A 922,746-nucleotide genomic window follows, 5' to 3' on the forward strand; every position below is an offset into this window, starting at 1 on the left:
TCAGCACTATTCAACAACTTGACTCGAGCTGGCTCAGCCAAGCGTGATGCGAGCGTAGCGCTTCTTGCCAGCCTGGATCACGTAGCTCTTGCCCGTTTCGAGCATCGTATCCTTGGCAGCCACTTCCCCATCGACCTTGACCCGGCCGTTGCCGAGCATGTCCTTGGCCTGGGCACTGTTGTTGGCCAGATTGGCACGATTGAGCACGGCGGCAATTGGCGCCTGGGTCGCGCCGTCGAAGTCGACCGTCACTTCCGGCAGATCCTCGGGCAGCTCGCCCTCCGCCAGCTGATTACCCGCGGAGCGGTGCGCGTTCGCCGCCGCCTCTTCACCGTGGTAACGCGTGATCAACTCTCTCGCCAACGCCATCTTGATATCTCGAGGATTGGCGCCTCCGGTGATCTCCTGGCGAATTGCTTCGATCTCTTCATTGGACTTCAGCGACAGCAGTTCGAAATAGCGCCACATCAAACTGTCCGGCATCGACACGATCTTGTTGAACATCACTCCCGGCGCATCGTCCACACCGATATAGTTGTTCAACGATTTGGACATCTTCTGGACACCATCCAGCCCTTCGAGCAACGGCATGGTGATGACCACCTGCGGCTCCTGGCCGAAATGCTTCTGAACCTCGCGCCCCATCAGCAGATTGAACTTCTGGTCGGTGCCCCCAAGCTCGACGTCCGCCTTCAGTGCCACCGAGTCGTAGCCCTGCACTAGCGGATAGAGAAACTCGTGAATGGAGATCGACTGCCCGGCGCGGTAACGCTTTTCGAAGTCGTCACGCTCCAGCATGCGAGCCACGGTGGACTGCGCCGAGAGCTCGATCATGTCGGCCGCCGACATCTCTCCGAACCATTCGGCGTTAAAACGCACTTCGGTCTTGTCGGGATCGAGGATCTTGAAGACCTGCTGCCGATAGGTCTGGGCATTGGCCTTGACCTCTTCCTCGGTAAGCGGCTTGCGCGTCACGTTCTTGCCGGTCGGATCACCGATTCGGCCGGTGAAATCGCCGATCAGGAAAATCACCTCGTGGCCAAGATCCTGAAACTGGCGCATTTTGGTCAGCAATACGCTATGTCCCAGGTGCAGATCGGGAGCCGTGGGGTCGAAGCCTGCCTTGATGCGGAGCTTGCGACCGGATTCGAGCTTTTTCACCAGCTCATCTTCGATCAGAATCTCCTGCGTACCGCGCTTGATCAACGCCAGCGCCTCATCGACCTCGGCCATCGTATCCGTCTCCCTTACCAACGCTATCGAGCTTGAAAGGCGGCAATCTTAGCACGAGTCTTTGACCATCGTTGAGCCACGCCCCGGCCCAGCCGCCGTGCTACGTTACGAATTCACGTCGCCGATTCACGCTATCGATTCATGCGATCGATTTACAACAACGAGGGAGAGGTTCATGTCACTGTTCGTGGGCTTGATGTCCGGCACCAGCCTGGACGGCATCGATGCGGCCCTGGTAGAGATCGACGATGACATCGATCAACGCCCGCGGCTGGTCGATGCGCTTTGCCTGCCGCTGGGCGCCGAGCTGGGGAGAGCCCTGCTCGAACTGACGCAAGCGTCGCAGGTGAGCTTTGCTGCACTGGGCGCCACCGAAAGCGCATTCTGCGATCGCCAAGCTGAAGCGGTGCACCAGTTGCTGGCACGCCACGATCTGACTCCTGCGTCGCTTACCGCCATCGGCAGCCATGGACAGACCATCGAGCATGCCCCCTATGCAGACGCACCTTTTACCTATCAACTCGACAACCCCAGCCGACTGGCCGAATTGACCGGTTGTCAGGTCGTCGCCGACTTTCGCCGTCGCGACATGGCGGCCGGCGGTCAGGCTGCGCCACTGGCGCCGATTTTCCATCAGGCATTGTTTACCGACGCCGTCCGCACCCGGCTCATTCTCAACCTGGGCGGGATTGCCAATTTGACGCGCCTAAGGCCTTCGGGATCATCGCTGCCGGTCATCGGCTTCGATACCGGACCGGCTAACCTGCTGATCGATGCCTGGCACGCCCGGCACCAGCATGGCCCGATCGATGAAGATGGTTGCTGGGCCGCCAGTGGCATCATCGATGATCTCTTGCTCGAACGCCTACTGGACGAACCCTACTTTGCCTCCGCGCCGCCCAAGAGCACAGGACGGGAGCAGTTTCATCTCGGGTGGGTGGAAAAGCGCCTGCGCGGCGATGAAGCACCGGCCGACGTTCAGGCCACCTTGGCGGAGCTGACCGCGATCAGCGTGGCGCAGGCTGCGGGGGAGTTCATCGAAGCGAATAACACCGACCTGATCGTTTGCGGCGGCGGGGCTCATAACCGCCATCTCATGCAGCGTTTGGCAACACATCTGCCCGGCGTCGCATTATTGCACTGCGAGGATTTTGGCTGGTCGGCCGACTGGCTGGAAGCTGGCGCTTTCGCCTGGCTAGCCTGGCGGCGGATTCACCAACTGCCAGGCAATCTGCCAGAAGTGACCGGCGCCAGCGGACCTCGAGTACTGGGCGGTATCTATTCGCCCTGACAGACCTCCGGCGGAGGCTGACACCAGGTTTGCTCCTGCTTCTAGAGACACTGAATCACTGCCGATCTGCGTCGTCGATCAATGAAAACCGGGTGCCATCATCTCCTCGCTCTCCGGGACGACGCCGCTCGCCATATCGGATCAGCATACGCAGATCGTTGGCTGAATCGGCGTGGGCCAGCGCCAGCTCCTCACCGATATCGCCACGCCGGAACAGCTCATAGAGCGACTGATCGAAGGTTTGCATGCCTTGCTCGCGGGAGCGACGCATCAGATCCTTCAGTTCTGCCACCTCGCCGCGCCGGATCAACTCGCTGATCAACGGCGACTTGAGCAGGATCTCCGTCGCCACACAGCGCCCGGCACCATCCTGGCGAGGCAGCAATCGCTGAGCGACCACGGCACGCAGGTTGAGCGAAAGATCCATCCAGATTTGCTCCTGCCGGGACGGCGGAAACAGGCTGAGGATGCGTTCGATCGCCTGGTCGGCGCTATTGGCGTGAAGCGTCGCCAGACACAGATGCCCGGTTTCGGCGAAGCTAAGCGCCAGCTCCATGGTGTCGCGGCTTCGAATTTCGCCAATCATGATGACATCCGGCGCTTGGCGCAGCGCGTTTCTCAGCGCAACCTCATAGGACTCGGTGTCGATGCCCACTTCGCGCTGATTGATGATGCCACGCTGGTGGGGATGCATATACTCGATCGGATCTTCGATGCAGATGATGTGACCGCCAACCGTACGATTGCGATGCTGGATCATCGAGGCCAGCGTCGTCGACTTGCCGCTGCCGGTCCCACCGACCACGAGCACCAGCCCGCGCCGAATGGAGGCCAGGGTTCCTGTCACCACTGGCAGCCCCAACGATTCGAGATCGGGAATATCGAACGCGATGCGCCGCACCACCATGGCCGGCTGGCTGCGCTGGTAGAAGGCGCTGACCCGAAACCGCCCCTTGCCGCTCAGACTCAGGGCGAAATTGGCTTCGTGCTCGGCTTCGAACGCTTCCCGGCGCCCCTGAGGCAAGGCGACAGCCACCAGTTCGCGTACCTGTTCCGGATGCAACGGCGTTTCGCCTAGCGCCACCAGTTTTCCATCGAGCTTCAGACAGGGCGGAGCCCCGATGGAAATCAGCAGGTCCGAAGCCTGCTTGGCCAACATGATGTCGAGTAATTGCTCAAACCATTGAGAGGGTGTCATGACATGTCCTGAAAACCGGAATCAGGGGCCCGATTCATTGATCGAGCCCGGCGCGCGACTTGGCGTGGGCTTCCTGGCGTGTCACCAAGCCTTCGGCCACCAAATGGGATAGCGCCGCATCCAGCGTCTGCATCCCCAGGTTGCCGCCGGTCTGAATCGCTGAATACATCTGCGCGACCTTGCCCTCTCGAATCAGGTTGCGGATCGCCGACGTGGCCACCAGGATTTCGTGAGCGGCGACTCGCCCACCACCATCGCGCTTGAGGAGTGTCTGAGAAATCACCGCCTGCAGGGACTCGGACAGCATCGAACGCACCATGCCTTTCTCGTCCCCCGGGAACACATCGATGATCCGGTCGATGGTCTTGGCCGCCGAGGTGGTATGCAGGGTACCAAACACCAGATGACCGGTCTCCGCCGCCGTCAGTGCCAGTCGAATGGTTTCCAGGTCTCGTAGCTCGCCCACCAGAATCACGTCCGGATCCTCGCGCAGCGCCGAGCGCAGGGCGGGCGCGAAGCCCTTGGTATCACGATGGACCTCACGTTGATTGACCAGGCAGCGCTTGCTTTCGTGAACGAATTCGACCGGATCCTCGATGGTCAGGATATGTTCCTGACGATTGCTATTGATGTAGTCGATCATCGCCGCCAGCGTCGTCGACTTACCGCTTCCGGTCGGCCCCGTGACCAGCACCAGGCCCCGCGGTAGCATCGCCAGACGCCGGAAGACATCGCCCAGCCCAAGATCATCGAGCGTCAGCACATTACTGGGAATGGTACGAAATACGGCGCCCGCCCCTCGCCCCTGAGTGAAAGCGTTGACGCGAAAACGCGAAACTCCGGTAACCTCGAACGAAAAGTCGGTTTCGAGTACGGCCTCGAAGTCGCGGCGCTGACGATCGTTCATGACGTCGTAGATCAGGCGGCGCACCTGGCTGTCGTCGAGCGCCGGCACGTTGAGTCGGCGCATGTCACCGTCAACCCGTATCATGGGCGGCAATCCTGCCGAAAGGTGCAGATCGGAGGCGTCGTGTTTTGCCGAGAACGCCAACAGTTCGGTAATATCCATGGGCTTTTATTCGCTCCCCTGCGTAAGGTCGCTAATCAGTATGTCAGAAGCATCGGTGTCCGAGTCCCTATCCCGTGCCCGCGAGCGCCTCGGAGCGGCGTTGGCTGCTGCCGGTCGTCCGGGTGATGACGCGCACCTGCTTGCTGTCAGCAAAACCAAGTCAGCGGACATGCTGCGCCAGGCCTATATCGCCGGTCAACGCGCTTTCGGCGAGAACTATCTGCAGGAAGCTCTGGACAAACAACAGGCACTGGCCAATCTCGACGATATCGAGTGGCATTTCATCGGCTCACTACAATCGAACAAGACTCGCGAGGTGGCCGAGCATTTCAGCTGGGTGCATGGCGTCGATCGGGAAAAGATCGCACGTCGTCTTTCCGAACAGCGCCCCGCCGAGTTAGGCCCCCTCGATATCTGTCTGCAGCTCGATGTCAGCGGCGAAGCGAGCAAGGCGGGCGTCGAACTTCAGGCATTGCCGGCGCTCGCCGAGTCGATTCTCGCGCTTCCCAATCTGCGTCTGCGCGGGCTGATGGCACTGCCCGCGCCCAGCGACGACCCCGAGCAGCAGCGCCAGGCCTTCCGCCATGTCGCCGATGCCTTGGCAACGCTACGACAGCGCTTTCCCGAAGCACCACTGGATACGCTATCGATGGGCATGAGCGGCGACCTGGAAGCGGCCGTCGCCGAAGGCGCCACCATCGTCCGTCTGGGCACCGCCGTCTTCGGTAGCCGACCGCCAGCCGGGAGTTGACGGCTCCAATGGCTTGCTCTTCTCGACGCCAGACCATAGGGCTTTTTCACAGGGCTTCTCCAAGAGCTTTGCCAAAGGGCTTTCCCACAGGACTCATCCATAGGACCTAGTCATGACCGACTCGCCCCAGGCCAGCCGTATCGTCTTCATCGGTGCCGGCAACATGGCCAGCGCCATCTTCGGTGGCATGCTCGATAGCGGCTATCCCGCCGAGGCCATCGTCGCCACGTCGCGTAGCCAAGAGAAGCGCGATGACATCAGCCAACGCTACGGCATCCGCACGATGCAGGATAATCTAGCTGCCGTTGAGCAGGCCGACGTGCTGGTGCTGGCGGTCAAGCCGCAGATGATGCGCGACCTGTGCCTGTCGCTGAGAGAAACCGTCCAGGTACGCCGTCCCCTGGTCGTCTCGGTGGCGGCCGGGCTCGACGCCGCGACGCTGGATGGTTGGTTGGGGGGTGGCTTGGCGCTGATTCGCTGCATGCCCAACACGCCGTCGCTGGTAGGCGCTGGCGCCAGCGGCCTCTACGCCAACGCCCGCGTCAGCGATGGGGAGCGCCAGCTCGCCACCGAGCTTCTGACGTCGGTCGGGCTGGTCGAATGGGTCGATCAGGAAGCGCAGATCGAAGCCGTCACAGCCGTCTCCGGCAGCGGCCCGGCCTACTTCTTTCTCTTCATGGAGTCGTTGGAGGCTGCCGGTATCGAACTGGGTTTGCCTGCGAAAAGCGCGCGCCGACTGGCATTGCAGACCGCCTTCGGGGCCGCCAAGATGGCGCGGGAGAGCGAATTCGACCCCGCTGAACTACGCCGCCGCGTCACGTCTCCCAATGGCACTACCGAGCGGGCCATCAACGCTTTCGAGGAGGCGGGCCTGAAGGACATCGTAGGCCGCGCGACCCAGGCCTGCGCCGAACGTGCCCGAGAGCTATCTCGCGAATTGTCGCGCGAATGAAACAAAGATCGAACCCAGTCGGAATGGAACCCGCCGAATCATTAGGAGAACGTAATGGGCAGTAATCTCGGAAGCGCCGGCTTGATGCTGGTCAACACGCTAGTCAACATCTATTTGTTTGTGTTGATGCTGCGCTTTTTGCTGCAATTTTCGCAGGCGGACTTCTATAACCCTCTGAGTCAGGGAATCGTCAAGGCGACGCAGCCAGTCGTCGCCCCGGTACAGAAAATTCTGCGCCCTGTCGGCCGTATCGATATCGCCACGCTGTTCGTGGGTTTTCTGCTGAAAGTGATCGTGATCATCGCGATTTTCCAGATTGCCGGCTTCGGCATGCCGCCGCTTCAAGGGCTGCTGTTGGCCGGCATCGCCGGTGTCCTCAACGCGATTCTCAAGATCTACTTCTTCGCCCTGATCATCATGATCATCCTGAGCTGGGTGGCACCTCGAGCCAGTCATCCCGGGGCGCTGCTGGTCATGCAGATCGTCGAACCGATCATGGCCCCGGTGCGCCGTGTGATCCCGCCGCTGGGCATGATCGATCTGTCGCCGATCGTGGTGTTCATCATCATCAACCTGCTCGACAGCGTCGTGGTGGGCTCGCTCGCCCGCGCCGCCGGCTTGCCGGGTGCTCTGATCGGTTTCTGAACCGTCGTGATCACGGCCCTGTCACTGTTGCAGCATGACTGTCGCAGCGTTATCAGGGCCGCGGTTCCATCACTATCGCGGCGTCGTGACTTCCGCGGCGGCGCTAGGGCACCCCCGATACGTCATCGGTGACATGCCCCTGCTGAACCTGGAGATTATCCCGCTTCATGTCCGCTTCCTTCCCGTCCGATTCGGTCGGCGTGGTCACACCGCAAATCGCGACGTTCGAGTCGCCGCTGGCGCTGGCCTGCGGCAAGACCCTAGAGCGCTTCGAACTGGTCTACGAGACCTACGGTGCGCTGAATGCCGAGCGCAGCAATGCGGTGCTGATCTGTCACGCCCTTTCGGGACATCACCATGCCGCGGGTTATCACACGGCCGATGAGCGCAAACCCGGCTGGTGGGACGCTTACATCGGTCCCGGCAAGGTGATCGATACCGATCGCTTCTTCGTCATCTCGCTCAACAACCTGGGCGGCTGCCACGGCAGCACCGGGCCTGCCAGCCTCAATCCGCAGACAGGTCACCAGTGGGGGCCGACATTCCCGGTCATGACCGTGGCGGACTGGGTCCATAGCCAGGCTCGCCTGGCCGATCAGCTGGGCATCGAACGTTTTGCCGCAGTGGTCGGCGGCAGTCTGGGCGGCATGCAGGCAATGCAGTGGTCAATCGCCTACCCGGAACGCGTCGCCAACGTGGCCGTGATCGCCGCCACCCCTCGCCTGTCGGCGCAGAATATTGCCTTCAACGAGGTGGCGCGCCAGGCGATCCGCTCGGATTCCGATTTCCACGATGGCTGGTACGCCGATCACGATGCGATTCCCAAGCTCGGGTTGAAACTGGCCAGAATGATCGGCCACATCACCTATCTGTCGGAACACTCGATGGGGTCGCGCTTCGGCCGCGACCTGCGCAGCGATCAGTTGAACTTCGGCTACGACGTCGAATTCCAGGTTGAATCCTATCTGCGCCATCAGGGCGATACGTTCTCGACCCGCTTCGACGCCAACACCTATCTATTGATGACCAAGGCGCTGGACTACTTCGATCCCGCCGGCCAGCACGGCGGCGATCTGGCGGCGGCACTGGCCCCGGTGACCTGCCCTTATCTGGTGGTCAGCTTCACCACCGACTGGCGCTTCGCGCCGGCACGCTCTCGGGAACTGGTCAGTGCGCTACTGCGAGCCGGCAAGGCGGTCAGCTATATCAATGTCGACTCGCCCCACGGCCATGACGCGTTTCTGCTGCCCAACGATCAGTACGAAGCCGTATTCGGCAGCTACATGCGGCGCATCCACGCCGATATCACCGGGGAGGCAGTCTGATGCGCGCGGATCTTGAGCTGATCTACGACTGGATTCCCGACGACGCCCGTATTCTCGACCTGGGCTGCGGTGATGGCACACTGCTGGCAGCGCTGGCACGCCACAAGAACGTTACCGGGTACGGCCTCGAGATCGATCCCGAGGGGATTGCCGCCTGCCTCGGCCGGGGCGTCAATGTGCTCGAACAGAACCTCGACGATGGCCTCGGCAACTTCGTCGACGACGCCTGCGACCTGGTAATCATGACTCAGGCGCTGCAGGTATTGCGTCGCCCCGACGCCATGCTCGACGAGATGCTGCGCGTGGCCCCGGAGTGCATCATCGCCTTCCCCAACTTCGCCTACTGGAAGCACCGCCTGCATCTGACATTCCGCGGTCGCATGCCGGTGTCACGCTCGCTACCGCACGCCTGGTACGACACGCCCAACATTCACCTGTCGACGTTTCAGGACTTCGCCCAGCTGTGCCGCGACAAGGGCGTCACCATCGTCGATGAAGCGGTGGGCAGTGCCGAGCATGAAGGACATTGGACCTCGCGGCTCTGGCCCAATCTTTTCGGCGAGACGGCAATTTTTCGGGTGCGCCGCGGGCGCTAGTCAGACCATACGCATGACCGCTGACGAGAATCAAAGCGGCTTCGCGGACCAGCGGCGATCGAGATCGATACTCAGACGGCGATTCAGCATCATCGCCTCGGGCCGACCCGATCGCCGCATGACGCGACAGCCGTAGGCCAATATCTCCACCCCGCGCTCGCTCACCGCCTGCAATGTCCGCGCGTAGGCCGGATCGAGGTGCGCTGCGGGTGCCACGTCATCGATGCCGGTATGTGCCACGCAGAACAGCAATACGCTACGGTGCCCTTGGTCGGCCAGATCGGCGAGCACATCCAGATGACGTCGGCCCCGCTCGCTGACGGAGTCGGGAAAATAGCCATGACCGTCGCTCTCTTGCAGCGTGACCTGCTTTACCTCGACGAAGGTATCGCGACCCGGCGGTGCGCTCAGTCGAAAATCGAGTCTGGCCCCTTCGACACCGACCTCCCGCTTGAGCTCAGAGAAGCCTGCCAGCTCCGGAATGGCGCCAGCGAGCAGCGCCTCTTCCACTAGCGCGTTGGCTCGCCCGGTATGCACCGAGACCCAGTCGATATCTCCATTCCTGTCGGGCAGCTCGATCAGCTCCCAGGTCCAGGCAAGCTTTCGAGCCGGATTGGTGCTCGGCGACAGCCAGACCCGGCAACCGGGCGCATTGACGGCCCGCATCGAACCGGTATTGGGACAGTGCGCCACGACTTCGCGGCCATCCTCGAGCTCGATATCGGCCAAGAAGCGTTTATAGCGTCGCAGCAGAATGCCGGAAACGAGAGCGGGATAATTCATGCGGTGCCGATCCCTTGAGCGTGAGGTCAGGAAGATAAACGTTGTCGCCGCTGCCGGACCGGCCGATAACGGCTCGATTCCCCGGTTTCACAAACGCGGCATGAGAAAAATAAAGCGCCTATTGGGTTGCAAAGCGGCAACTTTTTCGCTAAATAAGCATGGCTTCGGGCAGTGGCAATCGCTGCCCACGGTCGATACTCGGCCAGATCACACGCGTCACGACACTTGCGTAACGAGGCAGCCCACATGCCAGTAGCGGAAAAGAAAGCGGAAGCGCCCAGTCAATTCACCCCGTACCAGCCGGCGCCGGGTGAAGAGTATATGAATGACAAACAACTTGCGCATTTCCGTGAGATCCTTCTGGGCTGGAAACAGGATCTGATGGAAGAGGTCGATCGCACGGTTCGCCATCTGCAGGAAGAAGCCAACAACTTCGCCGATCCTGCCGATCGCGCCACGCAGGAAGAGGGGTTCAGCCTGGAACTGCGCACCCGGGATCGCGAGCGCAAGCTGCTCAAGAAGATCAACGAAACGATCGAGAAGATCGATGAGGATGACTACGGCTTCTGCGAAGCCTGCGGCGTCGAAATCGGCATTCGTCGTCTCGAAGCTCGCCCCACGGCCACGCTGTGCGTCGACTGCAAGACGCTGGCCGAGCTCAAGGAAAAACAGCTCGGCGGCTGAGCGTCATGATTGCGTTCGCCACGCGACGGGCACCTTCATCGGTGCCCGTTTTGCGTTCTGCGGCTCCACGCCCGTTCCTCCGTGATCGGAACCACCATGCACCCTGCGTCGAATCCGGAGCCATGCCATGACTGCGCCTCTCTCGGCAACGCCTGATTATGTCGGCCGCTTCGCTCCCACACCCTCGGGGCCCTTGCATCTGGGTTCGCTGGTGGCAGCGGTGGGAAGCTGGCTGGACGCTCGAGCCGCTGGCGGCCAATGGTTGCTGCGATTCGAGGATATCGACCCGCCCCGCTGCCCACCCGGTACCGACGACACCATCCGTCGCCAACTGGAAGCCTTCGGCCTGGCATGGGATGGAGAGATTCGCTATCAGAGCGAGCGCGGGGAAGCCTATCAGACAGCGCTGGATCGGCTGCTCGCCGTTGGCATGGCTTATCCCTGTGGCTGTTCGCGTCGAGAATGGCAGCAATATGGCTATTATCCGGGCTGGTGTCGCCATGGGTCGCGATACCCTGAACGGCCGCAAGCCTGGCGCTTGCGAACTGACAAAGGCGTTCAACCCGTAACGTGGCAGGACCGCCTGTTCGGCCACCAGAGCCTCGACCCGACCCGGCAGGGCGACGTCGTCATCAAACGCAAGGAGGGGCTCTGGGCTTATCAGTTGGCCGTGGTGGTCGATGATGCGGACCAGAACGTCACCGACATCGTGCGTGGTTTCGATCTGCTCGATAACACGCCATGGCAGCGCCAGCTCCAGACCGCCCTCGGCTATTCCGAACCCCGCTATCTACATCTGCCACTGATTCTGGGCGACGACGGTCAGAAGCTCTCCAAACAGAATCTCGCGACCGCCATTCCCGATGATGCCGACCTGGCTCGACCACTGCTTCATCAAGCGCTGCAGCTGCTCGATCAGCATCCCCCTATGACGCTACGCGAGGCGCCGGTGGCCGATCAGCTCGCTCACGCCTGCCAAAACTGGTCGCCGCAGGCGTTGAGTGCAACGCCGGGGCGAACTCGAAGCTGAAGCCAGACGAGGATACCTGTTCCCTCCTGTTCGGCTACCCGTTCCATCCCTCGTGCGACGCTTTGGCCAGGCAACAGTATCTTCTCGTCGTCCCCCAAAAAATCGAAGCTGAAGTAGCCCGCGCCCCCTTCCTTTGGCCGGTTGTAACCCTCTCCTACATTCGGTTGAAGACTATTGTCTAAGCGCAACCTGCGCCATTTTGCGTCACCCTGTCGCCATCGCATGAGGGTGCACCACAATCAAGCATAAGCGGTCTAAGGTGCCCCGTCATGAATCAGCGAGATCGACCGTGTCCGGAGCCAGTTGAAACTTGGCATGGAAAGAATTCAGCAAGATATTGTTTTATAAGAAAAGAATATGGAGTGGCACGGCAAGTGCAATCAGTAAGATAAGAAAAACAACAGCGGGTGCCGATCAATCCCAACGACAATAATCGTTGATCGGATGTCCCCAAGTGCCGACGACAATGACAACATGGCACTCAACCTAAAAGGCAGATCGTCAACGGCCCAACAATAACAAACTTGGCCGAAGGCACGAATGAGAGCATGAACAACAACAATCGTTCTCGGGCCTAAGCAAAATCAGGACGCGACGCTCTTCATCAGCGGGGCAACAAGAACAAGCCTCCCCGTGGTCCGAAGACTTCTCGGAACAACGACAAGAACCGAGAAAGGGCATTGCCTGTCGTGGTTGGATTATTGTTTTGAATACGAGGTGGTCGCTACGCAGCAAGGCTGACAATGACAAGCCGAAGGCTGCAGTAGCGTTTAGCGACTGTGTTACGTATTCAAGGCGATGCGCCATCACGAACAAGAAAAAGCGGCATGGACGTTGCGAAGTATCTTTAGAGGGGAGGCCCACCGGGTCTCCCCTTTTACTATGACTCCTCCCGGAGCAAATCCGGTTTCCGACCCGTTGATCGACAGCCCCTTCCGGTGCCCCAAACGCGCATCCCCCATCCCCTTTCCTTTCTCCCGTCGCGACCGTTGCCTTTGCAAGGCTTCGGGGCTCCGCTACACTGGAGTTTTGCTACCTCGCGAGTCGATTTCGTCGCATGTTCAAAGGATTTTCCCGTTTTCTCCAGCGTCCCGGTGAGCGTTTGAAGACATTCTTCAATCCGGAATCTGCACAGGCTGGCGAAGACGCTACGCCCACTCGACAAGTCCTGCCTCGCGACGAACACAACGTCTCGCGCCAGAATCTCAGCGAAAGCGCACTCAAGGTCCTGTACCGGTTGAACAGTGCCGGCTATGACGCCTATCTGGTCGGCGGTTGCATTCGCGACTCGCTGCTGGGGAATCGGCCCAAGGACTTCGATGTCGCTACCAACGCCACGCCCGATGAAGTCCGCCAGCTGTTCCGCAACTCTCGCATCATCGGCCGTCGCTTTCGCATCGTTCACGTCCGCTTCGGGCGCGAGGTGATCGAGGTCACGACTTTTCGTGGACGTCATGGTGAAGAACACACCGGCAATTTGAGCCAGCAGTCGGACGACGGTTTGCTGCTTCGCGACAACGTCTGGGGCAGCGTCGAGGAAGACGCGATTCGTCGCGACTTCACCGTCAACGCGCTCTACTACAGCGTTACCGACTTCGCCATTCACGATTGGACCGGCGGGCTCCAGGATCTCGATGACCGTGTACTGCGGATGATCGGCGATCCGGAAACCCGTTATCGCGAAGACCCGGTTCGCATGCTGCGCGCCGCACGTTTCGCCGCCAAGCTCGACTTCCGGATCGCCGAAGACACCGAAGCGCCGATCCGCGAGCTGGCGCCGCTCCTTTTGCAGATTCCGCCGGCCAGGCTGTTCGAGGAAGTCCTCAAGCTGTTCCTCTCCGGTCACGCCCTGCAAAGCTTTCGCGTGCTTCGCGAACGCGGACTGTTTGCCATGCTGTTTCCCGAGAGCGACGAAGCCCTCAACGAGCAACCGTGGGCGGTCAAGCTCGTCGAGCAGGCGCTGGCCAATACCGACGCGCGAATCGCTCAGGATCGTCCGGTGACGCCCGCTTTCCTGTTTGGCGCCCTGTTATGGCCTTGCGTACAGCAGCGCACCCCTCAGATCGCGCACGAACAGGACCTGCCCGAAATTCCGGCGCAACAGGCGGCGGCACAGCAGGTCATTAGTCGCCAGTTGCAGCACACCTCGATTCCCAAGCGCTTCAGCATGCCGATGCGTGATATCTGGGACCTGCAGCAGCAGTTACCCCGTCGTCGCGGTCGCCGGGTTTTCCAGACGCTCGAGCACCCGCGCTTCCGCGCGGCGTACGATTTCCTGCTGCTGCGAGAGGAATCCGGTGAATTGACGCCGGGCCTCGGCGCGTGGTGGACCGAATTTCAGAAAGCCGACGAGGACGGCCAGCGTCAGCTGATGGCGGATGCCGATAGCGGCCCTCCTGCCGACGGCGCGAGCGGCAAGCCACGTCGTCGACGCCCGCGCAAACGTCGGCGTCCGACCAACAAGCCGACGCCGCCGACGCTGAATGACTGAACGCCAGCGTTCGGCCCTGGCCTACGTCGGCCTGGGCAGCAATCTCGAAGCGCCGCGTGATCAACTCGAGCGGGCGCTCTCGGCATTGGCACTCTTGCCCTTGAGCGAGTGCGTCGCACGCTCCTCACTCTACGCCAGTGCACCGGTCGGTCCCCGGGATCAGCCGGACTTCATCAACGCCGTCGCTGCCATTCGTACTCGGCTGTCGCCGCTGGCGCTGCTCGACCAACTGCAGGCGCTCGAGCAACACCACCGCCGCGTACGTAACCGCCACTGGGGTCCGCGTACGCTGGACCTGGACCTGCTGTGGTATGACGGACTCGCACGACGTTCTCCACGCCTGACGCTTCCCCATCCTGAAATGTCCCGCCGCCGGTTCGTGCTCGAGCCCCTCGCCGAAATCGCCCCCACCCTGACTTTGGGAGGCGAGCTGCCTCTGACACTAGCAGGTAGCCTCAAGGATCAGGCGCTGACTCGACTGGTAGAGTAAATCCGGCGCGATGGGCAGTTAGGTAATGGGTATGTCAGAAGACCTTTCATGCCGCCAACGTCGAGTTGCGTCCTGTCGACAACCCATTACACTCTGCTCCGCATCGTCTCTTCGGGGGCGACAAGCCGGCGCCCCCTGCCACGTGGGGAATGTCGTCGGCGTCCGCGAGCGAGCCTCGCTGTTCATGGGAGAGAGAGCATGAAGCGCGTCACCCTCAATACGCTGCGCGACTGCAAGGCACGCGGAGAGGCCTTCAGCTGTCTGACCGCCTATGACGCCACGTTGGCGCGCTGCGCCGACGCTGCCGGTATCGATGTGCTGCTGGTCGGCGATTCGCTGGGCATGGTCCTGCAGGGCCACGGGAGTACGTTGCCGGTCACCCTCGAAGACATTCGTTATCACACGACCTGCGTGGCGCGCGGCAAGCAGCGAAGTCTGCTGATGGTCGACCTTCCGTTCATGAGCAATGCCGACATCGGCCAGCTACTCCGCGATGCCGGCGAGCTGATGCGCGCCGGGGCCGAGCTGATCAAGATCGAAGGTGAGGCATGGATGGCCGACGGCATTCGCGAACTGTCGCGTCGCGGCGTGCCGGTCTGTGCTCACCTCGGCTTGACCCCGCAAAGCGTCCATCAACTGGGTGGCTTCAAGGTACAGGGCAAGGCGGAAGACGATGCCCAGCGTATCGTCGATGATGCCCGACGGCTGGTCGACGCCGGCGCCGCGGTCATTCTGCTCGAATGTGTCCCTCGCGCCGTAGGTCGTGCGGTACGCGACGCAGTCGACGCGCCCGTCATCGGTATCGGCGCCGGGCCGGATGTGGACGGACAGATCCTGGTCATGCACGACACCTTGGGCTTGAACAGCGGCTACGTGCCACGCTTCGTACACAATTTCCTGAAGGGTCAGGAGAGTATCGAGGCAGCGTTTCGCGCTTATGACGAGGCGGTCAAATCGCGCCGTTTTCCGGCCGAGGAGCACTGCTTCTGATGCAGACGCTCCACGAGATCGCACCGCTGCGTGAACGGCTTCGAACACACCGCCTGGCCGGGCAGCGTATCGCGCTGGTCCCTACCATGGGAAATCTGCACGAAGGTCATCTGGCCCTGGTCGACCGCGCGAGAGAGTCCGCCGACGTGGTCGTGGCGACACTGTTCGTCAATCCTCTGCAGTTCGGCGCCGGGGAGGACTTCGGCCAGTATCCGCGCACGCTCGACAGCGATCGCGAACGGCTGACGGCGCATGGCTGCGATCTACTGTTCGCCCCTAGCGTCGAGACGCTCTATCCCGGCGGGCTGGGGACCCAGACCCAGGTTCACGTGCCGAACGTCTCCGAAGGGTTGTGCGGTGGAACGCGTATCGGTCACTTCGACGGTGTCGCCACGGTAGTCTCACTACTGTTTCATCTGATCCAGCCGGATATCGCCTGTTTCGGCGAGAAGGACTTCCAGCAGCTGGCCGTGATTCGCAAGCTGGTCGACGACCTCCACTTTCCCATCGAGATTATCGGTGTCCCAATCGTGCGCGCCGCGGACGGCTTGGCGCTATCCTCGCGCAATGGTTATCTCACGTCCGACCAACGAGCGCTCGCCCCGGCTCTGCAGCAAACGCTGGCGCAATGTCGCAGCGCGCTGGCGAGCGGCGAGCCGCCTGGCACCATTCTGGCCGCTGCCTCGCAAACCTTGGAGGAAGCCGGCTTCCGGCTCGACTATCTCGAACTGCGGGCCCGCGATCTTTCCCCTTTCGAACCCGGTCGCGATGCCGAGGCGCACCTTCTGGCTGCGGTTTATCTCGGCTCGACGCGACTGATCGATAACGTTGCCGTTGAACTTCCCCAGCCATCCGGAGCCGATCTTCGACATGGCTGACGTTCGCTGGCGCCCGGCCCTATCCTCCGATATCACGGTCATTGTCCATTGGATCGAGACGCCCAAAGCACTCGAGCGCTGGGCCGGACCGGGTCTCACCTGGCCCACCGACGGCCCGACGCTGTGGCAGGAGATCGCCGCCAGCGATAACGCCTCTTTCAGTCTGGTCGTGAACGACACCCCCATCGCGTTCGGTCAACTCGTGGACAAGGGCGAGCGGCGCGCGCACCTGGCTCGAATCATCGTGTCGCCCGTCCACCGGCGCCAGGGTCTTGGCGAGCGCCTATGCCGGCATCTCCTCGCCGAAGCCCGCCACCGTAAGGCTGACACGGTGACGCTCAACGTCTTCGTCAACAATCATGCCGCGCTCGATCTTTATCGGCGGCTGGGTTTCGTCAACCATGGTGTGATCGACACCCGTGGCATTCAGCCCATGCAGCTGCGACAATTTACCCAGAATGTCGACAATACAGACCCATAGCGCCTGGCAGCGCCTTGACCCCGCCGCCAGCTCGTCAGCGAAAGAGACCCGATGAATCAATTGAGACCGGACCCCTTCTCTCCGTATCAGTTCTACACGGCCGAGCAGTGGGCCGAATTTCGAGCCGACACGCCGCAGACACTATCTGCCGAAGAGCTGCGACGGCTACGCTCACTCAACGATCCAATCGATCTGGGCGAAGTGCGGCGGATCTATCTATCGCTATCCCGGCTACTCTCTTCCTACGTCGAAGCCAGTCAGCGTCTCTACGCCCAACGCAAACGCTTCCTGGACATCGATGATACCCAGAAGACGCCGTTCATCATTGGTATCGCCGGTTCGGTCGCAGTGGGAAAATCCACCACCTCGCGCATTCTCAAGGAGCTGCTGGCGCGCTGGCCGTCGAGCCCCAAGGTCGATCTGGTCACGACCGACGGTTTTCTCTATCCCAACGCTGTGCTGCGCGACAAGGATCTGATGGCTCGCAAGGGATTTCCCGACAGTTACGACATCGGCGCCCTGCTGCGTTTTCTTTCCTGGATCAAGGCCGGTGCCCGCCATGTTCAGGCCCCGCTCTATTCGCACCTGACCTACGACGTGCGCGAGCATGAGTATCAGACCGTCGACTGCCCCGACATCCTCATCGTCGAAGGCATCAACGTGCTTCAGGTCCGTGACCTGCCGGAAGACGGCAAGATGGTGCCATTCGTGTCGGATTTCTTCGACTTCTCGATCTATATCGATGCCGAGGAGGACCATATCCACGACTGGTATCTGGAGCGCTTCAAGCTGCTGCGACAGACCGCTTTCCAGAACGCCGATTCGTTCTTTCATCGCTACGCCCAGATCGGGGAAGCCGAAGCGGTCGAGATCGCGGAGGGACTGTGGCGAGACATCAACCGACGTAATCTACGCGAGAATATTCTGCCCACCCGTCCCCGCGCCGACCTGATCCTGCGCAAGGGCTGCGATCACCTGGTGGAGCAGGTCGCGCTGCGCAAGGTTTGAACACGACTCTCCCGCAGGATCGAAAGACTAGTGAAGTCATCACGAACAGCGTTTTGTAATTTCGTGTCAAACCGTAGAACTTTTTCCGCCGCTGGCCTTCTGAGTGAACTCACCGTTCGTTCAAGCTAGGGAAAGCAGCAATGTTGGTATCCGTGCAGGCACTGAGAGCCCTGGCGGCGTGGATCGTCGTTTTTCACCATTTTATGCAGGTGTTTTTTGGTTTCGATGCCAACAACTGGGTCGAATACCTGTTCTCCACCCGCGGGCAGGTGGGCGTGGATATCTTCTTCGTCATCAGCGGCTTCGTCATTTATGTTTCGAGCCGTGGCAAACGGCTAACGATGCCGCAGTTCCTGTTGCATCGTCTGGCCCGGATCGTTCCCGCCTACTGGCTCTATACCGCCATCACCGCGCTGGTCATCTATTTCGCCAGCGATGTCATGCCAGAGTACGGCCTGGGCCTCAAGCAACTGATTCTGTCGCTGTTCTTCATCCCGACGGAGAACCCGGCCGGCTATGGTTACTTTCCCATCCTGCCGGTGGGCTGGACGCTCAACTTCGAAATGCTGTTCTACGTGGTCTTCGCCGCCTCGCTGGTGCTCAAGCGCGAATGGCGGTTGTGGGCGGTGGTTCTGACCATCGTCGTCATCAATACCCTGTTTGCCCGGCAACCCTTCATCAGCAATTTCTACACGGATCCGATCATTTTCCAATTCCTGTTAGGAATGGGTATCGGTGTCGTCTATCACCGTTACGGAATTCCCGGCGGTCGCTGGTGGCCAATGGCTCTGGCGCTTGCCAGCACCGCGACGATTCTCTGCTTCAACGACCCCAGCGGCGCCGTCCGTTTCTTCGTCTGGGGCTTGCCCAGCGCCCTGCTGGTCATCGCATTCATCGGCCTGGAGTCACGGATCGGCGATAACCGCGTCGTCAAGGCGATGGGGGACTGGTCCTATTCCACCTACTTACTGCACGTGATCGTCCTGTGGTCAGGAAACTACGTCCTGACCGAGCAGTTCGGCCTCAGCCCTTACCTGGCGCTGGCGGTCTGTCTGCCGATCATCGCACTCTGCTCCTGGCTAAGCTTCGAATTCGTAGAGAAGAAATTCTCGCGTCGGCTCAAGCGGCATCTGCCGACGCCGAGCCCTCGAACCGCCGCGGCATGAGCTAATTCATAAAAACGCCCATAAAAAAACGCCCGGCCTGCGTGACCCAGGCCGGGCGTTATTTATGGAGCATTGGCGGTTACCGCCGGGGAATCACTCTTCGCTTTCGAGCGTCGCCTCGAAGGCGGCCTTCTCTTCCGGCGTGATCTCCTTGATCGACAGCTTCACGCGGTTGCGGTTGTCGATATCCAGCACCTTGACCGTGACTTCCTGGCCTTCGCTCAGGTAATCCTTCACGTCGTTGACGCGCTCCGGCACGATCTGGGAGATGTGCACGAGGCCGTCGGTACCCGGCATGAAGTTGACGAAGGCGCCGAAGTCGGCGAGACGCACGACCTTGCCGCGATAGAGCTTGCCGATCTCGGCTTCGGCGGTGATGCCTAGCACGGTGTCGATGGCGCGCTTGGCCGCGGAACGGTCTTCAGCGTAGATGCGCACGGTGCCGTCGTCATCGATATCGATGGAGGCGCCGGTCTCTTCACAGATGCCGCGAATGGTCGCACCGCCCTTGCCGATAACATCGCGGATCTTGTCCGGCGAGATCTTGATCGTCTGCATCGCCGGCGCGTAGTCGGAGACTTCGTTACGGCTCTCGGCAATCACGACGTTCATCTGATCGAGGATATCGATACGCGCCTGATGCGCCTGCTGCAGCGCGGTCTCCATGATCTCTTCGTTGATGCCTTCAATCTTGATGTCCATCTGCAGCGCGGTCACGCCGTTGACGGAACCGGCCACCTTGAAGTCCATGTCGCCGAGGTGATCTTCGTCACCCAGGATATCGGTCAGCACGGCGAAACCATCGTCGTCCTTGACCAGACCCATGGCGATACCCGCTACCGGCGCCTTGATCGGCACGCCCGCATCCATCAACGCGAGTGACGCGCCGCATACGGAAGCCATCGAGCTGGAACCGTTGGACTCGGTGATCTCGGAGACGACGCGAATGGTGTAGGGAAAGTCGTCATCGTTGGGCAGCATTGCCTGGATGCCGCGACGCGCCAGACGGCCATGGCCGATCTCGCGACGCTTGGGTCCGCCCATGAAACCGGCTTCGCCCACGCTGTACGGAGGGAAGTTGTAGTGCATCAGGAAGCGATCCTTGCGCTCACCTTCCAGCGATTCGATCAGCTGGGCGTCGCGCAGCGTACCCAGCGTAGCGATGACCATCGCCTGCGTCTCGCCGCGGGTGAACAGCGCCGAACCGTGGGTGCGCGGCAGCACGCCGACCTTGATGTCGAGCGGGCGCACGGTCTTGTGATCGCGGCCGTCGATGCGCGGCTCGCCAGCGACGACCCGACTGCGCACGGTTTTCTTCTCGAGACCCGCCAGCGCACCGGAGACTTCGTCGACACTGAATTGCGCCGCGTCACCGCTGGCCAACTGCTCGATGGCCTTGGTGCGGATCTCGGCCAGCGCGTCCTGACGCGCCATCTTGTCGGTGATGCGGTAGGCTTCGCCCACGGCACTTTCGAAAGACGCCGCAATCGCCTGCTTGAGCTCGACGTTGTCGGCGGCCGGCTGCCAGTCCCACTTCGGCTTGCCCGCTTCGCTGACCAGCGATTTGATCGCATCGACCGCGACCTGCATCTCCTGATGCGCGAACAGCACGCCACCCAGCATTTCGTCTTCGGTCAGCTCCTTGGCTTCGGACTCGACCATCAGCACGGCCTTGTCGGTACCGGCCACGACCATGTTGAGCTCTGACGTGGCGAGTTCTTCGACGGTCGGGTTGAGGAAGTAGCCGCGCGATTCGGTAAAGCCGACACGTGCCGCACCGATGGGACCGCTGAATGGCAGACCAGAGATCGCCAATGCCGCAGACGTGCCGATCATCGCGGCGATGTCGGGGTCCTGATTGCGATCGGCGGACAGCACGTTACAGATGACCTGGACTTCGTTCATGAAGCCTTTGGGAAACAGCGGACGAATCGGTCGATCGATCAGACGCGAGGTCAGCGTTTCTTTTTCGGTCGGGCGCCCTTCGCGCTTGAAGAAGCCACCGGGGATCTTGCCCACGGCATAGGTCTTCTCCTGGTAATGCACGGAGAGCGGGAAAAAATCCTGGCCGGGCTTGAGCGTCTTGCGGCCAACGACAGTACATAGAACGACTGTGTCGTCCATGGTGACCAGCACGGCACCGGTTGCCTGACGGGCGATACGGCCAGTTTCTAGCGTGACGGTACTCGAACCGTACTGGAATGTGGTCTGAACCGGGTTCACGGGCTTTCCTTTACTTGTCGAATTCATTGGGTCGTTTTGACTCGGCGCTTATTCTAGGCGTTCGTCGAGGACAGGGCTACCGATCAGCGACCTTGGTCCCATGCTGTCCATCAAGGAAAACACGAGCCCAGAACGCAACGACCCCCGCCACGGGGGCGAGGGTCGTTGGGCGATGACGTCGCCGTTGGCGACATCGCAGTCGCTTGGCCTTCTTAGGCTTCGCGCTTGCCATCCACTAGGCGCTTCAGTTTCAGCGGATTGTCATGCTTGATCGCTTCCGGCAGCAGCGCATCCGGCAGATCCTGGTAGCAGACCGGACGCAGGAAGCGGAAGATCGCCGCCGTGCCCACAGAGGTCGTGCGCGAGTCGGAAGTCGCCGGGAACGGACCGCCGTGAACCATGGCATCACACACTTCCACCCCGGTCGGCCAACCGTTGACCATGACGCGGCCTGCCTTGCGCTCGAGAATAGGCAGCAGCGCCTTGGCGGCATCCAGGTCGGCGTCGTCCATCTGCAGCGTGGCGGTCAACTGACCTTCCAGATGCTCGGCAACCTGCTTGAGCTCGCCAGCATCGGCGCACTCGACCACCAGCGAAGTCGAACCGAAGACCTCGTCCTGCAGCGCCTCGCTACCCAGGAAATCCTGTGCCGACGCCACGAACAGACCCGTCTGGCACTGGTTGGGACCTTCGCCTTTCTGGCCGCGTGCCACTTCTTTCGCCTTGCCGCTACCGCTCAATGCGCTGACGCCGTTCTCGTAGGCATCGAAGATACCCGGCGTGAGCATGGTCTGGGCTGCGCTACCCTTGACCGCTTCACCCGCGGCGGCGACAAAGGCATCCAGCTCCGGTCCCTTGATCGCGACGACCAGCCCCGGATTGGTACAGAACTGACCGGCACCCATGTTGAGCGAACCCACGAACGCCTTGCCCATCTCTTCGCCGCGCGCTTTCAGTGCTGCCGGCAACGGGAAGACAGGGTTGATGGAACTCATCTCGGCATAGAACGGGATCGGCTCGGGACGCGACTGGGCGGCCTTCCACAGTGCCAGACCGCCACTGCGCGAACCGGTGAAGCCGGCCGCCTTGACGCGTGAATCGGTGACCAGTGCGGTGCCGACTTCGCGACCGGAGCCGAACATCAGCGAGAACACGCCTTCCGGCAGGCCGCACTTCTTGACCGCAGCCTGAATCGCACGGCCCACCAGTTCGCTGGTGCCGGGGTGCGCGCCGTGCGCCTTGACGATGACCGGGCAGCCCGCCGCCAGTGCGGAAGCCGTGTCGCCGCCGGCCACGGAGAACGCCAGCGGGAAGTTGCTGGCACCGAATACCACGACCGGGCCCAGCGCGATGTGACGCTGGCGCAGGTCGACCCGCGGCATCGGTTGACGATCCGGCAGCGCCGGATCGATGCGAACGTCGAGCCATTCACCGGCACGCACGGTCTTGGCGAACAGGCGCAGCTGACCACACGTCCGGCCGCGCTCGCCCTGAATTCGACCCTGGGCCAGACCAGACTCCGCCACGGCACGCTCGATCAAGTCATCGCCAATCGCTTCGATCTCGTCGGCAATGGTTTCCAGAAACTTGGCGCGATCCTCGAGCGAGGTCTCGCGATAGCTGTCGAAAGCGCTCCAGGCCAGTTCGCAGGCACGCTCGACTTCCGCTTGGGTGCCGCCAGGATAGGCCGGCTCGAGACGCTCGTTGGTGGCCGGATTGATTGCCTGAATCGGGTCACGGCTGCCTTTCGCGGTCTGCTGACCGATTAGCATTTCACCTGTCAGATTCATCTTGCCTCCTGCAGTGATGGTGGATACGGATTCTTCTCCAGCCTTGGCCGGATACGACTTGCGTTCTGCCCGCCATGGCACAATTTTTTTTCACGGCGTCGGTGCTTGCACAACACCGGTTACTGCTCGATATCGTTGTTTCCCGACATCGTTTCTTGCACAAGAACGTTCTTTATACAAGGTAGTGTGCTGAGGCCATTCTCGCGTCAGATCCTTCATGTCGGGCCGTCATTGATAGGTGGGGCCAACGCATCACCGTTTCAACGAACCAGGGCCGGACGCTTGGGATCGAACTGCCAGCCATCGATCATGTACTGCATTGCCATGGCGTCGTTGCGCCCCCCGGCTGGCAAACTGCGGTAAAGCGCATTGGCCTGTTCGATCTGCGCCATATCGATCTCGATACCCAGTCCGGGGGCGTCCGTCACTGCGACCTTGCCGTCGACGATCTCCGGCGGGTTACGGGTTAGCCGGGCATCGCCCTCCTGCCAGATCCAGTGCGTGTCCAACGCAGTGGTGCGACCGACGGCGGCTGCACCGACCTGGGCAAACATCGCCAGCGAGATATCGAAATGATTGTTGGAGTGAGAACCCCAGGTCATGCCGTGATCCTGGCACAGCTGAGAGACCCTCACCGCGCCGGAGAGCGTCCAGAAATGCGGGTCGGCCAGCGGAATGTCGACCGAACGCAGCATCAACGCGTGGGCCATTTCGCGCCAGTTGGTCGCGACCATATTGGTGGCGACCGGCAACCCGGTGGCATGGCGGAATTCGGCCAGAATCTCGCGACCTGAAAAGCCCTGTTCAGCGCCGCACGGATCTTCTGCGTAAGCAATCACGTCATGCAGGTTTTTGCATAGCCGGATCGCCTCGTTCAGCGACCAGGCCCCGTTGGGGTCGATGGTGGTGCGCGCTTCGGGAAAGGCATTGTGGAGCGCGGTAACGGCCTCGATCTCCTGCTCGCCCGGTAGCGCCCCCCCCTTGAGCTTGAAGTCCTTGAAGCCGTAACGATCATGCGCCGCCTCGGCGAGTTCGACGATCCGCTGGGGCGTCATCGCCGTTTCATCACGCTGGCGATACCAGTCGTGGCTGGCACCGTCGGTACCGTGGCGATAGCCGAGCGGCGTGGCATGACCATCGCCGATGAAGAACAGATAACCCAGCACCTCGACGCTATCGCGCTGCTTGCCGTCACCCAGCAGCTCGGCCACCGGCACATCGAGAAACTTGCCGAACAGGTCGAGTAATGCTGCCTCGAGTGCCGCTACCGCGTTGACGCGCAGCTCGAAGGTCCAGGACCCCTTGCCGAAATCCTCGAAATCGGCACCGCGACCGGCGGAATGCAACGACGACACCATCGAACGCAGCTTGCCGATAGGCTGGCCCACGACCAGCGGCCGGGCCTGCTCCAGCGAGCGCTGGATCGTCTCACCACCTGGCGCTTCGCCAACGCCCACGTTGCCGGCACTATCCTCGAGAATGATCAGGTTTCGAGTGAAATAGGGAGAGTGCGCGCCACCGATATTGAGCAGCATACTGTCCCGGCCGGCGACCGGAATCACTTTCATGTCCGTAACCGTGGGTGTGGCATGACTCGGCATAGCGAGGGTCTCCATTCATCGAAGGCACGGCGTACGCTGACCCAAAGCGAAGGGCCACCGAGCCATTGATTCTCATTGAAATTCGCTCACGCCGAAGGGCGTTCATCGACAATCGAAGGGCGGCACCGGTCCGCCCCGGTGATTCTGAATTCAGAATCAGAGCGCGTTGGCTTTTTCGATCAGCTGTTTGAGAGTCGCTCGCTCTTTCTCGCTGGGCATGGTCAGCGGCGCGCGCACCTCGCCACCGGGATAGCCGACCAGATCGGCACCGGCCTTGATCAGACTCACGGCATAGCCTTTCTGGGTATCGCGTAGGGTGACGAACGGCACGAAGAAGTCGCGCGTTGCCTGGCGAACGAACTCGCTATTGCCCTTGCGCAGTTCCTGGTAGAACTTCACCGCCATTTCGGGCACGAAGTTGAACACGGCAGAAGAGTAGGTGCTGACACCGATGGCCAGATAGGCTTCGGCAATGATCTCGGCCGTCGGTACGCCGCCGACGTAGGCGAGACGATTGCCCAGCGTCTTGATGATGATGTTGAGCGCCTGCATATCGCCCTTGCCGTCTTTCAGACCGACCAGATTCGGGCAGCGATCAGCTAGCGCCTGAACGGCGTCGACGTTGAGATAGCCATTGGCACGATTGTAGTAGATTACGCTGAGATCGGTGGAATCGCACACACTGGCGGCATATTCGACGATACCGGCCTGGGGACATTCAGTGAGGTACGGCGGCATCAGCAAAATGCCATCGGCACCGGCTTCCTGGGCGGCCTTGGCATGCGCCTTGGCGAGTCCCGCGCTCTGACCGGCGCTGGCGATGATCGGCACATGCCCGCCGAGGGTTTCCACCGCGACCGTCACGATCTCACGATACTCTTCGATCGTCATGTTGAAGAATTCGCCGGTGCCGCCGGCCACGAAGAGAGCGGAAACCTCGTAGTCCTTCAGCCACAGCAGCCGGCGGCGGTAGCTCTCGACGTCGAACTTGCCGTTGGCATCGAAATCGGTGACCGGGAACGACAGCAGACCGTCGGTAATGGAGGCAACAACCGCTTCTTTGGAAAAATTCACCTGGATTCCCCTCATCGTGGGTTAACGTCAATCTGCCATTCAGTCGCTCGACCGCAAGACCTGACCGGGCCAACCAAAGCGCAGCTGTATTTGATGGGCGCATGTTGTCATACATCATACTAAAATGCCGTTAGACCTTAGATGAATTTCAGTTTGCAGGCGACCCATCAGCGTCCGAACGGTAGCTGAGTCGTCGACAGCACCTCGCGCAATCCCATGAAGGAACGGATCTGGCGTACGCCGGGCAAATAGATCAACTGCTCGGCATGCAACCGATTGAAGCTCTGGTTGTCGCGGGTGCGAATCAGCAGGAAATAATCGAATTCGCCGGTGACCACATGGCACTCCATGCAGCCTGAAATATGCTGTGCGGCGGCTTCGAAATCGGCGAACGACTGTGGGGTCGAACGATCCAGCACGACTCCGATCAATACCACCATACCGGCGTTGAGGCGCTCGGCATCCAGCAGCGCCACCGTGCGCTTGATGATACCGGCCTGCTTGAGCCGTTCGACACGGCGAAGACAAGCAGGAGGGCTTAAGTTGACGCGCTCCGCCAGAGCGACATTGGAGATCGATGCATCACGCTGCAGCAGCTCGAGAACCTGGCGGTCGATGCGATCCAGCGATGCACTAGCGTGGTTGTCGGATTCCGGCACAGCTGCTTATCCACTCTCGATTAATTTAATTTCGCTTAAATACCCAATGACAGAATATAAATCACTTATGGCCGAAATTAGCAAATCTTAATGTCATAAAAAGCCTTTAATTTGCAACTCAACCTTTCCAATTTCACTTTAGGATAGATCGGGTTCCTTTCGAGACAACTCCACGACGACGCCACAACAACAACCGGATCCGCCATGAAACTTGATAAATTTTCCCGTTATCCGCTGACTTTCGGCCCCTCACCGATCACCCCGCTCAAGCGCCTGAGCGAGCATCTCGGTGGCGACGTCGAACTCTATGCCAAGCGCGAGGACTGCAATAGCGGCCTCGCTTTCGGCGGCAACAAGACGCGCAAGCTCGAGTATTTGATCCCCGAAGTGCTCGAAGGCGGCTACGACACTTTGGTGTCGATCGGTGGCATTCAATCCAACCAGACCCGTCAGGTTGCCGCCGTCGCCGCGCATCTGGGGCTCGAGTGCGTGCTGGTGCAGGAAAACTGGGTGAACTATCACGACGCCAGCTATGACAAAGTCGGCAATATCGAACTGTCGCGCATCATGGGTGCCGACGTGCGTCTCGATCCCGCCGGCTTCGATATCGGCATCCGCGAGAGCTGGGAACGCGCCATGGAAAGCGTACGTGCGAAGGGTGGGAAGCCGTATCCGATTCCCGCCGGCTGTTCCGAACATCCCTACGGCGGGCTGGGTTTCGTGGGTTTCGCCGAGGAAGTCCGCCAGCAAGAGCGCGAGCTGGGCTTCACCTTCGATTATATCGTCGTCTGCTCGGTCACCGGCAGCACTCAGGCCGGCATGGTAGTGGGCTTTGCTGCCGATGGGCGCGCCCGCCAGGTGATCGGTATCGATGCTTCGGCCAAGCCGGAACAGACCCACGCCCAGATTCTGCGGATCGCCCAGAACACCGCCGAACTGGTCGAGCTCGGGCAGCCGATCAGCGCCGACGACGTAGTGCTCGATACCCGCTTCGGCTATCCGGAATATGGCCTGCCCAATGACGGCACGCTGGAAGCGATTCGCCTTTGCGGCCGACTCGAAGGTGTACTCACGGATCCGGTCTACGAAGGCAAGTCGATGCACGGCATGATCGAAAAGATCCGCCTGGGCGAATTTCCGGCGGGTTCGAAAGTGCTTTACGCTCATCTGGGCGGCGCACCGGCATTGAGCGCCTATGCCGAGCTGTTTCATCAGGGCTGAGCCGAAAGACGACAACTCCGAAAACCGCAGAGGCGTGCCGGCCACGCCTCTGCGGTATGCTGATTGCCATCCTCTTTTGCCGGAACCTCTGCCGATGTCCAACGCTTCCGCTCACACCTCCGCTCAAACATCCGCTCGACCGCCGCTGGCCGAGATCGTGACCTGGAACGCCACCACACTATCGCGACGCATCCATGATCGATCGGTTTCCTGTCGCGAGGTCATGATCGCCTACCTCGACCATATCGACGCCATGAACCCTCTCGTCAACGCCATCGTCTCCCGCCGCGAACGCGCGCCGCTACTCGAAGAGGCCGAGATCGCCGACCGCGAACTTGCTGTCGGGCGGTCACGCGGTTGGATGCATGGTTTTCCTCAGGCGATCAAGGATCTCTCTGACGCCGAGGGCCTGCCGACCATTCAAGGTTCGCCGCTTCTCGTCGGGCAAATTGCCGCCGAGGACAGCCTGATGACGGAGCGCATGCGAGCCGCCGGCGCCATCATCATCGGCAAGACCAATACACCGGAATTCGGCCTGGGCTCGCAATCCTACAACCCGGTATTCGGCGCCACTCGTAACGCCTTCGATCCTTCGCTTACCGCCGGCGGGTCAAGCGGTGGCGCGGCGGCGGCACTTGCCATGCGGATGCTGCCGGTCGCCGACGGCAGCGACATGATGGGCTCGTTGCGAAACCCTGCCGCCTTCAATCACGTGATCGGCTTTCGCCCTTCGTTCGGTCGGGTGCCCGGCCTCGCCGCCGACCCGTTCGGCCAGCAGCTTGCCACCAACGGCCCGATGGGGCGAACCGTCGAAGACGTGGCGCGGCTCCTCGACACGCAATCCGGTTTCGATTCGCGCGTTCCGCTGTCGCTGGGAGAGCCGCTGGTCTCCGACGGCGTCGGTATTTCTCCGGCGCTAGAACGTGACGTTCGCGGCGTAAAAATCGGCTGGATGGGTGACTGGCAAGGACATCTGGCCATGGAATCCGGCTTGCTCGCCCTGTGCGAAGCGGCGCTGACACGCTTTATCCGGGTTGGCTGCGATGTTGAGGAAGTCGATCTGCCCCTCGATCCCGAGGCGCTCTGGGAGAGCTGGACGACGCTGCGCCATTGGGCCGTCGCCGGCAATCTGGGCGCGCACTACGCCAACACCGACAACCGCGCCCAGCTCAAACCTGAAGCCCGGTGGGAAGTCGAGCATGGCCTGCGGCTCTCGGCGCAGGACATTCACGTTGCCAACGTGCAACGTGGCGATGCCTACCGCGCCTGGAACGCCCTGTTCGAGCGCTGCGACTACTTGATCATGCCCAGCGCGCAGGTCTTTCCGTTCGACGTGGAGACACACTGGCCTCGCGAAATCGCCGGGCGAACGATGGACACCTACCACCGCTGGATGGAAGTGGTGATTCCTGCCTCGATGCTCGGCGCCCCGGTGATCAATCTGCCAACGGCGTTGAGCGATAACGGTCTGCCGATGGGCTTTCAGCTGATCGGAAAGCCCCGCGACGACTGGGGCGTGCTACAGCTGGCGCGCGCCTTCGAAAAGGCCAGTGGCGATCTGGCGAGGATGCCGCCCACGCTTGGCATGTGACCGCGACCGGACCTGGGTCAGGAGGCCAGAAGCTCTTCGGGGAGCGCCTGCAGCGCGTCGTAAGCCGCCAACACCGTAGCCCGCTGTGCCGCCACGCCAGCCTGAAAATCGGTGCCGTAGATCGTTTCGTCGGGATATTCGGTAATCAGCGTCATCGGTACCCGGTGACGATCATCCTCGGCGACCAGACACGGAAAGCCGTTGATCATGTCGAAGCCGGTGTCGCCGGCATGGATTTCGAACAACGCGATCTGACGGTCGTTGAACGCGCGCAGCCCCGGCACCTCGTTCAGCGCCAACGTGACCGCCTCGATCAGCGCACGTGAAGTGTCGGCCCAGCCGAGCTTATGTCGCAACACCAGGAAGAACCCCTTGGGCAGCGTCCACATCTCGAACCCCCGCGGGATGTACCCCGACAGCGGGCGCGTCCATTCATGCGCCGGATACCCGTGAAGATTGAGGTGTAATGGCGCATCGGCCAGCCGCTCGGCTTCGACGCGGATTGCCTTCTCGTGAAGGGTCGCGCCTTCACGGTACTCCAGATCATCGCCCAGCGCCGTGTAGCGGGCGGCGTGATGCATGTGCCGAGGATTATCGCCGATCAGACGTTGATGCAGTGCATAGCCGTCCGGGTTCTCCAGCGGGCAGAGCGTGAAATGCACCCCTTCTCGTGCAGCGAGAACAGCCGCTGCCTGCAACGTGCCCGAGGGGGAGCTGGTTTCGTTGGCGTGCTGGCCCGCCGAGATGATCATCGCGCGATCGCTGCCGGCAAGGTAACGCCCTGTGATTCGGCGCCCCGCTACCGAGGTCGCGTGAAACTCGACCCCGCCAAGGGTCGCCAGCTCGTCGGCGATCTGTATTTGCGATAACGGGCGGGTAACCGCCTCGAGCGGCTCGCGGTGAGTGGAAATCGACTCACGATCGTAGGCTCGGGTTTCCACCCGAATCTCGCACTCCTTGCCGTAACGGATCTCCGGCACGATCTGCCCCGGCTGCAGGTGGCGATCCCCCAATGGCCTTCCCGAGCGGCGCTGAAACACTTCCAGCAGCGAGAAATAGAACTCCTCGTGCAGTGCCTCGCGTAGCGACAGCGCTTCATCGGCGTAGCCGAGTGTCTCGTCCGAGATCGGCACCGTCGCCGTGATGCTAAGCTCTTCGAAATAGGGTTCGCACTGCCAGTCGGCGTCGCGAATCGCCGTCATCGTCTCGACGAACAGCTGCTCGTAGGCCGTCGTCAACACGCTCGCGGAGCCATCGACGATCTGCCAGCCGCAGGGAGAAAGGGTCGTCTCATCCGCAAAGTCGACATGACGACGGTTGGGCGCTAACACTTCCAGACTCTCGTCTCGCCCACCGGCGTAGGTCAACCGCAGACGATAGACAGGCAGTTCATCACGCACGTCGCCCGCCGTGAACTGAAAACCAACGCCGGGATAGAGCGCCGATAGCGGATAGCTTTCCAGCAGGAAGCGCGCCGGCTTGGCGGATGGATGCCGAGGATAGACGACCTCGACGCTTTCCAGACCCTCGATCACGATCTCCTCGCGGAAGGCGCAGACCAGCGGTTTGTAGGCCGAGCGACAGCGTGCGGTGATGCCTCGGCTCGCCAGTCCTTCCTCCGCAGCCAGCCGCGTCGCCCGGTCGTCGAACGTCCAGGTCTCCAGCGTCATCGCCTTAGACTCGGCGACAAAACGGTCGAGTGTGGCGGAATAGCGTTTTTCGAACAGGATCAACGGTTTGTCCTTCCGGTGGGGTCGAGCAGATCGCGCAACCAATCACCCAGCAGGTTGAGGCCGAGCACGGTGCACAGGATGGCCAGTCCCGGGAATACAGAGATCCACCAGGCGGTCTGCAAGTAGGTACGGCCTTCGGCCAGCATCCCGCCCCAGGAGGGAATCGTTGGATCGATCCCCAGTCCCAGAAACGTCAGCGAGCTTTCGAGAAGAATGTTGTTGGCCACGTTCAAGGTCATCAGCACGACCACCGGCCCCATCAAATTGGGCAGGATATGACGCAGGATGATGGCACCGTTCTTCACCCCGATGGCTCTCGCCGACAGGATGAATTCGCGCTCCCGAAGCGTAAGCACCGAACCACGGACAAGCCTTGCGTACTGTACCCACTGGCTGACGATCAGCAGAGTGATCGTATTGGTCAATGAGCCACCCAGGATGGCCACGAAGGTGATAGCGAGCAGAATGAACGGCAATGCGAGCTGGATATCGGCACAGCGCATCACGATCATATCCCAGATCCCGCGGTAGTAACCCGAGACGAGGCCCATCACCACACCGAACACCACCGAACCCATCACCGAGAGAAAACCGACCTTCAGGGATATCCAGCCGCCGACCGCCACACGGGCCAGCACGTCACGCCCGAGAGCATCCGTGCCGAAAAGATGCGCAGCGTCCTGGAACGGCATCAGCAGCCGCGTGGAAAGACTTATCTGACCCGGAGGTGCGAACAGCCAGGCCGAGAAGACCACGCAGAAGACGACCCCGCCCAGCAACAGGAAGCCGAGCACGAACTCCAGCGACGCAAAGCGGCGCAAGCGAGGTGGCGCAGCAAAAGCCATGGTTTATTTCGTCCGAATTCGAGGGTCGACAATGCCGTAGGCGATGTCGACGAGCAGATTGATGCCGACAATCAGCAACGACAGGATCATGATCACCGACTGCAGTACCGGGTAGTCGCGGGCCGCGACAGCGTCGAAGGCCAGCGTTCCCATGCCAGGCCAGTTGAAAACTCTTTCGATCACCACGATTCCTCCCAGCAGAGCACCGAACTGCAGACCGAAATAGGTGATCAAGGGAATCGCGCAATTGCGCAACGCATGCTTGTAAAGCACCTTGCGCTCTGACAACCCCTTGGCGCGCGCCACCATGATGTATTGCGAGTTCAGCGTTTCGAGCATAGTGGTTCGCACCAGCCTCACGTTGGTCGCGGTCAGAATCACGCCCATCGTCGCCGCTGGCATGATGAAGCTTGCAAAGCCGGACATGCCGGAGGGCGGCAGCCACCTCAAAGTGATCGAGAACAGCAGCACCAGCATGGTCGCCAGCCAGAAATTAGGGAAGCTCAGGCCCAGCAACGAAAAGATGCGAATCAGTTGGTCGCTGCCGCGCCCCCGCGCCACGGCGGCACGGATACCCAACGGAATCGAGACGACGATCGACACGAACATCGAGGCGAATGCCAGCGAGAGCGTTGCGGGTAGCGCCTTGTCGACCAACAGGTTGACGGGGGTACCACCGACGAAGCTGTTACCGAGATCCCAGGTCACGAGACCGCGCAACGAATCGAGGTACTGAACGAGAAACGGCTGATTGAGCCCTAGTCCTTCTCGGATCCGGTCGAGATCCGCCTGGGTGATGTTGGTCGCACCCTGGGCGATCATCAGCGCAGGATCGCCGGTCATCCGGATCGCCACCGCCACGATCAGGCTCACCGCAATCACGACGAAGACCGCCTGCGCAAAGCGCTTCACGATAAATCCAATCACATCCCGGGCTCCGTCGAATGAAGAAAGCCCCGCCCGCGGAGGGGGCGAGGCAAGAAAAGCGGCTTATTCGACTTCGACATCATTGAGTCGCATCCGGTTATCCGGCGCCGGCACGAAGTGTTTCACGCGTTTATTGACACCGTAGATCGCGTTGAGACTGTAAAGGGGCATCTCCAGCGCGCGGTCCGCTGCGTAGTGGGCGATCTGCTGCAGAATCCGCTCGCGTTCCGCGGGATCGGTCAACGAGCGCTGGCTCTCCAGCAGTTCGTCCATCTTCGGGTCGCTATCGTAGGGGTTCCACTTCTGACCGCTGTGATACATCGCATAGGCGGTATTGTCGAAATCGAACGTCCAGCCGCCCCATGACTGCTGGAACATGGCGCCGGTCTTGCCTTGGGGAATGATGTCGTTGAGCAGCGTATTGGTCTCGACCGGATGGATCGAGGCCGTGATCCCGACCATCGATAGATAGGCGGAAATCGCCTGGGTAACTTCGGTAAAGGTCGCGTCGTTACCGCGAATATCGATCTGGACCTGTGCTCCCGGCGACACGCCGGCTTCCTCGAGCAACTGCTTGGCCTTGTCGGGATCGTAGGGCAGCGGCTGCATGTCCGGATCGAAGCCGAAGGAGCGCTCACCCTGGAACGAGGCGATGACCTGGGCCTGGCCGCCGAGGATCCCGTCGACGATGGATCTACGGTCGACCGCTATGATCAGAGCCTTGCGCACCCGCTCGTCTGCGGTAATGCCTTCGGCGGTATTAAAACGCAGGGCATAGACCGTCGGGCCCGAGGTGGTGACCAAATCGAGATTGTCGTCCTCCTCGATCGTCGGGATCATCGCGATCGGAATGGTCGGCGGGATGACCACATCGACGCCACCGGACTGCAGTTCGGCCACGGCGGTCGACGGCTCCGAGATGAAACGATAATCCAGCTCCGATAGCTTGGGGCCGTCACCCCAGAAGCCCTGGTAGGCCTTTAGCTTGATGCCCACTTTCGGCTCGTAGGAGACGAACTGAAACGGACCGGTGCCGACAGGATGAGTATTGAAATACGTCTCGCCGTGTTCCTTGATGTACTGTGGCGGCACGATCATCGCACCGTAACCGGCGAGCTTGGTGAGCAGTACGGGATCCGGGGCCCTGAGATGGAAATCGACGGTATTGTCGTCGATCACCTCGACGCGTTCGATGGCCGTGTAGTTCGACTGCTGCGGCCCCTTGGCCCCTTCCTCGCCCAGCAGACGATCGAAAGTGAACTTGACCGCCTCGGCATCGAATGGCTCGCCGTCATGGAACGTCACCCCTTGGCGCAGCTTGAAGCGAATGCGCGTGCCATCGTCCAGAACGTCCCAGCTGGTAGCCAGTGCAGGCACCAGTTTCATATCCGGCCCCCGGTAGGTCAGGCCATCGAACAGATTGGTGCCTACGGAAGCCCAGTTGATCAAGAAAGTATCCACAGGATCCCAGGAGCCAGGGTCCTGCGGGGATGACACCGTCAATCTGCCATCCGCGCAGACCGGCGAGGCGAGAGCGCCGCTGACGAGCAGAAGGCCCAAAGCGGAAACAGTGATTTTCTTGAAGGACATCATTGACGACATCGAGATATCTCCCTTGCTTGATTGGTGTTGTTCTTTCCTATGCCGGACACGTTTCTGTCTTTCAAACACGTTCCTGCGCGACGAAATGGCCACTGGCGATTTCGCGTAGCGGGTTTAGCGCCGGGGGCGCATTCACCGGATGAATAGACGAGGGGATTTCACCGGTCAGCGCCACCCGCTGACGACGAGCCGACGGGTCCGCCAACGGAACGGCAGAAAGCAGACGCTGGGTATAAGGATGCGCCGTACGTTCGAACACGTCGGTCCGCTTGCCGATTTCCATGATCTGGCCCAGATAGAGTACCGCGACCCGATGACTCATTTTCTCGACGACCGCCATGTCGTGGCTGATGAAGAGATATGACAGCCCCTCTTCTCGTTGCAGATCCATGAATAGATTGATCACTTGGGCCTGAACCGAGACATCGAGCGCCGACAATGCCTCGTCGGCGATGATCAGGCGGGGCTTGGAAGCCAAGGCACGAGCAATACAGACCCGTTGACGCTGGCCTCCCGAGAATTCGTGGGGATAGCGGCTAGCCATATCCGCTGACAAGCCGACCCGCTCCAGTAGCTCACCGACACGGCGGCGGGTAGGAGCGCCGCGATCGAGCAGGCCATGGGTGAGAATCGGCTCGGCGATGGAGTCGCCGACCGTACGTCTCGGGTCGAGTGAGGCGAACGGATCCTGGAAGATGTATTGCACCTCGCGACGCAGACGCTGTCGCTCGGCAAGCTTCATCTTCGACATCGGCTTGCCATCGAACCAGACTTCGCCGTTGGCCGACTCCTGCAACTGCTGGATCGTACGCCCGATCGTAGACTTGCCCGAACCACTTTCACCGACCAACGCCAGCGTCTCACCAGGGTAGATCTCGAACCCGACCCGAGAGACCGCGAAATTACGATGGGTGGTACGTCCCCAAAAACTCTTCTTCACGTCGAAGTGAATCGACAGGTCCTCCACGCGCAGCAGCGGCGGTACCGTGTAGTCGGCCGTGTCCTGCTGCCGATCGTCACCCTCTTTTACCAGTTCACCATTTCGCAGCACGGTCAGCGGTGTCCGTCGAGGATGCGTGAAGCCCTGCATGGCGCCCAATTTGGGCACGGCGGCAAGCAGCATTCGCGTGTAGGGGTGCCGGGGGCAGGAGAAAATCTCTTCGACCGCCCCCGCTTCGACTTTCTCGCCCTGCCACATCACGACGACGTCGTCGGCCATTTCGGCGACGACGCCCATGTCATGCGTAATGAAGATCATTGCCATGCCGAGCTCGGCCTGCAGATCCTTCATGATATTGAGGATCTCCGCCTGAACGGTGACATCGAGGGCGGTGGTGGGCTCGTCGGCAATCAGCAGCTTCGGCCGACAGGCCAGCGCCATCGCAATCATGACGCGTTGGCGCATGCCACCCGAGAGCTGGTGTGGATAGCGCGCAAGCAGAGCCTTTGCGTCCGGCAGGCGAACCAACACCAGCAGGCGCTCGGCCTCGACCATGGCTTCAGCGCGCGAGCGCTTTTCATGGAGGATCAACACTTCGCAGAGCTGATCGCCGATGGTAAATACCGGGTTGAGCGAAGTCATCGGTTCCTGGAAGATCATCGCGATCTCCTTGCCACGAATCCGACGCATCGCTTCCTGGTCGCACTTCAGTAGATCGACGCCTTCGCCTGCCCCCGACGAGAACAGAATGCGTCCGCTGGGGAAACGGGCGCCCGCCATATCGGCAAGCCGCATGATCGACATCGACATCACCGATTTTCCCGAGCCGCTCTCCCCCACCACTGCGGTGGTACGCCCTGGGAACACGTCGAAAGACAAATCTTTGATCACTGGCGAATTGCCGAAGCTGACACTCAACTCGTCAATGTGAAGAATCGGGGTCAACCCCTGCTTATTCATGGCATCCCTGGATGTCTTGGCCGCTTCGCCAGCCCGATTTGCGGGCACCCGATCGATATTCCGGCAGCCAGGCCCGTTTGGAAAGCGCGAAGAGCCGTCCTGGAAACAAGGCGAAATGGAGGCAAATGGGGACTGAATCGGACACACGTAGGTCCGAGGAGGAGACTTTCTCGAATTCTGACATCAACGCTGCCTGGTTATTTTTATCGAGCGGGGTGCCGCCTAGCTCGCCAATATCTATAAATCATTGGCGAATTGTCAACATTTTACCCATCCCGTCACACGCCTGGTCTCAAAAGAATATGCGCCCCCGCGCTATGGAGAGTGAGCGCAAGGAGTTTTCCCTATACGCTCACTCACCCGCCACGTTCAGAATACGAACGTCAGCAACAGATTGAACACCAGCGCGGCAATGAAGCCGAGAGGCGCGGCGCGGAAAAGGAGCTTGGGCAGCAGGCCCGAACGCGCTTCGTCCGTCGGGCAGGAGCCGAGAATCAAGCTGCCGCCGGAGGAAAATGGCGAGATCGAGGTGGCCTGCGCGCCGACGACGATGGCGATGAAGATGATCATCGGATCGATCGAGAGCGTGCCGGCCAGTGTTGGCACCAACGGGAACAAAGCCGGCGTGACCACGCCCAGCGTACTCGCAAACAGCGACATGAACGCGGCGACGATGCCGAACGCGACGGGAATCAGCACCGGCGGAATGTTGGTCCCGATCCAGGAGCCGAGCAGATCGATAGTCCCGGCCTTGATTGCCACCGAGATCAGCATGCCGACGCCGCAGATCATGATGATCGTGCCCCACGGTAGCGAGGCAATCGCCTTGCGCTCGTCGCCCAGTTTCATCAGCAGCGCGATGACCGAGAACACGCTGGCGATCAGGCCGATATCCACCTTGGAATTGACGAAGGTCACGGCGCCGTTATCGGGCAGTAACAGGCTGGCGATCGGCGGCAGCAGCACGGTGGCCATCATCAACAGAGTCAAGATCAGTGTCGAACGCTGATCCCGATCGAGCGGGCTGGGGTGCTCGATATGCTCCAACGACGCCATGGCCGTGCCCCGCTTGCGGCCGAACAGAATCAGGCCGGACAGCACGACGATCGGCACGATCATGGTACTGGCGAAGATGCCGAAGCTGTTGATGAAAGCCTGATTGTCGGAGATCCCCGAGTTGGTCATCAGCGTGCGGAAGATGATGCCGCTCTGGCTGGAAACGAAGTTGGCGCCCGCCAGCGCACCGTAGTTGACCGCCATGGCACCGACGATCAGATTGAGCTTGGTGCGCTCGCACAGCAGTAGCGTGATCGGTGCCATGAATGCCAATACCGTGTAATAACCGGCCCCCAGAGCGGAAATCACTACCGCTGCCAGGAAAATCGCGAAGGGCAGCAGATGTGGAAAATGCCGGCAGCGGTACATCAAATGTTCGGCGAGCTTTTCCAGCGTGCCGTTGACGATCGCGAAGCTGTAGAACAGGCACACCGAGAAGATGATGAAGAATATCTTCAGCGGCCACATGGCGATCACTTCCTTGGGGCTCAAACCCAGCCCGAAGCAACCGATCAGGTAGGCGAAGGCAATCGCGAACAGCCCGATATTGATCCTGGTGCGATACCCGAGAATGATAGAAACGATGATCGCTCCCACCACCAATAGACTCATCATGTTCCCGCTCCCCTTGGTGCTTGTCTTGATGGACTTGTTCTAATGCATTCGGCCTGACGGGCTCGTCGTGACAGACCCGCGCTACCCCTTGGCGCACCGACCTTCAGCCGCTTCGATCGATGTGGAACAGTCTCGCCGGGTTATCGACCAGAATGCTTCGACGTTCAGCGGCATCCGGTAGCAAGGTCTGCATCAGCGCGAACTGCGTGTCGTAATCGGTCTGGGCTTCGAACCGCGTATGTGGCCAGTCGCTGCCCCATAGCAGTCGTTCGCTATGGCCATAGGCGTCGCGTAGGCGATCGATCGAACGCAACGCTTGGACCGAATGCGCGCGGCTGCGATACGTGGCCGACAGTTTGACCCAGATCTCTTCGCTCGAAAGCAGAGACAACAGTGCCCGATGGTGCGAGTTGACCGGATCGATCTCACCCGAGGGCAAGCCGAAATGGTCGATCACCACCGCCACACCGGCGTTCAGGATCTGGGGCAAGATCTGGTCCAGATCGTCCATGCCACGTTGTATCTCTACCGACCAGCCGCGCTTCGATACTTTGGCGAATAGCGCGCGCCACGGCGCGCTACGATAATCATCCAGTGGTTGACCGATCAGATTGAGTCGGATGCCTACGACGCCCGCCTCGGCCAGCTCGTCAAGCTCCTCGTCGCTCACGTCACGCTTCACCACCGCGGTGCCGCGCAGGCGTTGCGGGAATCGACGTAGCGCCGTCAGCATGTAGTGGTTGTCGGTCCCCAGGAAGCTAGGCTGTACCAGTACGCCATGGGAGAGGCCGCAGTGCTCGAGATGCTCGAGATACTGCTCGAGGGTCGCATCGTAATCCGGGCTGTAGCGACGATCTCCGGCCAGCTTCAGCCCGCGATGAAAGATGTGTGCGTGAGTGTCGACTCCGGTCAGCCCGGCAGAGGAAAGTAGCGTCATGGATGGCCTTTGTTGATTGGCATGAACACCTTACGGCGAGCGACACGTTATACCTTGGCAAAAGAACTATTCATATAGTTGTATAGCTACAGCAATCATACATCGCATTAGTCGTACTCTTATTCTTGTTCGACTAAAGATGAGAATATTGGTGATACAGTTGTTTGAAATAACATGGGGAACATCTATGAGGGGAATAAGCTCCATGACAGACGAACGTCTGCCGCTGTACCAGCGACTGCGTGATGACATGCTGGCGAAGATCGCGGCCGGAGAATGGACGCCCGGCGGCGCCATTCCGACCGAAGCCGAGCTGACCAAACATTACGGGGTTGCCGTAGGAACCCTGAGAAAGGCCGTGGACACGCTGGTCCAGGACGGGCTGATGAAGCGCAGCCAAGGGCGTGGCACCTTCATTCTGCGGCCCAACTTCGAAGGTTCGCTGTTCCGCTTCTTCCGTCAGGTTGACGCCAAGGGTGATCGCCGGATACCTGAGAGCCGAATTCTCGAGCGCCAGTTGGAATCTCCCGCTCAGGACGTCGCAAACGCCCTTGAGCTGGAACTTTCGGAGAAGGTCATTCGGCTGGAGAGGATCCGTCAGTTCGACGGAGCTACCCTTTATCACGAAGATATCTGGCTGCCGGCAAGACGTTTCGAGGCCTTGATGCAGATCGAGATCGACGACTTCGGCAATCTGCTCTATCCGTTCTACGAGTCACGATGCGGCCAGCTGATCGGCTCGGCCCGGGAAACGCTTAGCGTCGAGTCAGCCAGTCCCGATGTTGCCAATATTCTCGATCTCGATGCCGGTCAGCCGGTAGTCCTGATAGAGCGACTGGCGCTGGGTTATGACCGCACGCCGCTGGAATATCGGCGCTCCCGGGGCGCCGCGAGCACCTTCCGTTATCAGGTCGATATCACCTGACATCGAGTCTGTCCGGTTGGCGCCATCGCAATAGGTGGCGCCCGAGCCCCCGCTCGAGAAAGTTCTGAGCCCCCAGCCAGATCCTCGCAACTGCCATTTCCCTGACGTCTCGCTCCGAGCGATGGCCGAGAAAAAGACCTCAGTCGGGTTCGTGCAACGTGATCACCGGGCAAGAGGCGACGTGCGACACCTTGTGAGACACGCTGCCGACCAACAAGCCCTTCAGATCGCTGAGGCCACGGCTGCCCATGATGATGGTGTCGACGCCAAGCCTGTCGGCCTGCTCGACGATGACACGGGCCGGTGGCCCCTCCACCACGAGATAGGCAACATCACCCACCTCATCGCCCACGGACAGCCGGGCCTCCCTGAGCAGCTGTTCACCGTGCTCTCGCCCTTTCGTCGACGTATAGTCGAGCGCACTCGCGCCAAGGCGGGCACCGAGAGAATCAGTGGCTGGCGGCGGCTCGGGTACATGAAGAAGATGAAGCTTGGCCCCGCTGGCACGCTGAATCAGACAAGCGAGCTCTAGCGCCTTGCGCGCGTTTTCGGAGCCATCGATAGGAACCAGAATCTGCTGTGTCATGATCGCCATCCCCCAGAGTAGGAACTGACGCGGTTTGACCACTGACGTTAACAGGCGGATGCCCTGGGTTCAGCATAGTCAATCCCGCGCCATGGGAGATGGCGTAAAAGTCTAATTAGCCCGCTTCAGCGCGATACCTTCAACTCGCTTCGGCGTATTTAGCCGCGGCCTGATCGACATGGATACAGGCAACCTCGACCTGGTCGTTGACGTGCTCCAACGGCGGATCGACCTGGGTACACTCATCAGTCGCCAAGTGGCAGCGCGGCGCGAATGGGCAACCCGGCGGCGGCGCCAGTGGCGACGGCGGCTCCCCTTTGAGATGCACGCGCTCGCGCCTGCGGTTCGGATCCGCCACCGGCGTGGCCGAAAACAGCGCCTGGGTGTAAGGATGCCGCGGCTTCGTAAACACCTCCTCCGCCGGCCCGGTTTCCACCGGCTGACCGAAGTACATCACGATCACGTCGTCGGCGATGCGTCGTACCACCGAGAGATCGTGCGAGATGAACACGTAGGCCAGCCCGAACTCCTCCTGCAGATCCGCCAGCAGATTCAACACCTGCGCCTGAATCGACAGATCCAGCGCCGAGACCGGCTCGTCCAGCACTAGAATCTTGGGATTGAGCATCAAGGCCCGTGCAATGGCGATACGCTGGCGCTGGCCACCGGAGAACATGTGCGGGTAGCGATCGGCATGTTCCGGGCGCAGCCCGACCTTGGCGATCATCTCCAGCGCCGCTTCACGTCGCTCGGCCGCGCTCATCTCCTTGCGGTTGAGCTTGAGCGGTTCTTCCAGCATGGTCGCTACGGTCTTGCGCGGATTGAGCGAGCCGTAAGGGTTCTGGAAGATGATCTGCACCTCGCGGCGCAGTGCGGCCGGGGGGCGCTGCCCTTCCTTCAACGATACCTCGTGCCCGCTGATCGTCAGCTTGCCGCTGGTGGGCGGCTCGATCATCGTCAGCACGCGAGCCAGTGTCGACTTGCCACAACCGGACTCGCCGACCACGGCCAGCGTCTGCCCGGGATAGAGTTCGAAACTCGCTTCGTTGAGTGCCTTGACCGTCGCCGGTTTGGAGAACGGCCCACCCTTGATCTGATAATGGCGCGTAAGATTGACGGCACTCAGTACGGCGTCGCGGCTCATGGACGCACCTCCGGTCGCGGCGGATTCGGGGAAGGTGGATTCGACGACAGCGGATCCTGCGGCGGTGAATCTTGCGATGAAGCGGCCGAAGGCGGAGTGCCGGCCGCCGGATGATCCAGCGGATAGTGACACAGCGTGCTGGCGGGATCGTCCGGCGCCGCCACCGGCTCCACCTCTCGGCAGTGCTCGGTGGCATATTGGCAACGCGGATTGAACAGGCAACCGCTGGGGCGATCGTGCTGGCCGGGGACGACGCCAGGGATGGTCGGCAGGCGATCCTGATCGCCGGCGCGCTCCGGCAGCGCCGACAGCAGCGCCTCCGTGTACGGATGGCGCGGATGCGCAAACAGCGACTTCACGTCCTGCTTCTCGACCTGACGGCCGGCGTACTGAACCACTACGTGCTTGGCGGTTTCCGCGACCACACCCATGTCGTGAGTGATCAGGATCAGCGCCATGCCAGTATCTTCCTGCAGTCGCAGCAGCAGCTCGAGAATCTGCGCCTGGATAGTGACGTCGAGTGCCGTGGTCGGCTCGTCGGCGATCAGCAGGCGCGGATTACAGGAGATCGCCATGGCGATCATCACGCGCTGACTCATCCCGCCGGAAAGCTGATGGGGATAGGCCTTGATCCGTCGCGCCGGGTCAGGAATGCCGACCTGCGCCAGCAGATCCAACGCCCGCTCGTGGCGCTCGCGGCGCGAGCCGCCTAGGTGCTGCTTGATCATCTCGTCGATCTGGGTGCCGACGGTGAAGCAGGGGTTCAAGCTGCTCATCGGCTCCTGAAAGATCATCGACATCTCGCCACCGACAATACGCCGGCGCTGTCGTGAACTCAGCTGCTGTAGATCCTGGCCGTCGAAGGCCATCTTGTCGGCGGTGACCTGCGCCGTCCACGGCAACAGGCCCATGGTGGCGAGCATCGACACCGACTTACCCGAGCCGGACTCCCCCACGATCGACCACACTTCGCCGCGGTCGACGTTGATGTCGACGTCCTCCACGGCGGCAAACAGGCCGCTACTGGTCTTGAAGCGAACGCTGAGCCCTTCGATATCTAGTAATGCCATGATGGGTCCTCGCGCGTTAAGAGCGTTTCATCTTGGGATCGAGCGCATCGCGCAAACCGTCACCCATCAGGTTGATCATCAGTACCGTGAGCAGAATGATCAGCCCAGGGAACGTGACTGCCCAGTAGGCGCTACCCATGAACTCACGGGCATTGGCCAGCATCGCGCCCCACTCCGGCGTCGGCGGCTGCACGCCCATGCCGAGAAAGCCCAGCGCCGCGATATCGAGAATCGCAGTGGAGAAAGAGAGCGTCGCCTGCACGATCAGCGGTGCCATGCAGTTGGGCAGCAGCGTGTTGAACATCAACCTCAGATGCCCGGCGCCGGAGAGCCGGCTGGCGATGACGTACTCGCGATCCTTCTCGCCGATCACTGCCGCCCGAGTCAAACGCACGAAATAAGGCAGCTGTACCATTGCAATGGCGATCATCGCGCTGGTCAGGCCGGGGCTGAGAATGGCCACCAGGCCCAGCGCCAGCAGCAGGCTGGGAAATGCCAGCACCACATCCATCACGCGGGTAATGACGGTCTCGACCCAGCCGCGGAAATACCCGGCCAGTAGACCGAGAAAAATGCCTACGCCCATGGAGATCACTACTACCATGGCGCTGATCGAGAGCGAATAGCGCGCCCCGTAGATCAATCGCGAAAGCACATCGCGGCCGACGGCATCCGTCCCCAGTAGATAACTCCAGCTACCTTCGGCATGCCATACCGGCGGTATCAGTAACGCCGAACGATCCTGCATCGCCGGGTCATGCGGGGCGACCCAGGGGGCGAACAGCGCGACCAGCAGGATGAAAATAATGAAAATCAGGCCGACCAGCGCGCCGCGGCTGGCGCTGAAGTCGCTCCAGAAAGACGCCAACTGGTAGCGAAGGGTACCGGGCGCAGCGGGGGTAGAAATCGCAGTCATGATGGAAGCCCCCTCAATGACGAATGCGCGGATTGATGACGCCATAGGCGAGATCAACCAGCAGATTGACGATCATCACGATGAACGCGATCAGCACCAGACCACCCTGTACCGAGGGATAGTCGCGTCGCGAGATCGCATCGATCATCCATTTACCGATCCCCGGCCACGAGAAGATCGTTTCGGTCAGAATCGCCCCCGCCAACAGCAGGCCGACCTGAAGGCCAATCACCGTTACCACCGAGATCAGCGCATTGCGCAGGGTATGCACCATGATCACACGGAAGTTCGACAGCCCCTTGGCCCGCGCGGAGCGCACGTAGTCCTCGCCAAGTACCTCGAGCATCGAGGAGCGGGTCTGCCGCGCAATGACCGCCAGCGGAATCGTGCCCAGCACGATTCCCGGCAGAATCAGGTGATGAAGCGACGAGAGGAACGCGCCCCAATCGCCAGCGAGCAGGCTGTCGATAGTCATGAAACCGGTGACGGGCTCGATGAAGTACAGAAACGAAATGCGTCCCGAAACCGGCGTCCATCCCAGCGTGCTGGAGAACAGCATGATCAGCAGCAGGCCCCACCAGAAGATCGGCATCGAGTAGCCGGTCAGACTGATACCCATGATGGAGTGATCGAGCGTCTTGCCGCGCTTGACCGCCGCCAGCACGCCGGCGGGCAGGCCGATGATGACGGCAAACGTCAATGCGAATAGCGAAAGTTCGAGCGTGGCCGGAAAGCGGCTAAGGAACTCATTCATCACCGGCGCATGAGTTACCAGCGAATTGCCGAGATCGCCATGCAGCAATCCCTTGAGAAAATCGAAATATTGGACGACCAGAGAGCGGTCGAAGCCCATTTGAGACTTGAGCTGAGCGTAGCGCTCGGCGGAAATGCCGCGCTCCCCCGCCATCAGCAGAATCGGATCGCCTGGCAACAGACGAATGAAAGAGAACGCAACGATGGTGACGCCAATGAACGTCGGGACCAGCTGCGACAGCTTGACCAGAAAAAATTTGAACATGTTTGGAGTACTGCTAGTCACGCGTTAAGACGCGGGGCGGCTGTTGAAGCCGCCCCGCGTCCTCGCTAGGAGAGAATCACTCGATGTCGACGCCTTCGAAGCTATGGCCGCCGAGCGGATCGATCTTGTAGCCGGTCACTTCCTTACGGATCGGCATGAAGACCGTAGAGTGGGCCAAGGTGTCCCAAGGTGCCTGCTCCTTGAAGATTTGCTGCGCCTGCTTATAGAGCTTGGCACGCTCGTCCTGATCATCCAGCGTACGTGCTTTCTTGATCAACTCGTCGAATGGCTTGTAACACCACTGCGAGCGGTTGGCACCACCAACACCATCACAGCCGAGCAGCACGCCCATGAAGTTGTCCGGGTCGCCATTGTCGCCCGTCCACCCCAGGATCACGGCACCATCGCGTTTGGTATCCGAAGAGCGCTTGAGGTATTCGCCCCACTCATAGGTGACGATCTGTGCATCGACACCGACCTTGGACAAATCCGATTGCATCAATTCGGCGGTACGCCGCGCATTGGGCATGTACGGACGCTGAACCGGCATCGCCCAGATATTCATCTTCAGGTTCTCGACGCCCGCATCCTTCAGCATCTGCTTGGCTTTGTCGGGATCGTACTGGTCGTCCTTGACCTCGTCGGCATAGCCCCACATGGACGGCGGGATCGGGTTCTTGGCCACTTCGCCAGCGCCCTGGAACACCGCATCGATGATCGCCTGCTTGTTGATTGCCATGTTCAGCGCCTTGCGCACTTCCGGCTTGTCGAACGGCGCCATCTGGGTGTTGTAGGCCAGGTAGGCCACGTTCAGCCCGGCTTCCTGCAGTACGTTGACGTCGTCGTTCTGCTTCATGTCATCGACATCGGCCGGGTTCGGGAACGGCATCACCTGGCACTCGCCCGCCATCAGCTTCTGATAGCGCACCTGAGCGTCGGAGGTGATCGCAAAGACCAGGTCGTCGATCGGCTGCTTGCCACGGAAGTAGTCCGGATTCGCCTTGTAGCGAATGGCCGCATCTTCACGATAATTGACGAACTGAAACGGACCGGTGCCGATCGGCTGCTGGTTGGCCAGCTCCGGCTTGCCCTCGTCGAGCAGTTGCTGCTCGTATTCCTTGGAGTGAATCGACGCGAAGTCCATCGCCAGATTGGCGACGAACGGCGCATTGGGCGTGGTGAGCTCGAACTTGACGGTGTGATCGTCGACCTTGTCGATAGACTTGATCAATTCGCCCATCGACATCGAGTTGAAATACTCGAAACTGCCGTTGGCGAGCTTGTAATACGGGTTTTCCTTGTCCATCTGACGCTCGAACGTCCAGATGACGTCGTCGGCGTTGAGCATACGGCTCGGTGTGAAGAAGTCGGTGGTCTGGAACTTGACGTCGTCGCGCAGGTGGAAAGTCACTTTCAGGCCGTCATCCGAGACTTCCCAGCTCTTGGCGATGGCGGGCTCGACTTCTGTCGTACCCGGCTTGAACTGCACCAGACGGTTGTAGATCGTCTTGCTCGACGCGTCGAAGGTGGTGCCAGCGGTGTAGAGGGAAGGATCGAAGCCTTCCGGCGAACCTTCGGAGCAGTAGACCAGCGTCTTGGCCATGACCGGAGTCGCGCCCAGCATCATGGCGGCGATGCCAGCCGCAAGCAGCGTCTTCTTCATCATCAATCTCCTGCACAGCACTCGCTGTTATTGTGGTGTCGGCTTGTGGCCGATTGTCATTGTATTGCCGGCCGGTCAGGCAGCCAGCAGTCGGCACAGACTAGAGCGTGAAGTAGCGTTTAATCAATTGGCCGATAGCGTGAGATAGACCGGTTGCACTGAATGGCCGTTCAGTCTAGATAGCTGCAAGAGGCCCGCTCAGCCACGCCGGACAAGATCGGGCCGGCGCTGTCGCTACTGTTGAATCTGCTCGCCGGCGGCCAGCCATTCTTCGACCTGGCCCTGGTTTTCGTCGAGCCAGGTTCGCGCACCCGCGACCGGATCATCCTGAGACTCGATCTCAGACATCAGCTCGCCGAGGCTTTCGTCGCTCATGTGCCAGGCATCGAGCACAGCGGTCAGCCACGGATCATCCTCGGAAAATCCCTCGCGAGAGAACCAGTAGATGGTGTCGCCGTTGCCATAGACCTTATCGGGATCTTCCAGATACTTCAGATCATAGTCGGCAAACGCCCAGTGCGGATTCCACAACGTGACTACGATCGGCTTTTCGTTCCGATAGGCATTATCGAGCGCGGACATCATCGCCGGCTCGGAACTGTTTACCTGGTCCAACGGCAACTCATAGGTCTCGATGGCATCGTCGGTCATTCCGGCAATGGCGGAACCCGGATCGATACCCAGGATCGTCGGGCTGCCCTGATATTCGAACTCTTCAGCGTGTTTCGCCAGCTCCGGAATGGTGTCGATGTCGACATAGCTTGGCACCACCAGCCCCAGACCGGTCCTGTCATACCAGGCATCATGAACCTCGAGCGTATTCTTGTAGGGTGCCAGAAATGCCTTGTCGGTATACGGCAGCCACAGTTCCAGCGAGAGATCGAAGTCACTGTTGGCCAACCCGGCAAAGAGAGCGCTCTTGCCGACATCCGACAGCTCGACATCGTAGCCTTGGTCGTCGAGGACCAGCTTCCACAGGTTGGCCACAGCGACGTTTTCCGCCCAATTATTGGTGCCGATGACCAACGACTTTTCCTGAGCTTGTGCCTGAGCGGTAGCTGCCAGGGTGAATAGCGCGACAGCGGCGAAAGGGTAAAAGGCTTTTTCCATAATCTTGTATCCCTGCTCATCGTCAAAAATCAAAACACAGCGTTATGAGTATCCGGATATTAAAGGAGATTGCTACCGCTGACGCCCATCAGCCATTACTGTCCCAAGGGATATCGGCCAACCTGCTTTTCCTTTACCCAGGACCATTTTCACGCAAGCAGGTTGGCTACACTCAGGATTACCGCCCTCGAGAAATGTCCAAGAACCAGGGTGTGCAAGGAGTATCTACAAACGTTCGATGATCGGCGGGAGAAAAACGATGACCGAAACAGAAGCGCTGCATCTCGCCGCGAGCGTTCAGAAAGCCTGCATCGAGGCCGCTCTGGCGGGCTACGAAAATGCCGCCCTTTCCGGCCTGTGCCAGGAAGGTGCCATCGAAGCCGCGATCAGCGCCATCCAGATGCTGGATTTAGATGCGCTGGCGACGATATCGGGCAATCCGCAGGATCCAATGTAGATCGACACATGCCGACATACGTCGGGTTATTCTGCTCAATGTCCTATAACTTTCGTCTAACAGGCGTCGACGGGGTAGGCGTTTATGCTGGCCCACTCTTTGTATGACAAAGGGGTTAGCGCACCGCTGGATGTCTTTGCGTGCCTTTCCTTTGTCATCGCCTTACGCACCCGCCGAAGAGCCAGATCATGGAACAAGACGTCACTCTCTCGCTTCGAGATGCCGAAGCGCTAAGTTTGCGCATTCTCGGCAATGCCGGATTCAACGAGGCCCACGCCAGTGCGATCACGCGCAGCGTCGTCGCGGCACAACGCGACGAGTGCCATTCCCACGGCCTTTATCGCCTCGTTAGCTGCGTGGAAACGGCCCGGAAGGGAGGCGTCGATACCCAAGCCGAGCCGGAGACCATCGATCAGGCACCCGGCATCGTGAGGGTCGATGCCAATCGCGGCAACTCGCTGCTCTCTTTCGAACGAGGCAAGGCGTTCCTCAAGGAAAAAGCCGAGCGTAACGGCATTGCCGTGCTCGCCATCAACAACTGCTTCCACTTCTCCGCGCTATGGCCCGAGGTAGAAGCGCTCGCAGAGATGGGCCTGGTGGGCCTGGCGATGAACCCGACTCACGCCTTCGTCGCTCCTACAGGTGGCAACCGCCCGCTGCTCGGCACCAATCCCATCGCGTTTGCCTGGCCGCGACCGGGCAAGCAGCCTTACACCTTTGATTTTGCCACCAGCGTCGTCGCTCGAGGAGAGATCGAGCTGCACAAGCGCGCCGGAGACTCGATCCCCGAAGGCTGGGCACTGGATGACCAGGGCAACGCGACCACAGACCCGCAAGCCGCGCTCGACGGCGCCATGCTCGCCTTCGGTGGCCACAAAGGTTCGGCGCTTTCGACCATGATCGAACTCCTCGCCGGCCCTTTGATCGGCGACGTGCTGAGCCACGAAACTCAGCCCGCCAACGACGACGGCACCGGCAAGCCTTACCATGGCGAAATCATCCTCGCCCTCTCCCCCGCCACGTTTTTAGGCGACCGCGCCGACGAGCATCTGGCCCATGCGGAAGTGCTGTTCGAAAGCATCATCGATCAAGGCGCCCGGCTGCCCTCGCAGCGCCGTTTCGAGGCACGGGAGCGCAGTCGCGTTAATGGCGTCACTATCCCGGCTCGACTGTATAAAGAGCTGCAGAAGCTGACGTAAGAGCCTGCTGTATCAACGCCGGAGAGGGTCTGCTCCCGCGCGCTCCGTCGTGGCGCTTCCAATTCCTGTCTGCCATTCCATCATCGCCGTGGTGCTGGTCTATCCAGTTGCGCTTTCGGCAAGTGCCTTCATCGAATTTCACAGCGTTTTCATAGAATCCCTCAATACCTTCCTGTTTTGATAAGTTGCCACTCCCGCCGCTGACTCAAGGCTCTTCTTCATCACCGCTCATGCAAGCTTCCCAAGGCACGCGCTCGCTGAAAAACCACATCGCTGCCTGTACTTGCGATCTCATGCCACGATGGGAATGAAAGGAAAAGCCATATCGGCTGCCAAAAACATGCGACCAATGGAGAATATTGAAAACCAATAAAGCATTTGAGAAAGAAAACGAAAGATAGTTTAATCAATTCGAAAGGATATGAAGAATGACTGGACAGGAAAGACGTGAGGCGATCGTTCATCACCTAGCCAAACACGAACGTATCCGCGTGGATGAGTTGGCCAGCCATCTCGAGGTTTCGGCAGTCACCATACGCAGCGATCTGCGACTGCTCGAAGAAGCCGGCTACGTGCTGCGCATGCATGGCGTCGTGGTGTTGAGCCAGAACACCTCCGCAGAAATCGCGTTTGCGGAACGCCGCAAGAAACACTCGGGCGTGAAGGGCAGGATCGGCGCGGAAGCGGCAAGGCTTGTGAAGGACGGCGACTCGATCATTCTGGACGCTGGTACCACCACCCTGGAGGTCGCCCGCCACTTGAAACAGCACGAGGGGCTACTGGTGATGACCAACGGCCTGGACATCGCGATGGAGCTGTCCCACGCCCCGGGTATCGAAGTCATCGTGCTAGGCGGAAGACTGCGCAAGACGGCGCTCTCGTGCTCGGGAGCCGAAGCGGAAGGCAGCCTGGCGCATCATCGCTTCGACCGTCTTTTCCTGGGCGTGGACGCCATGGAGCTGAACCGGGGCCTGACGACCGATCACGAGAACGAAGCGAGCCTGAATCGCGCCATGATCGAGATTGCCGATGAAGTGGTCGCCGTCACCGACTCCAGCAAGGCCGGGCGCAAGAGCGTGCATCTCGTCAGCACTTTTGACGGCATCGACCGGCTGGTCACGGACGATCAGTTGCCTGACGCGTATACCGACACACTGCGCCAGAAGCACAACGTCGACGTCATTCTTTCATAGCCGCATCGAACACAGGATCAATTCGGGAGGTGATGACATGAATCCGCTGAGTGAGCTGATCGCTCGCCACAAGCAGGGCGAGCCCGTCGGGATCTATTCCGTCTGCTCCGCGCATCCGCTGGTGCTGGAGGCTGCGCTGCGCCAGGCCCACGCCTCGAACGGCCTGGCGCTGATCGAGGCGACCTCCAATCAGGTCGATCAGACCGGCGGTTATACCGGCATGACGCCCGCCGACTTCCGTGATTTCGTCATCTCGATCGCGGAAAAAGTCGGGCTGCCCGCCCAGCGCATCATCCTGGGCGGCGATCACCTCGGCCCCAATCGCTGGCAGAACGAAAGCGCCGAGGTGGCCATGGTCAACGCCGAAGAGCTGATTCGCCATTACGTCGCGGCAGGCTTCGAGAAGATTCATCTGGATTGCAGTATGTCCTGCGCCGATGACCCCACGCCGCTGGGCGACAAACGCGCCGCCGAACGTGCCGCCCGCCTCGCCGCTATTGCCGAGCAGACTGCCGAGGAACAATTCGGCGAAAGCCGGCTTCTGTACATCGTCGGCACTGAAGTCCCCGTTCCCGGCGGCGCCCGTGAGTCGCTCGATTCAGGAATCACGCCGACGTCGCCGCAGGCCGCGCGCGACACGATCGCCGCCCACCGCCAGGCGTTTTCCCGGGTAGGACTGGATGCCATCTGGCCCCGCGTCATCGGGCTGGTCGTTCAGCCAGGCGTGGAGTTCGATCATCTGCACGTCATCGATTACCAGCGCGATGATGCGCAAGCGCTCACTCGGGTGGTCGACGAATACGACCATCTGGTGTTCGAGGCGCACTCTACCGATTACCAGACGCGCTCGGCTCTCGAGGCGCTGGTGCAGGATCATTTCGCCATTCTCAAGGTCGGGCCGGGGTTGACCTTCGCGCTTCGTGAAGCGCTGTTTGCCCTCGAGGACATGGAGACCCTGCTGATCCCCGCCGCCCAGCGCTCTTGCCTGAGCGAGACCGTCGAGCGCCGCATGTGTGAAGCGCCCGGCTACTGGCAGGGTCATTACCACGGCGACGAAGCCCAGCAGCGCTTTGCGCGCCGGTTCAGCCTCAGCGATCGAATTCGTTACTACTGGCCCGACCCCGAGATTCAGGCAGCACAGCAGACGCTGGTGAACAACCTGGCCGAACAGGAGATTCCCCTGCCGCTGCTGAGCCGCTATATGCCCCTGCAGTACCGCCGGGTACGCGAGGGCCATCTGGAAAACCATCCTCATGTCCTGCTGATGGACCATGTCAGCACCGTGCTGCGCGATTACGCCGCAGCCTGCGACCCTTCCTATCATTGCGGAGATCAACCATGAAGTCCGATGACATGCTGAGCGTTTCCGACGCCTCTGCGCGTGGAGCCGGCCATACGGTTCGCGAGATTGCTCAGCAACCACAGGTCTGGCGGACCGCCTTCGATGAACTCCGATCGCAACGCGAGTCGATCGATGCGTTCCTCGAGCCGCTGCTCGAGCGATCCGATCTGCGCGTCGTGCTGACCGGCGCCGGTACCTCTGCCTTCGGCGGGCAGATGCTGGTATCCACCTTGACCGCGCATTTGCGCCGCCCGGTGGAAGCCATCGCCACGACCGATATCGTCTCGCGCCCCCAGCAATGCTTTTTCGACGACAGACCCGTGCTGCTGATCTCCTTCGCTCGCTCCGGCAACAGCCCCGAAAGTATCGCGGCAACCGAGCTCGCGGAGCAGTGCAGCGCGCAGTGTCATCACCTGGTGGTGACCTGCAACCCGCAAGGCAAGCTATATGGCGCCCATGCCGATGCCGAGCGCTCGCTGGTATTGATGATGCCCGAGGCAGCGGACGATCAGGGCTTCGCCATGACCTCCAGCGTGACCTCCATGATGCTGGCGGTGCTCTATGCGTTGGCGCCGACACTCGTCGGGAGCGGCACCATGGATCGCCTGACGGCGGCCACCGAGCAACTCATGAGCGCTCGCTCGTCGGACATCGCGGCGCTGGCAGAGCGCGGCTTCGAACGCATCGTCTATCTGGGCAGCGGTCCGTTCAAGGATCTCGCCCAGGAGTCCGCGCTTAAGATTCTGGAGCTCACCGCGGGCCGGGTCATGGCCTATCACGACACCCCGCTCGGTTTTCGCCACGGCCCCAAATCCCTGCTCGACGAGCGAACGCTGGTGGTCGTGTTCGTCTCCAACGATGACTACGCCCGTCGCTACGATCTCGACATTCTCGACGAGCTCTGCGGACAGATCGGCAGCGACGCCGTCATCGCCATTGCCGCCGAGACCCTGGATCCGGCGCCCCAGTGTGCGCTCTGGTCAGTGGCGGGGATGGCCCGTGAACCGGACTGGGCCCTGCTGTTTCCCTTCCTGGTGCACGCACAGCTGCTCGCGCTCCACGCATCGCTCGCCTTGGGCCGAACGCCCGACAATCCCTTCCCCTCGGGCGAGGTCAATCGCGTCGTCCAGGGCGTCACCATCCATACTTTCGAGCCGACCGCTCACTGAAGCCAACCGAAAACCGGAGGTTGCGCATGTTTCTTGGCGTCGATGGCGGTGGGACGAGGACGTCCTTCTGCCTCCTGAACGAGTCCGGCCGGGTCGTAGCGACGTTCCAGGCTGGCACCTGCTACTACCTGTCGATCGGGCTCGAAGCCTCTCGTCAGGTGCTGGCCGACGGGGTCGAACAGATCTGCAAGAAAGCCGGCATCGCCCCGGCCGAGATCGCTTACGCCTTCTTCGGGCTGCCCGCCTACGGAGAAGGTTCATCGGTGATCGACACCCTGAATGCGATGCCCCGCGACATTCTCGGTCATGACCGTTACCAGTGCGGTAACGACATGATCTGCGGTTGGGCCGGGTCGCTGGGCGGCACTGACGGCATCAATGTCATCGCCGGCACCGGCTCGATGACCTATGGCGAACGCAATGGTGTGGGCGCGCGCTGTGGCGGTTGGGGAGAAATCTTCGGTGACGAGGGCTCGGCCTACTGGATCGGCTGTCGAGGATTGAGCGCCTTCACCCGCATGAGCGACGGGCGCCTGCCACAAGGGCCGCTTTACGAACTACTGAAGCAGCACTTTGCCCTGACCAGCGACCTCGACGTGATCGATATCGTGCTGAACGAGTGGCATGCCGACCGCACCCGCATCGCCGAACTGGCGCTCACCGTGATCGAAGCGGCGCATCGCCGGGATCCTCAGGCCTTGACGATCCTCGAGGATGCGGTCGGCGAGCTGGCACTCATCGTGGAGACCACCGCCCGACTGCTCGGCTTCGAGGCGTCCGAGTGCATTCCCGTCTCCTACTCGGGCGGCCTGTTCCGGGAGAAGACGTTCCTCGACGCCTTCACGCAAGCGCTCTCTGACCTCGGCATCCGTCACGAACTTCGCAAGCCGCTTCACACCCCGGACATCGGCGCAGCCCTTTATGCCGCGAGGCTGGCCGACGTCTCTCTCGATGTCATCACCACGGACTGAATCAATCCAATAATCATCCACGACTGGAGATACCGATGAACAACAAGAGCTGGATCTTCTACACGTTTCTGCTGGTACTGTTCTGGGGGGTGTGGGGCGCATTTTCCGGGCTCCCGACCGAGAAATACGGCTATCCCGATCAGATGGTCTATATCATCTGGGCTGTCACCATGTTGATCCCCTGCTATTTTTCGCTGAAGCGGGACACCTTCGATAAACGAGGCATCGCTGCGCTATACGGACTCGCCATCGGCCTGGCCGGCGCCGGCGGGCAACTGCTGCTGTTCAAGGCGCTGGCCATCGGCCCGGCCTATCTGATCTTTCCGGTCATCTCGATCTCGCCAGCCATCACGGTACTCATGGCCTACTTCATTCTGCGCGAGAAGATCACGCCGCTCGGCGGTGCCGGGGTCATCGCAGCACTGGTCGCCATCGTGATGTTCTCGCTCCCCAGCGGTGGCGCCGATCAGGTCGACTATGGCCCTTGGCTATTCCTCGCCATCATCATCTGCCTCTGCTGGGGGGTTCAGGCCTTCCTGATGAAGCGGGCGTCTCTCGCCGGCGTCAATGACGGCACTACCTTCACCTGGATGACCATTAGTGGACTTCTACTCGTCCCGGTCGCGTTCTGGATGATGCCCGGCAGTGGCCTCGACTATCCCTGGCAAGCGCCTGCCTTGACCATGGTGACTCAGGTCCTCAATGCCGTTGGCGCACTGTTCCTCGTCATGGCTCTAAGCCGCGGCCGAGCCGTCATCGTGGCACCGTGCACCAACGCACTGGCCCCGGTACTGACCATCGTACTGTCGCTCACTTTCTACGGTGTATTGCCTTCGCTATTCAGTGCCATCGGTATCGTATTGGCGTTGGCGGGTTCGACACTCATGGTTTACAGCGAAGAAAAAGAGCCCGAGTTACAGCAGGCTAACTAGCATCCGGTGAGCGCTGGATACGCTGCCAATCTGGCTGCTCCAAGCAAAGTGGAACAAAAAAATGGGTAGCGACGTTTGTCGCTGCCCATTTTTTCTCGGTAACGTCCAAAAGGCCCGGTTTGCGTCAAGCCACCCGGGGGCGAATCCCGCCGTAGTGACCGTGGCGTCTAGCCTCTTCCAGATCATAGGCATTCTGCAGCCGCAGCCAATAACCCTGACTAGTGCCGAAGTAGATCGACAGACGCAGATCCGTATCCGCCGTGATTGATCGCGTACCGCGTGTGATTTCGCCAATACGCGTTGCTGGTACCCCGATGGCCGTCGCCAAGGCATTCCTGGTCAGGCCCATGGGCTCGATAAATTCTTCCAGCAGAATCTCGCCGGGATGGATATTGGGGAGTCGTTCTTCCGTCATGATTCATCTCCCTAGTTTGAGTCGACATTAGTGACAATCGACAATTTCGACGTTATAGGCGTCACCACTCTCGAACCGAAAGCAAATGCGCCACTGATCATTGATGGGAATACTGTGCTGCCCTTCTCGGTCGCCGTGAGGCCTCTTAGTGCAACCGAACTCGGTTCCGAGCTTATTCGAATGTTCGATAGCGAAAGCCTCTATGTCGTTCTTCTGTCATCTCGTCCCTACAACCACATGCCCGTCATTCAATTCCTAATGAAGACCGCGTGCCAGCTCTTGCCAACTGCCAGTCAAGACGCAGCTGGCTTCAACCCTATGATCTTCATTGCGAACATTCGTGGAATTGATGCATTTTCACTGACGAAACCTGCTAGCCGGGCTGGCGGAGTCTTCCTTTAGATGGCCCTCCAACCGGATATCCGGGCCCGAACGATCGGTCTCGATCCGAAGCCGGATTGACGTCTTATACTTTTGGACTACTTCAAAATGTTCGATTTCGCGCCACAATGTGCTCATTCGAACATTAACGAGCAGATCCGAACATGCGCAATGAAACCTACGATCTGATTGTCATTGGCGGCGGCATCAACGGTGCGGGTATTGCTCGTGATGCCGCAGGCCGCGGGCTTTCGGTACTGCTCGTCGAAGCGGATGATCTTGCCAGCCATACCTCATCGGCTTCGACCAAGCTGATTCACGGTGGCCTACGTTACCTGGAGCAGTACGAATTCAAGCTCGTGGCCAAGGCGCTTTCCGAGCGCGAAATACTGCTCAAGGCTGCACCGCACATCATCTGGCCGATGCGTTTCATCCTGCCTCATCAGAAGCATCTGCGGCCGGCCTGGATGATCCGAATCGGGCTTTTCCTGTATGACCACCTGGGTGGACGGCAGACGCTCGCGGGTTCGCATGGCGTCAAGTTTGCCGATCATCCAGCCGGGATCCCACTGAAGTCAGAGTTCACGAAGGGCTTTGCCTACTCGGACGCCTGGGTTCAGGATGCCCGACTGGTGGTGCTCAACTGCATGGACGCAGCCAATCGCGGCGCCCGCGTCATGACGCGCACTCGTGCCGAGTCTGCGGTGCGCCGTGCCGACGATTGGCAGGTAACGCTCAAGACGACCGAGGGCGAGACCATCCAGGTTGCCGCCCGCGGGCTGGCTAATGCAGCCGGACCTTGGGCAGCCCGTTTTCTCGACGAGGTCGCCTCGCAGCATCACCGGTATTCGCTGCGTCTGATCAAGGGCAGCCACATCGTGGTGAAAAAGCTGTTCGACCACGATCACGCCTATATCTTCCAGCAGCCCGATGGCCGCATCGTGTTCGCCATCCCCTACGAGCGCGATTTCACGCTGATCGGGACAACCGACGTCGAACATGAGGGCGCACCGGGCAAGGTTGCCATCGAAGAAGACGAGATCCGATATCTCTGCGAATCCGCCAATCGTTATTTCGAGCGGTCTATCGACTCCGGGGATGTCGTCTGGAGCTACTCCGGGGTGCGCCCCCTTCTCGATGATCGCGAGGATAACGCCAGCGAAATCACCCGCGATTACCGCATTCAGCTCGACACATCCGGCGGCGCCCCGCTGCTCAATGTCTTCGGTGGCAAGCTGACGACCTATCGACGTCTGGCCGAAGACGCCGTCGACAAGCTGGCGCCCGAACTGGGTCATCACGCAAAGGCCTGGACCGGCAAAGGCGATCCCCTACCCGGCGGCGAAGAAGCGAAACCCCAGCACCTGCTCGAGTCGCTACAGGTCAGCCATCCCTTCATTCCCTTGGGCATGGCCAATCGCATGGTCTTCAACTATGGCACCCGCGTGCGCGACATCGTGGGTGATGCCAACAGCCTGGACGATCTGGGTGAGCACTTCGGCGCGGATCTTTATGCCGCCGAAGTCGATTACCTGCGCGAACACGAATGGGCGCGCATGGCGGACGACATCCTCTGGCGACGATCGAAGCTCGGTCTCCGTCTCAACGACAGCGAGAAGCGGCGACTAGCCGATCATCTGGCGCCATCGTTCGCAACGCCAATCGGGGAGTCAGCGCTCCAAAGGTGATTTCGGCAACCCTCGTGAAAGGTGGCAATACAGAGCAGAAGCAAGCCCAGGACTCGACAGTCAACCGCATCGCCATTGAGGCGCATGCACACCAGGCCTCATCCGGCCATCACGTCAACTAAGGCAAGGGTTTTAATGGGTGTTATAGAAACAATTCTGGTTCATGAAATCGCCGGTACGGCCTGTATGACGCTGCTCGGCTGCGGCGTGGTTGCCAACGTGCTGCTCAAGAAGACCGGCGGTCATCATGGCGGGCCGTTGCTGATCTTCTTCGGCTGGGGACTCGCGGTCTATTGTGGCGTATGGATCGCGTTCGATACCGGGGCTCACCTCAATCCGACCATTACGCTCGCGCTATGGCTGGGCCCGGCGACAGAGTATGCAAAGGGTATTCCTATCACCCTGGACAATACGCTGGCCTACTTCGCTGGCGAATTCATCGGTGCGTGGCTGGGTGCCGTGCTCTGCTACCTTGCCTACAAGAAGCAATACGACGACACCGAAGACGCCACCACCATCTTGGCGACATTCTCTACCATACCCACGATCCGCTCGCGTTTCTGGAACTGCATGACCGAGGCCATCGGGACATTCGTGCTGGTGTTCGTCATCATCATGTTCGGTAACACGCCTAACGGACTGGGGCCGTTGGCGGTGGCGTTGCTGGTGGTTGCGATCGGCGCATCGCTGGGCGGACCGACAGGCTACGCAATCAACCCCGCGCGCGACATGGGACCACGGATTGCCCATGCCATGTTGCCGATCAAGAACAAGGGCGCCAACGATTGGGGCTACGCATGGGTTCCCTTCGTGGGCCCGATCATTGGCAGCAGCCTCGCCGCACTCGTTGCAACGATCTATTAAACCGCAACGGGCTGTTCAGAGACATGTCGACTCCTTATTCAGGACTCCCCATTCAGAAGGATAGTTTTCCAATGAGTGACAAAAAAAAGTACGTTCTGGCCATCGATCAAGGCACCACCAGTTCACGCTCCATGCTGTTCGATCATGACGGCAAGATCGTCGGCGTCGCCCAGCGAGAGTTCGAGCAGATTTTCCCGCGTCCGGGCTGGGTCGAGCACAATCCCCGCGACATCATGACCAGCGTGCTGACCACGCTGACCGAAGTGATCAACAACACCCAGATAAGCGTTGAAGAGATCGCTGGGATCGGCATCACCAATCAGCGTGAAACCACGGTGATCTGGGACAAGAACACCGGCCAGCCGGTTTATAACGCCATCGTATGGCAATCGCGTCACTCGGCAGAGATTTGTGACGAGCTGCGTGAAGCCGGCCATGCCGATATGGTTCGCAACAAGACCGGCCTGGTGATCGATGCCTATTTTTCGGGCACCAAGATCAAGTGGATCTTCGATAACGTCGATGGCGTCAAGGAAAAGGCCGAAAAAGGCGAGCTGCTGTTCGGCACGATGGACTCCTGGCTGATCTGGAACCTGACCGGCGGCGCTGAACACGTTACCGACGTCACCAACGCGTCTCGAACGATGATGTTCAACATTCGTGAGCGTCAGTGGGATCCGGAACTGCTCGAGATGTTCGGCGTGCCGGAATCGATGCTGCCCGAGGTCAAATCCTCCAGCGAAGTCTATGGCCACGTGCTGCCGAAGTTTCTGTTCGGGACCAGATTACCGATCGCCGGTATCGCCGGCGACCAGCAGGCGGCCCTGTTCGGCCAGGCCTGCTTCAAGCCTGGCATGGCCAAGAACACCTACGGCACCGGCTGCTTCACGCTCATGAACACCGGTACCGAAGCCACGATTTCAGACAACGGGCTGCTGACGACCATCGCCTGGGAGATCGACGGCGAGGTCGAGTATGCCTTGGAAGGGTCAATATTCGTGGCCGGCTCGGTGGTCCAATGGTTGCGCGACGGGTTGCGCATGCTCGGCAAGTCCTCGGATTCCGAAGCCTACGCAGAGCGCGCCGGCAGCAACGACGGCGTCTATCTCGTCCCGGCCTTCACCGGCCTCGGGGCACCCTACTGGAACTCGAATGTGCGAGGGGCGATGTTCGGCCTGTCGCGCGGCACCAGCAAGGAGCAGTTCATCCGCGCGGCCGTCGAGTCCATGGCCTATCAGACGGCGGACGTCCTCAAGGCCATGCAGGCCGACGCCGGCCTCGATCTGACCGAGCTGCGCGCCGACGGCGGCGCCATCGCCAATAACTTCCTGGCCCAGTTCCAGGCGGACATTCTCAATGTCGACGTGCTGCGTAGCGAAATCAGCGAAACGACGGCGCTGGGCGCTGCCTACCTTGCCGGGCTGGCGCTAGGGTTCTGGGAGTCACGCGAGCAGATTTCCGAGCAATGGGCGATCGAACGACGCTTCGAACCCAGCATGGGCAACGACAGGCGCAATGAGTTGTACGATGGCTGGAAGCGCGCCGTGCAAGCGACCATGGCCTTTCACGTCGCTTCGTAAGTCGGCTTCGCCGCTGGCGGAAACCTTGCCGCACATGAGCGGTCCTCCGATCGCCAGACGGCCTCGCTAGCGAGGCTATCTAGCAAGGCCGGCCAGCAAGAGACAAGGCCCGGGTCCTTTTCTGTAAGGGGCTCGGGCCTTGTCGTTGTTTATCGGAACAGAACCTTCCGCGAAGCGATACACCTCGTCAACAAACGGGCCCAAGACGAAGCGCTTCCAAATCCGGATAATGGACGCTATCCGCCGCGGCCCAGACGTCGAGGCAAGCCACTTACCAACGCGGTCCTTCTCCATGGAAATCAAGGTCAACTATCTCGACAACTTGCGTCAGGAAGCGCTGTTCGATGACTTCACCGTCATCACCGACCAACCGATCCGCTACAAGGGCGATGGCTCCGCACCGGGGCCGTTCGACTACTTCCTGGCCTCCTCGGCGCTTTGCGCGGCCTACTTCGTGCGTGTCTATTGCAACGCGCGCGAGATCCCGACCGAGAATATCCGGTTGTCGCAGAACAACATCGTCGACCCGGAAAACCGCTACAACCAGATATTCAAGATCCAGGTAGAGCTGCCAGACGATATCTCCGAGAAGGATCGCATCGGCATTCTGCGCTCCGTCGAGCGCTGCTCGGTCAAACGGGTCATCCAGAACAATCCGGATTTCCAGATCGAGACGGTCAAGAGCATCGACGAGGACGCCCAGGCGCTGTTGATGTCAGGGACCGTCGAGGGGGAGTCGACCTGGATCGAAGGCAAGGACCTGCCGCTGGAACAGACCATCGCCAACATGACCAAGATCCTCTCGGATCTCGGCATGAAGATCGAGATCGCCTCCTGGCGCAACATCGTGCCGAACGTCTGGTCGCTTCACATTCGTGATGCCGCCTCGCCGATGTGCTTCACCAACGGCAAGGGCGCGACCAAGGAAGCGGCACTCTGCTCTGCGCTGGGCGAGTTCATCGAACGCTTGAGCTGCAACTTCTTCTACAACGATCAGTTCTTTGGCCCGGAGCTCGCCGCTAGCGATTTCGTCCACTATCCCAACGAAAAGTGGTTCCAGCCGGGGCCGCATGACGAATTACCGGCCGAGGTTCTCGACGACCATTGCCGGGCGATCTTCGATCCCGAAGGCGAACTGCGCGGATCGCATCTGTTCGACACCAACTCCGGACGCACGGATCGTGGCATCGTCTCTCTACCTTTCGTGCGCCGGTCGGATGGCGAGACGGTCTGGTTTCCCTCGAACCTGATCGAGAACCTGTACCTGAGCAACGGCATGAGCGCGGGCAACACCATCGCCGAAGCGCAGGTGCAGTGCCTGTCGGAGATCTTCGAGCGAGCGGTGAAAAGGCAGATCATCGAGCAGGAGATCGCGCTGCCGGACGTGCCCGAGACCGTGCTGGCGAAATATCCCGGTATCCAGGAAGGCATCGCCGCGCTGGAGGCACAGGGCTTTCCGGTACTGGTGAAGGACGCTTCCCTCGGCGGCCAGTTCCCGGTCGCCTGCGTAACGCTGATGAACCCGCGCACCGGCGGCGTCTTCGCATCGTTCGGCGCACACCCGAGCCTGCAGGTCGCGATCGAGCGCAGCCTCACCGAGCTGCTGCAGGGGCGTAGTTTCGAAGGCATGAACGACCTGCCGCCGCCTACCTTCAACTCTCAGGCAGTGTCCGAGCCCAACAACTTCGTCGAGCACTTCATCGACTCCTCCGGCGTGATCTCGTGGCGTTTCTTCAACGCCAGCGCGGATGTGGAATTCGTCGAGTGGGACTTCTCGGGTTCGAATGATGAGGAGGCCGCCAGCCTGTTCGGCATTCTCGAAACCGAGGGCCTGGAAGCCTACGTGGCGATCCATGAAGACCTGGGCGCGCCGGTCTGCCGCATTCTGGTGCCGGGCTACTCCGAGGTGTACCCGGTGGAGGATCTGGTGTGGGACAACACCAACATGGCACTCGCCTTCCGCGAGGACATCCTCAACCTGCACGCGCTGGATGATGAACGACTGGCCGACCTGCTGGAGCGCCTGGACGAGAGCGAACTCGACGAGCAGATGAAGATCATTACGCTGATCGGCATCGAGTTCGACGAGAACACCGTGTGGGGGCAGCTCACCATTCTCGAACTGAAACTGCTGGTCAATCTGGCGCTCGGCCAGCCCGAGGACGCTCTGGATCAGGTCGAGATGTTCCTGCAATTCAACGACAACACCGTCGAACGTGGTCTGTTCTATCAGGCACTGCTCGCGGTGCTGCAGATCACGCTCGACGACGAGCTCGAGCTCGAGCTCGACGACTACCGTCATAATCTGATGCGCATGTTCAGTGAAGAGACCCTGAACGCCGTAGTCGGCTCGGTGGATGGTTCGGTGCGTTTTTACGGTCTGACTCCAACCAACTTGCAACTGGACGGGCTGGATCGCCACCACCGCCTGCTAGAAAGCTACGGCAAGCTGCATGCGGCGCGGGCGGCCCGGCAAGCCTGAACTCCAGCGTCACCCGGCCGTCAGCGATCGGCCGGGTGATTCACGCCATCGGTGGCATCGACTTCACCCAGGTCGTACGGATTGACACCTTCCAGACAGCCGATGTTGTAGCCGTACTGGTCGGGATTCGAACGTCGCTGGTGGTGGGTGTAGATCCCGCAGTTGCCGCAGAAATAGTGTTTCGCCGTCATCGTATTGAACTGATAGCAGCGCAGCTCGGCTTCACCGGCGATGACGTGCAACGCGTCCAGCGGCACGCCCGAAGTGATTGCCCCTTTGCGTTTGCATAGCGAGCAATTGCAGCGATGCGGGTCGACCACGCCATCGGGTAATTCAAGCTCCAGTACCACCGCACCGCAGTGGCAACTCAAACGATGGCGCGGCTGGATGTCGGTATTGCCGATGCGCTTGATCATGGGCTTGTCTTCCTGCAGAGGAGATTATCTTCAGCGTGACCTGACGATGCCAGGCCTAGGCTGCCGAGGCGCTCGTTCGAGCGCCACTTGCGCCTGACTCGCTGCATTCAAGGCTTGGACCCGCTGACGATAGAATAGCGCTTCGACGCATCGTCATCTTGATAACTCACGCGATTCAGTAACCCACGGCGGTGGCGAACAGTGCAAAACCGACTCCCAGCAAAATCCATAGCCCGATCAACGGCATGGCGAATCGGAACCACTTTTGATAGGGAATGCCGGAGACCGCCAGACTGCCCATGAGCGCCGATGAGGTCGGTAAAATCATGTTAGTGAAGCCATCACCCATCTGAAATACCAGGACCGCCGACTGACGGCTGATATCGAGCAGGTCCGCCAGTGGCGTCATGATCGGCATCGTCACTGCCGCCTGGCCGGTGCCCGATGTCACGAAGACATTCATGATGACCTGGAACAAGAACATACCGACAATTTGCAGTACGTGGGGTAATTCGCCGACCACGTTGGCCAAGTAGTAGACCACCGAATCGATGATATTGCCCTCCTGAAACACCACCAGCACGGCATGCGCGATGCCGATGATCAACGCCCCAAACAGCACGGTCTTGGCGCCGGCCACGAACTCCTCGGCGATGCGGCTGGCGCGGTAGGCGGCGAAGGCGCCAACCGCAATGCCCATGGTCAGAAACAGCGCTGCCAGTTCCTTGATGTACCAGCCATGAGCCATCACGCCCCAAATCAGACCGCTGAAACCGACCACCATGACCAGCAGAGTCGAGTAATGCCGCCTCTGGAGCCGGGGGAGTGAATCGAGCAACTCGAGCCGATCACCACACTGTTCACGCTCCAGCTCGGCAACCACGCTACGCGAAGGATCTCGGCGGACCCGCGCACCGTAACGCATGATGTAGGCGCTCGAGACGACGAGCATCGCGATCAGCAGCAGCGTACGCATCCACATTCCCGAGAACAGTGGTACATGAGCGATGGCCTGAGCGACACCGACGTTGAAAGGGTTGAGCAGGCCGGCGGTAAAACCGCACGCCGCACCCAGCGAAATGATCGCCGTGCCAGTGATGGCATCGAACCCTAACGAGCGCGCCACGGCGATACCGATCGGCACGAATACCATCACCTCGCTCGACATACCCATGGTGAAACCACCGATCGAGAAGAAGCCGAGGAACACCGGCACCACCAGCAGGCCACGATTGCCCAGCGCCTTGGCGATGCGTCCGGTCAACGCATCGATCGTCCCAGTCGATCGGATCACCTGGAACGCACCGCCGATGATGAGAATGAAGAAGATGACATCGGCCGCGTCGATCAGCCCTTCGACGATGGCCATGGGAATCTGGGTGATCCCCACCGGAGTCGACGCAATGGCGTGGAAGGAGCCCGGCACGATCAACTGTTTGCCGGAAGCTTCGTCCGCAACGCGGTCGAAAGCGCCGGCGGGAATCAGCCAGGTCATCACCGCCGCCACCAGTACCATGATGATTAGAATCACGTAGGTGTGCGGCATGCGGAAAAGTTGCCGAAACAAGCCTGGCGTCGCTAGGGCTTGAGCAGATGCCCGAGAGTCATTCTCGTAAGCCATGTCGATGTCTCCGAATTACTGTTGTTATGAAGAGTCTGTTGCTGCTCGCTTTTGTTGGACCGACTCCTAACCAACGCCGTTGTCATTGGACGGCGTCTTGTCGCGATCCACGCTCTATCGGATCTAGCGGTTGGCTCGCCAGCGCTCGAATTCACCTCGGACGGCAGCCATGGTCTCTGAAGAGATACAGAGCTCAAAAGCGGTCAGCGCCAACGCGCGAGTCGCCTGGCTGAGCGCCTGCATGCCAGCCTCCGAACCGGCCGCCTCGGCGAATTCCGGCGTATGCGGCACACAGTCACCAATGCGGATATAGGGATGAATCGTTGCTGTGATCTGACCGACATTGCCGATATCGGAGGAGCCGATTCCCCCTTTCGCGGTGGGCTCTTCTACTTCCAACCCCTGATCCTCGAGATGACGTCGAAAAATACCCGCAAGCGCATGGTTGTTATTGCGCTCGGCGTAGGTGAGACCTTCCTCGATCTCGAGCCTCGCACCGCTCGCCTCGGCGGCGCCGCGGGCGGCTGCGAACACCTTGTCGCGAACCATGCCCAACCCCTTGACGTCGGCGGCGCGCATCAGGAATTTCGCCTCGGCGTATGCCGGCACGATGTTGGTCGCCTCGCCGCCGTGAGTAATGATGCCGTGGACCCGCACATCGTCGGTCAGCAGCTGGCGCAGGGCATTGACCCCATTGAAGGTCTGAATCACTGCGTCGAGGGCACTGATACCCTCTTGCGGCGCCGAAGCCGCGTGGGCCGCGCGACCGTGAAACCGAAAGACGGCGTCGACACAGGCCAGTCCTCCCCGCAGCACCATATTCTTGCTGCGCGGATGGCAGAGCATGGCCGCATCAACTTCGTCGAAAATGCCATGCTGACACTGAATGATCTTGCCGCCGCCCTCTTCTTCGGCCGGTGTGCCGATGACCAGAATCGTTCCCGGCAGATCGGGAAACGCTTTCTTGAGTGCCAGCGCCGCGCCGACGGAGGCCGTGCCGATAAGGTTGTGGCCACAGGCGTGCCCCATCTCCGGTAGAGCGTCGTACTCCGCCAGCAATGCAACCGTGGGCCCACCTTCGGCCCCCTGCCAGCGCGCGCGAAATGACGTCTCCAGCCCGGCGACCCCCTCCTCGACCTCGAACCCGGCCTCACGCAGCGGGGCCGTCAGCCACGCCATGGCCTGATGTTCCTGGAAGCTGAGTTCTGGATTGGCGTGAAGCGTTAACGCCAATTCCCTTAGTTGCGCGTCGAGCCCGTCGACGACATCCGCCAAAATTCGTTTATCGCTGTGTTGAACCTGTGGCAAAGGAGTATTCCTCGCGTATCGTTTATGGCACTGGATAGCCAATGAAAAGGGCTGTTCCGGTTATAAGGCCAGACGATGATGAGACACAAAGACGGATTTTTTGGCCGCTGACCGACAGCCCCATAAAATATTTTTATGTGATAACAAGGGCGGCTCGAATGAACGAACGCGACTGGCAAATTTTGCACACCGTCTTCGAGACGCGAAGCGTGACCGGAGCTGCCGAGAAGCTCTTCACTTCTCAACCGGCACTCAGCTATCGGCTCAAGCGCCTCGAGGAGCACTTCGGTGTGTGCCTTTTCGAGCGTGACGGTCGTAAATTGAATTTCACTCAGGAGGGTGAACATCTCGTCGATCATGCACGGCGTATGCTGCGGGAAGATCTGCGCATGCGAGAGGAACTGACCCGTATGCAGCAGCATCCACACGGTGAGATTCGGCTGGGCGTGTCGAGCAATTACGCTGCCTACCGGCTCCCCCGACTGCTCGCGGCATTCCAGGCACGCCATGGCGGCGCCAGCTTCTCGCTCGTGAGCGGTCTCAGCCATGACCTGTTCGTGCAGTTGCAGCGCGAAGAGATTCATCTCGCCCTGGTGCGTGATTCGTTCAATTGGAAGGAGCGCAAGTTCATCGTCGATGAGGACCCGTTTTACGTCTTCAGTCGCGAGGCGATCGACTTCGACGACCTGCCGCGCTTGCCTCAGATAGCGTTGGATACGAGCACGTTTCAGAACCGACTGGTGGCCGACTGGTGGAATGCGCGCTTTTCGGAGCCGCCTCGTATCGCCATGAGAGTGGATAAGATCGAGGCTTGCATGGCCATGGTGAGGCACGGCCTCGGCTACACCATCGTATCGAGCATCGCCTTGCAGGAAGCAGATCGTCTTTTCCGCTTCCCTATCGTTCAGGCGGATGGGCAACAGCTCACCAACAAGACCTGGCTGCTCTATCGCACGCAGAGCGAGCGACTCCCCCTAGTGGAAAAGCTGATCGATATGCTCAAACGACGAATGGCGTGAGATCGCCGCCAGATCCAGATCGATTACTGCCAGCGTGCGACTTTCCGCCGGTGCGACTTTCCTGACATAGCTTCACATCTTCGTCATTAGCACCCCCTAATCTGTTGTCACGAGCACTATCGACAGCGGCCGCACGGGGACCACACGATGACGACGGATCGAAAGCATTTTTCCAGGCGTGACTTTCTGACCACCGGTGGTCGTCTCGGCATCGGCCTTGGCTTGGCCAGCACCGGGCTTCTAGCCGCGCCGGCAATCATCATGGCAGAGGGGCGCCGCCCAACCGTCGAAGGCGGCGTAATGAGCGGCGATGCGCTGACCGACCGCGCCATGCTGTGGGGACGAGCGAGCATGCCGTCTCGGATGCTGGTCGAGGTCGCCGACAACCCGGATTTCCGCGGCGCGCGTCAGCTGCCCTGGGTCGATGTGCTGCCCAGCACCGACCTGATCGGCAAGATCGATGCGACCGGCCTTCAGGGTCTCGATGCCGTTCACTACCGCGTGCGATTCGCGGCCCTGGGTGATCCACGGGCGATCAGCGAACCCGTCGTCGGACGGCTGCGGCTGCCGCCCTCTCAACCGAGAGACATTCGCTTCGTCTGGTCCGGTGACGTGGTCGGTCAGGGCTGGGGCATCGATGAGTCCAGAGGCGGCATGCGTACCTGGGAAACGATGCGCCAGGTCCGGCCTGATTTCTTCATCCACTCCGGCGACACGGTCTATGCGGACGGCCCTTTGGAAGCGGAAGCGGCTCTCCCCGACGGCGGCGTCTGGCGCAATATCGTCACGCCCGCCAAGCAGAAAGTCGCCGAGACGCTGGACGAATATCGTGGCCAACATACCTACAACCACCTCGACGCCAACTTCCGCCGCTTTGCAGCCGAAGTGCCGATGCTGGCCCAGTGGGACGATCACGAGACGACCAACAACTGGTATCCGCAGGAGCTCCTCGACAACGATCTCTATACGGAAAAGAACGTCGCGCTGCTGTCCGCCCGCGGTCGTCAGGCCTTTCTCGAATACATGCCGATTCGTCTGCCCTCCTCCGCGCCGCAGCGGATCTACCGCCGTTTTTCCTACGGGCCGGGGATGGAAGTGTTCATGCTGGATATGCGCAGCTATCGCGGCCCCAACAGTGCCAATCTGCAAGAGGAAGAATCAGCGGCCACCGCCTTCCTTGGCGAAAACCAGTTCCGCTGGCTGCGGCATGCGCTGAACGATTCCACCGCAACCTGGAAGATCATCGCAGCCGACATGCCGATCGGAATGGTGGTGCCGGATGGCGAACTGTTTGAGGCGATCGCCAACAATGATCCCGGTCAGCCGCTCGGGCGAGAACGGGAGATCGCCCGGCTGTTGCAGGCCATTCGCGATGACGATATCAGTAACGTCGTCTGGTTCACCGCCGACGTGCACTACACAGCCGCGCATCACTACGCCCCGGAGCGCGCCAGTTTCAAGGCGTTCAAACCGTTCTGGGAGTTCGTCAGCGGGCCGCTCCACGCCGGCACCTTCGGCCCCAGCGAGATGGACGCGACCTTCGGCCCTGAAGTGACATTCTTCAAGGCGCCGCCGGAGGGCCAGTCGAACCTGCCGCCGTCGGCGGGTTATCAGTTCTTCGGCCAGGCCGACCTGGACGCCGAGAGCAAGACGCTGACGATCCGCCTCAAGGACAGCGACGGCAAGACGCTGCATACGCAAGTGCTGGAGCCCGAGGCCCGTTCCGCCAACGCCTGACGGACACGGGCGGTGAGCAGCCATTCACACCACTTTGCCCGGATTCATGATGCCCAGCGGGTCGAGAGCGGCCTTGATCCAGGCTACTGGATAGCAAGTCGCACGGACCCCACGAGGTCCTTGAGTGGATTGACCAGGGTCCAGACATCGATATTGATCTGCTTTCGTCTTTCCTACTTCGCAAGGGCCTGGCTCCAGACTCCGGCACCTTCCAGCATCTCCATTCCCATGCTCAGTCCCATCAGCGTCTCGCAGCGTCGTGGCGGCAAACTAAGCTCAGCGCCTTCGCGAAATTTTCTGAACAAGGCGTCATCGCTTAGCGGATTGAGCGGGTTACCCAGCGCCATATCGACGCGCAGAGTGCGGTGTCGGCCGTCTTGTGTAATCAGCGTCACCTCCGGCTCACCATCGCGAGGGCATTGGTCATCGACGATCAACTCCACCCGCAGCATGCAATCCCGTAACGCCGTCGCTTGCCGATTTTCGAGCGTGTAGGCGGAAAGGCCCGCGGAACCCAGTGTCGCCATCGCCGCCAGCGCATAGGGCAGGCTCATCTGAGCGCTGGCCAGTGAGTCGATGTCACGCGTGCTGCACATGTCGTTCAGAAAGGGGCTGAGTCGAACCTGGATTCGCTGGATGTTTGCTTCGGCGGCTTTCGCGTCGAGTTCGGCCTCGCGCATCAGGGCCGACAGCGCATCGATCGCCGCATGCGCACCGCGACAGGAGGCGTAGGGCTTGATCGAACAGCGCGACAGCTTCCAGGTTTGCCCCAGTTCCGCCGTCAGCGCGGCGGGCTCGGCATGCCCTGCCGCGAGCGTCGACAGATATCCGCCCCAGACGTCATCAAACAATTGGCTCGGCCCGACCACACCGGCGCGCGCCATCAGCGCGGCGTTGACACCGCCCTGCGCCGCCTGGCCGGCGTGCAGCTTCTTGCTCTCGGCGCCATCGTGAATGAACGCCCACAGTCCGGAGCTAAAACTGCCGGACAGCGTAATGGCCGAGCGCAACGCCTCGAACTCCAGATTCATCAATTTAGCGCAGGCCGCGGCTGCTCCGAACACGCCGCAGGTGCCGGTAGAATGCCAACCATCGCCGTTGTGTTGGGCATAACCGCCACAGGCTTCCAGCACGCGACGCCCGACCTCGTAACCTACGATCATCGCGGTGAGTAGCTCCGGACCGCTGATGCGACGTTCGATCAGCGGCAATATCGCAAGCAACGCGGGTATCACGACAGCACCAGAATGATCACAGCCACCGGTATCATCCAGCTCCAATGCATGCACCGATACGCCGTTGACGAAGGCCGCCATTCGCGGAGATAAGCGCTGATCGGTTCCCCAGACGATGGCTTCGCCGCTCGGCTCATGCAGCCCGTTCATTATCTTGCGGCCAATATCGCTGGTTGCCCCGGCCAGACCGGCCCCCAGCGTATCCAGCCAGTGGCGCTTGGCCTGCGCCACCACGGCGGCGGGAATCTCCTCGAAACGCAGCGCGTGCAAAAAATGCACCAATGGACCGAGCGTGTGACGCGTCACTGGGATTCACTTCTGTAGCGCTGGAACGCGCTGGCGGGATGATCAGGAGGAATGTCCGGACCATTGGCGGCCCACCAACGGGCGACGCCTTCCCCGGTAGCCACCCAGCGCGCAGGCTGATCACGTAAACCCGCCAGCAATTCACGGAGCAAATCGGCCCGCCCCGGCGTGCCGATAAGTTCAGGGTGCAGGCGCATCACGGCGCACAGGCCAAAACGGTGGAATCCATCGAGATCGGCCTGCCAGTTGGCCAGGGTTTCACGATAGCCGGCGATTCGCGATTGCCCGGGCGGTACCGGCGGCGACAGGTTGAACGCCAGATAGGCATCGTCATCGAGCTCGTAGTGCAGCGGTAGCTCGATAAGGCTCGGCGCTTCAGGGTGTCGATACGGCAGATCATCGCCGCGCCAGGATGACGACCAGTGAAAACCGGCCTGCGTCAGTTCACGTTCGAATCCCGGCGCCCAGGCGCCCAATGGCAAACGAAAGCCGGTGGGCAGCTTACCGGTCCGCGCCGCCAGCGCATCGCGCCCACGCCACAAAACCTGAACCTGATCCTGCGGCGTCAGTGTCGAAAAATCCTCGTACTCGTAACCGGCACAGGCGATTTCATGACCTGCAGCGGCAATCTCATCGACCAGCGCACCCTGGGTCTCCGCAAGCCGGCCGGGCAAAAACCAACTGACGCGAAGCCCCGCATCATCCAGCCGAGCCAGCAGTCGTTCCACGCCACGCTGGCTGCCGTAGCGCCAGACCGACAGGCTTTTGTCGCGCCCGGCCATGGCGGGCACCTGCGCCAAAATACCCAACACATCGCTGTAGTCGACCGTTAGCACTACCGCGCTGCGCTTGCCCTCAGGCCAGATCGGATCGGTATTATCCTGCATGACGGGGCTCCTGATCTGGAGACTGCCCCGGAGACTGAGCCGGCAGTTGCTGCCAGAATTCCGCCACATCACGACAGCGTGCGAACCACACATCTTCATGCGCCGTCATATGGGCCAGGAAAGCCTCCAGCAAGGCCATGCGCCCGGGTCTCGCTGAGACCTTGGGATGCAACAGCGTGGTCATCGACAACCCTTCTTCATGGCTGCCGTCGAATTCCGCGCACCAGTTGGCCAACACCTGCGCATAGGGTGCGGTGCGATCGAGCCCGCGGGGAAAGTCGGGCGCTCGTTGATAAGCGAGACTCGCGTAATCATCGAGTTCCCAGCGCGCCGGAATCTCGATCAGCCCCTGAGGATGGCCGTCGACCGCGACATGATAAGGGCGGTCATCACCGCGCATGCTGCTGGAATAACGCACACCGAATTCGTTCAAAATATCGGGCGTTTGTGCGCCCCAGTCACCGGAGGGCGTGCGAAAGCCCACCGGGCGAACACCCAGCAAATCGTGAAAAATCGCCTGACTTCGAGTCATGATCTCGCGCTGCTGCGCGTCATCGAGCGTCCAGAAAAGTTCGTGACGGTGTCCGTGATAGGCGACTTCATGTCCCGCCTCGATAATCGCCCGGCACTGAGTGGGCCAGTGCTCAATCACCCAGGTGGGAACGAAGAACGTGGCCGGTAGGCGAAAGGTTTCCAGCATCGTCAAAATTCTGGGCAGAGCGCGATACGGGCCATAGGCGCCCAGCGTGAAATAGGCAGGATTGCCCTTCAGCGATCCATCGAGCATGGCATCACCGGTAGGGCCATCGAGATCGAAAGCCAGCGCGACACACGAACGTGCGCCGCCCGGCCAGGCAATGGAAGGTCTCAAGAGTTTGACCTCATCAATCAGGTAGGCGGCGCGGACGCTGATGCCAGTAGCTCAGGTCCCGGCGTTGATACTCACTTTCTCTACCGCGGACTCCTGCAGCCCCCACTTTTCGATGATCTGCTCGTAGCTGCCGTCCTCGATCATCGAATCCAGCGCGGACGAGAGCGCATCGCGCAGTGCCTCGTTGTCATTGGAGACCGCCATGCCGGTGTACTGATGGCTCAGCGGCTTGCCGAGAATGCGATAGGTGTCCGGTTCGTTGGATGCGAAATAGGGCAAGGTCTCGCTACCCTGCACGGCCGCGTCCAGTCGGCCCTGGCGCAGTTGAGCGCGGGCATCTGCCGAGCCTTCGGTACCCACGAAAGTAATCGCCGGCTTGTCTGCAGCCTCACAGTTGGCAGCACTCCAGGCCTTGACCTCATCGGGGTAGGTCGTGCGCCGGCTACCACCGACGTTCTTGCCGCACAGATCCAGCGGGGCCTTGATCCCCTCGTTGCGCAGCATGGTGTAGAACTGCGGCCCGGTGCGCAGGTAATCGATGAAGTCCACTACCTCCTGGCGCTTCGGCGTGTCGGTCATGCCCGATAGCACCAAATCACTGCGACCCGTCTTGAGCCCGCTGATCATTTGCTCAAAGGCGGTCTCTTCCCAGCGAATCTCGATACCCAGTTTTTCACCCAGCGCGACACCGAGGTCGTAATCGAAGCCGGTGATCTCGTTGGTCGCCGGGTCCTTGAACTCCATCGGTGGATAGTTGGGAACGATAGCCGCGCTGAGATAGCCACGGTCGACGATATCCTTTGGCAATTCGCTGGCCTGAACGACCTGGCACAGCGAGGTTGCGGTCAATGCCATCAGCAGTAGGGATTTCTTCATGGGATCATCTCTTGTGGTTGTCGTTGATGGATCTTGCGTTCATGGCATGAATGATTTTTTCAATTGCCAATGATGCGTTGAATAATAGCGGCGGCGGTTCGCTAGTTGAGTACCGCGGAAATGAACCCGCGAGTGCGTTCGTTGCGCGGATACATGAGTATTTCTTCCGGTGCGCCGGTTTCGACGATCTGTCCGGCATCCATGAACACCACGCGGTTGGCGACTTCACGCGCAAATCCCAGTTCATGGGTCACCACGATCATCGACATTCCGCTGCGGGCAAGGTCTCGCATCACCTGTAGCACTTCGCCGACCAGTTCTGGATCCAACGCTGAAGTCGGCTCGTCGAACAGCATCAAGCGTGGCCGCATGGCCAGCGCCCGGGCAATCGCCACGCGCTGCTGTTGTCCGCCGGAAAGCTCGACCGGGTAGGCATTGGCCTTGTCCGACAGGCCCACACGCTCGAGCAGCTCAAGTGCCTGCTCGCGACACTCTCGCGGTGAGCGCTTGAGCACCTGAATCGGCCCTTCGATGATGTTCTCCAGCGCGGTCATGTGTGGGAACAGATTGAAACGCTGAAACACCATGCCGGTGGCTAATCGCTGGCGCGCGATCTGCCTGTCATCCAGCTCATGCAGGGCGCTGCCCTCGATGCGATAGCCAATCAGCTCGCCGTCGACCCACAGCCCACCGCCGTCGATCTTTTCCAGCTGATTGATGCAGCGCAGTAGCGTGCTCTTGCCCGAGCCCGAAGGCCCGACGATACAGACGACTTCGCCGTTTTCGATATCAATGTCGACATGATCGAGGGCGACGAAATCACCGAATTTCTTGACGACGGACTGCCCCTGGACGATGAAACTCATGGCTTGTCTCGCTCCCTAGTGATCGACGCGGCCGGAACCGCGGGCGAAACGACGTTCGAGCTGTCTCTGGCCAAACGACATGATGGTCACCACGACCAGATACCAGATACCCGCCACGATCAGCAGCTCCATGACGCGGGCATTGGCGTAGTAGATGTTCTGGGCGTTGTGGAGAATTTCCGAGTACTGAATGACGCTGGCCAGACTGGTCATCTTGATCATGCTGATGGTTTCGTTACCGATCGGCGGCAGGATGACGCGCATCGCCTGTGGCAGTACGATTCGGCGCAGGCTCTTGAGCCGGGTCATGCCGATCGACATGGCCGCCTCGTACTGCCCGTTATCCACCGATAGCAAACCACCGCGAACGACCTCTGCCGTGTAAGCCCCCTGATTGATACCCAGACCGAGTAGCGCCGCGACAAACGGCACCATGACATCCACGGTTCGTGCTTCGAAAACGCCCGGGACACCCAACGTGGGGAAGACCAGCGCGAGGTTGAACCACAGCAGTAGTTGAAGAATGATCGGCGTGCCGCGAAAGAACCAGATGTATCCCTTGGCGACATAACGCAGCACGGGATTGCTCGACATCCTCATGATCGCGAAGATAACGCCGAGGACCACACCGAGAATCATGGCCAGAATCGACATCAATACGGTGTTGCCCAAACCCCACAGAATCGCCTTGGCTGTTAGAAAGCGTCCGACGATGCTCCACTCGATATCGCCATTGGCAAACGCGTGTATCAGCGCGCCCAAAAGCCCCAGGATGATGATCGAGGAGACAAGGCGTCCGTAATGTCGGCGCGGCACGATTTTATAATCGGAAAGTTTCGTCGACGAAGCTGACGGTGTCTGGTTCGACGTATGAGTCGTTGTCTGCATTGGAAAGTCCTGCACGATCAAGCGGTGGTCGGGAAACGCAAGCACGGCGCTCAGGCGACGCGTGGCCCCCGATAATCACTTAGCGAGCCCTGCTGCTGCTGGATCGCCACTCGCAGCCGCTCAAGCTGGCTACCGACCTGAGCCGGCGCGGTGCCGCCATATCCATCACGCGCTTCGAGAGCGGCCTCCAGCGTCAGCGCATCAAGCACACCGGCATCCAGACGCGGATCGATCGATTGCAACTGCGCCGCCGAGATCTCGCTGAGCTCGATGCCTTCCTGCTCGCACAAGCGCACCACCTGTCCGGTGATCTCGTGGGCTTCGCGGAAACTGACATCGCGCATCGACAGCCAATCGGCAATCTCGGTGGCCAGCGTGAAGCCCAGCGGTGCCTGACGGCGCAGCTCATCAACGTTGACCGTCATCGTCGCGATCATGCCCGCCATTGCCGGCAGCACGAGATCCAGCGTTTCAAGCGCATCCAGCACCTGATACTTGTCCTCGCCCAGATCCCGGTTGTAGGAGAGCGGCTGGGCCTTGAGCGTCGACATCAGCCCGGTCAGATTGCCAATCAAACGGCCGGACTTGCCTCGGGTCAGCTCGGCAATATCGGGGTTTTTCTTCTGAGGCATGATCGAGCTGCCGGTGGCATAACCGTCATCCAGCACGACCCACTGGAACTGTCGCGAGGTCCACAGACAAACCTCCTCACCCAAACGCGATAGATTGACGCCGACCATGCTGGCGATAAACAGAAACTCGGCCACATGATCTCGGCTTGCCACCGCATCGATCGAATTCTCGCAGGCGCCCTCAAAGCCCATGGACTGGGCCGCACGCTCAGCGCCTCGGGTCACGGCCGAACCGGCCAACGCAGCCGCGCCCAGCGGCGAGAGCGAAAAGCGTCGATCCCAATCGATGATCCGCTGCACATCACGCAGCAGCGACTGGGCGTGCGCCAGCAGCTGGTGGCCAAAAACGATCGGCTGAGCCTGCTGCAGATGGGTAAAACCGGGAGCCACGGAATGAAGGTGTACCTCCGCCTGTTCGGCCAGAGCGTTCATCAATTCATGAATCTGTGCCGCCAGCTGACGAATCCGATCCCTCAGCAGCAGCCGCATGTCGTTGGCTGCCTGGTCATTGCGAGACCGCCCCGCCCGTAGCTTTCCACCCAGCGCACTCAAACGCTCGGTAAGAAGTCGTTCGAGAAACGTATGGACGTCTTCATCGGCTTCGATAGGCTCGACCTTGCCCGCGCGGAAATCCTGATCAATTTCATTCAGTGTGGCCTGGATTTTGGTCGCCTCGTCAGCGGTCAGGATGCCGGCATGTTGCAGCTCGACGCAGTGGGCCCGAGAGCCGGCAATGTCATAGGGGAGAAGATCGAAGTATCGGACGGGAGAGCGTGACAAACGCGCCATGGCATCACTGGGGCCGGTCGAAAACCGGGCACCCCAGAGTCGATCACTGGTGTGGCTCATTGAATATTCCTGCTGTTTGTAGTTGTCTTTTGTCGGTCGCCGCCGATTGAATTCGATAACAATGTTTTGGCAGCGACCTCATCTCAGGGCTGACACAAGCGGCTAATAACAGCTATCTCACGAGAGAAACGCGATGGGAAATATCAAAGATGGAAAGTGAGCTTTCAAAAACGGAAAGTGCCCGCGCGCGCAACGGCCCCAGAGCGGGATTCCGCGTTGGCGCGATGGAATTGAAATTGTTGAGAGTTTTCAAGACGGTGGTGGAATCCGGCGGTTTTTCGTCGGCACAGCATCCTTTGGGAATCAGCCTCGCCTCGATCAGCAAGCAGATTTCCGATCTGGAGGTCAGACTGGGGATGCGCCTGTGTACACGAGGTCGGGATGGTTTCGAACTCAGTGAAGAAGGCGAAATTGTCTATCGCAATACGCTGTCACTTTTCCGCACCCTTGAGGATTTCAGCGATCGTATTACCGCCTCGGACGAGATCGTGGGAGAGCTGAGTCTCGCGGTGATCGATAACACCATTAGCGACCCGGAATCTCCGGTCATTAATGCGCTGAACCAACTCAATATTTGCGCCCCAAGAGTGCGCGTTTCATTAAGCATTTCCTCTCTCGAGGAGGTCGAAAGAGGGCTACAGTCGGGTCGGTTTCATGGGGCAATTATGCCAAATTACGAAACCGATATCTCTGCCAACAGACCAGATCAGTTCGAGAAAATAGCGCTCTATGAGGAACACAGTGGACTTTACTGCGGCCTCAATCATCCGGTCTTCGGCAGTGCCGATCAGCAGACAATAAACACGTTGAAACCGTATAAATTCGTCACCCACAGTTACGTCAACAGTGAACAAAGAAGACAGCTAATAAGTCAGTTCGATAATCTTTCATCTGCCACGCAGGTAGAAGCCGTGGCCATGCTAATTCTATCGGGTGTCTACGTCGGAGTTTTACCACATCATTACGCTAAACAGTACGTTGAACAGCGTCGTATGGCACCACTGCTGACAGCCAATCCCCCGTTTTCCACATCAATGGAGTTAGTGTGGAATGCAAGAGTCGGATTCTCTCAGGCTCTCAATTGCTTTATCGATATCATACAACGCCACTAACGAGCACTCAGGCTCGGCCTGCTCTTGTGTGAGAGGGATATTTCCCCCCAAAGTCTTTACATCAACCTGTCTAAACCAGCTTGCCCGGATTCATGATACCGAGCGGGTCGAGCGCAGTCTTGATCGCGCGCATCACCGCCCAGCCTTCACCGTGCTCGGCTTCCATATAGGCGCGCTTGCCGGTGCCGATGCCGTGCTCGCCGGTGCAGGTACCGCCGACGGCCAGGGCGCGCTCGATCAAGCGCTGGTTGAATGCCGCCAACGTATCGAGCTCCTGCTCGCTATGGCGATCGACAGCGACGACCAGATGAAAATTGCCGTCACCGACATGGCCCAGCAGCGGCGCGATCAGGCCGCTCTCCGTTACGTCATGCTGGGTTGCTTCGATGCATTCCGCCAGCTTCGAAATCGGCACGCAGATGTCGGTGGCCAGGAACTCCATCCCCGGGCGCAGCGCCTTGGCCGCGTAGGCGGCATCGTGACGCGCTTGCCATAGCGTCTGGCGATCCTCTTCCTTGGTCGCCCAGGCGAAGTCGCTGCCGCCGAACTCCTGGCACAGTTCGGCCATCGATTCAGCCTGCTCCTTCACCCCGGCATGAGTGCCGTGGAACTCCAGGAACAGCGTCGGCTTCTCGGCATAGTCGAGCCGGGAGAACGCATTCACCGCGCGCATGGCGAGGGTATCCATCAGCTCGATCCGCGCCATCGGGATGCCGTACTGGATCGAGGCGATCACCGCATCGATGGCGCCGGCGACGTCGTCGAACGCGACCGTCGCCGAGGAGATCGCTTCCGGCAGCCCATGCAGCTTCACGTTCAACTCGGTGATGATACCGAGCGTACCTTCGGCGCCGATCATCAGATGGGTCAGGTCGTAGCCGGCCGCAGACTTGCGTGCCCGGGTACCGGTCTCGACGATGCGGCCATCCGGCATTACCACGGTCATCGACAGCACGTTCTCGCGAATGGTGCCGTAACGCACGGTGTTGGTGCCGCTGGCGCGGGTCGAGGCCATGCCGCCCATGCTGGCGTCCGCACCGGGATCGACGGAGAAGAACAGCCCGGTCGCGCGTAGATGGGTATTGAGCTGGGTGCGCGTCACGCCCGGCTGGACGGTGACGTCCATATCTTCCGGGCGAACCTCGATGACCGTATTCATCTGCGAAAGATCGACGCACAGCCCGCCCCGATCGGCGATCACCTGGCCTTCGATCGAGGTGCCAACGCCGTAGGGAATCACCGGCACCCGATGCGTCGCACAGGCCCGCACCACGGCAGAGACTTCCTCGGTGGAATGCGGAAAGCAGACCGCATCCGGCGCCGCCGGATGATGCCAGGACTCGTCATGCCCATGCTGCTCGCGAATCCCCGCCGCCGTGGTAATCCGATCACCGAGAACCGGGTCGAGGCCGGCGACCAACGCCTGAATCGTGGCAGCGGAGGGGCGAGGGGAAAGATCGGTAGGCAGCGCGGCGAAAGACATGAAAGACAACCTCGAATAGACCAGGAATGACAGACAGTGAGCAAGCTATCTATCATCCCAGCATACCGGATATTGAACCTGTCAGTCCGTCACTCTTTCGCGAGCATCCCGGCTGGAGACAGTTTCCGCCTTACCGAAAACCCGCTCCAGATGCTCGCGGTACTCTGCCGTGTGCCGTTCGACGTCAGGCATCTTCATGACATCGTTGGCGATGAAGATGGGTAATCCTTCCAGCCCGACGAAGGTCTGCGATTTGTGGAACGCGAAGTAGACGCCGTCGACGCCACGTCCTTCGAAAAAATTGTCCGACTCGTCGAACGCCTCTCGCGGGGCGTTCCAGGTCAACGAGAGCATGTAGCGTCGGCCCTGCAGCAACCCGCCGCTGCCGTACTGCTTGCTCGGGTCGTGACGCGAACGCCCATCGTTGGCGTAGAGCGAACCGTGGCCGGCGGTGAAGACTTCGTCGATATAGCGCTTCACGCTCCACGGCGTGCCCATCCACCAGCCGGGCATCTGATAGACGATGGTGTCGGCCCATAGATAGTTCTGCACTTCGGCGTCGACGTCGTAGCCCTGCTCGATGATCGTTTCGTGAACCTGATGACCCAGTTCCCGCAGCTCCTCCACGGCAACTTCGTGGAACGTATTGTTGAGTTCACCGCCGGAATGGGCAAACGGCTTACCGCCATTGATCAAAAGTATCTTCATTATGTCGTCTCTCGATAAAAATAACGAAGCGGCCTTGCAGCGCAAGGCCACTGGTCGATGCAACGATTGTGACGCCTTCCCGCAAAAGAAAAACCCGACTGGCGACAAGTCACTTTTGATTTAAAATCAACAAACCTATCGAAAGGCGATCGGCACTCCATGAAAAGCACCCTGGAAGAGCAGCAGGCCTTCATCGCCGTGGTCGACAGCGGCTCGATCACCGCCGCCGCCGAGCGGCTGGAAATGACCGTTTCCGGCGTCAGCCGTTCCCTCAACCGGCTGGAGCAAAAACTGGCGACGACATTGCTGCGGCGAACGACGCGCCGGCTGGAGTTGACCGAAGAGGGCGAAACCTTCCTCGCTCATTGTCGGCGCATACTGGCTGCCGTGGAAATTGCGGAAGAGGCGATCATCGGTCACCATGATCAGCCCCAAGGTCGGCTGCGCATCAACGCCGCGCCGAGCTTCATGCAGCTCGTTATCGTGCCGGTGATCGGCGAATTTCGGGCCCGCTACCCCGGCATCACGCTGGAACTCGACACCCACGACCGCTTCATCGATCTGCTCGAGCAGCGCGTCGACCTCGCCATCCGCATCGGCGAGCTGAACGACTCCTCGCTGCATGCCCGTCCGCTCGGCCACAGCCCGCTACGGCTTCTCGCCAGCCCCCGCTATCTCGAGCGCCATGGCGTGCCGCGACGCATCGAGGATCTCTCTCACCACAGCCTGCTCGGTTTCAGCCAGCTGGACCACCTCAACGACTGGCCGCTGCTCGACGCCCAAGGCCAGCCGTTTCACGTGAAACCTTCGCTCTCTGCCTCCAGCGGTCCGACCCTGCTGGAGCTGGTGACGGCCGGCGAGGGGATCGCCTGTCTGGCCGATTACATGACCCTTCGGCCCCGCCAACTCGGTACGCTCATCGACATACTACCCGATCAGACCCAGTTCCAGACCCAGCGCATCAACGTCGTCTACTATCGTCAGACCGCGCTCTCCCGTCGCGCCCGGCTACTGATGGATTTTCTTGCACAGCGGCTGCCGGGAGACTATCTGAGTATCTGAGACCCATCGACGAGCACATTGCGACGCCCTGGGGCCTCTCGGCAATTTATATCGGTTCCTCCTTAACCTGGATCGAATCCTCGGGCCTCTCTTAAACAGTATCTTGTCGAGCATGAGCATGTGATGCGCCAAGGCGGGCGCAACGTTTTACGAAGGAGCGTACGATGCCCCACCCCGATTGGCGGCGCACGCTGCGTCGGCTCCGTGCCGAGTGGGCAACACCGGCGGAAGAGCCTCAGACACTCGCGCGGCGTCTCAAAGAGTTGATTGCGCTGGAGCTCGATCGACTGCCACGGCCGGCCGTGGGCGAGACTTTGACCCGCTGGGCGACGCTGGCAGACATTGCCGGCCTGGATCTCGCGCTGGTCAAACTGTTCGAAGGCCACACCGACGCGCTGGCGATCATCGCCGAGCTGAGCGACGCCGATCGCTTCCCGCCAGCGGCGACATGGGCCGTGTGGGCGGCGGAACCGCCGTTTGCCAGGGTTGAAATCATACCCGTTGGCGCTGATACCGGGCCGCTGTCGGACCACCAGCGCGTACGCCTGAACGGTCGCAAGGCGTGGTGCTCCGGTGCCGCGACGGTCTCTCATGCGCTGGTCACCGCCTGGCATGAGCATATCCCTTATCTTGCCGCCGTCGACATGCGCGCGGCTGGCGTTCAGGTGACGAAAACCGGCTGGCACGCCGTCGGCATGGCAGCCACGCAGAGCGTGGATGTGGATTTCGACGGTGCCGAGGCGTTTCTCGTCGGACCCGCCAAAGGCTATCTACAACGCCCCGGTTTCTGGCAGGGCGGCATCGGCATCGCCGCCTGCTGGTGGGGCGCTGCCGCCAGACTGGGCGACATACTGCGAGCGAGCGTCGCCAAGCGTGACGACCCTCACGCCCTGGCGCATCTGGGCGCGGTCGACATCGCGCTACGCCATGGTGAAGCGCGCCTGCGAGATGCCGCCCGCTGGGTCGATGAGCACCCCCTCGGCGACGCCCGCTATCTGGCGTTGTCGGTACGCGGCGCCGTCGACGCCGTTGTCGAGGAAGTCATTCATCATGTCGGGCGCGGCGTCGGTGCCGGCCCTTACTGTCGCGATCCGGCCTTTGCCCGGCTGATCGCCGACCTGCCGGTATTCGTCCGCCAGTGCCACGCCGAGCGCGACCTGCAGGCGATCGGAGACTATCGCCGACAGGATCACGAGGAAATATCGGAATGGAATCTATGGCCATGATCGAAGACGAGCGGCGAATCGAAGGCGATGGCACGCCGCTGGACACCTGGCTTGGCTGGCCGGCGCTGGCGACATTGCCCACGTTCGATCTGGAAGCGCGAATCGCCAACGGTCGACGCGTAGTAGTGGTGGCGCCGCACCCCGACGATGAGATCCTCGGTTGCGGCGCCCTGCTGCAGCAGTGTCATGCCCTGGGTCGCGAGCTTTTGATGCTCTCGGTGACCGACGGCACCGGCAGCCACCCGGACTCGACACGCTGGCCACCCGAGCGGCTGGCCGCCACGCGACCCGAGGAGAGCCAGCGCGCACTGGCCTGCCTGGGGCTCGACGACATCGCGACGATTCGTCTGAGACTGCCCGACACGCAGGTCGCCACGGAAAAGGCGGAACTCGCCTTCCGGCTGCACCAAGTGCTGCGTGACGACGACGTCATCGTCACGACATGGCGCGGGGACGGTCATGCCGATCATGAAGCAGTCGGCGAGGTCTGTGCCAAGCTGCTGAAGGAGAGCCAGCGTACCCTGCTCGAGATGCCGATCTGGATGTGGCACTGGGCGACGCCGGACGACCCGCGCGTGCCGTGGCATCGCGCTTGCCGGCTGCCCGCCGCCCCCGCCGAAATCGAACGCAAGCAACGCGCCATGCTCGAACACGTCAGCCAGTGCGAGCCAGACCCCTCGACCGGTCGGCCACCGATTCTCTCTGCCCAGGCGCTTGCTCGACTGATGCAGAATCACGAGGTGGTGCTGACATGAGCGACCGCGGCATGAAAGATTCCGGTACCAGCGCTGATTTTTTGACCTCCGTCGCCGAAGACCGCACTGGAGACGCCGCCGAAGCCGAAACCAGGCTCGAACTTCACGCACATTTCGAGCGCCTGCACGCCCATTCCAGCGATCCGTGGCACTACGATGCTTCCTGGTACGAACAGCGCAAACGGGCTCTGACGTTGGCCATGCTGACTCGCGCGCGTTATCGCCGCGCTCTCGAACCCGGCTGCTCGGTGGGCGCGCTCAGCGCCGAACTGGCGCCGCGTTGCGATGAACTGCTCTGTTGGGATGTCAGCGCCAGCGCCGTTGCTCATGCCCGCCGACGACTCACGCCCTGGCCCCACGTGCGGATCGAACAACACGAGCTGTCGAACACGCCTTCCGAGGCACTCCCCACAGAGACATTCGATCTCATCGTCTTCAGTGAACTGGGGTATTACCTGGAACCCGCAGCATTGCAGGCAACGATCAGAGGGCTCAAGCAAGCCCTGCACGAATCCGGCGAGCTGGTAGCATGCCACTGGCGACATCCGCTGGCCGATGGCCGGATGAGCGGCGATGCCGTACACGAACGGCTGCACGACATCCTCGAACTGCCCCGAGTCAGCACTCTGATAGAGCGCGATTTTCGTCTGGATCTATGGTCTGCCGAGGCCACGGCATGATCGGTGTCGTCGTGCCGGCCCACAACGAGGAGACCTTGCTCGGCGCCTGCCTGGAGTCGCTGCAGGCGGCGGCGGGACACCCGGCGGTCATCGACGAAGGGGTACGTATCGTCGTCGTGCTGGACGCATGCAGCGACGGATCCTACGCGGTCGCTCGCCAGCGGGGAGTGACGACGCTCGACGTTGCCTTCACCAACGTCGGCATGTCGCGCCATGTCGGCGCGCAATGGCTGATCGAAAACGGCGCGCGCTGGCTGGCCTTCACTGACGCCGACACGATCGTTCAGCCCGACTGGCTCGCCCAGCAACTCGGCAGTCGCGCCGATGCCGTGTGCGGCGGTATCCGATTGGAAGGCTGGGATCAGTTGCCACGGGATCTGCGCCGCCGCTTCGTCGCCTATCGCCGCGCCCTGCCCGATGGCCGCCACATCCACGGCGCCAACCTGGGCGTCTCCGTCGGCGCCTATCAAGCGGTCGGCGGTTTCGCCCCGCTCGCCTCCCAGGAGGACGTGCATCTGGTAGACGCCCTGCAGCGGCACGGCTATACCATCGACTGGCGCGAAACCCTGAAAGTTCTCACCAGTACTCGTCAGGATGCCCGCGCTCCGGGCGGCCTCGGTGAACGACTACGCACCCTTCAGCTCTAAACACCCTGGCTTGTCGAACGGCTGCAGCGGGGCCCGGTCGGGGGCAACCTGGCGATGACCACCGGAGAGTCGGCAGCGCCCAGTCGTCGATTCGCCTAATGGCCGAAGGCAACCCATACTCGAAATGAATGGCGTACCTTGATGGCTTCTACGGGTCGACATGCCCTCACGATTCCAATGATGGGCACCGCTCACGACAGTGCGTCATGAGGTCACTTCACGACAGCATTTCATAACGAGCGCGCCTTTACTGAGCTTTTCCATCTCGCCGTGCCGTTTGCTGCTGCGTCATACTGCCTGCAGTCTCAGTGTTTACGGCTAACTGTTTACGTCTCACCGCTGACGCCTTACCCGTTCGAGCTGGCCACTGCCAGCGCCTTTTCGCTCTCGACAGGTTCGCCCGGAGATACCACTGTGAGAATTCAACTAGGCTGCGAGATGATCTATCAGTTCGCCGCGCCCACGCCGATGATCGCGATGCTCAACGTGCACCATTCGCGCTTTGCGAGCCTGGAGCAGCCCGATCATCTGACGACCTCCCCCATCGTCCCGCTATCGAGCTACCGCGATAGCTTCGGCAACTGGTGCAACCGGCTGGTGGCGCCGGCGGGCACGTTTTCCCTGGGCACCAACACCGTGTTGCACGACGATGGCGGCTACGATCCCGTCGATCTCACGGCGCAGCAGCATCCGGTGGAAACGCTCCCGTCGGACACCCTGCAATACCTGCTCGGCAGCCGCTACTGTGAAACCGATCTGCTGAGCGAAATCGCCTGGCAGCAATTCCAGGGTACGCCGCCGGGATGGCAGCGAGTACAGGCGATCTGCGACTTCGTCCACGACCATATAACCTTCGGCTACGAGCACTCGCGCGCGACCCGCACCGCGGCGGAAGCCTACCGAGAGCGGGTCGGCGTTTGTCGCGACTTCACCCATCTCGCCATCACGCTGTGCCGCTGCATGAACATTCCGGCGCGCTATTGCACCGGTTATGTCAGCGACATCGGTAACCCGCCACCCTACGCAGACATGGACTTCGCCGCGTGGATGGAAGTCTATCTCGGCGGGCGCTGGTGGACTTTCGACCCGCGCAACAATGCGCCCTGTATCGGCCGCGTGTTGATCGCCCAGGGCCGCGATGCCATGGACGTTCCGCTGACCCACACCTTCGGTCCCAATACACTGGGCGGCTTCAGCGTGTGGATCTACCAACTGGCGGAATGAGACCCGGGTCCTCAATGCATTGATTGAATAAACAAGAGCGGTTATTGACAACTCTATCTATACTGTGATCCTCAACTGACGAAATGCCCATCAGGGAATCGCTGTGAGGATTGGAGCTAATCGCCAGCTTGGTCATTTTCCTCCATTTTCCGCCCGGGGCCGCCTTCCCCACGCCCCGAGCGTACTTAACGGTGGTTATCATGAGCCAGCTTTCTCAACCCGTAATAGAGGAGTTCAAGGCCGATTTTCCGGGATCCGTAATTCTTCCGGATGATATGCAATATGAGGAAACGCGTCAGATTTGGAATGCCATGATCGATCGCAGGCCCTCCATGATTGCTCGCTGCACTTCATCTTCAGAGGTTGCCCAGTCCCTGAACTTCGTACGGCGACACGACCTGCCCTTCTCCGTACGCGGAGGTGGTCACAACATTGCAGGCAATGCCGTCTGCAATGATGGGGTGATGATCGACCTCTCGCTAATGAAGAAAGTACTCATCGATCAGAAACGTCATCTAGGGTTTGTTGAGCCAGGCTGCACACTCGCTGATTTCGATGCCTCTGCCCAAGCGCACGGTCTCGCTACCCCTCTAGGCATCAACTCCACCACAGGTGTGGCAGGCCTGACCTTGGGCGGGGGATTCGGCTGGCTCAGTCGACGGTATGGCATGACCGTCGACAACTTGCTCGGCATGGACGTCATTATCGCCGATGGCCGTCAGTTACACGCCAGTGAATCAGAGAACCCCGACCTGTTCTGGGGGCTTCGTGGTGGAGGCGGGAACTTCGGTATCGTGACGAGTTTTGAGTATCAGCTGCATTCCGTAGGCCCGAACGTTCTGTGCGGCCTCATCGCCTTTCCCTTCGATCAGGCGAAATCGATCATTACGCAATTTGCCCGTTTCACTGAAACGATGCCGGACGACCTGAATGTTTGGATGATTGCTCGCAAGGCGCCACCTTTGCCTTTCCTGCCCGAAACGGTCCACGGAAAAGAAATCATCGCACTTGCCATTTGCTATGCGGGCGACCCCACCGAAGGCGAGAAACATATCGAACCGCTAAGAGAATTCGGTACTGCATACGGCGAGCATATCGGTGTTCAGCCATACACCGACTGGCAACGGGCTTTCGACCCACTGTTGAGCTCTGGGGCACGCAACTATTGGAAATCACATAATTTTTCCAGGATCGACGACGGGCCAATCGATGCCATCATCGACTCTGCTGGTGTACTACCGTCTTCCCAGTGCGAGATATTCATCGCAACGGTAGGCGGTCAAACGGGCCGAGTGAAACCAGAAGCGATGGCTTACTCGAACCGCGATGCCAACTACGTGATAAACGTACATGCCCGTTGGGAGACGGCTGCCGATGACGAGCGTTGCATCGTCTGGGCGCGCGAATTCTTCACTCGGTCACAGCCCTACGCCAGTAATGGTGCCTACATCAATTTCCTGACCGAAGATGAAACCAACCGAATTGCCTTCGCCTACGGTGCGAGTTATGAGCGGTTGGTGGAGCTCAAGAAGAAGTTCGATCCGGACAACCTCTTCCGCATCAACCAGAACATTCTTTCGAACTGAGTGTCCTGTGCGTGATAAAGCTCTGTTTTGGCCCATATTAGCCAGAAAGAGTTGATTAATATGGCAATGCCGTCATCGAGCGGGCCTCTCCTCGATCATTCCCTCCAGCACCTTTCCGTCCAACGAATCGGTGGAAAGCCCGAGCAGCTTGGCAAAGGTGGCGCCAGCGCTGTCCATCCGCTGGATGCCGCGCACAGTGTCGAACGGCAGCTCGACGCCTGATCGAATCCCGGCACCGCGGAAAAACGCCACGCCGTGGTTGGAGGCAAAAGCGGTGCTGGCGGTGGGCACCTGCGGGCCGTGGTTGGCACCGGGCGTGGTGAGTTCGGCAACGGTATCGCCGCGCTGGTTGGTTCCCCAGACAAAACCGGGAGCGTAGGCGAACAGCACGTCTCCCATGCGTTCGCCCCAGTAACCCAGCACGCTGGCATCCTGTTTCTTGACTGCCAGCGCGACCACGTTGCGCTCGCCGCTGGCTGTTTCGACGTACCAGGTGGTGAGCGCCTTGAAAATACGCGTCTGTACTCGCTCGATATCGTCGGGGGCAACCAGGTCGCGATTGACGAAGATTTCCAGTCCGCCGCGTTCGTCCTTGAGGAAGGCCTGGCTCGCGGAGACGTCGGGCTGGCCCTCGGCGTCGATCGTGCACAGGTCGAATTCGGCCAACCGCCTGTGGATATCACAAAGATGGGAATTGGGTACGTCACCGTGATCGGAGGCGAGCACCAGCGTGGTGTCGTCGTCGCAGCCCGCCAGCGCCCGACCCACCGCATCGTCGAGAATCCGATAGGAACGGCGGATCACCTCGAGATAACGCGCGTGATCGCCAGCCTGGTAGAACTTTGACTCCGGATCGCACTGGGCGAGACAGGTGTGATGCGTTTCGTCATTGAGCCGAAAAACGGTGGCAAATAGCGAGAAGCCCTCGTCGTTGAGCAGCGTCAGAGCGCTATCGACCAGCCACTCGAGCTGGTAGCGACCCTCTTCGAAACTGGTCTCGAAGTAGCGGGCATCCGGGTCGGCGGAGACCGCCCATTTGGAGAGGAACGGGCCATGGCGCTCGATCAGGCGGCGCGCCAAGCCCGGTCTGCCGCTGCTACCCGCCGGCGCGGTAATCTGCGACTGCAGCAGGTCGATCCTGCCGCTGGCGGCGTCGAATTCGAGCAGCTTGAAGCGTACCGCCGCCGGCTTGCCCTCGAGTGCATGTTCATCTGCCAGTGCCAGCCAGTCGCTCCAGTCACCGATACTCAGACTAGCCTCGGCTTGTGCCACCTGGAGTCGAAGACTTCCGCCCTCTAGACACAGCGTTATCGGCACCGGTTCGCCGCGATGGGCGGGAATCAGCGCGACGAAGCCATCATCCGTGCGCTCGATGGCAAAGCGATTGTGCTTCTGGTGATGCGCCAGCGTGCCGGTCGGCGGCCAGCCCAGCGCTTCGGTCGATGGCGTCGATGTCCACTGGTCGAGATGCGTGCTGTGAAGGCATGCCGGCGCCAGCTCCATCGGCGCGGGACCGTTACCGCTCCAGAACGGGGCGAAACAGAGATCGTTCTCGCCCTCGGGGACGAGACTTTCCGGAAAATGGACCAGCGCCGCACGCTGGCCCGCCGTCGCCATCAATTCCAGCAGGTGCATTGTGCCGCGGGGCGACATGCGCTGACCGATCCAGCTGGTGCCCGGCGCCTGCCCGGTCAGGAAGGTCACGAAGTTGGTATCCCCCCAGGTCGAAATATACGGCAGCAGCCGCGTCGAACCGCCCTCGTCACGTAGGCGCCGGATGTTCGGCAGCACACCCTCGGCGCAGAAGCGCTCGACGAGTTCGGGGATCAACCCATCCACGCCCAGCAGCAGGATTTTCTTGGCTTGATTCATCTAGGACTCCGATGGCGATCAATGGGCGTTCAAGCGATGCGGTAATGATCAATAACCGACCGATCAATCTCGATTCCCAGCCCCGGCTTATCGAGTACATCGACGCAGCCGTTGGCGTTGAGCTGGAACTCGCCGCCGATCAGCTCCTGACGGAACGGGTGCGCCGATTGATCGTATTCGAGCATCGGTTCGTCCGGCGTCAGCGAGAGCGGCTGCGGCGGTAAGGTGGCGATCAGTTGGACCGCAGCGGCCAACCCGACACCGGAACCCCACACATGCGGAATCATCGGCACGTGCCAGGCCTGGGCCAGCGCGGCGATCTTGCGGCATTCGGTGAGCCCGCCAGCAGCACCGATGTCCGGCTGAATCACGTCCAGTGCGCCTTCGCTGATCCAGTCGCGATAGCCGAATTTGGAATACTCGTTCTCGCCGGCAGCGATCCAGGTACGCGAGACGCCCTTGAGCTCGCGGTAGCCGTGGCGGTTTTCGGGGCTCAGCGGTTCCTCGAACAGATGTACCCGCGTCTCCTCGAGCTCCATCAGGATGCGCCGCGCCGCCGGTACGCTGTAGGCGCAGTTGGCGTCCATCATCAGCGCGATGTCCTCGCCAACCGCCTCCCGTACCGCACGCATGTCGCGAATGTCCGCTTCGATACCGAAGCCGGTCTTGATCTTCATTGCCCGATAGCCGTTGGCCTGATGGCGCAATGCCTCCTCGACCACTTCCTCCGGATAGTTCCCTCCCTCGCGACGATAGAAGCCGGTGGCGTAGGGGCGGATCTCGTGGCGGAATGCCCCACCCATCAAGCGATGGATCGGCTGGCCCAGCGCCTTGCCGGCCAGATCCCATAACGCGATGTCGATCGCCGCGATGCCGAACAGCGCCGCGCCCTTTTGACCGTAGGGGCGGGTGTGGTTGTACATCGTCTCCCACAACACTTCACGCTCGAAGATCGAGCGCCCGATCACCAGCGGCTTTAGCGCATGCTCGACCATCGCCTGGGCGACCTGCGGTGGCTGCAGCCCGTGGTTGACGCATTCGCCCCAGCCCACCAACCCCTCGTCGGTGTGGATTTCGACCAGCATGGCGGTGCGCTGATGCACCCAGCCCTGAGAAAAGGAGAACGACTGTTCCAGCGGCGCGGCGAGGACGTGAGTCTTTACATCGGTGATCTTCATGCATGATCCCTTATTCGGAAACGGGTTGAGCGGAGGAAGCCTCGCGGCGAGCCGCGACTTTCGCCCGCCACTCGAGCACGCCCGCCGCCACCGTCCAGATCAGAAACAGCGCGATCAACACGAACAGCGTGGTGGCGATACCGCTATGGGTGAAGAACGAGAAGAAGTCACCGCGCGAGATCAGCAGACCTCGGCGCAGCGAACTCTCCAGCGCCGGCCCCAGCACCATGCCGATGACCAGCGGCGCCAGCGGATAGCCACCGCGGCGTAGCACGTAGGCAAGAATCCCGGTCAACGCGGCGACCACCAGATCCAGCGGATTGCCACGCACCGAGACCGCGCCGATGAAGCTGAACATGACGATGCCGGCCATCACGAAGCCCAGCGGCAGCTTGAACAGGTAGCGGAACAGCCCGATGGAAGGTTTGCTGAGGATCAGCATGGCGACGTTGACGATGATCAGCACCACGAACAGCGCGTAGACCGTCTGCGCCTGGTCCGCCATCAGGCGTACGCCCGGCGTGATGCCATGGATCACCATGGCGCCCATCATCATCGCCGTGACCACGTCGCCCGGGATGCCCAACGCCAGCGTGGGAATGAAGGCGCTGCCGGTCACCGCGTTGTTGGAAGACTCCGAGGCGATGATGCCATCCGGCTCGCCCTTACCCAGATTGGCCCGCCGCGGCGACAGTTTCTGCGCCGCGGCATAGCTGATGAAGGCCGCGGCGGCCGCGCCGGTGCCCGGCAGTGCGCCGACGAAGCTGCCGATGAACGAACCCCGCACCAGTTCGATCAGACGACGGCCGATCTCGCGCCAGCTGGGAAAACGCAGCCGCGCCTCGGGAATGGTCGTCGCCTCTTCGTCTCGCGCCGAAAAGCGCACGAAGACTTCCGACAGGGCGAAGGCCCCCACCACCACCGGAATCAGATCCAGTCCCGAGCTGAGAGCGTAGGTGCCAAAGGTGAATCGGTCGGCGCCAGTGATCGGATCGCTACCCACCATCGAGAAGAAGAAGCCCATCATCCCGCACACCAGCCCCTTGAGCAGACTGCCGCGAGAGATCCCGACGATACACAGCATCGCCAGACAGACCAGCGCGAAGACCTCGATCGAGCCGAAGTTGACGGCGAACTTGGCCAGCTGCGGCGCGCAGAAAATCAGCAGTACGCAGGAGAGCACGCCGCCGAAGAACGAGGCAAAGGTCGCCCAGCCCAAGGCTTCGTCGACCCTACCCTGCTGAGTCATCGGATAACCGTCGAAGACCGTAGCGGCCGACTGCGGCGTGCCCGGCGTGTTGATCAGGATCGCGGTGATCGAACCACCGTAGACCGAGCCACAGTAGACACCGATCAGCAGCGCCATGCTGGTGATGACGTCCATGCCGAAGGTAAACGGCAGGAAGATCGTCAATCCGACCACCGAGCCAAGGCCAGGCAGCCCGCCGATGATGATGCCGGCCCAGGTGCCGATCACGATGGCGAGCAGCGCCTGCCAGGTGAAGGCATCGCCGATTGCCGCCAGAATCACGTCCATGTCAGATCACTCCATTCGTGAGCAATGCCGGCAGCCGAATCAGCAGCACATGGTGGAACAGGAACCACAGCCCGCCACCGATCACGATCGTGCCCACGAGCAGCGGCAACGGCCGACGGATACGGAACAGCCACAGCGTCAGCGCCACCAGTGGCAGCGCCGGGATCAGGAAGCCGAGGCTGGCCGTGGCGATGGCAGCGATCAGCACCGCCGCCATCAGCAGCGGCAGTGGTGACAGCTTCACGTTTTTCACCGGCACGCGGCGAACCAGCTCGCCGATCAATATCGCCAGCGCTATCGCGCACCAGATCGTCAGCACGATGCGTGGCACCAGCATGGCGCTTCCCGGCCCCTGCCATGCCGAGACCGAAAGACCGCCACCGGCCAGCAGCAGCGCCAGCGCGGTCAATATGCGGGGGTGGATCAAGGATGCGAACATGAATCGCGACTCCTGGGAGATCGAGTGAGCCATAGCCCGAGCGAACAACAGAGCGGGAGACCGAGTTATTGCGTCAGGCCCGCGTCCTTCAGCACCTGCTTGTTGGCCTCGAAGCGCTTTTCCACAAACGCCTTGAAATCATCCGGCCCGAGATAGGCGATACCTGCCTTGGCCTTGTCGGCAAAGGTCTTGAACTTGTCCGATTCGACCGTCGCCTTGCAGGCATCGGCGTACTGCTGGGCACGTTCATCCGAGATCCCCTTGGGCGCGACGACACCCTGCCAGACCGCGAAATCCAGTTCCGGCAAGCCGAGTTCCTCGATCGTCGGTACGTCGTCGTAACCCTCGAGGCGATGGCCGGCGAATACCGCCAGCGGGCGTAGGTCGTAGTTTTCGAGGATGGTCTCGGTATCGGCCATGATCTGAATCTCGTTGCCCGCCAGCGCATTCATCGCCGGCCCCGAACCACTGTAGGGAATGTGTTCGGCTTTCAGGTCGCTATTGACCACGGTCGCCGCCATGGCGAGATGCGGTAGCGTCCCCGGACCGGAGGAACCATAGAGAAACGGCTGATCCTGGGACTCCTTGACCAGCTGTTTGAACGAGGTGATGTCGGAGGATTTCGAGACCATCAGAAACATCGGATTGGAAACGGTGCGGCAGATGTAAGTGAAACTATCCGGACCGTAGGGCAGCTTTTTCAGCGACGGCTGAATCGTCAACGCACCGGCCGGTTCGTAACCGATGATGTTGGGATTGCCCTCGCTATTGGCGACTTCAGCCGTGCCGACCGTGGCGCTGGCCCCGGCGACGTTGCGCACCACCGAGGTGACACCTAGCTGCTGCGAGAAAGTCGGCTCGAAGCTGCGCGCGACGATGTCCGTGGCGCCACCCGCCGCGAAAGGCACGATGATGTCCAGATTATCGGCAGCCACGGCCGACTGGGTCGCGCCGATCAGCGCGAGGGCGGCCAGCGAATAACGCAATGATGTCATGGTTAGCTCCAATTTTCGTAGCGCTGCGAATACGGCGGAAAAAAGTGCTTTGCCGTCGTCGGCAGACTCGTATGCGATCTTCCCGCTATCAATCCTATTTCTGCCCTTATCTAAGCCTTTGGGCGAATAACAGGACCCGACGATTTGAATTAAAATCGTAGCGCTACGATTTTAACGAAACAATCTTCGCCTATCGTCCATTAGTCGCAGTACTAGACAAAAGGACTAGGGCTTGATCGCCATCACCGAGCAACGACCTTCGCCACCCTGCCGGGCCAGCGGGGAAGACGAAACGTTACCACTGACCCGGTACACTATCGGATTGAGTCAAAGTCAGAAGGAAACGTGATGTGGTTATCAGTGACAAATTCAGGAAATGATGACGCACGCGCATAAGGGACCGGAGTAGTGACCAGAAACAGACGCAGCTCACAGCGCGTGACCATGGGAGAAGTCGCCCAGTTGGCCAACGTGTCACCCAGCACGGTATCGCTCTACCTGCGTCGACCCGACGAAGTCTCGTCCCGGCGTGCAGAGAAGATCCAATCGGCCATCGACCGGCTGGGTTATCTACCCAACACCATGGCCGGCGGGCTGGCTTCGTCACGCTCCCATGTCATCGGCGTGCTGGTACCCACCATTACCAACTCGTTCTTTTCAGAGACACTCGAGACCCTCGAACGTCATCTGCGTAGCGCCGGTTACCAGCTATTGATCGGCAACACCGAATTCGATGATTCGCGGGAAGAGGAGCTGATCCGCTCGATCCTGAGCTGGAACCCCGCCGGGCTGGTACTGACCGGCTTCCTGCATAACCGCAAGTCGCTGTCGCTGCTCGCCAACAACGACACGCCCATCGTCGAAATGTGGGACTACGGCCAGCCGGGCCTGGACATGGTGGTAGGGTTCTCGCATCACGCCTGTGGTCGCCTGGTCGCCGAGCATATGCTCCGTCAGGGCCGGCGCCGGATGGCCTTCGTCAGCACCAACTTCCAGCGTGACGTTCGCGCCGGGGATCGTTATCGCGGCTTTCGCGACACCGTCGAAGCCGCCGGCGGTACGGTCGAGCTCCGTGAACTGAGCGGGCGAAGCCATGCCGAAGAGACCGGCCGGCTCACGCAGGCGTTGATGCAGGACCACCCCGAAACCGAGGCTATCGCCTGTTCCAATGACATGGTCGCACTCGGCGTGATGATGGAATGCCAACGCCACAATTGGCCGATTCCCGGCCGTATCGCCCTGGCCGGCTTCGGCAATCTGGACTTCACCACCAGTACCGTGCCACCGCTGACTACCATCGAACCGCCGCGCCGAGAGATCGGCCAACACACCGCCCGGCTGCTGCTAGCCTGTCTCGCCAGCGAACTCCCAGAGGCGGAGAAACGCCTGGACCTGGGGGTGAGGCTGGTGGAGAGGGACAGTGCCTGAGCGATCTCGGGTCGAAGGTCGCACCCCGTAGCGCCGCCGCAGCGCGAGGCGCTCAGCCGGTTGCGAACGGTAGAAGCGATTCGAGCTCCCGGGTGGAGAGATGTCTCATCATCGGCCATGCTGATAGCCTCGAATTCGGCAAGGAGGCCTGCATGAAACCCCACACGCTCTGGACAATAATCGGCACTTCCTCGGCAATCATCTCGGGCATGGCGACCCGCGAGGCGCTCAAGCACACCACCCGTCGTCACGCTTTCGAGCCGCCAATCAACCCGGACGATCCCGACGTACGCTGGCGCGAAGCGCTGGCGTGGGGCGCCGCCTCCGGCATCGCGGTGGGTGTGGGCAGGATCCTGGGCTGGAAGATGGCCTCCAGCGGCATGCGCCGCGCCCGTCGTACTCGCCGAGGCCAACGTCTGCTTTCGCGCATCGAAGACTGAAGGTCTGGCGGCAGCCCATATACCCACAGGGCGCTTGATGACGAGACGAAACGACCTCCATTCGCCGGTAGCGGAAGGAGGTCGTGGATAGCGGCCAACGATTGCCCGCAGGGATCAGGATGGCGCCCGGTGGCTCAGAACGAATACGTCAGCGTCGAGGTCACATTCATCGGCTCACCGTAAACGCCATAGGTATCGAAATAGCTGTAGTACTTCTTGTCGAACAGGTTGTGCACGTTGACCTGTAGCGCCAGATCCGGCGTAAACCGATAACGCCCGAAAACATCTGCAATCGTATAACTGCTCTGCTCGAAGTCGCGAGTCCCGCTATCGGGTCCGACCTGATCGTCGACGAACGTATGGCTCTGCCATCTCAAACCACCGCCTACCGTCAGTTGGCGCCACTGCGGCACGCGATAGCTGGCAAAGAGATTGGCCTGGGTACGAGGGCGATCGGTGTTGAATGAACCGTCGGAAGACGTCGCCGTATAGTGCGTGAAGCCTGCGATCATATCGAGATCTTCGGTCACGGCGCCGGTAATTTCGGCCTCGAAGCCTTCGCTGACAACACCGCTGACCGGCGTGGCGGTAGTGATCAGTGAGCCGGGCGTGCTGACGATATCGGCCACATTGTCCTGCTCGAGTCGGAACACGGAGAACGAGGCATTGACCAGCCCGTCGAACCAGGCAGCTTTGACGCCGGTTTCGTAGTTCTTGCCCACAAGCGGATCGAGATAGCCGTTGCCTCCCTCCAGTCGATAGCTCTGCGGTTGGAAGATTTCGGTATAGCTGACATAAGCGGACCAGACATCGTTGATGTCGTAGACCAGCCCTCCATAGGGCGTGATGTCGTCTTCGCCTTGCGAGTTGTTGCCCAGGCCAGTCGACCACGTCCTGCTACTCCAATCGGTGTAGCGCGCACCGACGATCAGCGTCAGCGGGTCGGTCAACGAGAATCGCGCCACACCGTAGACGGCCTGCTGACGAGTGCTCGCACGCTCCGAGGGCGCGAAATCCGGCCAGGCTTGAGTGGGCGTCGAGCCGTTCCAGTTATCGAAATCGTCGACATTGAACCCGTCGGTGTAGCGGTTTTCGTAATCGTTGGATTGGTCGTTGTAGCTGCCTCCAATGACCAGTTCGTGTTGGCGGCCGAAGAGTGTAAACGGTCCTTTGACATAGCCATCCACGCCGTCCATTTTCCGTTCACCGGTATTCCACCCCGTGTAGTAGAAAACGCCCTGTCCCGTGCTTTTATCGGGAAAGCCGTACGGATAGGCGAGCCTGGAGTCCAGATCCGACTCTTCGTGTGTCGCCGTGCCATGTAATTCCCAACCGTTATCGAAGCGATGCTCGAGCTGGGCGAAAACCTTCTTGGATTCCCAATCGTTGTAGGACCAATCCGGCGCCACGCTGAATGATCGGGTGTAATCCGTTTTGCTGCCATCGCTGTACCACAGCGGGAAACCGCCCCAGGTTGGGGAAGACGTGCGGCCGTGCTGATAGTCGTAGCCCAGCGAAAGGGTTGTGTCTTCGGTCACATCGGCATCGATCACCACGTAGCCATATTTTTTCCGCTCGCCGAAACGGTCGAGATAGGAATCACCATCCTCGTAGCCGCCGATGAAACGAGCACGTACGTCACCGGACTGCGTCAGTGGAGTCGTGACATCGACGACCCCACGAGCGTTGTCCCAGCTGCCGTAGGAACCCGTGACGGAGCCGGCCACCTCGCGACTATCGGCATGCTTGCGTACGAAGTTGATCGAGGCGCCGGGGTTACCTGCCCCCGTCATCAGCCCGTTGGCGCCACGCACCACCTCGACCCGATCGTAGATCGCCGTATTCAGCGCACCTTCGCCGAAGTACCAGCGGCTGTCCGTGTTGAGCGTAGGAATACCATCGTACTGATAGCTGTTGATACGGAAACCGCGCGAATAGAATCCCACCCGGCTGCTGTCGATCTTGCGTGCGGAGATGCCCGTCGTGTTCGAGAGAACGTCCTCGACATCCTCCAGATCCTGATCCTTGATTCGCTGCTCGGTGATGATGCTCACCGCCTGCGGGATCTCCCTGGGGCTCAGATCGAAACGCGTGCCGGCGGCGGTGGACTGCCGTGTGTAGCCGACGTTGTCATAGAGTCCCTGAGCGGTGATGGTCACCGTATCCAGCTGGGTAGAGTCACCGCTGGATTGGGCCAGCGCCGACGATGCCAGCAACAGGGAACCTGAGGAGAGCAACGCCAGCGACAGCGTTCGGTTGGATACGCAGCGAGATTCGGGCAAGACTTGGGCGCGGGCCTTGCTCGATGAGCATGACGACTTTTTCATTATGTTCCCTTGATGACGCGTCTAAGGCGTCGAATTTATTAGTCATTAACGATGACGAATTGTGAAAACCTCCGATGAAAGTGTCAACGATTATGATAAATATTCGCATTCGCATGAATGGCATATGACCATTCGCCAGTTCTTCGCTAGAGAAGACGCGGGATCGACACGAGGGATCGTCTTGAGGGGGATGGCTCTTGCAGGAGATAACGATTAACTGATGGACTACCTTATCAAAGCGATGGCGCCCGGGTTTCGGTCGCTTCCCGTCTTAATGGTACGGCGGGTTCGCTTCGGCCATACTCGGGGGCACGCTGGCGCTGCTCCGTACGAGTGGTCATCTTCTGATCGGCAGATGGTTCGCCAACGGCTCGCTGGTCGCCATCCTCACGCTGAGAGCGAGCCTGCAGCTGGATCGCGAACTGGCGACCGGCCGGGAAGTTCATGAGCCGGTCGCCAAACGCTCCCTGTCGAGCTGAAAACCGCTCCCTTACAACGCGCCGTCGGCGATCGCCCGCGCCATGGTCGGTGACAGCGGCAACCGGGGTAGCAGCGTTGCCTGGTAGGCATGGTAAAGATCCGACTTGCCACTCCAGACTTCGCTGGAAGGATAGTTGTGGCGGTCGAGTTCCTGCCACCAGCTACCGCGTTCGCGATCGATCAGGTAGCGATCGATGTAATCCCAGAAGCGGCGATACCAACTTTCGTAGATCGCATCGCCGGTACGCTTGAGCAGTGCCGCCGAGGTCGCTGCAGCTTCCGCCAGCGTCCAGTGCATGCGCTCGTGCACGACCGGCTGGTTATCCCAGTCGTGGGTATAGACCAGGCCCGGTTCGCCATCGACGTGCCAGGCCAATTTGATCGCGCTATGGAAAAGCCCTTGGGCATCCTCGAGCAACCAGCCCGGTGTCTCTTCGCCATGGCGCAACAGCCCGCCTTCGAGATGCAGCATCAGCCGCGACCACTCGAAGGCATGGCCCGGCGTGGCGCCGTAGGGGCGAAATTTATCCTTGGGGGTATCCTGATTGTAGTCGCGCCACTCGTTCCACTCGCTGTCGAAATGCTCGACGACGCGATAGTCGTTGGGCCTGGCGTGGGCGTGAATGATCCTGTCGACGATGGAGAGCGCCCGCGCCCGCCACTTGGGCTCGTCGAGCACGTCGGCCAGTTGCAGAAAGGCTTCGGTGGCGTGCATGTTGCTGTTGCCGCCACGATACGCTTCGTCTTCGCGCCAGTCGCGCGAGAACCCCTCACGCATGCGCCCTTCGTCTTCTGCCCAGAACCGCGTTTCGATCACACCGACGATGTCGTCGAGCAGTGGCTTGGCCTCCTCGTTACCGGCTTGCCAAGCACTGGCGGCCGCGAGTGCCACGAAAGCGTGGATATAGGCCTGCTTGGTTTGCGCTTCACCCGACTTGGGCCGTTCGCCATACCAACCGCCATGCTCGTCATCTCTTAACGCGCCCTTCAGCGCCGCGACGCCGTGCGCCACCAACGGTGCCATGCCTGGCTCGCCACGCATGGCGGCCAAGGCGAAGCAGTGCGTCATGCGAGCGGTAATCATGGTGTCGGGGTTGGCATCACCGGGCAGTCGGCCATCCTCATCGAGCGCGGCGAAACCGCACTCGGGATGGCGCGAGGCGCGATAGAATGCCAGCAGACGCTGGCCTTCACTTTCCAGCCAATGAAGATGCGCCGGTCGGTCCAGCCAGCTGTCCTGGCGTGGCGGCAGATTGGGAGTCGTACCTGGCATGCTTTCTAGAGCCTCCTCAGCTCTGTCGTCTTTGTCGACGATATCTCATCGAGGAATCGTGCGCCTATTCACCCTGCCCAAGGCGTAAATGTCCATTCCACCTTCGCAGCTGCTGTCCGGAGGAGCTCATCCGTTGACGACCATACCGCCATTGGGATGCAGCGTCTGACCGCTGATGAAGGACGAATCCAGCGAGGTCAGGAAGACGTAGCACGGCCCCAGTTCTGACGGCTGCGCGGCGCGCCCCATCGGGGTATCGGAGCCGAAATCCTCGAGCATCTGCGGGTCGTGAGCGCCTAGCGTGGCGGGCTGAAGCGGCGTCCATACCGGCCCCGGCGCGATCGCATTGACGCGAATGCCACGTCCGACGACCTGGTTCGATAGCGAACGGGTAAAGCTGACGATCGCCCCCTTGGTCGCCGTGTAATCCACCAGAAAATCAGGACCGATGTAAGCGTTGACCGAGGTGGTATTGATGATCGTGTCGTCTTCGCCCAGATGAGGCAGCGCCGCTTTGGTAAGGTAGAACATGCCATGCATGTTGGTAGCGAACGTCTCGCGCCACTGTTCGTCGTCGAGCTCGGTGAGATCGGTACACACCTGCTGAGTGCCTGCGTTATTGACCAGAATATTGAGCCCGCCGAAGGTCTCGATGACACGATCGAGCGCAGATCGGCAAAACGCGGCATCGCGGATGTCGCCGGCGATCAGCAGACATCGGCGCCCTTCCGCCTCCACCAGACGCTGCGTCTCTTTGGCATCGTCGTCTTCGCTAAGATACATGATGGCGACATCGGCGCCTTCGCGGGCGAAGTGAATGGACGCAGAGCGGCCGATACCACTGTCTGCACCGCTAACCAGGGCGATCTTGTCTTCCAGTTTGCCACTGCCCCGATACCCTGGGCGAATGAACTCCGCCAGCGGCTGCATCAGGCTTTCCTTGCCTGGTAGCGACTGCTGCTGCGCGTGAATTTCGGTTTTCTTAACCACGTCGCGTTCTCCCTGTAACCGAATGAGATGAATCGAGTCACCTCCACTATCGTAACGAAGAGGAGTACGCCGGAAAGAGGCATAGCTCGATGTCTGTAAACTGACTACGGCGTAGAATTAGTCCTAGTTCAGCTGCATCGATGGTGCAAGCCCGAACAGGCAAGTCGAAACAAGGCAACGGAAACCAGGGGGGGGCAGCGCCGGAGAGCACGTCTCAGCGCTGCGCGGCCATGCTGAATGACTTCGCTGGCCGAACGTTTCGGGCTGGCAGACGATCATGACTTCGCAGGCATGCCACGCTTCGGGATCAGCGGAAGGGGCCGAGATGCGAGCGGAGTCGCGTTAGGGGAAACTTCGAAGTACGGGCAAGGGGAAGCGATCCGGCAAGTCGGTCCTCGACTCTATCGCTTCCTGCGATGCTACTCATCCTGAGCGTTACCGGACGGCCAAACGGTCCTTCGTTCTTTGGGTTCCCACCACCGCCTGACCTCAACCCGAGACGAGCTGAGTCATAGGTGGTCCGCCGAGGAGCGAGCATCCTGCTCGTTTCCGAGGGATCCTTCCCTCGCCGCGCCTTCCTGGCGCTTCCTCGCGGTAACGTCAAGATAGGCCGTTGATGACCGGAACAATAGATTCAAATGCCTTGACCCATCTAGTGCATTTGCCCGGACCCAGCCTTTAAATAACAAATAGTTACATCAATTTTCCATGCGGCTATGAAACCCGCGCTGCCGCGCCCATACGATTGCCTCGCCGCGACTGTGCACCCCCAACTTCTGATAGAGCGATGCTACGTAGTTACGCACGGTGCTGTGAGCCAACTTCAATCGCCCGGCGATGCGTTTGTCCGAGAGCCCCTCGCAGATCAGACTCAACACGTCTCGCTCTCGAGCGCTGAGGCCCGCCAAAACAGTCTGCTCCGACAAGGAGGCATCGGTGTTGGTGTCGCGAACGTTGGCCAACTTCTCGACCAGGGTGCGCGTAAACCACGAGGCATCCTTCATCACCGCGTCAATGGCGTCAGAAAGCTGACTCTCGTAACGTTTGCGCTCGCTGATATCGACCAGCGTCAGTAGCAGACAATCGCGCATGTTGATCTTGACCGCTTCGGCCGCCAGCAGATAACTCGCTGCATTGTTCTCGTCACCGGTGCCGTGCACCTCCATGTCTTCGACACGGTCAGCCGACTCCAGAGCACTCAGCAATTGTCGGCGGGTGTGCGGCGTGAACGGAGAGTAGTCCTCCAGGCTCGGCGGATCCGAGGCGTCGACTCGTCGCACCAGACCTTTCTCGAAGGCCGCGTTGGCTTCGATCAGCGTCAAACTATCGGCGGATACCAGCGCCGTTGGCACTGGCGACATCTGGAACGCCGTCGCGAACAGCGCTTCACTCTGACGCAAGGCATGCTGAGCCTGGCGGGCGGGTTCCAGATCGGTAAAGGTAAGCAACATGCAGGCCGTCCTGTCGACCTCGATCGGCTGCCCGGCAACGATCACACATTTGCTCTCGTCGCTGCGATTGCCGAGATGCAACAGCGCTTCCGTCTGCGGAATCGGCTGACCGGCGCACAGCCTACGGATCGCCGAATCGCGCTGAGGCGAATGCGCAAAGACGTCGAACTCGTAGATCGAGCGCTGCACGACCTCCTCGGCCGTCAGACCCATCATGTCCAGAAAGCCCTGATTGACCCGAATGAAGCGCTGGTTGTCGAGCCGACAGATCAGCGCCGGTGCCGGGTTGGCATTGAAGGAGCGCTCGAAACGCTCCTCGGCGCTCATCAGTTCCGTTATATCCTCGATGATCAACGCCAATGCATCGGGCCGCCCCTCCCGAATCAGCGTCTTTCCACGAACCCGATGATAGCGATTGGCCGCGTCGGCATCGGCAGGCCGCACCTCGAGAATCACGTCGTCGAACGACTCGCCATCGAGCAGCCGTTCCATCGGAGATCGACCCTCGCCGACCTCGTGATGATTGCGATAATAAAGATCAAACCGTTCGCGATAGGCATCGACATCCGGCCCCAGTTCCTCGAGCGTCTCGACGCCGTGCATCTCGAGCGCGGCCGGGTTGGCCCAGCACAATGCCCCGTCGGGGTTCAGCAGCACAATGCCATCGGAGAGATCAGCGATCAGCTGATACAGCGGCGAATGACTCGCGTAACGGTCGCTTCCCAGCTCTGACATGTCACTCACCACTCTTGAGGATGCCTTGTGTCATGAATGACATTAACTCTTTCCCAATCGCGCGCATTCACATCGGCACCATCGATCCATTCAATCACGCAGCAGGCTATTCAATCACCCAGCAGGCTATTCAATCACCCAGCGGCCAAGCCGAAGGACCATCCCACCAACGCGGTAGTCCCCATTGCCAGAGCCCCCCAAAACGTGACTCGCAAGATGGCCACGCGCATGATCGAGCCGCCGACTCGAGCCGAGAGCGCACCGAGCAACGCCAGCGCCAATAGCGATCCCACCGCCACCACCGCGGAGGTCGTCATCGTGAAGGGCGCGAACAGGACGCAGATCAAGGGCAACGCCGCGCCGGACAAGAAAGTCAGCGCCGAGGCGATGGCCGCCTGAAGCGGCTTCGCCTGGTTGGTGCTACTGAAACCGAGTTCATCACGGGCATGGGCGGCCAATGCATCATGATGCATCAACTTCTCGGCAACTTCGTGAGCCAGTATCGGGGGCAGGCCGCGTTCTTCATAGATAACCGCCAGCTCGCGCACCTCGATGGCATAATTGGCGTCCAGCTCGCGCCGCTCGCGCGCCAGGTCGGCACGCTCGGTATCTTTCTGCGAACTGACCGAAACGTACTCGCCCGCCGCCATCGACATCGCCCCGGCAACCGCCCCTGCCGCACCGGCAGTCAGTACGCCTACCAACGTCGCACCCGCCGTTGCCATGCCGATGATCAGGCTGGCGGTGGAGACGATGCCGTCGTTGGCGCCCAGTACCGCCGCCCGCAGCCAGCCCACACGGTCAGAATAGTGGCGCTCCTTGGGTATGGACATGCCTGACTCCTGCCCCAGCTCCGATTTCATGAGACTCCCATCACTCGGTGGCTTGGCGTTGGCCCTGCTCACCGCTCCATCCTGAGGCTTCGCCCTCATTTCTCCATTCTTATATCTCAATTTTACGCCAGGCCGGTAGATCAGGGGAATTCGTCCCGCTCCTCCATGCATCTCGGTCGCAGAAAACGACCCACCTTTCACCTTCCACTTTGCAACAGCAATGTCGATTACGATCATTAAAGACAAAACCAATATGACTAAATCAGGACCTTTTTTATTAAAACACTGGTTCTGATCAGCCTCTGTTATTTCATTGTTGCCCCCAAAATCCCCCGCCATCGCCCAACCGTCTCGATACACATCCAGGCAACACAGGCGGCCGTCGCTATCACAACAGGTGGTTAGTAATATTTACTACTTTGGTATGTAGGACAAGGCTTACGCAGCCAACTAAAAACTCATAAATCATTGTAATATATTGTTTTTATGGGCCTACTAAAAGAGTTAGTTCAGACCTTTGTCTATCTAGACCATGGTTACAATGAAAGTTTACGAATTAATCGAAATAATAGCCCCCCAACGTCGATGGTCCATAGCACCATGTATGCCGTCCGGAAACTCCTGGATACGAATCCAGAGTTCGTGATGAAAAGTCGATACGGCACCAATGCGAAGCTTGATTGATGACATCCAGGATTTTAATAACTCTGGCGGCTATTTCAGAGACGAATAAACAATGGGCGCACATTTCGCCAATCTCTTTTCGACCGCAGGCCAGCCGCTGATGGTTAACCCAAAAGCGACTTGCCCGGCACCAGACAACAAGGGAACGCAACACAGTCACATCGATAATTTCCAAAAAACGGATTTGCGCATATCCCCTTTGGTATCAATCACGATGTGAGTACGCCGAGCACGACGCTTTGGCAGAGCCACCTGCGTGTCCTTCGACACGCAGGTGGCAGGTTTCTTCCAGAGCGCCTTGCGTAGCCGAATGATTCACACGGCTGCCAAAAACAGCAATCAACAACAGCAATCAACAACAGCAATCAACAACAGCAATCAACAACAGCAATCAACGACAAGACCACGAGGGACACCAATAATGATTGCCTCACACTACGTGCTACGCCGGCCGCTCCTCGCCGCCGTCATCGGCGCTTCCTGCGTCATGCCGGCCCTGGCCCATGCCGACATCAATCCCGAGTTCTTCGGCTACGCCCGTTCCGGCATCGGCTCGACCTCCGGCGGCGGCAGCCAGACCTGCTTCAAATCGGCGGGAGCTCCCGCCAAGTATCGCCTGGGTAACGAATGCGAGACCTACGCCGAATTGGGCCTGGGCGCGCAGCTTTACCAGCAGCAGGACACGACGTTCGACTTCGCCAGCCGCGTTGCCTATGTCACCGCGCAGGACAACGACGACGAATCGCTCAAGGACGACGACAACAACATCTCGCTGCGAGAAATGTACGTCTCCGGTACCAACGTCGTCAGCGGGCTTCCCGGCGCATCACTCTGGGCCGGTAAGCGCTTCTACAAGCGCCACGACATTCACATGAACGACTTTTACTACTGGGACGTTTCCGGCCCCGGGGTCGGGATCTCGGATATCGATGTCGGCACCGGCAAGCTCAGCTTCGCCTGGACCCGCAGCGAAGGTAACGACGACGGCGACGGCCTGTTCCCCGACTCCGGCCAGCAGATCTCGGATGACACGATCGATGCGCGCTGGAGCGACATCCCTGTCAATCCCGGCGGCTCGCTGGAGCTCGGCGTCGACTACGGCCGTTCGTCGCTGTCCGAATGGCAGAAGGATTACTACGACGACCAGGGCGTCGACTACGATGAGGGCGACAAAGGCTGGATGGGCACCATCGAGCACACCCAGAGCGGCTGGTTCGGCGGCAGCAACACCTTCGCCGTGCAGTACGCCACCGATGGCATCATCACCCGCGACGGTAACGCCGTCGGTCGTGGTACCGGCGCACTGCGCCAGGAAGGCAGCATGTGGCGCGCGCTCGATCACGGCCATATCTGGCTGGCGCCGGACAAGCTCGACATGCTCTACGCCCTCGTTTACGAGGATAAGGACATGGACGATAACACTGGCCGCAAGTGGTTCTCCGCCGGTGTTCGCCCCGTCTATTACTGGAGCGACATCATGAGCACGGCGGTCGAGCTGGGCTACGACCGTATCGAACCGCAGAGCGGTGACGTTGGTTACGACGGTGGAGACCACCATCTGACCAAACTGACCCTCGCACAGCAATGGTCGGCCGGTCGCGGCGCCATGATTCGCCCGACCATCCGCCTGTTCGCCACTTACGCGCAGTGGAACGGCGACGCCTATACCGATGCCCGTCAAGCCAACTCGCTCGACACCGGCGCCGGCCCCAACAACGTCGACATCGACGATAACAATGGCCTGACGTTCGGTGCGCAGATGGAGGTGTGGTGGGGTAGCTGATCCCCCATCGCGAGAGCCATGCTCGCGCTGTTTCGATCCTTTGGGCTCCGGCGGCTTACAGCCCCGGAGCCATTTTCGGTTCCAGCAGGAGTTCCCGAATGTTGAGTTCGTATCGTCTAGCCGTGCCGTTGAGCACGCTTCTTTTCGCCCTGGCGGGATGCAGTACACCGCTGATGGCACCCCAGGCCCCTACCATTCCGGCGCAGGAAGGGCAGCAGGCGCTGATGCGCACGACGGACTGTTGCAGTTCTCTCGCCAGTTTGTTGTACCGCCCCATCACGGCGCAGGAGACGCTGACGCTGAATTTCACGCCGCAGTCCCCGGCCCATGATTTCAACGATGGCAAAAGTTTCTTCCAGGCGTTCGAGCTACCCCGGAACAACGGGCCGATCGCCTTGAGCGTCTCCAGCCCGATCCGCGACGGCCAGGTCTTCGCACCGACGATTCTGGTGCTCGATGCAAACTTTCGGCCGGTCAGAAAGGTCTCGAGCGGGTCCCTCGCGGTCCATCGCCCCACCGGATTTTCTGCCGCGCGTCTGGCGGGGGAATTCAGTGTCACGCCCGGCCCGGACGCCCAGTACGTCGTCATCTATACCAGCGATGAAGATCGCCGGGCATCGACGACTTATGAATCGGAAGATAAAGCCTATGCCCGGGTGCGGGGACTCGCCGAACCCGCTGGGCCGGATCCTCGCGCCACGCACGCCGCGACTGGCGAAGTCGCGCTCGAGATCGCCTCGTTGACCCGCGATACCGGCATGGCGCCACTGCTTGGCAGCAATCCCGCGCCGATGCGTCAGACGACCGACTCCAGCCCGCAGCCCGGCGCGGCAACTCCCGCTCCGGCCACAGCGACTGCTCCTGCCACAGCGACCAATGCGCCGGACTTCGATTACCGCCGCATGATCGACGCCGCGCTCAAGGCGGGTGACGTCGAACTCGCGCTGGACCTTGCCGAACGGGCCGAGCGCAGCGGTCATCCCGGCACTCGTGCCTGGCTGGCAGAGCGCCTGCAAACCAAGACCCCCTGAGACCTCACGCCGTGGTGCTGCAGGACGCACCACGGCGGATTGGTTTGAAGGCAATGCGCGATCCCGGCTTAAGTCAGCCCTATTAAGTCAGCCCTATTAAGTCAGCCCTAAGCCGGCGCCGACTAGGATGGATGTTGGCTCGTCCATCAGAGGATCGCATGTCGTGAACACCACGCCCATCAACCGATATTCGGCAAAAGCCCGTCACTTTCACTGGACGGTTGCCGCACTGGTCGTGCTGGCCTACGCGCTCATCCTGTCGACGGATCTCTTCCCGCGCGATACCGGCATACCGGATTTTCTGCTCCAGAGCCATTTCTGGGCGGGTATCGGCGTGCTCCTGTTGGCGTTCCCCCGCTTGATCGAACGCCTCCGGAAGTCTCCGCCACCCGTTTCGCCACCACTGCATCCGAAGCTCGAGCTGCTGTCGCGCCTCACGCACTGGGCGCTCTACGCGTTTCTGTTCGCGCAGCCGCTGCTTGGCATCTCGACAGTGTGGCTAAGCAATGGCGCAATCCCGATTCCCGGTACGTCGCTGGCGGTGCCTTCGCCCTTCGGCGTGTTGCCGCATGTGGGCCACTCGCTGGAATCGATCCACAAAACGCTGGGAACGGTGTTCTACTACGTGATCGGCTTGCATATCGCGGCCGTGGTCTGGCATCAGTTCGTGCGCAAGGACAACCTGCTCAAGCGGATGTGGTGAAGTGATGGACGGCGCGAAAGCCCTCGCGCCGCCTCGGCGAATCACTCGAGGACATGGAAGCCATCGAGGTAGCGCTCGTTGAGGGAAAGGCCTAACCCCGGCACATCGTCGGCAAGGTCGAGATGACCCTCGACCGGCTCCGGATCGCCTTCGAACAGGTAGTAGAAAAGTTCGTTGCCGATCTCGACATCATGCACCGGAAAGAACTCCGACATTGGCGACGCCAGCGACGACATCGTCAGGTGATAGTTGTGCATCTGCCCGGCATGGGGAATCACCGGCACCTCGAAGGCCTCCGCCATGGCATTGATCTTGCGCGCCACGGTAATGCCGCCAACCCGGTTGGTGTCGTACTGGATCACCGATACCGCACGCTTCTCCAGCAGCTGACGGAATCCGTGCACAGTGAATTCATGCTCGCCGCCTGAGATCGGCATCGGCGCGATGCGATTGAGCTCCGCGTAGCCATCGATGTCATCGGCAATCACCGGCTCCTCCAGCCAGCGCAGCTCGAAAGGCGCCAGCTTGGGCAACATGCGCCGGGCATAGTCGAGATTCCAGCCCATGTAGCAGTCGGCCATCAGGTCGATGTCCTCGCCGATCACCTCGCGAACCGCCGCGACGCTCTTTAGATTCTCGCGCATGCCTTTCGGCCCGTCCTTGGGCCCATAGCCGAAACGCATCTTCATCGCCTGGAACCCCTGGTCGAGATAGCCCTGCGCCTCGGCCTGCATCACGTCGAGATCGTCGTGGTAGAGCTTGGAGGCGTAGCACGGGATCTTCTCCTTGGTACGACCGCCGAGCAGCTTGAACACCGGCTTGTCGAGCGCCTTGCCCATCAAGTCCCAGAGCGCGATATCGATGCCAGAGATCGCCGCCATGCCAATGCCACGCCGCCCCCAGGCCAGCGTGGCGCGATACAGGCGCTGCCACAGGTATTCGTAGTCGAACGGATCCTGCCCCACGATCAGTGGGGCCAGATGCTGATCGACGATGGTCTTGGCGACCCGTGGCGCCAGCGCCACGTTGCCGAGACCGACGAGACCGATGTCGGTTTCGATTTCGATCACCGCCCATCCATGAAAGCGAAAGCTCTGCATCGCATCGCCGCGATCCCACAGCGCATCCATGGCGTTGGTGCAGAAGTGCGCCTTGGGGGCTACCGTCTCGCCCTTCCATTCGAATACGCGGGCGCGGACTCGAGTGATTTTCATGGCGGGACTCCTGTTCGTTGATGGATGTCGTTTGGCGGATGTCGTTGATAGTTGTCGTTGACGAATGAGTCTCAACCCACGAACGCATTGGCGATCAGCAACGCCACCAGCCCGGTGGCCCAGCCCAGCGTGGTCGGCACCGACAGCACCAGCAATTGATGCTTGGCTGTCTTGACCCCGAGCAGACGGTTGACCACCCAGAAGTAGCTGTCGTTGAAGTAGCTGAAGAAGAGTCCGCCGAGACAGGCCGCCTGCGCCGCCAGCACCATGTTGACGTCTGGCATCGACGCCAGGATCGGCGCCGAGATCGACGCGCCGGTGATCATCGACACCGTGCCGCTGCCCTGCACGAAGCGCACCAGCGTGGCGATGATGAACGGGATCAACACCGCCGGCAGCGACAGCGAAGCAATGTGCTGGCCGATGTAATCTCCGGCGCCGCTGGCACGCAGCACGGCCCCCAACGCCCCCCCGGCGCCGGTCACCAGCAGGATGATACCGGCGCTTTCGACGCCTTTTTCCAGATGCGCCAGTACCTGATCCTTCGGCATTTTCGGCACCAGGCCGTAGACTGCCACCAGCACACCGATACCCACCGCGATCACCGGATGACCGACGAACTGGACCACCTGCACGAACAGGCCCGGTGCATCGCTATCGCCCACCACGGCGGTGACCAGCGTATTGAAAAAGATCAACAGAATCGGCAGCCCGATCGGCAACACTGACTTGAATAGCGTCGGCAGCTCGCTTTCGGACAGATTGGCCGCCATCGGATCGTCTTCGGTATCGCGTTTCAGCGATCCCGGCACGTCACGCTCGATCATCGCCTCGATGCGCGGCCCCATGAAACGCGCGTAGAGCACCATCACGATCAGCGCCGGCGCGGTGAAGACCAGGCCCCAGGCGATCATCAGGCCGATATCGACACCGAAGATCCCCGCGACGCCCAGCGGCCCCGGCGTGGGCGGTACCGCACTGTGGGTGACCGCCAGCCCCGAGGCCAGCGCGATGCCCAGCGTCAGCACCGAGCGCCCGCTGTTGCGTGCCAATGCCCGCACCAGCGGGTTGAGAATCACGTAGGCCGAGTCGCAGAAGATCGGGATCGAGACGATATAACCGGTAATCGCCATGGCCCAGTCCTCGCGCTCCTTGCCGAGCAGCTTGAGGATCGAATAGGCCATGCGCTGGCCGGCGCCGGAGACCTCGAGAATCCTCCCCATCATCACACCGAAGCCGATTACCAGACCGATGGTGGAGAGCGTCTTGCCGAATCCAGTGGTGATCGAATCGATTACCGCATTGGGCGACATGCCGCCGATCAGGCCGGCGATCGAGGCGGCGATGACCAGGGCTAGCAGTGCATGAACACGGGTCTTGAGCACCAGCGCGATCATCACGAAGATAGCGATACCCAGGCCGATGATGACCTGAGGGCCTGCGACAGTGGCGTCTGACATGGTCTGAACTCCTTGTGGGCTTTATTGAGTGTTGTTGCCTGTCTGGTTCAAGGAACGGATCTGTCGGGTCCGGAGCGTCTCTTCGGGGGAACGGTTCAGTTGTCGAGTTCGTCCCCGCGCTCGTCGTCGAGATAGGCGTGAATAATGGCGTCGAAATCGCTGTCGGCCTGGAAGCCGAGACTCAGCGGCCGTTCCACCGCCAGCCCGCCCGGCCAGCTGGCGACGATGGCGTCGATGGCGGCATCGGGCTCGAACCGCACGAGATCACGCGCGGACGTGCCGGCCTGGCGCTCGAGCGCATCGAGCATCTCTTCGACCGTCACCGTCAGGCCGGGCAGGTTGAGCGTGCGCCAGTCGCCGAGTGTCTCTCCGTCGAGAGACAGCGCATGGACCAGATTGGCCACCACGGCCCGGGGCGAGGAGAGCCACAGCGGCAGGCCGGCATCCACCGGGCAAACCGCTTCGACGCCCGCGAGCGGCTCGCGGATGATCGAGCTGGCGAACGACGATGCCGCCTGGTTGGGCTTGCCGGGACGCACCACGATGGTGGGCAGGCGACAGACTCGGCCATCGACGAAGCCGCGCCGGCTGTAATCGTTGACCAGCAACTCACCCATCGCCTTCTGCGCGCCGTAGGACGAACGTGGCTGCGGCCCGACGGCTTCCGGCACCGGCTGAGAGAGCCCCGGACCGAACACCGCCAGCGAGCTGGCGAACAGGAACCGCGGCCGTGCGGAATGGTGTCGGCAGGCTTCCAGCAGCGTGCGCGTGGCATCCAGATTGACCCGCATGCCTAGCTCGAAATCCGCTTCCGCCTGGGAACTCACCACCGCCGCCAGATGACAGACGGCGCCGGTGTCGTCGGCCAGCGCCTGCTGGATCAGCCCAGACTCTATGAAATCGGGATCGGCGATATCGCCGGTCAGCGATTCGACCCGATCATCGGTCACCGGACACGGTGCCAGATCGATCGAGGTCACCCGCGTCACGGCCTGTCCGCCGACCTTTCCCGAGAGCAACTGCTGGATCAGCCTCGCGCCGAGAAAACCGGCGCCTCCCGTTACGATCACATGCATGGTGTGGCTCCTTTTAGGCGCCGCTTTCGCTCGCTGAATGGCGCCGAAGTGACGAAAGGCGAATTGCGCTGGCGTTTGAGATTTAACATCTTGTCTGACAAATTAGCCTAACAGGCAACACCGCCATTGGTCGGAGAGCATCGCCAATCGCCATCATGACGGCGTCCGCCGAGACGGATCTTCGACGAACGCATAAGGGGTTTTCAGCGTGAGTGACGACACGTGAGCCAAGAACTGGAGTCGAGAACTGTGAGTCAGCCCCATGAGTGAAAACACATGAATGAAAACGGGGAACAGCCATCACGCGGACCGCAGCTTTCCGAGCAGGTCGCCCAGCGCTTGAGCGAGGCCATCCAGGCCGGCGAATGGGGTCGCGGCGCGCGCCTGCCGACCGAAGCGGCACTGGGCGAGCGCTTCGGCATCAGCCGCTCGGTGGTGCGTGAAGCGATCTCGATGCTGCGCAACGGCGGGTTGGTCACCTCGCGCCGGGGCAGCGGCAGTTTCGTCGCCGAATCCCCGACGGTATCGCTGCGCCTGGCGATTCCCGATCCCGACATTCAGTCGGTGGTCGAGGTGCTGGAACTGCGCCGTCCGCTGGAAGTGGAGGCCGCCCGGCTCGCCGCCGAACGGCGAACGCCCTCTCAGCTGCGGCGGATTCGCAACGCCATGGTCGATATCGACGAAGCCGTCGAGGCGGGACTTTCCGGTGTCGATCAGGATCTCGCCTTTCATCGCACTATCGCCGAAGCAGCCAACAACACGCATTTCACCGCCGTGCTCGATTTCTACAACCGCTTTCTGCATCACGCGATCCGCGTGACGCGCACCAACGAGTCGCTGCGCGAGACCTTCATGCTGCAGGTGGTCGGCGAGCATGAGGCCATTCTCGATGCCATCGCCGCTGGCGATGCCGAATCTGCCGCCCGCGCCGCGGCCATTCATCTGGAACACGCCGAAACGCGCCTGCGTCAGGCGCCTACAGACCTTCTCAAGAGCGTGCTCGAGCGCGTGGAAGCGCAGCGCGGCTCGGTGGCCGCCACGCCTTCGGAATCGGGATCGGGATCGGGATCGGGATCGGGATCGGGATCGGGATCGGGATCGGGATCGACAGAACATACGGGAGACAACTCACGATGAGTACGACACAACGACCGCGCGTCGGGGTCATCGGGCTGGGCTCGATGGGAATGGGCATGGCCACCTCGCTGGTGCGTGCCGGCTTCGAGACCTGGGGCTGCGATCTGCGCGAGGAACCGCGGACGAGCTTTGCCGAGGCCGGCGGCCATGCGGTGGCGACACCCGCCGAAATGGCTGCCGAGGTCGAGATCGTGCTGACCGTGGTGGTCAACGCCGAACAGACCCGAGCGGTGCTGTTCGGCGACGGCGGTCTGCTACCGGGGCTCGCGCCGGATAGCGTGGTCATCTCGTGTGCGACCTGCGCCCCGGACGACGTGCAAGCGTTGGGCGCCGATCTGGCGGCCCACGATATCCACCTGCTCGATGCGCCGATCTCGGGCGGGTCGGTCAAGGCCGCTGCGGGTCAGTTGACGATCATGGCTTCCGGTCCGGCGACGCTGTTCGAGCGCGCCGAAAACGTGCTCGATGCCCTCGCCGCCAAGGTGTTCCGCCTGGGAGGAGGGCTGGGTCAGGGTTCGCAGGTCAAGCTGGTCAACCAGCTGCTGGCCGGGGTGCACATCGCCGCCGCCGCCGAAGCGATGGCCTACGGCATTCGCGGCGGCTGCGACCCGCAGACGCTGTATGAGGTGATCACCCAGAGTGCCGGCAACTCGTGGATGTTCGAGAATCGGGTGCCCCATATCCTCGCCGGCGACTACACCCCGCACTCGGCGGTGGACATCTTCGTCAAGGATCTGGGGATCGTTCACGATACCGCCCACCGCGAAAAATTTCCGCTGCCACTCACCGCCCAGGCGCTGAGCCAGTTCACGCTGGCCTCTGCACAAGATCTCGGTCGCGAAGACGACATCGCCGTGATCAAGGTCTATCCGGGTATCACGCTTCCCGGCACGGCCGCCAACGATGCCGGATTCGGCGACGGCGGCCCCAACGCCGATCCCAATGACCACGGAGGGGCTTGAGCGATGGCGAATTTCGTTCCGAATGCGGGCGAACGACGGACCCGATCCCGACCGATTCTCGGCTGTATCGCCGACGACTTCACCGGCGCTACCGATCTGGCGAGCCAGCTGGTCAGCGCCGGCATGCGTACGCTGCAGACCATCGGCATCCCCGAGACACCGCTGGAAGCGGGCGTGGACGCCGTGGTGGTGGCGCTGAAATCGCGCACGATTCCTGCCAAGAACGCCATCGAACAGTCGATTCAGGCGCTCGACTGGCTGCGGGAACAGGGCTGCGAGCAGTTCTACTTCAAGTACTGCTCCACCTTCGATTCGACGCCGGCCGGCAATATCGGCCCGGTCACCGAGGCGTTGATGGACGCACTAGGCACCGACTTCACCGTCGCCTGCCCGGCACTGCCGGCCAACCGCCGTAGCGTATTCAACGGCTACCTGTTCGCCAACGGCGTGCCGCTCAACGAAAGTGGCATGCAAGACCACCCGTTGACGCCGATGACCGATGCCAATCTGGTGCGGGTGCTCGGCGCGCAGACGACGCGCAAGGTGGGTCTGATCGACTACGCCACGCTGCGCCAGGGCGACGCTGCCGTTGCCGCACGCATCGACGCACTCAAGGCCGAAGGCATCGGTATTGCGATCTGCGACGCCATCGATAACGACGATCTGTTCATACTGGCCCGCGCCTGCCGCGATCTGCCGCTGGTGACGGCGGGTTCCGGCCTGGCGCTGGGGTTGCCTGCCAACGTCACCGAACGGCTCGACCATCAACAGGATGCCGCGCGGCTCGACTCGATCGGCGGACGCGAAGCCGTACTCAGCGGCAGTTGCTCGCGGGCCACGCTGGCCCAGATCGAACATGCCCGGCAGCACATGCCGAGCGTTCACCTCGATGCCCAGGCGCTGGACGATGACTATCAAGGCGTCGTCGATGCGGCGCTGGAACACGCCGAAGCCCATTTCGACTCCCAGAACGCCGCCGGCCCCATACTGATTTTCGCCAGCGCCTCGCCGGAGGAAGTGCGCCGTGCGCAACATCGGCTCGGCGTGCAGCAGGCCGGCGAGCTGGTCGAGCGCGCCATGGCCGAGATCGCCAGCGAGCTGGTCGGCCGCCTCGGCGTGCGTCGGCTGCTGGTTGCCGGGGGCGAAACCTCCGGTGCCGTGGTTAGCGCGCTCGACGTTCAGGGGCTGCGGATCGGCGACAGCATCGATCCCGGCGTGCCCTGGACGGCCACGCTGGGTACCCAAGAACCGCTGGCGCTGGCGCTCAAGTCGGGCAACTTCGGCGCCCCCGATTTCATGACCAAAGCCTGGAAACTGATGCCATGACCGCGATCCACACCTCGACATCCGCCACCGAAAATCGCCTGCGCGAAGAGATCGCCGAGATCGGTCGATCGTTTCGCAACCTGGGCATGGCGCCGGGCACCTCCGGAAACATCAGCGCCAAGCTCGAAGACGGCTGGCTGATGACGCCGACCAACGCCAGCCTCGGCGCGCTGGATCCGGCGGAAATTTCCAAGCTCGACTGGGACGGCAATCTGCTGGCCGGCAAGCCGCCGACCAAGGAGTCGTTTCTGCATCGCGCCTTCTATGAACAGCGCCCGGATACCGGCGGGATCATTCACCTGCACGCAACGCACTCGGCGGCAGTCTCGTGTCTCAACGGGCTCGACGAACACTCCTGCCTGCCGCCGATCACGCCCTACTTCGTGATGCGTGTCGGCCGCCTGCCCTTGGTGCCCTACTACCGCCCCGGTGACGCCGCGCTGGGTGACGCCGTGCGCGATTATGCCGCCGATCATGCGGCGGTATTGCTGGCCAACCACGGCCCGGTGGTCGCCGGCAAGACGCTGGAAGCGGCGCGCAACGCCATCGAAGAGCTGGAGGAGACCGCCAAGCTCTATCTGCTGCTGCGCCACCACGATGTACGCACGCTGAATGAGAACGAGATCGACGAGTTGCGCGATGCGTTTGGCGCCCAGTGGTAGCCGGAACCGCGCATCCGAGAACCGCGGCGCTACTGCGCCTTTCTGCGCACTATTGATGGGATAACCGAGGAATTCAGGCCATGCCGCGCTTCGCCGCCAATCTCAGCATGATGTTCAACGAAGTCCCGTTCATGGAGCGCTTCGCCAAGGCCGCCGCCAACGGCTTCGAGGGGGTCGAGTTCCTGTTTCCGTACGACTTCGAGCCCGACGCCATCGCCGCCGAGCTCAAGCGCCACGGGCTCGAGCAGGTGCTGTTCAATCTGCCGCCGGGTGACTGGGCTGCCGGTGAGCGCGGGTTGGCAGCCCTGCCCGGCCGTGAAGCGGAGTTCCGGGAGAGCGTCGATACCGCCATTCGCTATGCCAAGGCGTTGAACTGCCCGCGCCTGCACGCCATGGCCGGGCTCATTGCCGAACCGGTACGGGAGTGGGAGTCAGCGCCAAAGCCGGCTTCGGAAAATGTTTCCCGTGAAACATTTTCCGATAACCATCGGATTTATCTGGAGAATTTGCGCTTCGCCGCACGGAAGCTTGCCGAGCACGACCTGACGCTACTGATCGAGCCGATCAATACTCGCGACATGCCAGGCTACTTTCTCAACCACCAGGCCGAAGGCCACGCGATCATTGCCGAGCTGAACGAACCCAACGTCAAGGTGCAGATGGATTTCTACCATACCCAGATCATGGATGGGGATATCTGGAAGACGTACGAGCGCTATCGCGATGGCGTGGGCCACATCCAGATTGCCGGCGTGCCCGAGCGGCATGAACCGGACACCGGAGAGGTCAACTATCCATGGCTATTCGCCGAACTCGACCGATCCGGTTATGACGGCTGGCTTGGCTGCGAGTACAAGCCGCGCGGTGATACGGAGGCAGGATTGGGGTGGTATCGCGCCTGGCAGCAGCGCTGACAGGCGGGGATCAATCGCCCTCGATCAGCCGGATCCCTGCGTCTTCGATGACGATCCGGCGCTGCTTGTAGAGCCGGCCGATGGCCTGCTTGAAAGCGTTCTTGCTGACGCCGAGCCGGGCCTTGATGGCATCGGCCGAACTCTTGTCGCCGAGGGCCAGGAACCCGTCGTTGGCGCTCAGCGCTGCCAGCACCTTGTCGCCGACCACGTCCAGGCGTGCCTGCCCCGGCGGCAATAGCGAGAGATCCAGGCGAGCGTCGTCGCGCACACGGCGGACATAACCGTCCATGCGGTCGCCGCGACGCAGCGGGCGCGACATATCGTCGTGATACAGCAATCCCCAGAACCGGCTATTGACCACCGCCTTGGCGCCTAGATCAGTGAGGTCGGCGATGGTCAGCGACACCCGATCGCCCGCCTTCAGGCCTTCCGACTCATCCTGCAGGAACTTGTCGATCTTCATGCTCGCCACCGGACGCATGCGATCATCGACGTAGATCATCACCAGCACCCGCTTGCCCGCGTCCGGGCGGAAGCGCTGCTCGCCGAACGGCAGCAGCAGATCCTTGGGCCGACCCCAGTTCAAGAACGCACCGATATCGGTGACCTTCGTCACCCGTAGATACGCGACATCCCCCACGTTGACCTGGGGCTCGGCAGCGCGTGGCGATTCGACGGGGGCGTTATCCCGAGGCGGGCGGGTCATAGGGCGTTCTCTGCTGGCAAGCGATGAATGAGGTGGCGCCATTATGGGGGGCATGACGGTAACGAGCAAAGCACCCCCGCAAGCCCGTTCGAACCGGGCGGCGCGAATGAAGAACCGGGGCGAAATTCCTCCTCAGTGGAAAGAAGGTTTACACTCCCGCGATCTCGCATGACTTAGACCTTCGTATCAATCCCATCGATAGTCGAATTCACTATGCGTGATTAGCAGCCTAAAGAGTTGGCTCCCATAATGTCGTCACAGGTTGAGGCCGAGAGGCCATAAAAAAGACATTATTGGAGGCAACACCATGAAAACTCGTATTCTCGCAGCCATCGCAATCGCCGTCGCACTGCCTACCGTCGCTCAGGCCAACAGCGTCGTCGAACAGCGTCACTTCGATCAGCAGAGCGAAGCGCTCAGCATCGAGCAGACCGCGCAGTATCACGCGCTGCCGACTCGCTACAGCGTCGACACCGTCGATGGCGGCCACAGCAATGCCGCCGACCAGTCTCTGAAGAACGTGGCCGAGTCCACTCAGCTGGGCACCGACGTGCAGCCGTCTCGCAACGCCCTGATCGGTGAAGGCCAGAGCGCCGCTGCCGGCCAGGCGCTGCAGAACGCTACGCAAACTGTCAGCAATGACAAAGGCAACGTCGAAGTGAACTTCGCCAGCCTGTAAGTCTTCGCCTCCGGGCACCGTCACAGCGCTAGACCAAAAAGGGAGCCACTGGCTCCCTTTTTGGTTCTATGCGCTATAAAATCGAATAGACGCAGAGACTCCACCCATCATCATTCCTATCGATAGTTTATTTCGCGCCATTCGATTTCTATTAGACGGCTAACAGAACGACAATGACGTCACCGGTTGAGGCCAAGAGCCCAACACCAAAACAGATGATCATTGGAGGCAACACCATGAAAACTCGCATTCTCGCCGCTATCGCCATTGCCGTTGCTCTACCCACCGTCGCCCAGGCCAACAGCCTCGTGACCGAGCGTCACTTCGACCAGCAAAGCGAAGCGCTCAATATCGAGCAGACCGCGCAGTATCACGCACTGCCGACTCGCTTCAACGTCGACACGGTTACCGGTGGCCACAGCGCCGCGGCGGACCAGGCTCTACAGCAGGTCGCCAACGCTTCCCAGCTGGCAACCGAAGTCGAAGCGTCCCATAGCAGCTTGATCGGCCAAGGCCAGAGCGACGCCGCCGCCCAGGCACTGCAGAACGCTACGCAAACTGTCAGCAATGACAAAGGCAACGTCGAAGTGAACTTCGCCAGCCTGTAAGTCTTCGCCTCCGGGCACCGCCACAGCGCTAGACCATCAAGGGAGCCCTCGGCTCCCTTGATGGTTTTATATCCTGCAAAAACGAAAGGTTTCAGACGCTGCAACCACCATCATTCCTGTCGATAGTTTATTTCGCGCCATTCGATTTTTGTTAGACAGCTAACAGACTGATAATGACATCACCGGTTGAGGCCAAGAGCCCAACACCAAAACAGATGATCATTGGAGGCAACACCATGAAAACTCGCATTCTCGCCGCTATCGCCATTGCCGTCGCTCTACCCACCGCCGCCCAGGCCAACAGCCTCGTGACCGAGCGTCACTTCGACCAGCAGAGCGAAGCGCTCAATATCGAGCAGACCGCGCAGTATCACGCGCTGCCGACTCGCTACAGCGTCGACACCGTCACCGGTGGCCACAGCGCTTCTGCAACTCAAGCGTTGGAGAACGTGGCCGATGCCACTCAGCTGGCTACCAATATCCCGGCGAGCCACAACGCCCTGATCGGCCAAGGCCAGAGTGAAGCTGCCGCCCAGGCGCTGCAGAATGCCACACAGAGTGGCGGCAACGACCGCGGCAATGTCGAGATGGACTTTGCCAGCAACAGCTAAGCTGCTGATTGACGTAAAAAGAGGGCCTGCGGGCCCTTTTTTTGTGGGCGGTTGTAAGGGGCATGGACGGGTGAGGAATTATTGAGTCGGCGAGCCCAGTAGGATTCAATAATGATATCTAGACATCTGTTTTGGTTGGAAATTATCCAAGTTCGATAATCTAGATATACCATCCGATATACCTCTCAGCTTCAAAAGCTGGCTGTATGGTTGCGCATCGCACGACCAAGTAGCCACGGCTCCACGTCGCCAAGCCAGCTCATTGTGGGCACGGTGCGCCTACAATGACCGCCCATGGGGCTGTCAATCACTGCTAAGGGTATCAATCCATGCCAATTCAAGTGAGAGAAGCGAGAGAGACAGACATTGGGGAGATCTTCGCCATTCGCACCAGCGTGGCGGAGAACCACCTTTCGCTCGAGCAGCTCGCCGAAATTGGCATCACGCCGGAGGCCGTTGCCACTATGATCGCCGAGGGCCCTTGTGTCTGGGTTGCGGAGATTGACCGAGTACCCGTGGGCTTTTCGATAGTTCGCAATGAGACCGGGTGCGTATTTGGACTGTTCGTCCGCGCCGACCATGAAGGGCGAGGTGCAGGCCGCTTACTCCTCGAGAGAGCCGAGCGCCATCTATTCGCCAAATTCGATGAAATTTGGCTGGAAACCGAGATTGGCAGTCGAGCCTATACATTCTACGAGCGTGCTGGCTGGCTTCCCGTTGAGAAGCGGGATCGTGGCTTGATGAAATTTGTCAAAGCGCGATCCGTAGCGAGTGACTCGTGAGTGGCAGCGTCCGGCCAGAGAGGGGTATTTTATCTATGCTCATTTAACGCGGACTTTGCGACAACCTGAAGCCCCGAAGCAGTTTAAAATGGTGTAGCAATAGCATCCCATCAACCCTTAAAATTTTAGATAAACATTAAGTATTAACATCTCAATATGTGCAGCAACCATACTCTCGCCAATTGCCAAGGAGTTAGGATGACCACAAGAATTTCGTCTCGCCAAGCAATCTTGAAGCTCTTTTTTACAATTCTTTCCTATGATGGAAATAACCTCTAACACTTCCAAAAAACTGAATTCTTTCATCTTACATAAGTCGTCTTGATTTTTTGCAAGCTTCCACTTGGCATCACGACGCAAAGCTTCAGCATTGAATTCTTGCAGCTTATTGGCTACTACATAATCATAAAGCGTTGATGCAGCACCCACCCAGCTTAAGACAATAGCGGAACGTACTAGGCCGTGTTCTAACGCGGCGATCGCCTCGCTCACAAAGGCATGAGTATTTTTCTCGCTAATGTTGAAAAGACTGCCTCGCAAACTTGAGTTCGCCATGACTAAAGGACTTTGTGCCAAAAGCCCTGTGGCCGAAAGCTCATGAATCCCTTGAGGAGTAACCTCCCACCCCTCATCCAAGCGAACTGCTTTATCACCTAGGTCTTTCAGAACTTGCGAAATGTTCCATTTTTCTATTCGTCGGAGCCCATGAGATTTTGCTAAACTTTTTATTTCTAGCACTCTTTTGATTGAACATTCGTTGAATGCCAATATAAGAAGAATTGCGTTCCGTCTACTCAGATCAGGAGAAGCGAGCAATTTTTTTAAATCATGAGAACTAAGCAAGCTGAGACTCCAAAGTCTTCAACATGTCAGCTTTCAGTGCGTAAGTATCTTTAGCACGTTCAATGAATCGATGATCTCCCACTAGAGTACGAATTGTTTTTGATAGGTTAGACCCATAGGACGACTTGTAGTATTGAGTAGCATTCTGCATTTCTTGGAGAAGCTGTTTTCTATTAAATTGCTCAAGACCAGTACCGAGAACAAGCCTTGCGGCAGCTGCTATTGCTAGCTCTGATCCGGTTTTCGCACTCAACTTTGCAGCAATTGAATTGGTCGTCCCAAGGTTGCTTCCATCAAATGCCGCCGCCGTTTTTGAACTCGCAGCGGAGTCTGATTCAGGTACGTTGGTTGGCAGAGAGCCCCCAGCCTCTTTGTGCAGAGCTGTTACCGCTTTCAGAAGATCGGGAAGTTCTTCCTTAAGAAACTCTTCCGATCCTTCGTATTCAATCTCAATTTGACCGATACGAATTTTTATTTTACTTGTCAAAATACTAACTCCCTATAGCGATTTAATTTAACAACCGTAGATAGCGCACCAATTTCCTCTCTTGACGCGTAGGCAGCCTCTGCCATTACGTCTGCTTTGGGTCGGAACCTGTCAGCTCTCTTGAGCACTGCCAAGAATACTGTTTGCATCAATTTTACACGTTTCGTTTCATAACTCTATCTAACGCTTCCCCGTCTTTCGTCGGATAAGAGTCAAAACGCATCATTTTCCGGGTCTATAAAATCGCCCGTAACTCCAGTAATCGCGCGGCTTGGCGTTCGCTTCAAAACCGGCCCATTTAGCGCGCAGGCAGGGCGGGGAATCGACAGCGCGCCGAGGGGTAGCAGAGCGATGTCGAGCCGAGTGGTGGCCACAAGGGCAACGGGGCTAGTGTTGCATTGTGTTAGCCCCCTCTGAAGCGCTCACAGTCGGGGCGGTATGCTTCCGTGGTGGACGTTGACACTTGAGGAGCTGATCGTGACGGATACTGCTGGAGATTGGTGCGTCATTGCACCCTCGTCTCGTATCGAGCGACTAGAGGCGAGCTTTCAAGGTCACGCCTATAGCATGCACCGCCACGACACTTTCGCTATAGGTATCACCCTGAGCGGCGTACAAAGCTTCCATTACCGTAGGGATCACCGGCACAGTCTCCCCGGTACGGTCATGGTGCTTCACCCGGACGAAGCACACGATGGCCATGCCGGTGATGAGCGTGGCTTTCACTACCGTATGCTCTATGTGCCGCCGTCGCTCATTCAAACTGCGCTGGGCGGCAAGGCACTTCCCTATGTCGCTGGTGGTCTATCGATTGAGCCTCGCCTAACTCAAGCGGTGCGGTCCCTGTTGTTCTCGCTTGACTCACCACTCGACTTACTTGAAGAAGAAGACGGCATCGCGGATCTTGCCGCCGCGATAGAGGCCAACGGCGATAATCGCTTCTCCCACCGACGGCTAACAGTCGACTACCGCGCCGCGAGCCGAGTGCGAGATTACCTCGACGCGCACCGCTGCGAAATTGTCGCTATGGAGGATCTCGAGATGATATCAGGGCAAGAGCGCTGGACGCTTTCTCGAGACTTTCGTGCGCTATTCGGCACCAGCCCTTATCGCTATCTCACACTGCGCCGGCTGGACCAGGCTCGGCAGCATATTTCGACCGGCGTCAGCCTAAGCGACGCGGCATTCTCGGCGGGTTTTGCCGATCAAAGCCATATGACTCGCGCTTTCGGACGCGCCTTCGGTGTTACCCCGTCGCGCTGGCGTTCGCTACTGCGTCAGGGTTGATGCGTCTGCAGGATCGTTCAAGACGAGTGAGAGGCAGGAATCTACAGTCGGCAGCTCTATCGAGACGGAGTTCCAGCATGAACTCACAGCGCCCCTCCCAGGCCATCCATCCACTAAGTAAAAGCGCCTTGATTGACGATCTATGGTCGCCACACGTCATCGCCGAGATGAACGACTACCAGTTCAAGGTGCGGATCGAAGGTGATTTCGTCTGGCACCGTCACGCCGACACCGATGAGGCGTTCTATGTCATGGATGGCGAGTTGCGTATTGATTTCCGTGATGGCGCAGTCACATTGCAGGCCGGCGATCTGTACGTCGTGCCAAAGGGTATCAAGCACAAGCCGTACGCTGCACAGGAGGTTCGCTTGATGCTGATAGAACCCAAAGGCGTAAAAAACACCGGTGATGAAGGTGGAGAGCTGACTGCCGAGAACAATCGCTGGATCTAACTCATTCGAGTAAGACGAGCTCGAGGGAGTTGCGGATTCGCTTTGTCCGACTCATACCCGAGATGGCGGCCTTTACTTCGCCCCGCAGCATCAGCGACGGCAGGAGTTGAAGTCCTCTGCAACGCTGCATCAAAACCGACCCATTTAGCGCGCAGGCGGGGCGGGGAGTCGACAGCGCGCCGGCAGGTTGCAGCGAGATAAGGGCAGGATGGTGGCCACAGGGACGTGGCCACCCATTCGTCGCTGTTACCGCGACAGCGACTCGATGATTTTGCAGTCGGCTACCGTATCCGCCTGGCAGCATTGCTCGAGCCGGTCGAGTTCCCGTTCTAGCTGCTGTAGATCCTTGAGCCTCGACCTGACCCGCTCCAGCTGCTCATGGATGATCGAGTCGACCTGTCGGCACGGTGCGTTCTCGTCATCGGCGAGCCCAAGTAGCGATTTCACATCCTCCAGGCTCAGCCCCAAGTGGCGCGCGCGCTTGATGAAGATCAGGCGATCTCTCTCCCGATCCGTATAGAGCCGATAACCGCCCTGTGTTCTGGTCACCGGCGAGAGTAGCCCCGCGCTTTCGTAATAGCGGATGGTTACCGCCTTGGTGTCGGTGGCCTTGGCAAGCTGACCGATCGTGATCCGCGCATCCATGATGCTTGACCCTATAGCGGCTAGAACCTTCATGCTATCAGCCAATCATTTGATGAGGCACTGGCATGGATTCCTGCTGCGAGAACAAGGCTGGCGAGCTGGCGCAATTGCGAGGCGCGCAGGCCAAGGTGCTGTACTGGGTACTCGGTATCAACGGCTCGATGTTCGTGATCGAGTTCGTGGCGGGTTGGCTGATCGGGTCGACGGCGCTACTGGCGGACTCGCTCGATATGTTCGGCGACGCCACCGTCTACATACTGACGCTATACGCGCTGAACCGAAGTGATCGAACGAGGGCTGGGGCGGCGTTGGTCAAAAGCCTGTTCATGTTCGTCTTTGGTTTGGCGGTCATTGCCGAGGCCGTCCATAAGAGCGTGGTAGGCAGCGTGCCCGAGGCCGGCGCGATGGGCATCATGGGAATGCTGGCGCTGGCCGCCAACACGGTCTGCTTCATCATGCTGCTGCGCTACCGCTCGGCGGATCTCAATATGCGTTCGACATGGCTTTGCTCGCGTAACGATCTCATCGCGAATACCAGCGTGGTGCTGGCTGCCATAGCCGTCGGTGTGACCGGCACGGTTTGGCCGGATGTGGTGGTCGGTCTGGCCATCGCTGCGCTCTTTCTGCATTCGGCCTGGCAAGTTTCGACCGAGGCGATTGTCGAATGGCGAGGGACAGGGCAGCTCAAGGCGGATGTTTCCTCGCCGCCTTCCAACACAGAAAGCACTGGGTCTTGCTATGGATCGAAATCGTCATGCTGTGACTAATGGGGATTCAAACGCGTCACGGAGGGCATCCGATCTGTTGCGAATACCGGATCGAGACGATGACGGACAAAAACGACCGCTGAATATAAACCTACTCGATCAGTTTGAGCTCGAGGACGTGGCGAATGCGCTCGCCATCCCATTCGTAGCCCAAATGGCGCCCCTGCCGCGTGGCGGACATGACGGGGGGTCGCAACACCGCCGCGCATTCACCATCAGGATCCCTCACGCTGGGATAGACGATGCCATCCGCGTGGGCTTCCCAGGCTTGCCGGCCAAAGGCCTGGCCCGCATGCCAATTTTCGGGATCGAGCAATGGTATGGCTGCAGGATCGTCCCGCAGATCGTGCAGACTGCCTTCCAGATCGGACAGATAAACCCGTTGCTGTAGCTGCATGGGCGGCTCGCTGGAGTCGCGCAGGAAGCGTTCGGCATGGTATCGCGTCTCGGCAATGGCCGTGGCCTCATCCAGGGCGCAGTAGTAGACCCCGAAAGCCCCATCGCTGAAACGTGAGCCCTGACCCGTGAAGTGGCAAAAAGCCGCCATGACGGGCGTCCAGCCTGGGCCGTAGCGGCGGTCTTCCTCCCGGACCATGTGGATCGCGCCGGCTTCCTCCCGTAACCGGGTGGAGGTCTGCCCTTCCAGCCGATTGAGAAGATCCCAATCGTCGGGCGTCGCCACACGCTCGAAGAGATCGATCGGCGGAAACCGGGAAGGCACGACGCGATAGCTTGGCCGCCAATGTACCTTCGAGCGCGGAAACGTCATGCGTGGCTGCCACCGCGTGCGGCGTCGAGATACTGCCGCACCACGTAGAGATCGGACACCAGCCCGCTACGCAACCGCTCGAGAGGCGCTTGCCCCGAGAACAAGGGATTACGGTTCGGCCGGCGCAGCCAGCTATCCGCCGCATCACTGCGAGGCAGCAGGATCTGCAACGCCTTGTAGATCCCCAGGATTAGGGACATGCGCTCGAGCTGATTCACATCCAGAGCCGCTTTCTCGGGATGTTTTTGCCAGCGACGGTAGGTCGAGCCGGGCACGCCGAGCAAAAGCGCAGCCTCCTGCTCCTTCAACTGCCAGTCTCGGACGATGTTGGGATAGGAGCGCATGGCAGCGGCACTCATATCCTGGCGCTGATCATGTGACATCATGGCGATGGCCATATCGCTCTCCAAATGGCGATTTAAATTGATTATCCGCCATATGGTTTATGTTGTCACGCTCGTAGAACACTCTTTGTTGTCGAGTGGCGAAAAGGATCAGTCGGGTCGCCCGGCTATCAAGGCCTTTCCATAAGCCGTGCCATCGAGGAGCACAGCAAAGAAACCTCAAACGCCAGACAAAGAAAAAGCCGCCGTTCGAAGCGTCTCGAACGGCGGCTTTCGTAGAATTCTTGGCGCGCCCAGTAGGATTCGAACCTACGACCCCTGCCTTCGGAGGGCAGTACTCTATCCAGCTGAGCTATGGGCGCGTAATGACATGACGTCGTGCCGGCAGCGGCGATGACCAGGGTGGCCGGGGGAGCTGCCGCAAACAGCGCGGCCATCCTAACCGCTCGGCCATGGGCTGTCCAGACATGGCGTCGTTGCCACCAGGGCGGCTTTCGCAATGACAGGGTGTGATTATACTGAGGACGTGGCGGCACTCGGATCCGACGCCAAACCGACGATGAGATTGACGCAGTCATCAATGACATACTCGATAAAAGCGCTAATGCCATGACAGAAGTGCAGCCTCTGACGAGCGAGTGGCAACAACGCCTGTTGGCGACCCGCGAACGCCTGCGCAAGCGGGCGCCGCTGGTGCATTGCCTCACCAATCAGGTCACCGTCAATTTCGTCGCCAATGCGTTATTGGCAGCGGGCGCCTCCCCGGCGATGACCGATCATCCCGAGGAAGCAGCGGGTCTGGCCAGTGCGGCAGACGCCGTGCTGATCAATCTCGGCACACCCAGCGTGGCGAGCCTGGACGCGATGCGACGAGCGAGCCAGGCCGCCAGTGCGGCAGACAAACCCTGGGTACTCGATCCGGTCGGGGCGGCGGCGCTGCCCATGCGGCGAACGGTGAGCCTCGAGTTGATGGCGCACCGGCCGGCGGTGATTCGTGGCAACGCGTCGGAGGTCATGGCCTTGGCGGAAGCCGGTACTCGCGGGCGCGGGGTCGATACGCAGCACGAAACGCAGGATGCGCTCACGGCTGCCGCTGGCTTGCTGACTGATGCGGAAGGCGTCGCGATTTCCGGCCAGATTGACCGCCTGCTGGGGCGTTCCAGCGCTGCCACTGTTCCCGAGACGATCGATCTTGACGGCGGGAGCGCTTGGCAGCCCCGCGTGACCGGAACCGGCTGTGCGCTGGGGGCGCTGATCGCGGCCTATCTCGCGGTCGCCGAGACACCGCTGGACGCCATGGTCATCGCCCATGCACACGCCGCCGCAGCCGCCGAACAGGCCGAACGAGCCGCTCGCGGCCCGGGGAGTTTCGCAATGGCGTGGCTGGATGCGCTGGATAGCGTCGATCTGGCGGCCTTTCTCTCGGATCGCCTGACGCCGAGTTAACGAAATGACGTTAGCCCAACAGGGAACGTAGCCCAGCGATGGCGCTCTGCCCGCGCTCCTGCTTCCTCTCGGGGTTTTCCTTATCGGCGCGCCCTTCCCATTCCAGATCGTCCGCCGGCAGTTCGTCGAGGAATCGGCTCGGGGTGCAGTCGAGCAGCTCGCCGTAGGCCTTGCGTTGGCGGGCGAGCGTCAGCGTCAGCGTGCGCCGGGCACGGGTGATACCGACATACGCGAGACGCCGTTCCTCTTCCACGGTGCCGGATTCGATCGAGTTGCGGTGCGGCAGCAGCTCTTCCTCCAGCCCCATCAGGTAGACATGGGGGAATTCGAGGCCCTTGGAGGCATGCATGGTCAGCAGCTGAACGCGGTCGGAGTCGTCCTCTTCGGCCTGCTGCTCGAGAATGTCGCGCAGTACCAGCCGCGAAATGGCCGACTGCACGTCGTCGGTCTCCTCGGAGGCTTCGCCGTCCTCATCGTCGCGATGCATCGATTTTTCGAGCTGGTCGATCAGCGTCCAGACGTTGGCCATGCGGCGCTCGGCGATGGTCGGCGCGCTGGCGTTCTGATAGAGCCAGGCTTCGTAATCCATGTCGCGGATCATCTCGCGAATGGCAGCGATGGCGTCGCCCTGGTCCATGCGTTTGCGCACGCCGTCGATGAAGTGGCCGAAGCGCCCTAGCCGCTCGACGGCGCGAGTGGGTAGCACTTGTTCCAGCCCCATCTCATGGCAGGCGGAGAACATCGAGCCGCCGCGTTCGCTGGCGTAGTTGGCAAGCTTTTCCAGCGTGCCGGGGCCGATCTCGCGGCGCGGCACGTTGACGATGCGCAGGAAGGCGTTGTCGTCGTCGGGGTTGATCAACAGCCGCAGGTAGGCCATCGAATCCTTGATCTCGTTGCGGGAGAAAAACGAGGTGCCGCCGGAAAGCTTGTAGGGAATCTGGTGGTGCTGCAGCTTGAGCTCCAGCAACCGAGCCTGGAAATTGCCGCGATAGAGCACCGCGAAATCGCGCCATTCGGCGCTTTCTTTGATTCGGCGTGTCAGTATCTCGCCAGCCACGCGTTCGGCCTCGGCCTCTTCATGGCGATTGACGATCACCCGAATCGGATCGCCCGGCCCCATGTCCGACCACAGGGTCTTCTCGTAGACGTGCGGGTTATTGGCGATCAGGGTGTTGGCGGCACGCAGGATCGTGGCGGTGGAACGGTAGTTCTGCTCCAGCTTGATCACGTTGAGCCGCGGGAAATCCTCGCCCAGCGTAACCAGATTTTCCGGCCGGGCACCGCGCCAGGCGTAGATCGACTGGTCGTCGTCGCCCACTACGGTGAACGTCGCGCGCTCGTCCATCAGCATCTTGACCAGTTGGTACTGGCTGACGTTGGTGTCCTGATACTCATCGACCAGCATGTACTGGATCCGCTTGCGCCAGCGCGCCAGCGCCTCGGGATCGGTCTTCAGCAGCACCACCGGCAGCATGATCAGATCATCGAAATCGACCGCGTTGTAGGCCTTGAGATGGCGGTTGTAGGCTTCGTAGATACGCGCGGCGTACTGCTGGTCTTCATCTTCGGCGTGGGAAATCGCCGGCCCCGGCAGCACCAGGTCGTTCTTCCACTGGGAGATCTGGCTCTGCACCCCGTTGATCTGCTCGGCATCGGTATCCGCCTCTTTCTGCATCAGATCGCGCAGCAGCGCCTTGGCATCTTCCGGGTCGAATAGCGAGAATCCCGGCCGAAAGCCCAGCGCCTTGAGTTCGCGGCGGATGATGTTTAGCCCCAGGTTGTGAAACGTCGATACCGTCAGCCCGTAGCCCTCACGCCCCTTGAGCAACTGCCCGACGCGCTCCTTCATCTCCCGCGCCGCCTTGTTGGTGAAGGTGACGGCGGCGATCTTGCGCGCGCTCATCCCGCACTCCTGAACCAGGTAGGCGATCTTGGTGGTGATCACGCTGGTCTTGCCGGAACCGGCGCCCGCCAGCACCAGGCACGGGCCGTCGATGAAGCGCACCGCCTCCTGCTGACGCGGATTGAGTTTGGCGAGACGTTGGCGAATATCGGACATGAGGGCAGAATCGCAGAGGTGAAGACAGCTTCGAGAAAGAGAACGATAGAATCAGAACGACGACATCAGAACAACAGAGCGGGAATGATACACCTCATGCAGATCAAAAGAGACGATCTACGCGGTCCCGAAATTGCCGCCATGCTGGAAGCCCATCTCAAGGACTTCGAGCCGCACTCACCACCCGAAAGCCGCCATGCGCTGGATCTTGAAGGTCTCCGCCAGCCGAGCATTCACTTCTACAGCGCCTGGGATGATGGCCAATTGCTGGGCTGCGGCGCGTTCAAGCGCCTCGACGACACCCACGCCGAGATCAAATCGATGCGCACCGACCCCGTCCACCTGCGCAAGGGCGTGGCGCGGGCGATTCTCGCGCACCTGATCGAGGAAGCGCGTGCCACCGGCCTGCAACGGCTGAGCCTGGAAACGGGCCCGATGGCGCACTTCGCCCCGGCTCGAAAGCTGTATCAGGCGTTTGGATTCGAGACCTGCGAGCCGTTCGGCAGTTACCGGGAAGATCCGTATAGCGTGTTCATGACGCGTCGGCTGTGAAAAACAAAAATCAAACGCGTCAACCCAAGAGGCCTATAGACGTTCTAAACGGAGAAAGCCAAAACAACCATCAAAGCTAATACCGAGCATCCCATCGCCCAAAGCATGACTTGCAAGCCTTTGGCACTATGCCGAACAGGTAGATAGCCCAAACAAACAATTGCATAAGTGAAAAGATAATAGACGGGCAACATGAGGAGGACACCGACACCTGAGGCGCCCTCGAAACTACTACCACTGGTCGGGGGAAACCACGTTAGCCATAAACACATCAGCACTGCCGCAACTGGCAGCGCAAGTAAAAAATACCCTATTCGAACGGCAGTAATCGACTGAGACGACTCGCGACTGCCACGATTATCATTTTCCGAAATCATCCGTTTGCTCCCACGAAATCGAGCTGCCGCCACGCTTCGTAGACGATGATGGCGCAGGCGTTGGAAAGATTGAGGCTGCGGCTATCCGCCAGCATGGGGATGCGCAGACGCTGCGCCGGTGGCAGCGCTTCGAGCATCGATTGCGGCAGGCCACGCGTTTCCGGTCCGAAGACCAGCGCGTCGCCTTCGCGGAAATGGATATGGTTGTAACCGTGACGGCCGCGGGTGGAGACGGCAAACACGCGCTCCGGGCCGATCGTTTCGAGAAAAGCGGCCCAACTGGCGTGGACCTGGACCCGCGCCCATTCGTGATAGTCGAGCCCGGCGCGCCGCAGGCGTTTATCGTCGAGTTCGAAAGCCATCGGTTCGATGATGTGAAGGCGAAAGCCCGTGTTGGCACATAACCGGATGATGTTACCGGTATTGGGCGGAATCTCGGGTTCATAGAGCACGATATCAAGCATGGCGGCCAGCTCGGATACGGGTACCTCTCGCATCATACGCAATCGGCGCAGCTTTCTATAGCGCCCCAGAACCGGCGCCGCCTCCACTGTAACAACTGGGAGGCGGCGCCGATTTCCACCGCACCCGAACCCGGCGCGGTCGTAGCTCAGTACAGTCTAGAAACCAACGCTGACGCCTAGCACCGGCCCGCTATCCAGCGTGTGACCGTTGTCGTTGTCGAAATCGGTACGCATGTAGCGATAACCACCGTAGACGTAGGTCTGCGAGATGATGTTGACCCGCGCCTGGGCGCCGTACTCGTAGCTCTTTTCCACATCACCGCTGGTCAGGCCTTCCGGGGTATAGAAGCCGTAACCACCGACCGAGGTCAGCGGGATCGGCGTATCGATGAAGGCGGAACCGCCGAGTCCCAGTCCCCCACCATTACCGTAATAGGTGTCCTGGTACTGATAACGACCGCCGACCGCCAGGTCGATGCCGGGCAGGTAGGGCGTGAACATCAGTGAACCGGAATAGGCTTTGGCATTGTGACCACTGTCGTCGGTATTCAGATAACCGACACCGGCCCGCAGCGTGGGGAAGATGGTCTGGCTGGCTTCGACACCGAAGGATTCGTCGCCGCCGTTGGCGGATACGCTCAGCGCCATGGCCTGCTGACTGGCCAGAACGAAGGTCGCTGTCGCAAGGGCAAAGCCCCAGGGTTTCATTCTGCTGTGCTTGATCATGATAGGTCTCCCGGCATTCCCGCTAAATCGCGTTGGACTAACGGCGTAAGCGTGGCATAATTTCCGCGTTTATCAAACGGTGTTTTTAAACCATTTGTAACGCTCCCTGCCAACGATCTTGCTGCGGCGGATTGAAGCAGGCGCGAGCATCGACCGTGAGTATCGGGTCAACGAATGGCTGAGGGTGGACGAAAACTCAGTGGGCGAGAGTCACGCCGTAACGGTCGCGATAGGTGCGAATCGCTTCCGCGTGATGGGCGATGGAGGAGTCATCTTCGCCGCCACGGGGCTCGCGGGCTTCCAGGTAGGCAAGCAGTTGATCGAGGTTGACGATGCTCACAACCGGCATATTATACGTCGCCTCGACGTCCTGAATCGCGCTGTGCGGTCTAAGGCCATCGGCGTCCTGGCCTCGCTCCTGCCGGTCAAGCGCGATAACTACCCCAGCGGCATGGGCACCGGCCCCCTGGATGATCTGCATGACTTCGCGGATCGCCGTCCCGGCAGTGATGACATCATCGATGATCAGGATGTCACCGCGTAATTCGGCGCCGACGATATTGCCGCCCTCACCGTGAGTCTTGGCTTCCTTGCGGTTGAAGGCGAAGGGTATGTCGCGCTGATGATGGTCGGCCAGTGCAACGGCTGTGCTCGCCGCCAGCGGTATACCCTTGTAAGCTGGACCAAATAGTACATCTGCCTCGATACCGCTGTCGGCAATGGCGCTGGCATAGAAACGTCCCAGACGGGCCAGGGCACGGCCGGAACGGAACAAACCGGCATTGAAAAAGTAGGGACTGACACGACCAGACTTGAGCGTGAATTCACCGAAGCGCAATACCCCTTCGGCGATCGCAAATTCGATGAACTCCTGCTGATACGGCTGAATCTCGACGCTCACCCCTGGTCTCCCTATTGCCTCATGTTTCTTGACGGCCGCCGTCGTTTTGGTCAAACGCAGCAGTCATTTACCTAAACCTTTCAAGCTCGGGTATCATACACGCGCGACAAAGAAGGAACACTGTATGAAAATCGCCAGCATCAATGTGAACGGGATCCGAGAGGCCGTCGAGCGGGGCTTTCTCGACTGGCTGGCCGAACAGGATGCTGACGTCGTCTGCGTGCAGAACCTGAAGGCCAAGAGCTTCGAGCTCGATGACAGCATTCTCTATCCGGAAGGCTACGAAGGCTACTTCCTGGACGCCGAACAGGATGGTTTCTCCGGGGTCGGTCTTTACTGCCGCAAGATTCCCAAGGCCATCATGTATGGTCTGGGTTTCGAGCAGTGCGACAACGAAGGTCGCTTCCTGCAGGCGGACTATGATCGTTTCAGCATCGCGACGTTCCTGATGCCCGACGGTGACGATCCGGCCACCAAGCAGGCGTTCATGACCCAGTATCTGGAGTACTTGAGCAAGATGGCTCGCAAACGTCGCGAGTACATCATCTGTGGCACCTGGCACATCGCGCACAAGACGCTGGATCTGGCCAACTGGGCCGACAACCAGACGACGCCCGGCTTCAAACCCGAAGAACGTGCGTGGATGGATCAGGTCTTCGGCCCGACGGGGTTCATCGACACCTTCCGTGAAGTCAATCGGGACGCCGACCAGTACACCTGGTGGCCCAAGCTCGATCAGGAAATGCCACGCTCCCGTCAGGAAGGCTGGCGCCTCGACTATCAGATCGTCGGACCCAACTTCCGTCGAAACGTGAAAGACGCCTGGATCGATACCGATGCGACCTTCAGCGAGTTCGCCCCGCTGATCGTCGAGTACGACCTCGAGCTGTAATCGCCCGACCCAGCCGCACGCCAGCAGCCGTCAGCGATTCTCACGAAACACCCCGCCNNGGCGGGGTGTTTCGTTTGGCAGACCCGGGCCTCGGCATCGCCGATCAGGCAAGACTCGCGTCCAGTCGCAGAAAACTGTCTGCAATCACCTGGGCGCCGGCGGCCACGTGTCCGGGCTCGGCGTTTTCCGCTTCGTTGTGACTGATCCCCTTCTCGCAGGGAATGAAGACCATACCGGTGGGGCAGCGCGGCGGGAAATAACGGCAATCGTGGCCGGCCCCCGAGTAGATCGTTCGCCATGGCTGGCCGCTGGCACTGACCGAGGCCTTTATCGCCTCGAATGCCGCACCGTCGAAATGCACCGGCGCCTCGCTGACGGTCTGCGTCACGCTGATCTGACAATGCTTGGCTGCCGCCAGCGCGAGAGGCTCGATCCGATCGCCCAACGATTTGAGCACCTCGGCATCCGAATAGCGGAAGTCGACTCCGAAGGTCACCTTTCCGGGTACCACCGACCAGGCATTGGGCGAAAGCGCGAAGTGACCAATGGTGAACCGGATCTCGTCCTTTTCGTCCCAGAACAGCGCATGAAGCTCATTGATGATCGCCACGGCATCGACCAGCGCGTCCTGGCGCAGGCTACGCGGTGTAGTGCCGGAGTGATCTTCCTTGCCAACCACCTCGATTCGGAACCGACGCATGCCTTGCATGCCAGTGACCGCACCGAGTACCTCGCCGCCGGACTCGAGTAATGGCCCCTGCTCGATATGAGCTTCCAGCAGTGCAGAGAACGGACTTCCCAATTCACGCCGTTCGGCATCGGGGAATTGCGCGTGCAACCTGTCGATGGCCTCACCCATGCTGATGCCATCGGCATCGAGCGCTGCGCGCGCCGTTTCCAGCGTCTTGATGCCAGCGTAGACGCCAGAGCCCATGCAGCCAGGCGTAAAGCGCGACCCCTCTTCGTTATTCCAGATCACGCACTCCATGGAATGCCGAGTGGTAACACCCGCGTCGTCGATCGCTTCCAGTGCCTCGAAAGCCGCCAGCACGCCGAAAATACCATCGAACCGCCCGCCCGTTGGCTGAGAGTCCGAATGAGAGCCGCTGACGAGAGGGGGTAATGAGGCGTCGGCGCCTTCTCGGCGAAGAAACAGGTTCCCGGCATCGTCCAGAAACAGACGAAAGCCCCGTTGCTTGGCCAGATCCGCCAGCAGGCGATGCGCGGCGATATCGTTGTCGTCCAGTGCCAGCCGGCAAACGCCGCCTTTGGGCGTACCTCCCAACTTGGCCATGGCTTCGACACGTTCCCACAAGCGCTGACCATTGATAGTCACAGGCATATTTCCCTCCAATCCTCTCGTATCGAATCCAATACGGCGATTCTGATTCAAGTTAGAGGCTCAACGCGCACCGCGATACCCGATTTTCGACCAACGACTTTTGGCCAACAGCTTTGGGCCTATAGAGTTGGCAGCGTCGGCTCTGGCGTCTTGATCCATGGGAGAGTGTCGGCGAAGTCGGGTTGAAGATGGTTACTCGGCCGCCATCAGGACATAAGCGCGAGGCTCTTACAGATCGCCGAAGTGATGCTGCAGCAGCGTCAGCGCGACCACGGGTGCGGTTTCGGTACGTAGAATGCGCGGGCCGAGGGTGAGCGCCTGGAAGCCGGCACGCCGGGCGGCGTCGACTTCGGCGTCGCTGAGACCACCTTCGGGGCCGATCAACAACGCGGCGGCGTCGACCGTCTCCGCCTGCTGCCAGCTATCGTCGGTGGCGGGATGCAGCACCAGACGCAGGCTCTCTTCACGCTCACTGAGCCATTCGGATAGCGACCGCGGCGGGTGAATCGGCGGCACGCTGGCACGCCCGCACTGTTCGCAGGCGCTGACCGCGACGCCCTGCCAATGCGCCAGCTTCTTGGCCTCGCGATCGCCTTTCAGACGCACATCACCATGCTCGACGTAGAGAGGGGTGATCGCGGCCACGCCGAGTTCGACGGATTTCTGGATCGCGTAGTCCATGCGATCACCCTTGGAGATCGCCTGCCCAAGATGCACGCTCAACGGGGACTCGCCACTGCCCTCGATCACCTGCTCGATCTGCGCGACGACCCGTTTGCGGCCAACCTCGACGAGCCTGGCCTGCGCCTCTTGGCCGCTACCGTCGAACAGCGTCAACGCTGCGCCCTCACGGAGTCGCAACACCAGCGCAACGTGGCGAGCCGGGCCTTCGGGTAGAACGATGTCGCCGCCAACGACGAAGCTGGCGGCGACATGGATGCGCGGTTTGGCCATGGCTCGAATTACTGCGTGGTTTCGCTGGCCTGGGCAGTGCGCTGCTTCTTCTGAGCGTACATCGCCTCGAAATTGACCGGCGCCAGCATCAACGGAGGGAAACTGCCGCGGCTGACCAGGCTATCGATGCACTCACGCGCATAGGGAAACAGCACGTTGGGGCAGAACGCGCCCAGTGTGTGATCGAGCTGATCGCCGGCAAGGCCGGAGATACGGAACAGTCCTGCCTGTTCGACCTCGACCAGAAACGCCGTGGCACCGTCTTCGTTGTTCGATACTTGCGCCGTCACCTTGACCACGACCTCGTAGAGGTCTTCGCCCACCGACTGGCTGGTGGTATCGAGGTCCAGGCCGACCTTGGGCTTGAACGGCTGCTGGAACACGCTCGGCGCATTGGGCGACTCGAACGAGATGTCCTTCACATAGATGCGCTGCAGGGAGAACTGCAGCTGCGGCTTATCTTGAGAACCGCCCTGAGAACCCTGCTGATTGTTGTCTTCCGCCATGATGCGTTTCCTGTACGTTCCTGAATGACTAAGAGCGTTTCCGAGTGACTAAAAGCGTTTTGGAGTAACTAAGAGCGTTCCTGCCTGACCAGCCTGACTGACCATGAGGTCTCGATGGCCGGCGCCTAGCGCCGAACCACCGGAAGGCCATCGGCCTGCCACTGAGCCATGCCGCCCTTGAGCTTGTAGACCCGGGAAAAGCCGGCCTGGCTGAGCTCGGTGACCGCAGCAGTCGATGTCTGACCCTGCTTGCAGACCACGATGACCGGTGTGTCCTTGTGCTTTTCGATCTGCGGCAGGCGATCCTTGAGGCGTGACTGCGGAATGTTCTTGGCGCCAGCGATATGGCCCGCCTTGAACTCGTTGCTCTCGCGGATATCGATCACCACACCGTCTTCGCGGTTGATCAGTGAAGTGGTTTCGGTGGTGGAGACGCCTGAAGCGCCGCCGCGCTTGGCCTCGAATGCCAGCCACGCCAGCAGCACGACCAGAAAGGCGCTGACCAGCAGCGGGTGGTTTTCGACGAATTCGAACAACTGATCGATCATGGGTCTGCCGACACTCTAAATCTGGGGCCAATGGGATCGCAAAACGCCTTCATGGCGTGCGACTCCGCCCTTGGCGCGTCTGCATCAAATCACGTCCGCAAGCTGGCATGAAAGCCTTCGTTGCTCGGGACGCGAGCGGCTGATAATCCTGGCCCGCTAGCGGGCGCCGGCCATTATACACGAGGCCGCCGTTGAAACGAGGAAGGCGCGGGTGCTCCGGCATTCCGAGGTCGGCGGCTGACCCCACTCACTCGGTGCGCTATCCTTCAGGACTCTGATTACTAAACGACGAATATCAAAACGGCAGATTCCAGGACGACTGATCCCGACGCCGCTGGTTTCGACACGACTCACCCCGTTCATCCGAATTTTCGAGGCTTGTCATGGCAGATACTTCTCGCATTCCGCGCCCCGTCGCGTTGTTGATTCTCGATGGCTATGGTCAAAACGATGATAGCGCCAACAATGCCGTTGCCGCCGCCGATACACCGGTGATGGATCGTCTCAAGCGCGATTTCCCCAACACCCTGATTCACACCGATGGCCCTTACGTCGGCCTGCCGGACGGGCAGATGGGCAACTCCGAAGTCGGCCACATGAACATCGGCGCCGGGCGAATCGTCTACCAGGACTTCACCCGCGTCACCAAGGCGATCGCCGACGACGCGTTGAAGACGAACGAGGCGCTCACCGCGCCAATCGATGACGCGGTCGCCAACGACGGCGCCGTGCATCTGATGGGTCTGCTCTCTCCCGGTGGCGTGCATAGCCACGAGGACCACCTGCTGGCGATGGCGGAACTCGCTGCCAGCCGTGGCGCCAAGCGGATCTACCTCCACGCCTTCACCGACGGCCGCGATACCGCGCCCAAGAGTGCCGGCGCCTCGATCGAGCGAGCCAACGCCAAGCTGGCCGAGCTGGTCGGTGCCGACCATGGCTTCGTCGCGTCGGTGGTGGGTCGTTACTTTGCCATGGACCGCGACAACCGCTGGGATCGTGTCGAGAAAGCCTATCGCGTGGTGCGCTTCGGCGAGGGCGAGTACGTCGCCGACAGTGCCGAAGCCGGGCTGGCAGCGGCGTACGAACGCGGCGAGACCGATGAGTTCGTCGGCGCGACTGCCGTGCGGCCCCCACAAGGCGAGAGAGTCGGCGACAAGATCGTCATGGCCGACGGCGACGCCGCCCTGTTCCTGAATTTCCGCGCCGATCGTGCCCGCGAGCTGACCCGCGCCTTCGTCAATCCGGATTTCAACGACTTCGATCGTGGCGAGCGGATCAAACTGGCCGGCGAGGGTCTGGTGACACTGACCCACTACGCCGACGACATCGACACGCCCGCCGCCTTCCCGCCCAACGATCTGGTCAACACTCTGGGCGAGGTCGCGGAGAGCCATGGCCTGACCCAGCTGCGCATTGCCGAGACGGAAAAATACGCCCACGTCACGTTCTTCTTCTCCGGCGGTCGCGAGGCCGAGTTCAAGGGTGAAGATCGCGCCATGATCCCGTCGCCGAAAGACGTCAAGACCTACGACGAGAAGCCGGAGATGAGCGCTTACGAGCTGACCGATACGCTGGTCAAGGCGATCGAGGCCGGCAAGTACGATCTGATCGTCTGCAACTATGCCAATGGCGACATGGTCGGCCACTCCGGCGACTTGAAAGCGGCCACCAAGGCGATCGAGACGGTAGACGTGTGTCTCGGCCGCGTGGTCGAGGCGATCCAGAAGGCCGGCGGCGAATGTCTGGTCACCGCCGATCATGGCAATGCGGAGATGATGGTTAATCCCGAAACCGGCAATCCCCACACCTCTCACACCACGTTCATGGTGCCGCTGGTCTATGTCTGTCAAAACCAGGCCGATCAGAATAGGGCGGCCAGGCTCAAGCCGGATGGGCGACTGTGCGATCTGGCACCGACACTGCTGCACATGCTGCAGCAGCCCGCGCCCGAAGAGATGACCGGCAATGTGCTGATCGAAGATGCGTGACGCGGGTTCGCCATTCATCGTCATCCACGAGGGAGTCCGCCCGACGTGAATCGTAGGCAAGTCAGGCGTCTCTCTCGGTCCAGATCAGGTAGCGGTACGATTGCATTCTTGCTGGCCAGCAGCCTGCTGCTGGCCGGTCCCGCTCTGGGTCAGGCCAATCCGCAGGAAGCCCGAGCCAGACTGGATAGTCTGGCGACCGATATCCAGGCACTACAGGGGAAGCTTGAAAATACCCAGGCTGCTCGCGGTGATGCCCAGGACGAGCTGGAACAGGTCGAGACGGCGATCGGCCAGACCCACAAGCGCCTGGATGCCCTCCAGACCGAGCGCCATCAGCTCGATGGCGAAGTCGACAAGCTTCAGCACAAGCGCAAGACGCTGGCGGCCGATCGCGACCAGCAGCGCGAGGCGCTGGCACGCCAGTTCGACGCGCTCTATCGTCTTGGCACCACGCCCCAACTGAAGTTGTTACTCAATCAGGATGATCCTGCCGAGGTCGACCGGCTCCAGCACTATCTCAATGCGCTCTCCTCGGCGCGGCGCGACAAGCTCGAGCAGCTGCGCGCGCTCAACCAGCAACTGGACGACAATCTGGCGGCGATCGACCAGCGCCGCTCGCGCCTGGATGAGGTGCAGACCGACCTCGAACAGCAGCGCCAGCAACTGGCTTCGGGCTTGAAGGAACGTCAGGCACTGGTGGCCAAGCTCAGTGGCCGCTATGACAGCGAGCAGTCTCGGCTCGAGGATCTCAATCAGGACAGGGCCCACGTCGAACGTCTGCTGAACCGTATGCAGAAAGAGCTCGCCAATCTGAAGAAGCCGCCGCCCTCGACCGCTATTCGGCAGACGCGCGGCGGCCTGCCATGGCCGGTACAAGGGTCGATGCTGTCGAGTTACGGCAGTGGCGACGGGGTCAATCGCAACGGCATTCTGATCGGCGCGCCGGAAGGCACCGCGATCAAGGCAGTGCATGCCGGCCGGGTGGTCTTCGCCAACTGGATGCGCGGTTTCGGCAATCTGCTGATTCTCGATCACGGCGACGGCATTCTGACGCTGTATGCCCACCTTCAGCAGATCGACGTCGATCCCGGACAGCAGGTGGACAATGGCCAGACGGTTGGCGCCGTCGGCAATACCGGCGGCCAGTCGCGCTCGGCGCTCTATTTCGAAGTGCGCCAGAACGGCAATCCGATCGATCCGAGCCGCTGGATCGGACGACGCTGATCGACCTGGCTCTCTGTAACCACCGGTTGCGCTGGATCATCCCCCCGCCGAAACGCTATGCTGGTTATCAAACGCCGTTCCCTCACCGGGACGGCTGGGTGGCGTCAGAGGCTTTTTTCACACGCCGTTTGTTCACAGGCCTCTGTACATAGGGCTTCGTACACAGGGCTTTTATTCACAAGCCCAGGTTCGAGGTCGGCGGATCGGGATCCGCGGCGCCAACGAACCTATTCAGCTCGAGTCGCGGAGACCGCATGCATTCAAGCCGCCTGATTCCACGTGCCAAAAGGCTACGTACTGCCGGACGCCAGACTCGAGGTGCTGCCTTCGCCCGCCCGCTAATGGGTTCGTTGCTGTTCGCGCTGATCCCCGTCATGGGATTGGCTCCGGCCGCTCAGGCGCAGACCGACAGCGCTGGCGACGTTCCCGCTCAGACTCAAGGCGGCGGTCTCAGCCAGGCCGAACAGGATGCCGCCAACGGCTTGCCGGTGGAGGACGTCCGGACCTTCGCCGAGGTCTTCGAACGCATCAAGCGCACCTATGTGGAAAAGGTCGACGACAAGACGCTGCTGCGCAATGCCATGCGCGGCATGCTCAGCCAGCTCGATCCGCACTCCGAATATCTCGATGCCGATGCCTTCCAGAATCTCCGTGAAACGACCGAAGGCGAGTTCAGCGGCGTCGGGATCGAGGTTGGCTTGCGCGACGATCAACTGACCGTCATCGCGCCGATCGACGACACTCCGGCCGCCCGCGCCGGCGTTCAACCGGGCGATCGCATCGTCGCCATCGACGGCACCCCGACCAATAATTTGAGCCTGCAGGAAGCCGTGGATCTGATGCGCGGGGATGCCGGCACCGATATCGAGTTGACGCTGTTGCGAGACGGCGAGCAGGAGCCGCGCGATCTCACGCTGACACGCGAGTCGATCCAGTCCGAGAGCGTTTCCAGTCGTCTCGTCGAGCCCGGCTACGGCTATCTGCGGATCAGCCAGTTCCAGAGCCGCACCGGTGAGCAGACCCGCGACGCGCTGGAGTCGTTGACGAAATCGGGGCCGCTGCAAGGGTTGGTGCTCGACCTGCGCAACAACCCGGGCGGCGTGCTTTCCAGCGCCGTCGACGTTGCCGACCAGTTCCTCTCCAGCGGGCTGGTGGTTTACACCAAGGGACGCCTGCCGGACGACGACATGCGCTTTACCGCAAACACCGCGACCGTGGCCCCGGACGTGCCGCTGGTGGTGCTGATCAATGGCGGCAGCGCTTCCGCCGCCGAGATCGTCGCTGGCGCGTTGCAGGATCAGGGGCGAGGGGTACTAATGGGCACGCGCAGCTTCGGCAAGGGCTCAGTACAGCAGGTGATGCCGCTCGGCAACGGCGATGGTCTCAAGCTCACCACCGCACGTTACTACACCCCCAGCGGACGCTCGATTCAGGCCGAAGGTATCGCCCCGGACGTTCGCGTGGTCAGGGGCCGACTGGAAGTGGAAGAGAGCAGCGGCCTGCAGCTGCGTGAATCCAGCCTGCGCGGTCATCTGCTGAATGGTGACCCCACCACTCCTGGTGACAATCCCGAGACGCCGGTCGCCGCCGACGATTACCAACTGAGTGAAGCGCTGAACCTGCTCAAGGCGCTCAACGTGGTGCAGCGGAACCGTTCGGGTGCGGCGGCCGCCACCACCGACAAGGCGCCATCCCCCTGAGTGGCTTCCTGAACGTGGAAACGAACGCCAAACCAAAACGGCTGCCTTTCAGGCAGCCGTTTTTGATGGGTCTGTCATCACGAAGCGTCAACTACCGACACCGCTCGGGTAGATCGCCGTATTCCCCCAGCGCCTGACGAATCAACAGCCGCTTGATCGGCATCAAGCGGTCGACACCGCTGAGGCCCCAGTTACGCACGAACCGCAGCGCCGGCAGATCACTGCCGAATAACCGCTGAAACCCTTGCATGGCGGCGAGCATGGCGGCGTTCTCGCTGCGTCGACGACGTTCGTAGCGAGCCAGAATGCGCGGATCGCCGGGGTCGGCCCCCCGCTGGCGGGCACGAATCCACTCTTCGGCAAGTACGGCCGCATCCATCAGCCCCAGGTTGACGCCCTGACCGGCCAACGGATGCAGGCTATGCGCGGCGTCACCGACCAGTGCCAATCCTTCGTCGACGTATCGCTGTGCGTGGCGCTGGGTAATCGGGAAATGCGGAGCGGCATCGATGACTTCGACGTCGCCCAGTCGGCCGCCCAGCCCCCGTGCCAGCTCGATACCCAGCTGCGACCGCCCCTCGTCGGTTTCGCCCAGCGCCGTCAGTCGCCGGGCCTCGCCGGGCGTGGTCGACCACACGATCGAGCAGTGATCGTCCCGACCGTCGATGGTCAGCGGCAGAAATGCCAACGGCCCGGTGGAAAGGAAAGCCTGCCGTGCAATTCCGCCGTGACCGATGGCGGTACGCACGCTGGTGACCATGGCGGCCTGTCCGGTGTCGCGCTCGTGAACCGGAATCCCGGCCATGCCGCGCAGCGGGGAATTCGCGCCGTCGGCCCCGACGATCAGCGGCGCCCGGCGCTGTTCGCCGTTATCCAGCGTGACCAAGGCGCGGCCGGCATCGCGAACGTCTTCGCGGTCAATCTCGTTCCCGCGCGCCGTTTTCTCACGCACGTAGCCCGTCAGGCGCACTTCCTGCAGCCATTCCACGTTGGGCAATGCCTGCAACCGCTGTGCCAGCGCCGCCAGCAGCAGATCGTTCTCGACGATATGGCCCAGCGAATCGACACCCACGTCTTCGGCATCGAACCGGATCTCGCCGCTCCCTTCGGCGTCCCAGACCTGCATGCCGCGATAGGCCGCGACGCGACGCGATGCGAGCCAGGGCCACACGTCCAGTGTCGTCAGCAACCTCCGGGATGCTGCCGTCAAGGCGCTGACGCGCAGTGCCGGTTTTCCCTGACCCAGGGTTTCGATCTCCTCGGGTGCTGGCGCCGCATCGACGATTGTCACTCGCCAGTTGGCTTCGCCCAGCAACAGGGCCAGTGTCGAACCGACGATCCCGCCGCCGACGATGAGTACGTCGCTGTCATCCATTACGCGTCTTCCCTCCTGGGATTTGCCTAGCGTTCGATTCCCATGGCGCGGCGTGCCAAAGTGCGACGCAACGGCCCGAGCGCATTGAGTCCGATCAGCCCGGCGGCGCGGGCGTGGCCGAGTACCGCATGATCGATACCGAAGAGCCGAATCAGGCCGTCGCTGAAGCGTACGATCTGATGCGTGTCGGCCGTGCGGCTGGCTTCGAATTCCGCCAGCGTAAGAGCATCACCGGCCGTGCGACCGTTCGCTCGCGCCTTCTCGATGGCGGTAGCGAGATCCATGACGCCGCGCAGCGCCAGATTGAAGCCCTGCCCCGCCACCGGATGCAGCGAATGTGCGGCGTTGCCCAGAATGGCTAGATGCGGGCGGATCGTCTCTCGCGCCGTGACCAATGACAGCGGATAGGCGTGCCGCTGGCCCACCCGTCGGAAGCGACCGGCACGATCACCGAAGGTCCGCTGCAGACGGTCGAGGAACAGAGTGTCGGGGAGTGCCAGGGCTTCCTCGACGTCGCCCTGTTCATGAGTCCAGACCAGTTCCATGCGGCGCCCGGTCAGCGGCAACAGCGCCATGGGGCCCTCCTGCGTGAAGCGTTCGAATGCCCAGCCGTCATGCGCCCGATTCATTTCGACGTTGGCGATCAGCGCGGTCTGCCGATAGGCATGGTGGTTGCTCTCGATACCCAGACGCTCCTTGAAACCGGAGCGTCCTCCGTCGGCCAGCACCGTCAGGCCCGCCTGGATGATCTCGCCGGTATCGAGCGTGAGACGATAGCCGCCGTGCTCGGCCTCGAGCGTCTCGACCCGCGCCGGGCAATGCCAGTCGATCGGCAGCTGATCGAGCCGCGCGTGCAGCGCTCGCCCCATCCAGGCGTTGGGAATGACGTAACCCAGCGCCTCGACGCCGAGTTCATCGGCGTGCAGCCGGGTCGCCCCCAGGTGGCCGCGCTCACTGATATGAATATGCCGGATCGATGATGCCTGCTCCCGCATCGCCGGCCACACTTTCAACTGCTCGAAATGCCGACGCGATCCATAGGCGATGGCACTGGCGCGAGCATCGAAGCTGGGCTGATAGGCGTTGGTCTCGTCGGCTCTGGGCAACGGCTGCGGTTCTATGATCGCGACACGCAGCGGCGCTCGCCGCTCGCCCTCATTCGCCCTCGCCCTCTCATCTCGCTCGGCTTCTATCAGGTCGCCCAGCGCGCAGGCCAGGCTGGCGCCCACCAGGCCTCCACCAATGATCGCCACGTCGACCGTGGTTACTTGCTGCGTCTGGGGCATCAGGGCCGACCACTCCATTACGATTGGAAATTCACAAGCCGCTCATCATGTGGCCTACAGTCGCCTTACATGAGTTACGTAATTTTTGCGGCGCGATTGGCGCTGATCAAAAAACGATCAGATCTGACCCGCCATCAGCGCTTCGATCGCGTCCGCAGCCTTGGGGACTCCTGCGGTCAGCACTTCACCGCCAGACTCGGTCACCACCACGTCGTCTTCGATACGAATGCCGATGCCGCGATAAGGAAGCGGAATATCCTCGGCGTCGGGGATATACAGGCCGGGCTCGACCGTCAGCACCATTCCCGGTTCCAGCGGTCGTGGCTCACCGTCGACCCGATAGCTGCCGACGTCGTGAACGTCCAGACCGAGCCAGTGCGAGGTCGAGTGCAGATAGAACCGGCGGAAACTCTGGGATTCGATGCACGCTTCCAACTCACCTTCCAGCAAGCCGAGTTCGATCAGCCCGGCGGTAAGATCACGCACAACGCCCTGATGAATGGCTTCCAGCGTGGCGCCGGGCTTCACCGAGGCCACGCCGCGTTCTTCTGCCGCCAGCACGATATCGTAGAGTGCGCGCTGAGCTTCACTGAAACGGCCGTTGACCGGGAACGTTCGGGTAATATCACCGGCATAGAGATCGAACTCGCCACCGGCGTCGATCAGCACCAGATCACCGTCTGCCAGTGGCGCGGCATTTTCGATGTAATGCAGCACGCAGGCGTTGGCACCGCCGCCGACGATGGTGCCGTAGGCCGGCGCCCGCGCCCCGTGCCAGACGAATTCGTGCTCGATCTCCGCCTGCAATTGATATTCGAAGCGCCCAGCGCGGCTGGCGTGCATGGCCCGGCAATGCGCCAACGCGCTGATCCGGGCGGCGTGACGCATCAGCGCCAGTTCGGCCTCGCTCTTGGTCAGTCGTAATTCGTGAACCAGGGCGCTCACATCGGCAAAGCGGGTGGGCGCGACCGCGCCACACCGAGCACGGGCGCTCAACTGGGCACGCACGCCTTCGGCAATGCCCATGGCTCCAGCATCGGCCAGCGGCAGATACACGGTTTGCCGACCATCCAGCAGTTCAGCCAGGCTCGATCGCTGGGTATTATCGAAAGCCTCGTCCATGCCGTACGCGTTGACGGCACCCTCGGGACCGATACGAATACCGGTCCAGGCCTCTTTCTCGGGGTCCTTCTCCTGACAGTAGAGAATGGCCTCTCCGGCTTCACGGCCGGGTAACAGCAGCAACAGCGCGTCGGGCTCGGGAAATCCGCACAGATAGTGGAAGTCGCTGTTCTGACGGAACGTATATTCGCTGTCGTGATTGCGCGTCTTGAGCGCAGCACCTGGCAGCAGCACGGCACTGTCTTCGGGCAATTCGGCCATCAGGCGTTCGCGGCGAGCGGCGAATTCTTCCATCGAGATGGCCGCAGGATGCGATAACGGCTCGGGTAACATGCCTCTCTCCTTGCGCGGTGCGTCTCGAGTCTTGAAGAGACGCCTGAAAGTTTGACGATCGTGCCTCTGGTTTTCCGAAGCCCTGGTTTTCCGAGGCCCTGGTCCTCCGAGACCCTGGCCTCGAAGCGCGAACGGATTCAGTGCAGCGACGGCGGCGTTTCGCCGTCATTGGCGGCCAGGTCAGCGTCTTCGGCTTCGACCTGTTCCACCTGAGGCTCGCCGGGATGTTGCTCGGTATAGAGCAGCATTGCCGCCATTCGGGCGTGTTCGGTCAGCGCGAACAGATCGTTCTCGTTTTCGGGATCGTCGGCAATATCGACATCGATCGCCGATAGTGTACCGAGATCCTCCAGCGCTTCACGCAGGGGCGGCGACCAATTCTCGTAGGTTTCGCCATCCACTTCGTTGACGATCTCGAGAAAGCCCTGGGTCCATTCCTTGAGACCTTGAGCCCGCTCGGAAAGCGAGAACAGCTCATCCGGCAGCATCGGCTCGAAGTTCAGCTCGGCCGCTGACAGCGCATCCAGCGTCTGGCGCCGCCAGCCCAGCAGTACGTCGGCATCGTCGCGACTTTCCGGCTGCTCGACATTGAGTGCGCGGCAGACCTCCTCGAGCCAGCCTTCGGCACTGATGTCCTGCAGGCCGAGTTCGGCGCACAGACGACCGTCGAGAAACGCCGGTGACTGCAGGCTGCCATGCACCAGAAAGACGTTGGCGACGGTGGAAAAATCGAGCTGGTCGTTGATGATCGACATGTCGGCATCCAAGATTGGTGAATCGCGAGCGTTGATGAGCGTGCAGCGCGGCAGGCGTCGCGTTGACCGCCCATAATCGGCTCTCTATAGTGACGGATCAATCGCGGCGGCGATCGGTCTGGGCCTTCGATCCTTCCCCAGCGTAGCCGATCATCGACCGCTGGCAGGGTAGCGAATGCAGACAGTGGCCGGTCGACACACCGCGCGAATGCCTGCCATCTTACCGCATCGATCTTCACCGCCCACCCCGGAGCGACACCATGAGCGACACGTCTCGCCCGACGACCGAAGTCACCTTGCTGGGCAAATCCTTCGTGATCGCCTGTCCGCCGGAAGAGCAGGAACAGCTGAAGCGCTCCGCCCGCTATCTGGATCGCGCCATGCACGGCATCCATTCTCGCGGAAAAGTGCTCGGCGCCGAGAAGATCGCGATCATGGCCGCCCTCAACATCACCCACGAGCTGCTGACGGCGCTGGATTCACACCGCGCCGGTGAACAGAGCTTGAGTGATCTGAGCGAGAGACTGGAACGCGCGCTGGCCAAGGCGGGCGAACCCGGCCAGAAGACGCCTGCCTCCTGAAAGCTTTAGCAACTCTCTCAATCCTTCATTGGGCTACGAGGGCCGCTCTGCTACGATAGTGGTGTTTCCTGGAGTGTGCGCCAGTCATAACAGTCCCTCGAGCCTATGCGCAGTACCCAGGGGGCCAAATGCTAGGCAGGCCCGTGTGCATGTCCGCGCGACGGAAAGCCTGAAGGCTTGCCTGCGGCCACCCACCTTGAACCAGTAGGTTCAGGGCCAGAATGACAGCGGCACTCTGGGGAACTCTCTTGTCTCTCAACAAGACCACCGCAACGATCACCACCGAGTTTGCCCAACCAGCCACGACACCGCCGAACGGCGAGTCGGCCGCTGACGGCAGCCTCGATAGACGTGAACTTCGTCGCCAATTGCGCCGACGTCGACGCGCACTGACCCCGCACCAGCGACGCATCGCTTCCCGCGAACTCTGCCGTCACCTCAAACGCCTGCCCGAGCTGCAACGCGCTCGTCGCGTGGCGCTTTATCTGCCCAATGATGGCGAGATCGATCCGCAACCGCTGATCGACTGGCTGACCACACGTCGTGCCCACGTCTATCTGCCGGTGCTGCGGCCGCTGTCCGATAATCGATTGTGGTTCGTTCGTTATCACGCCGGCACACGGATGACACGAAATCGCTTCGGCATTGCCGAACCGGATACGCGATTCGGCGCTCATCGCGTCAATCGCCTGCCGGCCTGGGCGCTGGATACGGTACTGCTGCCGTTGGTGGGATTCGACGATGAAGGGCAACGGATCGGCATGGGCGGCGGTTTCTACGATCGCACTTTTGCATTTGCCCGCCGCCAACGCCCACGGCCACGTCTGATCGGGCTCGCTCACGACTGCCAGCGGGTGGACGCCTTACCGGTGGCCGGCTGGGATGTGCCGCTGGATGCGATCGTCAGCGATCGACGGATCATTCAGCCACGGCGCTAGCGGAGACGGGACGGGAGCCCAAACGACGACGGCCGGCAGCGTTTCCGCTACCGGCCGTCCTCAGCCACACCCCATTGGCTTCACGCTCTTCGCCACCCCGTGATATACCGACCGCATGAGCCAGATGATCCAGAGGGTTTACGGGTCTCAAGCGCCCAGCAACGTCTGCGCATAGCCCGTTGCCACGACGCCGACGCCGAAGATCAGTACCAATGCCATTACCAAGTCGGGCTTGCGTTTCATGTCGACTCCGCTGCGTTGGGTTCGGCCGCTGCCCCCAGCAGCGACGCGCACGACTATAGGGTCAGGCCAAAATCTTGACAAGAGCGTTTCCGGCCCGGATGACACCTTTTTCGTTACCCAACAGTATCGGCCTTTACACAAAAAGGTTTAAGTCGGATTCAGACCCTTTCGAGGCCTATTTCACGCTTTTGTAGTGACTCTACACGAGGTTAGGCCATGAATAGCCGATACGCCGTATTGTCGGTCTCTTTCCAGTAGCGGTAACCGATGCGATCGAAGTGCTCCTCGGCATGGGCGCGATCGCCATTGGGCATCTGCAGCCCCACCAGTACCCGGCCGTAAGCGGCACCATGGTTGCGATAGTGGAACAGCGAGATGTTCCAGTCCGCCGGCAGATGGGTGAGGAAGTTCATCAGCGCCCCGGGTCGTTCGGGAAATTCGAAACGGTAGACCTCTTCCTCGAAGCGCTCCCTGGGTCGACCACCACCCAGATGGCGAATGTGCAGCTTGGCCAGTTCGTTGTCGGTGAGATCCTCGACCGGATAGTCCGCTTCACGCAACCGGCGGATGACCTCTTCACGATCCTCCCCGCCGGGTTTGACCTGCACGCCTACGAAGATGTGCGCACCGTCGGGATCGGCGTAGCGATAGTTGAACTCGGTCACCATGCGCCGCCCGATCACCCGGCAGAACTGCTTGAAGCTGCCCGGCCGTTCGGGGATCTGCACCGCCAGTATCGCCTCGCGCTGTTCGCCCAGTTCGGTGCGCTCGGCAACATGCTGCAGACGATCGAAATTGATGTTGGCGCCGGAATTGATGCACATCAACGTCTGATCTTGCGCCCCGGTCTGCTGGATATACTTTTTAAGCCCCGCCAGCGACAGCGCACCGGAGGTCTCCGCCACCGCCCGCGTGTCATCGAAGGTATCCTTCACCGCGGCACACATCTCGTCGGTATTGACGGTGATCACGCCGTCGACGTGATCGCGCAGGATCTCGAACGGTGCCTCGCCGATCTGAGCCACCGCGACCCCTTCGGCAAACACCCCGACCTGATCCAGCGTCACCCGTTCGCCCGCTTCCAGCGCCGCCTTGAGACAGGCGGAATCTTCGGCCTCGACACCGAAAAGCTTGATCTCCGGACGCAGATATTTGATGTAAGCGGCAATACCCGCCAACAGACCGCCGCCGCCGACCGGCACGAAGATGGCATCGAGCGGGCCGGAGTGCTGGCGTAGAATTTCCATCGCCACGGTGCCCTGACCCGCGATCACATCGAAATCATCGTAGGGCGGAATGTAGGTATAACCGTGCTCGGCGATCAATTCCCGAGCGTGGCTCAACGCCTCGCCGAAAGCATCGCCTCGGAGTACCACCTTGGCGCCCCAGCCGCGTACCGCGGATACCTTGATATCCGGCGTGACGCGCGGCATCACGATCACCGCCTTGACCCCCATCTGCTTCGCCGCCATCGCCAGCCCCTGAGCGTGGTTGCCGGCGGAGGCAGCGATCACTCCCTTGGCTTTCTGCTCCTCGCTCAACTGCGCCATCTTGTTGTAGGCGCCGCGAATCTTGAACGAGAACACCGGCTGCAAGTCTTCGCGCTTGATCAGAATCCGGTTGGAGAAGCGGCGGGAGAGCGCGGGCAGCGGGGAAATCGGCGTCTCCCGAGCCGCCTCGTAGACGCGGGCCTGGAGGATCTTCTTGACGATGTCTTCGAGTTGCATTCGGGTATGTCCTGGCGAACAGCTGGGGCGCAGCGCTTCCGCCTCGAAACCGGCGGGTACGAGAACGGTGGATAATAGTGGACCCGTATTGTTAGCAGACCCCGGCACCGAGCGTCCAGCGCCATCGGCAGCGCATGCCGCTTGCTTTATAATGGCTACCCTCGGTTTCTGTCCGATCACGCGCCCATGCCCGGCTTTCCGACAGAACCTCGATCTTCTCCATCAGCCTGCCGGAACCGACATGACTCAGGACGATCTCAAGCGCGCCGTCGCCGCTGCAGCCCTCGACGACATCGATAATCTTTTGACGCCCGATGCGGTGATCGGCGTGGGAACGGGGTCCACGGCCAATCATTTCATCGATCTGCTGGCGGGACGCAAACATGATTTCCGTGGCGCGGTGGCGAGCTCGGAAGCCACCGCCGAACGCCTGAAATCGCACGGTATCGACGTGCTCGAACTCAACTACGTCGGCACGGTGCCTGTCTACGTCGACGGCGCCGACGAGATCGATTCGAAACTGCGCATGATCAAGGGCGGTGGCGCGGCACTGACCCGCGAGAAGATCCTGGCGGCCTGCGCGGAGCGTTTCATCTGCATCGCCGATGCCAGCAAGCGTGTCGAGGTGCTGGGCGGCTTTCCGCTCCCGATCGAAGTGATTCCGATGGCGCGCTCGTATGTCGCCCGCGAGATGGTCAAGCTCGGCATTACGCCTGTTTACCGGGATGGCGTGCTCACCGATAACGGCAACCGCATCCTCGACGGCTACGACAAGCTGTTCGACGAGCCGGAAGCGATGGAAGCGGCGCTGGACGCCATCGTCGGCGTGGTCACCAACGGCCTGTTCGCGCGGCGTCCGGCCGACGTGCTGCTGCTCGGCGGCGACAATGGCGTCGAGCGCTTCACGCGTTGAGGCAAAGCGCTACAACCGATTGGGGCACTCCAGATCGTTGGCAAACGCCACTAGATTCGCGCAGGTCACCTGCGCGATCTCCTGCAGCGCCTCGACCGTGAAGAAACCTTGATGGCCTGTGATCAGCACGTTGGGGAAGCTCGTCAGGCGGGCGAAGATATCGTCATCGATGATCTCGGCCGAGTGATCGCGGAAGAACAACTCGCTCTCTTGCTCATAGACATCGATTGCCAATGCCCCCAATTGTCGCGACTTGAGCGCAGCGATCACGGCAGGCGTGTCGATCAGTGCACCGCGCGACGTATTGACCAGCATCGCGCCGGGTTTCATGGCCGCCAGCGTTTCGGCATCGATCATGTGATGCGTCTGCTCGGTCAGCGGGCAGTGCAGCGAGACGATATCGGACCGAGCCAGTAACGCCTCCAGCGGCACCACTTCCCCGTACGCAAGGAACGTGTCACTGGGATAGGGATCGTAGCCCAACACCTCGCAGCCGAGCCCCTTCAGAATGCGCGCCATGCAAAGACCGATCCGCCCGGTACCGATCACCCCGGCCGTCTTGCCATGAAGCGTTACTCCCAATAGCCCATCGAGGGCGAAATTGCCCTCGCGTACGCGATTGAATGCGCGATGCGTCTTGCGATTCAGGGTCATGATCATCGCCAGCGCGTGCTCCGCCACGGCTTCCGGCGAGTAGGCCGGCACACGTGCCACGAACAGACCAAGCCGATGGGCGGTCTCGAGATCGATATTGTTGAAGCCGGCACAACGCAGCACGATTGCGCGGATATCCATTGCCGCCAGTGCCTCGAGCACTTCAGCGTCGAGGCAGTCGTTGACGAACACGCAGATGGCATCGCTGCCTTCGGCCAGCGTCACGGTACCGGTATCGAGGCTGGCTGTCTGATAGATCCACTCGAGACCGGCATCGGCCCGGGATTCGACGAGCTCGTCGAAAAAGCGGCGATCGTAGGGTTGGGCGCTGTAGACGGTGATTCTCATGGTTGGCGTCGGGCGCATGACGTCACACTCGCAGCAAGAGGGCTCTTTCCCTAGGGTAGAGAATCTCCGAGCAGCCGCCAGAGACCGTTCGCCGCACCCAGGGCGGGCTCACCAAAGCCTGTTCGGACAAAATGCTCCGGGCGAAGCGCTTCGAGCGAGGCCCTACGAGCAGAATACTTCGGACAAAGTGTTCGAAGAAACGCTAAGAAACAGGATTCAGACTAATCCAGGAAGATGCCGTGTCCCTGCCGATCATCCACCATCCTGGTTACAGCTGCGAGTGGCCCGAAGGACACCCGTTCCCGATGGCGAAATTCCGTGTCCTGCGGGAGCGATTGTCAGCGCTGGGCTTCGATGCCCGCGACGATGTTCGATGGATAACACCGAGCCCGGCAACCAGCGGGGCGTTACTCCGCACTCACACCGCGGACTATTTGCAGCGCTTCTATCTAGGTGAAGTCTTGACCACGCGACGTACGCCGAGCGGCTTCCCCTGGTCGCCGGCGCTGGTCGAGCGCACATTGCTGGAAGTCGGCGGTACGTTGGCCACCGTGGAAGCGGCACTGGAGAGCGGTCTAGCACTCAATAGCGCCGGTGGCACTCATCATGCCTACGCCGATCGCGCCAGCGGCTACTGTCTGCTCAACGATCTGGCGGTCGCGGCACGTTATCTGCTGGCTCAGCATGGTCTCGAGCGCATTCTGGTCGTCGACTGCGACGTTCATCAGGGCGACGGCACCGCCTGGATTTTCCGCGATGAGCCGAGAGTCTTCACGCTCTCGCTCCATGGCGAGGCCAATTTCCCCTTCGAGAAGCGCCGAAGTGACCGCGACGTCGCGCTCCCGCGCGGCACGGGTGACAACGCCTATCTGGCGTGTCTCGCACGCGAGCTCGACCCAATCTTGACCGATTTTCGGCCGCAGTTCGTGTTCTTCGACGCCGGCGTCGATGTGCATGCCGATGATCGGCTAGGGCATTTTTCGCTGAGCACCGACGGGCTCTATCGTCGTGACGCCTTCGTGCTGGAGCGCTGTCGGCGGTTGGACGTTCCCGTCGCCGGCGTCATCGGTGGCGGCTACGATCGGGATCTCGAGGCGTTGGCGGATCGTCATGCTCAGTTGTTTCTCGCCGCGCTGGCGTTGCATTCCAGGTTCGGCCGCAAAGGTCCTGGTTAAGCGGCTAGCTGGCAGGAAGCATCGAAATACCCATTCATCACCGGCAACGAGATCACTTCTGCTCTCCGGAAGCCGTCGTGAAGGGTTTTCCCGCAGTTCCCTTGCTGCCGAACAGATCGATGTGTGCGTCGCCCCAGGCTTTCAGCGCCATCAGGATAGGTGTCAGCTCTCGACCGCGCGCCGTAAGGCTGTATTCCACCTTCGGCGGAACCTGCGCATGGACTTCGCGGTGGATCAGTCCATCGGCTTCCAGCTCTCGCAACTGGTGGGTCAACATGCGCGGGGTGATAGTGTTGATTCGTCGTCTTAGCTCGTTGAAACGCAGCGTTCCTTCCTCGAGCAGATACCACAGCACGACGCATTTCCACTTGCCGCTGATGAGGCTGACCGCGGCTTCGACCGAACAGCCCGGCTGGCAGTCGAAACGCGAATAGTGAGTCTTGGCCATCACGGTATCCTTTTTGATACTACTGGCGTTTTTTGTGCGTATGAGCCATTGAAGCCCTTACTTTATGATCGGATAACGAGAGGCACAATCGTCAATCAAGAGGGAGAGTCGAAATGAAAGCTGTCGCTTACGAGACGCCGGGCGAAATCCAGCGCGCGGATTCGCTGGTCGATATCGAACGCGAGATGCCCGCGCCCCAAGGCCGCGACCTGCTGGTCGAAATCAAGGCGATATCGGTCAATCCGGTCGACACCAAGATCCGCGCGCGCGCATCGCCAGAGCCGGGAGATTGGAAAGTGCTGGGCTGGGACGCGGCGGGCATCGTCAAGGCCGTTGGGGATGACGTCGACGGCTTCGAACCCGGCGACGAGGTTTGGTATGCCGGCGAACTCACCCGCCCCGGCACCAATAGCGAATATCATCTGGTGGACGAGCGGCTGGTCGGCCACAAGCCAAAGACGCTCGGGTTCGCCGAAGCCGCCGCTCTGCCGCTGACCACGATAACCGCCTGGGAGATGCTGTTCGATCGGCTGGAGGTGAATCGTCCGGTCGTCGGCGCCGCCAACGCCATCCTCATCATCGGTGGCGCCGGTGGCGTCGGTTCGATCGCCATTCAACTGTTGCGTGCCCTGACCGACATGACCGTCATCGCCACCGCGTCACGCCCGGAGACCCGAGCCTGGGTCGAAAGCCTCGGCGCCCATGCGGTCATCGATCATAGCCAACCGCTCGCCGCTCAGATCGAACAGCTGGATCTGGGCGCGCCGGGGTTCGTGTTCTCCACCACCCAGAGCCAGCGCCACCAGGACGAAGTGGTCGAGTTGATGGCGCCGCAGGGTCGATACGGCCTGATCGATGATCCCGAAAACTTCGTCATCAACGATTTCAAGCGCAAGTGCCTCTCGGTTCACTGGGAGCTGATGTATACCCGCTCGCTGTTCCAGACCCCGGACATGGATGAACAGGGCGCATTGCTGAATCGCGTCGCCGGACTGATCGACGACGGCCGAATCCGAACCACCCTGACCGAAACGATGGGACCGATCAACGCCGCCAATCTCAAGAAAGCGCACACTTTGATCGAGAGTGGTCGGGCCAGAGGCAAGGTCGTGCTGGAAGGGTTCTAGGTTTTGTACGAAAAGTAGGTTCCGATCAAAAGCGACTCCCTGCCGCCGACCTGCCCGGTCGGCGGCAAGGGCTTTCTGCAAGGGCCATCTGCAAGGGTCGTCTGTCAGTCCCGGGAGTCGCTCTCGGTGGTTGCCGCCAGCTGCGCGCTGATCGCTCGGCGAGTCCGGACGAGTGCGCCACGATTGGCGGCAACCACCGCCCGCCCCGCTTCACCCAACCGATGACGGCGCTCGTCGTCGCTCAGCAATGCCACGAGAGCCTCGCCCAGCGCCTGGCCGTCTTCGACCTCGACCCGTGTGTCGCTCTGCGCCAGGGTATCGGCGATCTCGCGCAAGTTATCCAGATACGGGCCGCTGACCACCGCGACACCCAGCGCCGCCGGTTCGAGCAGATTGTGCCCGCCGATCGGTACCAGCGAGCCGCCGACGAAAGCGACATCGGCACAGCCGTAGAGCGTCATCAGATCGCCCATGGTATCGCCCAGCAGCAGTGTCGTGGTGGCGGTGAGCGTCGGCCCGGCACTCAGGCGCCGAACCTGCTCGCCGACCTCGAGGCAGTAAGCGTTCACTTCGTCGAAGCGCTGCGGATGACGCGGCACCAGAATCAGCAGCGCCTCGGGAAAACGACGCTTGAGGAAGGCATGCGCGGCCAGGACCTGCTCATCCTCGCCGGGATGAGTAGAGCCCGCAATCCAGACCGGCCGCTCCCCCCAGCTCTCCCGTAGCCGCCGACTGGCCTCACGCGTGGCTTCGTCGACGTCGAGATCGAACTTCAGCGCTCCGGTCACGGCCACTCGCGACGGCAAAGCCCCGAGCGCCAGGAAGCGTTCACTATCGACAGTGGATTTGGCACCGATCCAGGCGATCGTCTCGAGCATGCCCCGACTCAACGCCCCGAAGCGTTGATAGAGGCGGAACGCGCCAGCACTCAGGCGCCCATTGGCGACCACCACCGGCACGTTTCGTTGGCGACAGACTTCAAGCAAGTTGGGCCAGAGTTCGGTCTCGGCGATGATCGCCAGACGCGGATCCAGCCGCTTGATGAATCGACGCGCGCTACCGGGGAAATCCAGCGGCAGGAAATGGTGGGAAACACGCTCGCCGAAGGTCTGGCGCACGCGCTCGGCGCCGGTGGCAGTCATGGTGGTGATGACGAGATCGTGATCGGGGTGGTCGTCGAGCAATGCCCGAATCAATGGCGTTGCCGTGACGACTTCTCCTACCGAGGCCGCGTGTAGCCAGAGTCGTGGACGATCGCCAATGATCGAGATGAAGCCGAGTCGCTCGCGACGCGGGTGAGTAGGTGCCCACTCACGCCACACCTGCCACCAGATAAGGGGAGACAACAGATAGATCGTCAGTGAATAGAGCCAGCGCGCGAGTCGCGGCGACACTTGGAGCCGAGAGCGCATCGGCAATCAGCGCTCACGATCGAGAATGGTGTCGATCATGGTGGTGGTCGACACGCCATCCTCGAAGCCCAGCACCAGAACCTCGCCACCGTTGCCGATGACCGCCTCGCCACCGGCGATATCCTCGGGCCGGTAGTCGCCGCCCTTGACCAGCCGATCAGGCAGCACCGCCTCGATCAGCCGTGCCGGCGTATCCTCGCGGAAAGGGACGACCCAATCCACCGCGGCCAACCCCGCCAGCACCTGTGCCCGACGCGCCAGGGTGTTGATGGGCCGTTTGGGCCCCTTGAGCCGCGCCACCGAGGCGTCGTCGTTGACCGCAACGATCAGCCGGTCGCCGAGCCGCTTCGCCTGTTCGAGATAAGCCACATGTCCGGCGTGCAGGATGTCAAAGCAGCCGTTGGTCATGACCACACGCTCGCCCCGTGCCTGGGCTGCGCGCACGGCACCGATGAGCGACACTTCCTCGATGACGCCGTACTCGGCCAGACTGTCGCCATGAAGCGCGGTATAGAGCTCCGCCACGGAGAGTACGGCGGTGCCGGGCTTGGCCACTACCAGTCCGGCGGCCAGATTGGCGAGCATCACTGCCTCGCCGAAACCATGGCCGGCCGCCAGCGCCAGACCCAGCACCCCGATCACGGTATCGCCGGCGCCAGTCACGTCGAAGACTTCGCGGGCATGCGTCGGTAGATGCAGCGGCGCATGACCTTCACGAATCAACGTCATGCCACGCTCGCTGCGCGTGATCAGCAAGGCTTCGAGCTCGAGACTCGCCCGTAACTGCTCGCCCTTGTCGGCCAGCTGCGCGTCGTCGGCGCAGGGCCCGACGATCGCCTCGAATTCGGTCAGATTGGGGGTGATCACGCTGGCACCACGGTAGCGGCTGAAATCGCTTCCCTTGGGGTCGACCAGCACCCGCTTGCCGGCGGCGCGGGCAGTCGCGATCAACGTCTCGACCCGATTGAGACTTCCCTTGCCATAGTCGGACAGAATCACCACATCCGCATCACTCAGCGCCGCTGCCACCTTCTCGATCAGCGGCGCGGTGTCGACGTTCCACAGCGATGATTCGAAATCGAGACGGATCAGCTGCTGGTTGCGACTCATGACACGCAATTTAGTGATCGTGGGCACATCGCCGCTGCGCTGGAAGTAAGCACTCACGCTGGCGGCTTCCAGCGCACGTTCCAGATGGCCGGCGTTATCGTCATCGCCGACGACGCCGGCTAGGCTTGCTCGCCCACCCAGCGAGGCAATATTGAGTGCCACGTTGGCCGCCCCGCCGGGGCGATCATCGGCGTCTTCCACCTTGACCACCGGCACCGGGGCCTCCGGTGAAATGCGCGATGTGCCGCCATGCCAGTAACGATCCAGCATGACATCGCCAACCACCAGCAGACGGGCATGCTCCAGTTGCGAAAGGTCGACTTTCATCCTCGTGACTCCAGCGCGTCGCCGTCGACGGATGCAGCGGTATCGGCCAGTAGCCGATCCAGGTGCTCGACCACGTCGTCCAGCGTGATCAGGGCCATGGCATCGGCGTGGCGGACCCGTGTGCCCCAGTTGACGGCCTCGACGGATTTATTCAGGTAGCGGCGTACGGCGTCAGGGTAGCGATTGACGACATGATCGCGCCAGCAGTATGGCGCCGCGCGATCCGGGTTGGTGGTCGCATAGAGCCCCAGCGTCGGCGTTCCCAGCGCATTGGCCATGTGGACCGGGCCGGAATCCGGCGCGATCACCACACGGGCGCGCCCCAGCAGGGCCAGCAAGCCCTTGAGCGACGTCCGGCCAATGGCGTCGATGATCTCGACGTTCGGACACAGCCGCCGAATCTGTTCACCCATGTCACGTTCCTGAGGGCTACCCCCGCCGCTCATCACGGTTCTCAGCCCATGACGCTGCCAGGCATGTTCGATGACAGCCGCATAGCCCTCAGCCGACCAGTTGCGAAAATTGCGCAGGCGCGGATTGGCGCACGGGCTGATGACCAGATAGGGCTGGTCGCCGGTCAAATGGCGAGCCTCTTCATAAGCCGCATCGGGCACCGGCAACGACCAGTCGAGACGCGTATCCTCGACGCCCAGCAAACGCGCGAAGTCCATGAAGGATTCGAGCACGTGCGCCCGCGGATGTGGCGCCAGCTGGCGATGCGTGAACCAGTGCTGCCAGTCCTTGGCCCGCGCCTTGTCGTAGCCCACGCGCACGCCGCATTTGAGCCCCAACGACAGCACGCTGGCGCGCAGCGCCTGTTGCATGTGCAGCAGGACGTCGAAGCGGGTGTCCTTGAATTGGCGCCAGATCTCGCGCATGCCGGCAAAACCGGTGGCCTTGTCGTAGATCACCAAATCGACGCCATCGAGCCCGCTCAGCAGGCTGTATTCGGCCTTGCCGACGATCCAGGTGATACGTGCTTCGGGCCACTGGCGCTGCAGCGCGCGCACCGTAGGCACCAGATTGCAGACGTCGCCCAGCGCGGAAAGGCGCAGGATGCCGATGTGTCGCGGGCGCTCTGGCAGAGATTGCTTCATGGGCTTGGATGAATTCCCACAGGATAAAACGGGCATTCTAGCGGAAGCGAGGGTGGAATGCGTCCCGCGCCTCGGTCATCAGCTTATCGACATGAGAGAGTCGGACCATTCAAGACTAAAGGCAGTCGATATCCCTCCATTGACCCAAACTACCTTGCCTGCTTTTTGGGATATACCGGGATCGTTTCGAAATTCAGCCGCGCTGTCGCTTGGCGCTCGAACTTCCATGCATGGCCATACCACTGTCGACCACCGCCGCCTTCAGTAAAACCAATCAACGAGACGGTAAAGTCCAGTTCAAGCGCCGCTTTTAGATCCATTAGTAGCGCTATCATATAAAAACCCGTGGAAGCACCGCCTCGATCCGGCAGATCATCGAAAGGATAGTCCTCCAGTAGAGAAAGATTTCTAGTCATAGGAATAAAATGTATGTTCCCTTTCTCGATGGATCCAACATCCCCATCCAGAAGAAATGTTTCAGTATCTCTAGCCAGCTTTTTAAAGACTCGAATCCGTAATTTATGGGGAAATCCAAAAAAACTCTGTTTCCGAATGCCGTATCTATGCACAAAACAATGATTCGCTTTCAGGGGAAGCTTGTACAGCTGGCGGCATTTATTAAAGCTAAAAATCAAACAGTCTGAAGTAATTGCCGCTTGGCGAATATGCTTTTGTGTTATGTTGGGATTGCTAGCTACCAGCACTACTCTTGTTGTCTCTTTGAGCTTATGTAACAAGCTCCCGGGGGCTATGGAGAGTGCTGTCGGGTCTTCCATCATTTTCATAGATTATTCAGCTTTTTTCTGGGTTCACAGAACAACCGCAGCATCTTCCCATGCGATAGTGGTATGCAGCGGAAAGATGCAGTGTCAGCTCAAGACCGAGAATGGGTGCGTCAATTGCCCAACCTCTCAAAGGAAACGCGCAGCTTTTCTGTCTGGCGCCGGTAGGAGTAGTCACTTACCAACTCGGAAAGTCTCAGGCCCAGCGTCTCGAGATCCGACTCGATCAGCAGTCGCTCGAGACGATCGACCCACCCATCGGTGTCACGACTTTCCAGCATCAGATCGGCATGGTCTGCCTCGAGCAATTCGGCGGCGCCGGTAGTGGAGGAAAGTAAAACCGGCGTGCCACAGGCCATGGCCTCGAGCGAGACGCGGCCAAACTCTTCGATGTGGGCCGGCAGCACGAACACGTCCAGCGCCCCGTAGAGTGTCTCGACGTCACTGACGGTAGTACGCCAGATAAAGCGCTCGGCGATGCCAGCCTGTTCAGCCTGGCGCTGGTAGGGAGCAAAGTCGTCCTTGCCGACGACCAGAAAGCGGCACTGCCCTGGCAGGCGCTGTTCCAGACCGGCGGCCATCTCGACGAATCCGGCGACGTTGCGTTTGGTAAAATTGCCGGAGGTGATCAAGCCGATCAAGCGGGTGTCATCCTCGATGCCTAACTCGCGTCGGCGGGCCTCACGTCCTGTCGCGGCCCGTTCGAGGTTGAAGATGTCGGGATCGTAGCCTGGGTAACTGATCTCGATACGCGATTCGTCGATGCCATAGCGATCGTGGAAATCCTCCGCCATCATGCGGGAATTGACCGCCACCCGACGAAACTTGCCGCCCTCGAGCACATGATCGTGAATGGCGGCCACTTCGTGGCCCGCGGGCAGGTCGCGGCCATGAATGCGCTGGCTGGCCAGGTGCACGCAGTTGTGCATGTAAACCACATCGGGCGTCTCGACATCACCGTGACTGACCAGCATCGCGGGGGGGTGACGCCGGCACCAGGCCTGCACACGACGGTTGAACCAGAAGCGTCGGAAGGGCCCCTTGAACGGCCAGCGCTTCAACCGGACGAGCTCGGCGCCGGCCGTTTCAGCCAGTTCCCGCCGACCGCGTTCAGCAAGGATTACCACCCGATAGCCCAGCGCTTTCAACGCCGCGGCCTGTTCGAAGGCGTTGCGACTGGCGCCGGTACTCTTTTCCACCTGACGAATGGCAATCACGGCCAACGGCGCTTGCGGATCTTCAGTCACGAAAGCTTCCTCGATGTTCGATGGATGCCCGCACGGTCGTCGAATGCCGAACGGTACGAATCGCCAACATGCGGTGGCAGGTTTGCCCGGTTACAATGCGCCCCGGCGGCTCATTGTCGCCTATCTTGTCTCTCCGCTGGCCGGCGACACCGCAACCTCGCTTCGGCCCAACGTCAAGGATCGGTCATGCCGCTATCGACCTACCATCATCGGGACGCGCATATCTTATACGATCCTGCGCGCCTCGCTCATCCCGACCTGCCGATTCTTCCCGAGTTCGGGGAAGCCTGGCTGGATCCAGATGCTTGGGCCGAACGCGGCCTGGTGATCGGTTCGGCTCCGGGGCGCGGTGCCAGTCAGTTTCTCGAGATCGAGGCGTCCGAGTGGGTGCTACGACCCTACCGCCGCGGTGGCATGGTAGCCAAGGTCAGCCAGGTCGACTATCTATGGACCGGGCTAGAGCGCACTCGGGGTTTCCGCGAAATGCGACTGACGCGCGCCCTGTTCGAGCAGGGGCTGCCGGTACCGGCGCCGGTGGCATCCATCGTGATACGTCACGGCCTGAGCTATCGCGCTGCGCTGATCACCGAGCGCCTGGCGAACAGCGAGGCGCTGGCCGAGCGGCTGGCCGATGCCTCGCCTGCGCTGCTTGCCGACGTTGGCGCCACCATTCGACGATTTCACGATGCCGGCCTCGATCACGTCGACCTCAACGCACGCAATCTGCTGGTTTCAGCCGATGATAAGGTTTGGCTGATAGATTTCGACCGCTGTCGAATTCGCCCGAAAGGCAGATGGCGACAGCGCAACCTGTTACGGCTCAAGCGCTCTCTTCTTCGTTTCTCGCCCTTGGGTGCCCAAGCGTCCTACGATCTCGTCGTCGAAGGGTATGGCGGCGCGCTAGGCACTCATTCACGCTAAGGCTCTTCCTGTTCATGCATGACACGCTGAAGCGCCGTTGGCGCAGCACTCTGCTTTTTGCCCTTTTTCAACTGCCGCTCGTCTGGCTGATCGCTCTGCGTTATTCGCCTTATCTGGCCACTCCGCATGACCCTATGGGGATCGCCTATCTAATCCTGACCTGGGTTGGCCACTTCGGCATGCTGGTCCTGCTCGGCTGGCTACCGCTCGCCGTAATGGCATTGGTGCTCAAGGCGCGCTGGCTATGGATGCCGGCGACACTTTTCGGGGCGCTGGGGCTGAGCGCGCTGCTGCTGGACACGATCGTCTACGCTCAGTATCGCTTTCACGTGAACGCCTTCATGGTGTCGCTGTTCCTGAACGACAAGGACGGCGAAATCTTCAGCTTTACCACGACTACCTGGCTGGCTGTCGTGGGCAGCGTGATCGCGGCACTGGCGCTGGAAGGTTGGCTCGCCCGCCGCCTGATCGTGGATAATCGCGGCGGTCGCCTGCCGGTGGGGCTCGCCTGCGGCGTGATTCTGGTGACCCTGATCGGCAGCCATGGGCTGCACGTCGTCGCCGACGCCCGCTATCAGCGTAGCGTGACCCAGCAGGTCGGCATCTATCCGTTGCTGTTTCCGGCTACCGCCAAGGGCTTCATGGAGAAACACGGCTGGCTCGACCCCCGCGCCGCCCGCGCCGAACGGGCCGATATCGATGCCAAGCAGGCGCAGAATCTCGACTGGCCCAAGACGCCTCTCAGTTGCCAGAACGAGGCAGCCCCCAATGTCATGGTGGTGCTGATCGACTCCTGGCGCGCCGATGAGTACGGACCCCAGAACACGCCGAACCTCTACGCCGCGCTGAACGACAGTGGACGCCGCTATCTCGATCATTACAGCGGTGGCAACGCCACCCGAAACGGTGCCATGAGCCTGTTTTACGGGCTCAGCGGCAACTATTACGCTTATCTGGATGATACCCAGACGCCACCCCTGTTGATCACCCAGCTACAGAAACAGGGCTATGCGCTGGGCATCTTTTCCTCGGCCAGCCTCGATGGCGTCGGGTTCGATCGCACGATCTTTTCGTCGGTCGATTCGCTGCGCCTGAGCACGCAAGGCGATTCTCCCGCAGGTCGAGATCAACGGATGACCGACGACTGGCTGGGCTGGCTCGCTCAGCAGGAGCAGAACGACGAATCCCCCTGGTTCGGCATGCTGTTCTACGACGCGCCCCATGGCTACGATGTGCCGGATGGCGCCGACCAGCCGTACCAGCCTTCGGTGAAGGGAATGGATTATCTCGATCTGGGCCCCGATACCGACCCAGAGCCCTACTTCAATCGCCATCGCAACGCGGTGCACTACGACGACGAGTTGCTCGGTCGGGTGATCGACGATCTCAAGGCCAAGGGCGAGTGGGACGACACGATGCTGGTGGTTACCGCCGACCACGGTCAGTCGCTCAATGATTTCGGCAAGAACTACTGGGGCCACAACAGCAACTTCGCCTCACCGCAGACTCACGTGCCGATGATCGTCAACGGCCCCGGGGTCGAACCCGGCCGGGTCGAGGGCATAACCAGTCACCTCGATGTGATGCCGATGCTGATGCGACATGCCCTGGGCTGCAGCAATCCGCTTGCTGACTACGCCCAGGGCGAGGACCTGCTCGATCCGGGCCTCGACCATCCCTGGGTCCAGGCCAGCAGCTATATCGATTACGGCATCATCGAACCGAAGCGCATCACTGTGGTCGACGGTACCGGTCAGTGGAACATCGTCGATCGGCAGCTCGATCCCATCGATGATGCCGAGTTCTCGCCGGCGGTATTCGACGCCATGCAGTGGTTCCGTCAGTTCTACCGGTAGCCTTGTCGATGTCACAATGACTAGCGCTACAATGCGCCAGACGCTGTCGAACATCCTGGGCGGGGCGTCGCGATTATCGCGACGCCCGCTATCGTTTGGCACCGAGTCCGTAAATCCATCGACGATCCAGGAGGGCTCATGGCCGCCATTACCGGCGTGGTGATCACGCTCGACGAAGCTGACAACATCGAAGCCTGCCTGGCCTCGCTGCAGCGGGTCTGTGATGAACTGATCGTGGTCGATTCCGGCTCCCTAGACGAGACGGTGGCCCGGGCCGAGGCGTTCGGCGCCCGCGTGATCCATCAGCCCTATCTGGGCGATGGCCCGCAGAAGCGTGTCGGACCGCAGACGGCCAGCCATCGCTGGGTGCTGTCACTGGACGCTGATGAGCGGCTAACCGACGACGCCGTGGCAGTCATCCAGGCCCTCGATCTGGATGCCGGTGAAAATGGAGAAGGCGGCCACGACGCCTATGCGCTGCGCCGGCGAAACTTCATCGGCAGCCGCTGGATCCGCCACTGCGGATGGTATCCGGATTACTGCATCCGGCTGTTCGATCGCGAGCGCTGCGGGTTCTCCGAGAGCCGCCAGCATGCATCCGTCCAAGCCACGAATCCGCAGCGTCTGGACGCCGACCTGGAACATTACTCGTTCGCCAACCTCGCCGAGCTTTTCGGCAAGGCCAGCGGTCGCTTTTCCAATCGCGCGGCCAAGATCATGTACCTCAAGGGCAAGCGCGCCAATGCGCTGTCACCGGCACTTCATGGTGCCAATGCCTTCATGCGCAAGTACGTATTCCAGCGCGGCTTTCTCGGTGGGCTCGACGGCATTTCGGTGGCGCTGTCTGCGGCGGTCAACGCCTATCTGAAATACGCCAAGCTGCTCGAGTTGCAGCGCGACGCCAAGGTGCGCGAGGCCGAAAATTTCGATCGGATATGGTGACGATATGACGACTCGTCCGTTGCACGTCCGTCACGTCAATCTGGCTCGGGGTTTCCGTGGCGGTGAGCGCCAGACGCTGCTGCTGATCGAAGCGCTGGCACGCCTGGGGAAACAACAGGGCGGTATCGATCAGAGCCTGGTCTGCCGTCGCGACTCCCCCATGCGAGAAGCGCTGGCTGATTTGGATATCGATGCCGATATCACACTGATCGACGCCGATCATGCCCTTGCCGGTCACTGTCATCATGATCGCCACCGCCCGAAGGCGACCCTGACGCATGCCCACGAAGCCAAGGCGGTGCACTGGGCGTGGGCCGAACGTCGCCTGCGCGGCACGCCCTATCTTCTGACGCGCCGTGTACCCCAGCCGGTCAAGGACAAGCGCTTCAATCGTTTGACCTATCGCGGCGCCGCGACCGCCGTGGCGATTTCGTCGGTGATTGAGAGCCATCTTCGCGATAGGAACTGGTGTCCCGTCACTCGCATTCCCAGCGTGCTGTCGGGTCAGCCGAGCGATGCAAGCCGGGTCAAGGCGCTACGCGAGCGCTTTGCCGAACGTCGAGTGATCGGCCATATCGGTGCGCTGGTGGATCGCCACAAGGGCCAGCGCGTGCTGATAGAGACGGCGCGACGGCTTCGCGAGACGCATCCCGACGTCTGCTTCCTGCTGCTCGGCGAAGGCGACGATGGCGAGGCGCTGAAGGCCGAAAGCGCGGAGCTCGACAACGTGATCTGGGAAGGCTTCCAGCGCAATGTCGGCGACTATCTCGAGATCATGACGCTGTTCGCCTTCCCCTCACGCAATGAAGGCCTGGGCTCGACGCTGCTCGATGCCATGGATCACGGCGTGCCGATCGTGGCCAGTAACGTCGATGGCATACCGGATCTGATCGAGGATGACGTCAGCGGAGTGCTGGTACCCGTCGGCGATTCCGATGCGTTGGCAGCGGCTCTCACCGCGCTGCTGGAAGACCCGGCACGTCGGCAGCGGTTGGCCACCGGCGCCAGTCGACGCCTGTCGGCGTTCACTCCGAATGCCATGGCTACAGCCTATCTTGCGCTGTACCGGCAACTCGTCGATGCGCGTCAACAAGGCAATACCTAGGCGGCGGAATACTCGATCGATAGTAACGTGGCATCATGACGGCCGAGTGGCATAAAGAGTGACAGCGCCCGGGCGGCGTCGAGATCGTTAGCGAAGTGGAGCAGAACTATGAGCAAGATTCGGGTTGGCATCATCTGCGGCGGGAAATCGGCGGAGCATGAAGTCTCGCTGCAGTCGGCCAGAAACATCGTCGATGCGCTGGATCGAGAGCGTTTCGAGGTTACGGTCATCGGCATCGACAAGCAGGGCCAATGGCATATCAACGATGCCGGCAATTTTCTGCTCAATGCCGATGATCCCCGACGCATTGCCCTCAACCCCTCTGCCGGCGATATCGCCCTGGTGCCTGGCCGCGAACATCGGCAGTTGATCGCCACCGACGCTTCTCAGGGTGCACTGAGCCAACTGGACGTGGTCTTCCCTATCGTTCACGGCACGCTCGGCGAGGATGGTTCGCTGCAGGGGCTGCTGCGGATGGCCAATCTGCCCTTCGTCGGCTCCGGCGTTCTCGGCTCGGCCGCCGGAATGGACAAGGACGTTGCCAAACGTCTGCTGCGCGACGCCGGTATCCCGGTCTCGCCTTTCGTCACCCTCACTCGTCGCACGGCAGCCAGCGTCGATTTCGACGCACTGCGTGCGGAGCTCGGGTCGCCGTTGTTCGTCAAACCGGCCAATCAGGGCTCTTCGGTCGGGGTCAGCCGGGTGGAGAACGCCGCCGAGTTCGATCAGGCACTGGCGCTGGCACTGGCGTTCGATCACAAGGTGCTGGTCGAGTCCGCTGTCATCGGACGCGAGATCGAGTGCGCGGTACTGGGTAACGACACGCCGGAGGCGAGCGTTTGCGGCGAGATCGTGGTCGAGAACGGTTTCTACTCCTACGACACCAAGTACATCGACGATGACGCGGCTACCGTCGCCGTTCCCGCCGATATCGACGCCGGCGCCAGTGAATCGATCCGCCAAATTGCGGTACGCACATTCCAGGTGCTGGAGTGTGCCGGCCTGGCTCGTGTCGATGTCTTTCTCACGCCCGAGGGGAAAGTCGTCGTCAACGAAATCAACACTCTCCCGGGCTTCACCCGCATCAGCATGTACCCCAAGCTGTGGCAGGCAAGCGGCCTTACCTACTCGGCACTGGTGACGCGGCTGATCGAACTGGCCATGGCGCGCCATGCCGAAGATCTGGCGCTTCGAGATTCCCGCTGACCGTCATGAGATGTCCGCCGAGCGCTGTGAGATTTCCGCCGAGCGCTACGGACCTTCCCCTGCGCGGCGCGAATGCCGCCGAACGGGCAGGAACTCTTCGGTAACCTGCTTGTCTTGAAGTCGTCATGATAGAGTCATGACGACTTCTCATGCGATGCCAGGAATTGGCATCGACAGCACACGACGTTCACGGATCGAAGCCGGTCATGACCATCTCTCGCGATACACGACGTTGGTGTGCACTCACCTACATCGGCCTCTGCATCGGTTACGCCGTCATGGTGATCGGGGTACTCCCATGGTGGACACCCATTGTCATCGCTCTCGCCTGGCTCGCCATCGGCTACCACTTCCATTGGGGCCATGCCTCGCAACGCGCAACCCAGCGCAAGGCGTGGCCATGGTCGTTGCTGCCCTTGATCCTGTGGTGGGTCTACATCTATCTCGACGACAGCTTCGGCCAGCTCGATTTGGGCGCGGTGATCTTTCATCTGCAGGCCGGTATCGAAGAGAATGGCAGTACTGATCGCCAGATCGCCGGGGTACTCTATTCCATAGCCGCGATCATCATGCTGGTCGCGGTAACCTGGCTGGTGCGAGCGGATCACCGCTGGCGCCTGTGGGAACGGGTGCTGAGTCTGTTCCTGCTTGCCTTCAATCCGCTGCTGTTCGGGCTGTCTCTGCGCGGTGCCGCCGTGATCGACGACGACGAGTCCTGGCTCAACGCTCGCTATCGGCCCCCTGAGATCGTCGCGGCGCCGCAGCAGCAGCCTAATCTGATCTATCTCTACATGGAGAGTACCGAGCGCACTTACAGCGATACTCGGCGCTTCGGTGATGCTTACGAAGATCTGGCCCAACTGGGCAAGGAAGGCATCGTCTTCGATGGCGTCAAGCAGCTCGACAATACCGGCTGGACGATGGCTGGCATGGTCGCCAGCCAGTGCGGCGTACCACTGATGCCGGCGGGACTGATGCACGATAACCAGTTCGAGCCGCTATCGGACGTGCTCCCGGGCGTCGATTGCCTCGGCGACCTGCTCCATGCACGTGGTTATGACCTCACTTACATGGGCGGCGCCAGTACGAAGTTCGCCGGCAAGGCAAAGTTTTATCGAGGGCACGGCTTCGATACCGCCCTGGGTCGCGACGAACTGGAGGACAAAGCGCTGGCCGGCTATCTCAATGATTGGGGACTTTACGACGATACGCTGTTCGATCTCGCCGAAAAGCGTATCCGGAGTCTCCATGACAGCCAGAAACCCTACGCCTTCTTCGGCCTGACCCTGGCAGCGCATCCGCCGTTCGGCAATCCGTCGCAGTCGTGTATCGACAATCAGGGCCCGTTCGACGGCACCGATATTCTCTATTCGGTCAAATGTACCGGCTGGCTCGTCAAGAATTTCATCGAACGACTCCGATCCGAGGGGCTGCTGGACAATACCTTGATCGTGGTGGCCAGTGATCATCTCTCGATGAAGAACTCCGTATGGGAAGATCTCATCGCCGAGGATCGCGAGAATACGCTGATAATGCTGGGCAACGGCCTGCGCCCAAACGTGATCGAGCGGCCAGCGAGCATGGTCGACGTGCTGCCGACGCTGCTGGAAGCAATGGGCTATACCGTTCCTGATCATCGCGCAGGTCTGGGCGTGTCGCTATTCTCGTCATCCCCCACCCTGATCGAACGTTACTCGCTGGAGGAGATGAATCAGCGCATGCGTAGCGAGAACATTCTTCAGGAAAGACTCTGGAACGGGGTCAACTGAGCGTCATCGCGAGGAGCAAGCGGCAAGCACCTGCCGGAGTATGATCTAGCGTGACGCCGGCCACTCGATAGGGCCCAGGTCCTCGCCGGGATCCAGCTCGCCCGGCCGGGTTTCGGGGGTGGCAAGCGGTAACGCCTCGGCCACGCGTACCAACGCCCCCTCGCCGCTGGCATCCTCGACCACTCGCTGCCACCATTGGCGATGCACCGCGCGCACGACGACGGGGATCGACTCCAGGCCCAGACGCTGCGCCATCGCCAGACGATGTAGCCCTCGGTTTATCTTGAGCAGCCGGCCCTCGCGGGTAACGGCAACGCCCAGTGCATCCTTCCCCAGTTCGGCATCGAATCCCCGGTTTGCCATGTCGTCGAGAAAGCCGAGATAGGTTTGCAGGTAGGCGAGTATCTTGTCCTCCGTGTCGAGCAGGATACCCTGGTGGTACGAGGACCACGGATGTCCCGACTCCAGTCGTGAGCGGTATTGGCGAAAGCGCTCGGTCTGGGTGAGATCGGCGCGATGGATATCGATGTCGCTGATGAAGCGATAGCGCGAACCACGCCGCAGGTCACCACGACTGCGATCCCAATCACCGTCCCAGATGAATGCCGAGGAAGACGGGCGTCTGCCATCGACACCCTTGACGTTGAGATCCCGGATCAATTCACGCGGGTCGACATGCACGACCAGCGCCTCACCCAGCCGCGTCTCGATCGAGCGCCGCGGTAGCCCCCGGCGCTCGGCCCAACGACCGCCCACTCTTCCGTCGGCCCAACGCCGTAACAGTGACTCTTCCAACGGCACGCCGATACGACGCTGAAACGAGTCCCGCAGGTTGGCCTGCCAGCGCGCCCGACGAACGCCCCACTTCATACGAGGGTCGAGAAGATCGCTGAACGCAGTGTCCTCGGCAGGCAATCGCGGAGAGGAGGACGATGGAGGCTGGGAGACGCGCGCCATGGAGAAGCCTACACGTTCGGGTATGGAAGTGTGTCATTATCAAACACTGTTCGGGGAGCATATCATAGCACATTGATAAGCATGCTACAGAGTTAGTCGCCGCCAGCGGTTGTCACTTTTCTCCACACTAGCCTTCCCCTCATGGCTAAGTCGTCGGCAGCTCCAGGAACTGCTGCATAATCCGGGTGTCTCGAAAACGCTCGATCAGTTCCGGATCGTCTTCCAGAGAAGGGGGGCGTTCCAGACCCTCGCGAATCTTGATTGCCAGGCCGGAGATCGAATTGTCGGCGATCAGCCTCGCCTGGTCGTGAATCAACACGTTGCGCACGCCCCCGGGGCAGTCGACCGCCGCACAGGGCGTGCCGCAGATCATGCTCTCGGCGAGCACGATCCCGAAGGCCTCGCTGCGCGAGCTCAGCACGAACAGCCGGCCGTGCTTCATCCACGGGTAGGGATTGGGTTGGCTGCCGACGAAGTGGATACGCGCTCGGGCACCGAGCTCATCGACGAGCTTCTCAAGACTCTCGCGCTTCGGCCCATCACCGACGATGACCAGATCCTCCTCGATCGTGGCCTCCAGATAGGCACGAATCAGCCACGCCTGGCGTTTGACATCGGAAAGCCGGGAGACGTGAACGATAAAGGGTCTGTCAGGCAACTCGACGGGCTCATCGGCCTGGCGGCGAATGGCCTCGATATCGCACGGATTCATGATGGTCGCCCAGCGACCGGGCCGAATGTCGTGATGAGCGAGCTGCTTTTCCAACTGAGCACGTACGTTGGGTGTATTGCAGGCGACCTGCTTGTCCTCGTACAGCTTGCGCAGATAGAAGCCCTTGAGCCAGCTACCATAATCCCCGGGCCAGGAAACGGTCACCTGCCACAGGCGGGAGTCTCGCCAGGACCAGACAGTCTCGAAGGCACCTTGCCCGCGCATGATGATGCGATCGATCGGGCCATGTTCACGCTCGAGTTCGGCCACGAAGCGCTGCAGATAGTGACCACCATACCAACCTCTCCACAGGAAACCGGAACCCGGCATCAGCGGCTTCAGCAGCGCCCGCGTGAGCAGGTCATAGACCAGCCCCACTCCCGTCTTGCGAAAGGCCTTGTCGAAATCCACCCGATGGACCGTCACGCCGGCGTCCGGCGCCAACTCATTTCCACCCTTGAGTACCAGCACATGGACGTCGTGGCCTTGACGCGCCAGCACGTTGGCAAGATTAACGGTCACTCGCTCGATACCGCCGATACTTAGCTTGCGTACGACCAGCAATACTCTCTGGCTCACGGCATCGCCTCTCGTGTTGGAGTCGTTTCGAAAATCATCGCCCTTAACTCCGGGTAACGCGCCAGGCAGCTAGCGAACTGACGATCATTGCCACCCTGTTTGATGTTGTCTTCATGCAGTGCCGACTCCCCCGCTGCCGGGCTAGGCAGGAAGTCGACGTTACGTGGATTGATTCTGACGCAGCACGTACCGGCCTTGAGCGAGGCCATCTTGAACCAGATATCGTCCGCATTGGGCGCCAAGGTCTGAAAGGCTTCGACGTCGAAAACCATGGTATCCAGCAAGCCGGGCGGGTACAGCACGCCCCCGCTTCCGGTCGGCATCAGGGCGAAATTAGGATGAGTGGCTCCGGGATCCTGACGGCTCTTGACCATCTGATAGGAGATGACACCCGAGCCCGGCGCGCTTTCACAAAGCATATGACCCCGGTGGCAGACGATACAGCCTGGAAATCGATCCGCGCCATCTAGCAGACGTCGCGCCCAGTCGGATGGATACAGCATGTCATCGTCGGCGGTGATGATGGTGGCTTCCGGATACCGCTTGAGAGCATGTAGTAACTTGTCATAGGAGCGGTAGTCCGCTTCGGTCACCACGATTTTCACGCCGCGCCGCGTCAATCGCCGGAGTGACTTTGGTAGCTCTCCGATCGTTTCCTTGTCACGTTGCGATAGATAAAGATGGACGTCGAAAGCATCGATATCCTGCTCGCAGAGAGACTCCAGCGTGGCAAAGATCTGATGGATACGTGGCGGATGCGTAGTCAGCGAGATGATGAGCCGATCACCGCTGGAAGGCACATGAAGAGAAGACCATGGATTCTTCATTCGATAATACAGAAAGCGAAACGCAGATCGTAATTTACGTTTTCGTTTGGCAGTCAGTAGCGGCATGGTCGCTCTCGATCAGTATTACAGTGGCCAGTCGGACAGCCGTCTTTTACGTTAGCCCTGAATCGCCTGCTCGATCCTGCCTGGCAGCATCTGTTTCAAACAGTTCCGATGCCCCAGCGGGCAGGTGCGTTCGAAACAGGGTGAGCAGGATAGCGCCAGATAGTGAATATCGGCATTGTCGGTCAACGGCGGCGTGTAAGCCGGCGAAGAAGAGCCGTAGAGAGCCTGGATTCGCGTGCCGACCGCGGCGGCCACGTGCATTAGTCCTGAGTCGTTGGTGACCACTTGCTCACAGGCGGCGAGCAGGTCGACGGCGTCCGCCAGTCGGGTCTTGCCGCACAGGTTATGGGCGGATTCCAGGCCGTCGGCGATCACGTCGCCGGCCTCGGTATCTTTGGGCCCACCCAGAACCCACACTGCGTAGCCCTTGCCGATCAGTGTTTCAGCCAGTTCGCGAAAATATTCCAACGGCCACTGCTTGGCCGGGCCGTATTCCGCGCCGGGCATCATGCCGATGGCCGGGCGCTCGCCTAGAGACAGCTCGGCGCGCAGCTCAGTCTGACGCCCGCGATCGACGCGCAGTCGAGGATGCGGGATCTCAAAACTCCTACCCGTGGCCTGTTCGACATCGAGCCCCAACGCCACGAAACGCTTGACGGTTTGATCCAGCACACCTTTGTCGAGCCGTCGGCGATCGTTGAGCAGCACATAGCGCTGTTCGCCGGTGAAACCGGTGCGGCGGGGAATACCGGCCAGGAACGGTAGCAGCGCCGACTTCAGCGAACGCGGCAATACGATGGCGCGATCGAAGCGGCCTTTCAACGAGCGTGCGACCTCGCGCCGGGTCTTCCAGCCAAATTCGCCGTGTTTCACGTCCAGCGCAATGGCCTCGTCGACTTCTGGCATGCGCTCGAGAATCGGCAGCGACCAGCCCGGCGCCAGCACGCCGATCTTCGCGCCCGGATGGCGTCGCTTGAGAGTGATGAACAGGCTCTGCGCCATCACCATGTCGCCGACCCAGGAAGGGCCAACGACCAGGATTCGTGGTGCCTCGGCACCGACAGCAGCTTCATCCATTCAGCCATTCCAGATAGGCGGAAACGCCTTCGCGCACCGTCTTGAACTCGGCGGTATAGCCCGCCTCGCGCAGGCGGCAGATGTCGGCGCGGGTGTAGCTCTGGTAACGACCCTTGAGTTCATCGGGAAAGTCGATGTACTCGATCTCGACTTTTGCCCCGTCCTTGTCGGAATAGAAATCGATGGCCGTCTCGGCGATCGCCTTGAACGGCTCCGCGCGGCCGGTGCCCAGGTTGAAGATGCCGGAGACCTCGGGGTTGTCCAGAAACCACAGATTGACGTCGACCACGTCGCCGACGTAGATGAAATCGCGGCTCTGCATGCCGGCTTCATAGCCGTCCCAGGCGCCGAACAGCTTGGGATTCTCGCCACGCTGGACCTGGCTGTGATGATGGTAGGCGACGCTGGCCATCTTGCCCTTGTGCTGTTCGCGCGGGCCATAGACGTTGAAGTAGCGAAAGCCGACGACCTGGCTGTCGAACTCGTCCCAGCGCGCACGCACGTATTGATCGAACAGCAGCTTGGAGTAGCCGTAGACGTTGAGCGGCTTCTCGTGAGCGGGGTCCTCGACGAACACCTCGCTACCGCCGTAGGTAGCGGCGGACGAGGCATAGAGAAACGGGATTCGCTTGGCCTGACAGTATTCGAGCAGCACCTTGGAGTACTCGAAGTTGTTCTCCAGCATGAAGCGCCCGTCCCACTCGGTAGTATCCGAGCAGGCGCCCTCGTGGAAGATCGCCTCGATCGGTGGCAGTCCGCCGGCTTCGCCGCGCATCTCACCGCCTAGTTCCGCCTTCACCCGGGCCAGGAAATCGTCCTTGTCCAGATAGTCACCCAGCGTGCAGTCCGCCAGGTTGACGAATTTGGTGCCGTCGCTGAGATCGTCGACCACCATGACGTCCAGATGGCCGCGTGCGTTGAGTGCCTTGACCAGATTGGCCCCGATGAAGCCGGCCCCGCCCGTGACAACGATCATGTCGTAACTCCTCTTCGATCGACTCGGTTACCGTGAATGGAGACTCCGACCGCGTGCGTCGCCGGACGTTCGATGACAATGCGTCGACGACACGGCCTGATCGTCGACAGTGCCTATAACCGATTGAGCGCTAATTGTATACTTGGCGGCTCACGAATTCATGGGCAACGGTGCGCAGTCAATGACAGACTCGACGGCAGATGCAAAAACCTTTCAGGGGTTGATACTCGCCCTTCAGCAATACTGGGCGGAAAAGGGCTGTGTCGTGCTGCAGCCACTCGACATGGAAGTGGGCGCCGGCACCTTTCATCCGGCCACCTTCCTGCGCTCGATCGGCCCGGAGAGCTGGAACGCAGCCTATGTCCAGCCGTCGCGCCGGCCCACCGATGGCCGTTACGGGGAGAACCCCAACCGCCTGCAGCACTACTACCAGTTCCAGGTGGTGATGAAGCCCTCGCCCAAGGATCTGCAGGATCTCTATCTCGGATCGCTCGAACGGCTGGGAATCAACCCGCGGGTTCACGATATTCGTTTCGTCGAGGACAACTGGGAATCGCCGACGCTCGGCGCCTGGGGCCTGGGTTGGGAAGTCTGGCTCAACGGCATGGAAGTGACCCAGTTCACCTACTTCCAGCAGGCCGGCGGGATCGAATGCTTCCCGGTGACCGGCGAGCTGACCTACGGTCTCGAGCGCATCGCCATGTACCTGCAGGACGTCGACAGCGTCTACGACCTGGTGTGGACGATTGCTCCCGATGGCACCCGCATCACCTATGGCGATGTCTACCTGCAGAACGAGCGGGAACAGTCGACCTACAACTTCGAACACGCCGACGTGCCCTATCTGTTCGAAGCCTTCGACCATTGCGAATCCGAGTGCAACAAGCTGCTCGCGGCCAATCTGCCGTTGCCCGCCTACGAACAGGTACTCAAGGCCTCGCATACGTTCAATCTGCTGGATGCACGACATGCGATCTCGGTCACCGAGCGCCAGCGCTACATCCTGAGAGTGCGTACGCTGGCGCGTGAGGTCGCGCACGCCTATTACGCCTCACGTGAAGCAGCCGGGTTCCCGCTGGCGCCTGAGGCGCTGCGTCGCGAGCTCTTGCAGCAAACCTCAGAAACCACTCAGGGAGACGCATGAGCATGGCAGTCAACACCCTACTGATCGAACTGGGCGTCGAAGAGCTGCCGCCAGGCGCTCTCGCCAACCTGGCGTCCGCCCTGCGTGACGGCGTCATCAAGGGTCTCGACGACGCCGAGGTTCCCCATGGCGAGGCATACGCCCTCGCCTCCCCGCGGCGCCTTGCCGTGCGCATTGCGGCGCTCGCCGACAAGCAGCCGGACCGTGAAGTCGAAAAACGCGGGCCCGCCCTGGCCGCCGCGTTCAAGGATGGCCAGCCCACCAAGGCGGCCCAAGGTTTCGCCCGCTCCTGCGGCGTGGCGGTGGACGAACTGATTCACCTGGAGACCGACAAGGGCACCTGGCTCGGCTACCGTGAACAGCAGCAGGGAGACAACGTCGAGACGCTGCTGCCGGCGATCGTCAGCGCCGCTGTCGATGCCCTGCCGGTGCCCAAGAACATGCGCTGGGGCGCCTCGCGTATCGAGTTTTCGCGTCCGGTCCACTGGCTGGTGCTGCTTTACGGCGATCAGATCGTGCCGGCCAGCGTGCTCGGCCTGAAGTCCGGCCGCACGACACTGGGACACCGCTTTCACGCGCCGGCGCCGATCGAACTTGCCCACGCCGACGACTATGAAGCCGCACTCGAAAACGCCTACGTGCTGGTGGATCTGGAGCGCCGCCGTGAGCGCATTCGGGAGCAGGTACTGGCCGAGGCCGAAGTTCAAGATGCCCAGGCGGTTATCGACGAGGATCTGTTGGAAGAGGTCAACGGTCTCGTGGAATGGCCGGTGGCGCTGACGGGTACATTCGATGAGCGCTTCCTCGAGGTGCCCGCCGAGTGCCTGATCTCCTCGATGAAGGCCAACCAGAAGTATTTCCACCTGCTCGATGCCGACGGCAAGCTCAGGCCACAGTTCATCACCGTGGCCAACATCGACAGCGAAGATCCGCAACAGGTCATCTACGGCAACGAAAAGGTCATTCGCCCCCGCCTGGCCGACGCGGCGTTTTTCTTCGAGATCGATCGCAAGCAGACGCTGGAAGCTCGGCGCGAGTCGCTGGCCAATGTCGTCTTCCAGCGCGAACTGGGATCGCTCGCCGACAAGGCCGCCCGCAGTGAAGTCGTCGCTCGGTTCATCGCCCGCAAGATCGACGGCGACTCCCAGGCGGCCGCGCGCGCGGCCCAATTGGCGAAATGCGATCTGGTCACGGAGATGGTGCTCGAGTTCCCCGAACTGCAGGGCATCATGGGAACCTATTACGCGCGCCACGATGGCGAGCCGGAAGACGTGGCGGAAGCCATTCACGAGCAGTATCTGCCGCGCTTCGCCGGCGATGTCATTCCCCAGACACCGACCGGCCAGGCACTCGCGCTGGCCGACCGTCTGGATACGTTGACGGGAATCTTCGGTATCGGCCATCGCCCTACCGGTGCCAAGGATCCGTTTGCCCTGCGCCGCGCGACCATTGGCGTGCTGAACATCCTGATCAAGGGCGAGCGGGATCTCGATCTGCGCGAATTGCTGGAACTGGCCGCATCCCAGCACCGCGACCTGCCCAAGGCCGAAGGTCTGATCGACGACGTGCTGACCTACATGCTCGACCGCTTTCGTGCCTGGTCGCAGGACGAAGGCTTGCCGGTCGACGTCTATCTGGCGGTACGTGCTCGCCCGGTGACACGGCCGCTGGATTTCGCCCGCCGTCTGCGCGCCGTGCATCGTTTCAGCCAGCGAGAGGAAGCCGCAGCCCTGGCAGCGGCCAATAAGCGCGTTTCCAATATACTGGCCAAGCAGCAACACGACGGCAGTACCCAAGTGAAAGAGGACCTGCTCGTTGAAGACGCGGAAATCGCCTTGGCTAACACCGTGACCGATTGCCGCGATCAGGTCGAGCCGCTGTTTCAGGAAGCAGACTATGCGCAAGCCCTGGATATTCTCGCCACGCTGCGTGCGCCGGTCGATCGCTTCTTCGACGAGGTGATGGTTGCCACTGACGACTCCGCCATCCGCGCCAACCGTCTCGCGCTTCTCGCCAGTCTTCAGGCGCTGTTTCTCGAAGTGGCCGATATCGCTGAACTACAATCGTGATTCTCGCTTGTTTCACGTGAAACATACGCCCGGCTTTAAGCCGGGCGTTTTATTCCAATCTGCATTTCATAGCTGCTGGACCATGCCTAAAGCCACAACTTCTAGCCCCTAGCAGTCGCATAGTGTTCCACGTGAAACATCGTAGCCACCTCTGAGCGAGTCCAGTCAGCTATCCTGCAGGGACACGCCTCACGCGTCGCTAGACCTCGATGCGAACCTCGAGAACGAACTCGCTTTCTCCTGATCTAAGGCCAATAGAAGCTATCGAAGCTTACGATACCGATCCAGTCGTGAAGCGTAACGATCAAGGAGACTCAATTGAATTCGGTCCGCCGACAGCACACTTATCCGCGTGCCCGCGATTTTACTTCGGCATACCGCTACGCTCTCGGCAGGCCTGCTTCGATTGGTCACTGGTTTGCCGCAATCTCGAGCGAACACTGCTTTCAATGTACCGAGGCAGGAAAGGCGTTATAGGTAAGTATGTTCGACGCTCTCTGATCGAGGATCCTGACGGGATCTCCAAGCTCATAGCGGATTACCCTCAGCTCTCCGAATTTCTTTGAGTCAGCGAATAATGTTGTCCCGCTATCAAGTCACATACTCGACCGGCGTCGCCGCAAGGGGCGCAATGGAATGAAGCACGATCGATGAGATTTCTTTTTAGTTCTCCTTTCCAGTATCTTGATGACAATTTGTTTCACGTGGAACACCCCTCTTCGCACGTGAGGTTTGAGTCGGAGTGATATTGTTCGTCGCCCTACACTGTTCTTCACCCTCTCTTTCAGGACCTCTCCGATGACCGGACTCGTGATTCTCGATCGTGATGGCGTCATCAATGAAGACTCCGACGCCTACATAAAATCTCTCGAAGAGTGGCGGCCATTGCCCAACGCCATCGAGGCCATGGCTCGTCTTTACAAAGCCGGATGGCAAGTAGCGATCGCCACCAACCAGTCTGGCATCGGCCGCGGCTATTATGATCTGGACACGCTGCACGCCATCCACCGCCGCCTCACCGACCTGGTGGAAAGTGCTGGCGGTAGCATCGCCATAATCGCCTACTGCCCTCATCGACCCGATGAGGGCTGCGATTGCCGGAAGCCCAAACCGGGAATGTTGTTACAGATTCAACGATCTCTAGGTTTCGAGTCATTGGAAAACAGCTGGATGGTTGGCGATAGTCTGCGAGACATTCAGGCCGGCCTAGCTGCAGGCTGCCATACCGCGTTGGTTGGAACAGGGAACGGTGCCGATACCCCGGCCAATCTACCTCGATCCATCAGCCCTGACTGGCTCTGTGAAGATCTTGCCGAGTTTGTCGACCGTCTGATCTGATCCAACAGCGTCGCTGGTTCTTTCCTGAATCCACAATGGCTCGAAATCCGGGTCGAACCCCACGAATTGTTTCACGTGAAACACAACTGGCTCTCGTGCGCCTTTCTGCTACGTCAGCGAGCCATCGGGCCAGTGAGCGAGCAGGGCGACGTTCCTCTCCCCCTCGACTATCCTTGAATTCTTCACCACGAAACTTGGGATAGCGTGATGACTCAAGGAAAGAGGATTGGCGTTTGGGTCCTAGCCATCGTAATACTACTCATGGCCGCACTGGTCATCATCGTAGCCACCTTTGACTGGAATCGGCTGAAGCCGACGATCAATCAACATGCAAGTGAAGCGCTGAACAGACAGGTCTCCATCGATGGCGACCTGGACGTCAACTGGCTGTGGCCCTCGGGTGACGGCGGTTGGCGGCACTGGTTTCCCTGGCCAAGAATTCATGCCGAAGACATCCGTATCGGTAGTCCCAGCGAGGTTACCGATGCAGATCTCGTCAGTTTGAAGGCCATTGATATCACCCTCTCTCCACTGCCGTTGTTCGCAAAGACTCTCTCTGTGCCTGCTATCGCTCTGAACGGTGGGGAAGCAACACTCATGCGCTTGGAGGACGGTCGCAATAATTGGACATTCGACCTCGGTAGCAACGACCAGAAAGATCAAGCGAAGGATGAAGGTTCGAAAGAAAATGGCTGGACAGTCGATGTCGGGGCCATCGATTTCGATCCCATCGATGTGCATTATCGAGATGCGATATTGGCGGCCAATATCGATGCCACGGTCCAGCTGCTAGGCAAACCCATCGCATTCAAAGAGCTGACTGGCGATGATAGCGCCGTCAGCCAGACCGAAGGCCAGCAGATCAGCGATTACCGTTTTGGTTGGAAAGCTGAGGGGACCTATCGCGAACAACCATTCTCTGGCTCGGGGAAGCTGGGTGGTCCAGAGGCGTTCAAGCGTCGGGGTGTTCCGTATCCCGCTCAGGCCGAGATAGATGCCGGGGATACCCAAGTCGCGGTCAACGGTACGATAACCGACCCGCTATCGCCGCAAGAAATCGATATGGACCTCAGTTTCTCGGGCCAGAACCTGGGCGCTCTCTACGACATCATCGGCGTGACCTTGCCCGATACGCCACCTTATTCCACTCGAGGTCATCTCACTGCCAATCTAGGTACGCAGGATGCACTCTCATTCCGCTATCGTGATTTTGATGGCCAGATCGGTGATAGCGATATCCATGGCGATCTTACCTACCGAATGGGCGAACCGCGCCCTTTGCTCAAGGGCGAAGTCATCTCGCAACAGCTGCGGTTCGCCGATCTCGCGCCGCTGATTGGTGCTGACTCTAACGCTAAAAAGGCCGACCGAGGTGAAACCAACAGACAGCCAGATGATAAGTTGCTTCCGGTCGAAGCATTCGATGCGGCCCAGTGGAAGACCATGGATGCGGACGTGAAGTTCACCGCCAAACGTGTCGAGCACGGTGACTCTCTCCCTCTCGAAGACATTTATACCCACGTCAGATTGGATGATGGAGAGATTCTGCTGGACCCACTGCGGTTCGGCATCGCGGGAGGCAACCTCAATACCACCTTACGTCTCGACGGTAGCCAGACACCGATGCAAAGCCGGGTGGACATGCACATTCGGCATCTCATGCTGAGCCGCCTGTTCCCCGACGTCGAGCTGATGGATAACAGCCGAGGAGAACTCAACGGAGACGCCACTCTCAGTGGTACCGGAAACTCGGTCGCGGACATTCTAGGCAGCAGCAACGGCGACCTTCAGATGTTGGTCAATGAAGGCCTGATCAGCCAGAACCTGATGGAGCTGGCCGGGCTCAATGTGGGTAACTACGTGGTCGGCAAGTTGTTTGGTGATGAACAGGTGAAGATCAACTGTGCGGCAGCCAATTTCAATGTCACTGATGGGCTGGCCAAGACGCGCTTCTTCCTGATCGATACAGAAAACGCCTTGGTCAAGATCGATGGTACCGCCAACTTTGGTAACGAAGCGCTGGATTTGACTATCGAACCGGAGAGCAAGGGAGCTCGCGTCTTCACGCTACGTTCACCGCTTTACGTCAAAGGAACCTTCAAGAATCCTTCACCCGGCGTGGACACGGGGTCTTTACTGGCGCGAGGCGCTATCGGTGCATTTCTGGGCACCGTGGCGACCCCGGCTGCAGCACTGCTGGCGCTAGTATCACCAAGCGCGGATGGAAAAACCCCGTGCAATGATTTCTTGAGCCAGATCCAGACAGACTGACCTGGGAAGATGCGGATTGTTTCACGTGGAACACTGCGGCACGTTCCATGTGGAACATCACAATCTCGTTTGGGAGAGAAGACGACTTGCTGTAACCAACCAGCGGCGCTTGAAGCCCCCGCTGCCTCCAAGCTGTAGCTCACTTTGGTCGACCAGCAGGCTAAGAGTATTGGCTGGCGACCCGGCCGGTCCCACAGAGAATGGCCGGGCTTGACTGCATGATGACGGCCAGCGGTGTCGGCCAAAATGGCTAGAAGAGACGAACCGCTGTGACAAAAACCAACACGCAGCGGGTTTCGGAAAGAAAGGACTATCGCGAATTTTGCTCGTACTGCTTGCCTAGCGATTCCAGAGCACCAATGATCTTCTCGATCTCGGCGTCGAAGCGGTGTTGTTGCTGAGCGTAGAAATGACGCGTATACGATGCGCCTTTGTGCTTATCCACCAGATGAGAAAACTGCGATTCCAGCTGCTCGGTGTGATAGCGCAACCGTTCGGTAAGAAACTCTGCCTGACCTTGGTGGCAAGCCACGTCCATCAATGCCCTCACCTGGACCGTCAACAGATAGAGCTGCAGGACATTGCGTTCCTGAACTTCTTTCTGCGTGGAAACACTATCATCCAGCAGATTGATCGAACTCATCTGACAGCAGCCGGTATCGTCAGTCAGCGGACGATCCTGAACCGCTTTCTCCTGAGTCTGCAGCATGGTCAGACCCTCCTTTTAAGTCGCTGAACCCTCCGGTTCATACTACCACTGCGATTTATTGTCACCGTTCGCCATTGGTCGAAGCACCAAGCCCACGACAGAGGAGGTCGCCTAAAGCGTAATGGCAGGCATTCGTTCAGGAGCGCAAATTGGTAGAGAAATCCAGCGATCGGCTACCGATCCATCAGGAGAGCTCATCATGCGTTACGCCAACCCCAATACTTCGGACGCCATCACCCGGTTCGAGAAACGCTACGACAACTACATCGGCGGTGAGTGGGTACCGCCGGCCGAGGGGCGATATTTCGACAACATCACCCCAGTCACCGGCGAAGTGTTCTGCGAAGTTGCTCGGTCAAGTCAGAAAGATATCGATACGGCACTGGACGCGGCCCACAAGGCCGCGCCCGGCTGGGGCAAGACATCCGTTCAGGAACGTTCGTCCCTGCTTCTCAGGATCGCGGATCGCATGGAACAGAACCTGGAAATGCTGGCCGTGGCCGAAACCTGGGACAACGGCAAGGCCGTGCGCGAAACGCTGGCCGCCGACATCCCGCTGGCGATCGACCACTTCCGCTACTTCGCCGGCTGTATCCGCGCCCAGGAAGGTACCGCTGCCGAGATCGACGAGAACACGGCCTCCTATCATTTCCATGAACCACTCGGCGTGGTCGGCCAGATCATACCCTGGAATTTTCCGATCCTGATGGCGACCTGGAAACTGGCGCCGGCGTTGGCCGCGGGTAACTGTGTGGTGCTAAAGCCCGCCGAGCAGACACCGGTTTCGATCTTCAAGGTCATCGAGGTCATCCACGACCTGCTGCCCAAGGGGGTCATCAATATCGTCAACGGGTATGGCGAGGAAGCGGGCCAGGCGCTGGCCTCCAGCAAGCGCATCGCCAAGATCGCTTTCACCGGCTCCACTCCCATCGGCTCGCACATCATGAAGTGTGCGGCCGAGAACATCATTCCTTCCACCGTGGAGCTCGGCGGAAAGTCGCCGAATATCTACTTCGAAGACATCATGTCAACGGAGCCCGAGTTCATCGATAAATGCGCCGAAGGCTTGGTGCTGGGCTTTCTCAACCAAGGCGAAGTTTGTACCTGCCCGTCTCGCGCCCTGATTCAGGAGAGTATCTACGACGACTTCATGGCCAAGGTCATCGAGCGGGTCAAGAAGATCAAGCGCGGCCATCCGCTGGATACCGAAACCCAGGTCGGTGCTCAGGCCTCGCAGGAACAGTTCGACAAGATCATGTCCTACATGGACGTGGCACGCGAGGAAGGGGCGGAGTTTCTGTCCGGTGGCGAGCGGGAATCCCTCGGCGACGATCTATCGCGGGGTTACTACATTCAGCCGACGCTGTTGAAGGGTAACAACAAGATGCGCGTGTTCCAGGAGGAGATTTTCGGGCCGGTGGTCTCGGTGACGACATTCAAGGACGAAGCGGAAGCGCTGGCCATCGCCAACGATACCGAATTTGGTCTGGGCGCCGGTGTCTGGACCCGCGACATCAATCGCGCCTACCGCATGGGTCGCGGCATTCAGGCCGGCCGCGTATGGACCAATTGCTACCATCAGTATCCGGCCCACGCTGCCTTCGGCGGCTACAAGAAGTCTGGTGTGGGGCGAGAGACTCACAAGATGGCGCTGGAGCATTATCAACAGACCAAGAATCTGCTGATTAGCTACGATATCAATCCGATGGGCTTCTTCTAAGCCAACGGGCAAATCTCCGAGGTCCGAAAGGATCTCGGAGCTAAAGATCGGAATGCGGAAAGCCCGACGGTTTTGCGGCGCATTATTTCCTGCCCTGGTCGCGACACCTCGGCCGCCCTGATCCAGGCCCGCTCGACGATGACGACCACCAATTCCATACGTCCGCTTCTCGGATCTCGGTTTGATCCACGTTGTATCGGGCTAACCTCCACTCGATTACTGTTACAGTGAGAAACACGGACACGCCAGACAAGAGAGGAAACGCCATGACGAACATGACGACCTTCTTGAGCAGCCTCGACCGACCGACGCCGCCAGCAGATCTGGGACACGAACTTCGAGCTCTGTGGTGGGCTGGGAGATCCGAATGGTCCAAGGCGCATGCTCAAGTGGACTCGAGTTCGGGTCGGCGAGCGGCTTGGGTTCACGCCTATCTCCATCGCTGGGAAGGCGACATCGATAACGCCCACTACTGGTATCGCCAAGCCGGGCGTCAATTGCCGGACCAGAGCCTGGACAATGAGTGGCATGAAATCACCCGGTCACTGTTGCGAGAGCTTTCGCCTCAGCTCTGACCCGAACCCAATATCCGGATCAGCTGTGAGCGCCTTGGACCAGCTCTGCAAATCGCTTCAGGTCAACGTTACCACCGGAAAGAATGACCCCCACGCGCTGCCCTTCGATCGGCACCTGTCCACTGAATGCGGCAGCCGCTGCCAGGCACCCGGTCGGTTCGACGAACTGCTTCATCCGCCCGGCCATGAAGACCATGGCATCAACGAGTTCCGCGTCGGAGACAGTGACGATCTCGTCGACATGCGCCTGGAGTACCGGGAAAGTCAGCGTACCCAGCGCCTGGGTCTGGGCGCCATCGGCGATGGTGCGCGGCGTGTCGATGGAAACGATTTTGCCGCTGGCCAGGCTCCGCTGAGCGTCGTTACCGGCTTCCGGCTCGACGCCGATGATTCGACAGTTCGGATAACGTGCCCTGGCAACCGTGGCACAGCCGGACAGTAGCCCGCCGCCACCCAGCGGCACGATCAATGTATCCAGCTCACCGACATCATCGAACAGCTCCTCGGCAACGGTACCCTGCCCCGCCATCACGTGCGGATGGTTGAACGGCGGGATCAAGGTCAGCCCTTCGGCATCGGCCAGTTCCCGGCCCAGCGCCTCGCGATCCTGGGTATAACGGTCATAGAGCACGACTTCGGCGCCATAGCCACGAGTGGCCGCGATCTTGATCGCTGGCGCATCCTCGGGCATCACGATCACGGCGCGAATGCCATGCAGTCTGGCCGAGAGTGCGATTGCCTGAGCATGGTTGCCCGAGGAAAAGGCGATGACCCCGGCTGCTTTCTGCTTGGCATTGAACTGAGTGATGGCGTTGTAGCCACCGCGGAACTTGAACGCGCCGATGCGCTGAAGATGCTCGGCCTTGAAGTGAAGCGTTGCGCCAGTGCGCGCGTCCGCCGTCGCCGACCGCAGCGCCGGCGTCCAGTGGGCGATTCCTTCGAGCCGTCGATGTGCCGCTACCACGTCATCGTAGTCGATTGCCAGGGTGCTCATGCCGTCATCGTTCTCCCGTTGTCATGGCGTCGTTGTCGCGGTTATCGCGTCCAGCGCTACATTGAAAGCCCTTCAAAATGCTTAAATGAAACACTTGGATAGGGCTTCGATCATGATGGCTGAATGGCCGCGAGGAAAGAGACAGATGGCATCATACGACTGGATATGGCAGACGGGCCCCGAACTCGATCCTGCCGAACTTTATGCGCTGCTCTCGCTGCGTGAGGCCGTGTTCGTGGTAGAACAGCAGTGCCCCTATCAGGAACTGGATGGTCACGATCTGCACGACTCGACGCACCATCTGAGCGTACTGACAGCTGACCATCTCGCGGCGACCCTGCGTCTCAAAGTCCCGGATGAGATCGACCGGCCCGTCTCCATCGGCCGCGTGGTCATCCATCCCGATTACCGTGGCGGCGGACTCGGTCACGAGCTGTTGCGCGCCGCGCTGACGCGAATCGAATCGCGATGGCCCGGCCGCGACGCCAGGCTGTCCGCCCAGGCGCATCTACAGGGTTATTACGGCCGCCACGGCTTCGAGCCGGCCGGCGAAATCTATGTGGAAGACGGCATCCCCCATATCGACATGCAGCGAGCGGGCGACGCGTAGAGTCAGTAAGCACTCACTTTAAAGAAAACGAAAAAGCCGACGCTGCAACAGCAGCGTCGGCTTCTTTTCAGCGTATCCGCCCCGCCACTCGGGGCAGAGATCATTCAGCTCAGGCGCCGAATTCGCTCAGCATCTTCTCGATCAGATCGAGTCCCTCTTCAAGCACCTCGTCACTGATGGTGACCGGCATCAGGAAGCGGATCGTGTTGGCGTAAAGGCCACAGGAGAGCAGGATCAAACCGCGTTCGCGCGCCTCGCGACAGAGCTTGCCTGCCAGCTCGGCATTGGGCACGCCGCTCTTCTTGTCGGTGACCAGATCGAAGGCCGCCATCGCGCCCAGGTTGCGCGCGTTGGCGACACCGGCGTAGTCCTGCTGCCACTTGTCGAAGCGCACTCGAAGCTTCTCGCCCAACGCCTGGCTCTTCTCCAGAATGCGCTCCTCCTCGAACACTTCCAGCACGGCCAGCACCGCGGCACAGGAGACCGGGCTGCCGGTATAGGTGCCGCCCAGCGAGTTGCCGCCGGAAGCGTCCATCACCTTGTCGGTACCCACCACGGCGGAGATCGGCATGCCGTCGGCCATGCTCTTGGCCATGGTGATGATGTCCGGTTCGACGCCGCTGTGCTCGATGGCGAACAGCTTGCCGGTCCGCCCGAAGCCGGACTGCACCTCGTCGGCGATAAGCAGGATGCCGTGTTCGTCGCAGATCTCTCGCAGCGCTTTCAGGAAGCTCGCCGGCGCGGCGTGGAAACCGCCCTCACCCAGCACCGGCTCGATCACGATCGCCGCAGTGTCGTTGACGTTGGCATCAGTCTTCAGCGTCATTTTCAGATGGCGCAGTGCCTCTTCTTCGCTGACACCGATGGAAGGTACCGGATAGGGCGCGCGATAAACCTGACCGGGCATCGGGCCGAAGTCGTTACGATACGGCGCCACCTTGCCGTTCATCGCCATGGTCATGAACGTCCGGCCGTGATAGCCGCCGGTAAAGCAGATCACGCCGGAGCGTCCGGTGGCGGCACGCGCCACCTTGACCGCGTTTTCCAGCGCCTCGGCGCCGGAGTTCGCCAGCATCACCTTGGCGTGGCCGCGCACCGGCGTCACTTCGCTGAGCTTCTGCGCCACCCGCACGTATCCCTCATACGGCATGACGGTCTGGCAGGTATGCATCACCTTGTCGAGCTGGGCCTTGACCGCCTCGACCACCTTGGGATGACGATGGCCAATGTTGAGCACACCGATACCCCCGGCGAAGTCGATGAAGCGCTTGCCGTCCTCGTCCCACAGCTCGGCATTCTCGGCGCGAGCGGCGAACTGACCGGCCGGGCTGGCCGCGCCGTTGGCAACGTAGCGCTGCTTGAGTTCGTTGAGTTCTGCATTGGTCATGGATGAACACTCCTCTGACGCGGCATCGGGTGCCGCTAACGTGGGTCGCGCGTCGTCGGGTTCGCAGGCGGCGCGCCATACAATCAAAATCAGGATTTATCGTAGGCAGCCCGAATGAGGCGATCGCCCATCTCTCGACCGTAGTGCTGTCGCGCCCATCCGTACAGTGCCAATCCGGCGACCATCCAGCCACCGAAGATGGACCACTCGATGGGCGTCAGCGCCGACGGGCTGCCTGGCAGGTAGAGACACGTCATGCCCAGCGACAGCAGCACCGCCAGCACGCCGACCAGTTTGCCGGCACCGACATGGTATGGGCGCGGCATGTCCGGCTCGCGATAGCGCAGGATAACGAACGACAGCGCCACGAACAGGTAGGCAAGCACGATGCCCAGGCCGCCGGCATCGACGAGCCATACCAGCGCCGGACGTCCGAAGAATGGCGCCGCGGTGGAAAGCACGCCGATCAGGATGATGGCGTGGGTCGGGGTCTTGTAGCGCGGGTGCAGCTTGCCAAGGAAAGCCGGCAACATCCCGGCGTGGGCCAGCGCATAAATGGCCCGCGACCCGCCAATGTAGAACGCATTCCAGCTGGTGATGATCCCGGCGATGCCCGCCAGCACCATCAGATTGCCGGCCCAGGATGCATCGAAGACCGCCGTCATCGCGTCCGGCACACTGAGAGAGCTGCCCTGCAGCGCCTCGTTGTCGAGCATCAGGCTGGTGCCGAGAATGATCAGGGTATACCAGCACACCGCCATGATCACCGAGAGCACCAGCACCTTGCCGATATCACGGAACGGCAGATCGATCTCTTCCGCCGCCTGGGGAATCACGTCGAAACCGACGAACAGGAACGGGACCAGCACCAGTACCGCCACGATGCCCCCGAAGGCGCCGTGCTCGCCGCTGGCGAACAGCGGCTGCATGTTGCCGCCGTCGCCGGTGAACAGCGCTCCGGTCACGAACATCACCCCCGCCACCAGGATCAGCCCGGTGACGACTTTCTGCAGTAGCGCAGCGGTGGAGATCCCCACGTAATTGACGGCCATCATCACCAGCGAGCCGAGCACGCCTACCGCGACCCAGGTCGCCTTGACGTCCCAGCCGGCGACGGTCCATAGATCACCGACGGCGTAACCGGGAAACAGATGCTCGACCACCGTCGGCAGCGCCACGGCTTCGAACGACGCAACGCTGACATAGCCCAGCACGATGCTCCAGGTGCAGACGAAAGAGGCAAAGTGGCCGAGCGCTCGATAGCTGTAGACGTGTTCGCCACCCACTTGAGGCATCGCCGACGCCAACTCGGCATAGGTCAAACCCACCAGCAGCACGGCAATGCCGCCAATGACGAAGGCGAGTATCGCGCCCACGCTACCCCCATCGAGAATGGCGCTACCGGTGAGGACAATCCAGCCCCAGCCGATCATGGCGCCGAAAGCCAACGCGAGAACATCGGTACGGGCGAGAACCCGCACGAATTCCGGAGGATGAGGAGCATTCGACATGAGGATTTCTCTTTAGGTTGTTATTGAGAAGGCGAGAGCGTCGTCGATAGACCGGGAACAGCGATCCACCTGTCACGCTACCACTCCGAGCCCTACCCGGGACTAGACCACTTTCCGCTTCGGGTAGACCACCTGCAATGGCCAGCGCATAATCGACGGATTCCTACCGCGTTCCTCACGAGGAGTCGCATGGACGACCGCCACCAGGCGCTGTATCACATCAAGCTGGGTTACCACGCGCAGCCGGTGCACCTGACCAAGCACTGCCGACTCGAGCAGACCCTGCTGACATTGATTGCACAGCGGTGGCAGGGCGGCCAACGACTGCCCGGTCATCGAGCGCTATGCGTCACGCTCGGCGTGGCCCGCAACACGCTGGCCGGCGTTATCGAGAGCCTGACCCGACAAGGGCATCTGATCACCGACCATGGCCGGGGCACCTGGGTGTGCAAGCGCTTACCTCGGCGAGAACGGGAGGCTGTCCCCAGCGGGCCGATTTCTCGCCGCGCACATAAGCTGCTTGGGGATGTCGGTGCCAGTCCGCTGCAGAGCGGCGCCTTCGTGCCGGGGGTGCCCGATATCGTCCATTTTCCGATCGCCCGCTGGCGCCAGCTCTATTCGCGCATCACCGTGCCCCACAATACGCTGCTGCTCTCCTACGCCGCGGGCGGCTACGGGCCGTTGAAGCGCGCCATCGCGGGCTATCTGTCACGGTGGCGGGGCATCGACTGCGAACTCGATCAGATCGTGATTACCGAAGGCGCCCACCACGGCCTTCAGCTGTGCGCCCTGACGCTGGCTGACCACGGCGATCGTGTGGTCATGGATTCCCCGTTCTACTGGGGCGCTCGGAACGTCTTTCACGCTGGCGGACTCGAGATCGAGCACGCCATCTGGGAACCGCGGGAAGGTTACGTGGGCACGTTGCCAAGCGCTCGCCCCAGACTGCTCTACTTCACCGGATCTCACCATTATCCGTTAGGCATGAAGTCAGTGAGTGCTCACAAACATTCACTGGTTCGACATCTTGAACCCGACTGGATCCTGGAAGACGACTACGAATTCGGCGACGGCTGTCATCGGGAACTGGCGTTCGATACCGTCGCCGACAACCAGATTCTGATCGGCTCGTTCTCCAAGCTGATGTTCCCGGGTCTGCGGCTGGGTTATCTGGTGGTTCCGAGAGGGCTGAGTGCCGCGATCAACCGGGTGCGTACCGGCGTCTTTCGCGAAGGAAGGCTACTCGATCAGGCGGTGCTCGCCACCTTCATCGATGATGGCGATCTGGATAGCTGGTGTCAGCGCATGGCCCGCGAGTATCTGCAGCGCCAACAGCAGCTGCAGGGGCTGCTCGCCGGGACACCCGGCATCATCGGCATTTCGCCGCCGGCCGGCAATATCAGTCTGAGTCTGGCGCTCGCCGCGAATCTGGACGACGAGCGTTTATCACAGCATCTGCTGAACCGATACCAGCTGGTCGCCCGGCCGTTGAGCCGAGTGTGCGGCGCGGGCGACCACCGGCGCGGCCTGATCCTGGGCGTCGGCATGGTCGAGGGCGAGGCGCTTGACCGTCAGGGCCTGCGCCTCGCTGCCGGCATTCGCGAGTTCGTCGAGTCGCAACGCTGAGATGGCAACGTGCCAGCCTCAGGCGGTCTCCAGAACGTCACCGACGTCGGCAGTACGCTCGTCGCGAATCCGGCCTTCGGTCTCGGGATCGAACACCACCATGCGCGAGACGTCGAAGGCGAATCTCGCCCGCTCGCCCGGACGTAGCGGCGTACCCGGGCGCATGCGGGCGTTGATATGGGCGCCCCCGAGCGACGTCACCACGTAGAGATCGGCGCCGGTCGGCTCGACCAGCTCGACCGGCAGTTCGGCCTCGTGAATGTTGCCCTCACGGTGATTGGCGCTAGCCGGATCGGTGATCGCCTCGGGCCGCAAGCCTATGATGACATCGCGATCGCACCAGTCACGCAGAGCCTGGCGATCACGCACGATAGGCAGCGTCAGGGTGGTGTCGCCCGCTATCGCCTGCGCTACCGGCACGCCATCGCGCTCGACGATCCGCGCCTCGATCAGATTCATCGATGGCGAGCCCATGAAACCGGCGACGAACAGATTGTTGGGATCGTCGTAGACCGCCTGCGGCGTGCCCAGCTGCTGGAGCTCGCCACCGCGCATGACGGCGATTCTCGACGCCAGCGTCATCGCCTCGATCTGGTCGTGGGTAACGTAGACGATCGTGGTCCCCAGACGCTGATGGAGCTGCTTGATTTCAGTGCGCATGTCGACGCGCAGCTTGGCATCCAGGTTCGACAACGGTTCGTCGAACAGGAAGAGTTGCGGATCGCGTACCAGCGCCCGCCCCATCGCCACGCGCTGGCGCTGCCCGCCGGAAAGCTGCCCCGGCTTGCGATCAAGCAGGTTCTCGATCTGCAGCAGCTTGGCGACTCGGTCGACCGCTTCACGACGCTCCTTGCGCGGGACCTTGCGCATCTCCAGCCCGAAGCCGATGTTGCCCGCCACCGTCATGCTCGGGTAGAGCGCGTAGGACTGGAACACCATGGCAATGTCGCGCCGTGACGGATGCACGTCATTGATACACCGGCCGTCGAGCAGCAGCTCGCCCTCGCTGATCGAATCGAGTCCGGCGATCATGTTCAGGAGCGTCGACTTGCCACAGCCCGACGGCCCCACCAGGACCAGAAAGTCACCCTGCTCGATCGAGATATCGATGCCCTTGAGGACATGGGTCTCGCCGAAGCGCTTGTGAACGTTATTGATATGCAGAAAGCTCATGTGATCCTCAGCCCTTGACCGATCCCGACATCAACCCGCGCAGGAAATACTTGCCCGCGAGGATATAGACGATGAGCGTCGGCACCGCCGCCACCATCGCCGCCGCCATGTTGACGTTATAGGCCTTCACTCCCGTGGAGCTATTGACCAGATTATTGAGTGCCACCGTGATCGGTGCACTGTCGCCGGAGGCGAACGAGACGCCGAACAGGAAGTCGTTCCAGACGTTGGTGAACTGCCAGATGATCGTGACCACGATGATCGGTATCGACGCTGGCAGCAGAATCCGGAAGAAGATGACGAAAAATCCGGCACCATCGAGCTGCGCCGCCCTTACCAGTTCATCCGGAAAGCTGGCGTAGAAGTTGCGAAAGAACAGCGTGGTGAATCCGATACCGTAAACGATGTGGACGAGCACCAGGCCCCATGTACTGTTGGCCAGATGCAGAATTCCCAGCATACGAGCCATCGGCAGCAGAATGATCTGGAACGGAATGAAGCAGCTGAACAGTATCAGTCCGAACACGATCTTGTGGCCGCGAAACTTCCACTTGGTCAATACGTAACCGTTGAACGCGCCCAGCAGGCCTGAGATCAATACCGCAGGTATCACGATCTTGATGCTGTTGAAGAAGTAGCCGTGCACCCCTTCGCATTCGAGACCGATGCAGGCGCTTCCCCACGCTTCCCGCCAAGGAGCGAATGTCCATTCGCCGGGCAGCGCCAGCATGTTGCCCTGATGGATCTCATCCAGCGTCTTGAACGACGTGGTCAGCATCACGTAGAGCGGCAGCAGATAGATGACCGCAAACACCAGCAGAATGGCGTAGAGAATGGCCCGCGTAGCAGCGCCCTGACGTACGGTGGGAGATGCGGCACTCATGATCGAGGCTCCCGAAGCTCGGAGTAGAGATAGGGGATGATCAGCGCTGCGATCACCGCCAGCATGAACACCGCGCTGGCCGCGGCGATGCCCATCTCGTTGCGCGAAAAGGCGTAGGAGTACATGAAGGTCGCCGGTACCGCCGTGGCATTGCCCGGCCCGCCGCCGGTCATCGCTACGATCAGGTCGAAACTCTTGATTGCCAGATGCGCCAGTACCACGACCGCGCTCATGAAGACCGGTCGCAGCTGGGGAATGATGATGCGCGCATAGATCTTCCAGGCCGGCGCGCCGTCGATCTGGGCAGCCTTGATCATCTCGCCGTCGATGCCGCGCAGGCCCGCCAGGAACATCGCCATGACGAAACCCGTCGCCTGCCATACCGCAGCGATCACCACCGTATAGATCGCCATGTTGGAATCGATCAACCAGTTGAAGCTGAAACTCTGCCAGCCCAGGTCATGCATGGTCTTTTCCAACCCCAGTCCGGGATTGAGAAACCACTGCCAGGCGGTACCGGTGACGATGAAAGAGAGCGCCATCGGGTAGAGATAGATGGTGCGCAGTACGCCTTCGGCCCGGATGCGCTGATCGAGCAAAATCGCCAGCACTAGGCCCAGCACGATACAGCTGACGATGTAGAGAAGTCCGAAGACCCAGATATTGTGCAGCGCGATGCCCCAGGTCCAGGAGGTCCACAACCGCGACCACTGATGGAGTCCGACCCAGGTGTAATCCGGCATCATGCCGGAGTCGCTGAACGAGATGTAGCTGGTCCAGGCTATGAAGCCGTAGACGAAGAACAGAACCAGGACACAGGAAGGCGACAACACCAGCTTGGGCAGCCAGCGCTGAAGCCGTTCCCGCGCTCCACCGTCCCGATCCGGGGAAGCATTGGACATCGGATCACTCTCGATTCGTGAATGAGAAGCCCCGCCAGTGGGCGGGGCCGATCATCAGGACGTTGCGCTCTTGACCGCCATCGCCAGCTGTTCGGCGGCGACATCGCTTGGCATGTCACTGTTGACGAATGACGAGATGATGTCGAAGACGGCGTTCTTCACCGACGCCGGCGCGGCGTAACCATGCGCCAGGCTACCCATCAGCGTGTGGTTCTTCGCGGCCGACTTGACCTGCTCGTAACCGCGTTGAGCGCAGGCATCGAGTTTGTCGGCAGAGAGGTCCATACGCGCCGGCACCGAGCCCTTGATCTGGCTGAAAGCGATCTGGAACTCGGGTGAGCCGATGATCTTGGCCATGGTCTGCTGCATCTTCTGCTGATCGCCGTCATCGGTATCGAACATGATCATCAGATCGCTGTTGAAGGTCACGGCATCCTGCGTGCCCGGGGTGCGGAAGCACATGAAATCCTTGCCCGGCTCGAGATTGGCGTTGAGGAACTCACCCTTCGCCCAGTCACCCATGATCTGATAGAGCGCCTTGCCGTTGATCACCATCGCCGTGGCCAGGTTCCAGTCGCGGCCGGGGGAGTTGTCATCCTTGTACTTCAGCAGTTCGCGGAGATGGTCGAACGACTGCGTCATGGTGTCGGAATCGAGCGCCTTGGGATCGAGATTGATCAGCGCCTGGCGATAGAAATCAGCACCGCCGGTCGCCAGCACCACGTTCTCGAACACCGTAGTGTCCTGCCACGGCTGACCGCCATAGGCCAGGCCGGTGTAGCCCGCATCCTTGGCCTTCTTCAATGACGCAATGAAATCATCCCAGGTCTTGGGCTGTTCGATGCCCAACTCATCCATCAATGGTTTGTTGGCCCAGACCCAGTTGGTGGAATGGATCTCGAACGGCGCCCCAATCCAGTGACCTTCGTACTTGGCGAATTCCTGCAGCGGCTGCGGAAAGACCTCGTCCCATTTTCCTGCCTTGGCAACATCGTCGAGCGAACTCAGTGCATCCCGTTTGGCCCAGTCCTGTGCATCGTAACCAAGAACTTGCGCCGCCGTCGGTGGATTGCCCGAGGTGATGCGCGAACGGAGAACGGCCATCGCATTGGTACCGGCGCCTCCCGCAACCGGCATGTTCTTCCAACCGATATCCTGATCCGCCAGACCCTCTTTCAGCGCACCCAGCGCTTTGGCCTCACTTCCCGACGTCCACCAGTTGAGAACTTCGACCTGATTATCCGTTGAAGTATCAGCCGCCATCGTATTGGTGGATAGCGCTAAAGCGAATGGAAGTAGCGCAAATCCCAGACGATTGACGAGGGTCCTGTTGTGATTGCTGTGCATCCCTTAATTCCTCTTCTTGTTGGGGCAACATCTAGTTCTTTTACGAAACGACCCACCTCATCTGGCGCACCAAGTGGGATAATTGAGACTATTACCTAACTGCATTTACCTAACAATACAACCATGGACGCACATGCAGTCGCTCAGCGCTCGGTTAGCAGACCCCGTTACGCAGAATGGCGCGGGTTGGCGGTGAGTAGCACCTGGGTTTACCCCCTAAGTCGCATCGACTAATAGGCGATGTCATGGGGACTCATCGACTTGCCAACCCCTGCGCCGATATCTGAAAAACTGGTGATTGAGCATTAATAACACACCATGAAACAACGCATAAAAAAGCGGCTCATCCGAAAAGGATGAGCCGCTCTGTTTACCGAACTTATTCTGCCTGGTCAGTTAAATACCAGCCTCAGCTTAGTATAGCCGGGCCTCAATCTTATCGTCCCGACCTCGCCTTACACGTCCAGATTGGCCACCAGGGCGAAACGTTCGATAAAGTCTCGCCGCGGTTCGACTTCGTCACCCATCAGAGTGTTGAACATCTGATCGGCAGCGACAGCGTCCTCAATGGTGACGCGCAACATGCGACGAGAACCAGGGTCCATGGTGGTCTCCCACAGCTGGTCCGGGTTCATTTCGCCCAGCCCCTTGTAGCGCTGAATGCTGAGACCCCGTTGGGCTTCCAGCATCAGCCACTCGAGCGCATCGTAGAAGTTGTCGACCGGCTTCTGTCGTTCGCCGCGGGCGATATAGGCACCCTCTTCGATCAGGCCGTCCAGGGTCTCTCCCAGGTCGGCCAGTGCCCGGTAGTCGACGCTACGGAAGAAATCGATGCCCCAGCTGTAGTCAGTGGTCACGCCGTGGGCGGTCAACGCGACACTCGGCAGCCATAGGCCGCGCTCGGTATCTTCTTCCAGTTGGAAGGTATAGCGCGGTCCTCCCTCATGGGCGATCAACGAATCCATCGCTACCTGGAGCTCATCGATCCAGGTCTGCATGGTGTTGCGGTCGTCGAGATTGCTCTCGTCGAGCTTGACGGCATGGACCATCTTGCGCAGTACGGTATTGGGATAGACTCGCGACAGGCGATCGATCCGCTTCATCACATCACGGTACTGGTTGACCAGCGACTCCAGATGCTCACCACCAATCCCCGGGGCATCGGCGTTGACGTAAAGTCGCCCCCCATCCAGTGCGGTGGCGGTCAGGTAATCGGTCATCGCCTGCTCGTCCTTCAGATACATCTCCTGCTTGCCGCGCTTGATCTTGTAGAGCGGTGGCTGAGCGATGAACACATGGCCACGCTCGATCAGTTCCGGCATCTGGCGGAAGAAGAAGGTCAGCAGCAGCGTGCGGATGTGCGATCCGTCGACGTCGGCATCGGTCATGATGATGATCGAGTGGTAGCGCAGCTTGTCCGGGTTGAACTCTTCACGACCGATCCCGCAGCCCAGCGCGGTAATCAGCGTGCCGACCTCGGCCGACGACAGCATCTTGTCGAAGCGCGCCTTCTCGACGTTCAAGATCTTGCCTTTCAGCGGCAGGATCGCCTGGGTACGCCGATCGCGACCCTGCTTGGCGCTGCCGCCGGCCGAATCACCCTCGACCAGGTAGAGTTCGGAAAGACTCGGATCCTTCTCCTGACAGTCGGCCAGCTTGCCCGGCAGCCCGGCGATATCCAGTGCACCCTTGCGCCGCGTCATGTCGCGGGCCTTGCGCGCGGCTTCGCGCGCACGCGCCGCATCGATCATCTTGCTGACGATCGCCTTGGCTTCGTTGGGATGCTCGATCAGATAATCGGAGAACTGTCGGCTCAGCTCCTGATCGACGGCCGTCTTGACCTCGGAGGAGACCAGCTTGTCCTTGGTCTGCGAGGAGAACTTGGGATCCGGGACCTTGACCGAGATGATCGCGGTCAGCCCTTCACGCGCGTCATCGCCCGCCGTGGCGACCTTGGCCTTCTTCTGGATGTCTTCCGCTTCGATGTAGCTGTTGAGCGTACGCGTCAGTGCCGCGCGGAATCCCGCCATGTGGGTGCCGCCATCGCGCTGCGGGATGTTGTTGGTATAGCAGAAGACATTTTCGGTGAAGGTGTCGTTCCACTGCATCGCCACTTCCACGGCGATACCGTCTTCGCGCTGCATCTCGAAGTGGAAGACCGGGTTGATGGCGGTGCGGTTGGTATTGAGGTGATCGACGAACGCCTTGAGACCGCCTTCGTAGTGGAACAGCTCTTCCCGACCGTCGCGCTCGTCGACCAGCCGGATGGCCACGCCGGAGTTCAGAAATGACAGCTCGCGCAGACGCTTGGCAAGAATATCGTAATGAAATTCGATATTGGCGAAGGTGTCGCTCGACGGCTTGAAGCTGATCTGGGTACCGGATTTTTCGGTATCGCCGACGATCGCCAGTGGTGCCTGCGGTACACCATGCTGATAGATCTGCTCGTGAACCTGATTGTTACGCCAGATGACCAGCTTGAGCTGCTCGGAGAGCGCGTTGACCACCGAGATTCCGACACCGTGCAGACCGCCTGAAACCTTGTAGGAGTTATCGTCGAACTTACCCCCGGCGTGCAGCACGGTCATGATCACTTCGGCCGCAGAAACACCCTCGTCGTGAATATCCGTGGGGATCCCGCGGCCGTCGTCGGAAACGGTAATCGACTCGTCCGGATGGATGACGATCCGGATCTCGCTGCAATGACCGGCCAGCGCTTCGTCGATGGAGTTGTCGACGACCTCGAACACCATGTGGTGCAGCCCGGTACCGTCATCGGTATCGCCGATGTACATGCCGGGGCGCTTGCGCACCGCGTCCAGTCCCTTGAGGACCTTGATGCTCGATGAATCGTAGGCCTGTTCGCTCATTGCTCACTCCGTGGTGAAATCATTCCGAATACAGCCGTCCGCCGGCGAGTTGCGATGCCACCACGTCCGTGTCTGGCTGCCAGACGTCGGCCAGCGCCTCGCGATCGACGCTGGTGATGAAGACCTGGCAGTTGAGCTGCTCGAGCCATTGGCAGAAGATCCGCCGATGGTCGCCGTCGAGTTCCGCCGGCAGGTCATCGATCAAGTAAAGACAGGTGCGGCCACTCGACTGTTCTAGCAGCTGTCCCTGGGCAAGCTTCAATGCGCTGACGACCAGCTTCTGCTGGCCGCGCGAAAGCACTTCAACCGCCGCATGTCGCCCGACGCGAATACGCAGGTCGGCACGCTGTGGCCCCTGCTGGGTAAAACCCATCTGGCGATCGGTATCGCGTCCGGTCTCGAAAACCTCCAGCAAGGCGCGCTGGCGATCCCAGCCCCGCGAGTAGCGCAAGGTCAGATCCGGTAACGGCAACAGCGCCGCCAGGGTCTTCTCGAAAACCGGCGCGAAGCGCGCCATATAGCCCTCGCGCAGGCTATCCAGACGCTCGCTCCAGTGCGCCAGTTCACGCTCCCAGATACGTATCGACTGAACATCGATTCTATCATGCCTGAGCAGCGCATTCCGATGTTTCAAGGCCCTTCTGACGCGTTTCCAGCCGTCCAGAAAGTCCTGTTCAGCGTGGAACACGCCCCAGTCGAGAAACTCGCGCCGTGACGCCGGTGAGCCCTCGAGAAGACGAAAGGCATCGGGGTTGATCAGCTGTAACGGCAGCGCTTCGGCGAGCTGAGTAATTCTGGCGGCGCGCTCTCCGTTGACTCGAATGTCGAGCTCGGCGCTATCACGCCGCCGACGCACCCCGATCGGCAGCGGCGGATCACCCGCTAGCCGGCCGAACAGCGTGGTCTCTTCAGCGTCGTGATCGATCAGCGACTTGAGTTTCTGAGTCCGAAAGGAGCGCGCCATGCCGAGAACGTGAATGCCCTCCAGCAGCGACGTCTTGCCGCTGCCGTTGGCACCGCTGATCAGATTGATATGCGGCCCCGGCGACATTTCCAGCGCACCAAGATTACGCAGGCCTTGGAAGTTCAATCGATCAAGCGGCATGGAAATCCAATTTTTCGGAAGGCGTGCCGCCGGGGGTCGTTATCCACGTCGCGGGTAATCGGTGAGCGCGATGAGACACGCGGCACCCGGCACCCGGCACCCGGCACCCGGCAAGCGAGACATAACAACGGGGTTAGGCGAGCTTGCCGGGGGGCGTGCAACAAAGTGGTTCGCGCGCGCAGGCATTACCGTTCATCAGAGGCGCATCGGCATGACGACATAGCGGGCATCCCCACCGCCCGGCTCTTCCATCAGCGCGCTGCTGTTGGAATCCGAGAGCGTCATCTGCATGCGATCGGCATCCAGCACGTTGAGCACGTCGATCAGATAACCGACGTTGAAGCCGATCTCCAGCGCGTCGCCCGAATACTCGATGCTGACGTTCTCTTCGGCCTCTTCCTGCTCAGGGTTATTGGCCATCACCTTGAGGTTGTTCTCCTCGAGGTGGAGACGCACGCCGCGGTATTTCTCGTTGGAGAGAATCGCGGTACGCGCCAGATTCTGGCGCAGCTCGCCGCGTTCGGCGATAAACACCTTGTCGCCGCCCTTGGGGATGACGCGGTCGTAATCGGGGAACTTGCCGTCGACCAGCTTGGACGTGAAGGTAAACTCACCGGTGTTGGCGCGGATGTGGTTGGAGCCCAGCATCAGTTCGACCGGCTCGTCACTGCCATCGAGCAGGCGCGTCAGTTCCAGCACGCCCTTGCGCGGCACGATCAGCTTGCGCGACGCTTCCATTTCGATGTCGGCGCTGCGTTCGCAAACCGCCAGACGGTGGCCGTCGGTGGCCACCGTACGCACCAGATGATCGGCCAGTTCCAGCAACATGCCATTGAGGTAATAGCGTACGTCCTGCTGGGCCATGGCGAACGACGTCGCATCGATCAGATACTTCAACGTGCCCCGCGGCAGCGACAATGTCGTGTCGTTCTGGCCGTCCTCGATGTTGGGGAACTCGGCCACCGGCAGCGTAGAAAGCGTGAAACGAGAGCGCCCGGCGCGTAGCACGACCCGCCCGTCTTCCAGCGAAAAACTGATATCCGACTGATCCGGCAGCGACTTGCAGATGTCCATCAGCTTGCGTGCCGGAACGGTCACGGAACCGGGCTCATCGACCAGCGCCGGCGTGGCACGGCCGATCAATTCCACCTCGAGATCGGTGCCGGTCAGCGCCAGCTGATTGTCCTGGACTTCGATCAGCACATTGGAGAGCACCGGCAGCGTCTGACGGCGCTCTACCACCCCGGCCACCAGTGTCAGCGGGCGCAGCAGGGCTTCGCGAGAGATGGAAAATTTCATTGGGGCTCCGTAGTTGGAATAAATCTGAGCTGAAATCAATACGCCTCAACAGGATCGACGAATCTGGATCGGGTCCATCCTGAAATGGGCTGGGCGGTGAAGGCTGTCGGGCCGTGCCGTCCCATTCTTGCCTCGCCGGACGCCGCCCGCAATCCCTGTCGAGGTCGAATTCGCAGCGCGGCGACTCAACTCGTCAACAATCGCATCAGATTCTTGTAGTCCTCGCGAATGTCCGCGCTCTCTTCCTTCAGCGCCACGACCTTGCGACAGGCGTGCAACACGGTGGTGTGATCACGTCCGCCGAAAGCATCGCCGATTTCCGGCAGGCTGTGATTGGTCAGCTCCTTGGCCAGCGCCATCGCCACCTGACGTGGTCGCGCCACAGAACGCGAGCGGCGCTTGGAGAGCAGATCGGCCAGCTTGATCTTGTAGTACTCCGCTACCGTGCGCTGGATGTTTTCGATGCCGACCTGCTTGTCCTGCAGCGCCAGCAGGTCCTTAAGCGATTCGCGAATGAAATCCTGGGTGATCGTCTTGCCCATGAAGTGGGAATCGGCGATCACCTTCTTGAGCGCTCCTTCCAGCTCGCGCACGTTGGACCGAATCTTCTGCGCAATGAAGAACGCTGCATCGTGAGGAAGGTCGACCTTGGCCTGATCGGCCTTTTTCATCAGGATAGCGACGCGCGTTTCGAGCTCCGGCGGTTCGATCGCCACCGTCAATCCCCAACCGAAACGGGATTTCAAGCGCTCTTCGACGCCGCTGATCTCCTTGGGATAGCGATCCGAGGTCAGGATCATTTGCTGCCCGCCTTCCAGCAGGGCGTTGAACGTGTGGAAAAACTCCTCCTGGGACCGCTCCTTGCCAGCGAAGAACTGAATGTCGTCGATCAGTAACGCGTCAACGCTGCGGTAAAAACGCTTGAAATCGTTGATCGCATTGAGCTGCAACGCCTTGACCATGTCAGCGACGAAACGCTCGGAGTGAAGGTAGACGACCTTGGCGTTGTCCCGTAACCCTGCCAGATGATTGCCTACTGCGTGCATCAGGTGAGTCTTGCCCAGCCCCACGCCACCGTAGAGAAATAGCGGATTGTAGGCACCGCCGGGATTTTCCGAGACCTGGCGCGAGGCGGCACGCGCCAACTGGTTCGACTTACCCTCGACGAAAGTTTCGAAGGTGAAGTTAGAATTGAGGCCATTGCCGTGCTTGAGTCCACCTTCGACCTGGACTTGGCGCTCTCTGCCTCGCCGCCCGCTCTCTTCACGAGATCGGTCGAGTTGGCGCTCTTCCGCCGCTTCACTCGAACGCGGGGCAGTCTGCACGCTGGGAGCCGCCGCCGGCCGCTGGGGCGGGCGGCTGGGTGCAGAAACCGGTGCGCCCAGATCGCGCGGCGACACTGCCGCTGCCCTGCGACTGCCGACCGTCAGCTGCACCTTGGGGGGTTTGCTGCTGGACGCAGATTCGCGCAGCAGCTCATTGATGCGTTTCAAATACTTGTCGCTGACCCAATCACGGACGAAGCGATTGGGGGCAAGAAGACAGAGTTCGTCCATTTCGCCATCCTCTGCCTGCAGAGGACGAATCCAAGTATTGAATTGCTGAGAGCTCAATTCATCCTGCAGCGAGTTCAGACATTGTTGCCAGAGAGCGACAGACACACGACCTCACCGAACGTTGAGAGAATGGAATCGAAAAAACGGCCGCACATTGTAGCGTCGGCCCGCCAGGTTATCCANNTGGATAACCTGGCGGACAACAGGATGACAACCCTGTGGATTTTACGGTACCGCGGAGGGACACATCGATAAAACCCTGTGTTGGAAAAGTTCCTGTCGTCCATCCATCCCCGCCCTGTACACCGCCTACAAGCACTTTCCCCACAAGCCAATTAAAACAATAAGCCACTATTTTATAAGAAAAAAATAGGGTTGTTCACAACTGTTATCCCCATTGTTAACCACATGGTGTGATTGACAGCCTCTCGAAACCCCGATCTCGCCGGTCGATCGATCAATCGAAGAAAACCCGGTCCCTGGTAACAGCGAGCCTCGACAGCACCCCAAAATCCGGTTCGGCAGACCGCCATTCAGGAACAACCTGGGTGTGGATAATTCACGGAAAAATTGCACCCGAACTACGGATTCACTAGAATTCCCGCTCTTGAGTCGAGTGAGCCCGCTCTCGTTGCGCGTGCCGGGCACCCCGCTTCAACCCGTTTTCTTTAGAAATCAACTAATTGGGAATCAGCAGCTATGAAACGCACCTTTCAGCCCAGCGTTCTGAAGCGCAAGCGCGTCCACGGTTTTCGCGCCCGCATGGCCACCAAGAATGGCCGTCAAGTTCTTGCTCGCCGTCGCGCCAAAGGCCGTAAGCGTCTGAGCGCCTGATCGGACGCCGGGTGTCCGATCAGCGTTTTCCTCGGCAACTGCGCTTGCTGAATGCCGGGGACTACAAGCACGTTTTCGACCACGCTCCCTATAAGGTCCACGGTAAAGGAATACTGGCGTTGGCCCGTCCCAACGCGCTGGGCCATCCGCGGATCGGGTTGATCTTCAGCAAGAAGAACGTGCGCCGTGCCGTCGACCGCAATCGCCTCAAGCGCCTTGTGCGCGAATCCATCCGCCATCAACAGCATCGTTTACCGGCGGTGGATATCGTCATACTCGCTCGACGAGGGTTGCACGAGCAGGATAATGCCAGCGTCTCCCGCCAGCTCAATGGCATGTGGCGACGCCTGGAAAAGTCCGCTCGTCAGGCGCATCAGGACGTTTCGTCTTCTTGATCGGCCACCCCCGCGTCGAAAGCCGGGGAGCACCGGCGAATGTTGCCGGTCAATCGCCGATGCCCGGCGCCCACTGACCCATTCCCTTACCGGGCAGACCCCAATATGGATTTGAAACGCCTCCTTTTCGTGATTCCCCTGGCCGTGTTGGCCTATCTGCTGATCATGCAGTGGAATCAGGACTATGGTCAGAACGTGGTGAACAACCCGGCGCCGGAGATGGCGGCTTCATCGGGTGGCAGCCATAACGGTGACGACGGTGATAACGTCGGTTCTCTTTCTGTACCGACGGACAGCGACGGCAAGGCAAAGCCGATCCAAGACGACATGCCGGCCAACGCCGACGCCGCCCAAGGCAGCAATTTGATCCAGGTCCAGAGCGATGTGCTCGATCTGCGCATCAATCCCAACGGCGGCGACATCGTCTATGCGGCGCTATTCGGCCATGATCAAGCCCTCGACTCCAATACCCCTTTCGTACTGCTCAGCGACAACAAGGTGCGCAGTTACGTCGCCAAGTCCGGCCTGCAGATTGAGGGGCATTCAGGTCGCATTCCCTTTACCGCCGATCAGAACAGCTACCAGCTCAGCGAAGGTGAGAACTCGATCAACGTCGACCTGCACGGCAGCGTCAACGGTGTCGATATCGTCAAGCGCTTCGTCATCAATCGCGATGACTACGCGGTCAAGGTCGAATACCTGATCGATAACGAGAGCCAGCAGCCGGTCACCGCACGCTTCATTGGCCAGTTGGCGCGTGATCAGAGCGCCGATCCGGCCAGCGGTTCGGGTGTCGGCATGCACTCGTTCCTGGGCGCCGCGTTCTCCTCGCCGGACGAGCACTACAGCAAGGTCAAGTTTGACGATATCCGCGACGGTGATTTCCAGAATCGAGATGTGAAAGGAGGCTGGGTCGCGGTGATTCAGCACTACTTCACCTCTGCCTGGGTGCCGAATCCGGATCAGCAGAATCTTTATTACGGCAACGTCGACAATCGCGACCGCACCGTAGCCGCCTTCGCTGGTCCCAACCAGACTATCGAGCCGGGTGGGCAGACGACGCTCGCGGCCACGCTGTTCGTGGGACCGAAGGTGCAGGATCGTCTCGAGGCCGTGGCGCCGAATCTGGAATTGACCGTCGACTTCGGCTGGCTGTGGTTCCTGGCCAATCCGCTGTTCTGGCTGCTGACCAAGATCCATGGCCTGATCGGCAACTGGGGTTGGTCCATCGTCCTGCTGACCGTCTGCGTCAAGATCGTGCTGTTCCCGCTCGCGGCCAAGGCCTACAAGTCGATGGCACGGATGCGCAAGATGGGCCCCGAGATGAAACGGCTCAAGGAACAGTATGGCGATGATCGCCAGCGCATGTCGCAGGAGATGATGAAGTTCTACCAGAAGGAGAAGATCAATCCTCTGGGCGGCTGCCTGCCGATGGTCATTCAGATGCCGGTGTTCATCGCGCTCTACTGGATGCTGATGGAATCCGTAGAACTGCGCCACGCGCCGTTCATGCTGTGGATCCAGGATCTGTCGGCCAAGGATCCGTACTTCATCCTGCCGATCATCATGGGCGGCACCATGTTGCTCCAGCAGTTCCTGAACCCGACGCCCCCGGACCCAATGCAGGCGAAGATCATGAAGATGCTGCCGATCGTCTTCACCTTCTTCTTCCTGTGGTTCCCGGCCGGTCTGGTGATCTACTGGGTCGTGAACAACAGCATCTCGATCCTGCAGCAGTGGTTCATTACCAACAAGGTGATGAAGGACGATGCGGGTGGCGGTAAGGTAGTAAAAGCCAAAGGCTGACGCTTGATCCAAGCTTGCCGCAACGTCCAGACCCTCGCTTCGGCGGGGGTCTGGCGTTTCAATACCCACCCTCGGACAATATCCGCTTCCGCACACTATCCGATCCTGTCCGCCGGATAATGCTGACTTATCCATCCGTTATCGAACGAACCCACTGGAGACCGTCATGAACGCGCCGTCCCCGTCTACCAACGCTCCGCTTTACCGCCAGGACACCATCGCTGCTCTGGCCACGCCTCCGGGGCGCGGCGGCGTCGGCATCGTGCGCGTCTCCGGGCCGTCGGCGAATGCCTTGGCGGAAACCATTCTCGGCCACCGACCGACGCCTCGCCACGCGCACTATGGGGTATTTCAGGGCGATGCCAGCGTCATCGACGAGGGTATCGCGCTCTATTTCCCCGGCCCCCACTCCTTCACCGGTGAAGACGTGCTAGAACTTCAGGGACACGGCGGCCCGGTTCTGATGGACATGCTGCTGGAACGCTGCGTGCAATTGGGCGCGCGACTGGCCCGTCCAGGGGAATTCTCTGAACGCGCGTTTCTCAATGACAAGCTCGATCTGGCCCAGGCCGAGGCCATCGCCGATCTGATCGACGCCAGCTCCCGGGCCGCCGCAGAGAACGCTTTACGCTCGTTGCAGGGCGAGTTCTCGCAACGCGTTTCACAGCTGGTCGGCGAACTGATTGCGCTCCGCCTCTACGTCGAGGCAGCCATCGATTTTCCCGAAGAGGAGATCGACTTTCTGGCCGACGGCGTGGTTGCCGCCAGGCTGGCGACATTGCGCCAGACCCTGGAGAGCGTGCGCGCCGCCGCCAATCAAGGCTCGCTGATGCGCGAAGGCATGAACGTGGTGATCGCCGGGCGGCCCAACGCCGGCAAGTCGAGCCTGCTCAACCGCTTGACCGAGCGCGATAGCGCTATCGTCACCGAGATCGAAGGCACTACCCGCGACGTGCTGCGTGAGCACATTCATCTCGACGGCATGCCGCTGCACGTGATCGATACCGCCGGCTTGCGCGACACGCCGGATGCGGTGGAAAAAATCGGCGTTCAGCGCGCCTGGGCGGAGATCGAGAAGGCCGATCGCGTACTGCTGCTGGTCGACGGACGCGAGACGTCATCACTCGACCCCAAGGAGATCTGGCCGGAATTCGTCGAACGACTACCCGATCCTGGCCGATTGACGCTGGTACGCAACAAGATCGATCAGAGCGGCGAAGGCAGCGACTTCGATCTATCCACAACGCCTCCGGTGATTCGGATGTCGGCCGAAACCGGAGTGGGTGTGGATAACCTGAAGACCCATCTCAAGGCGGTAATGGGGTTCGACGCCACCACCGAGGGCCGCTTTTCCGCTCGCCGCCGTCATCTCGATGCGCTGGAGCGCGCCGCGCAGGCGCTGGCCAACGGCACGGCACAGCTCGAAGGCGCCGCTGCCGGCGAACTGCTCGCCGAGGACCTTCGCGAAGCCCAGCAGTCGCTCAACGAGATTACCGGCGAGTTCACCGCCGACGACCTGCTTGGCGAGATTTTCGGCAGCTTCTGCATCGGTAAATGAGTCGGCGATGAGCTGAATAGAACCTCTATTCGGCTCATAATTTGAGCCGAATATGCTATGCTTTCGGCTCATTGAACAAGCGAGCAGCGCCATGATCACTCCCTCAGACCAGTGGATCTGGCAAAAAGCGCAGTGGCCGACATTCCACTGGCAGTCAGAAATCGTATTGCCAGTGCTGCGTAAAACTACGCTGCGCCAAGGCGAGCTGCTGGGTTTGAATCCCCCCGGTGATCCAGCGCACCCGGCGCAAGCGCTAGATACACTGTTGACCAACATCGTGAATTCTTCCGCCATCGAAGGCGAAAGATTGAATGTACAGTCGCTGCGATCTTCCCTGGCTAGGCGAATGGGGCTGAGCGAGGCATCGGCCTATCCCGTCTCGCAGCGTTCCGAAGGGCTGGCAGAGCTAATGCTCGAGGCTGTCACTACCCTGCAAACACCACTGACACCCGACACATTACTGCGCTGGCACACGCTGCTGTTCCCGGACCCAGGACTATTGCACCCTATCGCCGCCGGACAAATGCGCCAGGACGACGATGGACCAATGCAGGTGGTTTCGGGGCGCATCGACCAACCCAGAGTCCACTTCGAAGCGCCCCCGGCCACTAGCCTGGAAGCAGAACTGACACGCTTCGTCGATTGGTTCAACGCAAGTCTTGACGATAACGCGCTGGACCCCCTGATTCGCGCCGGATTATGTCACCTTTACCTGATCACGCTGCACCCGTTCGAGGACGGCAATGGACGCCTGACCCGAGCGCTGACCGACCGTGCTCTGGCTCAGGCCGAAGCGCAAAGCATCAGACTTTACGCCATGTCAGAAGCGATCATGGCGAGACGCAGCGGCTACTACACCGTGCTGGAGTCTACTCAACGCGATGGTCTGGATATCACCCAGTGGTTGGTTTGGTTCCTGGAAACCCTGGAAGCCGCGATGAGCGAGGCCATCGCCAAGATCGAGCGCACGCTCAAACGTCAGCGGTTTTGGCAGCGTCATGCTCGAACATCTTTGTCGGACGCGCAGATCAAAGTCCTGGAGCGCCTCCTCGGAGGTGGCGAGCGTGGCTTCGAGGACGGTATCAGTGCTTCTCAGTACCAGAAGGTGACCAAGGTCAGTAAAGCCACTGCAACACGCCACCTGCAGGACTTGGTGGCGAAGGACTGTCTGGCACCACTGCCTGGTGGTGGGCGGAGTACGCGGTATCGAGTCTATGGCGAGGAAACAAGATGAGCGGTTACCTAACCAGTCCGGAAAAGCACACTGGGCCGGCCCCCCGTTCAATGAGGGTCATTGCGTGAGGCCACTCAATGCCGCCGCTGAAGCCGCGCATGAAGCTGGGTGATGATTCGACTGGCCGTGGATTCGAACAGGAACGGCAGCACGGCGTGGATCAATGCGGCCAGACCGGCCAGCCATAATTGGCCGGCGAAGACACCGGCAAAACACAAATGCTCGAAGTAGCTTTCCTCGACGGAGGCGGGGTGATCGGTAAACAGGCGAGTGAGTCGAACGGACATATCGTGGCTCCAGGCTGGTGACAATCGAATGTCACCTATCTTATTCCACTAAAGAGCCATATTTATCCCAATCTTCCTTTCCGACAACGAAATTTTGGGATATATATCCCATCATGAAACCTGAACTGGATAACTTCGATCACCGCATTCTCGATGCGCTGCAACAGGATGGCACGCTCTCGGTCGAGGCGCTGTCGGAACACGTGAATCTCTCCCGCAATGCCTGCTGGCGTCGCGTCAAGGCGCTCGAGTCACGCGGCGTGATTCGCGGGCGAGTCGCGCTGCTGGATCCCGAGCGGGTCGGCTGCGGCCTTACGGTATTGATCCAGATCCGTACCAATCGTCACGATCCGGCATGGCTGGATGCCTTCAGAGATGCGGTCGAAACCCTGCCGGAGATCGTCGATGTATGGCGAACCAGCGGCGAGCTCGACTATGTGCTGCGCGCGCGTATCCCCGACGTCAAAGCCTATGATCGGCTCTACCAGCGTCTGATCGCGCGGGTCTCGCTGGCCGACGTCTCGGCCTCTTTCGTGATGGAAGAGATCAAGAGCACGACACGGCTGCCCCTGCCCCTCTGATCGGCTCGCTAGGCCGGCTGCATCGGGCCAGGTGCGAGAGTCTCCCTGTATTCGCCCAGTGTTTCGCCCACCAGCTCCCCGATCCTTCGCAGCGCCGTCTTCATGGGTTCGTCGAGGAGGGTGTAGTTGATCCGCAGACAGTGGCGGTACTTGCCGGTCGCGGAAAACATGACGCCGGGCGCGATACGAATGCCTTCCGTCATCAACCGCGTGTTGAGCGTGACGGTATCGATTCGTGGATCGCACTCCAGCCACAGCATGAAGCCGCCCTCGGGATAGCTAACCCGGGTGGTTGCGGGAAACGCATCGACGATCAGATCCAGCGCGGCGTTGCGATTGCGCTGGTACTGCGCCCGCATCTTTCTCAGATGCGGCTCGAAATGGCCTTCCCGGATGAACTCGGCGACCGCCATCTGCCCCTGCGTCGCCGTGGATCCGGTGCCCACGTATTTCATGTGCAGGGCACGTTCGAGATAACGCCCCGGCGCCATCCAGCCAAGACGAAGGCCCGGTGCCAACGTTTTGGAAAATGAGCTGCACAGCAGCACGCGGCCATCGTCGTCGAAGGATTTGATCGTCGGTGGCCGTGGAAACGCATAGGTGAGATCACCGTAGACATCGTCTTCGATGATCGCCACGTCGAAGCGTTGCGCCAACGCATAGAGCGCCCGTTTACGCTCGATCGATAGGGTATAGCCCAGTGGGTTATTACAGGTCGGCGTGATCTGGATAGCACGGATCGGCCATTGCTCCAATGCCAGTTCCAGCGCTTCCAGACTGATACCGTGTTCGGGATCGGTGGGTATTTCCATCGCCTTCATGCCGTAAGCCCGAATCGCCTGCAGTGCGCCGTAGAAACTGGGTGAATCCACGGCAATGATGCCGCCGGGTTCGCACACGGCACGCATGGCGATCGAGATCGCTTCGTGGCAGCCGGTGGTCACGACCAGTTCCTCCGGATGCAGTCGACAGCCGTGGCCAATCGCGAGTCTGGCGATCTGCTCGCGCAACTCCAGACGACCATGCAGGGTGTCATAGTTCAAACCGACCAGGTCCTGACGGCGACTGACACGTGAGAGCGCCCGCAGCAACGGCTTCAGCGTCGGCGCATCGATATCGGGCATGCCTCGACCCAGATGGAGGACCTCGGTATCCGGCAAGATACAGGTCCCTTCACGAACCTGCTCCCACTGCGACACCTCGACCGGTCGCTGCGCCGTGCGTCCCACTGGCGGAGGCGTCGGGCGCTCTCGCCGCGGAGAGACGAAGTAACCGGACTTGGGTCGCGCCTCGATCATCTGCGCATCCTCGAGCTGGTGATACGCCTGCTGAACGGTGGAGAGGCTGACGCCGTGCGCTGCTGCCAGCGCTCGAACCGACGGCAGCCGATCGTCGGGCCGATAGTAGCCCGCCTGAATACGCTCACGTAGATGTTCGGCCAGTCGTTCGTAGCGGTGCATGAAACATCTCCGTCAGGGCTCGGCCCATTGTGTATGGTCGACGGTGTGATGACACGATACAGATTTCATCAATATGCAACATACAGAAGACCATCAACGCCATCTGTATTGCCAAAGTTTCGATTTTCTGGATCTGTATGACGAAGACGTCACTCCGTACCCTGAACCCATCGTTCAGCAACCGGGAGTTCCGTCATGCATCTTCCCCTGTTTTCCCCGAGTTCTCTGGCCTTCATCCGCCGTCAATGGCTGAGGTCCAAATCGAGCACCATTCCCGATTCAGACCGTTTCCCCCTTCCTCGTCCTTATCGCCCGAGCCCATGGCAACGCTGGCGCACACGCCAGCAACTGGCAAAACTGGATGAGCGGCAGTTGAAGGACATCGGCCTGACACCAGCCCAGGCCCGACAGGAGATTCAGCAGGCTTTCTGGCGGTAGGTTCTTTACGAAAGGGCGGTATCGGGTCAAGGGCTTTCAAGCTCTGATTGTCATGTATCACCGTAAGTGGACGCTATACTGGCTCCTCGAACAGCGCTGCTCGAGGAGCCGGAATGACGGAGTCGAATGCGGGTCGTGAAACCGTACATCACGGCGAGTACAAGGTGCCGGGTGGAAAATTGCTGGTCGCGGATGTCACCGTCCGAGAGGGCCGGTTGGCCTCGGTGCAGCTGTCCGGGGATTTCTTTCTCGAGCCCGACGAGGCGCTGGAGACGATCGACCGTGCCCTCGAGGGGGCGGCGATCGACGCCGATGCCAGTACGCTGATCGCCAGGATTCGATCCGCGCTGCCGCCGCAGACAGAGATGGTCGGGCTTTCGGTGCCCGCCATTGCTACCGTGGTTCGGCGCGCGCTCTCACAGACCTCGGATTGGCGAGATCATCGCTTCGGCCTGATTCATCGGGCGCCGGAATCGCCGCTACTGCACATGGCACTCGATGAAGTCCTGACCCGTGAAGTGGCAGCCGGACACCGCGGCCCGACGCTGCGCGTCTGGGAGTGGGATCGCGCGGCGATCATCATCGGCGTGTTCCAGTCGCTGACCAATGAGGTCGACGCCGCTGCGGCCCGCGAGGCGGATATCGAGGTCGTGCGTCGCATCAGCGGCGGCGGTGCGATGTTCGTCGAGCCGGGCAACACCATCACCTGGTCGCTGATCGTGCCGGAAACCTTGGTGCAGGGGCTCACCTTCGTCGAGAGCTACGCTTTTCTCGATGACTGGGTGATTCAGGCGCTGGGCGATATGGGCATCACGGCCTGGTATGTGCCGATCAACGACATCACCTCTCCCGGCGGCAAGATCGCCGGCGCCGCTCAGAAACGAATCAACGGGGCCGTACTGCACCACGTCACCATGGCATACGACATCGACGCCGAAAAACTGACCCGCGTGCTGCGGATCGGCCGCGAAAAGCTCTCCGACAAAGGCACCACCAGCGCCGGAAAACGTGTCGATCCGCTCAAGCGTCAGACCGGGCTGAATCGCGAGACGATCATCCAGCGCATGATCGACTCATTCGCCGCACGTTTCACACTGGAACCGGATTCATTGACCCAGGACGAGCTGAACGCGGCCCATGCCTTGGTCAACGATAAATTCGCCAGCGCGGCATGGCTGCGCCGCGTGCCTTGAAATCGCCGCCCCCGTCTGGACCACTACTGCTAAGCTGAATCGGGTCAGCTTCCTTGACGATTGGGTGAGCACCAGTGTGGTGCGCTTCGGCTGATAACATCTGATAAGGTTAAAATTCCGCGACGATAATATCATATTATAATAGCGGCGATTTTTCTGATTCACCGCCCTCTCGGCACGTTTACTGCATGGATGCATTCAAGCAATCGCAAGGAGAGAGCTATGTGGTCGTTGTTGCGACCCATTCGTGCACTGTTGGGTAGCGTAGCGCTGCTACTGCTCGGCAACGGCCTGATCAACACACTGCTGACACTGCGTGGTGCCGACGAAGGTTTTTCGACCAGCCTGATCGGCCTCATCATGTCCGGATACTTCATCGGGTTCATCGGCGGTACCTGGATCAGCGGTCGTCTGATTCGGCGCATGGGCCACATCCGCACGTTCGCCTTCTGTGCCGGTATCTGCGCGTCGTCCGCTCTGCTCCACCTGATATTCATCAACCCCTGGATCTGGTTGGGCCTCAGGGTGATCTACGGTCTTTCGTTCATCACATTGATGACGGTAATCGAAAGCTGGCTCAATAGTCAGGCCGCCAGCCACCAGCGAGGCCGGGTCTTTGCGATCTACATGGTGGTCAATCTGGGAGCGCTGGCCATTGCCCAGCAGATCCTGCGACTGGACTCCCCGGACGGCTTCCTGCTGTTCGCGCTCACCTCGATTCTGATCAGTTGGGCTCTGTTGCCGATCACGATCACCAAACGCAGTCAGCCCGTCATCCCCGCGCGGCCCAAGAGCAGTCTCAAAGCGCTGCTGGGGTTCGCGCCGCTGGCCGTGGCGGCTTCGGCAATGTCCGGGCTCGCGATGGGCGCGTTCTGGACCCTGACACCGGTCTACGCGCGAAGCGTCGGGTTCGACGTCGCCGGCATCGGCGTGGTGATGAGTTGCGCAATTCTCGGCGGCGCTTTGCTGCAGATACCGATCGGGCGCTTTTCCGACAAGCACGATCGGCCCCGCGTGATGACTTGCGTGGTGATACTCGCCGCGATCGTCGCCGCCGCCATGCCGTTCGCGCCCAACCAGATGACGCTTCTGGCGTTATATTTCGTGTGGGGCGGCCTGTCGTTCTCGATCTACCCGATTGCCGTGGCCCAACTGGTCGACCAGCTGCATCCTGACGAAATCGTCGCCGGCTCAGCTGATATGCTGGTCGTTCAGGGTGCCGGAAGTGCCATCGCCCCCATTCTCGCCGGGGTCATCATGCATAGCGTTGGCGATCAGGGCCTGCCAATCTACATTGCCACGGTCATGGCACTGCTGGCGGGCTATGCCATTTATCGTCGTCGCCGCGTGTCGGTCCTGGTCAGCGGCGAGACGGCCCATTTCGAACCCATGACACCGACCAGCAGCCAGGCCCTGGAGATGATGTACGACGACGTTCAGAAGGATCTGTTCGGCGACCCCAGTTTCTATGAAGAGCACGAACGCCAGCGAATCGTCGAAATGGCCGGCAAGGCCTGACCCAGAATCTGGGCCCCAAGTCATTCGACGAACGCATGAACGGCTCGCGCAGGGAAAATCGATCCGGTCCTTCGAGACCGGGCAGGAGGAAAACATGTTACTTGCAACCGATCTCGACGGGACTTTTCTTGGCGGCGACCCCGAAGCCCGCCTCAGCCTCTATCAAACCATCGCCGCACACCCGGATATCAAGCTCGCTTATATCAGTGGCCGCAGCCTCGAGGCGATCCTTCCACTGCTGTCGGATCCCACACTGCCTCAGCCGGACTATATTGTCGCCGATGTCGGTGCCAGCCTTTATTACGGCGACAGCCTGCAATCCATTCAGCCATTGCAGAACGAGATCGATGCGCGCTGGCCCGGTGAATCACGTATCGCCAGCGCCATGCAGCGCTTTCCCGAGATCGTGCGTCAGGATGAACCGCAGCTACGTCGCTGCTCCTACTACTGCCCGCCGGAGCATGCCAAGGACGAAGCTCTGACGAGACTGGCGCAAGAGCTGGATTGTGAAATGCTCTACTCGGCCGGCCGCTATCTGGACTTCCTCCCCAAGGGCGTCAACAAGGGTAGTAGTCTGAAGAAATTGGTCGAATGGATAGAGATCGACGACGAGGACGTGCTGGTCGCCGGCGACACCATGAACGATCTCGCCATGCTGACTGCCGGATTCAAGTCGGTCTGTGTCGGTGGTTCGGAGCCCGCGCTACTCGAGCAGACGCAGAACCAGACCCGCGTAATGCATGCCGTGGAAACCGGTTGTGCCGGCATCATCGAGGCGTTCGCCCATTTCGGCTTTCTCGGCGCCCATGGTATCGCGGCGGAAAACCGGCGCGACGAGACGCAGACCGGCAAGGCCGAACTGGTCATGGTCTACCATCGCCTGCCCTATGAAGAGTACCGGGTCGACGGCAAGATTCAGCGTCGCCGCCCAACCTCACCCAACGGCATCATCCCGACATTGCTGAGCTTCTTCGCCGACCAGCGTGGCTCGTGGATCGCATGGTCGATCTACGAGGAGGACGACGAAGAGGATTTCGTTACCCATACCAGTGTCGATGCCAAGCAGTATCCGCTGTTGACGGCGGCACGCGTGCCACTGACCAAGGTCCAGGTCGATACCTTCTACAAGCGCTTCTCCAAGGAGGCCTTCTGGCCAACGCTGCACACCTTCTGGGAACGCGCGCATTTCCGTGAAGACGACTGGGAAGTCTACTGCGAGGTCAACCGCGCCTTCGCCGAACGCACGGCCGAAGAAGCCGCCGAGGGCGCACTGATCTGGATTCACGACTACAACCTGTGGATGGTACCGGCGTACCTGCGCGAGATGCGCCCGGATCTACGGATCGCATTCTTCCACCACACCTATTTCCCGTCGGCGGACGTTTTCAACGTGCTGCCGTGGCGCCGCGAGATCATCGGCAGTCTGTTGCAGTGCGATTACGTGGCCTTTCATATTCCGCGTCAGGTCGAGAACTTCGTCGATGTTGCCCGCGGCGTCGTACCACTGACCACGCTATCGCGGCAGAGCTGCGCACCGCGCTTTCTGACCTACGGCTGTGCCGTCGGCCTGGAGACGATGACCACGGCGGTCGACACCGGCTCTCGTGTCGTGCGGTTGGGCGCACACCCGGTCGGACTGGACATCGGCCGAATCCGCAATGCGTTGGAGCAGGACGGGGCCAGTTCGCGCATGGCGGAACTGAGAGAAGAATTCAGCGGCGTCAAGCTGATCCTGTCAGTGGAACGCCTTGACTACACCAAGGGCGTTCTCGAAAAACTGCAGGCCTACGAGCTGCTGCTCGACGAGAACCCGGAGCTGCGCGGCAAGGTGACACTGGTCAGCATCTGCGTGCCCGCCGCACGGGAAATGACGATCTACAACGAGCTACAGACACAGATCGAGCAGACCATCGGCCACATCAATGGCCGCTTCGCCGACGTGGGCTGGACGCCGGTGCAGTTCTACTTCCGCGGTTTCCCGTTCGAAGAAGTCGTGGCCTGGTACGCCATGGCCGACGTGATGTGGATTACACCCCTGCGCGACGGTCTCAATCTGGTCGCCAAGGAGTTCGCCGCCACCCAGGGCATGACTCAAGGTTGCGGGGTTCTGGTGCTGTCGGAATTCGCAGGTGCCGCCGCCGAATTGAAAGGGGCGATTCTGACCAATCCGCACGATCGGCGCGATCTTGCTAGAACCTGCTATCTGGCCCTCAATCTGCCACGAGCGGATGCCGAGGCTCGTCTGCGTCAGCTCAACGATATCGTCAGCTACAACGATATTCGACGCTGGGGCGACGAGTTCATCGCCGCGATCAAAGGAGAGGAGCCCGAAGGCACCGAAAGTCCCGTCAATCCCTCGACGGACCTGGTCTAGACTCGGCGGCAAGCGCCATCTTCGGGGCGCCGTAGAGAGAACGCCAGCTTCGGCGTGCTATAGGAAGAACGCCGGCTTCGGGACGTTGTAGGATGAGCCCCGCCTTCGGGGCGCTGTAGATGTATTTGATGGCGGCGTTCGACGCCGCCATCACACCTCGCCGGTCCACCACTCGCTATGATGGCTGGCGCCGTTCGCCAGCATCGGGGCCAGTTCGGAGAAGGCCCCGTCGAGAGTCTGATCGAGCTGCCAGGGCGGATTGAGCATCAACAACCCGCTACCGTACATTCCCCGCTCGGCGGTAGGCTCGCGTATCTGCAGTTCACTACGCCAAAGTTTCGGAATTCCCGCGTCGCGTAGCATGGCCAGCATTGTCTGATGGCGTCCGGCCGGCAACAGCGGATACCACACCAGTACCACCGCATGACGGACCTTGCGCACGACTTGAATCAGCGTCTCGGCAACCTCTTCGTATTCTTCTTTTCTCTCGTAACTGGGATCGATCAGCACGCACAGCCGTGGGGTGGCGACCGGTACCAGCTTGGATAACCCTTTTAGGCCATCGGCATGCCGGCGTTGCACCGCGGCATCCGCCGGCAAGGCTTGATCCGTCAGGTGCCGATGCTCGCCAGGATGAAGTTCGAACAGCGTGAGACGATCCTGCGCCCGTAACTTGGCCCCCAGCCACCATGGCGACCCGGGGTAGCGGCTCAACTCGGCGCCGGTCTGCAGCGTCTCGAGCGCCGCCAACCACTCTCCGATCGGCGAATCCACCGCCAAACCGCGACGGCGTTGCCACAACCGCTCGACGCCCTGACGGTATTCACCGAGCTTCTGAGTCTCCGGTGCCGTCAACGGATAAAGCCCCCGCCCGGCATGGGTATCGACGAAACTGATCGCCGATGACTTGTGTGTCAGCGCTCGAACGAGTTGCCTCAAACCCAGATGTTTATGCACATCGGCGAAATTTCCGGCGTGGTAGGCGTGCTGATAGGCAAGCATGAGAATCCATCCAATCAAACGGGCGCAACCCGAAGATTGCGCCCGAACTCGAGATCGAGGTATCGATCGACATGCCTATGACAAGCGTACCGATCGCGACATCGATTACCTCAGGACTGCTGTGTCGGCGTCAGCGTGATCTCGACGCGGCGATTCTGCGACCGACCGGCGTTGGTATCGTTACTGGCAACCGGATTCGTCTCGCCGTAGCCCACCGAGTTGATACGTCCGGACTCTACGCCACCCTGCTCGAGGTAAGTGGCTACCGACTGCGCACGACGCTCGGAGAGCTTCTGGTTATAGCTATCTGACCCGGTGCTGTCGGTGTAACCCCCGACATTGATGCGGGTCTCCGGATAGGCGCGCAGCACCGCGTTGACGTCGTTGAGCGCCTGGCGTGCCGGTGTCTGCAGATCACTGGCATCGACGTCGAAGGTCACGCTGCTCGGCATATTGAGGATCAGATTATTGCCATCACGCTCGACACCGATATCCGTGCCGTCGAGGCGGTTACGCAATTCTTTCTCCTGCGAATCCATGTAGGCACCGACTCCGCCACCCATCGCGGCGCCCGCGGCCGCACCGATCAGAGCGCGATCCCGCGTACTGCTGCCACCATCCCCGGTCAATGCGCCAGCGACGGCGCCAGCCACGGCACCAATGCCAGCGCCGCTCCAGGTTTTGGTGTGGCTACCACCTTGCTGCTGATTGTCCGGGCCGTTGGAAGCACAGCCGGTCATTCCGACGGCCATGGCAACCGGAATGGACAACCAGAACGTCTTCTTCATCATCTTCATGCTCGAGGAGCTCCTTGCTTGCGACTCGCCACGTCGTATCGAGAAGAACGTGACGACGGATCCATCATTACCCGGCTGTTGCCCGAGGATCAACGCGCTTCGTCGAACTCTCTTCATCGAACAGCGCGAGCAAGTCATTCAAGAATAACAGGCCTTGCGGGCTCGCTTGCAGCCGTGACGGCGTGTCCCGCAATAGCCCCTTAAGTCGTGCCGTCTCCAACCGCGGCGTGAGTTCAGACAACGCCCGGCCGGTATGGTTTTCCCAATCCTCGGCATTCACTCCCTCGACCAGACGCAGCGCGTTCATCAGGAATTCCAGCGGTAGTACATTGCCGTCCACTTGCTGTCCGCCGGCCACGAAGCCGCGTGGGTCATTCAAACGACGCAGGTAGGACTCCGGCTGCCGAGTTTTCCAGCGGCGTTCAATGCGCCATTCGCCTTGCGGGCCAATGGACGACAGCTTGCCGTGCGCGCCGGCACCGATGCCAAGATAGTCGCCGAAGCGCCAGTAGTTGAGGTTGTGCCGCGCCTGCCGCCCAGGCCGGGCGTAGGCGGATATCTCGTAGCGCGACAAGCCGTTGGACTCGATCAAGGCATGACCGGCGTCCTGGATATCCCACAGTCGCTCTTCATCGGGTAGCGACGGCGGATGGGAGAAAAATTCGGTATTCGGTTCCAACGTCAGTTGGTACCACGACAGGTGCGTGGGTTCGAGCGCCAGCGCCTGTTCGATATCCTCAAGCGCCGTCTCCAGCGTCTGCCCGGGCAAACCGTGCATCAGATCCAGATTGACGTTGTCGAAGCCGGCATCCTGTGCGCTGCGCATCGCACGAACCGCCTCTTCCCCGCTGTGGATGCGCCCCAGCGCTTCGAGCTGGCCCGCTGCAAAGCTCTGTATTCCAATGGATAGCCGATTGATACCGGCTTGGCGATAGCCTTCGAAGCGGGCCTGCTCCACCGTCCCCGGATTGGCTTCCAGCGTGATCTCGATATCGGCGGCGAACGTCAGCCGCTGACGCAACCCGTCGAACAGACGTTGATACGCCGCGGCGGAAAACAGGCTCGGCGTTCCTCCGCCAATGAAGATGGAGACGATCTCGCGACCCTGCACCGCCGGCAGATCATGCTCAAGATCGGCCAGCAACGCCTCGACATAGCGAATCTCGGGAAGTTCGGCGCCGCGACCCACGCCGTGCGAATTGAAGTCGCAGTACGGGCATTTGCGGACGCACCAGGGCACGTGGATATAGAGAGCCAGTGGCGGTAAGACCATCATTTCCTGAACTACCCTAGTCCCTGGAGCTGCTCTGAATTTTTGAGCAGTTCGGAGTCCTTGAGCTGCTCCATCAGCGCCTGCAGCGCCCGCCCGCGGTGGCTCAATCGGTTTTTCTCGTCGCCGCTGAGTTCGGCGACACTCATGCCGCTTTCCGGAATCCAGAACAGCGGGTCGTAGCCAAAACCACCATTGCCGCGTGGGTAGGCCAGGATGTCCCCTTTCCAGTCGCTCTGGACGATCAGCGGCACCGGATCATCGGCATGACGCAGATAGACCAATACACACCAGTAACGCGCCGTGCGCATCCCTTCGGCAACGTCCTTGAGTGCCGCCAGCAGCTTGTCGTTATTGGCCTTGTCCTGAGATTCGCCGCTCTTCGTCGTATCGGCATAGCGCGCCGAGTAGATGCCTGGCGCACCCGACAAGGCATCGACTGCCAACCCCGAGTCGTCTGCCAGTGCTGGCAGGCCGCTGACCTTGGCAGCGGCCCGGGCCTTGAGTATCGCGTTTTCGACAAAGGTCAGTCCCGTCTCCTCGACACCGTTCAACCCAAAATCGGATTGTGGCTGCACGCTTAGACCCAGCGGTCCTAAAAGCTGCTGAAATTCAGACAGTTTCCCAGGGTTGCCGCTGGCGATGACCAGATTTCCGCTATCCACACTCATGACGATTTCCTGCCAAAACGTTCATTCTACGGGGCTCGGCGAGTCGGGCATAGCAACCGCGAGCCTAGCCCATGAATTTCCCATTCCCGACAGGGATGAGAAAACTCACCTCTTTGGTTAGCCACTATTCTTACCAACCCGCGAAGAAAGCGTGCTTTTTCTCGGAATGGAAACGTCTCTCTGTAACTTTAAATTGCAACTTTGTCTTCAAATGTTTGATAGATAATGATTTTTTTGAAACCTTACCGCCATCTTAATTGTGTCCAGGCTGTCACTTTGCTGAAAGTTAGATGCAGTATATTTACAACGGATGGGTTTTATTAACATTATTGAGCTCCCAAAAACATGGAATGCGGTAGGTTACTCAGCTAGGGGTTGCAACGAAAAAAGTAAAACACTAATTAAAATCCTTCGAAGGGATCAGACCATGAACATCGAAAATACCGATATCGTTCTTGTTACGGATTGCAACTCACAATCCGTCCTATTTCTGGACTACATCCATCAGAAAACCGGATGCCGCGTGTCGGCACTCAGCCCCCAGGAGCGCTTTCCCGTAGCAGAGGGGCGCCGGGTTCTGGTACTTCTGGATGGAGACCACGTTCAGGAAAAAGACTTGCTGGCCTGGAATACTCGCGCGGAAGAAAGCAGCGCAATCATTCTATCCGCCTTCAACGTCCGCGATAACAAGCAGGTCATGGAGCTGCTGATTGGCATCCATCTCCGCGGCGTCTTCTACCGTCAGGACAACCTCGAGTTGATCTGCAAAGGTATCGTCCAGTTACTGGGGGGCGAGCTGTGGATCTCTCGCCCCCTTTCCGCCATGTTGATCGACTTCTATCGTCGTCAACAGGTCAATACATACCGGCCGGTGTGCGGTCTGACACGGCGTGAGCTCGAAATCGTGACGCTGCTGGTTTCCGGCGCCAGCAATACGGAAATCGCGGAAAAGTTGTTCGTGAGCGAGCACACGGTGAAATCGCATCTCTACAACCTGTTCCGCAAGATCAACGTTCACAACCGCATTCAGGCCACCAACTGGGCGCGCCAGAACCTGGGCACGATCCCGGTGATGGCCTCGCGCTACGCGAGTGGGCGTCGCTGAGCGCACCTAGCCAGCCGTACGCCGTAACGAGCCTTATCTGATTCCCCGGAAAGCCATCTCCCAGTGGCTTTCCCGGGAATTTTTTAGTTCAGCCGCATCCGTTCCTGAATCAACGAGGCCAGCGTCAAATTGGCATCGGGGGCCGTCGTGTCGAGATGGACCAGATGGGTTGTCTCGTTACTGGCGAACGACTCGAAGCGTTGCAGTTGCTGCTCCAGAATCGCAAGGCTTCTCTCCGATGACTCCCCGCTGCGCCTGGCACGTTTGACGATACGCGCTCTGAGCGTGGCCTGATCGGCTTCAAAACTGACGATCAGTACGGGCAGCCCACGCTTCTCCGCCTCGAAGCGAAGCCGTTTACGCTGTTCCAGCAACAGACACGTCGCATCGATACACACTGGTAAACCCGCCTCGAGTACCGTGCCCGTCAGATCGGCAAGACGCCGGTAGGTCTGGTCGGTGGACGCATCGCTGTAGACCGCATCGGCATCGGCGGGCATCGCGGCGAAATCGAATAGCCGTTTGCGTTCGACGTCGGATCGAATCCGCACCCCCCCCAGACGTCGCACGATCTCCTCGGTAAACCGGCTCTTGCCACTGCCGGAGACACCGACTGCCAGAATCAGATAGGGAAAGTGAAACTCGCTGTACGCCTGGGCCATCATCAAATAGCGGCGGAACACTTCGATGGGTTCGCCTCCGGGCAGATCGTCCATCACGCCGGCATTCTGATCGCGCACCAGTTCGATCCGCGCTCGCAACAGTGCCCGATAGCGCTTGTAGAAATTGAGCAGGCGGACGGTCTGATAATCCCCGGACAGCTCGAGATAGCGATTGAGCGCATAGTGGGCAAACTCGTGCTCACCACGGGCTTCCAGATCCATGATCAGAAAGGCGAGTTCGCAGGCAACGTCGCACCAGCGCAGACGATCATTGAACTCGATGCCGTTGAACAGGATTGCCTTGCCCTCGAACTGCACCGCGTTGCCGAGGTGAATATCCCCGTGGCTCTCTCGAATGAAACCGTTCTTCCAGCGCGACTCGAGGATCGGTTCCAGTCGTGCAAAACTCTCGAGCGTCAATGTCTTCACGCTGGCCAGCTGTTCGAGATCCTGCGGCGATTCCAACAGCGGCTCGATCGTCTCGAACTCATTGACCAGCATGTCGTGAATGCTCGAAGGCGATCCCAGCGGATCATCGCCGGAGACGCTAGGCGCCGACTCATGCAGCGCGACGAGTTGATCGATCAGATCGTCGATCAGCTCCGCCGACAGTTCTCCGCTGGCCTGCAGAGAGCTCAGCAGATGGCGACTGCTGAACTGACGCATCTTGACCGCATATTCGATCGGGGCGCTGTCATCGTTGACCCGCGGTGCCGTTTCAGAGCCCGATATTGCCACACAGCCGATATAGAGCGCCGGCGCCACGCGGCGATTCAGCGCGACTTCCTGTTCGCAAAGGCGATGGCGCTTTTCCAGTGTCGAAAAATCGAGAAAACTGCCGTAATCCAGAGATTTCTTGATCTTGTAGGCGTATTCGCCCGTCGATACCACCCAGGAGATGGGGGTTTCGAACACTTCGACAGCGCCAATCGGGTGATCGAAACAATCACTCTCCTTGAGCGCCTGTATCAGCGTTCGGCTCATGCGTCGTCTCCCTGTCAGTGGCGTTAATCAGTGGTATTCGTGGCTCATTGTTGACGCATGGTGGCGAAAGCGCGTTCGCTGGCCATCAAGGTCGTCTGAATATCGTCATGGGTGTGCGCGCTCGACATGAAACCAGCCTCGAACGCGGACGGCGCCAGATAGACACCAGCTTCCAGCATGAGGGTGAAGAAATCGCGAAACGCCTGGGCATCACAGGCCATGGTCTGGCCAAAGTTATCGACCCGCTGCTGCGCGGTGAAGAAGAGTCCGAACATGCCACCGGCTCGCTGCGTGATCAATTCGATACCGGCATCGTGGGCTCTCGCCTCGAGCCCATTACACAGCGTTTCGACGCGCGTGGTGAGCGCCTCGTGAAAGCCCGGCTGGCGCACTTTCTCGAGCAGCGTGATACCGGCGGCCATGGCCAGCGGATTGCCCGACAACGTACCGGCCTGATAGACCGGCCCCAGCGGTGAAATCTGCTCCATGATGTCGCGCTTGCCACCAAAGGCACCGACCGGCATGCCGCCACCGACGATCTTGCCCAGACAGGTGAGATCCGGGGTAATGTCGTAATGCGCCTGGGCGCCACCCAGTGCTACACGAAAGCCGGTCATGACCTCGTCGAAGATCAGCACACTGCCATGGCTGTTGCAGACCTCACGTAGCGCCTCCAGGAAGCCGGGCTGCGGCGGGATGCAGTTCATGTTGCCGGCTACCGGCTCGACGATGATACAGGCGATCTGCTCGCCCAGCGCTTCGAAACACTCATGCACGGCCTCGATATCATTGTAGGCGAGCGTAATCGTGTGTTCGGCGAGCGATGCCGGTACCCCAGGGGAGCTGGGCTCGCCATGGGTCAGCGCACCGGATCCCGCCTTGACCAGCAGCGAATCCGAATGACCGTGATAATTGCCCTCGAATTTGACGATCTTGTCGCGTCCGGTATAACCCCGCGCCAGACGGATCGCCGACATCGTCGCCTCGGTGCCGGAATTGACCATTCGCACCATGTCGATGGAGGGAATGATCTCGCAGATCAGATCGGCCATGGTGGTCTCGATCGCCGTCGGGGTGCCGAAGGAGAGCCCGCTATCCAGCCTTTCACGGACCGCGTTCAGCACGTCCGGATCGGCATGCCCGGTGATCATCGGCCCCCATGAGCCCACGTAATCGATATAACGCTTGCCTTCGACGTCGAAGAGATAGGCGCCTTGGGCCCGCTCGACGAAGACCGGCGGCTGCGACATGCCCTTGAAGGCACGCACCGGAGAATTGACGCCGCCGGGAATGTGCCGGCAGGCGCGTTCGAACAGTTCGGCGGATGTCGTCATGGTGTTCTCTCTAGCAAAGTTCTACTGACATCGATCGATGACAGGTTTTCCATCGATGGCGGAATTCGATAACGCCACGTCGGCGAGACGGGCATTGAGTTCACGCACCGCTCGGGCGACATCCGGCATACCGAAGATCGCATGCACCACCGCCAGCATCTCGGCACCCGCCGCTCGAGCCTGGCCTGCGGTGCCGACATCAATCCCTCCGATCGCCACCCGGGGCAGTCCCAGGGATTCGACCTCGGCAAGTACCGACAACGGCGCCGGCGCGGCCTCCGGCTTGGTCCGCGAAGCGAAAAACCGCCCAAACGCCAGATAGCTGGCGCCAGCACCGGCGGCCACGCTCGCCAATGCCACGGAGTCGTGGCAGGTGGCGCCGATGATCGCGTCACGTCCCAGATGTTCTCGGGCGGACGCAACCGACACGTCGTCCTGACCCACGTGCAGCCCGATGACCTTGCCCCAGCGCTGCTGCAGATGTAGCGCCAGTTCGAGATCGTCGTTGACGATTAGGGGCACGTCATGGCGTGCGCATAGTGCCGCCAAGGCATCGCCCTGGCGGCGACGGCGTTCGGCATCCGCGGACTTGTCGCGATACTGCAACAGTACGAGTCCCGCTTCCAGTGCCGATTCGCAGGCAGCCAACAGGGTTCGATCATCCGGCAGCAACTGGCTATCGGTGATGGCGTAGAGCCCCTTGTTCATAAACCGGTGCATAACTTTTGCATAAACTCTGGATTAATCCTCATCAATACGCGCGTCAGGGGCGGTTGAACCTAGCGCACCGACGTCATTCCAGCGTGGCATCGAAGTCCGGCGCGCGCCAGACCCGGTCTGGCAGATATTGACCCTGACCTAGCGCCAGGCCGTTATCCAGCGTATCCCAGGTGAATCGCTGGGCTTGAGCACAGGCCGTGGCCAACCCTTCGCCGGCAGCCAGCCGGGTCGCCAGCGCCGAGGCCAGCGTACAGCCCGAGCCGTGGTAATGGGCGGGAAGCCGTGGCCACTGCCACTGCCGGTTGAGTTCCGGCGTGTGCAGAGTATGCACGACATTACCCGTGGTCGACTCGTCGTCCAGCGGATCCGTGCCGGTCACCAGTACGGCGGCACAGCCCAGCGACATGACTTCCACCACCCGAGACACGTCATCGACCTCGGTGAGGGAGGTAAGCCGTGCCAACTCATGCCGATTGGGTGTCAATATATCCACAAGGGGAAACAGACGATGACGAATCGGTTCGAGCAAACCGGGTGTGGATAACTCGGCTCCCCCACCGCTACGAATCACCGGGTCGACGATCAGCGGCGTGCCGGGGCTCATCCTCGCGACATCGATCACCGCTTCCAGCACGTCGAGATTGGGGATCAACCCCACCTTGATGGCCGCGATACGAAAGTCATCGAACAGGACGCGCGCCGCACGGCGGATGAAATCGCCGCTGCAGGGTTCGACGCTGGCGACTTCGCGGGTCGACTGCACGGTCATGGCCGTGGGTACGGTCACCGGCCAGCCGCCACAACCTCTCACGGCCTCGGCATCCGCGACCAGTCCAGCGCCGCCACTAGGATCGTGGCCCGCCAGAATCATCACCACGGGCTTGTCGGCATGACGAATCATGGCGTCCACCCAGGGACATTCGTCACCGCTCGGGATCGGGTGTCGAGGTATCCGGTCATTTTTCGCATGGATGCTCTCCTCGTCGATCGCTTCGGTATGTTCTTTCTCTTGTCCGGCGTTAACGACTACGCCGCGACCCGACGACTGTCGGACAGGACCGGGGCTTATTCACAGATGTCCGTAGCGACACCGCTAAGCGTGTCAGCGCTTACGTCGATAATAGTTCTCGATCGCCTCGCGAGTAATGATACCGGAAATCTTTCGAATCATCGGCGCCGTGGTGTGCTCGACATATAGGGCGTCGAGACCGGATTCGTTGAGCGTGTCATAGGCCTCGGACAGCGTCGCCTCCAGATGCACCGGCGCCAGATCGAGACGCTGCCCGGGTACTTCCTCGAGATCGATCTGCGCGTGTTCCGCGAGCCACGTCTCGTCATGCAGCACCCGCGCCAGGTGAGCGGCCTTCATCGCCAACGGCGGCTTGTCCTTGCCGTCCTGGATGATGACCAGCCAGGTCGGTTTGGAATCGAGCAGCGCCTTGGCCCGGTCATGGTCGATGACCCGTGGCGTGCGCGCCAGATTGCGCTCCATCACCGCCGGTACCGCGACTCGTGACAGCGCCTGCATCAGTGGTTGCTGCAACGGGTGAAGCCCCTGCTGGGTCAAGCTGGAGAGAAAGAATCCCTGGCAGCGGCAGAGCTGGCGTGCCGTCAGCACCGCGACTACCACCGCCAGCATGCCTGGCAGCATGATTGCCGAGTTGCGAGTCAGTTCCAGCAATGCCAGCAGCGCCGCGAGCGGAGCCTGCAGCGCCGCCCCCATCATCGCGGCCATGCCCAGTACCGCATAGAGATCCGGCGTCGTGACCACGCTCGGCAGCAAGGTCCCGCCAATCATCCCCATCACCGCGCCCACGGCGGCTCCGGACACCAGCATCGGCCCAATCACGCCCACCGGCACGCCGCCAGCCATGCAGATTGCGGTCAAGGCGAGCTTCACTACCGCCAGCACCAGCAGCACGTCCAGCGCCATTGGCCCGTTGAGCATCTGTTCCAGACTGTCATAGCCGATCCCCTGGACCTGGGGATACCACCACGCGACGGCGCCGGTCAGCAGTCCGATAATCGCCAGCCGCAGGGCAAAAGGCATTCGACTGATCGAAGGGTGCCCCTGAGCCAACCGCACGAAACCGCCGGCGAGAATGCCCACGACCAGCGCGGTCAGCACGATCCAGGGTAAATCCAGCAGCGAGTTCAACTGCAGCGGCGGTACGCTGAACGCCGGCTCGGCCCCGTAGACCGCCCAGGAGACCAGCGCCCCCATGGTGGCGGCAAGAATCACCGGCATGAAACCGGCGATGGTGTACTCCATCATCACCACTTCCATGGCAAAGATGACACCGGCGATCGGCGTATTGAACGAGGCGGAAATTCCCGCCGCGGTGCCACAAGCCACCAGTACGCGAAGGCTGTTGTGCGGTAGGCGAAGACGCGACCCGATCCAGCTCGATGCCGCCGAGCCGAGATGGATCGCCGGTCCTTCACGGCCCGCCGACAACCCGCCAATGACCGAGATCACACCGACCCACCATTGATTGATCCAGTTACGCATTGGCATCTTGCCCTGATGGTAGGCAAGACGCTCGATGACGTGGCCGATCCCCATTTTCAGCGCGCGACTGGGCTGCGGCCAGAGCCACAGGCCGATCAGGGTGACGGCGACCAGTGGCAAACCGGCACGAAACAACGGCGATAGGGTCTCGAACGCTTCCGGATCGTCACCGGGGATGAAAAAAAGCGCGCCGAATTCCAGCAACAACCGGAAAACGACCATCACGGTCCCGGTCAGGATGCCGGCGAGAATGCCCAGCAGGCAGAGCTGTGGCATGGCGTCGACGCTCGCCAGTTGACGCCGAAAACGTTCGAGACTGGGGCGTCGGGGGACAAACCGCGGTACGCGTGACAAACCCTTCTCCTTGCCCGATCCAAAGCGCTCGTCTTTCTGGCGCGAAGCCATGCTGGCCGACGCCCGTGCGGGCCCGCAGCCACAACGTGCGAGCGGTTAACGAAACCGCCATCATACACCGATCCTTAAAGCCCGCTGGCAGACACGCACTGCGCTTGCCAAGCCTAAAGTTGACCCTTTTACTCGGTATTACCGATAATGGACGTCAACAAGGCGGTTTCCCGCCCACGTCATTTTCGATAGACCGGCCAATACGATTGACGGCCGGCACGCACGGGAGCGTGACAATGAGTACAGTGGAGTCTTTCGCTCCGACCCCGATGTTCTTCACTGATGCCGCCGCTAGGCGGGTCAAGGCATTGATTGCCGAGGAGAACAACACAAGTCTGAAGCTGCGGGTCTACGTTACCGGCGGCGGCTGTTCGGGATTTCAATACGGCTTCGATCTCGGCGACCAAGCTGCCGAGGACGACACCGTCATCGATAACGACGGCGTCAGCCTGGTGGTGGATTCCCTTTCCTACCAGTATCTGGTCGGCTCGACGGTGGATTTCGAGGAAGGCTTGGCCGGTGCCCGTTTCATCATCAGGAACCCCAACGCCCAATCCACCTGTGGCTGCGGCGCCTCATTCTCGGTCTAGGAGGATGGCGGTGAACTGGGTTTTGAATCGAAAATTAGCCGAGCGACGAGCAGACAAGGCAAAAAAATTGAGAAAATAGCGGAGTTTACGCGGTGAGTATTTTGACCTGGCTGGCGCTCCAGCCAATTTTTAACGCAGTCTGGTCGAGCACAGGCATTTCCGAACAAAACCTAGGTCGACTTGACGTTCAGTAACATCTTTCCTCAAGGTGGTTGTCGATTGTCCCATCGATAAAACTCGAGGAAACCATGAAAAACAACACAACCCTGAGCTACTGGCTCGCCATCCCCACGCTCGCGCTGTCGCTGGGCGTTTCCAGTCTGGCCAATGCACAAGACACTACGCTCAAGGCCGTCACCGATCCCAGTTTCGTACCGTTCGAGATGATGGATCAGGACAGCGGCGAGATGGTCGGCTTCGACATGGACATCCTGCACGCTATCGCCGATCGCGCCGGCTTCAAGGTCGATCTCAACACCATGGACTTCAACGGCATCATCCCCGCCGTGCAAACCGGTAACGTCGACCTGGCGATCGCCGGCATCACCATCACTGACGAGCGCCAGCAGATCGTCGACTTCAGCGACCCTTACTACGATTCAGGCCTACGCATTCTGGTCTCGGATGACAGCGACGTGGGTTCACTCGACGATCTGGAAGGCAAGCGTATCGCGACCAAGATCGGCTCCACCAGCTATGACTATCTGCAGGAGAAGTTGGGTGACGACGCCGAAATCACGCCTTATCCGGGCAGCTCCGATATGTACATGGCACTGATGGGCGGTAGCGCAGACGCGGTCTTCTACGACGCACCCAATGTCGGCTATTTCGCCCAGACCAAAGGCAAGGACAAGGTCAAGACCGTTGGGCCGCTGTATGAAGGGCAGCAGTACGGCATCGCCTTTGCCAAGGACAGTCAGTGGGTCGAGCCTGCCAACAAGGCGCTGAAAGCCATGCACGACGACGGCACCTACGACGAGATCCACAAGAAGTGGTTCGGCGAAGCGGCTGACGCCAAATGACCGACCACCTCTGATCGAGGCCGGCGCGCTCGCGTCGGCCTCGATATTTACGGATACCGTGACTGCCAAAGCAGTTCTGAAAGACGGCAGTCTTGGAAGACCTCATCGCATGCCGGTGAGGTCTTTTGCTCGCGTTGCCAACGGAGATACACCCCGTGGAGTTCAACTTCCAGTTCGACTGGCAGGCGGCGATCGACTCGCTGCCTTTTCTACTCAAGGGTCTGCCCTACACCCTGCTCATCTCTTTCGTCGGCCTGGCTATCGGCTTCGTCGTCGGCATCGTTTTTGGCCTGATGCGAATCAGCCCGACGCGCTGGCTGCGATTTCCCGCCGTGGTCTACATCGAGGTTTTCCGCGGCACTCCAGTGCTGGTCCAGGTGCTGTTCATCTTCTACGGCTTGCCTACGTTGCTGGGCGGTCCCATCAACGCGCTGACGGCCGGTATTGCCGCCATTGCGCTCAACGCTGGCGCCTACATTTCAGAGATCGTCCGCGGTGGCGTGCAGTCGATCGAGCGCGGTCAGCGAGAAGCCGGGCTATCGCTGGGACTGTCGTCGACTCAAGCCTTCCGCTACGTGATCTGGCCCCAGGCCCTGCGTCGCATGATTCCGGCGCTAGGCAATCAGGGCATCGTCAGCATCAAGGATACGTCGCTGTTCTCGGTGATCGGGGTCGGCGAGCTGGTCCGTCAGGGCCAGGTCTATATCGCCAATACCTTCACTGCGCTGGAGGTCTATTTCATGATTGCCCTGCTCTATCTGGCGATTACCCTGAGTCTGTCGTTGGCTCTGAGTCTGCTTGAACGCAAGGGGTTGGTGGGATGAACGATAGCGTAAACCGAAAAGACACCGCGCAGCCGGCAGAAGCGTCGCCAATCGTGCGCCTCGACAAGGTCAACAAGCACTTCGGAAACCTGCACGTGATGCAGGAGATCGACCTTAGCGTGGCCCACGGCGAAGTCGTGGTCATCATCGGCGCCAGTGGCTCGGGAAAGTCGACGCTGATTCGCTGCGTCAACGGTCTCGAACCGTTTCAATCCGGACGCATCGAAGTCGATGGCAAGACGTTGCTGCCCAACGGCGCCAGTGGCAAATCACTGCAGGCCGTGCGCACCGAAGTCGGGATGGTGTTCCAGCAGTTCAATCTGTTCCCGCACCTGTCGATCCGCGACAACGTCACGCTGGCGCCGCGCAAGGTACGTGGCTGGACGCGTCAGCAGGCCAACACCACCGCCGACAAGTTGCTGGAGCGGGTCGGCATCTCCGATCAGGCCGACAAGTATCCGACCCAGCTTTCGGGCGGTCAGCAGCAACGCGTGGCGCTTGCTCGTGCGCTGGCAATGGAACCTCGACTGATGCTGTTCGACGAGCCGACCTCGGCGCTGGATCCGGAGATGATCGGCGAGGTACTCGACGCCATGCGCGAGCTGGTCAACGACGGCATGACCATGATGATCGTCACCCACGAGATGGGCTTTGCCCGTGAAGTCGCCGATCGTGTGGTGTTCGTGCACGAAGGTCGAATCGTCGAACAGGGCCCGCCCGATCAGCTCTTCGACCAGCCGCAGCATGAGCGTACTCAGGCGTTTCTGGCGCGGGTGCTCAAGCACTAGTCGATAACCGGGTTGTGCGCGGCTTGAGGGCTCCCTTCAAGTCGCTTGCACGCGATCTGCTGCCCGGTGGATCGGCTCTCCTGTCGAGTGCCGCGGAGACCTATTTCCAGACCGAGTCACGCTCGCTGTCTGCGCCGCTGTGCTCCTTGCCTCACTTCTCGCTCCCTTTCCCCGCCGCTTTTCTTCGGCACTGTTTTCTATGGTTTTTGCCCATCGATTTCCCCCCATTGATTTCCCCCAGCGCTTTTTCCCATGTTGATCGCCCTTCCGTTTCATTGGCGGCTGTTTCGGACTCGAACCATTGACGTTCGAATCGCCGTCTTTTCTGCGGTTGTCTGGCTCGTCGTTCTCCATCGATTTTGCCGATTCTGAACCGTCCGGCCGAACCCGCACGTTCATTCCCGCTTGTCGGAAGCAGAAAATCCGCCCAGGAAGGTCGAAATTTGTCGTTTCAGGTTATCCAGACCGCCTTTTTTCGCCTGTGGATAGTTTTTTTGCCGATCTTGCTGCAGCCCCGACTCACGCGACGCTAGCGAATGATCGAGGGGGTGTTGACCACCGCGGTAACAGATAACGTATGCAGCGGTGGATAACAGGTGTGCAGTGCGGGCTGTGCACAAATAAGGCTTCTGTCCACAGGAATCGACGCCTCTGTCAGCAGCATGCCCCATGCTTTTCAAGCAATCGAATAACAATGCAAGTTCTCGTAATTTATAGAGTATTTCCACTTATCCACTGAAAATGTCCACACCATTAGTTACTACCACAACAGAACTTCTTTATATATTTCTCATTAATTAATAATGACTCTGTGAGTTAGCGACTCACTGTCGAATCGGGTGTGGAAAACCCCTGACGGTTACCCACAGGAGGTTTATACTGGGCGGCTTTCGTGGCCACCCGTTCTCGGCCACCATGAAAAGCGTCGCTGCGACGGCGCTGAACCTCGTCTTGGCGAGGTCTCGAGATCCATTTGCTGTCGGTGCCGATTCGATGCGTTCGTATCAGCACCTCGTGAGGTAAATCGTGGAGTATCCCGACCGTTTTCAGGTCATCGTGATCGGCGGTGGCCACGCCGGCACCGAAGCCGCACTCGCTGCGGCTCGCAGTGGTGTCCGTACCCTGCTGCTGACGCACAACATCGAGACGCTGGGCCAGATGTCCTGCAACCCCGCCATCGGCGGGATCGGCAAGAGTCATCTGGTCAAGGAAATCGACGCCTTGGGCGGTGCCATGGCACAGGCGACTGACCTGGCTGGCATTCAGTTTCGCGTGCTCAACTCACGCAAGGGGCCGGCGGTGCGAGCGACACGGGCTCAGGCCGATCGAGTCCGTTACAAGGCCGCCATCCGTGGAATGTTGGAAAACCAGCCCAATCTGACCCTGTTCCAGCAGGGCGTCGACGATCTGATCGTCGACAACGACAGCGTCGTCGGTGTCACGACCCAGACCGGCATTCGCTTCATGGCGGATACCGTGGTGCTGTGTACCGGAACCTTCCTGGGTGGCGTGATCCACATCGGTCTGGATCATCATGCCGGCGGCAGGGCCGGAGATCCGCCGGCCAATGCGCTGGCTCAGCGGTTGCGCGCCCTGCCGTTCCGGGTCGATCGGCTGAAGACCGGTACCCCGCCGCGGATCGATGCCAAAAGCGTCGATTTTTCCAAACTCGAGCGTCAGCCGGGCGACACGCCGTTGCCGGTGATGTCGTATCTGGGCAGCCGCGAGCAACATCCGCGGCAGGTCGATTGCCATATCGGCCACACCAACGAACGCACTCATGAGATCATCTTCGCCAATCTCGACCGCTCGCCGATGTATTCCGGGGTGATCGAGGGCGTCGGGCCGCGTTACTGCCCGTCGATCGAGGACAAGGTTCATCGTTTCGCCGACAAGAACAGCCATCAGGTCTTCGTCGAACCCGAAGGGCTGGATACCCACGAGCTCTATCCCAACGGCATTTCCACGTCGCTGCCATTCGATGTCCAGCTGCAGGTCGTGCGCTCGATCGTCGGAATGGAAAATGCCCATATCACACGGCCCGGCTACGCCATCGAATACGACTTTTTCGATCCGCGCGATCTCAAGCACTCGCTGGAAACCAAGTTTATCCACAACCTGTTCTTCGCCGGTCAGATCAACGGCACCACGGGTTACGAGGAAGCCGGCGCTCAGGGACTGCTGGCCGGCATCAATGCTGCCAGACGTGTCCGGGGCGAATCGGCCTGGTGGCCGCGCCGGGACGAAGCCTACCTGGGTGTGCTGGTCGACGATCTGATCACCATGGGCACGCAGGAGCCTTACCGGATGTTCACCTCGCGCGCCGAGTATCGTCTACTGCTGCGCGAGGACAATGCCGATCTGCGTCTCACCGCCATCGGCCGCGATCTGGGGCTGGTCGACGATCATCGCTGGTCGGCCTTCGAGACCAAGCGCGAGAAGATCGAAAGTGAGAGCGCACGACTGCGCGGGACCTGGATCCAGCCGAAAACGCCGGCGGCCGATCGCGTGGCCGAAAAGCTCGGCCAGCCCCTGGCGCGTGAATACAGCCTGATGGATCTGCTCAAGCGCCCTGAACTGGTCTACGCCGACGTGGCTTCGCTCAAGGGCGAAGCCGTCAGTGAAGAGCCGGTCGCCGAACAGGTTCAGATCGAGGCCAAGTACGAAGGTTACATCGCGCGCCAGCAGGAAGAGATCGACCGCCTGCGTCGACATGAAGCGACGCCGTTGCCGGAATCTCTGGATTACGCCAGAGTCGAGGGTCTCTCCAACGAGATTCGTCAGAAGTTCGAGCAGGTGCGACCGCAGACGCTGGGCCAGGCGGGACGAATTTCCGGCGTCACGCCGGCCGCCGTGTCGATTTTGCTGATTCACCTCAAGAAGCGTCGCCTGATCGACGACAGTCGGGCGTTGAGCGCATGACGCCAGTCTGTGAACGCCTGCTGGACGATGGACTGGTGGCGCTGAACGTCGACATAGAGCGACCACAGCGCCAACGCTTGCTGTCGCTACTCGGCCTGTTGCACAAGTGGAATCGCGCCTATAACCTCACCGCAGTGCGCTCGCCCGAGGCGATGGTCAGCCGCCATCTGCTGGATAGCGTCAGCGTAGCGTTCGCCGTGCACGGCCCCACCTTGCTGGACGTGGGGGCTGGGCCGGGTTTTCCAGGTCTGGTATTGGCGATCCTGAATCCTGAACTTCAGGTCACGCTGCTGGACAGCAACGGCAAGAAAGTCCGTTTCCAGCGCCAGGCGGTGATGGAACTGGGGCTCGACAATGTGCGCTGCGAGCAGGTTAGGGTCGAATCGTTCGATGCCACGTTCGACCAGATCATCTCGCGCGCTTTTGCGGCGTTGGGCGATTTCATCACGCTGACCGAGCCGCTGTTGGCCGAGGGTGGTGAATGGCTGGCGATGAAAGGGGGCCTCGACTCCCGTGAACTCGAATCGCTACCGGCCCACGTCGCCGTTCACGAACGGCTCGCTCTGACGGTGCCCGGTGTCGATGATGCCGAACGCCAGCTGCTTCGCCTTGGGCGCGTGGCTGACGCCATGCCGGATACGCGTTAGCGGATCGCTCGCGATCCACAGGATCAGTCTCGACGAAGGGAGTCGCCAGTGACTAGAATCATTGCATTGACCAATCAGAAGGGCGGCGTGGGCAAGACCACCACCGCGGTCAATCTGGCGGCCTGCCTGGCGGCACTCGATCGCCGCGTATTGCTGATCGATCTCGATCCTCAAGGCCATGCCACCATGGGCAGCGGCGTCGATAAACATGATCTCGATGGCAGCGTGCTCGACGTGCTGCTCGGCGACAAGAGCGCTGCCGAGGTGATCGTCGACTGCGCCGTGGCCGGCTACGCACTGCTGCCGGGCAATGGCGATCTGACCGCCGCCGAGGTCGATCTGCTCGATCGTGATGGCCGCGAGCGGGTACTCCAGGCCGCCATCGAGAGCGTCGCGGCAGATTACGACGTGGTAATGATCGACTGCCCACCCTCGCTCAACATGCTGACGGTCAACGCGCTCACCGCGGCCCACGGCGTGCTGATCCCGGTTCAGTGCGAGTTCTATGCGCTGGAAGGCCTTTCGGCGCTGCTCGACACCGTCGAACAGATCCAGGAAAGCGTGAATCCCACCCTCGAGATTTTCGGCATCGTGCGAACCATGTATGACCCGCGCAACAGCTTGACCCGAGACGTCAGCAAGCAGCTCGGCCAGTATTTCGGCGACTCCCTGCTCAAAACTACCATCCCGCGTAACGTTCGCGTCGCCGAAGCGCCCAGTCACGGCGTGCCGGTCACCAAGTACGCGCGCCTCTCGCGTGGCAGCCAGGCACATCGCGTCCTGGCCAAGGAACTGATTCGGCGGTTGGCGCTGTAATGACGATGACTGCTGCGAGGAACACCCCATGACGACGCGCAAACGCCCTCTGGGACGCGGCCTCGATGCCTTGATCGGCTCCAGTGCCCGTCGCCGCGATAGTCTGTCGCAGGAAGCGGGAACCGACACGCCGGCCCCGGCGCAGGTCTCGCCCGAATCTCAAGGGATCGGCGAGCGACTGGAACGCTTGCCGTTGCGTCAGCTGACGCGAGGCAAGTATCAGCCGCGACGCGATATTCAGCCGGAGGCGCTCGAGGAACTGGCCGATTCGATTCGTGCCCAAGGCGTGATGCAGCCGATCGTGGTGCGACAAATTGGCGCAGAGCGTTACGAAATCATCGCTGGTGAACGGCGCTGGCGAGCCTCTCAACTGGCCGAGCTCGAGACCATTCCCGCGGTCATTCGTGAGGTCAGTGACGAAGTCGCCCTGGCCCTGGCGCTGATCGAGAATATCCAGCGCGAGAATCTCAATCCGGTCGAGGAGTCGATGGCGCTCAAGCGCCTGCTCGACGAGTTCGAATTGACCCAGCAGCAGGTCGCCGACGCAGTGGGGCGTTCGCGTGCCCAGGTTGCCAACTTATTGCGTCTGCTGGCGCTCGATCCGCATGTCCTGACGTTGCTGGAACGTGGCGACCTGGACATGGGCCATGCTCGCGCCCTGCTTAGCCTGCCGGCCGCCAAGCAGCGCCATGCGGCGCATGAGGTCGTGTCGCGCGAGCTTACCGTGCGCCAGACCGAGGCACTGGTCAAACAGATCGCCAGCGGCGAGAAAAAAGCCGAGGGCAAACGACCGCCAGCCGATGTCGGACGGCTCGAAAATCGCCTGGGTGACCTGCTAGGTGCTCCGGTCAAGATTCATCACAACGCCTCGGGCAAAGGGCGTGTCACGATCCGTTACACCAGCCTCGACGAACTGGATGGCATACTGGGACACATCCGCTGATCGGCTAGCGTGACGACCGTCGAATTGGGGTCGCATCGAACGGAAAATATTTAGCGCGTTAACGGGATTTGCGCACTTTTCGTGATCGTTTGGCCGAGAAGACGCATCAGATCGGTGCAGGTTCGGTTGAAGCAACATGATCGCTTCTCTATAATCCGCCGGGATTTGTCAGGCTGACGCCGCATGGTGACATCGCACGTCGCGACAGCGAATTCATTCCAGGAATCAACGGCGAGACCGAAGCCATGCAACCAGCGGCACCGGCCAAGCTTGCAAGACCGCGAATCGCGGGGTTGATCCTGTTACAGTGCGGCGTGGTGATGGGGTTGGTTCTCATCGGCTGGGGTGTCTGGGGCCGCGGGACGGCGTTTTCCGCTTTGACCGGTGGCCTCGTTGCTGCCCTTCCCAATGCCTTCTTTGCTTGGTGTGCCTTTCGCTATCAGGGGGCGGCACAGGCAAGACACATCGTCAAAAGCTTCTATCATGCCGAGGCCGGCAAGTTCGGTTTGACGGCGGTACTGTTCACGCTGGTATTCGTGGCCGTGCCCCCCTCAAACCCCGCTTTCTTCTTTGGCGCTTATGTCGTGACGCTGCTGGTGCATTGGATGGGGCCCTGGCTCCTGCGCCGACCGTCACGCATTCAATCTCGAGGCTGAACCATGGCTGGCAACAACATGACGAGTACGGAGTATATCCAGCACCACTTGCAGAACCTGACTTACGGTCTGCATCCGGAAAATGGCTGGTCGATGGCTCACTCCGCCGCCGATGCCAAAGCCATGGGCTTCTGGGCCATACACGTCGATACCATGCTGTGGTCGATCGGCCTCGGGATGCTGTTTCTGTGGCTGTTCCGCTCGGTGGCCAAGCGCGTCTCTACCGGTGTCCCCACCGGTCTGCAGAATTTCGTCGAGATGATGATCGAATTCGTCGATGGTTCCGTCCGTGAGACGTTTCATGGCAAGAGCCGACTGATCGCGCCGCTGTCGCTGACGATCTTCTGCTGGATCTTCCTGATGAACATCATGGACCTGGTGCCGGTGGACTTTCTCCCGCTGTTGGCCCAGAAAATCGGTGGCTGGTTCGGCGCCGATCCGGCGCACGTTTATTTCAAGGTCGTACCCACGACCGACATCAATGCCACGCTCGGCATGTCGCTATCCGTCTTTGCACTCATCCTGTTTTATTCCATCCGCTCCAAGGGCCTGTCGGGTTTTATCGCCGAACTGACGTTGCACCCGTTCAACACGCCCAATATATTTGCCCAGATCCTGTTGATTCCGGTCAACTTCTTGCTTGAAGTCGTTACCTTGTTGGCCAAACCGGTTTCGCTGGCGTTACGACTGTTCGGTAACCTCTACGCCGGTGAACTGATCTTTATCCTGATAGCGATGGTCGGACTGTGGCAGCTGCCGCTGCACTTCCCGTGGGCGGTGTTCCACATCCTGATCATCACGCTGCAGGCCTTCATCTTCATGATGCTCACCATCGTCTATCTGAGTATGGCGACTGAAGAGCAGCATTGAGTAGCGTTCCGTTAACCCCTGACCCTTAGTAAAACTCGACTAAGCAAGACTCGACTGAAACTGGAGAGAACCATGGAAGCACAAGTTCTGGGCATGACTGCGATTGCCGTTTCTCTGTTGATCGGCCTGGGTGCCCTCGGCACTGCGATCGGCTTCGGCATCCTCGGCGGCAAGTTTCTGGAAGGCGCCGCGCGTCAACCGGAAATGATCCCGCAACTGCAGGTCAAGATGTTCATCGTTGCGGGCCTGCTCGACGCCGTGACCATGATCGGTGTAGGTATCGCTCTGTTCTTCACCTTCGCCAATCCGTTTGTCGGTTAACGTCGCCGTTCGTGGCCCACGAGGCCTCCGGTGACCCTAACCCCAAACCTGTGACGCGAGAGGTGCTGGCGTGAATCTGAACCTTACACTGATTGGTCAGGCCATAGCCTTTGCAGTCTTCGTCTGGTTCTGCATGAAGTATGTATGGCCGCCGGTCATGCAGGCCTTGCAGGAACGACAGAAGAAGATTGCCGATGGTCTGGATGCAGCCAGCCGTGCGACCCGTGATCTCGAACTGGCTCAGGAAAAAGCCGAAGAGACACTGCGGGAGAGCAAGGAGCAGGCGCAACAGATCCTCGAACAGGCCAACAAGCGATCCAATCAGATCGTCGAAGAAGCTCGCGAGACTGCGCGGGCCGAAGGCGAGCGCATCATTGCAGGCGCTCGCAGCGAAATCGATCAGGAGATCAATCGCGCGAAGGAAGAGCTGCGTGCCCAGGTATCGCTGCTGGCCGTGGCCGGCGCCGAGCGCATCCTGGAGTCCTCCATCGACGAAGCCAAGCATCGTGAGCTCGTCGACAAGCTCGCTGCCGAGCTCTAAGGAGGCGCACCATGGCTGAATCGTCTACCGTCGCTCGACCCTACGCCAAGGCGGCGTTCGAGTTCGCGCGCGATCAAAAGGCGCTCCAAGCGTGGTCCCAGAGTCTGTCACTGGTCGCCCAGGTGGCCGCTGACAAAGATGTCCGTGAACGTATTCTAGGCAACCCGCGGCTGACTGCCGAAGACAAGACGCGTCTGCTGCTGGAAGTCTGCGGTGACGAACCCTTCGACGAGGGTGTGGGAAACTTCCTGCGCCTCGTCGGCGAGAAGGGGCGTCTGGCTGCGTTGCCCGACATCCATGACGAGTTCGAGGCGCTGCGCGCTCAGGAAGAAAAACGGGTCGATGTCACTATCGTCTCTGCTTTCGAACTGGACGACGTGCAGCAGAACGTGCTCGCCGAGGCTCTGAAGAAGCGCCTGAATCGTGAAATCTCCATTACCACTCAAGTGGACCGCGAGTTGCTAGGTGGCGTGATCCTGCGCACGGGAGACACCGTCATCGACGGTTCCGTGCGCGGTCGATTGCAACGTCTGCGCGAAGCGCTCACCGCTTGAGTTCGAGGGACATGGCATGCAGCAACTGAATCCTTCCGAGATCAGCGACATCATCAAACAGCGTATCGATAAGCTGGATGTCGCCTCCGAGGCCCGTAATCAGGGCACCGTCGTCAGCGTCGCTGACGGCATCGTTCGTATCCACGGCCTGGCCGATGCGATGCTGGGCGAAATGATCGAATTTCCCGGTGGCGTCTTCGGCATGGCGCTCAACCTCGAGCGCGACAGCGTCGGTGCCGTGGTACTGGGCGACTACCTGGAACTCGAAGAGGGCATGACCGCGCAGTGCACCGGTCGCATCCTCGAGGTTCCGGTGGGTCCCGAGCTGATCGGCCGTGTGGTCGATGCGCTGGGCAACCCGATCGATGGCAAGGGTGATATCGACACGAAGATGACCGATGCGATCGAGAAGGTCGCTCCGGGCGTCATCACGCGTCAGTCCGTCGACGAGCCGATCCAGACCGGCCTCAAGTCGATCGACGCCATGGTGCCGATCGGCCGTGGTCAGCGTGAGCTGATCATCGGTGACCGTCAGATCGGTAAATCGGCGGTAGCGCTCGACGCGATCATCAACCAGAAGGGCAAGGGCGTCACCTGTATCTACGTCGCCATTGGCCAGAAACAGTCGACCATCGCCAACGTGGTGCGCAAGCTCGAAGAGCATGGTGCCATGGAGCACACCATCGTGGTTGCCGCCGGCGCCGCTGATCCGGCTTCCATGCAGTATCTGGCACCGTATGCCGGCTGCACCATGGGCGAATATTTCCGCGATCGTGGCGAAGACGCGATGATCGTCTACGACGATCTTTCCAAGCAGGCCGTCGCTTACCGTCAGATTTCGCTGCTGCTGCGTCGTCCGCCGGGCCGCGAAGCCTATCCGGGTGACGTCTTCTATCTCCACTCTCGTCTGCTCGAGCGTGCCGCACGCGTCAATCCGGACTATGTCGAAAAGTTCACCAATGGTGAAGTGAAAGGCAAGACCGGTTCGCTGACCGCATTGCCGATCATCGAGACCCAGGGCGGCGACGTCTCCGCGTTCGTTCCGACCAACGTGATCTCGATCACCGACGGCCAGATCTTTCTCGAGACGAGCCTGTTCAACTCCGGTATCCGTCCGGCGATCAACGCCGGTCTCTCGGTATCACGTGTGGGTGGCTCGGCACAGACCAAGATCATCAAGAAGCTGGGTGGCGGTGTACGTCTGGCGCTCGCGCAGTATCGCGAGCTGGCAGCGTTCTCGCAGTTCGCGTCCGATCTCGACGAGGCGACCCGCAAGCAGCTCGAGCATGGCCAGCGTGTCACCGAACTGATGAAGCAGAAGCAGTATTCGCCGTTGTCCGTAGCCGAGATGGGGGTGACGCTGTACGCCGCCAACGAAGGTTTCCTGGATGACGTCGCGGTCGACAAGGTGCTGGACTTCGAACGTGCGCTGCACGACTACATGAAGTCCGAGCATGCCGATCTGCTCGACAAGATCAACCAGAGCGGCGGCTACGACGACGAGATCCAGAAGGGTCTCAAGTCGGGTCTCGAGTCGTTCAAGTCCACTCAGACCTGGTAAGCGACGCGGCTCGCTCCATCGCGTGATGTGAGCGGGCCGGCTTGCCCGACTGAGCGGCATGAATCAGGGTGATCCGAGATGGCAGCTGGAAAAGAGATCAAGTCCCAGATTGGGAGCATCAAGAACACGCAGAAAATCACCAGCGCCATGGAAATGGTCGCTGCGTCGAAAATGCGTCGGGCTCAGGAGCGTATGGCGGCCAGTCAGCCCTATGCCAAACTGATCCGCCGGGTGGTCGGCCACGTTGCCAAGGCCAACCCGGAATACCGTCACGACTATATGATCGAACGCGACGTCAAGCGCGTCGGCTATATCGTCGTTTCCAGTGACCGCGGGCTCGCCGGCGGCTTGAACGTCAACATGTTCAAGGCGGTGGTCAAGCATGCGCGCGACTGGGACCAGAAAGGCGTCGGTGCCGATTTCGCGGCCATCGGCAGCAAGGCCGGCGGCTTTTTTCGCAAACGCGGCGGTAATCTGCTGGCGGCGAAGAAAGGCCTCGGCGATGCGCCGGAAGCCCAGGATCTGGTCGGTAGCGTCAAGGTGATGCTCGATGCCTTCGATGAAGGCAATCTGGATCGGCTCTATGTGGTGTACAACGAATTCGTCAACACCATGAGCCAGAAACCCGTCGTGCGTCAGCTACTGCCACTCGAGGCAGTGGGTAACGAAGTCGAAGGGGAAGAACAACCCGGTCCTGGCGATACGAAGAAGAGCTGGGACTACCTGTATGAGCCGGATGCCAAGACCCTGCTCGATCACCTGCTGGTTCGCTATGTCGAATCTCAGGTGTATCAGGCCGTGGTGGAGAACGCGGCTTGTGAGCAGGCCGCGCGCATGATCGCGATGAAGAACGCGACCGACAATGCCGGCGATCTGATTGACGATCTTCAACTGGTGTACAACAAGGCGCGTCAGGCGGCCATTACCCAGGAAATTTCGGAAATCGTCGGTGGTGCCGCGGCGGTATGACGACATCGCCGCCCGAGTGGCGGCGGTCTCGAGTACGGCTTGGCTAGGCGTCGCGCGAATGAAGTCACTTCGTGCGGCGCCCTACAGGTTTCATTTGCAGGTTTACGAGGAACCACTATGAGCGGACGTATCGTACAAATCATAGGCGCGGTGGTTGACGTAGAATTTCCGCGGGACGACGTACCCAAGGTCTACGACGCGCTGACGGTCTCGGGCAGAGAGGCCGTTCTCGAAGTACAGCAACAGCTCGGCGACGGCGTGGTTCGCGCCATCGTCATGGGCTCCAGTGAAGGTCTTCAGCGTGGCATCGAGGTCGTGAATACCGGTGCTGCGATCTCCGTGCCGGTAGGTACGCAGACGCTGGGCCGGATCATGAACGTGTTGGGCGAGCCGATCGACGAAGCCGGCGCCATTGGCGACGATGCCGTGCGCATGCCGATTCACCGTCAGGCGCCTGGTTATGCGGATCAGGCCGCTTCCAGCGATCTGCTGGAAACCGGCATCAAGGTCATCGATCTGGTCTGCCCGTTCGCCAAGGGCGGCAAGGTCGGTCTGTTCGGCGGTGCCGGTGTCGGCAAGACCGTCAACATGATGGAACTGATCCGTAACATCGCCACCGAGCACAGTGGTTATTCCGTATTCGCCGGTGTCGGCGAGCGTACTCGTGAAGGTAACGACTTCTATCACGAGATGAAGGAATCCAACGTTCTCGACAAGGTCGCGCTGGTCTACGGCCAGATGAACGAGCCCCCGGGCAACCGTCTGCGCGTCGCGCTGACCGGTCTGACCATCGCCGAGAACTTCCGTGACGAAGGTCGCGACGTACTGCTGTTCGTCGATAACATCTACCGCTATACGCTGGCCGGTACCGAAGTGTCGGCACTGCTGGGTCGTATGCCGTCGGCGGTAGGTTATCAGCCGACGCTGGCCGAAGAGATGGGCGCGCTGCAGGAGCGTATCACTTCGACCAAGACTGGCTCGATCACCTCCGTCCAGGCCGTCTATGTGCCTGCGGATGACTTGACCGACCCGTCTCCGGCAACGACGTTTGCGCACCTGGACTCCACCGTGACGCTGTCGCGTTCGATCGCCGAGCTGGGTATCTATCCGGCCGTCGATCCGCTCGACTCCACCTCGCGGCAGCTGGATCCGCTGGTCGTCGGCGAAGAGCACTACAACATCGCTCGCGGTGTGCAGAACGTGCTCCAGCGCTACAAGGAACTCAAGGACATCATCGCCATCCTGGGGATGGACGAGCTGTCCGACGAGGACAAGCTGGCCGTGGCCCGAGCGCGTAAGATTCAGCGCTTCCTGTCGCAGCCGTTCTTCGTCGCCGAGATCTTCACCGGCGCGCCCGGCAAGTACGTATCGCTGCAGGAAACCATTCGTGGCTTCCAGGGCATTCTCAACGGCGATTACGACGATATGCCGGAGCAGGCCTTCTACATGGTTGGCACCATCGACGAAGCCGTCGAGAAAGCCAAGAGCATGAAGTAAGCCTGCAGACTCCCGGGAGATATCGCTATGGCCACATTTCAGTGTGACATCGTCAGTGCCGAGAAGGAGATCTTCTCGGGCAGCGTCGAGCAGCTCATTGCTGCCGGCGTGGCCGGCGATCTGGGTATCCTGCGTGGTCACGCGCCGCTGCTGACCGAGCTAAAGCCCGGTCCGGTGCGCGTGATTCAGGAAAACGGCGAAGAAGAGCTCTACTACGTCACCGGCGGCTTCCTCGAAGTACAGCCGGACGTGGTCTCGGTGCTGGCGGATACCGCCACTCGAGCCAGCGATCTCGATGAAGCGGAAGCCGAGCAGGCGCGTCAGCATGCTCTGGCCTCGCTCAACGAGAAGCAGACCGAGCTCGACTACGCGCGAGCCTCCGCCGAGCTGGCCGAAGCCACCGCTCAACTGCGTACGCTGCAACAATTGCGTCGCAAGGGCGGTCGCGGCTAACGGCATCGCCGCGCAAGACCCGAAAGGCGACTCTCCTGAGTCGCCTTTTTTATGGTCGCCAGGGCAGGGGCGTTCGAGGATCTGTCAGTGGTGTCCTCAAGCGCTAGAATGACGTCCAGTTTCCATTGATCAAAAGGATAAACGCCATGACCCTCGACGTCGTGATACTGGCCGCCGGCCAAGGCACCCGCATGCGCTCGAAGACGCCGAAGGTGCTGCACAAGCTGGCGGGCCGCCCGCTGGTTCAACACGTCGTCGACACGGCGGCGGGGTTGGACAATGCCCGGTTGCACGTGGTGGTCGGCCACGGCGGCGAGACGGTGCGCGAGGCTTTGTCGGCCTCGACGTCGGACGATCGTGAACTCGCCTTCTGCGAGCAGACCGAACAGAAAGGCACCGGACACGCGGTGGCCCAGGCGCTCGACGGACTCGGTGACGGCAAGGTGCTGGTCCTCTACGGCGATGTGCCGCTGATCCAGGCCAGGACTCTCGACACGCTGCTCGAGGGCGTCGACGAGCAGCACATGGCGCTGTTGACGGTGACGCTCGACGACCCCACCGGCTACGGCAGGATCGTGCGCAACGGAAGCGATGCGGTCGTCGCCATCGTCGAACACAAGGATGCCGATGCCAAGCAGCGCACCATCCGCGAATGCAATACCGGGATCATGGCGATGACCAGCGCACAGCTGCAGCGCTGGTTGCCCCAGCTTTCCGCCGAGAACGCCCAGGGCGAGTATTACCTGACCGATGTGATCGCCATGGCCGCTGCCGACGGCGTCGAGGTCAAGGCCGCGCAGCCGAGCTCGCCGGTCGAGGTCGAGGGGATCAACGATCGGCGCCAGCTGGCGTCACTGGAACGTGCCTTCCAGCATCGTCAGGCGGATCGATTGATGGCGGCCGGCGTCAGTTTCGCGGATCCGGAACGCTTCGATCTGCGTGGCGACGTCACCGTCGGCCGGGATATCCAGATCGACGTCAACGTGATCCTGGAAGGGCAGGTCACGCTGGAAGACGATGTCGTCATCGGTCCCAACTGCGTAATCAAGGACTCGATTCTGCGTCGAGGTGCCCTGGTGAAGGCCAACAGCCATCTTGAAGGTGTCGAGATGGGCGAGGGCAGCGACTGCGGACCGTTCGCACGCCTGCGTCCCGGTACTCGGCTCGGCGGCAGAGCGCATGTGGGTAACTTCGTCGAAACCAAGAACGCCACCCTGGGTGACGGCGTCAAGGCGGGCCACCTGAGCTATCTGGGTGATACCGAGATCGGCCGCGATACCAACATCGGCGCTGGCACCGTCACCTGCAACTACGATGGCATCAACAAGCATCGTACTCTGATTGGCGAGTGCGTCTTCGTCGGTTCCAACAGCTCGCTGGTCGCCCCGGTCACCATTGGTAATGGCGCCACGATTGCCGCGGGTTCCACGATCACCCGTGCGGTGGCCGACGACGAGTTGGCGATCGGGCGCAGTCGTCAGGTCGTCAAGCAGGGCTGGCAGCGGCCGGTGAAGATGCCGAAGTCTTGATTCATTGTCTTTGGCGCTCATTCGAGTGAAAAGAGCTAACTACTGACGAGGTCCTTACGACCCTTGTCGTCGTTATCGCGAGGGGAAAGCTCCTCGCGCTCCCCTTTTTCGCGCCACAGGCTCAATTAGCCCCGAGTCGATCTTCGTCGACGCTTCGGGTCGGCGCGCAAGGACGTCCCTGTCCCGGCGCGCCTCTAGCGACCTGCTTCGCTAAAACATCCTGTCCCGCTTGCAGGCCGGAGCTGGCCATCCATGGCCAGCTCGTTCGGCGAACCAAACATCACTCAGATGTCTGGTTCGCCTTACCCATGTCGCTAGACCCGGCTTGCCGGTGGTCGCTCGGGTTGAGCCTGAGAGGCGCTATCGGGTGCTTCTTTCCGACAGATGTGGAAATCCTGCCGGTTTCCACTTCGTATCCTGGCACTTAACGTGCCATGCACTGCTGCCAGCGGTCGTCGACCCGCTTTGCAAACCACGCCGTGGTCAGGTTGCGGGTGATCTTGGGGCTCTCCAACTTGATGCCGGGTAACCGTGCGTAGGAGATGGGCTCGTTCTCCTGCTGCCGCGCCAGCGCATAGACTTTCTCGTAGAGGTCGGTCTGCTCGAAGTCGAGAGAATCCTCTTTTTCCAGTGCGTCGCGAATATCACCGTCGTCCATGCCCAACCTGGCTTTCAGTGTGCGTACCGCCAATTCGGTCTGGCCTGCCTTGAGCGAGCCGGGAATAATCAGGTCACCATCCAGCGCCAGCGGAATACCGGAGAGTTGAGTGACGGCCGCCTGAAATGCGGCGTTACGGCTGGCGTACCAGCCGGCGTTGAAGTCGGCGAAGCGGTAAATGGGTTTGTCGTAATTGGCGGGATAGCCGAACAGGTGGGCAATGCCGAAATAGAGCCCGCCGCGCCGGGTGAATACCTCGTGACGGATCGAGCCATCGATCGGATAGGGATAGTTCTCGGCGTGTTCTTGCGCGAAATCGACGCTGACCTGCATCGGGCCGCCGGTGTGCACCGGGTTAAGGCTGCCGAAGAGCTGGCGACCCAGCGGTGCCATGTCGATGAAATCCTCGAAGATCTCGCTCATCTCGCGCTCGGTGGTCACCGAATTCAAGCGCTGGTTGTAGGTCTTGCCGTTGGGTGATTCGAGATTCAGGCCGGCGTCGACCAGAAAACCGGGAACGTGTAGCGCGCTGGCGCGTCGGTCGATCTCCTGCCGGGCGATGGTCGAGAGATTGGGCACGCTGGGGTCGGCTCTGTAAGTCGACTCCTGCTCGATCACTGCCAGCACCGAGCAGAGATTGTCTCGAGTCGCGGGTAGATTCTGGGCCGAGAATGCAGCGGTGATGTCCGTTGCCCAGCCATCACGGTCATCGGCGCTCGCCGGAATGAGTGTCACCAGCTCGCTTTTCACGCTCGCCGGACGCTGCTCGAAGCCGGGTTGCGGAGCCTGCGTGCTGCAGCCGGCCAGCAGGGTGACGACAAGCGCCGAGAGCCAGCGGTAGTTCGAATAAATCGTGGCTTTTTTCATGCGCTCAGATGCTCCACCAGGCGCTGCATCATCGCATCGCAGCGTTCGAGCTGATCGAGGGCGATGAACTCGTCCGGCTTGTGACCCTGATCCATGCAGCCGGGGCCGCAAACCACGGTGGGAATGCCGGCTTCATGAAACAGTCCGCCCTCGGTGCCGTAGGCAACGGTGCCGAAGTCATCGCGATCCGACAGGGTGGCGATCAATCGCGCCACGTCGCTCGTCGCCTCGGTCGTCAGCCCTGGATAAGCCTGTAGCGGCTCGAAGACGATATCGGTATCGGGTTCGACGGCGCGCATTTTGGGGATGAGTTCCTGGTCGGCGTAGTCGCGCATCTCGCGTTCGACATCATTGGCATCGAAGCCGGGCAGCGAGCGCACTTCCCAGTCGAAGCGACACTCAGACGGCACGATGTTGAGCGCTCGACCGCCCTCGATCACGCCGGTCTGGACGGTCGAAAAGGGCGGATAGAAGCGCTCGTCATGGCGGGCGGGATCGGCCAGACGCTCGCCGATCTCGTTGAGGCGAACGATCATCTTGGCGGCAGTTTCGATAGCGTTGACGCCCTCCGGTGCATAGGCGGAGTGGCAGGGCACACCATGCACGCGGCAGCGCACGCCGAGCTTGCCCTTGTGACCCAGCACCGGCTTGAGCTCGGTCGGCTCGCCGATGATGCAGGCGAGCGGCTTGTGCGGTCTGCCTTCCAGCATCGAGATGATCGAGCGCACGCCGAGACAGCCCACTTCCTCGTCATAGGAGAACGCCAGATGCACCGGCGTTTCGAGCTTCGCCGCCTTGTAGCTCGGCACCGCCGCCAGCACGCAGGCAATGTAGCCCTTCATGTCGGTGGTACCGCGGCCGTAAAGCTTGCCGTCGCGCTCGGTCATCTCGAACGTCGGTACGGTCCAAGGCTGGCCGTCGACCGGAACCACATCGGTGTGGCCGGAAAGCACCACGCCACCCCGATCAGTCGGGCCGATGGTTGCCCATAGATTGGCCTTGCTGCCCTCGTCGTTGTGAATCAGCTCGCTGTCGACGCCGTGCTGGGCGAGGTAATCGCGCACGAATTCGATCAGCGCGAGATTGGACTCGCGGCTGACTGTGGCGAAGCTGATCAGCTTGCCGAGGATCTCTTGGCTGGTCATGCGATGTCTCTTCGATTGTGGTTGTTGACTAGGCGAACCATGATGCCCAGCTCGTGTGGCAGTGACCACCGCGTCGTATCATTCCTTGGGTAAGCTTGACGAATTTTAGTGTTTGGATTTTGATTCGCACCTGCTATCTTTCAAATCGAAAGCTAAAACGCGAAATTCGAAACTTACTCTAATTTAATCGAAACCCATGCCGAAACGCGACACCGCTCAGCGCCGTCACGCCATTCTTGCCTACGTCAACGAACATGGGGAAACCCCGGTCGAGACGCTGGCGAGTCGTTTCGCGATTTCCGAAGTGACGATCCGCAAGGATTTGAACACTCTGGAGCGCAGCGGCCTGTTGCTGCGTCGTTACGGCGGGGCGGCACCGTTGCCCCAGGAAATGCTCGCCGAGCCGGCACAGGCACTTTCCCCCTACAAGCAGGCCATCGCCCGGGCGGCGCGAGCGCGTATTCGCGAGCACAACCGAATTATCGTGGATAGCGGCACCACCACGGCGGCGCTGATCGGCGAGCTGGGTGGCCTGCGCGGTCTGGTGGTGATGACCAATTCGCTCGCCGTGGCCGCGGCGCTGCGTGAACTGGAGTCGGAACCCGCGCTACTGATGACCGGCGGCACCTGGGACCCGCATTCGGAATCCTTCCAGGGCCAGGTCGCCGAGCAGGTATTGCGGGCCTACGATTTCGATCAGCTCTTCGTCGGTGCCGACGGCATCGACCTCGACCGCGGTACCACCACCTACAACGAGCTGTTCGGCCTGACCCGGGTGATGGCCGAGGTCGCCCGCGAGGTGGTGGTGATGGTGGAAGCCGACAAGATCGGCCGCCGTATCCCCAATCTGGAACTTCCCTGGGCACGCATCGATACGCTCGTCACCGACTGGCGAATCGACGCCACGGCGGCAGAGGCCATCGAGCTCCAGGGCACGACGCTGGTGGTCGCGCCCGAGCCGGCCGGCCGAACCGACGGATAACTTTCAAGGACATCGATCATGTGTGGAATCGTCGCTGCGCTGGCCGCGCGTAACGTGCAAGGTATTTTGCTGGAAGGGTTGAAGCGTCTCGAATATCGCGGCTATGACAGCGCGGGCATGGCCGTACTGAACGCCGTCGGCGAGCTCATGCGGCAACGCGCCAAGGGCAAGGTCGCCGCCCTCGAGGAGAAACTCGCCGAGCGTTCCTTGACCGGCAAGATCGGCATCGCGCATACCCGCTGGGCGACCCACGGCAAACCGTCCGAAGTGAACGCTCACCCACATCTGGCGCGCGAACGGTTGGCAATCGTCCACAACGGCATCATCGAGAATTACGAGCCGCTCAAGCGTGAATTGGAAGTTGACGGCGTAGTGTTCGAATCGGAGACCGATACGGAAGTCGTGGCCCACCTGATCGACCGCGCCTTTGCCGAAAACAACGACTTGCTCGCCGCCGTGCAGACCACCCTCGACAAGATCGACGGTGCCTATGCGCTGGCGGTGATGCACGCCGATGCGCCGCGAGAAATCATCGGCGCCCGCAAGGGCAGCCCGCTGGTGGTTGGAGTCGGCATCGACGAGAACTTCCTGGCCTCCGATGCGCTGGCGCTTTTGCAGGTCACCGACCGCTTCATTTACCTGCAGGAAGGCGACGTGGTGCGCCTGTCTGATGCCCACGGCATCGAAATCTTCGATACCAACGGCAAGCCGGCCGAACACCCGGTACATACCTATGAGCACGGCGATGCCGCTGCCAGCCGTGGCGAGTATCGTCACTTCATGCTCAAGGAAATTCACGAGCAGCCCGCCGTGATCGCCGCCACGCTGGAGGGCCGGTTGAGCGGTTCCCACGTGCTCGAAAGCAGCTTCGGTGTCGGCGCCAGGGCGCTGTTCGAGCGGGTCAAGCAGGTGCATATCGTCGCCTGCGGTACCAGCTATCACGCCGGCATGGTGGCGCGCTACTGGCTCGAGAAGTTGGCCGGCCTGCCGACCACGGTCGAAGTCGCCTCCGAGTATCGCTACCGTGAAGTCGTCGTGCCGGAAAACACCCTATTCGTCACGCTATCCCAGTCCGGCGAGACCGCCGATACCCTGGCGGCGCTTCGCTATGCCAAGAGCCGTGCCAAGAGCCGTGACAAAACATCGGGTTACCTGGGGACTCTGGCGATCTGCAACGTCCCCGGCAGCTCGCTGACACGGGAGTCCGATCTGGCGCTGATGACCCAGGCCGGCCCAGAGATCGGCGTCGCCTCCACCAAGGCCTTCACCACTCAGCTCGTCGCCCTAATGCTGCTGACGCTCTCGCTGCGTAAACAGCGCGGTGACGAGCGCGAAGCATCACTGGTCCAGGCCCTACGCGGCCTGCCGACGGTGCTCGACAGCGCGCTGTCCATGGACGGGCCGATCGCCGAACTGTCGGAAGCCTTCGCCGAGAAGCATCATGCGCTGTTCCTGGGCCGCGGCACCCAGTTCCCGATCGCCCTGGAAGGCGCGCTCAAGCTCAAGGAGATTTCCTACATCCACGCCGAGGCGTACCCGGCCGGCGAACTCAAGCACGGCCCGTTGGCGCTGGTCGATGCCGATATGCCGGTGGTCGCCGTCGCCCCCAACGACGAACTGCTGGAGAAGCTCAAGTCCAACCTGCAGGAAGTCCGCGCCCGGGGCGGCGAGCTGTTCGTGTTCGCCGACGAAGGCGTCGCGCTGACCGCCGCCGACAATCTGCGCGTGCTCCATGTACCGCCTGTGGATGAATTGCTCGCCCCCATCGTCTACACCATTCCGCTGCAGCTGCTCTCCTACCACGTTGCCGTGCTCAAGGGCACCGACGTCGACCAGCCGCGCAACCTGGCCAAGAGCGTGACGGTGGAGTGAGGGGAAAGCTTCAAATTGCCGCCACGGGAAACTGAAAATCAGGGCGGCTCCTGAATAACCCAGGAGCCGTCTTTTCAAGGCCTACGAATCATTCTCGGAATCGATCGATAGGAGGAGCTTCAGTGTCGATCGTCGGCATCCATCGGCACCAGTTCGTAAGCGATCTCTCCTCGCCGGACGCGGCCGGTACCATACGTATGCGAACCCGCCACCATCGTATCTTCCTCGACCAGCTGCTCGAGAAGTTCCAAGCGTGTGGCTACCGCACGCTCAGGATCCATGTCAGGGACCACACTCCAATGGGGGTAGTGGAACTGGAGCACCGACGAATGCATGAGATCCGCCCACATCAACATCTGCTGACCACGGTCTTCGATCATTACGCCGGTATGGCCGGGGGAATGACCATATAAAGGCACGAATTTCAGTCCCGGCACGATGACGGCATTATCCGGCACGACCTTGATCCGTCCTTCGTACAGCTCGAGTACCGCCTTCGTGACTTTATGGTCGCCCATATTGCCTTCGGGAACGTGTGATCCAGTCCAGAATGCCATTTCACTTTCGCCAACGTAAAGCTGCGCATTTCGATAGCGGGAGCGACCTTCCGGCGTCAGGAGTCCTCCGGTGTGATCCTTATGAAGATGCGTGATGATGATTCCCTCGACATCTTCAGGTGCGTAACCGATTGATCGTAATTGTTCGGGGACCTTTCCCCGCTCCGGCCCAGCTTCCTGACCGCACCCTGTATCGATGAGCCACAGATGATCTTGCCACTCGATGGCGAAGGCATGAAAGGGCTCTATCGAGGGCCCTTCTGGCGGAAGCCCAGCTTTCTGGTAGAGATGCCGGCCTTCTTCGGAGCGTGCTCCCGGTATGAAATCGGGTGTACATGGGTAAGTACCGTCGAGCAACCATGTCATCTTAAATTTTCCGACCTGAAAAAATTTTGTCACTTTGACTCCTGTGAATGATCGATATCAATATCGATTTGAGCTGCGCTACAACACTAAATTCGACGTATGAAAGTGAGTAACAAGTATCAGAGCAGCAAACACCAAGCATATCAGCATGTAGTGTAGTTCAGTTGTCGATCGATCCAAATCCAGCCCAGCTCGCCGTCATCGCCAGTGAGCTATCGCTGTCATCACGATCTCCAGAGATTCTCGAGGAATATCCCGGGTGATGAAGACTAGCCGCGCCCGAAGATTCCGAATAAGCGTTCAGCCAAGGCTGGTAATTATCAGCGTGGCGTTATATTTGTCCCGAACCGATCTCAATGCGACGAGACGTAATCCGTCTTGGCGAACGCAGGGGGTATCGCGAAGTTCTCCCTCATCCGCTTCGCCTCGGCGGCTGGTGTCAATCCGAAAAGCCGTTTGAATTCCCGATTGAACTGCGAAGGGCTCGCATAACCCACGGCGTGGCAGGCGGTTTCCGCCGTCATGCCCTGACGCACCATCAGCAGGCGCGCCTGATGCAGTCGTGTGGATTTCACGTACTGCATCGGCGAGGTGTGGGTAATGGTTTTGAAGTGGTTGTGGAACGTGGGAACGCTCATGCCGGCTTCACCGGCCAGTTGCGACAAATCGAGCGGCTGGGCATAGGTCGCGTGAATGCAGCGCAGCGCTTTGCCGATCTTTCCGAACTGCCCCCGCATCGCCAGCGCCGCTCTCATCGCATCGCCTTGTGCCCCGGTGAGCACGCGAAAATAGAGCTCCCGAACCAGCGCCGGGCCGAGAATCGTCGCCTCGAGCGGCTGGTTCATCGCTTCGAGAAAGCGCACCAGAGACGCCCGTAACGCCGGGTCCATGGGGCTGGACATCAAACTCTGCGGCGCACTCGGCCGTGCTGTTCCAGCATCGCGCTCGATCTGGATCATCAGCTCGGCGGCGAGCTGAAAATCCAGATGCATGTAAATGGCCAGCAGCGGATGTTCCCGCGTCGCCTCGGTTTCCATCGTGAAGGGCACCGGTACCGCGACCGCCAGGTAGTGCTGCTCGTCGTACAGATAAACCTGGTCACCGAAAAAGCCCCGCTTTCGCCCCTGGCATACGATCACGATGCCAGGATCGTACAGAACCGGAGTACGCGATAAGGGGTGATCCGAGCGCAGGATACGCACGTCGGGTAACGCGGTCAGGTTGTAGCCCTCGTCCGGCGCCAGCGCCCGAAGCAACGCCACCATGTGCTGCTGTTCAGCCGGTGGAGCGGGAATGGTCTTGTTCATGTCGTATCGCGTGAAATGATAAGAATAGGCAATAAAACAAGAACAATAAGCCTGAAAGCGTGAAATTCAAAGGCGTAATGTGCAGCTCTCACTGATTCATTGGAGCTATTGCCATGTCGTCCAGCAAACTCATTCTCATCACCGGTGTCAGCAGCGGCTTCGGCCGGGCGCTGGCTCAGGAAGCGCTCGCTAACGGTCACCGCGTCGTCGGCACGGTGCGCAACGAACAGGCCAGGCAAGCGTTCGAGAAGCTCGACCCGGCGAACGCGTTGGGCCGGGTGCTCGACGTGACCGACTTCGATGCCATCGACGGTGTCGTGGCCGACATCGAGGCGAGCGTCGGGCCGATCGACGTTCTCGTCAACAACGCCGGCTACGGCCACGAAGGGATCATGGAGGAGTCCACGCTGGCCGAGATGCGTCGCCAGTTCGACGTGAACGTATTCGGCGCGGTTGCCGTAACGAAGGCCGTATTGCCCTACATGCGTGCACGCCGTTGCGGGCATATCCTCAACATCACCTCGATGGGCGGCTTCATCACCATGCCGGGCATTGCCTATTACTGCGGCAGCAAGTTTGCGCTGGAAGGGATCTCCGAGGTGCTCGGCAAGGAAGTGAAGCCGTTCGATATCCACGTCACCGCCGTGGCTCCCGGCTCGTTTCGCACCGACTGGGCTGGCCGTTCGATGTCCCGCACACCGCGCTCGATTCCCGACTACGACGCGCTGTTCGATCCGATCCGGCGTGCCCGCGAGGAGAAAAGCGGCCAACAGCTCGGCGATCCGGCAAAGGCTGCCCGCGCCATGCTGGCCGTCATCGCCAGCGAAACACCGCCGGCACATCTGCTGCTGGGCAGCGACGCGCTCGGACTGGTTCGCGATAAACTGTCAGCGATGAGCGACGAGATCCAGGCATGGGAAACGCTCACGCGTTCGACCGACGGCTGATGTTCGAAGCCGACTTACCTTGCGGTGTCGTTTCTTCTGGGAGCGACACCGATGCCTAACGCCGGTGCGATGCAGGTCCGTTTTGTCGCTTATCACCGGGCTGCAGAGGCTGACCGGCTCGCGGCTTTCATTCTAGCGTTAGCGCTACTTTCAGGAGGGTGTCATGAAAATCAATCGTGTAGGAACACAGGCCTCGACGACGGGCCCGGAAGAGTACTTCACCGGCACCGTTCGCGTAGACCCGCTATTCAGCGCCGAATCGCCCAGTCGTACCAGCGGCGCTGCGGTCACCTTCGAACCCGGCGCACGCACGGCGTGGCATACCCATCCCGCGGGGCAGACATTGATCGTCACCGCTGGCTTCGGACGCGTTCAGCGAGACGGCGGTCCGATCGAGGAGATTCGCCCTGGCGACGTGGTCTGGTTCCCCGCTGGCGAGAAACACTGGCACGGTGCGGCGCCAGATATCGCGATGACCCACATCGCCATCCAGGAATCTATCGATGGCAGTCCGGTCACCTGGATGGAAAAGGTTCAGGACGCGCAGTACGAAGGTAAGTCGTAGGCGGTCGTCCGCCAAGTGTCGGCTGACCCGGGTATCGGTAGCCGTGACAAGACGATGCTGCGGCATTCCAGTCGGCGGAGTCCGTGGGCGAGCGCAGGCTTTTTCAGAAAGCTCAACTGCCGGCGTAGGAACGCATTGTCTGCTGGTTCCAAGTCTCGAAGTGGTCGAACATGGCTTGACGCGCCAGATCCGGATCTTTTGCCTTGATCGCGGCGACGATGGCGATATGGGTTTCGTTGGTCTTCTTCAGTGATTGGGTGGACTGGCGGGCAAGCACCCGGCGATGGTGAAGCACTTTCTTCAGAACCGACGACAGGCCTTGAAATATGATCAAAATGGCAGGATTGCCGGCCATGATCGCCAATTGTTCGTGAAACTCGTAGTCGGCTTGGAGGCCGTCGTTTATATCCGCTGTGTTGACGATGCGTTCGCAGAGCCGCTCCAGTTTCTCCAGTTCCTGGGGTGTGTGATGGGTCGCGGCCGCTTGAATGATTTCACGCTCGAACATTTCCCGCGCCGATTCCATGTGATCGACGGAGATGTAGTTCAGCTTCAAGGCCAGTTCAAAGTAGAGCTGGATAAAGACGGGCTCGGGCATTTTAAGAAACGTCCCCGAACCTTGTCGGCGTTCGATGAACCCCAGGCTCTGAAGCACCGACAACGCGTTCCTGACCGATGAGCGATGCATCGAGAATCGTTCGCACAGCGTCCTTTCCGGTGGCAGTTTCAGGCGTCCATCGCGGGACAGTTCCGACACCGATACGAAGTCGTGCAATTTGGCCAGAAGGCCGGAGTCAATCTCGCTCATAGGCGTTCCAGTCGCTGCCGTCGGTGGAAAGAGTTCGGCGGCAGCTTAGCATGTCAGTGAATGTGCATACCGCCGTTGACGTCGATCGTGGCACCGGTGATGTAGCTCGACAGCTCGCTGGCCAGGAACAGAAAGGCATTGGCGACGTCGTCGGGCAGTCCGAGCCGCTTGAGCGGGATCCCCTCTAGAATCGGGGCCTTCATCTCTTCGGTCAGCTTGCCGGCGGTGATATCGGTATCGATCAGTCCGGGCGTCACCGAATTGACCCGAATGCCGAACGGCCCCAGCTCGCGGGCCATTGCCTTGCCCAGCCCCAGCATGCCAGCCTTGGCGGCGCTGTAGTGGGGCCCTCCGAAAATGCCGCCGCCGCGTTGGGCGGAAACCGAGGAGGTGCTGGCGATCGAGCCGCCGCCCGCCGCTTTCATGTGCGGCACCACGGCCTGGGACATGTACAGCATACCGCGCAGGTTGACGTCGAGAATGCGGTCGTAACTCTCGGAGTCGATCTCCTCGAACTTCACTGGCTGGGTAATGCCGGCATTGTTGATGAGCACATCGATCTTGCCGAATTGCTCGAGCGCGCGTTCGACCACATCGAGACATTCGTCGCGGCGGGTGACGTTGGCGACTACGACGAGACAGCGGGCTGGATCGAACTCCTGCCTCACCGCTTCACAGGCCGATTCGTCGATATCGGAAATGACGATGTTCGCCCCGTGTTCGTGAAACAGCCGGGCAGTCTTCAAGCCGATCCCGCGGGCGCCGGCCGCGCCGGTGATGAGGCAGACCTTGTTGTCGAGAAGCATGCGTGTATCTCCAGGCATCATTGAAGGTTATCGAGCCATTCGAGGGAACGGCCGAGTTTTTCCTCGATCAGATCGAGAGGCAGTGGACTCCTGTCCCGCCAGGGTTGTGCCTGGCGGTCCCGATGGAGCCGGAAGGGAAGTTCCAGCGAGAACGGCCGTTCGGCGGCCACGAGGGTGCGAATCACCCGGGCCTCGTCGATATCGCTGTCGCCGAGTTCGCTGAAGTCATAGCCGGATGCCACGCGCCGGCAGGGCTTGATGTGAAAATGGTCCGCCAGAGGCAGGGCTTGTTCTACGTCCGTCTCGGGATGGCGATCCGGCTGGTGGGAGAGCAGGTTGCCGCAGTCGTAGTTGATGCCGAAGGTATCGTCATCGAGCATTGCCATCAGCTTGAGGATATCCCCGGCGTGGTCGAGCATGTTCGGTTCGGCGTTGCCCGGGTTCTCGAGCAGGATTCGAACGCCATGGTCCCGCGCGATGCGGCTCATCCGTTCGGCGTGGGCGAGAAAGCGCGCGCGGTTGCCGAGCGTTGCGGCGTTGGTGATGACGAACTTGGCGCCGAGTGCTGCGGCGAATCGGCAGCGCGCTTCGAGACGCTCCGGGGCATTGTCGAGGCCGAGATCGATATGGCCGGAGAAATAACGGCAATGCTGATCGAGACCGCGCATCTCACTACATAGATCGTTGGCGAGCGCGAGAGTCAGGTCGGCGTCGGTGAAAGTCTCCACGTAACCGTCAATAAAGGCGAATTCGACTTGCCGCACGCCGCGACGGGCCAGGGACGGCAGAATACGGTCGAAGTCGTAACCGTCGTAGGCCGCCGTGCTGACGGAAAACGAAAGGGAGTTCATGCTTGGCCGCCCCCCTCGGGATCGCAGCCATTGAGTCGGCGGTAGGTGCGAATCAACTGGCTGTCGTCCAGGCGGCCTTCGCCACCCTCGGCCGTGGCGACGAAGAGCTGATGCGCGCTGTGGGCGAGGGGGGTGTAGGCCCGAGACGAACTGGCGGCGTCGCAGACGATGCCCAGATCCTTGCAGAAGATGTCGATGGCACTGGTGACGTCTCCCGGCGGCTCGATCATTCGCGGGCCGCGGTCGCGGAGCATCCAGCTCGAGGCCGCCGAACCCTGGACTAGCCGCAACGCGATCTGCCGGTCGATGCCGCTTTTCTCGGCCAGTGCCAGCGCTTCCGCCGCCGCCGCGATATGCACCCCGCAAAGCAGCTGGTTGACCGCTTTCATCGCGGCGCCCTGCCCGGGGCGATCGCCGACCTCGAAGATCGCCTGGCCGAGGATGTCGAACAGCGGACGGCAGCGCTCGAGTGACGGCGCATCGCCAGCGGCCATGATGCTGAGCGTGCCGGCTTGCGCTCCCACGACGCCACCCGAAACCGGGGCATCCACGTAGTGAAGATCCGGCCGCACTGCCGCGACGTCGGCGGCCAGTGCTTCGGCATCGGCCGGCGCGACGGTGGACATCTGTACGATGCAAGCGTCCGTCGGCAATCGTGATGCCAGGCCGCCGACGACGAGTGCATCCGAGAACAGCAGCGAGCGAATCTGCTCGGCGTTGACGACCATGATCACCAGCGCCTCGATGTTTTCGATACCGTCGTTTCGGGTAGACACTTGGCGGTGAAAGGCTTCAGCGCGCTCGGTCAGTGCATCGAGACCGAGCACCTCGAGCCCGGTTCGGGCGAGATTCTCGGCCATGGGCCAGCCCATGGCGCCCAATCCTGCAACAGCGACTCTCTTCATCTTGGTTCCTCAGTAAAGGATCAGTGCGGGCACGTACGAGACGAGAAGCAGCACGGCGATGGCGACGAGATAGAACGGAACGAGTTCACGCACGACGGCGCCAATGCGCTCCCGAGCGATGGCCGATGCGACGAATAGCGTGGTACCGATGGGCGGCGTGAAGAGTCCGATGCTCAGATTCACGCACATGATGATCCCGAGCTGGACCAGGTCCAGGCCGATGGCGTTGGCGATCGAGACGAGCGTCGGCCCCAGCAGCAGGATTGCGGCCGGCAGATCGAGGAACATGCCGATGAACAGCAGCAACAGGTTGATCGCCAGAATTACCAGGATCGGATTGCCGAGAGTTTCTACGGCCCACTGCGCGATGGCCTGAGGGACACCACCACTGGTAAGGATATAGGCGATGATATTGGCGGCGGCGATGATCAGCATGACCATGCCCGTGGTCACGACCGTTCCCGATAACGCAGACACGACGCGGGAGAGCGTCAGATCGCGGTAAATCAGCGCGCTGACGAGCAGCGCGTAGGCCACGGAGATGATGCTGACTTCGGTGGGGGTGGCGATGCCTGCGCGCAATAGCACGAGAATGATTACCGGCATCATTAGCGCGGGCAGCGCCGTAGTCAACGTGCTTTTCACCTCCCGTGCCGTGTACTTCAGCGTGAGTCTAGGGAAGCCGCGTCGCTTTCCGGTCACATAGCAGGCGGTCATCATTCCGATCGCCAGCATCAGCGCCGGCAGCACCCCGGCGAGGAATAGCGACGCGATGGAAACATTGGACACCGTGGCAAACAGGATCAGCGGGATCGATGGTGGCATCAAGCCGGCAATGACCGATGAGGAAGCGGTTACCGCGGCGCCGAAGGCACCGGGGTAGCCCTCTCTCTTCTGCCAGGGAATCAGCATCGAACCCAGCGCCGATGCCTCGGCGACGGCTGAACCCGAAACGCCGCCAAAGATGGTGGAGCCCACCACGGTCACCTGACCTAGCCCGCCGTGATACTTGCCGACCAGCATCGATGCCAGCGCTACCAGTCTCTGCCCGAGCTTGCCGGACATCATCAGACTGCCGGAAAGCACGAAGAAAGGGATGGCCAGCAGTGGGAAGCTCTGAGTCGGCTGGAAGATTTTCATCACCACCATGCTTGAGGGCATGGAGCCGAAGACCGAGAGCGCCGTCCAGCCGCTGAGGACGAGTGAGTAGCCCACCGGCATTGCCATCAGCATGAGGAGGATGAAGGAGAACAGCATATTGATTGTCATAGGGCTTCCTCCCCGTGGGTCGCAAGCGATTCGTCTACCGATACCCGGCGATCGAGTGCGATGAGAACATTGAGCAGGGAAACGAGCGCCAGACCAGCGAAGCCGACAACGACCGACCAGTAGGCCCATGACATGGCAATACCGGTAATGGGCAGGAGCTGATTGCCCGCGATACTGATAACTTCCAGCCCGTGCCAGGCGATGAGGGCGAAAGCGATGGCCGCCAGCAGGTTCGTGGCGAGACTGACGACCCTACGCAGTGGACGCGGCAGTCTCTCGACCACGGCTTCGATCCCGATATGTTCGTTCTTCGCAGCGGTCGCGACGATGGCGCACATGGTGAGCCAGGGAAACAGGAGGTTGGGAACTTCCGACGTCCAGTTGAGATTCATCTCCCACACATAGCGCACGAATACGGCCGTCAATAGCGTGCCGAACATGGTGAGGAGGGAGACGATGCCGAACCACTTGAACAGGTGATGAATCGCGGTTTTCAGGCGCAGCGGGGGCGAACCGGGATGCCCCGGTTCGCCATGCCGACCTGCATTGACTTTAGACATGGCGAACGCTCCCGTTTACTGTGATGCTTTCGCCTTCTTCGCGGCGTTTACGACCATATCCACCATCTTTGGATACTTTCCGCGCCAGGTGTCGTAGACGCTGCGAGTCGCTTCGATGAACGGTGCCTGATCCACTTCGTTGAACTTCACCCCCGCTTTTTCCATCTTCACGCGCAGGTCGTTGTCCGCTTCCAGCGACGCCTGGCGCTCGAACTTGCCCGCTTCGATGGCGGCATCCTGAATGACTTTCTGGTCCTCGGGCGTAAGACTGTCCCAAACGACCTTGCTCATCAGCAGTGGCATCGACTCGTACATGTGGCCAGTAAGCGAAATATATTTCTGCACTTCATAGAGCTTCGATGAATAGATGTTCATTAGCGGGTTCTCCTGACCATCCACCACGCCCTGCTGGAGCGCGATATAGAGTTCGGAGAAGTTCATCGGTGTCGGCGTTGCACCGAGCGCATCGAAGATATCGACGGCTATTTCGGATGGCGGCGTACGGATCTTGAGACCCTGGAGGTCGGCGGGTTTTTCGATCGGTCGGACGTTGTTGCTGACGTGACGGATGCCGTTATCCCACAGTGCTAGCAGCACCAATCCCTGTTCTTGCGCTAGTCGTTTGAGCTCGTTGCCAACCTCGCCATCCATGACTTCCCAGGCGGTGGGCAATGAATCGAAGAGAAATGGCAGGCCAAGCAGAGAGAACTGCGGAACGATGCTAGACACTGGCCCCTGACTGTTGGCGCTGAACCCGAGGCTTCCCATGCGCATCAGGGTCAGTGCTTCCATATCATCGCCATATTGGGCATTGCCGCCCACGTCGACGTGGATTTCTCCGTTCGTTCCCTCTTCGACGAGTTTGGCGAAGCGTTCGGAGGCTATCCATTTTGGGTTGCCCTCGGCGGCATTGTGAGCCAGTTGCAGAGTTTGAGCTGCCATTGCTGGTGTAGCGGCCGCAAGGGCAGCAGCCAAGGCCGTGGTTTTCAGAATCGCTTTAATCATTGTCGTTGCGCTCATGGTTGCTGACGGGGTTTGGTGACGTCCTTGCTATGGCGCTTCCGGCTCAGCTGGCGTGCGTGAGCGAGATTCGGGACGCCAGGGTCTTCACCATTGCCTGGGTGGAGATGCCATAGCGGTCATGCAGGGTGGGCAGTGCGCCGGCGTCGAGAAACTCATCGGGCAGCCCGATCTGGTGGAATTCCGGGTGCACGCCAGAATTCATTAATAGTGAAGCTACGCTTTCGCCCAGCCCGCCGATGACGGAGTGGTTCTCCGCCACGTAGACGGGGCGCTGCGGATCACGTTTGATCTCATCGAGAATCGTTCGGGCATCCAGCGGCTTGATCGTGGGGGAATGGAGGACACCTACACGGATGCCGCGTTCAGCAAGGGCATCGGCGGCTTCGATGGCGCGCATGGTCATCAGGCCGGACGAAATGATCAGCGCATCCTCGCCATCCATCAGCCTACGGGCTCGACCGATCTCGAAACGGTAGTCCGGGAAACGATCGAGCACGCGGGGGACCATGCCGCGTAGCAGACGCAGGTAAACCGGCCCGTCGTGAGCGGCCATGGCGTGGGTGGCCTGTTCGATATCTACCGCATCACAGGGATCGACGATGGTCAGGTTCGGCATGCCGCGAAAGATGGCCATGTCCTCGGTCGCCTGATGACTCGGCCCATAACCGGTGGTGAGGCCCGGCAGCGCACAGACGATCTTGACGTTGAGCTTCTCTTCGGCGATCGCCAAGCAGATGAAGTCGTACGCCCGCCGTGAGGCGAAGACACCGTAGGTCGTCACAAAGGGAATGAAGCCTTCGCGTGCCATGCCGGCGCCGGCACTCATCAGCAATTGCTCGGCCATTCCCATCTGGTAGTAACGCTCAGGGTAGGCCTGGGCGAAGACTTGCAGATCGGTGTATTTGCCGAGATCCGCGGTCATGCCCACGATACGGTTGTTGGCCGCAGCCGCCTCGACCAGGGCGTGACCGAACGGCGCCGAGGTGGTTGCCTGACCCTCCGCCGCCAGCGAGGCGATCATCGCCGATGTCTTGAGTCGCGTTTTGGTACTCATGGATGATCGCTCCCTTCGGCGCTTGGTTGATTGGCGTAGGTATCGTCGAGTTGCTCTAGCGCGACGCGCCACTCGTCTTCGTCGACACGAATGAAGTGGGTCTTGTCGCGGTTTTCGAGCAGCGGGACGCCGCAGCCCATCAAGGTGTCGCAGATGATGACGCGGGGCTTGCCATCGGCAGGGCCTTGCGCGGTATCGAAGGCATCGACAAGCGCGGAGAGGTCGTTGCCGTCCACCCGCAGCGCCGTCCAGCCGAATGCGGTCCACTTGTCGGCGATGGGTTCGTAGCCGAGCACGCTCGAAGACTTGTCGTCGGCCTGCTGATCGTTGACGTCGACGATGGCGATGATGTTGTCGAGCTTCCAGTGTGCAGCCGAGGCAGCGGCTTCCCAGGTCGAGCCCTCGTTGAGCTCACCATCCGAGAGAAGGTTGAAGATGCGCGAACGGCTCCGTTTGCGCTTCAGACCTAGTGCCATTCCGACGCCGATCCCTAGCCCGTGCCCCAGCGACCCGCCAGTGATCTCCATGCCGGGCGTGTAGGCCGCCATGCCGGACATCGGCAGCATGCTGTCGTCGCTGCCGTAGTTTTCGACTTCGCTCTCGCTGATGACACCTGCCTCGATCAACGCCGCGTAGAGGGCGATGGCGTAATGCCCGATCGACAACAGGAAGCGATCGCGTTCTTCCCATTCGGGGTCGTCGGCGCGGAGATTCATGGCACGGAAGTAGGAGACCGCGAGCACGTCGGCGATACCCAGCGCCTGACCGACATAACCCTGGCCCTGCACTTCACCCATGCGTAGCGCATGGCGACGAATTCGATAGGCGCGTTGCCGAAGAGCGGAGATATCGGCGGGGGCGATCGCAGTAGTAGCGGCCAGATGCATAGATGCTGTTCCGTAAATTGGTTGACCAATTAACAGTAGTGAGAGCTTTAAGAGAAAAGAAGACAGACTTTGGTCGCGGGATGAAAATCGCGTTGCGTCGATCCTCACACTTGATTGGCGGAAGATCGAGACACGGACAGAAGAAGACAACTGAAGAGCTTAAGTTAATCAATAGATTATGCGGGACGACTGGATTTCGACGCATAAGGGAGGGGCTTGTCAGAAAAACGCCACGAATTGTTGAGCGCCTTCGGACCGAGACTAATGGTTAACCATTCTGGTAAGCTTCTCGATGCTGTGGCATGCAAGGGGCTGGAACTTTCGCCGACGGCAAACATAACCCGGGGTCGTTTAATAGACGGATTTTTCTCAACTCACCGCGACCATCAAACTCTCCAGCGACTCCCGCGGGATATCGCGAGTGATGAAGACCAGCCGCGAACGACGGTCTTCATCCGGCCAGGCGTCGAGTTCCAACGGCGGATGAAAAATGTGCTGCACGCCGTGGATGACGGTCGGTTTCTCCCGGCCTTCGATGTTGAGGATGCCCTTGATGCGCAGCATGTTTTCGCCCATCAGCGCGAGCATCAGCTCCAGCCAGGCTTCGAAGCGGGCGAGAACGATCGGTTCGTCGAGCGTGAAACAGTGAGCGCGAATGCGATCGTCGTGGCGGTTGGGGTCGGTCGCGTCGGCCAGCCCTGGCGCCAGCAGCGAACCACGGTCGGCCGGGCCGGCGCTGAAGGCGAGCCCACCCATCGGCAGTGGTTTCGAATACGCCTGCAGCCAGCGTTCGAGATTGGGCCGGGTACCGTCGGACTCCATCAATCCCAACCCGATCAGCGATTGTGCGCCGATCCCGCCTTGAATGACCGCTTGCTGACGCGCGCCGGGATTGATTGCTTTCAGCCTCGATCGTAGCGAATCGAGTGTCGCCGTTTCCACCAGATCCGGCTTGGTGATTAACAACAGGTCGGCGACGGCGGCTTGTTTTACCGCTTCCGGATGATGATCGAGCGTTGCCTGGCCATGGATGGCATCGACCGTCGTGACGATGCCATCCAGCCGGTATTGACGGACGATCCTGGGGTCGGTCATCAGGGTATGCAGGATTGGCGCGGGATCGGCCAGGCCGGTGGTCTCGATCACCAGGCGATCGAACTGCCGCTTCCCTTCCCGCGAGTAACGCCACGGTGCATCGCGCAGCGTGCGCGCCAGATCGCCACGGATCGTGCAGCAGAGACAGCCGCTATCCAGTGTCACCACCTCGGTTTCGTCGGTGGCACTGAACAACTGATGGTCGAGCCCGATCTCGCCGAACTCGTTGATCACCACCAGCGTGCGAGCCATGTCCGGCTGATTGACCAGTTGGTTGAGCAGCGTCGTCTTGCCGCTACCCAGAAATCCGGTCAGCAGCGTGATGGGGATGGTGGTTTTGGCAGCCATAGGCACGATGTCTACAGGTCACTATATCGAATCAGATTTGTTATATTATAACAATTCAGCTCAATTGAGGAGTTTGGCTCGACCAGACTGCCCCGGTCAGCTCACAGGACACCTCCCATAGCCGATCTTCCACCGAAGGGTCTTTGGCTGCCTTGCTGCGATGCGCGCGTTTGGGCTCGCCCTTGGTTTCGCTGAAGCCGCCGGGGCCGAAGTAGTCACCGGGGCGCGCATCGTCGGCGAGCGCGGCGTGAAGCGTGGGTTTGGCGCCTTCGGCGGCGGATTGGCTGATCAGTGGCATCACCAGTTTGAAGGCGCTGCCGATCAGCGCGCGGCTTTTCACGCCGGCATCGAACAGCGCGGTGCGGGAAAGCCCCGGATGTGCGGCGACGCTGAGGAGGCCCCAGCCGTGCTGATCGCTCTGTTTCTGGAGTGCCTGGGCGAACAGCAGCATGGCGAGCTTGGATTGACGGTACGCGCGCCAGGGGTCGTACTGCTTGCCGCTATCGAGATCGCCGAAATCGATCTTGCCGCTGCGATGCGCGAGGCTCGATAGCTGGACGACTCGGGGGCTGGATTCTGGTTTCGACGACGCGGCGGCAACGAGCAGTGGCAGCAACAGGCTCGTCAGCAGAAAGTGGCCGAGATAGTTGACCCCGAACTGGCGCTCGAAGCCGTCCTGGGTAAGCTCGAGTCTGGGTAGCGCCATGATCCCCGCGTTGTTGATCAGCCGTTGCAGCGAAGTCTCACGCTCCTGCAGGCGGGCGGCAAACTGGCGCACCGATTCGAGGCTATCGAGGTCGAGCAGCTCAAAGTGAACGTCGGCGCCGGGCTGATGGGCGCGAATCGCGTGGCAGGCAAGCTTGGCTTTTTCGGCATTGCGGGCCGCGACGATGACGCGATATCCCTTCGTCGCGAGGCCCTTGGCGGTTTCCAGCCCGAGCCCGGCGGTGGCGCCGGTGACGATGGCCAAAGGGGCGGATGGTGAGGTCATATCGCGCATCAAGCGTTCTCCTGCCGAAAAGGGGCGCTGACAAAGGGTGAGTCGAGCAAAATGGAGTCGAGAAAAGTGGGCGTGGAGCATAGCGACCCGGTCAAATTCGGGCACTTTGCTATTCTAGGGGGGCAATCAGACAGGAGTCGAACGATGGCGAGCGGAGCACAAGGATTCGTAGGTCGCAGTTGGGGGATATTGATGGCATTTGGCGTCGTTGCCATCATTTTCGGGCTGTTTGCCATTTTCCGGCCGCTTGCGGCGATCGCCGCGATGACCTGGATCATGGGCATCATGGCGCTGGCGGAGGGCGTTACCAGTCTGGTCACGCTGGCTACCGTGCCGGCAGGTGCCCGCAAGCGCTGGCTGGTATTCTACGGTGTCATCTCGGTGCTGTTCGGGCTGTTTGCCATTTTCAATCCGCTTTCCATGGCCAGTGCGCTGTTGGTGCTCGTCGGGCTATGGCTGGTCGTTGCCGGCGTCAATCGTCTGATCCTCGGCTTGCGGGTGCGTCGTGGCGTGCCGGGTGAAGGGTGGACGGTACTGAGCGGGGTCATTGCCTTGCTACTGGGGATTGCCCTGATGGTCAGTCCGTTGAGTGGCTTGATCGCCACCGCGCTGTGGATCGGTATTCTCGCCTTGCTCTTCGGCATCGCGCAGACAGTGGCAGCATGGCGGTTGCGAAAAGCCCTTTAACGCTTGAGCGAAGCCGTCTGTGCAGGAGCTAGAGCGAGTCCGTCTGAGCGAGATCAGGAACGGTCGATTCAACGGACGCCGCCGGAAACCATGAGATTTCCGGCGGTATCGTTTTGCCTCTGAATCCACAAACGGGTTCAGGAATCCAGAAAGGATTCTGCCTCACGTCTCCGTCAGACGTTCCGCGCCCCAGCTACGCCGCAAATAGCCCATCACGTCGGCCAATTCCTCGCCGTGCACGTCGGCAGGCGCGCCTTGCTCCTGCGGATCGAGATGGAAGATGTAGAGCCGAGAGGCGAATTGCGCAAAGGGGAGAGATGCCTCGCCAAAGCGTTCACCATTGCCTGCGGTGCTGACCACGACACCATCGCCCCAATCCTGGCCGCTGTCATTGTTGGGATTGAAGAAGTAGATCCGCATGGTGTCATCGGGGCCGAGTGCGGCGCGCAGAATCGTGATCGCGTGCCAACCGATGAAGCGGGATGCGCTATCGGTCACGGCGATACCGGCTGGCTGAGGATGTACCAGCGGCTGGTTGCCGTTGTAGAACGGATGGTAGGTGGCATAGAAATGGCGATAAAAGGTCTCTGGCGCTTCAATCTTGCCGGTAGTGACATCCACAATGATATGGAAGCCACGTCCTGCCCACCAACCGTGAAATTCCGGATTGACCCAGCGATGCGGATCGCCCTCTCGATCGATGCACAATCGCCCCATTTCGGCGTAGATGCGGTCAAGATGCGGTACGACCAGTAACGACACGGGATCGAGATCCAGCGATAGTCCCGTCGAAAGCCCGGCGCCGCTGGTCATCGAAGAGATTGGCTGACCTTCGAATTGCATCACGATTTCATCGTCGCGCGCCGCCCAGGCCACCATCTGCAGCAGATAGTCCGGGTCGTTGTAAGCCCACATCGACAGCGCCCGTGCCGACTGACAGGTCGGGTTGTTGCCTTGCCCCACGCCCAGAGGCAGACCCAGCATGCACAGCACGCCCTCGAGCAGTCTCGCTTCGGGAGACGCGCTTTGCCCGTAGGCCAACGTCAGACGCTGGCGCGACCAATTGCTTAGCGGCAGTGCCAACTGGCGCCAGAGAGCGGGAGCCAATGGCGGTTGGTAGAGAATGCCGCGCTCGAGCAGCATCGCCAGACCGTAGATGGCCTGTGCCGTCGCCGGGTAGGCAATACCATCGACCAGGGCTTTTATCAGTTGGTGGTAACACAGCAGACAGTCGCGCCCGGTCGTCGACAGTCCCAAGGCTTCGCTGATCAGGTGATCGTTGTGGTCGAGCAGATAGCGCAGGAGTACCGGGTGGTAGGGCGATACGAGCCCGATATCGCGCATGGCGCGTGCCATGCCAGAGGCTTCCTGCTGCAACCCAGGAATGTCCATTGCCGACAGTCTTTCCGCATAGACGTCGACACCGGGGTCTTCACGACATCCCTGGGTCGGGCCGAACAGGCTACTGACCAGACGGGCAGCGCCCTGCCCACTGGTACCAAGATCGATCTCCGGGTTGGCCTGGCAGAGCGCGATTTGGGTAATCATCTGGCGGATCGAATCCGTCAGAAGGGGACGCTGTTCCAGCAACCGCCAGATTTCATCGATCATCACATCGATGATGAACTCGAAGCCGATGCGCTCGGCCAGATAGCGAAAAAGCGCACGCGGAACGTCGGCCAGACGACCTTGAGTTTCGCGTTCCGCTTCGCTGGTCATGTCGAATAGCCGAGGCAGATTGAGCGCCAGCACCTGAGTGAGATAGTGGTGGGCGTGCTCGGCGGAGATCAGGGCATGCGGATAATCGCCTTTTGCCACCGCCAACAAGCGCAGCTCGCTCAGCGACTCGATCATCACCGTATCGGCGTCGGGGCTACCTAGGGATAGCGGCGTCAACGCTGGCAACAGGTGCTGCGGCGTTGACCAGTCGGAGTCGGCGAAGAGCCCGGAGCGATCGATTACCGCGGCGCGATGCTCCAGCGCCTGACAGCCACCAGGTTCCAACAGGACACGACGGGCGATGTCGAAAACACGCTTGGCACGCATGGCTCGAGAGAAGCTTGGCGCCTGCGCCAGCACGGCCAGCGCTTCGTCAAACTGCTCCAGCCGTTGCGGTAGACGCGCCTCAACGGCCGGGGAATCGGTATCCAACGGCATGACGATATTGCTCCTCACCCAACGGTGGCAGTGATCGACGAATTTTTTGCCACTGTCGCGGATCAGACGTAAAAATCAAGTTCTTCCTGATGCTTGAGCAGGTCACGCATGCGCTGAGGGTCGTCGCCGAAGAAGAATATCAGCCCCCAATGTGTGCCGAACGCCGTGCGTTTGGTCACCGTCGCTTCGAGGGGAGCGGTCAGCTCGTGATAGTCGAAGTAAGGGTGCTGTTCGGTTTCCTCCGGCAGTTCGAGCCGGCTAACCACACGCTTGCGCGGATACACTCCGAAGCAGCCTGCACACCCTTTGGCGTCTTCCAGAGGCGTGGGGAAGAATGCCGCGACTTCCTCCTCGGTTGCCTTGGGATCGAACACCAGCATCGATGCCTGATAGGCATTGAAGCCATAAGCGCGCTCGATGAGCTCGAACGCCTTGAATCCCGGTGGACGATAGGCGACCTCGCCGAAGTACATGGTGCCGTCGTTGGTCACGAAATATTCAGGATGAATTTGCCCGAAACGAATATCGAACGCTTCTATCAGCAGTTCTATCTGGCGAGTGATTTGCTCGCGATAGCGTTCGAGTTCCGGTGTCGCCGGCACGAAAACGGAATATCCCAGCGTGACGTATTCGGAAATATTGAGAAACTGAATCTTGCCATTCCAGACCCAGGCTTCAACGGCAAATTCCCATCCGTCCAGATGGCTTTCCATCAATAACGGATACTCGCTTTCCGAAATATATTCTATTTCATCCGGTGAGCGAATAATCCGATGCCCAAGGCAACCGGCTTTATCGAAGGCTTTTAGATGGATGGGATCGTCGGGGTCGCCATCCAATTTCAGCAGCGTCTGGTTGACACGTTTGAAGAAGCGAATGACGTCACTTTTTTCATGAGCTTCTTCGAAAATACCGACGCGAATACCACCCAGTTGAGCGCGTCGTTTCATTAGCGCCTTGTCGCGGAACAGCACGGCTTGGCCATGCAGGCGCGGATTCTTCATCAACACCGAATTGATGGCACCCGCCCATTCTACGGTTTCTTCGAATAGTGGAACGGCAGCATCCACGCCCATATCTCTTAGCGTTTCCGCAATTTCGAGTGAGCGATCATTCAGACGTTCGAAATTCCACGAGACATAGGGAATATTGTGCTGAGTGCAGTATTCCTCTGCCCAATCCGGTGCCACGACCACATAGCGTCGATCAAAATTTTCTGCAGCTTCCACCGCGCCCAAGCTCCAGCCCAGCAGTGCGATATAACCTTTTTCGGTATTCTTCTCCATAAATTAACCTCCCTCCATATTAGGACTGTTATTGATGTTCAATCCATTATAGATGAAAGGGCAGGAACTGTCAGTTGGGCCGGTCAGGCTCACCAGCGCTGAAAGCATAGGTGCTTGTTATGCAACACTCATTTCGATGATGTAAATCTTGGGTAGACGAATGAAAATCAGACAAATGGGTCAGTGGTTTTTTAGAAAAACAGTTCAATAGCGTGCTTTCAATTCTGTTTTTTCGAGTTAAAAATGAACGGGGATATCGGGCATCAGTATCCACATTTTTCTTTCTATTTCATTCGGCTGGTGGCTTTTCCGGAGGCATCGCCATGACCTCAGGAGAAGTCCGCTCGGTAGCACATCAGGCGCTGTAGTGACTCGTTGGAGATCGGGCCCGTATGCACGTGACATCCACTGAGGCGGCGATGGTCGCTAAGCATGGCGTGTCGGATCATCGATGGGTGGCAGAGGTGTGATTGGCGTCGATTCTCGAGACGCCAACGAAAACCGGGAGCTTTCGGCTCCCGATTTCTCATGCGGATCGTCTGCGTCGGACGCCACGAACGTCTCGACCTATTCGGTTCTCGGCATCAGTACCCACATTTCGCCGCGCTGCTTCATGCGGCTGGCGGCCTCTCCGGCGGCATCGCCGTGGCCCCAGTAGAAGTCCGCCCGTACCGCGCCCTTCACCGCGCTGCCGGTATCCTGCGCCACCATCAGGCGCTGCAGCGGTTGGTTGGAAAGCGGCTGGGTGGTAGAGAGAAATACCGGCGCGCCAAGCGGGATCTCGCTGGGGTCGACCGCGATGCTGCGCTCGGAGGTCAGTGGTACACCCAGGGCGCCAACCGGGCCGCTGGTATCAGCCAGGGCCTCGCTGCCCTTGAGCTCGCGGAAGAACACCATGCGCGGATTGACGTTGAGCATGTCTTCGACCTCGCCCGGATGACGGCGCGCCCAGTCACGCACGCCGGGCAGCGTGGCTTCGGCGGGCGTGATCTCGCCACGGTCGATCAAGCGCCGGGCGAAGGACTGGAACGGCTGATTGTTGGTGCCAGAATAGGCAACGCGCATGGTGGTGCCATCGGTCATCTCGACACGGCCCGAGCCCTGAATCTGCAGGTAAGCCGCTTCCACCGGATCATCGACCCACACCAGTTCGGTGCCGTTGAGATCGCCACTTCGCATCAGCTCGGCTCGGGTTGGGCCGACGTGGGTATGGCGCTTCCAGTATTTCGGATATTGGTAGAGCGGCGTCTGGTAAGGCCCGCCGCGCACGCGAGAACCGCGCAGAATCGGCTCGTAGTAGCCGGTAATCAGGCCGGTAGCACTGCCGTCGCTGTTGGTCACGCGGAACGGTGTAAAACGGCTCTCGAAGAAATTCTGGATCGCCTGGGCGTTGAGCGGATCCACCGACTGGGCATCGTGGCAGACGCTTTTCCACGCCGCCTTGCGCTGGAGCCGCGTGCAGCTCTCCCGAAATGCGCTCCACGCCGCCATCGGCTGATCCCGGTTCCAGCCCGGCAGATTGTGCCAGGTGGTCTTGCGTGCCGGCTGTTCGACCCGCGCTTCCGGACTTCCACTCGGGGACGTGGTCATGACCGGGCCGCTGGAACAGCCCGCGACGAGCAGCGCGAACAGCACGGAGGCCAGCAGCGAGGGAAAACGGAGTAATGAGGCGCGCTGGCGCGGGACGCTTGAAAGCATGCAGAGTCGATCCTTGAACACGATGCAGCAAATAGGGTGAATAAAGCGGTCGAATAAAAGCTGAAAGCGAGCATATCGCCGCCGCTCGACGGCGTCGAGCGAGGTATCGACCCAAGACAGGCGCTGCAAGTTCCTTCCCCGTCGCATTACACTATGTCCTGTAACGATGTCTTTTAACTAAGTCTTTTCACGACTTACGCCCTTGGCTTTCCCGGCAGGACCGTCTCATGACCCATGTCATCTCCATTCAGAGCCATGTCGCCTATGGCTACGTCGGCAATCGTGCCGCGGTTTTTCCGCTGCAGCGGCTGGGACTGGAAGTCACCGCCATCAACACCGTTCAGTTCTCCAACCACACCGGCTACGGCGCCTTCACCGGCGACGTGTTCAGCCCCGACCACCTCAGAAACGTGCTCGACGGCGTCGAATCCCTGGTCGGGCTCGATGATGTCGACGCCCTGATTTCCGGCTACATGGGCGACGAAGGCATCGGCCGCGCCGTGCTGGATAGCGTCGACCGCGTCAAGCAGGCCAATCCCGCCGCGCTTTACTGCTGTGACCCGGTGATGGGCGATATTGGTCGCGGCTTTTTCGTGCGCGAGGGCATTCCCGAATGGATGCGCGATCACGCCATTGCCCGCGCCGATATCGTCACCCCCAACCAGTTCGAGCTCGCCTTTCTCGCCGGGCGCGTCGTGAACACCCTGGAAGACGCCCTCGACGCCGCCGCCGCGCTGCGTGCCAAGGGCCCCAAAGTGGTGTTGATCACCTCGCTGGAAGTCGCGGGTGACGATCAGCGACATATCGGCATGCTGGTCGATGCCCCCAATGGCAGCTGGCGGATCGCCACGCCCAGGGTGGATTTCACCATTCCCCCCAACGGCGCCGGCGATTTCACCGCCGCGATGTTCCTGGCCCACAGCCTGCGCGCCGGACTCACCGACGAAGGCCCCGCCCGCGCCCTGGAACAGACCGCCGCCGCGGTGCAGATGCTGTTCGAACACACCCGCCGTGCCGGCACCCGCGAACTGGCGATGATCGCCGCGCAGCAGGATATCGTTTCGCCGACGGTGACCCTGCACGCCGAGAAACTGCGTTGAATCAGGCCATGAACCTGAACGCTCATCACACACCGCCGCTCTATCTGGGCATGGCGATGTGGGCCAACGCTGACTGGCAGGGCATCCTGTTGCCCGCTCACGGCGACGTCGATCTGCGCGACTACGCCAGCGTGTTCAACGCCGTGGAAGGCAATACCACTTTCTACAGCGGCATCCCCAAGGCGGAAACGGTCGCAGCCTGGGCCGAACAGGCGCCGGAAACGTTCCGCTTCTGCTTCAAGCTGCCCAGCCAGTTGACCCACGGCAAACGCCTGCGCGATGTCGACGACGAGTTCGAGCGCTTCCTCGAACGGCTTTCTCCGTTGAAAGATCGTCTAGGCCCGATCATGGTTCAGCTGCCGCGAGATTTCGGTCAGGCCGAGTTACCGGCGCTGGAGCGATTGCTCACTCACTGGCCACGGGAGATACCCCGTGCGGTCGAGGTCCGGCACAGTGATTTTTTCCACAAAGGGCCTGCGGAACAGGCATTCAACCGCTTGTTGATAAGTCAAGACGCCAATAGGGTAATGCTCGACGTGCGAGCGCTCTTTGCGACACCCGCAGGGCTTGACAACCGGCTCGCCAAAGCGCAAGGCGAAAAGCCGAAAGTCCCATTACACGTGCTCTGCACGGCGGTCAATCCCATTATTCGTTTTATCGGACACTTCGACGAAGCCATCAATCTGGCCCGTTTCGAGCCGTGGATAGAACGCCTCATCCTGTGGATAAAACAGGGGAAAACCCCTTTTCTCTTTGTGCATACACCGGATAACCGCCAGGCGCCGGAACTGGCACGAAAGTTCTACAACAAGATCGTTGAACGGATCGAATTGCCGCCACTCGCGGCCTTCCCGGGTGAGCGGCAGGAGTCGCTGTTTTAGCCAAATCTGAAACAGGCTGTTGATAACTCAAGTGCCATTCTTCGCCGCGATTTCACCCGTTCATTCATTGCCGAGCGCCTGCCCCGGGCACCGATGAGTGTAGAAAACAACGCTTAAAGTTGATCTTCACGTAAAGGTTAAACAGCGCTAGGGTGGGGGAAATCAGATAAGAGAATAACGACGTGTCCGGCCAGACCTACGCCATTGGCGAACTCGCGCAGCACTTCGACGTGACCACCCGCACCATCCGCTTCTACGAGCAGGAAGGCCTGCTCTCCCCGGAGCGGCGCGGCAAGACCCGCGTCTACCGTGAGAAGGACCGCGTTCGCCTCAAGCTCGCCCTGCGCGGCAAGCGCCTGGGTTTCTCGCTGATCGAGATTCGCGAAGTGCTGGATCTCTACGACACCCGCCACGACGGTAGCGTCCGCCAACTCGAACGCCTGCTCGAGATCCTCGCCGACAAACGCGCCAACCTCGAACGCCAGCTCGAAGACATCCGCATCATGCAGCGCGAACTCGACCAGGTCGAAGAACGGTGCAAAGGTGCATTGGGGGAGTTGAAGGCGGCGGAAGAGGGTCACTGAGCGCTATCGGTACACACGGTTCTGCTCTGCGGCTCCTTCGATGGTAGTCAGTCTGCACGGAGCAACGGTATGCAACATGACCTGGAAGCCAACAAGCGCAATGCTATCGCTTTCTATCGCACGGCCTATCTCGGCGACCCTACCCTTGCCGTCGAAACGTACGTCGGCGCTGACTACATTCAGCACAACCCGGTGGTCGGTAATGGAAAGCAGGCGTTCATCGATTACTTCACGGCAATGGCTGAGCAGTATCCCGGGAAGGAAATCGAGTTCGTGCGCGCGGTCGCCGAAGCCGATCTGGTCTCTCTCCACACGCACCAGACCTGGCCCGGCGGCGATGAGTACGTCACGATGGATTTTTTCCGTTTCGACGATAGCGGCAAGATCGTAGAGCATTGGGATTCCATTCAGAGAATTCCGGATGAGACCAAGAACGGAAATCCGATGTACTGAGTATCGGCGGGCTAGCGCTTCAGGTAACGACTTTTTAGCCTCAGGTCAGATGGCTCCAAATTGAGAAGCGTTGCGCGCTGTGCGCTGGGCTTGGCTTGGCTCCAGTCCCCATAGTCCCTGGCGTCATGGCCTTCCCAGAACGCGCGCTCTTGCTCTCCACGCTTGGGCTCAGGCGTCGTCGTCACGGAGTCGAGAATCGCAATTCCGTCGTCCACGGCATGGAGAAAAAACAGGATGCGCAAGGCGCAGGGGTTGCTAGCAGAGAACGAACCGGGTCCTGTCATCGTCACGCGACCCGAGGGAGCATCGCCATTTTTCCTGACCTGCGATCATGCCGGCCAGCGCATCCCAAGCGTTCTTGGTGATCTCGGCGTCTCGGAAGCGGAGCGGCAACGCCATATCGCCTGGGACATCGGCTCGGCAGCCGTCGCCCACCACCTTTCGGCATTGCTGGACGCCTGTCTCGTCGAGCAAGTCTATTCACGGCTCGTCATCGACTGCAATCGGGATCCGTCGGTACCGAGTTCAATACCGGTGGTGAGCGAATGCACCACGATCCCCGGCAATATCGGGCTTTCGGAGGCCGAGCGGGCGAGGCGTGTCCGAGAGATCTTCGAGCCCTATCAGGCGCGAACGCGAGCGGAACTCGACCATCGCCAATCGGCGGGGCGCGAGACTGTCCTCGTCGCGATTCACAGCTTCACACCCATTTTCAAGGGCGACCACCGGCCATGGCATGTGGGCGTGCTTTATCATCGGGATGACCGTCTGGCGCATGCCCTGATGGATCTTTTTGGGCGGGAAGGCGATCTCATCGTCGGTGACAACGAACCCTATCAAGTCAGCGACGAGATGGATTACGGCATCCCCGTTCACGGTGAAAAGCGAGGCCTCGTTCATGTCGAACTCGAACTACGTCAGGACCTGATCGCCAATGACGAAGGGCAGAAGGCTTGGGCCGAGCGTCTGGCACGGCTCCTTCCACAAGCGCGCGAGCGTCTTTGATGGCCCTTCCTCGTCTGTCGTATCTCCGGGCCATGCTGTTGGCCAGCGTCTCGATCGGCCGCAGAATCTACGACTCCCGTTGACCTTGATCTGGAGACGATCCCGCAGCAATGTAGGCCGCCTCAGAGAGATCGCCCTTACCGGTGACTTCAGTTTGGCAGCGACGCATGCTCGGTTTGCCACCCGTCGCACGCCTCTGCTTCTACGAGCACTCGCTTCAAGCTCGCTCTATGCAGCAAACGCCCGGGTTTCTTGCTGATCGAGATCCGCGAAGTGTTGGTCTTTACGACATCCGCGTTGATGGCAGCGTCCGCCAACTCGAGCGCCTGCTCAAGATCCTCGCCGACAACCGTGCCAACCTCGAACGCCAGCTCGAAGATATCCGCGTCATGCAGCGCGAACTCGACCAGGTCGAAGAGCGGTGTGAAGGCACATTGGAGGAGTTGAAGGCGGCGGAAAAGCGTTCTTGAGCACAAGTTGCTCGACACGGCTAGCATGAGGCGGTGCACATCCTTCCTTACGGATATTTCTTTCTAAGAGACAAGGAACCGGCGCATCCGAGATGGGGACGCAGTTAATGCGTTCGTAGCGTTGTTTCTAATGTAACACTTGGTTACTGTGAACAGAGACACTCAAGAAATGGTTTACATAGTCAAAAGCTCAAAGGGAAAGCCGCGCTGGGATGATGGGGATCATCGTTCTGCATGGCGGGCGGTAGCGTGGCGGATTTCTCCAGAAGGCAACCGAATGACCTCCATCACATAACTGTATCTATGCACAGTCATATCAGACCGCGCAAAACGCGCGAGCACGCGAATTTTGCATAGTTTGCCGAGTTATTTTAATGCTCTTGAGAACCAATGCATTGTGCGCTAAAGAGATACCGAGGACTTTATGTTTAAAGGCGAACTATACTTTGATGATGGAGAGCTGATAAATGTTCCTTCATTTATCGTGAGGTCGGAAAATGAAATAGCTTTTTCTCTTATAGCCAATTGGGCTGGCCAGGGGCGGTGGGCAAAAACCGGTTCTGCCTTTCGGGACGGCATCGGTTATAAATCCGATTCCGAACCGGCGGTTCAAGTTGAAACTGGAGAAAAGGGGCCTCCTTGCGATATATCTTTTGTGAGTGTGGAGGTGGATGGCGATTTCTTGTCAGTTAAGGGTATATGGCGAGAAGAGGATCAGGAACATGGATTTTCCGGAGATTTGGAACTTCCACGCGAATAATGCCAGTCACCGTGACGCCTACTGCATTGCGGCTTCGCCTCCACTCCGTAGGCGCGCGTGCTGCGGGCGTTAGCCTTCTTAAAAGAGCACGGAGAAATTGAATGAGTTCAGTTTTTAAGTATACTGAATATAGGCCGGAGTTTTTTGATAATTTCTTTTTGAAAGTATCTCGATTCGGTGAGTTCAATGATCCTTTTGAAATGGTTATGGGTAATTACTTAAACTCTGTAGATGAACAAGAGGCTGAGCTCATAATATCTCTTGCAAACACGCTCTCTGATGGCGCTGCTTGCTATAATTATGCTTGGGATGCTCAATGTGGAGTGAGAGCTTCTGTTGGTGTTTTGTGTTTTACCTCTAAGGAAGACAACCTTCTTATGTGGGCTCACTATGCCAAAAATCATGAAGGTATATGCATCGAATTTGATGGCAGTTCAGAGTTCTTCCATGGGAAATATAAAGATGTGGGCAAGTGTTTTGATCAGCCTGTAAAAGATCATTATCGTAATATCGGTGAGCTTCGCAAGGTTGATTACAAACTAGAGCGTCCTATGTATCTTGAACCAAGTGAACTTGAGTCTGACACTGAAGCTTGGTTTGTAAAATCACCAGAATGGCAATATGAAGAAGAGCTACGTATTTTGTTACCTTTAGATATAGCACAAGAAGTTTCTGGTTTGAATATGCCTTTTTATGCTGTTGACCCTCATGTGATCAAGTCGATAGTACTTGGGTGTCAGATGTCGCCTACTTCTAAACGAGAAGTTGCGGAACATTGTAAGTTACATGGTATTAAAGTGCGCGAAGCGTTTATTCACTCACACCAATTTAGATTGGATATTGTTGATTATAATGAGGCTAATCAATATCAATTCCAGGATATGTATAATTTAAGCCGGATTACACGTTGGTGATAACAAAGGGTGGTAACTCGTTTAAAAGGACAAAAACAGTTGATTTTTGCTCCTTCGGCGCTAATTTAGCTAGCAATTTTTGCCTCTTAACGAAACGTCAGGCGGATCAAAAAACGGGGAAATAATGGCTTCACTTGTAGAGAAAGACCTACTAGATACGATCAGTGCAATAGCTATGCTAATCACGCCGTTCTTGCTGCTTGGTCTGGGCGGGCTTGGTTGGTTAATCAAAAGTAAGATCCAGGTATCGCAAACGAAAGTAGAGTCAAGAGACGCAAGGATTCGTGAGCTGGAGGATAAACTACGTGAAGACCGGATCAAGACATACAATGCCATTCTTGAGCCGTTCTTTTTGCTTTTTACAAGCGAAGAAGCATTTGCAAAAGATCCTAAATTTAAAAATAAGAATAAAAATGATCTTGCTATGGAAAGAATGTTATCTGTTGAATACCGCGAAGTTGGTTTCAAGCTGTCTCTGGTAGCGAGTGACTCAGTAGTTCGCGCCTATAATAAGTTGATGCAGTACTTCTATCACACTGAAAAAGACCAAAGACCGATTGACGAGAAAGTATGCGATTGGATCGCCTTAATGGGAGATCTTTTGCTTGAAATCCGCAAAAGTATGGGCAATGAATCAAGTGCCTTGGATCGCTGGGAGATGGTCGAATGGTTCATGACGGACGCTCCGAAACTAAAGGAGCAGCAAAGTTCTAGGGCCATTAAAGCCTAAAGAATAGTTCCAGCTCGTTCCGGGCCTGACGGCCCTCCACCGGACGCCCTTTTCTCTGCTTCGCTGCAAAAGTTCGCTGCTGAACAAAAGCGTTATATTTTTGTGAGTATAAATGATAAATTCAATATATAAGATTGAGGGGCTTTGTGATGATCAGTTTGCTATCATGCCTCACCCGCAAGGAGGTGATTTTCTCGAACAGAGTGTAGAGCAAATCAAGCTGACAGGTTATGAAATCGTAATTTCCATGCTGACGATTGGAGAACAAGCGGAGCTTGAACTTCTTGCTGAGGGGGAGGTTTGTCAGAACAAGGGAATTTTATATCTCAATTTTCCGATTAGAGATGAAGTGGCCGACAGTGATAGGGAAGTGATGCAGTTCATCGATTCCTTGGCGCTTTTACAGAAAAAGAAGAGAAAAATGGTATTTCACTGTCGAGGAGGCATTGGGCGTTCGTCGATGATGCTTAGCCTTTTGGCCGCAAGGCTGGGCGTGAAGCCTCAGGAGTCCTTCGAATTAATCACGCAATTCAGAGGTGAGAAAGCGCCTGAAACGGAGTTCCAAAGGCAGTGGGTAACCAAGCTGGCAGAATGCTAATCGGGCGTCAGCGCCTTACTTCATTAGCGACCATAGCATTCAAATCCACTAACCAAGCCACTAACTTAGCCCCTTGCGTTTTTTGCGGCTAGATGAGCTTGCTGGCGCCTGCAAGTGTTTAAGGCAATAGGCTCAAAAAGGACAACATATGGATCGTCCCAAACTTCTCAGCGAAAAAAAAGGCGCTCGATATTCGATTGTCCCAAGTTAACGATGCCCATATGGTTACATTAACTAATTTCGTCCATCGTCTTCGTGAACGCATGGGAACCCAAGTCGTAATTCCCTATATTAACCCTTGGGATGGGGGCATCGAGGCAAAGGTCATGTTTTTGCTTGAGGCACCTGGGGCTAAGGCAAGAAATTCAGGCTTCGTTTCAATGAACAATCCAGACGAAACGGCCAAGAACTTTTTTGAGATCAGTCGCGAATCTGGCATAGATAGAAAGCAGATAGTTACTTGGAATACTGTCCCTTGGTATATCGGCTCCGATAGTAAAATTCGCCCGGCTAATTCATCTGACATATCGGCTGGCGTTGGGTCCCTTGCAGAGTTGCTCGAGCTCCTACCAAAATTGAAAGCTATCGTGTTAGTGGGTGGGAAAGCTCAAAAGGCTGAGGATCATATTCGCCAGACGGCGCCCTATCTTCAGATATTTAAAAGCCCTCATCCAAGCCCCTTGTTCGTGAATCGAAAACCTGAAAATCGGCTGATTCTGCTCAAACATTGGCAAGCCGTGCAGCTTTTCCTCGAAGATAGTGCCCTAGGCTAGAATTTCTAGAGCTGTGGCGTGGTCATATGATCACTTCGCCGCCAGCGCCACGCCCACCTTCGATCGATTCGGCTTGCCGATGGTTTGGGTTATCCACACCCCTGTCTCTGCCAACGTATCCAGATCCACGCCGCTTTCGATACCCAGGCCATTGAGCAGGTAGATCAAGTCTTCCGTGGCGACGTTGCCGGTGGCGCCCTTGGCGCGGGTTGCGCCGTAGACCGGCCCAGATTGAGAAAGCCGTTGCCGGTGGCACATTCAGTTCATGGATGCTTCACGTCTTGTCTTGTGGTGTTTCCCTCCTGTCTGTTGCAACGTCATATCTATCCCAGCAGTGGCTTCAGGATCTCACGCACTAGATTGCGGTGGTTCTGGCAGAGCCTCCGCGCTTCCTCACGGTTCCCAGAGGTGATCGCGGCGATGATCAGCCGGTGCTCACGCACCGAATTCTCTCGATCGACATGGATCGGGCTGATGAAAGACAGGACCAACTTCATTCGAATGCGAACGGAGTAATAGCTGCTCGCAATTAGCGTGTTATCGCACATGTCGAAGATAGTCTGGTGAAAGCGCGTATCGAGTTCCGCCCATTTTCTGACCTGGTCGCGCTCGAGCTTCTGCTCCATTTCGTCAACGAGGGGCGTGAGTTTGGCTTCGAGCGTAATCCCGTCGATCTCGTTCGCGGCGACCCGTTCGGCCACCAGGTAACCTGCCATGCCATCCAACGCTTCCACGAGTTCGTAGCCGCGGATGAGGTCCTGGATGGTGAAGTCCCGCACGAAGGTGCCTGAGCGGGGAATGACTTCGACCAACCCGTCCGTCTCGAGTTTCTTGATAGCGTTACGCACCGGCGAGACGCTCATCTCGAGTTCTGCGGCGATGCGCTGGATGTCGAGCGGCGCCGATGGGCGTAATTCCCCCCTAACGATGCGATCCCTGAGCGTGTCATACGCTTTTTCCGAAAAACTCTGCGCCACGTCCTCGCTTCTCAATGTTCCACAGCCTCTTCACATGAGTTGGTTGTATACCTGAACGATATCGGCTTTCGAAAGAGGCGTGTAGTTGTTCACTAGAAGCCGTTGCTGGGTTTCGATGACCTTGTCGGCATAGCGATCGGCATCGCTAGCATCCATGCCATATCCGCTCAGCCGCTGCGTCGGAACGACCTTGGCGAGAAGCGCATCCAGCACATCGAAGGGCGTTCGCCCTGGACGGCAGGGTCCCAGAACTTCCTCGATTAGCTGCGCGATATTCGCGATCTTTCCAGTGGGCACTTTTTCATAATAGGTTTTAAAGACAGACGGCAGGAATAGTCGTGTTGCCTCTCCATGCGGCACATGATGTTCGCTACCGAAATGCATTGCGATCGCGTGCACGCCGCCGGCCAGCACGTTCGCTAGCGCGATCCCGGCCATATTGCTCGCGGCGAGGTAGGCTTTGGCATCTTCTTGAATCACGCTAGGCCCGAACTCGACGATCCGCATATATCCCTGAAGAAGCGACCGCGTGGCTGCGAGGCAGAACACGTCTGTGTAGGCGTTCGCTTTCGGAGCGAGATAGATCTCGAGTGCATGGACAAGCGCATCGGCCGACGATGTTGCGAAGATCTGGTAAGGGATCTTCGAGAGAAGTTCGTCGATCAGTACCGCGTGATCGGCAAAGCCCGCATCGAATCCCTTGCCGATCTTACTGCCGATCTCGGGGAAGTCGAAAACCGAGACGCAGGTTACCTCAGAGCCTGTCCCGCAGGTCGTCGGGGATAGGATCAGTTCAACCTTGCGTTCAGGCTGCACTCCTGACGCGAACAGGGATGCGACGGTGTCGTTCGAATCTAGTGCCAGTACCTTGGCGCAGTCGAGAATCGAGCCGCCACCGATCGCGATCAGCCGGTCGAAATCGCGCGAGCGCACCTCGATCAACATGGCGTCGACGGCGGTATCCGTCGGTTCGCCGCCGCAGAAGTCGTCATAGAACAGCGTCTGCGCCTGGGTTTGTGCGAAGAACGTCTCGTGAAGGATTCGCTGTGTGAATATCAGATCTCGCGGGCCAACTGCGTTCGCCTGCTCGAAGGCAGCAAAGGTGTCGTAGCCATGAATCTTGGGACGAATGGCGAACTGCATGGTCGTTATACCCCCGGTGTGAGGTGTAGATCAGCGATCTTGTCGAGCAGATGCCCATAGATCGCCGCTTCGTCCGGAACTGTGCGCTCAAGCGGTTCCGCAACCCTCGTCGTGTTGTAGTAGTGCTTTTGGGTCACGTTCTCGGAAACCGAATTCCCGCCCCAGCTCCCACAGCCGAGCGAGAAGGTCTTGGCAAGACCGTTCGACCAGCTGCCGGAATTGGCCACGCCATGGGGCTGACGAACGACGACTCTGGAGGTACGTGTCTCCAGTCCGAGTTTGAGGATGCGGGCACTGTCGTGGGAATGGATCCCACAGGAATGGCCGGCGCCCGAGTAATCGGTGATCTTGTTCACCAGCGCCACCGCTTCCTCGAAGCTTTCGTACTTGTAGCAGGTCAGCACAAGGCACAGCTTCTCGCCCGAGAAGGGGAAGTCAGGACCGGCGCCGGTCTCCTCGACGACGATGAAGCTACTGTCCGCCGGCGGCTCGATTCCGGCCAGCGCTGCAATTTCCGTGACAGGTCGTGCGACGACCTTGCGGGACACGTGTCCATCCTCCCACATCACTGCCTGCAGCTTTTTCTTGTCTTCCATGGTCGCGATATAAGCGCCCTGGGCTTCCAGAGCACGGAGAAAGTCATCGTAGATCGAGGCGTGAACGATGATCGAGTTCTCCGCCGAGCAACCCGAGGCGTTGTCGCCAGTCTTGCCGGTGCTGATCTTGGCCGTGGTTTCCTCTAGATCGACGGTTTCGTCGATGATCACCGCGGTATTGCCGACTCCCACACCATAGGCTGGTCGGCCCGAGGAATAGGCTGCCTTGACCATGTCGCCAGAGCCCGTGGCCATCGTCAGATCGCATTGCGCCATCAGCTCGCCCGCCAGCGCCTTCGACGGTGCATCGATGCATTGGACAAGGTCTTCCGGCGCATCGAGGGTCCGCAGGATTTCGCGGATGACGTTGACAACGAACTGGGTTGTGTTCTTGCTCGCCGGATGCGGGGCGCAGATCACCGCGTTACGGGCACGGATACTGAGGACTGCCTTGAAGATCGGGGTCGCCTCGCAATTTGTACTCGGCACAAGGGCGGCAATGACCCCGAAAGGCTTTGCGATGGTCGTGATGCCGTTTTCTTCATCGCGGTCGATAACGCCGACGGTCTTTTCTCTACGGATGTCATGGAAAATGGCAGGCATCTTCTGGGTGAGCTTGGCGCGCTTGCTCTCGATCAGGCCCATCCCCGTCTCTTCGTAGGCCATCTCGGCGATTCGGGTTGCAAGGCCTGGACGCGATAAATGGTAGACGATAGCCGCAGCAATCAGGTCAACCTGATCCTGGCTATATCCATTCAGGATCGCTTGAGCTTTTCGTGCTTTCGAAACGAGTTCACTGATGACATCTGGAGCGTTGATCATATCTTCCTCCTCTCAGGCCAAGTGATTTTTTGTTATTCCTATTGCCATGCTAATTGAAATCATAACTGAAATTTCAGAAAATATACGGGCTTTGTGATGCGACTTTCGTCGGGCGGATAACCAAGCCTATGCAAAACAAATACTATAAAGAAGGGTACAAAAATATTTTTAAAGCAAAGGATTGCACTCTTGCTCATCAATGATCGAATACCGAGCTCGTGCATGATCAGAGGTGTCGGTAGAATCGCGGTCCTTTTGTAACCCGGTTGCCGGACGTCTGGCATGAAGCTCCTGAAGGAACTCGGCAAGACGGTCTGCGGGGATCTCTTTTGCTGGCTTCGGGCAGGCGCTTGGGGGGTAACCGTCTAGTTCGGGGCTTTTGCGTTTTGTGAGAGTCTTTATTGGCCTGACGATCACTTCGCGGCCAGCGCCACACCCACTTTCGACCGATTCGGCTTGCCGATGGTTTGGGTTATCCACACCCCCGTTTCCGCCAACTTATCCAGATCCACGCCGCTCTCGATTCCCAGGCCGTTGAGCAGGTAGATCACGTCTTCGGTGGCGACATTGCCGGTGGCGCCCTTGGCGTAGGGGCAGCCGCCGAGACCGGCGACGGCGCTGTCGATCGCGCCGATGCCTTCTTCGAGCACGGCGTATAGGTTGGCGAGTGCCTGGCCGTAGGTGTCGTGGAAGTGGGCGGCGAGCTTGTTCATAGGAACGTCGTGCGCCACGGCTTCGATCAGGCGTTTGGCGTGGAGCGGAGTGCCGACGCCGATGGTATCGCCGAGCGAGACTTCATAGCAGCCCATCTCGTACAGTGCCTTCGAGACCTCGGCGACTCTGGCGGGGGCGATTTCGCCTTCATACGGGCAGCCGAGCACGCAGGAGACATAGCCGCGCACGCGCACGTTTGACTCACGGGCGCGTTCGATCACCGGGGCGAAGCGATCCAGCGATTCGGCGATGGAACAATTGATGTTCTTTTGCGAGAAACTCTCGCTGGCCGCTGCAAAGACGGCGACTTCCTCGACGCCGCACTCCAGCGCAAATTCCAGCCCTTTGATGTTGGGCGTGAGCGCGGAATAGATCACGCCCGGCCGGCGGCGAATGCCGGTCATCACCTCGCGGTGATCCGCCATCTGCGGCACCCATTTGGGCGAGACGAAACTCGCCGCTTCGATTCGTTTGAGCCCCGCCGCGCCGAGCCGCTCGATCAGTTCCAGCTTGGCGGCCGTGGCGATGGGCTCGGCTTCGTTCTGCAGCCCGTCGCGCGGGCCGACTTCGACGATACTGACGTGCTTAGGCATCCCCATGTCAGTTTTCCCCGCTAGTGTCGGCAATAGCCTCGGCACTGGCGAACGCCAGTAGCTCATCCCCCTGCGCCACGGCGTCGCCCACCTTGAAGTGAAACGCTTCCACCGCGCCGGCGGCGGGAGCGCTCAGGGTGTGCTCCATCTTCATCGCTTCTACCACCACCAGCGGCGTGCCTTTCTCGACCGGTTGGCCGGGTTCCACCAGCAGCGCCACCACGGTGCCGTGCATGGGCGCGCTCAGTTTGGCTTCGACCTCATGCGATAGATGATCGACCCGGTCCGAGCGCCGCCAGATCAGGCGGGATTCGAAGCCGGCGGCGGTGAGGATGATCGTTTCGCCCTCGGGGGCAGAATCGGTGCGTGTCAGCAGGCGGCGGCGATGACCATCCAGGGTGATCGCCACGGCGTCACCGTCGAGCCGCTGCAACTTCCCCTCGTAGTCATTTGACTCTTTTCCATCCCGATTCACGCTCAGTTGCCAAGTTGACTGCGATCCAGAGCGTGTCGCGGTCACGGGGATCGGCGGCGCGCCCTCGGCCTCGGCAAATGCCAGTCGAACGTGCTGCGGGGCGTTGAGCCGCCAGCCGTCGCGGCGGTTCCATGGTGAATGTTCGTCGCCTGCCTGTTCGAGTTGGTCGAGCGCCACCAGCGCGGCGCAGGCGATGTCCGCATCGGTGACCGGTTCACTCGCGAACAGGTCGTCGTGGTGGTGTTCGATAAAGCGGGTGTCGAGCCGGGCGGCGATGAAATCCGGATGCGTCACCAGCCGCTGCAGAAAACGGCGGTTGGTGGTCACGCCGGAGACATCCAGTGCCGCCAGCGCACGATCCATCTCCGCCAGGGCCTGGCCGCGATCCTCGCCGTGGACGATCAGCTTGGCCAGCATCGGGTCGTAGTGCATCGAGACGTCATCGCCGGCTTCGACGCCGCTATCCAGGCGCACGCGATCCGGCGCCAGGCCGCCGGCGTTCAGATCGAGCCCGAACCGTTCCAGCGTGCCGGTGGCGGGCAGGAAGTCGTTGTCCGGGTCCTCGGCGTAGAGCCGCGCTTCGATGGCGTGGCCGGTCAGCGTCAGTTCATCCTGCGCCTTGGGCAGCGGCAGCCCGGCGGCCACGCTCAGCTGCCACTCGACCAGATCCTCGCCGGTGATCATCTCGGTGATCGGGTGCTCGACCTGCAGGCGGGTGTTCATCTCCATAAAGTAGAAATGCGCCGCTTCGCTCGTCTCGGTGTTTGAGACAGATTCAGCGGCGGCATCCAGCAGGAACTCCACCGTGCCGGCGCCGACATAGCCGATCTCCTGGGCGGCGCGGACGGCAGCTTCGCCCATCTCCTTGCGCAGCGCGGGGGGCAGGTTGGGCGCGGGGGCTTCTTCCAGCACCTTCTGGTGGCGGCGCTGCACGCTGCAGTCGCGCTCGAACAGGTAGACGCCGTCGCCTTGGCTATCGCAGAACACCTGCACTTCGACGTGGCGTGGCTGGGTCAGGTATTTCTCGATCAGCATGCGTTCGTCACCGAACGCGGCGCGGGATTCGCGGCGGCAGCCGTCGAGGGCGGCCTGGAACTCGCGGTCGGACGCGACCACCCGCATGCCCTTGCCGCCGCCGCCGGCGCTGGCTTTCAGCAGCACCGGGTAGCCGATCTTGCCGGCTTCTTCCCTGAGCAGGGCATCGTCCTGCGCCTCGCCGTGATAGCCGGGCACCAGCGGCACGCCGGCGTTGGCCATGCGCGCCTTGGCCGACGCCTTGTCGCCCATGGCAGCGATGGCGCTGGCCGGCGGGCCGACGAAGATGATACCGGCGGCCTCGCAGGCGGCGACGAACTCGGCGTTCTCGGAGAGAAACCCGTAACCCGGATGGATGGCGTCGGCGCCGCTGCGCTTGGCGGCGGCAACGACCTTGTCGATATCGAGATAGCTCTCCCGCGCGGGCGCCGGGCCGAGGCGCACGGCCTCGTCGGCTTCGCGCACGTGGCGCGCGTTGGCGTCGGCATCGGAATAGACGGCGATGGTGCGAAGCCCCAGGCGACGGGCGGTGCGCAACACGCGGCAGGCGATCTCGCCGCGATTGGCGATCAGCACCGAACGTAGTGGGCAAGGCGCGTGGGTCAGGCTCATGAGCGCGGCTCCTTGTTATCCGTATTGCCGTCCTGATCCCCGTTGGCATCCCCCGTGCGTTGCCAGGCGGGTGGGCGCTTGTCGAAAAACGCCGCGAGCCCCTCCTGACCTTCGCGGCTGACCCGCAGTTCGCTGATCGTGCGGCAGGTGGCGTCCACTGTGGCGTCGCTGTCGGGATCGCGGTCGACACGGGCCAGCAGCGCCTTGGTCGCGCGCTGGGCCTGGGGCGAGGCGGCGAGCAGCCGATCGATCATCCGGTCGATGTGGACGTCCAGTGTTTCCCCATCGGCCACCTCATGCACAAGGCCGAGCGCCTGCGCGGTAACTGCGTCGATCACCTCGGCGGTGAGCGCGTAGCGGCGCATCTGGCGCGGGCCGATGGCGCGCTGTACATAGGGGCTGATCACCGCCGGCGACAGGCCGATACGCACTTCCGACAGGCAGAATTTCGCCTTGTCGGAAGCGATCACCACATCGCAGCAGGCGGCGAGCCCCACCGCACCGCCGTAAGCTGCGCCCTGCACGCGGCACAGGGTCGGGCAGGGCAGCGCGTCCAGCTGCTGCATCAGGCGCGCCAGCGCGCGGGCGTCTTTGAGGTTATCGTCGAAGCTGAAGTCGACCATACGCTTCATGCCGTTGAGATCCGCCCCGGCGGAAAAGTGCCTGCCGTCGGAGCCCAGCACCACCACCCGCACTTCGCTACGTTTTGCCAGCGCGTGCAGGCGCTCAAGATGGGCGTTGAGCTCGACGATCAACTCATCGTCGAAGGCGTTGTGCACCTCGGGGCGGTCCAACGTCAGCCGCGCGACGCCGCGGGGATCGATGGACAGATGGGTGAAGCTATCGGATATGGCTGCCATGGCGGCCTCTCGTGATCATGTTTGCTTCGAGCTTCGAGCTTCGAGCTTCGAGCTTCGAGCTTCGAACTGCTCGTGGCTCGCTGTCCGTCGCTCGTGGCTGAGCGCGCAGCGCCTACATCCTAAACACGCCGAAGCGCGTCTCCTCTATCTCCGCATTCATTGCAGCGGATAGCGCCAGTCCGATCACGTCGCGGGTCTGCAGCGGGTCGATCACGCCGTCGTCCCACAGCCGGGCGCTGGCGTAATAGGGGTGGCCCTGGCGTTCGTACTGTTCGCGAATCGGCGTCTTGAACGCCGCTTCCTCGTCTTCCGGCCAGTCGCTGCCATCGCGTTCGAACTGCTCGCGTTTCACCTGGGCCAGCACGTTGGCGGCCTGCTCGCCGCCCATCACCGAGATGCGCGCGTTGGGCCACATGAACAATAGGTTCGGGTCGTAGGCGCGACCGCACATGCCGTAATTGCCGGCACCGAAGCTGCCGCCGATCAGCACGGTGAATTTGGGCACCTTGGCGCAGGCCACGGCGGTGACCAGTTTGGCGCCGTGCTTGGCGATGCCTTCCTTCTCGTACTGGGAACCGACCATGAAGCCGGTGATGTTCTGCAGAAAGATCAGCGGAATCTGGCGCTGAGCGCATAGCTCGATGAAGTGCGCGCCTTTCTGGGCGGATTCCGAGAACAGCACGCCGTTGTTGGCGACGATCCCCACCGGATGGCCGCACCAGTGGGCGAAGCCGGTGACCAGGGTGTCGCCGTAGTAACGTTTGAATTCGTCGAAGTCGGAATCGTCCACCAACCGCCCGATCACTTCGCGCACGTCATACGGCTTGCGCAGGTCGGTGCCGACGATGCCGTAGAGCTCCGCCAGGTCGAGACGTGGCGGTGCGGGTTTTTTCATCGTCAGCTGACCGCGCTTTTGCCAATTGAGACGAGAAACGGCGCGGCGGGCGAGCTGCAGCGCGTGGGCGTCGTTTTCGGCATAGTGGTCGACCACACCGCTGATCTTGGCGTGCACGTCGGCACCGCCCAGATCCTCGGCGCTGATGGTTTCGCCGGTGGCGGCCTTCACTAGCGGCGGGCCGCCGAGAAAGATGGTGCCCTGGCCGCGCACGATGATCGATTCGTCGGCCATCGCCGGCACGTAGGCACCACCGGCGGTGCACGAGCCCATCACCACCGCGATCTGCGGAATGCCGGCGGCGGAAAGCGTGGCCTGGTTGTAGAAGATGCGGCCGAAGTCATCGACGTCGGGGAAGACCTCGTCCTGCTCGGGCAAGTAGGCACCGCCGGAGTCGACCAGGTAGACACACGGCAGGCGATGCTTGCGGGCGATCTCCTGGGCGCGAAGATGCTTCTTCACCGTCAGCGGGAAGTAGGTGCCGCCCTTGACCGTGGCGTCGTTGGCGACGATCACGCACTCCACGCCGCTGATCCGGCCGATCCCCGCCACCACGCCGGCGGCGGGCACGGGGGAGTCGTAGACCTCGTGCGCCGCCAGAGCGCCGATTTCCAGAAACGCCGCGCCTTCGTCGAGCAGGTGGTCGATCCGGTCGCGGACGAACAGCTTGCCGCGGGATTCATGCCGCGTGCGGGCCTTGTCGCCGCCGCCCCGGGCGATGCTGGCGGTCAGTTCGCGCAGCTTGTCGACTTCGCCCCGCAGCGCCGCCTCGTTGGCCTGGAAGGCTTCCGTACGCGGATTGATCTGGGTGGTCAGAATAGACATCGCCGTGTCCCTTACGCGGATTCAGAGAACAGTTCGCGCCCGATCAACATCCGCCGGATCTCGCTGGTCCCCGCGCCGATCTCGTAGAGCTTGGCGTCGCGCAGCAGGCGCCCGGTGGGGTATTCGTTGATATAGCCATTGCCGCCGAGCAGCTGGATCGCGTCCAGCGCCATCTGGGTCGCTTTCTCGGCGCAGTAGAGAATCACCCCGGCAGCGTCCTTGCGGGTGGCGCGGCCGCGATCACAGGCGCCGGCCACCGCGTAGAGATAGGCGCGGCAGGCGTTGAGCGTGGTGTGCATGTCGGCGAGCTTGCCCTGCACCAGCTGGAACTCGCCGATGGGCTGACCGAACTGCTTGCGCTCGTGAACGTAGGGCACCACCACGTCCAGGCACGCCTGCATGATGCCGACAGGGCCGGCGGCGAGTACGGTGCGCTCGTAGTCGAGCCCGCTCATCAGCACTTTCACGCCGCGGTTCTCTTCTCCCAGCACGTTTTCCGCCGGCACCTGGCAATCCTCGAACACCAGCTCGCAGGTGTTGGAGCCACGCATGCCCAGTTTGTCGAGCTTCTGCGCGGTGGAAAAACCGGCGACTCCCTTCTCGACGATGAAGGCGCTGATGCCCTTGGCGCCGGCCTCCGGGTCGGTCTTGGCGTAGACCACCAGCACGTCGGCATCGGGGCCGTTGGTGATCCACATCTTGTTGCCGTTGAGCACGTGGTGATCGCCGTGCCTGTCGGCACGCAGGCTCATCGAGACCACGTCCGACCCCGCGCCGGGTTCGGACATCGCCAGTGCGCCGACGTGCTCGCCGCTGATCAGCTTGGGCAGGTATTTGGCCTTCTGTTCCGCGCTGCCGTTGAGCTTGATCTGATTGACGCAGAGATTGGCGTGGGCACCGTAGGAGAGCCCCACCGACGCGCTGGCCCGAGAAATCTCTTCCATGGCGATGCAGTGAGCGAGATAGCCCATGCCGCTGCCGCCGTCTTCTTCGCTGACAGTGATGCCGAGCAGGCCCATGTCGCCGAACTTCTGCCATAGATCGGCCGGGAAGAGGTTGTCGTGATCGATCTGGGCCGCACGGGGAGCGATCTCGTCTCGGGCGAAGGCGTTGACCTGCTCGCGCAGCATGTTGAGCGTGTCGTCGAGGCCGAAATCGAGCTCGGTATAGGGGGCGTGCATGGTGGAATCCTCGCTGTCGGATACAGCTTCTACGGCTTGATACGTTGACGTTAACGTCAATATGCGAAGGCGGCTAGAGTCCCCCGACCATGGTCTAGGATGAAATGAGCAAACCCGATTCGCTCATTTCGAAGGTCCGGAATCCGAGTGGACTGACGTTAGCGTCAATGTGATAAGACATGAGCTCGTCGGAGAAGACGCGTTCTCTCACAATTTCTCTCTCTAACTCACGACGCCGAGGCCTTTCATGTCGATCTGGAAACGCGAGTCATCCCTTAACGACCTCACCGCCGAGTGTCGGAATACGCTGGTCAGCCATGTCGGCATCGAATTCACCGAGCTGGGCGATGACTGTTTGCGCGGGCGAATGCCCGTGGACGCGCGAACTCGCCAGCCTTACGGATTGCTTCACGGCGGCGGCTCGGTGGTGCTAGCGGAGACGCTCGGCAGCATTGCCGCCAATCTCTGCCTGGCCGATCCGAACAAGATGGCGGTCGGGCTCGATATCAATGCCAACCACGTACGCGCGATGCGTGAGGGATGGGTCGAAGGCTGTGCCCGGCCGCTGCATCTCGGAGCCACCACCCAGCTGTGGGAAATTCGCATCGAAGACGAGCGCGGCCGGCTGGTGTGCATGTCGCGGCTGACCATGGCGGTAGTCAACCGCGGTTGAATCAGGCCTCCGCAGAGGCAGCGTAGGTCAGGCCGTTTGCTAGGCGTCGCGTTTGTCGATCGTGGCGGCGATCATCTCGGTATGCTGATCTCCCCAACTGCACAATGGCCTGAGTGCTTCACACAGACTGTGGCCCAGCGGCGTCAAGGCGTAATCCACCCGGGGCGGGATCTCCCCATAATCTGTTCGCGACACGATGCCATCGCGTTCCAGCGTCTTGAGTTGCTGAATCAGCATTTTATGACTGATGCCACGCACGCTGCGTTTCAGCTCGCCGTAGCGCTGAGAGCCATGCTTCAGAAAGTAGAGAATGAGCGGCTTCCACTTGCCTCCCATGACATGGAGCGTGGCGTCGAGACCACAAATGAAAGGTGAGGATACTGATGTCTCGTTCATCTGGTACTTACCAAAAGGTGCATACTTGTATGAAAGAATGTTAGTTCTTAACCTGCTTGGACTCAACATCGGGAGTGCAGGCAGATGGGTAAACTACAGGGAAAAACCGCCGTCATCACAGGCGGCGCATCGGGGATTGGCCTGGCCACGGCGCAGCGTTTCACCGCCGAGGGCGCGTTCGTCTATCTCTTCGGGCGCAGGCAGCAAGCTCTCGACGAAGCCCTGGCCGAACTCGGATCCAATGCGCGTGCCATTCAGGGCGATGTTTTGAAATCGGAAGATCTCGATCGACTGTTCTCTGCGGTGAAATCTGAAAAGGGCAGTCTCGATATTCTGTTCGCGAATGCCGGGGTCGGTGAACTGGTGGCTCTCGGTGTCATCACGCCAGAGCATTTCGACCACACTTTCGATATCAACGTCAGAGGAACGCTATTCACGGTGCAAAAGGCGCTGCCTTTGATGCCATCCGGCAGCTCGATCATTTTGACGGGGTCTACGGTAGGCGTGACGGGTACGCCAGCGATGAGCGTTTATAGCGCTTCCAAAGCGGCTGTTCGCAACTTCGCCAGGAGCTGGGCCCAGGATCTCCGAGGAACTGGCATCCGGGTCAACGTTCTGTCTCCCGGCCTGACGGAGACGGACACGGTGAAAGCGCTACTGGACGATGACATCCTTGCCGGGCAGAGGGAGGCCACGCCGCTCGGACGGATGGGGGATCCCGCCGAAACGGCTGCGGTCGCCGCGTTTCTCGCTTCCCATGACAGTAGCTTCATGACGGGTAGCGAAGTGTTCGTCGATGGCGGTTACGCTCAGGTCTAACGTTAAAGGTGCCGGTCATCGATGCCGGTCATCATTGAGCGATGAGTTGCTGGGGCCGACTCCCACGCAAAGGTAGTTGGCGCTGGCTTTTCATTCGATTCGCTTTGAACGTGAGCGTCTCTTCATCAAGCCTCGTTACGGATCCAACCCCAGCTCCTGGCTCGTTGTCTGGCGCATGCGGAATTTCTGGACCTTGCCGCTGACGGTCATCGGGAACTCGTCGACGAAGCGCACATGGCGCGGAATCTTGTGGTGATCGATGCGGTCACGGCAGTAATCGCGGATGGCGTCTTCGTCGAGCTCGGCGCCCTCCACCAAGCGTACCCAGACCGTGACCGCCTCGCCGTACTTCGGGTCCGGCACGCCGAAGACCTGGGCGTCAGATATCGCCGGGTGGGTGTAGAGAAACTCTTCGATTTCGCGGGGGTAGAGGTTCTCGCCGCCGCGAATGATCATGTCCTTGATGCGTCCGGTGATCGCCACGAAGCCGTCGTCGTCCATCATCGCCAGATCCCCGGTGTGCATCCAGCCCTGCGGATCGATCGACTGGCGGGTCGCGGCGTCGTCGTTCCAGTAGCCGAGCATCACGCTGTAGCCACGGGTGCAGAGCTCGCCGCTGACGTCGCGCGGCACGATCCGGCCGCTGGCGGGGTCGACGATCTTCACTTCCAGATGCGGGTGAATGGTGCCGACGGTGGCAACGCGTTTGGCTAGCGGAGCGTCCGGCCGGGTCTGCAGGCTGACCGGGCTGGTTTCGGTCATGCCATAGGCGATGGTGACGTCTTCCATGTGCATGCGCTCGATGACGCGCTTCATCACCTCGATGGGGCAGTTGGAGCCGGCCATGATCCCGGTGCGCAGGCTGGAGAGATCGAAATCATCGAAGCGCGGATGCTCGAGTTCGGCGATGAACATCGTCGGCACGCCGTAGAGCGCCTGGGCGCGTTCGGTTTCCACCGCGCGCAGCGTCGCTTCGGGGTCGAAACCGTCGTTGGGATAGATCGCCGTGGCGCGATGGGAAAGACACGCCAGATTGCCCATCACCATCCCGAAGCAGTGATACAGCGGTACCGGAATCACCACCCGCTCGCCGGGCTGCAGGTTCATCCCGCCGCCGACGAAGAAGCCATTGTTGAGAATGTTGTGATGGGTCAGCGTGACGCCCTTGGGTGCGCCGGTGGTACCGGAGGTGTACTGAATGTTGATCGGGTCGTCGAACTGCAGCTCGGCCTGCTGCGCCGCCAGCCGGTCGGCGGGCACGTTTTCGGCCAGGGTGTGCAGATCGGACCAGTGCCACATCCTCGGCGTCGCCAGCGCGTCGTCGAGACAGATGACGTGCTTGAGCTGGGGAAGCGTGTCACAGGTCAGGGTGCGTTCGCCGGCCAGCGGCCTGTCGTCGCTCATCGGCGGATCGCGTAGTGCCGGTGCCAGCTCGCAGAGGATGTCGACGTAATGTGACTTGACCGTGCCGCCGATTCGATAGGCGCCCTGCAGCACCAGGGTGGAAAGGCCGGACTGAGTCAGCGCATGTTCGAGCTCGTGGGCGCGATAGCTGGGATTGAGGTTGACCAGAATCGCGCCGATCTTGGCGGTGGCGAGTTGGGTCAGCGCCCACTCGGCCCCGTTGAGCGACCAGATGCCGACCCGGTCGCCGCGCCCGACGCCCAGCGCCATCAGCCCTCGGCCGATACGATCCGCTTCCGCGCGCAGTTCGGCGTAGGTGTAGCGCAGATTCTGGTGGCAGCTGACCAGCGCCTCGCGGTCAGGGCATTCGCTGGCGGCCGCATCGAGGCAGTCGCCGATGGTCATGCCGATCAGCGGCAGATCGCTGGTACCGCTGACGTAGCTCATCTCGTTCGTGCTCATGCTGGCGTCCCCTCGAAGTCTCGATCCCGCTATCTCAATCGCTCGATACCCACTGCGGTCGCTTCACCGCCGCCGATGCAGATGGCCGCCACGCCCCGCGTCACTCCGCGCTGGGTCAGCGCATTCAACAGCGTGACCAGTATCCGCGCGCCGGAGGCGCCGATGGGATGACCCAGGGCGCAGGCGCCGCCGTGCACGTTGACTCGTTGATGATCGAGCCCGAGTTCGTGCATGGCTGCCATCGCCACCACCGCAAAGGCCTCGTTGATCTCATAGAGATCGACGCTCTCCCGCGACCAGCCGAGCCGTTCATAAAGCTTGGTGATGGCGTGGATCGGTGCCACCGGGAAATCACCGGGACGCATGGCGTGGCTGACATGGCCATGCACCCGCGCCAGCGGCGTCAGGCCCAGCCGCTCGGCCTCGCTTTGGCACATCAGTACCAGCGCCGCGGCGCCGTCGGCGATCGAGCTCGAATTGGCGGCGGTGACCGTGCCGCCGTCGCGGAAGGCCGGTTTCAACTGCGCAACGCGGTCGATATTGGCCTTGTACGGCGGTTCATCGTGTTCGACGCGATCCGTACCGCGCCCGGCCGGCGCTTCCAGCGCCACGATCTCGCTGGCGAACACCCCGGAATCGATCGCTCGTCTGGCCCGGGTCAACGAATCGATGGCGTAGGCATCCTGGCGTTCGCGGGTGAAGCCGAAGGCCTGGGCGCAATCCTCGGCGTAGGTGCCCATCAGTCGGCCCGGTTCGTAGGCGTCCTCCAGGCCGTCGAGAAACATGTGATCGAGCATCTGGGCATGCCCCATGCGCAGCCCGGCACGGGCCTTGGGCAGCAGGTAAGGCGCGTTGCTCATGCTCTCCATGCCGCCGGCGATGGCATGCCCGGCGCTGCCAAGCGACAGCGCGTCGAACGCCTGCATCACCGCTTTCATGCCGGAACCACACATCTTGTTGATGGTGGTGCATGGCGTCGATTCGGCGAGCCCGGCCCCGAGGGCCGCTTGGCGTGCGGGAGCCTGGCCGAGGCCCGCCGGCAGCACGCAGCCCATGAGCACTTCATCGATGGCCGCTTCGTCAACGGCGTCCGGCGCCAGCCCGGCGTGTACGAGTGCGCCGCGAATCGCCGCCGCGCCCAACTGCGGGCAGCTCAAGCCGCCGAGCGCGCCCTGGAAAGCGCCCATCGGCGTGCGTTTGGCACCGACGATCACGATCGGGTCTTCGGATTTCATCGCGTTTCTCTCTGTGAGTTCGTGGCATCAATTGGCATTCATTCGAATGCCGCCGTCGAGCCGGATCACTTCCCCATTGAGATAACGGTTCTCGAGGATCTGGCGCACCAGCGAGGCGTATTCCTCGGCGTGGCCCATCCGCATGGGAAACGGCACCTTGGCGTTGAGGCCGTCGCGTACCTCGGCGGGCATGCCTTGCATCATCGCGGTGTCGAAGATGCCGGGGGCGATGGCCATGACACGAATACCGGAGGCCGCCAGTTCGCGGGCGGCGGGCAGTGTCAGCCCGACCACGCCAGCCTTGGAGGCGGCGTAGGCAGCCTGGCCGATCTGGCCTTCGAACGCGGCTATCGACGCCGTATTGATCACCACGCCGCGCTCGCCGTCGTTGTCGATAGAGACGCCGTCATTCGAAGCCCTGTCCTGCATCGCGGCTACCGCCAGACGCAGCATGTTGAAGGTGCCGACAAGATTGATATCGATGGCGCGGCGGAAACTGTCGAGACCGTGCATGCCGCGCTTGCCGTGGATCTTCTCTGCTGGCGCGATGCCGGCGCAGTTGATCAGCCCGTGCAGAGCGCCGAACCGCTCGAGCGTGTCGGCGATCGCCCGCTCGCCATCGGCTTCGCGGGTCACGTCCGCCTGCAGGGCCAGCGCCGTCTTGCCGAGCGCGTCCGCCTGGCTGCGGGCCGCTTCGATATCCTGATCGACCAGCGCCACGTTGGCGCCGGCCTCGATCAACATCCGTGCCGTGGCGGCGCCCAACCCGGAGCCGCCGCCGGTGACGAGGAAAGTGCGTTCAGCCAGTTGCATGAGTCGGCTCCTTATCGGCAGGCCGATCGACGAGATCGCGCAGTGGATGGCCATCGCAATCCCACGGGGAAACGAAGCAGGCCTGGATATCGGCGTCGGGTACTTCGCCGTGCATGTGCTGCCATCGGGGGTTCCGGTCCTTGTCGATCAATAGCGCCCTGACGCCTTCGGCGAGATCGCCCCGGGCGGCGCAGGCGAGCGAGAGATTCAGCTCCTGGCGCAGCACCTCGGCCAGTGACAGCCGTCGGCAGCGAGACAACTGACGCAGGATCAGTCGGGCCGAGAGCGGGGACCCGGCGGCCAGATTTTTCGCCGCCCAAGCGATCCACGGGTCGTCATCGCTGCCGGCGTCGATGACCCGGCGAATCAGCGTCGCGTCGTTATCGGCATCGGTCAGCGAGTCGAGAGTATCGAGCCGTGGCTGGACCTCGGGCGGTGGCGCTTGCTCGCGATTGGCGGCGGCGTGTTGCCGCAGCACGCGGCCCACGGCGAGAGCGGGCTCGCGCCAGTCTGCCTGGCGCAGATCATCGATCACGGCCTCTCGACGTGTGTCGTCGATCAAGCGGTCGGCAAGACCGACGAACAGCGCGTCGCTGGCGTTGAGTCGGGCGCCGGTCAACCCCAGGAACAAGCCGCTGCGGCCGGGCATGCGATTCAGAAACCAGCTGGCGCCGACGTCCGGATAGAGCCCGATGGTGATCTCCGGCATCGCCAGCATCGAACGCGGCGTGACCACACGATGCGAGGCACCGGCCATGAGGCCGATACCACCGCCCATGACGATGCCATCGCCCCAGGCGATGACAGGCTTGGGGTAGCCGTGGAGGATGTGATCGAGGCGATACTCGTGACTGAAATAGCGCGCCACGAAACTCTCGTCGTTTCGATGCTCGGCGGCGTCCGGGACGTGGCCGGCCTGGCCGTCGACAATGGCACGATGCAGCGTGACCACATCGCCGCCGGCGCAGAAGGCCTTGTCGCCGGCGCCTTCCAGCCAGACGGCCACGATGGAGGGTTCCGCGGCCCAGGCATCGAGCCGTGACTGCAGGCCGTCGATCATCTCGAGCGTCAGCGCATTGAGGCTCCTGGGCGCGTCGAGCGTCACTCTGCCGATGCGGTGGCCGTCGGCGGTGGCCAAGGTCTCTAAATGAAGAGAGTCGAATCGGACCGGGTCGCTCATGACTCATTTCCGCCCGATTTTGATGTTTCGTGCTCGGTCGCCCCGGAATCGAGCCTCCAGCGGGGCTCGCGCTTGTCGAGGAAGGCGCCGATGCCCTCGGTGGGCGCGTCGGTGTCGAACAGCTCCAGGAACAGCTCGCGCTCCATCCGGTAGCCGCTGGGCAGATCTTGGTGACGGGCGTTCATGATCAGGCGCTTGCAGCGCGCCAGCGCCTCCGGGCTCTGCTGCGTGCTGTTGGCGGCCAAGGCGAGCGCGGCTTCCAGCGCGGTGCCGGTGTCGACGACTTCTTCCACCAGGCCGATGGCGAGCGCGCGTTCGGCATCGATGCGCTCGCCGCACAGAATCATGCGCTTGGCCCAGCCTTCGCCCACCAGCCACGGCAGATGCTGGGTACCGCCGGCGCAGGGCAAAAGACCCACCTTGGCCTCGGGCAGCGCCAGCTGCGCCTGGCGTTCGGCGATACGAATATCGCACGCCAGCGCGCATTCGAGTCCGCCACCCATGGCGTAACCGTTGATCGCGGCGATACTGACGCCCCGATAGGCGCCGAGTGCCTCGAACGCCCGGCCGAAGCGGGTCGCCATTTCCAGCGCCGCGGGCTTGCCGCCTTCGCTGAAGCGCTTGAGATCGGCCCCGGCGGAAAAGAACCGGTCTCCTGCACCGACGACCACCAGCGCCTGGATCTCGGGGTCGGCGTTGAGCGCCTCGATGTGATGCTCCAGCGCGGTCAGCGAGGCCTCGTGCCAGGTATTGGCGGGCGGGTTGTCGATGGTGATCAGCGCCACCGCGCCGCGTCGTTCGAGGTGCAGACCGGTGTTAGTGGCGTCGTCGTGGGATGAAGAGTCGTGATCGGTCGTCATGACAGATTCTCCAGGTCGTCCTTGGCCAGCAGTCGGCGAGCTACCACCAGGCGCATGATTTCGTTGGTGCCCTCGAGAATCTGATGGACCCGGCAGTCGCGAACGTGGCGCTCCAGCGGGTAGTCGCGCAGATAGCCGTAGCCGCCATGAAGCTGCAGCGCGTCGTTGCAGATCGAGAAGCCTTCGTCGGTGGCGAAGCGTTTGGCCATGGCGCAGTAGAGTGCGGCGTCGGGATCGTTGCGGTCCAGCTTGCTGGCGGCCAGCCGCACCATCTGGCGCGCCGCGACGAGCTGCGTGGCCATGTCGGCGAGCTTGAACTGCAGTGCCTGGAAACTGGCCAGCGGCTTGCCGAACTGTTCCCGCGTCTCGATATAGCGATGTGCGGTTTCCAGCGCGGCCTGGGCCGTGCCCACTGAGCAGGTGGCGATATTGATGCGCCCGCCGTCCAGCGCCTGCATGGCGATCCGGAAGCCTTCGCCTTCTTCCCCCAGGCGATGGTCAGCCGGCACGCGCACGCCGTCGAAGCTGACGGCTCGGGTCGGTTGGCTGCGCCAGCCCATCTTCTCCTCGTGCTTGCCGTACTCGATGCCGGGGGTGTCCGCCGGTACCGCGAAGGCGGAAATCCCATCGGCGCCGCTGTCCGGCTCGCCGGTGCGTGCCATGACCACCAGCAGATGCGTACTGCCGGCGCCGGAGATGAACATCTTGCTGCCATCGATGACATAGCCGTCTTGATCGCCGTCGCCATCACGACGTGCCCGCGTTCGCAGCGCCGCGGCGTCGGAGCCGGCGCCGGGTTCGGTCAGGCAGTAGGAGCCCAGCTTCTCGCCGGTGATCATGGCCGGCAGCCAGGCCTCGCGCACGGCGTCCGTGGCGTAGCGGGAGAGAATCCCGTTGACCATATTGTGGATGGTCAGAAAAGCGGTGGTGGTGGTGCAGCCCTTGGCCAGCTCCTCGATGATCAGGGTGGCATCGAGCCGACTCAGCCCCAGGCCACCGTGAGCCTCGGGGATATAGAGCCCGCAGAAGCCCATCTCGCCAGCGCGGCGCAACGTTTCCACGGGAAAGACGCTGTTGGCGTCCCATTCGGCGGCATTGGGCGCCAGTTCGCGCCGGGAAAACTGGCGTGCCGCTTCCCGGTAGGCCAACTGATCGTCGTCGAGTTCGAAATTCATGACGAAGGGATTTCCATCGCTGAGGGGGTTCGGGTTCGATAAACGTCTTTTGACGTGCCACGCCTTGTAGGCCTGGGGCACATACCATCTTCCAGTTCTAGCGATGCCTTCCGCGCTGCCACAATTGGACCTAATGCTCAAAGACCAAGGTCGGATGGCGACAAGTTGACATTAACGTCAAGGTCACATGTTGAAGCGACTGCCGAAATCGGTCGGTTTCCGACCTGTCGACTGGCGAGGCAGGGCGGTTCCCAGGCAAGAGAAAAGTGAAAGAAAGAGTGGAAGAAAGAGTGAAAGAGCGGCTCACGAGGCGGCTCCTACCCCGGTCATCGATCTCAGGAAGCATCCGATGAAGACGACCCGATCCACGGTGAAGCCGGTGCACAAGCCGATCTTTGCCAACGGCGACGACATCCAGATCCCCGTTTTTACCCAGCTCAAACCCGATGGCACCGTTTACGCCGATGCCGGGCCGAGCTCCCTCGACCAGGCCACGGCGCGGCGCATCTATCGCGCGATGCTCTACACCCGCGTGCTCGATGAACGCATGCTGGCGGCCCAGCGCCAGGGGCGGCTCAGCTTCTACATGCAGTGCACCGGCGAGGAGGCAGCGGTGATCGGCAGCACCGCGGCGCTGGACGATGCCGACATGATCATGGCGCAGTACCGTGAGCAGGGGGCGCTGGCCTACCGTGGCTTCACCACCGATGAGTTCATGGATCAGCTGTTCGGCAACGAGCGCGACACGGCCCACGGCCGTCAGATGCCGATTCACTACGGCTCGCGAGATCTCTACTACCTGACGATTTCTTCCCCACTGGCGACCCAGATTCCCCAGGCCACCGGCTACGCCTATGGCCAGAAGCTGGCCGGCAAGGGCAACTGCACGCTGACGATCTTCGGCGAAGGCGCGGCCTCGGAAGGGGATTTTCATGCCGCGCTCAACATGGCATCGGTGCACAAGGTCCCGGTGATCTTCCTGTGTCGCAACAACGGCTATGCCATCTCCACGCCGGTCGCCGAGCAGTTCGCCGGCGATGGTATCGCTGCTCGCGCTTTCGGCTATCGCATGCAGTCGATCCGCGTCGACGGCAACGACATCCTGGCGATGTACGAGGCGACTCGCGAAGCGCGCCGGCTGGCGGTGGAGCACAACGAACCGGTATTGATCGAGGCGATGACCTATCGTCTGGCGGCCCACTCTTCCTCCGATGACCCTTCCGGCTATCGCAGCAAGAAGGAAGAGGAGGCGTGGCACAAGAAAGATCCGCTGCGCCGCATGCAGCGCTGGCTGATCGACCGTGGCTGGTGGAACGAGGACGAGGAACGCGAACTGACCGAGTCGCTGCGTCGGGAGGTGCTGGAAACCATGAAACAGGCGGAGAAACGCCGCCCGCCGGCACTCGGGACGTTGGTCAGCGACGTCTATGCCGAGACACCACCGCTATTGCGCGAGCAGTTCGAGGCGCTCGAGGCGCATATCCGACGTCATCCCGAGACCTATCCCAGAAGCGCGCCGTGGCTGGACGACGACAGCGCGACGGAGGGCTGGGCATGAGCCGAATGAATCTGCTCCAGGCGGTCAACAACGCGCTGGATACTGCCATGGCGGCCGATGAACGCGTGCTCTGCTTCGGCGAGGACGTGGGTATTTTCGGCGGTGTGTTCCGCGCCACCAGCCATCTGCAAGAAAAATACGGCCGCGCCCGCTGCTTCAATACGCCGCTGGTGGAGCAGGGCATCATCGGCTTCGCCAACGGCCTGGCCGCGCAGGGTTCGGTACCGGTCGCCGAAATCCAGTTCGCCGATTACATCTATCCGGCGTTCGATCAGTTGGTGAACGAGACCGCCAAGTTTCGCTATCGCTCCGGCAATCTGTTCGATGTCGGCGGCCTCACCGTTCGGGCGCCCTACGGCGGTGGCATCGCCGGTGGCCACTATCACTCACAGTCGCCGGAGGCCTATTTCGCGCATACACCGGGGCTGACGGTGGTGGTGCCGCGCAATCCCCATCAGGCCAAGGGGCTGTTGCTGGCCTCGATCCGCTCGCCGGATCCGGTGATTTTTTTCGAGCCCAAGCGCCTCTATCGCGCTTCGGTGGGTGAGGTACCCGACGAGGACTACGAATTGCCGCTGCGTCAGGCGGAGGTGATCAAGGAAGGTAACGACATCACGCTGCTGGCCTGGGGCGCGCAGATGGAAGTGATCGAACAGGCCGCCGAGATGGCCGAGAAGGAGGGCGTCTCCTGCGAGCTGATCGATCTGCGCACGATCGTGCCATGGGATATCGAAATCGTGGTGCAGTCCGTGCTCAAGACCGGGCGCCTGATCGTCAGCCACGAGGCGCCGCTGACCGGGGGATTCGCCAGCGAAATCGCGGCGACGATCCAGAGCCGCTGCTTCCTCTACCTGGAGTCGCCGATCGAACGGGTTACCGGGCTCGATACGCCGTTCCCGCTGACGCTCGAGAAGGAGTACATGCCGGGGCCGTTGAAGGTACTCGATGCCATCCACCGCACGATGGGCTTTTAGGAGGGTGAGATGAGCGACTTTCTACTGCCCGATATCGGTGAAGGCATCGTCGAATGTGAAGTGGTCAAGTGGCTGGTCAGCGAGGGCGATATCATCGCCGAGGATCAGCCCGTCGCCGAGGTCACCACCGACAAGGCGCCGGTGGAAATTCCCGCGCCCCAGGCCGGTCGCGTGACACGGCTCTATTATCGCGAAGGTGAAACGGCGCGGGTTCACGCGCCGCTGTTTGCTATCGAGAGCGTCGGGGATAGCCCCCGATCCGGCTCCGGCGATCGATCCGATCCAGATACCCGTTCTCATCACGACGCCCGGCCACCCGAACCGATCGCCGCCACGCCTGAAGACGAGGCGCTGCAGCCGCCCGCACCGGACACCGATAGAGAAGCGACGACGAAGGATTTCATCCTGCCTGATCTGGGCGAGGGCATTGTCGAGTGCGAGGTGGTGGCATGGCGCGTCGCGGAGGGCGACGAGATCGCCGAAGATCAGCCGGTGGTCGAAGTCAGCACCGACAAGGCGGTGATGGAGATCACCGCGCCGGAAGCGGGGCGAATGGTGCGCCATTACTGTCAGCTCGACGAGATCGCCAGGGTGCATTCGCCGCTGTTCGCCTACGTACCGCAGGTCAGCGACGACAGTCGCGATTCAGCCGATGCTGACTTAGCGTCAGCTCCAGCCGGTATTGTTCCACGTGAAACCACAGCGACCCGGGGGGATGACGAGACTTCGGGGGTATCGCAGCCAGTCATTGGCTTATCCTCATCGAATGCTGGCCGCCAACGGATTCCGGCCAGCCCGGCCGTACGCCGTCGAGTGCGCGAGCTCGGCGTGCGCCTCGAGGAGATCCCCGGCAGCGGCAAGGATGGCCGGGTGCTCAAGGAAGACGTATTGGCGTTTCGGCAGGAACAGGAGAAGCGCCAAGAACAGCGCCACGCGGAATCGCAGAATTCACAGCCGAAAGTTGCAACGTTGGTGAGTGGAACGCTGGCGTCAGACGCCGCTTCCGAAGAACGGATCGAACCGCTGCGCGGCGTCCGCGCGGTGATGGCCCGGCGGATGAGCGAGGCGGCGTCGACGATCCCCCACTTCGCCTACGGCGAAGAGTTCGACGTTACCGAGCTGCTGGCATTGCGGGAACGGCTCAAGGGTGATTTCGAGGCCCGCGGCGAGCGGCTGACGTTGATGCCGTTGTTGATGAAGTCGCTGGCGCTGGCCGTGGCGGAGTTCCCGCTACTCAACTGCCGGCTCAATCCGGCAGCCGACGCCATTCACTACCAGACCTCGTGCAATATCGGGATGGCGGTGGATAGCGCCAGCGGCCTGCTGGTACCCAACGTCAAGCACGTCGAGGGATTGAGTCTGCGCGAGGTGGCCGCCGAGGTGGAGCGGCTGACCCGAGCGGCTCGTGACGGGCGAGTCGAACCGGCCGATCTCAAGGGCGGCACGATCAGTATCTCCAACATCGGCGTGCTGGGCGGCACCTACGCCATGCCGATCATCAACGCGCCGGAGGTGGCGATCGTCGCCCTCGGCCGAGTCCAGCGTCTGCCGCGTTTCGCGGAAGATGGGTCGGTGGTCTCTCGGGCGATCATGACCGTGACCTGGTCCGGCGATCACCGGGTGCTGGATGGCGGGACCATGGCGCGTTTCTGCAACCGCTGGAAGGGGTATCTGGAAGGGCCGGAGACGATGCTGGTAGATTTGCACTGAGTCGGAGCGGATAGCCATGACCGAGCCGACGGAGCTGCAGCAGTTCTACATTCCCGAGGAGCAGTCGGTCTATCTGCTCAGCCAGAGCCAGGCCCGGCAGCTGCGCGAATGGATCGAACGCTGCCGTCATCAGCTCGCCCAGGTCGGCTACCGGGAGGTCGAACTTGTCGGCAAGGGCGCCTATGGTTTCGTCTTTGCGGGTATCGATAGCGCCGGCGACAGCCACGTCTTCAAGTTCACTCGTCAGAATCTACCGACTTCGTTTCACGAGCGCCTCGAGGAAGAGGCGTTCATGCTCGAACAGGTGGATCATCCCCGCGTGCCTCGGTTGATCGCCTATCGCACTCTGCGTCACCAGGCGATGCTGGTGATGGCGCGTGCCCCGGGCATCAACCTGGAGGAGTTTTCGCTGCGCCAGGGTCGGCTGACGACGCGGCTGGTGATCGGGATCGCCACGCAGCTGGCCGACATCCTGCGCGCGCTGCGCCACGAATCCGCCGAAGGCCGGCTCGTGGTACACGGGGACATCAAACCTTCCAATCTGATGTTCGATCCCCTCACCGAGCAGATCGCACTGATCGACTGGGGCTCCTCGGTCTTCGCTCAGCTCGATGCCGAGGGGCAGTTCCTGTCGCGTAACGTGATGGAGCTGATGTCCGCCGATATTCAGCACACCAACGCCCGCATGGGCGATGTCTATTACATCGGCGAGGAGCAGTTGAACGGTGCGCTATCGTCGCCGCGCTTCGACGAACAGGGCGCCGCCGCGACGCTCTATGCCCTTGCTACCGCACAGTCCAGCCGCTTCGGACATGAGACGATCCCGGCAACCTCGCTGGATTTGCCGATCGAGTTCGCCCGGATACTGGATGCCATGCTTAGCGACGACGCCGCGCTGCGTCGCCGGGCCGGAGATTATTTTCTCCAGCACATGCCGCGCATCGCCCGCACCCTCATCCGCGAACCGGTGGCTGCGCCGGAAATTCCGCTGGTGCCGGTCTGGGTGCGTTCGCTGGAGCAGGAAATCGAGACGGTGATCTACAGTTCGCGCAAGGCGTTTCTGCGTGACGATCATCGCCAGGATGACGCGCGCGATGACACCCTGAGCGCGATCAATGATGTTCAGCTCGATCGCTACTACAAGCATTTCATGCAGGGCATGGGCGATCTCGAGAAGGCTTTCCTGGTGGCAGTGGGGCGACTGGGCAAGTATCCGGTGGTGGGTGGCCTGGCGGTGCGCTGGAGCGACGCCGGCGTCGAGTTCGACACCACGCTGAGTCTCAACGAGCCCTCGCTCCGGACGGCCTTCGTCGCGGCGGTGAACAACATGATCACCCTGGCCCGGTCGATTCGCCGCCGCGATGGGGTGTTCAAGGCGTGCCTGTTCAACGCCCGGCGCACCCTGCACGTCGATCGCGACGATGCCTCGCAGCCCTTCGTGCCCGATGCCGATTGCGTGATTCCCTACGAGGTCAGCCCCACGCCGGAACTGGAAGACGCCAGCCGCGAACACTCCTACTTCGAGGACGGCCCGGACCCCGAGGAGTTCCTGCGGCTGCCGACGGTGATGATCGAGGCGCTGTCGCGGCTCAATGCCATCCATCACACCGGCATGATCATCTTCGAGGCCTTGCCGACCCACTTGAAGATCCACAGCTACTATCGCCTGCTCGATCCGGCACGGGAGAACGAGTTCCGCGCCTGTCTGGAGACGCTGCTGGCGGCGGTGCCGCAGATCGATGGCCTCGGCGTCTCCGGATACATGAAGATGCCGTACAAGAACACCCGGCATTTCGCGCATCGAACAAGGCTGGCCGAGCCCCGAGCGTGACCCGCCCGCCCCGGGGGCAGCGAGGTCGGGGTGGGGAGTTCGATGAGATCCGGCGATTTGTGCGCGATCGTTGCGTTTTCGAGACTTTTTTCACCCCATTTGGCCGTTTTTATGGCGGAACCAGGGATGAAACGGATTCGAGCCGTTATAATTCGCGCCGACAAGAGAAGCCCTCAGGCGTGACTGACGCCCGTCATGCAGCGCTACGGGCTTCCGACAACAGCAATACTCGATGGTGAATTCATGGCCAAGCAATCCCATACCCATGCGCAGTGGTCCTCCCGTACGGCGTTCGTTCTGGCGGCGACCGGTTCGGCCGTGGGCCTCGGCAATATCTGGAAGTTCCCCTACATGGTGGGCGACAGCGGCGGTGCGGTCTTCGTGCTCGTCTATCTGGTCTGTATCGCGCTGATCGGCCTGCCGATACTGGTCTCCGAATGGCTGCTGGGACGGCGCGGGCAGGCCAACCCGATCAACACCATGCAGAAGCTCGGCCGTGATTCGAAGCTGTCTCCCGACTGGGTGCTGGTGGGGATCGCCGGCGTGCTGGGCTCGTTCCTGATCCTGTCGTTCTACAGCGTCGTCGGCGGCTGGTCGCTCAACTACACCTGGAGCACGCTGACCGGCGACCTGGGTAAATCCAGCGGGGTCGACGTCGGCGATTACTTCACCACGCTGCTGGGTCAGCCGGGCACGCTGCTGTTCTGGCATACGCTGTTCATGTTGATCACGTTCGGGATCGTCGCCGGCGGCGTCAAAGGCGGCCTGGAGCGGGCGGCCAAATGGCTGATGCCGCTGTTGATCGTCGCGCTGGTCGGTCTGGTCGGTTTCGGCGCAACCACTAGCGGCTTCGGCGAAGCGGCCAGGTTCATGTTCTCGCCCGACTGGAGCAAGCTCAACGGTGGCGTCGTTCTCGCCGCGTTGGGTCACGCCTTCTTCACGCTGTCGCTGGGGATGGGGATCATGATGGCGTACGGCTCCTACCTGGGTCAGGACGTCGACCTGATCAAGACGGCGCGCACCGTGGTGATTCTGGATACCGTCATTGCGCTGGGCGCCGGCATGGCGATCTTTCCGGTGGTGTTCGCCAATAACCTGGATCCGAGCGCGGGGCCGGGCCTGCTGTTCGTCACCCTGCCGTTGGCCTTCATCGACATGCCCTGGGGGCTGGTGTTCGGTACGGTGTTCTTTGCGCTGCTGACCGTGGCCGCGATCACCTCGGCGATCTCGCTGCTGGAGCCGGTGACGGAGTTTCTGGAAGAGCGTACGTCGCTGTCTCGGCTGGGTTCGGCGTTCGTCGCCGCGCTGGCGACCTGGTCACTGGGGATCGCGGCGCTGCTGGCGTTCAACGTCTGGTCAGGCTTCCAGCCGTTCGGCTTCAACGTCTTCGATCTGCTCGACGCGCTCACCAGCAAGCTGATGCTGCCGCTGACGGGGCTGGCCGCGATCGTCTTTACCGCCTGGTTCCTGGATAGCGAGGGTGTGAAGCAGGAGCTGGGTTTGGGGCCGAGGGGTCGGGTGCTGTGGCACTACGTATCGCGTTACGTGGCGCCGATCGGGGTGGTCGTGGTGTTCTTCAATAGCCTGTAGATCGTCGATCGCCTTGGCACGCTTCGACGCGTGACAGGGCTCTGCCGTCGGAGAGGGCTCCGACGGTTCAGGCAGCGGCCGCGGTTTTTTTCGAGCACGCGGCCGCTGATCGTTGAGGCCGGCGAAGCGAATGAGTGGTGAAAGAGTGGCGAAACGGTGGCGAAAGAGCGGACGGCTGCTTGTCAGCGATGCTTCTCCGGCTTTGCCACGGGTTTGCGCTACTCAGGCATCTCGGCGATCTCTTCCGCCAACTGGCGCTTTTCCTGACGCTGCTCGATACCGCGCCGGGCCTTGAGGTAGCGAACGGCGGCCCTGCGCTTGCGCTGTTCGTGCTCGCTGACCTCCAGCGTCATGAAAATGTCGATGATTTCGCTTTTCAGGGTGTGAAGATGTTCGACGGTCGTCATGCTCGAATCTCCTGGCATCTTCGGATCTGTCGGTTAGCACCCGACATGCATACTATGCCTAACATTACAAGAACGTGACGGTTAGCTTTTGTCATGCTTTCAACGTCGTTTGTCCCATGTGTCACCGACGCCATGAGTCGGGCATACTGAGCAACGAATTCCCTATCGAAACATAACGACACGAGACCGCCTGATGTCGCCATCCGAGGGCCAGCCATGAGCCGTTCCCTGTTCGATGAATTGCGCGTGCACATGGATCGCCTGCGCCGCTCCGAGCAGAAGGTGGCGCGCTTCGTGCTGCGCAACCCCGAAGAGGTGATCCTGATGCGGATCACCGATCTGGCCAGCGAGGCGCAGGTCAGCGAGCCGACGGTGGTGCGTTTCTGTCGCGCCATGGGCATGGCCGGGTTCCAGGAGTTCAAGCTCAAGCTGGCGCAGATGATGGCCAAGGGCAGCCAGTACGCCCAGTTCACCATGAACGACGGCGACAGCGTGGCCGAGTTCTCCCACGGTATCTTCGACAGCACCATCGAGACGCTCGAACAGGTCCGCGATCACCTGGACAACGAGGCGCTGGGCCGCGCGATTGCGGCGCTGGCGGTGGCCAATCGGGTCGAGTTCTACGGTTACGGCGCCTCGGGCATCGTCGCCGCCGATGCCCAGCACAAGTTCTTCCGGCTGCAGATCCAGACCTCGGCCTACTCCGATCCGCATTTGCAGGCGATGTCCGCCGCGACCCTGAAAGCGGGCGACGTGGTGGTGGCGATCTCCCAGACTGGCCGCACCCGGGCGCTGATCGCCAGCGCCAGGACGGCGGTCAAGGCCGGGGCGACCGTGATCGGCCTGTGCCCCAGCGATTCGCCGCTGGCCCGCGAGGTGACGTTGACATTGCCGGTCGACGTGCAGGAAGACACCGAAGTCTACATTCCCATGACCTCACGTATTGCCCATTTGCTGACCATCGACGTGCTCGCCGTCGGCGTGGCCAAGAATCGTGGCCCGCAGATCAGCGATCAGCTCAAGGCGATCAAACGCAGCCTGGGGTCGCTGAGGGTCTCCAACAACGTGTCATGACGGCTTCGTGACCGGAAAACGTCGCCTACGGGCGACGTTTTTTGTGTCTCGATTACTGTATATATAGACAGTAATCGTGTTCTGAGTGACACTGTCGGCAACGTTTCAACCGTCTCGGCCACCCTCATGTCGTCACTCGCTTCCCGCCGTTTCCGATGGATATTGCTGCCGCTGCCCGTTACGGGGGCCGGCCGATGAGCAGCCTGGAATCCCTGCTCGACAGCCGTCAGGTCTGGCGTGCCCAGGCGGGCGGCGTCAGCGACGGTGGCGAAGCGATTGCCAGCGGGCACGCCGAGCTAGACGAGCTATTGCCGGGTGGCGGCTGGCCGTCGGCCGCCATCAGCGAGCTGCTGTCGTCGGGGGCCGGCAACGGTGAGCTCGCCCTGCTGTGGCCGCTGCTTTCGCGGATGACCCGCGAGGGCCGGCCGGTGGTGCTGGTATCGCCACCGGGTGTGCCGTATCCGGCGGCGTGGCGGCAGGCGGGCGTGGCGCTCGAACAGTGTCACTGGCTGGATGTGCAGGGGCGCGAGGCGCTGTGGGCGACGGAGCAGTGTCTTCGTGCCGGCTGTTGCGCAGTCGTCGTCGCCTGGCTGCCGCAGGCCGATAGCCGTCTCATGCGCCGGCTGCAGGTGGCGGCGGCGAGCGGGAATACGCTGGCGTTCGTTCACCGGCCGCTGGCGAAAGTGTCCGAAGCCTCGCCAGCGCCACTGCGAATACGACTGCACCGGCATGCCGAGCTGGAGATCCTCAAGTGTCGCGGTGGCTTTGCCCCTGCGCGGCGAATCGCCTTCGGCGCCGGAGCGTGACGCCATGCGCTGGGTCTGCCTGCTGTTTCCGCGCCTGGCCCTGGAGGGTGCGCTGCGCCGCCGTCCCGATCCCGAGGCGCCGTTCGCGCTGATCGACGGGCCGGTACAGCGTCAATGCATTCGCGCTGCCAATCGCGCCGCGCGTAAGCAGGGCGTCAAGCCCGGGCAGGCGCTGGGTTTCGCCGAAGCGCTCTTCAATGCACCCGAACATGTGCAGGTTAATGCGCCGCTTTCCAAGGCGCCCGGACACGCGCACTTCAACGCGCCCGATGCCGCGCCAGATAGGGGTTCTCGATCCGGTTCGAGTCAGCGGCTCGAGACGGCACTCTTCGATGTCGAATCGGTGGAGCGCTGGCGCCGACGGTTAGCGACCTGGGCCTACGGCTTCAGCGCCCAGGTCAGCCTTCACTACCCGCATGCGCTGGTGTTCGAGGTCGCCAGCAGTCTCGACCTGCTGGGGCCGTGGCCGCGGCTGGAGACGAGGCTTCGCGCGGAACTCACCGCACTTGGTTTTTCGCATCGGCTGGTGATAGCCCCTAACCCGGCGGCGGCGCGAGTCCTGGTCAATGTCCACGACGGGCTGGCGGTGGACGACACCGGGCTGGAGTCGGCACTGGCAACGCTGCGTCTCGACCGCGCCGGGCTGGCGAGCATCGATGCCGATCGTGACATCCTGCAGACCCTGAATCGCAGCGGTTTCCAGCGGCTGGGCGAGCTGTTCGCCCTGCCGCGCAACGCCTTGGCCCGACGTTTCGGTGGCGGTCTGATGCGCCACCTGGCCGAACTGCGCGGGGAGTGGCCACTGGCGCTCGATTATCACCGCCCGACGCCGCGGTTTTCCCGCACCTTCGAATTCGACCAGCCGGTACATGCCATCGCCGGTCTGGCCTTTCCGCTCAAGCGGCTGTTGCAGGAGCTGGGCGTGTTTCTGATGGGGCAGGATGCGGGCGTCGAGCGCTTCTGTCTGACGTTCGAGCTGGAAGATGGCCCGCCGCAGCGCGTCGAGATCGGTCTGATATCGGTACAGCGCGATCCCGACACGCTGCTCGAACTCACCCGTGCTCATCTGGAGCGCATGCGTCTCGCTGGCCCGGTGATGACACTGACGCTCTCCGCCCCGCGATTGGCCGGCTATGCGCCGACTCGGCGGGAGTTGCTGGAAGGGCCGGCGCGTCAGGCCCAGGCCTGGGCCGCGCTTCACCAGCGTCTGGTCGCGCGGCTGGGGCAACCGGCACTCAAGCCGCTGGTGGAGCATCGCGAGCACCGGCCGGAAGCCGCGGTGCTCAACGGTGCCGGGCCGCGGGCGCGCGAAGCCTCGATCGGACCGCCGCGACCCGGCTGGCTGGCTAGCGTGCCGCAGCGCTGCGATGGTGACGTGGTGCAACTTTTAGCGGGGCCGGAGCGAATCGAAAGCGGCTGGTGGGACGGTGGGGACATTCGGCGCGACTACTACCTGGCCCAGTGGGCCGACGGTCGCCATGCCTGGGTCTGGTGCGAGCCGGAGCGGCAGGGCTGGTATCTGCACGGGTGGTTCGGATGAACGATGGCTTTTCATCGCAGCCCGACGCTGCCGCCTTATCGCGGCCCGACACTGCCGCTTCGGACGCCCGAAAAAGCCTGGGCGCGACACCGGGTGCGGCACTGGGTGCGGCACTGGGCACCGATAAAAAGCGCACCGATAAAAAGGGCGCCTGCAGGATCGACGCGAATTCGGGCGCCCGTGAGTCGACAGGCGCGGGTTCGGGCGCCCGTGAGTCGACAGGTGCATCTTCGGGCGCCTTTAGGATAGGCGTGGATTCGGACGCCTCCTATAGAAAACCCTACGCCGAGCTGCACTGCCTCTCCGCGTTCAGTTTCCAGCGCGGGGCTTCCACCGCGCATGAACTGTTCGAGCGCGCGGCTAGGCTCGGCTATCGCGCCCTGGCGATCACCGACGAGGCCACGCTGGCGGGCATCGTGCGCGGCTGGCAGGCGTCGCGGGAGCACGGTATCGATCTGGTCGTCGGCGCCGAGTTTCGCACCGAGTGCGGTATCAAGATCGTGTTGCTGGTAGAAAACCGGCGCGGCTACGAGGCGCTGTGCGGGTTGATTACCCGTGTCCGCGGTCGCGCGCCCAAGGGCGAGTATCGACTGATCGAAGCGGATCTCCGAGAGCTCGACGGCGGCGAGGGCCTGTTCGCGCTGTGGATCCCTGGAGCCGTACCGGATCAGGAGGTGGGCGAGAGGCTGGCCCGCGCCTTTCCCCGGCGGCTGTGGCTGGCGGTGGAACTCCACTACGGTTTCGACAATGGCTGCGACAACGCCGCGCGTTTGGCTCAACTGCAGGCCCTGGCTGAGACGCTGGGTATTCCGGCTCTGGCGGCGGGGGACGTTCACATGCATGCCCGGGGGCGGCGTGCGCTGCAGGATTGCCTCACCGCGATCCGCCACCATCAGAGCGTCTTCGAGGCCGGCGACGCTCTATTTCCCAACGGCGAGCGCCATCTCCGCAGCCGTGATGCGTTGTCCGCGATCTATCCCGCTGAGCTGATGGCAGAGAGCGCGGCGCTGGCAGTGCGCTGCGACTTCGATCTCGGCGAACTGAACTACACCTATCCGCATGAAGTGGTACCGGCCGGAAAGACACCGGCGGAGTGGCTGCGCGAGTTGACCGCCGAAGGTGGCGCCCGACGCTGGCCGGATGGCGTGCCGGAGAAGGTTGCCGGGCAGATCGACCATGAGCTCACGCTGATCGAAGAGCTCGGCTACGAGCACTACTTTCTCACCGTGCACGACATCGTCGACTTCGCGCGTCGCCAGCACATTCTGTGCCAGGGGCGCGGCTCGGCGGCCAACTCGTCGGTCTGTTACGCGCTGGGTATCACGTCCATCGATCCCTCGCAGTCATCACTGTTGTTCGAGCGCTTCATCTCCCGTGAGCGTGACGAGCCGCCGGATATCGATGTCGATTTCGAGCACGAACGCCGCGAAGAAGTGATTCAGTACGTCTTTCGCCGCTACGGCCGTCACCGCGCGGCGTTGACCGCCGTGGTCAGCCATTACCACGCTGCCGGGGCGATCCGCGATATCGGCCGGGCGCTGGGCTTCGCGCCGGAGCGCATCGATCAGTTGGCCCGCTGCGCCGGACGCTGGACGGACGTCATTCCTGACGAATCGCGACTCAGAGAGCAGGGCTTCGAGCCGCAAGAGCCGATGCTCAAACGCCTGCTGGTGCTGGCCGGCACGCTGGTCGGCTTTCCGCGCCATCTCTCTCAGCACCCGGGCGGGTTCGTGATTTCGGAGGCGTCGCTGCAGACGCTGGTGCCGGTGGAGAACGCCGCCATGCCCGATCGCACCGTGATTCAGTGGGACAAGGACGATCTCGATCTGGTCGGCCTGCTCAAGGTCGACGTACTGTCGCTGGGTATGCTGACGGTGCTGCGGCGCAGTTTCGATTTGCTCAAGCGACATAGAGGACTCGATTACGGGCTAGCGGATCTGCCACCTGACGACCCCGAGACCTACGCCATGATCCAGCGCGCCGACACGATAGGCGTGTTCCAGATCGAATCCCGCGCACAGATGGCGATGCTGCCGCGGCTCAAGCCGGCCAAGTTCTACGATCTGGTGATCGAAGTGGCGATCGTGCGCCCCGGGCCGATCCAGGGCGACATGGTTCATCCCTATCTCAAGCGGCGTAACGGCGAGGAACCGGTGACCTATCCTTCCGAGGCGGTCAAGGCGGTGTTCGAGCGCACGCTGGGCGTCCCGCTGTTTCAGGAGCAGGTGATGGCGCTGGCGATCGAAGCGGCCGGCTACAGCCCCGGCGAGGCCGACCAGTTGCGCCGTTCGATGGCCGCCTGGAAGCGTCACGGTGGGCTCGAACCTCATCGCCAGCGCATCGTCGAAGGCATGCTGGAGCGTGGCTACGAGCTGAGCTTCGCCGAGCGCATCTTCGAGCAGATCAAGGGTTTCGGCAGCTACGGTTTTCCCGAATCCCACGCCGCCAGTTTCGCGCTGTTGACCTACGCCAGCTGTTGGCTCAAGCGTCACGAACAGGCGATCTTCGCCTGCGCCTTGATCAACAGCTGGCCGATGGGCTTCTATTCGCCGGACCAGGTGCTGCAGGATGCCCGCCGTCACGGCGTCGAGGTGCGTCCGGTCGACATTCGCACCAGCCAGTGGGAAAGCACGCTGGAGCCCGGCCTGGGTAGCACCGAAGAACTGGCGATCCGGTTGGGCCTGCACATGATCAAGGGTCTTGCCGAGAGCGACGGCGAACGGCTGTTGGCGGCACGCGACACGCCCGGCTGCGACAGCGTCGAGCGTCTGGCGGCACGGTCTGGAATCAAACGGACGGTGCTCTCGCGGCTCGCCGATGCCGGAGCGCTGGAAGGGCTCGCGGGGGATCGTCATCGGGCGCGCTGGGCCACGGCCGGTATCGAGGATTCGCTGCCGCTGTTTGCCCAGGCTGACGTTGAGATCGTCACTGACGCTGAAGAGGAGGCACTGGTGTTGCCGGCCATCGAAGTGGGTGAAGCGATCAAGGCGGATTACGCCACGCTCGGCACCACGCTGGGACCGCATCCGATGTCGCTGCTGCGCCAGCGCTGCCACACGAACGGTATTCGGGGGCTGGGGGGTGTGGTGGATTCGAAACGCCTGGCCGATCTGCCGAGCGATATCGGCGTGGCGATTGCCGGACTGGTGGTCGGGCGACAGCGTCCCGGCTCTGCCAAGGGGGTGACTTTCCTCACCCTCGAGGACGAATTCGGCATGGTCAATGTCGTGGTCTGGCCGCATCTGGCCGTGCGCTACCGTCGTATCCTGCTGGAATCACGCTTGCTGCGGGTGAACGGCAAGCTGGAGAGTCAGGAAGGCGTGCGTCATATCATCGCCAAGCGTCTGACCGACCTTACCGGCCTGCTGGAAGGATTGAGCACGCGTAGTCGGGACTTTCATTGAAACAGGCTTCTCCGTCATGGCTCTGTTGTGGTGGCGGCGAGTGAGCACGGCGGCGTGGACTGGCAAAACGGCCGGATCCTGTGGTTAGGTAAGGAACCATTGTGCTACGCAACCGGTCTTCACTGTCATGCTTACGGCGGCGTAGCCACACAGCGACGAGTTTTTCTTTCAGGCACACGACTTTTTCTTTCAAACACAAAAGAGGCGACGGATTTATGGAGAGCATTGGCGTAGGACCCTGGATTGCCATTGCGGTGGCCGTCGGTGCCATTGGCGTGCTGGTCGGCTACTGGCTGGGCACCAGGATGGGCGGGCACAACACCGAACCGATGCGCGAGCTCAACCGCGAACATAAAGTCTACAAGGAAGACGTGCGCGAACATTTCGAGCAGGTTTCCGCGACCATGACCCGAATGGTCGAGGACTACCGCGAGATGTACCAGCACGTCGCCAAAGGGGCCGAGAAGCTGGCCGACATGCATCACGAAACGGTGATCGAGCCGCCGCCCAAGCCCGAGGCGATCACTCAGGACCTGCACGAACCGGAGGCGTCTTCCGGGGTGTCTGACAAGGCATCCGACAAGCCGTCCGAAAAGATATCCAGCGCCGAGAAGCCGGCTGCCGGATCCGAGCACCGCGCGTCGCCGGGTGTCTCCGCCTCTCCCAGTGCTGCGACATCGCCAGGCGTTTCGGCCTCTCCAAACGCTTCGGCATCGTCAAGCGCTTCGGCATCATCGCCAGGCGTCTCGGCGTCGCCAAGCACCACTAGTGCTGACGTGAACGCTGGACACGCCAGCGACTCGAAAACGGCCGCGTCGGCTGCGTCCAGCACCTCCAGGCCTTCCTCGGAACGCCCGCAGGATGCGGCGATCCGTGCAGCCGCCGAGGATGCCGCCACCCAGCGTGGGCACTCTTCAGACAAGCGCTAAGCGCCCCGGCGGGGCTTGCCGGCTATGTTAAGCTGGCATGCTCTGTCCCATTCCCAGCAGCAGGCCCCGCACGGTACCCAATGGATGATGTCTCGGCACTAATCGACTCCCTCAACGCCAATCAGCGCGAGGCCGTCGCCGCGCCGCCCGGCAATATGCTGGTGCTGGCCGGCGCCGGTTCCGGCAAGACCCGGGTGCTGGTGCACCGCATCGCCTGGCTGATGCAGGCCGAAGGCGTCTCCCCCTACGCCATTCTGGCGGTGACCTTCACCAACAAGGCGGCCCGCGAGATGCGCACGCGTCTCGAGGCACTGCAGGGCGCTTCGCTGCGTAACATGTGGGTCGGCACCTTCCACTCCATCGCCCATCGCCTGCTGCGCACGCACTGGCACGACGCGCGGCTGCCCCAGCATTTCCAGATCATCGACAGCGACGATCAGCTGCGGCTGGTCAAGCGGCTGTTGCGGGATCACAACGTCGACGACGAGCGCTATCCGCCCAAGCAGGTGCAGTATTTCATCGGCGGCTGCAAGGAGGAGGGGCTGCGTCCACAGCAGGTGTCGACTCACGGCGACCCCTACATGGCCAAGATGGTCGAGCTCTACGAGCTCTATCAGTTGACCTGCGAGCGTGGCGGGCTGGTCGACTTCGGCGAACTGCTGCTGCGCAGCCTGGAGCTGCTGCGCGATACGCCGGCGCTGCTCAAGCATTATCGCGAACGTTTCGGGCACATTCTGGTCGACGAGTTCCAGGATACCAACACCCTGCAGTACGCCTGGTTGAAATTGCTGGCCGGCGCTGATGGCAATGGGGGGAGCGATGACGATCGCGCGGCCATGATAGTGGTCGGTGACGACGATCAGTCGATCTACGGCTGGCGCGGGGCCAAGGTCGAGAACATTCGCCGTTTCGAGAGCGAGTTCGCCAATACCCAGACCGTGCGCCTGGAGCAGAACTACCGCTCCACCAGCGTGATTCTGGATGCCGCCAATGCGCTGATCAGCCAGAACAGCGGGCGCATGGGCAAGGAGCTGTGGACCGATGGTGAGACCGGAGAGAAGATCTCGGTCTATGCCGGTTTCAACGACCTCGATGAGGCGCGCTTCATCGTCGATACCATCGGTGAGCAGTCGCGCAACGGTTTCTCTCGGCGCGAGATGGCGATTCTCTATCGTTCCAACGCCCAGTCACGTGTGATCGAGGAGGCGCTGATCCGCAGCGGCGTGCCGTATCGCATCTACGGTGGCCAGCGCTTCTACGAACGCCTCGAGATCAAGAACGCGCTGGCCTATCTGCGGCTGTTGCTCAATCGCGAGGACGACGCGTCGCTGGAACGGGTGATCAACGTGCCGCCACGCGGTATCGGCACGCGCACGGTGGAGATTCTGCGCCATCGCGCCAGAGACACCAATGTCTCGCTGTGGCAGGCGCTGCACGACAGCCTGAGCGATGGCACGCTCAAGGGGCGCGCGGGCAATGCGCTCAACGCTTTCGCCGAGCTGATCGAACGTCTCGACAACGACACCGCCGGGATGGCGCTGTACGAGATCATCGATCACGCCATTCAGATTTCGGGGCTGATCGAGCACCACCGCAGCGAGAAAGGCGAGAAGGGCCAGGCGCGAGTGGAGAACCTCGAGGAACTGATCAACGCGGCGCGTAACTTCTCGCAGAATGCTCAGGCCAACCCGATCGACCTGCAGGAGGTCGGCGAAGGCGCCGCGGCGCTGGAGCCGTTTCTGGCGGAGGCGGCGCTCAATGCGGGCGATCATGAAGCCGACGAGTTCGAGGACTGCGTTCAGATGATGACGCTGCACTCGGCCAAGGGGCTGGAATTCCCGGTGGTGTTCGTGGCCGGCATCGAGGAAGGCCTGTTTCCGCACAAGATGTCGCTGGAAGAGCCGGGGCGTCTCGAGGAAGAACGTCGACTCTGCTATGTCGGCATGACCCGCGCCATGCGCAAGCTCTATTTGACCTACGCCGAAATTCGCCGTCTGCACGGCCGCGAGACGATGGCGCGGCCGTCGCGCTTCCTGCGTGAAGTGCCCGAGGAGCTGCTCGAGGAAGTGCGTCTGCGCGGTCAGATATCGCGACCGGTGACGTCGCGACCGAATATGGGTCCGGCGCGTCAGCAGGGCGTCGAAGGCGGTGACGATCTGCCGTCTTTATCGCTCGGCCAGCGCGTCAGCCATCCGTTGTTCGGTGAAGGCGTGATTCTCGATGCTGAAGGCGAAGGGGCTCGTGCCCGGGTTCACGTCAGCTTCGAGGGTGAGGGTGACAAATGGCTGGTGTTGGGATTCGCCAAATTGACGCCGTTGTGAAACGGTCGTCGTGATCACCATTGGCGTCATGAGACTGCAACAATCCTGTGCCATCATCGCCAGTGCGTCTTAGCGCGCCTTTCATGATCGTGTTTTGCAACCCAGCTTCATGACTGCTTTACGACCCTGTTTCACGCCTCAGCGCCGGAGTCTTGCATGGATATCACCAGCGATACCCACAGTCAGCATATCTCGCAGCAGTTCAACCAGGACCTGGAAGCCATCAAGACGCAGCTGATGGCGATGGGTGGTCTGGTCGAGAAACAGCTCCAGGAGGCTCTGGCGGCATTGCTGGATGGCGATAGCCAGTTGGCGATACGAGTGCGCGATAACGATACCAGCGTCAACGACATGCAGCTCAAGATCGATGAGGAGTGCGTGCGGATTCTGGCGCGTCGTCAGCCCGCCGCTTCCGATCTGCGGTTGGTCATTGCGGTCATCCGGGCCACCAACGATCTCGAGCGCATGGGCGACGAAGCCAACAAGATCGCGCGTAATGCGCTCGATCTCATCGAGGCCGGGCGTATTCCTCAGGGTAGCGTCGAGATTCGTCACATCAGCGAGCATGTTGGCCACATGTTGCGTGATGCGCTGACCGCCTTTGCCCGTTTCGATACCGAACTGGCGTTGAAGGTGGTTCAGGAGGATGCCTCGGTGGATAGCGAATACACTACCGCCATGCGCTCGTTGGCGACCTTCATGATGGAAGACTCGCGCTCCATCGGCGGCGTCCTGAGCGTGATGACGGTGCTGCGGGCACTGGAGCGGATCGGCGATCACGCCGACAATCTCGCCGAACATGTCATCTATCTGGTCAAGGGACACGACATTCGCCATATCTCGAAGAAAGAGCTGGATCAGGAAGCTCTCCGCGGCACCAAACGCTGATCGCCAGCGTCGCGTTAACGCCACGCCGACAGGACTGTGTTAGCGTGGCGTTAACGCAACGTATTGTATGATCGGCGGATTTGGCATGATCTATTCCCTGCAAGCAATTCTCGACGGTACGCGCCTGGTTTTCGAACCCGGTCTGCGCCGCTTCGTCATCGGGCCCATCGTGGTCAACCTGCTGCTTTACGGCGGCACGCTTTTCTATCTCTTCGAGAACTTCGGCGGCTGGCTCGATTACGGCATGGGTCAGATACCCAGCTGGCTGACCTGGCTTGAGTGGCTGATCTGGCCGCTGCTGGTGATCGCGCTGGCATTGATCGTCTTCTTTACCTTTACGCTGGTTTCCAACCTGATCGCGGCGCCGTTCTACGGCTTTCTGGCCGAGAAAGTCGAAAGCCGGGTCACCGGGCGGCCGCCGAGCGACGAACGCGGCCTGATGAAAGCCGGTGTGGATGCGCTGGGTCGTGAGCTGGTCAAGCTGGGCTATATCCTGCCGCGGATGGCGGTGCTGTTTCTGCTGGGCTTCGTCCCCGGCCTGAATCTTTTCACGCCGTTTTTGTGGGCGGCGTTTTCGGCCTGGATGATGGCGGTTCAGTACCTCGATTACCCGATGGACAACAACCAGGTTGGCTTTACCGACATGCGTCGCCGTCTCCGCGCGCGCTGGTGGCCGACGCTCACCTACGGTGCCTGTATGTCGCTGGCGACCTGGGTGCCGGTGCTCAATCTGATTTTGTTGCCCGGCGGCGTCGCCGGCGGAGTGATGCTGTGGGATCGCTACTATCGTTCCCTGGTGCCAGCTACCCGCTGAAGACCGGGTGGTACGAGCGCGGCTGATGTCGAGCGGGGCAAGAAAAATGCCATCCGGGGTTGAAAGCGGCCGCCGGACACGCCATCTAAGAGAGGACGACACGGAGATTTTCCGAAGCCTCGAGGCCAACTCAGCCAAGGCCTCGGAAAATCTTTGAAAATCAAGGTGATTTATTATTGGAGCAGCATCGGACAGCGCTAGAGCTTGCTTGACACTGTGACCTGTTGCTCACTATTTTGATTCACCCGAGAGGCGCCCGCATTGGGCAACGCCTCCTCACGAAAGGGAGTTTTGATCATGGCTCATAGCTTACCGTCGCTACCCTATGCGTATGACGCGCTGGAACCCAAGATCGACGCAATGACGATGGAAATCCATCACACTCGTCACCATCAGACTTACGTCAACAACCTCAACGCTGCGCTGGAAGGCACGGGGCTCGAGGAGGTTCCGGTCGACAAGCTGATGGCGGACATCGAGAAGGTGCCGCAGGACAAGCGTCAGGCTGTCATCAACAATGGTGGCGGGCATGCCAACCATTCCCTGTTCTGGACCGTGATGTCCAAGGACGGTGGTGGCGAGCCGACCGGCAAAGTGGGCGAAGCCATCAGCAGCGAGCTTGGCGGCTACGACACTTTCAAGGAAGAGTTCAAGAAAGCTGCCACTGGCCGTTTCGGCAGCGGTTGGGCGTGGCTGGTCGTCACCCCCGAGAAAAAGCTCAAGGTCATCAACACCTTGAATCAGGATAGCCCGCTGATGGAAGGCCTGACGCCGATTCTCGGTCTGGACGTCTGGGAACACGCTTACTATCTGAAGTATCAGAACAAGCGTCCGGACTACATCGCTGCGTTCTATGACGTCATCGACTGGAATGAAGTCAACCGCCGCTATGCCGAAGCGACTGCCTGATAGTCAGCGCTGATCGTACCCGGTCAGCGCGGTAGTCTTCGAGATGCCCCTGGTTCGGATCAACCGAATCAGGGGCATCTCGCGTTGGTGCCCGACTTGGCATGGTTTCCCTCCTCAGCAGCTTTTCTGATAGGCTGACCGTGCTGGCGTCCTGCCGGCTCAGCTCCTCGATCCACCCTCGCGACGATCCGATACCATGACTGCACAACGCTGCGAAGCCACTCTGACGCTCACTGATGTAAATAATTTTCAATTGCGCCTGAGATCGTTTCTGGATGAGTACGACGTGGCCTATCGCAGCGACGAGCGCCAGGTAGCGATCGAATTGCCGGGGGGGGAGGCGCGCTTCTCGGTCAGTCGGGTCGGGCTGCATGTCGAAGCCGAGGCGGCGACGCGGGATGGGCTGGAAACGCTGCGCAGCATCATCGAACACTACGTGTCGCTATTTGCCGGCGAGAACGCGCTGCCACTGCACTGGCACGGCGATGTCGTGGCCGCCCCCACCTTTGCCAACTTTCGCGAGATGCGCGTGACGCGGATCGAGGACCTGAGCCCCAGCATTCGCCGGCTGACGTTGAGCGGCGAGAACCTGGCTCGTTTCGATCACCCGGAAGAGTGGCACGTCCGTCTACACTTCCCGCCGGTCGGCATCGAACGGCCGCAGTGGCCGCGCCCCACCGCGGAAGGCGGCACCCAGTGGCCGCCGGAAGATCAGCGCGCCGAGATCCGCTACTACACCATTCGTCGTCTGGACGTGGTCAGCGGTGAGGTCGAGATCGACTTTCTGCTGCATGACGCACCTGGGCCGGGCGGCGATTTCGCCCGCCGTGCCCGGTCGGGCGACATCTGTGGCATGGCCGGACCCTACGGTAGAGGTGTCGCGCCAGCGTCGCACTATCTGCTGGCGGGTGACGAGACCGCCATTCCCGCCATCACGCGATTGATGGAAATGCTGCCGGCCAGCGCCCATGTCGAAGCCTGGCTCGAGGTCGAATCGCCGGTCGATGCCCTCGAGCTATCGGTTCCCGATCACTGCGACGTCCGTTGGCGCTATCGCTGCCACGGCTACGCGCCCAGCGAGCAACTCGCTTCGGCGGTGGTCGAGTCGATGCCCGTGGCTCGCGACGATCTGTTCGTCTGGTTCGCCGGCGAGGCGGATGTCAGCCAGCGCCTGCGCAAGCGTCTCAAACAGGAATTCGGCCTGCAGAAAGGGCAGCATCTGGTGACGGGGTATTGGAAACGGGAAAGCGCCTGACGGAGACGCTCCCGCTTCGTTCAAGGCGTGCGTTCGAGTACGAGTAGCGGATCGATTCGGGTATCGAACCAGTTCATGCCCCAGTGCAGATGCGGTCCGGTAGCCCGGCCGGTCGCGCCTACCGCACCGATGACCTGGCCCTGTTCGACGCTGTCGCCGACTTTCACATCGATCCGCGAGAGGTGCAGAAAGTTGGAGCTGATACCGTAACCATGGTCGAGCAGTATCGTGCCGCCGGTCAGATAGAGATCGTCGGCAAAGGTGATCACGCCGCTGGCCGGCGCTTTGACCGGCGTGCCTTTGGCGGCAGCAATGTCCATCCCCGAGTGCGCCGACCCCGGCGTGCCGTTATAGACGCGCTGGTTGCCGAAGCGCCCGCTGATGCGGCCCTCGACCGGCCAGATGAACGTCTGGGCGAAACCCACCCGATCGTCGTTACGCGCGCGTTCGGCGCTGACGGCGGCCTGCTCGTGCTGGATACGCTGGGCGATCTCCGGTAGCGGCGAGACGGTCTTGGGCGGTACACCGTCGATGCGCTCGATCGGCCAATCCCGAGGCGTGACCGCGACCGACATCTGACGACTCCGCCCGTCGGGGGTGGTGATATCGACGGTCTCGGTGCCGCTGGCATCCCGGCCCACACCGAACACCACGGTGCCATAGCCGGTGACGCGCAGATCATGTCCCGCCGTCGCCACCTGACTGCCTGGCGGAACGCGGCCGATCACCATCGAGCCTTGCTGAACGCTGTCGGGGAAGGTGATCGGGATGGTATCGATACGAACGGTGTCGGCACGAACGATGTCGGCACGAACGATGTCGGCACAAACACTGCCCATGGCGCATGACAGCAGCAGGGTAGAGACAATGACACCGACAAGTCGGTGCCATGAGGGGAGAAAAGGGATTGTCGGCAGGATTGTCGGCACCGGGTGGAACTCCGTATCGCTGGATGCCGCCACCATAACCCGATGCCCCGGTGGGGGAAACGGCAGCGGCAACGAGCGGAGGCTCCCTAGAAAGATTCCCAGTCGTCGTTATCGTTCGGCGTTGTCCGACTTGCCGAGGTCGAGGCCGGTGTCTGGGGCGAGGCCAGTTTCTGCGGCGAGGCCATTGTCGGCGCTGATGCTGACGACCCTGGCGTCCGATAGCGGGCGACCAGATCGTCGTACTCGACGTTGGCGACCTTGAACCCGGCCAACGCCTGTTCCAGCGTCACCACCTGCGTATTGAGCGTGGCGGCGGCGGCAGAAGCCTGTTGCACCAGCGAGGCGTTCTGTTGCGTCACCTGATCCATCTGCACCACCGCCTCGTTGACCTGGTCGATCCCGTTGGACTGCTCGCCGGAAGCCACCGAGATCTCTTCGATCAGATCTGTCATGCGTGCCACGGACTGGACGACGCGACGAATGGTGTCACCTGCCGTCGCCACGATCTCGGAACCGGCATCGATCTTGCGGTTGGAGGCATCGATCAGCCCCCGAATCTCGCGGGAGGCGTCGGCGCTGCGGCTGGCCAGCGTACGCACTTCATTGGCGACCACGGCGAAGCCCCGTCCCTGCTCGCCGGCCCGCGCGGCTTCCACCGAGGCATTGAGCGCCAGGATATTGGTCTGGAAGGCGATCGAGTCGATGACGCCGACGATCTCGGTGACCTGTCGCGAGCTGTCGGTAATGCCCTGCATGGTCGAGACGACCTGATCCATCATCTCGCCGCCTTCCGCGGCAGTGGTGCGCGCCTCACCGGCCAGACCGCTGGCCTGGCGGGCGTTATCGGCGTTCTGGCGTACGGTCTGGGTCAGCTCTTCCATGCTGGAGGCGGTTTCGCCGATGGACGCGGCCTGCTGCTCGGTACGTGCTGCCAGATCCTGGTTGCCGTTATGAATCTGGCCTACCCCGACGGTAATGGTGGACGAAGCGTAACGAATATTACCCATCGATTCGGCCAGATGCCGGCGCATGCCCTCGATCGCGGAGAGCAGGCTGCGGTCGTCGCCTGACTTCACGTTCAGCGAGGTGGTGAGATCGCCTTCGGCCATGATCTTGACCGCATCACGAGCCTGACGCGGATCGCCACCGAGATCACCCAGCACATTGCGGATGATCCAACCCATGATCAGCGTGATGATCGCGCCGATGATACCGGCAATGAGGCTCATCTTGAGCACGCCGGTCCAGAATGCCTGCTGGATATCGCTGATGTAGACGTTGGCCGCGAGATACCAGTCCCACTCGGGGACGTAGCGCACGTAGTTGATTCGGGACACGTCTTCGCCGTCGGCATTGGTGGAAACGTACTCCAGCGTGTCGTCGGCGGGGGAATCCGCCACGGCCTTGAGTTCGCGATAGAAATAGACCCCCTTGTCATCGCGGAACCCGCTCATGTCGGTGCCGATCTCGCGCTTGGGGTGATAGACCAGGTGAATGTCGCTGTCGAAGGCATAGACATAGCTGCCGTCGAGGTCCAGCGCCGAGAGGTTCTTACGTGCGAAGCCTTTTGCAGCTTCTTCGGAAAATTCGCCGCTGTCGGCGCGTTCGACATAGCGCTCGACCAGGGTCTGGGCGCTGGTCACGAAGCTCTTGAGGCTGTTGATACGCTCGGTCATCAGCGTGTCGCGTTTTTCCAGGGCCATCCAGCCCACCAGAATCAGCATGCCCAGCCACATCAGGCCGACCGTAATCCAGAGTTTTTGCCGCATCGTCATCGGGGGGAATGTCCTTTTTCTCGCAACGGGCGAATCATATAGAGGATTGGATTAATGCAATCGCATTCTCTATCGGCCGACGACGATGAAGATTGAGAAAAGGCACTGAGAAAAGGGACCAAGAAAAAATTGTCGAGAAGGTCAGGAAATGTGGGTTCAGGTCCGGATGTCGGACATGCCGGGCACCGGCTGCGATGGCGTGGCCGGTGGCGTCAGACGCGCCGCTGGAAACACGCAGCGAAAGCGCGCGCCGAGGCCGGGGCGGCTGACGATCTCCAGCGTGGCATCGTGACGGAGCAGCACGTGCTTGACGATGGCCAGACCCAGGCCGGTACCGCCGGTAGCGGCGCTACGCCCCTTGTCGACGCGATAGAAGCGCTCGGTCAGCCGCGGGATATGAACGGGGTCGAAGCCGTCACCATTGTCTTCGACTTCGATGGCAGCGCCGTCGTGCCACGGTTTCCAGCGCAGGGTGATGGTACTGCCCTCGGGCGTGTAGCGCACGGCGTTGAACACCAGGTTGGAGACGGCACTCCGGATCTCCTTGGTATTGGCCACGAGCTGCCGCGGCTCCTCGATCTCGAGTAATAACGAGTGGCGACCGGTGCTCAGTTCTCGGGCATCGGCGACGATGCCGTCGAGCAACGTCGACACGTTCAGCGTATCGCGATCGTTGTCGGGACTATCGATCTCCAGTCGCGAAAGCAGCAGTAGATCCTCGACCAGATTCTGCATCCGCATGGTCTGTGACTGCATCTGGCCGAATCCCCGCTGCCAGCGTTCGGGAAGCTGGTCGGCATGATCCGAATAGGTCTCGAGATAGCCGGCCAGGACCGTCAGCGGCGTACGCAGTTCATGAGAGACGTTGGCGACGAAGTCTCGGCGCATCATCTCGAGCTGGTGCAGCCGGGTCACGTCACGCGCCATCAGCAGACGTTCGTTGTCGCCGAACAGGGTGAGATGAAACTGCAGGGTGCGGTTGGCTTGAAGCGGAGACGGAATCAGCAGTGGCTCGCCGTAATCACCTGCTTCGAAATAGCTGATGAAGCGTGGATCACGCAGAAAGTTGGCGATGGGCTGGCCGCGATCGTGATCGGGCTGCAGGCCCAGCATATCGCTGGCAGCGCTATTCCACCAGTCGAGGTCGCCGCGGGAATCGAGCATCACCACGCTATCGCGCATCGCCTCGCAGGAGTCCTGAATTCGCCGCAGGATATCGCGCAGACGCCCCTGTAGTTGGGTCTGGGCTTTCTGGTAGCTGTACAGCCGGTCGAATAGATCGCCCCACACGCCAGTGCCCGGCGGCGGTGCTTCGCGGGGGTTCTTCAATAGCCAGACGTAGAGCATGCGCACGTGGCGCAGATGCAGAAACACGTAGAGCCCGAGACCGGCGGCCAGCCCCCAGCCGAGCCCGGCGACCAGGTTGTCGCCCAGCTCGCCGAGCAGTAACCCCATCGCGCCGAGCCCGAACAGCATGTAGCCGAGGCGCCACAGTTCGTTGATCCAGTAGCGCACGTTCTACTTCACTCCCGGGTCGAGAAACGGTAACCGGTGCCGCGCACGGTCTGGACCAGATGCTGATGCGCTTCACCCAGGGCTTTGCGTAGACGACGGATGTGCACGTCGACAGTACGCTCTTCCACGTAGACGTTGCCGCCCCAGACCTGGTCCAGCAGCTGACTGCGAGTGTAGGCGCGCTCCTGATGGGTCATGAAGAACTGCAGCAGGCGATATTCGGTGGGGCCGATTTCCAGTGCGCCGCCGTGGGAGGTGACGCGATGACTGGAAGGATCGAGACGCAGCCCGTCGACCTCGACCGCCTCCTCGATGCCCGGCGGCGTGGCCCTGCGCAGTACGGCCTTGAGTCGGGCGACGAGCTCGCGGGGTGAAAACGGCTTGGTGATGTAGTCGTCGGCGCCGGCTTCCAGCCCCTGCACCTTGTTGTCCTCCTCACCCTTGGCGGTGAGCAGGATGATAGGCATCTCGGCGGTGGCTTCCTCGCGCTTCAGCCGACGGGCCAGTTCGATGCCGCTGGTACCGGGCATCATCCAGTCGAGCAGGATGAGGTCGGGCTTCTGGTCCAGCGCCATGGCGTGGCCGGTCTGGGCGTTTTCCGCCTCCAGCACGCGGTAGTCGGCCATTTCCAGGGCGATGGCGATCATTTCTCGGATCGGTGCTTCGTCGTCAACGATGAGTACGGTCTTGGAGCTCATGCGCATGCCTCGAGTGAGCCGCCGGATAACCATGCCGCGTGAGGCGAATGGCACGCTAGGTGATGGCTTCCGGCCGTGACAGAACGGTGACGATTACATCGTGAAAATATGACAGCGATATGACAGGGGCGCCAGTCGTCTCGATCTTGGCGAGTCAGGCGGGGGGCCACAGAGTGAGCGCCAGTCCTGCAAACAGCACCAGCCCGGACCAAAAATTATTGAGAAAGGCGCGGAAACAGGCGTCGCGCGCGCGTTCGCGGATCAGCCATTGCTGATAGACGAAAGTCGCTGCCATCGCTGCTAACCCCAGCCAGAAAAATCCGCCCAGTAGGGTCTGCTGTACGCCGACCCAGGCCAGCAGGATCAGCGTCAACAGCTGCAGCAGGCCGATGATCCGCTTGTCCCACTGTCCGAACAGGCGCGCCGTGGATTTGATCCCGATCTTGATGTCGTCATCGCGATCGACCATTGCATACTGGGTGTCGTAGGCCACGGTCCAGGCAACGTTGGCGACCAGCAGCAGCCAGGCTTCCAGCGGCACCTCGCGACTGACCGCCATGAACGCCATGGGAATGCTCCACGAGAACGCCATGCCCAGCACCACCTGGGGCAAATGGGTATAGCGCTTCATGAACGGATAGATCGCCGCCAACGCGACGCCGACGAAGGAGAGCAGTACGGTGGCGAGATTGGTCAGGCAGACCAGCAAGAAAGCCAGCACCACGAGGCCCGCGAACAGGATCTTGGCTTCCTTCTCGCTGATTCGCCCGGTCGCCAGCGGGCGTTCCTTGGTGCGTTTGACGTGGCCGTCGAGGTGTCGGTCGGCATAGTCGTTGACCACGCAGCCGGCGGCACGCATCAGATAGACCCCAAGCACGAAGATGATCAGCGTGGCACGATCCGGCAGACCGTCGGCGGCCAGCCACAGCGCCCACAGCGTCGGCCACATCAGCAGCCAGGTGCCGATCGGCTTGTCCAGGCGCGTCAGTCGCAGGAAGTCAGGCAGACGCGCCAGTCCGCGGGGGTGCGCGGACGACTCGTCTTCGCCGCGGGGACGGGCAGGAGGGGAACCGGCGCTGAGCATACGAATCTCCGAAACGGCAAAGCCTGAAAAATCGCCAATGACTTTACTGCAACTGCGGCTTCGCTTCGAGGAGTGGATGCCTCGTTCAGCTCAGGGGGAGTCCCAGATCCTCGGCCATTTCACGCCGAAAACACTCCTGAACCAGCAGCTGAATGCCGCCGTGGCGAAAGCGTGAGCGCCGCAGCCACGGCCCCTCTCCTCCGGGCGATACCCGCGCCACCTCGATCGGTTCGCGCGCGAGGTCCGGCTGGGCGAACAGCCAGCTGCCCAGCGAACGCTCCCCCAACGTGCGCAGACGGCGGCAGCCGATGCGATCCAGCGGTGCAATCGAGCGTGCCGCAACCCAGGGCCGGTTGCCGCTCATCAGCATCACCTCGCGGACCCAGGCGACTCGGGTGGCGTCCAGGCCCAACGTCTGACATTCGTCGCGCCGCGGTCGCTCGACGCCCTGATGTACCAGCTTGACCCGAAAAGGACGGGCGGAGGCCGCGATCAGCCGCGCCGTCAACGAGTCGGTCGAGGCCACCCACTGCCACCAGGCGGCGCTCATCTCGGGGCGCTGAGCGGCGGCCGGTGTCCAGTGAACCCAGCGCCAGGATTGCTCGGCGGGTGAGAGGGCATGGCAGTGACAGGCTGGGGGCACGCGAAACGACTCCATGTAAAGCACCATGAAAAGACACCCTGGGAAGTGCCAGCAGCCGCGTGGCGACGCGGTCGGGAGGCCGCGTAGTGTACCATGGCGCTTCGAGACGACCGACCGAACGAGCTCCCGTAATGCGTCAATTCGATCTTGCTTCAGCGCCACTCACGATCATCGGTACCGGGATGGCGGGTTTGAACCTGGCCCGGGCGGTTCGGAGCCGCGATCCCCGGCGGGCGATCACCCTGATCAGCGCCGATAGCGGCGACGAGTACGCCAAGCCGCTGCTTTCCAGTGCCTTCACCAAGCGCCAGACCGCCTCGGCGCTGGTTGTTCGCGATGCCGTAGGCATTGCCGAGTCGCTGAACGTGCAGCTTCGCACCCATACTCTCGTGGATGCGATCGACACGGGCCGTCGTTGCCTGCATATCGGCGCTGAAACGCTGCCCTACGGCCAACTGGTGCTGGCGACCGGCGCCGCGCCCTGGCAGCCGTTCGACGTTGATCCGGCACTGCGGAATCGGGTCTTCCAGGTCAACGATCTCGACGACTATCGACGCTTGCGGGATGTGCTGGATCGCCATCCCGAGCGTCAGGCTCGTATCGCCATCATCGGCGCCGGGCTTGTGGGCTGCGAATTTGCCAATGATCTGCACGCCGGCGGCCATCGGGTAGCCCTGGTCGCGCCCGAAACGGCGCCTTTGCCTCGTCTGTTACCCCCGCCGCTGGGGCGGGCGTTGGGTGACGCTTTCAAGGAAGCAGGCATTCGCGGCGTTTTCGAGCGTCAGACGACGGCGCTTAATGACAACGGCGAAGGCGTGACGCTGACGCTCAACGATGGCGAGACGCTGGAGGCGGATCTTGTCCTGATCGCGACGGGCCTGCGCGCTCGCACGGGGTTGGCCGAGGCCGCGGGTTTGGCGGTCTCGTCGGCCGGAATCCTTACCGATCGCATCCTGGCCACCAGCGACCCGAGTATCCATGCATTGGGCGACGTGGCCTGCGTCGATGGGCTTGGTACTCGCCCCGACGGCGGCTTGAATGCCATGTACGTGCAGCCGCTGCAGGCCAGCGCCAAGGCGCTGGCGGCCACCTTGACCGGTACGCCGACGCCGGTGAGCTACGGTGCCTGGCCGGTAATGGTCAAGACGCCGCTGCTGCCGATTGCTGCTCTGCCACCGCGAGAGCCGCCACACCACTGGCGGATCGAGGGAGAAGCCAGCGATTTCAGCGCTTTGGCCGAGGACGAGAACGGCCGTCTGCTGGGGTTTGCGCTCACTGGACGCTGTGTTCGTCGTAAAGTCGAACTGGCGCGAGCGGCCCCCCCGTTGCTAGGCTAGCCTCGGTGGCTGCGGGTATGTCAGCCATGAATCGTTACCTGATGCTGGACAAACCGCGCCCCGAGCTGCTTATTATGCGTTCGGAGGGCGTCCCGTCCTCATCGAGAACAACAACTCGTTTCCAATGCGAGGCGTGTGTCAGGTGACGCCATTGCCAAATTAGGAGGGCTCTATGCGTAAGCCAGAACTCGCTGCGGCGATTGCCGAGCGTGCGGATCTTTCGAAAGACAAGGCCAGTCAGGTATTGAACGTCATCCTCGACGAGATTACCGGTACGGTTTCCAAAGGTAGCGATGTCACGTTGATCGGTTTCGGTTCATTCACGGTTCGCGAGCGTGCCGCACGAACGGGCAAAAACCCGCAGACGGGCAAGCCGTTGGACATTCCGGCCAGCAAGACCGTGGCTTTCAAGCCGGGTAAAGCTCTCAAGGACGCCGTCAGCAAGTAATTCGGGTTCCGGATTCTTGAGCGCTCATCGACCGATGAGCGAAACGATAGCCGGTCCGTCGCAAGCTGGCGGGTCGGCATTTTTCCGCGATATTCCCCAATCATGTTCGATTCGTGCGAGGTAGCATGAAGCTCAAGTTGATGCTCTGGTGGCTTGGCGTGATGCTCAAGCGTGCGCGTTCGCGCAAGGCTGCTTTTCGCGACACGTTGGAAAAACTTCAGCGATTCGACTGGGGCGTCGCGACAGAAGACCTCTCGATTGCCCGTCACTATCGGATGAGCCCGAACGCCATTCACACCGACACCGGTCTGCCGGTGGATCTGGCGCTGGAACTGCGTTTCCGCGATGCCGAGAGTGCCACGCGCTTTTTGCGCAAACCCTCCCAGCGTGCTTTCCGCGAAGGCCTGTTCAACGGTCGGTTGCGATTGGTGGGGGACTCCCGCGATCTCGAGCGACTCCAGAGTTTACTCAAGCATCTTTGATTTCGAGCCACGACCACCAAGCCGGCAACGTCCCTGTCGCCGGTCGATGATGTCCTGGTCGGTATCACTGCAGCCGTACGCTGGGTAGATCGAACACCAGTACCTCGGCATCCTTTCCGTTTTCCAGCGTCACGCCGGGCTCATCCACGAGCATCAGGGCGTCGCCTCCCTCGAGGTCCTGACCGTTGACCGCAACGCTACCCTTGACGACATGCACGTAGCTCTGGCGACCGTCTGCCAGCGGTAGCTCCGCGCGCTCGTCGCCATCCAGCAGCGAGGCGTAGATAAAGGCATCCTGCTGCAGTTGCAGCGAGCCATCGTGGCCGTCCGGGGAGAGAATCAGACACAGCTTGCCGCGCTTGTCGGCGTCCGTGAAATCCTTCTCGGCATAGTTCGGCGTCAGGCCACGCTCGCTGGGGAACAGCCAGATCTGCAGGAAATGCACCGGTTCGCTAGCGGAATGATTGAATTCGCTATGCTCGACGCCGCTGCCGGTGGTCATGATCTGCACCCGCCCCGGGCCGATCGAGGAGCCGTTGCCCAGCGTGTCCTTGTGGCCCAGCTCGCCGCTCAGTACGTAGGAGAAAATCTCCATGTCCTGATGACCGTGCTGGCCGAAGCCTTGCCCGGGGGCAACGCGATCCTCGTTGATCACTCGCAGCACGCTGAAGTGCACGTGCTTGGGGTCGTGATAGCCGGCGAAAGAGAACGAGTGATAGCTCTTGAGCCAGCCGTGATCGGCATGACCGCGTTCGTTGCTACGTCGAATCGTCAACATGGCCTGTCTCCCTTCTTGAGGCGCTCCTGGATTCAGCTCGAGCGCGATGGAGTCAGTTTATCGCCTAAATAATCGAACAAAAGTGCGTTTTTGCGCATGCTTAAGTGCATAAAATCGAAATATCCCCAACATGAGATTCGATTTCGACGTGCCACTCAAGGGGCCCTCTGCATCGCTTCGGCCAGTTCTCCTACCAGTGCCAATGCCGCTTCTATCCCCTGATCCGTGAGCCGCTCGACCAGCGCGCTACCCACCACGACGGCATCGGCGATGGCGGCGATGGCCGCTGCCGTATCGCCATCACGCACGCCAAAGCCGACGGCGATGGGCAGGGGCGTTTGTCGCTTGAGATCGCAGAGCGAGTCGCCTAACGAGGCCGCGATATCGAGACGCTGACTGCCGGTGACGCCGTTGAACGCGATGCGATAGACGAAACCGTCGCCCTGGGCGAGCAATGCCGGCAGCCGTTCGAGCGGCGTGGTCGGCGCCACCAGCGGGATGCGCGCCAGGCCTAGATCGCGCGCCCTGGCGGTCAGCGCGGCCCCGTGCTCCAACGGTAGGTCGACCAGAATCAGGCCGTCGACGCCCGCCTCGGCGGCCGCTTGCAGAAAACGCTCCTCGCCGAAGCGCTGGATCGGATTGAGATAGCCCATCAGCACGATCGGCGTGTCGGCGTCGCCTTCACGGAAGTCGCGCACCATATCCAGCGTGCGGACCAGCGTCTGACCGTTCGCCAGGGCACGCTGGCCGGCGCGCTGAATCGCCACGCCGTCGGCCATCGGATCGCTGAACGGCATGCCCAGCTCGATGATGTCCGCCCCCGCCTTAGGTAGGCGCTCGAGCAGCTGGCGGGACTGTTCGAGATCGGGATCGCCGGCCATGACGTAAGTGACCAATGCCGCTCGCTGTTCTTCACGCAGCGCCGCAAAACGTCGCGTCAGACGGGAATCGGTATTCAACGTCTCGGTATTCAAAGGCATCGCACTCATGTTTCGGCCTCCTCGGGCATCAGGTGACGGGTGATGGTGTCCATGTCCTTGTCGCCGCGGCCGCTCAGGCAGACCACGATGACCCGATCGACGCTTTGTTCTGCCGCCAGCCGGCCCGCTTCATGTAGAGCGTGAGCGGACTCTAGCGCCGGCAGAATCCCCTCCAGCCGGCAGCAGAGGCCGACGGCTGCCAGCGCCTCATTGTCGGTAACCGCGACGTAGCTTGCCCGACCGCTGTCGTGCAGATAGGCGTGCTCCGGCCCGATGCCCGGATAGTCGAGGCCAGCGGAGATCGAGTGGGCGTCGAGGATCTGGCCGTGATCGTCCTGCAGCAGATAGGTGCGATTGCCGTGCAGAATGCCGGGAGAGCCGCCGTTGAGACTGGCGGCATGGCGCCCGCTCTCCAGCCCTTCGCCGGCCGCTTCCACACCGATCATCGCGACGTCGTCATCGAGGAAGGCGTGAAACAGCCCCATGGCGTTGGAGCCGCCGCCGACGCAGGCGACCAGCGTGTCCGGCAGACGACCCTGCGTCGCCAGCAGTTGCTCGCGCGTCTCGACGCCGATCACCGACTGGAAGTCCCGTACCATGCGCGGGTAGGGCGCCGGGCCTGCCACGGTGCCGATGATGTAGAAGGTATCGTCGACGTTGGCGACCCAGTCACGCAGCGCCTCGTTCATGGCATCCTTGAGCGTCGCCGTACCGCTGTGAACGGGAACGATCTCGGCACCCAACAGGTGCATGCGCTGGACATTGGGCTGCTGGCGCTCGATGTCTGTCGCGCCCATGTAGATCACGCAGGGCAGGCCGAGTCGAGCCGCCACCGTTGCGACGGCGACGCCGTGCATGCCGGCGCCGGTCTCGGCGATCAGCCGCTGGCGGCCCATGCGTTGTGCCAGTAGCGCCTGGCCCAGCGCATTGTTGATCTTGTGCGCGCCGGTGTGGTTCAGATCCTCGCGCTTGAGATAGATTTTCGCACCGCCGAAGTGCTCGGTTAGACGCTCGGCGAAGTAAAGCGGCGTGGCGCGGCCGACGTAATCGCGCTGCAGTTCCTCCAGACGCGCTTGAAAGGCCGTATCGACCCGCGCTGCGTCATAGGCGGCTTCGATCTCGCCGATCAGCGGCATCAGCGTTTCCGCGACGTAGCGTCCGCCGTAGCCTTGCTGGGGCTGATTGTCGTCGCCGTCATTCGGGCTGGCGCCGAAAAAGCCATTCTCGTCGGGAAGGTCCGTCATTATCGAGCTCATCAGTCATTTCCTGTCAGTCGATTCGATGACGTCAGATTAGGCTGGCAGCGCAATACGGAAAATCGATAAACTCTCCTCATCATGTGAGTAAAACTCACCTATGGATGGAGCTGGAATGGTCACACTGCCTTCCCTCAACGCGCTGCGCGCGTTCGAAGCCACGGCCCGCCTGGGTAGCGTCAGCGCCGCCGCGCGCGAGTTGAACGTCACTCATGGTGCGGTGAGTAGGCAGCTGCGAACGCTGGAGCACCATTTCGGCGTCGATCTGTTCGAGAAGGCCGGACGCGGCCTCGCATTGACGGATCACGGCCGGGCGCTGTATCCCTCAGTGGGTGAAGCTTTCTCACAGTTGATCGAAGGCTGCACGACGCTGGCGCGTCGTCTCGACGAGGCGCCTTTCACGCTGGCCTGCCCGGGAAGCCTGCTGGCGCGCTGGCTGATTCCGCGACTTGATCGGCTCAATGCCGATCTGCCGGATTTGCGCCTGCGAACGGTTTCCAGCGAACACGAGCTCGATCCGCGCCGCGAGGATGTCGACGCCACATTGCGCTTCGCCGCCCCGCCGTGGCCCGACGATATGACGGTGATTCCGCTGACGCCGGAGCGGATCGTTGCCGTGGCTTCGCCCAAGGTCTGGACGACGGCGTCGAGAGAGTCGCCCCAGGCCATGCTCGAACGCCTCACGCTGCTGGATACGGCGTCACGCCCGCAGGCGTGGCCAGAGTGGGCAGCGGCCATGGGGGTCGATGACGCGACGTTGACCGCCGCGCGCGCCGAGGGCCGCAGTTTCGAACATCTCTACTATCTGCTGGAGGCCGCGCTGGCGGGGTTGGGGGTCGCCATTGCGCCGCATGTTCTGGTGGCAGCCGAGCTGGATCAGGAGCGGCTGATCGCGCCGTGGCCCGCGATCGACACCGCCGCCTCGCTGGGGCTGTGGCTGGCACCTCGCGTCGATATCCGACGCGGCGAGCGCCTCGCCGAGTGGCTGCGACGCGAGCTGGGCCGCGGTGTCAGAGTCGGTGAAGAGCCACTGCAGGACGATCAGCGGTCGGCAGTATCCTCGCGGGACGCGGCGCGCTGACGATAGAGTTCGCTGGCGCGGGTAAGGTGGTCGCGCATCGCCTGCTCTGCGGCATCGGGATCGTTGTCGGCCAGGCAATCGACGATCTGATGATGCTCGCGAAGGGAGACGTCCTCGGCGCCGCGAAAACTGACGATGCCGAGATGATAGTCCTTCAGCCAGTGCAGCATGGCGCGAGCCGTCGCCGAAAAGATCGGATTGCCGGTCATGTCGGCGATGGCGCTGTGAAAGGCCATGTCGCATTCGATGAAGACGTCGCCATGCCGACTCTGCTGCATCTCGTCGATCAGCTGGCGTAGTTTGTCGATATCGTCGGCCGTGGCTCGCGTTGCGGCCATCCGGACCATGCCGGCCTCGAAGAATACTCGGGCCTGCTTGAGGTGGTCGATGTTCTCGGCGTCGTCGTCGAGCAGAAAGCGGGCCGTAGTATCGAACTGGGAGATCATCGAGTGCACGGTGACTTCGCTGATCCGCGCTCGTTCGCCGTGATGGATGGTGATCCTGCCCATCGAGGCCAGCTGCTGCATGGCTTCGCGAATCGCCGGTCTGCCCACACCGTAGAGCCCCATCAGCTCACGCTCGGGCGGCAACTGATCGCCGGGTTGCAGCTTCTGTGACTGGATCAGCGTCAGCAAGCGTTCCAGTACTTCTTCCGATAACTTGCGCCGCCGAATCGGCGCCGTCGCAGTGTCGTTCATGGAATATCCTGTCTTCGCCGTCAAATGGCCGCCGGGTCTCGCATCTCGAAGCCTAGAATAGTCGCTTCGGTGATCCGCGGGATAGCCGTTCTCCCAAACGCGACGGCTAGCGGCCCCAGCGTTCGGGGATGACGGTGTGATGCGACGCTGCCGCGCGATAGGCGGCTTCGACCAGTGCCAGCGTATTGAAATTGTCTTCGCCGCAGGTTTCGACCGGGCGATGTTGGCGCCGCGCCTGCAGCCAGTCGGCCTGGAAGGCGAGCACGCTGGCCTGGATCGGCACCCACGGCGCTTCGCTCCACGCCGGCGGTTCGGGGCTGACATCGCGAACCTCACGCTGGCCGTCGACGTCATGGATCTCCAGTACGAAATCCTGACGCAGGCGCAGTGAACCCTGCTCGCCGTCGATCTCGATCAGGCTCTGCGGAAAGGGATCATCGGCGAGGTGTGTGGCGTAGCTGCAATCCACCACCGCCGTGACGCCGTTGGCGTGGCGCAGCATCAGGGTGGCGACGTCTTCGCCGTTGATGGCAGGGTTGACCCGCGCGGTCTCGCAGCTGAGCCGGTCCACTTCGCCGAACAGGGCACGAGCGATATCGAGCACGTGGATGCCCAGATCCTCGATGATGAAGCGCTCGACACGAGCCAGATAGGGTTGTGCCTTGTAGACGTCGAAGCCGCTTCGATAGCTGATGCGGCCGAAGAACGGGCGGCCGATCTCGCCATCGCGCAGAGCCTCGATCGTCCGGCGTACGGCCTGCTGCCAGCGGAAGTTCTCGTGAATGCTGAGACTGACGCCCCGCTGGGTGCAGTATTCGATCAGCCGGCGCGCTGTCTCCAGCGAACCGGCGAACGGCTTCTGACACAGGATATCGACGCCGCGATCGGCGGCCAGCGGCACCAGCGCGGCATGAGCCGAGGTGGTGGTGGCGATATCGACGAAATCCAGCCCTGGGTCTGCGGAATCGGCGAGTGCCTCGAACATCGCTTCAGCATCGGTGTATGTCGCTTCGATGCCGAAGCGATCCTGAAAATGCGCCAGCCGTTGAGGATCGCGATCGCACAGCGCCACGATCTTAACGCCCGGTAGCTCCTGCCACGCCCGCATCTGGTTCTCGGCAAAGAAGCCGCAGCCGATCAACGCGCCCCGTAAGTCCCGTGCGGCCTGTCGCTCGCTCATTTCACTTCCTCTCCGCCAAGTCTGCCGGTTGATGCATTAAATCGGCTTGTCGAGATCATGTCATCATACCAAAGGTCGAATGGTCTCCTGCCTGAAAACCGCCATCATCGAATTGGCCGCCTTGCTGGACGGCGAGAAACCATTCGATCGAGGAGGCGTGGGTGAGCGTGGATGAAGCCTTGGCAGTCAGGCGATATGGAACGCCAGTCGCCGAACCCGAGTTGCGACGGTTCGAGGTCGGGGCGTGGTCGTTCGCCTGGCAGGCGGGCGCCGTGCGGTGGCTGCACGTTGGCGATATCGAGATCGTTCGCGGCGTCGCTGCCGTACTGCGCGATCCGCAGTGGGGGACTTACGCACCCATCGTCGACGACGAGCGGATCGACCTGTCGCGCCGACACGCCAACCTCCGGCAGGTCTTCCATCTGGCGGGTGAGCGCGGCGAGGGGCCACTGCTGTGCGGCGAGATTGATGTCGAGGCCGCCGAGCGCCAGCTCCGCGTGGCGCTGACTCTAACGGCAGTCGCTGACTTCGAGACCGCGCGTAGCGGTTTGAGCGTGCTGTTGCCACTGGCGGGTGTAGCCGGATCGCAGGTCCGGGTCCTCCATACGAATAACCGTCAGGAAACGATACTGCTGCCAAGCTCGATCAGTCCGTCGCAGCCGCTGTTCGACATCCGCCAACTGCGCTTCTCTCCGGCGCCCGGAGTGGATACCCGGCTCGATTTCGAGGGCGACGTGTTCGAGATGGAAGATCAGCGCAACTGGTCCGACGCCTCCTTCAAGGTCTACAACCGACCGCTGGCCTGGCCGGCACCTTACGTGCTCGAGGCGGGCGAGACGTTGATGCAGCGCGTCACGGTCTCTCTAGCCGAACAAGAAAAAACGGATCGAGATGGAGCCGAATCATGACCGCCGACACTGTGACGATCAGCTGGGGCGAGTTCACCTCGAGAACCTTGCCGGCCATCGGCTGCGGTGTATGGCTGGACAGGATGTCGGATCTGGAACGCATCGCTCGCCAGCTCGATGACGTCGCGCCACGACACCTGGACGTGCTGCTCGATCTGCGCGATACACGGGCCGTGCCGAGGCTGGTCGAGCTAATAACCCTCGCCGACGATCGCAATGTGGCGGTCTGGCTCTATGCGATCTGCGAGGATGAGAAGCCGGCCCGTTCGCTATCGTCGTTAGCGCGGGCGTTCGCGCGGATGGCGAATCCGCCGGCGGGCGTGCTGCTGACGCCGGCGGCCTATCTCAAGAGCTACCAACCGAACGGTGTCTGGCCGTCGAGCGCATCGCCGAGCGTGGCCCTGGCGGCGGCGCGTGAACGCTGGCCGGACATGGCGCTGGGCGGCGGTGTGCCGACCTACTTCACCGAACTCAATCGCTGCCGCCCCGATCCGGCCGCGATCGATTTCATCACCCATGCCGTCTCGCCCATCGTTCACGCGGCGGATGATCGCTCGGTGATGGAGACACTGGAGAGCATCCCGGCCATCGTGGCTTCCTCCCGGGCCTTGGCCCCCGGTGTGCCCTACCGAATCACCACTACCGCCATTGGTGCCTGGACCAATCCGTATGGCGAGTGTCTCACGCCCAATGACGGCACTCAGCGCGTGACGCTCAGCGAGAACGATCCCCGTCAGCGGGGTCAGTTCGCGGCCGCGTGGGCCGTCGGGTTCGTGATTCGAGCGGCTATCGCCGGTGCCGATTCGCTGACGCTTTCGTCACTCGGCCCGCCGTTCGATGTCGGCGACGCGCCCGGCTACCCCGTGCGTCACGTGATTGCCGGCCTGGCCCGCTCGACAGGGCGACCGCTGCGGCAACTGAAGCTCGACGGTGCCGAGCTGGCGGCACTGGCCTGGCAGACCGAATCACCAGCAGTCAGCGAAGTCTGGATCGCCAATCTGACAGCCGAGGGCGTGGTGTTGCGCCTGAAGGATGTCAGTATCGTCGAGCTGGCGCTGCTCGATGCCCACGATGATGGTTTTCGCCCGCGACCGGATGCACTTGTCCGGCTCAGGGCGGGAGACACAGAAAGCCTGGCAGGGTTCGCGATTCTCAAACTTCACGTGCAGAACCTGGCGTAACGGGTCGCGCACGACCTCCGCCGACGAGGATCTTCCGATTCTGAGGTGGCTCTAAGACGTTTGCCGTATTGTCTCAGTGGTATGATGACCTGATGATCCTATCACTGATGCGACGGGTTGGCATCAGCAGCAATGAGCCCGTCGCTCTGACAACCCCTTGCACGAGCAGGAGTGGGAGCAACCATGCGGATTGGATTGAGTACCTACGCGTTCTTCTGGCGGGGGGCGGAGCGAGCCGATACCCCGATGACGCTGGAGACGATGCTCGAGGAGACGGCGGCGCTCGGCGGCGATGTCTTCCAGATCTGTGACTATCCGGCGATCGAAACCTTCGACGATGGGCGGCTGGCGCAACTGCGCGCCCAGGCCGAGCGTCTCGGCATCCGGCTTGAGCTCGGCACCAAGGGTGTGGCGCCGGATCACCTCGATCACTATCTCGATATCGGCGAGCGGCTCGGCGTTTCTCTGCTGCGCAGCATGCTGTATCGCGATGCCGATCGGCCTTCGAAAGAGGAGGCGATTCGGCGACTGACGTCTGTCCTGCCAAGACTGCGACGACAGCACGTCACCCTGGCGCTGGAAACCTACGAGCAGGTCGCCGTCGAGGATCTGATGACCGTCGTCGAATCTCTCGATGACTCGCACATCGGCGTGTGTCTCGATCCGGCCAATTGTGTCGCCGCGCTGGAGTTGCCCGAAGCGGTGATCGCGCGCACGGCGGATCGCGTGGTCAATCTGCACGTCAAGGATTTCCATTTCACCCGCGCCCCCGGCTGGGTCGGCTTCCAGCTCATCGGCTGCCCGCTGGGACAAGGGCAACTGCCGTTCGACGCCATGATGCGTCGCGTCGATCCGACATCACGCGGACTTTCTCAGGTCATCGAGCACTGGCTGCCTTGGCAGACGGATGCGGCGACGACCTGCCGTCTGGAGTCCGAATGGACCCGACACAACCTGAACTTTCTGAGGAGTCACACAGCATGACGCAACCTTATCGATCGATCGTACTGGTGGGTGCTGGCGGCAAGATGGGCATGCGCATTTCGGCCAATCTGGCCCGCAGCGACTTCAACGTGCACTACTGCGAGAACGCCACGGAGGGCCAGCAACGCGTCCGCGATGCCGGCCGCGAGTTGTCGTCCATCGATGACGTCATCGCCGGCTGCGATCTGCTGATTCTGGCGGTGCCGGATATCGTGCTGGGCAAGGTCTCCGAGGCGCTGATGCCACAGATGAAAGCTGGCGCGACCCTGCTGACGCTGGATCCGGCTGCGGCCTACGCCAACTTGCTGTATTCGCGCGAAGACATTCACTACGCCGTGGCGCATCCGTGCCATCCGTCGGTTTTCCTCGAACGCTATACGGAGGAAGAACACGCCGATGCCTTCGGCGGCGTGGCGGCGACTCAGTCCGTCGCCGCGGCGTTCGAAAGCGGCAGCGACGCGCAACGGGCGGCGCTGGAGGCGGTGATCCGTGTGATGTACGCCCCGGTAGACGACGTACACTGGATCACCGTGACTCAGCTGGCCTATCTCGAACCGACGCTGGTCGAGACCGTCACCTGCATGCTGGGTACCTTCATGAAAGAGGCGCTGGACGAGACCGTCGCACGCACCGGCGTGCCACAGAAAGCGGCCGAGGCGATGCTCTACGGCCATATCCAGATCGCGTTGGCGGTGGCGTTTCGCAGCACCAACCCGTTCTCGGACGCCTGCATGATCGCGATCGACTATGGGCGCGAAAGCATTCTGCGTGAAGACTGGAAGAAGATTTTCGAGCAGTCGGAGCTCGATAAAGTCATCGCACGGATGCTGAAGATCGATCACGTCCACCGCGACGAACCCACGCTTGCCCCCACGAGGTGAGTGGATCCATTAGCGGCGCTGCTGCTTCGCCTGCATCCGCTCCATGGCGCGACGATAGGAGCCGTTGCGCACCGCCCAGCGCACCACCGGGGCGATGGTGCGGATGCCGGCGCGTACGGTATGACGCTCGAGACTCGACATCTCGAGACCGAGCAGTGTCGCTGCCCAGGATGGCAATAGATCGATGCCCGCGCGCATGAACAGCGCCCCGGCGGGGCGGATGATCGGGCTGGGTGGCAGCGCGTGCAGCAGTACATCGATGACGTCGCGCGTCCGCGAATCGCAGACCAGATAGCGGCGCTGGTTTTCCAGATAGACATCGATGGCCGCTCGGCTCTTGGGAACGTTCCGTGCGCCTAGCGCCTCGGCGACGCGGGCGGTTTCGGCGAAGTAGCGATCCTGGTCGGCAAGACTTAGGCCGGGATTGCGATAGCGCCGATGTGCGGCGAGAAAGCGGCTCATCTCGGCGACGTGAACCCATACCAGCAGGTCGGGGTCATTGGCAGCATACGGCGTGCCGTCGGCGGTGTGCCCGCTGACGCCATCGTGGACCCGGCGCACCCGTTCGAGGATGCGCTCGGCATCGTCGCGGGAGCCGAAGGTGGTGACGGCGATGAACTGGCTGGTGCGGCGCAACCGGCCGATCATGTCCTGACGGAAGTTGGAGTGATCCCAGATGCCCGCCAGCGCCAGCGGATGCAGCATCTGCAGCAGCAACGCGCTGACACCGCCGCACATCATCGGCGTGAATTCGCCATGAACTTTCCACGCCACGGTCTCCGGCCCGAACAGACCCGGGTCGCCCTTGGGCTGGGTATAGTCCACGCCACCCAGCGTGCGCCCGGTCAGATGGCTGATGCGATTTTCGATGGCGTCGCGTAGGGAGATCATTGTCATCAGGGTCAATTCATGTCAGCTCAGAGCCAGGGTACGTCACGGCGATGGTGCATGAAGGATCTCGCCATCGGCAGTGGGCAAGCCGTCGCGGATGGCGCGGGAAAAGGCCTCGCTCCCCGCAGTGTACGGAATCTGCCGGGCGCGCGGATCGATATAGCCTCGCTCGCGCAGGAATTCGAGCGGGTGGCTCGTGTCCAGTCCGCCGATAGCATAGACGTATTCCGGCAGGTAGCCGGAGAGAATCAGGCGGATATCCCTGGGCAGCCCGTCGACGATCCTGTCGACCATGTCGAACACGATGGTGGTGCAGTTGCTGGTCAGGGTGTTGTAGAACTCAGGGCTTTGGCGTAGCCGCTCGGCTTCGTCAAGGTAGGCCAGAAACAGCTCGCGACGCGCTTGAGGCGACAGGCCGACGCGATAGAGATAGACGTCCTCGCCGCGTACGTTGCTGCGCAGGCGCAGGATATCGTTCTCGTCGGCGGCGATCAGGTTGAGTTCGAACTGCTTGAAGAAGCCACCGCTGATGGAAAATGCCTCGTTCTTCTCGCGCCGGATCTCCACCGAGAAGGTCAGGTGCCGGCCGTCATCGAATCCGAAAGAGACCAGCGTGTGGGCGATCGCCGGCCCCATCCAGTAGGAAACCACCATGTCCACCGCGTCGAGCTGCGAGAGATCGTACTCGCGGGTTTCCCAGCGCGGCATGGCGGTGTCTGGCGTCTGCCACTCGAAGTCACGTACGTTGTGAAGCGTGACCCGGTCACCGTCGCGCTCGACCGAGAGCTGACGCGCCACGTCCGGCGCCCAGTCGCGGTCGTTGCTGGGTTCGAGACTCTGCCACCACGCCACGATGACGATCAGTGTCAGCGTGAACAGGACTCGCGGCACCGACGAAGCTCGACGATGATGGCGCTTTCCTAACGGCGCCAGCAGCGCGGCCAGCCCGACCAGCAGCCAGATAATGATCACTGCAATGACTACCGCCGGCGGGCCGGGGAGCTCGAAGTGCAATGCCGCCGCGCCCCAGGCCAGAACCAGGCACAGCATGACGGCGCGCAGTCCGTGACCCAGGCCGAACAGCACTCGTCGCCAGACGTGCCAGCTTGCAGATCGGGGCATGAACTGTCCTTTCGGGCTGAGGCGATGAGGTAAGTATCAAAAAGGTGATGGTGCCCCAGTGACACCAGGGAATAAAGCGCTGAAAATTGCCGCCGATAAGAGCAGTGAAGTTATACTAAAGTCTAATCAGCTGAGGCGTTGAGCGGTGGCTTGCGACTCAAGCGGCTGTCGCCGAACCTGACGACAGGCTATCGTGCGATGAGATTCCGACTCAGGAGAGACCGAGATTTCCGATTCGTTTTCCCACTCCCTGCGCCAGCTGTGGACCCTCGACAAGTTCGCTTACAGCTTCCGGGTTTTTCTGGCGTTCAGCGGTGCCATCGTCCTGAGCTGGACCCAGGATCAGATCGCGCTCGCGATTCCGCTGTTTCTCGGCATCATCGCCAGCGCGCTGTCCGAGACCGACGACAACTGGGAAGGTCGGGTTCGGGCTCTGCTGGTGACGCTGATTTGCTTTCTGGTCGCCTCCAGCTCGGTGGAGCTGCTGTTTCCCTGGCCCTGGCTGTTCGCTCCCGGCCTGGCACTGTCGGCATTCATCTTCATCATGCTCGGCGCGGTCGAGCAACGTTACGCCACCATCGCCTCGGCAACGCTGATCCTGTCGGTCTATTCGATGATCAATATCGAGCAGCACGGCGGCACCACCGATGGCAACTTCTGGCATCAGCCGCTGCTGCTGGTCGGGGGCGCTGCCTGGTACGGGCTGATTTCGGTGATCTGGTGCGCACTGTTCTCTCGCCAACCGGTCAAGCAGAGCATGGCCCAGCTCTATCGGGAACTGGGTGAATATCTGATCATCAAGGCGACGCTGTTCGAGCCGCTGCGCGGTGTCGATGTCGAAAGTCGACGGGTGGCGCTGGCGCGCCAGAACGGCCGCGTGGTGACCGCGCTCAACCAGGCCAAGGAGATGATCTTTCGGCGCCTGGAAGGCCAGCGCGGCAGCCGCAAGCTCAATCGCTATCTGCGTCTCTACTTCATCGCGCAGGATATCCACGAGCGGGTCAGCGCCTCGCATTACCCTTATTCGGCGCTGGCGGAGACCTTCTTTCATCATGACGTGCTGTTCCGTTGCCAGCGCCTGCTCGATCAGCAGGGCCGTGCCTGCAAGCGTCTGGCCAAGGCGCTGCTGCTGCGTCAGCCGTTCGAGCACGGCCAGAGCGAACAGGCGCTGGAGGATCTGCGCGCCTCGATCGTCTATCTACGCGCCCAGCGCAAGCCGGAATGGACACCGCTGCTGCGCTCGCTGCAGGCGTTGGGCCGTAACCTGGCGACGCTGGAAGACCAGCTGTCCAGCGCCCACAACCCGGACGCGGTCGCCGATCAGAAGGACGCCAGCCTGTTCGATCGCTCGCCACGCAGTTTCAAGGATGTCTGGGAGCGCATCCGGCTCAATCTGACCGCGGGCTCGCCGACCTTCCGCCATGCGCTGCGACTGTCGACGGCCCTGCTGGTGGGCTATGGCGTGCTGCACCTGGTTCATCCGACGCAAGGGTACTGGATCCTGCTGACGACATTGTTCGTGTGTCGTCCCAACTTTGGGGCGACGCGGCGATTCCTGCGCCAGCGCATTGTCGGCACGGTGCTCGGGCTGCTTGTCGGCTGGGCACTGATCAGCCTGTTCCCGGATCCGCTGATCCAGTCGCTGATCGCGGTCGTTGCCGGCGTCACGTTCTTCGCCAATCGCGAGAAGCACTATGTGATAGCGACCGCCGCCATTACCACGCTGGTATTGAGCAGTTTCAATCAGGTCGGCGACGGTTTCGACCTGATCCTGCCACGACTGATCGATACCCTGATCGGCGCGTTGATCTCGGGCCTGGCGGTGTTCTTTATCCTCCCGGACTGGCAGGGGCGGCGTCTGCACAAGGTTGCCGCGACGGCGCTGACCAACAGCACACTCTATCTGCGCGAGATCATTCACCAGTACGAGGCCGGCAAACAGGACGATCTGGCCTACCGGCTGGCCCGGCGCAATGCCCATAACGCCGACGCCGCACTCTCCACGGTGCTTGCCAACATGCTGCAGGAGCCGGGCCACTATCGAAAGAAGGACGCCGACGAGGGTTTCCGTTTTCTGGTGGTTTCCCACACGCTGCTGGGTTATCTCTCCGCGCTGGGCGCACACCGGGGGGCGTTGGCGGCCAAGGAGTCGAACACCGAGAACGGTGTCGATATCTATGCGGCGGCACGGCGCGTCGCCGATCGCTTCGATACCATTGCCGACAGCCTGCGTTTGCGACAAACCATCGACGATCCCAAGGCCGAACAGAGCGCCTTGATGGCGATCTTCGAGCAGGAGCCCGCCGCCGCCCAGGATGACGCCGACGACGAGCGCCGCGTGATTCAGACCCAACTGTTGCACATCAGCCGCCAGCTGGTACCGATGAGTGAAGCGGCCGCTCGACTGATAGCGCGGCCGCTCGAGACGCCGAACGAGGAAGGCTCTCCCGAGAAGGCCGAGAAGGTCGTCAAGAACGTCACCGAGAACGTCACTGAAAGACCCTGAAACATCGCCCCCTGCGATCAGGTCTCACACCTGCCCGTATCGTCCCGCTTCGTCGCCCAGCCAGCGGCGGATCAGCGGGGTCGCAGCGTCGGGAGCTTCTTCGAGTAGCGCCTGGGCCAGCGCCGTGACGGTGTCGAGCAGGTCGCGGTCGCGCTCCAGGTCGGCGATCTTCATCTGCGCCAGGCCGGTCTGGCGGGTGCCGAGCACTTCGCCGGGGCCCCGCAGTTCGAGATCCTTTTCCGCTACCTTGAAGCCGTCGGTGGTGTCACGCAGGATGCCGAGGCGCTGGCGCGAGTGGTTCGACAGCGGCGGGTGATAGAGCAGCACGCAGTAGCTGTCGACGCGGCCTCGGCCGACCCGGCCGCGTAGTTGATGCAACTGGGAAAGCCCCAGCCGCTCCGGATTCTCGATGATCATCAGGCTGGCGTTGGGCACGTCGACGCCGACCTCGATCACCGTGGTCGCCACCAGTAGATCCAGCTCGCCGCGCTTGAAGGCATCCATCACCTCGACCTTTTCCTGCGCCTTCATGCGCCCGTGTACCAGGCCCACGTTGAGCTCCGCCAACGCTTCCACCAGCGTGTCGCGGGTGACTTCGGCGGCCTGACAGGTCAGCGTCTCCGACTCCTCGATCAGGGTGCAGACCCAGTAGGCCTGGCGGCCCTCGGCGCAGGCGTTGCGGATGCGTTGAATCACCTCCGGGCGGCGTTCGTCGGGCACCGCCACGGTGTGCACCGGGGTGCGGCCCGGCGGCAGCTCGTCGATCACCGAGAGATCGAGATCGGCGTAGGCGCTCATCGCCAGCGTGCGTGGAATTGGGGTGGCGGTCATGATCAGCTGATGCGGCGTCAGGCCACCGGACTCGCCCTTCTGACGCAGCGCGAGGCGCTGATGGACGCCGAAGCGGTGCTGCTCGTCGATCACCGCCAGTCCCAGGCGCTGAAAGGTCACGTCATCCTGAAACAGCGCGTGGGTGCCGACGGCGACCTGGACGCGGCCATCGGCGATGGCGGCTTTGGTATCCAGCCGCGCCTTGCCCTTGAGCTTGCCGGCCAGCCAGCCGACCTCGATCCCCAGTGGTTCGAGCCAAGCCCGGAATTGTCGGAAGTGCTGCTCGGCCAGAATCTCCGTAGGCGCCATCACGGCGGCCTGGCAGCCGCCGGCGATAGCATTGAGCACCGCCATCGCCGCGACGACCGTTTTGCCCGAGCCGACGTCGCCCTGCACCAGGCGCAGCATCGGGACTTCGCGTTCCAGATCGCGGCCGATCTCCTCCAGTACGCGGCGCTGGGCCTGGGTCAGCGAGAACGGTAGCTGGGTCAAAAAGCGTGCCTGCAGATTGCTGGCGGCGGCGAGCCTGGGCGCGCCGTCGGCCTGAATCCGTAGACGGATCTGGCGCAGGCTCAGTTGATGCGCCAGCAGTTCTTCCAGCGCGAGGCGCCGCTGTGCGGGGTGACGGCCATCGGCCAGGCGCTCCTGCGGCGCATCCGGCGGCGGTTCGTGCAGATAGCGCAGCGATTCGATCAGGCCCGGCAGTCGAAAACGCCCCCGCAACGCTTCGGGAATCCACTCCGGCAGGCTCTCCGGCGACTGCGCCAGCCGCTTCAACGCTTGTTGAATCAGGGCGCGCAGGCGTGGTTGAGCCAACCCTTCTGTCGCGGGATAGATCGGCGTCAGGTGTTCGTCCACCGGCGCCTCCTCGGTCTGAATCAGGCGATATTCCGGGTGATAGATCTCGAGTCCGGTACTGCCGGCGCGGGCTTCACCGAAACAGCGCACCTGGACGCCCTTGACGAACTGCTGCTGCTGGGCCGGCGAGAAGTGGAAAAAGCGCAGGCTGAGAATGCCGGAGCCGTCCTTGAGCCGGACCAGCAGACTGCGGCGGCGCCCACGAACGACCTCGGCCGCGCTGACTTCGCCCTCGACCACCGCTTCGGTGCCGGCGCGCAGAGTGCCGATCGGCGTGATCCGGGTGCGGTCCTGGTAGCGCAGCGGCAGATGGAACAGCAGATCGGCGACGCGTTCGATGCCAAGCCTTGCCAGCTTTCCGGCCAGAGCCTCGCCGACGCCCGAGAGATCGGTGACCGCTTCGTCGAGGCTCATGCGGCCTCGACGTCGCTGCCCTGGATTTTATCGATCGCCTGAATCAGGGCATCGATCGCCTTGGGCCGCGGGAAGCTGGCGCGCCATGCCAGCGCAACGCTGCGCGTCGGAACATTGTCCTTGAACGGGCGACTCTCCAGCAGACCGTTTTCGTAATGGCTGGTGCCAATCGCCAGCTTCGGCAGCACCGTGATGCCCAGCCCCGAGGCGACCATGTGACGAATGGTCTCCAGCGATCCGCCCTCGGCGATCAGGGTATTGGCGGGGTTGTTGAGTTGCGCGCTGATGGCCGGGCAGGCTTCCAGAATCTGGTCGCGGAAGCAGTGGCCCTCGCCGAGCAGCAGCAGACGCTCGGTTAGCAGGTCTTCCTTGTCGATCGCAGCTCTCTCCGTCCACGGATGACCGGCCGGCAGCAGTACCTCGAACGGCTCCTCGTAGAGCGTCTTGGTGACCACGTCGGGCTCGTTGAACGGCAGCGCCACGAAGATGGCATCGAGCTCGCCACTGCGCAGCTTGCGTCGCAGCACGCCGGTGAAACTCTCCTCGATGTACAGCGGCATCTGGGGGGCGATGCGCGACAGCGCCGGGATCAGGTGAGGAAACAGATAAGGGCCGATGGTATAGATGGCGCCGATACGCAGGGGGCTGATCAACTGATCCTTGCCTTCGGTTGCCATCTCCCGAATCAGCGTGGCCTGCTCCAGCACACGATGCGCCTGCTCGACGATTCGCTCTCCCAGTGGCGTGACCTGGACGGTGGATTTGGAGCGCTCGAACAGAGCGATACCTAGCTCGTCCTCGAGTTTCTTGACGGCCACCGACAGCGTCGGCTGAGAAACGAAGCAACGTTCGGCGGCGCGACCGAAGTGACGCTCCTGGGCCAAGGTTACGATGTAGCGGAGTTCTGTTAGAGTCATTAGCTGGGACCGAAAGGCTCCCTGTCAGCGCAATGCAGCGAGTGAATGCAGCGAGAGTGAATAGGTACGCAGTTCTCGTGGTTGTGCGCGTCCTCAAGGACGAATCATCAAGGACGTTTTACCAAGAGGCTAGGGAAAGGTGAAGAAAACTACGCTAATTCTCGGCTGCGGCGATATCGGCACCCAGCTCGGGAAGCAATTGATCGACGCCGGCCATCGGGTGATCGGCGCACGGCGCAACGTCAGTGCCCTCGATGGAACCGGCATCGAAGCGGTGGCGCTGGATGTCACCGACGATACCGCATTGGCGGCGCTGCCGGATGCGGACATCATCGTTTACGCCGTCACCGCCGACCGCTTCGAGGAAGCCGCCTACGAGGCTGCCTATCCTGTCGGGCTCAAGGCGGTACTGCAGGCCTTCGGCCCGCGAGATAAAAAACCGAAACAGGTTATTTTCGTCTCCTCGACCAGCGTTTACGCCCAGCAGGGCGGTGAAGAAGTCGATGAGACCTCGGAAACCGACCCGCACGGCTTCTCCGGCACGTTGATGCGCGAGGCCGAGCAGGCACTCATGGAACACGAATTGCCAGGCACCGCCGTGCGCTTCTCGGGCATCTACGGCCCGGGACGCGATCGCCTGATCCGTCAGGTGCGCGAAGGGCGCATCGCCGCCTCCAACCCGCCGATGTACTCCAACCGCATTCATCGCGATGACTGCGCGGGCGTGATTGCTCACCTGATCCAGCTGGCGCTGGATGGCAAACCGCTGGAGCCGGTCTACCTCGCCAGCGACGGCGATTCGGCCCCGCTGCACGAAGTGATGGCCTGGATCGCCAAGCGACTCAAGGTGGAGACGCCGGACGTGATCCAATCGCCGTTACGTCGCCGTTCGAGCAAGCGCTGCAACAATCAGCGTCTTCTCGATTCCGGTTACACGTTTCGCTATCCCACTTTCCGCGAGGGTTACGAGGATGTTCTCCAGCAGGGCGGCTTTCTTCCTGCGGCAGAGAACGCCAAGGGAGTGAAAAAGGGCGGCAACTCAAAATCCGGTGCCAAGGCAAAAGCCTGACGTTCGTGCCGACCGCTTGTGACCCTGCCATGGCGAATTCGTGTCAATTCGATGACCTGAATTTGTAACTTGCTGAGAATAAAGACAAAGCGCCTCCGGGCGCTTTTTTCGTTTCCCGTCCCGCCCCCTGCCTTGTCATCGTTTCTTAATTGTCTAGATAAGTAACCGTCATACGACGTCGCCAGACTGTGTTCAACATTTCGGGGCTGGAATTCACGGCCCGACACACTCCGGGACGAATCGTATGACTGCCATCATTAGCGTCGAACGGCTCGACAAATCCTTCGGTACCCATGCCGCGCTGCGCGAGATCGGTTTCGAGATCGCCGATGGCGAAATGGTCACCCTGATCGGGCCATCGGGCTCGGGCAAGTCGACGCTGCTGCGCCATCTCGTCGGGCTGACCCGCGCCGACCGCCAGTCGCACAGTCAGGTTCGGGTACTGGATCGCGACGTGCAGCGCGGTGGTCGTCTGGTCAGCGCCAGCCGTGAGCAGCGTCGGCGCGCCGGCTACATCTTTCAGCAGTTCAACCTCGCTGGCCGCCTGAGCGTGCTGACCAACGTGCTGGTCGGTCATCTCGGCGCGATGCCGCGTTGGCGGTCCTTGATCGGCCGTTTCACCCAGCAGGAACGGGACCTGGCACTGCAGGCGCTCGAACGCGTGGGAATCGTCGGTTTGGCCCATCAGCGCGCCAACACCCTTTCCGGCGGCCAGATGCAGCGCGTCGCCATCGCTCGGGCGCTGGTCCAGGAGGCCGAGGTGATCTTCGCCGACGAGCCGATCGCTTCCCTCGACCCGCGTAGTGCCCGCGAGGTGATGGAGATCCTCCAGCGCATCAATCGCGAGGATGGCCGCACCATCGTCGTCACTCTTCATCAGGTCGAGGTCGCTCGGCGTTACTGCCGACGCGCCATCGCCCTCAAGCAGGGGCGCCTCTACTACGACGGCCCGATCGAAGGCCTCACCGATAGTCGCCTGCAGGCGCTCTACGAAAACGCCGGCCTCGACGAACTCGAATCTCGTCAGCCCGATCATCGGATCGCGGCGCCGCTGCATGCGGTGGGTTGAGCCAGCAGGTCAATCGTCACGCCCAATTACGCACCACAACAATCGATTTCCACCACCGAAAACCTGAATTTTTCAAGGAAACCCACATGATTGCATCACGTTTACGCCGCGCGGCACTGCCGCTGATCGCCGGGCTCGGCCTGATTGGCAGCACGCTCGCCATGAGTTCGGCTCAGGCCGCTGACGAGCCGCTGCGCTTCGGCATTATCTCCACCGAGTCGAGCACCAACCAGTCGACACAGTGGCAGCCGTTCCTGGACGACATGTCCCAGAAGCTGGGCGTCGATATCAAGCCATTCTTTGCCACCGACTATGCCGCCGTGATTCAGGCGATGCGCTTCGACAAGGTCGATCTCGCCTGGTACGGCAACAAGTCGGCGATGGAAGCGGTCGATCGCGCCGGTGGCGAAATCTTCGCCCAGACCGTCGCCGCCAACGGCGCGCCGGGGTACTGGAGTTTGATGATCGTCAACAAAAACAGCCCCTACGATAGCGTCGAGGACGTGCTCGCGCACGCCAGCGAGCTGACCTTCGGCAACGGCGATCCCAACTCCACTTCGGGCTATCTGGTGCCGGGCTACTACGTCTTCGCCAAAAATCATGTCGATCCCAAAACCGCGTTCAAACGCACCCTCAACGCCAATCACGAAACCAACGCGCTGACGGTGGCCAACGGTCAGGTCGACGTCGCCACGTTCAACACCGAGAGCATGGAGCGGCTGGAAGTCACTCATCCGGACAAGGCCGACCAGCTCAAGGTGATCTGGAAGTCGCCACTGATCCCGTCCGATCCGCTGGTCTGGCGCACCGATCTTCCCCAGCAGACCAAGGATGAGCTGCGTCAGTTCTTCCTGAGCTACGGCGAGACGCCAGAGCAGAAGCAGATTCTCGAGCCGCTGCAGTGGTCCGGTTTCGCCGCTTCCGATAACGACCAGTTGCTGCCGATCCGCCAGCTCGAATTGTTCAAGCAGCGCGCTCAGGTCGCCGCCAATGACTCCCTCGATGGCGATGACAAAAAGCAGCAGCTGGCCGAGATGGACGCCCAGCTCGAGTCACTGAGCAAGCGCATGGAAGCCCGTGAGGCAGCGCAGGCCAAGCAGGCCGACAACACGACGGCGATGGCCAACTAAGGTCGCGCTCATGACGGGCGGCAGGTCGAAAAAGATGGCCTGCCGCCGCCCCGACCCTCACCGATCTCTTCGTCAGGACAACGCTCATGCAAAGCGCTTCTTCCTTCGACATGCGAGCCCGATCCGACAAGCGCAGCTGGACCACCCTGGTGGGATGGGCGGTTGCCGTCGGGGTGCTCGGTTGGGCTTGGCAGGGCGCCGAAATGGCTCCGAGCCTGTTGATCAGCAATGCCGGCAACATGGCGACGCTCGCCGCCGATTTCGTACCGCCGACCTTCGGCAGTCTGGATTACTACATCGATCAGATGCTGGTGACGATTCAGATCGCGATCTGGGGCACGCTGCTGGCGGTGCTGTTTGCCATTCCGTTCGGCCTGCTGTGCTCGGACAACCTCGCGCCGTGGTGGGTCAACCAGCCGGTACGACGCCTGATGGATGCCTGTCGCGCGATCAACGAACTGGTTTTCGCGATGCTGTTCGTGGTCGCCGTCGGGCTGGGCCCCTTTGCCGGCACCATGGCGCTGTTCGTCCATACCACCGGGGTACTCGCCAAGCTCTTTTCCGAAGCGGTGGAAGCCACCGATGCGGGACCGATGGAAGGTGTACGCGTCACCGGTGCCGGACGGCTGGAAGAGATCATCTTCGGCCTGATCCCTCAGGTGTTGCCACTGTGGATATCGGTCAGCCTCTATCGCTTCGAATCCAATATCCGCTCGGCCACGGTACTCGGCATGGTCGGCGGCGGTGGCATCGGTGTCTCGCTGTGGGAAACCATGCGCGGATTCCAGTACACCGAAACCGCCACGATCATGCTGGTGATCATCGTTGCGGTGACGCTGCTGGACATGATTTCCCAGCGTGTTCGCAAGCGCTTCATCTGAAGCGCTTCGCGATGAATCCGTTACTTATTTCTGGCCCGCAAAATGTCTAGACAAATCCTTTCGATACCACGCTATCGCGAGCTGGCCGAAACGCTGGTGCGCGAGGTTCGCGCCGATTACAGCCCCGGCGATCTGCTGCCGACCGAGGCGCAGCTGGCCAAACGTTTCGGCGTCAACCGGCATACCGTACGCCGCTCGCTGGACGAACTGGTTGCCGCCGGCATGGTGACGCGTCATCAGGGGCGGGGCACTCAGGTCGTCGATCGTCGCCTCGACTACGCCGTCAGCGCTGGCAGCAAGGTGACCCAGAATCTGGCTGGGCTGGGTTTGCCCTCGAACAGTTGCTGTCTCGAGCAGGGGCTCGAACGGCCACCCGAATTGATCGCCCAGCGCTTTGGACTGCGCGAGGAGTCGGCATGCCTGCTGCGCGTCGACACCGTCCGTTACGTCGACGACGCCCCCTTGATGCGCCTGCGCCACTGGTTCGACCCCGGGCGCGTGCCGGGCTGGCTGGATCGTTACCGCGGCGGCTCCACCCGGGCGCTGCTCGATCAGCACTATGGCTTGCGCCTGCATCGCCGGCGGGTGCGCATCGATGCCGGTGCGGCTGACCGCGAAGATTCGCGCTGGCTGCAGTGTCCGCTGCATGCGCCGTTGCTGTTGATGACCAGTGACAACACCGATACCGAAGGCGCACTGGTCGAGATATCGATCGGCCGGGCCCGCGCCGATCGGCTCTCCTATCACATCGATTTCGACGACCGCATCGACTTCGATGATCCCGCGGGGATCGATTTCGACACCGACCCCCATGATTCCGACACCGACGAGGCCAAGTCATGAATCAAACGTCACGGAGAGCGCGCCAGCGGCTGTTGGCCCTCTCCACCCGCGAGCAGATCGAATCCTGCTGGACCACGCTCGGCGAGCTGCCGGAACACCACTATGTCCGCGGTCCGGAAACCGGCATGGCGATGCTCAAGGGCCGCGCCGGCGGTACCGGCAACGCTTTTCATCTCGGTGAGATGACGCTGACCCGCGCCAGTATCGCGCTCGGCGACGGCACCATCGGCCACGGCTGGGTGCGCGGTCGCGATCGCCGACACGCCGAGCTGATCGCGCTCTGTGATGCACTGGCACAGCACGCCGATTGGCAGCCTCGCCTGGAACGCGACGTGCTGACGCCGCTGGCCGACGTGCTGGCTGCGAGCCAGCAACGTGATGCCGCCACTGCTGCCGCCACCCGCGTCGATTTCTTCACGCTGGTGCGAGGCGAATGATCATGGAGAACCGGATGACGACAGAAAAAGACACGAGCCTGGATCTCGCCGCCTGGCCGGCGCTGGCCGATCCCATTCACGACAGCCAGCGCTGTTTCCGTCAGGTTCTTGGAGCGCTTTCGGAGCCTGGCAAGCGTCAAACGTTGACGCCATTCCAGGGCTCGCCGCCTCACCTCGGCGTGGCACTTTGGGGCACGTTGCTGGCGCTCTGCGATCTTGAGACACGCGTCTGGATAGGCGCTGACCTCGACTCGGCGTCGCTGCGACAAGCGCTGACCTTTCATACCGGGGCACGTCTCGTCGACGATCCCGCGTTGGCCGATTTCGCTTTGCTGACGCCGGAGTCGTTCGATCCCGCAACGCCGTTTGCGATGGGCAGCGATATCTACCCCGATCGCAGCACGACGCTGCTGGTCGTGGTCGAGACGCTCGTCAATCAGTTGGGTTGGCGGTTGAGCGGCCCGGGCATCGCCGAATCGCGAGATCTGAACATCGGCGATAGCGCCGGCTGCCAGGCGCTGATGAAACGGCTTGGTGCCAATCGCGCCAGCTTCCCGTGCGGTATCGACGCGATTTTCGGCGCCGGCGACCAACTGGCGGCGATTCCCCGCAGCACGCGGATCGCGGGCGGCCCGTCTCGACCGACAGCTGCCACGGAGGTGAACTGATGTACGTTGCCGTCAAAGGGGGGGAGCAGGCGATCGCCAACGCCCACCGCTGGTTGGCAGATCGCCGCCGAGGCGATCGCCAGCGCCCGGAACTCGAGGTCGCTCAGATCGGCGATCAGCTGCGACTCGCCGTCGACCGCGTGATGAGCGAAGCCTCGCTCTACGACCCGGAACTCGCCGCGCTGGCGTTCAAGCAGGCCAGCGGCGATCTCACCGAAGCCGTGTTTCTGCTGCGCGCCTATCGCACCACGCTGCCACGCCTTGCCATCAGCGAGCCGTTGAATACTGGCGACATGCGCCTGGAGCGGCGGATCAGCGCGACCTACAAGGATATTCCTGGTGGCCAGATTCTCGGGCCGACCTATGACTACACCCACCGCCTGCTCGATTTTCTTCAGCTCGCCGGCGCCGATGTGCCGCCCGCTGAGGTACGCGAAGACGTCAGCGAAGCCGAACCAGCGCCGGGGATTCTTGACCTGCTCGATGACGAAGGCCTGGTCGAACGCGAGATCGACGATGGCGCCGAACCCGCGGATATCACCCGCGATCCGCCGGATTACCCGATGGATCGTGCGGCTCGCCTGCAGATGCTGGCACGCGGCGACGAGGGTTATCTGCTGGCGCTGGGTTACTCGACCCAGCGCGGCTATGGCCGCAACCATCCGTTTGCCGGCGAAATCCGCCTGGGCCAGGTGGAAGTCGAGATTCATGTCGACGAATGGGACGAGACCATCTGCGTGGGCGAGATCGCGCTCAGCGAATGCCAGATGATCAACCAGTTTGGCGGCACTCGCGAAGCGGCGCCGAAATTCACCCGCGGCTACGGTCTCGCCTTCGGCCACAACGAACGCAAGACCATGGCGATGGCACTGGTCGACCGTGCGCTACGGGCTGAGGAACTTGGCGAGCCGGTCATCGGCCCGGCGCAGCAGGCGGAATTCGTACTCGCCCACGCCGATAGTGTCGACGCCTCCGGCTTCGTCTCGCATCTGAAGCTGCCGCACTACGTCGACTTTCAATCCGAGCTCGATCTGCTCAGACGTCTGCGCCGTGAGCATGCTCGGAATTCCTCACCTGATCTGGGTGAATCGCTGGATCGGCCTTCCACGGAGGAAGAAACGTCAGCGAGGAAGTCGGGACAAGGCAAACACGACCGAGAAAGCGGAGTTCATGGGCTATGAATGAGCATTTTGAGGGCGTGTTTAACGCCGTATTCGACGACGCCGCTAGTTTCGGGAGCCCAATATGAACGGTTACAACTTTGCCTATCTCGACGAACAGACCAAGCGCATGATTCGCCGTGGGCTGCTCAAGGCCGTGGCGATTCCCGGCTATCAGGTGCCGTTCGGCGGTCGCGAAATGCCGATGCCCTACGGCTGGGGGACCGGTGGCGTCCAACTGACGGCCAGCATTCTGGGTGCCGACGATATTCTCAAGGTGATCGATCAGGGTGCCGACGACACCACCAATGCGGTGAGTATCCGTCATTTCTTCCAGCGTGTGGCTGGGGTCGAGACCACCACCGCGACCATCGCCGCCGATGTCATCCAGACGCGTCACCGGATCCCCGAAACGCCGCTGCGAAGCGGCCAGATTCTGGTGTTCCAGGTGCCGATCCCCGAGCCGCTGCGTTTCATCGAGCCCAGCGAGCAGGAAACCCGGCTGATGCACGCGTTGGAGGAGTACGGCGTGATGCACGTCAAACTCTACGAGGACATCGCCCGTTACGGCCATATCGCGACGACCTATGCCTATCCGGTCAAGGTCGACGATCGCTATGTGATGGACCCGTCGCCGATCCCCAAGTTCGACAATCCCAAGCTCAACGACAGTCCGGCGCTGATGCTGTTCGGTGCCGGCCGCGAGAAGCGGCTCTACGCGATTCCGCCCTACACCCGAGTCGAGAGTCTCGATTTCGAGGATCACCCGTTCGAAATCCAGTCGTGGGAGGAAAATTGCGCGCTCTGCGGCAGCGATCACAGCTATCTCGACGAAGTGATCACCGACGACAAGGGCGGCCGGATGTTCGTTTGCTCCGATACCGACTACTGCCAGACGCGGCGGGGAGAAGTCGCATGAAAAAGCCTCGACTGACGCGTCCGGTCCTGCTGGACGTGCGCGACATCACCCGACTCTACGGCCCGGCCAAGGGCTGCGAGGCGATCGACTTTCAACTTCACGCCGGTGAGGTGCTGGGCATCGTCGGTGAATCCGGCTCCGGCAAGTCGACGCTGCTGCGGGTGCTCGCCGGGCTCGAAGCGCCGGATAGCGGCAACGTGATTTATCGCCGGCATGCGGGCCAGACGGTGCTGGATGAGGATCTATCCGAAAACGCAGACGCGGCGCTCGATCTTTACGCCATCGGCGAGGCGCGTCGTCGGGCGCTGCTGCGTCTCGAGTGGGGGCTGGTGCATCAGAACCCCCGCGATGGCCTGCGCATGGGGGTGTCCGCCGGCGCCAACATCGGCGAGCAATTGATGGCCCAGGGCCAGCGCCACTACGGCCAGCTGCGTGCTACCGGACAGGAGTGGATGCGCCAGGTCGAACTCGACCCGAGCCGAATCGATGATGCACCGCGCACTTTCTCTGGCGGTATGCAGCAGCGCCTGCAGATTGCCCGCACGCTGGTCACTCAGCCGCGGCTGGTGTTCATGGACGAGCCCACCGGTGGGCTGGACGTGTCGGTGCAGGCGCGCCTGCTCGACATGCTGCGCACGCTGGTGCGCCAACTGGGCCTGTCGGTCGTGCTGGTGACTCACGATCTCGCTGTGGCGCGCCTGCTCGCCCACCGGCTGATGGTGATGCGGCGTGGACAAGTGGTCGAAACCGGCCTGACCGATCAGATTCTCGACGATCCGCAGCATGAATATACGCAGCTGCTGGTTTCGTCCGTGCTCACACCTTGAGGATATCCCCGATGCTTTCCGAGACTAGCGTTTCCCATACGCGCTCCCTTCCTCGACTCACGGTGGACGGGCTTCACAAGCAGTTTCTGATCCATGGTCAGGGCGGGCTCGAGATCGACGTGATGCGCGATCTCTCGCTCACGCTTCACGCCGGCGAGTGTCTGGTACTGGCTGGGCGCAGCGGTATCGGTAAAAGCACGCTGTTGAAGATGCTGTTCGGCGATTACCGCATCGACCAGGGCCGTATTCGGCTGCATTTCGACGATGGCGATCTCGATCTCGACACGTTGCCGGCCTACGCCTGGCACGGGCTGCGTCGCGACGTGATCGGCTATGTCAGCCAGTTTCTGCGCGTGGTGCCGCGAGTCGCCGCCGTGGACGTGGTGATGGAGCCGCTGCTGGCGCGTGGCACCGACGAAGCCGAATCGCGCCGGCGTGCCGAAACGCTGCTGGCCCGGCTCAACCTGCCCGAGCGGCTGTGGCAGCTGCCGCCTGGGACCTTCTCCGGCGGCGAGCAGCAGCGCGTCAATATCGCTCGCGGCTTCATCGGCGAGCATCCGCTTCTGCTGCTGGACGAGCCCACCGCGTCGCTGGACGCCGCCAATCGTGACGTGGTGATCGCGCTGATCAATGAGGCCAAGGCCCGCGGCACGGCCATGCTCGGCATTTTTCATGACGAGGACGTGCGCGAGCGCGTCGCCGATCGCCTGCTGCCGCTGGACGGCAGTCTTGGCGCCATGCCCCCTCAGCCAAAAGATTCTCGGGAGACGCTGTCATGAGCACGCAGGAACAGATTCTGACACACGCCAAACTGGTGCTCGACGACGAGGTGATCGCCGGCACGCTGGTGATCCGCGACGGCCGCATCGCCTCCATCGATAGCGGGATGAGCCAGACGCCGGGCGCCGTCGATTGCGGCGGCGACACTCTGCTGCCGGGCCTGGTCGAACTGCACACCGACAATATGGAGAAGTACTTCCAGCCGCGACCCAAGGTCGAGTGGCCGAGCCTGCAGGCCGCGCTTGCGCATGACGCCCAGATGGCGGCCAGCGGCATTACCACGGTGTTCGATGCGGTCTCGGTGGGGGATGTCGACGAGCAGAGCATGCGCCACGGCTCCCTGGACGACATGTGCCGGGCGCTGTCGCAGATCGTTCACGACGGTCTGGCGCGGGTCGATCATCGTCTGCACCTGCGCTGCGAGGTGAGCCATCCGAACACGCTGGCACGCTTCGACGAGCTGGCATCAATGCCGCTGCTAGGGCTGGTATCGCTGATGGACCACGCCCCCGGCCAGCGTCAGTTCGCCAGTCTCGAGGCCTATCGGGTCTACTATCAAGGCAAGTACAAGCTCGACGATGAGGCGATGAATGCCTTCATGGCGGCCCAGATCGACAACAGTCGGCGCTACAGCGCCGGGCATCGTCGCGCCATTGCCTCGATCTGTCGCGAGCGCGGTCTGGCGATCGCCAGCCACGACGACGCCACCGTCGAGCACGTTGCCGAAAGCTTTGAGTACGGCACCCGGGTCGCGGAATTCCCCACTACCCGCGAGGCGGCCGAGGCCTCTCACCGCGCCGGTATGGCGGTAATGATGGGTGCGCCCAACGTGGTTCGTGGGGGCTCCCATTCCGGCAACATCGCCGCGCGCGATCTGGTCGAGCTGGGCGTGCTGGATATTCTGTCGTCGGATTACTACCCGGCGGCGCTGCTCGACGCGGTGTTCAAGGTGGCGGCGATGGAAAACGGTTATGCGTTGCCCTATGCCGTCGCCACTGCGACACGCATACCAGCCCAGGCTGCCGGTCTGGACGATCGCGGTCGCCTGGCGCCGGGGCTGCGTGCTGACCTGCTGCGGGTGCGATTGATCGACGAGCATCCGGTGGTGCAGCGGGTTTGGTCCGCGGGTCAGCAGGTCCATTGATGGCGTATTTTCCGAGAGGTCCGAGATGTCGCGTCTGATCTACGTCATGGGCGCCAGCGGCGTCGGCAAGGACAGCCTGCTGCGCGAACTGGCACGTCGGCGCCCGGACGCCATGGTGGCGCATCGCTATATCACCCGGGCCAGCGGCGGGGCGGAGAACTGTATCGAACTCTCCCGCGAGGCATTTCACTGGCGGCGGGAGCAGGGGCTGTTCTGCCTCTCGTGGCGCGCGCATGGGCTCGACTACGGCGTCGGCATCGAGATCGATGCGTGGCTGGCGGCGGGCCATACGGTGGTGCTCAACGGCAGCCGGCGGGCGCTGGAAACGGCGCGCGAGCGATTCGGCGAGTTGCTGGTGCCGTTGCTGGTGGTGGCGGATGCCGAGGTGCTGCGTCGGCGTTTAATTGCTCGCGGGCGCGAGACGCCGGCCGAGATCGAGGCGCGGCTGGCGCGAAGCTGCGAGAAGGAGACGCTGTCGGATATCGCGCAGATCGATAACGGCGGTGAACTGGCCCGTGGCGTGGATTCTCTCGAATCCTGGCTCGATGCGCCGGATGCCCCGGAAAACACGCGATGAGGTTGCGCTTCGCCGGCACCGGTGACAGCGCCCAGGTTCCCTGTTTCGGCTGCGATTGCCCGGCGTGCCAGCGTGCGCGGCTGCTGAGCTGCCACCGCCGCGAGCCCTGCGCCGGCGAGATCGAACTCGATGGGGAGCTGATCCTGATCGACGCCGGCCGCATGGATCTGGCCGCGCGCTGCGAGCGTCAGCGTCCGGCGGCGATCCTGCTGACGCACTACCACGCCGATCACGTCCAGGGGCTTTTGCACCTGCGCTGGGGACGCGGTAGCTCGATCCCGGTCTATGGCCCGAAAGATCCTCAAGGCTGTGCCGATCTGCACAAGAACCCCGGTATTCTCGACTTCCAGCCCGGCCTCAAGCCGTTCCGGCCTCTTTCGCTGGGCGGCCTTGCGGTCACGCCGCTGCCGCTCAACCATAGCAAGCCGACACTGGGTTACGCCCTGGACGACGGCGTCAATCGGGTGGCCTGGCTCTGCGATACCATGGGCCTGCCCGGTGCCACCGAGCGCTTTCTGACCGATTGGCGACCCCACGGCGTGGTGATCGACGCTACCCATCCGGATTCTTATAACTCCCCGCACCCGGAGTCTCACACCACGCCTCGCAACCACAACAACGTCGCCATGGCATTGGAGGTCATCGAGCGTCTAGGCCCTTCCCGTGCCTGGCTGACGCATATCAGCCATGAGCTGGACGCCGACTTCATGGCAACGCCCCGAATCCTGCCGGGAGGCGTGGAATTGGCCGCCGATGGCAGCGACATTCTTTTCTGAGAGGAATTCATGTCTTCACAACCTGTTTCCCGCCGCCTGAGCGATGCCCCAACCTGCGCGCCAACGGCGAAGATCCACGAGAGCCATCTGGGCGTCTGGACCGAGATAGGCGACCGCTGCGTCTTCAATCACGTTACGCTCGGCGATTACAGCTACGTCGAGCGTGACTGTGATCTGATGTTCACCGAGGTCGGCAAGTTCACCTCCATCGCCTCGAGCGTGCGTATCAATCCCAGCAATCACCCCTGGTGGCGGCCGACGTTGCACCATTTCAGCTATCGCCCCGGCAAGTTCGGCTTCGTCGACAGTGATCAGGGCGTCGACGACCGGATATTCGCCTGGCGGTCCGAGGATCGCGTCGTCGTCGGTCACGATGTCTGGATCGGCCACGGAGCCCTCGTGCTCCCCGGCGTTACCATCGGCAACGGCGCCATCGTTGGCGCCGGTAGCGTCGTCACCAAGGACGTCGCGCCGTATACCATCGTCGTCGGCAATCCCGCCCGGCCGCTGCGACCGCGCTTCGAGGACCCCGATACCGTGGCTCGTCTGGAGGCGCTGGCTTGGTGGGATTGGCCCCATGCGCGTCTGGCCCGGATGCTGCCGCTGTTCCAGGGCGATACCGGGGTTTTCCTCGAGACCGCCGAGCGCGAGTCGCATCGGTCATCGTGATCTCAGTCCGGCCTGCGCGCCAACGTCCGATAGCGCGAGCCGCCATCGTCGAGCTGCGATTCCACCAGCGCGAGATGGTCGAAGCGCCAGAGAAGCGGGGCAGATAACCGTGACTGCGGTGGCGCTCGATCGGCCTGGCGTACCAGGCTGACGTGCGGGGTGAATTCACGCTGTGGCGAGGTGAAACCGTGACGGGATAGCGCCTGCCAGAGTTCGGCATCGAGCGTCATGAGTGCGGCATTCGGTGTCTGGCTTCCGGCCCAGACGATGCGAGGTTGGGAAAAATGGCCCAGCCGATCCAGCGTCCACTCGCCCTGCAGCGCTGGCCACGCCCGAGCCAGCTCGACGAGTGGCTTCAGCCGGGAGGCGTCGACACTGCCCAGGAACGCCAGCGTGATATGCATGTTCTCCGCCGGTAGCGGATAACCGCCGCAGCGCGGTGCCAGGCGTTCGGCCTCGGCGGCGAGGGCCCGACGACTGGCGTCGTCGGGCCACAGAGCGAAGAAGAGTCGGCGAGAAACGGTCACGATATCGGCTCCCGGTGGCGTCGCTAGCAGAGTGGCGCATCGTTCTCCTCCCTGCCAACCGTTTCCCGGTGTGACCGCGCCTCTCGATCATGCAGGGCCGCTGTTCGGCCGATGATCTTCGCCTTCCATCGTCGAGCCGTGATCCTGGCTGAGCGGGCCGGCCAGCTTGCGCAGCGCGACGTAGAAGACTGGCGTCAGCAGCAGTCCGAACAGTGTTACGCCGAGCATTCCGGCGAACACCGCGATACCCAGTGCCTGGCGAACTTCGGCCCCGGCACCGTGGCCCAGTGCCAACGGTATCACCGCTGCGGTGAAGGTGATCGAGGTCATGATGATCGGACGCAGTCGCAGCCGGCAGGCTTCCAGTGCCGCTTCCACCACGCTTCGACCCTGGAACTCCAGTTCACGGGCGAATTCGACGATCAGGATGGCGTTCTTGCAGGCCAGCCCGATCAGCACCACCAGGCCCACCTGGACGAAGACGTTGGTATCCCCGCCGGAGATTTTGACGCCGACGAGTGCTGACAGCAGGCACATCGGCACGATCAGGATGACCGCTAGCGGCAGGGTCCAGCTCTCGTAGAGCGCTGCCAGCACCAGGAATACCAGCAGTACCGCCAGCGGGAACACCACTAGCGCAGCGTTGCCCTGGGTCGACTGCTGATAGCTCAGGTCGGTCCACTCGAAGTCGATGCCGTCCGGCAGCACCCGCGCGCCGATATCATTCAGAGCGCTCATTGCCTGGGGCGAGGAGAGCACACGAGGGTCGGCTTCGCCTGCCAGGTCCGCCGCCGGGTAACCATTGAAGCGCAACACCGGGTCGGGACCGAAACTCTGATGGATATCGATCATCGAGCCGATCGGCACCATGTCGCCCTGGGCATTACGGGTGCGCAGTCGCGCGATGTCCTCCACGCTGTCGCGGTAGGGCGCGTCGGCCTGGGCGATCACCTGCCAGGTACGTCCGAAATTATTGAAATCGTTGACATAGGTGGAGCCGAGATAGGTCTGCAGGGTATCGAACAGGTCGCTCACCGCGACGCCCTGGGTCTTGGCCTTGAGCCGATCCACCTCGGCATCGAGCTGGGGCACGTTGGCCTGGTAGCTGGTGATCGGATAGCTCATCCCCGGCGTCTGCACCACCGCGCCCTGGAACGCGGTCACCGCCTCCTGCAGCGGGCCGTAGCCGAGTCCGCCGCGATCCTCGATGAACAGCTGATAGCCGGAGCCGTTGCCCAGGCCAAGGATCGGCGGCGGCATGAACGAGAACGCGATGCCGTCCTTGAGGCCACTGATCTTGCCGGCGATCTCGGCGTTGATCTCCGCCGCGGTGCGGGTGCGCTGATCGAACGGCTTCAGGGTCAGAAACGCCAGCCCGGTGTTAGCGGTGTTGGTGAACTGCAGCGCATTGAGGCCGGGGAACGAGATCGCGTGCTCGACGCCGTCGGTCTCCATGGCGATGTCCACCACCTGGCGCAGCAGGTCATCGGTGCGCGCCAGCGAGGCGCCCTCCGGTAACTTCACGCCCGCGATCAGATACATCTTGTCCTGGACCGGAATGAATCCCGGCGGCACCAGCTTGAACAGATAGCCGGTGGTGCCCAGCAGGATCAGGTAGACCACGAATACCGCGCCGCGGCGGCGCAGGCTGCCCGAGACCACGCCCTGATAGCGATGGGAGCCTGCGTTGAAGAAGCGGTTGAACGGTCGGAATAGCCAGCCGAACAGGAAGTCGATCACCCGGGTCAGGCGATCCTTGGGCGCCCCGTGGGGCCTGAGCAGCATCGCCGCCAGCGCCGGCGACAGGGTCAGCGAGTTGACGGTGGAGATCACCGTCGAGATGGCGATGGTCACCGCGAACTGGCGGTAGAACTGGCCGGTGACGCCGGAGAGGAACGCCATCGGTACGAACACCGCGCACAGCACCAGGCCGATGGCGACGATCGGGCCGGACACCTCGCGCATCGCCTGATGAGCGGCGGCGCGCGGTGCCAGCCCCTGACCGATGTTGCGCTCCACGTTCTCCACCACCACGATGGCGTCGTCGACGACGATGCCGATGGCGAGTACCAGCCCGAACAGGGTCAGGGTGTTGATCGAATACCCCAGCAGCAACAGCACCGAGAACGTGCCTACCACCGAGACTGGCACCGCCAGCAGCGGAATCAGTGAGGCACGCCAGGTCTGCAGGAACAGCGTCACCACCAGCACCACCAGCAGTATCGCCTCCAGCAGCGTCTGGATCACCGAGCGGATCGAGTCGGTGACGAACAGCGTGGTGTCGTAAACGGTGCGATATTCGACCCCCGGTGGGAACTGGGTGGCCAGCTCGTCCATGGTCCGGATCACCTGGTCGCGGATCTGCAGGGCATTGGCGCCGGGGGACTGGAAGATACCGATCGCCACCGCATCCTTGCCGTCGAGGCTGGCGCGCAGGGTGTAGTCGCCCGCGCCCATCTCGAGACGAGCGACATCGCGAAGCCGCAGGACTTCGCCGTCCGCGCCGACCTTGAGCACGATGTTGCCGAACTCCTGCTCGGTGGACAGGCGGCCCTTGGCATTGATCAGGGTGAGGAAATCGCTGTGCGGCATCGGTTCGGCGCCGATCTGCCCGGCGGAGACCTGGACGTTCTGTTCACGCATGGCGCCGACCACGTCGCCGGCGGTCAGACCGTGGGAAGCGATGCGATCGGGATCCAGCCAGGCGCGCATGGCGTAATCGCCGCCGCCGAACATCTGTGCCTCGCCGACGCCGGAAATCTTCGCCAGCTGGTCGCGAACGTGCAGACGCGCGTAGTTGCGCAAGTAGAGGGTGTCGTAGCTGTCATCCGGCGACACCAGGTGCACCACCATCAGGAAGGTGGGGGACTGCTTCTGGGTGGTCACGCCCTGTCGTCGCACCGCTTCCGGCAGTCGAGCCAGCGCCTGGCTGACCCGGTTCTGGACCCGCACGGTGGCCTGCTCGGGATCGGTGCCGGGTTGGAAGGTGATGGTCATCTGCAGCACACCATCGGAACCGGCCACCGACTTGTAGTACATCATGTTCTCGACGCCGGTGATCGCCTCTTCCAGCGGCGTGGCCACGGTCTCGGCGATCTCCTTGGGGTTGGCGCCCGGGTAGACGGTGCGGACCAGCACCGAGGGCGGGACCACCTCCGGGTACTCGCCGATCGGCAGATTGGGAATGGAGATCACCCCCACCGCGAAGATGACGATGGAGAGCACCGCGGCGAAGATCGGCCGGTCCACGAAAAAGCGGGAGAAGTTCATGACAGCAAGCTCCTGGGCGGCGGATGCGATGTCCGCTGCGTCTTGTCATTCCGGGGAGAGGAACGTTGGGGAGAGACGTGTTCGAGATTGAAACGCCGGGAAACGCTAGGGCTGGTTGACGGCGACGTCGTTGCCGACGCGCGGCTCACGCATGGCAATCGGGTTCGGCGTGACCGGCATGCCGGGCGAGAACACTTTCTGGGTACCGTTGACGATCACTCGCTCACCGGCCTTCAGCCCATTGCGGATCACCACCAGGTCCCCCACTTCGCGACCGAGCTGTACCTGACGGGGCATCACGGTGTTGTCGTCGCCGACCACGTAGACCAGACGTCGGTCCTGATTGGCGAGTACGGCCTTGCGATTCACCAGCGTTGCCTTGGCGAGATTGGCGACGGGCATCTCCACCCGCGCGAACTGGCCGGGCCTGAAGACGCCATCCGGGTTGCGCAGCACGGCGCGATAGCGCAGCGTGCCGGTATCGGCGTTGATCTGGTTGTCGACGAAGTCCAGTTGCGCCGGGTGTGGGAACCCCGTCTCGCCGGTCAGGCCGATATGCAGCGTGGCGGTCTTGCCTTGATTCAGCAGTGCCTGAGCGCTGGGGGCTTCGGCTTCGTTGCTGTCGAAATAGACGTACAAGGGGTCCACCGACACCAGTGTGGTCAGCACCGACTGGTCGGCACTGGCGAGATTGCCCTTGGTGACCATCGCTCGTCCGGTGCGGCCCGTCACCGGCGCGATCACCTGGGTGTACTGCAGGTCCAGTTCGGCGCTGGTCAGCGCGGCCTCGGCCTCGGCTTCCTGGGCCTGGGCATTGAGCGCCGCCGCCTGGCGCTGATCGTGCTGCTCCTGGGAAATCATGTGTTTCTGGATCAACTGGCGGGATCGGCCGGCCTCGACTTCGGTGAGCCGGCGCTGGCTGCGCGCCTGTGCCAACGATGCCTTCGCGGCTTGGACGCGAGCCTCGTAGGGGCGGGGGTCGATACGGAACAGCAGGTCGCCGGCCTCGACCAGCTCTCCCTCCTCGAAGGCCACCTCGTCGATATAGCCGCTCACTCGTGGCCGGACCTGCACGGTCTGCGGCGATGCCACGCGGCCGGTAAAGGTCTCACGCAGGGTGATCGGTTCCACCAGCACCGTTGCCACGTCGACTTGCGGAGGGGGCGGTGCGCTGACGGCGTCCGCCTCGCCATGGGCGTCGCAGCCTGCCAGCAGCGCGATGGTGAGCATCATGCCCAGGCTGCGAGTCAGGCCCGCCTTCGATATACGCTTATCGACGAGCTTATTCATGTTTTTTACTCCGCGTTTGCTGTTCCCGGCCGGGGTCGTGATCTTTTAATGCCCGGTCGTTAATCCCTGGCTGAGCCAAGAGGGGCCGTCGTGCAGCCTATGACATCGAGCCATGCTGGCGCCCAGGAAAGGCGTCATCCACCTCAGAAGGGTGGCGAGCATCGACATCGGATATGGGCGATCACTGTAGGTCCCGGGAGAAGCCAAGCGTTATCGGGTTTCTCGTCGTTAATTGCCTAATCCTGTCGAGATTGCGCGCCGGTGAAAAATTTAGGCCTTTTGTATCGAGTCGAATCGAGATGCGATTGCCTGTTCCTTCGAATGGCTTGCCTAATCCTGCATGAATCGATGATTTGTCATAAAAACGCCAGCATAGAAGCCTATACTCGCGATTTATCACTGAAAGATAATCGAACCGACAACGAGGGAGCGGAGCCGTGAGTGTCGTTCAACCTGTTTTCGAAGAACTCGACGAGGAACTCGGTCGATTGGCGGATACTCTGGCATCCCAGATTCAGAAGTGGGCGCGCCAGGAGGGGCTGACCACCACGTCCGTGCCGGGCCTGGAGCTGATTCGGGCCGATTCCTCTCTCAACAACTGCATCGGCTCGACGGTCTACGACCCCTCTCTCTGTCTGATCGCGCAGGGCAGCAAGACGGTGTGGTTGGGAGACCGAAAAATCGATTACGGGCCGCTGAGCTGCATGGTCTCAGCGGTGCATCTGCCGGTGCTGGGCAAGGTCACCGACGCGTCACCGGAAAAGCCCTATCTGGGTTTGAAAATTGCCGTCGAGCCGCAGGAAATCACCGACCTGGTATTGGCGCTAGGTGAGGGGGTGGCCGGATCGGAACCGCAGGAGTGCCCCGAAAACGCGTGTGGCTTGAGTCGAGTGCAAGCGGAAAAAGATCTGGTGGTGGCGGTACTGCGGTTGGTGAATCTCCTCGATTCGCCGCCACAGGACATTCGCATTCTGGCGCCGCTGGTCAGGCGCGAGATCTTCTACCGCGCCTTGATCGGCGAGATCGGCCTGCACATGCGCAAGTTCGCCGTGGCGGACACTCAGACCCATCGTATTTCCAAGGTGATCGCGGTGCTCAAGGATCGCTTCACCGAGCCGCTGCGCGTTCGCGATCTGGCGGACATGGTCAACATGAGCGAGTCGTCGCTGTTCCATAGCTTCAAGCAGGTCACGCGGATGTCGCCGGTACAGTTCCAGAAGAAGCTGCGACTGCATGAAGCGCGAAGACTGATGTTATCCGAGGGGATGGAGGCGGCGACTGCCAGCTTCCATGTGGGTTACGGAAGCCCCTCCCATTTCAGCCGCGAATACAGCCGTCTGTTCGGGGTGCCGCCGCGAGCGGATGTGAGCAAGCTGCGCGGGGAGTTGCCGGAAGCCGCGCGGGCCTGAACGCCCGCGCCGCACAAGCCCGGTGTTGAACGCCCGGGTATCGAACGATCAAGTCGTTGAACGACCGGGACGATGAACGAGCCGGTCTCAGTCGCCGATGACCATGACGGCTTCGGCTTCGACCTGACTGCCCTTGGGAAGCTGCTTGACGCCGACGGCGGCGCGGGCCGGAAAGGGCGGCTGGAAGAACTCTTCCATCACCTTGTTGACCACGGCAAAGTTGTCGAGATCGGTCAGGTAGAGGTTGAGCTTGACGATATCCTGCAGCGACCCCGCGGCTTCCTGGCAAACGGCGGCCATATTGGTGAACACTTGACGCGCCTGGGCCTCGAACTCCTGGGAAACCAGTTCCATGGTCTTCGGGTCGAGCGGAATCTGACCCGAGAGGTAGACGGTATTGCCCGACTTGATGGCCTGGGAATAAGGGCCGATGGCGGCCGGGGCGTTGTCGGTGTTGATAACGGCTTTGTTGCTCATGGCGTACCCTCCAGTTTCTTTATTTAGTGCCTTTTCATAAATGCTTTGCTGATGGCATGGCGTTCTTGAAAAAAACGCTGCCCCGCCGCGCATGACGCGGCGGGGCAGCTTTTACCGATTAGTTTCGGGCGCGAACGATGCGGCCGATATGATTCAGGTTGCGCAGGCGCTTGATGATCCGCGCCAGATGGATACGACCCTTGACCAGAATGGTCAGGTTGACGATCGAGAGTCTGGCGTCGCGCTCCTCGATGCCGATGCGCTCGATATTCGCCTCGGCATCGGTGATCAGGCTGGCGAGCTCGGCGATCAGACCGCGCCGGGTCTCGACTTCGATCCGCAGCGGGACCGGGAAGTCCTGATCGATCTGCTTCGACCAGGTCAGCGTCACCAGCTTGTCGGGATCATCGCGCAGCTCATCGAGGTTACCACACTCATGGCGGTGGACGACGATCCCCTTGCCGATCGAAAGATGGCCGATAACCGGATCCCCGGGGAGCGGATGGCAGCAGCGTGCGAAGCTGATCGCCATGCTTTCGGAGCCATTGATGACGATCGGGCCATTGTGCGGTGCATCTTCCAGCAGCCGTTCCAGGCTGCGTTCGCCGGCGCTGGTGTCGGTGGCCGAATCATCCGCGACCAGACGCCGTGCCGTGGCGTGAGCCAGTCGAGTGCCGAGACCGATGGTCTCGAGGAGGTCCTCCTCGGTCTTGAGGTCCAGTTCTTCCAGCAGGGCGGAAAGACGCCCTGGCGGCAGCTTCTCGAGACTGGTTTCGAAGCTTACGAGCGCACGATTGAGCAGGCGGCGGCCGAGCTGGACCGCCTCGCTGCGCTGCTGGCTCTTCAGCGCATGGCGAATCGCCGAGCGCGCTTTGGCGGTAATCACGAAATTGAGCCAGGCCAGATTGGGGCGCGCGCCGGGGGCGGTGATGATCTCCAAGGTCTGTCCGCTCTCCAGCGGGGTCGACAGGGGCGCCAGATGGCGATCGATCCGACAGGCGATACAGCTGTTGCCGATGTCGGTATGCACGGTGTAGGCGAAGTCGACCGCCGTTGCCCCCTGAGGCAGCTCCATGATGTCGCCCTTGGGGGTGAAGATGTAGACATCGTCAGGGAAAAGATCGTTCTTGACGTGCTCGATGAACTCCAGCGAGTCACCGGCGTGGCGTTGCATCTCGAGCAGGCCGCGGACCCATTCGCGAGCACGGGCGTGGCTGCCGGCAGCGATCGGTCGCTCGGTCTGGCCGGCCTTGTAGAGCCAGTGTGCGGCGATACCGTTATTGGCCATCGCCTCCATTTCGCGGGTGCGAATCTGCACCTCGATCGGCATCCCGCTGGGACCGAACAGCGTGGTATGCAGGCTCTGGTAGCCGTTGGCCTTGGGAATCGCGATGTAGTCCTTGAAGCGCCCCGGCACCGGCTTGTAGAGATTGTGCACCGCGCCCAGCACCCGGTAACAGTTGTCGACGCTGTCGGTGATGATACGGAACCCGAACACGTCCATTATCTCGGCGAACGGTTTGCGCTGATCGTGCATCTTGCGATAGATCGACAGCAGGTGCTTCTGCCGCCCGACCACGCTGCCGGTGAGGTCATCCTCGTCGAGCCGGCGCTGCAGGCTGGTCTGGATCTGGCGCATGGTCGAGCGGCGATTGCCGCGGGCGCTGGCTACCGCGCGCTTGATACGCTCGGCGCGCATCGGGTGAATCGCCTGAAACGACAGATCCTCGAGCTCGACCCGAATGGTGTTGATGCCCAGGCGCCCGGCGATGCGGGCGTAGATTTCCAGCGTCTCGCGGGCGATGCGGCGCTTCTTGTCGGGGCGCAGAGCCCCGAGCGTGCGCATGTTGTGCAGGCGATCGGCGAGCTTGACGATGATCACCCGGATATCCCGGGACATCGCCATCACCATCTTCTGGAAGTTCTCGGCCTGGGCGACCGCCTTGTCCTCGAAGGTGATCTGGGTCAGCTTCGAAACGCCATCGACCAGCTCCGCTACCGCCTCGCCGAACTGTGCTTCGAGGGCTTCCCGGGAGACGCTGGTATCTTCGATGACATCGTGCAGCATGGCGGCCATCAGGCTCTGATGATCCATGTGCATGTTGGCGAGAATATTGGCGACGGCGAGCGGATGGGTGACGTAAGGCTCGCCGGAACGGCGTTGCTGGCCATCGTGGGCCTGCTCGGCGTAGTAGAAGGCGCGCTTGACCTGCTGAATCTCGTCGTCGGGGAGATAGCCGCCGAGACGATCGGCCAGGTCATCGATGGTGAACATGCGGCGCGCCTATTTTAACTGCTCGTTTAACTACCCGTTATCGATAACGATTTATCAACATCCCGTTCCGCAACCGGCCCCGTGGGCGTCATGGCGACGCCACAGGCGACCGGAGATCATGCCGGAAGCCAAGACTCAGATGTCGTATTCCTGGGTCGGCTCGGGACGCGGGCGCGGCGGCGCGGCTTCGACCGGCTCGTCGAGAATGCTGTCGCCGATCTGGCCGGTAGCGATCTCACGCAGTGCCATCACGGTCGGCTTGTCGTTTTCCCACGGCAGCAGCGCATCGCGGGAGCCGCGAGCGAGCTGACGGGCGCGCTGGGACGAGATCATTACCAGCTTGAAACGGTTCTCGATGTGGTCCAGACAATCTTCGACGGTCACTCGTGCCATGAGGGTAGCCCTGTTACCAGAAAATGAGGGAACGCGCCCCATGCTGCGGGGTCTGCGGGACCGAGCAGTCTACTGGAGTTGCGCAACGCCTGACAAGAGAGCCCGGCCGGGCCCGACAAACGCGTCGGTCGATTGCTCCTCGGCGCCCGCGAGGATGCGCTATGAGGATGCTTTAAAGAGGGCGACGCGGTCCATCCACGCTCAGTCGGTGTCGTTCAACAGGTCGGCGAGCAGGGTGGCGTGGCGTGCCTGCATCTTGTCGCGGCGTGAACGGCGCGCATGGACAATGCATTCGAGTTCGGTCAGCGCGTGTTCGAAAGTGTCGTTGATGATGACGTGCTCATACTCGGTGTAATGCGACATTTCGCTGACCGCATCGCGCATGCGCCGTTCGATGACCGCGTCATCGTCGGTGCCGCGTCCGGAAAGCCGCTCACGGAGTGCATCCCGCGACGGCGGCAGGATGAAGATCGATTCGGCATCCGGCGACTGCTCGAGGACCTGCTGGGCGCCCTGCCAGTCGATCTCCAGAATCACGTCCTCGCCCACGGCAAGACGCTTTTCGACCTCGACTCTAGAGGTACCGTAATGGCGATCGAAGACCCAGGCATGCTCGAAGAATTCGCCTCGCTCGACCATCGCCTCGAACTCTGGCTGGGTGACGAAGTGGTAGTTGACGCCATCCTGCTCGCCCGGACGCATGGCGCGCGTGGTATGAGACACCGACACGCCGATCCCCGCATTGCGTTCGAGCAGGGCGCGAACCAGGCTGGTCTTGCCGGCACCGGAGGGCGCGGAGACGATATACAGCGTGCCCAGTGCGCTGGCAGCGGCATGAGGATGAGGCGTCGAAGAAGCGTGCGACATGACAGAACGGCCGTCCGGAAGTGCGTGGAAGCCCCATAGTATGCCACGTAAACGCCGTCTCATGGACAGGCGAGGCTTGCGGCAGTGAGCCTCCGGCCGGCAGAGCAGCGAGGCTTCGACGCTGTCTCTATCGGCTACAATGACTTTTCTCATTCGTCACGTTCGGCTCTTTTCGCCAAGGGCCTTCCCGCAAGGGCCATCCCGATTAGCAAAGGTATTCATGACTTCATCGACCGCAACCGAGACCCGCCGTGCCGGCCCATTTCTAGGCATCGCCCTGGCGTTCGCGGCAACGATGATCGGCACCACGCTGCCGACGCCGCTCTATCCGATCTACCAGCAGCAGCTGGGATTCTCGCAACTGATGATCACGGTCATTTTCGCGGTCTACGCGGCCGGGGTGATCGCGGCGCTGCTGATTACCGGACGCTGGTCCGATCAGCTCGGGCGACGGCCATTGCTGTTCGCCGGCCTGTTGGCATCGATCGTCAGCGATCTGGTGTTCTGGCACGCGGATGGCCTCGGCATGATTCTCACCGGGCGGGTGTTGTCGGGTATTTCTGCCGGCATCTTCACCGGCACGGCGACCGTGGCGGTGATGGAACTGGTGCCTGCCGAGTGGAAGCGCGCCGGTACGCTGGTGGCCACCGCCGCCAACATGGGTGGTCTGGGCCTGGGGCCGATGCTCGCCGGAGTACTGGCGGTGCTCTTCCCCATGCCGTTGGCGCTGCCCTATATCGTGCATCTGGTGCTCGCGCTGATCGCGGCGATCTGCATCTGGCGTGCGCCGGAGACCGTGATCCGGCCCGAGCGGATTCGCCTGCGCGTGCAGAAACTCAAGGTGCCCGCCGAGGTGCGTGGTGTCTTCGTGCCAGCGGCGATTGCCGCCTTTGCCGGTTTCATGGTGTGCGGCTTCTTCACCGCCGTGACCCCGGCGTTTCTGGGCAAGGTGCTGGGTCATACCAATCACGCGTTGATCGGGTTCGTGGCGGGGCTGCTGTTCATTGCCTCCACGGTCGGCCAGATGCTTCAGGGGCGTCTACCCGAGTCGCGGCGCTTGCCGGTGGGCTGCGGGATACTGCTCGTCGGCGTCCTCATCGTCGCCTGGGGTATCGGTGCGGCGCAGCTGGCCGGCTTCATCATCGGCGCAATCGTCGCCGGCATCGGCCAGGGTGTCGCTTTCCGTGCCGGGCTGGGGGCGGTGGCGGCCGCGAGTGCCAGCGAAAACAAGGCGGCAGTGGTTTCCACCTTCTTCGTGGTCGCCTATGTCGCGATCTCGTTGCCGGTCATCGGGATTGGTCTTGTCGCCTCGGTGATCAGCCTGCAACTGACGGGGCTGTTGTTCGCGCTGCTGGCCGCATTGCTTTGCTGTGTTGCGCTGGCCTTGCTGCTGCGGCCGTCCCAGCGAGGGCGTTAGGCATCCCCGCTTGTCGCTCGGCGCTCTGGTATTATGAGCGCCGATTCGTTCTACCGACTGCCAGGAGTTCCCGATGACCGCTTCGCCCGACACGCTTCGCATCCGCCGCCCCGACGACTGGCACCTGCATCTGCGTGACGGCGAGGTGCTGAAGACGGTGCTTCCCTACACCAGCCGGACGTTTGCCCGCGCCATCGTGATGCCCAATCTGGTGCCGCCGGTGACCACCTGTGAAGCGGCCAGCGCCTACCGCGAGCGCATCCTGGCGGCGATCCCTGCCGGTCACGACTTCACCCCGCTGATGACCTGCTACCTCAACGAGAGCGTCGACCGGGAGACATTGGAGCGCGGCCACGTCGATGGGCTGTTCACCGCGGCCAAGCTCTATCCGGCCAATGCGACGACCAACTCCCAGCACGGCGTCAAACGGATTCAGGACGTCTATCCGCTGCTGGAAGTGATGCAGCGGATCGGCATGCCGCTGCTGATTCACGGCGAGGTGACGCGCGGCGAGATCGATATCTTCGATCGCGAGAAATATTTCATCGACGAGGTGATGATCGATATTCGTCGTCAGTTCCCGGCACTCAAGGTGGTGTTCGAGCACATTACCACCAAGGAAGCGGCCCAGTTCGTGCTCGACGGTGACGAGACCCTTGGCGCCACGCTGACGCCCCAGCACCTGGCCCAGAACCGCAACGACATGCTGGTCGGCGGCATTCGCCCGCATCTCTATTGCCTGCCGATACTCAAGCGTCAGGAGCATCAGCAGGCGCTGCGCCAGGCCGTCGCCAGCGGCCATCCGCGTTTCTTCCTGGGTACCGACTCCGCACCGCACGTCACCGCCGCCAAGGAAACCGCCTGTGGCTGTGCCGGCGTGTTCAATGCCGAAGCCGCGCTTTCGGTCTACGCCGACGTCTTCGAGCAGGAAGGCGCGCTCCAGCACTTCGAAGCGTTCTGTTCCGAGAACGGTCCGCGCTTCTACGGCCTGCCGCTCAATGAAAGCTTCGTGACGCTCAGGCGCCAGCCGACTCCGGTCGCTGACTCGGTGGGCGAAGGCGACAACACCTTCGTGCCCTACCGGGCCGGCGAATCCCTGACCTGGTCGGTAGCGCTGGATTGAACGGGCTTTTAGAACCCGTGCTCGTCGTGATTGCGAGGCTACATAGACGAGGCTGCCGAGATGCATCTTCGCAATTAAAGCGGAGCACGATATAAGTTCCGATATAACTTTTGTGTCTATATCAAATTCGATATAATGTGACGGAACCAGGTAAGGTTCATCATGACAAAAGAAGAAAAACCGGTTGAATTCCGTGGGGACTCGCTGGACCAATTGCGAGCTTTCCCTCAGGCAGCGAAGCAGGATATGGGTTACCAGATCGCTCGGGTCCAAGCAGGCCTGGAGCCTGAAGATTCCAAGCCCATGAAGACCGTGGGTAACGGCGTTTATGAAATCAGAGTAAAGGACGAAACCGGGGCTTATCGGACGTTCTACATCGCGAAGCGACAGGATGCTATCTACGTCCTTCACTGCTTCCAGAAGAAAACCGAGAAGACGGCCCCCAAGGATTTGGCGCTAGGCAAGCAGCGATTCAAAGAGCTGCCGCCTGAGCCCCCAAAAAGCCGAGAGTAGAGACTACGGCTGTCGACATGCCTTTCTTCAATCGACGAACAGCAGTATGAGAGTGAGGATAGCGATATGGCCAACGAGCGTTTCGCAAGCATCTGGGATGCTATCGAGGATACCCCTGAGCAAGCGGCAAACATGCGTTTGCGGTCCAAGCTGATGATGATTCTTGGCGAGCGGGTGAAAAGCTGGAACGTAAGCCAGGCCGAAGCTGGCCGCCGTCTAGGGCTGACTCAGCCTCGCGTCAATGATTTGCTGAAGGGCCGAATCAGCAAGTTCAGCCTTGACGCGCTGGTCAACCTCTCCACGCACGCGCATTACCGGATCGATATCAGCGTTGTTGAAGAAGAAGCCACGCCAGTATGAAGGTGAATAACAGACTGGACACGATAGCTCCTTCTAACGAAAGGCTTTGCCCCCAGTAGCGCGATGAACCTTAAAACGCCACGCTGGCCTGCAGCGTGACCTCCAGCGGTTCGCCGACCACCACCCGGGTCTCGCCGCCGCTGGAGAGGTAGTAGGTGGTGTCGAACAGGTTCTTCACGTTCAGCTGCAGATGGGTATTGTCGCCCAGCCAGCGGTTGTCCCAGGCGATGAACGCATCCGCTACGGTGTAGTCGTCGAGGCTGAAGCTGTTGTCGCTGTCCCCCTCGCGGCTGCCGACGTAGCGAACGCCGCCGCCAACCCGCCAGCGACCGTAATCGGGGTTTACCGCGAGCGCCTGCGATAGCAGCAGCGACGCGGTGTGACGCGCCACGTTGGGCAGCGCGTTGCCTTCGGTGCCGCCATCCGCATCGTCGAGCACTTCGGCATCGGTGTAGGCATAGTTGGCGAGGACCGATAGCCGCTCGGTCAATTCGCCCTGGGCGGAGAGCTCGATCCCTTTCGCGTCGCTCTTGCCCACCGCCCGCGACACGCCGTTGTCGCTGACGACGACGTTCTCCTTGGTGATCTCGAAATAGGCCAGTGAAGCCTGCAGCCGATCGCCGAGGAAACGTTGCTTGATCCCGGCTTCCCAGCCATGACCCTCTTCCGGATCGAAGCGCTGTCCGGTGTCGGCATCGGGTTGGTTGGGAACGAACGATTCGCTGTAACTGGCGTAGAGCGAGGTCTGCGGCGTCAGCTTGTAGAGCAGGCTGGCGTGGGGCAGGAAGACGTCATCCTGGGTATCGGTTTCGACCACGAACGGCCGGCCCTGGCCGCCATACTGTTCGCTATGCTGATAACGCCCGCCCAGACCGAGAATCCAGCGTTCGCCCAAATGCAGGTTGTCGTCGACGTAGGCGCCGGTGGTGTTGATCTCGTCGAGCCGATGGCTGGTGCTGTCGAGATAGGTGGCGCCATCCAGGTTTAGATCGCCGTCGTCGGGGTCGTAGATCGAGATCGTATCGGTAGCGCCGCGATAGCGGTCGGCCAGATAGTCGCGGCGGCGCTCATGATCGATGCCGACGGTCATCTCGTGGCGAACTCCGGCCAGTTTGACGTTACCCAGCAGCTCGGCGGCGGTATAGATCACGCGCCGGTCGAAGCCGTGATTGGCATCGGCGCGCCGGGTGGCGGTGCCATCCTCGGCAACGCTTAATACCCGCGGCTGGCCATCGTCGTACTGGCGCCGGTTCCAGCCGTAGGTCAGGCGACTGGTCCAGTCCGGGTTCAGATCCTGCTCCCAGCGCGCCGTGAACGACTGATCGTGGCCCGTTACGCGGGACCAGTCTTCGTCGAATCGCCGCTTGCGTGGCACGTCGACTGCCTTGCCATCGACGAAGGCGGTGCCCCGGTCCAGGGTCAGGTCGTAGTCGCGGTACTCGTAGGCGAACCACAGGCGGGTGTCGTCGTCCTCCCAGCTCAGCGACGGCGCCACCACGGTCTGACGATTGCTGCCGAAGTCGCGCCAGTAGTCCTCGTCCTGCTGCCCGACGATGAAGCGAAACGCCGCGCCGCTGTCGCCCAGCGGCCCGGTGACGTCGACGCTGGCATTGCCGCCGCCGAAGGAAGTGCCCTCGCCACTGATGGTGCGCTGCCAGTCGTACTGCGGCTTCTTGCTGACGAGATTGATCACCCCGCCAGGCTCCTGAATACCGTAGCGAAACGAACTCGGGCCCTTGAGCACTTCGACCCGCTCGGTGGTGAAGGTGGCAAACGTATTGCGCGGCTGGCGGATGCCGTCACGAAGAATCGAGCCGTCGCTGTTGCTGCCGAAGCCGCGCTTGATGAAGCCGGCTTCGGTGCCGCCCATGGTGTTGCCCTGTGTCACGCCGTTGACGTAGGCCATGGCATCGGTCAACGAATCGGCGTCGATATCCTCGAGCATCTGCGAGCTGATCTGGTCGACCGTTCGCGCCTGGCTCAGGAAGTCGGTTGGGCGGCCATTGACCAGGTTCGAGCGCGTCGCTTGATAGCCTTCCGCTTGCGATGGGACGGCGGCGGCAGTCACCACCAGCGGCGTGAGAGCGTCATTCGCGAAACTAGCGCGGGCGGCTATCAGCAGTACCGCCAAGGTGGCAGCGCGTGAGAGGCGGCGTGGGGGCATGGCGTGGGTTCCCTGGTTCGAATTATCGTTTTCTGACTGACGTTTTTGGTGTGGCCTGCGACGAAGGCGAGCGTTCAATGTGGCGATGAGTGTGGTGATGAAGGGCCAGCGCGATAGGTAGCCTCGAACGTGCCATCGACGGTGATCGGCATGAAGTCTCGATAGAGCTCGCGTCGTGTCGCCGCTGGATCGAGGGCGCCGCACTGCTGCGGATGCAGCCAGCCGGCGATGGCCTGCAGCGCGACCACCGAGAACGGCCCCTGGTGGTAGCCATGCCAGATCGCGTGGAAGCCGCCGTCGTTGACCGCCGATAGCGCCGACCAACCCGGTCGGCGGGCCACGACATCGGCCATGTCGCCCTGGGTATCGCTTTCCGCGACACCGAAGCCGGCGCGAATCGAGCCGCTTTTGGCCCACTGGGCGGCGGTGGCGATGATCACGTCGGGGTCGCGCGCGAGGATGGTCTCGGGGTTGAGCACGTTTTCGGTGCCCGGGCTCATGCCGGCGGCGATGTTGTCGCCCCGGGCATGGTCCACCAGGTCGGCGAGACCCGAATCGAAGTTGCTGCGACAGCAGTCGACCTTGAGCCCCGGGGCGATATCGATCAGCACGCTGGGCCGCCGGGTGACGGCATCGAGACAGTCGTCGACAGCGGCGGTCGCCGATTGCAGTCGCGTGATCAGGGCGGAGGCGCGCGATTCTGAATCCAGCGCCTGGCCCAGCAGCTCGAGCGAGGGCTGCGTGTCGTCGAGAGGATGCTCGCGGAAATCGATGAACAGGATCGGAATCTGCAGCGCCGCCAGTTGATCCAGCAGCGGTGTCTGGCGCAGCCCGGCATGGCGCGAGATATCGGCGACGATCAGATCCGGATCGAGGGCGATCAGCGCTTCGGCGCTGGGCATGGCATTGCCGTTGGTGCCCAGCGTCGGCAAATCGGACAGGGCGGGAAAGGCCGCAGCGAAACGCGCCTGCGCCACGGGGTCGAAGCTCTCCAGCGAACCGCGCCAGCCGCTCATGCGTGATACGGGATCGGGCAACAGTGCCGCGAGGGCGAAGAGGTGTCGCGGATTATCGAGAAAGAGGCGCTCGGGGGCGGCGGCAAGGGTCACCTCGCGCCCGGCGAGATCGGTCACTGTCACCGGATACTCTGTCGCCTGCGCCGTGCTCGTCAGCCAGCCGGTACCGAGCCAGATTCCGAGCCAGAGCCGGAGCCAAACCCTGAGCCAGAGCCCGAGTGTGCCCCACGCGTTTCGGCGGCCCAGTAATAACCCCATGATCGCTTTTCTTCTAGTTGATTAAAGCGAATCATTATCATTTGTATCGGGGCGGGGGTCAATGCTAATGGTCAGTCAGCGCCAAGCCGATAACCGGTCGGTCGGCTCGAAGGGGCGGATGACCCAGTTTTCTGTGCCTTCCGGTGCAATCCACAGCGGGATCGCATTGGCCGAGCGAGGTCCGGCCGGGCTGCCGTGGGTCAGGCCACGCACGGCGCGAACCAGCCCCGAATGGCCGACGATCAGCGGCGTCTCGGCTTCGTCGAGCAGCGCATTGAGCGTGGTGGCGATGCGCTCGACGAATGTCTGCCAGGATTCGCCACCTGGCGGCGTGCTCGTATACGGGATCGTCTCGGGAATCGGCTGGCCTTCGAGGTCTCCCCAGTGGCGTTCCATCAGCCCATCGACGATCCGGTCCGGCGCGCGGCCCAGCGCCAGTTCGGCGGTGCGGTAGGCGCGTTGCAGCGGGCTCGACACCGCCAGCGACCAGTCGATGTCCCCCAGCAGCTCGCCTGCGCGCTTCGCTTCGTCTTCGCCCTGCGGCGTCAATGCCACGTCATGCTGACCGCCGATGCGACGTTCGAGATTGCGGGTGCTCTGGCCGTGGCGAAGGAAGACAAAGGGGCGGCGGATCAGGGCAGGCATGGCGGGTCCTTGGCAAGAAGTCGGGTGTGAGCGCAGTGGTGCAATTCTAATCGATTCGGCGAGTGACGATTTGCCGGCTACGGGATTTTGCGGTAACCCTTGGTGATGACCCGGCGATCCGCCCGATTGTCATACAATGCCCGAACAGATGTGAACCGCATAAGGAATGCCCATGTCCACCGCTCTCGATATCCATATCTACACCGACCCTAATTTTCGGCAATCGAAGGACTTCGCCGACGAGCGCGTCCTCGGCATTCTGGCGGAGTTCGAGGGTCTGGGATCGCGTATCACGCTGAGTTTCAGTCATGACGAGACTGAGCTGAATGCGGCGCTGGCCGATGCCGAGGTGCTGATTCTGGTGGGCAAGCTGGATATCGCCGACGTGGCGGCACGGGCACCGAAACTGCGCTGGATCCATATCACCAGTGCCGGGGTCGATCGAATTCCTCTGGACCGCCTGCCCGCCGAGGTACTGGTGACCAATGCCAAGGGCAATCATGAGGTGCGGGCCCGGGAGTTCTCGATGACCGCGCTGTTGATGCTCAACAACCGACTGCCGGATTTCGTGACCCAGCAGCGCGAGAAACACTGGGCGCAGAGCGCGCTCGAACCCATCGACGGCAAGACGGTAGTGATCCTGGGCATGGGGGCGCTGGGAAGCGCGGCGGCCGAGGCGGCCAAACGGTTGAACCTGAAAGTGATCGGCGTCAGCCGTTCGGGCCGGGATCACGCCCTCGCCGATGTCAGTCTGCCGCAAAGCCGGCTGAAGGAAGCGCTGGCGGACGCCGATTTTCTGCTGATCACGCTGCCGTTGACGCCGGAGACGCGCCATGCGGTCGGCGAGGCGGAACTGGCGGCCATGCCGGCGCGCGCGGGGGTGATCAATATCGGTCGCGGCCCGGTGCTGGATGTGGCCGCGTTGGCGAAACGGCTGGAAGCGGATCAACTGCGCGGTGCGGTGCTCGACGTGTTCCCGGAGGAGCCGCTGCCGGCGGATTCGCCCTACTGGACCACGCGCAACCTGATCGTCACGCCGCACAGCGGACTCTACGACGCTGATTACGTGCCGCGCTGCCTGCGCTTCTTCTTCGCCAACGTCGAGCGTTATCTTGACGATCAGCCGCTAGAAAATCGAGTCGATACGAGCTTGGGCTATTGATCTACACGGTCTGCCATAGCATCGGATCCGGGTCGCCCAGCGTGGTGGCGATGACCTGCAGCGCGCGCTCCAGCGCTTCGCGACTGTCGGCGGCACTGATACAGACACGAATCGCCTGGGGGGCGCTGACACTACCCAGGCAGAAGCTTTCAGCCGTGCTGACGTTGACCTGCTGCGCCTGGAGTTGAGCCACCACATGGCTGGTGCGTAGCTCTCCCGGCAGCGCCAGCCACAGATAGAACCCGCCGCGGCGGCCGCGGGGGGAAAACTCTCCCAGTATCTGCATGGCGCGATCGAAGCGCCAGTCGAGCTCTTCGCGCTGCCAGTGCAACAGCGTCGCGGCGTCACCGCTCTCGATCCAGCGACAGACGAGCGAGGCCATCAGCGGCGGTGGCATCCAGCTCTGGGCCCGCAGCGCGGCGATCAGCCGCCCGTGCAAGGCTTGCGGCGCGCGCATGGCGCCAACCCGCAGCCCCCCGCCCAGCACCTTGGCGACCGAAAAGAGCGTGACCGTGCACTCCGGCGCCAGCCGATAGAGCGGCGTCAGCGGTGCCTCATCGAGCTGTGGATGGATGTCGTCCTCGATCAGCCAGAACCGTCTTTCCCTTGCCAGCCTCACCAACGCTCGCCGCCGATCCTCGCTGAGGCGCGCGGTGGTGGGGTTGTGGCAGTCGGGCATGACGTAGAGCGCGCGGAACGGCTGCTGTTCGAAGGCGCGGGCCAACGCGTCGATATCGATGCCTTCCTCGTCGTGGGCGACCGCCACGCTCTTGAGCGAGAGTTGCTGCAGGCCGCTGATCAGGCCCGGATAGGTCAGGCGCTCGGCTGCCAGCCGTTCGCCGGGCGACAACAGGGCGCTCAGACTCAGATAGATACCGTGCATGCCGCCCTGATTGATCAACAGCTCATCCGCCGGGACGGCGCGTCCCAGCGTTGCGAGCCAGCCGGCGATCACCTCTCGCTGCCAGTGCTGGCCCGCTTCGGGTTGATAATCGATGGCTGCCCTCAGCAGCTCGGGGTCGTGCTGAATCGAGCGCATCGCATTGGCCAGCGATGCCTCGCGTTGTGGGTGGGGAGGCGGCAGCGACAGGCTGAGATCGACGATGCCGCTGTCCGGCGCGGCGCGACGGACGTGGTCGAACGCCTGGTGGGGCGCACCGGCGTCGCGCACGTAGGTACCGCTGCCGACGCGTGCACTGACCACGCCGCGCTGTTCGGCGAGCGCGTAGGCGCGAGTGACCGTACCGACGGTGACACCAAGCGCATCCGCCAGCCGCCGCTGAGGAGGCAGCTTGGCACCTGTCGCCAGCTCGCCACTGGCAGCGGCGGCGGCAATGGCGTCGGCCAGCTCGCGATAGCGGGGGCCATGTCCGGGGAGTAAAGGGATCCAGATTGTCATGGTGACAATAATCGAGTTGACCGAAGAAATAAGGCGGTTATGCTCGAATTGTTCGGCGATTTGGTCGTTTTGTCAATAAATTGTACCCATACGATTACCGAAAAACGATTCTCGGGTACAGGATGATTTTCTGAAGAGGTGTCCGATGTCTACCGTCCTGACGTTCCGCGAACTGCCCTACGCTAAGGAAAGCCTGGCGACCGTGTTGTCAACGACAGGGTCCACGACAGGGTCAACGACAGGGACAATTGGGGATAACGGTGTCGTGGTAACCGACGCCACGCTGTTCTATCCCCATGGCGGCGGCCAGCCGGGCGATCAGGGCGTCTTCATCACCGCCGACGGCCGCACGCTGAAGGTTCTCGATACGCGCAAGGGCGACGACGGCGAGGTGCATCACCTGCTCGACCCGAACCATGGGCTGGAGCCGGGTCAGAGCGTCACCCAGCAGATCGACTGGCAACGACGCCACGCCCACATGCGCATGCACACCGCGTTGCACCTGCTTTCCGTGATCGTGCCCCATGGCGTCACCGGTGGCAGTATCGGCGCTGATCGCGGCCGGCTGGATTTTGATCTGGGCGAGGCCAGCTTCGACAAGGACGAGCTCAGCGAACGCCTCAACCGGCTGATTGCCGACGACTATCCGGTGACCAGCGAGTGGATCAGCGAGGCGGAGCTCGACGCGCATCCCGAGCTGGTGAAGACGATGTCGGTGGCACCGCCGCGCGGCGCCGGCGAGATTCGCATGGTGCGTATCGGCGACATCGACTATCAGCCCTGCGGCGGCACCCATGTCGCCTCGACCGCGGAGATCGGCGCCGTGCAGGTCGCCAGCATCAAGAATCGGGGCGCGCGCAATCGTCGCTTCACGCTCACCTGGGCGGCGTCGGATATGCCCAATCCGGGCGGAAATGCCGGGGGTGGCCAATGATGTCGCTTGGCTGGTGGTTCTCGGTAGCGCTGTTTTCGATCTCGATGACCGGCACGCCCGGACCCAACAACATGATGCTGACCGCCTCCGGCGCCCTCTACGGCTATCGCCGCACGCTGCCGCATATCTTCGGCATCATGGCGGGCTGTTTCGTGCTGTTTATGGCCGTGGCGCTGGGGCTGGGCGTGCTGTTCGAGCGTTTCCCGGTGCTGCAGCAGACGCTCAGGATCGTCGGCGCCGTCTATCTGCTCTATCTGGCGTGGAAGATCGCCACCGCGCCGCCGCCGGATCTGACCGCTAAAGAAGGGGCGCGCCCGCTGACCGCCTGGCAGGCGGCGGTGTTCCAGTTCGTCAATCCCAAGGCGTGGGTGATGGGCATTGCGCTGATCGCCGGCTTCATGCCGCACGAAGGATCGCTGTTGCTGAACGCGACCGTGCTGTCGCTGTTCATGGAATTCGTCGGGTTTTTCTGCATTTCCTGCTGGGCCGGCTTCGGCATGGCGATCGGCAGGCTGTTGAAGACACCGCGGGCCTGGCGGATCTTCAACGGCGTGATGGGCCTGGCGACCGCTGCCTGCGTAGGCTTCATCGTGACTTAATGCCAGGTATAGGTTTAACGCGTGGCCCAGCCCTGCTTGTGCAGATATTCGAGAATGAACGGCCGCGTTTCCTTGATGATCAGACGCTGGATCATCGCGCTCCAGGTTTCGGCCCGCTGCTGGCTGTCGCGCTGCTGATAGTAGCGCGTAATCTGACCATCGTAATCGGCCAGCACGGCGGGATCGACCGGCTGGTAGCGGTTTTCGTGGACCAGCATCGCCTGCGGCATGCGCGGTTTGAGATCGGGCTCGGCATCCGGCCAGCCGACGCAGAAGCCGAACAGCGGCAGCACGAACTTCGGCAGTTCCAGAAGCTCGGTCACGCTGGCGATATGGTTACGCAGCCCGCCGATGAACACCCCGCCCATGCCCAGTGACTCCGCCGCGACCATGGCGTTCTGAGCCATCAACGCCGTATCCACGCAGCCCAGTAGTAGTTGCTCGGCGCGACCCAGCTGGGCGTCGGGACAGATCTGCTGGTGTCGGTTGAAGTCGGCGCAGAACACCCAGAACTCGGCCGCCTGCGCGACCCATTGCTGACCACCGGTCAGTTCGACGAGCTTGTCGCGCAGGCCGGTATCGGTAACGCGCACGATCGAAGAGCACTGCAGGAAGCTGGAGGTCGAGGCGGATTGCGCGGCGGCAATGATCGCCTCGCGCTGGTCATCGCTGATCGGCCGATCGGTGAAGGCCCGAATCGAACGATGGCTGCGCAACAGGTCGATGGTCGGCGTCATGGATTGGCTCCTGATGAATGTCAGGGCCGCATGATCGCGCGTTTGAAGACCGAAAAGAAAGTTCGCCTGCTCAAGGCCCCTTAAAAGGCCGATCCTGGCTGGCTCAGAAACTCGGTCTCGTCTGGTGTCGACGCTCGCCCCAGAATCGCGTTGCGATGCGGATAGCGCCCGAAGCGCTCGATGATCTCGCGGTGGCGTCGCTCGAAACGGACCTGCTCTTCCATGCCGGGCTGGTCGAACAGCATCGCCGCCCGGTCGTGAATGACGAGCGATTCGCTATGCATGAACGGCATGTAAACGAAGATCCGCTGCTGCGTGGGCAGCCGGGCGTCATCGCCAGCGGCGATCGCTTCCTGCGCCAGAGCGAGCGCCAGCGGGTCCTGGGCGAAAGCTTGCGGGGTATCGCGATGAACGTTGCGCGAGAACTGGTCGAGCACCAGGATCTCTGCCAGTCGGCCGGACGGCGTCTCGCGCCACGGCCAGCATTCGCAACGCGCGGCGGCGGCCAGGGTGTCGCCGAAGCGCTCGGCGATGGTGCGGTCGAGGTCGGTGTCCTTGCGGAACCAGTCCTTGGGGATCAATTCCTCGAACCAGAAGTCGAGAACCTGTTGAGGGTGAACAAGAGTCGCGGTCACGGGAGTCACCTGATCGTCGGGTCGGCAGGGGCAGCATAGTCGGTCAGCGCGCGGTCGCGACGACGGATCTGCCAGGCGAAGCCGAAGCCGACCGGCAGCACCCCGACGGCAGCGAGCGCCAGCGTCGGTGCGGTGCCGGACAGCGCAATGATCCCGCCGCCGATGGCAGTGCCCAGCGACTGCCCGGTGAAGAAGGCGGTGGCGAACAGTGACACCGCCGCGCCACGCCGCTCCGGCGCCATCTGGGTGGCGGTGGTCTGCAGCGTGTTGTGCAGCATGTAGAACCCCAGCCCGAACAGATAGCAGCCGACGATAGCGACGCCGGGGGTTGGCCTCAGGCAGATGGCGGCCAGCGCGATCGCGATCAGCACGCAGCCCGATTGGCACAGCCCGCTCTCGCCCAGCTTTGGCACCAGCCGTCGGGCCAGCAGCGCGAAGCTCAACCCTCCCAGCGCGAACACCGCCAGGATCAGCCCGGCTTCGGTCAACGGCAGCCCGCCGGCGACGTGCAGATGGCTGGCCACGAACGCGAACCCGCAGAACACCGCCGCACCCTCGAAGAACACGGTGATCAAAACCACCCGCGGCCAGGGTTTCTGCAGCACGTGGCGCAGGCTCACGCCGAGCGATTCCCGCTCCCGCTTCTGAGGCCGTTCGTGACGGCCGACGCGGTACCACAGTAGCCCGCTGGCGGCAGCGAACAGAACGGTATAGGCCAGAAACGGCCACTGCCACCAATCCTGCTCCGCGGCCAGCCCGCCGAAGGTCTGACCGCAGGCCAGGCCACCGATCTGGCCGATCAGGAAGCGCGCCAGCACCGCCTGACGTTGCTCGTAGGGGACGTTATCGCCGATCCAGGCCATCGCCAGCGGGATCACCGCGGCACAACCCACGCCGGTCAGCATGCGCGCCGCGATCAAGGTCGCCAGGCTGCCCGATAGCGCGCACAGCAGGCTGGCCACGGCGGCGAGCAGGGAAAACAGCGAGATCACGCGCAGCTTGCCGTAACGGTCCCCGCTCGGCCCCAGCACCAATTGCAGACACCCGTAGACGATGGCGAACGCGGTGATGGTCCATGAGGCGGCGCTCAAGGTGGTGGTATAGACCTCGGCCAGGCGCGGCAGCATGGGGTCGAGAATTCGCTGGGTGGCGGCGGCGCAGAACGCGGTCATCGCCAGCAGCACGATGGTGGGCCAGGGCGTGGGTGCTGCGGCTCGAGGGGCGGTCACTGACACGTCGGCAAGTCCGGGCGAAGGAAGAGGTGCTTGCGATCTTAGCACGCTAAGTGGGAACCGCTGCGGTTTGCGTGTTGGCCTGCCGGGCAGGGAATGCGCAATCCAGATTACGGCCGGTAGAATGCACAATTCATGAACGCTGTTTTCTTATTGCCGGATCAAGCTGGGTGCCTTCCCTGACTCACTCGCTGTTCGTTTCGTGAAGACGGCGACGTAAGGAGGTTCCCATGAAACATAGTGCACTGACGATCGGCGTCATGATTGCCGCACTGAGTACCGCCGGCCTCGCCCAGGCCAATCCGGGCCACGGTAATGGTCATGGCCATGGCCATGACAAAGGCCACCGGCACCATGATCGAGATGACCATCGTCATGATCACGACCGGTACGACCACAACCGGTACGACCACAACCGGTACGACCATGACCGCTATCGCGATCATCACCACGACTGGCGTGAAGGCGGTCATATTGCCAGCCGCTATTATCGCGACGATCGCTACTGGGTGCGTGACTGGCATTCGCGTCACCTGCCGCAACCGCCCCACGGTCACCGCTGGATGCACATCGACGGCGACTATGTGTTGGCAGCCGTTGCCACCGGGGTGATCACGGCCATCGTGCTGGGGCACTGATCTCCACGCTGCCGCCTTGCGGGTCAGCGTGCTTTTGGCGCCTTACACCAAAGCGGCAGTGTCTCTTTTCCGGCTTCTGGTAGGCTCGTCGCTTCGCTCCACTGCCGACGTGACCCGCATGAATCTCAAGGCTCTCAGACTCTTCCGCCTGACCGTATTGCACGGCTCGCTATCGGCGGCCGCGCAGGCGGCCAATCTGAGCCAGCCCGCCGCCAGCCGGCTGATCGCGACGCTGGAAGCGGAACTCAAGCTGACGCTGTTCGAGCGCACCCACCAGAAACTGCTGCTGACCCTGGAAGGTGAACGCTTCTACCGCGAGGCCGAGCACATTCTCAACGGCGTCGAGGAGATTCCCACCATCGCCGGCGAGATCCGCCAGCAGACGGTCGAAAGCCTGCGCATCATCACCTCCGCGCCGATCGGCGCCACGCTGCTGCCGGCGGCGATCGCCCGGCTGCGCGAGAGCTGCCGCGAGCTCAACTGCAAGATCGATATCGGCAGTCGTTTCGACGTCGAGCGCCAGGTAGGGTCGCGGCGCTACAACATCGGCCTGCTCTCGCTACCGGTGGAGAACGCGATCGTCGAGCTGGCAGTGGAGCCTTTGCTGCAGGCGACGACTCAGGTGCTGATGCCGGCGAATCATCCGTTGGCGGCGCTCGACCGGGTACCGGTCGAGGCGCTCGCTGACTCGCCTTTCGTCACCCTCAAGCCGCAGCAAATCTGGCGCCAGCGGCTGGAACGGCTATTCGACGGGATCGGGCGCAAGCCCCGCATCGCGCTGGAGGTCGGCTCGACGCAACTGGTGCCGCGCTTCGTCGAGGCCGGCTTCGGGCTGGGAGTGCTCGATCTGGCCTGCTGCGGTGCCACGACGGGATCAGGCGCAGACGGCAGCGGCACGGTGATGCGGCCGATCACGCCCGCAACCGATCTGACCTACGCCTGCATCCTGCCACCGGCGGGGCAGCGTCCCATTGCGCGGCGATTCATCGAGGCGTTGCGCGAGGCGCTCGACACGCGCGGCCAGGGAGACCGCGCGTTCCGTGACGGTGTCACCCTGCTGCCGTGAGTCGGATCGAGGCGTTTCTCGGCTACAGTTTCAAGGTGTAGCCGAGCAGCACGCGATTCTCGTTGACGTCGCGGGTGAAGTTGGCGCGCCGGGCAGCATTGCGCCAGCGCAGCGATAACCCTTCTAGCATCCCGCCCTGGACGATGTATTCGATATCGACGTCCCGCTCCCACTCCCGCGCCTCGCCGTCGAAGCCGTTGACGCTGGCCTGATCGCCCATGGCATAGCGCGCCATGAAGGTCAGCCCCGGAAAACCGAACCGTGAAAATTCGTAGTCGTAACGGACGTGCCAGACCCGCTCGTCGGTCTCGGTGAAATTGCTGATTTGGTACTGGGAGAACAGGTAGACGTTGGTGCCGCTGAGATAAGTGAAGGGTGTGGTACCGAACTGGGATTGATAGCCGCCGCTCCAGCTATGCCCGCCCAGTCGATAGCGCAGGCGCGTGCTGACGGCGCGGTTGTCCACCTCTCCGGCCTCGGCGGCGCCCTGTTCGCTGGCGTCGAAGTAGCGCAGGTCGGCACCGAGCCGACCCGCACCGAGATTGATGCCGTCGCTCAGCCCCACGTAGTGCTGGCGGTAGATGTCTTCCAGTTGCGCGTAGTGGTAGCCGAGTCGAGCGCGCTTGCCGAGATGGTACTCCCCGCCCACGAACTGGAACCGGGTACTGGTGGCCTTGCCATAGGCGCTGCTCTTGCGGGTCAGCGCCATCGGTTCGTAGTCGGTCTCGTCGCGCTGGCGGGTGCGGTTGAGCTGGCCCGCGGTCAGCTCCAGCCCGTCGATATCGGTCGAGGTGATCTGCGTTCCCCGAAACGACTGCGTGAACAGCCGGCTGGCATTGGGCCGCAGCGATGGCAGTCGCGGTTCGAGATAGCCGTAGCGCAGCACGCTGTCGCCGGCACGGATCTTGGCGGTGGCGCCGAACTTGGTGTAGTTGTCCTCGGCGCGGCCGTCGTCGTCGATCTCAAGCAGGCCGGTGCCGGAACGGGCCGGGCTCGAATCGAGTTTCACGCCCAGCATGCTGATAGTGTCGACGCCGAAGCCGACCGGGCCTTCGGTAAAGCCGGAGTCCGCTCGGAACAGAAAGCCCTGCGCCCACTCTTCGCGCTTGTTGTCTTCCGTGTCTCCCTCGAGGTAGTCACGGGTGATGAAGTAGTTCTTGAGCTCCAGCGACGCGGTGCTGTCCGCCAGGAAATCGGCCTGCGCTGGTGCGGAGAGCGCCAGCATCAATGTGCAGGTGCCCGCGAGAGGCGTTGCTATCGAGAGAAGCGTTGTTGTCGATAGAAACGTTGTTGTCGAAAGGGTCGGGAGCGCGCGTGCGAGTCGGGATCGCCGGGGCGTGGTGCGGTGGCGTGGCGTGTTCATGATGAACTCCTGTTCGTTTTTCATGTTGTGGGGAGCTTCTGGAAATTGTCGGGAACTGCTGGCGTGGAGCGCCCGCCCGCGGCTCGACTTGGCCATCGAGCGGGCGCAGGTTCCCTGCCTCGCCCGCTGAGCGAACGAGGTGCGGTGATCGAAAAGGCGAAAGGGCGAAAGCCTAGGTGCTGTCTGAAAAGTCGACGAGCGACGGCAAGACAAGGCGAAAATCGGCGAAAGAGCGGAGTTTACGCGGTGTAAATGAGCATCTTGAGCCGATTTTCAACGCCGTATTGCCGAGCGCAGTACTTTTCGGACAGTGCCTAGTGAGGCTGACTGTCCGGCGCTGCCTCCGGGGTCACGACGTCGAAGGCGCCATCGCGCTCGAAGGCGGCGAACTGCTTGGCAGCGAAGGGGGCGATGCCGGCGTTGTCGTGGCCGACGTCGGGCACGGTTTGGAACGCCCAGTGGAAGTCGAAGCCGTAGCGGTTGGCCTTCTGTTCGGCGGTCTTGTAGTAGATCCAGGCGCGCTCGACCCGGTTGTTGCCCTGGGCCATCGCCTGGTAGCTGCGGCGCAGATACTTGTGCCAGGGGTCGGTATCTTCGGCGCCGACCGTCACCAGCAGATTCAGGCCGGCGAGCTGGCGCTGGGCATCGCGGTCGACCTCGACTGGCGCGTCCTTGAGCCCGTAGGGCCACTCGTTGTCGGTATCGGGCAGTGTCCACCAGCCCGCCGCCGAGCAGATCGCCGCCTGGACCCGCGACTGCGGCACGAAGGTCAGCATGCGGTGGACGAACTGGCAGCCCGCGCTGTGACCGAACAGGTAGTAGCGTTGGCGTTCGGTCTGACCGGCCTGCTCGAAATCGGTGAAGAGGCCGTCGATGACGCTGTACGACCATGCCTCGGGCGGGTTGGATTGGCCGTCGGCACTGACCAGGTTGCCCAGGTTGTAGCCCGCGACGCCGGGATAGTCCTGCTTGGAAAAGCGTGGCACGACGATGGTAAAGCCGTACTCGTCGGCGGCGTCAATCCAGGCGTCGCGATAATCCTCGGCGTTGCGCTTGAGGCCGGTCAGCACGAACACGATCGGTGTCCGGGCATCGGCGCCCTCGGGCACGTAGCTTGCGACTTCGATCTGGCGCTGGCTGTCCGGCAGCGTGAAGGTCGATTCATGACTGCCCGTGGCCAGGGTCTGAGAAGTATTTGATACCTGAGACGTCTGCGAGTGCGCCAGCGGCGACAGAGCGAGGCCGCCCAGCGCCAGCATGAGGCGAAGAGAGCGTCTTGATGTTATTGGCATGATCCTTCCTCTTCTTTTTCTTCTTCGAAAGCGCGTGCAAGACGCGTGGCGAGATGCCGGGCGGAGGCCGCCATCGCCAGGGCGATCTGGTGGCTCTGTCCGGTGTAGTGCTCGGGGGCGAGGGCCTGGTCGAGCGCGGCCCGGTCGCCGAAGTGGCGGCGCACGGTATCGTTTTCGAACAGCGCCTCGGCAAAGGAGAGATCGCCGTCACGACTGGCGACGATGGCCTCATGGACGAGATCGTGGGCGCGCTGGCGGCCGATCTCGTCGCTCAGTTCAAGCATGATGTGTTCGGACATCAGCGGCGCGGCGTTGGCCATCAGGATCTCGCGCATCCGCTCGGGGCGCGGAGCCAGCCGGGTCAGCAGCGTGTGTTGGGTGGCAGCGACCCGATAGGCGAGCGCGCCAGCCTGATCCAGCAGCTTGTAGAGGCGGAAATTGCACGACGCATCGCCCTCGTGGGAGGGGCGCGCGGTTTCCAGCGCCGGCGCCACCAGGCTGCGCAGCTCGCCGGCCTCGGCCAGCAGGTTGACGGCATACTTGGGATTGAACTTGTGCGGCATGGTGCTGCTGCCGACCACCTCTTCCCCCTGGTTTTCGCTGACCTCCTCGAACTCGTTGGCCATCAGCGTGTAGAGCTCCTGGCCCAGGCGCTCGCAGCCGGCGGCATAGAGCCCCAGCGTGGTGATGTACTCGACCAGACCATCCACGGCGGCGCGGGAGTGAACCCGGGAGACGCCGAGACCGAGCCGGACGGCTAGCGCTTCCGCCAGCGGCTGGCCTTCGTCGGCGTAGCTGTGCATGGCACCGCTGGCGCCGCCGAAAGTGAGCACGAAGGTGCGCGCTTCGACCGCTTCCAGCCGCTCGACGTTACGCTCCAGCTCCTCGATCCAGCCGGCGACCTTGTAGCCGAAGGTGATCGGCAGGGCGTGGCGACGGTTGGTGCGCGAGACGCACGGCCATTCGGCACCGCGCTCGGCGAGATCCGCCAGACACTGGAGCTGCGCGGCGAGCTGCGCCTTGAGCCAGCGATGCGAACGCTTCAGCTGCAGCATCTTGCCGGTGAGGATGATGTTCTGCGTCGTGGCGCCGAGGTGGACGTAGCCGCCGGCGTCGCCGTCGCAGCGTTCGGCCAGCGCCCGCACCAGCGACATTACCGGCGACATGGTGCGTTCGATGTCCGTGGCCAGCGCCTCGCGATCGAGCTGATCGAGGGTCGCGCAGCGCTCGATTTCCGCCGCGGCGGCAGCGGGAATCATGCCGCGTTCGGCCTGGGTCAGCGCCAGCGCCCGTTCGACCTCCAGCCAAGCCTGCCAGGTGGCATCGCGAGAAAAGAGGTGGTCGGTCGAATCGGGAAGCTGATCAACATTCATGGTCGGTTCTCGCCAAGGGTGTGCAGAGTCGTTCGACGTTGCAGGTTCAGACCATCGGTTCGCGGAAGATCGCGGCTCATTTCACGCCCACGAACAGCGCGGTATAGACGAACAGCACGATCAAGCCGCCGATCAGCGGGACTGCGGTGCGCTTGACGATATCGATGGGCGAGCAGCCGGCGGCTTCACTGACCGCGATGATCACCCCGGAAACCGGCGACAGCGAGCGCGCGATCCCGGCGGTGAACTGCAGCGGCAGCAGCAGGGCCACCGGGCCGGCGGCGGTAGCGGCAGCGACGTTGGGTGCCAGCCCGGCGAAGGAGAAGAACGCCGCGTTGCCGGAACCGGTCAGGATGGCGGTCACCGCGACCAGCAGACAGGTGACCAGGGTCATCCCGAACAGGCCGAAGCCCGCGCCCTGGGCCGCGCCGATCATGAAGTCGATGGCCCCGATCGCAGTGAGGCCGGCGGCGAAGAACTCGGCGCAGATGATTAGCGAGATGATCGAGGAGAACATCTGGCCCATGCCCTGGAAGAAGGTCATGAAGCCCTTGAACACCGCCTGTAGCTCACGGCGCTTGCGCACCATCTCGCAGAACAGGCCCAGCACGGCGCCGATGATCATCGCCGTCACCACGCCGATTTCGATCTGATGGATCAGCAGCTTGCTGAAGATCAGGATCAGCGTCAGCGGCAGGATCGGCAGCAGCGCGTACAAACCGGGGACACGCGGAGCCTCCGTCTCGCCATCGGCGATGGCGTGGGCGGTCGGGTCGGGATCGACCACGTGTCCGCTGCGGCGATCGAAATACTTGGCGCTGAAGTAGGTCAGCACGCAGATGATCGGCACGATGAACAGCGACGCCGGAATCTGGTACTGGGCGAAGTAGATCGCCACGTCCATGTTCGCGGTATGCGCGGCCAGGTTGGCGGTGCCGGAGGCCGGCCCCAGATCGAGCACCGAGGTCATGCCGATCATCGCCGCGGCAGACGCCTTGCTGACGCCCAGGCGTACCAGCGTCGGGTAGAGCGTGACCAGCAGCAGCATGGCGAGCCCCGCTGCGCTGGGGATGAAGATGTTCAACACCTGTCCCACGGCATAGCCGAGCGCCAGAACCAGATAGGGCGCGCGCATCCGCGCCAGCGGGCGGGTGCCTATGTTGACCATCGCCTGGGTGGCGCCGATATGGTCCATGTACTTGGCGAAGCCGCCGGCGGCCATGATGATCAGCCCCAGCCCGGCCAGGCGGTAGGACATGATCTGGTGGATGAACTCGAAGATATCGAAGCCGGCCCAGCCGCTGGTTTCGGTCTCCTTGAACAGCACCGATTGCGCGGGGAAGAACAGCGCGGTGGCGACGAACAGCGCAAGCCCGGCGAGCAGCAGCACGGTCTGCGGTTGGTATTTCTTGATGACCAGCGTGCCGGCGAACGCTGTCACCGCCATGGCTATGAGAAACGCGACCATGATCGAATCCCTTGATTGTTGGAGTCGACACGGTAGTCAGCGCCGGCGGCGCGAGGCTATTGCGTTATCGCTATGCCCGCATCGCGTTTTTGCATGTCACAATAACTTTTTGAAATTAAATCGATAAATATCCGGTGAAAGTCTTATTTCGACCCGTGTTGCGACCAAAGATGTAACGGCCCGAGCCATCTTTCGATGACCCGGGCCGTCAATTTTCAGCCAAAGATGGGCGATGCCTACACTTCGACGTTCAGGGTCACATCGATGTTGCCGCGAGTGGCGTTGGAGTAGGGGCAGACCTGATGGGCCTTCTCGACCAGGGCTTCGGCCTGTTCCCGATCCATGCCCGGCAGCTTCACCGTCAGCGTCGCTTCGATGCCGAAACCCTCGCCCTTGGGGCCGATGCCGACTTCGCCCTGGATCCGGGTGTCGTCAGGCAGCTTGGCCTTCTCTTTCGAGGCGACCAGTTTCAGTGCGCCGATGAAACAGGCGGAATAGCCGGCCGCGAACAGCTGCTCCGGGTTGGTGCCGTCACCACCGGCGCCGCCCAGTTCCTTGGGCGTCGACAGTTTGAGATCGATGGCACCGTCGGCGGCGGTGGCCCGGCCGTCGCGGCCGCCAGTGACAGTCGCTTCGGCACGGTAGAGGACTTTATCGAGTGACATGGTGAATCTCCTTGCGGGTTAAAGGATCGCGGTCTATTTAATCGCGCGCGATCTATTGGGGTAAAAAAGCTGGTTGAAAATAGTCTTCTATTAAACGCGCCAACGCTTCACTGAGTGTCGAGTCGCTGACGCAGCCCATGCAACGCGTCGCGCAGCTCGGCGGCTTCCTCGGGCGTGCACTGGCCCGCACAGCCGGCGGCATGGGGGATCGCCTTGGCCTGCTCGCGCAGCGAATGCCCCTTCTCGGTCAAGGCGATCTCGACCTGGCGTTCATCCTGGCGCGAGCGCTGCCGGGTGATGAGCGCCGCCGCTTCCAGCCGTTTCAACAGCGGCGTCAGCGTGGCCGAATCCAGATAGAGCTGCTCGCCGATCTCCGATACCGTCTGCCGGTCCCGCTGCCACAGCACCAGCATGGTCAGGTACTGGGGATAGGTCAGATCGAGCTCGCGCAGCAGGCCGCGGTAGAGCTTGTTCATCGCCAGCTGGGTCGAATAGAGCGCGAAACAGAGCTGCGATTCGAGCGCCAGGGCGTCGTCGGTGTCGTTGCGTGTCGTCATGCGGCTAATCTATATCGCACACGATTCAATCGCTAATTAGGTTTTGCTATGGCCGTCTGAGGTGCCGCCTATTCGTTCACGCCACCGGTCCCAGGACGGACTTGGCTCCAGCGATTCCCGTAGATAGTCGAGAAACGCGCGCACCTTGCGCGTTCGTAGGCGACGTTCGGTGGTCAATACGTGAATGTCGCGGCGGCCGGGCATGACCTCGCCGCGCCACGCTTCGAGCAGCGGGACCAAATCGCCCCGCGAAAGCGCATCGCCGATCAGCCAAGTTGGAAACAGCACCAGACCCTGGCCCAGCAGCGCGGCGCGTAGCAGGCTCTCGGCATCGTTGCTGTAGAGGTTGCCGGCGACTTCGAACGGGGTCGAACCGCGCTGATCCCGCGCCTGGAAATACCAGCGCTGGCGGCCCATCTCACCCTGATAGAGCAGGCAGTTGTGATCAGCCAGCGCCTCGGGCGTCTCCGGCTCGCCGTTCGCGGCCAGATAGCTCGGTGCCGCGGCCACTACGTAATTCATCGGTGCCAGCCGCCGCGCCACCAGTGAGGAGTCGGCCAGATCGCCAACGCGAAAGGTGATGTCGTGACCCTCGCGCACCGGGTCGACGACATGATCGCTCAGCTGCAGTTCGGCGGTGATACCGGCATGCTGACGCTGGAACCGATGCAGCAGCGGCACGATCTGGCGTTGGCCGAAGGCGACCGGCGCATTGATCCGTAGCACGCCGCTCGGCTCGGGGTCGGGGTAGGTCAGCGCTTCGGTGGCAAGATCGAGTCGCTCCAGAATCTCGCGCACTTCCTCGTAGTAGCGCTCTCCCGCCTCGGTCAGGGTGACCGCACGGGTATGTCGATACAGCAGCGGCTGCCCGACCGCCTCTTCCAGCCCGCGAATCTGGCGGGATACCGAGGAGACCGCACGGTGGAAGTGATGCGCGGCTGCGGTGAAACTGCCGGTCGCCGCGACCCGTTCGAATACGCGCAGCGCATTGAGATCCAGCGAATTGAGATTCACGACGTTGAAATCCAGTGCTTTGAAATGTCTAAGGTTGCGTCTGGCGCAATAAAGATTTGCGACACTTTCGATTGTAGCAACGATCGGAGCCTACCAGACTGCGTTCATCGATCCGGCGAGATACCGGATCTTCCTGAACTCGGAAGGAGGTCATCGATCATGCGTAAAGGGACTGCACTCGTCGTCGGCGCGACCGGCATTACCGGCGGCAATCTGGCGTCTTACCTGGTGGCCAGCGGCTGGACCGTCTACGGCCTTTCTCGTCGCGCCACCGAGCAGAGCGGCGTGATTCCCGTCGCCGCCGATCTGCTGGACAAGCCCGCGACCGAGCTGGCGCTCGCCGGCCTGCCGATCACCCACGTCTTCTACTGCACCTGGATTCGTCGCGACAACGAGAAGGCCAACGTCGAGGCCAACAGCCAGATGATGCGCAACCTGTTCGACGCGCTCGACAGCGACAAGCTGGATCACGCTTCACTGGTCACCGGCACCAAGCAGTACCTGGGCTCGTTCGAAGCCTATGGCAGCGGGCGCATCGAGACGCCGTTCCGCGAATCCGAGCCGCGCGTGCCGGGCGACAACTTCTACTACGCGCTGGAAGACGTGCTGTTCGATGCCGCCGAGCGTCACGGCTTTGCCTGGAACGTGCATCGCCCGCACACCGTGATCGGCTACGCCCGCGGCAATGCCATGAACATGGGCACGACGATCGCCGTCTACGCCTCGATCTGCCAGGCGACCGGCCAGCCGTTCGTGTTTCCCGGTTCGCAGACCCAGTGGAATGCGCTCACCGACATGACCGATGCGCTGGTGCTGGCGCGACAGATGGGGTGGGCCGCGACCACGCCGGGCGCGGCGAATCAGGCCTTCAACACGGTCAATGGCGATGTCTTCCGCTGGCGCCGGATGTGGCGCGAGATCGGCGTGTACTTTGGTTTAGAGGCTCAGGGTCTCGAAGTTCAGGGGCCCGAAGCCTCGGACGACCCGGAGACGATGCAGCCGCTGGAAGCGCAGATGGCCGATGCCGAATCGACTTGGCGCGAGATCGCCGCGAAGCACGATCTGGTCGAGCCGGAAGTCAGCAAGCTGGCTTCCTGGTGGCACACCGATGCGGACCTCGGCCGCGACCAGGAGTGCGTCAACGACACCACCAAGTCGCGGGACTTCGGCTTCGACCACTTCCGCGAGACGCGAGCGGCGTTCTTCGACCTGTTCGATCGCCTGCGCGCCGAGAAAATCATCCCCTGATCCAGTCTCGGTGATCATTTTTTGATCGGCCGCAGGTCTGTATCGACTGCAGGTCTGTATCGATGAAAGTAAGAAAACCGGCGCCTTCTCGGCGCCGGTTTTCGTCGTCATGGACTCGCTAAAACTTGGATCGCGTTCAGACCAAAAAGCTGAACTTCTCGCGCAACTGCTCCCAATGAGCTCTTGAGCTGGCGGCCAGCACCGTGCCCTGGTGAATCGTCGGCTGATAGGGCGTGCCGTCGAGCAGCGCCGAATAGCCGCCGGCTTCGGCGTGGATCATCAGCCCCGCGGCATGATCCCACGGCATCAGCTTGCCGGTGAGCATGAAGTCGACGAAGCCGAACGCCATGGTGCGATATTCATGGCAGGCGCAGCCGAAGGCCATCATGCGCTGGAAGTCGGGGAAGGTCGCCGCCAGCTGATACTGCTGCGGCTTGGCAAATAGTCGGATTGAGGTGGAACCGACCATCTCGTCGAACCTGTCGGTGGCCGACACCTGCAGCTGGCGCTGGGTGCCGTCGGGGCGGCCGAACCAGGCTCCTTCGCCGTGGCGGGCGACGATCCAGTCATCCGCCAGCGGATCGTAGAGCAGGCCGAAGATGGTCTCGCCGAAGCTGGTCGCCGCCAGAATTACCCCGAACTGATTGAGCCCGCGGGCGAAGTTCCAGGTGCCGTCGACCGGGTCGATGATCAGCGCCAGCTCGGCGCCGGCGATGTCGTCGAGATTGGCGCTGGCATCGGCGACCGCTTCCTCGCCGATCACCGTCGCGTCTGGCATTAACTCGCGGATCGCCGCCGTCATCATCCGCTCTGCGCCTTGGTCGGCGTCGGTGACCAGATCGTCCGGCGCGCTCTTCGAACGGATCGCGTCTTCGGAGAGATTGCGAAAGCGCGGCAGGATTTCGGTCTTGGCGGCATCGCGCACGATCTCGATCAGACGTCGCTGTTGCTCGAGGCTGATGGCTCTGGCTGGCATGCGAGTCTCCTGGGTCGTTGGGTCTGCTTCCTGGGCTTTGTATGAAAACTGGCTGCGCTCGGCCATACAGTGTTAAAAATTAGCTCAAAGTACTCATTTACACCCCGTAAACTCCGTCTCATCGCTGATTTTTGCCTCGTCTGGCCATCGCTCGCCGACTTTTCGTACAAACCCTAGGGTAACCGATTCCGGCGGCCCGGTTCGTCGGCTTGAGTATTAGTCTGCGCCGTCAGTCCACGCCATCAATCTGCGCCGTCAGTCCACACCAGAGGTCGATGCCACCTGACGATCCCGCCCCGCACCCAGCGCCATGATCAGCGCGGCCAGGGCGATCACGCTTACCAGAATGCCCACCACGTTCCAGCCGCCGCTCCAGTCGTGCAGCACGCCGACCAGCAGCGGCCCCATCGCCGCCAGGGTATAACCGATGCCCTGGGCCATCGCCGAGAGGCTGGCCGCAGTCGTCGCATCCGGCGCGCGCAGGGCCAGTAGCGTCAATGCCATGCTGAAGGTGCCGCCCTGGCCCAGCCCCAGGATCACGATCCACAGCCATATGCTGCCAATCGGCGCGTAGAGGCAGCCCAGCAGCCCGATCAGGGTGAGCGTCATCACCCCGATCAACACCGCTCGCTGATCGCGCATGCGGCTGCCGATCCACGGTGCCAGGATCGCCGTGATCACCTGCAGCAGGATCGATACCGACAGCGCCAGCCCCGCTGTAACCGCCGCCAGCCCGCGATCCTGCAGGATCGTCGGCAGCCAGCCGAACACGATGTACGCCAGCGACGACTGCAACCCCATGAACAGCGACACTTGCCACGCCAGCGGATCGTGACGCAGGCGCGCGCCGCGACGGACGGGCACGCGAACGGGTTTGGTGCCCCTGAGCTGCGGCAGCCAGAACAGGGAGGCGATCACCGCCGGCAGCAGCCAGAACGCCAGCGCACCCTGCCAAGGGCCGGTTGAAGCCCCTTGGGAAGCGTTCTGCCACAGCCCGCCCAACGCCTGACGCAACGGCTCCGTGGTGCCTGCGGCGGTGGAAGCGCCGAGATTGAGCGCCACGGTATAGAGCCCGGTCATGATGCTGACGCGACGGGGGAAGTCCCGCTTGACGATGCCCGGCAGCAACACCCCGATTACCCCGATACACCCCCCGGCGACCGCCGTACCCAGGAACAGCCCCGCCGTGCCGACCGTTGTAACAACATAGGGCCGCGCCAGCAGCGCCAATGCCAGCACCACAAGCGCGGCAAACACGCTGCGTTCCGGCCCGATGCGACGCACCAGCCGCGGCGCCAGCGGTGCCGCCAAGCCCAGGAACAGCACCGGCAGCGTGGTCAGAATGCCTTGCCAGCTGGGGGAAAGCGCCAGCGCCTCGGCGATGCTGCCGAGCACCGGCGACACGCTGGTCAGCGCCGGGCGGAGATTGAGCGCTACCAGCAGCAGCGCGACGAGAGTCAGAACGCCCCGGCGGGGCATTGCGGAAGTCGACAAGAGAGCCATCCTTGGAAATCGGAAGATATTGCTTCACGGCGGCAAAGCCAGGGACGCAAGGGTAGCCGATCACGGCGACAACGGGGATGGTTCTACGCCGATAGTCGAGGGTGGGTAGTGGTTTCGACTTCAGGAACGGGCTTTGGGCGTCGTGATGTGCCGTTGGTCTCGTGACGATAGGGACAGGCGGTGACTGATTTAATCGAGCGAAGTTAAAATAGTGCGCCTCGCTATTTTAACCTCGCCTTGAAAATGAAATAGCGATAAGACGCTTTTGTGTCGTCTCGTAACATGATTCACTACCTGACACGATCCGCGACCGCGAACAGGTGCTAGTCAACAAAGCCCAGCGCACGCCAGACGGCGTTTTCCTACTCCGCATGGGCGATGAATTACGACTAAAGCGCGTGCAGCGCGTAGCCGGCGGCGCGTGGATACTGATGAGTGACAATCCCGCCCACGTGCGAGTTGATCAAGCCGGAGGATCTCGGCGGCGTTGAGATCATCGGGCAGGCATGGCGGAAGGCTGGAAGGGTTTTCTGAGCCAAGAACTACATTTTCATAAAAACAGATTTATGGATCTGCAGCGAAACGATAAACCATAAACTGATAACGGGCACAGACCCGAGTACGCGAGGGAAGATGGAAATTATAGAGGCAATCGTTCACGAAATTAAAAAGGATCCTCAGACCACCGAGGCCGAGCTGCACGATAAAAAAGATGGTCCGTCACCTATTGACGCCAAGATGCAGCAATTTGGAGAGGATGTTCTAAGAGCTTATACCAGAAAGAGTGATAGCCAAGGCACGTTCGACTCTGACACTGGGACCTATTCTTTTTCTGAGAGACTTCGCGAATATAGGGACGAAGAAAAAGGATTGGTCGACTTTTCATTGGCAGCTTCAAACCTTCTGGTTAAGGAAATTAAAGATTCATTCCTGGCCACTGGTGGTTTTGTTTTTTTATTAGATATACGAAAAATAATAGTGACTGGCTTTTGATGATCATGCTGAAGCTTCGGCCTGGCACAGGTATCGATTCCCAAACGCTGGAGCTATTGCCTTCGCTTTCCTTTGACATTTCTCAGCTTCACGAGGCCGCAAGGATAAATTTAACTAAGTGGGCGGAAGGTGAGCAGCCATATTTGTCTTTCATAAAAAAAGCACAATCAAAAGACAATATTACTATCTATTTCAGAACCGCGCTCGGCTGCACTGAATATACCGACTCAAGAGCCAACACAAAGGCTGTAATAGGTGCTTTAAGGAGCTACTGTTCTAGCAAAGGGCTTGAGCCAGCTCAACGGCAAGCTGCAGAGAAGTCCTTGTTTGATTATTTTGATGAAAAAAATAATAGTGAAGATAAAGTGGTCTACTTAGAGGCCTTATCTTCTAGAATAAATGACCAAGAACCTCTGGAGTTTTTAGAGTATCTGCGCGAAAATGACGTTCAAGCCAGCAATGCTTTTACACCGAGTAAGACGGAGTATGGAAAATTACAGCGCATTACTCGTAAGTTTGGTAGCGTTTCGGTAGGATTTTCCGTGGAGGATATAGCCAACAATATTGTGGATTATGATGCCGAAAGAGGGCAGTTGTTTATACGGGATATACCTGAAGCTTTAATTCAAGATATTAGGAAAGCCAAGGGCTATGACTAGCACCGAGTATTTAAAGCGCGTCGTCGGCTTGGTCCTTTTGAACGACTTAGTGCTGACGGCTGATGGTGCCTCGCTGATAGTTCCTGTCGAATTTCTCGATGAAGCACACTACAAACTTTTCGACGATAATGGGAAAATCCTTGATGAAGCATATGCTGATGGTTTAGTAAAAATAGAAAAGCCCCCTTTGTATTTAATAGATTTTGAGGAGTACCTTTCAAAGCCCGAGCGTAGGGTGGATGCTCCAGAATGCTATTTTATCCAGTCAGTTCGGTGGGCCAGCTTTCTTGGAGAAGAGGCTCCACCTGCCATTAAAGCGCTGAAAGCGGCAATCCGGCTTTTTTCATTGTTTGAAATTTTTTCAGATCATACTATCCCTTTTAATAATGACAAGGAGCTCGTTTTTTTAGTGGGGAAAAGACTTGTTGTTAATAGTCTTTATGGCTCGACCGATCTCGACCTGATAATAGATCTCGACTGGTTTGAAAAGGAAGTTTTTTATACTGATGTCCATAAAGCCAACAAGATAGAGATGTTTAGGTCGATCCTTGGGGAAATGTATAAAGACGAAAAAACTGTTTCCTTTTCGGATGTCTTGCGCGATTTTAATATCCTTGTGATAAAGCTTCAGCGAAGCTATGATCTATTCGTCTCTGAATTCTCCTACGATAAAATTAAGTCCCAAATAGAGAAGGATAAGCTAGACTTTACTTCACGGTTGAATAGGGTTTTGTCAGATATACAAAATCAATTGCTTGCCGTGCCGGTTGCAATGTTTTTGGTTGGTAGTCAGTTGGTTCAGCCTGAACGCCCAGTTTTAACCTTAAATAATTCGGCGATCTGGCTCGGTTCCGTCATTTTTGTGTTGTTTTTAGAATTTCTATTGCGCAATCAGCGAAGCACATTGCAGGCAATCGGAAACGAAATTCGCCTCCAGGAAAAAATGTTCGAAAAGCACCAAAAGGAAATCTTTCCGCTTTTTTGAAGATGCTTACATTGAGCTTGATGATCGCTTCTCTCGTCAGCGAAGGTTGATTTTTGTTATCAGAGTTCTTGTGTGTTTTTCTTTATCATTTTCTTCATACATGTTTTTGCACTTCTCCGTCGATTTTCCTGAAGGGTGGATAAGAACATTAGCTGTCTTAATCGGTGCAGTTCCGATCATAGTATACTGGTTCTATCCTTATTCTAGTGTCAGAAAAATGTCGTAACCCATGTGCTCCCGCTTCTCTATTCATAGCACCCATCCGCGCTTCGCTCACCGGATCGGTGAGCTTCGCGTCGGCGATCCACCAACGCCGCGCTACAACGTGGCGCCGGGGACGTGGATTTCGTCGATTCGTCGGGCAGGGAGATGATCCGCAACTGACGTTCTATAGTGTGTGGTGGGACTATAAGCCTAAGTGGGCGGACGAAAGAACCAAAGCCGATTAAATCTAATTGATAGTTAACGTAAAAATACGAACACCGGATTGAGAAGGTTTTTCCGTTCAATTCGCAAGAGTTAGTATTTAGATTCCATGTTGCAGTAGGAGAGTTAAACTATGCCTAATCAAGATTGTCGACGACTTTTAGTCATGCTGGACGAGACTTCAAGTTATAAGCCATACAATCATCGCCAGCCTTTTGAGACCCGGGTTATGAGTTTTTCAAATTGGTGCCTTGGAATTGGAATAGTGCAGTTCGCAATAGCGGCTGTATTAGGATTCGGTCATCGATTTAACATGCTCAAATTAGACTGGGGGCTTAATTTGATTCTGGTTTTGAGTTTGGCGAGCATGCTGTTTTCGTTACTCTCTATCTGCGCTCCGATCGTGCTATTTGCTTGGTATGCTAAAAATTGGAAGAAGCTCACATTTAAAGACCTTGAAAACTCATTTGAACATGATTGGGAAATTATCCAGGGTGTCAAAATGTTCCCCTCTAAGATTCTTTCCTTCGTAAAGCTGTGGCTTGAAACCAAAGTAACTAGATTTGAACGTCGTTTAGGTTTGGTTTTCGGATCTAAGACGGCGGCTTTCTCCTTGCTTATTCTTTCTCTGGGGTTTGTCGATAGACTCGGTGGTTTTGGTGTTTTTGTTGATGTTATAGGGAGCAGAGTCACTAGATCTAATTATATTCAGTGGGGAGCGGTGGTTTTCCTTGCAGTTATTTTGGGTCTTTCGCTTGGAGCGCTCATTATGAAAAGGCTCGCCTCTAGATATAGCTATCAGGCCGAGTTGATAGGGCTTGCATTAGAAGCGAAAGATATTAATAAAGCCAACTTTGTGTAATAAGTTGTCCAAGAGCTATAAGCAATGAACTACTTCGACGGCGCCTAAAATTTAGCACTCACATTTGGCCCGCTAGCGCACCCCAGCCCGATAGCTATTAGGCTCGAGCCATAAATGGTCATACAGATCGCCTTGCAGACAGAACATGCGCGGCCGCTGCCGGAAGTCGAACAGGCGAAATAGGTGGTAGCGGTCGGCGTGAGAGCGAGAGCAAGCCAGTTCATTGGGTGAGATGAAGAAGGCGCTTTCGATAGCGAATGCCGTCGTTTTGACTTCGATCCATCGCTGCCGACCATCCGCCTCGAAAGAGAGCACATCAAAACCCGCGCCGTCGCCCTGCGTTTCGGCGATGTGTTCGACCTTATCGGCCAGCTTGGCATGGCCAGCCAGCGTCAAACGGTATTGTTCGTAGCTGACCACGAAACGCTCGCCGGCTAGACCGAGTTCGCGGTTTCGTGCCTCTCGAGCAAGATAGTCTCGTTTGAAGGGACGCCGCTCGTAGGGGGCAGGCTTCTCGTTGATCTCATGGCGTGGCCGCGACGGTTCGGGAGGCGTGACGATAATGGCATCATCGGCTGGCTCGGCTGAATCGACGGCCGGGCGCTCGGCGGCGGAGCGAGCAGCGCGATCGAAGAGTTCGCTACCCAACAATACTCGCTCCACGGCTTCGACGAGCATCCCTTGGTAGTTGCTCAAGGGCTTGTAGCCGTTTACGTAGGGGCAGTCCGCATCACGCAAAACGGCGCTGATATTGCGATGTTTGTACTCGATGGAAGACCTTGAACGATCTTGGAGGCGTTCCATCAAAGCTTGATTGAGTTGGCTCTTGTTATAGCGCTGCCCACTGAGCTGGGCGACGAGCATTTGCCGGTACGTTGCGACGATGGCTTCGACTTCGATAACGCTCCAAAGCGATTGGGGCATGATAATGACTCAGCGACGATTCGTTTGGTGTGTAGTGAGCGATTCCACATTCGATGAAGCAACAAGCGCGCTAACCCAATCAGTCATTTCTGGACCTGCCGAATCGGCCCCGGATAACACGCGACTAATTCATCCGCCGTCAGCAGCAGAAAGCCTTCGGACTCGGCCTGGGCGACCAGGATTCGATCGAACGGATCCTTGTGGATATGCGGTAAGTGGCTGACCGCCAGGGTGTGCTGAGAGGTAATGGGTAGCTCAAGATAGCTGTTCTCGATCAGGCCGCGGCGTAGAAGATGTGGATCCACCTGGAAGTCGGGGCGATCCAGGCTGGCTTTGATGACGATCTCCCAAAGACTCGCGGCGCTGAAATAGACCTTGTTGCCCTGATCATTGATGAGCCCGGTTGCCTCATCGGAGAGCCGGTCGGGCTCCGCCGCTGCCCACAGCAGCACATGGGTATCGAGAAGCAAGTTCATTTCAGGCCCCGAACATGTCAGCGATCTCTTCCTCGCCCATGCGATCGAAGTCTTCGGGAACCTTGAACTGACCTTTCATGAAGCCAAGTCGTTTTTGCTGCCCGGCATCCGGGCTATCGATGGCAGTGACCCTGGCGATTGGCTTGCCGGCCTTGGCGATGACGAACCCTTCTCCTTCCGCGGCTTTGGCGAGAAGCTGAGAGAGTCGGGTCTTCGCTTCGTGAATGTTGACGGTTTCCATTGGGCAGGCCGATAACTTAGTTCGTTGGACTTAGTCTATTCGAAGTTGCTGATTCTGTCGCTACCGAGTTTGGCGTCTTCACTCCAAATTCTGAATCTTAATGTAGATCTTTGTAAATGATTCAAGTAAATCAGTAGCTTATATTCCTATCTCCATATTTTTTTGAAAACACTACCCACTATGCTACCCAGATTGCTGGTGTAAGATTTGGCACTGACCGATCGCGATACCATCCGCTGCTTCGTGCGGCACATACCAACCGACACGATCACGCACTGGGCTGTCTCGACTCGTATGAACAAGCCGGGCGAGGGCGATGACGAGGGGCTGTTGAATCCAGCGTAATTCAATGTACCGAGGTAGGTTGAATTTACTTCGGTCTGCTATTCCCGCGAAGGATTGGCTCCAGATGCCGAATAACAAGGGCGCCTGCCGCTCCGCTAAACAGCATCCTGTCGATATCCTGTATTTGAGTGGTGTCTAGCCACTGGCAATAGCTGGGCAATATGACGTGAAGCATGCGTGCGACAAAAACGACAATGAGCGTAATGCCAACCACGCGTAGGCCCCAGATAAAGAGCTTGTGAAAATTCTCGCGCGTAGTTTCCTCGCGCCGATCATTCTCTTTTATTAGATCTTCTTGAGTGTTGTGGTCGTACTGGTTCTCAAATTCCTGGGTCTCTTGTCGCGCCAAGGAGTCCGAGCCTTTCGAGCCGCTACTATGGGAGTGGGGCGGGAGATCCGCCCCGACTCGAGACAGTGGGGAATTATCTTTGGAGGGATTCTGATCGGTCACTTGGCTACCACCTTCAGCCCTGAGCCAAATGTTGGTAGTGCTCGCGGATTTTTGAAGGTGGAATGATCAGGCCATGGATGCCTCTGTCATCCCAAGTTTGATCCCATGGGGTTCCTGGCTTATGCGTGATCGAAGACAGAGTCAGGCCATCATGCTGACCATAGGTATCCCAGATACGGTCTAGCAAACGCTGGTCCTCAGGACTGACAACATCTCGTGTCCGCTGGGGCAGCTCCGCGTCGATCGGATGGTTTCGGTATCGCTTCACCTTGTGGTAAAGCGCCGGCACGACGGGACCAAATTTCCAGGCTTCGACTTCGTCAGCGTAAAGCGGCTGGTTATTGAGACCTAGGCTCCAGCCGTTTGCGATGTAGACAAGCTTGAGCAATTTCATTGGCGTCAGATCGTTGCGCCCAGTAGCTCGTGCCTTACGAATGAAGTCGTTAGCGATGGTTTCTAGTGCATAGCTCATGACAAACACTCCTTTATGTGCCGCGTTTGCCTTTCGCGGCATGCCTTCGCTTCAAGGCTTTCATTGTTGTTCGCGTTTGACGTGGTGGCGCTTAAAGCGGCCATGAAAGGTACAGTAGATCGATATCTGTGACAAATATAGGCGACTAAGGTTGCGTTTAGGTTATGTTTCGCTGAATTTTCGATCACTCCGACTACGGCCTTATCCAATATGGGGGTAGGGCACGTATTTTTCATCGCGTGCACGCTCCTGCTCTTGGAATTTCTTCCCATCGCGTGGTGCTGCGTGGCGATCGATGCGCGCAGCGTAGGTGCCAGGCGGCACCGGCGCTCGGCGTGCCGATTCTGACGGTGCCGCGCCCCATCTTCTGGTTCAGCTCGTCCATCACGCTCATCAGCTTTTCGCTGCGTTCCCGTTCTGTGTCGCTTTGCGGCGCGTTGAGCAATGAAAGCTGCTCGGTGGCGCGGTCGCAGATCTCCATGAGCATTACACCGCCCTTCATGTAGCGCTTGTTGGGCGCGTGCAGGCGGTCGAGTACCTGGATGGCGGCGCCGACGAGGGTGCGGCTATCGTCGGTGGGGATGTCCAGTTCGATGATCATGCTGGGGTTGTGCTGGGCAAGATCCTGCCGGTGCGGGTTGGTGCGCAGGAAGACGAGCACGGCCCGGCAGAGCGAGCCTTGCTTGCGCAGCTTCTCTGCCGAGCGTTGGGCGTGCTGCCGGATCGCTTCGCGGATTTCTCCCTTGTCATTGGTGAGCTGGCCGAAGCTGCGGCTGGTCATGATCCGCTCGCGCGCGAAGTCCATGCCGATCATCTCGATGGCGGGGGTTTCCTGCAGCTCGAGTACGGTGCGTTCGAGTGTGACGGAGAAGCGGCGGCGGATCTCCTTGGCGTTCTGGCTGCGCAGGTCCCAGGCGTTGCGGATACCCATGCCGCTGAGCTTTTCGGCGAGACGGCGGCCTACGCCCCAGACGTCGCCCAGCTCGAAGCGCTGCAGTAGCCCTTTGGTCTGGGGGCTATCGGGGTAGAGCACGCAGACGCCGCCGAAGCCTTCGATCTTCTTCGAGGCGCGGTTGGCCACCTTGGCCAGCGTGCGCGTGGGGGCAACGCCGATCGATACGGGAATGCCGGTGTACCGCTTCACCTGGCGGCGGAGTTCGCGGGCGTGATCTTCGAGCTGGCCGGGGGCGAAACCGTCGAAGTTCACCCAGCACTCGTCGATGGAGTAGGGGTCGATGCCGGCGCTGAATTCTTCGAGCACCGCTTGCACCCGGCTGCTGATATCGCCGTAGAGTTCGTAGTTGCTTGAGAACAGGGTGATCTCGCCGCGGGTGACCTGCTCTTTCAGGTAATGGGCCGGGGTGCCCATCTTCACGCCGAGCGCTTTCAGCTCGTTACTGAGCGCGATGACGCAGCCGTCGTTGTTGCTCATGACGCCGACAGGTTTGCCGTTCAGGTGCGGTTTGAAGAGCCGTTCGCAGCTGACGTAGAACGAGTTGCAGTCGACAATGGCGATCATACAAGGAACTCGATGTGGTTCGAGCGCACGACGCCCCAGATCTGCGACTCGACGCCGTTCAGCGGAATCGGCGGGTAGCGGTTGCCGCCGGAGCAGAGCAGTTGCCATTGGCCGCGCTCGATCCACTTCTTGACCGTGAATTCGCCTTCCACCAGGGCCAGTACGATATGGCCCGCGCGGGCCGTCACCGAGCGGTCGACGATCAGGTAATCACCTTCCTGGATGCGGTATTCCTCCATCGAGTCGCCCATGGCCTGGAACAGGAAGGTCGCGGCCTTGTGCTTGATGAACTTTTCGTTCAGATCCAATGCGCGGCCGGCGTAGTCCTCTGCCGGGCTGGCGAACCCGGCGATGCCGCAGCGAGCAAGGACGTCGGGATAGGGGATCTCAACTCGGGGTGAATCCGGCCGCATGATGCCGATCAGTTTGACGTTGGACATGGTGCATCCGCCTTACTTTGAAATACTGTATGGGTATACAGTATTTAACGCAAAGTGATCCTCGGGCAAACGATTCTTTGATGACCCCCGGTGGACGAAAACGGAACGGGGCTGATAACGACGCGGCTCCCGACGATTATGAAAAAAATGCATGCGTGGGGAAGACGATGCAGGTGCAGTACTTGGGACCGCTAATGATGGGGCTGGGGCATCCAGCGTTGATGGGCTATGACCTGGGGGAGCTTCTCGGCGAGCTGCTTTGCGGTCGAGCTGAAGGAGGGCGCCGGCTTTGACGGCCACTGATCGAGGGTGACGTGCTGATCGCGGACGAGGACCGGATGATCGGCAATGAGGGATCTGACGATCGCCAAGGTGGAAGGCGAACACCTACTGGCGAGATCGTAGCGAATCGGCGGCCACGTGCGGCTGATACCGCTGCACGGCCGAGAATCACTGTTCGCGCAGGAAGAGATGCTGCTGGGCGTCGTGGTCAGCCAGGCGCGGCGGTATTTGGTATGAGCTAGTCTTCGAGATTTTCTTGAGAGGGAGGTGACTGGGATTCTTTCACTTCCTTGTAGGTCACGCCTGAAGCTGTGACCCAGGAAATGGGCCCGGGGGCCTGACGGCCCAGCACTACAGAGGACGCTGCGCTTGGTGATGAAAAGCTCGCGTTCTCTGTGAAGATGAAATGGCCCGCCTCGGCGACCAATACGCCCTCATCGATGAGTTTCGCTCGTAGCTTGAGCCATCCGGGAGCAATCGAGTCCGTCGTGGTAAGCCTCGCTTCGGACCCTTTCAGCACGATGAAAGCGTCCTCAGCCTCCTTCATCGTCGCTTTTATATCGCTGGCTTTGACCGAGTAGATCTCTCCAGGGCTGGTATCCAGTTCCTGAGACTTCGAGTGCGGCGCAGCGGGTACAAGTGTATTGATACCGACGGTTGGGAGGATCAGTTTGATCTGGTCGAGGAAAAATTCCATGTCCGAGATATCAGCCTCGGAGATACGGGACTGAGGCGGGGTGATGCCATTCTGAACGGCCGAGCGGTTCGCTTCCTTGGCCAGTGACACCAGTCGCGATTCCAGATACTTCACATGGGCTTTCGTGAGCATGTCGTCTTTGCTCAAGAAACAGATGGCCGACTCGAAGTCTCGCGAGTAGCTGTGATGGTTCAGTCGTTCGTTGAGCTTCTCGGCCTCGCCAATGTAAATTGAGCCATCGAAATCACTATCGCTACTTTCGCTGCGGAGAAGGTAGACGCCCGGGGCCTGCAACTCGGAGCGTGATAATACGGATTTCAAACTTCCCCTCGGCGTATAGATCGCTTTGCCTGACCAGTTCCCTATCTCGATAGTTTTTGGGCCTGTAGGCGTGCCGTCGATCATGTAGGTCACGATCTTCCGGCCATAAACTCTTTCCATCAGTTACTTCCCGAATGTGTTGTATTTAATGGCAGATAGCTTCGCACGGCGTGCCGTTGTTGTCGCCATCGAGTCTACCGTTCCCGTACTGAGTGAGGTGGTAGCGTGCTTCAGCGCAGGAGCGCATCTGCCCGTAGATCTTTCGAGTCGAGCAATTGAACCCACTGTCGTTCTGTGGTTTGAACGGATCCCTTCGTGGCGCGTTGGCGATCTCGGTGATAGGGCTTGATCCGCCGTCGACATAGCGGTTACCACTGTCCTGGATCGCTCTTCGCCACGCTTGGAAAAGCTGTTGCTGCTGTCGACTGATCTGGATACCGTACGTGTCGCGCATGTACCAGTAGATCCGGGCGATGTCTCCGCGGACATTCGCCGGCGGCTGAAAAGTACGTTCAGGGAAATCGACTTTCGCCTGGCACTGGCCGTACTGGTAAGCGTCCGCCCTCACAGCCATTCCGTAGCGCATATTCGAGCGATCACCGTTCACTTCGCCGACCGACGGTACTAGGTTTTGGAGATTCGCCTCGCCCTGCCGGAACACCGGGTCGTTCGCGCGACAGCTTCGACGCCCTCCATCCTGCCAGCACTGACGCTGCCGTCCGAAATCGTAGGCCGGCATGACATGTTCCCACTCGATACGAGCGGCACGTTTCGGCTGTTTGCGAATCTAGTAACCGCAGCTCGCGAGATCCGGCCGCGCCTCGAAATCGAACGAGCAGCCGCAGTAGAATGTCTGGTCCTGATCGTAGTAGACCTGGGCTACGGCTATTCGCTTGGCGGCGGAGAAGGACGTGGGTGGCGCAGCGACGGCGGGCAGGGCGATAAGTGCCAGAAGGACAGAGCAAATACGCATATTGGCTCCCCAGTTTCAGCATGCGCGAGTTGTAGGGGCTCAGGCGTGCGCCTTCGCCTCGCCCTGAAGCCCCGTAACCCAACAACGTCGAGCGTGTCCTTGCCTCAGTGCTGTGCATGTCTAGCACCAGATGAACTGTTGTAAAAGGCTCCTAGCCGCCAACAGACCAACGGGTGCATCGTATCTACAGCTAACTATGCAGTCTTATTAATATCGTGAACGACTGCTTCTCAACTTCTCTGTTAACTATTAGAGAACAAATCGTCTGTCGCAGCCGTGGCTTCGCGGACATTTTTCAAGCCAAGCTCGAAATAGTTTCTATCCAGTTCGAACATTATCGCGCCCATGCCTCTTTGCGCGGCGGCGCAGGCAGTTGTCATACTGCCAGCATACGGATCAACGGCGATAGCACCTTTTGGTAGGGTCTCGAGCAAAAGTTGCGGGATCTCCGGAGGGAAGGGTGCGGTATGCCCATGAGTGTTCTTGCCACGCACCATTTTAAAGACGGGGCGCTGCTTCAAAATCTGTACTGATGGCAGCTTGGCCTCCCTTCCTGGCTTGCGAAATACAAGGCAGTGTTCCCAGCAGTTAAACGGAAGCTGGTAATATGGTGACGTGTTGCCTCCATTGAAATTACGCTTGCCTTCGATGTCGCCCTTGAACCAAATCACGTTGCCCGCGATTTTGAAACCTGCCTTCTCGAACAAATGGATTATATAAGCGCCCAATATCATGCGTTTTTTGCCCATAGCTGAAAAGGCGACGATATTTTCGTTGTCGAAGTAATCGAAGATGTTATAGATAAATAGGCTACCTGGTTTCAGTGCGTTGAAGACCGCCCGTGCAGCGTTGTACATATCGTAAAGGTAACAATAGATGTTCGGCCACTGCGAATATTCGCGTGCGTTAAAATATGGCGGTGATGTGACAGCCCCATCTATGCTCTCTGGGGCTAGAGTATTCAGACCACTTTCACAGTGGCCGTTCACAAGGCGTATGCCCGACTCTAAGCGTTGCTCTGTCGGTACAGGGAAGATTACGGGTTGGGGGCGCTCCAGTGCAAAGCGCTTGAAAAAAGCGCTGTCAAAGAAACGACCGCGAATACCCTTATCCGCCTCCCACACCCCGAAGGGTTCATATGCAACCTCGCGGCCAAGATAGCTGTTTGGTTCACCTTTCTCATGGCCCATGACCACTATGCGATCTTTGTGCAAGCTAAACTGGCGGACGAGCATATCCATGACTTCGTCATTACTAACATCAAAGAGCACGTCATTGCGCCAACGCCTTCGAATTTCTTGCGGGATCTGATCTTCTGCTGACGCAATAGCTTCCTGTTTTATGATCGATGCCAAAGAGTAGCGGTTACCACGACCATAGGCGCTGCGCTCAGGACAAATTAGATTCTGACACTCCCAACTTCTAACGCCTACGGTGGGGTATGAATTTCCGCCAACCTTGTGCGAACGACATGCTGGGCAAGGTATCACCCGCTCATCGCGTTCATTTTTTTCGAATAAGAGCAGGATGTCGTAAGGTTGATCGGTCGTGCCCTGTTCGGCAGCGTGTGAAAGAATAAAACAGTCTTTAAAAAAAAACCCCTCATTCACAAGATCAAAGCGTGCTGCTTCAGAGGAGAGCGCTGAGCCAATATAATTTTTGGTGGTCTCGCGGATGATGTTGGGTCGAAAATATCCCTTTGATAACGCAATTTCACGGTGCTTTTCAGCATAGAGTACAATGTCAGAAAATAAGCGCCATTGAATGTCTTCGCCGCCAGGCGCTGCCCGCAAACGCAGCGCAAAATAGCAGTGATTAGCTAGGCGGTCATAGCTGTCACGAATGCCTGTCAGGATTAGATCTGATAGCTCCTGTTCGGCCAGCTCTGCGTAGGCGTCGATATCGACATCCTGGTAGATCAGAGCACACTCGCGGTGTAGCTGCTGGTAATGATGAGTGCGAAGGTGGTCAAAGAAATTGGCATGGTATTCTTGGCGCGCGTCCTCATTAAAGATTTTATGCATTACGCCATCTTCAAAAGCGCGGAACACGAAGCCGCCAAATAACGTACGCTGAATGAGACTTTTCTTTTCTTCTAGAGCACATTCCCGCGCGTCACTACGGTTTACATAGCCTGAGTTAAGGAGGTCGTGCAATCCCTCTACTGTCTCATCATTTGTAATTGGCTTGAAGGCCTCTCGCAAGGAGTTATCGATGCCTTTCGCCTCGCACCAAGCCGCGAAAGCCTCATGGCGCGTATGGTCGAAGAGCGCTGAAAGCGTGCTCTTATCGCGGTAGTTGAGGAAGTGCCGTTGCTTAGCCGCAAGGTCAATGAACGCCTTGACACGTTGTTTGTTCAGTCCAAGCCGACTGTTGATCAGGGCATAGAGTTCCCGGTTGCGCTCCGGCGCGGCACGCAATGACCTTTCGCCAGCTTCCCGCGTCGCGCTTTCGACCGAAATCATGAGATCGTGTGGGCACTCGAATCGAAGCCCTAGCAAGTCGTTGAACTCGTTCAGCAATTTGGTAGATAGCGTTTTTTCCATCCCAGCTCTCTTTCGCGCGTAAATATGCGATTTTGGCATATTCTGACGTGTCTTTTACGGTTCTGCAAGCTTAAAGAGGCGAGCAGATGAAAACAATCCATTATGAAAGCTATAAGGCAGCTCAACTACTGTTGATTCAATTAAGAAAGAATAGTGGATTAACACAAGCAGAATTGGCTGAGATTATTGGCGTTGACCAATCATTCATCAGTAAAATAGAACGCGGCGAACGGCGTCTTGACATAGTTGAGTTCTTGTTTTACTGCAAGCCCCTACAAGTTTCGCCCTCAGAAACGATTGAGATTTTGCGACAGAAAGTGGGAGTTGATAGCTTTGTATAGCAACTCTCCAGAAGATCCACATTTTGTGGATGAAGCGACGCCGCTAGATGCCACTGTCGATATCGCGCCCGAAACAGGATTCGGACTTCACGACGGCTCATGGTCGGAAGATCAATGGCGGGAATTGATCGTATCGTTCGTTGAAAACGATTTGGCGAGCTGGCGAGAACTGGCCGCGCTAATCCTCGGGCATCTTAACCCGTCGCAGACTGGAACGAGCCTCGCCTCTTCTGAAGGTTTCAAGCGGCGCTACGGGAAGGGTAATACCATGCGCATTGTCATGGATTGGGCGTATGCCCAGACAGGACGATGCGAGGATTGCGACAGTCGTCTTGAGTTGCAAGCCGATCATGTAGAAGGCCGTGAGCTTTTCGATGACCCGCTGGAAGCCGACTACATCGAGAATATGACACTACGTTGTAGGCGCTGCAATGTAGTACGAAGACCATCGCACGAGCTTGGAGGTCAAACCTTTTTGACGGCGGAATCCGCGCTCATGTGGATTTTGCTGGTTATTAAGCCGCGTACTTTCCTTGATTTCGTGCGTCTATGTCGTATCTATGGAATGACAATGGCTGATGTTCGGATGCAGGAAGCCTGGGCGATGGCGCACTGGCTTTCACGCAATGATCCGCCTTTGTATGGCATCGAGGATGATGAAAACACGTCCTACGATTTGCTCCAGTGGCCGACAGGCACGATCACTCGAACAGATTCGGGAGCAGCTATCCCTGATCACGCGGAGAGGCTTTATCAAAACGTGCGCGGCGATCACAGCTTTGCATTCCTCGTCATTGGAGAAGATAAACGAAAAAAGTTGTTCAACTATCCGGTAAGCTGGATTGCTTTTTCCACGTACGATCTCGGGGAAATGCCGCCCTATGCGCTGGCCGTGCGCTACACCCCGCCTGACAGAAAGAATGGCCGGGCGCAAAGGGTTACGCCTATGCCGCCTGCGAGCCTTGAAATGGTTTCGCATGCGATGGTTGCGCCTAACGAAAAAATCATGCTGGAGCGTACGGACAGTCTTCTTGTCGGCGACAGAACGGCAGTGCCGGTGGTAAATCATAATGGCAAGCTGCTTCCCGCAAAACTCCAAACATACGATCTGCGGGTCGTAGTAGAGCGTATATGAAGGAGCACAATGATGGGTGTCTAGGATATCTAGGTTGATTAAGCGTTCTTTGGACGAGCCAATAGTTGGGGCGCCGCCTGCATGTGTATCGCGGCGCCGCGGGTGGGTTGGGCGTCCATCGTGGCTGGCTGTGATTCGCTAAAAGAGCATTGAGATGGAGTAGGTTTGCTGCGCTTATCAAGGGCCTTCGACGACGCCCTCCACCAGAGAGGCGTGCGTCAGCGACTATTTTGTGCGGCACCGCAGCTATCGAGGGACCTACAGCGGGTGCTGCTCAGTTGCTGAACTTGGAGAGGACCTCCGTCTTGAAGTCGATTTCGACGCCTGCGTCGTCCCACAGCGCCGATTCCCCGGAGACATGGTCTTCGAGGAACTCTCTAGCTTCACGGATAGCGGCCGCTTGGCTGGTAGCATCTAGGACTTCTTCGCGCTGGACCGGCTTGTCAGAGTCGGACAAATCCTCGTAACCGAGGGTGTACTGGGTCATGGTGTGGCTCCAAGTCGTGTCACCAGCCGCTTAAGCAGTGGTGACGAGTAGTAGGAGTGGTATATCAGTAGAACAGTCTGCCGCACTGTTGATTTCAGCACAGTTAAACTTTCTATTCCCATAGTCGAGATGCCGGTGCAGCCAGCAGGCGAAGAACACTGCGAGCTTCGGGTTCGCCCATGTTTCGAGAGTCCCACTATCCCGGATCGGCTGAATTGGGGTAGTCTCACTGATCGTGGGTTTAGCGCATCCACGTACTCCAGAGTCTCCGGTGACTTTATGAAGGAGTCCAGTCGCTTGTCAAAGGCTGCGGCCGCCTTTGTCTGTCATATTGAAGTAGCCGTCCACACGGAAGGAGAGGGTCTTGCCTTCCCACTCGCGGGTGATGAGCGCAGTGCTGGTCCTAAGCGATCTGCTACCTATTCAGCCTCGTGAAACGCCCCGGGCATCGCAGAGGCCCGTTGGTTTGAGTCACGCTGCCATAGCGGCCTGACTGTTGAGTTGTCGGTGGTAGTTTGCCTCAGCTTCTGCCGGCGGGATATACCCTAGTGGCTCCATCAGCCGTGGTAATTGAACCAAGACACCCATTCCAGCGTAGCTAGCGCAACAGATTTCATGGATTTCCAGGGGCCGCGCCGGTGAATCAATTCTGCTTTGTATAGACCGTTGATGGTCTCAGCGAGGGCGTTGTCGTAACTGTCAGCCCTGGCTGCCTACCGATAAATCGATGCCGGCCTCGGCCATGCGTTCCGTGTAGCGGATCGGCACATACTGCGAGCCGATGGGCTGGGCCGACAGGCGTAGAGTGCTTGCTCCAGTGCACCGAGCACGAAGTCTGTGTTCATCGTGTGGCTGACGCGCCAACCCACGATACAGCGCGCGAAAACATCGACATCGAAGGCCACATACAACCAGTCCTGCCAGGTGAAAACGTAGGTAAAGTCCGATACCCAGAGCTGGTCCGGACGGCCAGCGACAAACTGCCGATTGACCCGATTCAGCGGGCATGGCACCGATTGATCCGGTACGGTGGTACGCATCGTCTTGCCGCGACGGGCACCTTGGAGGCCCAGAAATCTCATGAACCATTCCACGGTACAGCGGGCCACAGGGATGGCTTCCCGGTTCATCTGCTTCCAGACTTAATCGGCGCCATAGACTTTGAGGTTGTCATCCCAGACACGCTCAATGTGCGGAATCAAAACCTCGTCGTGCTTGGCCTGGTCACTGCGTAGTTCCGGATTGCACTGCCGGGCCGCATGACGCCGGTAGGCCGACGGGCAACCTGCAATACGCTGCAGATCGGCTCGACCCCGTAGGTATCCCGGTGCTGATCAATGTAGGTATTTATGACTTCAGCTTGCGATCGAGCTCCGCTTGGGCGAAAAAAGCACTGGCCGTGCGTAAGATGTCATTGGCGCGCCGCAATTCCTTGTTCTCGCGCTCCGGATCCTTCATGCGTTGTGCTTCGGCGATGGTTGTACCGGGGACGTTCACCAACATTGCCTTCGACACGCTTGACCCATTCCAGCTACGTCTGTGGCACGCAACCAATCTTGGGGCGATAGACTCCACAGCTGCCCACAGCGACGGGTATTCGCCACGGTACTCCTGCACCAGCCGCACCGCACGCTCTTTAACCTCAGGGGAAAACTTGGTTGACTTGTTCATGGCCCATTCTCTCAGATGCTGGAGCCTCCTCAAAACCCGGGGCGGTTCATACCTGGTTGCGGTTTGGTTGCTGATTGAACGCTACTCAGGTTCATAATGCGATGTATGGAAAATTTTAAGTAGCCGAATTTGCTTGGAAATCGCATGGCAGGCGCGGTCCGATTTTACCTATTCGCTGCACTCATAAATCCTCTGTAGGCGATCGCTGACCCGACGTATCGGATTATCCGCACTCAAGCGCCGCGGTTCACGGCCGATACGAACTATGTCACACGCGAAACGTCCTTGTGTGACACCTCGATAGAGATGTTCACTCGGCCCACTTGGTTGGTTTTTTTCAGAGGTCCTATGACTGATCAGCAGCAGTATGAATTAGCTTTGGTGGCGCTGAAGTCTGGTTATGTCCTGGTATTCGACATAAAAGATGGAATGGAGGCTGAGCAAGACGACGAGTTCTTTTACAGCGATGCTGCTTTTGTTGCGTGCCGTGACATTCTCTTTGAGGCATATTGCGATACGGAAAACGACGAGGACCCTGAGGGGCGTACCTATCGCCAGCTAGAGAGCCCCGAGGACCTGTCGGAAAACTTTCGAGAGGATGCCAACAATTATTGGTGCTTCCTTGTTCCGAATATCAATCCCGAAACTACAGATATGCCCGCGCTATTGGAATTCTGTCGCCAATATTGCTTTTTCCCACCAGAGACGATCATTGAGAACGGCAAGGTGATCGATACTCGGGAGCGAATCGATGCTCCGTTTCTGAATCTTTGATTCTCTACGTCGGCTTTCATGTAGCGATACCCGTCACGCCACAAGCGTTTCAGTGCGGCTTGGGCGGCGCCGACGATCACGCGAGTGTCATTGCTGGAGTGGGGCAGTTGAACGACCAGGGCGGGGTGGTACTGCGCCAGGCCCTCCCGGTGCTTGTTCGTTTTCAGGTGCACCTGGATCGCTCGCGCTACCGATCCCTGTTTGCGGAACTTCTCGGCGCCGCGGGCAGCGTGCGCACGAATTGCCTGGCGAACCTCATGCGGATCTGACGTCAGTCGGGCCGAAAGACCGGCTGGTCATGATGTTCTTCTTCGGCTGACCGTCGTCGTCGGTGTCGATACAGCTCTCGCGACGTGGCTCGTAAACCAGGCGCTCTTGGACGACTGAGAACCGCGCCCGTATCCGCTTTGGGTCAGCCTCACGTAGCTGCCACGCTGTCACGATAGGCGTTGGCCCAGCCGGCCGGAGACGCCCCAGAGGTCCGTCACCGGTGAGCCATCTAGGACTGCAAGGGTGTCGTCGCTATCCGGCTCCATAAGGCACACGCCGCCAAAGCTGGATCCTTCTTTGCCCGCCGGTTCGCCAACGTGTGGGAAGTGGATAGCCCAATGCTGACTGGTATTCCCGTGTCCCGCCGAACGACTCGGCGCATCTAGCTGCAATGCTTAATGAGCGACTCCCGTCGGAAACCCTCAAACCAAAGGAACGATTCATCGAGTGAGCAGATCTCGACGTCTGGCGTGCACTCGCGCAGCGTGGCTGTCACGCGCCGGCTCATGTCGCCGAAGAGCGTGTAATTCGACAGCACGGCAACCGGCCGGCCTTCCCAGTCGGGGCGGAACACGCGCTCGCAGCTAGCATAAAAGTTGTTGCAGTCTACCAGGCGTATCATCACCGCCCCGACGCAACGAATGGACATTATTCGTGACAACGCCCCAGCAGTGGCAATCACAACCGTTGAGCGAGATCGAGTGAACTGCTCGTTGCCGGAGAGAGGTAGTGGCGCTTGCCGATCAGGCGTAACTGCTTGCACGTCAGCTCAACATCAACGGCCATAACGACCACGTCGCCGATCTGGGGCTCGAGTGAGCGATCGACGATCAACAAATTGCCGTCGTAGATTCCATGTCGCTCCATGCTTTGGCCCTTAGCCCTGCCCATAAACGTGGAGCTCGGGTGCGGGATCAGCAGCTCGGTCAGGTTGAGATCGCCCTGGGTATAGTCGTCAGCTGGGGAAGGGAGGCCCGCGCGGACATCGGCACCTGCCAGTGGGATCGGAACCGATGCCGCGACCATGTTGGCTTGACCCAATACATCGATGATCATGTTCATGACGCCGCCTCTGCTTCTGCCGCGTTCCAGGAGATCAGCGCCTCGGCAACGCCGACGCGTGAGACCGAGACGTAATCCAGCTCCTCGAATTCGCCGAGAATCCGGCCCCACGCCATGGGGTTATCCCCGTCGAATCAATAAATCGTCAAAGCGAATTACTCGCGATCGCGGGCGACCTGCTGCTGAATACGGCGTGCCAACTGCTAGTACGAGGAAGTGGTTCTGAGTTGTAAGGACATGACAGCGTGCTCCCTAAGAAAGCTGTATTTAAGTACAGTGTCGAGTAAGCCGCTCAATAGGCAACACAGAAAGTACAGAGATAGCAGCCAAAATTTAGATAACCTTCTAGGGCAAGGGTTTAAGCGAAGCATGAAAAATTTACATGAAAGAGAGACGCTGGAATGAATCGCAGGTAGATTGCGGACGCCCATCACACCGACAGTGGAAGTCCGAATGTCTAGCAAGACCGTGATCGCCTGTGCGCTCCTCACCACGATGGCAGCTCCATCCATCGCCAATGCCGACATCACGATCGGCAGCTGGAACCTCAAACACCTCGGCTGGAACAACGGAAAGCGGCTCGACGGAGTTGCCGAGATCGCAAAGGGTGGTGATCTGTGGGCGCTCGAGGAGGTTATGGGTGAAGAGGCTGTCACGCAGCTCGAGCATGAGCTCGAAAAACAAACCGGTGAGAAATGGAGCTCGATGGCATCGCACGAGGTGGGGCGTAGCTCATACCGTGAGAGCTATGCATTCATGTGGCGGGACAGCGCCGTCGAGTATACGAAGGGCGCCGTGGTCTATCTGGATCCAGGTGATCTGTTCGCACGGGAGCCGTACCTGGCGGAGTTTCGGGATAGAGAGAGCGGCGATACGGTGGCCATGGCTGCAGTGCATATCGTCTATGGCGACGGTCGATCTGATCGAACGCCTGAGATTCGCGAATTGGTATCAATCTGGGATTGGATGCGTGAGGTCTACCCGGGCAGTGCGCGATTGATTGCCGGCGACTTCAACATGCCGCCGATCGATAATGCTTGGCAGTCGCTCCGCGAAGCTGGTGCCAGCCCAGCGATCACCAGAGGCGCGACAACGCTAAGCGAAACCGATGGCAAGTACGCCAGTCTCTATGACAACTTTTGGTACAAACCTGGCGAGCTCGATGTCAGCGGTAACGGGATCGTTCACTATCCGAAAATGCTCGGCATTGATCATGCCACCGCGCGTAGTATCGTTTCAGATCATGCTCCGATCTATCTGACCATTGGCCAGGACCAGGCTGGCTTCGAAGATTCCGAGCACGTGGCAGTCGGGGATGTCAATTCTGGCGGCAGCGACTCCAGCTGCATAGATCTCGACACGGCGTCGGCCCGCGCGTTGGATCAGCTCCCCAATGTCGGCCCCGCCCGAGCGAAGGACATCATTGCCGGCCGGCCCTGGAACAGTGTCAATGATCTCACCCGCATTAACGGTATCGGCTCGGCTCGAGTGCAAGAGATCGAAGCGAGCGGATTGGTCTGTGGTGTTTGAATTCTGCTCCGATCAGCCCCGGAAAATTTTTTCCCGATGGTACTGCATATAGGCGTGCTGTTTCTCGGTCAGTGCGACCGGGGCTGGGATAGGGTTGAGCTGCCATGCCACCCGGACTTCGTCAGGTAAGTGTGTGCTAATCTCGATTAGACCTAAGTAGTTGAAGGTGATGTAGCCCTTATCGAAAAGATGATCGATGTGGGGCGTGAGCAGCAGCCCATTATGACCGTCTAACTTTTCTTCGTTGGTGCTCTTTGACCAAGGTTTGATATGACTGGCAATTAGAAATTGCGAATTGCTTGTACCTGTCACCCGACAGCAGGGCTCAATCTCAGCAACGCGAGACCGAAATAGGCCTTGGCCAATGCGTGCCTGGATCAGCTGAGTACGCTGGGTCACGGTTATTTCTTTATCGTCGAGAACATGGTTTATTTCGAGGTTGTCGCCAGCCTCAGCCGAACTGCTGGCCTTATCAAGAATTGCTTCAATCTGGCCGCCTAACAGCGAGATCAACAGGCCGGCGAGAGGCTGAGGCACTGGAGCAAGGTAGACGCCCTGATTGCCATTGCCGTTAGACTGGAGCGGGGAATACTTGGCGGGAAGCACGGGGGCAAGCCGGCCAATGTGCTCCTTAGGCCGAATCGGGCGTGGCAGCTCGTTAAAGCTTACGGGTACGTACCAGCCATCATCTGACCAGGCCGCACCAGCAGAACCGAATTCTTCTGGTTTGGGGGAGGATTGGTGAGGACCACTGACGATGCCGATTGCCTTGATTTGAGTATCGCAAAAAGAGAACACGATATCGCCTGTGACTACCTCTGTCATGGCATCATAAAAACGGTTGCGGGCACCGTTGGCGTTGGTCTTTGGAGACCACAGGTAGCCCCCATGGATTTCGTGCTTGTATGTCTGATTCTGATTCACCCACCAATAGTTCATTCTGCATCCCGAGAAAGTCGCTGTACGTTGTGGCGGCAGTGATCCGCGCGGAAGGCAAAATTTTAGCGGCAAAACGTCTCGCAGGGGGAGGCTCAGGTCTCAAATGGGAATTTCCAGGTGGGAAGGTTGAGGACGGAGAGGATGCGAAAACAGCAATCATTCGTGAGATCGATGAAGAGCTGGGGTTGGCGATCGAGGTAGAGGGTGAGCTGGGTCTCTATGTAACTCGTTTGGAGGGCATCGATATCCACCTGCATTGCTTCCTATGTCGAGCGACAGTGACTGAGGTGCGCTTGGTAGATCATTCCGAGGCCAGGTGGTGCTTCCCAAACGAGCTCCAAGCACTCGATTGGGCCTTGCCCGATGTACCTGCAGTCGAGAAGCTACTGAATACTAACTGAGCGGGAGGTGATCGTCTGGGCTAGCCCTTAAATAAACGCATAAGAACCGCTATTGGTGCGGCTATGAATGCACTACTAGGCAGGATAATCGTTTTCGTACAGCATCCCATTGCGTTGGGCTTTAATCATGACAGTCTCCATAGTCCTCTTAGAGAGGCGGTAGACTCAGCATATGTTGCATCCATAACAGGGTGGTAATAGGTCGGCGGATATGAGGAAGTGCGGCGATTTCTGATTCTTCACGTAAGGACGCAGTATGCAGTGGTCTCCCTCTTTGCTCGCACGTCTGCTCTTTGTCCGACCTAGGTGGAAGCTTTCACTCTCCGGCGCGAGTTGGGAAGTTCGGTGGGGCGATCAGCGTCAGCAGTACGCTTGGGAAAATGTCGCCGCGGTGGACATCAAACGCGGCTGGGTATGGGCATCGTGCAAGATCACACTCTATGGCTCCGAGGGTTCTTCGTCCGTTTCGCTACAGGGTTTGACGAAGCAGGATGCCGCCAAGTTGGGGATGACTCTTAGCACCAGTATGCACAAACGCCTGCATACCTTGGCCAGAGCAGGCGCACCGGAGCTGCGAGCGTGGCTGAAAGACGCGACAGAGGGATTCCCTGGCAACCGATGGATTCGCCACAGTGATCAGGTCCGGATATGTGACCGGCGGGATCGCATTGAGCTACCGGATACCTCCATGGATATGGGCAGGCTTGGACGTCATCCCGCTATCCCTCACATGCCCAATTCGGAGCCCATCGAAACCCTTCGCCGCGCCTTTGGACCAGCCATACAGCAGGCTGTTGAGGCCCGCAATCAGGCTTTCATGGAAGAAGAACTCAAACGCGAGGCTGCCTTCTTCGAAGAGGTTGAATCCCAGCCCCTGACTCAGGAGCAGGCCGAGGCCGCAGTGTGCTTTGATGACCGTGTTCTGTTGATCGCAGCAGCCGGCTCGGGAAAGACGTCCACCATGGTTGCCCGGGCGGGGTATGCGGTGCGAGCGGGGATCGCCGCGCCGCATGAGGTGCTGATGCTGGCTTTCAACAGTGAGGCAGCGAAAGAGTTGGGCGAACGCACGCGCAGCAAACTAGGCCCCTGGGTGGCCAATGCCGATCAGATACACACCAGCACCTTTCATGCCTTCGCGCTCAAAGTGATTGGCGAGGCCTCTGGCCGTAAGCCAACCGTCCCAGACTGGCTAGCCAATGGCCAAGATGAAGGTGTGATGGTGCATATTCTGCGAAGCCTCTGTGAATCCGATCCGGACTTTAAGGTCAGGCTTGATCTCTTTGCAGCAGTCTTCGGTTCATCGATCGGTAGCTTCGACAGCCAGGCAGATCGGGATAACCCCGCTCCCGTGACGACCAAAGCCGATTCCGCCTACCTCACACATCGCGGCGAACCAGTGAAGAGCCAGGAGGAGCGGCTTATAGCCAATTGGTTGGCCTATCACGGTATTAGTTATCGCTACGAGCGTCCCTATCATCGCGATACTGCCGACAGTGCCCATTCGCAGTACACTCCGGACTTTTTCTACCCCGATGCCAGCCTCTACCACGAGCATCTGGCGCTCGACGCACAAGGCAATCCTCCTCCGCACTTCACCGGTTATGCCGAGGCCGTGGCATGGAAGCGAGAATTGCACAGGAATGATGGTAACCGTTATATCGAGACCACTTCGGCGGGTCTTCGCAGTTTAGAGGGCTTGTCGATATTCAAGCGCGATCTAGAAGCTCACGGCTTGAAGCCTATCCCGTCTCTGGCAAACCTTGGCGAGGAGGCACAGCTACTGGATGTGCCGCGCATGGCGAAGCTGTTCCGTACCTTTCTGTCGCACTACAAGGCTCAGGGCCATAATCTAAGCGTCCTGCGCACGGTGGGCCGGGGGGCCGACTTTGCCGTGCGGAGTGATCTGTTCCTCGATTTGTTCGAGGACGTGCTTAAGGCCTGGCAAGAACGGCTTGATCGCGAGCAGGCGGTCGACTTTGATGACATGCTCAACCAGGCGGCTGAACTCATTGAGGCCGGCCAGTGGACACCACCCTATCGAGTGGTGGCTGTCGATGAGTGGCAGGACACTTCCATAGCTCGCGCCCGCATTGTGCGCGCCTTGGGTCAGGCGGATGTACGGATGGTGGCCATCGGCGACGACAGCCAGAGCATCTATCGGTTTGCGGGCTCCGACCTGAGGCTGATGACCGATTTCACTTCGCTGATCGGCCCGGCCACCACGCGCTACCTGACCCAGACCTTTCGCTGTCCCCAGCACTTGAACGATGTGGCGGGTGCCTTCGTGCAGAAGAACCCGGCACAGATCGCCAAGGTGGTGCGCTCACACAACCCCCTGCCGGGCACCAGCATTCGCTGTGTAGCCTATCCCAAGACACAGGAAGATACCCTCGAACCCCTGATTGGTCAGCTTCGCGCTCATGCTGGCCATGAGGGGATGAACTACACGGTTTATCTGCTCGGGCGGTACCGACATGACGCCCCATCGAATTTGAGACAGCTACAGCAGTTGGGTCGACCTAACCTGGACGTGCGCTTTGCCACGATGCATCAGTCCAAAGGTCTTGAGGCAGATTACGTCTTCTTATTGCGCATCAATCGCGGGGCTCCGAGAGCTCCGGGCTTTCCGGCGCGGATAAAGGATGATCCATTGCTGGACCTGGTCATGCCCTCGCTCGAAAAATACCCTGATGCGGAGGAACGACGGCTGATGTACGTCGCACTGACCCGAGCCAGGCGGCGGGTTATCCTACTGGCTCACCAATACGATCCCTCGCCGTTTGTCCATGAGCTTGTGTCGCTAGGGGCTGGCGACCTCACCAGCATCGATGGTAAGGCTACAGGTGAGAGCTGCCCGCGGTGCCAGGAAGGGGTAATGGTCCCTAAGCACGGCAAATACGGGGCTTTCTTAGGGTGCTCAACGTATCCTAATTGTCGATATACGGTACAGTCGAACTGAGCAGAATCGTTTCTCCGCAGTCAACCTCCCGTCTCAATGACACTTACCAAGCTAGCCCTTGTGTGACTGCCTTATGGGGTATCTCGGAGCGTTCAGCACTAGGTTCGCTTGACATTGTTACACGGTAAGATAGGTGGAGAGATTAGGGGCTGCGGTAGTTGTGATACTCAGTGTCGGAAGCGCGTGGGCGCCCAGGGCGTGGCCCCTCAGGTACCTTCGGCGCGGGACTGGTTTGGAACTTGTGCCCTGTTACTAGCATGGCGGCGTACTCGTCCACCTTGGTCAAGTAACGTGCGATATGGTCCAGCCCGCGCTGTTTTTCGAAGTCATGGTAGTCGATATGCCCAAGCCCGTTGTAGTGGTAATTTTTTTTAGCGTTGAGATTGCAGTTGTAGTAAACCCCCTGACTACCAGTGATAAAGCGCGCCCACATCTCGCCAATGCGCCGGGCTTGGATAATGTCTTCTTGCACTTTGTGACCGTGGAAAAAGAATAGAAAATGGTAATGGAACCCTTTCTTAGGTTGCCATTCCAGTTTCCAGGCGTAGCCGAGCATATGGTCGAACAGCTCATGCTTGTTGAACGTCTTGCACAGTTGCTCACGATGATACTGCGCAGTTTGGTAGTCGATGTAGGGTCCATCCACCTCGGTGTAGCCCAAGTCCAATCGTAGTACGGTTAGTCGGCTATGACAGGCAAATAGTGCATCAATTAGCTGGCGGAGGCTCTGGTAGTTATTGCGGCTGTTACGACGATTCCGATTACGCGCGTATGTAAAGCTAGAGTGCTTTAGGCATTGATACCAAGCTGTCAGTCGCTGATTAAGCTCTACAATCGTCTGCTCTGCTACCTCCCGATTGATGGCTGGGGGCTGATGAAAACCTGCCTCGCGTAGATAAGCACAGCTGGTGAACGCCCATAGGAAGCTCTGGGCGTAAGGGCTGGGACGATAGTGTTGACCGATTTCGGTCTCTTGATACACCGTCACTAGCACTGTGTAGAGCGTGGTTAGCGTGTTTAACAGCGCATCCGGACCCAACACTACAACATCGCTGCCGTATTCATCCGGGAGAATCACCCGTTCACTTTGCAGTAACGTCTCAGTGGCAGCCAAGGATTTCAGCTGTCGTTCTATCTCGATCAAGTCCTGTCGCCAGAGGTGATGGGAAAACGCGCTGACCTCTTGTCCCAGGGCGGAGGTCTCCGATACGGCGCTATTCATACCTTGGCAGATAGCCAGCATTTCTGCGTCGCTCAGGTTATCGTCGTAAATATTGTCGTGCATGGGTCATACCTCTCTTGATGATTTGAGCAATTCGCTCGTACCATTACTGAACCATGTAAGAAGTTACGACTCGCAGGGTAGCTTGGCAGGCATCCTTCAGGAGAACTGCTCACCACTTTGGTCTCGTTAATTGATAATGCTTATGAAGCAGAGATTAGCTCGATCCTTTGGGATCTTTTCTCCTAGCCTATGATGTTAGTGATGCTTACAAATGGACTCTTACTGCGTGAGTCCATTGTCTCTTTGATGCTGTTGCTAGTAATATTAAGGCCATTATTATAGCTAATAACATATAAAGCCAAATTCTATAAAACCATTAGGTAGAGGGTGCCGGAGAAAGTTAACGCTTATGATCGGTTTGCGCTGTGAATTGCAAGCATGAGCTTTTGAAAAGTTAGTGTCGAAAAAGGTCGGGCACGAGTATGTTGCATGTCCTCTTTATTAGCTCTAATTAAAAATTTTTCAGCTCTGTACTACTTCTATGAAGTAGGGAAGCAATCGCTTCTTTCTCGGATCAATTCCAATATTAGGAGGTAGACATGACATCCATTTGCCCGAACTGCGGTTCGGCCGAAGTTTTGCTTCGCCATCAGGGGCGAAAAGTCTGTAGTAGCGCGGGTATCGCCGCGGGGTCCGCTGGCGGCGCGGCGGGAGCCTGGAGCGGCGCCCAAACCGGTGCGCTGCTGACGGCCTGGACCGGCCCCGTAGGAATCACGGTGGGCAGCCTAGCGGGTGCGGTATTTGGTGCACTGGCCGGTGGCGCGGCGGGTGGTATGACCGGTGCGCGCATTGGTAGTGAGCTGGACGAGCGGGTACTCGACAACCGCGAGTGCCACGCTTGTGGGCATACCTTCCGCGTCGAGGCTATCCCCCCGAAATCATCGCTGTAACTCACACAACGCTTTCTCACATAGGGCTCGTCATCTTCGGATGGCGGGCCCTATGCCGTTTATACCCTCTCAAAACAGGAGACATCCCATGGCACACGAACTCGAAACCATGGCCTACGTGGGCGACACCCCCTGGCACGGGCTGGGTAATCGCCTCTCACCCGCTCAACCATTGGAAGTGTGGCGTCGCGAGGCCGGACTCGACTGGCGCATCCAGGAAGCACCGGTTCGCTACGTCGACGGCGAAGAAGAGCGACTCGGCACCATCCACGCTTTCCCCGAGCAGAAAGTGCTCTATCGCTCCGATACCCGTACGCCACTGTCCGTGGTATCGCAGCGCTATCGAGTGGTCCAGCCGGAGGAGATTCTGGAGTTTTACCGTGATCTCACCGAACACGCCGGCTACGAGCTCGAGACGGCCGGTGTGCTGAAGGGCGGTCGAAAGTTTTGGGCATTGGCGCGCAGCGGACTGACGACCTCGCTTAAGAGCGTGGATGAGATCGGCGATTACCTACTGCTGGCGACTTCCTGCGACGGGTCGTTGGCCACCGTGGCCACGCCCACTACCGTGCGCGTGGTCTGCAACAACACGCTGAGCATCGCGGTGGATGGCACCAGCCAAAGCGTGAAGGTGCCGCACAGCACTCGCTTTGACGCCCGTCAGGTAAAACGGCAGCTGGGGATCTCGGTCTCGCGTTGGGACGACTTCATGGTTCGGCTCAAGACGCTGGCCGAGCGACGGGTCACCCAGCGCGAAGCGGAAGGCTGGTTCCAATCGGTGCTGTGTGACATCTCGACGCCGATCAGTGATACCGCAACGCTCTCCAACCGGCGGGCCCTGGAGCGGGTGACAGCGCTGTACAACGGCAAGGGGCGAGGTGCCGAGCTATGCACGGCTCGTGACACCGCCTGGGGGCTGGTCAACGCCGTTACCGAGTACGTCGATCATGAGAAGCGCGCGCGGAGCAACGACTATCGCATGGACTCGGCGTGGTTCGGTCAGGGCGCACAGCTGAAGCAGAAAGCGCTGAATGCCGCACTTGAGCTGGTGACATGAGTTTTCGCCAACGCAAGGTTCATTCCGTCACGAAGCGAGAGCGATGGCGTATTCGCCCTGAAGAGCGTCGCCGTTGCCTGCTTTTACCTTGGCGACAACCACCATCCCTGGAGACCCGCTCATGACGACAGTGACAAGGCACTGCTTGATTTGTGGTTCACGGGTGTTGATATCGCGAGAGGAGGCAGGTGGCGTTGTGGTGGTGCTTGGCATCTTCGCTGGTCTGGCTCGGGGCATTCGGCGGGTCGCCAGAACCCAGTCCAGGGAAACATCCTCGGCTAAGAGCGAAGCCGGACTTCCCGAGTTGGAGGTGTGTCTGGCCGGCGTGAACGAAGTATCTGCGTCGAAAGACAGCGTGGCGTCGTTTCGAGATGACGTGATCCGACATCACTTCGTGGGACAGCGATATCTCTGCCTGCGTTGTGGCGCGCGACAGAATCGAACGAACTGACCCTCACTTGGCCCCGCGAGTCTTCGGATGCTGAAGGCGCGTGCTTAACTGCTCTATGAGACCGGTCACCAACTCGCGGTCTTCCGCGCTGAGCGGCTCCAGCAGGTTGGCTAGATGCTTGGCACGATCCTGGGCGAGCGGGCTTGTTTCGCTCAGTAGGTCGCTGACCTCGCAGTCAAAGACCTCGGCAAACTGGAATAGCCGATCCAGCGCCGGAAGCACGATGCCACGTTCGATGCGGGAGACGGCCTCGTTGCCCAATCTCATCCGTTCGGCGACATCGCTCTGCTTGAGATCGCAGCGCAAGCGCTCTCGGGCAATGGCACGGCCAATTCGCTTGGCCAGCGCTACTGAATCCTCGTCCGTCATGAAGCCCTCCATTCAACCTGAATGGTTGGGTATCATCGCCTTGACATGAACACCCTGTTGGGTTGTCATCCAACCCGTAAGGATGTGTAACGTTGTCAGGAATCAGACTTTCAAACGAAAAATCTCATTCAGGGAACTACCAACCATGAAAAACCCATGGCTTTGGGTACCGATACTTTGTGGCGCCCTGGGCAGCCCCGCGTTTGCCGATAACTACGAGTGGAGTAGCGGCTTCGGCATGGGGGCAAGCGAATACTGGGTCGACGACGGCAACAACAATGCACTGCTCGTTTCGTGTCCGAAGCTCTACGAGGGGGAGCCGTCGACGGAAGGCTACGTGAGCGCTGAAGCCACGATCGACGGTCAGCGCTATGGCTCCGATACGCTTTCGGGCGATCCCGGTTTCGACGTCATCGTCGATGGTGAGCGCTGGTCCAATCCCTTCTTCACCGATTGCCGCGCCTGCGGTTCCAACTTCCCGGCGTTTTGGGAGGCGCTGCGTCAGGCCAACAATCTCTACATCAGCGCGGACGGCGTCCGCTCGAAGTTGCCCACGGCGGGTTTGGAGAGCGCGCTACCGCCGCTCGATAGCCCCGAAAACAACTGTCGTAGCGCCTGGTAACGAACTGGGCGCCTTCTCACTAAAAAACGCAATAAGGAACTCGCATGAAAACCGTCAAAGTCATGTCCCTCATCGGAATAGTGTTCTTTTCCCTTTGTCTCTTATTTCTGCTGGTCTGCATGGAGAGCGATGTTGAGGCCGCTGCCGGGTGGGGCATGTTCGCGACTCTCTACGGTATCGGCTTCGCCATCACGGCGTTCGTTCAGGCCAACAACCGCGTCAAGGCAGGTGTGGAGTAACCTCGAACCATCTGACTGCTGCTGATGATCACTAGGTATCGAATTCAACGACCGCTTGCTGCGTGCGCCTCTCATCATGACCCGGCTCCTTCTGGCCGGGTTTTTTTATGCCCGGAGGAAGGACCAATGCACCAACCATCACTAACACTCGATCTCTGCCAATCGCTGACACGCCTGACTCGACAAATGCTCGAGACCGATCAGTGCAAGACCCAAACCCACGTGTTGGGCCGGGGCCGCATCTACCGCATCACCGTCGAGCTCACCCCGGTTCCGCCAGAGCAGATCGACGACGTGATCAAAGCCTACCAATAGAGGAGTCTCATCATGCCAAGACAGTCATCCACGACGGCTGCCAAACCCGTCGCCGTGAGCAAGAGTGAAGATCATTCCGCCATTATCCAGGTCATCGAGCGCGCGGCGCTCAACCCGGATGTCGATATCGACAAGATGGAGCGGCTTCTACAGATGCAGGAGCGGGTGCTCGATCGCCAGGCGCTGATGTCCTATAGCGCCGCCATGGCGGCCATGCAGACCGAGCTACCCAGCATCGAGGAGCGGGGTAGAACCAACAACGGCCAGTACGCCACGCTCGAGGATATCGTCGACACGGTGCGGCCCATCCTTCAGCGCCACGGTTTCGCGGTGAGTTTCCGGATCCAGACTCAGGAACGGGGCATTCAGGTGACGGGGGTGCTGATGCATCGCGAGGGGCATCGTGAAGAGACCAGCATGCTGCTGCCGGCGGACGTGAGCGGCAGCAAGAATGCCGTGCAGGCCTTCGGCTCTTCGACCAGCTACGGCAAGCGCTACGTGCTCTGCGCCTTGCTCAACATTACCACTCGGGGCCAGGACGACAATGGCCTCTCCGCAGCGACGCTGAAACTCGTCACCACCTTTCAGGCCGCTCAGATCAAGAAGCTCATCGCTGACTGCCCGGCCGCCACGCAGGAGTGGTTCGCCGGCAAATATAGTGACGCAGGCCGAGTCCCCCGGAACGACTTCGACAAGCTGCGCGCCTCCCTACAGAAGCGCGTGCAATCCAACCCTTCACATCACTGACTAGTCGGCGGGCTCTGCTTCGCCGACCAACCCGCATCTCGAGGAGGAAAAGGCCATGCAGATACTCAACGTAGAGCAGGGCACGCCGGAATGGCATGCCGCGCGTCTCGGCATCGTCACCATGTCCGAGCTCAAGACGTTGCTGGTCAAGGGTAAAGGGCCTGGTGGATTCGGTGCCGGAGCCATCAGCTATATGCATCAGCTGATCGGTGAGCGCATCACGGGAGAAGCGGCCGCAGCCTTTACGGGCAATGCTCACACCCAGCGGGGCCATGAAATGGAACCGGTGGCCCGGGAGCTCTATTGGGAAGCAACCGGTCATTCGGACCTGGAACAAGTCGGCATCATTCTCAACAACGGGGTAGGTTACTCGCCGGACTGCGTTGTAGGTAATGATGGTTTGGTCGAAATCAAAACGAAACTGCCCAAGTATCAAATCGAACTGCTGCTGGCTGGAGAAATCCCTGCCGAGCATATCGCCCAATGTCAGGGCGGCTTATGGGTAAGTGAGCGAGAGTGGATCGATTTCGTCAGTTACTGGCCGGGAATGCCGCTGTTTGTGAAGCGGGCCTATCGGGATGAGGCGTTGATTCAAACCATAGCGGAGCGCGTGGAGGCGTTTCATGACGAGATGGAGCGAAGGTTAGGTTCAGTAATGGCAGCTTGAGTTAGTCTGAACTTAGCCTTTGAAAAAAATCCGATTGGCATTTTAGATGAAAGTCTATGCCGGTTCTAAACCTCAATGCGATATTTGGCGCTGCCTGCGGGTGGCGCCGAGTACGGGGGCTGTTCCTTATTTTTTTTTGGTGTCATGGCTTTGAGATAGGGTGGCGTCTTTCGATGCTAATTCCAATAAGTGGATTTTAATGAGTTGTTATCCTGCCCCGTAGTGAAGGGCTGTGACGTGTTCAAAAGAGAGGAGGGCTATCCAGTAGCTACTGTCTTGGTTGGAGTGAGTGTTAGATCAGGTTGCCTCTTCAGCTTAGTTGCCGATTTGAATGCCGGTGGACGGTAGATAATCTGCCAGTCGTGATATGACGTCTGTATCTACAGGTTATAGTCTTGTTTCTTTTGGTCTGTATCTTCGCTATCTAGTCATATTCTTCAAAGGCCTTTCGCCATCCGCAAAGTAAGTTTAAGTTTCTGTGGTGGTGCACTGCTGAGCTTTCAATAGCGCTTACGAAACGTGATCGATTACTGTTTCTCGAATTGCTCGCACGCTTCGTCTCTTTCCATAATTTTCGAGGCTATCCAGTCGTCAACTTCTCTTTCTACCCAAGCGACATTTCTTTCTCCTAAAGAAACTGGCTTTGGAAACCTATTTTCAGAAATGTATTTGTAAACAGTGGATCGCGCCAAGCCAGTTTGAAACATCACGTCTTTCAGTTTGATTAATCTCATGTCTACGAAGCTCCATGTTCGTCTCATGAGATTCACCAAGGCTATAAATTTTTACTGCCACTCAGTTTTATGCTGCGGCGTGCAAGTGAATTGATACGCTTGCTAGCACCAACTGAGGTATATCGCAGATTTTGAAGCCTCTCTGGACGTGCGTCGAGACCTTGCCTGAGCTAAACGCACTGGCCTCATAAGCCCTCTGTGGACATAACGGTGGATTGGGTCTCGGATATTTTTGTATGGGAGTAGGTGTCATCAAAGCACTGGAAATGATCAGTAACGTGCTGATTCTCAGAGAGCATGAGAAATTTTTGGTTACGTGAATATTCTGAAAGTACTTCGTCGAGGCTACACAAAAGCCGCTAAAGGAAATTGAAAATGTGCCGATAAACATACGGTAAGGTTACGTAGTTCTTGGGTCATGGCGAATGGGGGTTGCATGGGTGTTGATAGAGGGAATGTTTCATTTGGACCGCTTGAGTTTAATAATGATCGATACTGTAGATTTTATGAAGGACACATAAGGTCTAGAGATTTTAAAGCAGTAAATATCACGAGCAGTCCGGTTTCAATAAGGTCTTATGTCCTGAGCTTTACCGAGAGTGAACAAAAAAATATCATTCGGGATTTGGTTGAAGCTAGAAGCGGAATGGTTTTGCCTGATGCCGAATTTTCTTGGTTAAAGGAAAACAAGCGCGCCAGTAATTTTGCTTGGTTGTGGCTTAAAACCGCTACAGCAAATGATTTTCGAGAGCTTTGTGATTCAAGCGCATTGCCGCCCGTTGCGGAATCTGAGCGGGAATGCACTTACTTCGATTCAATATTAGGTCGGCAATTATCTAAAGACTCGGATCATCATTATGCACAGATTTGTGCTTTTTTCGATAGTTGGTTATTTCCTGTAAGTTTCAAGCAAAATCTAATGAGTGGGTTGAAAAACAAGTGGTCCAAGTCTAATTCTAGACCTATAAAATACGATTGGTTAGATGGTTGCAATGATACTCAATGTAAGTGGGCTTGGGAGTATGCTGGGAAAAATTACCCTGCATGCAGCCTTTTTTACCCAAAGAGCTCAGTGGAGAAGCGTGATTTCATTATTGCTGTATTTGACACTATTGCTCACGGGAGTGATGCCATGCTTGGGGTGATGAAGTTTAGAAAGGCGTGGAGCCAGAGGGTTTTTCGTGATAAACAGGAAGGAAAGGTTCCACTAAACACATACATCAGTAAGGAGACTAAAGAAATGCTCGATATGATTTCGAGGCGATATGACGAGAAAATGTATAAAACGTTGGAAAGAATTATTAAGGAGTTCCACGTAAACAGCGGCGTGTGATTGGTTCTCGCCGCTTTGTGATTAAGAGTTAGATTTTCCAAGCATAAGTTGGCGGTCAACCTCAAGCGGTGAATGGCTATTTGTTGATTTCGGGGGCGACAAGGTTTGCGACATTTTGGAGACCCAGCTTGCGCTCTTCAAAATAATCGTATCGGTCGTATATGCCCTCTACTCCTTTGATTTTGTGATTGAGACATCGCTCAGCAACATGGCCGGGAGTACCCACTGAGGCCAGTAGACTTCGACATGTGCGGCGTAGGTCATGTAACGTGAATATGGCTATGTCGCCCATTCGGTTCTCTGGTTGCTGCATGCCCGGTTCCCGGCCGAAAAGCTTGGCGATAGCGTGGTTCAGAGTGTCTTTACCCATGTGGGGTAGCTTGCTGCTGCGCCGGTTGGGAAATACGAACTCCGAGCCGCAGGCGCGAACTTGAAGCTCCTGAAGCCAGTCAACGGCTTGAGGCGGCAACGGTACGATCATACCGACGCCCGATTTACTGCGTTCCCCGGGCAACTCCCATCGGCGGCGTACCAAATCGAATTCGTCCCACTTGGCTTCGGTCAGCTCGGTTTTCCTTGTTCCCAACACGATCAGTAGAGCGCAGGCGAGATAGTTCTCCCGAGTGAAGCTCGAGCGATTTTCGCGAAATACCGCAAAGACTTTGCTTATCTCATCCAGCGTCAGCGCACGGTCACGGCTCTTCTCTACGCCTCCAGCATCATTGACGTTGAACGCTGAGGCCGGGTTGTAAGTGATCAGCCCGAGCTTAACGGCATGATTGAAGAGCTGCTTCAGATACATCAGCGTGTCGTTGGCAGTGGTGGGCCGCCTACTGGCTGAGACTTTCCTGATGATGTCTCGAACATCCATCGGAGTGACCGCGTCGATCTCCCGCTCTCCGATGCTGGGCTCCACCTCCTTACGGTACACGCGCTTTGGGATGTGGGGATGCTTGAGACGTTTCTCCAAATCGGGATACCAGTCAGCGAACAGGTCGTTCACGGTTCTGATCGAGACCTGTTGCTCCTGCTTACGTGATTCGATGGGATCGACACCTGCCTGAAGAGATCTCTGATGCTCCAGCGCCTTGGACCGAGCCTCTGCCAAGGAGAGGTGCGCCTGCTTGCCTAAAGACATTTCTCGACGCTTACCGAGCAGGGAGTAGCGCAGCATCCAGTAAGGCGCTCCCTTCTTCGGAACCATCAGATACAACCCCCCACCGTCACTATGTCTCCCTGAAGACCCGTCTTTGACGAGTGACTGCACTTTCTTGGCGTTGAGGCTTCCCACGATCGTTATCCCTTCCCGGTGAAGTATTTGAGCTCTACCCATCACCTCTCCGAAATACAGTCCGGGGCCAACTGGGTCCACGTCCTGCGAGCTTGGCGAGTGTCAGCATACTAGGAGGGTGGGTAGTACCTTCGATATTGACGGAGATGGGCTGAGGAAGCAACGGGTTTACTACCCACATTACCCCCCAGTTGGAGATGGATTTTACGGGACCTCGATAGACGTCTGTGGACGGTTTGGCATCAAAAAAATAGCAAATTCAGCGATTTGAGGATTCTTTCAGATGTCGGTAGATTTTACTCTATATTCTGAATCTGTTCCCGCATCTGCTCAATCAGCACCTTCAGCTCCACCGCGCAGCGGGTGGTGTCGGCGACGATGGCCTTGGAGGAGAGGGTGTTGGCTTCGCGGTTGAGTTCCTGCATCAGGAAGTCGAGGCGCCGCCCGATGGGGCCCTTTTGTTTGAGCTGCCGTTCCACTTCGGTGACGTGGGTCTCCAGCCGGTCGAGTTCTTCGGCGACGTCGGCCTTGTGGGCCATCATCACCATTTCCGCTTCCAGCCGCTGCGGGTCGAGTTCGGTCTTGGCGGCATCCAACCGTTCAAGCAGTTGGGTGCGCTGGCGCTCGAGAATCGTCGGCAGGTGCTCGCGCACGATGGCGACCTGCTCGCGCACGCCCTTTAGCCGTTCGTTGATCAATTCAGCCAGGCGCTCGCCTTCGCGGGCGCGGCCGGTTTCCAGATCCTTCAGCGCGGCGTCGAACAGTTCGATGCCTGCGGCTTTGACCTGATCGATATCCAGGCGCTGGGTGGCCATCACGCCGGGGTGGGCGAGCAGTTCCAGCGCATTGGGCATCGGCGCTTCCGGCAGCTGGACGCGAACCTGGGCCAGCGCTTGGGAGAGCGCGGTGAGCTGATCGGCGTTGATGCCGGGGGCGGCGTTGCCCTCGGCGGGGTCGAAGCGCAGCGAGCACTCCACCTTGCCGCGGGCGAGTCGCTGGCGCATCGCTTCGCGGTAGTGCGGTTCGAGATCGCGCAGGGTATCGGGAAGTCGAAAATGCGGCTCCAGGTAGCGCTGATTCACCGAGCGCAATTCGAGCTGCAGGCTGCCCCAGTCGGCATCACGGGTCTGGCGGGAGAACGCGGTCATGCTATGGGGCATGGGGAATTCCTTGAATCGTCGAGCTGATCGCTGAAGTGTAACGTATCGGTGAAGACGCGGGGTCGCCGCCGATCGGTTCTACGGCCTCTGGCGGTGATTGTGCGCACAGGATGTGTAGAATGGCCGACCTTCCTGAAGCGTCTTCAACGCGGTGCTTCTATCATTGATGTTTTGGATCGAGAGGCTTTCATGCGCCCGAGTGGACGACAACCCGATCAGCCCCGCGAGGTCACGCTGACCCGCGGTTATACCCGTCACGCCGAAGGCTCGGTGCTGGTCACCTTCGGGGATACCCAGGTGCTGTGCAATGCCAGCGTCGAAGCCGGCGTGCCGCGCTGGCTGCGTGGCAAGAATCAGGGCTGGGTGACTGCCGAGTACGGCATGCTGCCGCGTGCGACCCATACCCGCAGCGGCCGCGAGGCGGCACGCGGCAAGCAGGGCGGGCGCACGCTGGAAATTCAGCGTCTGATTGGCCGTTCGCTGCGCGCGGCGGTGGATCTGAAGAAGCTCGGCGAATACACCATCACGGTGGACTGCGACGTGCTGCAGGCCGATGGCGGCACGCGCACGGCGTCGATCACCGGGGCTTGCGTGGCACTGATCGAGGCGCTGCAGTACATGCAGCGCAAGAAGATGATCAAGACCGACCCGTTCCGGCAGCTGGTCAGCTCGATCTCGGTGGGCGTCTACAAGGGCACCCCGGTGCTCGATCTGGATTACCCGGAAGACAGCGCCGCCGACACTGACATGAACGTGGTGATGACCGAAGATGGCAAGCTGATCGAGGTGCAGGGCACGGCGGAAGCGGAAGCGTTCTCACGCGCCGAGCTCAACGGCATGCTCGACCTGGCTGAGAGCGGCTGTCAGGCACTGTTCGCCAAGCAGCACGAAGCGTTGGGCATTCGTCGCTAGTCGCCAGGCCTGCCGTCAGTCGCGCGTGACCAATAGCCCGGACGCCAGCTGGCGGAAGGCGTCGGTGGCTCTTTCCAGCACGTCTGCATCGTCGCTGGCGGCAACCCAGAGCGCGGCGTTGAGCGCCGCGCCATTGATCAGCCGGGCGGCAGCTTCCACGTCGACCGGTTTGACGATTCCCGCCTTGGTCAGTGCCTCCAGCGTCGTCATCGTCGCCAGCAGGCAGCGGTTCTGGCTCGGCCACTGAGAGGGATCTCCCAGTACCGCCGGGCCATCCAGCAGCACGATGCGCTGGATCTCGGGATCACGCGCCAGCTCGATGTAGGCGCCACCTTCTGCCAGTAACCCCTCCCAGGCGTTCGTATGGCGCTGCCCGATCTCGTGGGCGCGAGCGGCCATCTCGCTGTCGAGTCGGTCGACGACGGCGGCCAGCAGACCCCGCTTGTCGCCGAAATGATGGTATAGCGCGCCACGGGTCAGGCCGGCACGGGCGGTGAGTTCGTCCATCGACGCGCCGGCATAGCCCTTCTCGGCAAAGGCCGATCGCGCGGCGTCGATCAGCTTGGCGCGCGTCTCTTCCAGCATTTCGGCGCGACTGCGTCGGGTCATGATCTCTCCTGTGTTCAAGACGGCTTCCTTCACGCTGCCGCCGGAAGGGTATCGCGAGACGACGGATATTGGCATACGGAGTGTATATAAATTTGACATACGCAGCGTATGCGTAATTAATATACGTGTCGTATGTCAATCTATCGGCGCCTTCATGCATCGCGCCCTCTCGAGGAGTCATTCCATGTTGCAAGCTCAACCTACCCAGTCGCCGCAGCCTGTCTTTCCCGCCAACCGCAGTGCACTTTACGAGAAGCATGGCTATTCGGCGGCGATTCGCTCCGGCGATCTGCTGTTCGTCTCCGGCCAGGTCGGTAGCCGCGAGGACGGTTCGCCGGAGCCCGATTTCGAAAGCCAGGTCGCGCTCGCCTTCGACAACCTGAAAGCGGTTTTGGCCGCCGCTGGCTGCGGGCTGGAAGATCTCGTCGACGTCACCACGTTCCACACCGATCCGGAAAATCAGTTCGAGACGGTACTGGCGACCAAGTCGCGACATTTCCCGGCTCCGCCTTATCCCAACTGGACGGCGGTGGGCGTGACCTGGCTGGCCGGGTTCGATTTCGAGATCAAGGTGGTGGCGCGGATTCCGAGCGACGCCTGATACCAGCTGTCCCCCCCCAACGACGAACGCCCCGNNCGGGGCGTTCGTCGTCTCATCGACAGGATACGGAAAACGTACTGTCGGCGTTTCGTCTCAAGTCAGACGATCAGGACTTCTCTTCGAGCATCTTCTCGCGGGCCAGACGCGCCTGCTCTTCCTCGTAGGTGGGGAAGTCGACGTAGCCGCGAGCATCGCCGCCGTAGAACGTGTTCGGGTCGAAATCGGCCAGCGGCCAGTCGTTCTGCAGGCGCTCGACCAGATCCGGATTGGAGGTGAACGGGCGGCCGAACACCGGCAGATCGATGACGCCGTCGTCGATCAGCTTCTGCGCTTCGGCCTTGTCGAGGTTGCCGGCGAACAGCAGCGTGCCGCGATAGGCATCGCGGAACTGGCGCAGGAACTCGCGCGGCAGACCATCCTGCCCCTGAGCACCCTGATCCATCAGGTGGACATAGGCCAGATCGCGCTTGCTTAGCTCCTCGGCGAGATAGAGATAGGTGCCTTCGATGTCGTCATACAGCGGCATGTCGAACAGCGTGCCGTAGGGCGTCAGGCGCACGCCGACACGATGCGCGCCGATTAGCGCGATGGAGGCGTCGATCGCTTCGAGCAGCAGCCGGCAGCGGTTTTCGCGCGAGCCGCCGTAGTCGTCGGTGCGGTCGTTGATGCCAGCGTTGATGAACTGCTCGAGCAGATAGCCGTTGGCGCCATGCAGCTCGACACCGTCGAAGCCGGCATTGCGCGAATTCAGCGCGGCCTGGGCAAAATCGTCGACCAGCCGGCGGCACTCTTCGGTGGTCGCCGCACGTGGGGTGGTGGCCGCCAGCATGTCGGGCTGGCCATCGTCGTTGTAGCCGAACGCCATACCACCCTGCTTGGTGCTGCTGCTGATCGGCGCGGCGCCATTCTGCTGGATCGAGGTGTGCGAGACACGCCCGACGTGCCAGGTCTGGCAGAAGATCACGCCGCCGCGCTCGTGCACGGCCTGGGTCGCTTTCTTCCAGCCGGCGATCTGATCGGGGCCGTAGATGCCCGGGTTGAACAGATAACCCTGGCCCTCGCGGGAGATCGGGCTGCCTTCGGAGACGATCAGCCCGGCGCTGGCACGCTGACGATAATAGAGCGCGCCCATTTCATCGGGCACGTCGCCCTTGGCGCGGGCACGGGTCATCGGCGCCATGACGATGCGGTTGTTCAGGCGGGTGCCGGCAAGATCGAACGGTTCGAATAGCGATGTCATATCGTGAACTCCTTTTTACGACGGTCCGGGCAACGTTGAAGTGATCAGCAATGGCATGATCAGCGATGACACGAGGCCGTGATGACGTAAGGTCAAAACAAAGCGAGCCCGATTGGGCTCGCGATCATTGGACCAAAGTCTAGGAAACAATTAGCCAGCCAACAATGAATCCTGACGACCATGCCGATGCAGGAAAGCTATCGCTGCTCGCTGCTCGCTGCTCGCTGCTCGCTGCTCGCTGCTCGCTGCTCGCTGCTCGCTGTCTGCCTTCTGCTCAGACCACCGAGGTCATCCCGCCGTCGACGGACACGTTCTGTCCGGAGACGAAATTCGACGCGCCGGAGCAGAGATAGACCAGCGTACCCACCAGCTCCTCGACTTGGCCCCAGCGTTGCGCCAGGGTGCGCTTCTCGATCCAGGCGTTGAAGTCGGCGTCCTGCCACAGGGCCTGGTTCATGTCGGTCTGGAAGTAGCCGGGCGAGAGACAGTTGACCTGGATGCCGTAGCGCGCCAGGTCGGCGGCCATTCCCTGAGTCAGCAGCGCCACGCCGCCCTTGGAAGCGGCGTAGGGCACGATGGTTTCCCGGGCGAGTTTCGACTGCACCGAACCGATATTGACGATCTTGCCGCTGCCACGTTCCGACATCGCCGGGCTCACCGCCTTCGACACATAGAAAGCGCTGGAGAGATTGGTGGCGATGACGGCGTCCCAGTCGGCGGGGTCGAAGTCGTTGAACGGGCCGCGTTTCTGCAAGCCGGCGTTGTTGACCAGAATATCCGGCACGCCGAGACGTTCGATCAACGGATCGATGGCCGCTTTCACCGCCTCGGCATCGGTCACGTCGAAGGCCACGGCGTCGACCGTGGCGCCGGTTTCCGCCGCCAGCTTCCGGGCGGCTTCCTCGGCCGCTTCCTGGCTGCGTCCGTGGACGATCACGCGGGCGCCCTGTTCAGCCAGCCCGCGGGCCAGCGCGTTGCCCAGTCCGCGGGTGGAACCGGTGATCAGCGCCAGTTGGCCTTGAATGTCGAATAGATTGGTCATCGTTGTCCTCGTATCGGTGAGTGCTCTAGAAGATCAGATAGACGGCGCAGGCCAGCACGAACCCGACCACCGACTCCAGCGCCTGCTGCACGGTCCAGGTCATCAGCGTGGTCTTGACGTCCATGCCCAGCAGACGCCCCACCAGCCAGAAACCGGAGTCGTTGACGTGGCCGGCGAAGACCGAGCCGGCGGCGGTGGCGAGCGTGATCGCAACGATCTGCATGGCGGAAAAGTCGCCACCGGCAACGGCCGGGGCCATCAAACCGGCGGCGGTGACCAGCGCCACGGTGGCGGAACCCTGCGCCAGGCGCATGACCACGGCGACGAGATAGGCGGCAGCGATGACCGGCAGGCCCAGGTCGCTCATCGAATCGGACAGCGCGTCGCCGATCCCCGAAGCCTGCAGTACGCCGCCGAACATGCCGCCGGCGCCGGTGATCAGGACCACCGAGCAGATCGGGCCCAGCGAGGAGTCGACGATCTTCTCCAGCGCGCTACCGCCTTCGCCGCGGCGGCTGCCCAGCACGTAGATTGCCACCAGCACCGAGATCAGCAGCGCGATCGGCGTTTCGCCCAGCGAGGAGAGGAACTGGAACCAGGTGGCATCGCTGTCGACTACGCCGGCGGCGCGGGCGAAATCCAGTCCGGTGTTGAGAAAGATCAGGGCCAACGGCAGCAGCAGCAGTGAAATGACCGTGCCCACGCTGGGCGGGTTCTCGATCTCGTCGTTGTCCTGGCCGCCGAACAGGCTCACTTCCAGCTTGAAGTCGAAGCGACTGGCCGCAAAACGTCCCCACAGATAACCGGAGAGATACCACATCGGGAAGGCGATGATGATCCCGACCAGCAGCACCAGACCCAGATTGGCGCCATAGAGCTCGGTCGCGGTGACAGGGCCGGGGTGAGGCGGTACGAAAACGTGCATCACCGAAAACGCCGCCGCGGCCGGCAGCGCATAGAGCAGTACCGGGCCACCCAGGCGCTTCGCCACGGCGAAGATGATCGGCAGCATCACGATCAGGCCGGCATCGAAGAAGATCGGAAAGCCCATGATCAGCGAGGCGAGGCCCAGCGCGAAGGGCGCTCGCGCCTCACCGAACAGCGATACCATCCGCTCGGCCAGCACCTGGGCACCGCCGGAGTGTTCCACCAGCTTGCCCAGCATCGCGCCGAAACCGACCAGCAGCGCCACCGAGCCCAGTGTGCCGGCGAAGCTGTCGGTCATGGTATCGACGATGGCGCCCGCGGGAATGCCGGTGGCGAACGCGGTCAGCAGGCTGACCAGCACCAGCGTCGGAAAGGCGTGTAGATGAAAGCGGATGATCAAGACCAGCAGCAGGGCGATCGCGGCGGCGGCGATGCCCAGCAGGGGTCCTGCCGTCAGAGTTTGTGTCCAGTCGTCCATGTGGCTTTCTCCCGGGAATGATCGGTGCGCTGCCACGGTCGCACAGCGTGATATATCTGAAAATACGACATTGGTTTGTGTGCCGAGCGCTGTCATTCGATTTCTGGCGCCGACACCGACTTGAATGCTGCCAGAAGTGGCCGAGCCTGGATCGATCGAGGGTGGCGTCATTCGTGCCGCTTTTTTTACGACCCGTCATTTCAGCACGCGATGATCCGAACGATGCGATTTGATCAATGCTCGGACTCGACCAACACTGACGGAGCCACCTTCATCGTCGGACAGCCAATCATGTATCGCCAATTTTTTTATCTTCTGACGGCTGCGTTGATCGCGGCCACTCTGGTCATCGGCGTGTTCTGGCACGCTTTCCTGTGGCTACTCATTCTATGGGTGCCGCTGACGCTCGTCGGCTGGCGCGATCTGAGTTCGCCCCACAACGTGCTCTACAACTATCCGCTGATCGGCCATCTTCGCTATATGCTCGAGTTCGTTCGCCCGGAGCTGCGTCAGTATTTTTTCGAGTCCGAAACCAGTGGCAGGCCGTTTTCCCGCGAACAGCGCAACCTGATCAATGCGCGAGCCGACGGCAGCGGAGATACCTCGCCGTTCGGCACCATTCGTGACGTCGACGCGGCGGGCTATAACTTTTCCTACCATTCGATACAGCCCGGCAAGGTGCCGGACGAGGCACGCTGGATCACCATCGGCGGGCCGCAGTGCGCGCGGCCCTATCGCTCGTCACGTCTCAATATTTCGGCGATGAGCTTCGGTGCACTCTCCGGCAAGGCCATCGAGGCGATGAATCTGGGTGCCAGGCAGGGCGGATTCGCCCACGATACCGGCGAAGGCGCGATCAGCCCCTATCACGAGAAACACGGCGGCGACCTGATCTGGGAGCTGGGCACGGGCTATTTCGGCTGCCGTCATGAAAACGGCCGTTTCGATGCCGAGACATTTCAGGAGAAGGCGCGGCGCGATCAGGTCAAGATGGTCGAGATCAAGATCTCCCAGGGCGCCAAGCCCTCGCATGGCGGGTTGCTGCCGGGCGCCAAGGTCAACCGGGAGATCGCCAGCACGCGCCAGATCGAAATGGGCCAGGACTGCGAATCGCCGCCGTCGCATCCGGAGTTTTCCACCCCGCGAGAGCTGATGGCGTTCGTCGTTCGGCTACGTGAACTGAGCGACGGCAAACCTGTCGGGATCAAGCTCTGCCTGGGTAAACGCAGCGAATTCCTGAGCATCTGCAAGGCGATGGTCGAGACCGGCACGCTGGTCGATTTTATCGTCATCGATGGCGCCGAAGGTGGCACTGGCGCGGCGCCGCAGGAGTTCTCGGATAGTCTCGGGGTGTTCATCGACGAAGCACTCCCGTTTGTCGACAACGCCCTGCGCGGGGCCGGCCTGCGGGAAAAGGTTCGCCTGATCGCTAGCGGCAAGGTCGCGCTGGGCTACGACATGGTGACCAAGGTCGCGCTGGGTGCCGACATGTGCAACGCCGCGCGGCCGTTCATGTTTGCGGTCGGCTGCATTCAGGCGCGGCGCTGCCATACTAACAAGTGCCCGACCGGGGTGGCGACGCAGGATCCCAAGCGCTCGCGGGCGATCAACGTGCCGGAGAAGGCCGAGCGCGTGGCCCGCTATCACCAGGCCACGCTGGGCGGTTTCGCGGCGATGACCGGCGCCATGGGACTGTCGCATTTCGACGAGCTGACGCCGAACCACATTCGTCATCGCAGCGCCTACGCCCCCGCCAGGGGTTACGCCGAGTTCGAGCTGCCAAGGCTCGAGGCGGGACAGTTGCTGGGTGATGAGGTGCCTGAGGCCTGGCAGGCGGAGTGGCAGGCCTCGGCAGTGGATCGGTTCTAGGTATCCGCCTCAGATATCAGATTCAGGTATCAACGCCAGGTAAAGTCTGGGCAAAGACGTATTACCGGGCCGTGCTAGGCTCGATGACAAACATCCTTTCTTTAGAGGCATCGCATGTTTCATTTCCCCGCCTATCGCTATCAATCCGCCGATTCCGATGCTGGCGAAGCCAGCAGTGGTGATCGTACCAACGTTGATCACACGGACGGCGATCCTCATCGCTGGCTGGAAGCGGTCGATAGCGCCGAGTCGCTGGCCTGGGTCGAGGATCAGAACCGACGCACGCTCGAGAGCTTCGAAGACGCCGATTTCGCCACGTTGCAGACGGGGTTGCGCGAGATTCTCGACGCCGACGATCGCATCCCGTTCGTGGTCAAGCGCGGCGAGCATTACTACAACTTCTGGCAGGACGCCGAGCATCCGCGCGGTCTGTGGCGTCGCACCAGGTGGGAATCCTACCTTCAGGCACGGCCCGATTGGGAAGTGCTGATCGATGTCGATGCGCTCAATGTCTCGGAAAACGAGAACTGGGTCTGGCACGGCGCCGATTGTCTCGAACCGGAAAAGCCGGGTGGCCCCTGGGAGCGGGCGCTGGTGTCGCTCTCTCGCGGCGGCGCGGATGCCGATGTCACCCGCGAGTTCGACCTGATCGCCAAGCGCTGGATCGGGGTCGACGGTGACGGCGAGGCCGGCTTCGAGCGTCCGGAAGCCAAGGGTGGCATGAGCTGGATCGACCGCGACACGCTGTTCGTCTACACCGATTTCGGTACCACGGACTCGGGTGAAAGCGCTTTGACCAGTTCTGGCTACCCCCGCCTGGTCAAGCGCTGGCGGCGGGGCGAGCCGATGGCGGCGGCAGAGACGATCTTCGAGGCCGCCGAACAGGACCTGATGGCGCTGGCGTTTCACGACAGCACTCGCGGCTTCGAGCGCGATTTCATCCATCACGCACTGGCATTCTACGAGCAGCGTCTGATCGAACTTTTGCCCGACGGCGAGGCGTTTCCCATCGAGGTGCCGCTGTCGGCCCAGGCGGTGGTGCATCGGGAGTGGCTGCTGGTGCATCTGCGCGACGACTGGCAGCTCGAAGAAAACGATCTGAACTTCCCAAGCGGCGCGCTGCTGGCGATTGACTACGCGTCGTTCAAGCGTGGCGAACGCGGTTTCACCACGCTGTTCACGCCGGATGCGCACCGCTCGCTGGAAGGATTCGAGTGGACCCGAAACTATCTGGTGCTGGACGTTCTCGAAGACGTCAAACATCGGCTGCAGGTGCTGATACCGGGTCAGGGCGCCGACTGGTCACCGCGGCCGATCCCGGGCCTGCCCACGGCGGGCGAAATCGGGGTCGCGGCGTTGGACGATGAAGAGAGTGACGAGGTTTTTCTGATCGTCACCGACTATCTCACCCCCACCACGCTGGCGCGGATGGATCTCGCCGCGGTGGATCGAGCGCCGGATACGATCAAGCGGGCGCCGAGCTTCTTCGAGACCGACGGCATGCAGGTGACGCAGCGTTTTGCCACCAGCGCCGACGGCACGCAGGTTCCCTACTTTCTGGTGCTGCCGGCCGGCATGGAAGCGGGAAAACCGCCCCAGCCGCTGCCGACGCTGCTTTACGGCTACGGCGGCTTCGAGATTTCGCTGACGCCTCACTACATCGCCGGGGCCGGGCGCAGCTGGCTCACACGTGGCGGCGCCTATGTGGTCGCCAATATCCGGGGCGGTGGCGAGTATGGCCCACGCTGGCATCGTGCCGCGCTCAAGGGCGAGCGCCACAAGGCGTTCGAGGATTTCGCCGCCGTCGCCGAAGATCTGGTCGCGGCCGGCATTACCACCCCGCAACGGCTGGGTATCCAGGGCGGTTCCAACGGCGGTCTGCTGGTCGGCAACATGATCACGCGCTATCCGGCTCACTTCGCCGCGGCGGTATGTGAAGTGCCGCTGCTCGACATGCAGCGTTATCACCAGCTGCTGGCGGGCGCCTCGTGGATGGCTGAATACGGCGATCCGGACAGCGACGACTGGGAACACTTCCTCAAGGACTACTCGCCCTATCACAACCTGCGCGAGGGCGTGGACTATCCTTCGGTGCTGTTCACCACCTCGACCCGCGACGACCGGGTCCATCCCGGCCACGCCCGCAAGATGATGGCACGCATGGAAGCGATGAAGGCGGGCGACGTCTATTATTTTGAGAATACCGAAGGCGGCCACGGCGGCGCGGCGGACAACGCCCAGCGGGCGAAGTTGAGCGCGCTGGCGTGGCGCTTCCTGTGGGATCGGTTGAGTGCAGCCCCCGACGCCGGCTGAGACCTTTCGTTTTCAGGATTTCAGGATTTCAGGGTTTCAGGGTTTCGTGAGCTAGCCAGCGATCTTTTCCTGTACGCCAAGGCGATACCAGTGGACGGCGTTGTCGTGCAGGATCGCCTGGCGCGCGTCCGGCGCGGCATCGGCAATGGCCTGCTCGACCATGGCGAGCCAGGTCGCATAGCTGACATTGAGGCCGGTGACCGGGAAGTTGCTGGCGAAAAGGCAGCGCTCGGCACCGAAGAGTTCTATGGCCTCGGCGAGCACCGCGATATTCTTCTGCTCATCCCAGGCGGCCATGGGGCTTCCCAGCTCCGAGAGCTTGACCGCGACATTGGGGTTCTCAGCCAGGATACGCATGCCCTCGCGCCAGCGCGTCAACCCCTGCTCACTGCGATCCCAGGGCAGGCCGGTGTGGTTAAGAATCACGCGCAGGTTCGGGGTGGCTTCCAGCACTCTGGCGGCGTCCGCAAGGTGCCAGGCCGGCACTCGCAGATCCCAGGACAGGTCGCGTTCCTCCAACAGACGAAGCCCGCGGGTCCAGTCGGTGTCCTGTAGCGAGCCCGGCGCGCCAAGCGTGCTGTCATATCCCTCGGGTCTGGCCGCCGTCACCGGCTTGGCACGCACGCCGCGCAACAATGGAGAGCGCATCTGGCGTTCGAGCTGGGTTTCACAGGCCGGATCGGCGAATGCCGCCCAGCCGACCAGCGCCACGGGCAGTCCGTGCTCCTCGGCCAGCTGCGTTAGCCAACGGGTTTCCACCTCGGGGGCCTGGCGTGCCGACTCGGCCTCGCAATGCACGGTGCCCGCCAGGCGATAGCCTGATGGGATCAGCGCCCGGATATCCGCCGGCAGAAAGGGCTGACGGATCCGCGCGTAATCGCCGAGGAAGAAGTGATCGTCGATCTCATCCTCGAGCCACGGATAGTGCACGCTGGCATCCAGCGCCCAGAAGTGGTGATGGCAATCGATCAGAAGCTGTTCGTTCATCGAAATGACCTCAGTTTGCCAGCCAGTACAGCGGCACGGTGATGATCTGCGGGAACGCCACGAACAGCAGCAACAGCACGACATAGGCCATGACGAAGGGCAGCACGCCCGTGACTGCCTTCTCGAACTTGATCTGCCCCACGCTGGCGATCACATTGAGCACGTTGCCCACCGGTGGCGTGATCAGGCCGATGGCGCAATTGAGGACGAACATGATGCCGAAATAGACCGGGTCGATACCGGCGATCTGAACGATCGGCATCAGGATCGGGGTCAGTACCAGAATGGTCGGCGTCAGATCCATCACCATGCCGACGACCAGCACGATAGCCATGATGGCGAGCATCAGCAGGCGCGGATTATCGGCCAGCGGTGCCAGCAGATCGGCCACCATCATCGGGAGCTGGGCAATGCTGATCAGCCACGAGGCCACGCTGGCCGCCGCGACCAGGAACATCACCACGGCGGTATTGCGGGCGGCCTGCACCAGCACCTCATAAAGCCCGGCGAGGTCGAGCTCTCGATAGATCAGTGTGGACACCAGCATGGCGTAGACGGCCGCCACGACGCCGGCTTCGGTGGGCGTGAAAATGCCGGTCTTGATACCGCCAATGATGATCACCGGCAGCAGCATGGCCCAGAAACTCTTGCGCAGCGCGCTCAGCCGCTCGGCACCAGTGGCCTTCGCGGCTACCACCAGCTCCTCCTTGCGAGTGATGAACAGCCACATCAACACCAGGGTCACACCCATGATCAGCCCCGGCACGATGCCTGCCAGGAACAGCTTGCTGATCGAGATGCTGCCCGCGACCCCGATGATGATCAGCGGGATCGATGGCGGGATGATCGGTGCGATGATGCCCCCCGCCGCCATCAGCCCGGCCGATCGACCCTGGGGGTAACCGGCTTGACGCATCATCGGCAACAGCATGGAACCCAGCGCCGCGGTATCGGCGACGGCCGAGCCGGATAGACTGGCCATGACGATGGCGGCGAAGATCGCCACGAAGCCGAGTCCGCCCTTGCGATGCCCCACCAGGCTCATCGCCAGCAGCACGATACGCTTCGACAGCCCGCCACGCGACATGACTTCGCCGGCGACCAGGAAGAATGGAATCGCCAGTAGCGTGTAGCTATCGGCGCCGTTGACCAGGTTCTGGGCCAGAATCTGCGAATCGAATAGCCCCAGATGCAGCATCAGCACCACGGCGCTGACCAGCAGGGCGAAGGCAATCGGGAGGCTGAGGCCAATCGAGGCCAGCAGCGACGCCAGGAACAGACCAATCGTCATGAGATTTCCTCCCTGCTATTCGGCACCGACTGTAAACGCGTGGGTGTCAGCAACCGCAAGACCAGGATCAGCGCCATCAGGACGCCGGCAACCAGTGCGGCAAGATAGAAAACGCCGACGGGAATGCCACTGATCGGCGATAGATCGCTCCAGTTGAGCCGCGTCTGGGCGTAGCTGCCCTTGATCAACATCAGGCAGCAACCCAACATCGCCAGCGTCACCAGACGCTGCAGCACGCCCTGAATCTTTTGCGGCAGGCGGTCGGAGAAGGTCGTTACTCGGAGATGTTCATGGCGCATCAAGCCCACCACCGTGCCAAGGAAGATGACCCACACGAACAGAAACCGGGACAGCTCGACGCTGACCGAGATGCCGCTGTCGAAGCCATAGCGCAGTACGACATTGGTGAAAACCAGCGCAATCATCGCCACCAGTGCCAATACCATGAGCAGATTGAGCGTCAGCTCGGCAAGGCGCGATAGGCGGCAAAGCGTCGTCTGGAGCGATCCCTGTGACGGTTGAGCCATGGTATGCGGTCTGGACATGAAGGTTCTTCCTGAGGACGGAAAAAACGGATTTCCGGGCGCGGTGTCCCGATGCGCCCCCGGCACGGCAACCGGGGGCTTCGGTCTACTCCGTTGCAGGCCGAGCGGCCTTGATGGCCTCGATCAGCTCGGGGCCGTATTTTTCTTCGAAAGTGGCCTGCACGGGGCCGGCGACAATGTCACGCATCGAAGCACGATCCGGCTCTTCGATGATCTGCATGCCCTGCTGCTTGAGAAATTCGAGATCGCCGGCCAGGCCTTTGGCGGCTTCTTTACGCTCGAATTGAGCGGAATCGACGGCCGCCGTCACCAATAGCTGCTGCTGTTCTGGACTCAGGCTCTCGAACTTGGCCTTGTTCATGACCAGAGGCGCCGCGGTGTAGGCATGTGCCGTCAGCGACAGGTAGTCCTGAACTTCATAGAATTTAGCCGAACGGATCAGGCTGACCGGGTTTTCCTGACCATCTACTGTGCGCGTTTCCAGAGCCGTGAAAAGCTCGGTGAACGGCATCGGTGTGGGGTTGGCCCCCAACGCTTCGAAGGCCGCGATATGCGCGGGATTGGGCGTGGTTCGCAGCTTCAACCCCTTGATGTCGGCCGCGGTTTTTACCGGATGCCGGGAGTTTGTCAGGTTGCGAAAGCCGATCTCCCAGAACGCCAGCCCCTTGAGATCGTGCTCCCCGAGCTTGGCGAGCAACGATTGACCGATCTCCCCGTCCAGTACGGCATAGGCCTGCGCGTAGTTGTCGAACAGAAACGGCAGATCGAGTACGTTGAGTTCGCCAACCAGCCCGGTGTAGTACGGGTTGCCGGTGAGCACGATATCGATCTGGCCGCCGCGTGCACTGGCCACCAGCGCGGTGTCACTGCCCAACTGGCCGCTGGGGAAGACACGTATCTTCAGTTCACCGTCGCTGCGTTCTTCGACGAGCTTGGCAAAGTGTTCCGCGGCAAGGTTCTGGACGTCCGCCACCGGCTGGGTGTGGGCGAAATTCAGCGTGGTAGCGGCGTGAGCGTCGGCAATAGGTACGAGAAGCACCGCCGTGGCCAGCAGGGTAGCGAGAAGAGGGTGCGACGTTGAGCTCTGGGCAGTCATGCGGCGATCTCCGAGTGAAGGCATCCATCTGTCTGGGGCTAATCAACGCCCCCGGGCACTGGAGTGAAGCAGGTGCGTTGAAGCCCAGTACCCTGAAGAAGAGATCGGCTTCGGACCGCGAAGCGCTTCCATGCCGCGACCGAGCGCGGGACAACGGCCGCCGAGTCGAGTGACAGAGACGCCAAAGGCCGTTTTCCGTCAATCAGTCGATACTCTTCAAGAAGGAGATTGCGCCTAATGACTCAATGTATACATTATACGTTGGTCGGCTCGCCGCCATTTCCGGCCTAGCCATTAGTCCTGCCCGTGACTCGAAGATCATGCGCCGGGTTGCCCAGGGCTTGCCGCCGAGGGGGCGACGTCTGAAACCGTCTGGGCGCATCCGGCGCATCCGGCGCATCCGGCGCGTCTCCGCTGGCCCGGTTTCGCTAGACCCCTACAGGTGAGAGGTGAGCTGCGTCATACTGCGGCTCATTAACCCCTCTTTCTGGAAAACCCGATCAATGAGCCAAGGCACGTCTAAGACCGGCACGGTAAAGCTGGGCGTGGTGATGGATCCCATCGCCGATATTACCTACAAGAAGGACACCTCCCTGACGTTGCTGTGGGCAGCGGAAGCCCTGGGCTGGTCGCTCTACTACCTCGAGCAGGAAGACCTCTATCTGTACGAGGGACGCGCGATGGGTAGCGTGCGCGCGCTCAAGGTGCATCGTGACCCGCAGCACTGGTACGACCTGGGCGAGCGCGAGGCGATGCCGTTGGGCGAGCTCGATGTGATCCTGATGCGCAAGGACCCGCCGGTCGATAGCCACTTCCTCAATGCCGTACACCTGCTGGCGTTTGCCGAGCGCGAGGGCACGCTGGTGGTCAATCCGACCCGGGCGCTGTTCGAGTGCAACGAGAAGCTGTTTGCGCAGCAGTTCGCCCACTGTATTCCGCCCACGGTGGTGTCGTGTCGCGACGCGGTGCTGCGCGCGTTCCAGGCCGAGCATGGCGATACGATCTTCAAGCCGCTGGATGGCATGGGCGGGACCGGCATCTTTCATATCGGCCCCGAGGGTCGCAATCTCGGCGCGGTGATCGAGCAGCTCACCGAACGTGGCCAGCGCCAGATCATGGCTCAGCGCTATCTGCCGGAGATCAAGGATGGCGACACGCGCATCTTGCTGGTCGACGGCGAACCCGTGCCTTACGGGCTGGCGCGCATTCCCAGCGCCGGCGAGACGCGCGGCAACCTGGCCGCCGGTGGGCGTGGCGTTTCCCGCGAGCTGACCGATCGCGACTACTGGCTGGTCGAGCAGGTGCAGCCGATGATCCGCGAGAAAGGGCTCTTGTTCGTCGGCCTCGACGTGATCGGCGATTACATCACCGAGATCAACGTCACCAGCCCCACCTGCGTGCGCGAGATCGACGATCAACGCGGCACGGACATTGCCGGTCAGTTGATGGCGGCGATCGCCAAACGGTTGAAGTCGCAGGGCTGAAGTCACAGGGCTGAAGTTATAGCGCTGGGCCAATTGCGCTGATCAAAGGTCACTTGGCAGAAGTGATACAATGAGCCTATTTCCTCTACGGCTGGCGGTTCACGTTCGATGGCGGGACCGCAGCGCGATGTCCGATGGAGTCTTATGCCAACGATCAGGCCAACGCCCCCGATGCAGAGCCTCAAGCACTACTTCCTGATGGCGATGCCGCATATGGAAGATCCCAACTTCGCGGGAACGCTGACGTATCTCTGCGATCACGATGACGACGGCACCCTGGGTGTCGTCGTCAATCGCCCCTCCGATCTGACTCTGGACGGGCTGTTCGAGCAGCTCGATATCGAGTCCGAATCCGGCCCTCACAACGACGTGCTGGTCTACAACGGCGGACCGACCTATCGCGACCGTGGATTCATCCTGCATCGCGGTAATGCCGAAGAGTGGGACTCCAGCATCCAGGTCACCGAGGGCATTGCGCTGACCACCTCGGTGGACATACTGCAGGCGATCGCCCAGCGACGCGGCCCCGAACAGTACCTGGTGACGTTGGGGTGCGCGGGCTGGAAGACCGGGCAGCTCGAGGATGAGCTCAAGCAGAACACCTGGCTGATTTCCGAAGGCGACGCCGGCATCCTGTTCGACCGTCCGCCGGAGCAACGCCTGAGCGCGGCCGCGGGCATTCTCGGGGTCGATCTCAACCTGATGACCCGCGACGCCGGTCACGCCTGATGCCGTCGGCAGCGGGCGATAGAATCGGCCAGCGCCTGGTGATGGCGTTCGACTACGGCACGCGTCGCATCGGTGTCTCGGTCGGCAATGAGATGCTGCGCTCGGCCAGCGGTCTGGAGCCGCTGACCGCCCGCGACGGCATCCCCGACTGGGTCAAAGTCGAGAATCTGCTGAAGGAGTGGCAGCCGGATCTGCTGGTGGTCGGGCTACCGATCCACGACGACGGTAGCGAGTCCGACATGAGCGTGCGGGCGCGCAAGTTCGGCAATCGCCTGCACGGTCGTTTCGGCAAGCCCGTCGAGATGTTCGACGAGCGCGGGACCACCCGCGCCGCCAAACTGATCGCCCGGGAGCAGGGCCACAAGGGTAACTACCGTGACCACGGCGTCGACGGTATTGCTGCCCAGCTGATTCTCGAGAACTGGTTCAACCAGTAGCCGGACAAACGGGGCGTGACTCCGCTCCCTGCCCCACGACTGCCTCTCCCCGAAGATGGTCTTTTCCAGACGTTGATCCCTCCTACAAGATGACCTCAGGCGTCGATATGCAGTTCCGGCGTTGGGCGGCGGAAGCCACGGGTCAGCCACAGCAGCCAGCCCAATCCCACCAATAGCCATAGCGAGCCGAGCGTGATCGCTCTGTCGTCGAGGCTGAACAGCAGCCACACGATCGCGCCGAGGCCGATCGCCGGGCAGATCAGGAAGCGCAGGGTATCGCCCGGACCACGGCGCCCGCCCTTGAGATAGTAATGAAAGATCACCGACAGGTTGACCAGAGCAAAGGCCAGGAACGCGCCGAAGTTGATGAACGAGGCCGCTGAGAGTACATCCATCGTCAGCGCCAGCAGCGCTACCACGGCGCTCAGGATCAGCCCGCCCAGCGGTGTTCCATGACGACCCAGGCGACCCAGCCAGCGGCGCGGCAACACGTCGTCGCGGCCCATGGCGTAGATCAGTCGGGCGCCGCTGGCCTGGGCGGCGATGCCGGAGGCGAACTGGCCGACGACCAGACCGATCAGGAAGATCGACACGAACACATCGCCACCGATGTTTCGCGCGATCGTATAGGCGGCGGCGTCCGGGTTGGCGAAGTCGAAGCCTGGTGCCGCGAGCTGCACACAGTAGGAAACGACGACGAAGATCAGCCCGCCCAGCAGCGTGATCAGCAGGATCGCCCGGGGCAGGGTGCGCTGCGGGTCCCGGGTCTCCTCGGTCAGCGTGGTCACTGCATCGAAACCGAGAAACGAGTAGCAGGCCACGGCGGCACCGGCCATGAGAAACGGCATCGAGCTGTTGTCTGCGCCCAGGAACGGCGCCAGGGTGAACAGGGGCTGATTCGGGTCGCCCAGAATGTAGTGCACGCTGAGGCCGACGAAGGCGACCAGCACCAGCAGTTGGATCAGCATCATGGCGCTGTTGATGAGACTTGCGAGCTTCAGGCCGAGCACGTTGATCACCGTGGTCACGCCGATGAACGCGAGTAGCCACAGCGCCGTCGGGACGGCCGGAAAGGCGGAATTCAGATAGGCCGCCCCGATTAGCCAGATCACCATCGGCAGGAACAGGTAATCGAGCAGAATCGCCCAGCCGGCCAGAAAGCCCAGCCGATCATCGATGGCATGACGAACGTAGGCATAGGCCGAACCGGCCACCGGGTAGGCGGCGGCCATGCGGCCATAACTATGGGCGGTGAACAGCATGGCGATCAGCGCGGCGAGATAGGCGCCCGCCACTGCGCCCTGGGTGACCACCGCCAGCACGCCGAAAGTGCCCAGCACGATGATCGGGGTCATGTAGGCCAGGCCGAATAGCACGACCTGGGACAGGGTGAGGGTCTTCTTCATTTCCGACATTGTCGTTTCCTGTTGTGGTTGTTTTACGAATTCTGGTTATTGCGATTAGGGATGGCTATTGCGACTCAGTGTGGTTGTTACGGCTAGCCGGGATCGTTGCGACGGGTTGTCGCCGTTGGATGAAATAATCGAGTTCGAACGGCGTTCAGCCGAAATACCAGCTGTGCCGTGGGCCTTGGGTTTCGAGGTGGCCCTGGAGATTCAGACGCCGATCCTCGAGGTAGTGATAATCCCGCTTGATGCGGGTCAATCGATCGGCCTCCAGAGACAGCGACTGGACCGTCTCTTCGCGACCGGCCCGGAACAGCGGCTCGCCATCGGGGCCGATCAACGCGCTCTCGCCGGCGAAGACGAGACCTGCGCCCTCGCCAACGCGATTGCTCATGGCCAGGAAGCACTGGTTTTCCTGGGCTCTGGCCTCGGCAGCGCGGGCATGGACGGGACCGTAGGGGTCCATGTTGCCGTTGGTCACCACCAGCAGGTCGGCCCCCATGGCAGCCAGCGCGCGAGCGGGTTCCGGGAATTCCAGGTCGTAACAGATCAGCAGACCGATACATCGGCCGCGCCATTCGAGACAATGGAGTGCATCGCCGGGTCTAACCAGCGCGCGTTCGTCCGGCCACAGATGGGTCTTGCGATAGCGCAGGGCGATGCCGTCTTCGGGTGTGATCAGCACGGTGGTGTTGAATACCGTCTCGCCATCCCGCTCCAGCAGGCCGATGGCGATCGCCAGATCGCGCTCGCGACTGGCTTCGATCAGGGCCTCGAGTTCCGGCCCGTCGAGGGTCAGGGCGCGGTCGAACACGTGCCCGGATTCGGCAAAGCCGCTCAGATGCGTTTCGGGGAAGACGACCAGCTCGGTACCGCCATCGACGGCATGAACGATGTCGAGCGCTCGAGCGAGGTTGTGCGCGATATCGCCTTCGCGGCTGGCGAGTTGTGCCAGGACAAGCTGCATGGAACACTCCGAAAAGTTGTGATTGGAACGGGAGTCGGCCACCTCCAGTATCCCCAATCCCGCGCCATTGCCTATCCCGCAAGCGGGGTAACCCGATCGGGGGGCGTGGCCTGACGTCAAGTCGTGTCGCCAAGGCGTTTCTGTGAAGTGTCTTGAGATGTCGTAAAAGAGAGAGGAAGAGACGATGGTCCATCGATCCGGTCCGGAGACGCGCGCCATTCAGACGCGATCGGTCGAGATGACGCCGCTGGAGAGCCTGGACTGGCACCGTACCTTCGGACAGCTGGCGGACAATGTGGATCGTGCCGGCTTCTGGCTGGCGCTCGTTCGGCGGTTGGCGACGGAAGTGCATTTCGACACCTGGGTCGCGCTGGTCTTCGATCGCCAGCAGCCACCCCGTATTCTCGCCGAGAGCGACGAGGATGACGGCGCCGACGACGCGCTGTTTCAGGACTACCAGCGTGGCCTGTATCTGCTCGATCCGTTCTACATCGATGCCTGCGAGCGCCGCCGCTGTGGCCTGTTCACGCTGGCGGAAGTGGCGCCTCAGCATTTCATCCGCACCGAGTACTATCAGCGCTATTTTCAGCGCAATATCGTCGCCGATGAAATCCACTTCAATCAGACGCTGGATGACCGTCGAACGTTATGTCTGTCGCTGGGTTCGACCCGAGCTTTTTCCCGGCAGGCGCTGGGCAGTCTCGCCCTGATGCAGCCATGGGTGCTGGCGCTGGTGCGGTTGCGGATGCATTTCGAGCCGGAAGGTGATGGCGATGCCGGGCCGCATCCCTGGCACCCGCAGCCGGACAGGACGCTCGAGTTCGACGCCCGCTACGCGTTGACCGAGCGCGAACGCGAGGTCAGCCAGTTGATGCTGGGCGGCAGTTCGACCAAGGAGATCGCCCGTCGCCTGGCGATCTCGGTCGAGACGGTGCGCGCCCACAAGAAGCATCTCTACGCCAAGCTGGGGGTCAATTCCCAGTCGGAGCTGTTTTCGCTGTTCTGGCAGGCGCGCCGTTAGGCTTGCCTCAAAAGTGCTGCGCTTGTCCATGCGGCGTTAAAAATGAGCTCGTGCGCGAGTCCGATCAAAGTACTCATTTACAACCCGTAAACTCCGCCTTCTCGCTCATTTTCGCCTTGCCTGGCCATCGCTCGCCAACTTTTCAGGCGAAGCCTAAGCCCTGGAAGCTGGCGTCGTCGACACCGAAGCTCGGCGGCACGAACCAGCCCACGTCGCGCTGATCCTTCTCCACCAGATCCTCCACCTGCAGTAGATGCGCGAAGATCGCCATACGCATGGGGATGCCGTTGTCGGTCTGGCGGAAGATCGCCAGTCGCGGGTCGCCGTTGAGGTCGATGCTGAGGTCGTTGGCGCCGGGGCGGCTGTCTCGCGGCAGCGGGTGCATCACGATCGTGGTCGGCGAGCAGCGGCGATCGAGAAAACTGCGATCGACGACGAAGTCCGAGGTCAGTTCGGCGAAGCTTTCGGACATCTCGGCCGTAAACCGCTCGCGCTGGATGCGGGTGGCGTAGATCACGTCCACATCGTCGAAGCTTTCGGCCAGATTGGGTCGGGTTTCGATGCGGTGCCCGCGCGAGGCGACCAGATCGATCAGGTGATGGGGCATCTCCAGTCCCGGCGGCGATACCAGCGTGATCCGCAGCGGTTCGTAGAGCGACAGCAGCTTGATCAGCGAGTGCACCGTGCGGCCGTATCTCAGGTCACCGGTCAGCAGCAGGTGCGCGCCCGCCAGCGGTTTGCCCAGCCGGGCGAACTCCTTGGTGATGGTGTAGACGTCCAGCAGCGCCTGGCTCGGATGCTCGCCGGGGCCGTCGCCGCCGTTGATTACCGGCACCTGGGTGGCCTCGGCAAACTCCGCCACCGACCCCTGCTCGGGGTGGCGCATGACGATGGCATCGACATAGCCGCCCATCACCCGACTGGTGTCGTAGAGCGATTCGCCCTTGGCCATCGACGAAAAGGTGAAACCGGTAGTGTCGCAGACGCTGCCGCCGAGCCGGCAGAAGGCCGCGTTGAAGCTGATTCGGGTTCGGGTGCTGGCCTCGAAGAACAGATTGCCGAGCACGGCGCCTTCGAGCACGCGAGTCACCTTGCGGCGCTGGGCGATCGGCTCCATGCGCTCGGCAATGCGGATCAGGTGGTCGACGGCATCACGGGAGAGCGAGTCGACGGAGAGCAGGTGCGCAGGCATCACGAAACCTCGTTGGCGGCAGATGGCGGATATCGTTCGGGCCGAGCGTAGCGATCGATCAGGCTTCGCTAGCTGGCCCGGGCGCTAGTGTAGCGCCGTGCGCCGCTGGCTTCACGCCCTCCGCACGAAGGTAGCCATCGCCGACGAGTGGCAGTCGATTCAGCTTTACTGACTTGAGTTAAAAGTTAAAACAGCGGTTTGGACAAAACCTGCAAGCTTTCTAAGCTCAGGGAGCGCGGGGGAAATCCATTGGAGGATTCCTCGGCTGCAAACGTTGTCTTGTTCGATAGACACGGTTTCATTCGATTCCATTCAGGAGGGAGCCAAGATGTCAGAATCGCATTTTCCCCCACAGCATCAGAGTCATCAGCCGGGCGAAGAGCACGATATGCGGCCCGAGCCGGAGTTCATCCGCGATGACTATCGCGGCTCCGACAAGCTCAAGGGCAAGGTGGCATTGATTACCGGTGGCGACAGCGGTATCGGCCGCGCCGTGGCAGTGCACTACGCCCGCGAAGGGGCCGACTGCGCCGTGGTCTATCTCGATGAAGATCGTGATGCGGAAGACACCCAGGCGCTGGTCGAAGCCGAGGGTCAGCGCTGCCTGCTGCTCAAGGGCGACATCGTCGACTCCACTTTTTGCCGGGAAGCCGTCGAGCGCACGCGCAGCGAACTCGGCGGGCTCAACATTCTGGTCAACAACGCTGCCGAGCAGCATGACTGGGACGACGTGACGCAAATCACCGACGAGCAGCTGCAGCGCACCTTCGCCACCAACATCTTCAGCCATTTCTATTTCGTGCGTGAAGCCCTGCCGCATATGGCTGCTGGCGACACCATCATCGCGACCTCGTCAGTCAATGCCTTCAAGGGCAACGCCACGCTGATCGATTACTCGTCGACCAAGGGAGCGATTCAAGGGCTGGTGCGCTCGCTGGCGCAGTCACTGGTAGATCGCGATATTCGGGTCAATGCGGTGGCGCCGGGGCCGGTCTGGACGCCGTTGATTCCGGCCAGCTTCGATGACGAGAAGGTCGAGGGCTTCGGTGGCCAGGTGCCGATGAAGCGCGCCGGCCAGCCCAGCGAGATGGGCCCGGCCTACGTCTATCTGGCCAGTCAGGAGTCTTCCTACATGACCGGCCAGACGATTCACCTCAACGGCGGCGTGATCCTGAATACCTAACCGAAAAGTGCCTGCACTCGACGACTTTTCGGGCCCAATGACTAGGTCGGCGGCTCGGTGGGCGTCTTGCCGCCGATCTTGGCGGTGATCTCGCGGGCCGTCTCTGCCACCAGTGCGGCCAGTTCGGGCAGGCGGGAGTCATCGATACGCGCGACCGGTCCGGAAACGGAGATGGCGGCCAGCGGCAGGCCGCTTTCGTCGTGGAGCGTGGCCGCGACGCAGTTGAGGCCGATGGCATGCTCCTCGCGATCGACGGCGTAACCCTGACGCCGAATCTCGATCAGCTGCTCGCGCAACCTGTCGACATTGGTCAGCGTATTGGGCGTTTCACCCTCTAGCGTGCGCCCGGCCACGATCTGTTCGAACTCCTGAGGCGGCGTCCATGCCAGCAGTGCCTTGCCGACACCGGAGGCGTGAAGCGGCGCTCGTGACCCGAGACGGGTGATCATGCGCATCATCTGTTTGGATTCGCTCTGCGCGAGATACACCACCATGCCGTCGTCGCGGATACCCAGATTGGCGGTTTCGCCGCTGGTGGCGGTGAGTCGGCGCAGGAACGGACGGGCGGTGGCGACGAAATCCCGGGCTTCGAGGAAACTGTTGCCGATGCGGAAGGTCTTGACGTCGATCTTCCACAGACCGCTTTCGACGTTCTGGGTGATGAACCCCTGCTGGAACAGCGCCTGGAGCAAGCGGTGCGTGGTCGAAGGCGCCAGTTCGACGTCTTCGGCGATATCCGAAAGCGCCAGCCCGTCGGGGGCTGCCGCCAGACCTTCCAGAATGGTCAGGCCCCTGACCAGAGATTGACTGTGCCCGCCGCTGCTTTTGGTGTCACCGGCCGGTCGGCCCACTGCTCGGCGTTTTTCACTCGCCCGATTCCGCTCGGGTTCACTCGCCCGCTGCCGCTCGGGTTCACTCGCCCGATTCCGCTGCTGTTCAGTCGCCCGATTCCGCTCTTTGTCCGTCACCCGTCGCCGCTCTCGTGTCCGCCCATATCAGTCGATCAGGATAACCGCTCGATTCGATGGTGTCTGTGCGCTAGCGGCTACGACTTTCGGCCGCGCGATGCTCCAGGCGTAGCAGTGCAATCCGGTGGATCTGCTCGATGGCGATGCGGCGTTCTTCTTCCGGCGTGTGGTGAAGGCGCGTCTCGAACGCGGCCAGGATCGCGTGGCGGTCGAGCCCGCGCACGGCAATCACGAACGGAAAGTCGAAACGCTCGCGATAGGCCGCATTGAGCCGCTCGAAGCGTGCGAATTCCTCCGGCGTGCATTGATCGAGCCCGGCGCCGGCCTGCTCGCTGCGGGAATCCTGCGTCAGCTCGCCGCCGACCGCCGCCTTGCCGGCCAGATCGGGATGGGCGCGAATCAGCGTCAGCTGAGCGTCGGCTGAGGCCGCATCGACCTGCTGACGTAGCCGCTCGGCCAAGCCGGCGGGCGTATCCTGCGCCTCATCGAGGCCGAGATCCCAGCTCTGCGCCGCGATCCAGGGCGAGTGTTCGTAGATATCGCCGTAGCTGGCGGTGAAGTCGTCGCGGCCCAACTGGCTGGGCCTGGGAGAGAGAAGCGCTAGGGGCATGAGGACTCCGGTTGACCTTCGTATACAAACGCAATTGAATGAGGCTAACGCTTGGTGCGCTCGGCAATCCACTATTTCGAGCCCCTTGTGCCCGTCATTCGAGTGAGGCCATCATGAGCGATTCTCCGCAAGGTTATCTGACCACACACGTGCTGGACACGGCGCGCGGTCGCCCTGCCAGCGATCTACGTGTCGAACTCTATCGGCTGGAAGGCGGTACCCGTCTGAAGCTGATCGATGTCATTACCAACGCCGATGGCCGATGCGACGCTCCGCTGCTCGAGGGCGCGGACTTCACGGCGGGCGTCTACGAGTTGCTATTTCACGCCGGTGATTATTTGCGGGCAGGTCACACATCCGGCTTACGTGCCAGCCACACCGCCGAGGGACATTTTCTCGATCGGATTCCGCTGCGGTTCACGGTCGATGCACCCGGCGAGCATTATCACGTACCGCTTCTCCTTTCTCCCTTCAGTTACTCGACATACCGAGGCAGTTGATGGCGGCCATCCTGAGCTGTCATCTCCTGGGCCGGCGTATACAATCGTTCGATCGATTGGCTTCAAGACGCACGCTGGGGGAAGCGAACGACAATGGCGAAAAGCGCGAACACAGCGACAACGCAAGATGAAGGGCAAAGCACAAAGGTGAGCGGACGCAGTCGGGGCGCGGGCAAGGCCGGCGACGGCGCCGAGCGCCATGAAGCGATCTATCAGCAGATTCGCGAGGCGATCGTCGAGCACCGCCTCACGCCTGGTGCACGACTGCGCGAAGACGCGATGGCGGAGGTGTTCGGTGTCAGCCGCACCGGCATTCGCAAGATACTCCAGCGTCTGGCGTTGGAGTATCTGGTGACGCTGACGCCACGTCGGGGGGCCAGTGTCAGTCGGCCGAGCATCGACGAAGCACGCGATGTGTTCGCCGCACGCCAGCTCGTCGAGTGCCAGTTGATGCCGTGGGTTGCCCGCCGAATGAAGCCGGCCGACGCCAAGGCGTTGCGCGCGCTGGCAACGAGCGAACGCCAGGCGCTGCGAGCCGGCGAGCAGAGCCGGGCGATTCAGCTTTCCGCCCAGTTCCATCAGCGCCTGGCCGAGCTCTCCGGCAACACGCCGCTGGCGGAATTCATTGAACGCCTCTGCTCGCGATCGTCACTGATTCTGGCGGTCTATGGATCTTCGGGTCATCTGGGCTGCGAATCTCACGATCACGACGAAATGATCACGTTGCTGGAAACCGGCAAGGAGGAACGTGCGGTGGCTTTCATGCAGCGCCACCTCAAGGCGATCGAGGCGTCGCTGTCGATTGAAGAAAGCACCGATGAAGCGCCGGACTTGAGAGCGATCTTCGGCTAATGCTCTGGCGAGATTCGACTACTTGCCCCAGTCGGCGAAGCGGCCGCTGAACGGCTTGGGTCGCGGAAAGGCAAGATCGCCGTGCTTGCTGGTGCCCAGGCCCAACGACACCAATGACTCGGCCAGTTTCACCGCGGCGCTGACGCCTTCGATCACCGGCATTTGCAGGTCATGACTCAGGCGCTCGGTGAGGTCGGCCATGCCGCCGCAGCCCAGCACGATGGTGCCAATGTTGTCCTCATCCCGCGCTCGTTGACACTCTTCCAATAGCCCCTGATAAGCGTTGCCGGCGGGATTTTCCAGCTCCAGCACCGGTAGGTCGGTGGTTCGCACTCGGCGGCAATGGTGGCTGAACCCGTACTGTTCGAGCAAATGCTCGGCGATGATCGCGGTGCGTGAAAGCGTCGTGACCACCGAGAAACGCGTGCTGATCAGCGTCGCTATATGAAAGCCGGCCTCGGCGATGCCGACGACCGGGGCGCGGGTCAGTTCGCGGGCGGCGAGCAGGCCCGGGTCGCCGAAGCAGGCGATGACGTAGGCATCCATGCCGAGCGCTTCGCCGCGGCGTATCTCCTCCAGCACGCCAACCGCACTGATCGCCTCGTCGAAGTGGCTTTCGATCGAGACCGGCCCGCTATCCGGTTGGCTGACATGAATTCGCGTGCTTTTGGCGGCCACCCGATTGGCGCAGGCACCGATCTTGTCGGTCATGCTGACGGTCGTGTTGGGATTGATGACGTGGATCTGCATGGCATGCCACCTTGGCGAGGCGAGAAAATCGCGGTAGGTTTATTTTGTCCACAAAAATAACCGACTTTGAATACAATATCGACAGTAACAGGGAGTGATGCCGCTCCATGGGCATTGCCTGGGATATCACCGTGACGGCGGGGTCGATAACGACCATTTTCACAACGCATATTTCGATACCGGCCAATCCGACAACGTTCATTTCCACGACAGCCATCCCCACAAAAAAGGCGCTGCACATGATCTCTCCTGACTATCCTCGTGATCTGATCGGCTACGGCCGCAACCCACCGCACGCCAAATGGCCGGGACAGGCCCGCGTGGCAGTGCAGTTCGTGCTTAATTATGAAGAGGGCGGTGAGAATAGCGTCCTTCACGGCGATAGCCATTCCGAACAGTTTCTCTCCGAGATCGCCGGTGCCGACGCCTATCCCGACCGCCACCTGAGCATGGAGTCGATCTACGAATACGGCTCCCGGGCCGGGGTATGGCGAGTGCTGCGTGAATTCGAGCGCCGCGGCCTGCCGCTGACTATCTTCGGAGTGGCGATGGCGCTCGAGCGCAACCCGGAAGTCGCCCAGGCGTTCAAGGCGCTCGGGCACGAGATTGCCTGCCACGGTTACCGCTGGATCCATTACCAGAACATGCCGGAAGCCATCGAGCGCGAACATCTCGAACGCGCGCTGGCGATTTTTGAGTCGCTCTATGGGGAGCTGCCACTGGGCTGGTATACCGGAAGAGACAGCCCCAATACCCGGCGTCTGCTGCTCGATCAGGGCGGCTTCCTCTATGACAGCGACTACTACGGCGACGACCTGCCGTTCTGGATGCCGGCCGAGGACAGTCAGGGCAAAACGCATCAGCATCTTGTCGTCCCTTACACGCTGGATACCAACGACATGCGCTTCGCCTCGCCGACCGGTTTCGATCACGGTGAGCCATTCTTCCAGTATCTGCGCGATGCTTTCGATGTGCTTTACGCCGAAGGCGCCGAGACGCCGAAGATGCTGTCGATCGGGTTACATTGCCGGCTGGTCGGTCGCCCCGGGCGTTTCCGGGCGTTGCAGCGTTTTCTCGATTACCTCGAAGCGCATGACCGGGTGTGGATAACTCGGCGTGTGGATATCGCCCGCCACTGGGCGACGACACATCCAGCCTCCTAGCCGGTCGACTCTGCGATCCCTCGGGGCGGAGTTGTGCTCACTTGTGGTGCGAGCGAAGGTCCGATGCACCTGACCCGATGTTTTTCAGCCCTGGCCGTCTCTCGGCCAGGATAGACATTGAGGCTGTAAGGCTCGCTAACCTCCTGAATCACGGCCAATCCGATCGGGTTGGCGTCACGCTTGCTACGTAGGGATGTGAAACAAACGTTTCCTATTCCACAGAGAAGACGCCAATCGTTTCTCTGCCTGCATAACAACGTACAAGCTCTCGTCAGGAGGTATGGCATGTTCGCTTTCGCCAAGAACCGATTCTCTCGCCGGGTCGTGCTGGCACTCTGTTGCACCGTCGTCGCCTGCCTTACCGCCTTGTCGGCACAGGCCAGCGATCTGGAAACCATCGAGCAGCGTGGCACGCTGCGTGTCGCGGTACCGCAGGATTTCCCGCCGTTCGGCTCGGTCGGCACCGATCTCCAGCCGCAGGGTTATGACATCGACATGGCGCATTACCTGGCCGATCAGATGGATGTCGACCTGAAGCTCGTGACCGTCACCAGTGCGAACCGCATCCCGTTCCTGCAGACCGACAAGGTCGACCTGGTGATCTCGAGCCTGGGCAAGAACCCTGAACGTGCCGCGGTGATCGACTTCACCGAAGCCTACGCGCCGTTCTTCCTCGGCGTGTTCGGTACGCCTGAAGCGGATCCGATCGATGAGTCGGCGGGTCTCTCCGGCAAGACCATCGGCGTGACTCGTGGCTCGGTCGAGGACATGGAGCTCTCGGATCTGGCACCGAGCGATACCACCATCCAGCGTTTCGAGGACAACGCGACCACGATCTCCGCATTTCTTTCCGGTCAGGTCTCCTATATCGCCACCGGTAACGTGGTCGCGGCACAGATCGCCGAGCGTAATACCGAGCGAGCGCCAACCATGGTCTTCCAGATCAAGAACTCGCCCTGCTATATCGGTCTGACCCAAGACAACGACGCGCTGAAGGCTCGCGTCGATGCACTGATCGAGCAGGCCAAACAGGATGGCACGCTGGAATCGATGTCGCAGAAGTGGTTCCACACCGCATTGCCCGACGACCTTTCCTCCTGAGCCGGTGACCGTCCATGACGCTGGATTTTTCCACGCTATTACCGTACACGGACGTGATCCTCGAGGGCCTGGTGACGACGCTGTGGCTCACCGTCGTCACCACCGTGGTCGGGATCGCCTTGGCAGTCGTCGTCGCTTATTTCCGCGATAGTGCCAGCGATACAGCGCGCGATGGCAGGCCGAGCCTCGTCGGGCGCCTTCTTGGCGGCTACGTCGAAGTAATCCGCAACACACCATTCATCGTGCAGCTGTTCTTCCTGTTTTTCGGGTTGCCGGCGCTGGGCATCTCGATCAGCGCCCCGGTGGCCGCATTGCTGGCGATGATCCTCAATCTTGGCGCCTACACCGCCGAGATCCTGCGCGCGGGGATCGATTCGACGTTGAAGGGGCAGCATGAAGCCGCGCGGGCGTTGGGGCTTTCCCGCCTGCAGAGCTTTCGACACGTGGTGCTGGTACCGGCCTTCTCGCGGGTTTATCCGTCACTGATCAGCCAGTGCATCATCGTGATGCTGGGCTCGGCGGTGGTATCCCAGATTTCGGTGTTCGATCTGACCTACGCCGCCAACTTCATCCAGTCGCGTAACTTCCGTGGCTTCGAGGTCTATCTGGTGGCGACGGCGATCTATCTGCTGCTGGCGGTGGGTCTGCGTTTGCTGTTCGAGTTCGTCGGGCGCCGCCTGTTCGCTTATCGACAGGGAGGTTCGGCATGACGGATTTCACACTGTGGGACATCGTTCGCAATCTGATGCTGGCGGGACGCTGGACAGTGGTGCTGTCGCTGATCGCCTTTACCGGCGGCGCGATCGTCGGGCTGGTGCTGACGCTGGCGCGCATGGGCGGGCTGAAGCCGATTCGGTGGCTGATCCGGCTCTACGTCGATCTGTTCCAAGGCACGCCGTTGCTGATGCAGTTATTCCTGGCCTATTTCGGCGCCGCCGTGCTGGGCTTCGATGTCTCGGCCTGGACCGCGGCCAGCGTGGCGCTGACGCTGTTCACCAGCGCCTTCCTGTGCGACATCTGGCGCGGCTGCGTCGAGGCGGTACCCAGCGGCCAGTGGCAGGCGTCCCGTGTGCTCGGCTTGAACTACCTGCAGTCGATGCGCCACGTCATTCTGCCCCAGGCTTTGCGCCTGGCCGTACCGCCGACCGTCGGCTTTTCCGTACAGGTCATCAAGGGCACCGCCCTAGCCTCGGTGATCGGCTTCGTCGAACTGACCAAGGCCGGCACCATGCTCAATAACGCGGCTTTCGCCCCCTTCACCATCTTCGCGCTGGTGGCGCTCGGATACTTCATTCTCTGCTATCCGCTGTCGCGCTATGCCCGTCACCTGGAGAAAAAGCTCTATGGCGCTGGTATCCGTTAAAGACCTGCATAAATCCTTCGGAGAGCTGGAGGTACTCAAGGGCATCGACCTGGAGGTCGAGACCGGCGAGGTGGTGGCGATCATCGGTCGTAGTGGCTCGGGCAAGAGCACGCTTTTGCGTTGTCTCAACCAGCTCGAACGTCACGACTGGGGCACGATTCATCTGGCCGGTCAGCGCCTCGACGGCGCGGCGATGTCGCCCGGTGAACTGAGCCAGAACGTCGGCATGGTGTTCCAGAGCTTCAACCTGTTTCCGCACAAGACGGTGATCGAGAACGTGATGCTGGCGCCGGTGGTGGTCAAGCAGACGTCGAAAGCCGCAGCGCGCCGAATCGCCGAGGAAGTGCTCGACAAGGTGGGGATGTTGGAAAAGGTCGATGCCTATCCGGCGCAGCTCTCCGGCGGTCAACAGCAGCGCGTCGCCATCGCCCGAGCGCTGGCGATGAACCCCAAGGTGCTGCTGTGCGACGAGGTGACCTCGGCGCTCGACCCGGAATTGGTTGGCGAGGTGTTGCGCGTGCTCGAGCATCTGGCCGCGGAGGGAATGACGCTGATTCTGGTCACCCATGAAATGAAGTTCGCCCGCGACGTCAGCCATCGCGTGGTGTTCATGCATCAGGGGCGGATTCACGAATCGGGCGATCCGCAGACGCTGTTCAGCCAGCCGAAGACGCCGGAGCTGAGCCAGTTCATTGCGTCCGTGCTTTAGAGTGAATGCCTCCATGCCGGGAGCGAACACGCAAGCGCATATCGGTCGCCGACTGCAGCAGCATTTTGCGGTGCTGGGCCCTCAGGAGCGTCGGGTAGCGGACTTCATTCTGGCCCATCTGGAGGATCTGGCGGTCTATAGTGCGGCCGATCTGTCGCGGCTCAGCGGCGTCTCCAAGGCAACCGTGACCCGGTTGTTCAAGCGTCTGGGCTACGCTGACTTCAAGGCGGTCAAGGCGCACGCGCGGCAGCTTCGCCACTACGGCGTGCCGCTGGCCTCCGGCACCGATACGCTGGGAGAAGGTGTCGAGCGCTTTCGCCGTCACGCCGAACGCGAGCAGCAAAACCTGCGCCAGTGTCTCGATGGTCTGACACCGGTGCTGTTCGACGAAGTGACTCGCGCGCTCGACGAGGCGCCCGCCGTGGCCGTGATAGGCTATCGCAATAGCTACCCGGTGGCCCTGCATCTACGCCAGCAACTGTTGCAGGCGCGCGCCAACGTACGTCTGCTGCCGGCGCCCAATCAGTCGTTGGCCGAGGAACTGGTCGAGCTCGAATCCGGCACGCTGATCGTGTTGATCGGCTTTCGCCGTCGGCCCAGGTTGTTCGACACGTTGGTGCAGGCACTGCACGCTCGCGAACAACGCGTGCTGCTGATCGGCGATTCGACCACGGCCAAGTATGCGCAACGGGTCACCTGGCGGCTGGAGTGTGCGCTGGAGACCAATTCGGCGTTCGACAGCTACGCCTGCGCCATGAGCCTGATCAGCCTGCTGGCCAATGCCATGCTGCATCAAAGGCTGGCACAAGGGCGGGCCAGGATCGGCGAAGTGACCGAGCTGTATGAAGCCTTGGACGAACTGGCCCTGTAGAGAACGCGCCGTCGATCTCCATCGAGAACCTTCGTCATTCAGAACCGTCAGGAGAGAGCATGCCGCAGCGTAGCCACGATGCACCCAAGAGAACCTACTACGCCCCCCACGGCGGCTTGCCGCCGCAGAGTCAGCTGATTCACGGCCGCGCGGTATTTACCGAGGCCTATGCGGTGATTCCCAAGGGCGTGATGAGCGATATCGTCACGAGCTTCCTGCCGCACTGGGAAAAGACACGGCTATGGGTGCTGTCGCGGCCGCTCTCCGGCTTCGCCGAAACCTTTTCCCAGTACATCATGGAAGTCTCCCCCGGCGGCGGCAGCGAGCGCCCGGAACCGGACAGCGGCGCCGAAGGCGTGTTGTTCGTGGTCGAAGGGGAGATGACGCTGACCGTCGCGGGAGAGACGCACCAGATGGCGCCGGGCGGCTACGCCTATCTGCCGCCGGGCTGTGACTGGCAGCTGCGCAACACGAGCGAGACACCGGTGTGCTTCCACTGGATCCGCAAGGCGTATGCATTCGTCGAGGGTATCGAGGTGCCCGATGCCTTCGTGACCCGCGATCAGGCGATCGAACCGACACCGATGCCGGATACCGACGGTCGCTGGGCGACCACGCGCTTCGTCGACCCTGCGGATCTGCGCCACGACATGCACGTGACCATCGTCACCTTCCAGCCGGGCGGCGTGATTCCCTTCGACGAGACGCACGTGATGGAGCACGGGCTCTACGTGCTCGAGGGCCGCGCGGTCTATCACCTCAACCAGGATTGGGTCGAGGTCGAGGCCGGCGACTACATGTGGCTGCGCGCCTTCTGTCCGCAATCCTGCTATGCCGCCGGGACGGAGCCGTTTCGCTATCTGCTCTACAAGGACGTCAACCGGCACATGAAACTGTCGCTTTCCGGGAGTTAGCCGAAGCGGGAGAGCCGATAGGGATCCAGCGGTGGCAGATCGTATCGCTCGACCGATGCGTGGCCGTCGGCTGGGCCAGCCAGATCGGCGATCAATTCGGCGGTGATCGCCGACTGCGTCAGCCCTAGGTGATGATGGCCGAAAGCCAGCAGCACGCGGCCATTCTCGAGCCGATCGATGATCGGCAGCGAGTCCGGCAGCGACGGGCGGAAACCCATCCACGGCGTGGCGGTCTCGGCATCGAGATCGGTCTTGAACAGGCCCTGGCTCAGCCGGTGAAGCTGCCAGGCCCGCGCCATGTTGGGCGGTGCGTCAAGCCCTGCGAACTCCACGGTGCCGGCGAGCCTGAGGCCTGTTTCCATCGGGGTCATGATGAAGCGGCGCTCTAGTGATGTGACCGCAAAGGGTAGTCGGTCGTGCTCGCGAGGCAGCATCAGGTGATAGCCGCGCTCGGTATCCAGCGGCACGTGCTTGCCGGTGAGCTGCGCGGTCAACTCGGCTGAATGGGCGCCGCAGGCGAGCAGTACTTGGCTGGCGCGGCGTTCACCGGCATCGGTCATCAAAGCAACGCCGCTGTCGGTCAATCGCGCCGACTGCACGCTGGCCTGCTCGAACTGCACCCCTTCCTGTTTGGCCGCATCGACCAGGATGTTGACGACGCGCCACGGATCCAGCACATGACCCGTCGCGGGGAAGAACAGCCCGCCCAGCAGATCATCCGACAGCTGAGGTGCCGCGCGCTGGACCGCATCTTGATCCCACCGCTCTACCGGCACCTGCTGTTCGCGCATGCGTGCTTCGAGCGCCTCGAGTTTGTGGCGTGATTCCGACTTTTCGTAGACCAGCAGTGATCCATCCACCCTCAGCAGGTGAGCGCTGTCGACCGATGCCAGCAGACGGTGCCACGCCGCCAGACTGCGCTCGTTGAGGGCACGGATACCGGCCACGCTCCGGGCAAAGGGTTCCGGGCGCAGGTTCAGCACCAGTCGCGTCAACCACGGCAGCGCACGGGGCAGGTATTTCCAATCCAGTCGCAGCGGGCCCATCGGGTCGACGAGCATGCCGGGCAGCGACTTGAGAATCGAAGCATCGGCGATCGGAAAGACCTGCTCCGTGGCCATGTGTCCGGCGTTACCGTAGGAAGCGCCGCGCCCCGGCTCCTGTTTGTCCAGCACCAGCACGCGGTGGCCCTGGCGTGCCAGTGCCAGGGCACTGGTGACACCGATGAGACCGGCACCGACGACAACGATGTCGGCATTGCTCTCTGTCTCGGGCGGAACAGGATGAGATGGGTCCGGCATGCGCTACCTCACGACCAGGGCAATGGGGGAATGCTGACGAATCAGGCGCTACGCAGGCTCTTGTCCAGCACTGCTGCGATGCCTTCGGCGGCGTCCTTTATATGGCTTTCCAGTAGTTGGCAGGAGTCTTCCACCTTGCCTTGCCGGGCCAGTTCCAGCAGCTCGCGGTGTTCGAGTTCCGCCTTTTCGATCTCACGGGTGTAGACCAGCTGCATGCGGATATAGCGCCCCGATTTGGTATTGAGCTGGCCGATCATGGCCAGCGTCTCGGGCAGGTCAGAAGGCGCGTACAGCGCATGGTGAAACGCGAAGTTGTATTCGCTCCAGTTGTCGATCTGGCTGCCGGAATCGAGCGCCGCATCGTACTGGCGCAGGATGCTTTCGGCATGATCGAGATCCGCCGCGGTCAGCTTTGGGATCGCGTAGCGCAGCACGTAGGTCTCGAGCAGCACGCGCAGGTCGAACAGCTCGCGAATCGCCGTCACCGACAGCTCGGTGGTGAACGCGCCGCGGTGGGCGTGGAACTCCACCAGGCCTTCTGACTCCAGCGTCAGCAGCGCTTCCCTGACGGGGATGCGGCTGACGTCGTAATCCTTGGCCAGCGCATCCTGGCGTAGCTGCGAGCCGCCCTTGAATTCGCCGCCGAGAATCCGCTCTCGCAGATCATCCGCGACGTGCTGGGCGCGGGTCTTGAAAGTCGCCATGAGGTCTCATCGTTTGCATAGAATTTTGGATATTGTATGCAATCAAAAAATCACGCGCCGACTTTTCAAGCCCGAGCGTGCTAGGCCCGAACGTACTAGTCCAGGTCGAGCTGGACCGACCACTGTGCATACCACTCGCGGAACAGCGCGTACTGGGTCTCGACATAGCGGCGCTGCGCTGCGCTTAACACGTCGCTTTCGTTGAAGTGCAGCGCATAGGCGCTATCACCATTGAGCACCATCAGTTGCTTGTAATAAAGCACCAGATCCACGCCTTCATCGAAGGAGGAAAGTACCGCCAGTGCGGATTCCAGCTCCTGGGCCAGGCGGCGGGCTGCGAGATCGCCCTTGGCGGCTTTCTGACTCAGCGCGACCAGTTGCAGCACTTCACGGGGCAGGGCGTTGCCGACTCCGGTAATGGCGCCGGTGGCGTTGCAGTTGACGAAGCCGTGGAAGACTTGGGTATCGACACCGACCATCAGACTGACATCGTCATCTTGAGAAGTAATGTGCTCCGCGGCGTAGCGCAGATCGTCGGCACCGCCGAACTCCTTGAAACCGATCAGGTTGGAATGCTCGCGACGCAGTTCGAAGAACAGCTCGGCGCGGGTGGTGAAGCCGTAATAGGGGCTGTTGTAGATCACGGCCGGCAGCTCGGGAGCGGCTTTCAGAATCGCCGAGAAATGCGCTTTCTGGGCGGCGGGCGCGGTACCGCGGGAGAGCACGCGGGGAATGACCATCAACCCCTGAGCGCCCACCTTTGCCGCATGCGCGGCGTGGGACACGGCTTCCTTCGAGTTGACCGCGCCGGTGCCGACGATGACCGGCACGCCGGCGGCGACCAGACGCGCCACGCCTTCCTGACGTTCTGCTTCGCTCAGCAGTGGCCAGTCACCCATCGAGCCGCAGTAGACCACTGCGCGCATGCCTAGGTCGACGAGCTCGCGTCCCTTGGCGACCAGTGCGTCATAGTCCGGCGTGCGATCGGCGGTGCAAGGGGTCATCAGTGCAGGAATACAGCCGGTGAAGATAGTGTCGTTCATGGTTGTCCTCTGGAATCTGTTGATGATCTGTCGGGATGAGCCTACGGATGGCTATTTCCCGTATGGCTACGACGCAGTGATGCCCCAGGCAAACGGATCGTTCTCGTCGATCAGCAGCTTGGCGTCGGCGGTCATGTAGGCATTGCCCTTGATATAGGGACGAATAAGGCTGGGGCGCCTATCTTCCTGGGCCTGGTCTTCCCGCTCCTGAGTCTCCCATTCGAAGCGTCCCTCGAATCGGCTACCGGTGATGCTGGCCTGGGTCCAGATTTCGCCCGGCGCCAGCTTGCCGTCGGCGGCGAGGCACGCCAGCTTGGCGCTGGTACCGGTACCGCAAGGGGAGCGGTCGTAGGCCTTGCCCGGGCAGAGCACGAAGTTGCGGCTGTCGGCGGGTTTGATGGCGGTGGTGGCGACGTCTTCGGCAAACAGTTCGATATGGTCGATATGACCCTCGTTTTCGCCGGTGATCTTCTGGGCATCCAGCGCCTGTCGGATGGCCCAGGTGAAGGCCGTCAGCGCCTCCTCGTTGGCCAGGGTTACCGTCTGCTCGTGTTCCCCGACCAGGAAAAACCAGTTGCCGCCCCAGGCGATATCACCGTGGACCACGCCGTAGCCGGGCACCTCGACCGGGACACGCTGACGATAGCGATAGGCGGGCACGTTGCGCACCGTCACCGCGCCGTTTTCGTGCAGCGTGGCGCTGACCGGGCCGACGGTGGTGTCGATCTGGTGATCTCCGGGCTGGATCAGGCCGAGATGATGCAGCGATGCCACCAGGCCGATCGTGCCGTGGCCGCACATGCCCAGGTAGCCTGAATTGTTGAAGAAGATCACGCCGCAGGTGGCATTCGGGGAAATCGGCTTGCAATAGAGCGCACCCACCAGCACGTCATTGCCACGAGGCTCGATCAGGCAGGCGCGACGCCAGTGATCGTGTGATTCCCGCAATGCATCGCGCTGTTCGACGATTGTGGCGCCCGGCAGGTCCGGAAAGCCGTCCATCACCAGGCGAGTCGGCTCTCCCCCAGTATGGGAGTCGATGACATGGATGCGCTTCATGCAGGCTTTCCTCTGATCTGGGCGGACTCGCAGACATCTGGAGTAAGCATCGGGAGGGTGAATGATTCGGATATTGTAGATTTTATACAATCTTCGCGGCGAAATGTGAAGTCGTGTCGCTCGGGAAATCCGGCGTGACACAAAAAACCGGCGCGGAAGGCGCCGGTAAGGGAGAGAACGCGAGTCGTTCAAGGAGACAGAGCGGGCGCTTACGAGGCGACGGCCGCCGCGGCGGTAGCGCGGCGCATCGCCATCGAATAGAACGTCGCACCGAGCGCGCCGCCGATGAACACCGAGAAGTGGCCGAGATCGCCCAGCGGCAGGAAGTTGATCAGAATACCGATCAAGGTCGCCGCAACCACGGCCTTCACCGCGGCCGGGTTGAAGCCGTTGCGATACCAGTAGGGACCGTCGGGATCGACGCTGAACAGGGCGTCGATATCGATATGGCCGCGGCGGATCCGGTAGTAGTCCATGATCAGAATGCCGTAGAGCGGGCCGATGGCCGCCGCGAGCAGGTCGACGGTGTAGTGGATGATCTCCGGATTGCTGAACAGGTTCCACGGCGTCAGGAATATCGAGCCGACGGCGGCGATGAAGCCGCCGGTGCGAAAGCTGATCTTGCTGGGCGCCATATTGGAGAAATCGAACGCCGGGGCGACGAAATTGGCGACGATGTTGATGCCGATGGTCGTCGTCACGAAAGTCGCGGCTCCCAGTACGGCGATAAAGGTGTTGTCGAGGCGGGAGACGGTCTCGATGGGGTCATCGATCATCTCGCCGAATACCGGAATCGTCGCCGAGACCATCATCACCGTGGTCGCCGAGAACACCAGGAAGTTGATCGGCAGGCCCCAGAAATTGCCGCGCTTGACGTCGTCGAATGTCCTGGCATAACGGGTGAAGTCGCCGAAGTTGAGCGTCGGGCCGGCAAAGTAACCGGCAACGATCGCCGCGGCGATCACCATCTGCCATAGCTGCTCACTGGGCGAGAGCTGGATGTCGCTGAGGGTGAAGCTGATGTTGGACCAGCCCGCCTGCCACACAAGCCATGCTGCCAGGGCGAACATCACCAGATAGACTGCCGGGCCGCTCCAGTCGATGAAGCGCCGGATCGAATCCATGCCACGCCAGAACACGATCGCCTGCAGACACCACAGCAGCATGAAGCTGATCCAACCCAGATAGGAGAGCCCCAGAAAGCTGGGGCCGGCCAGCGATTCCATGCCAGGAAAAAGGCGCAGGATCACGATGGTCAGGGCGTTGGAGGCGAGAAACGTCTGAATCCCGTACCACACCACCGCGATCAGGCCGCGAATCATTGCCGGAATATTGGCGCCCAATACGCCGAACGAGAGCCGACAGATCACCGGGAACGGCACCGCCGCCTTCTGACTTGGCCGGGCCATCAGGTTGGCGAATACCTGCACGATACAGATGCCGACCAACAACGAGATCAACACCTGCCAGCCCGCCAGGCCGAGCGCAAACAGGCTGGCGGCAACCACATAACCGCCGACGCTGTGGACGTCGGAGAGCCAGAAGGCGAGGATGTTGTACCAGTTCCAGTTTTGCGTCGTGGGCGCCAGGTCGGCGTTGTAGAGCCGATCGCTGTAGCCAGGAGGAAGTTGCGACATGGCGTGTGCCCTCCGTGGGGCGATTTATGATTGTGATTCCCGTTTTTTTGTATACAAGATACGTGCCATATTCGCTATTTCACGATGGTCGTAGGTGGTCGCAACTGAGCAGAAGTCGGTCGGTCACGAATAATCACACCGCCCAGCAAGGCGTTAGGTCATGGGATCCCGTATCGGCCCTGTTGGCTGAATTACCCTGATGATGCGGTCTGTAGAGGCCGCCGAAATGTGGCTAGTCGCTCACGAGAGTGGAGAGAGCACGCTCGATGCGCAAAATGTAGAGCCTCTGCACCCTATCGGTGCGAGGAACGATATCGGCATGTTTTGTGTACGATATTCGAAGGCAGCAGATTGAGGCCGACACCAAGGGGAGGGAGATAATGCTTGAATTGAAGGCCCAAAAGCTGACGGCGGATGCCTTCGCGCCGTTCGGCGACGTGATCGATGCGCGTTCCAGCGCCGCTTTCCCGATCAACAACGGTCGTACTCAGCGACATCACGATCTGGCTCGGGTAGAGATTCTGGACACTCCATCACGACCGCTGATCAGCGTTTTCGTGAGCCAGCCGGTCGCGCTGCCGTTGGAGATCGAGCTGCTGGAGCGCCACCCGCTGGGCAGTCAGGCATTCATGCCGCTGCACGAGGAACGATTCATCGTCGTCGTGGCACCGCCGGGTGAAACGATCGATCCTGCGTCGATTCGCGCCTTCGTGACCGATGGTCGGCAGGGCGTCAACTACCGCGCTGGCACCTGGCATGCGATTCATTCGGTGCTGGAGAGAGAGGGGGAGTTTCTGGTCGTCGATCGCGGCGGGGTCGACAACCTCGACGAGCGGCCGATGACGATGCGGGTGGTGATGGTGTGACCTGGAACGACGATGCCCCGCCGGAGCGGGGCATCGAGAGCGTCGGACGAGGCGGTAGGCTCAGACCGACTTGCTGCTGCCGCCAATGGCCGCAGCCGGGTCTTCATCCAGTTCCATGCGTTCGCGTTCGTCGTCGATGATCTTGAGTGCCTGCTCCGGCGTCACCTTCGACGCCGGCGTGACCAGGCTGACCACGACACCCGCGACCAGCGCGACCAGTACCGCTGGAATGCTGGGGTTACCCCAGAAAGCCGTCCAGCTATCCACGTTGATCACGGCCAGCGACGTCGCGGACGCGGCGATCAGCGTAGCGATGGCACCCTGCCAGTTATAGCGCGACCAGAAACGTCCCAGCACGCCACATACGAACATCCCGGCCATCACGGTCGCGATCATGCTGGTGATATAGCTGATGACGTTGTTGGAGGTCAGTGCGAACAGCAGTGCCAGGCCAATGGTGGCGACCAGCGCCAGCCGCGACAGCCCCACGACCTTGCGGGCCGACGGCGTATGGCCGGTGAACAGCACGTAGACATCGCGCAGCAGGATCGACACGCCCGCGATGGCATCCGAACTCGCGCTCGACATGGTCGCCGACAGCCCGGCGACCAGCAGCAGCAGGCCAAGCCACAACGGTAGAATTTCCGTGGCCAGGAACGGGAAAGCGAAGTTGCTGTTGTCGAGGCTGGGGTTCAGCGCATGGGTTGCCATGCCGATGATCGCCGGAATGATCGAAAAGAACAGGTAGAGAACGCCGGTAATGATGAAAGACTTCCGCACCGAGCTGACCGATTTACCGGAGTAGATACGCTGGCGGTAGGAGGGCGTGGCCAGCACGCCGACGGCGATGACGGCAGCGAGGGAGATCGCCGGTATCAGGCCGATCTTGTCGACACCCAGGAAACTGGTGGCCGCGACGTCCATGTTGGTGCCAAGACCGGAAAAGCCGCCGACTTCGAACAGCGCGATAATCGCCATCACGATGAAACCGACGAACAGGATCACTGCCTGTACGGTGTCGGTCCAGATGACCGCCATGTAGCCGCCGATCACGCAGTAGATGCCGAAACCCAGCGCTACCAGAATGCGTGCGGTGGTCAGGTCGATGCCCGCCATCCACGATAGATAGAGCCCGCCGCCGAGAATGTGTGCGCCCAGCCAGCCGATGCAGGCGATGTAGATCAGCACCGCGACGATATTGCGTACCCAGCGATTGGCGCCGACGTAGTAGGAAAGCTCTTCGCTCATGGTCATGAAGCGAAAGCGACGCACCGGGGCGAACCACAAAGCCAGCAGAATCACGCCGATGGAACCGCCGATGCCGTAGAGCGCACCGGCCCAGCCGTTGGCGTAGCCGAAACCGACGGCGCCCATGCTGGAGCCGGTGCCGACCATCGTTGCCACCGTGGTGCCGATGGTGAGGAAGATCGGAACGCTACGCCCGCCGAGCAGGAAATCGTCGCCGCTGCCGCGACTGTTGCGAGAAACCCACCACCCGAACGCAATCATGATGACCACGTAGGCGATAAAGGTCCCGAGGAAAACGTGACTGTTCATAACGACCTCTTATAATTGTCGTTCCGGTCGTTGCCGCGACCGGAGCAGTGTGGAATGTCATAGCCTATGGGGTTTTTCACTGCGGTCGCGCCCTTGCCGGGGCGCGGCCACCTTTCTGTCAGTCAATGAGTGCCTAGGCGCGGTCAGCGCGATAGCACTTGATGTCGACCTCTACCTTGCAGTCCACCACCAGATCCTGAACGCTGCAGATCCGCGCCGGGGGATGGTCGCCGAACACTTCCTTGAATACCTTGTTGAACGAGCTGAAGTAGCGGGAGTCGGTGAGCACGGCAGTGACGTGGACGACGTCTTCCACGCCGTAGCCGGCTTCCTCGGCGATCTTCAGGCAATTGGCAAAAGCCAGCCGCGACTGCTCGACGATGCTGCCTTCGACGACTTCACCATCGGTCATCGGGGTCTGACCCGAGACGAACAGCCAGCCGGCCGCTTCGGTGGCGCGGGCGAAGGGCAGCTTCTGGCCGCCGGTGCCGACGCCGCCTTCGACGCCATAACGTTTGATGCTCATACGGTTTTCTCCTGAGTTGTCTCAATGATCGAGTGGGTAACGCGTGTGAAAATCATGAGGTTGTACGGGAAGGCCGGGCCGACAGCCGGACTTCGCGCCGCAGCAGTCTTCCGGCTCGCCTTTCGCTGGCCTCGCCATGGCGATAGCTGACCACACCGTTGACGACGACCAGCTCGATGCCATCGGCCTTGGCGATCGGCGCGCTGTAGGTCGCGGTGTCTTCGAGCGCGTCGAGGTCGAACAGCAGCAGATCGGCAAAAGCGCCGACGCGGATGGCACCGCGATCCGTCAGACCAAAGTTAGTGGCGGATAGTCCGGTCATCTTGCGCACCGCTTCGGTCAGCGGCAGCAGTTTCAGATCGCGACTGTAATGCGCCAGCACCCGCGGGAATGCGCCCCACAGCCGCGGGTGCGGATGCGGATCGTTGGGCAGGCCGTCGGAGCCGACCATCGACAGCGGATGCGACAGCACTCGCTGCATGTCCGTTTCGCTCATGTTGTGATAGACCGCCCCGGCCGGCTGAAGGCGTCGTGCGGCGTCGATCAGCGATAGATTCCACTGTGCGGCGATGTTTTCGAGCGACTGGCGCGCCATCTCCGGATGCGGGTCGGACCAGGTGATGAAGATGTTGATCTCGTCGGTGACCTGGCCCAGATCCAGCGTCGAGGAGCCTGCGGTGTAGGGGTAGCAGTCGCAGTGCACGCCGTGGGAAAGCGCCGCATCGTCGAGCTTTGCAAGCGCCCTGGGGGCGTTGCCCCAGTTGCCGGCGCCGGCGCACTTGAGGTGCGAGATCACCAGCGGTGCCTGGCCGTGACGAGCGGTGGCAAAAGCCTCGTCCATCGCCTCGGGAAGTCCGGCGAACTCGTCGCGCAGATGCGTGGTGTACACGCCGCCGGCGCGACCGACGGCTTCTACCAGCGCGTTCATCTCGGCGGTGGGCGCGTGATAGGCGTTGCGGTAGGCCAGTCCCGAGCTCATGCCGACGGCACCTTCGGCCAGCGCCGTTTCGAGCTGCTCACGCATGGCGGCGATTTCGTCATCGCTGGCGGCACGGTCGAAGCGGTCCATGACCTGGCTGCGCAGGCTGGTGTGGCCGATCAGCGCGGCCACGTTGACGCTCGGCTGTGCCTTGGCGATCGCCTCGGCATAGGCGGCAAACGTCGGATAGCGGAAGTCTTCCGCTCGGCCGAGCAGGTTCATCGGGTCCGGCACTTCGCCGGAGAGCCGCACGGGGCTGGCGCTGATGCCGCAGTTGCCGACCACAACCGTGGTGACGCCCTGGGACAGTTTCGGCAGCATTTCCGGCTGGCGAATGACGTTGGTGTCGTCGTGAGTATGAACGTCGATGAAACCGGGGGTCAGAATCCGCCCCTCGGCATCGAGGACTTCGCGGGCATCGGCGCCGCCCAGGTCGCCGACGGCAACGATCCGCTCGCCTTCCACCGCGACATCAGCGATGAAGGCTTCGCGCCCGCTGCCGTCGATGACGCTGGCGCGGCGGATCAGCAAATCGTAGGGCATGATGACTCCTGAATAGTGATTCCTGAAGAGCGCGCTTGAGCGCTCAATCCCCCAGCGGCTGGCGGTTGTCGCCGCCGCGGTGGGCATCGAGGGTGATCTTGAGTCGTCGCAGCTTGTCGCGAGTGCGCGAGCGATGCCGCAAGGCCAGGCCAAGCGCCAGCATGTCGATGGCGGCCATCATGGCGTAGCGCGAGGACGACGGAAAATAGATGTAGTCGGTCTCGCGGGCGGCCAGCGGCAGCGTGATATTGGCGACCTTGGCCAGCGGCGAGCCGGCCGCGGTGACGGCCAGTACGCGGGCGCCGTACTGGCGTGCCAGCTCGGCCGCCTCGACGATTTCCGGCGTATAGCCGGTGACCGAGAGCGCGACGACAATGTCGGTGGGCTCCAGAGTCGATGCCACCATGCGCGGCAGCAACGACTGGGGATAGGCGCTGATCGCATAGCCCAGCCGGACCAAGCGGAATTGCATCTCCTGCGCCATCACCGTCGAACCGCCGCCGGCACCGAACACCAGAATCTGGCGGGCATCGTCGAGCATCGCCACCGCGCCCTCGACGTCGGCCTGTTCCATCAGCGTGCGGTTGAGCGCCAGGGTCTGGGCGGCGGTGTCGTAGACCACCCCCAGCCCATCGTCCTCGCTGGCTTCCTGGATGAAACGGCGGCCGGCGGCCAGCGCCCGGGTCAGGCGCGTCTTGAGATCGCGCACGTTGCGGCACTCCACCGCCCGAGCAAAGCGGGTCACCGTGGCATCACTCACCTCGGCGCGCTTGGCGATCTCGCCAATGCTGGCCTCGGCGACGAAATCGATATCATCGAATATCAGATTGGCGACTTTCTTCTCCGCGTCGCGAAGGCTCGGCAGACAAGCGGTGATATGCGACAAGATGTCGATTTCCTGGCTCACACGGCATTCCTTGGGTGCGACTGAGAACGGTAGTTCGGCCTGATTTGATACTTTCTAACCTAGAATTTATTTTTATGAAAGTTATTATCTCTGATGAGGCGAGACTTCCTACCAAGGTATGACGCCAGAAACCTTGCGCCGGACTTTCCCGGACACCTTCGATGCCGTGTGGGTTAGAACGAAGAGGTCTTGAGAAACGCCTGCAGACGGGGCGACTCCGGGTGCATGAACAATCTTTCGGGCGGGCCCTGCTCGGCGATTCGGCCGTCCTCCATGAATACGACCTTGTCGGAGACGTCTCGGGCAAAGCGCATTTCATGCGTGACCAGCACCATGGTCATGCCTTCCTGGGCAAGCGAGCGAATCGTCTCCAGCACCTCGCCGACGCGCTCCGGATCGAGCGCAGAAGTGGCCTCGTCGAACAGCATCACCTTGGGATTCATGGCGATGGCTCGCGCGATCGCCACACGCTGCTGCTGCCCGCCGGAGAGCTGCGAGGGGCGGTAATCTCGCCGCTCGAGCATGCCCACTCGTTCCAGCCAATGGTCCCCCAGCTCGATCGCCTGGTTTCTCGGCATGCCACGTACCTTGGTCAGCCCGAGCGTGACGTTGTCCAGCGCGCTCATGTGCGGGAACAGGTTGAACGACTGAAACACCATGCCGGTCATTGCTCGCTGGCGCGCGATTTCCTGCTCGCCCATCCGTGCCCGTTGGCCACGCCGCGTGTGATAGCCGATCGCTTCGCCACCGATCAGCACCTCGCCCTGATGGAACTCTTCGAGAAGGTTGAGGCATCGCAGCAGGGTGGTCTTGCCCGAACCGCTGGCGCCGATGACCGAGACGACCTCGCCCTCCGCAACCGTAAAATCGATGCCTTTGAGCACTTCTAGCTCGCCGAATCGCTTGTGTAGCGCGCGCACTTCCACGATAGGGGTCATACCATTCTCCGGGTTGGCTGTTCGAGACGCCGACCAATGAAGCGCCCGACCTGCTCGATGGCGAAGTCGATCAGGAAATAGATCACACCGGCCAGCAGGTAGAACTGCATGTTGAGAAAATTGTTGCTGATGATCTGCTGGGTGGTCAGCAACAGCTCGGCGACGCCGATCACCGACAGCAGTGTCGAGGCCTTGACCATCTCTACCGCAGCGGTGATCCAGGTCGGCAGGGCGAACCGCAACGCCTGTGGAAACAGGATGTAGCGAAAGATGCCGCCGAAAGTGAGGCCGATGGCCCGGCCGGCCTCGATCTGACCGCGCGACAGGGACTGCAGCGCGCCACGTAGGATTTCCCCGACGTGAGAGGCGCAGAACAGCGTGAGTGCCAGCGCACCGGCCTGAAAGGCGGTGAGATTCAGGCCCACGGCGGAAGAGACGTAGAAGGTTGCCAGTACCAGGACCAGCACCGGCGTACCGCGGATGATGTCGATGTAGAGCCGGGCTGGCCATCGTAGTGGCTTGTTGCCATAGGTGACGGCGATACCGATCACGATGCCGAGCACGGTTCCGGCCAGGATCGCGATCAGCGATACCGCGAAGGTGATCGCCGTGCCGTGCAACAGCGCGTCACGATTGTTCATGACTTCGTTGAAAAAGTAGCTCCAGTCCATATCAGGCTTTCTCCAGCACGAGTCGTTTTTCCATCGCTCTCAGCACGAGCGTGATGGCATAGCAGCAAACGATGTAGAGGAGCGAAGCGACGAGCCAGACTTCGATGACCCGAAAGGTTTCGGAATTGATCTTGCGGGCATAGAACGTCAGCTCAGGAACCGCGATGGTGGCGGCCAGCGAGGTATCCTTGAACAGCGATATGAAGTTGTTGCCGAACGCCGGCAAGGCATTGCGAAACATGATCGGCAGCACGATGTAGCGCTTGATTCGGAATGACGTCAGCCCGATCGCCTGTCCGGCTTCGATCAATCCCTGGGGAACGCTGAGCAGCCCGCCACGGAAGACCTCGGCCATATAGGCACTGGCGTAAAGCGACAGGGCCACGATGAAGCTGGTGATCTTGTCGAGAGACAGGCCAAGTTGCGGCATGCCGAAGAACAGAAACAGCACGATCACCAGGATTGGCAGGTTACGCAGTATCGAAATCCAGGTGAAGGCCAGGCTGCGAAGCCATCGATTCGGCGCACGACTGGCGAAAGCGACCACCAGTCCGAGCGCGGAGCCAATCGCGATCGACACCAGTGCCAACAGCAGTCCAAGGCCGATGCCACTGAGCAGCAACGGCCACTGTTCGAAGATGGGAGCGAAGTTGAAGTGATAGTTCATGAGAGTCCGTCTGCCTGGTCGAGCGGTTGGGCAGGGCGTTGCCGAACTCTATGAGTTCGGCAACGCCAAAACCGGGATTTAGCGCATTTCGGAAGGGAAGCCGGTTTTCGGTGCCGGGGGACGCTCGCCGAACCACTGTTCGAAGGCATCGGAATAGCGCTGGAACTCGACGCCGTACATGGCTTCTTCGAGGGTGGTATTGACGAAATTCAGCCAACGTTGGTCGTCAGGTGATACCGCGCAGGCGTAGGACTGCGGATTCCAGCTGTAGCCGGCATCGACGTAGCGATCGCCGTTATTCTTCATGTACCACTTCAAGGTCGACAGGTCGGTCGCGACCGCTGCGGCACGATGGGAGTTGAGCGCCTGATAGATCAGGTTCTGGCTCTCGTACTGGTCGACCTCGGCATCAGGCAGCGCCTGATGGACCATCTTCTCGGCATAGACGTTCTGCAGCACCGCAACCGTGATGTCACTGCCTGCCGCCTTGAGTGCGTCGTAATTGTCATAGTCGCCGCCCTTGAGCATCAGCAGCCCGACGCCCTCGCGATAATAGGGCACGGTGAAGGCGACCTGTTGAGCCCGTGCCGCAGTGACTGTCATCCCTTGGCAGGAAATATCCACCTTGTTCGTCAGCAGGTTAGGAATACGTGCATCCGAAGACTGATTGACGAAACGAACTTTGCTGGGATCGTTGAACAGACCCTGAGCGAGAATATGGCCAATATCAGCGTCGAAACCGACGGTCTGGCCGTTGTCGGTGAAGTGCCAGGGGGGATTCGAACTACCGGTACCGACGACCAGTTCGCCACGGTCCAGCACCGTCTGCAGGGTGTCGGCCTGGGCGTGGGTAGCGGCAAGTGAAGGGATGAGGGCGACCGCCGCAACGGCGCTCAGCGCTTTGAGGATCGTTTTCATGGGAGTGGGCTCGTATTGTTGCTGTTGTTTGTCCGATATACCGGATTGTTGTCCGATTTATCGGATGAATTTATACTGCACCTATTCACCGGCTCTGCGCAAGCGTGTCATTCAGCGGCACTCAATCGGGTAGATCGGACCCGTGGCACCATCAATGAGGTGATATGAGCGATTCCAGCACCAGGTCTTCCAGCACCACCACATCTTCCAGTGCCGCGGCTCCCCGCGCCCGCGGGGTCGATCGCGTTATCGCCCTGTGCGAACAGCTACATCTTCATCGTCAGCCGATGACGCCAAAGGCGTTGATGGAGGCGACGGGCGCGCCCCGCTCCAGCGTTTATGAGCTGGTCAATCTGCTCAGCGACGCGGGATGGTTGGAAACGGAAAGTGACGGCCGAGTCTTCTTCGGTCGGGCGATGCACTACTTTGGCCTCGACTACGCGGATCACAACGATTTGCTGAAGCGTGCTCGGCCAGTCATGCGTCAGCTGTCGGCGCGCTTCGACGAGACCACCCAGCTGTGCATGCTGGATGGCGACAAGTACACCGTGATGCTTAACGAAAACGGCGCCAGACCGTTTCGGATCAGCTCCGAAGTCGGGGTCAAAGTGCCGATTCCGTGGACGGCGTCCGGGCGAGTGCTGCTCGGAGGCATGGGGCGGGAATCCATGCTGGGACTGGTCCCGGAAGAGGACTTCATTCTCCCCGACGGCGAACGTATCGACATCGAAGGTTTCATCGCTGACATCGAACTGACCCGTCAGCGTGGTTATGCGCTCACCGAGGGTCTCGTCGACAGCTTCGCCTGCTGCATGGCGGTGCCGATCCAGGAAGGTACCGACCGAGCCCGTGCCACCCTCTGCTTCACTATCGGTCGCGATGCCGACGAATCGCGTCGCGAAACACTGATCGGCGCGCTTCGCGAGGCGTCCTTCATGCTCTCCAGCGGAGACTGAAATCCGCTGATTCCCCCATCTGGAGACAGGCAATGAACAATACGACCGCTTCAGGAGCCCCGTTGGCGCCAGTACAAAAAGGTACGCCGCTCTCGGCCCCCGCCAATTTGTTGAAGGACGTCCCCCTACCGGCGGCGGCGATCTTCGAAGCGCCGCTGGCGCACAATCTGGCCTGGATGCAGCGTTTCGCGGATGACCACGGTGCCAAGCTTGCACCCCACGGCAAGACGACCATGACCCCGGCGCTGTTCAAGCGTCAGGTCGAGGCGGGCGCCTGGGGCATCACGTTGGCGACGGCGGTGCAGACGGTGGCAGCACATGCGCATGGCATCGACCGCGTGCTGATGGTCAATCAGCTGGTCGGCCGACCCAACATGGCGCTGGTCGCGGATGCCATCGAGGCGGGCCTTGAATACTACTGTGTGATCGACGGCGTCGATAACGTTCGCGATCTGGGCGCGTTCTTCTCTGAACGAGGCCTTACGCTCAATGTGCTGATCGAGCTGGGCATCGATGGCGGTCGCTGCGGATGTCGCAACGCCGAGCAGGTCGATACGCTGGTGGCGGCCGTCGCGGCACAGCCGGCGTTGGCACTGGTCGGTATCGAAGGTTACGAGGGCATGATCGCCGGCGGCGACGAGATCGCTTCAGTGCGCGCCTATGGTGAACGACTGGTCGAGACCGTGCGTGCGTTGCGGGCCAGCGGTGTGCTCGAACGCGAGGCACCCATCGTCACCGCTTCCGGTTCCAAGTGGTTCGACCTGATCGCCGAGGCGTTCGACAAGGCAGAACTACGCGAGCATTACACGCCGGTACTGCGGCCGGGCTGCTACGTGGTTCACGATCACAAGCTTTATGCCGGCGCCATGGACAAGATCAAGGCTCGCGATCCGAAGCTCGAGGGCGAATTGCAGCCTGCACTCGAGGTGTTTGCTCATGTCCAGTCGTTACCCGAGCCGGGCCTTGCGATCATTGCGCTGGGCAAACGCGATATCGGTCATGAACCGGATCTGCCGTTGCCGCTACGGCTTTATCCCGCAAGCGCCACCTCCGATGCGGCTTCGGATGCGACTGTCGCGCCTGTCGATGTCAGTGCGTGGCGAACGACGAACATCATGGATCAGCACGTCTTTCTCGCGATCCCCGAGAATGCCGAGATCGCCGTGGGTGATGTCATTGCCTTCGGCACTTCGCATCCTTGCCTGACCTTCGACAAGTGGCGGCGAATGTTGCTGATCGACGACCAGTTGGCCGTTCAGGAGGTGTTGGAGACCTGCTTCTGATGACGGAACTGCATCCATCCATTTAAAAAGTGGAAATAGTTTCCATGAATATTGACGGCCGGCCGCTGCTCGCTTAACTTGACGTTCGTGAGCACTCGGTACTGGGGAAGTCCCATTGCCGATGCCAACGTTTTCAAGATGGGACGCATGACGAGTCGGCAGGCCAATGGTCGATTTTGCGGTTCATCTCCCGAGCGCTCTTCCGTCGGGATGAGACCTAACGAATCATTGACGGAAGTTTGTGGCGAGCCATCTGGCTCGCCTTTTTTATGTCGGTTTTCTGTTGGGAATTGTGAATGAGAGCCGCGTTTGGTTGTGTCCTTGCTGTGGGTTAAGTTTAATGCGTGGCGACTAACGTCGAAGGCGGCTGGCGGAAACCGGTGCCAGAACCTGCGATGTATCGAGTTTTCAATTGCCACAAGAGGTGGAAAGTTTGAGTCATCAAGGACGAAAGCCCGCTCAGGGAAAAACAGGGCGGCTGAAAACGCTCCTGGCCGCTGGGCTGGGAGTGACGAGCATGACCTGTGCCGGTCTGGCCCAGGCACAGCTCGAGGATTTCCAGGTCATGGACAATCCCGCCACGGCGGAAAAGCCGTTCGAAGGGACGGCCGAACTCGGTTACAACAAGATCAGCGGCAACAGCAATAGCGAGAGCCTGCGGGCGGGCGCCGACATGACCTGGTTCCGTGCCCCCTGGTCCTACAGCCTGAAACTCGCCACCAAAAGCGCCAGCGACAACGATGAGACGTCGGCGGAAGAGTATTTGGTTGCCGGACGTACGCGTTATAACCTGTCAACCGACAACTATCTGTTCGGCCTGGCGCGCTGGGACAAGGATCGTTTTTCCGGTTATGAATCCCAGTCGACATTGGCGGGAGGCTATGGCCGCCAGCTCCTGACTGGCCCGCCGCATTCGCTGACGGTGGAAGTCGGCCCCGGCGTGCGTCACGACGAGTATGAAGAGGGTGGCCACGACAATGTCGGTCTGCTCTACGCCGGGCTCGATTACGACTGGCAGTTCTCCGACACGTCGAAGTTCTCTCAGTCGCTGGCGACCGAGGCTTCGGAGGAGAACATCATCGGGCGTTCGGAAACGGCATTGACCGTGGCGATGAACGATACGCTGGCGTTGAAGATTTCCTACGAGGTGGAGTTCAACGATAGCCCACCGCCCGGCGCTTCCAGCCAGACCGATACCACCACGGGTGTCTCGCTGATCTATAACATGTGACGTCGGAATATTTGATCCGTCAGTGACAGATGGACGAGAAACGGGGCCGCGGCCCCGTTTCTCGTTTGCGCTCGGCTGCCCGTGCGGTCCGCCTCAATTCTGAACCGAGATGACGGAGCCCCCGTCGACACGAACATTGCTGCCGTTGACGAACGAGGCGTGCTGCGACACCAGCATGGCGATGACGAAAGCCACTTCGTCGGCTTCGCCACGGCGCTTGGCGACGATCCCTGGACGCTCTTCCTCCAGAAAGCTTTTGACCGCCTGTTCGAAGGAACAGCCGAGCTGCTCGGCTCGCTGCTTCATCATGCCATCGGTCATCGGAGTCGCAATGAAAGCCGGCGCGACGGTGTTGCAGAGCACCCCAGAGGCTGCTTCCTTATAGGACAGATTCTTGATGAAGGTGCTGAGGGAGGCCTTGGCGGTGTTGTAGACCGCTTCTTCCCAGTAGGGCTGGACGGTGTTCTCCGAGGTGATGCAGATAAAGCGGCCCCAGCCGTGCTCGCGCATCGCCGGAATCGTCGCGCGGGCCAGTCGCACCGCCGAGAAGAAATCGATCTCCCAGGCATCGCGGTAATCTTCATCGCCCAGTTCCAGCGGGTCGCCCTTGGCGCCGGTGACGCCCGCCGTGTGGACGACGATGTCGACCGCGCCGAAGCGCTCGATGCCCTGGCGAACCAGCGCATCGACTTCTTCCTGACGGGTGACGTCGGCGGTGACACAGAGCGGCTCGGCGTCGATCCCGCTGGCAGCCTGGACGAGAGCGTCCGCGTCGAGATCGCTGAGGACCAGATTGACGCCTTCGGCGGCCAGCTGTCTTGCCGTTGCCAGACCGATACCGCTTTGGGCGCCGGTGATCAGTGCTGTCCTGCCGCGAATGGCCAGATCCATGGTCAAGCCTCCTTGCTTAATACCGGATTGATGCGAGGTTACAAGCGTTCGAGATGTCAGCATGGTCAAATTCACGAATTCTCGCCAATCCCTGCAGGAAACGGGCTTTGCCTTGCGGGGATGGCATCGCGGCGCAAGAATAGGGCGCCGCACTCGATATCATCGATTCGAAAACCGCTGGAAAAGCGGTGACATTCTCATTGCAGGGAACGCCATGAAATTCCGTTATCTGTCGACGGCGCTATGTCTGGGCGTCGCCACGCCCTGCGCGGCGCTGGCGCAATCCGCTTCGGCGCCGTCATCTCCGCCCCCGTCCACGAGTCCGCAGGCACAGGCTCAACCGGTCATCGAAGTCACGGCGCCACGATTGGCCCGCGAGCTCTACGCGACGCCCGCCGCTGTCTCGGTCGTCGACCGCGATGAGATCCAGCAGGGGCAGCAGCGTGTGCGGCTGGATGAGTCATTGATCACGGTGCCGGGGGTGTTCATCCAGAATCGTGACAACTTCGCCCAGGGGCAGCGGGTCTCCATCCGCGGCTTCGGCGCGCGGGCGCCGTTTGGCGTGCGCGGCATCACGGTGGTCGTCGATGGCATTCCTTACACCCTGCCGGACGGTCAGGCCCAGCTCGACGCCATCGATCTCGACAGCGCCGAACGCATCGAGGTGATCCGCGGGCCGGCGGCGGTGCAGTACGGCAACGCCGCCGGCGGCGTGATCAGCGTCACCACCGCCGATGGTAGCGATGATCCGGGCAGTCACATCCGCGTGGAAGGCGGCAGTGACGGCTATCAGAAGACGGCGGTCAGCAACGGAGGCGTGAACGGCCCGTGGTCGCATCATGTCAGCGTCTCCGCGCTTAACGTCGACGGTTATCGCGACCACAGTTCGACCGAGAAGTATCTGCTCAACGCCAAGCTGCGCCGCGAGCTGGGCAGCGACCGGGCGCTGACGGCAATCGTCAATCTGCTCGACAATCCCCGCTCGGAAGATCCGGGCGGCTTGACCCGCAGCCAGGTGCACGAAGATCGCGATCAGGCGGGCGCTTTCACCCAAGAGTACGATACTGGCCAAGAGGTCGATCAGCAGGTGCTGGGGCTTCAGTATGAAGATCTGTCTGCCGGCCCGGGCGAGTTCTATCTCAAGGGCTTCTATCTCAAGCGCAATTTCGAGCAGCAGTTGCCGTACCCCGGCGATAGCCTGATCGACTACGACCGTGACTATTACGGCGGCAGTGCCGAATATCATCAGACGCTGAGTCTGGGCGACATGCCGCTGCGCTACGTGGCCGGAATCGATCTGGCACGCCAGGAAGACGATCGCGGACGCAAGAACGTCGCCTTCAATGGCGATGTCACCGGCAAGGTCGCAGACGAGACCCAGACGGCCACTTCAGTCGGCACCTTCCTGCAGGGCGATCTTGATCTCACCGAGCGATGGACGCTGTCGCTGGGCGGACGCTATGACCGGGTCGACCTGGATATCGACGACGACTATCTCAGCGATGGCGACAACAGTGGCGATCGCACTTTCCATGAATGGAGCGGTTCGGCCGGGTTGAGCTACCGCTATCGCCGCCATCATCAGGTCTACGTCAATACCGGTACCGCCTATGAGACGCCAACCTTCTCCGAGTTCGCCAACCCGGCGGGCATTGGCGGCTTCAATCCGGATATCGAGCCGCAAAAGTCCTGGAATCGGGAAATCGGCCTGCGCGGCAACTTCGACAACGGGCTCGACTATGACATCGCGCTGTTCTCGGTGCGCGTACGCGACGAGTTGGTGCCCTACGAAGGCGATGATGGTCGCACCTTCTACGAGAATGCCGGCGACAGTGATCGTGACGGGCTCGAAGTCGCGGTGGGGTGGCAGTTCGATCCGAGCTGGCGAATCGACAGCGCCTTGACGCTGGCCAAGTACGAGTTCGATAGCTACGACAGCGAAGCGGGCGACTACAGTGGCAACCGTATTCCCGGCTTGCCCGAGCAGACCTGGGTCAATCGGCTGACCTGGCAAGGGCTGGACCAGCGCTTTGCCACGCTCGAGACCCAGTATGTCGGCGACATGGTGGCGGACAACGCGGGCGATGTGGAAGTTGGCGACTACTGGCTGGTCAACCTGCGCGGCGGCGACGGCTGGCGCCTGGGTAGCGACACCGTACTCAAGCTCTACGGCGGTATTCGCAACCTTTTCGATATCGAGCACTACGCCAACGTGCGCATCAACGCCAGTAACGATCGCTATTTCGAGCCAGCACCGGGACGGACGGTCTATGCTGGTATCGGAATCGACTTCTGACGCGCTGATTGTCGGCGTCGATGTTGGGAACACGAGAGCGGCGACCGAGTATCGCCGCCATCCACTATGACTCGAGACACTCGAGTGGGTACAACGATGATTCAAGGAACCGTTATGCGTGTTTTTATTCCGTTTGTCGGGGCTCTGGTCCTGCTCTCCCTGATCGGTGGCTGTACGTTCAACCGTTATAACGATGGACAGCGCGAGGTGAAACCGGGCGTGCCGCAGGACGGCCCCACCCGTAATCCGGCGGATGCCTCACGTAATGACGACAGCTCGACCATGAGGCCGTGATCCCCAACTGCCTGAACATTGGATAATGGATGATCAGGCGCGACAAGGGTTGGCGAAAGGCGGGTGCGCCTCACCCAAACGCGANNCCGCTCGCGTTTGGGGAGTCCCTGAAATCGACGCGGTCAGAAAGGTTTCATGCAACGATAAGGGCATCGCGTGTTGAATCGATGACAAATGTCGTCATCGGCTATTCAGGATTGGTGAATGGCGATTTGTGACATGGGCTGGCCGGTTCTCAGGCGTTCGCAGTACCAGTCCACGAACTGTGAGACGCCGCTTTCCTGCTCCGGGGAGTAAGGTCCGGGCACATACGCGGGGGATTCGATGCCGCGCTGATTGTTCTCCACGACCACACGATCCTCATCGTTGGTATGCAGCCATACCGTCGTCAGGCGGTCGAGATCGTAATCGACACCCTCGACGGCATCCTTATGAACCAGCCAGGTCGTGGTGACTGCCGTTTCCATGGGGCCGATCGGGGTGACGCGAAAGGTCATGGACTGATCGGGCAGAAAATGGCCCCAGGTCGACGGGTAGTGAAATTTCATCAATGTCCCCGCATCCGGCAACCCCACATGCCCCAGCGGACGCTTCACGCCCGCCTCGCCATCCAGGGTGTAGCTCACCGCGTTGCCCTGTAACGGCATACGTGCCAGCCGGTACTGTCCGTCTTCGTCGATTCGAAACTGGGCGGGCACGCCCGCATCCTCACATCTCGTGAAATGTGCCTGAAGCCGCTCAGGCGTCGAGCCATCGGGTCGTACACCTGCGACTTCCGGATCAAGCGGGAACGATCGGCACAGTGACGGGTGGTTGCTTTCGCAGTGGTAGCACTCCCGATTGTTTTCCCAGACCAGCTTCCAGTTGGCTTTCTCGACGATCGTCGAGGTATGAGCGACCCTGGCGTTTTGCAGGTCATGTACCTGCAAATAGGGCGCAGCCAGTTGGGAAAATGCCTCGAAGTCCGGGGCCTCATCTGCCAAACAGATGTAAACAAGACCGTTCAGATCGCGACAGTTAATAGCCTTGAGGCCATGCTGGGGCAGATCGAAATCCGATGGCATGTCTCGAGCCCATAGCAGGCGACCGTCAAGCTCATAGGTCCATTGATGATAAGGGCATACGATCCTGGCCATTTGCCCCTGATCCTGCTGGCAAAGCATTGACCCTCGGTGACGACACGTATTATGAAAGGCGCGAATCGTATCGTCTTTTCCTCTCACAATAAGGACACGATAGGGACCAAGGGAATAGCTGAAATAGCTTCCATGTCTAGGCAGTTGGCAAGCGGGTATCACATATAACCATTCACGAAAGAAGAGTTGCTCCATGTCGTAATTGAAGATCAATGGTGACGTATAAAAGGGCTGTTCAAGGGAATATCCAGACTGCCGTCGCAGTAATAATTCCTTCAGCCAAGTCGTATCTCGTGTCATAGTCAGGTCACGCCGTCGTGTGGTGATTCTATACTCGACACTAGGCTCGGAGATAACTTCTCACAACATCGGATTTTTTTATGATGGCTTAGTTTTTGTAAGCCTTGGTGGCTTGGTTACAGAGCACCTGGGGTTTTAGACGTTAGTTTCAATAAATTATCAATGTCGTCAGCCGGTCACCGAATCATGCCAAAGCGCTACTACGATCTTCCTCCCATGCACGCGCTCGTCTGTTTCGAGTCGGCGGCTCGATGCCAGGGGTTCAAGGCGGCGGCCAGAGAATTGCACGTGACACCGGCTGCCATCAGTCATCAGATTAAAAATCTGGAGTCCGAGTTGGATCGCGAGCTTTTTCGGCGCCATCATCGAGGTGTCGAGCTGACGGAAAGTGGCGCCTATTTGCTGGTGGCGTTACAGAAAAGTTTTGAAAATATCTCTGACGTGACGAAACAGCTGCGGACTCAGAAAAGCCAGGGCGCTGTCACCATTAGTGCGACGACGGCTGTCAGCTCGTTATGGTTGACGCCGGCGCTGGCGTCATTCTGGCGAACGCATCCTCATATCCCGGTGTCGCAGGTTGTCAGTGACATTGAGGTGCCAAAATCCCGGTGGGATTTGAATATTCGATATGGAGATGCCGAGAAAGAAGCCATGCCATGCAGTGTTCTATTCCGAGACCGAATCATGGCATTGGGTAGCCCCCGCTTTGCCAGGGATAACGCGATCAAATCCCTCGATTCACTGCTGCGAGCGCCGCTGATTCATCTTGAAGTCGATGAGACGGGCTGGACCGGCTGGCACGAGTGGTTCCATGAGTTGGGCTGTTCCAGTCCGGGTACGCAAGGGTTCAGCGTCAATAATTACATCATCGCGCTGCAGGCCGCTCAGGATGATATGGGGGCGATTCTCGGCTGGGGGAGTCTGACCTCAAAACTGGTCCAGAGTGGAAAGCTGGTACCCCTGGTGCCGGAAAGCACCCCATCGCCGCTCGATTTCTACATTCGGGTCAATCCGCGGGCCTCTGGACGAGCGTTACAGCTTTGCGACTGGTTGTTGAAGACCCACGAGTGAAAGCGATTATATCGAGAATGATCAAAGGCGCATCTGTCCAGTCTGAGCAGGCGCGCCCGTCCAGTCTGAACAGGCAGGCACGCGAGGATGGGCCGGCCAGCACCGCACTCTATAAATCCTTGACCAATCTCAGGGCGTCGTAGATCGCGGCGTGGGTGTTGCGGTGCGAGATCGCATCTCCTATTCGGAATAGCTGAAAGCTTCCCGCTGGATTGCTATCCACGGACTGGGGGCTGCCGGCGATCAGGTTGTCATAATCTACCGCCCCGTGGTTCTTCGACAACGGCTTGAGGCTTTCATAAAGATCTTCCAGCGGCAGGGTGCCGAAGTTGACCACCACCTGATCTACTGAGCGCTCCTGCTCGAGGCGCGTGTAGTCACTGTCAACGGAGGCGATTAGCGCTTCCCCGTCGCGCCGGACACCGGTCAGGCGGAAGGTTGGCGTAAAGGTCACGTCCATCTGCTGTAGCGAGCGCATGTAGGGCACCAGGTTCATGGCCATGACTTCAGGCGCCAGGGCCCGGTCAGCGGTCATGTATTCCACTGTGGCGCCGGATTGTCCGATGATCTCTGCGGCCTGCAGGGCGGTATGATCGCCGGCATCGTCGTAAACGAGCACGTTGCGACCCGGCTTGGCATGCCCGGAGAGAATGTCCCATCCGGTTACCGCCAGCTCGTTACCGAACTTGAGTTCCAGTTCGTTGGGAAGCCCTCCGGTAGCCACGATCACTACGTCGGGCGATTCAGCCATCACCTCATCGTTTTCGGCGAAGACGTTGAAATGAAAGTTGACGCCCATGGCCTGGCAGCGCTCGACGCGCCAGTCGATGATGCCCATCATCTCTCGGCGGCGCTCGCTCTGGGCGGTCAGGCGAATCTGGCCGCCCGGCGCGTCGGCCGCCTCGAAAACGACGACTTCGTGACCCCGTTCGGCGGCCACGCGCGCAGCTTCCAGCCCGCCCGGTCCGGTGCCGATTACCACCACCTTGCGTTGGGTGGCCGCCGGTTCGATGGTGTGGGGCATGGTCGTCTCGCGACCGGTTGCGGGGTTGTGGATACAGTAGGCGGCACCGCCCTGATAGATACGGTCCAGGCAGTAGTTGGCGCCAACGCAGGGGCGAATCTCTTCTTCACGACCTTCGATGACTTTGCGCATTAGGTGCGGGTCCGCCATGTGGGCGCGGGTCATGCCGATCATATCCACCTTGCCGGAAGCGATCGCATGGCGGGCGGTGGCGACATCCTGAATCTTGGCGCCGTGGAACACCGGAAAATCGACCTCGCGTTTGATGTCGCCGGCAAAATCCAGATGCGGGGCGCTGGGCATGCCCTGGATGGGAATGACGTCAGTCAGCCCGGGATCGGTATCGATGTGGCCCTTGACCACATTGAGAAAATCCACCAGGCCGCTCTGCTTCAGGCGATGAGAGATGTCTCGGCCGTCGCTGGCGTCGAATCCCCCCGGCAGACACTCGTCACCGGTATAGCGTACGCCCAGCAGGAACTTGTCTCCTACGCGCTGACGGATGCTCTGGAGTACCTCGAAGGTGAAGCGCAGCCGGTTCTCCAGATTCCCACCGTAAGGCGCATCGAGTTCGTTGGTCAGTGGCGACCAGAACTGGTCCATCAGGTGGCCGTATGCCTGTATTTCGAGCCCGTCCAGGCCGGCGGCATGCATGCGCTCGGCGGCGTCGGTGTAATCCTGGATCAGGCGCTCGATATCCCAAAGCTCGGCCTTTTTGGGATACGCCCTGTGCGACGCTTCCCGATGATGTGACGCCGAAACGATAGGTAGCCAGTCTCCCTTGTCCCAGCGCGTTCTGCGTCCCAGGTGTGTCAGCTGAATCATCACTGCCGTGCCGTGCTCATGGCAGGCATCACTGAGTTCGCGCATCCAGGGTACGACCTCATCCTTGTAGGCCAGAATGTTGTTGAAAACCGGCGGGCTGTCCCGTGAGACGGCGGCGGAACCGGCGGTCATGGTGAGAGCGACCCCCGCCTTGGCACGCTCGACGTGGTAGGCGCGATACAGCGCCTTGGGCATGCCGTCTTCCGGGTAGGCCGGTTCGTGGGATGTCAGCATGACGCGGTTCTTGAGCGTCAGGTGCTTGAGCTGCAGCGGCTGAAGTAGCGGGTCGTTCTTCACGGTCAGGATCCCTTTGTTGGCCGGGGTTGACACAACGCTATTCGCCCCTGTACACATTTGTCAATCCACATGACACTGCTGTACACAAAGGTCGAAGTCACCGATTATCAGCGCTACCGTTCCCTGCGATAAATTGATTCGACCTTGTCAGTTTGAGATCCAGTTCGAGAGAGGCCTTTTGTGAAAGACGCTCCTGCCAGTAACGCTCAAGCCGTCAGTACCAACCAGTCCGCCTGGATCGATGCCGCTTATGGCCTGCTGATTCGTTCGGGCGTCGGCGCCGTCAAGATCGTGCCGATGGCGAAACAGCTGAAGACGTCACGCACCAGCTTTTACTGGTTGTTCAAGGATCGGGAAGAGATTCTGGCCGCGCTACTCGACCGCTGGGAACGCCACAATACCGATGCCGTGATTCGTCAGAGCGAAAAATATGCGTCGTCGATCGTCGAGGCCACGCTCAATGTCTTCGACTGCTGGTTCGATGCTAATGTTTTCGATTCCGAGTTCGAACACGCGGTGAGAAGCTGGAGTCTGCAGGATTCCGGGGTGGCCGAGCGAATCGGTCACGCCGACGCCAGGCGTCTCGACGCCCTGCAGCAGATGTTTGTCCGCTACGGTTATGACACGTCAGAGGCCGATACCCGTGCCAGGACGATTTATCTGATTCAGATCGGCTACATCTCGATGCAGACCCATGAATCCGGCACCACGCGTATCAGCCGCGTGGCCCAATACGTCGAAATTTTCACCGGTCAAACGTGCACCTCTGCAGATCTGGAACGCTTTGCCTCGCGTCATCAGGTGCGGTTTCCGTCTGAGGAGTTAGCGGCGGCCCAACAGAAGAGGGCTGTATGAAACAGACTCTCGGGATCATCGGCGGTAACGGCTGGTTGGGTAGCGCGGTGAGCCGTTCGATCCTGGCTCGCGGCGTGATTGCACCGGAGCAGCTTGTGGTGACGGCGAGCCGCTCAGGGTATCGCTACGCGCAGTGGCCCGGCGTGACTTGCGTCGATGACGTTGAGGCACTGCTGGTGCTTGCTGACGTGGTGATGATCTCGGTGCGGCCTGAACAGTTCGACGATCTCGAGATCAGGGACGCCCTGCAGATCAAGAGCGAACACAAGCTCGTGATGTCACTCATGGCGGGCGTCTCCCAGGCCCGGTTGGTTCAAGCCACGGGCAGTGATCGAATCGTGCGGGCCATGCCCAACGCGGCGGCGGCGATTGGCGCTTCGTATACGCCCTGGTGTGCCACGGCGGCCGTGTCTGAAGTCGAGCGGCAGTGGATCCAGACTCTTCTCACGGCCTGCGGAACTGCAGATGAACTCAATGATGAAGGCCAACTCGACACGCTGACCGTGTTGACCGGTAGCGGCCCCGCGTTTCCCGCATTGCTCGCCGATGCGCTGATCAATCACGCACTCGAACAGGGGATTCCCGAATCCGTCGCCAGACGAGGCGTGCTTTCCAGTCTCGCCGGCAGCCTATCGTTGATGCTCGACGGCGATGATCAGCTCGGCGATGTCGTGAGCCGTTTTCTGGCGTATGACGGCGTCACGTCACGTGGGCTGGAGGCCATGATCGAACGCGGCTTTGAGCAGACCGTTCGCCAGGGGCTCGATGCCGCACAGGCCAGACTGAGCGGCACAGAGTGAGAACCTTGCCAGGCAGGGACGCGCTGAGCTTCTCGCAACGCGCCGCCATAGGTGGTCGCCTCGCTTTTCATCATCGTTTTCTATCTTTTCTATACCAGTTCCGGGCTGGTCGCCGGCGGCAAGCTGCTTACCACCGTTTTTGGCATGGACTATGAGCTGGCGGTTGTCATCGGGGTGCTGGCAATCATCTCCTACACCTTCTTCGGTGGCTATCTGGCGGTGTCATGGACCGATGTGCTGCAGGGCATCATGATGTTGCTGGCGTTGGTTGCCGTACCGATTGCCGACGATCTCTACAAGGCGACATTCCGAAAACAGGCTTCACAGAGGGAGCTACTGCTGGTGGGTCGCATAGCTGTTCTTGGCGTGTCTGTCGTGGCGCTGTCACCGGATTCCAATGTATTGGGGCTGGTCTCTTACGCCTGGGCCGGCTTCGGTGCCTGTTTCGGTCCAACGCTGATTCTCTCGCTTCACTGGAAGCGCATGAATCAGTGGGGTGCCCTGGCCGGCATTCTCATCGGTGGCTTGACCGTTATCGTCTGGTCTCGGCTGTCGGGTGATCTTTTTGATCTCTACGAAATCGTGCCTGGATTCGTGCTTTCGCTGCTTGCCATCGTGACAGTTTCTCTGGCCACGGCTGCTCCCTCTCTTTCGGTCTCGCGTCAGTTCGATGAGATGCGATCCGAGCTTCACCAACCGTGACAGGAGGCTCACCCATGAAGGTTCTCGTCGGCGTCAAACGCGTCATTGATTACAACGTCCAGGTGCGAGTGCGTGCGGATAATACGGATGTCGATCTGACTCATACCAAAATGGCCATGAATCCGTTTTGCGGGATCGCGGTGGAAGAGGCCATTCGCCTGAAAGAAAAGGGCGTGGCCACCGAGATCGTGGCCGTCGGGGGCGGCCCCAGGGCGGCACAGGATCAACTGCGCACCAGTTGGCTGAGCCGATGGCGACGCTCATTACGGTGCAGATCGACGACTACACGCATCTGCTGGCCAGTTCATCCACAACCGGTAAGAACGTGCTACCGAGAGTCGCTGCTCTCCTGGGCTTTCCGCAGCTCTCCGATATCGTTGCCGTGGAAGCGGCGGACACGTTCAAACGTCCTATGATACGCCGGGGGCGCCATCGCCACGGTGATTAACAGTGCGCCGCTCAAAATTGCGACCGTTCGGACCAGCGCTTTCGAGGCGGTATCAACCGGTGAAAGTCTCGCTGTTATCAATCAAGGTGGCGCCGCCATCCTGGCGGTTGAAACGGTCGTCGAGAATCAGCTATCGACTTTCTTCAGCGAGACGCAGGCAGCCTCGGATGGCCCTGAACTGGGATGTGCTCGAGTGGTCGTTTCCGGTGGCCGAGGTCTGGGCAGTGGTGAAAATTTCAAGCTGCTTGAGGGCGTGGCAACCCAACTGGGCGCGGCGATTGGCGCCTCGCGAGCCGCCGTGGATGCGGGCTACGTCGACAACGATAAGCCGGTCGGGCAGACCGGCAAGGTGGTGGCCCCTGATCTGTATATTGCAGTCGGTGTCAGTGGTGCGATCCAGCATTTGGCCGGCATGAAAGGGTCACGCGTCATTGTGGCGATTAACAGTGATGAGGAGGCGCCTATTTTCCAGGTTGCTGATTACGGCGTGGTCGGCGATCTGTTCGAGATCATGCCCGAGCTTGAACGCGAACTGCGAAATTGAGAGCGTCGCTGATCATTGAACGGGGCCGTTGAGACGGCCCCGATGAAGGCGCGGAGGGTGGAGCGATTCGATGGCGCAAAGCCATTTGTGACGCGGGCTCGTCCGATCCGTATCCAGTATCGTGCGCCGTCAGATCAGATCAGCCTGGCTCAAGCCTGGTAGTCGCTCTCGGAATAGAGCACGCGCAGACGCAGGGTGTGATCGACCTGCTTGAGCGCTTCCAGGGCCTGCTTGCCGTAGGCCTTGTCGACGTCGATGACAACGTAGCCGACCTTGTCGTTGGTCTGCAGGAACTGGCCGGCGATGTTGATGCCGTTCTCGGAAAGCACGCGGTTGATCTCGAACAGCACACCGGGCACGTTCTCGTGGATATGCAACAGGCGGTGCTTGTCCGGATGCGACGGCAGCGCCACTTCGGGGAAGTTGACCGAGGTGATGGTGGTGCCGTTGTCGGAGTAGGTCACCAGCTTTTCGGCGACTTCGATCCCGATGTTCTGCTGCGCTTCCAAGGTCGAACCGCCGATGTGCGGGGTCAGAATCACGTTCTCGAGTCCGCGTAGCGGCGAGGTGAACTCTTCGTCGGCGCCCTTGGGTTCGACCGGGAACACGTCGATCGCTGCACCCAGCAGCTTGCCGCTCTTGAGCGACTCGGCCAGCGCTTCGATGTCGACGACCGAACCGCGCGAGGCGTTGATCAGAATACCGCCCTGTTTCATCAGCGCGATCTGCTCGGCACCGATCATCCAGCGCGTGGAGGGGAGGTCCGGCACATGCAGACTGACCACGTCGGCGCGGGCCAGCAGTTCTCCAAGGCTGCCGACCTGACGCGCGTTACCCATCGCCAGCTTGGTCACGACGTCATAGTAGAGCACGTCGAGGCCGAGAGACTCGGCGAGTACCGAGAGCTGGGCGCCGATGCTGCCGTAGCCGACGATGCCCAGGGTCTTGCCGCGAGTTTCATGCGAGTTCTTGGCGGATTTCAGCCAGCCGCCCTGGTGCGCGCGGGCGTTCTTTTCGGGAATGCCACGCAGTAGCATGACCGTTTCGGCCAGCACCAGTTCAGCGACCGAGCGCGTATTGGAGTAGGGCGCGTTGAACACCGGAATGGCACGCTTGAGCGCAGCGTCGAGGTCGACCTGGTTGGTGCCGATGCAGAAACAGCCGACGGCGGTGAGCTTCTCGGCCGCGGCGAAGACTCGTTCGTTGAGCTGGGTTCGGGAGCGAATGCCGATGAAGTGCACGTCGCGGATCTTTTCGATCAGATCTTCTTCGGTCAGCGACGTGGAGAGCGTCTCGATATTGGTGTAACCCGCGTTCAGCAGTGTATCCACGGCGGACTGGTGAATGCCCTCGAGCAGGAGGATCTTGATCTTGCTCTTGTCCAGAGACGTCTTGGCCATTGGTGGATCAACCCTTCTTCATCGGCTTGTGGCGACGGTGGCATAAAAGCGGCGTCGCAATCATGGGGAAGATCTGGCGGGACTGGGGCAGGAATCTCCGCCACAGCGGCGCCAGCGGGCGCACAGCTTAACACAGGGACTGCGGGGCGGGATGAAAATGACGAGGCTTCAACATGAGGCGAATGCATCCGCCTCGCGCGTTTGGTGCAGCGCGAACGTGCTTCCTGCGGTCGCCACGGTCGCATGTAGGCGCGGATTTACCGCCAAGGGCAGACGCCCCCCCGGGGCGGCGGTGTATACTGAAAGTTGTTTCCGAGCCGGCGCGGCGATGTTGACGCTTGCGCCTCGAAGAACGCTCCGGCCCCGTATGGGTGTCTTCGAGCGCTGACATGAGAGCCCCATGCCCGACAAGATGGCTGACAAGGACGTTTCCCAGGACGTTTCCCAGGACGTTTCTCAGGACGTTTCTCAGGACTTTGCCGCGACGCTGGATCAGCTCGAGACGCTGGTGTCCCAACTCGAATCCGGCGAGTTGACGCTGGAAGCATCGCTGACCGCTTTCGAGCGCGGCATTCGGTTGACGCGCGATGCTCAGCAGCGTCTCGACAGTGCCGAACTCAAGGTGCAGGCGCTGCTCGAACAGGGAGATGAGACGCTGCAGGCGGTGCCATTCGATGCTCAGGAGTCACCCGATGTGCGTTGAGACGCCTCGCGTCGAGGGGGCAATCGACGCCGTGCGGGCGCGCAGCGAGCATGTGCTGGCCGGCTGGCTCAATCGGCAGGGCGGTACCTGCGTCAGCCTCGACGATGCGATCAGTTACAGCGTACTGGGTACCGGCAAACGGCTGCGCCCGGTGCTTGTCTACCTTGCCGGGCGAGCGCTCGGTGCCGATGATGACGCCCTGGACGCACCGGCAGCAGCGATCGAGATGATTCATGCCTATTCGCTGGTTCACGACGATCTGCCGGCGATGGATGATGACGATCTGCGACGCGGCCGACCCACGGTGCATCGCGCGTTCGACGAGCCGCTGGCGATTCTGGCCGGCGATGCGCTACAGACGCTGGCGTTCGAAGCGCTGGCTTCCCGGCCACACCCACGGTTGGGAGCGATGGTGACCACGCTCGCTCGAGCGGCCGGCCGCGATGGCATGGCAGCCGGGCAGGCGATCGACCTGGGCGCCGTCGGCGCGCCGATGGATCTTGCGGCATTGCAGGCGATGCATCAGCACAAGACCGGCGCATTGATCCGGGCCGCGGTACGCCTCGGCGCCCTGGGCGCGGTCGACGAATCCGATCCGCGGGTCGCTGCGCTGGATCGTTACGCCTCGGCCATGGGGCTGGCATTCCAGATTCACGATGACGTGCTCGACGTCACCGGAGACACCCAGACGCTGGGCAAGACTTCCGGCGCCGACGCACGTCGCGACAAACCCACCTATCCCGCTCTGCTTGGCGTCGCACAAGCGCAGAATCGCGCTCGCGATCTGCTCAACGATGCGCTCGATTCACTCGAGCCGCTGGGCGAGGCCAGCCAGCCACTGGCGGCGCTGGCTAGATTCATGATCGATCGCGATCACTGACCGGTACTGACATGTCTATGAAGCTGTTCGACGAAATTCCCACTCAGCGACCGCTGACGCCGCTGCTCGACACGCTCGAGTCTCCCAAGGGATTGCGCGACATGTCGCTGACGCAACAGCGCCAGGTGGCCGATGAGCTGCGGGCCTATCTGCTGTACAGCGTGGGCTGCAGCGGTGGCCATTTCGGCGCCGGCCTTGGCGTCATCGAATTGACCGTGGCGCTGCATCGCGCGCTGGAGACGCCCCACGACCGGGTGGTGTGGGACGTCGGCCATCAAGCCTATCCCCACAAGATTCTGACCGGTCGGCGAGAAGCGCTGTCGAGCATTCGCCAGTATGGTGGGTTGGCCGCGTTTCCGCGGCGCCAGGAATCGCCCTTCGATACGTTTGGCGTGGGCCATTCGAGCACTTCGATCTCGGCGGCGCTGGGCATGGCCCTGAGTGCCCGAACCAAGGGCGAAAAACGCCGCGTTTGCGCCGTGATAGGCGACGGCGCGCTGACGGCGGGAATGGCGTTCGAGGCACTGGCTCACGCCGGCCACGTCAATGCGAACCTGCTGGTCGTGCTCAATGACAACGAGATGTCGATCTCGGAAAATGTCGGCGGCATGGCCAGCTATCTGACGCGCATTCTGACCAGCAAGCCGTATGCCGCCATGCGCGAAAACGGCAAGCGAGTGCTGTCGCATCTGCCCGGTGCGCTGGAATTCGCCCGTCGCACCGAGGAGCACGTCAAGGGCATGATCAGCCCGGCGACGCTGTTCGAGGAGATGGGATTCAACTACATCGGGCCGATCGATGGTCATGATCTCGGCGCGCTCAACCAGGCGCTGGAAGCGGTGCGTGACCTCGACGGCCCGCAGTTCCTCCATGTTCGTACTCGCAAAGGTCGCGGCTTCCGGCCGGCGGAAGCCGATCCGATCGGCTTCCATGCGATCACCAAACTGGAGAAGACGCCGCGCGATTCTTCGGGCCCGAAGCCGCACGATGCCTCTTCATCGGGCTCGAAGCCGCGCAGTGAAGATTTATTGCGCCCAAAGCCGCGCACCGAAGACATTCAGCGCCCAACGCCGCGCAAATATTGCAACGTGTTCGGCGACTGGCTGTGCGACATGGCGGCCGAGGATCCCAGATTGATCGGGATTACGCCGGCGATGCGCGAGGGCTCCGATCTGATCCGCTTCTCGCAGATCTATCCCGAGCGCTACTACGATGTGGCGATCGCCGAGCAGCATGCGGTGACGTTGGCGGCGGGCATGGCCTGCGAGGCGATGAAGCCGGTGGTGGCAATCTATTCGACCTTTCTGCAGCGTGGTTATGACCAGCTCATCCACGATATCGCCGTGCAGCATCTCGATGTCACCTTTGCCATCGATCGTGCCGGGCTCGTGGGTGAAGATGGCCCGACGCACCATGGCGCGCTGGATCTGTCCTTTCTGCGTTGCGTCCCGGGCATGGTCATTCTGGCGCCAGCGGACGAGGCCGAGTGCCGGGCGATGCTCTCCACCGCTTACCATTACGATGGCCCTGCGGCCGTGCGCTATCCTCGCGGCACCGGACCGGGTAGCGAGATCCCTCAGACCCTCGAGGCGCGAGTGCCGCTCGGCAAGGCCGAATTGCGTCGTGAAACGACTGCAGGAAAGGGTACGCGCATTGCACTATTGGCCTTCGGCAGCCTGAATACTCCGGCGGGCGAACTTGCCGAACGCCTGAATGCCACGCATCTCAACATGCGCTCGGTGAAACCGCTGGATCGCGAAGCGATTGTGACTGCGGCGCGGGATCACGACCTGCTGGTCACGCTCGAGGAGAACGTTGTCGCCGGCGGCGCCGGTAGCGGCGTCAACGAGCTGTTGGCAGCCGAAGGGATTCTGGTTCCGGTGCTGAATCTGGGTATTCCCGACGCCTTCGTCGAACACGGCAAACCGGCCGAGCTACTGCGCGATTGCGGTCTGGATGCCGATGGCATCGAAGCAGCCATTCGCATCCGACTCAACACGAACAACGACTGATAGGATTTTCATGTCAATTGCCATTCTGATCGGCGCCGTTATCGGCTATCTCTTCGGCAAGTTGCCGGGACTCTTGATCGGTGCCGCCCTCGGCTGGTGGGTCAGCCGCAAGCTGCGCAGCTCCCTGTTGGGCCGCGTCGTCAATATTCAGCATCAATTCCTAGAGTCCACCTTCGCGGTGATGGGCTGCGTGTGCAAGGTCGATGGCCACATCACCCAGGATGAGATTCGCACGGCGGAGATGCTGTTCGATCGGCTCAATTTGAGCGGAGAGATGCGTGAGCGCGCGAAAGCCGCGTTCAATCGGGGCAAGGAGCCAGAGTTCGATCTCGATGCCGAGGTGGCCAAAATTCGCCAGGTTGCCGGGAGCCAGCGTGCCCTGCTGCAGGTGTTCCTGCAGGTGCAACTGGCAGCCATCGCCGCTGACGGCGAGATGCATCCCGCCGAGCACGACATGCTGTTGCGAGTGGCGAGGGGGCTCGGTTTCTCGGAGGCTGAAATCCAGCAGATCGAAGCCATGCTGCGCGGCGGTGCCCATCAGGGCGCTGGCGGCGCGAGCAGCGGCCAGTCGCTGGAAGATGCCTATCGCGTGCTGGGGCTTTCCGAGGAGGCAACGGACGCCGAGCTCAAGCGTGCCTATCGCAAGCTGATGAGCGAAAACCACCCCGATAAGCTGGCCGGCAAGGGGCTTCCCGAAAGTATGCGAGAAATGGCCAAGGAGCGGACCAGCGAGATCAGCAACGCCTACGATCTGATCAAGAAAACGCGAGAGCAGCGAGGCTGAGCCCTCTCCCGGGTCTTGCGGCCCGTTGACGCCGTAGCAATGGAAGCCGCCGGTGACGCTTGTCGCCGGCGGCTTCTGTCGTTGATGCCCTGTCGTATCGCGCAGCAGCACCGACAGGCGGAACGTTGAAGATGACTTCCAGAGTGGAAATCGGTCTTCCAGGGTCGAACGCGGCAGGAAAGTCGCTATTGTTTCGTGGCGGCTAACAGGCTTAGATAGAGGTTCGCTCGCGGAGACTGCCGCTTCAGGGACGTGACTGCATGCCAGCGAAGGCCGATCTCTACCGCACCGCCGCCCGAATGCTGGGCACGATCGACAAGAGTGGTTGGGTATTGCGTTACCGCTATGGTGATCGGCGTCTGCTCGAGGACATCGTGCTGCCCGCGCTGAATCGGGACCCTGCGGTGCAGGATCTACTGCTGGTGGGGTGTGCCTGGTATACCCGGCATTATCCTCGGCTGCTGCCACACAAGCGCGTCATGACCATGGAGATCGATCCGGCCAAGGCGGCGTTCGGCGGTGATCCGCATATCGTCGCCAACATGACCGATATGACCGAGCACGTGGCGTCGGACAGCCTGGACGCGGTGATCTGCAACGGCGTGCTGGGTTGGGGGCTCGATGAGCCGGAGGCGGTGGAAGCTGCCTTCGCGGGTGCGGCGGCCTGCCTCAAGCCCGGCGGGGTTTTCCTGTTGGGCTGGAATGACATCCCGCCACGCAACGGTTGCCCTCCGGATACCATCGCAGCGCTCGATGGGCTGGAAATCGCCGATATCCCCGGTCTGAAAACCCATTCTCTGATCGCCCTCGAGCGCAACCAGCACTGCTACCAGGCTTATCGCAAACCGTAGCGTGCTTATCAGCTTTCTCTGACGCCCACCCAGAATACCGACCAGATGCCCTCGAACCGGCGCTCCAGCTCGCGCTTTTCGTACATGAACGTCTCCGAGAGCAGGCCGTCGACGACGCAATAGAACGCGGCAATGAAGTGGTCGTCGGCCAAGGTCGACCGTAATGCGCCGATTCGGCGACCCTCCTGCACGAACTCGATGAGGCGCCGATCGATCCGCGATTCGCCCTTGACAGTGATGGCCTCCGTTTCGGCAACGAGATCCTGCGGGGGGAACAGCAGGAAGCGCTTGTAGAACACGCCTTGATGCTCGCGGTAGGCGAACGTGGCGCACTGTTGCAGCAGATGGCGCAGCCGATGCTCGAGCGAGGCGTCGGCCATGTCAGCCAGGCTGGCGTCGATCAGGGCGATCATGTCGTTGTCGGCGTCGCGGGACAGCTCCAGAAACAGGGCTGCCTTGCTGTCGAAATGATTGTAGATCGAGGGCTTCTTGATGCCGGCGGCAGTCGCGATCTGCGCTAGCGTCGTCCCTTCGTAGCCGTGGCGGGCGAACAACGAGAGGCCGATCTGTTTGAGGCGGTCACGGGTGTTCAAAGGTCGTCTTCCGGTGAGTCTGGAGAGCCGTAGCTTGCCGAGTTCCATAGGGATGAGTAAACTAACGACCGTTAGTTAGGGTCATTTTTCTCGGACGGTCAAGCCATGATTCAGCCCCAATGGATGATTCACCCCCAATGGATGATTCTCCCGCTCGCCGGCCTGGCCGAGGTCGGCTGGGCCAGCGGGCTCAAGCATGCCGACTCGGCCCCGACCTGGGCGATGACCGTGGTGCTGGCGGTCGTCAGCCTGTGGCTGGCGTCCATTGCCGTACGCACCATGCCGACCAGTACTGTTTATACGGTATTCGTCGGTCTGGGCGCCGTGGGTACGGCCATTGCCGATTGGCTGTTCTTTGGCGTCGCCTTTCACTGGCCGGTGCTGGCGTTCATCGCGCTGCTGCTGGCCGGCGTGATCGGGCTGCAGCAGGTGAGCGACTGATGGATATCACCACACTTCACTGGCTGGCCCTGCTCGCTTCGGGCTGTTTCGAGATCGTCGGCGTCGCCGGGTTCGACCGGCTCAATCGGGGCCAGCGCTTGCCGGGCCTGGCGCTGCTTCTCATCGGCTTTGGCAGTTCGCTGGGGTTGCTGTCCATCGCCATGCGCTCGATCGATATGGGCGTAGCCTACGCTATCTTCACCGGTATCGGGACGCTCGGCAGTACGCTGATGGGCATGCTGCTGTGGGGCGAATCGCGACGTCCGCTGAGGCTGGCTTTCGTTGGCATGATTGTGGCGGCGGTCGTGGGCTTGAAACTGGCGAGTTAGCGAGATTGAGGCTGGTAAGTTAGCGAGTCGGTCGGGCCGTGCGTCGCTGTATGAACGAGGATCATTGGCCGTATTGGCCAGTGCCACCTACGCTGACATGCCCATCGCCAGACCTGGAGTCCCGCATGCACCCGATCGTCCACACGGTCATCGTCGGTATCATCAGCTATCTCGTCTTGATCGCCATCATTCGGCTGTCCGGCAAGCGCACGCTGTCGAAGTGGAACGCTTTCGATTTCGTGGTCACCATCGCGCTGGGTTCGACGCTGTCGACGGCGCTGGTGTCGACGCAGGTCTCGCTGGGACAAAGTATCACCGCGTTCCTGATCATCGTGCTGTTGCAGTTCGCCATCACCTTTTCCTCGGTGCGCTCACGCGAGGTCAAGAATCTGGTCAAATCACAGCCGACATTGTTGCTCTATGACGGTCAGTATCGCCACGAGACCCTGCGCCGCGAGCGTGTGGTCGAAGCCGAGGTCATGGCCGCCATTCGGGAGAACGGCATCGCCGATGTCGAGAGCGTACACGCCGTGGTGCTGGAAACCGACGGGAGTTTCAGCGTCATCCCGGAGGCCGGCAGCAGCGATTCGGCACTGTACGGTGTCGCGGGGCTACCGGCGCGCTCGAAATCGGCTCATCCTGACGACTAGCGTCAGCTCGTCTCGTGGGCCGAAGGGAGCGCGTCTTCGGCCTCCAGAAAACCGCCGGACTGGCGTCGCCATAGCCGCGCATAGAGGCCGTTTTGGCGAATCAGTTCGGCGTGGCTGCCCGCTTCGACGATGCGGCCGCGCTCCATCACCACCAGTCGATCCATGGCGGCGATGGTGGAGAGGCGATGCGCGATGGCGATCACCGTCTTGCCCTCCATCAGCCGATCCAGGTTCTCCTGGATCGCAGCCTCGACGTCGGAATCGAGCGCCGAGGTCGCCTCGTCAAGAATCAGGATTGGCGCATCCTTGAGCATCACTCGAGCGATGGCCAGGCGCTGGCGCTGGCCGCCGGAGAGCTTGACGCCGCGCTCGCCGACGTGGGCATCGAAACCTTCATGGCCCTGAGCGTCGTGTAGCGATTCGATGAAATCCGCCACGTGGGCCTGCTTCGCTGCCTGCCAGGCCATTTCATCCGTGGCATCGGGGCGACCGTAAAGCAGATTGTCGCGCACCGAGCGATGCAACAACGAGGTATCCTGGGTCACCATGCCGATCTGCGCGCGCAGACTCTCCTGCGTGACATCGGCGATATCCTGGCCATCGATGCGAATCGCTCCGCCTTCCAGGTCGTAGAATCGAAGCAGCAGGTTGACCAGCGTCGACTTGCCCGCGCCTGACGGCCCGATCAGACCGATCTTCTCGCCGGGGCGGATCGTCAGCGATAGCTCGTCGATGACGCCGCCGCCCTTGCCGTAATGAAAGCGGATGCGGTCGAAGGCGATTTCGCCGCGGCCGATGGCCAGCGGCTCGGCGTCGGGTTCGTCCTCGATCCGTCGCGGCAGTGAAAGCGTCGCCATGCCGTCCTGTACCGTGCCGATATTCTCGAATAGCGCCGATACCTCCCACATGATCCACTGCGACATGCCCCATAGCCGCATGACCAGGCCCAGCGCGACGGCCACCGCGCCCACGCTGACCGCCTGGCTCAGCCATAGCTGAATCGAGAGCCAGCCGACGCTGAACACCAGCAACGCGTTGAGCAGATAGAGCAGGCCGTACAGGCCCGTCACCAGTCGCATCTGGCGGTGGACCGTCACCAGGAAGCCGCTCATGCTCTCCTTGGCGAAGGCGGCCTCGCGCTTGGCATGGGAGAACAGCTTGACGGTCTGGATGTTGCTGTAGCTGTCGACGATGCTGCCGGTCATGCGTGAGCGAGCATCGGCCTGGGACTTGGAGACGCGCCCCATGATCGGCACGAAGATGCGCAGCAGGACGACGTAGCCCACCAGCCATGCCACCAGAGGGACGGCCAGGCGCCAATCCGCGCTGCCCACCAGAATCAACGTGCCGATAAAATAGACGCTGACGTAGTTGAGCACGTCGAACAGCTTGATCACGCATTCGCGTACGGCCAGTGATGTCTGCATCACTTTGGTCGCGATGCGTCCGGCGAATTCATCCTGATAGAAGTGCATCGACTGCCGCAACAGGTAGCGATGGGCCATCCAGCGAATGCGCATGGGAAAGTTGCCCATCAACGTCTGCTGACTGAACAGCGAGTGCAACCAGACCAGACTAGGCAGCAGGATCAGCACGATGAAAGCCATGCCGGCCAGTTTCCAACCCTGACTGGCGAGAAACGTTGCGCGATCCTGGCCCGCCAGCCAGTCGACGATGTTGCCGAGGAAGCCGAACATCCATACTTCGATACCGGCGATCAGCGCCATCAGCACCGTCGCCGCCATCAGGTATGGCCAGGCGCCGCGGGTGTAGTGCAGGCAGAAGGCGATCAACGTGTCCGGCGGGCGCTGCGGTTCCTGCGGCGGGAAGGGATCGAGACGGTTTTCGAACCAGCGAAACATGGCAATCCTTGAGAGTAATAGCGACGGACTGGCGCCCGCTCATCGAACGACGCTGCCAGTCGTAACGATCCTGAGGCTCGTTACCGAGCCCAGTGTCGTTACCGAGCCTAGTGTCGTTACCGATCATAGTGTTCGTGGGAACTTTGGCAATCCGCGGATCGAACTTACGGCCTCGAGATCGTCGTCACGCCTTGAATGGCAGAACGGCCGTGTAGATGGCCAGGAAATGACAGACGCTGCCGCCGATTACGAACAGATGCCAGATCGCGTGATGGAAGGGAATCGCGCGGATGGCGTAGAAGATCACGCCGACGGTGTAGGTGATGCCGCCGGCGACCAGCAGCGCGATGCCGCGATCGGAGAGACGATCAGCCAGGTCGCCGGAGGCGATCACGATCAGCCAGCCCATGATCAGATAGATGAACACCCGCAGTACGCTGAATCGATGCGGCCACGCCAGCCGCAGGGCGATGCCGCCGAGCGCCAGACTCCAGATGACAGCGAACAGGGCCCAGCCGGTCGGGCCGCGCAGGTTGACCAGCAGAAACGGCGTGTAGGTGCCGGCGATCAGCAGATAGATCGCGCAGTGATCGAACGTCTGGAACAGGCGCTTCAGGCGTTGGCTACGAAAGCCGTGGTAGAGCGTCGATGCGGTATACAGCAGCAACAGGCAACTGCCGTAGAGCGAAACGCTGACGATCTTCCAGGGATCGACGTGAGCGGCGATGCTGGCCAGTACGATCAGCACGATCATGCCGACGAGACTCAGCGCCGCGCCGATGCCGTGGCTGATGCTGTGCAGCCACTCTTCGAGCCGCGAGAACTCGGCTTCCGGTTCGCTTGCGGTGGCTCGAGCGGCTTCCGGCGAGGTCGATTGGTTTGATGGAGAGGTAGGTTGGTTTGATGGAAAGCGTGACATGGTTTCGAAACCCCTCGGCGCTCACGTTGGTATGCATCGGTTGGTATGCACAAGTCGGCGGCGATCAAGACTCAGGATTCAAAAGCTATCTGACGTGACTGGACGACATGGCCAGCGTTCAGGTTCTCCTTGCATGATGACGCCGATGTGACATCGGCAAAAGCCTGGGCATGCGAGAGAGGAGGAAAATCAGGCGTCGCGTTCGATGTCCACATCGCTGGCGGGGGTGAAATCGTCCAGATCCATCATGTGGTTGAGCTTGCCGACCTTGGTGGTCAGGTAATGCTCGTTGAACGGGTTGCGGCCGGTGGTGATCGGCAAGCGCTCGTGGATTTCCACGCCATCGCCCGTCAGCGCTTCGACCTTGCGCGGGTTGTTGGTCATCAAGCGCAATGACTGGATGCCCAGGTGTTCGAGCATCGGCACGCAGATATCGTAACGGCGCTGATCGGCGCCGAACCCCAGACGCTCGTTGGCTTCCACGGTATCGGCGCCGTCGTCCTGCAGCGCGTAGGCGCGGATCTTGTTTAGCAGGCCGATACCGCGGCCTTCCTGGCGCAGATACAGCAGGGCACCGCGGCCTTCGTCGGCGATCCGCTTGAGCGCCTCCTGAAGTTGATAACCACAGTCGCAGCGCATCGAGAACAGTGCGTCGCCGGTCAGGCATTCCGAATGCACCCGGGCGAGAACCGGCTCTGGCGTGGTGACATCGCCAAGCGTCAGCACGACGTGTTCCTTGCCGGTCGCTTCTTCCTGGAAGCCGTGCAGCATGAACGTCGCCCAGGGCGTGGGTAGTTGCGATGCGGCAATGAAGCGGATCGTCACGATGACCTCGCGATATGAGGGGGCATTCGGATGCTCGAACGTCAAAGGCTCGACCGAGAGCGCCGACAATTAAAGGGCCGGCATTATAACAGGCCTGCCGGTCGATCCGTTACAATGAGAGCAAATCTCGAACGCAAAGGCTGTCATGACTTTCTCCAAGGATACCCAGCCGCAGGCGCTGCACAACGATCGCCTGCTACGGGCACTGGCTCGCCAACCGGTCGACCGCACGCCGGTCTGGATGATGCGACAGGCCGGCCGTTATCTGCCGGAGTATCGTCAGACCCGAGCCCACGCCGGTAGTTTCATGGATCTCTGCCGCAATGCCGAACTGGCCTGTGAAGTGACCATGCAGCCGCTCGATCGTTATCCGCTGGACGCGGCGATTCTGTTCTCGGATATTCTGACCATTCCGGATGCCATGGGACTCGGGCTCTACTTCGAGACCGGCGAAGGTCCCAAGTTTCGCAAGACGGTACGCACCGCCGCCGATGTGGCCGCGCTGACCGCACCCGATGCCGAGCGCGACCTTGGTTACGTGATGAACGCCGTCAGCACGATCCGCCGCGAACTCGACGGTCGCGTGCCGCTGATCGGTTTCTCGGGCAGCCCGTGGACGCTGGCGACCTATATGGTCGAAGGTGGCTCGAGCAAGGATTTTCGCCATCTCAAGGCAATGCTCTACGGCGATCCGCAAACCCTGCACGCCCTGCTGGGCATCCTGGCGACCGCGGTCACAGACTATCTCAACGCCCAGATCCGCGCCGGTGCTCAGGTCGTGCAGATCTTCGATACCTGGGGTGGTGCGCTGTCGACGCCGGCCTATCGCGAGTTCTCGCTGGCCTACATGCAGCGCATCGTCAGCGGTCTGATCCGAGAACATGGCGGCCGCCGTGTGCCGGTGATCCTGTTCACCAAGAACGGCGGGCAATGGCTCGAGTCGATCGCCGACAGCGGTTGCGATGCCGTGGGACTGGACTGGACCACCGAGTTGTCTGACGCCCGGCGCCGTGTCGGCGGCCAAGTCGCGCTGCAGGGCAATCTCGATCCCAACGTGCTGTTTGCACCGCCGTCGCGAATTCGCGAGGAAGTGGCGCGAATCCTCGAGAGCTTCGGGCCGGGCGAGGGCCATGTGTTCAACCTGGGGCACGGCATCAGCCAGTTTACCGATCCCGATCACGTCACCGCGTTCATGGATGCGCTGCATGAACTCAGCCCCGCCTATCACCAGTGAATCTATTGGTAACGAACCCGGCGGCAGAGAGCCAGTCAGCAAAGGATTCGGCGATGGCCTGCTGCTGTTCGACGCCGACTGTCCGTTCTGCCGGCATTCGGTGCGCTGGTTGTTGGGGCACGAGCGCCGCGACAGCCAGCTGCGCATCGCTGGGCTGAAGAGCCCGGTGTCTCGCCGACTCGGCGAGCACTTCGGGCTCGACTTCGCGGGTACCGATAGCATCTGGTTCATTGCCGGGGGCGAGCTTAGCCGCAATAGCGATGCCGCCTGGCGCCTCGCCACTCGGCTGGAAGGATCATGGCGGCATATCAGCGCGCTGCGTAAGGTGCCGCGGCCCTTGCGTGAGAGTGGCTATCGGTTCGTTGGCGATCACCGCCACCGACTGGCATTCGCCGGTGGCGAGCGACTCGAAGACCATGAGCGCTGGCTCGAGTCGCTGACGTCCGAACTCTGCCGGCGCTGCGGGCTGCCGCCCGAACTCGGCGACGAAAGTTGATCACGAGTTGCAGCACTGTGATCAAGATATCGATCCGATCATCGAGCAAGACAGCGACCGGGAGCCGACGAGGATGCGCATGAGCCTGTGGCAAAAAGGGTGCGCCCTGGCGACGCTGATCTGGGTTGCGGGTATCGCCTGGGGCAGCTTGAGCCCGGCCTCCGACTTGCCGCAACACCTGCCGTGGGACAAGTTCAATCACTTCATTGCTTACGCCGGTCTGGCGGTGGGGCTACGCCTAAGCGGAAGCCGCTGGCGAATCGCATGGATCGTGGCGATCGCTTTTAGTGTCGCTATCGAGTACTTGCAGCTCTGGGCGCCGGGACGTCATGGCGGCGACTGGGGCGATATTCTCGCCAATTCGATTGGCGCGAGCACGGGTCTGCTGGGGCTGTCATTGATTGGAATCGTATATCGGCAGCGTTAGCGACCTCACGTTAGCGATCCAACAATAGTCGAAGAGATCGTTCTATCGCCGCCCGGAGGCATCGTGACGCCGGGCGTGGGCTTTGCGCACCATTTTGGTGCCTTTGTTTCTTTTAAGCACTGTTTTGAAACAAATTGTTCTTTTTTTGGCGAGTCGGATCGCGAAGAGACGTTGCGGGTATGGCGATTCACAACGCTAGAGTAGCGTTGAAACAGGGTTTTACGGCTTGGAGCGCGAAAGTGGAACGAACTTTGCTAATTTCATCTGGGCATGTCTCGACATGCACTCAAAATGATAACGCGAGGGAGTTGATTCCATATGCGCCACAAGAATAAAAGCCTGATCGTACTGCCAGCCGCCATGCTAGCCGCGGCTGCCGTCACTCACGTTCAGGCAGCCACGCTGGATGATGTCAAAAGCAGCGGCGAGTTTACCTGCGGCGTCAGCACAGGGCTGACCGGCTTCTCGTCACCCGATGAGAACGGCAAGTGGACCGGGATCGACGTCGAAGTCTGCCGTGCCGTTGCCGCCGCCGTTCTAGGCGATCCGGAAAAGGTCGTCTTCTCGCCGCTGACCGCCAAGGAGCGTTTCACCGCGCTGCAGTCCGGTGAAGTCGATGTACTGTCGCGCAACACCACCTGGACTGCCACTCGCGACAACTCGCTGGGTCTGAACTTCGCCGGCGTCAACTTCTACGACGGTCAGGGCTTCCTGGTCCGCAAGGACCTTGGGGTCAAGAGTGCCACCGAACTCGGCGGTGCATCGGTCTGCGTGCAATCTGGCACCACCACCGAGCTCAACCTGGCCGACTACTTCAAGTCTCACGACATGCAGTTCCAGCAGGTCGCGTTCGACACGTCCGATCAGTCGGCGCAAGGTTTCGACAGCGGCCGGTGTGACGTGCTGACTTCCGACTCCTCGCAGTTGGCAGCCCTGCGCCTGCAGTTGGCCGATCCCAAAGGCGTCGAGATCCTGCCGGAGCGTATTTCCAAGGAGCCATTGGGGCCGGTAGTGCGCCAGGGCGACGATCAGTGGTTCAACATCGTCAAATGGACGCTGTTCGCCATGCTCGACGCCGAAGAGCTGGGCGTGACCAGCGATAATGTCGACGAGATGCGCGACAACCCGCCGAACCCGGACGTGGCACGCCTGCTGGGTAAAGATGGCGCCTTCGGCGAACAGATGGGTATCAGCAATGACTGGGCCTACAACGTCGTCAAGATGGTGGGCAACTATGGTGAAGTCTTCGAGCGTACCGTCGGCATGGACTCCCCGATGGAACTCGAGCGCGGTATCAACGCGCTATGGACCGAAGGCGGCATTCAGTATGCCCCGCCGGTTCGCTAAGCGTTAAACCGTCCTCTCGACACCGCGTCCCTTCGGTCTGAGCGCCGGGGCGCGGTGCCTCTCAACGCTCGAGTAGAGACAACTCATGCTGCGTCCATCCACTACCCTACCGCGACGGGGGCGGGGCCCCTTGTGGCGAAATCCCGCCGTCCGCGCCCTGATCATCCAGGCCGTGCTGTTCTTGGTGCTGGCAATCGTCGTCGGTTACCTGGTTCACAACACGCTGCTCAATCTCGAAGCCCGCGGTATTCACACCGGGTTCGGCTTTCTCGAAGGGCGGGCGGGTTTCGCGATCCCGCAAACGCTGGTCGAGTACACCAGCGACAGCACCTACGGCAAGACATTCGTCATCGGGCTGCTCAATACGCTGCTGGTGTCGGCGTTGGGTATCGTGGCGGCCACGATCATCGGTTTCATGGTCGGTATCGCGCGGCTGTCGCCCAACTGGCTGTTGGCTCGCCTGGCGACGATCTACGTCGAGACCTTCCGTAATATCCCGCTGCTGGTCCAGATCCTGTTCTGGTATTACGCCGTGCTGCGGGCGTTGCCATCGCCGCGACAGAGCCTGTCGCTTTTCGATGCCTTCTTTTTCAATGTGCGGGGGATGGTGATGCCCGACCCGCAGCCGCTGGATGGCTTCTCCGCGACGCCGTGGGCGCTGTTGCTCGCTGTCGTTGGCGCGATCCTGTTCGGGCTGTTCGCCAAACGGCGTCAGGCTAGCACCGGCCAAGCGCTGCCTGTCTACTGGATCGGCGCGTGCCTCGTCATCGGCGTGCCGCTGATCGTGTTCCTCGTCACGGGGTCGCCGCTCGAATGGGTCATGCCGAAAATGACCGGTTTCAACTTCCGCGGTGGCATCAATATCCTGCCGGAGCTGCTGGCGCTGTGGCTGGCGCTGTCGATCTACACGGCGGCTTTCATCGCCGAGATCGTGCGATCGGGCATTCTGTCGGTCTCTCACGGTCAGACCGAAGCGGCGCGCTCGCTGAGCCTGCCGGAGGCCATCACCCTGCGCAAGATCGTCATCCCGCAGGCGATGCGCGTCATCATTCCGCAGATGACCAGTCAGTATCTCAATCTGATCAAGAATTCATCGCTGGCCACGGCTATCGGTTACCCGGACCTGGTCGCCGTATTTGCCGGTACCACGCTGAACCAGACGGGACAGGCGATCGAGATCATCGCCATGACCATGGCGGTCTATCTGGTCATCAGCCTGACGGTATCGTTTCTGATGAATCTCTATAACGCGCGCACACTGCTGAAGGAGCGTTGAAATGACGACTGACTCTACCTTCCGCACCGAGATGATCGAAGCGAGAGAAGCGCCCAACCAGAGCCGGGGCGTGCTTGGCTGGTTCCGCGCCAATCTGTTCAATGGCCCGATCAATAGCATCGTCTCGATCGTGGTGATTTTGCTGCTGGCGCGGTTGGTCTGGCCATTCCTCGAATGGGCGGTGATCGATGCCGACTGGATCGGCACCACACGTGATGCCTGTACCGGCGAAGGAGCTTGCTGGGTCTTCATATCGGCCCGTTTCGAGACCATAGTCTACGGCTTCTACCCCGAAGCCGCTCGCTGGCGTGTCGATATCGTGTTTGCGCTGCTGGCGATTCTGGTCGCCTGGCTGGCGATTCCCGGGACCCCGCGCAAGAAATGGGTCGCGTTGTTCACATTGACCGGATTCCCCATCATTGCCTACTTCCTGCTGGTGGGCGGCTCGTTCGGACTCGAATACGTGCCGACCCGAGCCTGGGGCGGGTTGATGCTGACCCTGACGATCGCCGTGGTTGGCATCGTGGGATCATTGCCTCTGGGGATCATTCTGGCGTTGGGGCGGCGCTCGAAGATGCCGTTCGTCAAGGGGATCTGCGTGATCTTCATCGAGTTCTGGCGCGGGGTGCCGCTGATCACGGTGCTGTTCATGGCCTCGGTCATGCTGCCGCTGTTCGTGCCGGGCAATCTGGACTTCGACAAGCTGTTGCGCGCGCTGATCGGCATCATGTTCTTCTGGAGCGCCTACATGGCTGAGGTCATTCGCAGTGGCCTGCAGGCAATCGGCAAGGGACAGAACGAGGCCGGGCAGGCTCTGGGGCTGAGCTACTGGCATCGAACGGGGCTGATCATTCTGCCGCAGGCACTCAAGCTGGTCATACCGGGTATCGTCAACACCTTCATCTCGCTGTTCAAGGATACCTCGCTGGTCCTGATCATCGGTTTGTTCGACCTGCTGGCGATCATCCGGGCAGGGCTGACCGACTCGAACTGGCTGGGTTTCTCCACCGAGGGCTACGTTTTCGCGGCCGCCGTGTTCTGGATCTTCTGCTTCAGCATGTCTCGCTACAGCCAGTACATCGAGCGCCGTCTGAACACTGGACATAAACGGTGAGTGCGATGAACGTGTCCGCATTCACCTCCTCACATATCAAGATTGTCATCAGGAAATCATTGCCATGAGCGAAGCGACAGCGTCTCGGACAACCGCGCCCGGCAGCGACGGCCCGATGATCGAGATCGATCATCTCAACAAGTGGTACGGCAGCTTCCATGTGCTGCGCGACATCAACCTGACCGTGACCAAGGGCGAGCGCATCGTCATCTGTGGCCCCTCGGGGTCGGGTAAATCGACGATGATTCGCTGCATCAATCACCTGGAAGAGCATCAGCAGGGCTCGATCGTGGTCAACGGCGTGCCGATGACCAATGACGTCAAGCGGATAGAGCAGATTCGCCGCAACGTCGGCATGGTCTTCCAGCACTTCAACCTGTTCCCGCACCTGAGCGTGCTGGAAAACTGTTGTCTGTCGCAGATCTGGGTGCAGAAGAAGCCGCGGGTCGAGGCGGAAAAGACCGCGATGGAGTATCTCGAGCGTGTTCAGATCGCCGATCAGGCGCTGAAGTATCCCGGGCAGCTCTCTGGAGGGCAGCAGCAACGTGTGGCGATCGCTCGCGCACTCTGCATGCGACCCGAGGTGATGCTGTTCGACGAACCGACATCGGCCCTCGACCCGGAGATGATCAAGGAAGTGCTCGACGTCATGATCGAGCTGGCACACGAAGGCATGACCATGCTCTGTGTCACCCACGAGATGGGCTTTGCCAAGACCGTCGCCGACCGGGTGATCTTCATGGACCAAGGCCAGATCATCGAGGAGGCACCGCCGAACGAGTTCTTCAACAATCCGCGCTCGGAACGCACCCAGCTGTTCCTCAGCCAGATTCTCGGCCATTGAAATAGTCACTGAGGGCGCTTGGAAATGGGTATCGAGAAAATCTTCGTGAATGGCGCACCGCAACCGATCGCGCCGTTCTCCCACGCCTGCAAGGTCGGCGATCTTGTCTTCATCACCGGACAGATGCCGACCGTGCCGGAGACCAACGAGATGCTGCTGGGAACGTTCACCGAACAGACACACCGGGTGATGCAGAATCTGGCAATCGTGCTCGAAGCCGTCGGCAGCAGCTTCGAGCATGTCGTCCAGAGTCGGGTGTTCATCACCAACATGGGTCACTTCGAAGAGGTGAACGGCGTCTATGCCAGCTACTTCGAAAACCCCTTGCCCACGCGCACCTGCATCGGTGTCACCGGCCTGGCCGGTGGCGCCGATGTCGAGGTGGACATGATCGCCTGGATACCGCCTGCCACCGATTGAAAGACGGCTCTTTACGTTTCGACGACACCCCGCCCATTGGCGGGGTGTCGCTGTTTCTGGCCGAGAGTCGTTCGTGGCAGGGAATTGAATCGTGCATGGCAGAAAATTGCGTATGTTTGGGATGACATAGGCTACTGCTGCTGATCTCTGTGTCAGGGAATCGATGGCAGCTCGATTTCATCGCTACGTTGAATGCCCGCGGTCATCTCTCGGCACAGGCGCAGAAATTCCCGCATCCCGGTCGTCAGGTACTTCTGGCGATGCCAGATGAACGCAAATCGCCGAGTGAGGTCCATCTCGGGCGTGGCAATCGGTACCAGACTGCCGCGGCGAAAGGCATCTCTCAGCGCCAGCCGCGAGACGCAGCCGATGCCAAGCCCGGATTCCACCGCGCGCTTGATGCCTTCGGTATGCTCCAGTTCCAGCAGGATGTTGAAACGCCCGCGGCGATGACGCATGGCGTGCTCCAGCGTCCGGCGCGTGCCGGACCCCACTTCGCGCATGATCCAGGCCTCGCGAAGTAGCCGCTCGACGTCGGCACTACCTTCGCTGGCGAGCGGATGGCGTGGCGAGCAGAACACGGTCAGGTCGTCTTCGATCCACGGTTGAATGACGATATCGTCATGCTGGCAGTCGCCTTCGATCAGCCCCAGGTCCAGCTCGTGCAGTGCAATACGCTCGACGATGGAGGCCGTATTGCGGACCTGTAGCCTGACGCGACTCTCAGGGTAGCGTTGCATGAAGTCGCTGATCAGTAGTGTCGCCAGATAGTTGCCGATGGTCAGCGTGGCACCCACTTCCAGCGAGCCGATGCCGGTCTGGCCCTGCAGCAGCTCCTCGATCTCCTCACCCCGATCCAGCAAGGCCACCGCCTTGGGTAGCAGCTGAAAACCCAGCGCATTCAGCTTGAGACGCTTGCCGAGCCGGTCCAGCAACTGACAGTCGAACTGCTTTTCGAGCTCCGACAGGGCCGTGCTGGTCGCCGATTGCGACATCGACAGTGTCTCGGCGGCGCGAGACACGCTCTGCTGCTGGGCGATTGCCACGAACACCTCGAGCTGACGCAGGGTATAGCGCATGCCGGGATCCTTTATCGGTTTTGTGGATATAGGTTATCCAAATAATCCACTTAACAGAATACCGTGTTCTTCTTATAGTTGACGCATCTAGTCGGCATCCCGGTTATGCCTTTTCGCTATTATCGTTCGTCGTTATCGTAAGGACCCGATCATGAGCAAGTTTGCGTTGGAAGAGGTGTTGAGCGTTCATCATTGGAACGACACGCTGTTCAGTTTCCGCACCACACGCGAGCGCAGCCTGCGTTTCAAGAACGGGCAGTTCGTCATGATCGGCCTGGAAGTGGACAGCAAGCCATTGGTGCGTGCCTATTCGGTCGCCAGTCCCAATTATGAAGATCACCTCGAGTTCTTCAGCATCAAGGTGCAGGACGGCCCACTGACGTCGCGTCTGCAGCATCTGAAAGTCGGCGATCAGATCATGGTCAGCCGCAAGCCGACCGGCACGCTGGTCTGCGACGATCTGCTGCCGGGACGCAACCTGTACATGCTATCTACCGGTACGGGTCTGGCGCCGTTCATGAGTCTGATCCAGGATCCCGAGGTCTACGAGCGCTACGAAAAAGTCGTGCTGATTCACGGCGTACGATCGGTCAGTGAACTGGCCTATGCCGACTTCATCTCCAGGGAGCTGCCGGCGCATGAGTACCTGGGCGACGAGATCCGCGAGAAGCTGGTCTACTACCCGACGGTGACGCGCGAGGAGTTCCATACCATGGGTCGTCTGACCGACCATATCCGTAGTGGCAAGCTGGTCGAAGACACGGGGCTGCCGCCGCTGGATCCGAAACAGGATCGGGCCATGATCTGCGGCAGCCCGGCGATGCTCGAGGAAACCAGCGGACTGCTCGACGAATTGGGTTTTGCCATTTCGCCGCGAATGGGCGAGCCGGGCGACTACGTCATCGAGAGGGCCTTTGTTGAAAAATAAGGTCGAGAAATGATCCGACTCTCCGAGCGCGTGAACACGTGAGCTTGAAGCGGAAATAAAAAAAACCGCCTCCNNAGGCGGTTTTTTTCGGGCTGATTTCGAGCGTAAGTTTGAGTTTGAAAAGTCGGCGAGCGATGGTCAGGCAAGGCAAAAAATCAGCGCAAAAGCGGAGTTTACGAGATGTAAATGAGCATTTTAAGCTGATTTTTTAACGCCGTATGACCGAGCGCAGCCAGTTTTCAGACCGCGTCCTTGCCGGTCTCGCCGGTACGGATACGGATGACCTGCTCCAGCGGGGAGACGAAGATCTTGCCGTCGCCGATCTTGCCGGTATTGGCCACCTTGGTGATGGCATCGATCACCTGATCGCTCATGGAATCATCGACGGCGACTTCGAGCTTGATCTTGGGGAGGAAGTCGACCACGTATTCGGCACCGCGGTAGAGCTCGGTGTGACCCTTCTGACGGCCGAAACCCTTGACCTCGGTTACGGTAACGCCCTGCACGCCGATCTCGGATAGAGACTCACGCACGTCGTCCAGCTTGAACGGTTTGATGATGGCGGTAACCAGTTTCATGGAAGTTCTCCTCGCGTGCGATGGACGGATAATGTGCGCTCAAGTCCTTGAGTCGCCGTCATGAATGACCGACGACTGTTAGTTTAAGCATACACCGCCGATCGCGGGAATTAAAAAAGGCCCCCCGAAGGGGGCCAGGGGAGCACGCCAGCTCACTCGGTGTGTCGGCTCACTTCTTGCCGACGTTGAATTCAGGATAGGCTTCCATACCGCATTCCGCGATATCGACGCCTTCATATTCTTCTTCTTCGGAGACTCGGATACCCATCACTGCCTTGATGATGCCCCACACGATCAGGCTGGCAATGAAGGTCCAGGCGAAGATGGTCACGATTCCCAGCAGCTGCGCCCCGAACGTTGCATCACCGTTGGAGAAGGGCACCGCGATAAGGCCCCAGATACCGACCACGCCGTGAACCGAGATCGCGCCGACCGGATCGTCGACTTTGACCTTGTCCAGCGTCACGATGGCGATGACCACCAGCAGGCCGCCGACCGCACCGATCAGTGTCGCGCCCAGGGCGGTAGGGGCCAGCGGCTCAGCGGTGATCGCAACGAGGCCTGCCAGCGCGCCGTTCAACGCCATGGTCAGGTCGGCCTTGCGGAACCACAGTTTGGCCAGAATGATTGCCGCAATGACGCCACCGGCAGCGGCCGCATTGGTGTTGACGAAGACCTGGGCAACGGCGTTGGCTTCATCGACGTTGGACACCATCAGTTCGGAGCCACCGTTGAAACCGAACCAGCCCAACCACAGGATGAACGTGCCTAGTGTTGCCAGCGGCAGATTGGAGCCCGGAATCGCGTAGATGGCACCGTTCTTGCCATATTTGCCCTTGCGCGCGCCCAGCAGCAGGACACCGGCGAAGGCGGCTGTCGCGCCACACAGATGGACGACGCCGGAACCGGCGAAATCCTGGAAGCCGGCCGCGTCGAGAAAACCACCACCCCATTTCCAGTAGCCCTGGACCGGATAGATGAAACCGGTCATGACGACGGCAAAGAGCATGAAGGCCCACAGTTTCATTCGCTCGGCGACGGCGCCGGAGACGATCGACATTGCCGTGGCGACGAATACGACCTGGAAGAAGAAGTCGGAGCGTGCCGAGTAATAGACGTCGCCGCCGCTGGACATCACGTCATCGACACTATTTTCCGCACCGATCAGGAAGCCGAGGTTGGGGAAGAAACCGCCGCTCTCGCTGGAGTACATGATGTGATAGCCGACCAGCAGATACATGGTGCAGGCAATGGCGTAGAGAACCACGTTCTTGGTCAGAATTTCGGTGGTGTTCTTGGCGCGCACCAGACCCGCCTCGAGCATGGCGAAACCGGCCGCCATCCACATTACCAGGGCGCCCGTCACCAGAAAGTAAAAGGTGTCGAGTGCGTAGGAAAGTTGAACTACTTGATCATTCATTCTTTTGTCTCCTCGTTCCGCGCCGTCAAACGGCGTCGGCCCCGCGTTCCCCGGTTCGGATCCGGATCACATCTTCGAGTGGCGTGACGAACAGCTTGCCGTCGCCGATCTTGCCGCTGTTGGCCGCGTTGCGGATCGAGTCCAGTACGCCATCGACACGTTCGTCATCGACAGCGACCTCGACCTTCACCTTCGGCAGGAAATCGACGACGTACTCCGCGCCGCGATAAAGCTCGGTATGGCCTTTCTGGCGACCAAACCCTTTCACTTCTGTGACGGTGATGCCCTGCACGCCGTTATCTGCCAGCGCTTCACGCACATCGTCGAGCTTGAAGGGTTTAATGATGGCGGTGATGAGTTTCATCCCTTTACCTCTCCCGTAATCGAGTCGGCTTGCGCCATTGGGTTACACGCAGGACACATGCCATTCGTCACCGAATTCATAAAAATCAATCGATTAGAAATACTATTTACCGTTCTTGCAAAAACGCTGGCGGTTAAGTCGCCCGTGAATGCACCAAGACAACGCATCCTGCTTTTGAAGCTGCACCTTTCGGGAGCGAACGGGTCCGGGCCGTCGGGCGCAGGCGTAATGGCAAGACTTTGCGTATGCTGAATGGCAAGTCATCAATGCATCAGGCCACCAAGGAGATAACGTCATGTCGGCACAGGATCGATTCGAGCGTCTGACCAAGCAACTGGGAGACAAACTCCATGGCGCTTCCCAGGCCCCGGGGGATATCCAGCGCAATGTTCAGGGCGTTCTGCGTGGGGCGATCGAGCGCATGGAGATCGTTTCACGCGAAGACTTCGATATCATGATGGAGGTGCTTCAGCGCACGCGTGAGCGTGTCGAAGCGTTGGAGGAGCAGGTCGCGGCACTGGAAAATACCCTGCAGAGTGAGCAGGCGGCTCAGCCCAAGGTGGAACCGGCAACGCCGCCCGCAGACGATGTGGATGCCAGTGCCCATGGCGCGAAGCCCTGATTTGACGACAGAGCCGACAGGCGGCATCAATTTACGGGGAGTCCTGAGCAGCGGTAGCTTTCCCAGCGGTGTGGGCGGTTACCAAGGGTTGCGAAATTGCGTAACAATATGTAGTTGTGTGTGCTGGAGGAGATGGCGTTTAGCCTCCCTTCCGGCCTGAGGCGACCGCCCAGGTGCCGACCTGGGAGACGACATGACCCTTGCCATCGTACGCGCTCGTGCCAGCCTCGGACTCGAGGCACCGGAAGTTCTGATCGAAGTGCACCTCAGCAACGGCCTGCCGGGACTGACGCTGGTCGGACTTCCGGATGCTGCGGTCAAGGAGAGCCGTGAGCGGGTGCGCAGCGCGCTCATTAACGCGGGTTTCGAATTTCCCTCGCGTCGAATTACGCTCAACCTGGCGCCCGCCGATCTTCCCAAGGATGGCGGGCGTTTCGATTTACCGATCGCGCTGGGCATTCTGATGGCGTCCGGTCAGGTGCCGGTGGAGGCCGCCGAGAAGCTCGAAATCGTCGGTGAACTGGCGCTGGATGGTTCGCTACGGCCGGTGACGGGTGTATTGCCCACGGCATTGGCGGCGCGCCGGGCCGGGCGGGGGCTGATCGTTCCCCTCGCCAATGCCGACGAGGCGGCGCTGGCCGACGGCGTGGAGGTGTTCGCGGCGGGGCATATCCTGCAAGTCGTAGGGCATCTGCTGGGTCGCGAGAAACTCCCCGCGCACCAATTTGGCGCGCCAGTTCAGGCGCGCGTGGCGCCACCCGACATGGCAGATGTCAAAGGTCAGCATCAAGCGCGCCGAGCGCTGGAAGTCGCTGCGGCGGGTGGACACAACCTGCTGCTGGCGGGACCACCCGGTACCGGCAAGACCATGTTGGCGAGCCGTCTGGCCGGTATCCTGCCGCCATTGACCCAGGACGAGTCGCTCGAAGTCGCGGCCGTGCGCTCGGTATGCGGATTGCCGATCCTGGAGCGCTGGGGGCAGCGACCTTTTCGCAATCCGCATCATACGTCGAGCAGTGTGGCGCTGGTGGGTGGGGGTTCGCGTCCGCGTCCTGGCGAGATATCGCTGGCGCACCAGGGAGTTCTGTTTCTGGACGAGTTGCCGGAGTTCGATCGTCACGTGCTGGAGGTGCTGAGGGAGCCGATGGAGTCGGCGCAGATTCTGATCTCCCGGGCCAATCATCAACGCCGCTTTCCGGCCCGCTTCCAGCTCGTCGCCGCCATGAACCCCTGCCCCTGCGGCCATCTCGGCGACCCGCGCAAGCGTTGTCACTGCAGCGCCGCACAGATCCAGCGCTACCAGTCACGGCTTTCCGGGCCGCTACTGGATCGTATCGATCTGCAGGTCGAGGTGCCGGCGCTACCCGCCACGCAACTGACCGATCAGACGCCGGGAGAGTCCTCCGCCAGCGTGCTGGAACGGGTGCTGGTCGCCCGCCAGCGACAACAGGCGAGAGGCTGGCTCAACGCTCGTCTGCCGGGGCCCGAGCTGGAGGCCGCGTGTGCGTTGTCGACAGACGAACGCCAGTGGTTCGCGAGCGTCCTGGATCGGCTCAATCTTTCGGCTCGCGCCTATCATCGCGTACTGCGAGTGGCGTTGACGCTGGCCGATCTTGGCGGCGAAACGCGGGTCGGCAAGGCGCAGCTGATGGAGGCGATCGGTTATCGTCAGCTGGACCGAATGCTGAACGCCAACGACCCCATGCGTGCATGACGCCTGACGCCAAAAAAGCCGATCAGCTTTCGATTTGCAGCGCCGCGGCCAGCGTGTCGAGACGCCCTGGCACCAGCGCGTCTTCGAGCGCGCTGATCCGCAGCACATGGCCTAGTGCCGGGTGCGCCGGGCGGTGAATGAGCGTGCCTTCCGCTAGCAGGTTTCGATGAATGGCGGCGGCCCGCTCGGCGTCATTCAGCCTCAGAGTGACGAAATTGGTGGCGCTGGGCAGCACATCGGCCCCGTGGTCTCGTAACCACTGACTCAACGCCTCGCGTCGACCGACCACTGCCGCCACGTGTTCGCGGGTTTCGTCGGGATGGGCGAGCACGGTTTCCGCGGCCGCCAAGGCCAATGACGATACGGCGTAGTGAATTCTCACCTTCGACAGCATGGCATGCGTTTCCGGCGTGGCGATGGCGTAACCCACACGCAGACCGGCGAGCCCGTGCGCCTTGGAGAAAGTGCGCAGTCGAATCACCCCGGGCCAGACGGCGTTGGCGGCCGGCGACCACGCATCGCCACGAAAATCGTGATAGGCCTCGTCGAGCACCAGCGTGCAGTCATCGGGCAGGTTTTCGTGCAGCGCCAGGACATCGGAATCGGTATGGAAATGGCCGCTGGGATTATCCGGATTGGCCAGGTAGACGACTCGGGCTCGCTCGCGGGTCGCCGCGGCCGCCAGCGCCTCGAGATCTGGCGCCAGATGATTTAGGCCGCTGGCGTACTCGACTTCGACCTGGCGACAGCCATGGCCGCGCACGAAATAACTCCAGGTCGGATAGGTGCCGGCGCTGGTGACGACCGTGTCGCCTGCCTCGCACAAGGCCCGCAGCGTCAGCGCCATCAGGCTGTCTGCGCCCGCGTCCACCAGCAGCGCTTCCATTGGCAGCCCTAGGCTCGCGGCCAGCCGTTGGCGGACTTGCCATGCTTCGGCATCGCCATAGGTGCGGGCGAATTCGGCGACCTCATTGCCGAATCGCGCTGTCAGCGCCTGGTGGGGCATATCCAGCCCCTCATTGGAGCCGATACGGTGGGGCAATGGATGTCCCAGGCGACGTTCCAGCGCCTGCAGACCGGGAAACGGGTTGTGGGAGCCGTCCTGATTGTGAAGGTGGCGAGCAAAGCGTGACATGGGCATCTCGGTCATGACGATTGGCGATAGCGGTTGCGTTTGAAGATAGCGATTGAGAAGGGCCTAGGGTAGCGTTCGAGGCCAGTGACCGATCGTTGGCGTCTTTACGGAGCCGATTCAGAATCGGTTGGCAGGGCGTCGAGATCCAGCGCGCCGCTGGCCTGCCACTGCCAGTGGGACTGTTCGTCTCCCGGCTGCGACAGATCGAACTGCAGGTGATAAGGCTGCAGGATACGATCGCTCAAGCGCAGCGGTGGAGCTTCGGCGCTGAGTCGAGCCTGGAGCAGCCACTGCTCGCTGGTGCTCCGCGGCGTCGACGCGGGGGCCCAATCGAGTACGTAAGGGGCATTTTCTTGACTCAGCAAGCCTCGCGCCAACGCTTCGTTGAGCGAATCGGGGGTAATCGGCAGCGTGGCGTCCACTTCCGCCGGACGTAACAGAATCGTCGCGGCCGACGCATTCTCGGCGCGCCAGGGTGACGCCTCGAGCAACCCGCGGGCCGCGCTGTCAGCCAACCCTCTCAGCGCTTCCCGGGCATCCGGTGCAGACTGGCCTAGACCGGCGCAGCCGCTCAACGCGGTGAGCAGCGAACCAACGAGTAGCACACGGGTGAGCCATGGTTTCATGGCTCTGGCACGGGGGCGGGAGGATGCGTCGCGGCGAAGCGCGTCAGAAAGTCGTCGAGCGCCTCGAACAGAACACGGCGGATCGGCTCCGCCTCGTTGACCAGATGATGACGGGCTTCCGGATGACGTACCACCTGAGCCCGAGGGAACTTGCGTCGCAGCGCCTTGAGATTCCAGCTCCAGTCCACGGTCAGATCCTGCTCCCCCTGCAGAATCAGCACGGGCAGCTCGCTGGGTGGTCGCTTCAGCAGTGTCGGCATCCAGCGGCGCATCGCGGTGACCCAAGTCAACGCCAGGTGATCGTCCTGCAGAGGGTCGTGAAGGCGCAGAAAATCGGCAAAATCGAGATTGGTGGTATTGGCGCGATACTTTCGGGGAATGGTATCCACGAACGGGCTGGCGATACGGTGTAGCCAGCGCGACTGGTTCCAGCCCCAGGGCCTGACCAGCGGCGCCAGCAGTACCAACCCCTGCCACGGCGCCTGCTCGCCGCGCGCCAGAGCATCGGTTGCGACGATCGAGGCGCCCGTGCTCTGGCCGATCGCCAGCCACGGCCCAGGGGCAAGATGTCGCTCGGCGATCTGCCGTTCGACGCTGTTGAAGCATCTCACGTAGTCGGTAAAGTCATCGATGGTCGCGCGGGCGCCGCTGGAAAGCCCATGGCCGGGCAGGTCCCACATCACTACCTGCCAGCCAAGCGCCAGCAGACGCTCCAGCAGGTGTCCGTAGAGACCCAGGTGATCGAAATAGCCATGCACCACGAATATCGTTCCCCGCGGCGTGGCTGGCGCCCACACCTGGGTCCACAGTTCGAAGGTTCTACCTTGCTCTCCCTCCGCTTGCAGAAAGCCGGCATGGAGTTGCAGATTGTCGTTGGCATCCAGCAGTGACGTCAGCCGGTAATGGTCGAGATAGCCAGCGAGTGGTGAATCGGTGGGGGTATCGATGTGCCGGACGGGGCCAATGGCTTTCAGTTGCGAAAAGTCGAGCATGCATGTGTCTCCTGATACGTCCATGCTACTCGTCGAGCGCGATCGAGACCATGACATGAAGCAGATGATGCCCATGGGTCGAGACGGGAGAACCGGCGAGGGTGACGAAGGTCGAAGAAGACAGCGCGCGTCTGGCTGACTATTATCTGGAAACGGCTATGTGGAAATATTTTCCATAAATGAATTTCGGCCACGGCGGCATTGCCATAAAGCACGTCGAAATGGCGGCGCGTAGCAATGAAGGCACTTGGAAATGATGGCCGGGAACGCGCCGGTGCCACTGCCGTGGCCTGATCGCTCATCGATCTGGAGACTGACATGACATCCGATAAGACAAAACGTAGCACGCATCATCGTCTGCAGGTAGCCACCGTGCTCGAGCGCTTCATCGTCGACGAAGCTTTACCGGGAACCGGTATCGAGGCCGAGGCGTTCTGGACCGGCCTCGATGCGTTGATTCATGACCTCGCGCCCCGCAATCGGGAACTGCTGGCCGAGCGCGATGAGCTTCAGCTCAAGCTCGATGAGTGGCATCAGGCCAACCCAGGCAAGATCGAGGATATGGCAGCCTATCGCGCCTTCCTCAAGAAGATCGGATATCTGGTCAATGCACCGACGACCGTGCAGGCCACCACGACCAATGTGGATGCCGAGATCGCCCGCCAAGCCGGGCCTCAGCTGGTCGTGCCGGTCAACAACGCCCGCTACGCGCTGAATGCTGCCAACGCCCGCTGGGGCAGTCTTTACGACGCCCTCTACGGCACCGACGTGATCAAGGAAGAAGACGGCGCCGAAAAGGGCAGCGGCTACAATCCCGAGCGCGGGGCCAAGGTGATCGCCTACGCTCGCAACGTGCTCGACATGGCTGCGCCGCTGGCTACCGGAACGCATCGGGATGCGATCGGCTACGCGATTCGCGATGGCCATCTGACGGTGAAGCTGGAAGGTGGGCGCGATACAGGGCTGAAGAATCCTGGCCAGTTCGTCGGCTTCCAGGGCGACGTCGCCTCGCCGGACGCCATTCTGCTCTCCAATCACGGTCTGCATCTGGAAATCCAGATCGATGCCGAGCATCCCATCGGCAAGACTGATCCGGCCCACGTCAAGGATCTGCTGGTCGAAGCGGCGATCACCACGATCATGGACTGCGAGGACTCGATCGCTGCCGTCGATGCCGAGGATAAGACGCTGGTCTATCGCAATTGGCTAGGCCTGATGAAGGGGGATCTCGAGGAGCATTTCGACAAGGGTGGCAAGACCGTGACCCGGCGCCTCAACCCGGATCGTGAATATACCCTGCCGGATGGCGCTGCGCTGACGCTGCCGGGGCGCTCGCTGATGTTTGTGCGTAACGTCGGTCACCTGATGACCACGCCGGCCATTCTCGACGGCGACGGCAATGAAATCCCCGAGGGTGTGCTGGATGCGGTGCTGACCTCGCTGATCGGCATCCACGACTTGAAGCGGGAGGCGGAAACCTCGCTGGGCAATTCGCGCGCCGGGTCGCTCTACATCGTCAAACCCAAGATGCATGGCCCGCAGGAAGTGGCGTTCGCCGACGAGCTGTTCGGGCGCGTCGAACAGCTGCTGGGGTTGCCGGCGGATACCCTCAAGATGGGGATCATGGACGAGGAGCGCCGAACCTCCGTCAACCTCAAGGCCTGCATCGAAGCGGCGTCCTCGCGCGTCGCCTTCATCAATACCGGCTTTCTCGACCGCACCGGCGACGAGATGCACACCGCCATGAACGCGGGGCCGATGTTGCGCAAGGGCGACATGAAGGGCAGCCAGTGGATTGCCGCCTACGAGCGCAGCAACGTGCAGATCGGGCTGGCCTGCGGGCTGCGCGGCCGCGCCCAGATCGGCAAGGGCATGTGGGCGATGCCGGACCTGATGGCCGCGATGCTCGATCAGAAAGTGGGCCATCCCAAGGCCGGGGCCAATACGGCCTGGGTGCCGTCACCGACCGCGGCGGTATTGCACGCGCTGCACTATCACCAGATCGATGTGGCCGCGATCCAGCGCGACCTAGAAGATCAGGGCGAAAGCGATCTGCTCGACGATCTGCTGACCGTGCCGGTCGATCCCAAGGCCGCGTGGGGCGCCGACGAGATTCAGCAGGAACTCGACAACAACTGCCAGGGCATCCTCGGTTACGTGGTGCGCTGGGTCGAGCACGGGGTCGGTTGCTCCAAGGTGCCGGATATCCACAATGTCGGGCTGATGGAAGACCGCGCCACGCTGCGAATCTCCAGCCAGCACATCGCCAACTGGCTGCATCACGGTATCGTCGATGAAGCCCAGGTACGCGAAACGCTGACGCGCATGGCCAAGGTGGTCGACGAGCAGAACGCCGGCGATTCCGGCTATACGCCGATGACCTCGCACCTGGAAGACTCCACCGCGTTTCAGGCCGCCTCGGATCTGATCTTCAAGGGCCGCGAGCAACCCTCCGGTTACACCGAACCGTTGCTGCACCACTGGCGCGCCGTGGACAAGGCGAAGCACTGAAAGCGATAACGGCAAGCAGCAGTAAGCAACAACCGTAAGCAATGGAAAACAGGAGCGCCGCTTTGTCCCCTCGACAGGCGGTGCTCAATCGCCTCTCTCTTCCTTCGCTCCTTCTCTTCTCTCTGTGACTCGGTGACCGCTTGCGCTATCTTGTCGGCGACGCTGTTTTTCCCGTCGATCATGCCCGCTCGCCGAACAGCCGCCCAGGGAGAGTCCAATGACCGTGATGACCGCCGCCGAAATCGAGGATTTCCTCGACGATGTCTTCCCCCAGCGCCAAGGCACCATTGAGGCCGTCGATCACATGCGGGCGACCATGAGTCTGGCGATCGAGGACGAACACCTGCGCCCCGGCGCCTGTGTCTCTGGCCCTTCGATGGTGAATCTTGCCGACGTCTGTCTCTTCGTCGCGGTGCTGGCCCAGATCGGGCCGGAAGCGATGGCGGTGACCAGCAGTTTCAACTGTCACTTTCTGCGTCGGGCCCGCGGCGACCGGGACCTGATCGCCAACGCCCGGATTCTCAAGCTCGGCCAGCGCCTCGCCGTCGGTGAAGTCCAGCTGTTTTCCACCGGCGACGATGAGCCCGTTGCCCTGGTGACGGCGACCTACGTGCTGCCGGATCGGGACGATTGAAGCCGCCACGCCGTTGGCTTTCGCCAGCGAGGCCGTGATCCAAGCGAGCTTCTGATCTACGCCGCGCCCGGGCGCTGACGCCAGGCACTCCATGCCAGTACCAGCCAGCCCGCCATCAGCAGCATGCCGCCAAAGGGCGTCACGATCCCCAGCACTCGCATTCCGCCGAGCACCAGCAGGTAGAGCGATCCGCTGAACAGGGCCATGCCCGCCAACCAGAGTCCGATGGCGAGTGTCTGCCCGCGCAGCGCGCACTGGCCTTGCCATGCGAGAACCGCCATCACCGCCAGCGTATGCCAGGCCTGATAGCGTACGGCGGTATGGAATACCTCGAGATCGCGCGGCGATAGCGTATCGGCGAGTGCGTGCGCGCCGAAAGCGCCCGCGGCCACGATAATGAATCCGCTCAGGGCGGCAGCGACCCAGGCCCACTTTTGGTGCATGTTGCGACTCCTAGATGGCGACTATGCTGTATGAAGCGTCAGCCGCAGAATTGACGCCCGCTAGTCTAGCGCGTAAAAAACCGCCTCGGCAGCCGCCTGCCAGCGTTTGCGACGTCATCGTTATCCATAAGGACCTCCGAAATGGAATTCATCAACACGCTTCACGACGCGATCTACGCGGTCATGACTCCGGTCAGTGATTTCGTCTGGACCTATATTCTGCTGTATCTGCTGCTGGGCGCCGGCGTTCTGTTTACCGTGCTCACGCGCTTCATGCAGTTCCGGCTGTTCGGGCATATGGCCCGCGTCACCTTCAACAGTCGGGGATCCGGCGAGGGTGTCAGCGGCTTCCAGGCCTTCGCGACGTCGCTGGCCGCAAGGGTCGGCACTGGTAACCTGGCAGGCGTGGCGATCGCGCTGTGGGTCGGTGGCCCCGGGGCGATCTTCTGGATGTGGATGACGGCGCTGGTCGGCTTCGCCACTTCGTTCATCGAATCGACCCTGGCCCAGACCTACAAGAAGCGCAACGAGGATGGCGTCTTCCGCGGCGGCCCGGCGTACTACATCGAGCGAGCGCTGGGACAGCGCTGGATGAGCGTGCTGTTTGCGATCTTTCTGCTGATCGCCTACGGCCTGGCCTTCAACGGTGCGCAGTCCAATACCATCGCTCAGGGCCTGTCCCAGGCGTTCTCGATTCCCAACTGGATGACCGGCGTCGCGTTGGTAATCATCACCGCGCTGGTGATCTACGGTGGGCTCAAGTCCGTTGCGCGCACCGCTGAAAAGATCGTGCCGATCATGGCCATCGGCTACTTCCTGGTGGCGCTGTATGTGCTGATCGTGAACATCAGTGAAGTGCCCGCGATGCTGGAGCTGATCATCAAGAGCGCCTTCGGCTACGGCCCGGCCGTCGGCGGTGCGGTGGGCTACACCATCAAGATCGCGATGGAGAATGGCATCAAGCGTGGCCTGTTCTCCAACGAGGCCGGCATGGGCTCGGCGCCCAATGCCGCCGCCCAGGCCAACGTCAAGCATCCGGCGGCACAGGGGCTGGTTCAGTCTTTCGGCGTGTTCATCGATACCCTAGTGATCTGTAGCTGCACCGCTGTCGTGATTTTGCTCTCCGGCGTCTACGAGCGTCTGATGAGCACCTCGCCGGGCCAGGATATCGTCGGCATTCAGCTGACACAGGACGCGATGGTCGATCACTTGGGCAGCTTCGGCGAAATCTTCATCGCGATCGCCATCTTCCTGTTTGCTTTCACGTCGATCATCGCCAATTTCTCCTACTCGCAGATCAATATCGAGTATCTGTTCAAGGGCCACAGTAAAACCGCCGTATCGGTACTGCGGGTCGCGGTGCTGGCGATGGTGATGATCGGTTCCGTGGCGCAACTGCAGTTCGTTTGGGACTTCGCCGATCTCGCCATGGGGCTGATGGCGACGACCAACCTCATCGCGATTCTGCTGCTGTGCCCGATTGCGCTGCGAGTGCTCAAGGATTACGAGCGCCAACGCAAGGATGGTATTCGTGAGCCGACATTCGACCCCAAGAAGGTGCTCAAGCGGCCCGAACAGACCGATTCGGACGTGTGGCCCGCGAAAGAGAGCGTTGACTGAGCGGGTGATGGACGCGTGCCGGAGTGTGAGGTCTCGATTCACACCCCGGCTCGCGATGCGTAAGTCAGATGCCCGATCTCGCCTTAAGCGCTACAATGCCGCGGTCTTTTTTCTACCGCGCCCGAACCCGCGCGAAAAGCACGCGTTTGCAAGCGCCACTTAGTGTTTACGCGCCCGCGCCGGTGCGAAAGGCGCTCGACTCGCCCCCGGGAGGCCGCGATGCTGATCCAACTCAACGGTGAACCCCGTCCTCTAGAGGGCGATTCCACGCTGACCAACCTGGTCGAATCGCTCGGCCTGACGGGGCGGCGTATTGCCATCGAAGTCAATGAAGAGATCGTGCCACGCAGCCAGCATGGGCAGATGCGCCTGAACGACGGCGACCGCGTGGAGATCGTTCACGCCATCGGCGGCGGTTGATCGCCGCCAGGTTCATGATCAGGAGTCATCCATGTCGCAGTTGATTCAGGACACCCCGTTGATCGTGGCCGGACGCCCTTTCGCGTCTCGGCTGCTGGTCGGTACCGGTAAGTATCGCGACTTCGACGAGACCGTGGCAGCCATCGAGGCGAGCGGCGCCGATGTTGTGACGTTCGCGGTGCGGCGGACCAACTTGGGCCAGAATCCGGACGAGCCCAATCTGCTCGATGCCATCCCTCCATCGCGCTATACGCTGTTGCCCAACACCGCCGGCTGCTATACCGCCAAGGACGCCGTGCGCACCTGCAAGCTCGCGCGCGAACTGCTCGACGGCCACAACCTGGTCAAGCTGGAGGTGCTGGGCGACGAGAAGACGCTCTATCCCAATGTCGTGGAAACCCTGGCGGCCGCGGAAACATTGGTCAACGACGGCTTCGACGTCATGGTCTATACCAGCGACGATCCCATCGTGGCCAAGGAGCTGGAAAAGCGGGGCTGCTGCGCGGTGATGCCGCTGGGCTCGCTGATCGGCTCCGGCAATGGCCTGCTCAACCCGGCTACGCTTGCGCTCATTCTCGAGCACGCCGAAGTGCCGGTGCTGGTCGACGCAGGTATCGGCACGGCCTCCGACGCGGCGCTGGCGATGGAGATGGGTTGTGATGGCGTGTTGATGAACTCTGCCATCGCGCACGCTCGGCATCCGGTGATGATGGCCAACGCCATGCGCAAGGCGATCGAAGCCGGTCGAGAAGCGTTTCTCGCCGAACGCATGCCGCGTCGCCAGAGTGCCAGCCCTTCTTCACCGTTTGCCGGGCGGATCAACGCCTGAGCCTCTCGATCGATGCCCCCTTTGGTCGACTTTAATAGGGCCGCCGACGATCGGCGGCCACTCCCATTTCCTTTGCCTGTTGACGCCTCCGCATGACTGACAAGACGACCCTCGATACCGAATCCGTCACTGATGCGCCCGTGCGCCGTGGCATCAAGAGTTACGTGCTACGTGCGGGACGCATGACGGCGGCGCAGGAGCGCGGCCTGAGGGATGTATGGCCAAAGTGGGGGCTGACGCTGGCCGATGGCCGTCAGGACCTCGAGCAACTGTTCGGTCGAAAGGCGCCCTGCGTGGTGGAAATCGGCTTCGGCATGGGCAAGTCGCTGGTCGAACAGGCGGAAAGCCATCCCGAGACCGACTTCATCGGGATCGAGGTTCACGCGCCCGGCGTGGGCAAGTTGCTGGACGAGGCGGACAAGCGCGGACTGACCAACCTGCGCGTCTACCGTGAAGACGCGCTGGCCGTGTTGGCGGACTGCCTGCCGGAAGCCGGCATCGACACGCTGCAGCTATTCTTTCCCGATCCCTGGCCCAAGAAGAAGCACCACAAGCGACGTATCGTGCAGTTGCCGTTCGTCGAACTGGTGCGTTCCCGCCTTGAGCCGGGCGGCAAGCTGCACATGGCGACCGACTGGCAGGCCTACGCCGAATTCATGGCGGAGGTGATGGCCAAGGCGCCGGGTTTCATCAACACCGCGCCGGCCGAAACCGCGCCCTTCGTCGAGCGCCCCCGCTTCCGCCCGCTGACCAAGTTCGAGCAGCGCGGCGAGCGCCTGGGTCATGGCGTCTGGGATCTCATCTACCGGCGCGATTGAGCCGGCTGGCCGAACGGGGTCAGTGCTGCGCCCAGCCAACGAGATGCCGGAAATGATGCTGGGCGATCAGCGTGATCGCGACACCCGATAGCGCCAGCCCCATGCCCCCCAGCTGCAGCGTTTCGATATTCTCGCCGAACATCCAGGCACTCCACAGCAAGGTGACTGGCGGCGTGAGGTAGATGGCGCTAGAGACAGCGCTGACGCCCACGCGACGCAGACAAACGGTGAAAAATCCGTAGCCGCCGAAGCTCGATAACGCGATTAACCAGGCCAGCGTCTGCCGGGTGATCAATTCGCTGCCCGGCCGCTCCAGTTGTCCGTCGCCGAAGGCCGCGACCAGAAAGACCAGGCTCGCCGCGCTGAGCTGTGCCGTCAGCGTGGCCGGCATGCCGAGCCCTGAGGGGCGTCGGGTGGCGAGCACACTGCCCAGGGTCACGCTGATCACCGACAGCAGCGGCAGCGCATAGGCCCAGCCGCTGGCGCTGCCGGTCCCTTGCCAATCTCCCGCCAAGCACAACGCCACGCCGCTCGCCGCAATTCCCAGGCCGAGCCAGGCAGCCATGGGTAGCTGCTCGCGGAGCCACAGCGTCGCGATCACTGCTGCCAGCACCGGCTGCTGCGCGGTGATCAGTGCCGTGGAGCCCGCGCTGACTCCCTGGCCGACGGCCAGCATCACGAACAGCAGATAGCCACCCATGGTGAGCGCGCCGACGCTCATTTCGCGCAGCCAGCCGCTCAGCGTCACCGCGCGATGACGGCTCAGCGACCACCATAGCGCGGCGATCAGCGTGGCGATGACAAAGCGCCAGGCAAACAGGTCCATCGCCGGCAGGGTGGCCTGGCTCGCCAGTCGGCTGCCGATGAATCCGGAGCTCCAGCAGATGATGAATCCTGTCATCAGCGCCATGTTCAGCGATAGATTTCGCATGCCAAGCCCTCCCGTCCGGTCAATGTGGCTTGAGTCTGCGCGCCACGGAGAGTTCAATGAATCGAATAAAAATCCATCAGGGTTCAATATGATTGAAGTCAGCCACACGCTGGACCTGGAGCTCCTGCGCACGTTTCAGGTCGTGGCGCAGACGGGGTCGCTGGCGGCGACGGCAGAGGTTCGACACCGCACGCTGAGCGCGATCAGCATGCAGATGAAGCGGCTGGAAACGGAGTTGGACGTGCGCCTGCTCGACCGGGGGCCTCGCGGGGTGTCGTTGACGTCGAGCGGAGACGTGCTGCTACGCGAAGCGCGGGAACTGTTGCGGGTTCACGACACCCTGGTCAGTCGTTTCAGCGGCGAACGGTTGAGCGGGCGCGTACGCCTGGGGATTCCCGAAGACTATGCCCGCGAGCTGCTCGATGACACGCTGCCGCAGTTCATGGCGCGCTATCCGGGCATTCTGCTGGATGTCACCACCGATACCAGCGGCCGTCTCGCCAGGGCGCTGCGCAAGCGTCAGTTGGACCTGGCGATCGTGCTCGATCATGCAACGGGGCTCGAGGGCGGGGAAACGCTGTGGCATCCCATGCCGGTATGGGCGGGGCCGGTTCAGGGTGCCATCCATCGGGAGGCGATCGTGCCGCTGGCGGTACATCCCGAGGAGTGCCCCTATCGGCAGCTGGCGACCGATGCCCTCGATCTGGCGCAACGTCCGTGGCGGGCGATTTTTACCAGCACCAGCATTCATGCCGTGGAGAAGGCGATCGAAACCGGCATGGCGATCGGCGTGCTCGACCGCGAACGAGTGACCACGGCGATGCGCTCGCTCGATGAAAGCGACGGCATGCCACTGATACGCCGCTGCATCGCCAGATTGCACTTCGCGCAGACGATCGATACCGCCTCGCAGCCGGCAGTCGAAGCATTGGCACAACTGCTGCGCGAGCGATTGCAGGGTCGCGGGCCCTGGCAGCGTGACGCGCTGAGCGGGCGCGATCCCGGACAGAAAACGCGGGCCTGAAACACGAGCCTGAAATACGAACATAAAAAAGCCGCCCTGGGCAGGGCGGCACTAAGGACCGTGACTAGCTTGATGAGGAGATAACCATGGCAGGAACCTGACATTCGCTGCTGTGGTCGGTGGCGTTTGGCGACGCCACGAGGTAAAGGTAATCATTCTCATTTGTGATTGCAAGCGTAACGAGAATCTTTTTTATTTGGGCTGGATGCCATGCCGAAATCGCCATTTATCAACTCACCCCGAAGCCGTGTAACAGTAGCGGTAGCGTCGCCATCGCCAGCAGCGTCTGCCCGGTAATCACGGCGGCCATCAGTTCCGCGTCGCCGCCCAGCTGGCGGGCCAGGATATACGCCGACGTGGCGGTAGGCAGCGCCGCGAACAGCAGGGCGATATCTCGATCGACACCGTGAAGGCCAACGATCCAGGCCAACGCCACTACGATCAATGGTGTGACGATCAACTTGAGTGCACTCGATAGCCAGAACGCCTTGCCGCTATGCCATAGCGCCTGGGGCCGCAACGCTACGCCCACGGCAACCAGCCCCAACGGTAGCGCCGCATTGCCAAGCAGCCCGACGGCTTCGAAGCTCCAGCCGGGTAGCCCGATGCCGCCCAAATTCAAGGCGATGCCCAGCAGGCAGGCGAGAATCAGCGGGTTTCTCAGTAGCGCCGTGGCACTCTGACGCAGACTGGCGCTACCCAGCGTGCCGGAGGCGATGAAGGCCAGCACGCAGAGAATGTTGGCGGTAGGCACCATCAGTGCGACGGCGACGGCAGCCACCGTGGTACCGTCAGCGCCGTGCAGAGCGGTGGCGCCGGCGACGCCGACATAGGTGTTGAAGCGCACCACGCCCTGAAAGGCGGAGGTGAAGACGGGAGGCGACAATCGTAGCCGATCCCTTGCCAGCCAGAGCCCCAGGCCCAGCAGCGTCATCGTGCCGAGTAGCGTCACCCCGAGGCGAACGACCGGCACCTGGCTGACGTCTGCGGTGGCGAGCGTGGCCACCAGCATCGCCGGGAATAGCAGGTAATAGATGAAACGCTCGAGTCGCGGCCAGAAATCCCCACCGGGAAAACGCGCCCAACCCAGCGCCGCGCCGAGTAGAATCAATAGAAATAGCGGGCCCAGGGCGTTCGCGATGTCGCTCATATGTCATCCTTGTCGAGCGCCTCGATGATGTGTAGCGCCGGTGCCGGCTAGTCTATCGACTAATGCTCAACGCTTGGAGTCTCTAAAAGTCCATGGCTGCCTATGAAGAGGAAACCGCCAGACCGCGGATGCTCAATCTGCTGATCGGGGTCACGTTGATGACGATCGTGATCGCGCTGTGGTATCTGCTCGACTATTACTACTTGCGGGAGTCGACCCGCGACGTGACCTGGTACCCGCCGGCGCAGGGCTGCGTGCTGCTGGAAGGCGGTTGCCATGCCAATCTGGGGATCGACTCGTCACTCGCGTTCGCACTCCAGCAGGCCCACGATGACGCGGGCTCGTTGACGTTCGAGGTTCGCGTTCATGGGCGCGAGCCGCAAGCGGTGACGGTTCAGTTCATCGGGCGCGACATGGCGGTGGAATCGCGGCGTCTCTGGCTTCAGGCCAAGGGCGATGGGTTGTTCATCGGCCGGGGTAATCTAGGGCTCTGCAGTGCTCACGTCGATGCCTGGCGAGCGCAGGTGGTGGTACTCAGCGATCACGGTCTGAGAGGGAGCTGGTTCGATTTCGATAGTCACGATCTGGGCTCGGCCCTGGCGGGGCGGGGCGACAAACGCTGCCTGTGAACGCCGACGCCGACCTCGATGGGTCGGCGTCGAATGTTGCGGTTTTAGACGGTAGCAGCGTTTAGCTGTCGTCGTTGTCGGTGTCGTCGTTGCCGCTGTCCTTGTCGGCATCATCGGGATTGATGGCCAGAAGCTCGACCTTGAACTGCAGCGCCTGGTTGGGACCGATCGGGCCGCCGGTGCCGGCCGGGCCGTAGGCCAGGTCGGAGGGCACGGTGATCATCCAGGTATCGCCGACGTGCATCATCTTCAGCGCTTCCTGCCAGCCGGGAATGACCTGATCGACCTTGAACGAAATCGGTTCGCCGCGCTTGTAGGAGCTGTCGAAGACGGTGCCATCCGGCAGGGTGCCTTCGTAGTTGACGCGAACGGTGTCGTCGCCTGAAGGCGACTCGCCGTCACCGGATTCGAGCGACTTGTACTGCAGGCCGGAATCGGTGGTCTTCACGCCGTCCTTCTTGGCGTTCTCGTTCAGGAAGGCTTCGCTCTTTTTACGATTTTCATCAGCGACTTTCTTCTGCTCGGCCTTCTGCTCGGCGACCTTCTGCTGCTGGTACTGGGTCAGCGTACTGCTGATGTCGTCCTGGCTCATCTGCAGGTCGTCATCGCCGTAGACGTCCTTGATCGCCGCGGCGAAGGCGTCGACATCGAGATCCTTGATGTCCTTGGACAGACCCTGACCGAGCGTGGCACCGATGCTGTAGCTGAGCTTCGCCTGGTCGCTGCCGAGGTCGACCTTATCCTGTGCGAAGGCCGTCAGTGGCAGGGTCATGATGCTGCCGAGGGCGACGGCGGTTACCAAACGTTTCATGCAAACTCCTTGGGTCACGAATGAAACCGATGCTGGCCAGATTGCAAAGAAGCCTCAAACATCGGGTGGATGGTCGTGATGTGACTCTAACAGGTGGGTTTTGGTTCCGCATCCGACGTATCGAGCATCCAGCGCATCAGTAACTCGCGTAACACGGGGTGAGCGCCAGCGGTCGCTTCTCGCAGTGTCTGACAGGTAGCCAGCGCCTGCTCGAGAGGGGAAACCGTCTCGACATCGATCGTGGGTAACGCCTCCAGACGCGCCAACATTTCACGCTCGGCTTGGAGCTCGGCCTGCTTGAGTGTTTGTCTTAGCGGCGCCAGTCGCGGCTGCAGCCGCACTTCGGCTTTCAGTCTGCGCCGACGCTCGCGCAGTGGCACGGTCATCTCTTGCTGCCAGGCTCTCGCGGTGGCCAGGGCGTCGTCTGCGCCAGGGGCAGGGCGACGGCGTTGCTCGCTCAGCCAGGCGATCCACAGAAGCTCGCAGATATCCCAGTCATGCTCGTCCTGCAAAATCAGACACAGCCTTTCGACCCCTTGGCGGGCGTAGCGGTCCAGTGCGTAGGACCACAGCGAGGGGAATGCAGCAAGAGTGGACATGGCATTCCATACCGGTGGCGGATGGCTGGTAGAATGAGCGCCCATTCGACGCGCCCTGGAGCCCGGCATGATCGCATTCCGCCAACTCGCCCTGCAACGCGGTACCCGCCAACTGTTCGCGGGTGCCGATCTGGTGCTGCACGAGGGCCAGAAGGTCGGCATCGTCGGCGCCAACGGCGCTGGCAAGTCGAGCCTGTTCGCCCTGATCCGGGGCGAGCTCGGTGCCGATGCGGGTAGCGTGGAGATTGCCGGAGGCAAGCGCATCGCCCACATGGCGCAGGAAGTGTCGGCCATCGACCGTCCGCTGGTGGAGTATGTGCTCGACGGTGATGTCAGCTTGCGCGAAACACAGACGGCGCTTGCCGAAGCCCAGACCAACGGCGAGATGCAGCGCGAGGCCGTTCTGCACGGTGAGATCGAGGCGCTCGATGGTTATAGCGCGCGTTCCCGCGCCGAGCAGCTGTTGGCAGGGTTGGGTTTCGGGCAGGATGACCTCTACCGTCCGCTGGCGGATTTCTCGGGCGGTTGGCGCATGCGTGTCGGTCTGGCGCGGACACTCTTCACGCCGTCAGAGATCATGCTGCTCGATGAGCCGACCAACCACCTGGATCTGGATGCCCTGCTGTGGCTCGAGCAGTGGCTGACGCGCTACCCCGGTACGCTGATGTTGATCTCACACGACCGTGATTTCCTCGATGCAGTCTGCGATCACATCCTGCACATCGATCAAGCCCAGTTGATGCTCTATCGTGGCCATTACAGCGCCTTCGAGCGCGCGCGCGCCGAGCGTCAGACCCAGCAGCAGGCGGCGTTCGAAAAGCAGCAGGCTCGACGCGCCGAGATCGAGGGCTTCGTCGCGCGCTTCCGCGCCCAGGCGACCAAGGCGCGCCAGGCCCAGAGCCGGCTGAAGATGCTCGAGCGTATGGAGAATATCGCCGCGGCCCGCGTCGATTCGCCGTTTCGCTTTCAACTGCCGTGTGCCGACAAGACTTCCACGCCGTTGCTGTCGCTGGACCAGGCCGCGCTGGGATACCCCGATCGCATGATCCTCGAAGGGGTGAAAGTGTCGATCGTGCCGGGCGAGCGCATCGGCCTGCTGGGCCCCAACGGGGCGGGTAAATCGACGTTGATCAAGACCCTGATCGGCGATCTGTCGCCACTCGCCGGTACGCGCGTGCCCGGCGACAACCTGGTGGTCGGCTACTACGCCCAGCATCAGTTGGAGCACCTGGATATCGGCGCCACGCCGTTCATGCATGTTCAGCGACTCTCGCCCACAGCCAGCGATCTGTCGATTCGCAATTTCCTCGGCGGGTTCGGTTTCCGTGGCGATGATGTGTTCGGCGATGTGTCGCGCTTCTCCGGTGGCGAAAAGGCGCGCCTGGCGCTGTCGCTGGTCGCGTGGGAAAAGCCCAATCTGCTGCTGCTGGATGAACCGACCAACCACCTCGATCTGGACATGCGCGAGGCACTGGCCGAAGCGCTGGCGGAGTACGAAGGGGCGGTGATCATCGTCTCTCACGACCGCCACCTGTTGCGGGCCAGTGTGGATACGTTCTGGCGTGTCGCCGAAGGCCGGGTCGAGCCCTTCGATGGCGATCTCGATGACTACCATCAATGGCTCAAGTCCCGTGAGCTGGAGCTGAGGCGAGACCTGAAGCAAGAGATGGCCCAGGAGAAACGACCGTCGGATGGCGGCGACCGCAAGGCGGCACGACGTGCGGCGGCGGAGCGACGCGAGCAGATGAAGCCGCTGCGCAAACAGCGCGATACGGCGGAAAAAAAGCTCGATAAGGCCCAGAGCGCGCTTTCCGAGCTCGAAACCCAGCTGGCGGATCCGGACATCTACGACGCCGGACGCAAGGACGAACTTGCCCGGCTGGTACGCGAACAGGGCGAGCGTCAGGCCGAAGTGGAACGACTCGAGCACGAGTGGATGGCGGCGGAGGAGGCCCTGGAAACGCTGGAGGCGGAGCTGCTGCAGGCCGAATCCTGAGTTGTCTTCAGCGTCGCGTCGAGCGTCTACACTGATGACGAAATTCCGACTCGAGGATAGGCCTCATGCCTTACGATTCCCGTGACGACATTCCCGATAGCGCGCGCAAGGTTTTGCCGCCCCACGCACGTACGATCTATAAAGAAGCCTTCAACAGCGCCTGGGACGAGTACGACAAGCCCGGTGATCGACGTGGTGACAGCTCACGCGAAGAGACCGCTCACGCCGTGGCCTGGAAGGCGGTCGAGGCGAAGTACACGAAAGGCGACGACGGCAACTGGCATCCCAAGTCTTGAGCTACGCGCTATGAAGGGAAGTGCTTTTCTTGATGAGTTTTTTCATGCAGTGAGTGGCTCGACAAGCGTAATGAGCGAATTTCCAACGCCGCCTGGATGAGCGCAATAGCTTGTAGTCCAACTCACTCGGCGTAGATCATTTTCCTGGTCATCCCTCCGTCGACGCTGATGTGCTGGCCGGTAATGAAACCCGCCTTGTCGCTGGCCAGGAATGCCACCGTGGCGGCGACGTCGGCCGGTTCGCCGACCCGCCCGCCCGGATGCTGGTCGCGGTCGATATCGCGATGTACCGGATCGCGACGTTGGCCGGCCTTTTGCCAGGGGCCGGTTTCGATCCAACCGGGGCAGATCGCATTGACGCGGATGTCCGGTCCCAGGCTGATGGCCAGGGCCTGGCTCACTGCCACGCCCTGAGTTAATCTGATGCCAACGCAGGAGCGCGTTAACGGTCGGCCTCGATTCGGGTTCGGCCGCATTCATAACGAAGCAAGGGGTAAGATATGCGCAATATCATTTATCTCATCGGTCTGGTGGTCGTGGTGCTTGTAATTCTGTCCTTCCTGGGACTGCGTTAAACATCGATTGACGACACCCTGCAGACCACAGTGGTGCAACCAATGCCCCGGGGAGTCATCGCTCCCCGGGGCATTTGTTGTTGCCATATCGCTCACGGGCCATTCGGCCTTTTACTGCAAGTGATGGTGTGTCGCCTGGGTCACAGACTTATTGCTGCCCGATCATTAGCGACTTGATGTTGACGAATTCGAGCATGCCATAGCCGCCGTTTTCACGACCGTAGCCGCTTTCCTTCGCGCCACCAAAGGGCAGATTGGGCTGGGCAATGTAATAGCCGTTAACGCAGACCATGCCGGTATCGAAATGATAGCGAGCCTGACGGACAGCGCGCTCTTCTTGGCAAAAACTGAAACCTGATTTTCGAGGCTCGACCGTCAATCTTCTCTCAGGTTTCCAGCAGAAAGGTCACCGGACCGTCGTTGATCAGCGCAACCTGCATGTCCGCGCCGAAGCGCCCGGTAGCCGTATTGGGCCATGCTTGGCTCGCCTGCATGACTAGATGATCGAACATGGCGCGTCCGTGCTCGGGTGGCGCGGCGCTCGAGAAACTCGGCCGCAGACCCTTGTCGGTTGCGGCCACCAACGTGAACTGGGAGACCAGCAGCAGGCCGCCACCGATCTGTTGTAGGTTGCGGTTCATGCGATCTTCATCGTCGGCAAACACGCGGTAGTTCAGCAGCTTGTGCAGCAGACGATCGGCACGCGTCGAGTCGTCGTCAGCGGTGACGCCGATGAGTGCCAGCAGGCCCTGGTCGATGTGACCCAGGATCTCGCCGTCGACGCTGACCGATGCCTGACTGACTCGTTGAATCAAGGCTCGCATAACGCTGTCGCCTCTCTCGAAGCAGGGGGGATCGGTGAGCGGGAGATTAACACGCTGAGTCGAGCACGGAATGATCGAGATCAATAGCGAGCAAAGCATTATTGAAAAGCGTCGCGTTTAGAACGTATGTTTATGTTACTAACGCCTCCGGTCTCATCGACATGCTCGACTTCCTCTAGCGAAAAAGACGTCGAGTCAGCAGGTTGAGCAGGGAAGTTAACGGCAATTGTCATGAGTCAATAAAGCCTTTGACGCCCGGCGCTGGGGAGGTGCTACTATCCGAAGAGACCAAGCCACCATGAATTGTCATGCTTTTGGTCAAGTGAATCATGACAATATCGGCGAGGCCACGCCTAACGGCCGTAACGACAAGAGATCGCACAACGCCACCGACAACTCGATTCAATCGTGACCTGCCGAAGCGGGTCCGAACCTTGCAGACGGAGATTTTGAACGATGCGACATAACATCAATAAAGACGTCACGACTCAGAGCAAGAGCGTCGCCACGCTCGGTAAAAGCGTTACCACACTGATCGCCGGTTCTGTACTTTCCTGCCTGGCAGTCGGCGTCGCCCAGGCAGCTTCTCTCCAGGAGATCAAGGATTCAGGCTCGGTCAAGATCGCCGTCGCCAACGAGATTCCTTACGGCTACATGGACATGAGCGGTGAAGCCAAAGGCGCAGGTCCCGATGTCATTCGTCATATCATGAATGAGATGGGTGTCGACGACATCGAATGGGTCACCACCAACTTCAGCTCGCTGATTCCCGGCCTGCAGGCGAACCGTTTCGATATCGCCGCGGCCGAGATGGCCGTGCTGCCGGATCGCTGCCAGCAAGTGATCTACTCGGAGCCCAACTCTTCCTACGGTGAGGGTCTGCTGGTCAAGGAAAGCAACCCCAAGGATCTGCACGCCTTTAGCGACTTCGTCGATGGCGATGGCAAGATTGCGATCATGGCCGGTGCCGACCAGCTCGATATGCTGCAGGCGCTCGGGGTGCCGCAAGAGAACATGGTGACGATCTCCAGCAATGCCGACGCGATTTCCACGGTTGCCACCGGCCGCGCCGATGCCTACGCCGCGACCAGCCTCACGGTCAGCGAACTGGCCGGGAAGAGCGACGACGTCGAGTCTGCCGGCGAGTTCAAGGATCCGGTCATCGATGGTGAAGAGGTGCGAAGCTGGGGCGCCTTCGCGTTCAACAGCGACAACACCGAGCTGCGTGATGCCGTCAACCAGGCATTGGAGAAGTACAAGCAGACCGATGACTGGAGCGAGACGCTGATGGGCTACGGCTTCAGCCAGGCCGATGTCGACGGCTCCAGCCACCACACCACCAAGGAACTCTGCACCGCGGACTCCTGAGCGTATTCACAGCCAAGTCTGTGAGCTCGACCTGATCGCGGATGCCCGCACGATGGCCATAGCGGAAGCCCTGGCCATCGCCACGAGCGGCAATCCGCGATGTCATCGAGCGGTGCCGGCATTGCCGGGACCGTTCGTCAGGTCGTGTCCGAACCCGTCACTGCGGAGTCTTCCCGATGGAATGGACGAGCTATCTCGCCCCCTTGTCCCAGGGCGCGTGGGTGACCGTGCAGCTCACGGTCTATTCGACGATTCTGGGCGGCCTTTTTGCCTTTCTATTCGGTCTCGGCAAGCTCTCCCATAACCCTCTCGTCAAGGGTTTCAGCGTTGCCTACATCGAGATCTTTCGCGGCACGTCGCTGCTGGTTCAGCTGTTCTGGATTTATTTCGCGTTGCCGATCCTGGGTCAGGCGATCGGGCTCGATCTGCGCTTCCCGCCGGTCGCCGCCGGGGTTGCGGCACTGGCATTGAATATCGGCGCCTACGGGGCCGAGGTCGTGCGTGGCGCGGTGCAGGCGGTGCCCAGGGAGCAGTACGAAGCGGCGACTGCGCTCAATTTTACCGGGCGCAAGCGGCTGTGGCGGATCACGCTACCCCAGGCAATTCCCGAAATGATGCCGACCTTCGGCAATCTCGCGGTGCAGAATCTCAAGGACACGGCGCTGGTGTCGCTCATTTCGCTGGGCGACATGGCCTTTCGTGCCGAGCAGATTCGCAACTTCACCCAGGATAGCGTGACCGTCTACACCCTGGTGCTGTTCATGTATTTCGGCATGGCGCTGGTAGTCACCGCGTGCATGAAACTGCTGGAACGCTACGTTGGCCGCTGGCGCGCGGCGGGGAGATAACGCATGTTTTTCGGCATCGAATGGGATACCAGCAGCCAGTGGGCTTTCGCGGTTTCGATCTTTCCGATTCTGCTGCATGGCCTGGTGATAACACTGGAGGCCACTGTCGTCGGCTTCTTCATTGCGCTCGCGTTGGGGTTGGTGCTGGCGGCGCTGAAAAGCGCGCCGACACGCTTCATCCGCTGGCCAGCCAAGCTGTTGACGGAGTTCATCCGCGACACGCCGCTATTGATCCAGCTGTTCTTCTTGTTCTACGTCCTGCCCGAGTTCGGGCTGACGCTGCCGGCATTTCTGACCGGCGCGCTGGCATTGGGCGTGCAGTACAGCGCCTACACCTCGGAAGTCTATCGTGGCGGCCTCGAAGCGGTGGCCAGCGGTCAAAGGGAAGCGGCGCGGGCACTGAATCTGGCCCCGGCCAGAACCTTCACTCACATCATTTTGCCGCAGGCGATTCCGCGCATCATTCCGGCGCTGGGTAATTACCTGGTGTCGATCATGAAGGATGTGCCGGTGCTCGGCGTGGTTACCGTGCTGGAAATGCTCGGCGTGGCTCGGATCATCGGCGACCGCACCGGCGGCTATTTGATTCCGCTGACGATGGTTGGCGGAATCTATCTGATCCTGACGATCATCGCTTCTCTGGGTGTGCGCTACCTGGATACCCATCTGCCCAAACGAGGCCTGTCTCTCAAATGAACGATGCCACGGAAATTCGCGACGCCGGGGAAATGAGCGACCCTATTATCAAATTCGACAAGGTCGTCAAGCGCTTCGGCGACCACGTGGTACTCGATGAACTCGATTTCGAGGTTCAGCGCGGTGAAAAGGTCACCATCATAGGGCCATCCGGTTCTGGCAAATCGACCGTGCTGCGTATCCTTATGACGCTCGAGCCCATCAACGATGGCGTCGTCTATGTCGGTGGCCAGCCGCTGTGGCATCAATGGCGCGGCGACGAGTTGATTCCCGCCGGCGAGCCGCATCTGCGCGAGATGCGCAGCCATATGGGCATGGTCTTTCAGCAGTTCAATCTGTTCCCGCACATGACGGTGCTGCGCAATCTGACCGAAGCGCCCGTACAGGTGCTTGGCATCAACAAGGCGGAAGCGAAGAAGCGCGGCATGGAACTGCTGGAAATGGTGGGTCTTGCCGATCAAGCCAGCAAATATCCGCACCAGCTGTCCGGCGGGCAGCAGCAGCGCGTGGGGATTGCCCGCGCGCTGGCGATGCGGCCCAAGGTCATGCTGTTCGACGAACCGACCTCGGCGCTGGATCCGGAACTGGTCGGTGAAGTGCTGAACGTCATCCGCTCCCTGGCCGACGAGCACGACCTGACCATGCTGCTGGTGACCCACGAAATGCATTTCGCGCGTCAGGTCTCCGACCGTATCTGCTTCTTCGATCAGGGACGGATCAAGGAGCAGGGCAAGCCGGAAGATATTTTTACCGCGCCGAAAGAGGAGCGCACCAAGGCTTTCCTCAAGGCTGTACTCGATCCCGACGACTAAGGGACTTCAGCGTGACGACCGCCGCTTGGCGAGTTCGCGGCGCCGGTCCAGCCAGTCCATCGACAGCCCCGAAGTCATGCCGTGAAAGAGTATCGACACGAGCACGATGAAACTGACCAGGGTCCAGGCACTGTCGATCTCTCCAAACGTCTGCTGATTGGTGGCATAAGCGAGATAGTAGAAAGACCCCACGCCGCGGATGCCGAACAGGCTGACCACCGCTCTCTCGCGCGTGGTCATGTGCGAACCCATGAGGCCGATCATGCCGGCGAGCGGGCGGACGATGAACAGAATCGCCAGGCCGACGCCGGCCATGGTCCAGCTCAGCCCGTCGAGCACGGGGCCGACGAGCGCGCCGCCGAACATCACCAGCAGCATCATCATCAGCAGCCGCTCGATCTCCTCGGTGAAGTCGTGCAGACGGATGTGATAGTCGTGAACCTCCTCCTGGGTGCTGCGCAGGGCAAGCGCACCGACAAAAACGGCGATGAAACCGTAGCCGTGAATTGCCTCGGCACCGGCGTAGGTCACGAAGGTGCCGCCGAGGGCGACGAACCCTTGCCCGGTGCTGGCCAGCGACAAGCGTCCCGAGTGGAACATGAACATGGCCAGTAGCCAGCCGAGTAGCCAGCCAGCGCCGGCCCCCGCGAGGATGCGCCACAACACGTCGACCGTGAACCAGTGCCAGGTCCAGTCGCCAAGCGTGAGGCCGTGAGTGGCAATGGCGAGAGCAAGATAGGTGAACGGAAAGGCGAGACCGTCGTTGAGTCCGGCTTCCGAGGTCAGGCTGCGGCGTACGCCGTCGCTGGTGCCTGAGCGCGGCGGCCCGACCTGAACGTCGGCGGCCAGAACCGGATCCGTCGGGGCGATCACCGCGCCAAGCAGGACCGCCGTCGCCCAGGGAAACCCTAATGCCATGGCGCAGAGCGTCGCGGTGGCGGCGATGGTCAGCGGCATGGTAATGCTGAGCAGGCGGCTGGTGTCGGCCCAGAAGCGCCACTTGAGAGGATCGTCGATACGTAGCCCTGCCCCTGCCAATGAAATGATGACAGTGAGCTCGGTGAGGATCTCGGTGGTCTGAGGATAGTTGCGAGGCTGCAGGCCTTTCTCATTGATCAAGGCAAAAAAGAGCGCACCGATGGCGATGCAGATGATCGGCAGCGACAGAGGCAGTCGCTTGATCAGCACGGGTACCCATGCCACCAGCAACATCAGGATGCCAAAGCCGCCAAGAAATATGATGTGGGGGTCCATTCAGGCAACGATCTCCCTAAGTGACGGGCTGGGGTTCCCTCCCCGAAGCCTTTGTCGAACTCGATGACGAGTAGCCGCTATTCGTCCTGGCAGAGATAGCGTAGAGGGTATTCGGCGATCTGCCCGAAGAGTTGGGCGCGCGTGCCCCTGACGTGCATTACCACCAGGCGTGGAAATGGTGTGGCGGCCCCTTGCCCTGACCGACGTTCAGCCGCTCGCTGGCCTCCAGTGCCTGATGTAGCCATCGTTTGGCTGCGCCGATGGCATCCTCGACACCGTCATCACCGGGCGATAGATGGGCAAGCCGAGCGGCAATCGCCGACGAGAGCGCACAGCCGGCTCCGTGAAGATTGCGGGTCGTCAGGCGCGGCGCGTTCAGCCAGCGTTGACCTCCCGGCATCCACAGCAAGTCGGGGCAATGGCCCAGTGGTAGATGGCCTCCTTTCAACAGGCCGTAGCGCGAACCCAGTGCGACCAGCCCCGCAGTCATCGTCTCCATCTCCTGCGGCGTCCGCGGGACATCGGCGTCGAGCAGTGCTGCGGCCTCCGGCAGATTGGGCGTGATGACGTCGGCAAGCGGGACCAATACCTCTCTGACCGCCCGCAGGCCGGCATCGTCCACCAGCCGGTCACCGCTCTTGGCGACCATCACCGGATCAAGCACGATCCAGCGTGGGCGACGCCTGCCCAGCGCCTCGGCAATCGTCTCCGCCACCTCGCGGCTGCTGACCATGCCGATTTTGACCGCATCGACGGCGACATCGTCGAGCAGGTTGTCGAGCTGGGCCCGGATCATCCTGGCCGACACCGGCTCCACCGCTCGGACGCCGCAGGTGTTCTGGGCAATCACGGCGGTAATCACGCTGGTGGCGTAGGTGCCATGGGCGGAGAATGTCTTGATATCGGCCTGCAGGCCCGCGCCGCCGGAAGGATCCGAGCCGGCGATCGTCAAGACATTGGGAATCGGGTGAGAAAGCATGTGCTGAACATTGCAAGGGGTGTCAGAATGGCTAGCCTAGTGTAAAGAGCTACGTTTGCCTAATGGCGGCGTCGTCCCGCGGCCGATAAATTGACGCCCCGAGAACAATCAGAAGTTTACGTAAATGACGAAGCCGGCCGCTGCCGGCGTGAATGGCGCTCACCAGATTGGTCGCAGGGCCGCCATAGGACGATTAGCAGGCTTGTTACTACGTCGTCGTCGTGTAGAATCGTAAACTTACGAACCTGTCAGTTTCGATCCGCGTCGTCATACGTCGAGGTTCCGTTACTTCCGCGAGGGAACGCATGTCCGATCAGGCCTCTGCATGGATTGCCAGCTACTGGGCTACCGGGTTGTTCGTGGTGGCTATCGTGGCGCTCTGCGGACTGATGATCGGGGCTGCCAGCCTGCTGGGCGGACGCAGCCACGGACGCAGCAAGTCTCTCCCTTTCGAATCCGGCATCGTTGGCGCCGGGTCCGCGCGACAACGCTTTTCGGTCAAGTTCTATCTCGTTGCCATGCTTTTCGTGATATTCGATATAGAGGCCGTTTACCTGTTCGGCTGGGCCGTCTCCGTACGCGAGGTGGGCTGGACGGGATTCGTGGCAGCGGCAGTCTTCATCTTCATTCTGTTGGCCGGCCTGATCTACGACGCTCGCGTTGGCGCCCTCGACTGGGCGCCGCGCAAGCGCGGGCACGAAAACGCGCCGAGAGCGCGAGAACTGGCCGCCGTGCCTGGCGTTGATCGCCCTGTTCGCCGAGAAGAGAAAACGCGTTGAGCCGGGCATCAATGATCGCCCCGGCGATCGCGATAAAGATAATGATGGGAGTCTGGCGCCCGTGACTGACCAGTGCTTCCGCGACCGTTTTCCTATCTGGTTTGTTGAGGCTCACTATGCAGTACACCCTGACCCGTGCGGAGGGAGACGATTCCGCGGCTGATCGCTACCCTCTCGGCCAACGCGAGCTTGTCGATGACCCGATGAAACAGCAGGTTCATCGCAACGTTTACATGGGCAAGCTCGAGGACGTTCTTCACTCTGCGGTGAACTGGGGGCGCAAGAACTCCTTATGGCCGTACAACTTTGGCCTTTCCTGCTGCTATGTGGAGATGACCACCGCGTTCACCGCCCCCCACGATGTCGCGCGCTTCGGCGCGGAGGTCATTCGCGCCTCTCCGCGTCAGGCCGATTTCATGGTCATCGCAGGTACCTGCTTCGTCAAGATGGCGCCCGTCATTCAGCAGCTCTACGACCAGATGCTCGAGCCCAAGTGGGTGATCTCGATGGGCTCGTGCGCCAACTCCGGCGGCATGTACGATATCTACTCGGTGGTTCAGGGCGTCGACAAGTTCCTGCCGGTAGACGTTTACGTGCCCGGCTGCCCGCCGCGCCCCGAAGCGTTTCTGCAAGGTCTTCAATTGCTGCAGGAGTCGATTCAGGAAGAGCGGCGCCCGCTCTCCTGGGTGGTCGGTGACCAGGGCGTCTACCGTGCCGAGATGCCGTCTCAGCGCGAGAAGCACCGCGATCGTCGGATTGCGGTCAAGGAGCTGCGCACCCCGGATGGTATCTAGTCCGATCGCTCGCCTCGATCGCACTTGCCATTGATTCTTGTGGTCGTTATCGACCATTGATTTTTGCACCGGGGGCCGCCAGCCATGACTGCAGCCGATGATTCTCGAAACGAGAACACCATAACTTCCGGCGGCGCTTCCAGCGCCGCCGGCCATGCCGACGTCGTGGCGGAATTGGCGCGACATTTCGGGGATGCCGCTTTCACCCCGCAGGACACGATGACCGCCATGCCGGTGATCTGGGTTGCCCGCGAGCAGTTGCGCGACATCCTCATTTATCTACGCAAGCTCTCGGCACCGTTCTCGATGCTCTACGACCTCAGTGCGGTCGACGAGCGTCTGCGCACCCACCGTCGCGGGTTGCCGCCCTCCGACTTCACCGTCTTCTACCAGTTGCTCTCGGTGGAGCGGAACGCCGATCTGATGATCAAGGTCGCATTGCACGAACGTGACCTTACGCTGCCGTCGATCAGCGATATCTTCGTCAATGCCAACTGGTACGAGCGTGAAGTGTTCGACCTGTTCGGGATCGACTTTGCCGGTCATCCGCACCTGACCCGGATCATGATGCCGCCGACCTGGACCGGCCATCCGTTGCGCAAGGATTACTCCGCCCGCGCCACCGAGTTCGATCCCTACACGCTGACCGTGAAAGGGCAGGAGGTCGAACAGGAAGCGCTGCGTTTCGATCCCGAGGCGTGGGGCATGAAGCGCGAGGGCGAAGAGACCGAATTCATGTTTCTCAACCTCGGCCCCAACCATCCCTCGGCTCACGGGGCTTTCCGACTCGTGCTCCAGCTCGACGGTGAAGAGGTGGTCGACTGCGTGCCGGATATCGGCTATCACCATCGCGGCGCCGAGAAGATGGCCGAGCGCCAGTCTTGGCATAGCTTCATCCCGTACACGGATCGTATCGATTACACCGGCGGGGTGATGAACAATTTGCCCTACGTCCTGGCGGTGGAGAAGCTGGCCGGCATCACCGTGACCGACCGTGCCAAGACGATTCGGGTGATGATGGCGGAAATGTTCCGCATCAACAGCCACCTACTGTTTCTGGGTACCTATCTGCAGGATCTTGGCGCGATGACGCCGGTGTTCTTCACCTTCACCGATCGCCAGAAAGCCTACGAGGTGATCGAGGCGATCACCGGTTTCCGCATGCATCCGGCGTGGTATCGCATCGGCGGTACCGCTCATGATCTGCCCAACGGCTGGGATAAGCTGGTCCAGGGCTTCGTCAACTGGATGCCCAAGCGCCTCGCCGAGTACGAGAGGGCGATGATGGACAACGCCATCGTTCGCGATCGCACCAAGTTCGTCGCGGCCTTCGATACCCAGCAGGCCATCGACTGGGGCGTTACCGGGCCCAACCTGCGTGCCACCGGACTCGATTTCGATCTGCGCAAGAAGCGGCCCTATTCCGGCTACGAAAATTTCGATTTCGAAATCCCCACGGCGGTCAATGGCGATGCCTTCGATCGCGGCATGCTGCGCATCGAAGAGATGCGCCAGAGCGTGCGTATCCTGCAGCAGTGCATCGACCACATGCCGGCTGGCGACTACAAGGCGGATCATCCGCTGACCACGCCGCCGCCGCGGGAAAAGATGCTGCAGCACATCGAGACCCTGATCACCCACTTCCTGCAGGTCTCCTGGGGGCCGGTATTGCCGGCCGCCGAGTCGATGCAGATGATCGAGGCGACCAAGGGCATCAACAGTTACTACCTGACCAGCGACGGCAGCACCATGAGCTACCGCACGCGTATTCGCACGCCCAGCTTTCCGCACCTGCAGCAGATCCCCGCCGTGATGCGCGGCGGCTTCGTGCCGGATCTGATCGCGCATTTGGGCAGTATCGACTTCGTCATGGCCGATGTGGACCGATGAGGATGGCTGAGATGGGACGACCGACATGACTAGCACTACGACGGCTGGCACCACCACGATGACTAGCACCATCGCCAGCGACGGCTTCACGCTCGACCCCGCCGATCGCGAGGCGATCCTCGAGGAGCGTGCGCACTATCCTTATCCGCAGGCGGCGAGCATCGAGGCGCTGAAGATCGTGCAGAAGCGCCACGGCCACGTGCCGGACGGTGCCATCCCGGCGATTGCCGAGACGCTGGGCATCGGCGTCGCCGACGTCGAAGGCGTGGCAACGTTCTACAGTCTGATCTTCCGCCAGCCGGTCGGTCGTCACGTCATCCTGATCTGCGACAGCAGTTCGTGTTTCCTGACCGACTACGAGGAGCTGCGCGACGCTTTCATCGCGCACCTGGGTATCGGCATGGGCCAGACCACGGCGGACGGGCGTTTCACGCTGCTGCCGGTGTGCTGCCTCGGGGCCTGCGACCGCGGCCCGACGATTCTGATCGGCGAGGATCTGCACGGCCCGGTCGTTCCGGACGAGATTCCCCGACTGCTGGAGGGCTATTCATGAAGTTCTTGGTCATGAAGTTACTGGAGGGTCATGCATGAGCCGTATCCTGCAACCCGCCAGCGAGCGCCGCGCCGAGACCCATCCGCTGACCTGGCGCCTGCATGATGATCAGTCGCCGGTGCTGCTGGACGAATATCGTCGCACCCAGGGCTATGAAGCGGTCACCAAGGCGCTCGAGCAGTACACCTACGAGACGCTGACCGAAGAGGTCAAGACCGCCAATTTGCGCGGCCGCGGCGGCGCCGGTTTCTCTGCCGGCTTCAAATGGAGCCTGACCGTCAAAGGGGAAGACAAGCCCAGGGGCTATATCGTCTGCAATGCCGACGAGATGGAGCCGGGCACGTTCAAGGATCGCCTGTTGATGGAGCAGCAGCCGCACCTGCTGATCGAGGGCATGATCCTGGCCGGCTTCGCCAACCGCTCGAAGCAGGGCTATATCTTCCTGCGCGGTGAATATCATCGTGCCGCCGCCTCGATCCAACGGGCGCTCGCGGACGCTCGTGCCGAGGGCTGGCTGGGTGCCAATGTGCGCGACAGCGGCTGGGATTTCGATATCGCGCTGCACACCGGCGCGGGGCGCTATATCTGCGGCGAAGAGACCGCGCTGATCAACTCGCTCGAAGGCAAGCGGGCCAATCCGCGGGCCAAGCCGCCGTTCCCCGGGCAGTCGGGCGCCTGGGGGTTGCCGACGGTGGTCAACAACGTCGAGACGCTATGCAACGTGCCTGGCATCGTCAATAACGGTGCCGACTGGTTCCAGGCGCTTTCCGGCGATCTCAGCAGCGATGGCGGCACCAAGCTCTATGGCGTTTCCGGCAAGGTCGAGAACCCGGGGCTGTGGGAATTGCCGATGGGTACCACCGGCAACCGGATCCTCGAGCTTGCCGGTGGCATGCGTGATGGCCTGACGCTCAAGAGCTGGCTACCCGGCGGCGGCAGCACCGGTTTTCTGTTGCCCGAACATCTCGAACTGGCGCTCGATTTCGACACCATCGGCAAGACCGGCAGCCGCATGGGCACCGGGCTCCTGACCGTGGTGGCCGACAACCAGAGCATGGTCTCGTTGACCCGTAACCTCGAGGAGTTCTTCGCTCGCGAATCCTGTGGCTGGTGTACGCCGTGCCGCGACGGCCTGCCTTGGAGCGTCAAGCTGTTGCGTGCGCTGGAAGCCGGTGAGGGCGAGCCCGGCGATATCGAACTGCTCGAGCAGATGGCCCGCGACCTTGGCCCGGGCAAGACCTTCTGCGCGCATGCGCCGGGGGCGGCGATGCCGCTGGCATCCGCAATCCATTATTTCCGTGACGAGTTCGAGCGCGGCGTTACCCGGCCCAAGGGTAAGGCGCATGCGGACCCGATCCCGGTCGGCAGCGTGTAGGAGGAGTTTGACGCCATGGCCACCATTCACGTCGACGGCAACGACTACGAAGTCGAAGACAGCGACAATCTGCTCCACGCCTGCCTCTCGCTGGGTCTGGATATTCCCTATTTCTGCTGGCATCCGGCGATGGGCAGCGTCGGCGCGTGCCGCCAGTGTGCGGTAAAGCAGTACAAGGATGCCGACGACGACCGCGGCATGCTGGTGATGTCGTGTATGGCGCCGGTCAAGGACGACGCCTACATCTCTATCGCCGATGAGGAAGCCAAGGTCTTCCGCCAGACGGTGATCGAGTTCCTGATGGTCAATCACCCCCACGACTGCCCGGTCTGCGAAGAGGGTGGCCACTGCCATCTGCAGGACATGACGGTAATGACCGGCCATGACCGTCGCCGTTATCGCTTCCGCAAACGCACGCATCGCAATCAGGATCTGGGGCCGTTCGTCGCCCACGAGATGAACCGCTGCATTACCTGCTACCGCTGTACGCGCTTCTATCAGGATTATGCCGGCGGCGAAGATCTCGGCGCCTTCGGTGCCCACGACAACATCTATTTCGGCCGGGTTACCGACGGTACGTTGGAGAGTGAATTTTCCGGCAATCTGACCGAGGTCTGCCCGACCGGCGTCTTCACCGACCAGACCCACTCCGATCAATACACCCGCAAATGGGATCTGCAGTTCGCGCCCAGCGTCTGCCACCAGTGCGCGTCGGGCTGCAATATCAGCCCCGGTGAACGCTACGGTGACATTCGCCGGATCGAGAACCGCTACAACGGCGACGTCAACGGCTACTTCCTCTGCGACCGCGGCCGTTTCGGCTACGGCTACGTCAACCGCAAGGATCGCCCGACGCGTCCCGAGAGCCGCAACGTCAGCGACACCACGCCGATGGAAGTCGACGAAGGACTGGATCGTGCCGCCGACGCGTTGCGCGCCGCCAAGCGAATCATCGGGATCGGCTCGCCCCGGGCCAGCCTCGAGAGCAATCACCGGCTGCGCCAGCTGGTCGGTGCCGCCAACTTCTCCACCGGGATCGAAGCCGGCGAGCTGGCGCGAATCCGACGTATGGAAGCACTCAACCGCGACGCCGGCCTGACTACGCCGAGCCTGCGCGAGATCGAGAATTGCGACGCGATTCTGGTGCTGGGTGAAGACCTGCTTCAGAGCGCGGCGCGGATCGCGCTTTCGGTGCGCCAGGCGGTCCGCAGCAAGGGCGCCGAACTGGGCGAAGCGCGTGGCATCCCCGAATGGAACGCCGAGGCGGTGAAGACCATCGCCCAGGATGCCGGCCATCCGCTATTTCTGGCGACGCCGGATGTCACCAAGCTCGATGGTATCGCGGCCCATGCCGAGCGTGCTGCGCCCGACGATATTGCCCGCCTCGGATTTGCCGTGGCACAGGCGCTCGATTCCACCGCGCCGGCCGTCGAAGGTCTCGACGACATTACCGCGCAGCTGGCCGAGCACATTGCCGATACGCTGATGGCGGCCAAGAAGCCGCTGGTCATCGCCGGTGAGTCGCTGGGTTCGATGGCGATCCTCGAGGCCGCCGGTAACGTCGCCCGCGCGCTGGCCCGGCGCCAGAAGACGGAGGCCGGTCTGACCCTGGTGCGCCGCGAGGCCAACAGCGTCGGGCTCGGCCTGCTGGGCGGGGAATCTCTCGACTGGGCGCTGGAGCAGCTCGAAGGCGACGCCGACGGCGTGGTGATTCTCGAAAACGATCTCTATGCCCGGCTGCCAGCTGCCCGCATCGACGCTGCCCTGAATCATGGCGCTGCCGTGGTCGTGGTCGACCATCAGCGAACGCCGACCTGGGAGCGCGCCGATGTCGCATTACCGGCAGGGACGTTCGCCGAGAGCGACGGCACTCTGGTCAGCCTGGAAGGCCGCGCGCAACGCTTCTATCAGGTGTTCGATCCCAGCTACATGCGCCCCGACACCCGTATCCGCGAAAGCTGGCGCTGGCTGCACGCGCTCCACGCGACGCTGGAACGCCAGCCGGTGGAAACGATTCTGCTCGACGACCTGACTCAGGCCGTTGCCGAGGACGCCCCTGCATTCGCACCGCTGCATCAGACGACGCCGGAAGCGATGTTCCGCGTTCACGGCTTGAAGCTTGCCCGCGAACCGCACCGTTACAGCGGACGCACCGCGATGCGCGCCAATCTCGACGTCAACGAGCCGCGCGCGCCGGTCGATCTGGACACCCCGTTTGCGTTCTCGATGGAGGGATACGCCGGTTACCAGGAGCCGCGCCGCGATGTCGCTTTCGCCTGGGCGCCAGGCTGGAACTCGCCGCAGGCGTGGAACAAGTTTCAGGACGAGGTCGGTGGGCATCTGCGTGCCGGCGATCCGGGCAAGCGGCTGTTCTCCGGCCCGGGCGCCGGTAGCGCGACCGAGGGCGCCGGCTACTGCCGCGAGATCCCCGAGGCCTTCACCGCGCGGGACGGCGAATGGCAGGTGATCGATCTGCCGCAACTATTCGGTGGCGACGAGATGTCGCGTCGCGCCGAACCGATTCGCGAACGCATGGCAGCGCCGCAGGTTGCGTTGAGCGAGGCGGATGCCACTCGGCTTGGCGTTGCGTCCGGCGAAGCCGTGTCGGTCTCGTTCGATGGGGTCAGCTTCAGTCTTCCGGTGCGCCTTAGCGCTGGCCTGCCGGCGGGTGTGGTCGGGTTGCCGAGCGGTACGATTCAGGATGTTACCGGCGCATTGACGCCGGGCGTCACGCGATGGGGTCGCATCACGCGAGCCGATGGGAGTCAGGTGTCAGCCGGGGAGGATCGCACATGAGCTGGTGGACGCCACAGGTCGAGGCAACGCTGATCGCGATGGTCCAGGCGGTGGTCATCCTGCTGGTGGTGGTCGTTTCCGGGGCGGTGTTGAGCATGGTCGAACGGCGCCTGTTGGCGCTGTGGCAGGATCGCTACGGCCCCAACCGGGTCGGACCGTTCGGACTTTTGCAGATCGCAGCGGACATGCTCAAGATCTTTTTCAAGGAAGACTGGATCCCGCCGTTCGCCGATCGCACCTTCTTCGTGCTGGCACCGGCGATCGCCATGGCCTCGCTGCTGCTGTCGTTCATGGTGATTCCGATCACGCCGAGCTGGGGCGTGGCCGATCTCAACATCGGCATTCTGTTCTTCTTCGCCATGGCCGGCATCAACGTCTATGCGGTGCTGTTCGCCGGCTGGGCCAGCAGCAATAAGTACGCGCTGCTCGGGGCACTGCGTGCCTCTGCGCAAACGCTTTCCTACGAGGTCTTCATGGGGCTGGCGGTGATGGGCATCGTCGCCATGACGGGCTCGTTCAACATGCGTGACATCGTCAATGCGCAGGAGAACGTCTGGTTCATCATTCCGCAGTTCTTCGGCTTCTGCACGTTCATCATCGCCGGCATCGCAGTGACGCACCGACATCCGTTCGACCAGCCCGAAGCCGAGCAGGAGCTGGCCGATGGCTACCACATCGAATATTCCGGCATGAAGTGGGGCATGTTCTTCGTCGGTGAGTACATCGGCATCGTGCTGATGTCGGCGCTGTTGGTGACGCTGTTTTTCGGCGGCTGGCATGGGCCGTTGCTGCCGCCGATCGTCTGGTTCCTGCTCAAGACGGTGTTCTTCGTCGTCCTGTTCGTGCTGTTGCGGGCGGCATTGCCGAGACCGCGTTACGACAAGGTGATGAACTTCGGCTGGAAGGTGTGTCTGCCGCTGACACTCGTCAATCTATTGATCACCGGGGCGATGATTCTGATCATCGACCCGGCGACCTGAGGGGATCATCGATGCTCAATCAGATCCGAAAAATCGTGAGTGGCACCGGTACCCAGCTGCGTACGCTGTGGATGGTGTTCTCGCACGCCTGGCGCAAGCGCGAGACGTTGCAGTATCCGGAGGAGCAGGTTTATCTGCCGCCGCGCTATCGCGGCCGCATCGTGCTCACCCGCGATCCGGACGGCGAAGAACGTTGCGTGGCCTGCAATCTGTGCGCGGTGGCCTGCCCGGTGGCATGCATCTCGCTGCAGAAAGGCGAGAAGGAGGACGGCCGCTGGTATCCGGAGTTCTTTCGCATCAACTTCTCGCGTTGCATCTTCTGCGGCATGTGCGAAGAGGCGTGTCCGACCTCGGCAATCCAGCTGACGCCTGACTTCGAGATGAGCGAGTTCCGGCGTCAGGAACTGGTCTACGAGAAGGAGGACCTGCTGATCGATGGTCCGGGCAAGGATCACAGCACCAATTTCTATCGCGTGGCCGGGCTATCGATTGCCGGTAAGGACAAGGGCGAGGCGCAGAACGAGGCCGAGCCGATCGACGTCAAGTCGCTGATGCCGTGAGCTGAAAACGTCAGCCGGTACCGTCGACGTGGCGGTAGTGGTTCGAAGTCGTTTGCTGGGAGAGAAGCATGCAAATCGCGTTTTACTTGAGCGGCCTGGTCGCGATTCTCGCCACGCTGCGCGTGGTGACGGGCACCCATCCGGTGCACGCGCTGCTCTATCTGATCGTCTCGCTGATCGCGGTGGCGATGGTGTTCTTCGCCCTTGGCGCGCCGTTTGCCGGCGCCCTGGAGATCATCGTCTACGCCGGGGCGATCATGGTGCTGTTCGTGTTCGTGGTGATGATGCTGAATCTCGGCGAGTCGGCGGTAGAGCAGGAGCGAGCCTGGCTGCAACCCAAAGCATGGGTGGGGCCAGCGGTACTCACGGCGATACTGCTGATCGTGATGGTCGTCACGCTCGCCAGTGGCGATTATACCGGCAGCATCAGCGGCGAGACCCTGACGGCCAAGATGGTCGGTATTTCGCTGTTCGGACCCTATCTGGTGATCGTCGAGCTGGCAGCCATGTTGCTGCTGGCGGCATTGGTGGCCGCGTCGCATCTGGGCCGCAGCGAGGCGCACGACGAAGCCGACCTGGCGCGAGAGCGCCAACGTGAACTCAACGGCCAGCGCGAGCTCAACGACCAGCGCGAATTCAATAAACAGGCCCGAGCGTCGACGTCTTCCCCGCGCGAGACGCCGTTCGACGCCTCCGATGACAAAGCCGGCACGCAGGAGGGCAAGGCATGACGGGCATTCCGGTAGAACATGGCCTGTGGCTGGCAGCGATTCTGTTCGTGCTGGGACTGGCCGGGCTGATGACACGACGCAACATGCTGTTCGTGCTGATGAGCCTGGAGATCATGATGAATGCCGCGGGACTCGCATTCATCGTTGGCGGCACGCACTGGCAACAGGCGGACGGGCAGGTAATGTTCCTGATGATCATTACTCTGGCAGCGGCGGAGGCCAGCGTGGGGTTGGCGCTGCTGATGCAGCTCTATCGCCGCTTCAAGACGCTCGATATCGATGCGGCCAGCAGGTTGCGCGGATGAATACTTTCCCGGATGTTTTGCTCACGCTTACGTTTGTCTTTCCGCTGCTGGGGTCGCTGATCCTGGCGCTCTCCTTCGGCCGGCTCTCCGAGCGGGCCAGCGCGACCATCGGGGTCGTCTCGATCGGGCTGGCCGCGCTGTGCGCGCTGTGGGTCGGCATCGACTTCTACGATCACGGCAAGTCGGCCCAGACGCTGACGCTGTGGCACTGGATCTCGGTGGGCAATTTTCAGCCTACGGTGGGGCTGATGCTGGATGGTCTGTCATTGACGCTACTCGGTGTGATCACCGGCGTCGGTTTCTTCATCCATCTGTTCGCGGCCTGGTACATGCGGGGCGAAGATGGCATCACGCGCTTCTTCTGCCACATGAACCTGTTCGTGTTCAGCATGATTCTGCTGGTGCTGGGCGATAACCTGCTGCTGCTCTACTTCGGCTGGGAGGGCGTAGGTCTCTGCAGCTATCTGCTGATCGGTTATTACTATCGCACACCGGCCAATGGCTGGGCGGCGTTCAAGGCGTTCATCATCACCCGCACCGGCGACGTGTTCCTCGCCATCGGCATGTTCCTGCTCTACGTCGAACTCGGCTCCCTCAATCTACAGACGCTATTGTCACGGGCACCGGAAATCTGGAGCGAAGGCAGCCTGATGCCGCAACTGGCCGCGCTGATGCTACTCGGCGGAGCGGTGGGCAAATCGGCACAGCTGCCGCTGCATACTTGGCTGGCGGACGCCATGGCCGGGCCGACGCCGGTGTCGGCGTTGATTCACGCCGCGACCATGGTTACCGCCGGTGTCTACCTGATCGCACGCATGAACGGCATCTTCCTGATGGCACCGGACGTGCTGTTGCTGGTCGGGGTGATCGGGGCGCTGACGCTTCTGGTGGCGGGCTTCGCGGCGCTGGCGCAAACCGACATCAAGCGCGTGTTGGCCTATTCGACGATGAGCCAGATCGGCTACATGTTCCTGGCGTTGGGCGTGGGGGCTTTCAACGCGGCGATCTTCCACCTGATGATCCATGCCTTCTTCAAGGCGCTACTGTTCCTGTCGGCCGGCTCGGTGATCGTTTGTACCCATCACGAGCAGGACATGCGGCGCCTCGGCGGGCTGTGGCGCAAGCTACCGCTGACCTACGCCGGCTTCATCGTCGGTGGCTCAGCGCTGGCGGCACTGCCGCTGGTCACTGCCGGGTTCTACAGCAAGGACGCCATTCTGGTGTCGGCGCTCGTTTCCGGCCACGGCATTCTGATGCTTGCCGGCCTGCTTGGGGCATTGTTGACCTCGATCTATACCGTGCGCCTGATTCTCGGCACCTTCCATGGCAAACCCAAAAGCGACCACGCTCGCGATGCCCATGCCGGCAAGGGGCTGGTCCACGGCGTGCCGCTGGTGGTGCTGATCGTGATGTCGACCGCCATCGGTGCGCAGCTGACGCCGCCGCTGGACGAGGTGCTGCCGTCCGGTCCGTCGGGCGAAGGCATGGGCGTTCATGTTCTCGAGATCGCGGCGATGATCGTGGCCGTCGGCGGTGTGCTCTTCGCCGGGTGGCTATTCAAACGCCGGCGCGATCTGATTCGCCGCGGCGTAGCCGATCCCCGCGGCGCGAAGCTTTGGACCTTCTGGCACAACGCCTGGGGGTTCGACGCGCTCTATGACTGGATGTTCGTGCGGCCCTATCAAGGATTGGTGAAGGTCAATCGGAATGACTGGATCAACTCGCTGTGCAATATCCTGCCGTGGCTGGCTCGGGCTTCCCATCAGGGTTTGCGTATGACCCAGACGGGGGTGATGCGTCACTATGCCGTGTCGATGGTACTGGGCGCGACGCTGCTGCTTGCCTTCCTGCTGGTGGGTTGACGCCATGAGTACAACAACGATGCACAGTGCTGGCCGCTCGGCGACAGCGGATCGGGAACCAACGGAATTCACTCTATCGCGGATGGCTGATTCATGACTCTGGTCTGGCTGATACTGATCCCTTTCATCGGCGGGCTGCTGTGCTGGCAGGCCGAACGCTTCGGTGACCAAGCGCCGCGCTGGATCGCGCTCGGGACCATGCTGCTCGAGCTTCTGATGGTGCTGGGGCTGTGGGTCAGCAGCGACTTCAGCCTGCCGGCGGAGGGCGCCGTCGGCGCCTGGACGCTGGAGTGGCAGGCCGACTGGATCCCGCGCTTCGGTATTCAGGTGCACCTGGCGATCGATGGTCTGTCGCTGCTGATGATCGCACTGACAGGGCTGCTGGGTGCCATGGCGGTGATCTGTTCGTGGAAAGAGATCGTGCTCCGGGTCGGGTTCTTTCACCTCAATCTACTCTGGATCCTGGGTGGCGTGGTCGGCGTCTTTCTCGCCATCGACCTGTTCCTGTTCTTCCTGTTCTGGGAAATGATGCTGGTGCCGATGTACTTCCTGATCGCGCTGTGGGGGCATAGCGGTTCGCAGGGCAGTTCGCGCATCGGTGCGGCGACCAAGTTCTTCATCTATACCCAGGCCAGTGGCCTGTTGATGCTGATCGCGATTCTCGGGCTAGTGTTCGCGCATCACGCCGCGACCGGCGACTACACGTTCGCCTACGCAGATCTACTGAACACGCCGATGTCCGAGACGACGGCCTGGTGGCTGATGCTCGGGTTCTTCGTGGCTTTCGCGGTCAAGCTGCCGGTGGTGCCGCTGCACGGGTGGTTGCCGGATGCCCACGCCCAAGCCCCAACGGCCGGTAGCGTCGATCTCGCTGGCATTCTGCTCAAGACGGCGGCCTACGGCATGCTGCGGTTTGCGTTGCCGCTGTTCCCCGAGGCGTCCCAGACCTTCGCGCCGGTGGCGATGACGCTCGGTCTGATCGGCATCTTCTATGGCGCGATCCTTGCCTGCGGCCAGCATGACCTGAAACGCCTGATTGCCTATACCAGCATTTCCCATATGGGTTTCGTGCTGATCGGTATTTATGCCGGTACCGAGCTCGCCCTTCAGGGTGTGGTCGCGCTGATGGTAGCGCATGCCTTTTCCGCGGCCGGACTGTTCATTCTCTCCGGCCAGCTCTACGAGCGCCTGCACACGCGTGACATGCGCCTGATGGGGGGGCTTTGGGGTCGCATTCGTGGCCTTCCGGGATTTGCGCTGGTGTTCGTGGCAGCGTCGCTGGGTTTGCCCGGTACCGCCAATTTCGTCGGCGAGTTCATGGTGATGTTCGGCGCCTTCGGCGTCGCGCCCTGGATCGTGGTCATCGCCAGTGCCGGCCTGATTCTGGCTGCCGTCTATTCACTGTTCATCATGCAGCGGGTCTACTACGGCCCACCGGCCGACGAGACGCCGTTGGCTGATCTGGATCGACGCGAGACGATACTGCTGTTCGGCATCGTCGCGCTGGTGGTGTTCTTCGGGGTCTATCCGCAGCCCTTGCTGGATACGTCCGCCGGTGCCATGCAAGTCGTGCAACAGAGCGTTCAGCAGGTCGGGGCAATGACGGGAGGTACCCAATGAGTCATGACGCCGTGATGGCGCTCCTCGCCATTTCCCCTTTGATCGTGGTCAGTCTGACCGTGGTCGTGGTGATGCTGTCGATTGCGTGGCGCCGCAACCACACGCTGAGTGCGGTTCTCACCGCCATCGGGCTCAACGCCGCGCTGCTGGCGCTGCTGTTCGGCTGGACACTGGGAACGGTCGACGTCACCTCGGTGCTGGTGGTCGACGATCTATCTCGTTTCGGCGGGGTGCTGGTGCTGATGTCGACGCTGGCCTGTGTCACGCTGGCTCACCACTACCTGGAAGGCTACGAAGGACCGCGGGACGAATTCTATCTGCTGTTGTTGAGTGCCGCGGCCGGCGGCCTGGTGCTGGTCTCGGCACGCCACATGACGACACTGTTCTTCGGCATCGAGCTGTTGTCGATGCCGCTGTTCGGGATGCTCGCCTACACCTTCCGCGATCGTGGTGCGCTGGAAAGCGGCATCAAGTACATGGTGCTGTCGGCGGCGGCCACCGCGTTTCTGCTGTTCGGCATGGCGCTGCTCTACGCGGTGACGGGGACGCTGGATTTCGCCGAGCTGGGTTCGGCGCTATCTCGTGACACCGGCGGCCCGTGGCTTCTGGCCGGTGCCGGCCTGTTGCTGGTGGGATTGGCGTTCAAGCTTTCCATCGTGCCGTTCCATCTGTGGACGCCGGATGTCTACCAGGGCGGGCCCGGGCCGGCCACGGCATTCCTGGCCACGGCCAGCAAGGTCGCGGTATTCCTGGTGCTGTTACGGCTGTTCCAGTCGACGCTGGCATTCCATCAGGACTGGTGGCACGACCTGCTCGGCTTCATCGCCGTGATCACCATGCTGGTGGGTAACCTGCTGGCACTGACACAGAACGATCTCAAGCGTCTGCTGGGCTACTCATCGATCGCCCATTTCGGCTATCTGCTGGTGGCTCTCGTGGTCAACGAAGGTCTGGCGGTGGAGACAGTGGGGGTCTATCTGGTGACCTACGTTCTGACCACACTCGGTGCCTTCGGCGTGGTCACGCTGGTATCGAGCCCCTACGTCGCGACTGGCGGTACGGCCGATGCGAGCTCGCTGCACCATTATCGCGGCCTGTTCTGGCGCCGGCCCTTTCTCACGGCGGTGATGACCGTATCAATGTTGTCGCTGGCGGGGATTCCCTTCACGGCCGGCTTCATCGGCAAGTTTTACATCATCGCCGTGGGTGTCGAAGCGCATCGCTGGTGGCTGGTAGGCAGCGTGGTTCTGGGTAGCGCCATCGGGCTCTATTACTATCTGCGGGTGATGGTCACGCTGTTTCTCCACGAGCCCGGCATGCAGCGCCGTGATGCGACACACGACTGGGCCGAGCGCGCAGGGGGAATGGTGGTGCTCGGCGTGGCCACGCTGGTGATCGTGCTGGGACTCTACCCGACACCGATGATCAACTGGGTCAGCTGGGTGGCGGGTTCCTGAAGCCGCTTTGCGACAACCGTGTGCGACTCGACAAAAAACGCCTCTTCGGAGGCGTTTTTTCATGGGCCGGAATCGTGTCGTCGATCAGGGCAGAGCAACTACGATTCAGGAGTCGGCACGACGGCTGCTGCTCATTCCGATACTGATTCGACAGGCTGCCGGCAGATGGATGTCCACGGCGACGGGGAGGTGGTCGGAGAACATCGCTTCCAGCACGCGAGGTTTTTCGGCCTTCAACGACGACGACAGCAGGATGTGATCGAGAGCCCGGCGTGGCTGCCAGGCGGGATAGCTGAGCTGAGGCTTGAGCGGATTGAGATCCAGCGCCTGGCAGAATCGTGGATGGGTCTTGAGCTGCTCCGGCGTGCAATTGAGGTCGCCCATGACCACCACGTTATGCAACGGCTGGATGATCTCGCCCAGATAGTCGAGCTGACGCAGTCGTCCTCGCTGGCTGAGTGCCAGATGAGCGACGAAGACATGCAGAGCATCCGGCCCCTCGCCGTAGCGAGCGTGAATCGCGCCGCGCCCGCGCATACCCGGGAGTCGATGTTCGTCGATCCGGTTGGGTGTCAGCCGGGAAAGCAGTCCGTTGCTGTGCTGGGCAACGTGACCCAGATTGCGGTTGAGCTGCTGGAAATGGAAGTCGAAGTCCGAGCGAGTGGCGAGATACTCGACCTGGTTGACATGATTCGAACGAAAGCTGCCGCCATCGGCCTCCTGAAGCCCGACGATATCGTATGCCGACAAGGCGCTGGCGACGATATCGAGACGCGAGCTGCGTTTGGGGTGAGGCAGCAGGTGTTGCCAGCTACGTGTGAGATAGTGGTGGTATGCCGAGGTGTGAATGCCGACCTGCAAATTGCAGGTCAGCAGTTTCAATGTCGGCGAGATCTCGCTGGCAGGTGTCGAGGCAGCTGCGGACATGGTGTCACTCGCTCTCGGTGCGTTCCTCGCGAACTTTCTCGATCAATGCGCTGGCGATCTTCGGCATGTTCTCCAGCGAGCCTGCGGAGTCCGGCGTGACGACATAGCGGCCATCGACGATCAGGTCGGGCACGCCCATCAGCTGATAGCCGCGCATCTTGGCCGAGGCCTGCTGTATCTCGCTCTTCACACCGAAGGAGTCGAGAGCCTTGAGAGCGTCATCCTTGCTGACCCCATAGTCGGTAAAGAATTCGGCGATCTCGTCCTTGTCTGTCAGGCGCTTGCCGCCCTTATGGATGGCATCCATGAAGTCCTGACGCATCTCGTGCTCGATCCCCAGTTGCTTGGCCGCATAGAACGCGATGGCGTGCTGTTCCCAGACCTTGCCCAGCGGCGCCGCCATCCGGTCGAAGGTGACGTCATCCGGCAGCTGCTCGACCCATTCGTTGAGCGGCTCTTCCAAGGCGTAGCAGTGGGGGCAGCCATACCAGAAAACTTCGGTAACTTCGATCTGGTCTGCGGGGGCTTCTGTTTTCATCGGCTGGTCGATGACCTGATAGTCCTGACCTTCGACGATGTCCGCCGCCATCACTGCGCTCGAGAACGTCAGCCCGGCTAATAGCGCCATAAACGACTTGATCATGCGTTACTGCTCCTGAATGTCGAGAAAGAAAACCGGTGGTTGAAGCCTTTATTGTCGAAGCGTCGAGACTGGGACGCCGTCCGGAAAACATCGCTGCACCGCTGGTGAATGCCACGATACCCGTATTGGAGCCTCGAATGCTCGGCAGGTTCCCTTGCTAGCCTGCTACCGACCCGTTTACGTTAGCCTGACAGAAATGAGCGGAAAAGCGTAGGGTGCCCATCGCTCGTCTTCGGGAGTGAAATGTCAGCACTCATCCGCAGTAGGGCACGCGTGCTACACTGCGCGGCGTTACCGTCCACGATGATCGAGCTTGCCATGACTGCCACCCCTGCGCGCCTGAACTACCAGACGGCGACCTTTCAGATCAGCGCGCCGACGCTGGCCAAATGCCCGTTCGATCGGGGAATCGAGGTCGCTTTCGCCGGGCGTTCCAACGCTGGCAAGTCGAGCGCGATCAATGCGCTGACCCAACAGCGGGCGCTGGCGAGAACCTCGAAGACGCCAGGCCGCACGCAGTTGATCAACTTCTTCACGCTGCAGAACGACGAGCAGCTCAGACTCGTCGATTTACCGGGTTACGGCTACGCCAAGGTCCCGGAGGCGATGAAGAAGGAGTGGCAGGCCCATCTCGCCGATTACCTGCATAACCGTCGTTCGCTGGCCGGGCTGATCCTGTTGATGGACGTGCGCCATCCGCTCAGCGAGTTCGATATCCAGCTGCTCGAAATGGCGGACGACCGCAAGCTGCCGGTCCATATTCTGCTGACCAAGGCCGACAAGTTGAAGCAGGGCCCGGCCAAGGCTTCTTTGCAGCAGGTCAAGCAGCGCCTGGCCGAGTGGGAAGACCTGGTCAGTGTGCAGCTCTTCTCGTCGCTGAAGCGCCAGGGCCTCGATCAGGCATATGGCGTAATGGATCGGTGGATGACGGCCGAGTGAGAGACATCGGGTTCGGTCACTGATTGGAATCCTCTACTGAATCCACTTCCCACTAAATGTGCCACCCCGATGACGCCTATTCAGGACGGCGCTGACGATGGGCTCGCTGAGCCGGGGTTTGCGACAGGGATGTCGTAAAAGGCGCGTTGGACAGGATGTCCTTTCGCGCCGACCCGAGCTCAGCGAGCCCAGAGGCAGGATTTCGCCGTTCTGGGCGTCAAAAAGGGGAGTGTGAGGGGCTTGCCCCTCACGATAACGAGCGGAACGGAGGGGAATGCTCGTTCAGTCGTGACCTGCTTGGACTCGGCTCGATCTCCAAGCGATCACGCTCCAAGTCACCGCTCTCTCCAAGTGACATGTCGTGTCGCTACAACGACGCCTGATCCAGTTTCGCCACGATCTCCGGCAACTCCCTCACATGCGTTACGCGATGCACTCGCGGCGGCAGTTCGCGTTCGCCCTCGTCCTTGGCGTCGATCCACACCGCATGCATGCCGAGTCGTTGCGCGGCGAGAACATCCTCCTCCCAGTTGTCACCCACGTGCAGGGCACGGTAGGGCTGGGTGCCGAGTTGCGCCACGGCGGACAGAAAGGGGCGAGAGTCCGGCTTCGACGCGTGCATTTCGCCGGCGAGAATGATCACGTCGAAATGGTGGTCCAGCGCTAATCGACGCACGTCGACGTTACCGTTGGTGATGATGCCAAGCCGATAGCGCCTGGCCCAGGCATCGAACATCGGTACGACTTCCGGGTAGAGTGAGACGTCGTGTCGCAGCGTCATGAAATGCTCGAAACCCGCCGCTGCCCATCGCTCCGCATCCTGCGCCGACAAGCCATGTTCGACGAGTAGCTCGCGCATGGCGCGTTCGCGGATCCAGCTGTGATCGCCCCGACTCAATGGGAAGCGCTGCATCAGCGATGCACGGATGGACTGATAAGCCTCCAGTGGAAAGGCCTTGGCCAGTGGCGGTGCGCCGACGCCTCTGTGTGCGTCGATCTGCTCGGCAAGCCATTGATAATGGGTCGGCTCGGCGTGGGCCATGACCGGGCCGTTGTGCCAGAGCGTGTCGTCGAGATCGAAGGTGATCGCATCCAACGGCATAGCAGGTGATCCCTAGAGGTTGTCTGAACTCTCGTCGGCGGATGAGGCCGGCTTGCGACGGGCGCGAGGATGGGCCTGATCGTAGACCTCGGCGAGCTGTTGCCAGTCCAGGCGAGTGTAGATCTGCGTCGTCGAGAGGTTGGCATGGCCCAACAGTTCCTGCACCGCGCGCAGGTCCTGGCTCGATTCCAGCAGGTGGCTGGCGAAGGAGTGGCGCAGCCGGTGAGGATGAAGATGCTCCGGCAGTCCCCTTTTGCGGGCCGTGTCGGCCAGCCGGCTCTGGATCGACCGATGCCCCAGGCGCCCGCCATGCTGGGCCACGAACAGGGCCGTTTCGCCTTCTCTCGCCAGCGCGCTGCGAAACCCGAGCCAGCTCTGGATGGCCTGGCTGGCGCGACTGCCCAGCGGCACCTGGCGGGGCTTGCCGCCCTTGCCCACGACGCGCACGTGGCGCTCGTCGAGACTGGCAAGATCGAGCGCTGCCAGTTCCGCCAGGCGCAGACCGCAGGAGTAGAAAAGTTCCAGCATGGCCTGATCGCGACAATCGAGCGGGTCGTCGTCGTGGGGCGTGTCGAGAAAGTGGCCGAGCAGGTCGACATCGACCGGGCTGGGCAGATGGCGCGGCTGGCGTGGTGCCTGCGTCAGCTGTACCGGATTGTGATCGAGCTCCCCCCGACTGACCAGTTCATCGGCGAAACGCGATAGCGCGGCGCGGCGTCTAGCCAGCGTTCGCGGCGCCATGCCGCGGGTCCGCTCATGAGCCAGGTAACGCCGCAGCAGCGCGACATCGAGCTGGCGCCAGCTATGCACATCCTGCGTTTCGAGGTAGCCGATCAGTCCGCTGATATCGCGTCGGTAGGCGTCCACCGTCGCCGGGCTGGCGCGCTGCGCCAGCCGTTTCAGAAAAGCATCAAGCGCGGCCTGCACCGGCCACCTCGGCACGCCGCAGGAGGCGGCTGACGACTTCACCCAGATATTCCGTGAACAGGGTATCCAGGGTGGCACGGAAATGCTCGCCATCGTGACTGGCCAGCAACAGGAAACCGAGCGATTCTCCCTGGGTCAGCCGCGTGATGGCACAGGAGCCCGACACCTGCGGGGCATTGCAGTGAGGCAGCAGCGCTTGCCAGTCCTCGCGTTCAAGCGTGGTACAGCAGCTGGTCTGTTCGCTGAGCAGTCGCTCCAGGCGCTGGCGGGCGTCGTCGGTCAGGACGAACCGCGGTGGCTGCCAGGCGTTGGCGTTGTGCTGCGTCGCGTAGCAGGCCGGCGGTGTCTCCAGCCACAGGCCGATGCCCTGGGTCCGAAAGCGTTCGGCCAGTTGAGTCGACAGAGCCTCTGCCAGGGCATCGGCGTCTTCCGCCTCGACCAGACCGAGAACCAGCTCACGGGTCCGACGATATTGAGCCTCGTTGTAGCGCGCCGACTCGAGCAGGTTTTCGAGACGCCATTCCGCGTCCTCGGCCCGGTGGCGAAGATCCACCACCAGCCGTTCGAGCAGCGAGACGGCGCCGGGAATATTGGGGTGAGGCACCTTGAGTTGTTGCAGAAGCCCCTCTCGGCCAACGAAGAAGTCGGTGTGCTGCGCCAGCCACTCGGCGACCCGATCGGGATCCAGTGTCTGGCGAGGCTCGGGGACCTGGGCGCGTGACATGCGTGGGTTCTCCTGTAATCCCTACTGACAGGGCGGTCTTTCCGCCGCATCTTTTTTTAGTTTCAAGGCAGTTTATCAGTTCAAGGTTCTTTATTAAGTCAAGGCGACTCGCCCTTCAAAGACGCGTTCGGCGGGGCCTGTCATGAACATTGGCGTCTCTGCGCCTTCCCAGGCCAGAGTCAGGCGACCGCCACGCAGCACCACATCCACCGGGCTCTTCAATATCCCTCGGCGAATACCGCAGGCGACCGCCGCGCAGGCGCCGGTACCGCAGGCCAATGTCTCGCCGACCCCGCGCTCGAATACGCGTAGACGGATGGCATGCTCGGAGTCGATCTGCATGAAGCCAATGTTGGCCTGACGCGGGAAGCTCGAGTGATGCTGCAGTTTGGGTCCTAGTACGCTGACCGGGGCGTGATCGACGTCATCGACTTCGAGTACCGCATGGGGGTTGCCCATCGAAGCGACGCTGAAGGCGATGCTCTGGCCATCGATCTCGAGGTAATGCATCGGTTCGTCGCTGTCGGCGGTAAACGGAATGTCGGACGGCGCAAAGCGCGGCGCGCCCATGTCGACCCGCACCCGGCCATCAGCGTCCACCTTGAGCGTCAGCGGGCCGCCCAGGGTTTCAACCTGAAATTCACGCTTGTGGGTCAAGCGCTGGTCGATCACGAAGCGGGCGAAGCAGCGCGCGCCATTGCCGCAATTTTCCACTTCTCCGCCGTCGGCGTTGAAGATGCGATAGCGGAAATCCATGTCCGGGTTGCGCGGTGGCTCCACCAGCAGCAACTGATCGAAACCGACGCCGAAGTGGCGATCGGCCAGTTGGCGGATCTGCTCGTCACGCAGGTAGGCGCGCTGACTGATCAGATCGACCACCATGAAATCGTTGCCCAGGCCGTGCATCTTGGTGAAGTTCAGCAGCATCAGCTGTTCTCCGGCTGTCGCGATGTCTTTGGCGACGTCTCTGTCGATGTCTCAGGTAAGCGTGACTCCAGGGCCCACAGCGATTCGACACTCTCCCGTTGGCGAACCAGATGACTCGTGTTGCCGTCGACGAGGACTTCGGCAGGGCGGCCACGACTGTTGTAGTTGGATGCCATGGCGAAGCCGTAGGCGCCGGCCGAGCGCACCGCGAGTAGATCCCCTTCGGCGATTGCCAGTTGGCGTTCCTGGCCGAGAAAGTCGCCGCTTTCGCAGATCGGCCCCACCACGTCGTAGAAGGCGCTGTCGCGACTCGGGCGCGTATCGACCCGCTCGATCCGCTGCCATGCCTGATACAGCGACGGCCGGATCAGATCGTTCATCCCGGCGTCGACGATGGCGAAGTTCTTGGTCTCGCCGGGCTTGAGATATTCGACCCGGGTCAACATCAGGCCGGCGTTGGCCGCGATGGAACGGCCAGGCTCGAGCAGCAGTGTCAAATCTCGGCCCTGCAGGCGCTCGCGCACCGCAGCGACGAAATCTCCAGCCGCCGGTGGGCGTTCATCCTGATAGGTCACGCCGAGGCCGCCGCCAATGTCGAGATGCTCGATGGCAATGCCGTGATCGGCGAGCCGGTCGATCAAGGCGAGCAGGCGGTCCAGCGCATCGAGATAGGGCGAGAGCTCGGTCAGCTGCGAGCCGATGTGGCAGTCCAGTCCCACGACCTTGAGACACGGCCGTTCGGCGGCCCAGGTGTAGAGATCGAATACCTCTTCCGCGGCAACGCCGAACTTGTTGGCCTTGAGCCCGGTAGAGATGTATGGATGGGTTTTGGCATCGACGTCCGGATTGACGCGAATAGAGATGTTCGCCACCTGGCCGCGCTCGGCGGCAACTCGGTCGAGTCGCTCGAGCTCCGGGCGCGATTCGACGTTGAAGCATTTGATGCCGACTTCCAGCGCGCGGGCCATTTCGTCGGCCTGCTTGGCAACGCCGGAGAAGACGACCTTGGACGGATCGCCACCGGCGGCGATCACTCGTTCCAGCTCGCCGACCGAAACGATATCGAAACCGGCGCCGAGGCGTGCCAGCACGTCGAGCACGGCGAGATTGGAGTTGGCCTTGAGCGCATAACAGACCAGATGCGGCATATCGCCCAGCGCATCACTGTAAGCTCGAAAATGCCGGGTCAAAGCAGCGCGCGAATAGACGTAGCAGGGGGTGCCGTACTGCTCGGCCAACTGGTTCAGAGCGACGTCTTCGGCGTAAAGGACGCCGTCGCGGAGGGGAAAGGCATCGAACGTCACGGTAGTGCCTCTGCGCTCGGTTGGGTGGCTGCCGGGGCTGGACTCGCCTGCGGCGATGTCAGCTGTCGGCGCTGCGCGTCGGGGCTGCCTTGACCGGGAGCCTGCTTCGATGAGACTGGCTGCGCTTCCTCGTGGCCGCCCTGGGGGTCGTAGGTCTCCGAGGAGTCGCTGTCACCGGGCATGTAGAGCGGTCCTTTCTGGCCGCAACCGGTCAGCATCAATAGCGATAGAGCCAGCACCAACGACATCGGCATTCGCGCGGCAAGACCGGAAACCTTACGAGACATGATGGCTCTCCTGCAGCATGGCAAGGGCATCACGTGCCCGCTGAGCAGCGGCACGAACCTGATCGGGCGCGGTACCGCCGATATGGTTACGCGCGGCAACCGACCCTTCCAGCGTCAGCACCTCGAAGACATCCTCATTGATCACCTCGGAGAAACGCTGGAGTTCCTCGAGCGACATCTCGGAGAGATCCTTGCTCTGCTCGATGCCATAGGCGACTGCCTTGCCGACGATCTCGTGGGCATCGCGGAACGCCACCCCGGCACGTACCAGATAATCGGCCAGATCGGTGGCGGTCGAGAAACCGCGGCGCGCGGCCTCGAGCATGCTGTTCGGCTTGGCCACCAGCGCCGGTGCCATGTCGGCGAAGGCGCGCAGGCAACCCTTGACCGTGTCGAGGGTGTCGAACAGCGGTTCCTTGTCTTCCTGATTATCCTTGTTGTACGCCAACGGCTGAGATTTCATCAGCGTCAACAGGCTCATCAGATGGCCGTAGACGCGGCCGGTCTTGCCGCGCACCAGCTCGGGCACGTCCGGGTTCTTTTTCTGCGGCATGATCGATGAGCCAGTGCAGAAGCGATCCGGCAAATCGACGAAGTCGAACTGGGCGCTGGCCCACAGCACCATCTCTTCGCTCATGCGCGAGAGGTGCATCAGCAGAATGCTGGCGAAGGCGGTGAACTCGATGGCGAAGTCGCGATCACTGACAGCGTCCAGCGAGTTCTCTGCCGGCCGGTCGAAGCCAAGCAGTTCGGCGGTGACATGGCGATCGATGGGATAGGTCGTGCCAGCCAGGGCAGCGGCGCCGAGCGGCAGCACGTTGACCCGCTTGCGGCAGTCGAGCAGGCGCTCGTGATCCCGTGTCAGCATCTCCTGCCATGCCAGCAGATGGTGGCCGAAGGTGACCGGCTGCGCCGTCTGCAGATGAGTGAAGCCAGGCATGATGGTATCCGCTTCACGGTCGGCGAGCTCGATCAGGCCGCTGCGCAGGCGTGAAAGCTCGGCAGCCACGGTATCGATCTCATCACGTAAATAGAGCCGGATGTCGGTAGCGATCTGGTCATTGCGCGAGCGCCCGGTATGCAGCTTCTTGCCGGTGATGCCGATCTTGTCGGTCAGCCGCGCTTCGATGTTCATGTGAATGTCTTCGAGCGCAATCGACCACTCGACTTCGCCGCGTTCGATCTCGCTCTCGATGGCTTTTAGGCCATCGATGATGCGATCACGCTCGTCGTCGGTCAGCACGCCGACTCGAGCCAGCATGGTGGCGTGAGCGATCGAGCCGCGAATGTCGTGGTGGTAGAGACGCTTGTCGAACGGGATCGAAGCGGTGAAGGCGGCGACGAATGCATCAGTGGGTTCGCTGAAACGTCCGCCCCAGGATTGGTTGGTTGCCTGCGTCATCGAAAATCGAGCTCTGCGTGGTCTGCGAATGGAAAAAGTCTACGAAACGGGTCCATGAAGCGCTAACCCGAGTGTATCAGAGACGGTGTTGGCATAGGGTGACGTAAAGAAGGTGATGTAGAGAGGGTGACGTAAATAGGGAATGTCGAAGAGGTGGAAGGTAGAAAGAGCGGTGGAAAACGGTGCCGAGAAGCCCTAAAGGCTGTCGACCCGTCAGTGGCGCGCTCGATTTTTACTCATTCGGCGACTGCTTTATCATGTAAGCCAAGGTTCGCGGATGCGAACACCCACTTGGCGACGAATCGAAGGCACCCGCTGGCGGTGCTGCCGGTGACGACCATTCGACCCGGAGAACGGCGTGCTCGACGCTAATAGATTGAGAATCGCAACCCGCAAGAGCGCGTTGGCGCTGTGGCAGGCCGAACACGTCAAGACGCTGCTGGAACAGTTTCACCCGCACCTGAGCGTCGAACTGGTGCCATTATCCACTCGTGGCGACCAGATTCTTGATACGCCGCTGGCGAAGATCGGCGGCAAGGCGCTGTTCGTCAAGGAACTCGAGGAGGCAATGCTCGATGGGCGGGCAGATCTGGCCGTGCATTCGATGAAAGACGTACCGATGCAGTTCCCCGAGGGGCTGGGTCTATCGGTGATCCTGGAAAGTGGCGCGCCCACTGATGCCTTCGTCTCCAACGACTATGCTGGCGTCGATGCGCTGCCCGAAGGAGCGCGGATCGGGACTTCCAGCCTGCGGCGCGGGCTCCAGATCAGCGCGCGTCGGCCGGATCTCGAAGTGCTGCCGTTACGTGGCAACGTACAGACGCGACTGGGCAAGCTTGATGCGGGTGATTTCGAAGCGATCATCCTGGCCACGACAGGCCTGCAACGGCTCCAGCTTGGCGAGAGAATCACCGCCGAGCTGGCGCCGGAAGAGAGCCTGCCGGCCTGCGGTCAAGGTGCGCTGGGTATCGAATGTCGTCACGACGACGCGGAACTGATCACCCTGCTGGCGCCGCTGGATCACGCCGCGACAGCGACGCGGGTGCGCGCCGAGCGGGCGCTGAATACGCGTCTGGACGGCGGCTGCCAAGTGCCCATTGGTGGCTATGCCGTGCTCGAGAATGGTGGCGATACGCTATGGCTGCGTGGACTGGTGGGGCATCCAGATGGCTCGACGGTGTTGCGTGCCGAAAGCCGAGGGTCAGCCATGGAGCCCGAATCGTTGGGGATTCGCGTGGCGGAAGATCTGCTCGCGCAGGGCGCCGGCGAGATTCTGTCCGAGGTTTACGGAAACGCTGGCAGCGACTGATGTCGGACCGCGTGCTGCTGACCCGGCCGGGGCCGCGTGGCGCCGTTCTGGCGCGGGCGCTGAGAGAGACGGGCTACGCGCCAGTCTCTCTCGACGTGCTGCGCTTCGAGGCTTTGACACTCTCTGCCTCGGCGCGCGCCGCACTGCTCGATCTCGACCAGTTTCAAAGCGTCATCGTGGTCAGTCCTCAGGCGGCGACGTGTCTTGCTGAAGCCATTGCGTCATACTGGCCGCAGTTGCCACAGGGTCTGCGTTTCTATGCCATTGGCGAAGCCACGGCGAAGACGCTCCATGCCGAACTGGGTGTGCCGGCGGTCATTCCGTCACGAGCCGGCGGTGAGGACAGCGAGGCGCTATTGGCAGTGGCATCGCTCAAAGTCGTGGCCGGCAAGCGGCTTCTACTGGCTCGCGGTGAAGAGGGGCGGGAGTTACTGCGGGAGCGACTGCGGGAACGCGGCGCCGAAGTCGAAGTTCTGGCTCTTTATCGACGTCGATATCGCCCTCCGTCTTCTCCGGCGGATGCGTGGCTGGCGGAAGGGGATTTCGCCGCCCTGGTGGTGACGAGCGGGGAAATATTGCAACATTTGGTCACATGGTGTGGCCCAGTAGCGTTGAACCAACCGCTAATCGTCTCGAGTCAACGGTTGGCTACACTGGCGGGGACGCTGGGGTTCGACTCGCTGCATGTGGCGTCGGGTGCATCTCCGGCGGCACTGAGCGCCGAGGTTCGCGCGGTGCTCGATTCAAGGGGCGCCACCTTCGATCAGGGTGATCACGAAAAAGGCTAGCGATAGATGAGCAAGCAAAGTAAAGACCAGCAACCGCCGTCGGCAACATCTTCCGGCGACAAGCAGGCGCCAGACGATCAGACCGGGCCTGCCGGACAGAATCCGAAAGCGACCTCATCCGTGACGCCAAGTGCGGGCGACAGCCAGCCGTCGTCGCCAGCCGGGTCGTCCGCGACAACCGACCCGACCACGCCAGAACCTGCCAAGACCCAGCCGATCAAACCGGATGTGGTGCAACCGGCCGCTACTGACGCCGCCACCGGCAAGCCGCGTGCCAGCCGTGATGCGACGAGCACTTCGACAACCCCGACCGAGTCTGGAACGACTGGCAGAACGGGTTCCGTTGGCGAGCCCAAGTCGACCGGCGGCACCAAGGCGGAGAACATCGAGACAAACAGCAACAAGGCGGGAAGTGGCAAGGCGGAGAGCCCCGGCAAGAATGACAAGCCCCGCACGGCGACGGCGAGTGGCGCCAAGGCGTCGGCATCTGGCGTTGCTGGCAAGCCCGACGCCGCGAGCGGCAAGAAGAGCGGTGCAAGTGGCAAGTCGAGCGGTTCGACCTCAACGCCGAAGGGCGGTGCGCAACCTCCCGCTGGCGGTGGCTCGACGTCCGGCAATGGCAAGCGTGACAATGGTGGCAGGTTGGGGTTGCTGGCTTTGATTCTCGTGATCGTGCTGGCGATTGTCGTTGCTGTCGTCGGCTACCGCGGATGGCAGAAAATCCAGCAGCAGCAGACCCAGTTGAGCCAGATCGGCGCCAACAGCACCACGCTCGATCAGCTCGAGTCGAAAGTCGGTGAACTCGACCAGAATCGCCAGCAAAACCTGAAGATGATGCGTGGCGAGTTCGATCAATACCGCCAGAAGCTCGATGACACGCTGGACAAGGTGCTCAAGGAGCTGGCGCAGCAACAGCAGGCCGACCCGCGAGAGTGGCTGCACGCCGAGGCGGAGTATCTGCTGCGTCTGGCCAATCAGCGATTGCAGCTCGAGCGTGACGTCAAGGGCGCCAAGGCACTGCTGAATGCCGCCGACGAGCGCCTGCGCGAGGCCGATAACCCGGCTCTGGTACCGATCCGGCGTGCCATCCAGTCCGAACTCGCCTCGCTCGATTCCGTGCCGGTCATCGATCGAACCGGGCTCTACCTGGCGTTGATGGCACAGCAGGAACAGCTGGCACGCCTGCCGTTGAAACAGGATATCGAAGAGATCGCCGCCGGCAAGGGCGACGCCAAGCCGACCGGTGGCTGGCGTCAGCAACTGGCTACCCTCGGCAGCGAGCTCAAGGATCTGGTGACCGTACGACGCCACGACCAGCCGCTGGAGGCATTGATCACGCCCCAGCAGGAATCGTACCTGCGCCAGAACGTGCGGCTGCTGCTCGAGCAGGCACAATTGGCCCTGTTGAAATCGGAGCCCAAGCTTTATCAGGCCAGTCTCGACAAGGCTCTTGAACTGGTCGAAGGCTACTACGCTACCGATAACGATGGCGTGACCCATTCGATCGACAAGCTCAAGAGCCTTCGCGACAACGAGGTTCGCCCGGAGCTGCCGGACATCAGCCAATCCTCACAGCTGCTCAAGCGCTTCATCGAACAGCGCTTCGGTAACGGTGACGACTCTCGAGCGAGCGGCTCTCAGGCTGGCGGTTCCCAGAATGGTGGTGCAAACGGCGGCTCGCAGAAGGGCGGCGGGCAAGACGATAGCTCGACCGACGAATCGGCACAGGGAGAGGGCGCATGAGAAAGCTGATCCTGCTGATCGTCTTCGGTCTGGCGGTCGGCGCGCTGTTCGGACAGCTGATGCAGTCGCTGCCGGGCTACTGGTTCATTCGTGTTGGCGACACCTCCATTCAGACCTCGTTCTGGTTCGGCTGCGTATTGCTGTTGGCCACCTTCCTGATACTGCATTTCCTGCTGCGTGCGTTGATGCGTCTGCGTCGGCCGGTGAGCCGGCTCAAGGTATGGAATAGCCGCACCCGTCATCGCACGGCGATGAAGCGCACCGTTCGCGGATTGGTAGCGCTGGCGGAAGGCCGTTGGAAGCGAGCCGAGAAGTCTCTCACCAAGGCGGCTGACGATTCCGGCACGCCGCTGGTCAACTATCTCTCCGCGGCGTTGGCGGCGCATTATCAGGGCCGTTACGAACAGGCCGACGTACTGCTCAAGCGGGCGCATCACAGTACCGAGGGTGCCGATACGGCGGTGGGACTGGTGCAAGCTCAACTGATGCTGGATCGTCAGCAGTTCGAGGAAGCCTTGGCAACGTTGACGCGGCTGGAACAGCAGCTGCCGGAGCATCCGCAGGTGCTCAAGCTGCTCAAGCAGGCCTATCTCAGCGTCAATGACTGGGATGGCATGCGTCGCTTGCTGCCGCGTCTCGACAAGCATCGTCTGATCACTGAAGACGAGCGGCGCGAGCTCGATCAACGCGTCTATCGTGAGCTGCTGGCCCAGGCCGCGCTGCAGGAAGGCAATCTGCAGCGAGTGCGTTCGCTGTGGGCGGATATGCCGGACGATCTACGAGGCGATGTCGAGCTGGTCGTGCTCTACGCCGAAGCGCTGATCCAGGGAGGCGAAGAAGGTGACGCCGAACGCCTGTTGCGTAACGCGCTCAAGGAGCACTGGGATACGCGACTGGTGCTGCGCTACGGGCTGCTCAACGTCGATGCCGCACGCCAGCTGGTCTACGCCGAGAAGTGGCTTCAGGAACGCCCCAACGATCCGGACCTTCTGCTCACATTGGGTCGCCTGTCGCTGCGCAACGCATACTGGGGCAAGGCGCAGGAGTATTTCGAGGCGAGCCAGCGCCAGCGCCCGAGCGGAGTCGTCTGTGCCGAACTTGCGCGGCTCTACGCCAATCTCGGCGACCACAGCAAGAGCCAGCTCTACTACCGGCAGAGCGTAACGCTGCTCGACAAGTCGCTGCCGGCGTTGCCGCAACCCAGCGACATGACGCGCTGATCCCGGAGGTCGATCGATTGCTCTCCTGGGCGCCTGCGGGCGCCCTTTTTTGTGTGTAATGGACCGCCGCAGGCCGGCTCGAGGAGGACTTGTATGCATTACGGCATCGATGTCGGTGGTACCAAGACCGAGATCGCGATCTACGACCGAAATTGGCAGTGTCTGGATCGCTGGCGCCAGCCGACGCCGGCGCAGGATGGCGAAGCCTTCCTGAGAATGCTGACGGAGATGGTGGAGGAGGCGGATGATCGCTGCGGCAGTCACGGCACGTTGGGTCTGGGCTTTCCGGGTGTCCTCGACGATCAGGGGCATCTGATTGCCGCGAATCTACCGGCATTGCGACCCTGGGTGCTGGAAGCGACGCTGAAAGCGCATCTTGATCGGCCCTTCGCGATCGAAAACGATAGCCGCTGTTTCGTGGTGTCGGAAACCGGACCCGGCGGTGCGGCTGAAGGAGAGCAGCATGCCTTCGGTGCCATTCTGGGAACCGGTGCCGGCGGCGGCGCGATCATCGAGGGCAGGCTTCTCAAGGGTGGCGGAGGTTTCGCCGGCGAGTGGGGGCATTTGCCGCTGCCGGCAGCGGCGGCCAAGCGCTACGATCTTCCATTGCTGCCCTGTGGCTGTGGTCTGCAGGCCTGCCTGGAAACCTACATCGCCGGACCAGGGCTGGTCAGGCTTCACCGTCATTTCGGTGGCGTATCGGAATCGGCGGAGCAGTGGCATCAGGCCTGGCTGGGCGGTGAAGACGCGGCGCAGCGTGCCCACCAATGCCATCTGGAATTACTGGGCGGGGCTCTGGCAAACGTGATCAAACTGCTGTCGCCGCGGGTCATCATCATCGGTGGCGGTCTATCGGCGATGGATGAACTCGTGGAGGCCCTGCCGGCGGCAATGGGAGCACAGTTGTTTCCCGATATAAAGGCCCCGAAGGTGGTGCGCTCTCGCCTGGGCGATGCCAGCGGGGTACGCGGAGCAGCGATGCTGGGCGCGGGATCGTCAACGATCGACCGCCACTGAGACGAGCACGAAAAAGGCCGCCCGAAGGCGGCCTGAACAAACACGAGATCTACTTGGAAGGCTAGCGCGGAGCGTCCGCCTCGTCGCCATCGACGTCATCATCGGTGGGTTTACGATGCGTTTCGTCCGAGGCCATCGTATTCGGCGCATTCGATGTGTGTGTCTCGTCGGTGGCTCCTTCGATGACGTCGCGCTTGTCATCACGCAGCACACGCAGATGAGCCGGTGGCGCCGTTCCGTCGTGATTCTCGCCGAAGTAGAGGGTGGTATGCGGGAACGGGATCTCGATGCCGGCCTTGTCGAAGTAGAGCTTGACCAGCCGATTGTAGGCGCGGCCAACGCCCCACTGATCGCCCGGCGTGGTCTTGATCACCACACGGATGTTGACCGAACTATCGGCCAGTGCGACGACGCCAGCCACTGTCATTGGCGCCAACAGTTTATGGCCGTGTTCCTCGCTCGCCTGAAGATCCGCGTAAGCGGCTTGCAACTGTTCGATGGCGTAATCGATGTTCTCGCGATAGGCGATACCGTATTCGCCGACATGGTTACCGAATTCGCGCATGTAGTTGGAAACGGTATCCACCGAGGAGAACGGCACGATGTGATAGGTGCCCGATAGATCACGGATGGCCACCGAACGGATGCTGACGCGTTCGGCCGTACCGGTGATGCCGCCAGCGGTGACGACGTCGCCGGTATTCATGGCATTTTCCAGCTGGATGAATACGCCGGTGATCACATCCTGCACCAGCTTCTGCGCACCGAAACCGATAGCCAGGCCCAGTACGCCGGCCCCCGCGATCAGAGGCCCGATATTGATGCCGATCTGAGACAGGATGATCATCACCGTCATGATGATCAGAGTAATCGCCAGTGCGTTACGGAACAGGCTCATCAGCGTCTGTGCACGTGCGGTGGGCGCGCCGCCACCGGTGTCCGGATTGAGGAAATTCTCGATCAGGCTGGCCAGGCCGACCCATACGATGGCGGCCACTACCAGAATCAGCAGAACCTGAACGACGGTCGCGATGGTGTGCGAGCCTGCATCGCTGACGTACCAGGCAGCAAGATCGAAAGCGCCCCAGGCATCGAGGGTGTACATCACCACGGCGATGAGAATGATTGCACGGATGATCTTGAGCAGCGTCGGAATATAGGAGTTGAGTCGCGACTCCAGCATCGGCAGACGTTGACGTAGTTCGTCGGAAAGCTCGATGCGGCGGCCGATCAGCTGTGTCAGCAGGCCGGACACGAGCATGCCAATGCCGATATAGATGATGGTCTTGAGCGTTGCCAGCAGCACGAACGGCAGCGCCGTTTCGGGATGCAGCAGCGTAACGGCGAACACCATGATGGCGTAGAGCAGGGCAATGACGTGCCAGATGCGTGCCAGCAGACGCAGCGCCACACGAGACGCGGACATCTGGGCCGCTTCGGCCTTGGCCATGATCATGTCACGTACGCCGGTGCGATGCTTCAGGATGACACTCATCGACCAGATCAGGGCAATGAGCATGATCAGCACCCCGACGGCCTTGCCGAACGCGAGGGAAAGCGTGGCATTGAGGATCGGAACCACGACCAGCATCCCGTAACCGACGAAGCCAGCCAATGTCGCGAGGAACCGGTTGCAATAACGCGCCTGGGCGGCTTCGATAGACACCAGGCGAAGCCCTTCGTGACGCGAAGAGAAGAGCACGCGGAGCGCACACTTGAAGAGTTCGATCATCAGGAAGGCGTTGAGGAACAGCGAGAGGCGAGTGTCGAGATTGCCGCTTTCGCCGACCAGGAATGTCGCGACCAGATTGCCCGCGACGTAGGCTAGCACGACGACGATGACGTCGACGATGGCCGCTAGCACCACGGACAGGATGACCCGCAGCAGATGGCTGCGTCCCTCGCCTTGCATCGCCCAGTGACTGAACTTGGAAAATAACGGGCTGGCGATACGGCGTAGAAGCAGGAAGGCCGCGACCGTCGCGATGATCACCAGCGCAAGATCGATCGCCGCGCTCATGAAGTCGTTCATGCTGAACGAGGGGCCGCTGCTGGCTGCGGCGTCGCTGCTGCCGAAGAAACCACCGATCATGGCGACGAGACTGGTGAATTGTCCGCCGATATCACCCGCGATACTACTGGTGACCTGTGCCATTCGACGAGGGAAGGAAGCTGGCGTTTCAGTGCCGCCTTCGCTATTGCCGGCAGCGGACTGATCCGGGTCACGGGTTCCCTCGGCACTGGCCGAGTCCGACGCCTGAGCGCTGCTGTTCTGATCATCACTGGCCGGGGTATTGCCACTTTGGGCACTGTCGCTTTGCGCCTCGCCTGCGGACTCCTGCTGTGAGGCCAGCTGTCTCAGCTGGTCAATCAGTGCCTGACGCGATTCGGAGTTTTCCAGCAAGTCCGCCATGGTGGAATAGGCGGGGCCATCCTCGGCACTCTGCCCTTGGGAGCCACTGTCCTGAGCGAGCACCGGGGCAGCAAATACCAGTAATAACAGCAATAGCCAGCGACTGAGCCAGCGATCGGGGCGAAGGACTATCAAGCTCCAACCTCCTTGTCTTGTGAGCGGATCGATTTGACGGCATGTTGCCAGCCTAACCATCGTTAGAGTAACACTTTCTGGCAGGGGGGAAATTCCGATACCGAGACGAATGGTGATCCTGTGAGACTAGCCGGTCTGACGAGGTTTTCCAGGCGCGAGGCGGCCGCGATGTTCGCCTGGAAGCTCGGCTTTCGGTGAGAAACTCGGGGACCGCGTGACGCGCTCGAGCCCCGGTCGAACAATTTCGATCCCGATACCTGTCTGGTGGGAGGTAATGCCGAACCTCCCTTCGGTCCCGCGACGCATGACGTTGCTCGCGCCACGACGTTGATAAAGTTCATGCTCGACGGGCGATGTCTAGCCATGTAGCGGCTGGGATATAGTGGCAATGAATCGAAGGTCAGAGTGATGCAAGTCAACGGCATGGCCGCAAGAGCCGAGTCCGTGTGGGCTACCCTTGAAACCACTCCTGCCCTGTGTCTTTCGTTGCAAACACTATGGGGCCGTTATGAGTTCATCTTCCTCTGCCGAACGCATCGAAGAGGCGTCCGAGCTGGTCGCCGAGGCGTCCGCCAAATTGGAGCGGCAAGAATTTTCCGCTGTTATCGCCTTGCTGGAACCGGCCTTCCAGGCCGGTATCGATAGCCCCGATCTCGTGGTGACGCTGATACGAGCTTACGAAGGTGCCGGTGAGACCGCCAAGCGGGAGATGACGATGGCCGCCGCGCTGGAGAGGTCCCCCCAGTCGTCGCTTAAGCTGCGGATCGCTTATGCCGAAGCGGCGATGACGAGAAAGGACTGGCCGGCGGCCATCGAAAGATGGCAAGCGATCATCGATCATGACGAGGCATTTCCTCCGCCAATCTACCTGCGCCAGGCACGCGCGCTTCTGGCCGCCGAACAGCTCGATGCGGCGCTCCGCGTGGTGAATCTGGCACTGGAGAAGCAGCCCGGGAACGCCACACTCGTTGATCTCAAGGATGTCATCGCCAGCCAGAAGGCGAAGAAGTTTCAATTGACGGCGCATAAGCTGGCAGCGCCGTTCGCGATACGATGGGAGATCGGCGAAGACCAGAAGCAGATCGCGACGCTCGATTCATTCCGCCACTATCGAATCCGGGGCTGGATCGATGCCCGTCAGGATCAGCGGCCGGAACTGATCGCCTCGGCTCATGCCGAGACCGCCGTCCTCGGACTCACAGCGCTCGAGCCGAGCACGCCTTACCAGGAAGCGGGCTGGGAATTCGAGCACACCTTCGATCTTTCCCGTGGCCTTACGCTCGGCGTCAGGCTCGAAGGCGGTAAAGCCTATGAATGCTTGCGCTTTTCGCTAGCGCCGATCATGGAAGTCATCGAGGGGCGCGAAGGGTGGCTGTTTCTGGCCAACGATACCAACGCGAGTATCGATCAGTTCACCGGCAAGCGCCTAATGACGGATGACGAAACGCTTCAGTGGCGACATTTCAGCGCCGAGCTCGGGCCGATTCAGCAACAGCGCTCGCTACTGTTCTTGATTGCCAACTCCAAGGAAAAGGTCAGGCCGGAATATTATCCGTTCGAAAAGGCCGATATCACGATCACCGACCAGGTATCGGCCATCCTGCAGCAGGGCGAGGTCAGCTTTTGCAACCCCGTTGCCGCCATGCAGGCAATACCGGACAGCTACTACCAAACGGACACGCACTGGAGCGGACGTGGCGCCTATCTCGCGTTCGTGGCCAGCATGCGATACTTCGGCCTCGATGACGATTTCGATTCGCTCTACGATTTCGAGCAACGCGAGTTAGTCGGGGACCTTGGGTCCAAAATTGACCCGCCTGCCAAATCGCCGTCGACCGTTGCCGTTTTTCGCGGTGATAGCGGTGTTCAATGTCGTTTTTCCAATCACCTGCCGGGCACCGGCAACATAACGATCTTCGAGAATTCAAAGCCACGACATGCCCGTACCCTGCTCATCTTTGGGGGCTCTTCCGCGAATGCCGGAGGGTTCGCGCTGCTGTTTGCCCACATCTTTCAGCGAGTGGTCGTGGTCAACCTGCCGGGCAGTTACGTGCAGGAAATCGTCGATCATGAAGCCGCAGACCATGTCATCCTGCAGACCAACGAGCGCTACCTGGCGACGCCCGGACGGATCATGCAGACATTGGACGAGACCCGCCTCGATGGCACCCTGCGGGGCGTGTCGGCGGCCGATAGAGTCAAGTTGCTGGAGAGGATGAATCGCTACGCGCCCTGTGAGCCTTATCACGCCTTCATGACGGCGTTGCTGGCAGGATGATCGATGATCCAGGTCTCGTCGATTGGTACCTGACAAGCGAGAAGCGCCGCTTCGACGAGTAATTGGGCTATCTAAAGCCACCCCGAGGCTCCTGTGGCGTGATCGCTAACAGGCCGCATTCCCGACTGCCGACAGAACAGGATGGCTACCCGTTGGGTGGTCAGTTTCGAGGAAAGAAGATGCTGAAAGTCACGTTGGATCTGCGTTGCAACGTTTGCGGTGGCGGGCAATTTCTGCTGCCGACATTGAGTGAAGCGTCCAAAGACATTCGCTGCGCCGCTTGCTCTGCCTTCAAGTGCAAGAGTAACGATCTGGAGCGGGTGATGTCCGTGCAGCAGCGAAAGTCTGCCATGGCCGCGGTCGCCTGAGACAAGGTCCAAAGGCAAGCGTGCGAGGGCCAAATGTGGCCCTTGGGCAGTGCGAGGTACAGGCACAAAAAAAGCACCCGATCGGGTGCTTTTTCATGTTTGGTGGAGGCGGGGGGAATTGAACCCCCGTCCGCCGGCACTCGCCCATCAGCTCTACATGCTTAGTTCCGTCTTTTGATTTAACGCAGTGCACTCCGGCGGGCAGGATTGCACCTTGCGATCTCTCTAAGGTTTAACGAATGTCAGGAGAGCGCTGACATCCGCGGTCCCATCAGCTTTAGCTCATATCCCCGCGGCGATGAATGGGCACATCGCTTTGGGGCCAGACTAACAACTAGCAGTTTTTACGCTGCCAGTGCGCCTTGAGCATAGTTTTCGTCGTTTGCGACTATTCATTTGCAACGTTGGATTTACGAGATACGTTACGCTCTCGGCATGCACCTCAGGGATTGTCACCGGCGTCGAAGCCATGTCGCCCCCGTGTTACGCGTTCATTCTAACAGATGGCGGCGAGTCCACGCCATATCAAGTGCTGTTTCAAGCTTTTAGCGCTTGGAAACCCGTCGGAGATCACGCATGGTCTCTGACGATACGAGCTTTCTCGCGATTCCAGTCGCGTTCCTTTTCGGTGGCGCGTTTGTCATGCAGTTGCTTGCCGCGGACCAGCGCCAGTTCGCATTTGACCAGGTTCTGTTTCCAGTACAGCTTGAGAGGAACACAGGTGTGCCCCTTCTCCTGAGTTCGGGAGAAGATCCGGGCGATCTCCTTGCGGTGCAGCAGCAATTTTCGCGTCCGAGTCGGATCAGCCACCACATGCGTGCTCGTCGTGTTGAGCGGCATGATGTGACTCCCCAGCAGCCACGCCTCGCCATTCTTGACCAGAATGTAGGTGTCGGTCAGTTGGGCCTTGCCCGCCCGCAGGCTCTTGACCTCCCAGCCTGCCAACGCCAGGCCGGCTTCGAAAGTCTCGTCGATGTGGTATTCGAATCGAGCCTTCTTGTTCTGGGCGATCGTGTTGCTGCTTGGCGCATTTGCTTTTTTCTTACCCATGACACCTCTTTACAGCGATATTCGGTTGCCCGCGGGCGACGCGCTCAGTCATTTTCGCGCGCGTGAAATGCTCGACGAAGGTTCGTGCGGAGCCAGCTCTTGCGGAATCTAGTTATGAGGGCAGTCGTGATACCATTCAAGCCATCGAAAACGATGCCCCATGATACGCATGTCGGGGCGATAAATCAGTGGAGACCCCTATGCCAAGCGTGAATCGGTCTGCATTCGTTCGGCATACCCCGGAACAGATGTTTGAACTGGTCAATGATTTTGAGCGCTATCCCGAATTTCTGCCCGGCTGTCGGCGTGCCAGCGTCCTCGAGCGCGGTGACAGCTTTCTGATTGGGCGCATGACGCTGGCCAAAGGCGGTGTCGAGCAGAGCGTCACCACACGCAACGATCTCGAGCGGCCCGAGCGAATCGACCTTTCGCTTGTCGACGGTCCGTTCAAGCGACTGAGCGGTCGCTGGCACTTTCGTGCGATGGGTGAAGATGCCTGCAAGATCGAACTCGAGATGAACTTCGAATTCAGCAATCGGCTACTGGGCATGGCGTTCGGCCGACTGTTCCAACAGGTCGCGGGCCAACTGGTCGATGCATTCACGCGTCGGGCGGATCAGGTCTACGGGCGCTAGAAGGACACTCTTTATGGCCGATGTCGAAATTGCGTTCGCGACGCCGGAGTGTCAGGTCATCGTTCGCGTCACGCTCGAACCCGAGATGAACGCCCGGCAGGCGGTCATGCGGGCCGATCTGCCGGCGAGGCATGCCGCCTGGGCCGACTTCGACTTTGCATTGGCGCCACTGGGCATCTTCGGGGAACGGCTGCGCGAGCCGGAGGTGTACCTGCCTACGGAGGGAGAGCGCATCGAGGTCTATCGGCCGCTGGAGATCGATCCCAAGCAGGCACGACGCGAACGGGCGGCCACCGCGTCATCGCGTTGACCGCCCGTGTCATGTCATCGTCTTGCCTCGAATGCTTCGTCACGGCATTGGCGGCATTGCGATAGATCAGATCGTGCTGGGCCCGATCCGAGGCGTCGGCGCGCTTTCTCCAGCACCTTCCACGGCAGGGCCGGGGCCGCTGTCCTGGTTCAGCTCGACGTCTGAGTCCATGTCGCCGGATTTGGCGATGTCGGTCAGTTGGTCGTTCTGGAAGGTCAACGTCATCCGTTTCTCGACCGTATCGCCATAAGCTTCGTCAAGATAGAAGACGTAGTCCCACTGATCGGACGAGAACGGCGCTTCCATCAAAGGTGTGCCCATGATGTAGGCGACCTGTTCGCGGCTCATCCCGGGATGAAGCTGAGAGACCATCTCCTGGGTGATGAGGTTGCCTTGCGGGATATCCCTCTTGTAGACGCCAAAGTAGCTGCAGCCGGTAATGAGGGAGGCTGCGAGGAGTAGTACGGTGGTTCTGATCAGATTTTGCATTTGGGCCCGTCTTTCACTATCGTTGCGTGGATTGATCATACCCGACACAAGACGCTACTGCGAAGAGCGACCATGGCCGACGAAAACCAAGAATTGCGTAAAGCAGGCCTGAAGGTCACGCTGCCGCGCGTCAAGATTCTGCAAATCCTCGAAGCGACTCGGATGGAAGAAGAGCTCCACATGAGTGCCGAGGACGTCTACAAGGCGCTACTGGAGTCGGGAGAGGATGTCGGGTTGGCGACTGTCTACCGCGTTTTGACCCAGTTCGAGGCCGCAGGTTTAGTCGTTCGCCACAATTTCGACGGCGGTCATGCGGTTTTCGAGATGTCTCAGGAAGAACACCATGATCACATGGTGGATCTGGAGTCCGGAGAGATCGTCGAGTTTTACGACGAAGAAATCGAGCGTCGCCAACGCGAAATCGTCGAAGAGCACGGTTACGAACTGGTCGAGCACGCGTTGGTACTCTACGTTCGCCCTCGAGGTTCCAAGGCCACGCGCCAGGATGGCGTCAAGAAGTAATCGCCTTCGTCAGAATCGCAAAAACGCCGACCTTTGGGTCGGCGTTTTGCGTTTGGGGCGTCGTAAAATTTCGCGAGCAATTCGGGATTGAGAGAGCAACGCCAGATTGTATGACCGTGTGTTGGAATCGAGCTGCGAAATAGTGGCTAGTGAGCCGAGCGCTGGCTGGCCGCCAGCATTTCGCGGGCGTGGGCCAGCGTCTGATTGGAAAGTTTGACGCCGCCCAGCATTCGAGCCAGCTCGCGGATCCGTCCGGCTTCATCGAGCTGTGACATCTGCGTGTGGGTGGCGTTGTCGCTGGAGCGCTTCTCGATATGCAAGTGCTGATGGGCTTGAGCGGCGACCTGCGGCAGGTGAGTGACGGTCATGACCTGGGCGTCGCTACCCAGCCGGCGCAGCAGTTGACCGACGATTTCGGCGGTCGCCCCGGAAATGCCCACATCGACCTCGTCGAACACCAGCGTTGCCAGCGTGCTATGGCTCGCGGCCACCACCTGAATCGCCAGGCTGACGCGGGACAGTTCACCGCCGGAAGCCACTTTGGTCAGCGGCTTTGGCGGCTGGCCCGGGTTGGCACTGATCTGCAGGCTGACGCGATCCATGCCATGAGGCTGTGGTGTTTCCAGTGGCGTGACGTCAACCGCGAAGCGTGCTTTATCCATACCCAGGAAGGCCAGCTGTTCCTGGACCTGCTGGGCGAAGACGCCGGCAGTGCGCTGGCGCGTGTCGCTGATGCGCTTGGCCGCGTCGCGGTAGTGCTGGCGCAATTCGTCCAGGCGCGAACGCATCGACTCCAGATCGTCATCGCCATTATCGAGCGCGCCCAGTTCGTCGGTCAGTTGACGATGGAGACCAGCCAGCTCTTCCGGCATGACGTGATGCTTGCGTGCGACGCGATGGATTTCGCTGAGCCGCTCATCGACCCAGGAGAGACGTTGCGGGTCGAGCTCGGTGGACTCCACATAGTGATGAAGCTCCCGGGCAGCCTCTTCGAGCTGAATCTGCGCCTCGTTCAGCATGCCCAGCGCCTCCGCCAGACTGCCGCGGTCGCTTCCGGGAACGCGGGCAAGCCGAGTGGTTGCCTGCAATAGCAGCGTCAGCGCGCCGTTCTCGTCATGATCACAGCTGTCGGCCGCGAACTGCGCTTCCTGCAGGCTCTCCTCGACATGAGCCAGCGTCTCCTGTTCCTGCTCCAGGCTTTCCAGCTCGTCCGCCTGCAGATCTAGCTGATCCAGCTCCTCCACTTGATAGCGCAGCAACTGGCGCTTGGCCTGGCGCTCTTCGTCGTTCTCGCTGCGCTCACGATATTGCCGGCGCAGCGCGTGCCATTGACGATGCAGATCGCCAAGCTCGGCGATCGCCTGGTGATGACCGGCGGCATCATCGAGCAGGCGGCGATGCGTCTCTTCGTTGAGCAGGGCCTGATGGGCGTGCTGGCTGTGCACGTCGATCAGACATTCGCCAAGCTCGCGAAGGTCTGCAATGGTGCAGGGCTGGCCATTGATCCACGCTTTGGAGCGGCCGCTGGCGGTAACGACGCGTCGAAGAAGGCAGTCGTCCGAGGGGAGTTCGCGGGCGTTCAGCCAGGCCTGGGCCTCATCTCGCGCAGCGATGTCGAAGCGTGCGCTCAGGTCGGCGCGTTCGGCGCCGTGGCGAACGCCGCCCGCGTCGGCTCGCTCGCCCAGGCAAAGCCCCAGCGCTCCCAGCAGAATCGATTTCCCGGCCCCGGTCTCACCGGTGATGGCGGTCATGCCGTGGTGAAACTCCAGGTCCAGCGTGTCGACGATGGCGAAGTCACGAATGGCGAGTTGAATCAGCATGCTGCCTCCCGGTGTCGATGGCGGCCAGTCGCGATCTGGTGAGCGATCGAGATCTGATAAACGGCGACCAGTGTTGTTGATCTGTTTGTTTATACAGTAGTCAAAATTCGCGTTCAATGAATGTCGTGATGGCCAAGCGCTATCTGCGCTTGAGATCTGAATCGATAGCCCCATATAGGCAGACAACTCCGACGATTGTCGAATCACGTTTATCGAATAACTGTCACAACACCTTGTCAGGAGAGATTCATGGCTAGAGATCCGCAGAATCCCGTAGACGAAGAAATCGAGCGCGCCGAACGTGACGGTGAGCCGCAACAGCAGGCCACCGATGATGTCCTGGATGGCGACCTGGAACAGGTTGCGGACTCGCTCGAACACGAGGCGGGTGACACTGAGGGCGAAGCCAATCCCGAGGCCGAAGTACTGGCTGCCAGAGTCGAAGAGCTCGAGCAGGAGCTGGCAGAGGCCAAGGATCAGTCGATGCGCGCTGCCGCCGATGCGCAGAACGCGCGTCGTCGCGCCGAACAGGACGCCGACAAGGCCAAGAAGTTTGCCCTCGAAAAGTTCGTCAAGGAGCTGCTTCCGGTCGTCGATAGCCTGGAGAAAGGGTTGGAAAGCATGCAGGAGGTCGACAACACGCATCTAGAAGGTGTGTCGATGACCCTCAAGATGCAGCTCGATGCACTGAGCAAGTTTGGTGTCGAGCAGCTCGATCCGCAGGGTGAGCCCTTCGACCCGCAGTTTCACGAGGCAATGACCATGGTGCCCAACCCTGAGCTTGAGCCCAATACCGTGATGGACGTCATGCAGAAAGGCTACACCCTGAACGGTCGCCTGGTTCGCCCGGCCATGGTCGTGGTCAGCAAGACGGCCAGCTGATGCTTGGTGGGGCTGAGTTCGGCCGGCGATGTATTTGAATCGTCGATAGGACTTGAAAGGCGCCGACCAGCCCCCACATAGCAGTCAAACGCGCGGTAAGCGCCGTCATCAAAAACGAATTGAATCGTCAACGAAATAGTTAGAGGTGAGGAATTATGGGACGCATCATTGGCATTGACCTGGGTACGACCAACTCCTGTGTTGCCGTACTGGATGGTGACAAGACCCGTGTGATCGAAAACGCCGAAGGCGGCCGCACGACGCCTTCCATCATCGCTTACACCGACGACGGCGAAACGCTGGTCGGTCAGGCGGCCAAGCGTCAAGCGGTCACCAACCCCAACAACACGCTTTACGCCATCAAGCGTCTGGTCGGTCGCAAGTTCAAGGACGACGTCGTCCAGAAAGACATCAAAATGGTGCCTTACGAGATCGTCGAAGCCGATAATGGCGATGCTTGGGTCAAGGTCAACGACAACAAGTTGGCGCCGCCGCAGGTCAGCGCTGAAGTGTTGAAAAAGATGAAGAAGACCGCCGAAGACTATCTCGGCGAAGAAGTGACCGAAGCGGTCATCACCGTACCGGCATACTTCAACGACTCTCAGCGTCAGGCTACCAAGGACGCGGGCCGTATTGCCGGTCTCGAGGTCAAGCGCATCATCAACGAGCCGACCGCTGCCGCGCTGGCCTATGGCATGGATCGCTCCACCGGTGATCGCACCATCGCAGTCTACGACCTGGGTGGCGGTACGTTCGATATCTCGATCATCGAAGTTGCTGACGTCGACGGCGAAAAGCAGTTCGAAGTGCTGGCGACTAACGGTGATACCTTCCTGGGCGGCGAAGATTTCGATCTCAAGCTGATCGACTACCTCGTTCAGCAGTTCAAGAGCGATTCCGGTATCGACCTGTCCGGCGACAGCCTCGCCATGCAGCGTCTGAAGGAAGCCGCTGAGAAAGCCAAGATCGAGCTCTCTTCCGCACAGCAGACCGAAGTCAACCTGCCGTACATCACGGCGGACAACACCGGTCCTAAGCACCTGGCAATCAAGGTGACTCGCGCCAAGCTCGAATCTCTGGTCGAAGATCTGGTGGCCCGTTCGCTCGGTCCGTGCAAGACCGCCATGCAGGACGCCGGTCTCTCCAATAGCGAGATTCAGGACGTCATCCTGGTCGGTGGCCAGACGCGCATGCCGATGGTTCAGAGCAAGGTTGCCGAGTTCTTCGGCAAGGAAGCGCGCAAGGACGTCAACCCCGACGAAGCCGTGGCCATGGGTGCTGCGATTCAGGGCGGCGTACTCGGCGGTGATGTGAAAGACGTGCTGCTCCTCGACGTGACGCCGCTGACGCTGGGTATCGAAACGCTGGGTGGTGTGATGACTCCGCTGATCGAGAAGAACACCACGATTCCGACCAAGAAGACGCAGACCTTCTCTACGGCCGAGGACAACCAGACAGCCGTGACCATTCATGCGCTGCAGGGTGAGCGTAAGCAGTCCGGCCAGAACAAGTCGCTGGGTCGTTTCGATCTGGCCGATATTCCGCCGGCACCGCGTGGCGTCCCGCAGATCGAAGTGGCTTTCGATCTGGATGCCAACGGTATCCTCAACATCACGGCCAAGGACAAGGCGACCGGCAAGGAACAGTCGATCGTGATCAAGTCCTCCAGCGGTCTCTCGGACGAAGAGATCGACCAGATGGTCAAGGATGCCGAAGCGCACGAAGCCGAGGACAAGAAGTTCGAAGAGCTGGTCCAGCTGCGCAACCAGGCCGACGGCATGATCCACGCGTCGCGCAAGACGATCGAAGAAGCCGGTGACAAGGTCGACGCCGAAGAGAAGAGCAAGATCGAGACCGCGATCAGCGAACTCGAGGAAGCGCTCAAAGGCGACGACAAGGATGCCATTCAGGCCAAGCTCGACGCGCTGACCGAAGCCTCCGGCAATCTGGCTCAGAAGATGTATGCCGAGCAGGGGGAAGGCGCCGAGGCAGAAGGTCAGCAGGCTGACGACGCCCAGACCAGCGGCAAGAAAGAGGATGACGTGGTTGACGCCGAGTTCGAAGAAGTCAACGACGATCAGAAAAAGCAATAACCACGACGTCTGACGCCGTGTAATCGGCAGTAGCGCGGGAGCCAATATGACTCCCGCGTTGCTGTTTGCATGGTGCCGACACGGAGGCGGACTCAGTAATGTCCCAACGTGACTATTACGAAGTATTAGGCGTCGACAAGGGCGCCGACGGCAAGGACATCAAGAAGGCCTATCGCCGGCTGGCACAGAAGTACCATCCGGACCGCAATCCGGAAGACCAGCAGGCGGCGGAGAAATTCCGTGAGGTCTCCGACGCCTACGAGGTGCTCTCAGACGGCGATAAACGCGCGGCCTACGATCAGTTCGGTCACGCCGGCGTCGACGGCCAGGCCGGTGGTTTTGGCGGCGGTGGTTTCGGCGGCGCCGGAGCAGGCGGTTTCAGCGATATCTTCGGCGACGTGTTCGGCGATATCTTTGGAGGTGGCGGCGGCCGGCGTAATCCGAACGCACCGCAGCGTGGCAGTGATCTGCGCTACAACCTCGAACTCGATCTCGAGAACGCGGTATTCGGCACCACCGTCGATATTCGTGTGCCGCGTCACGTCGAGTGCGAGCATTGCGATGCCACCGGCGCCGAGCCGGGCTCCAGCAAGGAGACCTGCCCGACCTGTCACGGCCAGGGCCAGGTCAGGATGCAGCAGGGCTTCTTCGCCGTGCAGCAGACCTGCCCGACCTGTCACGGCAGCGGCCAGAGCATCAAGGTACCCTGCCGCAAGTGTCACGGTGAAGGCCGCGTTCGCGAGACGCGCACACTGTCGGTGAAGATTCCGGCGGGTGTCGATACCGGCGATCGGATTCGGCTTAATGCCGAAGGCGAGTCCGGGCTCAACGGTGGTCCTGCGGGCGACCTCTACGTCCAGGTCGAGATCAAGGCGCACCCGATCTTCGAGCGCGATGGCCGGCATCTGCACTGCGAAGTGCCGATCAACTTCGTCGATGCCGCGCTGGGTGGCGAGCTCGAAGTGCCGACGCTGGAAGGTCGAGTCAAGCTCAAGATCCCGCCCGAGACGCAGACCGGCAAACTGTTCCGACTACGTGGCAAGGGCGTCAAGCCCGTACGTGGCGGTCCTGCCGGTGACCTGCTCTGCAAGGTGATGACCGAGACGCCGGTCAATCTCAATGAAGAGCAGAAAGATCTGCTGCGCAAGTTTCAGGACAGCCTGGGCAGCGCCAGTCGTCACTCGCCCAAGAAAGAGGGCTGGTTCGACGGCGTGAAGCGGTTCTTCGAGGATATGAAGCCGTAGGTATCGATCTCGTTGAATGAAAAGGCGCCATTCGNNAATGGCGCCTTTTTGTTGCCGGGTGTAGCGAGCTTCTCAAGCCAACTTTCTCGATGTGTTTTTCTCGATCCTGAATGACTTGGCCGTTAGAACGAAAACTCGGCTAGCCCGCGTCGGAGGTCTCCTCCCAGTCCTTGACCGTGGTCGACATCGTCTGCAGCCGCGCAATCGCGAGGCGTGATACGGGGCTTAGTTCGCTACCATCCGTGTTCGCGTAGTCGATGATCTGGTGCTTCATGCTGCGCGCCCAGAACTTCTTCAGATGCGTCGCGACCAGTTCGGCCGCCTGCGCGTCGTTCCCGTGGTGAAGGTTATTGGCGCCGATCTGATTGATCATCTTGATCAGCGGGGCCGTGGATCCGCCATGCCCCCCATCACCCATGCTCGAATGGCTCATCTCATGCTCTCCCTGACGCCGAAAGAAAAGCCGGCCGCGCTCATTTGAGCGGGACCGTCGCTGCCTCGGCGGACTCCAGATAGTGCTGCTGACGCTCGTCGAAGCGCTGGAAATGCTGTTGCCAGGACGATGGTTGAGAGACTTTTTCCACCTGCACCGCCGTCACCTTGTACTCGGGACAGTTGGTGGCCCAGTCGGAGTTGTCGGTGGTGATGACGTTGGCACCGCTGCCCGGATGGTGGAACGTGGTGTAGACGACGCCCGGCGCCATGCGATCACTGACACGACAGCGCAACACGGTGCGCCCGACACGGCTGCTGATGCCGAGCCAGTCGCCATCGCGCAGACCACGGACTTCCGCATCCGAAGGATGAATTTCCAGGATGTCTTCCGCATGCCAGGCCACGTTATCGGTGCGCCGGGTCTGGGCGCCGACGTTGTACTGGCTGAGAATGCGTCCGGTCGTCAGCAGCAGCGGATAACGGCGGCTGGCGCGTTCCTCCGTCGCCACGTAGTCGGTGATGGCGAAGTTGCCCTTGCCAATGGGAAAGTCGAGCGCGTGCATGGTCGGCGTGCCGTCGGGGAAGGTATCGTTGCACGGCCACTGGATACTGCCCCTTTCTTCGAGCTTGGCGTAGCTGACGCCGGTGAAGGTCGGCGTCAACTGGGCGATCTCGTCCATGATTTCCGATGGATGGTTGTAGTGCATCGGATAGCCCATCGCGTTGGCCAGATCCTGTGTGACCTCCCAGTCCTCCTTGCCGGCAACCGGCGCCATCACCTTGCGCACGCGGTTGATGCGCCTCTCGGCGTTGGTAAAGGTGCCGTTTTTTTCCAGGAACGTGGAACCGGGTAGCAGCACGTGGGCATACTTGGCCGTCTCGTTGAGGAAGATGTCCTGCACGATCAGACAGTCCAGTGCGGTCAGGGCGGCTTCCACATGCTGAGTGTTGGGGTCGGACTGAGCGATATCTTCGCCCTGTACGTAGAGCCCCTTGAAGGTCCCGGCGATGGCCGCGTCGAACATGTTGGGGATGCGCAGTCCCGGCTCGTCGTCGATCGTGGTGTGCCAGATGGCCTCGAACTTGCGGCGTACTGCTGGATCCGCGACATGCTGATAGCCCGGCAGCTCATGGGGGAACGAGCCCATGTCGCAGGAGCCCTGGACGTTGTTCTGACCGCGCAGGGGATTGACCCCCATGCCCTCGCGGCCAATGTTTCCGGTCGCCATCGCCAGGTTGGCGATACCCATCACCATGGTCGAACCCTGACTGTGCTCGGTAACCCCCAGGCCGTAGTAGATAGCCCCGTTGGCGGCGCTGGCGTAGACGCGTGCCGCCTCGCGTACCTGCGTGGCAGGCACACCGGTCACCGCCTCCAACGCTTCGGGTGAGTTGTGCGCTTCCTGAATGAAGTCACGCCAGCGCCGGTAGGCTTCGGTATCGCAGCGCCGCGCGATGAAATCGGTATCTTCCAGCCCTTCGCTCACCACTACGTGTGCCAGCGCGTTCACCAGCGCCACGTTGGTGCCGGGCTTGAGCGGCAGATGCAGGCTCTTGCCGCCATGGGGCGTCTTGAGCAGGTCGATCCGGCGCGGGTCGGCGACGATCAGCGTGGCGCCCTGACGCAGTCGGCGCTTCATCTGTGAGGCAAACACCGGGTGGGCATCGGTGGGGTTGGCACCGATCACCAGAATGGTGTCGGCCTTCATCACCGAATCGAAGGTCTGGGTGCCGGCTGATTCGCCCAGAGTCGTCTTGAGTCCGTAGCCGGTGGGCGAATGGCAAACCCGAGCACAGGTGTCGGTGTTGTTGTTGCCGAAGGCGGTGCGGATCAACTTCTGAACCAGATAGGTCTCTTCGTTGGTGCAGCGCGACGAAGTGATGCCGCCGATGCTCTCGCGGCCATAGGTCGACTGTGTCTCTCTAAGACGGCGTGCCGCAAAGGCGATCGCTTCTTCCCAGGCGACGGGACGCCAGGGCTCGTCGATGCTGTCGCGGATCATCGGCTCGTGAATGCGATCCTTGTGGGTGGCGTAGCCGAAGGCGAAGCGCCCCTTGACGCAGGAGTGGCCGTGGTTGGCGTCGCCACCCTTGTAGGGCACCATGCGCACCAGCTTGTCGCCCTTCATCTGCGCCTCGAACGAGCAGCCCACGCCGCAATAGGCGCAGGTGGTGACCACGCTGTGCTCCGGCACGCCCTGGTCGATGACGCTTTTCTCCATCAGTGTCGAAGTCGGGCAGGCCTGTACGCAGGCGCCACAGGAAACGCACTCCGAATCCATGAACGGCTCGTTCTGACTGGCGGCGACCTTGGAGTCGAAGCCGCGCCCTTCGATGGTCAGGGCAAAGGTGCCCTGCACTTCGTCGCAGGCCCGCACGCAGCGCGAGCAGACGATGCACTTGCTGGGATCGAAGCTGAAATACGGGTTGGAATCATCGATCTCGGCATCCAGATGGTTGGCGCCGTCGAAGCCGTAGCGAACCTCGCGCAGGCCCACGGCACCGGCCATGTCTTGTAGCTCACAGTCGCCGTTGGCGGGGCAGGTCAAACAGTCCAGCGGATGATCGGAGATGTAGAGCTCCATGACGTTACGCCGCAGCTTGGCGAGCTTGCCATTCTGGGTGGTCACCGTCATGCCTTCGGTAACCGGCGTGGTGCACGACGCCGGATAGCCGCGCCGACCCTCGATCTCTACCGCGCAAAGACGGCACGAGCCGAAGGCTTCGAGATTGTCGGAGGCGCAAAGCTTGGGAATGGTAATGCCGGCGAGCGCCGCGGCACGCAGCACCGACGTGCCCTCCGGTACACTGATGTCGACCCCGTCGATGCTCAGGGCGATCTGAGTTTCCGATAGTCGCGCCGGGGTTCCCAGGTCGCGATCGAACTGCCTAGGATCGAACTGTTGATGGGTAGATTGGCTAGGGGAAAACTGTTTCGGATCGAAATGGTTCAACATGGCGTACCTCCCGCCGTTCGGGCTTGCCGCGGTGTCAGGTCATCGGGGAAGTGCTTCATCACGCTCTGAACAGGGAACGGTGTCATCCCGCCCATGGCGCAGAGCGAGCCATCGACCATGGTCTCGCAGAGATCGGCGAGCAGGACGAGATTCTCCTCGGCGCGCTCACCGGCGCGGATGCGGTCGATCACTTCCACGCCACGCACGGCGCCGATTCGACACGGCGTGCATTTGCCACAGGATTCGACGCTGCAGAACTCCATGGCGAAGCGTGCCTGATCGCCCATGTCGGCGCTGTCGTCGAACATCACCACACCACCATGACCGACGACGCCCCCGAAGGCGGCGAAGCCTTCGTAGTCGATGGGGCTGTCCCATTGGCTCTCGGGGAGATAGGCGCCGAGTGGACCGCCGACCTGAACCGCCTTCAATGGTCGGCCGCTCGACGTGCCGCCGCCGAAATTTTCCATCAGCTCGCGCAGGGTAACGCCGAACGCCAGTTCCACCAGTCCGCCGCGCTCGACGTTTCCAGCCAGCTGCAGCGCCAGCGTTCCACGGGACTTGCCCATGCCGTAGTCGGCGTAGGTTCGCCCGCCGTGGTCGAGAATGAACGGCACGGCGGCCAGGGAAAGCACGTTGTTGACCACGGTTGGGCGACCGAAAAGTCCTTCGATCGCCGGCAAGGGTGGCTTGGCGCGCACCAGCCCGCGCTTGCCCTCGAGGCTTTCCAGCAACGAGGTCTCCTCGCCGCAGATATAGGCTCCCGCACCGAGTCGGACTTCGAGATGAAACGCCCTGCCGCTGCCGAGAATATCGTCTCCCAGATAGTCGGCTCGATATGCCCGACTGATCGCCTCTTCGAAGATGGCGTGGGCCACCGGGTACTCGGAACGCAGGTAGACGTAGCCTTGGGTAGCGCCTACGGCGAGGCCGGCGATGGCCATGCCTTCGATCAGCAGATATGGATCGCACTCCATGACCAGGCGATCGGCAAAGGTGCCGGAGTCGCCCTCGTCGGCGTTGCAGACGATGTATTTCTGGCCTTGAGGTTGATCGTGCACCGTCTGCCATTTGATCGCGGTGGGGAAGGCGGCGCCGCCGCGGCCGCGCAGGCCGGAGGCTTTGACCTCATCGATGATGGTCTGCGAGTCGAATGCGAGGGCATTCCTCAAACCCTCGAAGCCACGCAACGCGGTGTAGTCCTCGAGCGAGACGGGATCGGTGATGCCGATCCGCGAAAACGTCAACCGCTGCTGGGCCTTGAGATAGGGGATTGATTCGGTGAGCCCTAGCGACAGCGGGTGATCCTGCCGACCCTCGAACAGGCCAGCCTCGATCAGCGCATCGACGTCTTCGGGCTCGACCGGTCCGAATGCGACACGGCCTTCGGGTGTCTCGACTTCTACCAGCGGCTCCAGCCAGCAAAGGCCACGGGAGCCGTTGCGCACGATGCGCAAATCTATTGCTCGTTGACGTGCGGCCCGCTCGAGACGCGCCGCGACAGTGTCCGCCCCCAGCGCTAGTGCAGTGGTGTCACGGGGAACATAGAGAGTCGTCGTCATCATTTCACCTCCACCACGGTGGCCGTGAGCCCTTCGGCCAGACGATCGAACTTGGCCGTGGTCATGCGCCCGTAGATGTCGTCGTTGACGCGCATCGTCGGCCCGCAGGCGCAATTGCCCAGGCAGTAGACCGGCTCCAGCGTGATCTCGCCATCGTTCGTGGTGTGGTGATAGTCCACGCCCAGTGCTGCTTTGACGTGACTTTCCAGTTGCCGACAGCCTCGTGCCTGACACGCCTCCGCTCGACATACCTGCACGACGTTCCGCCCGGGCGGCCGGGTACGGAAATGGTGGTAGAAGCTGATGATGCCGTGAACGTCGGCGCGAGTATGGCGCAGCGATTCGGCGATGATCGGAATCGCCGCTTCGGGAATGTGGCCGAAGCGATCCTGGATAGCATGAAGCGTGGGCAGCATGGCGCCCGGCATCGATTTATGGGCGTCGATCACGTCCTGAATCTGTGCCGGCGTCCAAGCGCCGGCGGTCTGCGGGCTGGCGTGTGGCATGGCCTGGTCGTCTCATCAAGCAGTTGGATTTCGTCCGGCGACTTTGCAGGTCTCGCCAGCTCTCAGCCAATCGTCTTATAGGAATCGTTGTTCTTAACTGTTTTAAGTTGAGTGCCGCTAAACGCCAAACTAGCACTCCCGCGGGGCGCGAGAAATATGAACGAAAATGCTTAGAAAAAAGTTGAACATCACGCCAGCTTGGCTGTTCCGCAGTGATGACGGCGAGCTGCTCGACCCGGTGTTGTTCCGGCTACTTGCCAATCTGCGAGAGACCGGCAAGTTGACACGTGCGGCGGAAGCCGCCGGCATCTCCTATCGACATGCCTGGAATCTACTCAATCGGGGGGAGGCGTTCTTCGGCATGCCGTTGGCGGATATGCGCAAGGGGCATGGCACTCGACTATCCCCCTTGGGCGAGAAGCTGCTGTGGTCAGAGCAACGCGTGAAGGCGCGCCTGGGGCCCCAGATCGACAGCATGGCCTCCGAACTCAACCATCAATTGCAGCAATTGCTCGAGGGCGCTCATCCCGTTCTGCGATTGCACGCCAGCCATGGTTATGCGGTGGCGCTACTTCCGGAATGTCCCGGCGAGCTGGATCTGCGCTACTGCAATCCGCTGGAAGCGCTGAACGCCTTGGGCCGCGGCGAATGCGACCTGGCCAGCTTCCACGTCCCCTCGTGTCCGCAGCTCGCCGAGCGGGTGATGCAGGTCTATCGGCCTCAGCTGGAGGGACAGAAGCTCAAGGTCATTCGATTCGTCACTCGCCGACAGGGGTTGATCCTGCGTGGCGAGGACCGAGACCGAATCCAGGGGCTGGCCGATCTCACCCGCGCCGACGTCCGCTTCATCAATCGTGACGAGCATTCGGGCACGCGCGTGCTCTTCAATCTGTTATTGACGGAGCATGGCATCGGCGAGGATCAGATTGTCGGTGCGGGCCAGGAAGAGTTCACGCATACCGCGGTGGCGGCCTATGTCGCGGCCGGCATGGCCGATGTCGGTTTTGGTTTGGAAGCGGCAGCGGCGCAGTTCGGCCTCGAATTTCGTCCGCTTTCCACCGAGCACTATCTGCTGATCTGCCACGAGGATCGGTTAAAGCAGGACAACGTGCAGCAGCTCCTCGCCTTCATGGCCTCGCGGGAGTTTCTGGCCGAAGTCGAATCGCTGAGCGGCTACGCGTCGGACCGTTGCGGCGAGGTGGAATCGTTCGAAGCGTTGCTGGCTGAGGATCGACAGGCCGGCGGAGAATAAGAACTTTGGCTGAAAAGGGAACAGAAACGCCACGGCCGGACGCTNNAGCGTCCGGCCGTGGGGCAAGGCTGATGGCTAGGGCTCGTTGACTCCTGGGCAGCCCGATGATTTAGACAGATTGGCAGCTTAGAAAAGCGCCGCTGCCTTGGCCAGGGCGATGTAGAGCCCGATCAGGAACGGAATGCCCACGCCGAGCCAGGCGAGAACGCCGCCGGCACCGAAGCGCCCGCGAGCCGCGGTCTCGGCATTAGCGGCGACACCGTCTTCCTTCTGCAGCGAACGCTCGTGAGCCAGCTCCTCATCGCTCATCTGCTGCTCCGGCTTGACCGGCTTGATCAGCAGATTGCAGATCAGGCCCAGCAGTAGCAGACCCGCCATGATGTAAAGCGTGCGGTCATAGACGAGACTGGGTTCCACGCCGGCATCGAGCTGCGTCTGGCGAATGGCCGCGATGACCAGTGGGCCGACCAGACCTGCGGCGGTCCAGGCGGTGAGTAGGCGCCCGTGAATCGCGCCGACCATCTGGGTGCCGAAGATATCGGCCAGATATGCCGGTACCGTGGCGAAGCCGCCGCCATACATGCTGAGAATCACGCAGATAGAGATCACGAACAGCCCCGCCATGCCCAGATGGCCCCACATCGGTAGCAGGCAGTACATGATGATGCCGATCACGAAGAAGCAGAAGTAGGTGTTCTTGCGGCCGATCTTGTCCGACAACGATGCCCAGAACAGGCGCCCGACACTGTTGAACAGGCTGATCAGGCCGACCAACCCTGCCGCCGCGGCGACCACCGCCGCTTGCTGCGCTTCGCTCAGAGAGGCGGAGCGATCCGCGAGGCCAACCAGGGCGCCGCCGAAGACATCCTGCAGCATCGGGCTGGCCATCGAGATCACAGCGATCCCTGCGGTCACGTTGAGGAACAACACGCCCCAGATCAGCCAGAACTGCTTGGTCTTCCATGCCGTATTCAGATGGACATGACCCTGGGTGATCATGGTGTTGGTCTTGGCGTTCTTCGGCGCCGTCCAGCCTGAGGGTTTCCAGCCGTTGGGCGGCACGCGAAAGCCAATGGCACCGCAAGCCATGACGATGGCATAAATCACGCCCATGGTGATCAGCGTTCTGGCGACACCGGTACCGCCGTCCGCCGAAAAGTGATTCATTAGCAGCACGGCCAGCGGTGCGCCGACCATGGCGCCACCACCGTAACCCATGATGGCAAAGCCGGTGGCCATACCACGACGATCCGGGAACCACTTGATCAGGGTCGAGACCGGTGTGATATAGCCAAGACCCTGGCCGATACCGCCCAGGACGCCGCAGCCCAGATAGACCAGCCACAGTTGGTGATTCATGACGCCCAGGCCGCCGACGATCAGGCCACCACCCCAGCACAGTGCCGCGATGCAGCCGGCTTTTCTCGGCCCCGCATGCTCGAGCCAGGCGCCCCAGATGGCCGCCGAGACGCCGAGCATGGCAATGAAGATGCCGAAAATGTAGGTGACCTGAGGAACGCTCCAGTTACAGCTCGTCGTGGTCAGGGCCTGGAACAGGCCGAGATTCGTGCAGCTGGCGGGGGCGTTGACGATTTCCTGGCTCATGGGGAGCCAGAACACCGAGAAGCCGTAGGCCATGCCAATACACAGATGGATCGCCAGCGCTGCGGTCGGTACCAGCCAGCGGTTGAAATTGGGTCCCGCAACCGTTCTCTCGCGGGAGAAAAAACCCGCTTGGCTGTTGCCGCCGGTTTCCAGCGCGGCTTGATTGATCCCACTCATCCTGAACCCTCTTCTTGATTATCGTGTCGTTGGCGCTGCCGGTGCTACCGAGAGGACACCGAGTGCTCTACATCGGCAGAAACGACGCCTGGCTTGAGTGCTGAGCTTATGAATATGAATTCTTATTTTTGGGTGTCGCCATATTCACGAGACAGTCGGCAGGATCGAATCAGAGAGAAAAAATGACAACTAGCGGAAATAATTATGTTTCGCTGTGCATATGTGCGACATCAACTATCCCCGGGGCGACATCCTCCGCACGGCTGAGGGATATCGTTCTCCAGGTTCTAGGCTCTCAAGGGCCGACGTTTTCAGGGGCAGGGTTTTCAAGGACAGGGTTTTCAAAGGCCGTGCTCTCAAGGGGCCTCGCTCTCGAGTCAACGTCGGTCACGGCAAAACAGGTCAACAGCGTGCGTTGCATCAGGCTGAAATTATCGTCGCTGACCATCAGGTACCGGTGAGCACCGATTCGGGTCAAACCTTCGAAATTATCCACAGACCAGCCATCGCTGTTGGAGAGCCTGGCCAACTCGCTGATGTCGATGCTGCCATCGTCGTTGAGATGGGCGCGGCGTAACCGAATCACCAGTGATGCCGGCGGGGTGTAGGCGCGCTCCAGGGTCAGCAGGTCGCCGTCCAGGTTTTCCAACGCGGTCAGCGCACTATTGGCATTATCGGCCAAAGGGTAGCGCCACTCATGTTGGTCGTCGAACGTGAAGAGCCGGGTCATTTTGTCGGGCCACCCGCCGGGAGGGGTTTCGATACCGCCGACGAGGCCATGCCCAGGAAGCGCGGTAATAGCTTCCAGCCCGCCATTGGGTTCGACGCCCGACAGGCCGGCCGGACGATGCGGCGGCTCGCTGGCGATGCCCGAGGGCAGGAAACGCTGCCAGCGGGCGATGCCTTCCACGTCGCCACCCGCCGCATGACTTTCCGCCTTACCCGCCGCGGCGCCCTCGAAGCCGATCACCAGTTGCGTATTGCCGCGAATGTCGTCGTCGGCGTTCTCGAGCGTCAACGCTTCGGCATCGCTGTCGGCACTTTCCAGAATGGCGCCGTCCTCGCCGCGCAGTGGGTAGGTGTCCAGCGGCTCGTAATCGCGCAATTCCCCGCTGCCGCTGAAGGTCAAGCGGGCACGATGCAGCCAGCCGCGATCGGAAATCAGGAACAGCATCGCTTCGTCATCGTCCCAACCGAGGTCGGACAGCCCGCCGACCGGCGTGCCATCCTGCCATTCCCCAGGCAGCGCCAGCGTTCCGCACCAGTCGATGTTTGGCGTACTGGCCAGCAGATCCCCAGGCGCAAGAGCCGTTCGCTGAGGCACGGCGCTGCAGCCGGCGAGTAATACCGGCCCCAGCCATGCGATGAATGTGGCAAGTCTGGGGTACGACAGCGACATGAGCGATTTTCCTTCGAACGTGACTGCCAGCCAGTATATCCACAATCCCCGACTGGTTGATGACTACCACTGGCCCCGTGAGGGGACCAGCGCAGCGTACGTAGGCTTCGACCGTTACCCACTCATTCCAGTAGGTCCCATAGGCCGATGGTTAGCGAAGGAAAGGCGCAAAGCAGTACCACGACGCACATCGTCGCCAGGATGAAGGGTATGACAGCGCGAAAAACGGCTGAAGGTGCCACATTGGCGATCTGCGATGTGATGAATACCAGCAGTCCTACGGGCGGCGAGACGCCACCAAGTTGCAACGTGACGATCATGATGATGCCCAATTGGATGGGGTCGATACCGGCATTGATCATCATGGGCAGGAATAGCGGGGCGATGATCAGCATGGCCGGGGTGAGGTCCAGGAACATGCCTGCAGCCACCAGCACGAGAATGAGAATGAAAAAGAGTCCCAGTGGCCCTTCCGCTGCCGCGCCGGCCCAGCCAACGATCGCCTGAGGCACCTGCTCGGCAATCAACACCCAGGCAAAAGGCACCGACGACGCGATGATGAATCCGATCAGAGCTGCATCCATGGCACAGTCGCTGAAAGCACGGTAGAACGTCTTCCAGCCGTACTCCTTGAAGATCATCTTGCCCAGGACGAAGGTCCAGAAGAGGGCGACGACGCCTGCCTCGGTGGCCGTTATGATCCCGAAGCGAATTCCGCCCAATACGCCGACGGTAATGACCAACACGGGAAGCGCTCGGAGAAAGCTGTTGCGCACGGTCAGCCATGGGGCGTGTTGGCTGGAGGACTGATAGTCGCGACGAACCGAAATGGCATAGGCAACGCCCATCAGGGCCAAGGCGATCAAGATCGCCGGGAGAACGCCTGCCGTGAACAGTTTGGCCACCGAGACGTTGGCGACGGAGGCATAGACCAGCATGGCAATAGCCGGCGGCACGACATTGGGTAATATTGCCGATGAGGCGCTGACGGCGCAGGAAAATGCCGGTGAATAGCCGCGTTTGACCATTTCGGGAACGAGGATTTTGGTGCTGCTGGCGGCATCGGCGCTGGACGAACCCGAGATGCCACCCACCATCAGGCTGTTGAGGATATTGACGTGTGCAAGACCACCACGAAAATGTCCAACGAGAGATACGGCAAACTCGATGAGTCGAGCAGAGAGCCCGCCGAGGTTCAACAGATATCCGGTCGAGAGAAAGAAGGGGATTGCCAGGAGAATGAATTTGGTCGAGCCGGTCACCATATTCTGGACGACAGCGGGTGGCGGCAGGATAAAGGAGGCGGAACTGGCAATAAAGACGGCCAGCACCAGGGCGAAAGCTACGGGAACGCCGATAGCGATCGCCAGAAAGAACGCCCCGACCATGACGAGACTGGGTGAAAAACCGCCCAGAAAGGCGAGGCCGCCGGCGTCGATCCACTGGAACAGTAGCCACGCGACGCCAACGCACAAGAGGTTGCGTAAACAGCCTTGGAGGGAATCGACTCGGCGGACCAATAGGAATCCCAGCGAAATGAGAGCCGACGCGGGAATCACGGCATATTTGATGGCCTTGGGCCATTGCAGACTGGCGCTCAGGCCCCCGACCATGTCGGTCAGCTGCATGCCGCCCGAGTACATCATGATCAACGTCAGCGCCAAAAGCGTGGTGGCCACGGGTTCGAGCAGTGCTTGTACCATTGGCAGGCGCGCCAGAGGCAGCAGATCCGCCACGACATGACGACTGCGCCGCACGCCTAATGCTGCGCCAAGGAAAATCAGCCAGGTAAAGCACCAGATCGCGAACTCTTCGGTCCACGAAAAAGAGCTATTGAAAACATAGCGGGCGACGACCCCTGTGAGAACTGCGCAGGACATCGCCACCAGGATTGTGAAAACGGAAAGTCGAACGAGGCTTTCCAGTCGAACCGCCGATCGATCGAGCAGCGATATTGCAGAGGAGAGAGCGGGTTGATCGGCAGCCATTATGCCACCTCCAAAAAGGGGATCGATCGTCAATGACTTACGCGCCACCCAGGCTACACTCGGGCGGCGCATAAGCTTACTTGGCGTTGCGGATCAGCTTGACCAATTCAGGCCCATTGGGAATTTTATCGATATACTTTTCCCGCACGGGTGCCATCGCCTCCATCCAGGGCGTCTTGTCTTCGATATCTATGATGGTGGCCCCATCGGCTACCGTTTTTTCTAGCGCGGCCTCGTCGTCCTGCTTGCGCATTGCCGGAACGTGGGACTGGACCTCGAGTGCAGCCTTGGTGATTTCTTGCTGATAGTTGTCGGGCAGCCGCTTCCACCAGTTCTGCGCCACGACCCAAGTTCCCATGGCATAAATATGGTCGGTCTTCACATAGTAAGGCGCGACTTCGTAGAAGCGATTGGTCAGATAATTGGTGGCCGTGTTGTCAAAGAAATCGATGACGCCGGTTTGCATGGAATTATAGATTTCGGGCGCGGGAACCGGCGTCGGGTTGGCGCCGGCCTCTCTCCAGGCGTCTACGTGCAGTGGGCTCTGGATGACTCGCATCTTTTTACCTTGGATATCGTCAATGGAGTGGATCGGAAAACTGCTCATCAGTTCCCGTACACCGTTGACGGTAAAGCCGAGCAGGTGGAAGCCCTGATCTTCGAAGCTCGGTGAAAGCGCTTCGGTAAGTGGCTCACTCAGTGCAGAAGCATTGGCTTCATCGGTAATGACATAGGGAAGGTCCAGAACCTGGACCTCGGGCACCCAGGATGACAGCACAGAGCTCGTGATGATCCCCATTTGGACGGAACCCAGCCGGATGCCTTCTGCGGACTCGGTTTCCCCTCCCAGAACGCTGTTGGGGAATAGCTGAATATCCACATTGTCGTCAGTGCGTTCACGGACGAGGTCGGCAAACTCCTGAGCGGCTTTGTACTTGGTGTTCCCCTCGGGAACGTCCAGTGACAGTTTCGCATTGTACTGAGCTGCGCTGGCGGAAATGCTGCCCAGTGCCATGGCGACACCTAAGGACACGGCGGCAAAGCGGGGGGCATGCTTAATAAAGGATCGTGTTGTCATGTCATGTTCCTCTTGGGGTTTGGCGCTGGTGTTTCGGTTTGATTAGTTCATTGGTTCGATGAGGTCGTTTTTTATTTTTAGTGCCTATGAAATTGTCGTCGGGATTATCAAATCGTATCCATCTCCAGGCCCACGTTCAGAAGCTTGGGATCGACATCCCGCTCGATGGCGTTCAAGGTGTCGCTCATGAAATCCATCAACCGATCCGAAGCCTTGGCGGCAGCCTGAGCATCTTGTGCGACAACTGATCGCAGCACACCGAGGTGCCCGTCGATAGTGTCAGCCAGATCCTGGTTCGGCTTGGCATGGGTGTGATAGATCCATCCGACTCGACGAAACATGGTGTGCAAGGGACGCAATGAAAATTCTAGAAAAGGTTCTTCGCAGATCTTCAATATCTGAGCATCGATCTGGAGATCGAAGTGGTTGAACGCCGATAACGACATTGAAGCCGACTGGTCTTCCATCGCCTGGGAGATTTTGCTCAGCCTGGCTCGCTGTTGTGGTGAAGATTTTTCACAGGCTAGAGTGACAAGAAACCGCTCCATATCTCGTCGAAGCTTCAGTAATGTTGCTGTCCTCGGTAGGTCGACAGGGGCGACTTGGACACCTTGACGTGGCCATATCGTAACCAGGGTGTCCGATGCCAAACGGGTGACCGCCTGATAAACCGGCATACGGCTATACCCAGTCATATCCTGCAGATCACGAATTCGAAGGTAACTACCTGGACCCAGCTGGCAAGTCACTATCAGCTCTTCGATTTCTTTATAGGCATGTTCGAGCAGGCTTTTACTGTCCCGCCCTTTAGCTTGATCCGCGGATAACGTGATATTCGGGGCGTTTGACATGATGTCGGGTCCGACTGATGATGAAACGGAATTGTCACGTAATCTGCCTGAATTGGGCTTCTCTGGTAAGCCAAGTTCAGGTTGTCAAAGCACCGATATCATGCCGCCGTCAGCATAGATTATTTGGCCATTGATATAGTCGGAAGCCTGAGATGATAGGTACAAAACGGTCCCGATCAGCTCTTCGGGTTTGCCCCACCGTCCCGCCGGTGTTCGCCCTTTGACCCAGGCATCGAACTCGGCATTGGAGGTCAAGGCCTCGTTCATGTCCGTCAACATGTAGCCTGGCCCTATGGCGTTGGCCTGAATTCCCATGCCGCCCCATTCCGCTGCCATGGATTTGGTCAGCATCTTTATGCCGCCTTTGGCCACGGTATAAGGTGCAACCGTGGCGCGTGCCAGTTCGCTGGTCAGCGAGCCGATGTTGATGATCTTTCCCCGGCCGCGTTCGACCATGCGTTTGGCCGCTTCGCGTCCAACGATAAATGCCGAAGTAAGATTGGTGTCGAGTACTCGCTGCCAATCGGCGATTTCGAGCTCCAGCATAGGTTTACGAAACTGTATGCCGGCATTATTGATCAGTATGTCGATCGTGATTTCATCGGCATCGAACTGGCGGAATGCTTCCTGGACGGCGTGGTCGTCCGTGACGTCAAAGGCGGCAACTTGGACATCATGACCCGCCTGAGACATTTCCTGAGCGACGATGGCCAGGCGTTCTTCGTTGATACCGTTGAGAATCACCTTGGCACCAGCGGATGCTAGACCTTCTGCGAAAGCGCGACCCAAGCCTCTGGATGAGCCCGTCACCAGTGCGGTTTTTCCAGTCAGACTGAATAGCTGAATCGACATTCGCGACTTCCTTGTTTTTCGATTGAATTCGTGAGGCGCTTATCGCCACTCTTTCCCCCGCGCGGTAAAGAGTCGATATCCGAATGCATTAATGGATGTCGTTCATTTTATCCGCGTATAGCGAGGCTTCGAGTCGCTCTCTTCTCTGTGATATTTTTTGATATATCAGGAATAACAGGGCCGCTAAATGTCGTCAAACAGACTTTGGTTTGATCTCGATTCTGCTATTCTCGCTAGCATAATAATTCTTATTAGTGTTTGATTTATAATTGTTTTTTTGACGTTAGGCTTTGGTTTATGAGGCTAAAGTTCAGCATCTTTGAGCCGCGACTGGCTATTCATGCCGTGTCGTATATACCTCCAATCTTTCGGGTTTCATTTAGCATGTTTATCGTTTATCCGATAATCTTTATTGGCCCGATGGATTTGCTCGCGCAAGGTTGAAACTGGCTCTGATTCATTCTTGAAAAGCGTGTTTTGACGATCTTGTCTTTACTTTTTTCAAGCGCTGGCAAATCGAGGTGCGAACGGACGGCTGGAGATCGTCGGAGGCACGGGGGTGCAGCATTGATATACTGGCGCCAATGACGGTCATCGGCGTGGCAGGGCTGCGCCAAACGAAGATAACGGGAGGAAGCATGACGCGGATTGCGATCATGGGGGCTGCAGGCCGAATGGGGCGTATCTTGCTGGAAGCCACGCAGAATAGTGGGGCCGCGAAGCTGGGAGCGGCGATCGTGCGCCCGGGAAGTTCGCTGCTGGGGTGTGACGCCGGCGAAATGGCCGGCCTCGGCAAGCTTGGGGTCACCTTGCTGGGCTCGCTGGATGAGGCGAGAGACGATTTCGACGTGCTCATCGATTTTTCCACCCCGACGCTGACGCTCGAGAACCTCGCCTGGTGCGCCGACAATGCCAAGGCCATCGTGATCGGTACGACGGGGCTCGATGACGACCAGCTAAAGACTCTCGACAGCTTTGCCGAGCGTCTGCCCATGGTGTTCGCGGCCAACATGAGCACGGGCATCAACCTGACGGTGAACCTGCTCAAGACCGCGGCGAAGGCGCTGGGCGATGCCGGCTACGACATCGAGGTGATCGAGGCACACCATCGCCACAAGGTCGACGCGCCTTCCGGAACGGCGTTGATGCTGGGCGAGGCCGTAGCCGAACCGCTGGGTCGTGATCTGAAGACTCATGGGGTATTCGAGCGGGTCGGCCAGGTGGGGCCGCGGGACCCTAAAGAGATCGGCTTCGCCACGGTGCGTGGCGGCGATATTGTCGGTGAGCACACGGTACTGTTCGCGGCAGAGGGCGAGCGCATCGAAATCACCCACAAGGCCTCGAGCCGGCTGACGTTCGGCAATGGCGCCGTGCGTGCGGCGGCGTGGCTGGCTGGGCGCCCGGCGGGTCGCTACGACATGCAGGATGTGCTGGGCTTGAAAGCGTAGATAGCACGAGAGGGGCGGGAGGCGGCGGACCGGGATTTACGGGAGGTCCGGCGCTGCGCGAGCAGAGGTCTGGGGTCTCATTGTATCGAATCGCGATCCGCACTGGAGCCGGAAGACGGTTTCCGGTATCATTTCGCCAATTTGGCCGGACTAGCGTCGTGGGCATTCAAGATTGCCCCGAGGATTGAAGACTCGCCGTACTCGATGCGGTAGTCAGCATAATGAAGCGGGATGAAACCGGTCTTTCCGGATTTCGTCCCGCTTTTTTACGACCTTGCGGCGGCTTGTGCGGTCAGTATCAAGTGAGGGCATGACGCGAAGCCTCGACGTAATGTGTTGATGACATGTTGTGATGACCAGTGAAGGAGGAGGTTGCCTTGAACAGACCCGCGATACTGGCTCTTGAAGACGGTAGTGTATTTCACGGTACTGCGATCGGAGCCGATGGGCGAACCAGCGGGGAGGTGGTCTTCAATACCGCCATGACCGGTTATCAGGAAATTCTCACCGATCCCTCCTACACCCGACAGATCGTGACCCTGACCTACCCGCATATCGGCAACACCGGCATCAACCTCGAAGACGTCGAATCGACCCGCATCTGCGCGGCCGGCCTGGTGATTCGTGATCTGCCGCTGATCGCCAGCAACTTCCGCAGCACGACATCGCTTTCCGAGTATCTCGCCGCTCAGAACGTCATCGGCATCGCCGATATCGACACCCGACGACTGACGCGAATTCTGCGCAGCAAGGGGTCGCTGGATGGTGCCATTCTGGCCGGCGATGAAGCCCAGGGCGATGACGCCGTCGAGCGGGCTCTGGCGGCCGCCCAAGCCTTCCCGGGGCTCAAGGGCATGGATCTGGCCAAGGAGGTCTCATGCCAATCCAGCTATCAATGGACCGAGGGCGAATGGGTGCTGGGTCGGGGATACGCCGATACTGCCAGCGGTGAGCGTCCCTATCACGTGGTCGCCTACGACTACGGGGTCAAGCACAACATTTTGCGCATGCTTGCGTCCCGCGGTTGTCGTCTGACCGTTGTGCCGGCGCAGACGCCGGCCGGCGAGGTGCTGGCGATGAACCCGGATGGCGTCTTCCTGGCCAACGGGCCGGGCGATCCGGAGCCCTGCGATTACGCCATCACCGCGATTCGCGAGATCCTCGAGAGCGGCGTTCCGGTTTTCGGCATCTGTCTGGGGCATCAGCTGCTGGCGCTGGCGGCAGGCGCCAAGACGGTGAAGATGAACCATGGCCATCACGGCGCCAATCATCCGGTCCAGGATCTGGACACGGGGCAGGTGATGATCACCAGTCAGAATCACGGTTTTGCCGCCGACGAGACCACGCTGCCCGCCAACGTGCGAACCACGCACCGTTCGCTGTTCGATGGCACCCTCCAGGGTATCGAGTTGACCGATCGCCCGGCCTTCAGTTTCCAGGGCCACCCCGAGGCAAGCCCCGGGCCGCGTGACGTCTCGCCGCTGTTCGATCGTTTCGTGACGATGATGCAGAGCCGTCAGCGGCAGGTCGCCTGAGCCATCAGCGGCAAGTCGTCTAGGTCGTCAGCGACGAGTCGCTTGTACCCTCAGCGGCAGTTTGGAATTCAGTCTTCCTGGGTCGGCGTCAGCCGCCGACACCACCATTTTCGACGAGTGTTAGCGCATGCCAAAACGTACGGATCTCGACAGCATTCTGATCATCGGCGCCGGCCCCATCGTCATCGGGCAGGCGTGCGAATTCGACTACTCCGGGGCCCAGGCCTGCAAGGCGCTGCGCGAAGAGGGTTATCGCGTCATCCTGGTCAATTCGAATCCGGCCACCATCATGACCGATCCGGTGATGGCGGATGCCACCTACATCGAGCCGATCACCTGGCAGACGGTAGAAAAGATCATCGAGCGCGAGCGGCCGTCGGCGATTCTGCCGACCATGGGCGGCCAGACCGCGCTCAACTGCGCGCTGGAGCTCGACAAGCACGGTGTGCTCGAGAAGTACGGCGTGGAGATGATCGGCGCGAACGCCGATGCCATCAACAAGGCGGAAGACCGCGACCTGTTCGACAAGGCGATGAAGAACATCGGTCTCGAATGTCCCAAGGCCGAGGTGGCTCACGCCATGGACGAGGCCTGGCGAATTCAGGCATCGCTTGGCTTCCCGGTCATCATTCGTCCTTCCTATACCATGGGCGGATCCGGCGGTGGCGTGGCCTACAACAAGGAAGAGTTCGAGGAGATCTGTACGCGCGGTTTCGAGCTCTCCAACAACCATGAGCTGCTGATCGACGAATCGCTGCTGGGTTGGAAGGAGTACGAGATGGAGGTCGTTCGTGATAAGAACGACAACTGCATCATCGTCTGCGCGATCGAGAACTTCGACCCTATGGGCGTGCACACCGGCGACTCCATCACCGTTGCGCCAGCGCAGACGCTGACCGACAAGGAGTATCAGATCATGCGCAACGCATCGCTTGCGGTGCTGCGCGAGATCGGCGTCGAGACCGGCGGATCCAACGTCCAGTTCGGGGTCGACCCGGACACCGGGCGCATGGTCGTGATCGAGATGAACCCGCGGGTGTCGCGTTCGTCGGCGCTGGCGTCCAAGGCAACGGGTTTCCCGATCGCCAAGATCGCTGCCAAGCTGGCGGTAGGCTACACCCTGGACGAACTGCAAAACGACATTACCGGCGGTGCTACGCCGGCATCTTTCGAGCCGTCGATCGATTACGTCGTTACCAAGATTCCACGTTTCACCTTCGAGAAGTTCCCCCAGGCCAACGACCGTCTGACCACGCAGATGAAGTCGGTGGGCGAGGTGATGGCGATCGGTCGGACGTTCCAGGAATCGATGCACAAAGCGCTGCGCGGCCTGGAAATCGGTGCCGACGGCCTCGATCCGAAAGTCGCCGACTTCGGCCCGGAAAACATGGCGTTGATCAAGGGCGAGTTGCAGGCCGCCGGTGCCGACCGGATCTTCTATATCGGCGATGCCATGCGCAGCGGCATGAGTGTCGACGAAATCTTCGCGCTGACCAATATCGACCGCTGGTTTCTGGTCCAGCTCGAGGATCTGATTCTGACCGAGGCGAGCGTCGCCGAGCGTTCGCTGCACGACTTGAGCGCCGATGAGCTCTACCGCCTCAAGCGCAAGGGCTTTTCCGATGCGCGCCTGGCCTCGCTGCTGGGCGTCTCCGAAGGCGAGTTCCGGCAGCGCCGTCAGCAGCTTGATATCCGCCCGGTCTACAAGCGGGTCGATACCTGTGCCGCCGAATTCGCCTCCGACACCGCATACATGTATTCGACCTATGAGGAAGAGTGCGAGGCGGAAGTCACGGACCGTAAAAAGATCATGGTATTGGGCGGTGGGCCCAACCGGATTGGCCAGGGTATCGAATTCGACTACTGCTGCGTGCATGCGGCGCTCGCCATGCGCGAGGATGGCTACGAGACCATCATGGTCAACTGCAACCCGGAAACCGTTTCGACCGATTACGACACGTCCGATCGACTCTACTTCGAGCCGGTCACGCTGGAGGACGTGCTCGAGATCGCCGATAAGGAGAAGCCGGTCGGGGTGATCGTGCAGTTCGGCGGTCAGACGCCGCTGAAACTGGCGCGGGCCCTGGAAGCGGCCGGCGTGCCGATCATCGGTACCACGCCGGACGCCATCGATCGCGCCGAGGATCGTGAGCGCTTCCAGCAGATGATCGACAAGCTGGGTCTCAAGCAGCCGCCCAACGCGACCGCGCGCAGTTTCGAAGAGGCCTTCGCCAAGGCCGAGAAAATCGGTTATCCGCTGGTCGTGCGTCCGAGCTACGTGCTCGGCGGTCGTGCCATGGAGATCGTCTACACCGCCGAAGAGCTCGAGCGCTACATGACCCATGCGGTCAAGGTCTCCAACGATTCGCCGGTATTGCTGGATCACTTCCTCAATGCCGCGGTCGAGATCGATATCGATGCGGTCAGCGACGGCGAGCAGGTCGTTATCGGCAGCATCATGCAGCATATCGAGCAGGCCGGCGTGCACTCCGGTGACTCGGCGTGTTCGCTGCCGCCTTATTCACTGCCGATGGATGTGCAGGACGAGATGCGTGAGCAGGTCAAGCGCATGGCTGTCGAGCTCAATGTGGTCGGGCTGATGAACGTGCAGCTCGCCTGGCAGGACGGCGAGATCTACATCATCGAAGTCAATCCGCGCGCCTCGCGCACGGTGCCGTTCGTGTCCAAGTGCATCGGGACGTCGCTGGCGCAGATCGCGGCGCGCTGCATGGCCGGTCAATCCCTGGCTGATCAGAATTTTACGCGCGAACTGATCCCGGATTTCTACGCAGTCAAGGAAGCGGTGTTTCCGTTCAACAAGTTCCCAGGCGTCGATCCGATCCTATCGCCGGAGATGAAGTCGACCGGCGAAGTGATGGGTAGCGGCGCGACCTTCGCGGAAGCCTTCTACAAGGCCCAGCTGGGAGCGGGCGAGGCGATTCCTCGGCTGACCGGCGAACGTCAGGCATTCCTCTCGGTACGCGACCCCGACAAGCAAGGTGTTATCGAGGTAGCCCAATCTCTGCTAGCCTTGGGCTTCAGTTTAGTGGCAACACGTGGCACGGCCAGGGCTCTGGAAGAGGCTGGTCTGTCCGTTGCCGTCGTCAACAAGGTTTTTGAAGGCCGTCCGCATATCGTCGATCTGCTCAAGAACGACGAAATCGCCTATATCGTGAATACCACGGAAGGCCGCCAGGCGATCAACGATTCCTCGGTCATTCGGCGCACTGCGCTGGCACGCAAGGTTCCCTACGCCACGACGTTGGCGGGTGCGCGTGCCGTGTGCATGGCGTTGGAATACGGCAACGAGATCACGGTGCGGCGGCTGCAGGAACAGCATGCAGGAGTAGTCAATGAATAAGGTCCCGATGACCGTCCACGGCGAGCAGGCCTTGCGCCAGGAGTTGGAGCAGCTGAAAGGCGTGGAGCGTCCGCGAGTGATCAATGACATTGCCGTAGCTCGTGAGCACGGCGATCTCAAGGAGAACGCCGAATATCATGCCGCTCGCGAACAGCAGGGGTTCATCGAGGGGCGCATTCAGGAGATCGAGGGTAAGCTGTCGCTGGCTCAGGTCATCGATGTGACCAAGATACCGAATACCGGCAAGGTGATCTTTGGCGTCACCGTCGATCTACTCAATCTCGAGACCGATGAAGAGGTGCGCTACCGGATCGTCGGCGAGGATGAGGCCGGCATCAAGGACGGTAAGATATCGGTGACCTCGCCCATTGCGCGGGCGTTGATCGGCAAGCAGACGGGTGATGTGGTCAACGTACGCACACCCGGTGGCGACGTGGAGTACGAGATTTCCGGCGTGGAGCATCTCTGAGACGAGGTGCTAGGTGCTACGCAAAACGCCAGTNNACTGGCGTTTTGCGTTACAAGCTGCGTTGATCTGTATTCGCGGTCTCTAGTGCCGCCCGTGATGATCTTCGGCGCGCTGGATGTTGGAGAGTTTGGGGTTGACCTTGGGGTTGTGGCGATAAAGCAGGGCCACCTTGCCGAGCGTCTGGACCAATTCCGCGCCGGAGGCCTCTGTCAGCTCCTCGACCATGGCTTGACGTTCCTCTCGGTCGGTAATCGCCAATTTGACCTTGATCAGTTCGTGGTCGCGCAAGGCGCGCTCGAGCTCCTGCTGGGCGCCTTCGCTCAGACCGTTTTCACTGACGGTGACGATCGGCTGCAGGTGGTGGCCGATGCTGCGAAAGGCTTTCTTTTGTGCGGATGATAGGCTCATGGTAATCTGACCGTTGGACTTCGCGATATTTTACAGCGGTGCTGCAATCGGTCTCACCACCGCACTGTCTAAACGCGCCATGTTACGGGTTTCGATGGCAGCAGGAAAGATGCCGTTGGCTCGCCGATGTGTGTTTTGGCGCGGCGCTGCCGATGTTTCCCGTGGCTTTCGAACCGCACTCCCGTTTTTAGACCTGCATAATCGCTCTTCGCTCTCTCGACTATTCTTTCAGGTGATCACCAGTGGCGCGCTCTTCCAGCTCAAGCCCCTCATCCGGCGCTGACAAGACCGGCTCTCCCACGCGGCAGAGCAAAAGCAGCGCCGGCTGGATGAAAGAGCATTTCGACGATCGCTATGTTCAGCAGTCGTGGAAGGATGGGTATCGTTCGCGTGCAAGCTATAAGTTGCTGGAACTGGACGAGCGTGACAAGTTATTGCGTCCCGGTATGGCTGTGATCGATCTGGGTGCCGCGCCGGGGGGGTGGAGTCAGATCGCGGCCGAGAAGGTCGGCAGTGAAGGGTTGGTGATCGCCTCCGATATCCTGGAGATGGACGCGCTGGCCGGCGTCAGCTTCATCCAGGGCGATTTCACCGAAGAGCAGGTGCTGGCAGCGATTCTGGGCGAGCTCGGTGAGCGCCGTGTCGACCTGGTGCTGTCAGACATGGCGCCGAACATGAGCGGCATGGCGGCGATCGACCAGCCGCAGTCGATGTATCTGGTCGAGCTGGCTCTCGATCTGGCGAAACAGACGCTGTCGCCCGGTGGTCATTTTCTGACCAAGGTTTTTCAGGGCGAAGGATTCGATGACTATCTGCGGGATTTGCGAGGCAGTTTTCGCAAGGTGGTAACGCGCAAGCCGGAGGCATCGCGGGCCCGTTCCCGGGAAGTCTATCTGCTGGCGCAAGGATTTCAGGGCTAGGCTTGCAAGCGTGGTTGAGCGACCCCATCTGGTGTAGTGTCAGATCACGGCAAGCGCAGGCAGCAAGGTTCGTACTACGAGGGTGGTGTCTTGAACGACATGGCGAAAAATCTAATTCTCTGGTTGGTCATCGCGGCTGTCTTGCTGACGGTGTTCAACAATTTCAGTGTCGATAGCTCGCCGCAGACGATGAGCTATTCACAGTTTGTGCAGCAGGTCCAAAAGGATCAGGTGCGCAGCGTGACCATTGAAGGCTATACCATCAATGGTGAGCGGGACGATGGCACGCAGTTCCAGACCATTCGCCCGGCGGCTCAGGATCCCAAGCTGATGGACGATCTGCTGGCGCATAACGTCACCGTGGTCGGACAGAAACCCGAAGAACAGAGCCTGTGGACGCGATTGCTGATTGCCAGCTTTCCGATCCTGTTGATTCTGGGCATCTTCGTCTTCTTCATGCGCCAGATGCAGGGTGGTGGCGGTGGCAAGGGCGGCCCGATGAGCTTCGGCAAGTCGAAGGCCAAGCTGCTGAGCCAGGATCAGATCAAGTCTACCTTTGCTGACGTTGCCGGTTGTGACGAAGCCAAGGAAGAGGTCGTCGAGCTGGTCGACTTCCTCAAGGATCCGTCCAAATTTCAGCGCTTGGGGGGGCAGATTCCCCGCGGCGTACTGATGGTGGGGCCGCCGGGTACGGGTAAAACGCTATTGGCGAAAGCGATTGCCGGCGAAGCCAAGGTGCCGTTTTTCAGTATTTCCGGTTCCGACTTCGTCGAGATGTTCGTTGGCGTGGGTGCGTCTCGTGTTCGTGACATGTTCGAGCAGGCCAAGAAGCAGGCTCCATGCATCATTTTCATCGACGAGATCGATGCGGTCGGCCGTCATCGCGGCTCCGGCATGGGTGGCGGTCACGACGAGCGAGAGCAGACCCTGAACCAGTTGCTGGTCGAGATGGACGGCTTCGAAGCGAACGATGGCATCATCGTGATTGCCGCGACCAACCGTCCCGATGTGCTCGATCCGGCACTACTGCGTCCGGGCCGCTTCGATCGCCAGGTTACCGTGCCGTTGCCGGATATTCGCGGCCGTGAGCATATTCTCAACGTTCACCTGCGCAAAGTGCCGATGTCAGACGGCGTCCAGGCCAGCATCATTGCTCGCGGGACACCAGGGTTTTCCGGTGCCGACCTGGCCAACCTGGTCAACGAGGCGGCGCTGTTCGCGGCGCGGCGTAATCGTCGTACCGTCGGTATGGAAGAGTTGGAGCTCGCCAAGGACAAGATCATGATGGGCTCCGAGCGTCGTTCCATGGTCATGTCGGAAAAAGACAAACTCAATACGGCTTATCATGAGTCCGGTCACGCCATCATCGGCCTGGTGATGCCAGAGCACGATCCGGTCTACAAGGTCACCATCATTCCTCGCGGGCGAGCGCTAGGCGTGACCATGTTCCTGCCGGAAGAGGATCGCTACAGCTATTCGCGTCAGCAGATCATCAGTCAGCTCTGTTCGCTGTTCGGCGGACGTATCGCAGAAGAGATGACGCTGGGGCCGAATGGCGTCACTACCGGTGCGTCCAACGACATCAAGCGCGCTACCGAGCTCGCGCACAGCATGGTGGCCAAATGGGGGCTCTCCGATGAGATGGGCCCGCTGATGTATGACGAGGACGAATCTCACCAGTTCCTCGGCGGTCCGGGTCAGGGCGGTGGCAAACTGACGTCCGGCGAGACTTCCACGCGTCTCGACAAGGAAGTCCGTCGAATCATCGATGAGTGCTATGCCATAGCGACCAAGGTGCTCGAAGACAATCGCGATAAGCTCGACATGATGGCCGAAGCGCTGATGCAGTACGAGACCATCGATGCCTTGCAGCTCAAGGACATCATGGAAGGCCGCAAGCCGCGCCCGCCGAAGGATTGGGGCGACGATGGTCCGACATCGGGTTCCGGTCGCCCTGTCGACGATCCCGACCCGCAGCCGAGTGAAGATGGCGCCGCGGACGATGAGTCCGACAGCCGTCGCCCGTCTGATCCGTTGGGTGGCTCTTCCGGCCTTTGACTGACCTGAAGCGCGAATGGTGCAGTTGCCAATGAGCGGCGCTGCGAGCGAATAGCATTGCAAGTGTAGTGTCAGGAGTTGCGACAGGGCGTCAGAAATGGCGCCCTGTCGCGTTTCAAGCTGGTTGAGCGACGATCATGGCCTGCCTGAGGTGGGCGTTTTTGCGAGTAACGGATTTTCATGACTGACTGGGTACCCGTCGGCGCCCGCTTGCGCTGCGGTCATCACACTCTCGATCTTTCGCGGCCCTGCGTCATGGGGATTCTCAATGTGACGCCGGACTCGTTCTCGGATGGCGGTCGTCACGATCGGTTAGATGACGCGCGGCGCCACGCCGAGCGCCTGTTGAGGGACGGGGCGGCCATCATCGATGTCGGAGGGGAGTCGACTCGTCCTGGGGCCGAGGCCGTGCCGCTGGATGTCGAGCGTGATCGCGTGCTGCCGGTGGTCGACATGTTGGTGCGGGAATTCGATGCCTTAGTGTCAGTCGACACCAGTACACCCGAGCTGATCGGTGAAATTGCCGAGGCCGGGGCGGGATTGATCAACGATGTACGCTCGCTGACTCGCCCTGGCGCTCTGGAGGCAGCGGCGGCTACCGAGCTGCCGGTGTGTCTCATGCATATGCTGGGTGAACCACGCACGATGCAGCAGGCGCCTAGTTACGAACGTCCGGTCGAGATCGCCGTGGCCGATTTTCTGCGTGAGCGGGTGGCTGCCTGTGAGGCGGCGGGTATCGCGCGGGATCGACTGCTGCTGGATCCCGGGTTCGGTTTTGCCAAGACCCTCGGGCATAATCTGCAACTGCTCAATCGGCTGCAGTCGCTAGCCTCGTTGGGGTTGCCGCTGTTGGTGGGCATGTCGCGCAAGAGCATGATCGGTCAGACATTGGGGCGTCCCGTCGATGAGCGACTGCCCGGTGGGCTGGCATTGGCGGTCATGGCGGTCGAGCGCGGCGCAAGAATAGTCAGAGTGCACGATGTCGCACCCACGGTCGATGCGATCGACATGGCTTGGGCGGTGCTTCAGGAACGACCAGCTTCAGGAACGGAGCAATCATGAGTAGACGTTATTTTGGTACCGATGGCATTCGCGGTACCGTTGGTGAGTATCCGATCACTGCCGACTTCATGCTTAAGCTGGGCTGGGCGATGGGGCGAGTGCTGGCTCGCAAGCTGTCGGGCCATCAGGCGCGCCAGAAGTTTTCCCAGTCGACACCGACACGGCCCAAGGTGATTATCGGCAAAGATACGCGTATCTCGGGTTACATGTTCGAATCGGCGCTGGAGGCGGGCTTGTCAGCTGCCGGTGCCGATGTGTCGTTGCTGGGACCCATGCCGACGCCGGGTATCGCCTATCTGACCCGTACCTTCCGTGCCGACGCGGGCATCGTGATCTCTGCGTCGCATAATCCGTACCAGGATAACGGCATCAAGTTTTTTTCGGCGGAAGGGCTGAAACTGGCCGACGAAGTCGAAACGGAAATCGAAAACGAACTGGATAGGCCGCTGGAAACGATGGCGCCGAATCAGCTGGGCAAGGCCGTCCGAATCAATGATGCGGCCGGGCGCTATATCGAGTTCTGTAAATCCACGGTCCACAATCGCCTTGAGCTGCACGGCCTGCGGATCGTGCTGGACTGCGCCCACGGGGCGACCTATCACATCGCCCCAAACGTCTTTCGCGAGCTGGGTGCCGATGTCAGTGTGATCGGTGGCGAGCCCGATGGTCTCAATATCAATCAGGAGGTGGGTTCGACGCACACCGCACGCTTGAGCGAAGCCGTGTTGGCCCGCCAGGCAGACCTGGGTATTGCTTTCGATGGCGATGGTGATCGTGTGCTGTTGATCGACCGGCACGGCAAGCTGGTGGATGGCGACGAGATTCTTTACATCATCGCGCGAGATCTGCACGCCCGTGGCAAGCTCAATGGAGGGGTTGTGGGTACGCTCATGACCAACTTCGGCTTGGCCGCCGCCTTCGAGAAGCAGGGGGTCCCCTTCGAACGGGCCAAGGTGGGCGATCGATATGTGGTCGAACGTCTGCTTGCCAACGATTGGCTGTTGGGGGGGGAGGCGTCCGGCCATATCGTCTGTCGCAACGTACAGACCACGGGAGACGGAATCGTCGCTGCGCTGCAGGTGTTGGCAGTGATGGTGCGAGAGAATGCTCCGCTGGAGCAGCTGCTCGATGGCTTCGAGAAAGCACCGCAATCGCTGATCAATGTTCGGCTGCCAGCGGGTTTCGATGCCGTAACGCTGCTGGACAGCCAGGCGCTGCGCCAGACGGTGAGCTCGGTCGAGGATGAGCTGGGCGGTAGCGGTCGGGTGTTGCTGCGCCCGTCGGGCACCGAGCCACTGATTCGAGTCATGGTGGAGGGAAGGCCGCGATTCGACGTTCAGGCCATGGCCCAGCGGATTGCCGATAGTGTCGAAACGCTGATCGCCTGACCCAGCTAGATAGCCGGCGGCACTTGTTGTCTTGCTGTCAAGGCTCTTATACCATGTCGCACCACCAATGGGAGGTTGCATGCGCAAGCCGTTGATTGCGGGTAACTGGAAGATGAACGGCTCGGCGGAGTTGATCGAGACGTTTGGTCGAGCATTCGCCGAGAATGAGTTGTCGTCGTCAGTCGACGTGGTGATCCATCCTCCGTTTCCCTATCTCGATGCCGCGCGACGCGCGTTCGCGGACACGCCTCTCGGCCTGGGGGCTCAAACGCTCAATCCGTTGTCCTCCGGTGCTCGCACCGGTGAAGTCAGCGGCCAGATGCTTCGCGAGTTCGGGGTCGAGTATGTGCTGGTCGGCCACTCCGAGCGTCGCCAGCTCTATCAGGAAAGTGACGAGCAAGTTTACGAGCGTGTTATAGCGGCGCTTGGCGCGGGGATCAGTCCGATCCTGTGCGTGGGCGAGACGCTCGAAGAGCGCGACGCCGGCCGGTCCGAGGATGTCGTGCTGCGGCAGGTGGGCTACGTCATGGCCCGGCTCGAGCCGAGTCAACGGCGACAGATGACGCTCGCCTACGAGCCCGTCTGGGCTATCGGTACCGGGCGTACTGCGACGCCGGAGCAGGCACAGCAGATGATGGCTGCAATTCGCGGTTATCAGGCTGGCTTCGACCGAGAGTTGGCCGATACTCTGCGTCTGCTTTACGGCGGCAGCATGAGTGCAGATAACGCCCAGGCGTTGCTCGCACAGCAAGATATCGACGGCGGCCTGATCGGCGGAGCGTCGCTCAAGGTCGACGATTTCATAGCGATTTGTCAGTCAGCAGGTTGATTTCATGCAAATAGCAGTTTTGTTGGTTCACGTTCTGGCCGCCATTGCACTGGTGGTATTCGTCCTGCTGCAGCAGGGCAAGGGCGCTGAAGCGGGCGCGGCTTTTGGTGGCGGATCCTCACAGACCGTCTTCGGTTCGCGCGGTAGCGGCGGGTTTCTGTCCAAGCTGACAGGCGGCCTGGCGGCGTTGTTCTTCGTCACTTCGCTGGGGCTGGCTTATTTTGCGACCAACTCGAATGGTGCACCTCAAAGCGGCATTCCTGATGCTCAGGTAATCGAGCAGCAACAAAATGGGGCGCCGTCGCTTGACGATGGTGGCCAAAGCGGGAATAATGCTGCGCCAGCACTCGAGGAAGGTGGCGGTCAAGAATCGTCAAATCCTTGAGTGGAAAGGAAAACTCGCTGCATTAGCTAGACCCGTGATGTGGCGAGATTTAGTGTAGCGTTTCGATGCTATACGCCCCTGATGCCGAAGTGGTGGAATTGGTAGACACGCTATCTTGAGGGGGTAGTGACCTTATGGTCGTGCGGGTTCAAGTCCCGCCTTCGGCACCATCGTCAAGCTTGCGGACATGTTGGTCCGTGCTCAAGGCGATCAGGTAAGAGTTTTAGTAGGACGGTTCTTGTTGCAAGCGGTTGTTGTAAAAAGAATCGGGCGATATCGCAACCTTCCTTGACCCATCTCAAGGTCGTTTCTATAATCGCCAGTCTGATGTTGCGGGGTGGAGCAGTCTGGTAGCTCGTCGGGCTCATAACCCGAAGGTCATCGGTTCAAATCCGGTCCCCGCTACCAAGTTTCTTGAAAGGCCCCTTCCTGAAGAAGGGGCTTTTTGTTAGTAGCTTTGTCGTTGTCAACGCCATGTCGTTGTTGACGTCGCTGCTGACGCCAATGCCAGTCAGCCACCTAGCACCTTGCATGTCTCTCAACTCCCGGTCAGGTGCCTGATGCAACTGCTGTAGGAGTCGTTTGTGGTCACCAAGGACGCAGCACTGTATGCGATCATCGAGCCGGTGGTAACCGCCATGGGCTTCGAGCTGTGGGGTCTCGACTATCTGGCTCAGGGCAAGCACTCCAAGCTGATGATCTATATCGATAGCCCTGACGGCATTTCGGTCGATGATTGCGCCGGCGTCAGTCGTCAGATCAGCGGCGTCATGGATGTCGAAGATCCGATCTCGGGCAACTACAGCCTGGAGGTTTCCTCTCCGGGGCTCGATCGCCCGCTCTATACGCTTGATCATTTTTCGCGCTTTCGCGGCCATGTGGTGCAGCTCAAGTTACGCACCGCGTTCAATGGTCGGCGCAAGTTTCAGGGGCGCTTGGCCGGCATCGATGGCGACGAAGTGCTGCTGCACATCGATTCGGAAGAATACTGCTTTCCCATAGAAAGCATCGATCAGGCTCGCGTCGTTCCGCAGTTCGACGACTGATTTCGATCACCTGTTATTCGATAATCCAGTGATTCGAAACTGACTCAATTATTCGAGACCGACTCAGTTATTCGAGATCAAGAACCGGTTTTTCGGCGAGGCATAGGCATGAGCAAAGAGATACTGCTGGTCGTTGACGCCATCTCCAATGAGAAGAGCGTGCCCCGAGACGTCATTTTCGAGGCGGTCGAGGCGGCGTTGGCCAGCGCGTCGCGCAAACGTTTCGAAGGTCAGGACGTCAGTATTCGCGTCCAGATTGATCGCCGCACCGGCGAGTACGATACTTTCCGCCGTTGGGTCGTGGTCGAAGACGACGAGTATCTCAGTGAAGATCGTGAAGTTCCGCTCTCCGAAGCAGAAAAACGCGATCCGCCGCTGGCAGCGGGCGATGTCGTCGAAGATCAGGTCGAGTCGGCAGCGTTTGGACGAATTGCTGCTCAGACCGCCAAACAGGTCATCGTGCAGAAGGTGCGCGAGGCCGAACGTGCCCAGATCGTCAAACAGTACACCGAGCGGGAAGGTGAGCTGGTAGCGGGTATCGTCAAGAAAACGACACGTGATGGGTTGATCATCGACCTTGGCGAGAATGCCGAGGGTTTCCTGCCGCGTGGCGAGATGATCCCTGGCGAGCGCTACCGCATGAACGAACGAGTGCGTGCGCTGTTGTGGAAAGTCGATGCGGAAGCGCGTGGCTCTCAACTGATTCTGTCGCGAACCAAACCTGGCGTGTTGGTCGAGCTGTTCAAGATCGAAGTGCCGGAGATTGCCGAACAATTGATCGAGATCAAGGGGGCTGCCCGCGATCCGGGGGCGCGCGCCAAGATCGCGGTCAAGACCAATGACAGGCGCATCGATCCGGTCGGTGCCTGTGTCGGCATGCGTGGTTCACGCGTGCAAGCGGTGTCCAACGAGCTGCGTAACGAGCGCGTGGACATCATATTATGGGACGACAACCCCGCGCAGTTGGTGATCAATGCCATGGCGCCGGCGGAAGTCGCTTCCATCCTCGTTGATGAAGACGCCCACTCGATGGACGTCGCCGTTGGCGAAGACAACCTCGCTCAGGCCATTGGTCGTAGCGGTCAGAACGTCAGACTCGCCAGCGAGTTGACGGGCTGGACGCTCAACGTCATGACCGTCGATGAAGCCGAGGGTAAACGCGAGCAGGAAGTCGACAGCCTGGTCGAATATTTCATCAACCATCTCGAGATCGACGAAGACGTTGCCCGTATCCTGGTCGAGGAAGGGTTCACGACGATCGAAGAGCTGGCCTATGTGCCACTCGAAGAGATGCTGGAGATCGAAGAGTTCGATGAGGATCTGGTCGAGGAACTTCGTGCACGAGCCAAGGATGAGCTTCTCAACTTGGCCATCGCGTCGGAAGAGCAGTTGGACGGCGCTCAGCCCGCCGAAGACCTTCTCACGATGGACGGCATGGACCGCCACCTGGCTTTCATTTTCGCCAGCCGTGGCATCGTTACCATGGAGGACCTCGCAGAACAGTCCATCGAGGATTTGAAGGATATCGACGACGTGGACGAGGAGCGCGCAGCGGTACTGATCATGACTGCCCGTGCGCCTTGGTTTCAGAGCGAAGAGTAACGTGGTCACGGGTTCAGGAGGGTCGTAATGTCAGACATGACCGTAGAAGAGTTTGCCGGCAAGGTGGGACGCGATGTGTCCCGCCTGCTTGAACAGATGAAGGATGCGGGTTTGCCGCATCAGAAAGAAAGCGATGCGGTCTCCGAAGAAGACAAGCAACGTCTGCTCGATCACCTCACCAAGAGTCACGGTGGTGGCCGCGGTCCGCGTAATCGCATCACCTTGACGCGCAATACCCGCAGCAAGATTCGTTCGGGCGAGCGTGGCAAGACCATCGAGGTGCAGGTGCGCAAGAAGCGGACCTACGTCAAGCGGGATGCGGAGCCGGCCGAAGAAGAAGTGGTCGAGGAAAGCGGGCCGCGTCAGCTGGTCGGCGATATGGCCGATCAGGCGCAGCAGCAGGCCGATCAGCAAGCCAGCGCCGAGGCGGTGAGCGAGCCGGTTCAGGAAACGGCTGGTCAGGAGGTCTCCAACAAGGCCGCCGCGCCAGCCCCCGAGCCGCAGGCGCCGGGCGATGACATTCCTCAGGAGCCGCAGGTCGAGGACAACGAGCCGACTTCCAAGAGTCAGCCGTTCGTCGAGCCGCCGCCCAAGGAACAGCGCACCGAGAATCGCCGCGCCCATCCGAAGAAGGACAAGGAGCGTGATCAGGGTCGTCGCGGACGTCGTGATGACAATGATGATCGTTCCGAGCGTCGTCGAGGTAGTGGCGCCAAGAAGGTCAAGCGTGCCGAGCGCCGGGGTAGCCGTCGCGGTCGCAGCGACAACGAGCACGGCTTCCAGCGACCGACACAGCCGATCGTGCGTGAAGTCGCGCTGCCTGAGTCGATCAGTGTTGCCGAGCTCGCGGACAAGATGTCGGTTAAGGCCAACGAAGTGATCAAGGCCATGTTCAACATGGGCGCGGCGGTCACCATCAACCAGACCATCGATCAGGATACTGCTGCCATCGTGGTCGAAGAGATGGGGCACAAGCCGAAGCTGGTCAAGGAAGATGCGCTCGAGACCGCAGTGCTCGAAGGCATCTCCTATGAAGGTGACGAGATTACCCGTTCGCCGGTCGTGACCGTCATGGGTCACGTCGACCACGGCAAGACCTCGTTGCTCGACTTTATCCGTCGGACCAAGGTCGCAACCGGGGAAGCCGGTGGTATCACCCAGCACATCGGTGCCTACCACGTCGAAGGCGAACATGGTGGCGTCACGTTCCTGGATACCCCGGGTCACGCAGCGTTTACTGCCATGCGTGCTCGCGGTGCCCAGGCGACCGACGTCGTCATCCTGGTCGTCGCGGCGGACGATGGTGTCATGCCGCAGACGGTCGAAGCGGTCGAACACGCCAAAGCCGCCAACGTGCCGTTGGTTGTCGCGATCAACAAGATCGACAAGGAAGGCGCCGATCTCGATCGGATCCGTAACGAGCTGTCTCAGCACGGCGTGATCTCCGAGGAATGGGGTGGTGATACCCAGTTCGTGTCGGTCTCGGCGAAAACCGGTGACGGTATCGATCAGTTGCTGGAATCGGTGCTGCTGGTTTCCGAAGTGCTCGAGCTCAAGGCCGTTCCCGAAGCGCCCGGCAAGGGTGTCGTGGTCGAATCGCGTCTCGACAAGGGTCGCGGTCCGGTGGCGACCGTGCTGGTACAGAACGGTACGCTCAATCGTGGCGATATCGTCCTTGCCGGTCTGCATTACGGCCGGGTGCGGGCGTTGACCAACGAGCTCGGCAAGCAGGTCGAGTCGGTGGGTCCTTCCATGCCGGTCGAGATTCAGGGGCTGGACGGTACGCCGGAAGCCGGTGAAGACTTCATGGTCCTGACCGACGAGAAGAAGGCGCGTGAGATTGCCAACTTCCGCCAGGGCAAATACCGCGAAGTGCGTCTGGCGCGCCAGCAGAAAGCCAAGCTGGAGAACATGTTCAGCCAGATGGGCCAGGACGAAGTGGCCAAGGTCAACGTCGTTCTCAAGGTCGACGTGCAGGGCTCGCTGGAAGCGATCCGCGGCGCGCTGGAAGAGCTCTCCACCGACGAAGTTCAGGTGGCGGTCGTCTCTTCCGGGGTCGGCGGCATCACCGGTACCGACGCTAACCTGGCGCTCGCCAGTGAAGCGATTCTGGTCGGCTTCAATGTCCGAGCTGACGCCTCCGCCCGTGAAATCGTCGAGCGTGAAGGGCTGGATCTGCGCTATTACAGCGTCATCTACCAGCTGATCGACGAGGTCAAGCAAGCCATGAGTGGCATGCTGGCGCCGGAGTGGAAAGAAGAGATCGTCGGTATTGCCGAAGTGCGCGATGTATTCAAGGCGCCGAAGATCGGTGCCATTGCCGGCTGTATGGTCGTCGAGGGCTCCGTTCACCGCAACAAGAAGATCCGTGTTCTGCGCGACAACGTGGTCATCTACGAAGGCGAGCTGGAATCCCTGCGTCGCTTCAAGGATGACGTCAACGAAGTGCGCAACGGCATGGAGTGCGGTATCGGCGTCAAGAACTACAACGACGTCCAGGTCGGCGACAAGATCGAGGTCTTCGATCAGGTCAAGGTCGAGCGTACCCTGTAAGTGACAGGATCCCGCCGGCGCCTAGGTTTTTTACGAAATAGGCGCTTGCGGGATCTCGAGAGGCAACGATGCGCGAATTCAAACGAACCGACCGGGTCGCCGATCAGCTGCAGCAGGAGCTGGCCGTGCTGATTCAGCGCGAGATCAAGGATCCGCGTCTGGGGATGGTCACGGTCAGCTCGGTGACGGTCAGTCGGGATCTGGGTTACGCCGATATCTACGTGACGCTGCTGGGCGAGAACGATCCGGAACGAGTCAAGGAAAACATGGCCGTGCTTAAGCGGGCGGCCGGATTTCTGCGCTCGCAGATCGCGCGTCGGATCAAGCTGCGCCACGTGCCCGAGCTACGCTTTCACTACGATGAAAGCGTAGTGCGCGGGCATAAGCTGTCGGCCTTGATTGACGAAGCCGTCGGCAGGGACCGTCCGCCGGAAGGCGGTGAGGTGGCTCCGGAAGACGGGGCTCTCGAAGACGACACTCAGGAAGACGAGGCTCACGACAGCGAGTCTCGGAAAGAGGATGGAGAGTCGCGCTGATGGCTCGGCGTCGCAAGGGGCTGCCCATCAATGGCGTGCTGTTGCTCGACAAGCCCAAGGGTCTGTCGAGCAATCACGCGCTTCAGCGTACTCGACGACTGTTTCAGGCGCGCAAGGCGGGCCATACCGGCACGCTGGATCCGATGGCAACCGGGCTTCTGCCGGTCTGCCTGGGCGAGGCGACCAAGTTCTCTGCGCATCTGCTCGAAGCTGATAAGGTCTACCGCACTCGGATTCAGTTCGGTGCCGTGACCGATACCGGAGACGCTGAAGGTGAGGTGGTCGAGCGACGGGCATTGCCCGAGACGTTGGATCGTGATGCCATCGAAGCCGTTCTCGAGCGTTTTCGCGGTGAAATCGAGCAGATTCCGCCGATGTACTCGGCGCTCAAGCATCAAGGGCGAAAGCTCTATGAGCTTGCACGTCAGGGCGAAACGGTAGAGCGTGCGCCGAGGCGTGTGACGATATATGATATGCGCCCGTTAGACTGGGAGTCCGATGGGGTCTGGTTGCAGGTTCGTTGCAGCAAAGGCACCTACATACGGACACTGGCTGAAGATATCGGCGCTGCGCTCGGTTATGGCGCCCATATCACGGCGTTGGAACGTCTCGAAACGGGCCCCTTCAACAGTGAAGGGCGGCTGTCCTTGGAAGCGCTCGAAGCCATGAGCGACGAGGAACGACTGGCGCAGCTATTGCCAGTCGATGTCATGCTCGCACATCTGCCAACGCTCGAGGTCGCGGAAAGTGTGGCGCACAGCCTGCTTCTGGGGCAGCGGGCAGCGGTACCGGAAAGCCAATTGGCGCCGGGGGCCACCGCAAGACTCTATCGCGACGAATCCTTTTTGGGATTGGTCGAGATGACCGCGCCGGGGGAGGTATCTCCTCGACGGCTGGTCGACACGACTCGCGTGGAACCGGACTGAGCCTTCGTGGGCTCGGCCGGACATGCGGTCAGCATCGATTCGATGCGCCCGTCCCTGTGACGGTTAACCGGGAGGCTGCAAATATGCGTGGTCTCCGACATTCATCATTCAGGCATATTGCTTGCTGGAGAGTTTTTCATGGCACTAACTGCTGAAAAGAAGGCCGAAATTGTCAAAGAGTTTGGTCAGGGTGAAAGCGACACCGGTTCTCCGGAAGTCCAAGTCGCATTGCTGAGCGCCAACATCGACGGTCTGCAGAGTCACTTCAAGGATCATAAGCAGGATCACCACTCCCGTCGTGGTCTGATCCGCATGGTCAACCAGCGCCGTAAGCTGCTGGACTACCTCAAGGGCAAGGACTTCGAACGCTATCAGGCGTTGATCAAGAAGCTTGGCCTGCGTCGCTAAAATCGCTGGGTCGCCCAGTCCGGCGGCCTAAGTCTTGGCGAAAGCCGATGGCTCATGTCATTGGTGATAAAGCCCTACCGACCTGTTCGGTAGGGCTTTATCTTTGTCCGGCCCCTCTTTTCTGTCGCGAGCGCCCCGGTCGTTGAAAGCGTCGCCGCTGCACGCGCCTGATCATGGTTTTGAAGTTTTCGGCTCGCCAAACGCCTGATGAAACCACCACCGGCAATGATGCCCGGCGCGGGCGCCGCTATCGGACGCGGGCGATATCCCGATAATGGCATAGACTAATCGGTAGACGACCTTATAAAGACAAGGATCAGGGGTTAAGGATTACGGGGCTATTGCCATGGCTGAACACGCAATCGATATCGGCGGTCGACGCTACCACTTCGAAAGTCTCGGGACGCTGATGGCCGCTGCCTCGCCGCGTCGTTCCGGCGACGAGTTGGCCGGCATCGCGGCAGCCAACGCCGAAGAGCGCGCTGCTGCCCAGATGGCACTGGCGGAACTGCCATTGACCACGTTTCTGGAAGAGCCGCTGATTCCCTACGAAGAAGACGAGGTCACTCGGCTGATTCTCGATCGCCACGATCGTCAGGCGTTCGCCCCCGTCGCCAGCCTGTGCGTCGGCGAGTTTCGCAACTGGCTGCTTTCCGATCGCGTCGATAGCCAGTCGCTGAAAGCACTGGCCCCTGGCCTGACGCCTGAGATGGTCGCGGCGGTCTCCAAGTTGATGCGGGTGCAGGATCTGGTGCTGGCAGCGCGTAAATGCCAAGTGGTCACGCGCTTTCGCAACACCATCGGTCTGCCTGGAAGACTTTCGACGCGACTGCAGCCCAATCACCCCACCGACGACGCTTCCGGCATTGCGGCCAGCATTCTCGACGGATTGCTTTATGCCAGCGGTGACGCGGTGATCGGGATCAATCCTGCCACCGATAATACTTCGACGGTGGTGACGCTGCTGAAGATGCTCGACGAGATCATTTCGCGCTACGAGATTCCCACCCAGAGTTGCGTGCTCACACATGTCACCACGGCGATCGAAGCGATCGAGCGCGGCGCGCCCACCGATCTGGTGTTTCAGTCTATCGCGGGGACCGAGGCCGCCAACCGGGGCTTCGGCATCGATCTGGCGTTGCTGCGGGAAGGGCGCGAAGCGGCGCTGTCACTCGATCGCGGGCCGCTTGGGAATAACGTGATGTACTTCGAAACCGGGCAGGGCAGTGCGCTTTCCGCCGGTGCCCATCACGGGCTCGATCAGCAAACCCTGGAAGCCCGTGCCTACGCCGTGGCGCGTGAATTCGAGCCGCTGCTGGTGAATACAGTGGTTGGTTTCATCGGTCCGGAGTATCTGTTCGACGGCAAGCAGATCATTCGTGCCGGGCTGGAAGATCACTTTTGCGGCAAGCTGCTCGGCGTGCCGATGGGCTGCGACGTCTGCTACACCAACCATGCCGAAGCCGATCAGGATGACATGGACATGCTGATGACCCTGCTCGGTGCGGCAGGTTGCAACTACATCATGGGCATTCCCGGCTCCGATGACATCATGCTCAACTATCAGACCACCTCGTTCCATGACGCGCTCTATCTGCGGCAGGTCCTCGGACGTCGCCCGGCGCCGGAGTTCGAGACCTGGCTGGAGGCCAGCGGGATCTACCGTCACGGCCACGGCATCGCCTTCGAACGCGAGTTGCCGGCGCGATTCCAGCACGTGCTGGGACCGATGACGCCGAATGGCACCGTTTCTGAAACATCGACTTCTGAGACACCGCCATGAACGACGAGCATTCTCGGCCGAATAATTCCGCGATTGCCGTCGCCAATCCGTGGCAGCGGTTGCGTGAGTTGACCGATGCGCGAATTGGGCTGGGGCGTGCCGGCGGCAGCCTCCCAACCGCCGCGCAACTGGCGTTCCAGATGGATCACGCACGTGCGCGAGACGCGGTGCATATGGCGCTGGATACCGAACGCCTGATGCCAGATCTGGACGCACGCTTCCCGTTGGCGCTTCGTCTAAACAGCCAGGCCGTCGATCGCGATGAATATCTGCGCCGACCGGATCTCGGGCGACAACTGTCTGCAGAAGCCGAACGGGAGCTTGCCAAACTCACGCTGCAGCCCGGCGACGTCTCGATCTGTGTGGTCGACGGCCTATCCGCGCGGGCGATTCACGAGCAGGCCATGCCGTTTCTCGACGCTGCGCTGCCGGAGATCGAGAAACTCGGACTATCGCTGGGGCCGGCGGCGCTGGTAGAGCAGGGGCGGGTAGCGATCGGTGACCCGATCGGCGAAGCGCTCAAGGCGCGCATGAGTGTGGTGCTGATCGGCGAGCGTCCCGGCCTCAGTTCGCCGGATAGCCTGGGGCTCTATTTTACCTGGGCGCCCCGGATAGGCCGGCGCGACAGCGAGCGGAATTGCATCTCCAACATTCGCCCGCGAGGCCTGAGTTACGCCAATGCCGCCAAACTACTCGCCTACCTGATGCGCGAAGCGCAGGTGCTGAACACCTCCGGCGTCACCCTGAAGGACGACAGCGAAGTCGACTCTCACCTCGGCGATGGCCGCCAAGGCAACTTCTTGCTGCCGCCCAAATGAATAGGAGTGTCGATTTCGGCCACCTCGCTCAGGGAAGAACGGCCTCGCAGGGCGGCGACGTTGTCGGCATCGGTATCGTAGTAGACGTCGTTGGTGCCATCGATGCAGACATCGTCGGCGCCCATCGATGTGGGCGGCCGGGCAGGGTCGTGGCCGAAGCGGCGTCGCCATTCGCTGGGGCTGGTACCGGTGGCTCGGCGGAACAGGCGTGTGAAGTGAGACTGGTCGCAAAAGCCGCAGGCCAACGCGATTTCGGTGAGCGGTGTCTGCCGACTTTGCATCAGTGTTTGCGCCTGCTGGATACGCAGGCGATGGATGTAATGGCATGGGGTTTCGCCGAAAGTCATTTTGAAAGCATGCGTGAAGTGACCGACACTCAGGCGGACGATGGCGGCCAAGTCAGCGGCACGTATCGTATCGTGGAGATGGGTCCCGATATGGACGGTCAAACGTTGAGTTTGCCAGCCCGCGAGTTTGCCTGGCGTGGTTTCATCCGGGAGCCGTTCTTTCAACAGCGTCATTACCCGAGAAAGACCCAGCTGCTCGGAGAGCGATTCGTCGGCAAGGGTATACGTTGCCTGGGTCAACAGGGATAGCGCGATGACCATTCTGTCCGTCTGCACGTCATGGTGAGTCGGGTAAGCGGTCGATCCTTGACGAAGGTGTGCCATGCTCGAGCTCCTCTACTGCGACGTCAGAGTACCGATGATCGATCGTGGTCGTTGACAATATAAGCCCCGTTGGTGGGGGAGATGCCTCCCTCGAAAGAGGGTGGCGGCAGCTCTCTCTACCTACTCGGTATCTACGCCACGCTTCCTTTACGCCACTCTCATTTACGCCATATCGATGATGCCGCGCCGCAGCGCGATGGCGACGGCATGCGTGCGGTTGCTGGCGTCGAGTTTGGCGATCAGGTTCTTGACGTGGGCCTTGATCGTTTCCTCGGTGAGCCCAAGCTGGCGTGCAATCGCCTTGTTGGATTGTCCTTGCGCGATGCAGCGCAAGACCTCGACTTCGCGTCGGCTGAGCGGCTCGGCACCGAGATGGCTGGCCAGATCGGCGGCAATCTCGGCGGGAAAATGGGACTTGCCTTCCGCAAGGGCTCTGATGGTCTCAACGAGTGACTTGCGCAGCGTGCTTTTCAATAGATAGCCAGTGGCGCCGGCCTGGATGGCATGCAGGACGCGGACATCGCCCTGGTAGGTGGTCAGAATGGCGATGCGCGCCGCAGGGAATTCGTCGCAAATGGTGCGGATGGCGGCGATGCCGTCCAGTTCGGGCATTTGCAGGTCCATCAGCGTGACGTCGGGCTGTAGGTGCCGATAGCGATCGACAGCCTCGACCCCGGTGCTGGCTTCCCCGGCCAGCTCGATATCCGATTGACCCGCGATCACGGCGGCGATGCCTTCCCTCAACAGCGGGTGATCGTCGGCGACCAGTACCCGAATGAGCCCATGGCGTTGCTGCATGCTCAGGTTCTCCCCAATCGCCACCGGCGCCGTGACCGGGTTTGCCTTCGATAGGCCTCCGCTGCCGGAACCGACAAGCGAACCGTGGTCCCGACGCCAGCCTGGCTATCGATCGTGAGCCTTCCCCGGAGCTGTCGGGCGCGTTCCTGCATGCCGGGCAGACCCCAGTGTTCGGGGCGGCCCGAAGACGTCAGGTAATGGCTGGGAATCCCCGTGCCGTCGTCGCTGATAGACAAGCGCAAGCCGTCCTTCTCATAGCTCAGGGTAGCGGTGATTTGCGCAGCCGCGGCATGGTGAAGCGCATTGCATAGCGCCTCATGGCCGATCCAGTACACCTCGTTGTCGACCTGCGAATGCAGCCGCCTCAGGGTGCCCTGAGTGATGACCTGGCAAGTGACGCCGTGGGTGGAGGGCCACTCCAGCGGCACCCGAGATAAACGTGCGGCGAGACTATCGCTGGCCGAGGCGCGGCGCAGAGACATCACGCGTTCGCGGCCTTCGTCGATGACTTCGTCGGCGCGATCGAGAGCCCGGGTCATCGCCTGACGAGCCGGATCTTCGGTGGGCATTCTGTCGGCGGCGGCCTGAAAATGTAGCACCAGCGCCTGGATGCTCTGCAATAGCGTGTCATGCAGTTCGCGGGCGATACGGTCGCGTTCGGTGTGGCGTGCCTCGAGCCGAGCGCGCAGATAAAACGCCGCCTGGCGCATCCGATAACGATAGAGGGCCCACAGCGCGGTGATGATCGTCAGCAGACACAGCCCGCGAAAGATCCAGGTTTGATAGAAGGCAGGGGCGACGTGCAGCGCCACGCTGGCGGAATGTGGGTACCAGACCCCGCTGCTGCTCGCGGCATCGACGTCGAAGCGGTAATCGCCGGGCCCTAGCCGGGTGTAGATGGCCTGACGGCGATTGCCGACTTCGTGCCACTGGGCATCATAGCCGTTCAGGCGATAACGAAAGTGGACGCTGTCGGGCCGGGCCAAGTCGATCGCGGTGTAGTCGATCGCGATACGCCTGGGTCGACTAGACAGCGAAATCCGGGAGGCCGAGGAGTAGGTATTGGCGTCTGCCGAGACGGCCGTAATTCGGGGCTCGGGTGGTGGCGATCGATCCTGGCTCCGGCTCGGATCGATCGAGACCACGCCGGTGACGGTGGCGAACCATAGACGACCGTTCTGCCCCCTGATGGCGCTGGGCACCGGATGGATTCGGAAAGCGTCGTTGGGAAGATCGTCATCCCCATCGAAGCGGCCGAAGCGAACGCGATAGCCGGGGTCGTCGAGCACCTGAGCGATTTCCGCCGCCGGAATCCGCAGGATGCCGGATTGGGTATGCAGCCACAGATCTCCCGGCACGGACGAGGCAAGCGGCGGCAAGTTGGTGCGGTGCTCGCTTGCGCTCTCCGACCGGGTTTCGATGATTGCATGAATGCCGGTGAACGGGGCTCCCCGGGCGACGGCATGAAACCGTTCGCCGTCGAACAGGGCCACGCCGTTGGTGCCGGCGACCCAGAGAGATTGCGACGACGGGGCGAGCGCCGTCACGTTACCGATGTTCAGGCCCTCCGGCTCCCCCCACTGTCGAACGCCATCCTCGTCTCGTCTGACCAGTAGATCGTCCCGGTAGCCGAACCAGACCCGCCCCTGGGCGTCGCTGGCGGCGCTGATCGGCATGGTCTGACTCGGTCGACTTGTCGGCGGGCGCGTGGGTTGCCAGATTCCATCGTGCCATCGGAACAGTCCCAGTCGGTTGATCGAGACCCACAGTACGCCACTTCCATCTCGGGCCATTGCGCGCACGCTCGCTTCAGCCTGGGCAGCTGGCGGCAACGCGGTGAGATGGTTCAGCACGCCTTGATGCGTTCGCCAGAGACCGTTAGGGCCGCCCAGCCATACGTCGCCTCCGGTATCGCTGAAAGCGCTGGTGATGGGCGGCGGGACGTCAGTCGTTTGCCAGTTTCCCGCTGATTGGCGCATGACCGGACGATTGCTGGATCCTGCCCACAACGTGCCGGACGCCTCCGCGGCCAAGGCGATGTTGCGGGTGCCATCGGGTAGTTTCGCTGGCGTGAGAGTCGCAATTCGAAAGCGGTCCAGGCCAGCGCTGGTGCCGATCCACACATTGCCTGCGTCATCCTCGAAGACGGGCTCAACATCGTCGGCGCTGAGACCATCGAGATGGACATAGTGCTGGAGCGCATCGCCAAGCGAATCGGAGGAGGTCGACAACACGCGGCCGTTTGCGGGCAGTCGCAGCAGGCCGTCGCCTTGCGTTCCGATCCACAGGTTGCCGTCGCGATCAGCGGCCAGACCCAAAGAAACGACATCGATGGAGGGCGAAGTCTTTCCGTCAGGCAAAATCGGGCGCACTCGGCCGGGATAGAGTTCGGCGACCCACAACGTGCCGTCACGGGTCTGGGTCATCTGACTGATCCAGCCCACAGGTTGATCGACAGTGATGAATCGATGGTTACCGCGGGGCAGGTAGAAAAGATGGTTCTCGCTGGCGGCCCAGAGTGTGCCGTCACGGTCGACGAAAACCGCGCGGGCGTTGTTGCCGGGGAACCCCCAATCGGCCGAAACGAGTTGCCAGCGATTGCCGTCGAAGCGTGCCAGGCCATCATTGGCGGCAGCCCAGACGTTGCCGTCGTGATCCTGCGCCAGTCCATAGACCGCGCCGCTGGGGAATTCCGCTCCTGGGGTATATTCAGTGAGTCCGCCGTCACGAATCAGGCTGATACCCCCACGTCGAAGACCGACCCAGAGCCCGGCATCGGGAATCGCCAGCAGGGACGAAACGGTCGTCACGGTGTTTCCCTCTAGCGAGACATAGCGCTCGAAGGTATTGCCATCGAATCGAAACAACGAGTAGTGGGTGCCCAGCCACAGATAGCCATCCGAGGTCTGGGCGATAGCACCGACCTGGCCCGGCCCGCCCTCTTCCGCGGTCCCGCTCCAACTGCGGTGATGTAGCTGCTGGAGAGAAAGGTCCGAGTCCAGTGCCAGCGCCGTGGGCGGCATCAACAGCCAGATCCACCACAGCCAGAGGCCGACCGATCGACGGATCGGAGCGTTCAGCCAAAGCGACGACGTAGGTTTCATGCAGATGTTCCTACGGCTATGCGCCGACTTCGTTTTCGCCGGTCGAGTTTGGGGAAACACCAGGGAGTCCGATACTACACCGAGCGCCTGTCGTTGGCGTCATTCAGGATTTTGCGCCCAATCGAGCGTGGCGTCGGCAACGGCTTCCCAGCCGGATTCGACGATTAGCTCGTCACTGTGATGGGGAAACGCATGCAGCGTGGTGATAGCCATCGAGCGGCGATGGCGTCGGTAGCAGGCCGCGACGTTAGCACTCGATACCCGGCGACTCTTGCCCGCGCTGATCAGCAGCAGCGGCCCACGGTCGTCGTTGGCATAATCGATGGCGGTGCCGATGCCCAGCGCGGCTTCGAGCAATAGCCGGCGCGGCATGGCAACCGATCGTGGGAGAACGTGCGTCGACCCCGGCGCTGAAGCAGGAGGCGGCAACGAGATCAGAGACGCCCAGTGCCCCCGACGCGGTACCGGACACAGCGCGATGCCGGCAGTGCCGAGGCCGCGGTCCAGCAGCAGCTGGACGAAGAGTCCGCCGAAACCGTGGCCGACGAGCAGGGGCGGAAACGACATCGAATCGATCCAGTCGGCGTAGTGATCGACGACGCTCTTGATCGAAAGCCCGGACCAAAGAGTGTTCGAAGCTGCGGTATCAGGCATCGTTGGAAGCCATGGCCAGGCGGGTGCCTGACAAAGATAGTCACAGGCGCCGTAGCGGCTGATGAAGGGTTTCCAGCAGGCGGGCGTCTGGCCAACGTCGTGGATGAATACGACGGGCCGTTTCACGTCGAAATCGTCCAGTGGCTACGCATGATGCGAGGCTTCGCCCGTCATTGTGATCGGTCGTGCCGATAGTGGTCATCGGCGCAAGCGGGAAAGTCGAGTCCGGCGCCTCGCGGCGCCGGCCAGTTGTCAGGAACGAGCGAACGCGAGCAAATCGGCGTTGAGCTGATCCTTGTGGGTATCTGCCAGGGCGTGACTGCCGCCCTCGTAGACCGTCAGTTGGGCGTCGGGGATCAGCTCAACGCTCAGGCGAGCCGCGCCCTCGATGGGCACGATCTGGTCGTCGTCGCCGTGGATGATCAGCGTCGGGATGTCGAAGGCTCGCAGATCGTCGATGAAATCGGTCTCCGAGAACGCCTTGATGCAGTCGTACTCGTTTTTCAGGCCACCCATCATGCCCTGTTGCCAGAAGGCGTCACGCATGCCCTGACTGATCTCGGCGCCTTCACGGTTTGCGCCGAAGAACGGTGTGGTCAGGTCCTGGAAGAACTGCGAACGGTCCTTGGCCACGCCCTCACGGATGCCATCGAAAACCGCCATTGGCAGACCGGCGGGGTTATTGGGGCTCTCCACCATGATGGGCGGCACCGCGCCCATCAGCACAGCCTTGGCGAGGCGTCGGGTCCCGTGGCGTCCGATATAGCGGGCGACTTCGCCACCGCCGGTGGAGTGCCCGACCAAAATCGCGTCCTGCAGATCCAGCGCGTCGATCAGTTCGGCCAGGTCATCGGCGTAGGTATCCATGTCGTTGCCGTGCCACGGTTGGCTAGAACGACCATGGCCGCGGCGGTCGTGGGCGATGCAGCGAAAACCGTGCTCTGCCAGGAACATCATCTGGCTCTCCCAGGCATCGGCGCATAGCGGCCAACCGTGGCTGAAAACAATAGGCTGACCGGCCCCCCAATCCTTGTAATAGATGTCGGTGCCATCGCGTGTCGTGATCGTTGTCATCGGAAGCACTCCTCTTACAGTATCGAGTTGTCGTAACGTCGGGTCGGAATTTCCAGCCCGGTGGCACTCGGTGGCCTTGCCACCGAGAAGGAAGTGACGTTGGTGCGTATCGGCCTAGCGTTCATTGACCGCACCGATGGATTCGCTCTGCGGCAATGGACGCCGGCGCCAGGCGATTAGCGTCATCGTGGCGAGCAGCGCCACCGGCAGCAGCAGCGCGAGGAACAGCATTTCGCGATAGGCCACGGCACCGGCGATGGCGCCGAGCCCGAATGCCGCCACCGCCGGCAGGGTCCTGGATAGGCGACCTCTGGCCGCTTGACGCACTTCCTGCGAGCAGCGCCGTCCGACCAGTTCGACGATATCGAGCACGGCCTGGGTCACGTTGCCGGTCATCACGGTATTGGGGACGCCGACTCGCACGATCAGTCGACTATGGGCGTTCTGTATGCCCATTGCCGTGGCGCCGGTCATGCCGCAGAGGATGACGTTCAGATCGTTGGGATCGACGACCGGTGAAATGCGAATGCCCATCAGACAGAAGGCGAGCAGCAACACCGTCTGGGTGCCATAGAGCACGCTGGGCGCCAGAGGCCGCGGCAGCCATCTGACCAGAAAGCTGCTCAGCACGACGCCGATCACGAAGGCAGGAAACGCCATCAGCTTGATGAGTGCACCCTCGGCGAAGCCACCGGCCTGCGCACCGATCAGCACGAAGTTGCCGGTTACGTGGGCGGTAAAAAGCCCGAAGAGCGCAACGAAGCCGAGCGTATCGACGTAGCCCGCGATGCCGGCGAGTACCGTATCCTCGTGCTTCATGCCCTTTCCCTCGGCGACGTCTCCGAGAGCTGTGTGTCAGAGAGCGGTGTGTCAGAGAATGGTGTGTCGGAGAATGGTGTGTCGGAGAGGCGTATGTCGGAAAGCCGCGTCACGAGAATCAGCGCGGAGATCAGTCCGAGATGCTCGAAGAAGCCGTTCAACGCCATGAAGCGGGCTTGGCCGGTGAGGTTCCAGAAATCGTTGGCGACCAGCATTGCCACCAGCGTCAGACAGCCGAGCGCGCCGGCACCGAGCCATGTCCCGCGGTTGAAGATGATGCTCAACGAACCTGTCAGTTCGATGACGACCGCCAGCGTTGCCCACAGCCCGGCGGGATGAAGGCCGAAATGGGCCTGCTCCTGCATGGCAGCCTCGAAGTGCCAGAGTTTGTCGAGGCCGCCGATCAGGTAGGCCGAGGCCAGTCCGGTCCGGGCCAGCATCAGCAGGCCGGGCCGGGCCACCAGGGCCGAGACCCAGCGCGGGTTACGCGCGCTCGTCAGGTTCATCTCACACCGCCCAGCAGGCGCAGCCGAGCGCGCCCCAGAAGGCTTTCAGGTCCGAGGCCGGGGCCTGACTGGCCCAGGCTCGCGCATGATCGTGCCCATGCACGGCGCACCCCGAACCGCATCCACAGGCGCTGGCGGAGACACGCATCACGGGGGGCGGGTTGGTGGCCACTTCTGCCTCTTTCCAGCCGCCGTAGCCACCGTAACGATTCACCGGCGACCAGTCCGGCATGGCCGGTGGTGGCGCGTCGTCCAGCCCTTCGAAATCGGCGGCAGCGTAGACCACGCGCCCGCCGACCACGGTTAGCTGCGAGCTGGTGTGGGCGATCTCGTCTTCGGCACAGGTATAGAAATCCCGATCCGGAACGATCAGGTCCGCCAGTTGACCCTCGACGATCCGGCCCTTGTTACCCTCCTCGTTGGAGAACCAGGCGACCTTCTCGGTCCACATCCGCAACGCGGTATCGCGATCCAGACAGTGATGTTGCGGGTAGAGGCGCAGGCCGCCGACGGTCTTGCCGGTCACCAGCCAGGCCAGCGACACCCAGGGATTGTAGGAGGCGACGCGTGTGGCATCGGTACCGGCGGAGATGCGCACGCCCATCTCGAGCATCCTGGCGATCGGCGGTGTCGCCTCGGCGGCCTTGGCGCCGTAGCGCTCGACGAAATATTCACCCTGGTAGGCCATGCGGTGTTGTACCGCGACGCCGCCGCCCAGCGCCGCGATCCGTTCCATGGAACGCTCGGTGATGGTTTCGGCGTGGTCGAAGAACCAGTGAATGCCCTCCAGCGGTGTCTCCTCGTTGACCTTCTCGAAGACGTCCAGGGCACGGCTGATGGTTTCGTCGTAGGTGGCGTGCAGCCGCCACGGCCAACGGTTCTGGACGAGAACGCGGACCACTTCCTCTAGTTCGCCTTCCATCTCCGGCGGCATCTCGGGGCGCGGCTCACGGAAATCCTCGAAGTCGGCGGCGGAATAGACCAGCATTTCGCCGGCGCCGTTATGGCGGAAATAATCGTCACCCTGCTTGTAGCGCGTCGAGCGTGTCCAGTTCAGGAAGTCCTGCTTTTCTTCCTTGGGCTTCTGAGTGAACAGGTTGTACGCCAGGCGTACCGTCAACTGACCATCGTCCGCCAGTTGCTGGATGACCGCGTAGTCGTCGGGGTAATTCTGGAAGCCGCCACCGGCATCGATCACGCTGGTCACTCCGAGCCGGTTCAGGTCGCGCATGAAGTGGCGTGTCGAATTGAGCTGATAGTCGAACGGCAGCTTGGGGCCCTTGGCCAGCGTCGAGTAGAGAATGGTGGCGTTGGGACGTGCCAACAGTAAACCGGTGGGGTTGCCTTTGGCGTCGCGCAGAATCTCGCCGCCCGGAGGCTCGGGCGTCTCTTTGGTGTAGCCGACGGCGCGCAGTGCGGCGGCATTGAGCAGTGCGCGATCATAAAGATGCAGGATGAATACCGGGGTATCCGGCGCCACGGCGTTGAGCTCTTCAAGCGTGGGCAGTCGCTTCTCGACGAACTGGTTTTCGGTGAATCCGCCGACGACCCTAACCCACTGCGGTGGTGGCGTGATCGCGACCTGCTGCTTGAGCATGCGCATGGCATCGGCCAGAGACGGCACGCCGTCCCAGCGCAACTCCATGTTGAAATTCAATCCGCCGCGGATGACGTGGATGTGGTTGTCGATCAGTCCGGGCAGTACCGGTTTGTTACGTAGATCGATGACCTGCGTATTGGCGTCGGCCACGGCCATGACCTCGCTGGCGGAACCCACCTTCGAAAACCGACCGCCCTGGATGGCGACGGCTTCCGCCCGCGGTTGCGACGGGTTCAGCGTGGTGAACCGGCCATTGACCAGAATCAGATCCGGCGATGCATTGGCGACACGATTCATGAGTGATGGTCCTCTGGATCGAGCTGGCGAGCGGCGGGATCGGTCGAAGTGAGACAGCCAGGGGCCGGGTTCGAAGGTACCCCGTTGTTCCGCCCCGGCAGCACGCCAAGAATGTGATTGCTGCAATCGGACTTGTGCCAGGCCGATGCCAGCGAGGTGCCGCCCAGGACATGCTTGGCGACCGGAATCACCTGCTCGCCGCAGAGCATGCCCAGCAGTCCCAGGAGAGCCACGAGCGGCGGCGCCGGTGAGCGTACCTGGAGCAGACTGTAGAGGATGCCGACCAGCACACCGGCACCGATGGAGAGCAGGTAGAGCTTCATGGCTGCATGTGCCTCTCAAGACGATTGGCTGAGATAGACCGAACGTGGCGGCCATGCTCCCGACATCGCCGAGAGAATGGCGGTTACGACGCGGACGTCGAGCATCGAACGTTCAGGCTGTCGTGACCGGCCGGGCGTCAGCGCGCGGGAACCGGTTCCTGCGTCGGACCGTGTTTCACGCGCTCTTCGGCGCCGTGCACCATGGTGTAGGCGTAGTCGACACCCATGCCGTAAGCGCCGGAATGCTCCTTGACCAGTGCCATGACGGCGTCGTAGGTATCCTTGTGCGCCCAGTCGCGCTGCCATTCGAGCAGGACCTGCTGCCACGTCATCGGCACCACGCCGGCCTGAATCATTCGCTGCATGGCGTAGTCGTGAGCCTCCTTCGAGGTGCCACCCGAGGCGTCGGCGACCATGTAGATCTCGTAGTCCGCGTCATGCATGGCGGAAAGCGCGAAGGTGTTGTTGCACACTTCCGTCCACAGACCGGCGACAACGACTTTATTGCGGCCATTCCTGGCCAGGGCGTCGCGGACTTTCTGATCGTCCCAGGAGTTCATGGAAGACCGCTCGAGAATGGGAAGGTCCGGGAACACGGCGAGCAATTCGGGAAAGGTGTGCCCGGAGAAACTGAGCGTTTCCACGGTGGTGATGGTGGTGGGAATGCCGAAGATGCGGGCGGCCTTGGCCAGCCCCACGACATTGTTCTTCAGCACCTGCCGATCGATGGACTGCACGCCGAAAGCCATCTGCGGTTGCTGGTCGATGAAAATGATCTGGCAGTTGTTTGGCGTCAAGACTTCCAGTTTCGGTGACATGATCAGCCCTTCTCGATGAGTGATAGCGGAAAGTCGCGGTCGAATCGAGCGGATCAGGGCGCTGTCACACACCTTTCCGGCGGCCATGGGCATCTCGATTCGTGGCTACCAAGGTACGGAAGCGTGGCAGATGAAAATTGAACGAAACGGCGTCCTTTGGAACAAGACAATGGCGGTGAGCGGAGGTCACGATCATCTTAATGGCACCTTCCAGCCCAAGCTTCGCTTGGCCTCAGGCGTCGAATTGATCATTTGCGCTAATCCATCTCCGACGCGCAAGCTGGGTCCTAGCTCGAACGACAACTTCAACGACGCAGGGAGGGAGCATGACGCGACCGAATATTCTGGTACTGATGGCCGATCAGGTGAATGGCACCCTGTTTCAGGACGGGCCTGCGGACTTTCTGCATGCGCCTAATCTGAAGAAGCTGGCCAAACGATCGGTCAATTTCAACAACGCCTATACACCGAGCTATCTGTGCGCGCCGGGTCGTGCGGCCTTCATGTCGGGTCAGCTGCCGTCGCGGACCGGCGTTTACGACAACGCTGCCGAGTTTCGTTCGGCCGTGCCGACCTGGGCGCATCATTTGCGCCGCGCTGGTTATTCGACCTGCCTTTCCGGCAAGATGCATTTCGTCGGTCCGGATCAATTGCACGGTTTCGAGACGCGCCTGACGACCGATGTCTATCCTGCCGATTTCGGCTGGACGCCGGACTATCGCAAGCCGGGCGAGCGGATCGACTGGTGGTATCACAATCTGGGCTCGGTCACCGGCGCCGGCGTCGCCGAGATCTCCAATCAGATGGAGTACGACGACGAAGTCGCGTTCCATGCCGAGCAGAAACTGTTCGACCTCTCTCGCGGGCATGATTCGCGTCCCTGGGCAATGTGCGTGAGCTTTACTCACCCGCACGACCCTTATGTGACGCGGCGCAAATTCTGGGATCTGTACGAAGATTGCGAGCATCTCGATCCGGAGCAGGGCGTGGTGCCGTTCGATGAACTCGATCCGCACAGTCAGCGGGTTTTCGAGGCCAACGACTATACGAAATTCGATATCCAGCCCGAAGACGTGCGTCGGGCGCGCCGTGGTTACTTCGCCAATATCTCCTATATCGACGACAAGGTCGGCTCGATTCTGGATACGCTCGAACGGACGCGGATGCTTGACAACACCATCATCGTTGTCTGCTCCGACCACGGCGACATGATCGGCGAGAAGGGATTGTGGTTCAAAATGAGCCCGTTCGAGGGCTCCTCCAGGGTGCCGCTGATGATCGCCGCACCGGGGCTCGAGGCACGTTCGGTCGAGGCGCCGGTATCGACCATCGACATCAATGCCACGCTGGCCGATCTGGTGGGTATCGATCTGTCCGAGGTCGCGCCCTGGACCGACGGTCAATCACTGCTGCCACTGGCTCGAGGCGGTACCCGCGAGGCGCCGGTCTATATGGAATACGCGGCCGAAGGCACGTACGCTCCGCTGGTCACGATTCGCGAGGGCAAATGGAAGTTCAACCATTGCGAGCTCGATCCGCCGCAGCTGTTCGATCTCGAGGCCGACCCGCACGAGACCCGCAATCTGGCCGAGGATCCGGCGTACGCGGAGGAGCTGGCCGCATTTCAGGCCAAGGTACGTGACCGTTGGGACATGCAACGCTTCGATGCCGACGTCCGCGAAAGTCAGGCGCAGCGGCTGATCGTCTACGAAGCGCTGCGCAATGGGCACTACTACCCGTGGGATCACCAGCCATTGCAGGATGCCTCCCAGCGCTACATGCGCAATCACATGGACCTCAACATCGTCGAGGAGTCCCAACGCTTTCCTCGCGGTGAGTGAAATGACGGTCGTTGGAGGGCGAGGTGGCAATCATTTCGCCTGCGGCGTATGAGTAGGCGTCGCATCCGCGTATAATCTGCGTCATACGAACGTCCAAGATGAAAGTCGAGTTCACCTCGGCTTTCGTCGTTCTATCGATACTGTCGTCGCTCCATTCACGTCGTTTCCCGCGAGATTCCCCGCTGTGCTCTCTACTGCCAACATCACCATGCAGTTTGGCCCCAAGCCGCTGTTCGAGAACGTTTCCGTCAAATTCGGCGGGGGCCATCGCTACGGCCTGATCGGCGCCAACGGCTGTGGCAAGTCCACCTTCATGAAGATTCTGGGGGGCGACCTGGACCCGAGTGGCGGCCAGGTGATGCAGGATGCCACCACGCGGCTGGGCAAGCTGCGCCAGGATCAGTTCGCGTTCGAGAACGAGCGCGTGATCGATACCGTGATCATGGGCCACGAGGAGCTGTGGGAGGTGGCCGCTGAACGCGAGCGGATCTACTCCCAGGCGGAGATGAGCGACGAAGACGGCATGAAGGTCGCCGATCTGGAAGTCCGCTTCGCCGAACTCGAGGGCTATACCGCAGAGTCGCGCGCTGGCGAACTGCTGCTCGGCCTGGGCATCCCGCTCGAGCAGCACACCCAGCCGATGAGTGTCGTCGCGCCGGGCTGGAAGCTGCGGGTACTATTGGCACAGGCACTGTTCAGTGATCCCGACGTGCTGCTGCTCGACGAGCCCACCAACCATCTGGACATCAACACCATCCGTTGGCTGGAAGACATTCTACGGGCGCGCAGCTCGACGATGATCATCATCTCTCACGATCGTCACTTCCTGAACAGTGTCTGTACCCATATGGCGGACCTCGACTACGGCGAGCTGCGCCTGTTCCCGGGTAACTACGACGAGTACATGATCGCGGCGACCCAGGCGCGAGAACGGCTGCACTCCGAAAACGCCAAGAAGAAGGCCGAAATCGCCGAGCTGCAGCAGTTCGTCAGCCGCTTCTCGGCCAACGCCTCCAAGGCCAAGCAGGCGACCTCGCGCCAGCGCAAGATCGACAAGATCCAGCTCGACGAGGTCAAGCCATCGTCGCGGGTCAGTCCGTTCATTCGCTTCGAGCAGACCAAGAAGATCCATCGCCACGCGCTGACGGCGGAGAAACTCTCCAAGGCGTGGGACGACAACGTGCTGTTCGACCGCCTGGGGCTGCAGATCGAGGCCGGCGAGCGGGTGGCGATCATCGGTCCCAACGGCATCGGCAAGACCACGCTGCTCAACTGTCTGGTCGGCACGATGACGCCGGATGCCGGCGAGGTGAAGTGGACCGACGCGGCGGAAGTGGGTTACTTCGCCCAGGATCACGCCGCCGATTTCGAGGGCGGCGAGACGCTGTTCGACTGGATGCGGCAGTGGACCACCGAGGGCGAACAGACCGTGCGCGGTGCGCTGGGGCGAATGCTGTTCTCCAACGACGATATCGGCAAGTCGGTCAAGGTCATCTCCGGTGGCGAGCAGGGGCGGATGCTGTTCGGCAAGCTGATCCTGCAAAAGCCCAACGTGCTGGTAATGGACGAGCCGACCAACCACCTCGACATGGAATCGATCGAGGCGCTCAATCTGGCACTGGACAACTATCCCGGTACGCTGATTTTCGTCAGCCACGACCGCGAATTCGTCGGCTCGCTGGCCACCAGAATCATCGAGATGAAGGAAGATGGCATCGTCGATTTCAGCGGCAATTACGACGACTATCTGCGCAGTCAGGATATCTACGGCTAACGCTCGTTTTCGATATCCCTCCTGGGCCGTGCATGGGCTACGCTGAACGATAGCGAGTTCATGCCCGTTCAGGAGAGCCCCGTCATGTCAGACGCCCCCACCAAGAGAGTCGACCCCGCCAAGACCGCCCTGGTGCTGATCGAATTCCAGAATGATTTCACCACGCCCGGTGGTGCCCTTCACGATGCCGTGAAAGGCGTCATGGGGCGTGATGACATGCTGTCCAAGACCCAGACCCTCGTTGCCAGGGCGCGAGCTGCCGGTGTCAGTATTCTTCATGCGCCCATCCACTTCGCCCCGGGCTATTACGAAATTGCCGCCCAACCCTACGGCATTCTGGCCGGTGTGGTGGCCGGTAACGCCTTCGTGCAAGGGCAATGGGGCGCCGAGATCTGCGAGGTATTGACACCGCAACCCGGCGACATCGTCATCGAGGGTAAACGAGGTCTGGATACGTTTGCCTCGACCAATCTCGATTTCATTCTGCGCAGCAAGGGAATCGAAACCATCGCGCTGGCGGGTTTTCTGACCAACTGCTGCGTGGAATCGACCATGCGCTCGGGCTACGAGAAAGGCTTCGAGGTGCTGACGCTGACCGACGCCGTCGCCGCTACCAGCGAGGCCGAGCACGATGCCGCCATCGCCTACGACTACCCGATGTTCTCCAAACCGATGACCAGCGCCGAGTTCGCCGGGTTACTCCCGAGCGCCACATAAACGCGAAACGTTCCCGGTCTGGGAGAGAAATGCCATCGCCAGGGTCTAAGGCCAAGGTCTATCGAGAGAGCCGATGGCAATGCGTCGTGGTCATCATCGGCCAGCGAGACCGCCGGTGCGCTGGAGTGCCGGCCAAAACCGCATGCCGCGGGACTCGACGAAGGAGCGACGAGCGATGATGTCACGAGCAAGATCCGTTTCGGTGTTATTGGGTGCCCTGATGACGACAGTGGCAACGGCAGCGATTGCCTTGCCCAGCAGTTTTCCCACCGGCACGACCGTCTACGATCCCGAGCGGGCCTATAATGGTCTCGTGCTGTTTCCTGGCGGCGATCTCAAGACCCACCTGATCGACATGAATGGCAACGAGGTCCACCGCTGGGACTTCGAGGGCTTCCCTCCGATTCCGCTCTCGGCCGATCAGGCCAACGGCGAAAAAGGGCATCTGCTGGTACAGTTGGCGCGCGCCGAAAAGCTCCCTGAACATGCCAGCCCCGGCAATGGCTTGACCAATGCCTCGGTCGCGGAAGTGGATTGGGACGGTGAGGTGAAATGGCAGTGGGGCGGTCAGCAGAATCCGGTCTATCAGCATCACGATATGCGCCGCCTGCCCAACGGCAATAATCTGGTAATGACCGCCGATATGCGGGAGCTCAACGGTTTCGACTACGAGATCATCGACAACGCGGTGGAAGAGGTCGATGCCGATGGCAAGGTCGTCTGGTCCTGGACGGCTGGTGATCATCTCGACGAGATGGGATTCTCCGACGAACGGCTGCGTTCGCTCAAGGATTCCGAGGATCCGGATTTCCTGCATTTGAATACCGCGCTGCCCGTGGGTCCCAATCACTGGTATGACGGCGGCGACGAGCGCTTCGCGCCGGACAACATCCTGATCAACTCGCGCAATGCCAACGTCACTTTCATCGTCGATCGACAGAGCGGCGAGATCGTCTGGCGCATGGGTCCGGATTTCCCCGCGCTGCAACTGACCGGCAAGCTCGGACGCCCGGTCGACCAGACCGTGGGCTCGCACGATGCGCACATCATTCCGGAAGGGCTGCCGGGTGCCGGTAATCTGCTGATCTTCGACAACCAGGGTAACGCCGGCTTTCCGCCCTCCCGGCAGGGCTTCTTCTCGTCCTCGCGCGTGATCGAGGTCGACCCGACCAGCGACGAGATCGTGTGGCAGTACTCCGGCGACATGTCCGGGCGCTCGCCTTACACGTTCTACAGTTCGTTCATCTCGAGCGCGCGTCGGCTACCCAACGGCAATACGCTGATCGACGAAGGTCAGAACGGGCGACTGTTTCAGATCACCCAAAAGGGCGAGATCGTGTGGGAGTACGTCAGCCCGTTCTTCGGCAAATCGATGCCTGAGGACGACTACGTCACCAATCAGGTCTATCGCGCGCAGTTGGTGGATTACGACTGGGCACCGGACGGCACGTCCCACGAGGAAACCGCGGTGAAGCCGGACTGCGGTCTCTATCCGGCGGCGCCCGGCTGCCATCCGGGCCAGCCCGACGCGCCTTCCGGCACCTGAGCTTCTCGGTCGGCGTGACGGCAACGTGCCGCACGCTGGCCGGGTGCAGATGACGTAAGGTCTGCGTAGACTCCAGAACACACTTCCCCGTACGAGTGACCATGTCCAGCCACCTCGCAGATTCCTCGCGCGCCGCGAATTCCCTTCCGGGTGACGCATCGCTCGATACCCTGATCGTCGGCGCCGGCGCGACCGGGCTGGCGGCGACCTGGACGCTGGCCAAGCGCGGCCAGAGCGTCACCCTGCTCGAGAGCAACGACCAGGTCGGTGGCAATCTGCATACCGAGCGGGACGGCGAGTGGCAGATCGAGCACGGCCCCAACACCGTGATCATGAAGCCGCCGCTCTATGCGTTGCTCGAGGAGCTCGACCTGCTTGGCGAAGCGCAGCCCGCCAATGCGGAAAGCACCAAGCGTTTCGTGGTGCTGAACGGCCAGCCCGTGGCGCTGCCGATGAAGCCGCTGGACGCGCTGACCAGCCCGATCATCGGTTGGCGCGGTTGGACACGGCTCGCTCGCGAGCCGTTCATTGCCCGCTCGACGGCATCGGAAGAGACACTGGCGGCGTTCGTCGAGCGCCGCCTGGGGCCAAAGATTCTCGGACGCATGGTCGATCCGTTCGTCTCCGGCGTCTATGCCGGAGACCCCGCGCGGCTCTCGGTTCAGGCCGCGATGCCACGGCTGGCTGCGATGGAACAGCAGCACCGCTCGCTGATCATTGGCGGTCTCAAACGGCTTCGTCAGGCGCGCCGCGATCCTTCCCCGATACCTGTCGAATGGCGGGGAAAACTGGTCAGCTTTCCGCAGGGGCTGCAGCGTCTGGCGGACCGGCTGGCAGAATGTATTGCTGCCCAGCCGACCGCGGCGCTCCAGACTGGCTGTGAAATCAGTGGCATTCGTCGCGAAGGCGAACAGTGGGTCGTCGAGGATCGCCAAGGCCAGCAATGGCGGGCCCGATCGCTGGTGTTGGCGGTGCCGGCACCGGTGGCGGCGATACTGCTGCGCCCGCTGGACGAGCGGCTGGCGAAACCGCTGTCGGCGATCGCCTATCCGCCGGTCAATGCCATCGCGCTTGGCTTCCGCGAGCAGGACATTGCGCATCCGCTGGATGGTTTCGGCGTGCTGATTCCGCGCGCCGAGAAACGCCGTACGCTGGGCGCGCTGTTCTCTTCGACGTTATTCGAAGGCCGGGCGCCGGCCGGGCACAAGCTGCTCAACGTGTTCATCGGCGGTCGTCAGAGCCCGGAAGCGGCAGCCGGAGACGACGCGACGCAAGTATCGCGAGTCCTTGGCGATCTGCGCGATCTGCTGGGCATCCGAGGAGAGCCGGTGTGGCAAAAAGTGACGCGCTGGCCGCAGGCCATACCTCAGTACGAACTCGGCCATCTGGCGCGAATGGAGATGCTGGATGACGCGCTTCGGGATTATCCCGGGCTGCACCTCGCCGGTAACTGGCGTGGCGGTATCGCGGTGGGCGACTGCCTCGAGAACGGCCGCTTGCTGGCGGAAAAACTGCTGGCCGCGGAGCCGACCTGACGACAGGAGGGCGTCGTCAGGTCAGTATCTACTGATTCAATGATTTTCAGTCCACCCACTCACTTGTCCACCAGTTCTGCCACCGACGACAGGATTTCCCGGGGACGGAACGGATAGCGTTCGATCTCGGCATTGTCGGCGATGCCGCTCAGTACGAGCACCGTGTGCATGCCGGCTTCGATACCGGCGACGATATCGGTATCCATGCGATCGCCGATCATTCCCGCGCCGTCCGAGTGGACACCGAGCTTGTTCAGCGCCGAACGGAACATCATCGGGTTGGGCTTGCCGACGATATACGGCTTGCGGCCGGTGGCCTCGGTGATAAGAGCCGCGATGGCGCCGGTGGCCGGCAGCACGCCTTCCTGGCTGGGCCCGGTGGCATCCGGGTTGGTGCAGATGAAGCGCGCGCCCTGAAGAATCAGGCGAATCGCCTTGGTGATCGCCTCGAACGAGTAGGAGCGGGTTTCACCGAGCACGACATAGTCCGGCTTGGTATCGGTCATGATGAAGCCGGCTTCATGAATCGCCGTGGTCAATCCCGCCTCGCCGACCACGAATGCCGACCCACCCGGCGCCTGGTCGCGCAAGAACGCCGCCGTGGCCAGCGCCGAGGTCCAGATCTTGTCTTCAGGGACTTCCAGGCCACTTTGTCTCAAGCGTGCACTCAGATCCCGCGGGGTGTAGATCGAGTTGTTGGTCAGCACCAGAAACGGGATCTCGCGTTCCCGCCACTGGTTGATCAACTCCGATGCGCCCGGGATGGCCTTGTTTTCATGGACCAGGACGCCATCCATATCGGTCAACCAGGATTTGATGTTCCGTCGACTCGCGGTGTTATCTTTTTTGCTGGTCTCTTTATTAGACATGAGGCCCCTTGGCGCGCGTGGAGAGAGGATCGATACCGGATCACTTGTTCTGCCAGTTTAGCAACTTGTCGGCAACAAGTGATGTCTGCGTCTGTTCGGTCAATACCCGCGCTCGGCATCGGCCAGATCCGGTACGCTACCTTCGCGCTCGAAACGTTCCAGGTTGGCGGCCACGATCCGGCTACCGGTGGGGGCGTCGATCAACGAGGCGATGTGCGGCGTCACCGTGATGTGGGGATGCGTCCAGAACGGATGCTCGCTCGGCAGCGGTTCGACATGGAACACGTCCAGCGTGGCGTGGCTCAACTGGCCGCTATCCAGTGCGGCGAGCAAGTCGTCCTCGACCAGGTGTTGGCCGCGACCGGCATTGATCACGCTTGCACCGCGAGGCAGTCTGGTGAAGAGCCTGCCATCGAGAATCCCCGTCGTCGCGTCGGTCAATGGCAGCAGGCAGACCAGAATCTCGCAGCGACCGACGAACGCCGAGAATCCGGCTTCGCCCGTGAAGGTCGTTATCCCCTCGATATCGCGTTTGGTGCGTGACCAGCCCAGCGTCTCGAAACCCAGCGCGGAAAGCGTGGAAGCCGCCGCGCTTCCCAGATTGCCGAGTCCCATGACACCCACGGTGCGATTCGTCGCTGGCGGCACTACCAGCTGTTTCCAGCGCCGCTCGCGCTGATTGGCACTGATCGTCGGCATGTCGCGGTGGTGACGCAGCACGTGTAGCGCCACGTACTCGCGCATGCGCTGGGTCAGATCCGTACCCACGGTACGAATGATGGGAATCTGGCGGGGCAGCTTCGTATCGGCCAGCACATGATCGATGCCCGCGCCCAGCGAGACGATCGCCTTGAGATTGGGAAAGGGTAGAAACGCGCCGGTCTTCGGCTTCCACACGACGGCATAGGTGACCGCCTCGACATCGCCCGGATCGTGGAACGAGCGGATCGTCCACGCCGGCAGCAGGCCCTGAAGCTGTTCGATCCACCAGTTTGTTTTATCCACACCCGGTATTGATACAACGATAGACATCTTCGGAATCCTGGTAGTGAATCAGGGTCGTACGACCGACTCGTCATCGCCGAGCGGTTCAATATGAAATGGCGCCGGCGTAGCACCGCCGCCGATCGGCTGAGTCGGATCATTGATGCCGACGCATTCGCCCGTTGCCGGATTCCGCGATACCGCCGACACGCAGGCGTAGAGCTTGGGGAACACCAGCGGCTGGGCGATCTCCAGCTTGAAGCGTTCGCCCAGTTTCGCCAGTGTCGCGTGATCGAAGCGTGGATCGACACGCACCGAGCCGCGGTAGCTGGCATCCAGGCGAGGGCGATGCACGGCTTCTTCCACGTTCATGTTGAAGTCCATCATCAATGCCGCGACCTGGGTCACTGCCGGCATGATCAGGTTGCCGCCGGAGGCGCCCACCGAGAAGCGAGCCTCGCCATCCCTCACCGCCACCGTCGGACACATGTTCGAGGAATTGATGCGCTTGCCGCCCGCCATGGTGGTGGGATAGCCAGGGCGCGGATCGAAGTAGCTGACGCTGTCGTTCATCAGCATGCCGGTCGAAGGCAGCGTGACGCCCGAGCCGAAGCGATTGAGCAGGGTGTGGGTGAGCGCGACCATGTTGCCCTCGGCGTCCACCGACGACATCGACGAGGTGCAGGCGCCATTCTCGATATCGATGACGCCATCCATAGCGGACAGCACGCCGTTACGAATCTTGTGCTGCTTCCAGCAGTACTCCAGCGCCTCGGTGTAGGCGAGCCAGGTCTCCGGCGTCGGTTTCTCCGAGGTTGTCGGCATGGCCGCGAGCGCGTACGCCAGCATCTCGCGCTGGCGCAGGCCACCTGAGACTTCACCCGGCGTGTAAAGCGTGTAGCCGCGGTGCTCGGCGGCCATGGGCTCATACTCGAGCACTTCGTAGTTGGCGAGATCAGCGTGGCAGATTCGTGAACCGCCCGCTTGCAGGTCGGTGACGATCTTCTCCGCCAGCGCACCGCGATAGAAAGTCTCGCTGCCACCCTCGGCGATCTCGCGCAGGGTCTCGGCCAGATGGGGGATTTTCAGGCGGCTTTCCGGCGTCGCCGGGTGGCCGCCGGGGAGATAGATATCGCGTGAGGTTGGGTCGCGGGCTAGCGTCCGCGCACAGACACCGATCTGCAGGCTGGTGAACCAGTCGACGTTCAGCCCGCGCTCGGCCAAACGAATGGCCGGTGCCATCACCTCGCTGCGGGGCCGGGAGCCCAATCGGCTCAGGGCGTGTTCGAGCCCGGCCACGGTACCGGGCACGGTGATCGAGCGATAGCCTTCGATGTTGGCGTTGTCGACCACGCCGGGAAAACCCATCGGCGTTGCCGGCAGGTTCGGGTCGACGGGATAGTCGTCGAGTCGGGTGTCGCCGGCCAGGGTTCCCTGGAAATCGAGCGCCACCGCGCGCTGCTCCTTCGCCAGCCAGATCACCATGAAGCCGGCACCGCCAAGGCCGCTCATCCACGGCTCGACCGCATTGAGCGCGTAGGCCGTGGCGACGATGGCATCGATGGCATTACCACCGGCGTTGAGCTGCGCGGCGCCGGCCTGCGCCGCCACGCGATGCTGGGACGTCACCGCGCCATGCCGGGAGCGCGCGGCCGGTGTGGTCAGCGTCCAGTTGTCGATATCGCGATGGAATCGTGTCATGTGCTGGGCGTCTCGTTGTCGTTATTCGCTGTCGCCTCGATCAAATCGCCGACCAGGGCCTCGACGTCGTCCAGGTAGTCGCTGCCGCTGGAAGGTGGCGTCGGGTCGGAAGTCATCGCGACGGTCATGGCTCGCGAGGGGATCACGTAGAGCAGTTGGCCGCCGTAGCCCCAGCCGTAAAAGACCGATTCGCCGGCGATACGGGTGATGAACCAACCGTAACCGTAATCGTCACCGTTGAAGAACGAGCGGGTGCGCGGCTGCCACGAGCGCTCGATCCAGCCAACGGAGAGCACGCGCTGGCCGTCGAGCTGACCGTTCTGACGAAACATCTCGCCGAAGCGCAGCAGCGCCTGCGGCGTCAGCCCCATCTCGTTGCCGCCGAAGTAGATGCCTTGCGGGTCTCGCGTCCAGGGTGGAATGGCAAAACCCAGTGGCTCGCCCAGCCAGTCGCGGGCGAGCGCCAGAGTCGTGCCACCGGTGGCTTCGGTGAGTGCGGCAGAGAGCAGATGGCTGTTGCCGGTGGAGTAGAGCATTCGACCGCCGGGTTCGTCGACGAAGGGACGTTCGAGCGCATCGTGGACCCAGTTCGGGCTTGCGACCCAGGCACCGTAGTTGCTGCCGGAAGTGCGCTCCAATCCGGCCTGCATCGAGAGCAGGTTGCCCACGGTGATCTTGTTCACGCGAGGATCGATATCGGCGGGAACACGGTCACCCAGCAGCTCGACAATCGGTTGATCGACGCTCTCGATCACGCCGCGATCGATCGCGGCGCCCACCAACGCCGAGATCAGTGTCTTTGAGAGTGACTTGATATTGGCAGTCTCGTCGGTCGCGTGGCCGCGAAAGCTCTCGTCGATCACGGTCTCGCCATCAATGGCGACCAGCAGGGTGTGGCTGCGCGGCAGGACGCTGGCGCGCTCGATGACGCTCTCCCGACGGTCGGCGGCCAGGGCCGCGGTCGCCTGCTCGAGCGGCAGCAGCGTCAGCAGGCCAACGAGGCAGAGACGCCAGGCAGGCATGGAGTGAGAGCTTGTGAGAGAGGTCGGCATGTTTCCGAGTGTGGCGCATGCCACCGCGATCTTCCACGTGGGTCTATTGGCTCGGCCCAGGGGACTTTTCAGACCGTGCGGGTCCGGGCGCCAGCGCGCCAGCCATGCAGATAGAAACCGAGATAGCGCAGGGCGACGTAGCCGACGATGCCCGTGGCAACGATCACTTCCAGTATCGCCAGACCGTGAATGATGGCGACATCGTGCGCGTTGAAGCCATGGTCCTGCATCCATCCGGCTGTCTTCGCCAGTGCCGAGGCGCCAATCACCATGGGGAAGGTGAAGGCGGCGTAGCCTGGGCTGTAGGGCAGTCGCAGAAGTTTGAAAAACGCCAGATAGATCACGGCGGTCATCAGGATGGCGATGCCCGCGAGTAGTGCGACCATCAGCGGGTTCGGTTCGGTGACCACGGTGAGATAACCCGCCAGCGACAGACTCGCGGGTGCCGCCATGATGGCGATGGTGGGCTTGGCGGGATCGGGAATCTCGTCGGCGAAAATCAGCCGATAGATCATCACTGGCAGCAGAACCGCATAGAGCGCCATGCCGAAATAGAGCAGGCCTGTGGCCAGCGGGTGCAGCGCTGCGACACCCGGAAATGCCACGTCGGCGACGATGATACCCACCGGTGGTACGAACCAGGCAGGCACCATATGGTGAAGTTCGAAGGTCTTTGCACGATGAGCGACAAAGGCGGCGAGAAAGCTCAGGTGGAGCGCTACCGCGGCGAGCCAGAGCACGACGCCAGCCGCCGGCATGATCCAGTCTCCTACGGTTTTCGATACCACCATCAACGCCATGGCGAAGGTGGGTACCACGCTACCGACGACGGGATGCGCCAGATCCGCTCGCAGCAGACGGGGATGAAGCACGAACTTGGTGCCGAGAATCAGCAGCAGGATCGCAGCGATGGCTGCGCCCGCCAACTGTGCCCCGCCGCCGAGCGGGGCGAAGCCTTCCCAACTCCAGCCGAGGCTGGAGATGCCCAGCGCCAGACCGGCCATTGGGGTCGGGGCAGTCTGAAGTCGCTGGGACATCGTGATCATGTGTTTCTCCTCGGAAGCGATGGAGACACCTTATGGCAATTCGAGCTATCGTTATATTTTAACTTTTTTCACAATTCGTTTTGTTATATTTAACAAATTGGTGGCTTTGCATGAACACGCGACGAAATCGAGGAGCTTTGGATGGCTATCACGTTCCGGCAGTTGCAGGTTTTCGTTGCCGTCGCGCGGGAACGCACGCTAACCACGGCGGCGGCGACGTTGTTTCTGACCAAGCCGGCGGTCAGCATTGCGCTGGCGGAGCTCGAAAAGCAGTGCGGGCGAACGCTTTTCGACCGTCATCGCAACCGGCTCTATCTCAATGATCAGGGCCGACGCCTGCTGCCGATGGCGGATGAACTATTGGCACGCGGCGATGCCATCGAGCAGCTGTTCGACAACGATGCCCTCGGCGGGCATCTGCATATCGGCGCCAGCTACACGATCGGTCATCAGTTATTGCCGATGTTGTTGCGGGATTTTCGTCTTGAGACCGGTCACCGGGATCAGCAGGTGACCATCGCCAACAGCGCGGCGATCTGCGCGGCGCTGGAAGCGTTCGAACTGGATATCGGCATGATCGAGGGGCGCGTTGCCGGTGAGCGCTTCCATGTCATGCCTTGGCGGCGTGACCGTATGCTGATTGCGGCAGCCCCCGATCATCCCCTTGCGCAGCGGGGCAAGGTCGAGGTCGAGGCGATGGCGGATTACGCCTGGCTGTTACGAGAGCCGGGATCGGGCACGCGGGAGCAGTTCATGCGTTTCATTGCGCCACAGTTGCCGCAATGGGAGCTCAGTCTGGAGATAAACTCGGCGGAGGCGATTATCAACGCCGCATCAGCCGGGCTGGGATTGACGTGCCTGTCCACGTTGGAAGCGCGTCACCCACTGAACGATGGTCGCCTGGTCGAAATCGAGCTGGCGCTGGAAATGACGCGGGAATTCAGTCTGGTGCTGCACCGAGATAAATATCGCAGTCCGCTGATCGAGCGATTTATCGGATTCTGCAGAGATCGGGGTGACAGTGTCGAAACATGAATTCTGATGTCAGCCAGCCACCGGGCATCCCTGCCCCCGAGAAGCACTCTCGGGGGCGAGTATTGGTGCAACGGATCACTCGTTGTTGATATCAGCCGCCAAGGAATGACGACATCGCCTTGTCCGTGATCATGCCGCAGGCCTTCTCACCTGCCTTGTCCTTAAGGTTGGTCAGGCTGAAAGTCTGACCGTTTCCGCCATCGAGCAACCCGCTCAGTCCCTGCTGGTAGCTGTCGTTCTCCTCGGCCTGACTCTGGCCGCCAATCTTCTCGAGCAGGCCGTTCTTGACCTTGTCGGTGGCGCTTTCGGTATAGCCCTGGTCCTGGCAATAGCCGAGGACGCCGGCGACGTTCTGCATGCTGCCGAGGTTCATGGAGCCGGAGCCCAGTGCGCTCAGCAGAGAGGCGCCGCTGGCAGTGCCCGTACTCTGGGAGGACTGGCCGGACATCATCTCGCCAGCGCTTTTCTTGACGCTATCGAAACTGTAGGCCGAGGCCATCGGCGAGGCCGCGACGGAGGCGGTCAGCAGAGCAGCGGAAAGGAAACGAAGATTCATCAAATATGACTCCTGAATAAAAAATACCCCCATGCAAGAGAGGGCTCGATGAAGCGAATCGCGACTGGAGACGAAATGTTGACGATAGGGCGATGAGACGCCGCGCTAGCGCTGTCCTACGCTAGGTTAACCACAGCCGACGGTTCAAGATCGGGTAATGACGACCTTCCGGTGATCTCATTGCTCGATGAAGAAACGCCGAGCCGGCGTCATGGTCTGGGCTTTGAGTATCGGAAGGGACCCGATGTTCCCTCGAAAAAGGAGATGTCATGATTATTACCGTGGGTGAATTCAGGAAAGTGCTCGAAGAGTACGACGATGATCTGGAATTGAGTTTCAGCGGTCTGGAGTATCATCGTGTTCGGGCCAAGGGCGAGATGCATCTGGAAGTCGAGTTCGAAGAGAAAATCTTCAGGGATAAGGTGGGCCACATCAAGGTTCATGACGAGAAGCCCTGAACTCGACGATTAGTCTATAGGCTTGGCCGACATCGTTGCTTTTCGGAGCTGGCGTCGTCTGGAGACGGCTCGAGTGATGGCGGAACCGTCGGAGTGCCTCGCTGAGGCTACGCCGTGGCGCCCTTTTCCGTTACCGTTACGCCTCACCGATGCTAGGGAGCGGCACTCATGGATGATTCAACCCTTGTGACACAGGTCGACGTTGCCGTTGTCGGCGGCGGGCCGATCGGCCTGTGTTTCGCCAATGCGCTGTCGCGCCAGGGCGTGAGTTCCATGCTGATTGATCGCCAGCCGCGATCAGCGATGGTGGAACCCGGCAGTGACGGGCGAGAAATCGCGCTGACCCGGGCCTCCCGACAGATCCTCGACAAGCTCGATGTCTGGCCTAGAGTCGAGCCGGCCGAACGCGCCCGGATGCGTGGCGCCAAGGTTTTCGATGGCCAGTCGCTATTTGCGATGCAGATCGCGCCGGATGCTGCCAAAGACGAGCCACTGGGTTGCCTGGTGCCCAATCAGGCGATCCGACGATCTGCTTACGCGGCATTGCAGGCGGCGACTCCCGGACAGGGCGAGACCCTGTGGCGTGACGAGCACGAAATCGCGCGCTTCCAGGCAGGCGATGAAGCCGTCGATATCGTTCTCGATAGTGGCGAGCGCATTCATGCCTCTTTGCTGGTAGCAGCGGATAGCCGTTTTTCCACCACGCGCCGTGCCATGGGGATTCCCGTTCACACCTATCAGCACGGCCAGCACATGCTGGTCTGTCGGATGCATCATGATGAACCTCATGATCAGACGGCGTGGGAGTGGTTCGGCCATGGCCAGACACTGGCGCTGCTGCCGGTCGACACCCATTGTTCCTCGGTCGTATTGACGCTGTCCCCGGCGGAAATGGAGAAGCAACTCGCGCTGAGCGTCGAGGCGTTCAATAGGGATATCACCCAACGTTTCGGCGGCCGGCTAGGTTCGATGCGTCGGGTCGCCGAGCCGCACCGTTATCCGCTGGTCAGCGTCTATGCCGAGCGTTTCGTCGGGCCCCGTCAGGCACTGATCGGCGATGCCGCCGTGGGCATGCACCCGGTGACCGCACATGGCTTCAACCTCGGCCTGCAGGGCCTGTCGCGGCTGGCGGATCTGATTGGCGCCGCGCGTGCGCAGGGTCAGGACATTGCATCGCCATCGCTGCTCAGGCGCTATCAGCGCGAGCAGCGCCTGGCGACCGCGCCGCTGTTCGCCGCGACCCTGGCTATCGTCGGTTTATATACCGATGATCGAGTTCCGGCCAAACTGCTGCGCAAGGCGGTGCTGCGAGCCGGTGCGGCGGCCTGGCCGGTGAAGCGCCTGATAGCCGGTCATTTGATGCGGTCGTCGGATTAGCGGTATTCGATACTGGATAGCGCACGGTATTCGACACGAGACTGCGGAACGGAACCCGACGGGCGATATCTGTCTTCGCCTTTCTCCGTCTTTCTCTCAAGAGGAGTTCGTATGGATCTTGCAATGGTGGGACTCGGGCGCATGGGCGCCAACATGGCCGAGCGGCTGGTGCGCGACGGGCACCGCGTGGTGGGTTGCGACCCCAGCGAGGAGGCGACCGCCAGCGCGGCGGAAAAGGGCATCGAGCCGTCGACATCGCTGGCCGCAGCGGTCGGGGCTCTGCCGTCGCCCAGAATCGTCTGGCTGATGGTTCCCGCCGGCCCGCTGGTGGACAAGCTCATCGCCGAGCTCGAACCGATGTTGTCTAAGGACGACATCGTGATCGACGGTGGCAACTCGATGTACAAGGACACCGTGCGCCGGGCCGAGACGCTGCGCGAGCATCATCTTCATTACGTCGATGTCGGCACCAGTGGTGGCGTCTGGGGGCTTCAGGAAGGCTACAGCATGATGGTGGGGGGCGAGACGTCCATCGTCGAGTCACTCAAGCCGCTGTTCGAGACCCTGGCGCCGGCTGCCGACAAGGGCTGGGGGCATGTCGGCCCCAGCGGTTCCGGTCACTTTACCAAGATGGTCCACAATGGCATCGAGTACGGCATGATGCAGGCCTATGCCGAAGGTTTCGCGATCATGGAGCGCAAGGATTTCGATCTCGATCTGCATCAGGTCGCCGAGATATGGCGCCATGGCAGCGTGGTGCGCTCCTGGCTGCTCGACCTGACCGCCGACGCGCTGGGAAAGGATCCGTCGCTCGAGGGCATCGCACCGTACGTGGCGGACTCGGGTGAAGGTCGTTGGACCGTGGCCGAAGCCATCGAACTCGACGTCAGCGCACCGGTGATCACGCTGTCGCTGCTCGAGCGTCTGCGTTCCCGCGAACAGGACTCCTACGGCGACAAACTGCTATCCGCCATGCGTAACGAGTTTGGTGGTCACGCGATCAAGAAGGACTAGTCTGGCGCTGCTTCATGACCGGATCGAGCTTCGTCGGCTGTCTGCTCGATCTTTTCCTGCTACCAGATGTAGTGTCTCGACGCGCCGAATGGCACAAGCCATCGGCGCGTTTTGCGTTCCGAGACGAGACTTTTTGACCCTTGACATGGCGTGAGGCGAGCTACCATGCGGGCTCCGCGGGAGCTTTAAATTGTCCACAGGAAAGTCACAGAAAAAGACCACATCTATGCTTGGAAAATGGGTGGGCTACCATATATAGTGTTTTCCAGAAGCAGCGGACGCGGTAAGCAAACCGGGATTTCCACGCTGCCAAGCCTGCACCATCGGTCGTCGGTGGGCGTCTTTACCTGTCAAGGATGGTTATCATGAGCATCACGATCTATAGCAAACCTGCCTGCGTCCAGTGCAACGCCACTTATCGTGCCCTGGACAAGCAGGGAATCGACTATACCGTGGTCGACCTGACGCAAGACGCCGATGCGATGCAGCGTGTCCAGAATCTGGGTTATCGCCAGGTCCCCGTGGTGGTGGCGGGTGAAGATCACTGGGCCGGTTTCCGTCCGGACAAGATCAGCACGCTGGTTGCCTGATCCGGCCCTTTCGAATTTGTCAGGCTAGTGCGGAACTGGATTCCGCGCTGCCGAAAGCCGCGCAGGGCGCAGGAGAGCCGTCATGGCTGGGCTGGTCTATTTCTCGACCAAATCAGGCAATACACGGCGCTTCGTCGAGAAGCTAGGTCTACCGGCAAACCGGATTCCGCTTAACCGAAGCGACCCACCCCTGCAGGTTGAAGAACCCTATATTCTCGTTGTACCGACCTACGGCGATGGCGACCCGCGCTCTGCGGTACCCGCGCCAGTCATTCGCTTTCTGAATGACGAACACAACCGGTCCCTGATTCGCGGCGTGATCGCCGGCGGCAATACCAACTTCGGCGAGTCCTTCGGTCTGGCTGGGCGAGTCGTTGCGCAAAAGTGTCAGGTACCGCTTCTCTATCGTTTTGAACTGATGGGCACTGTCGAAGATGTTCATCGAGTCGTCGCAGGAGTGACCGAATTTTGGAAACGCTCAGCCTAGATACCGGTACGGCCGCACGCCCCGCCGCCGGCGCCGAACACAATGCCAAGGCGCTCGACTACCACGCGCTCAACGCCATGTTGAATCTGTACGATGCCGACGGCCATCTGCAGCTCGACAAGGACCGTGAAGCGGCGCGTCAGTATTTCCTGCAGCACGTGAACCAGAATACGGTGTTCTTTCACTCGCTGAAGGAAAAGCTCGACTACCTGGTGGAAGAAAGCTACTACGAGCAGAGCGTGCTCGATCAATACGATTTCAGCTTCGTCACCGCGTTGTTCGATCAGGCCTATGCGGCGAAGTTTCGCTTCCAGAGCTTTCTGGGCGCGTTCAAGTACTACACCAGCTACACGCTCAAGACCTTCGACGGCAAACGCTATCTCGAACGTTTCGAAGACCGTGTCTGCATGGTCGCGTTGAGCCTGGCTCGAGGCGACGAAACGCTGGCCAAGCAGTTGGTCGAAGAGATCATTCATGGCCGCTTCCAGCCGGCGACGCCGACCTTCCTCAACTGCGGCAAGCGTCAGCGCGGTGAACTGGTGTCGTGCTTCCTGCTACGCATCGAAGACAACATGGAGTCCATCGGGCGCTCGATCAACTCAGCGTTGCAGCTCTCCAAACGCGGCGGCGGCGTGGCGTTTTCGCTCTCCAACGTGCGCGAATCCGGTGCCCCCATCAAGCGTATCGAGAATCAGTCCTCCGGCATCATTCCGATCATGAAGATGCTCGAAGACGCCTTCTCCTACGCCAACCAGCTGGGCGCGCGTCAGGGCGCGGGTGCGGTCTATCTCAACGCGCACCACCCGGACATCCTGCGATTCCTCGACACCAAGCGCGAGAACGCCGACGAGAAGATTCGCATCAAGACGCTGTCGCTGGGCATCGTGATGCCGGACATCACCTTCGAGTTGGCCAAGCGCAACGAGGACATGTATCTGTTCTCGCCCTACGACGTCGAGCACATCTATGGCGTACCCTTTGGTGACATCAGCGTCACCGAGAAGTACGAAGAGATGGTCGCCGACGGGCGTATCCGCAAGAAGAAGATCAACGCCCGCGAGCTGTTCCAGACCATCGCCGAGCTGCAGTTCGAATCCGGCTATCCGTATCTGATGTTCGAAGACACGGTCAATCGCGCCAACCCGATCCACGGCCGGATCAACATGTCGAACCTGTGCTCGGAGATTCTGCAGGTCAACACGCCGACCGAATACGACGACGATCTCGGCTATCGTCAGATCGGCGAGGATATCTCCTGCAACCTGGGCTCGCTCAACATCGCCAAGACCATGGATTCGCCGAACTTCGGTACCACGGTGGAAGCGGCCATTCGCGGTCTGACCGCGGTCTCCGAGATGAGCAACATTACCTCGGTGCCGTCGATCGCCGAAGGCAACGCCAAATCGCACGCCATCGGCCTGGGGCAGATGAACCTGCACGGTTATCTGGCGCGTGAGCACATCCTCTACGGTTCGGAAGAAGGGTTGGATTTCACCAACATCTACTTCTATACCATCGCGTTTCACGCCATTCGCGCTTCCAACCGCATCGCTATCGAGCGCGACAAGCGCTTTGCCGGCTTCGAAAAATCGACCTATGCCAGCGGTGAGTACTTCGACAAGTACACCGAGCAGGCGTGGGAGCCGAAGACCGAGAAAGTGCGCGGGCTGTTCGAGAAGAGTGGTATCGAGATTCCGGCCCAGGACGACTGGCGGGAGCTGAAGGCATCGGTCATGGCCCATGGGCTGTTCAACCGTAACCTGCAGGCGATCCCGCCGACCGGTTCGATCTCGTATATCAACAACTCCACCTCGAGCATCCACCCGGTGACGTCCAAGGTCGAAATCCGCAAGGAAGGCAAGCTGGGTCGCGTCTACTACCCGGCGCCGTATCTGACCGACGACAACCAGGAGTTCTACCAGGACGCCTACGAGCTCGGTCCGGAGAAGATCATCGATACTTACGCCGAGGCGACGCAGCACGTCGACCAGGGCCTGTCGCTGACGCTGTTCTTTCGCGATACGGCGACCACCCGCGACGTCAACAAGGCGCAGATCTACGCCTGGCGCAAAGGTATCAAGACGATCTATTACATTCGTCTGCGTCAGGCCGCGCTGGAAGGCACCGAGGTGGAAGGCTGCGTTTCCTGCACGCTGTAACGGTGCCAAATGGCTGCGCTCGGCCATGCTGTGTTGAAAGCCGGCTCGAAATGCTCATTTACACCCGTAAACTCCGCGTTCTCGCCGACTTTCGCCTTGCCTGACCATCGCTCGCCAATTTGGCGAGTGATGATGTCATAGTCGATTGCCGCGTAGTTTTGATTCAATCGAGCGACGCGCCGAGTAAAGGCTCGGCGCCAACCGAACGAGAGCACTCCCATGGATATGCCCGCTACCTCTGCCGCCCGTCATCTGAATCGGGTCGACGCGATCAACTGGAACCGTCTCCAGGACGACAAGGATCTGGACGTCTGGAACCGCCTGACCGGCAACTTCTGGCTGCCGGAGAAGATTCCGCTCTCCAACGACATTCCCGCCTGGAATACGCTGACGGAGAAGGAGCAGCAACTGACGATCCGCGTTTTTACCGGTCTCACGTTGCTCGACACCATTCAGGGAACGGTGGGCGCGCCGGCACTGATCGAGGATGCGGTAACCGCCCATGAAGAGGCGGTTATCACCAACATCAGCTTCATGGAGTCGGTCCACGCGCGCTCCTACAGCTCGATCTTCTCGACGCTGTGTACCACGCGCGATGTCGACGACGCCTATCGCTGGAGCGAAGAAAACCCGTTCCTGCAGAAGAAGGCCGAGCTGATTCTTGAACGCTATCGTGCCGAAGACCCGCTGATGCGTAAAGTCGCCAGCACCTTCCTGGAGTCGTTCCTGTTCTACTCTGGCTTCTATCTGCCGATGTACTGGTCGAGCCGCGCCAAGCTGACCAATACCGCTGATTTGATTCGTCTGATCATTCGCGACGAAGCGATCCACGGTTACTACATCGGCTACAAGTTCCAGCGTCAGCTGGCCAAGCTGCCGGCGGAACGTCAGGAAGAGGTCAAGATCTACGCTTACGAGCTGCTGCACGAACTCTACGACAACGAAGTCAAGTACACCGAGTCGCTCTACGACGACGTTGGCTTCACCGAAGACGTCAAGAAGTTCCTCCACTACAACGCCAACAAGGCGTTGATGAATCTGGGCTTCGAAGCGCTGTTCCCGGCCAGTGTCACCGATGTCAGTCCGGCTATCCTCGCCGCGCTGTCGCCGGGCTCCGACGAGAATCATGACTTCTTCTCCGGCTCCGGCTCCTCCTACGTCATCGGCAAGACTGTCAGTACGGAAGACGACGACTGGGCATTCTGAGGGAAGCACTGAATAAATGACTGCGCGGATAAATCACTGCGTTGTGCGGTGCCGGGGCGCCGGTCCGATCGGAATCCTCACCTATACCCCATAGGCTCCGGTTCCTGTGCTCCGTACGCCTTGTGCTTTAAACCGCTCGCCGATATTTTCAGCGCTCCCCCAAGCTCCGGGATTCGTCTTGATCGTGCTGGATAAACCGCCTCCGGGCGGTTTTTTCATGTCGGTACGAATGAGTAAGACAATGTCAGGCTTCGCCGATTTGGTGATTCGACCTTCCACGTTCACTGCACACTGCCTGCACGAAACGGCGAGATAGTACTCCTGCACCGTGTCTCGGTGCGCAACCGGAGTCGAAGTCATGAAATTTCATCAAAAGTCACTCATCGTGCTAGCCATTGCCGCTTCTACCTTGTCACCGCTGGCCTTGGCTGCATCCGCCGAACAACCCAAGCCGCCGGCTGCCCACGAAGCACGGATGACGCACGCCAACCCACTCAAGGATGCCGTGGTCGCCAGTTGGAATCTCGACAAAGACGAGCTGGCCAGTCTGGCCCAGGCCGACAGCGATTTCCGCGCAGGTCTCAAACAACTGCACGTTGATTCGAAGGACAGCGACAACAAGGCCGAACCCGAACAGCGTCGCGCGGCGATCCAATCACTGCTCGAGCAGCAGCGTCAGCAGTTGGCCGGCGTGCTGACCGATGAACAGCTGCACGCCTACCAGATGCTGGAGCGCCCGCGGCCTTCGATGATGCGTCATCATGGTGGTCCACGCATGGATCCCGAACAGATGGCTGCACAGCTCGAGCAGCGCTATGCGCCGCTATTCGCGACCTGGGATCTGAATCAGGACCAGAGCGCCAAGGTGCTGAATGCCGAGCGCACCTTTTTCGACGGCCTGCATCAGTTGAAGCGTCCCGATGCCAAGATGGCTGACGAGGCGCAGGACCCGCGCGGCGCGCAGTTCAAGCAACTGCTCGAACAGCGCCATAGCGCACTCGCCTCGGTGCTAAACGATGACCAGGTCACCGCGTTCGAGGCGCTGACCCAGCCACCGCGCGGCCCGCATGGTGGGCCTGAGCATGGACCGCGCACCGGCGACGACGAGCCCGCCGCCGGTTGAATGATCGCCAACCCGCAACACGAGTTATTGTTGAAGCCCTTCTTCGGAAGGGCTTTTTCGTCGGCCGATCACTACCGTTGCCTGACGTCTTCGCTTGCAGTTGTTAGTCTTTAGGCGAATGCGCATTACCACCCACCTTCTGCGACCGGAAACCCTCTCATGGAAGATCAATGGCTCGTCTGGGCCAAGCGGCTCTCGGCCCTTGCCGATACCGGACTGCACTACTGCCACGACAAGTTCGATCGCGAGCGCTACGAAGAGGTCGCCGAGATCGCGACGTCGATGATGGCGGCGCTGGGCGATATCCCCATTGGTCGTGTGAATCTGGCTCTGGGGGAAGGCGAGGGGCATGTCACGCCCAAGATCGATGTACGCGCCGCGATCATCGACGATGGCAAGATCCTGTTGGTCAAGGAGAAGATGGACGGACGCTGGACGATGCCCGGCGGTTACGCCGAAATTGGCCTGTCGGCCGCCGAGAATACGGTAAAGGAGGTGTGGGAAGAAGCCGGCGTCACGGTCGAGGCCAAACGACTCTACGCCATTCGTCACAAGGCCAAGCACGCCTACCCGCCGGATGTGCTCGATTTCTACAAGCTGTTCTTCCTCTGCGAGCGGCTCGACAGTGCGCCGCTCGACCCTGGTCATGAAGTGCATGACGCCGCCTATTTTTCGCCCGCCGAGCTGCCGCCGCTCTCGGAGCCTCGTGTCATCGCGCGGGACATCGTCGAGGCTTTCGCCTACTTGGCCGACCCGCATCGGCCGGCGATAATCGACTGAAGCTGGATCGACCGAAGTTGGGATACCTGAATCCAGGCCGATTGCGTCGATTTTCTGCCGCATGAATCCAATAATGAATGAGTTCACGCTAGGAGAACCGCGGATGCGGCTGACAGTCTGGCTCAGCATGGCGTTGGCAATATGCGGCGTGGCAGGGTGTTCGTCGCTACCTCCCCTGGAAGGACGCACCGCTTCCCGCGCCCTGTCGGCAGAGACGACCGCGGATACCACGCTGGGCCGCGCGGTCAAGGCTCGCGCGTCGCGCGGCGCGATTGGGCAGAGCGGCGTCCACCCGATGCTTGATCCGCGCGAGGCATTTGCGGCACGTATGCTCCTGGCCCGGGCCGCGGAGCGTACGCTGGATGTGCAGTACTACATCTGGCATGACGATCTGACCGGCACGTTGCTACTCGACGCGCTGCGCGATGCCGCCGATCGTGGTGTGAGAGTGCGGCTGTTATTGGACGACAACGGCACGACAGGAATGGATTCGACGCTGGCGGTACTCGATGACAACCCCAATATCGAAGTGCGGCTGTTCAATCCGTTTCTGCATCGCCGCTTCAAGTGGCTGGGCTACGTGACGGATTTCTCACGTTCCAACCGACGGATGCACAATAAATCCTTCACTGCCGACAACCAGGCCGCGATCGTCGGCGGGCGCAACGTCGGTGATGAATATTTCGGCGCCGACGACGGGGTGCTGTTCGCGGATCTTGACGTGCTGGCCGTCGGGCCCGTAGTCCAGGATCTCTCCCGCGATTTCGATCGCTATTGGACCAGCGACTCCGCGTATCCGGTCGCTGATGTCCTTGAGGGTGTCGGCGCCAGCGATCAGCGCTCATTGGCGCAACAGGCCAGAGAAATCGAGAACGGACCCGAAGCACGGGCCTATCGACAGGCTCTCGAAGACTCTCGACTGATCCAGCGACTGGAGACCGGCGATCTGTTGCTGCAATGGGCCGATGTCGAGATGTTCAGCGACGATCCCGCCAAGGGGTTGGGGCAGGCGTCGTCCAGCAGCCTGGTGCTGAGCCATATCCTCGATCTTGCCGACGACAGTAATCGGTCATTCCTGTTGGTATCCCCCTATTTCGTGCCTACCGATGCCGGAACAGAAATATTCCGGCAGTTGGCCGCACGAGGTGTCCAGGTTCAGGTGCTGACGAACTCGATGGCCGCCACCGATGTGCTGGCAGTGCACGCCGGCTATGCTAGCCAGCGCCGGGCGTTGCTCGAATCCGGTGTCACGCTCTACGAGCTCAAGCGCCAGCGCTCGGATGCTGGGCACCAGGCGGGGCCCTTGGGGAGTTCCGGCGCCAGCCTGCATGCCAAGACGTTCTCGCTCGATGGTCATCAGGTTTTCGTGGGGTCATTCAACTTCGACCCCCGCTCTGCCAATCTCAATACCGAGCTGGGATTCGTCATCGATAGCCCGGCGCTTGCCGGCGACATGGCTGCAATGTTCGAGGAGCGTATTCCTCAGGAAGCATATCGGGTGCGTCTGAATGGCGAAGGAAAGATGGAGTGGATATCGCTGGATGGCGACAAGACCGACATATATACCCATGAGCCCAATACGCAGTGGTGGCAGCGAGGCATGGTCTGGTTCATTTCGAAACTGCCGGTCGAGTGGCTGCTGTAGCTGCCAAAACGGCTTTGGTTAGCGATTCGCGGCTCTCGGTGATGATTCTCGGCTCCCATTTCGAGCCGCTCTCATGGCATCAGGCAACCTTCACGACGCCCGACGGTCTGATGGACGAAGACACGACCCATCCGGACAAGACCCACCCGCGTGAAAGGGAGCGATGACCCGCATGAACGCACAGAAAATTCTTTCGCAGATCATGAAGCAGGCTGGCGGTGACAAATCGTCGGTGCAGGGCGGCGGCAGTGGCTTCGACGTCAAATCGCTGATAGGCGGCGGCGCGTTGGGCATGCTGGTCGGCAGCAAGCGCGGCCGCAGCATGGGTGGCAAGGCGGTCAAATATGGTGCACTGGCCGGCCTCGGAGCGCTGGCGTGGAAGGCTTGGCAAGCGCACCAGGAGAAGTCTTCCGCGCCCGCCACCACTGCCACTACCGAGACCGATCAGCCGCTGGAACAGCTCTCCGGCGAACGTCAGGAGACGCGGAGTCTGCTGATTCTGCGCTCGATGATCGCCGCCGCGCGCGCGGACGGCCACATCGATGCCGAAGAGCGCGCCGCATTGGCCGAGCAGATCGATGCACTGGGCGCCGACGACGAACTGCATGCTTGGGTCGAACAACAGATGTCCGTGCCGCTGGATGCCGACGCGATCGCCCGTAATGTCGATTCGCCACAGGCGGCGCGCGAGATCTATCTGGCCAGCGTGGCTATCGTCGACGAACAGAATCCGATGGAACGAGCCTGGCTCGACCAGTTGGCGGCGGCGCTCAAGCTCGATGGCGATCTCTGTCGAACGCTCGAGCGCCAGGCGTCGGACGCGTCGGTTTAAGCGTAACTGGGGCTAAGCGTGACTGGGGCTAAGCGGGACTGTGGCATCGGGCCCGAGGTTTGGTCTCGGGTTGGCGCTGCGTCAGCGTGCCGAAAAACGCCGCGAGCGACAGTAGCGCCACCAAACTGCCATAGGCGTAAGTGGTGGGAATCAGGCCGAGATGTTGGGTCGCAATACCGCCACATAGCGCCAAAGTGCTGGCCGACAGGTAACAGATCACATAGAACGCAGCCATCAGAGCCGAACGCTCGGTGGGCGGCGCCAGCGGCATGACAACACGCATGGCGCCCATGAACGCGGCACCGAAGCCGATACCGGCGATTGCCGTCCCCATCAGCAGGATCGCAACCGCCTTCAGGTACACCCCCAACAGCAGCCCGAGCATGCCGACGATCAGGCAGGCGGTGCCGAGCAGCACGGCCAATCTGGGCGGCTTGGCGCGCAGGATCAGTACGCTGATACCGCCGATGAAGGGCAATAGAAACGTGATCAGGCAACCGACGAGCGGGTTGTGAACGCCGCTGATCGTTTCCACCAGCGTCGGGCCCAGCGACAGTGAAAAGCCGCCCAGCGCCCAGGAAGAGACCACTGCCGGAATGACCCGAAACAGCGGGCTACGCACGGCCGGCGGGATCGTCGCGCGGGGACGGAGTGCTGCCAGAGCGCCGGGGCGCGGCGTCACGCTCTCCGGAATTCGACGCAGGCAGAGCCCCATGATGACGAGCATGATGATCAGGACCCCATAGACCAGGCGCATTGGCGCCGGGGCGTAGGTGACCAGCAGGCCGGCAATGAGCGCGCCGATCCCCATCCCGGACAGCGGTGCGATGCTTGCCAGTACCGGACCGCGATTGTGGTCGCTGTCGAGCATCGCCGCTGCCAATGCACTGGTCACGACACCGGTGGCGATACCTTGCAGGATTCGCGCCGCCAGTATCCACATCAGCCCGTCGGCGACCAGAAACAGCCCCAACGACAGGATCTCCCCCACGATGGCGATAGCCACGACCGGGCGCCGGCCAATGTAGTCCGACAACGAGCCAGTGGTCAGTAGCGCCAGCAACAGTGCGAACACGTAACTGGCGAAGACCAGCGTCAACCAGGTGGTCGAGAAATGCCAGGTCGACTGATAGATCTGATACAGCGGTGTCGGGGCGCTCGAGGCCGCGAGAAACGTCACCATCAATACCGCGTAGTAGACCAGCGAACCGAGCCTGGGCGTGGGGTAGACATTGGTCGAGCTGGAGGGTGTAGGCGGTGACATGAAAAGGTCCGTTAATGCTAAAATTTTGCGTTAATGGTAGTCTGGGCCTGGACGATGAATAAAGCAAACTCTTTGCGTTTGTCATCGGTCATATCGATGCGTTCTACTTGTACCGGCTTTCATCACAGCAGATTTCATTCCCTTCAGGTGTCACCGCACAGCGCTAGCGTGGAGAATCATGGCGATCAAGGAAGCCGTTAGACCCGGCGGGCGCAGCGCTCGCGTACAGGAAGCGGTTCATCAGGCCGTTCGCGAGCTGCAGGCCGTGAAAACCCGAGACGAGCTGACGGTACCGCAAATTGCCGAGCGCGCCGGGGTCACGCCGTCGACGATCTATCGCCGCTGGGGCAATCTGTCGGAGCTGGTCGCCGACGTGTCGGTGGAGCGAATGCGGTCCGACGATGATCCGGCCGACACCGGCACTCTGGCCGGCGATCTGCTGGCCTGGGGCCAACAGTATCTCGAGGAGATGGTCTCGGTACCGGGGCAGCGGGCGCTCAACGACGTCATGGCCAGCGCCGATAGCGAGCGTCGAGAACGCTGCTGCCGTTACAGCGAATCACTGATGGAAGCGTTGCACGACCGGGCCATTTCACGCGGCGAGACGCCGCCGCCGGTCCGGAGGCTCATCGATGGCGTGGTCGCGCCGATGACTTATCGCCTGCTCTATGATCGAGATTCGGCAACGGCCCACAATCTGCAGCGTTGGATTGACTGCACGCTGAAAGAAGGTGAATCCGGGGTGGCAAGCCACTGACAAGTCCGTTGAATCTCATATCAGCTTGGCTGCCACCAGCAGGTCGGCGACGGACTGGAAGGTACCATCGGGAATCGGCTCCCCATTGCCGGCACGTCTGGCAATGCTCTCGGCCAGCTCGGCATCTGCCGCCCGGGGAATATGACGGGGAATCGAGCTTGTCAGTAGATCGGCCGCCTGTGACGGATCTGCCTTGCAGGTGACCAGCGGCACTGGTGTTTCGCCACGCACATAGCGGATGCCAACCAACCATCCATCTTCGGTGCCGATCATCATCGAGGCATGTTGTACGCCGACCTTGGCATTCAACTGATGCATTTCACGGCGACGTTTGCGGCGCTCTTGGTTCATCGTCGGATCGCCTTCCTGATCCTTGCGTTCGCGCTTCTGCTCGGTCTTGGTCATGCGCTGGTCCCGCCGAAACAGCCAGCGCTGCAACATCACGTCGAAGCCGCCGACCAGCAGAAACGCGATCAGCGCGGTGATGACCAGTGGCTGCAATAGATCGATGAAAGTGCCCTGGATGCAACCGAAGCCGCAGCTGGAGGATTCCATCAGCGATTGCAGACCGAGCCGGTACACGATGATCAGCGCAACGGCCAGGGCCAGCATCTTGAAAAGCGACTTCAGAAACTCGGTTAGGCCGCGCACCGAGAAGATACGCTTGAAACCCTGTATCGGGTCTATCTTCTCCGCCTTGGGCAGCACCGGTTCGGTGGCGAAGACGAAGCCCTGCGAGACCACGATATTGGTCAGTACGATGATCACGAAAGTGAGTGCCACCAGCGGCACCACCGACAGCAGCAGAACTTCTCCCGCCTGCGCCACCAGCCGCGGCCACAGCGAGTCGAAGGGTTCGGTGTAGAGCCGCGCTGTCATGTCGAGCAGGTCCTGAACGCGCGCGATGATGTCGCTGGCACTGACCGCGAGGTACAGCGTGCTGGCCAGCATTACCATCGCCGTGACCAGGTCCGCGCTTTTGGAGACCTGGCCCTTTTTGCGCGCATCGCGAAGTTTCTTCGTCGATGGCGGTAGTGTCTTCTCTTCGGAAGGTTGCTCGCTCATGCGCTCATGGTGTCATGTCGGTTTCTGCAGAGTCTCAAGCCATTTGGGTTTCGAGGTTGCTGCCGTCGCCGGCGTAATCTTCATGATCGAAATCGTCCCAGCCCGATTCAGGCAAGTGTCCTTCCTGGACGTAGAATTCGTACTCGTCGCTGCGGTACTCGAAAATACTTACGTCGTCCGGAGCATCCCGCTGGCCGTAGTTCTGCATGTAATCTTCGAGAAACTCGTAGCGGCTCAAGCCATCTTCGGTCAGCAGGCCGTCCTCGTCCAGAGACGTGAAGAGATCCTTGAGATCGGCTTCATGGCCCTCGAGTGCGTTGGTGCGCTTGATGTCCTGCACGATGGAGAACGGCAACGTCGCGAGCGTCAATGCGGCGGATACCCAGAAAAGCGGGCCGGTGGCGGCGCGAGCGACGGCAATACCCTTGAGCGCCGCGAGTGAGGAAGCGCCGCCGGCAAGGCCGAAGGCACCGGCGGCGACGGTCACGGCGCCCTGGCCGATGGTGGCGCCATCGCCACTATCCGCGCCGCGCTTGATCATCAGCCCGCCGAGCGCGATATCCAGCGCGCCGGTGGCCGAGTTGGCTGCGCCATCCAGAACCCTCAGGAAGGAGCTGACGGAGCGTGTCGTCGTGGTGGCGTCAGGCAATGCCGGGTTCTTGGCGAATCCGTCCTTGGCGCCTTTGACGACTTTCCCGGCGTCGTCATAGGAGATATCCAGTTTCTTGGCCAGGGTCTCCTGATCGCCGACGGGAGCATCCTTGATGATCTGCTGCATGTTGTCGCTGAAGCGCTCCCACGTATGGGGGGTGGGAGCGGGTGCCTTACCCTTGACCTTGTCGTCGCCCCAGATCTGCGGCAGCGTCTTGTCGAGGCCCAACATGGCGTTGACGTTGGTGCCATTAACCTTGTCGATGATGTTGCTACCGAGATTGACGAAATGCTGGCTGGCGCCGAAGAAGCTGATGAATTCCTTGGCGATCGCCATGCGCCCCTCGGTGGTATCAGCGAGTGAACCACCCTTGCCTGCCAGCTGGTAGATGCCGGAGGCGAGCGAGATCAGACCGCCGGCCGAACCCAGCGCCCCGTTGCTGTTGAGCGTGCCGATCAGCGACATCATCCCGCCGTTGGTCTTTTCGTTGAGCGCCTTGTAGACGCCATTCTTCATCAGGCCGTCGATGTCCTTTTGGGTGATCGAGCCATTTTTCTGGAAGCGATCCCCGAGCTCCTGCAGCGCTTTGCCGAAGTTCTTCGCCGTCTGCTGATCGTTGAGGTATTCGTTGACGAACTTGTCGATCGTCTCCGCCGTGCGTCGTGGAATATCGACGCCCGCGCGTTTGAGCGCGGTCAGAACGGTCTTGACCACGTCCTGAGTCGCGGTGGCGGTATTGGCGTCGTTGATCTGGTCGGGGTTGGCGATCAGGTCGTCGAGATCGGTGACCATCGAATCGACCTGCAGGTTCTGGGCAAACTCAGCTGCCTTGTCGGTCTCGTCGGTCGCCGGGAATAGCGCAGCGAGGGCATTGTAGGTCTTCGAAATATCCTCTTCGGCGAGCTCGCTCTGGCCGCTCTCGCGCAGGTCGTTGATGTAATCGATGTATGCCTCGCTGAACGCCGTTTCCTCCAGCTGAGAGGCGATATCATCCTTGTGGGTGACCTTGTCGATGGCACCTTTCTGCGCCCCTGCGTAATCCTTCTGCACGGCGTCGGAGGCAAACAGGTCGCCAAGCCGGGCATCGAGTTTTTCGCCATCGACGATCGATGACAGATCGTCGCCGCTAGCGTGATCGAGACTCAGCCCCTCGGAGATGTCGAGTCCGACCAGGTCCAGACCGTTTTCGAGCGCGCCCTGGGCGCGCAGGGCTCGGTAAAATTGAGCGCGCTCATCGTTCTTGTCGATGCTGCCGTCCTCGATGCCCGTCTTCCAGTCCTTGATCAGATTCTGCCAGGTCAGTTCACTGACCGTCAGCTTGCGTGAGCTGTCGTCGGGGTCGGTTTCGCTGGTCTCCATCGCCTGAATGTCGACGTCGCTGAAGGTTGGCAGATCGTGATCACGACGCGCGGTATCGAGCTCTGCGTTGTCGGCGAGGCGTTGGGTATTGGTCTCACCGCCGTGCTTCGACCAGTAACCGTCGAAGACGTTGGTGACCTTGTCGCCATCGTCGCCCGCGGCACTGCCGATGCGCGCGCGCAGATCGTCGTTGACCTGGGTCACGGCATCGCTCGGGCTGACGCCATCTTTAATCTTGCTGTCGATCAGGTTCTGGTAGAGCTGAGACAGCGTGTCGGAGCTGTCGATATGCAGGATGTTGCGCGTATCGGTGAGCGTGCCACCCGCCATGGCGGAGGCCAGCGCGTTGAGATTGTCCTCATAGCTCGGATTGTCGGTCAGCGTGGTATCGGCGAGGAAATCGTCGTAAGCCGCGTAGCCGGCGTCGATGGCATCGTTCTTGCCGCCGTGACGCTCCCAGTAGCCGTTGAAGACGTTGAGACCGTCATCGCTATCTTTTCCGGTATTGCTTAGTGCGTTGCCGGTGCGGTCAAGCAAATCGCTCTTGGCGTCGTCGATCGCAGATTGCAGATCCGGTGCTTCGCCGCGTTCACGTTGCTGATTGAGTAGATATTCCACCAGGTGGCCGAACTGCTCGCTGGCGCCCCCGGTCAGCGGTGTCACCGTACGATTGTCGATATCGATGCCTTCGGCCATGTCGGATGAGAGCGAGTTCAGCGTATCGTCGTAAGCAATATCGGCCTCGTCGCGATTGGCCAGATAGCTCTCCTCGGCCAGTGCCTTGGCATCGTCTTCGCCGCCATGGCGGTCCCAGTAACCGTCGAAGACATTGGTGACATCACCACCGCCGACGCTATCGATGCGCGAGCGCAGGTCGTCGTTGACGCGATCCATGGCTTCCTGAGTGTCATCGCCCTGACCGATCCGGTCCTTGATCAGGTTCTTGTAGAGCTGGGAGAGCGTGTCGGAGCTGTCCAGATGGAGGATGTTCCGGCTGTCTGTCAGCGTGCCGCCCGACATCCCCAGGGCGAGGGCGTTGAGGTTGTCCTCGTAATCCGGATTGTCGATCAGCGTATGGGTGCTCAAGAATTCCTTGTAGGCGTCATAACCGGCGTCGCCGGCCGCCTCTTCACCGCCATGGCGCTTCCAGTAGCCCTCGAAGACGTCGAGGCCCTTGTCAGCACTCTTGCCGGCGCCGTCCTTACCAAGATCGCCCAGCGCGTTGCCGATACGATCGAATAGCGCATCCTTGGCCTTGTCGATTGCCGCGCCCAGGTCCGCCTTGTCGCCGCGCCCATGCTGGGCGTTCAATTCGGCCGAAACGAGTTTCTGAAACTGCTTGGCGGCATCGCCAGTCAGCGGTGATACCTTGCGTTTGTCGATATCGATGCCATCCGCCATGTCCGTCGCCAGCGAATTCAGCGTGTTCTCGTAATCCTGGCTTCCCGGCTCGAGGCTCTCTTTCTTGGCGTCGTCATTCCGCTCGGCCAGCTTCTGTGCCAGCTTGAGAATGGAAGAAAAGGCCGGATTGATACCGGAAGGCATGATGCTCTTGTCCAGGGTGACTTCATCGTTGACGCGCATCGAGTTTTCTCTCTGGGACGTTGGCTGGGAGACACCGACGGTCGATCCATGGGGCTCATGGGGAGAGCGAGGCCCATGGGGGAGCGAGGCAGCATCGGAGTAACGTGGACCCAGTGTCGAAAAACAGGATGACGAGCTGATGGCAATGGCGAAACGCTGAGTAACGAACCGTAAGGTTTTGGTGGTAGAGCGTGGGGTAAAAAGCGGCGATCAGCGCATCGCGCCGAGAATGGCTTCGAGGCGGCCCATGTTGAGGTCCACGATATCGAGCTGATCGACCATCAAGGGAATCAGGAAGACCACGTAGATCAGCATCAGGAAGGCAAACAGCAGGTTCTTGATCGGCAGCGACAGGTCGAAGGCGTGAAGATTGGGCGCCATTCTGGCGACGTAGGCCAGCATCAGATCGGCAATCAACAGCGCGATTACCAGCGGGGCGATCATCAATACGCCAATCTGCATCACCTGATCGAGCAGGCCCAGCAAAGCCATGGCCGAGGCTTCCGACATCAGCGGCACGAAGTCCACTGCCGGCCACAGCGCGTAGCTGCGATAGAAACCATCGAGCAGCAGCATGAAACCACCGGTGATGAAAAACAGCGCCAACAGCGTGATCGTCAACAGCGTGGAAGTCACGCCCGTTTCCGTGGCGCCCATCGGATCGACGATCTGCGCCATCGTCGAGCCGCGCTGCAGATCGATCAGCTCACCGGCGACCTCGGCGGCCCAGAACGGCACGCCGAACACCAGGCCAATGGCGACGCCGATCAGCAGCTCCTTGATCACCATGCCGGCGACGCTGAAGCTGGACAGCCCGTCCGCAGTGGACATGGCATCGAATAGCGGCACGATCAGCGGAATCGAGATCGTCACCGCCACGGCGGAGCGGATCATGCCGGTCAGGCCGAGGCGGTTGAACGCCGGTGTCACCAGCACCATGCCCAGCGCCCGTGCCACGCCGACGGCCGCTGCGGCGATCAGCGGATACGCGAACTGGGTCAGGAACTGGGCAAAATCTTCGTAGTTCATGTGCGCGGCTCGTTGACGCTGGCGCCGAGCCTAGCGCGACCAGGCGGCAAAATTATCCAACACCTGATCGGCAATATTGACGATCTGCCCGGCCAGCAGCGGTCCCGAGAGAATCAGCACCAGCAGTACCGCGACCAGCTTGACCGCCTGCGGTAACGTCTGGTCCTGAATCTGGGTCAACGCCTGCAGCAAACCGACCCCAAAACCCACCGCGATCGCCACCAGCAGGGCAGGCGCAGACACCAGCAGCACCGTCCACAGGGCGTTCTTCATCAGCGAGAGGAAGATATCGTCCGTCATCCTAACCGCCTCCGTAACTCAGAATCAGACCGTGCATCAGTCGCGACCAGCCATCCACCGCCACGAACAGGAAGATCTTCAGCGGAATCGAGATCAGGGTCGGCGACACCATCATCATGCCCATCGCCATCAGTACGTTGGAGACGATCAGGTCGATGATCAGAAACGGTATGTAGAGAAGGAAGCCGATCTCGAAGGCCCGGGTCAACTCGGAGCTGACGAAAGCCGGTATCAGCACGATCAGGTCATCACTCTTCAGATCCTCGCGCGCCTCGTCCGACCACAGCGTGCGGGTGGCATCGATGAAAAATGCTCGCTCGCGCTCGCTGGCGTAGCGGGACAGATACTCCTGCAATGGCCCCCGAAGCGCCTCGCCGGTCTGCTTGATCTCCTCGACGTTGGCCAATCCCGCCGAGCGCTGTTCGAACTGGTGGGCCATCTCCCCGATCAACGGCGTGGTGATGTAGACCGTCAGGATCAGCGCGATGCCGTAGAGCACGAGGTTGGGCGGTGTCTGTTGCACGCCGAGGGCATTGCGGATCAGGAACAGCACCACCGAGATCTTGAGAAAGCCGGTCATCGTGACCACCGCCAACGGCACCAGGCCGATGGTGGCAACCACGATGATGATGGCGATCAGGTTGGGCTGAAACTCAGTCATCCCCGGCAGGTCCCGTCTCGAGCGAAAGCCTTTCGATCTGTACTCCGATGGCATCACCGATGGCGATCAGCCGCCCACGCCCCATGCGCTGGCCGTTCACGACCAGATCGACGGCCCGTTCCGGCTGGCGCTCCAGGGGTAGCACGCTGCCTTCACCGAGCTTGCGCAACTCGCCGAGCGACATGTCCAGCCGGCCCAGCTCGCAGGTCATCTGCACCGGCAGGCTATCCATGGCCGCGTCGGTTTCCGACGGCGCTTGGGTTGGCGATTCGGATTGATCCACAGGGGGTTCGCTCATGACGCTCTCTTCGTGGGATGGATTCGAGTTTGGCTCGGGATGATTCGCGATCAACGGGCCGGTGGCTTTCAGCCCGGCTTCGCTGAAACGGGCGCGGCAACTGAAGCGACCGGCCAGATTCAGCTGGACCTCCTCTACTGTTGCCGTATCGAGGATGACTACGTCGCCGGAGCGCAGGCTGCGAAACTCACCCAGTGTCAGCATTTGCTTGCCACACTCGACCCGAAGTGTGGAAATGACGCCATTGGCCGGCGCTCGCTGTGCCGGAAAGGCATGGTCGAACTGTGGCAACAGCCGTTCGGCAACCGGAACGGCAAGATCGAGGGTCAACGGGTGGGATTCGCCGTCGAGCTCGAGAGTCAAGCATAGACGCATGGTGTGAGCGGGCGGCTTCGGCTCGCCGGGCAACAGGCGTATCTCCGCGTTCAATGCCGCTTCCAGCGGCTCCAGCCACTCGAGCCACACGACCTCCAGCCACATGGCGGCCAGCTCGGCATCGACGTCATCCAATTCACGACGCCGGTCGGGATGCTGACCGAGTCTATCGAAGGCTCGAGCATTGCCGCTCAGTGTCAACCGTTCCTCGCCAAGGCAGAGCGTGATCGCTCGTGCTTCTCCGAGGGCTAGGCGTTCTTCGAGGGCTGGAGACTCTTCGACTCGCGCTCCCGCCGGGAGCAGTCGCAGGCTGGCCGCACGGCCGTGCCAGTCGAATTCGAGCGGCTGACGAGCCACGTGCAGCGCGTTATGCAGCGCGAATCGGGAAGCCTCGACATGTGGCAGTGCCGATATCGACAGCGGGATGACTCGGGCCGCTGTGGCATCGTCCGGCGAGCCGGCTGTTTCAAACAAGGGCCGGGATCGAGCCGCGGCTGGGGTCGATGACAGATTCGTCATGTGAGATCTCCTCGCCCCTGGCGTGCCTCTTCTATCTCCAGCTCCGTCAGTCGCTCGGCATTGACCGCCATGGCGCGTTGTCGATCGGTTTGCAGACGTTCCAGCGCACGCTGGGCGCGCAGGCGTCGAGCCCATTCGGTGGCCTGTGCATCGCGCTCTTCTTCGGCGAGCTTGAGATGACGCATCTGCGCTCGGCGTTCGTGAAGCAGCGTTTCTCGATGCGCGGCGTCGTCGGCCATCGTTTGTTGCCAGTCGGCCAGCGCTTCGGCATTGAGCAGGCGACTTTGGCTTGAGTCGAATTGTGCCTGTTCCCGCTGATTGGCGCTGCGCTGGTGTTCCACCAACGACTGCTCCAGCGCCTGGTACTGTGCTGTCAGGTCTCTGCACTGGCGCTGACCTGTCGCCAGGGCTTCCTCGGCCAGACGCGTGCGCTGACGCCGCAGCTGCATCAGACGCTCGAGCTGATGCGGTGAGGTCATTGGGCGATCTCCCTGAGCCGCTTCAGAGTCTCTGTGAAATCGCTGTGGTCATCCCGCGACTGGCGCAAAAAGTCATTGATCGCGGCATGTTTGCGAATCGCTTCATCGGTGGCGGCATCGCTGCCTTCACGATACTCGCCCACCTGCAGCAGCAGCTCAACATCGCGATAACGTGCCATCAGGTCGCGAATCTTGCCGGCATCGCGACGGTGATCGTCGCTGGCGACGGTCTCCATCAGTCGACTGCGGCTGGCCAGCACGTCGATCGCCGGGAAGTGGTCGCGGCGGGCGAGGTCGGCACTCAGCACGATATGCCCGTCGAGAATGGCGCGGGTCTCCTCGGCGACGGGGTCCAGCGTGCCATCACCTTCGGTCAGCACCGTATAGATCGCGGTGATGGTGCCTCCGGAGGCGCCGCCGGGGCCGGCACGTTCGAGCAGCCGGGGGAGAGCGGCGAAAAGCGACGGCGGATAGCCGCGCCGGGTTGGCGGCTCGCCGGCGGCGAGACCGATCTCGCGCTGAGCGCGGGCAAAGCGGGTAAGACTGTCGACCAGCAACAGCACGTCACGCCCCTGGTCGCGAAAGTACTCAGCCACGCTGGTCGCGACCAGCGCCGCTCGGGCACGCTCGATTGCCGGGCGATCCGATGTGGAGACGACGCAAACGGTGCGGCGTCGAGCCTCGGCATCGAGCTGCACGTCGAGCAGCTCACGCACTTCACGCCCACGCTCACCGACCAGCCCGAGGACGACGACTTCCGCGCTGCTGCCCTTGACGATGGCCGAGAGCAACGAAGATTTACCCACACCGGGTTCACCGAACAGGCCAACGCGCTGGCCTCGGGCGACTGTGTTGAGCGCGTCGATGGCGCGTACGCCAAGGGCCAGCGGATGCTCGATCAACTGGCGGGTCAGCGGCGGCGGAGGCTCGGCATGGACGGGGACTTCGCGCAGGGTCGCGGCGGTCTGTGGAGAGCCGGAAGACGGCGCCGGCGGGGTATCCAGCCACTCACCGAGTGGGCTGATCACGCGGCCGAGCAAGCTATCGCCAACGGCCACGCCCTGAGCGCGCCCGGTGGCGATCACCTCGCTGCGGGTCGACAAACCCTGCAGTTCGCCGATCGGCGAGAGCACGGCGTCTTCTTCCTCGAAGCCGATCACCTCGGCAGCGATACGACGACCGCTGACAGGATCACGCAGGTAGCAGAGTTCGCCGATGCTGACACCTTCGATACTGGCGTGGATCAGCAGGCCGCGAATCCGTCGCACCCGGCCATTGATCTGGCGGGTTTCGGTCCTGGCGAGGCGTTCGCCGAGTCTCGGCAACAGATCATCGAGCGCCGTGAGGGCGTTGCCATTGTTGTTGTCGCTGTCGGGCGCGGATCTCTCTGTGCTCATGCCGATGCCTTGCCGTCGAGCAACGCCTGACGCAGCACGTCGAGCTGCGAATCCACGCCGATATCCATGACCGCAACCGGGCTGACCAGCAGGCACTGACCTGGCCCCAGTTGGGCGTCGGCTTCGACCTGAAAATCGACCGTCACGGGCGGATGCTCGGCAAGCAGAGTGGCCACGCGGGTCTCCAGTGCCGGGGCCACACGAATGCGCAGGCGGTGTTCGTGACGCCATTCGGATAGGGCCTGACGCACGCAACGGGCGACCAGGTCGGCGTCATCGAATTCTCCGAGGAGCCTGCGGACCAGGTTCAGCGAAAGCTCGGCCAGCGCTGGCTCGAGACCCTCCAGATAACGTTTGACGTCAGACTGCGTGGTCGCCAGCAGTTGCGCGGCCTGAGCTTCGCCATCACGACGGCCGGCTTCGAAACCCTCGGTGTAACCGGTATTCCGCGCCTGCTGGGATTCGGCGGCCTGATCGTCTGCCCGCTGGCGTGCCTGATCGAGAAAGGCGTAACCGTCGACCCAGGCTTCGGCTTCCGCGGCGCGCAAGATCACCTTGCCGGGGCGTGGGGGGAGTGAGTTCATGCCGGATCACCGCCTTGTCGAGTGGCCTGGCCCTGCGTGGCGTTACGCGAGAGTAGATGCGCTGCCGCCAGGCGGGCGATCTCGCTGGCCTTGTCCGTGTCCTCATGGCTGCCGATGTCGATGTGGTCGTCGACTGCAGGCTGTTCAGAGGCATCGCTGGCGGTTAGCTGACCGAGCCAACCCAATTGAAGCCAGGCTCGCAGCGAGGTCGGTCGTGTCTCCGCCCACACCAACAGGCAGCGGCTGCCGGCTCGTTCGATTCTGGCCTCGAAGACGTCGAGATCATCCCCGATGGCTTCGTCGGCGTTGCCATGGCTGCGATGGGTCAAGGCCAGCGCATAGAGATCGGCGCCCAGACGCTGCTTGAGCGCGGCGACGCGTGGCGCCTGGATTTCGCGAACCACGGCATTGGCATGGACGATGACGCCGGCTGCACGAACGCAGTCCGTTAGTGCGGCGGCGTCGAGCTGGCGCAACGCGTGATCGGCGGCGTCTGCCTCGGGCAGTGCATCAATCGCGGGTAAGTTGTGGCGGCGCCGCAGTCGCTCGGTCAGGCGCTGTCGAAAACGCGGCTGCGCGACCCAGCGTTGCAGGGTCGCATCCAGGGCGATGCCGTCCAGACATTCGACCCAGTGTGTCCGATCGATGCGCACCGGCAGTTCGGCGTCGGCGGCTGTCATCATGATGGTGTCGCCAAATCATAGGGGCGTTGGCGGCGCTGCCGCCAGATCAGCCAGCCCACCGCAAGGCTCAGTAACAGGATCGCCGCGATCATCAGGCCGAATAACCACCCGACGCTGGCGACGCTGGTAGCCGGCATCGCGATGCCCAGAAACGAACTCATCACCGGCTGCGGCGTCGAGCGTGTCTCTTCCGGGAGGCGAGAGACGACCGGCACCACCGAGACCTTGTCGTAGGAGAGGCCGGCGATGCCGTTGGCGACCAGTGTCTTGATCTGGGGAATCAGCGGATCGATATCCAGCGATGGGATATAGCGCACGAAGACCGATGCCGACGACGGCGTGCTGTTCTGCTGCAATAGATCGTTGTCCGGCAACACGACGTGAACGCGCGCCGACAGCACGCCGTCGATCTGGGAGACGGTGTGAGACAGTTCCTGGCTCAATGCGTAGATCATCTGGGCGCGCTCCTGTACGGGAGACGATACCAGACCGTTGCCCTGAAAGACCTCGCCGAGGTTGGTGAACTTGCGCTCCGGCAGGCCGGCGCGATCAAGCACGTCGACCGCTTCAGCGAAACGATCCTCGTCGACGGTCACCGTCATCTGGCCTTCGTCGTCGGACTGTCGATTGGCCGGAATCCCGTTGCGTGTCAGCGTTGCCACGATCACGTTCGCTTCGCGCTCGTCGAGGTGCGTATAAAGATTGGTATCGCAGGCCTGCAACAGCAGTGCCATTAGCAGCAGCGAGATGACCTGCAGCGGGCATCGGTACGAAGACCGGGGCAAACGTGAACGGCTAGAGCGTCGATCGAAGCGCAAGTGTCATTGACCTTTCAGCAGAGTATTGGCCGAGCCGGAAACCTGAGTGGCGCCACGTACTACCATGGTGGTTTCGATAGAGTGATCGAAGACCTGCCCCAGCGAGTCGACGACCTTGGCCATCTTGTCATCGCCGATCGCTGACGGCGTATCGCCGGCATCCGGCGCTGGAGAGGCCTCGTGGGTCGTTACCTTGGCGAAGCGGTCGGGCGCCTGTGCATCTGGAACCTTGGCCTGCTGTGCGAACGTGTTGACCCGGTCGACGAAGCCATCGAGATTGTTGATCAGGTTCGAACCCAGCTCGCTGGGGCTGGCCCCGGCAGGAGAAGTGCCCGCCTGGCTCGCCATATGTTCGAACAGATTCTGCGAGGTTAGCGTCTTGGCGCTCGTCTCTGGTGCAGCGGGCGTCGGTGTCAACGCCCCGGCACTCGGTGGTGTCACGGGATTCATCATTCACCTCGTCGTCAGGCTCATGTCATTGCTGGGCCCCGATCGCTGTCGGGCTCATGCGTTGTCTTGCCCGGATCGTTGCTGGGCTCATTTCATGACCAGAATTGCCTCGAACGGGAGCAACCGCCAATCGTCACTGTCTCGAATGGCGGTCGCTTCCTCTGGGCCGGATCATTACCACCCGATCCGTTTTCTACCATCGGGCTCAGTCTTCACCGTCCGGCTTAGTCTTCACCACCCGGCTTAGTCTTCACCACCCGGCTTAGTCTTCACCACCCGGCTTAGTCTTCACCACCTGACATGGCTTCGCTCAGCATGTCTTTCATCATTGGCATCAGAATCAGCTGTCCGCCGACCTGGACCATGCCCTCGTTCATGGTTTCCTGAAATTTGGCGTTGTCGAGCGCGTCGTCGAAAGCCTGGGAATCGGTGGTCGAGTCACTGGTTGCGTTGCTGCTGCCTACGGCATCGATAGCCATGTATCGTCTCCTTCGGTTTTCGCATTGACCGATCGGCAAACGCGCCGTCGGTGAGTCATCGCACTGTTGCTGCCTTTCGTCCCAGGCATCACTCGCTGGTGGCTGGCTGTGCCACGCTGCCACGGAACACTCTGACTTCGCCGGGCCTGGTGAGCGTCGGCGTTCGGCGAAACGCCTCCACGCGCTGCGCCACTTCCGCGAGCCATGAAGGTGGTCCCATCGCCTCCAGGCGATGGCTGCCGTCACGGATCTCCGCGCTTAGCGGGGCGCCGATCCTGGCGGCTTCGATATCGGCGCGCAGGCTCGGCACGTTCACGCCATTGAGATCGAAGCTTTGCCGACCCAGCTCTTCCCGAGCTGCGACGTGTAATACGTATCCGTCGAAGAACCACGCCAGACCGTTTGTCTGGCACACCTGCTCGAGAAAATCGGCGGCGGTGGTGGCATGGATATCGCCACGAACCTCGCCATCGACGGCGTTGCTGACTTCAACCGGCAGCGACAGGTTGCGGCCGAATTCCTGCAGCACGTCACGTACCTTCTGGTCGATCACTACATATCGATAACTTCGCTTTCCCCACGGTGGACGGCCAGAGAACGACGCGGATGCTGCGGCAGACGTCTGTTCCGTGGAAGATGCAGGTGCCGCGAATGCCGTGTTCCAGGGTGTGGCGAGCATGATAAGGAGTGCCAACGCGGCGGCAGGTTGGAAGCATCCACGTTGTCGTGGAACGCTCAGCCAATGTGATGCATCCTTTCCATGCAACGGGCTATGGTTATCAACCCTAGCAAGATCACGATGACGGTTTAGTAGCCTGTTGTATGTCTTTTTGTGTCTTTTGCTTGTTCTATGTAAGCAATTGTCACCAAGCGCTGGGATTTGACGCTGCCCCCAACCGCCGGCTCTCCGGTAGGCTGTCACTCCACTCCACGAGCTCCTGGACTGATTCACGGATGAAGGCACCTTTTAAGCATTCTCGATTTGCGCACGCGGGGTGCGCACACACTCAAATGTCGCATTGTTGGTTCAAATGCGCATTGGCGGCCATCGGGATCGGCTGTTTGCTCTCGGCCTGTGCCGCAACGCCCACCGAGAGTACGGAAGGCCGGCTGCTCAAGCTGGCCGACGATGTCGATCAGCGCGGCGACCATGCGACGGCTGCCGCCATGTACGAACGCGCTCTGGAGCAGGATGATGCCTCCGCGGATATCCAGATTCGTCTGGGCAACGCACGTCTGGCTGCCGGTGACGCTGCCGCGGCAGCCGAAGCGTTTCGCGCGGCACTGGACGAAGACATCAATCTGGCTCCGGCATTGCTGGGTCTGGGAACGGCGCAGTTGCGCCTGGGTGAGCCGGAGAGCGCGTTGCGAAGCCTCTCCCGCGCCGCGCCAGCGGTCAATAGCGTCGCAGGTTGGAGCCGGCTCGGTGCGGCTCAGGCGCTGACAGGTCGACCCGGACAGGCGGTGGGCGCGTTCGACAAGGCTGTTGCGCTCGAACCTCGGAATCTGGACCTCCAGGCCAATCTGGCGCTGGCCGAGTCGCTGGCCGGCGATAATGCCAAGGCGATGGCTGCCATGCGTCAGATCACGGCTTCCCCGCTGGCCGAGGCCCGCCATTACCGCAACCAAATTCTGGTGCTGGTGCTCGCCGGGCAGACCGATGAAGCGCGTCGCATCGAGATTCCCGACCTGCCGACCGCGAAGCGCGAGTCGCTGATCGCCAGCGCCGAACGTCTGGCTGCCATCCCTAGTGCCGCTGAGCGTGCCCAAGCACTGCGAATGGCCATGGCCTCGCCCCGCGACTGACGGCGTTTCGAGGTTACAGGCCATTGGTGGTCGCAGTGTTGCCCATCGCGCTGCGCGCTTCGTTCTCGAGCATCGCGCGTCTCTCGTTGGCGCGTCCGCGGTCATCGAGACGTTCGCGGGCGGCGTTGGCCACCGGTGCCGCCTGCGCTGGGCCCATCTCTTGCCCACGAGTCAAATCCTGCGGATTCGCCACCATCAGCTGAAGATTGAGGTCATTGGCACAGCCTGGCGGTAATGACACCAGACCGGTCTCGTCGGGCTGTGTCTGGCACAGATTGGGAATCGTCACCGATTGGCTGCGCGGCGATTCACCCGCGCCAGCGCTCGCCACCACGGGCTGGGGATTGGCGACGGCGACTTGTCGATAGCCGCTGGTCCAGTTCATCGGCCCCATCGACGATTGGCAGCCGGCCAGTAGCGTAGGGCCCAAGAAAGCCAGCGTCAGTAGTGGTGCGAAACACCGTGACTTGCGTGTCGATATGGTCGGGCTTGATGACATGGCGCTGTTCTTCCCGTTAGGTGTTCGTCGCGTTAAGTGCAGCCTCGCTCATGGCAGCCTCCGTCATTGCAAATAGAAGCCGAAAGGATCATCGACGCCTGCCGATCGAGCATGCTGCGCGGGGTCGTCACCCAGTCGCGGGTTAGCGCTGACCTGAGCCTGATCCAGCGGCGTTCTCGGCGTCGGCGATGAGGAGGGACGAACCAGATAAGGCGTGATCAGAATCACCAGTTCCGTCTCATTGCGCTGGAAACGGCGCGAGCGAAACAGCTGGCCCAGAATCGGAATATCACCCAGCACCGGAATACGCTCCAGCTCATTGGATATCTGGCGCTGAAACAGCCCGGCGATGGCGAATGTCTGGCCACTGCCGACCTCGACCACGGTATCGGCTCGGCGCACCTGCAACGATGGCACGTCATAACCGGCAATCTGTACGTTGTCGCTGGTCAGACTGCTTACCTCGGGTCTCACCTCCATCGAGATTCGCCCGTTGGGCAACAGCGTTGGCGTGCTCAACAGCGACACACCGAATTGCTTGTACTGAATACCCACCAGGTCGCTGTTCACCGGTACGGGAATCGGAATCTCGCCTCCCGCCAGAAAGCTCGCCGTTTGGCCGGAAACGGTGGTGATATTGGGCTCGGCCAGAATCTGCAGCAGGTTGTTCTGCTGTAACGCCTGAAGCAGGCCATCGACGCCTTCGCTACCCGGTGAGCTGGCGATATTGCTGGTCAGCACGCCGAACGAAAACGAGCCATTGTTGATCAGCGCGTTCCAGCTGACGCCGTAGCTGAGCAGCTCGTCGCGGGCGACTTCGGCGAAACGTACCCGGATGTTGATCTGATTGGCGCCACCGTAGGTAGAGCGGTTGAGGCTGCCGCCAGCTGGGGTCTGTGCATCGAGCGTCGACTGTGTAGCCATGGCCCCGCTCACCGACGTGCTGCTGCCCTCGGCGACCAGCTGATTGCCGGCCATGTGAAGCCGCACCTGAGTGTCACCGTCGATCCCGCGTAACGCCTGACTTGCCTGGGCATCGCCATCGCGCACCTGCAACCGCAGCGAGGCCTGGCTTTCGTCGTCGGCGCCGAGCGCAATCAGATTGGTGTCGCCGGTCTGCTTGCCGAACAGATAGATCACGCCGGGAGATACGACCTGCACGTCGGCGATTGCGGGGTTGGCGACGAACACCGAAGCCACCTGTTGATCGAAGCGCAGAATGCGTCCCTGGCCGGTTTCGAGCGCCATGGCGCCGCTGGCATCGTCGACGGCGACATCGGCGCTGGCCGACATTGAGGTGACGACCAGTGAGGTGATGGCGGCCAGTAACAGTATCGCTACCTGCAATATCAGGCGAAGGGCTGTCTGAAACGGATTCACGTCGATGGAGATTGCGTTTGCCTTCATGAATGTTGCTGCCACTGTGTCACGGGTATTCTCCATCCCAGCTGATCCCATTTTTGTTGATCCCGTTCCGGTTAATCGTCATGCCGGGTCGCCACGCTTGGCTATCATGGTTGATTTTGATGACTTTATATCTTTTTAGGCTCTCTAACGCTTTTCCATTTTGGCCGGAATGGACGCTTTGGCGTGTCGTCGACTGTTTCTCGGTCGAATCAGGATCTGGCTTGCGTCTCGCTCTCCCGTCGAGAGGCAGGTTTCGGTAAACGTACCTGGGCGATTGCCTGCAGACTGAACTCCGGCGCAATTTCCGGCCAGGCCATCACCGCGAGATCTATGTCGTGTTGCTTGAGCCATTGCTGTAGCGTGGCGCGCACATCGCTGGCAACGACGACTACGGGATGCAGATCGGCATCGAGTGTTTCCAGCTGTTGCTGGAACCAGGCGTTGAGCGCTCGTGATAGCGGTGCCGGCAGCCCGCTGCGCAGGGGGTGATCCTCGGCATGGCGCTGGGCACTGCGCAGCGCTTCTTCCATCGGGCGGGTAGCGATCCAAGCCGGCAACACTCTGTCGCTGCGGGCATGACGGTGGCTTATCTGGCGCGCCATGGCGGTGCGGATGCGATCGGCCAACCGAGCGCTGCTGGATTCCTGCGGCCCCCAGGTCACCATCGCCTCGAGAATGATGCGCATGGCGCGAACCGGCACGCCTTCGTTGACCAGCCGGCGCAGGATTTCCGCCATCTTCTGCAGCGACACCACACGCACGGCTTCGGTGACCAGTTCGGCGTAATCCGATTCCATGCGGGACAGTAGCGTACGGGCTTCCTGAATGCCGACGAAGTCGCCTGCGTAACGCATCAACGTACGCTCCAGGCAGCGTTCCAGCACCTGATCAGGCGTGCGATATCGCACGCCGGCATCGGTCAGTACGGAACTCGCGGATTCCGGCAGCCACTGCCAGTTGCCGCGTCCGGCCAGCGCTGCATGCGTCTCCGGCGTCAGTTCGAGCAGTTCCAAAGTGCTGGGATCGTCATCCAGCAGCACCTGAGATTCCGGCAGTTCGCCGTTGAGCACCGGGACTTCATCCAGCTCGACTGCGAAGCGGTGTGCAGCCAGTGCCGGCTCCAGCCGCAGTCCGACGGTGGGAATGGCAATGCCGAGATCGCGCTCGACCCGCTCACGAACGGCCTGCATTCCCTCACGCAGCACATCCAGCGGCAGCGCATCGGCAAGGCCGGCGCCCAGGCACAGCATGACACGATGCTGCTGAGGGTCATCGTCGGCCGCGCGAGAAAGGCCTGAGTTGGCGAGATCTGAGTGGGAAGGCGAGGCGTCCTGGGCGGTATCATTGGATGTCAGGGCCGCTGTGCCTTCCCCTCCTGTTGCTGTCTCGGGTGCTTCGTCAATCTGCTCGCGAAGATGGCGTCGGCGTAAAATGAAGGCCGCGCTTCCCAGCAGCGCCGAGATGGCCAGGAAGACGCCGGTGGCAAAGCCCGGGATGAAGGCAGCGCAGAACAGCACCGACGCCGTCAGCCCCAGCGCCTTGGAGTTGCTACCCAATTGACCTACGATCTCGCTACCCAAGTCGCTGGCGTTGTCGGAGCTAACGCGGGTTACGACGGTGCCGGCGCCGATCGAGATCAGCAGCGCGGGAATCTGGGCGATCAGGCCATCGCCGACGGTCAGCAGTGAATAGGTTTCCACGGCCTCACCGAATGGCATGTCGTGTTCCAGCATTCCGATCAGCAGGCCGCCGATCAAATTGACGAAGAGAATCACCAATCCGGCAATGGCATCGCCCTTGACGAACTTCATCGCCCCATCCATTGCCCCGTAAAGCTGACTTTCGCTCTCCAGCAACGAACGTCGACGACGAGCTTCGGCGTTATCGATATCGCCGTTGCGAGCCTCATTGTCGATACTCATTTGCTTGCCGGGCATGGCATCGAGAGTGAAGCGGGCCGCGACTTCGGCGACGCGCTCCGAACCCTTGGTAATGACCAGGAACTGGGCCACGGTGATGATCAGAAACACCACCATGCCGATGACGACTTCGCCGGCGATCACGAAGTTTCCGAAGGCGTCGACGATCTGGCCGGCATCGGCATCCAGCAGGATCAACCGAGTGGTGGTAATCGATAGCGACAGGCGGAACAGTGTCGCCAGCAAGATGATCGGCGGTAGCGACGAGAACTCGACCGGATGCGAAATATAGAACGCCACCACCAGAATCAATAGGCTGAAGGCGATATTGATACCGATCAGCGCATCGACCAGCGCGGTCGGTAACGGAATGATCATCATCACCACCGCCAGCACCATGAAGGCGGCGATGATCACATCGCTGCGCTGAGAGGCACGGCGAGCCACCGTATTGAGACGACCGAGAATCTCGTTCATGCCACAGGCTCTCCCCGTTGATTGACCTCGGTCGGTGGTGGCCCGAGCCGGCACTCTTCCCGCTTTCTTCGTTCGAGATACGTCTGAAAATGTTGCCGAGCGGATGTGTGTTCACCGTTCAGCCATTCGGCCCGGCTGCGTAATAGCAGCAGTGTGTTTTCGTGTTTTCCTTGCGCCTCGAGACGAGCGATGACGTTGAGCGCACGCTGTCCATTACCGCTGGTCAGAAAGCCTCGACACAGTCCGTGAAGCACGCCGAGGTGATCCGGCGCCATGCGATTGGCGATCAACAGCAGCGCCAGTCCTCTCTGAGTCTGGCCACTCTTCAAATACAGATGCCCCATCAGATGGAGCAGGTCGGCGGCATCGCGATCGTCGTTTTCGTTCATGCGATTGTCTGCTTCATGGGTCGAAGAGGGTTCATGAAAGACTCTCCTCGTCGAGATCGTCGCCTAGCGAGGGGGCGATGGTTTCATTCATCCGACCTTCCCACGCCTGACGCCAGTCGAGTTCTTCGCCGATGATATCCCGCGCCATGGCGACGATGTCGTCGTCCGCTTCCAGCTTGGGCAAGATGCTATCGACCACGTGCTGGAGCAACTCTATGCTGCGCGCGTTCTCATAGCTCCGGGAATCGCTTGCCTCGGGTTGCCCCAATGCATCCAGTCGATCGGCCAAGGCTGATTGATCGGGCTGTCGGCTACGCGCTTCGCTGACCGCACGCGTGAACGCTGCATCATTGGGTAGCGTCTGACCGTAGGATTTGGCATCGATGCGTCCGGTCGGGCTGGTTTCGACACGAGACGCACGATAGCGATCTCCCGGAATCAGTCGATCAGGGATCTTCATGGAACGACAGCCCCGTCAGCGCGCATGGCATAGTTGAAAGATGAGTCGTCGAGACACGAACCGTTTAGAAATCGATTGCTCAAAGCGTCAGCGCAAATTGATCATCACCTCGGCGGAGCATGATCTGGTCCGATTGAATCGTCGAGATTACCCAGCCGGACTCGAGTGCCGCCCCTGGGTAGAGCCGCTTTCCCTGACTATCGATGACATAAGGGTTTTCACCGAGCCACACGGCCTGCAGGCGTAGATCGGGCTGTACAGGCGCCTGTTGCGGTTTGGCATCATTGAGCAAAACAGTGCGGCTCCCATAATGTTGATCGAACCAGCGCTGCGTCTGGTTCCACGTTTCGGCCTGATCTGCCTTGTATTGACCAGAGACGCTTAGGTAGCCGCCATGATCAGCGACCTTCAGCGAGTCGAGCCCGGTGCTTGTCAGCTTTTGGCGCATAGAGGCGGCAGGGCCGAGGCGTGCGTCGTTTACCAGTTGACGGGCGCCTTCCACGGCTTGCGTATCGAGTGTGGCAGATGTCGAGTAGTTACCGATGTTGGCATCGGCCTGGTTGACGTCGATGAACTCATAGAGCGCCAGTACCCCAAGTGTTGCCACCAGGGCTAGCAGTGTGAAGGCGCGATTGAGGGAGCTGCGCCAGCGTGGTGGCAGAGTCGGCAGCTTGGGCAAAGCGGGAAGCATGGATGGCACCGGGGGACGCGTAAGCGTCAGAGCGACGTCATGGAAATGCAGCTCGGCTGGCAACTCGCTACGTAGGCCAGTCCCCCGGGTGACGACTCGCCCGTTGACGATGACGTCGCTGCCAATGGCTTCGACAGCCATCTGGCGCCCGTGAAAACGCAGCACCAGATGCTCGGTTGCCGTGCCCGAATCGCTCAGCACGACATCAGCAGCGTCATCGCTTCCAATTCGGCAAACCGGATCGGTCAATTCGATCGTTGCGCCGCTGTGCAAGCCGGCGGTTACCATGAGCGTCGTTACGACTTCGCTTGCCGACGCCGAAGGGGAGGTGACGGTATCCATGCGGTTAACTCGCTAGTGTCGTACGAAGCATTGAGAGATCCCTTGGCTATCCGTGCCGAATCGATCAGGTCGGAGAGCCAAAGAAACTCCAGAAATCGGTTTCGTTTCCGTGTTTTAGCGACTTTACGGATGTGTCGCCTCGATCCATTATATCTGGCTCTTTGGTTCCTGCTCCGATCAGGATCGTCACGTAGTGTGCTGTGGCCCTGTGCCGGAAGTGGAGGGAAAACGCCGCGAGCAGCATGGCGCCGCCCGCGACTGGCCGCATTAGTTCTGCGGGCGCTGCTTGGTCGCGTCGAGCATAGTCTTCTTCTCGGTCGTGACCTTGGTGATTTCCGCGGATTTCTCGATCGCCTGATCAAAAACCGCTTTCAACTGATCAATGGAAGAATCAGCGCTGTCGTTCGAAGTCGACGGATCGATTGCAGGAGTATCAGCCATGGTATTTCTCCTAATAGCGTGAGTTTCAGAGTCCGCAATTCCAGCGGTTTAGAAAAGGTGCTAGATCGAGTTCGCGATATTAGCGAGTCGCGAAGAACGCGATCTAACGTAATTCAGGTTACTGGGTTTGCGTGACAAGAGGGCTGCTTTGAAGTAAATATTTGATGCGTTGCGTATCGTTTTGGTAAGCAAGAGAAAGCCTGCTATATTTTGTCAAGATTTTGATTTTAATAGATAAATTATTATATTGAACGTTCATTCAAATACCTGCAGGGATGCGTTTATTACTTTATTTTACATTAAATCGAGCGTTTAAAATCTGCTTTTGGTGCCTTCTTGTTTGTTATTTCCGATATTGGGTGAGAAATTGTGCAATAAATTGCGCGTTTGTTTTGGGAGACAGTTTTCGATTCTAAAATATCAGGATTGCCTTAATTAAAGTTGATTGAAGTAAATGTAAGGAATGTCGCTATCGGGAGACGGTGTTGGTGGTGGTTGTCTTTCGATGGCGTCATCTCTGGACGTTAGATTCCTGCATTGACATGGATGGGCGCTGCGGATGTGGGCCGGGCTTGGCGTCGTGACAATGCGGTTGAGAGGAGCGCCTGGCTCGTATCTGCAACCCTGCCATCAAAATCCAACCGACGTTAACTTGATTAACGTCAACGACACGAATTAACCGTGGTGAATTTTGTCTTTAAATTCAGTCATTTATTGATGTTTTTCTGCGATCTGTCTATAGTTGAACTCCTCCTTGAGGGAGTAGCCGATCACCGCTGCGCCGACTACCGGCAGTGATGTTCGTGTCAACATACTCGGCAACGCCGTGACATGAACGCCGGGTCCGGTTGGCGAGACCATGGATATCCGTAGTGCAACGTCGGGAGTTGCGGGTGTCGTGGCGATATCACCGGCTGGATAAGATCATGAACCCTGCTTCTCTCGTACTGCTTGCCTTTGCCATGTCGACAGATGCTTTTGCTGCATCGATCGGCAAGGGCGCGGCCCTCACACGCACACGCTTTCCCGAAGCGCTGCGAATCGGCGTCATCTTCGGCACGGTCGAAGCGATCACGCCGGTCATCGGCTGGGCCATCGGCCTGGCGGCCACCCGCTTCGTCTCCGAGTGGGATCACTGGATCGCCTTCGTGCTGTTGGGCGCGCTCGGCTCCCACATGATCTGGGAAGGCTTCAAACCTGTCGAAAGCGAAGCGGACAACCAGAAGACGCCGGAGCGTAAATCGGTCTGGCTGCTGGCCGTCACGGCGCTGGCGACCAGCATCGATGCCATGGCAGTCGGCGTGACCCTGGCTTTTGCCGACGTCAATATCCTGGTAGCCGCGCTGGCGATCGGTCTGGCGACGACCTTCATGGTGACCATCGGCATCATGCTGGGGCGTGCGATCGGCTCGCTGATCGGCAAGCGCGCCGAGATCGCCGGCGGGATCGTGTTGATCGCGATCGGTATCACGGTCCTCTATGAGCATCTATTCGCCCACATGGGTTGAAGCCTTTCCGCGCGCTGGCGCCGCTCGCTGTCTATGCTGAACCGTGATCCCGTCACGGAGTGCCTGCATGTCATCTTCTCTCTGGCAACGTTCGCTTGCCGATTTCCAGCACGCCGTTGAAACCCGTTCCACACCGGGATGTGGCGCGGCCGCGGCATTGAGTGGCTGCCTGGGCCTTTCGCTGATTCTCAAGGGTGTGCGGTTGCATCGAGGCGAATCCGACCTCGATCGTCATCGCCGCCGGCTGATAGAAGAGGGCGATGGGCTGCAGAAAGCGCTCGCCGAGGCCGTCGATGACGATGCCGCGGCGTTTGCCGACTATCTCGAAGCGCAGCGTCTACCGAGTGATACCGACGCCGAATCGGAACAGCAAGATTCGGCTCTGCGCGAAGCCCGCGATGCATCGATTCAGATTCCGCTGGCGGCCGCCGAGCGATGCCAGAACGGGCTGGTGCTGGCGGTCGAAGCACTGTCGCTAACCTCTCCGGCGATGCGTAGCGACACGCTGGCCGGCGCGACGATGCTCCGCGCCGCGATGGAGGCGCTATTGATCGGCGTCGAGGCCAATCTCGAGGGCCTGCCCGATCCCTCCGATCGCCGGAAGCTGAAGATGAATTTTGGCTACCTCCGTGAGAGTGCACGAGCCAACTGTGACCGACTTGGCATCGGCGGCTCATGACGCCAGCACGCTCCACCACGCCACCGCCAGCAGCATTAATGCCAGCGCGCGATTGAACCACTGCCACTGTCGCGTGGTGTGAAACAGGCGGGCGACGCCGCTGCCGATCATCCCCCAGAGGGCCAGGCAGGGGAGTGCCACGACCCCGAACGTCAGTGCCAATAGGCCGATCTGCGTCGCGCTCGACGCCGAGTCGGTGAACACGCCGACGACCGACAGCGCCATCATCCAGGTCTTGGGGTTGACCAGTTGCAAGCCGGCAGCCTGGCGGGGTCCAAAAACCGGCGCGTCAGATCTCTCGGCGTCGGCCTCGAGGTTCGGCGGCGGGCTTCGATAGAGCCGCCAGGCCAGCCAGCTCAGCCAGCCGACGCCGATGGCGGCCATCAGTTGTCGAATGATGGGATAGGCCAACAGCGTATGCGACAACCCCAGGCCCACCGTCAGCACGATCGCGGCCGCTGCCAGACTCGCCCCGCAGGCCGCCGGTAATGTGCTTTTCCAGCCGTGGCGTGCGCCCTGAGTGAGTATCAGTAGGTTGGTCGGCCCCGGCGTGATCGAAGCGACAAAGGCGAAAAGGGCAAACGGTAGCCAGGCAGACATGATCGACTCCAGAAATGGTGTGAAGTCGGGACTATCGCGCCGTGACTGCCGCACGTCTGGAAGGTTTGAGCAGTCGCCCACTTCAAGCTCGCCACGAAGCGTGGGTTCGACTCAGTCTCGGATTCGATTCAGGCAGTCTGGGAGCAGCGCTGGCGATAGTCAGCCGGGGTCAGGCCATAGGCGCGTCGGAACCAGCGGCCCAGATGGCTCTGGTCGGCGAAACCGAGTTGGGTGGCAACCGCCGCGGGTGTGTCGCCGGCCGCGAGCCGTTGGCGGGCGAGACTCAGGCGCAACTGCACCAGATAGGCATGAGGTGCCAACCCGAAGGCCGACTTGAAGGCGCGTGTCAGCCGGAATCGGTCGACGCCGCACTGCTCGGCCAGTGTCTGCAAGCCAATGTCCTGTTCGCAATGCGCGTGCAAAACCTCCCGGGCTCGTCGAGCAACGCCGGGTAGTCGCGGATCTTCCCGCTGTCGTTCTCGCCAGCCAAGATGCGGGACCAGTCCCTGCAACAAGGCATCGAGGGCGTCATCGCGTGCGAGGCGCGAGGTTGGCAGGCGTAGCGTGGTGAATGCGCGGGCCACATGGGTGATCAACTGGGGATCATCGACCAGCGTCGACGCGAAGCCCGGCTCGCCGGAAGGCGTGCCGATGATCGCGAACTGGCGCAGCTCGCGCTGAAGCCAGGCGGGATCGAGATAGAGCATGGCGTAGGTAAAGCCGCCCTGGGTCGGGGCATGGCCGTCGTGAATCTCGCCGGGCTCGACGAAAAACAGTCGCCCCGGCGTGCTGTCGTGGCGGGTGCGACGACAATGGAATTGCTGGACGCCTTGTTCGGTGAAACCGACCAGGTAGCTGTCGTGCCAATGAGGATCGTAGGCGTGGCCTTCGAAGTGGGCGCGGATCGTCTCGATGCCCGTATCAGCATCCTGCTGCAGATCGATCCAGTTCGTCGCTGTCATGCTACCTCCCGACCGGCGCCGAGGGCCGATGCCGGCCAGCGCTCGATCCTTTCAGCATGCCAGAGCGCGAGGTTCGTGTCTGGAACGTTCGTGCAGTCTGAAACGTTCGTGCGGTCTGGAGCGTTCGTGCGGTCTAAAACATCTCAACAGAATAGCGGCACGTTCAGTCCGGCACCGGCGTCTCGAAAGTGTCGCGGCGCCGGATCGTCAGCGTCGTGCCGATCGAGGCGGTAATTACCAGCCCGATGGCCAACCATTGCAGCGTACTCAATAGCTGGCCCAGAAACAGCAGCCCCGAGAGCGCACCGACTGCTGGTTCCAGACTCATCAGTGTGCCGAAGGTCTGCGTCGGCAGGCGCGGCATGGCGATCATTTCCAGCGTGTAGGGCAGCGCGGTGGAGAGCACCGCCACCGCCAGTGCGTACGGCAGCACCTCTGGCGCAAACATGGCCGTGCCCACATCGAGCAGCCCCACCGGGGCGATGACGACGGCGGCGATGGTGACGCCGAGCGTGGCACTCTGCGCGCCGTTGATCGCGCCGGCTTTCTGTCCGAACAGGATGTAAAGCGCCCAGCAGACGCCGGCGCCCAGGGCGCAGGCTGCGCCGTAGGGATCGACCGGACCGCTGCGGTCATCGCCCAGCAGCAGCAGACAGCTCAGGCCGAGCATGGCGAGCGCTACCCAGACCAGATCCAGCCAGCGCCGTGACGACAGCATTGCCACGGCAAGCGGCCCGGTGAACTCGAGTGCCACCGCGATACCCAGCGGCACGGTCTGCAGGGCCTGGTAGAACAGCAGGTTCATGATCCCGAGGGCGACGCCGTAGATGAGCGTCGATTTCCACGCGCGCCGGCTCAGCGGCTGGCGCCAAGGGCGCATGACGATCAGCAGCAGCAGGGCGGCCAGGATAAGGCGGATCGAGGTCGTGCCGGTGGCACCGATGACCGGAAACAGCGACTTGGCGATGGAGGCGCCGCTCTGGATCGAACACATCGCCACGACCAGCATGGCCACCGGCCAGGTCCTGGCAAGCAATTCGCGCATGGCGACTGACATGGCACGCCCTGACATGACACCTCCTGATGTGTGCGGCATGATGGTTCGCCAGACATTGCCACGGTGACATGCTGGCAGCCGATGGCATTCGACGAGAGCCGCGATTGTACGGATGGGCAATATATTGCACAAGTCTAACGAGCGTCCCGACGTGCTGGTCCACGTGGCTGCCAACGTCAAACGGCTGCGACTGGCCGCGGCGCTGAGCCAGCAGGCACTGGCCGATCAGGCCGGCGTGAGTCGACGCATGCTGGTCAATATCGAGAAGGGTGACGTCAACGTCAGTCTGAGCACGCTGGATCGACTGGCCGAAGCGTTGGGAGTCCTGTTCTACGCGCTCGTCCAGCCTCCCGACAGCGAGGATTCGGCGCGTATCGACGAGGTGGCCTGGGTGGGGCGATCACCCGAGAGCCACGCCCGGCTGCTGGCGAGCAAGCCGGCGCGGCAGGAGGTCGAGCTGTGGTCGTGGTCGCTCGAGCCGGGGGAGATCTACGAGTCGGCCGCCGACGACAACGGCTGGCACGAGATGCTGGTGGTGATCGAGGGCACGCTGACACTGGCCCTCGGCGAACATGACGTGGCGATCGACGCCGGCGACTTCCATGTCTATCCCAGCGACCAGCCCTACCGTTATCGCAACGATGGGCCGGGCCGGCTGCGCTTCATTCGCAACGTGGTGCACTAGTCATGACCTGACTCTATTTATGACCTACCTACAGGCCCGCCTTGTCCAGACCGAATGCCTTGTCGGCAGAACCCGGGATCGCCTGGAAGGCGATGCTGAGGCGATTCCAGCCGTTGATGGCGACGATCAGAAAGGTCAAGTCCGAGAGTTCCGCTTCCGAGAAGTGGCTGCGGGCGTGGTCGTAGAGGCCATCATCGACGCCGTGCTCGGGCAACCGAGTCAACGTTTCCGTCCAGGCAAGGGCGGCACGTTCGCGCGGGGTGAATAGCGCCGATTCCCGCCAGACAGCGACGTGGTGAAGCCGCAGCTCGCGTTCGCCGTCGATTTTCGCCTCTTTGACGTGCATGTCGACGCAGAAGGCACAGCCATTGAGCTGGGAAGCTCGCAGCGTTACCAGATGCTTGACCTCCTTGATGACGTCGCTCTGCGACAGCGCCATATTGAAATCGATGTACTTCTGCGCGGCTTGGGGAGAGGTCTGGTAGTAATTCACTCGAGCTTTCATGTCGCTTACCTGTCTGGGTTATGGGAGTTGCGAATGGGGTGCCGAGACAGGATGAAACGCGGGGAGGTATTCACACAGAGCCAAAAACCGTGGTGATTTCTAGGCCATGGCGAGACGACTCGCGCCGCTTCACTTCATGAGCGTGGCCAGTCGAGCGGCCAGAGCGTCGGCCTGGACAGCGTCGATGACGTTGGTGAAGCTCAGCAACAATCCGGACTGTCGTGCCGGCTTCAGGGTCCACTGGGACAGTGCGTGCCCACCCAGACCCGCACTGGCGGCCTGGTTCGCGACCGCCACGTCATCGGTATCGTCGGCTAGCCTGACCAGCAGGTGCATTCCGCCGGCCTGCAGATCGATATGGATGCGATCGCCCAGGTGATGCTCCAGCGCCTGGCGAAGCATCTCGCGGCGTAGTTTATAGAGCGCCCGCATGCGCTTGAGATGGCGTGCGAAGTGGCCTTCATCGATGAAATCCGTGACGACCGACTGACTCAGCGTCGGGCAGCCATGACCCTGGCGCTGCATCGTGTTCTGGAAGATTTCGGCCTGAGAAGGCGGAACCACCAGATAGGCGAGCTTGATGCCGGGGAACAGGACCTTGCTGAAGGTACCGGTATAGAGCACACGTTCATCCCGGTCGAGACTCTTCAATGCCGGTAAGGGATGGCCGTGATAGCGATATTCGCTGTCGTAGTCGTCCTCGATGATCCAGGCATTTTCGCGATTTGCCCACGCCAGCAAGGCTTGGCGCCGGGCCAGCGTCATCGATACGCCAGTGGGGCTTTGATGGGTGGGGGTGACGACGGCGAAGCGTGCAGAATTGGCACGTAAACATCCCTCTTCGACATTCAAACCATCGGCGTCGACGCTCACCGGCGCCAACTGCATTCCCTCGCTCAGCAGTCGTTCACGCGCCATCAAATATCCCGGTTCTTCGAACCATCCGCTGTCGCCGGGCTTCAGCAGCGTCCGACAGATCAGACCCAGACTATCCCGGTAGCTGTCGGTAATGATGATCTGTTCGGGCCGACAGACGATGCCTCGCGATACCCCAAGATAGGTCACCAACGCACGCTTCAAAGCCGGATGGCCGGTCGGTGGAGGGTAGTTCAGTTCGGCGATGGACTGGGCTCTCAGTCGACGGTTGACCAGGCGTGCCCACAACTTGCTGGGGAAAGCGTCCAGCGCCGGTAGACCCAGCTGGAAAGGCTGGGGCAGGTCGAGGTGAGGCTTTGACTCAGGTTTGGCCGTTGTGTCCGGTGCCGACGGCGATCTGGTGGAATCGGGCAAGTGTGGCGAGACGATCGTGCCCGCCGGGCCTCGCGGCAGAAAATAGCCTTCGCTGACGAGCAACTGATAAGCCAGCTCGACCGTACCTCGTGACAGATTCAGTTCACTGGCAAGACTGCGTACCGAGGGAACGCGTTGGCCGGGTGGCAGGCGCCCGTCTTTCATCGCTTCGCGAAAGCGCTGATACAGCTGCCGGTAGACTGGTACGTTCTGCGTGCGGTCGGGCCGAAGGTGCGTATTGGACATGTCGATGTCCCAGAAGATCGAAGACGTCTTGGCGCTGCCAAGTGGATAGGTCTGATTCTAACCTGTGTCCTCTTTCAGGAGGATGTCTCATGACGACCGTTCGACTATTACCGGTGACGACGGAGCAGGAGTGTCTGCGCTGCTTCGATGTCATGCACGAGCTTCGTCCGCACCTTGCGGCGCCGCAGACATTTGTGAGTCAGGTCATGCGGCAGATGACCATGGGGTATCGGCTGTTGGCCGCGTGGCAGGAAGATCGAGTCGTCGGCCTGGCGGGCTATCGTCCGACCGAGAACCTGCTGTATGGCCGCTTCGTCTATGTCGACGATCTCGTCGTCAGCGGAGACGGTCGAAGCCTCGGGCTGGGCGCGCGTCTGCTGACGGCAGTGCGCGAGGAGGCGAGAAGCATGGCTTGTCATCATCTGGTACTGGATACCGGACTGGGCATGGCGCTGGCGCAGCGCTTCTACTTTCGACAGGGGCTGCTGTCCCGGGGCATGCACTTCGTGGAAACCTTGAGCGTTGAGGAGACAGCATCGTGACGATACGAACGCTGCTCGTGACCGCGAGCCCGCACCGTGACGAGGCTCTGGGGAACCGCCTGGCGCGGAAGGTCGCGTCACGGATGGGAGGAGACCTGCTTGTGCGTGACCTGGTCGCCGAGCCGTTGGCGCCGTTGACGATAGATTATGCCCAGGCGCTGACGCTACGCGAACCTCTGCCGCGCTCGAGCGCGACGTTTGCGTTATCCGAACGCTTGATCGAGGAACTCGAATCCACCGACCGGTTGATTATCGCTACCCCCATGCACAATTTCGGCATCCCCGCGGCGCTCAAGCTCTGGGTCGATTACGTGCTGCGCATTCATCGTACCTTCGCTTCGGCGTCGCAAGGCAAGGTGGGTCTGCTGGCGGACCGGCCGACTCTCGTCATCGTCAGTTCCGGTGGTTTTCATCGAGCCGGTGAGTCGAGACAACCCAATTTCCTCACGCCCCATCTCGAAGCCATTCTGGAGACGCTGGGTATTCGAGCGCCGGAATTTCTGTATCTGGAAGGGCTGGTGATGCGTCATCAGTCGCCCGAGACGATCATCGAGAATGCGGTCTCTGCACTGCGCGATATCTGGTGCTAGCGATAGCATCTCTTCGGCATGAAAAGGCAGAGAAGAGAATCTGCAGAGGAGGGGATTAAACCCTGAAGAGCCCTACGGTACGAATTACATTATGTACTCATGTAACGCTCTATCATCGTCACCGTTCTGTCACGTCCACTCCCCTAATCTGCCAGGATGCCGGCCGTCTCTTAGCTGCAGGCCGATCTTCCTGCCGGGTAATGTCGGAGCGCGAACATGGCGAAATCAGCGGTAGACGATAATTCCTCGGCACTAGGCGGGTTGGGTGGGCCGTCACGGCTGAGTCTTTTCTTCGGTATCTTGCTCATCGCCGTAACTGGCTACTTTCTGGCCTGGGGGCTGGGTTACATCGAGGGTGGTAGCCCGCTGCTGTTCGTGCTCGCGACGCTGTTCGGCGTATTCATGGCGTTCAATATCGGCGGCAACGATGTCGCCAATTCCTTCGGGACCAGCGTCGGCGCTGGCACTCTGACGATCAAGCAGGCCTTGTTCGTTGCAGCGATCTTCGAGGTCAGCGGTGCGGTGATCGCTGGCGGCGAAGTGACCTCGACCATTCGTGGCGGCATCGTCGATCTCGGCGGCATGAACGTGGTGCCGGCGGATTTCGTCTACATCATGATGTCTGCGCTGATCGCGGCGGCGCTGTGGCTGCTCTACGCCTCGCGCAAGGGCTATCCGGTTTCGACCACACACTCCATCGTCGGGGCGATCGTAGGTAGCTCGATAGCTTTGGGTGTGCTGATGAATGGCACCGATTCGGCATTGGCGTTGGTGCAATGGGGACAGATCGGCCAGATCGCGATCTCATGGGTATTGTCGCCGCTGCTGGGTGGCTTGGTTGCCTACCTGCTCTACGCCCAGATCAAAACGCACATCCTCTCCTACAACGAATCTGCCAAGGACGAACTGCAGTCGATTCGCGAGGAAAAACGCGCGCACAAGCGGGAACATAAGGCGCGCTTCGAGCGCCTTTCGGAGATCCAGCAGATCGCTTATACCCACGCCATGGCGCGGGACATGCAGACCGTGAGCGATGGGGACTACGGAACCGAGGATCTAGAGTCCGAGTATTACCGGGACCTGCATCAGATCGACGAGAAGCGCCGCCATGTCCACTCCCATCGCGCACTGGAGAACTGGGTGCCGATGGTAGCGGCACTCGGCGCCATGATCATCTCGGCGATGCTGCTGTTCAAGGGCCTGAAGAACATGCATCTGGGCCTGAGCACTCTCAGCAGCTATCTGATCATGGGGATGATCGGTGCTGCGGTATGGATGGCGACGTTCATTTTTGCCAAGACGCTCAAGAGCGAATCCCTGGATCGTTCCACCTTCCTGATGTTCAGTTGGATGCAGGTCTTCACCGCTTCCGGCTTCGCCTTCAGCCACGGCTCCAACGATATCGCCAACGCCATTGGTCCCTTCGTCGCCATCCTCGACGTGCTGCGCACCGGGGCGATCGGTGACGAGGCCACTATCCCGCCGCTGGCCATGGTGGCCTTCGGCGTCGCCTTGATCGTCGGCCTGTGGTTCATCGGCAAGGAGGTGATCAAGACGGTTGGCGAGAATTTAACCAAGATGCATCCGGCTTCGGGGTTCTCCGCCGAACTGTCTGCCGCCGCCGTGGTCATGCTCGCCTCGATGCTCGGTCTGCCCGTCTCCAGCACGCATATCCTGATCGGTGCCGTGCTCGGCATCGGCATGGTCAACCGCCAGACAAACTGGGCATTGATGAGGCCTATCGCCCTGGCTTGGGTCATCACGCTACCCGCTGCGGCGCTGATGGCAGCGATCGCCTTCCTGATACTGAGAAACGTGTTCTGATCGCGTTCAGCCGACGCCCGGAGTCAAAAAGCTTCGCGCGTCGATTGAGCGCTCAACCCACCCCCAGATAGACCATCAGGCAGGCGCCGGGCAGGTCGGGAATACGCAGCGGCAGGTAGTCGAATTCGCGGCTGGTGCCGTCCGGCATGCGCATCGCCTTGCGGCCACTGGCCAGATCGAGCACATCTTGTTCGGCCCAGAGTTCGCGGAAGGCATCGCTCGCCTCGAGCAGGTCGTCGATCAACCGCCGCATACGTGGATCGTCGGCGTAGCGCGTGGCCTGGCTGCGGAAGATCGACACCAGCGTGCGGGCGGATTTCAGCCAGTCTGCCCGATGCGTCTCGACACGCTTCTGGGTGAAGATCCACCACAACTTGTTACGCGGGTGTTTGTCTCCTGGGCGTTCGATGTTGAACAGCGCGGCGGCGGCACCATTCCACGCGATCACTTCCCAGTAGGCGTCCATCACGTAGACGGGGTCCGGCTCCATCCTGTCCAGCAGACGCTGGAGGATCGGGTTGATCGTCGAGCCGTTATCGATGGCGCGCGGCGGTGCTGGGCGCCCGGCCAGTGCGTAGAGATGCTCGCGCTCGGTTTCGTTCAGCAGCAGCGCCCGGGCAAGGCACGTCAGCGCCTGATCGGAAGGCTGCACGTCGCGCCCTTGTTCGAGTGCGGTATACCAGGCTGAGCCCATACTGGCGCGGATCGCCACTTCTTCGCGACGCAGGCCAGGGGTGCGTCGCCGACGACCGGGCGGTAGCCCCGCCATTTCTGGCGTTACTGCTTCCCGCTTGGCGCGGAGGAAGTCACCTAATGAGGGGGCGGGGGAATTTGATGTGCTCATGGAAAATCTACCTGGCGTGAGATTGCTAAGTCCTAGTTTGCGAAACTTTTATTGCCCAGCCTGAGCCTTCCAAACGTAGGATAAGATCACGGATTTTGTAGGATAGCGAAGGATATTAGGGTTTCCGATAGCGGCGTCAAGTGACGAACCGTTTGACTCCCCGGAGGCTTTTCATGAGACCGGATTCTCGCATCATTCTGATTCTAGGGCTCGGCGGCGATATGGAGTCTGACTTCGTTCAGGCATTGGCCGACGAAAAAGACACCTTGCTGTTGCAAGCCCCCTTTGGCAGTTCTTTCAGCAGCTCTGGTTTCGGCAGCTCTAGCGGCCGTTCCCGCAGTCATTCTGCCGACATTGCGTCCAGCTCTTCTTTCGGCACTGGCCTCGACATGCCATGCAGCTGCGTCATTGGTGCATTGCCCGAATCGAGTACCGCTCTCGATGCGGCCTTGGAAGAAGCTCACTCCTATTTTGCCGGCAGCCCTGCGGTGCAATCTCTGAGGATCGAGGATGTCGGTGCACTGCAGCGGGTGACGGAGGCTATCGGCGAGCGTCACGGCCGTCTGGACGTGCTGATTCTCGGTAGTTGCTTGGGGCTGACAGATAGTCGCGTAGGGTTGACAGATAGTCGCGTGGGGCTTGCGGACTCGACGGGCATGGCCGCTTGGCAGCGACTTGTGCAACCTTACCACTTCGATAGGTTGGCCCCGATCGTCACCTGTTTACCGCTGCTGATGAAGGCGCCAGCCGGCCGAATCATCGATCTGCAAGCAGCGGGCACCGAGCTCGATCTCTCTCCGCTGCTGGCCGGCACGCCGATTGATGTCGAGCGCGTGTCGCTGTCCCCGAGCGCTGTCGACAAGTCTGAAGACGGCTATCACAAAACGGCAGTACGGGACGCGACAGGGCTGACTACGCTGTAAAACGCACGACGCTAAAACCTGGTGCTCTGAATCTAGCGCTCTGAAATCTACCCCTCTGCAATTCATTAGCTCTGTAACGCATTAACGCTGCAAGCCGCATTTCCAAAAAAGCAGGCGCGATTTCCAACTGATGCCTGATGAAGCATACCCAACCGTGACTGAGGCTTGATATGCAATGGACGATCAACGGCCAGGTTCGGAAGGCCGAGGTGGATTTCCGAACGTCACTGCTCGATCTGCTCCGCGAGCAATTCCAGCTCAGTGGCACCAAGGAGGGCTGCAACCAGGGGGCTTGCGGCGCCTGTACCGTGCTGGTCGACGGTGACCGCATCAACGCCTGTCTGGCGCTGGCGGTCCAGTACCAGGGCCGTTCGATCACCACGGTCGAAGGGTTGGCCACAGACACTCATCTGCATCCCGTTCAGGCCGCGTTCATCGAGCACGACGGTTTCCAGTGCGGCTACTGTACGCCGGGTCAGCTCTGTTCGGCGGTCGGCATGATCGGCGAGCTCGAACGTGACCAACCTAGCGCCGTCACGGCCGACCTCTCGGCGAACGAGATCGAGTGGAATCGCGATGAACTTCGCGAGCGGATGAGCGGCAACCTCTGTCGCTGCGGCGCCTACAATGGCATCACGGACGCGATTGCCGCCTCGTTGGCGACGGAGGTGGTGCGATGAAAGCGTTCGATTACCACCAGGCCGTCGATAGCGAACAGGCGGTCGCACAGGCCGTCCGTGTTAGCGGCGCCGAGGACATGGCGAAATATCTGGGTGGTGGGACCAACCTCGTCGATCTGATGCGCGAGACAGTCGAGCGGCCGGATGCGTTGATCGACGTCACCGCGCTCTCCCACGCTATCGACGAGACTCCAGAAGGGGGGCTGCTGATCGGTGCCGCCACCACCAACGCAGAACTCGCGGGTGATATTCGCGTTCGTACCCGCTATCCGATGCTGTCGCGCGCGATCCTGACCGGTGCCAGCGCCCAGATTCGCAACATGGCGACCGTCGGCGGCAATCTGCTACAGCGCACTCGCTGTGCCTACTTCTACGACATGGCGACCCACTGCAACAAGCGCGAGCCGGGCGCGGGCTGCGATGCGCACGAAGGTTTTCATCGCTATCACGCCATCCTCGGTACGTCGTCATCCTGTATGGCCACGCATCCTTCCGACATGGCAGTGGCGCTGGCGGCACTCGAGGCTCGTATTCACCTACGTGGCCCTGACGGTGATCGCCAGTTGCCGCTTACCGAGCTACATCGAGAGCCGGGTGAGCGCCCGGATATCGAGACCGAGCTGCGACCGCAGGAACTGATCGTCGCGATCGAGTTGCCACGGCTGCCGATGGCAGCCCGTTCGGGTTATCGCAAGGTGCGCGACCGGGCCAGCTACGCCTTTGCATTGGTATCAGTGGCTTCGATGGTCGCGCTCGATGGCGGCACGATCCAGGACGTACGACTAGCGCTGGGCGGAGTGGGAACGAAGCCGTGGCGTGCGTATCGGGCAGAGGAGGCGTTGCGTGGCCAACCGGCGACCGAGGCGACACTGGTCACGGCCGTCGACGCCGAGCTGGCGGCCGCCAAGACGCTACCGGACAACGCCTTCAAGGTCGAACTGGCGCGGCGAACGATGATTGCGGAGCTGTCGCGGCGTATCGCGGATGCCCGCAGCGGAGGTGACGCATGAGTGCTCTCGATAAACGACGGTCGGGCGATAACCAGCCCTCGGGCGTCGCCCTGGCCGGCGACTACTGGCGTCCGGACGGTCGTCCGGATCCTCTGAGCGAAAAGGGGCGAATCGGGATCGGTGCGCCACTGTCGCGGGTCGATGGCGTCGAGAAGGTCACCGGCGGTGCGCGCTTTGCCGGCGAGTTCACCTTCGAAGGCATGGTCTACGCCGCGCTGGTCTACAGCACCATCGCCAACGGCCGGATCCTGACTATCGATCGCCAGGAAGCCGAGTCGATGAACGGCGTGGTACGGGTGATGACCCACGAGAACGCGCCGCGGCTCAACCTGCCGCCGGTGTTTCTGATGTCGCCCAACGGTGCCGCCGGCGACGATCATCCGATCATGCAGAACGATCGCGTCCACTGGAACGGCCAGCCGGTCGCGCTGGTGCTGGCCGAAACTCAGGAACAGGCCGATGCGGCTGCCGAGCGCATTCACGTTGATTATCAGGCCGAACCGGCGATGACCGATTTCGAGCTGGCCAAGACTCAGGCCCGTCAACCTGACAACGTGCTTGGCGGCCCGGCGGAGATCACGATCGGCGACGCCGACAAGGCGTTCGAGATGGCCGCGCATCGTGTCGACGCGATCTATCGCACGCCACGCCACAATCACAACGCCATCGAGCCTCATGCGTTGACGCTGGCCTGGGTAAAAGAGGATGGAAGCGAGAAAGAGAGCGAGCGTGATGGCGAAACGCTGCGGATTCATGATGCCTCCCAGTGTGTCGATCTGGCCGTAGCGTCGCTCGCCGAGGTGTTCGGCATCGATGCCGCGAGGATTCATATCACCTCGCCGTTCGTCGGCGGTGGTTTCGGCGGCAAGACGCTGTGGCAGCATCAGATTCTGGCCGCGGCGGCGGCGAAGCTCGTGGGTCGTCCGGTGCGTCTGGCACTGTCGCGCAAGGGGGTTTACCGCGTGGTCGGCGGGCGGACCTGCACCGAACAGCGGGTGGCCCTGGGCGCCGACGCCGATGGCCGGTTGAAGGCGCTCATTCATTCCGGCGTCGTGGCAATGACGCGGCACAACAACCTGCCGGAGCCCTTTTTCCAGGCGACCAAGTGTTTGTACGCGGCCGACCATATCCGGCTGTCGATCGATGTCGCGGACATGCATATGCTGGCCAATACCTTCATGCGCGCCCCGGGCGAATCGGTGGGAACCTTCGCGCTGGAATCGGCACTCGATGAGCTGGCCGAGCAGCTCGGCATGGATCCGCTCGAACTGAGGGCGCGCAACGAACCAGAGCAGGATCCGACCAACGGACTGGCATTCTCGTCGCGTCATCTGCTCGAAGCGGCCCGAGCCGGCGCCGAGCGTTTCGGCTGGGCTAAGCGCCCTATCCAGCCGGGCAGCCAACGCGAAGATGAATGGCAGATCGGGATGGGCTGTGCGACGGCGACCTATCCCTACATGCGCATGCCCGGTGCGGCTGCGCGTATCACGCTAACGGGCGAGGGTGCGACGGTGGATATCGCCGCGCACGAAATGGGCATGGGGACTGCCACAGTGCAGACGCAGATCGCCGCCGCGCGACTGGGCTTGCCCGTCGAACGGATTCAATTCCGCTACGGCGATTCGAAGTTGGCCGGCCGGGTGCTGGCGGGTGGCTCGCAGCAGACGGCGGCGATCGGCGGCGCCGTGATCGCGGCACATCGAGCTCTGGTGATCGAGTTGCTGGCGCTGCTAGGTGAGAATTCGCCTTTGGCCGGGCTGACGCCGGACGACGTCGAATGTCGCGATGGCGGGCTCTGCTCGAGCGTCGATGCCTCACGCTTTGAAACCTACGAGCAGATCCTGGCGCGCGCCGGTCGTCGCGAGCTTTCGGTGGAGACTGACGCCGCCGATTCGGCGGAACTGGCGAATTGGTCGATGCACTCTTTCGGGACCATTTTCTGCGAAGTGGGGGTGAGTGATGTGACCGCCGAGATTCGCGTGCGTCGGTTGCTGGGTTCGTTCGACTGCGGCCGGATTCTCAACGCCAAGACGGCGGCGAGTCAGTTCCGGGGCGGCATGATCATGGGCCTGGGCCTGGCACTAATGGAGGAGACGCTGTTCGATCCCCGCAGCGGCCGGGTGATGAATCCCAGCCTCGCCGACTACCACGTGCCGGTGCAGATGGACGTGCCGGAGATCGATGTGATGTGGACCGATATTCCCGACCCGCACACGCCCATGGGCGCTCATGGTATCGGTGAAATCGGCATCACCGGCGTCGGTGCGGCGGTGGCCAATGCGGTCTACAACGCCTGCGGCAAGCGCGTTCGCGAGCTACCGGTCACGCTGGACAAGCTGCTGTAGCTGGCGGTGGAAGTGAAGGTGGCGATGGTTCTGGAACCGGCTCCGAGTCTGGGGCTTCTCGCGCATGATGGGCGGCATCGTTTTTTCGCGGCGGCTTGTTTATAGCCCAGCGCACTGACAAGGATCACAAGCGTCATGAGAGGAGTCACGCTGGGGGTGTCGCTCTCATGTCTGTCGCTGTCGTTACTGCTGCTGGGTTCGTCGACCGCCGTAGGCCGACGACGATGATCTTCGGGAATCCATCGGTCCGATCGCCGAGTCGCTGAGGCGGCAGCAGGGCATTTCCGGCATCGCCATGTTCCGATCTCCCTCAGGGCGCTCATCGGTGTGTTGAAAGCGCTCCGGAAAGATTGACCGCTGACTCCACCCTTCAGGTAAAACATCAGACGGGCGCCGGGTAGAGCGGGATGCTGATCGGAAGAGCGTCGCAATTCCTGGTTGCTGCCATGACGGGGCTCGTTCGTCAGTCTTCTTTAGTCCTTTTCGTCAGCCCTCCCAATAAGGTGGTTCGCCGAAACTGCGCTTGAGACTATCGACAAGGGCGGTCAACTTGGCCTTCACGGCGCAATCACGGTGATACGCCAGGAAAACTTCCGCCCCTTCCGCCTCAACACCTAAGTCAATTTGCTCTAGCACCCCGCTTTTGAGCTCGTTGTACACGAAGAACGTGGGCAGCAGGGTCAAGCCCAACCCTGCTATCGCGGCGTCGCGCATCACTAAACCATTGTTCACGCGCAGACTTGCGCGCGGGTGAACGACCAGCCAGCCGCCCTCCAGCGCAAATCGCCAATCCGTCTCACGATTGATGTAAAGAATGCCGTTATGGCGATCCAGATCATCGAGTGATGTCGGTCGGCCTTCTCTGATCAGATATTCTGGCGAAGCCACCAGAACGCGACGGCTTGTGGCCAGGCGTTTAGCCACCATGCGGCAGTCAGTTACCGGCCCATGCCGCAGTACGGCATCGAAGCCATCGGCGCCGACTTCGATGAAGCGGTCTTCCAGCACGAGTGAGAGATCGACGTCCGGGTGCTGTGCGAGAAACGCATACAGCGCCGGCCCAAGATGAAGCACGGCGAAACTCACCGGTGCCGATATACGTAAGGAGCCTGCCATGGAAGCCCTGCGGTCAGTCAGTTCGGCCATGGCCTCGTTTGCCTCACCGAGGATGCGCCGTGCGCGAGGCAGAAAGCTTTCCCCATCTACCGTCAGCGACATCCGCCGCGTGGTGCGCTGCAGGAGTCGGGCGCCCAAGGCGCGCTCCAGATCGGCCAGTCGTTCGCTGACCACTGACTTGCTGATGCCGAGTCGTCGTGCCGCGGCGCTCACCGAGCCTTCCTCGACCGCGGCAATGAAGGCAGCAAGACCTTGCAGTTTCATATCGTTCGGCATGACCGTAAGCCAGTTCCGGCCTCAGGCGGCTACTGGGGACTGTGCGCCGGTGCAATACTCGTGTCCATACGCTTTTGCACTCAACGCCGGCCGTCCACCCCCAATGGAGATTCGCTATGCGCAGCCCATTCGTAATGGCAGGTCTGGTCCTCATGGTAATGACTACGATACCGCCAGCCGTCGCCCAGATCGGGTCTTTCCCACCCGCTTTCCAGACGCGGGATATCGTCACCAACGGGGTAACTCTGCATGTCAGGGTTGGCGGTACCGGGCCAGCGGTGATTCTGCTGCATGGCTACGGTGAAACTGGCGATATGTGGGCACCACTTGCCTCTGAACTGGTGCGGGATCACCTCGTGATCGTGCCCGATATACGGGGGTTGGGGCTGTCCGGCAAGCCAGCAACCGGCTACGACAAAAAGACTCAGGGCGAAGATGTGGCGGGGTTGCTTGACGCATTGAAGGTCGACGGTGTTGATGTGATCGCTCACGACATCGGCAATATGGTGGGTTACGCCTTCGTGGCCGAGCATCGCGACCGGGTGCGCCGCTTCGTTCTGATGGATGCGCCTCTTCCGGGAATCGGACCTTGGGACGAGATATTGAAGAGCCCCATGCTTTGGCATTTTCGCTTCGGCGGCCCGGATATGGAGCGACTGGTGGCCGGTCGCGAGCGCATCTATCTCGATCGGTTCTGGAATGAATTTTCGGCAGATCCCCGACGTTTTACCGAAGCGGATCGACGACATTACGCCAAGCTCTATGCATTGCCCGGCGCCATGCATGCAGGGTTCGCTCAATTCGCGGCATTTGACCAGGACGCCAAGGATAACCAGGCCTTTCTTGCGCAGGGTAAGTTGACGATGCCAGTACTCGCGATCGGTGGGGAAAAGTCGTTCGGGTCGACGATGGCGATGGTGATGCGCGTAACGGCTACCAATGTTACCGAGAAGATAATTCCCGATGCAGGCCACTGGCTGATGGAAGAGCAGCCCGCGGCCACGGTCGCGACGGTGCGCACCTTTTTGGATGCCGGCTCCTCATAGGCGCCCACGTTATCGGAGAGATCGGCATCATCGGCGTCGGTGCGGCAGTCGCCAATGCGGTCTACGACGCCTGCAGCAAGCGCGTTCGCGAGCTTCCGGTCAGGCTGGACAAGCTGCTGTAGCCGATCGACGACGGTTTCGGTTTCCTCGGTTTTTGCGCATGATTGGCGGCAACGTTTTCCGCGCCTGACGATGCCCGTCGGCGCGCACTGCCGAGGATCGCAAGCATCATGAAAGGAATCACGTTGGGGGTGTCGTTGTTGCTGCTGGGTTCGTCGACTGCCGTATGGGCGCAGACCGACAACGATGATTTGCGGGAATCCATCGATCCGATCGTCGAGTCGCTGATGCGCCAGCAGAACATTCCCGGTATGGCAGTGGCAGTGATTCGTCCGCAGGGTACGCAGGTTCTGAACTATGGAGTCGCTGATCGCGACGGCGGAACACCGGTCGACGACGACACACTGTTCGAGATCGGCTCGCTCAGCAAGACGTTCACCGCCACGCTGGCATCGCTCGCCGCCGTCGAGGGCAAGCTCGATCTCGAGGCGCCGGTCAGTCGTTATCTGCCGGCGCTCGAGGGCAGCGCGTTCGACGAGATCAGCGGGCTCAATCTGGGCACCCACACCACCGGCGGGTTGCCGCTATTCGTGCCCGACGAAGTGACGGATCGCGATTCGTTGATGCAGTGGTATCGGCAGTGGCAACCCACCGAGTCGATCGGTGAGGTGCGCACCTACTCGAACCTGGGTATCGGACTGCTGGGCGTCGAGGCCGCTGCCAGTCTCGATCAGGCGTTCGTGCCGGCGATGCAGGCTCGCGTGCTGGAACCGCTGGGATTGCAGCACACCTGGTACGACGTCCCCGATGACCAGACGGCCGATTACGCCATGGGCGAAAGCAAGGATGACCAGCCCATTCGCGTGGCGCCGGGCGTGCTCGATGACGAGGCCTACGGCATCAAGACCACCGCCGGCGACCTGGCCAGACTCGTCCAGGCCAATCTCGGTCTGCTTGAGATCAGCGACGACCTGCAGCAGGCGATCGACACCACGCGCCACGGCTATTTCCAGGTCGGCGACATGACCCAGGATCTGATCTGGGAGCAGTATCCGCTGCCCGTCTCGCTCGACACGCTGCTGGCGGGCAACGGCTACGACATGATCCTGAAACCCAACGCAGCCAAGGCGATCGAGCCATCGCTGTCATCGCAAGTTCAGGCGCCGCGGGACGATATCTGGGTCAACAAGACCGGCTCCACCAACGGTTTCGGCGGCTACCTCGTCCTCGTGCCCGGCAAGCAGGTCGGACTGGTGATGCTGGCCAACAAAAACTATCCCAACGATGCGCGTGTGAAGGTGGCTTATCGCATTCTGTCGGGGCTGGGTGTGATCGACGACGGCGCGACGCGATAACCCAATGAATGACGGGCGCCTGTCCGATGATACGGGCGCTCGGCTTGCCACTCGTCGACTCTCGCGGAGTCGCGACATCGAGATCGCGGCGGGGCTCAACGATTCACGTCGATCACGAGCCGGCCACGAACTTGGCCAGCGAGAAGCTGATCGGCGGCCTCGATGGCGTCACTCAGACCGATGTCTCGTGAAATCTCGTCCAGTACGCTGGCGTCGATATCTCGCGCCAGTCTGGCCCAGGCTCGATCCCGCTCTTCCCGTGGTCGGGTGACGCTGTTGATACCCAGCAGGCTGACACCACGCAGAATGAAAGGCGCGACGCTGGCCGGGAAATCCATGCCTTGAGCGAGGCCACAGGCGGCGACCAGTCCATCTGGTTGGATCTGTGCGCAGACGTTGGCCAGGGTATGGCTACCCACGGAATCGATGGCGGCGGCCCAGCGGGCTTTCGCCAGCGGCTTGCCCGGCTCCGACAGACTCTGTCGGTCGATGATCTCGGCGGCGCCCAGGCGCTCGAGGAAGGCCGCTTCTTGCGGCCGTCCGGTGGCGGCGATAACGCGATAGCCACGCTGCGCCAGCAGGGTGATGGCGAAACTGCCGACGCCGCCGTTGGCTCCGGTCACCAGCACATCTCCATGCGCCGGCATCAGGCCGTGTCTTTCCAATGCCAGCACACTGAGCATCGCCGTGTAGCCGGCGGTGCCGATGGCCATGGCCAGGCGGCAATCGAGCATTTCCGGCATTCGCGTCAGCCAGTCGCCGTTAACGCGTGCTCGCTGCGCCAATCCCCCCCAGTGCGCCTCGCCGATGCCCCAGCCATTGAGCAGAACGCGCTCGCCCGCGGTCCACTCAGGATGTTCACTATGCTCGACGACACCGGCAAGATCGATGCCAGGGACCATTGGAAAGTGCCTCACGATCGCCCCCTTGCCGGTAATCGCCAGGGCGTCCTTGTAGTTGAGCGTGCTCCATTCCACGCGAACCTGGACGTCGCCTTCCGGCAGCGACGCTTCATCCAGTTGCGTCAGCGTCGCGCGGCTCTGTTGGTGGGTTTGTTCTACCAAAATGGCATTGAACACAATGAACCTCCTGACACCTGTATGATAATTTGGACCGGTCGTCTGCTAGCGGACAAATCGACATCAACGTGGCAATCGATCGAAGAATTCCTGGCTGAAAAGCGTAAGCGGCTCCGGCCCTTTTACCAGCCGGGCGCGCTGGACGGCGCCTTCCCAGCCCATCCAGAAATAGGCGGCCAGCGACTCACAGTTGGCATCGATGGCCAGTTCGCCGCGAGCCTGAGCCAATTTCAGACAGACGGCAACGCGGCGCTGCCAGTCCTGGAGAATGGCTTCCAACTGTTCGCCGAACCCTGCGGGGAGCAGGGTGACCTCCTGACCCAGATTGCCCACCAGACAGCCGCGACGGTAGTCGTGGCGCGCCATGCCGTCGCGGGCGTCCTGGGTGAACCTGCGCAGCCTCTCGAGAGGGGAAACTTCGGGGTCTAGCAGCCAGCGATCGAGCTTGCGGGCGAAATAAGCGGCGTAGCGCTCGAGCACGGCGCGACCGAAGGCCTCCTTACTATCGAAGTAGTGATAGAAGGAACCCTTGGGCACCCCGACGCGCCTCAACACGCCGTCGATACCGGTCGAGACGAATCCCTGTTCGGTCAGCACTTCGACCCCGCAGCGGATCAGTGCATCTCGAGTATCCAGGTTGTCTCGCGCTGTCTTGGGGGGACGCCCGCGTCGCTTTGGGATGTTTGTGTGTGCTGTCGAGATTGGCATATGAATTAATTTAGACCGGTCGTCTCTTTATCTCAATCTCAATCTCAATTTCCTGCGGTAAAGACATTCGCGCAATGGTGGGGTACAACGCCGTTGACCTCGCGCCCGCCCGTGACAGCGATCCAGAGGGTAGCGGACGTCGTGGCGGTGGGTAGTCGAATCGTCGCGATCAACCCGCGCTGCTGGCGATTGGCGATCGTCAGCTCACCGCCGTGAAAATGAACCACTGAGCGGCTGGCGGCGAGCCCGAGCCCATAGCCACCGGTATGAGGGTTGCGAGAGGGTTCCACTCGGTAGAAAGGATCGAAGAGCCGAGGCAGGTTTTCCGGCGGGACACCGGGGCCCTCGTCTTGAATCGTAACGATGATCGCGTTCTCGGCGAGCCGGAGCTCGACGTCGGCCTGTCCGCCATACTTGATGGCGTTATCGATCAAGTTGGTCAGGGCACGTTTCAGGGCGACCGGCTGCCCCTGGTAGATCAGCGGTCGTGTGTAGCGATAGGTGACCTTGTGGCCCATATCCCGGAAGTCGTCCACGATGCCGTGAAGTAGCTCACCAAGCTCCAGTCGTGTCATCTCTTCTGGCCGGGACTCCAGTCGAAAGTACGCAAGACAAGCCTCCACCATCGCCTGGAGTTCGTCGATGTCGCGAGTGATCTTTTGACGCTGGTCTGCATCGTCGACGAGCTCGCTGCGCAACTTCAGGCGTGTCAGCGGCGCTCTCAGATCATGGGAAATGGCGGAAAACATTGCCACGCGACCCTCCAGCAGTCGCTGAATCTGTGTCTGCATGCCGTTGAAGGCGGCCAGCGCCTCTCGGATCTCCAGCGGTCCCTTGATATCCAGCGGCTGATAGCGGGCGCCAATGCCAAACTGCTCAGCGGCGCGGGCGAAGACCCGCACGGGGCGTGCGACTCGCCGGCCGAAAACCCACGAGATGAGCAGCGTCGACAGCAGCACGAAAAAGGCCGTCAACAGCCATCTTGTGCTCGTATCCAGGCCCCAGAATCGGGCCGGCGTCGAAAACATCAGCCAGGAGCGGTCCTCTAGCCGGATTGCCAGAGCATAGAATCGGCCGATCCTGGCATCAGACTCCGATGACCAGACATCATCATCGGGATCGACCGTCAAAATGGCCGTATCGCGAAAACCCAGCAGCCCGGCGATATCGCGATGAAAGCCCGGATCACTGTCATCGCGATCAGCAGCTTCCATGCTAGCCTCTCGTAAGCCGGGTATCGGCAAATCACCACGATGGGGAAACCACGAAATGCTGATATCGTCGTCGGACAGCTCTCCTGCCAGGAGTGTGCGTTGATTTGGCGGTAGCTGGTTGAGGGTCTTGGCGATGCCGGCGGCCATGGCGATCTGATCGAGTTCGTTGACCGGCGGGTTAGACCAGGTTCCCGAGAATCGTACGAAGACGATATTCATCACCAAGGCGATGAGTATCGCTGCGATGACGTTGGCAACGAACCAGCCATTGATGCTGCCGAAAAAGCGCCGTTTCGAATTCATGACCTGCGAACCACCGGCGTGAAGAGATAACCTGCGTTGCGCACCGTTTTGATGATCTCCGGGCGTCGCGCGTTCGCCTCGATCTTTCGACGTAGCCGACTGATCAGTACGTCGATACTTCTATCGAAAACGTCGTGTGCTGCACCCTTGGTGTAGTCCAGCAATTGATCTCTCGATAACAGCTGCCCTGGATGGTTCATCAAGGTCAGCAGCAACTCGAATTCGCCGCCGGAAATCGGGATCAACGTATTGTCGAGCTGTCTCAACTCGCGGCGAGCGATATCCAGCTTCCACTGTTTGAAATAAAGGCAAGTCGCCGAGCTATCGGCTGGGCCGTCGCGCTTGGGAACACGCCTCAGTATCGCGCGGACCCTGGCAAGCAGTTCCCGGGGATCAAACGGCTTGGTGACGTAGTCGTCTGCCCCGACTTCCAGGCCCACGACGCGCTCTGGCGTTTCGGAAACGGCTGTCAACATGATGACCGGGATATTGGAATGAGAGCGGATACGGCGGCAGAGCGTAATGCCATCTTCTCCGGGCAGCATGATATCGAGGATGATCAGGTCGAATTGACCGGTGGAAAGCTTTTTATCCATTTCTCGGCCGGACGTTGCGACTTGAATGGCAATGCCGTGGCGGTCGAAGAAGCGCGCCATGAGTTCGAGAAGTTCAGTGTCGTCGTCAACGACCAGAATGTGGATCATCGATTTTCTACCCGAATGCCAGAGGTTATTGCCATTGATATTGCTAGCAATGTATCCATTTGTGATCAATGCTTCTGTCCGGAAATAATCGAGACATAATCTGGAAAAAAGCCTGTGCCAATGTTCATTTCAACACGATTTTATGTACGCATGTCTACAGGCATTTATTTCAGAGGGGGCAGTGATGAGCTGTGGCGCGAATTGGAAAGGTAGATTTCTCCTGTTGTCGGTTACCGGTATATCCACGGCTTTTCTGGCCTCCGGCGCAAAGGCTCAAGAGGCTTCGGCTGAAAACGAAGGTGCCACACAATGGCGCTTGGGTGTCATGGCCTCGCTGGCTGATGTTTCCTATGCGGGGGCTGGCACTGAAGCCAGCGTCTTCCCGTTGGTCTATTTCGACAGCAAAAGGTTGTTTTTTCACGCCACAGAAGGGGGCGTGCATTTATTGAACCGCGACCGTTTCACGTTTGATATTGTGCTATCAACGGCCAATCTGGAGCTGGATCCGGATGATCTTGGGCGCAAAGAGCTGGCGGACAAAAATGTTGATCGAGATCGACTGAATGATAGAGACCGCAGTTATTATGCCGGCGTGGCCGGAGAGTGGAAAAGCCAGCTTGGCGTCGTGAGGGCCGAGGGACGCACTGATATCTCCGGAAATTCCAAGGGTGAGCTATATCAGGTTTCATACGCTTATACTTGGACAGTCGGCAGGGCTCGCTTTACACCCAATGTCGATCTGACCTACTTGTCAGAAAACGTGGCCGAATATTATTTTGGCCTCGATGAGTCTGAAAGCCTTAGTGATAATTATGCTTATACGCCGAATGGCGCTTTCGTTCCTGGCGTGGGTATAGATATGGCCTACATCCTCAGCCGCAGATGGATTTTCTACGCACAGGTCAATTACGAGATGTATCCCGATGAGATATCTGATAGCCCCTTGGTCGATGATGATTATGGGGTCTTTATGAAAAGCGGAATCAGTTATTCGTTCTGAAGGGGAGGGGCGCTATATGTTATCGATCATGCGGTCCAAGTTGCATGATCTCTCCATCGAAGCCCTGTCTGGGAATCGTATTTTGACGATGCGATGCCCCGATCCGGTAAACAGCACTCGGCTTTGCTTTGATTATGTCGAATTGGGCTATCCGTGGCCGAATACATGGTTAAAAAATGCTGCCGATCTTGAACGGATCGTCAGCATGGAACTGCAGAGTGCTCATATGGCACCGGCATTGGGCATCTCTCTGGCCCTGAGGCGATGCGCCTTCCCCGTCACAGATCGATATCCTCCTCAGGGCGCGAAGACACAACTTCAGCCATCATTCTCTCGCTCCACGCTGTGGGTTGGCGGCGTATGGTGCGACTGGCATCAGCGTCCTGTGTCCGCCATCATGCGGGAAGGAATTAAGGCTTGCTCTGATTCCGAAGCGCGTTCGATTCCTCTTGTCTTGAACAATGAGGACCTGATGTGGTGGCTGGATGCGCAGCTTGTCGATCGAAAGAGACTGCTTGAATTGTCTAGGGTGCGCCGTCGCCACTGGAATGGGCAGAACGTAGACGCCCGCCTTGNNCAAGGCGGGCGTCTATTTGCCCGACGGCGCAGCGACTCAGTTGCCGCTGATTTCCGGTTCGGATTTCGCCGCAGGTGTCGTGGTGAGATCCGGCTCGGTGAGTTCCAGCAGCTCACGCGACATCGCACGAGCGTCATACAGCAGCTGAGGATTGTCGGATAGCGCCTTGCCGTAGGAGGGAATCATCGCCTTCAGCTTGGCTTGCCACTCGGGGCTTGCAATCTGCTCGGGGAAAACTCTTTCCAGCAGGGTGAGCATGATCGAAGGTGCAGTGGAAGCGCCCGGTGACGCACCCAGTAAGGCGGCGATGGAACCCTCTGCGCCGCTGACCAGTTCGGTACCGAACTGCAGGGTGCCGCCCTTGCCTTCGACATCCTTGATCGTCTGGACCCGCTGGCCGGCGGTCCAAAGCTTCCAGTCGTCACGCTGAGCTTCCGGATAATAGTTCTGGAGCTCCTTGAACTGGCCGCTTGCGGACATACGTAGCTGGCTGATCAGATAACGCACCAGATCCATGTTGTTGATGCCGACCTTGGTCATCGGCCACAGATTGTTGGGCGTCACCGAACGCATCAGATCGGTCCAGGAACCATTCTTGAGAAACTTGCTCGAGAAGGTGGCGAAAGGGCCGAACATGATCGCGGGGGTGCCATCGAGGATACGCTTGTCTATATGCGGAACCGACATCGGCGGCGAGCCGGCGGGCGCCAGACCATAGACCTTGGCGTCGTGCTTGGCGACCACTTCCGGGTTGGTCGTGAAGAGGAACTGCCCCCCGACCGGGAAACCGCCGTACTGCCGAGCCTCGGGAATCCCTGACTTTTGCAGTAGCGGCAGTGCCGCGCCCCCGGCGCCGATGAATACGAAGCGGGCGTTGACGCTGCGCTCGTTTTCACCGTCGCTGGTATTGGCTACGGTAACTTTCCAGCTGCCGTCCTGGTTACGCTCGAGATCGCGTACCTGCGTATTGACGGAGAGATGGAAATTATCGCGGCGGGCCAGCGAGTTCATCATCTGGCGGGTGAGCTCACCGAAGTTGACCTCGGTACCGATCGGCATGCGAGTGGCAGCGACGGGTTCGTCAGCATCACGGCCGGTCATGACCAGCGGTATCCACTCCGATATCTTGCGAGGATCGTCGGAATAGTCCATCCCGGCATAGAGCGGATTCTGGCGCATTGCCTCGAAACGCGTTTTCAGAAACGACACGCGCTCGCCGCTCCAGACGAAGCTCAGATGCGGTACGGTATTGATGAAGGAGCGCGGGTTGGCCAGCACGCCTTCACGAACCTGACTCGCCCAGAACTGACGCGACACCTCGAACTGCTCGGTAATGGTGATGGCACGCTGGATGTCCACGCTGCCATCGGGTTGTGGCGAGGTGTAGTTCATCTCGGCAAAGGCCGAATGGCCGGTGCCGGCATTGTTCCAGACGTTAGAGCTCTCTTCGGCGGCCTTGTCCAGGCGCTCGTAGAGGTGAATGGTCCAATCGGGTTGCAGTGACTGGAGCAGGGTTCCCAAAGTGGCACTCATGGTGCCGCCGCCAATAAGGACGACGTCGACGTTTTGGGTGTCGCTGGATTCGGCTCCAGACTGGGTGTGCAGGCTGGAACTGAATGTCATTCCGTGACGCAATTTCATGAAGGTTCTCTGTCTGATGGATACGGACAGGCGCGAACGCGACTACGACGACAGTTTAATGAGGTCGCGGCGTTAGTGCCATGATTATGACAGAGGCCGAGAGTGGCGATGAACGCCAGAAACTTCCTTTTACTCAACCAAATCATCAGGTTGTTGAAAAATTACGGATATTTTACGACATCGAAAGGAACACGCGGTGCGCGTTTCCCGGAGCGAGTAAGATGTCGCAGGGTCATAGCGCCAATTACTGCGAGCCCATAGACCTCTCGAGGGGCCAGTAGCGAATTACTGACGGTCCTCTTCCACCGGGGCCAGCGATCCGGCTTCAATCACTGCAACGTTGAGGAAAGCACCATGACACGACGAGCCGCCCGTTATCTGACGATGGCATGGGTAGCCCTGCTGATCGCAGGTTGTAGCCAGCAGCGAACACACTCGAACAGCGACCCGTCAAAAAACGATTCGACGGTGACCTCCATTCATTACCAGGTCGGGCCTTGTCATGGCATGTGTCCGGTTTACCGCGTCGATATCGACGAGGATGGCACGACGCAATTCATCGGCGAACAACATACTGCCGTCGACGGTGAACGCGTGCGCACCAACGACCCCGAGCGTTTTGCGCTTATCAGACACCAGCTTTCCTCATGGCAGCCGGCCATGGGAACGACAATCGATACGCCGGACTGCGGTCCTCGTGCAACGGACCTTTCCCACTACAAGGTGACCTGGACGAACCGCGAGGGCGAACAGGCCGTGCTGAACCATGACAGCGGCTGCCACTCGGAAGATGCTCGCCAACTGACGGAGAGTCTTCGTTCCCTGCCACAGGCATTGGGCATCGAGGCGTGGGTTAAACGCTGATCTGCTACAAACGACGTCGAGCTACCATCCCGCGCGTTGATTCTCTAGCGCTAAAGTCGGCTGGCAGCGGACGCCTGCACAGGCGAGGATGGATTCACTTTCCCCGGCGGAGCCCTGCCCATGCCTGTTTATGCCTATTTCGATGCGGTACCTAAGCTACCGGATGGTAACCGCTACTGGATCGCGCCGAGTGCCCATGTCATTGGCCAGGTCGAATTCGAAGAAGATGTAGGCGTGTGGTTCAACGTGGTGATTCGTGGCGACAACGATCGGATCGTGATCGGAGCGGGCAGCAATATTCAGGAGGGGTCCATGCTGCATACCGATCCCGGCTTCGTGCTGCGGGTCGGCCGTGGTTGCACCATCGGCCATCACGCGATCCTGCACGGCTGTACCCTCGGCAACAATACGTTGATCGGCATGGGGGCCACCGTGCTCAACGGTGCCGAGATCGGTAACAACTGTCTGGTCGGTGCCAATGCGCTGGTGACCGAAGGCAAATCCTTCCCCGATAATTCGTTGATCGTCGGCGCGCCGGCAAAAGCCGTGCGCACGCTCGATGACAAGGCGGTCGAGGGATTGAAAGCGTCGGCGGCGCATTACGTCGAGCGCTGGCAGGCTTTTTCCCGCGGTTTGAAACGTCTGGACAAGAACTGAAACGGCTGGATGACGATTGAACGCTCTACATGTCGATTGAACCGCCAATGCTTGCTGCGCGCTTTCCGTGCGGGCTGCCCGAGACACCAGGATGAAACTCCGCCGATGACGAACCCGTATACGACCGATGAACCCAGCCGAGAGGCCCTGCACGCGACGGTCGGTCCAGCCGTGGTTGAATTCGGCGCGCCCTGGTGTCCCTGGTGTCAGGCCGCCCAACCGCTGATTGCCGAGGCATTCGAAGAGAAAGAGGAACTACCGCACTTCAAAATCGAGGATGGTAAGGGCCGCCCGCTGGGACGTGCGTTCCGGGTCAAGCTCTGGCCGACGCTGATCTTTCTACGTGACGGTGAAGAGGTCGCGCGCTGTGTCAGGCCGGAGTCGGCCGAAGCCTTGAAGCAGGCGTTGGCGAAAATCGACTCGTCGACCTGAGAATTTCCGCTAGGCTTGGCGTTTTCCAATAGGCTTGGCGTTTTCCAAGAAGACACTTGGCTCTCTCCCATAGAAGGAATCTCCCCGTGGCCGCAGGCAGCCTACTGACGTTACTCGACGATATCGCCACGCTGCTCGACGACGTTTCGCTCATGACCAAGGTCGCCGCCAAGAAAACGGCCGGCGTCCTGGGCGACGATCTGGCCCTCAATGCCCAGCAGGTCACCGGCGTTCGCGCCAACCGTGAACTGCCGATCGTCTGGGCGGTGGCAAAAGGGTCGCTGCGCAACAAGCTGATTCTCGTACCCGCGGCATTATTGATCAGCGTGATCGCGCCCTGGCTGATCACGCCGCTGCTGATGGTGGGCGGGGCGTTCCTCTGTTACGAAGGTGCCGAGAAGCTGGCCCACAAGTTTCTGCACGGCGGTGTGGAGGCCAGCAAGGAAGATGTTCGAGCCGCCGCGCAGTTGAAGTCGAAAGAGGAGCGCCTGGCGTTCGAAAAGGACAAGATCAAAGGCGCCGTACGGACCGACTTCATTCTCTCGGCTGAGATCATCGCCATCACACTGGGAACGGTGGCGAGTGCCAGTTTCACCCAGCAGGTCGTGGTCTTGGCCATTATCGCCGTCGTCATCACAGCGGCGGTCTATGGGCTGGTAGCCGGTATCGTCAAACTCGACGATCTCGGTCTCTATCTCACCGAGCGAGCATCGTCGCTGGGGAAATCAATCGGTCGCGGCATCCTGTGGGCCGCGCCCTATCTCATGAAGCTGTTGTCGATCGTCGGCACCATCGCGATGTTTCTGGTCGGTGGCGGCATTCTCACCCACGGCATCCCGTTCATTCACCACGGTATCGAGAGTCTGGCCGAAGCGCCCGGTGACATCCCCGGTGTGGGCGCGATCATTCAACCGCTGACCCCCATGCTGCTCAACTTCGTGTTCGGCCTGGTTGCCGGGGCGGTCGTGCTCGGTGCGGTGCAACTGGTCCAGAAGCTCAGATCCGGTGATAACCACTGACGAACGAGCCGAACGAGCCGCTGCGCGGGCAAGTAATCGAGCCGTCAATCCGCGAGCAGGGCGCGTTCGAGAGCAAAGACGTGGGAATCCTCGAAACCTAGCTCGCGCAGCGCGGCCGCCAGATTGAGCAGGTAATCTCGATTGGGGCCGCTCGGGCCGTGTGACTCCGCGATTTGGCGCGCGATGGCGGTTTCCTCGGCTGGCCCGAGATAGGCCGCGTTATCCTCCCCCGCCAGATATACGACACCCTCGGCCTGTTCGCCCCCTTCTACGCCGCCATCCTCGAACGTCATCTCGGTCAGGACGCGCAGATAGCCGTTCTTTTCGCGGATATCCAGCGGCTCGAACACGCTAGGAGGAATGCGATAGGCCATACCGTGGCAGATGGCTTCAGCGTCAGGCACTAGCGTCACCACCCGTCCCGGTGCCTCGGGCGTGCCACGATGGTCGTGAGAGCCTTGCCAGAAGCGCCGCGTCCAGCCGCGAATAGAGGCCGGCCGACGCTCCAGGTAGTCGAAGTCCGCCTTCCAGATCAATGAGCCGTAACCGAACAGCCATACCGACTCGTGATCGTCGAAGTGGGTCATCTGACGGTTGTGGGCAGTGGTATCGAAAGACATGAGACTCCGGTGTGGAACGCTGGCGAGTGGGCTAGATGCGGCAGTAGATGATGTATCTCAAGGTCGGATCGTCGACCATTTTACCTGCTACTCGATGAAGAAGCTCTCTACCGGTTTGACAGGCGGCCTGGCGGTGCCATGTTGAGCTCTGTCATCTTTGAAACTCTATCACCGTTGAAACTCCGTCTTCGCTTCCAGGAGCTAGCTTGGCCAGTCAAAACGGATTATCGAGACGCTGATGCAGCGTCATGGTCGAACCTTCGCCAGTGAGCTAGGGCTCGATCTGAGCAGGAACTCGCCATCACCGCTATTTCGATTGCTCTGCTACTCCCTACTGACCAGCGCGCCAATCTGGCGATGCGCGCGTCGACGAGAAGACAGCCACCACGCTCGCCAACAAGGTATCCCGTGACGATTACCCCAAACTGATGGCCGCACTGGTGCGCTGCAAACTGGCCAAGGATACCCAGGGCGTCAGAGAGGCGGCCAAGACCTGACCGCTTACCACTGGCGCTGGGGATCGCTCAGCCATTTGCCGACCGGTCCGATGCCGTCGGTGCACCAGGGCTCGCTCAACCGCGTAATGAAAAAGCGGATCTGTTTGCCGAACGCCCGGTTCAACCGAGAGCGCAAGAACTCGATCGGGTCGGTCGACTCGATCAGCCAGGTCGTACGAAACATCGGGATGGATTCGAATCTTCTGAGCATCGACTCCAGTCGATGACAGTCCATTCTCCCCAGCGGCTTGTCGAATGTCAGGCAGTAAATGCCCATGGCATGCTCCTTGCTGCCGAATTAGCCTAGTTTCATTCAGGCGGGTCTCGTTTAGGGTAGACCGACCGGTACGCGATCGTCCTTATCCTTGGTGATCCGTCGGATCTTCGGGCTTCAAAGCTTGGTAGTTCCCGGCCACCAGCGCGCCAGAGCCGACTCCGCCTGGCGTTTGACGTCTTCATCGATGTAGATCGACACCGCCACCAGGGCCGCGGCCAGTACGCTGGCGTCGTCGGTGTAGCCGACACCGACGATGAAGTCGGGAATCGCGTCCAGCGGCGAGATGAAGTACCCGAGTGCCCCGATGATCGTCGATTTGGCCCAGAACGGCACGTCGGGACGTTTGAGCACGAAATAGAGCTGCAACGCTTTCAGCGCCACCTCGCGACCGGCACGCTTGCCGAAGCGGCTCAGCTTGCGCCAGAAGCGTTCCTCGCTGTAGACAGCGCGATGCGCGCTCGCGTCTTGGATTCCGGCGGTCCCTGTCTCGACGGTCTTTGTCTCGATGGTCTTTGTCTCGAAGGCCTCTGCCGGCAGCCGAATGGCGTCGTCATGCAGGATATCGCCCGAGGTTTCGGGCGTTCGTCCGCGAAAAAGTCGGTCACGGTTAAACAGGGGCATGATGGCGATCCGTCGTGGCAAAGCAATGGCTACAGTCTAGTTAGCCCGGCGGCGACGACACAACGATCGTCGGAGAAGAGTCTGTAAGGACGTGTCTGAGAGGACAAGTCTGCGAGAGCTGGCCTGCGAAATCTCGGTTCGTCGAATAGTGTCCATGAGCAGGACCGTGGTGGCATGCTAATGTCGAAGATGGCGTCGACTGTCGACACATCGAATTCGAGTGGGCTCGAACTCCATAACAAGGACAAGCGCATGACGATTGCAACGACCGGTATGTTTCCGACGCGGGCCGCCATCGATGGCGACCGCCTGTGGCGGAGCCTGATGGATCTGGCCGAGATCGGTGGCACGCCCAAGGGCGGCTGTAACCGTCAGGCGCTTACCGATCTCGACCGGCAGGGGCGGGAGCTGCTGACTCGCTGGTGCAAAGCGGAAGGTCTGACGGTGCGTTTCGATGCCATCGGCAACCTCTTCGCCCGCCGCGCCGGAAGGAACGACACCGCTGATCCGGTCGTCATCGGCAGCCATATCGACACTCAGCCCACCGGGGGCAAGTACGACGGTTGCTTCGGCGTGCTGGCGGCATTGGAGGTGATCCGAACGCTCAACGTCAACGGCATCGAGACCGAGCGGCCGATCGAACTGGTTTCCTGGACCAACGAAGAGGGCTGCCGCTTCGCCCCCTGCATGATGGGCTCCGGTGTGTTTGCCGGTCAGCTCACGCTGGAAGATGCGCTGTCTCGCACGGATGTCGACGGCATCAGCGCAGGCGACGCGCTCAAGGCAATCGGCTATATGGGTGATGATGCCAACCGCCCCGGCAGGTTTGCGGCCTATCTCGAAGCGCATATCGAGCAGGGGCCGATTCTTGAAGATACCGGCGACACCATCGGCGTCGTCACTGGCGCGCTGGGGCTGAAGTGGTTCGATGTCACGATTACCGGCATGGCCGCTCATTCCGGCTCGACGCCGATGCATCTGCGCCGGAACGCCCTGCTGGGCGCAACGCAGGTGGTCGACGCGGTCAATCGGATTGCGCTGACGTACCAGCCCGACGGTCGCGGTACGGTGGGCGCGCTTCAGCTGCTGCCCAATTCGCGCAATGTGATTCCCGGTCAGGTCACGCTGAGCGTTGATTTTCGCCATAGCGAGAGCGACGTGCTGGAAACGATCGTTGGCGAATTCCGCAAGACCCTGGACACCATCGCCACCGAGACAGGGCTGGCGATCGAGATCACCCCGACCGCCGATTATCCGCCGCAGCATTTCGACACTGATTGCATCGCTGCGGTGCGCCAGGGCGCCCAAGCCAACGGCTACGCGCATCGCGATATCGTCAGCGGCGCCGGCCACGACGCGGTATTCATCGGCGACATCGCGCCCACCGCAATGATCTTCATACCCTGCGAGAAGGGCATCAGCCACAACGAGAGCGAATACGCCACTCCGGAAGACGTTGCTGCCGGCGCCAACGTGTTGCTGCACGCGACGCTCAATCTGTCGGGGGCCAAGGCATGAGCGCGCAGACGGATGGATCGACGACCACCACGCTGGCCGAGCTGACCGCGCTCGAGGCATTGACCCTGTTCGAGCGTGGCGAGCTCTCGCCGTTGGAATTGACCCGCGACTGTCTGGCGCGGATCGAGCGTCACAATCCGATCGTCAACGCCTTTTGCCATATCGATGGCGAGGGTGCCCTGAATGCAGCGCCCAATACGATCCAGGATATGCGCCAGCTGCAGATTGCCTAAAGCTTCGAAAGTTATGACGAACTGCCAATGCTTATTGTCTTGCAATCAACGTTCCCCAATTTGGGGGCGTCTAGCAACATGTTCTCCATATTTTTGAGGTGACGGACAGTAGTAACCAGAGATGTTGGGCCCCAGTCCGACCGCCGGAGACGTGGCATGAGAATGCTCCCTATGCGCGAAATTTCATGGACTGCGGGTCAGGTCGAGTGTCGGCAGTGTGGCGGTAGCTGTACTGTTGAATTTCAAAATCACCCTAGTTCCGCGACAAATTGCCGAAGTCGAGGGCTCTGGGCATCAGCTTCTTCTTCGAGATCACAATGGCGTGTGCCGCTTCATGCTCAGAGTCCATTCGAGAAAGACCAGATGAGGTGCGCTGCTGGTGGCCAAGAGCCCATGCGTAGTGCGGGCGCTGCCGTCGTTTTTCGATCTTTCCTCGTCATTCTGGTTATGGCGAGAACGGATCTCGGAAAAAAATGCTTTCCAGGTCTCTTTCGCAGCGGCATCGAGGCCACTGAACGCTCAGGTTATGTTGTCATGCCTCACATTACGGGATGATTTTATTTAGACATTAGTCGTATGCCTGGTTGCCTATTCATATGTCATTTCTTATGCGTGATCGGTGCTAATTCATTGTTTAAGATAGGTATTTATAACGCGAGAGCATGATCCTTCCTATCTTGCGAATCCTGCTGAAACAAGCCCACGGTTAACTTTTTTCAGATGACGATTGCATTTGTTCAGGAAGTCGTTTTAAATTTTTATGGAAACGTTTCCATATATTGATTTTCTCGAACTCTACTCGCGGAACTTGAGATGAAGGGATGGAGTAGAAAATATCATCAACAGGAATTCCTCTTACATGGGGGCACTATGTCGACGAGTGAAAAGCTAGTCAGTGGCAGAGGTATAGCCAATTTATCGCTGTATAGTATGCCCATCAGTTGTTTCATTATACTTTTTGTCGTCACTGGTATTGCGACCTATACAGGGTCAATGCCGGGCGGAATGGTCGGCAGTTTGATCTTCCTTATATCGTTGGGTTCCATTCTGGGATGGATTGGAGATAGAACACCCATTATCAGGTCTTTTTTTGGTGGCGGCGCGATTGTCGCAATCTTCGTACCCGCGATCATGGTTTATTTTAATTTGATCCCAGGCGAGACACTAAACGCAGTGAGTGAGTTCATGGTCGGTGGGGGGTTCTTGAACTTCGTGATAGCCGGCTTGATCACGGGGAGCATTCTCGGGATCAACTCCAAAGTGCTCGTTTATGCAGGTGTTCGATATATCATTCCGCTGCTCGCGGCGGTTTTGGGATCAGCGTTGATAGCGATCATCGTAGCTGCCATCGTGGGCTTCGATCTGCGTGAGGCGGTAATGGTTATCGCACTGCCGATCATGGGCGGTGGAATGGGCGCTGGAGCGGTCCCAATGTCCCAAATGTATGCCTCGGCATTGGGTAACGATCCTGCCTATTACATTTCCATTCTGGTACCTGCTTTAGCGTTGGGTAATGTCTTTGCGCTCATCATCGGCAGTTTGCTCAACATGTTGGGAAAACGATTCCCCAGCCTTTCGGGAAACGGAAAAATACTCAAGAACTTTGAATATGAGCCGGAAGAAAAAGCCCCGCTTGATGTCGGTAAGATGGGCGCCGGATTGGTGATTTCCTGCGCGTTTCTGGCGTTGGGTTATATTTTACATATCTTTATCCCCATTCATCCCTATGCGTTGATGATTCTCTCCGTGGCAATTATCAAAGTTACCAATATCGTTCCACAGGCTGTCGTTGATGGTGCGAGGCAGTGGTATGAATTTTGTATTCAGAACTTCGTCATCATTATTTTGACCGGGATCGGTATCGTCTATACCGATATTGGCGCCGTCTTGGGTACGCTAAGTATCAGTTATGTCCTGATTATTCTCGGTGTCGTTGTCGGCGCGGCATTGGGAGCCGGTATCGCAGGTAAGCTGGTCGGGTTCTATCCCATTGAGGCTGCTATTACTGCTGGTCTGTGCATGGCCAATATGGGAGGAACCGGCGATGTGGCTGTGCTGTCCGCTGCCAATCGAATGGAACTGATGCCATTTGCACAGATATCGTCTCGACTCGGTGGCGCGTTGATTCTTTTGATTGCCGGTTTCTTACTGTTTTGAAGTCATGATCGCCGCAAGGATAAATTAATGAAAATTACTCAGGTTGAAATATTGCCGGCCAATCGGTTTCTTTACGTGCGCGTTACGACCGACGAAGGAATATCCGGTATTGGAGAATCCGGCGCGTGGGGATTTCTGGATGCCTCGGCAGAAGCCATGCAAACGTTCAAGCAGTATTTGATCGGCAAGAACCCACTGCATATCGAGCACCACTGGCAGTATCTCTATCGCTCTTTTCACTTCCGTGGTGCCGCTATTATGGGGGCAATTAGTGCCATCGATATCGCACTTTGGGATATTGCCGGGCAGTGGTTCGACGCTCCGATTCATACGCTTCTTGGCGGAGAATCGCGGAAAAAGGTCCGTGCTTACTACCACGTCAGTGGAGAAACCACGGAAGAGTTGATCGACGAATGTGTGAAGGCCAAGTCTCAGGGTTATACCGCAGTCGGTCATCTATCTCCGTTTCTGGACGAGCCGCGTAGCAAGCCGTATTTCATGCCCTATGCGCAGATGATCAACGAGGCGGCAGATCGCGTCGCTAAGCTGCGTGACGCGGTAGGCGACGAGGTAGATCTTTGCCTCGAACTCCATCGCCGCATGAAGCCCGGAGAAGCGATCGCCTTTGCCCAGGCGGTAGAGCCGTATCGGCCCTTCTTCCTCGAGGATCCGATTCCCGCGGACAACTTCGACGCCATGGGTCTGGTGGCCAGCAAGACGACCGTGCCTATCGCCACCGGGGAGCGTATTCATACGATTCAAGAGTTTCAGATGCTGCTGTCGCGTAAAGCCATGAGTTACGCGAGAACCAGTGTCTGCTTGTGTGGCGGTATCAGTGGGGCGCGCAAGATCGCCGCAATTGCGGAGTCTCACGGGGTAGCAATCGTACCTCACAATCCGTTGAGCCCCGTGAGCTCTGCCGCCTGCCTGCAGCTTTCCGTGGCGGTGGATAACTTCGCCGTGATGGAATTGCCGGACCATGAGACCGTGTCGGCTACCGAACGCTACACCAGCAATGAGGCCGTCGATCCTGGTTCCTTCAAGCAGAGCGATATGGTGACCTGGGTGCCCAAGGCGGAGAACGGCTTTATCCCTGCGCCCAGGTATTCCGGTCTGGGTATCGCGCTGGTCGAAGATGTTTGTGAACGATTCCCTTATCGACGCCGAGAGGTCAACACACGTCTTCACGTGGATGGCTCCGTGGTGGATCAGTAAAAACCCGCCGGTCCTGGCGGTCAGGTGCAGGCCTGATCCGCCATTTTGCCCACCGATTCCCGTTTCTCCAGCCACGTTGGCTGCAATACGGTCTCGGTCGTTCTCAGGGGCTTGTTGATTCGTTGAAGCAACAGGTCCACTGCTGTCGTGGTGAGAGCGCCATAGTCTCGGTTGACGATGGTGATGGCCGGAGAGAGTAGCCGTGTGACGTCGGTTTCATCGAAGCCGATGATCGAGACATCCTGTGGATAATGCAGGTGGTTCTGCCGCAGGTAGTCGAGTGCGCCTATCAGGGCGCGGTTGCTTCCCACCACGACGGCGGAGGGTCGCGTTTCGAGCGTCATCAGCTTTGCCATTGCTTGATATCCGCTCGACACGTCGTGTCGCACGGTAGCGATCAATTCCGGTGGCGAGGCGAGTCGATGGCGCGCCAGCGCGGTGGTAATGGCGCTATGGCGTTCGCGGCCTGGCAGTGTGGTTTGATCCGTGATCAATAGTCCGATGCGGCGATGGCCCTGCTCGACGAGGTGATCGACCGCTTCCCGGCACCCCGTTTCCTGCTCGCTGGCCACGACAGTGGCCCTCCCATGTACCAACGCGCGATTGAGAAGGACGACCGGCACGCCAAGACTTTCGATCAGCGCTGCGGTCTGGGGAGAGGAATCATCGTTCAGTGTCGCCATGATGCCGCTGACGCCCTGATGTTCGAGCGTCTGGAATAGTTGCGCTTCCAGCGCCGGGTCATCGTTGGTAACCCCCAGAAATAGCTGATAGTCATTTTCCAGCAGAATCTGCTGCGCTTTTTGAACGATGGTGGCGAACATGGGATTGGTAATGTCACTGACGATGACCCCGATACTACGCAGCCGATTCGAACGCATGCCACTGGCGATAAAGTTCGGCTTGAAGGAAAGCGACTCGATGGCTGCCTGGACTCGTTGGCGGGTTTCCTTACCCACGTAGCCACTATCATTGATGACTCGCGAGACGGTGCCCATTCCAACACCAGCTGCTTTTGCCACATCACGAATCGTGGGCGCTCTTTCCTTTTTCAAACCGCTAACCTCTCAACCGTCTACGAGTCCACTTTTATAGTGATGGGGTCATCTGAGCGGGTCAAAGAGATTCCGCCGGTGTAACGGTATTTCTCGTAGCTCCCGAGTGCGTGCGCACCGCCCCCGGCGTCTGGCCGGTGGCGCGCTTGAAGGCGCGGCTGAACGCGGCCTGCGAGCCATAGCCCAGGCGCCAGGCGACCTGATCGATCGATAGCTGCTTTTCGGCGATCCACTGCGTGGCCAGACGCATGCGAAGTTGGGTGACGTAGCCGAGCGGCGAGACGCCCAACGAGTCGCGGAAACGTTCGGCGAACACCGAGCGTGAGCTGCTTATTTCCGCCGCCATGCTGGCTACCGTCCAATCGTGGCCGGGTTCGCGGTGGACCGCGGCGATGACCTTGCCCAGACGCGGGTCGCGCAATGCCTCGATCCAGCCACCGATATCGGCACAGCCACATTCGACCCAGCCACGCACGATGCTGGCGGCCACCACGTCGGCCAGCCGCGAAAGAATCCCGGCGGCGCCCGCTCGCTCGAGACTCGCCTCGCGCGCCATGGCTTCCAGCATCGGCAGCATTTCGGGATAGCGCGAGAGTAGCGTGCCGACATGCATCACTGCGGGCATCAGCGTCAACAGCGGCTGCATGCCGCCCAGGTCGAACTGCATGCAACCGCTGAACAGGCGCACCGGTGGAGCGCCGTCTAGCATATCGGGACATTCGTCGACGCAACTGAAGTCGTCACACAGGGGCAGCGCGTCGATCTGTTCGATGTCACGGCTCTTTACCTCAGAGGATGAGAGCAGACAGTGCTGGCCACCCCGGGGCAGAAGCACCGCATCGCCCGTTTCCAGAACCTGTTCGTCAGCGCCGAGCCTCAGCAAGACGGGCCCCTGGGCAACGAAGTGAAATTGCGCGCAGCGGGTGTCGGTGTCGAAAAGAATGCCGAAGGGCGGGGCTATCTGGACGCGCCGATAGTTCAACCCGGACAGGCGCATGCCGAGCAGCAGTTCATTGATCCATTCGCTGGAACTCAGCGTGGTATCACCGGGAGCAATAGTTTCGGACTTTTGATCAAACATGCCGGAGTTTTAGTGATAGATGATCTTGAGATACTACTTTAGTCTGGGCCTCATCCCAAGCCTTGATTGGAATCTCGAAATGACGACGCCAGACACTCAATTCTCGACGCAAGAGTCGCCAACGCCTTCGCGCTGGGCTGCCGTACTGTCGCTGACGATGGGCGTTTTCAGTCTGGTAATGGCGGAATTTCTGCCGGCCAGTCTGTTGACGCCGATGGCGGATTCGCTAGCCATCAGCGAAGGCCAGGCCGGGCAAGCGGTCACGGTGACGGCGGTGGTAGCGCTACTTTCCGGCTTGCTGGTGACGTCCGTGACGCAAAGACTCGATCGGCGCCACGTGCTGCTGGGGTTCTCCGTGCTGATGATCGCCGCCAATCTGGTGGTCGCGTTCGCGCCGCACCTGGCCTGGCTGCTCGTCGGTCGGGTGCTGCTAGGCGTGGCGTTGGGCGGGTTCTGGGCACTGTCCGCTGCCACGGTGATGCGGCTGGTGACGGAGCATGACGTTCCGCGGGCGCTATCGTTGCTGTTCACCGGTGTTCCCATTGCCACTATCAGCGCCGCCGCCCTGGGCAGCTATCTTGGCGATATGTTCGGCTGGCGCAACGTGTTCCTGCTGGCCACCGCGCTATCGGTCGTGACGCTGGCTCTGCAGTACGTCACCCTGCCGCGAATGGAACCCGGGCGGCCGACGCCACTCGGTACGCTGGTCAGCGTGATCAAGCGGCCGGGCATGGCGGCCGGCATCGTCGCCATTCTTCTAGTGTTCTGTGGTCATTTCGCGTTCTTTACCTATGTCCGTCCGTTTCTCGAAGGCGTTTCCCGCATGGGCATCAACGAGCTCTCGTCGACCCTGCTGGCCTTCGGGATCGCCAATTTCTTCGGCACGCTGGCTGCGGGGTATCTGCTCGAGCGCAGCCTGCGCCTGACACTCTTGATGATGCCGCTGATCATGGGCGCGACGGGATGGTTGCTGGCCACGCTGGGCGGCTTCTCGATGACGACCGACGCCATCATGGTGGCCCTGTGGGGCTTCGCCTTCGGCGCCGTGCCGGTTGCCTGGTCGACCTGGATCACCCGGATCGTGCCGGACGAGGCCGAGAGCGGCGGCGGCTTGATCGTTGCCTCGATCCAGTTGGCGATCGCACTGGGGGCTGCCGTCGGTGGCGTCATGTTCGATATCAGCGGCGTCCTCGGCGTTTGTGCGACGGCCGGTACGCTGCTGCTGGCGGCGGCTGCGCTCATCGTGACGGCTGTCAGAACACGGCCAGTAGCGTCGATCGACGGCGACACTGTCGCGACAACCTGTCAGTAATGCGTGAAAGAATGCGCAACCGAGAGGCTTGGGCAGCAAGGATGGGGCGCTCATCTTGCTTGTCGGGCGGGGATGATGGTCTGCTATAGGGAATCTGACCCCCCAAGGACCATCGAAAGGAACCGACGATGAGTATCGACCCCCAAGCAGGACGCTTGCCCGACGAAAACCGCCTCGCCAATCTTCCGCGGCTGGTGTCGCGCTATTACAGTGAACGCCCGGATGTCAGCGATCCCGGTCAGCAGGTTGCGTTCGGTACCTCGGGCCATCGCGGCTCGTCGCTGAAGACGAGCTTCAACGAGTGGCACATTCTGGCCACGACCCAGGCGATCTGCGAATACCGCCAGGCGCAGGGCATCGAAGGGCCACTGTTCATTGGCATGGACACCCATGCGCTGTCCGAGCCGGCGTTCGTTTCGGCGCTGGAAGTGCTGGCGGCCAATGGGGTCGAGACACGGATCGATGCCGGCTGCGAGGAGACCGGCTTTGACCCCGGCTACACGCCGACACCGGCGATTTCCAATGCGATTCTGGTCTACAACCACGGCCGGGCCCACGGTCTCGCCGACGGTATCGTGATTACCCCGTCGCACAATCCGCCGGAGGATGGCGGTTTCAAGTACAACCCGACCAATGGCGGTCCCGCCGACACCAGCGTGACCAAGTGGATTCAGGAGCGCGCCAACGAGCATCTCGGCGATGAGCTTTCCAAGGTCAAGCAGGTGAGTTACGCCCAAGCGCTGAAGGCGCCGACGACCCAGCGTTTCGATTTCATCGACAGCTATGTCAGCGGTCTCGATAAGGTCATCGACATGGCTGCGATTCGGGATTCGGGGCTCAAGTTTGGCGTCGACCCGCTGGGCGGTGCTGGCGTTCATTACTGGCCGCGCATCGCCGAGAAGTATGATTTGCCGCTGGAGGTGATCTCGACAACGGTCGACCCGACTTTCCGGTTCATGCGCGTCGACTGGGACGGCAAGATCCGCATGGATTGCTCCTCGCCCTACGCCATGGCCGGGCTGATCGAGAACAAGGATCGCTTCGACGTCTCGTTTGCCTGCGATACCGATCATGACCGTCACGGAATCGTTGCCCGTTCGACCGGCCTTCTGAACCCCAACCATTATCTCGCCGTCGCCATCGAGTATCTCTTTACTCACCGCCCGAACTGGAGCGACAAGGCTGCCATCGGCAAGACGCTGGTGTCGTCGTCGATGATCGATTACGTCGCCGAAGGCCTGGGCCGAGACGTGGTCGAGGTGCCGGTGGGTTTCAAGTGGTTCGTCGATGGGCTGATCGAGGGCAGCCTCGGCTTCGGTGGTGAAGAGTCTGCCGGTGCTTCCTTCCTGACCCTGGATGGCAAGCCCTGGTCCACCGACAAGGATGGTCTGATTCTCGGTCTGCTAGCTGCCGAGATCACCGCCGTCACCGGCAAGGACCCGGGTGAACGTTATCAGGCGCTGACCGAGCGCTTCGGCGCGCCGGTCTACGAACGTGTCGACGCGCCAGCCAACCGCGAGCAGAAGGCCAAGCTCGGCAAGCTCTCGCCGGAGCAGGTGACCGCCGACACGCTGGCCGGTCATCCGATTACTCGCAAGCTGACCGAAGCCCCCGGCAACGGTGCCGCTATCGGCGGCCTGAAAGTGGTCACCGACGCTGGCTGGTTCGCCGCGCGCCCTTCCGGCACCGAAGACGTCTACAAGATCTACGCCGAGAGCTTCGAAGGCGAGGATCACTTGAAGCGCATTCAGGAAGAAGCCAAGGCGCTGGTAGATGAGGTGCTGGCGGGCTGAGTCTCCTCGTTTCGTGTTCGGTATCGCGAGCACGGTGTTTCTAGAGAGTCGGTAGCCTTGCTGCCGACTTTTTGGGTTTTTGAGCCAACGCTTCTCTCGGTTTTTCCTGCCGGATTCGGACCCTTCAAGTTTTGCCTCGGATGGGCGATATCACGGGGAATTCAGAATCGCGCCGGTCGTGTGCAACACCTGCCGCTATCGCGTGTTGTCGTTCTCCGAGTCAGAGGCTCTCAATGCATTTCAAATCCGTGCGTACGTTAGTCACGCTGCTGGTCGGCGTCTGTATTGTGGTAGTGGCGGCTGCACTGGTCGGTTATTCGCTCTATGCCGATTCGCGCTCCCAGGCATTGGTCGATGCGCAGACGCAGCGGTTGATGACCGACAGTATCGACGAGCGTCTGACGGCAGTGGCATCGGATAGGGCGCAACAGATTCAGGCTCGCCTGGAGCATGCGCTGACGCTGGCCACACAGCTCGCCAATACTAACGCGTTGATGGGCGAGGTCGACGATGAGGGGAGTCGGCGTTTCTATCTCGGGCGTAACGAGTTATCGAACCTGGTGCGTCAGACGGTAATCGACAATCCCGATCTACTCGATGCCTTCATCGGTTGGGAGCCCGACGCCTTCGGCCGCGACGAGTATTATCAAGGGCGCGAAGACGAGGGGTATGGCGCTAGCGGCCGCTTCCTTCCCTGGTGGTACCGAGCCGAGAACGGTGATATCGCCGTGCTTTCTCTGAATGACGACAAAATCGAGAGTGACAAGCCTCTGACCACCGGCGTGCGCGAGGGTGAATATTATCTCTGTCCCAAGGAGACCGGCAAACCCTGCATCATCGATCCGGCGCCCTATGACTACAACGGCCAGACGCTGATGGTGACCTCGTTCAACGTGCCGGTCATGGTCGATGGCCAGTTCAAGGGCAGTGCCGGTGTCGATCTGTCCGTCGATTTCATCCAGTCGATGCTGACCCAGGCCGACCAGTCACTTTACGACGGTGCCGGCGAGTGGGCCCTGGTTGCACCGCGTGGCGGCGTGACGGCAATGACCTTGGAGCATGATGCCGGTCAGCTGGGACAGTCGATGACTTCTGTCTTCGACGCCGCGTTGAGCGGGCGTATTGCAAAGGCCCAGCAAGGTAGCGTGGTTCGAGACACCACTGATGGCCAGGTCGAACTCTACTGGCCGTTCACCGTTGGCGACGCGAACGGTGCCCCCTGGGTGTTGATGATCCGCCTGCCGCAGAGCGCAGTCATGGCTGGACTGCACGATCTGCAGACACAGCTCGACGATCAGCGCCGTCACGATACGCTCGCGATGATAGGTGTTGGCTTGGGCGTCGTCGTATTGGGACTGATCGTCAGCTGGCTGTTGGGCGGGAGCCTGTCGCGGCCGTTGAAGCGGCTCGCCGGACGCATGCGCGAAATCGCCTCCGGTGACGGTGATCTTACCCGGCGCTTGCCGGTGAGAGGGCGCAATGAAAGCGCCGAGTTGGCGATCCAGTTCAATGCTTTTGCCGACAAGATGCAGCATGTGCTGCAGGACGTTCGAGACAGTAGTGATTTGGTGCGAAATGCTTCGCAGGATATCGCCGGCTCCAGCCAGGAACTTTCTCAGCGCACCGATTCCATGGCTGCCAGCCTGCAGCAAACCTCTGCCTCGATGGAAGAACTGACCAGCACTGTCGAACATACCGCGCAGTCGGCACGTCAGGTCGACCAATTGGCGACATCGGCTACCGACGCTGCGCGTCGAGGAGGGAATGTCGTTTCTGACGTGGTTCAAACCATGGATGAGATCGAATCTTCCTCGAGCCAGATTGCCAAGATTGTCACTACGATGAATGGCATCGCCTTTCAAACCAACCTGCTGGCGCTCAATGCGTCCGTTGAGGCAGCCCGCGCCGGAGAACACGGTCGAGGTTTCGCGGTTGTCGCCCAGGAAGTGCGCAATCTCGCCAGCCGCAGCGCTGAGGCCGCGCACCAGATCAAGGCACTGGTCGAATTGTCGTCCGGCAAGACCCAACTGGGTTCGGAACGTGCGCGTCATGCCGGCGAGGCGATGAAAGAGATCGTCGCCAGCATCGCTCGAGTCACCGATGTGCTCAGCGAGATCAGCGCGGCAACGAGTGAGCAAAGCCAGGGAATCGGGCAGGTCAATCAGGCGGTCGCGGAGCTGGATCATGTCACTCAGCAGAACGCTGCCATGGTTCAGCAGAGCGCAGCTTCGGCGGAAGCGCTGCGCCACCAATCCCAGCGTCTGGCGACCACGATTGGTTCCTTCCGGTTGGCCGATGCCCAAGAGACCGAACTAGCTGGTGCGTTGTCGCTTGCGCCGTCTTCGATAGAATCGAAAAAGAAGCGGATACCGGAACTATTCTAGTCAGCGCTGCGCGACCAGCTCGCAGAAAAAATCGATGTACTGGCTGTGACCGCGGGGAAAAATGACATCCAGCTCGAGAGCGTCATCGGGGTCGCTGATCCCCTCCAGCGCCGGCCAGAGTTCGACGCTGGGGTCTTCCCCATGTCGCGCCAGCCGCTCGGCATCGACACCGGCACGGCGTACCTCGCCGCCGCTGCTGTCGATGTAGAGCACCCGGTTGCCGCTGTCGAAGGCGCTCCCCAATTGCTGAACCAGCGTCAGGAAGCCGCGATCGCTGCCCCCCCGTAGGCGTTGTGAGCTGCCCTCGGTCTCTTGCGTGTACGAGGTCACGGTATCGCCTACACCGACGATGCGTGGCATCAGCGCCGGATCGAAGTGACCGCGAGCCAGCGCCAGCAGCGCGGCGTGATCGCGAGGCGCTTCCCGCGCGTTGAAGCTCTCGCCCAGCGGATACTCGCCGGTGTGGCGGTGGTAGTAACGGTTGAGAATGATCAGTACGCCGACTTCCTTGACGGCGCCACGCAGCATCAATTGGAAATCGGTAGTGCCAGCGTTGCCATTGGCAACGCCGTCGCTCTCACGCAATCGTTCATTGCCGTTCTCGTCCTGCCCCGCGTTGGGGGCGTAGTGGACGAAGAAGGCGTCATCGAGGCCGGCCTGGTTGGCAGCGTCGAGGCGCTCGCGCATGAAATCGGCGACGGCGAACTGTAGCGTCCGGTAGCGCGCCGGGTCGGCACGCCAGTGGTGGTAGAAGACGTTCAAGTTGAGCGTCGGCGACGCCAGGTTGTCGAGCACCGCGGCGGCGATCAGATCGCGCCGCACGTCCGGCGGTAGCGAGTAGGGCGGCCGGGACAGCAGCGGTTCGAGAAAGGCTTCGGCCTGAGCGGGAAACGCCTTGAGGAACGCGAGCTCGGCGTCGGTGACGCCGGGATGGCTGACATTGCCGAAGCGATCCTGCCACTGCACGCCGCCGGCGGCCAGGCCGGGCAGATAACGCCCCTGTTCACCGGCGCGATCCCGAGTCTCGAACAGTGCCTCGACGATGCCGTTCACCCCGCGCGAGCCGATGTGCTCACCGTTGGTCAGCACGTAGAAGTGACCCTCGAGCCGGCGGACTGCGTCGAGATAGCGACGCTCCAGACGTCGAGTCAATGGATCACCTACCAGACCCATGCAGACGCCGTCGAGATCCTGAATGATCAGCAGGTTGTCGGTGGCAGCCAGTTCGTCCAGCAGGGCGATATGGTCGAGAGAGAAGGGACGAGTCAGGGGCATGATGAGCGTCCGGGTCGAAGGCGAATGATGAGGGCGAATGATGCAGGCTCGGAGCCACGGTTCTTCACCAGTATAACGGCAGCGGCTACAACGAATAGCGACGGTTTGCCCGACTGGGAAGCCGCGACTAGGCTGCTATGAGTCTTTACCGGTCGTCATGGGCGATGGCCGACCGGAAGATGCGTCGATCACAACGACGCCAGATATGTTAGCCGCAAGACGCTCACGCCCGGATGGCGTGATGATCGCCCGAAACGGGGACAAACCCCCGAAAGGGCAACATTAGCAGGAGGCACTAATGTCCAGTCCCGAGCATAAGCAGAAGATCTGGAAGCTGATCGAAAAGATCAAGGTCGGCATGTTGGTGACCCTTGATGACGGCGTGCCGCGTTCACGTCCCATGCACCTGGTGCAGAATGCCTACGACGGTACGCTCTGGTTCTATACGCGGCGCAGCGCGGAGAAGGCATTCGAGGCGAAGGCCGATCAGGATGTCTGTCTCTCCTTTTCCGACCAGGATGACGGCATCTACGTATCGATGTCGGGCACGGCTCGTCTCAACCATGATCCCGAGCTGATCGAGAAATACTGGAATCCGTTCGTGGCAGCGTGGTTTACCGGGGGCAAGGACGATCCCGATATCACCATGATGGAGATCGATATTCATTTCGGCGAACACTGGCAGTCGCGAGACAGCAAGACGTTCCAGCTCTACGAATTCGCCAAGGCCAACATCAAAAAGGACCACCAGCCGAATATCGGCGAGAACGAGAAGTTCGGTCACTAACGCGCGCTTGTCGGCCTAAGCACTCTGGCCAACGCCGTCAATATCTTCCGATATTGGCGGCGTATCAGGTAAAAGCGGTGCGTCAATCCGTACCATTGACAGTCGTGCGCCAAGTCAGGATAAAGAGTCCTCACAAGTCACATAGCGACCCCCCATGTTTCTGCTGACGGCATTCGTCGTTCTCTCGATCGGTTTTTCCTTTGTCTGTTCGGTACTGGAAGCCGCGCTGCTCTCGCTGACACCGAGCTACATCGCGCAGCTCAAGGACACCCGCCCCAAGCTTCACGACAAGCTCAACAAGCTCAAGTCCAACATAGATCGGCCGCTGGCGGCGATCCTGACCCTCAATACCATCGCCCATACCGTGGGTGCGACCGGCGTCGGCGCGCAGGTAGCGGTCGTATTTGGCGACGCCCACGTAGCGATTGCCTCGGCGCTGATGACGTTCGGCATTCTGGTGTTTTCGGAGATCATCCCCAAAACCATCGGCGCGAGCTACTGGCGAGTCCTGGCACCGTTTTTACCGCGGATTCTGCGTGTCATGGTATTGGTACTGCTGCCTTTCATCTGGCTTTCCGAGATGATCACCAATCGTATTGCCAAGCACGAAGGCGATGTCGATATGCGTGGAGAGATCAAGGCATTGGCGCGGATCGGGCTCGAGGAGAAGGCGCTGGATCCTGATGAAACGCGGACCATCACCAATATTCTCAACTTGCACGAAATTCTGGTGAAGAACGTCATGACGCCGCGAACCGTGTGCGAAACGGTGACTCCCGGCATGACCGTCGCCGATTTCGATCGCCGTTACGGCAAGACCCAGTTCACGCGTTTTCCGATCATGGACGGTGCCGAAGACGCGCTAGGTTATGTGCACAAGGCAGATACCTATCACGCTGAAGACGAGCAGACGCTGAAGTCGCTGATGCATCCGGTTGCCACCGTCGATGAGGCCGATAGCGTCGAGCATGTCTTTGCTGCCATGCTCAAGGATCACAACCATATGCGGGTAGTCTACGACGATCATGGCAGTTGGGTGGGGGTGATCACCATGGAAGACGTGATCGAGACGATCCTGGGGCAGGATATCGTCGACGAAACCGACAACGTGCATAACCTGCGCAAGTACGCCAAGCAGCGCTGGCTGAAGCGGGTCCGTCGCAACGACTCTTCTCAACCGCCGCCGGCCTGAAGCCGGCGGCGCTCCTCAACGTCGGGCAGGGTCAGATGACTTTCTTGCGCAGCCAGGCCGCCAGCGCCTCGCCCAGGATCACCAGTACGATGATCGCCAGCAGAATGGTTGCGACCGTCCGCCAGGCGAGGGTGTCGATGGCGCCCTGTAGAATCACGCCGATGCCGCCAGCGCCGACCAGACCCAACACGGTCGATTCGCGCAGGTTGATGTCCCAGCGCAGGATGCTGATCGCGAAGAAGGTAGGAATGACCTGCGGCACGATGGCATAGAGCACAACCTTGGCTCGCGAGGCACCGGTCGCCTCCAGCGCTTCCACTGGACGGCGGTCGATCTCCTCGATGGCCTCGCCCAGCAGCTTGCCGAGAAACCCAATCGACCGGAACATGATCGCGATGATCCCGGCCAGTACGCCAGGGCCGAAGATCGCCACGAACAGCAGCGCCCAGATCAGCGTATTGACCGACCGGCTCGAGACCAGAATGAAACGCCCTAGCCACAGCGTGAAGCGGTTGGGCGTCGTGTTCTGGGCCGCGATATAGGCGATCGGCAGCGACATGAAGACGGCGACGAAGGTTGCGATGGTAGCGATGTTGAGCGTCTCGACCAGTGCCCACAGTATCGCGCGGATATTGCGCACGTCCGGCGGCACCATACGGCTGAACAGATCGCCGACCTGGGCAGGGGCGCCCCACACCCACGGCCAGATGATATCGATGCTCTCTACCGCCCAGACCACCGCGGCGGCGACCACCAGCATCGTGGCAAGACGTTTCCAGCGCTGCTGCGGGGTATAGCGCGCCCAGGTGCGTTCGGCTACGTTCGGGGACGTCTGGATGGTCATCCGATGTTCCTCCTGATACGACCGCTGATCGCTTCACTGATCAGGATGACCCCTATGATCACCAGCGTGATCGCCAGCGCGAAGTCGTAGTCGTAGCGCCCGAAGGCATTCATCAGCGTCGAGCCGATGCCGCCTGCACCGACGATTCCGACCACCGCCGAGGCGCGCAGGTTACTGTCGAGCTGATAGATACCCAGGCCGATCTGGCGCGGCATGATCTGCGGCAGCACCGCAAACTGCAGCACGCTGATGTAGCGCGTGCCGCTGGCGCGCAGGGCTTCCACCTGACCCCAGTCGATCTCCTCGATACGCTCGGCCAGCATCTTGGCGACGAAGCCGATCGAGTAGAGCGTCAGCGTCAGAATACCGGCCACCGGGCCGAATCCCACTGCCTTGACGAACAGGATCGCCACGATCACCGGGTGGAAGCTGCGAGCCACGATGATGATTGCCCGGCCCAGCAGGTAGATCGGCTTGGCGGCGATGTTGCGCGCTGCCATGAAGGCGATGGGAACGCTCAACGCCAGACCGAGCAGCGTCGCCAGAATGGCGATCTGCAGACTCTCGAGAAAGCCGTCGATCAACAGTTCGTAGCGATCAAAGTTGGGCGGAAAGGCACCTGAGAAGATCCGCGCGGCGCGGGTCATGCCCTGGCTGATGCGGGCGAGATCGAATGGCAGGATCGAGATCGCCCAGATCGCATAGACCACGACCCCGATGACCAGTCCCCAGCGCAGCAGGGGGTTGGCGATGAACGGTGGCTTGCGCCAGGTCCGGCGTTCGGTCGTCGCGTTCATGGCATGACCGCCTGTGCCTGGCCGATATCGGCCTGCCGGCGATCTTCGCCGGGCGTGCCGTTGTAGACGGCATCCATCGCCTCTTGATCCAAATCGGCCGGCTCGCCATCGAAGATCAGCTTGCCGAATCGCATGCCGACGATGCGCTGGGTATATTCCCGCGCCTCGGCGACGTTATGGATATTGATCAGGACCGGCAGCGAGAGTTCCTGAGCGAGAGTCTGCAACAGCTCCATTATCTGACGGGAACTGACCGGATCGAGAGAGGCCGTGGGTTCGTCGGCGAGCAGGATCTCCGGCTGCTGCATCAGGGCTCGCACCACGCCCACGCGCTGACGTTCGCCGCCGGACAGCGCATCGGCGCGCTTATTGGCGTAGTGAGCGATACCCACGCGCTCCATCAGGTGGTAGGCACGTTCGATATCCTCGGCTGGATACTTGCGCAGCGCGGCACGCCAGTAGGGGATATAGCCCAGGCGCCCGCACTGGACGTTTTCCATCACCGTCAGGCGATCCACCAGATTGAAGCCCTGGAAAATCATGCCGATACGTCGACGCGCCTTGCGGAGTTCTTCCCGTTTGAGGTGGGTCAGCTCGAGACCGTTGAGCTCGATACTGCCTTCCGTGGGTTCCACCAGCCGATTGATGCAGCGCAGCAGCGTGCTCTTGCCCGCCCCCGAGGCGCCGATAATCGACACTACCGATTCGCCGGCCACGTCGAGATCGAGCCCGCGCAGCACCGGCTCGCCATGGCCGTAACGCTTGACCAGATTCTGAATGCGCAGCATGAGGATTCCTCGTGGCTGACGGCGCCATCGTCCTTCATGGCAGAAGGCGCCGTCGGGCCGGGTTATTCGACGTTTTCCTGGGAGTAGACGACGCCATTGGCATCCTGGATGTCGCGGATGACTTCCCAATCCTTTTGATAAGTGACCGGTACGAATTTGGTCACCCCGGAAAACTCCTCGCCCAGCTCGGTGCCTTTCATGTCGAAGCTGAAGAACGCTTTCTTGATCTTGTCGACCAGCTCCGGCTTGAGGTTATTGGCGTAGGTATAGGAAGTGGTGGGGAAGCGTTTGGATTCGAAGATGATCTTGACCTCCTCCGGATCGTAAAGGCCACGCTCGGCCATGCGGTCGACCACTTCGGATGCCACCGGTGCGGCGTCGTAGTCCCCCGCGACCACGCCCAGCATCGACTGGTCATGGGAGCCCGAATAGACCACTTCATAATCCTCGTCCGGGGTGATGCCCTGCTTGGGGAACAGCGCGCGAGGCGCCAGGTTGCCGGAATTGGAAGTCGGCGAGGTGTGAGCGACGCGCTTGCCCTTGAGATCGCTCAGCTCATCGATGCCGCTGTCCTTACGGGTGTAGACCTGCAGGGTGTAACCGAACTCGCCGTCGTCGCTGCCCATGATCGCGAAGGGCACCGCTCCCGCCAGATTGACAGCAAACGGCGTCGGCCCGGTGGAGAAACCGGCGACCTGTATGCGGCCGCTGCGCATCGCTTCGATTTCTGCAGCATTCGATTGCACGGCGTAGAAACGAACGTCCTTGCCGGTCACGTCGCGCAAGTGCTCGATGAACGGTTCCCAGATGTCTGCGTAGATCGCGGGATCCTCGACCGGGGTATAGGCGAAGACCAGCGGATCGGGATCGAGATACCGGGATTCGTCGGTAGGCGCATCAGCAACCAGGTCGCCATCGGCATCGCAGTACATCGGCGCGAGATCCCCGCGTTGCGGGCACTCTTCAGCGGCCTGCGCCGCGAAGGCAATGCCGCAGCCGAGCGTCAGTGTGGCCAGAAGCGAGAGGGGTAGGCGTAGAGAACGGGACTTGGATCGTTTGAGGCGTCGTAGCATGGCAGCGTCTCCTGAGACGGAGGTTGTTATAAGCGACACCGGCCGCGCGAGTTGTGTGTCTAGTTGGGCCACGTTCGGTGTCATGGTTTTGTCATAGTGTGCGCAAAATCCGCCAAAAAGCGCATTCGACTTTCGCTAATGACTGCATTTCATGTTCGTTTCCGAGCAAAAGGCAAGAATGTTGGTGATTTAATTGTTATGTTATAACATATTTTTTAACGGTTCCGTTGAGGAGACTGACATGCCGTCAGTGCTCATCGAAAGCGCTCGCCTCGTCAAAGACGATGCCGGCCTGGAACGACCTAGCAGGAGGAATCCAATGAATTCGTTACCCGTCACCGTTCTGTCCGGCTTTCTCGGCGCCGGCAAGACCACTGTGCTGAATCATCTGCTCAACAACCGCGACGGCCGGCGCATCGCGGTGATCGTCAACGACATGAGCGAAATCAATATCGACGCCGCGCTGATCGAACGCGAAGTCGATTTCAATCGTGCCGAAGAGAAGCTCGTGGAGATGAGCAACGGCTGCATCTGCTGCACGTTGCGCGAGGATCTGCTGATCGAGGTGACTCGGCTCGCCGACGAGGGACGCTTCGACTACCTGGTGATAGAGTCCACCGGCATCTCCGAGCCGCTGCCGGTGGCCGAAACATTCACCTTCGAGGACGAGCAGGGCCGCAGCCTATCCCAGGTCGCCCGGCTGGATACATCGGTCACGATCGTCGATGGCGCCAACTTCCTCTCGCAATACCATGAAGCCAAGTCACTCGCCGAAGTTGGTGAAAGCCTGGGCGAAGAGGACGAGCGCAACGTCGCCGACCTGCTGGTCGATCAGATCGAATTCTGCGACGTGCTGTTGATCTCCAAGGCCGACTTGATCGACACGCGGACCCTCGGCGAACTCGAGGCGGTATTGAGCAGCCTCAATCCCGACGCCGAGATCATCTCTATCAGCCATGGACAGGTACCTCTGGAGACCGTGCTGGATACCGGTCGCTTCAGCTTCGAGCGTGCCCAGCAGGCGCCGGGCTGGCTCAAGGAGATGCGCGGCGAGCACTTGCCGGAGACCGAGGAGTACGGGATTTCCAGCTTCACTTTCGAGGCGCGGCGGCCGTTTCATCCCGAGCGCTTTTTTGACGTGCTTCACGGTGACTGGGGGGATGGCAGGCTGCTGCGTTCGAAGGGCTTTTTCTGGTTAGCCAGTCGGCCGCAGTACGCCGGCCAATGGAGTCAGGCCGGTGGTATTGCCCACCACGGCTTTGCCGGGCTGTTCTGGCGTGCGGTACCGGAGTCGCGCTGGCCGCAGGAGCCTGAATATCGCGCCTCGATCCTGGAGAAATGGCAGGAACCGTTCGGTGACATGCGCCAGGAACTGGTGTTCATCGGCCAAGGGCTGGACGCTACCGATATTCGTCGGCGACTCGAGGCTTGTCTGCTCGACGACGACGAACTGGCGCGCGGCAAGGAATACTGGGTGACGCTACCGGATCCCTTCCCCGAGTGGGGTATCGCCGCCTGATTCCGGTTTCGATGCGCTCATAGTTCGGTCTCCCAGTCAGCTCTCCACCAGAGCTTCCCCGATTATCCTCATGAGGGTATATCGGGGTTTTTTTATGGCAGCCGCCAACGCCTGGGGCTTTCTCCAGTGATACCTCTCGATTCAACGATACATTTAGCTCAATCAATATATCCAGATTCAACGATATACTTTACTTCAGCGATATTTTTAGATGTTCGACTCGGAATATTGATATTGCTCCGGCGTCATCTTTCGGGCGAAAACTGGCTGCATTCGCCGGCTTTTAACGCAATCCTAATGTTACTTTGGTTTTTAATTCATGTACTTAGCTGACTGAAGACTAAAATTTCGGCCAGTGCTGTCGATAGTAGTTGCAACGCACTTAGCCTGGTTGAAATACACCCGGTAATAACGTCGTTCCGGGCACGCACTACAGAATTCCGGATGACTCGCTATAGAGCTCGACGAACAATACTCGATGAATAATAAAAGGAACGCAGGACATGGCACTCTTTCGCTCGCCGCGTCATCATGAAACCGTGCTCGACGCCATTCATCGTGCCATGGCCATCATCGAGTTTTCCCGCGATGGCATCATCCTTGCCGCCAATACCAACTTTCTCGACATCACCGGGTATCGTGCCGACGATTTGATCGGCCAGCACCACCGCCGACTCTGCGATCCGGCGCTGGCGGCGAGTCATGAATACGCGGCCTTCTGGGAGCGGCTGCGTCAAGGCGAATTCATTGCCGGTCGTTTCAAACGCATCACCGGAGACGGTCGCATCCTCTGGCTGGAAGCGTCTTACAATCCGATCCGCAACCGCCGTGGCAAGGTCATCCGCGTGGTCAAGACGGCCACCGATATCACTGCGCGGGTGCGCGACGAGCAGGACATGCACAGCCGACTCAACGCCATCGATCGCGCCATGGCGGTTATCGAGTTCTCCCCGGACGGCCATATCCTGGCGGCCAACGATAATTTCCTGAACGCGGTGGGCTATGCTTTAGAAGAACTCCAAGGGACGCATCATCGGATATTCTGTGAGCGAGACTATGCTGCAAGCCAGAAATACCGTGAGTTCTGGGCCCATCTGAACGCTGGTGAATTCATGTCGGGGCAGTTCAAACGACTCGACAGGCAAGGTCGAACGCTGTGGCTCGAAGCGAGCTATAACCCGGTCTTCGATTCCGAGGGGCAGCTCTATAAAGTGGTCAAGTTCGCCACCGACATCACCGACCGCGTGACACGTGAGAACGAAAGCGCGCAAATGGCTTATCGCATCTCGTCGAATACGGAAACTTCCGCCAACGACGGTTCACGTATCATCAACGAGACCATCACCGAAATTCGCTGTATCGCCGATCAGGTTGCGGCCGCGTCGCAGCAGATCGACACCCTGGCGCAACGCTCGGCCGATATTAACGCGGTCATCGAAAGCATTCGTGATATCGCCGAGCAGACCAATCTGCTGGCGCTCAATGCCGCCATCGAGGCGGCCCGTGCCGGCGAGCATGGCCGCGGCTTCGCGGTGGTGTCCCACGAAGTACGCCAACTGTCGATATGCACCTCGCAAGCCACCCGCGATATCACCGCTACCGTTGCCAGCCTGCGCGATCTCACCCACGAAGTGAGGGGTGGCATGCAGGCCTGTCTGGGCAGCGTGGAAAACGGCGTCCGCATGGCGGGGGAAGCCGGCAATGCCATCGACAGAATTCGCGCCGGGGCCAACGACGTCGTCAGTGCCATTGCCCTTGTTACCTCGACCCTGCATCACCTCGAAGCGGAGAACGCCCCGGTCCTGCGTTGTGCGCCATGAATGTGGGCGTGTCGTAACCGATCGCCCGTCTATCTGCGGATCTCCTTTTTGGGCTATCGCCAGGTACGGCCATTTGTGGCTCTTGCTCGGTATAGCCATTGCCAAAGAATTATTAGCCAGCTACATTTCTTGCCATCATTCGTTTCAGGAAATTCTTTCATGGCTTCTCCCAAGCTGTTTACGCCGCTCAAGCTCGGCAGACTCGAACTGCCCAATCGTGTCGTCATCTCTCCGATGTGTCAGTACTCCGCGGATGACAACGGCAACATGACCGACTGGCATACGATCCATCTCGGCAATCTGGCGCTCTCCGGTGCCGGACTGCTGATCGTCGAAGCCTCCTCGGTCGCCCCGGAAGGACGCATTACCCCAGGCGACGTGGGGCTCTACTCGGACGCCAACGAGCAGGCAATGGCGCGTATGCTCGAGGCCGTGCGGGCCCATTCGCCGATGCCGATCGGCATCCAGTTGGGCCACGCCGGTCGCAAGGCTTCCTGTCAGGCGCCGTGGGAAGGCGGAGCCCAATTGAGCCTCGAAGCCGGGGGATGGCAGACGATTGCGCCGTCCGCCGTCGCGTATCAGGAGGGCCAGCGGCCGCCACAGGCGATGAGTCTCGAGGATATCGAGGCGCTCAAGGCAAACTTCGTCGCCTCGGCCAAACGTGCCGAGCGTCTCGGCTTTGAATTGATCGAACTGCACGCGGCGCATGGTTATCTGCTGCACGAGTTCCTGTCGCCGCTTTCGAATCAGCGCGACGACGAGTACGGCGGCAGTCTGGAAAATCGCATGCGGCTAATCCTCGAGATATTCGACGCCGTGCGTGAAGTGTTCCCGAGCGAAAAGCCGGTGGGTATTCGTATCTCCGGCAGTGACTGGGTCGAAGGCGGCTGGGATCTGGAGCAGAGCGTGGCGTTGGCCAAGGCGCTCGACGCCCGTGGCTGCAGCTTTATCGACTGCTCCGGTGGTGGTCTCGATCCACGCCAGGCGCTCGATGTCGGTCCCAGTTATCAGGTACCGTTCGCCCGGCGCATGAAACAGGAAGTCGCGATGCCGGTATTTGCGGTGGGGCTGATCACCGAGCCGGAACAAGCCGAAGGCATTGTCTTCAGCGGTGAAGCGGACGCCGTCGCGCTGGCACGCGGCATGCTTTTTGATCCGCGCTGGCCGTGGCACGCCGCCGCCAAGCTGGGTGCCAGCGTGCACGCCCCCAAGCAGTACCTGCGCAGCCAGCCGCATACGCTGAAAGAACTGTTCGAATGAGTCGATGACAGCGACTTTCCGACCGACGAGCGAGGTGCATCGATCACGCCCCGCATCGCAGCAGCGATGCGGGGCGTGGTCGTTTTTCAGGTGCTTCGCTGCCGGTCACTAGATCGTATCTTCGATACGCCAGTTGACCGGAACTTCGGCAATGCCGGCGCTAGGCGGCAGTTCCAGCAGCAGGCGCACGATCCGTGCCACGTCTTCGGGCTGGGTAACGTCCGTCGCTTCGACGTTGGCCCCCGCCGCCATATCGGTGGCGACGAAGCCGGGACAGATCGCCGTGGCGCGTACGCGCGTTTCGGCGCTGCACTGGCGCAGGCCATGAACGAAGGCCTGAGCCGCGAACTTGCTCATGGCATAGAGGCCCGACCCCGCCGATCGCACTCGTTTACCCGAGAGCGATACGATCGACACCACCTTGCCCTGTTCGGCGTCGACGAGGTGCGGCCAGACCTGCTGTGTCAGCAGCATCGGTGCCTTCGCGTTGACGGCCATGACCTGATCGAACTCATCGCTGCTCGCTTCCAGCACCGAAGACCGGCTGAGAATGCCGGCATTGTTGATCAATGCATCGATGCGACCGAAAACGCGAATGGTGTCTTCGACCCAGGCCTGGCCGCTCTGCGAGTCGAGCGCATCGTAATGGCAGACCAGCCAGTCCTTGCGTTCCGGGCGTTCGGCCGGTTCGCTTCGACAGCCGAGGCTGACGCGCCAGCCCGCAGCGTGAAGGGTTTCGGCGATGGCGGCGCCAATGCCGCGATTGGCACCGCTGATCATGACCACGGGGGCGTCATCGGACATCTCGGACTCCTCGAAGAAGAAGGGAAGGTGGCGGGTAACGGCGTCTAGGTTGACTCCATCAGACTAGGGAAGGCTCCCGTGTTGCGCGAGGCACTCACCCAGCGCCTCGCCGAGACGATCGACGTGGTCACGCCTGAACACCAGCGGTGGCCGGATCTTGAGCACGTTGCCGCCGGGGCCGGTGGCGCTGATCAGGACACGGCGTTGGCGCAGCGCGTCGACCAGCGCTTGCGCGGCCGTGGCGTCCGATTGGCCGTTGTCGTCGAGCACCTCGACGCCGGCGAGCAGACCGGCACCGCGAATGTCGCCAAGTCGCCCGCTCGCCTGGGCCAGCTCGGCCAGCCGCTCATGCAGATAGTGACCGACCTTGGCGGCCTTCTCGACGATGTTTTCTTCAGCGATCACGTCCTGCACCGCGAGCGCGGCGGCGCAGGCCACCGGGTTACCGCCGAAGGTGTTGAAGTAGCGCGCCACGTCGCCGAAATGGTCCATGACGTCGCGACGCGCCACGACGCCCGCCACCGGATGGCCGTTGCCCAGCGGTTTACCCAGCGTGACTAGATCGGCGCTGACGCCGTGGCGTGGGAAGCCCCACATCACGCCGGTACGACCGAGCCCGGCCTGGACCTCGTCGGCAATATAGAGCCCGCCGGCACGGCGTATCGTGTCCACTGCCGGGCCTAGAAATCCGACCGGATCGGTGACGATGCCATCGCTCGAGAAGACGCTATCGAGCAACATTGCGGCGGGGCGGATGCCGTCGGCGGCGAGATCGTTGATCGCCGCCTGCACGCCAGCGGCGAAACGCTCACCCATCGCCGCCGCGCCGTCGCCATGATCGACCGGCGCCGGCACGGTTCTGACGGCATCACCCAGCTTGACGCGGCTGCCCAGCGACGGAGATGCCTCGGCGATCGCCTGGGTTACGCCGTGATAGGCCAGTTCGGTGACGATCACGCCCTCGCTGCCGGTGAAGGCGCGCGCCATGCGTAGGGCCAGGTCGTTGGCTTCGCTGCCGGAGCAGGTGAAAACCATCTGCTCGAGCGGTGCCGGTAGCGTGTCGATGATCCGCTCGGCACAGTCGAGAATCGTCTCGTGCAGATAGCGGGTGTGCGTATTGAGCGTCGCGGCCTGATGCGCTATCGCCGCCACCACGCGCGGGTGACAGTGGCCGACGCAGGCGACGTTGTTGTAGGCGTCCAGATGCGCCGTGCCATGGCGGTCGAAAAGCCATACACCATCACCGCGTACCGGATGAAACGGCTCGGTATAGAACAACCGATAGGAGGCGCCGAGCAGTCGCCGGCGGCGCTCGAGCAGCGCCTCATCGTAGGAATCCGTCATGCGGGTAGGCCTCCAGGGATGGCGTTGTCGTCGAGCGAGGCGTACAAGCGTCTTTCGAATGTGGTATCCGACAGGTCGGTGCAATAGCGCAGCGCCCGCCACGAGACTGCCGTGTTGCGCAGCAGGTAGGCGGCGTTGTCCGGATGCTGTAGGGCTCGGTGCGTGGAAACCGTGATCGCCATGGCCAGACGGGTTTCGATCAGACCGCGCAAGAGCTCGATCTCCGCTGCAGCCAGCGCCGATTGTCGGTGATAGCCGGCGATCAGCGCGAGTGCGCCGGCCAGCGGATCTCGAGGATCGTTCATCTGGTACGCCGCCGCGACGGCTAGATCGACGATTCGCGGTGCGAACAACATATCGCCGAAGTCGATGATACCCGCCGGGCAGTCCGGCTCTTCAGGTGTAAACAGCACGTTATGGCCGTTGAGGTCGTTATGGACCGGCTGACGTGGCAGCCGGGCCAGATACGGCCGCAGCTGCTTGTCGAAAGCGGCCAGCCGCTGATGAATCAACTCGCGCGACTCGCGCTCGGCGAGGCAGGCTGTCTGCGGGAGCAGTTCATGGGCGCGCTGCAGATCCCAGGGCATGCGCTGATCGGCCACCGGATGCCGAAAGTCGGCAAGCGCATCATCGATACGCGCCAGCCATTTGCCCAGCGTATGGCGGAATGCCGTCGAGGAGACGTGGCCGGCCAGTGGTGTTCCGGCCAGGAAGGTGGATAGACGCACGCGACTGTGCCGGCCGCCATCGAGTCGATACCCCGGCGCCGGATCGCCATCGAGCGCCCTCACGACTCGCGGGATCGGTAGGGCCGGGTCGCGCTCGGCCAGCCGTGTCAGCGCGCGGACCTGGAAGTCCGTCACCGCCTCGCGCTCCGCCGGATGGGTGAACTTGAGCAGATAGCGCCGGCCGTCTGCAGCGGTGGCACGGAAGTTACGATCGCGCTCACCGGCCAGTGGCGTCAGTGTGGCTTTGAGGCCGAAACGCGCCTCGAGCAGCTTGTGGGCGTCTCCCGGCGAGACGTCGATGGATGGCGCATCGAGTACGTCCCCGGATGCCGTAGCGGTCCCGTCGGCGCCGACCGTCGGCTGATCTTTCGAGCCGGGACTCATGCGAATCCCGCCAGGGCGCTCGCCAGGTTGTCGCCCAGCGCGTCGGAGAGATAGCCGCCTTCCTGTATCAACACGGTGGGCAGGCCGAGCTGGGCGATACGCCTCGTGATGCGCTCGAAGCCTTCGGTGGTGACCGCCACGCCCTGGTAGGGATCGTGCTCGTACGCGTCGAGCCCCAATGACACCACCAGGGCTCCAGGGGCAAAAGCGGCGATGCGATCACAGGCGCGCTCCAGCTCACGCAGATAACCTTCGGTATTCAGCCCCTTCGGCAATGGCAGATTGAGGTTGTAGCCCTCGCCCGCGTCGCGGCCCGTTTCGTGAGCATGGCCGGTGAAAAACGGTGTCATATAGTGGGGGTCGGCGTGCAGCGAGATCGTCAATACGTCGGCGCGATCGTAGAAGACGCCCTGGGTGCCGTTGCCGTGATGCACATCGATATCGAGTATCGCCACGCGTTCGTGGTGAGGGCGTAGATCGCAGGCCGCGATGGCGGCGTTGTTGAGATAGCAGAAACCGTTGGCGCGTTCGGCGTAGGCATGATGCCCCGGCGGCCGACACAGTGCATAGGCCGCGCGAGCGCCGCCCTGCACGTGCTGCACCGCGCTCAGCGCGCAATGCGCTGCACCCTCGGCGGCGCGCCACGTGCCAGCACCAATAGCCGCTGCCATGTCACCCAGATGAAAGCCCACCCGGCCGACCAGATGCTGGGGGTAGGTGCAGGGTTCGCCAGGGAAGGGATGGACGTTGGGAATCACCTCTTCCGGATTGCTGTCCTCGAGTTCCAGCCAGCGCGCGTGTACGTTTTCGAGAAAGTCGAGATAGCGCGGCGTATGCACTGTTTCCAAAGTCTCGCGGTCGAAGGTATCGGCCGGAGCGATGGTGTGCCCGGCACGCTGGGCCGCCAGCTTCAGGCGCTCGGCGCGCTCCGGCTGCTCGTTGCTACGTCTGATCTGGCCGCGAACGACGAAGAATTGCGGGTCATGGCCGTGATGGGTATCGCTCGAGAAAACGTGCACGCGTGACTCCTGAATCGTTGTTGTCGGTCCGCTATCGTTCATTCGATATATGATGCATCATAACGACGAGCTTACGCCGACTCCGCTCTGTAGCCAAGGCGAGCTATAAAAAGACGAGCTAAGACAAGACGAACCAAGACAAGAGCCGAGCCAGCAGCCAGGTCAGGAGTGAGGCCATGCCGCTGCTGGCTGGGCAGATACCGAGGTTCGCGTTAGCGTGGCGCCGGCTTTCCTGCTTAGAGAGACGATATGGATCACTGCTTTGATCGCGTCGAGCACGCTTCGCTCGGCAGCAATGTCTATGCCCATCTACGCGACTCGCTGATCAGCGGGCAGCTCAAGCCCAATGACCGTCTGCGTATTCGAGAACTGGCCGAGCAGTTCGGCACCAGCGTTACGCCGGTGCGCGATGCGATCCTGCGACTGTGCAAGGAAAAAGTGCTGGAGATGCGCACCGCACGCGACATTCGCGTGCCGGTGATCGACGTCGCGCAGTACGAGGAAATCTATCGGCTGCGGCTGGAACTCGAGGGAATGGCCGCGGCGCTGGCGGTGGTGAACATCGATGCCGCCGGTGTGACGCAGCTGACTCGGCAGGTCGAGTCCAACCATCGAGCGATCGCGGCCGGCGATATGGCCGACGCGATGAAACTCAACCAGCAGTTCCACTTCGCACTGGTGACACTGGCTGAGTCACCGCTGCTCGAGCACTTCATCGACAGCCTGTGGATGCGTGCTGGGCCGGTGATCGCGCTGGCCTATCGCGCCTTCTCCGAGCGTGTGGCGATCCAGCATCACTGGGAGGTGCTGGAAGCGCTGGAGTCGCGCGACGAGGAAGCGGCTCGCGCCGCGATCCGCCGTGACATCGAGGACGGCTACGAGATGATGTCCCGGTTCTTGACCGCGATGCAGGCGGATGTCGGCAGGCATCGTTAACTCCCGGCCGATCTGTCGAATTCCGGCCCAGCGCTATCGAATAGACGGCTCGCTAACGGAGTCGCGTCGAAGCGCTTTCACTCGCCGCCGAGCTCGCGCATGACTTTGTAGAGCGCCGATTTCGCCTCGAAGCCAACCCCCGGCACGTCCGGCAAACCCACATAGCCGTTTTCGACGCGGATTCCGTCGGCGAACCCCCCGAAAGGCTGGAACACGTCCGGGTAGGATTCGTTGCCGCCCAAATGCAGACCGGCGGCGATGTTGAGCGACATCTGGTGGCCGCCGTGGGGTACCACGCGACGGCTGGACCATCCCATCTCGGCCATGACTTCCAGGGTGCGTAGATACTCCACCAGACCGTAGGAGAGCGCGCAGTCGAACTGCAGGTAATCGCGGTCGGGGCGCATGCCGGCGTAGCGCAGCAGGTTGCGGGCATCCTGATGCGAGAACAGATTCTCGCCGGTCGCCATGGGCAGGTCGTAGTGGTTCGCCAGCTCCGCCTGCAATGCGTAATCGAGCGGGTCGCCGGCTTCTTCGTACCAGAACAGGCCGTAGGGCTTGAGCGCTTCGGCATAGGCGATGGCCGTCGGCTGATCGAAGCGCCCGTTGGCGTCGACCGCCAGGCGGCTGCCGTCTCCGACCACCTCCAGCACTGCCTCGATCCGGCGTAGATCCTCGTCCAGCGGCGCCGCGCCGATCTTCATCTTGACCACGCTGTAGCCGCGATCGAGATAGCCCCGCATCTCGTCCTGAAGCTTCGAGTGGTCCTTGCCGGGATAGTAATAACCGCCGGCGGCGTAGACCCAGACCTTGTTGTCCGCCTGGCCATTGCGATAGCGCTCCGCCAGCAGCCGATAGAGCGGTTTGCCTTCTATCTTGGCCACGGCATCCCAGATCGCCATGTCGATGGTGCCGACTGCCACGGAGCGCTCGCCGTGGCCGCCTGGCTTCTCGTTGGTCATCAAAGTCTTCCAGATGGCGAACGGGTCCAGGTTGTCGCGATCGTGATCGATCAGCGTATCGGGGTCGGCCTCCAGCACCCGCGCCAGAAAGCGATCGCGCATCAGCGCGCCCTGGCCGTAGCGGCCGTTGGAGTTGAAACCGTAACCGATCACCGGCTTGCCGTCGCGGATCACGTCGGTGACGACCGCGACCACCGAACAGGTCATCTTGGAAAAATCGATATAGGCGTTGGCGATGGGGGACGCGATCGATGCGGTCTGTTCTCGAATATCCACAATGCGCATGGCTTATCACTCGCTGATAATGAGGAGATCGCCACGATAGCCCTGGCTTTGTAGGAGCAGCCAATGCTATTAACGGGGTTTGTCATACTGAAACGGCATTGCCTCCAGCATTGGTATCAGGGGAGTAGGCTCATGGAACTCGTCTGGCTCGAGGACTTCATCGCGCTGGCGGAGCACGGCAGCTTCGTGCGCGCGGCCGAGGCACGTCATATCACTCAGCCGGCCTTCAGCCGCAGAATACGCGCGCTGGAAGCGTGGATGGGCGTCACCCTGTTCGCGCGTACGCCGCAGGGAACGTCGCTGACCGAGGCTGGGCGGGCGATGCGCGGCGGGGCGTTGGAGTCCGCCAACCGCTTGCACCGGTTACGAGAAGAGGTGCGAGAGGTGGCGGGAAAGACTGCTCGAACCCTGCAATTCGCGGCAACGCATTCGCTGTCGTTCACGTTCTTTCCACGCTGGATTCGTCAGGTCGAAAGCGGGATGCCGATCGAGGCGCTACAACTGCACACCGAAAGCATGGCGGGTTGCGAGCAGATGCTGATGCAGGGCCGGGTGCATTTCCTGCTCAGTCATCGTCACCCTGAAGTGCCTATGCGACTCGACCCGAGCCAGTTCATGAGCCGCAAGATCGAGCAGGACACACTGATACCGATGATCGGTGCCGAACTGGGGAGGGAATTTGGCGCGGATAATGACGGCGGGTCGGTCACTGGTTTCGACTTTTTGACGGCGGGCGATCCCGTCGTTCCTTATCTGGCCTACACCGAAGCCTCGGGGCTGGGACGCATCGTGGCTCATCGCCTGCGCCGCGACGGCGAATTCGACTCGCGGGAGCCGCTGTTCACGAGCCATCTGGCGGCGGTGCTGATGTCGATGGCGCTCGAGAACAAGGGCCTGGCCTGGTTGCCGCTCATCCTCGCGGAGGCCGAGTGGCGCGAGGGGCACCTGGTCCGCGCACTCGGACCCGACTGGGATATTCCGGTCGAGATCCACATCACTCGCGCCAAGGCGACGCTGCCTGCCTCCGCCGAGGCATTCTGGCAGCGTCTGACGACACTGGCTTAGACCGTGGCTCTGCGTCTGGACGCTCCGAAGCCGTTCGTTTGAACTTTGGTCGCTTTATTCGCCACCAATACGATCCAGCAGCGCCATCTGCGTCTCGGGAATCTCCAGTGCCGCCGCCTCGATGTTCTGCTGCAGATGCTCAGGTGACGAGGTGCCGGGGATCAGCAGAATGTTGGGCGCACGCTTGAGCAGCCAAGCGAGTGCCACCTGCATCGGCGTGGCATTGAGCGTCTTCGCCACATCGGAGAGCGTGTCCGACTGCAAGGGCGTGAAGCCACCCAGCGGGAAGAACGGCACATAGGGAATGCCGTCCGCGGCCAACTGATCGATTAGCGCATCGTCGGCGCGATTGGCCAGGTTGTACTGATTCTGCACGCAGACGATGGGGGCGATTTTCCGTCCATCGGCGACCTGCGTGGCGGTGACGTTACTCAGCCCGATATGCTTGATCAGGCCGCGTTCGCGGAGCTCGGCGAGCGTCGTCAGCGGCGCCTCCAGCGAGCCTTCCGCCGGACCGTGCACGTCCAGCATGCTGCGCAGGTTCACGACCTCCATCTGCTCCAGGCCCAGGTTGCGCAGATTGTCTTCTACCGCCTGAGTGAGCTCGGCTGGGGAAAGGGCGGGAAGCCAGGCCCCGGTTTCGTCGCGGCGAGCGCTGACCTTGGTGACGATGCAGAGATCGCTCGGATAAGGATGCAATGCCTGCCTGATCAGTTGATTGGTGATGTGGGGGCCGTAAAAATCCGAGGTATCGATATGATCGATGCCGGCCGCGATGACATCCTCGAGCACTTGAACGGCGCGAGAGGGATCCTCGGGCGGGCCGAACACCCCAGGCCCGGCCAGCTGCATCGCCCCGTAGCCCAGCCGTTTGACCTGACGGTCGCCGAGCGCGTAAGTGCCGGCTTTTTCAATGACGGACATGCGTTCACTCCTGTGTCGTTGACGATGTGTCAGACGCTTAATGTGCGCTCATGGTAGGCCCGTCAGAGTTGTGCGACTATTGGGTTCAATCAATACACGTCGTACGGTTAACTGCACAATGAGCGCCGATCTCAGCGATCTTCAGGTAGTGCTGGCCGTTGCCAAGGCAAAGGGTTTTCGGGAAGCGGCGCGGCTGACCGGTAGTAGCCCATCACGCTTGAGCGATGCGGTACGGCGTGCGGAAACCGCACTTGGCATCCGGCTGTTTCATCGCACCACGCGGGCGGTAACCCTGACCGAGGCCGGTACCGCGCTGGTCACGCGGCTGGCGCCCGCCATCGACGAAGTGGAAAGCGCGCTGGATGCGATCAACGGTTTTCGGGATCGTCCCGCCGGCACCCTGCGTCTCAATGTGCCCGTGAGCGCGTCGCGACTGATCCTGCCTTCCATTCTGCCCGCCTTCCTCAAGGCATACCCGGACATCCGCGTGGAGATCACCGCCGATAGCGCGGCGACGGATACGTTGGCAGCGGGTTTCGATGCCGGCATTCGCTACGACGAACTGCTCGAGCAGGACATGATCGCAGTGCCCATCGGACCTCGGGAGCAGCGTTTCGCGCTGGTCGCCTCGCCCGACTACCTGTCTCGTTGCGGCACGCCCGCGCATCCCCGCGATCTGCTGCAGCACGCCTGCATCCAAGGCCGTTTCACCAACGGCAATCTGGCCGTCTGGGAGTTCGAGCGGGAAAGCGAGTCGATTCGCATCGAGCCCCGTGGGCCGCTGCAGGTCAGCATCGGCGGCGGCGTGGATCTTGGTGTCGAGGCGGCGCTGCAGGGCGTCGGCCTGATCATGCTGTTCGAGCAGTGGCTTGAACCGTATCTTCAAAGCGGCGCGCTGGTGCCGGTGCTCGAATCCTGGTGGCCACGGTTCACGGGTCCCTATCTCTACTATTCGGATCGAAGGCTGGTACCCGCGCCGCTGAGGGCCTTCATCGATTTCGTTCGTGGCCAGGGTGTGGAAGCTTAATAAAGAATTGCTGACGCCTCTTTGTCGTCAAAAGTGATGTAGCGATGGATGGCCTCCATAAAGTAGTAATCGCCATACATTGAAGACTCGTTCACTCCGGAGTTTCGGGGTCTATCAACGGTGACTCGCTCAAGGATCCCGAACTTGTTCATCTCGCGATAAAGACAGTGCTCCGACAGCGCCTCGATAAGCGTCTTGCCCCTTGTCTTCCAGAGCGCTGCGGATGCCCGCTGACGGGTCCGTTCCAGCATCTTGGCCAACAACAGCATGCCAGCGGCTGCAATGGCGGCCGCCGAGGCATCTAGCGGCTCCTTCTCGTGGTCTCTGAAGCAGAAGTCCCAGCGGGGCAGGAACAGCCGCGTATCCAGATGCGCCCAGAAGTACTCGGCCAGCCGCTGTGAAACGTCCAGATACGTCCGGCTGTCGGTATAGCGATACACGTTCGCGAAGCCGTACAGCGCCCAGGCCTGACCGCGCGACCAGCAGGACTCGTCGGCGTGCCCCTGATGGGTGGTGCGTTCGACGATGTCATGACTCGTCGTGTCCCAGCGCACTACGTGGTAGATCGAGGCGTCGTTCCGGACGTGATGCTGCATTATTCGATCTGACACCATGAGTGCGGTCTCGCGAAGCTTTGGGTCGCCTTCCTGCGTCGATGCCCACAGCATGAGCGGCACGTTCATGATGGTATCGACGATGGCCGTTCCTTCGTAGCCGGGCTCGTTCCACGCCAGAATCAATCCCGTCTCAGCGTCGAATAGATCCAGCATGTTGTAGGCGCCCGCCACCGCCATGCGAACCAGGCGGTCGTCGGGAGCAATATGGTTACCGAACACGCAACTAGGACCGAAGATGAATCCCATGTCATGGGTCTTGTTGTCGTTCTGACGAACTGCAAGTGCCAGTGCCTGCTCCAAGGCCACTGCTCTTTGTTTTTCTCCGTTGGCCTCATGCAATGCCCTGAGCCAAAGCAATCCCACCCAGAAGCCGCCTGTCCAATGGCCATCCCGATTGGTCAGCCATTCACCGTTTCTTGTGATATGCGGAAAGTCGCCCCGCAACGTCTCCTGCATATAGGCGATTTTAATCAGGCATTTCTGCTGCAGATTAGCCAATTCCATGATCGAACGTCTCCTCGGCACGGCATTGATTCTACAACTGTGGACGTCGGCATACCGCGACGATGCCGGTACCCCCCTACGTGATGGAGCAGCCGAGATCCTCCCGGACGAGCATATTCCCGAATGCAATTTCGGTTCATTGCACTTTGGTGCAACGCGTATTGCATTGGCATGGTTATAGTGCAACCTTTATTTCATGGCTCGGTTGAGCAGATAGAAGTGATCAGACTTGGCGTTCTGAATCCAGGTATCTGATCGGACCAGACATCGTTGATAAGTGGGAGCAGGATGAGCGGAGAAAACGACGTGTCCAGCTTGAGTCGCTACTTGCTGGATCATGACAACCTGAGTAATTCACAGCGTGCTATCGCGGAATATCTTTGCGAGCACCCCTGGGAGGGGCTTACCCAGACTGCGGCCGAGATCGGTGCCGCAGTCGGTGTCAGTGCCTCGACGGTCGTCCGCTTTGCCCAGGGCATCGGCTTCAAGGGGCTGGCGGATCTGCAGCAGCTGCTGGGATCTCATGTCAGGCACCTGCTGCGCTCGCGGGAGTCGCTGGAACGCGTCAGGTTCGTCAGCGAGCATTTGGGGCTAGGCCGGGCGGAGTCGAGCTATGACGTCTTTCAGAATGTCATGCAAAACGAGATAACCCATATCGAAAAGACCCGGCATTCGATCTCGCCTGAACGCTACGAGAAGGTCATCGATCGTCTGACAAGCGCAAAATCCCTCTATGTATTGGGATTGAGAGGATCCCTCAGCCTCGCCGTTCATTTTACCGTTGGTATGCGTTATGTCCGGCCAGATGTCTTCCGTCTCGACAACAGTGGCGATGACCTCCCCGACAAGCTCGCGTCGTTGACCTCGGACGATGTACTGGTGGCGTTCTCCTACAGTCCTTACACGTCGACGACGGTGAAGACCGTCCGCGCCTGCAAGTCACTCGGCGTTCACGTGATTGCCATAACCGATAGCGAGAGCTCCCCTGTGGCCAAGCTCACAGAAGAGTGCCTTGTGACCCATAACCCGGTGTGGTTCTCGTCGGCCACCGGTGGCAGTACGGCCTTGGTCAACTCCCTTATCTATGCCGCTGCCGCCAAGGCCAAGGATAGCGTTGGTTCGCATATCGACAAGGCGCGGGATCTGGTGGCAGCGCTCGAAAGCTTCGAACTCAACAGTATGGATAATCTGCTCAGCATTTTGGCTGACGAAAAGAAACGATGAAGCGCTTCTGAATTTGAATGTGACGGAGCTGCCCCTCCGGCGGAATCCATCAATGGAGCATGGATGATGAGTGACATGAGTCCCGAAGAACGCCTGGGGATCGAGACGGCCAGAAAGTTCGTGCAGGAGCGTGTTTCACCGCGGGCGGCACAGATCGATGCCGAGGATGAGGTGCCTTGGGACCTGGTCAAGGAAATGCACGAACTGGGGTTGGTCGGCGTGACATTGCCGGAAAACCACGGTGGCCTGGGGGCGTCGACGCGATTTTTCGCCGAAATCCTAGAGGAAATCGCGACGGTAAGTCCGGTGATGGCCAACATCAACATGTTGCAGAGCTGCTACGCCGAGTTCCTGTTCAAGTTCGCCAGCGACGAGCTAAAGACCCGCTGGGTCGAGGCCATCGTCACCGGCAGAAAATTCATCAGCGTTGCCATGACCGAGGCGGGAGCGGGTTCCGACATTGCCAGCATATCCACCACGGCCGAGCGGAACGAGGAGGGCTACACGCTGAGTGGCGAAAAGCAGTTCATCACGATGGGGATGGTGTGCGATGCGGCCATCGTGTTTGCCGTCTCGGAAAAAGTCGCGGACAGGAAGCAGCGGATGAGCGCCTACTTTGTCGAGGCTGATCGTCCAGGCTTTGGCCGCGGTCGCAAGGAAGCGCTGATGGGCATGCACGGTGAGGCAACGGGCGGCCTCGTGTTCGATCGGGTCAGAATTCCATTGTCTCACCTGCTCGGCAGCGCCGGACAGGGCTTCGAGCTTGCCGAGTATTCCTTCAACCTTGGGCGCATCGCGATCGCTGCACTGGCGCTAGGTATTGCTCGCGGCAGCGTCATGCTGGCCACCGACTATGCCCGCGATCGACAGGCCTTCGGCCGATCGATCGGCAAATATCAGGGTGTCTCCTTTCCGCTGGCGGACAACTTTTCCCATCTCGAGGCCGCCCGAGAGATCGTGCACCGGGCTGCCATGAAACGCGACAGCGGGGATCACTTCTTCCTCGATGCCTCGATCGGCAAGCTGCTGGCCTCCGACGTCGCCATGCAGGCCTCGAGCGACGCCATCCAGATTCTCGGAGGCGCGGGCTATTCGCGGGAATATCCGGCGGAGCGATTCTTTCGCGACGCCAAGGTCATGCAGATATACGAGGGCACCAATCAGATACAGCGCATGGTCATCGGCCAGGCCCTGCTGCGCGGCAACATGGACATCGGCTATCGGATGGGTCTTTAGCACAGTTGGGGGGCGAAACGGATCGAGTAGCGGCAGTTTCAATACGGTTCCATGACATGACGCGCCAGCAAGCGCGTTGAAAAACGGCGGCACTGGGAGCTGATTCATGAGCGGTTTCGAATCCTTGAAAGGCATCAAAGTTCTGAGCTTGACGCAGTTTCTTCTCGGCCCTTCCGGCGTGCAGTTTCTTTCGGATCTCGGCGCGGAAGTCATCAAGGTCGAGCCGCCGCGGGGGGCCTACGAGCGTCACTGGAGCGGTGCCGATCTGTTTCTGGACGGCAGGAGCATGTTCTACATGCTGGCGAATCGGAACGCCAAGAGCGTATGTCTCGACCTCAAGAGCGAGGAGGGCAAGCAGCTGGCACTCGAACTGGCGAAAGAGGCCGATGTCGTGGTCCAGAATTTTCGGCCCGGTATCGCGGAGCGACTCGGGCTAGGCTTCGATGCCGTCCGCGAGATCAACCCTTCGGTCATCTACGTCTCGGCGTCGGGCTATGGTGAACGTGGCCCCTATCGGAATCTGCCCGGACAGGACCTGCTGCTGCAGGCCATGACCGGCCTCGCCGACATCACTGGAGCCGCCGACGGCCCGCCAACTCCCGTAGGAACCGCGGTCATCGATCAGCATGCCGCCGCGCTGCTAGCCTTGGGTGTCCTGGCCGCACTTTTCAAACGCGAGCGAACGGGGGAAGGCGAGCACGTGCAGATCACCATGGCGCGCGCGGCTCTGGACCTGCAGCTCGAATCCATCTCCTACCAGCTCAACGGCTACGACGTCAGCCGGAGTCCCGATGGCCTGGGGAGTGGGTTCCACCAGGCGCCCTATGGAATCTATGCCACCGCCGAAGGCTATATTGCCATTTCGCTGTCGCCGATCGGCAAGGTGGCACAGGCGACTGCCTGTCCTGAACTACACGACTTCCAGGAGAAGCAGGATGCCTGGAAGTACAAGAAGGAGATCGCAACGATCCTGGGGAGCGCGTTGAAACAGCGCCCGGCGGCAGAGTGGGAACGCATCCTGCGCGAACACGATGTCTGGGCGCAGCGGGTCAACTCCTACCAAGAAACTATCAACGATCCCGCCATCAACTCACTCAACCCCTTTGAGTCTTGCGAACACGGTACGGCAGGGACAGTCAGGTTCTTGAGATGCCCGATACAGTTTTCCGATGAAGATAGCCAAACGAAGTCTTTCCCCGCCCAACTCGGTGAGCATACGAAGGAGGTTCTCGAAGGACTCGGCTACAGAGATCAAGAAATAACAGAATTGGCCACAAGAGGGGTCGTTCATGTAGCAGCAACGCCCCCTTCGTGACTCTCCCATAATGCCTTACGAGCATAATTAAAAAATGTAGACAGAGCACCACCCAGTCTGCAAAAACGGAGAAGCAACCATGAATAACGAGTCTCGTAGTTTTCCGATTGGAACCGTTAGTCGGCGAAATCTGTTGATAGGAGGGGCCGGACTGCTCGGGATGGCGGCGTTTGGTATACCGCTGGAATCCAGAGCTGCGCCGGATGCGAAAAAGCTTAAATTTGCCTACGAAGGGCCTAGGGGAACAGGTCAGGAAATCGGCGCAAACGTTTTTCAACAAGCGCTGGAAAAAGCCAGCAATGGAAAGATGACTATCACCCAGTATCCGGGTGCGCAGCTGGGTTCGGAACCCACTCTGCTAAGAAAGGTAACATCGGGAGATATCGATGTCATTATATCGTCGACGGCCAATGCATCTCAGTTCGTTCCACAATCGGGAGTGTTCTCGCTGCATTATCTGGTCGAGAATTTCGGACAGGTCGAAAAAGCGGTGACCGACGAAAAAATCAGGCAGCTATATATTGAAATGGCGCGTCAGAACACGCAGGGCGCGGAGCCATTGGCTCTGTTTACTCTGCCGCTACGAGACTTCTTCGCGCCCAAAACACAGGTACATGATGTCGGCGATTTAAAGGGCAAAAAATTCCGAGTGCAGGCAACCCAGACTGAAGATACGTTCTTTAGCGCTTACGGCGCGATCCCAGTTCATATGCCTTTCACAGAGGTCTATACCTCCTTACAGACCGGGGTCATCGATATGGCCGAAAATGCCATTAGCTACTATGGCAGCTTCAAGCTTTACGAAGTAGCACCGGTCGTTTCCCTCTCGCAGCATGAAGGTAATTTTCAGGTTCTGTGGATAAGCTCGCGAGCGCTGCAAGGCCTCACTAGCCAGGAACGAGAGTGGGTCCAGGAAGCCGCCGTCACGACAAGCCGGGAGCAGCCGCCACAGGCGGCGGACCTGGTGGAGAAGATGAAGAAGAAGTACGCCAAGATGGGCATAGAGTTCTATGACAAGGTAGATAAGCAGAGCTTCATCGATATAGCCACGCCGTTGCAGGATAAAATCGCGCATGATCTCGGTCCCCACGCGGTCAAGATATTAGACCAGATCAGGACCATAACCACTTGACTATCTGCGTGCTCATTTAAGTTTATGCTGATCAATCGTATAGATAGTGCTGGTTTGGCCATAGGCGCCAGCACTACTTCATGGCATAGATATTAAGAGAGAATGCAGCATGATACTAAACATGAAAATCGTGAGCGAAAGGGAAAGAGAGCTCAAGTGGAAAGCGCTTGATCCTCTAGAATTCATTTTGATCGTGACGTGCGGCCTGTTGCTGACCACCTTCACCTTTTCTGTTTTGATTAATGTTATTACACGGCTGACGAATACCCCTGTCTTGTGGCTAAACGAACTGATTGTCGGTACTTTCGTCTGGGGTATTTTTTTAGGCGGAAGCGTAGCAGTAAGGCGGAACGAGCATTTTACGCTGGCTAGTTTTGTCGAAAACTTGCCTACGTACTGGCAGCTTGGATTCGTCACGTTTATCCAGCTGGTCATGTTGGTGACGGCCGGCTGCTTTGCCATATTTGGTTATATCAACTTCCTGCAGGGATTTCATAATTATCTTGAAACTACCGGAACGCCTATTGCCGTGATAACGGCGTCGGTCCCGATGTGTGGTGTGCTGACGGCGATATTCAGTTTTGAACGTCTGGTTCATGCCTGGAAAAACGTTCTTTTTGATCATCGAAAGCCCCTTCCCCCAAAAAGCGAAACAAACACTGAAAACAATTCCATATAACTATTTCAGTGAATCAGGAGGCTCGATATGGAAAATGGATCGATCGTATTACTGATGACATTTGTTTTTTTGTTTTTGGGTTTTATCGGCGTGCCGGTGCCATTTGCCATTCTGGCGGGTGTGTTACTGGGTACGATGTGCACTGATGTCTCGTTTGCTTCGATCATCGGTCAACTCTTTGAAGGCGTGAACTCCACTGCCTTGTTGGCAATTCCCTTCTTCATGCTGGCTGGCGAGCTATTGGCATCGACGAACGTGTCTCAGCGTATCGTCGATCTGGCGGAGTCTCTCGTGGGCCATATTAGAGGTGGACTGGCTCAGGTTGTCACCTTGTTCAGCATGCTGTTTGCAGGTATCTCGGGCTCATCCAATGCCGATGTCGCCGCCATCAGCCGCGTATTGTTACCTTCGATGAAAACGGCGGGTTACGACCCTGCTCGTTCAGCAGCATTAGTGGCGGCCGCATCGACAATTGCCAACATGATACCCCCCAGCATCATGGCCATTGTCTATGGGGCGACCGGTGGCGTCTCCATCTCGGCGTTGTTCATTGGCGGTATTATTCCCGGGGTTCTCATTGGCATCGGCTTGATGATTTACAATTATTTCTTTGGTTCTATCGGTACGACTCAGAAACATTTCACCTGGGCTCAGCGAGGCGTGGCGCTCAAGCGTAGCCTGCTACCGATGATGATACCCATCCTTATTTTAGGTGGAATTCTCGGTGGTTTTTTTACGCCTACCGAAGCAGGTATGGCCGCGGTAATGTATACGATATTTGTCGTTATTCCTCTGGTTGTCAGAGGACATTTCAAGCTGTTGCCTGCTGACTTCATGCGTGCAGCGGTACTCTATTCATTGCCGCTGATGGCTGTTGCCAGCGCTTCGGCCTTTGCCTGGATGGTTGCCTATTTACAGGGTCCGCAGGTGATATCGGGATGGATAGAAAACGTTGCGGGTACCAACGCGATAATCATCATGCTGCTGTTGGTAGTGGCTCTGATTATCGTAGGCAATTTCATCGATGCCGTTCCTGCCATTGTGATATTCATGCCCATCATTGCCGGGTTGGTGCAGCTGGGCGACATAAATCCGGTACAGATGGGCGTGATCGCCATTGTCACATTGGCTTTTGGCCTTATCACACCGCCTTACGGTTTATCGTTATTATTGGCGGCTAATTTCGCGGAGGTTCCATTCTCTCGAGCGCTTTGGCGCGCCATTCCCATATACGTCGTTTTTCTTGTCGTCATCTTGCTGATGGTCATATTTCCCGATATCACTCTGTTTTTACCGCGTCATTTTTTGCCTCAGTCCGTGGGATGTTTCCCCAACCCCAGGGGGGAAGGATTCATCTGCCCCTCGTGATGATGCGCAGTCGACCTCGGCATTGCCACTTAACGATCGATAGGAGCTTAAACATGAACGTGACCATCGGTGAGGAAGTGAAATTCAGCAAGACGGTGGGTGAATCCGATATCTATATGTTTGCGGGCATTACCGGCGATTTTTCGGGCAACCATGTCAACGAAGAGTTCATGCGCAAGTCCGCCTTCGGCAGTCGCATCGCACACGGCGCGCTGCTCGTGGGTTTCATGTCCACCACTTCGAGCCTGATGATCGAGTCATGCATGACGGAGGATTCGGATGCCACCCCCGTCTCGCTGGGCTATGACCGCGTTCGGTTTATCGCGCCGGTATTCATCGGCGATACCGTGACCGTGCGTTATCGCATCGCTCAGGTCGACGTGCAGAATCGGCGGACGGTGGCCGACATTACCGTGGTCAATCAGGCAGAGGAGACGGTCGCCGTCGCTCACCATATCCTCAAATGGGTGCCGAATCCCGCGCTGAAAGCCGGGGCGTAGCGAGATGATCCGAGGCAAGGAGCCGAGCATGAACGATGAGCTGGTCCATTGCGCCGTAAGCGATGGGGTTGCCGTGTTGACCCTGACGAATCCGCCGATGAACGTCGTCTCCATGGCACTGACCCGGGAGCTGGCCCAATTACTGGGGCAACTGCGTACCGATCGCTCCGTGCGGGCATTGATCATCACCGGCGCCGGCGAGCGCGCGTTCTGCGCGGGATCCGACGTGAGGGAATTTCCTGCCCTGATCGAGGGAGGCAACTTCGTCGAGCGCAAGCTGGCATTCGAGAACGAAACCTTCTCTCTCATCGAGACGTTTCCGAAGCCGACGATTGCCGCGCTGAATGGTCTGGCGTTCGGTGGCGGTCTGGAAATGGCGGTCTGCTGCGATCTCATCGTGGCGGAGCAGCAGGCGAGCCTCGCTTTGCCGGAGATCCGGCTGGGCGCAATCCCGGGAAGTGGCGGGACGATCAGGGTGACCCGGCGTATCGGCGAGGGGCGTGCCAGGGAGATGATGCTACTCGGTGAGCCGATTGACGCGACGACCGCCCACCACTGGGGACTGGTCAACCGCGTGGTTGCTTCCGGTCGGGCACTGCTGGAAGCGTCGATATTGGCCAAAAGCCTGGCCAAGGGCCCGAAGGAAGCCTTGGCTTCATGCAAACGCTCCATCGGCGATGCGTTCGATTTACCCAAGCAGCAGGCGCTGGCGCGCGTACTGGAACTCAGCGATCACATATTCAGGACGGACGATTGCCGCGAGGGCGTGCGTGCTTTCCTGGAAAAAGACGCTAATCCATCCTTTTCGGACAATTGAATGATAGGAGACGGGACCGGACCATGGACGCCTTGCAATCGTTGACCTCGACACGTCATGCCCGATATACCGAAGCCCTCGATCTGTTGGTTTCCAAGCTATCCGAGGACGAATCCATTATTGGAGTCGAGTTTCCTTATGTCACTGCGCCCGATGGCCGCTGGCTGACGATGCCCGCTTCCGTGTCCGCGGGCTATGACGGACGGGCGTGGAGCCACGGCAACTGGTTCTGTGGCTTCTGGGTGGGGTTGCTGCTTGCCGCTTACCTGCACAGTCAGGAGGAGAAGTTCCTGGTGTGGGCGCGCGAGAGAATGCGGCTCGTGGAGGCGCGCTGCGAAGACGGCAACACGCACGACATTGGCTTCATCTTCCAGAGCAGCGCCATTCCTTTTGCGCATGTCACCGGCGATACGCGCTATGCGGAAATCGCGCTGCGGGCCGCGAGACGGCTACGGAGTCGCCTGATAACGACGCGCTCGGGCGCTTTCATTTCTTCCTGGGGGCCGTTGACTGATCTTCGCGGCCGCCGATCGTCAGCCATCGATACGATGGCCAATCTACCGCTGCTCTACTGGGCGGCAGATTACGCTGATGACGGCAGTTTCCGGTTAGCGGGTGAAGCGCATGCGGCAATGACCTGGCGGGGCATGGTACGCGAGGACCTCTCGACCTATCACGCGGTCGAATATGACCTTGCCTCCGGAGATCGCGTTCGAGGCTTTACCTTCCAGGGCTATGCAGACGATTCCTGCTGGCCACGGGGGCAAGCCTGGGCCATCTACGGGTTCACCGCGACATCGCGCGCCACGGGCAGAGAGAACTATCTCGACCTCGCGGCTCATCTCGGCGACTACTATCTTCACCGCACGGGGGAGAGGTGTGTTCCGCCTTGGGATTTCGATGATCCCGATGTGCCACATAGGCTGCATGACTCGTCCGCGGCGGCCATTGCCGCTGCCGGCTTTCTGGACATCGCTCGGCTCCATCCTGACAAGATGGCCGCGAGCACTTGGCGCGAAGCCGCGCTGCGCACGCTGGACGTGCTCTGCGATGATTACCTTGCCCGGGAAGGCTGGCATCGTGGCCTGCTCAGGCACGGTGTCTATTCCAAGCCGCATAACATTGGCCCCGACAGTGCCGTCATGTTCGGGGACTATTACTTCATCGAAGCTTTGCTCAAAGTCATGATGCCCGGGAGCTTCCTGCCGTTCTAGATTGCGCATACGCATGGCAATGCAGGGGTATTCCTCGCTTCGAGTCGAATCGAGCGCTGCGGCGCGCTTGAGTCGACGCCTTGGTGACAGCACTCCATGGGCTCCTTTCCCTACTGCCAGGGCAGGCGATGAGTAAGCCACCGCTGCCGGCTTTCATCGCGTTCATTCATTGACTCGAACCGAGTGCTCCGGGTGGGCGCACGGCGGGTCCCGCAATGACGTATCCTGACCGCCTTCGTCGTTTTCCCGAGGGTCTCTCATGCGCATGTCGCCGCTGCCGCCGCTCAACGCCCTGATCGCTTTCGAGGCGGCCGTTCGGCACATGAGTTTTACCCGCGCCGCCGTCGAGCTGAACCTTTCCCAGAGCGCGGTGAGCCGGCAGATCGTTCACCTGGAGCAGTTCCTGGGACGCAAGCTTTTCATCCGCGAGCAGCGCCAACTGGCGCTGACGCGCGCGGGGGAAACCTACGCGTTGCAGGTTCGATCGATCCTGGACGACTGCGTGAATGCTACCGCCGAGGTGATGAAAAGCACCGCCGAGAGCGAGCTGACGGTTGCCTGCACCGCCGGCGTGGCGCAGTTCTGGATGGCGCCACGACTGGGTCAATTTCGGCGCCAATACCCCAGCATCAAACTGCGTCTGATCGTGCGCGATGGGGTGACGTCTCTGTCTTCCTTCGAGTTCGATATCGGGCTGTATTACCTGAAGCAGGCGTCTCTGCCGGGATTCGAGACCACTTACCTGATTCCGGAGAAAGTCTTTCCGGTCTGTGCGCCCGGTTATCTCGACGCCTGTCGTGAGCGTCATGGGGTTGGCCCGGACTCGGGGTTGACGCCGGAGCAGTTGAGCGAGGAGACGCTGCTGGTGCTCGAGGATGCCCAGAGTCTTTGGATTTCCTGGCGTGACTGGTTTCGCTACCACCATTTGCCGACGGTGAGCCTGAACAACGCCATCGCCATCAATCACTACCCGCCACTGGTCGAAATGGCGGTACTTGGCGAAGGCATCGTGCTGGGTTGGCAACACGTCATCGACAGTCAGATCGACAGGGGCCGACTGGTCCGCGCGACCTCGCACTGGGCGAGTCACGGGGGCGGTTATTTTCTGATCACGCCGGACGAACGTCGGGAAAACGTCGCCACGCGCTGTTTCAAGCGCTGGCTGCTGGAGATGGCGCCGCAGGGAGATTGATCGTCCGACGCAGGATCGATGCGCTGGCCGCATGCTGCCATGCATTTTTAACGCTTTTCAGGGGCTCGAGGCGCTGGGTAGGCTCAAGTCGTATTTGGATGATTGTCTCGACAACGCCTCACAACAACGTCTCCCGAGAGCCCAATCCATGCCCGAACTTTCCTCTTCAAGCTCCCCGCAAGCCGTCCTGTTCCGCAACGCCAACCTGGTCGACGGTTCCTCCTCGCAGCCGCGAACAGGTGTCCATGTTCTGATCGAGGGCGATCGTATCGTCCAGGTTTCCGACACGCCGATCGAGGCGCCTGGTGATGCCCGCGTGATCGATCTCGAAGGGCGCACGCTGATGCCGGGCCTGATCGATTGCCATGTCCACGTCATCGCGACGACGGCTGATCTCGGGGCCAACGCGCTGCTGCCGGATTCCTTGGTCGCTGCGCGTGCCAAACCGATCATGGAAGGCATGCTGATGCGGGGTTTCACCACGGTGCGTGACGTCGGCGGTGCCGATCGGGGGATCCAGCAGGCGGTGGCGGAAGGCCACTTCGTCGGGCCACGACTGGTGATCTGTGGCAAGGCGCTTTCCCAGACCGGCGGTCACAACGATTACCGCGGCTTCTATGACGAGCGCGACGATCAGTACCAGACCCGGCGCCTGGGGTCGATGGGGCGCATCTGCGACGGCGTTGAATCGGTACGCCGTGCTGTGCGTCAGGAGATCAAGGCGGGCGCACAGTTCATCAAGGTAATGGCCAATGGCGGCGTCTCCTCTCCCAGCGATCCGATCGAATTCCTGAGTTTCTCCATCGACGAGCTCAAGACGATCGTCGAGGAAGCCAGCAACGCCCAGACCTACGTGTCTGCCCATCTGTATACCGACGAAGCGATTCGCCGTGCCGTCGAAGCGGGCGTGCGCTCGCTCGAGCACTGCAATCTCATCGAGGCGGACACCGCTCGCCTGGCCGCCGAGCGCGGTGCCATGGCTTGCCCGACCCTGGTGACCTACGAACGCCTCAAGATCGAAGGTGCCGATTACGGTCTCAAGCCCGAGTCAGTCGCCAAGATCGACGACGTCCGCCTGGCCGGACTGGAAAGTCTGGTCACCATGCGCGAAGCGGGCTTACCGATGGCCTACGGCACGGATCTGCTCGGCGAGATGCATCCGCATCAATCGGAAGAGTTCGTGATTCGCTCGCAGGTGCTGCCGCCGCATGAAGTGATTCGTAGTGCCACTTCCACGGCGGCCAAGCTGCTGCGGATGGAAGGCGAGATCGGTGCCATAGTACCCGGCGCGTATGCCGACCTGATCGTGGTCAACGGCAATCCGCTGGAAGACATGAGCCTGCTGACCGGCCAGGGCAAGCACCTGTCTCTGATCATGCAGGGCGGCCGTGCGATCAAGGACCGCCTGGGCCACTGATCCAGCCCGATCAGGGATCAACCACATCCCATAAAGATCACAACCCATAACAATCAAAACAGGAGACTGCGATCATGCAGGCATTCTTCGTCATCGCGTATATCGTATTGATGGTCGTCATCGGCCTCTACTTCTCGCGACGCAAGGTTCACGACGACACCGACTTCATCGTCGCCGGACGCTCGCTGTCGACGCTGGTGTTGACCGCGACGCTACTGGCCACCTTCGTGGGGTCGGGATCGATCGTCGGCGGGGCCAGCTTCGTGTTCCAGCACGGCCCCGGTGCGGCAATCTTCTTCTTCGCCGGCACGCCCATCGCTGCCCTGGTGGTCTACTTCCTGCTGGCACAGAAGATGCGGCGCTCGCGAGCGACCACCATCCCTGGATTGATCGAGGAACGTTTCGGCCCCACGGCGCGCTCGATCGCTTCGCTGATCATTCTGCTGGCCTACGTCGGCATCGTGTCGTATCAGTTCACCGGCGCCGGACAGGCGCTCAACCTGGCGTTCGGTCTGCCGGTGTGGCAAGGCGTGCTGATCGCGGCGGCGATCATGATTGGCCTGGCGACCATGGGCGGCCTGGTCTCGGTGGCCTACACCGACTATCTGAGTGCGATCATCATCTTTGGCAGCATGCTGATCGCGGCGCCCATAGTGCTGAGTCGTCTCGGAGGTCTCGGTGAGATGATGGACGCACTGCCGGCAACGCATCAAACGCTGCTGGGTGGTCTTTCGCCGTGGCAGGCGCTGAGCTACTTTCTGCCGCTGTTCCTGTTGATTCTGGGCGATCAGAATCTGTTCCAGCGTTTTGCCGCGGCGCGCGACCCGGCCACGGCCAAGAAGGCCGCCATGGGTCTGGTCATCGCCTCGATCGTGTGTACCGCACTGATTACCTTGCTGGTCTGCGCCACGCGGGTGATGTATCCCGATATCACGCCATCGACCGCGATGATGACCCTGGCTCAGCAGGGTTTACCGACGGCGGTGGGCGGCCTGCTGCTGGCGTCACTGGTAGCGCTGCTGCTGACGACGGGAAACAGCTATCTGCTGTCGGCGTCGGCCAGCCTGACCCAGGATATTCTCGGCGGCCTGTTGAAGCTCGATATTCCGGCGGGCAAGGCACTGCTGGTCAATCGCCTGACCGTCGTCGGGCTCGGCATTCTGGCCTGGATTCTGGGCGCGTTCTTCCCCAGCGTGCTGGCGATGCAGATGTACTCCTACGGGATGTACGGCGCCGCGATCACGCCAGTCTTCCTGGCTGCGCTGCTATGGCCGCGCGCGACGCCGGCAGGTGCACTGGCGGCGATGATCGTCGGTGGCGTGATGACGCTGGTGTGGGAAATCGCGCTGGGCAAGCCGATGGGCTGGAACAGCGTGCTGGTGGCGATGCCGCTGGCGGCGGTGACGCTGATCGGCGTGAGTCTGCTCAGCCGGCCGCGGATGGCGGCTGAGACGCGATCCGCCTAGGGGCAGATGTCGTCGATCGCATCGAGTACGGGGTAAGGCCGAAACGCTTTACCCCGCTTTCGTTTCACGGCGGGCATCTCGGCGCGTGGCGTAGACGAAGGCAACCCCGAACACGATCGAGAACAGCAGCACGATCGTCGGGGCTGGCGCGCTATCAATGAAAAACGACAGATAGACGCCGAGGAAGGCGATGATCGCCGACAGCGTCGCGGACAATAGCAGCATGGTGCCGAAGCGCCGGGTCAGCAGGAAAGCGATGGCGCCGGGGGCGATCAGTAGGGCAATGGCGAGAATGATGCCGGCGGCTTTCAGCGCGCCAACGATGGTCAGTGAAATCAGGCAGAGCAGGCCGTAGTGCAGCAGCCCGATTCGCAGACCCACCGCCCGGGCCTGGGTCGGATCGAAGGCGTGGAGCAGGAAGTCCTTCCACTTCAGGCCGATGACGCCGACGGTGATCAGGGCGATCAGCGCCGATTCCAGAATGTCACGCCAGGCGACCCCCAGAATGTCGCCGAACAGGATGTGGTCGAGGTGGACCGTCGACTGGATCTTGACGTAAAGCACCAGGCCGATGCCGAACATGCCGGAATAGACGATACCCATCACCGTGTCCTGCTTGATGCGGCTGTTTTCGTGGAGGAAACCGGTGGCGAGGGCACAGAACATGCCGGCAACGAACGCGCCGATGGCGTAGGGGACGCCGATGAGATAGGCGATCACCACGCCCGGGAAGACGGCGTGGGAGATGGCATCTCCCATCAGCGACCAGCCCTTGAGGACCAGGAAACAGGAGAGCAGGGCCATCGGCACGGTAACCAGCACGGCGATGATCATGGCGTTGACCATGAAGTCGAACTGAAAGGGCATCAGCAGCGTATCCAGCCAGCTCATCGACGCGGCTCCGGGATTTCGGAGACCGGCGAACGTGCCAGCGATGCCGCGGCCCGACGTCTCGCCGCCAGCATCCCGTGCTTGGGCGCGAACACGAACGCGATGAGAAAGATCGCTGTCTGCAGCACCACGATCACGCCACCGGTGGCACCGTCGAGAAAGTAGCTGGCGTAGGCGCCGAAGAAGCTGGTCAGCGTGCCGATCGTCACCGCGATGATCAGCAGGCGCGGAAAGCGATCGCTCAGCAGATAGGCCGTGGCGCCAGGTGTGACGACCATGCAGATCACGAGGAAGGCGCCGACCGTCTGCAGCGCGGCGACGGTGGATGCGGCCAGCAAGGTGAAGAACAGGATCTTGAGCGCGGTGGGATTGAGCCCGATCGAGCGGGCGTGGTTTTCGTCGAAGAACGTCACCATCAGATCCTTCCACTTGGCCAGCAGAATGACCAGCGAGACCACGCCGATCGTCACCAGCTGCAGCGTATCGGTGGGCGTGATCGCCAGAATATTGCCGAGCACGATGGTCTGGATATTCACCGACGTCGGCGACAGCGACACCATGAACAGCCCCAGGCCGAAGAATGAGCTGAAGATCAGGCCGATGATGACGTCCTCTTTCAGCTTGCTGCGCTGGTTGAGAAACAGCATCGCCGCCGAGGCCAACCCGCCGGCGAAGAAGGCGCCTAGCGAAAATGGCAGTCCCAGCATGTAGGCGCCGGCGACGCCGGGCACGATCGAATGCGACAGCGCATCGCCGATCAGCGACCAGCCCTTGAGCATCAGGTAGCAGGAGAGAAATGCGCAGACGCCGCCGACCAGCGCCGACACCCACATCGCATTGCGCATATAGCCGTAACCGAAGGGCTCGACGAGATAGCCGAACGGCATGAGGAGGTCCATCAACGAGAGCCTCCCTTTCCAGTACCGCGGTGGCGTCGCGCGGCAATGCCGTTCTGCAGCACCAGCGGGCGCTCGTCGTCGGTGAAAACGCCCACGGCATGCGGTGTCGTACCGGCCTGCTGTGACTGATCGAGTACGAAATGCCGCAGCACGCCGCCGAAGGCGCGCTCCAGATTGTGCTGGGTGAATATCTCATCGGTGAGGCCATAGGCCAGCACGGTGCCCTTGATCATCACTGTTCGATCGCAGAACTCCGGCACCGAGCCGAGATTGTGGGTCGAAACCAGCATCACTCGGCCTTCGCCGCGCAGCTCCCTCAGCAGTTGGATGATCCGGTCTTCGGTCTGGACATCGACGCCGGTGAACGGCTCGTCGAGCAGAATCACCCGGCTATCCTGGGCCAGTGCGCGGGCCAGGAAGACGCGCTTCTTCTGGCCGCCGGAGAGTTCGCCAATCTGGCGCTGGCGGAACTCGCTCATGCCGACGCGAGCCAGCGCGGTTTCGACCGCTTCGTGATCGGCCCGCTTGGGAATTCGCAGCATCCCCATGTGGCCGTAGCGCCCCATCATCACCACGTCCTCGACCAGCACCGGGAAGTTCCAGTCGACCTCTTCCGACTGCGGCACGTAGGCGATCAGATTGCGCTTGAGCGCGGTTTTGGCCGGCAGGCCAAGCACCTGGATGTCGCCTCGAGCCAGACGCACGAAGCCCATGATCGCCTTGAACAGCGTCGACTTGCCGGAACCGTTCACGCCTACCAGCGCGGTGATCGTACCGGCGGGGATCTCGAAACTGGTGTCGCGCAGCGCGGTATGACCGTTGCGATAGATCACAGCGGCATCGGTCACGCGGATGCCGGCACCGGCTATCTCGGCGCCGGTCGATGCCGCTTTCGCCGCAGTGGCCGACCTATCGGCAGGCGTCGTCATGATGACGCTCCCTGGGTCAGACCTTTCACGATCGTCTCCGAGGTGACGCGCAGCAGGTCGATATAGGTCGGCACCGGGCCGTCGGGCTCGCTGAGCGAGTCGACGTAGAGCACGCCCCCATAATGGATACCGGTCTCGCGGGCCACCTGCCGCGCCGGTTTGTCGGAAACGGTGCTCTCGCTGAAGATGGCCGGAATGTCGTTGGCGCGGATGGTATCGATGATCTGACGAACCTGCTGGGGCGTGCCCTGCTGATCGGCATTGATCGGCCACAGGTAGCGCTCGCGAAGACCGAAATCCCGCGCCAGATAGGAGAACGCGCCTTCGCTGGTGACCAGCCAACGATCCTCCTCGGGGATCTGTGTCAGCGCCTCGCGGATCGGCGCGACGGCGCCTTCGATCTGCCGCTTGTAGCGTTCGGCATTGTCGCGATAGATCTCGGCATTGGCGGGGTCGTGCTCGATGAAGGCATCACGAATATTGTCGACGTAGATCAACGCACTCGTCGGCGACATCCAGGCGTGCGGGTTGGGCTTGCCGTCATACGGACCCTCGGCGATGCTGATCGGCTCGATGCCGTTGGAGATCACCACGCTCGGCACGTCCTTCAGGTTGTGAAAGAAACGTTCGAACCAGCGTTCCAGATCGAGGCCGTTCCACAAGATGATGTCCGCGTCCTGGGCGCGCAGGATATCGCGCGGCGTCGGCGCATAGTTGTGGATCTCGGCGCCCGGCCGGGTAATCGACTCCACCGTCGCCGCATCTCCGGCCACGTTCTGCGCCATGTCCGCGATTACGGTGAACGTGGTCACTGCCTTGAACTTTTTCGACTCGGCATCCTGAGCGACGACCGGCAGCGCGATCAACAGCGTCGCGACGGCCATGATCAGCATTAGCGTCGAACGTCGAAAAATCATTCCAGGCATGAGGCGCTCCCAATCGAAACGAGGATGGCCAGGGAAGCCGCAACCGGCGCGCTTTACGTCCACGCAATCCGTCGAGCGCAAAACGTTAGCGAGATTCTTTACCCTGGTTAAATAGTATTCCAATGGTTTCGATTTATAGCACCGGTTTATTCGGCTGTGAAGGGGGAGGATTCGAGAACCGATAGTGATAGCGAGAATGAAGCGAGCATAAGAGGGGCGGCATGAAGCACAAGCGGCGGAAAAGATAAGACAAGACGGCAAGATCGATCAGGTCGACCACGACGATCTCGGGCGGCGCGAACTGCAGAGTTTTGAAAAGCGACCGGGTCTGCCGGAATGAAATCTGGAGGCTTTGAATGACATTGATGCGGGAGTTATGCGGCCTTGGGTAACCAGGGTTCTGCCAGAGACAGGCTGTCGTGGCCATTGCGTTTGAGGCATTTGAGTACCTCGAGCCAGGTCAATTCGGTCAGGTAAACCTGTTCCGAAGGCACCATCTGTACCGCCCCTGCCGTCAGGCCAGCAGAGCCGCCATCCGGGATGAAGATTGACGTCCAGGCGTCCTTGATTTCGACAATCAAGCAGAACTGAACGATGTCGCCATCGATATAAAGACCGACCTGCGTGTCGATATCGTCTTCAATGCCGGTCATGCGCGCCATCGTGTCTTTGAGCAGACGATACCCGGGTACGTTATCGAGCAATTTGTCTTCGATTAAATGGCGCACTCTTTTTGCCGTTTTGGTTTTTGCCAACAAGCCGGCCAGAAAGCACAGCAACAATAATGCGAGCAATGCGACGATAGAAAGCGCGGTGACGCCCGCGACGGTGTGGTGTTCGAACATAGGCAGTAGCTTGCTGATCGGAACACGTAAGATGTGGACGGCTTTCTGTACCAGCACGCCGATCAATATCAGCGGCAGGATGAACAGAACCCCGCCCAGCGCCGTCGTTTTCAGAAATTTGAACATCAGGCTCTCCTGATTTCTTGTGGCAGGCGCCGCTTCCATCAGTCTGCAGGTTGCTTCAATGTAGATCGAAGCGCCTTGCTTCACGACATCTCCTATCCCTGAAACTTTACTACCATTCGTTGCTGGGCAGCGCCTGTATGGCGGTCGGTCAAGTCGGCGTGTGGCTTTCAGGACGTTTGTAGTTTCCTCGCCAGTGCTCGGCAATCCTCGAGACGCCAGTCTGCGCCCGCCATTTCGCCAGCATCCGGTGCATTGATCAGCACCGTTAACGTACCCGCCGCTTGCCCGCAGGCCATGTCCAACTGGCTGTCACCGACCATGACGACCTCAGACGGCGCGATCTGCCAGCGTTGAATGAAGTGATCAAGCCCGCCGGGGTGGGGTTTGGGCGGCGCCTCGTCGCGGCCGAGCACGTCGTCGGGAGCAAAGCAGTCATCCAGCCCGATTGCTTCCAGCGTGATGTGCGCCAGTTCCTTGGCATTGCGGGTCAGGATGCCAAGCCGACAGCCACGCTGGCATAGCGACTGAACCAGTTCGATGGCGCCGGTGGCAGCGGTCGAACGCATCGCCAGTTCACGCTCATGCTCGAGCAGCCAGGCGTGTTTGGCATCACGCTCGGTGGTGGGCAGCGTTTCCAGATGATGCAGGATATCGGCGCCGTCGGGGATGTCGAGATGACGGCGAATGGCGGGAAAGTCATGCACGCCGACGGTCAACGTGCCATCCATGTCGAAGACCCAGTGAGTCAGTGTCTTGAGTGTGATAGGGGGCATGACGGCTCCGAGATCGAAGGAACTCTCATCCTATCCAAGTGAGTCACGGATGTCAGAGGGGACAGAACCCATTGAATCTCCGGCCGTTCAGGACGTCTCCCGCTCCCGAAACATCTCGACCACCCGCTGCTGTGCGATACCGATATGGTAGTCCAGCGCGGCTTCGCAGGCGTCGGGGTCTCGCGTGCGCAGGGCCTCGATGATGGGTTCGTGGGTGTCCGCCACACGAACGGGATCATCGTAGAGCTGGCCGATCAGCAGAATGCAGAAGCGCATCTCGTGGCAGAGTTCGTCGAACACCCGCACCAGCCGCTGATTGCCGCTGAACTCGCACAGCATTCGGTGAAAGGCGACGTCCTCTTCGATTTGCTGGACCCCGGTGCCGTCTCGGGCGACCCGACGCATCGATTCGAGCTGATCGCTTAGCGCGGCTTCCATGTCGGGGGTCAGCTTGCCGGCGAGTAGACGAATGGCGTGGCGCTCGAGGCACAGGCGCAGATCGTAGACGTCATCGAGCTCTGCGTCGTTGAACGTGCGCACGAAGAACCCGCGACGCGGCTGCGACACCAGCATCCCGCGGCTCTCGAGCAGGCGCGCCGCCTCGCGAACCGGCGCCCGGCTGACGCCGAAATCTCGCGCAAGCTGTGCCTCGGCCAGATGCACGCCCGGTGCGAAATCTCCCTTCAGCAGGGCTTCGGTCAGCATATCGGCGATCTGATTGACCAGATCGCGCTGCTGGATGGTGGCGAATCCGCGAGTGATGGAGGTCATGTCATCTCGTTTGGCTGGCTGTTACCGACCGCTCCACTATCAACCAAATTGGCCTCAGGGTCGACTGTCGAGTGTCGACAGTTTGAGAATTGCCTGATAGGTTACGAACGAGACCCGCTCGACAACGCGGTCGCCTACGACAAAGGCAACGCCGCAAGCCACGACAGGAGATCGATGATGGATATGGCGACTGACGCCCACCACGCCTCGAAACAGACCGCACGTCGCGATCTGGCGGCAGCCTACCGGCTGATCGCGCATTTTGGCCTGGACGACAGCATCTATACGCATATTTCCGCGCGGGCCGAGGCGGGCAAGGAAAACTTCCTGATCAACCCTTACGGGTATCGATTCGAGGAGGTGACCGCCGCCAATCTGGTCACTATCGATCTCGAAGGCAACGTGGTCGACGACCCGGAAAGCGCGGGCATCAACAAGGCCGGCTTCACGATTCACAGCGCGATTCATGAGGCGCGACCGGACGTGCACTGCGTCTTGCATACTCACTCGGTTGCCGGCGTCGCCGTTTCCTGTCTCGAAGAGGGTTTGCTGCCGCTGAATCAGTGGTCGATGGAATTCCACGGGCGCACTGCTTATCACGACTACGAAGGCATTGCGCTGGATCTGGCCGAGCGCGAGCGCTTAGTCGCTGATCTGGGCGACAAGCCGGTCATGGTACTGCGCAATCACGGCATGCTGGTGTGTGGCCGCACGGTGGGTGAGGCGTTCAAGCGGATGCACAACCTGGAACGCAGCTGCCAGGCGCAGCTCGCCCTGATGGGGAGCGGCATGAAGATTCGCCGGGTCGATCCCGCGCTTGCCGAGCATACCGCGCAGCAGTATGAACAGTGGGATTCGGGCCACGGCGTGATCGATCACGATCCGGAGTGGGACGCATATCTACGTCTTTTGAAGCGTATCCAACCCGATTTCGAAGGCTGACACAGCGTAACGAGGTTGCACTGATCTTCCGTCATACGAGTAAGGCTATGTGAGCGAAGCGCGATAGTAATCATCGCGCCAGCGGTTAAAGATTTTACAAATCCAATAACACAAGAGACCTGCCATGACCCTGCTATCGTCCGTGACCGGCCGTCTGACGGCGGCTGCCCTAACGCTATCCTTCGCCGCGCCCGTGCTGGCGCAGGAAACCCCACAGGCCGGCGGCGTCGCCAATGTCGCCATTCAGCCCGAGCCGCCGGGGCTGATGCTGCCGCTGGTGCAGAACGCCCCGACCCAACGCGTCGCCGGCAACATCTTTGAAAGCCTGCTGCGTTACAGCACCGATCTCGAGCCCATGCCGCAGTTGGCGGAAACGTGGGAGATCAGTGACGACGGCCTGACCTATACCTTTCATCTGCATCCGGACGTGAAGTGGCACGATGGTGAAGCGTTCAGCTCTGCCGACGTGGTTTTCTCTGCCGATGTCTTTCTGCGCCAGACCAATCCGCGAACTCGAGTGATTCTCGATCACGTGGAGAGCATCGAGGCGCCGGACGACAATACGGTCGTGTTCACACTCAAGGAACCGTTCCCGGCGTTCATTCAGGCGTTCGAGGTCGGCACCATGCCGATGGTGCCCAAGCACATCTATGAAGGTACCGATTTCTACAATAATCCCGCCAACAATCATCCTGTCGGTACCGGTCCGTTCGAGTTCGCCAAGTGGGATCGCGGTTCGGTGATCGAGCTGGACAAGAACCCGGACTACTACGAAGACGGCAAGCCGTATCTCGACAAGATCTACTGGCATGTGATTCCGGACGCGGCATCGCGCGCGGCTGCCTATGAAAATGGCACGCTCGATATCATGCCGGCCGGCTCGGTGGAAAACTTCGACATCCCGCGCCTTTCCGAGATGGATGGCAGCTGCATGACCGAATCGGGCAACGAGTACTTCAACCCGTTCGCGATGCTGTGGCTCAACAACCGCGAGGGGCCGACCGCCGACAAGCGCTTCCGCCAGGCGGTGATGTACGCCATCGATCGTGACTTCGCCAAGAATGTGCTGTGGAACGGTCTCGGCGAGGTGCCGAACGGCCCGTTCAACTCGACGCTGGCGTCGCACGACGACGATCTCGAACAGTACCCCTACGACCCGGACAAGGCCGAAGCGCTGCTCGACGAGATGGGTTATGACGGCGAGCCGGTGCGCCTGCTGCCGCTGCCCTACGGCGAAACCTGGACACGCTGGGGTGAAGCCGTGCGTCAGAATCTCGAGGACGTGGGTATCAACATCGAGACCGAATCCTCCGATGTGGCGGGCTGGAACCAGAAGATCAGCGACTGGGACTACGACATCGCCTTCACCTATCTCTTCCAGTACGGCGATCCGTCGCTCGGCATCGCGCGCACTTATATGTCCAGCAATATCGCCAAGGGCTCACCGTGGAACAACGTCGAGGGCTACGCCAATCCCAAGGTGGACGAGCTGTTTGCCAAGGCGGCGGTGGAGAACGATTCGGAGAAGCGTCAGGCGATGTACGACGAGGTCCAGCAGATCCTGCACGACGACGTACCGCTGGCGTGGATCATGGAGCTGGCCCAGCCGACCATTTACCGCTGCAACGTCCATGACCTGATCACCACCGGTATCGGTCTCAGTGACGGCTTCAAGAACGCCTGGATCGAGCAGCAGTAAGCGCGCCCTCCTGGGTGGTGCATACGCCCAGATCGTGTAAGAAAAGCCGGCGGCCCGTGGGGCGCCGGCCCTCTCGGTGAGGACGAGCCAATGCCCTATGTTTCTCTGATCCTGGGTCGCGTCTTCAAGGCGGTCATCGTGCTGCTGGCGATCTTGGTATTCAATTTCTTCCTGATTCACGCCGCTCCCGGCGATCCGGCCGCAGTGATGGCCGGCGAGGCCGGGGCGACCGACCAACAGTTCCTCGAGGATCTGCGCGAGCGCTTTGGCCTCGACCAGTCGTTGCCGGTTCAGCTGTGGCGCTACATGAGTGGCGTGCTGCAGCTCGATTTCGGCTACTCCTACCGTCAGCAGATGCCGGTGCTCGATCTGATCCTGGATCGACTGCCGGCGACATTATTGCTGACCGGGGCGGCATTCGTGATCTCGCTGGCGTTCGGCATACTCGCCGGCACGCTGGCGGCCATGCGTGCCAAGCGACCATCCGGGTCAGTCATCATGGGGCTGTCGCTGCTGTTCTACGCCACCCCGCTCTATTGGGTCGCGATGATGGCGGTGCTGGTGTTCTCGGTGATGCTCGACTGGCTGCCGGCCTACGGCTATTCGACGGTGGGCGCCGGCTATACCGGTTTGACGCACGTCGGCGATGTCGCGGTGCATCTGATTCTGCCGGCGCTGACGCTGGGACTGTTCTTCATGGCTGTCTATACCCGCATGACGCGCACCTCGATGCTCAGCGTCTCGCAGCAGGACTTCGTCAAGACGGCCCGTGCCAAGGGGCTGGCGCCGGGAGTGATACAGCGCCGCCACATTCTGCGTAATGCGCTGCTGCCGATAATTACCCTGGCCGGTCTGCAGGCGGGGCAGATGGTGGGTGGCGCGGTGCTCACCGAAACCGTGTTCGCCTGGCCCGGCATCGGCCGGCTGATGTACGAGGCTCTGATGCAGCGTGACTACAACCTGCTGCTGGGCATTTTCTTCTTCTGCGCTCTGCTGGTGATTCTGTTCAACATGCTGACCGACGTGATCTACAGACTCGCCGATCCGCGCATCAAGGAGGCGACATGAGTTTCTGCAAACGCTTCGCCCAGAATCGTGGCGCGCTGGTGGGTCTGGTGATTCTCGGACTCGTGGTCCTGCTGGCCTTGCTGGCGCCGTTTCTGTATCCCGATTCGCCCTGGCGTATGGTGCAGCGTCCGTTTCTGGCCCCCGGCGAAGTCTCCGGTTTCTGGCTGGGTACCGATGTCATGGGGCGTGACGTTGCCGCCGGACTCGCCCATGGTGCCTGGGTGTCGCTGTTGATCGGACTGATTTCCACGGTGGTGGCGCTCGCCATCGGCGTGCCGCTGGGGGCGCTGGCCGGCTACTTCGGCGGCCGGATCGACGATGCCCTGATGCGCTTCACCGAGTTCTTCCAGACCATTCCCAACTTCGCGCTGGCGATCGTGCTGGTGGCAATCATGGAGCCGAGCACGTTCTCGATCGTGCTGGCGATTGCCATCGTCAGTTGGCCGCCGGTGGCGCGGCTGGTGCGGGGCGAGTTCCTGTCGATCAAGCATCGGGAATACGTCGAGGCGGCCAGACTGGTCGGCCAGACCCATCGCGACATCATCATTAAGCAGATTCTGCCCAATACGATGTCGCCGGTGATCGTGCTCGCCTCGCTGATGGTGGCGACCGCCATCCTGCTCGAGTCGTCGCTGTCGTTTCTCGGCCTCGGCGATCCGGACACCATGTCCTGGGGCTACATGATCGGCGCCGCGCGCACGGTCATGCGTCAGGCGTGGTGGCTGTCGGTGATTCCCGGTGTGGCAATCCTGCTCACGGTGCTGGCGCTCAACCTGGTCGGGGAAGGCCTGGACGATGCATTGAACCCCCAGCTCGCCAGAGCCCGATAGGTTCCGAAGGAGATCGATCATGAGTGAACCCTTACGACATTCCGGCGAACCGCTAAGCCATTCTGGCGAATCCCTGCTACGTATCGAGCGTCTGTCGCTGGCGCTGCCGGAAGGCGCCGATCGGCGCTACGCGGTCGATGATGTCAGCTACGACCTTGGCGCCGGCGAGATCCTCTGTATTGTCGGCGAATCCGGCTCGGGTAAATCGATGACCGCCAATGCGGTGATGGGGCTGCTGCCGACCGGTGTCCATGCCTCCCAAGGGCGAGCGCTATTCGACGGCCAGGATCTGCTGGCGATGAACGAGATCAGTCATCGTGCCCTGCGCGGGCGGCGTATCGGCATGATTTTCCAGGAGCCGATGACGGCGCTCAATCCGCTGATGCGGGTTGGCGAACAGATCGCCGAGGTGTTCGAGGCACATGGACTACTGACGGCCAAGGCGCGCAAGGAGAGAGCGCTGGCGCTGCTGGAAGAGGTGCGCCTGCCCAATCCCCAGGCCGCGCTGCGGGCCTATCCGTTCGAACTCTCCGGCGGTCAGCGTCAGCGGGTGATGATCGCCATGGCGCTGGCGCTCGAGCCGGAGCTGCTGGTCGCCGACGAGCCGACCACAGCGCTGGATGTCACCACCCAGGCGCAGATTCTGCATCTGGTGAAGGATCTCCAGCAGCGTCGTGGCATGGCGGTGATGTTCATCACCCATGACTTTGGCGTGGTCGCCGAGATCGCCGATCGGGTCTGCGTCATGCGCGAAGGCAAGATCGTCGAGATGGGTAGTGCCCGCGAGGTGCTCGACAGCCCTCAGCATGAGTACACCCGGGCGTTGATCGAAGCGATCCCCGGCGACGCCGTGCCGCCGAGCCGGGATGAAGCACCAGCGAAGCCGCTGCTGGCGGTAAAAGGGCTCGACAAGGTCTATCGATCCAGTGGCGGCTGGTTTCAGCCCAAGCGCGAGGTGGTGGCGCTCGATACCATCGATTTCACCCTGGACAAGGGCGAGACGCTGGGTGTCGTCGGCGAATCGGGATCGGGTAAATCGACCCTCGGGCGCTGCATCGTGGGCCTGAATACGCCCGACAGCGGCGAAATCCGACTCAACGGTGTCGATCTGCGTGCATTGGAAGGACGCGAATTGCGCGAGCATCGTCGGCGTATCCAGATGGTGTTCCAGGATCCTTACGCCTCACTCAATCCGCGCATCCGCGTCGGCATGGCGATTGCCCAGGGCCCGATCGCCAACGGCGTGAACAAAGCCCAGGCGATGAAGCAGGCCCGTGATCTGCTGGCAACCGTGGGGCTCGATGCCAGCGCCGCCGAGCGTTACCCCCATGAATTTTCCGGTGGCCAGCGTCAGCGCATCGGCATCGCCCGTGCGCTGGCGCTGAACCCCGAACTGATCGTGGCCGACGAAGCGGTCTCGGCGCTGGATGTGTCGATCCAGGCCCAGGTGCTGAAGCTGCTCGACGATCTCAAGAAGGAGCTCGATCTGTCGCTGCTGTTCATCACCCATGACCTGCGCGTCGCCGCCCAGATCTGCGATCGTCTGATCGTGATGCAGAAGGGGAAAATCGTCGAGCATGGCAGCGCCAGACAGATATTCCTGTCGCCGCAGCATGCTTACACCCGCGAGTTGCTGGCAGCGATACCCGGACGGGCTCCTCATGCCGAGCCGACCGAAGCCGTTGCTATCTGAGTCACCAACCGACTCTCGGATATCGAATCAAAAGACTCGTGAACGATGGGATCAAGAATCAAAGGGATCGGAGAATGAAAACGATGGAAACCGAGCGCTCCAGCGGCTCAACCAGCGCGCTCGAAACGAACGAGGTCGCGCAGATTCAGGGCGTACTGCTGGGCTCTCCGGAGATCATGACCGATTACATCGCGGCGTTCGAGCAGGCGACGCCGCATATCCGTCTGGCCTTGCCACAGGACGTCTCCGATCCCCAAGCGATCACCTTCGCGTTGGCCTGGGATCCGGGTGCCGAGGATTTCCGGCCCTATCCCAACCTGCGTCTGGTTTCGTCGATCGCGGCGGGCGTCAACGGCATTCTTGCCAGTGCGAGCCTGCCTGGCGACGTCCCGCTGATGCGCATTGCAGGTGAGTCCCAGGCCCAGATGATGGCCGGTTTCGTGACCTGGCATGTGCTTTGGCACCACCGACGTTTTGGCGACTATTTCGCGAACCAGGACCGACAGCACTGGGAGCGTCTGCCCAAGCGCGACGCGCGCGATATTCGCGTCGGACTGTTGGGAGCCGGCAAGATGGGTGGGGCGACGGCGCGGGCACTCAAGGCGCTCGATTACGATGTGGCTATCTATTCGCGCAGCGGGCGCAATCTGCCGGAGGGTGTCACGGGTTTCAGTGGTGACGGCGGTCTTGATCGACTCGCCGCTCGCAGCGAGATTCTGATCAACCTGCTGCCGCTGACGCCGGAAACCCGCGGCATTTTGAATGCCGAACTCTTTGCCCGGATGCCCGAGGGCGCGATGCTGATTCATGTCGGTCGTGGCGAGCATCTCATCGAGGCGGATCTGTTCGCTGCGCTCGATGGAGGCCGGCTTTCGGCGGTTTCGCTGGATGTGTTCGCCATTGAGCCGCTACCGCAGGATCATCCGTTCTGGAATCACGAAAAGATCGTCGTCACCCCGCACGATGCCTGCGATTCGACGCCGACTCAGGTGGCCCACGAGGTCGCCGAAGCGATGAAACGACTGGACAATGGTCGCCTGCCGACGAGTGTCGTGGATCGCCACGCGGGTTATTGACGATCAACGGACTGCGCATGACAAGGACAAATCGATGAAGACCTTCTTCCACGACGACCAGCTGCTGCATCAACCGCAGACCTATTTTTCGCGCGGCAAGATGCGCAAACCGCAGGAAGTGCCGGATCGAGCGGAGCACCTGCTGGCGGCGGCCAAGCGACTCGGCTTCGAGATTCAGGCGCCGACCGATCATGGTGTCGCGCCGCTGCGCGCGGTGCACTCGTTACCTTATCTGCGTTTTCTCGAGAGCGCCTATCGGCGTTGGCACACTGTCAACGAGACCGGGGGCGAAGACTGGGGCGAGGAGGTGATCTCCAGCATCTTCGTGCGCTCACCCAATGCGCTGCGCGGGATTCTCGCCGAGGCCGCGCGCTATCTGGCGGATGGCAGTGCGCCGGTGGGGGAACATACCTGGCAGGCCGCTTACTGGGCGGCGCAGAGTGCGGTGGCCGGCGCCGAGGCACTGCTGGCGGGCGAGCGCTTCGCCTACACGCTGTCGCGACCGCCGGGTCACCACTCGGGTATCGACTCCGCCGGTGGCTTCTGCTTCCTCAACAACGCCGCCATTGCCGCGCAGCATCTCACCTCACGCTATCCGCGCGTCGTCGTACTCGATACTGACATGCACCACGGTCAGGGCGTGCAGGAGATTTTCTATGAGCGCGATGACGTGATGTACATCTCGATCCATGGCGACACCACCAACTTCTACCCGGCGGTCACCGGCTTCGAGAATGAGCGCGGGCGGGGTGCCGGGCTAGGTTACAACCTCAATCTGCCGATGCCGCATGGCTCGGAGGAGCCGGTGTTCTTCGAGCGTCTCGAAGCAGCCTGCCAGGCCATTCGACTGTTCGAGCCGGACGCGCTGGTGCTGGCGCTGGGTTTCGATATCCACGAGAAGGACCCGCAGGCCAAGGTATCCGTCTCCACGCCGGGGTTTGGCAGACTTGGGCGCGACATCGCCGGGCTCGATCTGCCCACGCTGGTGGTGCAGGAGGGTGGTTATTACCTGGAAGGACTCGAAGCCAACGCGGTGAGTTTCTTCGAGGGGCTAGCGGGTCGCTGAATCATCGCGACGTCTTTTAGCGATCCGGCTGACGACGCGATCCGCTGCCGTCACGGTCACCATCGAGAGAGCTAACCCATGCTGACGGAAAGTCAGGTTCAGCGCATCGTCGCGTCGGTGGACGCGCGGTTCGACGAGCAACTGCAGTTCACCCAACGACTGGTCGAATTTCCCTCGCTGCGCGGACAGGAACATACCGCGCAGGACTTTCTCCACGACGCCATGGCCGCGCGCGATTTCGCCATGGATCGCTGGAAGATCGACGTCGAAGATATCCACCACCACGAAGGGTTCGGTCCGGTCACGATTTCCTACGACAATGCCTTCAATGTGGTGGGCACCTATCGGCCGGAACGACAGACAGGGCGTTCGCTGATTCTCAACGGCCATATCGACGTGGTGCCGACCGGCCCGCGCGAGATGTGGAGTCGCTCGCCGTGGGAGCCGGCGATCGTCGATGGCTGGATGTACGGGCGTGGCTCGGCCGACATGAAAGCCGGTCTGGTGGCCAATCTGTTCGCCTTCGATGCCGTTCGCGCGGCGGGCTTCGCGCCCCAGGCACTGATCTATTTCCAGTCCGTGGTGGAAGAGGAGTGTACTGGCAACGGCGCGCTGGCGGCACTATTACGCGGTTACCGGGCGGATGCGGTGATCATTCCCGAGCCGGAAGAGAACATGCTGGTGCGGGCCAACGTGGGCGTGCTCTGGTTCAAGGTGAGAGTCGCCGGAAAACCTTCACATACCCGCGAGATGACAAGCGGCTTCAACGCCATCGATGCCGCCTATGCCGCGATCGAAGCGCTGCGTGGTTTGGAATCGCAATGGAATGCGGAGAAGGGCGAGCATCCCCACTTCGAGGATCTCGAGCATCCGATCAACTTCAACGTTGGACAGATCCAGGGCGGCGACTGGCCCTCCACGGTGCCGCCGTGGTGCGAGTTCGACATGCGTATCGCCATCTATCCGGGAACGCACGCCGACGAGGCAAGGCAAGCGGTCGAAACCACTCTGCAGCAGGCGGCCGACAGCGATCCCCGCCTGGGCGGCAAGATGCCTGACGTCAGCTATACCGGCTTCTATGCCGAGGGCTACGTGCTGGAAGCGGGCTCTGACGCCGAGCATACGCTGCGCGCCTGTCACCAGATCGCGTTTCAAGACGAACTGAAGACGTTTACCACGCCGGGCTATCTGGATGGCCGCGTCTTCACCATCTACGGTGACATGCCGACGCTGGTCTACGGCCCCAAATCCAGGGACATTCACGGTTTCGACGAGTGCGTGCACATCGAGTCGCTGCGGCTCGTGACCAAGACCATCGCCCTGTTCGTCGCCGACTGGTGCGGAATCGAGGAAAGCCGTTAGAGATTTTCCAGCGGGAAATCGGTCTTGGATAATCTCAAGCTGAGCTCCTCGCTGCCGATACTGTGATTCCAGAATAGACCTCTGACAAATATCTCTGCCAAAGAGCTTTGGCATCGATGTCTCGCATACCGGTTATCGACGCCTTCAATTTCTCGTCACAATTGTGTGGTTATATCCTGAGTGTCATCTCTCTGGGACACCCTGTTCAAGGACCCGGAAACCTCTAATTCAAGGAGAAGTAGCGTGAAGATTTCCGGGCGCATCAAAGCGTTGATCATTATGGCCGTCGTTGTCTACGTGCTCGCGCACGTGGTACGCGCCATGCTGATGACGCTGGTTCGCTCGAATGCGCTGCCCGGGCCATCGTCGAAAGCCTCGCGGCCGGCGCCGCGCCTGGAAAACCATGACGATGAGACGTTGAAACACTGCACGCGTTGCTGAAGAGCGCTATCGTCACACGCGTGAAAATCCCGGCCTTCAAGCCGGGATTTTTTCGTCTGAGGCTCCATTCGTCAGCCCTGCGAAAGTGCTTTGGTGAGTTCGGTGCCGAGCGCGGCGGGTGGGCGGCACGAAGCTGCCCTTGACGGGGAATCTGGAGAATACTTCGAAGCGTCACCGCCGGTGTGGCCGCGGATGGTAGGGTAGGGCTTTGCCTAATGTCGAAGACCCATGCTGGATATCAAATTCTACGCGCTGATCGATGCCGTGGCGGCCAAGGGGACCGTGCACGCAGCCGCGGCCTCCATCGGTCTGACCCAACCCGCCGCGACGCATCGAATTCGAGAAATGGAGCGCCGCCTGGGCGTGGCGCTCTTCGTGCGCGAGGGGCGTCGGCTGGTCCTGACGCCGTCGGGGGAACGGCTGGTGAAGGCCGCCCGAGACATTCTGCCCAAGCTGCGCAGTGCCGAACTCGAAGCCTGGCACCTGGCCAGTCGAGGCGAGCCCGCATTGCGTCTCGGTGTCGGGCCCTATGATACTTTTTCTCGGGTTCTGCCCCACCTGTATGACAATCACGATCGCGATATCTCGCTGGTCCGACTGCCGATGGAGGAGATGACAGGCGCTCTGTTGGCCCGTCGCGTCGACATGATCGTCATGGTCGAAGTGCCGACACAGCGCGGCGTGGAATGGGAGGCGCTGTTCGAGGAGCCAACCGTGGCGGTATTGCCGCCTGACCATCCGGCGGCAGCCTACGAGGTCGTGCCACCGGAAGTCTTTCAGCAAAGTCGTCATTTTACCTACAGCATCGCACCGGAAACCGGGCATGAGTTCGAACACTTCTTTCAGCCGGCAGGCATTCATCCCTCTCACATGGTGCAGATCGAATCCGTGGCCTTGATCCTGGAGCTGGTAGCCGCGGGAAAAGGCGTGAGCATTCTCTCGCGCTGGGCAGTTCGTGATGCCGAAATCAGCGGCAAGGTTGTGACCCGACCGCTGGCATGTGAGATGCCATGCATCGCATGGAATCTGGCTTTCCTCGACGAGCCTTTGATACGCGAAGTCGCGGGTTCGTTGTCGGCAACGCTGAAGGCTCTCTATGCTCCGTCTGAACGCTGAAGGCTCTTTATGCTCCGCTTGGCTGAGGGCTCTTTAGACCTCGCCTGAAGGAAACTGACGACGAAGCGAGTCGGGAACGATAGAAAACTCGTCAAAGATCCAGCGAATTTCCAATTGGAGCCACGCGTCCTCCTTTCGTTAGCGTAGTCGGCCACGTACCGGTCACTATCACGACGACGGGAGAGCCCCATGCATGGATCCGATCACACTTCGCGGCCCAAAGCTTCAGAGACACCGGAAACGGAAGATCTCGCCAGCCTGGTCAACTTGAAGCACTTCCCCATCAACCAGCCCGGGAGCGAGGCTTATCGAGAGGCGGTGGAATCCGTCAGAGCGCAGTTGAACGTTGACGGGTGTGCTCTGCTGTCTCGCTTCATTCGCGATGACATTCAAGCGAGGCTTCAGGAGGAGAGCGAAGCTCTGGCGCCTCAAGCCTTTTTTTCCGATAACGACGTCAATCCCTACGTCACGCCGGACGATCCGAACCTTCCCGAAGATCACCCCGCACGCTTTTTCCAGCACTACACCAACGGTTTCGTCGCCCGGGATCTCATCCCGGAAAAGGCGATCGTCAAGCAACTCTATGGCAATGCCGTTTTTCAGCGTTTCATTGCCGACTGCCTCGAAGAGCCAGTGGTTTACGAGTTCGCCGACCCAATCGCGGGATTGGTCATCAACGTGATGCCGGATGATACCGAGCTCCCTTGGCATTTCGACACCAATGAATTCATCGTCAGTCTGATGACTCGGCGCCCCGACGAGGGCGGTGAATTCCAGTACTGTCCCGACATACGACGTCCTGGCGAGGAAAATTTTTCCGACGTGAAACGTGTGCTCGACGGCGATCACGGAAGGGTCAAATCGCTGGCGCTGAACACGGGCGATCTGCAGCTCTTCAAAGGGCGCTATTCGATGCACCGCGTTGCGCCAGCCAAGGGGCAGCGCCTGTGCACATTGCTGGGCTATGCCAAGGCGCCCGACATGATGGGCAGCCTGGAGCATACCCGGAAAATCTACGGTCGAGTCACGCAGCAGCATATCGATGCTCATAACCAGCGCCGCCAGGATGAACTGATGGGCTAATCCAGCCCACCCGCCTCACCACTTTACCAAGACCATCGGAACCGAGACTCATGAGTGACTACGAGACCCTTGCCAGCGGTGACGCTGGCAAGTCGAACATTGTGGCGCTGGCCGAGACGGGCAGCGGCAAGAGTAGCTATGCCAGCGGAAATTTTCGGACGCTGGAAATCGACGCTGCGCTGCTCGCGCGTGTCGAGCGCTATCGCCTGGGAAGACTGCGTCAGCAGATGCAGCATCACGCCATGGATGCAGTGATCCTGTTCGACCCGATCAACATTCGCTACGCCTGCGGCTCGCGCAACATGCAGGTCTACTCCCAACGGAATCCCGCGCGCTATCTGTACGTCGCAGCGGACGGTCCGGTCGTTCTGTTCGAATTCAGCGCGTGCCTGCATTTGGCGAAGGGGCTGGCGCTGCTCGATGACGTTCGCCCGGCGCGTGCCGTCATGCCTCAGTACAGCGGGCCACATTGTGCTCGGCATACGGCCGCATTCGTGGACGATATCCGTGCATTACTCGCGCAGTCACAGACCTCCGGTAAACGGATCGGGGTCGAATCGGCGCCCACCGGCGCGCTGACGGCACTCGGCGAGGCAGAGTTCGACATCGTGGATGCGGCCATTGCGATGGAGGGGGCAAAGTCGATCAAGAGCGTGGAAGAGCTGGCTCTCATCCATCGATCAATGACCCTCACCGAAGCGGCGATGACACGAATGGAAGCGGCGCTGCGGCCGGGCATGAGTGAAAATGAGCTGTGGGCCATTTTCAACCAGCACGTATTGGCCACCGGCGGTGAATATGCCGAGACGCGTTTGCTCACCTCCGGTGCCCGGACCAATCCCTGGTTCCAGGAGTGTTCCGACAAGATCATTGCTCCTGGGGAACTGGTCGCATTCGATACCGATATCGTGGGCTGTTTCGGGTATTACACCGATTTCTCGCGTACCTTTCATGTACCCGGTGCCGGGGAAGCAACGGCAACGCAGAAGTCGCTCTATCGGATGGCGGTCGATCAGCTCGAGACCAACATCGCTCTGCTCGCGCCCGGCATGAGCTTTCGCGAATACTCGCAACGAGCCTGGCCCATTCCCCGCGGTTATCGAGAGAATCGCTATCTCGATATCGTGCACGGCTGCGGCATGACGGGAGAATGGCCGTTGATCGCCCATGACATGGACTGGGACGATGTCGGCTATGATGGCAACATCGAGCCCGGAATGACGCTATGCGTCGAAGCCTATATTGGTCATCGTGATGGTCAGGAGGGCGTCAAGCTCGAAGAGCAGGTACTGATTACCGAAACCGGCATCGACCGTCTCTCCACGTACGGTTACTCGGGGGAGTTGATGGAATAAAGCCCTCTGGCCGGCTGCCGGTTGGCTGATTATCACGACAATTTAGCCAACGATTACGACAAAACTAGCCGAAAATCCTAGCAAGAGGAACGTTATGAAGTTATTCAAGATGGCCTTGATGGCTACCGCCCTGGGCGCCCCGAGCGCGCAGGCGGTGGCTGCTGACAGCCTGACGATCGGCACCAACAACTGGGCCGAGAACATTGCCATCTCGCACATGTGGCAACAGTTGCTCGATGAGAAAGGCCATGACGTATCGCTGAGTGAAGTCTCCAAACCGGTCCTGTTCGGCGGGCTGGCGGAGGGCGATATCGACGTGTCGCTGGAGGTCTGGCTGCCGAGCGATTCCGAGTATCTGAAGCCTTATGGAGAGCGGATCAGCCTGCACGAGACCTGGTACGACGATGCGCTGGATGCATTGGTCGTGCCGACCTACGTCGATGACATCGATACCATCGAGCAGCTCAAGGCGCATGCCGACGATTTCGAGTACCAGGGCGAATCGACGATTTTCGGCATCGAGCCCGGCTCGTCGATCGCCAGCGAAACCGATGCCGCCATCGAGCAGTACTCGCTGCCGTTTCGCCAGTTGAGTAGCAGCGAATCGGCCATGCTGGCTCAGCTCAAGGACGCCTATCAGCGCCACGAGCCTATCGCCGTGACGCTGTGGCAACCCCACTGGGCGTTTGCCGAGTACGATCTCAAGGTGCTGAAGGATCCCAAGAAAACCTACAGCGCCGGCGAGCAGATCAAGTGGGTGTCGCATCAGGGATTTGCTGCGTCGCATCCCGAGGTGGCGAAAATGCTCGACGCCTGGCACATGACGCCGGAGCAGCTTTCCCAGTTGATGCTGACGATCGAAAAAGCCGGCGATCCCGATGACGGCGCTGCCCAGTGGATCGACGACAACCGGGAACTGGTCGACGGTTGGCTGGCAGCGGATGGCGGTCAATGAGCACTGATATTCAAGGGTAGTCGCCTCTCGGGCGGCCTTGTTTCAGTTGGCGCCATCAAAAACGCCCGCGCTCGAAGAGCGCGGGCGTTTCCGTTCTGAAGCGACTAGCACCGCGTTCGCGATGCCTTCTTCCAGGTGGCGTTACTTGTTGGGCTGCTTGGTGACGCGAAGATAGGGCTTCTTCTCGTCCCAACCGTTGGGAAAGAGTTCCTTGGCCTTCTCGTTGTCGATCGAGGGCACGATGATGACGTCGTCACCGTCCTGCCAGTTGACCGGCGTGGCGACCTTGTAGCCGTCGGTCAGCTGCAGGCTGTCCAGCACGCGCAGAATTTCGGCGAAGTTGCGGCCGGTGCTGGGCGGGTAGGTGATCGTCAGGCGTACTTTCTTGGCCGGGTCGATGATGAACACCGAGCGCACGGTGTTGGTGCCGCTGGCATTGGGATGAATCATGCCGTAGGCCTCGCTCACCGAGCGGTCGGCGTCGGCCAGCAGCGGAAAATTGAGCCCACAGCCCTGGGTTTCCTCGATGTCGCCGACCCAGCGGGTGTGATCGTCCAGCGGGTCGACGGAGAGCCCGATCGCCTTGGTGTTGCGGCGCTCGAATTCCGGCTTGAGTCGCGAGACTTCCCCCAGTTCTGTCGTGCAGACAGGCGTGAAATCCGCCGGATGAGAAAACAGGATGACCCAGTTGTCGCTGGCCCATTGGTGAAAGCTGATCGGTCCGTCGGTGCTTTCCTGGGTGAAATCCGGTGCGGTATCGCCAAGTTGCAAAGCCATGACTTTCTCCTGTTGCCATTGACGGCTTCGGTTCGAAGCCTAGAGTCAGATGCTCATCATGACGAGCGGAGGCGATGCTGTGAAACAATCGATAGCCATAACGACATGCCTGCGCTCGTGAGATGTATGTGTGACGTCCCCGTAACGTGGTAGCCAAGGCTGGATATCTCAAGGGTGGCGCGGTTTTTCCATTCACACGCAGCAACTCGTCCACATGCGACCAACCCTTCAAAAGCCGCCGTGCTCGGCTCAGTTCGCGGGAGCGGCCGCGCCCAGATAGTGTTTGCGCCAATAGCGGATATCCAGCGATGAGACGCTGACGGTGCGGCCGCTACCGGGCGCATGAATCATCTGACGGTCGCCCATGTAGATACCGACATGGGTGGCGTGGCTGCCGGCGCCAAAGAACAGCAGATCCCCGGGGCGAGCGACATCGATCTCGTCGAGTGCGTGGAACTGGTCGTTGGAGGTTCGTGGCAGCGAGATGCCGATCTTGCCGTAGGCCATCTGAACCAGCCCCGAGCAATCGTAGCCGGAGGGGCTGGTGCCGCCCCATTGATAGGGCGTGCCGAGAGCATCCTTGGCCGCCGACATCACCAGAATGCGATCGATCGAGAGATTGTTGCCATCGATGGCCGGGCCATCGTCTCGAGTGACGATCGTTTTCTGCGAGCTGCAGCCGGCAAGAAACAGTACCGCAAGCAACATCAGGTACCCGAGGTAACGGTGAGCCGCCTTGGGTTCGCGACCGCGTGTCGAATGCCAGGTGGGCGCTGGCGATGGAGTGCCGCTCTGCATGTGGCTGAGTCCTGACTATCGATTTTCACCGAGTTTAGAGCAGCCCCGTGAGCCTGCAAAGGCAAGCGAGTTACCGGAATGGCGCAAACTGGCAGATACCCGAGCGTACCGATGTCGTCGGTCGGACGTCGGTGGCGAGTGGGAGCAATCCTCGGGTTCGGTTGTGAGGGTCGGTCGTCGCCCTCATCTTGTCTTCCGTGAATGATCCGATCGTTTCCCGCGACAACGTAAGGAGGCCCATAATGGCCATTGGCGAAGATGTTTCGATTGTTGAAAATCAGGTGGCCGGCGTTCAACCCGCCACGGCCGACAGCCAGGGTTTCGTGCTCAACCACACCATGTTGCGAGCCAAGGACCCCGAGGTTTCGCTCGCTTTCTATACCCGTGTTTTCGGCATGCGTCTGCTGCGCAAGCTCGACTTTCCCGAGATGCGATTCACGCTCTACTTTCTGGCGCGCGTCGATGACGAGAGTGCCATTCCCGAAGACGACGGTGAGCGCACCGCCTACACCTTCTCGCAAAAAGGCGTGCTGGAGCTGACCCACAACTGGGGCAGCGAGGACGACCCCGAACTCAGCTACCACGACGGCAATGCCGAACCGCAGGGTTTCGGACATATCTGCTTCTCGGTGCCGGACCTCTCGGCGGCGGAGCAGTGGTTCGATCTCAACGAGGTCGAATTCAAGAAGCGCGCCGATCAGGGCAAGATGAAGAATGTGATCTTCATCAAGGACCCCGATGGCTACTGGATCGAGGTGGTGCAGCCGTCGCTGTCGAAAGCGCTGGGGGAAGCGCCAGCCGAGTGATCGGGCGCCGGCTTCTATCGCGACGCGACTTGCCGTCTAGGGCATGTCGCCGGGGATTTCTCCGCCAGCTCCTTTGAAGGACAGCGCCTCGCTCGGGCGCCGGGACGACTCGTTCGGTGCCGGAGAATACGGGGAGCGACGGAGACAGCTTGCGTCGATCTGCTCGAGCGATGGTCGACCGAGCTGCGCCATCAGGTTGTGCAGCTGATCGCGCAGCAGGTCGATGGCGTGTGCCGCGCCGGCCTCGCCGCCCAGCGCGAGACCGTAGAGCGTGGCACGGCCACACAGCACGCCCTCGGCGCCCAGCGCCACGGCCTTGGCGATATCGCCACCGCGACGGATGCCGCTATCCAGCAGCACGTGCATCGAGTCGCCGACCGCCTCGACGACCTCGGGCAGCGCGTCCAGCGTCGCTGGCGCACCGTCGAGCTGGCGTCCGCCGTGATTGGTCACGACCACGCCATCGGCACCGATGCGTTTGGCCGCGAGCGCGTCTTCGGCGTTGAGGATGCCCTTGATCAGCAGCTTGCCGGGCCAGCGCTTGCGGATATCGGCCAGCACTTCCCAGGTCAGCCGCCGTGTCATGCGCTGGTTGATGTAGCCGGCAGCGCTGCCCGCGCTCTGCTGTTCCTTGGGCAGGTATTTCACCAGGTTGCCCAGCGTCGGTAATCCCTGGGGCCAGAGCGCGCGGTAAGCCCATTGCGGGTGCAGACCGGCATCGAGCATATGCGCCAAGGTGAGTCGGCGCGGGTTCACGTAGCTGCGCGAGTCCCATTCGCGTCTTCCCAGCACCACCGTATCGGTAGTGACCATTAGCGTTTCGACGCCGGCCTGGCTGGCACGTTCGAGCATATCGTTGCGAACCGCTTCGTCGTCCAGCACATATAGCTGAAACCAGAGCCGCACGTTCGGCACGGCCGCGACCAGCGTCTCGAGACTGGTGCAGGATACGGTGCTCAGCGTGAACGGGATGCCTCGGCTGGCGGCGGCGCGGGCCAGCGCGATATCCCCATCGCGCCACAGCATGCCGTTGTAGCCGGTGGGAGCGATCGCCATCGGTAGCTCGGCAGGGCGTTCGAGCAGTTGAGTCCGACTATGGCGAACATCGACGTCGACCAGTGTGCGCGGCTGCCAACCCCAGGCGGCGAAGGCGCGACGGTTATCGCCGAGGGTGATCTCGTCTTCGGAACCGCCGTGGACATATTCCCAGGCGAAGGCGGGCAGTCGATGGCGAGCCATCCAGGCGAGTTCATCGATACTCTGCGCGCGGCGCCAGCAATGGTGGGAGGAGTAGCGTCTTTTCACGTGGCCTCTCGATGTCGACGGATGACGATGTGACTGACGTTAGCACGCCACTCATTCGTCGACGATGCCACCAAGGGTGAGGTAGCGTTTGTGCTGGGGGAAACGGAACCCCGCCAGCGTGACGGCGTCTGATAGAGGATTCTTTCCGGGGCAGCCCGATCCGCGCTGATCGGGTATGCTGCGACATCGACGGCAATTCACTAAAGGATGCGTGTTAATGGATCGTAGAACTCTGCTGAAGAGCTCCATCGCGTTGGCTGCCTGGTATGGCCTCCCCTCGGCGCCGCTGTTCGCGGCCGCACGGGCCTCCAGCGATATCGCCGATGGGCAGTCCGAGGCATTCAGCTTCGATTGGCTACAGCAGTTCGCCAAGGAGCTGGCAGCCAAGGCGTATCAGAGCAACGTCGAGCAGTTACCGCCGACGCTCGCCAATCTGACGCCGCAGCAGTACAACGACATTGGCTACGATCCCGACCACTCGCTGTGGAACGAGATGAATGGCCCGCTCGATGTCCAGTTTTTCCATGTCGGCATGGCTTTCAATCAGCCGGTTCGCATGTACTCCATCGAGCCGGGTAGCCAGCAGGCGCGAGAGATTCACTTCCGTCCGGATCTATTCGAATATTCCAAGGCCGATGTCGACGTCTCACAGCTCGAGGGACAGGGCGATCTCGGCTTTGCCGGGTTCCGCGTGTTCAAGGAGCCTTCGCTGACCAAGCGCGACATCGTATCGTTCCTTGGCGCCAGCTATTTCCGCGCGGTCGACGACACCTATCAATATGGACTCTCTGCGCGCGGCGTGACGGTGAACACCTACAGCGATGGCAAGCCCGAGGAGTTCCCTGCCTTCACGCGGTTCTGGTTCGAGACGCCGGAAAAGGGCAGCACCACGTTTACCGCCTATGCGCTGCTCGATTCACCGAGCCTTGCCGGGGCCTATCGATTCGTCATTCATTGCGAAGACGATCGCGTGGTGATGGATATCGACAAGCACCTCTACCCGCGTGAATCGATCTCCCAGTTGGGGGTCACGCCGATGACCAGCATGTTCAGCTGCGGCACCCAGCAGCGCGACATGTGTCTGACCTTCCACCCGCAGATCCACGACTCCGACCGTTTGTCGATGTGGCTAGGCAATGGCGAATGGGTCTGCCGGCCGCTCAACAACCCGCCACGGGTCCAGTTCAATACCTTTGCGGACAACAATCCCAAGGGCTTCGGCCTGTTGCAGACGGACCACGACTTCAGCCATTACGAAGACATCGTCGGCAACTATCACAAGCGTCCGAGTCTGTGGGTCGAACCCAAGGGGCAGTGGGGCAAGGGCGAAATCCAGATGCTCGAGATCCCCACCACCGGCGAGACCATGGACAACGTGGTGGCATTCTGGAAGCCGGAACAGGCCATCGAGCCGGGCCAGACGTTGAGCTACGGCTACAAACTCCATTGGAGTGCGCAGCCGCCGGTGAAGCCCGATCTGGCACGCGTACGCAAGACCTTCACCGGTATCGGCGGTTTCCCCGAGGGCTGGGCACCGGGCGAGCACTATCCCGAAGTCTGGGCCAAGCGCATCGCGGTCGATTTCATCGGCGGTGAGCTCAAGCACCTCTACGATAACGACATCGATATCAAGACCCAGCTCGACGTGCCAGAAGGCGACGTCAAGCAGCTCGAGATTCTATGGGTCGAGGAGATACAGGGCTTCCGCATCCAGTTCGACTGGTATCCGACCAGCGATGCCACCGATCCGATCAACATGCGTCTGAATCTGCAGGCGGACAACAAGACGGTGAGCGAAACCTGGCTCTACCAATACTTCCCGACCCCGCCGGAAGAGCGCCAGTATCCGGCGCATCCCGCCAGCTGACAGAAACGTCGATGGAAAGATGAACGCCAGGGGGCGGCCAGTTGGCCGCCCCCTTTGCCGCCCCCTTTGCGTTGGTGTCCGCTGCGAAAGGGCATCGACGCGAGCGGATCTCTCGTCATGTCCTGATTTTTCTGGCGTTCGCTGGCTGGGTCGATATCATCGGCGGCTTCGTCTGGCGGTTGCGCGCCGGCAGATGCCGTTCACGGTTCGAAAAGAGGCGATGCATGAATGCTGTGGTGCTGGCCATCCTGGTGATGGTCACGTTGAGTCTGGCGCGGGTTTCGGTGGTGTTTGCGCTGATCGTGGCCGCGCTGGTAGGCGGGCTGTATGCGGGGATGCCGCTCGACGGTATTGTCGAGGCTTTCAATGGAGGCCTGGGAAATGGGGCGACGGTCGCTATCTCCTATGCGGTGTTGGGCGCTTTCGCGGTGGCGCTGTCGCGCTCGGGGATTACCCAGGGACTCGCTTACCGCGCCGTTCGGCGATTCCATCTCGAGGGTGTCGGCGCGCGTCGGCGCAAGGTGACGTTGGGGTTACTGGGTTGTCTGCTGTTGGCCGCGATCAGCTCGCAGAATCTGATCCCGGTCCATATCGCCTTCATTCCGATTCTGGTGCCGCCGCTGCTGGCCTTGATGAATCGCCTCAAGCTCGACCGGCGGGCCGTTGCCTGCGTCATCACCTTCGGCATCACTGCGCCCTACATGCTGTTGCCGGTCGGCTTCGGGGCGATCTTTCTCAACGACATCCTGCTCGGCAATCTCAACGCCAGCGGCGCGGATCTGGGCCTTCATATCGAGGCCGCGCAGGTGCCATTGGCGATGGCGATACCGATCGGCGGTATGGCGCTGGGGCTGATCGTGGCGGTGTTCTTCAGCTATCGCCGCCAGCGCACCTACGAAGACCGCGCGCTGGTGGGGCAGCCACAGCAGGAAGTCCAACGCGAAGGTAACGGCGGTACGACTACCGGCGTGACGGGCAAACGCCTTCATGGCTGGCAGAAGATCGTGCTGGCGCTCGCCCTCGCCGGTACCGTCGTCGTTCAACTGCTGACGGAGTCGATGGTACTGGGTGGGCTGTTCGGGTTCGCACTGCTGTCCGTCAGCGGTGTATTTCGCTGGCGCGAACAGGATGACGTATTTACCGAAGGCATGCGGATGATGGCGCAGGTCGGCTTCATCATGATCGCCGCGGCCGGCTTCGCCGGCGTGATGCAGGCGACCGGCTCCGTCGACAGCCTGGTGACGAGTTCCGCCGCGATGATCGGCGATCACAAAGGGTTGGCGGCATTGATCATGCTGATCGTGGGCCTGTTCATCACCATGGGCATCGGCTCGTCATTCTCGACCATTCCCATCATTGCCTCGCTCTACGTACCGCTGGCGCTGAGCTTCGGTTTTTCGCCGCTGGCGACCACCGCTCTGGTCGGAACGGCGGCGGCGCTGGGCGATGCCGGCTCGCCGGCCTCGGATTCCACCCTGGGACCCACCGCCGGGCTCAATGCCGACGGTCAGCACGATCACATCTGGGATAGCGTGGTGCCGACGTTCCTGCACTACAACGTGCCGCTGCTGGTGTTCGGCTGGATCGCGGCGATGTCGCTCTGAGTTTTTGACCGCAACTCACGCGTGTCCTTGTCTCGCGTGGAGCGACGCCTCGATATGACCGACCACGGCGTTAACCGCTGCGTCGCCCGGCTTCAGGACGTCTCGTTCGTGGGCGCCTGCGGCTTTATGCGGTACCAGATTGCATACATCGCCGGCAGAAACAGCAGCGTCAGGGCTGTTCCAGCGATCGTCCCGCCGATCAGCGTGTAGGCGAGCGTGCCCCAGAACACCGAGTGTGTGAGCGGAATGAACGCTAGCACCGCGGCCAGCGCCGTCAGCAATACCGGGCGAGAGCGCTGGACCGTCGCCTCGATGACGGCATCGAACGGCACCAGCCCCTCCTCGCGGTTCTGACTGATTTGGCCGATGAGAATCAACGTATTGCGCATCAGGATGCCGGAGAGCGCGATCAGCCCGACCAGCGCGTTGATGCCAAACGGCTGGTTGAATAGCAAAAGCGTCGGCACGACACCGATCAACCCCAGCGGGCTGGTCAGAAAGACCATGATCATCGCCGAGATCGAGCGCACCTGCAGGATGATGACTAGCAACGTCAGCGCCACCATGATGGGGAACAGCGGTAGCATTGCCTGGGTGGCCTTGCCCGACTCCTCGATCGAGCCACCCTCCTCGATCCGATAGCCGGGCGGCAGCGCGTCGATGAGCGGCTGAAGCTGGTGGGTGATGGCCGTCGAGACGTCCGGCGGTTGAAGCCCCGGGGCGACGTCGCTGCCTACCGTAATGGTCGGCGTACGATCGCGACGACGCAGGATCGGTTCCTCCATGCGAACCTCGATGTCACCCACCTGGGACAGCGGTATCCGCTGACCTTGCTCACCCATCAAGGTGAGATCGGCTACCTTCGCCGGGTCGAGGCGTACGTCGCCCGCGGCGCGACCGACGACTTGTACGGTACGAATGTCTTCACGCACCTCGGTCATCGAGACGCCGCTGAGCAGAAACTGCAGCTGCTGTGAGGCCGAGCGCGACGAAAGCCCCATGGCACGCAGCCGGTCCTGCTGCAGCTCGATATGCAGCGTCGGTACGCGCTCGCCCCAGTCGGTATTGACCGTGCGTGTCATGGGGCTCGCGACCATGATGTCTTCGACCTTGCGGGCAAGTCCGCGAAGGGTGGCGGGATCGGGCCCGGAGACGCGATAGGCGACGGGGAACGGCGAGTAGGGGCCAAAAACCAGATGCGTCACCCGGACTCTGGCCTCGGGCGCGAGCCCATCGGCGATGGCGCGCCGCAGCCGCTGCTGCAAGTTATCGCGGGCTTGCTCATCTGACGTCAGTACGACCAGTTTGGCATAGGAAGGATCCGGCAACTCCTGACCCATGGCGAAGTAGAAACGAGGTGCGCCTTGACCGATATAGGCGGTGACGATTCTGGCCTCTGCTTGCTCTCCCAGCCACGCCTCGACCTTGGCCGTGGCGTCGCTGGTTCGATCGATCGAGGTGCCATAGGGCATCTGGACCTCGACCAGGACTTCGGGACGGTCGGATATCGGGAAAAACTGCTTCTTGACCAGGCCCATACCCATGACGGCGACGACGAACGACATCACCACCGCACCGCCAACCCACCATTTTCGCAAGATGACCCAGGCCAGCGCGCGGCGAAAAAGATGGTAGCGTGGCGTGTCGTAGGTCGATGCCTGGCCGTTGTCGTGCGTTTCGATCTCCGGCAAGAGCTTGACGCCGAGATAGGGCGTGAACACCACCGCCACGATCCAGGACGCGATCAAGGCGATACCGACGATCCAGAACATGTTGCTGGTGTACTCGCCCGCGGCAGATTGGGCGAAACCGTTGGGCATGAAGCCAATCGCGGTGACCAGCGTTCCCGACAGCATCGGCGCCGCGGTATGACTCCATGCGTACGCTGCGGCGGCGGCACGCTTGTAGCCCGCTTCCATTTTCACCACCATCATCTCGATGGCGATGATGGCGTCATCGACCAGAAGCCCCAGCGCCAGAATCAATGAACCCAGTGTGATGCGATCAAAGTTCTTGCCGGTTGCCTCCATGACGACGAACACCAACGCGAGCGTTAGCGGCACGGCGGCCGCGACGACAATACCGGCACGCCATCCCATGCTGACGAAGCTCACCAGCATCACCACCAGCAGGGCCGCGAAGAACTTCATCATGAACTCGCCGACGGCGGCATCGATGATCACCGCCTGATCGGAGACCTTGCTCAGGCTGACGCCCAGCGGCAGCGCATCATTGATCGCGCCAACCTCCTTTTCCAGCGCCTTGCCGAGATCCAGCCCGTTCCATCCTTCGCGCATGATCACGCCCAGCAGCAGCGCCTGCTCGCCGTCATGGCGTACCAGAAAGGTTGCCGGATCTTCATGGCCGCGCTTGACGGTCGCGATATCGGAAAGCTTGAGCGTACGCCCCTGAGCGACGATGGGTGTATTGCGGATTGTATCCAGCGAGTCGAATCTGCCGTCGATACGAACGTCGATCTGTGGGCCGTCGGTCTCCACTGACCCTGCTGGTGTCAGGGCGTTCTGGCCATTGAGCGCTTCAAAAATCTGTGCGCTGTCGATCCCTAGTGTCGCCAGGCGCTCGTGGGAAAACTCGACGAAAATGCGCTCGGGTTGCTCACCGATGATGTTGATCTTCTTCACGCCGGGCACCTGAAGCATTTGCTGACGCAGCTTCTCGGCATCGCGTACCAGCAGTCGTTGTGGCTCGTCGCGGGACTTGAGCGCGTAGAGTGCAAACGTCACATCCGAGTATTCATCATTGACCATTGGGCCAATGACGCCGGCAGGCAGATTGCGGGTCTCGTCATGAATCTTCTTGCGTGCCTGATAGAACTGCTCCTGGACCTGCGAAGGTGGCGTGCTGTCCATCAGCGTTACCTTGGTGAAGGCAAGGCCCGGGCGTGTGTAGGTCTCGGTGTTGTCGTACCAGCGCAGCTCCTGCATGCGCTTTTCGATTTTATCGGCGACCTGATCCTGCATCTCCTTGGCCGTTGCCCCGGGCCAGGCGCTGATGACCGTCATGACCTTGACCGTGAAGGCCGGATCTTCCTCCCGTCCCATATCAAGAAACGAGAACACGCCGGCCAGCGTGATCAACACGATGAGAAACAGCGTGACGGACTTCTCCCGCACGGCAAGCGCTGAGAGGTTGAAGCGGGAGCGACTCATTGTGGCGATCCCTGTACAGCGTCAGGGCGCGTCTCGGTAGAGCGTACGGCATCTCCTTCGCGTAGCAGATGCGCCCCCATCGCCACGATGTGGGCGCCGGACTCAAGCGCTCCGCTCACGCGGGCTCGTTCATCACTCATGGCGAGAACCTTCACCGGCTGCCAACGTACCGTCGCGGGATCCCCATCAATGACCCAGACGCCGGGGCCCGCGCCCTTGTCGTAGAGCGCGGTGAGGGGAATTTCCAGAGCGCCACTCTCGTCTGCGTTACCGATCGGCAGCCGAACGCTGACCGTCGCTCCGAGTGGCGCATTGGCGAATTCAGCGCCCAGCACGTAGCGTGCCTCGAAGGTCCGCGTGAGTGAATCCGATGCTTCCGACAACTGACGCAACGACGCCGGGTGATAGGCGTTCTCGCCGTAGAGACTCGCCTGCGCCATTGATCCGAGTGCAGGTCGTAGCGTCTCCGGTAGCGTGACAAGCGCCTCGCGCGGACCGGCGTGGGCCAGCCGAATCACGGCCTGCCCGGCCGCGACGACCTGACCGGGCTCGGCGAACGTTTCCATGACCACACCGGCGGTGTCGGCCTCGAGTGTCGAATACTGGGTCGCGTTACGCGCCACCTCGGCTTCCGCGATGGCCGCCTCGAGATTGGCATGCGCCGCGTCGGCGGCCGCCTTTGCCTCGTCATAGCGTGACACGGCGATGACGCCGCGTTCGCGCAGCGAGCGATAGCGACGCTCGTCATCCGCTGTCTGCTTGGCACGGGCCCGAGCGGCGGAAACCGCCTGGGCAGCCGACTCCGCGCTCAGGGTCAGATCGACGGGATCTAGTCGCGCCAACGGCTCTCCGCGCTCGACCCGCTCACCGGTGTCGACGAGCCTTGAAAGGATCTTGCCATCGACCCGAAAACCGATATCGCTCTCGATCTTCGCCGAGATGATACCGGTGAAGACTCGCGAGCCTGGCTCGGCCGGCGTGACCGTTGCCACGCGCACCAGCGGTGGTTCGGTTCGCGGGTCCGCGCTCTGCTGCTGTTCGCAGCCGGCGAGTGTTAATAGCAAAAGCGCCGCCGTCGTCACCGCCCTGGGGCGCCAGAGCGCCAGTCGCAGACCCATCATGATATTGACCAAATCCGAATGATGAAGTCGTGACTATATTTGTAAATGGTCACTATCGCAATCGATCATCTGCCATCGATCACGGGGCGAGGCTGCGCAGGATATGACTCGAGAGCAGGCCGGGGGCAGAGCCGACCTGATCGAGGTTCTGCTTGAGGATGACGGGATGCATGTAGGGGCGAATGATCAGATAGATCGATGCACAGACCTCGTCCAGCGGCGTCTTGCGCTCGAAGTCGCCACGCTGGCGCCCCGCGACGACGATGTCTTCGATCAGTGCCCTGACGCGCTTCTCGTAGAGCACCACTGGTGGCCAGTTGTCGGAGGCCGCGGCGACGGCGATCTCGTAGAGGTTGCGCGCTTCGGAAAACAGCCTAACGCTCGAGGTTACCAGCGCCTGGAACAGACGTCGTATCTGCTCTGGAGGGTGGTCGGTCGACGCCACGGCGGCGCTTATCTCACGATCGATCTCCTCCAGGCAGTCGCTGCAGATCACCTCGCCGATTGCCTGTTTGGACGCGAAAAATTTGTAGATGTAGGCCTTGGAAATGCCGATTGCCTTGGCGAGCTCCGAGACGGTCGTCTTGTCGTAGCCGTGGTGGCGGAAATGTGTCTGGGCCGCGGCCACGATCTGGTCGCGCATATCATGCTCGGCAGGGCCGCGGGTGGGATCTGGGAGAAAAGAGTGGGACATCGGCTGTACGTTTCCGATAGCAGGAAGACATGGATTTTCTGTGTAACACATTCAGGCGGGTGACTATTTATTTTAATGGTCACCTGAAGAGTCGGTGGTTTTGTGCGGGAAGGATACAGCCTGCCGGCATCATTCGCCTCATGGCGGCACAATGATCGTCGTCATCCGTCATTGGCGCTCAACTCGCTATCCGAGATTCACGGCGACAGCCAGCCGCGCCGATGCGAGCATCCAAGCTTCATAGGCTGCTAAGCTAGAGTCACCTTCATGACTCGTTAGGGAAGATGGATGAGTAAAAGCACCGACAAGAGCCCCAAGACCGCTAAGACCACCAAGACGACGAAGCGTGGCGCCACGCCGCTCAATGCAGAAGCGATGACGTTTCTGGAGCGCTATCTCAACAACGCCTCGCCCACTGGCTACGAGTGGGAAGGGCAGAAACTGTGGATGGAGTACCTGCGGCCCTACGTGGATGAGTTCATCACCGATACCTACGGCACTGCCGTCGGCGTGATCAATCCTGACGCCGAGTACAAGGTCGTGATCGAAGGCCATGCCGACGAGATCTCCTGGTACGTCAACTACATCACCGACAACGGCCTGATCTACGTCGTCCGCAACGGCGGCAGCGATCATCAGATTGCGCCGTCCAAACGCGTCAATATCCATACCGACAACGGCATCGTCCAGGGCGTGTTCGGCTGGCCGGCGATTCATACCCGCCGTCAGGGCCCGAAGGAACAACCGCCGGAGCTCGACAATATCTTCATCGATGTTGGCTGCAGCACCAAGGATGAAGTCGAAGCGCTAGGCGTGCACGTCGGCTGCGTGATCACCTATCCCGACGAATTCTTCGTCCTCAACGGTGACAAGCTGGTCTGTCGTGCCATCGACAATCGCATCGGCGGCTTCATGATCGCGGAAGTGGCGCGGCTGCTGAAGGCGCGCAAGAAAAAGCTCGATTTCGGTCTTTATATCGTCAACGCGGTACAGGAAGAGGTCGGCCTGCGCGGGGCAGAGATGATCGCCGAGCGGCTCGATCCCAACGTCGCCATCGTCACCGATGTGAGCCACGACACCTCGACGCCGATGATCGAACCCAAGCGCGAGGGCGCCAACAAGATCGGCGACGGCCCGGTGATCTGCTATGCCCCGGCGATCCAGAACAAGCTGCGCGAACGCCTGATCAAGGTCGCGACCGAGCAGAAGATCCCGTTCCAGCGCTTGCCGCGCTCACGAGCGACCGGCACCGATACCGATGCCTTCGCCTACAGCAATTCCGGCGTCGCCTCGGCGCTGATCTCGCTGCCGCTGCGTTACATGCACACCACCGTCGAGATGGTTCACAAGCAGGACGTCGAAAACGTGATCGAGCTGATCTACCACACCCTGCTCGATATCAAGCCCGGCGAGACCTTCAGCTACTTCGACTGAGTTATCGGCCGAACGCCCGGGCCAGGTTGGGATTGGCTCGGGCTCTCTCCTTGGGACTCATGCAATCACTTGCGGCACATGAGACCTGTAGATACCGTCACATCACGAGCACCGCTCCGTCAGGAACATCGAAACACCAAGAACACCACATCAAGAACAACATCTTCTGGGGGTTCTCATGTCAAAATCGACCGGCAATCTTCGCTGGTATGAACGGGTACCGCACCCGGCCATTCTGATCTTCTGTCTACTGATCGTCGTCTGGGTCATGACGTTGATCATTCCCGCCGGTACCTTCGATCGCCACGAGGTCAATGGCCGTAGTGCCGTCATCCCCGGGACTTTCCATTTGATAGATGCGCCGGCACAGTCCTTCCTCGAGATTTTCCACGTCGTGCCGCTGGGCATGGTCCAGGCGGCGAGCATCGTCATCGTGGTGCTGATCGGCGGCGGATTGTTCCGGGTACTCGAGGCGACCGGCGCGCTGGAGAACATGGTCGGCACCCTGGTCAAACGCCTGGGATCGGAGCATCCGGTGCCGCTGATCTGGCTGATGACCTTCGTCTTCGGGGCACTTGGTGTGGCAGTCGGCTATGAGAACAACATCGCGCTGATCCCTATCGCAGTGTTGCTGGGTCGGGCGATGGGCGGCGATCGTCTGGTCGGCACCAGTATTGCGCTGGGCGGCGTGGGCATCGGCTTCGCGACGTCTCCGATCAACGTCTATACCGTCGGCGTGTCGGACCAGATTGCTGAACTGCCGCTGTTTTCCGGGGCCGGGCTGCGTAGCGTGCTGTGCGTCGGTGCGCTCTGCCTGCTGGCGCACCACACCAGCCGTTACATGAAGCGGCTGAAACGCGATGCCAATGCCACGCTGCTGCGCGATGCCGAGGACGAAGGCAGCTCGCTGCGTAAGCCGCTCGCCGACTATCGCCTGAACGGCCGTGACTATCGGGTGCTGGGCACGTTCGTGATCGGGCTCGCGATCATGCTCTACGGCGTGTTCAGCTACGGCTGGTACATCGACGAGATCTCGGCCACTTTCCTGGCGATCGCCATCGTGGCGGGGCTGATGGCGCGGCTACCGGCTTCAAAGATCAATGCCTACTTCTTCGAGGGCGCGGCATCGGTGACGACCGGCGCACTGCTGGTGGGTCTGGCGAGGGGGCTGCAGGTGTTGCTCGAACAGGGGCAGATCGGCGACACCATCGTTCACTCGTTGGCCGAACCGCTGGGTCACATGCCGGTGCTGGTCTCGACGCTTGCGATGACGCTGGTTCACTCGGTCATCAACTTCTTCATTCCCTCCGGCAGCGGCCAGGCGATGGCGACGATGCCGATCATGATTCCACTCTCGGATCTGATCGGGATGACCCGGCAGACCGCGATCCTGGCCTTTCAGGTCGGCGATGGCCTGACCAACCTGATCGTGCCCACCTCCGGCGGCACGCTTGCCATGCTGGCGATGGCGCGTGTGCCTTACGACGTCTGGGTACGCTTCTTCTTTCCGATGCTGTTACAGGCATTTCTACTGAGCTGGGTGATATTGGCGGTCGCCGTCGCGATCGATTGGGGGCCGGCCTGATTCCGGTGGGCGTCAGATACTGATCAGCCCTTCCCACCATTGCCGGATCGACTTCCACCAGTTGGACGATGTCTCGCGGTCCTGGCGGTCGCTGTCGAGATAGACCGTGGCGGTGAGGCCGGCGGAGAGCTTGGTGCCCGCGGGGATGTCATCCAACGCGATGCGTACCGGGATGCGCTGGGAAAGTCGGACCCAGTCGAACGAGGCGTTGACCGCGGCCAGACCGTTGGCCTGGCTGCTGAGGCTGCCGTCGCTGATACCGCGAGCGAAGCTGTCGACATGCCCCCATATGGCCTCGTCGCTGGAGAGCAGCTGCACGCGAACGGGTGCGCCGACATCGATGCTGTCGAGCTTGGTCTCCTCGAAATAACCCAGGACATAGAAACTCTCGGCATCGACCAGCGTCATGGCGTCCGTACCCACCGTCACGTATTGGCCGGGGCGCAGCAGCAGGTTGGTGACGTAACCGTCGACCGGCGCGCGGACGGTGGCGCGCGCCAGATCCAGCTTCGCCTGTTCCACTTCGACCTTGGCCTGTTCGACGGCGGCCTGAGCCGTGGTCAGCGCGAAGCGGGCGTTGTCCTTGTCCTCTTGCGAGACGTAATTCTTCAGACGCTGGCGGCGGCTGTTGGCCGCCTTGGCTTCGTCACGCTGCTGCGCCAGCTGATTGAGATTGGCCTGGGCCTCATCCAGCGCCAACTGGTAGCGCTGCTGGTCGATGGTGAACAGCACGGCGCCTTTTTTCACCAACTGGTTGTCGTGCACCTCGAGACTGTCGACGAGCCCGGCGACATCGGTACCCAGATTGACCACATCGGCACGAACGCGGCCGTCACGGGTCCACGGATCGTGCATGTAGTGATTCCATATCTGGGCGACGGCGGCGATCGCGGCAATGACCACGATCACGGTCAGCACCAGGCGAACGGTTTTACGAAGTCCGATAGACCCGATCATGCACTCGATTCCTTCACTCGATTCCTTACCCCGCGATCGGCAAGGCGCCCGTCAGGGCGAGCACCGACCACAACAGCAAAGCGTAAATGGCGATATCCAGCAGCACCGGCTGCCAGAACCAGTGATAGAGCCCCAGGCGGACGAACACGCGCCGGAGAATCAGGTAGAGCCCCAGCGCCAGAAAGACGGGCACGGCCAGAGGCGGTAACAGAAACCCCAGGAACGACCATTCAGTCAGCATGTCGGGTCTCTCCCGTCGTTTCGGTGGTCGCTTTCGTGGCCGTGTTAGCGGCGGTATCACCAGCTCCATCGGAAACTTCATCGGCGCGGGCTTCGAGCGCGACGCCCGGGGCCGCGCGCATCAGATGGCTCAGCATGGCGATTTCGCCGATGCTGGCGATCGGCAGATGGGCTTCGTGATAGAGCCGCTCGACCCAGCCAATGGCTTCGTCGGCGAGGGCATGCCAGACGGCGGGATCGTGACGGCGACGGGCGGCCACACGCCTGCCGATGTCGTCGAGCCAGGCTTCGATCTCGGCACGGTGGGGGCCGAGCGCGTCGCGCAGGCGCCGGATCCGCCAGACGCAGAGCGCCAGCGCGTGCAGGTCGATGGCTTCACGCACGACGCTATCGCTGCCGCCGAGTGCCACCAGCCGACCCAGGCGATCATAGAGTCGGCTTTCCAGACGGGCGCGGTTGGGCAATGACTTCTCCCGCAGCAGCCGGCTCAGCCCACGCCAGTAAGCCGCCATCAGCGTCTCGATACGTTCACCGGGAGAGCGCTGGCGGAACAGCGAATAGGTGATCATGGCGGCGATGGTGCCGATGATCGACGCCAGCCCGCCATTGATGTAGCTCGACGGTGAAAAGGTATAGGTCGAATGCAGATTGAGCAGGGTCATCATGGTGATGGCGCCAGCCAATCCGATCAGCGACCAGCGCGGATGGGGCGTCATCAAGGTGCCGATGGCGACCGGGATGCCGATCGCGATGGCCAGCAGCGGAAAGCCGTTGATGGTCGGCAGCACCAGAAACAGCAGGATGCCACCCAGAATGACCGCGGCGATCGATCCCCACAGGAATTGATAGACCACGGCGGCCGGGTTCGGTGCCTTGGCAAACAGCATGGTGAAGACGCCGAGCAGCATCATCGCCAGATAACCGGAATGCCAGCCGCCATGGATCCAGATCTGGCCCAGCAGCTCGAAGGCGATGAATACGCGAAAGGCGTTGAAGCGCGCCACGAAGTGTTCGTTGTGAGTAGTCCGGGAGCGACGCTCGCGGGGCAATGTCTCGACCTTCGACGAGGTCGGGTCGTCGAGCGCGTTGCGGAGCCGGCGGCCGTGCTGCAGAAGCCCCAGCACTTCGCCCAGGCGCTGGCGCACCAGCTCCGCCCTGGCGCGGGTGCGCGGGTCGACGGCTTTGTCTTCCCAGTCGAAATCGGCCAGCAATAGACGTTCGGTCGGTCTTCCGTCCGGTTCGGACTCTATGGCCCGGAGCAGCGGCAGCGCCTGCTGTCTCAGTTCGGCTAGCCAGTGCTCGCCGCGGTCGCATTCGCGTGGGCCGTCGCATTCCCTTAAATAGTCCAGCGCTGTTTCCAGTTCACGCACGGCGGTAATCAGCGCCAGCCCGTCACTGGCGAATCGATCCAGCGCGGGAATGAAATGACTGAGGCGGCGGGTCTCCAGGCGGGCGAGTCCGCGCAGCTTCTCGAAATCCTGGTATCGCTGGAATAGTGCTTTCAACGGGGCGTCGCGGCTCGCCTGGTCACGCCGCTCGGCGAGCGTCGTCAACGTCTCGGCGGCAGCCCGCGACAGAAAACCGGAGAGCGCATCTGGCAGCGCTCGGCTGCCGAAGCGCGGCGCGATGACCACGTGGGCGAGCAGGCCGCAGCCGATGCCTAGCGCCGTCTCGCTGAACCGTCCTTGCGCCACCGACCAGATGTTGTCGACGCCGGTACCGATCGCCGTCAGCGATACCAGCGTCGCGGTATAGCCGCTGAGCATCATCACGTAGCCCAGATACTCGTCCTGCTCGAGCATGACCCAGTACATGCAGAACGCCAGCCAACCACCGGCGAACAGCAGATAGAGCATCGGTTGCTGGCCGAACAGCGCAATCAGCACCAGACCGGCGATGGCGCCGATCAGCGTGCCGAACAACCGCGCCACGCTGCGGCCGATGATGATGCCGATCGGCGGCGTCCCCCCGGTGAACATCACCGGCTGCAGTGTCACGATCATCACCGCCAGAATCGCCCAGGCGGGCTGATAGAGATCGAGACGCATGGAGAGATAGAGCGCCAGCCAGACAGCCAGCACCGTTCTCAACGCTAATAACCAGTGATCGACGGGGATTCGGGGCATAAATGACCAAAACCCGTGAATGCAGGCATCCACAGGCAAAATGTAATCAAGCACAGTAAAAGTTAGGCTGCGAATAATCCCATCATGGGCGACTTTTGTCTACCGTTGCAGCCAGAAGACCCGGAGAATTTGACCCGGTCGAAAGCGAGCAGAGGGAACCCATTGGGCGTGAGGGCGCGTATCGGTGGGTGGTAAGCGAGGACCTTCCTACCGACATGGCAGCAGGAAAGCGCTGAGGGGCGATGAATGAGTCGCACGACTGATTGCACTCTTCGGCATCACCGCCCCTGGCGGGGGATCAGAAGCGGTAGCCAATGCCACCCATGATCACGACCGGATCGATATGGACCGTCGTGTCGTAGGACTCGCCGCCAATCGTCGCGGTGGTATCGGAATCGATATCCAGATACCAGGCGGCGGCATTCAGCGACCAGTGGTCATCGATCAGCAGGTCCACGCCGAGCTGTGCGGCGGCACCCCAGGAGTCGTCCATATCGAGACTGCCGCCGTCGACTTTCTCGTCGGAGAAGTGGGTGTAGTTCAAGCCGGCGCCCACGTAAGGCTGAACCCGTGACTGGGTGCCGCCGAGAGGGTAGTACTGCAGCGTCAGGGTCGGCGGCAGATGCCGGGTGGAAGCCATTTCCGTGCCGTCCAGGCTGACGTCGTGTTTGAAGCGCTGGGCAGCGAGCAGTTCGACTCCCCAGTTGTCCAGAAAGCGATAGCCCAGCGTGAAGGCGAAGCCGGTTTCATCGTCGACATCGATCTTGTCGACGCCGATGGCATCGAAATTGCCGTTATCGCTCTTGGGTGAGACCTTGGCGATGCCAAAGTGGGTGAACCAATCGCCGCCACCGTAAGCGAAGACGTTACCGGCATTGAGCGACATCGCGATCGCCAGCCCGGCGACGCCGATGTGGCGTGGTTTGGGGTTGCGCAGGCAGAGATGGCCCAGGCTGATTTGGCTTGGAAGGCTTGTGTTCATGAATGGCGTTCCCCTATCGATCCCTTGTGGATCTGCCAGCGACTGTCACCGCCGTGGCATCGGGAATAGCCTACGCCCGAATAACCACACAAATAATGTGGTTATTTGTCGCAAAAGTATTCTTAACCATGGAAGGGGCGGGTTAGCTGCTATGGCTTGGCTACAGCTCCCGCCGCCGATTGAGATCCACCGGCCAGTGGGTGGAGAGCTTCTGAGCCAGCGGGCGTTCGCAGGCGAGATGGATACGCGGCAGTCCCAGCCACGAAGCCAACTGCTCGAACTGCCGGGCGAGCGCCGTAAGCTGCGAGTCATCGAACGTGATGTCCGGTTCGGGATGTATCGCCACGACCGTCAATTCGCCGTCGGCCCGGCGTGCGCGCAGATCGATCCGGCCGATGAGCCGGTCGCCGTGGAGAAACGGCATGACGTAGTAGCCGTAGGTCCGCTTGGCCGGCGGCACGTAGAACTCGAGTCGATAGTGAAAGCCGAACAGCCGCTCGGTCCGTTCACGAAACCAGATCAGCGAGTCGAAGGGGGAAAGCAGGGCAGGAGCCTCGATCTGGCGAGGGATTCGTGGCTCGCCGATGACATAAGCCGGCTGGCGCCAGCCTTCCACCGACACCGGCGTCAGCGTGCCGTCCTCGATCAGCGTCTGCAGCGCGGCCCGCGTGTCCTGCGGCGCCAGCCGGTAGTAGTCGCGCAGATCCTTCTCCGTCGCCACGCCGAGCGCGCTGGCGGATTGGCGCAGCAGCTGGCGGTGGGCGTCGAGCAGATCGGGCTCGGCCTGATTGAGTATGCATTCGGGCAGCACTCTCTCGGGCAGATCGTAAAGCCGTTCGAACCCTCGGCGGCGGGAGACGGTGACTTCACCGGCGGCGAACAGCCACTCCAGTGCGTGTTTCTCGTCGCTCCAGTCCCACCAGGGCCCGGCCGGGCCTTCGCGAGTGTTCAGTTCTCCCGCCCCCAGCGGGCCGTGTGCCTGCACGCTGGCCAACACGCGTTCGATCACCTCGCGGCGATCCCGCCCGAATCTCGCCAGGTGCTTGTAAATACCCATGCCGTCCTGCGCGCGACGCATGCGCCAGTGCATCGCCGGGTAGAGCGACACCGGCAGCAGTGAGGCCTCGTGGCCCCAGTATTCGAACAGCGAGCGATGCCGGTTACGGCCCCAGGCCGCCTCGTCGAGCAGGTCCGTCGAATACGAACCGAGCCGCGAAAAAACGGGAAGATAGTGGGAGCGGGCCAACGCGTTGACGGAGTCGATCTGCAGCACGCCGAGACGATCCAGCAGACGATTGAGATGACCGCGATTGACGATGACGGGAGGCGAAGACGTGAAGCCCTGCGCTTTGAGCGCAAGACGACGTGCCTGAGCGAGTGTGAGACGACGAGGCGAAGAGATCACTGACGGCATGTGAAGCGGCACTTTCCGGATGAAGCTGCGTTAGACGGCTATCGAGAAAGTGTCGTTCAGTCGGCGTGAATTGACCAGCGCCGGGATTGACCAGCGCCGTCGGTGCGGCGCCGGCCAGACGGGATCAGTCGTCGGTATTCAGCGCCTCGATCAGGGTGTCGACATTGTGCTGGAACATGCCGAGGTAAGTGCTGCCTTCGCCGTCCGGCGTCAGTGCGTCGGCGTAGAGCGTGCCGCCGATGGCGACGCCGGTCTCTTCATGCAACTGGTTGATCAGTGCCGGATTGGACATATTTTCCAGGAACAGCGCCTTGGCGTGGCTGGACTCGATCTGCTGGATCAGATTGCCCATGTCGTTGGCGCTGGGTTCGGCCAGGGTATTGATACCCACCGGCGAGAGCAGCTGCAGGCCATAGGCATCGGCGAAATAGCCAAAGGCATCATGGCTGGTGATGATCAGCCGATCCGATTCCGGGATCTGCGCCATGCGCTCCTTGCTCTCGCTGTTCAGTGCTTCCATCTTGCCGATGTAAGCCTTGGCATTGGCCTGGTAGTCGTCGGCATTATCGGGGTCGAGCTTGACCAGCGCATCGCGGATATTGCGGGCGTACTGTTCGCCATTCTCGAGATCCTGCCAGGCGTGTGGGTCGACATCGCCGTGATGATGATGGCCTTCCTCGGCAGCGGCGTGATCATGATCGTCATGGTCATGGTCATGGTCATGGTCATGGTCATCGCCGTGGTCGTGGCCTTCCTCGTCTTCATGACCTTCGAACGGTCGTGTCTTGATGCCGTCGCTGGCGACGACGATGTCACCCTCATATTCGCTGGCGTCGATCAGCCTGTCGATCCAGCCCTCGAGCTGCAGGCCGTTGACCACGATCAGATCCGCGTCGGCGAGTGACTTCGCGTCATCCGGCTTGGGTGAAAAGGCATGCACATCGCCATCCGGGCCGACCAGCGACGTGACCGCGACATGATCGCCGCCGACGGTTTCGACCATATCGTCGAGAATGCTGAAACTGGTGACGACCTTGAGCGGGTCCGCGTGAGCGTAGACCGGTGACAGCGCGGCGATACTCAGGCTGCCGGCGAGCACGCTCTTGAGCAGCGCGGAAGCGATCGATTGGCGGGACATCGTGAATCCTCGTAAAAAGTGGAACGGTGGTGAATCAGCGGGGAGCGGCGGCGCACCGGATCAGCCGTGGGCATCCGGCGGCAGCATCGGTTGAACCCGGCGGCGCCAGCGGGCAAAGACACTGTGATAACGCCCGAACAGCGCGGAAAGCAGGTAAACCACGCCGGCAAACAGAATGATGCAGGGCCCGGAGGGCAAGCCGGCGTGGTAGGAGAGCAGCAGCCCGCCGACGCTCGAGACCATGCCGATGGCGATCGCCAGCCCCATTAACCCCTCGAGCCGCTTCGACCAAAAGCGCGCGGCGGTGGCCGGCAGCATCATCAGGCCGACCGCCATCAGGGTGCCCAGGGTCTGAAAGCCGGCGGTCAGGTTGAGCACCATCAGGCCAAGGAACAGCCCGTGCACTGCGCTGCCGCGGATGCCCTGGCCGCGCAGAAACAGCGGATCGAGACATTCGACGACCAGGATGCGGAAGATCGCGGCCAGCACGATCAGGGTCAGGCTCGACACACTGACGATCAGCCACAGCGCGGTACCGTTGACGGCCAGAATCGAGCCGAACAGCACGTGGGTCAGGTCGACGCTGCTGCCGCGCATCGAGATCAACATCACCCCGGCGGCGAGCGAAATCAGATAGAAGCTGGCGATGGCCGAATCTTCCCGGTGGCCGGTCAGGCGCGACACGCTGCCCGCCAGCCCCGCCACCAGCAGCCCTGCGAGCAGGCCGCCGAAGCTCATCGCCGGTAGCGAAAACCCTGCCAGCAGAAAGCCGACCGCGACGCCCGGCAACACGGCGTGGGCCATGGCATCGCCGACCAGACTCATGCCGCGCAGCGTGAGGAAGACCCCCAGCGGCGGGGCGACCAGCGACAACGCCAGCCCGGCCACCAGCGCGCGGCGCATGAAGCCGAAATCCAGCAGCGGAGAGAACAGCCAATCGATCATGTCAACGTCTCCGCCGGTGAAGAGGCGTCGCCGGCCCGAGAGGGCGTCGACCAGGTGCCGTGCCCGCGTTCCAGCCGCAGGGTTCGATCGGCAAGACGGGTCATCTGATCGTGATCGTGCAGCACGATGATGATCGCCGCGCCCTCAGCCGCCATGGTGCGCAGCACGTCGATCAACACCTCGACGGTCGCGGCATCGACATTGGCAAACGGCTCATCGAGCAGCAGAAGTTGGGCTTCCTGCATCAGCGTGCGGCCGAGCAGGGCACGCTGGCGCTGGCCGCCGGAAAGCTCACCTAGCGGGCGGTGTTCGAACGCCTGCAGCCCCAGGCGCTGCATCACCGCCTGACCACGGCGATACTCCGGTGGCCCGTAACGCTTGAAGCTGCCGTGGGTCGGCCAGCAGCCGCTCATCACCAGCTCCTCGACGCTCATGGGGAAAGTCAGATCCAGCGCCAGCTGCTGTGGCAACCACGCACGGCGGGCATTGGGAACCTCGCAGCGAACGCGGCCGCTGACCGGGCGCAGCTCGCCCATGATGCCCTGGACCAGCGTGCTCTTGCCGGCCCCGTTGGCGCCCACCAGCGCGGTAATCGTGCCGGCCTCGAAATGACCGTCGATATTCTCCAGCACCATGCGGTTGCCCTGCGCCAACGACAGGGACTCCAGCGTCAGTAGCGTGTCGGGTTTTGCCATGGATCGTGTCTGCAACGGAGCCATCAACCGAACACCCCGCCCGCCCAACCGGCGACGAGCCACAGCACCGCCAGAGGAATGAGCGCCAGCAACACACGCCGCCCGGCGCCAAGCGACATCAGTGAAAAGTGGCACGGCCCATCGGAGCGATGCCGGTGACGATGTGACATGAACAGATCTACCTGAAGAAAACAGGCAGAAAGGTTATATCATAACAAAATGGGTGCCAAGCAGAGATTGCGGCCCCTTGTGTAAGAGATCACCGACAGTCCTTAGGTCGGGCTTGTAGCGACACGGTATCTGCGTTACCAAGGGTTACAGAAGACGCTCGAGGCCGATGGCTGAGCTTGGTGAGGGTATATTCGACAGACGGGTCGAATGGCTGCAATCGACCCTAAGCGGACATGGCGGCAAAGGTAGCAGGCGCGTTTATTGGTGCTATGGGCAGTCGCAATGAAAGTGCCAATTAAAATCAGCAAGTTGGTAGTGCGGTATAATAATATTGAACGCGCATGCTCGTTCAAGTGGAAAAACACGTGTGCTACCAGATACCTGTTAGGCAACTTCAACAAGGAGCTATCATGAATGAAGAGCTAGTCAGATTAATGGAAGAGCTTGATCGTTCTAAGGAGATAGCTAGCGAACATTCTATTTCGTCAAAAATAAATCGTGCTACCGAAAATGATCAAAGTCCAAAGGCCATAGCCGAAAGAATTGCATTTGGATTTTGCGAAGAATATCTGGATAAGCCAAATGGCTGGGGCACATATTTTGGGCCTATGATGGTTTGGGTTGGGGATGACGGTAAGGCGTATGAAAGTCCCAGCATTGCACTGGTGACCAAAGAAATTATTGAGCACTGGAAAAGCAGGTCACAAGAAACCAATAATCCATTGATGAAAGCTCGCTATGCTGGGCTTGTTTGGGATCTCTCTGAAGCTGCTGTGGACGAAAAGCCTGACTATAGGATTGCTATTGACTATGTAAATGCGCTTCTTGATGTGACTGATAACGATCTCTGCGAACACCCAATCGAAGCAATCACGAAAATCAAAAGGGCGTTCAAAGTTGCGTCCGCTCTGAATAACAGAGAACTGGCAGAAAGGTGTGTTGAAAGCGCGATTAAATTAGAATGCAGAATTGCTGAGGATGATAAAGCGGGCCTTTGGGGATTTTGCTTTGAGCTTTTTGTTTTAGGTAAATATAGGAATTTGTCTGAGACACAAGAGCAAAAGCTTGTGGATGATCTCGAGTCCCGATTAACACGTGTCTCTAAAGGGCATTCACCATGGGTGTGTGAATCGGCGGCCATCCCTTTAGCCACTTATTATCGTAGCAAGGGAATGAACGATGAAGTCATTCGAGTAATTGAGGTCGTAGGAAATAGTTTTGAAGATGCGTGTGATGGCTTGGCTCCAATGCAGGTCTCTTCTTGGCTCCAGCATTTGCACGACATTTATATAAGCTACAACATGATCGAAAACGCAGAACGCGTTTCGAAGAAGATCTCTGAGGTAGGGCCAGGTGTCGTAGAGAGTATGCAAGAATTCTCTCATAGCATGGAGATTCCCAAGGAAAAGTTAGATGCATATCTAGCTTCAATGACGGAAGGTGGGCTTCATAAAACCCTTAGTAGAACTGCTGCGCAATTTATTCCGAAGAGGGATCAAGTAGAACAGCAGGTCTTGGGTCTGGCAAAAAATCACCCATTGACATATTTGTTTACGAAGACACTGCAGGACCACAAGGGAAGACCTGTGGCGACGATTGGAGGAATAGAAGACGATCTGGAAGGCAATGTAATTCACCAGCTATCACAAAATATGAGTATTTACTCATTTTTTCTCAGGCATTCATTTAAAAAAGCCTCTGAAGTTTACGAATTTGATGCCCAAGAATTGACCGCATATATATTTCAGTCACCGATATTCGAAGAGTCTAAAAAGGATCTTATCCATACTGGTGTCCAAGCTTACCTCGGCGAGGATTATATCTCCGCAATACATATATTGGTTCCCCAGGCAGAGGCAGCTATTCGAACGTTGGTGGAGCTAATGGGGGGCGCTACTTTAAGGAAGAATAGGCAGGGTGGGCTACAGTTGAGGACGTTTGACGATTTACTAAGAGATGAAAGGGTAGAAGAGTGTTTTGGTACTGATTCATCTTTCTATTTCAGGATGCTACTTACTGATCAACGGGGTTGGAATATGCGAAATGACGTATGCCATGGAATCAGTCCGGTAGGTGCCTTCAATTATTCCACGGCAGATAGAATCATGCACGTAGTCCTTTGCTTGGCTCAGGTTAGAGAGAACAATACCTAACAAGGTGCTGCTGGCGGACAATTTTTACGCTGCTCTATAAAATTGCCGCAGAACGCGACGTTATATCAGCTCTGGCTGAACGTCCGCTCTTGGCCGGTAGCTGCCGGCCGCCAGATGCAGCTTCCGGAGTCGATACCGGTGACTAAACATGGTGTAAGGCGGCCCCTAAGGTTTTTTCATTTCTGGCAAGCGCTCCAGTCCCACGGATATCTGGCAGGAATCAGTTTAACGCTGCAGAGGAGCAATGACGGTTTCCCATAGCAGCTCCGCGGCACCTTCCTGTGATAGTTTCTGATCGCGTCCTCTAGGGGCAGTCATTCCCAAGCTCGTTAGATAGAGCGATTGGTCATCTGCCTGTATCGTGAGCATCTCGTTGTACGAGCTGTCGCTGAAAGAGGCGCCCTGGCTATAGTAGATACCCGCACCCATTTGGCCTCCAACAAAGACCGTCGCCCTGGCAACGTCTTGACCGTCCTTATAGATGGTTGCCGAGAACCTATTGGCATCGACTCGCCGGAATGCCCCCTCGAAACCGGGATTGCGTGCCTGAAGTTCATTCAGTGAGTTTTCGAAATAGCGCGCGATGTACTCGAAGGTGTCGAGCTGGAACCGGTCTTTGTCCAGCTGAGTGAAGGTCTTGGTAAGACGCAGATTGCTTGATCGTGGGCCATTAGGTACTACCTGGTGGGAGGTAGTTAGGTTGATGCGATCTGTTTGCGGACTGACGCCGATGTCCCTGGTACGCAATTTCTCAGCTGCTTTACGCACCTCTTTGGCCACCAGCAGAAACGCTTCGTCCCTATCAGGCCACAACGTAACTGGCTTTCCGTCCTGAGGGGTGCCAAGGAGTTTGCCGAATGGCGCGTACTGCCAATCGCATGCGCGTAGGATCACTGGGATGACGATCGCATCACCAGCTTGATGGCGCTCCATAGCCCGCTTCATCTCGATGTTGTAACAATAGTCGGAAGCGATGAAGTCGGGGCTGACCAACAGCAGGATGATCTCATCGCTGTTGATATGTTCGTCAATGGCAGCATCGATCTCTTGGCCAGCATTGATACGTCGATCATGCCAAGTGTTGATGACCCCTTGCCGCCTGAGCATTGCAAGCTGCTTCTCAAGCTGATCTCGCAGCGCCTCGTCAACATGACAGTATGAGAAAAAAACATTGGGCAAGATCAGTAATCCCCAGTGATAGGCTTTACCCGATCTTACGATCTATTGTGCGCTGAACACAAAGCTTTATGATTACGTCAAGCATCTGGGAACTACAATTCAGATCGGCGCAGCCAAACCCTCCCCGCCTCACACCAACAAGAAGGAAAGCGGTATGGAGATCGTCACCCTCGTTGAAATCTGCTTAAACCGTATCGGAACAGCTCAAGGGACTGGTGGAGCCTTTAGCGCCAGTAAGTCGCTCGTAGTGTTTGCTGAGGTAGAAGACCCAGAAATACAGACAGTACGCGACATGGTTATCAAGGCAGCTGAGGAGAATGGAGAGACCGATGCGCTTGATGAACTCAAGCACGACCCCCACTATGGAGCAGGAACCATCTTCTTCAATATTCAGGGGAGGAACGTCCATTACAGCCAAGTATATGCCGAGTGCGAGGTCTTTCCGGCACTCAAGTCTGGAGATCGTTATTCCCGTCTACAGGAAGTTAAAACAACGTCTCGCGATAGGTGAAGCAGCAGCGCCAAGAGGTGGAGGTTTTGCTTGAAGCCGCCACGCCACTGAGTCGTCCCTAATTTTGTAGATATCGCCACGCTCAAATGGAAGCCTACTAATACTTTGCGGGGTAGTCCGCTTAAGGCCGAAAGCGGACCCTCGAATTGGCCTCACTCCTCCAGCGCGTAATCGATCGTCGTCACCACCCGCACCCGCTTGATATCGGGGGTGTAGCTGTCGAGATCCTCGATCGAGAAGTAGCCTTGGCTGGCGCTGCGAATCGCGCCGACGCGACTGCCGGAGTCTCTGGCGAACTGCTGGGCCACACCGCGTGCATCCTTGGTGGCTTCGGCGACCATTTCCGGCTTGAGGTCATTGAGGCCGGTGAACAGGAATTCGGTACGGTAATCGTAATTGGGTGACAGCACGACGCCGGCACGCACCAGTTCTCCCGTTTGGGGCATCGCTTTCTTGACGTTATCGACTGCCGGGGTTCGCAGCAGCACCGTGGCTTCGGCCTGATAACGCTCGTCGGGCCGGTCGGCGCCATAGAGGTTGGCGAATCGGTCGGTCACCTGGGGCGAGGTCACGGTAATGTTGCCGGTCTCGAAACCACGCTGGGTCAGGAATTCGCGAATGCGGGTTTCCTGAGCGGTCAGGTCGCGCTGCAGCGTTTCCAGCTCGTTGGCGGTGACGGTGTAGTGCAGCGGCCAGAGTGCCATGTCCGCTGGCACCTCACGGTCCGAAAGCCCCTTGACTGTGACGCTACGACCGGCGTCTCGCCAGGTTTCGGCGGCATCTTCGATATAGCTGCCGCCCCAGATCATGCCGATTGCCAGTAGGCCTCCCAGAATCACCGCGCTCCGTGTCGGTAGCATTGATTTCTCCTGTTTCCATAGCCGTCTGCTGGCATTGTCCTGATAGCCAGTATCGTAGCCGGTTATCAGTGCCGTGGGATAGACCGCCGCCGTCTGGCAATCCGGTGACTCTATCCATCAATCCCGCTGATATTTGATTTCAGACTGACTGATTAGTCAGCTAATAAGGTGATCCCCATAATCGCGTCATCGGTTAGGCCAAGGGGCCAACCACTCAAACGAAGATGATTGGAGGTTCACCATGAAAACTCGCATTCTCGCCGCTATCGCACTGGCCGTCGCACTCCCTGCCGCCGCTCAGGCCAACAGCGTCATGGAGCAACGGGCATTCGCTCAGCAGCACGAAGCGCTGAATACCCAGACAACTTCCAGCTATCAGTTGCTGCCGTCCGACTATCGCATCAATACCGTCAGCGGCGGCCATAGCACCGCGGCCGATCATTCCCTTGCCTATGTCGCAGCGATCACGCAGCGGGCAACCGCTATCGCTGGTGGCAATAGCGAGCTGGTCGGCCAAGGCCAGAGTGATTCAGCCGCGCAGTCGCTGCAGAACGTCAATGGCGGCGGCGATACCGGGCAGGGCAATGTCGAAATGTCTTTCGCCAGCCTCGATTGATCGATAAGGCTGTGACGGTAGGCGCCCGAGTGTCGGGCGCCCTGACAGGAATTGAAACTCGAGCCGTATGACACTCGAGCCGGCACGACCACTTTTGCTTCTTCTTAGTTGCTTCTTGCTAGTTGGTACTTCCAGGTTCCCTGTACCTCCAACTTCCCCGGTCCATCCCCTGGTCCGGGGCTTTTTTGTGTCTGGCCATCATGATTTCCGCCGGCGTAGACCAGCTGCGTGTGGCCCGGCTCGTTGACGGTGCGGGTCAGCTGGATGAGTACCAGTACGCCGGGTCGTGGTCGGATTCCGGGCGCCGATGAACTCCTTGCGGACTTCCCTGGACGCCTCGGAAACCATGATCAGACGGCGGTGTAACCACCATCCGCCATCACTACGGAACCTGTCATGTAGCTCGCACGATCACAGGCGGCAAATGCGATAATCTCCGCGATCTCTTCAGGCTGGGCCGCGCGGCCTATTGGTGTGCTCTCGCCATGCTTGGCCAGAAAATCACGTCCATTCGACATGATATCGTCCAGAATCCCGGTCACGATATCGCCAGGCGCTACTACGTTGGCGCGAATACCATGCTCGGCACCCTCCAAAGCCAGCACTCGGGTCAACTGAGCTATGGCGCCCTTCGAGGCGGCGTAAGCGCCGATGGTAGGAAACGCGACATGGCAGGCATAGGAACCCACATTCACGATCGTGCCACGGTTGGCGGCGATCATGACTTTCATCGCCTCGCGCGAATGTAGAAAAGTCCCGCGCAGATTCACATCGAGCACGGAGTCCCAATCCTCGATCGTCATCTCCGCCACACGCTTGTTGATGATGCGCGCAGCGTTATTGATAAGAATGTCCAATCGGCCAAAGCGCGCCATTGCCAGCTCGACCGCTCGAGTAGCCGACTTTTCTTCTGAAATGTCGCCGGTTATCGAGACGATCCGGTCGGAGTATGACTCGAGTTCTGCGACTTCAGGTTTCACGTCTTCCGCGACGACATAAGCGCCGCGGTCAGCGAAGAGTCTGGTCACGGCGCTGCCCACGCCGCCAGCGGCACCTGTCACGATTGCGACGCGGCCATCGAATTCTCGATTCAGATCAGTCATGCGTATTCTCCTGGTAGTGAAAAAGCACCGTCTTTGACGGTTCGGAGAAAACAGTAGAGGTTTCGCGTAGGCAGATAATCAGCAGATGGCTGAAAGCGATAGTTAGTAGTGCTAATCAATCAGAGGGCATGCGAATGGTCTGCTTCATAAAGTCGATGAACGCACGCATTACCGCAGAGTTCTGGTGTTGCCTCGGAAAGCAGAGATAGAAGCCCTCGAATGGCGCACTCCAGTCTGTCAGCAACGGGATGAGTTCGCCGTTGTCGACGTATGGTCGAATCTGATCTTCTGCCCAGAAAGCGACGCCAGCGCCTCTCACGGCTGCCTCAAGAGCGATGCGCTGATCGTTGAACGACAGAACGCCATCCAGTGTGACCTTGAGCCACTGGCCATCCTTGAAGAACTCCCATTGATAACTGCCCAGCTGACCCGGCCATCGCCAGGTAATGCATCGATGTCCCCCGAGGTCAGCCGGTGTTTCCGGATAGCCGAACCGTTCCAGGTAGGAAGGAGACGCCGCAGCAACCTGGCGAATTCGTGGTCCTAGCGGTATCGCAACGAAACCCTGATCCAGCATTTCCTCAAGACGGATGGAGAAGTCGTAGCCCTGATGGACCACGTCCAGTGAAGCGTCATCGAGGGTCACGTCGATTCGAATATCCGGAAACGCATCAAAGAAGTCGGGCAGATGCGGTTCCAGATACAACCGTGATCCCATGCGCATGGCGTGCACGCGAATCCGGCCGCGCGGTCGAGTGGCAAGCAGGGAGGTGTCAGTCACGGCAGCCGACACTTCATTCAGAGCAGGCTTCAATCGATCTGCCAAATGCTTACCGGCTTCCGTCAGATGGACGCGCCGGGTCGTGCGATGCAGAAGCTGCACACCCATCCGGCTCTCGAGAGCTTTGGTGCTCTGGCTCAACGCCGAAGGTGTAACATCCAGCGATTCAGCTGCGCGTACGAAGCTGCCATGTTCCACGATAGCCATGAAGCCTTGCAGCTCTGCGAACTCGGTTCCGCGCATCGAAAAGGTCCTCGTTCGATTCAGCGTTGAATAAGCCTTCATTGCTGCCGAAATTTAAGCCTCGGATCCCTGCCTACGAACCGCCATATCGCATGAGCATGCCGGATTCAGCCCTGACTTCGCTGTGCGCCTTGAGCGTGGGTATCGGTACGGCTCGCCATTGGATGGCGCGCAATCGACTTACAAATTCTGGCAGACCGAGCATTGGGATCCGCCTCAGGTAAATCCGTGGGAAAGGCTGGTTAGGCTGCCTCGATCAGGACGTCTCTCACTCACCTTTCAATGACTGCCCCATCAATCCCGGTGATATTCGACTTCGCGCCAACTGATTAGCCAGCTAATAAGGTGGCCCCCATAATCTCGTCATCGGTTAGGCCAAGGGGCCAACCACTAAAACGAAGATGATTGGAGGTTCAACATGAAAACTCGCATTCTCGCCGCTATCGCACTGGCCGTTGCCCTGCCTGCCGCCGCTCAGGCCAACAGTGTCATGGAACAACGAGCCTTCGCTCAGCAGCATGAAGCCTTGAATACCCAGACGACTTCCGGCTATCAGGCACTGCCGACCGAGTACCGCGTAGCCACCTTCGACAATGGCTATAGCGATGAAGCCGGTCGCGCCCTGGCCAGCGTCGAAGAGTCTACCCGTCACGGCACTCATCTCATCGGTGCAAGCACCGACCTGATTGGCCAGGGCCAAAGCGTGGCGGCCGCTCAGGCGCTGCAGAATGTGAATGGCGGCGGTGATACCGGCCACGGCAACGTCGAAATGACTTTCGCCAGCCTCGACTGATCGAGACCGCTATTGCAGCAGGCGCCCGTATGATCGGGCGCCTTGAAATGAGCTGAAACTCGAGCTGAATCTGTGCCGTTTTGGTGCATCTCGGTTCATGACACTTCTGAATTTCCGGCGCTTCTGACTTGCCAGCGCTCTCGGGTGTCTAGTACCCGTTCCCTGTACCTCCAACTTCCCCGGCCCATCCCCTGGTCCGGGGCTTTTTGCGTGTGAAACCGTTCTAGTCTTCGTCTTCGTCTGCATCGGTCTTCTGCTGGCCGTCGACCTTCTGCTGACTGAGATGCTCCATGAAGCGCCGGCGCCATTCGAGCAGGCTGTTGCGTCTGAGCACGCCGATCATCTGCTGGTAGCGTTTGCGGCGCTCCTCGAGTGGCATGTTCAGGGCCTGTTCGATGGCGCTGGCGATGGCGTGCACGTCGTAGGGATTGACCAGTAGCGCGCTGCTCAACTCGTTGGCGGCACCGGCCAGCTCGCTGAGCACCAGCACGCCGGGGTCTTCGGGGTCCTGGGCGGCGACGAACTCCTTGCAGACCAGGTTCATGCCATCGCGCAGCGGCGTCACCAGGCCGACTCGGGCGGAGCGGAACAACCCAATCAGCGCCTCGCGGGGGTAGGTCTGGTTGAGATAGTGCACCGGCACCCAGTCGAAATCGGCGTAGGTGCCGTTGATGTGTCCGGCCATCTCCTCGAGCTGGCGGCGCAGCTCATCGTATTCGGGGATCTCGCTACGCGAGGGGCTGGCGATCTGCATGAACAGCGTCTTCTGGCGGCGATGCTCGAAATCGGTGAGCAGTGCCTCGAAGGCGTTGAAGCGCTGCACCAGCCCCTTGGAGTAGTCGAGCCGGTCGGCGCCGATGATCAGGTCGCGCTCGCCCAGATCCTCCTGGAGCTGACGCGCCTGTTCATTGGCGCAGGAGCGCTCGGCTTCGGCGGTCAGCTCATCGACGTCGATGCCCACCGGGTAGACGCCGGTGCGTATCCGTTGGCCGTTGCACTCGATCATGTCGCCGAAGACCGCGGCGCCGAACGTCTCGATCGCCGCCTGGCGGAAAGCGTGCAGGTCGTTGTCGGTCTGGAAGCCGATCAGGTCGTAGTGCAGCAGATCGTCGAGCAATTCGCGGTAGCCGGGCAGTGCTCGCAGCAGATCGTAGCTGGGGAAGGGAATGTGCAGGTAGAACCCCATCGGATCCTCGACGCCCGCTTTGCGCAGCTCCTTGGCCAGTGGCAGCAGGTGGTAATCGTGCACCCAGATCAGTTCGCCGCCCTCGAGCAGTGTGGTCAAGGCGCTGGCGAAGCGCTCGTTGACTCGCCGATACGCCTTGGCGTACTTCAGCTGGAAGTCCATGGCACCCAGGTTGAAGTGGAACACCGGCCAGACGACTTCGTTGGAGAAGCCCAGATAGTAGTCTTCGTAGTCTTCCTTGGAGAGCGGCAGGGTGGCGTAGGTGATGTTGCCGCGCTCTACGGTGGTGGGTTGGCTCGAGGACGCGTCGCTGACCTTGCCGTCCCAACCGAACCACAGCCCGCCGTATTCGTTGAGAGCGCCGGTGATCGCCACGGCCAGGCCGCCGGCTTCGGATTTGCCGGGTTCGGGGATGGACACGCGATTGGAAATGACGACGAGACGGGTCATACAGCCTCCTCCCAGCTACGGCTGAGATGTGTTGCCGAGTTGATCAACCCGACCATGCTGTAGGTCTGCGGGAAGTTGCCCCACAGTTCGCGATTGGCGGTGTCCAGATCCTCGGAAAGCAACCCTTGGCGGTTGCGGCACTCGAGCATGTTCTCGAACAGGCGCCGTGCTTCGTCCTTGCGGCCGATCGCGCAGAGCGCGTCGATGAACCAGAAGGTGCAGATGTTGAAGGCGTTCTCGGGGTGGCCGAAATCGTCGGCGGCGGCGTAGCGAAACAGGTGGTCGCCGCGCCGCAGTTCGACCTCGATGGCATCGACCGTGGAGACGAAGCGCGGGTCGTCGGCTTTGAGGAAGTCCAGGTCGTGCATCAGCAGCAGGCTGGCGTCCATGGTTTCGCCGCCGAAGCTCTCGGTGAAGGCCTGACGCGATTCGCTCCATGCTTCTTGGCAGATGACCTCGTGCATGGCGTCTGCCTGCTGGCGCCAGCGGGTCGAATCCTCGGGTAGTTCGAGCTGGCCGGCAATGCGGGCCAGCCGGTCGCAGGCTGCCCAGCACATGATCGCGGAGTAGGTGTGCACTCGGGCGCGGCCGCGGTATTCCCAGATGCCGGCATCGGGCTTGTCGAACAGTCGCGCCGCCTGCTCGCCGAGCAGCGTGAGGCGGCGAAACAGTGCCTCATCGCCGGGTCGCGTCAGGCGCTCATCGAAGAAGGCCTGGTTGGCCGCCAGCACCACGGCGCCATAGACGTCATGCTGTATCTGGCTGTAGGCGGCATTGCCGGTGCGCACCGGCCCCATGCCGCGATAGCCGCCCAGTCCTGACATGTCGAACTCGTCTAGTCGTGCCTCGCCGCCGATGCCGTAGAGTGGTTGCAGCTCGCGCTCGGCCGCGCCGACCACCAGGTTGAGAATGTAATTGAGGTAATTCTCCATGGTGGCCGTGGTGCCCAGCCGGTTGAGCGCGTGGACCACGAAGTAGGCATCGCGCAACCAGCAGTAGCGGTAGTCCCAGTTGCGCTGGCTGTCGGCGGCTTCGGGCACCGAGGTGGTCATCGCCGCGATCACCGCGCCGGTATCTTCGAAGGTACTCAGCTTGAGCGTGATCGCCGCGCGGATGACCGCTGTCTGCCAGTCGAAGGGGATCGACAGTCCGCGAACCCAATCATGCCAGTAGGTGGCGGTCTCGCTGTGAAAGCGCTGGCACAGGGTGGTTACCGATTCGGTGACACTTTCATCGGGACCGAGCAGGAAGTTGAGTTCACCGTCGATCACGATCGGCGATTCCTGCTGGACGTAAGTGATCGAGGCGTCGGTGGTCAGGCGTGTGACCCGGTTGCGACCGATATAGCGAATATGGTGACTGCCCTGCGTGGTATTGGGCGTCTGGGTGCCATATTCGCTGGTCGGGCGCAGCTTGACGCGGATCACCGGCGTGCCGGCGAGGGGCTCGACACGACGAACCAGCCCGACCGGACGAAAAGGCCGCCCGAATTGATTGAAGCGCGGGCAGAAGTCACTGATACGAATGCGTCCGCCGTACTTGTCGGTGAGTTCGGTGCACAGAATCGCGGTGTTGCGCTGGTAGTACTGTTTGGTGTCGACCAGATCCTGCAGCTCGATACTGAAATAGCCGCGATCCTGGTCGTCCATCAGGTGCGAGAAGAACGGGTCGCCGTCGAAGCGTGGCAGGCAGCACCAGACGATACGTGCCTGGCTGTCGATCAGTGCGCCGATCTGGCAGTTGCCGATGAGGCCGAGTTCCAGAGTGGAATGTTGCGCGTCGTGGGGCGGGATCAGGGATCCGGCGTTATCAGAGTCTCCAGCCATGTCAGTACCTCCTGTACTGATTCGAGATAGCAGGTAGCGGCAGTGTCATCCTGGCTGCCGACACGCACGGAATGTCCGCCACGAGCGTTGACGATGCGAAAGGCGTCTTCATCGGTGACGTCGTCGCCAATGAAGACCGGCTTGCGATCTCGGAAGGCCGCGGTTTCGTCGAGCAGGCGGGCAACAGCGGTCCCCTTATCATAGCCGCTGGGGCGCAGCTCGAGGACGCATTTGCCGGGAACCAGCTCGAAGGTGTCGCCCAGCGATCGCTGTTGGGCTTCGAAGAACTCGTGGCACGCTCTAGCGAGTTCGGGAGCGCTGCGGTAGTGCAGGGTCAGCGAGACGCCCTTGTCCTCGTAGTGCAGGCCGGGACGACCTTCGACGAAGGCCGCCAGAGCGTCGCGGCAGGATGCCAGTTGGGCGGGTTGATCGACCGCCGAATGGCGGGAGCCGTCGGCATCCCGCCACTCCAGTCCATGAATGCCAGCCATTGGTAGGGAGACCGGCGCGAGCAGACGCTCGAGCTGATCCAGCGGACGCCCGCTGACCACTGCCACCGCACCGTCGTAGGTCTCGAGGAGTTCGCCGAGCAGCGCCTTCAGTCGTGGCGATACTTGGACATCGTCGGGATGGGCGGCGAGCGACACTAGCGTGCCGTCGAAATCGAGAAACAGCGCCCAGTCTCGACGAGGTGGGGGCAACTGAGAACAAGGCTGGTTCGAAGAAGGTTTGGACATTGGCCTGCGCGCGCTCATCTGAGTGAATGATCGGGTTCGTCGGCGTCGCCAGCTTGGGTGGTTCTGCGGTACGCCTGGTAAAACCCGCCCATGGAGGGCAGCTCAGAGCGACGGTCGAAACGCCGGCTGCATGCCGGCGTTGCCCTGGTGCGCCTTTCTCGGACGGAAACGGGTAGGGAGGTGATGCCGTCCGGCCTGGTGTTTTTCGGTCTGGAGTTGTCCGGTCCAAAATCGCCCGGTCTAGAGTTGTCCCGCTGAAAGTTTGTCCGACTGAAGGTTGACCTGGTTTATGACCAGCAGCCCGCTCCGGGCTCAGTCGTCATCCGCGGCGGCTGACTGGAAGGCGCGTTTTTCGTCGGGAAGGCGGACCATGTCGCCAACGTTGAGTTCGCCATGGCTGTCGTGGCGGTCCCCGTTGTCGCCGACCAGTGCAGCGACCTTGCCGATGCTGACGCCATCCTTGTAGGCCTCGACCTGCACCCGCACCGTGGAGCCATGATAGCGCGCGGTCAGCATCATGCCCGGTTGCGGCGTGACACGATGCTGTTCGTCCTTGGCGTAGTGGGCGTCGACACTGGCGCCACCCGGGGTATCCCATTCAACATGCTTGTGCATGGCTCTCTCCTTGCCGTTAGCATCATTGCCCGTTCAGCGTAGCTGTTAATCGGCTGGTTTGCTGCCAGTGAGGTGTCTCGCACTGGCATCTCGTGTTCATGCCACGCGCTATCATGGAGCCGGGGAGGCACGCCGAAAGGTGAAGACACGAACGGTTACGAATGCTTGTCTTTTGGGCGGCTTGCCAGCAGAGTAAACGTTGTCTTTCAGGACGGGATAAAGTCTTTCACAGCCCAACAAAAGCCTTTTACGACCCAATAAAGCCTTTCATGATCGAATAAAGTCTTTCATGACCGAATAAAGTCTTTCGCAACCCTACCAAGAGCGACAACAGCGATGAAGAAGACAGTACTGGCACTCGCCATTGCGGCAACTACGGCCTGCGGCGGCGTCGCGCAGGCGGATGTCAAAGTGGGATTTCTCGGGGGCTTTACCGGCGGTATCGAAAGCCTGACACCGCCGATTTTCGATGGCGCCAAGCTCGCGATGCAGGAGGTCAATGAGCAGGGCGGCCTGCTGGATGGTGAAGACATGGTGATGCCGTCAGGCGATACGACCTGTTCGGACGCTTCGGCCGCCTCCAATGCCGCCGACCGTCTGGTGAACAGCGAGAAGGTGACCGCGATCGTCGGCGCGCTATGTACCGGTGCCACCATTGCGGCGGCCAACAATGCCGCGATCCCCGGTGGCGTGGTGATGGTCTCGCCGGCTTCCACCGCCCCGGCGGTGACGGATCTCGACGACAACGATCTGGTCTTCCGGACCGTGCCTTCCGATGCCTTCCAGGGCGAACAGCTGGCCAAGCTGCTGCTGTCCAAGGGCATCGAGGACGTCGCCGTGACCTACGTCAACAATGACTACGGTCAGGGCCTCGACGACGCCTTCACCAAGACTTTCGAAGCCGAAGGTGGCTCGGTCTCCGCCAATCTGGCGCATGAGGACAATCGGGCGGACTATCGTTCGGAGATCGGCAAGCTCTCTTCCGGCGGTTCGCAGACGCTGGTCGTGCTCGCCTACGCCGATACCTCGGGCCAGACGATCCTGCGTCAGGCCTACGAAAGCGGCGCGTTCACTCAGTATGCCGGCGGTGACGGCATGGTCGGCAACTCGCTGGTCGAAGCGGTCGGCGCCGACGTACTCGAAGGCATGATCGCGACACGTCCGGGCTCCCCGGATGCGCCGGGCGGCGATGTCTTCAACGATCTGGCGAAGAAGGCCGACATCGATCCGAGCGCGGTGTTCGCGGCGCAGTCCTACGATGCCGCCTTCCTGCTGGCGCTCGCCATCGAGAAGAACGGCAGCGCGGACCGCGAGGGCTTGTCCAAGGCACTTCGCGATGTTGCCACCGAGCCGGGCGAGACGATCCTGCCGGGTGAATGGGAGAAAGCCAAGAAGTTGCTCAAAGAGGGTAAGGAGATCAACTATCAGGGCGCTTCCGGCAACCAGGAGTTCGACGACAACGGCGACGTGCCGGGCATCGTGGTCGAAATGGCGGTCGAGGATGGCAAGTTCGTCACCAAGGGTGCGATTGGTGAATAAATAGCGAGCCGCCGACGAGTGATCGGCGTCACTGTTCAGATAGCAAAACCCCGAGCTCAGGCTCGGGGTTTTGCGTTTCGGGCTTCGTAAAATCGCTCAATCGTGATGTGCGACCTTCTCCGGTATCAGTCCGCGCGGGGCGAAGCGCAGCACCAGCAGAATCAGCAGGCCGATCACGAACACTCTCGCCTGCAATGCGCGACTGTCGAGATTGCCTGGCTGCCAGTCGAACCAGTGCGAGCCCAGTGCGACGAAGGCGTGCATCACGGCCAGCGCCATCGGCCCCGACATGATCCAGATCACGTAGACCAGCACGGCGCCGAACAGTGTGCCCAGGTTGTTGCCCGGGCCACCGAGAATCACCATCACCAGCACCAGGAAGGTGTGATTGAGCGGCAGGAAGCCCTGCGGATCGAACAGGCCGTTGAAGCTGGTCAGCGCCGCGCCGCCGATGCCCATCAAAATACAGCCGAAGACGAAGATCTCCTGACGGCGGCGGTTGATCGACTTGCCCATGGCCGCGGCGGAGACTTCGTTGTCGCGGATGGCGCGGATCATGCGGCCCCAGGGGGCGTGATAGGCGCGATGGAGCAGGAAGAAGATCACCGCGATCATCACCACGGTCACCGAGAGATAGAGCGCTCTCGCCGTCAGAAAGCCGACGTCACCGGGTTCCGCCACCGGCCAGGGCAGCGGCGAAATCGTCGCGGTGCCGCGAGTGAGCCAGTCTGAGTTCTTGAGAAACGCCTTGATGATCTCGGCAATGCCGAGCGTCGCGATGACCAGGTAGTCGCTGCGAAGTCCGAGACAGATATGACCGATGAAGTAGCCGACACCACCGGCCAGCACGCCGCCGACGATCCAGCCCAGCCACACGGGCAACCCCAGACCGCCGATGAACTCCACCTGGGATTCGATATCGCCGGTCACGCTGCGCAGCCAGCTGATCACGACCAGATAGCCGACGAGCCCCGCGACGATGGCCAGTGTCGTGCGCAGCAGTTTTGGAACGCCGATGCGATCGAGGCGGCTGATGCCGAACACGATGGCCGTCACCACGACCATCGCCAGCAGAACCCAGCCCAGGCGTCCGGGCAGGTCGCTCGACCAGAATTCATGATTGACGGGGATGCTGAAGAACGTCGCCGAGAAGCCACCCAGCGCCACGAAACCCATGATGCCGGCATTGAACTGGCCGGCGTAGCCCCACTGGATCGTCAGGCCGAGGGCGAGAATCGCATAGCACGAAGCTTCCACCAGCATGCGCGTGGAATAGGCCGGGCCCATGGTCGCGAACACGGCGAGCACGACGAGGGCAAGCCCGCCGAACAGGACGAGTTCGCGCTTCGGCATCGTGCGGTGGGAAGCGGCGTGCCGTGAGCTCGGCGTATTGGAAGTCGAATTCATCAGATCACCTTCCCTTTGAAGATGCCGGTCGGACGCCAGATCAGTACCGCGATCAGGATGAAGAAGGGCACGACGATTTTGTATTCGGTGCCCACCAGCGCGAGGTTGTTGGGCAGTTCCAGCCACGTCGGCAGGCTATCGCGCAACGGCCTGAGCAGCACCGACCAGTTGAACACCGCCAGAGTTTCGGCAAAGCCGACCAGAAAGCCGCCGGCGATGGCGCCATACGGATGGCCGACGCCGCCGACGATGGCAGCGGCGAAGATCGGCAGCAGCAGGAAGAAACTGAGATCCGGCTTGAAGGCGACATCCAGCGACAGCAGCGTCCCCGCCAGGGTGGCAAGCGACCCGGCGATGACCCAGGTCAGCGTGATGATCAGCTTGGTGTTGATGCCGGAGGCCCGGGCGAGATCGGGGTTGTCGGACATCGCCCGCATCGCCTTGCCCAAGCGGGCCCGAGTCAGAAACAGGTGCAGCCCGACCACGGCGAGCACGGTCACGATGAACAGAATGATCTGCGGTTCGGTGAGGATGATCGGTCGGGTAATGCCGGGTACGTCGATCCGGAAGATCTCCTTGCGCGCGTCGACGTAGAGGTTCTGGGAGCCGGTACCGGCGAACAACCGGATCAGCCCCTGCAGCATCAGGGTGACACCCAGCGACGCGATCACCATCACGATCGGTTTGACGCCGTGATTGCGCAGTGGCTGATAGAAGGCGCGATCGATCCCCACGGCGATCAGTGAGGTGATCGCCATCCCCACCGGCAGCATGACGATCGCCGTTGGCAGGCCGAGCGGGTCGCCGGCATGGGGGAAAGCCAGCGTCAGCAACAGCACGGCGAGGGTGCCGAGCGTCATCATGTCAGCATGGGCGAAGTGGGCAAAGCGCAGGATGCTGTAGATCAGCGTCACGCCGACCGCGCCGATGGCGTAGATGCAGCCGGTGACGCTGCCGGCGATCACCACGTAGTTGAAGAAATAGATCAGCTCATTCACGACAGGGTCTCTCTTGAAAGCGGGGTCTCGCGGCCGGGAGTACCGGACGACAAGGCGGCGTCAGCCACCGAGGAAGCTCTTGGCCACCTGCGGATCATCGAGCAGCGCCGCGCCGGTATCGGTGAAACGGTTCTGCCCGGCCGCGAGCACGAAGCCCTTGTGCGCGATACGCAGCGCCTGCTTGGCGTTCTGCTCGACCATCAGCACGCCGACACCGGCGGCATTGATGGTCTTCACCCGCTCGAAGATTTCGTTCATGTAAAGCGGCGAGAGCCCGGCGGTCGGCTCGTCGAGCAGCAGCACGCTGGGTTCGTTCATCAGCGCCCGGCCCATGGCCACCATCTGTCGTTGGCCGCCTGACAGCTCGCCGGCGGGTTGACGACGCTTCTCGAGCAGCGGAGGAAAGAATTCGTAGATCTGCGCCTTGAGCCGCGAAGCGGTACCCGGTTTGAGGAAAGCGCCCATCTCCAGGTTCTCCTCGACGGAGAGACTGGGGAAGATGTTGTTCTCCTGGGGGACGAAGCCCATGCCCATTTCCACCAGCTTGTGGGGGGAAAGGTTGGTAATCGCTTCGCCGCGCAGCCGGATCTCGCCTTGGGTAATCGTCAGCAGGCCGAATATGGCCTTGAGCATGGTCGATTTGCCGGCGCCGTTGGGGCCGACGATAACGCCGACTTCATCGGCCTCGATCGTCATGTTGACGCCGTTCAAGATGTTCATGCCGCCGTAGCCGCCATGAACGTCGATCGCTTCCAGTAGTGGCATGGTGTGCTCGGTTTATTGTTGAGAATGCCTTGAAGGGTATGAGGCTACCCGGGGCGTTCTGAACCCCTGTATCGTCTCGGCGTTCTGGTCTGTTCGTTTTTAGGTTTATCGCGTCTCGGCGGCCATCTTGAGGCCCTGGGCCGCCTGATTCGGCGCTCTAAACCCTAGGCGGGTTCCGCTCCAAAGTAGGCTTCGATCACTTCCGGGTTGTTCTGGATCTCGGTGATCGAGCCTTCCATCATCACCTGACCCTGGGCCAGCACGATGACCGGGTCGCACAGCCGCGCGATCATGTCCATGTCGTGTTCGATGACCAGGAAGGTGTAGCCAAGCTCGCGATTGAGGCGTTCGATATTACCCATCAGATCGCCGAGCAGGGTGCGATTGACCCCGGCGGCGATTTCGTCGAGCAGCACGACGCGGGCATCGGTCATCATCGTGCGACCCAGTTCGAGGAGTTTCTTCTGCCCCCCGGAAAGGTTGCCGGCCAGTTCGTTGCGCACGTGCGAGAGCCCGACGAAGTCGAGCACCTCGAGAGCACGGCGGCGAACTTCGGCCTCCTGTCGACGCACTTCACCGGGTTTCAGCCAGGTACTGAACAGGTTCTCGCCTTCCTGGCTCGGCGGCACCATCATCAGATTTTCGAGCGCAGTCAGGTGACTGAATTCGTGGGCGATCTGAAACGTGCGTAGCAGACCCTGATGGAAGCGTTGATTGGCAGTCAGGTGAGTGATCGGTTTGCCGTCGAGCAGGACCTCACCACTATCGGGCATGAGGCTGCCGGCGATGATGTTGAACAGCGTGGACTTGCCGGCGCCGTTGGGGCCGATCATACCGGTGACCGAGCCCTCGGCGACCTGAATGGAGCAGTCGTCGATGACCGTCAGGCCTCCGAACGACTTGCGAATATTGCGGACATCGATGATCGGCGTCATCGGGTTTCCCTTAGCGCGTCATTGCTATTGTTGAGCGGATACGCCGGTAAGACGGCGCTCCAGCTGTCGCTTATTGATGATGTTGCCGATTGTACAGCGGTGGGTCATCTTGAATAGTTTTTCTTGTTCAACGCTCGAACGCCACAAACGAATACACCCGCCGAAGGGCGGGTGTATCGATGTCACGTCAACGCGATCGATTCAGCGTGCGATCAGCCTTTCTTGCCGGCTCGCTTGCGCTCGTTTTCGGTCAGGTGCTTCTTGCGCAGACGAATGTGGCTTGGCGTCACCTCTACCAGTTCATCGGAATCGAGGAATTCGATCGCCTGTTCGAGCGTGAACTTGATCGGTGGCGTCAGCACGATGTTTTCATCGTTACCCGTCGAGCGCATGTTGTCGAGCTTCTTGCCCTTGGTCGGGTTGACCACCATGTCGTTGGCACGGTTGTTGATGCCGATCAGCATGCCTTCGTAGACTTCCGTGGCGTGATCGATGATCAGCTTGCCGCGCTCCTGCAGCGCGTAAAGCGCATAGGCCAGGGCCTTGCCGCCGACCATGGAGACCAGCACGCCGTTACGACGCTCGATGGAGGCATCCGGCTTCAGCGGGCCGTAATGATCGAAGCGGCTGGTCAGGATGCCGGTGCCCGAGGTCAGGGTCAGGAACTGGCCACGGAAGCCGATCAGACCGCGCGCGGGGATGATGAAGTCCAGACGCACACGACCCTTGCCATCCGGGTTCATGTTGGTCAGCTCGCCCTTGCGGTAGCCGAGCTCTTCCATCACCGAGCCCTGATGCTGCTCTTCACAGTCGATGATGACTTCTTCGTACGGCTCCTGCTTGACGCCGTCGATCTCGCGGATGATGACCTCGGGGCGGCCCACGGCCAGCTCGAAGCCTTCACGACGCATGGTTTCGATCAACACCGAGAGGTGCAGTTCGCCACGTCCGGAGACCTTGAACTTCTCCGGCGTCTCAGCCTGCTCGACACGCAGCGCCACGTTGTGGATCAGCTCCTGGTCGAGACGATCCTTGATGTTACGGCTGGTGACGTACTTGCCTTCCTTGCCGGCGAACGGCGAGTCGTTGACCTGGAAGGTCATCGAGACGGTTGGCTCGTCGACGGAGAGCGGCGGCAACGCTTCGACGACGTTGACGTCGCAGAGCGTGTCGGAGATCGCCAGGTTGTCGATACCGGTGATGCAGACGATGTCGCCGGCGGTGGCTTCGTCGGTCTGCACGCGTTCCAGACCCATGTGCGTCATCACCTGGCCGATCTTGCCCTTACGGGTCGCGCCTTCCTTGGTGATGATGCTGATCTGCTGGCTGGGCTTGACGCTACCACGCTTGATGCGGCCGAGACCGATAACGCCGACGTAGCTGTTGTAGTCCAGCGCTGAGATCTGCATCTGGAACGGGCCGTCAAGTTCGACCTTGGGCGGCTCGACGATGTCGACGATCGACTGGAACATCGGCGTCATGTCCTCGGCCATCGCGTCCGGCTCCATGCCGGCGATACCGTTGAGCGCGGAGCAGTAGATGATCGGGAAATCGAGCTGTTCGTCGGTGGCGCCGAGGTTGTCGAACAGATCGAAAATCTGATCGACCACCCAATCCGGGCGCGCGCCCGGGCGGTCGACCTTGTTGACCACGACGATCGGCTTGAGGCCCTGGGCGAAAGCCTTCTGGGTCACGAAGCGAGTCTGCGGCATCGGGCCGTCGACGGCATCGACCAGCAGCAATACGGAATCGACCATGGACATGACGCGTTCGACTTCGCCACCGAAGTCGGCGTGTCCTGGTGTATCGACGATATTGATGTGGTAGTTGTGGCCTTTACCGTCATCCCAGCGGATCGCGGTGTTCTTGGCCAGAATGGTGATGCCGCGTTCCTTCTCCTGATCATTGGAGTCCATGATCCGGTCTTGGCCTTCGGCCTTGCGATCCAGCGTGCCGGACTGGCTCAGGAGCTTGTCGACCAGTGTCGTTTTGCCATGGTCGACGTGGGCGATAATGGCAATGTTCCTAATGCTCTCGATACGAGCGTTAGAGGCGTTGTCACTCATGGGGCGGTTTCCATCGTAAAATGTGTGCGCCCATGTCTAAGTCGATGATCCACGCTCAAGCGCTGGATCGACGAGTCCCCTGGGCACTGAGTAGGAGGGTCGGGCGCGCATTGTACAGCCAAGCGCGCGACACTGGCTACTTTAGTCTATCCGGATAATTTATCGATGGATCGCAGGATCTTTCTTGTGCGATTTCCGCGCACGGCAAGCGGGTTGGGTCACGGTTCGAGAGGCGTATGACGGACGCAGAAAGATTGTGCGGATGGATTCGCGCCGACGCTTGGCGCATGGCGGCGCTGCGCAAGGCTCGGTCGCAGGGGCTGCCCGACTGGTGGCTGGCGGCCGGCTTCGTGCGCAACCTGGTCTGGGACCGGCTGCATGGCTATGCGTCGTCGACACCGCTCAACGATATCGATCTTGTCTATTTCGAGCCCGCCAACCCCCACGCGCTGATCGATCGCGAGCATGAAGCGAGTCTCAATCACGCCACCCATCTGCCCTGGTCGGTCAAGAATCAGGCGCGCATGCACCACCGACATGGGCACGCTGCCTATACCTCTATAGAGGAGGCGTTGAGCGTATGGGTCGAATGTGAAACCGCCGTCGGCGTGACGCTGGATGACGATGAGCGTCTGCGTCTGCTCGCGCCGCTTGGCATCGAGTCGCTGATGGCGGGGCGGGTAACGTCCAATCCATACCATGGTGACCGTGAGGTGTTTCGACGTCGGGTCTCGGCCAAGGGGTGGCGTCATCGCTGGCCGAGGCTCGAGATAGAAGATTTCCCCGGCGGAAGTTAGCCCGACAGATTGCCGAGCAGCCAGTCGAACAGCCGCCCGGGGCTATTGGCGATTGGCTGCGTGATCAGGAAGCGTGGCAACAGAACGGTGTCGATCGGAGGTTCCAGCCAGCCGGCGCGGCGGGTCAAAACGCGCTCGAATCCGGCGTTGACGGCCAGCTTGGCCAACGCCTCATCCGCCGGTTCGTTGGCACAGGCGGCCACGTTCAGCGGATGTCGACAGAGAACCGCTAACTGGTGCTGGCTATCGCGAAGTCGATTCAGGGTCTGAACGTCCTGCGGCATGGCTCGTGTCGGCACCAGACTTCCGAAGCGGAAAAGTCCGCCCTGTTCCAGGCGGCGGATGCTGAACGCGTCCAGCGCTTGATCGGCGAACACCGGTTCGTCACCCAGTGACGCGGCGATCGCGCGCAGCGTCAGGGCATGATGGGATCGTTCGAGCTCATCGACGTAGCTCTTGATCGCCTGGCTGTAGCGCTCGTCCCGATGGCCGTTGGCAATCGGCGGCATCGGCAGGGCTGCGTCGGCGAGCAGCCGATGCGCGTTATTGGCGGTATCTTCGCGCCATAGCGCCTCGCCGAGGACCTCGTGCCAACTGCTCCAGGCCCGTTGGGTGATCGGGGAAGGAAGAAACACGTTGGCCGGCAGCGCCAGCCGCTCCATCGTCGGCGAGATCTGCTTGAGCGTATCGCGCCAGCCACCGTCGAACGTAAGCGTAATGCGAGGCAGTTGATCGTGATGTAGCTGCAGCGCGCTTTCCAGGCTGACGATCTGGGCACTTTCGCTGAGACTTTCCAGCAGTTTCCGAAAGCTCTCCGGACCCAGGCACCAGTCGGATCGATGAGGCAGACGTGCCTCGGCTTCGTCATGCATGACCCGGCGCAGCGCGAGAATGGCGCTGCGGCCCCATAATGGTTCACTCAGGTTGAGACGCCAGTGGCCTCTTAGCCGCTGTACCACGTCCTGTGTACGATCCAGCCTGGGCATGGGGAATTCCGTTACTGAAGTCGTTGATCGCCATCATTACAGGCGCCTTGTCACAGTATCCGTTGCCAATCGGATTTCGGCAAAGTTTCTAGGCAAGGCTTCGGATGATTTATTTTGGTGCATTGGTATTAAATTTCGATCCATATTGGTGCGTTATCCGCCCCGTCTGTCTTCGGGGAGCGCCATTTGAGCGCCAATATAGGGCTATCAGTGCCCGTGCACTCCACCGCACCATCCTGAATTGCCTTTTTTATCATTCGCTTATTGTTTTGTTTCAGCGCTCCGCTTCATTTTGGCACATTCTCTGCATATCAATGTAAAAAGGTGTGCACATGGGCAAGAGTGCCGACTTCATGCTACAAAATACGCACGCCACACAGACGTACGCCAAACAACGGTGTTGGACATTCGTTAACGAATCGAGCCATGGCTCACAGTGGAGGACTACATGTCTGAGAAAACCCTCGCCCTTATCGAAGAACACGACGTCAAGTGGGTGGATTTGCGCTTTACCGATACCAAGGGCAAGGAGCAGCACGTCACCATCCCTGCCAAGGTCATCGATGCAGAATTTTTCGAAGACGGTCAGATGTTCGATGGTTCTTCCATCGAAGGCTGGAAGGGCATCAACGAGTCCGACATGATCCTGCGTCCGGAAGACGGTACTGCCTTCCTCGATCCGTTCACTGAAGACTCCACACTGATTCTGCGCTGCGACATCATCGAGCCGGCCACCATGCAGGGCTATGAGCGTGACCCGCGTTCCATCGCCAAGCGCGCTGAAGCCTATCTCAACAGCACCGGCCTCGGCGATACCGCCTTCTTTGGTCCGGAGCCGGAATTCTTCATTTTCGACGAAGTCCATTGGAAGTCCGATATCGAAGGCTCCATGTACAAGATCTCGTCTGAAGAAGGTGCCTGGTCCACCGATCGTCAGATCGAAGGCGGCAACCTGGCGCACCGTCCGCGCGTCAAGGGCGGCTATTTCCCGGTACCGCCGGTCGATAGCTTCCACGACATCCGTAGCGCCATGTGCAACACGCTGCAGGCCATCGGTCAGGAAGTCGAAGTGCACCACCACGAAGTGGCTAACGCCGGCCAGAACGAGATCGGTGTCAAGTTCAACACGCTGGTGAAGAAGGCCGACGAAGTTCAGGAAATGAAGTACGTGATCCACAACGTGGCGCACGCTTACGGCAAGACCGCGACGTTCATGCCCAAGCCGCTGGTGGGTGACAACGGTTCCGGTATGCACGTTCACCAGTCATTCTGGAAAGACGGCACCAACCAGTTCGCGGGCGACGAGTACGCGGGGCTCTCCGAAATGGCGCTGTACTACATTGGCGGCATCATCAAGCACGCTCGGGCCCTGAACGCCTTCACCAACGCGTCGACCAACTCCTACAAGCGTCTGGTGCCGGGTTTCGAAGCGCCGGTCATGCTCGCCTACAGTGCGCGCAACCGTTCTGCATCCATTCGTATTCCGTACACCGCGAGCCCGAAGGGCAAGCGTGTCGAGACACGATTCCCTGACCCGACGGCCAATCCGTACCTGGCGTTCTCGGCCATGCTGATGGCCGGTATCGACGGCATCAAGAACAAGATTCATCCTGGCGATGCCATGGACAAGAATCTGTATGACCTGCCGCCGGAAGAAGGCAAGAAGGTCCCGACCGTGGCGACCAGCCTCGATCAGGCGCTGGAAGCGCTCGACGCCGATCGCGCCTTCCTGACCGAAGGTGGCGTGTTCACCGACGAGATGATCGATGCCTATATCGCGCTGAAGGGCGAAGACGTCGAGCGGCTGCGTCTGGCGACACATCCGGTCGAGTTCGATCTCTACTACAGCGTCTAAGCGGATTCGAGCGTCTAAACGGATTCGAGCGCCTAAACGCACTCGAGCGTCCGGGACCACCTGGTCGGACCTGACGGAAGCCCCACTCTGGTGGGGCTTTTTTCGTGGACCGCCACGTTTCCGCGCTTTCAGCCGATATTGTTTTTGGCCGATAGGAGATATCGGACGATAACGGAGGGATTGGCGATGTCAGTATGGATGATGGGATTGATAGCCTGGGTCGGCCTGATGGCTGGGATTGTCTCGCCGATGATTGTCTCGTCGGCCCAGGCGGCGTCGGTGTACCGCCATGTCGATGCCGGCGGCAACGTGGTCTATAGCGATGAGCCCCAGGCGGGCCATCGAGTCGACCTCAAGCCGATTACGGTGGTTGATCCCACGAAGCCTGAAACCCGCACGCGCCCGGTCGAGACGGCGACGGCACCCGAGACGGCGATCGATTATGAGCGTTTCACGATCGCCAGTCCGCGTAACCAGCAGACACTCCCCACCGGGCAGGCCGGAAACGTTCAGGTGCAACTGTCAATCGAACCGGCACTGCAGCGGGGCGATCGCGTTCAGCTCAGGGTCGATGGCGAAGTGCGTCAATCGCCCATGCACACCAGCGTGTTCGCGCTGAGCCAGCTCGAGCGTGGCGAGCATCGGTTGCAGGCCGAGCTTGTCGACGCGCAAGGCCGGGTGCGTCTGGCGACGCCGACGGTCACGCTTTATGTCCAGCGGGCCAGCGTCAATTTGCCGGCCAATCCCAATAATCCCAACCGCAAAAAGTAATCCCGACCGCAAAAAGCCCTCTCAATCGGTAGACAGGTTTCCAGGCGTTTGCACTATTTTGGTGAATGGAGGGGATGTGATGTCGCCTCCCTGTTGAGTCAATCAGTGAGCCAATCAGGTCTTGATGGGTGAATAACGGCCAGTCTCTCCCGGATCGCTGCCCTTCAGTGAGCGAGATCGGGGGGTGGCGCGGTTTTTGCACTGTATAAGCACATACCGGATCACCACGATGGAACAACGCATGTATCAACGTTTGCTGGAGCATATGACGACCGCGGTCCTGTTGCTGGACGAGCGTCTTCACGTGCGCTGGCTCAATCCCGCCGCCGAGGCGTTGCTGGCTGCCAGTCGACCTCGGGTCGTCGGTCAGTGGCTGGAGTGTCTGAACGGCGAGGATGGCAGTGTCCGTCAGGTCCTGGTCAAGGCGATGCAGGAGTTTCATCCCTATACGCAGCGTGAAGCGTCGCTGGTGCTGACTGCGGGGGACGTGATCACGGTGGACTTCACCGCGACGCCGATCACCAGCCGCGAGCTGCTGCTCGAGATCGAGCCGCGGGACCGGCTGTTGCGAATCTCGCGGGAAGAGGCGCTGATGGCGCGTCAGGAGACGGTCAAGGTGCTGATGCGCGGCCTTGCCCATGAGGTCAAGAATCCGTTGGGCGGCATTCGCGGCGCGGCGCAATTGCTGGAGCGGGATCTGCCCGACCCGCAACTCACCGAGTTCACCCGGATCATCGTCGAAGAGGCGGATCGGCTGCGCGATCTGGTCGACCGCATGCTGGGCCCCAACACGCTGGTTCATCACGAGCCACTCAACGTGCACAAGGTGTTGGAGCGGGTGCGCGCGCTGCTCGAGGCGGAGCATCATCAGTTGAGTTTCGAGCGTGATTACGACCCGAGCGTGCCGGATCTGATCGGTGACGAGCCACAGTTGATTCAGGCGGTTCTCAATATCGCGCGCAACGCCGTTCAGGCGATGGAGGAGTTCGGCACGCTCGAGCCACGCCTGCTGCTGCGCACCCGGGTTCGTCGCCAGTTCACGTTGGGTGCCGAGCGTCACCGGCTGGTGTGTGAAGTCGCGATCGTCGATAACGGTCCCGGTATTCCGCAACACATTCGCGAGACGTTGTTCTTCCCGATGGTCTCCGGACGTGCGGAAGGCAGTGGCCTGGGGCTGTCGATCGCGCAGTCGATCCTGCATCAGCATCAGGGCCTGATCGAATGCGAGTCGCATCCCGGTGTGACGGAGTTCCGCCTGTTGATTCCTTTCGATGCGCCGTGAAGTTGACCGTATGCCTCCTCGCAAGCGAGTACCTGTGGGGGCGTGGGCACGGGGCATCAACGAAGTCGCCGAGTGCGCGATTCAACGTTCTGCTGGAGAACTGTCATGACTGAAGTGGCCCGTATCGCGATCGTCGACGATGATCGTGCGATCCGCTGGGTGTTGGAGAGGGCCCTGGCGCAGCCGGATCTCGAGGTGCAATCCTTCGAGCGTGCCGATGCCGCGCTCGAAGCCATCGAGCGAAACCCGCCGGATGTGCTGTTGACCGACATCCGCATGCCGGGGCTCGACGGGCTGGATCTGATGGCCAAGGTCCGCGAGATGCATCCCGATCTGCCGGTGATCGTGATGACCGCGCACTCGGATCTGGATAGCGCGGTGGCGTCCTATCAGGGTGGTGCGTTCGAATACCTGCCCAAACCGTTCGATGTCGACGACGCGCTGGCGCTGGTTCGACGAGGGGTGGCGCACGCTCGCGAGCGACGTTCGCCCGCCGCCATGCCGGAGGGGCTTTCTGCCGAGATCATCGGCGAAGCACCGGCGATGCAGGAAGTGTTCCGAGCGATCGGCCGTCTATCCCAGTCGCATATCACGGTGTTGATCAATGGGGAATCGGGCACCGGCAAGGAGCGGGTCGCACAGGCGCTGCATCAGCATAGCCCGCGTAGCGGCCATCCGTTCATCGCGCTCAACATGGCGGCAATTCCCAAGGATCTGATGGAGTCGGAACTCTTCGGCCACGAAAAGGGCGCTTTCACGGGCGCCGCCGCCCAACGCCGCGGACGCTTCGAGCAGGCCGACGGCGGCACGCTGTTTCTGGACGAAATCGGCGATATGCCCGCCGATACGCAGACCCGATTGTTGCGCGTGCTGGCGGACGGTGAATTCTATCGGGTGGGTGGCCACGTGCCGGTCAAGGTCGATGTCCGGATCATTGCCGCGACGCATCAGAACCTGGAAAAGCTGGTGACGGAGGGGCGCTTTCGCGAGGATCTGTTTCACCGTCTCAACGTGATTCGCGTGCATCTGCCGCGGCTGTCGGAGCGTCGCGAGGATATTCCTCGGCTGGCCCAACATTTTCTTGCCGAGGCCGCCAAGGAACTCTCGGCCGAATCCAAGGTTCTGACCAAGGATGCCGAGACGCATCTGACGCGTTTGCCCTGGCCCGGCAACGTTCGCCAGCTGGAAAATACCTGCCGCTGGCTCACGGTGATGGCATCCGGTCGTGAAGTGCTGGTCGACGATCTGCCACCGGAGCTGCGCGACATCGAGGGTAACGAGGCGCCGAGCGGGGACTGGCGTAATGCCTTCCGGGAATGGGCGGATCGGGCTCTGGCCTCGGGACACACGCACCTGCTCGAGGAGGCCGTGCCGGATTTCGAGCGCATCCTGATCGAGACCGCTCTGAAGCATACCGGCGGGCGCAAGGGTGAGGCCGCCGAACTTTTGGGTTGGGGACGCAATACCTTGACGCGTAAGGTAAAGGTGCTTCTGCCGGCGCTGGCCGAAGAGTAGTCTGGCGCTCCTTGCAGTCAGACCCAAAGACACCAATGGGAAATTTTATGTCCGATCCGACCCAGTGGTGGCGTGGCAGCGTCATCTACCAGATCTATCCCAGAAGCTTCATGGATGCGCGTGGTGACGGCATCGGGGATCTTCCGGGTATTACCGCCAAGCTGGACTACGTGGCCGAGCTGGGCGTCGATGCGATCTGGATTTCGCCGTTCTTTCCGTCGCCGATGAAGGATTTCGGCTATGACGTCACCGATTATCGCGGCGTCGATCCAATGTTCGGCTCTTTTCACGACTTCCAGATGCTGCTCGAACGGGCGCATGGGCTAGGCCTGAAAGTGATCATCGATCTGGTCTTGAGCCATACCTCCGACCAGCATCACTGGTTCATCCAGAGCCGCAGCTCCCGCGACAATCAGAAGTCCGACTGGTATGTCTGGGCCGATCCCAAGCCGGATGGCACCGCGCCCAACAACTGGCTGTCGTTCTTCAGCGGCAGTGCCTGGACCTTCGACAGTCGGCGGCGCCAGTATTACCTGCACAACTTTCTATCGTGCCAGCCGGATCTCAACTTTCACAATCCGGCGGTGCGCCAGGAGCAGCTCGATAATGCCCGCTTCTGGCTCGATCTGGGCGTTGACGGATTCCGTCTGGATACTTCGAATTTCTATTTCCACAGCCAGGCGCTGCAGAACAATCCGGCGCTCGGCAGCGGTGAATTCAAGACGCCCAGCGTGCCGGCTTCGAATCCGTACTCGATGCAACGCCATCAGTTCGATATCAGCCAGCCGGAAAATATCGGGTTCCTGAACGAACTGCGCGTGCTGATGGATGAATACCCCGGCACCATGACGGTGGGGGAGATTTCCGATGATCGCCCGCTGGAGCGCATGGTCGAGTACACCATTGGCGATGATCGCCTGCACATGGCCTATACATTCGACCTGTTCGATGCCGAGTTCAGCGCTCAGCGACTGCGCGATATCATCGAACACTTCCAGTATTACGCGGGCGATGCCTGGCCGTGCTGGGCGCTCTCTAACCATGACGTCCAACGTGTCGTGTCGCGCTGGACCCAACACGAAAATCTGGAACAGCACGGCCCGTTGGTCGCCAAGGTCGCGACGGTCATGCTCTGTTCGCTCTACGGCAGCATCTGCCTCTATCAAGGCGAAGAACTGGGGTTGCCGGAAGCCGATGTGCCCTACGAGCGGCTGGTCGATCCCTACGGGCTGGCACTGTGGCCGGAGTACAAGGGGCGCGACGGCTGCCGCACGCCGATGCCGTGGACGAGCGGCGAGCTCGGCGGCTTCACGTCGGTCGAACCCTGGCTCCCCGTGGACGGACATCATCGCCAGCTCTCCGTCGAGAGGCAGCTCGCCGAAGCCGACAGCACGCTGCGCGTGACGCGAGAGTTTCTTCGCTGGCGTAAATCGCAGTCGGCGATGGTCGATGGAACGCTTATCTTGAGCGACTTCGACGACGACCTGCTGGGCTGGCTGCGGGTGTCACACGACCAGGCGATCCTGGCGGTCTTCAACCTGACCAGCGAATCGCGATCCACCAGCCTGCCGGCCGGTACCGGCGAGATCGTCTTCCAGGCAGGCTTTACCGCGCATCTGCATGATAACTGGCTGACGCTGCCGCCGTTTCAAGCGGCGTTCGTGCATGTCGACCGCAGCAGTATCGACCCCAGGGCGCTGATCGAGCAGGAGCCCGATCCCGAGCGCAAGGGCTTCCTTAGTCGGCTGTTGGGATCGCTGATGCGCAACGAGGATGGCGAGTCTCAGTGACAGCGGGCCCTTTTAGTTGACGGAGACCAACAGATGGGGCTTGGCTGATCGAAATCGGGGGTTGGCGATGGAACTCGGGGAGATGTGCACCTCCCCGAGACTGGGGCCAGCGTCTCAGTCTCTGTTCCAGTACCCGTTGGCGATCTCCAGCGTCAGCCGGATCTTGTCCCACTGCGCCTGCTCGGCGAGGTCGTTGCCCTCTTCGGTGGAGGCGAAGCCGCATTGCGGGCTCAGGCAGAGCTGGCGCTTGTCGACGAATCGAGTGGCTTCATCGAGACGCGCCCTGACGACTTGCGGATCCTCCAGTTCGCCCATCTTGGTGGTGATCAGGCCGAGCACTGCCTGCTGGTGTCCCTCCGGAATGAAACGCAGTGGGTCGAAGCTGCCGGCACGATCGCTGTCGTACTCGAGGAACCAGGCATCCACGTTGACCTTGCCGAACAGCGTTTCGGCGACCGGCTCGTAACCGCCTTCGCTGATCCAGGTAGAGCGGAAGTTGCCGCGACAGACGTGGAGCGAGACGTAAAGGTCGTCCGGCTTGTCGGCCAGAGCATGATTGAGCATTTCGGTGTAGATCGCCTGTAACTGATCAGGATCGTCACCGCGATCTCGCGCTGCCTGCAGCTCCTTTTCCGAGCAGAGATAGGCCCACACGGTGTCATCCAGCTGGAGATAGCGGCAGCCGGCGTCGTAGAACGCGCGAACCGCGTCGCGATAGGCATCGGCGGTATCGGCGAAAAACGCGTCGAGACTCGGATAGATGCCACTGTCGATCTTCTTTCGACCGCCACGGAAGTGCAGCACGCTGGGGCTGGGGATCGTCATTTTGGGCATGACGGTGGCGACGCTGGCCAGATAGCGGAAGTCCTCCAGCATCGGGTGCGCCGCGTTGAACCCGACCTTATCGTCGACACGTATCTGCTTGGCGTTCGTCTGCACACCCTGGAACTGGATACCCTGATCGCCCTGGTAGCCCGTGACGCCATCGAGCTGTTCGAGAAAATCGAAGTGCCACCAGGCACGGCGAAATTCGCCGTCGGTAACGACCTCGAGCCCCGCGGCTTCCTGCTGTTCGACCACGCGGCGAATTTCGCGATCCTCGACCGCCTTGAGGGCGGCGGTATCGATATCGCCCTGCTGGAATTGAGCGCGCGCCTTCTTCAGCGCCATGGGCCTCAGGAAGCTGCCGACGATATCGGCTCGGAATGGGGGATGCGCCTGCGACATGGGATTTCCTCTCGAGATGGGGCAGCGTCATGCTGGCGAATGATGATGCTGAGGCGGCTAATGATGCGGGTTGATCGCCAATTCGGCCAATGAAGGGCGCTCAAGCAGGCATGCATGATATTCATCACCTTGCCGTGCGGCAGTTCGGCCTCGGCGTCGTTTCTTCAAACTTTAGTGGTAGAATTCTCGGCCCTCGCCGGCGCCTTCATCGCGACTTCATCGGCTATCGGCGGGGCAGTTCCCAAGATGACGCCCTCACGTTCGAACGACTGAATTTTGAACGACTGAATTTTGAACGACATGGGTAAAAGAACAGGAGTGTTCCGTGACGACCCCTTCCCAACACGATTTACGTAACGAATTTCGCCGTCTGCTGGCCAGCGACGACTGCTATTACACGGCGTCGGTATTCGATCCGATGTCGGCACGCATTGCCGCCGATCTCGATTTCGAGGTGGGCATTCTGGGCGGTTCCGTGGCGTCGTTGCAGGTTCTCGCCGCGCCCGATTTCGCCTTGATTACCCTGAGCGAGTTCGTCGAGCAGGCCACCCGCATCGGCCGTGTGGCGCGTCTGCCGGTAATTGCCGATGCCGACCATGGCTACGGCAACGCGCTCAACGTGATGCGCACCATCACCGAGCTCGAGCGTGCCGGTATCGCCGCGCTGACCATCGAAGATACCCTGCTGCCGGCACAATACGGGCACAAGTCGACCGACCTGATCCCGGTCGAGGAAGGTGTCGGCAAGATGCGCGCGGCTCTGGAAGCGCGCATCGATCCGGCCATGTCGATCATTGCTCGCACCAATGCCGGCCAGCTCGACGACGATGCCGCCGTCGCCCGCATCCGGGCCTATCAGGCAGCCGGCGTCGATGCCATCTGCCTGGTAGGCGTGCGGGATTTCGAACACCTGGAAAAGCTCGCCGCGCCGCTGACGGTTCCGCTGATGCTGGTGACCTACGACAACCCGCAGCTGCGTGATCGCGCGCGGCTGGCCAAGCTCGGGGTCCGTATCGTGGTCAACGGCCACGCCGCCTACTTCGCATCGATCAAGGCGACCTACGACTGCCTGCGCGAGCAGCGCGATATCGCCACCAACGATCTGGATGCCTCGCAGCTGTCGACGCGTTATTCGACGGTCGACGAATATCGGATCTGGGCCCGCGAGTATATGGACGTCAAGGAGTAGACCTTTACCCGAATGCCGTCGTGGCTTTTCTTTCGGGCAGGCGGGCGGCATGCTAGTCCGCCCGATATCCGCCTACCTTTGACCGGAGATGACGATGACCGCCATGCAATGGGAACGACTGCTCGATCCCGTCCGTCTGCACGATGCCCGGACCTCGCGTGGCGAAGCCGGTCGCAGTCCGTTTCACAAGGATTACGACCGTATCGTCTTCTCCGGTTCCTTCCGCCGTCTGGGACGCAAGACGCAGGTTCATCCGCTCACCGACAACGATCATATCCACACCCGGTTGACCCACTCGATCGAGGTGGGGTGCGTCGGCCGCAGTCTGGGGATGATCGTCGGTGAACAGCTACGCGGCAGCTTGCCGGCCTGGGTCACGGCTGCCGATCTCGGAGTCATCGTTCAGGCGGCCTGCCTGGGGCACGACATCGGCAATCCGCCGTTCGGCCATGCTGGCGAGTATGCGATTCGCGACTGGTTCAAATGGTCCGAGGCGCAGGGCGGTGGGCTGCTCGAAGGTCTTGACGAGGCGCAGCGCCAGGATCTGTTGACCTACGAAGGCAATGCCCAGGGCTTTCGCGTCGTGACGCAGATCGAGTACAACCAGTTTCGCGGTGGCATGCGGCTCTCCGCGGCCACCCTGGGGACGTTGCTCAAGTATCCCTGGACCGTCGAGCACGGTGGCCAGATGGGCAAGTTCGGCTGCTATCAGTCGGAGAAACCTCTGCTGGCCGAAGTCGCCGATCGCCTGGGATTGAAGTCCGTGGGGGAATCGAAATGGTGCCGTCATCCGTTGGCTTACCTGGTCGAGGCGGCGGACGATATCTGCTATGCGCTGCTCGATCTCGAAGACGGCCTGGAGATGGGCATTCTGCGCTACGAGGAAGTCGCGCAAGTGTTGTTGCAGATTGCCGGCGGACCTCCGGCCGGATACGAACAGATGGCGACCGACGGTGTGTCGCAGCGTCGGCGTATAGCGGCGCTACGGGGTGCGGCCATGGAGCGGGCGGTCAACGAAGTCGGAGATGTGTTCGTGCAGCATGAGAAATCGCTGCTCAACGGCACGCTCAATGACGACCTGCTCGAGCTGTGCCACCCGGACCTGACCTGGGGGGTGTCCTCGGCCAAGCAGCTGGCCCGCGAGCGTATCTTCCAGAACGAGCGCAAGGCCAAGCTCGAGATCGGCGCCTATACCACGCTGGGTATTCTGCTCGAGGCCTTCATCGGGGCGGCCCACGAGCTACATCACACCGGACACTCCTCCTTCAAGCATCAACGGGTGCTCGCGCTGATCGGCGAGAATACGCCGAAGCCGAATTGGCCGCTCTACGACAGCTATCGCCGGATGCTCGATTTCATTGGCGGCATGACCGACCACTATGCGGTCGAGCTGGCCCAGGAGATGGGCGGACGGCTGAAAGGTGATTGAGTCACCGCGTGGCCCGTCCCAAGCATCGAGCGACCCTGTCACGCATGACGGCTAGAGATGGATCGGTCCGCCCGGTCCGCTGGCATCGCCGTGATCCCAGTGCCGCAGCAGCGCTTCGACAAACCGTTCGGCTGCCGGGGACAGCGCGCTGTCTCGCCGTCGAACCATGCCTAGGATGCGTTTGACCAGCGGTTCCACCAGCGGTCGCTGAACCAGCAGTGGATGCTCCTGATCCGGCATCGAGAGCTTCGGTACGGCTGCCACGCCCAAGCCCGCTTCCACCATCCCCAATGACGTCGACAGATGCTGGACTTCGTAGAACCAGCTGGGCCGCTGGGTCAGTGAAGACAGCTCATGATCGAGCAGCATGCGATTGCCGCTCATTTTTCCCACTCCGATCAGTTTGTGTTCGCTCAGTTCGCTCCAACTGATGGTGTCGCTGGCGGCCAACGGATGATCATGCCGGCAGACCAGCACGAACGGTTCGACGACCAGTGGCGTGAAGACAATATCCGGGTGATGCCCACTCAACATATTGATGCCAAATTCTGCCTCACCACTGAGTACGGCTTCCAGACCGTCGTTGGCACTCAGGTCGAGTAAACGAATACGAATGTTGGGATAGCGGGCGTTGTATTCGCGAATCACGGCGGGCAGAAAATAGAACGCTGCGGTGGGAATGCAGGCGAGCGTAATCTGACCAATGCGGTTCTCTGCGAGAGCACGAATGTTGAAGAGAGCATGATCGAACTCATCGATCAGGCGCTTGGCCTGGGGAAAAAAATCACGTCCGACCGTGGTGAGCGATACGCTGCGCGTAGTGCGCGCGAGAAGAGGCGTACCCAGGATCGACTCCAGCTTTTGAACCCGGCGGCTCAACGCCGGTTGTGAGAGATTGAGTGCCTCTGCCGCGGCGTGAAAACTCTCGAGCTCGGCGACCTTCAGGAAGGCTTGAATCTGCTGTAGCTCATAGTTCATTGGTCTAAAGCCTCACCAATTCGTGTCTGTAAGAAAACCATGATGAGTTATTAAATGTTTATAAAAATCATTTAGTTATAGATTTTTGATCAATTAATGCTTTTTGCGCATCAATCGTCACGATAGTTGCATTGGATTGCGTTTAGCAAGCATGCGAGCTTGCCGTCCATCGATGGCCGACCTGGCCAAACCGTGGAAGGAACATCCTATGCAAGCCATTCCCTGCGTTCTCATGCGCGGCGGCACCTCGAAAGGACCGGTATTTCTCGGCAGCGATCTGCCTCAGGATCCGACCGCTCGCAATGAGTTGTTATTGGCGCTGATGGGCTCCGGCAACGAATTGGAAGTCGATGGCATTGGTGGCGGCTATCCCCAGACCAGCAAAGTGGCCATCGTGTCGCCTTCCGATGTCCCTGGCGTCGATGTCGACTATCTGTTCGTGCAGGTGCTGGTTGAGCAACGACGGGTCGATACCTCTCCCAACTGCGGCAACATGCTGAGTGCCGTTGGGCCTTTCGCCATTGAGCAGGGACTCGTCGACGTCAAGGGCGATGTGACCCGCTTGACGATCCGCAATCTCAATACCGATACGTTGATCGATGCCGACATTCAGACGCCGGATGGCAAGGTCACTTATGTCGGTGATACCGCCATTGATGGGGTGCCCGGCACGGCGGCGCCAGTGCTACTGGAGTTTCACAATGTCGTCGGCGCCAAGACCGGAAAACTCTATCCCACTGGCCAGGCGCGAGACGTTATCGATGGGGTGGAAGTCACCTGCATCGATGCCGCGATGCCGATGGTTCTGATCCGCGCGGCCGACCTTGGCAAGCGCGGCGATGAATCCCCGGCCGAGCTGGATGCGGATAGCACATTGATGCACCGGCTGGAATCGATCCGGCTGCAGGCGGGGCAGGCCATGGGTTTCGGTGATGTAGTCGAGCGGGTCATTCCCAAGCCGGTTCTTATCAGCGAACCCGATGCGGGTGGAGCACTACGTGTGCGCTATTTCATGCCTCATCGTTGTCATCGTGCATTGGCTATCACCGGCGCTGTCGGACTGGCGATAGCCTCCATGGAAGGTAGCGGCATTACCGCGGGCATCGCGCAGGCGCCGGAAGGGTTGCTCGAGTTTGAACACCCCAGTGGCCAGCTCGGCGTGATGACTCGCTGGCCGGCAGATCAGACATGGCCCAGCTGCTCGCTGGTGCGCACGGCAAGGCGGCTGTTTAGTGGGTCGGTCTATGCGCCTGAAAATGTCGCGCTTGATGTCGTAAGCGGAGCAACGTGATCTTGATAACAACCTTAACAACAGGCTAGAGGAGAGCATGTCATGCACGCCAAGCTGACTCTCAACAATCGTCGTCTTCGGCGATTGGGTGCCATCGGAATACTGGTCGCGCTGCTGCCAACGTGGGCGCAGGCTGATGAGTCCCAACCGCTACCCGGCAGACTGAACTGGACCGTCCCCTTCGGCGTGGGCGGCGGTACGGATGTCTGGGCACGTTTCATGTCGCACTGGTTTGCACGCTCGTTGCCGGGGCAACCGGCTATCGTGATCAATAACGTGCCCGGCGGTGGCTCGATCACCGGTACCAATCAGTTCTATTCCCGGGCCGAGCCCAACGGAGAAGAGATGCTGGTGACATCGGCATCGACACAGTATCCGGCCATGCTGCGTGACCCTCGGGTCCGTTACGACTACGACAAGTGGACGCCGATCGCGGCGGCGCCGACCGGCGGCGTAGTCTACGTCCAGCCTCGCTTCGGCAAGCAGACGCAGAACATTCTCGCTGCGCTGCGTGACGAACCAACCAAGTTCGCGATGCAAACGCCCACCGGGCTGGAAATGCCGGTGATGCTGGCGTTCGACATGTTGGGATTGGCGGTAGAGCCGGTATACGGGATGCGCAGTCGTGGCGAGGGGCGTCTGGCATTCGAGCGGGGCGAGGCGGGTGTCGATTTCCAGACCACTTCGGCCTACTTCAGCAATGTCACACCGCTGATCGAATCGGGGCGCGCGATACCGCTGTTTTCGCTGGGGGTGATGAACGATGACAACATCATCGAACGGGATCCCGCCTTTCCGGACCTGCCCACCTTTTCCGAGCTTTATCTCGCGCAGCCCGACACCAGCCGCGACGACACCGAGTATCAGGTTTTCCACAAGTTCTTTGCCTCCGGCTATGCGCTGCAAAAGCTGCTGCTGGTGCCGAAGGACATCGCACCGGGGCTACTCGAACAGTATCGCGATGCGGCCAAAAAACTGGTCAAGGACGAGGACTTTCTGAGCGCGGCGCGCAAGCAGGTCGGGCCCTATGAGCCGGTGGTCGGTGAGGTGGCGGCAAAGCAACTGGAATCGGCAATGGAGCTCAGCGATGACCGCCGACAATGGGTCGTCGACTGGCTACGGGATCGTTATGGCGTGCGGGTCGTAACGCGCTGACCTTGGCACCACGTGCCGCGTAGTGCCCGGTTGGCGCGCGAGGCAGGAGAGGAGATAACACAATGATGGAAGCCATGATGGCGAGTCTGGGGGAGGTCTTTAGCGCCTCTCACCTGATCTATATGGGGTTTGGCGTGATGATCGGCCTGCTGGTGGGCATCATCCCAGGCCTTGGTGGGATTGCCGGGATGGCGCTGCTGTTGCCTTTTCTATACGGCATGGAGCCGGGCCTGGCGCTTGGCATGTTGATGGGCATGGTTGCGGTCATTCCGACCGGCGATACCTTTACGTCCGTTTTGATGGGAATACCCGGTTCCAGCGCCTCGCAGGCGACGGTCATGGACGGGTTTCCGCTAGCCAAAAAGGGCCAGGCTGCGCGGGCGCTGTCCAGTGCCTTTCTGTCGTCGCTGTGTGGTGGCGTGATCGGTGCCGTCATACTGACCGGCTTCATTCTGATTGCCCGTCCGCTGGTACTCGCTTTCTCGTCGGCGGAGCTGTTCGTACTGACGTTATTGGGACTGGCCATGGTCGCGGTGCTGTCCGGGGACAGTCTGTTCAAGGGGGTGGCTGCCTGCGGACTAGGGCTGTTGGCTGGCGCTATCGGTACCGCGCCGGCGACTGGAGAGTTTCGGTTGAATTTGGGTGTTGAATATCTGTTCGATGGCATCCCCCTTATCGTCGTGGGTCTGGCGATTTTCGCGCTGCCCGAAATCGTGGACCTGCTGATTCGGCGGGGCAGTATCGCTCAGGAGCACACGTCGCTGGGCCATGGCTGGCGCCAGGGTATCCGCGATGTCGTCGATAACAAGGGGCTTGTCGCCAAGTGCGCCGGTATGGGGAGCATCATCGGTACCATTCCCGGCCTGGCAGGGTCAGTCGTCGACTGGCTGACCTATGCCTTTGCTCAGAAAACGGTCAAGGGTGACAAACAGTTCGGTAAGGGCGATATCCGTGGCGTCATTGCGCCCGAGTCTGCCAACAACGCCTGTGCCTGTGGGGCAATGGTGCCCACCCTGCTGTTCGGCGTGCCCGGTTCCGGTACGGCGGCGATCTTCCTGGGGGGATTGCTGCTGCTGGGTCTGGAGCCCGGCGTCAGCATGATCACGACACACCTCGACCTGACCTACACTATTATCTGGTCGCTGGCGTTGGCCAATATTCTCGGCGCTGCGCTGTGTCTATTGATGGCACGTCCGGTTGCCCAGTTGACCCGTATTCCCTTTGCGTTGCTGGCCCCTGTCATCACCACGTTGATTCTGTTCGCAGCCTATCAGGCGACTCGCTCACTGGGAGACTGGTACACGCTGATCGCCGTCGGTGCGATCGGGCTGCTGTTCAAGTCCGCGGGCTGGTCACGACCGGCGTTTCTAATCGGCTTCGTGCTGGCGCCTGGAGCAGAAACCTATTTCTACCAGAGCGTTCAGTTTCACGGCATGTCGGCTTTTCTGCGACCAGGAGTGATCATCATTCTGACGCTGATCGCACTGGCGTTGTTGATCCCGCAATTCAAGAAGCTTGTGACACGTCGCCGTAACACCGCTGCAGTGGCCGCAGATGTTACGGGTGAGTCGACGTCTCAGGCGACATTTGGCCGGATCGACCTGATTCTGTTGATCAGTATGCTGTTGCTGGCCGTCGCTGCCTGGTATGACGTCAGCGGCATGTCGACTATCGGTGGCATCTTCCCGATGCTGGCCATCGCGATCATGGCGATTGGCGCGCTGATGACCGGTTTGCAGGCATGGAGAGGAAAGACGACCTGGGTCGAGCAGCCCATCTCTCATCAACTTTACTGGTTGGTTGGCTTGGTGGGTCTGGTTGTCATCTCGTCCTTTGTCGGATTCGTGACCACTGCGATTCTCATGACCTTTGGCTTTCTGCGCTGGTTCGCTAGGGCTCGCTGGGTGATGGCACTGCTGATCGCCGTAGGTATCGGCGCCTTCCTGCTGGGCATGCAGGGGCTGCTGAGTCTGCATTATCCATCAGGATGGCTGGATGACGCGTTGTTTCATTGGTAACAATCGCCCCTTTTGATCAAGGTGGAAAGTCTGCGGCGTCGGGTTACACTCGGCGCCGTTTTTTTGACCGGTCGAGTGAGATTGCTGGCACACCGGTCAATGACGGCTGTTGAAAGTCCCCGCGTAACGCCGTATTTTAATTGAACGGTCAATCAATAAAAAACTGCGTCATCGGTAGCCTCGTCGATACCGAGTGGCGTCGACGCGATAGGGCGTCGAGATCGCTTGCCGGACGGCAGGCCTGTCGAGAGCATGAATTCTCGATCAACGTGATATCGACAGGCATGAAATAGCTCTCGCTTTTACGTAGCGATGAACCATAGTTCAAGCGTTGAGCCGCTGTAGGTTCGGCTCGACAGCGGGCGCTTTCGGGTTCGGCAAGCGTTTATCCCCTCTTCCGGGAAACCTGACACGGATGACGAAGCATTAGAGAAGAGGGGGATCGAGACTTTCGTTGAAAGCACGACTGGATTCAACGGCCGAAGTCGATTTAACTCGATCAGAGGTCTTGAGACCTCGCGGCGGGAATACGGAAACGAGTGAAGGGCCATTATCGCTCAGCGACCCCTGGCGGCAGTATCGGCTGACAGGGCGCCCTGCTCATTCGTCAACGCAAACTATCCAAGATTGATGGGAGCCGCATGAGCACAAGTCCCGATAATAATTCCAGTACCCGAGACAGACTGAATCCAGTCGTCTTCTATGGGTCTGTCATTGGCATCGTCGCCTTCTCGCTATGGGCGATGGTGGCTACCGAGCAGGCGAACGGCGTCATTAACGCGCTGCTGGGGTGGATCGCCAACACGTTCGGCTGGTATTACTTTCTGACAGTCGTCATCTACCTGGCATTCGTGCTGTTCGTGGGTTTTTCCCGCTTCGGCAAGATTCGCCTTGGGCCTGAGCATTCGAGGCCCGATTTCAATATCTTTTCCTGGTCGGCGATGCTGTTCTCTGCCGGGATCGGGATCGGCGTCATCTTCTTCGCCCTGGCCGAACCGCTGACCCAGTTCTACAACGCGCCGAACGCGCCTAGTGATCAGGTCGCTGCAGCCCGCTACGCGATGCAGCTCACCTTCCTGCACTGGGGATTGTCGGGATGGGGAATCTATACCCTGGTCGGAATGTCGCTGGCCTTCTTCAGTTATCGCCATAATCTCCCGCTGACCATCAGCAGTGCGCTCTATCCCATCTTCGGCAAGAAAATTTACGGCTCGATTGGTCACGTGGTGGATATTGCCGCCGTGCTGGGCACCGTATTTGGGATCGCGGCCAGTCTCGGGATCGGCGTCATCCAGCTCAACTACGGTCTGAACTTCATGTTCGGTATCGCGGAAAGTGCCTGGACTCAGACCATTCTGGTGCTGATGATCGTGCTCTTCGCCACGATTTCCGCAGTAACCGGTGTCGAGAAGGGCATCCGTCGCCTTTCCGAGTTCAATATTTTGCTGGCGATCGCGCTGTTGCTGTTCGTGCTGTTTGCCGGCAAGACGGTGTTCCTGCTGAACGCGCTGGTGATGAACGTCGGCGACTATCTGGCCGGTTTCATTCCGATGTCGTTCAACACTTATGCGTTTGATCAACCGACCGAGTGGCTGAACGGTTGGACACTGTTCTTCTGGGCTTGGTGGATTGCCTGGGGCCCGTTTGTCGGTCTGTTCCTGGCGCGTATCTCGCGTGGCCGCACCATCCGAACTTTCGTCGCCGGTACGCTGACGCTGCCCATCGCCTTCATGATGATCTGGATGTCGATTCTGGGTAACAGTGCGCTCGACATGGCAATGAACGGCGGGGCGGACTTCGGCCAGCAGGTCATGGATACCCCACCGGCAGGGATCTATCTGTTCCTGCAGCAGTACCCGTTCCCGGTGTTCTCGACCATCGCGGTGAGCATTCTGGCTATCGTGTTCTTCGTCACCTCCGGTGATTCGGGCGCCCTGGTACTGTCGAACTTCACGTCCAAGCTCAAGGACGTCAACAGCGACGCGCCTATCTGGATGCGGATCCTGTGGTCGGCGGTGATCGGGATTCTGACCTTGTCGCTACTGCTCGCCGGGGGGCTGTCGACGCTGCAGAGCGCAGTCGTCATCACCGGGCTGCCGTTCTCGATCGTGCTGTTTTTCATGATTGCCGGGCTCTACAAGGCGTTGAAGGTCGAGGCGTTCAAGGAGGACAGCCATCGTCTGAGTCTTTCCGGTTCGCTGTCGGGGCGCATCTCCTCCGGTAGCCGTGATCGCCCCCATGACTGGAAGACGCGACTCAAGCGCGCCATGTCGTTCCCCAATCGCCAGCAGGCGCAGCAGTTCCTGGAAGAGACCGGTCGACCCGCGATGGATGCGGTACGCGAGGAGCTTTTGAAACAGGGTGTTCAGGTCGATATCAGCGAAGGTACGCAGAACGACGATGACTATCTGTCGCTCTACGTCGATCTTGGCAGCGAGCAGAACTTCGCTTATCAGATCTGGACGCATCCGTTCTCCACGCCGTCTTTCGCCATGCGCACGCCGCGTAGCAGCAGTCGCTACTACCGGTTGGAGGTGTACCTGCTGGAAGGCAGCCAAGGTTACGACCTGATGGGCTATACCCGCGAGCAGGTGATCGATGACATTCTCGATCAGTACGAGCGTCATCTGCAGTTCCTGCACCTCAATCGTATGGAACCGGGAAGCGTCAACATGCCCGATAGTCCCGAGCAGCCGCCAGGCTGATCCGATCCGATACATTGACCTCACGTTGCCCCGGCCATTTGGCCGGGGTTTTTCGTTTCGACGATGACGACCCGTTCGGAACGTCGCAAGAATGACGTGCTACGCTCAAATTTGTCGATAACAAAAAAGCGGGGACAAGAATGTGGGAGCCTTCACCTGGTGGGATACCGCAGTTCTGATTGTCTACGTGGTGGGCATTGCTTGGGTGGGGGCCCGCTTCGGCAAGGATCAGGAGACCACGCAGGACTACTTTTTGGGCGGCCGCAAGATCCCCGGCTGGGCTATCGGCCTGTCGGTGATGGCCACTCAGGCCAGTGCCATTACCTTCATCGGTGCGCCCGGCTGGGGCTTCGAGGGCGGTTTGGAACGCCTGGCCACGTTCATCAACGTGCCGCTGGCGATGGCAGTGCTAATCGTGGTCCTGGTACCGATCTTTCATCGCGCCGGCATCTACAGTATCTACGAGCTGCTGGAACGTCGTTTCGGCGCCCTGACGCGTTCGCTGGCGGCGCTGCTGTTTCTGATTGCCCGCGGTCTCGCCACGGGCGTCGTGCTCTACGCGCCGGCGCTGGTGCTGTCGGTGGTGACCGGTTGGGACGTCAATTTGACCATCGTGCTGATGGCGGTGATCGCGGTGAGCTATACCGTACTCGGCGGCATCAGCGCGGTGATCTGGACCGACGTGATCCAGATGTTCGTGCTGTGGTTGGGGGCGATTCTGAGCATGGTGCTGATGGTCTCGAGCCTGCCCGGTGGCTGGGGCGACGTGTTCGCCTACGGTGCGGCCAACGGCATGTTCGATACCATCGACCTGTCGCTGGACCCGACAGTGACCTATTCGCTGTGGGCCGGATTGATCGGCGGCGTGGTGATGCACATCGCCTACTTCGGCACCGACCAGAGCCAGATACAGCGGGTCCTCACCAGTCCATCGATTGCCGAAGGGCAGCGTTCGCTATTGATCGGTGGTTATCTGCTGGTACCGCAGATGCTGCTGTTCCTGTTCATCGGCGTGATGCTGGCGGCCTACTATCAGCAGCACGGACTGACCGCGCCGGAGAACCTGAACGAGTTGTTCCCGCGCTACGTGGTCAATGCGTTCCCGGTTGGCGTTACCGGGTTGGTGATCGCGGGCGTGTTCGCGGCCGCGATGTCGAGTCTGGACTCCGCGCTCAACTCGCTATCCGCGGTGACGGTGCGGGATTTCTATGCCCGCTACCTCAAACCCGAGGCCGACGAGAAGCACTATCTGAAGGCGTCGCGCTGGGCGACCATTTTCTGGGGACTCTACGCCACGGCGTTCGCGTTCTTCGCGGGCAACCTCGGGCCGGTCATCGAGGCGGTCAACCGTATCGGCTCCTGGTTCTACGGCGCGCTGTTGGGCACGTTCCTGCTGGCGGTTCTCAGTCGCCGCAGTAACGGCCGAGGGGCGGTCACCGGTATCATCCTCGGTATGACGGCGGTGTGGGCCGTATCGCAGACCGATATTTCCTGGCTCTATCAGAACTTCGTGGGGCTGGTGGTTTCGGTGGGCGTTGGCTATGTCGTGAGTCTGACGGCGCCAGCGCCAACCCAAGAGCAGCTGTCGGATGTGGTGATCGATGAGACGGCGCCGGATATGCAGGCGATCCTCAAGGGTCGCAGTGGCGATGCCGCCGAGATCGGCCGCGATGCCCGGCTGACCCGTCGCCGCTGTATCGGTCTGGTGATCTGGTTTGTGTTATCGCTCGCCGCGCTGGGTCTGCTTCAATGGTGGGCCAATGGCTGAGTCGACGGCTGACGCGAAACGGGCGTCGAAGAAGGCTCCGGAGGCGGCAATACCGCGTCTGTCTCGGCAACTCGACGCCGCCGCCGCCAAACCCAAATTGCGACATTTCGGAGCGGATCGTTTCGAGCCGGCCTGGCTGTCGCTGTGGACACTGGCGATCGGGCGCGAGGCGGAGGAACCGCTGGCTTGGCTGCTGGCCGCCGACAATTTGCCGCGAGCGCTGCTGCTACCGGGAGAGTTGTCCCTCCGGCCGGCGGAAAACGATGATGCCCTCGTGCTCGGCGGTGGACGGCAGCCGACACTGGCACAATTCGAGCGCTGGTGGCTGTGGGAGCGACTGGCCCGACCGCGCCGCTGGCCGCTACGCTTGCAGCCAGTGACCTTGCGGGCCGTCGAATTCCCCCTGTGGTTGGGATATTCGCAAGGGCGGCTGAGCTATCGGCAGGGGCGAAAAACGCAGCTCATCGTGCTTAGCGGACTCTCGGGCGAGGCGCTGGGAGCGCTCAAGCCGGCGGTACTGGCGGGGCTTCGCGACCGGGCGAATGCGCGAACGAGCGCCATTCGCCCAGCGACCAAAGGTCAAAATACCGCATCGGGTTAGATCGCCTCGCCGTCGGGTTTAAATCGGGTCACCGCTGCGCTCCATGTCGACGAGCTGTTCTCGGCTGGGCAGACCTTCCATGTCGCCGATCACCTGAACCTGTCGGGCGCCGATCAAGTTGCCGCGATGCAGCGCCGCAGTCCAGTCCAATCCGTCCAGGTAGGCGCTGATGATGCCCACCGCAAAGCCGTCGCCGGCGCCCACGGTGTCGATGACCTGTTTGACGGGCGAGCCCTCGACGGTGCCTTCACGGTCGGCGGTGCGGAAGTAGCTGCCTTCAGGCCCGAGCTTGATCACCACCACCTTGGCGCCTCGGTCGAGATAGTCACCGGCGATATCGTAGGCCGTTTCGCGGCCGGTCAGCAGCTGTCCTTCACTCAAACCCGGCATCACGATATCGGCCTCGGCCGCCAGCGCGTTGAGGGTTTCGATCATCACCGCTTCGCTTGGCCACAGCCCGGGGCGCAGGTTGGGATCGAACGATATCGACAGACCGGCGCTGCGAGCTCGGCGCAACAGATGGAACGACAGTTCGCGCGCTGAATCGGAAATGGCCGGGGGGATGCCGGTCGCGTGCAGGTGGCGGGCGGCTTCCAGTTCGACATCGTTGGCGTCGGCAATGCTCAGTCGACTGGCGGCACTGCCCCTGCGCACGTACTCGACGTGGGGGTCGGCACCGTCGACGGCGCGCTCCTTGAATATCAGCCCGGTGGCGTGCGTGTCGTCGCGTTGCACGTGGCGACAGTCGAGCCCTTCGGCTTCCAGTGCTCGTTGCAGGAAAGTGCCGTTGTGATCCGCGCCCACGCGACTGAGCCAGCGAACGTCGAAGCCCAGCCGGGACAGCCCGATTGCCACGTTGTTATCGGCACCGGCCGTGCGACGGTGGAATCGCGCGACTTGATCCAGCGGACCCTGGTCGTCGGCGACGAACAGTGCCATCGCCTCACCGAAAGTCAGCACATCGTAAGCGGAGCGGGAGTCGGAACGGGGCATGGCATGTCCTGGATTGTGAGAGAGGTTGTGATGGAAGTTTCGAAGATCGTCGTCAAGGGTCTCTGATGACAGTACAAGAGACTGGCGAGGCGGCGACTCAACGGATCGGCGGCTTGCTCTCGAGACGCTGATAACGCGCATTCAGCGTATCCACCAGATGCTGGCGCTGAGTGTCGTTGATGACTTCACCTTCGGTGATACCCAGCTGCTTGGCGAGATCGATTCCGTCGACCACACGGACATCGCGATTCTCGCCGAGATGTTGAGTCTCATCATCGATGACCCAGCCCGGTAGTACCAGAATACCGCTCACCGGCACGTTCAAGTTGGCGTGTCGGGTCAGCCAGTGGCGTAGCCACACCGTCGAAAGGCGCACCTTGCGGAGTACCGTACGTTCGTTCCAGCCGCGAAAGCGAAGGCGTTCGCTCTCCACCGAAACGGTATTGATGGCGCGGCCTTCGAGATCGAGCGGGAACTCGCGCGCCACGGTCTGAATCACGAAAATCCCCTGCGGCGTCACCAGCACGTTATCGATGCTGTAGGAGTCGGCGGGGAAATCATGGAAGACGAAGTAGGGCTTGGCCAGCGGGCGAATCAGATGGTCAAGCGTTTGGCCGACCGCCAGCTCGCAGGCGAGACTGCGCGTCAGGCGACGCACCCGCTGCACATCGCGCAGAATCAGAAAGCAGAACAGCATTGCCAGCAGGGTACTGACGACGCCATATAACGACCACTCCAGCCAGCTCTGCTCTTCGGCGAACAGCATCCGGCCCATTCCATAGACGATGGGCATCAAGGTCAGTGTCGGCGCCAGCGTGGCATCGAGAAAGAACACCATGCGCGCCTTTTCCAGGCGATCGCGGTGGGCCTGGGCGATCTCACGAATCGGCTCGCCGTCATGCGGCGAGCGCAGGCCCACGGTCTGTACGTCGCGCAAGGTGATCGCGACCATGGCCGCGGCCCCGAGAGGCGCGAGAAAAATCAGCGGCAGCACATACTCCAACCAGGCCATGAGCGATTGTCCTTGCAGTGGCGTGGGCGGGAAGAGGCCTATTCTAGCCGAGGTCCGGCCTCGTCTGCGATGTTGTCGCGTCAGCAATATCTCAACACCCATGATTGGCGTATTTCGAGATAACTGTTTCCGGCAACGGCCTCGGGGTCATGGCTTGGGAGTGATCGATTCGGGATGATCGCTAAGTGATGACCGTGAACGCCACACTTACGACAAGATGAGATGGCCCTCGTGCTACGGTGACTTCTGAAACGTCTTTTCGATGGGAAATGTCTTGCGATGAAAAACGCCATGTTCGATGAGGCTGATCACGACGTTGATGCGCTGGTCGAGTTCGTCTTGCGTCACCCGCGGTTGTTCGTGCTGACCGGCGCGGGCGTCAGTACCGACTGCGGTATCCCGGACTATCGCGATGCACGAGGTGACTGGAAGCGCCCGCCCCCGGTCAGCCATCAAGCATTCATGGGCAGTCATGGTGTGCGGCAACGCTATTGGGCGCGCAGTCTCGTAGGGTTTCGTGCGTTGGCAGCTGCGCACCCGGGCGAGGCCCATGCCGCCCTGGCAACGCTCGAGCGCCAGTGCCGGATCACCTCGCTGGTGACACAGAACGTCGACGGCCTGCATCAGAAAGCCGGTTCCCGACGTGTCATCGACCTGCACGGTCAGGCCGACATGGTGAAGTGCATGAACTGTGGCGCGACTCGGATGCGCCACGCGCTGCATGACGAACTGGCGCAACGCAATCCCGAGTGGCTGTCGCTGAGCGCGGAAGTCGGGCCGGACGGGGACGCTGATCTCGACGGCTACGATTTTTCCACATTCGAGGTGCCGGGCTGTCATCGCTGTCATGTCGGCATTCTCAAGCCGGACGTGGTGTTCTTCGGCGATAACGTGCCCAAGCCTCGTGTCGAGCAGGCTTTCAGCGCGCTCGAGGAAGCGGCGGGAATGCTGGTGATCGGATCATCCTTGATGGTCTATTCCGGTTTCCGCTTCGCCCGTCGGGCCGCGAAGTCGGGTAAGCCCATGGCTTGTCTCAATCTGGGGGCTACGCGAGCCGACGACCTGTTCGATCTCAAGCTCACGGCATCGATCGGTCCGACGTTGACGGCGCTGGTCGATGAGTTGGGGCCATGGCAACGGGGAGACGCACCGAAACGACAGAACCCGGCATCGGCCGGGTCCTGACAGGGATGCGACGTCGAGGTCACTGACGCCTGGTGATCATTTACGCGTCGGTGGTGCCATGAATTCGGGGCCGACCGGATCCTTGACGTGCTGGCTCAGGATAGTGTCGATGTCGGCCATGTCCTCATCGCTCAGCTTCCAGCCGGTGATGTCGCCCAGCGGCTCGACCTGCTCCGGCTTGCGCGCGCCCCACAGTGCAACGATGTTGGGGGATCGATCCAGGATCCAGCGCACGGCGAGTGCCAGCACGCCCTTGTCGTGACGAGTTCGCGCCAGTTCGGTCAGCGCATCGACGGCCGCCAGATACTGAGCGAAGCGCGGCGACTGGAACTTGGGATCCTTGTTGCGCAGATCGTCGCCGTTGAACGCATAGCCTTCATGCATCTTGCCGGTGAGCAGACCGCGACACAGTGCGCCGTAGGTCAGCAGCGTCAGATCGTTGTTCTCGGTATAGGGCAGGATCTCACCGTCGATATCGCGCTCGAAAAGGTTGTAAGGCGGCTGCAGCGTGTGAAGCGGGGCCGACTTGCGAAACGTCTCGCACTGCTCCGGGGAGAAGTTGCTCACCCCGATCGCCCGGATCTTGCCTGCACGATGGAAACGCGCCATCGCTTCGGCGGTCTCCTCAATATCGACCAACGGATCCGGCCAGTGAATCTGGTAGAGATCGATATGATCGGTGTTCAGCCGACGCAGCGAGTCGTCGAGCTCCTTCTCCAGGCGCTTTGCCGTGGCATTGCGTGCCACGGTTGCGTCGTCGTACCACTCGAGCCCCGCCTTGGTCGCTAGCACCAGCTTGTCACGCTGATCCGACTGCGCGACCGCCTTGCCGACGACCTCTTCCGAATGGCCGAATCCGTAGGCCGGTGCGGTATCGATCAAGTTGACGCCCTGATCGATGGCAGCGTGAATGGTGCGAATGGCGTTGGGATCGTCGGTGCCACCCCATTGGCGGCCGCCCATGGCCCAGGTGCCAAGGCCAATGCGCGAAGTGACGATATCGGTACCGGGTAATGTCAGTGTTTCCATCCTTCCCTCCATGGTGATGAATCGGGCCCCTACAGGGTGGATCGATAGCCTGCTTCCGGCAAGCCGACCTTTGGTGAGTCAAAGCTTATTCTGACGCGCCGTACCTCCGCGAGAGGGAATTCGAGGCATCAGACTTCAGCGAGACGGCGCCGCACCGGTGGTGGTAACCGGAATATCCGGCTCGGCGGCATCATTGTCGCTAAATACCGATACAGGGTCTGGATTGAGATAGAGAATGCGATCGTCGTCGCGGATCTGGGCGCTGAGACGATAGAGATCGTCGCGATTGATCGCTTCAGAGGCATATTGCAACGTGATCGGAATGGGCAGTCGACCGAGCTGCTCGTAGCGGCTGCTGGCCAATACATCGCCGGTAGAGATGTCCTTCAACTGGACCTCGAGTACCGCCGACTGGGGCAAAGTCACCGGTTTTTCGGAGGTCACTCGGGCGGCGAGCGTCTCGAACTGGGGGCCGCCAGCGCAGCCGGTTAGTGCTACCAGTGCCAGCAGCGTAGTGATGACGATAGTCGATCGCAGTGCATTGAGCGAAAACATCGAGATCCTTATGGAAGGCAGAGAGGGGAAACGGCAGGAGTGTGACAGGCGCCGGCGTCGGAAATTCCCGCTGCCGTGGGTAATGGCCACGATGGGGTTGGCTATGGTCATGATGGCGTTGGCTAGCTAGGCGACATCCATGGCGGGCAGCGGATCAGCCGCCCGCCAGCTTGACCTTGAAACCTCGGGACTCAAGTTCCCGCTTGAGCACATCGCGGTGATCGCCTTGGATCTCGATCACGCCTTCCTTGAGTGCGCCGCCCGTGCCGCAGCGTTTTTTCAGCATCTTGGCCAGCGCTTTGAGCTCGTCGCCGGGAAGCGGAATGCCCTCAATCGTGGTCACACCCTTGCCCTTGCGGCCGCTGGTTTCACGGCGGATACGTATGATTCCGTCGAGAGCGGCGATCCGCTCGGCTTCCTCGCGATCTCGACATTCGCACTCGGCCACGGGCTGGCGACAGTGGGGGCAGGTTTCTCCATGCTCGGTGGAGTACACCAGGCCACGTAGCTGATCCTGTAACGAAGGCATGACAGCTCCGAATCAAGAGTGAAGGGCGCATGATAACGCGGTCGATCGTATGAGCACGACCGCTAGCACGGCAATCGCATCGGCTGGCTTGTACGAATCATTGATGATGCACGGAGGACATCGAGAGTCCACGCAATTCGTTCCCCCGAAACGCCCGCGGCCCGAGCGGTTGGCTCGGGCCGCGATGACTCTTGTCGGGCTATAAAGTGCCGCGAACCTCAGTCAGTTCGAAAGACGACTAAAAATTACCGACGGCAAGCGAGGGGATGAGCTTGTCGATCACGCCGGGCAACTCGCGCATGTCGCGGATGCCGATAGCGCCGGCAGGAGTGGGTTCGTGATCGGCGAAGCGATTGATATGCACGACCCGCATGCCCGCCGCCAGCGCCGCGCGGACGCCGACCTGAGCATCGTCGATCACGATGCAATCGGCCGGATCGAAGCCCATGTCGCGTCCGGCATGAAGGAACAGGCCCGGCGCCGGTTTCCAGCTACCCACGGTATAGGCGCTGTAGATATGGTCGCCGAAGAAGCCGCGCAGGCCGGTGCTGTCCAGCGCGCGACGAATCTTGGCTTCGGGGCCATTGGAGGCGACACAGCGCGGCAGTGAACCCAGGGCATCCAGCGCTTCCGATACCCCGGCGATCGGTTCGAGCTCGTCCAGCATGCGCTCGTGCATCTCTTGACGCATTGCCGTCTCGATATGCTGACGGACGGGGTCGTCGAGTTGACCATGCACGCGCTCCAGATGAGAAACGATGCTGGCAAATCGCGCGCCGCGGAAATCCGTCATGTAATCATTGGCCTGAAAGGGCAGGCCGGCCTGATTCAAATACTTCGCCATGACTTCGGCTAGCAGAGGTTCACTGTCGACCAGAGTACCGTCGCAGTCGAATAGCAGGCAGAGGGGATCGGGCATGATGGGCCGCCTCGAGGGCGTTGTCAGTGGATAAGAACGCGGGCCGCTGCTGAGTCGGTTTACCGCTGAATGACTCCAGTCCTGTCGTTATCGGCACCGCAATCGAAAGATAAAGGATTACGGAACACTGTTTTCAATCTAATTATCCAACTTTAGTCGCCCCGGCGTCGATTGACAAGCCGGAGCGAGGGTATCCCCATAAATTGCACACTTTATGAGCGCTCGATTTCAGCCCGCGTCCGGGCCGAAAGTCTGAGGCAGATAGAGAAATTCGAATGGACGGGAAACGGGCATCAGAGCGAGGCCGGCGATCCACCTGCCGATCGCCTGCCTCGAGTAGCCTGTGGTCAGGCGAAGCGACCCTTCCAGGCCTCCTCGTTGAACGGGCTGAGCGGACGCTTGCCATCCAGCGCCAGCAGAATGTTGTCCACTGCGCGTTGAGCCATGGCGGTGCGGGTTTCATGGGTAGCGGAGCCGATATGTGGCAGCGCCACCACGTTGGGCATCTTCGGCAGCGGCGAGTCTGCCTGCAGCGGTTCCTGTTCGAACACGTCGAGACCGGCGCCGCGAATCTGGCCGCTCTCGAGCGCTTTGATCATGGCCTGTTCGTCGACCACCTGGCCGCGCGAGATATTGATGAAAATGGCACTGTCTCGCATCAGCTCGAACTCGCGGGCGCCGATCAGCTGACGAGTCTCCGGCGTCAGCGGCACGATGGCGCAGACGAAGTCGGAGGTCTCGAGCAGCTCGTCCAGTTCGCAGTGGCGAGCGCCCAATTCCGCTTCCAGCTCGGGTTTGGGCGAGGCCTTGGCGTAAAGAATCTTCATGCCGAAACCGAGCGCCCCACGACGTGCCACTGCCTGGCCGATACGTCCGAATCCGACCATGCCCAGCGTCTTGCCATGCACATCGCTGCCGAACTGATCAGGTCCGATGCTGGACTTCCAGTCGCCGCGCTTGACGTACTCGGCCAGCTCGACCACTCGCCGGGCGCTCGCCATGATCAACGAAAAGCCGGTGTCGGCGGTGGTCTCGGTGAGTACGTCCGGCGTGTTGCAGAGCAGAATGCCGCGCTTCGTCAGTTCATTCACCGGGTAGTTGTCCACCCCGACCGAAATACTGGCGACCGCTTCCAGGTTGGGCGCCGCATCGAGCAATTCCGGGGTCAGATTGACGCCTGCGCCAATCAGTCCGTGGGCTTGGCCCAATGCTTCGCGAAATGCCGGATCGTCGGGTGACTCCAGCTTGGCGAAGTAGTCGACATGGAACTGGCTGCGGAGCTGGTCGAGTTGCTGGTCGTTAAGGCGACGGTACGCCAGGATGCGCTTGCTCATGAAAGACTCTCCGGCTGAAAGAGGCGGAATACCCGCGGGAGAAGATGTCATCGCCCGCGAAACGAGGGACGCACGAGCTTACCGACAAACCCGGGCGCTTGATGCAATGCTTCGACGAAAGTCTAGTTCGCCGAAACCCGACAGGCGAAACCCCGTGACGGCTCCGCTCGCCCCGGAGTGAGGTTGCGGCAGGTGTTATGGCTGCTGTCGTGAGCGGAACGTTGTAATGTGGCAGGGGTACTCCTGATGATCGAGGCAAGGTGATGCAAGCGGACGTTCTGGTGCTCGGGGCCGGCATGATTGGTGTATCGACGGCACTACAGTTGCAGCGGCGTGGTAAACAGGTCGCGCTGATCGATCGGCGAGCGCCGGGCGAAGAGACTTCCTACGGCAATGCCGGGCTCATTCAACGTGAGGCCGTCGAACCCTATCCGTTCCCGCACGACAGCCGCATGATCTTCAAGGTCATGCGCAAGGGTGGCATCGACGTCAATTATCACTCGCTGGCGCTGCCGACCCTGGCATCCCCGCTGGCGCAGTACTGGTGGTGGTCATCCCCGTCGCGCTACGCCCGCGTGGCACGGGAGTACAGCCGGCTGATCGAGCACTGCCTGAGCGAGCACGAAAGTCTGATGCAGGAGTCCGACACCGAAGCGCTGGTTCGCCGGACCGGTTGGCGCACGGCGTTTCGCACGCCGGCCGCCATGGCCTCCGGTATTGCCCATGCGGAGAGGCTACAGCAGGAATATGGCGTCGAGCACACGATCGTTGACGGTGCTGAACTCAGCCGGCTGGAACCGGGCCTCCGACGCGAGATGGCCGGCGCGGTGCATTGGACGCAACCCTGGTCGGTGCGCGATCCCGGCGCGTTGGTGGCCGGATACGCCGAACTCTTCCAGCAGCGAGGCGGCCATTTCGTCAGCGGCGACGCGACGACCCTGTCAGCAACGACACTGTCGCGGCAGGGCAACGGTTGGCGCGTCACCACCCAGGAAGGGACTATCGATGCCGAACAGGCGGTGATCGCACTTGGCCCCTGGTCGGACACGCTGACGCGGCGACTGGGCTACCGCCTGCCGCTGTTCGTCAAGCGCGGCTACCACCGCCATTACGTCATGGAAAAACCGCTCAGCATGGCAATGCTGGACGCCGAGAACGGCATCATGCTGGCGCCGATGAACCGCGGTTTGAGGATTACGACCGGGGCTGAATTCGCACGTCTCGATGCGCGTGCCACGCCGCTGCAATCGGGCAAGGCCGAGGTCGCGGCGCGCCAGATACTCGATCTGGGTGAGTCGGTCGAAACGTCATCGTGGCTGGGTGCGCGGCCCTGCACCAGCGACATGAAACCGGTCATCGGGCCGGCGCCCAAGCATCCGGGACTGTGGCTGCATTTCGGTCATGCCCATCAGGGCTTTACCCTGGGTCCGGCTTCAGGGCGCCTGCTGGCGGAGATGATCTGCGGTGAGACGCCGTATATCGATCCTGCGCCCTATGCCGCGACGCGGTTCTGAACGCGAGATTTCGGAGAGATTCTCGGTGAGCGTCTCAGGCATGAGCCCGCTTGGACCGCTTGGCGAGTTGGCGGGCTTTCGGCAGCTGTCTGGCGATGGGCGGAATGCGCAGAATCATCAGCAGCGCGCCGACGGCGGCGTAGAGAACCCACTGTTCCATGTCGGCGCGCACGACCCAGAGGAAGTGCAACAACCCCAGCCCGAGCACCAGGTAGACGATCTTGTGCAGGGGCTTCCAGCGTTTGCCCAGCTTGCGCATGGACCACTTGTTGGAAGTCACCCCCATGATGACGAGCCCGAGCAGTGCCAGCATGCCGACGATGATATAGGGGCGGCGCACGATCTCGCTGCCTAGCCGGGACAGATCCAGTCCGAGGATGAAGACGGCGTAGCAGAACAGGTGCGCCACGGCGTAGGCTAGCGTCCACAGGCCGAGCTGGCGCCGGATCAGCGTGAAGCCTTTCCAGCGCGTCAGCTTGGTCAGCGGCGTCAGGCTGAGCGTCAGCAGCAGCATCCACAGGATACCCTGACCGATATTGAGCAAAAGATATTTCCCCGGCTCCGGGCCGGCGGCGTTGATTGCCACCTGATAGCCCCAGTAGACCAGCGGCACCAGCGCAGCGAAGAACACCGCGATGCGCCACAGCGTGAACGTGTAGCGGGGCATCGGCATTAGAAATTCTTCCTCAAATCCATGCCCTGATAGAGGCTCGCGACCTCGTCGGCGTAGCCGTTGAACATCCGCGTATCGATGATGTTGGGATTGAACAGGCTGTTGGGCAGCCGACGTTCGGTGGCCTGGCTCCAGCGCGGATGATCGACCTCGGGATTCACGTTGGCGTAGAAGCCATATTCGTCCGGGGCGATCGCTTGCCACGAGTTGACCGGCTGTTCCTCGACCAGCGAGATGCGTACGATCGACTTGATGCTCTTGAAACCATACTTCCACGGTACGATCAGCCGGAAGGGGGCGCCGTTCTGATTGGGCAGCTCACGGCCATACATGCCGAGCCCAAGAATCGCCAGCGGATGCATGGCCTCATCCATGCGCAGGCCCTCGGTGTAGGGCCAGTCGATCAGCGCGAAAGAGGAGTCCTGCCCCGGCATCTGATCCGGCGCGACCAGCGTCTCGAACTTGACGTACTTGGCCTTCGACGTGGGTTCGGCACGTTTGATGATGTCACCCAGCGGAATCCCCAGCCATGGAATCACCATCGACCACGCCTCGACGCAGCGCAGCCGGTAGATGCGCTCCTGCAATCGAGAGGGCTTGGCGATATCCTCGAGGTCGAAGCGCCCGCCGTTGTTGACCTCGCCGTCGATCACCACGCTCCACGGCTGGGTCTTCAGCGAGTCGGCGTTGCGCGCCGGGTCGCCCTTTCCGGTGCCGAATTCGTAGAAGTTGTTGTAGTGGGTGGCGTCATCGAACGGCGTCAGCTTGTCCAGCTGACGATCGGCTGGAACCACGCTATCCCACTCGGCCTCTTTGAGCTTGGAGTCGAACCAGCCCGGCGGATTGCCGGCCGGCACGTCCTGATAATCGGAAGCGGCGGCCTGCACGCGACCGGCAAGCATCAACCCAGCGCTGAGGCCGGCCAGACCGCCCATGAAGCGACGACGCGAGAGATAAACCGATTCCGGGGTGACGTCCGATTCGCGCAGATCGCTGGTTTTGGCAATCTTGATCAACATGATGAGTCTCCAACCGCCAACAGTGGCATGTCGTGGATACGCGGGTAGCACGCCGGTGGATGCGCACTACCCCTGCGGTGCGTGCGAAGCATGCTATCGAGTCCCGTATGACGCTTAGTCTAGGTGATCTATTCCCGCAGCCGATATCAAATCGGCAAAGGCCTCGAGCGAATCAGATCACGCCCAGCCATCGCCACCAGACGAAATCCAGCGGCCACAGCAGCAGTATCGTGATGACTGCCAGCGGCAACGTGATACGCATGGCCTGGCGAATGGTCACGCCGGATGTGAGCAGGCCGATGATCAGCGGCGGCGACTGATAGGGAAATACCACGGTCGAGAAGCCGATGACCTGGGACATCACCACGGCGGAGGGTGACCATCCGGTAACGTCGGCCAATTGTGGCGCCAGCGGCATCATCACCGCGGGGACGCCGGGCAGCGTGACGAGCATGCCCAGCACCGTGGCGATCAGCGAAAGCCAGGCGAAGTTGCCGGCGGTGGCTTCCGGCGACAGCGGCAGCACGTCGAGAAGCCGGCCGGCGATGGCCTCGCCCAGTCCGCTCTCATGCGCCAGCGCGCCCAGGCTGACGATACCGGCCACATAGATGAACGGCTCGAGATTCATCTGCTGCAGCGGTCTGGCCGGCAGCAGGCCACTGCCGGGGAACAGGCAGGCGAGCGCAACCAGCATGCCGATCCAGGCCGGCGAGATGCCGTGCCAGGCGTCGGTCATCCACATCAACACGGCGAAGGCCAGCAGTGCGCCCATCAGGTTACCACCGCGCCCTAGCCGAGCAGACGTCTCGGCCGTGATCGGTGACGGCGCCGCGGCACGGAACTGCCACAGAATCAGCCCCATGATCAGTACCCACTTGAGCAGCCCCAGCACGGGAAAGTGCAGCAGCAGATATTCGCCATAGCTGGGCGAGAAGCCGAGCACCGCCTCGCTGGCCCCCATCAGCACATTGTTGGGTACGTTGGCCGGCAGGATGGTGAAGGTGGGCAGGAAACTGGACATGATACCGCTGAGCAGAACGCCGGTCCGGCCGGGGTTTTCGGGGCCATAGTCGAAACGATCGGCCAGTGTCAGCAGTATTGGCACCAGCAGCACGATCCGACCCATGGCCGACGGCATGAAGAACGAAGCGATCAACCCCAGCAGGCCCACGCCAATGACCGCCTGGGGATAACCCGAGGCGAGGTGAGGCCCGATCCTGGCGGCAACCCGCTCGCCCAGGCCGGTGTGATTGATCGCGGCGCCGATCACCATGCCCGAGAATACCAGCCAGGTTGCGGCGGATTCGAAGCCGGCGAATGCCGTCGAGGCCGGAGCGACCTTGGCCACGGTACAGAGCGTGAAAAAGATCAGCGCGGTCAGCCACTGCGGTAGCCAACCGGTGGCCCATAGACCAATGCACAGCACTACCACGATGCCGGCCTGCAATACCGAGCCATCGGCGGCACCCAGCAACAGCCAACCGAGAGCGCCCAGCAGGGAAAGCAGCGAGACTCCGTGACGCCAGGGTAAAGCGGTAAGCAAAGACGACATGACGACGGATCCGGAGACGAGCGAGGCGGCAGTATAGCAGTGCCTCGGTCGCGTCTTCGTCGTATCTCGGCCTATGGTATGAGTCACACGGAATAATGTCCTGCGGAAGAGAGATGATGCTATGCGAGCGATGGCGACGCTTTGCTTGAGTGGCGAACTGATGAACAAGCTCGAGGCGATCGCGCGGGCCGGATTCGATGGCGTGGAGATATTCGTCGACGATCTGCAGTCGAGTGGCCTGGCTCCGAGCGCCGTCGGTGAGCGCTGCCGCGAGCTCGACCTGACGGTCTTGGCGCTGCAGCCGTTTCGCGATGCCGAGGCGCTACCGCCCGTGCTGCATCGGAAGATGTTGGACGACGTCAAACACCACTTCGATACCTTGGCCGAACTCGGTGGGGACTTTCTGCTGGCCTGCAGCACGACGCGGGAAGACGCATCGAGCGATCCTCTACGTGCTGCCGGGACCCTGAACGATCTGGCGATGCTGGCCGCCGAGCGGAAGATGCGAGTGGGCTACGAGGCGTTGGCCTGGGGCCGCCACGTCTTCGATTATCGAGACGCCTGGCAGATCGTTCAGCAGGCCGATCATCCGGCGCTGAGCATCGTCCTCGACAGTTATCACATCCTGGCTCGCGAGCTCGAACTCGAAACGCTCGCGTCGATTCCCGGCGACAGGATCGGCCTGGTACAGCTGGCCGACTCGCCGTGGCCGCGCGGGCAAGACCTGCAAGCGCTGAGTCGCCATCGACGCGCGTTTCCCGGCGACGGCGAATTACCCCTTGAACGTTTTCTGATGGCGCTCGATCAGACCGGATATCAGGGGCCGCTGTCACTTGAGGTCTTCAGCGATGCGCTCGCGGTCATGCCGACGGGGATGGCTGCGCTTCAGGGCAAGCACGCGCTGGAGTCGCTGCTGGCATCGAAAAATAGAAAATAGAGAGTCTGGCGCGCCCTACATCAGCCACAGATGGCTCAACCAGATGCCCAGTGCCAAGGTCAGCGCAGAGAGGATCGTGGCCATCACCATCGCCGCCGTACCTAGCTCGCCGAATCCATAGCGCTGACCGAGCAGCGGGTACATCGAAAGCATCGGTGCACAGGCGAAAACGATGGCGGCGGTGGCGAACAACGGATCGAGACCCGGCATCAGCACTACCATCAGCAGCACGCAGAGCGGATGCAGGGTGAGCTTGGTGAGCGCGATTCGAGTCACGCGCTTGACCATGCCGCGCACTCGCAGGCCGCACAGCGTTCCGCCGATCACGAACAGCGCCACCGGCGATGACGAGGCGGCGAGCATCTCCAGCACCCGGGCAATAGGAGCCGGCGGATGCAGGTCCAGGGCAGCGAGCAGCGTGCCCACGGCGATGGCGATGATCAGTGGATGGCGAAGAATACGCAGTGCAACCGGTTTCACCGTCGCCCAAACGCCGCTCTGGGCCTGGCGGCCAAGCTCGGCAAGCACCAGTGCCGTGGGGATCACCAGTAGATTCTCGATCAGCATGTTGAGCGCCAGGGCGATGCCTGCCGTGGGGCCGACTACCAGCACCGCCACCGGATAGCCGATGAAGCCGCTATTGGAGGCCGAGGTGCCCAGGGCGTACATCGCCCGACGTTCCAGCGGCGCGTTGCCACGCAGCGTCACCAGACCGAAGGTGATGGCGAAGGCGAGCCCGGAACCCAGCCCGTAGACGAGCAGGTACGGCACATTGAAGACCTCGCCCAGCGGGCGTTCCAGCAGCGCCTGGATGACCAGGGCGGGTAGGGCGATATTGATGACGTATCGCCCCATGCCCTGGATGTGGGCCTTGTCGACGACACGCTTGAGCACGGCCAGATAGCCGATGCCCAGCAGGATGAAGATGGGAATGATGGCGCCAAGAATGGTATTCACGAAGCTCTGATCACTGCGAATTAGACTTATGCCTAATAGCATGAGCCCGGGACGGGCCACCGGCAAGTGGATTCACTCACGCGATGCCCGCCATAATCGATCAGCAGATGTTCAGGCTCAGCGTTGCCAGCCGATGACCTCCAGCGTTCGCTGCCGATGGGTTTCGGTCATCTGACTCATCAGGCTCCCGCCTACGCATATGACCAGATTCAGCAACAGTCCCCACAGGCCGCTGTAGACCCCCAGCGGGCGGAAACCAGCGAAGGTAAAGGCGGCGGCGAGCACGGTTCCTGCAAGCATGCCGATGAAGACGGCCTGTGTGTTGAGCCGGCTCCAGTAGAGACCGAGGATCAGCGCCGGCGCGGTCTGGATCAACACTTCGAACTTGAGCACGAAGATCTGATACAGCGTGCCTGGCGGATACCAGGCGATCAGTACCAGCACGATGACCGCAGCGACCCCGACCAGTTTACCCACCAGGATCTTGCGTGATTCCTCCGCGTTCGGCGCGATATATCTTCCGTAAAGGTCATTGGAGATGATTGACGAGAACGTCAGCAGCACCGAGTCGGCCGTCGACACGATGGCCGCGATCACGCCACCGAACAGCAGCACCATCGCCCAGTAGAAGAAGGCATTCTGATTGGCGAGGGCATTGGCCATCATTCCCACCAGCTGTTCGGATTCCGCGGTGGTCAGGTCGGGAAAGGCGGAGATGCCGATGATTCCGACCATGAACACCACGCCGGCGGTGAGAAACGGCATGTAGGCCATGCGGATAAAGGAACGCTTGAGCGTGCGCTCGCTGCGTGCCGCGAAAATTCGTTGGAAGGCATGCGGGTAGATCGCCGCCCCGATGCCGACCAGCACCAGCAGACAGAACCAGGTGGTGAGGCTTCCTCCTGTTGGTGCACCGAGCTTCTGCGGAGCCTCGGCGATCATCGTCTCGGCTGCCGTGGGTAGCCCGCCCAGGTAGATCAGCGAGCCGATCAGCAAGGTGAACACGCCGAACAGCAGTGCGATGCCCTGGATCGTGTCCGTATAGGCCACCGAGCGCATCCCGCCCAGCCAGCTATAGGCGACCATGATCACGATGAAGAACACCACGCCGACCTGATAGGGAATCGTGCCGCCGGTAAGACCGGACACGCCCTGGCCGATGGCGACGAACTGCTCGAGCAGATAGTTGCCGAGGCCATAGAGCATCAGGATCGCGGCCAGAATTGTGACCTTTTTCGAGCGGAAGCGCAGATCGATCCAGTCCACCGGTGTCAGCAGGTTGAAACGTCGGCCCAGTGCATAGAGCCGCGGCGCAAACAACAGATAGACCATGATGATCATGATGAAGAACGGCACCGATACCAGATATTGGTAGCCGAGGCGGTAGGCTGTCGGCGGATAGCCGACTACCGTGTTACCGCTGTACTGGGTGGCGAAAAAGGTGAAGAACAGCACCATGGCGCCGAGACCTCGGCCGCCCAGATAGTACTCGTCCAGACTCTCGCGAACGCCGCGATTGCGCAGAAAAGCGTAGACACCCACGGCAAGCATTAGACCGCCGTAGAGCATCAGCACCAGAATGCCGGACCACCCGCTGAAGGCCAGTTCCACTTCCATCGTCACAGCTCCTCGTCATCGTCAGCGTCGGTTTCCCACTGGGTCATCACCACCCAGGTGATGAAGATCGACAGCGCAAGCGAGGCGATCAGGATGATCAGCGCCCAGTACGGGATGCCAAAGAACAGCGGCGACCAGGAGCCGGCGGGGAAATACCAGGGATTGATCAGGGCAAAGAGAATGACGAAGCCGATCCAGACCAGGGGTTTCTTGACCGGTTCGCTGATTCTTTTCTTCATGAAGGCACCTCGATGGCGTGCGCAATGGCAGGGTGAATTCGGCGAAATAGAGCCGAAAATGGCCAGCGGCGGCGAGCGAGGGACTATAGCCATCCGTGGCGATGGATGGCCATTATCGTTTGGCAAAGCGGGGCTTCGTCTATGGCGAAGATGTGCGACATTGGTCGCAAATGTTGTTTGAACAGACCGTGCTGCCCGAGAAACGGACGATCGATCGCCTTACCGCTATCGTCTTCTCAGCATCCAGGCGGCGCCAACGGCAGAAATCAGGCAGCCGGCGGCGAGGTAGATGGCGACCGGGGTCCAGCTGCCGTCGTAAACATCCACCAGCGCGGCGGCGATGAACGGCGTGAATCCCCCGCCAATCACGCTGGCGACCTGATAGCCGACCCCGGCACCGCTGTAACGGTAGGCGGTGCCGAACAGCTCGGCGAAGATCGGCTGCTGCACGCTGACCACCATGTCGTGGGCGAGGTTGGCGAGCGCCACGGCAAAGATCACGATCCACACGATCGAACCGGCCTGCAGCGCCATGAAGAACGGAAAGGCGGCCAGCACGCCGACGATGGCGCCGGTGATGTAGACGCGCCGTCGCCCCAGCGTGTCGGCGAGCCAGGCGAACAGCGGGATGGTGACGCAGCTGATCGCGCCGACCAGCAGCCCGATGTGCAAGAACAGATCCCGTGAGAGATCGAGATAGCCGGTGGAGTAACTCAGCGCGAAGGTGGTCACGATATACATCGTGAACAGCTCGGCCAGGCGCATGGCGATGATGGTCCCGAAGGCGCCGGGATGGCGTTTGAGCGCCTCGATGATCGGCGCTCTCGATGGCTTCGGGTCATCCCGTTTGACCGCTTCGACGAATTCCGGCGACTCTTCGAGGCTAGAGCGAATCTTCAACGCGACCAGCACCAGTACCACGCTGAACAGGAACGGCAGGCGCCAGCCCCAGGCCGTGAAGTCGGCGTCGCTCAGCCAGTAGCTGAGCAATGAGACGCTACCGGTGGCCAGGATAAGGCCCACCCCGTAACCCACCTGCACGCCGCTCGAATAGAATGCGCGTCGGCCTTTGGGTGCGCTTTCCACGGCCATCAGTGCAGCGCCACCCCATTCGCCACCCACGGCAAAGCCCTGAATCGCCCGCAGCGTCACCAGCAGGATCGGCGCCCACACGCCGATCTGCGCATAGGTCGGCAGCAGGCCTATCAGCGCCGTCGCACCGCCCATCAGAATGACCGTCAGAATCAGCATGCGCTTGCGCCCGAGACGGTCGCCGAAGTGGCCAAACACGACGCCACCCAACGGCCGAAACAGGAAGCCGACGCCAAAGGTCGCCAGTGCGGCCAGCGTACCCGCCGCCGGGCTGACATTGGGGAAAAACTGCGAATTGAAGACCAGCGCGGCGACGATGCCGTAGAGCAGGAAGTCATACCAGTCGACGACAGCGCCTGCGAAGCTGCCAATGGCGGCACGCCGAGCCTGGCTCGTCGACGGGGGGGTGGCGGTGGTCGCTGTTGATACGCTCATCCGTAACTCTCGGTCGTCGTTGTCATGTCATCGAGGCGTTTTTATCGGGTGCTTGCATCGATGCGTTGGCGGCGCCGTATCTTACGCGATTGGGGGAAGAGACACAGGCTTGATCGAGGCGACGACAGTTGCTGACCTCGACATTTCTGATTCCGGTATCACAGACTTCGGCACTACTCATTCCGACAAGATTTGGATCTCCCGGTCCCAACGTCGTAAAAACGCCTGTCGGCGCAGTGAATCGACGAAGGCGAGCAGGGTGGCATTGATCGGAATCGGGTAGAGATGATCGCCGACCTGATCGCGTAATCGCTGGGCGGTGTAGGGGCCGATGACGTCGTCTCGCACGCTGAACAGCGGGGTCTGGCCGGCCAGAATATGCTGGCCGCGCTGGCTCAGCAGAAAGCGGACGAAGCGTCTGGCGGCCGCCGGGTGTGGCGCGTCGCGATGGACGAACGCCATGCGCATCAGCACCAGCGAGTAGTCGTTGGGCACCTGAACGATGATGTCGGGGTGGGTCTGCGCCCAGAGCAGCGCGTAGGAACCCAGCAGGTTGTAGCCGAGCCAGTAGCGGCCGTCGCTAAGCCCCTCCAGCATGCGCTGGGTGGTGGGTTCGAGCTGCACGTTGGCGGCGCCCATGGCAGCGATCAGGTCCCACATTCGTGGCGTGTAGCGGGCATCCTGCTGAAGCAGCGTGTAACCGACGCCACTGTCTCGTGGCGAGTAGCTCACCACACGGCCGTCGAGCCACTGTCGATAGTGGGTCAGTAGATCGAGCAGATCGCGGTGGGTTTCCGGTGGTGGCATGTGCGAGGCCAGTTCGAGGCGATAGGCGATCACCACCGGCTCGAAGGTGAAGCCGAATACCTCGTCGCGCCATTTGGCCCAAGCCGGCCATTGATCGACCTCCGGCGCCTCCAGCGGTTGGGCCAGGCCTTCGTTGCTGAGCGCCATCTGCCACGGCATGGCAGAACTGATCACCACGTCCGGCGGTTTTGCGTGATCTCGCGCGCGCTGGTCGACCTCCAGCGTCGAGCGATCGCGATAGTCGAGGTCGATCTGTGGATTCTCGGCCGCGAAAGCGGCCAGCATCGGATCGACGATCTGGCGGTCCAGCGCGGCTTCGATGATCAGCTTTTCGTCGGCTTGGGCAACGCCGATGGGGCCGCCAGGGCTCAGCCCCGGGGGCAACCAAAGGGATAGCCATAGAGCCAGAATCAGACCGACGTGCAGGCGTCGCCTCATGTTTCACTCTCCTCGAACGGCGCGCAGCGTGGCAGCGTCAGCGAAACCCTGAGCCCATGGGGATCTCGGAGAGAAACCGTCAGATGGCTGCCGTGACGGTCGGCAATGGAGTCGGCGATGGCCAGGCCGAGTCCGGAGCCGTGCGTGTCCTGGCGTTGGCCTCGCTCGAACGGCTGGGTCAGTCGCGCGAGCGACTCGGTATCGACTCCGGGTCCATTGTCCTCGATGGTCAGGATCACTCGTTCGGCGTCGCCGTCATGGTCATCGATGGTGAGCCCCAGCGTGATCTCGCTACCGGGCGGTGTGTAGCGGCAGGCGTTATCGATCAGGTTGTTGAGCAGTTCGTGTAGCGCCCAGCGTTCTCCTTCGACCCAGACGGGCGTGTCGACGTCGATGGCCAGGCCCAGATCGTGGTCGCGACTATCCTGACGATCGGCCCAGTCGATGGCGACTTCGCGCATCAATTGATCCAGCATCAGCGGCTGGCGCCCGTGTCCTGGCGCCAGATGTTGTAGCCGAGTGATACTCAGCATCTGCCCGGCCAGGCGGCTGGTGCGTTCGGCGCTGTCGTGAACGGTGGTCAATGCCTGATACCAGGCATCGGGATCCCGGCGGGTCAGCGCCAATTCGCTCGTGCTCTGGAGCCCAGCGAGTGGGGTCTTGAGCTGGTGCGAGGCGTCGGCGATGAAGCGCAGCAGCGCATCGCGATGATGACGCTGATCGGCAAACAGGCGGTTAAGCGTCTCGATCAGTTCCTGCATTTCCTGAGGGACGCCAAGCGTCAATGGGCTGATATCGTCAGCGCGACGATCGCGTAATGCCTGGCGCAGACGACGCAGCGGCGCCAGCATCGTGCGCATCGCGATCGCCACCAGTGCCGCTGTGATCAGGACCATCGCCGCGAAGCGAGTCGCGCTCTTGCGAAACAACTCCTGTGCCAGCAGATCGCGACCGCGACGCGTATGGCCCACCCACAGTTGCACCGGCTCCTGGGTATCCCAGCCGGCGGAATCCACCTCGCGGCCACTGAGACGAATCGGCCGGCCATCGTAGACGGCATCGAGATAGACCGGCTGATGGCGGGCCTGCTCCTGCATGGCGGCGGTGATGGGCAGATCGGCGTTCTGTGTAATCGAGACCCCGTTATCCGCCTGCAGCCAGTAGAACACCCGCTCCTGCCAGCGGGTAGCGAGGATCTGCAGCGCCGACGCCGGCATTTCCAGGGTCGGCTTCCCTTCCGGCCACTGCAGCGACTCGGCGATGGTCAGGCTGGCGGCCTCCAGTTGGCCGTCCATTGCGCGATCCGCCGCCTTGCGGGCGCTGGTGTAGGCCTCGATCAACAACAGCGTGCCGAGGCCGGCGACGATCACGATCAGCCAGAGCGTCAGACGGCGCTTGAGCGAGGTGCGCGATGAAATCACTCGTGCCGCGCCTCGTCGAACGTCTCCCGAGAGGCTTCGAGCCGATAGCCCAGCCCGCGCAGCGTGCGGATCGACAAGCCGGACCCCGCCAGACGTTTGCGCAGCCGGCTGACGTAGACGTCCAGGGCGTTGGCGCCCACCGCGTCGAAGCCGAACAGCCGGTTTTCCAGCGCCTCGCGCTGAACGATTCGCCCGGCATTGAGCATCAGCGCTTCCAGCAGGCTGAATTCCCGCCTTGGCAGGTCCAGCGAGGTGTCGTTCAACCAGGCGCTGGCCGAGCGGGTATCCAGCACCAGCGCACCGAAGCGCACGCTGTTATCGAGCCGCTGCTGGCTGCGACGCAGCAGGGCGCGAACCCGCGCTTCCAGCTCGGTGATCGAGAACGGCTTGGCGAGATAGTCGTCGGCGCCGAGGTCCAGCCCGCGCACGCGATCCTCGAGGGCGTCCCGTGCCGTCAAGATCATCACCGGCGTGGGGTCGGCGTGGGCACGTAGCCATTCCAGTACGCCGAGACCGCTGCCATCGGGCAGGCCGAGGTCGAGCAGGACCAGATCGAAGCGGCCTTGGCGCAGCGCCTGGATGGCATCGTCGACGCGAGCCAGGGCATCGACGGTGTAGCCGTGGCGGGTCATCGCCTGGGTCAGCGAGCGCGACAGCAGCGGGTCATCCTCGATAACGAGCAGGTGCATGGCGGTGTCTCGGCGTCATCGAGCTCTTGTCGTATGCGACTAATGTCCTATGCGACTAATGTCTTATACGACAAAGGTTTAGATGACAGGTTGATGAAAGGTTAGCGCTCTAGCATCGCGCTGTCGGTAGGCAAAGCCGGCCCGAGTCCGGTGCCCGCCATGAGCTTTGCGAGCATAACAACCCAGGTAGGAGACGCACAGCATGCCAAACTCTCGAATCATTCCTCGCTGGCTGGTCGCCGTCGTGACCGGCGGCGCGCTGCTGGCCGGCGCCGTCCAGGCCCAGGCCAAGCCCCCCGAATGTATCGCACCGGCCAAGCCGGGCGGCGGTTACGATCTGACCTGTCGTCTGGCGGCCAATGGCCTGCAGGAGGCCAAGCTGATCGACGAGCCGATGATGGTCAGCTACATGCCCGGCGGGATCGGTGCCGTGGCCTATAACCATTTGACCGGCGTGCGCGACGACGATCCCAACCTGATCGTGGCAGCCAGCACCGGCGCCGCACTCAATCTGGCGCTGGGCAAGTTCGGTCAGCAGCACAAGGTCGACGACGTACGCTGGCTGGGCGCGCTGGGTGTCGACTACGGCGCCGTGGTGGTGCGCAAGGATGCGCCGTGGAACAACCTCGACGAGCTGATGAAGGCGATGAAGAAGGATCCCTCCAGCGTGGTGATCGGCGCCGGCGGCACGATCGGTAGTCAGGACTGGATGAAGGCCGCGCTGATGGCCAAGGCCGACGATGTCGATCCGCGCAAGCTGCGTTACGTCTCCTTCGAGGGCGGCGGCGAGGCGCTGGCGGCACTGCTGGGCGAGCACATCCAGGTCTTCACCGGCGATCTGGCCGAGCTCAAGCCGCAGCTCGACAGCGGCGAGATCCGCATCCTGGCGGCGCTTTCCGAAGAGCGCATGGGCGGACCTTACGCCGATATCCCGACCGCCAAGGAGCAGGGTTACGACGTCGAATGGCCGATCTGGCGCGGTTACTACATGGGCCCCAATGTCAGCGATGAAGCCTATCAGCAGTGGGCTGATCGTCTGCGCGAACTGAATGACACCGACAGCTTCAAGAAGCTGCGCGAAGGGCGCGGTCTGTTCCCGATGTCCAAGTTCGGTGACGACTTCCACCAGTACGTCAAGAAGCAGGTCGCTGACTTCGAGCAGCTCGCCAAGGAAGTGGGTCTGACTCAATGAAACTCGCCGCCGACCGTGTCCTGAGTTTGCTGTTGCTCGGTCTGGCGGCGTTCGTCGCTGTCCAGGCCTGGCAGCTGCAGGTGCCTTTCAGCTACGACCCGCTGGGGCCGAAGGCCGTCCCGCTGATGTTGGCGGGGCTGCTGGCGATTCTGGCCGTCGTGCTGTTCGTTCGCCCCGGCGCCAGTGGTGAATGGCCGACCGGTGCGCTGCTGCTGCGACTCGTGTTCACCATGGCGGTGCTGGGCTTCTACGCGGCGCTGTTCATCAATCTGGGCTTTTTAGTGACGACGGCGCTGGTCAGCATCGTCATCGCCTGGCTGTTCGGGGCCACGCCGCTGAAGGCGGTCGTCGGCGGTCTGCTGCTGGCGTTGGGCAGTTACCTGCTATTTACCTACGGACTGGGGATCTCGCTGCCGACCGGTAGCTGGATCGAGCCGCTGCTGGGGAGCGACTGAATGTTCGATTTTCTGATCCAGGGCTTCGGTGTCGCCCTGACGCCACTCAATCTGGGGCTGGCGTTCCTGGGCGCGCTGCTGGGCACGCTGTTCGGCGCGCTGCCGGGCATCGGGCCGATCAACGGTATCGCCATTTTGATGCCGCTGGCCTACACGCTGGGCCTGCCGGCCGAGTCTGCGCTCATCCTGCTGGCGGGTATCTACACCGGTTCCGAGTACGGCGGGCGGATGTCGAGCATCCTGCTCAACGTGCCCGGCGATGCCGGTGCGGTGATGACGACGCTGGACGGCCACCCGCTGGCGAAGAAAGGGCTGGCCGGTCCGGCGCTGGGCCTGTCGGCGGTCAGCTCGTTCATCGGCGCGACCGTGGCGATCGTCGGTCTGACCCTGTTCGCGCCGCTGCTGGCGGTCGTTGCGGTCAAGTTCGGGCCCGCGGAATTCTTTGCGCTGATGATCTTCGCCTTCGCCTCGATGTCCGCGATGATGGGCAAGGATCCACTCAAGACCCTGATCGGTGCCGTGCTCGGCGTGCTGATTTCGACCGTCGGCGTCGACTCCGGCACCGGCGTGCTGCGCTTCACCTTCGACATGCCCGAGCTCTATGACGGTATCGATTTCGTGGTGATGATCATCGGTCTGTTCGCCGTCAGCGAGATTCTACTGATGCTCGAGCACGCCTTTCGTCACGACCAGGACGGCGAGATGGCGCCGGTCGGCCGGGTCATGGTCAAGCTGAGCGAGGTGATGTTCTGCAAGTGGGCGATTCTTCGCTCCAGCGTGATCGGTTTCGTCATCGGCGTGCTGCCGGGCACCGGCGCTTCGGTCGCCAGTGCCGTTGCGTACACTACCGAGAAGCGTATCAGTGACCGCGACAACACGTTCGGTACCGGGGATATGCGCGGCTTGGCCGCGCCGGAAGCGGCCAACAATGCTTCCGCTGCCGGCTCCTTCGTGCCGATGCTGACGCTGGGGATACCCGGCTCCGGTACCACCGCGATTCTGCTCGGCGCGCTGATGCTCTACAACATCAACCCTGGTCCGATGATGTTCCGTGAACAGCCGGTGGTAGTGGGCGGTCTGATCGCCTCGCTCTATATCGGCAACGTCATGCTGCTGCTGTTGAACCTGCCGCTGGCCGGCGTGTTCGCCCGCGTGTTGCAGGTGCCGCGCTGGATACTGGTGCCCAGCGTGGCGATTCTCGCCTTCGTTGGCGTCTACCAGCTGCATTCCGACCTGATGGCGATCTACCTGATGCTGGTCATCGGCGTGTTCGGGTATCTGCTGCGCAAGTTCGGCTTCTCGCTGGCGCCGGTAGTGCTCGGTTTCGTGCTCGGCGGGCTGATGGAAGAGAACCTGCGCCGGGCGCTGTCGATCAGCGGCGGCGATGTCGCGATCCTGTTCCAGTCCGGCCTTTCTATCGGGCTGTGGATCGCTGCGGCGCTGGTGGTGCTGGTGCCGATGTTCGCGGGTAAGCTCAAGGCGAAGTTTCTGCCCGCGGGGAAATAGTACTAACCAGCAGTTGTATGCAACATTCCTCAAAGGCTAGAGCTAGTGTCTAGTCTTTGAGGAAAAGAATCTCGCTCGGTTTTCTCTGATATTCACAGCATGCTGCGCAGCACGTAGTGGAGGATGCCGCCGTGGCGGAAGTACTTCAGTTCGTTGGCGGTGTCGATTCGACAGAGCGCGTCGATCTTCTTCTCGCCCTTGTCGCTCTTGATGGTCACCTTGACGTTGCCACCCGGGGTAAGATCGGCGAGCCCCTCGATGGAGACGGTTTCGTCGCCGGTCAGACCCAGCGTCTCGCGGCTCTCGCCTTCCGGGAACTGCAGCGGCAGCACGCCCATGCCGATCAGGTTGGAGCGGTGGATGCGCTCGTAAGACTCGGTGATGACGGCGCGCACGCCAAGCAGACGCGTACCCTTGGCCGCCCAGTCACGTGAGGAGCCGGTGCCGTACTCCTTGCCGGCGATGACCACCAACGGCGTATCGTCTTCGGCATACTTCATCGCCGCGTCGTAGATCGACATCTGCTCGCCGCTGGGCACGTGGCGCGTGTAGCCGCCTTCGACGTTTTCCAGCATCTCGTTGCGGATACGCACGTTGGCGAAGGTGCCGCGCATCATCACTTCGTGGTTGCCGCGACGCGAGCCATAGGAGTTGAAATCCTTCACCGCCACGCCGTGCTCCTGCAGATATTTGCCTGCAGGGCTGTCCGGCTTGATCGATCCGGCCGGCGAGATGTGGTCGGTGGTGACGGAGTCGCCGAGCTTGGCCAGCACGCGGGCATTCTTGACGTCCTCGACCGGCTTCGGCTCTTTTTCCATGCCTTCGAAGAACGGCGGATGCTGGATATAGGTTGAGTCCTTGGACCAGGCGTAGACCTCGCTTTCCGGGAACTCGATCGACTGCCAGATCTCGTCGCCGTCGAAGACTTCGGCGTACTCCTTGCGATACATCTCGGTCTTGACCTTCTCGACCGCCTCGGCGATCTCGGCCTGGGACGGCCAGATATCCTTCAGGTAAACGTCATTGCCGCTCTCGTCCTTACCCAAGGGTTCTTTCGACAGATCCTTGCGGACGTTGCCGGCCAGCGCATAGGCGACGACCAGGGGCGGCGATGCCAGCCAGTTGGTTTTCACCACCGGGTGTACGCGGCCTTCGAAGTTTCGGTTGCCCGAGAGCACGGATGCGACGGTCAGGTCGCCATCGTTGACCGCTTTCTCGATCGGTTCCGGCAGCGGACCGGAGTTACCGCAGCAAGACGTGCAGCCGTAGCCTACCAGGTTGAAACCCAAGGCGTTGAGATCGTCCTGTACGCCGCCGGCGGCCAGATAATCGGTGACGACCTTGGAGCCCGGTGCCAGTGACGTCTTGACCCAGGGTTTTGTGGTCAGCCCTTTCTCCTTGGCTTTACGGGCCAGTAGCCCGGCGGCCATCATCACGCTGGGATTGGAGGTGTTGGTACACGAGGTGATGGCGGCGATGACCACGGCGCCATGGTTGAGTGAAAAACTCTTGCCGTCATGTTTGACAGGCTGACCATCATCGAAATGGTCGTCGTCGCTTAACAGCGATTCGAAGACCGTCTTGGTATCCGAAAGCGCGACGCGATCCTGCGGGCGCTTGGGGCCGGCGAGGGAGGTTTCGACTTCACCCATGTCCAGGGCCAGCGAGTCGGTGAAGGTTGGCTCCGCGCCCGGCTCGCGCCACAGTCCCTGAGCCTGGGTATAGGCCTTGACCAGTTCGATTTGGTCCTCGTCGCGACCGGTCAGGCGCAGATAGTTGAGCGTTTCGTCGTCGACCGGGAAGAAACCGCAGGTCGCACCATATTCAGGGGCCATGTTGGCAATGGTGGCACGGTCGGCCAGCGGCAGGTCCTTGAGGCCATCGCCGTAGAATTCGACGAATTTACTCACCACGCCTTTCTTGCGCAGCATCTGGGTGACCGTCAGCACCAGGTCGGTGGCGGTAATGCCTTCCTTGAGCTTGCCGGTCAGCTTGAAGCCGACCACTTCCGGGATCAGCATCGAAACCGGCTGACCCAGCATCGCCGCTTCGGCTTCGATACCGCCCACGCCCCAGCCGAGAATGCCCAGACCGTTGATCATGGTGGTATGGGAGTCGGTACCCACCAGCGTGTCGGGGAAGGCATAGGTCTTGCCGTCGACTTCCTTGGTCCACACCGTCTTGCCGAGATACTCCAGATTGACCTGGTGGCAGATGCCGGTGCCCGGCGGTACGACGTGGAAGTTATCGAAAGCGTTCTGGCCCCAGCGCAGGAACTCGTAGCGCTCCAGGTTACGTTCCATTTCCATGGCGACGTTGTCCTTGAACGCGGACGCGTCGCCGAAATGGTCGACCATCACTGAGTGGTCGATGACCAGATCCACCGGTGACAGCGGATTGATGCGATCGGCCTTGGCGCCCAGCTTCTTGACCGCGTCGCGCATGGCGGCCAGGTCGACCACGCCGGGAACTCCGGTGAAATCCTGCATCAGAACGCGGGCGGGGCGATAGCCGATCTCGCGAGTCGACCTGCCTTCCTTGAGCCAGTCGGCCAGCGCTTGGATATCTTCTTCGGCCACGGTGGGGTCGTCGGCATAGCGCAGCTGGTTTTCCAGCAACACCTTGAGGGTCATCGGCAGTTTGTCGATGTTGCCCAGCGTTTCGGCAGCCTTGAGCAGACTGTAGTAGTGGAATGTTAGAGAGCCAATAGAAAATATCGATAAAAAGCGACCGCTGCCAATTGTCATGTAAACACCAAAAGTGATGAATAAGTCGTCTTGTCAGGAAAGGTTATATTGCGACTACTGCCTTACCAATTAGAGTGCGATTCTCGATGAGTTCATGTGCTTTTACGACATTCTCTAATCGATACTTTGCTACAATCTCTATTTTTAATTTATTGTCAGCTAAAAGATTGAAAATGTCGTCTGCTCGTCTTTGTATGGTTTTTTGGCTATCCATGTAATCTGCCAGACGTGGACGAGTGAGAAACAGTGAGCCATGCTCCCCAAGCTCTAATGGGTCGAGATTTTTCACTGACCCGGATACGTTGCCGTAATTAATGATTAAACCTTTCTTTCGAGTTGAAAGAAAACTAGAACGCAATGTTTGTAAGCCGAGAGAATCAAAAACGGTGTCGACGCCTAAGCCTTCAGTGGCAGCTAAGACTTCTTGATGGAAATTTCCATGCTGATAAAGAAAAGCATCATCCGCCCCATAGCGCTTGGCAACTGCAATTTTTTCCTGGGTGCTCGCAGTAGCAAGAACCCTTGCTCCACGCGTCTTTGCTAACTGGATGAGCAGTCTACCAATGTTTCCAGATCCCGCATGGATCAAGCAAGAGCTGCCCGGTGTCAAGTTGGATACATCATTAACTAGATAGTGCGCGGTACAGCCTTGAAATAGGGAAGCCGCAGCCTGCTCGTAACTGATGGTATCTGGGATTTTAACGACTTGGCTGGCCGGAACGGTGGCATATTCTGCATAGCTACCCCAAGCGATACACCATGCAACTCGATCCCCGGGCTTGACCTGGCTGACCCCTTTCCCGACTTCCACAACTTCTCCAGCCCCCTCCATACCCAAAGTGCAAGGAAGCTCGACATCATAGGTTCGTGAGTTGACATACTTACCCTGTCGGGTATGTATGTCCATAAAATTAATGCCCGCGGCAAAAACTTTCACCAAAATTTTTTCTGGAGTGATCTTTGGGATTGTGGAACTGCTGGAAAACTGAACTACTTCCGGACCACCATACTCTGTTATGAAAACCGATTTCATTTTGAATATCTCTATGCAAAAAAATAATAATATCTGCTAGGAATTGTGGTGAAAACCAGATTTTGTTCACAGGGGCGGTGAATTAATTCACCAGTCGCTCTGGGGCTTTCTGTTTAAATGGGTATAGGTGGTGTTTTGAATTTTTTGGACATGTCTATGCAATAGGCGTGTAGGCTTGACAGTAAGGGTGTTGGTGAGGCGATCTTCATTAAGTTTTATTAGATGTTAGTTATTTGTTGCTATAATGTATTGATGGTGGTTGAGGTAAATATCGATGGCAATGCTTGAAATGAGGCTTTCACAATGGTTAATTGGACGGACTTGCAGTTTTTCTCGGCTCTTGCTCGCACCGGCTCTTTATCGGCGGCGGCACGTGAACTAAAAGTAGATCACGTTACTGTAGGGAGGCGTATCTCATCTTTGGAGAAATCACTGGATACGAGACTTGTAGATAAATTACCAAGAAGTCGACCTCTAACCGAGCGTGGAGAAGCAATAGCAGTTTTGGTCAGAGAAGTCGAACGCATGGTAAATTCTTTGCCCTTGTATTCAGATGTTGTTAATGAATCGCTTGATGCTACGGTTAGGTTGAGTGCTCCGCCGGGACTTGCCGTCCATTGGATAACACCACTTTTACCCGTGTTGAAAAAGCACTATCCCAAGCTGAAAGTCGCCCTACACTATTCGACCACTTTTGCAGCTTTGGACAAGGGGGAGTGCGATCTCGCGCTAAGAATGACCAGGCCAGAAGATAAGGACCTAGTCGTAAGAAAGATCGGTAATTTAACATATGATCTATATGCGTCTCTCGAATACGTAAAAACGCCATCAGATTCCTATGAGTTTATTGTTTACCCTCAAGCTTTGGAGCATTTGCCACAACAAGTTTGGTTGCATAGATATCGAGGTGGTCGCGGCATTGCTCTCGAATCCAGTGATGTGCTTGCACACTATATGGCTGTGAAATCCGGTTTGGGGATCGCTGCATTACCGACCTTTATCGGCGACTCCGACTCTGGTCTTGTTCGTTTGGAGGCTATGCTTTCACGCCCAGACAGACCTGTATGGTTAACCATGTATCCAGATCTGAGAAACTCTGCCTCCGTAAGAGTGCTAGTCGATTTCATAGCAGATAATGCCCGGACCATTTTAATCTAGCGGTGGTGCCGAAGTTGTGTGTTCTTTTGAATTCCTTACCAGTGTGATGCAGGTTTATACTGCATTTAGTTTTGTCTGGTTTTATCTCTAGTTGGCTTTTGTGTTGGAGTTGTGTGATGTCTTTTGAGAGAAGGTTAGTGTGAATTAATGCACGGTAGCTGTGCTCGTTTTCTTGTTTTTTCAATAGTTGATTTTGGTTATGCTAAAAGTATTTTTAAATAGTCTGTAGATGCGTATTTAGACTAATGGCTGATTTTTTCTATCACCTCCTGATGCTTATCTGTAAGAAATGGTTGGGCTGAGGGTGTTTATACGTGAATGACTTGGTTTCAATTCATTTTTTTAATTTGAAATTCGAGAAGCTAGAGGTGCGAATTTTTGGTCTTAATGGCTGGTCAACTCTCGATAGGGTGATAAGAGTATGAAGAAAATATATTTTGGGGTCGCATTGGCTATTTCGATGGCCAGTTTGGCTGCCAGTGCTTATGCAGAAGTCATACCGAAGGGTGCCGAGTGCATAGTGCCTGGTGAGCCTGGCGGTGGTTTAGATTTTACTTGCCGAAGTGTCGGGCGAGTAATGGAGGAAATTGGTCTTACGACCGGTAGTATTCGAGTGGTCAACATGCCAGGGGCGGGTGGCGGAGTCGCGTTTGCACACGCCACGGCAAAGCGAAGTGGGGATAATCGAGTCATTGTCGCTGCTTCGACAGCAACCATAACTCGATTGGCACAGAATCAATTTCCAGGCATGACGTCAGATATGGTTAATTGGATTGGCACGTTAGGTGCTGACTATGGTGTTATTGCGGTCCGTGCAGATGCCCCTTATCGGGATATTAATGACCTTCTTTCGCAAATCAGAAAGAGTCCTAAGTCCGTTAAGTTCTCTGGTGCTAGTGCTAGAGGAGGGTGGGATCATCTAAAAGTTATGATGGTTGCAAAGGCATTCGGTATTAACGATCTTAGTAGTATTCCCTATCTCACATTCAATAGTGGAGGGGCAGCATTGACTCAGGTTGTTGGTGGGCACCTAGATGCTTTTACTGGAGATGTTTCAGAGGTAATGGGTTTTCTGAAGTCTGGAGATGTGAGGGCTTTGGCGATATTGGCTCCCGAGCGTCTAGAATCACCATTAGAGTCGATACCTACTGCTAAGGAACAGGGAGTCGATGTGGTAGGACCTAATTGGCGCGGCTTTTATGCGCCCCCTGGAGTATCAGAGAAAGATGTTCATGCTTGGGTTGAGTCTTCTGGTGAATTGTATGCCAGCGATCAATGGAAGAGCGTAATGAAGGCCAATGGATTGGTGCCCTTTCATTACCAAGGTAAAGAACTTGAAGACTTCATAAAAGTTCAAATCGGAGAACTGCGAGAAATTTCTAGTGATTTGGGTCTCGCTCAATGAGCAAGTTCAATGACCGCGTCTTCGGGTTGGTCATGCTGGTCATCGCCGTTGCCTACTATTACGGCGCCACCCAGTTCCCGGTCCCCTTCGGGGGATCGGAAGCCGTGGGTCCGGAGACATTTCCCAAATTGTTGGCTGTCATTTTGGCGGTCTGCAGCCTCTACATGATCGTCAAACCGGATGCCGACAACCCCTGGCCGGTCGCCCAGACGTTCCTCGAGCTGGGTATCGCCGTCGTGGTACTGATCGCGTATGCCCTGCTGCTGGAGCCGCTGGGTTTCATCATCTCGACCATGCTGGCGGTGGGTACGCTGTGCTGGCGCATGGGCGCCAAGCCGATGAAAGCCTATTTGACCGGTTTGATTAGTGGTGCCGTGGTGTTTGTGCTGTTCACTTATGGGTTGGAACTGCCGCTTCCGCTCGGCCTGCTGGAGATCAACTGATGGAGACGTTGCATTATCTGTCGCTCGGGTTCGGCGTGGCGCTGCAGCCCGAGAATCTGATGTTCGCACTGATGGGCTGCTTTATCGGCACCCTGATCGGCGCGCTGCCGGGGCTGGGTCCGGCCAACGGTGTCGCCATTCTGATTCCGCTGGCCTTCACGTTGGGGCTCAAGCCGGAAACCGCACTGATCATGCTGACGGCGGTCTACGCCGGCGCCATGTATGGCGGACGTATTTCGTCGATTTTGCTTAACATTCCCGGCGATGAACCGGCGATGATGACTTGTCTTGACGGCTATCCGATGGCCCGCAATGGCCGGGCGGCTGAAGCCCTGGCGATTTCGGCGATTGCGTCCTTTATGGGCAGCCTGATTGCCACCGTAGGTCTGATCCTATTGGCGCCGTTACTGGCTCGCTTCGCATTGACCTTCGGGCCATCGGAGTATTTTGCGCTTTTCGTGCTGGCGTTTGCCACGCTGGGCGGCATCACCGGCAAGAACCCGATGAAGACGCTGATGGCCGCAGCGATTGGTTTGACCATCGCCACGGTGGGAATCGATCTTTCCACTGGCACTCAGCGCTATACCTTCGGCGTGCTGGAACTTTATGAAGGGGTCGACTTCATCATCGCCATCGTCGGTCTGTTTGCGGTGTCGGAACTGCTGTTCTTCATCGAAGAGAGAGCCGGTGCCGGGCGCGAGATGATCAAGGTCAATCCGCTCAAGCTGAAGTGGCGGGAGATCGCCTCGATCATGCCGACCACGATTCGGAGCGGCGTACTGGGGTTTATCGCTGGCGTTCTACCTGGCGCTGGCGCGTCACTGGGCAGTTTCATTACCTATACCCTGGAAAAGAAGATCGTCGGCAAGAAAGGCTACTTCGGGGAAGGGGATCCACGCGGTGTGGCGGCGCCTGAAGCGGGTAACAACGGTGCCTCCAGCGGTGCACTGGTACCCATGTTGACGTTGGGTGTGCCAGGTAGCGGTACTACGGCCGTGCTGCTGGCGATGCTGGTGTCGCTTAACATTACCCCGGGTCCGTTGATGTTCACCCAGAATGCCGAGTTGGTATGGGGTGTCATCGCTGCACTGCTGGTGGGTAACTTCATGCTGCTGTTGCTCAACATTCCGCTGGTCGGCGTGTTCGTGAAGATCCTGTCGGTGCCGCCGATGTATTTGCTGCCGATCGTGACTATGGTGGCGTTCGTGGGTATCTACTCGATCAGCCACTCCACGTTCGATCTCTACTTCATGATCGCCTTCGGCGTCGGTGGCTATATTCTGCGCAAGCTGGAGATTCCGCTGGTGCCGGTCATTCTCGGTCTGCTGCTCGGGCCGGAGATGGAGAAGAACCTGCGTCACGCGATGCAGATTTCCGACGGCGACTGGTCGATCCTGTGGAGTAGTGGTCTGTCGATCGGGCTGTGGCTGGTCGCGATCATCGGTCTGCTGCTGCCGGTTGTGGTCGGCCCGATCCTGCGTCGCCGCATGCAGGCGGCCAGAGCCAGAACTCAAGATTGATGAGCGCGATCAGCTATTATTCTTATCCGCTTTCCCTCTGAGGAACGTTGCATGAGCGATGAAAAATCTGCGGTAATCGAAGCGCTGGCCCCAAAGGGGCGACTACGCGTCGCGATCAACTACGGTAATACTGTGCTCGCGCAGCGCGGAGAGGACGGCGAACCTGCCGGTGTCTCCGCCGTGCTGGCTCGCGCATTGGCGGCGGAGCTTGGGGTCGAAGCTGAATTCGCCACTTTCGACGGTGCGGGAGACGTGTTCACCGCCATCGACGACGACGCTTGGCGAATCGGCTTTCTCGCCCGCGACCCGGTGCGTGCCGAGAAGATCCACTTCACCGCCCCCTACGTGATCATTGAAGGTACTTACCTGGTCCCGGAAGAGTCACCGCTACGAGAGATCGACGAGCTGGACCGGGATGGTGTTCGTATCGCGGTGGGCAAGGGCGCGGCCTACGATCTCTATCTGACGCGAGCATTGACGAATGCGACCCTGGTACGCGCCGCCACCTCGGCGGCGGCGATCGAGCTGTTCGTCGAGCAACGGCTCGCCGCTGCCGCCGGCGTACGCCAACCGTTGGCGAGCTATGCCGCTGAACGCCTGGGGTATCGGGTACTGGATGGGCGCTTCACCTCCATCGAGCAGTGCATGGCCGTGACCAAGGCGCAGGCTTCGGACACCGTCACTCGTTATATCGAGAATTTCCTCGATCGCATGAAGCAGAGTGGTCTGGTGAAACGTGCGCTCGCGGAAAGCGGCCAGGACGAGACCCAGGCGGCACCGTGAGCAAGAAAGCCGTGTGAAATGGCAAGCCGTTGCCCAAACAAGACGACACCCACCCTTGGGTCGGTGTCGTCGTTTATCACCGGATCAGCAAACGGTGTTATTTCGCGGCTTCTTCCAGCGCGGTAACTGCGGGAAGAGTCTTGCCTTCGACGTATTCGAGGAAAGCGCCGCCACCGGTAGAGATATAGGAGACCTTGTCGGCGATGCCGTACTTGTCGATCGCGGCAAGGGTATCGCCGCCGCCGGCGATGGAGAACGCCTGACTGTTGGCAATCGCCTTCGACAGCACTTCGGTGCCCTTGCCGAACTGGTCGATCTCGAACACGCCGACCGGGCCGTTCCACAGGATCGTGCCGGCATTTTCCAGCAGGCTGGCGAGATGCTGGGCAGTGTCCGGGCCGATATCCAGAATCATCTCGTCATCGCCGACCTGGTCGACCGGCTTGACGGTCGCCGTGGCGGATTCAGAGAACTCGGTGGCGACGACGACGTCGGTGGGTAGCGGAATCTTGACCTTGGCCATCAGCTCCTTGGCCTTGTCGACCAGATCCGCCTCATAGAGCGATTTGCCCACGCCATAACCGGCCGCGGCGATGAAGGTGTTGGCAATGCCGCCACCGACGATCAACTGATCGCATTTCTCCGACAGCGAATAGAGCACGTCGAGCTTGGTCGACACCTTGGAGCCACCGACGATGGCAGTCATCGGGCGTTTGGGTGCGCTGAGCGCCTTTTCCAAGGCGTCGAGTTCGTTGGCCAGCAGCGGCCCGGCGCAGGACTGTGGCGCGAACCGGATCACGCCATGGGTGGACGCCTGGGCGCGGTGGGCGGTACCGAAGGCGTCCATCACGTAGATATCGCAGAGCGCCGCATAGGCCTTGGCCAGCGCTTCGTCGTCCTTCTTCTCACCCTTGTTGTAGCGCACGTTCTCGAGCAGCACGACCTCACCGTCGGCGATCTCGACCTTGCCTTCGAGATAGTCTTTTTCCAGCCGGACCGGTTTGCCCAGCAGGTCGGCGAGATGCTCGGCCACCGGCGCTAGCGAGAATTCATCCGCCGGTTCACCTTCAGTGGGCCGCCCCAGATGGCTCATCAGCATGACGCTGGCGCCGGCGTCGAGCGCGGTCTGAATGGTCGGCAGGCAGGCGCGGATACGAGCGTCGCTGGTGACCTTGCCGCCCTTGACGGGCACGTTGAGATCCTCGCGGATCAAGACACGTTTTCCGGAGAGATCCAGTTCAGACATCTTGAGTACGGTCATGAAATCCTTTCCTTAGAGGGTGTTTAATAAAGGGCTGCACTCGCCGATACGGCGTTGGACCCCTCTTCAACATGCTCATTTACTGCTCGTAAACTCCGCTGTTTCATCCGGTTTCGCCTTGTCTCGTCTTCGTTCGCCTGTTTCTTAGATACCCTCTCCTGAGGAGGTGGCGGGTTCGGAGACGGAAGATGACAGTTCGAGCCAGTGGTGAGCAACGTCGAGCATCCGGTTGGCGAAGCCCCATTCGTTGTCGAACCAGCACAGCAGCTTGAGCAGGCGGCCGCCGGCCACGCGGGTCTGAGTGGCATCCACGATACCCGAGCGCGGATCGTGGTTGAAGTCGACAGAGGCCATCGGTTCCTCGGTGTACCCGAGCAGCCCCAGATAGCGTTCGCGGCTCGCGGCGGCCAGGCAGGCGTTGACCGCGGCGGCATCGGTATCGCGCTCCAGCGAAATCGATAGATCCATGGCCGAAACGTTGATGGTCGGCACGCGGACGTGGAGACATTCGAAGCGGCCGGCCAGATGCGGCATCAGCCGGCCGATACCGCGGGCCAGGCCCGAATCCACCGGGATGATCGAGTGCATGGCCGAGCGGGTCAGACGTAGATCGCTGTTGTGGTAGGCGTCGATCACCGGCTGATCGTTCATGGCCGAGTGGATGGTCGTGGTGACGCCATGGGAGACGCCGAAACTGGCTTCGAGCACGTTGAGAATCGGCACCAGGCAATTGGTGGTACAGGAGGCTGACGAGACGATGCGCATGTCGCTGGTGATCGCGTTCTGATTGACGCCGTAGACGATCGTGGCGTCGACGTCGGCTTCCGCCGGCTGGGAAAACAGCAGCCGTGGCACGCCAGCCTGAAGGTGGCGCTCGGCAGTGGCGCGATCCTTGAAGCTGCCGGAACATTCCAGCAACAGGTCGATGCCGAGCTCGTCCCACGGTAGCGCTTCCGGGTCGGCAGCGTTGAGCACGCGAATGGTGCGGTCGTTGACGATCAGGCAACCATCGCGCGCTTCGACACGGCCGGGGAAGCGTCCGTGAGTCGTATCGTAGCGAGTCAGATAGGCGATCGTCTCGAGATCGGAGAGTTCGTTGATGGCAACGATCTCGAGCGGCAGATCGGGGCGTTCGATCAGTGCGCGCAGTACGCTCTGGCCGATGCGGCCGTAGCCGTTGATGGCGACGCGATAGGTCATGGGCGAATCTGGTAACCCAACGTTGAGGACAGTGTCGAGGTCGACCATCTTAGCGCATTCGTTCCCGACGAGCCGAGAAGGGGGTAGATGTCAGTCTAAAGCACTGGACGAAACGCTGAATGCCTCATAGCTTGAAACGATCTATCTCATGCTTGGAGTTCCTTTTCGATGGCAGATGCCAACAACCCTGGTACTCCACTCACGATGTCGTCGGCTCACGTTCGGATGACATCGTCATGATGCGGCGTCTCGAGTCGCTGTCGTTCTATCTTTCCGCTATCGAATGTCCGGTCGAGGGCGAGGGCAGCGGCGTCGTCATGGCGAGTTCGGAGCCGCTGAATCTTTGGGGTGGAGTGGATGCGCGGGAGGGCGAGGTGACCGATCGCCGTCACCCGCTGTTTGGCGAATGTGTCGCCGGGCGGGCGCTGGTCATTCCCCACGGAGGAGGGGCGTGGGGCGGTAGCGAGTTGCTTCTGGAAGCGATTCACGCCGGAAAGGCGCCGGCGTTGATCGTGCTCAATCGGGTCGATGACATCATCGCCCTGGGAGCCATCGTCGCCGATGAGGTGCTGTCGCTGGCGGTGCCGATCATAGTGCTGGATCACGCGCGCTTTGCTCTTGCGCAGGCGGCGCATCTCATCACCTTCCATCGTGGCAGGCAACTGGTGGTCAGCGGCCCGCGTCTGGCGGGGCTGGCCAGTGTGACGGCCGGTGGGGCGCTCGGTCACGAGCCAGTGCCAACGACGGCGGCGAATGACGGTTTCGCGCTGTCGCCGGCGGACCAGCGCTGTCTTTCCGGTGAAGCGGGTCCGGCAGCCCAGGTCGCCATGCGTATCGTGGTGCGACTCGCGCGATTGCAGGGCGCGCTCGAACTGCTCGACGTGACTCACGTACACGTCGACGGCTGTTTCTACACGGGGCCGGCTGGCTTGGCCTTTGCCGAGCGTCTGGTCGACTGGGGCGGAAAGGCAGGCGTTCCGACGACTGTCCTTACGACCTTCGACAAGACCTTCGACACGAACTTTGACTCGACGATCGCGCCAACGGAGACGGCGGAACGGCTCATCGAACTGTGCCGGAGACTCGGCGCATCGCCAGTGTCCAAGGCAGAGCCGGCGCTGGAGCACGCGCCATTGCCATGGCTGCTCGCTCTCTGTGTCGCGCTGACGGGGCGGGCGCCGGCGTTATCCGCCGGCTGATCGAACTCACGTATTCCGCGCTCCTGTTTTTGCGCTCTATTTTACGATCAAGTCTTCGTCGCTCAGCGATTGGTGCCCAATTGAGCGGTGATCACATTGAGCCGCTCTGCCAGCGTTTCCGGCATTTCCATCGGCAACAGGTGGCCGTAGTCGGGGAACACCTCGAGCTTGCCCTGGGGCAGGTGCGGCATCACGTCCCCACGCTGGGTTTCGGGAGGCAGAGACGGATCCTTGTCGCCGACCAGCACCCAGGCCGGGTAGGGGAGCTTGCCGACGGTCTCGCGCCAATCCTCGGCGTAGGTCGTCGTCGGCCAGGCGCGCCACGCCGCCGGATTGGCGTTGATCGCATCTTCCACCGCCTGCTGATAGAGCCATGGCGCGAGTGAGACTTCGCTGGCCCCGTCGATGAACTGGCGGGCCTGAGCCTCGCTGAAATCGAAGTCGAGCTGGAAGCGATGCTCCTCGTCGCTGATCGACTGCGGCCCCGGCGGGGACGGTGCGATCAAGACCAGCGCGCGCAGCCAGGCCGGCCGATTGGCGGCGACGGTCATCGCGATGCGCCCGGAAAACGAGTGCCCAACCAGAATGACGTTGTCGAGCCTGGCGGATTCGATGCACTGCTCCACATGACGCGTCATCGAGGCGACGTCGAATCCCGCGACCTCGCTGGCGCGTCCGAAACCCGGCATATCGAGCGTGACGATTCGGCATCGCTCGTCGAGAAGCGGCAGGACCGCTTCCCACTCATGATGGGAACTGCCGAAGAAGTGCATGAGCACCAGCGTCGGATCTCCCTGACCGCTATCACTGGCTATCGTCATCGCGGCTCTCCCTGAGACCTGTTTGAAAATGTCGAAGAATTCGACGAACTGGTAACAGCGTAGCGGGATCTGCGTCGCTGTCAGGCATCGATTGCTGTCAGATCGCGATCGCCGGTGAAGCGATGATCAGTAGAAGAGACGCTCAATAGAAGAGGTGCCAGACGAGTGGCAGCACGACGGCAGTGAAGGCGCCGGTCAGACTCATACCCAGGGAGGCGAAAGCACCGGCGACGCTATTGATCTCGAAAGCGCGCACCGTGCCAAGCGCGTGTCCGTTGATGCCCAGCGCCAGGCCAATCAGCCTCGGGTCGCGAATATGCAGAATTCGACTCAGCCATTCCACCCCGAAAATGGCGGTGACGCCCGTCGTCAGAAGCGCGCCCATCAGCAGGGCTCTCGAGCCGCCGAGTTCTTCGGCCAGGCTTAGCGCGATGGGGGATGTCACCGACTTCGGTGCCAGTGAGGCGAGCACGTCCTCCGGCGCCCCCATGACGGCGGCAATGATCACCGCGTAGCAGGCAGCCAACGTCGCCGACAACGGCAGCGTCATCAGGATCGGCTTCCACAGCGCGCGAATCTGCGGCAGCTGCTGATAGAGCGGTACGGCCAGTGCCACGGTGGCCGGGCCCAGCAATAGCATCAGCCAGTTGGCACCCCGGTTGTAGTCCTCGATGCCGATGGGCAGCAAGGCGATGACCCCGGCAATCACGACTGCTGCGATCAGCATGGGTGGGCACCAGTTGGGCCGCCGTATCAGCTTGAACAGGCGAATACCGAGGAAATAGGCGCCGAGCGTCAGCGCGATGGCAGCGATCGGCGAGTCGAACCACTGTTGCGGTAACTGCGATAGGCGCTCCAGCCAATCACCCATGGTCGGCGCTCCTCGAGTTGCCTTCGGCCGCGCTCTGGGGCAGGTAGCGACGCATCAGCAGTAGACTCGACAATACGCTGAGCAACGTGCCGGCGAGCAGCGCGGTGAGAATCGCGGCCCACTGATCCGAAAATTGATCGGCGACAAAGAATATCTCCACGACACCGGGCATGATCAGTAGCGCCAGCATGGCGATCAGCGGCTGACTGATTCGAACGACGTCCGTATTCATTCCGCCGCGGTAGCCGAACCACAGCGTCAGTAGCAACATGCCGATCACGCCGCTGGGCATGGGAATGTGGAACAGCCGCACGAGAGTTTGACCCAGCAACAGAAAGACGAGCAGCCACAGGAAACCGCGCAGAACGGACATCGCAGAAATCTCGGATCGCTGAAAGATAGCATCATACCAAATGCGTAGAGTTTCTCTGGCAGCGACCCACGAGATCGACTCATGAGAAACGTTCGAGATCTGGTGATGTCGATTGTTCGAGATGGCTCAAGATATGGCTCAACACTTTCCCATGATGATTTTCAGCCGGTGATCGGATACGAAACGTGACAATCTAGGAAAGCCACGTCAGGGCGTCCGGCGTAGCAGACAGACGATGCAGAAACGGTGCATGGGCGTGAACTGCGGCGCATTGTCGCTTATTCTTGGCAAGGATTTAGCTGCTGGCCGAGTAAAGCCGCGAAGGAAAGACACTCGAAAACCGAGCGGCGCGGCGTGACACGGTGGCGGATTGGTTCGATGAACAAGCGCGTGATCGGGTTCGGTGGGACTGATCGTGTGACACCACAGGATGGCACCAGCCTTTCCCGACGACAGGCGGTAGTACAACGCCAGGGCAGCCGCTATCGGTTTGCCCTCTGAGGTAGAGCGGATAGCCATCTTTGGTAGCCGTCTTTGGTAGAGAGGGAAGCGGCTCCGGTCGAGATTCCCCGATGACCCATCTTGAGCACAGAGGAAAAGCAACATGACCGATATTGCCAATCTGTTGGGAAAGGAAGCCGACAGCCTTCTCAGCTACACCTGCACGGGCTTCAAGAAAGAAGACCTGTATCTGCCGGGTCCCGACTTCGTCGACCGTGTCTTCACCGACAATGATCGCAGCCCGCATGTGATGCGTAACCTTCAGACTCTGTTCAATACCGGTCGTCTGGGTGGGACTGGCTACCTCAGCATCTTGCCGGTCGATCAGGGTATCGAGCACTCGGCCGGCGCCTCGTTTGCGCCCAACCCGATGTACTTCGATCCCAAGAACATTGTTGAGCTGGCACTGCAGGGTGGTTGCAACTGTGTCTGTTCGACCCTCGGCGTGCTTTCTTCCGTCGCGCGACGCTATGCGCACAAGATTCCGATGATGCTCAAGCTCAACCATAACGAGAGCCTGACATTGCCGGCGATGTACGAACAGACGATGTTCGCGCAGATCGAGCAGGCCCATAACATGGGCTGCATCGCAGTCGGTGCCACGATCTATTTCGGCTCCGAAGATAGCCGTCGGCAGATTCAGGAAGTCAGCGAAGCCTTCGAGCGCGCGCACGAGCTGGGCATGGTCACCGTGCTGTGGTCGTATCTGCGCAATCCCGAGTTCAAGAAAGATGGCACCGATTATCACGTCTCGTCCGACCTCACCAGTCAGGCGGTGCACCTGGCGGCGACCATCAAGGCGGATATCGTCAAACAGAAGCTGCCGGAGAACAACGGCGGCTACAAGGCGATCGGTTTCGGCCATACTCATGACAAGGTCTACAGCGAGTTGACCAGCGATCATCCGGTCGATCTGGCCCGCTATCAGGTAGCCAACTCGTTCATGGGGCGTGCCGGGCTGATCAATTCCGGCGGTGGTTCCAAGGGCCATTCCGATCTGGGCGAGGCCGTGCGCACTGCTGTCATCAACAAGCGCGCCGGTGGCATGGGTCTGATTTCTGGGCGCAAAGCGTTCCAGAAGCCACTGAAGGAAGGTATCGAGTTGCTCAACGCGGTTCAGGATGTCTACCTCTCGAAAGACGTGACGATCGCCTGAGGCTGAAAGCGAAACGCAAGATATCAGCGACTCGTTATACGAGCCCGGCCATGGCCGGGCTTTTTTTCGCCCCGATTTCAGCAAGTTGCTCGCTTCTATCAGATAAGACCTTGGTCGGCATACTTAAGTTGAATTGTCTGACAAAGTTCCTTTCTCTACCTTGCAAGACGTATTCGATGATAACGCTATCATTTAGATCTTACGGATTGTCATTTAGATCTTACGGATTGTCATTTAGATCTTGCGGAATAGTGAAGCGGTGGTTCGGGCTTCGGCCGTGAGACAACGGTATGAGGGAGACGCATCATGAAAGCGATTCTGAGCAAAACCTGCCTGGCCGTGCTGGCTACCGCCGCCATTGGCGTATCAGCATCCGCCCAGGCCGCCGACGATTGCCCGATTCCGGGTAACCTGCGGGTTGTGATCGGTTCGACGTCGACCGGCGGGGATACTTATCAGGCCTCGAGCATGGTGGTCGATAAGCTGGCCGACCAGCTCGATATCAATGCCAAGGTCGACGCCGTCGGTGTCATGCCTGGCTTCCAGGCACTGGAGCGTAGCCGCCACGGCAACACCATCATGATCTTTCACGATGGCGCCTATCTGGGCAATCTCTACGGCGTGAACGGCTATCCCGATATCTTCAATAAATTCATCGTCGGCCCGACGGTGGCGATCAATCCGGGTAACGCTTACCTGGTACCCAAGAGTTCGCCGTACCAGTCGATGAGCGACATCATCGAAGCAGCAGGTGAAGGCAAGAAAGTGAAGGTCGCCATTCAGCCGGGTGGCGTCTCCGAAATCGGCCTGACGGCGATGAAAAATGCCGTGCGCATGAAGTATCCGGGCAAGGAAAGCAATCTCGTTGCCGTCAATACCGGCTCCCAGGCCGACAAGAACCAGCTGCTGTTCGACGGGGCGGTGGATGTGATCAACGGGTCGGTCCAGGCCAACGAGCAGTACACCCAACTGCCGGCCGACGACCAGAAGGCGATGCGCTTCGTCTGGATCACCGCGCGCGAGAAGACCATCGCCGAGACCAACGAAGAAGGCATGGGGGACACCACGCGCGAGCAGCTGCTGCAGTACGTGACGCCGAAGGCTAGCGTGCCGATGGGTGAGGATGAAGACTTCACCTTCGATAAGGAATTCTTCCTGATGTACAACAAGGACATGGATCCTGCTGCCATCAAGTGCATCGACGATGCTCTGGCTGAGGTCTACAAGGACGACGAGTTCAAGGACCAGCTGAAGCGTTCGTTCTTCGTGCCTGATTACAAGCCTTCCGAAGAAGCCGCCAGCTATCTGGAAGAGAAGAACGACGAGTACAAGACCATCATCAGCGACCTGAAAGGTTGATCCTGCCGCGTGCCGGCCGGCGAATGTCGGCCGGCACGACTTCATTTCCACTACTGATGCTGCCGGCGACGATCCGGCGCAGGAGCCGCTTTCCATGGAAAGCCAATGGCTGTCGCTGCTCGATGTGAGCATCGACTTCGACCAATCGCATCTCTTTTTCCCCCGTATCATCACCTGGATTTTAGTCATCCTGCTGGCGGTGATATTGGTCACCCGTTACCGGCTGATGGTTCCGGGTCTCAAACGCGCAGGTCGGGTATTGATCGGGCGCGAGGGCGAGTTCGATCACAAGCGCTTTTTCGGCACGCTGGCGCTGACGACGGCCTATTTCTACCTGATGAGCGTGCTGAGCGATGTGTTTCCCAACACCGGCTACAGCTTTCTGATCATGTCGGTGGCGTTCGTTTTTCTGTTGTCGCTGCTGTATGTCGATCATCTGACTCGGCGTCTGTTCGTCATTCTCGTGCTGAACGCGCTGATTGCCCCGACGCTGGCGTGGTACGTGCTGGCGCAGCTGTTCCGCATCACCTTGCCCTGATCTCTTAGCCCTGACCGTCGGAGACTCGTCTCATGGATATCCTGTCTCACCTCACGCCGATGTTCTTCGGGCTGATCGCCGCGGGAACCCTGATCGGCATCATTTTCGGCGCGATTCCCGGCATGACCGCCACCATGGCGGTAGCGGTGTGTCTGCCGTTGACCTACGCCTTTGGGCTCGAGAACGGCATCGCGCTGTTGCTCGGGCTCTACGTTGGCGGCATTTCGGGGGGGATGGTGCCCGCGGTGCTGATCAATATTCCCGGTACACCCTCATCGATCACCACGACGTTCGATGGCTATCCGATGGCCAAGCGCGGTGAGGGCGAGCGCGCGCTCAAGATCGGTATCGTCGCTTCGGTCTTCGGCGGCCTGTTCAGCGCCGCAGTGCTGTTCTTCTTCGCCCCGGTGCTGGCGGACTTCGCGATCAAGTTCTCCTATGTCGAGAAGTTCCTGATCATTTTGCTGGCATTGACGGTGATCGCCTCGCTGACGACCAACATGTTGATGGGGATCTTCAGCGGCGTACTCGGCGTCTGGCTGAGCCTGATCGGCACCTACTCGATCACCGAGGGCGGCAACGGCGAACCGCGATTGATGTTCGACTTCATGCAGTACTACCTGATCGACGGCTTCTCGCTGCTGCCCGTGCTGATCGGCATCTTCGGTTTGACCACTGTGCTGCTGGATGCCGAAAAAGGGTTCAAGGACGAAGCGGGTCAGGGTCGGATCTCGCTCAAGGGCGGCGCCAAGTTCAAGTTCAACGTGTTCAAGGGCCAGTTGCTCAACCTGGTGCGTTCTTCGAGCATCGGTACCTTCGTCGGGATTCTGCCGGGCGTCGGTGGCAGCGCTGCGTCGGTGCTGGCCTACAGTCAGGAAAAGAACTTTTCGCGGGACTCATCCATGATGGGCAAGGGCGCGCCGCAGGGGATCGTCTCGTCGGAGTCATCCAACAATGCGCTGACCGGTGGCGCGCTGGTGCCGCTGCTGTCGCTAGGCATTCCCGGCGACTCCACCACCGCGATCCTGATCGGCGCCTTCACGCTCCAGGGCGTTCAGGTCGGCCCGTTGTTCATCGGCAACAACATCGATACCTGGTATCTGATGATCATCGCCCTGCTGGCGGCCAACGTCATGATGTTCGGCATCATGTACTTCGCGATTCGTCATATCGCCAAGGTGATCGAGGTACCCAAGTACATTCTCTATCCGCTGATCATCATGATGTGTGTGGTGGGGGCTTACGCGATCAACTACGGGATCATGTTCGACGTCTGGACGCTGCTGCTGTTTGGGGTGTTCGGATGGGTCGCCCACAAGGTCGGGTTGGAGACGGTACCGCTGATCATCGGCTTCATCCTGGGCAAGTCGGCAGAGGTCTACTTCGTCAAGAGCATCGAGTCTTACGGCAATCTCTCGATCTTCTTTACCAAGAGCCCGATTGCGATGTTCCTGTGGGTGTTGATTGCCGTTTCGCTGGCCTTCGCGATCTATCTGCGGGTACGCAATCGCCGACAGCCGGCTGTAGAAAGCTAAGCTCGAGCCCGCGCTCGCTCTTCGATTGAGCCCTAGCCTGCTCTGAAAAAAGCCCACGCCANNTGGCGTGGGCTTTTTGATGGCGCCGATTCTCAATGGAATCCGGTGGCGCTCAGTCGATGCTCAGCTTACGCACCTGATTGAGATTCTCCATCGTAGTCAGACACGCCTCGGCCGCTTCACGTCCTTTGGTCAGGAAGTGCTGATGGAAGAAGGCCGTATGTGTTTCGTGCTCATGGAAGTGGTGCGGCGTCAGTACCGCGGAAAGCACCGGTACTTCCTGCTCGACCTGCAGCGACATCAGCGCGTCGATCACGGCGGTGGAAACGAAGTCATGGCGATAGATACCGCCATCGACGACGAAACCGGACGCGACGATCGCTGCGTAACGGCCACTTTTCGCCAGCAGCTTGGCCTGCAACGGAATCTCGAACACCCCCGGGACAGTGAAGGTGTCGATCTGATCGACGGAGAAACCACGCTCGGCGACGGTCTCCAGAAAGGCAGCGTGGCAGTTGCCGACGATATCACCATGCCAGTCGGCACGGATGAAGGCGATGCGTTGCGACAGCGTCTGGGAGGAGAGCTGCGGCGGATAGGACTGATTCATGGTCGTTTCCTGAACGTTGGTTAACCAGAATCAGGGCTGCGGATCCGCTTGAGGTCGGAGCTGGCGGGTAACAGTGTCGATCAATGGTGAAACATCGATAGCGACGGATGAACCGGCCGGATCGTCATTAGGTTTTCAAATCCTAGCAAGGGGAACCGTTCTCTTTCATCCGGACTATCACCGTCGGCTTCGGAGTCTCACCGAATCTGCTGACCTTGATGGCGACGCCATCAAGCGCTCGCGGGCTGAGACGCCGTGTTTTCCACGCTGCGTCATTACCGCCGGTGGGGACTTTCACCCCGCCCTGAGAACCGATCGCGGCGAACCGCAATCCGCCAATAGTCTACGCCGTTCCCGGCTCGCGATAAAGCCGAACGCGATGGACCTTGTGGTATCGTGAGGCGGCCAAACCGAGCCCGATTCGATCTCCTCAAACCAGGGAAAGCGTGCATGAACGAGCGCAACGAGAACGCCGATATCGCCTTGATGACGGAAATCGCCACTCTCTACTACACCGAGGGCGAAACGCAGGAGGTCATCGCCAATCGGCTGGGGATCTCGCGCGTCAAGGCGGGGCGATTGCTCAAGCGCGCTCAGGCAGAAGGTATCGTCGACGTTCGAGTGCGTCAGCATCCCGCAGTCAGTGCGGAAATCGAGCAGGCGCTCAGACGTCGTTTCGGAATCAAGCGCGCGTTGATCGCGCTCGATCATGCCGACTCCGACGTGCAGCGTGCCAATGTGGCGAGCCTGGTGGCCGATCATCTCTCTCGGCAACTGAGCGAAGGGGCGATCGTAGCCGTCGGCATGGGCCGCAATGTCGGTGCCGTGGCGGACAACGTCTTCGAGCAAGGGCAGCGCCAGTGTTCTTTCGTCTGCGCCATCGGCGGCTCGGTGCGGGCCGGCGAATACATGAACCCCGACCATATCTGTCGGCGGCTGGCGATCAAGTTCGGCGGCGACAGCGAAACGCTCTATGCGCCGGCGCTGGTGCAGAATCTCGAGCTGCGCGACGCGATGTACGAAAACCCCACCATCCGTCAGACGCTGGATCGAGCCCGTCGCGCCGATCTCGCCCTGATTGGCATCGGTGATCTCAGCGAGAACAGCAACATGGTGCGCATGGGCTGGTTCACGCCACAGGAGACCGCCGAGGCGCGACTCTCCGGCACCGTTGGCGACATGATGGGTTATGACTTCATCGACATCTATGGGCGCCCGTCGATGACCCCGATGCAGGGCCGCGTCATCGGTCTGACGATCACCGATCTGGCGCGGATTCCCGACGTCATCGCCATCGCCGCCGAGAATACCAAGGCGGCCGGCATTCTCGGTGCGCTGCGCACGGGTGTCATCGATACGCTGGCGACCAGCGTCACCAACGCCCACACCATTCTGCGTTTGGACGAAGCGACACGAGTCGACGGCAAGCTCGATTGAACGTCGTATGAACCCCGCAACGAAACACGCCCGGCCACTCGATTCGAACAGGCCGGGCGCTTCGTTGCATGCTTTCAGGCGTTGGAAATCAACCCAGCAGCTTTTCGGCACGGGCGACGACGTTGTCGACGGTGAATCCGAAGTGCTTGAACAGATCGCCGGCCTTGCCTGACTCACCGTAGGTCGTCATGCCGATGACATCACCGTCGAGACCGACGTACTTGTACCAGGTCGATGGAAAGGCCGCTTCCACGGCCAGCCGCGAACGGACCGACTTGGGCAGCACGGATTCACGGTAGCTGTCGTCCTGCTCGTCGAAGGCGCTGGTGCACGGCATGGAGACCACGCGAACCTTCTTGCCCTTGCCTTCGAGCTCCTTGGCGGCGTCCATCGCCAGGCCCACTTCGGATCCCGTGGCGATCAGGATGAGTTCCGGCTTGCCGCCTTCGGCATCCTTGAGCACGTAGCCGCCTCGGCGGATGTCCTTCAACTGAGCGGCATCTCGCGACTGTGCTGGCAGGTCCTGACGCGAGAAGATCAGCGCGGTGGGGCCTTTTTCACGCATCAATCCCTCGACCCAGGCCGCGGTGGTTTCAGTGGCATCGCACGGGCGCCATGTGGCCAGGCCCGGCAGGTTGCGCAGGTCCGCCAGCTGTTCGATCGGCTGGTGCGTGGGCCCATCTTCGCCCAGACCAATGGAGTCGTGAGTGAAGACATGGATGATGCGAGTATGCGACAGCGAAGACATGCGCACGGCGTTGTGCATGTACTCGAGGAACACCAGGAAGGTGGCGTCATAGGGGATGAAGCCGCCGTGGGTGGCGATACCGTTGGCAATCGCACCCATACCGAACTCGCGCACACCGTAATGCAGATAACCGCCGTCGAAATCGCTCTTGCTGATCGCCTTGGCGCCTTTCCACAGCGTCAGGTTGGATGGCGCAAGGTCGGCACTGCCACCGAACAATTCGGGAAGATCCGGACCCAGCTCGTTGAGCACACCCAATGACGCCTTGCGTGAAGCGGTGGTCTCGGACTTCTCCTGAGCGGCCTTGATCAGGGCGTCACCGTCGAAACTGGCCGGCAGTTCGCCGCTGTAACGGCGCTTGAGTTCCTTGGCGAGTTCCGGATGGGCCTTCGCGTAGGCAGCCATCTTGGCGTCGTATTCGGCTTCAAACTTCTGGCCCTGCTCGCGGGCATCCCAGGCTTCGTAGTATTCGTCGGGAATCTCGAAGGCCGGATATTCCCAGCCAAGCTGTTTGCGCGCGGCGGCCACTTCGTCTTCACCCAGGGCGGCGCCGTGGCTCTCTTCCTTGCCGGCTTTGTTGGGCGATCCGAAACCGATCACGGTCTTGCACATGATCATCGAGGGCTTGTCGGTGACGCTCTTGGCTTCTTCGATAGCGGCACTGATCTGCTCGGCATCGTGACCATCGACATCGCGGATCACATGCCAGTGATAGGCCTCGAAGCGCTTGCCGGTATCGTCGGTGAACCAGCCTTCGACTTCGCCGTCGATCGAGATGCCGTTGTCATCGTAGAACACGACCAGATTGCCGAGGCCTAGCGTGCCGGCCAGCGAGCAGGCTTCGTGGCTGATGCCTTCCATCAGGCAGCCGTCGCCAGCGAACACCCATACGCGGTGATCGACGATCTCATGGCCATCGCGGTTGAACTGCGCGGCCAGCGTGCGCTCGGCGATGGCCATGCCGACACCGTTGGCGAGGCCCTGACCCAACGGCCCGGTGGTGGTCTCGATGCCGGCGGTGTAGCCGTGTTCCGGATGGCCGGGGGTCTTCGAACCCAGCTGGCGGAAGTTCTCGAGCTCCTTCATCGGCAGGTCGTAACCGGTCAGATGAAGCAACGAGTAGTGCAGCATCGAGCCGTGACCGTTGGAAAGAATGAAACGGTCGCGATCTTCCCAGTCCGGATTGGCCGGATTGTGCTTGAGATGGTCGTTCCACAGCACTTCCGCGATATCGGCCATGCCCATCGGCATGCCGGGGTGGCCGGAGTTGGCCTTCTGCACGGCGTCCATGGAAAGCGCACGGATGGCATTGGCTAGCTGACGACGAGATGGCATTGGCTTTCGGATCCCCTAGATCTTGAATAAATGATGGCGCGAAACGCGATCTGGCTCTCAGTTTGACTCGACGAGTCTGACATGGCGATCAAGTCTAACCTGACTGACCAGTCTAGCGCGGCTGATCGATCTCATGTGGCTGACCTGTTTTGCACGTCCGACAAGTGCCGCGCAGCTGAATAAGTGTAGCGCGGCTGACTAATTTGACGTGAGCAGCGACGCTTCGTTCACGATCGCCTCGAAGGCGGCCGGGTCGTGAGCGAAACGCCCCAGGAACAGACCATCGACCTGTCCCGCCAACCGGGTCAATAGATCGGGACCCGCGCTGCCACCATAGATCACCCTAGCAGAAGGATGGCGGGAGAGGTGATCGCGCAATCCCCGACAGACCGCTGCAATGTGCGCCAGCGACGCCGGCTCCGCTGCGCCGATCGCCCAGTGCGGTTCATAGGCAATCACCAGAGGCTGCAAGCGTTGCGCCGGTGTCGCCAATAACAGTGCCGAATCGACCTGGTCACGGCAGTCGGCAATGGCATCAAACGGATCGCCATGATCGGCCTCGCCGATACAGAGTACCGGAATCAGATCGTGCGCCAGTGCCACCTGGGTCTTGGCGGCGACGATATTGGCATCTTCGCCGAACAGACGCCGTCGTTCGGCGTGGCCGATCTCCACGTAGCGACAGCCTATTTCGGCCAGCATGGCCCCACTGACCTCGCCAGTATAAGCACCGTGCGGTGACTGATACAGGTTTTGCCCCCCAACGCCGATGGGCGTACCGGCGAAACACTCGAGTACCGGTGGCAGGGCGGGGAAGCTGGGCAGCACGAAAAGGGACACCCGGCCATCCTGGATGGCCGGATGATGGGCAACATTGTCAGTGATCTGGCGGCACCAGTTTACCGTCTGGGCGTAGCCAAAATACATCTTGAAGCTGATGCCCAGTGTGATCGGGAGTTTTGCCATGATGTTCTCGGGGTGCTCAGCTTGATTAGCCACGGATCAATGGGACGCCGTTCGGCTCGCGGCTGTCCAGTTCGCGGCTACCCGAACGACGACTGATCGGTTCATTCATCGCTGTCGACGGCGGCCTGGACAGCGGCGACGATCATCGAGAGGGATACCGCGCCGGGGTCCGAGGTACCCAGGCTTTTTTCAGCCAGCGGTCGAGCTCGCCCCAGCTTCGGCTTCAGATCGGCGGTGGCCTTGGCGGCGTTATCAGCCGCATCGACGGCCTTGGCCCAGGCGGCCGGGAGCGTTTCCCCATCGGCAACGGCGCGTTCGAGCGTTTCACTGAACGGTACCAGCGCATCGACCAGCGTCTTGTCGCCCAGCTTGGCTTTGCCGAACGCCATGACGTCGTCCTTGGCCTTGGTGATGCCTTGCGCATAGAGCGCCGGTGTCGGCTCGTCTTCATCGCCGAGCGTCACGCTCAGCGCGGTGAGCATGACACCCCAGATGGCGCCGGAAGTGCCGCCCGCGCGATCTGCCCAAGCCTCTGCCGCCAAGCGTAGCAGAGTGCCGGCGCCTGCATTGCGGCTGACCGCATCCTCGGCGGCCAGTTCGGCCGCCACGACGCCACGCTGCATGCCGATGCCGTGATCGCCGTCCCCGGCGACGGCATCCAGGCGGCCCAGCTCTTCCACATTCTGATCGATGACCTTGCGGGTGGCGCTCAAGGCGCTATAGACGCAGCGGGCAGCGGCGATCGACGCCTCGCTCGCCGGGGGGATGGCATCGGCGTCGGGAATATCGAGCTGGGAAGCGTCGATCGGCGGCGCCGCCTCGAGACTGCCCTTGCGGTAGGCCGGTGCGTCCGCGGGGGCCTTCCATAGCCGTTCCAGTTCGTCGTCGAGCCAGAACAGCGTCAGCGAAGCACCAGCCATGTCGAGACTGGTCACCAGTTCACCGACCTCCGGTTCGACGATCTGCAGTCCGGCATCGCCGAGCAGTTGGTGAACACGACGATAGACCACGAACAGCTCTTCATACTTGATCGAGCCCAGCCCGTTGAGCAGTACGGAAACCTTGGCACCTTGGGTGCTGTCGATCCCCTCGGGAATCTCGTCGAGAAGATGCGAGACGAGGAGTTCCGCCAGTGCATCAGCGGTGGGAATGTCCTGTTCGCTGATGCCTGGTTCGCCGTGGATGCCGAGGCCGACAGCCATCTTGCCCGACGGCACATGGAACAATGCATCCTTGGCTCCAGGCAACGTACAGCCGTCGAACGCCACGCCCATCGAGCGTGTGCGGAAATTGGCGGTGCGCGAGATACGAACGACCTCTTCGAGCGAATATCCCGCCTCTGCGGCTGCCGCCGCAATCTTGAACACGGTCAAGTCGCCGGCTATCCCGCGCCGTTTGTGAATTTCATCCCGCCCGGCGCTGGAAACGTCATCGATGACGGCGACGATCTCGCAGGGAATGCCTTCGCGAATCAAACGCTCCCGTGCCTGGCCGAAGTGCAGCACGTCACCGGCGTAGTTGCCGAAGCTAAGCAGCACGCCGGCACCGTTGTTGGCTGTCTTGCAGACGTTGTAGACCTGCTGCGCCGAGGGTGAGGCAAACAGGTTGCCCATTACCGCGCCGTGAGCCAGGCCCTGGCCGACCAGGCCCGCAAAGGCCGGGTAGTGCCCGGATCCGCCGCCAATGACCACGGCGACAGTTCCCGGTTCGCTTCGGGTGCTGCGAATCACGCCCCCTGGCACCTGGCAGACGCGTTGCGCATGCGCAGCGGCGAACCCTGCGGTGGCTTCGTCGACGAAATTCACTGGGTCGTTGTAAAGACGTGTCATGGCCGACGCTCCCGGCGATTAGGTGGATATCAAGCTAAGTGGCGCAGGAACACCTGTTGCCACCACTCAATGAAAATATGATCTGTACGTGTGCATTTGGTTGTGTGCAGCTATATCGATCATCATAACGATGGGGAGGCGGGGCGATATGCGACTTTGGTGGCGATTCACGAGGAGTGTTGAGGTGTCTAAGAAGACGATTTTAGATGCCGTAGGCGCTATAAAGGCCTTGAGTAGCAACCGTTTTGCGATTCGCAGGTGCTACTTTTTGCTCATATGAGTTGGTGTTGTTCATATGCTCGGTGTGCGGCTATGATGGTTGCTGTCGGCTATCGACATCATTGACGGTATGGGAGGTGGGTGATGGCGCAGAAATGGCGAGTGGCGCTGGGGTGTGATGAAGCTGCGTATGAAATGAAGCAGGCAATGATCGAGCATGTCAGATCGTTGGGGCATGAAGTCGAGGATTTCGGCACTCATGACGCTCAGCCGGTGCTCTACCCGGATGTCGCGATCAAGGTCGCGGAAGCGATTGCGGCGGGTCGTTACGATCGTGGCATTCTGATGTGCGGTACGGGCATCGGCGTGGCGATTTCCGCCAACAAGGTCCCGGGTATCCGCGCCGCACAGGCCCACGATACCTACTCGGCCGAGCGTGCGCGCAAGAGTAATGATGCCCAGATCGTCACCATGGGTGCTCGCGTCATCGGGATCGAGCTGGCCAAGACGATCGCCGAATCGTTCCTCGGCAGTGAATTCGAGCCTGGCGGCCGATCACAGCCAAAGGTGGATCGAATCGAGGCCTACGAACGGGATCATCGCTGAAACGATGTCGTGCGGTTCAGGCGCCCAATTCGGCGCCTTTTTTGTTGGCAATGTTCATATGATCACTTAATTGAATTTTTGCGCCTGTTTTGATCCTGTTTTCACCTGTCGATGATTAAAGTTTGACCAATAACTTTAGTCTTGGTCGAGCCGATGGAATAAAAATAAATTGCTGTTTATAAAAGATAAAAACTTTCTTTGTCTAAAGTCTTAGAGGCTGATCTATTGATGTCATCCGTGTGTGGCGCTAAAAACATATGACCGAAGTTTGATCATGTGTTTAAGCACGGAGACCTTCCATGAGCGAGTCCACCGCTACGTCTACGCAAACGACTTCCGCTGGTGATATCCCCAAGACGATGAAGGCGGTGGTCGCCTATGCGCCCAACGATTATCGCTATGAGGAAGTGCCGGTTCCCGAGATCGATGAGAAGGAAATTCTGATCAAGGTCGAGGGGTGCGGTATCTGTGCCGGGGATATCAAATCCTACGATGGTGCGCCGAGTTTCTGGGGCGACGAATTCCAGCCTGCCTACATCAAGGCTCCGATGATTCCGGGGCACGAGTTCATCGGGCGAGTGGTCAAGGTAGGCGCTCAGGTTGAAGGCTATGCAGTCGGCGATCGTGTGATCTCCGAGCAGATCGTGCCGTGCTGGCAGTGCCGCTTCTGTAATCGTGGACAGTACTGGATGTGCGAAAAGCATGACCTGTACGGCTTCCAGAACAACGTCAACGGCGGCATGGCCGAGTACATGAAATTCACCAAGGAGGCGATCAACTATCACGTCCCCGAGGAGTTGCCGCTGGAAAAGGCAATTCTGATCGAACCCTACGCCTGCTCGCTGCATGCGGTGCAGCGCGCCAAGATCGAGCTGGGCGATGTCGTGGTGCTTTCCGGCGCCGGTACGCTGGGGCTTGGTATGGTCGGCGCGGCCAAAAAATCGGGTGCCGAGAAATTGATCGTGCTCGATCTGTTCGACGATCGCCTGGAGCTGGCCAAGAAGTTCGGCGCCGACCTGACCCTCAACCCCAAGCGTGACGACGTGGTTTCGATCATCAAGGAGATGACCGAAGGTTATGGCTGCGATGTCTACATCGAGGCGACCGGGCATCCCAAGTCGGTTGAGCAGGGCCTGTCGATGATCCGCAAGCTGGGGCGGTTCGTCGAGTTCAGCGTGTTCAAGGATCCGGTCAGCGTCGACTGGAGCATCATCTCCGATCGCAAGGAGCTCGACGTACTCGGCTCTCATCTGGGCCCGTACTGCTACCCGCTGGTGATCGAGGGTATTCGCAATGGTGACTATCCCACTGAAGGCGTAGTGACTCACAAGCTGCCGCTGGAGAAGTACGAGGAAGGTTTCGAGCTTATGAAGAGCGGTTCGAAGTCATTGAAGATCGTGCTGATTCCCTGAGCCGGCAGGTTTGCAAAAGAGGACGTTTTCATGAGTGCAGCAGTTGCCAGTCGGCCAGCGGCGCCGAACAAGCTGAAGGGACGTCTGATCATCGGCGCCTGTGTGGTCGTGGTGCTGGCCGCAATGGCCTGGGATACCAAAGTGGTCGAGATCGGCTCGGAAGCGGCGCTCGAAGGCGGTTTTTCGGCGGATACCTACGGTGCGGCGCATTTTCCGGATATCCAGGCTAGCGTCGAGGAGCGGGCTGTCGACGCCAGCGAATTGGCGCCTGCGGTGCTCGAGGGAGCTACCGCGGCCGGGCAGAAGTATGGGGTCGGCGATGGATTCGGGCCGGTAGTGCCTGTCACCTTTACCGGCACTTTCGGTGAGGCCCGGTCAGGCATCTATTCGGTGACGGCCGATGGTGTACCCGGGGAGATCACGATTCGTGTACAGACAGGTCCCGCGATCAATGGCACCGACCTGCGTGACGCCACCGGGGAGATCTCGTTCGGCGAGTTCACCAACCAGATCGAATATCAGAATGCGGGGGCGTCGATCAACAATGCGATGAAAGAGGCGGTGCTGGCGAATATCGATACCGCCAGCCTGAGCGGTAAGAGCGTGACCGTGACCGGCGTGTTCAAGTTGATCAATCCCAAGAATTGGCTGGTCACGCCCGTCAGCATGGAGGTGCAGTGATGGCTGCCTCCTCGGTTCAATCGGTGCCCGTTGGCGAGCCTGCCGATGACATCGTGTTGTCGGCGCGAGATGTCGCCAAGTCGTTCGGCAGCGTGCAGGCGCTCAAGACCGTCAATTTCGACGTCTACCGGGGCCAGGTGACCACGCTGTTCGGCGAGAACGGCGCCGGAAAGTCGACGTTGATGAAGATTCTTTCCGGCGTGATCCAGCCGACCTCCGGCGAGATCCTGTTGGAGGGCGAGCCGGTGCGTTTCGCCTCGACTACCGATGCGCAGCGCCTGGGTATTTCGATCATCCACCAGGAACTCAGTCTGGCGCCCAACCTCAGCGTTCGCGACAACATCTTCATGGGTCGCGAGCTGAAAGGATCGATGGGCATCGATTATGCCGAGGAAGCGCGTCAGACCCGCGCATTGATGGAAGAGCTCGACGAGCCGATCGACCCGCTGACGCCGGTCGAGGATCTGCGTCTGGGGCAGCAGCAGATCGTCGAGATTGCTCGCGCGCTGTCGGTGAATTCCCGCATCCTGATCATGGACGAGCCGACGTCTGCGCTGTCGGCAACCGAAGTCGAAGTGTTGTTCCGTGTGATCCGCGATCTCAAGAGTCGTGGGGTATCGATCGTCTATATCTCTCACCACCTGGAGGAGGCGCTACTCATTACCGATCATGCGGTGGTGCTGCGTGACGGTGTGATGACCGCCTATGCCAGGCGCGCGGATATCGACCTGGAGTGGATCGTGCGCAACATGGTCGGCGAGAACTTCGATCTCGGTTCTCCGCCGACCGGGCACGCCATGGGTGAAGTGGCGCTGGCGCTCGAAGATATCAGCGTCGCCGACACCGCCGTTCCGGAGCGCTCGGTGGTCGATCACCTGTCGCTGGACGTTCGTGCCGGCGAAATCGTGTGTATCTATGGGTTGATGGGTGCCGGTCGTACAGAACTGCTCGAGTGCGTCGCCGGTCGGATACCGCTGAGTGGCGGGCGGGTGGTCCTGGAAGGCGAGGACATCTCGTACCTGAGCATTGCCGAGCGCATCGCCAAGGGGCTGGTGCTGGTGCCGGAAGATCGCCAGCGTGATGGCCTGGTACAAACCATGTCGGTGGGCGAAAACCTGTCGCTGGCTAGTATCAAGGCGTTTACCCGCTGGCTGCTGACGTCGGGAAGCCGCGAGCGTGACGTGGTGGATGAGTCGATCGCCAACGTCCATATCAAGACCGACGGCGCCAAGGCCGAGATCGGTTCGCTCTCCGGAGGGAACCAACAGAAGGTGGTCATCGGCAAGATGCTGGCAACCCATCCTCGCGTGGTGGTGCTCGACGAGCCGAGCCGCGGTATCGATATCGGCGCCAAGGCGGAGGTGTTCAAGCTGCTGGCGGAAGGCGCATCCAAGCAGGGGCTTGCGGTGGTCTTCTCCACCTCCGAGGTCGGCGAATGTCTGAGCATTGCCCACCGTATCGTGGTGATGAGTCGCGGGCGCATTGCGGCCGAGTTCGGCGCCGACGCTTCCAAGGAACAGATCATGGCGGCCTCCGGCGAAGCCGTGGTCGCCTAACAAGAACGCGTTAGCGCTTTTTCTCGAATGGAGTTTTGATATGTCCAAACACAGCCAGGCGGCAGAGCGCCAACGTGGTGGCTTCGATCTGGGGCGGCTATTGCTCGAGGGGCGAGCCTTCTTCGCCCTGATCGCGATCATCATCATCTTCTCGTCGCTGTCTCCGGTCTATTTCTCGACCAGCAACTTCCTGACCATGTCTTCTCACGTGGCGATCTTCGGGCTGCTATCGATCGGCATGCTACTGGTCATTCTGACCGGCGGTATCGATCTGTCGGTGGGTTCGACGCTGGGGTTGGCCGGTGTGGTAGCCGGCTTCCTGATGCAGGGTGTCACCTTCGACATGTTCGGCGTCACGCTCTATCCGCCGGTGTGGGTAGTGGTGATCCTGACCTGCGGAGTCGGTGCTTTCATCGGAGCGATCAACGGCGTGTTGATCGCCTACTTCAAGGTGCCTGCGTTCGTCGCCACGCTGGGGCTGCTCTATGTCGCACGTGGCGTGGCGCTGCTGATGACCGACGGCCTGACCTACAACAACCTTGGAGGCAGCGCTGAGCTCGGCAATACCGGCTTCGACTGGCTGGGGTTCAATCGTCTGTTCGGCGTGCCGGTGGGTGTATTGATCCTGGCAGCGGTGGCGATCATTACCCTGCTGGCGTTGGCACGCACGCCTTTCGGGCGCTGGGTCTACTCGACTGGCGGTAACGCACGGGCCGCCGAGCTCTCCGGCGTGCCGGTCAAGCGAGTGCAGGTTTCGGTTTACGTACTTTCCGGCATCTGCGCGGCCATCGCCGGTCTGGTGCTGTCATCCCAACTGACCTCCGCCGGCCCGACCGCCGGTACCACCTACGAACTGACTGCCATTGCCGGCGTCGTCATCGGCGGTGCCGCGCTGACCGGGGGCCGCGGCAATGTACGCGGCACGTTGCTCGGTGCCTTCGTGATCGGATTTCTCTCCGACGGCCTCGTCATCATCGGCGTGTCTTCCTACTGGCAGACCGTATTCACCGGTGCCGTGATCGTATTGGCGGTCCTGCTTAACAGCATTCAGTACAGCGGGCGCAAGAAGCGCGCAGGCAAGGTTTCCGAGCCAGGATCGTCGGACCCCAAGGCCCCCGCCAATCCTTCTTCTCCGTCCTCGAAGGCCGACGCCGCGCGCGTGACGAGCGAGACGGAAAGTACCGCCGGCAAGCCGGCAACACAGCATTGATCGTTGCGATTCCGATCAACACGAGCTAGATCAACACCAGCTATACAAACACAACCGCAAAAGAAGGGTGATCCATCATGTTCAAGACAGGAAAACGCCTGCTGATCGCCGCCCTCGCCGTGAGTGCGCCATTGCTAGCCGGAACTGCCATGGCGCAGGACAAGGGGCTGATCTCGATTATCGTCAATGACACCTCCAATCCTTATTGGTTCACGGAGGGCAAGATCGCCCGTGAAACCGCTGAAGAGTTGGGTTACGAGGCCAATGTCAGCGCCCATAAAGGGGATACCAATACCGAAAGCCGCCAGATCGATACCGCGATCACCAATCAGGCCAAGGCGATCATTCTCGACCCGGCCAACGCCGATGGCTCCGTCGGTGCGGTGCGCAAGGCCGTCGATGCCGGCATCCCGGTGTTCCTGGTCAATGCCGAAATCAACGAACAGGGGCTGGCCAAGGCGCAGCTGGTGTCTAACAACGCGCAGGGCGCGGCGATGGGCGCGCAGCAGTGGGTTCAGACGGTCGGCGATTCGGCCAACTACGTCGAGCTAAAGGGAGCGCCTTCGGACAATAACGCGGCGACGCGCTCCAACGGCTATGAAACCGTACTGAGCCAGTACCCGGATCTCAAGAAGGTCGGTGAAGATGTCGCCAACTGGGATCGTACCCAGGGCTATAACAAGATGCAGAGCCTGTTGCAGGCCCATCCGGATATCCAGGGTGTGATGAGCGGCAACGACGAGATGGCGCTGGGCGCGATCGCCGCTCTCAAGGAAGCCGGCAAGCTCAAGGACATCGTCGTCGGCGGCTTCGACGGCTCACCTGACGCGGTCGGCGCCATCAAAGCGGGGAACCTGGCATACACCGTGCTGCAGCCGGTCGCCATCTTCTCTGAAGACGCCGTGCGCATGGCCGACAAGTTCATTACCTCGGGTGAAACCGGTCTCGACGGCGAGAAGAAGCTCTATGATTGCCTGCTGATCACGCCGGACAATGTCGACAAGTACACCTCGGCGTTCGTGCTGGAGCAGTGATTCTCTGCTGAATAGTTTTTGCTGAGACGAGACCGCCGCGAGCTCATGGCTCGCGGCGGTTCTGTTCGTGGGCTTCGCTATGTAACCCCGATCAGGCGGTAGCGGATGCCGGCGTCGTTCAGCTCTCGGCGATGCGCGACCGTCAGACCGTCATCGATCAGCACCAGGTCGAACTCGCGCAAGTCAGCGAGTCGGTGCAGGGCACTGCTGCCGAATTTGGCGCTATGAACCAGCAGAATTCTTCGTTCAGCGGCCTTCATCTGGGCGCGTTTGATCTGGGTCACGGCCGGATCCTGTACGTAGGCGGTGGTGCCGAGAATCGCCGAGGCGGAAAGAATGGCTACGTTGGCGCGAAGGTTGGCAAGCGTCTGCTCGCAGAGCAGGCCAAAGGTGGCGTTGAAGCGCGGTTGGTAGTCGCCGCCGAGCGTGATCAGTTTGATGCCGGTAGCGGCCTTGAGCCGGTCGGTGCTCTCCAAGCCGTTGGTAATGACGGTTAGCGGCTCCCGGGTGGGTAGCAGCGACGCCAGCTCGCTGGCGGTGGTGGAGTCATCGAGCATCACCGCCTCGCCGGATGCGATCTCTTCCAGTACCGCTCGCGCCAGCGCCTGTTTTTCTCGGGCCGCGATGTGAGAGCGCAGCGCGAAATTGCTCTCGAAAACGCTGGATGAGCGGGTGGTGACGCCGCCATGTTGCTTGTTCACCATGCCGCGTTCGGCGAGGGCGTCGAGGTCGCGGTGTACGGTCATGCGGCTGACGCCGAAGCGCTCGGCCAGTTCGTCGACCTGGGCTGAACCGGACTGAATGATGTAGTCCAGCATCGTCTGGCGACGTGCCGGCGCGCCCTTCGTTGCGGGCCGAAGCGCCGGGGGCGCGGGCGAAATCATGACGCCTCGGTCGTCAGCACGACCTTGATCGAATCGCGCTGAGCTGCGATCTCGAAGCCGAGCTCGAAATCGGCCAGCGGCACGTGATGGGTGACGATACCTCGGGTCGTGACCAGACCGCGGGCGAGCAGATCGATCGCCACCGGGTAGGTGTGGGGTGACAGGTGCGAACCGCGGATATCCAGCTCCTTGCGGTCCCCGATCGTCGACCAGTCGACGGTGGTGGGTTCCTTGAATACGCTGAATTCGACGAAGCGGCCCAGCTTGCGCAAGGATTCCAGACCCTGGATCACCCCGCTCGACGAACCGGTGGCGTCGATATAGACCTCGCAGCCGTACCCGCCGGTCAAGGCGCGTATCTCCTTGGCGATATCGTCGCGGTGCGGGTTGAACCCGTGATCGGCGCCGTAGTCGCGAGCCAGTGCCAGACGCTCGTCATGGGTGTCGACCAGAATCAGTTGCTTGGGTGTCTTGAGTCTGGCGAGCTGAACCATGGCGAGGCCGATCGGTCCGCCGCCAGCGATCACGACCGTGTCGTCGAACTGAATGTCGGCGCGATTGACGGCGTGGATGCCGCAGGCCAGCGGTTCGAGAAAGGCGGCGTCCTCGAGGCTCAGGCGCGGGTCAACGGGGTGCAGCACTGCGTTGGCCGGAACGCGCAGATACTCTGCCATGCCACCGTCGGCGACGCCGCCCTGGAAGCCGAAGATGTTGTGCACCTCGCACATCCAGTAGTGGCCGCGTTGGCAATAGAAACATTGCCGACAGGGCAGGATCTGCTCCGGTACCACGCGCATGCCCAACTCGACGTCGAAGTGTTCTGAAGCGCCTTCGCCGAGGGCGACTACCTCACCAGCGAATTCATGCCCGACAATCATCGGCGGTTTGACGAACGGCGCGAAGCGGTCGCCGTCACCCCAGTACATCGCGGCGCCGTCGCGACACTTGAGGTCGCTCGAACAGATCCCGCAGGCCTGAATCTTGAGCACCAGCTCGTTGGGGCCGGGCCGAGGCGTCGGCACGCGCTCAAGACGATAGTCACCAGGGCCACGGCAGACCACGGCTTGCATGTCCTTGGGTAGAGAGAGTCGAGAGTCGGGCATCGGGCGCGCTCCGGTCATGTTCGGGCGTACTGAGAATAAGTACTGAAAAAAGTACTGGGATGGCCCCTGCAGACATAACATCAAAAAGTGACGATTCGCCGTATGACTTTGGTCTCAGGGATGGTTTTTGTTCAAGGTAATATTTTTAATTTATTGAAATAAAATAGATTTATTTTGATTTTCAAAAGTTTTAACACCAACGTCTAACGTCTTTTTATCTCAAAACAGTGTTAGAAATGGCTGTGCAAGGCGTTGGTCGTGTCATGTCAACGCCATCAGAAGGAGGCAGTCATGTCGCACGGTTATCTGCTGGGGCTCGATGGCGGTTCCAGCTCCACCAAGGCGGTGATCTTTGCTATCGACGGCGGCGTCGTCGGCATCGGGCGAGAAGATTCTCGGCTCGAGCACCCTCGAGCGCACTGGGTCGAACGCGACATGAATGCCGCCTGGTCCAGTGCCGCCCGGGCGATACGCTCTGCGCTGACCAACGCCGGTTTGAAGGGCGGTGACATTCTGGCAGTGGGCGTCACCGGCCACGGCGACGGGCTCTATCCGCTCGATAGAGAGGGCGAACCGCTCGGTCATGCCATCACTTCTCTGGATAGCCGCGCGGCCGGTGTCGTCGAAGGCTGGTGCCGAGAAGGTGTGCGCGACGAGGCGCTGACCCGTATCGGTCAGATGCCCTTTGCGTTCTCGCCGGTAAGCTTGCTGGCGTGGATGCAGCAACATCAACCCGAGCGCTATGCCGCATTGGGGTCAGTGCTGACGTGCAAGGACTGGCTGCGCTTCAAGTTGACCGGCGAGGTAGCCACCGACTTTACCGAAGCCAGCACCGGCTACACCGACGTCAATACCCAGCGCTATAGCCGTGAGGCATTAATGATGCTGGGTATCGGCAGCATCTTCGAGACACTGCCGGACGTTCGCATGTCCGACGAGATTGCCGGGCGCGTCTGCGAGGCGGCCGCCCGCGCTACCGGGTTGACGGCGGGCACACCGGTGGCGACGGGGCTTCACGATGTCACGGCCAGTGCGGTGGGGTTGGGCAACATCGAAACGAATACGCTGACCATCGCAGCTGGCACCTTCAGCATCAACGAGGTCTTCTCCGACGCGCCCCAGCCCGACCCGCGCTGGGCGACGCGCAACGGGTTGCGCGCCGGTCAATGGCTCAACATGGCGATTTCGCCGGCTTCGTCGAGCAATCTCGAATGGTTTCATCGCCAGTGGGGGCAGGCCGATGACGGTGGTACCGGTGCTTTTCTCGACGATATGGAAGCCGCGCTCGACGCCGCGTTCCGGAGTTCGTCACGACTGGTCTATCATCCGTTTCTCTATGGCTCGCCCTATGATGAACCCGCCAGTGCTTGCCTTTTCGGCCTGCAGGGCTGGCATGATCGAGGCCACGTACTGCGCGCGATTCTGGAAGGCGTGGTGTTCAATCATCGCGTTCACGTCGATGCGTTGGCGTCGACTTTCAACATCGAGCGCGTGCGCATCACCGGCGGCGGCAGCCACTCGCCGCGGCTGGCCCAGCTGTTCGCCGATTCGCTGGGTCGGTCGCTGGAGACGTCCCGGATTCACGAGGCCGCGGCCTGGGGCGCCGCAATCTGCGCGGGGGTGTCCGCCGAAGTGTTTCCCTCGATCGAGTCAGCGGCTCAGCTTTGCGAGATCGATCACCACTACGTCCCGAACGCTCAGCGCCAGGCCGAGTGTCAGCAGGGCTTCGAGCGCTATCAACGGCTCGTCGAAGGGATGCGATCGTTGTGGGCGATGCTCGACGCCGAGGCAACGTCTTCGAATTCGTCCACTACCTCTACCGAATCCATGCCGCTACCGGGGGCCGCCCGATGACGCAACCTTTGAACCCACCACCGCTGAGTCGTCGGCAGACGCTGGCACGCTTACGGGCCGATCCTTCGGTGTCGGTATTGATCATCGGCGCTGGAATCAACGGCGCCGGCCTGTTTCGAGATCTGGCTCTACAGGGTATCGATGTCCTGATTGTCGACAAGCAGGACTTCTGTGCCGGCGCCAGCGCCGCGCCGTCGCGGTTGATTCATGGCGGCCTCAAATATCTGGAAACGGGGGAGTTCCGGTTGGTGGCGCAGTCGACCCGCGAGCGCAATCTGCTGTTGCGCAATGCGCCGCACGTGGTGCATCCGTTGCGCACGGCGATGCCGACGCACAGCTGGTTTGGCGGTATCTGGCCGTCGATTCAGCGTTTCTTTCGGCGGCCTGCGAAGATCGATGATCGTGGCATCCTGATCAGTGAACTGGGGCTGACGCTATATGACTTCTTCGGGCGTCATTTTCGCAGCATGCCGCGCCATTCACTGACGCTGGGCCGCAGGGTGCATCAGTCGCTGCCGGATATTCGTCGCGATGTCCGCGCGCTGCACACTTATTACGACGCAGCGATCAGTCAGGCCGAGCGGCTGGGGTTCGAGTTGATCGACGATGGCTGCCGAACCCACCGCGGAGCGGTGGCCCTCAACCACGTCACCTTGACCAGCAGCGATGACGGGGCGGTGCATTTCGAGGATGAAGAGGGCAACGCGTTCATGGTGCGACCACAGATCATCGTCAACGCCGGCGGCGCCTGGATCGATGAGATCAACCGCGCGTTGGGGCGTGAAACACGGCATATCGGCGGCACCAAGGGCGGACATCTCATCGTCGATGTGCCGACCATTCGAAGCCAACTCGACGGTCGCATGATCTACTTCGGCACCCCGGACGGACGCATCTGTCTGATCTATCCATTCATGAACCACGTGCTGGTCGGTGCCACCGATATTCGCTGTATCGACCCTGATCAGGCCATCTGCGACGACGACGAGCGCGACTACATGCTCGAGGCGGTGCGCTATCTGTTCCCCGATGTGACGATCGACGCATCACAGGTGCGCTATCGCTATAGCGGGGTGCGCCCGCTGCCGCGCAGCGATGCCGCCGATCCGGGGCAGATCAGTCGTGATCATGCCATCGTCGAAGATCGCATCCAGGACTGGCCGGTGCTGTCGTTGATCGGCGGCAAATGGACCACCTTTCGGGGGTTCGCCGAGGAGGTCGCCGACGACGTCCTCGCGAGGCTCGGTCGACGACGCGAGATCGATACCCAGCAGCTGGCGATCGGCGGTGGACGTGATTATCCCCGTGATACGGCTGCGCGTGAGAGCTGGCTGGCTCGCGTCACCCCTCTTTGCGAGGGTGACCGCGGGCGCGCCATCACGTTACTGGCGCGTTATGGAACGCGCGGAGAAGCCGTGGCACGTCACTGCGAACGGATCGCCGTCGACGGCATTTCTCGCCAGCGCCCGCTCGATTCACTAGTCGGCTATCGTGAAGGGGAGATCGATTTCGTCTGCCGCTTCGAACGCGTGGAGCATCTGGCTGATGTACTGTTCCGGCGCTTGCCGATTGCACTTTCCGGCCAGCTCGACAGCGCGGTGATCGATGAGGTAGCCACGCTATGCGGTGCGGCCTTGGAGTGGTCGCTGGCGCGCCGCCGCACGGAGATCGAACAGGCTCGAGACATCGCCATGCGGGCGCATGGCGTGTCGCTGACACCGGCAGCGTCGTCTGCCCAGGAGACCTCGCCATGACGACCGTCTTTTCCTCCAGCGGGTTGCGCACCGGGCGTCTTTTTCGTCGCGAAACGCACTTGAGCTGCATGGTGGCTTTCGATCGGACGCTGCTGGCGGGCCCGGTCGCGCACGCGATCGACGCGCGCCGAACCTGTGAGTCCATCGTTGCGGCAAGACCGGAAGCGGTGCTGTTGTCGCCGGGCGTGCTCAAGTCCTGCGGGGATCTCTTCGCCGACAGTCAGGCGCCCAGAGTGGTGCTGAGAATCGATTACCCCATGGTGGGCGACTTTACCCTCGCCGGCGAGGAGTATCATCGCATGATCGCGACGCCGGCCCAGGCCCAGGCGATGGGGGCGGATGCGGTCGTGATGTGTCTGATCTCCGGTTACGACGACCCCAAGCGGGAGGCTGACAATCTCGAAGCCGTGGCGGAAACCGCACGTCAGTGTGAGGCGATCGGATTGCCGTTGATCGTCGAAGCCGTGGTGTGGGGGAGCCGAGAGGGCGGTCGCCTCGATGCCGAGCGGATCGCGCGAGTCGCGAGGATCGCCGCCGAGCTGGGCGCCGATCTGATCAAGGCGCAATACACCGATGATCCCAAGGACATGCTGGCGCTCGTGCAGAGCTGTCCGGTCCCTGTGCTCGTGCTGGGTGGCGCCGCGATGAACGATGACGAGGCGTTGGCGCGTTTTACCCGGGATGCACTGGATCATGGGGCTCGAGGCGTGATCTTCGGGCGCAATGCCTGGCAGCGGGAAAGCGCGACCGAAGGCATCGAACGACTGACGCGTATCGTGCACGGCGGATCTCCCAAGTGATGCTACGATCGCCTCCCGAAAGGCAATGTCGCAGTGTTAAAGGATAGGCAGCTAGCTTCTCTGTGTGTAAACTTTTGACCCCCTGTACCGGCGCGTTCGGAACAGCGATGTCGTGCGTCGTTTCACCCGTCCTTCCGACCGACGGCGCTGCGTTTTTGTCTGACGGGCCGTACTTGCGGACCGCAACCAGTGAACGAAGGGATCTCCGTACGCCATGAGCGAATACTCTCTGTTTACCTCCGAATCCGTGTCTGAAGGCCACCCGGACAAGATCGCCGACCAGATCTCCGATGCCGTTCTGGACGCCATTATCGCGCGCGACAAGCAGGCTCGCGTGGCCTGCGAAACGTTGGTCAAGACCGGCGTGGCCATCGTTGCCGGTGAAATATCCACCACCGCCTGGGTCGATCTGGAAGAGCTGGTGCGCAAGGTGATCATGGATATCGGCTATACCTCGTCGGAAGTCGGCTTCGACGGTGAAACCTGTGGCGTGATCAACCTGATCGGCAAGCAGAGTGTCGATATCGCCCAGGGCGTCGATCGCAGCAAGCCCGAAGACCAGGGCGCGGGCGATCAGGGCCTGATGTTCGGCTATGCCACCAACGAGACCGAATCGTTGATGCCGGCACCGATCCACTATTCGCATCGTCTGGTCGAGCGTCAGGCGGAACTGCGCAAGAACGGCACGCTCTCCTGGCTGCGTCCGGACGCCAAGAGCCAGATCACCTTCAGCTATGACGACGACGGCAAGCCCAATGGCGTCGACGCCGTGGTGCTGTCGACCCAGCACGATCCCGACATCTCCCAGGAGGATCTGCGCAAGGCGGTCGAGGATCTGATCATTCGCGACGTTTTGCCAGCGAAGTGGATTCACGACAACACCCGCTTCCACATCAATCCCACCGGCAAGTTCGTGATCGGCGGCCCGGTGGGCGATTGCGGTCTGACCGGGCGCAAGATCATCGTCGATACCTACGGCGGCATGGCGCGCCACGGCGGTGGGGCGTTTTCGGGCAAGGATCCGTCCAAGGTCGATCGCAGCGCCGCCTATGCCGGGCGCTACGTGGCCAAAAACATCGTCGCCTCGGGGCTCGCAGACAAGTGCGAGATTCAGGTTTCCTATGCCATCGGTGTCGCCGAGCCGACCTCGGTCTCGATCAATACCTTCGGCACCGCCAAGATCAGTGAGGCGAAGATCATCGAGCTGGTGCGCGAGCATTTCGACCTGCGCCCTCATGCGATCACGCGCATGCTCGATCTGCTCCACCCGATGTATCAGCTCACCGCGTCCTATGGCCACTTCGGGCGCGATCCGTTCGAGTCCAGTTACACCTGGACCGACGTCAACGGCGAAACCCAGACCGAGACCTTCACTGCGTTTCCCTGGGAGAAGACGGACAGAGCCGAGACTCTGAAGGCCGCTGGCGGGCTTTGAGATCCAATTTGGCAGCTGGACGATAGCGGACCCGAAATCGGGTCCGTTTTTTTTGGCATGTCCTCAGCAGGATCAACCCGCATCATGGTGATCGTCGCTCCAAGCCTCTATCGTTAAATGATGAAACAGCCGTTCCATGACGGCGCAACAGGTACACCGACCATTGCCACGACTGGCAACGACAGGAACGGAACCCATGCTGGACATCGCAGCAGTCTTCATCACGATCACCGCGCTGTTCGCGTGGTTCAACTATCGGTTCATCAAGCTGCCGGCGACGATCGGCGTGATGTTCATCTCGCTGTTGGCGTCCGTGTTATTGATCGTCCTGAGCCATGCCGGTTTCGATGCGATAACCGATTGGGCCGAAACTTGGCTGGGGCAGATAAACTTCAACGCCTTGTTGATGGACGGAATGCTGTCGTTTTTGCTGTTCGCGGGCGCTTTGCACGTCGATATCACCCAACTGAAACGCTACCGCTATTCGATCGGTTTTCTCGCCACCATCGGTGTGGTGATCTCGACGGTGGCGGTCGGCAGCGCCGCCTGGTGGCTCTTTCGGACTTTCCATATCGATGTCCCCTATCTCTATTGCCTGGTTTTCGGCGCATTGATCGCGCCGACCGATCCCATTGCAGTACTCGGCATCATGCGCAGTGCGGGGGCGCCCGAAGACATGGAGATCAAGATCGTTGGCGAGTCGCTGTTCAATGACGGTGTGGCAGTGGTGGTGTTCACCATGTTGCTGGGAGCCGCGACCGCCACCGAAGCTTTGACGGTCGCGCATTCCGCGACGCTGTTCGTGGAAGAGGCCGGAGGCGGCATTCTGCTGGGTCTGGTCATGGGATATATAGCCTACTGGTTGATGAAAAGCATCGACCAGTATCAGATCGAGGTGCTGGTAAGTCTCGCCCTGGTGCTCGGTGGTTATACGCTGGCGACGCATCTGCATGTCTCGGGACCCATCGCGATGGTCATTGCCGGATTGTTCATCGGCAACCGCGGTCGCGAGCATGCCATGTCGGATACGACGCGCCGCTATGTTGACGGCTTCTGGGAGCTCATCGACGAAATTCTCAACGCGGTGCTGTTCGTGCTGATCGGTCTCGAGCTGCTGGTGATTCCTTTCGAATGGTCGTATTTGATCGTGGCGGGGCCGGTGATCGTGGTAATCCTGGCGACGCGCTTGATCACCATCGGCGTACCATTGATGACACTGAAGCGTTGGACTCACTATCGCCCCGGTACTACGCAAGTCCTCACCTGGGGTGGATTGCGTGGTGGCATCTCGGTGGCGCTGGCGTTGGGCCTGCCCGAAAGCGACTATCGCAATACCATCGTGATGGTGACTTATATCATCGTGCTGTTTTCGATTCTGGTGCAGGGTCTGACCGTGGGTCGAGTGGTCCAGCGCGTGCTTTCTCGCAGCAATAACCGAGATTAGACTTTAGT

836 protein-coding genes, 3 tRNA genes, 2 other RNA genes, 7 pseudogenes, 1 riboswitch and 1 other annotated feature are annotated in these 922,746 nt (G+C 60.8%); of the genes and pseudogenes, 436 read left to right on the plus strand and 412 right to left on the minus strand.

Features of this window, described 5'->3' with window-relative positions; all coding sequences use genetic code 11:
- Positions 1-33: 33 nt before the first annotated feature.
- Positions 34-1,233 carry a tyrosine--tRNA ligase gene (gene tyrS / locus DOM27_RS00530; protein WP_110654123.1) on the minus strand — a complete coding sequence of 400 codons (1,200 nt, stop codon included), beginning with the start codon at positions 1,231-1,233 and terminating at the stop codon, positions 34-36.
- A 175-nt stretch (positions 1,234-1,408) separates the two neighbouring features.
- Between tyrS and DOM27_RS00535 the strand changes: the two genes are divergently transcribed.
- Positions 1,409-2,524, plus strand: coding sequence for an anhydro-N-acetylmuramic acid kinase (locus DOM27_RS00535; protein WP_110654124.1), 1,116 nt, complete (start codon positions 1,409-1,411; stop codon positions 2,522-2,524).
- Between the two features lie 55 nt (positions 2,525-2,579).
- Here the strand turns inward: DOM27_RS00535 and DOM27_RS00540 are convergent, their stop codons facing one another.
- Both DOM27_RS00540 and DOM27_RS00545 read right to left on the minus strand, forming a co-directional pair.
- On the minus strand, positions 2,580-3,722 hold the full coding sequence (locus DOM27_RS00540) for a PilT/PilU family type 4a pilus ATPase (RefSeq protein WP_110654125.1): 1,143 nt from the start codon (positions 3,720-3,722) through the stop codon (positions 2,580-2,582).
- 34 nt (positions 3,723-3,756) lie between these two features.
- On the minus strand, positions 3,757-4,791 hold the full coding sequence (locus tag DOM27_RS00545) for a type IV pilus twitching motility protein PilT (RefSeq protein WP_110654126.1): 1,035 nt from the start codon (positions 4,789-4,791) through the stop codon (positions 3,757-3,759).
- Positions 4,792-4,831: 40 nt separating this feature from the next.
- Here DOM27_RS00545 and DOM27_RS00550 point away from each other — a divergent pair, with 40 nt between their 5' ends.
- The 5 genes from DOM27_RS00550 to metW all read left to right on the plus strand — a co-directional run bounded on the left by DOM27_RS00550 (position 4,832) and on the right by metW (position 9,060).
- Entirely contained in the window at positions 4,832-5,542 is a 711-nt protein-coding gene (locus DOM27_RS00550) for a YggS family pyridoxal phosphate-dependent enzyme (protein ID WP_110654127.1), read from the plus strand.
- A 112-nt stretch (positions 5,543-5,654) separates the two neighbouring features.
- A complete protein-coding gene (gene proC / locus DOM27_RS00555) occupies positions 5,655-6,494 on the plus strand; it encodes a pyrroline-5-carboxylate reductase (protein ID WP_110654128.1) in 840 nt (279 codons plus the stop codon).
- A gap of 54 nt (positions 6,495-6,548) precedes the next feature.
- Complete coding sequence (locus DOM27_RS00560) at positions 6,549-7,139, plus strand: YggT family protein (RefSeq protein ID WP_110654129.1); 591 nt, start codon at positions 6,549-6,551, stop codon at positions 7,137-7,139.
- 167 nt (positions 7,140-7,306) lie between these two features.
- Positions 7,307-8,464, plus strand: coding sequence for a homoserine O-succinyltransferase MetX (gene metX, locus DOM27_RS00565; protein ID WP_110654130.1), 1,158 nt, complete (start codon positions 7,307-7,309; stop codon positions 8,462-8,464).
- Entirely contained in the window at positions 8,464-9,060 is a 597-nt protein-coding gene (metW, locus tag DOM27_RS00570) for a methionine biosynthesis protein MetW (RefSeq protein ID WP_110654131.1), read from the plus strand. The genes metX and metW overlap by 1 nt, the downstream gene beginning before the upstream one ends.
- Positions 9,061-9,090: 30 nt before the next feature.
- On the opposite strand, the gene sfsA is transcribed toward metW, so the two are convergent.
- Positions 9,091-9,843 carry a DNA/RNA nuclease SfsA gene (gene sfsA / locus DOM27_RS00575; RefSeq protein ID WP_110654132.1) on the minus strand — a complete coding sequence of 251 codons (753 nt, stop codon included), beginning with the start codon at positions 9,841-9,843 and terminating at the stop codon, positions 9,091-9,093.
- Positions 9,844-10,089: 246 nt separating this feature from the next.
- Here sfsA and dksA point away from each other — a divergent pair, with 246 nt between their 5' ends.
- The 9 genes from dksA (at position 10,090) to DOM27_RS00620 (ending at position 19,061) form a co-directional block, all read left to right on the plus strand.
- Positions 10,090-10,527: an RNA polymerase-binding protein DksA gene (gene dksA / locus DOM27_RS00580; RefSeq protein ID WP_110654133.1), complete on the plus strand. Its 438-nt coding sequence runs from the start codon at positions 10,090-10,092 to the stop codon at positions 10,525-10,527.
- A gap of 127 nt (positions 10,528-10,654) precedes the next feature.
- Positions 10,655-11,557: a tRNA glutamyl-Q(34) synthetase GluQRS gene (gene gluQRS / locus DOM27_RS00585; RefSeq protein WP_110654134.1), complete on the plus strand. Its 903-nt coding sequence runs from the start codon at positions 10,655-10,657 to the stop codon at positions 11,555-11,557.
- 1,057 nt (positions 11,558-12,614) lie between these two features.
- Entirely contained in the window at positions 12,615-14,048 is a 1,434-nt protein-coding gene (gene pcnB / locus DOM27_RS00590) for a polynucleotide adenylyltransferase PcnB (RefSeq protein WP_110654135.1), read from the plus strand.
- On the plus strand, positions 14,041-14,538 hold the full coding sequence (gene folK, locus DOM27_RS00595) for a 2-amino-4-hydroxy-6-hydroxymethyldihydropteridine diphosphokinase (protein WP_110654136.1): 498 nt from the start codon (positions 14,041-14,043) through the stop codon (positions 14,536-14,538). Before pcnB ends, folK begins: the two co-directional genes overlap by 8 nt.
- Positions 14,539-14,736: 198 nt before the next feature.
- Complete coding sequence (gene panB, locus DOM27_RS00600) at positions 14,737-15,528, plus strand: 3-methyl-2-oxobutanoate hydroxymethyltransferase (RefSeq protein WP_110654137.1); 792 nt, start codon at positions 14,737-14,739, stop codon at positions 15,526-15,528.
- Positions 15,528-16,406 (plus strand): pantoate--beta-alanine ligase, encoded by an 879-nt coding sequence (gene panC, locus DOM27_RS00605; RefSeq protein ID WP_110654138.1) that lies wholly within the window; start codon positions 15,528-15,530, stop codon positions 16,404-16,406. The genes panB and panC overlap by 1 nt, the downstream gene beginning before the upstream one ends.
- Positions 16,399-16,887: a GNAT family N-acetyltransferase gene (locus DOM27_RS00610; RefSeq protein ID WP_110654139.1), complete on the plus strand. Its 489-nt coding sequence runs from the start codon at positions 16,399-16,401 to the stop codon at positions 16,885-16,887. The genes panC and DOM27_RS00610 overlap by 8 nt, the downstream gene beginning before the upstream one ends.
- 51 nt (positions 16,888-16,938) lie before the next feature.
- A complete protein-coding gene (gene coaA, locus DOM27_RS00615) occupies positions 16,939-17,895 on the plus strand; it encodes a type I pantothenate kinase (protein WP_110654140.1) in 957 nt (318 codons plus the stop codon).
- A gap of 140 nt (positions 17,896-18,035) precedes the next feature.
- Positions 18,036-19,061: an acyltransferase family protein gene (locus tag DOM27_RS00620; RefSeq protein ID WP_110654141.1), complete on the plus strand. Its 1,026-nt coding sequence runs from the start codon at positions 18,036-18,038 to the stop codon at positions 19,059-19,061.
- 93 nt (positions 19,062-19,154) lie between these two features.
- Here DOM27_RS00620 and pnp read toward each other — a convergent pair whose 3' ends face one another.
- The 5 genes from pnp to DOM27_RS00645 all read right to left on the minus strand — a co-directional run bounded on the left by pnp (position 19,155) and on the right by DOM27_RS00645 (position 26,408).
- Positions 19,155-21,284: a polyribonucleotide nucleotidyltransferase gene (gene pnp / locus DOM27_RS00625; protein ID WP_157956680.1), complete on the minus strand. Its 2,130-nt coding sequence runs from the start codon at positions 21,282-21,284 to the stop codon at positions 19,155-19,157.
- A gap of 212 nt (positions 21,285-21,496) precedes the next feature.
- A complete protein-coding gene (locus tag DOM27_RS00630) occupies positions 21,497-23,074 on the minus strand; it encodes an aldehyde dehydrogenase (NADP(+)) (RefSeq protein WP_110654143.1) in 1,578 nt (525 codons plus the stop codon).
- Positions 23,075-23,334: 260 nt separating this feature from the next.
- Positions 23,335-24,675 carry an enolase C-terminal domain-like protein gene (locus DOM27_RS00635; protein WP_110654144.1) on the minus strand — a complete coding sequence of 447 codons (1,341 nt, stop codon included), beginning with the start codon at positions 24,673-24,675 and terminating at the stop codon, positions 23,335-23,337.
- Positions 24,676-24,831: 156 nt separating this feature from the next.
- The gene (gene kdgD, locus DOM27_RS00640) at positions 24,832-25,749 is read right to left on the minus strand and encodes a 5-dehydro-4-deoxyglucarate dehydratase (RefSeq protein ID WP_110654145.1); all 918 of its coding nucleotides are present in this window, start codon (positions 25,747-25,749) and stop codon (positions 24,832-24,834) included.
- Positions 25,750-25,916: 167 nt separating this feature from the next.
- Entirely contained in the window at positions 25,917-26,408 is a 492-nt protein-coding gene (locus DOM27_RS00645; protein ID WP_110654146.1) for an Lrp/AsnC family transcriptional regulator, read from the minus strand.
- Positions 26,409-26,612: 204 nt separating this feature from the next.
- On the opposite strand from DOM27_RS00645, the gene DOM27_RS00650 reads away from it, so the two are divergent.
- On the plus strand, positions 26,613-27,629 hold the full coding sequence (locus DOM27_RS00650; RefSeq protein WP_110654147.1) for a 1-aminocyclopropane-1-carboxylate deaminase: 1,017 nt from the start codon (positions 26,613-26,615) through the stop codon (positions 27,627-27,629).
- Between the two features lie 94 nt (positions 27,630-27,723).
- The gene (locus DOM27_RS00655; protein ID WP_110654148.1) at positions 27,724-29,220 is read left to right on the plus strand and encodes an amidase; all 1,497 of its coding nucleotides are present in this window, start codon (positions 27,724-27,726) and stop codon (positions 29,218-29,220) included.
- A 17-nt stretch (positions 29,221-29,237) separates the two neighbouring features.
- Here the strand turns inward: DOM27_RS00655 and DOM27_RS00660 are convergent, their stop codons facing one another.
- The 7 genes from DOM27_RS00660 to DOM27_RS00690 all read right to left on the minus strand — a co-directional run bounded on the left by DOM27_RS00660 (position 29,238) and on the right by DOM27_RS00690 (position 38,835).
- Positions 29,238-30,953 carry a M14 family metallopeptidase gene (locus tag DOM27_RS00660; RefSeq protein WP_110654149.1) on the minus strand — a complete coding sequence of 572 codons (1,716 nt, stop codon included), beginning with the start codon at positions 30,951-30,953 and terminating at the stop codon, positions 29,238-29,240.
- Positions 30,950-31,798 (minus strand): ABC transporter permease, encoded by an 849-nt coding sequence (locus DOM27_RS00665; protein ID WP_110654150.1) that lies wholly within the window; start codon positions 31,796-31,798, stop codon positions 30,950-30,952. Before DOM27_RS00665 ends, DOM27_RS00660 begins: the two co-directional genes overlap by 4 nt.
- A gap of 3 nt (positions 31,799-31,801) precedes the next feature.
- The gene (locus DOM27_RS00670; RefSeq protein ID WP_110654151.1) at positions 31,802-32,725 is read right to left on the minus strand and encodes an ABC transporter permease; all 924 of its coding nucleotides are present in this window, start codon (positions 32,723-32,725) and stop codon (positions 31,802-31,804) included.
- A 63-nt stretch (positions 32,726-32,788) separates the two neighbouring features.
- Positions 32,789-34,327, minus strand: coding sequence for an ABC transporter substrate-binding protein (locus DOM27_RS00675; protein WP_425353278.1), 1,539 nt, complete (start codon positions 34,325-34,327; stop codon positions 32,789-32,791).
- Between the two features lie 61 nt (positions 34,328-34,388).
- Positions 34,389-36,227 (minus strand): ABC transporter ATP-binding protein, encoded by a 1,839-nt coding sequence (locus tag DOM27_RS00680; RefSeq protein WP_110654152.1) that lies wholly within the window; start codon positions 36,225-36,227, stop codon positions 34,389-34,391.
- A 369-nt stretch (positions 36,228-36,596) separates the two neighbouring features.
- Positions 36,597-37,898 carry an SLC13 family permease gene (locus tag DOM27_RS00685; RefSeq protein WP_110654153.1) on the minus strand — a complete coding sequence of 434 codons (1,302 nt, stop codon included), beginning with the start codon at positions 37,896-37,898 and terminating at the stop codon, positions 36,597-36,599.
- 103 nt (positions 37,899-38,001) lie between these two features.
- A complete protein-coding gene (locus tag DOM27_RS00690) occupies positions 38,002-38,835 on the minus strand; it encodes an amidohydrolase family protein (protein ID WP_110654154.1) in 834 nt (277 codons plus the stop codon).
- A 205-nt stretch (positions 38,836-39,040) separates the two neighbouring features.
- Here DOM27_RS00690 and DOM27_RS00695 point away from each other — a divergent pair, with 205 nt between their 5' ends.
- Positions 39,041-39,760 (plus strand): GntR family transcriptional regulator, encoded by a 720-nt coding sequence (locus tag DOM27_RS00695; protein ID WP_110654155.1) that lies wholly within the window; start codon positions 39,041-39,043, stop codon positions 39,758-39,760.
- A gap of 139 nt (positions 39,761-39,899) precedes the next feature.
- Here the strand turns inward: DOM27_RS00695 and DOM27_RS00700 are convergent, their stop codons facing one another.
- The 7 genes from DOM27_RS00700 to DOM27_RS00730 all read right to left on the minus strand — a co-directional run bounded on the left by DOM27_RS00700 (position 39,900) and on the right by DOM27_RS00730 (position 47,267).
- Positions 39,900-40,346: a universal stress protein gene (locus DOM27_RS00700; RefSeq protein WP_110654156.1), complete on the minus strand. Its 447-nt coding sequence runs from the start codon at positions 40,344-40,346 to the stop codon at positions 39,900-39,902.
- Positions 40,347-40,485: 139 nt separating this feature from the next.
- Entirely contained in the window at positions 40,486-41,490 is a 1,005-nt protein-coding gene (locus DOM27_RS00705) for a dipeptide ABC transporter ATP-binding protein (RefSeq protein ID WP_110654157.1), read from the minus strand.
- The gene (locus tag DOM27_RS00710; RefSeq protein ID WP_110654158.1) at positions 41,487-42,560 is read right to left on the minus strand and encodes an ABC transporter ATP-binding protein; all 1,074 of its coding nucleotides are present in this window, start codon (positions 42,558-42,560) and stop codon (positions 41,487-41,489) included. Before DOM27_RS00710 ends, DOM27_RS00705 begins: the two co-directional genes overlap by 4 nt.
- Before the next feature lie 16 nt (positions 42,561-42,576).
- Positions 42,577-43,476 (minus strand): ABC transporter permease subunit, encoded by a 900-nt coding sequence (locus DOM27_RS00715; RefSeq protein ID WP_110654159.1) that lies wholly within the window; start codon positions 43,474-43,476, stop codon positions 42,577-42,579.
- Positions 43,477-43,489: 13 nt separating this feature from the next.
- Positions 43,490-44,494, minus strand: coding sequence for an ABC transporter permease subunit (locus DOM27_RS00720; protein WP_110654160.1), 1,005 nt, complete (start codon positions 44,492-44,494; stop codon positions 43,490-43,492).
- 76 nt (positions 44,495-44,570) lie between these two features.
- Positions 44,571-46,157 carry an ABC transporter substrate-binding protein gene (locus DOM27_RS00725; protein WP_110654161.1) on the minus strand — a complete coding sequence of 529 codons (1,587 nt, stop codon included), beginning with the start codon at positions 46,155-46,157 and terminating at the stop codon, positions 44,571-44,573.
- A gap of 234 nt (positions 46,158-46,391) precedes the next feature.
- Positions 46,392-47,267, minus strand: a complete 876-nt coding sequence (locus DOM27_RS00730; protein WP_110654162.1) for a glycine betaine ABC transporter substrate-binding protein — start codon at positions 47,265-47,267, stop codon at positions 46,392-46,394.
- Positions 47,268-47,526: 259 nt separating this feature from the next.
- Here DOM27_RS00730 and DOM27_RS00735 point away from each other — a divergent pair, with 259 nt between their 5' ends.
- The 7 genes from DOM27_RS00735 (at position 47,527) to DOM27_RS00765 (ending at position 54,530) form a co-directional block, all read left to right on the plus strand.
- The gene (locus tag DOM27_RS00735; protein ID WP_110654163.1) at positions 47,527-47,724 is read left to right on the plus strand and encodes an acetyltransferase; all 198 of its coding nucleotides are present in this window, start codon (positions 47,527-47,529) and stop codon (positions 47,722-47,724) included.
- Between the two features lie 188 nt (positions 47,725-47,912).
- Positions 47,913-48,923 (plus strand): Ldh family oxidoreductase, encoded by a 1,011-nt coding sequence (locus DOM27_RS00740; protein ID WP_110654164.1) that lies wholly within the window; start codon positions 47,913-47,915, stop codon positions 48,921-48,923.
- Positions 48,924-49,351: 428 nt separating this feature from the next.
- Positions 49,352-50,116 (plus strand): transcriptional repressor AgaR, encoded by a 765-nt coding sequence (agaR, locus tag DOM27_RS00745; protein WP_110654165.1) that lies wholly within the window; start codon positions 49,352-49,354, stop codon positions 50,114-50,116.
- A 37-nt stretch (positions 50,117-50,153) separates the two neighbouring features.
- On the plus strand, positions 50,154-51,458 hold the full coding sequence (locus tag DOM27_RS00750) for a D-tagatose-bisphosphate aldolase, class II, non-catalytic subunit (protein WP_110654166.1): 1,305 nt from the start codon (positions 50,154-50,156) through the stop codon (positions 51,456-51,458).
- Positions 51,455-52,627 carry an SIS domain-containing protein gene (locus tag DOM27_RS00755; RefSeq protein ID WP_223162247.1) on the plus strand — a complete coding sequence of 391 codons (1,173 nt, stop codon included), beginning with the start codon at positions 51,455-51,457 and terminating at the stop codon, positions 52,625-52,627. Before DOM27_RS00750 ends, DOM27_RS00755 begins: the two co-directional genes overlap by 4 nt.
- Before the next feature lie 26 nt (positions 52,628-52,653).
- Positions 52,654-53,598 (plus strand): N-acetylglucosamine kinase, encoded by a 945-nt coding sequence (locus tag DOM27_RS00760; RefSeq protein ID WP_110654167.1) that lies wholly within the window; start codon positions 52,654-52,656, stop codon positions 53,596-53,598.
- Positions 53,599-53,633: 35 nt separating this feature from the next.
- Entirely contained in the window at positions 53,634-54,530 is an 897-nt protein-coding gene (locus DOM27_RS00765; RefSeq protein ID WP_110654168.1) for a DMT family transporter, read from the plus strand.
- A gap of 124 nt (positions 54,531-54,654) precedes the next feature.
- On the opposite strand, the gene DOM27_RS00770 is transcribed toward DOM27_RS00765, so the two are convergent.
- Positions 54,655-54,945: a HigA family addiction module antitoxin gene (locus DOM27_RS00770; RefSeq protein WP_110654169.1), complete on the minus strand. Its 291-nt coding sequence runs from the start codon at positions 54,943-54,945 to the stop codon at positions 54,655-54,657.
- Between the two features lie 545 nt (positions 54,946-55,490).
- Between DOM27_RS00770 and glpD the strand changes: the two genes are divergently transcribed.
- The 4 genes from glpD to DOM27_RS00795 all read left to right on the plus strand — a co-directional run bounded on the left by glpD (position 55,491) and on the right by DOM27_RS00795 (position 61,940).
- Positions 55,491-57,014, plus strand: coding sequence for a glycerol-3-phosphate dehydrogenase (gene glpD / locus DOM27_RS00780; RefSeq protein WP_110654170.1), 1,524 nt, complete (start codon positions 55,491-55,493; stop codon positions 57,012-57,014).
- A 135-nt stretch (positions 57,015-57,149) separates the two neighbouring features.
- Positions 57,150-57,878 (plus strand): MIP/aquaporin family protein, encoded by a 729-nt coding sequence (locus DOM27_RS00785; RefSeq protein ID WP_110654171.1) that lies wholly within the window; start codon positions 57,150-57,152, stop codon positions 57,876-57,878.
- Positions 57,879-57,949: 71 nt separating this feature from the next.
- A complete protein-coding gene (gene glpK / locus DOM27_RS00790) occupies positions 57,950-59,458 on the plus strand; it encodes a glycerol kinase GlpK (RefSeq protein ID WP_110654172.1) in 1,509 nt (502 codons plus the stop codon).
- 292 nt (positions 59,459-59,750) lie between these two features.
- A complete protein-coding gene (locus DOM27_RS00795; protein ID WP_110654173.1) occupies positions 59,751-61,940 on the plus strand; it encodes an OsmC domain/YcaO domain-containing protein in 2,190 nt (729 codons plus the stop codon).
- Positions 61,941-61,960: 20 nt separating this feature from the next.
- Here DOM27_RS00795 and DOM27_RS00800 read toward each other — a convergent pair whose 3' ends face one another.
- From DOM27_RS00800 to DOM27_RS00810, 3 genes are all read right to left on the minus strand, one after another.
- Entirely contained in the window at positions 61,961-62,356 is a 396-nt protein-coding gene (locus DOM27_RS00800; RefSeq protein ID WP_110654174.1) for a GFA family protein, read from the minus strand.
- Between the two features lie 175 nt (positions 62,357-62,531).
- Positions 62,532-63,977, minus strand: a complete 1,446-nt coding sequence (locus DOM27_RS00805; RefSeq protein WP_110654175.1) for a YfcC family protein — start codon at positions 63,975-63,977, stop codon at positions 62,532-62,534.
- A 123-nt stretch (positions 63,978-64,100) separates the two neighbouring features.
- Positions 64,101-65,285 carry a M20 family metallopeptidase gene (locus tag DOM27_RS00810; RefSeq protein ID WP_110654176.1) on the minus strand — a complete coding sequence of 395 codons (1,185 nt, stop codon included), beginning with the start codon at positions 65,283-65,285 and terminating at the stop codon, positions 64,101-64,103.
- Positions 65,286-65,443: 158 nt separating this feature from the next.
- Between DOM27_RS00810 and DOM27_RS00815 the strand changes: the two genes are divergently transcribed.
- Both DOM27_RS00815 and DOM27_RS00820 read left to right on the plus strand, forming a co-directional pair.
- On the plus strand, positions 65,444-66,304 hold the full coding sequence (locus tag DOM27_RS00815; RefSeq protein ID WP_188113663.1) for a LysR family transcriptional regulator: 861 nt from the start codon (positions 65,444-65,446) through the stop codon (positions 66,302-66,304).
- Positions 66,305-66,451: 147 nt separating this feature from the next.
- Complete coding sequence (locus tag DOM27_RS00820) at positions 66,452-68,041, plus strand: alkaline phosphatase D family protein (protein ID WP_110654178.1); 1,590 nt, start codon at positions 66,452-66,454, stop codon at positions 68,039-68,041.
- 173 nt (positions 68,042-68,214) lie between these two features.
- Here the strand turns inward: DOM27_RS00820 and DOM27_RS00825 are convergent, their stop codons facing one another.
- The 7 genes from DOM27_RS00825 to argH (DOM27_RS00855) form a co-directional block, all read right to left on the minus strand.
- The gene (locus DOM27_RS00825; RefSeq protein WP_110654179.1) at positions 68,215-69,582 is read right to left on the minus strand and encodes an MmgE/PrpD family protein; all 1,368 of its coding nucleotides are present in this window, start codon (positions 69,580-69,582) and stop codon (positions 68,215-68,217) included.
- Positions 69,579-70,469 (minus strand): polysaccharide deacetylase family protein, encoded by an 891-nt coding sequence (locus DOM27_RS00830; RefSeq protein WP_110654180.1) that lies wholly within the window; start codon positions 70,467-70,469, stop codon positions 69,579-69,581. Before DOM27_RS00830 ends, DOM27_RS00825 begins: the two co-directional genes overlap by 4 nt.
- Positions 70,459-71,340, minus strand: a complete 882-nt coding sequence (locus tag DOM27_RS00835) for a polysaccharide deacetylase family protein (protein ID WP_223162248.1) — start codon at positions 71,338-71,340, stop codon at positions 70,459-70,461. The genes DOM27_RS00830 and DOM27_RS00835 overlap by 11 nt, the downstream gene beginning before the upstream one ends.
- A gap of 51 nt (positions 71,341-71,391) precedes the next feature.
- Positions 71,392-72,216, minus strand: coding sequence for an ABC transporter substrate-binding protein (locus DOM27_RS00840; protein WP_110654181.1), 825 nt, complete (start codon positions 72,214-72,216; stop codon positions 71,392-71,394).
- A 101-nt stretch (positions 72,217-72,317) separates the two neighbouring features.
- Positions 72,318-73,082, minus strand: coding sequence for an amino acid ABC transporter ATP-binding protein (locus tag DOM27_RS00845; RefSeq protein ID WP_110654182.1), 765 nt, complete (start codon positions 73,080-73,082; stop codon positions 72,318-72,320).
- Between the two features lie 15 nt (positions 73,083-73,097).
- On the minus strand, positions 73,098-73,970 hold the full coding sequence (locus DOM27_RS00850; protein WP_110654183.1) for an amino acid ABC transporter permease: 873 nt from the start codon (positions 73,968-73,970) through the stop codon (positions 73,098-73,100).
- A 50-nt stretch (positions 73,971-74,020) separates the two neighbouring features.
- On the minus strand, positions 74,021-75,451 hold the full coding sequence (gene argH / locus DOM27_RS00855) for an argininosuccinate lyase (RefSeq protein ID WP_110654184.1): 1,431 nt from the start codon (positions 75,449-75,451) through the stop codon (positions 74,021-74,023).
- A gap of 149 nt (positions 75,452-75,600) precedes the next feature.
- Here argH (DOM27_RS00855) and DOM27_RS00860 point away from each other — a divergent pair, with 149 nt between their 5' ends.
- Positions 75,601-76,563 carry a LysR family transcriptional regulator gene (locus DOM27_RS00860; RefSeq protein ID WP_110654185.1) on the plus strand — a complete coding sequence of 321 codons (963 nt, stop codon included), beginning with the start codon at positions 75,601-75,603 and terminating at the stop codon, positions 76,561-76,563.
- A 70-nt stretch (positions 76,564-76,633) separates the two neighbouring features.
- Here the strand turns inward: DOM27_RS00860 and DOM27_RS00865 are convergent, their stop codons facing one another.
- Together DOM27_RS00865 and DOM27_RS00870 are read right to left on the minus strand one after the other, a co-directional pair.
- Positions 76,634-78,046 carry an FAD-binding oxidoreductase gene (locus DOM27_RS00865; protein WP_110654186.1) on the minus strand — a complete coding sequence of 471 codons (1,413 nt, stop codon included), beginning with the start codon at positions 78,044-78,046 and terminating at the stop codon, positions 76,634-76,636.
- A gap of 81 nt (positions 78,047-78,127) precedes the next feature.
- Positions 78,128-78,754: an NAD(P)H-dependent oxidoreductase gene (locus DOM27_RS00870; RefSeq protein ID WP_110654187.1), complete on the minus strand. Its 627-nt coding sequence runs from the start codon at positions 78,752-78,754 to the stop codon at positions 78,128-78,130.
- A 159-nt stretch (positions 78,755-78,913) separates the two neighbouring features.
- Between DOM27_RS00870 and DOM27_RS00875 the strand changes: the two genes are divergently transcribed.
- The 7 genes from DOM27_RS00875 to DOM27_RS00905 all read left to right on the plus strand — a co-directional run bounded on the left by DOM27_RS00875 (position 78,914) and on the right by DOM27_RS00905 (position 85,934).
- Complete coding sequence (locus DOM27_RS00875; RefSeq protein ID WP_110654188.1) at positions 78,914-79,816, plus strand: LysR substrate-binding domain-containing protein; 903 nt, start codon at positions 78,914-78,916, stop codon at positions 79,814-79,816.
- Between the two features lie 164 nt (positions 79,817-79,980).
- The gene (locus DOM27_RS00880) at positions 79,981-81,042 is read left to right on the plus strand and encodes an acyl-CoA dehydrogenase family protein (RefSeq protein ID WP_110654189.1); all 1,062 of its coding nucleotides are present in this window, start codon (positions 79,981-79,983) and stop codon (positions 81,040-81,042) included.
- A complete protein-coding gene (locus tag DOM27_RS00885; protein ID WP_110654190.1) occupies positions 81,024-81,797 on the plus strand; it encodes a PIG-L deacetylase family protein in 774 nt (257 codons plus the stop codon). The genes DOM27_RS00880 and DOM27_RS00885 overlap by 19 nt, the downstream gene beginning before the upstream one ends.
- Positions 81,794-82,477, plus strand: a complete 684-nt coding sequence (locus DOM27_RS00890) for an SAM-dependent methyltransferase (protein ID WP_223162249.1) — start codon at positions 81,794-81,796, stop codon at positions 82,475-82,477. Before DOM27_RS00885 ends, DOM27_RS00890 begins: the two co-directional genes overlap by 4 nt.
- Positions 82,474-83,124 carry a glycosyltransferase family 2 protein gene (locus DOM27_RS00895; protein WP_110654191.1) on the plus strand — a complete coding sequence of 217 codons (651 nt, stop codon included), beginning with the start codon at positions 82,474-82,476 and terminating at the stop codon, positions 83,122-83,124. The genes DOM27_RS00890 and DOM27_RS00895 overlap by 4 nt, the downstream gene beginning before the upstream one ends.
- 414 nt (positions 83,125-83,538) lie before the next feature.
- Positions 83,539-84,348: a transglutaminase-like domain-containing protein gene (locus tag DOM27_RS00900; RefSeq protein ID WP_110654192.1), complete on the plus strand. Its 810-nt coding sequence runs from the start codon at positions 83,539-83,541 to the stop codon at positions 84,346-84,348.
- Between the two features lie 200 nt (positions 84,349-84,548).
- Positions 84,549-85,934 carry an FAD-binding oxidoreductase gene (locus DOM27_RS00905; RefSeq protein WP_110654883.1) on the plus strand — a complete coding sequence of 462 codons (1,386 nt, stop codon included), beginning with the start codon at positions 84,549-84,551 and terminating at the stop codon, positions 85,932-85,934.
- Positions 85,935-86,006: 72 nt separating this feature from the next.
- Here DOM27_RS00905 and DOM27_RS00910 read toward each other — a convergent pair whose 3' ends face one another.
- From DOM27_RS00910 to DOM27_RS00930, 5 genes are all read right to left on the minus strand, one after another.
- Positions 86,007-87,806, minus strand: coding sequence for an alkaline phosphatase family protein (locus DOM27_RS00910; protein ID WP_110654193.1), 1,800 nt, complete (start codon positions 87,804-87,806; stop codon positions 86,007-86,009).
- A 29-nt stretch (positions 87,807-87,835) separates the two neighbouring features.
- Positions 87,836-88,984, minus strand: coding sequence for a mandelate racemase/muconate lactonizing enzyme family protein (locus DOM27_RS00915; protein ID WP_110654194.1), 1,149 nt, complete (start codon positions 88,982-88,984; stop codon positions 87,836-87,838).
- 10 nt (positions 88,985-88,994) lie between these two features.
- A complete protein-coding gene (locus tag DOM27_RS00920) occupies positions 88,995-90,521 on the minus strand; it encodes a tripartite tricarboxylate transporter permease (RefSeq protein ID WP_110654195.1) in 1,527 nt (508 codons plus the stop codon).
- Position 90,522: 1 nt separating this feature from the next.
- A complete protein-coding gene (locus DOM27_RS00925) occupies positions 90,523-90,960 on the minus strand; it encodes a tripartite tricarboxylate transporter TctB family protein (protein WP_157956681.1) in 438 nt (145 codons plus the stop codon).
- A 65-nt stretch (positions 90,961-91,025) separates the two neighbouring features.
- Positions 91,026-91,955, minus strand: a complete 930-nt coding sequence (locus DOM27_RS00930; RefSeq protein ID WP_110654197.1) for a Bug family tripartite tricarboxylate transporter substrate binding protein — start codon at positions 91,953-91,955, stop codon at positions 91,026-91,028.
- Between the two features lie 408 nt (positions 91,956-92,363).
- Here DOM27_RS00930 and DOM27_RS00935 point away from each other — a divergent pair, with 408 nt between their 5' ends.
- Positions 92,364-93,383 (plus strand): LacI family DNA-binding transcriptional regulator, encoded by a 1,020-nt coding sequence (locus DOM27_RS00935; protein WP_157956682.1) that lies wholly within the window; start codon positions 92,364-92,366, stop codon positions 93,381-93,383.
- Between the two features lie 152 nt (positions 93,384-93,535).
- Positions 93,536-93,823: a DUF4235 domain-containing protein gene (locus DOM27_RS00940; protein WP_110654199.1), complete on the plus strand. Its 288-nt coding sequence runs from the start codon at positions 93,536-93,538 to the stop codon at positions 93,821-93,823.
- Between the two features lie 134 nt (positions 93,824-93,957).
- On the opposite strand, the gene fhuE is transcribed toward DOM27_RS00940, so the two are convergent.
- From fhuE to DOM27_RS00970, 6 genes are all read right to left on the minus strand, one after another.
- Positions 93,958-96,150 (minus strand): ferric-rhodotorulic acid/ferric-coprogen receptor FhuE, encoded by a 2,193-nt coding sequence (gene fhuE, locus DOM27_RS00945; protein WP_110654200.1) that lies wholly within the window; start codon positions 96,148-96,150, stop codon positions 93,958-93,960.
- A gap of 233 nt (positions 96,151-96,383) precedes the next feature.
- Entirely contained in the window at positions 96,384-96,596 is a 213-nt protein-coding gene (locus tag DOM27_RS00950) for a hypothetical protein (protein WP_110654201.1), read from the minus strand.
- Positions 96,597-96,640: 44 nt separating this feature from the next.
- Positions 96,641-97,903 carry a D-mannose isomerase gene (locus DOM27_RS00955; protein ID WP_110654202.1) on the minus strand — a complete coding sequence of 421 codons (1,263 nt, stop codon included), beginning with the start codon at positions 97,901-97,903 and terminating at the stop codon, positions 96,641-96,643.
- Between the two features lie 126 nt (positions 97,904-98,029).
- Positions 98,030-98,893, minus strand: a complete 864-nt coding sequence (locus DOM27_RS00960; RefSeq protein WP_245392543.1) for an SDR family oxidoreductase — start codon at positions 98,891-98,893, stop codon at positions 98,030-98,032.
- 698 nt (positions 98,894-99,591) lie between these two features.
- A complete protein-coding gene (locus DOM27_RS00965) occupies positions 99,592-101,079 on the minus strand; it encodes a helix-turn-helix transcriptional regulator (protein WP_110654204.1) in 1,488 nt (495 codons plus the stop codon).
- Positions 101,080-101,213: 134 nt separating this feature from the next.
- Entirely contained in the window at positions 101,214-101,912 is a 699-nt protein-coding gene (locus DOM27_RS00970) for a VIT1/CCC1 transporter family protein (protein ID WP_110654205.1), read from the minus strand.
- Positions 101,913-103,017: 1,105 nt separating this feature from the next.
- On the opposite strand from DOM27_RS00970, the gene DOM27_RS00975 reads away from it, so the two are divergent.
- The 3 genes from DOM27_RS00975 to DOM27_RS00985 all read left to right on the plus strand — a co-directional run bounded on the left by DOM27_RS00975 (position 103,018) and on the right by DOM27_RS00985 (position 106,113).
- On the plus strand, positions 103,018-104,379 hold the full coding sequence (locus DOM27_RS00975) for a maltoporin (protein ID WP_110654206.1): 1,362 nt from the start codon (positions 103,018-103,020) through the stop codon (positions 104,377-104,379).
- A gap of 98 nt (positions 104,380-104,477) precedes the next feature.
- Complete coding sequence (locus tag DOM27_RS00980) at positions 104,478-105,410, plus strand: MalM family protein (protein WP_110654207.1); 933 nt, start codon at positions 104,478-104,480, stop codon at positions 105,408-105,410.
- A gap of 163 nt (positions 105,411-105,573) precedes the next feature.
- Complete coding sequence (locus DOM27_RS00985; RefSeq protein WP_223162250.1) at positions 105,574-106,113, plus strand: cytochrome b; 540 nt, start codon at positions 105,574-105,576, stop codon at positions 106,111-106,113.
- 41 nt (positions 106,114-106,154) lie between these two features.
- On the opposite strand, the gene DOM27_RS00990 is transcribed toward DOM27_RS00985, so the two are convergent.
- The 3 genes from DOM27_RS00990 to denD form a co-directional block, all read right to left on the minus strand.
- Positions 106,155-107,327, minus strand: coding sequence for an L-rhamnonate dehydratase (locus DOM27_RS00990; protein ID WP_110654209.1), 1,173 nt, complete (start codon positions 107,325-107,327; stop codon positions 106,155-106,157).
- 71 nt (positions 107,328-107,398) lie between these two features.
- Positions 107,399-108,787 carry a GntP family permease gene (locus DOM27_RS00995; RefSeq protein WP_110654210.1) on the minus strand — a complete coding sequence of 463 codons (1,389 nt, stop codon included), beginning with the start codon at positions 108,785-108,787 and terminating at the stop codon, positions 107,399-107,401.
- 95 nt (positions 108,788-108,882) lie between these two features.
- Positions 108,883-109,863 carry a D-erythronate dehydrogenase gene (denD, locus tag DOM27_RS01000; protein ID WP_110654211.1) on the minus strand — a complete coding sequence of 327 codons (981 nt, stop codon included), beginning with the start codon at positions 109,861-109,863 and terminating at the stop codon, positions 108,883-108,885.
- Between the two features lie 276 nt (positions 109,864-110,139).
- Here denD and DOM27_RS01005 point away from each other — a divergent pair, with 276 nt between their 5' ends.
- The 5 genes from DOM27_RS01005 (at position 110,140) to otnI (ending at position 114,864) form a co-directional block, all read left to right on the plus strand.
- Complete coding sequence (locus DOM27_RS01005) at positions 110,140-111,000, plus strand: FadR/GntR family transcriptional regulator (protein ID WP_110654212.1); 861 nt, start codon at positions 110,140-110,142, stop codon at positions 110,998-111,000.
- The gene (gene ltnD / locus DOM27_RS01010) at positions 110,997-111,962 is read left to right on the plus strand and encodes an L-threonate dehydrogenase (RefSeq protein WP_110654213.1); all 966 of its coding nucleotides are present in this window, start codon (positions 110,997-110,999) and stop codon (positions 111,960-111,962) included. Before DOM27_RS01005 ends, ltnD begins: the two co-directional genes overlap by 4 nt.
- A 3-nt stretch (positions 111,963-111,965) precedes the next feature.
- Positions 111,966-113,288: a 3-oxo-tetronate kinase gene (otnK, locus tag DOM27_RS01015; protein WP_110654214.1), complete on the plus strand. Its 1,323-nt coding sequence runs from the start codon at positions 111,966-111,968 to the stop codon at positions 113,286-113,288.
- A complete protein-coding gene (gene otnC, locus DOM27_RS01020) occupies positions 113,285-113,950 on the plus strand; it encodes a 3-oxo-tetronate 4-phosphate decarboxylase (protein WP_110654215.1) in 666 nt (221 codons plus the stop codon). The genes otnK and otnC overlap by 4 nt, the downstream gene beginning before the upstream one ends.
- An 80-nt stretch (positions 113,951-114,030) precedes the next feature.
- A complete protein-coding gene (gene otnI / locus DOM27_RS01025) occupies positions 114,031-114,864 on the plus strand; it encodes a 2-oxo-tetronate isomerase (RefSeq protein WP_110654216.1) in 834 nt (277 codons plus the stop codon).
- Between the two features lie 10 nt (positions 114,865-114,874).
- Here otnI and DOM27_RS01030 read toward each other — a convergent pair whose 3' ends face one another.
- The gene (locus DOM27_RS01030; protein ID WP_110654217.1) at positions 114,875-115,570 is read right to left on the minus strand and encodes a CvfB family protein; all 696 of its coding nucleotides are present in this window, start codon (positions 115,568-115,570) and stop codon (positions 114,875-114,877) included.
- Between the two features lie 307 nt (positions 115,571-115,877).
- On the opposite strand from DOM27_RS01030, the gene DOM27_RS01035 reads away from it, so the two are divergent.
- The 4 genes from DOM27_RS01035 (at position 115,878) to DOM27_RS01050 (ending at position 118,250) form a co-directional block, all read left to right on the plus strand.
- Entirely contained in the window at positions 115,878-116,249 is a 372-nt protein-coding gene (locus tag DOM27_RS01035) for a hypothetical protein (RefSeq protein ID WP_110654218.1), read from the plus strand.
- 236 nt (positions 116,250-116,485) lie between these two features.
- Positions 116,486-116,857, plus strand: coding sequence for a hypothetical protein (locus DOM27_RS01040; protein WP_157956683.1), 372 nt, complete (start codon positions 116,486-116,488; stop codon positions 116,855-116,857).
- A 236-nt stretch (positions 116,858-117,093) separates the two neighbouring features.
- On the plus strand, positions 117,094-117,468 hold the full coding sequence (locus DOM27_RS01045; protein WP_157956684.1) for a hypothetical protein: 375 nt from the start codon (positions 117,094-117,096) through the stop codon (positions 117,466-117,468).
- A gap of 329 nt (positions 117,469-117,797) precedes the next feature.
- The gene (locus tag DOM27_RS01050; RefSeq protein ID WP_110654221.1) at positions 117,798-118,250 is read left to right on the plus strand and encodes a GNAT family N-acetyltransferase; all 453 of its coding nucleotides are present in this window, start codon (positions 117,798-117,800) and stop codon (positions 118,248-118,250) included.
- 117 nt (positions 118,251-118,367) lie between these two features.
- On the opposite strand, the gene DOM27_RS01055 is transcribed toward DOM27_RS01050, so the two are convergent.
- Both DOM27_RS01055 and DOM27_RS17850 read right to left on the minus strand, forming a co-directional pair.
- Complete coding sequence (locus DOM27_RS01055; protein ID WP_110654222.1) at positions 118,368-119,093, minus strand: hypothetical protein; 726 nt, start codon at positions 119,091-119,093, stop codon at positions 118,368-118,370.
- Entirely contained in the window at positions 119,086-119,580 is a 495-nt protein-coding gene (locus DOM27_RS17850) for a hypothetical protein (RefSeq protein ID WP_157956685.1), read from the minus strand. The genes DOM27_RS01055 and DOM27_RS17850 overlap by 8 nt, the downstream gene beginning before the upstream one ends.
- Positions 119,581-120,057: 477 nt before the next feature.
- Between DOM27_RS17850 and DOM27_RS01060 the strand changes: the two genes are divergently transcribed.
- A complete protein-coding gene (locus tag DOM27_RS01060; protein WP_245392544.1) occupies positions 120,058-120,867 on the plus strand; it encodes an AraC family transcriptional regulator in 810 nt (269 codons plus the stop codon).
- A 77-nt stretch (positions 120,868-120,944) separates the two neighbouring features.
- Positions 120,945-121,319 carry a cupin domain-containing protein gene (locus tag DOM27_RS01065; protein WP_110654224.1) on the plus strand — a complete coding sequence of 125 codons (375 nt, stop codon included), beginning with the start codon at positions 120,945-120,947 and terminating at the stop codon, positions 121,317-121,319.
- Positions 121,320-121,565: 246 nt separating this feature from the next.
- On the opposite strand, the gene DOM27_RS01070 is transcribed toward DOM27_RS01065, so the two are convergent.
- Complete coding sequence (locus tag DOM27_RS01070; RefSeq protein WP_110654225.1) at positions 121,566-121,964, minus strand: MerR family transcriptional regulator; 399 nt, start codon at positions 121,962-121,964, stop codon at positions 121,566-121,568.
- 65 nt (positions 121,965-122,029) lie between these two features.
- Between DOM27_RS01070 and DOM27_RS01075 the strand changes: the two genes are divergently transcribed.
- Positions 122,030-122,731, plus strand: a complete 702-nt coding sequence (locus DOM27_RS01075; RefSeq protein ID WP_110654226.1) for a cation efflux transmembrane domain-containing protein — start codon at positions 122,030-122,032, stop codon at positions 122,729-122,731.
- A 91-nt stretch (positions 122,732-122,822) separates the two neighbouring features.
- Here the strand turns inward: DOM27_RS01075 and DOM27_RS01080 are convergent, their stop codons facing one another.
- The 3 genes from DOM27_RS01080 to DOM27_RS01090 all read right to left on the minus strand — a co-directional run bounded on the left by DOM27_RS01080 (position 122,823) and on the right by DOM27_RS01090 (position 124,206).
- The gene (locus DOM27_RS01080; RefSeq protein ID WP_110654227.1) at positions 122,823-123,500 is read right to left on the minus strand and encodes an RES family NAD+ phosphorylase; all 678 of its coding nucleotides are present in this window, start codon (positions 123,498-123,500) and stop codon (positions 122,823-122,825) included.
- Entirely contained in the window at positions 123,497-123,898 is a 402-nt protein-coding gene (locus DOM27_RS01085) for an MbcA/ParS/Xre antitoxin family protein (protein WP_110654228.1), read from the minus strand. Before DOM27_RS01085 ends, DOM27_RS01080 begins: the two co-directional genes overlap by 4 nt.
- A gap of 231 nt (positions 123,899-124,129) precedes the next feature.
- Positions 124,130-124,206 (minus strand) — tRNA-Arg (locus DOM27_RS01090).
- Between the two features lie 247 nt (positions 124,207-124,453).
- On the opposite strand from DOM27_RS01090, the gene thiM reads away from it, so the two are divergent.
- A complete protein-coding gene (gene thiM / locus DOM27_RS01095; protein ID WP_110654229.1) occupies positions 124,454-125,290 on the plus strand; it encodes a hydroxyethylthiazole kinase in 837 nt (278 codons plus the stop codon).
- A gap of 10 nt (positions 125,291-125,300) precedes the next feature.
- Here thiM and rep read toward each other — a convergent pair whose 3' ends face one another.
- On the minus strand, positions 125,301-127,349 hold the full coding sequence (gene rep, locus DOM27_RS01100) for a DNA helicase Rep (protein ID WP_110654230.1): 2,049 nt from the start codon (positions 127,347-127,349) through the stop codon (positions 125,301-125,303).
- 96 nt (positions 127,350-127,445) lie between these two features.
- On the opposite strand from rep, the gene DOM27_RS01105 reads away from it, so the two are divergent.
- Entirely contained in the window at positions 127,446-127,901 is a 456-nt protein-coding gene (locus tag DOM27_RS01105; protein ID WP_110654231.1) for a GNAT family N-acetyltransferase, read from the plus strand.
- A gap of 44 nt (positions 127,902-127,945) precedes the next feature.
- Here the strand turns inward: DOM27_RS01105 and DOM27_RS17955 are convergent, their stop codons facing one another.
- From DOM27_RS17955 to pyrE, 4 genes are all read right to left on the minus strand, one after another.
- The gene (locus DOM27_RS17955; protein WP_188113664.1) at positions 127,946-128,278 is read right to left on the minus strand and encodes a hypothetical protein; all 333 of its coding nucleotides are present in this window, start codon (positions 128,276-128,278) and stop codon (positions 127,946-127,948) included.
- The gene (gene trmL, locus DOM27_RS01110; RefSeq protein ID WP_110654884.1) at positions 128,275-128,742 is read right to left on the minus strand and encodes a tRNA (uridine(34)/cytosine(34)/5-carboxymethylaminomethyluridine(34)-2'-O)-methyltransferase TrmL; all 468 of its coding nucleotides are present in this window, start codon (positions 128,740-128,742) and stop codon (positions 128,275-128,277) included. The genes DOM27_RS17955 and trmL overlap by 4 nt, the downstream gene beginning before the upstream one ends.
- Positions 128,743-128,898: 156 nt before the next feature.
- The gene (locus DOM27_RS01115) at positions 128,899-129,468 is read right to left on the minus strand and encodes a YfaZ family outer membrane protein (RefSeq protein ID WP_245392545.1); all 570 of its coding nucleotides are present in this window, start codon (positions 129,466-129,468) and stop codon (positions 128,899-128,901) included.
- A 196-nt stretch (positions 129,469-129,664) separates the two neighbouring features.
- The gene (pyrE, locus tag DOM27_RS01120) at positions 129,665-130,369 is read right to left on the minus strand and encodes an orotate phosphoribosyltransferase (RefSeq protein WP_110654232.1); all 705 of its coding nucleotides are present in this window, start codon (positions 130,367-130,369) and stop codon (positions 129,665-129,667) included.
- A gap of 124 nt (positions 130,370-130,493) precedes the next feature.
- On the opposite strand from pyrE, the gene DOM27_RS01125 reads away from it, so the two are divergent.
- Entirely contained in the window at positions 130,494-131,261 is a 768-nt protein-coding gene (locus DOM27_RS01125; protein ID WP_110654233.1) for an exodeoxyribonuclease III, read from the plus strand.
- A gap of 103 nt (positions 131,262-131,364) precedes the next feature.
- On the opposite strand, the gene DOM27_RS01130 is transcribed toward DOM27_RS01125, so the two are convergent.
- The 4 genes from DOM27_RS01130 to DOM27_RS01145 form a co-directional block, all read right to left on the minus strand.
- Positions 131,365-132,603 carry a hydantoinase/carbamoylase family amidase gene (locus DOM27_RS01130; RefSeq protein WP_110654234.1) on the minus strand — a complete coding sequence of 413 codons (1,239 nt, stop codon included), beginning with the start codon at positions 132,601-132,603 and terminating at the stop codon, positions 131,365-131,367.
- A gap of 228 nt (positions 132,604-132,831) precedes the next feature.
- Positions 132,832-133,557, minus strand: coding sequence for a 16S rRNA (uracil(1498)-N(3))-methyltransferase (locus tag DOM27_RS01135; protein WP_110654235.1), 726 nt, complete (start codon positions 133,555-133,557; stop codon positions 132,832-132,834).
- Positions 133,558-133,565: 8 nt separating this feature from the next.
- Entirely contained in the window at positions 133,566-134,063 is a 498-nt protein-coding gene (gene secB / locus DOM27_RS01140; protein ID WP_110654236.1) for a protein-export chaperone SecB, read from the minus strand.
- Positions 134,064-134,188: 125 nt separating this feature from the next.
- Positions 134,189-134,611 (minus strand): rhodanese-like domain-containing protein, encoded by a 423-nt coding sequence (locus DOM27_RS01145; RefSeq protein WP_110654237.1) that lies wholly within the window; start codon positions 134,609-134,611, stop codon positions 134,189-134,191.
- 383 nt (positions 134,612-134,994) lie between these two features.
- Between DOM27_RS01145 and gpmI the strand changes: the two genes are divergently transcribed.
- From gpmI to DOM27_RS01160, 3 genes are all read left to right on the plus strand, one after another.
- Positions 134,995-136,599: a 2,3-bisphosphoglycerate-independent phosphoglycerate mutase gene (gene gpmI, locus DOM27_RS01150; protein ID WP_110654238.1), complete on the plus strand. Its 1,605-nt coding sequence runs from the start codon at positions 134,995-134,997 to the stop codon at positions 136,597-136,599.
- A gap of 108 nt (positions 136,600-136,707) precedes the next feature.
- Entirely contained in the window at positions 136,708-137,823 is a 1,116-nt protein-coding gene (locus tag DOM27_RS01155) for a murein hydrolase activator EnvC family protein (protein WP_245392546.1), read from the plus strand.
- 374 nt (positions 137,824-138,197) lie between these two features.
- Positions 138,198-139,523 (plus strand): S41 family peptidase, encoded by a 1,326-nt coding sequence (locus DOM27_RS01160; protein ID WP_110654887.1) that lies wholly within the window; start codon positions 138,198-138,200, stop codon positions 139,521-139,523.
- A gap of 91 nt (positions 139,524-139,614) precedes the next feature.
- Here DOM27_RS01160 and DOM27_RS01165 read toward each other — a convergent pair whose 3' ends face one another.
- The 4 genes from DOM27_RS01165 to DOM27_RS01180 all read right to left on the minus strand — a co-directional run bounded on the left by DOM27_RS01165 (position 139,615) and on the right by DOM27_RS01180 (position 144,394).
- Positions 139,615-140,898, minus strand: a complete 1,284-nt coding sequence (locus tag DOM27_RS01165) for a UbiH/UbiF/VisC/COQ6 family ubiquinone biosynthesis hydroxylase (RefSeq protein ID WP_110654239.1) — start codon at positions 140,896-140,898, stop codon at positions 139,615-139,617.
- 26 nt (positions 140,899-140,924) lie between these two features.
- Complete coding sequence (gene ubiH, locus DOM27_RS01170; RefSeq protein ID WP_110654240.1) at positions 140,925-142,184, minus strand: 2-octaprenyl-6-methoxyphenyl hydroxylase; 1,260 nt, start codon at positions 142,182-142,184, stop codon at positions 140,925-140,927.
- Positions 142,185-142,301: 117 nt separating this feature from the next.
- Positions 142,302-143,639, minus strand: a complete 1,338-nt coding sequence (gene pepP / locus DOM27_RS01175) for a Xaa-Pro aminopeptidase (protein ID WP_110654241.1) — start codon at positions 143,637-143,639, stop codon at positions 142,302-142,304.
- Between the two features lie 137 nt (positions 143,640-143,776).
- Positions 143,777-144,394, minus strand: coding sequence for a UPF0149 family protein (locus DOM27_RS01180; RefSeq protein WP_110654242.1), 618 nt, complete (start codon positions 144,392-144,394; stop codon positions 143,777-143,779).
- A gap of 260 nt (positions 144,395-144,654) precedes the next feature.
- On the opposite strand from DOM27_RS01180, the gene DOM27_RS01185 reads away from it, so the two are divergent.
- The 3 genes from DOM27_RS01185 to DOM27_RS01195 all read left to right on the plus strand — a co-directional run bounded on the left by DOM27_RS01185 (position 144,655) and on the right by DOM27_RS01195 (position 145,913).
- Positions 144,655-144,975: a cell division protein ZapA gene (locus DOM27_RS01185; RefSeq protein ID WP_110654243.1), complete on the plus strand. Its 321-nt coding sequence runs from the start codon at positions 144,655-144,657 to the stop codon at positions 144,973-144,975.
- 62 nt (positions 144,976-145,037) lie between these two features.
- Positions 145,038-145,221, plus strand: a non-coding RNA gene (ssrS, locus tag DOM27_RS01190) — 6S RNA.
- A 2-nt stretch (positions 145,222-145,223) separates the two neighbouring features.
- Complete coding sequence (locus DOM27_RS01195) at positions 145,224-145,913, plus strand: 5-formyltetrahydrofolate cyclo-ligase (protein ID WP_280952104.1); 690 nt, start codon at positions 145,224-145,226, stop codon at positions 145,911-145,913.
- A gap of 452 nt (positions 145,914-146,365) precedes the next feature.
- On the opposite strand, the gene ilvA is transcribed toward DOM27_RS01195, so the two are convergent.
- The gene (gene ilvA / locus DOM27_RS01200; RefSeq protein WP_110654244.1) at positions 146,366-147,883 is read right to left on the minus strand and encodes a threonine ammonia-lyase, biosynthetic; all 1,518 of its coding nucleotides are present in this window, start codon (positions 147,881-147,883) and stop codon (positions 146,366-146,368) included.
- 241 nt (positions 147,884-148,124) lie between these two features.
- On the opposite strand from ilvA, the gene rpiA reads away from it, so the two are divergent.
- Positions 148,125-148,796 carry a ribose-5-phosphate isomerase RpiA gene (rpiA, locus tag DOM27_RS01205; protein ID WP_110654245.1) on the plus strand — a complete coding sequence of 224 codons (672 nt, stop codon included), beginning with the start codon at positions 148,125-148,127 and terminating at the stop codon, positions 148,794-148,796.
- 9 nt (positions 148,797-148,805) lie between these two features.
- On the opposite strand, the gene DOM27_RS01210 is transcribed toward rpiA, so the two are convergent.
- Complete coding sequence (locus tag DOM27_RS01210) at positions 148,806-149,798, minus strand: 2-hydroxyacid dehydrogenase (RefSeq protein WP_110654889.1); 993 nt, start codon at positions 149,796-149,798, stop codon at positions 148,806-148,808.
- Between the two features lie 239 nt (positions 149,799-150,037).
- On the opposite strand from DOM27_RS01210, the gene DOM27_RS01215 reads away from it, so the two are divergent.
- Positions 150,038-150,973, plus strand: a complete 936-nt coding sequence (locus tag DOM27_RS01215; RefSeq protein ID WP_110654246.1) for a histone deacetylase family protein — start codon at positions 150,038-150,040, stop codon at positions 150,971-150,973.
- 52 nt (positions 150,974-151,025) lie between these two features.
- On the opposite strand, the gene DOM27_RS01220 is transcribed toward DOM27_RS01215, so the two are convergent.
- Entirely contained in the window at positions 151,026-151,421 is a 396-nt protein-coding gene (locus DOM27_RS01220; protein WP_110654247.1) for a winged helix-turn-helix transcriptional regulator, read from the minus strand.
- A 113-nt stretch (positions 151,422-151,534) separates the two neighbouring features.
- Here DOM27_RS01220 and DOM27_RS01225 point away from each other — a divergent pair, with 113 nt between their 5' ends.
- On the plus strand, positions 151,535-152,548 hold the full coding sequence (locus DOM27_RS01225) for a zinc-binding alcohol dehydrogenase family protein (RefSeq protein WP_110654248.1): 1,014 nt from the start codon (positions 151,535-151,537) through the stop codon (positions 152,546-152,548).
- Between the two features lie 104 nt (positions 152,549-152,652).
- Here the strand turns inward: DOM27_RS01225 and waaA are convergent, their stop codons facing one another.
- From waaA to DOM27_RS01250, 5 genes are all read right to left on the minus strand, one after another.
- Positions 152,653-153,960 (minus strand): lipid IV(A) 3-deoxy-D-manno-octulosonic acid transferase, encoded by a 1,308-nt coding sequence (gene waaA / locus DOM27_RS01230; protein ID WP_110654890.1) that lies wholly within the window; start codon positions 153,958-153,960, stop codon positions 152,653-152,655.
- Positions 153,961-153,966: 6 nt separating this feature from the next.
- Positions 153,967-155,397: a bifunctional D-glycero-beta-D-manno-heptose-7-phosphate kinase/D-glycero-beta-D-manno-heptose 1-phosphate adenylyltransferase HldE gene (gene hldE, locus DOM27_RS01235; protein ID WP_110654249.1), complete on the minus strand. Its 1,431-nt coding sequence runs from the start codon at positions 155,395-155,397 to the stop codon at positions 153,967-153,969.
- Positions 155,394-156,494: a glycosyltransferase family 9 protein gene (locus DOM27_RS01240; protein ID WP_110654250.1), complete on the minus strand. Its 1,101-nt coding sequence runs from the start codon at positions 156,492-156,494 to the stop codon at positions 155,394-155,396. The genes hldE and DOM27_RS01240 overlap by 4 nt, the downstream gene beginning before the upstream one ends.
- Positions 156,495-156,643: 149 nt before the next feature.
- Complete coding sequence (locus tag DOM27_RS01245; protein ID WP_110654251.1) at positions 156,644-157,279, minus strand: hypothetical protein; 636 nt, start codon at positions 157,277-157,279, stop codon at positions 156,644-156,646.
- Between the two features lie 110 nt (positions 157,280-157,389).
- Positions 157,390-158,523: a glycosyltransferase family 4 protein gene (locus DOM27_RS01250; protein WP_110654252.1), complete on the minus strand. Its 1,134-nt coding sequence runs from the start codon at positions 158,521-158,523 to the stop codon at positions 157,390-157,392.
- Positions 158,524-158,709: 186 nt separating this feature from the next.
- Here DOM27_RS01250 and DOM27_RS01255 point away from each other — a divergent pair, with 186 nt between their 5' ends.
- The 6 genes from DOM27_RS01255 to DOM27_RS01280 all read left to right on the plus strand — a co-directional run bounded on the left by DOM27_RS01255 (position 158,710) and on the right by DOM27_RS01280 (position 166,322).
- Complete coding sequence (locus DOM27_RS01255; protein WP_110654253.1) at positions 158,710-159,444, plus strand: 3-deoxy-D-manno-octulosonic acid kinase; 735 nt, start codon at positions 158,710-158,712, stop codon at positions 159,442-159,444.
- Between the two features lie 14 nt (positions 159,445-159,458).
- The gene (locus tag DOM27_RS01260; protein ID WP_110654254.1) at positions 159,459-161,300 is read left to right on the plus strand and encodes a DUF3413 domain-containing protein; all 1,842 of its coding nucleotides are present in this window, start codon (positions 159,459-159,461) and stop codon (positions 161,298-161,300) included.
- A gap of 138 nt (positions 161,301-161,438) precedes the next feature.
- Entirely contained in the window at positions 161,439-162,242 is an 804-nt protein-coding gene (locus DOM27_RS01265; protein ID WP_110654255.1) for a glycosyltransferase family 2 protein, read from the plus strand.
- Positions 162,243-162,246: 4 nt separating this feature from the next.
- Complete coding sequence (locus tag DOM27_RS01270; RefSeq protein ID WP_110654256.1) at positions 162,247-163,347, plus strand: glycosyltransferase; 1,101 nt, start codon at positions 162,247-162,249, stop codon at positions 163,345-163,347.
- Between the two features lie 108 nt (positions 163,348-163,455).
- Entirely contained in the window at positions 163,456-164,553 is a 1,098-nt protein-coding gene (gene ddlA, locus DOM27_RS01275; RefSeq protein ID WP_110654257.1) for a D-alanine--D-alanine ligase, read from the plus strand.
- A gap of 206 nt (positions 164,554-164,759) precedes the next feature.
- On the plus strand, positions 164,760-166,322 hold the full coding sequence (locus DOM27_RS01280; protein ID WP_110654258.1) for a sulfatase-like hydrolase/transferase: 1,563 nt from the start codon (positions 164,760-164,762) through the stop codon (positions 166,320-166,322).
- 45 nt (positions 166,323-166,367) lie between these two features.
- Here the strand turns inward: DOM27_RS01280 and DOM27_RS01285 are convergent, their stop codons facing one another.
- From DOM27_RS01285 to rfaD, 5 genes are all read right to left on the minus strand, one after another.
- Positions 166,368-167,279 carry a hypothetical protein gene (locus DOM27_RS01285; protein ID WP_188113665.1) on the minus strand — a complete coding sequence of 304 codons (912 nt, stop codon included), beginning with the start codon at positions 167,277-167,279 and terminating at the stop codon, positions 166,368-166,370.
- 145 nt (positions 167,280-167,424) lie between these two features.
- The gene (locus DOM27_RS01290; protein ID WP_110654260.1) at positions 167,425-168,570 is read right to left on the minus strand and encodes a glycosyltransferase; all 1,146 of its coding nucleotides are present in this window, start codon (positions 168,568-168,570) and stop codon (positions 167,425-167,427) included.
- A complete protein-coding gene (locus DOM27_RS01295; RefSeq protein WP_157956686.1) occupies positions 168,567-169,397 on the minus strand; it encodes a hypothetical protein in 831 nt (276 codons plus the stop codon). The genes DOM27_RS01290 and DOM27_RS01295 overlap by 4 nt, the downstream gene beginning before the upstream one ends.
- 117 nt (positions 169,398-169,514) lie before the next feature.
- Positions 169,515-170,540: a lipopolysaccharide heptosyltransferase II gene (gene waaF, locus DOM27_RS01300; RefSeq protein ID WP_110654262.1), complete on the minus strand. Its 1,026-nt coding sequence runs from the start codon at positions 170,538-170,540 to the stop codon at positions 169,515-169,517.
- The gene (gene rfaD / locus DOM27_RS01305) at positions 170,533-171,516 is read right to left on the minus strand and encodes an ADP-glyceromanno-heptose 6-epimerase (protein WP_110654263.1); all 984 of its coding nucleotides are present in this window, start codon (positions 171,514-171,516) and stop codon (positions 170,533-170,535) included. Before rfaD ends, waaF begins: the two co-directional genes overlap by 8 nt.
- A 181-nt stretch (positions 171,517-171,697) precedes the next feature.
- Here rfaD and glyQ point away from each other — a divergent pair, with 181 nt between their 5' ends.
- From glyQ to DOM27_RS01325, 4 genes are all read left to right on the plus strand, one after another.
- A complete protein-coding gene (gene glyQ, locus DOM27_RS01310) occupies positions 171,698-172,660 on the plus strand; it encodes a glycine--tRNA ligase subunit alpha (RefSeq protein WP_110654891.1) in 963 nt (320 codons plus the stop codon).
- Between the two features lie 2 nt (positions 172,661-172,662).
- Positions 172,663-174,729, plus strand: a complete 2,067-nt coding sequence (gene glyS, locus DOM27_RS01315; protein WP_110654264.1) for a glycine--tRNA ligase subunit beta — start codon at positions 172,663-172,665, stop codon at positions 174,727-174,729.
- A 798-nt stretch (positions 174,730-175,527) separates the two neighbouring features.
- Positions 175,528-176,067: a D-glycero-beta-D-manno-heptose 1,7-bisphosphate 7-phosphatase gene (gmhB, locus tag DOM27_RS01320; protein ID WP_110654265.1), complete on the plus strand. Its 540-nt coding sequence runs from the start codon at positions 175,528-175,530 to the stop codon at positions 176,065-176,067.
- A 207-nt stretch (positions 176,068-176,274) separates the two neighbouring features.
- A complete protein-coding gene (locus DOM27_RS01325) occupies positions 176,275-178,338 on the plus strand; it encodes an AsmA family protein (RefSeq protein ID WP_110654266.1) in 2,064 nt (687 codons plus the stop codon).
- 310 nt (positions 178,339-178,648) lie between these two features.
- On the opposite strand, the gene DOM27_RS01330 is transcribed toward DOM27_RS01325, so the two are convergent.
- The gene (locus DOM27_RS01330; protein WP_110654267.1) at positions 178,649-179,047 is read right to left on the minus strand and encodes a hypothetical protein; all 399 of its coding nucleotides are present in this window, start codon (positions 179,045-179,047) and stop codon (positions 178,649-178,651) included.
- A 199-nt stretch (positions 179,048-179,246) separates the two neighbouring features.
- Between DOM27_RS01330 and exaC the strand changes: the two genes are divergently transcribed.
- A complete protein-coding gene (gene exaC / locus DOM27_RS01335) occupies positions 179,247-180,767 on the plus strand; it encodes an acetaldehyde dehydrogenase ExaC (RefSeq protein ID WP_110654268.1) in 1,521 nt (506 codons plus the stop codon).
- 266 nt (positions 180,768-181,033) lie between these two features.
- Complete coding sequence (locus tag DOM27_RS01340; RefSeq protein ID WP_223162251.1) at positions 181,034-181,342, plus strand: hypothetical protein; 309 nt, start codon at positions 181,034-181,036, stop codon at positions 181,340-181,342.
- 19 nt (positions 181,343-181,361) lie between these two features.
- On the opposite strand, the gene DOM27_RS01345 is transcribed toward DOM27_RS01340, so the two are convergent.
- Entirely contained in the window at positions 181,362-182,336 is a 975-nt protein-coding gene (locus DOM27_RS01345) for a threo-3-hydroxy-L-aspartate ammonia-lyase (RefSeq protein WP_110654269.1), read from the minus strand.
- A gap of 145 nt (positions 182,337-182,481) precedes the next feature.
- Between DOM27_RS01345 and DOM27_RS01350 the strand changes: the two genes are divergently transcribed.
- Positions 182,482-182,946: a GNAT family N-acetyltransferase gene (locus DOM27_RS01350; protein WP_110654270.1), complete on the plus strand. Its 465-nt coding sequence runs from the start codon at positions 182,482-182,484 to the stop codon at positions 182,944-182,946.
- Between the two features lie 109 nt (positions 182,947-183,055).
- Here the strand turns inward: DOM27_RS01350 and gabT are convergent, their stop codons facing one another.
- Positions 183,056-184,333, minus strand: coding sequence for a 4-aminobutyrate--2-oxoglutarate transaminase (gene gabT / locus DOM27_RS01355; protein ID WP_110654271.1), 1,278 nt, complete (start codon positions 184,331-184,333; stop codon positions 183,056-183,058).
- A gap of 89 nt (positions 184,334-184,422) precedes the next feature.
- Positions 184,423-185,844, minus strand: a complete 1,422-nt coding sequence (locus DOM27_RS01360; protein WP_110654272.1) for an APC family permease — start codon at positions 185,842-185,844, stop codon at positions 184,423-184,425.
- A gap of 189 nt (positions 185,845-186,033) precedes the next feature.
- On the opposite strand from DOM27_RS01360, the gene DOM27_RS01365 reads away from it, so the two are divergent.
- Positions 186,034-187,470, plus strand: coding sequence for an aminotransferase-like domain-containing protein (locus DOM27_RS01365; RefSeq protein ID WP_110654273.1), 1,437 nt, complete (start codon positions 186,034-186,036; stop codon positions 187,468-187,470).
- Positions 187,471-187,488: 18 nt separating this feature from the next.
- On the opposite strand, the gene DOM27_RS01370 is transcribed toward DOM27_RS01365, so the two are convergent.
- The 8 genes from DOM27_RS01370 to dnaA form a co-directional block, all read right to left on the minus strand.
- Positions 187,489-188,643, minus strand: a complete 1,155-nt coding sequence (locus tag DOM27_RS01370) for an ABC transporter ATP-binding protein (protein ID WP_110654274.1) — start codon at positions 188,641-188,643, stop codon at positions 187,489-187,491.
- Positions 188,644-188,650: 7 nt separating this feature from the next.
- Complete coding sequence (locus DOM27_RS01375; RefSeq protein ID WP_110654275.1) at positions 188,651-189,526, minus strand: carbohydrate ABC transporter permease; 876 nt, start codon at positions 189,524-189,526, stop codon at positions 188,651-188,653.
- The gene (locus DOM27_RS01380) at positions 189,523-190,428 is read right to left on the minus strand and encodes a carbohydrate ABC transporter permease (RefSeq protein ID WP_110654276.1); all 906 of its coding nucleotides are present in this window, start codon (positions 190,426-190,428) and stop codon (positions 189,523-189,525) included. The genes DOM27_RS01375 and DOM27_RS01380 overlap by 4 nt, the downstream gene beginning before the upstream one ends.
- A 54-nt stretch (positions 190,429-190,482) precedes the next feature.
- Positions 190,483-191,775 carry an ABC transporter substrate-binding protein gene (locus DOM27_RS01385; protein WP_223162252.1) on the minus strand — a complete coding sequence of 431 codons (1,293 nt, stop codon included), beginning with the start codon at positions 191,773-191,775 and terminating at the stop codon, positions 190,483-190,485.
- Between the two features lie 455 nt (positions 191,776-192,230).
- Positions 192,231-194,645: a DNA topoisomerase (ATP-hydrolyzing) subunit B gene (gene gyrB, locus DOM27_RS01390; protein ID WP_110654277.1), complete on the minus strand. Its 2,415-nt coding sequence runs from the start codon at positions 194,643-194,645 to the stop codon at positions 192,231-192,233.
- Between the two features lie 19 nt (positions 194,646-194,664).
- The gene (gene recF, locus DOM27_RS01395; RefSeq protein WP_110654278.1) at positions 194,665-195,750 is read right to left on the minus strand and encodes a DNA replication/repair protein RecF; all 1,086 of its coding nucleotides are present in this window, start codon (positions 195,748-195,750) and stop codon (positions 194,665-194,667) included.
- A 195-nt stretch (positions 195,751-195,945) separates the two neighbouring features.
- A complete protein-coding gene (dnaN, locus tag DOM27_RS01400; protein ID WP_110654279.1) occupies positions 195,946-197,049 on the minus strand; it encodes a DNA polymerase III subunit beta in 1,104 nt (367 codons plus the stop codon).
- Positions 197,050-197,234: 185 nt separating this feature from the next.
- Positions 197,235-198,710 (minus strand): chromosomal replication initiator protein DnaA, encoded by a 1,476-nt coding sequence (gene dnaA / locus DOM27_RS01405; RefSeq protein WP_110654280.1) that lies wholly within the window; start codon positions 198,708-198,710, stop codon positions 197,235-197,237.
- 594 nt (positions 198,711-199,304) lie between these two features.
- Here dnaA and rpmH point away from each other — a divergent pair.
- The 5 genes from rpmH to DOM27_RS01430 all read left to right on the plus strand — a co-directional run bounded on the left by rpmH (position 199,305) and on the right by DOM27_RS01430 (position 204,432).
- Complete coding sequence (gene rpmH, locus DOM27_RS01410; RefSeq protein ID WP_011508608.1) at positions 199,305-199,439, plus strand: 50S ribosomal protein L34; 135 nt, start codon at positions 199,305-199,307, stop codon at positions 199,437-199,439.
- A gap of 11 nt (positions 199,440-199,450) precedes the next feature.
- Complete coding sequence (gene rnpA / locus DOM27_RS01415) at positions 199,451-199,834, plus strand: ribonuclease P protein component (protein ID WP_110654281.1); 384 nt, start codon at positions 199,451-199,453, stop codon at positions 199,832-199,834.
- Between the two features lie 105 nt (positions 199,835-199,939).
- Positions 199,940-201,640 carry a membrane protein insertase YidC gene (gene yidC, locus DOM27_RS01420; RefSeq protein ID WP_110654282.1) on the plus strand — a complete coding sequence of 567 codons (1,701 nt, stop codon included), beginning with the start codon at positions 199,940-199,942 and terminating at the stop codon, positions 201,638-201,640.
- A 166-nt stretch (positions 201,641-201,806) separates the two neighbouring features.
- Positions 201,807-203,198: a tRNA uridine-5-carboxymethylaminomethyl(34) synthesis GTPase MnmE gene (mnmE, locus tag DOM27_RS01425; protein ID WP_110654283.1), complete on the plus strand. Its 1,392-nt coding sequence runs from the start codon at positions 201,807-201,809 to the stop codon at positions 203,196-203,198.
- Positions 203,199-203,289: 91 nt separating this feature from the next.
- Positions 203,290-204,432, plus strand: coding sequence for a Fic family protein (locus DOM27_RS01430; protein WP_110654284.1), 1,143 nt, complete (start codon positions 203,290-203,292; stop codon positions 204,430-204,432).
- Between the two features lie 74 nt (positions 204,433-204,506).
- Here the strand turns inward: DOM27_RS01430 and DOM27_RS01435 are convergent, their stop codons facing one another.
- Positions 204,507-204,719: a DUF6356 family protein gene (locus DOM27_RS01435; protein ID WP_110654285.1), complete on the minus strand. Its 213-nt coding sequence runs from the start codon at positions 204,717-204,719 to the stop codon at positions 204,507-204,509.
- A 113-nt stretch (positions 204,720-204,832) separates the two neighbouring features.
- Between DOM27_RS01435 and DOM27_RS01440 the strand changes: the two genes are divergently transcribed.
- Complete coding sequence (locus DOM27_RS01440; protein ID WP_110654286.1) at positions 204,833-205,300, plus strand: Lrp/AsnC family transcriptional regulator; 468 nt, start codon at positions 204,833-204,835, stop codon at positions 205,298-205,300.
- An 8-nt stretch (positions 205,301-205,308) separates the two neighbouring features.
- Here the strand turns inward: DOM27_RS01440 and DOM27_RS01445 are convergent, their stop codons facing one another.
- Entirely contained in the window at positions 205,309-206,760 is a 1,452-nt protein-coding gene (locus DOM27_RS01445; RefSeq protein WP_110654287.1) for an aminotransferase-like domain-containing protein, read from the minus strand.
- Between the two features lie 195 nt (positions 206,761-206,955).
- Between DOM27_RS01445 and DOM27_RS01450 the strand changes: the two genes are divergently transcribed.
- From DOM27_RS01450 to ggpS, 4 genes are all read left to right on the plus strand, one after another.
- Positions 206,956-207,198, plus strand: a complete 243-nt coding sequence (locus DOM27_RS01450; RefSeq protein WP_110654288.1) for a DUF1127 domain-containing protein — start codon at positions 206,956-206,958, stop codon at positions 207,196-207,198.
- 113 nt (positions 207,199-207,311) lie between these two features.
- Positions 207,312-208,391, plus strand: a complete 1,080-nt coding sequence (gene lplAB, locus DOM27_RS01455) for a lipoate-protein ligase LplAB (protein ID WP_110654289.1) — start codon at positions 207,312-207,314, stop codon at positions 208,389-208,391.
- 222 nt (positions 208,392-208,613) lie between these two features.
- Positions 208,614-209,909: an MFS transporter gene (locus tag DOM27_RS01460; protein WP_188113666.1), complete on the plus strand. Its 1,296-nt coding sequence runs from the start codon at positions 208,614-208,616 to the stop codon at positions 209,907-209,909.
- Positions 209,910-210,003: 94 nt separating this feature from the next.
- The gene (gene ggpS / locus DOM27_RS01465) at positions 210,004-212,283 is read left to right on the plus strand and encodes a glucosylglycerol-phosphate synthase (RefSeq protein WP_110654290.1); all 2,280 of its coding nucleotides are present in this window, start codon (positions 210,004-210,006) and stop codon (positions 212,281-212,283) included.
- A 150-nt stretch (positions 212,284-212,433) separates the two neighbouring features.
- Here the strand turns inward: ggpS and DOM27_RS01470 are convergent, their stop codons facing one another.
- The 4 genes from DOM27_RS01470 to rdgB all read right to left on the minus strand — a co-directional run bounded on the left by DOM27_RS01470 (position 212,434) and on the right by rdgB (position 216,023).
- Positions 212,434-213,285, minus strand: coding sequence for a 23S rRNA (adenine(2030)-N(6))-methyltransferase RlmJ (locus tag DOM27_RS01470; RefSeq protein ID WP_110654291.1), 852 nt, complete (start codon positions 213,283-213,285; stop codon positions 212,434-212,436).
- Between the two features lie 110 nt (positions 213,286-213,395).
- On the minus strand, positions 213,396-214,073 hold the full coding sequence (locus tag DOM27_RS01475) for a YiaD family glycine zipper/OmpA-like lipoprotein (RefSeq protein WP_110654895.1): 678 nt from the start codon (positions 214,071-214,073) through the stop codon (positions 213,396-213,398).
- 76 nt (positions 214,074-214,149) lie between these two features.
- The gene (gene hemW / locus DOM27_RS01480) at positions 214,150-215,358 is read right to left on the minus strand and encodes a radical SAM family heme chaperone HemW (protein ID WP_425353279.1); all 1,209 of its coding nucleotides are present in this window, start codon (positions 215,356-215,358) and stop codon (positions 214,150-214,152) included.
- An 8-nt stretch (positions 215,359-215,366) separates the two neighbouring features.
- Entirely contained in the window at positions 215,367-216,023 is a 657-nt protein-coding gene (gene rdgB / locus DOM27_RS01485) for an RdgB/HAM1 family non-canonical purine NTP pyrophosphatase (protein WP_110654293.1), read from the minus strand.
- A 427-nt stretch (positions 216,024-216,450) separates the two neighbouring features.
- Between rdgB and DOM27_RS01490 the strand changes: the two genes are divergently transcribed.
- Positions 216,451-217,128, plus strand: coding sequence for a LuxR C-terminal-related transcriptional regulator (locus DOM27_RS01490; protein WP_110654294.1), 678 nt, complete (start codon positions 216,451-216,453; stop codon positions 217,126-217,128).
- An 83-nt stretch (positions 217,129-217,211) separates the two neighbouring features.
- Here DOM27_RS01490 and DOM27_RS01495 read toward each other — a convergent pair whose 3' ends face one another.
- The 5 genes from DOM27_RS01495 to DOM27_RS01515 all read right to left on the minus strand — a co-directional run bounded on the left by DOM27_RS01495 (position 217,212) and on the right by DOM27_RS01515 (position 223,745).
- Positions 217,212-218,774, minus strand: coding sequence for a bifunctional aminoglycoside phosphotransferase/ATP-binding protein (locus DOM27_RS01495; RefSeq protein WP_110654295.1), 1,563 nt, complete (start codon positions 218,772-218,774; stop codon positions 217,212-217,214).
- A 44-nt stretch (positions 218,775-218,818) separates the two neighbouring features.
- On the minus strand, positions 218,819-220,108 hold the full coding sequence (hemL, locus tag DOM27_RS01500; RefSeq protein ID WP_110654296.1) for a glutamate-1-semialdehyde 2,1-aminomutase: 1,290 nt from the start codon (positions 220,106-220,108) through the stop codon (positions 218,819-218,821).
- 21 nt (positions 220,109-220,129) lie between these two features.
- Positions 220,130-220,828 (minus strand): thiamine phosphate synthase, encoded by a 699-nt coding sequence (thiE, locus tag DOM27_RS01505; protein WP_110654297.1) that lies wholly within the window; start codon positions 220,826-220,828, stop codon positions 220,130-220,132.
- 73 nt (positions 220,829-220,901) lie between these two features.
- Positions 220,902-221,726, minus strand: coding sequence for a bifunctional hydroxymethylpyrimidine kinase/phosphomethylpyrimidine kinase (gene thiD / locus DOM27_RS01510; protein ID WP_425353282.1), 825 nt, complete (start codon positions 221,724-221,726; stop codon positions 220,902-220,904).
- Between the two features lie 204 nt (positions 221,727-221,930).
- Positions 221,931-223,745, minus strand: coding sequence for a chloride channel protein (locus DOM27_RS01515; RefSeq protein WP_110654298.1), 1,815 nt, complete (start codon positions 223,743-223,745; stop codon positions 221,931-221,933).
- 236 nt (positions 223,746-223,981) lie between these two features.
- Here DOM27_RS01515 and erpA point away from each other — a divergent pair, with 236 nt between their 5' ends.
- The 18 genes from erpA (at position 223,982) to glmU (ending at position 241,248) form a co-directional block, all read left to right on the plus strand.
- Entirely contained in the window at positions 223,982-224,335 is a 354-nt protein-coding gene (gene erpA / locus DOM27_RS01520; protein WP_110654299.1) for an iron-sulfur cluster insertion protein ErpA, read from the plus strand.
- 248 nt (positions 224,336-224,583) lie between these two features.
- Positions 224,584-225,357 (plus strand): transporter substrate-binding domain-containing protein, encoded by a 774-nt coding sequence (locus DOM27_RS01525; RefSeq protein ID WP_110654300.1) that lies wholly within the window; start codon positions 224,584-224,586, stop codon positions 225,355-225,357.
- Between the two features lie 155 nt (positions 225,358-225,512).
- On the plus strand, positions 225,513-226,181 hold the full coding sequence (locus tag DOM27_RS01530; protein ID WP_110654301.1) for an amino acid ABC transporter permease: 669 nt from the start codon (positions 225,513-225,515) through the stop codon (positions 226,179-226,181).
- Positions 226,178-226,969 carry an amino acid ABC transporter ATP-binding protein gene (locus DOM27_RS01535; RefSeq protein WP_110654302.1) on the plus strand — a complete coding sequence of 264 codons (792 nt, stop codon included), beginning with the start codon at positions 226,178-226,180 and terminating at the stop codon, positions 226,967-226,969. Before DOM27_RS01530 ends, DOM27_RS01535 begins: the two co-directional genes overlap by 4 nt.
- A gap of 1,026 nt (positions 226,970-227,995) precedes the next feature.
- Positions 227,996-229,891: a tRNA uridine-5-carboxymethylaminomethyl(34) synthesis enzyme MnmG gene (mnmG, locus tag DOM27_RS01540; RefSeq protein WP_110654303.1), complete on the plus strand. Its 1,896-nt coding sequence runs from the start codon at positions 227,996-227,998 to the stop codon at positions 229,889-229,891.
- Entirely contained in the window at positions 229,888-230,538 is a 651-nt protein-coding gene (gene rsmG / locus DOM27_RS01545) for a 16S rRNA (guanine(527)-N(7))-methyltransferase RsmG (protein ID WP_110654304.1), read from the plus strand. The genes mnmG and rsmG overlap by 4 nt, the downstream gene beginning before the upstream one ends.
- A gap of 48 nt (positions 230,539-230,586) precedes the next feature.
- Positions 230,587-231,354 carry a ParA family protein gene (locus DOM27_RS01550; protein ID WP_110654305.1) on the plus strand — a complete coding sequence of 256 codons (768 nt, stop codon included), beginning with the start codon at positions 230,587-230,589 and terminating at the stop codon, positions 231,352-231,354.
- A 28-nt stretch (positions 231,355-231,382) separates the two neighbouring features.
- Positions 231,383-232,297, plus strand: a complete 915-nt coding sequence (locus DOM27_RS01555) for a ParB/RepB/Spo0J family partition protein (protein WP_110654306.1) — start codon at positions 231,383-231,385, stop codon at positions 232,295-232,297.
- A gap of 245 nt (positions 232,298-232,542) precedes the next feature.
- A complete protein-coding gene (locus DOM27_RS01560) occupies positions 232,543-232,953 on the plus strand; it encodes a F0F1 ATP synthase subunit I (RefSeq protein ID WP_110654307.1) in 411 nt (136 codons plus the stop codon).
- A 3-nt stretch (positions 232,954-232,956) separates the two neighbouring features.
- Positions 232,957-233,823, plus strand: coding sequence for a F0F1 ATP synthase subunit A (gene atpB, locus DOM27_RS01565; protein ID WP_110654308.1), 867 nt, complete (start codon positions 232,957-232,959; stop codon positions 233,821-233,823).
- A gap of 72 nt (positions 233,824-233,895) precedes the next feature.
- A complete protein-coding gene (gene atpE, locus DOM27_RS01570) occupies positions 233,896-234,144 on the plus strand; it encodes a F0F1 ATP synthase subunit C (RefSeq protein ID WP_011508579.1) in 249 nt (82 codons plus the stop codon).
- Positions 234,145-234,214: 70 nt separating this feature from the next.
- Positions 234,215-234,685, plus strand: coding sequence for a F0F1 ATP synthase subunit B (locus DOM27_RS01575; protein WP_075561470.1), 471 nt, complete (start codon positions 234,215-234,217; stop codon positions 234,683-234,685).
- 11 nt (positions 234,686-234,696) lie between these two features.
- Positions 234,697-235,239, plus strand: a complete 543-nt coding sequence (locus DOM27_RS01580; protein ID WP_110654309.1) for a F0F1 ATP synthase subunit delta — start codon at positions 234,697-234,699, stop codon at positions 235,237-235,239.
- 16 nt (positions 235,240-235,255) lie between these two features.
- The gene (atpA, locus tag DOM27_RS01585) at positions 235,256-236,800 is read left to right on the plus strand and encodes a F0F1 ATP synthase subunit alpha (RefSeq protein WP_110654310.1); all 1,545 of its coding nucleotides are present in this window, start codon (positions 235,256-235,258) and stop codon (positions 236,798-236,800) included.
- Positions 236,801-236,878: 78 nt separating this feature from the next.
- The gene (atpG, locus tag DOM27_RS01590; protein ID WP_110654311.1) at positions 236,879-237,769 is read left to right on the plus strand and encodes a F0F1 ATP synthase subunit gamma; all 891 of its coding nucleotides are present in this window, start codon (positions 236,879-236,881) and stop codon (positions 237,767-237,769) included.
- Positions 237,770-237,886: 117 nt separating this feature from the next.
- Entirely contained in the window at positions 237,887-239,266 is a 1,380-nt protein-coding gene (gene atpD, locus DOM27_RS01595; protein WP_110654312.1) for a F0F1 ATP synthase subunit beta, read from the plus strand.
- 27 nt (positions 239,267-239,293) lie between these two features.
- Positions 239,294-239,719: a F0F1 ATP synthase subunit epsilon gene (locus DOM27_RS01600; RefSeq protein ID WP_075570031.1), complete on the plus strand. Its 426-nt coding sequence runs from the start codon at positions 239,294-239,296 to the stop codon at positions 239,717-239,719.
- A 146-nt stretch (positions 239,720-239,865) separates the two neighbouring features.
- Positions 239,866-241,248 carry a bifunctional UDP-N-acetylglucosamine diphosphorylase/glucosamine-1-phosphate N-acetyltransferase GlmU gene (gene glmU, locus DOM27_RS01605; protein ID WP_110654313.1) on the plus strand — a complete coding sequence of 461 codons (1,383 nt, stop codon included), beginning with the start codon at positions 239,866-239,868 and terminating at the stop codon, positions 241,246-241,248.
- 424 nt (positions 241,249-241,672) lie between these two features.
- On the opposite strand, the gene DOM27_RS01610 is transcribed toward glmU, so the two are convergent.
- On the minus strand, positions 241,673-242,773 hold the full coding sequence (locus tag DOM27_RS01610; RefSeq protein WP_110654314.1) for a DUF1615 domain-containing protein: 1,101 nt from the start codon (positions 242,771-242,773) through the stop codon (positions 241,673-241,675).
- Entirely contained in the window at positions 242,770-243,987 is a 1,218-nt protein-coding gene (argE, locus tag DOM27_RS01615) for an acetylornithine deacetylase (RefSeq protein WP_280952105.1), read from the minus strand. Before argE ends, DOM27_RS01610 begins: the two co-directional genes overlap by 4 nt.
- A 127-nt stretch (positions 243,988-244,114) precedes the next feature.
- Between argE and DOM27_RS01620 the strand changes: the two genes are divergently transcribed.
- Together DOM27_RS01620 and glmS are read left to right on the plus strand one after the other, a co-directional pair.
- Positions 244,115-244,900, plus strand: coding sequence for a DeoR/GlpR family DNA-binding transcription regulator (locus DOM27_RS01620; RefSeq protein ID WP_110654316.1), 786 nt, complete (start codon positions 244,115-244,117; stop codon positions 244,898-244,900).
- Between the two features lie 18 nt (positions 244,901-244,918).
- Complete coding sequence (gene glmS, locus DOM27_RS01625) at positions 244,919-246,772, plus strand: glutamine--fructose-6-phosphate transaminase (isomerizing) (RefSeq protein ID WP_110654317.1); 1,854 nt, start codon at positions 244,919-244,921, stop codon at positions 246,770-246,772.
- 119 nt (positions 246,773-246,891) lie between these two features.
- Here the strand turns inward: glmS and DOM27_RS01630 are convergent, their stop codons facing one another.
- Together DOM27_RS01630 and DOM27_RS01635 are read right to left on the minus strand one after the other, a co-directional pair.
- The gene (locus DOM27_RS01630; RefSeq protein WP_188113667.1) at positions 246,892-247,695 is read right to left on the minus strand and encodes an MBL fold metallo-hydrolase; all 804 of its coding nucleotides are present in this window, start codon (positions 247,693-247,695) and stop codon (positions 246,892-246,894) included.
- A gap of 353 nt (positions 247,696-248,048) precedes the next feature.
- Complete coding sequence (locus DOM27_RS01635) at positions 248,049-249,002, minus strand: AraC family transcriptional regulator (protein ID WP_245392549.1); 954 nt, start codon at positions 249,000-249,002, stop codon at positions 248,049-248,051.
- Positions 249,003-249,115: 113 nt separating this feature from the next.
- On the opposite strand from DOM27_RS01635, the gene DOM27_RS01640 reads away from it, so the two are divergent.
- Complete coding sequence (locus DOM27_RS01640; protein ID WP_110654319.1) at positions 249,116-249,949, plus strand: oxidoreductase; 834 nt, start codon at positions 249,116-249,118, stop codon at positions 249,947-249,949.
- A 163-nt stretch (positions 249,950-250,112) separates the two neighbouring features.
- Entirely contained in the window at positions 250,113-250,514 is a 402-nt protein-coding gene (locus DOM27_RS01645; RefSeq protein WP_110654320.1) for a (R)-mandelonitrile lyase, read from the plus strand.
- A gap of 112 nt (positions 250,515-250,626) precedes the next feature.
- Here DOM27_RS01645 and DOM27_RS01650 read toward each other — a convergent pair whose 3' ends face one another.
- The 11 genes from DOM27_RS01650 to DOM27_RS01700 all read right to left on the minus strand — a co-directional run bounded on the left by DOM27_RS01650 (position 250,627) and on the right by DOM27_RS01700 (position 261,120).
- On the minus strand, positions 250,627-251,322 hold the full coding sequence (locus tag DOM27_RS01650) for a FadR/GntR family transcriptional regulator (protein WP_110654321.1): 696 nt from the start codon (positions 251,320-251,322) through the stop codon (positions 250,627-250,629).
- Positions 251,323-251,375: 53 nt separating this feature from the next.
- The gene (locus DOM27_RS01655; RefSeq protein WP_110654322.1) at positions 251,376-252,128 is read right to left on the minus strand and encodes an SDR family NAD(P)-dependent oxidoreductase; all 753 of its coding nucleotides are present in this window, start codon (positions 252,126-252,128) and stop codon (positions 251,376-251,378) included.
- Between the two features lie 17 nt (positions 252,129-252,145).
- Positions 252,146-252,979, minus strand: a complete 834-nt coding sequence (locus DOM27_RS01660) for a sugar phosphate isomerase/epimerase family protein (RefSeq protein WP_110654323.1) — start codon at positions 252,977-252,979, stop codon at positions 252,146-252,148.
- The gene (locus tag DOM27_RS01665) at positions 252,976-253,884 is read right to left on the minus strand and encodes an NAD(P)-dependent oxidoreductase (protein WP_110654324.1); all 909 of its coding nucleotides are present in this window, start codon (positions 253,882-253,884) and stop codon (positions 252,976-252,978) included. The genes DOM27_RS01660 and DOM27_RS01665 overlap by 4 nt, the downstream gene beginning before the upstream one ends.
- 9 nt (positions 253,885-253,893) lie before the next feature.
- A complete protein-coding gene (locus tag DOM27_RS01670; RefSeq protein WP_110654325.1) occupies positions 253,894-255,153 on the minus strand; it encodes a TRAP transporter large permease in 1,260 nt (419 codons plus the stop codon).
- On the minus strand, positions 255,150-255,713 hold the full coding sequence (locus tag DOM27_RS01675) for a TRAP transporter small permease (protein WP_110654326.1): 564 nt from the start codon (positions 255,711-255,713) through the stop codon (positions 255,150-255,152). The genes DOM27_RS01670 and DOM27_RS01675 overlap by 4 nt, the downstream gene beginning before the upstream one ends.
- Positions 255,714-255,728: 15 nt before the next feature.
- Positions 255,729-256,718 (minus strand): TRAP transporter substrate-binding protein, encoded by a 990-nt coding sequence (locus tag DOM27_RS01680; RefSeq protein ID WP_110654327.1) that lies wholly within the window; start codon positions 256,716-256,718, stop codon positions 255,729-255,731.
- 61 nt (positions 256,719-256,779) lie between these two features.
- Complete coding sequence (locus tag DOM27_RS01685) at positions 256,780-257,790, minus strand: transketolase family protein (RefSeq protein ID WP_110654328.1); 1,011 nt, start codon at positions 257,788-257,790, stop codon at positions 256,780-256,782.
- Entirely contained in the window at positions 257,787-258,677 is an 891-nt protein-coding gene (locus DOM27_RS01690; protein WP_110654329.1) for a transketolase, read from the minus strand. Before DOM27_RS01690 ends, DOM27_RS01685 begins: the two co-directional genes overlap by 4 nt.
- 369 nt (positions 258,678-259,046) lie before the next feature.
- The gene (locus DOM27_RS01695) at positions 259,047-260,120 is read right to left on the minus strand and encodes a CobW family GTP-binding protein (protein WP_110654330.1); all 1,074 of its coding nucleotides are present in this window, start codon (positions 260,118-260,120) and stop codon (positions 259,047-259,049) included.
- A gap of 55 nt (positions 260,121-260,175) precedes the next feature.
- The gene (locus tag DOM27_RS01700; RefSeq protein ID WP_110654331.1) at positions 260,176-261,120 is read right to left on the minus strand and encodes an oxidoreductase; all 945 of its coding nucleotides are present in this window, start codon (positions 261,118-261,120) and stop codon (positions 260,176-260,178) included.
- 144 nt (positions 261,121-261,264) lie between these two features.
- Between DOM27_RS01700 and DOM27_RS01705 the strand changes: the two genes are divergently transcribed.
- Entirely contained in the window at positions 261,265-261,807 is a 543-nt protein-coding gene (locus DOM27_RS01705) for an HdeD family acid-resistance protein (protein ID WP_157956687.1), read from the plus strand.
- A gap of 162 nt (positions 261,808-261,969) precedes the next feature.
- Here the strand turns inward: DOM27_RS01705 and DOM27_RS01710 are convergent, their stop codons facing one another.
- The 3 genes from DOM27_RS01710 to mltA all read right to left on the minus strand — a co-directional run bounded on the left by DOM27_RS01710 (position 261,970) and on the right by mltA (position 266,948).
- Positions 261,970-263,964, minus strand: coding sequence for a hypothetical protein (locus tag DOM27_RS01710; protein ID WP_110654333.1), 1,995 nt, complete (start codon positions 263,962-263,964; stop codon positions 261,970-261,972).
- A 62-nt stretch (positions 263,965-264,026) separates the two neighbouring features.
- Positions 264,027-265,250, minus strand: a complete 1,224-nt coding sequence (locus DOM27_RS01715) for an ATP-grasp domain-containing protein (protein WP_110654334.1) — start codon at positions 265,248-265,250, stop codon at positions 264,027-264,029.
- Between the two features lie 567 nt (positions 265,251-265,817).
- Positions 265,818-266,948 (minus strand): murein transglycosylase A, encoded by a 1,131-nt coding sequence (gene mltA / locus DOM27_RS01720; protein WP_110654898.1) that lies wholly within the window; start codon positions 266,946-266,948, stop codon positions 265,818-265,820.
- Positions 266,949-267,175: 227 nt separating this feature from the next.
- Here mltA and pdxY point away from each other — a divergent pair, with 227 nt between their 5' ends.
- The 11 genes from pdxY to DOM27_RS01770 all read left to right on the plus strand — a co-directional run bounded on the left by pdxY (position 267,176) and on the right by DOM27_RS01770 (position 275,216).
- Complete coding sequence (gene pdxY / locus DOM27_RS01725) at positions 267,176-268,048, plus strand: pyridoxal kinase PdxY (protein WP_110654335.1); 873 nt, start codon at positions 267,176-267,178, stop codon at positions 268,046-268,048.
- An 8-nt stretch (positions 268,049-268,056) separates the two neighbouring features.
- The gene (locus DOM27_RS01730; protein ID WP_110654336.1) at positions 268,057-268,929 is read left to right on the plus strand and encodes a DUF72 domain-containing protein; all 873 of its coding nucleotides are present in this window, start codon (positions 268,057-268,059) and stop codon (positions 268,927-268,929) included.
- A gap of 182 nt (positions 268,930-269,111) precedes the next feature.
- Positions 269,112-269,513, plus strand: coding sequence for a MerR family transcriptional regulator (locus DOM27_RS01735; protein WP_110654337.1), 402 nt, complete (start codon positions 269,112-269,114; stop codon positions 269,511-269,513).
- A gap of 69 nt (positions 269,514-269,582) precedes the next feature.
- Complete coding sequence (locus DOM27_RS01740; RefSeq protein WP_110654338.1) at positions 269,583-269,966, plus strand: nuclear transport factor 2 family protein; 384 nt, start codon at positions 269,583-269,585, stop codon at positions 269,964-269,966.
- A 234-nt stretch (positions 269,967-270,200) separates the two neighbouring features.
- Complete coding sequence (locus DOM27_RS01745) at positions 270,201-270,971, plus strand: N-formylglutamate amidohydrolase (RefSeq protein ID WP_110654339.1); 771 nt, start codon at positions 270,201-270,203, stop codon at positions 270,969-270,971.
- 230 nt (positions 270,972-271,201) lie between these two features.
- Positions 271,202-271,441, plus strand: a complete 240-nt coding sequence (locus DOM27_RS17855) for a MerR family transcriptional regulator (RefSeq protein ID WP_157956688.1) — start codon at positions 271,202-271,204, stop codon at positions 271,439-271,441.
- 424 nt (positions 271,442-271,865) lie between these two features.
- On the plus strand, positions 271,866-272,201 hold the full coding sequence (locus tag DOM27_RS17860) for a hypothetical protein (RefSeq protein ID WP_157956689.1): 336 nt from the start codon (positions 271,866-271,868) through the stop codon (positions 272,199-272,201).
- Positions 272,202-272,302: 101 nt separating this feature from the next.
- The gene (locus DOM27_RS01755) at positions 272,303-273,115 is read left to right on the plus strand and encodes a DUF2971 domain-containing protein (protein ID WP_110654341.1); all 813 of its coding nucleotides are present in this window, start codon (positions 272,303-272,305) and stop codon (positions 273,113-273,115) included.
- 124 nt (positions 273,116-273,239) lie between these two features.
- On the plus strand, positions 273,240-273,845 hold the full coding sequence (locus DOM27_RS01760) for a hypothetical protein (RefSeq protein ID WP_110654342.1): 606 nt from the start codon (positions 273,240-273,242) through the stop codon (positions 273,843-273,845).
- 112 nt (positions 273,846-273,957) lie between these two features.
- Positions 273,958-274,443, plus strand: a complete 486-nt coding sequence (locus tag DOM27_RS01765; RefSeq protein ID WP_110654343.1) for a protein-tyrosine phosphatase family protein — start codon at positions 273,958-273,960, stop codon at positions 274,441-274,443.
- Positions 274,444-274,640: 197 nt separating this feature from the next.
- A complete protein-coding gene (locus DOM27_RS01770; protein WP_157956690.1) occupies positions 274,641-275,216 on the plus strand; it encodes a uracil-DNA glycosylase in 576 nt (191 codons plus the stop codon).
- Positions 275,217-275,246: 30 nt separating this feature from the next.
- On the opposite strand, the gene DOM27_RS01775 is transcribed toward DOM27_RS01770, so the two are convergent.
- The 9 genes from DOM27_RS01775 to DOM27_RS01815 all read right to left on the minus strand — a co-directional run bounded on the left by DOM27_RS01775 (position 275,247) and on the right by DOM27_RS01815 (position 285,944).
- Positions 275,247-275,474: a hypothetical protein gene (locus DOM27_RS01775; protein ID WP_425353280.1), complete on the minus strand. Its 228-nt coding sequence runs from the start codon at positions 275,472-275,474 to the stop codon at positions 275,247-275,249.
- A 65-nt stretch (positions 275,475-275,539) separates the two neighbouring features.
- Entirely contained in the window at positions 275,540-276,193 is a 654-nt protein-coding gene (locus DOM27_RS01780) for a GntR family transcriptional regulator (protein ID WP_188113668.1), read from the minus strand.
- A 30-nt stretch (positions 276,194-276,223) separates the two neighbouring features.
- A complete protein-coding gene (locus DOM27_RS01785) occupies positions 276,224-277,336 on the minus strand; it encodes an iron-containing alcohol dehydrogenase (RefSeq protein ID WP_110654346.1) in 1,113 nt (370 codons plus the stop codon).
- A gap of 5 nt (positions 277,337-277,341) precedes the next feature.
- Positions 277,342-278,754, minus strand: coding sequence for an aldehyde dehydrogenase family protein (locus tag DOM27_RS01790; protein ID WP_110654347.1), 1,413 nt, complete (start codon positions 278,752-278,754; stop codon positions 277,342-277,344).
- A 413-nt stretch (positions 278,755-279,167) separates the two neighbouring features.
- A complete protein-coding gene (locus DOM27_RS01795) occupies positions 279,168-280,067 on the minus strand; it encodes a hydroxymethylglutaryl-CoA lyase (protein ID WP_110654348.1) in 900 nt (299 codons plus the stop codon).
- Between the two features lies 1 nt (position 280,068).
- The gene (locus tag DOM27_RS01800; RefSeq protein WP_110654349.1) at positions 280,069-282,183 is read right to left on the minus strand and encodes an acetyl/propionyl/methylcrotonyl-CoA carboxylase subunit alpha; all 2,115 of its coding nucleotides are present in this window, start codon (positions 282,181-282,183) and stop codon (positions 280,069-280,071) included.
- On the minus strand, positions 282,180-283,043 hold the full coding sequence (locus tag DOM27_RS01805) for an enoyl-CoA hydratase-related protein (protein WP_110654350.1): 864 nt from the start codon (positions 283,041-283,043) through the stop codon (positions 282,180-282,182). Before DOM27_RS01805 ends, DOM27_RS01800 begins: the two co-directional genes overlap by 4 nt.
- Before the next feature lie 112 nt (positions 283,044-283,155).
- Positions 283,156-284,763 (minus strand): carboxyl transferase domain-containing protein, encoded by a 1,608-nt coding sequence (locus DOM27_RS01810; RefSeq protein ID WP_110654351.1) that lies wholly within the window; start codon positions 284,761-284,763, stop codon positions 283,156-283,158.
- Positions 284,764-284,774: 11 nt separating this feature from the next.
- Positions 284,775-285,944: an isovaleryl-CoA dehydrogenase gene (locus DOM27_RS01815; protein ID WP_110654352.1), complete on the minus strand. Its 1,170-nt coding sequence runs from the start codon at positions 285,942-285,944 to the stop codon at positions 284,775-284,777.
- Positions 285,945-286,191: 247 nt separating this feature from the next.
- Here DOM27_RS01815 and DOM27_RS01820 point away from each other — a divergent pair, with 247 nt between their 5' ends.
- Complete coding sequence (locus DOM27_RS01820; RefSeq protein ID WP_110654353.1) at positions 286,192-286,617, plus strand: hotdog fold thioesterase; 426 nt, start codon at positions 286,192-286,194, stop codon at positions 286,615-286,617.
- A gap of 39 nt (positions 286,618-286,656) precedes the next feature.
- On the opposite strand, the gene DOM27_RS01825 is transcribed toward DOM27_RS01820, so the two are convergent.
- Positions 286,657-287,013: a winged helix-turn-helix transcriptional regulator gene (locus DOM27_RS01825; protein ID WP_110654354.1), complete on the minus strand. Its 357-nt coding sequence runs from the start codon at positions 287,011-287,013 to the stop codon at positions 286,657-286,659.
- An 84-nt stretch (positions 287,014-287,097) separates the two neighbouring features.
- On the opposite strand from DOM27_RS01825, the gene DOM27_RS01830 reads away from it, so the two are divergent.
- Positions 287,098-287,832, plus strand: a complete 735-nt coding sequence (locus DOM27_RS01830) for an SDR family NAD(P)-dependent oxidoreductase (protein WP_110654355.1) — start codon at positions 287,098-287,100, stop codon at positions 287,830-287,832.
- A 135-nt stretch (positions 287,833-287,967) separates the two neighbouring features.
- On the opposite strand, the gene DOM27_RS01835 is transcribed toward DOM27_RS01830, so the two are convergent.
- Genes DOM27_RS01835 through DOM27_RS01860 form a run of 6 tightly spaced genes read right to left on the minus strand, consistent with a single transcriptional unit; the run spans position 287,968 to position 294,961 of the window.
- Complete coding sequence (locus DOM27_RS01835) at positions 287,968-289,698, minus strand: AMP-binding protein (protein ID WP_110654356.1); 1,731 nt, start codon at positions 289,696-289,698, stop codon at positions 287,968-287,970.
- A 29-nt stretch (positions 289,699-289,727) separates the two neighbouring features.
- Complete coding sequence (locus DOM27_RS01840) at positions 289,728-290,933, minus strand: acetyl-CoA C-acyltransferase (RefSeq protein WP_110654357.1); 1,206 nt, start codon at positions 290,931-290,933, stop codon at positions 289,728-289,730.
- A gap of 27 nt (positions 290,934-290,960) precedes the next feature.
- The gene (locus DOM27_RS01845; RefSeq protein WP_110654358.1) at positions 290,961-291,746 is read right to left on the minus strand and encodes an SDR family NAD(P)-dependent oxidoreductase; all 786 of its coding nucleotides are present in this window, start codon (positions 291,744-291,746) and stop codon (positions 290,961-290,963) included.
- Complete coding sequence (locus DOM27_RS01850) at positions 291,733-292,926, minus strand: enoyl-CoA hydratase/isomerase family protein (RefSeq protein ID WP_110654359.1); 1,194 nt, start codon at positions 292,924-292,926, stop codon at positions 291,733-291,735. The genes DOM27_RS01845 and DOM27_RS01850 overlap by 14 nt, the downstream gene beginning before the upstream one ends.
- Complete coding sequence (locus DOM27_RS01855) at positions 292,923-293,786, minus strand: enoyl-CoA hydratase (RefSeq protein ID WP_110654360.1); 864 nt, start codon at positions 293,784-293,786, stop codon at positions 292,923-292,925. The genes DOM27_RS01850 and DOM27_RS01855 overlap by 4 nt, the downstream gene beginning before the upstream one ends.
- A complete protein-coding gene (locus DOM27_RS01860) occupies positions 293,783-294,961 on the minus strand; it encodes an acyl-CoA dehydrogenase family protein (RefSeq protein WP_110654361.1) in 1,179 nt (392 codons plus the stop codon). The genes DOM27_RS01855 and DOM27_RS01860 overlap by 4 nt, the downstream gene beginning before the upstream one ends.
- A gap of 349 nt (positions 294,962-295,310) precedes the next feature.
- Between DOM27_RS01860 and DOM27_RS01865 the strand changes: the two genes are divergently transcribed.
- The 5 genes from DOM27_RS01865 to DOM27_RS01885 all read left to right on the plus strand — a co-directional run bounded on the left by DOM27_RS01865 (position 295,311) and on the right by DOM27_RS01885 (position 302,624).
- A complete protein-coding gene (locus DOM27_RS01865; protein WP_110654362.1) occupies positions 295,311-296,519 on the plus strand; it encodes a thiamine pyrophosphate-dependent dehydrogenase E1 component subunit alpha in 1,209 nt (402 codons plus the stop codon).
- Complete coding sequence (locus tag DOM27_RS01870) at positions 296,516-297,493, plus strand: alpha-ketoacid dehydrogenase subunit beta (RefSeq protein WP_110654363.1); 978 nt, start codon at positions 296,516-296,518, stop codon at positions 297,491-297,493. The genes DOM27_RS01865 and DOM27_RS01870 overlap by 4 nt, the downstream gene beginning before the upstream one ends.
- Positions 297,494-297,502: 9 nt before the next feature.
- Complete coding sequence (locus tag DOM27_RS01875; RefSeq protein ID WP_110654364.1) at positions 297,503-299,203, plus strand: dihydrolipoyllysine-residue acetyltransferase; 1,701 nt, start codon at positions 297,503-297,505, stop codon at positions 299,201-299,203.
- 16 nt (positions 299,204-299,219) lie between these two features.
- Positions 299,220-301,034 (plus strand): protein kinase domain-containing protein, encoded by a 1,815-nt coding sequence (locus tag DOM27_RS01880; RefSeq protein ID WP_110654365.1) that lies wholly within the window; start codon positions 299,220-299,222, stop codon positions 301,032-301,034.
- 243 nt (positions 301,035-301,277) lie between these two features.
- Positions 301,278-302,624 carry a sodium-dependent transporter gene (locus DOM27_RS01885; protein ID WP_110654899.1) on the plus strand — a complete coding sequence of 449 codons (1,347 nt, stop codon included), beginning with the start codon at positions 301,278-301,280 and terminating at the stop codon, positions 302,622-302,624.
- Between the two features lie 218 nt (positions 302,625-302,842).
- On the opposite strand, the gene DOM27_RS01890 is transcribed toward DOM27_RS01885, so the two are convergent.
- Entirely contained in the window at positions 302,843-303,031 is a 189-nt protein-coding gene (locus DOM27_RS01890) for a PA3496 family putative envelope integrity protein (RefSeq protein ID WP_110654366.1), read from the minus strand.
- Positions 303,032-303,247: 216 nt separating this feature from the next.
- Between DOM27_RS01890 and hexR the strand changes: the two genes are divergently transcribed.
- From hexR to DOM27_RS01940, 10 genes are all read left to right on the plus strand, one after another.
- The gene (gene hexR / locus DOM27_RS01895; RefSeq protein WP_075561520.1) at positions 303,248-304,105 is read left to right on the plus strand and encodes a transcriptional regulator HexR; all 858 of its coding nucleotides are present in this window, start codon (positions 303,248-303,250) and stop codon (positions 304,103-304,105) included.
- A 194-nt stretch (positions 304,106-304,299) separates the two neighbouring features.
- Positions 304,300-304,911, plus strand: a complete 612-nt coding sequence (gene imuA / locus DOM27_RS01900) for a translesion DNA synthesis-associated protein ImuA (RefSeq protein ID WP_110654367.1) — start codon at positions 304,300-304,302, stop codon at positions 304,909-304,911.
- Positions 304,865-306,451, plus strand: coding sequence for a Y-family DNA polymerase (locus tag DOM27_RS01905; RefSeq protein WP_157956691.1), 1,587 nt, complete (start codon positions 304,865-304,867; stop codon positions 306,449-306,451). Before imuA ends, DOM27_RS01905 begins: the two co-directional genes overlap by 47 nt.
- Positions 306,448-309,855 (plus strand): error-prone DNA polymerase, encoded by a 3,408-nt coding sequence (locus DOM27_RS01910; protein WP_110654369.1) that lies wholly within the window; start codon positions 306,448-306,450, stop codon positions 309,853-309,855. The genes DOM27_RS01905 and DOM27_RS01910 overlap by 4 nt, the downstream gene beginning before the upstream one ends.
- A gap of 215 nt (positions 309,856-310,070) precedes the next feature.
- On the plus strand, positions 310,071-310,784 hold the full coding sequence (locus tag DOM27_RS01915; protein WP_110654370.1) for a ZapG family protein: 714 nt from the start codon (positions 310,071-310,073) through the stop codon (positions 310,782-310,784).
- Between the two features lie 80 nt (positions 310,785-310,864).
- The gene (gene uvrD, locus DOM27_RS01920) at positions 310,865-313,105 is read left to right on the plus strand and encodes a DNA helicase II (RefSeq protein ID WP_110654371.1); all 2,241 of its coding nucleotides are present in this window, start codon (positions 310,865-310,867) and stop codon (positions 313,103-313,105) included.
- Between the two features lie 156 nt (positions 313,106-313,261).
- Positions 313,262-313,993 carry a phosphate signaling complex protein PhoU gene (gene phoU / locus DOM27_RS01925; RefSeq protein WP_110654372.1) on the plus strand — a complete coding sequence of 244 codons (732 nt, stop codon included), beginning with the start codon at positions 313,262-313,264 and terminating at the stop codon, positions 313,991-313,993.
- 85 nt (positions 313,994-314,078) lie between these two features.
- Positions 314,079-314,807, plus strand: a complete 729-nt coding sequence (cysZ, locus tag DOM27_RS01930) for a sulfate transporter CysZ (protein ID WP_110654900.1) — start codon at positions 314,079-314,081, stop codon at positions 314,805-314,807.
- Between the two features lie 297 nt (positions 314,808-315,104).
- A complete protein-coding gene (locus DOM27_RS01935) occupies positions 315,105-315,716 on the plus strand; it encodes a superoxide dismutase (RefSeq protein ID WP_110654373.1) in 612 nt (203 codons plus the stop codon).
- A gap of 196 nt (positions 315,717-315,912) precedes the next feature.
- Positions 315,913-316,971, plus strand: coding sequence for a siderophore-interacting protein (locus tag DOM27_RS01940; protein ID WP_110654374.1), 1,059 nt, complete (start codon positions 315,913-315,915; stop codon positions 316,969-316,971).
- A 20-nt stretch (positions 316,972-316,991) separates the two neighbouring features.
- On the opposite strand, the gene DOM27_RS01945 is transcribed toward DOM27_RS01940, so the two are convergent.
- The 6 genes from DOM27_RS01945 to DOM27_RS01970 all read right to left on the minus strand — a co-directional run bounded on the left by DOM27_RS01945 (position 316,992) and on the right by DOM27_RS01970 (position 323,615).
- Positions 316,992-317,972 (minus strand): M23 family metallopeptidase, encoded by a 981-nt coding sequence (locus tag DOM27_RS01945; RefSeq protein WP_245392550.1) that lies wholly within the window; start codon positions 317,970-317,972, stop codon positions 316,992-316,994.
- Between the two features lie 14 nt (positions 317,973-317,986).
- Positions 317,987-319,675 (minus strand): methyl-accepting chemotaxis protein, encoded by a 1,689-nt coding sequence (locus DOM27_RS01950; protein WP_245392551.1) that lies wholly within the window; start codon positions 319,673-319,675, stop codon positions 317,987-317,989.
- 156 nt (positions 319,676-319,831) lie between these two features.
- Complete coding sequence (gene phoR / locus DOM27_RS01955; protein WP_110654376.1) at positions 319,832-321,190, minus strand: phosphate regulon sensor histidine kinase PhoR; 1,359 nt, start codon at positions 321,188-321,190, stop codon at positions 319,832-319,834.
- A gap of 8 nt (positions 321,191-321,198) precedes the next feature.
- A complete protein-coding gene (gene phoB, locus DOM27_RS01960) occupies positions 321,199-321,888 on the minus strand; it encodes a phosphate regulon transcriptional regulator PhoB (protein ID WP_110654377.1) in 690 nt (229 codons plus the stop codon).
- A gap of 154 nt (positions 321,889-322,042) precedes the next feature.
- Complete coding sequence (ubiA, locus tag DOM27_RS01965) at positions 322,043-322,972, minus strand: 4-hydroxybenzoate octaprenyltransferase (RefSeq protein ID WP_110654378.1); 930 nt, start codon at positions 322,970-322,972, stop codon at positions 322,043-322,045.
- Positions 322,973-323,057: 85 nt separating this feature from the next.
- Positions 323,058-323,615, minus strand: coding sequence for a chorismate--pyruvate lyase family protein (locus tag DOM27_RS01970; RefSeq protein WP_245392552.1), 558 nt, complete (start codon positions 323,613-323,615; stop codon positions 323,058-323,060).
- 131 nt (positions 323,616-323,746) lie between these two features.
- Between DOM27_RS01970 and DOM27_RS01975 the strand changes: the two genes are divergently transcribed.
- The 3 genes from DOM27_RS01975 to DOM27_RS01985 all read left to right on the plus strand — a co-directional run bounded on the left by DOM27_RS01975 (position 323,747) and on the right by DOM27_RS01985 (position 325,882).
- Positions 323,747-324,952, plus strand: a complete 1,206-nt coding sequence (locus tag DOM27_RS01975) for an FAD-dependent oxidoreductase (protein WP_110654379.1) — start codon at positions 323,747-323,749, stop codon at positions 324,950-324,952.
- A 172-nt stretch (positions 324,953-325,124) separates the two neighbouring features.
- The gene (locus DOM27_RS01980; RefSeq protein ID WP_071230476.1) at positions 325,125-325,400 is read left to right on the plus strand and encodes an HU family DNA-binding protein; all 276 of its coding nucleotides are present in this window, start codon (positions 325,125-325,127) and stop codon (positions 325,398-325,400) included.
- A gap of 125 nt (positions 325,401-325,525) precedes the next feature.
- On the plus strand, positions 325,526-325,882 hold the full coding sequence (locus DOM27_RS01985) for a hypothetical protein (protein WP_110654380.1): 357 nt from the start codon (positions 325,526-325,528) through the stop codon (positions 325,880-325,882).
- A gap of 64 nt (positions 325,883-325,946) precedes the next feature.
- Here the strand turns inward: DOM27_RS01985 and DOM27_RS01990 are convergent, their stop codons facing one another.
- From DOM27_RS01990 to trpB, 3 genes are all read right to left on the minus strand, one after another.
- Entirely contained in the window at positions 325,947-326,660 is a 714-nt protein-coding gene (locus DOM27_RS01990; RefSeq protein WP_110654381.1) for a pirin family protein, read from the minus strand.
- A 155-nt stretch (positions 326,661-326,815) separates the two neighbouring features.
- Positions 326,816-327,649 carry a tryptophan synthase subunit alpha gene (trpA, locus tag DOM27_RS01995; protein WP_110654382.1) on the minus strand — a complete coding sequence of 278 codons (834 nt, stop codon included), beginning with the start codon at positions 327,647-327,649 and terminating at the stop codon, positions 326,816-326,818.
- Positions 327,646-328,896: a tryptophan synthase subunit beta gene (gene trpB / locus DOM27_RS02000; protein WP_110654383.1), complete on the minus strand. Its 1,251-nt coding sequence runs from the start codon at positions 328,894-328,896 to the stop codon at positions 327,646-327,648. The genes trpA and trpB overlap by 4 nt, the downstream gene beginning before the upstream one ends.
- 115 nt (positions 328,897-329,011) lie before the next feature.
- Between trpB and DOM27_RS02005 the strand changes: the two genes are divergently transcribed.
- A complete protein-coding gene (locus tag DOM27_RS02005) occupies positions 329,012-329,977 on the plus strand; it encodes a LysR family transcriptional regulator (protein WP_110654384.1) in 966 nt (321 codons plus the stop codon).
- On the opposite strand, the gene nanR is transcribed toward DOM27_RS02005, so the two are convergent.
- Together nanR and DOM27_RS02015 are read right to left on the minus strand one after the other, a co-directional pair.
- The gene (gene nanR, locus DOM27_RS02010; RefSeq protein ID WP_110654385.1) at positions 329,938-330,675 is read right to left on the minus strand and encodes a transcriptional regulator NanR; all 738 of its coding nucleotides are present in this window, start codon (positions 330,673-330,675) and stop codon (positions 329,938-329,940) included. The genes DOM27_RS02005 and nanR overlap by 40 nt on opposite strands.
- 106 nt (positions 330,676-330,781) lie before the next feature.
- Positions 330,782-331,855 carry a Gfo/Idh/MocA family protein gene (locus tag DOM27_RS02015; protein ID WP_110654386.1) on the minus strand — a complete coding sequence of 358 codons (1,074 nt, stop codon included), beginning with the start codon at positions 331,853-331,855 and terminating at the stop codon, positions 330,782-330,784.
- 161 nt (positions 331,856-332,016) lie between these two features.
- Here DOM27_RS02015 and DOM27_RS02020 point away from each other — a divergent pair, with 161 nt between their 5' ends.
- The 4 genes from DOM27_RS02020 to DOM27_RS02035 all read left to right on the plus strand — a co-directional run bounded on the left by DOM27_RS02020 (position 332,017) and on the right by DOM27_RS02035 (position 335,809).
- Entirely contained in the window at positions 332,017-332,763 is a 747-nt protein-coding gene (locus tag DOM27_RS02020; RefSeq protein WP_110654387.1) for a D-apionate lactonase family protein, read from the plus strand.
- Positions 332,760-333,944 carry a D-apionate lactonase family protein gene (locus DOM27_RS02025; protein ID WP_110654388.1) on the plus strand — a complete coding sequence of 395 codons (1,185 nt, stop codon included), beginning with the start codon at positions 332,760-332,762 and terminating at the stop codon, positions 333,942-333,944. The genes DOM27_RS02020 and DOM27_RS02025 overlap by 4 nt, the downstream gene beginning before the upstream one ends.
- Positions 333,945-334,127: 183 nt before the next feature.
- The gene (locus tag DOM27_RS02030; RefSeq protein ID WP_110654389.1) at positions 334,128-334,928 is read left to right on the plus strand and encodes a sugar phosphate isomerase/epimerase family protein; all 801 of its coding nucleotides are present in this window, start codon (positions 334,128-334,130) and stop codon (positions 334,926-334,928) included.
- The gene (locus tag DOM27_RS02035) at positions 334,925-335,809 is read left to right on the plus strand and encodes a phosphogluconate dehydrogenase C-terminal domain-containing protein (RefSeq protein WP_110654390.1); all 885 of its coding nucleotides are present in this window, start codon (positions 334,925-334,927) and stop codon (positions 335,807-335,809) included. The genes DOM27_RS02030 and DOM27_RS02035 overlap by 4 nt, the downstream gene beginning before the upstream one ends.
- Positions 335,810-335,818: 9 nt before the next feature.
- Here the strand turns inward: DOM27_RS02035 and DOM27_RS02040 are convergent, their stop codons facing one another.
- Together DOM27_RS02040 and DOM27_RS02045 are read right to left on the minus strand one after the other, a co-directional pair.
- Complete coding sequence (locus DOM27_RS02040) at positions 335,819-336,706, minus strand: oxygenase MpaB family protein (RefSeq protein ID WP_245392553.1); 888 nt, start codon at positions 336,704-336,706, stop codon at positions 335,819-335,821.
- Between the two features lie 36 nt (positions 336,707-336,742).
- Positions 336,743-337,822: an Lnb N-terminal periplasmic domain-containing protein gene (locus tag DOM27_RS02045; protein ID WP_110654391.1), complete on the minus strand. Its 1,080-nt coding sequence runs from the start codon at positions 337,820-337,822 to the stop codon at positions 336,743-336,745.
- Between the two features lie 226 nt (positions 337,823-338,048).
- On the opposite strand from DOM27_RS02045, the gene yccS reads away from it, so the two are divergent.
- Positions 338,049-340,328 (plus strand): YccS family putative transporter, encoded by a 2,280-nt coding sequence (gene yccS, locus DOM27_RS02050; RefSeq protein ID WP_110654392.1) that lies wholly within the window; start codon positions 338,049-338,051, stop codon positions 340,326-340,328.
- 24 nt (positions 340,329-340,352) lie between these two features.
- Here yccS and recG read toward each other — a convergent pair whose 3' ends face one another.
- Together recG and DOM27_RS02060 are read right to left on the minus strand one after the other, a co-directional pair.
- The gene (gene recG / locus DOM27_RS02055; protein WP_110654393.1) at positions 340,353-342,431 is read right to left on the minus strand and encodes an ATP-dependent DNA helicase RecG; all 2,079 of its coding nucleotides are present in this window, start codon (positions 342,429-342,431) and stop codon (positions 340,353-340,355) included.
- Entirely contained in the window at positions 342,428-343,348 is a 921-nt protein-coding gene (locus DOM27_RS02060; RefSeq protein ID WP_110654394.1) for a hydrogen peroxide-inducible genes activator, read from the minus strand. The genes recG and DOM27_RS02060 overlap by 4 nt, the downstream gene beginning before the upstream one ends.
- A 139-nt stretch (positions 343,349-343,487) precedes the next feature.
- Here DOM27_RS02060 and DOM27_RS02065 point away from each other — a divergent pair, with 139 nt between their 5' ends.
- The 15 genes from DOM27_RS02065 (at position 343,488) to DOM27_RS02135 (ending at position 356,297) form a co-directional block, all read left to right on the plus strand.
- Positions 343,488-344,417, plus strand: coding sequence for an SDR family oxidoreductase (locus DOM27_RS02065; protein WP_110654395.1), 930 nt, complete (start codon positions 343,488-343,490; stop codon positions 344,415-344,417).
- A gap of 244 nt (positions 344,418-344,661) precedes the next feature.
- Entirely contained in the window at positions 344,662-345,486 is an 825-nt protein-coding gene (gene phnC, locus DOM27_RS02070) for a phosphonate ABC transporter ATP-binding protein (RefSeq protein ID WP_110654396.1), read from the plus strand.
- 86 nt (positions 345,487-345,572) lie between these two features.
- A complete protein-coding gene (phnD, locus tag DOM27_RS02075) occupies positions 345,573-346,616 on the plus strand; it encodes a phosphonate ABC transporter substrate-binding protein (protein WP_110654397.1) in 1,044 nt (347 codons plus the stop codon).
- Positions 346,617-346,702: 86 nt separating this feature from the next.
- A complete protein-coding gene (gene phnE / locus DOM27_RS02080; protein WP_110654398.1) occupies positions 346,703-347,497 on the plus strand; it encodes a phosphonate ABC transporter, permease protein PhnE in 795 nt (264 codons plus the stop codon).
- A 42-nt stretch (positions 347,498-347,539) separates the two neighbouring features.
- Positions 347,540-348,340: a phosphonate metabolism transcriptional regulator PhnF gene (gene phnF, locus DOM27_RS02085; protein ID WP_110654399.1), complete on the plus strand. Its 801-nt coding sequence runs from the start codon at positions 347,540-347,542 to the stop codon at positions 348,338-348,340.
- On the plus strand, positions 348,337-348,777 hold the full coding sequence (gene phnG, locus DOM27_RS02090; protein WP_110654400.1) for a phosphonate C-P lyase system protein PhnG: 441 nt from the start codon (positions 348,337-348,339) through the stop codon (positions 348,775-348,777). Before phnF ends, phnG begins: the two co-directional genes overlap by 4 nt.
- A 14-nt stretch (positions 348,778-348,791) precedes the next feature.
- Entirely contained in the window at positions 348,792-349,445 is a 654-nt protein-coding gene (gene phnH, locus DOM27_RS02095) for a phosphonate C-P lyase system protein PhnH (RefSeq protein WP_110654401.1), read from the plus strand.
- Positions 349,445-350,626 (plus strand): carbon-phosphorus lyase complex subunit, encoded by a 1,182-nt coding sequence (locus DOM27_RS02100; protein ID WP_110654402.1) that lies wholly within the window; start codon positions 349,445-349,447, stop codon positions 350,624-350,626. The genes phnH and DOM27_RS02100 overlap by 1 nt, the downstream gene beginning before the upstream one ends.
- 64 nt (positions 350,627-350,690) lie before the next feature.
- Complete coding sequence (locus DOM27_RS02105) at positions 350,691-351,524, plus strand: alpha-D-ribose 1-methylphosphonate 5-phosphate C-P-lyase PhnJ (protein ID WP_110654403.1); 834 nt, start codon at positions 350,691-350,693, stop codon at positions 351,522-351,524.
- The gene (phnK, locus tag DOM27_RS02110; RefSeq protein WP_110654404.1) at positions 351,521-352,351 is read left to right on the plus strand and encodes a phosphonate C-P lyase system protein PhnK; all 831 of its coding nucleotides are present in this window, start codon (positions 351,521-351,523) and stop codon (positions 352,349-352,351) included. The genes DOM27_RS02105 and phnK overlap by 4 nt, the downstream gene beginning before the upstream one ends.
- Before the next feature lie 11 nt (positions 352,352-352,362).
- Positions 352,363-353,130 carry a phosphonate C-P lyase system protein PhnL gene (gene phnL, locus DOM27_RS02115; RefSeq protein WP_110654405.1) on the plus strand — a complete coding sequence of 256 codons (768 nt, stop codon included), beginning with the start codon at positions 352,363-352,365 and terminating at the stop codon, positions 353,128-353,130.
- Entirely contained in the window at positions 353,127-354,275 is a 1,149-nt protein-coding gene (locus DOM27_RS02120) for an alpha-D-ribose 1-methylphosphonate 5-triphosphate diphosphatase (protein ID WP_110654406.1), read from the plus strand. The genes phnL and DOM27_RS02120 overlap by 4 nt, the downstream gene beginning before the upstream one ends.
- A gap of 25 nt (positions 354,276-354,300) precedes the next feature.
- A complete protein-coding gene (phnN, locus tag DOM27_RS02125) occupies positions 354,301-354,852 on the plus strand; it encodes a ribose 1,5-bisphosphokinase (protein WP_110654407.1) in 552 nt (183 codons plus the stop codon).
- Positions 354,849-355,628 (plus strand): phosphonate metabolism protein PhnP, encoded by a 780-nt coding sequence (gene phnP, locus DOM27_RS02130; RefSeq protein WP_110654408.1) that lies wholly within the window; start codon positions 354,849-354,851, stop codon positions 355,626-355,628. The genes phnN and phnP overlap by 4 nt, the downstream gene beginning before the upstream one ends.
- Before the next feature lie 9 nt (positions 355,629-355,637).
- Complete coding sequence (locus DOM27_RS02135) at positions 355,638-356,297, plus strand: DapH/DapD/GlmU-related protein (RefSeq protein ID WP_110654409.1); 660 nt, start codon at positions 355,638-355,640, stop codon at positions 356,295-356,297.
- A gap of 2 nt (positions 356,298-356,299) precedes the next feature.
- On the opposite strand, the gene thpR is transcribed toward DOM27_RS02135, so the two are convergent.
- The 3 genes from thpR to DOM27_RS02150 form a co-directional block, all read right to left on the minus strand.
- Positions 356,300-356,824, minus strand: a complete 525-nt coding sequence (gene thpR, locus DOM27_RS02140; protein ID WP_157956692.1) for an RNA 2',3'-cyclic phosphodiesterase — start codon at positions 356,822-356,824, stop codon at positions 356,300-356,302.
- An 87-nt stretch (positions 356,825-356,911) separates the two neighbouring features.
- Positions 356,912-360,094, minus strand: a complete 3,183-nt coding sequence (locus DOM27_RS02145; RefSeq protein ID WP_110654411.1) for an efflux RND transporter permease subunit — start codon at positions 360,092-360,094, stop codon at positions 356,912-356,914.
- 105 nt (positions 360,095-360,199) lie between these two features.
- Positions 360,200-361,384: an efflux RND transporter periplasmic adaptor subunit gene (locus DOM27_RS02150; protein WP_110654412.1), complete on the minus strand. Its 1,185-nt coding sequence runs from the start codon at positions 361,382-361,384 to the stop codon at positions 360,200-360,202.
- Between the two features lie 437 nt (positions 361,385-361,821).
- On the opposite strand from DOM27_RS02150, the gene DOM27_RS02155 reads away from it, so the two are divergent.
- Positions 361,822-362,793 carry an AraC family transcriptional regulator gene (locus DOM27_RS02155; RefSeq protein WP_110654413.1) on the plus strand — a complete coding sequence of 324 codons (972 nt, stop codon included), beginning with the start codon at positions 361,822-361,824 and terminating at the stop codon, positions 362,791-362,793.
- An 87-nt stretch (positions 362,794-362,880) separates the two neighbouring features.
- Here DOM27_RS02155 and DOM27_RS02160 read toward each other — a convergent pair whose 3' ends face one another.
- The 4 genes from DOM27_RS02160 to gmk form a co-directional block, all read right to left on the minus strand.
- Complete coding sequence (locus tag DOM27_RS02160; protein WP_075561563.1) at positions 362,881-363,270, minus strand: RidA family protein; 390 nt, start codon at positions 363,268-363,270, stop codon at positions 362,881-362,883.
- Between the two features lie 118 nt (positions 363,271-363,388).
- Positions 363,389-365,545, minus strand: a complete 2,157-nt coding sequence (locus DOM27_RS02165) for a RelA/SpoT family protein (RefSeq protein ID WP_110654414.1) — start codon at positions 365,543-365,545, stop codon at positions 363,389-363,391.
- A gap of 135 nt (positions 365,546-365,680) precedes the next feature.
- Positions 365,681-365,938, minus strand: a complete 258-nt coding sequence (gene rpoZ, locus DOM27_RS02170) for a DNA-directed RNA polymerase subunit omega (protein WP_075561565.1) — start codon at positions 365,936-365,938, stop codon at positions 365,681-365,683.
- 201 nt (positions 365,939-366,139) lie between these two features.
- Positions 366,140-366,805 carry a guanylate kinase gene (gmk, locus tag DOM27_RS02175; protein ID WP_110654415.1) on the minus strand — a complete coding sequence of 222 codons (666 nt, stop codon included), beginning with the start codon at positions 366,803-366,805 and terminating at the stop codon, positions 366,140-366,142.
- A gap of 220 nt (positions 366,806-367,025) precedes the next feature.
- Here gmk and DOM27_RS02180 point away from each other — a divergent pair, with 220 nt between their 5' ends.
- The 4 genes from DOM27_RS02180 to DOM27_RS02195 all read left to right on the plus strand — a co-directional run bounded on the left by DOM27_RS02180 (position 367,026) and on the right by DOM27_RS02195 (position 370,218).
- A complete protein-coding gene (locus DOM27_RS02180; RefSeq protein WP_110654416.1) occupies positions 367,026-368,222 on the plus strand; it encodes an MFS transporter in 1,197 nt (398 codons plus the stop codon).
- A gap of 73 nt (positions 368,223-368,295) precedes the next feature.
- The gene (gene pyrC / locus DOM27_RS02185; RefSeq protein WP_110654417.1) at positions 368,296-369,345 is read left to right on the plus strand and encodes a dihydroorotase; all 1,050 of its coding nucleotides are present in this window, start codon (positions 368,296-368,298) and stop codon (positions 369,343-369,345) included.
- A gap of 162 nt (positions 369,346-369,507) precedes the next feature.
- Positions 369,508-369,858: a type II toxin-antitoxin system RelE/ParE family toxin gene (locus DOM27_RS02190; RefSeq protein ID WP_110654418.1), complete on the plus strand. Its 351-nt coding sequence runs from the start codon at positions 369,508-369,510 to the stop codon at positions 369,856-369,858.
- 66 nt (positions 369,859-369,924) lie between these two features.
- A complete protein-coding gene (locus tag DOM27_RS02195) occupies positions 369,925-370,218 on the plus strand; it encodes a helix-turn-helix domain-containing protein (RefSeq protein WP_110654419.1) in 294 nt (97 codons plus the stop codon).
- Positions 370,219-370,288: 70 nt separating this feature from the next.
- On the opposite strand, the gene DOM27_RS02200 is transcribed toward DOM27_RS02195, so the two are convergent.
- The 3 genes from DOM27_RS02200 to DOM27_RS02210 all read right to left on the minus strand — a co-directional run bounded on the left by DOM27_RS02200 (position 370,289) and on the right by DOM27_RS02210 (position 374,301).
- Positions 370,289-372,382, minus strand: a complete 2,094-nt coding sequence (locus DOM27_RS02200) for a TonB-dependent siderophore receptor (RefSeq protein ID WP_110654420.1) — start codon at positions 372,380-372,382, stop codon at positions 370,289-370,291.
- A 74-nt stretch (positions 372,383-372,456) separates the two neighbouring features.
- Complete coding sequence (locus DOM27_RS02205; protein WP_110654421.1) at positions 372,457-373,656, minus strand: ABC transporter substrate-binding protein; 1,200 nt, start codon at positions 373,654-373,656, stop codon at positions 372,457-372,459.
- 75 nt (positions 373,657-373,731) lie between these two features.
- Positions 373,732-374,301: a histidine phosphatase family protein gene (locus DOM27_RS02210; protein ID WP_110654422.1), complete on the minus strand. Its 570-nt coding sequence runs from the start codon at positions 374,299-374,301 to the stop codon at positions 373,732-373,734.
- Between the two features lie 172 nt (positions 374,302-374,473).
- Here DOM27_RS02210 and DOM27_RS02215 point away from each other — a divergent pair, with 172 nt between their 5' ends.
- Entirely contained in the window at positions 374,474-375,463 is a 990-nt protein-coding gene (locus DOM27_RS02215; protein WP_157956693.1) for a D-2-hydroxyacid dehydrogenase, read from the plus strand.
- A gap of 1 nt (position 375,464) precedes the next feature.
- On the opposite strand, the gene DOM27_RS02220 is transcribed toward DOM27_RS02215, so the two are convergent.
- Positions 375,465-376,862: an aminotransferase-like domain-containing protein gene (locus DOM27_RS02220; protein ID WP_110654424.1), complete on the minus strand. Its 1,398-nt coding sequence runs from the start codon at positions 376,860-376,862 to the stop codon at positions 375,465-375,467.
- Between the two features lie 145 nt (positions 376,863-377,007).
- Here DOM27_RS02220 and DOM27_RS02225 point away from each other — a divergent pair, with 145 nt between their 5' ends.
- Both DOM27_RS02225 and DOM27_RS02230 read left to right on the plus strand, forming a co-directional pair.
- Positions 377,008-377,796 (plus strand): alanyl-tRNA editing protein, encoded by a 789-nt coding sequence (locus tag DOM27_RS02225; protein WP_110654425.1) that lies wholly within the window; start codon positions 377,008-377,010, stop codon positions 377,794-377,796.
- Positions 377,793-378,395 carry a LysE family translocator gene (locus DOM27_RS02230; RefSeq protein WP_110654426.1) on the plus strand — a complete coding sequence of 201 codons (603 nt, stop codon included), beginning with the start codon at positions 377,793-377,795 and terminating at the stop codon, positions 378,393-378,395. The genes DOM27_RS02225 and DOM27_RS02230 overlap by 4 nt, the downstream gene beginning before the upstream one ends.
- Positions 378,396-378,409: 14 nt before the next feature.
- Here DOM27_RS02230 and nfsA read toward each other — a convergent pair whose 3' ends face one another.
- The 3 genes from nfsA to DOM27_RS02245 all read right to left on the minus strand — a co-directional run bounded on the left by nfsA (position 378,410) and on the right by DOM27_RS02245 (position 381,002).
- The gene (gene nfsA / locus DOM27_RS02235) at positions 378,410-379,132 is read right to left on the minus strand and encodes an oxygen-insensitive NADPH nitroreductase (protein WP_110654427.1); all 723 of its coding nucleotides are present in this window, start codon (positions 379,130-379,132) and stop codon (positions 378,410-378,412) included.
- 80 nt (positions 379,133-379,212) lie between these two features.
- Positions 379,213-379,767 carry a DUF924 family protein gene (locus DOM27_RS02240; protein WP_223162253.1) on the minus strand — a complete coding sequence of 185 codons (555 nt, stop codon included), beginning with the start codon at positions 379,765-379,767 and terminating at the stop codon, positions 379,213-379,215.
- Positions 379,768-379,772: 5 nt separating this feature from the next.
- Positions 379,773-381,002: an MFS transporter gene (locus DOM27_RS02245; protein ID WP_157956694.1), complete on the minus strand. Its 1,230-nt coding sequence runs from the start codon at positions 381,000-381,002 to the stop codon at positions 379,773-379,775.
- Between the two features lie 227 nt (positions 381,003-381,229).
- Here DOM27_RS02245 and DOM27_RS02250 point away from each other — a divergent pair, with 227 nt between their 5' ends.
- Complete coding sequence (locus tag DOM27_RS02250) at positions 381,230-381,637, plus strand: RcnB family protein (protein WP_110654430.1); 408 nt, start codon at positions 381,230-381,232, stop codon at positions 381,635-381,637.
- Between the two features lie 118 nt (positions 381,638-381,755).
- On the plus strand, positions 381,756-382,703 hold the full coding sequence (locus DOM27_RS02255; RefSeq protein ID WP_110654431.1) for a LysR family transcriptional regulator: 948 nt from the start codon (positions 381,756-381,758) through the stop codon (positions 382,701-382,703).
- A 22-nt stretch (positions 382,704-382,725) separates the two neighbouring features.
- Here the strand turns inward: DOM27_RS02255 and DOM27_RS02260 are convergent, their stop codons facing one another.
- The 7 genes from DOM27_RS02260 to DOM27_RS02290 all read right to left on the minus strand — a co-directional run bounded on the left by DOM27_RS02260 (position 382,726) and on the right by DOM27_RS02290 (position 390,420).
- Positions 382,726-384,066 carry an OprD family porin gene (locus DOM27_RS02260; RefSeq protein WP_223162254.1) on the minus strand — a complete coding sequence of 447 codons (1,341 nt, stop codon included), beginning with the start codon at positions 384,064-384,066 and terminating at the stop codon, positions 382,726-382,728.
- 314 nt (positions 384,067-384,380) lie between these two features.
- Complete coding sequence (locus DOM27_RS02265; protein WP_223162255.1) at positions 384,381-385,358, minus strand: alpha/beta hydrolase family protein; 978 nt, start codon at positions 385,356-385,358, stop codon at positions 384,381-384,383.
- Positions 385,349-386,731, minus strand: a complete 1,383-nt coding sequence (locus DOM27_RS02270; RefSeq protein WP_110654434.1) for a lyase family protein — start codon at positions 386,729-386,731, stop codon at positions 385,349-385,351. Before DOM27_RS02270 ends, DOM27_RS02265 begins: the two co-directional genes overlap by 10 nt.
- A 76-nt stretch (positions 386,732-386,807) precedes the next feature.
- A complete protein-coding gene (gene dcuC / locus DOM27_RS02275; protein ID WP_110654435.1) occupies positions 386,808-388,199 on the minus strand; it encodes a C4-dicarboxylate transporter DcuC in 1,392 nt (463 codons plus the stop codon).
- A gap of 236 nt (positions 388,200-388,435) precedes the next feature.
- Entirely contained in the window at positions 388,436-388,864 is a 429-nt protein-coding gene (locus DOM27_RS02280) for an organic hydroperoxide resistance protein (RefSeq protein WP_110642279.1), read from the minus strand.
- A gap of 107 nt (positions 388,865-388,971) precedes the next feature.
- A complete protein-coding gene (locus DOM27_RS02285; RefSeq protein WP_110654436.1) occupies positions 388,972-389,421 on the minus strand; it encodes a MarR family winged helix-turn-helix transcriptional regulator in 450 nt (149 codons plus the stop codon).
- 36 nt (positions 389,422-389,457) lie between these two features.
- On the minus strand, positions 389,458-390,420 hold the full coding sequence (locus tag DOM27_RS02290) for a LysR family transcriptional regulator (protein ID WP_110654904.1): 963 nt from the start codon (positions 390,418-390,420) through the stop codon (positions 389,458-389,460).
- Between the two features lie 174 nt (positions 390,421-390,594).
- On the opposite strand from DOM27_RS02290, the gene DOM27_RS02295 reads away from it, so the two are divergent.
- Entirely contained in the window at positions 390,595-391,683 is a 1,089-nt protein-coding gene (locus DOM27_RS02295; protein WP_110654437.1) for an SDR family oxidoreductase, read from the plus strand.
- A 136-nt stretch (positions 391,684-391,819) separates the two neighbouring features.
- Here the strand turns inward: DOM27_RS02295 and DOM27_RS02300 are convergent, their stop codons facing one another.
- Both DOM27_RS02300 and DOM27_RS02305 read right to left on the minus strand, forming a co-directional pair.
- A complete protein-coding gene (locus DOM27_RS02300; protein WP_110654438.1) occupies positions 391,820-392,659 on the minus strand; it encodes an inositol monophosphatase family protein in 840 nt (279 codons plus the stop codon).
- 255 nt (positions 392,660-392,914) lie between these two features.
- Positions 392,915-394,162, minus strand: a complete 1,248-nt coding sequence (locus tag DOM27_RS02305; RefSeq protein WP_110654439.1) for a CynX/NimT family MFS transporter — start codon at positions 394,160-394,162, stop codon at positions 392,915-392,917.
- Positions 394,163-394,458: 296 nt separating this feature from the next.
- On the opposite strand from DOM27_RS02305, the pseudogene DOM27_RS18250 reads away from it, so the two are divergent.
- The 4 genes and pseudogenes from DOM27_RS18250 to DOM27_RS02325 all read left to right on the plus strand — a co-directional run.
- A pseudogene (locus tag DOM27_RS18250) lies at positions 394,459-394,653 on the plus strand (S24 family peptidase); the annotation flags it as partial.
- Between the two features lie 142 nt (positions 394,654-394,795).
- A pseudogene (locus DOM27_RS18045) lies at positions 394,796-395,814 on the plus strand (nucleoid-associated protein).
- The gene (locus DOM27_RS02320) at positions 395,807-396,799 is read left to right on the plus strand and encodes a hypothetical protein (RefSeq protein ID WP_110654442.1); all 993 of its coding nucleotides are present in this window, start codon (positions 395,807-395,809) and stop codon (positions 396,797-396,799) included. Before DOM27_RS18045 ends, DOM27_RS02320 begins: the two are co-directional and overlap by 8 nt.
- Positions 396,800-397,358: 559 nt before the next feature.
- Positions 397,359-398,087, plus strand: a complete 729-nt coding sequence (locus tag DOM27_RS02325; RefSeq protein WP_157956695.1) for a hypothetical protein — start codon at positions 397,359-397,361, stop codon at positions 398,085-398,087.
- A gap of 72 nt (positions 398,088-398,159) precedes the next feature.
- Here the strand turns inward: DOM27_RS02325 and DOM27_RS02330 are convergent, their stop codons facing one another.
- The 10 genes from DOM27_RS02330 to DOM27_RS02380 all read right to left on the minus strand — a co-directional run bounded on the left by DOM27_RS02330 (position 398,160) and on the right by DOM27_RS02380 (position 407,774).
- Positions 398,160-398,951, minus strand: coding sequence for a protein NO VEIN domain-containing protein (locus DOM27_RS02330; RefSeq protein WP_223162257.1), 792 nt, complete (start codon positions 398,949-398,951; stop codon positions 398,160-398,162).
- Positions 398,952-399,094: 143 nt separating this feature from the next.
- On the minus strand, positions 399,095-399,487 hold the full coding sequence (locus DOM27_RS02335) for a type II toxin-antitoxin system VapC family toxin (RefSeq protein WP_110654445.1): 393 nt from the start codon (positions 399,485-399,487) through the stop codon (positions 399,095-399,097).
- Position 399,488: 1 nt separating this feature from the next.
- Entirely contained in the window at positions 399,489-399,728 is a 240-nt protein-coding gene (locus DOM27_RS02340) for a type II toxin-antitoxin system Phd/YefM family antitoxin (RefSeq protein WP_110654446.1), read from the minus strand.
- Positions 399,729-400,537: 809 nt separating this feature from the next.
- Entirely contained in the window at positions 400,538-400,996 is a 459-nt protein-coding gene (locus DOM27_RS02350; RefSeq protein ID WP_157956696.1) for a Panacea domain-containing protein, read from the minus strand.
- Between the two features lie 232 nt (positions 400,997-401,228).
- Positions 401,229-402,515, minus strand: a complete 1,287-nt coding sequence (locus DOM27_RS02355) for a Y-family DNA polymerase (protein ID WP_110654449.1) — start codon at positions 402,513-402,515, stop codon at positions 401,229-401,231.
- Entirely contained in the window at positions 402,512-402,955 is a 444-nt protein-coding gene (locus DOM27_RS02360) for a LexA family protein (RefSeq protein ID WP_245392554.1), read from the minus strand. The genes DOM27_RS02355 and DOM27_RS02360 overlap by 4 nt, the downstream gene beginning before the upstream one ends.
- A gap of 520 nt (positions 402,956-403,475) precedes the next feature.
- Positions 403,476-404,375, minus strand: a complete 900-nt coding sequence (locus tag DOM27_RS02370) for a GIY-YIG nuclease family protein (RefSeq protein WP_110654451.1) — start codon at positions 404,373-404,375, stop codon at positions 403,476-403,478.
- A 25-nt stretch (positions 404,376-404,400) separates the two neighbouring features.
- The gene (locus tag DOM27_RS17990) at positions 404,401-405,042 is read right to left on the minus strand and encodes an endonuclease (protein ID WP_280952117.1); all 642 of its coding nucleotides are present in this window, start codon (positions 405,040-405,042) and stop codon (positions 404,401-404,403) included.
- Positions 405,043-405,228, minus strand: coding sequence for an HNH endonuclease family protein (locus DOM27_RS17995; RefSeq protein WP_223162259.1), 186 nt, complete (start codon positions 405,226-405,228; stop codon positions 405,043-405,045).
- Positions 405,229-405,470: 242 nt separating this feature from the next.
- Positions 405,471-407,774 (minus strand): DNA-methyltransferase, encoded by a 2,304-nt coding sequence (locus DOM27_RS02380; RefSeq protein ID WP_157956697.1) that lies wholly within the window; start codon positions 407,772-407,774, stop codon positions 405,471-405,473.
- A gap of 86 nt (positions 407,775-407,860) precedes the next feature.
- Here DOM27_RS02380 and DOM27_RS02385 point away from each other — a divergent pair, with 86 nt between their 5' ends.
- Together DOM27_RS02385 and DOM27_RS18050 are read left to right on the plus strand one after the other, a co-directional pair.
- Positions 407,861-408,115: a helix-turn-helix domain-containing protein gene (locus DOM27_RS02385; protein WP_110654453.1), complete on the plus strand. Its 255-nt coding sequence runs from the start codon at positions 407,861-407,863 to the stop codon at positions 408,113-408,115.
- On the plus strand, positions 408,108-409,250 hold the full coding sequence (locus tag DOM27_RS18050) for a hypothetical protein (protein ID WP_245392555.1): 1,143 nt from the start codon (positions 408,108-408,110) through the stop codon (positions 409,248-409,250). Before DOM27_RS02385 ends, DOM27_RS18050 begins: the two co-directional genes overlap by 8 nt.
- A gap of 274 nt (positions 409,251-409,524) precedes the next feature.
- On the opposite strand, the gene DOM27_RS02400 is transcribed toward DOM27_RS18050, so the two are convergent.
- Both DOM27_RS02400 and DOM27_RS02405 read right to left on the minus strand, forming a co-directional pair.
- Complete coding sequence (locus tag DOM27_RS02400) at positions 409,525-409,737, minus strand: hypothetical protein (protein ID WP_110654456.1); 213 nt, start codon at positions 409,735-409,737, stop codon at positions 409,525-409,527.
- Between the two features lie 471 nt (positions 409,738-410,208).
- Positions 410,209-411,408 (minus strand): annotated as a pseudogene (locus tag DOM27_RS02405) (IS3 family transposase).
- Positions 411,015-411,130: a sequence feature (AL1L pseudoknot), on the minus strand. It overlaps the preceding pseudogene by 116 nt.
- Positions 411,409-411,756: 348 nt before the next feature.
- Between DOM27_RS02405 and DOM27_RS18055 the strand changes: the two are divergent.
- Positions 411,757-412,182, plus strand: coding sequence for a hypothetical protein (locus tag DOM27_RS18055; RefSeq protein ID WP_245392556.1), 426 nt, complete (start codon positions 411,757-411,759; stop codon positions 412,180-412,182).
- 50 nt (positions 412,183-412,232) lie between these two features.
- Here DOM27_RS18055 and DOM27_RS18255 read toward each other — a convergent pair.
- Together DOM27_RS18255 and DOM27_RS02415 are read right to left on the minus strand one after the other, a co-directional pair.
- Positions 412,233-412,457 (minus strand): annotated as a pseudogene (locus DOM27_RS18255) (DinB/UmuC family translesion DNA polymerase); the annotation flags it as partial.
- Between the two features lie 673 nt (positions 412,458-413,130).
- Positions 413,131-413,514 carry a LexA family protein gene (locus DOM27_RS02415; RefSeq protein WP_245392558.1) on the minus strand — a complete coding sequence of 128 codons (384 nt, stop codon included), beginning with the start codon at positions 413,512-413,514 and terminating at the stop codon, positions 413,131-413,133.
- A gap of 453 nt (positions 413,515-413,967) precedes the next feature.
- On the opposite strand from DOM27_RS02415, the gene DOM27_RS02420 reads away from it, so the two are divergent.
- Positions 413,968-415,044, plus strand: coding sequence for a helix-hairpin-helix domain-containing protein (locus DOM27_RS02420; RefSeq protein ID WP_188113670.1), 1,077 nt, complete (start codon positions 413,968-413,970; stop codon positions 415,042-415,044).
- Positions 415,045-415,056: 12 nt separating this feature from the next.
- Here DOM27_RS02420 and DOM27_RS02425 read toward each other — a convergent pair whose 3' ends face one another.
- Positions 415,057-415,983 (minus strand): HNH endonuclease, encoded by a 927-nt coding sequence (locus tag DOM27_RS02425; RefSeq protein WP_110654458.1) that lies wholly within the window; start codon positions 415,981-415,983, stop codon positions 415,057-415,059.
- On the opposite strand from DOM27_RS02425, the gene DOM27_RS02430 reads away from it, so the two are divergent.
- Both DOM27_RS02430 and DOM27_RS02435 read left to right on the plus strand, forming a co-directional pair.
- Positions 415,950-416,384, plus strand: a complete 435-nt coding sequence (locus DOM27_RS02430) for a (deoxy)nucleoside triphosphate pyrophosphohydrolase (RefSeq protein WP_110654907.1) — start codon at positions 415,950-415,952, stop codon at positions 416,382-416,384. The two genes, DOM27_RS02425 and DOM27_RS02430, sit on opposite strands and share 34 nt — an antisense overlap.
- Before the next feature lie 256 nt (positions 416,385-416,640).
- Positions 416,641-419,343 (plus strand): UvrD-helicase domain-containing protein, encoded by a 2,703-nt coding sequence (locus tag DOM27_RS02435; protein ID WP_110654459.1) that lies wholly within the window; start codon positions 416,641-416,643, stop codon positions 419,341-419,343.
- A gap of 142 nt (positions 419,344-419,485) precedes the next feature.
- Here DOM27_RS02435 and DOM27_RS02440 read toward each other — a convergent pair whose 3' ends face one another.
- Positions 419,486-420,628: a YagK/YfjJ domain-containing protein gene (locus DOM27_RS02440; RefSeq protein ID WP_110654460.1), complete on the minus strand. Its 1,143-nt coding sequence runs from the start codon at positions 420,626-420,628 to the stop codon at positions 419,486-419,488.
- Positions 420,629-421,167: 539 nt separating this feature from the next.
- Here DOM27_RS02440 and DOM27_RS02445 point away from each other — a divergent pair.
- Both DOM27_RS02445 and DOM27_RS02450 read left to right on the plus strand, forming a co-directional pair.
- Positions 421,168-421,518 carry a hypothetical protein gene (locus DOM27_RS02445; RefSeq protein ID WP_110654461.1) on the plus strand — a complete coding sequence of 117 codons (351 nt, stop codon included), beginning with the start codon at positions 421,168-421,170 and terminating at the stop codon, positions 421,516-421,518.
- 88 nt (positions 421,519-421,606) lie between these two features.
- Positions 421,607-422,575, plus strand: coding sequence for a DUF932 domain-containing protein (locus tag DOM27_RS02450; protein ID WP_110654462.1), 969 nt, complete (start codon positions 421,607-421,609; stop codon positions 422,573-422,575).
- A gap of 454 nt (positions 422,576-423,029) precedes the next feature.
- On the opposite strand, the gene DOM27_RS02455 is transcribed toward DOM27_RS02450, so the two are convergent.
- Positions 423,030-423,395: a helix-turn-helix domain-containing protein gene (locus DOM27_RS02455; protein ID WP_110654463.1), complete on the minus strand. Its 366-nt coding sequence runs from the start codon at positions 423,393-423,395 to the stop codon at positions 423,030-423,032.
- A 145-nt stretch (positions 423,396-423,540) separates the two neighbouring features.
- Here DOM27_RS02455 and DOM27_RS02460 point away from each other — a divergent pair, with 145 nt between their 5' ends.
- From DOM27_RS02460 to DOM27_RS02480, 5 genes are all read left to right on the plus strand, one after another.
- Complete coding sequence (locus DOM27_RS02460) at positions 423,541-424,017, plus strand: hypothetical protein (protein WP_110654464.1); 477 nt, start codon at positions 423,541-423,543, stop codon at positions 424,015-424,017.
- Between the two features lie 44 nt (positions 424,018-424,061).
- Positions 424,062-424,256, plus strand: coding sequence for a hypothetical protein (locus tag DOM27_RS02465; protein WP_110654465.1), 195 nt, complete (start codon positions 424,062-424,064; stop codon positions 424,254-424,256).
- Between the two features lie 126 nt (positions 424,257-424,382).
- Positions 424,383-424,571 (plus strand): hypothetical protein, encoded by a 189-nt coding sequence (locus tag DOM27_RS02470; protein WP_110654466.1) that lies wholly within the window; start codon positions 424,383-424,385, stop codon positions 424,569-424,571.
- A 12-nt stretch (positions 424,572-424,583) separates the two neighbouring features.
- Positions 424,584-425,318 (plus strand): ERF family protein, encoded by a 735-nt coding sequence (locus DOM27_RS02475; protein WP_110654467.1) that lies wholly within the window; start codon positions 424,584-424,586, stop codon positions 425,316-425,318.
- 55 nt (positions 425,319-425,373) lie between these two features.
- A complete protein-coding gene (locus DOM27_RS02480) occupies positions 425,374-425,985 on the plus strand; it encodes a lambda exonuclease family protein (RefSeq protein ID WP_110654468.1) in 612 nt (203 codons plus the stop codon).
- 527 nt (positions 425,986-426,512) lie between these two features.
- Here the strand turns inward: DOM27_RS02480 and DOM27_RS02485 are convergent.
- Positions 426,513-426,746, minus strand: coding sequence for an AlpA family transcriptional regulator (locus DOM27_RS02485; protein ID WP_342588598.1), 234 nt, complete (start codon positions 426,744-426,746; stop codon positions 426,513-426,515).
- A gap of 409 nt (positions 426,747-427,155) precedes the next feature.
- On the opposite strand from DOM27_RS02485, the gene DOM27_RS17865 reads away from it, so the two are divergent.
- Entirely contained in the window at positions 427,156-428,052 is an 897-nt protein-coding gene (locus DOM27_RS17865) for a hypothetical protein (protein ID WP_157956700.1), read from the plus strand.
- A gap of 76 nt (positions 428,053-428,128) precedes the next feature.
- Here DOM27_RS17865 and DOM27_RS02495 read toward each other — a convergent pair whose 3' ends face one another.
- Positions 428,129-429,385 carry a tyrosine-type recombinase/integrase gene (locus tag DOM27_RS02495; protein WP_425353281.1) on the minus strand — a complete coding sequence of 419 codons (1,257 nt, stop codon included), beginning with the start codon at positions 429,383-429,385 and terminating at the stop codon, positions 428,129-428,131.
- A gap of 254 nt (positions 429,386-429,639) precedes the next feature.
- Positions 429,640-430,503: a YicC/YloC family endoribonuclease gene (locus DOM27_RS02500; RefSeq protein ID WP_110654470.1), complete on the minus strand. Its 864-nt coding sequence runs from the start codon at positions 430,501-430,503 to the stop codon at positions 429,640-429,642.
- 189 nt (positions 430,504-430,692) lie between these two features.
- On the opposite strand from DOM27_RS02500, the gene rph reads away from it, so the two are divergent.
- Positions 430,693-431,415, plus strand: a complete 723-nt coding sequence (gene rph / locus DOM27_RS02505; RefSeq protein ID WP_110654471.1) for a ribonuclease PH — start codon at positions 430,693-430,695, stop codon at positions 431,413-431,415.
- 15 nt (positions 431,416-431,430) lie between these two features.
- Here the strand turns inward: rph and DOM27_RS02510 are convergent, their stop codons facing one another.
- The gene (locus DOM27_RS02510; protein WP_110654472.1) at positions 431,431-432,024 is read right to left on the minus strand and encodes a TetR/AcrR family transcriptional regulator; all 594 of its coding nucleotides are present in this window, start codon (positions 432,022-432,024) and stop codon (positions 431,431-431,433) included.
- Between the two features lie 184 nt (positions 432,025-432,208).
- Between DOM27_RS02510 and DOM27_RS02515 the strand changes: the two genes are divergently transcribed.
- Complete coding sequence (locus DOM27_RS02515; protein ID WP_110654473.1) at positions 432,209-432,625, plus strand: RidA family protein; 417 nt, start codon at positions 432,209-432,211, stop codon at positions 432,623-432,625.
- A 106-nt stretch (positions 432,626-432,731) separates the two neighbouring features.
- Here the strand turns inward: DOM27_RS02515 and DOM27_RS02520 are convergent, their stop codons facing one another.
- From DOM27_RS02520 to DOM27_RS02530, 3 genes are all read right to left on the minus strand, one after another.
- Positions 432,732-433,865 carry an alkene reductase gene (locus DOM27_RS02520; RefSeq protein ID WP_110654474.1) on the minus strand — a complete coding sequence of 378 codons (1,134 nt, stop codon included), beginning with the start codon at positions 433,863-433,865 and terminating at the stop codon, positions 432,732-432,734.
- Between the two features lie 274 nt (positions 433,866-434,139).
- Positions 434,140-434,907 carry an SDR family oxidoreductase gene (locus tag DOM27_RS02525; RefSeq protein ID WP_110654475.1) on the minus strand — a complete coding sequence of 256 codons (768 nt, stop codon included), beginning with the start codon at positions 434,905-434,907 and terminating at the stop codon, positions 434,140-434,142.
- Between the two features lie 25 nt (positions 434,908-434,932).
- Complete coding sequence (locus tag DOM27_RS02530; protein WP_110654476.1) at positions 434,933-436,312, minus strand: GntP family permease; 1,380 nt, start codon at positions 436,310-436,312, stop codon at positions 434,933-434,935.
- 291 nt (positions 436,313-436,603) lie between these two features.
- Here DOM27_RS02530 and DOM27_RS02535 point away from each other — a divergent pair, with 291 nt between their 5' ends.
- Positions 436,604-438,181, plus strand: coding sequence for an FMN-binding glutamate synthase family protein (locus DOM27_RS02535; RefSeq protein WP_110654909.1), 1,578 nt, complete (start codon positions 436,604-436,606; stop codon positions 438,179-438,181).
- A 114-nt stretch (positions 438,182-438,295) separates the two neighbouring features.
- Entirely contained in the window at positions 438,296-440,494 is a 2,199-nt protein-coding gene (locus DOM27_RS02540; RefSeq protein ID WP_110654477.1) for a prolyl oligopeptidase family serine peptidase, read from the plus strand.
- Between the two features lie 51 nt (positions 440,495-440,545).
- On the opposite strand, the gene DOM27_RS02545 is transcribed toward DOM27_RS02540, so the two are convergent.
- The 4 genes from DOM27_RS02545 to DOM27_RS02560 form a co-directional block, all read right to left on the minus strand.
- Positions 440,546-441,481, minus strand: coding sequence for an amidohydrolase family protein (locus DOM27_RS02545; RefSeq protein WP_110654478.1), 936 nt, complete (start codon positions 441,479-441,481; stop codon positions 440,546-440,548).
- A 10-nt stretch (positions 441,482-441,491) separates the two neighbouring features.
- A complete protein-coding gene (locus tag DOM27_RS02550; protein WP_110654479.1) occupies positions 441,492-442,772 on the minus strand; it encodes a TRAP transporter large permease subunit in 1,281 nt (426 codons plus the stop codon).
- The gene (locus DOM27_RS02555; protein ID WP_223162260.1) at positions 442,769-443,317 is read right to left on the minus strand and encodes a TRAP transporter small permease; all 549 of its coding nucleotides are present in this window, start codon (positions 443,315-443,317) and stop codon (positions 442,769-442,771) included. Before DOM27_RS02555 ends, DOM27_RS02550 begins: the two co-directional genes overlap by 4 nt.
- A gap of 85 nt (positions 443,318-443,402) precedes the next feature.
- Complete coding sequence (locus DOM27_RS02560) at positions 443,403-444,413, minus strand: TRAP transporter substrate-binding protein (protein ID WP_110654480.1); 1,011 nt, start codon at positions 444,411-444,413, stop codon at positions 443,403-443,405.
- Between the two features lie 503 nt (positions 444,414-444,916).
- Here DOM27_RS02560 and gshB point away from each other — a divergent pair.
- From gshB to ruvX, 3 genes are all read left to right on the plus strand, one after another.
- Positions 444,917-445,897: a glutathione synthase gene (gshB, locus tag DOM27_RS02565; RefSeq protein ID WP_110654481.1), complete on the plus strand. Its 981-nt coding sequence runs from the start codon at positions 444,917-444,919 to the stop codon at positions 445,895-445,897.
- A gap of 171 nt (positions 445,898-446,068) precedes the next feature.
- Positions 446,069-446,626, plus strand: coding sequence for a YqgE/AlgH family protein (locus DOM27_RS02570; RefSeq protein WP_110654482.1), 558 nt, complete (start codon positions 446,069-446,071; stop codon positions 446,624-446,626).
- Positions 446,626-447,063: a Holliday junction resolvase RuvX gene (gene ruvX / locus DOM27_RS02575; RefSeq protein WP_110654483.1), complete on the plus strand. Its 438-nt coding sequence runs from the start codon at positions 446,626-446,628 to the stop codon at positions 447,061-447,063. The genes DOM27_RS02570 and ruvX overlap by 1 nt, the downstream gene beginning before the upstream one ends.
- 95 nt (positions 447,064-447,158) lie before the next feature.
- Here ruvX and DOM27_RS02580 read toward each other — a convergent pair whose 3' ends face one another.
- Both DOM27_RS02580 and DOM27_RS02585 read right to left on the minus strand, forming a co-directional pair.
- Complete coding sequence (locus DOM27_RS02580; RefSeq protein WP_110654484.1) at positions 447,159-448,478, minus strand: APC family permease; 1,320 nt, start codon at positions 448,476-448,478, stop codon at positions 447,159-447,161.
- Between the two features lie 145 nt (positions 448,479-448,623).
- Entirely contained in the window at positions 448,624-449,436 is an 813-nt protein-coding gene (locus tag DOM27_RS02585; protein WP_110654485.1) for a carbon-nitrogen hydrolase family protein, read from the minus strand.
- Positions 449,437-449,620: 184 nt separating this feature from the next.
- Between DOM27_RS02585 and DOM27_RS02590 the strand changes: the two genes are divergently transcribed.
- Complete coding sequence (locus tag DOM27_RS02590; RefSeq protein WP_245392559.1) at positions 449,621-450,457, plus strand: response regulator transcription factor; 837 nt, start codon at positions 449,621-449,623, stop codon at positions 450,455-450,457.
- Positions 450,458-450,599: 142 nt separating this feature from the next.
- Here the strand turns inward: DOM27_RS02590 and DOM27_RS02595 are convergent, their stop codons facing one another.
- A complete protein-coding gene (locus tag DOM27_RS02595; protein ID WP_280952118.1) occupies positions 450,600-451,673 on the minus strand; it encodes an aspartate carbamoyltransferase in 1,074 nt (357 codons plus the stop codon).
- A 304-nt stretch (positions 451,674-451,977) separates the two neighbouring features.
- Here DOM27_RS02595 and DOM27_RS02600 point away from each other — a divergent pair, with 304 nt between their 5' ends.
- Positions 451,978-452,832: an SDR family oxidoreductase gene (locus DOM27_RS02600; RefSeq protein ID WP_110654487.1), complete on the plus strand. Its 855-nt coding sequence runs from the start codon at positions 451,978-451,980 to the stop codon at positions 452,830-452,832.
- 41 nt (positions 452,833-452,873) lie between these two features.
- On the opposite strand, the gene DOM27_RS02605 is transcribed toward DOM27_RS02600, so the two are convergent.
- Complete coding sequence (locus DOM27_RS02605) at positions 452,874-453,683, minus strand: IclR family transcriptional regulator (RefSeq protein ID WP_245392585.1); 810 nt, start codon at positions 453,681-453,683, stop codon at positions 452,874-452,876.
- 187 nt (positions 453,684-453,870) lie between these two features.
- Complete coding sequence (gene uraD / locus DOM27_RS02610) at positions 453,871-454,410, minus strand: 2-oxo-4-hydroxy-4-carboxy-5-ureidoimidazoline decarboxylase (RefSeq protein WP_110654489.1); 540 nt, start codon at positions 454,408-454,410, stop codon at positions 453,871-453,873.
- A 113-nt stretch (positions 454,411-454,523) separates the two neighbouring features.
- On the opposite strand from uraD, the gene uraH reads away from it, so the two are divergent.
- Both uraH and DOM27_RS02620 read left to right on the plus strand, forming a co-directional pair.
- Positions 454,524-454,910, plus strand: coding sequence for a hydroxyisourate hydrolase (gene uraH / locus DOM27_RS02615; protein ID WP_110654490.1), 387 nt, complete (start codon positions 454,524-454,526; stop codon positions 454,908-454,910).
- Positions 454,911-455,057: 147 nt separating this feature from the next.
- The gene (locus DOM27_RS02620; protein ID WP_245392560.1) at positions 455,058-455,762 is read left to right on the plus strand and encodes a GntR family transcriptional regulator; all 705 of its coding nucleotides are present in this window, start codon (positions 455,058-455,060) and stop codon (positions 455,760-455,762) included.
- Between the two features lie 18 nt (positions 455,763-455,780).
- Here the strand turns inward: DOM27_RS02620 and DOM27_RS02625 are convergent, their stop codons facing one another.
- Complete coding sequence (locus DOM27_RS02625) at positions 455,781-456,512, minus strand: aspartate/glutamate racemase family protein (protein ID WP_110654492.1); 732 nt, start codon at positions 456,510-456,512, stop codon at positions 455,781-455,783.
- 239 nt (positions 456,513-456,751) lie between these two features.
- On the opposite strand from DOM27_RS02625, the gene puuE reads away from it, so the two are divergent.
- From puuE to DOM27_RS02660, 7 genes are all read left to right on the plus strand, one after another.
- Positions 456,752-457,675 (plus strand): allantoinase PuuE, encoded by a 924-nt coding sequence (gene puuE, locus DOM27_RS02630; RefSeq protein WP_110654912.1) that lies wholly within the window; start codon positions 456,752-456,754, stop codon positions 457,673-457,675.
- 285 nt (positions 457,676-457,960) lie between these two features.
- On the plus strand, positions 457,961-458,776 hold the full coding sequence (locus DOM27_RS02635; protein WP_110654493.1) for a transporter substrate-binding domain-containing protein: 816 nt from the start codon (positions 457,961-457,963) through the stop codon (positions 458,774-458,776).
- Between the two features lie 14 nt (positions 458,777-458,790).
- Positions 458,791-459,486, plus strand: a complete 696-nt coding sequence (locus DOM27_RS02640; protein ID WP_110654494.1) for an amino acid ABC transporter permease — start codon at positions 458,791-458,793, stop codon at positions 459,484-459,486.
- Entirely contained in the window at positions 459,483-460,139 is a 657-nt protein-coding gene (locus DOM27_RS02645; RefSeq protein WP_110654495.1) for an amino acid ABC transporter permease, read from the plus strand. Before DOM27_RS02640 ends, DOM27_RS02645 begins: the two co-directional genes overlap by 4 nt.
- Complete coding sequence (locus tag DOM27_RS02650; protein WP_110654496.1) at positions 460,120-460,848, plus strand: amino acid ABC transporter ATP-binding protein; 729 nt, start codon at positions 460,120-460,122, stop codon at positions 460,846-460,848. Before DOM27_RS02645 ends, DOM27_RS02650 begins: the two co-directional genes overlap by 20 nt.
- Positions 460,849-460,861: 13 nt before the next feature.
- On the plus strand, positions 460,862-461,719 hold the full coding sequence (locus DOM27_RS02655; RefSeq protein WP_110654497.1) for a MurR/RpiR family transcriptional regulator: 858 nt from the start codon (positions 460,862-460,864) through the stop codon (positions 461,717-461,719).
- Positions 461,720-461,778: 59 nt separating this feature from the next.
- The gene (locus DOM27_RS02660; RefSeq protein ID WP_110654498.1) at positions 461,779-462,633 is read left to right on the plus strand and encodes a bifunctional allantoicase/(S)-ureidoglycine aminohydrolase; all 855 of its coding nucleotides are present in this window, start codon (positions 461,779-461,781) and stop codon (positions 462,631-462,633) included.
- On the opposite strand, the gene DOM27_RS02665 is transcribed toward DOM27_RS02660, so the two are convergent.
- The 5 genes from DOM27_RS02665 to DOM27_RS02685 all read right to left on the minus strand — a co-directional run bounded on the left by DOM27_RS02665 (position 462,630) and on the right by DOM27_RS02685 (position 468,377).
- On the minus strand, positions 462,630-463,934 hold the full coding sequence (locus DOM27_RS02665; RefSeq protein WP_110654499.1) for an NAD(P)/FAD-dependent oxidoreductase: 1,305 nt from the start codon (positions 463,932-463,934) through the stop codon (positions 462,630-462,632). The two genes, DOM27_RS02660 and DOM27_RS02665, sit on opposite strands and share 4 nt — an antisense overlap.
- A gap of 41 nt (positions 463,935-463,975) precedes the next feature.
- Positions 463,976-464,638: a GntR family transcriptional regulator gene (locus DOM27_RS02670; RefSeq protein ID WP_110654500.1), complete on the minus strand. Its 663-nt coding sequence runs from the start codon at positions 464,636-464,638 to the stop codon at positions 463,976-463,978.
- A gap of 95 nt (positions 464,639-464,733) precedes the next feature.
- Complete coding sequence (locus DOM27_RS02675) at positions 464,734-465,681, minus strand: dihydrodipicolinate synthase family protein (protein WP_110654501.1); 948 nt, start codon at positions 465,679-465,681, stop codon at positions 464,734-464,736.
- A 66-nt stretch (positions 465,682-465,747) separates the two neighbouring features.
- Entirely contained in the window at positions 465,748-466,740 is a 993-nt protein-coding gene (locus DOM27_RS02680; RefSeq protein WP_110654502.1) for a 4-hydroxyproline epimerase, read from the minus strand.
- A 209-nt stretch (positions 466,741-466,949) separates the two neighbouring features.
- Positions 466,950-468,377 (minus strand): NCS1 family nucleobase:cation symporter-1, encoded by a 1,428-nt coding sequence (locus DOM27_RS02685; protein WP_110654503.1) that lies wholly within the window; start codon positions 468,375-468,377, stop codon positions 466,950-466,952.
- Positions 468,378-468,757: 380 nt separating this feature from the next.
- Between DOM27_RS02685 and DOM27_RS02690 the strand changes: the two genes are divergently transcribed.
- Positions 468,758-469,243 carry an ureidoglycolate lyase gene (locus DOM27_RS02690; RefSeq protein WP_110654504.1) on the plus strand — a complete coding sequence of 162 codons (486 nt, stop codon included), beginning with the start codon at positions 468,758-468,760 and terminating at the stop codon, positions 469,241-469,243.
- Between the two features lie 60 nt (positions 469,244-469,303).
- Here DOM27_RS02690 and DOM27_RS02695 read toward each other — a convergent pair whose 3' ends face one another.
- The 8 genes from DOM27_RS02695 to DOM27_RS02730 all read right to left on the minus strand — a co-directional run bounded on the left by DOM27_RS02695 (position 469,304) and on the right by DOM27_RS02730 (position 476,949).
- Complete coding sequence (locus DOM27_RS02695) at positions 469,304-470,800, minus strand: sodium:solute symporter family protein (protein ID WP_110654505.1); 1,497 nt, start codon at positions 470,798-470,800, stop codon at positions 469,304-469,306.
- A gap of 133 nt (positions 470,801-470,933) precedes the next feature.
- Positions 470,934-471,326: a RidA family protein gene (locus DOM27_RS02700; RefSeq protein ID WP_110654506.1), complete on the minus strand. Its 393-nt coding sequence runs from the start codon at positions 471,324-471,326 to the stop codon at positions 470,934-470,936.
- A 52-nt stretch (positions 471,327-471,378) separates the two neighbouring features.
- Positions 471,379-472,848 carry an N-acyl-D-amino-acid deacylase family protein gene (locus DOM27_RS02705; protein ID WP_110654507.1) on the minus strand — a complete coding sequence of 490 codons (1,470 nt, stop codon included), beginning with the start codon at positions 472,846-472,848 and terminating at the stop codon, positions 471,379-471,381.
- Between the two features lie 43 nt (positions 472,849-472,891).
- Positions 472,892-473,755 carry a MurR/RpiR family transcriptional regulator gene (locus DOM27_RS02710; protein WP_110654508.1) on the minus strand — a complete coding sequence of 288 codons (864 nt, stop codon included), beginning with the start codon at positions 473,753-473,755 and terminating at the stop codon, positions 472,892-472,894.
- A 173-nt stretch (positions 473,756-473,928) separates the two neighbouring features.
- Positions 473,929-474,693, minus strand: a complete 765-nt coding sequence (locus tag DOM27_RS02715; protein WP_110654509.1) for an amino acid ABC transporter ATP-binding protein — start codon at positions 474,691-474,693, stop codon at positions 473,929-473,931.
- Positions 474,690-475,364 carry an amino acid ABC transporter permease gene (locus DOM27_RS02720; RefSeq protein WP_110654510.1) on the minus strand — a complete coding sequence of 225 codons (675 nt, stop codon included), beginning with the start codon at positions 475,362-475,364 and terminating at the stop codon, positions 474,690-474,692. The genes DOM27_RS02715 and DOM27_RS02720 overlap by 4 nt, the downstream gene beginning before the upstream one ends.
- 1 nt (position 475,365) lies before the next feature.
- Positions 475,366-476,031, minus strand: a complete 666-nt coding sequence (locus DOM27_RS02725) for an amino acid ABC transporter permease (protein ID WP_110654511.1) — start codon at positions 476,029-476,031, stop codon at positions 475,366-475,368.
- Between the two features lie 78 nt (positions 476,032-476,109).
- Entirely contained in the window at positions 476,110-476,949 is an 840-nt protein-coding gene (locus DOM27_RS02730; RefSeq protein ID WP_110654512.1) for a transporter substrate-binding domain-containing protein, read from the minus strand.
- A gap of 164 nt (positions 476,950-477,113) precedes the next feature.
- On the opposite strand from DOM27_RS02730, the gene DOM27_RS02735 reads away from it, so the two are divergent.
- The 3 genes from DOM27_RS02735 (at position 477,114) to DOM27_RS02745 (ending at position 480,419) form a co-directional block, all read left to right on the plus strand.
- A complete protein-coding gene (locus tag DOM27_RS02735) occupies positions 477,114-477,905 on the plus strand; it encodes an IclR family transcriptional regulator (protein ID WP_110654513.1) in 792 nt (263 codons plus the stop codon).
- Positions 477,906-477,937: 32 nt separating this feature from the next.
- Entirely contained in the window at positions 477,938-479,188 is a 1,251-nt protein-coding gene (locus tag DOM27_RS02740; RefSeq protein WP_110654514.1) for an amino acid deaminase, read from the plus strand.
- 517 nt (positions 479,189-479,705) lie between these two features.
- Positions 479,706-480,419 (plus strand): DUF481 domain-containing protein, encoded by a 714-nt coding sequence (locus DOM27_RS02745; protein WP_110654515.1) that lies wholly within the window; start codon positions 479,706-479,708, stop codon positions 480,417-480,419.
- Between the two features lie 93 nt (positions 480,420-480,512).
- Here DOM27_RS02745 and DOM27_RS02750 read toward each other — a convergent pair whose 3' ends face one another.
- The gene (locus DOM27_RS02750; RefSeq protein WP_110654516.1) at positions 480,513-481,310 is read right to left on the minus strand and encodes an SDR family NAD(P)-dependent oxidoreductase; all 798 of its coding nucleotides are present in this window, start codon (positions 481,308-481,310) and stop codon (positions 480,513-480,515) included.
- A gap of 214 nt (positions 481,311-481,524) precedes the next feature.
- On the opposite strand from DOM27_RS02750, the gene DOM27_RS02755 reads away from it, so the two are divergent.
- Together DOM27_RS02755 and DOM27_RS02760 are read left to right on the plus strand one after the other, a co-directional pair.
- Complete coding sequence (locus DOM27_RS02755) at positions 481,525-483,606, plus strand: TonB-dependent receptor family protein (protein ID WP_110654517.1); 2,082 nt, start codon at positions 481,525-481,527, stop codon at positions 483,604-483,606.
- A gap of 114 nt (positions 483,607-483,720) precedes the next feature.
- Positions 483,721-483,900 (plus strand): hypothetical protein, encoded by a 180-nt coding sequence (locus tag DOM27_RS02760; protein ID WP_110654518.1) that lies wholly within the window; start codon positions 483,721-483,723, stop codon positions 483,898-483,900.
- A gap of 191 nt (positions 483,901-484,091) precedes the next feature.
- Here the strand turns inward: DOM27_RS02760 and DOM27_RS02765 are convergent, their stop codons facing one another.
- Positions 484,092-485,336, minus strand: coding sequence for an aromatic ring-hydroxylating oxygenase subunit alpha (locus tag DOM27_RS02765; RefSeq protein WP_110654519.1), 1,245 nt, complete (start codon positions 485,334-485,336; stop codon positions 484,092-484,094).
- Positions 485,337-485,552: 216 nt separating this feature from the next.
- On the opposite strand from DOM27_RS02765, the gene DOM27_RS02770 reads away from it, so the two are divergent.
- On the plus strand, positions 485,553-486,407 hold the full coding sequence (locus DOM27_RS02770; RefSeq protein WP_223162261.1) for a LysR substrate-binding domain-containing protein: 855 nt from the start codon (positions 485,553-485,555) through the stop codon (positions 486,405-486,407).
- 109 nt (positions 486,408-486,516) lie between these two features.
- Here the strand turns inward: DOM27_RS02770 and DOM27_RS02775 are convergent, their stop codons facing one another.
- Positions 486,517-488,553: an NADH:flavin oxidoreductase gene (locus tag DOM27_RS02775; RefSeq protein WP_110654521.1), complete on the minus strand. Its 2,037-nt coding sequence runs from the start codon at positions 488,551-488,553 to the stop codon at positions 486,517-486,519.
- Between the two features lie 180 nt (positions 488,554-488,733).
- Between DOM27_RS02775 and DOM27_RS02780 the strand changes: the two genes are divergently transcribed.
- From DOM27_RS02780 to DOM27_RS02800, 5 genes and pseudogenes are all read left to right on the plus strand, one after another.
- Positions 488,734-489,408 (plus strand): TetR/AcrR family transcriptional regulator, encoded by a 675-nt coding sequence (locus tag DOM27_RS02780; RefSeq protein ID WP_110654522.1) that lies wholly within the window; start codon positions 488,734-488,736, stop codon positions 489,406-489,408.
- On the plus strand, positions 489,405-490,208 hold the full coding sequence (locus DOM27_RS02785) for a pyrroline-5-carboxylate reductase family protein (protein WP_110654523.1): 804 nt from the start codon (positions 489,405-489,407) through the stop codon (positions 490,206-490,208). Before DOM27_RS02780 ends, DOM27_RS02785 begins: the two co-directional genes overlap by 4 nt.
- A 51-nt stretch (positions 490,209-490,259) precedes the next feature.
- Complete coding sequence (locus DOM27_RS02790; protein ID WP_342588599.1) at positions 490,260-490,910, plus strand: sodium:solute symporter family transporter; 651 nt, start codon at positions 490,260-490,262, stop codon at positions 490,908-490,910.
- 14 nt (positions 490,911-490,924) lie between these two features.
- A pseudogene (locus DOM27_RS18065) lies at positions 490,925-491,149 on the plus strand (electron transfer flavoprotein subunit beta/FixA family protein); the annotation flags it as partial.
- Positions 491,140-491,902, plus strand: a pseudogene (locus tag DOM27_RS02800) (electron transfer flavoprotein subunit alpha/FixB family protein); the annotation flags it as partial. The pseudogenes DOM27_RS18065 and DOM27_RS02800, both read left to right, overlap by 10 nt.
- A 149-nt stretch (positions 491,903-492,051) precedes the next feature.
- Here DOM27_RS02800 and serA read toward each other — a convergent pair.
- Positions 492,052-493,302, minus strand: coding sequence for a phosphoglycerate dehydrogenase (gene serA, locus DOM27_RS02805; protein WP_110654524.1), 1,251 nt, complete (start codon positions 493,300-493,302; stop codon positions 492,052-492,054).
- Between the two features lie 412 nt (positions 493,303-493,714).
- Between serA and DOM27_RS02810 the strand changes: the two genes are divergently transcribed.
- From DOM27_RS02810 to DOM27_RS02830, 5 genes are all read left to right on the plus strand, one after another.
- Positions 493,715-494,005: an exodeoxyribonuclease VII small subunit gene (locus DOM27_RS02810; RefSeq protein WP_110654913.1), complete on the plus strand. Its 291-nt coding sequence runs from the start codon at positions 493,715-493,717 to the stop codon at positions 494,003-494,005.
- Positions 493,995-494,885, plus strand: a complete 891-nt coding sequence (locus DOM27_RS02815) for a farnesyl diphosphate synthase (protein ID WP_110654525.1) — start codon at positions 493,995-493,997, stop codon at positions 494,883-494,885. The genes DOM27_RS02810 and DOM27_RS02815 overlap by 11 nt, the downstream gene beginning before the upstream one ends.
- Before the next feature lie 17 nt (positions 494,886-494,902).
- Positions 494,903-496,897, plus strand: coding sequence for a 1-deoxy-D-xylulose-5-phosphate synthase (locus DOM27_RS02820; protein ID WP_188113683.1), 1,995 nt, complete (start codon positions 494,903-494,905; stop codon positions 496,895-496,897).
- A gap of 10 nt (positions 496,898-496,907) precedes the next feature.
- The gene (gene djlA, locus DOM27_RS02825; RefSeq protein ID WP_110654527.1) at positions 496,908-497,681 is read left to right on the plus strand and encodes a co-chaperone DjlA; all 774 of its coding nucleotides are present in this window, start codon (positions 496,908-496,910) and stop codon (positions 497,679-497,681) included.
- A 260-nt stretch (positions 497,682-497,941) separates the two neighbouring features.
- Positions 497,942-498,532, plus strand: a complete 591-nt coding sequence (locus DOM27_RS02830; protein WP_110654528.1) for a methyltransferase domain-containing protein — start codon at positions 497,942-497,944, stop codon at positions 498,530-498,532.
- An 8-nt stretch (positions 498,533-498,540) separates the two neighbouring features.
- Here the strand turns inward: DOM27_RS02830 and DOM27_RS02835 are convergent, their stop codons facing one another.
- Entirely contained in the window at positions 498,541-499,125 is a 585-nt protein-coding gene (locus DOM27_RS02835) for a TetR/AcrR family transcriptional regulator (protein ID WP_157956701.1), read from the minus strand.
- A gap of 105 nt (positions 499,126-499,230) precedes the next feature.
- Here DOM27_RS02835 and DOM27_RS02840 point away from each other — a divergent pair, with 105 nt between their 5' ends.
- The 3 genes from DOM27_RS02840 to DOM27_RS02850 all read left to right on the plus strand — a co-directional run bounded on the left by DOM27_RS02840 (position 499,231) and on the right by DOM27_RS02850 (position 500,545).
- Positions 499,231-499,566: a DMT family transporter gene (locus DOM27_RS02840; RefSeq protein WP_245392561.1), complete on the plus strand. Its 336-nt coding sequence runs from the start codon at positions 499,231-499,233 to the stop codon at positions 499,564-499,566.
- Positions 499,566-499,895, plus strand: a complete 330-nt coding sequence (locus DOM27_RS02845; RefSeq protein ID WP_110654530.1) for a DMT family transporter — start codon at positions 499,566-499,568, stop codon at positions 499,893-499,895. The genes DOM27_RS02840 and DOM27_RS02845 overlap by 1 nt, the downstream gene beginning before the upstream one ends.
- Positions 499,896-500,020: 125 nt before the next feature.
- Entirely contained in the window at positions 500,021-500,545 is a 525-nt protein-coding gene (locus tag DOM27_RS02850; RefSeq protein ID WP_110654531.1) for a DUF421 domain-containing protein, read from the plus strand.
- A gap of 2 nt (positions 500,546-500,547) precedes the next feature.
- Here the strand turns inward: DOM27_RS02850 and DOM27_RS02855 are convergent, their stop codons facing one another.
- From DOM27_RS02855 to ribA, 3 genes are all read right to left on the minus strand, one after another.
- Positions 500,548-502,407 (minus strand): ABC transporter ATP-binding protein, encoded by a 1,860-nt coding sequence (locus DOM27_RS02855; protein ID WP_110654532.1) that lies wholly within the window; start codon positions 502,405-502,407, stop codon positions 500,548-500,550.
- Positions 502,408-502,591: 184 nt separating this feature from the next.
- Positions 502,592-503,326 carry a PAQR family membrane homeostasis protein TrhA gene (trhA, locus tag DOM27_RS02860; protein WP_110654533.1) on the minus strand — a complete coding sequence of 245 codons (735 nt, stop codon included), beginning with the start codon at positions 503,324-503,326 and terminating at the stop codon, positions 502,592-502,594.
- 189 nt (positions 503,327-503,515) lie between these two features.
- A complete protein-coding gene (ribA, locus tag DOM27_RS02865; RefSeq protein WP_110654915.1) occupies positions 503,516-504,151 on the minus strand; it encodes a GTP cyclohydrolase II in 636 nt (211 codons plus the stop codon).
- A 145-nt stretch (positions 504,152-504,296) separates the two neighbouring features.
- Here ribA and hemE point away from each other — a divergent pair, with 145 nt between their 5' ends.
- The 8 genes from hemE to DOM27_RS02905 all read left to right on the plus strand — a co-directional run bounded on the left by hemE (position 504,297) and on the right by DOM27_RS02905 (position 511,309).
- Positions 504,297-505,385: a uroporphyrinogen decarboxylase gene (gene hemE, locus DOM27_RS02870; RefSeq protein ID WP_110654534.1), complete on the plus strand. Its 1,089-nt coding sequence runs from the start codon at positions 504,297-504,299 to the stop codon at positions 505,383-505,385.
- A complete protein-coding gene (locus DOM27_RS02875) occupies positions 505,357-505,881 on the plus strand; it encodes a thiol-disulfide oxidoreductase DCC family protein (RefSeq protein WP_157956702.1) in 525 nt (174 codons plus the stop codon). Before hemE ends, DOM27_RS02875 begins: the two co-directional genes overlap by 29 nt.
- A gap of 79 nt (positions 505,882-505,960) precedes the next feature.
- Positions 505,961-506,308 (plus strand): VanZ family protein, encoded by a 348-nt coding sequence (locus DOM27_RS02880; protein WP_245392562.1) that lies wholly within the window; start codon positions 505,961-505,963, stop codon positions 506,306-506,308.
- Between the two features lie 318 nt (positions 506,309-506,626).
- Complete coding sequence (locus DOM27_RS02885; RefSeq protein WP_110654536.1) at positions 506,627-507,655, plus strand: amino acid ABC transporter substrate-binding protein; 1,029 nt, start codon at positions 506,627-506,629, stop codon at positions 507,653-507,655.
- 85 nt (positions 507,656-507,740) lie between these two features.
- Positions 507,741-508,931 (plus strand): amino acid ABC transporter permease, encoded by a 1,191-nt coding sequence (locus DOM27_RS02890; protein WP_110654537.1) that lies wholly within the window; start codon positions 507,741-507,743, stop codon positions 508,929-508,931.
- Between the two features lies 1 nt (position 508,932).
- Positions 508,933-510,045, plus strand: coding sequence for an amino acid ABC transporter permease (locus tag DOM27_RS02895; protein ID WP_110654538.1), 1,113 nt, complete (start codon positions 508,933-508,935; stop codon positions 510,043-510,045).
- A gap of 115 nt (positions 510,046-510,160) precedes the next feature.
- Entirely contained in the window at positions 510,161-510,889 is a 729-nt protein-coding gene (locus DOM27_RS02900; RefSeq protein WP_110654917.1) for an amino acid ABC transporter ATP-binding protein, read from the plus strand.
- 24 nt (positions 510,890-510,913) lie between these two features.
- Positions 510,914-511,309, plus strand: a complete 396-nt coding sequence (locus tag DOM27_RS02905; RefSeq protein WP_245392563.1) for a RidA family protein — start codon at positions 510,914-510,916, stop codon at positions 511,307-511,309.
- A 152-nt stretch (positions 511,310-511,461) separates the two neighbouring features.
- On the opposite strand, the gene DOM27_RS02910 is transcribed toward DOM27_RS02905, so the two are convergent.
- Positions 511,462-512,388: a LysR family transcriptional regulator gene (locus DOM27_RS02910; RefSeq protein WP_110654539.1), complete on the minus strand. Its 927-nt coding sequence runs from the start codon at positions 512,386-512,388 to the stop codon at positions 511,462-511,464.
- Between the two features lie 151 nt (positions 512,389-512,539).
- Here DOM27_RS02910 and DOM27_RS02915 point away from each other — a divergent pair, with 151 nt between their 5' ends.
- Positions 512,540-513,316 (plus strand): ferredoxin--NADP reductase, encoded by a 777-nt coding sequence (locus DOM27_RS02915; protein WP_110654540.1) that lies wholly within the window; start codon positions 512,540-512,542, stop codon positions 513,314-513,316.
- A 239-nt stretch (positions 513,317-513,555) separates the two neighbouring features.
- Here the strand turns inward: DOM27_RS02915 and glnK are convergent, their stop codons facing one another.
- The 3 genes from glnK to DOM27_RS02930 all read right to left on the minus strand — a co-directional run bounded on the left by glnK (position 513,556) and on the right by DOM27_RS02930 (position 515,678).
- Positions 513,556-513,894, minus strand: a complete 339-nt coding sequence (glnK, locus tag DOM27_RS02920; protein ID WP_035476361.1) for a P-II family nitrogen regulator — start codon at positions 513,892-513,894, stop codon at positions 513,556-513,558.
- 169 nt (positions 513,895-514,063) lie between these two features.
- The gene (locus DOM27_RS02925; RefSeq protein WP_110654541.1) at positions 514,064-515,314 is read right to left on the minus strand and encodes an ammonium transporter; all 1,251 of its coding nucleotides are present in this window, start codon (positions 515,312-515,314) and stop codon (positions 514,064-514,066) included.
- Positions 515,315-515,339: 25 nt separating this feature from the next.
- Complete coding sequence (locus DOM27_RS02930; protein WP_075560890.1) at positions 515,340-515,678, minus strand: P-II family nitrogen regulator; 339 nt, start codon at positions 515,676-515,678, stop codon at positions 515,340-515,342.
- A gap of 295 nt (positions 515,679-515,973) precedes the next feature.
- Between DOM27_RS02930 and DOM27_RS02935 the strand changes: the two genes are divergently transcribed.
- Both DOM27_RS02935 and DOM27_RS02940 read left to right on the plus strand, forming a co-directional pair.
- Positions 515,974-516,300, plus strand: a complete 327-nt coding sequence (locus DOM27_RS02935) for an accessory factor UbiK family protein (RefSeq protein WP_110654542.1) — start codon at positions 515,974-515,976, stop codon at positions 516,298-516,300.
- A gap of 193 nt (positions 516,301-516,493) precedes the next feature.
- Positions 516,494-518,014 (plus strand): YifB family Mg chelatase-like AAA ATPase, encoded by a 1,521-nt coding sequence (locus tag DOM27_RS02940; protein ID WP_110654543.1) that lies wholly within the window; start codon positions 516,494-516,496, stop codon positions 518,012-518,014.
- Positions 518,015-518,036: 22 nt separating this feature from the next.
- Here the strand turns inward: DOM27_RS02940 and DOM27_RS02945 are convergent, their stop codons facing one another.
- The 3 genes from DOM27_RS02945 to DOM27_RS02955 form a co-directional block, all read right to left on the minus strand.
- Positions 518,037-519,149: an aminotransferase class I/II-fold pyridoxal phosphate-dependent enzyme gene (locus DOM27_RS02945; protein ID WP_110654544.1), complete on the minus strand. Its 1,113-nt coding sequence runs from the start codon at positions 519,147-519,149 to the stop codon at positions 518,037-518,039.
- Positions 519,150-519,253: 104 nt separating this feature from the next.
- Entirely contained in the window at positions 519,254-519,775 is a 522-nt protein-coding gene (locus tag DOM27_RS02950) for a hypothetical protein (protein ID WP_110654545.1), read from the minus strand.
- A complete protein-coding gene (locus DOM27_RS02955) occupies positions 519,772-520,767 on the minus strand; it encodes an alpha/beta hydrolase (protein WP_110654546.1) in 996 nt (331 codons plus the stop codon). The genes DOM27_RS02950 and DOM27_RS02955 overlap by 4 nt, the downstream gene beginning before the upstream one ends.
- Positions 520,768-521,085: 318 nt before the next feature.
- Here DOM27_RS02955 and DOM27_RS02960 point away from each other — a divergent pair, with 318 nt between their 5' ends.
- A complete protein-coding gene (locus tag DOM27_RS02960; RefSeq protein WP_110654547.1) occupies positions 521,086-523,278 on the plus strand; it encodes a malate synthase G in 2,193 nt (730 codons plus the stop codon).
- A gap of 217 nt (positions 523,279-523,495) precedes the next feature.
- Positions 523,496-523,912, plus strand: coding sequence for a PaaI family thioesterase (locus DOM27_RS02965; protein WP_110654548.1), 417 nt, complete (start codon positions 523,496-523,498; stop codon positions 523,910-523,912).
- A 56-nt stretch (positions 523,913-523,968) separates the two neighbouring features.
- Here DOM27_RS02965 and DOM27_RS02970 read toward each other — a convergent pair whose 3' ends face one another.
- Complete coding sequence (locus tag DOM27_RS02970) at positions 523,969-524,355, minus strand: DUF423 domain-containing protein (protein WP_110654549.1); 387 nt, start codon at positions 524,353-524,355, stop codon at positions 523,969-523,971.
- Positions 524,356-524,496: 141 nt separating this feature from the next.
- Between DOM27_RS02970 and DOM27_RS02975 the strand changes: the two genes are divergently transcribed.
- The 4 genes from DOM27_RS02975 (at position 524,497) to trmB (ending at position 528,042) form a co-directional block, all read left to right on the plus strand.
- On the plus strand, positions 524,497-525,975 hold the full coding sequence (locus DOM27_RS02975; protein WP_110654550.1) for an alanine/glycine:cation symporter family protein: 1,479 nt from the start codon (positions 524,497-524,499) through the stop codon (positions 525,973-525,975).
- Positions 525,976-526,194: 219 nt separating this feature from the next.
- Positions 526,195-526,395, plus strand: a complete 201-nt coding sequence (thiS, locus tag DOM27_RS02980; protein ID WP_110654551.1) for a sulfur carrier protein ThiS — start codon at positions 526,195-526,197, stop codon at positions 526,393-526,395.
- 31 nt (positions 526,396-526,426) lie between these two features.
- The gene (locus DOM27_RS02985; protein ID WP_110654552.1) at positions 526,427-527,224 is read left to right on the plus strand and encodes a thiazole synthase; all 798 of its coding nucleotides are present in this window, start codon (positions 526,427-526,429) and stop codon (positions 527,222-527,224) included.
- 92 nt (positions 527,225-527,316) lie between these two features.
- Positions 527,317-528,042, plus strand: coding sequence for a tRNA (guanosine(46)-N7)-methyltransferase TrmB (gene trmB / locus DOM27_RS02990; protein WP_110654553.1), 726 nt, complete (start codon positions 527,317-527,319; stop codon positions 528,040-528,042).
- A 19-nt stretch (positions 528,043-528,061) separates the two neighbouring features.
- Here trmB and DOM27_RS02995 read toward each other — a convergent pair whose 3' ends face one another.
- Positions 528,062-528,973, minus strand: coding sequence for a DMT family transporter (locus DOM27_RS02995; protein ID WP_110654554.1), 912 nt, complete (start codon positions 528,971-528,973; stop codon positions 528,062-528,064).
- 88 nt (positions 528,974-529,061) lie between these two features.
- Here DOM27_RS02995 and DOM27_RS03000 point away from each other — a divergent pair, with 88 nt between their 5' ends.
- Entirely contained in the window at positions 529,062-529,997 is a 936-nt protein-coding gene (locus tag DOM27_RS03000) for a LysR family transcriptional regulator (protein ID WP_110654555.1), read from the plus strand.
- Between the two features lie 229 nt (positions 529,998-530,226).
- Here the strand turns inward: DOM27_RS03000 and DOM27_RS03005 are convergent, their stop codons facing one another.
- The gene (locus DOM27_RS03005; protein ID WP_110654556.1) at positions 530,227-531,147 is read right to left on the minus strand and encodes an AEC family transporter; all 921 of its coding nucleotides are present in this window, start codon (positions 531,145-531,147) and stop codon (positions 530,227-530,229) included.
- 92 nt (positions 531,148-531,239) lie between these two features.
- On the opposite strand from DOM27_RS03005, the gene DOM27_RS03010 reads away from it, so the two are divergent.
- A complete protein-coding gene (locus tag DOM27_RS03010; RefSeq protein WP_110654557.1) occupies positions 531,240-531,776 on the plus strand; it encodes a hypothetical protein in 537 nt (178 codons plus the stop codon).
- A 61-nt stretch (positions 531,777-531,837) separates the two neighbouring features.
- Here the strand turns inward: DOM27_RS03010 and bamJ are convergent, their stop codons facing one another.
- Together bamJ and DOM27_RS03020 are read right to left on the minus strand one after the other, a co-directional pair.
- A complete protein-coding gene (bamJ, locus tag DOM27_RS03015; RefSeq protein ID WP_110654558.1) occupies positions 531,838-532,587 on the minus strand; it encodes a BamJ family beta-barrel-assembly machinery protein in 750 nt (249 codons plus the stop codon).
- A gap of 86 nt (positions 532,588-532,673) precedes the next feature.
- A complete protein-coding gene (locus DOM27_RS03020; protein ID WP_157956703.1) occupies positions 532,674-533,186 on the minus strand; it encodes a TIGR02444 family protein in 513 nt (170 codons plus the stop codon).
- A gap of 67 nt (positions 533,187-533,253) precedes the next feature.
- On the opposite strand from DOM27_RS03020, the gene DOM27_RS03025 reads away from it, so the two are divergent.
- Together DOM27_RS03025 and DOM27_RS03030 are read left to right on the plus strand one after the other, a co-directional pair.
- Complete coding sequence (locus tag DOM27_RS03025; protein WP_110654559.1) at positions 533,254-535,182, plus strand: ABC-F family ATP-binding cassette domain-containing protein; 1,929 nt, start codon at positions 533,254-533,256, stop codon at positions 535,180-535,182.
- 65 nt (positions 535,183-535,247) lie between these two features.
- On the plus strand, positions 535,248-535,478 hold the full coding sequence (locus DOM27_RS03030) for a ChaB family protein (protein ID WP_110654560.1): 231 nt from the start codon (positions 535,248-535,250) through the stop codon (positions 535,476-535,478).
- Positions 535,479-535,600: 122 nt separating this feature from the next.
- Here the strand turns inward: DOM27_RS03030 and DOM27_RS03035 are convergent, their stop codons facing one another.
- The 3 genes from DOM27_RS03035 to dtd form a co-directional block, all read right to left on the minus strand.
- Positions 535,601-535,879 (minus strand): SDR family oxidoreductase, encoded by a 279-nt coding sequence (locus DOM27_RS03035; protein ID WP_245392564.1) that lies wholly within the window; start codon positions 535,877-535,879, stop codon positions 535,601-535,603.
- A gap of 322 nt (positions 535,880-536,201) precedes the next feature.
- Complete coding sequence (locus DOM27_RS18000) at positions 536,202-536,432, minus strand: aldehyde dehydrogenase family protein (RefSeq protein ID WP_223162262.1); 231 nt, start codon at positions 536,430-536,432, stop codon at positions 536,202-536,204.
- Positions 536,433-536,439: 7 nt separating this feature from the next.
- Positions 536,440-536,877, minus strand: coding sequence for a D-aminoacyl-tRNA deacylase (dtd, locus tag DOM27_RS03045; RefSeq protein ID WP_110654562.1), 438 nt, complete (start codon positions 536,875-536,877; stop codon positions 536,440-536,442).
- A 456-nt stretch (positions 536,878-537,333) separates the two neighbouring features.
- On the opposite strand from dtd, the gene ehuB reads away from it, so the two are divergent.
- From ehuB to ehuA, 4 genes are all read left to right on the plus strand, one after another.
- The gene (gene ehuB / locus DOM27_RS03050; RefSeq protein WP_110654563.1) at positions 537,334-538,245 is read left to right on the plus strand and encodes an ectoine/hydroxyectoine ABC transporter substrate-binding protein EhuB; all 912 of its coding nucleotides are present in this window, start codon (positions 537,334-537,336) and stop codon (positions 538,243-538,245) included.
- A 176-nt stretch (positions 538,246-538,421) separates the two neighbouring features.
- Entirely contained in the window at positions 538,422-539,093 is a 672-nt protein-coding gene (gene ehuC / locus DOM27_RS03055; RefSeq protein ID WP_110654564.1) for an ectoine/hydroxyectoine ABC transporter permease subunit EhuC, read from the plus strand.
- 3 nt (positions 539,094-539,096) lie between these two features.
- Positions 539,097-539,789: an ectoine/hydroxyectoine ABC transporter permease subunit EhuD gene (ehuD, locus tag DOM27_RS03060; protein ID WP_110654565.1), complete on the plus strand. Its 693-nt coding sequence runs from the start codon at positions 539,097-539,099 to the stop codon at positions 539,787-539,789.
- Positions 539,786-540,601 (plus strand): ectoine/hydroxyectoine ABC transporter ATP-binding protein EhuA, encoded by an 816-nt coding sequence (ehuA, locus tag DOM27_RS03065; protein ID WP_280952109.1) that lies wholly within the window; start codon positions 539,786-539,788, stop codon positions 540,599-540,601. Before ehuD ends, ehuA begins: the two co-directional genes overlap by 4 nt.
- 6 nt (positions 540,602-540,607) lie before the next feature.
- Here ehuA and DOM27_RS03070 read toward each other — a convergent pair whose 3' ends face one another.
- Positions 540,608-541,855: a cation:proton antiporter gene (locus DOM27_RS03070; RefSeq protein WP_110654566.1), complete on the minus strand. Its 1,248-nt coding sequence runs from the start codon at positions 541,853-541,855 to the stop codon at positions 540,608-540,610.
- 157 nt (positions 541,856-542,012) lie between these two features.
- Positions 542,013-542,834, minus strand: a complete 822-nt coding sequence (gene thiD, locus DOM27_RS03075; RefSeq protein WP_110654567.1) for a bifunctional hydroxymethylpyrimidine kinase/phosphomethylpyrimidine kinase — start codon at positions 542,832-542,834, stop codon at positions 542,013-542,015.
- A gap of 305 nt (positions 542,835-543,139) precedes the next feature.
- Between thiD (DOM27_RS03075) and ndhC the strand changes: the two genes are divergently transcribed.
- From ndhC to nuoN, 13 genes are all read left to right on the plus strand, one after another.
- The gene (gene ndhC, locus DOM27_RS03080; protein ID WP_110654568.1) at positions 543,140-543,613 is read left to right on the plus strand and encodes an NADH-quinone oxidoreductase subunit A; all 474 of its coding nucleotides are present in this window, start codon (positions 543,140-543,142) and stop codon (positions 543,611-543,613) included.
- Between the two features lie 116 nt (positions 543,614-543,729).
- Positions 543,730-544,407, plus strand: coding sequence for a NuoB/complex I 20 kDa subunit family protein (locus tag DOM27_RS03085; protein ID WP_110654569.1), 678 nt, complete (start codon positions 543,730-543,732; stop codon positions 544,405-544,407).
- Between the two features lie 84 nt (positions 544,408-544,491).
- Positions 544,492-546,297, plus strand: coding sequence for an NADH-quinone oxidoreductase subunit C/D (gene nuoC, locus DOM27_RS03090; protein ID WP_110654570.1), 1,806 nt, complete (start codon positions 544,492-544,494; stop codon positions 546,295-546,297).
- Positions 546,298-546,322: 25 nt separating this feature from the next.
- Entirely contained in the window at positions 546,323-546,850 is a 528-nt protein-coding gene (gene nuoE / locus DOM27_RS03095; protein ID WP_110654571.1) for an NADH-quinone oxidoreductase subunit NuoE, read from the plus strand.
- A gap of 34 nt (positions 546,851-546,884) precedes the next feature.
- Complete coding sequence (gene nuoF, locus DOM27_RS03100) at positions 546,885-548,225, plus strand: NADH-quinone oxidoreductase subunit NuoF (RefSeq protein WP_110654572.1); 1,341 nt, start codon at positions 546,885-546,887, stop codon at positions 548,223-548,225.
- Between the two features lie 15 nt (positions 548,226-548,240).
- Positions 548,241-551,021 (plus strand): NADH-quinone oxidoreductase subunit NuoG, encoded by a 2,781-nt coding sequence (gene nuoG, locus DOM27_RS03105; protein WP_110654573.1) that lies wholly within the window; start codon positions 548,241-548,243, stop codon positions 551,019-551,021.
- Positions 551,018-552,001, plus strand: coding sequence for an NADH-quinone oxidoreductase subunit NuoH (gene nuoH, locus DOM27_RS03110; RefSeq protein WP_110654574.1), 984 nt, complete (start codon positions 551,018-551,020; stop codon positions 551,999-552,001). Before nuoG ends, nuoH begins: the two co-directional genes overlap by 4 nt.
- A gap of 11 nt (positions 552,002-552,012) precedes the next feature.
- Complete coding sequence (nuoI, locus tag DOM27_RS03115) at positions 552,013-552,561, plus strand: NADH-quinone oxidoreductase subunit NuoI (RefSeq protein WP_110654575.1); 549 nt, start codon at positions 552,013-552,015, stop codon at positions 552,559-552,561.
- 68 nt (positions 552,562-552,629) lie between these two features.
- On the plus strand, positions 552,630-553,292 hold the full coding sequence (gene nuoJ / locus DOM27_RS03120; RefSeq protein WP_110654576.1) for an NADH-quinone oxidoreductase subunit J: 663 nt from the start codon (positions 552,630-552,632) through the stop codon (positions 553,290-553,292).
- A complete protein-coding gene (nuoK, locus tag DOM27_RS03125) occupies positions 553,289-553,597 on the plus strand; it encodes an NADH-quinone oxidoreductase subunit NuoK (RefSeq protein ID WP_110597770.1) in 309 nt (102 codons plus the stop codon). The genes nuoJ and nuoK overlap by 4 nt, the downstream gene beginning before the upstream one ends.
- A complete protein-coding gene (nuoL, locus tag DOM27_RS03130) occupies positions 553,594-555,459 on the plus strand; it encodes an NADH-quinone oxidoreductase subunit L (RefSeq protein WP_110654577.1) in 1,866 nt (621 codons plus the stop codon). The genes nuoK and nuoL overlap by 4 nt, the downstream gene beginning before the upstream one ends.
- A gap of 93 nt (positions 555,460-555,552) precedes the next feature.
- Positions 555,553-557,079, plus strand: a complete 1,527-nt coding sequence (gene nuoM / locus DOM27_RS03135) for an NADH-quinone oxidoreductase subunit M (protein WP_110654578.1) — start codon at positions 555,553-555,555, stop codon at positions 557,077-557,079.
- Complete coding sequence (gene nuoN, locus DOM27_RS03140) at positions 557,076-558,536, plus strand: NADH-quinone oxidoreductase subunit NuoN (protein ID WP_110654579.1); 1,461 nt, start codon at positions 557,076-557,078, stop codon at positions 558,534-558,536. The genes nuoM and nuoN overlap by 4 nt, the downstream gene beginning before the upstream one ends.
- Before the next feature lie 105 nt (positions 558,537-558,641).
- On the opposite strand, the gene DOM27_RS03145 is transcribed toward nuoN, so the two are convergent.
- Complete coding sequence (locus tag DOM27_RS03145; RefSeq protein WP_110654580.1) at positions 558,642-559,463, minus strand: endonuclease/exonuclease/phosphatase family protein; 822 nt, start codon at positions 559,461-559,463, stop codon at positions 558,642-558,644.
- A 4-nt stretch (positions 559,464-559,467) separates the two neighbouring features.
- The gene (locus tag DOM27_RS03150) at positions 559,468-560,106 is read right to left on the minus strand and encodes a thiol:disulfide interchange protein DsbA/DsbL (protein ID WP_110654581.1); all 639 of its coding nucleotides are present in this window, start codon (positions 560,104-560,106) and stop codon (positions 559,468-559,470) included.
- A gap of 318 nt (positions 560,107-560,424) precedes the next feature.
- Here DOM27_RS03150 and yihA point away from each other — a divergent pair, with 318 nt between their 5' ends.
- Positions 560,425-561,045 carry a ribosome biogenesis GTP-binding protein YihA/YsxC gene (gene yihA / locus DOM27_RS03155; RefSeq protein WP_110654582.1) on the plus strand — a complete coding sequence of 207 codons (621 nt, stop codon included), beginning with the start codon at positions 560,425-560,427 and terminating at the stop codon, positions 561,043-561,045.
- A gap of 367 nt (positions 561,046-561,412) precedes the next feature.
- On the opposite strand, the gene DOM27_RS03160 is transcribed toward yihA, so the two are convergent.
- The 7 genes and pseudogenes from DOM27_RS03160 to argH (DOM27_RS03190) all read right to left on the minus strand — a co-directional run bounded on the left by DOM27_RS03160 (position 561,413) and on the right by argH (DOM27_RS03190) (position 567,718).
- On the minus strand, positions 561,413-562,147 hold the full coding sequence (locus DOM27_RS03160) for an HAD family hydrolase (RefSeq protein WP_110654583.1): 735 nt from the start codon (positions 562,145-562,147) through the stop codon (positions 561,413-561,415).
- A 12-nt stretch (positions 562,148-562,159) separates the two neighbouring features.
- On the minus strand, positions 562,160-563,074 hold the full coding sequence (locus DOM27_RS03165) for a tyrosine recombinase XerC (RefSeq protein ID WP_245392565.1): 915 nt from the start codon (positions 563,072-563,074) through the stop codon (positions 562,160-562,162).
- On the minus strand, positions 563,058-563,798 hold the full coding sequence (locus DOM27_RS03170) for a DUF484 family protein (protein ID WP_110654585.1): 741 nt from the start codon (positions 563,796-563,798) through the stop codon (positions 563,058-563,060). Before DOM27_RS03170 ends, DOM27_RS03165 begins: the two co-directional genes overlap by 17 nt.
- A gap of 93 nt (positions 563,799-563,891) precedes the next feature.
- Positions 563,892-564,725 (minus strand): diaminopimelate epimerase, encoded by an 834-nt coding sequence (dapF, locus tag DOM27_RS03175; protein WP_110654586.1) that lies wholly within the window; start codon positions 564,723-564,725, stop codon positions 563,892-563,894.
- Positions 564,725-566,029, minus strand: coding sequence for a diaminopimelate decarboxylase (gene lysA / locus DOM27_RS03180; protein WP_110654587.1), 1,305 nt, complete (start codon positions 566,027-566,029; stop codon positions 564,725-564,727). Before lysA ends, dapF begins: the two co-directional genes overlap by 1 nt.
- A 158-nt stretch (positions 566,030-566,187) precedes the next feature.
- Positions 566,188-566,283: pseudogene (lptM, locus tag DOM27_RS18070) on the minus strand (LPS translocon maturation chaperone LptM); the annotation flags it as partial.
- A gap of 22 nt (positions 566,284-566,305) precedes the next feature.
- Complete coding sequence (argH, locus tag DOM27_RS03190) at positions 566,306-567,718, minus strand: argininosuccinate lyase (protein ID WP_110654588.1); 1,413 nt, start codon at positions 567,716-567,718, stop codon at positions 566,306-566,308.
- Positions 567,719-568,076: 358 nt separating this feature from the next.
- Here argH (DOM27_RS03190) and hemC point away from each other — a divergent pair, with 358 nt between their 5' ends.
- From hemC to DOM27_RS03215, 5 genes are all read left to right on the plus strand, one after another.
- Positions 568,077-569,027, plus strand: coding sequence for a hydroxymethylbilane synthase (gene hemC, locus DOM27_RS03195; protein WP_110654589.1), 951 nt, complete (start codon positions 568,077-568,079; stop codon positions 569,025-569,027).
- Positions 569,027-569,815 carry a uroporphyrinogen-III synthase gene (locus DOM27_RS03200; protein WP_110654590.1) on the plus strand — a complete coding sequence of 263 codons (789 nt, stop codon included), beginning with the start codon at positions 569,027-569,029 and terminating at the stop codon, positions 569,813-569,815. Before hemC ends, DOM27_RS03200 begins: the two co-directional genes overlap by 1 nt.
- Before the next feature lie 6 nt (positions 569,816-569,821).
- On the plus strand, positions 569,822-571,558 hold the full coding sequence (locus DOM27_RS03205; protein ID WP_110654591.1) for a uroporphyrinogen-III C-methyltransferase: 1,737 nt from the start codon (positions 569,822-569,824) through the stop codon (positions 571,556-571,558).
- Positions 571,555-572,778, plus strand: coding sequence for a heme biosynthesis HemY N-terminal domain-containing protein (locus DOM27_RS03210; protein ID WP_110654592.1), 1,224 nt, complete (start codon positions 571,555-571,557; stop codon positions 572,776-572,778). Before DOM27_RS03205 ends, DOM27_RS03210 begins: the two co-directional genes overlap by 4 nt.
- 93 nt (positions 572,779-572,871) lie before the next feature.
- Positions 572,872-573,795, plus strand: coding sequence for an ROK family protein (locus tag DOM27_RS03215; RefSeq protein WP_110654593.1), 924 nt, complete (start codon positions 572,872-572,874; stop codon positions 573,793-573,795).
- Between the two features lie 61 nt (positions 573,796-573,856).
- Here DOM27_RS03215 and DOM27_RS03220 read toward each other — a convergent pair whose 3' ends face one another.
- Positions 573,857-576,343, minus strand: coding sequence for a mechanosensitive ion channel domain-containing protein (locus tag DOM27_RS03220; protein ID WP_245392566.1), 2,487 nt, complete (start codon positions 576,341-576,343; stop codon positions 573,857-573,859).
- A 508-nt stretch (positions 576,344-576,851) separates the two neighbouring features.
- On the opposite strand from DOM27_RS03220, the gene DOM27_RS03225 reads away from it, so the two are divergent.
- Positions 576,852-578,621 (plus strand): alginate O-acetyltransferase AlgX-related protein, encoded by a 1,770-nt coding sequence (locus DOM27_RS03225; protein WP_110654595.1) that lies wholly within the window; start codon positions 576,852-576,854, stop codon positions 578,619-578,621.
- Between the two features lie 179 nt (positions 578,622-578,800).
- Complete coding sequence (locus DOM27_RS03230) at positions 578,801-578,989, plus strand: hypothetical protein (RefSeq protein ID WP_110654596.1); 189 nt, start codon at positions 578,801-578,803, stop codon at positions 578,987-578,989.
- Between the two features lie 100 nt (positions 578,990-579,089).
- Here DOM27_RS03230 and ssrA read toward each other — a convergent pair.
- Both ssrA and smpB read right to left on the minus strand, forming a co-directional pair.
- Positions 579,090-579,469, minus strand: a transfer-messenger RNA (tmRNA) gene (gene ssrA / locus DOM27_RS03235).
- A 90-nt stretch (positions 579,470-579,559) separates the two neighbouring features.
- Entirely contained in the window at positions 579,560-580,039 is a 480-nt protein-coding gene (smpB, locus tag DOM27_RS03240) for an SsrA-binding protein SmpB (RefSeq protein ID WP_110654597.1), read from the minus strand.
- A 200-nt stretch (positions 580,040-580,239) separates the two neighbouring features.
- Between smpB and DOM27_RS03245 the strand changes: the two genes are divergently transcribed.
- Together DOM27_RS03245 and DOM27_RS03250 are read left to right on the plus strand one after the other, a co-directional pair.
- On the plus strand, positions 580,240-580,674 hold the full coding sequence (locus DOM27_RS03245) for a type II toxin-antitoxin system RatA family toxin (protein ID WP_110654598.1): 435 nt from the start codon (positions 580,240-580,242) through the stop codon (positions 580,672-580,674).
- Between the two features lie 13 nt (positions 580,675-580,687).
- On the plus strand, positions 580,688-580,984 hold the full coding sequence (locus DOM27_RS03250) for an RnfH family protein (RefSeq protein WP_110654599.1): 297 nt from the start codon (positions 580,688-580,690) through the stop codon (positions 580,982-580,984).
- A gap of 66 nt (positions 580,985-581,050) precedes the next feature.
- On the opposite strand, the gene DOM27_RS03255 is transcribed toward DOM27_RS03250, so the two are convergent.
- Positions 581,051-581,473, minus strand: a complete 423-nt coding sequence (locus DOM27_RS03255; RefSeq protein ID WP_110654600.1) for an outer membrane protein assembly factor BamE — start codon at positions 581,471-581,473, stop codon at positions 581,051-581,053.
- Between the two features lie 72 nt (positions 581,474-581,545).
- Here DOM27_RS03255 and fur point away from each other — a divergent pair, with 72 nt between their 5' ends.
- The gene (gene fur / locus DOM27_RS03260; RefSeq protein ID WP_075560483.1) at positions 581,546-581,995 is read left to right on the plus strand and encodes a ferric iron uptake transcriptional regulator; all 450 of its coding nucleotides are present in this window, start codon (positions 581,546-581,548) and stop codon (positions 581,993-581,995) included.
- Positions 581,996-582,141: 146 nt separating this feature from the next.
- Here fur and recN read toward each other — a convergent pair whose 3' ends face one another.
- The gene (gene recN, locus DOM27_RS03265) at positions 582,142-583,815 is read right to left on the minus strand and encodes a DNA repair protein RecN (RefSeq protein WP_110654601.1); all 1,674 of its coding nucleotides are present in this window, start codon (positions 583,813-583,815) and stop codon (positions 582,142-582,144) included.
- Between the two features lie 249 nt (positions 583,816-584,064).
- On the opposite strand from recN, the gene grpE reads away from it, so the two are divergent.
- The 3 genes from grpE (at position 584,065) to dnaJ (ending at position 588,034) form a co-directional block, all read left to right on the plus strand.
- A complete protein-coding gene (gene grpE, locus DOM27_RS03270; protein ID WP_110654602.1) occupies positions 584,065-584,697 on the plus strand; it encodes a nucleotide exchange factor GrpE in 633 nt (210 codons plus the stop codon).
- Positions 584,698-584,852: 155 nt separating this feature from the next.
- Positions 584,853-586,790, plus strand: coding sequence for a molecular chaperone DnaK (gene dnaK / locus DOM27_RS03275; RefSeq protein ID WP_110654603.1), 1,938 nt, complete (start codon positions 584,853-584,855; stop codon positions 586,788-586,790).
- 98 nt (positions 586,791-586,888) lie between these two features.
- Positions 586,889-588,034: a molecular chaperone DnaJ gene (gene dnaJ / locus DOM27_RS03280; protein WP_110654604.1), complete on the plus strand. Its 1,146-nt coding sequence runs from the start codon at positions 586,889-586,891 to the stop codon at positions 588,032-588,034.
- A 139-nt stretch (positions 588,035-588,173) separates the two neighbouring features.
- Here the strand turns inward: dnaJ and DOM27_RS03285 are convergent, their stop codons facing one another.
- From DOM27_RS03285 to DOM27_RS03300, 4 genes are read right to left on the minus strand one after another with little or no spacing between them, the layout of a single operon-like run.
- Entirely contained in the window at positions 588,174-588,467 is a 294-nt protein-coding gene (locus tag DOM27_RS03285) for a formate dehydrogenase subunit delta (protein ID WP_245392567.1), read from the minus strand.
- A gap of 40 nt (positions 588,468-588,507) precedes the next feature.
- On the minus strand, positions 588,508-591,426 hold the full coding sequence (fdhF, locus tag DOM27_RS03290) for a formate dehydrogenase subunit alpha (RefSeq protein WP_110654605.1): 2,919 nt from the start codon (positions 591,424-591,426) through the stop codon (positions 588,508-588,510).
- A complete protein-coding gene (locus tag DOM27_RS03295; protein WP_110654924.1) occupies positions 591,420-592,988 on the minus strand; it encodes a formate dehydrogenase beta subunit in 1,569 nt (522 codons plus the stop codon). Before DOM27_RS03295 ends, fdhF begins: the two co-directional genes overlap by 7 nt.
- Positions 592,988-593,494, minus strand: a complete 507-nt coding sequence (locus DOM27_RS03300; RefSeq protein WP_110654606.1) for a formate dehydrogenase subunit gamma — start codon at positions 593,492-593,494, stop codon at positions 592,988-592,990. Before DOM27_RS03300 ends, DOM27_RS03295 begins: the two co-directional genes overlap by 1 nt.
- A gap of 166 nt (positions 593,495-593,660) precedes the next feature.
- On the opposite strand from DOM27_RS03300, the gene DOM27_RS03305 reads away from it, so the two are divergent.
- On the plus strand, positions 593,661-594,746 hold the full coding sequence (locus tag DOM27_RS03305) for a substrate-binding domain-containing protein (RefSeq protein WP_110654607.1): 1,086 nt from the start codon (positions 593,661-593,663) through the stop codon (positions 594,744-594,746).
- Positions 594,747-594,872: 126 nt separating this feature from the next.
- Here the strand turns inward: DOM27_RS03305 and DOM27_RS03310 are convergent, their stop codons facing one another.
- From DOM27_RS03310 to DOM27_RS03335, 6 genes are all read right to left on the minus strand, one after another.
- The gene (locus tag DOM27_RS03310; protein WP_110654608.1) at positions 594,873-596,528 is read right to left on the minus strand and encodes an OFA family MFS transporter; all 1,656 of its coding nucleotides are present in this window, start codon (positions 596,526-596,528) and stop codon (positions 594,873-594,875) included.
- 295 nt (positions 596,529-596,823) lie between these two features.
- Entirely contained in the window at positions 596,824-597,927 is a 1,104-nt protein-coding gene (locus DOM27_RS03315) for an esterase-like activity of phytase family protein (protein WP_110654609.1), read from the minus strand.
- 122 nt (positions 597,928-598,049) lie between these two features.
- Positions 598,050-599,915: a TRAP transporter large permease gene (locus DOM27_RS03320; protein WP_188113671.1), complete on the minus strand. Its 1,866-nt coding sequence runs from the start codon at positions 599,913-599,915 to the stop codon at positions 598,050-598,052.
- Between the two features lie 76 nt (positions 599,916-599,991).
- Positions 599,992-600,993 carry a TRAP transporter substrate-binding protein gene (locus DOM27_RS03325; protein WP_110654611.1) on the minus strand — a complete coding sequence of 334 codons (1,002 nt, stop codon included), beginning with the start codon at positions 600,991-600,993 and terminating at the stop codon, positions 599,992-599,994.
- Between the two features lie 107 nt (positions 600,994-601,100).
- Positions 601,101-601,844, minus strand: a complete 744-nt coding sequence (locus tag DOM27_RS03330) for a GntR family transcriptional regulator (protein ID WP_110654612.1) — start codon at positions 601,842-601,844, stop codon at positions 601,101-601,103.
- An 84-nt stretch (positions 601,845-601,928) separates the two neighbouring features.
- Positions 601,929-602,696: an SDR family oxidoreductase gene (locus tag DOM27_RS03335; protein ID WP_110654613.1), complete on the minus strand. Its 768-nt coding sequence runs from the start codon at positions 602,694-602,696 to the stop codon at positions 601,929-601,931.
- Positions 602,697-603,334: 638 nt separating this feature from the next.
- Here DOM27_RS03335 and dapB point away from each other — a divergent pair.
- From dapB to greA, 4 genes are all read left to right on the plus strand, one after another.
- Positions 603,335-604,144, plus strand: coding sequence for a 4-hydroxy-tetrahydrodipicolinate reductase (gene dapB / locus DOM27_RS03340; protein ID WP_110654614.1), 810 nt, complete (start codon positions 603,335-603,337; stop codon positions 604,142-604,144).
- A gap of 377 nt (positions 604,145-604,521) precedes the next feature.
- Complete coding sequence (gene carA / locus DOM27_RS03345; RefSeq protein WP_110654615.1) at positions 604,522-605,679, plus strand: glutamine-hydrolyzing carbamoyl-phosphate synthase small subunit; 1,158 nt, start codon at positions 604,522-604,524, stop codon at positions 605,677-605,679.
- Positions 605,680-605,806: 127 nt separating this feature from the next.
- On the plus strand, positions 605,807-609,040 hold the full coding sequence (carB, locus tag DOM27_RS03350) for a carbamoyl-phosphate synthase large subunit (RefSeq protein WP_110654616.1): 3,234 nt from the start codon (positions 605,807-605,809) through the stop codon (positions 609,038-609,040).
- Positions 609,033-609,509 (plus strand): transcription elongation factor GreA, encoded by a 477-nt coding sequence (greA, locus tag DOM27_RS03355; RefSeq protein WP_110654617.1) that lies wholly within the window; start codon positions 609,033-609,035, stop codon positions 609,507-609,509. Before carB ends, greA begins: the two co-directional genes overlap by 8 nt.
- Before the next feature lie 81 nt (positions 609,510-609,590).
- On the opposite strand, the gene yhbY is transcribed toward greA, so the two are convergent.
- Positions 609,591-609,917 carry a ribosome assembly RNA-binding protein YhbY gene (gene yhbY / locus DOM27_RS03360; RefSeq protein WP_110654618.1) on the minus strand — a complete coding sequence of 109 codons (327 nt, stop codon included), beginning with the start codon at positions 609,915-609,917 and terminating at the stop codon, positions 609,591-609,593.
- A gap of 242 nt (positions 609,918-610,159) precedes the next feature.
- Between yhbY and rlmE the strand changes: the two genes are divergently transcribed.
- From rlmE to eutC, 16 genes are all read left to right on the plus strand, one after another.
- Positions 610,160-610,837, plus strand: coding sequence for a 23S rRNA (uridine(2552)-2'-O)-methyltransferase RlmE (gene rlmE, locus DOM27_RS03365; RefSeq protein ID WP_280952110.1), 678 nt, complete (start codon positions 610,160-610,162; stop codon positions 610,835-610,837).
- Between the two features lie 90 nt (positions 610,838-610,927).
- Complete coding sequence (gene ftsH / locus DOM27_RS03370) at positions 610,928-612,895, plus strand: ATP-dependent zinc metalloprotease FtsH (RefSeq protein ID WP_110654620.1); 1,968 nt, start codon at positions 610,928-610,930, stop codon at positions 612,893-612,895.
- A 180-nt stretch (positions 612,896-613,075) separates the two neighbouring features.
- On the plus strand, positions 613,076-613,957 hold the full coding sequence (folP, locus tag DOM27_RS03375; RefSeq protein WP_245392568.1) for a dihydropteroate synthase: 882 nt from the start codon (positions 613,076-613,078) through the stop codon (positions 613,955-613,957).
- The gene (glmM, locus tag DOM27_RS03380) at positions 613,954-615,345 is read left to right on the plus strand and encodes a phosphoglucosamine mutase (protein WP_110654621.1); all 1,392 of its coding nucleotides are present in this window, start codon (positions 613,954-613,956) and stop codon (positions 615,343-615,345) included. Before folP ends, glmM begins: the two co-directional genes overlap by 4 nt.
- A 79-nt stretch (positions 615,346-615,424) precedes the next feature.
- Positions 615,425-616,174 (plus strand): triose-phosphate isomerase, encoded by a 750-nt coding sequence (gene tpiA / locus DOM27_RS03385; protein ID WP_110654622.1) that lies wholly within the window; start codon positions 615,425-615,427, stop codon positions 616,172-616,174.
- Between the two features lie 4 nt (positions 616,175-616,178).
- A complete protein-coding gene (secG, locus tag DOM27_RS03390; RefSeq protein WP_110654623.1) occupies positions 616,179-616,559 on the plus strand; it encodes a preprotein translocase subunit SecG in 381 nt (126 codons plus the stop codon).
- Between the two features lie 83 nt (positions 616,560-616,642).
- A tRNA-Leu gene (locus tag DOM27_RS03395) sits at positions 616,643-616,729 on the plus strand.
- A gap of 161 nt (positions 616,730-616,890) precedes the next feature.
- Positions 616,891-616,967, plus strand: a tRNA-Met gene (locus DOM27_RS03400).
- 176 nt (positions 616,968-617,143) lie between these two features.
- Positions 617,144-617,605 (plus strand): ribosome maturation factor RimP, encoded by a 462-nt coding sequence (gene rimP / locus DOM27_RS03405; RefSeq protein ID WP_110654624.1) that lies wholly within the window; start codon positions 617,144-617,146, stop codon positions 617,603-617,605.
- A 108-nt stretch (positions 617,606-617,713) separates the two neighbouring features.
- The gene (nusA, locus tag DOM27_RS03410; RefSeq protein WP_110654625.1) at positions 617,714-619,207 is read left to right on the plus strand and encodes a transcription termination factor NusA; all 1,494 of its coding nucleotides are present in this window, start codon (positions 617,714-617,716) and stop codon (positions 619,205-619,207) included.
- Positions 619,208-619,234: 27 nt separating this feature from the next.
- Positions 619,235-621,760, plus strand: coding sequence for a translation initiation factor IF-2 (gene infB / locus DOM27_RS03415; RefSeq protein WP_110654626.1), 2,526 nt, complete (start codon positions 619,235-619,237; stop codon positions 621,758-621,760).
- 68 nt (positions 621,761-621,828) lie between these two features.
- Positions 621,829-622,296: a 30S ribosome-binding factor RbfA gene (rbfA, locus tag DOM27_RS03420; protein ID WP_110654627.1), complete on the plus strand. Its 468-nt coding sequence runs from the start codon at positions 621,829-621,831 to the stop codon at positions 622,294-622,296.
- Positions 622,296-623,222, plus strand: coding sequence for a tRNA pseudouridine(55) synthase TruB (truB, locus tag DOM27_RS03425; protein ID WP_110654628.1), 927 nt, complete (start codon positions 622,296-622,298; stop codon positions 623,220-623,222). Before rbfA ends, truB begins: the two co-directional genes overlap by 1 nt.
- A 138-nt stretch (positions 623,223-623,360) precedes the next feature.
- Positions 623,361-623,630 carry a 30S ribosomal protein S15 gene (rpsO, locus tag DOM27_RS03430; protein WP_075568554.1) on the plus strand — a complete coding sequence of 90 codons (270 nt, stop codon included), beginning with the start codon at positions 623,361-623,363 and terminating at the stop codon, positions 623,628-623,630.
- A 346-nt stretch (positions 623,631-623,976) separates the two neighbouring features.
- Positions 623,977-625,413, plus strand: a complete 1,437-nt coding sequence (locus DOM27_RS03435) for an ethanolamine ammonia-lyase subunit EutB (RefSeq protein ID WP_110654629.1) — start codon at positions 623,977-623,979, stop codon at positions 625,411-625,413.
- Positions 625,410-626,231 carry an ethanolamine ammonia-lyase subunit EutC gene (eutC, locus tag DOM27_RS03440; protein ID WP_110654630.1) on the plus strand — a complete coding sequence of 274 codons (822 nt, stop codon included), beginning with the start codon at positions 625,410-625,412 and terminating at the stop codon, positions 626,229-626,231. The genes DOM27_RS03435 and eutC overlap by 4 nt, the downstream gene beginning before the upstream one ends.
- On the opposite strand, the gene DOM27_RS03445 is transcribed toward eutC, so the two are convergent.
- The 10 genes from DOM27_RS03445 to DOM27_RS03490 form a co-directional block, all read right to left on the minus strand.
- Positions 626,183-626,902 (minus strand): helix-turn-helix domain-containing protein, encoded by a 720-nt coding sequence (locus DOM27_RS03445; protein WP_110654631.1) that lies wholly within the window; start codon positions 626,900-626,902, stop codon positions 626,183-626,185. The genes eutC and DOM27_RS03445 overlap by 49 nt on opposite strands.
- A gap of 162 nt (positions 626,903-627,064) precedes the next feature.
- Positions 627,065-627,700, minus strand: a complete 636-nt coding sequence (locus DOM27_RS03450) for a response regulator (RefSeq protein WP_110654632.1) — start codon at positions 627,698-627,700, stop codon at positions 627,065-627,067.
- 2 nt (positions 627,701-627,702) lie between these two features.
- The gene (locus tag DOM27_RS03455) at positions 627,703-630,804 is read right to left on the minus strand and encodes a sensor histidine kinase (RefSeq protein WP_110654633.1); all 3,102 of its coding nucleotides are present in this window, start codon (positions 630,802-630,804) and stop codon (positions 627,703-627,705) included.
- Positions 630,805-630,903: 99 nt separating this feature from the next.
- Positions 630,904-631,584 carry an alpha/beta fold hydrolase gene (locus DOM27_RS03460; protein ID WP_110654634.1) on the minus strand — a complete coding sequence of 227 codons (681 nt, stop codon included), beginning with the start codon at positions 631,582-631,584 and terminating at the stop codon, positions 630,904-630,906.
- Positions 631,585-631,710: 126 nt separating this feature from the next.
- The gene (locus DOM27_RS03465) at positions 631,711-632,532 is read right to left on the minus strand and encodes an alpha/beta fold hydrolase (protein ID WP_110654635.1); all 822 of its coding nucleotides are present in this window, start codon (positions 632,530-632,532) and stop codon (positions 631,711-631,713) included.
- Positions 632,533-632,646: 114 nt separating this feature from the next.
- Positions 632,647-633,351 carry a YoaK family protein gene (locus tag DOM27_RS03470; RefSeq protein ID WP_110654636.1) on the minus strand — a complete coding sequence of 235 codons (705 nt, stop codon included), beginning with the start codon at positions 633,349-633,351 and terminating at the stop codon, positions 632,647-632,649.
- Entirely contained in the window at positions 633,348-633,857 is a 510-nt protein-coding gene (locus tag DOM27_RS03475; protein WP_110654637.1) for a DoxX family protein, read from the minus strand. Before DOM27_RS03475 ends, DOM27_RS03470 begins: the two co-directional genes overlap by 4 nt.
- A 1-nt stretch (position 633,858) precedes the next feature.
- A complete protein-coding gene (locus tag DOM27_RS03480) occupies positions 633,859-635,754 on the minus strand; it encodes an amidohydrolase (protein ID WP_110654638.1) in 1,896 nt (631 codons plus the stop codon).
- Positions 635,751-636,077, minus strand: a complete 327-nt coding sequence (locus tag DOM27_RS03485) for a XapX domain-containing protein (protein WP_110654639.1) — start codon at positions 636,075-636,077, stop codon at positions 635,751-635,753. Before DOM27_RS03485 ends, DOM27_RS03480 begins: the two co-directional genes overlap by 4 nt.
- Positions 636,078-636,214: 137 nt before the next feature.
- Positions 636,215-636,982 (minus strand): hydrolase, encoded by a 768-nt coding sequence (locus DOM27_RS03490; protein WP_245392569.1) that lies wholly within the window; start codon positions 636,980-636,982, stop codon positions 636,215-636,217.
- Positions 636,983-637,221: 239 nt separating this feature from the next.
- Between DOM27_RS03490 and betC the strand changes: the two genes are divergently transcribed.
- From betC to hemG, 5 genes are all read left to right on the plus strand, one after another.
- On the plus strand, positions 637,222-638,736 hold the full coding sequence (gene betC, locus DOM27_RS03495; protein WP_110654640.1) for a choline-sulfatase: 1,515 nt from the start codon (positions 637,222-637,224) through the stop codon (positions 638,734-638,736).
- A gap of 184 nt (positions 638,737-638,920) precedes the next feature.
- Positions 638,921-640,510 carry an ABC-F family ATPase gene (locus DOM27_RS03500; RefSeq protein ID WP_110654641.1) on the plus strand — a complete coding sequence of 530 codons (1,590 nt, stop codon included), beginning with the start codon at positions 638,921-638,923 and terminating at the stop codon, positions 640,508-640,510.
- Between the two features lie 84 nt (positions 640,511-640,594).
- Positions 640,595-641,227, plus strand: a complete 633-nt coding sequence (locus DOM27_RS03505; protein ID WP_110654642.1) for a cysteine hydrolase family protein — start codon at positions 640,595-640,597, stop codon at positions 641,225-641,227.
- A gap of 220 nt (positions 641,228-641,447) precedes the next feature.
- Positions 641,448-642,773 (plus strand): aryl-sulfate sulfotransferase, encoded by a 1,326-nt coding sequence (locus tag DOM27_RS03510; protein WP_223162263.1) that lies wholly within the window; start codon positions 641,448-641,450, stop codon positions 642,771-642,773.
- A 101-nt stretch (positions 642,774-642,874) separates the two neighbouring features.
- Positions 642,875-644,308, plus strand: a complete 1,434-nt coding sequence (hemG, locus tag DOM27_RS03515) for a protoporphyrinogen oxidase (protein WP_110654644.1) — start codon at positions 642,875-642,877, stop codon at positions 644,306-644,308.
- Positions 644,309-644,367: 59 nt separating this feature from the next.
- Here the strand turns inward: hemG and DOM27_RS03520 are convergent, their stop codons facing one another.
- The 5 genes from DOM27_RS03520 to DOM27_RS03540 all read right to left on the minus strand — a co-directional run bounded on the left by DOM27_RS03520 (position 644,368) and on the right by DOM27_RS03540 (position 649,960).
- Positions 644,368-645,177, minus strand: coding sequence for an HAD-IIA family hydrolase (locus DOM27_RS03520; RefSeq protein ID WP_110654645.1), 810 nt, complete (start codon positions 645,175-645,177; stop codon positions 644,368-644,370).
- Positions 645,178-645,276: 99 nt separating this feature from the next.
- Positions 645,277-646,209 (minus strand): 2-hydroxyacid dehydrogenase, encoded by a 933-nt coding sequence (locus DOM27_RS03525; protein WP_110654646.1) that lies wholly within the window; start codon positions 646,207-646,209, stop codon positions 645,277-645,279.
- Between the two features lie 21 nt (positions 646,210-646,230).
- Positions 646,231-647,862 (minus strand): gamma-glutamyltransferase family protein, encoded by a 1,632-nt coding sequence (locus DOM27_RS03530; protein ID WP_110654647.1) that lies wholly within the window; start codon positions 647,860-647,862, stop codon positions 646,231-646,233.
- Positions 647,859-648,884 (minus strand): serine hydrolase domain-containing protein, encoded by a 1,026-nt coding sequence (locus DOM27_RS03535; protein ID WP_110654648.1) that lies wholly within the window; start codon positions 648,882-648,884, stop codon positions 647,859-647,861. Before DOM27_RS03535 ends, DOM27_RS03530 begins: the two co-directional genes overlap by 4 nt.
- A 98-nt stretch (positions 648,885-648,982) precedes the next feature.
- The gene (locus tag DOM27_RS03540; protein WP_110654649.1) at positions 648,983-649,960 is read right to left on the minus strand and encodes a TDT family transporter; all 978 of its coding nucleotides are present in this window, start codon (positions 649,958-649,960) and stop codon (positions 648,983-648,985) included.
- Between the two features lie 141 nt (positions 649,961-650,101).
- On the opposite strand from DOM27_RS03540, the gene DOM27_RS03545 reads away from it, so the two are divergent.
- Positions 650,102-650,995: a LysR family transcriptional regulator gene (locus DOM27_RS03545; protein WP_110654650.1), complete on the plus strand. Its 894-nt coding sequence runs from the start codon at positions 650,102-650,104 to the stop codon at positions 650,993-650,995.
- Between the two features lie 91 nt (positions 650,996-651,086).
- Here the strand turns inward: DOM27_RS03545 and DOM27_RS03550 are convergent, their stop codons facing one another.
- A complete protein-coding gene (locus tag DOM27_RS03550; RefSeq protein WP_157956704.1) occupies positions 651,087-651,551 on the minus strand; it encodes a DUF2501 domain-containing protein in 465 nt (154 codons plus the stop codon).
- 269 nt (positions 651,552-651,820) lie between these two features.
- Here DOM27_RS03550 and DOM27_RS03555 point away from each other — a divergent pair, with 269 nt between their 5' ends.
- The 11 genes from DOM27_RS03555 to DOM27_RS03610 all read left to right on the plus strand — a co-directional run bounded on the left by DOM27_RS03555 (position 651,821) and on the right by DOM27_RS03610 (position 663,222).
- A complete protein-coding gene (locus DOM27_RS03555) occupies positions 651,821-652,009 on the plus strand; it encodes a hypothetical protein (protein WP_110654652.1) in 189 nt (62 codons plus the stop codon).
- A 168-nt stretch (positions 652,010-652,177) separates the two neighbouring features.
- On the plus strand, positions 652,178-653,386 hold the full coding sequence (gene ubiM / locus DOM27_RS03560; RefSeq protein WP_223162264.1) for a 5-demethoxyubiquinol-8 5-hydroxylase UbiM: 1,209 nt from the start codon (positions 652,178-652,180) through the stop codon (positions 653,384-653,386).
- A gap of 111 nt (positions 653,387-653,497) precedes the next feature.
- On the plus strand, positions 653,498-654,400 hold the full coding sequence (gene gnd, locus DOM27_RS03565) for a phosphogluconate dehydrogenase (NAD(+)-dependent, decarboxylating) (protein ID WP_110654653.1): 903 nt from the start codon (positions 653,498-653,500) through the stop codon (positions 654,398-654,400).
- Between the two features lie 365 nt (positions 654,401-654,765).
- Complete coding sequence (gene nrdH / locus DOM27_RS03570) at positions 654,766-654,990, plus strand: glutaredoxin-like protein NrdH (RefSeq protein ID WP_071230919.1); 225 nt, start codon at positions 654,766-654,768, stop codon at positions 654,988-654,990.
- A gap of 82 nt (positions 654,991-655,072) precedes the next feature.
- Entirely contained in the window at positions 655,073-655,477 is a 405-nt protein-coding gene (nrdI, locus tag DOM27_RS03575; protein ID WP_110654654.1) for a class Ib ribonucleoside-diphosphate reductase assembly flavoprotein NrdI, read from the plus strand.
- Positions 655,459-657,636 (plus strand): class 1b ribonucleoside-diphosphate reductase subunit alpha, encoded by a 2,178-nt coding sequence (gene nrdE / locus DOM27_RS03580; protein WP_245392570.1) that lies wholly within the window; start codon positions 655,459-655,461, stop codon positions 657,634-657,636. Before nrdI ends, nrdE begins: the two co-directional genes overlap by 19 nt.
- Positions 657,637-657,861: 225 nt before the next feature.
- Positions 657,862-658,842: a class 1b ribonucleoside-diphosphate reductase subunit beta gene (gene nrdF / locus DOM27_RS03590; RefSeq protein WP_110654928.1), complete on the plus strand. Its 981-nt coding sequence runs from the start codon at positions 657,862-657,864 to the stop codon at positions 658,840-658,842.
- A 358-nt stretch (positions 658,843-659,200) separates the two neighbouring features.
- Entirely contained in the window at positions 659,201-659,965 is a 765-nt protein-coding gene (locus tag DOM27_RS03595) for a hypothetical protein (protein ID WP_110654657.1), read from the plus strand.
- 159 nt (positions 659,966-660,124) lie between these two features.
- Positions 660,125-660,745, plus strand: coding sequence for an NUDIX hydrolase (locus DOM27_RS03600; protein ID WP_110654658.1), 621 nt, complete (start codon positions 660,125-660,127; stop codon positions 660,743-660,745).
- 103 nt (positions 660,746-660,848) lie between these two features.
- Positions 660,849-662,390, plus strand: a complete 1,542-nt coding sequence (locus DOM27_RS03605; RefSeq protein ID WP_245392571.1) for a phospholipase D family protein — start codon at positions 660,849-660,851, stop codon at positions 662,388-662,390.
- Positions 662,391-662,562: 172 nt separating this feature from the next.
- A complete protein-coding gene (locus DOM27_RS03610) occupies positions 662,563-663,222 on the plus strand; it encodes a tellurite resistance TerB family protein (protein ID WP_110654660.1) in 660 nt (219 codons plus the stop codon).
- Positions 663,223-663,250: 28 nt separating this feature from the next.
- Here DOM27_RS03610 and DOM27_RS03615 read toward each other — a convergent pair whose 3' ends face one another.
- Complete coding sequence (locus DOM27_RS03615; protein WP_110654661.1) at positions 663,251-664,486, minus strand: MFS transporter; 1,236 nt, start codon at positions 664,484-664,486, stop codon at positions 663,251-663,253.
- Positions 664,487-664,664: 178 nt separating this feature from the next.
- Between DOM27_RS03615 and DOM27_RS03620 the strand changes: the two genes are divergently transcribed.
- On the plus strand, positions 664,665-665,243 hold the full coding sequence (locus DOM27_RS03620) for a TetR/AcrR family transcriptional regulator (protein WP_110654662.1): 579 nt from the start codon (positions 664,665-664,667) through the stop codon (positions 665,241-665,243).
- Positions 665,244-665,258: 15 nt separating this feature from the next.
- On the opposite strand, the gene DOM27_RS03625 is transcribed toward DOM27_RS03620, so the two are convergent.
- The 14 genes from DOM27_RS03625 to DOM27_RS03685 form a co-directional block, all read right to left on the minus strand.
- Complete coding sequence (locus DOM27_RS03625) at positions 665,259-666,308, minus strand: EscU/YscU/HrcU family type III secretion system export apparatus switch protein (protein ID WP_110654663.1); 1,050 nt, start codon at positions 666,306-666,308, stop codon at positions 665,259-665,261.
- 34 nt (positions 666,309-666,342) lie between these two features.
- Entirely contained in the window at positions 666,343-669,903 is a 3,561-nt protein-coding gene (locus DOM27_RS03630) for a hypothetical protein (protein ID WP_110654664.1), read from the minus strand.
- A gap of 210 nt (positions 669,904-670,113) precedes the next feature.
- Entirely contained in the window at positions 670,114-670,932 is an 819-nt protein-coding gene (gene sctT, locus DOM27_RS03635; RefSeq protein WP_110654665.1) for a type III secretion system export apparatus subunit SctT, read from the minus strand.
- A 30-nt stretch (positions 670,933-670,962) separates the two neighbouring features.
- Complete coding sequence (sctS, locus tag DOM27_RS03640) at positions 670,963-671,232, minus strand: type III secretion system export apparatus subunit SctS (protein ID WP_110654666.1); 270 nt, start codon at positions 671,230-671,232, stop codon at positions 670,963-670,965.
- A 1-nt stretch (position 671,233) separates the two neighbouring features.
- Positions 671,234-671,893: a type III secretion system export apparatus subunit SctR gene (gene sctR, locus DOM27_RS03645; RefSeq protein WP_110654667.1), complete on the minus strand. Its 660-nt coding sequence runs from the start codon at positions 671,891-671,893 to the stop codon at positions 671,234-671,236.
- On the minus strand, positions 671,886-673,085 hold the full coding sequence (gene sctQ / locus DOM27_RS03650) for a type III secretion system cytoplasmic ring protein SctQ (RefSeq protein WP_157956705.1): 1,200 nt from the start codon (positions 673,083-673,085) through the stop codon (positions 671,886-671,888). The genes sctR and sctQ overlap by 8 nt, the downstream gene beginning before the upstream one ends.
- On the minus strand, positions 673,082-673,564 hold the full coding sequence (locus DOM27_RS17870) for a hypothetical protein (RefSeq protein ID WP_157956706.1): 483 nt from the start codon (positions 673,562-673,564) through the stop codon (positions 673,082-673,084). Before DOM27_RS17870 ends, sctQ begins: the two co-directional genes overlap by 4 nt.
- Positions 673,561-674,961, minus strand: coding sequence for a FliI/YscN family ATPase (locus tag DOM27_RS03655; protein WP_110654669.1), 1,401 nt, complete (start codon positions 674,959-674,961; stop codon positions 673,561-673,563). The genes DOM27_RS17870 and DOM27_RS03655 overlap by 4 nt, the downstream gene beginning before the upstream one ends.
- Positions 674,958-675,545 (minus strand): type III secretion system stator protein SctL, encoded by a 588-nt coding sequence (gene sctL / locus DOM27_RS03660; RefSeq protein WP_110654670.1) that lies wholly within the window; start codon positions 675,543-675,545, stop codon positions 674,958-674,960. The genes DOM27_RS03655 and sctL overlap by 4 nt, the downstream gene beginning before the upstream one ends.
- Complete coding sequence (locus DOM27_RS03665) at positions 675,542-676,228, minus strand: hypothetical protein (protein WP_110654671.1); 687 nt, start codon at positions 676,226-676,228, stop codon at positions 675,542-675,544. Before DOM27_RS03665 ends, sctL begins: the two co-directional genes overlap by 4 nt.
- On the minus strand, positions 676,225-677,013 hold the full coding sequence (sctJ, locus tag DOM27_RS03670; protein ID WP_245392572.1) for a type III secretion system inner membrane ring lipoprotein SctJ: 789 nt from the start codon (positions 677,011-677,013) through the stop codon (positions 676,225-676,227). The genes DOM27_RS03665 and sctJ overlap by 4 nt, the downstream gene beginning before the upstream one ends.
- A 36-nt stretch (positions 677,014-677,049) precedes the next feature.
- Positions 677,050-677,499 carry a hypothetical protein gene (locus DOM27_RS03675; protein ID WP_223162265.1) on the minus strand — a complete coding sequence of 150 codons (450 nt, stop codon included), beginning with the start codon at positions 677,497-677,499 and terminating at the stop codon, positions 677,050-677,052.
- Between the two features lie 278 nt (positions 677,500-677,777).
- Complete coding sequence (locus DOM27_RS03680; RefSeq protein WP_075560545.1) at positions 677,778-677,975, minus strand: hypothetical protein; 198 nt, start codon at positions 677,973-677,975, stop codon at positions 677,778-677,780.
- A gap of 88 nt (positions 677,976-678,063) precedes the next feature.
- The gene (locus tag DOM27_RS03685; RefSeq protein ID WP_110654673.1) at positions 678,064-678,528 is read right to left on the minus strand and encodes a type III secretion protein; all 465 of its coding nucleotides are present in this window, start codon (positions 678,526-678,528) and stop codon (positions 678,064-678,066) included.
- Between the two features lie 458 nt (positions 678,529-678,986).
- Here DOM27_RS03685 and DOM27_RS03690 point away from each other — a divergent pair, with 458 nt between their 5' ends.
- A complete protein-coding gene (locus tag DOM27_RS03690) occupies positions 678,987-679,781 on the plus strand; it encodes a tetratricopeptide repeat protein (RefSeq protein WP_157956707.1) in 795 nt (264 codons plus the stop codon).
- Between the two features lie 13 nt (positions 679,782-679,794).
- Here the strand turns inward: DOM27_RS03690 and DOM27_RS03695 are convergent, their stop codons facing one another.
- From DOM27_RS03695 to DOM27_RS17960, 7 genes are all read right to left on the minus strand, one after another.
- A complete protein-coding gene (locus DOM27_RS03695) occupies positions 679,795-680,280 on the minus strand; it encodes a hypothetical protein (protein WP_157956708.1) in 486 nt (161 codons plus the stop codon).
- A 63-nt stretch (positions 680,281-680,343) separates the two neighbouring features.
- Positions 680,344-681,687 carry a type II and III secretion system protein family protein gene (locus DOM27_RS03700; RefSeq protein ID WP_110654676.1) on the minus strand — a complete coding sequence of 448 codons (1,344 nt, stop codon included), beginning with the start codon at positions 681,685-681,687 and terminating at the stop codon, positions 680,344-680,346.
- Positions 681,688-681,896: 209 nt separating this feature from the next.
- A complete protein-coding gene (sctV, locus tag DOM27_RS03705) occupies positions 681,897-684,083 on the minus strand; it encodes a type III secretion system export apparatus subunit SctV (RefSeq protein WP_110654677.1) in 2,187 nt (728 codons plus the stop codon).
- Positions 684,080-684,472, minus strand: coding sequence for a type III secretion apparatus assembly chaperone SctY (gene sctY / locus DOM27_RS03710; RefSeq protein ID WP_110654678.1), 393 nt, complete (start codon positions 684,470-684,472; stop codon positions 684,080-684,082). The genes sctV and sctY overlap by 4 nt, the downstream gene beginning before the upstream one ends.
- Before the next feature lie 31 nt (positions 684,473-684,503).
- Positions 684,504-684,932, minus strand: a complete 429-nt coding sequence (locus tag DOM27_RS03715; RefSeq protein WP_110654679.1) for a hypothetical protein — start codon at positions 684,930-684,932, stop codon at positions 684,504-684,506.
- Positions 684,933-685,011: 79 nt separating this feature from the next.
- On the minus strand, positions 685,012-685,965 hold the full coding sequence (locus tag DOM27_RS03720) for a SctD/MshK family protein (protein WP_110654680.1): 954 nt from the start codon (positions 685,963-685,965) through the stop codon (positions 685,012-685,014).
- A gap of 267 nt (positions 685,966-686,232) precedes the next feature.
- Positions 686,233-686,406 carry a hypothetical protein gene (locus tag DOM27_RS17960; protein ID WP_188113672.1) on the minus strand — a complete coding sequence of 58 codons (174 nt, stop codon included), beginning with the start codon at positions 686,404-686,406 and terminating at the stop codon, positions 686,233-686,235.
- Between the two features lie 926 nt (positions 686,407-687,332).
- On the opposite strand from DOM27_RS17960, the gene mntP reads away from it, so the two are divergent.
- Both mntP and DOM27_RS03730 read left to right on the plus strand, forming a co-directional pair.
- Positions 687,333-687,914: a manganese efflux pump MntP gene (gene mntP / locus DOM27_RS03725; RefSeq protein WP_110654681.1), complete on the plus strand. Its 582-nt coding sequence runs from the start codon at positions 687,333-687,335 to the stop codon at positions 687,912-687,914.
- Between the two features lie 67 nt (positions 687,915-687,981).
- Complete coding sequence (locus DOM27_RS03730) at positions 687,982-688,593, plus strand: cyclodeaminase/cyclohydrolase family protein (protein ID WP_110654682.1); 612 nt, start codon at positions 687,982-687,984, stop codon at positions 688,591-688,593.
- Here DOM27_RS03730 and DOM27_RS03735 read toward each other — a convergent pair.
- From DOM27_RS03735 to rhtA, 3 genes are all read right to left on the minus strand, one after another.
- Positions 688,588-689,193, minus strand: a complete 606-nt coding sequence (locus DOM27_RS03735; RefSeq protein ID WP_110654683.1) for a LysE family translocator — start codon at positions 689,191-689,193, stop codon at positions 688,588-688,590. The two genes, DOM27_RS03730 and DOM27_RS03735, sit on opposite strands and share 6 nt — an antisense overlap.
- Before the next feature lie 128 nt (positions 689,194-689,321).
- Positions 689,322-690,155, minus strand: coding sequence for an AraC family transcriptional regulator (locus DOM27_RS03740; RefSeq protein ID WP_110654684.1), 834 nt, complete (start codon positions 690,153-690,155; stop codon positions 689,322-689,324).
- A gap of 163 nt (positions 690,156-690,318) precedes the next feature.
- The gene (rhtA, locus tag DOM27_RS03745; protein WP_245392573.1) at positions 690,319-691,227 is read right to left on the minus strand and encodes a threonine/homoserine exporter RhtA; all 909 of its coding nucleotides are present in this window, start codon (positions 691,225-691,227) and stop codon (positions 690,319-690,321) included.
- A gap of 97 nt (positions 691,228-691,324) precedes the next feature.
- Here rhtA and DOM27_RS03750 point away from each other — a divergent pair, with 97 nt between their 5' ends.
- On the plus strand, positions 691,325-691,897 hold the full coding sequence (locus DOM27_RS03750) for a helix-turn-helix domain-containing protein (RefSeq protein ID WP_110654685.1): 573 nt from the start codon (positions 691,325-691,327) through the stop codon (positions 691,895-691,897).
- Positions 691,898-691,925: 28 nt separating this feature from the next.
- Here DOM27_RS03750 and DOM27_RS03755 read toward each other — a convergent pair whose 3' ends face one another.
- Positions 691,926-692,402 carry a carboxymuconolactone decarboxylase family protein gene (locus tag DOM27_RS03755; RefSeq protein WP_110654686.1) on the minus strand — a complete coding sequence of 159 codons (477 nt, stop codon included), beginning with the start codon at positions 692,400-692,402 and terminating at the stop codon, positions 691,926-691,928.
- A 129-nt stretch (positions 692,403-692,531) separates the two neighbouring features.
- Positions 692,532-693,938 (minus strand): MocR-like pyridoxine biosynthesis transcription factor PdxR, encoded by a 1,407-nt coding sequence (gene pdxR / locus DOM27_RS03760; protein WP_110654687.1) that lies wholly within the window; start codon positions 693,936-693,938, stop codon positions 692,532-692,534.
- Between the two features lie 89 nt (positions 693,939-694,027).
- On the opposite strand from pdxR, the gene DOM27_RS03765 reads away from it, so the two are divergent.
- The 3 genes from DOM27_RS03765 to DOM27_RS03775 all read left to right on the plus strand — a co-directional run bounded on the left by DOM27_RS03765 (position 694,028) and on the right by DOM27_RS03775 (position 696,894).
- Positions 694,028-694,480, plus strand: coding sequence for a GNAT family N-acetyltransferase (locus DOM27_RS03765; protein ID WP_110654688.1), 453 nt, complete (start codon positions 694,028-694,030; stop codon positions 694,478-694,480).
- Entirely contained in the window at positions 694,477-695,070 is a 594-nt protein-coding gene (locus DOM27_RS03770; RefSeq protein ID WP_157956709.1) for an FMN-dependent NADH-azoreductase, read from the plus strand. Before DOM27_RS03765 ends, DOM27_RS03770 begins: the two co-directional genes overlap by 4 nt.
- A 216-nt stretch (positions 695,071-695,286) precedes the next feature.
- On the plus strand, positions 695,287-696,894 hold the full coding sequence (locus tag DOM27_RS03775) for an inorganic phosphate transporter (RefSeq protein ID WP_110654690.1): 1,608 nt from the start codon (positions 695,287-695,289) through the stop codon (positions 696,892-696,894).
- A gap of 52 nt (positions 696,895-696,946) precedes the next feature.
- Here DOM27_RS03775 and DOM27_RS03780 read toward each other — a convergent pair whose 3' ends face one another.
- The gene (locus tag DOM27_RS03780) at positions 696,947-697,738 is read right to left on the minus strand and encodes a helix-turn-helix transcriptional regulator (protein ID WP_110654691.1); all 792 of its coding nucleotides are present in this window, start codon (positions 697,736-697,738) and stop codon (positions 696,947-696,949) included.
- A 173-nt stretch (positions 697,739-697,911) separates the two neighbouring features.
- On the opposite strand from DOM27_RS03780, the gene DOM27_RS03785 reads away from it, so the two are divergent.
- From DOM27_RS03785 to DOM27_RS03800, 4 genes are all read left to right on the plus strand, one after another.
- Entirely contained in the window at positions 697,912-698,661 is a 750-nt protein-coding gene (locus tag DOM27_RS03785; RefSeq protein ID WP_110654692.1) for a Rossmann-fold NAD(P)-binding domain-containing protein, read from the plus strand.
- 170 nt (positions 698,662-698,831) lie between these two features.
- Positions 698,832-699,341, plus strand: a complete 510-nt coding sequence (locus tag DOM27_RS03790; RefSeq protein ID WP_110654693.1) for a 2Fe-2S iron-sulfur cluster-binding protein — start codon at positions 698,832-698,834, stop codon at positions 699,339-699,341.
- The gene (locus DOM27_RS03795; protein WP_110654694.1) at positions 699,338-700,351 is read left to right on the plus strand and encodes an FAD binding domain-containing protein; all 1,014 of its coding nucleotides are present in this window, start codon (positions 699,338-699,340) and stop codon (positions 700,349-700,351) included. Before DOM27_RS03790 ends, DOM27_RS03795 begins: the two co-directional genes overlap by 4 nt.
- Entirely contained in the window at positions 700,348-702,696 is a 2,349-nt protein-coding gene (locus tag DOM27_RS03800) for a xanthine dehydrogenase family protein molybdopterin-binding subunit (protein WP_110654695.1), read from the plus strand. Before DOM27_RS03795 ends, DOM27_RS03800 begins: the two co-directional genes overlap by 4 nt.
- Positions 702,697-703,182: 486 nt before the next feature.
- On the opposite strand, the gene DOM27_RS03805 is transcribed toward DOM27_RS03800, so the two are convergent.
- Positions 703,183-704,088: a LysR family transcriptional regulator gene (locus tag DOM27_RS03805; RefSeq protein ID WP_223162266.1), complete on the minus strand. Its 906-nt coding sequence runs from the start codon at positions 704,086-704,088 to the stop codon at positions 703,183-703,185.
- 278 nt (positions 704,089-704,366) lie between these two features.
- On the opposite strand from DOM27_RS03805, the gene DOM27_RS03810 reads away from it, so the two are divergent.
- On the plus strand, positions 704,367-705,134 hold the full coding sequence (locus DOM27_RS03810; protein ID WP_223162267.1) for an alpha/beta fold hydrolase: 768 nt from the start codon (positions 704,367-704,369) through the stop codon (positions 705,132-705,134).
- Positions 705,135-705,364: 230 nt separating this feature from the next.
- Positions 705,365-706,549, plus strand: coding sequence for a class C beta-lactamase (gene ampC, locus DOM27_RS03820; RefSeq protein ID WP_110654697.1), 1,185 nt, complete (start codon positions 705,365-705,367; stop codon positions 706,547-706,549).
- Positions 706,550-706,644: 95 nt separating this feature from the next.
- On the opposite strand, the gene acuI is transcribed toward ampC, so the two are convergent.
- The 4 genes from acuI to DOM27_RS03840 form a co-directional block, all read right to left on the minus strand.
- Entirely contained in the window at positions 706,645-707,628 is a 984-nt protein-coding gene (gene acuI / locus DOM27_RS03825; RefSeq protein WP_110654698.1) for an acrylyl-CoA reductase (NADPH), read from the minus strand.
- Between the two features lie 63 nt (positions 707,629-707,691).
- Positions 707,692-708,336, minus strand: coding sequence for an acrylate utilization transcriptional regulator AcuR (gene acuR, locus DOM27_RS03830; RefSeq protein ID WP_110654699.1), 645 nt, complete (start codon positions 708,334-708,336; stop codon positions 707,692-707,694).
- Between the two features lie 44 nt (positions 708,337-708,380).
- A complete protein-coding gene (locus tag DOM27_RS03835) occupies positions 708,381-709,853 on the minus strand; it encodes a sensor histidine kinase (protein ID WP_110654700.1) in 1,473 nt (490 codons plus the stop codon).
- Complete coding sequence (locus DOM27_RS03840; RefSeq protein ID WP_110654701.1) at positions 709,850-710,557, minus strand: response regulator; 708 nt, start codon at positions 710,555-710,557, stop codon at positions 709,850-709,852. The genes DOM27_RS03835 and DOM27_RS03840 overlap by 4 nt, the downstream gene beginning before the upstream one ends.
- A gap of 184 nt (positions 710,558-710,741) precedes the next feature.
- Here DOM27_RS03840 and DOM27_RS03845 point away from each other — a divergent pair, with 184 nt between their 5' ends.
- Entirely contained in the window at positions 710,742-711,557 is an 816-nt protein-coding gene (locus DOM27_RS03845; RefSeq protein ID WP_157956710.1) for a MipA/OmpV family protein, read from the plus strand.
- A 613-nt stretch (positions 711,558-712,170) separates the two neighbouring features.
- On the opposite strand, the gene mqo is transcribed toward DOM27_RS03845, so the two are convergent.
- Positions 712,171-713,775, minus strand: coding sequence for a malate dehydrogenase (quinone) (gene mqo, locus DOM27_RS03850; RefSeq protein WP_110654703.1), 1,605 nt, complete (start codon positions 713,773-713,775; stop codon positions 712,171-712,173).
- A gap of 354 nt (positions 713,776-714,129) precedes the next feature.
- Here mqo and DOM27_RS03860 point away from each other — a divergent pair, with 354 nt between their 5' ends.
- From DOM27_RS03860 to DOM27_RS03875, 4 genes are all read left to right on the plus strand, one after another.
- Positions 714,130-714,639: a DUF6438 domain-containing protein gene (locus DOM27_RS03860; RefSeq protein WP_110654705.1), complete on the plus strand. Its 510-nt coding sequence runs from the start codon at positions 714,130-714,132 to the stop codon at positions 714,637-714,639.
- A gap of 120 nt (positions 714,640-714,759) precedes the next feature.
- Complete coding sequence (locus DOM27_RS03865; RefSeq protein ID WP_110654706.1) at positions 714,760-715,296, plus strand: gamma carbonic anhydrase family protein; 537 nt, start codon at positions 714,760-714,762, stop codon at positions 715,294-715,296.
- A gap of 105 nt (positions 715,297-715,401) precedes the next feature.
- The gene (locus DOM27_RS03870) at positions 715,402-715,728 is read left to right on the plus strand and encodes a thioredoxin family protein (protein ID WP_110654707.1); all 327 of its coding nucleotides are present in this window, start codon (positions 715,402-715,404) and stop codon (positions 715,726-715,728) included.
- A gap of 86 nt (positions 715,729-715,814) precedes the next feature.
- Positions 715,815-716,747 carry a DUF808 domain-containing protein gene (locus DOM27_RS03875; RefSeq protein ID WP_110654708.1) on the plus strand — a complete coding sequence of 311 codons (933 nt, stop codon included), beginning with the start codon at positions 715,815-715,817 and terminating at the stop codon, positions 716,745-716,747.
- Positions 716,748-716,791: 44 nt separating this feature from the next.
- Here DOM27_RS03875 and DOM27_RS03880 read toward each other — a convergent pair whose 3' ends face one another.
- The 3 genes from DOM27_RS03880 to DOM27_RS03890 form a co-directional block, all read right to left on the minus strand.
- Positions 716,792-717,367, minus strand: coding sequence for a gamma-glutamylcyclotransferase (locus DOM27_RS03880; protein ID WP_110654709.1), 576 nt, complete (start codon positions 717,365-717,367; stop codon positions 716,792-716,794).
- A 501-nt stretch (positions 717,368-717,868) separates the two neighbouring features.
- Positions 717,869-718,141 (minus strand): hypothetical protein, encoded by a 273-nt coding sequence (locus DOM27_RS03885; RefSeq protein ID WP_110654710.1) that lies wholly within the window; start codon positions 718,139-718,141, stop codon positions 717,869-717,871.
- 114 nt (positions 718,142-718,255) lie between these two features.
- Positions 718,256-718,762 carry a YkvA family protein gene (locus DOM27_RS03890; RefSeq protein ID WP_110654711.1) on the minus strand — a complete coding sequence of 169 codons (507 nt, stop codon included), beginning with the start codon at positions 718,760-718,762 and terminating at the stop codon, positions 718,256-718,258.
- A gap of 252 nt (positions 718,763-719,014) precedes the next feature.
- Here DOM27_RS03890 and DOM27_RS03895 point away from each other — a divergent pair, with 252 nt between their 5' ends.
- The 4 genes from DOM27_RS03895 (at position 719,015) to DOM27_RS03910 (ending at position 723,885) form a co-directional block, all read left to right on the plus strand.
- Entirely contained in the window at positions 719,015-720,280 is a 1,266-nt protein-coding gene (locus DOM27_RS03895) for a Zn-dependent hydrolase (RefSeq protein WP_188113673.1), read from the plus strand.
- The gene (locus DOM27_RS03900) at positions 720,277-720,513 is read left to right on the plus strand and encodes a hypothetical protein (RefSeq protein WP_245392574.1); all 237 of its coding nucleotides are present in this window, start codon (positions 720,277-720,279) and stop codon (positions 720,511-720,513) included. Before DOM27_RS03895 ends, DOM27_RS03900 begins: the two co-directional genes overlap by 4 nt.
- Before the next feature lie 813 nt (positions 720,514-721,326).
- A complete protein-coding gene (locus tag DOM27_RS03905) occupies positions 721,327-722,670 on the plus strand; it encodes a 2-hydroxycarboxylate transporter family protein (protein WP_110654712.1) in 1,344 nt (447 codons plus the stop codon).
- Positions 722,671-722,697: 27 nt separating this feature from the next.
- Entirely contained in the window at positions 722,698-723,885 is a 1,188-nt protein-coding gene (locus DOM27_RS03910) for a mandelate racemase/muconate lactonizing enzyme family protein (RefSeq protein WP_110654713.1), read from the plus strand.
- A gap of 20 nt (positions 723,886-723,905) precedes the next feature.
- Here the strand turns inward: DOM27_RS03910 and DOM27_RS03915 are convergent, their stop codons facing one another.
- Both DOM27_RS03915 and DOM27_RS03920 read right to left on the minus strand, forming a co-directional pair.
- Entirely contained in the window at positions 723,906-724,907 is a 1,002-nt protein-coding gene (locus DOM27_RS03915) for a LacI family DNA-binding transcriptional regulator (RefSeq protein ID WP_157956711.1), read from the minus strand.
- 94 nt (positions 724,908-725,001) lie between these two features.
- The gene (locus tag DOM27_RS03920) at positions 725,002-726,021 is read right to left on the minus strand and encodes an AraC family transcriptional regulator (RefSeq protein ID WP_110654715.1); all 1,020 of its coding nucleotides are present in this window, start codon (positions 726,019-726,021) and stop codon (positions 725,002-725,004) included.
- A 79-nt stretch (positions 726,022-726,100) separates the two neighbouring features.
- Here DOM27_RS03920 and DOM27_RS03925 point away from each other — a divergent pair, with 79 nt between their 5' ends.
- From DOM27_RS03925 to DOM27_RS03935, 3 genes are all read left to right on the plus strand, one after another.
- Complete coding sequence (locus tag DOM27_RS03925; RefSeq protein ID WP_110654716.1) at positions 726,101-727,333, plus strand: MFS transporter; 1,233 nt, start codon at positions 726,101-726,103, stop codon at positions 727,331-727,333.
- A 128-nt stretch (positions 727,334-727,461) separates the two neighbouring features.
- On the plus strand, positions 727,462-729,126 hold the full coding sequence (gene pgm, locus DOM27_RS03930; RefSeq protein ID WP_110654717.1) for a phosphoglucomutase (alpha-D-glucose-1,6-bisphosphate-dependent): 1,665 nt from the start codon (positions 727,462-727,464) through the stop codon (positions 729,124-729,126).
- A 233-nt stretch (positions 729,127-729,359) separates the two neighbouring features.
- Positions 729,360-731,510: a methyl-accepting chemotaxis protein gene (locus DOM27_RS03935; protein WP_110654718.1), complete on the plus strand. Its 2,151-nt coding sequence runs from the start codon at positions 729,360-729,362 to the stop codon at positions 731,508-731,510.
- Here DOM27_RS03935 and stpA read toward each other — a convergent pair whose 3' ends face one another.
- Positions 731,511-732,785: a glucosylglycerol 3-phosphatase gene (gene stpA, locus DOM27_RS03940; RefSeq protein WP_110654719.1), complete on the minus strand. Its 1,275-nt coding sequence runs from the start codon at positions 732,783-732,785 to the stop codon at positions 731,511-731,513. It abuts the gene before it with no gap.
- A 298-nt stretch (positions 732,786-733,083) separates the two neighbouring features.
- Between stpA and DOM27_RS03945 the strand changes: the two genes are divergently transcribed.
- Positions 733,084-733,572 (plus strand): pyridoxamine 5'-phosphate oxidase family protein, encoded by a 489-nt coding sequence (locus DOM27_RS03945; RefSeq protein ID WP_110654720.1) that lies wholly within the window; start codon positions 733,084-733,086, stop codon positions 733,570-733,572.
- Between the two features lie 154 nt (positions 733,573-733,726).
- Positions 733,727-734,764: a CNNM domain-containing protein gene (locus tag DOM27_RS03950; RefSeq protein WP_110654721.1), complete on the plus strand. Its 1,038-nt coding sequence runs from the start codon at positions 733,727-733,729 to the stop codon at positions 734,762-734,764.
- A 31-nt stretch (positions 734,765-734,795) separates the two neighbouring features.
- Here the strand turns inward: DOM27_RS03950 and phnE (DOM27_RS03955) are convergent, their stop codons facing one another.
- The 4 genes from phnE (DOM27_RS03955) to phnD (DOM27_RS03970) form a co-directional block, all read right to left on the minus strand.
- Positions 734,796-735,608: a phosphonate ABC transporter, permease protein PhnE gene (gene phnE, locus DOM27_RS03955; protein ID WP_110654722.1), complete on the minus strand. Its 813-nt coding sequence runs from the start codon at positions 735,606-735,608 to the stop codon at positions 734,796-734,798.
- Complete coding sequence (phnE, locus tag DOM27_RS03960; RefSeq protein WP_110654723.1) at positions 735,605-736,405, minus strand: phosphonate ABC transporter, permease protein PhnE; 801 nt, start codon at positions 736,403-736,405, stop codon at positions 735,605-735,607. The genes phnE (DOM27_RS03955) and phnE (DOM27_RS03960) overlap by 4 nt, the downstream gene beginning before the upstream one ends.
- Complete coding sequence (gene phnC, locus DOM27_RS03965) at positions 736,402-737,193, minus strand: phosphonate ABC transporter ATP-binding protein (protein ID WP_110654724.1); 792 nt, start codon at positions 737,191-737,193, stop codon at positions 736,402-736,404. Before phnC (DOM27_RS03965) ends, phnE (DOM27_RS03960) begins: the two co-directional genes overlap by 4 nt.
- Positions 737,194-737,255: 62 nt before the next feature.
- The gene (phnD, locus tag DOM27_RS03970; protein WP_110654725.1) at positions 737,256-738,266 is read right to left on the minus strand and encodes a phosphate/phosphite/phosphonate ABC transporter substrate-binding protein; all 1,011 of its coding nucleotides are present in this window, start codon (positions 738,264-738,266) and stop codon (positions 737,256-737,258) included.
- 319 nt (positions 738,267-738,585) lie between these two features.
- Between phnD (DOM27_RS03970) and zigA the strand changes: the two genes are divergently transcribed.
- The 3 genes from zigA to DOM27_RS03985 all read left to right on the plus strand — a co-directional run bounded on the left by zigA (position 738,586) and on the right by DOM27_RS03985 (position 742,865).
- A complete protein-coding gene (gene zigA / locus DOM27_RS03975; protein WP_110654726.1) occupies positions 738,586-739,785 on the plus strand; it encodes a zinc metallochaperone GTPase ZigA in 1,200 nt (399 codons plus the stop codon).
- 503 nt (positions 739,786-740,288) lie between these two features.
- The gene (locus DOM27_RS18170) at positions 740,289-741,605 is read left to right on the plus strand and encodes a methyl-accepting chemotaxis protein (protein ID WP_110654727.1); all 1,317 of its coding nucleotides are present in this window, start codon (positions 740,289-740,291) and stop codon (positions 741,603-741,605) included.
- A 159-nt stretch (positions 741,606-741,764) separates the two neighbouring features.
- Entirely contained in the window at positions 741,765-742,865 is a 1,101-nt protein-coding gene (locus DOM27_RS03985) for an NADH:flavin oxidoreductase/NADH oxidase (protein WP_110654728.1), read from the plus strand.
- 108 nt (positions 742,866-742,973) lie between these two features.
- On the opposite strand, the gene DOM27_RS03990 is transcribed toward DOM27_RS03985, so the two are convergent.
- From DOM27_RS03990 to DOM27_RS04005, 4 genes are all read right to left on the minus strand, one after another.
- Complete coding sequence (locus tag DOM27_RS03990; RefSeq protein ID WP_110654729.1) at positions 742,974-743,669, minus strand: SDR family NAD(P)-dependent oxidoreductase; 696 nt, start codon at positions 743,667-743,669, stop codon at positions 742,974-742,976.
- 63 nt (positions 743,670-743,732) lie between these two features.
- Positions 743,733-745,013, minus strand: a complete 1,281-nt coding sequence (locus tag DOM27_RS03995; protein WP_110654730.1) for an aspartate aminotransferase family protein — start codon at positions 745,011-745,013, stop codon at positions 743,733-743,735.
- On the minus strand, positions 745,010-746,125 hold the full coding sequence (locus DOM27_RS04000; protein ID WP_110654731.1) for a phosphotransferase: 1,116 nt from the start codon (positions 746,123-746,125) through the stop codon (positions 745,010-745,012). The genes DOM27_RS03995 and DOM27_RS04000 overlap by 4 nt, the downstream gene beginning before the upstream one ends.
- Positions 746,122-747,144, minus strand: coding sequence for a histone deacetylase family protein (locus tag DOM27_RS04005; RefSeq protein WP_110654732.1), 1,023 nt, complete (start codon positions 747,142-747,144; stop codon positions 746,122-746,124). Before DOM27_RS04005 ends, DOM27_RS04000 begins: the two co-directional genes overlap by 4 nt.
- Positions 747,145-747,393: 249 nt before the next feature.
- On the opposite strand from DOM27_RS04005, the gene DOM27_RS04010 reads away from it, so the two are divergent.
- Positions 747,394-748,080, plus strand: a complete 687-nt coding sequence (locus DOM27_RS04010) for a GntR family transcriptional regulator (RefSeq protein ID WP_110654733.1) — start codon at positions 747,394-747,396, stop codon at positions 748,078-748,080.
- 77 nt (positions 748,081-748,157) lie between these two features.
- Here DOM27_RS04010 and DOM27_RS04015 read toward each other — a convergent pair whose 3' ends face one another.
- Positions 748,158-749,327, minus strand: a complete 1,170-nt coding sequence (locus tag DOM27_RS04015) for a mandelate racemase/muconate lactonizing enzyme family protein (RefSeq protein ID WP_110654734.1) — start codon at positions 749,325-749,327, stop codon at positions 748,158-748,160.
- 132 nt (positions 749,328-749,459) lie between these two features.
- Here DOM27_RS04015 and DOM27_RS04020 point away from each other — a divergent pair, with 132 nt between their 5' ends.
- Complete coding sequence (locus tag DOM27_RS04020; protein WP_110654735.1) at positions 749,460-750,392, plus strand: LysR family transcriptional regulator; 933 nt, start codon at positions 749,460-749,462, stop codon at positions 750,390-750,392.
- Between the two features lie 54 nt (positions 750,393-750,446).
- On the opposite strand, the gene DOM27_RS04025 is transcribed toward DOM27_RS04020, so the two are convergent.
- Positions 750,447-751,316, minus strand: coding sequence for an aldo/keto reductase family oxidoreductase (locus DOM27_RS04025; RefSeq protein WP_110654736.1), 870 nt, complete (start codon positions 751,314-751,316; stop codon positions 750,447-750,449).
- A 118-nt stretch (positions 751,317-751,434) separates the two neighbouring features.
- Between DOM27_RS04025 and DOM27_RS04030 the strand changes: the two genes are divergently transcribed.
- Positions 751,435-752,343, plus strand: coding sequence for a LysR family transcriptional regulator (locus DOM27_RS04030; RefSeq protein WP_110654737.1), 909 nt, complete (start codon positions 751,435-751,437; stop codon positions 752,341-752,343).
- Here DOM27_RS04030 and DOM27_RS04035 read toward each other — a convergent pair.
- Positions 752,340-753,464, minus strand: a complete 1,125-nt coding sequence (locus DOM27_RS04035) for a glycoside hydrolase family 88 protein (RefSeq protein WP_110654738.1) — start codon at positions 753,462-753,464, stop codon at positions 752,340-752,342. The two genes, DOM27_RS04030 and DOM27_RS04035, sit on opposite strands and share 4 nt — an antisense overlap.
- 306 nt (positions 753,465-753,770) lie before the next feature.
- Between DOM27_RS04035 and DOM27_RS04040 the strand changes: the two genes are divergently transcribed.
- The 12 genes from DOM27_RS04040 (at position 753,771) to DOM27_RS04095 (ending at position 767,024) form a co-directional block, all read left to right on the plus strand.
- A complete protein-coding gene (locus DOM27_RS04040; protein WP_188113674.1) occupies positions 753,771-754,688 on the plus strand; it encodes a MurR/RpiR family transcriptional regulator in 918 nt (305 codons plus the stop codon).
- A 66-nt stretch (positions 754,689-754,754) separates the two neighbouring features.
- Complete coding sequence (locus tag DOM27_RS04045) at positions 754,755-755,924, plus strand: acyl-CoA dehydrogenase family protein (protein ID WP_188113675.1); 1,170 nt, start codon at positions 754,755-754,757, stop codon at positions 755,922-755,924.
- 106 nt (positions 755,925-756,030) lie between these two features.
- Positions 756,031-757,239, plus strand: a complete 1,209-nt coding sequence (locus tag DOM27_RS04050) for a CaiB/BaiF CoA transferase family protein (protein WP_110654741.1) — start codon at positions 756,031-756,033, stop codon at positions 757,237-757,239.
- Between the two features lie 79 nt (positions 757,240-757,318).
- The gene (locus tag DOM27_RS04055) at positions 757,319-758,371 is read left to right on the plus strand and encodes a TRAP transporter substrate-binding protein (protein WP_110654742.1); all 1,053 of its coding nucleotides are present in this window, start codon (positions 757,319-757,321) and stop codon (positions 758,369-758,371) included.
- 121 nt (positions 758,372-758,492) lie between these two features.
- On the plus strand, positions 758,493-759,050 hold the full coding sequence (locus tag DOM27_RS04060) for a TRAP transporter small permease (RefSeq protein ID WP_157956712.1): 558 nt from the start codon (positions 758,493-758,495) through the stop codon (positions 759,048-759,050).
- Between the two features lie 27 nt (positions 759,051-759,077).
- On the plus strand, positions 759,078-760,418 hold the full coding sequence (locus DOM27_RS04065) for a TRAP transporter large permease (RefSeq protein ID WP_223162271.1): 1,341 nt from the start codon (positions 759,078-759,080) through the stop codon (positions 760,416-760,418).
- A 53-nt stretch (positions 760,419-760,471) separates the two neighbouring features.
- The gene (locus DOM27_RS04070; protein WP_110654744.1) at positions 760,472-760,918 is read left to right on the plus strand and encodes a MaoC family dehydratase; all 447 of its coding nucleotides are present in this window, start codon (positions 760,472-760,474) and stop codon (positions 760,916-760,918) included.
- A gap of 28 nt (positions 760,919-760,946) precedes the next feature.
- Positions 760,947-761,735 (plus strand): enoyl-CoA hydratase/isomerase family protein, encoded by a 789-nt coding sequence (locus tag DOM27_RS04075; RefSeq protein WP_110654745.1) that lies wholly within the window; start codon positions 760,947-760,949, stop codon positions 761,733-761,735.
- Positions 761,736-761,758: 23 nt separating this feature from the next.
- Positions 761,759-762,949: a glycoside hydrolase family 88 protein gene (locus tag DOM27_RS04080; RefSeq protein ID WP_110654746.1), complete on the plus strand. Its 1,191-nt coding sequence runs from the start codon at positions 761,759-761,761 to the stop codon at positions 762,947-762,949.
- 259 nt (positions 762,950-763,208) lie between these two features.
- Positions 763,209-764,141, plus strand: coding sequence for a LysR substrate-binding domain-containing protein (locus DOM27_RS04085; protein ID WP_110654747.1), 933 nt, complete (start codon positions 763,209-763,211; stop codon positions 764,139-764,141).
- Positions 764,142-764,289: 148 nt separating this feature from the next.
- The gene (locus DOM27_RS04090) at positions 764,290-765,558 is read left to right on the plus strand and encodes a metal-dependent hydrolase family protein (RefSeq protein WP_110654748.1); all 1,269 of its coding nucleotides are present in this window, start codon (positions 764,290-764,292) and stop codon (positions 765,556-765,558) included.
- A gap of 74 nt (positions 765,559-765,632) precedes the next feature.
- A complete protein-coding gene (locus DOM27_RS04095; protein ID WP_110654749.1) occupies positions 765,633-767,024 on the plus strand; it encodes a sodium:solute symporter family protein in 1,392 nt (463 codons plus the stop codon).
- 48 nt (positions 767,025-767,072) lie between these two features.
- Here the strand turns inward: DOM27_RS04095 and DOM27_RS04100 are convergent, their stop codons facing one another.
- The 7 genes from DOM27_RS04100 to DOM27_RS04130 all read right to left on the minus strand — a co-directional run bounded on the left by DOM27_RS04100 (position 767,073) and on the right by DOM27_RS04130 (position 773,184).
- Positions 767,073-767,915, minus strand: a complete 843-nt coding sequence (locus DOM27_RS04100) for a metal ABC transporter permease (RefSeq protein WP_110654750.1) — start codon at positions 767,913-767,915, stop codon at positions 767,073-767,075.
- Positions 767,912-768,814: a metal ABC transporter permease gene (locus tag DOM27_RS04105; RefSeq protein WP_110654751.1), complete on the minus strand. Its 903-nt coding sequence runs from the start codon at positions 768,812-768,814 to the stop codon at positions 767,912-767,914. Before DOM27_RS04105 ends, DOM27_RS04100 begins: the two co-directional genes overlap by 4 nt.
- Positions 768,814-769,743, minus strand: coding sequence for a manganese/iron ABC transporter ATP-binding protein (locus DOM27_RS04110; RefSeq protein ID WP_110654752.1), 930 nt, complete (start codon positions 769,741-769,743; stop codon positions 768,814-768,816). Before DOM27_RS04110 ends, DOM27_RS04105 begins: the two co-directional genes overlap by 1 nt.
- Positions 769,740-770,669 carry a metal ABC transporter substrate-binding protein gene (locus DOM27_RS04115; protein ID WP_280952113.1) on the minus strand — a complete coding sequence of 310 codons (930 nt, stop codon included), beginning with the start codon at positions 770,667-770,669 and terminating at the stop codon, positions 769,740-769,742. Before DOM27_RS04115 ends, DOM27_RS04110 begins: the two co-directional genes overlap by 4 nt.
- Before the next feature lie 374 nt (positions 770,670-771,043).
- Positions 771,044-771,724 carry a hypothetical protein gene (locus DOM27_RS04120; RefSeq protein WP_223162272.1) on the minus strand — a complete coding sequence of 227 codons (681 nt, stop codon included), beginning with the start codon at positions 771,722-771,724 and terminating at the stop codon, positions 771,044-771,046.
- A gap of 83 nt (positions 771,725-771,807) precedes the next feature.
- Positions 771,808-772,413: an HAD family hydrolase gene (locus DOM27_RS04125; RefSeq protein ID WP_245392575.1), complete on the minus strand. Its 606-nt coding sequence runs from the start codon at positions 772,411-772,413 to the stop codon at positions 771,808-771,810.
- An 87-nt stretch (positions 772,414-772,500) separates the two neighbouring features.
- The gene (locus DOM27_RS04130; RefSeq protein ID WP_110654754.1) at positions 772,501-773,184 is read right to left on the minus strand and encodes a GntR family transcriptional regulator; all 684 of its coding nucleotides are present in this window, start codon (positions 773,182-773,184) and stop codon (positions 772,501-772,503) included.
- Between the two features lie 177 nt (positions 773,185-773,361).
- Between DOM27_RS04130 and DOM27_RS04135 the strand changes: the two genes are divergently transcribed.
- From DOM27_RS04135 to DOM27_RS04195, 13 genes are all read left to right on the plus strand, one after another.
- Positions 773,362-774,126, plus strand: a complete 765-nt coding sequence (locus DOM27_RS04135) for a class II aldolase/adducin family protein (protein WP_188113676.1) — start codon at positions 773,362-773,364, stop codon at positions 774,124-774,126.
- Between the two features lie 124 nt (positions 774,127-774,250).
- Entirely contained in the window at positions 774,251-775,825 is a 1,575-nt protein-coding gene (locus DOM27_RS04140) for an ABC transporter substrate-binding protein (protein WP_110654755.1), read from the plus strand.
- 90 nt (positions 775,826-775,915) lie between these two features.
- The gene (locus tag DOM27_RS04145) at positions 775,916-776,893 is read left to right on the plus strand and encodes an ABC transporter permease (protein ID WP_110654756.1); all 978 of its coding nucleotides are present in this window, start codon (positions 775,916-775,918) and stop codon (positions 776,891-776,893) included.
- Positions 776,890-777,723 (plus strand): ABC transporter permease, encoded by an 834-nt coding sequence (locus tag DOM27_RS04150; RefSeq protein ID WP_110654757.1) that lies wholly within the window; start codon positions 776,890-776,892, stop codon positions 777,721-777,723. Before DOM27_RS04145 ends, DOM27_RS04150 begins: the two co-directional genes overlap by 4 nt.
- A 19-nt stretch (positions 777,724-777,742) precedes the next feature.
- A complete protein-coding gene (locus tag DOM27_RS04155; RefSeq protein ID WP_110654758.1) occupies positions 777,743-779,416 on the plus strand; it encodes an ABC transporter ATP-binding protein in 1,674 nt (557 codons plus the stop codon).
- A gap of 74 nt (positions 779,417-779,490) precedes the next feature.
- Complete coding sequence (locus DOM27_RS04160) at positions 779,491-780,492, plus strand: 2-hydroxyacid dehydrogenase (protein WP_245392576.1); 1,002 nt, start codon at positions 779,491-779,493, stop codon at positions 780,490-780,492.
- Positions 780,493-780,526: 34 nt separating this feature from the next.
- Positions 780,527-781,558: a histone deacetylase family protein gene (locus tag DOM27_RS04165; protein WP_110654759.1), complete on the plus strand. Its 1,032-nt coding sequence runs from the start codon at positions 780,527-780,529 to the stop codon at positions 781,556-781,558.
- A 78-nt stretch (positions 781,559-781,636) separates the two neighbouring features.
- Positions 781,637-782,920, plus strand: a complete 1,284-nt coding sequence (locus tag DOM27_RS04170; protein ID WP_110654760.1) for an ArgE/DapE family deacylase — start codon at positions 781,637-781,639, stop codon at positions 782,918-782,920.
- A 243-nt stretch (positions 782,921-783,163) separates the two neighbouring features.
- Positions 783,164-783,361, plus strand: a complete 198-nt coding sequence (locus tag DOM27_RS04175) for a hypothetical protein (protein ID WP_110654761.1) — start codon at positions 783,164-783,166, stop codon at positions 783,359-783,361.
- A 228-nt stretch (positions 783,362-783,589) separates the two neighbouring features.
- Positions 783,590-784,477, plus strand: a complete 888-nt coding sequence (locus DOM27_RS04180; RefSeq protein ID WP_110654762.1) for a LysR family transcriptional regulator — start codon at positions 783,590-783,592, stop codon at positions 784,475-784,477.
- 189 nt (positions 784,478-784,666) lie between these two features.
- Positions 784,667-785,560: a HalD/BesD family halogenase gene (locus DOM27_RS04185; protein ID WP_245392577.1), complete on the plus strand. Its 894-nt coding sequence runs from the start codon at positions 784,667-784,669 to the stop codon at positions 785,558-785,560.
- A 50-nt stretch (positions 785,561-785,610) separates the two neighbouring features.
- Positions 785,611-786,915, plus strand: coding sequence for a M24 family metallopeptidase (locus DOM27_RS04190; RefSeq protein WP_110654763.1), 1,305 nt, complete (start codon positions 785,611-785,613; stop codon positions 786,913-786,915).
- Between the two features lie 94 nt (positions 786,916-787,009).
- Positions 787,010-787,870, plus strand: coding sequence for a glycine betaine ABC transporter substrate-binding protein (locus DOM27_RS04195; RefSeq protein ID WP_110654764.1), 861 nt, complete (start codon positions 787,010-787,012; stop codon positions 787,868-787,870).
- 141 nt (positions 787,871-788,011) lie between these two features.
- On the opposite strand, the gene DOM27_RS04200 is transcribed toward DOM27_RS04195, so the two are convergent.
- Positions 788,012-788,647: a peroxiredoxin gene (locus DOM27_RS04200; protein ID WP_110654765.1), complete on the minus strand. Its 636-nt coding sequence runs from the start codon at positions 788,645-788,647 to the stop codon at positions 788,012-788,014.
- Positions 788,648-788,896: 249 nt separating this feature from the next.
- Positions 788,897-789,445: a C40 family peptidase gene (locus tag DOM27_RS04205; RefSeq protein WP_245392578.1), complete on the minus strand. Its 549-nt coding sequence runs from the start codon at positions 789,443-789,445 to the stop codon at positions 788,897-788,899.
- 242 nt (positions 789,446-789,687) lie between these two features.
- On the opposite strand from DOM27_RS04205, the gene gloA reads away from it, so the two are divergent.
- Positions 789,688-790,251: a lactoylglutathione lyase gene (gloA, locus tag DOM27_RS04210; protein WP_110654766.1), complete on the plus strand. Its 564-nt coding sequence runs from the start codon at positions 789,688-789,690 to the stop codon at positions 790,249-790,251.
- A 36-nt stretch (positions 790,252-790,287) separates the two neighbouring features.
- On the opposite strand, the gene DOM27_RS04215 is transcribed toward gloA, so the two are convergent.
- Positions 790,288-791,556, minus strand: a complete 1,269-nt coding sequence (locus DOM27_RS04215; protein WP_223162273.1) for an alpha-hydroxy acid oxidase — start codon at positions 791,554-791,556, stop codon at positions 790,288-790,290.
- Between the two features lie 217 nt (positions 791,557-791,773).
- On the opposite strand from DOM27_RS04215, the gene DOM27_RS04220 reads away from it, so the two are divergent.
- Positions 791,774-793,423, plus strand: a complete 1,650-nt coding sequence (locus DOM27_RS04220) for an OpgD/OpgG family glucan biosynthesis protein (protein WP_110654767.1) — start codon at positions 791,774-791,776, stop codon at positions 793,421-793,423.
- 224 nt (positions 793,424-793,647) lie between these two features.
- The gene (locus tag DOM27_RS04225) at positions 793,648-795,027 is read left to right on the plus strand and encodes a Na+/H+ antiporter family protein (protein WP_110654942.1); all 1,380 of its coding nucleotides are present in this window, start codon (positions 793,648-793,650) and stop codon (positions 795,025-795,027) included.
- Positions 795,028-795,119: 92 nt separating this feature from the next.
- Here the strand turns inward: DOM27_RS04225 and DOM27_RS04230 are convergent, their stop codons facing one another.
- From DOM27_RS04230 to DOM27_RS04240, 3 genes are all read right to left on the minus strand, one after another.
- Positions 795,120-798,197, minus strand: a complete 3,078-nt coding sequence (locus tag DOM27_RS04230; RefSeq protein ID WP_110654768.1) for an efflux RND transporter permease subunit — start codon at positions 798,195-798,197, stop codon at positions 795,120-795,122.
- Positions 798,194-799,318 carry an efflux RND transporter periplasmic adaptor subunit gene (locus DOM27_RS04235; RefSeq protein WP_110654943.1) on the minus strand — a complete coding sequence of 375 codons (1,125 nt, stop codon included), beginning with the start codon at positions 799,316-799,318 and terminating at the stop codon, positions 798,194-798,196. The genes DOM27_RS04230 and DOM27_RS04235 overlap by 4 nt, the downstream gene beginning before the upstream one ends.
- Before the next feature lie 79 nt (positions 799,319-799,397).
- The gene (locus tag DOM27_RS04240; protein WP_223162274.1) at positions 799,398-799,961 is read right to left on the minus strand and encodes a TetR/AcrR family transcriptional regulator; all 564 of its coding nucleotides are present in this window, start codon (positions 799,959-799,961) and stop codon (positions 799,398-799,400) included.
- Between the two features lie 339 nt (positions 799,962-800,300).
- Here DOM27_RS04240 and DOM27_RS04245 point away from each other — a divergent pair, with 339 nt between their 5' ends.
- Positions 800,301-801,446, plus strand: a complete 1,146-nt coding sequence (locus DOM27_RS04245; RefSeq protein WP_223162275.1) for a M42 family metallopeptidase — start codon at positions 800,301-800,303, stop codon at positions 801,444-801,446.
- Between the two features lie 178 nt (positions 801,447-801,624).
- The gene (locus DOM27_RS04250; RefSeq protein ID WP_110654770.1) at positions 801,625-803,031 is read left to right on the plus strand and encodes a YfcC family protein; all 1,407 of its coding nucleotides are present in this window, start codon (positions 801,625-801,627) and stop codon (positions 803,029-803,031) included.
- Between the two features lie 12 nt (positions 803,032-803,043).
- Here the strand turns inward: DOM27_RS04250 and DOM27_RS04255 are convergent, their stop codons facing one another.
- The 9 genes from DOM27_RS04255 to DOM27_RS17965 form a co-directional block, all read right to left on the minus strand.
- Positions 803,044-803,988 carry an efflux RND transporter periplasmic adaptor subunit gene (locus DOM27_RS04255; RefSeq protein WP_110654771.1) on the minus strand — a complete coding sequence of 315 codons (945 nt, stop codon included), beginning with the start codon at positions 803,986-803,988 and terminating at the stop codon, positions 803,044-803,046.
- Positions 803,989-804,013: 25 nt separating this feature from the next.
- Positions 804,014-804,229 (minus strand): DUF1656 domain-containing protein, encoded by a 216-nt coding sequence (locus tag DOM27_RS04260; RefSeq protein WP_110654772.1) that lies wholly within the window; start codon positions 804,227-804,229, stop codon positions 804,014-804,016.
- On the minus strand, positions 804,219-806,354 hold the full coding sequence (locus DOM27_RS04265) for an FUSC family protein (RefSeq protein WP_110654773.1): 2,136 nt from the start codon (positions 806,352-806,354) through the stop codon (positions 804,219-804,221). The genes DOM27_RS04260 and DOM27_RS04265 overlap by 11 nt, the downstream gene beginning before the upstream one ends.
- A 298-nt stretch (positions 806,355-806,652) precedes the next feature.
- Positions 806,653-807,240: an OmpW/AlkL family protein gene (locus DOM27_RS04270; protein ID WP_110654945.1), complete on the minus strand. Its 588-nt coding sequence runs from the start codon at positions 807,238-807,240 to the stop codon at positions 806,653-806,655.
- A 256-nt stretch (positions 807,241-807,496) separates the two neighbouring features.
- On the minus strand, positions 807,497-808,750 hold the full coding sequence (locus DOM27_RS04275; RefSeq protein WP_110654774.1) for a winged helix-turn-helix domain-containing protein: 1,254 nt from the start codon (positions 808,748-808,750) through the stop codon (positions 807,497-807,499).
- Between the two features lie 124 nt (positions 808,751-808,874).
- A complete protein-coding gene (locus DOM27_RS04280) occupies positions 808,875-809,888 on the minus strand; it encodes a metal ABC transporter solute-binding protein, Zn/Mn family (protein WP_110654775.1) in 1,014 nt (337 codons plus the stop codon).
- Positions 809,889-809,948: 60 nt separating this feature from the next.
- Positions 809,949-810,833: a metal ABC transporter permease gene (locus tag DOM27_RS04285; protein WP_075560619.1), complete on the minus strand. Its 885-nt coding sequence runs from the start codon at positions 810,831-810,833 to the stop codon at positions 809,949-809,951.
- Positions 810,830-811,528 (minus strand): metal ABC transporter ATP-binding protein, encoded by a 699-nt coding sequence (locus DOM27_RS04290; protein ID WP_110654776.1) that lies wholly within the window; start codon positions 811,526-811,528, stop codon positions 810,830-810,832. Before DOM27_RS04290 ends, DOM27_RS04285 begins: the two co-directional genes overlap by 4 nt.
- A 23-nt stretch (positions 811,529-811,551) precedes the next feature.
- Complete coding sequence (locus DOM27_RS17965; protein WP_188113677.1) at positions 811,552-811,698, minus strand: hypothetical protein; 147 nt, start codon at positions 811,696-811,698, stop codon at positions 811,552-811,554.
- A gap of 411 nt (positions 811,699-812,109) precedes the next feature.
- Here DOM27_RS17965 and DOM27_RS04295 point away from each other — a divergent pair, with 411 nt between their 5' ends.
- Positions 812,110-813,852 carry a DUF4209 domain-containing protein gene (locus DOM27_RS04295; protein ID WP_157956713.1) on the plus strand — a complete coding sequence of 581 codons (1,743 nt, stop codon included), beginning with the start codon at positions 812,110-812,112 and terminating at the stop codon, positions 813,850-813,852.
- Between the two features lie 225 nt (positions 813,853-814,077).
- On the opposite strand, the gene DOM27_RS04300 is transcribed toward DOM27_RS04295, so the two are convergent.
- Entirely contained in the window at positions 814,078-815,031 is a 954-nt protein-coding gene (locus DOM27_RS04300; RefSeq protein ID WP_110654778.1) for a TIR domain-containing protein, read from the minus strand.
- 154 nt (positions 815,032-815,185) lie between these two features.
- On the opposite strand from DOM27_RS04300, the gene DOM27_RS04305 reads away from it, so the two are divergent.
- Complete coding sequence (locus DOM27_RS04305; RefSeq protein ID WP_110654779.1) at positions 815,186-815,542, plus strand: hypothetical protein; 357 nt, start codon at positions 815,186-815,188, stop codon at positions 815,540-815,542.
- Positions 815,543-815,694: 152 nt separating this feature from the next.
- On the opposite strand, the gene DOM27_RS04310 is transcribed toward DOM27_RS04305, so the two are convergent.
- Positions 815,695-816,402: an SIMPL domain-containing protein gene (locus DOM27_RS04310; protein ID WP_110654780.1), complete on the minus strand. Its 708-nt coding sequence runs from the start codon at positions 816,400-816,402 to the stop codon at positions 815,695-815,697.
- Positions 816,403-816,643: 241 nt separating this feature from the next.
- Here DOM27_RS04310 and DOM27_RS04315 point away from each other — a divergent pair, with 241 nt between their 5' ends.
- Complete coding sequence (locus tag DOM27_RS04315) at positions 816,644-817,018, plus strand: hypothetical protein (protein WP_110654781.1); 375 nt, start codon at positions 816,644-816,646, stop codon at positions 817,016-817,018.
- Positions 817,019-817,368: 350 nt separating this feature from the next.
- Here the strand turns inward: DOM27_RS04315 and DOM27_RS04320 are convergent, their stop codons facing one another.
- Positions 817,369-818,121, minus strand: coding sequence for an SDR family NAD(P)-dependent oxidoreductase (locus DOM27_RS04320; protein WP_110654782.1), 753 nt, complete (start codon positions 818,119-818,121; stop codon positions 817,369-817,371).
- A 115-nt stretch (positions 818,122-818,236) separates the two neighbouring features.
- Entirely contained in the window at positions 818,237-819,145 is a 909-nt protein-coding gene (locus tag DOM27_RS04325; RefSeq protein WP_110654783.1) for a LysR family transcriptional regulator, read from the minus strand.
- A gap of 418 nt (positions 819,146-819,563) precedes the next feature.
- Between DOM27_RS04325 and DOM27_RS04330 the strand changes: the two genes are divergently transcribed.
- Complete coding sequence (locus DOM27_RS04330) at positions 819,564-819,938, plus strand: hypothetical protein (protein ID WP_110654784.1); 375 nt, start codon at positions 819,564-819,566, stop codon at positions 819,936-819,938.
- A gap of 223 nt (positions 819,939-820,161) precedes the next feature.
- On the opposite strand, the gene DOM27_RS04335 is transcribed toward DOM27_RS04330, so the two are convergent.
- From DOM27_RS04335 to DOM27_RS04350, 4 genes are all read right to left on the minus strand, one after another.
- A complete protein-coding gene (locus DOM27_RS04335; RefSeq protein WP_110654785.1) occupies positions 820,162-821,574 on the minus strand; it encodes an alpha,alpha-trehalose-phosphate synthase (UDP-forming) in 1,413 nt (470 codons plus the stop codon).
- Positions 821,571-823,400 carry a glycoside hydrolase family 15 protein gene (locus DOM27_RS04340; RefSeq protein WP_110654786.1) on the minus strand — a complete coding sequence of 610 codons (1,830 nt, stop codon included), beginning with the start codon at positions 823,398-823,400 and terminating at the stop codon, positions 821,571-821,573. Before DOM27_RS04340 ends, DOM27_RS04335 begins: the two co-directional genes overlap by 4 nt.
- Positions 823,367-824,137 (minus strand): trehalose-phosphatase, encoded by a 771-nt coding sequence (gene otsB / locus DOM27_RS04345; protein WP_157956714.1) that lies wholly within the window; start codon positions 824,135-824,137, stop codon positions 823,367-823,369. The genes DOM27_RS04340 and otsB overlap by 34 nt, the downstream gene beginning before the upstream one ends.
- A gap of 312 nt (positions 824,138-824,449) precedes the next feature.
- A complete protein-coding gene (locus tag DOM27_RS04350; protein ID WP_110654788.1) occupies positions 824,450-824,752 on the minus strand; it encodes a hypothetical protein in 303 nt (100 codons plus the stop codon).
- A 336-nt stretch (positions 824,753-825,088) separates the two neighbouring features.
- On the opposite strand from DOM27_RS04350, the gene DOM27_RS04355 reads away from it, so the two are divergent.
- Positions 825,089-826,291 carry an ABC transporter substrate-binding protein gene (locus DOM27_RS04355; protein WP_110654789.1) on the plus strand — a complete coding sequence of 401 codons (1,203 nt, stop codon included), beginning with the start codon at positions 825,089-825,091 and terminating at the stop codon, positions 826,289-826,291.
- A 96-nt stretch (positions 826,292-826,387) separates the two neighbouring features.
- On the opposite strand, the gene DOM27_RS04360 is transcribed toward DOM27_RS04355, so the two are convergent.
- From DOM27_RS04360 to typA, 5 genes are all read right to left on the minus strand, one after another.
- Positions 826,388-827,698, minus strand: a complete 1,311-nt coding sequence (locus DOM27_RS04360; protein ID WP_110654790.1) for a branched-chain amino acid ABC transporter permease — start codon at positions 827,696-827,698, stop codon at positions 826,388-826,390.
- Positions 827,698-828,696: a branched-chain amino acid ABC transporter permease gene (locus DOM27_RS04365; RefSeq protein ID WP_110654791.1), complete on the minus strand. Its 999-nt coding sequence runs from the start codon at positions 828,694-828,696 to the stop codon at positions 827,698-827,700. The genes DOM27_RS04360 and DOM27_RS04365 overlap by 1 nt, the downstream gene beginning before the upstream one ends.
- A gap of 60 nt (positions 828,697-828,756) precedes the next feature.
- Complete coding sequence (locus DOM27_RS04370; RefSeq protein WP_110654792.1) at positions 828,757-829,461, minus strand: ABC transporter ATP-binding protein; 705 nt, start codon at positions 829,459-829,461, stop codon at positions 828,757-828,759.
- Between the two features lie 164 nt (positions 829,462-829,625).
- Positions 829,626-830,396 carry an ABC transporter ATP-binding protein gene (locus tag DOM27_RS04375; protein WP_110654793.1) on the minus strand — a complete coding sequence of 257 codons (771 nt, stop codon included), beginning with the start codon at positions 830,394-830,396 and terminating at the stop codon, positions 829,626-829,628.
- A 212-nt stretch (positions 830,397-830,608) separates the two neighbouring features.
- On the minus strand, positions 830,609-832,462 hold the full coding sequence (typA, locus tag DOM27_RS04380; protein ID WP_110654794.1) for a translational GTPase TypA: 1,854 nt from the start codon (positions 832,460-832,462) through the stop codon (positions 830,609-830,611).
- A 236-nt stretch (positions 832,463-832,698) separates the two neighbouring features.
- Here typA and DOM27_RS04385 point away from each other — a divergent pair, with 236 nt between their 5' ends.
- The gene (locus DOM27_RS04385; RefSeq protein ID WP_110654795.1) at positions 832,699-833,259 is read left to right on the plus strand and encodes a nucleotidyltransferase family protein; all 561 of its coding nucleotides are present in this window, start codon (positions 832,699-832,701) and stop codon (positions 833,257-833,259) included.
- Here DOM27_RS04385 and DOM27_RS04390 read toward each other — a convergent pair.
- Positions 833,256-834,245 (minus strand): polysaccharide deacetylase family protein, encoded by a 990-nt coding sequence (locus DOM27_RS04390; RefSeq protein ID WP_110654796.1) that lies wholly within the window; start codon positions 834,243-834,245, stop codon positions 833,256-833,258. The genes DOM27_RS04385 and DOM27_RS04390 overlap by 4 nt on opposite strands.
- 448 nt (positions 834,246-834,693) lie before the next feature.
- On the opposite strand from DOM27_RS04390, the gene glnA reads away from it, so the two are divergent.
- From glnA to DOM27_RS04415, 5 genes are all read left to right on the plus strand, one after another.
- Complete coding sequence (gene glnA, locus DOM27_RS04395) at positions 834,694-836,100, plus strand: glutamate--ammonia ligase (RefSeq protein WP_110654797.1); 1,407 nt, start codon at positions 834,694-834,696, stop codon at positions 836,098-836,100.
- 186 nt (positions 836,101-836,286) lie between these two features.
- Positions 836,287-836,871, plus strand: a complete 585-nt coding sequence (locus tag DOM27_RS04400) for a DUF4124 domain-containing protein (RefSeq protein WP_245392579.1) — start codon at positions 836,287-836,289, stop codon at positions 836,869-836,871.
- 241 nt (positions 836,872-837,112) lie between these two features.
- On the plus strand, positions 837,113-838,153 hold the full coding sequence (gene glnL, locus DOM27_RS04405) for a nitrogen regulation protein NR(II) (RefSeq protein WP_110654798.1): 1,041 nt from the start codon (positions 837,113-837,115) through the stop codon (positions 838,151-838,153).
- Positions 838,154-838,258: 105 nt separating this feature from the next.
- Positions 838,259-839,668 carry a nitrogen regulation protein NR(I) gene (glnG, locus tag DOM27_RS04410; protein WP_110654799.1) on the plus strand — a complete coding sequence of 470 codons (1,410 nt, stop codon included), beginning with the start codon at positions 838,259-838,261 and terminating at the stop codon, positions 839,666-839,668.
- A gap of 47 nt (positions 839,669-839,715) precedes the next feature.
- Positions 839,716-841,458, plus strand: a complete 1,743-nt coding sequence (locus tag DOM27_RS04415) for an alpha-amylase family glycosyl hydrolase (protein WP_110654800.1) — start codon at positions 839,716-839,718, stop codon at positions 841,456-841,458.
- A gap of 114 nt (positions 841,459-841,572) precedes the next feature.
- Here DOM27_RS04415 and DOM27_RS04420 read toward each other — a convergent pair whose 3' ends face one another.
- Positions 841,573-842,685 carry a cobalamin-independent methionine synthase II family protein gene (locus DOM27_RS04420; protein WP_110654801.1) on the minus strand — a complete coding sequence of 371 codons (1,113 nt, stop codon included), beginning with the start codon at positions 842,683-842,685 and terminating at the stop codon, positions 841,573-841,575.
- A gap of 325 nt (positions 842,686-843,010) precedes the next feature.
- Between DOM27_RS04420 and DOM27_RS04425 the strand changes: the two genes are divergently transcribed.
- Together DOM27_RS04425 and DOM27_RS04430 are read left to right on the plus strand one after the other, a co-directional pair.
- Entirely contained in the window at positions 843,011-843,874 is an 864-nt protein-coding gene (locus tag DOM27_RS04425) for an isocitrate lyase/PEP mutase family protein (protein ID WP_110654802.1), read from the plus strand.
- A gap of 94 nt (positions 843,875-843,968) precedes the next feature.
- On the plus strand, positions 843,969-845,303 hold the full coding sequence (locus tag DOM27_RS04430; RefSeq protein ID WP_110654803.1) for a deoxyguanosinetriphosphate triphosphohydrolase: 1,335 nt from the start codon (positions 843,969-843,971) through the stop codon (positions 845,301-845,303).
- Between the two features lie 51 nt (positions 845,304-845,354).
- On the opposite strand, the gene DOM27_RS04435 is transcribed toward DOM27_RS04430, so the two are convergent.
- A complete protein-coding gene (locus DOM27_RS04435; protein WP_110654804.1) occupies positions 845,355-846,281 on the minus strand; it encodes a LysR family transcriptional regulator in 927 nt (308 codons plus the stop codon).
- 208 nt (positions 846,282-846,489) lie between these two features.
- Between DOM27_RS04435 and DOM27_RS04440 the strand changes: the two genes are divergently transcribed.
- On the plus strand, positions 846,490-847,572 hold the full coding sequence (locus DOM27_RS04440; protein ID WP_110654805.1) for a 4-oxalomesaconate tautomerase: 1,083 nt from the start codon (positions 846,490-846,492) through the stop codon (positions 847,570-847,572).
- Positions 847,573-847,722: 150 nt separating this feature from the next.
- On the opposite strand, the gene DOM27_RS18260 is transcribed toward DOM27_RS04440, so the two are convergent.
- The gene (locus DOM27_RS18260) at positions 847,723-848,448 is read right to left on the minus strand and encodes a GIY-YIG nuclease family protein (RefSeq protein WP_425353283.1); all 726 of its coding nucleotides are present in this window, start codon (positions 848,446-848,448) and stop codon (positions 847,723-847,725) included.
- Positions 848,449-848,789: 341 nt separating this feature from the next.
- Between DOM27_RS18260 and DOM27_RS04450 the strand changes: the two genes are divergently transcribed.
- From DOM27_RS04450 to DOM27_RS04465, 4 genes are all read left to right on the plus strand, one after another.
- Positions 848,790-850,745 carry a tripartite tricarboxylate transporter permease gene (locus DOM27_RS04450; RefSeq protein ID WP_110654807.1) on the plus strand — a complete coding sequence of 652 codons (1,956 nt, stop codon included), beginning with the start codon at positions 848,790-848,792 and terminating at the stop codon, positions 850,743-850,745.
- Between the two features lie 641 nt (positions 850,746-851,386).
- The gene (gene betT / locus DOM27_RS04455; protein ID WP_110654808.1) at positions 851,387-853,450 is read left to right on the plus strand and encodes a choline BCCT transporter BetT; all 2,064 of its coding nucleotides are present in this window, start codon (positions 851,387-851,389) and stop codon (positions 853,448-853,450) included.
- A gap of 142 nt (positions 853,451-853,592) precedes the next feature.
- On the plus strand, positions 853,593-855,218 hold the full coding sequence (locus tag DOM27_RS04460) for a sodium:solute symporter family protein (protein WP_110654809.1): 1,626 nt from the start codon (positions 853,593-853,595) through the stop codon (positions 855,216-855,218).
- The gene (locus DOM27_RS04465) at positions 855,211-855,819 is read left to right on the plus strand and encodes a hypothetical protein (protein ID WP_110654810.1); all 609 of its coding nucleotides are present in this window, start codon (positions 855,211-855,213) and stop codon (positions 855,817-855,819) included. Before DOM27_RS04460 ends, DOM27_RS04465 begins: the two co-directional genes overlap by 8 nt.
- An 18-nt stretch (positions 855,820-855,837) precedes the next feature.
- On the opposite strand, the gene DOM27_RS04470 is transcribed toward DOM27_RS04465, so the two are convergent.
- Together DOM27_RS04470 and DOM27_RS04475 are read right to left on the minus strand one after the other, a co-directional pair.
- On the minus strand, positions 855,838-856,812 hold the full coding sequence (locus DOM27_RS04470; RefSeq protein WP_110654811.1) for a sugar kinase: 975 nt from the start codon (positions 856,810-856,812) through the stop codon (positions 855,838-855,840).
- A gap of 97 nt (positions 856,813-856,909) precedes the next feature.
- The gene (locus tag DOM27_RS04475) at positions 856,910-857,824 is read right to left on the minus strand and encodes a nuclease-related domain-containing protein (protein WP_245392580.1); all 915 of its coding nucleotides are present in this window, start codon (positions 857,822-857,824) and stop codon (positions 856,910-856,912) included.
- Positions 857,825-858,115: 291 nt separating this feature from the next.
- Here DOM27_RS04475 and DOM27_RS04480 point away from each other — a divergent pair, with 291 nt between their 5' ends.
- A complete protein-coding gene (locus DOM27_RS04480) occupies positions 858,116-859,009 on the plus strand; it encodes an NAD-dependent protein deacetylase (RefSeq protein WP_110654947.1) in 894 nt (297 codons plus the stop codon).
- Positions 859,010-859,045: 36 nt separating this feature from the next.
- On the opposite strand, the gene DOM27_RS04485 is transcribed toward DOM27_RS04480, so the two are convergent.
- The 5 genes from DOM27_RS04485 to DOM27_RS04505 all read right to left on the minus strand — a co-directional run bounded on the left by DOM27_RS04485 (position 859,046) and on the right by DOM27_RS04505 (position 863,375).
- Complete coding sequence (locus DOM27_RS04485) at positions 859,046-860,038, minus strand: aldo/keto reductase (protein ID WP_110654813.1); 993 nt, start codon at positions 860,036-860,038, stop codon at positions 859,046-859,048.
- Positions 860,039-860,173: 135 nt separating this feature from the next.
- Positions 860,174-860,593 carry a YbaY family lipoprotein gene (locus tag DOM27_RS04490; RefSeq protein WP_157956715.1) on the minus strand — a complete coding sequence of 140 codons (420 nt, stop codon included), beginning with the start codon at positions 860,591-860,593 and terminating at the stop codon, positions 860,174-860,176.
- Between the two features lie 154 nt (positions 860,594-860,747).
- Positions 860,748-861,122, minus strand: a complete 375-nt coding sequence (locus DOM27_RS04495; protein ID WP_110654815.1) for a translation initiation factor Sui1 — start codon at positions 861,120-861,122, stop codon at positions 860,748-860,750.
- Positions 861,123-861,360: 238 nt separating this feature from the next.
- The gene (locus tag DOM27_RS04500; protein ID WP_110654816.1) at positions 861,361-862,041 is read right to left on the minus strand and encodes an HAD family hydrolase; all 681 of its coding nucleotides are present in this window, start codon (positions 862,039-862,041) and stop codon (positions 861,361-861,363) included.
- Positions 862,042-862,388: 347 nt separating this feature from the next.
- Positions 862,389-863,375: a 2-hydroxyacid dehydrogenase gene (locus DOM27_RS04505; RefSeq protein WP_110654817.1), complete on the minus strand. Its 987-nt coding sequence runs from the start codon at positions 863,373-863,375 to the stop codon at positions 862,389-862,391.
- Between the two features lie 263 nt (positions 863,376-863,638).
- Between DOM27_RS04505 and DOM27_RS04510 the strand changes: the two genes are divergently transcribed.
- A complete protein-coding gene (locus DOM27_RS04510) occupies positions 863,639-864,889 on the plus strand; it encodes an NAD(P)/FAD-dependent oxidoreductase (RefSeq protein ID WP_110654818.1) in 1,251 nt (416 codons plus the stop codon).
- A gap of 34 nt (positions 864,890-864,923) precedes the next feature.
- Here the strand turns inward: DOM27_RS04510 and msrQ are convergent, their stop codons facing one another.
- The 3 genes from msrQ to DOM27_RS04525 form a co-directional block, all read right to left on the minus strand.
- Positions 864,924-865,562, minus strand: coding sequence for a protein-methionine-sulfoxide reductase heme-binding subunit MsrQ (gene msrQ, locus DOM27_RS04515; RefSeq protein ID WP_110654819.1), 639 nt, complete (start codon positions 865,560-865,562; stop codon positions 864,924-864,926).
- Entirely contained in the window at positions 865,562-866,581 is a 1,020-nt protein-coding gene (gene msrP / locus DOM27_RS04520) for a protein-methionine-sulfoxide reductase catalytic subunit MsrP (RefSeq protein ID WP_110654820.1), read from the minus strand. Before msrP ends, msrQ begins: the two co-directional genes overlap by 1 nt.
- Before the next feature lie 172 nt (positions 866,582-866,753).
- Entirely contained in the window at positions 866,754-868,133 is a 1,380-nt protein-coding gene (locus DOM27_RS04525; protein ID WP_110654821.1) for an SLC13 family permease, read from the minus strand.
- Between the two features lie 121 nt (positions 868,134-868,254).
- Between DOM27_RS04525 and DOM27_RS04530 the strand changes: the two genes are divergently transcribed.
- Positions 868,255-869,070: a sugar phosphate isomerase/epimerase family protein gene (locus DOM27_RS04530; protein WP_110654822.1), complete on the plus strand. Its 816-nt coding sequence runs from the start codon at positions 868,255-868,257 to the stop codon at positions 869,068-869,070.
- A 15-nt stretch (positions 869,071-869,085) separates the two neighbouring features.
- Here the strand turns inward: DOM27_RS04530 and DOM27_RS04535 are convergent, their stop codons facing one another.
- From DOM27_RS04535 to DOM27_RS04565, 7 genes are all read right to left on the minus strand, one after another.
- Entirely contained in the window at positions 869,086-870,027 is a 942-nt protein-coding gene (locus DOM27_RS04535; RefSeq protein ID WP_110654823.1) for an AEC family transporter, read from the minus strand.
- Between the two features lie 117 nt (positions 870,028-870,144).
- Positions 870,145-871,644 (minus strand): sodium:solute symporter family protein, encoded by a 1,500-nt coding sequence (locus DOM27_RS04540; protein WP_110654824.1) that lies wholly within the window; start codon positions 871,642-871,644, stop codon positions 870,145-870,147.
- 2 nt (positions 871,645-871,646) lie between these two features.
- On the minus strand, positions 871,647-871,883 hold the full coding sequence (locus tag DOM27_RS04545; protein WP_110654825.1) for a hypothetical protein: 237 nt from the start codon (positions 871,881-871,883) through the stop codon (positions 871,647-871,649).
- Between the two features lie 225 nt (positions 871,884-872,108).
- The gene (gene shiA, locus DOM27_RS04550; protein WP_110654826.1) at positions 872,109-873,410 is read right to left on the minus strand and encodes a shikimate transporter; all 1,302 of its coding nucleotides are present in this window, start codon (positions 873,408-873,410) and stop codon (positions 872,109-872,111) included.
- Between the two features lie 177 nt (positions 873,411-873,587).
- Positions 873,588-874,655, minus strand: coding sequence for an ABC transporter substrate-binding protein (locus tag DOM27_RS04555; RefSeq protein ID WP_110654827.1), 1,068 nt, complete (start codon positions 874,653-874,655; stop codon positions 873,588-873,590).
- The gene (locus tag DOM27_RS04560) at positions 874,652-876,076 is read right to left on the minus strand and encodes a sensor histidine kinase (protein WP_110654828.1); all 1,425 of its coding nucleotides are present in this window, start codon (positions 876,074-876,076) and stop codon (positions 874,652-874,654) included. Before DOM27_RS04560 ends, DOM27_RS04555 begins: the two co-directional genes overlap by 4 nt.
- Positions 876,073-876,765, minus strand: coding sequence for a response regulator (locus DOM27_RS04565; RefSeq protein WP_110644035.1), 693 nt, complete (start codon positions 876,763-876,765; stop codon positions 876,073-876,075). Before DOM27_RS04565 ends, DOM27_RS04560 begins: the two co-directional genes overlap by 4 nt.
- A 202-nt stretch (positions 876,766-876,967) precedes the next feature.
- Here DOM27_RS04565 and DOM27_RS04570 point away from each other — a divergent pair, with 202 nt between their 5' ends.
- From DOM27_RS04570 to DOM27_RS04580, 3 genes are read left to right on the plus strand one after another with little or no spacing between them, the layout of a single operon-like run.
- The gene (locus DOM27_RS04570; RefSeq protein WP_110654829.1) at positions 876,968-877,957 is read left to right on the plus strand and encodes a Bug family tripartite tricarboxylate transporter substrate binding protein; all 990 of its coding nucleotides are present in this window, start codon (positions 876,968-876,970) and stop codon (positions 877,955-877,957) included.
- Entirely contained in the window at positions 877,954-878,412 is a 459-nt protein-coding gene (locus tag DOM27_RS04575) for a tripartite tricarboxylate transporter TctB family protein (RefSeq protein WP_110654830.1), read from the plus strand. The genes DOM27_RS04570 and DOM27_RS04575 overlap by 4 nt, the downstream gene beginning before the upstream one ends.
- Positions 878,413-879,918, plus strand: a complete 1,506-nt coding sequence (locus tag DOM27_RS04580) for a tripartite tricarboxylate transporter permease (RefSeq protein WP_110654831.1) — start codon at positions 878,413-878,415, stop codon at positions 879,916-879,918. It begins immediately after the preceding gene.
- A 92-nt stretch (positions 879,919-880,010) separates the two neighbouring features.
- Here the strand turns inward: DOM27_RS04580 and acnA are convergent, their stop codons facing one another.
- Both acnA and DOM27_RS04590 read right to left on the minus strand, forming a co-directional pair.
- Positions 880,011-882,665: an aconitate hydratase AcnA gene (gene acnA / locus DOM27_RS04585; RefSeq protein WP_110654832.1), complete on the minus strand. Its 2,655-nt coding sequence runs from the start codon at positions 882,663-882,665 to the stop codon at positions 880,011-880,013.
- 43 nt (positions 882,666-882,708) lie between these two features.
- Positions 882,709-883,698, minus strand: a complete 990-nt coding sequence (locus DOM27_RS04590) for a quinone oxidoreductase family protein (protein ID WP_110654833.1) — start codon at positions 883,696-883,698, stop codon at positions 882,709-882,711.
- A 303-nt stretch (positions 883,699-884,001) separates the two neighbouring features.
- Here DOM27_RS04590 and DOM27_RS04595 point away from each other — a divergent pair, with 303 nt between their 5' ends.
- From DOM27_RS04595 to DOM27_RS04615, 5 genes are all read left to right on the plus strand, one after another.
- Positions 884,002-884,856, plus strand: coding sequence for a LysR family transcriptional regulator (locus DOM27_RS04595; RefSeq protein ID WP_110654834.1), 855 nt, complete (start codon positions 884,002-884,004; stop codon positions 884,854-884,856).
- A gap of 421 nt (positions 884,857-885,277) precedes the next feature.
- The gene (locus tag DOM27_RS04600) at positions 885,278-886,261 is read left to right on the plus strand and encodes a Bug family tripartite tricarboxylate transporter substrate binding protein (RefSeq protein WP_110654835.1); all 984 of its coding nucleotides are present in this window, start codon (positions 885,278-885,280) and stop codon (positions 886,259-886,261) included.
- Complete coding sequence (locus DOM27_RS04605) at positions 886,258-886,704, plus strand: tripartite tricarboxylate transporter TctB family protein (RefSeq protein WP_110654836.1); 447 nt, start codon at positions 886,258-886,260, stop codon at positions 886,702-886,704. The genes DOM27_RS04600 and DOM27_RS04605 overlap by 4 nt, the downstream gene beginning before the upstream one ends.
- Positions 886,704-888,224 (plus strand): tripartite tricarboxylate transporter permease, encoded by a 1,521-nt coding sequence (locus DOM27_RS04610; RefSeq protein ID WP_110654837.1) that lies wholly within the window; start codon positions 886,704-886,706, stop codon positions 888,222-888,224. Before DOM27_RS04605 ends, DOM27_RS04610 begins: the two co-directional genes overlap by 1 nt.
- A gap of 51 nt (positions 888,225-888,275) precedes the next feature.
- Positions 888,276-889,007 carry a transporter substrate-binding domain-containing protein gene (locus DOM27_RS04615; protein ID WP_110654838.1) on the plus strand — a complete coding sequence of 244 codons (732 nt, stop codon included), beginning with the start codon at positions 888,276-888,278 and terminating at the stop codon, positions 889,005-889,007.
- 97 nt (positions 889,008-889,104) lie between these two features.
- Here the strand turns inward: DOM27_RS04615 and DOM27_RS04620 are convergent, their stop codons facing one another.
- Positions 889,105-890,268 carry a phosphoglycerate kinase gene (locus DOM27_RS04620; RefSeq protein ID WP_110654839.1) on the minus strand — a complete coding sequence of 388 codons (1,164 nt, stop codon included), beginning with the start codon at positions 890,266-890,268 and terminating at the stop codon, positions 889,105-889,107.
- 144 nt (positions 890,269-890,412) lie between these two features.
- The gene (locus DOM27_RS04625) at positions 890,413-891,468 is read right to left on the minus strand and encodes a type I glyceraldehyde-3-phosphate dehydrogenase (protein ID WP_110654948.1); all 1,056 of its coding nucleotides are present in this window, start codon (positions 891,466-891,468) and stop codon (positions 890,413-890,415) included.
- Positions 891,469-891,704: 236 nt separating this feature from the next.
- Here DOM27_RS04625 and DOM27_RS04630 point away from each other — a divergent pair, with 236 nt between their 5' ends.
- Positions 891,705-892,667, plus strand: a complete 963-nt coding sequence (locus DOM27_RS04630) for an aconitase X (RefSeq protein WP_188113678.1) — start codon at positions 891,705-891,707, stop codon at positions 892,665-892,667.
- Positions 892,668-892,729: 62 nt separating this feature from the next.
- On the opposite strand, the gene DOM27_RS04635 is transcribed toward DOM27_RS04630, so the two are convergent.
- The 3 genes from DOM27_RS04635 to DOM27_RS04645 form a co-directional block, all read right to left on the minus strand.
- Entirely contained in the window at positions 892,730-893,488 is a 759-nt protein-coding gene (locus tag DOM27_RS04635; protein WP_110654841.1) for an alpha/beta fold hydrolase, read from the minus strand.
- Between the two features lie 142 nt (positions 893,489-893,630).
- On the minus strand, positions 893,631-894,359 hold the full coding sequence (locus tag DOM27_RS04640) for an LrgB family protein (protein WP_110654842.1): 729 nt from the start codon (positions 894,357-894,359) through the stop codon (positions 893,631-893,633).
- Entirely contained in the window at positions 894,352-894,732 is a 381-nt protein-coding gene (locus DOM27_RS04645; RefSeq protein ID WP_110654843.1) for a CidA/LrgA family protein, read from the minus strand. The genes DOM27_RS04640 and DOM27_RS04645 overlap by 8 nt, the downstream gene beginning before the upstream one ends.
- Positions 894,733-895,110: 378 nt before the next feature.
- On the opposite strand from DOM27_RS04645, the gene DOM27_RS18175 reads away from it, so the two are divergent.
- The 5 genes from DOM27_RS18175 (at position 895,111) to DOM27_RS04665 (ending at position 899,821) form a co-directional block, all read left to right on the plus strand.
- The gene (locus tag DOM27_RS18175; RefSeq protein ID WP_280952114.1) at positions 895,111-895,233 is read left to right on the plus strand and encodes a hypothetical protein; all 123 of its coding nucleotides are present in this window, start codon (positions 895,111-895,113) and stop codon (positions 895,231-895,233) included.
- A 103-nt stretch (positions 895,234-895,336) separates the two neighbouring features.
- Positions 895,337-896,389, plus strand: coding sequence for a class I fructose-bisphosphate aldolase (locus tag DOM27_RS04650; protein ID WP_110654844.1), 1,053 nt, complete (start codon positions 895,337-895,339; stop codon positions 896,387-896,389).
- A 306-nt stretch (positions 896,390-896,695) separates the two neighbouring features.
- The gene (locus DOM27_RS04655; protein WP_110654845.1) at positions 896,696-897,748 is read left to right on the plus strand and encodes a type 2 periplasmic-binding domain-containing protein; all 1,053 of its coding nucleotides are present in this window, start codon (positions 896,696-896,698) and stop codon (positions 897,746-897,748) included.
- A gap of 94 nt (positions 897,749-897,842) precedes the next feature.
- Positions 897,843-898,286 (plus strand): tripartite tricarboxylate transporter TctB family protein, encoded by a 444-nt coding sequence (locus DOM27_RS04660; RefSeq protein ID WP_110654846.1) that lies wholly within the window; start codon positions 897,843-897,845, stop codon positions 898,284-898,286.
- A 32-nt stretch (positions 898,287-898,318) separates the two neighbouring features.
- Positions 898,319-899,821: a tripartite tricarboxylate transporter permease gene (locus DOM27_RS04665; RefSeq protein ID WP_110654847.1), complete on the plus strand. Its 1,503-nt coding sequence runs from the start codon at positions 898,319-898,321 to the stop codon at positions 899,819-899,821.
- Positions 899,822-899,933: 112 nt separating this feature from the next.
- Here DOM27_RS04665 and DOM27_RS04670 read toward each other — a convergent pair whose 3' ends face one another.
- Positions 899,934-900,431: a 6,7-dimethyl-8-ribityllumazine synthase gene (locus DOM27_RS04670; protein WP_110654848.1), complete on the minus strand. Its 498-nt coding sequence runs from the start codon at positions 900,429-900,431 to the stop codon at positions 899,934-899,936.
- A 153-nt stretch (positions 900,432-900,584) separates the two neighbouring features.
- A riboswitch (FMN riboswitch) is annotated at positions 900,585-900,747 on the minus strand.
- A gap of 134 nt (positions 900,748-900,881) precedes the next feature.
- Between DOM27_RS04670 and DOM27_RS04675 the strand changes: the two genes are divergently transcribed.
- Positions 900,882-901,868: a sugar-binding transcriptional regulator gene (locus tag DOM27_RS04675; RefSeq protein WP_110654849.1), complete on the plus strand. Its 987-nt coding sequence runs from the start codon at positions 900,882-900,884 to the stop codon at positions 901,866-901,868.
- Positions 901,869-901,956: 88 nt separating this feature from the next.
- Here DOM27_RS04675 and tkt read toward each other — a convergent pair whose 3' ends face one another.
- From tkt to DOM27_RS04690, 3 genes are all read right to left on the minus strand, one after another.
- Positions 901,957-903,951 carry a transketolase gene (gene tkt / locus DOM27_RS04680; protein ID WP_110654850.1) on the minus strand — a complete coding sequence of 665 codons (1,995 nt, stop codon included), beginning with the start codon at positions 903,949-903,951 and terminating at the stop codon, positions 901,957-901,959.
- A 198-nt stretch (positions 903,952-904,149) separates the two neighbouring features.
- Positions 904,150-904,917: a triose-phosphate isomerase family protein gene (locus DOM27_RS04685; RefSeq protein WP_110654851.1), complete on the minus strand. Its 768-nt coding sequence runs from the start codon at positions 904,915-904,917 to the stop codon at positions 904,150-904,152.
- Between the two features lie 101 nt (positions 904,918-905,018).
- On the minus strand, positions 905,019-906,746 hold the full coding sequence (locus DOM27_RS04690) for a dihydroxyacetone kinase family protein (RefSeq protein WP_110654852.1): 1,728 nt from the start codon (positions 906,744-906,746) through the stop codon (positions 905,019-905,021).
- Positions 906,747-907,109: 363 nt separating this feature from the next.
- Here DOM27_RS04690 and rpiB point away from each other — a divergent pair, with 363 nt between their 5' ends.
- From rpiB to DOM27_RS04720, 6 genes are all read left to right on the plus strand, one after another.
- Complete coding sequence (rpiB, locus tag DOM27_RS04695) at positions 907,110-907,571, plus strand: ribose 5-phosphate isomerase B (protein ID WP_110654853.1); 462 nt, start codon at positions 907,110-907,112, stop codon at positions 907,569-907,571.
- 299 nt (positions 907,572-907,870) lie between these two features.
- The gene (locus tag DOM27_RS04700; RefSeq protein ID WP_110654854.1) at positions 907,871-908,983 is read left to right on the plus strand and encodes an MDR/zinc-dependent alcohol dehydrogenase-like family protein; all 1,113 of its coding nucleotides are present in this window, start codon (positions 907,871-907,873) and stop codon (positions 908,981-908,983) included.
- A gap of 30 nt (positions 908,984-909,013) precedes the next feature.
- The gene (locus DOM27_RS04705) at positions 909,014-909,664 is read left to right on the plus strand and encodes a DUF2291 family protein (protein WP_110654855.1); all 651 of its coding nucleotides are present in this window, start codon (positions 909,014-909,016) and stop codon (positions 909,662-909,664) included.
- On the plus strand, positions 909,664-911,220 hold the full coding sequence (locus DOM27_RS04710) for a sugar ABC transporter ATP-binding protein (RefSeq protein WP_110654856.1): 1,557 nt from the start codon (positions 909,664-909,666) through the stop codon (positions 911,218-911,220). The genes DOM27_RS04705 and DOM27_RS04710 overlap by 1 nt, the downstream gene beginning before the upstream one ends.
- Positions 911,221-911,260: 40 nt before the next feature.
- A complete protein-coding gene (locus tag DOM27_RS04715; RefSeq protein WP_110654857.1) occupies positions 911,261-912,430 on the plus strand; it encodes an ABC transporter permease in 1,170 nt (389 codons plus the stop codon).
- A 77-nt stretch (positions 912,431-912,507) separates the two neighbouring features.
- Positions 912,508-913,464 (plus strand): D-ribose ABC transporter substrate-binding protein, encoded by a 957-nt coding sequence (locus DOM27_RS04720; protein ID WP_110654858.1) that lies wholly within the window; start codon positions 912,508-912,510, stop codon positions 913,462-913,464.
- A gap of 77 nt (positions 913,465-913,541) precedes the next feature.
- Here DOM27_RS04720 and DOM27_RS04725 read toward each other — a convergent pair whose 3' ends face one another.
- The gene (locus DOM27_RS04725) at positions 913,542-914,348 is read right to left on the minus strand and encodes a DeoR/GlpR family DNA-binding transcription regulator (protein WP_110654859.1); all 807 of its coding nucleotides are present in this window, start codon (positions 914,346-914,348) and stop codon (positions 913,542-913,544) included.
- Positions 914,345-915,451 (minus strand): alcohol dehydrogenase catalytic domain-containing protein, encoded by a 1,107-nt coding sequence (locus tag DOM27_RS04730; protein WP_223162277.1) that lies wholly within the window; start codon positions 915,449-915,451, stop codon positions 914,345-914,347. The genes DOM27_RS04725 and DOM27_RS04730 overlap by 4 nt, the downstream gene beginning before the upstream one ends.
- Positions 915,452-915,742: 291 nt before the next feature.
- Here DOM27_RS04730 and DOM27_RS04735 point away from each other — a divergent pair, with 291 nt between their 5' ends.
- From DOM27_RS04735 to DOM27_RS04755, 5 genes are all read left to right on the plus strand, one after another.
- Entirely contained in the window at positions 915,743-917,305 is a 1,563-nt protein-coding gene (locus DOM27_RS04735; RefSeq protein ID WP_110654861.1) for an FGGY-family carbohydrate kinase, read from the plus strand.
- A complete protein-coding gene (locus tag DOM27_RS04740; protein ID WP_110654862.1) occupies positions 917,302-919,059 on the plus strand; it encodes a glycerol-3-phosphate dehydrogenase/oxidase in 1,758 nt (585 codons plus the stop codon). The genes DOM27_RS04735 and DOM27_RS04740 overlap by 4 nt, the downstream gene beginning before the upstream one ends.
- A complete protein-coding gene (locus DOM27_RS04745; protein WP_157956716.1) occupies positions 919,056-919,859 on the plus strand; it encodes a class I fructose-bisphosphate aldolase in 804 nt (267 codons plus the stop codon). Before DOM27_RS04740 ends, DOM27_RS04745 begins: the two co-directional genes overlap by 4 nt.
- A 214-nt stretch (positions 919,860-920,073) precedes the next feature.
- Positions 920,074-921,294, plus strand: coding sequence for a methionine adenosyltransferase (metK, locus tag DOM27_RS04750; protein WP_110654864.1), 1,221 nt, complete (start codon positions 920,074-920,076; stop codon positions 921,292-921,294).
- Between the two features lie 196 nt (positions 921,295-921,490).
- Complete coding sequence (locus DOM27_RS04755) at positions 921,491-922,738, plus strand: cation:proton antiporter (protein ID WP_110654865.1); 1,248 nt, start codon at positions 921,491-921,493, stop codon at positions 922,736-922,738.
- Positions 922,739-922,746 lie beyond the last annotated feature (8 nt).

It is taken from the genome of Salinicola halimionae (assembly GCF_003206065.1).
In the GTDB taxonomy this organism is placed as follows: domain Bacteria; phylum Pseudomonadota; class Gammaproteobacteria; order Pseudomonadales; family Halomonadaceae; genus Salinicola; species Salinicola halimionae.

Bases quoted from the DNA above. Each gene is read 5' to 3' on its own strand.
- tyrS (WP_110654123.1), bottom strand. From the start codon at position 1,233: ATGGCCGAGGTCGATGAGGCGCTGGCGTTGATCAAGCGCGGTACGCAG.
- DOM27_RS00535 (WP_110654124.1), top strand. From the start codon at position 1,409: ATGTCACTGTTCGTGGGCTTGATGTCCGGCACCAGCCTGGACGGCATC.
- DOM27_RS00540 (WP_110654125.1), bottom strand. From the start codon at position 3,722: ATGACACCCTCTCAATGGTTTGAGCAATTACTCGACATCATGTTGGCC.
- DOM27_RS00545 (WP_110654126.1), bottom strand. From the start codon at position 4,791: ATGGATATTACCGAACTGTTGGCGTTCTCGGCAAAACACGACGCCTCC.
- DOM27_RS00550 (WP_110654127.1), top strand. From the start codon at position 4,832: ATGTCAGAAGCATCGGTGTCCGAGTCCCTATCCCGTGCCCGCGAGCGC.
- proC (WP_110654128.1), top strand. From the start codon at position 5,655: ATGACCGACTCGCCCCAGGCCAGCCGTATCGTCTTCATCGGTGCCGGC.
- DOM27_RS00560 (WP_110654129.1), top strand. From the start codon at position 6,549: ATGGGCAGTAATCTCGGAAGCGCCGGCTTGATGCTGGTCAACACGCTA.
- metX (WP_110654130.1), top strand. From the start codon at position 7,307: ATGTCCGCTTCCTTCCCGTCCGATTCGGTCGGCGTGGTCACACCGCAA.
- metW (WP_110654131.1), top strand. From the start codon at position 8,464: ATGCGCGCGGATCTTGAGCTGATCTACGACTGGATTCCCGACGACGCC.
- sfsA (WP_110654132.1), bottom strand. From the start codon at position 9,843: ATGAATTATCCCGCTCTCGTTTCCGGCATTCTGCTGCGACGCTATAAA.
- dksA (WP_110654133.1), top strand. From the start codon at position 10,090: ATGCCAGTAGCGGAAAAGAAAGCGGAAGCGCCCAGTCAATTCACCCCG.
- gluQRS (WP_110654134.1), top strand. From the start codon at position 10,655: ATGACTGCGCCTCTCTCGGCAACGCCTGATTATGTCGGCCGCTTCGCT.
- pcnB (WP_110654135.1), top strand. From the start codon at position 12,615: ATGTTCAAAGGATTTTCCCGTTTTCTCCAGCGTCCCGGTGAGCGTTTG.
- folK (WP_110654136.1), top strand. From the start codon at position 14,041: ATGACTGAACGCCAGCGTTCGGCCCTGGCCTACGTCGGCCTGGGCAGC.
- panB (WP_110654137.1), top strand. From the start codon at position 14,737: ATGAAGCGCGTCACCCTCAATACGCTGCGCGACTGCAAGGCACGCGGA.
- panC (WP_110654138.1), top strand. From the start codon at position 15,528: ATGCAGACGCTCCACGAGATCGCACCGCTGCGTGAACGGCTTCGAACA.
- DOM27_RS00610 (WP_110654139.1), top strand. From the start codon at position 16,399: ATGGCTGACGTTCGCTGGCGCCCGGCCCTATCCTCCGATATCACGGTC.
- coaA (WP_110654140.1), top strand. From the start codon at position 16,939: ATGAATCAATTGAGACCGGACCCCTTCTCTCCGTATCAGTTCTACACG.
- DOM27_RS00620 (WP_110654141.1), top strand. From the start codon at position 18,036: ATGTTGGTATCCGTGCAGGCACTGAGAGCCCTGGCGGCGTGGATCGTC.
- DOM27_RS00630 (WP_110654143.1), bottom strand. From the start codon at position 23,074: ATGAATCTGACAGGTGAAATGCTAATCGGTCAGCAGACCGCGAAAGGC.
- DOM27_RS00635 (WP_110654144.1), bottom strand. From the start codon at position 24,675: ATGCCGAGTCATGCCACACCCACGGTTACGGACATGAAAGTGATTCCG.
- DOM27_RS00650 (WP_110654147.1), top strand. From the start codon at position 26,613: ATGAAACTTGATAAATTTTCCCGTTATCCGCTGACTTTCGGCCCCTCA.
- DOM27_RS00655 (WP_110654148.1), top strand. From the start codon at position 27,724: ATGTCCAACGCTTCCGCTCACACCTCCGCTCAAACATCCGCTCGACCG.
- DOM27_RS00665 (WP_110654150.1), bottom strand. From the start codon at position 31,798: ATGGCTTTTGCTGCGCCACCTCGCTTGCGCCGCTTTGCGTCGCTGGAG.
- DOM27_RS00675 (WP_425353278.1), bottom strand. From the start codon at position 34,327: ATGTCGTCAATGATGTCCTTCAAGAAAATCACTGTTTCCGCTTTGGGC.
- DOM27_RS00680 (WP_110654152.1), bottom strand. From the start codon at position 36,227: ATGAATAAGCAGGGGTTGACCCCGATTCTTCACATTGACGAGTTGAGT.
- DOM27_RS00685 (WP_110654153.1), bottom strand. From the start codon at position 37,898: ATGATGAGTCTATTGGTGGTGGGAGCGATCATCGTTTCTATCATTCTC.
- DOM27_RS00690 (WP_110654154.1), bottom strand. From the start codon at position 38,835: ATGACGCTACTTTCCTCTGCCGGGCTGACCGGAGTCGACACTCACGCA.
- DOM27_RS00695 (WP_110654155.1), top strand. From the start codon at position 39,041: ATGACAGACGAACGTCTGCCGCTGTACCAGCGACTGCGTGATGACATG.
- DOM27_RS00700 (WP_110654156.1), bottom strand. From the start codon at position 40,346: ATGACACAGCAGATTCTGGTTCCTATCGATGGCTCCGAAAACGCGCGC.
- DOM27_RS00705 (WP_110654157.1), bottom strand. From the start codon at position 41,490: ATGAGCCGCGACGCCGTACTGAGTGCCGTCAATCTTACGCGCCATTAT.
- DOM27_RS00710 (WP_110654158.1), bottom strand. From the start codon at position 42,560: ATGGCATTACTAGATATCGAAGGGCTCAGCGTTCGCTTCAAGACCAGT.
- DOM27_RS00715 (WP_110654159.1), bottom strand. From the start codon at position 43,476: ATGACTGCGATTTCTACCCCCGCTGCGCCCGGTACCCTTCGCTACCAG.
- DOM27_RS00720 (WP_110654160.1), bottom strand. From the start codon at position 44,494: ATGTTCAAATTTTTTCTGGTCAAGCTGTCGCAGCTGGTCCCGACGTTC.
- DOM27_RS00725 (WP_110654161.1), bottom strand. From the start codon at position 46,157: ATGAAGAAGACGCTGCTTGCGGCTGGCATCGCCGCCATGATGCTGGGC.
- DOM27_RS00730 (WP_110654162.1), bottom strand. From the start codon at position 47,267: ATGGAAAAAGCCTTTTACCCTTTCGCCGCTGTCGCGCTATTCACCCTG.
- DOM27_RS00735 (WP_110654163.1), top strand. From the start codon at position 47,527: ATGACCGAAACAGAAGCGCTGCATCTCGCCGCGAGCGTTCAGAAAGCC.
- DOM27_RS00740 (WP_110654164.1), top strand. From the start codon at position 47,913: ATGGAACAAGACGTCACTCTCTCGCTTCGAGATGCCGAAGCGCTAAGT.
- agaR (WP_110654165.1), top strand. From the start codon at position 49,352: ATGACTGGACAGGAAAGACGTGAGGCGATCGTTCATCACCTAGCCAAA.
- DOM27_RS00750 (WP_110654166.1), top strand. From the start codon at position 50,154: ATGAATCCGCTGAGTGAGCTGATCGCTCGCCACAAGCAGGGCGAGCCC.
- DOM27_RS00755 (WP_223162247.1), top strand. From the start codon at position 51,455: ATGAAGTCCGATGACATGCTGAGCGTTTCCGACGCCTCTGCGCGTGGA.
- DOM27_RS00760 (WP_110654167.1), top strand. From the start codon at position 52,654: ATGTTTCTTGGCGTCGATGGCGGTGGGACGAGGACGTCCTTCTGCCTC.
- DOM27_RS00765 (WP_110654168.1), top strand. From the start codon at position 53,634: ATGAACAACAAGAGCTGGATCTTCTACACGTTTCTGCTGGTACTGTTC.
- DOM27_RS00770 (WP_110654169.1), bottom strand. From the start codon at position 54,945: ATGACGGAAGAACGACTCCCCAATATCCATCCCGGCGAGATTCTGCTG.
- glpD (WP_110654170.1), top strand. From the start codon at position 55,491: ATGCGCAATGAAACCTACGATCTGATTGTCATTGGCGGCGGCATCAAC.
- DOM27_RS00785 (WP_110654171.1), top strand. From the start codon at position 57,150: ATGGGTGTTATAGAAACAATTCTGGTTCATGAAATCGCCGGTACGGCC.
- glpK (WP_110654172.1), top strand. From the start codon at position 57,950: ATGAGTGACAAAAAAAAGTACGTTCTGGCCATCGATCAAGGCACCACC.
- DOM27_RS00795 (WP_110654173.1), top strand. From the start codon at position 59,751: ATGGAAATCAAGGTCAACTATCTCGACAACTTGCGTCAGGAAGCGCTG.
- DOM27_RS00800 (WP_110654174.1), bottom strand. From the start codon at position 62,356: ATGATCAAGCGCATCGGCAATACCGACATCCAGCCGCGCCATCGTTTG.
- DOM27_RS00805 (WP_110654175.1), bottom strand. From the start codon at position 63,977: ATGGCTTACGAGAATGACTCTCGGGCATCTGCTCAAGCCCTAGCGACG.
- DOM27_RS00815 (WP_188113663.1), top strand. From the start codon at position 65,444: ATGAACGAACGCGACTGGCAAATTTTGCACACCGTCTTCGAGACGCGA.
- DOM27_RS00820 (WP_110654178.1), top strand. From the start codon at position 66,452: ATGACGACGGATCGAAAGCATTTTTCCAGGCGTGACTTTCTGACCACC.
- DOM27_RS00830 (WP_110654180.1), bottom strand. From the start codon at position 70,469: ATGCAGGATAATACCGATCCGATCTGGCCTGAGGGCAAGCGCAGCGCG.
- DOM27_RS00840 (WP_110654181.1), bottom strand. From the start codon at position 72,216: ATGAAGAAATCCCTACTGCTGATGGCATTGACCGCAACCTCGCTGTGC.
- DOM27_RS00845 (WP_110654182.1), bottom strand. From the start codon at position 73,082: ATGAGTTTCATCGTCCAGGGGCAGTCCGTCGTCAAGAAATTCGGTGAT.
- DOM27_RS00850 (WP_110654183.1), bottom strand. From the start codon at position 73,970: ATGCAGACAACGACTCATACGTCGAACCAGACACCGTCAGCTTCGTCG.
- argH (WP_110654184.1), bottom strand. From the start codon at position 75,451: ATGAGCCACACCAGTGATCGACTCTGGGGTGCCCGGTTTTCGACCGGC.
- DOM27_RS00860 (WP_110654185.1), top strand. From the start codon at position 75,601: ATGGAAAGTGAGCTTTCAAAAACGGAAAGTGCCCGCGCGCGCAACGGC.
- DOM27_RS00865 (WP_110654186.1), bottom strand. From the start codon at position 78,046: ATGTCTTTCGCCGCGCTGCCTACCGATCTTTCCCCTCGCCCCTCCGCT.
- DOM27_RS00870 (WP_110654187.1), bottom strand. From the start codon at position 78,754: ATGAAGATACTTTTGATCAATGGCGGTAAGCCGTTTGCCCATTCCGGC.
- DOM27_RS00875 (WP_110654188.1), top strand. From the start codon at position 78,914: ATGAAAAGCACCCTGGAAGAGCAGCAGGCCTTCATCGCCGTGGTCGAC.
- DOM27_RS00880 (WP_110654189.1), top strand. From the start codon at position 79,981: ATGCCCCACCCCGATTGGCGGCGCACGCTGCGTCGGCTCCGTGCCGAG.
- DOM27_RS00885 (WP_110654190.1), top strand. From the start codon at position 81,024: ATGGAATCTATGGCCATGATCGAAGACGAGCGGCGAATCGAAGGCGAT.
- DOM27_RS00890 (WP_223162249.1), top strand. From the start codon at position 81,794: ATGAGCGACCGCGGCATGAAAGATTCCGGTACCAGCGCTGATTTTTTG.
- DOM27_RS00895 (WP_110654191.1), top strand. From the start codon at position 82,474: ATGATCGGTGTCGTCGTGCCGGCCCACAACGAGGAGACCTTGCTCGGC.
- DOM27_RS00905 (WP_110654883.1), top strand. From the start codon at position 84,549: ATGAGCCAGCTTTCTCAACCCGTAATAGAGGAGTTCAAGGCCGATTTT.
- DOM27_RS00910 (WP_110654193.1), bottom strand. From the start codon at position 87,806: ATGAATCAAGCCAAGAAAATCCTGCTGCTGGGCGTGGATGGGTTGATC.
- DOM27_RS00915 (WP_110654194.1), bottom strand. From the start codon at position 88,984: ATGAAGATCACCGATGTAAAGACTCACGTCCTCGCCGCGCCGCTGGAA.
- DOM27_RS00920 (WP_110654195.1), bottom strand. From the start codon at position 90,521: ATGGACGTGATTCTGGCGGCAATCGGCGATGCCTTCACCTGGCAGGCG.
- DOM27_RS00925 (WP_157956681.1), bottom strand. From the start codon at position 90,960: ATGTTCGCATCCTTGATCCACCCCCGCATATTGACCGCGCTGGCGCTG.
- DOM27_RS00930 (WP_110654197.1), bottom strand. From the start codon at position 91,955: ATGACATCATTGCGTTATTCGCTGGCCGCCCTCGCGCTGATCGGCGCG.
- DOM27_RS00940 (WP_110654199.1), top strand. From the start codon at position 93,536: ATGAAACCCCACACGCTCTGGACAATAATCGGCACTTCCTCGGCAATC.
- fhuE (WP_110654200.1), bottom strand. From the start codon at position 96,150: ATGAAAAAGTCGTCATGCTCATCGAGCAAGGCCCGCGCCCAAGTCTTG.
- DOM27_RS00950 (WP_110654201.1), bottom strand. From the start codon at position 96,596: ATGAACTTCCCGGCCGGTCGCCAGTTCGCGATCCAGCTGCAGGCTCGC.
- DOM27_RS00955 (WP_110654202.1), bottom strand. From the start codon at position 97,903: ATGCCAGGTACGACTCCCAATCTGCCGCCACGCCAGGACAGCTGGCTG.
- DOM27_RS00965 (WP_110654204.1), bottom strand. From the start codon at position 101,079: ATGTCAGAGCTGGGAAGCGACCGTTACGCGAGTCATTCGCCGCTGTAT.
- DOM27_RS00970 (WP_110654205.1), bottom strand. From the start codon at position 101,912: ATGTCCATACCCAAGGAGCGCCACTATTCTGACCGTGTGGGCTGGCTG.
- DOM27_RS00975 (WP_110654206.1), top strand. From the start codon at position 103,018: ATGATTGCCTCACACTACGTGCTACGCCGGCCGCTCCTCGCCGCCGTC.
- DOM27_RS00980 (WP_110654207.1), top strand. From the start codon at position 104,478: ATGTTGAGTTCGTATCGTCTAGCCGTGCCGTTGAGCACGCTTCTTTTC.
- DOM27_RS00990 (WP_110654209.1), bottom strand. From the start codon at position 107,327: ATGAAAATCACTCGAGTCCGCGCCCGCGTATTCGAATGGAAGGGCGAG.
- DOM27_RS00995 (WP_110654210.1), bottom strand. From the start codon at position 108,787: ATGTCAGACGCCACTGTCGCAGGCCCTCAGGTCATCATCGGCCTGGGT.
- denD (WP_110654211.1), bottom strand. From the start codon at position 109,863: ATGCATGTGATCGTAACGGGAGGCGCCGGTTTTCTCGGCGCGAGGCTG.
- DOM27_RS01005 (WP_110654212.1), top strand. From the start codon at position 110,140: ATGAATGAAAACGGGGAACAGCCATCACGCGGACCGCAGCTTTCCGAG.
- ltnD (WP_110654213.1), top strand. From the start codon at position 110,997: ATGAGTACGACACAACGACCGCGCGTCGGGGTCATCGGGCTGGGCTCG.
- otnK (WP_110654214.1), top strand. From the start codon at position 111,966: ATGGCGAATTTCGTTCCGAATGCGGGCGAACGACGGACCCGATCCCGA.
- otnC (WP_110654215.1), top strand. From the start codon at position 113,285: ATGACCGCGATCCACACCTCGACATCCGCCACCGAAAATCGCCTGCGC.
- otnI (WP_110654216.1), top strand. From the start codon at position 114,031: ATGCCGCGCTTCGCCGCCAATCTCAGCATGATGTTCAACGAAGTCCCG.
- DOM27_RS01030 (WP_110654217.1), bottom strand. From the start codon at position 115,570: ATGACCCGCCCGCCTCGGGATAACGCCCCCGTCGAATCGCCACGCGCT.
- DOM27_RS01035 (WP_110654218.1), top strand. From the start codon at position 115,878: ATGAAAACTCGTATTCTCGCAGCCATCGCAATCGCCGTCGCACTGCCT.
- DOM27_RS01040 (WP_157956683.1), top strand. From the start codon at position 116,486: ATGAAAACTCGCATTCTCGCCGCTATCGCCATTGCCGTTGCTCTACCC.
- DOM27_RS01045 (WP_157956684.1), top strand. From the start codon at position 117,094: ATGAAAACTCGCATTCTCGCCGCTATCGCCATTGCCGTCGCTCTACCC.
- DOM27_RS01050 (WP_110654221.1), top strand. From the start codon at position 117,798: ATGCCAATTCAAGTGAGAGAAGCGAGAGAGACAGACATTGGGGAGATC.
- DOM27_RS01065 (WP_110654224.1), top strand. From the start codon at position 120,945: ATGAACTCACAGCGCCCCTCCCAGGCCATCCATCCACTAAGTAAAAGC.
- DOM27_RS01070 (WP_110654225.1), bottom strand. From the start codon at position 121,964: ATGGATGCGCGGATCACGATCGGTCAGCTTGCCAAGGCCACCGACACC.
- DOM27_RS01075 (WP_110654226.1), top strand. From the start codon at position 122,030: ATGGATTCCTGCTGCGAGAACAAGGCTGGCGAGCTGGCGCAATTGCGA.
- DOM27_RS01080 (WP_110654227.1), bottom strand. From the start codon at position 123,500: ATGACGTTTCCGCGCTCGAAGGTACATTGGCGGCCAAGCTATCGCGTC.
- DOM27_RS01085 (WP_110654228.1), bottom strand. From the start codon at position 123,898: ATGGCCATCGCCATGATGTCACATGATCAGCGCCAGGATATGAGTGCC.
- thiM (WP_110654229.1), top strand. From the start codon at position 124,454: ATGACAGAAGTGCAGCCTCTGACGAGCGAGTGGCAACAACGCCTGTTG.
- rep (WP_110654230.1), bottom strand. From the start codon at position 127,349: ATGTCCGATATTCGCCAACGTCTCGCCAAACTCAATCCGCGTCAGCAG.
- DOM27_RS01105 (WP_110654231.1), top strand. From the start codon at position 127,446: ATGCAGATCAAAAGAGACGATCTACGCGGTCCCGAAATTGCCGCCATG.
- DOM27_RS17955 (WP_188113664.1), bottom strand. From the start codon at position 128,278: ATGATTTCGGAAAATGATAATCGTGGCAGTCGCGAGTCGTCTCAGTCG.
- trmL (WP_110654884.1), bottom strand. From the start codon at position 128,742: ATGCTTGATATCGTGCTCTATGAACCCGAGATTCCGCCCAATACCGGT.
- DOM27_RS01115 (WP_245392545.1), bottom strand. From the start codon at position 129,468: ATGATCAAGCACAGCAGAATGAAACCCTGGGGCTTTGCCCTTGCGACA.
- DOM27_RS01125 (WP_110654233.1), top strand. From the start codon at position 130,494: ATGAAAATCGCCAGCATCAATGTGAACGGGATCCGAGAGGCCGTCGAG.
- DOM27_RS01130 (WP_110654234.1), bottom strand. From the start codon at position 132,603: ATGCCTGTGACTATCAATGGTCAGCGCTTGTGGGAACGTGTCGAAGCC.
- DOM27_RS01135 (WP_110654235.1), bottom strand. From the start codon at position 133,557: ATGGCCAAACCGCGCATCCATGTCGCCGCCAGCTTCGTCGTTGGCGGC.
- secB (WP_110654236.1), bottom strand. From the start codon at position 134,063: ATGGCGGAAGACAACAATCAGCAGGGTTCTCAGGGCGGTTCTCAAGAT.
- DOM27_RS01145 (WP_110654237.1), bottom strand. From the start codon at position 134,611: ATGATCGATCAGTTGTTCGAATTCGTCGAAAACCACCCGCTGCTGGTC.
- gpmI (WP_110654238.1), top strand. From the start codon at position 134,995: ATGGCAGATACTTCTCGCATTCCGCGCCCCGTCGCGTTGTTGATTCTC.
- DOM27_RS01160 (WP_110654887.1), top strand. From the start codon at position 138,198: ATGGGATTGGCTCCGGCCGCTCAGGCGCAGACCGACAGCGCTGGCGAC.
- DOM27_RS01165 (WP_110654239.1), bottom strand. From the start codon at position 140,898: ATGGATGACAGCGACGTACTCATCGTCGGCGGCGGGATCGTCGGTTCG.
- ubiH (WP_110654240.1), bottom strand. From the start codon at position 142,184: ATGCCCCAGACGCAGCAAGTAACCACGGTCGACGTGGCGATCATTGGT.
- pepP (WP_110654241.1), bottom strand. From the start codon at position 143,639: ATGTTACCCGAGCCGTTATCGCATCCTGCGGCCATCTCGATGGAAGAA.
- DOM27_RS01180 (WP_110654242.1), bottom strand. From the start codon at position 144,394: ATGTCGATCATCAACGACCAGCTCGATTTTTCCACCGTCGCCAACGTC.
- DOM27_RS01185 (WP_110654243.1), top strand. From the start codon at position 144,655: ATGAGCGACACGTCTCGCCCGACGACCGAAGTCACCTTGCTGGGCAAA.
- ilvA (WP_110654244.1), bottom strand. From the start codon at position 147,883: ATGCAACTCGAAGACATCGTCAAGAAGATCCTCCAGGCCCGCGTCTAC.
- rpiA (WP_110654245.1), top strand. From the start codon at position 148,125: ATGACTCAGGACGATCTCAAGCGCGCCGTCGCCGCTGCAGCCCTCGAC.
- DOM27_RS01210 (WP_110654889.1), bottom strand. From the start codon at position 149,798: ATGAGAATCACCGTCTACAGCGCCCAACCCTACGATCGCCGCTTTTTC.
- DOM27_RS01220 (WP_110654247.1), bottom strand. From the start codon at position 151,421: ATGGCCAAGACTCACTATTCGCGTTTCGACTGCCAGCCGGGCTGTTCG.
- DOM27_RS01225 (WP_110654248.1), top strand. From the start codon at position 151,535: ATGAAAGCTGTCGCTTACGAGACGCCGGGCGAAATCCAGCGCGCGGAT.
- waaA (WP_110654890.1), bottom strand. From the start codon at position 153,960: ATGCGCTCTCGGCTCCAAGTGTCGCCGCGACTCGCGCGCTGGCTCTAT.
- hldE (WP_110654249.1), bottom strand. From the start codon at position 155,397: ATGAAAGTCGACCTTTCGCAACTGGAGCATGCCCGTCTGCTGGTGGTT.
- DOM27_RS01240 (WP_110654250.1), bottom strand. From the start codon at position 156,494: ATGAAGCAATCTCTGCCAGAGCGCCCGCGACACATCGGCATCCTGCGC.
- DOM27_RS01245 (WP_110654251.1), bottom strand. From the start codon at position 157,279: ATGAAAATGATGGAAGACCCGACAGCACTCTCCATAGCCCCCGGGAGC.
- DOM27_RS01255 (WP_110654253.1), top strand. From the start codon at position 158,710: ATGCCGCTATCGACCTACCATCATCGGGACGCGCATATCTTATACGAT.
- DOM27_RS01260 (WP_110654254.1), top strand. From the start codon at position 159,459: ATGCATGACACGCTGAAGCGCCGTTGGCGCAGCACTCTGCTTTTTGCC.
- DOM27_RS01265 (WP_110654255.1), top strand. From the start codon at position 161,439: ATGGCCGCCATTACCGGCGTGGTGATCACGCTCGACGAAGCTGACAAC.
- DOM27_RS01270 (WP_110654256.1), top strand. From the start codon at position 162,247: ATGACGACTCGTCCGTTGCACGTCCGTCACGTCAATCTGGCTCGGGGT.
- ddlA (WP_110654257.1), top strand. From the start codon at position 163,456: ATGAGCAAGATTCGGGTTGGCATCATCTGCGGCGGGAAATCGGCGGAG.
- DOM27_RS01280 (WP_110654258.1), top strand. From the start codon at position 164,760: ATGACCATCTCTCGCGATACACGACGTTGGTGTGCACTCACCTACATC.
- DOM27_RS01285 (WP_188113665.1), bottom strand. From the start codon at position 167,279: ATGGCGCGCGTCTCCCAGCCTCCATCGTCCTCCTCTCCGCGATTGCCT.
- DOM27_RS01295 (WP_157956686.1), bottom strand. From the start codon at position 169,397: ATGAAGAATCCATGGTCTTCTCTTCATGTGCCTTCCAGCGGTGATCGG.
- waaF (WP_110654262.1), bottom strand. From the start codon at position 170,540: ATGGATGAAGCTGCTGTCGGTGCCGAGGCACCACGAATCCTGGTCGTT.
- rfaD (WP_110654263.1), bottom strand. From the start codon at position 171,516: ATGATCGTTGTCACGGGCGGGGCCGGCTTCATCGGGGCCAATCTGGTC.
- glyQ (WP_110654891.1), top strand. From the start codon at position 171,698: ATGACAGACTCGACGGCAGATGCAAAAACCTTTCAGGGGTTGATACTC.
- glyS (WP_110654264.1), top strand. From the start codon at position 172,663: ATGGCAGTCAACACCCTACTGATCGAACTGGGCGTCGAAGAGCTGCCG.
- gmhB (WP_110654265.1), top strand. From the start codon at position 175,528: ATGACCGGACTCGTGATTCTCGATCGTGATGGCGTCATCAATGAAGAC.
- DOM27_RS01325 (WP_110654266.1), top strand. From the start codon at position 176,275: ATGACTCAAGGAAAGAGGATTGGCGTTTGGGTCCTAGCCATCGTAATA.
- DOM27_RS01330 (WP_110654267.1), bottom strand. From the start codon at position 179,047: ATGCTGCAGACTCAGGAGAAAGCGGTTCAGGATCGTCCGCTGACTGAC.
- exaC (WP_110654268.1), top strand. From the start codon at position 179,247: ATGCGTTACGCCAACCCCAATACTTCGGACGCCATCACCCGGTTCGAG.
- DOM27_RS01340 (WP_223162251.1), top strand. From the start codon at position 181,034: ATGACGAACATGACGACCTTCTTGAGCAGCCTCGACCGACCGACGCCG.
- DOM27_RS01345 (WP_110654269.1), bottom strand. From the start codon at position 182,336: ATGAGCACCCTGGCAATCGACTACGATGACGTGGTAGCGGCACATCGA.
- DOM27_RS01350 (WP_110654270.1), top strand. From the start codon at position 182,482: ATGGCATCATACGACTGGATATGGCAGACGGGCCCCGAACTCGATCCT.
- gabT (WP_110654271.1), bottom strand. From the start codon at position 184,333: ATGACCAATGCAGAACTCAACGAACTCAAGCAGCGCTACGTTGCCAAC.
- DOM27_RS01360 (WP_110654272.1), bottom strand. From the start codon at position 185,844: ATGTCGAATGCTCCTCATCCTCCGGAATTCGTGCGGGTTCTCGCCCGT.
- DOM27_RS01365 (WP_110654273.1), top strand. From the start codon at position 186,034: ATGGACGACCGCCACCAGGCGCTGTATCACATCAAGCTGGGTTACCAC.
- DOM27_RS01370 (WP_110654274.1), bottom strand. From the start codon at position 188,643: ATGAGCTTTCTGCATATCAATAACGTTCACAAGCGCTTCGGCGAGACC.
- DOM27_RS01375 (WP_110654275.1), bottom strand. From the start codon at position 189,526: ATGAGTGCCGCATCTCCCACCGTACGTCAGGGCGCTGCTACGCGGGCC.
- DOM27_RS01380 (WP_110654276.1), bottom strand. From the start codon at position 190,428: ATGTCCAATGCTTCCCCGGATCGGGACGGTGGAGCGCGGGAACGGCTT.
- DOM27_RS01385 (WP_223162252.1), bottom strand. From the start codon at position 191,775: ATGCACAGCAATCACAACAGGACCCTCGTCAATCGTCTGGGATTTGCG.
- gyrB (WP_110654277.1), bottom strand. From the start codon at position 194,645: ATGAGCGAACAGGCCTACGATTCATCGAGCATCAAGGTCCTCAAGGGA.
- recF (WP_110654278.1), bottom strand. From the start codon at position 195,750: ATGCCGCTTGATCGATTGAACTTCCAAGGCCTGCGTAATCTTGGTGCG.
- dnaN (WP_110654279.1), bottom strand. From the start codon at position 197,049: ATGAAATTTTCCATCTCTCGCGAAGCCCTGCTGCGCCCGCTGACACTG.
- rpmH (WP_011508608.1), top strand. From the start codon at position 199,305: ATGAAACGCACCTTTCAGCCCAGCGTTCTGAAGCGCAAGCGCGTCCAC.
- yidC (WP_110654282.1), top strand. From the start codon at position 199,940: ATGGATTTGAAACGCCTCCTTTTCGTGATTCCCCTGGCCGTGTTGGCC.
- mnmE (WP_110654283.1), top strand. From the start codon at position 201,807: ATGAACGCGCCGTCCCCGTCTACCAACGCTCCGCTTTACCGCCAGGAC.
- DOM27_RS01430 (WP_110654284.1), top strand. From the start codon at position 203,290: ATGATCACTCCCTCAGACCAGTGGATCTGGCAAAAAGCGCAGTGGCCG.
- DOM27_RS01435 (WP_110654285.1), bottom strand. From the start codon at position 204,719: ATGTCCGTTCGACTCACTCGCCTGTTTACCGATCACCCCGCCTCCGTC.
- DOM27_RS01440 (WP_110654286.1), top strand. From the start codon at position 204,833: ATGAAACCTGAACTGGATAACTTCGATCACCGCATTCTCGATGCGCTG.
- DOM27_RS01445 (WP_110654287.1), bottom strand. From the start codon at position 206,760: ATGCACCGCTACGAACGACTGGCCGAACATCTACGTGAGCGTATTCAG.
- DOM27_RS01450 (WP_110654288.1), top strand. From the start codon at position 206,956: ATGCATCTTCCCCTGTTTTCCCCGAGTTCTCTGGCCTTCATCCGCCGT.
- lplAB (WP_110654289.1), top strand. From the start codon at position 207,312: ATGACGGAGTCGAATGCGGGTCGTGAAACCGTACATCACGGCGAGTAC.
- DOM27_RS01460 (WP_188113666.1), top strand. From the start codon at position 208,614: ATGTGGTCGTTGTTGCGACCCATTCGTGCACTGTTGGGTAGCGTAGCG.
- ggpS (WP_110654290.1), top strand. From the start codon at position 210,004: ATGTTACTTGCAACCGATCTCGACGGGACTTTTCTTGGCGGCGACCCC.
- DOM27_RS01470 (WP_110654291.1), bottom strand. From the start codon at position 213,285: ATGCTTGCCTATCAGCACGCCTACCACGCCGGAAATTTCGCCGATGTG.
- DOM27_RS01475 (WP_110654895.1), bottom strand. From the start codon at position 214,073: ATGAAGAAGACGTTCTGGTTGTCCATTCCGGTTGCCATGGCCGTCGGA.
- hemW (WP_425353279.1), bottom strand. From the start codon at position 215,358: ATGATGGTCTTACCGCCACTGGCTCTCTATATCCACGTGCCCTGGTGC.
- rdgB (WP_110654293.1), bottom strand. From the start codon at position 216,023: ATGAGTGTGGATAGCGGAAATCTGGTCATCGCCAGCGGCAACCCTGGG.
- DOM27_RS01490 (WP_110654294.1), top strand. From the start codon at position 216,451: ATGAACATCGAAAATACCGATATCGTTCTTGTTACGGATTGCAACTCA.
- DOM27_RS01495 (WP_110654295.1), bottom strand. From the start codon at position 218,774: ATGAGCCGAACGCTGATACAGGCGCTCAAGGAGAGTGATTGTTTCGAT.
- hemL (WP_110654296.1), bottom strand. From the start codon at position 220,108: ATGACGACATCCGCCGAACTGTTCGAACGCGCCTGCCGGCACATTCCC.
- thiE (WP_110654297.1), bottom strand. From the start codon at position 220,828: ATGCACCGGTTTATGAACAAGGGGCTCTACGCCATCACCGATAGCCAG.
- DOM27_RS01515 (WP_110654298.1), bottom strand. From the start codon at position 223,745: ATGGCTTCGCGCCAGAAAGACGAGCGCTTTGGATCGGGCAAGGAGAAG.
- erpA (WP_110654299.1), top strand. From the start codon at position 223,982: ATGAGTACAGTGGAGTCTTTCGCTCCGACCCCGATGTTCTTCACTGAT.
- DOM27_RS01525 (WP_110654300.1), top strand. From the start codon at position 224,584: ATGAAAAACAACACAACCCTGAGCTACTGGCTCGCCATCCCCACGCTC.
- DOM27_RS01535 (WP_110654302.1), top strand. From the start codon at position 226,178: ATGAACGATAGCGTAAACCGAAAAGACACCGCGCAGCCGGCAGAAGCG.
- rsmG (WP_110654304.1), top strand. From the start codon at position 229,888: ATGACGCCAGTCTGTGAACGCCTGCTGGACGATGGACTGGTGGCGCTG.
- DOM27_RS01555 (WP_110654306.1), top strand. From the start codon at position 231,383: ATGACGACGCGCAAACGCCCTCTGGGACGCGGCCTCGATGCCTTGATC.
- DOM27_RS01560 (WP_110654307.1), top strand. From the start codon at position 232,543: ATGCAACCAGCGGCACCGGCCAAGCTTGCAAGACCGCGAATCGCGGGG.
- atpB (WP_110654308.1), top strand. From the start codon at position 232,957: ATGGCTGGCAACAACATGACGAGTACGGAGTATATCCAGCACCACTTG.
- atpE (WP_011508579.1), top strand. From the start codon at position 233,896: ATGGAAGCACAAGTTCTGGGCATGACTGCGATTGCCGTTTCTCTGTTG.
- DOM27_RS01580 (WP_110654309.1), top strand. From the start codon at position 234,697: ATGGCTGAATCGTCTACCGTCGCTCGACCCTACGCCAAGGCGGCGTTC.
- atpA (WP_110654310.1), top strand. From the start codon at position 235,256: ATGCAGCAACTGAATCCTTCCGAGATCAGCGACATCATCAAACAGCGT.
- atpG (WP_110654311.1), top strand. From the start codon at position 236,879: ATGGCAGCTGGAAAAGAGATCAAGTCCCAGATTGGGAGCATCAAGAAC.
- atpD (WP_110654312.1), top strand. From the start codon at position 237,887: ATGAGCGGACGTATCGTACAAATCATAGGCGCGGTGGTTGACGTAGAA.
- DOM27_RS01600 (WP_075570031.1), top strand. From the start codon at position 239,294: ATGGCCACATTTCAGTGTGACATCGTCAGTGCCGAGAAGGAGATCTTC.
- glmU (WP_110654313.1), top strand. From the start codon at position 239,866: ATGACCCTCGACGTCGTGATACTGGCCGCCGGCCAAGGCACCCGCATG.
- DOM27_RS01610 (WP_110654314.1), bottom strand. From the start codon at position 242,773: ATGAAAAAAGCCACGATTTATTCGAACTACCGCTGGCTCTCGGCGCTT.
- DOM27_RS01620 (WP_110654316.1), top strand. From the start codon at position 244,115: ATGCCGAAACGCGACACCGCTCAGCGCCGTCACGCCATTCTTGCCTAC.
- glmS (WP_110654317.1), top strand. From the start codon at position 244,919: ATGTGTGGAATCGTCGCTGCGCTGGCCGCGCGTAACGTGCAAGGTATT.
- DOM27_RS01630 (WP_188113667.1), bottom strand. From the start codon at position 247,695: ATGACATGGTTGCTCGACGGTACTTACCCATGTACACCCGATTTCATA.
- DOM27_RS01635 (WP_245392549.1), bottom strand. From the start codon at position 249,002: ATGAACAAGACCATTCCCGCTCCACCGGCTGAACAGCAGCACATGGTG.
- DOM27_RS01640 (WP_110654319.1), top strand. From the start codon at position 249,116: ATGTCGTCCAGCAAACTCATTCTCATCACCGGTGTCAGCAGCGGCTTC.
- DOM27_RS01645 (WP_110654320.1), top strand. From the start codon at position 250,113: ATGAAAATCAATCGTGTAGGAACACAGGCCTCGACGACGGGCCCGGAA.
- DOM27_RS01650 (WP_110654321.1), bottom strand. From the start codon at position 251,322: ATGAGCGAGATTGACTCCGGCCTTCTGGCCAAATTGCACGACTTCGTA.
- DOM27_RS01655 (WP_110654322.1), bottom strand. From the start codon at position 252,128: ATGCTTCTCGACAACAAGGTCTGCCTCATCACCGGCGCGGCCGGCGCC.
- DOM27_RS01660 (WP_110654323.1), bottom strand. From the start codon at position 252,979: ATGAACTCCCTTTCGTTTTCCGTCAGCACGGCGGCCTACGACGGTTAC.
- DOM27_RS01665 (WP_110654324.1), bottom strand. From the start codon at position 253,884: ATGAAGAGAGTCGCTGTTGCAGGATTGGGCGCCATGGGCTGGCCCATG.
- DOM27_RS01670 (WP_110654325.1), bottom strand. From the start codon at position 255,153: ATGACAATCAATATGCTGTTCTCCTTCATCCTCCTCATGCTGATGGCA.
- DOM27_RS01675 (WP_110654326.1), bottom strand. From the start codon at position 255,713: ATGTCTAAAGTCAATGCAGGTCGGCATGGCGAACCGGGGCATCCCGGT.
- DOM27_RS01680 (WP_110654327.1), bottom strand. From the start codon at position 256,718: ATGATTAAAGCGATTCTGAAAACCACGGCCTTGGCTGCTGCCCTTGCG.
- DOM27_RS01685 (WP_110654328.1), bottom strand. From the start codon at position 257,790: ATGAGTACCAAAACGCGACTCAAGACATCGGCGATGATCGCCTCGCTG.
- DOM27_RS01690 (WP_110654329.1), bottom strand. From the start codon at position 258,677: ATGCATCTGGCCGCTACTACTGCGATCGCCCCCGCCGATATCTCCGCT.
- DOM27_RS01695 (WP_110654330.1), bottom strand. From the start codon at position 260,120: ATGGCTGCCAAAACCACCATCCCCATCACGCTGCTGACCGGATTTCTG.
- DOM27_RS01700 (WP_110654331.1), bottom strand. From the start codon at position 261,120: ATGCGCGATATGACCTCACCATCCGCCCCTTTGGCCATCGTCACCGGC.
- DOM27_RS01705 (WP_157956687.1), top strand. From the start codon at position 261,265: ATGGCGAGCGGAGCACAAGGATTCGTAGGTCGCAGTTGGGGGATATTG.
- DOM27_RS01710 (WP_110654333.1), bottom strand. From the start codon at position 263,964: ATGCCGTTGGATACCGATTCCCCGGCCGTTGAGGCGCGTCTACCGCAA.
- DOM27_RS01715 (WP_110654334.1), bottom strand. From the start codon at position 265,250: ATGGAGAAGAATACCGAAAAAGGTTATATCGCACTGCTGGGCTGGAGC.
- mltA (WP_110654898.1), bottom strand. From the start codon at position 266,948: ATGCTTTCAAGCGTCCCGCGCCAGCGCGCCTCATTACTCCGTTTTCCC.
- pdxY (WP_110654335.1), top strand. From the start codon at position 267,176: ATGACCCATGTCATCTCCATTCAGAGCCATGTCGCCTATGGCTACGTC.
- DOM27_RS01730 (WP_110654336.1), top strand. From the start codon at position 268,057: ATGAACCTGAACGCTCATCACACACCGCCGCTCTATCTGGGCATGGCG.
- DOM27_RS01740 (WP_110654338.1), top strand. From the start codon at position 269,583: ATGCAACATGACCTGGAAGCCAACAAGCGCAATGCTATCGCTTTCTAT.
- DOM27_RS01745 (WP_110654339.1), top strand. From the start codon at position 270,201: ATGCGCAAGGCGCAGGGGTTGCTAGCAGAGAACGAACCGGGTCCTGTC.
- DOM27_RS17855 (WP_157956688.1), top strand. From the start codon at position 271,202: ATGCAGCAAACGCCCGGGTTTCTTGCTGATCGAGATCCGCGAAGTGTT.
- DOM27_RS17860 (WP_157956689.1), top strand. From the start codon at position 271,866: ATGTTTAAAGGCGAACTATACTTTGATGATGGAGAGCTGATAAATGTT.
- DOM27_RS01755 (WP_110654341.1), top strand. From the start codon at position 272,303: ATGAGTTCAGTTTTTAAGTATACTGAATATAGGCCGGAGTTTTTTGAT.
- DOM27_RS01760 (WP_110654342.1), top strand. From the start codon at position 273,240: ATGGCTTCACTTGTAGAGAAAGACCTACTAGATACGATCAGTGCAATA.
- DOM27_RS01765 (WP_110654343.1), top strand. From the start codon at position 273,958: ATGATAAATTCAATATATAAGATTGAGGGGCTTTGTGATGATCAGTTT.
- DOM27_RS01775 (WP_425353280.1), bottom strand. From the start codon at position 275,474: ATGTGCCACCGGCAACGGCTTTCTCAATCTGGGCCGGTCTACGGCGCA.
- DOM27_RS01785 (WP_110654346.1), bottom strand. From the start codon at position 277,336: ATGCAGTTCGCCATTCGTCCCAAGATTCATGGCTACGACACCTTTGCT.
- DOM27_RS01790 (WP_110654347.1), bottom strand. From the start codon at position 278,754: ATGATCAACGCTCCAGATGTCATCAGTGAACTCGTTTCGAAAGCACGA.
- DOM27_RS01795 (WP_110654348.1), bottom strand. From the start codon at position 280,067: ATGGGGATGCCTAAGCACGTCAGTATCGTCGAAGTCGGCCCGCGCGAC.
- DOM27_RS01800 (WP_110654349.1), bottom strand. From the start codon at position 282,183: ATGAGCCTGACCCACGCGCCTTGCCCACTACGTTCGGTGCTGATCGCC.
- DOM27_RS01805 (WP_110654350.1), bottom strand. From the start codon at position 283,043: ATGGCAGCCATATCCGATAGCTTCACCCATCTGTCCATCGATCCCCGC.
- DOM27_RS01810 (WP_110654351.1), bottom strand. From the start codon at position 284,763: ATGTCTATTCTGACCACCCAGATCAATCCGCGTACGGAAGCCTTCCAG.
- DOM27_RS01815 (WP_110654352.1), bottom strand. From the start codon at position 285,944: ATGCACGCCCCCTATACCGAGCTCGATTTCGGCCTCGACGACACGCTC.
- DOM27_RS01820 (WP_110654353.1), top strand. From the start codon at position 286,192: ATGTCGATCTGGAAACGCGAGTCATCCCTTAACGACCTCACCGCCGAG.
- DOM27_RS01825 (WP_110654354.1), bottom strand. From the start codon at position 287,013: ATGAACGAGACATCAGTATCCTCACCTTTCATTTGTGGTCTCGACGCC.
- DOM27_RS01830 (WP_110654355.1), top strand. From the start codon at position 287,098: ATGGGTAAACTACAGGGAAAAACCGCCGTCATCACAGGCGGCGCATCG.
- DOM27_RS01835 (WP_110654356.1), bottom strand. From the start codon at position 289,698: ATGAGCACGAACGAGATGAGCTACGTCAGCGGTACCAGCGATCTGCCG.
- DOM27_RS01840 (WP_110654357.1), bottom strand. From the start codon at position 290,933: ATGAAATCCGAAGACCCGATCGTGATCGTCGGTGCCAAACGCACGCCG.
- DOM27_RS01845 (WP_110654358.1), bottom strand. From the start codon at position 291,746: ATGCAACTGGCTGAACGCACTTTCCTCGTCACCGGCGGCGGCTCCGGG.
- DOM27_RS01850 (WP_110654359.1), bottom strand. From the start codon at position 292,926: ATGAGCGACCCGGTCCGATTCGACTCTCTTCATTTAGAGACCTTGGCC.
- DOM27_RS01855 (WP_110654360.1), bottom strand. From the start codon at position 293,786: ATGACGACCGATCACGACTCTTCATCCCACGACGACGCCACTAACACC.
- DOM27_RS01860 (WP_110654361.1), bottom strand. From the start codon at position 294,961: ATGAATTTCGAACTCGACGACGATCAGTTGGCCTACCGGGAAGCGGCA.
- DOM27_RS01865 (WP_110654362.1), top strand. From the start codon at position 295,311: ATGAAGACGACCCGATCCACGGTGAAGCCGGTGCACAAGCCGATCTTT.
- DOM27_RS01870 (WP_110654363.1), top strand. From the start codon at position 296,516: ATGAGCCGAATGAATCTGCTCCAGGCGGTCAACAACGCGCTGGATACT.
- DOM27_RS01875 (WP_110654364.1), top strand. From the start codon at position 297,503: ATGAGCGACTTTCTACTGCCCGATATCGGTGAAGGCATCGTCGAATGT.
- DOM27_RS01880 (WP_110654365.1), top strand. From the start codon at position 299,220: ATGACCGAGCCGACGGAGCTGCAGCAGTTCTACATTCCCGAGGAGCAG.
- DOM27_RS01885 (WP_110654899.1), top strand. From the start codon at position 301,278: ATGGCCAAGCAATCCCATACCCATGCGCAGTGGTCCTCCCGTACGGCG.
- DOM27_RS01890 (WP_110654366.1), bottom strand. From the start codon at position 303,031: ATGACGACCGTCGAACATCTTCACACCCTGAAAAGCGAAATCATCGAC.
- hexR (WP_075561520.1), top strand. From the start codon at position 303,248: ATGAGCCGTTCCCTGTTCGATGAATTGCGCGTGCACATGGATCGCCTG.
- imuA (WP_110654367.1), top strand. From the start codon at position 304,300: ATGAGCAGCCTGGAATCCCTGCTCGACAGCCGTCAGGTCTGGCGTGCC.
- DOM27_RS01910 (WP_110654369.1), top strand. From the start codon at position 306,448: ATGAACGATGGCTTTTCATCGCAGCCCGACGCTGCCGCCTTATCGCGG.
- DOM27_RS01915 (WP_110654370.1), top strand. From the start codon at position 310,071: ATGGAGAGCATTGGCGTAGGACCCTGGATTGCCATTGCGGTGGCCGTC.
- uvrD (WP_110654371.1), top strand. From the start codon at position 310,865: ATGGATGATGTCTCGGCACTAATCGACTCCCTCAACGCCAATCAGCGC.
- phoU (WP_110654372.1), top strand. From the start codon at position 313,262: ATGGATATCACCAGCGATACCCACAGTCAGCATATCTCGCAGCAGTTC.
- cysZ (WP_110654900.1), top strand. From the start codon at position 314,079: ATGATCTATTCCCTGCAAGCAATTCTCGACGGTACGCGCCTGGTTTTC.
- DOM27_RS01935 (WP_110654373.1), top strand. From the start codon at position 315,105: ATGGCTCATAGCTTACCGTCGCTACCCTATGCGTATGACGCGCTGGAA.
- DOM27_RS01940 (WP_110654374.1), top strand. From the start codon at position 315,913: ATGACTGCACAACGCTGCGAAGCCACTCTGACGCTCACTGATGTAAAT.
- DOM27_RS01950 (WP_245392551.1), bottom strand. From the start codon at position 319,675: ATGACGATGCGGCAAAAACTCTGGATTACGGTCGGCCTGATGTGGCTG.
- phoB (WP_110654377.1), bottom strand. From the start codon at position 321,888: ATGAGCTCCAAGACCGTACTCATCGTTGACGACGAAGCACCGATCCGA.
- ubiA (WP_110654378.1), bottom strand. From the start codon at position 322,972: ATGCTCAGCGCCGGTTCCCCTCCTGCCCGTCCCCGCGGCGAAGACGAG.
- DOM27_RS01975 (WP_110654379.1), top strand. From the start codon at position 323,747: ATGCGTCAATTCGATCTTGCTTCAGCGCCACTCACGATCATCGGTACC.
- DOM27_RS01980 (WP_071230476.1), top strand. From the start codon at position 325,125: ATGCGTAAGCCAGAACTCGCTGCGGCGATTGCCGAGCGTGCGGATCTT.
- DOM27_RS01985 (WP_110654380.1), top strand. From the start codon at position 325,526: ATGAAGCTCAAGTTGATGCTCTGGTGGCTTGGCGTGATGCTCAAGCGT.
- DOM27_RS01990 (WP_110654381.1), bottom strand. From the start codon at position 326,660: ATGTTGACGATTCGACGTAGCAACGAACGCGGTCATGCCGATCACGGC.
- trpA (WP_110654382.1), bottom strand. From the start codon at position 327,649: ATGAGTGCGATGCCTTTGAATACCGAGACGTTGAATACCGATTCCCGT.
- trpB (WP_110654383.1), bottom strand. From the start codon at position 328,896: ATGAGCTCGATAATGACGGACCTTCCCGACGAGAATGGCTTTTTCGGC.
- DOM27_RS02005 (WP_110654384.1), top strand. From the start codon at position 329,012: ATGGTCACACTGCCTTCCCTCAACGCGCTGCGCGCGTTCGAAGCCACG.
- nanR (WP_110654385.1), bottom strand. From the start codon at position 330,675: ATGAACGACACTGCGACGGCGCCGATTCGGCGGCGCAAGTTATCGGAA.
- DOM27_RS02015 (WP_110654386.1), bottom strand. From the start codon at position 331,855: ATGAGCGAGCGACAGGCCGCACGGGACTTACGGGGCGCGTTGATCGGC.
- DOM27_RS02025 (WP_110654388.1), top strand. From the start codon at position 332,760: ATGACCGCCGACACTGTGACGATCAGCTGGGGCGAGTTCACCTCGAGA.
- DOM27_RS02030 (WP_110654389.1), top strand. From the start codon at position 334,128: ATGCGGATTGGATTGAGTACCTACGCGTTCTTCTGGCGGGGGGCGGAG.
- DOM27_RS02035 (WP_110654390.1), top strand. From the start codon at position 334,925: ATGACGCAACCTTATCGATCGATCGTACTGGTGGGTGCTGGCGGCAAG.
- DOM27_RS02040 (WP_245392553.1), bottom strand. From the start codon at position 336,706: ATGACAATGATCTCCCTACGCGACGCCATCGAAAATCGCATCAGCCAT.
- DOM27_RS02045 (WP_110654391.1), bottom strand. From the start codon at position 337,822: ATGCCCCGATCTGCAAGCTGGCACGTCTGGCGACGAGTGCTGTTCGGC.
- recG (WP_110654393.1), bottom strand. From the start codon at position 342,431: ATGAGCCTCGACGAAGCGGTCACCGATCTCTCGGGCGTCGGCGAGGCT.
- DOM27_RS02060 (WP_110654394.1), bottom strand. From the start codon at position 343,348: ATGACTCTAACAGAACTCCGCTACATCGTAACCTTGGCCCAGGAGCGT.
- phnC (WP_110654396.1), top strand. From the start codon at position 344,662: ATGACTGCCATCATTAGCGTCGAACGGCTCGACAAATCCTTCGGTACC.
- phnD (WP_110654397.1), top strand. From the start codon at position 345,573: ATGATTGCATCACGTTTACGCCGCGCGGCACTGCCGCTGATCGCCGGG.
- phnE (WP_110654398.1), top strand. From the start codon at position 346,703: ATGCAAAGCGCTTCTTCCTTCGACATGCGAGCCCGATCCGACAAGCGC.
- phnF (WP_110654399.1), top strand. From the start codon at position 347,540: ATGTCTAGACAAATCCTTTCGATACCACGCTATCGCGAGCTGGCCGAA.
- phnG (WP_110654400.1), top strand. From the start codon at position 348,337: ATGAATCAAACGTCACGGAGAGCGCGCCAGCGGCTGTTGGCCCTCTCC.
- phnH (WP_110654401.1), top strand. From the start codon at position 348,792: ATGACGACAGAAAAAGACACGAGCCTGGATCTCGCCGCCTGGCCGGCG.
- DOM27_RS02100 (WP_110654402.1), top strand. From the start codon at position 349,445: ATGTACGTTGCCGTCAAAGGGGGGGAGCAGGCGATCGCCAACGCCCAC.
- DOM27_RS02105 (WP_110654403.1), top strand. From the start codon at position 350,691: ATGAACGGTTACAACTTTGCCTATCTCGACGAACAGACCAAGCGCATG.
- phnK (WP_110654404.1), top strand. From the start codon at position 351,521: ATGAAAAAGCCTCGACTGACGCGTCCGGTCCTGCTGGACGTGCGCGAC.
- phnL (WP_110654405.1), top strand. From the start codon at position 352,363: ATGCTTTCCGAGACTAGCGTTTCCCATACGCGCTCCCTTCCTCGACTC.
- DOM27_RS02120 (WP_110654406.1), top strand. From the start codon at position 353,127: ATGAGCACGCAGGAACAGATTCTGACACACGCCAAACTGGTGCTCGAC.
- phnN (WP_110654407.1), top strand. From the start codon at position 354,301: ATGTCGCGTCTGATCTACGTCATGGGCGCCAGCGGCGTCGGCAAGGAC.
- phnP (WP_110654408.1), top strand. From the start codon at position 354,849: ATGAGGTTGCGCTTCGCCGGCACCGGTGACAGCGCCCAGGTTCCCTGT.
- DOM27_RS02135 (WP_110654409.1), top strand. From the start codon at position 355,638: ATGTCTTCACAACCTGTTTCCCGCCGCCTGAGCGATGCCCCAACCTGC.
- DOM27_RS02145 (WP_110654411.1), bottom strand. From the start codon at position 360,094: ATGAACTTCTCCCGCTTTTTCGTGGACCGGCCGATCTTCGCCGCGGTG.
- DOM27_RS02150 (WP_110654412.1), bottom strand. From the start codon at position 361,384: ATGAATAAGCTCGTCGATAAGCGTATATCGAAGGCGGGCCTGACTCGC.
- DOM27_RS02160 (WP_075561563.1), bottom strand. From the start codon at position 363,270: ATGAGCAACAAAGCCGTTATCAACACCGACAACGCCCCGGCCGCCATC.
- DOM27_RS02165 (WP_110654414.1), bottom strand. From the start codon at position 365,545: ATGTTCACCATCGATGACCTGGCCGATCGTCTCGGCGGCTATCTCCCC.
- rpoZ (WP_075561565.1), bottom strand. From the start codon at position 365,938: ATGGCACGAGTGACCGTCGAAGATTGTCTGGACCACATCGAGAACCGT.
- gmk (WP_110654415.1), bottom strand. From the start codon at position 366,805: ATGTCGCACGCTTCTTCGACGCCTCATCCTCATGCCGCTGCCAGCGCA.
- DOM27_RS02180 (WP_110654416.1), top strand. From the start codon at position 367,026: ATGACTTCATCGACCGCAACCGAGACCCGCCGTGCCGGCCCATTTCTA.
- pyrC (WP_110654417.1), top strand. From the start codon at position 368,296: ATGACCGCTTCGCCCGACACGCTTCGCATCCGCCGCCCCGACGACTGG.
- DOM27_RS02190 (WP_110654418.1), top strand. From the start codon at position 369,508: ATGACAAAAGAAGAAAAACCGGTTGAATTCCGTGGGGACTCGCTGGAC.
- DOM27_RS02195 (WP_110654419.1), top strand. From the start codon at position 369,925: ATGGCCAACGAGCGTTTCGCAAGCATCTGGGATGCTATCGAGGATACC.
- DOM27_RS02200 (WP_110654420.1), bottom strand. From the start codon at position 372,382: ATGCCCCCACGCCGCCTCTCACGCGCTGCCACCTTGGCGGTACTGCTG.
- DOM27_RS02205 (WP_110654421.1), bottom strand. From the start codon at position 373,656: ATGGGGTTATTACTGGGCCGCCGAAACGCGTGGGGCACACTCGGGCTC.
- DOM27_RS02210 (WP_110654422.1), bottom strand. From the start codon at position 374,301: ATGCCTGCCCTGATCCGCCGCCCCTTTGTCTTCCTTCGCCACGGCCAG.
- DOM27_RS02215 (WP_157956693.1), top strand. From the start codon at position 374,474: ATGTCCACCGCTCTCGATATCCATATCTACACCGACCCTAATTTTCGG.
- DOM27_RS02220 (WP_110654424.1), bottom strand. From the start codon at position 376,862: ATGACAATCTGGATCCCTTTACTCCCCGGACATGGCCCCCGCTATCGC.
- DOM27_RS02225 (WP_110654425.1), top strand. From the start codon at position 377,008: ATGTCTACCGTCCTGACGTTCCGCGAACTGCCCTACGCTAAGGAAAGC.
- DOM27_RS02230 (WP_110654426.1), top strand. From the start codon at position 377,793: ATGATGTCGCTTGGCTGGTGGTTCTCGGTAGCGCTGTTTTCGATCTCG.
- nfsA (WP_110654427.1), bottom strand. From the start codon at position 379,132: ATGACGCCGACCATCGACCTGTTGCGCAGCCATCGTTCGATTCGGGCC.
- DOM27_RS02250 (WP_110654430.1), top strand. From the start codon at position 381,230: ATGAAACATAGTGCACTGACGATCGGCGTCATGATTGCCGCACTGAGT.
- DOM27_RS02255 (WP_110654431.1), top strand. From the start codon at position 381,756: ATGAATCTCAAGGCTCTCAGACTCTTCCGCCTGACCGTATTGCACGGC.
- DOM27_RS02260 (WP_223162254.1), bottom strand. From the start codon at position 384,066: ATGAACACGCCACGCCACCGCACCACGCCCCGGCGATCCCGACTCGCA.
- DOM27_RS02265 (WP_223162255.1), bottom strand. From the start codon at position 385,358: ATGCCAATAACATCAAGACGCTCTCTTCGCCTCATGCTGGCGCTGGGC.
- DOM27_RS02270 (WP_110654434.1), bottom strand. From the start codon at position 386,731: ATGAATGTTGATCAGCTTCCCGATTCGACCGACCACCTCTTTTCTCGC.
- dcuC (WP_110654435.1), bottom strand. From the start codon at position 388,199: ATGGTCGCGTTTCTCATAGCCATGGCGGTGACAGCGTTCGCCGGCACG.
- DOM27_RS02280 (WP_110642279.1), bottom strand. From the start codon at position 388,864: ATGTCACTCGATAAAGTCCTCTACCGTGCCGAAGCGACTGTCACTGGC.
- DOM27_RS02285 (WP_110654436.1), bottom strand. From the start codon at position 389,421: ATGACGACACGCAACGACACCGACGACGCCCTGGCGCTCGAATCGCAG.
- DOM27_RS02295 (WP_110654437.1), top strand. From the start codon at position 390,595: ATGCGTAAAGGGACTGCACTCGTCGTCGGCGCGACCGGCATTACCGGC.
- DOM27_RS02300 (WP_110654438.1), bottom strand. From the start codon at position 392,659: ATGCCAGCCAGAGCCATCAGCCTCGAGCAACAGCGACGTCTGATCGAG.
- DOM27_RS02305 (WP_110654439.1), bottom strand. From the start codon at position 394,162: ATGGCTCTCTTGTCGACTTCCGCAATGCCCCGCCGGGGCGTTCTGACT.
- DOM27_RS02320 (WP_110654442.1), top strand. From the start codon at position 395,807: ATGACTAGCACCGAGTATTTAAAGCGCGTCGTCGGCTTGGTCCTTTTG.
- DOM27_RS02325 (WP_157956695.1), top strand. From the start codon at position 397,359: ATGCCTAATCAAGATTGTCGACGACTTTTAGTCATGCTGGACGAGACT.
- DOM27_RS02330 (WP_223162257.1), bottom strand. From the start codon at position 398,951: ATGCTCGTCGCCCAGCTCAGTGGGCAGCGCTATAACAAGAGCCAACTC.
- DOM27_RS02335 (WP_110654445.1), bottom strand. From the start codon at position 399,487: ATGAACTTGCTTCTCGATACCCATGTGCTGCTGTGGGCAGCGGCGGAG.
- DOM27_RS02340 (WP_110654446.1), bottom strand. From the start codon at position 399,728: ATGGAAACCGTCAACATTCACGAAGCGAAGACCCGACTCTCTCAGCTT.
- DOM27_RS02350 (WP_157956696.1), bottom strand. From the start codon at position 400,996: ATGAGCTATGCACTAGAAACCATCGCTAACGACTTCATTCGTAAGGCA.
- DOM27_RS02355 (WP_110654449.1), bottom strand. From the start codon at position 402,515: ATGATCGCCATTGTCGACTGCAACTCGTTCTACGTCAGCTGCGAACGG.
- DOM27_RS02360 (WP_245392554.1), bottom strand. From the start codon at position 402,955: ATGTCCAACGTCAAACTGATCGGCATCATGCGGCCGGATTCACCCCGA.
- DOM27_RS02370 (WP_110654451.1), bottom strand. From the start codon at position 404,375: ATGGAAAGAGTTTATGGCCGGAAGATCGTGACCTACATGATCGACGGC.
- DOM27_RS17995 (WP_223162259.1), bottom strand. From the start codon at position 405,228: ATGCGTATTTGCTCTGTCCTTCTGGCACTTATCGCCCTGCCCGCCGTC.
- DOM27_RS02380 (WP_157956697.1), bottom strand. From the start codon at position 407,774: ATGGAAAAAACGCTATCTACCAAATTGCTGAACGAGTTCAACGACTTG.
- DOM27_RS02385 (WP_110654453.1), top strand. From the start codon at position 407,861: ATGAAAACAATCCATTATGAAAGCTATAAGGCAGCTCAACTACTGTTG.
- DOM27_RS02400 (WP_110654456.1), bottom strand. From the start codon at position 409,737: ATGACCCAGTACACCCTCGGTTACGAGGATTTGTCCGACTCTGACAAG.
- DOM27_RS18055 (WP_245392556.1), top strand. From the start codon at position 411,757: ATGACTGATCAGCAGCAGTATGAATTAGCTTTGGTGGCGCTGAAGTCT.
- DOM27_RS02415 (WP_245392558.1), bottom strand. From the start codon at position 413,514: ATGAACATGATCATCGATGTATTGGGTCAAGCCAACATGGTCGCGGCA.
- DOM27_RS02420 (WP_188113670.1), top strand. From the start codon at position 413,968: ATGTCTAGCAAGACCGTGATCGCCTGTGCGCTCCTCACCACGATGGCA.
- DOM27_RS02430 (WP_110654907.1), top strand. From the start codon at position 415,950: ATGTCTGATTCTGATTCACCCACCAATAGTTCATTCTGCATCCCGAGA.
- DOM27_RS02425 (WP_110654458.1), bottom strand. From the start codon at position 415,983: ATGAACTATTGGTGGGTGAATCAGAATCAGACATACAAGCACGAAATC.
- DOM27_RS02435 (WP_110654459.1), top strand. From the start codon at position 416,641: ATGCAGTGGTCTCCCTCTTTGCTCGCACGTCTGCTCTTTGTCCGACCT.
- DOM27_RS02440 (WP_110654460.1), bottom strand. From the start codon at position 420,628: ATGCACGACAATATTTACGACGATAACCTGAGCGACGCAGAAATGCTG.
- DOM27_RS02445 (WP_110654461.1), top strand. From the start codon at position 421,168: ATGACATCCATTTGCCCGAACTGCGGTTCGGCCGAAGTTTTGCTTCGC.
- DOM27_RS02450 (WP_110654462.1), top strand. From the start codon at position 421,607: ATGGCACACGAACTCGAAACCATGGCCTACGTGGGCGACACCCCCTGG.
- DOM27_RS02455 (WP_110654463.1), bottom strand. From the start codon at position 423,395: ATGACGGACGAGGATTCAGTAGCGCTGGCCAAGCGAATTGGCCGTGCC.
- DOM27_RS02460 (WP_110654464.1), top strand. From the start codon at position 423,541: ATGAAAAACCCATGGCTTTGGGTACCGATACTTTGTGGCGCCCTGGGC.
- DOM27_RS02465 (WP_110654465.1), top strand. From the start codon at position 424,062: ATGAAAACCGTCAAAGTCATGTCCCTCATCGGAATAGTGTTCTTTTCC.
- DOM27_RS02470 (WP_110654466.1), top strand. From the start codon at position 424,383: ATGCACCAACCATCACTAACACTCGATCTCTGCCAATCGCTGACACGC.
- DOM27_RS02475 (WP_110654467.1), top strand. From the start codon at position 424,584: ATGCCAAGACAGTCATCCACGACGGCTGCCAAACCCGTCGCCGTGAGC.
- DOM27_RS02480 (WP_110654468.1), top strand. From the start codon at position 425,374: ATGCAGATACTCAACGTAGAGCAGGGCACGCCGGAATGGCATGCCGCG.
- DOM27_RS02485 (WP_342588598.1), bottom strand. From the start codon at position 426,746: ATGAGACGAACATGGAGCTTCGTAGACATGAGATTAATCAAACTGAAA.
- DOM27_RS17865 (WP_157956700.1), top strand. From the start codon at position 427,156: ATGGGTGTTGATAGAGGGAATGTTTCATTTGGACCGCTTGAGTTTAAT.
- DOM27_RS02495 (WP_425353281.1), bottom strand. From the start codon at position 429,385: ATGGGTAGAGCTCAAATACTTCACCGGGAAGGGATAACGATCGTGGGA.
- DOM27_RS02500 (WP_110654470.1), bottom strand. From the start codon at position 430,503: ATGCCCCATAGCATGACCGCGTTCTCCCGCCAGACCCGTGATGCCGAC.
- rph (WP_110654471.1), top strand. From the start codon at position 430,693: ATGCGCCCGAGTGGACGACAACCCGATCAGCCCCGCGAGGTCACGCTG.
- DOM27_RS02510 (WP_110654472.1), bottom strand. From the start codon at position 432,024: ATGACCCGACGCAGTCGCGCCGAAATGCTGGAAGAGACGCGCGCCAAG.
- DOM27_RS02515 (WP_110654473.1), top strand. From the start codon at position 432,209: ATGTTGCAAGCTCAACCTACCCAGTCGCCGCAGCCTGTCTTTCCCGCC.
- DOM27_RS02520 (WP_110654474.1), bottom strand. From the start codon at position 433,865: ATGACATCGCTATTCGAACCGTTCGATCTTGCCGGCACCCGCCTGAAC.
- DOM27_RS02525 (WP_110654475.1), bottom strand. From the start codon at position 434,907: ATGACCAATCTATTCGACATTCAAGGCCAACTGGCGCTGATCACCGGT.
- DOM27_RS02530 (WP_110654476.1), bottom strand. From the start codon at position 436,312: ATGGACGACTGGACACAAACTCTGACGGCAGGACCCCTGCTGGGCATC.
- DOM27_RS02535 (WP_110654909.1), top strand. From the start codon at position 436,604: ATGTATCGCCAATTTTTTTATCTTCTGACGGCTGCGTTGATCGCGGCC.
- DOM27_RS02540 (WP_110654477.1), top strand. From the start codon at position 438,296: ATGTTTCATTTCCCCGCCTATCGCTATCAATCCGCCGATTCCGATGCT.
- DOM27_RS02545 (WP_110654478.1), bottom strand. From the start codon at position 441,481: ATGAACGAACAGCTTCTGATCGATTGCCATCACCACTTCTGGGCGCTG.
- DOM27_RS02550 (WP_110654479.1), bottom strand. From the start codon at position 442,772: ATGACGATTGGTCTGTTCCTGGCGTCGCTGCTGGCCTCGATTGGCCTC.
- DOM27_RS02555 (WP_223162260.1), bottom strand. From the start codon at position 443,317: ATGTCCAGACCGCATACCATGGCTCAACCGTCACAGGGATCGCTCCAG.
- DOM27_RS02560 (WP_110654480.1), bottom strand. From the start codon at position 444,413: ATGACTGCCCAGAGCTCAACGTCGCACCCTCTTCTCGCTACCCTGCTG.
- gshB (WP_110654481.1), top strand. From the start codon at position 444,917: ATGAGCCAAGGCACGTCTAAGACCGGCACGGTAAAGCTGGGCGTGGTG.
- DOM27_RS02570 (WP_110654482.1), top strand. From the start codon at position 446,069: ATGCAGAGCCTCAAGCACTACTTCCTGATGGCGATGCCGCATATGGAA.
- ruvX (WP_110654483.1), top strand. From the start codon at position 446,626: ATGCCGTCGGCAGCGGGCGATAGAATCGGCCAGCGCCTGGTGATGGCG.
- DOM27_RS02580 (WP_110654484.1), bottom strand. From the start codon at position 448,478: ATGTCGGAAATGAAGAAGACCCTCACCCTGTCCCAGGTCGTGCTATTC.
- DOM27_RS02585 (WP_110654485.1), bottom strand. From the start codon at position 449,436: ATGCAGCTTGTCCTGGCACAACTCGCCAGCCGCGAAGGCGATATCGCG.
- DOM27_RS02590 (WP_245392559.1), top strand. From the start codon at position 449,621: ATGGTCCATCGATCCGGTCCGGAGACGCGCGCCATTCAGACGCGATCG.
- DOM27_RS02600 (WP_110654487.1), top strand. From the start codon at position 451,978: ATGTCAGAATCGCATTTTCCCCCACAGCATCAGAGTCATCAGCCGGGC.
- uraD (WP_110654489.1), bottom strand. From the start codon at position 454,410: ATGCCCCTAGCGCTTCTCTCTCCCAGGCCCAGCCAGTTGGGCCGCGAC.
- uraH (WP_110654490.1), top strand. From the start codon at position 454,524: ATGAGCGATTCTCCGCAAGGTTATCTGACCACACACGTGCTGGACACG.
- DOM27_RS02625 (WP_110654492.1), bottom strand. From the start codon at position 456,512: ATGCAGATCCACGTCATCAATCCCAACACGACCGTCAGCATGACCGAC.
- puuE (WP_110654912.1), top strand. From the start codon at position 456,752: ATGATCTCTCCTGACTATCCTCGTGATCTGATCGGCTACGGCCGCAAC.
- DOM27_RS02635 (WP_110654493.1), top strand. From the start codon at position 457,961: ATGTTCGCTTTCGCCAAGAACCGATTCTCTCGCCGGGTCGTGCTGGCA.
- DOM27_RS02640 (WP_110654494.1), top strand. From the start codon at position 458,791: ATGACGCTGGATTTTTCCACGCTATTACCGTACACGGACGTGATCCTC.
- DOM27_RS02645 (WP_110654495.1), top strand. From the start codon at position 459,483: ATGACGGATTTCACACTGTGGGACATCGTTCGCAATCTGATGCTGGCG.
- DOM27_RS02650 (WP_110654496.1), top strand. From the start codon at position 460,120: ATGGCGCTGGTATCCGTTAAAGACCTGCATAAATCCTTCGGAGAGCTG.
- DOM27_RS02655 (WP_110654497.1), top strand. From the start codon at position 460,862: ATGCCGGGAGCGAACACGCAAGCGCATATCGGTCGCCGACTGCAGCAG.
- DOM27_RS02660 (WP_110654498.1), top strand. From the start codon at position 461,779: ATGCCGCAGCGTAGCCACGATGCACCCAAGAGAACCTACTACGCCCCC.
- DOM27_RS02665 (WP_110654499.1), bottom strand. From the start codon at position 463,934: ATGCCGGACCCATCTCATCCTGTTCCGCCCGAGACAGAGAGCAATGCC.
- DOM27_RS02670 (WP_110654500.1), bottom strand. From the start codon at position 464,638: ATGGCGACTTTCAAGACCCGCGCCCAGCACGTCGCGGATGATCTGCGA.
- DOM27_RS02675 (WP_110654501.1), bottom strand. From the start codon at position 465,681: ATGAACGACACTATCTTCACCGGCTGTATTCCTGCACTGATGACCCCT.
- DOM27_RS02680 (WP_110654502.1), bottom strand. From the start codon at position 466,740: ATGAAGCGCATCCATGTCATCGACTCCCATACTGGGGGAGAGCCGACT.
- DOM27_RS02685 (WP_110654503.1), bottom strand. From the start codon at position 468,377: ATGTCGCAACTTCCTCCTGGCTACAGCGATCGGCTCTACAACGCCGAC.
- DOM27_RS02690 (WP_110654504.1), top strand. From the start codon at position 468,758: ATGCTTGAATTGAAGGCCCAAAAGCTGACGGCGGATGCCTTCGCGCCG.
- DOM27_RS02695 (WP_110654505.1), bottom strand. From the start codon at position 470,800: ATGAACAGTCACGTTTTCCTCGGGACCTTTATCGCCTACGTGGTCATC.
- DOM27_RS02700 (WP_110654506.1), bottom strand. From the start codon at position 471,326: ATGAGCATCAAACGTTATGGCGTCGAAGGCGGCGTCGGCACCGGCGGC.
- DOM27_RS02705 (WP_110654507.1), bottom strand. From the start codon at position 472,848: ATGCCCTACGATTTGCTGATCCGCCGCGCCAGCGTCATCGACGGCAGC.
- DOM27_RS02715 (WP_110654509.1), bottom strand. From the start codon at position 474,693: ATGACCCCTATCGTGGAAGTGCGCGCGCTACACAAGCGATTCGGCGAG.
- DOM27_RS02720 (WP_110654510.1), bottom strand. From the start codon at position 475,364: ATGGACTGGAGCTACTTTTTCAACGAAGTCATGAACAATCGTGACGCG.
- DOM27_RS02725 (WP_110654511.1), bottom strand. From the start codon at position 476,031: ATGAACTATCACTTCAACTTCGCTCCCATCTTCGAACAGTGGCCGTTG.
- DOM27_RS02730 (WP_110654512.1), bottom strand. From the start codon at position 476,949: ATGAAAACGATCCTCAAAGCGCTGAGCGCCGTTGCGGCGGTCGCCCTC.
- DOM27_RS02735 (WP_110654513.1), top strand. From the start codon at position 477,114: ATGAGCGATTCCAGCACCAGGTCTTCCAGCACCACCACATCTTCCAGT.
- DOM27_RS02740 (WP_110654514.1), top strand. From the start codon at position 477,938: ATGAACAATACGACCGCTTCAGGAGCCCCGTTGGCGCCAGTACAAAAA.
- DOM27_RS02745 (WP_110654515.1), top strand. From the start codon at position 479,706: ATGACCTGTGCCGGTCTGGCCCAGGCACAGCTCGAGGATTTCCAGGTC.
- DOM27_RS02750 (WP_110654516.1), bottom strand. From the start codon at position 481,310: ATGGATCTGGCCATTCGCGGCAGGACAGCACTGATCACCGGCGCCCAA.
- DOM27_RS02755 (WP_110654517.1), top strand. From the start codon at position 481,525: ATGAAATTCCGTTATCTGTCGACGGCGCTATGTCTGGGCGTCGCCACG.
- DOM27_RS02760 (WP_110654518.1), top strand. From the start codon at position 483,721: ATGCGTGTTTTTATTCCGTTTGTCGGGGCTCTGGTCCTGCTCTCCCTG.
- DOM27_RS02765 (WP_110654519.1), bottom strand. From the start codon at position 485,336: ATGACACGAGATACGACTTGGCTGAAGGAATTATTACTGCGACGGCAG.
- DOM27_RS02770 (WP_223162261.1), top strand. From the start codon at position 485,553: ATGCACGCGCTCGTCTGTTTCGAGTCGGCGGCTCGATGCCAGGGGTTC.
- DOM27_RS02785 (WP_110654523.1), top strand. From the start codon at position 489,405: ATGAAACAGACTCTCGGGATCATCGGCGGTAACGGCTGGTTGGGTAGC.
- serA (WP_110654524.1), bottom strand. From the start codon at position 493,302: ATGGCCAAGACGTCTCTGGACAAGAGCAAGATCAAGATCCTCCTGCTC.
- DOM27_RS02810 (WP_110654913.1), top strand. From the start codon at position 493,715: ATGGCTGACAAGGACGTTTCCCAGGACGTTTCCCAGGACGTTTCTCAG.
- DOM27_RS02815 (WP_110654525.1), top strand. From the start codon at position 493,995: ATGTGCGTTGAGACGCCTCGCGTCGAGGGGGCAATCGACGCCGTGCGG.
- DOM27_RS02820 (WP_188113683.1), top strand. From the start codon at position 494,903: ATGAAGCTGTTCGACGAAATTCCCACTCAGCGACCGCTGACGCCGCTG.
- djlA (WP_110654527.1), top strand. From the start codon at position 496,908: ATGTCAATTGCCATTCTGATCGGCGCCGTTATCGGCTATCTCTTCGGC.
- DOM27_RS02830 (WP_110654528.1), top strand. From the start codon at position 497,942: ATGCCAGCGAAGGCCGATCTCTACCGCACCGCCGCCCGAATGCTGGGC.
- DOM27_RS02840 (WP_245392561.1), top strand. From the start codon at position 499,231: ATGATTCAGCCCCAATGGATGATTCACCCCCAATGGATGATTCTCCCG.
- DOM27_RS02845 (WP_110654530.1), top strand. From the start codon at position 499,566: ATGGATATCACCACACTTCACTGGCTGGCCCTGCTCGCTTCGGGCTGT.
- DOM27_RS02850 (WP_110654531.1), top strand. From the start codon at position 500,021: ATGCACCCGATCGTCCACACGGTCATCGTCGGTATCATCAGCTATCTC.
- DOM27_RS02855 (WP_110654532.1), bottom strand. From the start codon at position 502,407: ATGTTTCGCTGGTTCGAAAACCGTCTCGATCCCTTCCCGCCGCAGGAA.
- trhA (WP_110654533.1), bottom strand. From the start codon at position 503,326: ATGTCACGCTTTCCATCAAACCAACCTACCTCTCCATCAAACCAATCG.
- hemE (WP_110654534.1), top strand. From the start codon at position 504,297: ATGACTTTCTCCAAGGATACCCAGCCGCAGGCGCTGCACAACGATCGC.
- DOM27_RS02875 (WP_157956702.1), top strand. From the start codon at position 505,357: ATGAACTCAGCCCCGCCTATCACCAGTGAATCTATTGGTAACGAACCC.
- DOM27_RS02880 (WP_245392562.1), top strand. From the start codon at position 505,961: ATGAGCCTGTGGCAAAAAGGGTGCGCCCTGGCGACGCTGATCTGGGTT.
- DOM27_RS02885 (WP_110654536.1), top strand. From the start codon at position 506,627: ATGCGCCACAAGAATAAAAGCCTGATCGTACTGCCAGCCGCCATGCTA.
- DOM27_RS02890 (WP_110654537.1), top strand. From the start codon at position 507,741: ATGCTGCGTCCATCCACTACCCTACCGCGACGGGGGCGGGGCCCCTTG.
- DOM27_RS02895 (WP_110654538.1), top strand. From the start codon at position 508,933: ATGACGACTGACTCTACCTTCCGCACCGAGATGATCGAAGCGAGAGAA.
- DOM27_RS02900 (WP_110654917.1), top strand. From the start codon at position 510,161: ATGATCGAGATCGATCATCTCAACAAGTGGTACGGCAGCTTCCATGTG.
- DOM27_RS02905 (WP_245392563.1), top strand. From the start codon at position 510,914: ATGGGTATCGAGAAAATCTTCGTGAATGGCGCACCGCAACCGATCGCG.
- DOM27_RS02910 (WP_110654539.1), bottom strand. From the start codon at position 512,388: ATGCGCTATACCCTGCGTCAGCTCGAGGTGTTCGTGGCAATCGCCCAG.
- DOM27_RS02915 (WP_110654540.1), top strand. From the start codon at position 512,540: ATGAGCAAGTTTGCGTTGGAAGAGGTGTTGAGCGTTCATCATTGGAAC.
- glnK (WP_035476361.1), bottom strand. From the start codon at position 513,894: ATGAAACTGGTTACCGCCATCATCAAACCGTTCAAGCTGGACGACGTG.
- DOM27_RS02925 (WP_110654541.1), bottom strand. From the start codon at position 515,314: ATGAATGATCAAGTAGTTCAACTTTCCTACGCACTCGACACCTTTTAC.
- DOM27_RS02930 (WP_075560890.1), bottom strand. From the start codon at position 515,678: ATGAAACTCATCACCGCCATCATTAAACCCTTCAAGCTCGACGATGTG.
- DOM27_RS02935 (WP_110654542.1), top strand. From the start codon at position 515,974: ATGTCGGCACAGGATCGATTCGAGCGTCTGACCAAGCAACTGGGAGAC.
- DOM27_RS02940 (WP_110654543.1), top strand. From the start codon at position 516,494: ATGACCCTTGCCATCGTACGCGCTCGTGCCAGCCTCGGACTCGAGGCA.
- DOM27_RS02945 (WP_110654544.1), bottom strand. From the start codon at position 519,149: ATGTCACGCTTTGCTCGCCACCTTCACAATCAGGACGGCTCCCACAAC.
- DOM27_RS02950 (WP_110654545.1), bottom strand. From the start codon at position 519,775: ATGAAACCATGGCTCACCCGTGTGCTACTCGTTGGTTCGCTGCTCACC.
- DOM27_RS02955 (WP_110654546.1), bottom strand. From the start codon at position 520,767: ATGCTCGACTTTTCGCAACTGAAAGCCATTGGCCCCGTCCGGCACATC.
- DOM27_RS02960 (WP_110654547.1), top strand. From the start codon at position 521,086: ATGACATCCGATAAGACAAAACGTAGCACGCATCATCGTCTGCAGGTA.
- DOM27_RS02965 (WP_110654548.1), top strand. From the start codon at position 523,496: ATGACCGTGATGACCGCCGCCGAAATCGAGGATTTCCTCGACGATGTC.
- DOM27_RS02970 (WP_110654549.1), bottom strand. From the start codon at position 524,355: ATGCACCAAAAGTGGGCCTGGGTCGCTGCCGCCCTGAGCGGATTCATT.
- DOM27_RS02975 (WP_110654550.1), top strand. From the start codon at position 524,497: ATGGAATTCATCAACACGCTTCACGACGCGATCTACGCGGTCATGACT.
- thiS (WP_110654551.1), top strand. From the start codon at position 526,195: ATGCTGATCCAACTCAACGGTGAACCCCGTCCTCTAGAGGGCGATTCC.
- DOM27_RS02985 (WP_110654552.1), top strand. From the start codon at position 526,427: ATGTCGCAGTTGATTCAGGACACCCCGTTGATCGTGGCCGGACGCCCT.
- trmB (WP_110654553.1), top strand. From the start codon at position 527,317: ATGACTGACAAGACGACCCTCGATACCGAATCCGTCACTGATGCGCCC.
- DOM27_RS02995 (WP_110654554.1), bottom strand. From the start codon at position 528,973: ATGCGAAATCTATCGCTGAACATGGCGCTGATGACAGGATTCATCATC.
- DOM27_RS03000 (WP_110654555.1), top strand. From the start codon at position 529,062: ATGATTGAAGTCAGCCACACGCTGGACCTGGAGCTCCTGCGCACGTTT.
- DOM27_RS03005 (WP_110654556.1), bottom strand. From the start codon at position 531,147: ATGAGCGACATCGCGAACGCCCTGGGCCCGCTATTTCTATTGATTCTA.
- DOM27_RS03010 (WP_110654557.1), top strand. From the start codon at position 531,240: ATGGCTGCCTATGAAGAGGAAACCGCCAGACCGCGGATGCTCAATCTG.
- bamJ (WP_110654558.1), bottom strand. From the start codon at position 532,587: ATGAAACGTTTGGTAACCGCCGTCGCCCTCGGCAGCATCATGACCCTG.
- DOM27_RS03020 (WP_157956703.1), bottom strand. From the start codon at position 533,186: ATGTCCACTCTTGCTGCATTCCCCTCGCTGTGGTCCTACGCACTGGAC.
- DOM27_RS03025 (WP_110654559.1), top strand. From the start codon at position 533,254: ATGATCGCATTCCGCCAACTCGCCCTGCAACGCGGTACCCGCCAACTG.
- DOM27_RS03030 (WP_110654560.1), top strand. From the start codon at position 535,248: ATGCCTTACGATTCCCGTGACGACATTCCCGATAGCGCGCGCAAGGTT.
- dtd (WP_110654562.1), bottom strand. From the start codon at position 536,877: ATGCGAGCCTTGATTCAACGAGTCAGTCAGGCATCGGTCAGCGTCGAC.
- ehuB (WP_110654563.1), top strand. From the start codon at position 537,334: ATGCGACATAACATCAATAAAGACGTCACGACTCAGAGCAAGAGCGTC.
- ehuC (WP_110654564.1), top strand. From the start codon at position 538,422: ATGGAATGGACGAGCTATCTCGCCCCCTTGTCCCAGGGCGCGTGGGTG.
- ehuD (WP_110654565.1), top strand. From the start codon at position 539,097: ATGTTTTTCGGCATCGAATGGGATACCAGCAGCCAGTGGGCTTTCGCG.
- ehuA (WP_280952109.1), top strand. From the start codon at position 539,786: ATGAACGATGCCACGGAAATTCGCGACGCCGGGGAAATGAGCGACCCT.
- DOM27_RS03070 (WP_110654566.1), bottom strand. From the start codon at position 541,855: ATGGACCCCCACATCATATTTCTTGGCGGCTTTGGCATCCTGATGTTG.
- thiD (WP_110654567.1), bottom strand. From the start codon at position 542,834: ATGCTTTCTCACCCGATTCCCAATGTCTTGACGATCGCCGGCTCGGAT.
- ndhC (WP_110654568.1), top strand. From the start codon at position 543,140: ATGTCCGATCAGGCCTCTGCATGGATTGCCAGCTACTGGGCTACCGGG.
- DOM27_RS03085 (WP_110654569.1), top strand. From the start codon at position 543,730: ATGCAGTACACCCTGACCCGTGCGGAGGGAGACGATTCCGCGGCTGAT.
- nuoC (WP_110654570.1), top strand. From the start codon at position 544,492: ATGACTGCAGCCGATGATTCTCGAAACGAGAACACCATAACTTCCGGC.
- nuoE (WP_110654571.1), top strand. From the start codon at position 546,323: ATGACTAGCACTACGACGGCTGGCACCACCACGATGACTAGCACCATC.
- nuoF (WP_110654572.1), top strand. From the start codon at position 546,885: ATGAGCCGTATCCTGCAACCCGCCAGCGAGCGCCGCGCCGAGACCCAT.
- nuoG (WP_110654573.1), top strand. From the start codon at position 548,241: ATGGCCACCATTCACGTCGACGGCAACGACTACGAAGTCGAAGACAGC.
- nuoH (WP_110654574.1), top strand. From the start codon at position 551,018: ATGAGCTGGTGGACGCCACAGGTCGAGGCAACGCTGATCGCGATGGTC.
- nuoI (WP_110654575.1), top strand. From the start codon at position 552,013: ATGCTCAATCAGATCCGAAAAATCGTGAGTGGCACCGGTACCCAGCTG.
- nuoJ (WP_110654576.1), top strand. From the start codon at position 552,630: ATGCAAATCGCGTTTTACTTGAGCGGCCTGGTCGCGATTCTCGCCACG.
- nuoK (WP_110597770.1), top strand. From the start codon at position 553,289: ATGACGGGCATTCCGGTAGAACATGGCCTGTGGCTGGCAGCGATTCTG.
- nuoL (WP_110654577.1), top strand. From the start codon at position 553,594: ATGAATACTTTCCCGGATGTTTTGCTCACGCTTACGTTTGTCTTTCCG.
- nuoM (WP_110654578.1), top strand. From the start codon at position 555,553: ATGACTCTGGTCTGGCTGATACTGATCCCTTTCATCGGCGGGCTGCTG.
- nuoN (WP_110654579.1), top strand. From the start codon at position 557,076: ATGAGTCATGACGCCGTGATGGCGCTCCTCGCCATTTCCCCTTTGATC.
- DOM27_RS03145 (WP_110654580.1), bottom strand. From the start codon at position 559,463: ATGTCCGCAGCTGCCTCGACACCTGCCAGCGAGATCTCGCCGACATTG.
- DOM27_RS03150 (WP_110654581.1), bottom strand. From the start codon at position 560,106: ATGATCAAGTCGTTTATGGCGCTATTAGCCGGGCTGACGTTCTCGAGC.
- yihA (WP_110654582.1), top strand. From the start codon at position 560,425: ATGACTGCCACCCCTGCGCGCCTGAACTACCAGACGGCGACCTTTCAG.
- DOM27_RS03160 (WP_110654583.1), bottom strand. From the start codon at position 562,147: ATGCCGTTGGATGCGATCACCTTCGATCTCGACGACACGCTCTGGCAC.
- DOM27_RS03170 (WP_110654585.1), bottom strand. From the start codon at position 563,798: ATGTCACGCGCCCAGGTCCCCGAGCCTCGCCAGACACTGGATCCCGAT.
- dapF (WP_110654586.1), bottom strand. From the start codon at position 564,725: ATGCTGCTGAACTTCACCAAGATGCACGGCCTGGGCAACGATTTCATG.
- argH (WP_110654588.1), bottom strand. From the start codon at position 567,718: ATGACGCAGGCAACCAACCAATCCTGGGGCGGACGTTTCAGCGAACCC.
- DOM27_RS03200 (WP_110654590.1), top strand. From the start codon at position 569,027: ATGTCGGACCGCGTGCTGCTGACCCGGCCGGGGCCGCGTGGCGCCGTT.
- DOM27_RS03205 (WP_110654591.1), top strand. From the start codon at position 569,822: ATGAGCAAGCAAAGTAAAGACCAGCAACCGCCGTCGGCAACATCTTCC.
- DOM27_RS03210 (WP_110654592.1), top strand. From the start codon at position 571,555: ATGAGAAAGCTGATCCTGCTGATCGTCTTCGGTCTGGCGGTCGGCGCG.
- DOM27_RS03215 (WP_110654593.1), top strand. From the start codon at position 572,872: ATGCATTACGGCATCGATGTCGGTGGTACCAAGACCGAGATCGCGATC.
- DOM27_RS03225 (WP_110654595.1), top strand. From the start codon at position 576,852: ATGAGTTCATCTTCCTCTGCCGAACGCATCGAAGAGGCGTCCGAGCTG.
- DOM27_RS03230 (WP_110654596.1), top strand. From the start codon at position 578,801: ATGCTGAAAGTCACGTTGGATCTGCGTTGCAACGTTTGCGGTGGCGGG.
- smpB (WP_110654597.1), bottom strand. From the start codon at position 580,039: ATGGGTAAGAAAAAAGCAAATGCGCCAAGCAGCAACACGATCGCCCAG.
- DOM27_RS03245 (WP_110654598.1), top strand. From the start codon at position 580,240: ATGCCAAGCGTGAATCGGTCTGCATTCGTTCGGCATACCCCGGAACAG.
- DOM27_RS03250 (WP_110654599.1), top strand. From the start codon at position 580,688: ATGGCCGATGTCGAAATTGCGTTCGCGACGCCGGAGTGTCAGGTCATC.
- DOM27_RS03255 (WP_110654600.1), bottom strand. From the start codon at position 581,473: ATGCAAAATCTGATCAGAACCACCGTACTACTCCTCGCAGCCTCCCTC.
- fur (WP_075560483.1), top strand. From the start codon at position 581,546: ATGGCCGACGAAAACCAAGAATTGCGTAAAGCAGGCCTGAAGGTCACG.
- recN (WP_110654601.1), bottom strand. From the start codon at position 583,815: ATGCTGATTCAACTCGCCATTCGTGACTTCGCCATCGTCGACACGCTG.
- grpE (WP_110654602.1), top strand. From the start codon at position 584,065: ATGGCTAGAGATCCGCAGAATCCCGTAGACGAAGAAATCGAGCGCGCC.
- dnaK (WP_110654603.1), top strand. From the start codon at position 584,853: ATGGGACGCATCATTGGCATTGACCTGGGTACGACCAACTCCTGTGTT.
- dnaJ (WP_110654604.1), top strand. From the start codon at position 586,889: ATGTCCCAACGTGACTATTACGAAGTATTAGGCGTCGACAAGGGCGCC.
- DOM27_RS03285 (WP_245392567.1), bottom strand. From the start codon at position 588,467: ATGAGCCATTCGAGCATGGGTGATGGGGGGCATGGCGGATCCACGGCC.
- fdhF (WP_110654605.1), bottom strand. From the start codon at position 591,426: ATGTTGAACCATTTCGATCCGAAACAGTTTTCCCCTAGCCAATCTACC.
- DOM27_RS03295 (WP_110654924.1), bottom strand. From the start codon at position 592,988: ATGACGACGACTCTCTATGTTCCCCGTGACACCACTGCACTAGCGCTG.
- DOM27_RS03300 (WP_110654606.1), bottom strand. From the start codon at position 593,494: ATGCCACACGCCAGCCCGCAGACCGCCGGCGCTTGGACGCCGGCACAG.
- DOM27_RS03305 (WP_110654607.1), top strand. From the start codon at position 593,661: ATGCTTAGAAAAAAGTTGAACATCACGCCAGCTTGGCTGTTCCGCAGT.
- DOM27_RS03310 (WP_110654608.1), bottom strand. From the start codon at position 596,528: ATGAGTGGGATCAATCAAGCCGCGCTGGAAACCGGCGGCAACAGCCAA.
- DOM27_RS03315 (WP_110654609.1), bottom strand. From the start codon at position 597,927: ATGTCGCTGTCGTACCCCAGACTTGCCACATTCATCGCATGGCTGGGG.
- DOM27_RS03320 (WP_188113671.1), bottom strand. From the start codon at position 599,915: ATGGCTGCCGATCAACCCGCTCTCTCCTCTGCAATATCGCTGCTCGAT.
- DOM27_RS03325 (WP_110654611.1), bottom strand. From the start codon at position 600,993: ATGACAACACGATCCTTTATTAAGCATGCCCCCCGCTTTGCCGCCGTG.
- DOM27_RS03330 (WP_110654612.1), bottom strand. From the start codon at position 601,844: ATGTCAAACGCCCCGAATATCACGTTATCCGCGGATCAAGCTAAAGGG.
- DOM27_RS03335 (WP_110654613.1), bottom strand. From the start codon at position 602,696: ATGTCGATTCAGCTATTCAGTCTGACTGGAAAAACCGCACTGGTGACG.
- dapB (WP_110654614.1), top strand. From the start codon at position 603,335: ATGACGCGGATTGCGATCATGGGGGCTGCAGGCCGAATGGGGCGTATC.
- carB (WP_110654616.1), top strand. From the start codon at position 605,807: ATGCCAAAACGTACGGATCTCGACAGCATTCTGATCATCGGCGCCGGC.
- greA (WP_110654617.1), top strand. From the start codon at position 609,033: ATGAATAAGGTCCCGATGACCGTCCACGGCGAGCAGGCCTTGCGCCAG.
- yhbY (WP_110654618.1), bottom strand. From the start codon at position 609,917: ATGAGCCTATCATCCGCACAAAAGAAAGCCTTTCGCAGCATCGGCCAC.
- folP (WP_245392568.1), top strand. From the start codon at position 613,076: ATGACTGACTGGGTACCCGTCGGCGCCCGCTTGCGCTGCGGTCATCAC.
- glmM (WP_110654621.1), top strand. From the start codon at position 613,954: ATGAGTAGACGTTATTTTGGTACCGATGGCATTCGCGGTACCGTTGGT.
- tpiA (WP_110654622.1), top strand. From the start codon at position 615,425: ATGCGCAAGCCGTTGATTGCGGGTAACTGGAAGATGAACGGCTCGGCG.
- secG (WP_110654623.1), top strand. From the start codon at position 616,179: ATGCAAATAGCAGTTTTGTTGGTTCACGTTCTGGCCGCCATTGCACTG.
- nusA (WP_110654625.1), top strand. From the start codon at position 617,714: ATGAGCAAAGAGATACTGCTGGTCGTTGACGCCATCTCCAATGAGAAG.
- infB (WP_110654626.1), top strand. From the start codon at position 619,235: ATGTCAGACATGACCGTAGAAGAGTTTGCCGGCAAGGTGGGACGCGAT.
- rbfA (WP_110654627.1), top strand. From the start codon at position 621,829: ATGCGCGAATTCAAACGAACCGACCGGGTCGCCGATCAGCTGCAGCAG.
- truB (WP_110654628.1), top strand. From the start codon at position 622,296: ATGGCTCGGCGTCGCAAGGGGCTGCCCATCAATGGCGTGCTGTTGCTC.
- rpsO (WP_075568554.1), top strand. From the start codon at position 623,361: ATGGCACTAACTGCTGAAAAGAAGGCCGAAATTGTCAAAGAGTTTGGT.
- DOM27_RS03435 (WP_110654629.1), top strand. From the start codon at position 623,977: ATGGCTGAACACGCAATCGATATCGGCGGTCGACGCTACCACTTCGAA.
- eutC (WP_110654630.1), top strand. From the start codon at position 625,410: ATGAACGACGAGCATTCTCGGCCGAATAATTCCGCGATTGCCGTCGCC.
- DOM27_RS03445 (WP_110654631.1), bottom strand. From the start codon at position 626,902: ATGGCACACCTTCGTCAAGGATCGACCGCTTACCCGACTCACCATGAC.
- DOM27_RS03450 (WP_110654632.1), bottom strand. From the start codon at position 627,700: ATGCAGCAACGCCATGGGCTCATTCGGGTACTGGTCGCCGACGATCAC.
- DOM27_RS03455 (WP_110654633.1), bottom strand. From the start codon at position 630,804: ATGAAACCTACGTCGTCGCTTTGGCTGAACGCTCCGATCCGTCGATCG.
- DOM27_RS03465 (WP_110654635.1), bottom strand. From the start codon at position 632,532: ATGACAACGATCACGACACGCGATGGCACCGACATCTATTACAAGGAT.
- DOM27_RS03470 (WP_110654636.1), bottom strand. From the start codon at position 633,351: ATGAAGCACGAGGATACGGTACTCGCCGGCATCGCGGGCTACGTCGAT.
- DOM27_RS03475 (WP_110654637.1), bottom strand. From the start codon at position 633,857: ATGAACCTGACGAGCGCGCGTAACCCGCGCTGGGTCTCGGCCCTGGTG.
- DOM27_RS03480 (WP_110654638.1), bottom strand. From the start codon at position 635,754: ATGAATCGTGTCGCCAATGCATCGCCGGATCTGATTCTGGTCAATGGC.
- DOM27_RS03485 (WP_110654639.1), bottom strand. From the start codon at position 636,077: ATGAAGCTCTACCTGCTCTCCATCGGTGCCGGTGTGCTGGTCGGCATC.
- DOM27_RS03490 (WP_245392569.1), bottom strand. From the start codon at position 636,982: ATGGCCGCCGGAAAGGTGTGTGACAGCGCCCTGATCCGCTCGATTCGA.
- betC (WP_110654640.1), top strand. From the start codon at position 637,222: ATGACGCGACCGAATATTCTGGTACTGATGGCCGATCAGGTGAATGGC.
- DOM27_RS03505 (WP_110654642.1), top strand. From the start codon at position 640,595: ATGTCAGACGCCCCCACCAAGAGAGTCGACCCCGCCAAGACCGCCCTG.
- DOM27_RS03510 (WP_223162263.1), top strand. From the start codon at position 641,448: ATGACGACAGTGGCAACGGCAGCGATTGCCTTGCCCAGCAGTTTTCCC.
- hemG (WP_110654644.1), top strand. From the start codon at position 642,875: ATGTCCAGCCACCTCGCAGATTCCTCGCGCGCCGCGAATTCCCTTCCG.
- DOM27_RS03520 (WP_110654645.1), bottom strand. From the start codon at position 645,177: ATGTCTAATAAAGAGACCAGCAAAAAAGATAACACCGCGAGTCGACGG.
- DOM27_RS03525 (WP_110654646.1), bottom strand. From the start codon at position 646,209: ATGTCTATCGTTGTATCAATACCGGGTGTGGATAAAACAAACTGGTGG.
- DOM27_RS03530 (WP_110654647.1), bottom strand. From the start codon at position 647,862: ATGACACGATTCCATCGCGATATCGACAACTGGACGCTGACCACACCG.
- DOM27_RS03535 (WP_110654648.1), bottom strand. From the start codon at position 648,884: ATGCCTGCCTGGCGTCTCTGCCTCGTTGGCCTGCTGACGCTGCTGCCG.
- DOM27_RS03540 (WP_110654649.1), bottom strand. From the start codon at position 649,960: ATGATCACGATGTCCCAGCGACTTCAGACTGCCCCGACCCCAATGGCC.
- DOM27_RS03545 (WP_110654650.1), top strand. From the start codon at position 650,102: ATGGCTATCACGTTCCGGCAGTTGCAGGTTTTCGTTGCCGTCGCGCGG.
- DOM27_RS03550 (WP_157956704.1), bottom strand. From the start codon at position 651,551: ATGAATCTTCGTTTCCTTTCCGCTGCTCTGCTGACCGCCTCCGTCGCG.
- DOM27_RS03555 (WP_110654652.1), top strand. From the start codon at position 651,821: ATGATTATTACCGTGGGTGAATTCAGGAAAGTGCTCGAAGAGTACGAC.
- ubiM (WP_223162264.1), top strand. From the start codon at position 652,178: ATGGATGATTCAACCCTTGTGACACAGGTCGACGTTGCCGTTGTCGGC.
- gnd (WP_110654653.1), top strand. From the start codon at position 653,498: ATGGATCTTGCAATGGTGGGACTCGGGCGCATGGGCGCCAACATGGCC.
- nrdH (WP_071230919.1), top strand. From the start codon at position 654,766: ATGAGCATCACGATCTATAGCAAACCTGCCTGCGTCCAGTGCAACGCC.
- nrdI (WP_110654654.1), top strand. From the start codon at position 655,073: ATGGCTGGGCTGGTCTATTTCTCGACCAAATCAGGCAATACACGGCGC.
- nrdF (WP_110654928.1), top strand. From the start codon at position 657,862: ATGCCCGCTACCTCTGCCGCCCGTCATCTGAATCGGGTCGACGCGATC.
- DOM27_RS03595 (WP_110654657.1), top strand. From the start codon at position 659,201: ATGAAATTTCATCAAAAGTCACTCATCGTGCTAGCCATTGCCGCTTCT.
- DOM27_RS03600 (WP_110654658.1), top strand. From the start codon at position 660,125: ATGGAAGATCAATGGCTCGTCTGGGCCAAGCGGCTCTCGGCCCTTGCC.
- DOM27_RS03605 (WP_245392571.1), top strand. From the start codon at position 660,849: ATGCGGCTGACAGTCTGGCTCAGCATGGCGTTGGCAATATGCGGCGTG.
- DOM27_RS03610 (WP_110654660.1), top strand. From the start codon at position 662,563: ATGAACGCACAGAAAATTCTTTCGCAGATCATGAAGCAGGCTGGCGGT.
- DOM27_RS03615 (WP_110654661.1), bottom strand. From the start codon at position 664,486: ATGTCACCGCCTACACCCTCCAGCTCGACCAATGTCTACCCCACGCCC.
- DOM27_RS03620 (WP_110654662.1), top strand. From the start codon at position 664,665: ATGGCGATCAAGGAAGCCGTTAGACCCGGCGGGCGCAGCGCTCGCGTA.
- DOM27_RS03625 (WP_110654663.1), bottom strand. From the start codon at position 666,308: ATGAGCGAGCAACCTTCCGAAGAGAAGACACTACCGCCATCGACGAAG.
- DOM27_RS03630 (WP_110654664.1), bottom strand. From the start codon at position 669,903: ATGCGCGTCAACGATGAAGTCACCCTGGACAAGAGCATCATGCCTTCC.
- sctT (WP_110654665.1), bottom strand. From the start codon at position 670,932: ATGAACTACGAAGATTTTGCCCAGTTCCTGACCCAGTTCGCGTATCCG.
- sctS (WP_110654666.1), bottom strand. From the start codon at position 671,232: ATGACGGACGATATCTTCCTCTCGCTGATGAAGAACGCCCTGTGGACG.
- sctR (WP_110654667.1), bottom strand. From the start codon at position 671,893: ATGACTGAGTTTCAGCCCAACCTGATCGCCATCATCATCGTGGTTGCC.
- sctQ (WP_157956705.1), bottom strand. From the start codon at position 673,085: ATGACGAATCTGTCATCGACCCCAGCCGCGGCTCGATCCCGGCCCTTG.
- DOM27_RS17870 (WP_157956706.1), bottom strand. From the start codon at position 673,564: ATGACCTCACCGCATCAGCTCGAGCGTCTGATGCAGCTGCGGCGTCAG.
- DOM27_RS03655 (WP_110654669.1), bottom strand. From the start codon at position 674,961: ATGAGCACAGAGAGATCCGCGCCCGACAGCGACAACAACAATGGCAAC.
- sctL (WP_110654670.1), bottom strand. From the start codon at position 675,545: ATGAACTCACTCCCCCCACGCCCCGGCAAGGTGATCTTGCGCGCCGCG.
- DOM27_RS03665 (WP_110654671.1), bottom strand. From the start codon at position 676,228: ATGATGACAGCCGCCGACGCCGAACTGCCGGTGCGCATCGATCGGACA.
- DOM27_RS03675 (WP_223162265.1), bottom strand. From the start codon at position 677,499: ATGATGAATCCCGTGACACCACCGAGTGCCGGGGCGTTGACACCGACG.
- DOM27_RS03680 (WP_075560545.1), bottom strand. From the start codon at position 677,975: ATGGCTATCGATGCCGTAGGCAGCAGCAACGCAACCAGTGACTCGACC.
- DOM27_RS03690 (WP_157956707.1), top strand. From the start codon at position 678,987: ATGTCGCATTGTTGGTTCAAATGCGCATTGGCGGCCATCGGGATCGGC.
- DOM27_RS03695 (WP_157956708.1), bottom strand. From the start codon at position 680,280: ATGTCATCAAGCCCGACCATATCGACACGCAAGTCACGGTGTTTCGCA.
- DOM27_RS03700 (WP_110654676.1), bottom strand. From the start codon at position 681,687: ATGAAGGCAAACGCAATCTCCATCGACGTGAATCCGTTTCAGACAGCC.
- sctV (WP_110654677.1), bottom strand. From the start codon at position 684,083: ATGAACGAGATTCTCGGTCGTCTCAATACGGTGGCTCGCCGTGCCTCT.
- sctY (WP_110654678.1), bottom strand. From the start codon at position 684,472: ATGAACGAAAACGACGATCGCGATGCCGCCGACCTGCTCCATCTGATG.
- DOM27_RS03715 (WP_110654679.1), bottom strand. From the start codon at position 684,932: ATGAAGATCCCTGATCGACTGATTCCGGGAGATCGCTATCGTGCGTCT.
- DOM27_RS03720 (WP_110654680.1), bottom strand. From the start codon at position 685,965: ATGGATACCGTCACCTCCCCTTCGGCGTCGGCAAGCGAAGTCGTAACG.
- DOM27_RS17960 (WP_188113672.1), bottom strand. From the start codon at position 686,406: ATGGCTGATACTCCTGCAATCGATCCGTCGACTTCGAACGACAGCGCT.
- mntP (WP_110654681.1), top strand. From the start codon at position 687,333: ATGAACCCTGCTTCTCTCGTACTGCTTGCCTTTGCCATGTCGACAGAT.
- DOM27_RS03730 (WP_110654682.1), top strand. From the start codon at position 687,982: ATGTCATCTTCTCTCTGGCAACGTTCGCTTGCCGATTTCCAGCACGCC.
- DOM27_RS03735 (WP_110654683.1), bottom strand. From the start codon at position 689,193: ATGTCTGCCTGGCTACCGTTTGCCCTTTTCGCCTTTGTCGCTTCGATC.
- DOM27_RS03740 (WP_110654684.1), bottom strand. From the start codon at position 690,155: ATGACAGCGACGAACTGGATCGATCTGCAGCAGGATGCTGATACGGGC.
- rhtA (WP_245392573.1), bottom strand. From the start codon at position 691,227: ATGTCAGGGCGTGCCATGTCAGTCGCCATGCGCGAATTGCTTGCCAGG.
- DOM27_RS03750 (WP_110654685.1), top strand. From the start codon at position 691,325: ATGGGCAATATATTGCACAAGTCTAACGAGCGTCCCGACGTGCTGGTC.
- DOM27_RS03755 (WP_110654686.1), bottom strand. From the start codon at position 692,402: ATGAAAGCTCGAGTGAATTACTACCAGACCTCTCCCCAAGCCGCGCAG.
- pdxR (WP_110654687.1), bottom strand. From the start codon at position 693,938: ATGTCCAATACGCACCTTCGGCCCGACCGCACGCAGAACGTACCAGTC.
- DOM27_RS03765 (WP_110654688.1), top strand. From the start codon at position 694,028: ATGACGACCGTTCGACTATTACCGGTGACGACGGAGCAGGAGTGTCTG.
- DOM27_RS03775 (WP_110654690.1), top strand. From the start codon at position 695,287: ATGGCGAAATCAGCGGTAGACGATAATTCCTCGGCACTAGGCGGGTTG.
- DOM27_RS03780 (WP_110654691.1), bottom strand. From the start codon at position 697,738: ATGAGCACATCAAATTCCCCCGCCCCCTCATTAGGTGACTTCCTCCGC.
- DOM27_RS03785 (WP_110654692.1), top strand. From the start codon at position 697,912: ATGAGACCGGATTCTCGCATCATTCTGATTCTAGGGCTCGGCGGCGAT.
- DOM27_RS03790 (WP_110654693.1), top strand. From the start codon at position 698,832: ATGCAATGGACGATCAACGGCCAGGTTCGGAAGGCCGAGGTGGATTTC.
- DOM27_RS03795 (WP_110654694.1), top strand. From the start codon at position 699,338: ATGAAAGCGTTCGATTACCACCAGGCCGTCGATAGCGAACAGGCGGTC.
- DOM27_RS03800 (WP_110654695.1), top strand. From the start codon at position 700,348: ATGAGTGCTCTCGATAAACGACGGTCGGGCGATAACCAGCCCTCGGGC.
- DOM27_RS03805 (WP_223162266.1), bottom strand. From the start codon at position 704,088: ATGCCGAACGATATGAAACTGCAAGGTCTTGCTGCCTTCATTGCCGCG.
- ampC (WP_110654697.1), top strand. From the start codon at position 705,365: ATGAAAGGAATCACGTTGGGGGTGTCGTTGTTGCTGCTGGGTTCGTCG.
- acuR (WP_110654699.1), bottom strand. From the start codon at position 708,336: ATGCCAATCTCGACAGCACACACAAACATCCCAAAGCGACGCGGGCGT.
- DOM27_RS03835 (WP_110654700.1), bottom strand. From the start codon at position 709,853: ATGAATTCGAAACGGCGCTTTTTCGGCAGCATCAATGGCTGGTTCGTT.
- DOM27_RS03840 (WP_110654701.1), bottom strand. From the start codon at position 710,557: ATGATCCACATTCTGGTCGTTGACGACGACACTGAACTTCTCGAACTC.
- DOM27_RS03845 (WP_157956710.1), top strand. From the start codon at position 710,742: ATGAGCTGTGGCGCGAATTGGAAAGGTAGATTTCTCCTGTTGTCGGTT.
- mqo (WP_110654703.1), bottom strand. From the start codon at position 713,775: ATGAAATTGCGTCACGGAATGACATTCAGTTCCAGCCTGCACACCCAG.
- DOM27_RS03860 (WP_110654705.1), top strand. From the start codon at position 714,130: ATGACACGACGAGCCGCCCGTTATCTGACGATGGCATGGGTAGCCCTG.
- DOM27_RS03865 (WP_110654706.1), top strand. From the start codon at position 714,760: ATGCCTGTTTATGCCTATTTCGATGCGGTACCTAAGCTACCGGATGGT.
- DOM27_RS03870 (WP_110654707.1), top strand. From the start codon at position 715,402: ATGACGAACCCGTATACGACCGATGAACCCAGCCGAGAGGCCCTGCAC.
- DOM27_RS03880 (WP_110654709.1), bottom strand. From the start codon at position 717,367: ATGTCTTTCGATACCACTGCCCACAACCGTCAGATGACCCACTTCGAC.
- DOM27_RS03885 (WP_110654710.1), bottom strand. From the start codon at position 718,141: ATGGGCATTTACTGCCTGACATTCGACAAGCCGCTGGGGAGAATGGAC.
- DOM27_RS03890 (WP_110654711.1), bottom strand. From the start codon at position 718,762: ATGCCCCTGTTTAACCGTGACCGACTTTTTCGCGGACGAACGCCCGAA.
- DOM27_RS03895 (WP_188113673.1), top strand. From the start codon at position 719,015: ATGACGATTGCAACGACCGGTATGTTTCCGACGCGGGCCGCCATCGAT.
- DOM27_RS03900 (WP_245392574.1), top strand. From the start codon at position 720,277: ATGAGCGCGCAGACGGATGGATCGACGACCACCACGCTGGCCGAGCTG.
- DOM27_RS03905 (WP_110654712.1), top strand. From the start codon at position 721,327: ATGAAGGGATGGAGTAGAAAATATCATCAACAGGAATTCCTCTTACAT.
- DOM27_RS03910 (WP_110654713.1), top strand. From the start codon at position 722,698: ATGAAAATTACTCAGGTTGAAATATTGCCGGCCAATCGGTTTCTTTAC.
- DOM27_RS03920 (WP_110654715.1), bottom strand. From the start codon at position 726,021: ATGTTTGATCAAAAGTCCGAAACTATTGCTCCCGGTGATACCACGCTG.
- DOM27_RS03925 (WP_110654716.1), top strand. From the start codon at position 726,101: ATGACGACGCCAGACACTCAATTCTCGACGCAAGAGTCGCCAACGCCT.
- pgm (WP_110654717.1), top strand. From the start codon at position 727,462: ATGAGTATCGACCCCCAAGCAGGACGCTTGCCCGACGAAAACCGCCTC.
- DOM27_RS03935 (WP_110654718.1), top strand. From the start codon at position 729,360: ATGCATTTCAAATCCGTGCGTACGTTAGTCACGCTGCTGGTCGGCGTC.
- stpA (WP_110654719.1), bottom strand. From the start codon at position 732,785: ATGCCCCTGACTCGTCCCTTCTCTCTCGACCATATCGCCCTGCTGGAC.
- DOM27_RS03945 (WP_110654720.1), top strand. From the start codon at position 733,084: ATGTCCAGTCCCGAGCATAAGCAGAAGATCTGGAAGCTGATCGAAAAG.
- DOM27_RS03950 (WP_110654721.1), top strand. From the start codon at position 733,727: ATGTTTCTGCTGACGGCATTCGTCGTTCTCTCGATCGGTTTTTCCTTT.
- phnE (WP_110654722.1), bottom strand. From the start codon at position 735,608: ATGACCATCCAGACGTCCCCGAACGTAGCCGAACGCACCTGGGCGCGC.
- phnE (WP_110654723.1), bottom strand. From the start codon at position 736,405: ATGAACGCGACGACCGAACGCCGGACCTGGCGCAAGCCACCGTTCATC.
- phnC (WP_110654724.1), bottom strand. From the start codon at position 737,193: ATGCTGCGCATTCAGAATCTGGTCAAGCGTTACGGCCATGGCGAGCCG.
- phnD (WP_110654725.1), bottom strand. From the start codon at position 738,266: ATGCTACGACGCCTCAAACGATCCAAGTCCCGTTCTCTACGCCTACCC.
- zigA (WP_110654726.1), top strand. From the start codon at position 738,586: ATGAATTCGTTACCCGTCACCGTTCTGTCCGGCTTTCTCGGCGCCGGC.
- DOM27_RS18170 (WP_110654727.1), top strand. From the start codon at position 740,289: ATGGCACTCTTTCGCTCGCCGCGTCATCATGAAACCGTGCTCGACGCC.
- DOM27_RS03985 (WP_110654728.1), top strand. From the start codon at position 741,765: ATGGCTTCTCCCAAGCTGTTTACGCCGCTCAAGCTCGGCAGACTCGAA.
- DOM27_RS03990 (WP_110654729.1), bottom strand. From the start codon at position 743,669: ATGTCCGATGACGCCCCCGTGGTCATGATCAGCGGTGCCAATCGCGGC.
- DOM27_RS03995 (WP_110654730.1), bottom strand. From the start codon at position 745,013: ATGACGGATTCCTACGATGAGGCGCTGCTCGAGCGCCGCCGGCGACTG.
- DOM27_RS04000 (WP_110654731.1), bottom strand. From the start codon at position 746,125: ATGAGTCCCGGCTCGAAAGATCAGCCGACGGTCGGCGCCGACGGGACC.
- DOM27_RS04010 (WP_110654733.1), top strand. From the start codon at position 747,394: ATGGATCACTGCTTTGATCGCGTCGAGCACGCTTCGCTCGGCAGCAAT.
- DOM27_RS04015 (WP_110654734.1), bottom strand. From the start codon at position 749,327: ATGCGCATTGTGGATATTCGAGAACAGACCGCATCGATCGCGTCCCCC.
- DOM27_RS04020 (WP_110654735.1), top strand. From the start codon at position 749,460: ATGGAACTCGTCTGGCTCGAGGACTTCATCGCGCTGGCGGAGCACGGC.
- DOM27_RS04025 (WP_110654736.1), bottom strand. From the start codon at position 751,316: ATGTCCGTCATTGAAAAAGCCGGCACTTACGCGCTCGGCGACCGTCAG.
- DOM27_RS04030 (WP_110654737.1), top strand. From the start codon at position 751,435: ATGAGCGCCGATCTCAGCGATCTTCAGGTAGTGCTGGCCGTTGCCAAG.
- DOM27_RS04035 (WP_110654738.1), bottom strand. From the start codon at position 753,464: ATGGAATTGGCTAATCTGCAGCAGAAATGCCTGATTAAAATCGCCTAT.
- DOM27_RS04045 (WP_188113675.1), top strand. From the start codon at position 754,755: ATGAGTGACATGAGTCCCGAAGAACGCCTGGGGATCGAGACGGCCAGA.
- DOM27_RS04050 (WP_110654741.1), top strand. From the start codon at position 756,031: ATGAGCGGTTTCGAATCCTTGAAAGGCATCAAAGTTCTGAGCTTGACG.
- DOM27_RS04055 (WP_110654742.1), top strand. From the start codon at position 757,319: ATGAATAACGAGTCTCGTAGTTTTCCGATTGGAACCGTTAGTCGGCGA.
- DOM27_RS04060 (WP_157956712.1), top strand. From the start codon at position 758,493: ATGAAAATCGTGAGCGAAAGGGAAAGAGAGCTCAAGTGGAAAGCGCTT.
- DOM27_RS04065 (WP_223162271.1), top strand. From the start codon at position 759,078: ATGGAAAATGGATCGATCGTATTACTGATGACATTTGTTTTTTTGTTT.
- DOM27_RS04070 (WP_110654744.1), top strand. From the start codon at position 760,472: ATGAACGTGACCATCGGTGAGGAAGTGAAATTCAGCAAGACGGTGGGT.
- DOM27_RS04075 (WP_110654745.1), top strand. From the start codon at position 760,947: ATGAACGATGAGCTGGTCCATTGCGCCGTAAGCGATGGGGTTGCCGTG.
- DOM27_RS04080 (WP_110654746.1), top strand. From the start codon at position 761,759: ATGGACGCCTTGCAATCGTTGACCTCGACACGTCATGCCCGATATACC.
- DOM27_RS04085 (WP_110654747.1), top strand. From the start codon at position 763,209: ATGCGCATGTCGCCGCTGCCGCCGCTCAACGCCCTGATCGCTTTCGAG.
- DOM27_RS04090 (WP_110654748.1), top strand. From the start codon at position 764,290: ATGCCCGAACTTTCCTCTTCAAGCTCCCCGCAAGCCGTCCTGTTCCGC.
- DOM27_RS04095 (WP_110654749.1), top strand. From the start codon at position 765,633: ATGCAGGCATTCTTCGTCATCGCGTATATCGTATTGATGGTCGTCATC.
- DOM27_RS04100 (WP_110654750.1), bottom strand. From the start codon at position 767,915: ATGAGCTGGCTGGATACGCTGCTGATGCCCTTTCAGTTCGACTTCATG.
- DOM27_RS04105 (WP_110654751.1), bottom strand. From the start codon at position 768,814: ATGGACCTCCTCATGCCGTTCGGCTATCTCGTCGAGCCCTTCGGTTAC.
- DOM27_RS04110 (WP_110654752.1), bottom strand. From the start codon at position 769,743: ATGACGACGCCTGCCGATAGGTCGGCCACTGCGGCGAAAGCGGCATCG.
- DOM27_RS04115 (WP_280952113.1), bottom strand. From the start codon at position 770,669: ATGCCTGGAATGATTTTTCGACGTTCGACGCTAATGCTGATCATGGCC.
- DOM27_RS04125 (WP_245392575.1), bottom strand. From the start codon at position 772,413: ATGCCCCCTATCACACTCAAGACACTGACTCACTGGGTCTTCGACATG.
- DOM27_RS04130 (WP_110654754.1), bottom strand. From the start codon at position 773,184: ATGACCTCCATCACTCGCGGATTCGCCACCATCCAGCAGCGCGATCTG.
- DOM27_RS04135 (WP_188113676.1), top strand. From the start codon at position 773,362: ATGGATATGGCGACTGACGCCCACCACGCCTCGAAACAGACCGCACGT.
- DOM27_RS04140 (WP_110654755.1), top strand. From the start codon at position 774,251: ATGACCCTGCTATCGTCCGTGACCGGCCGTCTGACGGCGGCTGCCCTA.
- DOM27_RS04145 (WP_110654756.1), top strand. From the start codon at position 775,916: ATGCCCTATGTTTCTCTGATCCTGGGTCGCGTCTTCAAGGCGGTCATC.
- DOM27_RS04150 (WP_110654757.1), top strand. From the start codon at position 776,890: ATGAGTTTCTGCAAACGCTTCGCCCAGAATCGTGGCGCGCTGGTGGGT.
- DOM27_RS04155 (WP_110654758.1), top strand. From the start codon at position 777,743: ATGAGTGAACCCTTACGACATTCCGGCGAACCGCTAAGCCATTCTGGC.
- DOM27_RS04160 (WP_245392576.1), top strand. From the start codon at position 779,491: ATGAAAACGATGGAAACCGAGCGCTCCAGCGGCTCAACCAGCGCGCTC.
- DOM27_RS04165 (WP_110654759.1), top strand. From the start codon at position 780,527: ATGAAGACCTTCTTCCACGACGACCAGCTGCTGCATCAACCGCAGACC.
- DOM27_RS04170 (WP_110654760.1), top strand. From the start codon at position 781,637: ATGCTGACGGAAAGTCAGGTTCAGCGCATCGTCGCGTCGGTGGACGCG.
- DOM27_RS04180 (WP_110654762.1), top strand. From the start codon at position 783,590: ATGCTGGATATCAAATTCTACGCGCTGATCGATGCCGTGGCGGCCAAG.
- DOM27_RS04185 (WP_245392577.1), top strand. From the start codon at position 784,667: ATGCATGGATCCGATCACACTTCGCGGCCCAAAGCTTCAGAGACACCG.
- DOM27_RS04190 (WP_110654763.1), top strand. From the start codon at position 785,611: ATGAGTGACTACGAGACCCTTGCCAGCGGTGACGCTGGCAAGTCGAAC.
- DOM27_RS04195 (WP_110654764.1), top strand. From the start codon at position 787,010: ATGAAGTTATTCAAGATGGCCTTGATGGCTACCGCCCTGGGCGCCCCG.
- DOM27_RS04200 (WP_110654765.1), bottom strand. From the start codon at position 788,647: ATGGCTTTGCAACTTGGCGATACCGCACCGGATTTCACCCAGGAAAGC.
- DOM27_RS04205 (WP_245392578.1), bottom strand. From the start codon at position 789,445: ATGCAGAGCGGCACTCCATCGCCAGCGCCCACCTGGCATTCGACACGC.
- gloA (WP_110654766.1), top strand. From the start codon at position 789,688: ATGGCCATTGGCGAAGATGTTTCGATTGTTGAAAATCAGGTGGCCGGC.
- DOM27_RS04220 (WP_110654767.1), top strand. From the start codon at position 791,774: ATGGATCGTAGAACTCTGCTGAAGAGCTCCATCGCGTTGGCTGCCTGG.
- DOM27_RS04225 (WP_110654942.1), top strand. From the start codon at position 793,648: ATGAATGCTGTGGTGCTGGCCATCCTGGTGATGGTCACGTTGAGTCTG.
- DOM27_RS04230 (WP_110654768.1), bottom strand. From the start codon at position 798,197: ATGAGTCGCTCCCGCTTCAACCTCTCAGCGCTTGCCGTGCGGGAGAAG.
- DOM27_RS04235 (WP_110654943.1), bottom strand. From the start codon at position 799,318: ATGATGGGTCTGCGACTGGCGCTCTGGCGCCCCAGGGCGGTGACGACG.
- DOM27_RS04240 (WP_223162274.1), bottom strand. From the start codon at position 799,961: ATGCGCGACCAGATCGTGGCCGCGGCCCAGACACATTTCCGCCACCAC.
- DOM27_RS04245 (WP_223162275.1), top strand. From the start codon at position 800,301: ATGAGTAAAAGCACCGACAAGAGCCCCAAGACCGCTAAGACCACCAAG.
- DOM27_RS04250 (WP_110654770.1), top strand. From the start codon at position 801,625: ATGTCAAAATCGACCGGCAATCTTCGCTGGTATGAACGGGTACCGCAC.
- DOM27_RS04255 (WP_110654771.1), bottom strand. From the start codon at position 803,988: ATGATCGGGTCTATCGGACTTCGTAAAACCGTTCGCCTGGTGCTGACC.
- DOM27_RS04260 (WP_110654772.1), bottom strand. From the start codon at position 804,229: ATGCTGACTGAATGGTCGTTCCTGGGGTTTCTGTTACCGCCTCTGGCC.
- DOM27_RS04265 (WP_110654773.1), bottom strand. From the start codon at position 806,354: ATGCCCCGAATCCCCGTCGATCACTGGTTATTAGCGTTGAGAACGGTG.
- DOM27_RS04270 (WP_110654945.1), bottom strand. From the start codon at position 807,240: ATGTCGCTCAATGCCGGTAACGTCTTCGCTTACGGTGGCGGCGATTGG.
- DOM27_RS04275 (WP_110654774.1), bottom strand. From the start codon at position 808,750: ATGCCGTCAGTGATCTCTTCGCCTCGTCGTCTCACACTCGCTCAGGCA.
- DOM27_RS04280 (WP_110654775.1), bottom strand. From the start codon at position 809,888: ATGTCCCGCCAATCGATCGCTTCCGCGCTGCTCAAGAGCGTGCTCGCC.
- DOM27_RS04285 (WP_075560619.1), bottom strand. From the start codon at position 810,833: ATGATCGATTGGCTGTTCTCTCCGCTGCTGGATTTCGGCTTCATGCGC.
- DOM27_RS04290 (WP_110654776.1), bottom strand. From the start codon at position 811,528: ATGGCAAAACCCGACACGCTACTGACGCTGGAGTCCCTGTCGTTGGCG.
- DOM27_RS17965 (WP_188113677.1), bottom strand. From the start codon at position 811,698: ATGTCACATCGTCACCGGCATCGCTCCGATGGGCCGTGCCACTTTTCA.
- DOM27_RS04295 (WP_157956713.1), top strand. From the start codon at position 812,110: ATGAATGAAGAGCTAGTCAGATTAATGGAAGAGCTTGATCGTTCTAAG.
- DOM27_RS04305 (WP_110654779.1), top strand. From the start codon at position 815,186: ATGGAGATCGTCACCCTCGTTGAAATCTGCTTAAACCGTATCGGAACA.
- DOM27_RS04310 (WP_110654780.1), bottom strand. From the start codon at position 816,402: ATGCTACCGACACGGAGCGCGGTGATTCTGGGAGGCCTACTGGCAATC.
- DOM27_RS04315 (WP_110654781.1), top strand. From the start codon at position 816,644: ATGAAAACTCGCATTCTCGCCGCTATCGCACTGGCCGTCGCACTCCCT.
- DOM27_RS04320 (WP_110654782.1), bottom strand. From the start codon at position 818,121: ATGACTGATCTGAATCGAGAATTCGATGGCCGCGTCGCAATCGTGACA.
- DOM27_RS04325 (WP_110654783.1), bottom strand. From the start codon at position 819,145: ATGCGCGGAACCGAGTTCGCAGAGCTGCAAGGCTTCATGGCTATCGTG.
- DOM27_RS04330 (WP_110654784.1), top strand. From the start codon at position 819,564: ATGAAAACTCGCATTCTCGCCGCTATCGCACTGGCCGTTGCCCTGCCT.
- DOM27_RS04335 (WP_110654785.1), bottom strand. From the start codon at position 821,574: ATGACCCGTCTCGTCGTCATTTCCAATCGCGTGTCCATCCCCGAACCC.
- DOM27_RS04340 (WP_110654786.1), bottom strand. From the start codon at position 823,400: ATGGCTGGAGACTCTGATAACGCCGGATCCCTGATCCCGCCCCACGAC.
- otsB (WP_157956714.1), bottom strand. From the start codon at position 824,137: ATGTCCAAACCTTCTTCGAACCAGCCTTGTTCTCAGTTGCCCCCACCT.
- DOM27_RS04350 (WP_110654788.1), bottom strand. From the start codon at position 824,752: ATGCACAAGCATGTTGAATGGGATACCCCGGGTGGCGCCAGTGTCGAC.
- DOM27_RS04355 (WP_110654789.1), top strand. From the start codon at position 825,089: ATGAAGAAGACAGTACTGGCACTCGCCATTGCGGCAACTACGGCCTGC.
- DOM27_RS04360 (WP_110654790.1), bottom strand. From the start codon at position 827,698: ATGAATTCGACTTCCAATACGCCGAGCTCACGGCACGCCGCTTCCCAC.
- DOM27_RS04370 (WP_110654792.1), bottom strand. From the start codon at position 829,461: ATGCCACTACTGGAAGCGATCGACGTTCATGGCGGCTACGGCGGCATG.
- DOM27_RS04375 (WP_110654793.1), bottom strand. From the start codon at position 830,396: ATGACGCCGATCATCGATGTCCGCAATATTCGCAAGTCGTTCGGAGGC.
- typA (WP_110654794.1), bottom strand. From the start codon at position 832,462: ATGAGTGACAACGCCTCTAACGCTCGTATCGAGAGCATTAGGAACATT.
- DOM27_RS04385 (WP_110654795.1), top strand. From the start codon at position 832,699: ATGACGGACGCAGAAAGATTGTGCGGATGGATTCGCGCCGACGCTTGG.
- DOM27_RS04390 (WP_110654796.1), bottom strand. From the start codon at position 834,245: ATGCCCAGGCTGGATCGTACACAGGACGTGGTACAGCGGCTAAGAGGC.
- glnA (WP_110654797.1), top strand. From the start codon at position 834,694: ATGTCTGAGAAAACCCTCGCCCTTATCGAAGAACACGACGTCAAGTGG.
- DOM27_RS04400 (WP_245392579.1), top strand. From the start codon at position 836,287: ATGTCAGTATGGATGATGGGATTGATAGCCTGGGTCGGCCTGATGGCT.
- glnL (WP_110654798.1), top strand. From the start codon at position 837,113: ATGTATCAACGTTTGCTGGAGCATATGACGACCGCGGTCCTGTTGCTG.
- glnG (WP_110654799.1), top strand. From the start codon at position 838,259: ATGACTGAAGTGGCCCGTATCGCGATCGTCGACGATGATCGTGCGATC.
- DOM27_RS04415 (WP_110654800.1), top strand. From the start codon at position 839,716: ATGTCCGATCCGACCCAGTGGTGGCGTGGCAGCGTCATCTACCAGATC.
- DOM27_RS04420 (WP_110654801.1), bottom strand. From the start codon at position 842,685: ATGTCGCAGGCGCATCCCCCATTCCGAGCCGATATCGTCGGCAGCTTC.
- DOM27_RS04430 (WP_110654803.1), top strand. From the start codon at position 843,969: ATGACCGCCATGCAATGGGAACGACTGCTCGATCCCGTCCGTCTGCAC.
- DOM27_RS04435 (WP_110654804.1), bottom strand. From the start codon at position 846,281: ATGAACTATGAGCTACAGCAGATTCAAGCCTTCCTGAAGGTCGCCGAG.
- DOM27_RS04440 (WP_110654805.1), top strand. From the start codon at position 846,490: ATGCAAGCCATTCCCTGCGTTCTCATGCGCGGCGGCACCTCGAAAGGA.
- DOM27_RS04450 (WP_110654807.1), top strand. From the start codon at position 848,790: ATGATGGAAGCCATGATGGCGAGTCTGGGGGAGGTCTTTAGCGCCTCT.
- betT (WP_110654808.1), top strand. From the start codon at position 851,387: ATGAGCACAAGTCCCGATAATAATTCCAGTACCCGAGACAGACTGAAT.
- DOM27_RS04465 (WP_110654810.1), top strand. From the start codon at position 855,211: ATGGCTGAGTCGACGGCTGACGCGAAACGGGCGTCGAAGAAGGCTCCG.
- DOM27_RS04470 (WP_110654811.1), bottom strand. From the start codon at position 856,812: ATGCCCCGTTCCGACTCCCGCTCCGCTTACGATGTGCTGACTTTCGGT.
- DOM27_RS04475 (WP_245392580.1), bottom strand. From the start codon at position 857,824: ATGGCCTGGTTGGAGTATGTGCTGCCGCTGATTTTTCTCGCGCCTCTC.
- DOM27_RS04480 (WP_110654947.1), top strand. From the start codon at position 858,116: ATGTTCGATGAGGCTGATCACGACGTTGATGCGCTGGTCGAGTTCGTC.
- DOM27_RS04485 (WP_110654813.1), bottom strand. From the start codon at position 860,038: ATGGAAACACTGACATTACCCGGTACCGATATCGTCACTTCGCGCATT.
- DOM27_RS04490 (WP_157956715.1), bottom strand. From the start codon at position 860,593: ATGTTTTCGCTCAATGCACTGCGATCGACTATCGTCATCACTACGCTG.
- DOM27_RS04495 (WP_110654815.1), bottom strand. From the start codon at position 861,122: ATGCCTTCGTTACAGGATCAGCTACGTGGCCTGGTGTACTCCACCGAG.
- DOM27_RS04500 (WP_110654816.1), bottom strand. From the start codon at position 862,041: ATGCCCGATCCCCTCTGCCTGCTATTCGACTGCGACGGTACTCTGGTC.
- DOM27_RS04505 (WP_110654817.1), bottom strand. From the start codon at position 863,375: ATGAGCAAGCGCATCCTGGCGTACCGTCGCCTTAACGACCAGCAACTC.
- DOM27_RS04510 (WP_110654818.1), top strand. From the start codon at position 863,639: ATGCAAGCGGACGTTCTGGTGCTCGGGGCCGGCATGATTGGTGTATCG.
- msrQ (WP_110654819.1), bottom strand. From the start codon at position 865,562: ATGCCGATGCCCCGCTACACGTTCACGCTGTGGCGCATCGCGGTGTTC.
- msrP (WP_110654820.1), bottom strand. From the start codon at position 866,581: ATGTTGATCAAGATTGCCAAAACCAGCGATCTGCGCGAATCGGACGTC.
- DOM27_RS04525 (WP_110654821.1), bottom strand. From the start codon at position 868,133: ATGTCGTCTTTGCTTACCGCTTTACCCTGGCGTCACGGAGTCTCGCTG.
- DOM27_RS04530 (WP_110654822.1), top strand. From the start codon at position 868,255: ATGCGAGCGATGGCGACGCTTTGCTTGAGTGGCGAACTGATGAACAAG.
- DOM27_RS04540 (WP_110654824.1), bottom strand. From the start codon at position 871,644: ATGGAAGTGGAACTGGCCTTCAGCGGGTGGTCCGGCATTCTGGTGCTG.
- DOM27_RS04545 (WP_110654825.1), bottom strand. From the start codon at position 871,883: ATGAAGAAAAGAATCAGCGAACCGGTCAAGAAACCCCTGGTCTGGATC.
- shiA (WP_110654826.1), bottom strand. From the start codon at position 873,410: ATGAGCGTATCAACAGCGACCACCGCCACCCCCCCGTCGACGAGCCAG.
- DOM27_RS04555 (WP_110654827.1), bottom strand. From the start codon at position 874,655: ATGAGGCGACGCCTGCACGTCGGTCTGATTCTGGCTCTATGGCTATCC.
- DOM27_RS04565 (WP_110644035.1), bottom strand. From the start codon at position 876,765: ATGCACCTGCTCGTTATCGAGGATGACCCGCTGCTGTCGCGCTCGCTG.
- DOM27_RS04570 (WP_110654829.1), top strand. From the start codon at position 876,968: ATGCCAAACTCTCGAATCATTCCTCGCTGGCTGGTCGCCGTCGTGACC.
- DOM27_RS04575 (WP_110654830.1), top strand. From the start codon at position 877,954: ATGAAACTCGCCGCCGACCGTGTCCTGAGTTTGCTGTTGCTCGGTCTG.
- DOM27_RS04580 (WP_110654831.1), top strand. From the start codon at position 878,413: ATGTTCGATTTTCTGATCCAGGGCTTCGGTGTCGCCCTGACGCCACTC.
- acnA (WP_110654832.1), bottom strand. From the start codon at position 882,665: ATGACAATTGGCAGCGGTCGCTTTTTATCGATATTTTCTATTGGCTCT.
- DOM27_RS04590 (WP_110654833.1), bottom strand. From the start codon at position 883,698: ATGAAATCGGTTTTCATAACAGAGTATGGTGGTCCGGAAGTAGTTCAG.
- DOM27_RS04595 (WP_110654834.1), top strand. From the start codon at position 884,002: ATGGTTAATTGGACGGACTTGCAGTTTTTCTCGGCTCTTGCTCGCACC.
- DOM27_RS04600 (WP_110654835.1), top strand. From the start codon at position 885,278: ATGAAGAAAATATATTTTGGGGTCGCATTGGCTATTTCGATGGCCAGT.
- DOM27_RS04605 (WP_110654836.1), top strand. From the start codon at position 886,258: ATGAGCAAGTTCAATGACCGCGTCTTCGGGTTGGTCATGCTGGTCATC.
- DOM27_RS04610 (WP_110654837.1), top strand. From the start codon at position 886,704: ATGGAGACGTTGCATTATCTGTCGCTCGGGTTCGGCGTGGCGCTGCAG.
- DOM27_RS04615 (WP_110654838.1), top strand. From the start codon at position 888,276: ATGAGCGATGAAAAATCTGCGGTAATCGAAGCGCTGGCCCCAAAGGGG.
- DOM27_RS04620 (WP_110654839.1), bottom strand. From the start codon at position 890,268: ATGACCGTACTCAAGATGTCTGAACTGGATCTCTCCGGAAAACGTGTC.
- DOM27_RS04625 (WP_110654948.1), bottom strand. From the start codon at position 891,468: ATGACCTATCGCGTCGCCATCAACGGCTACGGCCGCATCGGCCAGAGC.
- DOM27_RS04630 (WP_188113678.1), top strand. From the start codon at position 891,705: ATGATGCGGCGTCTCGAGTCGCTGTCGTTCTATCTTTCCGCTATCGAA.
- DOM27_RS04635 (WP_110654841.1), bottom strand. From the start codon at position 893,488: ATGACGATAGCCAGTGATAGCGGTCAGGGAGATCCGACGCTGGTGCTC.
- DOM27_RS04640 (WP_110654842.1), bottom strand. From the start codon at position 894,359: ATGGGTGATTGGCTGGAGCGCCTATCGCAGTTACCGCAACAGTGGTTC.
- DOM27_RS04645 (WP_110654843.1), bottom strand. From the start codon at position 894,732: ATGTCCGTTCTGCGCGGTTTCCTGTGGCTGCTCGTCTTTCTGTTGCTG.
- DOM27_RS18175 (WP_280952114.1), top strand. From the start codon at position 895,111: ATGAACAAGCGCGTGATCGGGTTCGGTGGGACTGATCGTGTGACACCA.
- DOM27_RS04650 (WP_110654844.1), top strand. From the start codon at position 895,337: ATGACCGATATTGCCAATCTGTTGGGAAAGGAAGCCGACAGCCTTCTC.
- DOM27_RS04655 (WP_110654845.1), top strand. From the start codon at position 896,696: ATGAAAGCGATTCTGAGCAAAACCTGCCTGGCCGTGCTGGCTACCGCC.
- DOM27_RS04660 (WP_110654846.1), top strand. From the start codon at position 897,843: ATGGAAAGCCAATGGCTGTCGCTGCTCGATGTGAGCATCGACTTCGAC.
- DOM27_RS04665 (WP_110654847.1), top strand. From the start codon at position 898,319: ATGGATATCCTGTCTCACCTCACGCCGATGTTCTTCGGGCTGATCGCC.
- DOM27_RS04670 (WP_110654848.1), bottom strand. From the start codon at position 900,431: ATGAATCAGTCCTATCCGCCGCAGCTCTCCTCCCAGACGCTGTCGCAA.
- DOM27_RS04675 (WP_110654849.1), top strand. From the start codon at position 900,882: ATGAACGAGCGCAACGAGAACGCCGATATCGCCTTGATGACGGAAATC.
- tkt (WP_110654850.1), bottom strand. From the start codon at position 903,951: ATGCCATCTCGTCGTCAGCTAGCCAATGCCATCCGTGCGCTTTCCATG.
- DOM27_RS04685 (WP_110654851.1), bottom strand. From the start codon at position 904,917: ATGGCAAAACTCCCGATCACACTGGGCATCAGCTTCAAGATGTATTTT.
- DOM27_RS04690 (WP_110654852.1), bottom strand. From the start codon at position 906,746: ATGACACGTCTTTACAACGACCCAGTGAATTTCGTCGACGAAGCCACC.
- rpiB (WP_110654853.1), top strand. From the start codon at position 907,110: ATGGCGCAGAAATGGCGAGTGGCGCTGGGGTGTGATGAAGCTGCGTAT.
- DOM27_RS04700 (WP_110654854.1), top strand. From the start codon at position 907,871: ATGAGCGAGTCCACCGCTACGTCTACGCAAACGACTTCCGCTGGTGAT.
- DOM27_RS04705 (WP_110654855.1), top strand. From the start codon at position 909,014: ATGAGTGCAGCAGTTGCCAGTCGGCCAGCGGCGCCGAACAAGCTGAAG.
- DOM27_RS04710 (WP_110654856.1), top strand. From the start codon at position 909,664: ATGGCTGCCTCCTCGGTTCAATCGGTGCCCGTTGGCGAGCCTGCCGAT.
- DOM27_RS04715 (WP_110654857.1), top strand. From the start codon at position 911,261: ATGTCCAAACACAGCCAGGCGGCAGAGCGCCAACGTGGTGGCTTCGAT.
- DOM27_RS04720 (WP_110654858.1), top strand. From the start codon at position 912,508: ATGTTCAAGACAGGAAAACGCCTGCTGATCGCCGCCCTCGCCGTGAGT.
- DOM27_RS04725 (WP_110654859.1), bottom strand. From the start codon at position 914,348: ATGATTTCGCCCGCGCCCCCGGCGCTTCGGCCCGCAACGAAGGGCGCG.
- DOM27_RS04730 (WP_223162277.1), bottom strand. From the start codon at position 915,451: ATGCCCGACTCTCGACTCTCTCTACCCAAGGACATGCAAGCCGTGGTC.
- DOM27_RS04735 (WP_110654861.1), top strand. From the start codon at position 915,743: ATGTCGCACGGTTATCTGCTGGGGCTCGATGGCGGTTCCAGCTCCACC.
- DOM27_RS04740 (WP_110654862.1), top strand. From the start codon at position 917,302: ATGACGCAACCTTTGAACCCACCACCGCTGAGTCGTCGGCAGACGCTG.
- DOM27_RS04745 (WP_157956716.1), top strand. From the start codon at position 919,056: ATGACGACCGTCTTTTCCTCCAGCGGGTTGCGCACCGGGCGTCTTTTT.
- metK (WP_110654864.1), top strand. From the start codon at position 920,074: ATGAGCGAATACTCTCTGTTTACCTCCGAATCCGTGTCTGAAGGCCAC.
- DOM27_RS04755 (WP_110654865.1), top strand. From the start codon at position 921,491: ATGCTGGACATCGCAGCAGTCTTCATCACGATCACCGCGCTGTTCGCG.